The following is a 907,793-nucleotide window of genomic DNA, read 5'->3' as shown; positions in this document are numbered from 1 at the left end:
CAGCTCCTCGACCAGCCGTTCGTCGCTGACCCCCGCCCGGCCGTGCAGGGCGAGCACGGCGAGCAGCGTGTGGGCGCGGTCGCCGGACACGCGGGCGCCGTGCCAGCGCACGCCGTCGAGGAGGACCAGTGCGGGGGACATACCGACAGCTTAGGGCGACGGGCGCGGTGAGGCTGATCATCGCGCGGCGCCCCCGCGGCGGGTCACCAGGTGCTGCTCTCCACGGTGACGGCGGGGACCAGGTCGTCGCGCAGCGCTTCCAGGAACGCGACGATCTCCGCGGCGACCGAGCGGTGCTGCAGGTCGTTGAGCACGTCGTGGTGGGCGCCGCGTACGCTGACCAGCCGCGCCCTCGGCAGCGCCTTGGCCGCCCGGGCGAGCGCGTCGTGGTCGGCGAGCGGGTCGGCCTGCCCGGCGAGCAGCAGGTGGGGGATGCCGGTGGCGTCGGCGTAGGCGGCGTCCAGCAGGTCCTGCGGCAGGGCGTCGGCCAGCGCGCCGCGCCGTACGGACGCGTCGCCGGTCAGCACGCCGCGGTGGGTGGGACAGTGCGTACGGACGTCCAATTCGTCCTCCCAGCCGCCGCCGGCCCGGGACCCGGCGCCGGGCAGGCCCGCGAGCACGACCGCGTCCGGCCACCATGCCGAGGTCCCGGAAGCGGTGGCGAGGAGGGCGGACAGGGCGGCGGCGCCCAGGTCGGATCCGGCCAGCACCAGCGGGCGCGGCAGCCCTTCCGGCCGCTCGGCGGCGACGCCCTCGACGGCCCCGGTCAGCCGGGCGGCCAGATCGTCCAGGACGGTCGCCGCGGTGGGACCGGCGGCGGGCGGGCCGATGACCCGCACCCGGTAGGCGTCGTAGGCGAGCCGCGCGCCGAGGCGGGCGTAGGTGGCGCGGGTCTCGCCACGGCCGGGCACGACGATGACCGTGCCCCTGGTACGCAGCCCTTCGGGGGCGTGGTGGTCGCCACTGTGCGTCATGCTCATGCTCCAGACGTTCGAGGGAGGTCGGCGAGGGCGCGTACCTGCTCGCGCAGCGCGCGGCGGGCGGCGGGGTCGGGCGGCTGATCGTCGGTGATCGACGGCACGGACGTCACCAGCAGCCGCGTGTAGGGGTGGCGCGGGGCGAGGAGGATCTCCTCGGTGGTGCCGGTCTCCACCACCTGCCCGTGGTAGAGCACGACGACGCGGTCCGCGACGCCGCCCAGCGAGCCGAGGTCGTGGGTGATCAGCAGCACGCCGAGGCCGCGCGTCTCGCGCAGCCGCAGCAGCAGCTCCAGGATGGTGATGCGGGTCGAGGCGTCGAGTGCGCTGACCGGCTCGTCGCAGATCAGCAGCCGGGGATCGACCGCGATGGCGCGCCCGATCGCGACCCGCTGCCGCTGGCCGCCCGACAGCTCGCCCGGGTACCTGGGCAGCAGGTCGGGCGGGAGTGAGACGTGCCGCGCCGCCTCCTCGGCGGCCGCGCGGAGCTCGGCGCGGCCGCGCCCGCCGCGTACGGCGAGGCCCTCGACCAGGGTGTCGGCCACGGTGCGGTCGGGGTCGAGGCTGCGCAGCGGGTCCTGGAAGACGTACTGGACGGCGCCGCCGCGGCGGAAGGCGCGCAGCTCGCGGCCGCGCAGCCCGCTCACCTCGCGCCCGTCGATCGCGACGGTGCCGGCGCTCGGCGGCACCAGGCCGAGCACGGCCCTGGCGAGCGTGGTCTTGCCGGAGCCGGTCTCGCCGATCAGCCCGACGATCTCGCCGGGCGCCACGGTGAGATCGGCGCCGTGCAGGATCTCGGTGCGCGCGCGGCCGCGGCCGAGCGAGACGCGCAGGCCGCGTACGTCGAGCAGCGCGGTCATCGGGGGCTCCTTCGCTGTTCGCGCACCCGGTCGATGCCGAAGCGCTCGTGGGCGTCGATGAGCTGCCGCGTGTACGGGTGGCGCGGCGCGCGCAGCACCCGCCGGGTCGGGCCCGACTCGACCACGGCGCCGTCGCGGAACACGTGGACCGTGTCGCAGGTCTGCGCGACGACGGCGAGGTCGTGGGAGACGACGATGAGCGTGAGCCCGCGGTCGCGGCGCAGCTCCGACAGCAGCTCCAGCACCTCGGCCTGCACGGTCACGTCGAGCGCGGTGGTGGCCTCGTCGGCGATGAGCAGCTCGGGGTCGGCGCTGATCGCCATGGCGAGCAGGACGCGCTGCAGCATGCCACCGGACAGCTCGAAGGGGTACTGCGTGTAGACGTGCTCGGGGCGGCGCAGCCCCATGGCGTGCAGCAGCTCGACGGCGCGTTCGCGGGCGGCGCGGCGGCCGAGCCCGACCTTGACGCGCAGCACCTCGGCGAGCTGCTCGCCGACGGTGATCGAGGGGTTGAGGTAGGAGGCGGGGTCCTGGAAGACGGCGGCGATTCCGGTGCCGCGCAGCCGCGCTCGCTCGGCGTCGGGCAGCGCGGTCAGCTCGGCGCCGTCGAAGGCGATCTGCCCGCCGGTGACCTGGACGCCGGCGGGCAGCAGGCCGAGCACGGCGCGGCAGGTCAGGGTCTTGCCGCTGCCGGACTCGCCGACCAGCCCGGCGGCCGAGCCGCGCGGCACGCCGAGGTCCACGCCGTGCACGACCTCGGTGCCGTCGGCGACGCTGACGCGCAGGCCGCGTACCGACAGCAGCGGCTCGCGGCCCGCCCCATCGCCGGCGGATGGGCGGACGGCGGTCGCGAAGTCAGGTGAGGCGGACACGGCGGGCTCCTCTCATGAGTGTCCTGGCCCGGCCCCGGTCGCCGCCGGCGTCCCTGATGGCGTCGGCGAGCAGGTTGAGCGCGCCGACGGTCGCCATGATGAACAGCGAGGGGAACACCGGCCCGTACGGCCGCTGCGCCAGGTAGCCGAGGTCGCCGGCGACGATGCCGCCCCAGGTGGGCTCGGGCGGCACGACGCCGATGCCGAGGAAGGTCAGCGACGAGACGATGAGCAGTGCGGAGGCGGTGGCGTTCGCGGTGGTCACGACGAGCGTCGGCACGATCTTCGGCCACACGTGGGTGCGCAGCACCCGCCAGGTGGAGGCGCCGAAGAGCTGCGCGGCGGTGACGTACTGGGCGCCCGCGTGGCTGAGCGCGGCGGCTCTGGTGATGCGGTAGAACGACGGCGCGAGGAGGATGCCGACGGCGACCATCGCCTGGTGGACGGCGTTGCCGAGCAGCGCGGCGACCGCGATCGCGAAGATCAGGAAGGGCAGCGCGATGAGCCCGTCCATGATGCGCAGCGTGATCCACTCGTAGGCGCGGCCGAGGTAGACCGAGGTGATGCCGGGCACGACGCCGATGACGAGCCCGATGGCGACGGCCTCGAAGGCGGTGAACACCGAGGCGGGCGCGCCGGCCAGCACCCGGCTGAGCACGTCGCGGCCGAGGTAGTCGGTGCCGAACCAGTGCTGGGCGCTGGGCGGCTGGAGGATGTCGGCGCTGTTCTTCAGCGCGTCGTACGGCGCGAGGAACGGCCCGGTCACGGCGAGGACGAGCACGGCCGCGAGCACAATCGCCGCGACGGCGCCCGCGCGGGTGCGCAGGGCGTCGGTGATGGCCTTCATAGCTCCCTCCTGGCGGCCGGCCGGAGCTTGACCAGCAGGACGTTGACGATCGCGGAGGAGACCAGCACGACCGCGATCGTGACGAGCAGCGCCCCTTGGACGACGGGCACGTCACCGCTCAGCGCGGCGGACTTGGTCAGCTCGCCGATGCCGGGCAGCGCGAACACGGTCTCGGTGATGACGGCCCCGCCGATGAGCCGGGGCACGTGCATGCCGAGCACGGCGACCGCGGGTCCGGCGCCGTTGCGCAGCGCGTGGACGAGCACGACCCGGCGGCCGGGCAGTCCGCGCATGCGGGCGCCGACGATGTAGTTCTCGTGCAGGGTGCCGGCCAGGCCGGTGCGCAGCTGGCGGGCGACGTCGGCGGCGGCGTCGAGGCTGAGCGCCAGGCTGGGCAGCAGCAGGAAGCTCGCCCAGGTGCCGAGGCCGGCGGACGGAGGTGCCCAGCCGCCCGCCGGCAGCACCGGCACGATCAGCGCGAACACCGTGATGAGCGCGACCGCGGCGACGAAGCCGGGGACGGTCGCCAGCACGGAGGTGACGACGGTGACCGTGCGGTCCAGCAGGCCGCCCTGGCGTACGGCGGCGAGCGTGCCGAAGACGCCGCCGAGCACGACGGCGATGAGCAGCGCCCCGGCGGCCACCGACAGGCTGACGGGCAGCCGCTCGGCGATGCTCTGCGCCACCGGGATCTTGGTGAACCAGGAGGCGCCGAGGTCGCCGTGCAGGGCGTTCCACAGCCACGTCACGTAGCGCAGCAGCAGCGGCCGGTCGAGCCCGAACGCCTCGCGCATGCGCTGCACGTCGGCGGGGGTGGCGGAGTCGCCGAGCACGACCGAGGCGGGATCCTGCTCGGTGAGCCCGCCCAGCATGAACGTGATGAAGGTGGAGACGAGCATGACGGGCACCGCGATGAACAGCCCCCTGCTCAGGGCGGCGGCCGCCCTGAGCAGCAGCGCGGCCGGCCCCGGCCGGGAGGACGCCGGGGCCGCGCTCGGAGGGGCCGCGCGATCGCGCAGGTCGAGAGCGGTCACGTGGTCACCCGGACGCCCTCGAACCGCTGGATGTCCACCCAGTTGCGCAGGCCCTGCACCTTGGGGCTGTGCGCGGTGAAGCGGGTCACCGTGAACAGGAAGACGTTGGGCATGTTCGTCACCGCGATCTTGGTGGCCTTCTGGATGGCGGCCGGGTAGGCGGGGTCGTCGAGGGCGTACCCGCCGGCCTTGGCGACGGCGGCGGGCAGCTCCTTGGGTGTGGTCTTACCGAGGTTCATCAGGCCCTCGGGGCCGAACAGCACCTGCAGCGCCTGCACCGGCGACTGGCGGGCGTTGAACTGGTCGAGCACGAACGGGTGCCTGCGGGTGATGTAGTTGTTGACGCCCGGCGTCATGACGGTGAGCTTCGTGCGGATGCCGGCGGCGTTGAGCTGCTGCTGGATCAGCTCGCCCACGGGGTCGTCGGCCCTGTTGAGCGCGAGCTGGACGTCCACGCCGTCGGGGTAGCCGGCCTCGGCCAGCAGCCGTCTGGCCTTGGCCACGTCGTGCGGGTAGAGGTTCTCCAGCTCGGGGTTGTAGGCGACGTAGCCCTTGGGGAACGGCTGCCAGGCGGGCTCGCCGTAGCCGAAGTTGGCGGTCTCGACGAGTGCCCGCCGGTCGATCGCGGTGCTGATGGCCTCGACGACCTTGGGGTTGTCGAACGGCTTGACCGTGTTGTTCACGTCGAGGACGCGGACCGGCAGCACGTCGGTGGTCAGCACGGGGAAGCCCGCGGCCTTGACGCCGGCGACCTGGGCGGCGGTGAGGTCGGCGACGTCGTACTGCCCCGATTGCAGGCCGGCGACCGCGACCGACGGGTCGGGGGCCGGTTTGAGCACGAAGTTGGCGATGTGGATCTGGTCGGCGTTCCAGAAGTCCGGGTTCTTCACCAGCGTGGCCTGCGAGCCGGGCACGTAGCCGGTGAGGATGAACGGTCCCGCGCCGACCGGCCGGGTGGCCAGCCTGGCCGGGTCCTTCGCCGCCGCGGGGCTGACGACCTGCCCGGTCTTGCCCGCCAGCAGCAGCGGGATCTGGTAGTCCACCTGGTTGAGGTGGAGGGTCACGTCGGTCTCGCTGTCGGCGGTGATGCGCTCGATGGTGGCGAGCTGCGGGGCGATCGTGGAGTCCTTGGCGGTCTTGCCGCGCTCCAGGCTGGCCTTGACGGCGGCGGCGTCGAGATTGGTGCCGTCGGAGAAGGTCAGGCCGGGGCGCAGGTGGAAGGTGACCGAGCGGCCGTCGCCCGCGTACGTCCACGACTCGGCGAGTCCCGGTCTGGCCTCGCCGTTCTCGTCCACCTCGGTGATCCCCTCGTAGACGAGGGTGAGGGCGTGGACGTCGTTGCCGACGGCGGAGGTGACCGGGTCCCAGGTGGACGGCAGCGACCAGCCCCAGGTGAGGGTGTCGCCGGACTGCCCGCCGGCGTCCTGGCGTATCGACGCCTGGGAGACGCAGCCGGTGAGCAGGAGCGTCACCGCGGCGGCGATGCCGGCGACCTTGAGTGCGGGGTTGCGCACGGAGCTCACCCTCGCCCCGCGGGAGCGAGCCGCCGCTCGCGGGCGGCGGCCCCGGCGCGCAGCAGCGGCACCAGCTCCTCGCCCCAGTCGCGCACGTCCTGCAGCGGGTCGAAGCCGCGGATGAGGAACGTGCGGATGCCGAGGTCGTAGTACTTCAGCAGCGCGTCGGCGACCTGCTGCGGGGTGCCGACCAGGGCGGTGGAGTTGCCGCCGCCGTCGGTGAGCTGGGTGACGCCGAACCAGAGCCGCTCGTCGTGGATCAGCTTCTCGTCGGCCTCGTCCTTGAGCCGCTTGGCGCCGACGGCGGTGTTCTCACCGCGGCCGATGCGCCAGCCCGCGGCGCCGCCGTTGCCACCGGCGAGGTTCTCTTCGAACGCGCGGCGGATGGCGGCGGCCTTGTCCCAGGCGGCCTCCTCGGTGTCGGCGACGATCGGGCGTACGGACAGGGAGAAGGCGATGTCGCGGCCGTGCCGGGCGGCTTCGGCGCGGATGAGCTCGATGCGCTCGCGGGTCTGGGCCAGGGGCTCGCCCCACAGGGCGTAGACGTCGGCCCAGCGCCCGCCGACGCGGATGGCGTCGTCGGACTGGCCGCCGAAGAAGATCGGCACCTCGCCGTGCGGTTTGACGGAGCTGAACGCGCCCTCGAAGCGGTAGAACTCGCCCTCGTAGTCGAACGGCTCGCCGGAGGTGAGCGTGCGCCGCAGCACCTCGATGAATTCGGCGGTGCGGCGGTAGCGGGCCTCCTTGCCGTGGAAGTCGCCGTCGCGCCGCTGGTCGGTGTCGCTGCCGCCGGTGATGTGGTGGATCGCGCCGGCCCGCGCCGGTGAGGTTGTCGAGGGTGGCGAGCTTGCGCGCGGTCAGCGTGGGCTGGATGAACCCGGGCCGCTGGGCGATGAGCACGCCGAGGCGTTCGGTGTTGTAGAGCACGTGGGCGGCGGCGGCGAAGCCCTCGGGCGAGCTGGCGCTGTGGGCGATGAGCACGCGGTCGAAGCCGGACTGCTCGTGGGCTCGGGCGAAGTCGGTGAGGTAGCCGGGATCGACGACCGGACCCCGCCATCCGGCGCTTTCCGAGCCGTAGGTGGTCGAGACCATCCCCAAGATCTGGATCGACAAGTGTCTGCCTTTCGACGTTTCGGTGCCGCCGCGCCCTGCGGGCGCGCGAGGGCACGCCGGAGCCGGCGCGTGAGCGGCATGGAGGTGCGGCGCGACGGTGCGGCCGAGGGTGTGGGGCGCCGTCGTCGGCGCCGCCGGGCGACGTCTGGTCCCAGCCTGCGGTGTCGCACGCCCGGCTGTCCAACGACGGTTTCTAATCGCGGTTCATCACGTCACGTGATAATTACCCTTACATCAGGTAGGAATAATGGGTATGCTGGCGTTCATGAACCGTACGCTGGACATCGCTCCGTTGCGCAGCTTCGTCGCCGTCGCCGACGCCGGCGGCTTCCAGCGCGCCGCCGACGCCCTCCACCTGAGCCAGGGGGCGGTGAGCCAGCACGTCCGCCGGCTGGAGTCGGCGATCGGGCGGCCGTTGGTGGAGCGGCGCGGGCGTGGCTCCCGGTTCACCGCCGACGGCGAGAAGCTGCTCAATCTGGCGCGCGGCATCCTCGCGCTGCACGACGAGGGGCTGCGCAGCTTCGGCGAGGAGCCGCGCGGCACGATCGTCATCGGCTCGACCGAGCACGCCGCCGCCCAGCTCCTGCCGCACCTGGCCACCGCGCTCGACGGGGCCGCGCCCCGCTACGGCGTGAAGTTCCGCATCGACCGCGGCACCAAGCTGCGCGAGAGCTTCGCCGCAGGCCGCATCGACCTGGCCCTGCTCATCGGCCCCGCCGACGACCCGCACGCCACCCCGGTCGGCGACCTGGCCTTGACCTGGTACTCCGCGCCCGGCTGGACGCCGCCCCGCCACGGCGAGCCGCTGCCGGTCGTCGCGTTCGACCATCCCTGCGCGCTGCGCGACCGCGCGCTGACCACGCTGGCGCACCACGCGGTGCCCGTCGCGATCGCCGCCGAGGCCAACCAGCTCGCCGGGGTGCAGGCCGCCGTGAGCGCGGGCGCGGGCGTGGCGCTGCTGGCGACGCTCGGGCAGACCCCCGACGGCCTGGTGCCCCGCGACGACCTCCCCCGGCCCAAGCCGCTGCCGCTGGCGCTCTGGACGCGCAGAGGCGTCAAGCCCGCCGTGTCCGAACGCGTCGCGCAGACGCTGCGCCGCCTGCTGACGACCCCGGTCCTGACCGAGGTGCCCCCGCACGACCTCGTCCTCGCCAAAGGAGCCTGATGCCCGACCGTGACCTCGTCCGTACGCCCAGCGGTGTGCTCGTGCCCGCCGGGATCGACCCGTTCCACCGCACCCTGCACCACGTGGCCCCGAGCGGGCTGCTCGGCCAGACCACGCAGACCTCTGGCATGACCCGCCTGGAGGCGATCAGCGGCAAGACGGTCGGCTCGGCCAACCTGTGGATGGGGCAGACGCACGTCGCCGCGTCCACGGCGTCGGGCAACCACCACCACGGGGCCTCCGAGACCGCCATCTACGTCGTCTCCGGCCATCCCGTCTTCGTCTTCCTCGACGTGGAGGGCGACCAGCCGGTGGAGCGCCGCGTCGAGACCGATCCGGGCGACTACATCTTCGTGCCGCCGTACGTGCCGCACCGGGAGGAGAACCCCGACCCGGAGACCGAGGCCGTCGTGGTCATCGCGCGTACGACGCAGGAGGCGATCGTGGTGAACCTCGACGGGCTCGACTGGTCCGAAGTCGAGATCCGCTAGAGCCGCTCCGATGCACGCCGAGCAGGTGCGGGCGCTGCTGCTGCGCCGCAGCGAAGTCGTCATCGCCGACGTACGCGAGGAGGCCGTCCACGCGCGGGGCCACCCGCTGTGGGCGGCCAGCTTCCCGCTCTCCCGCTTAGAGCTGGACGCCTGGCGGCGCATCCCCCGCTGCGACACCCCGATCGTCGTCTACGGCGACGCGGACTCCCCCGCCTCCCGGGCGATCGGCGTGCTGCGGCGGCTCGGCTACACCCGCGTGCACGAGCTGGAGGGCGGGCTCGACGGCTGGATCGCCTCGGGCGGTGAGATCTTCCAGGACGTGAACGTGCCGAGCAAGGCGTTCGGCGAGCTGGTCGAGTCGGTCGCCGGCACTCCATCGCTGCCGCCGCAGCGGGTGCGGGAGCTGATCGACGCGGGCACGCCGCCGGTCATCGTGGACGCGCGCACGTTCGACGAGTACGCCACCACGAGCATCCCGACCGCCACCAGCGTGCCCGGCGCGGAGCTGGTGCTGCGCGTCCGCGAGCTGGCGCCCGACCCCGCCACCCCCATCGTGGTGAACTGCGCGGGCCGCACCCGCAGCATCATCGGCGCGCAGTCCCTCATCAACGCCGGCCTGCCCAACCCGGTCGCGGCGCTGCGCGACGGCACCATCGGCTGGACGCTCGCCGGGCAGCGCCTCGACCACGGCGCCACCAGGACGGCACCGCCCGCCGTGACGCCGGAGCACCACGCCCGAGCCGTGGCGGGGGCCCGCGCCGTCGCCGAGCGGGCCGGGGTCGCCTTCATCGGCGCTCGAGACCTGCCCGGCCTGCGCGAGCCCGGGCGCACCACGTACGTCTTCGACGTCCGCTCCGCCGCCGAGTACGCCTCCGGGCACCTCGACGGGGCCCGCCACGCGCCCGGCGGGCAGCTCGTGCAGGAGACCGACCACTACGCGCCGGTGCGCGGCGCGCGCATCGTGGTCGTGGACGACGACGGGGTCCGCGCCGCGATGACCGGGTCGTGGCTGGCCCAGATGGGCTGGGAGACGTACGCGATCAGCCCGGCCGCGCCCGATGACCTGGTCTGGAAGGGCGAGGAGCCGCCCCTCCATCCCGAGCCGCCCCGGATGGACACCGTGGACGCGGCGACCCTGCGCACCTGGCTGGACAGCCGCTCGGCGGTGGTCATCGACGTCGGGCCCAGCCGTGCGTACGCCGCCGGGCACGTCCCCGGCGCCTGGTACGCCGCCAGGGCGCTGCTGCCCGCCGCGCTCGGCGCGATCGGGGACGCCGAGCGGTACGTGGTCACCTCGCCGACCGGCGTGCTGGCCCGCTTCGCCGCGGCCGACCTGCGCCGCCTCACCTCCGTCCCGGTGTTCGCGCTGGACGGCGGCACCGGGGCGTGGGAGGGCTTGGAGACGGATTCCGTGCGATACGCGGTCGCCCCGAACGACCGGTACCGGCGGCCGTACGAGGGCACGGACAATCCCCGGGAGGCCATGGAGGCGTACCTGGAGTGGGAGTACGGCCTGGTGAAGCAGCTCGAACGCGACGCAACCCACAATTTCCGGGTGTTGCGCGCCATCCCCTGACAAGTTCCTCCTTGTCCCGATATAACCTACCTTTTGGATAGGCAATATCGCGGGAGAGAGGAAGCCGCCGTGCCGCTGCCCACGCGCCCCCTGCGCAAGCTGGGTTTCCTGACCATCGGGCTGTTCGACGGGAACGACCCGCGCCCCGGACACGAGTCGACCCTGCGCATCATCGAGCTGGGCGAGCAGCTCGGCTTCGACAGCGCCTGGGTGCGCCACCGCCACCTGCAGTACGGCATCTCCTCCCCCGTCGCCGTCCTGGCCGCCGCGACCCAGCGCACCACCCGCATCGAACTCGGCACCGCCGTCATCCCCCTCGGCTGGGAGAACCCGCTGCGCCTGGCCGAAGACCTCGCCACCGTGGACATCCTGTCCGGCGGCCGGCTCAACCCCGGCGTCAGCGTCGGCCCGCCCATGCACTACGACCAGATCAAGGACGCCCTCTACCCGGACACCGCCGACGCGGAGGACTTCAGCTACGAGCGGGTGCGCCTGCTGCTGAGCTTCGTACGCGGCGAACCGGCCACCTCCTTCAGCGGCACCGAGGGCTTCGAGGTCTTCTCCGACCGGGTACAGCCCCACTCGCCCGGTCTCGCCTCCCGCATGTGGTACGGCGGCGCCAGCCTGCGCTCGGCCCGCTGGGCCGGCGAGCAGGGCATCAACTTCCTCACCAGCAGCGTCGTCAAGGCCGAGGAGTCGGAGGACTTCGCCCAGATCCAGCTCTCCCACATCCGGGAGTTCCGCGCCCGCCACCCGCACGGTGACAAGGCCCGCGTCTCCCAGGGCCTCGTCGTCATCCCCACCGACTCGGCCACCCAGGAGCAGAAGGCCAAGTACGCCGAGTACGCGGCCAAGCGCCTGCCCCGCACCGCCGCACCGCAGGGTCCCGCCCGCATGCTGTTCTCTCCGGACTTCGTCGGCGAATCCGCCGAGATCGCCGAGCGGCTGTACGCGCACGCGGCGTTCCAGGAGATCGACGAGGTGGCCTTCGCGCTGCCGTTCACCTTCGAGCACGAGGACTACGTACAGATCCTCACCGACATCGCCACGAAACTGGGCCCCGCCCTCGGCTGGCATCCCGCCTGACCCGCCCGTCCTGCTCTCAGCCCGCGCTCGTCTCCCGGGGTTCGGTGTAGACGAGGAGGTAGCGCCAGAAGAGGAGGCGGCGGATCGTGGCGCCGGGAAGGAGGTCCGCGGCGGCGGCCCTGATCTCCGGCAGCGTCATGACGGGGTCGGTCGTCGGCATCACGGCCCGGCCGGTTCGCGGTCTTCCGGCCGTCACCAGGCGGGCCACCGCGTTCGCGGGCACCGCCGCCATGCTGACCAGGAAGTCCGTCAGCGTGCTCTCGCGGTACAGCCCCAGGATCACGAGCCGCCCGCCCGGGGCGAGCGCGCGGCGTAAGCGGGTCACCGTGGCGAACGGCACGTGGTGGATGCTCGCCAGACAGGAGATGAAGTCGTAGTGCCGCTCGGGGAGGTCGGCCGAGGTGATGTCGAGCTGCCGGAAACGCACCGATTCCGGCATGTTCCTCGCCGCATCGAGCATGGGGACCGTGTCGATCGCGTCGACCTCCAGGCCGAGCCCGGCCAGCCGGCGGGCGAACGCGCCGGCGCCGCACCCCACGTCGAGGGCTCTGCTCGCGCCCTCGGGGACTTCCCTGACGAGCAGGTCGTGGTAATGCTCGTTGTGGTCGAAGGCCATGGCCCGGGACATTACCGCCTTCCCGGCCGGACGACTCACCGCCGGAGATCCACGTCCGCGCCCTGTCCGGGCGCAGGCTGAGGTCATGCACGAACGCAGACGCGCGCGCTTCGCCCGAGACCGAGGTCCTGGCGCCGCCACCGGCCGGCGCCGGTTTCACCGGGGGTGGCGGATGGTCGCGGCGCTGGCCGTCACGCAGACCATCGGCTACGGGGTGCTCTATTACGCCTTCTCCGTCTTCCTCGCCCCCATGGCCCGGGACCTGCGCGCGAGCGGTACGCAGGTCGCGGGTGCGCTCACGCTCGCCGTGCTGACCACCGCCCTGTGCGCCCCGGCCGCGGGGAGGTGGCTGGACGCGCGGGGCGGGCGGGGGTTGATGACGGCCGGTTCTGTGCTGGGCACGCTGGCCGTTCTGGGGTGGTCGCAGGCGCACGACCTGCTCCAGCTCTACGCCGCGTTCCTGGGTATCGGCGTGGCCTCGGCCATGGTGCTGTACGAGCCGGCGTTCGCCGTCATCGTCGCCTGGTTCGACGGTCCTGCGCACGGGCGCGGGCGGGCGAACGCGCTGCTCGCGGTGACCATCGTGGCCGGGTTCGCATCGGCGGTGTTCCTGCCGCTGTCGGGTCTGCTCGTCGAGCGCTACGGCTGGCGTCAGGCGCTGGTCGTCCTCGGCATCGGGTACGGCGTGGCCGCGATCCCGCTGCACGCCCTCGTCCTGCGCAGGCCGGCGCACCATGCCGCGAGGGCCGCCGCCAAGGCCCGGGACGATCTGGTGCGGGAGGCCGTGCGGGCGCGGCCGTTCTGGCTGCTGGCGACGGCCTTCACCGCGCACAGCGGTGCGGTGGCCACGATCGCGGTGCTGCTGGTCACCTACCTGGTCCACGTCGGGCATTCCCCCGTTTTCGCCTCCACCGTGGCCGGGCTGCTCGGCGTGCTGTCGGTCACCGGCCGCGTGGTCACCACCGGCCTGCGCCGCCGCTGGCACGCCGCCCCGGTCGCCGCGGGCGTCTTCGCCGTGCAGGGCGCCGGGGCGCTGCTGCTGCCCGTGGTGGCGGCGCACGCGGCGGGGGCGGTCGCGTGCGTGCTGCTGTTCGGGATCGGGTTCGGGGTCGGCACGATCACGCTGCCGCACCTGCTCGCCGAGCGGTACGGCACCGCCGCCTACGCCGGCCTGTCCGGCCGGATCGCGCTGTTCGCGGTCGCCGACAAGGCGCTCGCGCCGCTCGCCGCCGTCGCTCTGGCCCAGGCGGCCGGCTACGGATGGGTCATGGGCGCGGTGGCCGCCGCCTGCGGGATCGCGGCCCTCGCCCTCCTCGCCTACCACCGCCACCGGCTTCCCTGACGCCTGCTCGCCTGCCCCGGCTTCCCTGGCTCCGTCGCCATCGCCTCAGCGCTCCCGTCTCTGGCGGTCCCTCTCATGGTCTCCGTCCCCCCTGATCGCCGTCCCACCTCCGCTGCGTCATGGCGGCTGCGCGACCCCCCGATTTCCCACTCAATACGATAATCATTATCATTCTCGACCATGTCGGACTTTGCATGTGGTGCCGCATGATCGAACCCACCCCCGAAGAACCCCTCCCCAGACCGCGCCCCAGGACCGCCGTCACCCTCGCCGGGCTGGCCGTGCTGCTCGTCGCGGCGGGCATGGCGGCCGTCTCGCTCGGCCCCGTCCCGGTCGCGCCCGGCGACGTCGCCACGATCCTGGCCGCCCACCTCGGGCTGCCGGGCGACGGGGTGACGGCACAGGACGTCCTCGTGGTCGAGCAGCTCCGGCTGCCGAGAGTCCTGGTGGCGGCGCTGGCCGGCGCGGCGCTGGGCGTGGCGGGCGCGGTGATGCAGGCGTTGTTCGGCAACCCGCTGGCCGAGCCGGGCGTGACCGGCGTGTCGTCGGGCGCGGCCGTGGGGGCGGTGCTGGCGATCACCTCGGGCGCGGCTGGCGGCCTCGTGCTCCCGGCCGCCGCGTTCGCCGGGGCGCTGGTCACGGTGGCCGTGGTCTACGCGATCGGGGCGTTCGGCCGGGAGCGGGGCATGGCCACCGTGCTGCTGGCGGGGGTCGCGCTCAATGCGCTGCTCGGCGCGGTCGTGTCCGTTCTGGTGGCCAACGCGCCGGACGAGGAGTCGCTGCGCGGCGTCGTCTTCTGGTTGCAGGGCGATCTGGACGCCCGTACGTGGGAGCACGTCCGGCTCATCGCCGGCCCGGTGCTCGCCGGTGTGGCAGTGACGCCGGCGTTCGCCCGCGACCTCAACGTGATGCTGCTCGGCGACGACGCGGCGCGCACCGGCGGCGTGGACGTGACCCGCACCCGGCACCTCCTGCTGATTCTGGCGTCCCTGCTGGCCGGGGCGGCGGTGTCGGTCAGCGGGGTGATCGGCTTCGTCGGCCTGGTGGCGCCGCACATCGTCAGGCTGGTCGCGGGGCCCGACCACCGGCTGCTGCTCCCGGCGAGCGCGCTGCTGGGGGCGGCGTTCCTGGTGCTGGCGGACACGGCGGCGCGGATGTCGCCGGTGCCGGTGGCGCTGCAGACCGGCGTGGTCACCGCGTTCGCCGGCGCGCCGGTGTTCCTGCTGCTGGTGCTCTGGTCCGCAAGGAGCGCCCGATGATCGCCGTCGACGGCCTGCACGTGGACCTGGACGGGAACGCGGTGCTCCACGATGTCGAGCTGGCCGTGCCGCCGGGGCGGATCGTGGGTCTGGTCGGCCCCAACGGCGCGGGCAAGTCCACGCTGCTGCGGACGATCGCCGGGCTGCACCGCCCCAGCCGAGGACGCGTGCTGCTCGCGGGCCGCCCGGTGCACGCCAGGAAACCCCAAGAGCTGGCCCGCGACGTGGCCTACCTGCCCCAGGACATCGCGCTGCCGTTCCCGTTCACCGCCTACCAGGTGACGCTCATGGGACGGCACCCGCACCTCGGCCGCTTCGCCCGCGAAAGCGCCGCCGACCACCGGACCGCACAGCGCGCCATGGCCGCCACCGGCACCGCGCACCTGGCCGGGCGGAGCGTGGCCACGCTCTCGGGCGGCGAGCGCCAGCTCGTGCTCCTGGCCAAGGCGCTCGCCCAGGACGCCCCCGTGCTGCTGGCCGACGAGCCGGTCTCCGCCCTCGACCTGCGCCACCAGCTCGACGTCCTGCGGCTGCTGCGCGGCTGCGCCGGCGCCGGGCGCACGGTGCTGGTCGTGCTGCACGACCTCAACCTCGCCGCCCGCTACTGCACCGAGCTGGCCCTGCTGTCCGGCGGCCGGGTGATCGCCTGCGGCCCGCCCGCGACCGTGCTCACCCCCGATCACCTGGCCACCGCGTACGGCGTCGGCGCCGTGGTCCGCCCCGACGACGTCACCGGCTCACTCACCGTCACCGCCTTGGAGAACCCGTGAACCCCACCCTGATCCGCCTCGCCGCCGCCGTGCTCGGCCTCGGCCTGCTCACCGCGTGCGCCCCGGCGCCCGCCGCACCCGCGAACCACCCCTCGGACGCCGCCTTCCCGCGCACCGTCCAGGTGCCCGGCGACCCCGTACGGCAGATCACGATCCCCGCCCGGCCGCAGCGCATCGCCGCACTCTCTCCGGACACCGCCGAAGCCGCCATGGAGCTGGCCGGCCCCGACCGGCTCATCGCCGTCCCCGCGTCCAGCGCCGGCGCGTCGCTGTCCAGCCACGCCGAGCAGATGGCGAAGGTCCCCACCAAGCTGCCGCCGGGCAACGATCCCGACCCCGAACAGATCATCTCTCTCGCCCCCGACCTCATCCTCGTCACCACCAGGCACGGCGGCGAGCGTGACGCCCGGGCCGCGCTCGCCAAGGCCGGCATCCCGATGATCGCCATCGGCAACGGCTGGAGCACCCTGGAGGAGGTCAAGCAGAACCTGACGCTGCTCGGCACCGCGCTCGGCGCCGAGTCCACGGCCGCCGAGCTGAACGCCGAGCTCGACCGGCGCGCCCGCGACGTGGCCGCGCGGCTCGGTGAGCCCGCGCGGCGGCCCGGCGTGGCGATCCTGTCCAACCAGGCGGGCAGGCCGTTCATCAACGCCGCCGATGTGCTCGCCTCCGATCTCGTGAAGCGCGCCGGAGGGGACCTGGTGGCCGATAAGATCGGTTTGCGCGCCACCGCGCCGGTCACCGCCGAGCAGCTCATCGCCGCCGCCCCCGACGCCATCCTGCTGATCGACGTCACCGGCAAGGGCCGGGAGTCGTTCGCCGGCGTCCTGGACAACCCGGCCGTGGCGGAGCTGCCCGCCGTGCGCGACGGCCGCGTCAAGCTCCTGCCGGCGCGGATCTCGTACGGCACGGGCGGCGTGCGCGTCGCCGACGGGCTGGAGGAGATCGCCCGCTGGCTGCACCCCGAGGAGATGCGATGAGCCCCGCCAGCCCCGACCTGTCACCATCCCGGCTCGATCTGCCGGTACGACCCCACGTCCTGGCGACCCTTGCCTGCGGCTGGCTGGTCGCGGTCGGCCTGTGCACGTGCTACCTGGGCATCGGCCGGCTCATCGACGACGTCATGGCCGGCGGCGACCGGCTGTGGGCTGCGCTCGCGACGATGGCGGGCGGCATCGTGCTCGCCGCCGCCGGTGCCGTCGGCCAGGGCGTCGCGCGCGGCCGTGGCGAAGGTGTGGCGGAGGTCAGCGTACGGGCGAGGATCCACCGGTTCGTCCTGTCCGGCGGGACGCGGCGGGAGGCCCGCGCGGGCGGCGGCCCGGTGACGGGCTCGCTCGCCTCGCTGGCCACCGAGAGCGCCGCCAAGCTCGCCGCCTGGCGCGGCGGCTTCCTCGGCCCGCTGGTCGCGTCGGTCACCACTCCCCTGGTCGTCGTGGTGGTCGTCGCGCTCGTCATCGACGTGACCTCGGCGCTGGTGCTGCTGGCGGTCGTGGTGGCGGTGCCGCCGGTGGTCGGCGGGTTCCAGCGGTTGTTCCGCGCGTCCTCCGCCGCGTACCAGACGCAGTCGAGGCGCCTCGCCGCGCAGTTCCTGGAGTCCATTCAGGGGCTGCGGCTGCTCACCCTGCTGGGCGCGGCGCAGCGCCGATCCGAACTGCTGGCCGAGGAGAGCGAGCGGCAGCGCCGCGCCACCATGCGGCTGCTGGCGGGCAACCAGCTCGTGCTGCTCATCACGGACGTGGTGTTCTACGGCGGGCTGATCGGCACCGGCACCGCGCTCGCCTTGTCGCGGTACGCGTCGGGCGCGATCTCCGCGGGCACGGCCGTGGCGCTGGTGCTGATCTCGTTGCTGCTGACCGAGCCGATCAGCGTCGTCGGCCAGTTCTTCTACATCGCCATGACGGGCCGGGCCGCGGGACGTCAGATCCTCGCCGCCCTGGCCGGTGAACGCCCTGCGGCCCCGGACCACGGTGACACGGCCGCGCCCGCAGCCCATCCCGATGACGGTGACGAACGGGATGCGGTAGAGCTGGTCGCGGTCACCGCGGGCCACGGCGACGGGCCGGACGTCGTGACGGACGTGACGTTCAGCGTGCGCCGGGGCGAGATGGTGGCGCTCGTGGGCCCGTCGGGCGCGGGCAAGTCCACGCTGCTGTCGGTGATCGCCGGAGAGCTGGCGCCGCGCAGCGGCACCGTACGCCTCCCCGCGGCCGGGGGCGGCGCGCCGGGCCTGGCGCTGGTTCCCCAGCACAGCTGGTTGTTCAGCGGCACCATCGCGAGCAACCTGCGGCTCGCCGACCCCACCGCGAGCGAGGAACGCATGTGGCAGGCCCTGCGGGATGCGCGGCTGGCCGCCGAGGTGGAGGCGATGCCGGGCGGCCTGGAGGCGCGCGTCGGCGAGGAGGGCCTCACGCTGTCGGGCGGGCAGGCGCAGCGGCTGGCGCTGGCCCGCGCGCTGCTCATCGACGCCGCCGTGCTGCTGCTCGACGAGCCGACGAGCCACGTGGACGCGCGTTCCGAGCAGCTCATCATCGACTCGCTGCGCCGCCTGCGCGGCACCCGTACGATCATCGTCGCCACCCACTCACCCGCGCTCAGCGGAGTCGCCGACCGGGTCATCGAGGTCCAGGCCGAGAAGGCGGTGGCACGATGATCGCCCGGCTGGCCGCGTTCGCCCGGCCGTTCGCGATCCCGCTGGCGCTCTCCACGGCGCTGCGCGTGGTGCAACTGGCCTGCGGCATCGCGATCCTCGCGGTCGCCGTGGGCGCGGTCGTCAGGATCGACGAGATCAGCATCGCGGGGACGGCCGTGCTGATCGCGGTGCTCGCCCTCGCCAAGGGCGCCGCGCACTACGGCGAGCAGTACCTCGGGCACTGGGTGGCGTTCACCGTGCTGGCCAGGCTGCGCGTCACGTTCTTCGACGCGCTGACCCGGCTGTCGCGCGGCGTGCTGCACCAGCACCGCTCCGGCGACCTCACCGCGCGCGCCACCGCCGACGTCAACAGCGTCGAGGTCTTCTACGCCCACACGATCGCGCCCGCGATCGCCGCCGCCGTCGTCTCCATCGGCTCGGCCGCCTGCCTGGCCGTGGCCGCCGACCCGGCGCTCGGGGTGATCCTGCTGGCCGGTGCGGCGGTCTCCGGCCTGGTGGTGCCGCTGCTCGGCCGTCGCGCGTCCGAACGTGCGGCCCGGCGGCGGCAGCACACCCGGGGGCAGATCGCCGCGCACGTCACCGACAGCATCGGCGGGTTGCGCGAGCTGACGCTGCTGCGGGCGCTCGGCCAGTGGCAGGACCGGCTCGACGCGCTCGACGCCCGCGCCACCGCCGGCACCCGGACGCTGGCCGTCCGCACCGCCTCACGGAGCGCCGCGAACACCGCCGTGCTGGCGGCGACCGTGTGCGCGATCGCGCTGGCCGGCGCGTACCTGTGGCAGGACGGCAGGATCACCATGCTCGCGTGGTGGGTGTCGGTCGCCGTGGCCCTCGCGCTGGGGCCCGCGCTGACGGCGGTCGAGGCGTTCGCCTCGGAGTTCGGCACCACGCTGGCCGCCGCCAGGAGGCTGTTCGCCATCATCGACGCGCCCGCCGGGTCCGGCCAGGACGAGTCCGCGCCGGGTGCGGGAGCGGGCGCCGGTGCCGCGGCCGTTCCCGGTGCCAGGCCGGGCGGAGCAGAGGCGGCGGCCGGGCTCAATGCGGTGCCCGGCGCGAGGCCGGCCGCCGGGCCGGGCGCCGGGCCGGGCGCGGTCCCGGGTGCGAGGCCGGCCGCCGGAACGAGTACGCGGCCCCGTACGGGCGTCGCCGTGTCCATGCGCGGCGTCCGCTTCGCCTACCCCGGCGCGCCCGCTGGCGTGCCGCCGGTGCTGGACGGCATCGACCTCGACCTGCCGCCAGGGTCGGCCACGGCCGTGCTCGGTCCGACCGGCAGCGGCAAGTCGTCGCTCGGCTACCTGCTGGCCGCCGCGCTCACGCCCACGGAGGGCACGATCACGCTCGACGGCACCGACCTGCGCGACATCCCCGACGACGAGCTGCGCCGCCGGGTGGCGCTGGCCGACCAGCGGCCGTTCGTCTTCTCCGGCACCGTGGCCGACAACCTCCGCCTCGCCCGTCCGGACGCGAGCGAGGCGGACCTGTGGCACGCGCTGGAGGTCGTGGCGTTGGCCGACACCGTACGCGGCCTGCCCGAGCAGCTCGGCACGCCGCTCAGCGAGCGCGGCCGGAACCTGTCGGGCGGGGAGCTGCAGCGCCTGTCCCTCGCTCAGGCGCTGCTGCGCCGCCCCGCCCTGCTGATCTGCGACGAGGTCACCAGCCAGCTCGACGCCGGCACCGAGGCCCGGCTGCTCCGGCGGCTGCGCAGCGAGCTGGCCGGCTGCACCACCGTGTGGATCACGCACCGGCGGGCGACGCTGGACCTCGTGGACCGGGTCGTCGTGCTCGACGGGGGCCGGGTCCGTACGGAGGACCTGCCTGAGTGAGGCTCAGAGATACGCGATGAATTTCAGCCGCGCGGGCCGCCCGCCCTCCTGATGAACGGGATCAGCGCGCCCGTGACGGCCCGGTAGTCCGCGTACTCGGGGAGCCGCCGCTCCAGCATCCGCTCCTCGGCGGCGATACGCCGCCCGTACGTCCAGCCCAGAAGGGCGGCCACGGCCACGAGAGCGACGGCGCTGCCCGAGGTGAGCGCGAACCCCGCCCAGATGAGCAGCGAGCCCGCGTAGCCGGGATGCCGCACCAGCCGGTACGGCCCCGTCCGCACGAGCCGGTGCCCGTCGCCCTCGATGCGGAGGGTTCGGGAGTAGAAGCGGCCCAGCGTCCGCATCGACCATCCGCGCAGCGCCAGACCCGCCCCTTCGATCACCAGGCCGGCGGGGGCCACGGCCAGGGGCAGCGATCCGGCCGGCAGGAGGCGGAGCAGCGGCGGCAGGCAAGCGGCGACGGCGAAGGCCAGGCCGATCATGAGGGAGGTGCCGCGGTCGTCGGGCGAGGCGTCCATGCTCACGGCAGGCCCGTCGTGGCGGGCCAGCGCCTCCAGCAGGAAGAGCCCGGCAAGGCCCGCGTACCCGGCCAGGAACCACCACGTCCCCGTGCTCATGCGCCCTCCCCGGCTCGCGCGCGCAGCTCGCGCAGCCACCCCCGTTCCGACTCACCGCGGCGGATCATCTCGCGGGTGACCAGCGACCCCCACCGGTCGTCGCGCGCCCCCTCGTCCAGGGAGCGCAGGTGCGCCATCCTGGCCTCGACGGCCTTCTCCCTGGCGTCGAGCACGGCCAGCCGCTCCCCAGGCGCCAGCAGGTCGAAGTGGGCTACGCGACACAGGAACTCCGCCTCGTCCCCTGCGCTCTCGGGCGGCAGCTCGGCCAGCAGGTCGTGCAGCAGCTCGCGTCCTGCCTCGGTGATCTCGTACACGTGGCGCGGCGGGCGCTTCTCCTGGGCCTGCGCGGTCTTGACCACCACGCCGGCCTCCTCCATGCGGCGCAGCGCCGGATACAGGGAGTTGTTGTGCAGCACGTAACCGGTGCCGGCCTCCACCTGCTTGCGCAGCTCGTAGCCGTGGGCCGGTCCTTGGGCGAGCTGCCGCAGGATCAACACGTCGATGTACGACACTCGTCCAGTGTGACATAGGTAAAGCTGGACGAACAGGTCAAGGGCCGGTCAGCCCCTCGCGGAAGGCGATGGCGGTCGCCTCCGTACGCGTCGCCGCGCCGAGCTTCGTCAGGATGTGGGAGACGTGCACGCCCGCCGTGCTCGGCGAGATGTGCAGGCGGGCGGCGATCTGCCGGTTGGACAGGCCCTCGGCGATCAGCCTGAGCACGTCGCGCTCGCGCTCGGTCAGCCCCTCCTGCGCCGGCCGGGGCCGCCCGAGCAGGGCGATCTCCCTGGCCAGCGGCGCCGCGCCCAGGTCGTCGGCCAGCCGCGCCGCCTCCCGCAGCCGGGCCGTCGCGCCCTCGCGGTCGCCCGCCGCCAGCGCGACGCGGGCGCCGTGGTACAGGCACAGCGCCAGCTCGTACGGCTGGCGCAGCTCCCGCCATGCCTCGGCCGCCCGGTCATAGCCGTCGTCATCAAGCAGCGCGTGGAGCGTGACCTGCCAGGCCCGGTCGAGCCGCCCGTCCACGCCGAGCCGGGCGTCGGCGGCGGCGAGCTCGGCCTGGCGTTCGGCGACCCGCCGCCGCAGCGCCTCCCCCGTGCCGTGAGCGAGCCTGGCCCGCTGCACCAGCGCCCCCGCCACCAGCACCGGGCGGGCGTCGCTGCTGTAGACGCGGGTGAGGTCGGGGTCGGCGAGGGCCCGTTCCAGCAGCAGGTCGGCGCGCTCGAACGCGCCCTGGGCGGCGGCGAGCAGGCAGAGGAGCTGATGGCGGCCGTACGGGCTGCCGGGGCCCGCGTGCTCGACGGCGGACGCGGCTTCGGCCGCCGCGGCGAGGTCGCCGCGCAGCAGCGCCAGCCGTCCGGAGAGGATGAGCAGGGCCTGCCGCGACAGCGGCGGCGGATCCTCCTGGAGGCCGTCGCGCAGCAGCTCGGCCGCCTCATCCCACTGTCCCGCCAGGATCAGGCCGCGCCCTGCGTAGCGGGCGAGCTCCGCGCCCCGGCTGCGGCCGAGGCCGTAGCGGCGGGCGTGGCGCATGCCCTCGCGGGCGGCGGCGATGGCGCGCCGGTGGTCGCCGGCCCTGGTGTGCAGCAGCGCCTCGTACATCGGGACCGTCATGAGCAGGTCGTGGCCGTCGAGCCGGGCGGCCAGCGTACGCGCCTCCTCCAGCATGCCGAGGTCGCGCCGCATCAGGCCCACGCCGAGCAGGCCCCGCACCGTGACCAAGGGGTCGCCGGTGAGGCGGCCGATCCGCAGCGCCTCCTCGAACGGCTCGCGCGCCCTGTCCACCTCCGGCAGCAGCCCCATGGCCAGCACGCCGAGCAGCCGGCCCCGCTGCAGGCCGTCTCCGGCGGGCAGCAGCTCCAGGGCGTGCTCCCAGTCGGTGACGCCGGTCATGCTCAGCCGGTGCCGTAGCCTGCCCCGGTGCTCCAGCAGCAGGGCGGCGCGCTCCGGCTCGCGCCGCTCGTCCACCTCGGCCAGCCCCTCGGCGGCGAGGTCCACGCCCCGTGCGTAGTCGCCGCTGAGCATGCACGCCTCGGCGGCCTCGGTCAGCACGCCGATCCTGTCCACGCCGAGGTCCACGTCCGGGTCCCACAAGTCGAGCACCTGGCCGAGGAGGCGGGCCTGCTCCTCGTACGCGTACGTGCGGCGCGCCTGCCCCGCCGCCCGGTACGCCGCGGTCAGCGCCAGCCTGCGGTCCCCGGCGGCACTGGCGTGGGCGGCCAGCTCGGCATAGGCGCCGGAGCCGCGCAGGGCCTCGGCGTAGCGGGCGTGCAGGCGGGCCCGCTCGCCCGGCAGCAGGTCCTCGTACACCACGTGCCGGATCAGCGCGTGGCGGAAGTCGTAGCCGTCGCCCGATGTGACGAGCAGGCTGGCGTCGATCAGCTCGCGCAGCAGCGCGTCCAGCTCGGCGCCGTCCTGCCCGGCCACCTGCGCGAGCAGCCGGTGCCCGACCCTGCCGCCCGCCACGGAGGCGATGCGCAGCAGCTCGCGAGCCGGTCCCGGCAGCGCGCGCGGGCCGGACAGCAGCAGGCTGCGCAGGCTGTCGGGGGTGCGTTCGCCGGCGCGGGCCAGGGCCTCGACGAACAGCGGGTTGCCGTCGCTGCGCTCGTGGACCCGGCGTACGGCGGCGGCGTCCGGCTCGGTGCCGAGGATCGCGGCGAGCTGGCGGGCCACGCCCTGCCGGTCGAGGCGGTGCAGGCGGAGCAGGGTGGTGCGCGGGCGGCGGGACAGCTCCGACAGCAGCGGCCCGAGCCGCCCGTCGCCGATCTCGGGGGGCCGGTAGGTGATCGTGAGCAGCACGCCGGGCTGGGCGAGGTTCCTGGCGAGGAAGCCGAGGAGTTCGCGGGTGGCGGCATCCGCCCAGTGCAGGTCCTCGACGGCGATGACCAGCGGGCGGTGCGCGGCGACCCGTTCGATCAGCGTCAGCGCCTCCTCGAAGAGCCGGTGCTTGCCACCCTCGGCGTCGCCCGCGTCGCCCAGCTCGGGGAACCAGCGGGCGAGCTGGCGGTAGGGGCCGGGCAGCGCGCCCTCGACGCGGATCAGCCTGCGCAGCACGGTGACGAACGGCGCGTACGGCAGGCTGTCGCTGCCCAGCTCCGTGCACGCGCCCTCGACCACCATCGCCCGATCGCCCAGGGATCCGGCGAACTCGGCGAGCAGCCGCGACTTGCCGATGCCGGCCTCGCCGGCCACCAGCGCCACCGCCGGCCCCTGCTCGATGGCCGTGCCGAGGGCCGCGGCCAGCTCGGACAGCTCTTCCGTCCGGCCGACGAACACCGGACTGACCACGCGCTCCGCCATCATCGCGCCAGCATATAAATACCGAAAAAACCTGATGCGCTATGGATCTTTATCCGGCCACGCTCGAAGCATGACAACCACCTATCCGCTGCGCACCATCGGAGCGGACGAGATCGACGCCTGGGCGCGCATGGTCACCACCACCTACGGCCAGGACTGGCGGCGCGAGGGCGGGCTGCGCAACGCCGCCCGCTCCCTCGACCCGGCACGCACGCTGGCCGCCTGCGACGGCCCCGACATCGTCGGCGGGGCGTCCATCTACGGCCGCGTGATGACGGTGCCCGGCTGGACGGCGCCGGTGTCCGTGCCGGTAGCGGGCATCACGCTCGTCGCGGTCCTGCCCACCCACCGCCGGCGCGGGATCCTCACCGCGATGATGCGCAGGCAGCTCACCGACCTGTACGAGTCGGGCGGCGAGCCGTTCGCCGCGCTCAACGCCGCCCAGGCCACGATCTACGGCCGCTTCGGCTACGGCCTGGCCAGCCAGGTGGCCCTGATCAGGGGCGACAAGAGGTTCATGGGCCTGCGGCCCGGCACCGACGTCGGCGACGGCACGATCCGCCTGCTCGGCCGCCACGAGGCCAGGCCGCTGCTGGAGAAGGTCTACGACACCGCGCGCAGGAGCGGGGTCGGGTGGGTGGACCGCACCGACCGGTTCTGGGAGGCGCGCCTGGCCGAGGACGAGCGGGCCCGCGACGGCGGCACGGCGCTGCGCTTCGCCGTGCACACCGAGCGGGGCGGCGAGGTCACCGGCTACGCCCTCTACCGCTCCAAGCCGCCTCTTGTGCGGGTGATCGAGGTCGCGGCCACCACCAGGCAGGCGTACGCCGCCTTGTGGCGCTTCCTCATCGACCTCGACGCGCACAGCGAGCTGGCCTACGACGGGGCCGTGGACGAGCCGCTGATCCACCTGATGTCCGATCCGCGCGCGGCGCACGCCACCGTGATGGACAACCTGTGGGTGCGGCTCGCGGACGTGCCGCGGGCGCTGGCGGCACGCGGGTACGCGGCGCCGCTGGACGTGGTGCTGGAGGTGCAGGACGCCTTCTGCCCGTGGAACGCGGGCCGCTACCGCCTGACGGCCGGCGGCGAGTCGGTGTCCTGCGAGCGTACGCGGGCCCATCCCGACCTGCGGCTGACCGCCGCCGAGCTGGGCGCGGCCTACCTGGGCGGCACCACCTTGTCGTCGCTGGCAGCGGCGGGCCGCGTGGAGGAGCTGCGTCCCGGCGCGCTCGCCGCCGCCTCGCTCGCCTTCCGCGGCGAGCGCGCCCCCTTCCACCCCTCCGGCTGGGCGTTCCCGGCCTTCTGACCTGCGCTGATAAAAACGGAGTTTCATGCAGAACGCATCCGCCGTCTCCGCGCCTCGAGACGGGCGCGCGGGCATCACCGCCGACCTGGTAGGCCGGCTGATCGCCGCCCAGTTCCCTCAGTGGGCGGGCCTGCCGGTCGTCCCGGTGCCCGTGGACGGCCATGACAACCGTACGTACCGGCTGGGCGAGGACATGACGGTACGCCTGCCGACCGCCGCCGGTTACGCGCCCGCCGTGCGGAAGGAGAGCGTCTGGCTGCCGCGCCTGGCGCCGCACCTGCCGGTGGCCGTGCCGCCGATCCTGGCCACCGGCGAGCCCGGCGAGGGCTACGCGCATCCGTGGTCGGTGCGCGGCTGGCTGGAGGGCGAGACCGCGCACCCGTCGCGCATCGGCGACATGTCGGCGTTCGCCGTGCAGCTGGCCGAGTTCCTGCTGGCGCTGCAGCGCTGCGACTCCACGGGCGGTCCTGCGGCGGGCGAGCACAGCTTCTACCGGGGCGCCTCGCTGCGCCACTACGACGAGGAGACCCGCCGCTGCCTGGCCGCGCTGGAGGGCCGCGTCGATACGGATCTGGCCGCCGAGGTGTGGCGGGCGGCGCTGGCGGCGACCTGGACCGGGCGGCCCGTGTGGTTCCACGGCGACGTCGCCGCCGGGAACCTGCTGGTCGCCGGCGGCAGGCTGACGGCCGTGATCGACTTCGGCACCTCCGGGGTCGGCGACCCGGCCTGCGACCTGGTGATCGCCTGGACGATGTTCGAGGGCGCGTCCAGGGAGGCCTTCCGGGCGGCCGTGGGCGGCGACCCCGGCATGTGGGCGCGGGCGCGCGGGTGGGCGCTGTGGAAGGCCCTGCTGCTGCTGGCCTCGGCCATCGACTCCGACACTGACTCCGACCGGGTCAAGGCCGCCGAGCAGCGCCGCGTCATCACGCACGTCCTGTCCGACCATCTCGCGACCGCATGACGAGGGAGACACAGCCTATGCGCATGAATCGGCTCGGCCGCAGTATGGTCGGCGTCACCGAGCTGGGCTTCGGCGGCGGCCCGCTGGGCGGCCTGTTCGAACCGCTGGACGACGCCACCGCCGCCGGGGCGCTGCAAGCGGCCTGGGAGGCGGGCATCCGCTACTACGACACCTCACCCCACTACGGCATCGGGCACTCCGAGCGCCGCATCGGCGAGCTGCTGCGAGACAAGCCGCGGGCGGAGTTCACGCTCTCGACGAAGGTCGGGCGGCTGCTGGTGCCGCAGGATCCGCAAGGCCGGATGGACGAGGAGTTCGCCGTGCCGGCCACGCACCGGCGCGTCTGGGACTTCTCCCGCGACGGCGTCCTGCGCAGCGTCGAGGACTCGCTGGCCCGCATGGGCGTCGACCGGATCGACGTGCTGTTCCTCCACGACGCCGAGCAGCACTTCGAGGCCGCGCTGCGCGACGCCTACCCGGCGCTGGCCGAGCTGCGCGCGCAGGGCGTCGTCGGCGCGATCGGCGCGGGCATGTACGACTCCGCCAAGCTCACCCGCCTGGTCCGCGAGACCGACGCCGACGTGGTCATGCTGTCCGGCCGCTACACGCTGCTCAACCACAGCGCGCTCGACGACCTCATGCCCGCCTGCGCCGAGCGCGGCGTGTCGGTGCTGGCCGCGTCCGTCTTCAACTCCGGCCTGCTGGCCACGGAACGGCCCCGGGAAGGAGCCCGCTACGACTACGCGCCCGCCACCCCGTACGTGCTGGAGCGGGTGCACCACATCGCGGACGTCTGCGCGGCCCACGGTGTGACGCTCCCCCAGGCGGCGATGGCCTTCCCGCTGCTGCACCCGGCCGTCGCGGGGGTCGTGGCCGGCATGCGCTCGGCCGAGGAGGTGCGGCGCAACGTCGCCGCGTTCTCGGCCCCCGTACCCGCGGCTTTGTGGTCCGATCTGCGCGAGGCGGGCCTGCTGGACGAACGCGCCCCTACCGGGCAGGCAGGATGAGGTATCTTCTCCCGGTCCCGCCCCGACCCGGCCGGCGCCCGTCCCGGCCAGGCCGCCCCCCGCCCGCGAGGAAGCCGCCCCATGACCGCCATCGTCCCGCTGCGCAAGAACGTCCGCTTCCAGCTGCTGTGGGCCGGCAGCGCGGTCTCCGAGCTGGGCTCGGAGCTCACCAGGCTCGCGACGCCGCTGCTGGTGCCGGCGCTCACCGGCTCGCCGGGGCTGGCGGGCGTCGTCGCGGGGCCCGCACCGCCGCCAACCTCGCGCTGCAGATCCCGGCCGGGGTCTGGGTCGATCGGTGGGATCGCCGCCGTACGCTCATCACCGCCCAGGGCCTGCAGGCCGTGGTCTCCGCGGTGCTGGCGGCGCTGGTGGTCACCGGCCAGGTGCGGGTCTGGCAGTTCATCGTGCTGGCGGTGCTGGACGGGTTGTGCGTGGCGTTCATCTCGCCCCTCACGACCACGGCGATCCGCGGCATCGTCCCGCCCGGGCAGCTGCACAGCGCGTACGCGCAGGAGGAGTCCCGCACCCACGCGGCCGGGCTCGTCGGGCCGCCGCCCGGCGGGCTGCTGTACGGCCTGGGGCGGGCGGTGCCGTTCGTGGTGGACGCGATCACGTACGTGGCCGCCACGCTCTTCTACGCCCTGGCGAAGGTGCCGCGCCGCCCCGCCGCTGAAGGCGCATCGGACGACAGCCGCGCGGAAGGAGACGGTGCGGCGCGCCGCTGTCGGGGCGCATCGGCAGGCTGCCGCCGCCCGGCAAGATCACGCTGGCCGTGGTGACGGTCTTCGGCACCGCGCTGGCGGCCACGGCGCTGCCCTTCGGGATGTGGTGGCCGATGCCGCCGCTGGTGTTCATCACGCTCTCCACGCCCTCGCTGAACGTGGTGGTGAGCGTGGTGATCGCCCGCATGGTGCCGGAGGCGACGCTCGGCCGGGTGGGCGCGGTGCTGAGCGTGAGCGGGTTCGCGCTCAAGCCGCTCGGGCCCGTGCTCGGCGGTGCGCTCGCCGCGGCGCTGGGCGGCGCGGCGACGCTCGTCGCGCTCGGCGGGCTGCTCCTGGTGACGCCGCCGTCGCCGCGCTCAGCCCGGAGCTGCGCCGCTTCACCGGCGACCCCTCCCCCACCTCGCCTGAGCTGCTGGAGAGTCAGGGCTCAGACGGCGGGCCTGGCCGGGGGACGCTGTCCGAGCCACTGCTCGGCGCCCCAGGCGTGGAACCGTTCCACCTCGGCGAACCCGAGCCTGGCCGCGAGGCGCATGGACGCGGCGTTGGCGGTCTGGGTGGTGAGCACCACCGGCTCGCTGGGCAGGACGCGGCCGAGCCAGCCGAGCGCCGCCGCGCACGCCTCGGTGGCGTACCCGTGGCCCCAGGCCCGGGGCAGGAACAGGTAGCCGAGCTCGGCCTTGCCGACGGCGGCCGGGCGGCCGTGCTCGCCGGCGCGTTTGAACTCCACCAGCCCGATCATCTGCCCGCCGAGATCGACGGCGAAGGTGCCCGGCCGCCCCGGCACCTCCGGCAGCTCGCGTTCGAGCCGATCGCGGTCGCCGGGGCCGCCCAGGTAGGCGTGCACCTCCGGCGAGGACAGCAGCTCGACGAACGCCGCGCGATCGCGGGCCTCCGGTGCCCTGAGCAGGAGGCGCTCGGTCCTGACGGGATCGGGCGGCCAGGCGACGGAGTCGATCTCAACCATGGCGGGCAACCTACCGCACGCTCAGGTGGGGCCGATCTCGTCGGCGAGCCGGTTGTTGTGCTCGATCTGCGCCATGTGGGTCTCGGCCCACTGGCGGAGCGCGGCGAGCGGGCCTTCGAGCGACAGGCCGAGATCGGTGAGCCGGTAGTGGACGGCGGGCGGCACGGTCGGCTCGACGCGGCGCTCGGCCAGCCCGTCGCGCACCAGGCTCTGCAGGGTGACCGAGAGCATCTTCTGCGAGATGCCGGGAATGCGGCGCCGCAGCTCCGCGAACCGCAGCTCGTCCGGCGCCGCCTCGGCCAGCACTTTGACCGCCATCGAGGTCCACTTGGCGCCGACGCGGTCGAGCAGCTGCCGGGTCGGGCAGAGCGGGTCGAACAGGTCTCCCCGCCGGCCGCCCGCGCTCTCGGACCTGGTCACCTGGAGCTCACCACCTGAGAGAGAAGTGCCGTCTTGGGGAAACCAGCCTAGTTCCCTACTGTGACCTGGTCACCCTTTCTCACCACGCCTGGAGTGCTCCCATGCCCGAGCTGCGCCGCGTCCGCGTCAACGGCGTCGAGCTGAACGTCGCCATCGCCGGCTCCGGCCCCGCCGTCCTGCTGCTGCACGGCTTCCCGCACACGTGGCAGGTGTGGACGGACGTCATGGCCGACCTGTCGGCCCGCCACCAGGTGATCGCGCCGGACCTGCGCGGGTTCGGCGCGAGCAGCAGGCCCGCCACCGGGTACGATGCCGCCACCCTGGCCGATGACGCCGCCGCGCTGCTCACCGCGCTCGGCGTGTCCTCGGCCGCGGTGGCCGGCATCGACGCGGGCACCCCGCCCGCCTTCCTGCTCGCCGCCCGCCGTCCCGACCTCGTGCGGCGCCTGGTCGTCATGGAGTCGCTGCTCGGCCGGCTGCCCGGCGCCGAGGACTTCCTGGCCGGCGGGCCGCCGTGGTGGTTCGGCTTCCACACGGTGCCCGGCCTGGCCGAGACCGTGCTGGAGGGCAACGAGGCCGCGTACGTCGACTGGTTCCTGGACGCCGGCACCCTCGGCGACGGGGTCACGCCCGCCATCAGGGACGCCTTCGTCCGCGCGTACACCGGTCGCGAGGCCCTGGCCTGCACCTTCTCCTACTACCGGGCGCTGCCGCAGAGCGCGGCGCAGATCGAGCAGGCGGTGACCGCCCGGCTGACGGTGCCGACGCTGGCGATCGGCGCCAAACCCGTCGGCGCCGCCCTGGAGCGGCAGCTGCGCCCGTACGCCGGCGACCTGACCGGGCACGTCATCGAGGACTGCGGCCACATCATCCCGCTGCACAGGCCGCGCGCCCTGCTCGCGCTGCTGCGCCCGTTCATCGCGGAGTGACCACGCGCTCCTTGGCCACGAGCTCGCGTACGGCGGGCGCCGTCTCCTCCCCGAACCGCCTGATCCGCGCCGGATCCATGGTGAGGAGCGTGAAGACGCTGGTGCCGTAGGTCAGCGCCAGCTCGGCCAGCTGCTCGGCGGGCGGTTCTTCGGCCAGGTTGAGCAGCCGCCTGATGCCGGCGGCTGGCGACCGGCGCGTTCTGCGGCCTCGTCGATGACGGCGTTGCCGCGTTCCAGGGCCTCGAGCTCCTCCAGGCGGGGCAGCGAGGGCAGCCAGCCGTCGGCGGCGCGGCCGATGAGCTCCAGCATGCGCGGCCGGTAGCCGCCCACCCAGATGGCGACGTCGTGGGCGGGACGCGGCCCGCGCGCCATGCCGTCGATCGAGTGATGCTCACCGTGGAAGATCACCTCGCCGGGCGGGTCCCACGCGGCCCGGGTGATCGCGATGGCCTCCTCCAGGGCGGCGACCGCCTGGCCGGGGGTGCGGCGCGGCCCGCCCATGCTCGCGATCGCGTCCCAGAACCCGCCCGCGCCGAGCGCCAGCTCGAAGCGCCCGCCGCTGAGCAGGTCGAGGCTGGCCGCGCTCTGCGCGAGCATGGCGGGCGCCACCACGGTGTCCGGGTGCTCGCTCGACGGGATGAGGTTGGCGCCGAACAGCAGCTCGTGCCCGTAGTCAGTCATGGGGTTGGAGAGATGCAGCATGACGGGGCTGGTCGACCGGGCCGAAAAGCGCGGCATGGTGGCCAGGGTGCGCGACCAGCGCGACCGCCGCGCGGCCCGCATCGAGCTGACCGAGCAGGGCAGAGAGATCGCGTACGCGGCCCACCGCAAGGTCACCGAGCACGTCGAGCGGCTCATCGGCGACATCGACCCCGGCGACCGTGAGCGCCTGGAGCGCCTGGTGACGGGCATCATCACCGCCCCTCGCCCCGTCCCTGCCGCCCGCGCATGACCCCGGCCGTCACGGACGGCGGCGCGGGCGACCTGATCGCGGCGGCCGGCCAGGAGACCCACACGGCCCTGCTGGACCTCGCCGGGATGAGGTCAGGTCAGCGGTAGCCGCTGCGGGCAGCGCCGCCCGCAGCGGCCCCGGCGATCAAGCGCAGGCCGGCAACGTCTGCGGCATCCGCATCAGCTGAGCGGGACGTCGAGGCGCTGGCGGGTGGGCTCGGGGGCCTCCTTGCGCTCACCGAGGAGCGTCATGAGCTGATCCATGGCGACCTGCCCCAGTTTCTCGCCGTCCACGTCGATCGAGGGCACGTCGTGCAGGCCGAGGCTGTCGACGACCATGCGCTCGGAGCTGACCACGACGTCGTCGACGCCGCGCCGCATGAGGGCGAACATCAGGCCGAGCCCGATGGAGGTGGCGTAGGGGACGACGGCGGTGGCGCGGGCGGCCACCACGTCGTCGGCCGCCGCCACCCCCGAGGCGAACGTCGAGGGGTAGGGACCGAGCATGGTCAGCGTCACCCCGCCCTCCTCGGCGGCGGCGCGGATGGCGGCCTGACGCTGGCGGTCCTGCCAGGATCCCGCGGGTCCGCCGACGTAGACGATGCGCTCGTGCCCCTTGTCGGCGAACCAGCCGACGAGCGCGCCGAACGCGGTGGCGGTGTCGGCGACCGTCGAGGGCATGCCGTCGATCTCGCGGTCGATGAGCACGGTGGGCTTGTACGCCGCCGCCGCGCGGATGATCTCGTCGGACCCCCGTGGCGCGGTGAGCAGGAAGCCGTCCACCTGGTGGGCGAGCTGCTCGACGGCGGCGAGCTGGGAGGTGTGCTCCAGCGAGTGCACCGCGACGGTGAGCTGCATGCCCGACTCCGCGGCGCGCGCCTGGGCGCCGCCGATGATCGGGGTGAAGAAGGTGTTGTCGAGCGTGGGCACCACGATGGCGACCACGCCGGTCCTGCCTCGCGCGAGCTGGGTGGCCGCCCGGTTGGGCACGAATCCCAGCTGTTCGGCCGCCGCGCGCACGCGGGCGACGGTCTCCGGGGCGGCCAGGTCGGGCCGGCCCAGAGCGCGGGAGGCCGTCGCCTTCGATACCCCCGCCAGTACGGCGACGTCCGCCAGTGTCGGCAATGATCCTCCTTGACCAGTTAACACGGATTTAACGCAGTGGTTTGTGCGCGAGGCGGCTCGTCCTCTATGGTCAGGCTCATGCAACCGGTTCCGTAACCGGTTCCAGTGACAGCGTACGCCACCGAGAAAGGACGCCGACATCTCTCGCACATCGGCCCTTCTACTGGTGCCAGGGCTCGTCCTTCTCCTCGCGGGTTTCCTCGTCCCCTCGGTCGCGATGCTCTTCGCGCCGCCGGACGTCTCGACCAGTGAGATCTTCGCGCGCCTGGGCGAGATGCTCAAGGACCCCTACGACCTCGAGGTCATCGGGCGCACGGTAGGGCTGGCCCTGGTGGTCACGGTCATCTGCGTCTTCCTCGGGTTCCCCATCGCGTACTGGCTGGCGCGCTCGCGCTCCCGCTGGAGCGGCGTGCTGCTGGCGGTGGCGATCTTCCCGCTGATGCTGAGCAACGTGGTGCGGACGTTCGGCTGGCTGGTGATCCTCGGCTCCAAGGGCGCGCTCGGGCAGCTCCTCGTCTCGCTGGGCCTGGTGGAGACGGCGCCGCAGCTGCTCTACACCAAGGTGGCGATCGTCCTCGGGCTCACCCAGCTGTTCCTGCCGCTGGCGATCATCTCGTGCTACTCGGCCGTCGCCCAGGTCGATCCCGGTCTCGACGACGCCTCGCGCGGGCTGGGCGCGGGCCGCATCCGCACGCTGTGGAACATCGTCATCCCGCTGACCATGCCGGGCATCGTGGTGGCCGCCACGCTGGTCTTCGCCGGGTCCGTCACCGCCTACACCACGCCGTACCTGCTCGGCGGGTCCAGCCAGCGGATGCTGTCCACGCAGCTGTTCACGTACGCGAGCACCACCGTCGACTGGGCGTCGGCCTCGGCGACGGCGCTCATCATGACGGTGCTGGTCTTCCTGGTCTCGGGGCTGTCGTCGCTGATGGGACGCAAGGGGGCCACCTCGTGAAGCGGCCCATCACGGCGGCGCTGGCGGTCGTCGGCTACGTCATCATGATCGTGCCGATCATCTTCGTGGTGTCCACCGCGTTCACCTCGGGCAGCGTGCTGCGCTTCCCGCCGGACGGGTTCTCGCTGCGCTGGTTCGGCGCGGCGCTGGGCTACGAGCCGTTCATGGAGGCCGCGCTGTCCAGCCTCCAGCTCGCCGTGCTCGCCACGCTGCTCGCGCTGCTGGTCGGCGTGCCCGTCACGCTCGCCATCCACCGGGGCAGGCTGCCCGGCAAGGGGCTCGTCGAGGGGTTGTTCCTGTCGCCGCTCATCGTGCCCGAGCTGGTCGTCGGGCTCGCGCTCTACCAGCAGCTCATGGTCGGGCTGGGCCTGGACAACTTCAGCACCCTGCTCGCCGGGCACACCGCGCTGATGCTGCCGTACGCGGTGCGCGTCACCGGCGCGTCGCTGGCGCTGGCCGACCCCGCGCTGGAGGAGGCCGCCCGAGGGCTCGGGGCCTCGCCGCTGCGCGCGTTCTTCGGCGTCACGCTGCCCATGCTGCGCCCGGGGATCTTCTCGGCCGGGCTGCTCAGCCTGGTCACGTCCTTCAACAACGTGCCGCTGTCGCTGCTGCTGCAGGGGCGCGACTTCCGCACGCTGCCGGTGACGATGCTCGACTACGTCCAGCAGTCCTACGACCCGATGGTGGCCGCCGCCTCCACCCTCATCCTGGCCGCCACCGTCGTCATCGCGATGGTCGCCGAGCGCACCGTCGGGTTCGCCAAGATCTTCGGAGGGATCGACCCATGACCGCCGCCGCCGAGCTGATCGCCGTCACCAAGACGTTCGGCGCCTTCACCGCCGTGGACGCGATCGACCTGGCCGTGCCGGCCGGGAGGCTCACGACGCTGCTCGGCCCCAGCGGCTGCGGCAAGACCACCACCCTGCGGATGATCGCCGGCTACGCCGAGCCGACCTCCGGGACGATCCGCATCGGCGGCGTGGACAGCACCCGCACCCCGCCGGAGAAGCGGAACCTCGGCATGGTCTTCCAGTCGTACGCGCTGTTCCCGCACATGACGGTGGCCGACAACGTCGGGTACGGGCTCAAGCTGCGCAAGGTGCCGGCCGCCGAGCGGCGGGCCCGCGTCATGGAGGTCCTGGAGCTGGTCGGGCTGGCGCACCTGGCGGACCGCAAGCCGAAGAAGCTCTCCGGCGGCCAGCAGCAGCGGGTGGCCCTCGCCCGCGCGATCGCGATCAGGCCGAAGCTGCTGCTGCTCGACGAGCCGCTGTCGAACCTCGACGCCCGCCTGCGGGTGCAGATGCGGGCCGAGATCAGGCGCATCCAGGCCGAGACCGGGCTGACCGTCATCCTCGTCACCCACGACCAGGACGAGGCGCTGGAGATGTCCGACCACATGGTCATCATGAACGAGGGCAGAATCGTCCAGCAGGGCTCGCCCCAGGAGATCTTCCCCCGGCCCGCCGACCGCTTCGTCGCCGAGTTCCTCGGCTACGAGAACTTCCTCACCGCCGCCGACGGCACCCTGATGACCATCAGGCCCGAGCACCTGCGCATCGCCGAGAAGGGCCAGGGCCTGGACGCCACGGTGGCCGACGTCGCCTTCCGCGGCGTCGATCTGCTGGTCTCGCTCGACGTGGTGGACCCGTCGGGCGCGACCGTCAGGCTGCTCGCCGACGTACGCGGCGGCGACGCCCCGGCTCCCGGATCGAGCGTCTCGGTGATCACGCCGGACGACCGGCTGGTCCCACTTCCCCGCTGAAAGAAGGAACACCCATGCCCACGCGCCGTGCCGTACTGGCCGTTGCCCTGTCGCTGCTCGCCGCGGCCGGATGCTCAGGATCGAGCTCCGGCGGCGAGCAGGCCGAGCAGAACACCATCGTGGTCAGCACCTTCCCCTTCGGGGTGAAGGAGTTCGAGCAGGCGGTCGTCGACCCGTTCACGAAGAAGACCGGGATCAAGGTGGAGCTGGACACCGGCTCCAACGCCGACCGGCTGTCGAAGCTCAAGCTCACCAAGGGCAGGCCGGAGGCGGACGTGGTGCTGATCTCCGACTACTTCGCCGCGCTCGGGCAGAAGGACGGCCTGTTCGAGAAGGTGGACGTGCCCGCCATGAAGGAGCTGGCACCGTTCGCGACCGAGGGCGCCTACGAGGGGCCCGCCTACACCCACCAGCTCAACGGGATCATCTACAACACCGAGAAGCTGTCGAAGGATCAGGCGGCCGACTGGAAGCTGTTCGGCGACGCGGCGTACGCCAAGAAGGTGGCGCTGCCCGACATCTCGGTGACCGCGGGGCAGCTCATGATCTCCGGGGTGGGCGAGGCGTACGGCAAGGGCCCGTACGACATCGACACCTCGCTGCGCACGCTGTCCGGCTGGGCGCCGAACGTGCTGCAGTTCTACAGCTCCACCACCGAGGTCACCAACCTGCTGTCACAGGGCGAGATCGTCGCCGCCGACGCGCTCAGCGGGTTCGCCACCCAGCTCGTCACCTCGGGCGAGCCGATCGCCTGGACCGCCCCCGCCAAGGGCCGCTACATGGCCACCAACCGGGCCATGATCCCCAAGGGCGCGCGCAACCAGGAGGGCGCGAAGAAGTTCATCGACTACCTGCTGTCGGCGGAGGCGCAGAGCGCCACAGCGAAGATCGTCGGTGACCTGCCGGTGAACCCGAAGGCCGACATCCCGCCCGAGATCGCCAAGGTGACCGGCGAGGCGGCCAAGGACCCGGTCGCCGCCGGCTACAAGACGCTCGATCCGGCCCAGCTCGTGGACACCCGCGACGAGTGGGTCAAGCGCTTCACCCGCGAGGTGGCCGGCAAGTGAACCTCGCAGCGCTGCCCAAGGTCGATCTGCACTGCCACCTGATCGGCACCGTGCGCGCCTCCACCTTCGCCGAGCTGGCGCGCAGGGAGAAGCTCGATCTGCCGGACCCGCCGGAGCGCATCTACGCCCAGGTCAACTCGCTGCCGCCGGACCCGAAGCTCTACCTGGACACCCGCATCCCGGTGCCGCAGGGCAGGAGCGCCGACGAGCCCGAGGTGTCGTACTCGCTGTTTCAGGTGTCGTCGTGGGTGCTGCAGACGCTGCGCGACGCCGACGATCTCACCAGGATCACCTACGAGGCGTTCGAAGCCGCCCACCGCACCAGCAACACCCTGCACCTGGAGCTGTCGTTCGACGCGCTCACCGAGCACCAGCGCAAGCTCGGCTACGCGACCGTCGTCGAGGCGTACGCCGAGGGCATCAGGATGGCCGAGCGCGACTTCGGCATGACCGGCCGGCTGATCGCGGCGGTGGACCGGAGCAGGAGCGGCGAGGAGGCGCTGGAGTGGGTGCGCACGGTGGTGGAGCACCCGCACGAGTACGTCGCCGGGATCGGCCTGGACAACCTGGAGACGGCGGGGCCGCCCGAGCGGTTCGCGGCGGCGTTCCGGCTGGCCGGCGAGGCGGGGCTGCGCCGTACCGCGCACTCCTCCGAGCACGCGCCCGTCGCCGTCAACACGGTCACCTGCCTGGACGTGCTCGGCTGCGACCGGATCGACCACGGCTACTTCGTCCTGGAGGACGACGAGGTGGTGGCCAGGGTCAGGGACGAGCAGGTGCCGTTCACGGTCATCTCGACCACGTCGCGGCGGTCGTGGCGGCCGTGGCGGCGGGCCTCGATCGCGGCGATGATCGAGGCCGGGCTGAACGTCATCCCCGCATCCGACGACCCGGGCATGTTCCCGACGTCGCTGGCCGAGGAGTACCGCATCCTGTCCGAAGACCTCGGCGTGCCGGACGAGCGGCTGCGGGCGATGGCGCTGGCCGGGGTGGAGGCCTGCTGGCTGCCCGAGCCCGAGAAGGCCGCGCTGCGCCGCCGCTTCGAAGCCGAGCTCGCCGCCGCCGGGTAAGGCCCCGGACGCGCCGCCCGCCCGGGCGGAACCCGGGCGGGCGGCGCGGCTCACGCACCGGAACCGCCCGCATCTGGCCCCGCGCCGATCGGTGAACCGGCCGGCACGGCCGCTGCGTACCTCGTCGTGATGACCGAGGAGGCGCGGACGTGAAGGTACGGGCGGCGATGGTGTCGGCGGCGCTGTGCGCGGGAGCCCTGGCGTCACCCGCACCCGCCATGGCCGACCCGTCGCCGGCCCAGGTCAGGGCGCGGCTGGTCAAGCTCAACGAGAAGGCGGACCAGCTCGTCGAGCGCTACAACCGGGCGACCGAGGCCTACCGGAAGGCCCGCGAGCGCTACCGGGCGCTCGACGCCGAGGCGGCGCGGGACGACGCGCGGGCCGAGGAGCTGCGCGCACAGCTCGCCGAGCTGGCCGCGCGCGACTACCGGCTCGGCTCGCCGCTCGGCTGGCAGCGCTTCGTCGGCAGGGGCGATCCCGAGTCCGTGCTCGGCGGCATGGCCGCTCTGGAGGCGCTCGCCCGCGACCGCGCCGCCCGGCTGCGGGCGTTCGAGGCGGCCACCGCGCGGCTGCGGGACAAGCGCGACCGGGCCAAGGACGTGCTGGCCGAGGCCGAGAAGGCGCGCGAGGCGGTACGCCGCGAGCAGGCCGAGGTGGACAAGCTCGTCGACCAGCAGACCGCGCTGCTGCGGCGGCTCGGGGCGTTCAAGACGGGCGATCCCCGCAGCACGGGCCGCCCGTACACCGGTCCCGCGTCGGGCAACGCGCGGCGGGCGCTGGAGTTCGCGTTCGCGCAGATCGGCAAGCCCTACCGGTACGGCGGCACCGGGCTGGGCTCGTGGGACTGCTCGGGTCTGGTGCAGGCGGCCTGGCGGGCGGCGGGGGTGAAGCTGCCGCGCACCACGTACACGCAGTGGGCCTGGGGCGCCGCCCGGCGCGTCCCGCTGTCGGCGGCGCAGCCCGGCGACCTGCTGTTCAGCAGAGGGCTCGGGCACATGGGCATGTACGTCGGCGACGGGAAGATGATCCACGCCCCGCAGACCGGCGACGTCGTCAAGGTCGTCACGCTCGACGCGTACTGGCGTAGCCGCCTCGTCGGCGCCGTACGCCCCTGACCTCGCTCGCTGTGATTTCCGCGAATCTTCCGGTCGCGCTCGGGTACGGCATGCTAATGATCTGTAGGCGCCCGCCACGACGGCGAGGCCCGCGGACGCCCGTCCCCCGCGGCGTCCGCGCACCGCGATGACGCGGTCTTCTCCCCCATCCACCGAAGGGTGTGAGCATCATCGAGACGCACGACGGAGGTCCTCGATGCCTTTCCTGACCCGGCTCGCCGACGTCGCCCGGCGCACCGGCTACCCGGTGACCGAGGTGTCCGGATGGCGTGAGCGCGGTCACGGCCCGCAGCCGGAGGTGCAAGGCATCGTCTGCCACCACACCGCGGGGCCCGCAGGCGGCGGCGACTATCCCTCGCTCGCCGTCGTACGCGACGGCCGTCCCGGGCTCGACGGGCCGCTGTCGCACTTCGGGCTCGGCCGCTCCGGTCACATCTACGTGATCGCGGCCGGCCGGTGCTGGCACAACGCGCCGTCCACGTCGGACTTCCACACCAACTCCCGCTCGCTGGGCATCGAGGCCGAGAACGACGGCTCGCAGCCGTGGCCGGCCGAGCAGCTGGACGCGTACCGGAAGCTGTGCGCGGAGCTGTGCCGCGAGTTCGGGCTGCCCGCCTCGCGCGTCAAGGCGCACCGTGAGGTCAACACCTCCAAGCCCGATCCTCATTCGATCGACATGGACGACTTCAGGGCGGCCGTCGCCGCCCTCGTCGACGGTCAGCCCGCCCCGGGAGGCGGCGGGGCGGGGCCGTCCTGGACGGAGGACATCGTGAAGCAACTGCCGCTGATCCGGCGCGGCGACGACAACTTCGACGTCAAGACCGTCAGGGGGTGCCTGTTCGCGCGCGGGCGCGTCCCCCGGGCCGCGTACGCCGAGGTCGCCGACGGGCTGGAGGGCTGGCTGAACTCCACCGTCTATGACGATCAGCTCGTGGAGCTCGTCCGCGAGTTCCAGCGGTCCGAGGGCCTCGACGCCGACGGTGAGGTGGGGCCGCAGACCTGGCCGCCGCTGCTGCGTCTCTGACCGGCACCGTCTCGCCCGCGCCGTCCCGCGGCCGGTGCTCAGCGGCCGAGCAGGGTCGCCACCATGACGCGGCTGCCCTCGCGGCCCTGGTGGGCCTGCCAGGCGAGCACCGGCCGTCCCTCGCCGTCCAGCGTCATCGCCACGTGGCCGCCCGTGCCCGTCAGCCTGGTCACGGCGACCGTGGCGCAGCGCACGCCGGCGCATGAGGCCAGCGCGAGCCGGTCGCGCTCCACGTCCCGGTAGGCGAGCAGGGCCCGGCCCGCCTGGTCCAGCACCAGCACGGGCGGGCCGCTGGTGGCCTCGGCCAGCCGCACGGTGCCGCCGTCCGCGCAGTCGGGCGTGCGGCAGTCGAGCAGCGTGAGCGCGCCGTCCCCGCCCGCCTGGTACGCGATCACCGGCCGCCCGTCCTCGCGCATCGCCAGCGTGAGAGCGGACCCGGCCAGGCTCCGGAGGACGTCCCGTTCCATGGCCGCCGAGCCGGGCACGGGCGTGCGCACCGTGGCCCGCGCGCAGGCCGCGTCCTGGCAGGAGACGACGTGCACCGCGCCCGTCGTGGCGTCGAGCTGGGCGGCGACCGGCCGGCCGTCGGGAGCGACGCCGAGCGCGAACCCCTCCTCCTTGTGCAGGTACGACGGCAGCTTCAGCACCGCCGCCTGCCGGGTGACCGGCGTGGTGCAGGCCGGGTCGGCGCAGAAGCTGAACGCCACCGTCTGCTCCCCCGGCCGGGCCGCGTCCGGCTCGCCGGCGTGCGCCAGCACCAGCCCGCCGCCGGGACGGGCGGCCGCCGCGAGCGCGAGCTCGTGCGGCACCGACGGCAACCGCCCGGTGCTGCGTTCCGGCGCGGTGCAGCTCCTCGCGTCGCACAGCAGCACCTCGACCTGGGTGGGACCGCCGATGCCGCTGCCGGCCCAGGCCGCCACGAGCAGCCGGCCGTCGGGCATGGGGGCCGTGGTCAGGCTTCCCCAGCGGTCGGAGCCTTCGGGGCCGGCGTACACCGTGACGGTGTCGGTGCAGGCGGTGTCCGTGCAGGCCACCAGCGCCGGCGGGGTGGCCGCCTTGTCCAGGAGCAGCAGCAGGCGGCCGTCGCCGGTCAGGTGCGCCACGAGCGGTTCTGCGCCGCTGTCGGTCAGGGCGGTGACGGGCCGCTGGTGGAGCCGGGGCCGGTCGAGCAGGTTGGCGGTCGCGGTCATCGTGTACAGGACGGCCGGCAGCAGGACGGCCGCGAGCAGCCTGTACGGCCACGACCCCGCGCGCGGCGCGACGTCCGCACGGAAGGAGATCTCCTGGAGGACGGCGGTCTCCGGGAAGACGGCGGAGTCCTGCGGCCCGGCGTGCCGCCGGGCCAGGCGTTGCAGGTAGGCGCGGGTCACGACGCTCGCCTGGAACGGCACCACGGTCGCGGCGAGCGCGGCGGCCAGCGTGATCGCCAGCGGAGCGGGGACGGCTCCCAGGGCCCATATCGCGCCCCAGACGGCCAGGCCCGGCACGAGCACCGCCCCGGTCAGCAGCGCGATCAAATCCGGCCAGGTGCCCTCGACGGCCAGCGCGTACGCCCGGCCGATCGCTTGGAACGGCTTGTGCCGTTCCAGGATCAGCACCGGCACGGCCAGCACGACCGGCGTGACGGCCGGCGCGAGCCCGGCCACCGTGAGCCAGGTGAGCAGGCTCCAGCCGGCGGCCGCCTGCACGCCTGCCCCGGCCCCTGCCACCGCCGCCGCGCCGAGCAGCGCGATCACGGTGACCGCGAGCAGCCCGCGCCGGCGGCGCACCGCCATCCCGAGCGCCGCCGCCGGCTCGGCGTGCCGTCCCGTCTGGCGGGCGGCGGCCAGGAGCGTCGTGGCGCCCGACACCACCGCGTACGCCGCCACCGCCGCAACCCCGACGACCGCCGTCCAGCCGGTCTGCCACGGCCCGGGATCCTCGGCGAACACCAGCTCACCGTTGACCAGCGCCAGCGACCCCACCATGGGCAGGGCGGCCAGCGCGGCGAACCACGCCAGCGGCGCGAACACCACCAGGCTGGGCAGCGCCAGCCGCCCCACATCGACCCCTGCCGCCCGGGAAGCGGGCCACAACACCCCGCCCCGCCGCAACCGCGCCACACGTCGCACACTTTCCACGCCGCGACTGTCCCAGGCGATTCCGCCCGTGTCGGGCAAGTCGCCGTAATCGGTCTAGCCGGGACGGAGAAGGCGCGAACGGCGGCAGGCCGCCGTGGGGAGGGGTCCTAGAAAGGAGCCGCGCAGGCCGCGGGCCGCACGCCGGGCGCGTCAGGACCAGGCGACCGGGAGCGAGTGCACGCTGAAGATCAGCATCTCGTTGCGGAGCGGCACCTTCTCGGCGGGCACCGCGAGCCGCAGGCCGGGCAGGCCGGTGATCAGCTCGCGCAGCCCGATCCGCATCTCGACGCGGGCGAGCTGCTGGCCGAGGCACTGGTGGACGCCGTGCCCGAAGGCCAGATGGGAGGTGCGCGGGCGGCGTACGTCGAGGCGGTCGGGGTCGGGCCAGTGCTGCGGGTCGCGGTTGACCTCGGGCGTGGCGACGACGACGGTGGCGCCGGCGGGGATGTCCACGCCGCCCAGGGTCACCGGCTCGGTGGTGACGCGGCTGACGCCGAGCTGGATGATGCTCAGGTAGCGCAGCAGCGTGGCGCTGGGAAAACCGCTGGCCTGCCGCCGTCACGGCCTGCCATGATCACAGGCTTGTGAACCTGGATGCCGAGGTCCCGCCGTGATCGCCGAGCTGGCCGGGGACGACGCCGTGCCGCCGGTGCTCGACCGCGGCGCGAACGCCGATGAGCAGCGGCTGGTGACGTCCGCCGTGCCCGGCACCTCGGCCATCGCCGAGCGGTGGCGGGCCGAGCCCCGCGGTGGCGGCGTGGAGCATGGACCTCGGCTTCGGGCCCGGCCACGACGGCGGCCTGTACGAGGGGTACGGGATCGAGCCCGACCCCGTACGCCTCGCCTATTACCGCCTGCTGTGGGACCTCGCGTGAGCCCGCGTCAGACCGTGACGGACTCGGCCGCCTCGGCGGGCTCGGCGGGCTCGATCGGGAAGTTGTCGCGGAAGACGTTCTCCGGGTCGTAGCGCCGCTTGAGCTCCCGCAGCCGCCGCAGGTGAGCCTCGGGGTAGGCCTCGTGCAGGCGTTCCGGGCGCTGGTCGGTCTCGAAGTTGATGTACAGGCCGGAGAAGTGGTCGATCATGGGGTCCCACTGCTCGTCCAGACCGCGCTTGCTCTGGCCGAACGCGACCAGCTGGAAGTTGGCCGAGCGGCCCGCGTACGCCGTGGCGTCCGGCGGCACGTCGCTCGAAGCGCCGCCCATGCCCCTGATCTGGAAGAAGTAGGTCTGCCCGCTGCGCACCAGCTTCTCGGCCGCCGCCGCCAGCTCGGGCGTCAGGTGGTCGGCCAGCCCCGACCTGGCCACCGGCTCGCCCTGCCCCATCTGGGGGCCGTGCGGGCCCGCCATGATCGCGTAGTACGGCATCACCTGGATGCTGTAGTCCAGCAGCGGCGCCACGCCCGCGATGGGCTGCAGCCTGGAGACGATCGTGTCGGAGTCGGACGAGTCCACGACGGCCGAGATCTGCCCGATGACCGGCTGTCCGGGCTGGGGCCGTCCGATGAGCAGGGTGCTGGTGACGTCGCGCGGCGCGGCCTCCACGGCGGCGCCCCAGCGTTCCAGCAGGCCCGCGGTGTCGGTGGCGTCCACGATGAACTGGGCGAACCCGACGTCGCCCACCTCGTCCACCTCGAACTCGAACGACGTCACGATGCCGAAGTTGGCGCCCGCGCCGCGCACCGCCCAGAACAGGTCGGCGTTCTCGTTCTCGTCGGCCCGCACCCGCGTGCCGTCGGCCAGCACCATCTCCACCGCCCGCAGGTGGTCGATGGTCAGGCCGTGCTCGCGGACGAACCAGCCGATGCCGCCGGCCGTCGCCAGCCCGCCCACACCGACGCTGCCGTAGTCGCCGGAGCTGAGCGCCCAGCCGTGCGGGGCGAGCGCGGCGGCCACGTCGCCCCAGCGTGCGCCGGGCTCGATGCGGACGCGGCGGGTCTCCTTGTCGAGCACCTCGATGGCGTTCATGCGGGAGACGTCGATGACGATGCCGCCGCGGTTGGTCGAGCGGCCGCTGATGCCGTGACCGCCGCTGCGGATCGACAGCTTCACCGGCTGCGTGCGGGCGTACCGCACCGCCTCGCTCACCTCCTCCGGCGTGCCGGGCCGCAGGACCAGGCCGGGGGCTCCGCCGCGCATGTACGTCGAGCGCACGCGGGCGTAGCCGGGGTCGCCGGGCTCGACGGCGTCGGCGGCCAGGGAGGCGGGGATGGCGTCGTAGTCGATGTCGGGGTGGCGCTTGCTGCGGACGAACACGCTCTTGACCTGGGCCTCCCTGTTCTGCTGGGCCGCCGCGCGCAGGGCCGGGGCGGTGTCGCGCGCGAAGCGCCTGACCTCCTCCGGGTCGTCGGTGGCCAGCAGGATCGTGCCGACGCCTGCCTCCTCGATGAGCGGCAGGAGGTCGGACGCCTGGGGCGCGCCGGTGACGTGGACCATGCGGCGGATCTCGCGCGGGTCGCGTCCCGCCTCCTTGGCGGCCTCGTCGATGACGGCGTTCGCCTCTTTCAGCGTGGCCGGCAGATCGCCACGTTCCCCGTCCGGGCTGGAGGTGAGGAGCCAGGCGTCGGCCTTGCGGGCGGCCAGGCGCAGCGCCTCGGGGTCGGCGCCCCCGGCGATCCAGAGCGGGATGTCGTGCGCGGGAGCGGGGCCGCGTTCCATGCCAGGCACCCGGTAGTGCTCCCCGTCGTGGCTCAGCGGCGAGCGGTCGGAGGCCGACCAGATGCCGCGGATGATCTCGGCGGCCTCGTCGGCGCCCGGGCCCGCCGCCAGGGCCAGCTCGACGCGTCCGCCGGTGAGCAGGTCGAGGCTGGCGGCGGCGCGCCCGGTCACCGTGGGGACGGTGCCGTACGCGGCGGCGGGCAGGACGGGGCCAGAGGCGGCCGTGGCGGCGGGCTGCGCAGGCGCGACGGCGGGCCGTGTGAGGGCGGCCAGCGTGATGCGGCCGGTGCGCCCCGCCACCCAGCTCAGCAACGTCCACGGGTCCAGGCCGGACGGCCGATCGTGGTCGTCAGGAGTCGCCGGGCGGTCGTGGACGGCGATCAGGTCGTACCCCAGCTCCTCACCGAGCCGGGCGAGTTCGGCGGCGCTGTCCCGGTCGGTGCCGGTGAGCAGCAGGCCGAGGCGGAGGGAGTGGCCGTACCGAGTGCTCACTTGGCACGCTCCTTCGACACGAGCTCGCGAACGGCGGGCGCGACCTCTTCGCCGAACGTCCTGATGGTGGCGGGGTCGTCGTTGGCCATCAGGATGTAGCTGGAGAAGCCGAACTGAAGGGTGAGGGTGGCCAGCTGCTCGGCCCACTGCTCGGGCGGGCCGGACAGGAGCCGGTCACTGGGGGTGGCGCTGAAGCGGCCGCCGATGTTGAGCAGCCGCCGGATGTCCGTGGGCTTGCGCCCGGCCGCGGCGGCGGCCTCGTCGATGATGGCGTTGGACTCCTTGATCTGCTCCAGGCTCTCAATGTACGGCAGGGAGGGGAGCCATCCGTCGGCCTTGGCACCGACGAGCTTGAGCATCTTCGGCTTGTACGCCCCCAGCCAGATGCCGATGTCGTGCGCCGGGGCGGGCCCGCGCTTGACCCCGTCGACCTTGTAGTAGGTGCCGTCCACGCGGAACCGGGTCCGGTTGTCCGCGTCCCAGATGCCGCGGATGATGTCGATGGCCTCGCTCAGCGCGTCCACGGCCTTGCCGGGGCTGAGCCGGCGGCCGCCCATGGCCTCGATCGCGTCCCAGAACCCGCCGGCGCCCAGCCCGAGCTCGAACCGGCCACCGCTGAGCAGGTCAAGGCTGGCCGCGGCCTTGCCGAGCACGGCGGGCGGGCGCAGCGGCAGGTTGACGACGTTGCCCGACAGGTGGACGCGTTCGGTCACGGCGGCGACGTACGACAGCAGCGTCCACGTGTCGAGGAAAGCCGATTGGTAGGGGTGGTCCTGGAATGTGACCAGGTCGAGCCCGGCGGCCTCAGTCTCCTGCGCGAGGGCGACGACCTCCTTCGGTGAGGCGTTCAGGGGAGTGATGAAGGTGCCGAACTTGAGGTCGTGGCCGTAGTCAGCCATGGTGCCCTCCTCCAAATATGTTGTCAGTTAGACGATCTCAGCGCCAGACGAGTGGCACAACCACCGTTTGCGCGAGGACATTCCCCGCATCCGGCACTAATTTGGGGAGGGCACGAAACGCCTGGTCAGCCGCCGTCCGACAGCATCTCTTCGGCCACCTGGCACGGGTCCTTGGCCGGTTCGATGTCGCTCACGGCGCAGGCCGTCCGCTGCAACATGTCCTTGAACGCGGTGCGCTCGTCCGGCGACAGCGCGCCGAGCAGGTGGTCCTCGGCCTCGCTCACCCGGCGTTCGAGTTCCTTGTAGACGCGCTCGCCCTTGTCGGTGGCCACGATGCGGCGCTGCCGCCGGTCGTTCGGGTTGAGCCTGCGTTCCACCAGCCCTGCCTCGACCAGGTCGTCCACGAGGTAGGTCAGCACGGTGCGGTCGATGCCGAGGTAAGAGGCCAGGGCGAGCTGAGTCGGATGCCGGCCGCTCACGACGGCGGCGAGCGTCTGATAGCCACGCTGGCCATGGGGCAGGTCGCCGATCACCGTGACGACCGTGCTCTGGTAAGCGCGCAGCAGGACGCCGAGCGTCCAGCCGAAGGTGTGGTTCGCCACGGGTTCGTCACTCATACCCAGATACTACCGATCGCCGACTTTCGGCGGCGTAGATGTTCTGCCAAGCAACACGTTGCCGGTGGGGAGTGTCCGCGCCGCGAGCGGAACGACGAGCCCCGAACGGGAGGAGCGGCCCACGAACGGAAGGAACGCGCCGCGAACGGGAGGAGCGAGCGCCACAACCCGCACGCCCGTACTTTGCACGACCCCCACGCCCGCGCTTCGCACAACCGCAACGCCTTCGCTTCGCAAAACCCTGAAGCGTGACATCTCCGCTGTTCACCCCCGTTAACGTGACATCCCATGACATACGGCCCCCTCCAGCAGCAGCCCTACCCGCCCCGGCCGCCCTATCCCCCGCCAGGCTCTGCCATGCCGCCGGGCCACGCCGCACCGCCAGGCGCCACCGCACCGTGGGGCCCTGCCGCGCCACCGGGGACAGCCACACCGCCGAGCCCCGCGGCACCGCCGGGCCACGCCGCGCCACCGAGAACCGCCACACCACCGGGTCCCGCAGCGCCAGGGGGTCCTGCGGCACCGCCGGTCCCGGCCGCGGCACCGGCTCCCGTGGTCATCGACGTGGGCGGCGACGCCAAGGTCAAGTCGGTGATCGGCGGCTCGGTCGCGGGCGCGATCGGGCTCCTCGCCGTCTTCTCGGCGCTGACGGGGCAGACCACGGGCGGCTCGGGTACGGCGGTCGCCGTCGGGATCGTGGGGGCGATCTTCCTGCTCATCGGCCTGCTGCCGGTCTTCACCTGGAAGAAGCTCGCCCGGCCGCGCCGGCTCGTCTTCGACGCGGCCGGTGTGCGCTGGGACGATCCGCAGGGGCGGCCGTGGGCGGCGGCGTGGCAGGAGCTGGCGGGCGTCGGCATCTCCCGTACGCAGCAGCGCCGCGTCAAACTGGCCGATTACCTGTTCCGCAAGACGATGGTCCGGCTCGACCTGTTCCCGGCCGACCCCGGCTTCCGGCAGCGGCATCCGGAGATGGAGCACCTGTGGGAGTTCCACACCGTCAAGAACGGCTACCGGCTGCCGCTCGGCTCGAACCCCAAGTACATCCCGATCATCGAGCAGGCGATGCGCCAGTACCGGCCGGCCGCGTACTGGGGCATCAAGGACGAGGGCTTCATGGTCGGCCTGGTCTGAGCGTGCTGTAATGGCATTGTGCATCTGAACCCTTACGGCGAGGACGCTGTGAAGCTGGCCGCGTCCCTCGCCAACCAGCGGCCCTCGACCCCCGCCGAGCTCGCTGACCGCTGCCGTGCGTTCGGGCTCGCGCTGGAGTCGCCGGTCACGGCGCAGGACGTAGAGCGGGTGCACGCCGTACTCGACGCATGGGAGCAGGTTGTGGACGCCCCCGACGAGCAGCGGAGAGCCGAGCTGGTCAACCGCATGCTGGCCGCATCCGCCGCCCACCCGCGCCTGACCGACCACGCGGGCAGCGGCTGGCACCTGCACTACCGCGACGACGACCAACCGCCCGGCGCCGTACTGGCCGCTCTGATCTCTGTCGGCACGGCGCTGCACCTGGTGGGGCGGGGCATGCACCGGCTCAGGCGCTGCGCCGTCATCGAGTGCGCCACGATCTTCGCCGACACCTCGCGTACCGGACGACAGCGCTACTGCTCACAGCGCTGCGCCAACCGCGACGCAGTCCGCCGCCACCGCGCGGCCCGCGCGGCAAGCTGACCCTCATCACACGTCGAGGATGATCCTTCAGCCTGGGCGCTACACACTGACGCAAGTGGGACACCGCCACCGCGCGCCCCGCGCGGCAGGGCATCCGAAGCCGAGAACAACCCCGGAACCTGCGCACTCACGCCGGCGCAAACCACGAGGCCGACCGCCCAGGCCAGTCGTCAGCCGCATAGCGTCACACGCTCCCAAGGCCACCGAGGCTCGCTGCCGTGCCCCCGCGAACAGCGCTGCCGTGCCTCCCAGCGCTGCCGTGCCTCCCGGCGCTGTCGCGCCTCCCGCCAACAGCGCTGCCGTGCCTCCCGCGCGAACAGCAAGGGGACAGCCTCGGGTACTCGCGCCGGCGCAGGCGAGGCCCCGGCACCGCACGGCCCGCGCGGCGGGCTGTTCCTCATCAGACGTTAAGGATGGTCTTCTAGCCTGAGCGCTCGTGCTGATGCAGGAGGACGTGGAGGCGGCGGTGCCCAAGGCGCGGCCCCGGCGGGTGTGGCGCAGGCGGCTGACGGTCGGCCTGGCGGTGCTGTTCGCGGCCGGTACGGCGGTGCGGCTCGGCGGGCTGGAGACCGGCGTCTTCCTGGTGCCGATGGCCGCGTTCACGCCGTACTTCGCGGTGATGGCGCTGGTCGTGCTGGGCGTCGCGGTCGTGCTCAGGAGCCGGGCCGCAACGGCGATCATGGTGGTGGTCTGCGCCTGCCTCGCCTGGTGCGTGGTGCCGCGCGCGTTCGGCGACGGCGCCGCCCCGGCGGGCGGGCGCGCGTTGCGGGTGCTGACCGCCAACCTCAACGGCGGGCGGGGCGACGCGGCCGTCCTCGTGGATCTCGTACGCCGACTTCAGGTGGACGTCCTCAGCATCCAGGAGCTCACCTGGTCGGCCATGGTCCGGCTCAACGCGGTCGGCCTCAATCACCTGCTGCCGTACCACATCAGCGTGCCCGACGTACGCGGTCCCGAGGGCAGCGGCATCTACTCCCGCCACCCGCTGCGCGAACGCAAGGGGCTGTTCCAGCCGGTGGGGCACCACATGCCGGTCGCTGAGGTCTCGCTCCCCGGCGGCTCGCCTGTCGAAGTGGTCGTGGTGCACCCGGTGGCGCCCGTACCACGTACGGTCCCCGAATGGCACGCCGGGGTGGCCTCCCTGCCGCCCGCCCCCACGTCCGGACCTCCCCGGATCCTGGCAGGCGACTTCAACGCGACCCTCGACCACGCCGTCTTCCGCGACCTCCTCGCCACCGGCTACACCGACGCCGCCGACTCCACCGGCAACGGCCTCATCCCGACCTGGCCACACGGCCGATCGCTGCCGCCGCTGGTCGCCATCGACCACGTACTGACCGACTCGCGCGCCGGAGCGGTGGCCACGCAGATCTTCGACATCCCCGGCTCCGACCACCGCGCCCTCTTCGCCGACCTCCGCGTACGCGCCTGACCCCGCACCCGACCACACCGCCACCCGGCACCGCTCCATGTCCGCGTCCCGGCCCTCACCCGTGGCCTTGCCCACGCCCGCGTCCATAGCCGGGCGCGTACCCGTGCACCCCCACTCCCCCGCACGCACCCGACACCCCGCACCTGCGTCCGTGGGCGTTCGCGGAGAGGCGAAATCAGCACGCCCTCACATAGGGCAAAAGCCGCACATTCCCTTCCTTCACCACAAATTCCTTCGCCCTACTAATAGTGCAATGTCGGCTTTTATTGCCGCCTGACGTAAATAAAAGACCGCCTCGTCAATTTGTTTGAGCAGGATCGGGAATCTAGGGTCTACGTGTCGGCCGGCGCCTTTGTACCAAGCCGGGGGTGGGCGGGAATTGCCGGTTCTTTTTCGCAGAATGCGCGCGCGGGCGATTGCCGCCTGCGTGGTGCTCGGGTGGGTCGTCCTCACGCTGGCGGCCGTTCTCACGAGCGGCCCGCTGGAGGACGTCCGCGTCACCAGCGGCACGTCCATGCTCGCCAGGGGCGTCGAGTCGGCGCGCGTGCTCGACCTGGTGGCCGAGCAGTCCGGGCGTACGGTGCCCACGCTGGTCGTCTACGAGCGCCCGGGCCCGCTGCGGCCCGACGATCTCGTTGCCGTGCGGCGCGACCTACGAGAGTTCGCCCGCGTGCCCAACGTGGTGGGCACCTCGGCGGCGCCGCTGCCCAGCGTCGACAGGCGTGCGCTGCAGGTGACGGTGCTGCTGTCGGGCAAGCCAGGCGTGATGATCTCCCCGCTGGTCGAGGAGGTGCGCCGCATCGCGGCCGAGGCCAACCCGCCGGGGCTGGTCAGCCATGTCGCGGGCGCGGCCGGGGTTGCGGCCGACTACTCCGACGCGTTCCTGCAAGTGGACGGCACGCTGCTGGCGCTGAGCGTGACCGTGGTGCTGCTGGTCCTGCTGGCCGTCTATCGCAGTCCGGTGCTGTGGCTGATCCCCATGCTGTCCGTGCTGGTCGCCTATCTGTGCTCGGCGGCGGCGATCTACGCGCTGGGCCGGTCGGGGCTGATCACTCTGCGGGCGGCCACGCCTGAGGTGTTCACGGTGCTGGTGTTCGGGGTGGCCACTGACTACGCGCTGCTGCTGGTCGCCCGCTTCCGCGAGCGGCTGCGCGTCACGGTCGGCGAGACGGCGGCGCTGAAGGAGGCGATGGCGAGCGGCGTCCGTACGGTCGTCGCCTCGGCGCTGACGGTGGCGGGCGGTATCGGCTGCTTGGTGGCGGCCGACACCAACGCCCTGCGCTCGATCGGCGCGGCCGCCGCCATCGGGGTGCTCATCACGATGGCGGTGATGGTCACTCTGCTGCCCGCCCTCATGCTGCTCGGCGGCCGTCGCGCCTTCTGGCCGTCCACTCCCCGCCCAGGCTTCGACTCGTCAGACGTAGCCGATATCGGCGCGCCGGTAGGTATCGCGCGAGGTTTCGGGCTCACGCGTTTCCGCAGGCAGGGCGCGGACGTGGATCCTTACCGGGCTTGGCCGGGCACAGGCATGGAAGCTGACCAGGCCCGGCCGGGCGCAGGCACCGAGCCCGACCAGGGGCGGCCTGGTGCAGGTGCGGGGCCTGGGCGGATCTGGGCGCGGGTGGCGGAGTTCGTGGGGCGGCGGGCTCCTGTGGTGTGGGTGGGATCGCTGGTCCTGCTTGCGGTGATGTGTCTGGGGTTGACCACGCTGGACGCCTCCGGCATCCCACCGTCGGCGATGTTCACCACCCGTACGGGCTCGGTGGATGGCTACGAGGCGCTGCGGCGGCACTATCCGGCCAGCGCGCCCGTCGTGGTGCTGGCCAAGCAAGGTTCGACCGCCGCCGTGGCGCGGGCCGTACGCGGGGCCGAGGGAGTGGTGTCCGTACGCAGGGGGCCCGCCGCGCCCTGGCGGGTCTACGACGTGGTGCTGGCCGCCGAGCCGAACACGCCGCACGCCGAGCGTCTGGTGGAGGACCTGCGGGCGGCCGTACGCCTGGCGGCCGGCGACGCGGCGCTGGTCGGCGGGGTCACCGGCGAGCTGCTCGACGCCAAGAACGCCGCGCTCTCCGACGCCCGCCTCGTCGTGCCGCTGATCCTGCTGGTCGTCGGATTGATCCTGGTCGTCCTGCTGCGCTCGCTGGTGGCGCCGCTGCTGCTGATGGGCACGGTGGTGCTGTCGTTCGCGGCCACGCTGGGGGTGTGCTCGGCACTGTTCACGCAGGTGCTGGACTATCCCGTGATGGACGTGTCATTCGCCCTGTACGCGTTCGTGTTCCTGGTCGCGTTCGGCGTCGACTACAACATCTTCCTGATGGCCCGGGTGCGGGAGGAGACCGTGCGCCTCGGCACCCGCCAGGCGACCCTGCACGCGCTGCGCGCGACCGGCGGGGTGATCACGGCGGCCGGGGTGGTGCTGGCGGCGGCCTTCTCCGTGCTGACCGTGCTGCCGCTGGTGCCGGTGGTCCAGCTCGGGCTGCTGGTGGCGGTCGGGGTCGTGATCGACACCGTGATCGTCCGCTCGTTCCTGGTGCCGGCGCTGACCTGTCACCTGGGCCCGCGCATCTGGTGGCCGGCCCGCGAACGCCACCGCCCGGCTGCGCCCCGCCCGGCCCGTGAGCCCGCTTACGCCGTCTCCGCGAGGTGATCCAGCCTGGTCTACTCTCGTTCTCACCTGCGCCTTCAGCTGCGGCCGCCCGGTGGCCCGCTGGGTTCACGCGCTGTCTCATAAGCCCCTCATACGGGCATGCCCGCCTAATGACGCGTCAGCGTCTCGCGGGCATACCCGACCGTTGACCCGCCGGCGTCTCACGGGCGCATTTGTCCGGTGACCCGCCATGCGCTGTCTACTGAGTCCCTCACGGGCGGGCGCACCTGCCCGGTGACCCGTCAGTGACCCCGTGCCTTCTCATGAGTCCCTCGCGGGCATGCCTGCCTGGTGATCTGCCACGGGTTCACACCTGCCCCCGCGGCAAAGGTCCTCCCGCCCGGTGCCTGCCACTACCGTCTGCGCCCGGCGGCGCCACGATCCCCTCGGCTCGTCTTCGCGGGGTGACCCTCGCGGGCTCTCTACGGGCCAGGGAGCCGACCTGAGCGCGCGTGGACGGTGTTCCGGGGAGCGACGCGCGGGGCGCGGCCGATGTGCGCAAGGACATCCCTTCGCTCCATCGCCGGGCACTGGTCCCATGCCGCGCGCTGTCGTTCCGGCGCCGGGCACTCCTCCAATGCAGCGCGCTGTCGTTCCGGCGCCGCGCACTGTTCCAATGCAGCGCATTCTCGTTCCAGCGCCGTGAACGCCGCTGCCCTCGACACCGCGCCTGGCACCGGCACGTGCGGCCGGACCCGACATGGCGGTCATTGAGGCGTTCCCGATCAGCCGCGGCCGGAGCGGGTGCGATGGGCGTCGGAACAGGTGCGATGGGCGTCGGAGCGGGTGCGATGGGCGCGGACTCGGCGCGGCGGCGGGTTACCCCAAGACGGCTGGTCTTTTCAGGCGCTCTCGCGGGATCCCGCGTTTGTCTGACTACTGCAGAGCATCGAAGCCGGGCGCCTTTACATTGTAGATTTCTCGGCGGGAACGCCTGACGAACAGCCTGCTTGCGCCCTGGGCTCCCACCCACGAGCAGCCGAGACTGCGCTCGACAGTTCGCGGATCGCCCTGGTCGCGGACCGGTGCCGAGCGATTCGGCTCGACGCCACCGAGGAGGTGGCGCGCTAGCGGCGGCCGTACTTCTTATGCACCGCCTGCTTGCTCACCCCGATCGCGTCGGCGATCTGCGACCAGGCCAGCCCCGCCACCCTGGCGCGCCGCACCTGGACCGCCTCCAGCCGCTCGATCTCGCGCCGCAGCGCGCTCGTGGCGTGCAGCGCCAGCAGCGGATCGTCGTCCTGTGCCTGCCTCATGAGGTCCGCCAGGTCGTTCGTCATGCACTAAAGGTAATCCAGCAGCAGTGCGTTGATCTCATCGGGACGTTCGAGCGCCGGCAGGTGCCCGGCCCACTCCAGCTCAAGCAGCCGCGCCTGGGGAAGCTCGGCGGCGAGATGGCGGGCGCTCTCGCGGAAGTACGGCAGATCGTGCCCGCCCGACACCACCAGCGCGGGCACGTCGATCTCGGCCGGGGTGATCTCGTTCTCGACCTGCTCGGGCTCGGGGTCGGCGGCGAGCTGCACCTCGAACGCGTGCCGCTGCATCGCCACCAGCCTGTCCCGCGCCGCCTGGCCCGCGTCGGGACCGAGGAGCGTGCGGGCGTTCAGCTCGGCCGCGCCCTGCACGTCACGCTGCTTCAGCAGGCGTCCTTCCTCGTCCCAGTACGCCCGCAGGTCGGGTGTCGGCTCCAGCGTGCCCAGCGGGTTGAGCAGGACCAGCCGCCCCGCCAGCCCGGCGGCCGCCAGTTCCAGGGCGACCCGGCCGCCGCCCGACGACCCGACCAGCGCCGCCCTGCTGACGCCGAGCGCGGCCAGCACCTTGGCGACGTCGCCCGCGTCGCTGTACGGCTCCCCGGCCTCGTACGGGCTGCGGCCGTAGCCGCGGAAGTCCACTTTGATCACCCGGAAGCGGTCCGCCAGCGCCTCCCACTGGGCGTCCCACATGCCGGAGTCGGCCGCGGTCGCGTGCAGCAGCACCACCGGCTCGCCCGCGCCGCGCTCGTCGTGCCAGATCGTCATCGTGACTCCACCGCCATCCGCACGCCGAGGCCGATCAGCACCACGCCGGAGATCTGTTCGAGCCGCCGCTTGACGGCCGGGCGGCCCAGCCAGTCCTTCGCCAGGGCGACGGCCCAGATGAGCAGCGCGTACCAGAGCACGTCCACCAGCACCCACACGACGGCCAGCGTGGCGAGGGTGAGCGGCACGTCCTGCCCGGCCGGGACGAACTGCGGCAGGAACGACATCGCGAACACGGCCGCCTTCGGGTTCGCCAGGCACGTGCCGAGGCCCGCCAGGTAGGCCCCGCGATGGCTCGTCACCGCCTCCCCTTCGGCGGCGGTGACGGGGGCCGGCTTCCTCGCCTGCCACAGCGCCTGCGCGCCCATGACCACCAGCACGACCGCGCCCGTCACGCGCATCACGTCGTAGGCCAGCTGCGAGGCCACGACCAGGGCGGACAGCCCGAACGCCGCCGCCAGGCCCCACAGCAGGATCCCGGTCTCGTTGCCCAGCGTGGCGGCCAGGCCGGAGCCGCGGCCGGCGCGCAGGGTCTGGCGCATGATGATGGCCGTGCTCACCCCAGGCGCCATGGCCACCAGGACGCACGCGCCCACGAAAGCGAGAAGGTACATGCCGGGGATGCTGGCAGATGGCGGGCGCGGGTGTCGCCTGATTTTCCGCCCGGCCCGGCGGCCACGCCGCGCAGGCGGCGGTCAGCAGTACAGCTTGGCCAGGCCGGCGGCCGCCTCGGCCATCATCGCGCGCAGCTCCGGCGGCTCGAGAACCTCGACGTCGGTGCCCATGCGCAGCAGCAGCCAGCGGGCGTGCGTGAGCGACTCGATGGGCAGGGTGAGCGTGACCCAGCCTTCGGGGTCGGGCTCGCCGGCGGCGGCCAGCGCGGCGGCGACCACGTCCGCGCCCATCGTGTACGCCAGCAGGTCGCCCCGCCCGGGAGCGAGCCTGATGACCGCTTCGGCGGTGTACATCCGCTCGCGGAACTCCTTGGCGTACTTGGCCCAGAACGTCGCCAGCTCGAAGTCCTCCGGCCGGGTGAAGCGTCCGGGCAGCGTCTCCAGGGTGAGGATGCGCGCGACCCGGTAGGTACGCGGCGAGCCGCCGGGAGGCGCGGCCACGAGGTACCAGGAGCCGCCCTTGAGCACCAGCCCGTACGGGTGGATCACCCGGTCGACCACCTCCCGGCCCCACCGCCGGTAGGTCATGTGCAGCGGCCGCTGGTCCCACACGGCCTCGGCCACCTCGGTCAGGTGCGGCACGTCGTCGGCGGAGCGGTACCAGCTGGGCACGTCCAGCAGGAACCGCTCCCGCATGCGGGCGGCCTGGGAGCGCGGCTCGGGCGGCAGCGCGGCCAGGAGCTTCAGCTCGGCGTTGGCGGCGACCTCGGCCAGGCCCAGCTCGGCGGCGGGTCCCGGCAGTCCGGCCAAAAAGAGTGAGGACGCCTCCTCGGCGGTCAGGCCGTTCAGCCTGGTGCGGTAGCCGTCGAGCAGCCGGTAGCCGCCGGCGGGTCCGCGGTCGGCGTAGACCGGCACGCCGGCCGCCGACAGGGCCTCGATGTCGCGGTAGACGGTGCGTACGGACACCTCCAGCTCGGCCGCGATCTCGGGCGCGGTCATACGGCCCCGCGTCTGCAGGAGCAGAAGCAGAGAAAGGAGGCGGCTGGCGCGCATGCCGGCCATTCTATTTCCGGCAGGTCACGCCCGATCTGGGCAAAGCGGCGCGCCTCCCGGGGCGTCCGGGGCAAGCCGCGACCAGCCGGAACGCAAGCGCCGCACGGCAGGGCGCTCAGCCGGGGCGCGTCGGCCTGGCGGTGGACCCGGCGTCGTCCTGCAGCCGGGCGCTGACACGCGACGGGACCGGCCAGGCCGGACGGACCGGGGTCAGGCGAACTGCTGCCACCCGAGCCTGATCACCATCGCCACGACCACGCACAACAGCACGATCCGTACGAACGCCGCCCCCCGCTTGAGCGCCATCCGCGCCCCGACCTGCGCCCCCGCGATGTTGCAGACCGCCATCAGGAGGCCGAGCAGCCACTGCACGTGCCCCTCCACCGCGAACACGGCCAGCGCGCCGACGTTCGTGCCGATGTTGATGATCTTCGCGGAGGCGGACGCGGAGACGAAGTCGAGCCCGAGGATCGTGGTGAAGGCGATGATGAGGAACGTTCCGGTGCCGGGCCCCATGATCCCGTCGTAGAAGGCGATGCCGATCCCGGCAGTGGCCACCGCCGCCACCACCCGGGCCCTGGTGCGCAGCCGCGGCTCGGGCAGCGCCCCCATGCTCGGCCGCAGCGTCACGAACGCGGCCACCGCGAGCAGCACCACCATGACGGCGGGCCGCAGCACGTCGGCGGAGATGGACGCGGCCGCCCACGCGCCGAGTCCGGCGCTCACCACGGCCATGGCCGCGCCCGGGATCGCGACCTCGCGGTCGAGCTTGCTGGAGCGCGCGTACGCGACGGCGGCGGAGGTGGTGCCGAAGACCGACGACAGCTTGTTGGTGGCCATCGCCTCGACCGTCGGCATGCCGGTCATCAGGATGGCGGGGAGCTGCAGCAGCCCGCCGCCTCCCACGACGGCGTCGACCCATCCGGCTGCGGCCGCCGCGGTCAGCAACACCAGGACCTGCTCCAGCGGCACGCGCGATTCCCCCGATTCCCCCAAGAAACGCCAAGAGTGTACAAGCCAGGCTTGAGGCGCTTCGCCACCGCCTCCCCCGGCACTCCTGACGGCCCCCGTCGTGAGGGAGAACGCGGAGCGGGACCCGCGAATGGGTCCCGCTCCGGCGCGTTCAGAGGGTGAGGCAGCCGACGAGCGGCACTTCCGGCGGTATGACGACGGCCCCCACGGGGTCGGCCACGGTGCCGGTGGCGCAGTTGGCCATCACGATCGGGTCGGCCTTCTGCAGGGACTCCAGAACGTTGATCTTGGCGGGGTCGACCACGGCGTGCGCGGCGGGCGCCGCCAGCACGAGGCCGCCCGCTAGCGCGGCGGCCGCGGCGACGGCGACGCTACGGGGGGATGGACGCATGGATACCTCCACGGTGTAGCGGATCACGGAGCGCGATGCCGGGTGCGACGCGGGTTACTGCTGTGACGCCGCGGGCGGCACGCACCTGCTGTGATAACCCACCGCGATGTCACTCACCGTAACTTTCCGTTACTCTCAGCTAACCTTCCGTCCCTTCGGCCAGGATCAGTGACCGGCTCGCGCGGTGACGCGTACGCCGGTCGCGACGACGGCCAGGCAGATCAGCGCCGCGCAGGCCACCGCCGCCAGCATCACCGGGTACGACAGCCACGCCGACAATCCGGCCAGCAGGGCAGGAAGCAGAAATCCCGCATACGCGAGCATGTAGTAGATCCCCGTGAGGCCGGCCAGGTCGTCCGCGCCCGCCATGCGCTGGATTTCCAGCAGCCCGGACACGACCGCGATCCCGTACCCGGCGCCGAGCACGGCGGCGGCAGCGGCGGCCAGCCACGGCGACAGCACCACCGCGCCCGCCGCGCACAGCACCGCCCCCGCGAGCATCACGCCCATGGCCGCCACCGGCGCCCGCCCGCCGCGCAGCCTCTTGGCCACCGGCTGGACGGCCACCCCCATGCCGAGCATCAGCACGGTCAGGCCGGTGGCGTACACCAGGCCCCACTCCCCCACGCGGGTGTCCACGAGCTGCGGCATGACCGCGTACGCGAGCCCGGCCGCCCCGAACACCCACGGCGCCATCGGCAGGACCACCAGCCGGAACCGCCGCCGCGCCGGTGCGGGTATGCGCAGGTCGTCGAGCAGCGAGGCCAGCACTCCCCGCCCCTCCGGGTGAGGGCCGGGCGCGCGGGTCTCGGGCACGCGCAGCAGCGGCACGGGGACGGCCGCGGTGAGCAGCAGGTGCACGACGTACGGGCTGACCATGGGCCACGGACCCCACTGGGCGAGCGCGCCCGCCACTGCGGCACCCAGCGCGAACCCCGCCGTCTGGCAGAGCGAGGCGCGCCGGGCGGGCAGCGCGCCGTCCTCGCCGGACGACAGCTCCTTCACCCAGCTGCTGCCCACCGCCATCGCGATGCCGACCGCGACGCCGGTGACCAGACGGCCCGCGTAGATCGCCCAGGGGCTCTGGCCGCCGAAGCACAGCACGAGGCTCGCCAGCGCGGACGCGACGGTGCCCGCCACGAGGACGGGACGCCGGCCGCGCCGGTCGGAGACGGGGCCGGCCAGGAGCAGGCCGGGGACGAGGCCGACGACGTACGCGCCGAGGAAGGCGTCCACGTCGAGCATCGAGTAGCCGCCGAGGCGGCGGTACATGAGCAGCAGCGGCGTGAACTGGTTGCCGCCCCACCCGCAGAGGAACATCGCCACCGCGACGACCCTCCAGGACGACCTGCGGGGTGCGGGCGGTTTCACCGCGGTGGCCTGCCGTGTTTCGAGCATGACGATAGGGACTTTCAGCGTCGGTCGTGTACGAACGGGAGCGTTGCGGACGTGCCTGCCGGGGCGGGGCCCGGGACCTGCCGAGGAACCCCCATGCGGCCTGGAGGTCAAGGGGCAGGCCGGGGTCAGTGCAGGTTGCCGTGGGTGGCCGTCAGATGGGCGTGGAGCGCTTCTCCGAAGGCCGTGGTCTCGCCGGCCCGCAGGTGATCGAGGAGCGTCTCGTGCTCACCCGTGAGCAGTGGCAGTCGTTCGGGACGCAGCCGCAGCGCCGAGATGCTCATGCGGCGCTGGCGGTCGCCGAGGGTGGCGTAGAAGCGGGCGGCCAGGCGGTTGCCCGACGCCTCGACGATGGACCGGTGGAACGCCTCGTCCGCCTCCGCGTACTTTCCGACGTCACCCGCCGCCGCCAGCTCCCGCTGCCGGGCCAGCAGGTCGCGCATCCGCTGGTCGTGCTCATCGGGCAGGCCGGTGCGCGCGATGCGCTCGGCCGCGGAACGCTCCAGCGCGAGCCGCAGCTCCAGCACGTCGGCCGCCTCTCCCGGCGGCACCGGCACGACGACCGCGCCGCGCTTGGGGTGCAGCGCCAGCAGCTCCTCCGACTCAAGGCGCAGGAACGCCTCGCGCACGGGGGTCCTGCTGACCTGTACGCGCTCGGCGATCTCGCCCTCGCTGATGAGGGTGCCGCCGGGCAGCTCGCCGGAGAGGATGAGCTCCTTTGTGACGGCGTACGCGGTCTGAGCAGCGGACGGACGCTTGGCGGTCTCGGACATGCCTTCAGGATACCAGGCATGAATACATGCTTGTATCTATGCTGTGTCCGCGGAGTTACATGCGGCGGGGTACCCGAAGGCGCGGGGGTTGCCATTGCGGCCATGACCTGGCCGCAATCCCTGCGAGAGTGTGTCCGTAGCGCCACCCGTCCCACCCCTCGAAGGATGCTCATGGTCGTTCTCAGCACGCGGGCGCTCAACCGCGCCACGCTGGCCCGGCAGTCGCTGCTCGAACGGGCCGCCGTCCCCGCACTGGACGCGGTCGCGCACCTGTGCGGGTTGCAGGCGCAGGAGCCGCAGGAGCCGTTCGTGGGGTTGTGGTCGCGGTTGTCGGCGTTCGACCCCGCGGAGCTGTCGGGGCTGCTCACCGGGCGGCAGGTCGTACGGATGCCTCTCATGCGCAGGACCGTGCACCTCGTGACCGCCGACGACGCGCTCGCCTGGCGGGCCCGCCATGACGCGATGCTGCGGCAGAAGGTGCTCGCCGTGTACCGGCGGGAGCTGGACGGCATCGACCTGGAGGAGCTGCGGGCGGCGACCGTGGCGATCATGGCGGACGGCGTACCCCGGTCGATGGGCGAGATGGGCAGGACGCTGGCGGAGCACCGGCCGGAGGCGGACGCCCGGGCGTTAGGCGAGCTGGCCATGGCCGCGCTCGTCCCGGCGGTGCAGCTGCCGCCGCGCGGTGTGTGGCGGACGAAGGCGGGGGTGCGCTACGCCACGCTGGAGTCCTGGCTCGGCCGCAAGATCGAACCGCTGCCCGCCGACGGCTCCGACCCCGCGGGCCGGGAGCTCGTACGCCGCTATCTCGCCGCCTACGGCCCCGCCGCCACCGCGGACCTGCGGGCCTGGGCCGGTCTGGCGGGGTTGCCCGCAGCCGTGGCGGCCGTACGGGACGAGCTGGTCACGTTCAAGGACGAGCGCGGCCGGGTGCTGCTCGACCTGCCGGACGCGCCGCGCCCCGACCCTGACACGCCCGCCCCCGTACGTTTCCTGCCGGCCTTCGACAACGCGATCCTCGGCTACCACGACCGCACCCGCATCATCGACGACGAGCACCGGAACCTGTCGGTGGCGGGGGCCCGCGTCGTCCTGGTGGACGGCCGGGTGTCGGCCACCTGGACCGTCGAACGCGGTCCTTCCGGCGCGGTCGTCATCGCCCCGCTGCGCGATCTCACGCGTGCCGAGCGGGCCGAGCTGGCCGAGGAGGGGCAGGCGCTGGCGGCGTTCCTGTCGGACGGCGAGACCGACGAGGCGCGCATCGCGTGAGCACGTCATCTGTCGCGTCCGGCACCCGGCATCCGTCCGTGTTCACACGGACGGCCTGAGGGTCATCGCCACCACGCGCTGAACGCCCGGTTCTCCCGTTTCGCCCCACCCCGCTACGATCTCGGATGGACATGAGAGGACCGGGGCGGAAGGCGCGGGTGATGGGATGACGTCCCTGCACGTCTTCGACATGGACGGCACGCTGCTCACCGGCTCCTCGGCCAGCCTGCAGATCGCCCGGCGGCTCGGCACGTACGACGAACTCGTGGAGCTGGAGGCCAGGTTCGCGGCCGGCGAGATCGACACGCGGGGCTTCGCCGCCGCCATCCACGAGCTGTGGCGCGAGCTGACGGAGGCGGCCGTGGCGGAGGCGTTCGCGGCCAGCCCGTGGCTGAACGGCATCGAGCAGGTCTGCCGCGACATCCGCGAGCGCGGCGAGCACTCCGCGGTCATCACCATGTCGCCGGACTTCTTCGCCCGGCACCTGCTCGACCTGGGCTTCGACGAGGTGGTGGCGTCGCGGTTCCCGGCGCCGCCGTTCGCCGAGCCGCTCGATCCCGCCAACATCCTCACCCCGTCCGACAAGGTCGGGATCGCCGAGCGGCTGCGGCGGCGGTACGGGCTGACGTACGAGCGGTGCGTCGCGTACGGGGACTCGATGTCGGACGCGCCGCTGTTCCGGCGGCTGACCAACACGGTCGCCGTCAACGCCGACCACCACCTCGCCGATCTGGCCGCCCTCAGCTATCGGGGCGGCGACCTGACGGAGGCGTACGCGCTGGGCCGATCCCTGCTCGACTGACCCCTTGACCGGCCGCGCCAGGGTCCCCGTTGGACTGAGCCCTTGACCGACCGCACTGGGCGCGGCCCCCTGCCCGCCTGAGCCCTTGACAGCCTGCGCCGCCCGGACAGAAGCTCATTTCAGAACATAGTTCTAGAATGAGGGAGTGGCCATGGGCGAGCTGGACGGACGGGTCGCGATCGTGACCGGAGCCAGCAGGGGCATCGGCGCCGCGATCGCCGAGGCGTTCGGCGCGGCGGGCGCGCGGATCGCGGCCACCGCCAGGACGCTGGAGGAGGGCACCAACCGGCTGCCGGGCACGCTGCGCGACACCGTCGGCCGCATCCGCGACGCGGGCGGCACGGCGGAGGCGTTCGCCGCCGACCTGTCGGTCCCCGACGACAGGGCCCGCCTGGTGTCGCAGGTCCTCGACCGCTTCGGCCGGGTGGACATCCTGGTCAACAACGCCGCCGTCACCTACTTCACACCGGTCGCGGACTTCAGCCCGCGCCGCATGGCCCTCATGTTCGACGTCCAGGTGAACGCGCCGACGCACCTCGCCCAGCTCGTCATCCCCGGCATGCGGGAACGCGGCCAGGGCTGGATACTCAACATCTCATCGGTGGCCGCCCGGCACCCGTCCATCCCACCGGACCGGCTCGCCGGCCTGGGCGCCACCGTGTACGGCATGTGCAAGGCTGCGCTGGAACGCCTCACCACGGGCCTCGCCGCCGAGCTGTACGCCGACAACATCGCCGTCAACTCCCTCGCCCCCACCCAGGTCGTCCCCACCCCCGGCACCCTCTTCCACGGCCTGACCACCGAGAACGACCCGAACGCCGAACCCCCGGAGGTGATGGCCGCCGCCGCACTCGCGCTCTGCCGGGAACCGGCCAGCAAGGTGACCGGCCTGATCGCGTACTCGCAGGACCCGCTGCCCTGAGGTGGACGCTGCGGAGGATGCACCTGATCACGCCGTAGGCATGTGACGGATGGCGGAAGAACCGGCACCATTGCCACGGCTACGCTCCGCCGGCGTCCGCCTTCGGCCGGCCGCTTTTCGCTTGACGATCGAGCGCATGCAGCGGATCCTCTGCTAGCTGCTTGAACGTATTCAACACGCCAGGCTTCAGCGGCTTGTCCCGGCTTGCGCTAAGAACCTCGTCGGCGGCCAGACTCGCCCCTCGCGCGGTCTCCTCCGTGACGAACTCAGCGAGCTTCTTATGCAGATGAATCTGGGTATGACCATCCTTGATGATCTCCAAAAGGAGATGCCCCAGCTCCTCTTCCACACTCCATGCCTGCTTCGGCTCAGGCCGGCTGAGCCGAGCGACGTCCACCGACAGCCGGTCGAGCCTCTGCTCCACCGCGGCTCTCATCGTGTCCATCCGCTCAGCGATTTCATCCGAGATGCGCTGAGTCCCCTTGAGCGCTTCCTCGGCCATCCGTACGGCTTCCTCGGCTCGCCTTCTTCCCCCGAACAGCCTGCATGTCCACTTCTGGGGTTCGTCTGAACTTCCTGCGTACGCGCTCATGCATCCCTCGCCCGGATGTATGCATGGTCCGACACCAGGAAGGTATGTATCGGGAGATCCATCGACCAGGCACACTTCAGTGACGGTAAGGGATCTTCCACTGACTTCCCGGTGAAATTTCCGCAGCTCACCGCGTACGGCGAGACAACGCATCCCGGCGCCCTTGCGGATCGGCGCCGATCATGCACACCGCTTCCGCACACACCGCCGCAGACGAGGTGGACACGGCTGGAGCACTATGCCGGGCGTACGAAGTGGACCCGTTCCAGATGCGGGTCGTAGCCGGCCACGTTGGCGGTGAGCTTCTCCCTGATCAGGTCGACACCGCCTCGGCCCGCAAGATCGACGCGCTGGAACAGGTGGGTTCGGCCGCGTTCCCGCTGCACGATGATGTGCTCGTCGTCGTACCAGTCGATGAATGCGCGAAGGCCCTTGCCGCCGATCCGGCGCACGATCTTGCCCGTCGACGTCTCGACGATCCAGATCGCGCACCTGAGGTCGTCGTCACAGACCATGGTGGCGAACAGCCGCCCGGACGGCGAGAACACGTGCGACGCCGACGTCTCGTCCGGCACGCCGACTCCGGTGTAGTACCTGCGCGGTTTTCCCCGCAGGTCGTAGACGGCGAGGCGGCTCTTGGGCGAGGAGGCGTCCGCGTCGTCGTGCCGGGCGAGCACCCGGTCGGATCCTCCGGCGAAGAAGAACCGGTAGTTACGCCCGGCCTCCCAGCCGCCGGAGACTATGTGGCGGGGCCCTGCCTTGACCAGGCGGGGAACGCGATCGGCCACGTTCAGGGTGATGAAGCCGATGACGGTCAGGCTGCCGCCACCGATGTTCCTGTACGCGGTCAGCAGGAGCGTACGGCCATCCGGCGACCACTCGGGCGACGTCGCCGGCGCGGGCAGGGAAATGGTGTGCTTCCTGCCGCTGTGCCGATCGATCAGGTCGATCTTTTTCTTCGCCTTCCACAACTCGTAGCCCGGGATCCCGGCCACCCACCGCCGCCCGGGCGCCACCACCGCCTCGCGGTACGGCGTCTTGACGAACTTCTTCCCTTCGCGCAGGTAACCGTAGAGCCCTTGGCCGGCGTCGAAGACCAGCGAGTACGAGGCCAGGCGCAACGGGCCCCTGTCGTTGACCTTGCCTGACGTACCGGCCGGCTTGACCCACGGCTCCGACTCCGTGGCCGGCGCGCTCAGGGTGGGCGTGCCCGGCTCCTTCGCATTCACCGGCTGAATGCCGGCCGTGATCAGCGCCACACCCACGAACGCGGCGACGAGCACTCGGACGGACATGAAGGCCCTCCCTCGCTATGCCCTATGTGACCGACATTCGCGGGGTTTGGTTCGCACCACGAAAACGTGACCATGTCGTCTCGCGAGACGATCACCTAACGCCGAGCGAAAAGAGCACCCAACGGACCGGAACCGGAAGGCGGGCCCGGCGCAGGATCGGTGTCGTTCTGGATGCCGGGGTGCTGGTAATCCGCGCTGGTCACCGGGGTGGGTGTGTTCTGCGATGCCTGTCAGGTGCACGCGTGCCGGCCGGTTCCGTGACTCGGCGTCCCGTTGTGAGGACCACGATGCCACCTGCGACGGCCAGGGTGATCAGAGCGATCCCGAAAGCGGTCGTGCCGCTCGCCAGGCCGATGGCGTCGCTGAGGTAGCCGGTGGCGACGGGGAGAGTGCCGGCCGGAAGGTAGCCGCCGACGTTGAACGCCGCGTTGGCCTCGGCCAGCCGGTCGGGCGGGACGCTGGCGTTCAGCAGGGACAGTCCGCCGAGCTGGCCCAGGCCCTGGCCGGCTCCGGCCAGCAACGCGGCGGCGAGCAGCGCCGGGACGTTCGAGGTGTGCACGGCGGCGATCAGGGCGGCCATGCTCGCGGCGATGGCGGCGGCTCCCGCTACGAGCATGGCGCGGCGGCCGAGACGCTGCACGAGGAACTGGACCCCGGTCGCGGCGAGGAACATCGCGCAGGCTATGGCTCCGGCAACGACGCGGCTGGTGGTGTCCAGCAGGCCGGACAGCAGCGAGGGGCCGAGCGACAGAACGAACGAGGTGGCGGTGATGCCAGGGGCGAACACGGCGAGGCCGAGGGCCAGCCGCAGGCCGTTGCCTTGAGGCACGCGCGGCAGGCGCACCCAGGAGCCCCGTGCGGGTTCGGCCCGCCGCTCCTCCGGCCTACCGGCCTCGGCGGACTCCGAGACCTCCCCCGCCGTCTGACGAACCGCGGCGGGGCGGTGCAGGGGCATGCGGGCGACGGCGAGGACGGCGGTCGCCAGCAGGGCCGCCTCGACGGCGAAGACGGTGACGGTCGGTGCGGGCAGCGTCTCCGACAGGACGCCGGCGAGCAGCGGGCCGAGGCCTGCGCCGAAGACCATGGCGCAGGAGGCGAGCAGCGCGCCGAGCCGCGCGCGGGCCGTCCCTGCGACGTCGCTGACCGCCGCCATGCCGGCCGAGACCACGGCGCCGACGGCGATGCCGGTGAACAGCCGGGCCGCGAACAGCGCGGCCACGCTCTGCGCCGTCGCGAAGATCGCGCAGGCGGCGAGCGCGAGGCCGAGCGCGGGCAGCAGTACGCGCTTGCGGCCCAGCCGGTCGGCGGCCACACCGGAGACGAGCAGCGAGCCGAGCAGGCCGACGATGTAGAACGCGAAGACCACGGTGAGCGTGCCCTTGGAGAAGCCGATGTCCCGCTGCCATAGCGCGTAGAGCGGTGTCGCGACGTTCGACAGCACGAAGACGGCCGTGACCGGCCAGGCGGCCAGCCATACCCACCAGGTGGGAGCGGGTCTCGGGCCGGTGCCGGTTCGGCGGCGCGCGGGATCGGTCTGGGTTTCGGACACGACTCTCTCCTGTACGAGTTTTGTCGAACTTGTACGAATGAAGTCGAACAATAGCATGCAGTACGATTCGAGTCGTACTGAGGAACTCGTGGGAGGAGCCGACCCTGGCCGCCATCGTGAAGCTGCCGGAACCTGCCGGTCTGCCCGAGCCGCTGCCCGAGCCCGCAGTCGACGACCTGCGCCTTGAGACGGTGCTGAGCGCGCTGAGCGATCCGCTGCGGCTGCGCATCGTGAACAAGCTCTTGCTGGAGCGGGAGAGCTTCGACCACACGTGCGGCTGGTTCGGCATCGACCGGCCGAAGTCCTCGCTCACCCATCACTTCAAGGCCCTGCGCGAGGCCGGCATCATCAGGCAGCGTCAGTACGGCCTTGAGCGCCGCAGCCACGTCCGTGTGGACGATTTGAACGCGCGCTTCCCCGGCCTGCTCGACCTCGTCGCGTCCTGGACCGAGCCCGAGCCCGCCCCCAAGCCACGTCAGACGTCCTGATCCGCCCAGGTGCGATTTCGGCGCAACTCAGTTCGACGGTGATCCGGCTTCGGGCGGAGTGGCGATGCCGGCGCGGTCCCTCTTTGACGCAGGTGTGGCGCGGTGGCGCCGCTCCCCTGTCCGCGCGGCGGCGGGCGTCCGCACGGCCGTGATCATCTCTCGAGGCCTGGGAACGCGCCCGTCACCTGCAGTACCGTAACGTGCGGCCGGTTTGCGCCGCGGGGCTCGATCGCCTTCGCTGCGCAGCCTCTCCGGCCTCCGAGCCGGCGGCGCCCACCCGGCCTGAGCTTGGTCCGCGGGGCCAGGCGGGCGCCGCCCTTCCGGGGCCGGCCGCCGGTCCACCTGAATGCCCCGGACAGGACGGCTCAAGCGCGGGCATCCCCCGGTGCGAGCCCGACGCCGGCCAGCACGGAGGCGACCACGTCGGCCACCGGCCGGCCGTCGGTGCCGATCCGCAGGTCCCCCGCATCGGCCCGATCGAGAGCGTCCGCCTCCGTCGCCGCGCGGGCAGCGGCTTCGCGCAGGGCGGGCTCGTCCAGCCCTTTCAGCTCGTCGCCGGGGATCGTCGGTCCCTCGCCCCGGCCGCGGGCCGTGACGCGTTCGAGCAGCGTGGCCGGGCAGGCGTGCAGCCGGCACACGGTGGGGGTCACGTCGGAGAGCCGGCGGGTGTAGTCGCGGACGGTCTCGTCGGTGTCCGCCTCGCCGCAGACGATCAGGTACGTGGCTCCGGCCGCGCGGTAGCCCGCCCACAGCGCCGCGAGGTTGCGTGCCTTGAGGTCCCGCAGGTCGCCGGAGGCGGGTCGCAGCGTGGCGATCTGCTTCAGGTCGACGTACGCCGCCCGCGCGCCGGTCTCCACGATGTGCCGGAACACCTCGTACGCGACCGTGGACTTGCCCACCGCCGTCGCTCCCGTGAACCAGAGCAGCGGCACCGGCTCGCCGTCCGCCATCGGGCCTGGCTCAGAACGTCCCGGCCGCACAACAGGGGCGACCCGTCGCGGCCGGCCCGCGCGTTCCATGATCAGGCGGGCCGTCTCCCGCACCGTCAGCCCGCCCGTGTCCACGGACAGGTCCGCGTACGCCGAACGCTCCTGGGCCTCGGCCTCGGCGACCGCCTGCTCCACCAGGCCCGGCATCCAGCCCCGCCCGAGGAAGCGCCGCCGCAGCTCCTCCCCCGAGACCCGCAACCTGCACACGGTGAAGTCGGCGTCGGGCAGCCGTGAGGTGTACTCCCGCACCTCCTCCGGGGTGTCCACGAAGCCGGCGAGCACCAGGCACTCCACGCCTTCCTCCCGGAACCCCTCCCACAGGGCGGCCAGGTTGCGGGCGCGGAGCCGGTGGGTGTTCTCCTCCGGCGCGGGGTAGATGAGGCCGATCTGGTCGGCGTCCACGAACGCCGCCTTGACGCCCTCCCGGCCGAGCCGCGCGCAGATCTCGAACGCGGCCGACGACTTCCCGACGCCCGACGGGCCCGACAACCACAGCAACGGCAGACGATCAGTGTTCATCCGCGCGATGCTAACCGGCGGTCCATGACGGGCACGAACCCTTTTCCACGAGCGTGAACCGCGTGCGGACGGGCGCGCGTACCTCCGATCGGAGCCGCCTGAACGGAGGAACACCACCATGACGCTCACACCGCAACCGCCACCACTCGCCCGTGCACGCATGCGGGTCACGGGCCTGCTGGCCGTCTCGGCGGGTGCGATCGTGCTGGGCGCGTGCCTGGCGTCCTGTGGGAACCCGCAGCCCCAAGCGGCCGGCGCAGCGGCAGCCCGACCGCAGCCGCAGCACCAGATGCAGCATCAGGGGCACGCATCCATGACAGGCGGCGGCACGCAGCCACAGCCCTCCCCCGCCGCCGAGCTGCCCAGGGTGAGCATGAAGAAGCTCAAGGCCACCGCCGGCTGCCCGAAGGCGCGCCTGCAGATCGACGCCGACGAGCTCAAGCAGGCGGCCTGCCAGACCGAGCGCGGCCGGTACACGATCGTCACGTTCACCACCGACGAGGGCAAGCGCGCCTGGCTCGATCACGCCCAGCCGTACGGCGGGACGTACCTGGTCGGCGACCGGTGGACGGTCGTGTCCACGCCCGAGCTGCTCGAAGGGCTGCGCGAGCAGGTCGGCGGCCGGATCGAGACCGGGTCCCAGCACCACTGAGGTGTCTCAGCGAAGGTGCTCGACGACGCCGGCGGCACCGCGGTCTCAACGGAGTCCCCGTAGGGATCGAACCGGCGTGAACGTCCGCCGTTCAGCGCCGGACGCGAGCAGCACCAGCAGGGCGGCGCCGAGCAGCCACAGCTCCCCGAGCTCCCACCCGGCCAAGACCGTCTCGAACCAGTCGGCGGTGAACAGCGGGAGCGAGCCGGAGCAGACGTCCTCACCCCGGTAGTCGGCCGAGAGCGGCCGGATGACGGCGAGCAGCGTCAGCGCCCATGCGGCGCGCGGTGCAGCCGTCGGCGAGCGCCTGCGTACGAGGGCGAACAGCACGATGAGCACGGGAACGGCCCACGTCGTCGCGACCTCGGCGAGCGTGGCGAGGTCGTCGCGCACCAGCAGGAACGGCGAGCGGTCGATCGCGCCAGGGTCGCAGCGCACCGAGCCCTCGGCGAAGCCGCCCGCGTCCCCCGCGTAGTACTCCTCGTATATGCGTTCCGGCGCCGCGGGCCACTCGAACCTGGTCCTCCAGGCGTCCCACGTGGGGTAGGCAGCGGCGGCCGGCGCCGCCGCCCAGGCTAACGGGGCAGAGGATGACATGTCGGGAACTCCTTCGCTTCCGGCGCACCCTACAGGTGATCTCGGGCTGGTACGCGGCCGTGTGTAACGCTCAGCCAACAACCGCGCATCGCCCAGTGGACGTCGCCGGTAACGGCGCGGTTCGATGGGGATCATGATGCGCACAAGGTCGTCCATGGCCGTCGCCATAGCCGTCATGTTCGCCGCCCTCACCGCGTGTTCCTCGGGTTCTTCCCCCGCCCCCGCCGCCCCCATCGGAGGCCAGGCGGCCGGCGGCTCCGGCTCGGCGGCGTCGCCCCCCACGGACACGGCGGCTTCCACGGACACGGCGGCTTCCACGGACACGGCGGCGCCCGCGCCTTCGCTGACCGGACCGTGCGCTGACGGAACGTGCGAGATCAAGGTCACCGCAGGGGACGCCGTCGTCGTGCCGGAACGCTACGGCCTCGGGCCGATCGAGGTGAAGGCGATCCGCCGCGACTCGGTCGAGATGGTCGCGCCGGTGACGGGGATGGGTTTCAGCATCTCGAACTGTGACGGCGGCGGCACCGTGGTCTCGGGGGAGGCGGCGGCGTCCGCATGGACTGCGCCAAGGGCATCACCGCGACCATCAACGACGCCATGAGCCTCCAGGTCCTCAGGATCACCGGCGACACGGCCATCATCCGCATCGAACCCACCGGAGACGCGAAGAGCGGGTGAACGTCAGGGGCGCTCGGCCTCCTGGCGGCGTACGCCGGGGTGACGACGGTCGCGGCGAGCACCGCAGCGGCGGCCACCTGAAGCTCGCGACGTGTATCTGACGTTTCCAGCCCAGGTCGGGTCAGGGTCGCCGCCATCGCGTTGCGAATGCGCGGGCGGGATTCTCGGTGAAGATGGCGGATGCGAGGCCGGATCCCAGCTCCCGTCCGATGCGCGGGCGCAGGCCGCTGAGCAGGAACGGCATGCCCGGACCGTCGGCGCTCGACCGGGCGGCCGGGGTGACCGTGTCGGCGCCGAGCAGGAGCTGGTGGGCGTGGCCGGCGTCGGCGAGGGCCGCGAGGCGGTCCAGCAGGCGCCAGTCGGTGCCGTGGTGTGCGCGGGACGGACCGTCGAACGCCAGGAAGGCTCCGGCCGCCGCGGCCTGCCGGTGGATCCCGGCGTCCGGGAAGCGGTTGCCCGCCGCAGCGCCTCCAACGCGAACACGACCGCGAACGAGGATCAGCCGCCGGCCCCGTGACGGCGGCGTCAGTGGCCGGGCAGGCGGCACACCGAGTGGGTCGCCGTCTTGAGTGCTCGGCGGTGCAGGGCGTACCGAGGCCGTCGAGCCGGGACAGCGCCCGCTCCCCCGCCGCCGCGTCGTCGCCGCTCCAGGTCGGCGCGAGGACCATCAGGGGCTTGCCGTCCGGTCCCGCCAAGACGCCAGATTGCACGGTCAGCTCGTCCGGGCGCGCGGCCAGGACGTCGTCCAGCCCGGCCGGCACGCTCCCGGCCTGTTCCCACGGGAACAGCACCATGCCGGACAGCAGCACCGGCACGGCGTGCGGCCGGACGCGCATCGAGGTCACAACACCGAAGTTCCCGCCACCGCCGCGCAAAGCCCACAGCGGGTCCGGTTCGTGTTCGGCGTCGGCGGTGAGGGAGCCGCAGGCGAGCACCATGCCGGCGGAGAGCAGGTTGTCCAGGGCGAGCCCGAACCGGCCGCTGAGCGAACGTCCGGCCCAGTCGTGGCCGCCGCCGCGCACCGGCAGCGGCACGCCCGCCTCCCGCGCGGCCCGTACGGCCGCCTGGGCATTGGCCGGATCGGCGCGGCGGACGATCACTGCGGGGCGGGCTTGCGCGGCGCCGTTCCCGATGTGGCGGGCGGCCTCGTAGTCCGGGCCTGTGGTGGTCACGCGGCCCGCGCCGATGGTGCGCCGCAGGGTGCCGGTCAGCCGGTCGAGTGGTTCGTGTGCGGTCATGGGGCCTTCGTCGCGGGATGGAGTTCACCGTCCGCTGAGAGCATGGCGATCAACGGGTGGCGCGGGCGGCGTCCTCGATCACGCGCGTGACCGCGTCGGGACGGCTGACCATCACGGCGTGGGAGGCGTTGACCTCCTCGATGTGCGCGCCTGCCCGCTTGGACATGAAACGCTGCAGGTCGGGGGCGATCGCCTTGTCCCGGCGGGTGATCAGGTCCAGGAGGGGATGGTGCGGTACGCCTCCCGCACGCTCGCGTCGGTGACCGCCTTGGTGCCGGCGGGCCGCTGAACCGCGGCGAGGTCGGCCGCGGTGGTCCTGTCGACGTCTCCGGCGAACGACTCACGGAAGTGCGCCGGGTCGATGGAGACCTCCGCACCGCCGGGGACCTCGGTGGTGACCAGCGGGATGGGCGGCGACGACTTGGCCGCCAGGTCCCCCACCGTCTCGCCCGTGGCGGGGATGAAGCCGGCGACGTACACGAGGGCCTTGACGTCGGGGTCGGAGACGGCGGAGTTGGTGATCACGGCGCCGCCGTACGAGTGGCCGACCAGGACCATCGGGCCGTCGATCGTGGCCAGGCAGCTGGAGACGTACGCGGTGTCGCTGGTGAGGCCGCGCAGCGGGTTGGCGATGGCGCGTACCGGATAACCGTCTTTGCGCAGGCGCTCCATCACCGCCGACCAGCTCGACGACTCCGCCCACGCCCCGTGCACGAGGACCACGGTCGGCTTCGCGTTCTCAGCCATCGCCGCGCCGGGCGTGGTGGCGCCGAGCAGGGCGGCCGTGCCGATGGCGAGCGCGGCGCGGCGCGGCGAAGGACATGGGTTCGCATGATGCGGCCTTTCGGGTCTTGTGCGCTTCGGGGTGAAGCGGCTGTGACGTCTCCACGCGGCAGGACGTCACCATTAAGAGGTAGAACGTTCGGTCTCATCCTGTCGGTATCCGCCCACTTCGTCAAGACCGAACGTTCTACCTCATGAGCAATTCGCGCAGTGGCGGGACGCGGCTCCCGGGTTTACGGCACCATGGGCCGATGGATCTCATGCGGGATGGCGACCTGCGGCAGATCGGGCCGTACCGGCTGATCAGGGAACTGGGCAGCGGCGGGATGGGCCACGTCTATCTGGGCAGATCGCGGGGAGGTCGCGCGGTCGCGGTCAAGGTGGTGCACCGCGAACTCGCCGGGGATTCGGAGTTCCGGCGCCGTTTCGCGGCCGAGGTCGCCGCCGCCAGGCAGGTCGGCGGCTTCTACACCGCCCAGGTGGTCGACGCCGACACGAGCGCCGACCCGCCATGGCTGGCCACCGCCTACATCCCGGGCCCCTCCCTGGCCGAAGCCGTCGGAACGCACGGACCCCTGCCGCCGCCCGCCGTCCGCTTGCTGGGTGCCGGCCTGGCCGAAGGGCTGTCCGCGATCCACGCCTACGGACTGGTGCATCGGGACCTCACCCACCGCAACGTGATCCTCGCCGATGACGGGCCCCGCGTCATCGACTTCGGCATCGCCAAGGCGCTCGACACCGTCCACCTGTCCACGTCCGTCATCGGCACTCCCGGGTTCATGTCCCCGGAGCAGGCCACGGGCGGCAGGGCCGGTCCCGAGAGTGACGTCTTCTCGCTCGGCTGCGTCCTCGCGTACGCCGCCAGGGGCACCGGGCCGTTCGGTGGCGGGCGTCCCGACCTCGTGGTCTACCGGGTCGTGCACCAGGAGCCGGACCTCGCCGGAGTGCCCGACGACCTCGTGCCCCTGCTCCGCTCCTGCCTGGCCAAGAACCCGGCCGAGCGGCCGGCCCTGGACGACGTCCTCGATCATCTCGCGCCGCACGTGGACGGCTTCACCACCGCCGCCTGGCTGCCGCCGGACGTGACCGCGATGATCGCCGAACGCGGCGCCATGATGCGCGAGGCGATCCGCTCGGACCCCCAGCCGCCCGGGCGCACCCGTGTCGAACCCGGCGGCGCTGTTGCGGGCGGCGTCACGGCCGATCGGCCGTATGCCGGGGCTGGCGCCTTCCGACCGCAGCGCGCCGCACCAGCACCTGACCCGGGTCATCGCCGTCGCCAGACCGCCGATCGCACCGAGCCCGTACGAGAGCCGTCCGCTGCCGGCGGTACCCATCCGGCACCCGACCATCGCGCGGCCGGCATCGCACGGGCCGCGACGGCCCTGGCGCTCCTCTGCCTGCCTGGCCTGCTGGCCATGAGCCTCGAACTGGCCAAACGCCTCGAGCACACCACCCCGTGGTTCGGATTGCTCATGGGCGACCTGATCCTGACCGTTGTGGAGGCCGTCATGCTGGCCACAGGTGCGCTTCTTCTCACCCGGCGAAACAACGCCGGCCGCTGGATGATCTTCGCGGCCGGCGGCACGACGGCGCTGCACGGCCTGAGCGCCATCGGGCAATACCTGGCGATGGGCGGGGTGCCGACCCTCGAAGGGACCATGCCCAAGCTCGTCTTCATCGCCTCCCCGCTGACAGCCGTGGCGGCCGCCACGGCTGCCGTTCTGGCCGTGCTCCCGTCGGCGGGACGCTGGTGCCATCGCTCCGGCTGATCAGCCGCCGGGCGGCGGGTGAGCGGCGCGCGCACCGCCGTTGCGGCTCCAGAGCCGCCGGTGACGAGAGCGGCGATGGTCAGGAGACCAGCTTGGCCACCACCCTGACCAGGGTCTCGCGGGCGTTCTCGACGTCATCGCCCATGATCATCTGGGCGAGCGGCGGGGTGGCGTACCACCATCCGGCCAGCGCGATCACCGCGTAGAGCAGCTCGCCCGGCGCGAACTCCGACGGGACCGCGCCCTTCTTCTGCGCGGCGGCCAGCGCGGCGAGCTTGTCGGCGTAGCGCTTGGCCCGCTCCTCCCTGGCGGCGATGGGGTCGCCGCCGCGATGCAGGCCCTCCCAGTACAGCAGCCTGATGAACTGCGGGTGCTCGCGGTGGTAGTCGAAGACGCGGCCCGCGTACTCCGGCAGGTTCGCGGCGAGCGGCCCTTCCAGCGGCACGGCTTCGGCCAGCCGCTCCAGGCTCCAGCTCAGCACGGCGCCGAAGAGCTGCTCCTTGTTGCCGAAGTACTGGTAGATGCGCTCCTTGTTGACGCCGGCGGTGGCGGCGATGCGGTCGAGCCTGGCGGCCTCGGGGCCGTACTCGGCGAACTCGTCGATCGCCGCGTCCAGCAGCAACTGCCGCGTACGGGCCGTGTTCCATGCCATGTCAGCCAGCATAGCCAAAAATCCAACTCGACAGTTGGAGATTGCCGTGCCTAAACTCCAACTGACAAGTTGGATTTGAGTCGTCGAAGGGATGAACCATGCCTGCCGCTCCGTCCGTGCACCGTCGCGCGCTGATCACCTGGTTCGCGGTCTACGCGATGCTCATGCTGGTGCAGCTGCTGCTCGGGCCGGTGATCTCGCCGCTGCCGATGGCGCTGCGCACGCTGGTGGTGACCGCGATCGTGGTGCCCGCGGTGGTGTATCTGCTGGTGCCCGGCCTGTTGCGCGTCAACGCCCGCCTGCACCGGCGCGACGGCAAGGGGCGGCGGTGAGGACGCCGCGCGCGTCCTCACCGCCGTCCTGGCCAGCGCCGCACGCGTCCTCACCGCCGCCCCGGCCGGCGCCGCACGGGCCCTCACCGCCGTACAGGCCCTCATCGCCGGCCTGGTCGGCGCCGCGTGCGCCGGCCCGTCTCAGCCGTCAGCCCACGGCGTACGCGCGGATGACCGTCTGGGTAACGCCGTTGCCGTCGGCGTCGGTGACCGTCGCGCGAAGGGAGACGAACCCGGCTTCGGCGGGGTTCGCCAGCGAGGCGGCCCAGCCGGAGTCCGTCCGGGTGACGGGCACAACGCTCCAGGTGGCGCCGTCGTCGGCGGACATCTCCAGCCGGATCTCCCTCACCTCCGCCTCCGCCGCGCCGGGGTTGCGCTCGACCCACACGGGCAGCCGGGTGGTGGCGCCCGGCTCGGCGCGGTTGAAGTCGTCCAGGCCCTCGGGGCTGTAGCGGACGGCCATCAGCGGCAGCGCCCGCCGCTCGGTGGTGGTCGCGGAGGAGAACGTCCAGGCCGACGTCACCTCCGTGGAGAGCGGAGCCTCCCGGCGCAGCGACGCGGTCAGCGTGTAGTCGCCGGATCCTGCGGGCAGGTCGGCGCGCAGCTCGCAGCGCTCCGGCCGGGGCACGTGGCACGCCGCGAGGTCGGCGGTGGCCAGCGTCTCGCCGTCCCTGGTGAGGGTGGCGGTGCCGGTGGCGGCGGAGTCGGTGCCGGTGCTGCCGGGCCGCCCGTCGGCGAACATCCCGGTCGCGGGAAAGCTCAGCTCGTCGCCGGTGCGCTCGCCGGCCGTCGTGCGGAACGACGGGCCGGTGACGGCGGCGTTCCAGACCTCCGTCGTGTGGCTTCCCGGCTCCGCGGTCCCGCTGTCGGCGGAGATCAGCCCCGTGCCGGTCCCGAAGGTGCCGGCGTAGGGCAGGCCGGGGGTCCGGTAGTGGACGAGCCTACCCGGCAGCTCGATGCCGCGGACCAACGAGACCACCATGGCTCCCAGCGGCCCCGACCCGGTCAGCTGGACCGAGGCGATACCGGTGCCGGGCGTTCCCGAGGCCCGGTAGGTCGCGGTGACCTTGGCCAGGTCCTCTCGCTCGGCGTGATAGGTGGGATCGTCGGGGATGCCGCCGGTGCGCCGGTCGACGAGGGTGTAGACGTACGGGCTGGGTGAGACGTCCTTGCTCAGCCATGTGGTCCCCAGCGTGTAGGTCAGCCCCGGGGACGCGGCGGGTACGACGAACGTCTCGGAGTTGGCATCGAGGTTGCTCGACGACCAATTGCCCCAGGCGCCGTGCTCCAGCCCGAGGTTGGTTTCCCTGGTGAGCTGGGCGCCCGGGTCGTCCACGGTGACCTGCGTCGGCTTGCTCTTGCGGTGGTCCACGGTGATCCGCTGATCCCCGCCGTCGACCTTCAGCGGGCGATCGGCGAACGTCTCGGTCACTGTCCCGTCCACCTTCTCGAAGGTGGCGGTGTACAGGTTCCAGTCGCCCTCGGGCAGGCGCACCGTGGCCGTCCCGTTCCTGAAGGCCAGCACATGGACGGCCCCCGTCTCGGCGTCGTAGACCTCGGCATCGGCGGGGTCGATCGGCTCGCCCTGCCTGCTCACGACGTTGACGGTGACGTCGTACGACTCCGGCTCCACGTACGCGCCGGCCAGCGTGCGGACCACCGTCTCGCCCGACCTGGCGGTGACCGTGCCCGGGTAGTCGCCCGGAGCCTTGCCGCGCGCGTCGATGGTGAGCGTCACCGACGCCTCGCCACCGGCGGGGACCGTGACCTGCTCGGACGACAGCTTCAGGACCTCACCGTCGGCCGACAGCTCGAGGGTGACCGGCGTGTCGCCCGAGTTGGCGTAGGTGATGGTCTTGGCCGCCGTACGGTCGCCGCTCTCGTTCCACGGGAAGGCAGCCCACACGTTGGGCTGCTCGGCCACGACCTGCTGGCGCAGCGCGCGCACCAGGTCGATCGTTCCCGTGCCCTGATCGTACGGGGTCGCGTCCTCAACGGGGGCGGCGCTGCCGATGAGCGCGGCCTTGAGCTGGGCGCCGGTCCAGTCCGGGTGGCGCTGGGCGAGGATGGCCGCCGCTCCCGTCACGTGCGGGGCGGCCATCGAGGTGCCGCCCATCACTTCGTGATCGCCTCCGGGGACGGCGGCTGTGATCTCCTCTCCCGGCGCGGTCACGTCGGGTTTGATCGCGTGGTCGCCCGTGCGCGGCCCCCGGCTGGAGTACCCGGTCATCCGGCCCTGCTTGTCCACCGCTCCCACGGCGAGCGCCGCATCGGTGCTGCTGGGACTGCCCACGCTGGTCTGCACGCTGTTCCCCGTCGCCGCGACGAACAGCGTGCCGGTCCGTTCCGAGAGCGTGGTGACCGCCTGCTCCACCGGATCCTGCTCAGGACCGTCCGGGCCGCCCCAGCTCAGGTTGACGACCCTGGCCTTGACCTCGATGGCGGCCCACTCCAGGCCGGCGAGCGCGGCGGATTCGGTGATGCCCGCGATCGTGCCCACCTTGCCGATGGCCAGGCTCGCCTCGGGGGCCACGCCGCGGTACTTCTCACCCCTGCCCGCCACGATCGACGCGACGTGCGTGCCGTGGCCGCTGGTGTCGCGGATGTCCGGATCGTTGGTGAAGTTGCGCTCCGCTACGACCGCGTCCTTCAGGTCCGGGTGGTCGGGGTCGTATCCGGTGTCGAGCACCGCGACCTTGACGCCCTTGCCCGCGAAGCCCTGCTGCCACGCCTGCGGCGCGCCGACCTGCTTGACGCTCTCGTTCAGGTAAGGGCTTCTGCGGCCGTCCAGCCACAGCTTGGTGCGGCCCGCCACCAGCGTGCGGGAGCCGGTGAGGGTCCGCCAGGTCTGCGTGGCGCTCTTCTTGGGTACGCGGGCCGCGTTCATGCCCAGCGCGGACAGCCGCCGCACCTGCGGGGAGCCGGTGCTGACGCCCTGCTCGATGACGGGGATGTCGGGGGTGTCGGCGTCACCGTAGCCCCAGGCCAGGAGCTGGGTGACGTCGAACAGCCGCCGGTCGAGCACGCCCTGCGCGAGCAGCGGCGCGGCGTCGGACGGGATCACGTGCAGGTGCCCGTCGCGCACCTTCGTGAAGAAGGCGGCCTGCCTGCCGGGCCCGGGCTCCACGCGATGCCCCCGCCCGGTGAGCACGACGCGGTCACCGGTGATCAGCGTCACCGCCTCCGGCTGCGCGCCCGGCGCGGCCTGGGCGTGCGCCGGTGCGGGTGTGGCGCCGATCGTCCCCGCCAGCACAACGGCGAGTATCGACTTGCCTAACGTCATGGTTCTCCTCATATCGATCGTGCGGCCGATGCGCGGGGCCGCGTCTCACCGCGGACCTTCGTCCGTCCACTCCGCGGTCAGCTTGATGAACCCGTCGCCCGAGGTCGTGATGCCTCCTGTGGCCGCCGGAAGCAGGTCGGTGCGGACCACCCGGGAGGTGTCCGGATCGATGACCACCTTGCGGTCACTCAGGCCGTTCCGGAACTGCAGCTCTTCGCCGTCCTCGACCGTGCGGAGCCGCCGTACGCCCGGCAGCTCGGCGAGGGCGCGGAACGCCGCCGCCCGCACCTCGGCCGGCGCGGGGAGCTCCGCGACCAGCGACAGCAGCGGGATCAGCGCGGGATCGCCCCCGTCTTCCGCGTCGCCCTTCCGCATCTCGACGACCTTCCGCCGCAGCGCCTCGGGCTCGGCCGGCAGCGTTTCGAGATCTTCCATGGTGAGCCGGGGGCCGTCGTCGCCCGCGGTCCCGAGCAGGAACGTGCCGGAGTCCAGCTTGATCAGGTCTCTTCCGTTGCCGGGCTCTCCCCGGCTCCACCGCTGTCCGTCGCGCGTGGTCCAGGTCTCGCCGATGACCGCGCCGTCCTCGTTCTCCCGCTTGATGTGCCAGTAGGTCGCGGGATCCTGCGGTGCGCGCCGCGCGCTGTCCGCGGCGACGAGCAGGACGTCCTTGGCGGAGGTGAGGTGCCGGGGCTCTGCGACGGGCGCGACGGCCTGGTTCGTCACGATTATGACGGCGGCGGCCACCGCGAGCCCGGCGGCGGCGATGCCGGCGAGGCGCACGGTCCACGGCCGAGGGGCGCGCCGGGGAGCCGTCCCCCGGGCCGTCGCGGCCAGCAGCCGCCCCCGCGCGCCGGACAGGGCGTCCGGGCCGGCCTCCGTCACCTCCGAGCGCAGTTCCTTGATCAGGCGCAGGTCATCCATGGTCTTCTTCTCTCGTCTCGGCGGGGTTGGCGCCGCCCAGGGCGGCTGTGACCTTGCGGCGGGCGCGCGACAGGCGCGAGCGGACGGTGCCGACGGGCACGCCCAGCGCCCTGGCCGTCTCCTCGTACGTCAGGTCGCCCCAGGCGATCAGCAGCAGCACGTCTCGCTCGCCGCGCCCGAGCCTGGCCAGCGCGGCGGCCAGCCTGCGGCGGGTCGCCGAGGCGGAGACCTTGGCGGCCACCCGGTCGTCGAACGCCGCCGTCACGGGGTCCTCGCCCGTTCTGGCCAGGGCCCGCAGTCCGCGCACCTCGGCGCGGCGGTGCACGCCGATGATGTTGGTGGTGATGCCGTACAGCCAGGGCAGCGCCTCGGCGCGGCCGAACTCGTAGCGGTGGCGCGTCTCGAACGCCCTGGTGAACGCCTCGGCCACCACGTCCTCGGCGTGCTCGGGGCCGAGCCGCCGCACGACGTAGCGGTGCAGGGTGGCGGCGTGCCGGTCGAACAGCTCCGCGAAGCACTCGGGCGTGCGCAGCGAGGCTCGGATGATCGAGGAGTCGTCGCGGGCCTCCATCGTTCCCGCTCGTCCGGCCGCCGGCGGCGGATGGGCGCTCAGGGACGGTCCGTCACGACGGGCTCCCGTTCTGCGATGGTGCTCACGATCGTCTTTATCCGCAGGGCGTTCGAGAGTTCCCCGGACTTTCCGTGAGGCGGGCCGTACAAAACGTACGGATAGCGCATCGCAGTCTCAAATATCCTATATATCCTACAGCTATAGTGGGTTTATGGTCCTACCTTCGGTCGCCATCGTCGGGGGCGGCGCGAGCGGCGCCCTGACCGCGATCCACCTGCTGCGACTCGCCCGCGCCACCGCCACGCCGCTGGCGGTCACCCTGATCGACCAGGGCGGCCTGGCACGCGCTCGGCCAGGCCTACTCGACCACCGATCCGCACCACCTGCTCAACACCCGGGTCGAGCGCATGAGCGCCTTCGACGACGATCCTGATCACCTGCGCGACTGGGCGCGTTCGGCGGGGGTGCACGCCTACGACTACCTGCCGCGCGCCCTCTACGGCCGCTACCTGCGCGAGGTGCTGGCCGATGCGGAGGACCCGCCCGAGCGCCCGCTGCACCGCGTCACCGCGACCGCCGCCTCGCTCGACGCCGACCACGCGGTACGCCTCGCCGACGGCGGGCGGGTCGAGGCCGGCGCGGTCGTCCTCGCGCTGGGCAACCGCCGCCCCGCCCCGCTGCCCGGCGTGGCCGCGCATCCCCGCCACATCGCCGACCCGTGGGCGCCGGGCGCGCTTGCCGCGATCGACGACGGCGCGCCCGTGCTGGTGCTCGGCACCGGCCTGACGATGGTGGACGTCGCGCTCACCGTGACCAGGGCGCACCCCGGCACCGTCGTGTACGCGCTGTCCCGGCACGCTCTGCTCCCCCGCGCGCACCCGATCCGCCCGGCCCTGCCGATCCCCGTCGCCGTCCCCGGCGGCCCGCTGCGGGTGGCGGAGCTGCTCGCCGTCGTCCGCCGGGCCATCCGGGCGAACGGCGGCGACTGGCAGGGCGTGATGGAGGGGCTGCGGCCGCACGTACAGGATCTGTGGCGGCGGCTCGCCCCGGATGAGCGGCGGCTGTTCCTGCGGCGGGTGGCCCGCTACTGGGAGGTCCACCGGCACCGCATCCCGCCCGCGTCCGCCGCCGCCCTCGACGAGCTGCGCGCGAGCGGGCGGTTGCGGCTGCTGCGCGGCACCCTGATCGGCGCCGAGCCCGCCGCGGGCCCGACCACGGCCGGGCCCGCCGTGAGCGGGCTGCGCGTCCACGCCGACCTGGACGGCGCCATCACCGGCTTGGACGTCGGCTGGCTGGTCAACGCCACCGGGCCGTCGCCCGACGTCACCTCCGACCCGTTCATCGCGAGCCTCATCAACGCCGGTCAGGCCCGCCCCGACCCGCTCATGCTCGGCCTGGACGCCGCTGCTGACGGCGCGGTGCTGGACGCGTCCGGGCGGCCGAGCGATCGCCTGTTCGCGCTGGGCCCGCTGCTGCGCGGCACCCTGTACGAGACGACCGCCGTCCCCGAGATCCGCGCCCAGGCCGCCGCCCTCGCTCCACGGCTCCTCGAAGCCGCCGCCTCCCGGGTCACGCCCCCGCGCGCGTGCGTGATCTCGTAGATACCAAGCCGAAGTGAGGGTTCCCACCGCTTCTGCGGGGAAAGGAGAGTGGTCAGGCTTGCAGATGCGGACATAGAGTGGGGCTTGTGACGACGTTTCGGATCAGCGAGGCGGCGGCGCTGCTCGGGGTAAGCGCCGACACCGTCCGCCGCTGGGTGGACGCGGGCCGGCTGCGGGCCGAGCGCGACGAGCACGGTCATCGGCGGGTCGGCGGCGCCGATCTGGCGGCCTTCGCGCGCTCCCAGGTCGGGGAGAGCGAGGGCGGCGGCCGTTCGTCGGCGCGCAACCGCTTCCGGGGGATCGTGACCGACGTGGTGCGCGACGCGGTGATGGCGCAGGTGGAGATCGCCGCCGGGCCGTTCAGGGTGGTGTCGCTGATGAGCCGTCAGGCCGCCGACGAGCTGGGGCTGGAGCCGGGTGTGGTGGCCGACGCGGTGATCAAGTCCACCAACGTCGTCGTGGAGATCCCGGGTCACGAGCGCGTGGCCGGCAACGTGTGAGGAGGCCCCGTGGTGTTCAGGCGTGTGTCCCGATGGGCGGCCGTGCTACCCGTCGCGCTGGCGCTCGCGGGCCTGTCCGGCTGCGGCTCCGGCGAGCCCGCCGCGTCCACGGGCTCGGGGGCCGGAGCGGCCACGGAGCTGACGGTGTTCGCGGCGGCGTCGCTGACCGAGACGTTCACCGAGCTCGGCAGGATATACGAGGCCGCGCATCCGGGCACGACGGTGACGTTCAACTTCGGCTCCAGCGCCACCCTGGCCCAGCAGATCGTCCAGGGCGCCCCTGCCGACGTGTTCGCCGCCGCCAGCCCGGCCACCATGAAGACCGTCACGGACGCGTCCCTGGCGGGCTCGCCGACGACGTTCGCGCGGAACACGCTGCAGATCGCCGTACCCGCCGGCAATCCGGCCAAGGTCGACGAGCTGAAGGACCTCACCGACCCGAATGTGAAGGTGGCGCTCTGCGCCGAGCAGGTGCCGTGCGGCGCGGCGGCCGTCAAGGCCCTGCAAGCGGCCGGCCTGCAGGTCACGCCCGTCACCCTGGAGCAGGACGTCAAGGCCACGCTGACCAAGGTCGAGCTGGGCGAGGTGGACGCGGCGCTGGTCTACAAGACCGACGTCATCGCCTCCGGCGGCACGGTGAAGGGCATCGCGTTCCCCGAGGCGGACCGGGCGGTCAACGACTATCCGATCGCCGTGCTCGATCAGGCTCCGGCCGGTGCGGCGGCCCGGCGGTTCGTCGACCTGGTGCTGTCGCAGCAGGGCAAGGACGTGCTGGTCAAGGCCGGGTTCGACGCCCCCTGATGAGCGCGCCCGTTCAGGAACAGCGCAGCCGCGAGGTGGCCGGGCGGCTGCCGTGGATGCTGGTCGTGCCCGCGCTGGCCGGGCTGGCGTTCCTGGTGCTGCCGCTCGCCGGGCTGCTCATCCGCGCCCCGTGGGGTACGCTGCCCGCGCGGCTGGCCGAGCCGCAGGTGCTGGAGGCGCTGCGGCTGTCGCTGGTGAGCGCCACCGTCGCCACCGCCGTGTGCCTGCTGCTCGGCGTGCCGCTGGCCTGGCTGCTGGCCAGGGTCGAGTTCCCCGGGCGGCGGGTGGTGCGGGCGCTGGTCACGGTGCCGCTGGTGCTGCCGCCCGTGGTCGGCGGCGTGGCGCTGCTGCTCGTGCTCGGGCGGCGCGGCATCGCCGGGCAGTGGCTGGAGGCGTCGTTCGGCGTGACGCTGCCGTTCACCACGGCCGGGGTGATCGTGGCCGAGGCGTTCGTGGCCATGCCGTTCCTGGTGATCAGCGTGGAGGGGGCGCTGCGCGGGGCCGACCGGCGCTTCGAGGAGGCCGCCGCCACGCTCGGGGCCTCGCGGTGGACGGTGTTCCGGCGGGTCACGCTGCCGATGGTGATGCCGGGCGTGGTGGCGGGGGCGGTGCTGTGCTGGGCGCGGGCGCTCGGCGAGTTCGGGGCGACGATCACGTTCGCCGGGAACTTCCCCGGCACCACCCGCACCATGCCGCTGGCCGTCTACCTGGCACTGGAGACCGAACCCGAGGCGGCCATCGTGCTCAGCCTGGTGCTGCTGGCCGTCTCGGTGATCATCCTGGCGAGCCTGCGCGACCGGTGGGTGAGCGCGCCATGACGCTGGACGCCCACCTGGTCGTCACCAGGCCCGCCTTCACCCTCGACATCGCCATCAGCGTCCGGGCGGGCGAGGTGGTGGCGCTGCTCGGCCCCAACGGCGCGGGCAAGACCACCGCTTTGCGGGCCCTGGCCGGGCTCACCCGGCTGTCCGGTGGCCACATCACGCTGCGCGGCCGGCCGCTGCACACACTGCCCGCCGAGAGCCGCCCGATCGGCATGGTGTTCCAGGACTACCTGCTCTTCCCCCACCTGTCCGCGCTGGACAACGTCGCCTTCGGGCCGCGCTGCCAGGGCGTGCCCAAGGCCGAGGCACGTCGTGTCGCGGCCGAGCTGCTGGAGCGGGTCGGGCTGGCCGATCGCGCCGCCGCCAGGCCCCGGCAACTGTCCGGCGGGCAGGCGCAGCGGGTGGCGCTGGCCCGCGCGCTCGCCGTACGTCCCGAACTGCTGCTGCTCGACGAGCCGCTGGCCGCGCTCGACGCCCACACCCGCTTGGAGATCCGCTCAGGGTTGCGCCGCCACCTCGCCGATTTCGACGGCGCGACCGTGCTGGTCACGCACGACCCGCTGGACGCCATGGTGCTGGCCGACCGGCTGATCGTCATCGAGAACGGCGCCGTCGTCCAGCAGGGCGCCCCCGCCGAGGTGGCGCGCCGCCCGCGTACCGACTACGTCGCCCGCCTCGTCGGGCTCAACCTCTACCGGGGCACGGCGGACGGGCACCAGGTCAAGGTCGGCGAGGTGCCGCTGCATGCTTCCGAGCAGCTGACGGGGCCGGTGTTCGTGGCGTTCCCGCCCGGTGCCGTCGCGCTCTACCGTTCCCGTCCCGACGGCAGCCCGCGCAACCTCTGGCAGGCCCGCATCGACGGGATCGAACGGCACGGCGACAACGTCCGCGTCCACCTCGACGGCCCGATCGCGGTGTTCGCCGACATCACGCCCGCCGCCGTGGCCGACCTCGACCTGAGCCCGGGTCAGCGGATCTGGGCGTCGGTCAAGGCCACCGAGACCCACGCGTACCCGGCATGAGCGCCTGGCGAGGCCCGCGCCGCTTCCCGTCTGAGCAGGCGGTACGTCGCCCTGCACGCCGCCTCCCGCCTGCTCCTGTGACGGTCGCAGACAGTAAGGGTTGAGGCGTATAAGGCCCTTACGCAAGCCTGTACGCCATGGCGCCATCCGATCACGACATTTCAGGAATCGTCCCGACTTGCCCGTCATGTCGGATCCCGTGAGGGCGGCGGGCCGGTACCGCTGGGTCGTCCTGGGGGTCGCGACGTTCACCCAGGCCGCGGCGGCGTTCTTCGTGCACGGCATCGGCGCGATGAGCGTCCACCTGCAGCGGGACCTCGACCTGAACACCACCCGCCTGGGCCTGCTGCTGTCGGCGGCTCAGCTCCTGCCGCTGGCCGGGCTGCTGGTGGCGGGACGGCTGCTGGACCGGCACGACGAACGCTGGGTGGTCGGCACCGGCGCTCTCGTCGTCGCCGTGGCGCTGGCCGCCGGCAGCCTGGCCCCCGGATACGTCTCGCTGCTCGCCGCACTGCTGATCGTCGGCGCCGGATACAGCACGATCCAGCCGGGCGGCAGCAAGTCGGTGGCGTCCTGGTTCGACACCTCGCAGCGCGGCCTGGCCATGGGGATCCGGCAGGCGGGGCTGCCGCTCGGCGGGGTGCTCTCCGCCTCCGCGCTGCCCGCGCTGGCCACGGCCTTCGGCTGGCGCTCGACGCTGGTGGCCGGGGCGCTCGTCGCGCTGGCGGGGGCGGTCGCGTTCATGGCCTTCTACCGCCGCCCGCCGCACCGGCCTCCCGCGCGGACGGCGTCCCCCATGCGGCTGGACCTGCTGCGCGAGCCGTACATGAAGAAGGTCATCCTGTCCGGTACGTGCCTGGTGTCGGTGCACAGCGGGCTTGGCGTGCTCACCGTGCTCTACCTGCACGAGGTGGCGTCCATGGAGGCCGCCCCGGCCGCGCTGGTCTATGTGGCGGTCCAGTGCGCCGGTGCGCTGGGCCGGGTCTGCCTGGCGGCCTGGAGCGATCGCCACAAGTCCGGCCGGTACGCCTGCGTGCTGGCCTGCCTGGCCGCGGTGATCGCCGGGATGGCGCTGCTCGCCACCCCCGCCGGCCGCTCCCCTGCCGTCGCCTGCCTGCTCTTCGTCTGGCTCGGCTTCTTCGGCATCGGCTGGTACGGCCCGTGGGTCGCATATGCGGCCGAGGCGGCGCCGCCCGACCGCACCGGCTTCGCGCTGGGGCTGGCCATGGCGGTCAACCAGGTGGCGATCATCCTCGCGCCGCCCGCGCTCGGGCTCCTCACGGACGTGACCGGGGGTTTCGCCGCCGCCTGGGTCCTGCTCGCCGTGCTGACCGGGCTCACGCTGGCTGCGACGGCCCGGCGTCCCACGGTAGGCGGTGGCCGGCCAGGGCGGATCGCGTGACGGGTCTGCCATGGCCGCCCTTCCCGTCCGCCGTTCCCCGCTCCTCGGCTGCGCCTTCCGGGCAGCGCAACGATGATGCCACGGTGTTCCCCGCAGGGTGGGGCGCCGAGGGTGTTATCGGTCGATCCCGCGGCCGTCGAGGAGGTGAGCGGCATCGGCACGGTGGTCGCCCGCACCGAGGACGACCCCATGTACGAGAACACGATCCTGGTGTTGGAGAACATGCTCATCGACGTCGGCGCATCGGGCGGCGACGAGGCGCTGGAGATAGCACGTGGCAGGCTGGAGCAGCGCGGCTGGTAGGTCGTGGGCTCCAGCTACAAAGTGCTCTTCCTGGAATCCGCCAGGTGGGAGGGGACGTCTGTGAACGTCACCAGCGTCGAGCAGGTGCGGCAGGTCGGGCCCGAGCCGGAGGGGGAGATCCTTCAGGTGATGCGGTCCGATCCCGAGAAGGCGGATGAATACCTGCTGGGGACCATGTCGTCCGAGGGGTGACGGGGTGGGATCGGGAAAGAGGTAGCCGATCCCACCCCGGGTGGTCACGCGTCGGCGATCACGATGTCGTCGAGGTGGAGGACCTCGCCGGCGTCGCCGTCACCCGTCAGCTCCAGGGCGACGGTGGCGGTGCCCGCCGGGGCGGTGAGCTCGGCGGTGAACTCCTTCCAGCTCGTGCTCAGCCCGTCCAGCGTGATCTCGTCGCTGCGCAGCAGCTCCTCGCTCGAGTCGCGCCACAGCACGCTCAGGGTCGCGGCGGAGACGCCGGGGCTGCCCTGCCTGGCCCAGAAGCCGATCTGCTTGCCGCCCTGCCTGGCGGTGAAGCCGGGCCAGTTGTCCGTGGTGACGCCCCAGCCGTGGGCCTCGGTCACCTCGACGCGCAGGCCGTAGCCGCCCTCGTGGGCGGCCTCGGCCGACCGCTCGGCGGAGGCGCTGTACCAGGCGGCCCAGGTGCCGATCGAGCCTTCGAGGGTCGAGGTGTCGGTGTCGAGGGCGTTGGGCGTCGGCGGTTCCTCCGAGGAGCCGTTCAGCGTGCTACCGGCGTCCTGGTTGTACGGGGCGGCGCGCCACACGTCCCAGGTGACCGTCTCGCCCCAGCCCTTGGCGAACTTCCAGTCACCGATGTAGGTGTTGTCCGCGAAGCTGTTGCCGGCGCTGAACATGACGTTCTGCTGGATCTCCGTCACCGTGTACGGCGCCCACGACATGTTGTCGGCGCCCTGGGCGTACAGGGCCTGAACCCCGCAGTAGGTGCCGGCGCAGGGCACGTTCGAACGCTCGAAGCGGAACTCGTTCCCGGTCACCTTCACGTTGCGCGAGTGCCAGCGGCAGTCGGTGCGCAGCGGCTCGTTCGCGATGCCGGTGTAGCAGGGGTGGGTGTCGTTGATGGGGTTCGGGTAGTCGGTGTTGTGCGGTTCCGGGATCACCGTCGGGGAGACGAACGGCGTGCAGTAGCTCTTGCTGGTGTTGCCGTTGCTGTTGCAGAAGCGGTTGGCGTTCTCGAAGATCGAGACGCCGGAGAAGTTGTCCTCGAAGTAGTTGTCGGCGATGTTGAGATCGGTGCTGCCGCTCACCTCGCTCGGGAGCCTCGCGTCACCGCCCGACTCGGAGATGTAGATGGCGGGCGACGGGGAGCCCTGGTTGTCGTTGCCGCCGACCCAGCCGTTCTTCTTGAAGACGTTGCGGGTGATGGTGGCGTTGTAGCTGATCTCGTACCAGATGCCTTCGCTCTCGTTGTGCTCGATCCAGTTGCGGTCGAACAGGAAGTCGACGTTGTTGGTGTCGGCCCAGAGGCCGACGCCCAGGTTGTCGTGCACGTAGTTCTGGGTGACGGTGGCGCCTTCGACGTCCCAGAACTTGACGCCGCCGCTGCAGCCGCAGCCCTGCTCCCTGGTCTCCCAGTCGTCCTGGTTGTTGCCGGCGATCTCGTTGTTGTGGACGACGAGGTCCTTGACCGCCCGCTCGCCCTCGATCTCTTCCCGGTACGCGCTGGCGCCGTACTGGCCGTTGTCCTTCAGGCAGCTGAAGCGGACGGTGTTGGCGTTGCCGAGGAACACGGCGGCGCCGTCGTTGTGGTGGGCGTAGAGGTGCTCCATGACCCAGCCGGAGGCCGCGTCGTGGTTGATGACGCCCTCGTTCTTGTTGTCCGCGCCCCTGCCGAAGTTGCGGATCTCGAGGTAGGCGATGCGCACGTTCGAGGCGTGGCCGGTGAAGGCGTAGACGTTCTTGTTCATGCCGTCGAGGACGGCGCCCGGAGCGCCCAGGAAGGTGCTGCCGTCTCCGGGGGTGATCTGGCTGTACTGGCCGTCGCCCAGAGTGTGGACGCCCGGGGCGAACCAGTACGTCTTGCCGCTCTGGCCGAAGTCGAAGCCCGCGTTGTCGCCGGCCGGGACCACGATGGCCCCCTCCGGCGCGCTCTCCGGGCCGTCCTGCCACGTGGCGTTGTCGCAGACCCGTATGGCGTCCGGTAACTCGGTGTACCAGCCGCCGGACGCGCTCTCCGCCGAGGCGGCGGCGCCGGTGGTCTGCCCGGCCAGGAGGCCGGCGGTCGCGACCACGGCGAGTAACGCGCCCACGACAACAGGGTGTCGCATGAATGCTCCCGTTCTGAGGGTGATGTTCGGTGATCACGCAGGCTAGCGGCGAAGATCACCTTCAGTCAGCCGATTGGCACCTTTCTGCACCCTCTGTCCACTTCGGTCCATCCACCCCCCGCCGCTAACTGATATGAAACTCATATAATATGAGTTTCATATCAGAAGGGACATGTCATGATCCTTGTCACCGGTGCCACCGGCACCATCGGGCGTCCTCTCCTCTCCTTCCTCGCCGCCGAAGGCGTGCAGGTACGCGCCGTCACCCGCGATCCGCAGGCGAGCGGTCTGCGGGCGACGTCGTACGCGGCCCGTACGCCTCCTTCGCCGAGCCGCTGATCCACGAAGGGGACCTGGCGGAGGTCGCCGTGCGGGCGCTCCTCGGCGACGAGCTCACCTTCATGAAGGTGCCGCTCACCGGCCCGGAGCCGATCTCCCACGAGGAGCTGGTGGTCACGATCGGCGAGGCGATCGGCAGGCCGCTGCACTATCAGGAGATCCCGCCGGACGCGTACGGGCAGAGCATGATCCGGCGCGGCTTCCCCGAGCCGTTCGTGCAGGCATTGCTGGCCAGGTACGCCAGAGGCATGGGCCCCGCCGAGGCCGTCACCGGCGAGGTCGAGAGGATCCTCGGCCGACCGGCGCGTACGTATGCCGCCTGGGTGGCCGACCACGCCGACGCCTTCCGCGCCTTGCGCGAGGGCTGACGCCTCAGCGAGGCGTCCCGAGACGCCCTCAGTCTGGCTCGCCGAACGCGATCGGCCCGAGGTCGGCGGCGGTCTGGGCCAGCGCGCGCACGTGCGGGCCGTCGGCGGCCGTCGCCCAGACCAGGGCGAAGTGAAGGGCGGGGGCGTCGCGAAGCGGCACGAAGACGACGCCGGGCGGGCTGTTGTACCGGGCCGCGATCTCGCCGAGCGGGTGGACGCAGCGACCGGCGGCGACCAGGGTGAGGATCTCGTGGAACGTCCGCGCGACCGGCCCGCGAGGGACCCGCCGCCCGGACGGCGTACGGACGGGGACCATGGACGCCACCCAGTACTCGGGCGCGCTTGGCCCGAGGTCCACCACGTGCTCGTCGGCCAGATCCTCCAGGGACGCGCTGCCGCGTTCGGCGAGCGGATGACCGGCCGCGACCGCCAGCACCCGCCCGCTGGTGAGCACGGTCGGGCCGACGGTGAGATCGGGCTCGGCCACCGGTAGCCACAGCACGTGCGCGTCGGCCTCTCCGGCGCGCAGCGCGCCGAACGGGTCGCCGCCGGTGACCTCGCAGAACTGCACGTCGCCGCCGGGGTGGCGGCTGCGGAAGGCGTCGACGAGCGGGCGCAGCACGTACCCGGCATGGCCGAACACGCCCACCCGCAGGGTCCGCGCCGCACCGGCCGCCCTCGCCCGGGCGAGCCCTTCCTGGATCAGCTCGTACGCCTGCGCCAGGTCCTCGCGCAGCCGCCGCCCGACGGGGGTGAGGGTGACGCGGCGGCTGGTGCGGTCGAACAGCGCGACGCCGAGCCGCCGTTCCTGCCTGCCGATGGCCTGGCTGACGCGCGCCTGCGAGACGCGCAGGCGTTCAGCGGTGCGGCCGAAGTGCAGTTCCTCGGCGAGCGTCAGGAAGATCTCGATGTCCCTCAGCTCCACGAATAACCCCCATGTTATGGATCGCCGCTCGAACCTTACGTTGTTCCGCCGCCCCCTCGTTCCGATGCTGGAACCCCAGCATCGGAACGAGGGGGAACCCATGAGCGACATGCGAGCCATCGCCGACCGCGTCGAGATCGAGGCGCTGCGCGGCGAGCTGACCGACGCGGTGCTGACCCGGGACTACGACCGCGTCGAATCCCTGTTCACGCCCGACGCCGCCATGCGGTGGCCGCACATCGGCAGGGAGTTCGTGGGCAGCAAGGAGATCCGCGCCGGGATCGAGTGGGGGCAGGGATTGTGGGAGTTCTTCGTACAGAACGTCCACCCCGGCGTCATCAGGATCGACGGCGACACCGCGACCGGACGCGCCTACATCCACGAGTTCGGGCGCATGCGCGACGGCGCCTCCCACGCGAACTACGCCGTCTACCACGACCGCTACCGGCGCACGCCCGACGGCTGGAAGTTCGCCGAGCGCGTCTACGAGGTCAGGTACGCCGACGACAGCCCGCTCCCGGGCTCGGCACCCACCAGGTGAACCGGACCGGACGGGTCGGCGGAGCGCCGGCCCGTCCGGTCCCGCCGCGCGCGGCTCAGTTCGACAGGGCGGCGAACGCGCCCGGCTGGTACGAGCCGCCCGGGTTGTGCACGATGACGTTCATCCGGGTGGCCGCGTTGATCAGGGAGACCAGGCAGACCAGCGCACCGACCTGGTCGTCGTCGTAGTGCTCGCGCACCGCCGCCCAGGTCTCGTCGGACACGCCGCCGTCACCGAGCCGGGTGCCCTCCTCGGCGAGCGCCAGCGCCGCCCGCTCGGCCTCGGTGAAGACCGTGCTGTGCCGCCAGGCGGCGACCAGGTTGATCCGCAGCGCGCTCTCCCCCGCGGCCGCGGCCTCCTTGGTGTGCACGTCGACGCAGTATGCGCAGCCGTTGAGCTGGGCGACGCGCAGCTCGACCAGCTCGCGCAGGGTCTTCGGCAGCGTGGACTGGTCGAGGATCGCCGAGACGCCGAAGAACCGCTTGGCCACCTTCGCCGCCGTGGGGCTGTCGAACAGGTTGAAACGAGGCTCCATGATTGTCCGTCCTCACTAGGTTTGTCGCGTACTGGACGACCACGAGATGCCGGCGCCCCGCCCCGTGTGACGGCGCGGCGATGTGACATACGCCACCAGCCCCGGATGTCACAGAACGGCGGTGACGGGCATCTCGTGTGCGACCCGGCAGTCAGCGAAACAGGCAGGAGCCGACCCGATGAACGACCCGGCAGGTGTGGACGTGGTGACCGAGGCGTTCGTCACGCATCGGAACCTGCTGTTCACCGTGGCCTACGAGCTGCTCGGCTCCGCCACCGACGCCGAGGACGTGCTGCAGGAGACCTGGCTCCGGTGGGCGGGCGTGGACGTCGAGGCCGTACGGGACCATCGTGCGTACCTGGTACGCATCGTCACCAGCCAGGCGCTCGGCCATCTGCGCAGGCTCGGCAGGCGCAAGGAGTCCTATGTCGGCCCCTGGCTGCCCGAGCCGCTGCTGACCTCGCCCGACGTGGCCGACGACGTCGAGCTCGATCTGCGGCGCCTGCTCGGCATCCTCGCGCCGGACGTCGTCCTGCTCACCGACGGCGGCGGGGTCGTACGCGCGGCGCTCGCGCCGATCGTGGGGGCGGACGAGGTGGCCCGCGTGCTCTGCCGGCTCCACTCCACGGTCTCCCTGGAGCCCGCGCAGGTGAACGGCCACCCGGCGCTGATCGCCCGGCAGGGCGGCGAGCTCGACTCCGTCCTGGCGCTGCGCGTCGACGGCTCCCTCATCACCGGCCTGTACGCCGTCCGCAACCCCGAGAAGCTGTCCCGCATGGACCGGGTGACCGCCCTGCGCCGCTGAACGCGCACAAGCCATCACCCTGCGATTACGCCGCCGTGGACGTCGCCGGCCTGGCACGATCACCTCGCGGCCGCCGCGCACACGTCCAGGGCGTCGCGGGGTCGCGCGGAGCTTCTCGCGTGACCGCCGAAGTGTTTCGAGCCGCATAAAATACGCAGGTCGTACTCGCCCGCGGAAGGCCCATCGCATGACGTCCTCGACCTCCGGAGAAGCCGAGCCCGCGCGGCGGCGGCGCCGGGTGACGAGCGAGATCAAGGAGTCGCTGCGCGCGCTGAGCATCCAGCTCTCGCTGCTCAACCATCAGGTCGGTGCGCACGCGGGTCTCAAGGACGTCGATCTGTCGTGCCTGGACATCATCAACCGGTACGGTCCGATCAGCCCCACCGCCTTGGCCCGCCGCGCGGGCCTGCACCCGGCCACCATCACCGGCATCCTCGACCGGCTGCAGCGCGGCGGCTGGGTGACCCGGGAGCGCGACCCGGAGGCGTCCGACCGGCGCGCCGTCATGGTGCGGGCGCTCAAGGAGCGCAACGCGGAGCTGTTCGAGCTGTACGGCGGCATGAGCTCGAAGATGGACGACATCTGCGACCGGTACACCGATGCCGAGCTCGACCTGCTCGCCGACTTCCTCCGCCGCACCACCGACGCCGGGCAGGACGCCACCGGCGACATCGCCCGCCGCTGAGTTCCACGGCCACCGTCGCCCGCACGCGGCTGAGGCCCGCGGCCGGACGCCGGCACGCCCGGCCTGTCAGTGGGCCGCGCGCGGTCGAGGCCCGAAGCCCACGGCGCGCTTGAGGTACTTCCAGGCCGCCGTGGTGAACCCCCTTCGCCGGAGTCTCCGCGCCCTGCCGGTCGATCTTGGCGTAGAGGGCTGAGCGCAGGCTCCTGTCGTCTCCGGTCATACCTGACGTCGCGTCACCCGCGCCTCAGGATGCGAAGACTTAGCGTATGGTGTACGGTACTTCGTACGACAACGACATGAGGAGGGGCGGCGTGTACCGACCGAGCGCTGACGAGCTGAAGAGCATCGACGACTGGTTCGCCACCTACGACGCGCTGGCCGAGCAGGGCGCGATCGAGGAGCTGGCCGATCTGGCGGTGTTCCCCATGAACGTGGTCACCGACGTGCCTGACGGTTACGCGAGCGTCAAGCAGTGGACGCGGGCCGAGTACATCGAGGCGATGAAGGAGTCGATGGGCGGCGGCACCGCGGGGCTCGATCTGCGCTCGACCCGCACCCCGCGCTTCCTCAGCCCGAACCTGGTGATCGTCGAGACCGAGGCCACGATGACGATCGACGGGCAGGAGCAGCGGATGCACTACGCCGACCTGCTCGTGCGCACCGAGGACGGGTGGGCGTTCCAGACCATGGTGCAGGGCGGCTGGGGGTACGGCTGGCCGCCGGCCAGGCGCGGCTGACCGCTCCCTGACTGCGTGCACGGCCGGCCTCCCGCCGCGCGCGACCGGGCACCTCAGGACGCCGCCCCGCCGCCGTGACGCGACGGCGGCGGGGCCGGGCGTGTACCGGGCGGGACGGCTCGACGCGGCGGCAGCCGTCCGCCGGACACGGTCGTGTGGGGCTCAGACGTCCCAGCGCTGGTTGGCGCCGCCCCAGCAGTCGTACTGCTGGATGCGGGCGCTGTTCGCCGTGGACTGGCCGGACACGTCGAGGCACTTGCCCGAGTGGCGGGCGACGATCTCCACGTAGCCGGTGCCGGACACGGGGCGGAGCTGCCACTGCTGGTTGGTGCCGGTGCCGCAGGTGTACTGGATGACGGGCGCGTTGTTCGCGGTGGAGGCGTTGTTGACGTCGAGGCACTTGCCGGAGTGCTGGGCCACGATGTTGTAGTAGCCGTTGCCGAGATCGCGCAGCTGCCACTGCTGGTTGGCGGCGCCGGTGCAGGTGTACTGGATGATCTCGGCGGCGTTCGCGGTCGACGCCTCCAGCACGTCGGCGCACTTGCCGGAGTTCTGGTTGACGATCTGAGTGGTCGGTGTGCTGCCGCCGTCGTCGACGTCGTCGCCCCAGCCGTAGCGCAGCCGGTCGGCGCCGGACTGGTTGCGGATCGTGAGGTCGAGGTTGGTGCCGCTGCCGCTCTTGGCGTACATCGAGTACCAGTCGTAGCCGATGTCGCCGGGCTTGCCGCCGAGCGCCGGCCAGTACGTGCCGCCCATGGCGTTGTCGCGCATCACCTGGGTGACGGCGCGGATGTGGCGGACGAAGTTGTCCGGGCTGTTGGGGTCGAGGTAGTTGAGCCCGTTGTTCATCGGCGCGCCGAACTCGGTGACGATCGCCCGCGAGGCGCAGCTCCCGAGCCGGGTCTGTACGTGGGAGCGCCAGCCGTCGTAGGTGTTCTCCGGATAGAAGAACGCATAGTGGTGGAACGAGAACAGCGTGCCGGCGAAGCGCGAGTCGCCGCACAGATCGCGCAGGTCCTGGCTGTAGCCGGTGCCGCCGATGAGCACCCGGCCGTGCGGGGCCGCGGAGTGCCGGCTCAGCCAGTCGGCGGCGAGGTTGCGCCACTCGGTGGAGCTGTAGCCGTGGGGCTCGTTCATCGGCTCGAAGTAGACGAGGTTGTTGGAGGCGTACTGGGAGGTGACGGTGGACCACATCGAGTGCCACGCCGTCAGGTTGGTGATGCGGCCGCCCGATGCCGCGCCGTCCTCCCAGTACGGGAGGATGACCTTCCACCCGCGCGCCGTGGCGGCGTCGATGGCGCCGCGGTAGGCGTTCCACCAGGCGGTGCCGACGGTGTGGGTGTTGATCGGCAGCCGGACCGTGTTGACGCCGAGCGTGGCCTGCATGTCGTCGTAGACCGCGTTGGCCTTGGCCTGCACGGTGGCGTAGCTGTCGGAGCTGCTGAGACCGTCGATGACGAGCGGGCCGGTGCTGAAGTTGTCGCCGAGCACCGCCCAGTTGACACCGCGGAACTGGGCGGTGGCGGCCACGGCGGGCGTCGCCCCTAAGCTCACCGTGATGATCGGCAGGAGGACCAGCGCCGCCAGCCCGGCGAGCAGCTTCCTGGCTCGGGATGTGTCCATGAGCGAACCCTTCTCGTACGCCGTCGCCCCACGGAGATCACTTCGCCTTACAGCGCCAAGTTAGCGCTAACACGGCGGCGGGAAAAGGCTCGTGAGAACCGGCACCGGCGACCCGCCGCCCCGGCCTTCCGACACGCCCCGCTCGACGTGCGGCTTCGACCCAATGGGCCCCTCCGATGCCGATGAAATTTTCACCTTGCCGAAAGTTTTAGCGGCGCGCCGTTGAACCAAGTCAAAGCCGCTTTCTCACGCCTTCGGCCGTTCTTTCCTGACCACCCCGAGTTGACATGACACAGCCCGAGAGTTGACCTTTTTGGGAGCGCTCCCACGACTTTTCATCCGGCTTGTGGAGATGACACAAGGCGGCACGGTGAGAGCCCTGCCGAGAAAGGACGCCCGCCATGGAAACACTGGTCAAAGAGCGGCAGGATCTCTTCCTGGCCCTCTACAGAATGGTGCTCGGTCTGCTGTTCGCCTGCCACGGCGCCGCCACTCTCTTCGGCGTTCCCGGCGGGCCGCAGGGCGGCGCGCCACCGGCGTTCGCGGAATGGCCGGGCTGGTACGCCGCCGTCATCGAGCTCGTCGCCGGCGGACTGGTGCTTCTCGGCGTGGCCACCCGCGTCGCCGCGGTGATCTGCTCGGGCACCATGGCCTACGCCTACTTCGTCGTCCACCAGCCGCAGGCGTTGTTCCCCATCGAGAACGGCGGCGAGAAGGCCGCCCTGTTCTGCTGGGGTTTCCTGCTGATCGCCGTACTCGGCCCGGGCCGCTGGGCGCTGTCCACCCTGCGTACTCGCCAGGAGGAGTCGCTCGCCCGCTGACGCCGCCTCACGCTGGACCCACGCCCCGTGCGATACACGGGGCGTGCGGGCGTCACCTGCCGGTGGTGCGCGCGGCCAGTTGCTTGGCGACGTCCTTGACCGGGTTCAGCACCCGCTCCTGGCTGAGGGCCGTAGTGCCGGAGTCCGGGCCGGCGGTCGTGGCCACGGTCGACAGACCGCCGAACGTCACCTGGACGACCTGACCGCCCACCCGGTAGACGAGGACCGCCTCGCGCCGGTTGACGATCTGCGTACTCGTCTTGATCTGGACGAACGCCTCCTCGCCGATGCCCGCCACCGCCACCGGCCCGCTGTCCTTCGTCAGCCGCTCGGACACCCCGGCGGGCGTGGCCGCGGCGGCCTTCTTCTTCTCCCGGAACTCGACACGGGCCGCGGCGGCTCCCTTCTTCATGGTCGTGACCTGGACCCGCAGGTCCACCATGTCGTACGCGGTCTCGCCGCTGCCGTCGGGCTCGAAGGTGCTGCTCCAGCTGCACACCGCCCAGCGCTCGTCGGAGTACTCGTTGTTGCGGGCGCTCGTCCTGGCCTTACCGACGTACTTGCGCACGGTCTCCGCCGGGAGCGCCTTGCACACGTCCTGCCCCCTGGAAGCGGCGGTGATCCGGCCGGCCTCGCCGCTGTCGTCGTCCCTCCGGGTGCCGCCCTTCAGCAGCGCGGCGGCGAACGCCTTCGCCGCCTGCTGCGCGGAGCTCATCACCTGCGACTCGGGAAGCCGCCGGTAGCCGCCGTTCAGGCCGGGCAGGCTGTCGTACCCGCTGTAGCGGAGGATCACCAGAGCGCCGGAGAGCTCGAAGGTCACCTCGGCGTCCACGCTCTTCGTGGGCGTGCCGGTGTCCACGGTCGTGAACGCGTACGACGACTCACCCAGGCCGGGAACGCTGGTCAGCCTGCCGAACCTGGTCCCCGGAGGCGGGTCCGCCAGCATCTCCTGGGTGTCCTGCTTCTTGATGCCGAAGTGCCGCTGCGCGTTGAAACCGCCCTGGGCCTTGTCGTAGGTGAGCAGGCTCACCTCGAGGTGGCGCTTGTGATCGATCCTGCCGCTCGGCTGCTCGCCCGAGTTCCACTCGCAGGTGCTCTCGGCGGACGACAGCGTGGAGGTGTCGTCGGCGGGGTTCTCCTCCGCGTTCGGCACCAGCTTCTTCAGCAGAGCGGCGGGGAAGATCGAGCAGAGGTCCTCGCCTTTGTAGGAGGCCAGCCGGACGGCCGCTCGCTCCTTCTCCGGCTCGTTCTCCTCCGGCGCCGTCGCCCCCGTACGCGCGCCGTCGTCGCCGCCGCGCCCCGGCTGGGGCGGCAACGCGCAGGCGGTGGCGCCACCGCCACCGGCCAGGACGAGAGCGAGGATCGACGCGAGCAACGGTTTGTGGGGCGAATACGACATGGCCGCCGATCGTACGAACCCACGTTGGTGCGAAGTTGGTGCGCTTCCGCCTGGACGGCTACTGCGGCGGGTAGCCGGCGGCGCGGAACAGGCGGTCGCGGGATGCCGCCGCCTGCTCGAACACCGTCTCACCACCCTTCAGCACACCGCCCTCCTTCAGGACCCGGCCGCCGACGAGCACGGTGTCCACATTGCCCGCGTGACCGCCCGCGACGATCGCGGCCGCGACGTCGGTGGCGGGCAGCAGGTTCGCGTGGTCGAGCCTGATCATGATCAGGTCGGCCTGTTTGCCGGGCGTCAGGCTCCCCGTACGGTGGTCGATCCCGCAGGCCCGCGCGCCCTCGATGGTGGCGAACGAGATCAGGTCCGCGGAGCCGAAGGTGGGCAGGCCGGGGGCGCGGTCCATCGGGCCGGCCGCCCCGGCGATGACGAGCTGCTGGTAGGCGAGCGCCGCCCGCATGACGCCGAACATGTCGCCACTGACGATGGTCTCGGTGTCGACGCTCAGGCTCGGGCGTACGCCCGCGGCGAGCAGCCGGTTGGTCGCCGGCTGGCCGAGCCCCGGCATGAAGACCTCCAGCGCGGAGGCCACGGACGCGGTGGCGCCGTGATCGGCGAGCATCCGCAGCTCCTCGTCGGTCGAGGTGCAGCAGTGGATGAACGTCATGTCGGAGCCGAGCAGCCCCGCCTCGGCCAGCTTGCGGATGGCCTGCTGCTTGGCGCCCCATTCGCCGAGACCCACGTGCATGCTGATGCGGAGCCCGAGCTCCCTGGCGAGCCGGATGTCGTGCTCGGCCACCTCGAACGTGGACAGTTCGGGGCCGCGGAGCATCGCGTTGAGCGTGACGCGGGCGGTGTCGTCGGCGAGCACCTCGGCGCGTACGCGCCTGATGTCCTCAGGGTGCGTCCTCGCGCTGCCGAACTGCCACTCCTCGGCCTCCGTTGACGGCCAGCCGTGGTCGAAGACGGCGCGGATGCCCGAGTCCCAGTGCGCGTTGATGGCGGCGTCGGTGTGCTCGGAGCTGTTGCTGATGTGCGACTCGTCGCGCACCGTGGTGACGCCGGCGTCGATGGAGAGCAGGTCGGCGGCGAGGTTGCCGATGTAGACGTCCTCGGGCTCGAAGTACTGGCCGAGGCCGATCTGGATGGCGTTGCGGTACTCCTGGTAGGTCCAGGACGGGCCCAGGCTGCGCAGCGCTCCCTGCCAGTTGTGGCGGTGGGTGTCGATGAAGCCGGGGAGCACGGCGCTGCCGGAGCCGTCGATCACGCGGGCGCGGTCGTCCTGGAGGTCGCGGCCGATCGCCTGGATCGTTCCATCGGCGATGAGGACGTCCCCGACGAGGTCGCCGAGCTTTTCGTCCTGCGTCATCAGGTACGCGCCCTTGATCAGGATGCGTTCGTACGACATGGTTCTTCCTTCTCGTGGTTCAGGAGGTCTTGGCGGCCGGCGTGCGGCGGGCGGCGATCGAGACGGCCGCGAAGGTGAGGAGCGCGCCGGCGACGGTGAACGCGCCCGGCGCGTGATCACCGGACGGCAGCACGGCGTCCAGGACGATCGAGCCCGCGAGCTGCCCGGCGATCGATGCCATACCCAGCAGGAGCACGCCGATTCTGCGGACGAGCACGGCGGCGGTGCCGATGAACACCACCCCGCACAGGCCGCCGAGATACATCCACCACGCGGTGGGCTGCGCGGGGCCGGATGGTCCGCCGGCCAGGGTCTTGGCGGTCAGGGCGAGGCCGAGGAAGATCGACCCGACGGCGAAGTTCACCCAGGTGGCGGCGAGCGGCGAGGCGACCGCCGCCCCGGTGGCGCCGTTCATGGCCTGCTGCAACCCCAGCAGGAGACCGCCGAACACGGCGAGCAGCGCGGGGAACAGCACCGTGGCCGCCGACGGCACGCCGGAGAGCCCCGGCAGGGCGGAGACCACCGCGGCCACCAGCGTGAGGAGCGCGCCCGCCAGGCGATGGACGCTGGGCCGCTGCTTGACGCCGCCGCCGACGCCCCGGCGCGTCGACGATCAGCCCGCCGATGGTCTGTCCCGCGATGGCCGACACGGTGAACACCGCGATCCCCGTGACGAGCGCCACCGTGGACTGCGCCAGCGCGAACGTCCCGCCCAGCACGCCCGCCAGCAGGTAGCGGCGGGGCAGGCCGCGCTCGCGCGTGGCGGCGGGCACGTCCTTGAGCGCCCGGCGCAGCCCCGGCAGGAAGAGTGCGAGCACGCTCATGATGATCAGGCCGCCGGTGAAGCTGATGGCCGCGGCGGCGATCCCGTCGCCGAGCCGGTGGCTCAGCTCGGCGTTCAGGCGGGACTGCACCGGTACGACGGTGCCCGCCGCGACGGCCGCGACCACGGCCAGGACGCGCGAGCGGGACGGTGACCGGGCGGGCGCCCGGCGAGACATGGTGGTCGAGGTCATGGAGCCTCCCCTGGGTCGGTGTGCGTCAGGAGGCGGCGGCGAGCGCGCCCGCGGCGATGTCGTCGAGGATCGACGGACGCTCCGGGGCCCAGCCGAGGATCCGCCGCGCGGCCTCCCCGCCGGCCTGCTGGTCGAGCAGCAGGGCCTCGCCGAGCAGCCCGAGGCGTTCCAGCGTCTGGACCACCGTCTCAGGGGCGACCCGGCCGTCCAGGCCGATCGTCCGGCTCACGGCCTCGGTGATCTCGCGGACGGTGGGGTTCACGCCGCTCGCGCCGATGAAGTACGAGCCCGCGGGTGCGCCTTCCAGCGCCCGTACGTAGAGGTCGGCGAGGTCGTCGACGTGCACCGTGGCCCAGTGCTGGTCGCCGTGGCCGATCATGGTGAGGGCCGGTGCGTCCCCCTCGGTGCGCGGCCCGGCGGCGACCAGGTTCACCAGCCCGCCGCCGTGGCCGTAGACCAGGGCGGGGGCGATCACGACGCCGCGCACGCCCGGCGCGGCGAGCACGCGTTCCCCGATCGGCACCCGCCAGGCGGTCAGGCGCGGCGGGTTCATCGGGCTCGACTCGGTGATCGCGGCGCCGCTGCCGTGCACCCACGCCCCCGTGGTGTGGACGTACGGCCGGTCGCTGCCCTCGAGCGCGGCGAGGATGCTCGTCGCCGCCGAGTCGTCGATCCGCGCGCTGGATCCGTCGGCGGGGAGCGCCGTGTGGATGACGCCGTCGGCGGCGTCGGCGAACCGTCGCACGGAGGGGCCGTCGGCCAGGTCGCCGATGACGGGCTCCGCTCCCCTGTCTCTTACGATCTCCGCCTTGTCCGGGTCGCGGACCAGTGCGGTGACCTGGTGCCCCGCAGTTACCAGCCTGTGGAGGACCGCCGCGCCGACGTAGCCGGTGCCGCCGGTGAGAAATACGCGCATGAGTCGTCCTTCGTCGCGATGTCGTGGATGGCGGCCTGCATGTCGAGAGCCGCATGCCCACTCTCACCGACGCTGACCTATCGCGTCCAACGAAGAGTTCCGATGCCGTTATCGTGTGCTTCGATAGATGAGGGAGGGCGGCATGGACGAGCGCAGGCTGGAGTACTTCATCGCGGTGGCCGAGGAGATGAACTTCACCCGCGCCGCCCAGCGCCTCCAGGTCACGCAGTCGACGCTGTCGGCGGGCATCAAGGCACTGGAGAGCGAGCTGCGCGTCGAGCTGGTGTCGCGTTCGACCCGATCGGTGCATCTCACCGAGGCGGGGTCGGCGTTCCTGCCCGAGGCCAGGGCCGCGCTGGAGGCCCTCGACCGGGCGCGCGCCGCCGTCGAGCCGGTCTCGTCCGGCCTGCGCGGCAGCCTCACCGTCGGCATGCTGACCAGCATGACCATCGTGGACGTGCCCGCGCTGGCCGGCGACTTCCACCGCAGGCACCCGGGCGTGCTGCTGCGCATCTCCATGTCGCAGCGCGGAACGGCGGGGCTGGCCGAGCACATCAAGGAGGGCCGCATGGACGTGGCCTTCGTCGGCACGCACCTGCGCGACGAGCACCTGCACGTCGTACCGATCAAGAGGTACGACCTGCGGCTCCTCGTCCCCGAGGACCACCCGCTGGCGCGGCGCGAGGCGGTGAGCCTGGCCGACGTCGCGGGCGAGCCGTTCATCGACATGCCGCTGGGGTTCGGCCAGCGGCACCGGGTGGACGAGGCGTTCGCCCGCTCGGCGCTCACCCGGCAGGTGCGGGTCGAGGTCTCCGACATCACCACGATCCCCCAGTACGTCGCCCACGGCCTCGGCGTGGCGCTCCTGCCCGAGGCGCTCGGCGTACCGCCGGGCGTGCGGGCGCTGCGCCTGGACGGGAAGCGGCTGTCCTGGACGCTCTGTGCGATCCGCTCGGCCCGGCACAAGCCGACGCGGGCGCTGCACGCGTTCCTCGACCTGCTCCCCCAGCACATCCACCACGAGCGCGCCTTCTGAACGCCGGCAGGCCCCAGCGGCGGTGCGAGGTCAGCCCGCGGGTGCTTCGATGATGACCGTGTGGCTGGCCTCCGCCGGTCCCGTGCGCGAGTCGCCGGGCCATCGCAGCGTGTAGGTGTACTCGCCGGGCTCCGGGCTGTCTCTGAAGGTGAACGTGCCGATGCCGCCCTGGTAGATGTTGCCGGTGACGGTCTGGCCGTCGCTCTTGCGGGTGCGTTCCATCGATATCCAGACGTTCTCCGGCCGGTCGGTGCCCACGGCTTCCAGCGATCCCCAGAGCAGCAGCGTTGTGCCGGCGACCGCGGTGGCCGGTCCGTTCAGCGTGAGCACGGCCTGGTATCTGACCATCATGGTGACCGACGCCTTGCTCCACCGGCGCTTGCCGTCTCCGTCCCACAGCACGGTGTAGGTGGTCTGACCGCCGGCCGGGGGTGTGTCGGTGATCGTGTAGGTGCCGTCCTCGGCGGTGGTCACGCCGGGCAGGGTCTCGGTGGTGCCGTCGCCGGCCGTGCGGGTCACGATGAGGGGCTGCGCGCCCGGGGCCGTGCCGTCGGGGAAGGTCAGCCGTCCTGTCATGGTGAACGGGACGTGCACCGTCGCGCCGGGCTCCGCCGTCAGCGTCAGGGAACTCTCCGGCAGGGTCACGTCGTGCAGCCGCCACAGGTAGATGCGCTCGTCCGCCTGCACCAGGCTGTAGATGTCACGGCCGGCGTAGGCGCTGCTTCCGCGTGCCACTTCGCCCTTGGGAGGGTTCGCGGTGAAGAGTTCGGCGCCCGACGCCCTGTCGTACACCGTCATCCCGAAGCCCAGTGTGCGCCCGCCCGCGATGTAGGCGCCGTCCGGGCTGATCGCGACGGACCGGGGGTAGCCCTCGGCCTCGGGTCCCTTCTGGTAGTCGCGCACCTTGGTCAAGGTGACGGCGTCCCACATGCTGAAGGCATCAGGAAGCGTGAACGCCGAGATGATGTACGAGCCGTCCGGAGTGACCGCGACGTCATCCAAGCCGTGATGATCGTGGGCGTGTCCGTCGATCTCGCCGCGCAGGACGGGAGCGGCGCCGCTCACGTCGTAGACGAACAAGTCGGCAGGGCTCAGCGTTTCGCCCAGGACCAGCGTGTCGCCGGCCGCCGCGATGAGCGGACCCGCCTTCAGCAGCGAGGTGTCGACGTTCACCGGCTCGGACTCCGGTGTGGAGAGGTCGAGGCCCAGCACGCCCCTCTCGCCGCAGGAATAGGCGACCCACAGGCGGTCGCCGGTGAGCGCCAGATCGTAAGGGCAGCCGTAGTCGCTGAGGTTGATGCGCCGCGCGATCTCCCGCGTGGCGATGTCGATCTCGGCCACCTCTCCGGAGCCGGACAGCGCCGCGTACACGCGGGTGCCGTCAGCTGTCGCGATCAGTCCGTGGGCGCCGGAAACATCGGTGATCGTTTCCTCGACCTCGCCCTTCCTGTCGGTGAAGACGATGCGATCGTCGAGGGACACGACGACCTTGTCACCCGCGACGACGATGTCGTTGCGGTTCGAGGGGACGGGCCCGAGGTCGGTCAAGGTATCGTCGGCCGCGGCCGTGGGCGCCACGGCGACGACCAGGCCGGCGGCCAGAGCCAGAACTCCACCGATCACGGACGATCGTGACGCGATGGACCTGCGCCGGACAGAGGATAAGAAGCGCACGCACACCTCCGCTTCTCGTGAAGACGAAACCCCACGATCAAGCCAGACGGAGATATGCGCGTCAAGATCGACATCAGTGAAGCCGGTCCTACGTCTGGTGACAGTGCCGCCATCACAACAGGTCAGCATGTGCGCGATCACCGAAAGAGCAACGGCGCGGAAAGCGCGACCACGCGAAATGATCCGCCGTCATTAGGATCGAAGTGATGATCTCCGTTAAGCCACCAGAGAGGCGGCGAACACCTCCGGCGCGGCAAAGGACCATCTCAGGCGAGGACGGGAAACCCATGGACGTCACGGTCATCGCGGAAGGCTCCGATCGAGGAGATTTACTCCGTTCCCTGCGAGACTGGCTGAGCGATGCTCCCGAGTTACGCGGGCGGATCGACGGCGTGGAACGGCCGCCGGAGCCCGGCACCCTGGGTCCGCTGCTGGAGGCGCTGTCGGTGGCGCTCGGGCCGGCCGGGGCGGTGACCGCGTTCGTGACCGGGCTCGTCGCCTGGCTGCGCACCCGCCGTGGTGAGGTGAGCATCAAGGTGACGCTCCCCGACGGCACCTCGCTGGAGCTGACCGCGAAACGCGTCGCCGGTCTCGACAGCACCGCGCTGCAGCAGCAGGTGACCGACGTCGCCGCCCTGCTCAAGCAGCATCAGCGGAACGCCGACGAGCCCGAGCCACGCGCGCTGCCGTGACCGACCTGTCGGGCCCCGGCGTACGGGTGCTGCTGATCGCCACGGCGCATCACGAGAACCCGGGGCTGCCGTCGGTGAAGGCGGTCGCCACCTCCTCCGAGGACCTCGGCAAGGTCCTGACGGAGCGCTGCGGCGTACGGCCCGACCGCCTGCGCACGCTGCTCGATCCGCCCGACGCGCGGACCATGGCACGGGCCGTCGCCGAGGAGGCGCAGCGCGCGGAAACGGTGCTGCTCGTCTACTTCATCGGGCACGGCCTCATCGGCCCGGACGGAGAGCTGTACCTGGCGGCGTCCAGCACCGACCGGCTGACTCCCGGGATGGCCGAGCACCAGGCTCTGTCGTTCTCCTCGCTGCGGCAGGCCCTGGAGGCGAGCCGGGCGTCGTCCGTCGTCGTCGTCCTCGACTGCTGTTTCTCCGGGCGAGCGTCCTTGGGAGGGGGCGCGGCCCTTCCCATGACGCCCGCGCACGGCATGTACCTCATGAGCTCGGCCGAGCAGCTCGCCCTCGCTCCCCCGGATGCGAAGCACACCGCGTTCACCGGCGCGCTCATCGACCTGCTGACGAACGGCGACCCGCGCGGGGTCCAGCCGCTGACCCTGGACGCCGTGTTCGACGGAGTGTTCCGTGCCATGAGCGAGCGGCAGGGGCCGCTGCCACGGCGTCAGGCCGGGGACCGCTCGGGGCACCTCGTCATCGCGCCGAACCCGGCGGTGCCCGCGAGGCCGGAGGTCCAGGAGGAGCCGGAGCCCGCGCCGGGCCGCTGCCCGTACCTCGGTCTCGACGCGTACGGTGTGGACGACGCCGGCGTGTTCTTCGGGCGCGACCGCATGACGGAGCGGTTGTTCGCCGCGCTCGCGGAGGCGGCCGAGCCGGGTCCGCTGATCTTGGTGGGCCCGTCGGGTTCGGGGAAGACGTCACTCCTCGATGCCGGTCTCACGGCGAGTCTGCGCGAACGGGGCTTATCGGGCACCACCTCTTGGCTTCCGCTGCGCCTCACTCCCGGCGGTGACCCGCTGCGGCGGCTGGCGGCCGCGTTCGGGACCGGCCCTGAGGACGCCGACGCTCTGCGCGACAGCCCCGATCACGCCGTCGAGCTGGCGGAACGGCTGCTGGCGGGGCGGCCCGAGCAGCGGCTGATCGTGCTGGTCGACCAGTTGGAAGAGCTGTTCACCCTCTGCCGGGTGCCGTCGGAGCGGGCCGCGTTCCTGCGGGCGGTCACCGCCCTGGCGTCGAGGGCGCCGGTGGTGCTCGCGCTCCGGGCCGACTTCTACGGCCGGGCCGCCGCCCATCCCGAACTGCTCACCGCCCTGCGCGACAGGCAGGTGCTGATCGAGCCGATGACCCCGGACGAGCTCCGTTCCGCCATCGAAGGGCCCGCGGCGGCCGCGGGGCTGATCCTCGACGACGGTCTCGCCGACATCATCCTGCACGAGTTCGGAGCGACCGCCGACCGGCAGCCGACCGCAGGGGCGCTGCCCCTGCTGTCCCACGTGCTGTGGGCGACCTGGCTGCGCCGGGTCGGATCGCGGCTCACCGTCGCCCAGTACCGCGCCACCGGCGGCATCGCGGAGGCGATCAAGACCACGGCCGAGAAGGCGTACGAGGAGCTCGACCAGCAGGCGAAGGAGGCCGCGCGGCTCATGCTGCCCCGGCTGGTGCGCGTCGGCGAGGACTCCGCCGACACCGCCCAGCCCGTCGACCGCTCCACGCTGCTGCAGGGCCTGCCCGACCGCGCGGCCGGGCAGCGGGCGCTGGAGGCGTTCATCGAGGCTCGCCTGCTGACGCTCGACCACGACTCCGCCCGCATCAGCCATGAGGCGCTGCTGCGCGCCTGGCCACGGCTGGCGGAGTGGGTGGACGCCGACCGAGAGTGGCTGCGTGCCCGGCAGCAGCTCGCCGCCGACGCGCGGGCATGGGAGCAGGCCGGGCGGGAGCCGTCGCTGCTGTATCGGGGCAGCAGGCTGGCCGCCGTCCGGGCGCGTGCCGAGTCCTCGTCGGCGAGCGCGCTCGAACCCGATCCCGTGATCGCCGAGTTCGTCGCGGCGTCCTGGCGGCAGGAGCGGCGGAGCGTGCGGCGGGCCCGGATCGTGATGGCGTCCCTGCTGGTCCTGGTCGTGCTCGCGGCGTCCGGCGGGGTCGGCTCCTTCGTCTTCCAGCGGCGGGCGGAGCAGGCGTCAGAACGCGACCTCGCCAGGTACCTCGCGGCCGAGGCCGAGAGCCTGCGCGAGGAACAACCCGGCCTGGCGAAGCAGCTCAGCCTGATGGCGTACCGGATGAACAAGGAGGCGGGGCGCGGCGCGCTGCTCAACAGCAGGCGCACACCCGGTGTGATCAACGAGGACGAGCCGGCCTACGACCTCGCCTTCAGCGGCGACGGGCGCGTCCTCGCCATCTCGGCCGGCAGGGCCGTCGAGCTGCGGTTCGAAGGTGGTTCCGGCCGGGTCGAGCCGCAGGACGTCGACCTGATCGGCCCCGTCGTGCTCAGCCGGGACGGCCGGACGCTCGCCATGGTCACGTACGGGCCGCAGACGAGGATCCGGCTGTGGGACGTCGCCGATCCCCGCCGTCCCCGGCAGGTCTCCGCATCCGACCTGGACCAGGCCGCCTACTCGCTCGCGCTCACCCCGGACGGCGGGATCCTTTACGCCGGTACGCAGGCGGGCGAGATCCGGGTCTGGGACGTCGCCGACCGCGCCAGGCCCCAACCGTTGCCGCCGCTCAAGGCGCATTCCTCGCGGGTGGACTCCCTGGCCGCGTCCACCGAACGCGACCTGCTCGCCAGCATGAGCGTGGACGGCCGCATCCAGATCTGGACGGCGGCAGGCTCCGGACGGCCCGACCGGGTCGCGGTGCTCGAAGGCGCGAAGTACCGCCACGACACCAGGACGAACCCTCAGCCACTGCACCGGGTGGCCTTCGATCCCCATGGGCGGCTGCTCGCGGCAGCGGTGGCGGGGAGCACCTACGACAAGCTCCGGCTATGGCGGCTGGACGAGCCGGGCCGCCCCAGGCGCGTGGGCCCGGAAGAGAAAGGGCCGGCAGGCGACCGGCCGTTGCCCGGCTGTCACGACAGCGTGGATTCCGTGGCGTTCAACCCGGCGCACCAGTATTTCGTCGGGACCTGCGGCCGCTCCTGGCACGTCCAGTTCTACACGAGGACCGATGAACCCGCATCGATCAAGACCGGTGCCTCGGGAGAGGGCGCCGCGGCAACGGAACGCGAGGCGGGCATGGTCCTGTTCGACCCCGCTCATCCTCGCAGAATGTTGCAGGCCACGAACCGTGGGGTTCGCGTCTGGGACATCGACAACTACGGCCAGCTCGGCGCCGAATCGGTCATCCCGATAGAGCCCGGAGGCGGAGCTCACTTCGATCACCGCCGGGCGGGGGACAAGGAGCTGCTCGCCCTTGAAGGGAGTACGGGGAATTTCCTCATCGACGTGACGTCCACGCGAGAGAGCGAGGTCCTGGCCGCGACCCGCTCCCCCGGCCTGCTCTACGGCGCCGGCATCGCCCTCAGCCCCGACGGACGTCTGCTCGCCGACGTGGAGATGTTCGAGAAGGTGAACAAGAAAGGCGAGAAAGCAGATTACGTGGGTCTGCGGCTGCGCACGGCCGCCAAAGACGCGCCTTTGCTGGCCACCATCGAAGAGCTGGACAACGGTGTGCAGGGGATCGCCTTCAGCCCCACCCGGCCCATCCTTGCGCTCTCCGATCTCAGCGGCTTCGTCAAGGGGAACCGCAAACCGCCGGTCGTACGGATCTACGACATCGCCGACCCCAGGCATCCGCGGGAGATCAGCCAGATCAAGGCGATCACCAGTCAGTTCGCCTTCTCGCCGGACGGTGAAACCCTCGTCCTCGTCGACGCACCCCGCACGGATCCCGCTCAGCCACAGGCCAACGACAGCGATCTGTTGCAGGGGTGGGATGTCACGGACCCAGCGCGGCCCGAGAAGGTGTGGGAACGGAACGTTCAGGGCGGGATAGGTTCTGCGCGGATCGCGTTCCGGCCGGATGGCAGGCTCCTCGCCGTCTACGACCCCGCCGGGACACTGACCCTGTGGCGTATCGCGAACCCCCGGTCCCCCGAAGCGGTGACCCGCCTCACGCTGGGCAACGACGGCGGTCCCCTCGGCTTCAGCCCCGACGGGACCCTTCTCGCCCTGGTCGCGGACCACGGCGGAACCGGCAAGGAGCGCATCGAGATCTGGGAGGTGAGCGACACGGGCTCTCCCAAGCTGCAGTCTTACCTGCCCAGCGAGTCGTCGAAATCGATCTCGGCACTCGCCTTCAGCCCGGATGGGCGCTTCCTCAACACCGTGCGAAGCGGTGCGGGTGTCGACACCTGGGACATGAGGCCGGAGAGCGTGCTCAGAGACATCTGCGCGGCGGTCGGCGACCCCATCACCCCCGAGCAGTGGCGGCGATACCTCCCTGACCGGCCGTATGAGCCTCCGTGCGGCCAGAAGGTCACCGTTCGATGAAGTGAACGATATGTTCAGCCGCAGCCTGTGGTTCGTTATAGTGAACGTATGATTCACCCAATAGGGACGGACACCGAACAGGTCAGCGTCTACCTCGACGACACCTACCTGGCAGAGATCGACACGCGGGTGATCGCGACCGGCAAGCGGGACGGCACGTCGTGGGCGGCCGTCGAGCAGTGCCCGTTCCACCCGCAGGGCGGCGGGCAGCCCGCCGATCGGGGCTGGCTGGACGACGAGGAGATCGTCCCGGTACGTGACCACGAGTCGGGCCTGGTGGTGGCGATGGCGCCGGAGGGCGGCAGCCTGCCGCCGTTCACCGAGGGGCAGCCCGTACGGGCGCGGATCGACCTGCGGACCCGGATGCTGCATGCCGCGCTGCACACGGCGGGACACCTGGTCGAGGCGATGGGCCAGCGGCAGGGATGGGAGAAGGTGGGCAACAACCACTTCCCCGGTCAGGCGCGGATCGAGTTCCTGATGCCGGAGGCGGAGACGCGGCTGGCCGATCCGCAGGGCCGGGAGGAGGTGACCGCCACCCTGCAGGCCGCGGTGGTGGAGGCGATCAAGGATGATCTGCCAGTTTTCGCGCGGAACGACGGCGAGCGGCGGCGCATGGTGCACATCGACGACCTGCACGCGGTGCCGTGCGGCGGCACCCACGTGCGCAGCCTCGCCGACCTGGCCGAGGTGACCGTGACGGGGCTGAAGGTCAAGAAGGGCCGCATCCGCGTCTCCTACACCGCCGCCCACAGGAGCGCCTGATGACCGCCACCGGCCGGCAGCCGGTCAGCAGCACCGCGGCCGCGATCGGCGCGAAGATCCGCCTGCGCCGCCAGCAGCGCGGCATGAGCGCGGCGGAGACGGCGCGGCGCGCCGGGCTGAGCAAGGCCACCTTGTCGCAGCTGGAGGCGGGCAAGGGCAACCCGACCATCGACACCCTGGACGCGATCGCCATCGCGCTGGGCATCCCGCTCGCCGACCTGCTGGCCCGCGAGGCCGACACCGGCCCGGTCTACCGGCCGGGCACGCCCGCCGCGCCGGGTGAGGTCTCACGCGAGCTGCTGCGCCGCATCAGCAGCGGCAACAGCCTGGAGATCTGGCGTCTGCGGGTGCCGCCCGAGACGGAGCTGGCCGGGGTGCCGCATGCGACCGGCACGATCGAGCACCTGCTGGTCTCCTCCGGGCGGGTGACGGCCGGACCCGTCGATGCCCCGCAGGAATTGAACCCCGGCGATATGCTCGCCTTCGCCGGCGACGCCCCGCATTTCTACCGCACCGACACCGAACCCGTGGACATCACCGTCGTCCTGGCCTCTCCTATCAACCCTTGAAAACCACCGATATAAGGAAAGGCGCATTCCGCGCACGGTCGAACACGCAAGTCGAGGCCGCCGAGGGTGGAGCGCGTTCAGGCGAGGGTCTCGGCGTCGAGGCGGCCCTCGCCGCGGCCGGGGATGGTGGCGTCGCACATGAGGATGGCGGCGCCGCCGATGTGGTGCGCCTCGTTGATGGGCCGGTCCCTGGCGGCCGTGGAAGCGCTGGCCGGCTCTGGAACTGGCGAGCACGATCCGCCATGACGGCAACGGCGGCGTCCGGCCTGGACGCGGCGTCGCAGGTGCCGTCCATCGTCCAGTCGGGCGCGGGCCCGCAGGCGAACATCGGCACGTGAGCCGCGCGGCGGCAGGGTGACGATGTCCGCAGCCATCACCCGGCCCGCTGCCGAGGACGGCCGGGTGATGGCGCGCTGGACCCCCACCACCCGGCCTGGTGTCCCGGGTGCTGGACCACCACCCCCGGTCTGCTGTCCGGGGCGCTGGACCGCCACCCCCGGTCTGCTGTCCGGGGCGCTGGACCGCCACCCCCGGCCGCCCGCATGGGGACAACAGACTCAATGCGGCATGGGCCCGAGATCGATGCGATGGACCTGCGCCGCCGACTCGATCACCAGTGCCCGCTCCTCCTGCCGCCAGGTCACGGGCCGCCCGTCGCCGAGCGCGCGCACCCCGGTGATCTCCCGGTCGAGCAGCCCGGACGCCCGCCCGAGCCGCCGCAGCACCACCGGTCCCCGAACCGGCTCGGCGAGCGCGATGGCGTAGAGGGACGTGCCGGTGGCGGTGTAACGGATGTCCTCGGCGGTCATCGCGCCGCCCTCGTTGAAGCCCTGGGCCCTGAGCGCGGGCGGGTCGTCCGCCGACGGTCCCTCGCCGAACACCTTCCAGGGGACGGTGTCGAAGATCGCTTCACCGTTGACCGCGAGCCAGTCGCCGATGCCGGCCAGGATCGCCCGCTCGTCGTCGTCGATCTCGCCATCGCCGGTGATCGGGACGCTGAGCAGGAGGTTGCCGTTCTTGCTGACCACGTCGGCGAGCATGCCGATCACCTGCGCCGCGCTCTTGTAGCCGTGCTCGGCGAGCCTGCGCTCGTCGTAGTGCCACGAGCCCAGGCAGGTGCAGGTCTGCCAGGGCTCCGGTTCGATGCGGTCGCTCGCGCCGCGCTCGACGTCCCAGGTGAGGGCGCGCCGCTGCCGCTCGTCGAGGATCTTGCCGCAGACGACCATGTCCTCGCTGAGGTTGTACAGCTCGGCCGCGATCTCCAGCCCGACCGGGCCGCACTGGTGCAGCGGCAGCACGGTGTCGTCGAAGTACACCAGATCCGGCCGGTACTTTCCGGCCAGCTGCAGGGTCCTGGCCTTGAAGTTCGCCTGGTAGGCGGCGTCCGGCCAGTGCTCGGGGTCGGGCCAGTCCCAGGTGCGGTTGACCGTCTCCGGCTGGTCGAAGCCGGGGACCGGCCGGTGGTTCTGGGCGTACAGCTCCTGCGGGTCGAGCCCTTCCCACCAGGTGCCCGCGCCGTCCGCCTTGGTCAGCCGCCCGTCGTACGGCACGCCCGCCAGCGGCCCGTCGGGATCGGCGCCCTGGCTCGGCTCGTACCACGACCAGGCGTGCGCCGCGTGCACGCTCACCCCGAACCGCAGCCCCTGCCCGCGCGCAGCGGCGGCCCACTCCCCCACGATGTCGCGGCGCGGGCCCACCCGCACCGAGTTCCACGCGTGGTGCGGGCTGTCCCATAGGTCGAGGTTGTCGTGGTGGTTGGCCATGGCCACGAAGTAGCGGGCACCCGTACGCGCGTACAGGCCGAGCAGTTCCTCAGGATCCCAGCGAGCCGCCTTCCACTCGTTAATGACGTCTTTGAACCCGAACTGCGACGGATGCCCGTACCGCTCCAGGTGGAACCGGTAGGCGTCGGTGCCCGGGAGGTACATGTTCCGGGCGTACCAATCCCCGAACCCCGGCTGACACTGCGGCCCCCAATGTCCCCAGAGCCCGAACTTGGCCTTCGGGAACCACTCCGGCGTCTCCCGCTCCTCCAACGACTCCCACGACGGTGTGAACTGCACGACTCTCCTCACTCTTCGCCGGCTGTCACAAGGATGGTGCACGAACCCGGAACGCCACCGCCCAGGCCCGCCTGCGTCGCACATCGCACAGGCGTTCCGCGCGGCCGAGGCCGGCTGGAATTCCTATCGGGACGGGTCCCGGCCGGCGCGTGGATACTGACCTCATGTGGTGGCGACGTCGCAAACGGTCCCCGTACGAGCCCGGCGTCCGCGCGTACGGCGCGTGGCGCGTCTACGCCGACTCCGTCGAGGGCAGCGACCACATCGTGGACAGGAAGGACAACGGTCACGTCTACGAGGTGTCCTGGGTCAAGACGGAGGCCATCGCACTGGAGTACCTGCGCCGCCGGGACGTCCGCCGAGAGGGCCACTACGTGATCGTGGAGACGCCGCACCGCGACCTCGGCCGCGACATGATCATGATTTTCGACGAGGCCGACGGCTCCTTGATCGAGATACCCGAGCGCACGCCGCTTCCGCAGCCGACGCCGTCGCCGACCCACTGCGCCCGCTGCGGCTACCCGGTCCTGCCCGTCACCGATGTGACGCCCTCCTCCTGCGGCGACCCGGACTGCGGCCACCCCTGGCACACGGCGGACTTCGCGTGGAGTGCCGACCGGGTGATCCTTGCCGGAGCGGGGTACCGGTGCACGCAGTGCCGGAGCGCCGCTTGCCGGGCCTGCTACGAGGCCACGGGCAGCGAACAGACGACGATCACGCACGGCTTTCTGTGGGATCCGGACGACGAGCAGCCACATCCGTCAGACGAGATCCTGATGCGCCTGTGCTGGATCTGCGGGAGTCCCGTCACGATTCTCGACGAGTGATCGGCCTCGCCGCTCACCGGCGGCCACCGGGCGGCTCGCAGCGGACGGAGGGCGTGGCCGCCGCCGTCACACCGTCGGTCGCGCTTCAGGCTCCTGCGCGCCGCTACCAGGTTGCGGGCGCAGGCCGTCCATCATGACCGTGACGAAGCCGGCGGCGAGCTCCGGGGAGCTCTCGCTGGAGCGGGCGATGGCGTAGGTCGCCTCGCCCAGCAGCACGGTGGTGACGGCGGGGTGGATGTCGGTCCTGATCGCGCCGGCGTCGCGCGCCCGCGCGAGCATGGCGTGCAGGGCGTCGCGGAGCTCGGTGCGCAGCGTGGCGGTCAAGGGGAGCTGCAGGCCCTCGAGCTGCCCGCTCATGACCCGGTGGGCGGCCTGGAAGTCGATCAGTTCGAGCAGGAACGCGCGCAGCGCCGCGCCCGGGTCGTCCTCGGTCAGTGCCTCGCGGGCGCGCTGGACGAGCGGTTCGAGCAGGTCGGCGGTGGCCGCGTCGATGAGCGCGTCCTTGGTGCCGAAGGCCCGTACGACCGTCGCGGCCCCCAGCCCGGCCTGGCGGGCGATGGTCTCCACGGTGAGCGTCGCGCCGGGCCGGACGAGCAGTGTCTTGGCCGCTTCCAAGGCGAGGTTCCGGTTGCGTATCGCATCCGCCCGGCGCGGCTGCTGCTGGGCCGCCTTGGGGGTCGACATCTGGAACGCCCTCCCACGTCAACGAACTGGAACGCTTATTCCGGTTGGACGCTATCCATCTGGGGTGGGCACATGCAAGCTTCACCGCTCACGCACGGTCGAGGACGCGGCGCAGGGCGGTGGTGGCGGCGGCGAACTCGGCGTCGCCGAGGAGCGTCGAGCCCCATTCGAGCAGCGGCCGCCGCGCCTGCTGGATGCGGGCGGCGGCGAGCCGGGCGACCTGCTCGATGGTGTCGCGCTGCACGTCGATGACCGCATCGACCAGGCCCTCCAGGGAGGGCAGGCCGTAGGCGGCGGCGAAGAGCTCTCCGGCGGCGCCGGTCGGGAGGTTCGGGGCAGCGCAGCCGGCGCAGGCATTCGGCGTCGTCGCGGAAGGGGGCGACGGGGGCTTCTGCGGCTCTCCCGGCGCGATCGGGATCGTCTCCAACGGGCGCACCTACACCTGCCGTGGCGGGCACTGGCGACGCTGCCCCGGCCGGTCACGCGTACGCGCGGCAGTGCGCGGTCATGGGGTGCCGGCGTGGGAGCGCTTCTCCTCGTCGGCGAAGCGTTCCCAGGCCGACTGGCGGGTGATGCCGAGCGCCGCGCCGATCCTGGCCCAGCTCACGCCCCGGGCGCGCAGGTCGGCGACCCTGCGGCGCAGGCCGAGCTCGACCTGGGTGCCGACGGCGTCGATCCTGGGCAGGGCGCGCAGGATCTCCTCGTCGGACATGCTCCCCCATTCGGGGATCTCCGGCTGGGACGGCCCGGCGCCGGCGGCCAGGATGTCGTTGCAGGCCGCGACGCATTGGTCGCAGATGTAGATGCCGGGCCCGGCGATGATCTTGCCGACTTCGGCGGCCGCCTTCCCGCAGAACGAGCAGTGGGGCGGAGGAGTGGAGCTCATGCGCGTGCGCCCTTCCGGCGGAGACGTTTGTCAGGTTAGCCCTGACACCTGTACGCGAGAGCATACGGCGTCAGGGCAGCCCTGACAACACGGTCAGCCGGTCACGGTGATGCGGTAGGTGCGGCCCGCGCGGCCTGACACGGTGATGACGTCCGGCTCGGGGCGCTCGACCTTCACGGCGTCGCCGGTCCCGGTGTCGGTCACCTTGACTTCGCCCGTGAACGCGCGGCTGCGGACGTTCACCGTCGCCGTGCGGTCGAAGGCGATGCGGACCTCCGTGGCCGCGCCGGACCTCCAGGTGGCGTCCACCGTGTGACCGCCGCGCCCGCGCAGGCCGCGCACCTCGCCGTTCGGCCAGGCGGGCGGCAGAGCGGGCAGCACGTGCAGCTCGCCGGCGTGGCTGTGCAGCAGCATCTCGGCGATGCCGGACGTGGCGCCGAAGTTGCCGTCGATCTGGAACGGGGGATGCAGGTCGAACATGTTGGGCGCGAGCCGGTCCGTACGGACGAGGAGGCGGAGCAGCTCGTGCGCCCGGTCGCCCTCCTCCAGGCGCGCCCAGTAGTTGATCTTCCAGGCGAGCGACCAGCCGGTGCCGTCGTCGCCGCGCAGTTCGAGGGTGCGCCGGGCGGCGTCGTGCAGCTCGGGCGTGCCGCGCTTGGTGATCTGGTTGCTGGGGTGCAGGCCGTAGAGGTGGGAGACGTGCCGGTGGTTGGTCTCGGGCTCGATCCAGTCGTACAGCCACTCCTGGATGTTGCCGCGCGAGCCGATCTTCATGGGGGCGAGCCGGTCGCGGGCGGCGAGGACCTGCTCGCGGAAGTCCGCGTCGACGCCGAGCGCGTCGGCGGCCTTGGCGCAGCCGTCGAACAGGTCGCGCAGGATCTGGTTGTCCATCGTGGGCCCCGCGCAGACGCTGGCGTCGGGGTGGTGGGCCAGCTCCGGCGAGTTGGACGGATTGGTGACCAGGTAGCCGAGGTTCGGCTCCTCGACGAGCGTGTCGAGGAAGAACTGCGCGGCGCCCTTCATGGCCGGGTAGTGCTCGCGGAGGAAGCCGAGGTCGCCGGTGAAGGCGTAGTGGTCCCAGATGAGGGTGGCCAGCCAGGCGCCGCCGGTCTGCCACATGCCCCAGAACGCGCCGTCCACGACGGACGTGCCCCGCCAGGCGTCGGTGTTGTGGTGGGTCACCCAACCGCCGGCGTCGTACTGCGCCTTGGCCGTGCGTGCGCCGCTGACCGCCAGCTCGTCGATCATCTTGAAGACCGGCTCGAAGCACTCCGGCAGGTTCGTGGTGTCGGCCGGCCAGTAGTTCATCGGCAGGTTGGCGTTGATCGTGTATTTGGAGTCCCACGCCGGGCTCAGCGAGTCGTTCCAGATGCCCTGCAGGTTGGCCGGTTGGGTGCCGGGCCTGGAGGAGGAGATCAGCAGGTAGCGGCCGAACTGGAACAGCAGCACGGAGAACTGCGGGTCGTCGGTGCTCGCGTGCTGCGCGATCCGCACGTCGGTGGGCTGGTCGGCGGCCGCGGTGCGGCCGAGGTCGAGGGTGGTGCGCCCGAACAGCCGCCGGTAGTCGGCGACGTGCCGCCCTCTGAGGTCGTCGTACGCTCTGCCCGCGGCGGCGTCGAGGTGGCGGCGGGCGATGCCCTCGTGGTCGCCGCTGACGTCGCGCCAGTCGCGGTAGCTGGAGCCGATGGAGATCAGCAGCGTCACGCTGTCGGCGTCGCGCACCTGGAGGGTGCCGTTCGAGCTGCTGACGGTGCCGCCCTCGGCGACGGCGCGGGCCAGGGCGAGGAACTTGACGGAGCCCTTCAGCCCTTCCATGTCGCCGGAGACGCCGTCGAGGCCCACGGTGGTCGCGTCGGGGCTGGTCAGCGTCGTCCGCTGGGGGCTTGCGAACGTCGCGGAGAACGTGATCGAGCCGGGTGTGTCGGCGGTCAGGCGGACGGCGATCACCTGGTCGGGGGCGCTGGCGAACACCTCGCGCCGGTAGCGCACGCCGTTCCGCCGGTAGGACACGCCCGTGATCGCGGTGGTGAGGTCGAGGTAGCGGTGGTACTCCGCGACGGCGGCGCCGCCGGGGAAGGTGAGCCGCAGGTCGCCGACCGTCTGGTAGGCGAGCTGCCCGGCGGGGGCGCCGAGCATGGCCTGGTCGATGAGGGCCTGGGCCTCGCTCCACTTGTCCTGGAAGACGAGCTGCCGGATCCGGTCCAGCTCCTGCGCGCCCCTGGGGTTGCTCTGGTCGTACGGGCCGCCCGCCCAGACGGTGTCCTCGTTGAGCTGCAGCCGCTCGGTGTCGGTGTTGCCGAACACCATGGCGCCGAGGCGGCCGTTGCCGATCGGCAGGGCGCGCAGCCAGTCGGTGCCGGCGCTCTCGTCGTACCAGAGGGCGAGGTCGTGGGCGGCGCGCACCTCGGGAGGCGGCGCGACGGCGGCCCTCGCGGTGGCCGTCCAGGACAGCGGGAACATCGCGGCACCGGCACCGACAGCGCCGAACTTCAGAACTTGCCTTCGCGATACATCGGACATCTCTGTGATCGTCCCCTTGGGGGTCGCGGGCTTACGGGGGCGCGCTGACTTCCTGGAGGAAGGTAAAGCGGCATGACGGTGCCCGTCAACCGGCCGATCACGCATCGGACAGGAAAATCGGCGCCCGAAACACCCGGCGAAGGAACGACAACTAACATCGGATCTCTATCGTCAACGCCGCGCCGCCCTGAAAGTTTCAAGCCCGCCGGCGCCGCATCGTGATCTCCCCGGGCGCGAAACGCCAGGCGAGAAGGTGTGCCCGCCGCGACGCCCCCACCGGCGGGCGGATCCCGTCATTGACTCCGCCCAGGCCCTCGGCTGTACTCCGCGACAGGAGCTTCACGTACCCGCTTGATGTTAGCGCTAACAGCACCTGCCACAAGGGAGACCATCGGTGAAATCCGTCCTGCGCACGGTCCTGTGCACCATGGGCCTGCTGCTTCCCAGCGTGCTGTTCCCGTCCGCGGCCGCCGCCGACAACCCGATCGTGCAGACCATCTACACGGCCGACCCCGCGCCCCTCGTCCACGACGGCCGCCTCTACGTCTACACCGGCCACGACGAGGACGGCTCCACGTGGTTCACGATGCGCGAATGGCGCGTCTACTCCACCACGGACATGGCCAACTGGACCGATCACGGCTCGCCCATGAGCCTGGAGACGTTCGCCTGGGCCGACGACAACGCCTGGGCGGGCCACGTCGTCCACCGCAACGGCCGCTTCTACTGGTATGTGCCGGTACGCCACCGCGCCACCGGCTCGATGGCCATCGGTGTCGGGGTTTCCGACAGCCCCACAGGGCCGTTCCATGACGCCCTCGGGCGCCCGCTCGTCAACAACAACGAGATCGACCCGAACGTCTTCATCGACGACGACGGCCAGGCCTACCTGTACTGGGGCAACCCCAACCTCTGGTACGTCCGGCTTAATCCCGACATGATCTCCTACTCCGGCGCCCCGACGCAGATCCCGCTCACCACCGCCGGGTTCGGCACGCGTACCGGCAACCCCGACCGCCCGACCCTGTACGAGGAGGGCCCCTGGGTCTACAAGCGCAACGGCCTGTACTACATCGTCTTCGCCGCCGAGTGCTGCTCGGAGTTCATCGGCTATTCGACCGCGCCCACCCCGACCGGCCCGTGGACGTACCGCGGCACGATCATGCCCACCCAGGGCAGCAGCTTCACCAACCATCCGGGCGTCATCGATTACCGGGGCGGCTCGTACTTCTTCTACCACAACGGCGCGCTCCCGGGCGGAGGTGGTTTCACCAGGTCAGTGGCCGTCGAGAAGTTCAGCTACAACGCGGACGGCACGTTCCCCACGATCACCATGACCACCGCGGGGCCGCCGCAGATCGGCACGCTCGACCCGTACGTCCGCCAGGAGGCCGAGACGACCGCGTGGGCCCAGGGCGTCGAGACGGAGCCGTCCAGCGAGGGCGGCATGAACGTCGGCTATATCGAGAACGGCGACTACCTCAAGGTCAAGGGCGTCGCGTTCGGCGGCGGCGCGTCCTCCTTCACCGCCCGCGTGGCCTCGGCCACCGACGGCGGCCGGATCGAGCTGCGGCTCGACGGCCCCACGGGCACCCTCGTGGGCACCTGCACCGTCACCGGCACCGGCGGCTGGCAGAGCTGGACCTCGGTCAGCTGCCCGGTGTCCGGCGCGACCGGCACGCACGACCTCTACCTCCGCTTCACCGGCGGCAGCGGCTACCTGCTGAACGTCGACTGGTGGCGTTTCACGTCCCAGTGAACCGCCGGACGAGCCCCCGTACCCCCCGTTGAGGAGAGACTTCGATGACCAGGAAACGAACGCGCATCTCTCTCGCCCTGACCATGCTGCTCACCATGACGGCGGGCGCCATCGTGACCGGCCCGCCCGCGCAGGCGCTGGAGAACGGCGTGGGCCGCACCCCGCCGATGGGCTGGAACACCTGGAACACCTTCGGCTGCAACATCAACGAGACGCTGATCAAGCAGACGGCCGACGCGCTCGTCAGCTCCGGCATGCGCGACCTGGGCTACGAGTACGTGGTGGTCGACGACTGCTGGTTCGCGCCCGAGCGCGACTCGGCGGGCAACCTGCAGGCCAACCCGTCCAGGTTCCCCAGCGGCATGAAGGCGCTCGGCGACTACCTGCACGCCAGGGGCCTGAAGTTCGGCCTGTACCAGGCGCCGCTCGACCGGACCTGCGCACAGTACTTCGGCAGCTATCCGGGCGCGACCGGCAGCCTCGGCCACGAGGAGCAGGACGCCCGGCAGTTCGCCGCCTGGGGCGTCGACTACCTCAAGTACGACTGGTGCTCCCCCACCGGCACCATCGACGACCAGGTGCGCACGTTCGCGAAGATGCGCGACGCGCTGGCCGCGACCGGCCGGCCGATCCTCTACAGCATCAACCCCAACAGCATCCACGAGAAGACCGGGCCGCAGCGTGACTGGGGCGACGTCGCCAACATCTGGCGCACGACCGAGGACATCACGAACGCCTGGGACACGGGGCAGACCAACGGCTACCCGATGGGCATCAAGAACATCGTGGACGTGAACGTGCCGCTCGCGGGTAACGCCCGGCCGGGACAGTTCAACGACCCGGACATGATGGTCGTCGGCCGCGGCGGCATGAACGACACCGAGATGCGCAGCCACTTCGCGCTGTGGGCGATCATGGCCGCCCCGCTGATCGCCGGGAACGACATCCGCAACATGGACTCCGCCACCTCGACGATCCTGAAGAACGCGAACCTGATCGCGATCAACCAGGACCCGCTCGGCCTGCAGGCCGTTCAGGTCGGCTTCGACGGAACGCGCCGCGTGCTGGCCAAGCGGCTGAGCAACGGCGACGTCGCGGTCGCGCTGTTCAACCAGGGCGGCAGCACCACCACGATCAGCACCACGGCCGCCGCCATCGGCCTCACCGGCGGCCCGTTCACGCTGCGCGACGCCTGGACGAACGCCGTCACCACGACGACCGGCACCATTTCGGCGACGGTGCCGGCGCACGGCACCGCCGTGTTCCGCGTCAGCGGCGGCACCCCGGCCCCGCCGCCCGTCCGCATTCAAGGGGCGGGCTCGGGCCGCTGCCTCGACGTGACCGAAGCCTCCCAGGCCAACGGCACCCCCGTGATCATCTGGGACTGCCACCAGCAGGCCAACCAGCAGTGGACCGTGACCGCCGACGGCGAGCTGCGCGTCTACGGCGGCAAGTGCCTGGACGTCGAGCAGGCCGGCACCGCCGATGGCACCGCGGTCATCATCTGGGACTGCAACGGCCAGGACAACCAGAAGTGGCGCTTCAACGACGACGGCACCATCACGGCGGTGGGCGCGGGCAAATGCCTGGACGTGGCGGGCAACGCCACCGCGAACGGCAGCCGGCTGCAGATCTGGACGTGCACGGGTGCGGCCAACCAGCGCTGGTCCCGCATCTCATGACGCGTTCCCGTCAGAGAACCAGAGCGGAAGCCACCGCCTCACCTGGAGGACGGCCGACGGTGTCGATCGCATCGGAGCACCAGGCCGAGGTCTGCCCTTTCCGGCGCAGGCGGACTACGCTCAACCGAAGGGAGAGCAAGGAGTGAGCCATGGCACGTGTGCTTGTTCTGGCCGGTGATGCGGCGGAAGAGCTCGACACCATGTACCCCGTCTTCCGGCTCCGCGAGGGAGGACACGAGGCGGTCGTGGCCGCCCCCACCACCCGCGCGCTGAAGCTGGTCGTGCACGACTTCGAACCCGGGTGGGACGCCTACACCGAAAAGCCCGGCCACCAGCTGCAGGTGGATCTCGCGTTCGGCGACGTGCGTCCGGAGGAGTTCCAGGCGCTGGTGATCCCGGGTGGGCGTGCGCCGGAGTACATCCGCACCGATCCCCACGTCGGACCGATCGTGCGCCACTTCTTCGAGCGCGGCCTGCCGGTGGGCACGATCTGCCACGGCCCGCAGGTGCCGGCGGCGTTCGGGCTGCTGCGCGGGCGCAGGACGGCGGCGTTCCCGCCGCTGAAGACGGACATGGAGCTGGCGGGCGCGACGTTCGTCGACGCGCCCGACGTGGTGGACGGCTCCATGGTGTCCTGCCGCGGCTGGCCTGACCTGCCGGAATGGTCGCGGGCCTTCATGCGGGTGCTCGAGGGCGCGGCTGTGACGGTCTAGGCGGGTGTCCCAGGGTCACGGCCCCGGCGTCAAGGGGCCGTGACCCTGGGCGGTCATGCGCAGGTGTAGCCGGACGGCAGGGCGCTGTCGCCGTTCGGCCTGCTGACCTGGAAGCCGACGCTGGTCGTCGCGGCTCCCGGCGCGAGCGTGCCGTTGTGGCCGACGTTCCTGACCGTGACGGTCTGGCCGCTGGTGGTGACGTCGGCGTTCCATGAACCGGTCAGGGTGTGCCCGGCGGGCAGGGTGAAGGTGACGGTCCAGCCGGTGATCGTCGAGGTGCCGGTGTTGGTGACGGTGAGCGGCTGGATGACGTAGCCGTTCCCCCACTCGGACTGCACGGTCGGGACGGCCGAGCAGGTGCCGTCGCTCGGACCCCCTTCCTGGGTGGTGATCTGGACGGTGTCGGAGACCGGCGAGACGTTGCCGGCGGCGTCGCGCGCCCGGACCTGGTAGCGGTAGGTCGTGTTCGGGGTCAGGCCCGTGTCGGCGTACGAGGTCGTGGCCGAGGTGCCGACCTGGGCGAAGGTCCCGCCCGACGCGCCCGGTGCGCGCAGGATGTCGTAGCCGGTCACGCCGGTGTCGTCCGTGGCGGCGGTCCACGTCAAGGTGGTGCCGGTCGCGGTGGTGCCCGAGGCGGTGAGCCCGGATGGGGCCGTGGGCGGCGTGGTGTCGTTCGATTGGGTGGTCAGGCCGAAGAACTCGACGGCGTAGCGGGCCATGCCCGACTGCGGGAGCGCGTGGCCCGCGCCCTGGATGCTGTACGCCTCCACCAGCACGGTGCCGGACGCATCGGCGTAGCGGCTGCGGTTCCAGCCGGCCTGCGGGCTGTCGGTGGAGGTCGGCGTCTGGCTCAGCCCGAACACGTCGGTCCACTGCTCGATCGACTCGCGCAGCAGCGAGTACGGCACCAGGGTGTCGGCGGTGCCGTGCCAGAGCTGCACGCGCGGGCGGGCGCCGGAATAGCCGGGGTACGCCTGGCGTACCGCGTCGCCCCACTGCTGGGGTGTGCGGTCCATGCTGCCGCCGGTGCACCTGCTGCTGCCCGGCGGGTAGTCGGAGGCGCCGGCGAAGCAGTCGAACGGCACGCCCATGAAGGACGCGCCCGCCTTGAACACGTCCGGGTAGACGGCGAGCATGTGCTGGGTCATCATGCCGCCGGACGAGCTGCCGGTCGCGTAGACCCGGTCAGGGTCGCCCCCGTAGGTCCGCTCGACGTAGTCGATCATGGACAGGAGCGAGACGGGATCGCTGCCGCCACCGCGCCGTTTGGCCGCGTCCGACCAGGTGTCGAAGCAGTTGCCGAACCCGGCCGACTGGGTGGCGGTCGGGTAGATGACGATGAAGCCGTACCGGTCGGCCAGGGACGCGAACTCGCTGCTCTGGTGGAAGCCGGGGCCGGAGCCGCCGCAGCCGTGCATGGCGACCACGATCGCGGGCGAGGCGGGGCGCGAGTCCGGTACGTAGACGTGCATCCGCATGTTGCCCGGGTTGCTGCCGAAGTTCGTCACCTCGACCAGGGTCGCGGCGGCGGCCGGTGAGCCGGCCACCACGGTCATGACGGCGAAGAGCGCCGCGGCGCAGGCGTGGGCCAGCACTGTGGTTAATCGTGTCATTTCGCGATCCCTTTCTCCGTCTCAGCGTGTGGATCCGGGTTGCTGGAAAATAAAAGCGCCGCGGCACGTCGTCAATGGACGCCCGGCAGGCGCGTTCACGCGATCATTCGGAGAAAGGCCGTTTCCGCTGGTTATCAAGTACCTTGACATCAAGGTCCTTGATACATGTTCAGGAAACTTACATCGGCGCCCGGGCACGATATGGTCGGCTGGTGACCGATCCGGCTGTCCCCGCGGCCGCCGCGCCGCACGCACCGCCGCCCCACGTGAGCTATCTGGTGTTCCGGCTGGAACGCCGCATCCGCGCCTGCCTCGACGAAGCGCTCGCCCGGCACGGCATCACGACCACCGAGTACATGGCGCTCAGCGAGTTACGCCTGCGCGACGCGCCCTCGTCGGCCGACCTCGCCCGCATCGCCTTCGTCACCCCGCAGGCGATGAACCTCGTCATCCGCGATCTCGAAAAGCGCGGCCTGATCGCCCGCGAACCTCATCCCGACGGCGGGCGCGCCCTGCGTACCCGTCTCACTGCTGAAGGGCTGCGGAAGCTGCAGCGCTGCGACCGCTCGCTCGACGGCATCGAGGCCGTCATGCTCGCCGACGTCGACGCCGCGGACCGCAGGAGGCTCGCCGAGACGCTCACGCTGTGCGCCCGAGCCCTGCACCCCGAAGCCCACCCCCTCCCTCCGGACCTCCACAGCGCGGAGAACCCGCCTCCGACCAGGCCGTAGCCCTCGCCCGCGGGCCGCGCCTCACCGGCGCAGGCCCGCATGTCACCGCCGCCTGCGGCGCTCCACCCCTAGGTGCATCACGCCGCCTGTGCCGAGGGCGCCAACGACACGTTGGAGCGGCCGGCGGAGGCTCGTGAGAAGGCGAGTTCGGCGGGCTGGTCGGGCTGGAGAAGACCGTGCAGGGCTCGGGCTGGGGCGTGCCAGGCCTGGGAGCCGGTCGGCCGTCGTCTGGTGGTCGAGCAGGTCTACGACCACCACGGCAACGTCGGCATGAACACCACCCCGCCGCTCGTCTTCGACGCCCGGGAGCACGCCTGCCACCTGCAGTACCGCAACGTCCGCCCGGACGACGTCGAGAAGCTGTGGGACCTCATCGACTGGAACGACGTATCGCCCGCTACGACGCCGCCCGCGGCGCCTGACGCATCCCCCATGCCGGCGACGTCCGCCCGGCCCGAGCTCGGTCCGTGGGGCCGGGCGGACGCCGCACCTCACGCGCGGAGCGGGATGGGGGTGGGTGCGGGGGCCGCACCGGCGGAGTCCCGCGCCGGATGAGCGCGGTCTCGGATATCTCGGTCTCGGCACTCACGCCGAGGGGCTTGCTCTGGTCGTCGATCGCCGGGCATCGCTCACTGCGCCGCGACGGCTCCCGGCGGGTCGTCGCAGGGGACGGGGCCTGGGGCCGAGCGGCCCCGGCCACCCTCCTGACGGTTCGGTCACGTGCGTGCCTGACTGCCGTTCTGGCCTTCGCCGATGATCGCCTCGTGGGCGTGCTCGGCGAACTCCGCCGGGCTCGCCCGTAGCAACGAGTTGATCAGACGGAGATTGACGGGCCGGCTCTCCTCGAGGTCGGGGCCGGTGATGCTGGCCGTCTGAGGGGCCTTCCCGGTGAAGGTGACCCTCATGCGCCAATGGTGGCGCTCAACGGCGATCACTGGACCCTCGGCGGACGCCACCTTCCATCCGTGGCGGCGCGCGCGTTGGGTTAACGCCTCAGGATGCATGTGATTTGTCTTCCTCGTCGTCGTGGTGGACGCGGCGGCGGAACGGGTCGCGCTCCCCCGGCCGCGCGCGGTCAGAGGTCCGGGTCGAACGCGGAACCTCCGTCGTCGGAGGGTGCACCGGGCACGTTCACGGTGTGCTCGGACTCGGGACGCTCGGAAAATGCCGGACGACCGTACGCCTGCGCGGGCGACGGCGCCGGGGGGTGGCCACTCCCCCGGCCGTGGAAGGGATCGATCGGGCGCGCCGCGCCGCCGGCGGTCGTGCCGCCGTGGTGGGCGTGGTCGCGGCCCGTTGCTTTCACCTCGTCTCGGTGACCTCCCCTGCGCTGTCGATGCTACGCGCGGGAACCGGGTGGCCGGTTCCTCGCTCCTTCCGTAGATGTGATGGGAGGAGCAGGGGCGATGGTTCCCATCGGATCAATCTTGTCCCTGAGCTCGTGAGTTGCGGCGTCCGTACAACGACTTCAGGTCGAGCCGTTTCCTCGAAGAACCGGGGTACACCACGACCAGGTGCTCCTCTTCTCCCCCGCGCGTCACCCGGACGTACACGCGGAGCCGGTAGCGGCCCTTGCCGTTGATCGCGAGGTTCGGCATCGGCGCGCCCGCGCCCACCTCTCCCCCGTCCATCTCCGGGACGGTGAGCCGCCCGCCGCGGGTCGTGATCGGCACCTCGTGCACGGTGTCCCACCCGCCCGTACGGGGCGGCGGCGCCTTGCGGAAGGCTTTGACCGTGAGGCAGAGGCCGGTGACGTCGGCGACGTGCCCGACGAGGACCGCGGTGGGGGTCACCCCGAGCCCCGTCTTGTTGCCCTTCTGGTAAAGCTCGTCCATCGTCCGGTCCTCCCCCTCCCCTTGCTCATCTGCGGGGTCGTAGACGAGGTAGCCGGGGTCGCCGTCGACGAACAGGAAGTAGTAGGCGGTGGCCTGGACGACGCCCTTCGTCCTGGGCCACGGGTCGCGGCACGTCGCGTTGTGCTCGGCGACGTAGTCGATCTCCGCCTGCTTCCGCTCCTCGCTCGACCTCAGCAGATCGGGGTGGGTCTTGCCGACGATCTCCGGGCAGACGTAGACGAGGTCCCACGGATCGGCGCCCCACTCCGCCCGCGGGCTTCCCGCCTCCCTCAGCAGCGCCTGCTGCTTCGCGGGGTCCTGCGTACGGCACAGCGCCCGCCCGTACGCGAGGATCGCCTGGTCCGGCATGCTGTCCGGGAACATGGGCGGCGTCCCCTGGCTGCCCTCGCGCGCCAGGCACAGGAACACGGCCTCGCGCCGCGCCGGGTCCAGGTCGCCGGACTCCGGCCGGTCGTAGCAGTCCTCCGCCGCGCCGGTGAAGGTGCGGCGCGCGTGCTCCTCCGGCTGGACCAGCACGGCGATCGGCAGGAGGGCCAGGGCTGCCACGGCGGCCCGGTACGCCCGCCCGCGCGACCGGCGCCCGGACGCCGACGGGACGGGCGCGACGGGCATCTCCCTGGCGGTCGCCGCGAGATAGAGCGCGCCGGTGAGCCGTATGACGTCGGTGACCACGATCCACACCAGCGGGCCCTCGAAGTCCGAGCCGCCCACGAAGAAGACCGGGTACGCCGACGCGACGGAGACCGTCGACAGCCAGCCCGCGCCCAACGTGCCGCGGCTCCACCGGCCGTCGCGCCACTGCCCGGCGACGGTGAGGGCGGTCGTCGCCAGGGCGGCCACGATGGAGCCCACCGTGTAGACGGTGCCGTATCCGGCATCCGTGAGGCCGAGCGAGCCGAGCAGGTCCACCACCGCCAAGGCCAGCTCGCACGCGAACATCACCCCCGCCACGGCCCGCAGCACCCGGGACCGCCAGCGGATGACGAGCAGCAGCAGCGTGTCGATCGCGGCCCATAGCGCGAGCTGGAAGGCCGCGCCTGCCGCGTCGGAGATCCACGAGATCGGCGCCCACAGCACGAGACCGTCCGCCACCGCCAGATAGAGCAGCAGGCGCAGCGCCCGTTCCCGCCCGCTGAGCGGCCCCGGCTCCGGGGGACGCAGGATGATCCACAGGGCGGCGGCCTTCACCGGAGCGGCGGCGAGCAGCGCCGTGACGACGGCGAGGCCGTAAGGGCTGCGGTGGAAGAACCCGATGTACGGCGGTGGCGACCATTCGACGGCCACCCAGAGCACGTCGTCGCCGAGTATGAGGCCCGCGATCGCGCCCAGCAGGACCAGACTTACCAATCCGATCCTGATATAGCGCCATAAATCAGCTGATAACACGGGAGCGGAGCTTATCGGGCGCCACTCTCAAAAAAGCGGCGCCAGGAAGCGGAAGCCCTTCCCCGCCCGCCGTTCGATATGCGATCGAGACCTGCTCAGACCCGGTACCACGAAAACTCCCCAAAAGCCGCCAAAGAGGCACGGACCGCCGGAGAAAAACGCGAAGGGCGAATACGTCGTGGCACCACGGACATCACATATGATCGCCACCGGCACAGGCCGCACCCGCGCGTTCTCCTTCGGCGGATCGCCGATCGTGCGGCCGTTGGTTCGTGCCAATATGGGGGCGATGCTGGAGTGGGCGAGGGCCTGACACCGAGGGAGCATTGATGCCGGCTGCCGACATGAGCGACCTGAGCGACGTCACTGACGGCACCGGGCTCTGGTCCGCGCCCACGACGCTGCGCGCCCTCGTCGGGGCCCAGTTGCGGCGGCTGCGGGAGGCGCGCGGGGTCAGCCGTGAGGAGGCCGCGTTCCTCCTCCGAGGCTCGACCTCGAAGATCAGCCGGATGGAGGCCGGCCGCACGAGTTTCAAGGTGCGCGACGTCGCCGACCTGCTCACCCTGTACGGCGTCACCGACGAGGGCGCGCGGGCCAGCCTGCTCGCCTTGGTGGAGCAGGCCAACGCGCCGAGCTGGTGGCAGGAGTACCGCGAGGCGATCCCCGACTGGTTCGAGCCCTATCTCGGCCTCGAGCAGGACGCCTACCTCATCCGCGCCTTCGAGGTGCAGCTCGTGCCTGGCCTGCTGCAGACCGAGGCGTACGCGCGGGCGGTCATCGCCCAAGGCGCCACGGGCAGCGTGCTGGAGCAGCGGGTGGCCGTGCGGATGCGCCGCCAGAGCGTGCTCACCGGGGACGATCCGGCGAAGCTGTGGGTGGTGCTGGACGAGGCCGCGCTGCACCGCCGCGTCGCCGACGAGGCCACCATGCGCGCCCAGTGGGAGCACCTGGCGCGCATGAGCGAGCTGCCCCACGTCACCATCCAGGTGCTGCCGTTCACCTCCAGCGAGATCGCCGGCGGCATCGGCCCGGTGACGATCCTGCGCTTCCCGCAGCAGCAGCTGCCCGACGTCGTCTACATCGAGCAGCTCACCACCGCACAGTACGTCACCAAGAGCGCCGATGTGCTGCCGCACCACGCCCTGATGGACGAGCTGGGGCTGGCCGCGCTGCCGCCGGACGAGACCGCCGGCCTGCTGCGCGACCTGGCGGCCACACCGTCAAGCTGAGCAGCGCTCAGGGTTTGCGGGCGACGCCGCAGTACGCGTCCACCGGGTCGGGCGATCCGGTGACCGCCTCCGCCTCGGAACGCCACTGCGAGACCGACACGACACCCGGCTCGATCAGCTCCAGGCCGTCGAAGAACCGCTCGATCCTGGCGGGGGTGCGCAGCTCGTAGCTGTAGACGTGGCCCTCGTCGCGAAGCTGCTCGGCTTCGGCCGCCGCCTCCGGCTTGACCGTCTTGGTGCCGTCCTCGATCATCAGGTAGCTGCCGGACGGCAGCGCGTCCATGTAGCGCCGGATCAGCGCGTAGGCCTCGTCGTCGTCGCGTACGGTGCCGAGGACGCCCAGCATCATCACCGCGGCCAGGCTGAAGTCGAGGGTGCGGGCCGCGCGGGTGAGGATGTCGTCGGGGTCGCGCACGTCGGCGTCCAGGTAGTCACAGCTCCCATCGGGGTGGCTGGTCAGCAGGGCGCGGGCGTGCAGCAGCACCACCGGGTCGTTGTCGACGTAGACGATGCGGCTGGACGGGTCGACGCGCTGGGCCACCTCGTGGGTGTTGTCCTCGGTGGGCAGGCCGGTGCCGATGTCGAGGAACTGGCGGATACCCTCGTTCTCGGCGAGGTGGCGGACCGCCCGGCGCAGAAAGGCCCGGGTGTGCAGCGCGATCTCCTGCATGCCGGGGTAGTGCTTTTCGAGCATGTCCGCGAACTCTTTGTCCACGGGGTAGTAGTGCTTGCCTCCTAACCAGTAGTTCCACGCTCTCGCCTGGCTGGGCCGGCTGGTGTCGATCCGGCTGAGCGGGGAGTCGTCGGCCACGGGCTGCTCCTTGTCGGGGTGAGGGGTGCCGCCTTTTCGGCATTTGCCTGTTCTACCAAGCACCGGCCCCTGTGTCAGGGGAGCCCGCCGGCCGGCACGACTCAGCGGGTGACGGCCGCCTCCGCCTGCCAGCAGTGCGTCCAGTGCCCGTCCCCCAGCTCCGTGCGCCCCGGCACCTCGGCCGAGCACACCGGCAGCGCCACCGGGCAGCGCGGGTGGAACCGGCAGCCGCTCGGCGGTGCGATGAGGCTGGGCGGCTCGCCGTGCCGCTCGCCCGCAGGCGGCGCCACCCGGTCGGGGTCCGGCGCCGACTCCAGCAGCAGCTGCGTGTACGGGTGGCGCGGCGACTGCGTGAGCTCCTCGCTGGGCCCGCTCTCGATCAGCCGGCCCGCGTACATGACCGTGATGTCCTCGGCGAAGTAGCGGGCGCTGGCGATGTCGTGCGTGATGTAGAGCAGCGCCAGCCCGTTGTCCCTGGCCAGCCCCTCCAGCAGGCGCAGCACGCCGAGCCTGATGGACACGTCCAGCATGGACACCGGCTCGTCGGCGATCAGCGCGACGGGCCGGACGGCGAGCGCCCTCGCGATCGCCACCCGCTGCCGCTGGCCGCCGGACAGCTCGTGCGGCATCTTGTCCATGAACTGCTCGACCGGGGTGAGGCTGACGCGTTCGAGCAGCTCGGCGACCTGCTCGCGCTCCTCGGCGTCGGTGCGGGCGTGGCCGTGCAGCCGCAGCGGCCTGGCCAGGTGGTAGCGGACCCGGTGGAAGGGGTTCAGCGACGCGAACGGGTCCTGGAAGATGAGCTGGACCTGCCGCCGGTACTCCTTGAACGCGGGGCCGCGGTGCGCGCGTACCGGCTCGCCGTTGAGCAGCACCTCGCCGGAGGTGGCCGGATAGACCTGGGCGAGCAGCCGGGCGACCGTGCTCTTGCCGCAGCCGCTCTCGCCGACCAGCGCCGTCACCGTGCCGGCGCGCAGCGCGATCGAGACGTCCTCGACCGCCCGCACCGGCGGGCGCTTGCCGAAGCGGCCGCGCGGGCCGCGGGCGGCGGTGAAGTGCTTGGTCAGGTTGCGTCCCTCGAGGACGACGTCGTTCATGGCGGTGTTCATGACAGCCCCCTCCCGTCGTTGAGCAGGCACGCGACCTCGCCGTCCGCCTCGGACCGCAGCACCGGGAGGGTCTGCGAGCACTCCTCCATCGCCTTGGCGCATCTGGGGTGGAAGGCGCAGCCGGGCGGCAGGGTGCGCAGGTCGGGCGGGGTGCCGGGGATGCCGAGCAGCTCCTCGCGCGGGCCGCGCAGACGGGGGAAGGAGCGCAGCAGGCCCAGCGTGTACGGGTGGCGCGGCGCCCGGTGCAGCGCCTTGGCCGTCCCGGTCTCCACGACCCGGCCCGCGTACATGATGGCGATCCTGTCGGAGATCTCCATGAGCAGCGACAGGTCGTGGGTGATGAAGACGACCGCGAAGCCGTACTCCTCGCGCAGCGCCCTGATCTCGGCGAGGATGTCGCGCTGCACCACCACGTCGAGCGCGGTCGTCGGCTCGTCCATGATGATGATCTCGGGGTTGAGCGCCAGCGCGATGGCGATGGCGGCGCGCTGGCGCATGCCGCCGGACAGCTCGTGCGGGTAGGAGCGGCGGCGGTCGGCGCTGATGCCGACGCGCTGCAGCAGCTCCACCGCCCGCTCGGTGCGCTCGGCGCGGGACATGCCCGGCGCGTGGATGCGCAGCACGTCGTCGATCTGGGCGCCCACGGTGCTGACCGGGTTGAGGGAGTTCATGGCGCTCTGGAAGACGACGGCCAGCTCCTTCCAGCGGAAGGCGCGCAGCTCGTTCTTGCCGAGCGAGAGCACGTCCACGGCGGTGCCGTCCTGGCGGCGGTAGGTGACCGTGCCGGAGGTGACGGTGGCGGGCGGGCGCAGCAGCCTGGCCACCGCGTTGGCCATGGTGGACTTGCCGCTGCCGCTCTCGCCGGCCAGGCCGAGGATCTCGCCGCGGCGCAGGTCGAGCGAGACGCCGGAGACCGCGTGCACGGCTCCGGAGCCGGACAGGTAGTCCACGCTGAGGTCGCGGACTTCCAGGACGTTCATGATGCGCGTGCCTTCCTGGGGACCTTGATCGTGCGCAGCCGCGGGTTGGCGATCTCGTCGATGCCGAAGTTCACCAGGGCCAGGCCGGTGCCGATGAGCGCGATGCACAGGCCGGGCGGGATGAACCACCACCAGGCGCCGATGAGCAGCGCCTGCCCGTTCTGCGCGAAGTACAGCATGCTGCCCCAGCTCACCGTGGACAGGTCGGCCAGGCCCAGGAACGACAGCCCGGCCTCGGCCAGGATCGCCGAGACGACGGTGGCCAGGAAGCTGGTGGCGATGACGGGCAGCAGGACCGGCAGGATCTCGAAGAAGACGATCCGCAGCGGCCCCTCGCCGCTCGCCCTGGCGGCCTGGACGAAGTCGCGGCGGCGTACCGACAGGGTCTGGGCGCGCAGCACGCGCGCGCCCCACGCCCAGCCGGTCACCGCGATCACCACGGCGACCGAGGTGACGCCGCGCTGCGGCAGGTAGCCGGCCAGCACGATGATGAGCGGCAGCGCGGGCAGCACGAGGAAGATGTTGGTGAGCACCGACAGCACCTCGTCCACGGCGCCGCCGATGTATCCGCCGACCAGGCCGACCGCGACCGCGAGCACGGTCGCGATGACCGCCGACAGCACGCCGACGCCGAGCGAGACGCGGGCGCCGTAGACGAGCTGGACGAGCACGTCCTGACCGGTCTGGGTGGTGCCGAGCCAGTGCTCGGCCGACGGGGGCTGCAGCCCGGCGTCGCTGGTGGCGGCGGGATCGGCGCCGATGAACAGCGGGCCGAAGATCGCCACCAGCGCGAAGAAGGCGAGGATCCCGGCCCCGATCTTGATCTTCATTCCGACTCCTGCCTGGTCCGGGGGTCGAGCACCACGTACGCCAGGTCGGCCAGGAAGTTCGCGACGAGCACCGCGAGCGAGATGACGAGGAAGATGCCCTGCATGAGCGGGAAGTCCTCGTTCTCCACGCCCTTGAGCAGCATCGAGCCGATGCCCGGGTAGGAGAAGACGATCTCGGTGAGCACCGAGCCGCCCACCACGAAACCGAGCGACAGCGCGAAGCTGGTGATGTTGGGCAGGATGGCGTTGCGGGCGGCGTAGGCCCACATGACCCGGCGCGAGGTCAGGCCCTTGGCCTCGGCCATCACCACGTAGTCCTCGCCGAGCGTGGTCACCATGACGTTGCGCATGCCGAGGATGCGGTCGGCCATGGAGGCGACGACGATGGTGATCGCCGGGAGGGCGGCGTGGTAGAGCACGCTCTGCACGAACTCGGCGTTGAAGCCGGGCGTCACGTCCAGCCCGTACGCGCGGCTGACCGGGAACCACTGCAGGGTCACGCCGAAGACGAAGACCAGCGCGAGCGCCACCCAGAAGTAGGGCACCGCGTGCATGAACGTGGCGGCCGGCAGCACGCCGTCCAGCCAGGTGCCGCGCTTCCACGCCATGATGACGCCGAGCGCGGTGCCGATGAGGTAGCTGATCAGCGTGGCGACGCCGACGAGCCCGATCGTCCACGGCAGGCTGTCGGCGATCACCGTGGAGACCTCGGTCGGGTAGAAGGTGATCGACCGGCCCAGCTCTCCGTGGGAGAGGTTGACCAGGTAGTCCACGTACTGCTGCCACAGGCTCGCGTCGCTGATGCCGAACGCCTTGCGCATCGCGTCGATGGCGGCCGGCTCGACGTTGCCCTTCATGCGGGCGACCAGCAGCTCGACCGGATCCCCCGGCATGAGCCGGGGGATCAGGAAGTTCAGCGTGATGGCGGCCCAGGCCGTCAGGAGGTAGAAGCCGAGCCGCCTGGCCAGGAACCTCACGTGCCCGCCGGCTTCAGTCGCAGCAGCACCATCGCCGCGTCAGGCGAGGTGTAGGGGGACGGCATGGCGTACGGGTCCTGCTCGGAGGGCCAGCCGACGTACTTGTTGGTGCGGAACTGCGCCCAGGACGGGCTGTAGAACAGCGGCAGCGCGGGCAGCTTCTCGATCATGATCTTGGCCAGGCCCTGGGTGGCCTTCTGCTGCTCGGCCAGGTCCTCGGTGGCGGCGTACTCGGCGATCAGCTTGTCGGTCTCCTCGTCCTTCCACCGCTCGTAGTTGCCGGTGGAGGACTCGCCGACGGGCTTGGCGAGCTTGCCGTAGAGCAGGCTGCGGAGCTGGAAGTACGGCGTCGGGCCGGCCGGGGTGCCCCTGATCGACAGGTCGTAGTCGCCCTTGCCGACCTTGGAGACCCAGTCCTGGAAGGCCACTCCCCTGGTCTCGACGGTGATGCCGACCTTGGCGAGGTCCTCGCGGATGAGCTGCGCGGCGTTCACCCAGTCGGTGTACGGCGACGGCACCAGCAGCTCGAACGTGAGCTGCGCCGGGTCGATGCCCTTGAGCAGCTCCTTGGCCTTCTCGATGTCCACCTTGTAGGCGGCGTCGCGGTACTCCTCCGGCACGTACGCCTCGCCGCCCGGCATCGTCACGCCGCTCGGGTGGGCGACCTTGGTGTAGTCGCGCTCGGCGATCCGGACAATCTTCTCCCGGTCGATGGCGAGGCTGATGGCCTGGCGCACCTCGGGCTTGCCCAGCACCGGGTGGGTCAGGTTCGGCAGCAGCGTCACCAGGCCCTCGGGCGGGAAGAAGTACTTGTTCTGCTCCGGCTTGCCCTGCACGTAGATCTTGTCGATGTCGGGCACGAACGCGCCCGCCCAGTCAACCTCGCCCTGCTGCAGCGCCGTCTGCAGCGCGTTGGCCGTGTACGCGGGGAAGCGCACGACCGGCACCTCGGGCTTGCCGGGCTGCCAGTAGGACGGGTTCTTGACCAGCTCGTAGAGCTGGGCGGAGAACTTCGACAGCGTGTACGGCCCCGTGCCGACCGGCTTGGGGTTGGTGAAGGTCGCCGGGTCCTTCTCCTTCTCCCAGATGTGCTTGGGCACGATGGGCGAGTTGCCGGCGATGTCGTACAGCTTGGCGTAGGAGGTGGCGGCGAAGTCGATGCGCACCTTGTCGGGCGCGAGCACCTCGGTCCCCTCGATCTCCAGCGCGCTCTTGTTGAGCTGCGGGTGCTTCTTCAGCATGTCGAAGGTGAAGGCGACGTCGTCGGCGGTGAACGGCTTGCCGTCGGACCACTTGACGTTCTGCCGTAGCGTGAACGTCACCGACTTGCCCTTGTCGGACCACTTGTGCTCCAGCGCGAGCCAGGGCGTGATCTCGCCCGGCTTGAGCTTGTTGAAGAACATGAGGGTCTCGTGGATCATCCCGCTGGTGCCGAAGTTCACGCCTTCGAGGTGGTACGGGTTGAAGTCCTCCTGGAAGGTGCCCGCGTCCACGGCGTGCACCACCAGCGGCGGCGCGTCCCCGCTCTTGGCGGCGCCACCGCCGCCCCCGCCGCCGGAGCAGCCCGCCAGTGCCAGTGCCAGCGTGGCCGCCATCGCCGCGATCCGGCTCACCGGTCGTCTCATGCGGAGGCTCCCTTCCCGAAGTACTTGGTGCGCAGCTGCCGCGAGCCCTTGGGGGCGGCGAACGCCTGGGCCCGCTTGAACCCGGCGGGGGCGCCGCGCACGATCGTCAGCGCGCGGTAGTAGTCGACGTAGGGGAAGCCGTAGGTCTCGCCCCTGGCGTAGGCGTAGCCGGTGATGGCCTGCGACCAGATCTCGTACGCCTCCTCCTCGATCTCGACGAACGTGTCGGGCGCGAAGCCTTCGGCGTCCTCCCAGTTGTCGGCGTAGTAGAGCTCGCTCGCCCAGTAGGCCGGGTGCTCGCGCTCCAGGGTCTTCAGCCCGCCGTAGAAGCGGGCGTCCTCGACGATGCGGTGGGTGCGGGCGTGGTCCTTGTGGATCGAGGCGCTCCAGTGCGTGATGATCACGTCGGGGCGCAGCTCCCTGATCATGTCGCCGACGCGCATCTTGGTCTCGTCGTCCTCGGGCAGCAGGCCGTCCTCGTAGTCGAGGAAGCGCACGCCCGCGCCGATCCGCTCGGCGAACGTCTCAGCCTCCTCGCGCTTCTGCTTGGCGTAGTCGGAGACCGGCATGCGGGGGTGGCCGCGCTCGCCGAGCGTCAGGTGCAGCAGCGTCGCGCGGTCGCCGCGCAGCACGTGCTGGGCGAGCACCGCGCCCGCGGTCAGGTCCATGTCGCCCGCGTGGGCCCCGATGGCGAGAACGTGTGTCATGCGGATCGCCTCATCACGTGGAACTTTCTGGTGATCTCGTAGCCGGCCTTGGTGTAGAGGTGGCCGGCGGGGCTGGTGGCGCCGGTCCAGAGGAACCAGGAGGAGTGGAGTCCCTCCGCGCGCATCCTGGTCATGGTGAGGTGGAGGAGGATCTTGCCGAGGCCGGTGCCGCGCAGCTCGGGGTCGACGCCGAACGGGCCGAAGCGCTCGGGGATGCCGCGGTAGGCGGCGTACAGGGCGAAGCCGGCGATGCGGCCGTCCTTCTTGGCGATCACGATGCGCTCGGGGTTCCGGTGCCCGCGGATGGCCTCGCCCCAGTCGGGGTTGAAGGCGCCGGCGGCGAACCTGATCAGCTCGGGCAGCTCGCCCACGGTGGGGCTGCGGAAGTCGTACCCCTCGCGCTCACGCTGCTCGCGCAGCTCGCGTACCTCGGGCGGCGCCTGGTAGCCGACGAGCGTGCGGTCCATGGCGACCGGCGAGTAGAGGGTTGTGAAGCCGAGCTGTCCGAGGAGCCGGTATCCGGCGGGGTAGAGCTCGGCGTCCGCGCCCGGCAGCACGTAGAAGGGGGTGTAGGAGGAGAATTCGATCTTCGTGCGGCCGAGGCCCTCCAGGAACGCGACCGCCTCCTGCAGCAGCCGCCGGCCCAGGCCGCCGCCCCGGTGCTCGGGGACGACGAAGAAGAACGGGATCCAGCCGACGTCCGGCTCCAGGTCGGTGCCCGGCGCTAATGGGATCAGGCGGCGGACGGCGTACGCACAGCCCACCACCTCGTCATCCTCCACGGCCACACGCAGGCCCTCGGGGTCGAAGTTGGGGTCGAGCAGCACGCAGTCCTTGAACCAGCCGGCCGTCGTCGGGTCGGCGGGCATGCTGCGGTTCCAGGCGTCGACCAGCGCGGTCTCATCACCGGGCTGGAACGGGCGGACGGTGGCCATGGGGGGAGCGGTCCTTTCACCTTTGCACTCCCGCCACAGCTTTCCCAGTGTCAACGGGCCAGGTCAAGCGGATTTCGGAAGAAATTTTCTAACAAGTCAGTCATGTGGAAAATTGTTTTCGTATGCGGTATGTATGGATAGTTCACCCTGTTTGAGGTGTATCGCGGGCGCTGATCCCGCGCTGCCTGGATGCCGGCGACCGGGCGCGGGCACGCCGGAAGCCGGGCCCGGCGGCGCCGGACCCGGTCCTGGTGGTGCCGCGTTCAGTCCTTGTCGTGGGCGAGCGGGCCGGACAGCGTACGCGCCAGCAGGCCGAGCAGCGCGTCAGCGGCCTTGCCCAGCAGGGCGAGCAGCAGGATCGACAGCAGCAGGATGTCCGTCCTGCCGGTGTTCTGGCTGTCGATGAGCAGGAAGCCGAGCCCCATCGAGGAGGCGATCAGCTCGGCGGCGACGAGGAACAGCCAGCCCTGGGCGAGGCCGAGCCGCAGCCCGGCGAGCACGGACGGCGCCGCGTACGGAAGCTGGATGCGGGTCAGCAGGCCCACGCCGCGCAGCCCGTACGCGCGACCGGCCTCGACGAGGTGCGGATCCACGTGGGACAGCGCCGAGGCGACGGTGGTGTAGACGGGGAAGAACGCGCCGATCGCCACCAGCACGATCTTGGGGGCCTCGGCGATGCCCAGCCAGAGCACCAGCAGCGGCACCCAGGCCAGCGACGGCACCGCGCGCAGGGCGGCGACGCTGGGCGCGAGCAGCGCCCTGACCGGGGCGTACAGGCCGACCGCCGCGCCCAGCAGCAGCCCGGCGACCGCGCCCGCGGCGAAGCCGAGCAGCACCCGCTGACCGCTGATCGCGATGTGCTGCCACAGCTCGCCGCGCTGGATCAGCTCGCCGACCGCCGCCAGCACGGCCGACGGCGCGGGGAGCTGCGCCGGGGTGAACACGCCCGCCGCCGCGGCGGCCTGCCAGGCGGCCAGCGCGATCAGCGGCACCACCAGCCCGGCGGCGACCCGCCCCACCTGCGCGAACCGCCGCCCTCCCGCCCGTGCGCTCCCCCGGTCCGGCGGCGGAGTCGCGGGGCGTTCCTGCGTGCGGTCCAGGCTCGGCGTTCCGGTGGGGCGGGTGGTCACGACGCCGCCTTCGCCTTCGCGGCGAAGCCCGGCTCGAACAGCGAGTCGAGCGCCTTGCGCGCCTCGTCCTCGGAGCGGACCTGGCTCTCGCGTACGAGGGTCGGCAGGATGCGTTCGAGCACCGTACGCTGCTCGGCGCCCGGCACCGGGCTGATGTCGGTCTTCGTCCGCTCCTTCAGCACCACCGAGGCGACCTCGGGCGTGAGCTTGGCCTCCTGCGCCAGCAGCTTGACGGCCTCGTCGGGGTGCTCGGCGACCCACGCGCGCGCCCGCTCGTAGGCGTCGACCACCTTCTGCGCGAGGTCGGGGTGGTCCTTGATGAAGCCCTCGCGGGCGTTGAGGAAGCCGTAGGTGTTGAAGCCGGGGTTGCGGTAGACGAGCTTCGAGCCGGCCTTCAGCTCGCTCTGCGCCATCATCGGGTCGAGGCCGGCCCAGGCGTCCACGTCGCCGCGTTCCAGCGCCGTCCTGCCGTCGGCGTGCTGCAGGTTGACGACCTCGACGTCCGAACCGCCGAGCCCGGCCTCCTCCAGCGTCTGGAGCAGGAAGAAGTACGGGTCGGTGCCCTTGGTCGCGGCGACCTTCTTGCCCTTGAGCTCCTTGACGTCCTTGATCGGCGAGCCCTTGGGCACGACGAGCGCCGTCCACTCGGGCTGGGTGTAGATGCCGATGGTCTTGATGGGCGTGCCGTTGGCGCGGGCCTGCAGCGCGGCGGCGCCCGCGGTGGAGCCGACGTCGATGGTCTCGGCGCGCAGGTTCTCGTTGGCCTTGTTGCTGCCGGCCGACAGGACCCAGGTGACGGTGGTGCCCTTCAGCTCGTTCTCCAGCCAGCGCTGCCGGCGGATGACCAGGCTGAGCGGGTTGTAGTAGGCGTAGTCGAGCCGGAGCTGCCCCTGCGCGGGCGCCGCGGTGTCGCTCTCGCCCTGCACGCAGCCGGTGGCCAGGGTCGCGAGCAGCGCGGTGGTGAGCAGGAGGCGACGGTGGATCATGGTGTTTCCTTCAGGGGCTTCATGACGGCGCCGCCTCTTCGGCGGGGACGGGCCTGGGCACGCCGAGCCGTTCCAGCAGGTCGGCGCGGAGCTCGGCGAGCTCGGGGTGTGCGCGGTCGCGCGGCCGCGGGTGCTTGACGTCGAGCGTGGTCACCACGGTCGCGCCGGGCTCCGGCGGGACGCTGCCGAGCATGACCACCCGGTCGGCCAAGTGCAGCGCCTCGTCCACGTCGTGGGTGACGAGCAGCACCGTCGTCCCGGCGCCGCGCTGCACGTCGGCCAGCAGGTCCTGCATGCGCAGCCGGGTCAGCGCGTCCAGGGCGGCGAACGGCTCGTCGAGCAGCAGCACACCGGGTTCCCTGGCGAGCGCTCTCGCGAGGGCGGTGCGCTGCGCCATGCCGCCGGAGACCTGGCGGGGACGGTGCCCGTGGAAACCGGCCAGGCCGACGACGTCGAGCCAGTGCCGGACGATGCGGTCGCCCTCCGCCTTGCGGGTGCCCTTGGGCAGGCCGAGCCGTACGTTCCCGGCGAGGTCGCGCCAGGGCAGCAGGCGCGGCTCCTGGAAGACGACGGCGCAGCGCTCGTCGATGCCCGTGACGGCGCGCCCGTCCACCAGCACCTCGCCCGCCGATGGCGTGTCGAGCCCGGCCACCAGCCGCAGCAGCGTCGACTTGCCGCAGCCGCTCGGGCCCAGGATGGCGACGATCTCTCCGGGCGGGAGGTCGAGGTCGATGTCCCGCAGCACGGCGTGACCGTTGCCGAAGGTGTGGCCGAGGCCGCGCAACCGCACCCCTGCGGCACGTGCCGCCATGCCCCTCCCTTTCCGAAAATTCTCATTACCTACAGGTTGTGCATGATTCTGGCACGCGTGACCACTCCTTGGGAAGCCCGTCTCACCTTGTGAACAGTCCGCGTTCGCGGGGGTGGCCGGTTCACCCTCGGTACGGGCGACCGGTGGCCTTGCGGACGGCCTGATCCAGACCGGCATCGACGCCTCCTGAGAGGACGTCGTCGAGGCGAGCGTGACCGCGACCTGCACGATCCCGGTGTCAATGCCGGTGTAGACGAGTACGCCCGTGGACATCACGACGATCAGCCCGTTGGAGTGGTCGGCCCTCTCGATCGGCGGCTCGCCGCCGTCCGGCAACGCCGAAAGCGTGGTCGGCCACGCCTACGTCCGCTTAAGCCTCCGTCCCACGCGTGCTCTCAGCGAGCGGCCGGTTTCACCAGGCCGGCGTCGTAGGACAGCGCCACCACCTGGGCGCGGCTGCGCAGGTCGAGCTTGGCCATGATCCGGTTGATGTGCGTCTTGACGGTGCCTTCGCCGACAGACAGCCGTTCGGAGATCTCCTTGTTGGACAGGGCCCGCCCGACCAGGCTCAGCACCTCGAGTTCGCGAGCGGTGAGCCGGTCGAGCCCGGGTGGCGGCGAGCTGCTCGGCGGGCCGGTGAACGCCTCCATCAGCCGTTTGGTGGCCGACCGTCGAACAGGGCGTGGCCGGCCCGTTGAGCGCCGGTGGGGGTGAGGGTCTCAGTGGTGACGGCAGAGATGTTTCCGTCAGCGACCTGGTAGGAGTGCTCGGTGTCAGGGGTGGCCGTGGTGGGGCGGCCGGGCAGCCATACTTTGGTCAGGCGGCCCAGCCCGTCGTAGGCGAGATGGGTGGTGCGACCTGCCGCGTCGGTCTGCGCGGTCGGACGGCCGTGCGCGGGGTCGAGGGTCTCGGTCGTCACGTGCGCACTGGCCGGGTCGTCGGGGTCGACGGGCGGGCCGGTGGTGGTGACTTTGGTCGTCAGCCCGGCCGTCTCCGTGTACGTGGTCGTCGTCGTGTGACCGAGAGCGTCCGTGACCGCCGTGACCCGGCCGTGATCGTCGTAGGTGGTGCGGGCGGTGGGCACATACCTGGCGGTCGTGCCGTCATGGTCTGCGATCTTCTCCACGCGGGTGACGTCGCCCCTCGTAGGGGTGGTACCGCCGTCGTAGAAGGTGCGCACGTCGGAGACGATGTCCTTCGGCCTCTCAGGTGTTGCGGAGCAGCGGACGGCGACCGTCTCGACGCGTGAGGGCAGCACGCGGATCCACGCGTCGGCGTTGACCGCGTACGTGGTGCGGGTGCACAGGTCGTCGTCATCGCGTGCGATGTCGCCCTGATCGTCTTCCTGGACGGGCAGACCCGTCACGGTGTCGTACTCGGTGTCGGTGTGGGTCTCCCGCCACGTGCCGCCGTCCATGGCGGTCCAGGTATGCCTCGCGGCGACGCCGGTGAGCACCGCGTCTGACGTGCCCCAGGAGCGGGTACGCGAGGCGGTCTTATGCCGCCCTGGCGTGTTGACGGTCTTGCTGTGCACGCTGCCGCCCGGCTTGGTGTAGACGATGTGCTTGAGCTCGAAGCCGGCCAGGTCGTTGTGGTCGGGGTGGGTTCCGCCCTCGCCGTCGGCGACGCTGACGCTTTTGGTACCGCCCGAGGCGTTGAGCCGGTCGCCGTGCATGCCTCGCAGGTACAGGCGTTCCTCCAGGGTGAGCGGCTCACCGTCGCCGCCGGTCAGAACCTGGACATGGCCGTAGCCGCGCCACTGTGACCAGGTCTTCTCCTTCGTCTTGGTCAGGCCGTCGTCGTCGTCGAAGTGCCAGGCCGCGCCGCCGAGGTAGCGGTACTCCGTGACCATGTCGGGCCCGCGGGCGGTGCGGTCGGACTCGATGATGGTTGAAGGTGACCTCGGGAAGCGTCACTGCGGTGCCGGACGCCTTGCCCGTGTGCGTGATTCCCTTCAGGAGGAGCGCCCGATCGACGTCGGCGTCGCCCCAGGCGTGCCGCAGGGTCCAGGTGTCCACATCGCGGTAGGTGCCGTCGTCCTGCCTGACCTTGGTGGTGACGCCCGTGAGCCGGTGACGGGACCAGAAGGTGGGGGCGATGAGCCCGGCCTTGGTGCATTGCGACGTGCAGTTCTGGTCCCACGGCACATCCGGCCAATGATCAGGATTGCTGCCGATCTTCGAGGAGGCGCAGTCGAACGCGTCAGTGGGGATGCACCGCTCAGAGGTCTCGAACACCACCTTGGCCGGCGGCGGGGCGAACGGGTCGTCGGAGCGCAGCCCGTACTCGATGTGGGTCAGCCGGCCGCCACGGTCGTACTCGGCGTCGTCGGTGAGCGAGACGTTGCGACCGTAGCTGTTGCGTTCCTTGTCGTAGTAGTACGCGATGGCGTTGCCCTGGGTGTCCACGACGTAGTCGAGGTTCCACCGCCACGCCTGGCGGCAGGACGACCGCGCGAACCCGGCCGTGTCATGGCAGGGCTCGCCGGCGTCGTTACCGAAGACCGGCATCGTCCACGCGGAGGAGGTCTCGCCGCGGTCGGAGGTCCAGCCGGGCAACCGGTTCAGGCCGAAGAAGTACTGGGTGCCATCGGTGGCGGTCGCCTTCCAGTACTCCCCGTCCTTATCTCCGTTCGTGCCGCCGGTCATCTTCTCGAAGCGGGTGCCGTCGTCGCCGCGCATGCGCCACGTGCCGTCCGCAGCCTTTATCAGCTCTCCGCCCCTGCCGTTCCAGATGACGGTGGCGTTGTCGTAGGCCCAGCACTGGTCGCCGGGGTCCACGCCGTTGCTCTTGGGGGCGCCATCGTCGGCGCAAGGCTTGTAGCTGCGTTCGATGAAGCCCGGCCACAGGTCGAAGCCCTCGCCGACCCAGGACGGCTGGTTGTTGGTCGCGGAGGTCCTGCCGTCCACGGAGGCGGCGGAGTAGCCGATCGCGAGCTGCGGGGTAAGGCCGCCCGGCACCGGCGGTACCCGCAGCGGGTACGACCACGTGAAGTCGCCGGAGTTGCCGCTGCTGTTCCAGGTCGCGGCCGGAGCCAGCGGGGTGGCCCGATAGTCGCCGGCGGCACTCGCGGGTGCGGCGACGGCGGCGAGCACGGCGGTGCCTGCGGGGAGGCCGGCGGTGAGGGTGCGGGACTCGGCGTCGTTGCGGCCGGCCACCGGTGTGGCGGTGCGGCATGCGGGCAGGTCGGGGGTGGTCAGCGCGCACTGTGGCAGCTTGACGAGACGTAATCGGGAGCCGTACGAGCCGCCGTGGGCGGTGGCGAAGGGGGCGTAGTCCACGGTTACGGCGGCGGGGCCGGAGCTGTCGACCCTCACTGACAAATCGGCACCCGCTTTCGCGGCCGTGCTCCGGTCGAGGAGGCGAACCCGGGCGGCGCCCGTCGCTCGCACCGCGGACGTGTCTCCCGCGGCCGGCCAGCGGGGTCGCGGCGCGTCCCGGCCTGCCGCGGGGTCCGGGACGCGGGCAGGAACCGGCACCTTCTTGCCTCGCACCGCCCACCGATCGTCGCTGACCTCGGGCGGGCCCATGACGGCGGGTTCCTGTTGGGGCGGGACGTGCAGCGGGCTCATCATCACGACGGCCACCGTCACCGCGGCCAACGACGCCTTACCTGTCCGCACAAGACCTCCTCTGACGACCAGCGAAGGAGCATCAGTGACCGGGCCCGGCCGGCTTGGACAGAACGTTAAGGAAGGCGAGGTGGTCGATCATCAATCCGGGACTGGGTCTCTGCCTCCACCGGAGCGTGTACCTCAGGGCGGCCTCTCCACCCTGAGGCGGACGCGACGTACCCCCAGAGGTGGACCCGGATGGTTGACAGCCGTGCGGGCCGTCTAGGGGCGCCGTACGCGGTAGCGGTGGACGGCGGCCTTCGAGATCGTGCGCGTCTCGACCAGGTCGAGGTCCACCTGCCGCTTGCCCTGCGGAAAGAACGGCACCCCGCCGCCCACCAGCACCGGATAGACGACGGCCCGGTACTCGTCGATCAGGTCCAGGGCGGCCGCCTCGGCGGCCAGGCTCGCGCCGCCGATCGCGATCTCCCCCTCCCCCGGCTCGGCGCGCAGCCGCGCGATCTCCTCGGCCAGGCCGCCGGTGGCCAGGCGGGCGTTGCCCTTCACCTCGGTCAGCGTGGTGGAGAAGACGACCTTCGGAAGCGGGTTCCACAGCGCGATCCATTCGCGCGTGTCGTCGTCGAGCGACGGCTCCTGGTCGGCGGTCTCCCAGAAGAGCATCGTCTCGTACAGCCGCCGCCCCATCAGGTGGACGCCGACCTGCCGCAGCTCGTCGATGTGGTAGCGGAAGATCTCAGCGTCGGGCTCGGCCCAGGCGAAGCCGCCGTCGGGGCCGGCGATGTAGCCGTCGAGCGAGACGCCCATGGAGTAGGTGACGCTGCGCATCGGGGTTCCTCCTCGGCACTTCGGGTTCCGAGGTATGACCGCCGGCCGCAGCGGAACTCATCGTTCGCGCACGAACCTCGTACGCACGCCCCTGAACTCGAAGTCGTAGACCGTGTGGTTGACCTGGAGTCCGTCCACGGCGCCGATGAACGGGTTGTCGCGGCCCTTGGAGATGCCGAGGCTGAGGCTGATCACCGCGTCCGGCATCTTGGCCTTGAGTTCGGTGAACGAGCACGGCGACGCCTGGGTGCAGGTGATGGCTCCGCCCGTGGCGCCGGTCGCGTACCACCTGCTGCCGTCGGCGGAGGCGTCGTACTGCTGCCACTGGTTGACCTCGCGGGTCGCGGGTGCGGACGGGCTGGTGGAGGTGTCGGGCAGGTAGACGAGGCTGGTGTAGTCGGCCGGGCCGACGTTGGGGTCGGCCTCGATGGTGATGTTCGGCAGGCTGACGCCGGTGAGGCTGTCCATGCCGGCGAACACCCAGTACTTGAGCGTCTTGATGGACGACAGCCGCGTGCCCGCGAAGATCTTCTCATTGCCCCACGCGATCTTTTCGGCGCCGCTGCCGACGATGATGCCGAGGCTGCCGTGCCCGTACGGGGGCGGCTGGGTGGCGGCGAAGGTGGAGCCGGTGCGCCCGTAGGGGCCCTCGCGCAGGACCGCGTTCGGCCCGCCGATGGTGTTGCGCCCGATGATGCCCCAGTGGCTGGCGGTGACGATGCCGGGCAGGACGGCCGCACTCGCCGGAGGACCGGCGTCGGCCTGCTGCGGTTGCGTGTCGCCGTACGCGGCCATGGGTGCGGACATCAGAAGAGCCGCCGCCGTGATGATGAGGCCGGAACACCGGCCATGAAATGCATCCATGAATCCCCCAGAAAACGAATTTCCTTTGAATGTCGCGCATATCGGACATGTCGTCGTGCTAGCCCGACGGCGAGCGCGGATCATGTCTTTTCCTGGGGAAACGCGGGCTAAGCGCGGCCGTCGCCGAATTTGGGGAAATGCTTGATCAGGTACGCGGTGACGTGGTTCCGGTTTTTCGTCCGGAACCCCGCCTCAAGTCGTCGTCAGCGGGAAAAGGCGGGCAGGTTCCCGGAGATCCGCCAGGTACGGCCGCCGGCAGGTCACAGCAGTATGTCCGGGGTGATCGGCAGGAGCCTCAGAGGCCGGCGTTGGAGGTGCGCGCGTCGCGGCGGTCCGCCTCGGTGGCCTCGGCCAGCGCCTGGCCGAGGCCCATCGCGACGCCGCCGATGCCCCGGGAGCGCGCGGTGCGGGGGTTGAGGATGCGGCCGGCCTCGATCACCTTGACGTGCCTGGTCACGCGGACCGTCCCGAGCTCCGGGTCCACCTTCACCTCAGCGAAGTCGGCGCCGAAGGCGCGGCTCGCGATCGTCGCCTCGTGGGGCGGTGGCGGGTTGTGGCCGCCGGTGGCGTCCACGGGCTGGAGCCGGTCGCGGCACAGGATGCTCGCGTACCGCTCGCCCCTGGAGCGGCCGCCGCGGACGTACAGGTAGCCGTCGTCCACCAGGACGTCGTCCGGCGGCGCGCCCCCGCCGGATCCGCTGCAGCGAGTGCGGCCGCTCCTCGTCGTGGACGCCTCGCTCATGCCGCCCGGCGAGCGTGCCGACCGGCCCCGGTTCCGCGAGCCGCGCTACCGCGACCGCGACCTGTTCGACGGCGTCGCGGCGCTGCACGGTCTCCCGGCCGAGGGCGACGACGCGCTGACCCGGCGGTCGCCGCTGACCGGCAGGCTCGACCGCCTGGTCACCCGGCACGCCACCGCCCCGGACGCGGCGAGCCCCGCACTGCGCCACCGTGCTCTGCCCGAAGTGCGCGAGCTCCTGCACGAACGGCTCGACGAGCCGGCGGCGGGCAGGAGCGTCGCGGAGGTGGCCGGCGAGCTGGGCTTCTTCCACCAGAGCCACCTCGACAGGCACTTTCGGCAGTCGTTCGGGATGAGCGCGGGCGCCTTGGCCAAGACCGTACGGTAGCGCGCTCGGCCCCTGCGGCCTGCTCGCCCCGGTAGCGCGCCCGGGGTGCGCCCGGGGGACGTTCGGCCTGGCGGCCCGCAAGAACGCGCCCTCATGCGGCTCAGGCTCTCGCTCTCGCGGGCCGTCCAGGTCAGACTCCGGCCGTCACGTTGACGCCCGAGCCGACCGAGCGCTGGGTGGTCACCTCGGTGACGAGGTTGCCCGTCGAGGTGACGGTGAGCTGGTTGCCGCCCCGCTGGTACGACAGGCCGGTGCCGGAGCCGTTGCCGCGGATGACGTTGCCGGTGACGGCGACGTTCCCGGTGCCGTAGTTGACCCTCGTGATGGCCACGTACGTGGTCCCCGTGCCGCTGAACTGGAAGACGCGGTTGCCCGTGATGGTGCTCGCGGCGTCACCCTGGACGGCGGCCTCGATGCCGTAGGTGGCGAAGTCCTCGATGTAGTTGTCGCTGAGGCTGGTCGCGTAGAGGCGGTCCGCGTTGATGCCGGCACCGCCGACGTTGTAGACGTGGTTGCGCTCGATCACCCAGCCGGCGCTGTTCTCCAGCTTGATCGCGTCGCCCCCGGTCTCATCGATCCAGGTCTCGGTGAGGTTCCAGTCGGTCACCGCATTGTCGCCCTCCTCGACGTAGATGCCGTTCTGCCCGGACTGGTCGATGAAGAGGCCGTGAATGCGGCCGTTGACCATGCCGCCCGTGGGCGCCACTGTCGTCCCATCGCGCGCGATGCTGGTGATGTGGAGTCCGTTGGCCTTGGCGTTCTGGATGTGCAGGTTCTCGATGACGCAGCCCCAGGCGCGGATCAGCACTCCGTCTCCGCCCGAGGCGTTCCCGGCGGCGTTGGCGTCGATGGTGAGATCGCGTAACACGACGCGCCCGTCGGCGGTGGCGTCGTTGTCGGCCCACGACTTGGAGGCAAGCACGGCAGGAAGGTTGCGGTTGTCGGCCTGCTTGAGGAGCGTCGTGGGGCTCTCTCCCCGGTAGGTACGGTCACCGGCCAGCAGGACGGTGCTGGTGATCAAGCAGGGACCGTCGATGATGATCTCGTCGCCCTCGTCGGAGCCGTCGATCACCGACTGGATCCTGGCGGCATCGCCGTCGTTGTTCGCGCAGGTCGCGGTGATCCGCGCCGCCTCCGCCGGATCCGCGTCACCGAGTATCGCGACGCCGGCGGCGGCCACGACGGCGGTCAGGGAAGCGACCGTCAGTACCCGGCGTACGGCGGGCCTCAGATGTGCCATGAAGTCTCCTGTCATCTGCTGCGGAACGCCATGATGATCATGGCGCGCCTTTAGTGAACAATGAGACGAGGCACAACGAAAGTGGTGATTTTTCCGTTACGGGACGAGCGCCGCGACGACGGCCGGAGCGAGGCGGGAACCCGCCTCGGGCGTCAGGTGATCGGCTGCCGGGTGAGGCCCAGATCGGCGCCCTTCGGCTCCTTCACGGCGGTGACGGCGGCCAGCGAGATCACGCAGAGCACCATGATGTAGCCGCCCACCGACAGCGCCGATCCCGTGCTCTGCACCAGGGCCTCCGCGATCGTGGGGGCGAACGCGCCGCCGAGGATCGCGCCGAGCGCGTACCCGATCGCCGCCCCCGAGTAGCGCACCGATGCGGGGAACATCTCGGCGTACATGGCCGACATCGGGCCGTACGACAGGCCGAGACCGACGGCCAGGACGAGGACCGCCGCGGCGAAGAGCCAGATCTGGCGGGTCTCCATCAGCAGGAACAGCGGGATCATCCAGACGAACACCAGCGCGTAGCCGATCTGGAACGTGCGGACGCGGCCGATGCGGTCGGACAGCGCGCCGCCGTACAGGGTGAAGATCAGCCACGCGACCGAGCCGGCGACGGTGGCGAGCAGCACGGACGGACGGGGCAGGCCGAGCGCGGTGGTGCCGTAGCTGATGAAGTAGGCGATGAGCAGGTAGCCCGCCGCGTTGTTGGCGACGAAGATGAGCGCGGTCAGCAGGACGTTCTTGCTGTGGCCGCGGAACAGGTCACGCAGCGGCGCCGACGAGGTCTTGGTGCGCTGCTGCAGCTCCTTGAAGACCGGGCTCTCCTCCACGGCGCGGCGCACGAGGTAGCCGATGATGATCAGGGTCAGCGAGAGCAGGAACGGCACCCGCCAGCCCCACGCCTGGAACTGCTCGGGAGTGGTCACCGTACTCATGATCCACAGGACGCCGGTCGCCAGGATGAGCCCGATCGGCACGCCGATCTGGGGGAACGTGCCCCACCAGCCGCGGCGCTCGCGCGGCGCGTGCTCCACCGCCAGCAGGGCCGCGCCGCCCCACTCGCCGCCCGCGGAGAAGCCCTGCACGATGCGCAGCAGGATGAGGGCGATCGGCGCCGCCACCCCGATCGACCCGTACGTGGGCAGCAGGCCGATGAGCGTGGTGGCCCCGCCCATGAGCAGGAGCGTCATGACCAGCATGCGCTTGCGGCCGAGCCGGTCGCCGTAGCGGCCCGCGACGATCGCGCCGAGCGGCCGGAACAGGAAGCTGATGCCGATCGTGGCCAGTGAGATGATCGTGGCCAGGCCGGGGGCCTGCTCGTTGACCGGAGCCAGGAACAGCGGCCCGAACACCAGGCCGGCGGCCTGGGCGTAGATGAAGAAGTCGTACCACTCGATGGTGGTGCCGGCCAGGGTGCTGGCGAGGACCTTGCGGTCGTCGCCGGTCATGGAGCGGGGTTCACTCGTCACGTCGGCTCCGTTCGTGCTGGTGGGGGGTTCCGGACAAGGGCCGCTGACGATCACCTCGCCGGGGATGGTGCCTCACCATTCAAACGCGCGCGATGTGAATTTGTCAGCGTCGCAATTCGATAACGGGCGTGCCGGAACCCTGGTGCGGGTGCGTCAGGGGCGTAAGTCGCGGGAGGGGCGGATGAGGCCGGTCTCGTACGCGAGGATCACCGCGTGCACCCGGTCGCGCAGCAGCAGTTTGCTCAGCACGTTGCTCACGTGGGTCTTCACCGTCTGCTCCCCGATCGTCAGGTCGGCCGCTATCTCGGCGTTCGATCGGCCACGGGCGATCAGCTCCAGTACCTCCCGTTCCCTGGCGGTGAGCGTGCTGATCTCGGGCGGCGCGGGCCGGGCGGTACGGGCGGGCGGCCGGGCGCGGACGAACTCGCCGATGAGCCGCCGAGTGACCGACGGTGCCAGCAGCGCCTCCCCGGCGGCGACCACGCGTACGGCCTCGACCAGGCCGGACCGGCGCACGTCCTTGAGCAGGAAGCCGCTGGCGCCCGCGCGCAGCGCCTCGAAGACGTACTCATCCAGGTCGAACGTGGTCACCATGAGCACCTTGACCGGGTCGGCCACGCCGTGGCCGGCCAGGCGGCGAGTGGCCTCCAGGCCGTCCATGCGGGGCATGCGTACGTCCATGAGCACGACGTCGGGCCGCCACCGGCGAGCCGCCTCGACGGCCTGCACCCCGTCGGCGGCCTCGGCGACCACCTCCATGCCGGGCTGGGCGTCCAGGATCGCGCGGAAGCCGGCACGTACCAGCTCCTGGTCGTCGGCCACGACGATCCTGATCGTCATCGCGCCCGGCTCCCGATCGCCCTGATCGTCATCGTCCGCCGCCGATCGGGAGCCGGGCCACCACGGCGAAGCCGCCCTCGGGCCGGGCTCCGGCGGTCAGCTCGCCGCCGAAGAGCTGGACGCGCTCCCGCATCCCGACCAGCCCGTGCCCGCTCGAACCGTTACCGTCCGCACTCCGCTCGCTGAGACCGTGCCGGTCCGCACCCTGCCCGCTCGGATCGGAGCCGTCGCAATCGTGCCGGTCCAGGCCGTCGCCCCCTCCGCTCCCAGGACCGTCATCGCAGACCTCGATACGAAGGTCGCGTTCACCGTGCCGCACCCGTACGCGCACCCGCGCCCCGCCCGCGTGCTTGACCACGTTCGTCAGCGCCTCCTGCACGATCCGGTACGCCGACAGCTCCACCCCGGGGGGCAACCGCCCGGCGGGCCCGTCCATCTCCAGCGAGGCCGGCACTCCGGACCGGCGCGCCTGTTCGACCAGTTCGGGCACCTGCGCCAGCCCGGGTTGCGGAGCGAGCGCGCCCTCCCCCTGCGGGCTCTCCTCGCGCAGCACGCCCAACAGGCGGCGCATCTCGGTCATGGCCTGCCGCCCGGTCTCGGCGATGGTGTCGAACGTCCGCTCGGCGGCCTGCGGGTCGCGTTCGGCCAGCACCGGCCCGGCCTCGGCCTGCACCACCATCATGCCGACGTGGTGGGTGACGACGTCGTGCAGTTCGCGGGCGATGCGGGCGCGTTCGGCGGCGACCGCGCGGCGGGCTTCGAAGTCGCGTTCGCGGGCCAGCAGCTCGGCGCGCGCCTCCAGTTCGGCCGTGTACGCCCGCCTGATCCGCGCGCTGTCCCCCAGCACCCAGGCTCCGGCCAGCAGCAGCATGGCGAAGGCGACGTCCAGCAGGTCGCTGTCGGTGGCGGGCACCAGCGCGACCACCGCCACGCCGACCCCCGCGAGCACGCCCACGACGGCGGAGACGGTCCTGCCGCACCAGGCGACCATGGTGTAGAGGGCGACGACGCCGCCCGGCGCCACGGGCGTGACCAGGTCTGGGAAGGGCGCGGCGCCGTAAACGGCGGCCACCGCGCCGGCCCCGAGGTTGATCCACAGCGGGTGGCGGCGCCGCCAGGCCAGCGGCAGCGTGCCGAGCAGGACCAGGATCACGGCGAGCGGCCCCGGGCGCGGCATGTGCTCGGCGGCGGCGCGGACGAAGAGCGCGATCAGGGAGATCGCCGCGAGGAGCACGGCGAGCGCCCCGTCGGCGGCCACCGGGTGCTCCCGGATCCAGGCCGCCACGCGTTTCGTCGGCATACGCCCAAGTATGAGGCGCTGCGGCGCGCTTGACCTCCCTCTCAGGAGGGAGCCTCCCCAGGCCGGGTGAGCCGGAGGTTCGGTGCGGCGGGGGATCCGGTACGGCGGCCCGCCGCCTACCGTCAGAGGTCAGAGGGATCCCGCTGGAACACCGGTTCACCGTTCTCCGACCGCTGCCACCAGGAGGTCCCCCATGTCCGAGATGCCGCTCCCCCGCGCCATGGGTGCGTCGCTGCGCGCCACGTTCTGGGATGAGGCGCGCGGCTACCAGCGGCTGGCGTACGTCGTCGGCGCCGCCCTCGTCCTCACTGGCCTCGCGCACGGCGCGATCTGGGCGGTCGTCGGCGGCCCGATCGAGGGGCCGCTGTCGTGGCGCAAGCCGGCCACGTTCGGCCTCTCGTTCGGCCTGACCACGCTCACGCTCGGCTGGATCGGCGGCCACCTGCGGGTGCCGGCGTGGTCGGGGTGGCTGGTGTCGGTGCTGCTGTGCGTCTCGACCGCGCTGGAGGTGGTGTGGGTGAGCGTGCAGCGCGCGCGTGGCGTACCGTCGCACTTCAACGACATGACGGCGCTGGACGGGGCGCTGTTCACGGCGGGCGGCGTCACGATCGCGGTCACCGACATCGCGCTGCTGCTGATCACCGTGGCGGCCTTCACCGCGTGCACCGCGCCCGCGCCGATGGCGTGGGCGATCCGCGGCGGCATGCTGGCGCTGCTGGCCGCGCAGGTGGTCGGGATGTGGATGATCGTGCACGGGATCGGCCTGCTCGACGCCGGCGCCTCGCCGCTGACGCACTCGATGAGCACGTACGGGCGGGCGGGCGCGATGAAGTACGCCCACGCGGTGCCGATGCACGCGATCCAGGTGCTGCCGGGGCTGGCCTGGCTGATGGGCTTCAGCCGGCTGTCCGAGCGGGCGCGGCTGGTGGCGATGAGCGCGGCCATCGCCGGGTACGCGAGCCTGTTCGCGGTCGCGCTTGGCCGTACGGCGCTGGGGCTGGAGCCGTTCGACCTGCTCAGCCTCTCGACGCTGCTGTACCTCGTGCCGGCGCTGCTGCTCGGCGCGGCCTCGGTGGCGACGGCGGCCGGGCTGCGCCGCCGGTCAGGGCTCGGCTGACAGCCGCCTGCGCACGTCGGCGGTCAGCTTGTCCAGCAGCTGGACGAGGGTGGCGCGCTCCTCCGGGGTCAGCCCGGCGACCAGGGACGCCTCGCGGCCGAGCACCGAGTCCACCGAACGTTCGATGAGCGCGTGCCCCTCCTCCGTCAGCGTGACGACGACGCTCTTGCGCCCGGTGCCGCCGGGCGCGCGGTGGATGAGGCCCTCCCGCTCGGCCCTGGCCACCCGCTGGGAGATCGCTCCTGCCGTGACGAGCGTGCGGCGGGCCAGCTCGCGGGTGGTCAGCCGGTACGGCGGCCCGGACCGGCGCAGCACGGACAGCAGATCGAGCGTGGCCGCGTCGATCCCGGCGGCGCGCAGCACGCGGGCGCGGTCGTCGGCGAACAGCTTCGCCAGCCGCCAGATGGGCGTGACGATCTCGATGGACGAGGTCGGCGTGCCGGGGCGCTCGCGCTGCCAGGCGGCGGCGATCTCCGCGGGACTGGTGGGGGCGTCGGCCATCTCGGAACCCTTCGCTATATTTAGCCCTAAACATACCTGCCGTCAGGAGGGACTCATGGGCAGGACCGTACTGGTCACCGGAGGAACCAGCGGCATCGGCCGGGCCATCGCCGCCCGTTTCGCCGCCGACGGCGCGGACGTCGTCATCACCGGCCGCCGCGCCGCCACCGTCGAACCCGCCGCCAAGGAGCTCGGCGTGCGCGGGGCCGCCTGCGACGCCACCCGTCCCGATCAGGTCGCCGCGCTGGCCGCCGAGCTGAGCGGACCGCTCGACGTGCTGGTGAACGCGGCCGGCGGGCTGCCCGCCACCCCACCCGAGGGCACGCCGCCGCTTGAGGCGCTCGCCCTGCAGTGGCAGTCGAGCCTGTCGCTCAACGTGGTCAGCGCCGCGCTCACCACGGCCGCCGTACAGGATCGGCTGGCGCCCGGCGGCACGGTGGTCAGCATCGGCTCGATCGGGGCTGAACGGCGCGGCGGCTCGTACGGCGCCGCGAAGGCCGCGCTCGCCGCCTGGAACGTCTCGCTCGCCGCCGAGCTGGGCCCACGCGACGTCACCTGCAACGTCATCTCGTCCGGTTACGTCGCCGGCACCAACTTCTTCGGCGACGGCATGACCGAGGAGCGCCACCGCGCGCTGGTGGAGGAGACGCTGCTGAAGCGGCCCGGCACGCCCGATGACATCGCGCAGACCGTCTTCTTCCTCGCCTCGCCCGGCGCCCGCCACATCACCGGCCAGACCATCCACGTGAACGGCGGCGCGTTCACCACCCGCTGACCTCACCCGGCAAGGCCCCGCACCGGCACGGAAAACATGACAGGCGTTGTCGGCTTTTCTCGTTACGTTCGCCGCATGAGCAATCATCCGAACCTGCGAGGCAAGGTCTGCCTCGTCGCCGGCGCGACGCGGGCGCCGGCCGGGGCATCGCCGTCGAGCTGGGCGCGGCCGGCGCCACCGTCTACGTGACCGGCCGCACCACCCGGCGGTCGCGATCCGAGTACGACCGCCCCGAGACCATCGAGGAGACCGCCGAGCTGGTGAACGCGGCCGGCGGCCACGGCATCGCCGTACCGGCCGACCACCTCGACCGCGACCAGGTCAGGTCGCTCGCCGAGCGCATCGGCCGCGACCACGGCCGCCTCGACGTGCTCGTCAACGACATCTGGGGCGGCGAGCACCTCGCCCAGTGGGACACCCCGCTGTGGGAGCACGACCTGGACGCCGGCCTGCGCCTGCTCCGGCTCGCCGTCGACACCCACGTCATCACCAGCCACTTCATGCTGCCCCTGCTGATCAAGCGGCCCGGCGGGCTGGTGGTGGAGATGACCGACGGCACCAAGGAGTACAACGACCGCAATTACCGCGTCTCGTTCTTCTACGACCAGGCCAAGAGCGCGGTCATCCGGCTCGGTTACGCGCAGGCGCACGAGCTGCGCCCGTACGGGTGCGCGGCGGTGTCGCTGACCCCCGGCTGGCTGCGGTCGGAGATGATGCTCGACCACTACGGGGTGAAGGAGGAGAACTGGCGCGACGCGACCGCGCGCGAGCCGCACTTCGCCATCTCGGAGTCGCCCCGGTACGTCGGCCGCGCCGTCGCCGCCCTGGCCGCCGACCCTGACGTGATGCGGTGGACCGGCCGGTCGCTGTCGAGCGGGCAGCTCGCGCAGGAGTACGGCTTCACGGACGTGGACGGCTCCCAGCCGGACTGCTGGCGCTACCTGGTGGAGGTCCAGGACCCCGGCAGACCCGCCGACGTCACCGGCTACCGCTGACCTCCGCCGGCGACGGCGGTACTAGACCACGTCGAACTCGTTGCCCTCGGGGTCGAGCATCGCCACCGCGTAGTGGTCGGCCCCGGGCTGCGAGTGCACCCGTACGACGGACGCCCCTGCCTTGACCAGCCGCTCCACCTCGGCATCCACTCGCGCTCGCCTGGTCTCCAGGGGCGTTTCGTCGCGCTTGCCGCCGACCAGCACGTCCAAATGGAACCGGTTCTTCACGACCTTGCCCTCGGGCACCTGCTGGAACCAGATCCTCGGCCCGCGCCCTTCCGGATCGACGATGCTGTCGTTGCCGTCGCCCTCGCCCAGCTCGTCCTCCGGCACGCCGATGCTGCGCCAGTACGCCCGCCACGTATCGAAGCCATCCGGCGGCGGCTCCAGCTTGTAGCGCAATGCGTCCGCCCAGAATCGGGCCATCCGCTCAGGATTCGCACAATCGATCACCAGTTGATACGAGACCATGCCCGCCATCCTGCCCGAGGCCCGGCGATTCGGGGTGCTCGTCAGGCCGAATATCGAGGCCGCTGATCAAGCTCCGGTGACCGGCACGCGAGGAGGCACCGCATGAGCACGATCGCGCCCCGGGCGGGCGACGCGCTCCCGCGTGATCGCTCACGTGTCGAGAGACAGGAGCGGAAGGCTGCGCCCGGAGATGGAGCCGGACGGGGCCAGACCGATCCGGGCGGCGCCCATCGCCAGGTAGAACGGCTCGGCGTGCGGGTCCGCCTCGATCAGCAACCGCACGAAGCCGAGCCTCCGCGCGGCGGTCACCGCGTGCTCGAGCAGCAGGCGGCCGATGCCGTGCCCGATGGCGTCCGGTTCGACGAAGAGCATGCCCAGCTCCCCCTCCGGCGGATCGCCCTCGACGGTGACGAACCCCAGCACGCGGCCGTCCCGTTCGGCCACCGTCGTCCGCCGGGCCTCCACCTGCGATGCCGGGACGGTGAGCTCGTCCCGGCAGGCCGCCATGAACGTCTCGTCGTAGCCCCAGTAGGCCTTCGAGCGCAACGCCAGCTCGCTCAGCGGCTCCGCCTCGTCCGGCCGTGCGGCCCTGACCAGCACGTCCGTTCTCCTGCTCATGCTCTCCTGCCTGGTCACAGGCCCACCGCACCGTCGATGCCCTGACGCAGGAGGTCGGCGTGGCCGTTGTGCCGCCCGTACTCCTCGATCATGTGGAGGAGCACCCAGCGCAGCGTGATCGTACCGCGCCAGGGGTCCGTGCCGGTGATCTCCAGGTTCGCCGCCCCGGCCACGAACCGGTCGGCGAAGTCCACCTCGTCGTGCCAGAGCCGCCACGCCTCGGCGACGATCTCCGCGTCAGGCACGGCGTCGTCGAAGGCCGCGTCGGGACGCTCCTCGGTCTGAAAGTACGGGCCGGCCGGTTGCCCGGCCATGTCCCGGCGGAACCAGCGCCGTTCGACGTCGGCGAGGTGCCGTACGAGCCCCAGCAGCGACAGGTTCGCGAAGGGCACCGACCGGCGGGCGAGCGCTCCCGGGTCGAGGTCCTTGCACTTCAGCTTCAGCGTCTCGCGATGCCAGCGGAGGCAGGCGGCGAGCATCGCCTTCTCGTCCCCGGGCAGGCACGGCGGGCCTGGGGTCGCTGTCCTCGGGCACGAACAGCTCGGCGAACATCCGCATGTGGATCTCACCTCGCTCGCGCGGACTCGGCCGGCGCGGCGGCGAGGCGCTCGCGCAGCGCCGCTTTGACGGCGGGCCATTCCGGGGCGATCACCGAGAACATGGCCGAGTCGCGCAGCAGGCCCTCCTCACCCGGCGCCCAGGAGGGTGACCAGCTTCGCAGGACGCCCTCGAAGTGCGCGCCGAGCCGCTCGATCGCCCGGCGTGAGCGGTGGTTGCGGGCGTCGGTCTTGAGATCGACGCGGGTCACGTTCAGCGTTTCGAACGCGTGGGTGAGCAGGAGCAGCTTGGCCTCGGCGTTGATCATGGTGCCCTGGGCCGAGGCGGACAGCCAGGTCCAGCCGATCTCCACCGCGCGCAGCTCGTCCCGGCCCGGCCACGTACGGGGATCCCAGAGCCCGGTGCATCCCACCGCCTTCCCGTCGCTCAGCCGAATCTGGGCGAAAGGGGTCAGCCCCTCGCGGGAGAGCTGGGCGCGCAGGTAGGCCGGGACCTCATCGGCGCGGGGCACGAGGGTGAAGGCGTAGGAGGAGCGGTCCTCCTCGGCGGCCTCCGCCAGATCCGCCGCGTGGCTCATCGCCAGCGGCTCCAGGCGTACGCGAGATCCGGTCAGCACGGGAACGTCGAGCCGGCGGTGCATGCGGTCTGCCACCTTTCTGCCGAGCGGGGTGCGGGGAGCACGGCGTGAGCGTCATCGGCGAGCCTCGGCCGGATTTGTATGGTACACCCTACAAATTAACGGTTGTGGGGGAGCTGCACCGGCATCTGGGGAGGTTCGCCGTGGCCGGGCACGATGCTCCGGCTCACCGCCCTGCCGGACGCCTCCTATGCTGGCAGCACGATCTAGACCCGCATCCGCGAGCAGCTGAAAGGCCATCAAGCAGTGGTACGCCCGCCGGGACCGGACCGGCCGCTCTACATCCGCATCGCCATGTCGCTCAAGGCGCGGATCCTCGCCGGAACCTACCCGCCTGGTAGCCGGCTGCCGCCCGAAGAGGAGCTCGCGACCGACTTCGGCGCCAGCCGCAGCACCATCCGCCAGGCCATCGCCGACCTCCGCGGCAAGGGATATCTCACCAGCCGGCGCGGCTCGGGCACCTACGTGAACACCGAACCGCCGATCGAGCCGCTGTCACCTCGTTCGGGGCCGGTCTACACCGGTTTCCTCGACGACCTCGACGATGAGGCCCACCACGTCCACGAGCTGCACCGATCCCGGCGGACCATCATCGCCGACGAGGCGCTCGCCGCTCGGCTGCACATCCCTGCCGGCAGCCCGGCCGTCCGCTTCCGTGGCACCCGGGTGCGCGATGGCAAGGTCTACGGTGTCGCCACCGACATCCTTCCCGCGGACGTCGGTGACCGGATCGACGCCCAGGTGCTCCAGCGCTGTGCGACCGTCGTCGACGCGCTGGCGGCCGTGGGCCATCGCGTCCAGGAAAGCCTCCAGCGCGTCGAACCGACCTCGCTGGACCCCGCCACCGCCCGGCTGTGCGGCGCTTCCCCCGGCGAGCCCGCCCTCTCCATCACCGGCGTCGCCTACCGTAAGGACGGGACGCCGATCGACGCCTACACGCTCGTCGTCATCAGCGGGTACGGCATCGGTCTGCACCTCGTACGCGCCAGTGACCAGGTCACAGACGCCGAGCACTCCCGAGCCGTCGGCCTTCACCTCCAGCCCTGACATGCAGAGCCCGACCCGCACGTGGCGAGCGCGGGTCGCGCGCGGCTTGCGGGGTCTTCACCACCGATACGTGGGCGAAGCCGTCAGCGAACGGCTCGGTTCCACCGCCCGACGGGCGCAGGTTCACGGTCGCGGCGGCCGGTTCCAGCGCGCGGTTCGCCGTTCTGACGTCGGATCGACGTCCACGCACGCGCCGCCCCGCCGCGTGCGGACGGCGCTCGGGTGCTGCACGAAGCCGAACCCGCCGGGGGAAGAGCGCGCACCTCGCGGTTCTCCCCCGCACGGGGACAGCGCTTCCGCCGGCTTGCCCGGACCGGCGAGCGGCGGCGGAGGTATCGGCCTCCGTCGCATGGCCCTCGGAAGGCGGCGTGCCTGGACGGGTTCCCGCCCTTCCCTTCTCGGACGACTTTTCCGCGGCTCGCTCCCGGGCTGCCGCGCTTCGTCTCAGCGACATTCAGGAAACCGTGATCGTGTTGGCGCCGGGTGGTATGGCTGTTTGATCGTCTTCATCTGCGGTGCCGTAGTCGCCGACGAACGCGCCTACATTTTTTCGTTCCCGGCGACCCGGCCGTGCCGGTCGTCCGGTCCGGACCCGGTGCGCGAAACTCACCGCAGCCGGTGAGCAACAGTCGACTTCCCACCTCTTCGTACTTGCTTTCTGAAAGCTTCTTGTACGACTTGCACCGTTCATACCAGAAGTCATACGGATCACCGGCAACTCACGGCACAAAAATCTCGATGAACGGTACAGCGGGCGGCGACGTTGACTGGGACACCCGACGAAGGCCGACACGGGAGTCAACGACACGCACCCGAGAAGGAAACGGCGGCCCACCCTCTGCCGTATACATTTCGGCCGCACCGATTGATCAGATAACGGCTCTTCGAATGCACCCGGACGCCCCAGGTCTATGCACCACTGCTCAACCTGAGTATGATTCGGGCATACGGTCGTTCAATAGGGTCGGAGGGTGCCTATGGACCCAGCCTATGATCACGATCCGTTCTTTGAACCGGTGATCGCCGACCGGTTCGAGCGCCGATTGATTGCCGATCTCGCGGCGGGTCGATGCGCAGCCATTCGAGTGCCGGGCTTTTTCTCGCCAGACGAGTGTGCGCTCGTCTTGGACGCGCTCCTCAAGGTGGAGTTCGCCACGTACGGCCGGCAACGAGTGCGGCCCGAAGTGATGCGCTTCGGCGTAGGCGTCAGCGACTACCGCAAGAACGGAACCATTTCCGACGACTATTGGACCGCGGTCGACGAGAGCAGGCGCGCTTGGGATGACCTGAAGCTTCCGTTCGACCCGTTCGAACTATGCCGGAGCCGATTGGGCGCCGAACTGCCACAGCCAGTGGAAGTCGCCCGGCATGGCGGCCGACCCATGGGCGCCGGAGTCGCCCGCGAGCCCAACCAAGGGTTTCTCGTGCACTTCGACGACGCGCAGCGTGAGTTCTCCGGCCCTTTCCTCGACGCCGACATCATCTGCCAATTCGCCTTCAACCTGTATCTCAGCGTACCGGACGAAGGAGGCGAAACGGTTGTCTGGCGACACCGTTGGCATCCTGCCGACGACAAGCACAAACCCGCTGGATCCTACGGTTTCGAAGAGTCCGTCGTCGGCGATGCCGAATCCTTCCACATGCGGCCACGAACCGGCGAAGCCGTGCTACTCGATCCGAGAAACTTTCATGCGGTACGACCGAGCAACGGCGGCCGCAGAATAGCCCTCGGCTTTTCCGTCTCCATGACGGATACCGGACAATTACTGACTTGGGGTTGACCACCGCGCCTGCACAACTTCAGCAAAGCGGTTGTCGGCCACTTATCGAAGAGTTTAGCGTGCCCTCATGGAGATTCTGCGGTACACGGCCTTCAGCGAAAGTACCGACGGCGGTAATCCCGCGGGGGTCGTATTCGACGCCGCGGGCCTCGACCCGAAGCAGATGCTCGAGATCGCCGCCGAAGTCGGCTATTCGGAGACCGCCTTCGTCACCGGGAGAGCCGACCGGCACCTAGCCGTCCGTTACTTCAGCCCGATGGTGGAAGTTCCTTTTTGCGGTCATGCCACCATCGCGACGGCCGTGGCCTTCGCCGACCGGCATGGCCCCGGAGAACTGCTGCTGGACACGCAGGCCGGTCCGATCGAAGTGTCGACTTCGGTCACGCACACCGGGCTCACGGTCGCGACCCTCGTCAGCGTGCCACCGCACGTCGATGATCTGGACACGACACTCCTCGACGAGCTTCTTGCAGCCCTGCGCTGGTCGCGAACCGACCTCGATGCCGGCCTCCCGCCGAAAGTCGCTCACGCAGGCGCTTCTCATCCGATCATCGCCGCCCGGACCCGTGAACGCCTTGCGCATCTGTCTTACGACTTCTCCCTGCTCGCCATGCTGATGGAACGTACCGGATGGACGACCATCGACCTCGTCTGGCGGGAGAGCGACGACATCTTCCATGCCAGGAATCCCTTCCCACCCGGGGGCGTCGTGGAAGATCCCGCTACTGGCGCGGCGGCTGCGGCGCTCGGCGGTTACCTGCGCGCGTTGAAGCTCGTCGCGCTCCCGGCGACGGTAACCGTTCTGCAGGGCGAGGACATGGGTCGCCCCAGTACCATCACCGTGTCCATCCCACAGGATCCCGCTAGCGGTATCGCCGTCACAGGATCAGCGCTCAGGCTGTGATCTGAAGGCCCACCTCGCTTCGGCACCGCATCCCGGGTACCGCGTGGCTGGGATCAGCATCACGCAGTGGACGTGGCGTGTCATCATGGTCACCGCCACGATTGGCCGTCGGTCGTTGTCCCTCGAGTGCCGGCACGGACGGGCCAGGGCGGTGATCAGAGCGTTCGCGCCCCTTGGGCCGGATCAGGTCAGCGTCGGTGGCGGGGATGAGCGATGCGGGACCTACGTATCGATGTGCAGCGTCAGCTCAATTTCGACGGGAGCATTCAGGGGTAGCACCGCGACCCCGATCGAAGTGCGCGCGTGCCGTCCCGCTGCTCCGAAAACCTCGCACAGCAGATCACTGGCGCCGTTGACAACGTCGGCTTGTGAGGTGAAGCCAGGCGCCGACGATACATAGCCGACCACCTTCACCACGCGCAGTATCCGGTCGAGCCCCACAGCGGCATCCGCCGCCGCCAGTGCGGCAAGCGCGCACTGCCGCGACAGACCGGCTGCGACCTCCACCGATACTTGATCGCCGACCCTCCCGGTGACGACCACTTCCCCACCGGTCATCGGGATCTGGCCGGATACGAACAAGAAGTCCCCTGCGGCAACAGCCGGGACATAGGAGCCTTTCGCCGGGCTGACGGGCGGCAGCTTCAAGCCGAGTTCTGAGAGCCTCGCAGAAGGAGTTCCCCTTCTCATAGGTACAAGGTACGCGACCGCATGGTCAGCGCACAGCATTTTGCCGGATGTCCGAATTATGCATGATTCGCCGAACTTGACCACTGCGCATCAGCCGCTGCAATCATATCCAATCTTGACATCTTCCTCTTGGGCTACACAAAAGTCCGACTATGGGGACTATCGTGATGAACACCGACCACTAACGGACGATGATGAGACGGAGGGGTAGCGTGGGGAAAGATCGCATCTACGTGGTTTTTATCCATGGCCTCTTCTCAAGCCCCAAGACCTGGAAGCACTTCGAGTGGACAATCCGCACGGATCCTGACCTATCAGACAAAACCACCTTGCTTCACTTCGGCTACTCCTCTCCATTCTTCATCACAAGATTCTCGAGAAAAATACCGACATTCAACGACATTGCCGACAATTTAGGATCGTTCCTTCGAAGCAATGTCGCAGACGGACACAAGGTGTTCCTGGTGACGCACAGCCAGGGAGGCATCGTCGCACAGATCTTCCTGTCAAAGGCCCTGCGGAACGGTGCCTCATACGATCTTTCCCGGATCAGCCACCTGCTCATGTACGCCTGTCCTAACGCGGGCTCAAAGATCGCACTCGGGCTGAGAAGGCTGCTGCTCATCCGGCACCCGCAGGAGTGGCTGCACCGCCGCATGCAAGCGGACGTTCCGGCAATCGAGACCCTTGAGGAGCGTTGCCCCTTCCCCATAACGGCATGCGGCGGTGCCACCGATGGCGTGGCGCCCAACGTCGACGCCACCTATCCCTTCCGCAACAGGGAGACGGTCCCCGGCGACCACAAGTCGATCATTCGGCCGCGCGGCCCGAGCGACGAGTCCTACCAGCTCTTCAAACGTCTTATCCGCCAATATCTGGCATCAGACGGCGGACGTAGCGCTCCACTGGGGGCACCGGCCCCGCCGGCCCCATCCCCTCCCTCGACGGTATCGCTCAGGTGTCGATCGAACCGCCGTGGTCGCAGCGGGAGGTGAGCGATCTACAGGGTCGCGCCGAGGATGTCGAAGCCATACTGGCCAGCAACGCGAAAGTCCTCGTGCTCGCCGGACTGGGCGGTGTGGGGAAGAGCCGCGTGGCTCTTGAAGCGGCTCACCGGATGCGTCCTCAGCGCGACGTCTGGTGGATCAACGTCACCGAACTTCATACCGCAATGCAGCAACTGGGACTTCGCCTCGGCATTCCGAAGAGCACCCTCGTCGAAGCGACGAGCGCGCGGAACGTTCCGGACGTGATCTGGAACGCACTCGAGAACCATGGACGCCCCTGGCTCATCGTTTTCGACAACGCCGACAACGCCGACTCCCTCGCAGCAGGCATCGGACGAGTCGCCGACGGCAGAGGCTGGCTGCGCACACCCGCTACCGAACACGGCCGGGTCATCGTGACCAGCCATGACCGCAACGAGACCACGTGGGGACCCTGGTGCCAGATCAGGACCATCAATCCCCTGGCAGAAGATGACGGCATAGCGATACTGACCAAGACGGTCGGACAGCCATCAGCCGGGACACGAGAAGACGCGCGACTGCTCTCCAGGACGTTGGGCGGCCTCCCGCTCGCGCTCTGGTGCGCGGCGAGGCACATCAAGAACAGCTTCGAACAGTCCGGGGAGACCGGACACACGTTCACCGCCTATCGGCGTGACCTGGAATCCCGCCTGACAGCGGTCCCCGGATGCGGTCCTTTGGATCAAGAGCTGGGACTGGAGCTGGTGTACGAGGTCTTCAAGATCTCACTCGACGCACTGGCGAAGAGCGGGATGCCTCAAGCGGCACCACTGCTGAAAGTGCTGGCCTGCATGAATCCCAGTGCCATCCCCTATCCGGTGCACACAGCGGAGAAGCTGGCTCACGCCGACTTGTTCGACGGTCACCCCACTCCGGACATCGACAGGATCCTGCAACGACTGAACGATGTCGGCCTCGTCACTTTGCAGCCGGTCCGTGGACAAGGGAACCGGCTGGGTGAATACCTGGCCCAGACCGTCTCCATGCACCCGGCCGTACACCTGGTCCTGCGCACTGACCGCGACGTGATGAGCCGGCCACGTGCCTACTACGGCTTCGCGCTACGACTGCTGGAAGACGCTCTCGGCAAGTCGGATCCCGATCAGATACGGCAGCCGTAGATTGTTGTGATCATGGTGTTGTCTCGGCGTAGGTATGCCATCGCTGGTGGCAGAGGCGCGCTCGATATTGGTGCCGTCGCCGCCAGATGGACCAGGTCAGACGGTGCTCGGGGTCCCGTCGTGGGTCGGGGATGACGACGCCGCGCAGTTGGCGGAGCAGTTCGGGGATGGCGATGGCGACCAGGCCGAGATGCTCGGCGAGGGGACCGTCAAGTTGACGCTGGTAGGCGGTGGCCACGGCGATGAAGGCGTAGGCGAGCAAGGCCATGGTGCTCCAGCGGTGCCAAGAGCGCCAGCGGATGACCTGTCCGGCGTCCAGGCCGCAGGTCTGCTTGGCAAGTTGATGATCTTCTTCGATGCGCCATCTGGACGTGGCGACGTGAATCAGGCGGGCCAGCGGCACCGGGTGCGGGCTCCAGCAGCGGTAGAACGACATCTGGCCGGTGTAGCGGTGGCGGCGGATCAGCAGGGCGGCGTGTCCGGGGTCGTGCTCGTCGGGGGTGTCGTCGGGTCGGATGGCCAGCATCGCCCAGTCGTAGTGGCGGGTGCCTTTGGTGCCGCTGCCGGTGCGCAGCCACATCCATGCGCCGGCGGGGATGAGCGTGGCGGCGTCTTTGGCGGCGAGGGTGCGTCCAGCGTGGGTGATGATCGTGGTGCTGGAGCGGACCGCCAGCACGTAGCCCAGGAGCAGGGTGCGGATCAGGGTGCGTAGCTCACGGCCGCCGTATACCTCGTCCCCGGTGACGAAGGCGGCGCGTATGCCGGTCGCGTGCGCGCGTTGGAGCAGGTCGCCGGCGAGCTGGGGTTTGGTGGCGAACATGGTCTGTTCGGGGATGTGGGCCAGCTCGCGGTGTTCGTCGTCGGCTGCGCGGCTTGCGGGCAGGTAGAGGGCGCGGTCGAGGATGGTGTGCCCGCGTGGGGTGGCGTACGCCAGGTGGACTGCGACCTGGCATAACGCGACACCGCCGAGGGTGCCGCTGTATTGGCGGGCGGCTGCGGCGGCGTCGGTGGAGGACTTGGCGTCGGCGGTCTCGTCGATGATCAGTACGGCGTGGTCGGGGTCGCCGTCGTCCAGGTGCTCGATCGCCCATCGGGCGGCTTGGGCGGTGACCTGCTGCTCGTCCCAGGAGGCGCGGGCCAGGAAGTGCTGGAGTCGGTCTGGGGTGGGGTGTCCGGCCGCCTCGGCCAGGGTCCAGCAGTTCTTGTCCTCCAGTTCCATCAGCAGCCCCGCCAGCATCTGTGCGCAGGTGGCGCGGCTTTCACGGCGGGGGAAGCAGGGCGCTATCCGGGCCATGAGTTCCTGGTGTAGAGCGGCGTGCTCGGTATGCGCTACGGTGACGGCACGAGCCGCCGCGGCCTGGTCTTGTGTCACAACTCGACATGATCGCGGCGGCTCTTCGCGTCACGCCACACGACCAGCGGCAACACCGTGAAGATCACGATCTACGGCTGCCGTATCAGAGCGAAGACCGTGCGCTGTGGCAGTTGGTTGCGCCGCATGTCGTGCAAATCACCGACACCGTCGTCGCCACCCTTCCGCACGAGCAGGACCTCATTCGCAAGGCCCTTGGCCTGGCCCGTTCCACGAGCCGCTACTTCATCGCGGCCGGCCTCCTGTCACCGGCCAACGACTTTCTTCCCCGGTTGATCGATCGTTGCGGCTCGTACGGCTTCTCCTCGGATGACAGGGAGATCATGGCACTGCGTCATGAGCACGGACGCATGCTGATCGAGATCGGAGAGGCCGAACTCGCCGAGACACGCCTGCGCGAGCTGATCGCGGATCGCGCGCGCGTACTCGGCGAGAACGACCGCGATACGTGGGCAAGCCGGCACAAGCTCGCCAAAGCGATCCTGGTCCAGGAGGGCCGCTGGCAGGAGGCAGAGCAACTCCTCTGGGGGATTCTCGAAGCCGAGGACGCGCTCGACCCGAACCATACGGACAGCATGGTCGTCAAGCACAGCCTCGCCCGCGCCATCCTCGCGCAAGAAGAAAGACGGGCTCCGCTGGCCGAACGGATGTGCCGGGAAATCCTGAGTCAGTGGGATCCAAGCGGGACTTCACCTCTTAACGAGGTCCTTTTCGTGCGAGGCACGCTGGTCCGCGCATTGCATGTCCAGCGACGTATCGACGAAGCAAGGCAGGAGGCGGAGGCTACGCTCGCGCGCAACCAGGAACGCCTGGATGAGGTCCACGCCATGGCGCTGACCTTCTCCTACATCGCCATCCTGCTGGAGTTGAACGAGCTGAGCAAGGCATACGAGCAGGCCAACGCGCTGCTTGCGCGCCGCGCCCGCGTACTGGGAGATCGTCATCCGGACACCGCACGGACGCGCAAACTCCGTGACGACATCCGGAAACTTCTTCATGGTCCGGAATGAGCGCCCGCCTGCAGGGAAGTCGGCTAATCGTCAACTCCACCAGGCTGACACCGGAGGCGGTTGCAGGCTATTTTGAATGAGCCACGTACACAGATCACCATGTCGAAGGGGACACATATGTCGAAACCAGAGCATGTGCCACAAAGCCCTGCAAGCGACGAAGACCTGACACGCGACGATCTCGCCTTGGTGGAGATTGCCCAGCGACTCGCACGCCAAGCCCTAGAGTCGGAGTACCAAGCCGCCGAATTGAGAGTAAAGGCGGCCGAAATAATCTGAATTCGGCCAGCATGAAACGACAACTCGCCGTGAGCGCACACATGTCGCGCAAGCGGACTGGGCTGGCAACACACCGACCCAGGACGACGCTCACGTCAGGCGACAGGTGAACGATGGCATGCACAGGAGCACGGCAAACGGCGGGCCCGCGTAGCCGACGTCCCAGCAAAGGGGCCCGCCGGACTCTTCGTGCGCTGTCGGGCGACTGCCAGCCGTGAAGTCGAACGGAACACCTACCGCCGGTCACGAACTGCGACGTCGAACGACGTTCTGGAGACACTGAGCGCGCGGCACGAGGTCAGCGTATGGCGACTCGGCGATGTGAACCTCCTTATGTGTCGCACACAATTCCATAAGGCAGCCCGTCGGATCGTCGCATCGAATTCGACGATTCACCGCGCGAAAAATTCGCCCCACTTTCAGAAATGGCTGTGCGACGCGATCGGCAAGCACCGTTCATTATCCATTGGTACGCTCGCTCAACCGCGCCCCTGACGGGCGGATGACGATGAGGACGGTCATGTCGCCCGGCCGGCACCCGATCGGTGGCCATGGCTGAGCATCACGGCGAAATCCACGGTGTTCGTGGCCCCGCGGAGTTCGCGCGTTTCCGGGAATGGCTGGGCGGCGCGGTCGAAAACGATCGTCGATCGAACGGTCAGGTGACGGTGAGGACGAGTTTGCCGCGGGTGCGGCCTTGTTCGCCCTGGCGGTGGGCTTCGGCGGCCTCGGCGAGCGGGTACGTCTGCTCCACCTCGACGGTCAGGTCGCCCTCGTCGATGAGGTCGGCGATGCGGGTGAGGGCGGCGCCGTCGGGCTCCACCAGGATGCCGGTGGCTCGTACGCCCTGCTCGCGGGCGCGGTCGAGCAGTTCGGCGGCCACGCCGGACGGGACGGCGATGAGCAGGCCGCCGGGGCGCAGGACTCCCAGCGAGCGGGTGCTGGTCTGGTCGTGGACGTCGCCGATCAGGTCTATGACCACGTCCACGTCGCGTACGGCCTCCTCGAAGCGCGTGGTGGTGTAGTCGATGAGCTCGTCGGCGCCGAGCGAGCGCAGCCAGTCGTGCTTGGCGGACCGGGCGGTGCCGATCACGTGCGCACCCGCGTTCTTGGCGATCTGCACCGCCAGGTGGCCGACGCCGCCGGCCGCCGCGTGGATGAGCACGCGTTGCCCGCTGCCGATGTGCGCGGTGTCGATGAGGGCCTGCCAGGCGGTGAGGGCGGCCAGGGGCGTACCGGCGGCGGCCACGTGGCCGATCGAGCGGGGCTTGCGGGCGAACTGGCGGGACGGCGCGGTGACGTACTCGGCGTACGCGCCCGCCTGGCGCGGGAACCACGGCATGCCGAACACCTCGTCGCCCGGCTGGACGATGGTCACGCCGAAGCCGACCTCCTCCACCACGCCGGAGACGTCCCAGCCCAGCACGAACGGCGGGTCGCCGAGCACCCCCGCCATGCCGGAGCCCTGGCGGGTCTTCCAGTCGACGGGGTTCACGCCGGCGGCGTGCACGCGTACCAGGATCTCCGTGGGCAGCGGCGCGAGGCGCGGCACCTCGGCCAGGTGCAGCACCTCGGGGCCGCCGAAGGTGTCCTGGGTGATCGCGCGCATGGTGGGTGGCATGGGCTTGGGTCCTCGCTCGGCTCGTACGCCGGACGCCGATCGCCCGGCCGCGACCGGAAGTACCCGGAGCCTGGTAGTGGCTAGCAGAAGGCATTTCTAGCTTTCGGCAAGCAGCGTCCGGTTCTCCTGGTTTCGCGTCCACCCGACTGCTCGACGTCGCCCACGCCGCCCGGCCCGGCCCTCCGCGGCGACCGGCCACACGGCCCGCACCGCTCACAGCCCTCCGCCCCGACCGGTCACACGGCCGCGCGGCCGGACAGCCGCGCGGCCGCATCCCAGCGCTACGGGCGCGTGGTTCCCGCCGGGTACGGGCGGTTGAAGCGGGGTGGGGTGAACGGGATGTACCGGGGAGCGGGGTCGGCTCCCAGGCGCGCCGCGCGGGCGTTCATCGCCGGAGCGGACGTCGCCGGCCAGCGGCCCGTGCGCAGCCGGTCGAACATGACGGCCAGCGCGGCGTGCTGCTCCGCCGGTGAGAAGTCGCAGTGGCCGGCGCTCTCGGTGTACGTCTGGCGGAGCAAAGAGCCCGCTCCCGCCCGGCGCACGTTCTCCTCGTACGCCTGCTGCTGGGCCACGGTGGAGATCTGGTCGCCGATGTTCGACAGGGTCAGGACGGGGATGCGCAGCCTGCCGTCCAGCACGAGACCTCGGGCGAACCGCTCGACGGCGTCCGGGTCGGCCGCGATGCGAGGCGCCGCGGCCAGCGTCTTCAGGTCGTCGGCGAGCTTCAGCCCCGCGGCCGTGTAGAGCTCGTCCACGGCGCGCCGCAGCGCGGGCTCGGCCCGGCGGAGTTGCGCGGCGTAGTCGACGCCGGTGTTCCACGACGGGTTTCCGCCCACCACCTGCATGAGCTGGCGGCGGCTGCTCATGGCCTGCCCGACGTACGGCAGGGGGCCTCCGGCGAGCGCGAGGTAGGCGCCCTCTTCGAGAGCGGCGGCGTCGCCGGGTGCGGGCGGCGGTGGCGTGCTGCCGTCGGGGTTCCTGCCCCAGGCGGGAAGCTGGCCGATCGCGGCGGCCAGCGCGATCCTGGCCCGGCCCTCAGGGGTGCGCTGGGCGGCGGCGAGGGCGTCGAACCACGCCTGGCGGGCCGACTCGACGTCCTCCGGGATGTCGATCACCGGGAGTCCCGGGGCGACCAGGCGTTCCAGCACGAACATCGTGTCGAGCTTCTGGTTCCACTGGGCGACGGATCCGCTGAGCCCGCCGCACATGGGGACGGCGGCGTGGAAGGCGCCGGGGTGGAGCTGTGCGGCACCGGCGGAGACGAAGCCGCCCATGGACGCCCCTGAGGCGACGGCGTAGCGGGCCCTGCCGTACGCCTGCTCGAAGCGGGCCAGCGCTTCGGCCTGGTTGTCGATGGCGGCGCGGAGGTTCCAGCCGGTGATCTCCCGGCTGGTCCCGCCTCGGGCGACACCGTCGGCGAGCAGCCGGGCGGTCAGCTCCTCGTTACGGCCGGTGCCGGCGAAGTCGAGGGCGACGACCACGGTGCCGTTCCAGCGGGCCGGGACGACGAACTCGTAAGGCGTGCCGTCGCTGAGCGTGCCGCTGATGCAGGTGGGACGGGCGGGCGAGCCGGGCAGGCACGGCGTCCCGCCCCGCCGTACGTGTGAAGCGGCTGCGGGGGTTGCGGTGGCCTTCCCGGCGGCGGCGCCGGGGACGGAACCGGCGCCGCCACGCGAGACGGCGGCGGCCGGAACGGCCGTGATGGTGGCGGCCGAGACGGCGGTCGTGACCGCGACGGCCAGGCTCAGCATCGCGGATGCGCGGCGGCTCACAGCGACAGCCCCTTCGACTCGACCGTCCAGCCGTCCTCCCCGCACAGCCCGCAGTCCGGGCCGACGAAGCGCGCCCCGGCCTTCCGGTCGCCGCGCAGGGTGTAGTCGAACCAGTCCGCGGCCACCTGCCAGCCCGTCGTCGCCTGGAGCCCGGCGATGAAGCCGACGTGCCCGGCGCTCGCGTTCGAGGCCAGCACGGCGGGGACGTCGAGCAGGGCGTAGTTGTCGATGCTGTTCTGGTACGCGACGTCGTCAGGGCCGCCGTTGACCAGGAGCGTCGGCGTGTGCAGATCGGCGAGGCGGTCGCGTCCGTATCCGCCGAACGCCGGCTCGGGCAGGTACCCGGTGTTGAACCCGGCGACCGCGTCCACGATCGGGTCGGTGCCGGCGGCGAGCGCTTCGACGCCGCCGCAGCTGTGGCCGAGCACGCCGACGCGCGTGGTGTCGGCGCGGCCTTCGAACTGCTTGCGCGCCTGCTTCGATTCGGTGGCCCAGCGGGCGGCGGCGAGCAGCGCCTCGGGGTGCGCGATGGTCTCCTCGGGCGTGCTCGGTACGGGGAAGTCGGACACACCGCCGTTGGCGATCACGATGTACCCCTGGGAGGCAAGGCCGGTGAGGAACGCGATGCCTTCGAGGTTGCTCTTCGCGCAGGCGCCGTTGCCGTGGACGATCACGGGCAGGCTGCCCTTGCGCAGCTTCTTCAGGTCGGCGGGGCGGTAGACGGTGTGGCCGGGGAGCCCGTCGGCGGCCTCTCTGACGGTGGGCAGGACGGTGCGGGCCGCCGCGGGAGCCGGCGGTAAGGGGTTGCGGGCGGGCGAGGCCGTCGCGGCGGGGACGGAGCCGGCGAGGACGACCGCTCCCACGGTCGCCGCCAGCAGCATCCGGGCGGTCTTGAAGCGGGCCGACATCGGTGTGTGCCTCCACATCGGATGGGTGAGGCCGGCAAGAGGGTCGTGCCGGGAAGGGTTGGACGCGGACGAACCCGGCTGGGCCGGGAAGCGGGGTCAGGTGCGGGGGACGAAGCGCAGCGGGGCGGACTTGGGGCCGAATTCGAGCCAGTTGAACATCTCCACCTCGCCGTCCGCCGCGACGAGTGAGGTGCAGGAGAGCAGCTCGCCGAGGGCGGCGGCCAGCTCAAGGCGGGCCATCGCGGCGCCGGGACAGCGGTGCGGGCCGCGGCCGAACGCGAGGTGCCGGTTGGGCCGCCGTTCCAGGTCGAGCCGGTCGGCGTCGTCGAACACCGCCTCGTCCCTGTTCGCCGAGGGGAAGATCATCGCGATCGGCTCACCGGCGCGGATCGTGCGGCCGCCCAGTTCGACGTCCCGGGTGGCGGTGCGGGCGAACACCCGGTAGGGGGCGTACAGCCGCAGCAGCTCCTCGATGGCGGCGGGCAGCAGGCCGGGGTCGGCGCGCAGCCGGTCCTGGAGCGCGGGGTCGCGGGACAGGTGGACGGCGGCGCTGCCGAGCACGGCGTGCGGCGCGCCGATGCCGGCCACGACGGTCTGCCGTACGGTGGCCACGACCATGTCGTGCGGGATCGGCCGCTCAGGGTCGCGGGACGCCTCCAGCAGGCTGGACACCAGGTCCTCGTCCGGGTCTCGTGGGTCGGCGGCGCGTTCGGCGACGATGGTGCGGGCGATGGCGTACAGCTCTTCGCTGGCCGCGGCGACCCTCGCCCGGTCCATCTCCTGGATGGCGAAGCTGTACTCGACGCCGATGCGGCGGATCTCCAGCACCTGCTCGACCGGCAGCCCGAGGAAGATCGCGAAGCACTGCGCCGCGTACGGGAGCGCGAACTCCTGGGAGTAGTCGCCGCGGCCGCGCGCCAGCAGCGGCTCCAGCAGCTCGCGCGCGGCCCGCGCGAAGGCCGGTTCGAGCCGGCGTACGACGGCGCGGCGCAGCACCCGGTCCATGGGGGCGCGGTAGACGCCGTGCTCGGGCGGGTCGAAGTGCAGCGGCGGGCGGCGCTGGGTGCGCGGCACGTGCGGGACGACGTTCTGGGTGGCGGTGCTGAACGTCAGGCTGTCGCGGGCCACCCGCAGCACGTCCTCGTAGCGGGTGGCGGCCCAGAAGCCGCCGAAGGCGTCGCTCCACGGCACCGGGCAGCGCCGCCGCAGGCCGGCGTAGACGGCGTGGGAGCTGTCGAACGTCTCGGGCGCGGTGGGATCCCAGTCGGAGGCGCGGCCGGGGTCCGCGGTGGTGGTCATGGCAGAGTCCCTTCGTCGCGGGCTCGTCCGGTCACGGTCACAGCAGGTGGCGGCGGGCGGTGCGGGCGAGCGTCTCGATGGCGTACACGACGACGGCGATCGCGATGACGATCGCGGCGGTGGTGTCGTAGCGCAGTGTGGCGATCGACTCCTGCATGAGGTAGCCGACGCCGCCCGCGCCCGCGATGCCGAGCACGACCGACTCGCGCAGCGCGAGGTCGGCGACGAACAGGCCGTTCCCGGTGAACGCGGGCACGAACTGCGGCCAGGTCCCGGCGGTGAACGCCTGCCAGCGGCTCGCGCCGACCGAGGTCAGCGCTTCGCGGGGCAGCGGGTCGAGCTGTTCGAGCGAGTCGGTGAAGAACTTGGCGGCCAGCGCCGTGGAGGAGATCCACAGGGCGAGGAAGCCCGCGAACGGCCCGAGCCCGAGCGCGGCGACGAACAGCAGCGCGTACACCAGGTCGGGGACGCCTCTGACCACCACGAGCAGCACCCGCAGCGCCGCGCCGAGTGCGGGCCATGGGGTGGTGTTCGCGGCGGTGAGCAGGGCGGCGACCAGCCCGCACGCGGCGCCCGCGGCCGCCGCGCCGAGCGCCATGAGCAGGCTCTCCAGCACCGCCATGAGCAGGTCGAGGGTGAACGCGGGCGGCCACATGCCGGTGAGCAGCGCGCTCAGGTTGGGCCATGCGGACGACAGCCGGCCGGGATCGGGGCGCACCGACCACAGCGCGACCAGGAAGATCACGAGGGCGGCGGTCGCGCCGAGCACGCGCAGCACCCGGCCGCGGTCCCAGCCGACGTCGTACGGTGCCCGCCCGGCGGGCAGCGCGGCGGCGCCCGGCGTCCGCCCGGTCGATCGGCGGCGCAGCGCCACCGACAGCAGTTCGAGCAGCAGGACGAGGGCGACGATCACGCAGATGATGCCGGCGGCGCGGTGGTAGTTGAGGCTGCCGAGCGCGGTCTGCAGCGCCACGCCGATGCCGCCGGCTCCGACGATGCCGAGCACGGCGGAGGCCCTGATGTTGATGTCGAGCCGGTACAGCACGATGGCGGTCAGCGCGGGCAGGACACGGGGCAGGACGGTGGCGGCGGCCACCTGCGTCTCGCGGGCGCCGCACGCGCGCGCCGCCTCGGCGGGGGCGGGGTCGGTCTCCTCGATGGCGTCGGCGAGCAGTTTCGCGATCATGCCGACCGAGTGGACGGCGACGGCGAGCGCGCCGGCCGCCGGGCCGAGCCCGAAGATCCTGACGAACAGGATCGCGAAGGCCAGCGTGGGCACGGCTCTGGTGAGCACGATAATCGCGCGGGCGGCCTGCCGCGTCCACGCGCTTCCGCGGTGGGTGCGCGCGGCGGTGAAGGCCAGCGGTACGGAGGCCACGGTGGCCAGGCCGGTGCCCGCGACGGCGATGAGCAGCGTCTCGGCGATCATGGACGCGACGTCGCCGGCGGCGGGGAAGGTGGGCGGCCACATCCGGGCGAGCAGCCGGGCGGTGTCGTCGAGCCCGGCGGCGAGCGTGGCCGGGGACAGGCCGATCCACCAGAACGCCAGCCAGGTGACGGCCACGGCCGCGCCGAGCAGCCCGGCCGCGACGAGCGCGCGGCCGCTCACCGGCGGCCGGAGGGGGCCGGGGTCCTGCGCGGCGGTGGCGGAAGGGGCAGGGGCGGTGTCAACCATCGCGGGCCCCCGCGAGGTCGTAGATCGTCCGGAGCCGGGCGGCGGTGAGGTCGCGGGCGGGCTCGTCCAGCACCAGGCGGCCGCCGCGCAGCGCCACCACCCGGTCGGCGGTGGACAGCGCCAGCTCGACCTGGTGCAGGCTGCACAGGACGGAGATGCCGTCCTCGGCGCTGATGCGCTTGAGCGTGTCGAGCACGAGCACGCTCGCCGCCGGGTCGAGCGAGGCGACCGGCTCGTCGGCGAGGATCAGCTCGGGGCCCTGCAGCAGCGTGCGGGCCACCGCGACGCGTTGCTGCTGGCCGCCGGAGAGCGTGTCGCAGCGCTGGAAGCGCTGGTCGGCCAGGCCGACCCGGTCGAGCTGCTCGACGGCGCGGGCGCGCAGCGCGCGCGGGTAGCTCATCACCCCGTAGCGGGGCAGGCGCAGCGTGGCGAGGGCTCCCATGAGCACGTTCTCCATCGCCGACAGCCGCCCGACGAGGCCGAACTGCTGGAAGACGAAGCCGACCCTGGCCCGCAGGGCGCGCAGCCGGGCGCGGGAGCAGGCGGCCGGGTTCTCCCCCAGCGTGCTGACGGTGCCGCGGTCCGGCAGGTGCATGCCGTTGACCAGCCGCAGCAGCGTGGACTTGCCGGCGCCCGACGGTCCCGTCAGGGCGACGAAGCTCCCGCGCGGCACCTCCAGGGAGACGCCGTCGAGCACGGTGACGCCGTCGAAGCTCTTGCCGATGTCCGACAGGCGCAGGACCGGGTCGCCGTTCGTGATCTCAGCCACCGGACGTGCACACCTCCGCCTTGGTGACCTCGCAGATGCGGGTGATCGGCTGGTAGGTGGCGTCGGTGGCCTTGACGAACGTCCAGGCGGTGGAGGTGCCGAGCGTGCAGGCGGGGGCGCCGGCGTGCTCGCCCCAGGTCTTCGGCCCCTTGATCTCGCTGCCCTTGCACAGCCCGGCGGAGGCGGCGCCGGTGGCGGTCAGGCCGGTCACGGCTTTGGCGATCTTGTCGCGTACGTCCTGCGGCAGCCAGGTGCCCACCACGATCGGCGGTCCGGGGATGAGCGGCGAGGTCCACACCTTGGTGACCTGTCCGGGCTTGAGCTGGCCGCGGGCGGGCAAGAGCTGGTCGATGAAGACGTCGCCGACGAAGGCGATGTCGCAGTCGCCGGCCAGCAGCGAGGCGACGGCGGTGTCGTGCCCGTGGGTGAACACGGTCTTGACGTCCTTGTCCACGTCGACGCCGGCCTCGCGCAGGGAGGCGAGCGGCTGGAGGTAGCCGGTGGTCGAGCCGGGGTCGGTGAAGCAGACGTCCTTGCCCGCGACGTCCTTGAGCGAGGAGATGCCGCTGTCGCCGCCGCGGGTCACGCCGTAGGCGTACGCGCCGGGCTCGCCGCCGGGTTCGGCGACCGGCACGGCGACGGGCTCGACGTCGGCGCGGGTGCGGGCGAGGTAGTAGCTGAACGCGCCGTAGACGGCGACGTCCACCCGCTTGGCGACCTGCGCCTCGACGACGGCCGCGTTGCTGGTGACGGCCTGGAAGCGGACGGGGATGCCGAGCTCTTTGCCGAGGGCGGTGACGATCGGGGCGAACGACGCCTCGAGGTCGTCGCTCTGCTCTGACGGGATGGCGGCGAAGACCAGCTCGGCGGGCCGGCCTTCGTCGGCGGACGCGCTGCGGGTGGTGCTTCCGGGGCCGGCGCCGCAGGCGGGCAGGAGTGCGATCGCGGCAGCCGCCGCGATGGCGCCCAGAGCTGACTTGCGGAACATCGAGGCTCCTCACATGCAGGTGGTCGGGCCAAAGTAAGCAGCCCTCACACCATTGTCAACACTTATGTGACGACCGTAGGATTTGTGTCGAATAACATCGGCGACTCGATCCGGACGAGCGTCCCTCGATGTGTTGCCTTTCTTTGCGTTGCAGCTTCCCACCCCTGGAGGCGGACATCAATCCCCTTATCGTGATCAAACGGGCATCCTGCGCCGCGACGGTGCTCGCGGCGCTCGCCCTCGCACCACCGGCAACCGCCCAGGCCGCAGGGAACGGCCCGCTCAGTCTCGCGGGCGTGCACCCGAGCGGCGCCACGTACGCGATCGAGGTCCCGCGCGACTGGAACGGCACCGTGCTCTCCTTCACCCCCGGCTACGGCCAGGGCGCCGGTCCCGAGCACCGGCCGGCCGAGCTCGGCGGCGACGCGGCCTCGCGCGCCTGGTTGCTGGCCCACGGCTACGCGCTGGCCGGGACCCGCCCGTACGGCGACGGCTGGGCGGTCGAGGAGAGCCTGCGCGCCTCGGCCGAGACGCTGGCGACGTTCGCGAAGGCCGCCGGCGAGCCGGAGATGACGCTGGCGTGGGGCGCGTCGATGGGCGGCGCCATCGCGGCGGGCCTGGCGGAGCTGCGGCCTGATCTGATCGACGGCGCGCTGCCGTACTGCGCCTCGGTCGCCGGGCCGGTGGCGATGCTCAACCAGTCGCTGGACGCGGCGTTCGCGTTCAAGACCCTGCTCGCACCCGGCGAGGACGCGATCAAGCTGGTCCGCCTGGCCTCGGCGGAAGAGGAGGCCCGCAGCACGGCGGCCGCCCGCGAGGTGCTGGAGGCCGCGCAGCAGACGGCGCAGGGCCGGGCGCGCATCGCGCTTGCGGCCGCCTTCGCACAGGTCTCGACCTGGTCGGTGCCGGATACGCCGGAGCCCGCGCCGCACGACTGGGAGGGGCAGCAGGCCCAGGAGTACGCCGCGTTCATGGCGACCGTCTTCTCCCCGCGCCATCCGCTGGAGCAGCGGGCGGGCGGGAACTTCTCCTGGAACACCGGGGTGGACTACCGCAAGCAGCTGCGCGAGTCGGGGCGCGAGCGGCAGGTGCGCGCGCTCTACGAGCGGGCGGGGCTGGACCTCGACGCCGACCTCGCGGCCCTGGCCAAGGCGCCCAGGGTGGCCGCCGACCCGGAGGCGGTGGCGTACATGGAGGACTACTTCACCCCGCGCGGCCGGCTGGGCGTGCCGGTGCTGACGCTGCACGAGCGCGGCGACAACTACCCCACCGTCACCCAGGCCCGCGCGTACGCCGACGCGGTCAAGCGAGCCGGGAAGGGCCCGCTGCTGCGGCAGGCGTACGTGGACAGGCCCGGTCACTGCCGCTACACCGGTGCGGAGTTCGCCGCCGCGGTCGAGACGTTGCGCGACCGGGTCGCCACCGGCCACTGGAAGGACACCCATGCTCACGGGCTCGGCCGGCTGGCCGCGCGCCTGGCCGACGCCGACCCCGGCCTGGGAAGCGCGCAGTTCACCGATCACCGTCCCGGCCGGTTCCTGCGCCCGCACGTGCCGCGATGAGAGGAGATCGAGATCGGTGAGGACGTAGGATTCAGCCGGCCGCAGCCGACAGGACTTCAGATGATGGGGGGCGCCAGGTGACCGCGTCGCCGGAGCCCGGCGCCCTGCCCAGAGCGCGGCAGGGGGCCGAACCTCAGCGCCTGCTGACCACGCTGCTGGGCGACTACTGGTTCTGGCGGCAGGAGCACATCCCGTCGGCGGCGCTGGTCCGCCTGCTGGAGGAGTTCGGCATCACACCGGCCGGGGCCCGCGCCGCGCTGCGCCGGGTCACCTCGCGCGGGCTGCTGACCAGCTCGCGCAACGGCCGCACGACCGCGTACGGGCTGCCGCCGAGGGCCCATGACGTGATCGTGGCGCACATGCGCAGGCTGCTGACGTTCGGCGCGGTCACGCCGCGCTGGGACGGGCAGTGGACGGTGGTCGCGTTCTCGGTGCCCGAGGAGCAGCGCGACGTGCGCCGCGCGCTGCGCGACGGGCTGCGCCTGCTGCACTTCGGCATGATCTTCGACGCGGTCTGGGTGTCGCCGCACGACCGGGCGGACGACGCTCTCGCGCTGCTGAGCAGGCTGGGCGTGCGCGGCGCCGCGGTGTTCCGCGCCCGCGAGATCGCCGGCGGCGACCTGGAGCCGGTGCTGGAGCGGGCGTTCGACGTGAACGCGCTGCGCGAGCGCTACGCCCGCTTCATCGAGACCCACCGGCCGATCGCCGAGCGGATCGCGGCCTCCAGCCCGCCGCCCGCGGAGGCGCTGCGGCTGCGTACCGCGATCATGACGGACTGGCGGACGTTCCCCGCGCTCGACCCCGACCTGCCGGCCGAGCTGCTGCCGGACGGATGGCCGCGTGCTGAGGCCAGGCGGCTCTGCGTGGAGATCTACGACTCGCTCGGCAAGCCGGCCGAGGAGCGCTTCCGCGAGATCCTCGCCGGGTTCGACCCCGAGCTGGCCGGGCTGGCGGCGCATCACACCTTCGCGCAGGCGGCCACGCTGGAGTCGCCGGTGATCCGCCGCCGTACGAGCTTCGACGAGGACACCGACCGGGCCCGCCTGGACCTGCTCGACGAGAACGGCCGGTCCCGCCAGAAAGCATGACATCTCGATAACGACCGCACTTGCAAACGTTGTCAATATACTCGGGATGTGAATGATCGGAAGCTGTCTGAGGCAAGAGACATCGACTTTCCGCGCTTCCAGGTGGGCACGCCCCCGCAGCACCTGATCACGACGCTGCTCGGGGACTATTGGATCAGCCGGCCGGAGCAGCTGCCGTCGGCGGCCCTGGTGCGGCTGACCGAGGAGTTCGGCGTGTCCGCCGTGGCCGCCAGGGCCGCGCTGAGCCGCCTGACCAAGCGCGATCTGCTGGTGTCGTCCAAGTCGGGGCGGCGCACCTATTACCGGCTGACCGACCAGGCCGCCGCGGTGCTGCAGGAGGGCCGCCGGCGGATCATGTCCTTCGGCCTTGAGCAGGGCCCTTGGGACGGCCGGTGGGTGATGGCCGCGTTCTCCATCTCCGAGGAGCAGCGCGACCTGCGGCACACGCTGCGCGCGCGGCTGCGCTGGCTCGGCTTCGCCCCGCTCTATGACGGGCTGTGGGTCTCGCCCAGGGCGGACGCCGACGGCGCGGCGGCGGTGCTGGCCGAGCTGGAGATCCCCATGGCGACGGTGTTCCGCGCCGAGGCGCTCGGCCTGCCCGGCATGCGCGCCCCGCAGCAGGCGTGGGACTTCGACGCGCTGCGGCGCGCGTACGACGACTTCATCGCCCGGTACGAGCCGCTGCTCGACCGCGTGCGCCGGGGCACGGTCGGCGCGTCGGAGGCGCTGGTCGCGCGCACGGGGCTCATGGACACCTGGCGGACCTTTCCCAGCCACGACCCCGACCTGCCCGCCGAACTGCTGCCCGCCGACTGGCCGCGCGCCGCCGCCCGCGACCTGTTCGTGGAAATATACGACACCCTCGGGCCGCTCGCCGAGTTCCGCGTCCGGCAGATCGTCGCCGGGTTCGACCCCGCGCTGGCCGAGCTGGTCTCCCACCACCGGACGGGCTCCATCCTCACCCCCACCTGATCGCCCCTCCTGATCGCGCTTCCCCGCTCTCCGCCGCACAACGGGCCCTTGACAGCTGTGCACCTCAACGTGTGACACTTGCCCCAACGACCGCACATCCAAGTGCATCATTAGCTGGTCGCGGAAGGACCCCCCATGAGACTGTCCAGGACCATGCTCGCGGGAGCGGCGGCGGTGGCTCTCGCCTCCGTCGCGGCGTGCGGCGGAGGCGACGGTGAGGCGCAGCGGCCGGCCGGCGCGACGGCTCTGTACGACGCTCTACCCGATGCCATCAAGGAAGCGGGCGTCATCCGATTTGCCGGTGATTCGCATCCGCCGTACCGGATCGTCGCCGACGACGGCAAGACCGTCACCGGCATCGACAAGGAGCTGCAGGACGCCCTCGGCAAGGCGCTGGGCGTGCGCACCGAGATCTCGATCGTGAGCGGCCTGCCCGCGGCGCTGTCCGGCATGCTCGCCTCCCGGTACGACGCCTTCAACGGCCCGGTCAAGGACACCGCCGAGCGCGAGAAGCAGTTCGACGCGATCGTCTGGATGGTCACCAGGACCTCCTACCTGATCCCCAAGTCCGGCTCCGCGGCCATCAAGAGCTCGGGTGACCTGTGCGGCAAGCGCGTCGCGGGCACGGCGGGCAGCATCGTGGAGGACCAGGTCAAGCGCCTGACCGACTGGTGCGCCAAGCAGGGCAAGCCGAAGATCGACTTCATCGGCTTCGCCGACACCAACGGCACCATCCTCGCCGCCAAGTCCGGCCGCGCCGACGCGGCGGGCATGACCGAGAGCGCCGCGCTCGACGTGCTGAACAAGGAGAAGGACGCCTTCACCTACGTCACCCAGACCGACGAGCAGGGCGCCGGCGTCGATCAGCTCGCGATGCTCGTGCCCAAGTCCAGCGGTCTCGGGCCGGTCATGCTCGACGCGTTCAAGGAGATCTTCAAGAACGGCGAGTACAAGCGGATCATGGACAAGTACGGGCTCCAGAACGTCGCGGTCGAGGAGCCCGCGATGAACACGGCGGCCGGGCGATGAGCGTCGCCCCGCAGGCCGCCGCCCGGCCCGTGGACGTCGCCACGGCCCGGCCGCGCATCCGTCCCCTGCGCTGGGTGGCCGGGGCCGTGCTGCTCGTCCTGGCCGCGCAGTTCGCCTGGTTCCTCGTCACCAACCCGCGCTTCGAGTGGCCGGTGGCCGCCCGCTACCTGTTCGACCCGAACATCCTGCGCGGCCTCGGCATGTCGCTGCTGCTCACCGTCATCGGCATGGTGCTGGGCAGCCTGCTCGGCGTGCTGCTCGCGGCCGGCAGGCTGAGCGGCTTCAAGCCGGTGTCGTGGGCGTGCGCGATCTACGTGGCGGTCTTCCGCGGCATCCCGCCGCTGGTGCAGCTGATCTTCTGGTTCAACCTCGGCTACCTGCTGCCGCGCATCTCGCTGGGCGTGCCGTTCGGCCCGACCTTCGTCTCGTGGCCGACCAACTCGGTGATCAGCTCGCTGACCGCCGCCATCATCGGGCTCACCCTGCACGAGGCGGCGTACATGGCCGAGATCGTCAGGGCGGGGATCCTGGCGGTGGACTCAGGGCAGCGCGACGCGGCCCGCGCGATGGGCTTCACCGCCGCGCAGGGCTTCGTCAAGGTGGTGCTCCCGCAGGCGATGCGGGTGATCGTGCCGCCGACGGGCAGCCAGTTCATCAGCCTGCTCAAGGGCACCTCGCTGGTCAGCGTGATCGCGATGGCCGACCTGCTGTACTCGGTGCAGGTGATCTACAACAGGACGTACGAGATCGTCCCGCTGCTGATCGTCGCCTGCGCCTGGTATCTGGCGGTGGTCACCGTGCTCTCGCTCGGCCAGCGCCGCCTGGAGCGGCACTTCGGGAAGGGGCAGCGGTGAGGGAGACGCCGGTGCTGCGCGTCTGCGACGTGCGCAAGCGGTTCGGCGGCCACGCGGCGCTCGACGGGGTGAGCCTCGACGTGCACGAGGGCGAGGTCGTCACCGTCATCGGCCCGTCCGGGTCGGGCAAGTCCACGCTGGTGCGCTGCGTCCACCAGCTGGAGAGCATCGACGGCGGCGCGATGTACCTCGACGGTGAGCTGCTCGGCTACGAGATGCACCGGGGCCACCTGCGCCCGCTGCCGGACCGCCGGGTGGCCGCCCAGCGCAGCCGCATGGGCATGGTCTTCCAGCAGTTCAATCTGTTCCCGCACTGGAGCGTGCTGCGCAACGTCGTCGAGGCGCAGGTGGCGGTGCACGGCCGCGATCCGGAGCGGGCGCGCGCCGAGGCGCTGCGGCTGCTCGACCGGGTGGGCCTGGCGGACAAGGCGGACGCCCATCCCCGGATGCTCTCCGGCGGCCAGCAGCAGCGGGTCGCCATCGCCAGGGCCCTGGCCACCGACCCGCGGATCATGCTGTTCGACGAGCCCACCAGCGCCCTGGACCCCGAGCTGGTCGACGAGGTGCTGAGCGTGGTGCGCGACCTGGCGCGCGGCGGCATGACCATGATCATCGTCACGCACGAGATGAGCTTCGCCCGCGAGGTGGCCGACCGCTGCGTCTTCATGGAGCAGGGCCGCGTGGCCGCGACCGGCACGCCCGAGGAGATCTTCGACTCCCCCGCCTCGCCCCGCCTGCGGGCCTTCCTGTCGCGCTTCACCGGGCGCGCGGAGGAGGCCCCTTCGGACCACGTGCTTGAGGAGGAGAGCACTTCGTGAGCCTCACGGTGATGGCCGTCGGCGACCTGGTCGTCGACGAGCCCGATCCCGCGTCCTTCTTCGACCCCGCCCGCGAGACGCTGGGCCATGGCGACGTGGTGATCGGCCACGTCGAGGTGCCGCACAGCACCTCCACCGCCCAGGTCAGCACCGACGTGCCCGCACCGCCCGCCGACCCCGCCGCGCTGCGCGCCGTCGCCGAGGCCGGCTTCCACGTGGTGACGCTCGCCGGCAACCACGTCTACGACGCCGGCGACCAGGGCGTGGCCGACACCATCGCGTACGCGGCCGAGGCCGGGATGGTCACGACAGGAGCCGGCATGACGCTCGCCGAGGCCCGCCGCCCCGCCGTGGTGACCCGCGACGGGCTGCGCGTCGGCGTGCTGAGCTACAACTGCGTCGGTCCCCGCGAGTCGTGGGCGACCAGCCGCAAGCCGGGCTGCGCGTACGTCAAGGTGCTCACCCACTACGAGCTCGACCACGCGAGCCCCGGCGGCCCGCCGACCGTCTACACCTTCGCCGCCCCCGAGTCCCTGGAGCAGATGGCGGCCGATGTCAAGGCGCTGGCCGCCGAGGCGGACGTGGTGCTGGTGTCGCTGCACAAGGGCGTCGGGCACACGCCGGCCGTGCTGGCGATGTACGAGCGGCCCGTCGCGCACGCCGCGATCGACGCCGGCGCGCACGCGGTGTTCGCCCATCACGCCCACATCATGCGCGGCGTGGAGATCTACCGCGACCGGCCGATCTATCACGGGCTGGGCAACTTCGTCACGGTCACCCGGGCGCTGACGCCCGCGCCGGGCGACGAGGGCGAGCGGGCCGCGTGGGCGCGCCGCAGGGTCGAGCTGTACGGCTTCGCCCCCGACCCGGACATGCCGTACTACCCGTTCCATCCGGAGAGCCGCAACACCGCGATCGCGCTGTGCCGTTTCGACCGGAACGGCCTCGTCTCGGCGGGTCTGCTGCCCTGCTGGATCGACGGCGCGGGACGCCCGGTGCCGCTCGGCGACGGCGAGCAGGGCCGCGAGGTGGCGGCCTACATCGAGCGCATCACGCGGCAGGCGGGCCTGGAGACGGAGTTCCGCTGGGAGGGTGATGAGGTGGTGCTGCGTGGCTGAGCGCCCGCTGGCCGGCCGTACGGTGATCGACCTGACCACCGCGCTGTCGGGACCGTACGCGACCCTGCTGCTCGCCGGGCTCGGCGCCCGCGTGATCAAGGTGGAGAACCCGCTGACCGGCGGCGACAGCTCCCGCAACAACGCCCCCTACCTCGGCGCGGACGGCCTGTCGCTGGCCCGCCGCGGCGAGGACGACATGTCGGTGTCGATGCTGCTGCGCGGCCGCAACAAGCAGAGCGTCACGCTCAACCTCAAGCACCCCAAGGCCCGCGACGTGCTGGCCGGCCTGGTCAGGGTCGCCGACATCATGATCGACAACTACAGTGCGGGCGTGACGGCGCGGCTCGGCATCGGCCACGACTGGGCGAGCGCGATCAACCCGCGCATCGTGTGCACGTCGATCAGCGGCTTCGGCGGCCAGGGCGGTCCCGGCTCCGGCAAGGCGATGGACACCATCATCCAGGCGCTGAGCGGCGTGATGATGACCGCGGGCGCGCCGGGCGAGCCGCCGGTCCGCTTCGGGCTGCCGGTGGGCGACCTGGTCGCCCCGCTGTACGCGGTGATCGGCACCCTCGCTGCGGTGCTGCAGGCCGACGCGACCGGCAGGGGCCAGCACGTGGACGTGTCCATGCTGGGCGCGCTCACCTCGCTGGTGGCGTGCGAGCCGTTCGACGCCTACGAGAAGCTGGGCCTGCCCATGCGCACGGGGGCGACCGTGCCCAGGCTGGCCCCGTTCGGAACGTTCCCGGCCGCGGACGGCTGGTTCGCACTGTGCGGACCCACCGACGCGTTCGCGCGCGGCCTGTTCACCGCGATGGGCCGCGACGACCTGGCCGCCGACCCGCGCTTCGCCTCTCGTGACGCGCGCGTGGCCCACGCCGGCGAGCTGCACGAGCTGGTGGGCGCGTGGGCGGCGCAGCGCCCGCTCGCCGAGGTGCTGGACCTGCTGGCGCGGCACGGCGTGCCCGCCGCCGAGGTGCGCGAGCCCGGCGACGCCGTACGCGACCCGCTCGTGCTGGAGCGCGAGGAGGTCGTGCCGCTCGCGCACCCGCGCCACGGCGACCCGGGCGACCTGTACGGCACCGGCGTGCCGATCCGCTTCTCCGGCGCGGAGGCGGCGCTCGACCGGCCGGCGCCGGCGCTCGGCGAGCACAACGACGAGATCTACGGCGGGCTGCTCGGCTATTCCCCCGAGGAGCTGAAGGCGCTGGCCGAGGAAGGGGTGATCTGACGTGGTCACCGCACTGGCCGCCTTGGAGGAGGCCTACGCGCGGCGCGGCGCCCCGCCGCCCGGAAGAGACGGCCCGCCCGCACAGAACGGCTCGATCGCACAGAACGGCGCGGCCGCGCAGAACGACTCGGCCGCGGACAACGACTTGGCCGCGCAGAACGACTCGGTCGTACAGGACGGCCCGGTGGTCGGATACGTCGGCGCGGACGTGCCGGTCGAGCTGCTGACCGCCGCCGGGATGCGCGCGGTGCGCCTGACGGGCGACCCGGAGTCCGGCTCCGCGCTCGGCGACCGCTACCTGGGACGCGGGGTGGACCCGGCGGCCCGCTCGGTACTCACCCGGCTGCTCGAAGGGGCGTTCGGCGACCTGGACAAGGTGGTGGTCTCGCACGACTGCGAGGCGTCGCTGCGGCTGTTCTACGCGCTGCGCGAGCTTCGCCGCGTCGAGCCGGAACGGGGGCTGCCCGAGGCGTACCTGGTGGACCTGCTCCACCTGCCGCACCGCACGACCGCCCGCTACAACCGGCGCAGGATCGGCGAGTTCGCCGCCCGGCTCGAGGCGTGGAGCGGCCGGCCGCTCGATCTCGCGGCAGCGGTGGCGGCGCACGACGAGCGGCGCCGGCTGCTGGCCACCGTCGCCGAGCTGCGCAGGGCCGTGCCGGCCCGGCTCACCGGGCGGCAGTTCCTCGCGGCGGCGAACGCGGCCCTGCCGGTGCACGAGCACGTCGCGCTGCTGCGCCGGCTGCTGGACGAGGCCGACCGGCTCGGCGAGCATCGCGGGCGGCGGGTCTTCCTCAGCGGCAGCGACCACGACACCCCGCACGTGTACGAGGCCATCGAGGCCGAGGGCGACGTCATCGTGGGCGAGGACCACTCGTTCGGCGACCTCGCCGTGACCGGTCCCGTCGGCACGGCGAGCCTCGACGCGCTGGCCGAGCACTATCACCGCCATGGCCTGACCGCGCACCGGGCCACGCCTGGGGCGCGGGCCGCGTACGCGGCGGTGGCCGTGCGCCGCTGCCGTGCCGAGCTGTTCGTCGCCTACTGCCGCGAGTCGGACGAGGCCCCCGCCTGGGACTTCCCCGCCCAGCGCGCCGCCATGAGCATCCCCGCCGTGCTGCTCGAACGCCAGGAGTACGGGCGCGCCGACCTGACCGCCCTGCGGAAGGAGCATCCATGCCCCCAGTGAGCTCGCGCAGCGTGAAGTCGCTCGCCACGGCGGCGGAGGCGGGCAGGCACCAGCGCGAATGGTTCGCCGAGCTGCGCCGCAGGGTCGCGGCGGGCGAGCCGTTCGCCCTGCTCAACGCGGACGTCCCGCACGAGATCTTCCGCACGATGGACATCCCGTACGTGGTGGGCCAGTGGTGGGCGTCCCTGGTGACCGCCAAGCAGCGCTCAGGGCACTACCTCGACCTGGTGCGGCGGCGCGGCTACCCCGACTACTCCGAGCAGTACAACGCGGTCACGCTCGGCTCCGCGTTCGACCCCGAGCCGGATGAGGGCCCGTGGGGGGGCCTGCCGAAGCCGGACATCATCGTCGGCGAGGCCACCGGCGACGTCACCCGCAAGATCTTCGACATCTGGGGGCACGAGCCCGGGGTGACGTTCTTCCCCTTGGAGAGCGCGGCGGAGAACGAGGTCCCGGTCAACTGGTGGGAGCTGATGCCGCACCGATGGGAGGAGGCGGTCGGCACGGCCCGGCTCGACCTGCTCACCGCCGAGCTGGAGAACCTCGTCAGGTTCCTGGAGACCACCACCGGCAGGCGGTTCGAGGAGTCCCGCTTCCGCGAGGTGATGGCCCTGGTCAACGAGCAGGAGGAGTGGAACAGGAAGGCCCGCGACCTCATCGCCCGCGCCCGTCCCGCGCCGTTGAGCGTGGTGGACAGCATCCCCAGCGTCATGCTGCCGCAGTGGCATCGCGGCACCACGTGGGCCCGCGACCTCGCGCGGAGCTTCTACGAGGAGGTGCGCGAGCGGGTGGAGGCCGGCGTGGGCGTCTGCCGCGAGGAGCGGGCCCGGCTGATGTGGATCGGCCGGGGACTCTGGTACGACATGGGCTTCTACCAGCGCTTCCAGGAGGAGTACGGCGCGGTCTTCGTCTGGTCGATGTACCTCGCGATCGCCGCCGACGGCTACATCCGCTACGGCGACGACCCGATGCGGGCGCTGGCGGCGCGCTTCGCCGCCTTCGGCGACCAGCTCTACACGCCGCCGTGGTCGAGCGAGTGGTACGTCAAGGAGGCCCGCCTGCACGGCATCGACGGCGTGGTGCACCTGGTCTCCGACGACCCGCGCGGCAGCTACTTCACGGCGAGGGCGCTGGAGTCGGCCGGGTTCCCGGTGCTCGAGGTGCACGCCGACAACGTCGACACCCGCACGTTCGGCGGCGACGTGGCCGATCGCGTCGCTCAGTGGCTGGAGACCGTGGTGCTGCCGCGGGCGGGCTCGTCACGGACCTCGGCCGTCTCGACGATCTCCGACGCCAGCTTCGCCGCCGGCGGCTCGTAGAGGCGGGCGAGGCGGTGGAAGACCTGCTCGGCGCGGATCGCCGGCCAGTCGGGCGGCAGGTGCTCGGCGGGCAGGTGCGGGTCCTGCCGGATGAGCTGCAGCCAGTCGGTGTGCAGCAGGAGCTGGCGGGCGAGGTCGTCGGCGGCCTCCGGCAAGGGCCGCTCGGTGTCCCAGCGCTCCAGGAAGGCGCGGTAGCGGGCGGCGATCTCCTCGATGCCGAACGCCTTGCGGACGATGTCGGCCGACTCGGTGGGCCCGAGCGCCCTGGCCTGCAGCACGGTGACGTGGTCGGTCACCCGCAGGCCGCTCCCCGCGAGGGAGGCTTCGAGCGATGTGAGGATGCCGCCGACGTCCTTGGTGCCGGGTGCGGCCCACAGGCCGCTCTGCAGCAGCCCGAAGCCGGCCCAGATGAGCTGGGAGCGCAGGTCGTGGCGGGTGGGGCGGAGGCTGTCGGGCAGGGAGAAGCCGACGAGCGTCCAGGTGCCGTCCCACTCGCGGTTGACCGCGCCGGTCTCCCAGACGCGGCGGCGGCCGTCCTCCAGCACCTGCTCCGCGCGTTCCGTCAGCCCGAAGTACGTCTTGCGCCCGCGCCGGTGGCGCTCCAGCAGGTTGCGCTTGGCCATCCGGGCGAGCGTGGACCTGACGGCCTCCTCGGAGACGCCGAGGCGGGCGAACACCTCGATGAAGCTCCCGGAGTACACGGCCGTGCCACGGCCCAGGACGTAGATCCCCAGGAAGCTGAGCAGCAGGGACTGCGGCCGCGCGGCCGAGGCCGCCTGCCGGCTGTCGTTGGCCGTGGTGCTCGCCGTGTCGTTCACGGTGTCGTTCGCCGTGCCGTTCCCGGTGTTGTTCGCCTGCGTACGCGTCACAGCACGAGCGTAGGCAGACCCCTAACGTTGGGCAAATCTTTGACGCCCGTCAGAACAGTGACATATATTCGCTCTCGTCCGCCTTACCACCTCAGGGGGAATCCCATGGATCTTTCCGGCAAGGTCGCCGTTGTCACAGGTGCGGGCCGCGGGCTCGGCCGCGCGTACGCCGAGGCGCTCGCCGCGGCCGGAGCGGCGGTGATCGTCAACGACGTGGACGCGGAGGCGGCGGCCAAGGTCGCCGCGGGCATCACGGATCGGGGCGGCAGGGCGCGCGACGTCGCCGCCCCCGTGGGGTCGTCCGAGGCGGCCGAGCGCCTGGTCGAGGCCGCGACCAGCGAGTTCGGGCGGCTGGATGTGATGGTGACCAACGCCGGCATCCTGCGCGACAGGGTGCTGTGGAAGATGTCGGACGACGACTTCGACGCGGTGATCGACGTGCACCTGCGCGGCACGTTCACCTGCGCGCGGGCCGCCGCGGTCAAGATGCGGGAGCAGGGCGACAGCGGCCGGCTGATCCTCATCTCCTCCCCGCCGGCCAGCGCGGCAACTTCGGCCAGACCAACTACGCCGCCGCCAAGGCCGGCATCGTCGCCATGGCCAGGACCTGGGCGATGGAGCTGGCCAGGGCGAACATCACGGTCAACGCGGTCGTGCCGGTCGCGGCCACCGAGATGACCAAGACGATTCCGGCGTTCGCGCCCGTCATCGAGGAGGCCGAGCGGACCGGCAAGCCGTTCCCCGACTGGCTGCGCAAGGACGAGGGCATGGGCACCGTCGAGGACGTGGCCGGGCTGATCGTGTTCCTCGCCTCCGACGCCTCCGCCGGGATCACCGGCCAGGCGATCGGCATCGGCGGCGACCGCCTCGCGCTCTGGTCGCACCCCGCCGAGAAGGCCGTCGCCTTCCGTGACGGCGGCTGGACGGCCGACGCCATCGCCGAGTCCTGGCGGTCGGGGGTCGGGGCCGAGCCGGAGACGTACGGCATCCCCGCGCCCAAGGCGCCCGCCGAGACCGGCCAGGGGGCCTGAGATGGCGGGCATCGACGTCGGGAACCTCGTCGCGATCGACGTGCACACCCACGCCGAGATCTCCAAGGACGGCCACCGCTCGCTGAGCCCCGAGCTGTTCGGCGCCTCTGAGGAGTACTTCAAGGCCCACGGCCACCGGCAGCCCACCATCGCGGAGACCGCCGCGTACTACCGCGAGCGCAAGATGGCCGCCGTGGTGTTCACCGTGGACGCCGAGCACGCCACCGGGCACCCGCGCATCTCCAACGAGGAGGTCGCCGAGAGCTGCGCCGAGCACGCCGACGTGCTGATCCCGTTCGCCAGCGTGGACCCGTGGAAGGGCAAGGCCGGGGTGCGCGAGGCGCGGCGGCTGGTCGAGGAGCACGGCGTGCGCGGCTTCAAGTTCCACCCCAGCATCCAGGGCTTCGCGCCCAACGACCCCATGGCGTACCCGCTGTACGAGGCCATCGAGGAGCTGGGCGTGCCCGCCGTGTTCCACACCGGGCAGACCGGCATCGGCGCGGGCGTCCCCGGCGGTGGCGGCATCAGGCTCAAGTACGGCGACCCGATGCTGGTGGACGACGTCGCCGTGGACTTCCCCGAGCTGCGCATCATCCTCGCCCACCCGTCCTTCCCCTGGCAGGACGAGGCGCTGGCGGTGGCCGTGCACAAGCCGTACGTCTACATCGACCTGTCCGGCTGGTCGCCGAAGTACTTCCCGCCGCAGCTCGTCAGATACGCCAACTCGCTGCTGAAGGACAAGGTGCTCTTCGGCTCCGACTACCCCGTGATCACCCCGGACCGCTGGCTCAGCGACTTCGACAAGCTCGAGATCAAGCCAGAGGTCCGCCCCAAGATCCTCAAAGACAACGCCGCCCGCCTGCTCGGCCTGAAGGAGAACGCCTGATGACCATCACCGCGCACGGACTGTCGGAGATCAAGGCCCTGGCCGGCAAGGACCTCGGCCACACCGGCTGGCTGGAGATCACCCAGGACCGCGTCAACACCTTCGCCGACGCCACGAACGACCACCAGTGGATCCACGTCGATCCCGTCAGGGCCGCCGAGGGGCCGTTCGGCGGCACGATCGCGCACGGCTATCTGACGCTGGCGCTGCTCATCCCCCTCTTCGGGGAGCTGCTGGAGATCCAGGGCGTCAAGATGAGCATCAACTACGGCCTGGACAGGGTCCGCTTCCCAGCCCCGGTGAAGGTGGGCGCGCGGGTACGGCTCGGCGGGGTCGTCGCCTCCGTCGAGGACGTCCCCGGCGACGGCGTGCAGATGCACCTCGACTTCACCGTGGAGATCGAGGGGTCGGACCGGCCGGCCTGCGTCGCCCGCGCCATCTACCGCCACTACGCCTGAGCCGCGCCCGATCCTGGCCGATCCCCACGGATCACCGCCGCCCGCCCCTGGCCGATCCCTGCCCGAACCTGCCGATCACCGCCGTCCCCGACCCCTGACCGATCCCTGCCCGAATTTGCCGATCACCGCCGTCCCATACCCCCTGACCGATTTCTGGCCTGTTCCACCTGATCCTGGCCGATCCCCCCGCCGACAGGAGGCCGAACACCGATGCGCAACGCCGGACTGGGATGCTGGCCCGCCCGCAGGGCCAGGATGACGCCGGAGCGGACCGCGTTCATCTTCGCCGACCGGCCCGTCACCTACGCCGAGGTCCACGACCGGACCACGCGGCTGGCCGCGCAGCTGCGCGCGTCAGGGGTGCGGGCCGGCGACCGGGTCGCCTACCTCGGCCGCAACCACCTCGCGTTCGTCGAGACGATGTTCGCCGCCCACGTGCTGGGCGCGATCTTCGTACCGCTGAACTTCCGGCTGGCGGCGCCCGAGGTCGCGTACATGCTCGGCCATTCCGGCGCCGACGTGCTGGTCTACGCGCCCGAGTGCGCCGAGGTCGTGCGCGCGCTGCCCGGCGACGCGGCACGCCCGCGCGAGATCGTCGCGCTCGCCGACCCCGCGCCCGGCGAGCGGCACTACGACAGCTGGCTCGCGCAGGGCGACCCCACCCCGATCGACACGCCCGTACGCCTCGAGGACCCGGCGCTCATCCTCTACACCTCCGGCACGACCGGACGGCCCAAGGGCGCCACGCTCACCCACGGCAACCTGGTGTGGAACTGCTTCAACCTGCTGCTCGGCGTCGACGTCACCAGCGACGAGATGACGCTGATCAGCGCGCCGCTGTTCCACGTCGCCGCGCTGAACCAGACCCTGCTGCCGACGTTCCTCAAGGGCGGCTGCTCGGTGGTCATGCCGTCGTGGGAGGTGGACGCCTGCTACGACCTCATCGAAAAGCACGGCATCACCTGGATGTTCGGGGTCACCACGATGTTCGCCGCGTTCGCCCGCTCGCCGAGGTGGGCCGGGGCGGACCTGTCGTCGCTGCGCCACCTCATGGCCGGGGGCGCGGCGGTACCGGCCGCTTTGATCCGCACGTACCAGGAGCGCGGCCTGGTCTTCTGCCAGGGGTACGGGCTCACCGAGACCGCTCCCGGCGCCACCTTCCTGGAGGCCAGCCAGAGCACGCGCAAGGTGGGCTCGGCGGGGGTGCCGGTGTTCTTCGCCGACGTACGGGTGGTGCGCGCCGACGGCACCGACGCCCCGCCGGGCGAGCCGGGTGAAGTGCTCATCCAGGGCCCGAACGTGACGCCCGGCTACTGGCGCGACCCCGAGGCGACGGCCGCCGCGTTCACCGGCGACGGCTGGTTCCACTCCGGCGACGTCGCGGTCCTGGACGAGGACGGTCACCTGTACGTCGTGGACCGGGTCAAGGACATGTTCATCTCGGGCGGGGAGAACGTCTACCCGGCCGAGGTCGAGGCGGCGATCTTCGAGCATCCCGCCGTCGCCGAGGTGGCCGTGCTCGGCGTGCCGGACGCCAAGTGGGGCGAGGTGGGCCGGGCGTTCCTGGTCCTGCGTCCCGGCGCTCGGGTCACGGCCGAGGAGCTGCGGGACTTCCTCCGGCCGCGGCTGGCGGCGTACAAGATCCCGGTGTACGTCGATGTCGTGGACGAGCTGCCGAAGACGGGCTCCGGAAAGATCCACAAGCCCCGGCTGCGCGATCTCCCGCTCCCGGTCTCCCGGTGAGGACGCCTCGCGAGGTCAGCGCCGCCCCTGCCGGCCTCCCGGTGAGACGCTTCACGAGATCAGCCCGAACCCCTTGATCGCGCGTGCGAAGTGCCCGCTCAGCTCGGCGTCGATGCGCTCGGACGCGCCGGCGGTGAGCAGCCCGTCCTCGGGTTCGGGGGTGTCCGCACGATCCCCGGCGTCCGCACGATCCCCGGCGTCCGTACGGTCGCGGGCGGCCGCCCGGATCTCGGCCGCGCTCTGCCCGCGTAGCGCGGCGGCCTGCACCGGAGCGAGGAAGCGGCCGTCGCGCAGCAGCCCGTCGAGTTCGGCCAGCTCGGCGTCCGTGGCGACGCGGCGTACCCGCTGAAGCTCCTCGGCCGCCGCGTCCCCGCGCGCCGCCTGGACGAGCCGGGTCAGCGCCCACTCCAGGGCGAGGACCGGCAGGCCGAGCACCGCGCCCAGCCCGCGGCCCATCGTGCCCATGCCGGCGTAGGCGCCGGACGGAGTGCCCGCCGAGCCGAGCGTGGCGCCGATCCGCGTGTGGACGTCGGAGCGTCCCGGCGCCTCCTTGCCGCGCAGCAGCGACTCGCGCCAGACGGCGAGACCGGCGAGCGCGCCGCCGACGATCCGCCCGTCGTCGGGCTCCGCCGCGTACGCCCTGGCGAGCAGCACCACCCGCTGCCGCGGCGACAGCACGAGCCACGGCGGCAGCCCGATCAGCAGCACGCGACGGCGTCCCGCCCGCAGCACCTCGGTGGCCACGGCGAGATCGCACACGGCCAGCGTCTCGGGCGGCTCGACCCCCATCGCGCGGGCCACCCGCTCGGCGGCGGCGTACAGCTCGGGCGCGGCGGAGCGGCCGAGCACCTCGGCGTCGGCGGGCAACCGGCGCGCCCTGGGCAGCAGCAGCACGCCGATCCCGATGAGCAGCAGCCCGATCAGCCAGAAGACAGCGAGGCGGGCGTTCGCCCAGATGATCCAGCACCCCACGGCCATGAACGCCAGGGTGAGCGCGTGGACGAAGAGCGATAACAGCAGGGCCGCCGCCCTGGACACGCTGCGCATGATCCCACCTTCCGGCCGACGCCCCTGCGGCGATTGAATCAAGCGGCGATCAGGCGCGCCACCGGCGCGTACCCGCACAGAGCATCCGATAGGTTCGTCCCGATTTGTCGCTGATTTCGGGTTGGGGATTGGATGTCGGTACGCCGGACGGTGCTGGGCCCGGCTCTCGTCACGGGCCTCGCGGGTTGCGGAACGCTGCCGCCGCTCATCCCCGGGCCGGCCCAACCGACCCCCACGACGCCGGCCACGACGCGGGCCATGACGCCGGCCACGACGCGGGCCATCGGGTCCCCATCCGCCTCCCCCTCGCCGACGCCCCCGGCCACCCCCGCTCCCTCCCCCACCGGGCGGCCCTTCACCGCCGCCCAGGCCGAGCAGGCATTCCGGCAGTGGGTGGCCGCGTACAACAAGGCGCTCAAGAAGCCGAAGTGGTGGCGGAAGAACGACACGCTCGACGCGCTGTTCACCGAAGGGCCCTGCACGAAGGCGTGCTCGAACGTACCCGCGAGGCGATGGGCACGTCGCCGGGGCACCGGCCGATCGCCATCCAAGGCACTCCGGTCATCTACGTGGTGCGGCCGGAGAACCAGCCGGGTTTCACGGACTGGTTCATGGCGCAGGCGACGTACCAGGACACCAAGGGCCAGGTGCGCCCGCACCTGCTGAGCTTCCTGCGCCGGAGGGACGAGTCGTCGTTCAAGCTCGCCGTCGCGACGCCGGTGCACTGGGGCCGGCGGGTGCCGAAGGCGGAGCTGGACGCCGACGGCTACATCAGCATGCCCAGCGACGCGATCGCCCTCGCGGTGACGGCGGAATACCAGAACTTCTGGAACCACGGGAAGAAGGAGGGCGAGTCCGGCTATGGCGAAGAACAGCTTCGGCCGCAAGGCGTTCCCCGAGGTCTCCCAGGGCGCGTACGTGGCCTTCCGTGGCCGCAGCTCGATCTACGGCTTCACGACGGCGGACGGCGGCTCGTTCTTCCTGTTCGCCATGCTGAACGACAAAAAGCACGTCAACCAGGTGCTGAACGAGGCGGTACTGGTCCCCAAGGGCAGCAAGACGATCCAGGAGATCGGCGCGAACTGGTTCTCCTGACCCCGCGCCTAGCTCCACCAGCCGGGGACGACCTCGACGTCCTCGCGTTCCAGCGCCGCGTGCCAGACGGGGTCGCGCAGCAGCCGTGCCTCCCACGTGCGCACGATGCCGTCGGGTCCGGTGACGGCGTCCTCGCGCGAGGGGTGCAGGAACAGCTCGCTGGTGCCTTCCGGCAGGTCGGCGAGCCGGCGCAGGTAGTCGTCGCGGAGCCGTTCGTAGGTGCCGAGGTCGGCGGCCGTACGGCGGTTGGTGGCGATCGTCTGCGGCAGGGCGACGCCGAGCGAGTCGGCGAGCGCGACGGCGCCCTCGTGGGCCGCGGCGAGCGGCGGCGGCAGCGGCCCGCCCATGTACGGCTCGGGGTCGCGGGGCAACCGGAACGCCAGGCCGTGGCGGGCGCACCACTGGAGCGTCTCGGCGAGGAACGACCTGCCGTGCAGGCCGTACACGGTGCCGGCGTGGGAATCGGCGGCGACGGGCGCGAGGTCGTGCTCGCGCATCCAGGCGAGCTGGGCGTCGGCCTCGCCGATGACGTCGCCCGCCTTGCCGCGCGCGGCGAAGGCGAAGGGGTCGTCGGTGAGCGTGCCGTCGGGGCCGGCGATGCTCGCCGCGCCGTTGAGCGGCCGCCAGCGCGGCACCCCGCGCTCGCTGGTGAGCGTGATGTGCAGGCGCGGCAGCACGCCCAGCTCCCGCACCCGCCGGGCGGCGCGTTCCGCCTCGGGCGAGACGCAGATGAGCGTGGTGGCGCTGACGTGGCCCTCGGCGAGCAGGGAGGCGATGACCTCGGTCGTGCCGGGCTCGCGCCCGAGGTCGTCGGCGGTGATGACGACGCGGCGGCTCATTTCGGCTGCTCCACGGCGGACTGCTGTTCTGCGGACTGCTGTTCTGCGGGCGTCTCGATCGGGACGGAGATGAAGCGGGCGGCGACCGCGCCGATCGCGGTCAGCACGAACGGATAGACGCACAGGTAGACGCGGAACGCCAGCCCGGGATCGCCGCCGGGGTCGTCGCCCGAGTTGTAGCCGAAGAACACGCCCAGCGAGGTGAGCGCGAGCCCGGTCACCACGCCATTGAGCCGGCCGAAGAAGCCGAACGCCGACAGGAACAGTCCCTCGCGGTGCTCGCCGTTGCGTGCCGCGTCGGCGTCGAGGACGCGGGCGACGATGAGGTCGTTCGTGGCGAGCATGCCCGACCAGCCGGCGCCGACCAGCACGCCCGCGGCGATCGCGGTGACGAGGCCGGTGGCGAAGAACAGGGCGGCGAAGCTGACCGCGAGCACCGCGAACGCCAGCCGCCATGTCCACAGCGCGCCACGGCGGGCGACGACCCGCGTCCAGGCGACCAGGCCGCCGGCCGAGACCAGGATGACGATGCCCTGGAGGTAGAGGGCGTGGCCGACGGGGAGGCCGAGCGAGTAGCGCACGTACAGCTGGATGCCGGAGAGCACGAGCGCCATGGCGACGCCGTAGCAGGCGCCGGTGAGGCCGACCGTCCAGAACAGCCGGTTGCGCAGGATCGACCAGATGCTGCGCAGCAGCAGCGGGCGCTCGCGGGTGGCGTAGCGGGGGTTCTCGCGGGCGCTCAGCGCCATGAACACGATCACGGCGGCCGCGATGACGCCGTAGATGATCGCGGTCGTCCGGAAGCCCTGGGTGGAGGTCTCGGTGCCGAACACCTGCGTGGTGAGCACCGGGGTGACCGCGAGCGAGATCACCAGCGCCACGAGCTGGAAGCCCTGGCGCAGGCTGTTGGCGACGGCGCGATCGCGCTCGCGCGGGTAGAGCTCGGGCAGCAGCGCGCCGTAGTTCGCGTTCAGCATCGAGTCGAAAGCCTCGCACAGGATGGCGAACACCGCGAACCACAGCAGCAGGCCCATGCCCTCCAGTGACTCCGGCGCGGAGAAGAACGCGATCATGCAGGCGGCCAGCATGGGCGCGCCGACCAGCAGCCACGGTCGGCGGCGGCCGAAACGGGTGCGGGTGCGGTCGGACAGGTGGCCGAGCACCGGGTTGTCGATGGCGTCGATGACCGCGTAGATCACCATGACCACGCCGTAGGCGCGTACGTCGAGCCCGAGGATGTCGACGTAGAAGAGGATCATCGACCCCTTGATCATGTTGATCGGGATGGAGGTGCCGAACATTCCGACGGCGTAGCGCCAGGCGGGAGTCCGTCCCGGGGAGGGGGCCGGGCCGGGGAGTGACACGCGATCACCTTCCTTGCCGTTCGCGACTGCCGCGCCGTTGCGCTGCACGACGACACGTTCGCAGGCCGAGGCGAACGGCGGGTGATGCGCGGGCGGGCCGGACGTCGACAGACAGTGTCGCGCTCGGGGGTCGCGAGCGGGTCACGGCTTTCGGGCGCGCGCGGCTCGGATGCGGGGGCGAAACAGCGAGCGCCGCCGTGCGCTCCCTGCGGAGCTCATCGGCGGCGCGGCGCTTGCAGGGCCGGAACGTCAGATCGCCAGCAGGTCGAAACCGCCGTCGGCGAGCCGGCCGGTGTTGGTGTCGTAGACGTTGACGGTGATGGTGTTGTGCTGCCAGCACGTCGCGGACGGGTTACGGTAGGCGATGTTCGGCAGCCTCCGCGGTTCGCGCGGGGTGAGCTGGATGAGCGTGTGGGGCGCGGACACCTTGTGGCTCAGCTGGATGCAGTACTTGCCAGTGCCTGCCCGCCACGACCGCAAGACGTTCGTCCCGTTGTTCAGGGTGCCGTCGGAGTTGATGATGGCCGCGGCCGTGTCGTAGAAGTCGGCCGGGCTCGTGGACTCGGCGTGCGCGGGAGAAGCCGCAGCCGCGATGAGACCGGCGACCGTCAGAGCGAAAGCGCCTGACACAGTACGACGGAGCATGTGTTTTCCTTTCGTTCGCGTCCCGATAGGAAGCAAGAAAGAAAGTAAGACCGCGTCTGCCGCGATGCCGCGCGCCACCCCGACAAAGATGATCAAGAAACCTTGGTCGTTCTCAAGAGAACCCATGACCATCCCGCCAGGGACATCGGTTCCCCACGGCCTGGACAGGGGATTCCATGAGGAATCCCGGCGCAGGTAAAACGAACGTTTCCGGGCCCTCCCTTTTTGTACCTCCGGACCATTCGTGCGCCCCTTCCGCGGCCATTCCGGCCGTCCCTCGAATTTCGTCTCGGGTGCGCCTTCGCATACCTCTGTACGGCCGTCCTCCGCGCCGTTACCGTAGGGCTGCGAACTTCTCGTGGTGGGGGGAGGTGCCCGTGCCGGACCTGACGTTCGCCACGCAGCGGCTACCCGGGGTGAGCGTGATCTCCGTGGCGGGCGAGATCGACGCCGTCACGGCCGTACTGCTCGACCGGCAACTGCGCGCGACCCGCCGCGCGCCCCATGAGCACCTGGTGATCGACCTCAGCGACGCCCACTTCCTGGGCAGCGCCGGGCTGCGGGTGCTGCTCAACACGCACGCCTTCGCCCGTCAGCACGGCGGCACCCTGCGTCTGGCCGCGCCGCATCCCCGGCTCGCGGCCATGATGCGCTTCACCCGCGCCCATACCGTGCTGCACGTGCACGACACCGTGGAGGAGGCGGTCTTGGCGGCCCTGCGGCTGCCCGCACCGGCGGCCGCGCAACCGGCCATCGAGGCGGCGCCGTCGTAGCGCGTCGCCCGCGGAAGCCCATCAGTTGAAGCCCGGCCAGCGCCTGAAGCCCGGCCAGCGCCTGAAGCCCGGCCAGCGCCGCCCGGCCTGGCTCATTCGTCGGCCTTCGTCTCCTCCTTGACCGGGGCGGTCTCCTCCGGGTCCGGCATGTCGTGCTGGGTGAACATGTCGATGAGGAGGCGGACGGGCAGGTCGGCCTCCGTCGGGTACCGGAACCGGGCGTCGGGGTTGAGGCTGTACTCGTTGCGCCGGCCGACGCGGTCGATGGTGACGTAACCGGCTTGCTGCAGGTCGGAGACGATGCCCTGGACGGCACGCTCGGTGATGCCGATGCCGGCGGCGATGTCACGGACGCGCGCCCGCGGGTTGCGGGCGATCTCCACCAACACGCGGGCGTGGTTGGTCAGGAAGGTCCAGGAGCTGGATCGGTTCACGGACGTGCTCACGAAATCTCTAGTTGTACCAGATCAGGCGGTTCGCGGCGCGCTTCCTCTCCGACGGGCCGCTCACTCGGCCCTCGAACGCAGGACCGCTCGTACGGACGCGTAGACGCTCGGAGATTCGGACGAGGGCCCCAGGACGAAGATCACACGAAGAGCATTTCCGGTATTGCAATTCGGGCATTAGGCTGCAGAGCCTGAGACGAACGTCGGACCGACCTCGCCCGGGAGGACGCCATGCACGTTCACATCGCATACCGGCCCAGCGGCAGCCTGGCGCGCGCCGCATCGCCCCTCACCCTCGAACACCGCCGGCACGCCGCGGGCCTGGTGATCACGGTGCTGGGCGAGGTGGACATGACCAATGCCGCCGTACTTGAGCAATACGTCCGCGAGCACGCGTCGCCCGGGGAGCGGGTGGTGCTCGACATGACCATGCTGACGTTCATCGACAGCAGCGGCCTGCGGGTCCTGGAGAACCTGCACGTCGCCCTGCGGCACGCGGGCGGCTCGCTGCACCTGAAGGGCGTCCACGGCGTACTGGCCCGGCTGATGGAGATCACCGGCCTGCTGCCGATACTGAACATGGAGAGCTTCACTGGCTCACCGCCGCCGGGCCCCACACGGCCATGACGGCCGCGTCCACGTCACCGTGAACGCGCAGCGGCACGTACAGGCCGGTGCTGTCCATGAACCTCAGCCCCATGAACCTCAGCCCGCCGAGGTCGAGGATCAGCGGGCGGAGCCAGAGGCGGTCCCGCTCACCTGCGTGTCCGAGGGGGTCCAGGCCCGACGGCAGGCACGGAAGCCGGTCGCGCTCGATGGCGGATTGCGGCCGGTCGGCGTTGGCGGCGTCCAGCCCACCGGCCACGGTGAGCCGGACGCCGCCCCGCAGCGGGGGCTTCCGAGCCTCAGCCGGCCGACACCGAGAAACTCCTGGTGTGGAAGTCCAGACCGCCACTGGACGAGGTGATCTCGTATCCGAACTGCACGTCGCCCAGCGTCACGTCGCCGAACCAGTTCCTGTCGCGCAGCCAGGTCAGCACGGCCTTGATGTCCACGGTTCCCGCGTAGGCGTTGCCCTGGCGGACGAAGGAGAACACCTGGTTGGACCCGTTGGAGCCGCGGTAGACGTCCCAGGAGTGGCCGCCGACCGAGGTGCTGGTCTGGTACGACCCGAGCGGCCCGACCGGGCCGTACTTGTTCATCCAGAGCATGATCTCGTAAGTGTGGCCGTCGCACCAGATGTCGTACGCGGTCGCGTACGCCCCGGCGTTCGGCACCGACACGTCGAACCGGCTGGTCACGCTGCCGAGGGAGCTGATGCGGCGGTTCACGTTCCTGGTGGCGTTGGGGTAGGACTTGACGCCGCCGGTGTTGGGATGGTTCGCCCAGACGCCCCAGTCGCTGTACGAGTTCGCCCAGATGGTCTGCGGGCCCGCGCCGCTGCCCCAGATGTTGTTGTAGAGCGTGTAGCCGCCGTTGGTCCAGGTGCCCCACTGGTCGGACGACGACCAGACGGCGGCCTGGGCCGGCTGGGCGAGCACGGTGACGAGCGCGACGATCACGGAGACGGGGATGAGGAGGCGGAGCTTGCTGAACATGTTCTCCCTTTCCGCTGGGGTCCACCCGCCGGCACCTGTCTAAAGGTGTTGTCGAACGCTTGTCGAAGCGCTTCGACAATCGTTCGACGAACAGCAGCTGGGTTCCGGCGGGGAGGTGGAGCCACCGTAGATCCGCGTACGCGAGATGGAAACTGCGACGAGCAAGCCCTCCTAACAGCCGCAGGTCAAGCCCGACCGCCCATGAAACTTTCACACGTTGTGAGGTCTTCGCCCCTCGGAGGCGGTACGCGACCGAACGACTGCCGCCGCTGCTCGATCAACCGACGTGACACATCGTGTAGAGCCCCGCCATGTCCGTATTGATATCCGCGATCACCTGATTGGGGTCGCCACCGGTCATGCCGGTCAGGCGGAAGTTGAGTTCCTGGAACTCAGCGGCCAGCCGCCTGATCTTCGCCGCCACAGGTTCCTCCGCACGGAGACCCGCCCCCATCAGTTCCTGGTACGCCTGCTGAGCCGCGGCCGCCTGACCGCTGCGGCCGGTCCCGGCGTTCCTGCGATATCCGGCCAAGGCCGCCTCCGCCTGGTCGCAGCCGTCGGGCCGGACAGATGCCGGCGTCGGCTCGGCACTTCGCACCTCGTGCGAACGAGGTGACGGCGTAGGTGCAGCAGGCTCGGGCGTCGGGTCATCAGTCGGTGGACCCTCCTGTGTTGGAGGAGATTGAGGGACTTCTTCCGAAGGAGATGGAGTCGGGGTCGGACTCTCGATCACGGTGACGCCCGGGATCGGAGTCGGGGCGGAGGTCCCAGATGTCACCGACGGCCTCAGGTAGGCGACGAGCGCGACCAGAGCCGCAAGCGAACCCGCGATCGCACTCACCGCCGTCCAATTGAAACGCGACCCCACTCCCCCACCACCCGTCCCCGCCGTCCCGCTGTCAGCCATGCGCTCATCGTGGCCGACGCACCGAACCCGGTCCAGGACGTCACCCACAGCCGTTCTTGATCTACCGGAGATGCCGGCCCAGCGGCGACATTCGAATGCCTCAAATCTCGCGGAGGATGACAAATCAACCCGCGCCCTAGCGACCATATCTACAGCCAGCAAAAAGGAGCGACGCACGATGAACCGCGATGCGCCGCCGGGCGCCCATGTCCGGATATATACGGATTTACAAGCGGCGAGGTCATGGCGGGAGTTTGGGCGCTGCGTGCGGGCCTGCTAAGGTCCGAAACTGCATCACGGGTGCTGCTCATAACAAGTACGCATGCCATGCGGACGAATGTTGTCGAAGCGTGACATCTTAGGATTTTGTGGCGGGCGAGACGACCGGTCTGGAAGAGGCCCTCAGTCGCGTGGTGCGGCTGGCGGGCGATCATATCGGCGCGCTCGACTCCACGTTGCGCCACATGGCGGCCCACGCCTGGGTCGGCGGCGGCGCGGCCCCTTTCACCCAAGCCACCCAGGACCAGCGCACCCGGCTTCAGCGGGCCTTCGAAACCGCGGCAGCGCAGATCGTCGAGCGCATCCGGGCCCAGGGCGGAAACGCCACCGCTCCATCACTGGCGACCGCGCTTCCGGTCAGCACGTCGACGCGCGGCGGCTTCTCGGGGATGGACGTGGGAGTGATGACCCGCATGGTGGCCGACCTGGAGCGCGCCGGACACGACCTGCCCGCCGCAGGAAGCCGGCTCTCCGCAGCGTTGGGCTCGGTTTGCGTCAGCCCCGTACCCGCCCAACAAGTCGCGGCTGTGGGCACCTGGGCAACAGGGCAGGCCGCCGACCTGCGCAGGCGGCTGACCGTGCTCCAGCAGCGCCCCGACGGTGCCTTGGCGAACGCGGCCCTGCTCGGCTTCGGGCTGTTCGGCGGGTTCGCACCCGATCCGGACGGCGTCGGCGGCCTCCTCGCCGCCGCCGCGAACGGCGACACCGCGGCGCTGAAAAAGGTGGTGGAGGCACAGAACACCGGCAAGGACCCCACCCTCGCCGCCCGCGTCCACGCCTGGTGGCAGATGCTCGACCCGGCCGCTCGCCAACGCCTCATCGACGCCGAGCCCCGGCTGGTCGGCTCACTCAACGGCGTACCCGCCGCCACCCGCGACAGCGCGAACCGCGCCTATCTCGGCATGCGTAAGAGCGTGATCAACAAGCAGTTAGCGGAACTGCGCGAGATGGCAGAAAACATGAAGGGAGGGGCACGGCAGACTCAGCTACTCTTCGAAATAGATGCGCTGGAGGAGGAACTCCGCAAGATCGCGGCCGTCGAAAGGAGCCTGGCGATGGGCGGAATCGAGGGTCGCCCGCCGGCCCTTCTGCTCCAGGTCGATTTGGCCGGGCTCGGTAAGGCGGCCATTTCGTTCGGCGACCCCGACAAGGCGGACTCAGTGGTCACCTCCGTACCGGGCACGGGCAGCACATTGGAGGGGATCGGCGGTGACGCAAATCGCGCCGCAATGCTGTGGGACCAGTCCAACAGCTCCTCTCCTGACACAAAAGTCGCTTCGATCATTTGGCTTGGCTATAAGGCACCGCAACTCGACGCCAGCGTTCTCTGGGCCGACTCGTCAGTGGCATCGCCCAAGCTCGCCGAAGACGGAGCGGGTCCACTGGCAGGTTTCCTCGACGGTTTGCACGCAACACACCAGCCGACCGGAACGCCTCGCTTCACCGTTCTGGGCCACAGCTATGGCAGCGTGGTGACCGGTATAGCCGCCCAGTCGAGGAAAGGAAGATTCGCCGACCAACTCATTCTGCTGGGAAGCCCTGGCACTATGGCGGCAAAGGCCAGCGATCTCGGGGTGAAGCATGTGTGGGTAGGCGAGTCGCCGCAAGACCCTATCGCCGATCTTGGCCATCTTGGAATGAGCGGCGGACGGCACCCGATCTCGGGCATCCTGCATCCCTGGCTTCCGAACGGCGAAGGCCCTTTCGGGACCGACCCCAGCAACATCGCCTTCGGCGCGAACCGCTTTGTCGTCGACCCTACGCCTGCCGGGTGGACCGGCTACAGCCTTGACGCTCACTCCGGCTACTGGGCTCGGGGTTCATCCTCTTTACTGAACATGGGGCACATTATCACCGGCAGGTACCAGGACGTGGATAAACTGCCGACACCGCGCTCACGCTCTGCTCAGGATCCGGTGCCCCGGTCATCACCCACTTCGCAGTCCTCATCCACATCGCCGGGAGACTGAATGTTCCGCACCGTCCGGTTGATTCTGGTTATCGCGGCAGTGATTAGCATCGCCGGATGCGAACCCGGCGGAACTCTTGGAGGACGCATGAACTCGTCGGCCGACGAGCCAACGATCACCAAGTCGCAGGCGCTCACTCGCATCGAGCAATTGATCAACGGAACCGTCGGAGTGATTCGTCCTAAGCCTCGACTGGAGCTTTATAGGCCCAGCCTCATTGACGGTGTTTGCGACAATCCATTGGGCCCCGGCTTTGAGGACCCGATAGAAGTCAGCCGCGAGTACCACCTGGAAGGACTACCCAAAGACGAGAACGCCCTTAGAAGAGTGGTCGCCGACGTCAAGGCGTACTGGCAAAAAGAGGGGCACAATATCACGGCTGAGCACGAAAACGGACTACAACTGTTCGGGCACTCCCGCCCCGACGACTTCCTCATCACCATCGGTCGAGTAGCCGACAACGTGCTCACCCTCACCGCCACCTCGACCTGCCTCTGGCCCAACGGCACCCCCGAGCCATCCCCTACAACCACACCCTGACGCATCCGCTCGATGGCTCCATCGAAGCTGAGCCCGTTCGTCAGGCAGTGCGATGAATTAGCCGCCTCGCCGCGTATCCGCAGCGCAGCGGGCCCGCCCGCCAGTCCTCATTCGCCTCGGCGACGCTTCTCCAGCGCAGCGCGAGTTCCGCGGGTTCCTCGTCGCCGTCCTCTTCCTCCGGGTCGCATGGGTCTATGACGGTGACGAGCCGGCCGTACTCGGTGTGGACGATCTGTGCATCGGTCCCTGGGCCCCAGCTTTCCCGCGTAAGCGGCCCCGTGGTTTCAGGGCGCGCGGCGTAGGCCGCCGTGACCGTCTCGAAGATGGTGCGGTGAGCGATCGTGTCAGGCAGTCCGCCGATCCGGAGCAGCGCATCCTCGGCTTCCGGGCCGTCGCACCACGTCAGGTATGAGAGGTGGGGCATAACTGCCGGTCATCAGAGATCTCGGCCACTCCGCATCTTGGGATCGGCAAGTGTGCGAACCCGGCATGGAGTGTTGCGTCAACAGCCCGCTGAACAGGTGCCCCGATGCCGGGCTTTGGTCGGGCTGACATACTGGCGGGCGTGTTCGATCGGGGTGTGATGCGGGTGGTGGCGGCGGCCGTCGTTGATCAGGGGCGGCTGCTCGTCGTCAGCAAGAAGGCCGCGCCGGGGACGTTCTACCTGCCCGGCGGGAAGCCGGAGGCCGGGGAGAGTCCGGAGGAGACCCTGGTGCGGGAGCTGAAGGAGGAGCTCGGCGTCGCGCCGCGCGATCCGGAGCTGTTCTGCGAGGTCGAGGACGTGGCCGCGCTCGAGGGTGTGCCGATGCGCATGACAGTGTTCACGGCCGCGCTCGCCGGACGCCCTGAGCCTGCCGCCGAGCTCGCCGCGCTGGGATGGACCGATGGGCGTGACGGCTATGAGGCTCGGCTGGCTCCGGCGGTTCGCCATCACGTGGTTCCGCGGCTGATCGAAGCCGGAGCCCTTCGCCCCGCCCCATGAGACCCCACTCCGGGCAGGCGGCCTCTCAGCCAGCCGGTGAGGTGAGGAGTTCGCGGGCCAAGGTTTCGGCCCACCATTGTTCGACGCGGTCCGGGAACCAGCCGCGCTCCACGGTGAGCGTGGTGTAGACGTCGATGTTGCACAGGGCCGCGTAGATGTCGGTGGCGGTGCGGACGTCCAGGCCCGGGCGGAGGGTGCCGTCCGGCCAGGAGGAGAAGACCGTCAGGCGGGTCTCGTCGGCGCGGGCACGGCTGTCGCGGTAGAGAGCGGCGAGCTCGGGCTCGGTGCGGGCGGCTTCGCGCAGCGGCACGATGACGTCTCCGGCCTGCTCGAACAGCCGCCGGTCGAAGGCCGCCATCGCGGCGAGCTGGCGTCCGGGGGTCGCCTCCGGTGCCTCCAGCTCGGCGAGCTGGCGCGAGAGGTCGGCGGACAGGCCGGCGGCGTCCGCCAGCGCCCGGGTCAGCCCCGTCTTGTTGCCGTACACCGAATAGACCGTCGGCACCGAGACCCCGGCCTCGCGTGCGACGTCGCGTACGGTCGACGCACCCCAGCCGCGCGCGACGAAGAGGCGGCGCGCGGCGCGGGCTATCTCGGCGCGGGTCTCCATCGCCTGCGCCGTGCGGCGCAGCGAATCGTAGCGGCGGCGCGCCGGAGGCAGGGAGCGCCCGGCGAAAGCGCAGCAGAGGCGGGGAGCGCTGTGCGAACGCGCGGCGACGGGTGGAACCGTCGGCGATGGGACGGGCCGGCGGGGCGACCCGTCCCATCGACCAGGCACGGACGATCGGCGCGACGGGCGGTCAGACCAGGGAGCGGACCGAGCCGGGAGCGCAGGAGGAAGAGGAGGTGGCGTGGAGGCGGTCGGCGAGGGAGTCGGCGATCTCGCCCACGCGTACAGCGGTGTTGGAGAGCAGGGTCGAGGTCAGGCCGTGGGTGTGCTCGCTGGCCCCCTGGACGTAGATGCCGCAGCGCAGCTCGGGTGAGGTGGCGATGCGGTAGTCGCGGCCGAGGCGCACACCGCCACCCGGGAGGCGCTCGCACAGGCGGCCGGTCTCGCCGAGGAGGGTGAGCGGGTCGGTGGGGCGGTAGCCGGTGGCGTAGACGAGGACGTCGGCGTCCAGCAGGGTGCGCTCGCCGGTGGGCAGGAACTGGACGGCGACGCGCAGGCCGTCGTCGTCGCGCGAGACGTCGGTGAGGCGGGAGGCGTTGAAGATGCGCAGGCGTTCCTTGCCCTGCACCTTCTCCTGGTAGTGGCGGCGGTAGAGCTCGTCGATCAGCTCCAGGTCCACGACGGAGTAGTTGGTGGAGGCGTGGTACGCCCGCAGGCGCTCCTTCACGTCGTCGGGGGCGGCGTAGAAGTGGTCGACGGCGGCGGTGTCGAAGATGCGGTTGGCGAAGGAGCTGTCGTCGGCGGGGGTGTAGCCGTACTTGGCGAAGACGGCGCAGACCTCGGCGGCGGGGAACGCCGCGTGCAGGTGGCCGGCCACCTCGGCGGCGCTCTGCCCGGCCCCGACGACCACGAACCTGCGGGGGTCGCGCAGCGCGGGCAGCTTGTCGAGGAGCTCTTCGCTGTGCCAGACGCGCTCGTCGCTCACCACGCCGTCGGGCAGGACGGGTTCGAGTCCGGCGGCGAGCACGAGGTTGCGGGCGCGGCGGGTGACGAGGGTGCCGTCGCCCTGGCGGGCCACCACGTCGAGGAACTCGATGGCGCCGTCCACATGCACCGGGGTGACGCCGACGACTTCGGAGGAGTATTCCACCTGGCCGGTGAAGCGCGCGGCGGCCCATTCGAGGTAGTCGTGGAACTCCAGCCGGGACGGGAACATCGTCTTGTGGTTGATGAAGTCGAGCAACCGCCCCTTTTCCCGCAGGTAGCACAGGAAGCTGAACTCGCTGGCCGGGTTCCGCATCGTGACCAGGTCCTTCAGGAACGACACCTGCATCGTGGCGCCTTCGAGGAGCATGCCGCGATGCCAGCCGAAGGCGGGCTGTTTCTCCAGGAACACCGCGTCGGCTCCGTCACCGTGACGCTCTTTCAGCGCGATGGCCAGGGCCAGATTGGAGGGCCCGAAGCCGATGCCGATGAGGTCATGGACGTGCTGCTCCGAGGAGGACATGGAGGCCTTTCTGACGACCGGACCGGGGATGGAGACGAGGCCCAAATTAGGTTAGCCTTGCCTAATTAAGGTCACCCTAACCGAAGCGGTTCCTCTCGACAAGGAGACACCATGCGGGTCGTGATGTTCGGCTACCAGACCTGGGGGCATCGCACGCTCCAGGCGCTTCTGGACTCCGAGCACGAGGTCGTGCTCGTGGTCACACACCCCAGGAGCGAGCACGCGTACGAGAGGATCTGGAACGACTCGGTGGCCGAGCTGGCCGAGGCCCACGGTGTGCCGGTGCTGCTGCGCAACCGGCCGGACGACGAGGAATTGATGTCCCGGCTCAAGGAGGCCGACCCCGACCTCATCGTCGCCAACAACTGGCGCACCTGGATCCCGCCGGAGATCTTCAACCTGCCCCGTCACGGCACGCTCAACGTGCACGACTCGCTGCTGCCGAAATACGCCGGCTTCTCCCCGCTGATCTGGGCGCTGATCAACGGCGAGAAGGAGGTGGGGGTGACCGCCCACATGATGAACGAGGAGCTGGACGCCGGTGACATCGTGGTGCAGCGCGCGGTGCCGGTGGGCCCGAAGGACACGGCCACGGACCTGTTCCACCGCACCGTGGACCTGATCGGCCCGATCGTCACCGAGGCGCTCGACCTCATCGGCTCCGGAACGGCCGTCTTCACCCCGCAGGACCGCTCGCAGGCGAGTTTCTTCCACAAGCGTTCGATCGAGGACGGCAACATCGACTGGACCTGGCCCGCCGAGGACATCGAGCGGCTGGTCCGCGCCCAGTCCGACCCGTATCCCAACGCCTTCACCTACTACAAGGGCGAGCGGATCAGGGTGACCAAGGCGTCGGTGTCGCGCGGCTTCTACGGCGGCACGCCGGGGCGGATCTTCATCCGTGAGGGTGACGGCGTGGTCATCGTGGCGGGCGCGGAAGCGCGCAAGGGGCGCTCTCACGGTCTGGTGATCGAGCAGGTACGTACGGAGGACGGCGCCGAGCTGCCCGCCACCGAGCTGTTCCGCAGCATGGGCGGTTACCTCACCCGCCGGCCCTAGACCCGGCGGCCCGGAACCCGGCACCCCAGGCCCCGGCAGTCCTGGCCCTGAAGCCCTCGACGCGGCCAACGATCACCCGAGCGTCCAGGCGACGTCCCGCAGCAGGGCGCCCCGCCAGCCCGCCCGGTCGTGGCCCGAGGGCGAACGCGACACCCGCACGGCGGCTCCGGCCTGCTCGGTGAGGCGTTCGACGCGTTCGCAGTGCGGGAGCATGCGGCGCTCGTGCTCCCCCACGTCGAAGGCGACGCGCAGGCCGGACAGGTCGGGGCGGTCCCGCTCCAGGCGGGCGGCGATGGCGCCGCCTGGCAGGCCGTCGAGCGGGTCGGTGCGGTCTTCCGCCCCGGGCGCCCACCAGAAGGAGCCCGACTGGCAGGCGACCCCGGCCAGCAGGCCGGGGAACTCCAGCGCCGCGTACAGGGCGCTGAGCCCGCCGAGGCTCTGCCCGGCGGCCACGAGCCGGCCGGGGTCGGCGGGCACGCCGCCGCCGGCGATCAGCGGCAGCAGTTCGTCGCGGACGGCCCGCCACAGCTCGGGGCGGCAGGCGTACTCGTGCTCCCGGTCGCGCGCGGGCAGGAAGACGAGCGTGACGGGCGGCACCGCGCCATCGGCCACGGCCGCGTCGAAGGCGGTCATGGCCGGGTGCAGATACAGCCAGTCGTCGCCGTCGAGCAGCAGCACGAGGGGCCCGCCACCGCCCGCCGGATGCACGCGCACGGTGCGCCGCCCGCCGAGCAGCGCGCTGGTCCAGCGCAGGCGGATTTCGGGGAGCGGCAGCACGTCGTCGGGGCCGATGGCGGGCCAGTACGGCTGCCCGGGCACGTCGGGGGTGGCCGCGATGGACCGTTCGCCGCCCGCGCCGACGGGGTTGAGCGGGTCGGCGTGCGCGCCGTCGCCGGTGAGGATCCGGTACGTCACCCGCAGCCGCGCGGGCATGGCGACCTCGGCGTACCAGCAGTCGGTCTCGCCCCAGCGGGCCAGCGGCACCGGCTCCGGCAGGCTCTCGAAGGAGAGGGTGGCCGGGCCGCCGCGCCACAGGAAGAGCGTCATCCAGCCGCCGCCGTCCGGCGCGCTGACGGGCGAGCGCGCCGCCTGCCAGAACTGCTCGGTGCCGGGTTCGCCGGTGAGCCCGTACCGGGCGAAGGTCTCTCCCATGCGCGCGTCCCTTCCCATCGACCGCGAACTAAGGATAGCTTTACCTAAGTCCGATCTTCCCAGCACGAAGGAACTGCCGACGTCGCCATGAGCACGACTGCGATGAAACGTGCCCGCCGGCGGCGGGTTCTCGGCGCGGGCGGGCTCGCGCTGGTCCTGGTGGTCGCGGCGGGCGCGTCGCTGGCCGTCGGGGCCCGCGCGCTCAGCCTCGGCGAGGTCTGGCAGGGCCTGTTCGGAGCGGCGGGCGGCGATCAGCGGCTCACCGAGATCGCGCTCATCGTGCAGACCGTACGGGTGCCGAGGACCGTGCTCGCGATCGCGGCCGGCATCGCGCTGGGCGTGGGCGGGGCGCTGATCCAGGGCTACACCCGCAACCCGATCGCCGACACGGGCCTGCTCGGGGTGAACGCGGGCGCCTCGTTCGCGGTGGTCACCGTGATCATCCTGTTCGGGCTGGCGAACCCGTACCAGTACGTGTGGTTCGCGTTCCTGGGCGCGGCGGCGGCCGGGACGGTGGTGTTCGGGCTGGCCAGCCTCGGCCAGGGCGCGGGCAGCCCGCTGACGCTGGCGCTGGCCGGGCAGGGCATCGCGGTGTTCCTGGCCGCGATGACGACGGCGATCGCGCTGACCGACCAGACCTCGCTGAACGCCCTGCGGTTCTGGAACGCGGGCGGCGTGGCCGGTGTGGGCTTCGACGTGATCTGGCCGGTCGTCGCGTTCATCGGGGCGGGGCTGGTGCTGGCGGCGACCACGCTGCCCGCCATCAACCTGCTCAACCTGGGCGACGACGTGGCCCGTGCGATGGGCGTGAACATCGCGCGGAACAGGACGGTGGGCGTCGTCGCCATCACCGTGCTGGCGGGGGCGGCGACGGCGGCCTGCGGGCCGATCGCGTTCCTGGGGCTCATGGTGGCTCACATCGCCCGGTACGTGACCGGGCCCGACTATCGCTGGCTGGTACCGTTCGCCGGGCTGCTCGGCGCCGTCGTCCTGCTGGCCTGCGACATCCTGGGGCGCGTGGTGACGCGGCCCGGCGAGTCGCCGGCGGGCGTCGTCGTCGCCCTGGCCGGCGCCCCGTTCTTCGCGGCGCTCGTGTGGCGCGGAAGGTTCAGGAAAACGTGATCGGGACCCTGGTTCGAGGCGTGCGGGGCGTCCGGGTCGGCCGCGCGTCGTTCGTGTGGCGGCCGTGGATGGTGTGCGCGACCCTGCTGCTCGCGGCGGCGGCGTTCCTGGTGTTCTGCCTGTCGATCGCGCTCGGCGACTTCCCCATCGCGCTGCCGCAGGTGGTGGCGACGCTGTTCGGGCAGGGCGAGCGGGTGGACGAGTTCGTGGTCTTGGAGCTGCGGATGCCGCGCGCGCTGGCCGGGCTGGTGGTCGGGGTGGTGCTGGGCGTGTCGGGGGCGATCACGCAGTCCATCGCGCGCAACCCGCTGGCCAGTCCCGACGTGCTGGGCATCACCGGCGGCGCGAGCATGGTCGCGGTGTTCCTGGTGACGGTGACGGGCGGGGCCGCGTCGGCGATCGCCGGCACGGTCGGCCTGCCCGCGGCGGCGCTGACCGGCGGCCTGGGCACCGGCCTGCTGGTGTATCTGCTGGCCTGGCGGCGCGGCATCGACGGCTTGCGGCTGATCCTCATCGGCATCTCGGTGAGCGCCGTGGCGGAGGCGATCACGGTGTGGCTGCTCGCCACGGCCGACATCCGCGACGTGGCCAGGGCCCAGGCGTGGCTGGTCGGGTCGCTGGACTCGCGCACCTGGGAGGAGGTGTGGCCGGCGCTGTGGTGCGGGCTGGCGCTGCTCGCCGTGGTGGCGTACGTGGCCTTCCACCTCAAACCGCTGCATTTCGGCGACGAGGTGGCGACCGGGCTGGGCGTGCGGTTCTCGATGGTGCGCGGCGTGCTGCTGCTGTGCGCGGTGCTGCTCGCCGGGGTGGCGGTGAGCGCGGCGGGGCCGGTGCCGTTCGTGGCGCTGGTGGCGCCGCAGGTGGCGATGCGGCTCACCCGGTACGCGACGCCGCCGCTGGTGGCCTCGGGTCTGACGGGCGCGCTGCTGCTGATCGGCGCCGACCTGGTGGCGCGCACGGCGCTGCCGGTGGCGCTGCCCGTCGGCGTGGTGACGGCGGCGATCGGCGGCCCGTTCCTGGTGTACGTCCTGGTGCGGGCCAACCTCAGGAGAACCAGAGGTCGCTAGAAAGTTAGGTTAGCCTTGCCTAACTAGTTCGTGTTACGGTTTGCCTGCCCCACGTCGGTGGTGCAGCCACAGCACGACAGCAAAGGGACTTGCGGATGCTCTCCCCTCGATCCACAGTTGCGAAGACCCTGCGGCGGTTGACGGTGGTGTTGTCCGCCGCGGCCCTGCTCGCGGGGTGCGGGTCCGGAGCCGCGGAGCAGCCGGACGCGACCACCGGCGCGAGCGCCGCCGCCGGCTCGGGCGGCGCGTTCCCCGTCACGGTGGAGCACGCCTTCGGCACCACGGAGATCACCAAGGCCCCCGAGCGGGTCGTCTCCGTGGGTTACACCGACGACCAGGCCGTCCTGGCGTTCGGCATCAAGCCGGTCGGCATGGTGGACCAGTACCCGAACCCGCCGGGCACGACGCCCGACATCAACACCCAGTGGCCCTGGGTGAAGGACAAGTGGGGCGACACCCGGCCCGAGGTCGTCATGACCAACGGCGACTCGGGCCCCAACTACGAGAAGATCGCCGCGCTGCGGCCGGATCTGATCGTCGCGGTCTACTCGGAGATCGACCAGGCGGCCTACGACCGGCTGTCCAAGATCGCGCCGGTGGTCGCCCGTACCAAGGCCGAGAAGGAGCCGTTCAGCGCTCCCTGGCAGGACAACGCGCTGCACATCGCCAAGGCGCTCGGCAAGGCCGAGGAGGGCGCGAAGATGGTCGCGGAGATCGACGCCAAGCTCAAGGCGGCGCGCGACGCGCACCCCGAGTGGGCCGGGAAGACCGCGGTGGCGCTGTCCTGGTACAAGAACTCGGTCGCGCCCTTCACCACCACCGACGTGCGCGGCCGGCTGGTGACGGGCATCGGCTTCAAGGGCCGGCCGGAGATCGACGAGATCGCGGGCGGCAGCTTCTACACGGTGCTGTCCCCCGAGCGCATCGACCTGGTGGACGTCGATCACATCTTCGTCATCGCCGACCAGGCCGACCAGGACGCGCTGAAGAAGTTCAAGCTGTTCGCCAACCTGCCCGCGGTCAAGAACGGCAACGTCTCGTACCTGCTCGACAGCGAGGGCCCGGCGATCGGCGCGGCCATGTCGCAGAGCACGCTGCTGTCGCTGCCGTACGCGATCGACGAGCTCGTCAAGTCGGTGGAGTCGTGACAAGGACGCATTCCCGCGAAGCTTCGGCGGTCCTGGTGTGAGCACCGGGACCGAGACCGCCCTCGCCATCCTGCGCACGGCGAGCGCGCGCGAGGCGGCCAGGTGGGTCGTGGCGCACTGCCGCGACACGCCGTGGCTGACCGCCGCGACCGCCGTGACCACGGTGGCGGGGGCGGCGCTGCAGGTGCTGCCGGTGTTCCTGCTCGGCCAGGTGGTGGACGGCGTGATCGCCGGGAAGCCGCACGACCTGCTGGTCACGATCGGGGTGCTGCTGGCGCTCGCCCTGCTGCTCGGCACGGTGGCCGCCGCTGCGTCGTCGTACCTGATCGGGCGGCTCGGCGCGGACCTGCTCGCCCGGCTGCGCGAGGGCGCGGTGCGGGCGGTGCTGGGCCTGCCGAGCGCCAGGATCGAGCAGGTCGGGCACGGTGACGTGCTGTCGCGGGTGGGTGACGACGTGGCCGTGGTGTCCAAGGGCATCCGCACGGCGATCCCCACCCTGTTCTCTGCGGCGGTGCTGGTCGTCATCGCCACGGCCGGCATGTTCGGCCTGGACTGGCGGCTGGGGCTGGCCGGCGCGGGGGCGCTGCCCGCGTACGCGCTGGCGCTGCGCTGGTACCTGCCCCGCTCCGCGCCGCTCTACCGCCGGCAGCGCGAGGCGCAGGCCGACCGGGCGCAGGCGCTCATCAGCGGGCTGAACGGCATCGGCACCGTGCGGGCCTACCGCCTCGAACCGCTGTTCCGCGAGCGGGTGGCCCGCGAGTCGTGGCGGGTGCGGAACCTCGGCATCCAGGTGTTCCGGCTCTTCGGCCGGTTCGTCGGCCGGGAGAACCGCGCCGAGTTCATCGGGCTCACCCTGATCATCGTCGCCGGGTACGTGCTGCTGGAGACCGGCCAGATCACGCTGGGCGAGGCGTCGGTCGCGCCGCTGCTGTTCCACCGGCTGTTCAACCCGCTCGGCTCGATCATGTTCACCTTCGACGAGGCGCAGAAGTCGGGCGCGAGCCTGGCCCGGCTGGTCGGGGTGCTGAGCGAGGCCACCCAGGAACGCCTGGCGGGCGCCCCTGACATCGCCCCTGCGGGCCCCGGCCCGCAGGCGGTGACGGTGGAGGGGCTGACGTTCGGCTATCCCGGCTCCGACCGGCCGGTGCTGCGCGATGTGAACCTGACGATCCCGGCCGGGCGCTCGCTCGCGCTGGTCGGGGCCACGGGCGCGGGCAAGACGACGCTGGCGGCGCTCATCGCCGGCATCGGCACCCCGCAGGCCGGCTCGGTGCGCATCGGCTCGACCTCGATCTCCGACCTGGACGAGGCGGACGCGCGGGCACTGGTGAGCATCCTCACACAGGAGACGCACGTGTTCTCCGGCACGCTCGCCGACGACCTGCGGCTGGCCGCGCCGGAGGCGAGCGACGCCGAGCTGATGGACGCGCTGCGCACGGTGGGCGCGGAGCCGTGGGTGTCGGCGCTGCCCGACGGCCTGGACACGCTGGTCGGCGAGGGCGGCGAGCGGCTCGACGGCACCAAGGCGGCGCAGCTCGCGCTGGCCCGGCTGGTGCTGGGGCGGGCGCCGGTGGTGGTGCTGGACGAGTCGACCGCGGAGGCGGGCAGCCAGGGAGCCGCCGAGCTGGAGCGCGCGGTGCTGGCCGCGTGCCGGGGGCGTACGGCGCTGTTCGTGGCGCACCGGCTGACGCAGGCGATGACCGCCGACCGCATCGCGGTGCTGGAGGCGGGGCGGGTGGTCGAGGAGGGCACCCACGAGGAGCTGGTGGCCGCGGACGGCCGGTACGCGCGGCTCTGGCGGGCCTGGCGCGAGTCTGGTTAGCCGATCATTGTTAGGTTAGGCTTACCTTACTTACGAACGTCTGAAGGGGCGGCTGAGGTCTTCATGCTTCGACCAAGCACTCGTGTGGTCTCCCTCTCTCCCGAACGGCTGGCCGGCCTGCGCCGCCGGGCCGGCGACCATCCCGACGGGGTTCTGCTGGAGGCCTGTGCGATCGGGCTGGCGTACTGGGCGGACGGGCCGGACGGCATCGACGGGCTCGCGCTCACGCCCGGCACGCCGTTCGCCGACGTGCTGGCCTGGGCGGCGGGCGGCGGCCGCGCACCGGAGCGCTGGCGGGCAGACGGCCTCGGCATCGCCGTCCCGGAGGGCGTCGATCTCGCCGACGCCCAGCTCGCGCTGGACGACCTGGCCGACTTCCCCGACCGGCCCATCGGCACCATCGCCCCGTCGAGCATCGAGATCCGGCTCGCCCAGCTCGCCCGATGGAACGACACCCGCGCCGACCGGGTCAGGCCGACCATCGTGGAGCTCTTCCACGAACAGGTACGCACCCGTCCCGACGCCGTCGCCATCGTGGACGAGCGCCGCACGCTCACCTACCGCGAGACCGCCGAGCTGGCCCACCAGCTCGCCCACCACCTCATCGAGCGCGGGCTGGCCGCCGAGCAGACCGTCGGCATCTCGCTGGAACGCTCGGCCGAGATGGTGATCGGGCTGCTGGCGGTGCTCATGGCGGGCGGCGCGTTCGTGCCGCTCGACCCGCACTGGCCGGCCGAGCGCCGCGCCCAGGTCATCGCCGACGCCGGGCTCGTCGCGCAGCTCGACCGCACCGGCGAGCACGACCCCGCAGAGCCGGACGCGGTGGCCGTGGACCTCGACGCCTGGGGCTACGGCTGCTACCCGGCCACCGAGACCGGGGTGACCGTGCCGGGGCCCGCGCTGGCGTACGTGATCTTCACCTCCGGCTCCACCGGGCGGCCCAAGGGCGCGATGATCCGGCATGAGGCGATCAGCGAGCGGCTGCTGTGGCAGTCGCAGGAGATCCTCGGCTTCGGGCCCGACGACGCCTCGCTGTTCAAGGCGCCGCTGTCGTTCGACATCTCGATCAACGAGATCTTCCTGCCGCTGGTCTGCGGCGGCAGGCTGGTGGTGCTGCGGCCCGGCGGCGAGCGCGACCCCCACCACCTGCTCAGCGTGATCGCCGAGCAGCGGGTGACGTTCACGTACCTGGTGTCGTCGATGCTGGACGTGCTGCTGGAGATGGCCGGCGACTCGGGTCGCCTGGACAGCCTGCGGCACGTGTGGTGCGGCGGCGAGGTGCTCACCCCCGAGCTGTACGAGCGGTTCCGCACCCGTCTCGGCATCCCCCTCTACCACGGTTACGGCCCGGCGGAGGCGACGATCGGCGTCTCGCACGTCATCTACCGGGGCGAAGCCGAGCGCCTGTCCACCTCGATCGGCAAGGCCAACCCCAACACCTGCCTGTACGTGCTGGACGACGAGCTGCGCCCGGTGCCCGTCGGGGTGGGCGGCGAGCTGTACGCCGGCGGTTTCCTGCTGGGCCGCGGCTACGTCAACGCGCCCGGCCTGACCGCCTCCCGGTTCGTGGCCAACCCGTTCGCCTCCGACGGCTCCCGCCTGTACCGGACCGGCGACCTCGCCAGGTTCGCCCCCGACGGGTCGCTGGACTTCCTCGGCCGCGCCGACAACCAGGTGAAGATCCGCGGCATGCGGCTGGAGCTGGAGGACGTCGAGGTCGCACTCGCCGAGCACCCGGGCGTGCGGCACACGTGCGTGGCCGCCAAGAAGCACGCATCGGGCGGCACCTACCTGGTGGGGTACGTGATCCCGGCGGCCGGCCACGAGGACCTGCGGCCTGAGGACGTCCTGGAGTGGGCCGCCGGGCACATGGTCGAGTACATGGTGCCCGCTCACGTCGTCGTCATGGACGCGTTCCCGCTCACCCCCAACGGCAAGCTGGACCGGCGCGCGCTGCCCGACCCCGAGCCGCGGGCCGAGCGGGTCGTCGCGCCCGCCACCGAGGAGGAGCGCGCGGTGTGCGCGGCCGTCGCGTCCGTGCTCGGCCTGGACGAGACCGGCGCGGCCGGCGCGGTCGGCGTGGACCGCAACTTCTTCCGGCTCGGCGGCGACAGCATCCTCGCGATCTCGCTGATCAGCGCGCTGCGCGAGCGGGGCCTGCACATCACGGCGGCGCAGGTCTTCGCCTCCCCCACGCTGGGCGCGCTCGCGGCGGTGGCCCAGCGGGAGGACGCCGCCGCCGACCCCTCCGACGTCGCCACCGGGCCGATCACCGGGTCGCCGATCCTGCGGTGGCTCGGCGAGACGACGGACGCGATCGGCGGGTTCGCGCAGTCGGTGGTGCTCAACACGCCGGACGGGCTGACCGGCGAGGCGCTCGATGCGATGCTCGCCGCCCTGCTCGACCGGCACCCCATGCTGCGGGCGCGGCTGGTGCGCGGCGAGCGCTGGGGCTTCGACGTCCCCGCCGCCGCTGCTCACCAAGGCGGCGCGCTCTGGGAGGAGAGCGACCGGAGCCTTGATGAGTGCGTGGACCGGGCCGTGTCGGCGCTGGACCCGGATGGGGGCGTGATGCTGCGCGCCGTGTGGCGGCGGGCGGAGCGGCAGCTCGTGCTGGCCGCGCACCACGTGGTGATCGACGGCGTCTCGTGGCGCATCCTCATGGACGACCTGGCCACCGCCTGGCGGCGGCTCTCCTGCGGGGAGCCGATCGCGCTGCCGCCCGCGGGCACGTCGTTCCGGCGCTGGACGCAGGTGCTGGAGTCGGCGGACTTCGCGGCCGGCCGCGCGTACTTCGCCCGCCCGCTTCCCGGCGCGGACCTGCCGCTGGGCAGGCGGCCGCTGGAGGCGTCGGACACCGTGGCCCGCGAGCGCACGCACGTCGTCACCGTCGGCCCTGAGGTGACCGCCGCGCTGCTGGGCGACCTGCCCGCGAGGTTCCACGCGAAGGTCAACGACGTGCTGCTGACCGCGCTGGCCGTCGCGCTCGCCCGCCGCCGCCGCGACCTGGGGCAGGAGCAGACGTTCGCGCACGTCGAGCTGGAGGGGCACGGCCGCGAGGGACGGTTCGTCGCCGCGTCGGCCGGGTTCGAGCCCGAGCTGTCGCGGACCGTGGGCTGGTTCACCACGTTGTTCCCGGTGACCGTGGACCCGGGCGCGGCGGACGACTTCACCGACCCCGCATACCTGGCGGCGGCGCTGAAGCGGGTCAAGGAGGACCTGGCCGGGGTGCCGGGCAACGGCCTCGCCTACGGCGTGCTGCGCCACCTGCGCGGCGTCGCGTTCGACGCGCCCGCGCCGCAGGTGCTGTTCAACTATCTCGGCAGGTACGAGGCGGGCACGCGGGCGGACTGGCGGCTCGCGGTCGCGACGGGGCAGCTCGGCGAGCGGCGCGACCCGGGGATGCGGCTGCCGCGCCCCCTGGAGTTCAACGCCATCGCCGAGCCGGGGCCGACGGGCGCGTACGAGCTGGTCACCACGATCTCCTGGCCCGAAGGAGTCTTCACCGGCGCCGACATCGAGGCGCTGGCCGGCTACTACCGGCAGGCGCTCGAGTCGCTGGCCGCGCTCCAAGACGGCGGCCACTCCCCCAGCGACTTCCTGCCGCTCGTCCTCACCCAGGCCGACGTGGACGCCCTCGACGGCCCCGCGCTGCGCGACATCCTCCCGCTGACCCCGCTGCAGGAGGGCCTGTACTTCCACTCGGTCTTCGACGGCGAATCGGCGGGCGGCTACGTCGAGCAGCAGATCATCACCCTGGACGGCCCGGTGGACGCCGACCGGCTCGCCGCGGCGGCCACGAGGCTGCTCGCGCTCTATCCGAACCTGGCGGCGCGGTTCGTGGCGCTCGCCGACGGCCGCGTCGTCTCGGTGCTGGAGGACGGCGTGCGCGCGCCGTTCTCCACGCTGGACCGGCCCGGCATCACCGACGAGGAGCTGCGTGACCTCGCCGAGCGGGACCGGCGCGCCGGGTTCGACCTCGCGACGGGGCCGCTCATGCGGTACACGCTCATCCGCCGGAGCCCCGGCCGGCACGTCCTGGTGCAGACCGTGCACCACATCGTCGCCGACGGCTGGTCGGTGCCGGTGATGCTGCGGGCGCTGCTGGACGAATACCACCGGCCGGGCAGCGGGTACGCGGACGACGGCTTCGCCGCGTACGTACGGGAGCTGGCCGGGCGGGACGACGCCGGGAGCGAGCGGGTCTGGCGCGAGCAGCTCGACGGGCTGGCGGGCCCCTCGCTGGTGGCCGAGGGTCACACCCCGTCGGACCGGTACGCCGACGTCACCGAGATCCCGGACGCCGACATCGACGAGGCCGCTCGGGCGGCGGGGGTGCCGCTGAGCGTGGCCGTGCACAGCGCGTGGGCCGCCACGCTGGGCGGCATCCTGCAGCGCACGGACGTGGTGTTCGGCTCCACGGTGTCCGGGCGGGAGGTGGACGTCCCCGGCGTCCAGGACATGGTGGGGTTGCTGATCAACACGATCCCCGTGCGCGCGCGGTGGGACGCCGCTACCACGGCGGGCGAGCTGCTGGAGTCCGTGCGCGCGCACCAGAGCGCGGTGCGCGGCCACCAGCACGTCTCGCTCACCGCGATCGGGCGGGCGGCGGGCGGCGGGCCGCTGTTCGACACGCTCGTGGTGTTCGACGTCGCCACCGACGTGGCGAGCCTGCGCAGGCCCGGCGACGATCTGATCATCACCGAGGTCGTGAACGAGGGCGCGCCGCACTATCCGCTGACCCTGGTCGTGGCGCGGGAGCCCGGCGGCGGGCCGCGCTTCACCCTCATCTACGACGGCGCGCTGCTGCGGGAGCGGGGCGCGCGGCACATCCTGGGCACGTTCACCCGCACGCTCGTCCGGTTGCTCACCCGGCCGGACGGCCCCGTCAGCGAGCCCGCACCGGCCCTGCCCGCACATGGCGGTGAGCACATCACGCTCGGCGGGCTGTTCGACGCCGCCGCCGCGCGGCACCCCGATACCGTGGCCGTCACCCAGTGCGCGCTGGACGGCGGCACCCGGTCGATGACGTACCGGGAGGTGCGGGAGGCCAAGGAGCGGCTGGCCTCGGCGCTGCGCGCGGCCGGGGTGGGGCCCGGCGACCGGGTGGCGGTCGCGATGCCGCGCTCGCTCGAACAGGTCGTCGCGATCATCGCGGCCGTCACGGCGGGCGGCGCGTACGTGCCGCTCGACCCGGCGTACCCGGACGAGCGGCTGGCGTACCTGCTGGCCGACTCCGCGCCCAAGGTGGTGCTCGCGGACCGGGAGCGGCGCGACCGCATGGCGCGGCTGGCCGGCGGGCGGGTGCCCGTGCTCGTCCAGGACGACGACCTGCCGCTCGACCCCTCCAGGCCGCGTGTCGCCGCGCACGACCCCGCGTACGTGATCTACACCTCCGGCTCGACCGGCCGGCCCAAGGGCGTGGTGGTGCCGCACTCCGCCGTTCTGTCGCTGCTCGCCGGCACATGGCCGGACATGCGGTTCGGACCGGATGACGTGTGGGTGCAGTTCCACTCGGCGTCGTTCGACTTCGCGGTGTGGGAGCTGTGGGGCGCGCTGGCGCACGGCGGTGAGCTGCTGGTGCCGGAGTACGCGCTCACCCGCTCCCCCACCGACTTCCACCGCCTGGTGCGCGAGCGCGGGGTGACCGTGCTGAACCAGACACCCTCCGCGTTCTACCAGCTCGCCGAGGCCGACCGGCACGCCGATCAGCGCATGGAGTCGCTGCGGCTGGTGATCTTCGGCGGCGAGGCGCTGGACCTCGGACGGCTGCGCGGCTGGGTCGGGCGGTACGGCACGCGCGCGCCCGAACTGGTCAACATGTACGGCATCACCGAGACCACCGTGCATGTCACCCACCGGGTGCTGACCGACGAGGACTTCGCGGGCTCCGCCGTGTCGCCGATCGGGCGGGCGATCCCCGGCCTGGTCACGTACCTGCTGGATGAGCTGCTGCGGCCGGTGCCGCCCGGCCGGGCAGGCGCCGTTTACGTGGCGGGTGCGCAGCTCGCGCTCGGCTACCTGGGGCGGCGCGGGCTGACCGCGTCGCGGTTCGTGGCGGATCCCTTTGCCGGTGACGGGTCCAGGATGTACCACACGGGCGACCTGGCGCGGCGGACGCTGGACGGGGAGCTGGAGTTCGTCGGGCGGGCCGACGACCAGGTGCAGCTCAAGGGGTTCAGGATCGAGCTCGGCGAGGTCGAGTCGGCCATCCGGGACCTGGACGGGGTCGTGGACGTGGCCGTCACCGTCGCTCCGTCCGGTGACCATCTCGTGGCGCACGTGGCCGGCCGGGTGCCGGACGACTGGGCCGGCCTGCTGGGGGCGCGGCTGCCCGCGTACATGGTGCCGGGGCTGATGCTGCCGATCGACGCGCTGCCGCTGACCGTCAACGGCAAGCTGGACCGCGCCGCCCTGGCCGCCCGCACCGCCGGACAAGCGGACGCCGCCTCCTCTCACCCCTCACCCGCGCCGGGCGTCGAAGCCGTCGTGAGTGCGCTGGTCGGGGTGTTCGCCGAGACGCTGCCGGGTGTCGAGGTGGACGCCGACACCGATTTCTTCCGCGCCGGGGGCGACAGCATCGTGGCCATAGCCCTGGTCAACCGGGCGAGGGCGCTCGGGCTGCCGGTCACACCGCGCGAGGTGTTCCTGTTCAAGACGCCGCGCGCGCTCGCCGAGCACCTGGACGTGCCCGCCGAACCGGCGCCCCAGCCCGTCGCGCCCGCCATGCCCGCCGCCCGTGCGGACGGGCCGTTCGCGCCGACCCCGATCATGCTGCGGCAGCGCGAGCTGGGCGGCTCGCCGGCCAGGTTCGCGCAGGCCAGAACGCTGGCAGTACCGGACGAGGCGGGCTTGGCGGACGTCGAGCGGGCCGCGAACGCGGTCGTCGCCGCCCACCCGGCGCTGCGGCTGCGGCTGCGGATCGAGCACGGCGTGTGGACGCCGTGCACCGAGCCGCCGAGGCCCGTCGCCGTCGTCCGGGCGGCCGGGACCGACGCGAAGGCGGCGGCGGACGAGGCGGCCGGGCGGCTGGATCCCGAGTCCGGAAAGATGGTCGCGTTCACCTGGCTGGAGGCGTGCCGGACACTCGTCGTCACCGCGCACCACCTCGCCGTGGACGCGGTCTCCTGGCTGGTGCTGCTCGACGACCTGGCCGCCGCGCTGAGGGGCGCCGGCCTGCCGCCGGAGACGACGCCGTACGCGGACTACGCCGACGCCCTGGCCGCCACCGCCGCCCACGGCACCGGTTCTCTCGGCCGCTGGCTCACCACCCTGGACGCGCCCCCGCTGCTGCCCGGCACGCCCGGGGGGCGGCGGACGGTGACGGTGGAGGTCGCGCCGGAGGTCAGCGCGGCCGTCACGCGGGACGCGCCCGCCGCGCTCGGCGTCGGCGTGACCGAGCTGCTGTGCGGGGCGCTGCGGGCCGCGCTGACCCGCGTCCAGGACGTACCGGATGATCTGGCGATCGACCTGGAACGGCACGGCCGGGTCCCGGTGCTGCCGCACCACGACTACACGCGCACGGTCGGCTGGTTCACCTCGATCGCGCCCGTCCGGCTGGCCCCGCACACCGACCCGGTGGCGGCGGCGCGCGAGCTGGCCGAGCGGCAGCCGGACGAGCACGCGCACCTCGCCTACGGGCGGCTCCGCTACCTCAACCCGCAGACGGCCCCGCTGCTGACCGGGCGGCCGCAGGTGCTCTTCAACTACCTCGGCCAGGGCAGCGAGTCCCAGGCGGTGGAGGTCACGGGGGACGCGCCTTGCCATTACGCGGTCGAGGCGGACGCCTGGCTGGAGGCGGGCACCGGGGCGCTGCGTGCCACGTTCGCGCTGGCCGAGGGCGTACCGGACGAGCTGGCCGAGCACTGGCGGGACGCGGTCGGCGAGGTCGCGCGGGCCGCGGCGGCGGCCGAGCGGACCGCGCCGGTGACCCCGCTGCAGCAGGGCCTGTTCTACCAGGCGCAGCTCTCCGGCCCCTCCGGGCACTACGTGGCGCAGAGCTGCTTCACCTTCGACCGCCGCCTGGACCCCGAGGCGCTGGCCGACGCGATGGCGTACGTGATCGCCCGGCATCCCGGCGTCGGGGCCGGGTTCACCACCGGCGCGGACGGCGTGCCCGTCCAGGTGCTGGCGGCGGGCCGCCGGGTGGAGGTGCGGACCGTGGAGGTGGCGTCGGACGCCGAGGCCGAGGAGTTGCGCACCCGCGACCGGGCCACCGGCTTCGACCTTGAAGATCCGCCGCTGATCAGGATGACCGTGCTGCGCCGCCCGGGCGGCGGGGACGTGCTGCTGCTCAGCTACCACCTGCTGCTGTGGGACGGCTGGTCGCGCGAGATCGTGCTGCGCGACCTGTTCGCCGCCTACGAGGCGGTGCTCGCCGGCCTGCTGCTCGACCCGGCTCCCGCGACGCCGGGCTTCGAGGAGTACGCCCGCGCGCTCGCCGCCCGCGACCCCGCGCCGGCCAGGCGGTTCTGGGCCGAGCAGCTCGCCGGCCTGCCCGGGCCGACGCTGCTCGCGGGTCCCGCGCCGAAGCTGCGCGACGGGCTGCCGCAGGCGCTCGTACGGACGCTGTCCGCCGAGCGGTCGGAGCGGCTGCGCGCGGCGGCGCGGACGCACGGCGTCACCCTCAACACGGTGCTGACCGGCGCGTTCGGCCTGCTGCTCGGCGCGCACACCGGCCGCTCGGACGCGGTCTTCGGCGTCACCGTCTCCGGCCGCGACGGGCAGCAGTTCCCGGGCCTGGACGGCATGGTGGGCGTGCTGCTCAACACCGTCCCGATGTGGACGCGGCCCCGCCCGGCCGGCACCGTAGGCGACTATCTGGCGGAGGTGCAGGCGGCCAGGGCCGCCGCGATGGAGCACGAGCACCTGGGGCTGGGCGACATCCAGCGCGACACCGGCCACGACACGCTGTTCGACAACCTCTTCGTGCTGCAGAACTTCCTCGACCTGGACGCGCTGGAGGAGATCAACGCCCGGCACGGCATCGTCGAGGTGCGCGCCGACGACTCCACGCACTACCCGTTCACCTGGGTGGTCACGCCGGGCGAGCGGCTGACGGTGAAGCTGGAGTACCGCGACGGCGACACCGCGCGCGCCGAGCGGCTCCTGGACGACTACCTGCTCCTGCTCGACGAGCTGGCCCGCGCCGGCGGCCCGGTCGCGGCCCTGCCCGGCCTGGGCCCGACGCCGGTGCCGGGCCCGCGTACGGACGTCGGCACCGAGACCGTGGTGGACCTGTTCGACCGGGCGGCCGAGCGTTCCCCGCACCGGACGGCGCTCGTCGCGGGCGGCGCGTCGATGACGTTCGAGCAGCTCAAGGAGCGCAGCAGGGCGGTGGCCGGGGTGCTCGCCCGGCGCGGCATCGGCCCCGAGCGGACCGTCGCGCTGGCCGTCCCGCGCTCGCTCGACTCGATCGTGGCGCTGTTCGCCGTGCTGCGGACGGGGGCCGCGTACGTGCCGCTGGAGCTGGACCACCCGGACGAGCGGATCGCCGCGATCGTCGCCGACGCCCGCCCCGACGTCGTCCTCACGGTGAGCGCGGTCGCGTCCCGCCTGCGCGGCACCGCCGCGGAGCTGATCGAGCTGGACCGGCCGCTGCCGGAGGCGGAGCCGTACGTGACGTTCGCGCCCGGCGACCCCGACCGGCTGCGGCACCCCGCGTACGTCATCTACACCTCCGGCTCGACCGGGCGGCCGAAGGGCGTGGTGACGGAGTACGCCGGGCTGACGAACATGCTGCTCAACCACCAGCGCCGCATCTTCGAGCCGGTGCTGGCCGAGCACGGGCACCGGGTGTTCAGAATCGCGCACACGGTGTCGTTCGCGTTCGACATGTCGTGGGAGGAGCTGCTGTGGCTCGCCGACGGCCACGAGGTGCACATCTGCGACGAGGAGCTGCGCAGGGACGCGCCCCGGCTGGTCGCGTACTGCCTGGAGCACGGCATCGACGTCATCAACGTCACCCCCACCTACGCCCAGCAGCTGCTGGCCGAGGGGCTGCTCGACGACCCGGCGCGGCGGCCCGCGCTGGTGCTGCTCGGCGGCGAGGCGGTGACGCCCGGCCTGTGGTCGCGGCTCGCCGAGACCGAGGGCACGTGCGGCTACAACCTGTACGGGCCCACCGAGTACACGATCAACACGCTCGGCGTGGGCACGTTCGAATGCGCCGACCCGGTGGTGGGCGTGCCGATCGACAACACCGACGTGTACGTGCTGGACCCGTGGCTGCGCCCGGTGCCCGACGGGGTGCCCGGCGAGCTGTACGTCTCGGGCATCGGCATCGCGCGCGGCTACCTCGGGCAGAGCGGGCAGACCGCGCACCGGTTCGTGGCCTGCCCGTTCGGCGAGCCGGGCGAGCGGATGTACCGCACCGGCGACCTCGTGCTGCGGCGGCCCGACGGCAACCTCGCCTACCTGGGCCGCACCGACCAGCAGGTCAAGATCCGGGGACACCGGGTGGAGCCGGGCGAGGTGGAGGCGGCGTTCGCGGCGCATCCGGCGGTGCGGTTCGCCGCGGCGGTGGCGCAGCCCGACCCGGGGGTTGACGGGGCGTACCGGCTGGCCGCCTACCTCGTGCTGGACGGCGCGGACCTCACCTCGGTCGCCGCCGAGGTGTGCGCCGCGCTGCCCGACTACCTGCGGCCCACCCACTACGCGCAGGTCCCCGCGATCCCGCTGACCGTGAACGGCAAGGCCGACACCAGGGCGCTGCCCGAGGCCAAGCCGCTCGGCGCGCTGACCTCCGCGGGCGAGCGGGGGCCCGCGACCGAGACCGAGGCGGTGGTGTGCGCGCTGTTCGCCGAGACGCTCGACCTGGACGACGACGAGGTGAGCGCGGTGAGCGACTTCCTGGCCATGGGCGGGCACTCCATGCTCGCGCTGCGGCTGGCAGGTCTGCTGCGCCGCGAGTTCGGCCCGGTCGTCACCGTACGCGACCTGTTCACCCTGAGAACCCCGCAAGCGCTGGCCCGCCACATCGATGAGCACTCCTGACATGACCGAAGAGACTCCTGTGCGCACGGGCTCCGACGTGCTGCGCGCCGCGCTGCGCCGCAACGCGCGCGCGATGACGGCGGGCACCCTGCTCATGGGGATGTACCAGGCGGCCGAGACCGCCTTCCCCATCGCGCTCGGCCTCATCGTCGAGCACACGCTGCAGGAGCGCAGCCTGGGCTCGCTGGCCCTGTCGATCGCGGCGCTCGCCGTGATCGTCACGACGGTGTCGCTGTCGTGGCGGTTCGGGATGCGCATCCTGCAGAAGGCCAACACGACCGAGGCGCACCGCTGGCGGGTCAGGATCGCCTCCTGCGCGCTGCAGCCGGTCGCCAGGGACACCGGGCTCAAGTCCGGCGAGGTGCTGACCATCGCCACCGAGGACGCCGACCAGACCGCCGACATCATCGAGGTGGTGCCGCTGCTGATCAGCTCGCTGGTCGCGGTCGTGGTGGCGGCGGTGGCGCTGGGCATGGCCAGCATGCCGCTCGGCCTGCTGGTGATCGCCGGCACGGCGGCCATCCTGTCGGCGCTCAGCGTGCTGTCGCGGCGCATCGGCGCCGGCACCCGCGAGCAGCAGGCCAGGGTGGCGCGGGCGGGCGCGAAGGTCGCCGACCTGATCAGCGGCCTGCGCCCGCTGCACGGCTTCGGCGGCGGGCACGCGGCGTTCCTGTCGTACCGGAAGGTCAGCGCGCACGCCCGCGACCAGGCGGTCACCGTCGCCAAGGCCGCAGGCGCGTACGCCGGGACCGCGCTCGCGCTCAACACCCTGCTCGCCGCCGCCGTGACGCTGACGGCGGGCTGGCTGGCGCTGTCCGGGGAGATCTCCATCGGGGAGCTGGTCATGGCGGTGGGGCTCGCGCAGTTCATCATGGAGCCGCTCAAGCTGTTCTCCGAGATGCCCAAGTACGTGACGGTCGCGCGGGCGTCGGCCGACCGGATGGCGCTGGTGCTGGCCGCGCCGCCGGTGGCGGCGCCCGGCTCCGGGCATCCGCCTCCGGACGGCGACCTGGAGGTGGACGGCCTGCGCTTTGGGGCGCTCGACGGGCTGAAGTTCCACGTGCCCGCCGGTTCCTTCGTGGCGATCGCCGCCTACGACCAGCGCGCGGCGGCCGACCTCGTCGCCGTCTTGGGGGCGCGGGTGCCGCCCGGCGCATACGAGGGCGTGGTGCGGATCGGCGGCCGGGACATCCGGGAGCTGTCGGTCACCGGGGTGCGCGAGCATCTGCTGGTGAACCCGTACGACGCGGAGATCTTCGCCGGCACGCTGCGCAGCAACATCGACCCGTCGGGCACCGGCCGCGACGTCGCGGCGGCGGTGGAGGCGTCCATGCTGACCGACGTCGTGGCCCTGCACCCGGAGGGGCTCGACCATCCCGTACGCGACCGCGGCGCGAACCTGTCCGGCGGGCAGCGGCAGCGCCTGTCGCTGGCCCGCGCGCTCGCCGCCGACCCCGCCATCCTCGTGCTGCACGACCCGACCACGGCCGTGGACGCGGTCACCGAGCAGCTCATCGCCCGCAACCTGGCCGCGCTGCGCCGTGGCCGCACCACGGTGGTGATCACCGGCAGCCCGGCGCTGCTGGACGCGGCGGACCGCGTCCTCGTCCTGGACGGCGGCGTGATCGCCGCCGAGGGCGCCCACCGTGACCTGCTGTCCCGCGACGACACCTACCGCCTGGCCGTCGCCAGGTGAAACACCTAGAGAGGAACGAGCATGACCAACCCCTTCGACGACGCGGACGGCCGCTTCCTGGTGCTGGTCAACCCGGAGAACCAGCACTCGCTGTGGCCGTCGTTCGCGCCGGTGCCCGCCGGGTGGACCGTCGTGCTGCCCGAGACCACCCGCGCCGCCTGCCTGGAGTACATCGAGACGCACTGGACGGACCTGCGGCCCCGATCGCTGGCCGAGAGGGCCGGGAGCGCCGGGAGCGCCGGGAGCGCCGGAAACGTGGACACGTGACCTGACCTGATCTCCCGACTGTTTACGAGCCGCCGGTCGGGGCAGACGCGCCGCATGCCTGTTGTGGACCAGACGCTGATGTTGTTGCTCAAGGGATACGCCTGGCTCCCCGACCTGCGCAGGCGGGCGGCGGGCGACGTGGTGCGCACGCGCGTGCTCGGGCGGCGGGCGACCGGCCTGTGCGGTCCCGACGCCGCGCGTTTCTTCTACGACGAGGAGAACGTGGAGCGGCGGGCGGCGCTGCCCGGCCCGGTCAGGAGCACGCTGTTCGGCCACGGTTCGGTGCACGGCCTGGACGGCGCCGCACACCGGGTGCGCAAGGCGATGTTCACCTCGCTGTTCAGCGGGCCCGCCGTGGCCGCGCTCGTCGCGCACGTCACCACCGAGTGGGATCTCGCGGTGGCGTCCTGGGAGGGGCGGCCGGTGGTGCTGTTCGACGAGAGCGCCCTGATGCTGACCAGGGCGGTGTGCGAGTGGACCGGGCTGGCCGTGGACGAGGAGGACCTGCCGGAGCTGGCCGCCGACCTGGTCGCGATGGTGGACGGGCTGGGCACCGCCGGGCCCCGGCACTGGCGGGCCAGGCAGGCGCGGCGGCGGCGCGAAGCCTGGCTGGACCGGCTGGTCCGCGACCTGCGCAACGGCTGCGAGGAGGCGCCGCCCGACTCCGCCGCCGAGGTGGTGGCCGTGCACCGCGACGCCAGCAGCAGGCCGCTGCCCCCGCGCGTGGCGGCCGTGGAGCTGCTCAACGTGCTGCGGCCGACCGTGGCGGTCTCCTGGCTCATCACGTACGCGGCGCACGCCCTGCATCGCCGGCCCGAGCATCGTGCCCGGCTGGCCGGCGGCGACCCGGAGTTCGCCGAGGCGTTCGCGCACGAGCTGCGGCGCTTCTACCCGTTCGCGCCGCTGCTCGGCGGCCGGGCCGCGCGCGAGCTCGACTGGCGCGGCACGCACATCCCCCGCGGGTCGCTGATCCTGCTGGACGTGTACGGCCAGCACCACGACCCGAGGTACTGGCGTGACCCGTACACGTTCGACCCCCGCCGCTTTCTCGGCGCCGCGCCGGGCCCGTACGACCTGATCCCTCAGGGCGGCGGCGACGCGCACAGCGGCCACCGCTGTCCCGGCGAAGCGCTCACCATGGCACTGCTGCGCGCTGTCGCGCCCCGCCTGGCCAGGCTCGACTATGAGGTGCCGCGCCAGGACCTGACCATCTCCCTGCGCCGGATGCCCGCCCGCCCGGCCAGCGGCTTCATCCTCGTCCCCGCCCGCCCCGCACCCCTGGCGTCCCCGGCCTCTCCCTTCCCGCACGCCGGGCGCCGCGCCCCCGCCTGACCCTTCGCCTTGCGCTGCCTTGCCTGGCTCGCCGCGCGAGCGGAGCATGGGTGCCCATGATCAGAGAACCGCAGATCCTCGTCTGCTCCGGCGTGCTGTACCCGCCCGCGGACTACCGCCACCCCGGCGCCCAGATCTGGCAGGCCATGCGGCTGGCGGACGTCCGCAGGCCGCGCGTGTGCCTCATCGCCACGGCCACCGGCGACTCGCGCGAGCACATCACGGGCTGGTACGAGCGGGCCGGCTCGTTCGGGGACGCGGAGCTGTCCCACCTCACGCTGTTCACCCAGCCGAACGTGCCCGACGTGCGGGCGCACCTGCGCGCCCAGGACGTGATCTTCGTCTCCGGCGGCAGCGTGGTCAACCTGCTCGCCGTCTGGCGCGCCCACCGGCTGGAGGAGATCCTGCGCGAGTGCTGGGAGTCGGGGGTGGTGCTGGCCGGGCAGAGCGCGGGCAGCCTGTGCTGGCACCTCGGCGGGGTGACCGACTCCTTCGGCGACCGGCTGGATGTGGTCGCCGACGGCCTGGCGTTCCTGCCGTTCTCCAACGGGGTGCACGACGACCTCGGCGATCAGCCCAGACGTACGAGCTTCCGCCGGGCCGTGGGCGCGGGCGAGCTGCCCGCCGGATACGCCACCGAGGACGGCGTGGCCCTGCACTATGTGGGGACCCGCTTGCATGAGGCGGTGGCCGTGCTGCCGGAGCGGCATGCCTGCTTCATCGAGCCGGGGCCGGGCGGAAGCCATCGGGAGACGGCGATACCTGCTCGGCTCTGGATGCCCTGAGAGTTTCGTCTCGGACGCTTCCGTGGCGGCGCATCCATATTTTATGCTTTTCCTACTCGAACACTGGGTTATTGTCGCCGACCGGAACAGGAAGACGCACCGATGAGCTCCGAGTTCCTCTGGTACATCCCGAACCAGAACGACCCAGGCCACCGCGGCGACGACGTCGTGGAGGGCCACAACAGCCTGGAGACCCTCACCAGTCATGCCCTGGCGCTGGAGAAGCACGGCTGGGAGGGGGCGCTCATCGGCACCGGCTGGGGGCGTCCCGACACCTTCACCGTCGCCACGGCGCTGGCCGCGCGCACGACGACGTTCCGGCCGCTGATCGCCGTGCGGCCCGGCTACTGGCATCCCGCCAAGTTCGCCTCCGCCGCCGCCACCCTCGACCACCTGACCGGCGGGCGGGTGCTCGTCAACATCGTCTCCGGCAAGGACAACCTCGCCGCGTACGGCGACAGCGAGGGCGACCAGGCCCAGCGCTACGCCCGCACCAGGGAGTTCCTGCAGATCGTGCGGCGGCTGTGGACCGAGGAGGACGTCACCTTCCACGGCGAGCACTTCCAGGTCACCGGCTCCACCGTGCGGCCGCGCCCGGTCGTCAGGGGCGAGCGCCGCCATCCGAGGCTCTACTTCGGCGGCGCGTCCGAGGCGGCCGAGCGGGTGGCCGCGACGGACGCCGACGTGCAGCTCTTCTGGGGCGAGCCGCTCGACGGGATCGCCGAGCGCATCGACCGCCTCAAGACGCTCAGCGAACGGCTCGGCAGGGAACTGCCGCCGCTGGAGTTCGGGCTGCGGGTGACCACGTTCGTCCGCGACACCACCGAGCAGGCGTGGGCCGACGCCGAGGCCAAGGTCGCCAAGATGTCGCAGGACGGCACCTTCCGCGACCCCAACCGGCACACCGCCGTCGGCCAGCAGCGCCTGCTCGACCTGGCCGCCCGTGGCGAGGTGCTCGACGACAACCTCTACACCGCGCCCGGCAAGTACGGCGGCGGCGAAGCCGGCACCACGTGGCTGGTGGGCTCGCCTGAGGACGTCGCCAAGTCGCTGCGCCGCTACCAGGCGCTCGGCATCACGCACTTCATCCTGTCCGACACGCCGTACCTGCCGGAGATCAAGCGCCAGGGCGAACAGCTCCTGCCCCTGCTCCGCGCCTGACCCCGCCCCCTTCTGTGCTTTCACGTGCCCGGCGGGCTTCTCCTTGGTCCGCCGGGCTCTTTCTCCGCCGGCCGGCACCTTGTTTCTTCGCCAGCCTGCACCTTGTGGTTGCACCGCCCCCGACTTCCCAGCCCGCGACCGCGAGGCGGTGTCCGGCTCATGAGGAGGCTGCTCGTCCTGGTGGCGGCGCTGGCGCTGACCGCCTGCGGGCAGGCGCCTGCCGGCCCCGAGCCTCGGGAGCGGGGTTTCTCGTCACGGTGGAGAACTGCGGCCGTACGCTCACCTTCGGCCGCCCGCCGTCCAAGGCGGTGACCGGCTACCACCCGCCGCTGGAGACGCTGCTCGCGCTCGGGCTGGGTGACCGGGCGCACGTACGTCGGGGAGAGCGCGTTCCTGCCGGGCCAGAAGGAGCAGTACGACAAGATCCCGCAGATCTCCGGCACGACCATGCTGCCGCAGAGGGAGGTCATGCTCACCCAGGGCGCGGACTTCGTCCTGGACAACAGCATGGCGGAGCTTCGACGCCGCCGGCGGCTACGCGACCGTGGAGGAGCTGGACGCGGCCGGCAGCCCCGTCTACATCCTGGGCGGCCGGTGCGGCCCCGAGGAGGTGCCGCAGTTCAGCATCGACGACACGCTCACCGGCCTGCGCGGCGAGGTGCTCACCGCCGAGCCGATCGCGCAGGTGTACGGAGTTCGCGCGAGGCGCCGCACCCAGCTCGTCGTCGACCGCCTCGAGGACGACTGAGACCCCTGCCGGTCATCACAAACGGATGAGGTCGGCGACCTCCTCGGACAGGCCCGGCGAGGTCATGACATGGCCCATCCCGGGCACGACGTGCAGGACCGCGCCGGGAATCGCGGCCGCCAGCGCCTCACCGTGGGCCAGGGGATAGAGCGGATCCCGGTCGCCGTGCACGATCGAAGTCGGCGCGCTGATCGACGACAGCGGGGCGTCCAGGGAGGGATCGTCCAGCCACACGGCCCGGTGATGGCTGGCCGCCGCGCCCGGATCGACGGCCCGCGACAGGGCCAGCTCCAGCATCGCCCGGGCGGCCGGCTCACCCGCCAGTGCCCGCTTCATCGCCGGCCTCGGATCGTGCCCCATCGGCGAGCTGGACATGATGGTCAACGACCGCACCCGGTCCGGCGCGTGCACCCCGAGCCACTGGGCGATCATGCCGCCCAGCGAGGTGCCCGCCACGTGCGCGGCGCCGACCCCATCACCATCAGCACGGCGGGATCATCGGGATCTCCGGTCCGTTCGGTCCATGACCGCACCGGCCCGGAGTCCATGAACCGCTCCTGCGCGTTCAGCATGGAGGCACGCTAGCGGCCGCCTGCCGCCGGGCTCCAACCCTTATCGGGATTCGAGGTGCGAGCGCCGGCCTCGGCGATCCGCCGGGCCGGCACGTGGCCCTGCAGGCCGGCAGGACCACGCGGCCGAGCTGGGCGCCATCCCCGCGAACCCCGCGAAAGTCGAGGTGCATCCGCGGGTGCCGCAACAGCCCCGACCCGACACCGAGGCGGTCACAGCCGACGCGCTGATCGACCTCGTCGCCGGCGGGGCGGTGGCCCGCCGCCTGCGCCGGCTTCAGGCCGAGGCTCCGCCGGAAGGAGGCTCCCGGCGGAGCGCCGACCGCGGCGAAGAGCCGCCGAACCGCGGTGGGTCAGTCGGTGGGTTCGGCGTCAGGGCGGATCTCTTCGTCGTCGGTCGCCGCCTCGCGCCGTTCGTCTTCGACCTTCTGCTCGAGGTCGGGCGGTGGATCGATGGGCTCGGCCGGGATGGGGCGGCGGCTGGCTCTCAGCTCTACGCCGGCCCGCTTGGCGATCGTGTCGCTCTCCCCGTTCACCTTGCCGACGGCCGGGGGCAAGGAGGTGCCTTCGTCCTGTTGTGTCATGCCCGGGCCCCTGCCCGGGAACGGGGTCGCCACTCCACACAGCGATCGCACAAAACGGACATATGCATAGATTTGGGGCGATGTGGGTAGGTTGCGAGCAGGGATCGATTGCCCACCCCGCAAGGAGTGCTCCGGCTGTGGGGAAGCAGCCGGAGCACTCCTTGCCTCGGCTCACCAGGCCCCCGGCGAACGTCCCTCCGCCTACGAGCCGGCCGGTCTCATGCGGGAGTGCGTCGCCAGGATCGGTTGGCGGCGATGTCGGTGCCGGTGGAAGCGGCCGATGAGGGTGAGGGGCGGAGCCGACGCTCTCCGGGTCCTCCACGCGTTCGTCACCGTGCGTGTCATCGTCGCTGATCGTGAAGCGCAGCCCCGTCCATCAGGTGATCCAAAGCGTGCGGTTCGTCCCCGCGCCGCCCGCCGGTTGCCGGGCGAGAGCGGGTCGAAGGAGACGATCACGCGCCCGTCGCGGGCGTCGTCGCTCCTGCGTGGGCGGCTGGACGACGTGGACGCCGGCCGCGCTCAATCGCTCGTACTCGGCTTCGATGTCATCGGCCTCGAACAGCACGTAGCCGGGCACGCCGGAGGGCGTCTCGGGCCATTGCGGATCGGCCTTCATCAGCACCGGGCGGGTGCCGCCGCCGGGAGGCGCGACCTCCAGCCATCGGTTCTCGCCGTAGGGCATGTCCCCAGCGTCGCACGGCACTACGACGACGACGGAACAAATTCGTCCGAAGATCCTACGATTCTATTGTCGGTGCCGGGTGATATGCCGGAGGATGTCAGTGCTTGAAGGAGGCATCGATGGCTGAGTCCCGTACCGCGATTCTCGACGGCTTGCGCATGCACTACCTCATCGAGGGCGACGGCCCGCTGCTGGTGCTGCTGCACGGATGGCCGCAGACCAGCCACTGCTGGCATCGGATCATGCCGGAGCTGGCGAAGCGGTTCACCGTCGTCGCGCCCGACCTGCGCGGCTACGGCCTGACCGACAAGCCCACCAGCGGCTACGACAAGCGCACGATGGCCGCCGACGTCCGCGCGCTCGTACGTTCGCTCGGCCACACGAGGGTGACCCTGGTGGGCCACGACCGCGGCGCGCGGGTCGCGCACCGCTACGCGCTCGACCACCCCGACGAGGTGGAGCGCCTGGTGGTCATGGACATCGTGCCCACCAGGGAGATGTGGGCCCGTTTCGACATGAAGACCGGCGTGGCGCGCGGCACCTGGCACTGGACGTTCCATCTGCAGCCCGACCTGCCGGAGCGGCTGGCGGGTCACGACGTGCGCGGCTACCTGGACTACTTCTTCGACAAGTGGACGGTGCACCGGGCCGGGCTCGACGTCGAGGAGTACGTCAGGGCGTTCGAGCGGCCGGGCGCGCTGCGGGCGGGCTTCGACGACTACCGCGCCTCGTTCCCCGACGACGCCGAGCACGACGAGGCCGACTGGCGGGCGGGCCGGCGGCTGGAGATGCCGGTGCTGGCGCTGTGGGGTTCGGCGGGCCTGCTGAGCACGCTGCCGGTGCTCGACATCTGGCGGATGTACGCGCGTGACGTGCGCGGCACGGTGATCCCCGAGTGCGGGCACTTCCTGGCCGAGGAGCGTCCCGATGTGGTGCTCGCGCACCTGCGCGACTTCTTCGACGGCGCGGCGGAGCCGCCGCGGCCCGAGGAGCGGCCGGTCCGCGCGGACGTGACGCTCGGCGAGATTCAGATCCGCGACCCGTTCCTGCTCAGCGTGGGCTCCACCTACTGGCTGTACGGCAGCACGGACCCCGACATCTGGTCGGGCCCCGGCGTGGGCTTCGACACCTACCGCAGCGAGGACCTGCGCACCTGGGAGGGGCCGTTCCCGGCGTTCCGTCCGCCCGCGAAGTTCTGGAGCAAGGGCCAGTTCTGGGCGCCGGAGGTCCACCCGTACGGCGGCCGCTACTACATGTTCGCCACGTTCACCGCGCCCGACGGCTACCGGGGCACGCAGGTGCTGGTGGCCGACACGCCGGAGGGGCCGTTCCAGCCGTGGAGCGACGGCGCGGTGACCCCGCGCAAGTGGCAGTGCCTCGACGGCACGCTGTTCGTGGACGAGGCGGGCGATCCCTGGATCGTCTACTGCCAGGAGTGGCAGCAGGTGCACGACGGCGCGATGTGGGCGCAGCGGCTCAGCGCCGACCTGCGCGAGACGGCCGGCACGCCGGTGTTCCTGTTCAACGCCTCCGACGCGCCCTGGGTCAGGCCGCTCGACCGTCCGTCCACGCGTGATGCGAAGCTGCCGTCGTACGTCACGGACGGCCCGTTCCTGTTCCGGCTGTCCAGCGGCCACCTGCTCATGCTGTGGTCCAGCTACGGCGATAAGGGTTATGCGATAGGCATCGCCCACTCCGAGAGCGGCCTGGTGACCGGGCCGTGGACGCAGGAGGAGCGGCCGCTGTGGGCGGAGGACGGCGGCCACGGCATGATCGTGCGGCTGCGTGACGGCTCGCTCGCCCTCACCCTGCACCAGCCGAACGATTCACCGAACGAGCGGGCGGTCATCCGTCCGCTGGTCGAGCACGAGTCGACGGTCACGCTGGCCGAGCCGTCCGGCGCCTGAGTCACACCGCGCCGCGCGACGGCTGAGTCACACCGCCCGGCCCGGCACGGCCTCGAGCAGCGCGCGCAGCAGCTCGCGCGCCGCCGGGGCCGAGCCGGTGCGGGGTGTTCACGAGCTGCGCGGCCAGCCCGTCCACGAACGTGTGCAGCACGCCCGCCCACAGCTCGACCTGCGGGTGGGGGTGCGGGCGGAGCGCCGCGTCGGGGTCGCGTACCGGCTCCTGGCCGCGCAGCACGGCGACGCACTGGCGGCACAGCGCCCGCTGGTCGTTCCAGACCGGGGAGCCGTCCTGCGAGGGGCGACGGCGCTCCCAGGCGACGACGGCCGACCACAGCGCGTACTCCTCTCGCCGGTCGTCGTCCAGCGGCAGCAGCTCCTCCAGCAGCGAGACAGTTACCTCATCCCCCGGCGGGACGGGCAGCGCGCCGCTGAGGCCAGGTCCTTCACCGCGGGCACGATGCTGCTGCTGGGCTCGGGACGTGGCTGTTCGAGTTCGCCACGGCGGTGCCGTACTTCGCCGCGATCGGCCTCATGACCTCGGCGGGGCTGGCCGCGGCGGAATGGCTGCCGCTGCTCGGGGCGTACGTGGTGATCATGGTGCTGCCCGGCATCCTGCCCTAAGCCGCCTGGACCGCGCTGGGCGAGCGGACGCGCGGGCGGTTGGAGCGGTGGCGGGCCAGGCTGTCGTCCGGCTCGCGCACCACGATCAGTTGGATGGTCTGGATCGCCGGCATCTTCCTCGTCGTGGACGCCGCGAGCGTGCTGTTCCCCGAGACGGTCGGCGTTCCGTGGCGCTGACGGGCACCCGTACGGCCGAGACGTCCGGCTCCGCCCTCACCGTCGCGCCGGGCTCAGCGCGGCGCTCTGACGGAGGTGGCGATGCTCCACGGGTCGTTCCTCGCGACCTTCACCTGGGCGGTCGTGCCGTTGACCGCTTGACGCCTACCTTCCGGCACGTTGCCCGAACGGATCGTCACCTTCCCGATGGGGCGGGCGCGGCGTGCCGATGCGACCCGCCGTGCGCAGCCGGCGCGGCGGCCCCGGTACGGCGCGGCAGGAAGAACGCGATCAGGAACGCCAGCAGCGCCGCGCCGCCGCCGATCGCCAGCACCACGCGGAACCCGTCGTCCGACGGCAGCTCGGCGGGCCCGAACCTGATCGTCATCCCGGCCAGGACGGCTCCGGCCACGGCGCTGGAGACCGAGGTGCCGATGGCGCGCATGAGCGTGTTGAGGCTGTTGGCCGCGGCCGTCTCGGTGACCGGCACGGCGGCCATCACCAGGGCGGGCATGGACGCGTACGAGAAGCCGATGCCGGCGCCGATGACGACGGAGACCAGCACGAGGTGCCACACCTCGGACATGAGCACGATGTCGAGCCCGTAGCCGCCGGCCACGATGAGCGCGCCGATCATCAGCGTCAGCTTGGGGCCGCGCGCGGCCGTCACGCGGGCCGCGATGGGCGAGAGCAGCAGCATGACCAGGCCAGACGGCGCCATCACCAGGCCGGCCACCAGCATCGACCGGCCGAGCCCGTAGCCGGTGGCCTCGGGCAGCTGCAGGATCTGCGGCAGCACCAGCGACATCGCGAACATCGAGAAGCCGAGCATGATGGAGGCGAGGTTCGTCAGCAGCACCTGGCGGCGCGCGGTGGTGCGCAGGTCCACCATCGGCTCGCGGGTGCGCAGCTCCCACCACCCCCACAGCAGCAGCACCACGACCGCCCCGGCGAACAGGCCGATCGTCAGCGCGTCCGTCCACCCCCAGTCGGCCCCCTTGGAGATGGCCAGCAGCAGGGCCACCAGGGCGGCCGACAGCCCGATGGCGCCGACCAGGTCGAAGCGGCCGCCGCTGCGGACCGCCGATTCCGGCACGAGCGCCACCACCAGCACGAACGCGACGGTGCCCAGCCCTGCGGCGGTCCAGAACAGCACGTGCCAGTCGAAATTCTCAGCGAGCAGCGCGGCGGCGGGCAGGCCGAGCGCGCCACCCACGCCGAGCGAGGAGCTCATGGACGCGATCGCCGAGCCGAGCCGCTCGGGCGGCAGCTCGTCGCGCATGATGCTGATGCCGAGCGGGATGACGCCCGAGGCGAGGCCCTGCAGCGCGCGTCCGGCGATCATGGGGGTCAGCGCGTCGCTCAGCCCGCAGATGACCGAGCCCGCGACCAGCATGAAGAGGCTCACCAGCAGCATGCGGCGCTTGCCGTACATGTCGCCGAGCCGTCCCATCACCGGCGTGGCCGCGGCGCTGGCCAGCAGCGTCGCGGTGACCGCCCAGGCGGCGTCGGCCGCGGAGGCGCCGAGCAGCGTGGGCAGCTCGGGCACCAGCGGGATCACCAGGGTCTGCATCAGCGACACCGCGATCCCGCTGAAGGCGAGCACCACGACGAACGTGGACGCCCGCGGCGGACCGGCCGCGTGGGCGGCGCGGGGGGACGGGTTGGTCATGCGGAGGCCTCCGGTTGTGGGAGTGGGACGGCAGCGCGGAGCAACGAGTTAAATCAAGCGCTTGAGTTAAAATTAGCAGGATCGATGTTTCCGGCTCGTTGCGACTCTGGTAACCGGAGCCGAATTTGGCGAAGCCGCCTGCGGCTGCAATCATGGCGCCGGACGTCGGGCGCAGGGCAGGCGAGCAGTTCCGGTGCGGTGATGATGATGAGCAGGACCATCCGGGCCGAGCGCGTCGGCGTGACCCGCGAGCAGATCCTCACGGCGGCCGAGCGGCTGTTCGCCGAGTACGGCGTGTGCGCCGCGTCCAACCGGCGCATCAGCGAGGCCGCAGGGCAGGGTAACACCGCGGCCGTCGGCTACCACTTCGGCGGTAAGGCCGACCTCGTCAGGGCGATCGTGCGCCGGCACGCCGTGCCCATCGAGGAGCTGCGCGCCCGCATGGTGGCCGCCGCCGAGGGGTCGGACGACGTACGCGACTGGGTCTCGTGCATGGTGCGGCCCGTCACCGAGCACCTCGCCGCGCTCGGCTCCCCCACCTGGTACGCGCGCTTCCTCGCCCAGGTGGGCACCGACCCGGCGCTGTGCGAGATCCTCGACGAGGAGAATCGCACGTCGCCGTCTCTGCGCCGGGCCGTCGACGGGTTCACCCACTGCCTGCCCGAGCTGCCCGCCGCCGTCCAGGCCGAGCGGGGCACGATGATGCGCCAGCTCATCCTGCACACCTGCGCGGAGCGCGAACGCGCCCTGGCGCGGGGCGCGGCCACGCCACGGGCGAGCTGGCACGACGCCGCGACCGGCCTCATCGACGCCCTAGTGGGCCTCTGGCTGGCACCGGTCACCCACCCCTCCTGACCTCGCTCCGGTCACCCACCCCTCCTGACCTCGCGCCGATCATCCACCCCTGTGACCTCGTGGCCGAGAAGGCACGCACCACGGCCACATCCTGCACGCGGTCCGCACTCAGGCCCGTCCCGGCCAACGCGCCCACCAAACCGGAGGAGCAGAGCGCGCAGCCCAGGCCCCGGCCCGCCCGACCACCCCCAGCCGTTCCGACCGGCGGAACGCGCCATCACCCGCGCCACCACCGCGCTCAGGCCGCACCCACTCACCGCGCCTCCGGCCGGCGGCGGCGGGTGCGCAGTGCCGACGCGACGCGCGCGGGTTGCGGACCCTCATCCTGGAGGTCTAATATCCAGATTCATGAGGATGAGCGAAGGCGTGGAGTGGGCGATGCACAGTTGCCTGAACCTCGCCTGGCTCGACTCCGACGAGGCGATGACCGCGGCGCGGCTGGCGGCGTTCTACGACCTGCCGCCGGCGTACCTGAACAAGCAGCTTCAGGCGCTGGCACGGGCCGGCATCCTCACCTCGACGCCGGGACCGCGCGGCGGGTTCCGGCTGGCCCGGCCGCTCGAGCAGATCACCCTGCTCGACGTGGTCACGGCGATCGAGGGTCCGGGGGATGCGTTCCGTTGCGAGCAGGTGCTGCGCAAGGGCCCCGAGGGGCGGGACGACGTCGACTACCGCAAGTCGTGCTTCATCTCGCAGGCGATGCGGCAGGCCGAGCTGGCCTGGCGCAAGGAGCTGGCGGGCCAAACCTTGGCCGACATCAAGGCGAAGGTGGAGCGCGCCTCCCCCGGCACGCCCAGGGCCACGCGCGAGTGGTTCGCCCGCCGCAGGTCCTGACGGTGAGCGGCCCCGCCGAGCCCTTTCGCTTCGCCAAATTCTGGATATCAAATACCCAAATTATCGACAAAGGAGTGACGACATCATGCGCATGGACGTCAAGCGCCCCGCCGCCGAAGGGCTGAAGGGCATGTACGCGGTGGAGGCGTACCTCAACGCGGGCCCGGTGCCCCGCACCACGCTCGACCTGCTGCGACTGCGGGTCAGCCAGATCAACGGCTGCGCCTTCTGCGTGGACATGCACTCCAAGGAGGCCAAGGAGGCGGGCGTGCCCGAGCGGAAGCTGCACGCGCTGGCCGCGTGGCGGGACGCGCCGTTCTTCTCCGAAGAGGAGCGGGCCGCGCTGGCGCTCGCCGAGGCGGCGACCCGGCTGGCCGACAACCCGGAGGGCGTGCCGGACGACGTGTGGGACGCCGCGGCCGACGTGTACGACGAGGAGCAGCTGGCCGTGCTGGTGATGGCGACCGCCCAGATCAACGCGTGGAACCGGCTGAACGTCACCGTCCGCAACGCCCCCGCGGCCTGATGACCGGGCGGCGCCCCTGGGGACCGCTTCGCCCCCGGGCGCGCCGCCCCCGACCCCGGCGTGCCCGCGCAGGTGATACCGGCGAGCCCTGGTCTGCGCAGAGCCTGGCCTTCGAGGCCATGCCGCGCGCCGAGCGCAACATGATCTGCCGGGGTGATCCTCGGCCCCATCCGCGAGGGGTGTTCCCCGAACGGGAGGCGATCTTGCGTTCCTCGTGGTCTACCCGCCGCCGACCGGCTCTCCGTCGGCGGAGCGGCCGGCGACGCCGGCGGCCCTGCGGTAGTCGCGCGGGGCGAGGCCCGTCACGCGTTTGAAGGCGTTGCTGAGCGCGCTGACCGAGGCGTAACCGACCTCGCGGGCGATGGACTCCATCGTGGCCCCGCCGTGGCGCAGCCGTCCGGCGGCCAGCTCGATGCGCCATCCGGTGAGGTACTCCAGCGGTCCTCGCCCGACGACCCGCTTGAACCGGGCGGCGAGCGTCGAGCGGGACACCGCGCTGACGCCGGCCAGCTCCGACACCGTCCAGGCGTGGGCGGGGCGCGCGTGCATGGCGCGCAGGGCCGGTGCCACGACGGGGTCGGCGAGACCGGCCAGCCAGCCGGAGGTCCCGCCCGGCGTGGCGGCGAGGTGCAGGCGCAGCAGGTGGATGAGCATGACGAGCGCGAGGTGCTCGGTGACCAGGGCGGTGGCGGGCTGCGGGTCGCGCAGCTCGGCGGCGATGAGCTCGAGCGCCCAGCGTACGGTGGTGGCCTGCGCCGTACGCCCGGGCACGTGGATCACCGGCGGCAGCACGTCGAACAGCAGCTCCCTGGCCCGCTCGCCGAAGTCGAACCGGCCGCCCATCAGCTCCACGTCGTCGCCGTCGCCCGCGCGCGCCAGATCGCTCCCCGCCGCTTTGAAGACCGGCGCCGCCGGTACAGGCGCCACATCAGGCCCGCCGGCCAGTGTGAAGGCGCGCGGCTGGACGAGCAGGAAGCAGTCGCCCTCGCGCAGCTCGATCGGCCCGGGCACGCCGTCCACGGTGAGCAGGCAGTGGCCGCGCCGTACGGCGTTGAACTTGACCCCCTGTGGAGGGTCGAACGCGAGCGCCCACCGGCCGCCGGCCACCAGCCCGGTGGACAGGCGGCTGGTGGTGCCGACGAGCGTCAGCACGTCTTCGAGCGGGTCGGCCGGTCGGACTGTCACGCAACAATCCTGGACGTTTGAGGCTTCTGCGTCCAATCGGAGCTTCCTAGGGTTGCTCGCATGACACGTATCAGCACCCCTTTCACCGCCAGGAGCACCGCCGCCGAAGTACTCGAAGGCGTCGATCTGACCGGCCGGCGGATGATCGTGACCGGCGGGGCGTCCGGGATCGGGCTGGAGACCGTACGCGCTCTGCGGGGTGCCGGGGCGGACGTCACGGTCGCCACCCGCAACCCGGCCGCCGGCGAGCGGCGGCTCGATCTGAGCGATCTCGGCTCCGTACGCGCGTTCGCCGCCTCCTGGAGCGGCCCGCTGCACGTGATCGTCGCGAACGCCGGTGTCATGGCGCTGCCCACCCGCCAGGTCGCGGCGAACGGCTGGGAGCTGCAGCTCGCCACGAACTTCCTCGGCCACTTCGCGCTGGTCACGGCCCTGCACGAGAATCTGCGGCAGGCCGGAGACGCGCGGGTGGTCGTGGTCGGCTCAGGCGCGCAGCTGCGGGAGCCGTTCGACTTCGGCGATCCGCATTTCGAGCGGCGCCCGTACGACCCGTGGGCGGCGTACGCGCAGTCGAAGACGGCCGGGGTGCTGCTCGCGGTCGGCGCGGCGCGGCGCTGGGCGGGTGACGGCATCACCGCCAACGCCCTCGAACCCGGCTACATCCACACGAACCTGCAGCGGCACGTGGACGCGGCGACGATGCGGGCGATGGGCGCGATGGACGAGCAGGGCCGCCTGTTGACCCCCGCCTGCTTCAAGACGCCGGAGCAGGGGGCCGCCACCTCGGTGCTGCTCGCCGGGTCTCCGCTGGTGAAGGGCCTGACCGGCCGGTACTTCTCCGGCAACCAGGAGGCCGCGGTGGTCCGGGGCGGGCCCGAGGTGATGACGGGCGTGGCGTCGTGGTCGGTGGACCCGGACGCGGCGGACCGGCTCTGGGCGTACGCGCACGAGGCGATCACCGCATGAAGGTCTCAACAGATGGTTCAACGATACCGTCGAAGGTATGGAGAATCCCGCGCACGGCGTCGATGCCGCCGCCCTCATGAGCCTGCTGCCGTCCCGGCCGCGCCTGCTCGCCGTGGGCGAGCCCACCCACGGCGACGAGACCCTGCTCGCGCTCCGCAACGAGCTGTTCGTGCGGCTCGTCGAGCAGCAGGGGTACCGGTGCGTCGCGATCGAGAGCGACTGTTTGAAGGGTCTGGTGGTGGACGACCACGTCACCACGGGCGCGGGCGACCTGGACGAGGTCATGGAGGGCGGCTTCAGCCACGGGGCGGGGGCGTGGCGGGGCAACCGGGAGCTGGTGCGGTGGCTGCGGGCGTACAACGCGGGGCGGCCTGCCGCCGAGCGGGTGCGCTTCGCGGGCTTCGACGCGCCGCTGGAGATGACCGGCGCGGGGAGCCCCCGGCAGGCGCTCACCGCCCTTCACGCGTACCTGGCCGCGCACATGGACACCGGCGTGCGCGCGGACGTCCTCGATCGGCTGCTGGGGCCCGACGAGCGGTGGGCGGACGGCGGCGCGATGCTGGACCCCTCGCGGTCGATCGGCCGCTCGGACGCGGCGGGGCGGCTGCGGCTGCTGGCCGACGACCTGGCCGCGCTGCTCGGCGCGCACGCGCCGGAGCTGGTCGCGGCGACCTCGCGGGAGGCGTGGGAGCGGGCCTGCCTGTACGCCCGTACCGCCATCGGCCTGCTGCGCTACCACGCCCGCATGGCCGACACCGCACCCGGCCGGGCCGACGCGATGATGGGCCTGCGTGACGCGATGATGGCCGCCAACCTGCTCGCCCTCGCAGAACGCGGCCCGACGCTCGTCCACGCCCACAACCGGCACCTGCAGCGGCACCGCAGCACGGTGCTGCTGGGCGGGCTGCGGGTGGACTGGTGGAGCGCGGGCGCGCAGCTCACCGCCCGGCTCGGCGGCGCGTACGCCTTCGTCGCCACCGCGGTCGGCACGATCCGCCACCACGGCGTCGGCGATCCTCCCCCGAACACCGTCGAGGGACTGCTGCACGCGTTGCCCGGCGATCGCTTCCTGGTCGCCGGCCGGGAGCTGGACGGCGCCGGTCTCGTTCCCCGCGACTCCCCCTGGTACGGCTACCTCCCGCTCGGCCCCGCCGACCTGACCGGCAGCGACGCCCTCTGCTACGTCAGGGACCTGCCACCGGGCTGAGCGCGGATCGCGGCCGGGCGTCCGGTCCGACAGAATGCCGTGGTGATTCCTACACGTTTACGCGCTCTGTCCCTCGCGCTGCTCCTTCTGCCGGTCTCCGGCTGCGGGCTCGTCGAGGTGGCTCGCGGCGGTTTCACCGTCAGCATCTCGAGCGAGTCCATGGAGCCGACGCTCAAGAAGGGCGCGCACCTGTCCGTCCGTCCGATCGGCGACCGTGTTCCCCGTACCGGGGACATCGTGGTCTTCCGCACGCCCGAAGGCTGGACGGGCACCACCGCGGGCGCGGAGCGCGTCGGGCGGGTCATCGGCATCCCGGAGAGCACGGTGACATGCTGCGACGCCGATGGCCGGCTGGAGCTGAACGGCCAGCCGCTGGATGAGCCCTACATCGCACGGCCGCCCGCCTCCGACGTGACGTTCGACGTCCGGGTGCCGCCCGGCCGGCTCTGGATCATGAACGACAACCGCCACGTCGCCCTGGACTCCCGCGCCCACCAGGGCGCCCCCGGCAACGGGACCATCGAGGTCACCGACGTCGTCGGGGTGATCGATACATCCCGCCGGTAGCGAGGGGGTCAGGGGCGGGCTGCGCGGCTGACCATCACGTCGATGATGTCGTCGGCGCCGATCCCCTTGTGCGCGAAGTCACCCACGGTGACCAGCTCGGCCACGCCGTGCGCGCTGGCCAGCAGGGCCGCGAGCGCGGCCTTGTCGCGACGGCCTCCGCCGGCGATGTCGACGCTCAGCGCGGACATGATCTCGTCGATGGCCTGCTCCACTTCGGGATGCCGCCCGGCGACGAACATCGAGGAGAACACCAGCCGGTATTCCTCGGGGTGCTCCACGGCGTACTCGACGTAGCTGCGGTAGAAGGCACGCAGCCGCTCCTCCTGGCCGCTCTGCGGGAGCACGGCGGCGGCGATGTGGGCGGCGATGTCGGTCATGACGCGGGCGGCGACCGCCGCGAGCAGCGCCTTCTTGTCGGCGAAGTGACGGTAGGGGGCCATGCGCGACAACCCGGCCAGCTCGCCGACCGCGCGCAACGTCACGCCTTCGAGCCCCTGCTCGCGCAGCAACGTCAGCGCGCTCTCTATCAGCCGGGACCTGGTGCCGTCGATCATGGCATCACTCTCTCACGACCTTCTGTGTTGACAATGTCAGCATAGTTGTTGACACTGTCCACATATCCCGATGTTGACAGCGTCAGCAGGAGAGCTATGAAGATCACGGTGAACGGCGAGCCGCACGAGGTGGCCGCCGGACGCGACGACCCCGTGGTGGACGTCCTGCGCGACGGCCTGGGCCTGACCGGGACCAAGGCGGTCTGCCGTACGGGCGTGTGCGGAGCGTGCACGATCGCGGTCGACGGCACCCCGCAGGCCGCCTGCCTGCTGCCGGCCGCGGCGGTGGAGGGACGCGCCCTGACCACCGCGGAAGGGCTCGACCATCCGGTCCAGCGGGCCTTCGCCGCCCACGACGGCCTGCAGTGCGGATACTGCACGCCCGGCTTCGTGGTGGAGGCCGCAGCTTTCGTGGACGCCTGGCGGGCCGGGCACGGCGACGTCGAGCCGCCCAGAGAGGAGATCGCCGCCGCCCTGGCCGGTCACCTGTGCCGTTGCGGCGCGTACGGACGTATCTACGAGGCGGTCGCGGCCGCCTGCCGGGGCGAGCACGACGACGGCGAGGTCACGCCCGCCAGGGTCGAGGCCATGGAGAAGATCACCGGACGCGCCCGCTACACGACGGACGTCCGGCTGGACGGCATGCTCGAAGGGGTGATCATCCGTTCGGCGCGGGCGCACGCGCGGGTCACCTCGGTGGAGGTGGACGGCTCCCCCGTGGTGGATCTGCTGCCGGAGGACCGGATCGTCCGTTACGCCGGGCAGCCGATCGCCGCCGTCGCCGCCGCGACCCGCGGGGAGGCCGAGGCGATCGCCGCGAGCGCGCGGATCGGGTACGAGCCGTTCCCCGCCGCGTTCGGCGACGGCCCGGACGCCCCGCCCGTTTACGACGAGCGGAGCAGGAAGAACGCCCCCAGCTCCAGCGAGGGCATGACGCTGCCCGCCTCCTGGGACGGCAACGTGCGCGGGCCGTTCAGCGGGGCGAGCAAGCGAGGCCGCAAGGCGGCCGAGCTGATCGACGCGGCCCGGAGGCGCGGCGATCCGCTGCTGGTGACGGGCACGTTCAGCACCGCCGTGCAGGTGCACACGCCGCTGGAGCCGCACGCCTGCCTGGCCAGGTGGGACGAGCGCGGCGACCTTCACCTGCACCTGTCCACCCAGACGGTGGCCATCGCCGCCGAGCAGGCCGCCAGGCGCTGGAAGCTCGACCCGGGCCGGGTGCACGTCGTCGCCGAGCACGTGGGCGGCGGTTTCGGCGCCAAGTCCGGGATCACCGTGGAGGCGGTCGCGGCGGTCGAGCTTGCGCGGGCCTGCGGCGCGCCCGTACGCGTCGTGTTCAGCCGCGCGGAAGAGCTGACCGACGCCGGCAGCCGGCCGGGCAGCACCACGAACATCGCGCTGCTGGCCGGCCGGGACGGGGAGCTCGCCGCGCTCGCGATGGACGTGCGCAGCCGGGGCGGCGTCGCCGTCGGAGGGATGTCGGCGGCGCTGGCCCGCTTCGTGTACGGCACCGCGCCCCGGCGGCTGCGCGACTACGACGTGGTCACCAACGAGCCGCCCGGCACGCCGTTCAGGGGGCCCGGTGCCCCGCCGATGCTGTGGGCGCTGGAGCAGGCCGTGGACGAGATGGCGCACCGCCTCGACGTCGACCCGATCGTGCTGCGCCGCCGCTGGGACGGCAACCCCAAGCGGCACGCGCTCTACGAGCGGGCTCTGGCGCTGCCCGTCTGGCGCGACCGGCCGCGCGGCGGGTCGCAGACGGGACGGTTCCGGCGCGGCGTCGGCGTGGCCATGGCCAGCTGGATCTACGCGATCACCCCGGCGACCCAGGTCGAGCTGGAGGTCGTGGGCGATGTGGTCGTGGCCCGCACCGCCACCCAGGACATCGGTACGGGCGTGCGCAGCGTCATCGCCGGCGTCCTGCAGGAGGAGCTGGGGCTGCCCGCCGAGCGGATCCAGGTCGAGATCGGCCGCTCCTCCGCACCTCCCGGCCCGCCCGCGCTGGGCAGCCGCAGCACCACCTCGGTGGCCCCGGCCGCCCGCGACGCCGCCCGCCGCCTGCTCGCGCAGGGTCTCAAGCCCGGCACCGAGGTCGTCGGCAAGCGGCGGCGCGACCGCGGCGGCTACGTGACGCCGTTCCCGATGAACGGCATGGCGCTCGGCCGCGGGTTCAGCGGCGCGGTGCACGTCACCGAGGTCGAGGTGGACACCAGGTTCGGCACGATCAGGCCGCTCAGCGTCTGGGGCGGCATCACCGCAGGGCGCATCTACGCCGAGAAGCCGGCGCGCAACCAGTGCGAGGGCGGCATCATCCAGGGCATCGGGTACGCCCTGTACGAAGAACGCCTCATCGACCCCGTCACCGGCACCGTCCTCACCTCGAATCTGGAGGACTACCGCATCCCCGGCATCGGCGACGTACCGGAGATCACCTTGCACTTCCATCAGGAGGGGTGGGACCACGTCAACGGCGGCGGCGTGGGGCTCGGCGAGGTCTCCACGGTCGGGGTGGCCGCCTCGGTGGCCAACGCCGTGTACAACGCGACGGGCTGGCGGCCCCGCGACCTTCCGATCCGCCCCGACCGCGTCCTCGAGGGCCTCTCCCCGTGACCACTTCGGCCACTCCTCGAAAAACTCCCGGGCGACCGCCGCCTCGAAGAACTCCTCCGCTCCGCCTCTCGAAGGGAACAGACGTTGACCGTCTCCACCGATCTTCTCCAGGCCGCCCGGCACGGCGTGCCGCGCGCGGGCGGCACCGACCTGATGAGCCGGCGCGTGGCCGGTCCGTACGTGGACCTGGCCGGGCTGCGCGACGCACCCGAAATATCGGGCATCACCTGGCAGCCGGACGGCTCCGCCCGCATCGGCGCCCTCACCACCGTCGCCGAGGTGGCCCGCGACGAACGGCTGCGTGCGGCGTACCCGGCGCTGGCGCTGACCGCGCGCGGGCTGGCCACCCCGCAGATCCGAGCGATGGCCACCGTCGGCGGCAACCTGCTCCAGCGCAACCGCTGCTCGTACTACCGCAACCCCGCCTTCACCTGCCACCAGGACGGCGGCGACTCCTGCCCGGCCCGTGCGGGCCAGAGCATGTACACCGCCGTCATCGACACCGGCCCCTGCCTGGCACCCCATCCGTCGTCCCTGGCCATGGCGCTGCTGGCGTACGACGCGGTCGTGGAGGTGCACGGCAGGGACCCGTTCCCGATCGCCGAGCTGTACGGCGACGGGTCCGACCCGACCCGCGACCACCTCCTCGGCCCCGGCGAGCTGCTCACCTCCGTGCATCTGCCGCCGCCGGTGGCCGGGGAGCGCGCCGCGTACCGTCGCGCCATCGCACGGTCTGAGGCCGAGTGGCCGCTGGCGGAGGCGACCGCCCGCCTGGTCACGGAGGGGTCGAGGATCACTGCCGCCGCCGTTGCCGTCGGCGGCGTCGCGCGGGTGCCGCTGCGGCTCGGCGAGGTCGAGGACGCGGTGCTGGCCGGGCAGTCCTTCGAGACCGCCGCCGGGCTCGCCGCCGCCCGCTGCACCACCGCCGCCCGCAACGGCTACAAGGTCACCCTGCTCACCGCGACCGTCCTGGAGGTCCTCGAACGCGCCGCGACCCCCAGCTGATCCCCGCCCCCGCCTCGCTGCCTTCACGGCACGGGTGGTCCGGAGGCGCACCGGTGGTCGGCGGCGGGATCTCCGAGCGCACGCACGCGCTGCCGGGCCGGAGCACCCGTAACACAGGCGGGGCGCCCGTGGCGCCGGAGACCGCAGTCGGCGACGGGGTCTCCGGCGCTACGGGCGCGCGGCCGTGTCGCTAAGCGCCGCGTCGTTGAACGGCGTGTCGCTGAACGCCGTGTCGCTGGGCGGCGCGTCGTTGAGCGACGTGTCGCTGGGCGGCGCGTCGTTGAGCGACGTGTCGTTGAGCACTGGTCAGGTGCACTTGCCCTGGAGCCAGGCGCGGTACTCCTTCGTGTAGTTCGTCATCACGCTCTTCGGCGCCTGGGCCAGCACCTCCGTCCAGCGGGCGGTGTTGCCGGTCCAGGACGGCGGCGGTTCCTCCCAGCCGACGCTGTCGGTCCAGCGGGCCTGGGAGCCCTTGAGCAGGCCGGGGTGGCGCTTGGCGAGCTCGGACTGGATCCAGGAGTCGTTCGAGTAGACGAGGATGCGCATCGACGCCTGGCGCTCCTTGATCGGGTCGGAGACCTCCTTCCACGCCTGCGCCCCGTACGTCGGGTCGGACAGCACGGGCCGGGCCTCGGGCTTGATCTCCAGCAGCGCGATCATGCCCCGCGACTTCACATGGTCCAGCCACTGCCGCAGCGTGTGCACCTTCTGTCCCTTGTAGGGCCCGCGCGAGATGCTGCGGTCGCGCAGGTTGTCGCTGCCGGCCGCCCACCACAGGTCGGTGATGTTCTTCCTCGTGCCGGTCAGGCCGTTGGTCGTGGTGTTGTGCCACATGACGGCCTTGGTGCCCTGCCTGGTGACTTGGACGTCCCCCTCCACCCCGTCGGCGCCCCACGCCTTCTGGTCGTCGATGCCGCGGGCGTGGTTGGGCTGGCGGATCTGGTCACGGTCCCATGGGTTCGGCCCGGTGGGGTAGCCGCCGTGGCCGAAGACCTCGGGACAGGCGACGGCGGCCGGCCGGGCGTGCGCCGCAGGTGCTGCGAGCGTCGTGCCGAGCGCGGCCAGCGTGGTCAGTAACGCCGCCTTCTTCATGATCGTCATGCGTGCTGACTCCCTAGCGTCGGGGATGATCGGCACGGGCAGGCTAAGCATCGAACCGCTAAATGATCAAGCATTGGCGGCGACCAGGCCGAAGCAGGCGTGCCGCGCCGCCACGCTCCTCGTCCGGACCCTTGAAGGGTGGGCGGCTCGGGCTCGCCGGTTTGGTGATGACCGGTTCGAAGGGGGCGGGCGGAGCGCCGCCCGGCCTCACCCAGAACCCCGAGCCGAAGCGCTGCCGTCGCCCGCAGGCCCTTCCACGGTGCCGCCGCCGATCAGGACGCCGTTCAGCAGGGCGTTCAGGTAGCGGGAAGCGACGCCCGGATCGCCGGGGTGCGGGGTGTGGTTGACCGCGTACGCGATCCCGCAGATCAGCACGAGCAGGTCGAGCGCGTCGATGCCGGGCCGCATGACGCCATCGGAGACGGCGCGGGCCAGCAGGTCGCGAAGCAGCCCGGCCAGCTCGTCCCGCAGCTCGCGAGTGCGCTCGGTGGTGGGCGCCGGGCCGAGCGCCTCGGCGGCGAACGCCTTGTCCTCGAGGTACGCGGTGAGCCCGTGCTCCAGGATCTCCCGCAGGGCGGCGCGGACGTCGGGCGCGGCGGTGGCCTGCCTGACCTCCTCGATCAGCTCCTCGAACCGCTGCTCGGCGAGCGCGGCGAGCAGCGCCTCGGGGGTCGGGAAGTGCCGGTAGACGGTGCCCACGCCGACGTCGGCCTCCCGGGCGACGGCGTTGAGCTGCAGGGTGGCGCCCGCGTCGAGCATGGCCCTGGCCGTCTGCAGGATCTGCCGGCGGTTGCGTGCGGCGTCTTTCCTCAGCGGTGCGGCGGGCATGTGCCCCACCCTACAACCGGATATGTCATCCGCGACCTCAAGAGGACGTGGCCCGCAGGGCGCGCAGCAGCGTGTCGGTGAGGTCGTCGAGGTAGGTGGGGCCCGCCTCGGCGGCGCGTACCACGAACCGCCAGTAGACCGGGGCGGCGATCAGGTCGAGCGCGAGCTCGATGTCGGTGTCCTGCGGCAGCTCGCCGCGCGCGATCGCGCGCCGGAAGATCTCGGCCGTACGCTCCCGCTTCGGCTCCCCCACCAGCAGCCCCACGACCTCGCCCAGCTCGGGGTTGCAGACCATCTCGGCCACGAGGTCGGGCAGGACGCGCGCGAAGCGCGGGTGGGTGAGCCACCCGGTCACGGACTCCAGGGAGGCGCGCAGGTCGCCGCGGAGCGTGCCGGTGTCGGGCACGTCGAGCGTGGCGATGAAGTGGTCGCAGATCACCGCCATGGCCATCTCCTGCTTGGACTTCCAGCGGCGATACAGCGCGCTCTTGCCCACGCCGGCCCGTTTGGCGACCCCCTCCATCGAGAGCCTGGCGTAGCCGTGCTCGGCCAGCTCGTCCAGCACGGCCTCGGTGATGGCCTCGGTGACCTGGGGCTGCAGCACGGCTGCGCCGGTGGGAGTGCGGCGGCTCATGGCACGCAGTCTAGCGATTGGACGATACGGGACCGTTCCGTCTATGGTGGACGTCGGGACGGTACCGTACCGTCGCGACGTAGAGAGGATTGCCATGGAAGCCACTGAGCTGGTCGAGCGCGGCATCGCCCTGCTGCTCGCCAAGGACATGTCGGGCTTCGCGGGCCTGTGGGCCGAGGACGGCGTGATCGAGTTCCCGTTCGCACCTCCCGGGTACCCGCGCAAAGTGGAGGGACGCGAGGCGATCAGGGAGTACCTGCGCGACTATCCCGAGAAGTACGACGTGCGGGAGGTCGTCCGTAAGGTGATCCACCGGACCGAGAACCCCGAGGTGGTGGTCGTGGAGCTGGAGGTGGCCGGAATCGTGCCGCGCAGCGGGGAGCCGTACCGGATGGAGTACGTCGCGATCATCACCGTGCGGGACGGCGAGATCCGCCACTACCGCGACTACTGGAACCCGCTGCAGGCCGCCCGGGCGATGGGCGGGCTCGAGGCGCTGACGAAGGCGTTCGCCGGAGGTGCGGCATGAGCGAGGTGCTGGTGATCGGGGCGACCGGCACGACCGGTTCGCGGGTGACGGCCTTCCTGCGCGAACGCGGCGTGCCGGCGCGGCCCGCAAGCCGCAAGGCCGACCGGCCGGGCTTCGTGCGCTTCGACTGGACGGAGCCGGAGACTTACGCGCCCGCGCTGTCCGGCGCGCGCGCCGTCTACGTCCTGCCGCCCATCGGGGTGACCGAGCCGGCCCCGCTGGTGGAGCCGTTCCTGCATGAGGCGGTACGCCAGGGCGTGCGGCGCGCGGTGCTGCTCGGCACGTCGGCGCGCCCCGAGCGCACGCCGGGGGCCGTGGCGCTGTACGAGCTGGTCCGTACGGTGATGCCGGAGTGGGCCGTGCTGCGGCCCTCGTGGTTCATGCAGAACTTCACCGGCCAGGCGCTCGCGCTGCGCCTCCGCGACGGCGAGCTGATCTCCGCGACCGGCGCGGGCCGGGTGGCGTTCGTGGACGCGGGCGACATCGCGGCCGTGGCCGGGCACGCGCTGACCGACCCGGAGCCGCACAACACCGAGCACGTGATCACCGGCCCGGAGGCGCTCGGCTACGACGACGTGGCCGCGCTGCTCACCGAGCTGGGCGCGGGCCCGCTGCGGCACCGCCCGGTCACCGAGGACGAGCTCGCCGCGCACTTCGCCGCCCACGGCATGCCGCGGGACTTCGCGGCCATGCTGGCCGCGCTGGACACCGACATCAGCCTCGGCACCGAGGACCGCGTCACCGACACGGTGCAGCGCGTCACCGGCCGCCCGCCGCGCAGCTTCCGCGCCTTCGCCGCCGCCGAGCTGCGCTGATCACGGGGGTCAAAGCCGCACCGAACCGGGCAAGGAGGTATATTCCGCTAAACCTACTAATTTGGTAAGCAATGGTGGAGTTTACGTTGAACAGGAAGTTCGCCGGCGTCGCGGTCGCACTGGCCCTCGCACTCGCCGCGTGCGGCTCCGGCCCGGAGGACGCGTCGCCCAGCGGCGCCCCGGCCGCGCCGGCCACGATCGAGATCGGTTCCCTCTATGAGCCGCAGAACCTCGACAATACCGCCGGCGGCGGCCAGGGGATCACCGAGGCGTTCAACGGCAACGTCTACGAGGGCCTGTTCCGGCTGACCGACGAGGGCAAGGTGGAGCCGCTGCTGGCCGAGAGCCACACGGTCTCCGACGACGGCCTGACCTACACGTTCACGCTGCGCAAGGGCGTGACGTTCCACTCGGGCAAGGCGCTGACCGCGGACGACGTCAAGCGCAGCATCGAGCGGGTGACGGCCGAGGACTCCCAGTCGGCCCGCAAGAGCAACCTCGAGGTCATCAAGTCGGTCGAGGCGCCCGACGAGAGCACGGTCGTGGTGAAGCTGAAGCACCGCTCGATCTCGCTGATCTACAACCTGAGCTACGTGTGGGTGGTCAACGCCGACGCCAAGGACCTGGCGACGAGCGCGGACGGCACGGGGCCGTACAAGCTGGGGTCGTGGAAGCGCGGCTCGACGCTCAGCCTCGAGCCGTTCCCCGGCTACTGGGGCCCAAGCCGGCCAACGGCGGCGTGGTGTTCCACTACTTCACCGACGCATCGGCGCTCAACAACGCGCTGCTGACCGGCGCCGTGGACGTGGTGACCAGCCAGCAGAGCCCCGACGCGCTCTCGCAGTTCGACAACAACCCCGACTACAAGGTCAGCGAGGGCAAGTCGACGACGAAGCTGCTGCTCGCGTTCAACGACCGCAAGGCGCCGTTCGACAAGCCGCAGGTGCGCAAGGCGGTCGCTGCGGCCATCGACGACGCCAAGCTGCTGGAGTCGGTGTGGGCCGGGCACGGCACGCTGATCGGCTCGATGGTGCCGCCGACCGACCCCTGGTACGAGGACCTCACCTCGCTCGACACCTACGACGTCGAGGCGGCCAGGCGCGAGCTGGCCGCCGCCGGGTACGCCAAGGGCTTCCGCTTCACGCTGGACACGCCCAACTACGACCCCCACCCGACGGCCGCCACGTTCATCAAGAGCGAGCTGGCCAAGGTCGGCATCACCGTGGACATCAACGTGATCACCGCCGACGAGTGGTACACGAAGGTGTACAAGAACCACGACTTCGCCGCCACCCTGCAGGAGCACGTCAACGACCGTGACGTGGTCTGGTACGGCAACCCCGACTTCTACTGGGGTTACGACAACCCGCAGGTCTCCACGTGGATCGAGGAGGCCGAGCGGGCGCGTACCGAGGCCGAGCAGACCGAGCTGCTGAAGAAGGCCAACAGGAAGATCGCCGAGGACGCCGCGAGCGAATGGCTCTACCTGTACCCGCAGATCGTGGTGGCCTCGTCCGACCTGTCGGGCTACCCGGTCAACGGCCTGAACTCGCAGTTCTACGCCTACGGGATCAAGAAGGGCTGATGGGGCGCTACCTGCTGCGCCGTACCGCGTTCCTGCTGGCCTCCTTGCTGCTCGCCGCGTCGCTGCTGTTCGTGCTGCTGCGGTTGCTCCCGGGCGATCCGGCCAACGCGCTGCTGCCGATGGGCGCGACGCCCGAGCAGATCGCGGCGGCCCGCCACGAGGTCGGCTCGGACCTGCCGCTGCCGCAGCAGTACGCGGCCTGGCTCGGCGATCTGGCCCGGCTCGACCTCGGCACCTCCTACATCAGCAAGCTGCCGGTCGGCGAGGAGATCGCCGCGGGCTGGCCGTCACGGTGCCGCTGACGCTGCTGTCGTTCGCGCTTGCGGTGCTGGTGGCGCTGCCGGTCGGGTTCCTGGCCGCGTACCGGGCGCACCGCTGGTACGGCGCGCTGCTCAGCGGCCTGTCCCAGCTCGGCATCGCGGTGCCGGTGTTCTGGATCGGGATGCTGCTGGTGACGGTGTTCGCACTGAAGCTGCGGCTGCTGCCCGCGGGCGGCTTCCCCGGCAGGACTGGGCCGAGCCGGGCCGCGCGCTGACCTCGCTGACGCTGCCGGTCGTGACGATCGCGCTGGTGATGTCGGCCTCGTTGATCCGGTACGTACGTTCGGCCACGCTCGACGTGCTGACCGCCGACTACCTGCGCACGGCGCGGGCCATGGGCGAGTCGTTCGCCGGCGCCATGTGGCGGCACGGCCTGCGCAACGCCTCGGTGCCGGTCATCTCGATCCTCGGCATCGAGCTTGCGACCACGTTCCTCGGCGCGGTGGTGGTGGAGAGCGTGTTCGCGCTGCCCGGGCTCGGCACCATGCTGGTCAAGGGCATCGCCGAGCACGACTATCCGGTGATCCAGGGCGTGCTGGCGGTCAGCACGCTCGCGGTGCTGGTGATCGGGTTCGCCGCCGACGTGGTGCAGCGGCTGGTGGACCCGCGGCTGCGGACCAGGCTGGGGCGCTCATGAAGTCTTTCGTGACGGGCTGCGTGCTGGTCGGTTTCGTGGTGCTCGTGGCGGCGGTGTCGCTGGTGTGGCTGCCGTACGATCCGGCCGACACCTCGGGCGGGCGGCTGGCGCCGCCGGGCGGCGAGCACCTGCTGGGCACCGACAAGCTGGGCCGCGACCTGCTCACCCAGCTCATGATCGGCGCGCGCATCGCGCTCGCGGCCGGCGCCGGATCGGTGCTGCTCGGCGGGCTGCTCGGGGTGGCGGCGGGCCTCGCGGCCGGGTTCGCCACCCGCTGGCTCGACGACGCGCTCGCCGCCGTGCTGGACGCGCTCATCGCGTTCCCGACGCTGCTGCTGGCCATGCTGGTGGTGGCGGTACGCGAGGCGTCGCTGGGCTCGGCGATCCTGGCCATCGGGCTGGCCATGTCGGCGGTGGTGGCCAGGCTGACCCGGGTGCTGGTCAAGCGGGTGCTGGCGCAGGACTACATCACCGCGGCCCGCACCTCGGGCAGCTCGTGGCCGCGGATCATCGCCGAGCACGTGCTGCCGAACATCTGGCCGACGCTCATGGTCAACCTGGCGCTGCAGCTCGGCCTCGCGGTGCTGGCCGAGGCGTCGCTGTCGTACCTGGGGCTCGGCCCGCCGCCGCCGAACGCCTCGTGGGGCCGGCTGCTGCAGGAGGCGCAGGCGACGGTGCTGACCGCGCCGGTCGGTGCCGTCGCGCCGGGCGTGCTGCTCGTCGTGCTGGTCATCGGGACGAACCTGGTCGCCGACGGGCTGCGCGACCTCAGCGGAGGGAGGTCACGGTGAGCGAGCTGCTGTCGGTGGAGAATCTGTCGGTACGCCGCTCCGACGGCCACGAGCTGATCCACGGCCTGTCGTTCGGCCTCGCCCCCGGCGAGCGGCTCGGCCTGATCGGCGAGTCCGGCTCCGGCAAGTCGCTGACCGCCCTCGCCGTACTCGGCCTGCTGCCGCCCGGCCTGACCGCGCACGGCAGCGTGCTGCTGTCGGGCACGCAGGTCGTCGGCGCGCCCGGCAGGCGGCTCGACCGGCTGCGCGGCCGGGCCGCCTCGGTCGTCTTCCAGGAGCCGCTGACCGCGCTCGACCCGCTCATGCGCATCGGCAGGCAGGTCGCCGGGCCGATCCGGCGGCGGCGCGGGCTGCGCGGCGCGGCGCTGCGCTCGGCGGTCCTGGCCGCACTGGAGGAGGTGGCGCTGCCGGAACGCGTCGCGCGGGCGTACCCGCACGAGATCTCCGGCGGGCAGCGGCAGCGGGCGGCGATCGCGATGGCGCTGGCCTGCGAGCCCGCGCTGCTGATCGCCGACGAGCCGACCACGGCGCTGGACGTCACCGTGCAGGCCGAGGTGCTGGCGCTGCTGGACCGGCTGATCGCGGCCAGGGACATGGCGCTGCTGTTCATCGGGCACGACCTGGCGGTGGTCGCGGGCGTGGCGGACCGGCTGATCGTGCTGAAGGAGGGCTCCGCGGTGGAGTCGGGAAGGACGCGGGACATCGTGCGCGAGCCACGCCACCCCTACACGCGGTCCCTGGTGGACAGCGCCAGGGAGCTGGAGGCCGAGCTGGATCGGATGGCGCCGTGACGATCATGGAGGCGCGGGAGGTCGGCTTCGCCTACCGGGGCGGGGCCGAGGTGCTGTCCGGCGTGTCAGTCGAGGTGACGCGCGGGCGCAACCTGGCGATCGTCGGCGAGTCCGGCGCGGGCAAGACGACGCTGCTGCGGCTGCTGCTCGGGCTGGCCAGGCCGACGTCGGGGCAGGTGCTGTTCGACGGCAGGCCGGTGACGTCCGCGCGGGACCGGAAGTTCCGGCGGGCGGTCCAGCCGGTGTTCCAGGACCCGTACTCGTCGCTCGACCCGCGCCAGCGGGTCCGCAGGATCGTCTCCGAGCCGCTGCGGGCGCTGCGCGCCTGCCCGCGCGACGAGATCGGTGACCGGGTGGCCGAGGCGCTGCGCTCGGTGGGCCTGCCGGCCGACGCGGCCGAGCGCTATCCGCACGAGTTCTCCGGCGGGCAGCGGCAGCGCATCGCGATCGCCAGGGCCATCGTGTGCGAGCCGCGGGTGCTGCTGGCCGACGAGCCGGTCAGCGCGCTGGACGTATCGACCCGGGTGCGGGTGGTCGAGCTGCTGAAGGAGCTCAGCGCCTCCCGTGACCTGACCGTCGTGATGGTCTCGCACGACCTGGCGGTGGTGGCCGCGCTGTGCCAGGAGATCGCGGTCATCGAGCGAGGCAGGATCGCCGAACGCGGCGCCGCCGCCGACGTGCTGGGCTCGTCGTCGCACCCGTACACGCGGCGGCTGGTCGAGAGCGTGCCCAGGCTCAGCCGGTACTGACGCCGGCCTCAGCCGCCGGCGTCGTCCGGCGCGGGCGGCAGGCGGAGCGCGATGACCGCGATGTCGTCGAGCCCGGTCGTCGGCAGGCTGCTGAGCACCTGGTCGCAGAAGCGGTCCAGGGGGCAGCGGGCGAGCGCGCCGGCCAGGTGGCGCAGCCGTTCGAGGCCGTCGTCGATGTTCTCCCCGGGCCGCTCGATGAGGCCGTCGGTGTAGAACAGCACCGTGGAGCCGGGCGGCAGCGGCTCGATGCTGGAGCGGCAGCCGTCCTCGTTCGGGAAGCCGAGCAGCGGGTTGACGCAGCTCTCCAGGAAGCGGCCCGCGCCGTCCTCGGTGACCAGCAGCGGCGGCGGGTGGCCGGCGACCGCGTAGTTGAGCCGGTACCGGCCGCCGTACTCCTCGATCCTGGCCAGCACGCACGTCGCGGTGACGTCCGACGACAGCGAGCTCATGGCGATGTTGAGCCTGGTGAGTATCTCCCCCGGCGGCTCGCACCGGTCCATGGCAAGAGCCCGCAGCATGTTGCGGATCTGGCTCATGGCGACGGCCGCGCCGAGGTCGTGACCCGCGACGTCGCCGATGGCCATGACGGGGACGCCGTCGGGCAGGACGAACGAGTCATACCAGTCGCCGCCCACCTCGGCCGCCGACGGGCTGGCCCGGTAGCGGGCCTCGATGCGCAGGCCGGCCAGCTTGGGCGGCTCCACGAGCAGGCTGTGCTGCAGGGCCAGCGCGATCTGCTGCGTGCGCTGGAACCGTATGGCGCTGCTCAGCGCGTCGTGCGCGTGTTCGAACATGCGGCTCAGCAGCGCGATGTCGGCCCGGCTGATCGGCGGGCGGTCGCCGCAGGTCATCAGCGTCACGACGGCGGGCACCGCGCCGTCCACCACGACGGGCAGCACGACGATGCTGTTGGCCTTGTTCGCCACCATCCACTGCTGCGACCAGGACGGTGCCACGCCGGGCGGCGGGCAGCCGGGCGGGAACCGATTCGACAGCGGGCGGCGCCGCCGCGCGGCCTGCACGACCGCGTTGTCGGGCGGCAGCCGCTCCTCGCCGTACGGCGGAAGGCGGGGCAGGCCGGGCCGCGCGGCCGTGGCGACCCGCTCGACCACGAACGGCGCCCCGCTGCGCTGTTCGCCGGTGAGGTCGGTGACGAGGTGGACGCCGCAGCCGTCGGCCAGCTCCGGCACGATGACGTTGGCGACCGCGCCGAGCATCTCCTCCAGGTTGGTCCGCTCGGCCGTGGCGGCGGCGGCGCGGTCGAGCAGCTGCTGGCAGCGCTGTTCCTGCCACTGCTGCTCGATGTCGGTGCAGGTGCCCACCCACTCCACCAGCTCGCCGTGCTCCCTGATCGGCACGGCCGTGACCGCGTAGTGGCGGTAGGAGCCGTCGACGGTGCGCAGCCGGTAGGCGTACTCCCAGACCTCCATCCTGCCGAGGGCCTCAGCCCACGAGGCCATCGCCGCCTCCCGATCGTCGGGGTGCACCATCTTCAGCCAGCCCTGCCCCTGGTACTCCTCCCACGGCTGGCCGGTCACCCGCTCCCAGCTCGCGCTGTGCTCGATCACCTCGCCCGTGGGCCCGGCCACCCAGAAGATCTGCGCGCTGACCTGCATGATGCTCTGGTAGCGGCGCAGGATGTGGCTGCGCTCGTTGGCGAGGGCCTCCACCTGCCGGGCGGCCGTGATCTGGTCGGTGACCTCCACCGCGACCACCAGCACGCCGTACTCGCCGCCCCCGAACGACACCCGTGACAGGCTCGAGGTGAAGTACCGGTCGGGCTCGTCGGTGCTGGCCGGGGCGGCGGTGAGCACGACCGGCTCGCCGGTGGCGTACACCCGGTCGAGCAGCTCCCGGTAGTGCTGCCGGCGGCCGTCGGCGAACGACCTGGGCAGCGGCGACCCGATCGGGCGGTCGCCGAGTTCCGCGCGGTAGGCGTCGTTGGTGTAGACGAGCCGGTGATCGGCCCCGCGCGTCACCGCCACACTGACCGGTGCCGGATCCAGCACCTCGAACGGCAGCCCGCTGATAGCGCGATCACACTCATCCCCCATCGTGACCTCCCCCGATGGCCACATCTCCCCTCATGCCTACCCCTGTCCGGCCCGAGCGGAACGCCGGGTTCCGCCCGGGCTTGCCGGATACGTCACAGGGCGCTGAACGTCTCCTCCGCGCGGTCGCGCTTGGTGAACATGTCCCAGGCGGTGTCGGCGATGGCGTCGGGATCGAGCGTCTTTCCGCCCAGCTCGGCGAGGCGGGCCGGGTCGGCGGCGATGTACCGGTGGATGTCGCCGCGCTCGACCAGCCCGCCGATCGTCAGGCTGCCGGCGTAGACGCCCTGTCCGGCCAGGGCGGCGTTGAGGGTCAGCGCGTACGTGCGCAGCGCCGCCGCGGCCGGTGCGAGCGCGCCGAGCGGCGGCATCGGCAGGACCGCGCTGAGTCCGCCCGCGAACAGCAGCCCGCCCTCGCCCCTGCCGACCATGCCGGGCAGGACGTGGCCTGCGACGTCGACGGCCGCGTACACCACGCTCATCGCCTTCCTGACGTCGTCGGAGGTGGTCTCGGTGATCGGCTCGGGCATCGCGGTCACGTCGGCGGCGCCCGGGCCGTAGTAGAGCAGGCCGATCGGGCCGAAGCGGGCGGTGATCTCGTCGAGGGTTTCGAGCACGCGGTCGCGGTCGTGGACGTCGGCGACGAACCCGGCGGCCTCGACGCCCGACTCGGCGAGCTCGGCGACGTAGCCGGGGTGGCGGTCGGGTGAGCGGGAGATGAGGGCGACGGCGTAGCCCTCGCGGCCGAAGCGGCGGGCCATGGACATGCCGAGTCCCGGACCGGCTCCGGCGATGACGGCGGTCTTACGTGCGGGCATGGCGGGTCCTCCCGAGATAAGTTGAGGGATGCCTCAAGTTCTTGCTCGCGACCGTACCACGAGCGCCCGGGCAAGAACGAGACGATGGGCGGGGCCGCGACGGACGGGCGGCGACGGCGTCATGAAGGCCGGCTCGCCTTCGTAGGATGTCTGCCATGGCAGCCGCACCCAAGCCGCTGCGGTCGGATGCCGCGCGCAACCGCGACAAGCTCCTGGTCGCGGCCACCGAGATCTTCGCCGACCGCGGCCTCGACGCCCCCCTCGAACACATCGCCCGCCGCGCCGGCGTCAGCATCGGCACCCTCTACAACCACTTCCCCACCCGCGAGGCGCTGCTCGCGGCGGTCCTGCCCGACCAGCTGGCCGCGCTCGAGCGGGTCACCGAGGCGGCGCTGGCCGACCCCGACCCGTGGGACGGGTTCGTGACCTTCCTTGAAGGGCTGTTCGCGCTGCAGTCGCGGGATCACGGGCTCAACGACGCCCTGACCCGGGGGTTCACGCTCGCCACCGACGTACTCGAAGTCTGCAAGCAGGGCTTCCTCGACGCGGAGCGGATCGTCGTCCGGGCCAAGGAGGCCGGCCGGTTGCGCGCCGACTTCGGCATGCCCGACCTGGTCACCCTGATCTGGGCGATGTCGCGGGTCATCCGCGAGTCGATGGACACCGCGCCGGACACCTGGCGGCGCTGCCTGTCGTTCTTCCTCGACGGCCTGCGGGCCGAGGCCGCCCATCCCCTGCTGCCCGGCGCGCCCACCCTGACGGACAACCGTCCGTAGAACGATCGCTTGGCAACGTGTACGCCACTTCACCCGTACCCTTGACTCTATAAGCGCGGCTGAGGCGGGCACCGCTATGCTCTCCCCGGCCGCCGCTGTGCGGACATCCGGCCGCGAGGGTCTAGAGTCGGGTCCCGCGGGACCCCGACGCAGGGAGGCGTATTCATGGCACGTGCTGACACCGGCCCCGACTTCATCGAGGCGCTCGCACGCGGCCTCGACGTCATCAAGGTCTTCCAGCCGGGCCGGCCGGTCATGTCGCTGACCGAGGTGGCCACCGCCGCCGGGCTCGCCCGGCCCACCGCCCGCCGCATCCTGCTCACCCTCCAGGAGCTGGGGTACGCCCGCAGCGAGCCGCGCGGCTACGCGCTGACGCCGCGCGTGCTGGAGCTCGGCGTGTCGTACGTGCGGTCGATGGGGCTGTGGGAGGTTGCACGGCCGCACATGGAGCGGCTGGTGGAGCAGACGCACGAGTCGTCGTCCATCGCCCAGCTCGACGGCTCCGACATCGTGTACGTCGCCCGCGTCTCCGTCCCCAAGATCGTCACCCTGTCGGCGCAGATCGGCACCCGGTTCCCCGCGCTGCAGACGTCTTTGGGCAAGGTGCTGCTCGCCGCGCTGCCGCCCGAGGAGGTCGACCGGGTGCTGGCCGAGCCCAGCCGCTCCGGCATCGAGCCGCGCTGGCGTCCCGGCGCGGCCGAGCGCGAGGCGGCGCTGCGCGAGGTCAGGGCCAAGGGGTGGGCGCTGACGGACGAGGAGCTGGCGCTCGGCATCCGCAGCGTGGCCGCGCCGCTGCGCGACGGGCTCGGCAACGTCATCGCCGCCATCAACGTCAACGTCAACGCGGCCGAGACCTCGGTCGAGCGGCTGACCGAGGAGTATCTGCCGCTGCTGCTCAAGACGGCCGGCGCGATCAGCGCCGACTGGGCCGCCTACGACACCGTCCCCCACGCCACCCTCGCCCCCTGACCACCCCACCTGGCGACGGGAACGGCGAGCGGCGCAGCAGCGGACCCGGCAGCGGCGCGAAGGCCATGCTGCCGGGTGACGCGAGCGACCGGTCAGGGCGGGGTGAGGACGAGGCGGCCGGCGGCGGTGCCGGTGCTCTGGCGGTGCCAGGCGGAGGCGACGTCCTCCAGAGGCACCGCCTCGTGGTCCACGTGCAGCCGGCCCGAGACCGCGAGCTCGGCCACCTTCGCCATGACCTCGGCCCGCTGCGTGCGGCTCAGCTCGGTGTTGGTGTAGCCGAGCAGGCGCAGGGAGCGGCTGCGCAGGGTGGAGGAGTCGAACGGCGAGGTCTCGCCGGCGGAGGCACCCAGGTTGACGAGCCGGCCATGGGGCCGCAGGACGCGGGCCGCCGCGGCGGCGGGAGCGCCGAAGAGCGGGTCGAGCACCAGGTCGAGCGGGCCGTCACAGGCGTCGGCCAGGCGCTCGGCCAGCTCGGCCACGTCCTCGGTGTCGAGCGCGACGACGGCGTCCGCGCCGGCCCGCGCGGCGCGTTCGCACCCGGCGGCCGAGCGGGTGGCGGCGACGACCCGGCGCGCCCCGGCGACGCGGGCGAGCTGCACGGCCGCCTGCCCGACGACGCCGCCCGCGCCCAGCACCAGCACCTGCTCGCCGGGGGCCAGCTCGCCGCGCCAGGTGAGCGCCTGGTACGCGGCCACCGCCGACAGCCCGAGCGCGGCGACGGCGACGGGGTCGGCGCCGTCGGGCAGCTCGACGAGGTCGCCGGCGGGCACGCACGCCAGCTCCGCCATGCTGCCGTCGCCCGGCGCCATGCCGGCCGAGGTGGGGAACCACACCAGCCGCCCGTCCACCGTCCCGACGCCTTGCACGCCCGGCACGTACGGCGTGGCGGGCGCCCCGAAGTAGGAGGCGCCGCCGGCGCACAGCAGGTCGAGCGGCGTGATCGGGGCGGCGAGCACGCGCACCAGCCGCTCGGACTCCCCCGGCTCGGGCGCGGGCCGGTCGGCCGGGCGCGGCGGCCGGCCGCACGTGTCGATCTGCGCGGCCCTCATCACGTGGCGATGTCCGGGTACGGCAGCTTGTGGTGCGACAGCCGGCGGGCGTACTCGTGCTGGAAGCCCAGCGGCTCGGGGTAGTCGCGCTCGAACATCGCGATGAACAGCGTCAGCGTGAGGAACGGATGGGCGCCCAGCTCGAACAGCTTGCCGTAGTCGTGGGTGGCCAGCGCCTCACGTTCGACGTCGTCGAAGCGCAGCCAGGTGGACGCCTCGCCGGCGTGGCAGTTGAGCAGGCGGTTGGCGTACTCGGCCTCCCACCACTCGACGGTCGCGCGCGGCTCTTCGCGGTAGCGCTCGACCAGCTCGGGGTCGCGATCGACGGTGAAGAGGAACTTGTCCAGCAGGTACTTGCTCATGCGCGCCCGCCTCCCTTGGGATACCAGGTGAAGTACGCCTCCATGGTGTGGAACAGGTCGTAGGTGTCCACGTAGTCGGCCTTGGCGCCCTCGCCGGCGACACCCATCATCAGCATGAAGTCCATGAAGCCGTGGGTGGCGTTGCCGGGGTTCCACAGGCTGTCGAGGGTGACCTCCGACAGGCAGCCCTCGATGTCGCCGGTGGAGATCCACTCGACGGCCTTGCGGTCGAACTCGGGGTCGGGGCCGTGCGGCCCGAACTGGCGGGGGCCGCCCAGCTCGAGCGACAGGTGCCCAGTGCCGATGACCGCCACCCGCTGGTCACCCGGCCACGACTCGACCAGCTCGCGGATGGCCTGGCCGAGCTGGATGAAGCGTTTCGGCTGCGGCAGCGGCGGGGCGAAGATGTTGGTGTAGACGGGCACGATCGGCAGGTCGTTCTGCGGGCGCAGGGTGATGATCGGGCACGTGATGGAGTGGTCGATCCGCAGCTCGTTGGAGAAGGCGAGGTCGAAGCCCATGTCGATGCCGCCGCGCAGGATGTGCGCCGACAGCTCCTCCTGGCCGGTGAAGAACATCCGGGGCAGGCCGAACTCGCGTTCCTCGTTGTACCAGTTGGCGTCGTAGAAGGGCGCCTTGCCGACGAGGAACTGCGGCATGTTGTCCAGCCAGAACTGGTGGAAGTGGTCGGAGCCGACCATGACGAGGACGTCGGGGTTCGCCCTGGTCAGGGTCTCGCGGAAGGCTTCGACCTTGCGTACCCACTCGTCGGCGAACGGCGGCCGGTCCTCCCCCGTGGCGGTGGAGGCGCGGTAATAGAACGGGTGATGCGTGGATGCGATGACCGCGACGAGTTCAGCCATGCAAACCTCCGTAGGGCTCGGGATCGATCGGCCGGTTGTTGAGGTCCACCGACAGGAAGATGTCGTTGGCGACGGGGTTGCGCAGCTCCTCCGCGAGCTGCCCGATGAGCCCCGCGGTCCTGGCCAGCAGGGCGAACGCGCGCAGCAGCTCCAGCGGCAGTCCGAGGTCGGCGAGCGCGGCGCCGCACACGCCGGCGCCGTTGAGCGGCAAGGTACGGCCGAGCACCTGGGGGTGCACGCGGCCGATCGCGGCGAACAGCGACAGGTGGGGGCCGTAGAGCCCTTCCTCGGCGGCGATCTCGAACAGCCGGGGCGTGCGCGGGTCGCCTTCCTTGTGCACGTGGTGGCCGAGCCCGGGGATGAGCTTGCGCTGCTCGCGGCGCTCCCGCACGGTGCGCAGGGCCAGTTCGTCCCAGTGGGCGTCGTCGGCGGGCAGCGGGTCGCCGTGCTCGCGCAGCACGTCGTCGAGGAAGCGCCCGCAGTCCTCGGTGACGCCGAGGAAGCGCGAGCCACCGCCGAGCAGGCCCGCCGCCAGCGCCCCCTGCACGGAGTCGGGCGCCGACAGGTACGTCAGCCGCGTCACGATCGCGGTCGGCGTGAACCCGTGGTCGGCCAGCGCGGCCAGCACGGCCTCGAAGACGCGTACCTCGCCGGGTGACGGGCGGCGCTGGGTGGCCAGCCAGAACGCCAGCTCGCCGAAGCCCACCTCGCCCATGACGTCGCCGGCGAGGTCCTGCCCGAGCAGCGTGATCTTCTTCAGGGACGACGCTCCGAGCGCCGTGGGATATTCGCGCTCGCTCATGCCCGCTCCCCTTGCCCGCCGGTCGTGGCCAGCCACTTGCGCAGCTCCGCGCCGTGCTCGTCCAGCTCCGGCGGCGGCAGCGTATAGCTGACGGGCGTCTCCGAGAACCGGATGGGATGCCGGGTGGTCGGCACGGCGCGCTCGCCCTCGCCGACCTCCACGATCGGGTCGAGGCCGAACCGCTCGGCCATCGCGAAGCCGCCGTCGATGGTCTGGATCGGCCCGCTCGGCACGCCGGCCTCGACCAGCAGCTCGAACCACTCGACGGCGCCGCGGGTGCGCAGCCGCTCGACGAGGATCGGGCGCAGCACGTCGCGGTTGGCGGTGCGGTCGGCGTTGCGGGCGAAGCGCGGGTCGTCGGCGACCTCGGGGATGCCGAGCACCTCGCACAGCTTGCGGAACTGGCCGTCGTTGGCGGCGGTGACGATGAGGTCGTTGTCGGCGGTGGGCAGCGGCTCGTACGGGAACACGCTGGGGTGCGCGTTGCCCATCCGGTACGGGATCACCCCGCCGGCCACGTACGCGGAGCTGTGGTTGACCAGCCCGGTCAGCGCCGACGACAGCAGGTTGATCTCGACGTGCTGCCCCCGGCCCGTGGCGTCGCGGTGCCGCAGCGCGGCCAGGATGCCGATGACGGCGTGGTTGCCGGCCATCACGTCGAAGACGGAGATGCCGGCCCGGTACGGCGGCCCGTCGGGGTCGCCGGTGAGGCTCATCAGCCCGGAGATGGCCTGCACCATGAGGTCGTAGCCGGGCACGCGGGCGCCTTTGCCGGAGCCGAACCCGCTGATGGAGGCGTAGACGATGCCGGGGTTGGCGGCCTTGACGGCGTCGTAGTCGAGTCCGTACTTGGCCAGGCCGCCGGGGCGGAAGTTCTCGATGAGCACGTCGGCGCGCCTGGCCAGCTCCCTGGCCGCGGCCGCGTCCTCCTCGTCGCGCAGGTCGAGCGCGATCGAGCGCTTGCCGCGGTTGACGCCGAGGTAGTAGGTGGACACCTCGCCGCGCGTGGGGGGCATCCAGCCGCGGGTGTCGTCGCCGTTCGGGCTCTCGACCTTGATGACGTCGGCGCCCAGGTCGGCCAGGAGCATCGTGGCGTACGGACCCGCCAAAATCCGGGAGAAGTCGGCCACCAGCACGCCGGACAGCGGCCCGCCCCCCGCCGGTCCGTTCGTTGCGGCGTCTCGTGTCATCCTGTCTCCCCTTCGATTCACACCGTTCGTTCAGCGGACATATGTCCGCCATCGGGATTCTGGCACACTGCCCTGCGCTCAGGCCATAGCGCGGAGCGACCTTGACAGCGTGCGGTGCGCTCGTAGAGTTACCGGCAGAATGACCGTTGTACGGACAGATGTTCGCGCTTTTTGCTTTCCTTGAGGAGTTATGACGATGACCGAGTTCGAGGCCGGGCGGCCGCTGGTGCTGCGCAACGGCACCGTGCTGCCGATGGACGGCAGGCGGGTGCTGACAGAGACGGACGTGCTGGTCACCGGTGACAAGATCGCCGCCATCGGTCCCCGGCTTGAGGTGCCTGAGGGCACGGCCGAGATCGACGCCTCCGGCGGCATCGTCATGCCCGGCATGATCGACACCCACCGGCACATGTGGCAGACCGCGATGCGCGGCTACGGCGCCGACTGGACGCTCACCCAGTACTTCGTCTGGTACTACCTGGAGTACGGCAAGCTGTTCCGCCCTGAGGACGTGCACGCGGGCAACACCCTGGCCGCCATCGAGGCCCTGGACGCCGGCGTCACCACCGTCGTCGACTGGTCGCACGGCCTGCGCACGCCCGACCACGCCGACGCCGCCGTGGACGCGCTGCAGGCGGTGCCCGGCCGGTACGTGCTCGCCTACGGCAACATCCAGGCGCCGCCCGCCGAGTGGACCACCGCGCCCGAGTTCCGCGACTTCGTGCGCCGCCGCATCTCCGGCGACGACATGCTCGGCTTCCAGATCGCCTTCGATGTGACGGGCGACCCGTCGTTCCCCGAGAAACCCGCCTTCGAGGTGGCCCGCGACCTCGGCGTGAACGTCACCACGCACGCCGGCGTGTGGGGCGCCACCAGCGACGAGGGCATCCGGCTCATGTACGAGCACGGCTTCATGACGCCCGGCACGGTCTACGTGCACGCCGCCTCGCTGTCGGCCGACTCCTACAACCGCATCGCGGCCACCGGCGGCTCCATCTCGGTCTCCACCGAGAGCGAGCAGAGCGCCGGCCAGGGCTACCCGCCCACCTGGGCCATCCGCCTGCACGGCATCCCGGTCTCGCTGTCGATGGACACCAGCGTGTGGTGGAGCGGCGACCTGTTCTCGGCCATGCGCACCACGCTCGGCGCCGACCGCGCACGCGAGCACCTGGAGGCGCAGGCCAAGGGCGAGACCGTCACGCACGCCGCGCTCCGCGCCGACCAGGTGGTGCACTGGGCCACCCGGGGCGGCGCCGACGCCATCGGCCGCGGCGACCTCGGCGTCATCGAGCCGGGCAAGAAGGCCGACATCGTGCTCATCAAGAACGATCACTCGCCGGTGTCGTTCCCGCTGCTCAACCCGTTCGGGCACGTGGTGTTCCAGGCGCAGCGCGGCGACGTGCACACGGTGCTGGTCAACGGGCGGGTGGTCAAGCACGAGCACCGGCTGGTCGGCATCGACCTCGCCGCCGCCCGTGCCCAGGTGGACAGGACCGTCGAGTACCTGCGCGGCGAGCTGGGCGAGGAGGCCTGGGAGAAGGGCATGAACCCGGACATCCCCACGACGAAGGTGCTCGACAACCCGTACACGTACACCGACTACCGCAGCGACGCCACCCACCGCAGGTAGCCGTCGCTCGCTTGCGTCCTTCCGCGCCGGTGCGCGGGCTCGGGATACCGGCGCGAGAGTCCCGCGTGCCGGCGCGGAAGGAGCGGACATCGGTCATCCCCCTTGCCCGCCCGCTGTCAGCGGGCGGGCAGCACCCCGACGCCGGCCAGCGCCTCCAGCGATCGCTCCGGGTAGGGGTCGTCCTTGCGCGGCCGCCACTCGCTCAACGGCACCAGGCCCGGATCGATCAGCTCGAACCCTTCGAACAGGCCGGCGATCTCCTCGCGGGTGCGCGCCCGCATCGGGTTCGTGGTCTGCCGGTACACGGCCTGCCCGCCCTCCACCTCCTCCTGCGACACGTGGTCCACGCAGGCGTGGGATAACGCCAGGCAGGAGCCGGGGGCGAGCGCTTGCCGGATCTGCGCCTGGTACTGGTAGACCTCGTCTTCGGGCAGGAAGTGCCACACCGCGATCGTCAGCACCCCGACCGGCTGATCGAGGTCGAGCAGCCCGGACACCTCGGGGCCGGCGAAGATCTCGGCCGGCTTGCGCAGGTCGCCCTCCACGGTCACCACGCCCTGCTCGTCCCGCAGCGCGCGGCCCTTCGCCAGCACGATCGGGTCGTTGTCCACGTACGCGACCCGGGCGTCCGGCACCACCTTGCGCGCGATGTCGTGCACGTTCGGGTAGATCGGGATGCCGCAGCCGATGTCGATGAACTGGCGGATGCCCAGCTCGGCCATCGCCCGGGTGGCACGCAGCACGAACCCGCGCGTCGCGCGGGCCGAGTTGCGCGCGTTCGGCACGGCCAGCATGAACGTCTTGGCCGCCTCCCGGTCGACCGCGAAGTGGTCACAGCCGCCCAGAAGGTAGTCATAGATGCGCGCCGACGACGGCTTGGAGGCGTCGAGCTCGGTGGGGGAACTCACCATCATGTCCCTTCTCGGAGTTGATCGCGGATGGCAGCGAGCATCAGCGCGGACTCGGCCGGGGTGCGCGCGACGCCGGCGAGCTGGTCGAGCAGCAACCCGTACCGCTCGTGCTCGCGCAGGTCGCCGAGCTCCTCGCCGCCGAAGCGGTGGAACACGATGACCTGCTGATCCGGCAGTCGCAGCACCGTGAACGGCTCCGGCGGCAGGAACGCGGAGTCCGCGGGAAGTATCTGGAGGGTGATGTCCGGCTCGCGGGACGCCTTGAGCAGCTCGTCGAGCTGCCGGACGTGCGCGGCCACGTCGCCGCCGAGCGGGCGCCGCAGCACCGTCTCCTCGATGACGGCCCACAGGCGGGCCCGCCGGCTCTCCTGGCGGCGGCGCAGGTTCTCGGCCTTCGCCAGCGTCACCTCGCCGGGCGGCGTCGGGAACTGCACGGCACGCTGCACGGCCTGCTCGTACTCCGGCGTGCGCAGCAGGTCCGGCACGAAGTGCGTCGCGTACGTGCGGATGAGCGTCGCGGCCTGCTCGTGATGCCACAGCACGGTCTCTTCCAGCGGGACCGTCTGGTCCCACCAGCCCGGTTCCCGCCGCCCCACGGCCACGGAGATCAGCGCCTCCTGCTGGTAGGGGTCGGTGATCCCGTACAGCGTCAGCAGCCGGGACAGGAAGGCGCGGTCGAACGGGGCCTGGCCGCGCTCCATGCGGGAGAGCGTCGGCGCCGAGCTGCCCGTCTCCGCGGCCACGGCTTCCAGGGTGAGTCCACGGTCGAGCCGCAGATGGCGCAGCCGAGCGCCCACCGTCTGTCTGGCGGCCGCCGTGCTCGCGCCGTTCACGTGCCCCCTTCACGCGGGCCCGGCACGCCACCGGACCGCCCGACCGGATTTTCAGTGATCGCCAGACTCTATGTAGACATATCGCATTAGTCCATGTAAAGGGGGCACTGCCCTTCGCTTGGAAGATCACAGATTTTTCAGCGAGGGAATCACCGAGCGGGCGGCGCGTCAGGGCACGTAGTGGGCGACCCCGTCGCCGAAGGACCAGTCGATCGGCCCGTTCTCGGTCACCGAGATGAAGACGTCGCGCGGCTCGGTGCCCGCGTACTCGCGGGCACGCTCGGCGATCCGCCGGTACATGGCCTTCTTCTGCTCGGGCGTACGGCCCGCCCGGAAGGTGATCGCGATGAAGACGACGTCGTCGGTACGGCGCAGGCCGGGGAACGTGCCGTACCGCATCACGCTGCGGGCGCCGTCGTGCGAGGTCAGCACCTGGAACAGGTCGTCGGACGGGATGCCGATGGTCTCGACCATGGCGTCGTGGACGGCACGGCCGAGCGCGTCGAGCCGCTCGGGGGCGGCTCGCATCGCGTCGATGCGGACGAACGGCATGGTCGTCTCCCTTTCGGATGCGGGGCTATCGGGTGAGCATGCTGAGCGCGCCTTCGACGGCCGTGGCGAACACCTGGGCGTCGCCGGCGGCGCGGGCCAGCACATACCCGCCCTGAAGCGTGGCGACGAGCGCCGTGGCCGTGACCCTGGGGTCGAGCGCGGGGTCCAGCTCCCCTGCGGCGCGGCCCTCTTCGAGCAGCTCGGCGATGCGTCCGGTGAGCCAGGTGAACGTCTCCTCGACCGGCCGCCGCAGCCCGGGGTCGGCCATCACGTCGGGGTCCTGGGTGAGGCGGCCGACGGGACAGCCCTTGAGCGCGTCGCGCTCGCGGCGCAGGTAGGCGGCGACGCGTTCGACGGCGCTGCCCGGCCCGGTGAACGCGGCCTCGGCCCGCTGCCTCAGCTCCGCGGCGCTGCGGTCGATGGCGGCCAGGGCGAGGTCCGGCTTGCCGCTGAAGTGGTGGTACATGCTGCCTTGCCCGGCCCCCGACCGCTGCTGGATCGCCTTGGGGCTGGTGCCGACATAGCCGCGCTCCCACAGCAGCTCGCGGGTGCTCTCGATGAGCCGTTCCCTGGTGTCCATGCTGGACATACTAGTAGGTACAGGACGTGCTGCGCTGGGTGCGTACGACACCGTGAAGCTCCTGCGCCCCCGGGATTGTCGGTGCGGCAGGCCATACTGCGCCGAGCCGGCATGATCACGAAGGAAGGGTGTGGCACATGGCGCAACTGCTGCGAAGGCTCGATGACGAGGTGCACATCGAGTACAACACGTTCGGTCTGGACGGCACCGATCTTCTGTGGAGCTCACCCACCGAGGAGATCCACCACTTCACCGCCGCCGTACGGCTCGAGTCGTGGGACGCCGAGCCGGAGCCCGCGGACGCTTCATGGACGCCGGTCAGCACGCAGACGTTCGTCGCGGAGCGCGGCGTGGTCGCGATCACCTCGATGATGGAGTACAGGGGACACGACTTCCTGATCGGGCCGCCGCACTTCGAGTACGGCGTGCAGATGTACTTACGCGAGCCCCGGCCCGGCGACGGACACGGCACGGGCAAGAGCGACGAGACGTGGATGCTGAGGTTCTGGCCGATCCGGGACGTCTTCGACCCCATCGAGCACGCGGCGCCGGAGCACTATTTCGTGCCCGGAGTCGGGTACCACTCGATCGACATCGAGCCCGAGCGGCTCGTGCCGCCTCCGGCGCGGCGGAAGGTGCCGGTGCCGGTCTCGGCGGTGTCCGACTGGGTGTCGCTGTGCCCGGACCCCGACCTCGACACCTTCGACGGCTGGCTGCGCCGGGAACGCCGCACGGCCGAAGCCGACGGCGTCACCATCTACCAGCGGCTGCGCGCGCACGGGATCGACATCGAGGACGGCGCGGACCTCACGCTGGCCGCGTGCGCCCCGCCGTACTGGCGCGCCGGCCGGTACGAGGATCCGGTGATCGACTGCTACTACGCCGAGCAGGCGAGGCGGGACTCGTTTGCGAACCTGGCCGAGTACGGGCTGCGCGAGCGCGCCGACGCCGATCGCATCGCCAAGGAGTTGTGCCGCCGCGGCACGCCCACGTTCTCGGTGCCCGTCGAACGCCGCAGTGTCGCACCCGGCGACAGCCTCCGTGTGTGGCGGTGGGAGACCGACTACCTCGGCGGCGCGCTGCGGGGCGGCGGGCTGACGGTGGATCGGCAGGTGGTGGCCGAGAATCCGTGGACCAGGCAGATTCTCGTCTCCGGCATCGTGACGATTTTGCGCAGCGACGAAACAAGGCACTGCGGCGGCGGCCCCGACTGGTACGCGGCGCGCAACGCAGAACCGCACGAGGCGGCCAGGGTGCTGTGCGCGGAGGCCACCTGGGAGGAGGACCCCGAGCAGCGCCGGGCCCTGGACGAGCTGGTCAAGGAGAAGCTCGCCGAGCTGCGAGCCGCCCATGGGAGCGGGAAGTGATGATCTGCTCGGCCTCACCCCTCGTGCGGCCTCGCAGCAGGCACGGGCTTTGCCCGCTTGTACCGGCCTCCGCCGCTCGTACGCGTCTTTGTCGCACGTCGGAGGCGGCGATTCGGGGGGTGCGGCCCGCCGTGGAGGGACGGCGGGCTTGGGCACGGTCGCGCCCGGCGGTCACGACGGCCGCCGGGGCGGGTCAGCGGGGGGCGTGGGTGCGGAGCAGGTCGGAGACCGTCGGCGCCTGCATCATGTGGGGGTCGAGCGCCTCGGCGCGGCGGCGGGGGATGCCGCCGGCCAGGGCGGCCTCGGTGAGCGCCTCCTTGACCCACCGGACGTCCACGGGGTGCCCGTCCTCCTGCTTGATGAGCGGCTCTCCAGGGGTCCTGGACGACGACAGCGTACGCAGCAGGGGCCTGGCCACCGGCGGGACCGGGAAGGCCACGAGGTCGCCGCGGCCGTCGGCGACGGTGACGATGGCGGGTTCGCCGGCGGTCACCGCCCGCAGGTCCTGCAGGGTGATCCCGGCCAGCGAGGAGACCGGCGCGCCGGTGGCGTCGAGCAGCGCGACCGCGACGGCCTCGGCGGGCTTGCCTTCGGCGGCCAGCCGGGCGACGCCCTTGCGCAGCAGCCGCCGGTCGCCGGGGGTCAGCGCGGGGATGGGGCCGGGCCGTACGGCGCCCCGCTGCCAGGCGAACGTGTAGAACGCCGACAGCATCGCCCGCTTCCTGGACACGGTGGTCGGCGACAGCGGCCTGCCCGGGGTGCGCACGCCGACGGTCAGCGTGCCGCTGAGCGCGCCGTTGCAGTAGGCGTCGAGGTGGGCGCCGGTGGCCGCGAGCGGGTCGAGGGCGGGCTCGGCGTCCTGGAGCCAGCGCAGGAACGCGGCCAGCACCTGCAGCCTGGCCTGCCGGGTCGCCTTGGAGGGCTTCTCGGTCAGCCAGGCCACGACCGTACGGCGGGTCGGCGCCGCCAGCCCGTCCACGAAGTCGACGTCGGCACCGGCCACCTCACCCCCGTCACCGGGCCTGCGGCGCGGCCGGAGCCCTGGAATCCGGCCGACGCTCCCGGCCCGCGGCTCCGCCGTCCCGGCATCAAGGTCACCTTGTCCGCTCGCCTGCGGCTCGGACGTACGAGGGTCACCGTCTTCCGGCCCGCCTGTCATTCCCGGGTTCCGATCGTCCGGCCCGCCTGCCGCGCGAAGGGCATGGCCCTCCGGCTCACCTGCCGTGCCAGGACTCGCCCCGGCAGGGCCGGAGCGGGGACCGCTCGCCCTGGCGGCCAGGCGGCTGGGGAGCCGGGAAGGGCCGGGCAGCGGGTCCGGCGGGTGCGCGGCGCGTTCGTCGCCCGGCAACGAACCCGGCAGGTGCGGCGCGGCAAGCTCACCGGGCAAGGAGCCGGACCGGTGTGGCGCGGCGAGGTCGCCGGTCAGCGGGTCAGGCCCGTGCAGGGAATGGTCATCGCCGGACGTTAAGGACTGCGCGCCTCCGGAGACGGCGGGGACGGCGGCGTCGTCGTGGGCTTTCGGCATGCTCAGCACTCGACCGCACCCGTCCTCTCCACGACAGCGGCATGGCCGAGCAGCCCCGGCCGCGCGAAGGACGTCACGGAGGAGTCGGTGGCCGTCGCGCGGGCATCGTGAGCGCCCGGGCGGCCTGAGCCAGGCAGTCCAATCATGATCTCGATCTTCTCACGGAGCGGCCCCATCTCCTCCGCGTTCCGCCCCGTTCGTCACCCGGCATGTCCGGCTTCCAGGCGACCGACCCTCCTGAGCCGAAATACATCGACCCTGTCGGTGCTCCACACCCTGTCGCGCAAGGGCCCGATGCGGCTCACCGACCTGACGGCGACCGAGCAGCTCAAGCAGCCCGCGCTGACCAGCCTCGTGGCGAAGCTGGAACGCGAGGGGCTGGTGTCACGCCGTCCCGACCCCCGCGACGGGCGGGCCGTCCTGCTGTCGCTCACGCCCGAGGGCCGGCGGATCGTCGACTCCCGGCGCGCCGACCGCGTCGCGCGGCTGCGCCGCCTGGTGGACCACCTGGACGGCGACGACCGGGCCGCGCTCGCCGACGTGATGCGGGTACTCGGCCGGCTGACCGAGATCGCCGAACGACTGGAGGATCGACCATGAACAGGCCGCCGGAGCCGGTGCCGCTGCACGTGCACTTCATGCGCCGCCCCGGGGCTGGGCCGGATCCGGTGCCGCTGATCTTGAGCCACGGCTGGCCATGGACGTTCTGGCACTGGTCGAAGGTCGTCGACGCGCTGGCGGATCCGGCCGCGTACGGGGGCGACCCGGCGGAGTCGTTCGACGTGATCGTGCCGTCGCTGCCCGGGTTCGGCTTCTCCACGCCGCTCACCGCCCGTCCCGACATGATTTCTGGAAGATCGCCGACGTCTGGCACGAGCTGATGACTGGCGTGCTCGGGCACGAGCGGTATGCGGCGGCGGGCTGCGACGTGGAGCGGGTGTTCAGCAAGGACGACCTGCTCACGCACGCGACCATCTACTGGGCGGGCGAGTCGATCGCCTCGTCTATCCGCACGTACGCCAACAACAACCGCTACCCGTGGACGCCGTCGCACGGCCGATGGCCGGTGGTGGAGGCACCGACGGGCATCACGTTCGTCGGCTACGAGAACCCGCCGGGCGTGACGACCGGCGAGCAGCGCATCCGGCAGTTCCTGGAGAGCGACCGGGCGGCCTGGTACAACCACGCCGGCGTCACCTGCCACGATCGCGGCGGGCACTTCATCCCGTGGGAGATCCCGCAGGAGTGGGTGTCCGACCTGCGCCGCACGTTCCGCGGCCGCCGCTGACACCCCGGCACACGCTCAGACGCCGAGCCGTACCGAGCGGCGCGTGCGTGAGCCCATAACCGGCCGGCCTAGGGCCTCCCGCAGCGTCAGCAGGACAGGACGAAGAGGGTCACCAGGGCGGAGATGAGCAGCACCATGCCCAGCACGGCGGCCACCTCCCAGTTGCCGACCTGCGAGGCGAAGCGCTGCGGGTTGTCCTCGCCGACTCTGGCGTTGAAGGCGCTCAGCCTGCTGGCCAGGCGCGCTTCGGTGTGGCGCAGCTCCAGCTCGATCTCCGCCAGGATGAGCTGCTCGTGGGGCGACAGGCCGTCCACGATGCTCACTCCTTCTCCGCGGCGGCTTCGACGGCGGGAGGAGCCGAGTGGGGGTAGTGCAGGTCGAAGGCGGGCCGCTCCGAGCGGATGCGCGGCAGGCTGGTGAAGTTGTGGCGCGGCGGCGGGCAGCTCGTCGCCCATTCCAGGGAGTTGCCGAAGCCCCACGGGTCGTCCACGGTGACGCGGGGCGCGTGACGGGCGCTCCACCAGACGTTGTAGAGGAACGGCAGCGTGGACAGTCCCAGGATCAGCGCGCCGATGGACGAGATGAGGTGCAGGTCGGTGAAGTGGTCGATGGCGCTGTAGTCGGCGTACCGGCGCGGCATGCCGGCCACGCCCAGCCAGTGCTGCACCAGGAACGTGGTGTGGAAGCCGATGAACAGCATCCAGAAGTGCACCTTGCCGAGCCGTTCGTTCAGCATCTTTCCCGTCATCTTGGGCCACCAGAAGTAGAAGCCCGAGAACATCGCGAACACCACCGTGCCGAAGACCACGTAGTGGAAGTGGGCGACGACGAAGTACGTGTCGGTGATGTGGAAGTCGAGCGGCGGCGAGGCCAGGATCATCCCGGTCAGCCCGCCCAGCAGGAAGGTGACGAGGAAGCCGACCGCGAACAGCATGGGCGTCTGGAAGCTGATGTGGCCGCGCCACATGGTGCCGGTCCAGTTGAAGAACTTCACGCCCGTGGGGATGGCGATGAGGAACGTGGTGAAGGCGAAGAACGGCAGCAGCACCTGGCCGGTGCCGAACATGTGGTGCGCCCACACCGTCATCGACAGTCCCGAGATGGCGATGGTCGCGCCGACCAGGCCGATGTAGCCGAAGACGGGCTTGCGGCTGAAGACCGGGATGACCTCGGTGATGATGCCGAAGAACGGCAGCGCGATGATGTAGACCTCGGGATGCCCGAAGAACCAGAACAGGTGCTGCCAGAGCATGGCCCCGGCGTTGGTGGGGTCGTAGACGTGGGTGCCGAGCTTGCGGTCGGCCTCCAGCGCGAGCAGCGCGGCGGCCAGCACCGGGAACGCCATCAGCACGAGCATGCTGGTGAGCAGCGTATTCCAGGTGAAGATCGGCATCCGGAACATCGTCATGCCGGGGGCGCGCATGGTGATGATCGTGGTGATGAAGTTGACCGAGCCGAGGATGGTGCCGAGTCCTGACAGCGCCAGGCCCATGATCCACAGATCGCCGCCTATGGTGGGGCTGAACGTGGAGTGCGAGAGCGGGGTGTAGGCGAACCACCCGAAGTCGGCGGCGCCGCCGGCGCTGAAGAACCCGCTGACGGCGATGAGGCCGCCGAACAGGAAGAGCCAGAAGCTGACCGCGTTGAGCCGGGGAAGGCCACGTCGGGGGCGCCGATCTGGAGCGGCATGATCACGTTCGCGAACCCGGCGAACAGCGGGGTCGCGAAGAACAGCATCATGATCGTGCCGTGCATGGTGAACAGCTGGTTGTACGCCTCGGGGCTGACCAGGTCCAGGCCGGGCTGTGCCAGCTCGCCCCGGATGACCAGGGCCATGATCCCGGCCAGCAGGAAGAACAGGAACGAGGCGATCAGGTACATGTAGCCGATGATCTTGTGGTCCGTGCTCGAGAGCCAGGCCACGATGAGCCGCCCCTTGCCTTTGGCCTCGACCGGCGACAGGGCGGACGTCAACGGTTCGTCAGTACGCGGTTCCTCAATGGTCACCGAAGCCCCCCATTTTGCCCCCACATGCCTGCGCTGCCCTGTTTTCGCAGGTCAGCGCCGTACGACGGGCTTACCCTCTCCGTCCGGACCTATGCTCAGCGCACCCCGCGGCGCCCGTGACCCACCTGTGTCCACCGAGCACCACCAGGCAACAGCCGCACAGCCGACCTCCGACAGCCTCCCTGAGTCGAACACCGCCCACACCACCTCACACACACCACCAGCTCACAGCCGAGAAATCGACCTCCGATAGCCTCCTGAATCGACCACTTGGGGAGGTATTGGGTGTCGGGGGTTGTCGCGGCGTTCGCCGCTCTGGTGTCGGTCGCCGTACTCGGCTACGTCATCGGGGCCACCGGACTGCTCCGGGCGAGCGACGAGCTGACGCTGTCGCGGCTGGCGTTCTTCGTGGCGACCCCGGCGCTGATGTTCGCCACCGTCTCCAAGGCCGATCTGGCGGCGCTGCTGTCGCCGGTGCTGCTCACCGAGGTCATCGCGGTGGCGTTCACGCAGCTGGTCTTCGTGCTGGTGGCCAGGCTGGTGTTCCGTCGCGACACCCGGCAGGCCACGATCGGCGCCCTGGCCTCCTCGTACGTCAACGCCGGAAACCTGGGCGTGCCGATCTCCCTGTACGTGCTGGGCGACGCCGCCCTGATCGCCCCCATCCTGCTCTTCCAGCTTCTGGTGCTGACCCCGGTGTCGTTCCTGATCCTGGACAAGGGCGCCCGCTCCCCGCGCGCCGCCCTGCTGCTGCCGTTCAGGAACCCGCTCACGGTCGCCTCGCTGCTCGGCCTGGCGCTCGCGGTGAGCGGCGTCTCGCTGCCGGTCGCGGTCATGCGCCCGATCGACCTGCTGGGCGGCGCGGCCGTGCCGGTGGCGCTGCTGGCGTACGGCCTCAGCCTGTACGGCTCCCGCCGCCAGGCGCCCGCCCCCGAGGAGGACGGCGTGGGCAAGGACATCGCGCTGGCCGTGGCGCTCAAGGCCGTCGCCCAGCCGACGGTGGCGTACCTGACCGCGCGTTTCGCCCTCCACCTCGACGGCCTGCACCTGCTCGCGGCCACCCTCTTCGCCGCGCTGCCCACGGCCCAGAACATCTACGTGTACGCCGTCACGTACGACACCGCCCGGCGGCTGGCGCGCGGCACCATCTTGGTGACGACCGGCCTGTCCATCCCGATCATGACCGCCATCGGCGCCGTACTGGGTTGACCGCCACCGCGCCTGTACGAGTTGTGCAGAGCCGGTCGCACCGCGTACGGACTTCCGGCGGCGCTTCGCCGACGAGGTGGCCGCCGCCCGCAAGGTCAGCGGCGCCTTCACCGCCCCGCTCATCGACGCCGACACCGACGCCGACCTGCCGTGGCTGGCCACCCGCCTACGTACCGGCCCCTCCCTGCACCAGGCCATCGCCGGCCGAGGCCCGCTCCCCCTGGAGTCCGTGGCCGTACTCGGGGCCGCTCTGGCCGAGGGGCCGGCCGCCGTGCACATGAGCGGGATCGTGCACCGCGACCTCAAACCCGCCAACGTACTCTTGGCCGAGGACGGGCCCCGGCTGATCGGCTTCGGCATCGCCCGAGCCCTCGACGGCACCTCCACCACCCACACCTCCACCGTCCTCAGCACGGCGGCGTTCATGTCCCCGGAACAGGCCCGCGCGCAGAAGGCCGGTCCGGCGGCGGACGTGTTCTCGCTCGGCTGCGTGCTGGGCTTGCCACTCTCCCACTGCTCACCTCAACCGGCGCCGGTCACCGGGGCGGAGGCGACGGATCGTATGGCGTCCCCCGAGTGGTCCCGCCGCATGACGGAGCGACGGGAGTTCGGCACGCAGTACCGCCGCCTGGTGCGGGGCCGTGCGGCCCCTCGGGCCTGCCAGCGGCGTCAAGCGGGCCGCTAGGCGGGCTGCGCGTTCCCGCAGGGCGGGCGTGTCCTGAGTGAGGATCGGAGCCAGCGCTTCCCGCACGACGCCGGCGCGGGTCGCGTCGCGCAGCACCGCCTCGCCCGCCCACTCCAGCGCCGCACGCAGCAGCCTCTTCTCCGGCCGGGACGTCAGCGCCGTCAATGCCTGACCGAACAGCCTCTCGTCCAGCCGCCCCGCCTCCTCAAGACGCCAAAGCTGCGACACTGCCATGTCCGCGACCGCGACCGGGCCGGTGGGCAGCAGGCGTACGTAGTCGGCGGCGTGCGCGGCCGACTCATCGATGGTGAGGTTGAGGCGATCATGCAGGCCCACGAGCTGGGCCGGTGTCAGGCACCCGGCGCGTGGGGCGGCGCCCTCGTCCCGTATGGGCCGCTGCTCGAACTGGCCCGGGTGATGGGCGGAGCGGGTCAGGCGGCCGAGGAGGGCCTCGATGACGTTCGCCCGGTCGAGCAGCCCGTCTTCGACGAGCCGTACCACCGTACCGACCAGTGGCCACAGTTCGGCGTGCGGAAGGCCGTCGATGTCGAGCAGGCGCGGCGCGTACGCGGCGAGCAGCGGATCGTCCACCGGCGTGCCGGACCACGCTGATCGCCGTGCTCGCAGTGACCGCAGCCAGCCCACGACGAACGCTCTGTCCTCGGGTGGTGCGATGCCCGTCTCGCGCACCAGCGCGGCTGCCACGTCCCAGTGCCGCAGTTCCGGCAACCTCAGCCGGGACGCGATGTGGCGTGCCGCCTCGGCCCGCCACTCCAGCGGCCTGCTCCGCAACAGCCGAAGGAGACGCCGACTCTCCACGCCCTCGCTCCCCGAGCTACCGCCCTCCGCGCGCCCTCTTTCCGCGCTGCCGCCCTTCGCACGCTCGCCCTCCGCGCTCCCGCGATGCGAGCCGCAGCCCTCCGCGCGTCTACTTCCCACGCTGCTTTCCGTGGGCCCGCTTCCCCCGCTGCCGCCCTCCTTGCACTCGGCCTCCGCGTGCTCGGCCTTCCCGCGGCGTCCTGCGCTTTCGCTCTCCGCTCCCCTGCCCTCGCGTCGCGCCGCGTTCCCTCCTCCGATGCCGTGCTGCTCGCGCGTCCCACCTCCTCCTCTCGCGCTTTCGCCAGGGGCGCTGTGTTCCCGGAGCTCTGGGCGGAAGAGCCAGGCCGCGACCTGCGACGGGTCGCTCAGGCAGCCCACCCCGGCCAGCAGCAACGGCCCAGCCTGCCGTCCCAGGCCGGGCGTGCGGGCGACGTAGCCGGGCAGTTCGGCCGCGATCGCGGCGCGTGCGGCCGGGTCCAGCGTGCTGACGTATCGCTCGGTGCCGGGCACGTCACCCGCTCGGGCGAGCGTGAGCAGCTTCGCCCACGCTTCCGCGACCCCCGGCCGCCGTGCCGGCATCACCGCATCCACCATGGCCAGGACCATAGCGAGCGCCCACGACAATTCCAGATCTCGAACGTGATCACGAAAACGTGATATGATCATTTTGTCATGAAGACTCATGACAACTCCGGCCCTGCCGATGCCGCCGCCCGCTTCGTCGAGGCCATGAATTCCGGCGGCTCCCTCGATCACGTTTACGAAGACGGCGCCGTACTCATCCCGGTGCCCGGCCACCCCGTCACCGGTCCCGCCCTCGCCGCCGCCAACCGCCACTTGCAGAGCTTCGGGGTGCCGATGGAGGCGGTCCCGCGTCAGGTGTACGTCGCCGGGGACATCGCCCTGCTCATCGTCGACTGGTCGATGCGCGGCACCGCCCGCGACGGCACCAAGATCGATATGAGCGGCACCGCGACCGACGTCCTCAGGCGCGGCGCGGACGGGCAGTGGCGGTACGTCATCGACAACCCGCACGGCACCGCCACGTTCCCGAGCTGACGACCACTGCTGCCGAGACAGCCGGCGCCGCCCGGACCCCGCGCCGGCCACGCCCTGCACCGCCAGCTCAACCGCCGCCGCCAATTCAACCAGGTGCGAGTCTGTGGGGGCGAGGTCCACGATGCTCGTTCCGCCTCGGGTGCCGAGAAGGGGATGCGGGCCAAGCCAGCGCGGGGCAGGCCGGCGCAGAGCCGGCGCGTGCCGTTCCGCGAGGGCGAGGGCGAGGGCGGCGCGGCTGGGGCGGCGCATGGCCCACAGCGTGGCCGCGCAGGCGACCGAGGAGGGGCGCGGGGCTGGGAGCAGTGCGGAGTCCAGACCGGCGCGGCTGCGCATGCGGCCGTGCGGCGACCGCACGGGCGGACCGACGGCGACCGCGCACGACGTTGAGAGGTGACCGCGCAGGACGTCAGAAAGTGATCGCACCGGCAGGCTGAAGAGCGGTCCGAGGAGGCCGCAGGGCGGTCAGGGGGTTGCGGGGGTTACGTCTAGGACGGCTTTGCCGGCGACTCGGCGCTCCAGCAGGTCACGGGCGGCGGTCGCCACGTCCTCCCAAGGGCCGCGGCGGCTCACCTCCGCCTTCAACCGTCCGGTCGCGAGAAACCGGAGCAGCGTGGCCAGGTCAGGGCCGACCTTGTGGACGTCGCCGAACGTGCTCATCGTCTTCGCAGGCCCGATCGAGAACAGCGAGTACGGCTTGAAAACGGCGGGTTCGTCCGATGCCCAGCCGATGTTCTGGACGTTCCCACCGGGCGCGAGAAGTTCCCAGGCGGCGGCGAGCTGGGGGCCGCCGACGGTGTCGAGGATGAGGTCCACCGGCTGGTCGATCCCCTCCAGCCCGATCACGACCTCGTCGGCGCCCAGCTCGGCCAGGCCCTCGGCGCGGGCGGGTGAGCCGACCGAGGCGATGACGTGGGCGCCGCCCAGGGCGGCGAGCTGGACCGCGTACCGGCCTACTCCTCCGGCCGCGCCGGTGATCAGTACGCGGTGGCCGAGTATCGGGCGGGCGCGGAGGGTGCGCAGCGCGGTGACGCCGGCGATCGGCAGGGCGGCGGCGTCGGCCGGATCGACGCCGTCGGGGATTTCGGCGACCGCCGTGGTGTCCACGGCCATCCGCTCGGCCCACGCGCCTTCCCCGAAGGCCACGACGGGGGCGCCGACGGCGGGTCCCGTCCCGTCGGCGGCGGCTCGTACGACAACGCCGGCGGCGTCGTGGCCGTGCACGGTCCCGGGCGGACGGCGGGCGGCGAACGCGACCTCGCCGCGGTTCAGCGAGATGTGCCGGACGTCGAGCAGGAGCTGGTTGGGGGCGGGTTCGGGTTCGGGGGCGGTGCCGAGGCGGATGGCGGATGGGACGTCGGGGTCGATGAGGAGTGCGCGCACGGGTCGAGGCTCCTATGGGTGTCGGGGGTGATGCGAAACGTTCGCATCGCTCATTCGGACCGCTGGTCCGGTTTTCCCGAACGGTAGCATATGCGGACCGGCAGTCCGTATCGTGTGAACCCGGTGCCCGGCCCGGCCGGCAGACGAGAGCGCGACGCCATGCGCAGAGGGGAACCCCATGACCCGTACAGAACGTGCCGACGCCGCTCGTAACCGCCGCGCGGTGCTCGACGCCACCGAACGGCTGCTCGCCGAAGGCGGCGGCGACCACGTGTCGCTCGATCGGGTCGCGGCGCTGGCCGGGGTGGGCAAGGGCACGGTGTTCCGGCGGTTCGGCAGCCGCGCGGGATTGCTGCAGGCGCTGCTGGAGGAGCGTTCACGTGAGCTGAAAGAGGCCATCATGACCGGGCCGCCGCCGCTCGGCCCGGGGGTGCCGGCCAGGGAACGGCTGACGGCGTTCCTCGATGCGCTGGGCGCGATCGCCGAGGGCAACGCCGTGCTGCTGTCGGCGCACGAGCAGGCGTGCGCCGAGGACAAGTACGCCGACCCGAGCTACCGCTTCTGGCACCGGCACCTCAGCGAGCTGCTGGCCGAGGCACGCCCGGGGCTGGACACCGAGTTCGCGGCCCACGCGGTGCTCGCGGTCTTCGACGGCGACCTGATCCGCCACGTGACGCCGCCGGGCGATCCGCGCTACTTCACGCGTTCCGTCCAGCGAATGGTGGCCGTGCTCCTCGGCGACCAGGAGGACGTCAGGACGTGATGAGCGTCAGCCCCAGGGCGGACAGCGCCTCGGCGACCGGCTGGAAGAACGTGGTGCCGCCGGACGCGCAGTTGCCCGAGCCGCCCACGGTGATGCCCTGGGCCTGGTCGCCCGAGACGAACGGCGCTCCCGACATGCCGGGCTCGGAGCAGACGTTCGTGCGCACCAGGCCGGTGATCACGCCTTCGGGGAAGTTCACGGTGACGTTGCGCTGCTGAATGATGCCGCAGTGCCAGCCGGCGCCGGGAGCGGCCCGGCAGACGGACGCGCCGACGGGCGCGGGGGTGGCGCCGCGGATGAGCTGCTCGGTGCCGCCGGCGGCGACCGCGCCGCGCGCGGTCCAGCCGGGGTAGAGGGTGACCCAGGCGTAGTCGTAGCCGGAGCCGGAGGAGTAGGCGAAGACGCCGATCGGGGTGCCGTCGGTGGTCGTGGCGATGTCGCCGGGCTGGCCGCAGTGGCCGGCGGCGAGGAAGCCGTCGGTGGTGCCCTGCCGTGCGGTGAAGCCGACGATGCAGCGTCCCTTGCCCTCGACCATGAAGCCGTCGCCGCCGCGGATGCCGGCGTAGGGGACGGGCCTGGCGGCCGACGGCTTGACGCGTACGGCGGAGGCGTCCACTCCTGCGGCCTCGACGAAGGCGGCCGCCTCGGCCGGGTCGGCGGCCAGGATCACGACGTCGTTGGCGGCCACGTCCACGTACCAGGCGTGCACGTCGGGACCGGCCGCGCGGGCGGCGGCGTCCAGGCGGGCCTTGGCGGCGTCGAGCGCGGCCAGCGGGCGGGTGACGACGTCGGCGCGGGCGCCGGCCTTCGCGATGGCCGGAACGCGGGCGGCGTCCGTGGTGGCGGCGACGAGCGTCCCGTCATCGGCCAGCCAGGTGCCCGCGAAGGCGTCTCCTAGCTCTCGCCGTAACTCCGTCTCCGCAGCACTGGCGCGCTCCTCGGCGGCGAGCCGGGCGGCGGCCTGTCCGGAGGCGAGCCCGAGGTCCCGCTCCATCGCCGCCGCCACATCGGCGTCGGGGCCGGGTGCGAAGGCCGACACCGAAGGGCCGGTGATGAGGGCGAGTCCGAGGGTGAGCGCCGTGGCGGCAAGGCGGTACGCGTTCATGCGGGTTGGGCCTCCTGGCAGCAACCGTAGATCGTGAAGCCCGCCGCCCGCCTCATATCACTTTGCACCTATCACGGCGTTATGGCCGACCCGCCGACGATGCCGCGCAGGACCAGGTCGATTCCGCTCAGGAACCGCTCGCGGTCGTCGTGCGCGCGCACCTGGCCGGCGATGGCCTTCATGAACGGGTACTCGCCGGGGTCGAGGTCACGGTGAACCGGTCGCGGGCCGGCACGCCCAGCGCCTGGGCGGCCGAAGCTCTCGAAGACCCGCGGCGTCACCGGCCCCCAGGGCTTGCGGGTGATCCGCACGGCGAGCTGGGCGGCGAGCCAGGGACGCCGGCGACCGCTCCTTCCACCAGGACACCGCGCTCCGTCGGGACATCGCACTCGAACGCGAAGCCGCACCCTCCTAAACGGGACAACTCTCCCGTTAGCGTGCTACAGTGCTTAACGGTAAATCCGTTCCGTTTAGGAGGGCATTGTGGAATACAGGCGGCTTGGCGGGCTCGACGTGCCCGTGCTGAGCTTCGGCGCCGGCACGTTCGGCGGCAGGGGCGAGCTGTTCGGCGCTTGGGGCAACACCGATGTGGCCGAGGCCAGGCGGCTGGTGGACGTGGCGCTGGACGCGGGGATGACCATGTTCGACACGGCGGACGTCTACTCCGACGGCGCCTCGGAAGAGGTGCTCGGCCAGGCCGTCAAGGGGCGGCGCGACAAGGTGCTCATCTCCACCAAGGCCGGCCTGCCCATGCACGACGGGCCGAACGGCGCGGGCACCTCGCGCTCCCGGCTGATCAAGGCCGTGGACGACGCGCTGCGCCGCCTCGGCACCGACTACATCGACCTGTTCCAGCTCCACGCCTTCGACGCGGCCACCCCGGTCGAGGAGGTGCTGCACACGCTCGGCGACCTGGTCACGGCGGGCAAGCTCCGGTACGTCGGCGCGTCCAACTTCTCCGGCTGGCAGCTCATGAAGTCGCTGGCGCACGCCGACCGGCACGGCCGCCCCCGGTACGTGGCCCACCAGGTCTACTACTCGCTGGTCGGCCGCGACTACGAGTGGGAGCTGATGCCGCTCGCCCTCGACCAGGGCGTCGGCGCACTGGTGTGGAGTCCGCTCGGCTGGGGACGGCTGACCGGCAAGATCAGGCGGGGCAGCCCGATCCCGGAGGGCAGCAGGCTGCACAAGACCGCCGTGTACGGCCCCGCCGTGGACGACGAGCTGCTCTACCGGGTCGTGGACGTGCTGGACGAGCTCGCCGCCGAGACCGGCAGGAGCGTGCCGCAGATCGCGCTCAACTGGCTGCTGACCCGGCCCACCGTGTCCTCGGTGATCGTGGGCGCGCGCAATGAGGAGCAGTTGCGCGAGAACCTCGGGGCCGTCGGCTGGCGGCTGACCCCCGAGCAGGTCAGCAGGCTGGACAAGGCGAGCGAGGTCACCGCGCCTTACCCGTACCACCCGTATCGGAACCAGGAGGGGTTCGCGCGGGTGAACCCGCCGATCGAGCGGCTCATCGCGGCCGGGCTCGCGGGGTGAGGCTCACTCCCATACGAGCCGCGCCCGATCGACCTTGCCCGTCTGGTTGCGCGGCACCTCCCGTACGAACACCACGTCGCGGGGCACCTTGAACCCGGCCAGCTCCTCCTTGACGGCCTGGCGCAGCTCGTCGGCCGACAGCTCGACACCGTCCTCGGGGACGACGTACGCGGCGAGCCGCTGCCCGAACTCCTCGTCGGGCACGCCCAGCACGGTGACGTCGGCCACGCCCGGCCTGGCCGCGAGGAAGTCCTCGACCTCCTGCGGGAACACGTTCTCGCCGCCGGAGACGATCATGTCGTCGTCGCGGCCGTCGATGAACAGCCGCCCGTGCTCGTCGCGGTGGCCGAGGTCGCCGGTGGGCAGCGGCCCGCCGGGGCCGAACGTCAGCCCGCCCGCCACGACCACCCGGCCCACCTCCCCGGGCGGCAGCTCCTCGCCCGAGGCGTCCTCGATGCGGACGGTGGCGCCGCGCGGCGGGCGGCCGACGGTGCCGGGGGCGTCGCGCAGGTCGGCGGGGGTGGCCAGGGCGGCCCAGCCGGCCTCGGTGGAGCCGTACAGGTCGTGGAGCACGTTCCCGTACGTGTCCATGAAGCGGGTGGCGAGGTCGGCGGGCAGCGCGGAGCCGCCGGAGACGACGACGCGCAGGCGGGGCAGCGGCCTGGGCGGCAGCTCCAGCAGCCGCCGCAGCATGACCGGCACCGCGATCAGCGCGCCCGCCCCGGTGCGGTCGAGATCGTCGAGCACGGCGGCGGCGTCGAAGCGGCGGCGCAGCACGACGGGGCAGCCGAGGACGAGCGCGGCGGCGTACCAGAGCAGGCCGAGCCCGTGGAACAGCGGCGGCGCGATCAGCATCGGCTCGCCACTGCGCAGTGGCACGGTGGCCAGCATCGACACGAACGGCTCGGCCAGCGCCGCCATCGACAGCCGGCGCGGTGCCCCCTTGGGGGTGCCGGTCGTGCCGGAGGTGAGCAGCACCAGCCGCCCCGGCCGCTTCGGGTACGGCGGCTCATCCCCCGGCGCGGAGCCGGCGAGGTCGTCGAGGTCGCTCACGCGCGGCCCGTCGAACTCGACCTCCCACAGGCCGGGCGCGGCGACGAGCAGGTGCACGCCCTCGCGCCGCAGCACCTCGCGCAGGCGCGGCCCGGCCAGGCCGGTGTTGAGCAGCAGCAGGTCGGCGCCGAGCCGCGACACCGCGCCCGCGGCGGCGGGAAATCCCCGGTCGTTCGGCCACATGACGGCGACCGTCGTGCCGGGCCCGACGCCGAAGCGCCGGTGCAGCCCGGCCGCCAGCGCGGCGGCGCGCGCGTCCAGCTCGGCGAAGGTGACCTCGCCTTCCTCGTCGATGACGGCCGGGCGGTCCGGCCAGCGCGCCGCGGCGACGGCCAGGCCGGTCGCGGGGGTGAGGTGGAAGTGCCGGTACGCCTCCACGACGCGGGCGAGCGCGGCCGGATGGACCGGGCCGAGCAGCCCGTTGCGGGTGAGCGTGGCGACGGCCTCCACTCCGAAGCCGCCCAGGTCGATCAGCCGTCCGAGCACCGGCGCCCCCTCACCTTTCCGGTACGAGCCAGGAGGAGGTACGCGTACCCGCTGAAGCCCGGACGCAACCTCCGGTCAGCCGGACGCGCCACCAGTCGCGGAACATCCACGCGTCGAACTCCGTGATCTGCGACGCGCTGCTGGCCTTCATGAGGAAGCAGCAGACGCCGCTCGGCGTCCAGTCGTAGAAGTCGTCCAGGCCGAACGAGTGGCCGATCTCGTGCAGCAGGATGTGCATGTTGTCGGCGTCGAGGTTCGACATGTAGTACTCGCTGCCGACGCGCTGCCCCCAGTCGCCGCCGGCGCCGCCGCCACCGGCCAGGTGGTCGGCGGCGGCCAGCTCGGCGGCCCGCGTCTCGGGACGGCCGAGGTCGCGAGCGTCTACACCCGCATCGGCTACCGCACGGCGGGCGAGATGCCGCACATCTCGCTGCGCTGACCGGCTTCAGGCGCTCGTGACGTAGCGCTGGATCACCGGTCCGATGTCGCGTACGAGGTCGTCCACCTCGGCCTCCACCATCGGCGGCAGGCGCAGGATGTAGCGGGTCAGTGCCAGGCCGAGCATCTGGGTGCTGACCAGCCCGGCCCGGTACGCCGCGTCGTCCGCCCCCGTCACCCGGCCGATGAAGGCGGCGATCTGCGTCTCGAAGACCTCGCGCATGCGCTCGGCGGCCATGGGGTTGGTGCTGGCCGAGCGCAGCAGCAGGATCAGCACGTCGTCGGAGAGGTCGCCCTCCCAGCGGGCCAGGAAGTGGCGTACGAGCAGCTCGCCGAGCCGTTCGACGGGCGGATCGTCGACGGCGGCGAGCTTGAGGTCGACGTCCACGGCCGCGCTGAACAGCCCGGCCTTGCTGCCGTAGTAGCGCATGACCATCGAGGGGTCGACGCCGACCATCGAGGCCACCGCCCGGATCGTCATCGCCTCGTAGCCACGCTCGATGAGCAGCTTCCTGGCGGCGGCGAGTATCGAACTCCTGGTCGCCGCCGATCTCTCCGTGAACGCCATGACAACAAGTGTAGGCCAACGCTTGTATGACATGTCCCGGAGGCCGGGGGCCGGTCCCGAGAGCGAACCGTACAGCGGAGATCGACGCGGAGGGAACGCATGGGCAGAAGGACGCGCGCAGGATTGATCGTCGTGACGCTCGCCGCCCTGGTCACGGTGCCGGCACTCCTGCTGACCGGCCCTTCCGGCCAGGGCAGGCGGCAGGAGACGCCACAGGCGGGCACCGCTCCTCCCACCGCCGCCACCCCTCCCAGCACTCCTGCTGCTCCCGGGACGACGACGACCGCGTCATCTGAGACCGACCCCACACTCGATCCCTGTTACATGCTGAGCCTGTCGGTGTCCGGCCGGATTTTCGCCGAGGTGAAGGCCGTCAGCGGCAAGAAGAAGGACTCCGCGTTACGGGCCGAGGCCGCCAGGACCTACCGGAGGTTCGCCGATCAGCTCCTCCTTGACGCGGCCCAGGCCCCCGGGCGACTACAGCCGACATTGATCAAGTGCGCCTCCGCCAGCACCGCGGTCGCGCGATACGTCACCGAGCACAAGCCCCGGCCCGGCATCGTCATCGACTACGGACCCGCCCGCAAACGCTGGCTTGCGGCGCAGAAGACGGCCGAGAAGTTCTGCGGGCATGAGCTTCCCGGCGGCCCGGACGCCAAGTGACGCCCATCAGGGGCGGAAGGCGGCGGCGTGGCGGGCGGCCCAGCCGGCGAAGGTGCGCGCCGGGCGGCCCAGGACCACGGCCACGTCGGGGCTGACCTGCTGCTCGGCCGCCGTCGGCGCGCCGAGGACGTCCAGCGTGGCCTCGACGACCTCGGCCGGCATGAACCTGGACATCTCCGTACGGGCCTCCTCCCGGCTCTGCTCGGTGAAGCGCACCTCGGCGCCGAGCGCCCGCCCGATGGCCGCGGCCCGCTGGCGTGGGGTGATCGGCTCGGGCCCGGTGAGCACGTACGTGCGGCCCGCGTGCCCGTCCTGCCGCAGCACCGTGGCCGCGACCTCGGCGATGTCGGCCGGGTCGATGAACGGCAGCGCGACGTCGGCGAACGGCGCGGCGGCGGCCTGCCGGGCGCGCACGGATCCGGCCCAGGCCAGCGTGTTGGTGTAGAAGCCGCTGGGACGCAGGATCGTCCACTCCAGCCCTGAGGCGCGGACGGCGTCCTCGAAGGCGGCCGGGTGCGCGTACTGGCCGGGCCTGGTGCCCGCGCCCTGCGAGGAGAGCAGGACGACGCGCCGGATCCCCGCCTCCTTTGCCGTCTTCATGACGGCCTCCGGCTCCTGCCCGGCGACCAGCAGCAACAGCGCGCTCGCTCCGGCGAAGGCGGCCTCGAGGCTCGCCGGGTCACCCAGGTCGGCCGCGACGTGACGGACGCCCGCCGGCTGCGGTGCGGGGTTGCGCGAGACGGCCGTGACCTGCTCTCCTGCGGCGGCGAGCAGGCGGACGACCTCTGCGCCGACGTTCCCCGTGGCTCCCGTGATGACGAACATGGACGTGCTCCTCAGTTCTTAGTTAGTTGACTGACTTAGAGCTGCGACCATAGCGGGCCCGAGGCGCGGTTGTCTATAGTTAGTCAGGTGACTGACTCAAAGCGGCCGGGAAAGCGGGAGCGGCTGGCGAGCGCCGCCGCCCAGGTGCTGCACGAGCGAGGGGTCGAGAAGACGACTCTGGCGGACATCGCGCGCGCCGCCGACGTGCCCGTGGGCAACGTCTACTACTACTTCAAGACGAAGGACCAGCTCATCCAGGCCGCGATCGACGAGCACGACCGCGAGCTCGACACCGTCATCGCCGAACTCGACCGGCTCGGCACCCCGCAGGAGCGGCTCAAGGGGCTGGTACGCGGCTGGATGAGCCGGCCGAGGTCACCGCCCGCTACGGCTGCCCCACCGGCACCCTCGCATCCGAGCTGGACAAGCGCGACGACGGGCTGGACAAGGCGATCGCCGGGGTGATGCGGCGGGTGCTCGACTGGGTGGAGGCGCAGTTCGCCGCCATGGGGCGGGGGACGCGCGGGAGCTGGCCGTCGGGCTGTTCGCCTCGTACCAGGGCGTCTCGCTGCTCACCAACACCTTCCGGGAGCCCGAGCTGATGACCGTGGAAGGCCGCCGCTTGGAGCGCTGGATCGACTCCCTGACCTGACCTGGGTCGGAAGCGCCGTTGGCGGCCTCCCCTGACCTGCCCCGGCTCGGGCAGACCCCTGCACGGCGACGAGGGCCTGCCCAGGAGCCGGGTCAGGCGAGGCCCGGGTGGCGGGTCACACGGGGCCCGGGTAGGCGGGGGTCAGGCGAGGACCGGGTAGTTGGCGCGCAGCACGCCGTGCGGGTCCCTGGCGCGCTTGATCGCGCGCAGCCGCTCCAGCACGGGCGCGGGGAAGGCGGCCGAGGCGCGCTCCCCGTACCCGAGCAGCGTGTACGGCTTGCGCCCGCTCGCCCGCTCCCCCAGCTGACCGGCGAACCACCGCAGCCGCTCCCCCGCCGCCTCGGCCAGCTCGGGTGTGAAGGCGGGCCCGAGCAGGTACAGCAGGTACGGCTCCGCCACCGGGCCGCTCGGCCCGGCGTTCGGCCAGGAGGCGGCCAGCGCGCCGCCGAGGTGCCGCACCTGCGCGACGGCCAGCGGCGCGAGCGGCGCGTCCAGCACCAGATCGGCGACCTCGTCGTCCAGCCCGGTCAGCAGCTCCGAACGGGACCTGCCGGGGGTGGGATCGACGGGCTCGGCGGTGATCGAGCCGAGGTCGGCCACCGCGAGCGGCCCACGGGTGTCGCGGAGCACGTCATCGATCTTGCCGAGCCGGTCGAGCAGCGCGCGCCCCTTCTGCTCCTCGCCGAGGAACGCGGCGTCGATCGTCACCATGGGCGGCAGGTTGGGCAGGTTCACCCGGCCGAACCACAGCGCCAGCTCGTCCGGCGCCTCCGCGGTGAGCTCGCGGTAGGCGTCGAACACCTCGCGCGCCCGGTGCGCCGGCCACGCCACCCGGCCTCCGTACAGGGCCGGGGCGGGGAACAGCTCGAACTCGACGGCCGTGACCACCGCGAAGTCGCCACCGCCGCCGCGCAGCGCCCAGAACAGCTCCGGGTCCGACTCGGCCGTCACCGTGGCGGGCTCACCGTCGGCGCGTACGACGTCAAAGGCCCGTACGGCGTCGGCCGCGAACCCGTACCGCCGCCCGAACCAGCTCAGCCCGCCGCCCAGCGTGTACCCCGCCACGCTCACGACCGGGCTGCTGCCCGCGAGGCCCGTCAGCCCGTGCCAGGCCCGCCTCGGCCAGCACCTCGCCCCACTTCACGCCCGCGCCCACCCGGGCGACCCGCTCATCGGGGCGCACCTCGACGCCGCCCAGGCGGGTCGTGCGCAGCAGGATCACCCCCTCGGTGTCGCCCGTCGCGCCGTGCCCGCCCGCCTGGGCGGCGACCGCGATCCCCGACTCGGCGGCGTACCTGACCACCGCCGCCACCTCTTGCGCGTCGCCGGGCTCGACGACGGCGGCGACGGGCTGGCGGACCGACGCGTTCCACGGCCTGGCCGCCTCCTCGAACCCGACGTCGCCCGGCAGCAGCACCCTGCCGCCCGGCACGGCCGCGCGCAGCTTCGCGTTCGTCATATGTCCTCTGCTCCTTTGGATCGTTCCGACGGCCCCGGAGAATCGATTCGGGGTCACCGGCTATGACGAAATCGGCGGGGAGAGTGTGACCCGCGGCTTCGTCACCCTGCCGCTCCAGCGCACATCCTGTGCGGTTCCTCCCCGAGTCCCGCACGCACGCACCTTCACCTCACTCCCCAGGGCCGTGCGTCAGGGGGTGGCGCGCAACCAGGCGGCGTGCGGGCCTTGGGCTCCGGCGGCGAGCCAGGCGGCTGCGGCTGCGGTGTCGCCGGCGATCGTGACCGGGGTGGTCCATCGCTTCTCGCACAGCCGCCGGACGTGCTCGCGTACCGGGCCTTCGGCGGTCAGGACGCCGCCGGCCAGCACGATCGGCGACGTCTCCCCGGGCGCGCGCACCTGAGCCAGCGTGGCGAGCAGCCGTTCGGCGGCGGACTCGACGATCGCGACGGCGGCCGGATCGCCCGCCTGGGCGGCCTTGCCGACCAGCGGCGCCAGCGGGGCGAGCGTCGCCACGGGCGCGGCCTGCGCCCGGATGATGAGGAGATCGGCGATGCGCGCCGTCGGCTCCGCCCCGGGCCCGGCCACCGCCTCGGCCACCAGCCGCACCAGCTCACCCGCGTGACCGGCATCGGCAGGACGGTCCGAGCGGCCATCCACCGTCCGCTCGCCGGTCGCGTTTCCGGCGGCCGAACCACGCGAGCGGCCGTCCACCGTGTGCTCGCCGGTCGGATCCGCGGCGGCGGAAGCGGGCGAGCGGCCGGTTTCCGTGCGCTGCTCGCCCGCCGTGCCGGTGGTGGGCGGATGAGTCGAGCTGCCGCCTGAGATGCCGGGCTCAGGCCGGACTGCCGGAGTGGCGGTGAGGTGGCGGATGGTGTGGCGGGCGGCGGCGCGGCCGAGCCAGAAGCCCGAGCCCTCGTCGCCCAGCAGCCAGCCGTGACCGTCGGCGACGTGGGTGACGCGCCTGTCTTCGACGCGCAGGGCGACCGCGCCCGTCCCCGACAGCAGTACGTGCCCGGACGGCTGCGGGGTGCCCGCGACGAAGGCGAGCAAAGGGTCTTCGAGGCCGCGTACCGGGAAGCGCAGCCCGCAGCCGGCCCAGGCGCGGGTGAAGGCGGCGTGCACGGCGGAGTCCTGGAGGGCTCCGAGGCCGGCGAGCCCGATGACGCCGTTCGCCACCCGGCCGGGGTCGATCTCGCCGAGCGCCTGCTTGACGGCGGCGGTGATCTGAGCGAGCGCGGCATCGACGCCGTGCGCGACGGGGTTCCCGCCTCCGGCCAGGCCGTAGCCGACGCGTTCGCCGGTGGAGGTGGTGAGCAGGGCACGCGTGGAGGTGCCGCCGGCGTCGATGCCGAGGTACAGGTCCATGGTCGCTCTCTCGTCGTGCTGGGGGATCGGCGCGCACTGTACTCGTCATGCCCGCCGAGCGCCGCCCCACCGGCCCGCCCGGCGGACAGGGCCGGATCACAGGGGCGGGGCACCCGGGTGGGCGTGGGATACTGCGGAAATGGCGCGGATCGTCTTCATCGGGGTCGGTGACGTGGAGCTGACGCGCCGCGTGGTCTCCGCGCTGGTGCTGGGTCCCGGCCTGCGCGGCGAACTCGAGATCATTCTGCACGACGACGACCCGGGCAAGCTCGTCACGACCGAGCGGCTGGTACGCGCGATCGACGCCGAGGCGGGCGCGGAGGCGAAGATCCGCAGCGTCTTCGACCGGCGGCAGGCGCTCAAGGGCGCCGACTTCGTGGTGAGCCATCTCGACGTGGGCGGGTTCGACGCGACGTTGCGCGACTTCGAGATCCCCCACCGTTACGGCCTGCGCCAGACCATCGGCGACACGATCGGCATCGGCGGCGTCTTCCGCGGCCTGCGCACGATCCCGGTGCTGGTGGAGCTGGCCGGGCAGATGGCCGAGGAGTGCCCGGACGCGTGGCTGCTGAGCTGCAGCGACCCGATGGCGATGACCGGGTGGGCGGTGCACGAGGCGACCGGGTTCGAACGGTTCGCCGGGCTGTGCCACGCGGTGTGCGACACGCACGCGTACCTGGCCGATCTCGTGGGACGCGACGAGGACGAGGTGACGTTCCTCAGCGCCGGGCTCAACCACCAGTCGTTCGTGCTGCGCTTCGAGGCGGACGGGCGCTCGCTCTATCCGGAGCTCGACGCGGTGCTGGAAGCCGACCCGCAGCTCCGGCGGCACGTACGCGTCGAGCTCTACCGCACGTTCGGCTACTTCCCGACGCAGTCGAGCGAGCACGCCGCCGAGTACGTGCCGTGGATCATGCGCCACCCCGACGAGACGGCGCGGCTGGGCGTGCCGGTCGAGGAGTACCTGCGGCGCGTCGGCAAGAGCCTGCACCTGTACGAGGAGACGCGGCGCGCCCTGTCGGCGGGCCACCCGCTGCTGATCCGGTGGCAGCATCAGGAGCCGGCGGCTGCGATGATCCTGGCGATGCTGACCGGTGAGGAGAAGGAGATCTACGTCAACGTGGCCAACCGGGGCCTGATCGGCAACCTGCCGGAGGGGTGCTGCGTGGAGGTGCCGGCCGTGGTCGGCGCGGCGGGGGTGCGGCCCCGGCCCGTCGGCGACCTGCCGGTGCAGCTCGCCGCGCTCAACCGGACGTTCCTGAACGTCGTGGAGCTGACCGTGCGGGCGGCGCTCGACGGAGACCGTTCGCACGTCTACCACGCGGCGATGCTCGACCCGAACACGGGCGCGACGCTGCCGCTGCCCAAGATCAAGGAGCTGTGCGACGAGCTGATCGAGGCGCACGGCGACCTGCTGCCCGCGGCGGTCCGTGCGTGATGGAGCAGATGCCGACGGAGGTGCGGCGCGAGCGCATGCTGGCGATGCTCGCCGAGCAGGAGTTCGCGCGGGTGGCGGAGCTCGCCGAGGCGTTCGGGGTGTCGAGCGTGACCGTGCGCGCCGACCTCGACGCGCTGGAGGAGCAGGGCAAGGTACGCCGGGTGCGCGGCGGCGCGATGATCGCCGGGCCCGCGCCGCACGTGGAGCCGTCGTTCGAGCTGTCGCTGGGCACGGCGGCGGTGGAGAAGTCGCTGATCGCGAAGGTGGCGGCGCGGCTGGTGACGTCCGGCGAGTCCGTGCTGATGGGGGCGGGCACGACCACCTCGTACGTGGCCCGCGAGCTGGTGGCGCGCACCGATCTGACCGAGGTGACGGTGTTCACCAACGGGCTGCGCACCGCGCTGGAGCTGGAGCCCGCGCTGCCCCGGATCTCGGTGGTGGTGACCGGCGGGACCCTGCGCCGCCAGCAGCATTCGCTGGTCGATCCGCTGGGCGGCAAGCTGCTCGAGGGCATCAGGGCGCACACGGTGATCATGGGCTGCGGCGGCATCGACCCGGTCGCCGGGGTGACGAACGTGAGCCTGCCCGACGCCGAGATGAAGCAGCGCATGCTGCGGGCGGCGGCCAGGAAGATCCTGGTGGCCGACGCGTCGAAGCTGGGCGTGGTGGAGATGGCGCCGATCTGCGCGATCGGGGAGATCGATCTGCTGATCACCGGGGAGTCGGCCGATCCCGAGTGCGTGGCGGCGCTGCGGGACAAGGGGCTTGAGGTCGAGATCGCCCGCTGAGCCCGGTCCGGCCCCTGGGCCGTCGCTCCCCGTCCCGCCGGCCGCCGCCGCGCGCCCGACCCCCGCGGCGGGCCCGGGCGCGGATGGGGTAGCCGGCCCGGACGCAGGTGGGGCGACGGGCCCGAACGCGGGTGCGGGCGACGGGCCCGAACGCGGGTGCGGGTGCCGGGCCCGGACACGGGTTCGGGTGGCGGGCCTGGGCGCGAGTGCGGGTGGCGGGCGCGGGTGAGGCGGCGGTGGTCAGGCGCGCAGCGCCTCCGGGAGCAGGTCGCCGTGTGCCCGGGTCAGGTCGTCGGCCATGGCCCAGATCTGGTCGAGCGTCAGTGACGCGGCCGTGTTCGGATCGACCATCAGGGCGTGCCTGACCAGGCGGGGGTCGCCTTCCAGCGCGGCGCGCACGGTCAGCTCGTTGACGCTCACGTACGCCCGGTTCAGCGCCGCGCACTGCGGCGGCAGCGCGCCGACGGCGGTGGGCCGGACGCCGGTGGCGTCCACCGCGCACGGTACTTCGACGACGCAGCCTTGCGGCAGGTTCGAGATGAGGCCGTCGTTGACGACGTTGCCGTAGACGACGCGCGGCGTGCCGGTGACGATGCTGTGGATGATCTGCGGCGCGTACTCGTCGGTTCCTGCGATGTCCAGCTCGCCGCCGCTCCGCACGAGATCGCGGGTGCGCTTGTACTCGGCCAGATTCTCCTCGCTGACCCGCAGGTATTCGCCGACGGGGATGCGCAGCCGGTCGATCTCGCCGTCGTGGTGCATCAGCCACGGCACGTACTCGGCGGAGTGCTCGCTGGTCTCGGTCGGGTAGTAGCCGAGCCGCCGGTACATGTCGATTCTGACCCGCCTGCGCAGTTCGGGGTCGTCCACGTCGAGCCGCGGGTAGAGGTCCTCGCCGTCGCGTTCGAAGCGCAGCACCCACGCCTGGTGGTTGACGCCGGCCGCGACGTACGACACCTCCTCGTACGGCACCGACACGAGATCGGCCAGTCCCCGCATGGTCCAGTAGACGGAGTGGCACAGGCCGACGACGTTCTTGACCTTGCCCGACAGGTACCACACGTTCATCGCCATCGGATTGGTGTAGTTGAGCAGCAGCGCGTCGGGGCAGACCGCGCCGATGTCGGCGGCGAGGGCGTCGAGCAGGGGGAACGTGCGCAGCGCGCGGAACACGCCGCCGGCGCCGATGGTGTCGGCGATGGTCTGGCGCAGCCCGTACCCGGCGGGGATCTCGAAGTCGGTCACGGTGGCGTCGTAGCCGCCGACCTGCACCATGTTGATGACGAAGTCGGCGCCGTCGAGCGCCTCGCGGCGGTCGAGGTGGGCGGTGACGGTGGCGGCGCCGGCGGTGATGCGGCGGGCGACGGCCTCGGCGACCTCCAGGCGCTCGGCGTCGATGTCGTGCAGCGCGATGCGCATGCCGCGCAGCTCGGGGAAGGCGACCAGGTCGGCGAGCAGTCCCTGGGTGAAGACGACGCTTCCCGCCCCGACGAACACGATCTTCTTCATGACGTTGCTTCCTCCCAGGTGGGCTGCGCCGCGGTGCCGCCTGCGGCGCGGGTGGAAAGGGTGCCGCAGGTCACGGCCACGGTCATGGCCTGCTTGAGCGGCTGGCCGCGCAGCAGCGCGGCGAGCAGGCCGGCGTTGAAGCTGTCGCCCGCGCCGACGGCGTCGACCACGGTGGCGGGCGTGGCGGGCACCTCGGCGGGCTCTCCGTCGGCGAAGGCGAGCGCGCCGAGCGCGCCGCGCTTGACGACGGGCAGCGTGCCGCGGGCGGCCAGCTCGCGTACGGCCCACTCCACACCGGTGCCGCCGGGCGGCGGGCCCGCGACGGCGGCGGCGATGGCGAGGGCTTCGGCCTCGTTGGGCAGCAGGACGTCGGTGACGGGCAGGACCTCCGCCAGTCCCGCCCACCGGCCGGCGGGGTCGTCGTTGGTGTCGAGCGAGGTGGACGCGCCGGCCGCTCTGGCCAGGGCGAACAGCCCGGGGAGCCCGGCGGCGAGCCGCGGCTGGAGGAAGTACGACGAGACGTGGACGTGCGCGGCCCGCTCGACGAGCCCGCGCGGCACGTCGTCGGCGGCGAGCCGGTCGAGGCAGCCGGAGGCGGTGAGTATGGCCCGGTCGTCGCCGTCCACGAGCACCACGGTCATGGCGGTGGGCACGTCGGGGTCGACGACACAGGCGGAGACGTCGACGCCGCCGCCGCGCAGGGCGTCCAGGACGAAGGCCCCGGCGGGGTCGTCCCCCACCCGGCCGACGAACGCGGTGCGCAGGCCGAGCCGGGCGGCGCCGTACGCGGTGATCGCTCCGGAGCCGCCGAGCACCAGGCCGGCGGCGGGGACGAGCTGTTCGCGCTGGCCGAACTCGGGATGGCGAGGCGCGCCGGAGACGATCACGTCCGGGTTGGCGTCGCCGACGACAAGCAGGTCGAAGGTCGTTCTGGACACCACGGCACCGTTTCAGGTGTTGTGAAAGCTTGTCAAGTCTTGCGATTTTTCGAAGGTATTGACAAGACTTCGAAAGTCACCATGATTGGCTCCAATCATTCCGGGAGGAGCATCCACAGTGCGAAGAAGAACCGCGGCGGCCCTGGTCGCGGCGATCGTCCTGGCGGCCGCGGGCTGCGGAGGGTCGGCGCAGGAGGGCGCGAAGACGGTGGACCCGCAGGCGAAGGTGAAGCTCACCTGGTGGACGGGCCAGACGGCGGACGCGCAGAAAGTCCTCGAAGGGCTGGCCGCAAAGTTCACCCAGCAGCACCCCAACGTCACGATCGAGGTCTCCTCCGGCGCCTCGACCACCGACGACCTGCTGCAGAAGCTCTCCGCCGGCTTCGCGAGCGGCGTCTACCCCGACATCTCCTACGCTTTCGGAAGCTGGGCCTCGCAGCTCCAGGAGTCCGGCAAGACCCTCGACCTGACCGAGAAGGTGAAGGACCCGTCGGTCGGGTGGGAGGAGTTCCCCGAGGCGGCCCGCTCGACCGCGACGCCGAACGGGCAGGTCATCGGCTTCCCCGCGATCGTGGACAACCTCTCGCTGCTCTACAACAAGAAGCTCTTCGACGCCAAGGGCGTGCCGTACCCGACCGATGACTGGACCTGGGACGACTTCCGCGAGGCGGCGAGGAAGCTCACCGACCCGGCGGAGAAGATCTACGGGACCGCGTACTCGGTGAGCGCGTCGGAGGACACGACCTGGCACTTCTGGCCGCTGCTGTGGCAGCGCGGCGGCAGCATCCTGACGCCGGATCACAAGAAGCCCGCGTTCAACTCGCAGGCCGGGGTGGACGCGCTGGAGTTCCTGCGGGCGATGGCGGTGGACGACAAGAGCGTCTACCTCGACCAGACCGACGAGCGGTACGCGCCGCTGTTCGCCGACGGCCGCATCGCCATGATCATCAACGGGCCGTGGTCGCTGTACGACCTCAAGCGGAAGAAGACCGACTACGGCGTGGCCTTCCTGCCCGGCACCAACGGCGACCACCAGACCGTCTCGGGGCCCGACCTGTGGACGCTGTTCGACAACGGCGACGCCAACCGGGCCTACTGGTCGTTCGAGCTGATCAAGTGGCTCACCTCGGCGGAGGGCGACGCCCAGTGGAACCTCACGCAGGGCAACCTGCCGCTGCGCACCTCCGAGACGGAGCTGCCCGAGTACGAGACGTACATCAAGGAGTACCCGGGCGCGGAGAAGATGGTCGCCAACCTGGCCAACGCCAAGCAGGCCAGGCCCACGGTCAGCGGCTACGTGGAGATGTCGCGGCACGTCGGCGAGGCCATCGCCAAGGCCATGCAGGGCGCGGCGACGCCCAAGCAGGCCCTTGACGAGGCGGCGCAGAAGTCGGCCCTGGCGCTGGCCGGGGGCTGACGATGTCGGTGCTGTTCGCCGGGCGCCGTCCGGCCGCACACGCGGCGACGCTCCCATCCGGCCGGGTGCGGTGGCTGCATCGCACGCTGACCGGATGGGGCTTCGCCGGCCCCGCCACCCTGCTCGTGGTCGGCCTGTCGATCTTCCCGGCGGTGTGGGCGTTCCTCATCTCCCGGCAGAAGTGGAACGGCATCTCCCCCGCCAAGCCGATCGGCTGGCTCAACTACGAGCTCATGGTCCAAGACCCCGATCTGCTCGCGGCCGTGCGGCACACGCTGGTGTTCACGGTGCTGTTCGTCCCGTCGTCGATCTTCCTCGGGATGCTCGTCGCGGTCGCGCTCAACCGGCCGATCAAGCTGGTCGGCTTCTACCGTACGTGCATCTTCATCCCGTTCGTCGCCTCGGCCGCGGCCACCGGCATCCTCGCGAACTTCGTCTTCAACCCGCAGTACGGCGCCGCCAACAGCGTCCTGCGCGTGCTCGGCCTGCCGCAGCAGCAGTTCCTGGAGAGCCAGTCGCAGGCGCTCGCGGTGATCTGCCTGATCGCGCTGTGGGGGCAGGTCGGCTTCACCGTGGTGGTCTACCTGGCCGCGCTGCAGGACATCCCGAAGGACGTGGTGGAGGCGGCCCGCATGGACGGCGCCGGCCGCTGGCAGGTCTTCCGGCACGTCACCATGCCGCAGCTCGGCCCGGTGACCGTCTTCACCTCCATCTGGCAGACGATCACCGCGCTGCAGCTGTTCGACCTGGTCTTCACCACCACCAGGGGCGGGCCGCTCGGGGCGACGCAGACGATCGTCTACTACGTCTACGTCCAGGCGTTCAAGCTCACCAAGTTCGGCTACGGCTCGGCCGTCGCGTACGGGCTGTTCGCCGCCACCATGCTCATCACCGTCGGGATGATCCTCTACTCCCGGCGCAGCAAGATCGAGGCCTTCTGATGCGACGCCTGCCGTTCAGCCCGTGGCACCTGCTGCTCATGCCGCTGGCGCTGCTGTTCGCGCTGCCGCTGGTGCAGATGGTGCTGACCGCGTTCATGCCGGACAGCGACATCAACCGCTTCCCGCCGCGCTTCATCCCAGCTGGCTCACCCTCGACGGGTTCGCGGGCCTGTTCAGCCAGTCGCAGGCGCTGCTGTGGCTGCTGAACACGGTGATCGTGGCCGCCGTCTCCGTCGTGTCGCACCTCGTCCTGTGCTCCATGGCCGGGTACGGCTTCGCGCGGCTGAAGTTCTTCGGCAAGCAGGCCGGGTTCCTGATGATCCTCGCGACCATCATGATCCCGACCCAGCTGCTGATGATCCCGACGTACGTGATGTTCAGCCGGCTCGGCCTGATCGACACGCTGGCGGCGGCGTTCGTGCCGTGGCTGGCGTCGGCGTTCGGGATCTTCCTGATGCGGCAGTTCTTCCTGTCGCTGCCCGCCGAGCTGGAGGACGCCGCCCGCATCGACGGGTGCACGACGTTCGGCGTGTTCTGGCGGGTGGTGCTGCCGCTGGCCAGGCCCGCGCTGGCCACGCTGACGGTGTTCACGCTGCTCGGCTCGTGGAACGACCTCATCTGGCCGCTCATCGCCATCAGCGACGAGAACATCTACACGATCCAGCTCGGCCTGGCCAACTTCCAGGGCACCCGGCACACCCAGTGGTCGCTGCTCATGGCCGGGAACGTGGTGGCGACGCTGCCGCTCATCGTCGGGTTCGTCGCGGCGCAGCGGCAGTTCGTCGCCACCATGACGTTCACCGGGCTCAAGGGCTGAGCCTTCTACCAGGGGCGCCTACCAGGCGACGGGCAGGGAGGTGAGGCCGTACACGACGTTGAACGAGCGGAACTCGGCGGGCGGTCCCTCCTCGCGCAGCCCGGGGAAGCGCTCGAACAGCGCGGGGAACGCGATGGTCATCTCCATCCTGGCCAGCGGCGCGCCGAGGCAGTGGTGCACGCCGTGGCCGAAGGCGACGTGGCCCATCTCGCCGCGCGAGATGTCCAGCCGTTCGGGGTCGGGCACGAACGCCGGATCCCGGTTGGCGGCCGGCAGCGCGCACACCACCAGCTCGCCCTCCGGGATCCGCACACCTGACACCTCCACCTCGGTGGTGGTCACCTTGATCGTGCCCGAGTGCACGATGCTGAGCCAGCGCAGCAGCTCCTCGACCGCCGCGCCCCACCGCTCGGGCTCCTTGCGCAGCAGGCCGAGCTGGTCGGGGTGGCGCAGCAGCGCCAGCGTGCCGAGGCCGAGCATGTTGGACGTGGTCTCGTGGCCGGCCAGCAACAGCAGGCTGCCGATGCCGACCAGCTCATCGGCGGACAGGTCGTCGCCGTGCTCGCGGACGAGCATGCCGAGCAGGTCGTCGCCGGGGTCTTTGAGCGCGCGGCCGACCAGCTCGCTCATGTAGGCGCGCGATTCGAGCTGCGCGGCGGCCCGCCGCTCCACCGGCTGCGACAGGTCGAGCATGGTGCCGCTGCGGCGCTGGAAGTCGGCGCGGTCCTCGTACGGGACGCCGAGCAGCTCGCAGATCACCAGCGACGGGATCGGCAGCGCGAACGACGTCACCAGGTCGGCGGGCGGACCCGCCGCCTCCATGGCGTCGAGGTGGGCGGTGACGATGTCCCTGACGCGCGGCTCCAGGCGGCGCATGCGGCGCATCGTGAACTCGGGGGTGAGCATGCGGCGCAGCCGGGTGTGCTCGGGCGGGTCGAACATCAGCAGGTTGCCCGCCCGTATGCGCCGCAGCTCGTCGTCGGTGAGCCGCGGCGCGCCCGGCGGCCGGTGACCTGCCGAGCGGGCGTTGCTGAACCGGGGGGATCGCCCAGCACCTCTCGGACGTCGGCGAACCTCGTCACCATCCAGACATCGAGTCCGAACGAGGTGCTGACCTTGCGCACGCCCTCCTCCTCGCGGATCCTCGCCAGCTCGGGATCCGGGGTGAAGGTCGAGCGCCGCATGTAGACGGGCATCTCGGGCGCCGTCGTGGAATCAGTCATCAAGTCGCTCCCCCCTTGGCCTCCATTAAACGCCTGGGGAAGAGCCGGTGCGCGGAAGCGGGTCCCGGCCGCGCGCCTCTCGGCGTCTGTGGCCGTGCGCTTTCGGCGTCCGTGGCGGTGCGCTTTCGGCGTCTGCGGCCGTGCGCGGCCGGGACCGTTCCGAAGACCGTCAGCCGAGTGCGGCCGGGTCGCCGAGCGCCACCGCCGCAGGGCGCTCGCACGTGCTCTCGACGTCCACCGACCTGCCGGAGCGGGCGGAGGCGAGCAGCGACTCCATGACGTCCAGGACGTGGAACGCCAGCGTCCCGCCCGCCCTGGGCTCCCGATCGGACAGGAAGTCGATGAGGCCGACGCCGCGTCCCGCCTCGGCGTACCCGGCCGAGACGGGCAGCTCCCGCGCCTCCCCGTCGCCGAGCTTCGTCAGCAGCACCTGCCCGTCGAAGCGGTTGGGGTCGGGGACGACGAGCGAGCCCCGCTCACCGTGCACCTCGATGTTGGGCGCGCGGGTGGCCACCGCGTCGAAGCTCATCACCAGCGTGGACAGCACGCCCGACTCGTGCACGAGCACGCCGGTGACGTGCGTGTCCACGGTGACCGGGATCTCCTCGCCCTGACGCGGGCCCGAGCCGATCGTGCGCTTGGAGCGGGTCCTGCTGGCCGCGCCGATGACCGAGCGCACCGGCCCGAGCATGGTGATCAGGCTGCTGATGTAGTACGGGCCCATGTCCAGGAGCGGGCCGCCGCCCGGCACGTAGTAGAAGTCCGGGTTGGGGTGCCAGCGCTCGTGGCCGGGCGTCATCATGGTCGCCGTCGCCGCGATGGGGCGGCCGATGAGACCGTCGTCGATGGCGGCGCGGGCCGTCTGCGTGCCGGTGCCGAGCACGGTGTCGGGCGCGCAGCCCACCCGTACCCCGGCCTCGCGGGCGGCGTCCAGCACGCGCCGGGCGTCCTCGCCGGTCGCGGCCAGCGGCTTCTCGCAGTAGACGTCCTTGCCCGCCGCGATGGCCTGCAGCGCGATGTCCGCGTGCGCGGCCGGGATGGTGAGGTTGAGCACCACCTGGATGCGCGGGTCCGCGATCAGCTCGGCCACGCCCAGCGCCTCGACGCCCGCGTACTGCTCGGCCGCCGCGCGCGCCCGCTCGGGGTCGAGGTCGGCCACGGCGACGAGCTTCACCTGGGGCAGGCGGTCGATGGTCTTGAGGTATTGGGCGGAGATGGCTCCGCAGCCCACGATCCCGACGGTCAGCGGCTGGCCCACAGCATGCCCCTCTCGATGATCGTACGTACGCTGTCGTGCTGCAGAACGTCCAGGCTGTGCCCCGGGGTCGTGACGAAGATCCGCCCCTTGCCCCAGCGTCGGGTCCAGATGGCCGGCGAGGTCACCTCGCGGTGCCAAGGGTCCCACGGGCGCACCTTCTGCGTCGTGGTGGCCAGCACGTCGATGTAGTCGTCGGTCAGCACCCAGTACTGCTCGGTCACCAGGTCGAAGTCCTCGATGCCCTCCGTGATCGGGTGCGCGGCCGCCTCCGGGAGCATGTTCACCGTGTACGGGACGAAGTTGTGCCGCTCGGTGCCCGCGTCCGGGTCGTCGGGATGCTTGCCCGGGTGACAGGCGAACTGCCCGCCGATGAGGTGCAGGTAGTCGGAGGAGTTGCGGAACGAGTCGGCGATGCCGCCGTGCCAGCCCGCCATCCCCGTGCCCGCCTCGATCGCCGCCCGCAGGCCCTTGAGCTGATCGGGCTCGATCGTGCCCATCGTGTAGCACTGCACGATGAGGTCGATCTCGGCCATGAACGCGGGGTCGGCGTACGGGGCCGGGCTGTCGGACAGCCGCACCTCGAAGCCGTTCTTCTCCAGGAAGGGCACGAAGAGGTCGGTGGCCGCCACCGGGGCGTGCCCCTCCCATCCCCCTCGCACCACGAGAACCTTGCGCGTGTGCTCGCCCGCCATGCAATCGCCAATCACTCGTTGAACGATAAACCGTTGTGTACCGCCCATTCCACGAATAGCGGCACACTTCGCCAATTCTGTCTGACTTCCCCCGAAACCCCCACCCCCTTTCTCCTACCGGCAACGAGAAGTTCGCCTCACCTCGAAGAAACCTGGACCCCTCTCCGGCGAAAGGCCGCAGCCACCACTCTCCCCAGGGGGGCGGTGGAGGACGGGGCGCCCCGGCCCCGGCGTGATGGCACAACGGGCGGCCCCTCCGGGGGCGACCTGGCGGGCGGTCGCCCCCGGAGGGGGTGAAATGTCGCGGGCGGCCGCCCCCGGAGCGGGTCAAACGTGGCGAGCGGCCACCCCCGAAGGGAGTGCAACGCGGCGAGCGGCCATCCCCGAAGCGGGTCAAACGTGGCGAGCGGCCACCCCCGAGAGAGTGCAACGCGGCGAGCGGCCGCCCCTCCCGAGGGGACACGTGATGGGTGACCCTTCAGGGGGTGAGGGCGTGGCGGGCGTAGGCGCGGACGTCGGCGTCGGGGTCGGTCAGGGCTCCTTCCAGGGCGGCCGAGACGGTGGCGTCGGCGGCCCACGGGGTCAGGGCCAGGACGGCGGCCTTGCGGACGTCCAGGTTGCCGTCCGAGAGGGCGCCCACCAGGGGTTTCGTGGCGGTGTCCGGGTCGGCGGCGGCGAGGCAGCGGGCCGCGCCGACGCGGACCTGCCAGGCCGGGTCGGACAGCGCGGGCAGGGCCTGGGCGACCAGGGGCGCGCCGGTGGCGGCCGACGCCTCCAGGGCGGCCGCCCTGACGAGGGGGTCGGCGTCCCGTGCCAGATCGGCGAGGACGGGCGTGGGGCGGCCGATGAGGCCGAGGCCCTTGGCGGCCCAGACGCGTACCTCGCGGGACGGGTCGGACGCGGCGGCGGCCAGTTCGTCCGGCGCGTCGAGCGAGACGAGCCCGCGGATGGCGGCGATGCGCACCCGGTGGTCGCCGTCGCCGATCGCGGCGCGGAAGATCTCGACGCTGCCGAGCCGCAGCGCCCGCAGCACGTCGAGGACGGCGGCGCGGACGAAGGCGTCGCCGCCGGCGAGCCGCGCGGTCAGGGCGGCGCCCAGGCCGGCGGAGGCGGGCAGCACCTCGACGAGCTCGGTGAGCCCGGTGGCGGCGGCCCTGCGTACGGTGCCGTGCGGGTCGGCGAGCGCCTCGGCCAGCGCGGTCCCGGTGCCCTCGGGGACGGTCTCGGTGAGGGTGGCGATGGCGGCCCTGCGCACCTTGGGGTCGGCATCGGCGAGGTAGGGAGCGAGGTCGGTCAGGGTCGGCTGCTCCTCGGCGAGCCGGTGCAGCTCCAGGATGCGCGGCGAGCGGCCGACCGCGGCCTCCTGGCGGCGCTCGCGGGTGCCGCGGCGCGCGACGACGGCCGTGCCGACGGTGCCGAGCACGACGGGCTCGGCCTGGACGGGCGTGAACTCCTCGACCGGCACGAGGTACGGCTCCACGGGCCGCTTGACGAACTCCATGGCCCCGTCGTCCCGCTTGCGCAGGTTGAGGTGGAACAGCCATTCGGCGTCGTCGCGTTGCGGCAGGTCGGCCCGCTCGTGGTAGAGCCCCCACCGGCTCTCGGTGCGCGCCAGCGAGGCTCGCGCCGCCATCTCGGCGCAGTCACGGATGAAGTCGACCTCGGCGCAGCGCATCAGCTCGTGCGGCGTGCGCGCCCCCATGGCGGCGATCTCGTGGCGCATCCGCTCGAACGACTCCAGCCCGATCTCCAGCTTGGCCGCCGTCTTGGGCGGCGCGACGTAGTCGTTGACGAAGCGGCGCAGCTTGTACTCGACCTGCCGCTGCGGCGTACCGTCGGGGTTGCGCAGCGGCCGGTAGACGAGCTCGTGTGCGGCGGCGACCTGGTCGGCGGGCGGTTCGGCGAGCGGGGCGTGGTGCGCAGCGGCGTGCGCGCCGGCGAGGTCGCCGAAGACGAACGCGCCGATCATGTAGTTGTGCGGCACGCAGGCCAGGTCGCCGGCCGCGTACAGGCCGGGGACGGTGGTGGCGCCGTTCTCGTCCACCCAGACGCCGGATGCGGAGTGGCCGCCGCACAGCCCGATCTCGGAGATGTGCATCTCGACGTCGTGGGTGCGGTAGTCGTGGCCGCGCCCGGCGTGGAACGTGCCACGGGTGGGCCGCTCGGTGGTGTGCAGGATGTTCTCGATGGCGGTGATGGTCTCGTCGGGCAGGTGGGTGAGCTTGAGGTAGATGGGCCCGCGGGCGGAGGCGATCTCGGCGGAGACCTCGGCCATCATCTGCCCCGACCAGTAGTCGGAGTCGACGAACCGCTCCCCCTTGTTGTTGACCTGGTAGCCGCCGAACGGGTTGGCGACGTACGCGCAGGCGGGCCCGTTGTAGTCCTTGATGAGCGGGTTGATCTGGAAGCACTCGATGCCGCTCAGCTCGGCCCCCGCGTGGTAGGCCATGGCGTAGCCGTCGCCGGCGTTGGTGGGGTTCTCGTACGTTCCGTAGAGGTAGCCGGAGGCGGGCAGCCCGAGCCGCCCGCAGGCGCCGGTGGCCAGGATGACGGCGCCGGCCGAGACGGTGACGAACCGCCCGCTGCGGGTGTCGAACCCGGCCGCGCCGACGGCCCGCCCGCCGGAGGTGAGCACCCTGACCGGCATGAACCGGTTCTCGATGCGCACCTTCTCCCGGATGTGGCGCTGCCGCAGCACCCGGTAGAGCACCTTCTTGACGTCCTTGCCCTCGGGCATGGGCAGCACGTAGCTGCCCGAGCGGTGCACGCGGCGCACCGCGTAGTCGCCGTGCTCGTCCTTTTCGAACTTCACGCCGTACCGCTCCAGGCGGCGGACCATGTCGTAGCCCCTGGTGGCGGTCTGGTTGATGGTCTTCTGGTTGACGATGCCGTCGTTGGCGCGGGTGATCTCGGCGACGTAGTCCTCAGGGGTGGCCTTGCCGGGGATGACGGCGTTGTTGACGCCGTCCATGCCCATGGCGAGCGCGCCGCTGTGGCGGACGTGGGCCTTCTCCAGGAGCAGCACCTGCGCGCCGTGCTCGGCGGCGGTGATGGCGGCCATGGTGCCGGCGGTGCCGCCGCCGATGACGAGCACCTCGCACTCCAGGTGCAGGCGGTCTTCGATCGCGGGGATCTCCATCGTTCACAACTCCTTGAGGATCTGAGCGCGCAGCCCGGCACGATCGGCGGCTCCGGTTGCGGGGGCACGAGGGCAGGGGACGTCGATGACGGAGCGCACGGCGCCGTGGCCGAGCACCACGACCCGGTCGGCGAGCAGCAGCGCCTCGTCCACGTCGTGGGTGACGAACACGACGGTCGCCTGGGTGTCGCGCAGCACGTCGAGCAGCAGGGCCTGCATGCCGGCACGGGTCTGGGCGTCGAGCGCGCCGAACGGCTCGTCCATGAGCACGGCCCTGGGCGCCCCGGCGAGTGCGCGGGCGAGCTGGACGCGCTGGCGCATACCGCCGGACAGCTCGCGGGGCAGCCGGTCCTCGTGCCCGGCCAGGCCGACGCGGGCGATCCACTCCTCGGCGACGGCCCGCCGCCGCGCCTTGGACCAGCCGCGGATGCGCAGGGGCAGCTCGACGTTGCCGCGTACGGTGCGCCAGGGCAGCAGCGCGTCGTCCTGGAAGACCATGGCGCGCTCGCCGGAGGTGGCGGTGATCTCCGCGCCGTCGGCGACCACGCGGCCGTCGCGCGGGCGCAGCAGCCCGGCGATGGCGCGCAGCAGCGTGGACTTGCCCGACCCGGACGCGCCGACGATCACCAGCACCTCGCCGGGCCGGACGGCCAGGTCGACGTCGCGCAGCACGGGCCCGCGCCCGTAGCCGAGGGTCAGGGACTCCATGGTGATGCCGAGCGTCATGACGCGGCCTCCTCCGCGCGTGGCAGCCACCGCGTCAGGCGCCTGGCGAGTTCGACGGCGGCCGAGGTGAGCCAGCCGAGCAGGCCGATGGTGATCATGCCGACGATGACGGAGGGGTAGTCCACGATCGTGTACGACATCCAGGTGCGGTAGCCGACCCCGAACTCGCCGGAGATCATCTCGGCCGAGATGACGCAGATCCACGACACGCCCATGCCGACCGACAGCCCGCCGAAGACCCCGGGCAGGATGCCGGGCAGTACGACGTTCAGCAGCACGTGGCGGCGCCCGCCGCCGAGCGTCCTGACGGCGTCCTCCCACAGCGTGGGCAGGGCTCGTACGGCGTGCCGGGTGCTCACCATGATCGGGAAGAACGCGGCGGCGAACGTGATGAACACGATGCCCTGCTCGTCGGTGGGGAACAGCAGGATGGCGACCGGCACCAGCGCGATCGCCGGGATCGGCCGCACCGCCTCCAGCAGCGGCAGCAGCACGTCACCGGCCTTGGCGGACCTGGCGACCAGGATGCCCGCCGCCACGCCCGCCACGGCGGCGAGCCCGAAGCCCGTGCAGATCCTGATGAGGCTCTGCAGCAGGTCCAGCCAGTAGAGCCGGGTGGCGAGCAGGCTCGCGGCCCGCTCGGCGACCTCGACGAGGGTGGGCAGCCGGTCGAACCTGAGCCACAGCCGGGCGTCGGTGACCGTCAGCAGCTGCCACAGCCCGGCCGCGGCGAGCAGCGAGGCGAGGCGGACGAGCCGCCTGCGCGCCCTGCCCGCCCTGCCCGCTCGGCCGCCGCCGCGCATGCGCGGCCTGCCGCCGGAGGCGGGCAGCGCGGGTGCGCGTACCTCGGTGCCGGCGGTCATCGGTCGTCACCTCCTGCGGCCTTGAGCGCGTCGGCGTAGCTGACGGGCCTGGTGTCCGGGTGCTTGGCGCGGTAGGCGTCGGCGCCCTCCTGCGTGGTGAACGGCAGGAACCGGTGATCGGGGTCGGCATCGGGGTCGCGCAGCCAGACCGAGCGGTCGGCGAACCAGCGGGTGCCGGTCGTGGTGTCGGGCACGTACGCGGCCCGCACCTGCGCGTTCGCGGCGGCCACCTGACGCAGCAGGCAGGTGGGCGTGGCGGCGGGCCTGGTGTCCTTCTCCCCGGTCAGCCACAGCTCGGAGGCGGTCCCAGGGGCGTTGACGGGCGTGCCGCAGGCGCTGTCGGTGCCGGTGACGGCGGCGGGGTTCGCGGTCGAGGCCCGGTCGGCGTCGTAGTTCGCCCCGTACGCCTTGCGCAGGTAGGAGTCGTTGACGAACGCGGCCACGTCCACGCCGGAGAAGTCGGGGCTGATCCGCTTGAGGTAGGCCACGTCCCGCTGATGGGCGGCCTGCAGCGGCTCCTTGAGCGTGACGTCGAAGGTGGCGATGCCGCCGCGCCCGTTGTAGAGGTAGACGACCTCGGGCGGCAGCCCGGTCGCCTCGGCCACCGACTCGGCCGCCTCCACCGGGTGCTCGTGCAGGTAGCGGGTGGCGTCGATCTGCGCCTTGAGGAAGGCGTCCACGACCTCGGGGTGCTCTTCCGCGTACGCCTTGCGGGCGACGACGCCGTGGAAGGTCGGCACGTCCAGCGCGGAGCCGTCGTAGATCAGCCGGCCCTTGTCCTGGAAGGCGAGCAGGCCGGGCCAGGCCACGAACTGGGCATAGCCCTGCACGCCGCCCGACTCGAGCTGGGCCGCGCCGACGGCGGGCTGGTGGTTGACCACGTCGGCGCTGATGCCCGACCGCTCCATGGCCTGCACGAGCGTGCCGTGCCCGGCCGAGCCGACGCTGGCGGAGATCTTGGTGCCGGCCAGGTCGGCGAGCGTGCGCGCGGACGACGCGGGCGAGACGAGCACCATGTTGAGCCCGCCGCGCAGGTTGTAGCCGGTGATGGAGATCATCTCGGTCTTGGCCGAGGGCACGTTCTGGGTGCGGGCGGCGTTGATGAGCAGCGGGTAGTCGCCCATCGAACCGATGTCGATCTTCCCGGCGACCATCTTGGCGGTGATGGGGGCGCCGGTGTCGTAGTCCTGCCACTCGACGGTGTAGCGGGGGCCGAGCCGCTTCTCCAGGTAGCCGAGCGAGCGGAGCAGGGTCCCTGCGGTGACGGTGTTGATGGTCTTGGACTGGTAGCCGACGACCACCTTGGTCGTGCCGCCGCCATGGGAGGCGCCGGAGTCACCGGAGCCGCCGCCGGCCGCGCCGGCCACCGAGCAGCCGGTCGCCGCGAGCAGCAGGGCGGTGGCGGCGGCCATGAGTGCTGTGCGCATCGGGCGTTCCTTCATCGCAGCAGGTAGGGGATGTTGATGGTGACCGCGTCCACGGGGCAGCGGGCCGCGCAGGGCCCGCAGTACCAGCACTCGTCCACGTGCATGTACGCCTTTCCGGTCTCGTCGCTGATGGCCAGCGAGTCGAGCGGGCACGCCTCCACGCAGAGCGTGCAGCCGTCGATGCACAGGGACTCGTCGATCGTGACCGGGACCTCGACGCGCTGGTCGATCAGGGCCATGCGTGCTCCTCTTTCTCGCTACGCCGCAGGTGACCGCGCATCGTCAGGCGGTCGCCGCGGAAACGGATGAACTCCAGGTCCACGGGCCTGCCGTCGGCCAGGTGGGTGAGCCGCTCGACCATGAGCAGCGCGGCCCCGCGCGGCGCGCCGAGCACGGCGGCGGTGTGCGGGTCGGCGTTGACCGCCTCCAGGGTCAGCTCGGCGGTGCCGAGCGGCTGGCCGGCGATGTGTTCGAGCAGGACGAAGATGTCGTTGCCGGTGAGGTCGGCGTCGAACAGCGGCTCGCCCACGTCGCGCACCAGGTAGGTGAGGTCGAGGGAGAGCGGCAGGCCGTTGAGGCTGCGCAGGCGTTCGAGGTAGACGACCTGCTCGCCGGGCGCCAGCCCGAGCCGGTGGCTGACCGGGGCGGGCGGCTCGATGAGCGTCATCGTGCGCACCTGGTTGACCACCTGGCCGTGCTCGTGCAGCGTCTCGGCCAGGCCGAGCAGGCGGTGCAGGCCGTGCGGGTACTTCTCGGCGGCGACCGTGGTGCCGACGCCGGGACACCGTTCGACCAGTCCTTCCTCGCGCAGCAGGTCCAGCGCCTGGCGCACGGTGTTGCGCGAGGTGTCGAACTCGCGGGCGAGCGCGGACTCCAGCGGGAGCTGCCCGCCGGGGTATCCGCCGTGGATGATCTGTCTTCTCAGCAGGTCGGCGACCTGCCGGGCGCGGTCCGCCCGGCGCCGCCGATCGTCGAGGGCCACCCGTTCCATGACTCTTCAACCTACTCAATCGGTAGGAAAAATGGGATAACGGGTGGATTGCGCCACCAGGCGGAGCCTATGTACCCGCGCTGACCTGCGGTTCCGTGCTGGATCCTGGAAGATCTGCCACCCTTTCCGCGGGCAATCGGGGCACGGCGGCGACCAGTTCGTGCGTGTACGGGTGGCGCGGCCGCAGGAACACCTCGGCCACCTCGCCCTCCTCCACGACCTGGCCGTCCTTCATGACCAGCACCCGGTCGGCGACGTGCTGGACGACGCCGAGATCGTGGGAGATGAACACCATGGCGGTGCCGTACTCGGCCTGCAGCTCGGCCAGCAGGTCGAGCACCTGGGCCTGGATCGAGACGTCCAGCGCGGAGACGGGCTCGTCGCAGAGCAGCACGTCGGGGCGGGTGCCGAGGGCGCGGGCGATGGCGACGCGCTGGCGCTGGCCGCCCGACAGCTCGCGGGGGTGCCGGTCGGCCACGTCCTGCGGCAGGCCCACGCGGGCCAGCAGGTCCAGCACGCGGGCCCGCCGTTCGGCCTTGGGCAGCCGCAGAGGCTCGGCCACCAGGCGGCCGACCTTGTGGCGAGGGTCGAAGGAGTCCAGCGGGTTCTGCGTGATCACCTGGATGCGGGGGCGCAGCGGCCTGCGCTCGCGCTCGCGCAGCTCGCTCCACGGCCGCCCGAGCAGGGTCACGCCGCCCTCGTCCGGCTCCAGCAGGGCCATGCACAGGCGGGCGAGCGTGGTCTTGCCCGAGCCGGACTCGCCGACGATGCCCAGCGTCTCGCCCTTGCGCAGGGTGAAGGAGACGTCGTCCACGGCGCGGCGGGCGCCGTACGTGCGCGTCAGCCCGGTGGCCGCCAGCACCGGCCCGCCCTCCGCGGTTGGAGCAGGGCGGGCCAGCGGGCGGCCGTCGGTGAGCCGGGTGCCGCGCGAGGCGGCCGACGGTACGGCGGCCAGCAGCGCATGGGTGTAGTCGTGCCGTGGCCGGGTCAGCACGTCGCGCGCCGGGCCCTCCTCCACCACCCGGCCGTCGTGCATGACGAGGATGCGGTCGGCGATCGACCCGACCACGGCCAGGTCGTGGCTGATGAGCAGCAGCGCCGTGCCTGCCGCCTTCTGCCCGGCGAGCAGCCGCAGGATCTGGGCCTGCACGGTCACGTCCAGCGCCGTCGTGGGCTCGTCGGCGATGATCAGCGCCGGGTCGGCGGCGATGGCGGAGGCGATGAGCACCCGCTGGCGCAGCCCGCCCGACAGCTCGTGCGGGCGCTGCTCCGCCCGCAGCTCCGGCTCCGGCACCCCGGCCGCCTCCAGCAGCTCCAGCACTCTTTCCGCCCGGCGGGCGCGCGGCACCACGTCGTGCACGGCCAGCACCTCGGCGATCTCGGAGCCCACGGTGCGCAGCGGGTCGAGCGAGACCAGCGCGTCCTGCAGCACGAGCCCGGCGAAGCGGCCGCGCAGCCGCCGCCAGTCGTGCGGGCCGAAGCGCAGCGCGTCCCGCCCGGCGACGGTGAACGCCGCCGCCTCCACCGTCGAGCCGGGGCCGGTCAGCCCGAGCAGGGTCCGCGCCGTCACGCTCTTGCCCGACCCCGACTCCCCCACCACGGCGACGCACTCGCCCGGCGCGATCGCCAGCGACAGGCCGCGCACCACCTCGTGCTCCCCGAAGCTCACCCGCAGGTCCCGCACGTCGATCAGCGGCCCGGCGGAGCCGGACGGCGCGGCCGCGGCGGAGACGGCGTCGTGGGTGGTGGTCATGACGTCCTTCCTTCGAAGCGTTGCTGGAGCCGGCGGCCGACGACGGTCAGGCACACGACGGTCAGCGTGATCGCCAGGCCGGGGAAGAGCGCCTCCCACCAGGCCACCCGCAGGTAGTTGCGGGCCTCGGAGAGCATGGCGCCCCATTCTGCGGCCGGGGGCTGCGGTCCCATGCCGAGGAAGCTGAGCCCGGATCCGGCGATGACGGCCTGGCCGAGCCCGATCGTGGCCAGCACGGGGATCGGGCCGAGCACGTTCGGCAGCACGTGCCCCACGGTGATGGCGAGCCGGGAGCGGCCGAACGTGACGGCCTGCTCGACGTAGCCGGAGCGGCGCACCACGAACGTCTGGGCGCGGATCACGCGGGCGTAGTTGGGTACCTGGGCGACGGCGATCGCGAAGATCACGTTTCCGGTGCCGGGGCCGGTGATCGCCACGATGAGCAGCGCGAGCAGCAGCTCGGGCAGCGTGGACAGCACGTCGAACGAGCGGGCCAGCGCCTCGTCGAGCCATTTCGGCGACAGCCCGGCGGCCAGGCCGAGCAGCACGCCCGAGGTGACGGCGAAGACGGTCGCGGCGACGCCGATGCTGATGGAGTGGCGGGCGCCGTAGACGACCCTGGCCAGCACGTCGCGGCCGAGGTGGTCGCTGCCGAACCAGTGCTCGCCGCCGGGCGGGGCGAGCGCGGCGAGCGGGTCGGCGGCCAGCGGGTCGGCACCGGTGACCAGCCCCGGCACGGCTACGGCGAGTGCGAGCACGGCGAGAAAGACGATGGGGAGGATCAGGCGGCGCACGGTCAGCCTCTGATTCGCGGGTCGATGGCGCGGTAGGCCAGGTCGAGCAGGGTGCTGATGGTGACGTACACGAGGGCCGACAGCAGCACGACCGCCATCACCACCGGCATGTCGCGGCCCTGTACGGCGTCCATGGCGACGCGGCCGAGCCCCGGCCTGCCGAACAGCACCTCGGTGATGACGGTGCCGCCGAGCAGCGCGCCGGTGAACCAGCCGGCCAGCGTGACGGCGGGGATGAGGGCGTGCCTGAGCGCGTGCCTGGCGACCAGCGCCCGCTCGGTGAGCCCGCGCGCCCGCGCGGTGACCGCGAACGGCTGCTCGAGTGCCCGTTCGAGACCGCCGCGCAGCACCTGCCCGAGCACGCCCGCGATGGGCAGCGCGAGCGCGAGCGCGGGCAGCACGAGCGCGCGCGGCCCCTGCGCCCCGGAGACGGGGAACCAGCCCAGCGTGAACGAGAACAGCGACAGCAGCAGGATCCCGATGAGGAACGGCGGCACCGACACCGCCACCAGCTCCGCCAGCGAGGCCGCGCCGCGCGCGAGCCGCCCCGGCCGGCGGTGACGAGCGCGATCACCCCGGCCAGCGCGATCCCGATGCCGGCCGCGGCGGCGGTGAGCTGCAGGGTGGGCCCGACCTGCGTGGCCAGCACCTCGCCGACGTCCTGCTGCAGCCGGTACGAACGCCCGAGGTCGCCGTGCAGCAGCCGCCACAGGTAGGACAGGTACTGGACGATCTCGGGCCGGTCGAGCCCCCACTCGGCGATGATCTTGGCCCGGATCTCGGGGGTGTCGGGCCCGTCGCCGACCAGGATGTCCACGGTGTCGCCTGGGGCGAGGAGCAGCGCCAGGTAAGCGGCGGTGGCCGCGGCCCACAGCACGGCCAGCCCGCTGCCGAGCCTTCTGATCATGTGCCGATCCGCACGTTGTAGGCGCTCGCGGGGGTGCCCGACGCGGGCTCGAAGCCGAGACCCTGCACGCTCTTGCGCGCGGCGATCTGGTCGGCGGGCACGTAGAGCGGGAACACGATGGCCTTGTCGAGCACCGCGGTCTGCTGGACCTTGTGGTAGAGCTCCTTGCGCCGCTCCTGGTCGGAGATGGCGCCGGCCTCGGCGAGCCAGGAGTCCAGCCGCTTGTCGGCGTAGTGCGTCCTGTTGAGCGAGCCCTCGGCGGGCAGGATGAGGTTGAGCGCGGCGCCGGAGTCGGAGTCGCCGCGGGAGTTCTCGAACACCTCGTAGTCGTTGTCCTGCAGCGCCTGCTGCGCCGCGCCCTGATCGACGATCTTGACTTGGTAGTCGATGCCGGCGTTCTGCTTGACCTGGGCCTGGATGGCCTGGGCGAGGACGTCGCGTCGGTCGCGCTGGAACGCCGCGGAGGCGAAAACGCGCACGGTCAGCCGCTTGCCGTCCTTGACGCGGTAGCCCTCGGCGTCGCGCTCCTTCCATCCGGCGGCGTCGAGCAGCGCGTTGGCCTTGGCCGCGTCGCCGCCGTAGCGGCCCTCCAGGCTCGCGTCGTAGAACGGGCTCGACTTGGCGACGAGGCTCCACGCCCTGGTCGCGGTGCCCTGGTAGACCGACCGCAGCACGGCGTCGAGGTCCACGGCCTCGCGGAACGCCTCGCGTACGCGCTGGTCGTCGAAGGGGGTGCGGGAGGTGTTGAAGTAGTAGCTGAAGGAGGTGCCGGAGTTGAGCGCGGTGCTCAGCGTGAGGTCGGGGTCGCGCTCGATCATCGCGGCCTCGGTGGCCGGCACGCCCTCGATGACCTGCACCTGGCCGGAGGTGAGCGCGCCGACGCGGACGGCGGCCTCGGGCAGGAACCGGTAGGTGATCTCGGCCAGGTGGGCGGGGCCCTGGTGCGCGGCCCCGGCGGGCGGCCACTTGTAGTCGGGGTTGCGGCGGTAGTGGATCTCCTGGCCCGGGACGTACCTGTCGAGGATGAACGGCCCGGTGCCGACCAGGTCGGGCCCGCCGAACTTGAGGTCCTTGGCGTTCTTGAGCGAGCGCGGCGAGACCTGCCCCGCGTAGGGGGAGGCGAGGAAGTCGAGGAAGAGCGCGTCGGGCTCCTTGAGGGTGATCTTGATCGTGGTCGGCGAGACGACCTCGGACTTCTCGTACGCCTTGAGCTGGATGGCCGCGACGGCCGGGTTGTAGCCGGGCACCATGAACTGGTCGAGGTTGGCCTTGACGGCGGCGGCGTCGAACGTGGTGCCGTCGTGGAAGGTGACGTCGTCGCGGAGCCGGAGGGTGTAGACGCGGCCGTCGTCCGACACCTTCCACGACGTGGCCAGCCAGGGGTGGAACTCGCCTTGCTCGTCCCGCGACAGCAGGGCGTCGAACTGGTTGAACACCAGCAGCCTGGCCTTGTTCTGCACCCACTGCTGGGGGTTGAGCGTGATCGGCTCCGTCTCGATGGCCCAGGTCAGGCTGGCGGGCGCGGCCCCCTCCTGCGCGGGCTCGGCGCCGCAGGCGGCCAGGGTGAGTGCGAGCAGTAAGGCCGGCGCGAGGCGTTTCATCGGCGTCATGGGCGTCACTGGTGGTTCCATGCTTCGGCGAGCAGCTCGTACGAGCGCACGCGGTCTTCGTGGTCGTGGGTGATGGTGGTGACGAGCAGTTCGTCGGCCCCGGTCACCCGGCGCAGGGTGCGCAGCCGTTCGGCGACCTGGCCGGGGGTGCCGACGAACTGGGTGTCGACGCGGTCCTTGACCAGGGCGCGGTCCTCGTCGGTCCAGACGTGGGCGGCGGCCTCGGCGGGCGTGGCGAAGCGCATGGCGCCCGCGCCGGTCCTGATGCTGCGCACCCACAGCGCGTAGGGGGAGGCGAGCTCGCGGGCGGCGGCCTCGGTGGGGGCGACGACGGCGTCGGCGGAGACCATGACGTACGGCTCGGACAGCTCGTCCGACGGCTTGAACGCCTCCCGGTAGGCCTCCACCGCCTCCAGCACATTGGAGGGGCTGACGTGGTAGTTGGCGGCGAACGGCAGCCCGCGCTCCCCCGCCACCCTGGCGCTCTGGCCGCCGCTGCTGCCGAGGATCCACACCTCCAGGTCCGCGCCCTCGCCCGGGACGGCGTGCACCTCGTGGGTGCCGTTGATGAAGGCGAGCACGTCGTCGATCTGCTCGGCGAAGTCGGGCGTCTGAGCGCCGGGCTGCTGGAGGAAGGTGGCGTAGTGGACGAGCTGCGGGTGGATGGCGAGCGTGGACAGGTCGAGCGGCGCCGGGATGAGCAGCCCGTCCACCACCTTGTCCTCGCGGTCCTCGCGCGGCCGCGGCGGAGGACCCTTGGGGGCGGCGGCGAGCTCGGCGCGGCGCTGACCCGAGCGGCCGATGCCGAGGTCGATGCGTCCTGGATGCAGGGCGTCGATGATGCCGAACTGCTCGACGACCGACAACGGGGTCTGGTGTCCGAGCTGCACCGCGCCGGAGCCGACCCTGATGCGCGAGGTCGCCGCGGCGACCAGGGCGATCAGCACGGCGGGCGCGGAGCTGGCCACGCCGGGCGCGAAGTGGTGCTCGGCCAGCCAGTAGCGGCGGTAGCCGAACTCCTCGGCCCTGCGGGCCAGGTCGATCGTGTTGTTCAGGGCGTCGGAGGCCGTGCCGCCCGAGGGGATGGGGGCGAGGTCGAGGATGGACAGCGTCATGACGTGCCTCCTGCGACGGCGGGCACCCGGTCGTCGGACGCGGCGGGAGAGGAAGGCGGTGAGGGGAACGGCCGGCTCGGGACCTCGGCCCGCAGCACCGGCGCGATCTCCGACTGGAACAGCTCAAGCGTGGCCCGGTGCCGCGCGGGCGTGAGCCCTTCTGCGTCGGCGGGGATGTGCATGACCTCGTGCCCGAACCGCCGGTGGTAGCGCAGCACCTTGTCGATGATCTGCTGCGGGCTGCCCACCAGCACCGAGCTGCGCTCGATGGCGTCCTCCAGCGTGGGGAAGACGATCGGGATGCCGGCCTTGCGCTGATAGTCCAGCCGCGCCTGGAAGACCGGCCGGTAGGCGGCGATGGCCTCCTGCGAGGTACGGGCCGCGTACAGTCCGGCGAACCCGGCCCCGACCAGCGCGTCCGCCGGGTCGTGCCCGTAGTGCGCCCACCGCTCGCGGTAGTGGTCGATCAGCTCGGCGTACGGCTCGATGGGGTTGGAGACGTTGGCGGAGAACAGCGGGTCGCCGTGGCGGGCGGCCAGCTCGACCGACTCCTTGCTGGTGGCGCTGCCGTGCCAGACCCTGATCGGCCGCTGCAGGGGACGCGGCCAGGTCTGGGCGTCCTCAAGGGCGGGGCGGAACCGGCCGCTCCAGGTCACCTTCTCCTCCCGCCACAGACGTCGGAACAGCTCGTACGACTCCCGGTTGCGCTCCCACTGGTCCTCGGTGGTGACGTGGAACAGCTTGGCCTGGGCCGCGCCGTTGCCCTTGCCGATGATCAGTTCCAGCCGCCCGCCGGACAGGTGGTCGAGCGTGGCGTAGTCCTCGTAGGCGCGTACGGGGTCGAGCAGGCTCAGCGTGGTGACGGCGGTGAACAGCCGGATGCGGGAGGTCTTGGCGGCGATGTGGCTGAGCACGACGGGCGGTGATGAGGACAGGAACGGCCACTCGTGCCGCTCCCCCACCCCGAACCCGTCGAAGCCCAGTTCCTCGGCCAGTTGCGCGGTCGCGACGACCTCGCCGAAGCGCTCGGTCGGCGAGGTGGCGGCGTGGTGCGAGATGAGGGTGATGGCCAGGAACTTCATCGTGCCTCCGCGTACCGGTTCGCCGGCCGGGGCAGGCCGAGCAGCCCGCGCAGTGTCCCGGCCTCGTAGGTGCTTCTGAAGGCCGAGCGCGCCCGCAGCTCGGCGGTCAGCCCCGAGGTGATCTGTGACAGGTCGTACGGCAGCGCCCCCGGCCGCAGCCGGAACCCCTGGATGCCGGCCCGCCGCCACTGCAGCAGCAGGTCCGCGAGCTCCCGCACGTGGCCGGTGAAGATCGCCGCGTCGGAGGTCAGCTCGGCGCCGTCCTGCTCGTCGAGCCGTGCCTTGCGCCGCGCGGCGTCGTCGCCGAGGAACACCAGCAGGTCGGCGAAGATCTTGATGTCCGGCGACAGCTCCCTGATCTCGGCGACGATGTCTCGGGCGTGCCCGGCCGAGTGCGGTGTGACGAACACGACGTCGGCGTTCGCGGCGGCGAACTCGTACGGCAGCCGCTGGTGGGCGAGCGCGGCCACGACCGGCTGTCCTTGCGGCGAGCGCGGCGTGATGGACGGCCCTTTGACGGAGAAGAACCTCCCGGAGAAGTCGACGTAGTGGAGCTTGTCGCGGTCGATGAAGCGGCCGGTGGCGACGTCCCTGATCTCGGCGTCGTCCTCCCAGCTGTCCCAGAGCCGCCTGGCCACCTCGACCGCGTCGGCGGCCTCCTCGAACAGGTCCTGTACGTGCGGGTGCGCGCTGACCGACCCGGCGGCGGGGTCGAGCGGCGGGATGGTCCTGCGGCCGAAGTGGCGGGCCTCGGCCGAGCGTACGGAGATCTGCGGCCGCCAGCCGGCCCGGCCGCCGCTGACGTGGTCGAGCGTGGCGATGCCGATGGCGACGTGGAACGGCTCAGTGTGGGTGGTGGTGGCGGTCGGCACCAGGCCGATCCGGTGGGTGAGCGGGGCCACCCGGGCGGCGAGCAGCACGGCGTCGAACCGGCCGCGCACCTGGTCGGTGCGGTCGTCGAAGCCGTCGGGCAGCGAGGACTGCGGGCCGAACGCGTCCTCGATGGTGACGAAGTCGAGCAGGCCGCGCTCGGCCTCGGTGACGAGCCCGGCCCAGTAGCGGGCGGTGAACAGGGCGCGGGCGGCCCCGGGCGCCTCCCGCCAGGCGGCCGGGTGCCAGCCCGCGCCGTCCAGGGCGACGGCCAGGTGGAGGGGTGCGGGTGGGGTCATGCCAGCTCCAGGTGCTCGCGCAGGGTGGCGCCGGTGTAGTCGGTACGGAAGACGCCGCGCTCCTGCAGCAGCGGCACCACCTTGTCGACGAAGTCGTCCAGGCCGCCGGGCGTCAGGTGCGGCACGAGGATGAAGCCGTCGGCGGCGCCGGCCTGCACGTGCTCGTCGATCTTGCGGGCGACGGTCTCGGGGGTGCCGATGAACGTCTGCCGCCCGGTCACCTCGATGACCAGCTCGCGGATGGTGAGCTTCTTCTCCGCGGCCAGCGCCCGCCACTTGGCGGCCACGGCGGCCCTGTCCTTGATCGGCACCCGGCCGCGCGAGACGCCCTCGCTGAGGTCGGGCTCGACGTCGGGCAGCGGGCCTTCGGGGTCGCAGGCGGACATGTCGCGTCCCCACACCTGCTCCAGGAAGGCGATGGCGGTCTGCGGGCTCACCTGCTGCCTGCGGATGGCGGCGGCGTTCTCGGCGGCCTCCTCCTCGGTGTCGCCGAGCGCGTACGTGACGCCCGGCATGATCTTGAGCTGGTGGGGTTCGCGGCCGTACTTGGCCATGCGGCCTTTGACGTCGGCGGAGAACCGCTTGCCGTCCTCCAGCGTGCCGTGCCCGGTGAAGACGACGTCGGCGGTGGCGGCGGCGAACTCCCTGCCGTCGGACGAATCCCCGGCCTGGATGATCACGGGGTGCCCCTGGGGGCTGCGCGGCAGCGTGAAGCGGCCTTCGACGTCGAAGTGCTTGCCGTGGTGCACGACGTCGCCGATGGCTCCCTCCCGCAGGAAGCCGCCGCTGTCCGCGTCGGCGAGCACGGCGTCCGGGGCCCAGGAGTCCCACAGCTCGCGGGCCAGGCGGACGAACTCGGCGGCCCGCTCGTAGCGGTCGTTGTAGTCGAGGAAGCCGCCGCGGCGGAAGTTCTCGCCGGTGAAGGCGTCGGAGGTGGTGACGACGTTCCATGCCGCCCTGCCCTCGCTGAGGTGGTCGAGCGTGGCCAGGCGGCGGGCCAGCTCGTACGGCTCGTTGAAGGTGGCGCTGACGGTCCCGGCCAGCCCGAGCCGGTCGGTGACGGCCGCCAGCGCGCTCAGCACGGTCAGCGACTCCGGCCTGCCGACCACGTCGAGGTCGTGGATACGGCCTTTCAGCTCGCGCAGCCGCAGGCCCTCGGCCAGGAAGAAGAAGTCGAACTTGCCGCGCTCGGCGGTCTTGGCCAGGTGGACGAACGAGGAGAAGTCGATCTGGCTGCCGGAGCGGGGGTCGCTCCAGACGGTGGTGTTGTTGACGCCGGGGAAGTGCGCGGCGAGATGTACCCGCTTGCGTGCTGTCATCGGTCCCGCCCGTGGGGAGTGCGCCAGGTGTCCGGCAGGCCCTCGGTGGTCTCGGCGAACGCGGGCAGCGTGTAGAGGTCGCGGGCGTAGCCCCACAGGTTCGGGAAGCCGGACAGGTCGTGCTCGGTGATGAGGTGGTGGCGGTTGTACTCGGTGTCGTACCTGGCCAGCGTGACCCACAGGCGCACGTCGGCCTCGGTGACCGTGTCGCCGAGCAGGTAGCGCCGTTCCTCCAGCCTGCGGTCGAGCGAGCGCAGCATGCCGGCGACCCGCTGGCGCTCGTTGTCGCGTTCCCGCTCGCTCGCGGCGCGGGCGACGCGCGAGACGCCGGTGTTGACGTCGTGGTAGATCCAGGCGTTCAGCTTGTTGATCTCGGGGCGCAGCGCCCGCGGATAGAGGTCCACGCTGCGGTCGGCCCACTCCTCGAACTGGGTGGCCAGGTCGATCGTGATGTCGGGGAAGTTGTTGCTGACGATCCTGCCGCGCCGCCGGTCCCACAGCACGGGCACCGAGATGTGGCCGGGGTAGCCCTTCTCGGTGGCGTCGTACGCCTGCTCAAGGAGCGTGAACCCGTTGACCGGGTCGGGGCCCCTGCGCTCCCTGAAGGCCCAGCCGCGCCCGTCGCGCTCGTCGTCCACGTAGGACAGCGACACCACCTCCTCCAGCCCCTTGAGCTTGCGGACGATCGCCGCGCGGTGGGCGTACGGGCAGACCCAGGCGACGTAGAGGTGGTAGCGGCCGGGCTCGGCGCGGTAGCCGCTGGACCCGTCGGCGGTGATCCGGCCCTGGAAGGGGTAGATGGGGCGGTTCCAGCCGGGCGACAGGTGCAGACGGCCTGGGCCGTACGAGCCGTAGGCGTCGTAGTCGACGGGACTGGCGTAGGCGGGGGCCGCCGTCCCGGTGTCGGTCCGGGGGTTGATCCCGGTGTGCACGGTCACACTCAGCTCCAGACGCGGGTCGCTCAGTCTTCGTTGTGCGGGCGGAAGCGGCCGAATCGGCCCTTGTGGTAGAGGAGCGGCCGGCCCTCGCCGTGCGTGCGCACGTCGGCGACCAGGCCGACGACGAGCACGTGGTCGCCGACGTCGGCGGTCTCGTACGGCAGGCACACCAGGTGCGCGCACACGTCCTGCAGCAGCGGCGCGCCGAGCGGGCCCGGCCGCCACCTGGTGGGCGGGGCGAAGCGGTCGATGCCCTTGCGGGCGAACCTCGCGGCCAGGTCGGCCTGGTCGGCGGAGAGGATGTTGACGGCGAAGTGGTCGGCGGAGCGCAGCCAGGGCCAGGTGGTCGAGGACTGGTCGACGTAGAAGGAGACGAGCGGCGGTTCGAGGCTGACCGAGGAGAACGAGGTGGCGGTCATGCCGACCGGGACGCCCTCGTTCTGCGCGGTGATCACCACGACGCCGCTGGCGTGGACGGCGAGCGCGCGGCGGAACGACTCGGCGCCGACGGCGCGGCCGGGCAGCGTGTCGGTCATGCCCGGGCACTCCCCTCGCGGTCGGTGCCGGCCGGTGCTGGGCTGGTGGGGGTGGTGGGACGTGATGGGATCACGGGATCGTTCCTCACGGGGAAGGCGCGCTCGCGCGGCGCGCTGGCGGTGGTGCGCGAACGCGGGTGTACGGGGTCGTCAGCGGGTGCGTGGACGGCGTCGGCCACGCCCGAGCTCAAGGGGTGATGGCGGCGTGCGGCGGAAGGCCGCGGGCGGTGGTCCGTGATCAGCGACACTGCGCGCTGGCGACGTGGCAGAAGTCCACGTGCGGGCGCGCGGTCAGGAGGAAGCCCTGGCTCATGTCTTCGACGCTAAGCCGGACTCTCGGATAAGTCAATATTTCCTACTTGTTATACGGGAAATTGGACGGCGCCTGCCCGGACATGGCGACGCCCCGCCACCGGCCGGCGGCGGTGGAACCGTCCATCGTCACCGCCTCGCTCCCCCAGGCCGCCGCCGGCACCGCCTACCGGCACGAGCTGCGGGCCAAGGGCGGCGTGCCGTTCTACGACTGGCAGATCACCAGCGGGTCGCTGCCCGCCGGGCTCACCCTCGACCGGTTCACCGGCACCATCACCCCGACCGCCGCGGGCAGCCACACCTTCACCGTCCGGCTGCGCGACTACGACCGGCTCAGCAGCTCCGTCACCAAGACGTTCACGCTGAACGTCGGCAGCGGCGGCGCAGGCCCCGCGACCGACCTGGCCGCGGACGCCGCCCCCTCGGCCTCCTATACCGCGCCCTGGGAGAGCGTGGCCGCGATCAACGACGGCATCGACCCGCCGTCATCCAACGACACCGCCAACCCCCGCTGGGGCGCCTGGCCGCAGACCGGCACCCAGTGGGCCGAGCTGACCTGGCCGTCGGCCCGCACGATCGGCTCGGCCGAGGTGTACGTCTTCGACGACGGCGGCGGCGTGCGGCTGCGGCGAGCTGGAAACTGCAGTACTGAGCGGCGTTGGTCGGGCTTCTCGAGGTCAAGGCATACGCCTGACCGGCCGTGCGGATACCCACTTTTTTGTGGGTACTTGCCGCCCCGGCACTCCACGGACGAAGCTGAGGACACGGCGGCCGGAGGGCCGCCGGGGACCAGCAGGACGTACGAGAGGAGGCCGGGGCGGTGCGCGTCACGAGACCTGCCGGGCCGCGGCCAGCCTCTCCAGGCGGCGGTGACCCCAGCCGGCGAGGGGCTCCAGCGCCTCGGCCAGGTCGCGGCCGAACGGGGTCAGCGAGTATTCGGTCCGCAGCGGCCGCTCGTCGTACACCTGCCGGTGGACCAACCCGTCGCCCTCCATCTCGCGCAGCGTCTGAGTCAGCACCTTCTCGCTGAGCCCGGGCAGCCGGCGCAGCAGCTCGCCGGGACGCCACGGGCCTGACTCCAGCAGCCAGAGCAGCGTCGTCTTCCACTTGCCGTCGATCACGGCGATCGCGGCGGTCACCCCGCAGACGTTGGGGTCCTGTGCTCTGCTGCGCGTCATCGCCGTTTCACCCTTCACAAGCCATGTCGTCGAGGAGTCTTCACGGATGTCCGTATCCACCCCACAGTCTGCCGTCACCGTGCTCGGCCTGGGTCCGATGGGCCGGGCGCTGGCCGGCGCGTTCCTGGACGCGGGCCTGGCCGTCACGGTCTGGAACCGTACGCGGGGCCGGGACCGCGAGCTGGTGGCCCGCGGCGCGTCGGGCGCGCCGTCACCCGAGGCCGCGGTCGCCGCGAGCCCGCTCACCGTGCTCTGCGTGGTGGATTACGACGCCGCCCACGCGATCGTGCGCAGGGACGCGGTGGCCGCCGCACTCAAGGGCCGCACGCTGGTCAACCTGACCGCCGACACGCCGGCGCGCGCCCGCGACATGGGCGCGTGGGCCTCCGCGCACGGCATCGGCTACCTGGACGGCGCCATCATGACGCCGTCCACCACCATCGGCACGCCGAACGCGGTGTTCCTGCACAGCGGCCCCGAGGAGCTCTACCGCGAGCACCGGGCGGTGCTGGAGACGCTCGGCGGCACCCACACCCACCTGGGGGCCGATGTCGGCCGGGCGGCCTCGTACGACCTCGCGCTGCTCGACATCTTCTGGACCGCGATGGCCGGGTACGCCCACGCGCTGGCGCTGGCCAAGGCGGAGGGCGTCACGGCCCAGGAGCTGGCGCCGTTCGCGAAGGGCATCTCCGCGATCCTGCCGCCGCTCTTCGAGCAGGGCGCGCGGGAGGCCGACGCGGGCGTCTTCTCCGGCGACATCAACCCGATCACCTCGGCGGCGTCGTCCATGCGGCACATCGTGCAGGCGTCCGAGGAGCGCGGCATCGACGCGAGCGTGATGCGCGCCGCCGAAGGGCTGGCCCGCCGCGTCATCGGGCTCGGACACGGCGGGGACGGCTTCCTGCGCGTCACCGACCTGCTCAACCCCCGCTGACGGTCCCCCGGTACGGCGGGTCAGCGGCCGCCGGCCGCCGAGGCGGGCAGCGGGATGGCCGGGAAGGGGTTGTCGGGCAGCAGCACCACGCGGCGCGGCCGGTCGGGCGTGCTGGCGGCGTCGAGGTGGAGCAGCGCCGCGCCGATGCCCGCCGCACCGACCATGTAGCCGGTGTCGGCGGTGACCTCGCCCGGCCGCAGCCTCCGGTACGCCTGGTACCAGCGGTAGCCCCGGCCGTTGTGGTCGGTGGCGCGGGCGATCAGGTCGGCGGCGAGCGTGTGGGCGTACTCCAGGTGGGCCCGGTCGCCGGTGACCGCCCACAGGCCGACGAACAGCTCGATCACCCCGGCCGTGCCGCAGCACTGGCAGGCCACGTTCCAGTAGCCCTCGGTGCGGCGGCGCGGCGCCCCGCTGCTGACGATGCCGCGCGCCAGCCGCTCGGCCCACTCCAGGTCGGCGGGGTCGCCGCCCACCCGGTACAGCTCGTAGAACATCCTGGCCACGCCGGCCGAGCCGGAGCAGAAGCCGAGGTAGTGCAGGCCGCGCGCCTGCGGCACGTGGTGCGGCACGACCGCGCAGCGCCCGCTGACGACGCTGACCTCGCGGACGAAGGCGGCGCCGCTGCGCGCGGCGTCGAGGAAGCGCCGGTCGCCGGTGACGCCGTACAGGCGGGCCAGCAGGTACGCCGTGCCGGACGTACCGGCGAGAAAGCCGGGGGTGACGGCGTCCACCGGCAGGTCGGCGCACTCGCCGAACCAGTGGCCCGGCACCGGCACGCGGGCGACGCGCAGGCCCGCCTCCACGGCGGCTTCCTCGTACGCCGGCACGCCGAGGTGCGTGGCCGCCCGCAGCAGCCCGAGGATGATGCCGCCCTCGCCACGCTGCGCGGGGTCGCGCGACCACTGGACCCCGTCGCCTCGCTCGGTGCCCTTGCGCACGATGTGGTCGGCGATGGCGGCGGCCTCGGCCTCGAACCGCGCATCGCCGAGCGTCCATCCGGCCTCCATGAGGGCGATCATGATGCCGGTGAGCCCGTGGTAGAGGGTGAGGTCCTCCTGCTCGCGCCAGGTCGCGGCGAGCCGCCTGGCCCCGGCCCTGGCGTCCTCCAGGTACGCCTCGTGCCCAGTGGCGGCGGCCAGCTCGAGGAAGAACAGCACCACGCCGGCGGCCCCCGAGTACAGGGACCAGGGCTCGGCGGTGACGGCGGACGCGCCGCGCGTGTCGGGGTTGGCCTGCCACCAGCGGCCGTGCTCGTCGTCGACGGCGGCCGAGCGGACCCACCGCCCGGCCAGGATGGCGGCGGTCAGCGGCGTGTCGGCGCGGGCGCTCGACGCGCGCATCTCGTCCAGGCTCATGGAATCATTTTCCCATAGACTTAGTAGGAAGACTCGGAAAGCGGGCGAAGCAGATGTGGACACGATGCTCCACCCGTCCGGGCCGCGGCACAAATAGCCGCGCGGGAGCGACAGCACTTGCGGTTCCGGCGGCGCCGCCGGCTCTGACGGCGAGCAAGGCCCCGCTGCTGGGGACGGCCCCGCTACCGGGGACGGTTCTGATGCCGGGTACGGCTCTGCCGAGAACGGCTCTCGAAGCGCAGGCCGCTCGCGTCGCGTCGGCGTGCATCACTCGTCCCCGGTGACGCCGAGCGCCCGCAGCAGCTCGGCGCGGACCTCGGCGGCGTCCATCGTGGCGTCGAGCCGCTTCTCGACGGCGATCCGGCCGCCGTCCAGCACCAGCACGCGGTCGGCCAGCGCGATGGCCTCGTCCACGTCGTGGGTGACCAGCAGCACGGCCGGGCGGTGCTGCTCGAACAGGCGGCGCAGCAGCCGGTGCATCTTCAGCCTGGTCAGGGCGTCGAGGGCGCCGAACGGCTCGTCGGCCAGGAGCAGGCGGGGCTCGCGTACCAGGGATCTGGCCAGCGCCACCCGCTGCTGCTCGCCACCCGACAGCTCGTTCGGCCAGGCCCGCTCGCGCCCGGCGAGGCCGACCTCGGCCAGGCTCTGCCTGCCGCGCTCCTCGGCTCCGGTCAGGCCGAGCACGACGTTCGGCAGCACCCGCTGCCACGGCAGCAGCCGGGCGTCCTGGAACACCACGGACACCTCGTCAGGCACCTGCACCGTGCCGCCGCCGGCCACGTCGGCGTCCAGCCCGGCCAGGGCCTTCAGCAGCGTGCTCTTGCCCGAGCCGCTGCGGCCGAGCAGCGCCGTGAACTCGCCGGGCGCCAGCTCCAGGTCCAGGCCGTCCAGCACCCGGCGGGAGCCGTAGACGCGGGTCAGCCCTTCGACGCGGATCAGCTCGCCAACGTCCGTCGCCACGACAGCGCCCTCCTTTCCACGAGGCGGACCGCGGCGTCGGAGAACAGGCCGAGCAGGCCGTACAGGACGATGCCGACGAGGATCACGTCCGTCTGCCCGTACGTGCGGGCCAGGTCCATCATGTAGCCGATGCCGCTGGTCGAGTTGATCAGCTCGGCCACCACCAGGAACAACCAGGCCGTGGTGACCGCGAAGCGCAGCCCCAGCAGGAAGCCGGGCAGCGCTCCCGGCAGCACCACCTTCCTGATGAACGCGCCGCGCGTCAGATCGACGGTCTCGGCCAGCTCGACGTAGCGGCTGTCGATGCCGCGCAGGCCGTTGTGCGTGTGGATGTAGATGGGCACGAGCACGCCGACGGCGATGACGGTGACCTTCATGGTCTCGCCGATGCCCAGCCACAGGATCAGCAGCGGCATCAGCGCCAGCGACGGAATGGCGCGCTTGATCTGCACCGGGCCGTCGATGATCGCCTCGCCCCAGCGGCTGAGGCCGGACACCAGCGCGAGCACCGTCCCCAGCGGCACGCCGATGGCCAGGCCGGAGGCCACCCGGCCGAGCGAGGTCAGCAGGTTGTCCTGGAGGCGGCCGTTCTCGATCAGTTCGCCCGCGGTGGCGACCACGGTCCACGGCGCGGACAGGAAGCGGGGGTCGAGCCGGCCCGTCGCCGATGCCACCGCCCAGAGGGCGAGCAGCAGCAGCGGGCCCACCAGGAAGCCCAGCTTGATCGGGCGGCCCGGCCTCAGCCGGCGGCGGGCCCGTACGCGGGCGGGCGCGACGGGACGTGAGGCGAGCAGAGTCATGTCACGCACCCTCCTTGAGCGCGGTTCTCGGGGATCCGGCGGCCTGCGCGGTTTCGCGTGCGTCCGGTCGCGCCGCCTGGCCACGGCCTGCGCGGACGCCGGGCTGCGCCATCACGCGCCCTCCTTGAGCGCGTCGGCGGCGATGTGCTCGAAGCGGCGGTCGTACAGGTCCTCGGCCTTCAGCGGCGGGTTGCCCGTCTCGGCGGCCAGGATGTCGATGGTCTCCTGGTGCCGGGCGATGACCTCCGTCCAGTCGGCCGGGATGTCGGGCTCGCCCGCCTGTTCGACCAGGTACTGGCCGTCGGCGGTGTTGAGGCCCTGGTCCTTGACGTAGTAGCCCTCGATCCACTCCTTGGGGTGCTCGTAGGCCCAGCGGGAGGCGCGCGCCCACGCGGCGACGTACTCGCGGATGGCGGCCGCCTTGGCCGGGTCCTTCAGCGTCTCGGTGCGGACGTAGAGGTGTGCGGGGTCGTCGCGCAGGCCGTGCTGGACGGTGGTGGCGCCGTCCCTGCCGAACTTGCCGGTGTAGCGCTTGATGTTGACGCCGCCGATCGGCGCGACGTCCACCTGGCGCGATGCCAGCGCGTTGGGGTAGACGTCGCCGGTGCTCGGCAGCTCTACCAGCTCGACGTCGTCCTTGGTGAGCCCGGCCTTCTTCAGCACCCTGAGCACCAGCGCGCCCTGCGCCTGGCCGGGGCTGTAGGCGATCTTCTTGCCGCGCAGATCGGCCAGGCTCTTGACCTGGACGCCTGGCGCGATGCCGAGCTCGTAGGTGGGGTGGTCGATCGGGTCCTTGCGGAACTTGGCCGCCACGATCTTCACCGGCAGGCCGGTCCAGGTGGCGTGGATGGGCGGGATGTCGGCCACCGCTCCGACGTCGAGCGCGTTCGCCCTGAAGGCCTCGGTCGTCTGCGGGCCGCCGCTGATGTTGGCCCACTCGATGTCGAACGAGAACTTGTCGATCTCGCCGGACAGCTCCAGCGCCACCCGGGTCGCCGGGTCTCCGACGATCAGCCGGGTGCCTTCCGGGACCGCGGTCGGCAGCGGCGCCTGCGCGGACAGCTCGGGTCCTGAGGACTCCTGGGCGGCGCCCGGCGTACAGGCGGTCATGACCAGCATGAGAAGCGCGGCGAGCACGGGTCGTAACGAGGACGTGTGGTAGGGGCCCTGGCTCATGACCACGAAGGTACGAGCGCCAGGGCCATAAGTCAACATTTCCTACCAGGTTTACATGATTTTCTGTCGATGGCGGTCCATGGCCTGCTGAAGGGGCGGTCAGGCACGCCTCGCCAGGGCCCTTTTCGGGCGGGTCATTCGTACTCGCCGAAGCCTTCTCCAGGGCGGTCACCGGTGCCCCCGGCAGAACCGCCGTCAGCGGCGCTCGCGGGAGCCTCGCCGCGCCGGTCAGCGGTCGCCGGCGGCGGGGCCGGCGATGCGGCGGAAGTCGCCGAGGCTCTGGCGGAAGAACGCGTGGTCGCTCTCCAGCTTGGCCCTGGTGAAGCGGCCCGGGTCGGCCTCGCGCGCGGACCTGCCCATCTCGGTCCAGAACGCCTCGGGCGGCAGCTCGGCGGCGCCCTCAGGCAGGAACTTCAACGCCTCGGCCACCGCATCGGCCGCGTAGATCCAGTCGGTCTCCACGGCGCGGAACCGCTCGGCGTCGGGCGCGCCCGCCACGTAGTCGAGCTGGCCCTCCAGGGCCCGGCTCGCGTACGTGGCGCCGATCAGCACCCACTGGCCGGCGTCCAGCAGCTCGGATGCGCCGGTGCCGAACGTGGCGCCCGACCGTCTGGCCGCGTGCTCGCCCTCGTACGAGACCGGCACCTCCACGCCGCCCGCCCGCACCAGCCACCCGTCGGGCACCTCGATCACCGACGCCTCCGCCGACCCGCCGGAGACCGTCAGATCGAGGTAGATGTGCGCCTCGACCAGCGAGCGCGCCGTGGCGCCGTCAAGCATGCCTGGCCGCCAGATCGCGGTAGGAGTCGCGGACGATCAGCAGCCGGTCGAGCTGGAACCTGCCGGGTTCGGCCGCCCGCATCTCGCGTCCCCGCTGCGACCAGAACGCGTCATCGGGCACCTCGTCGGCGCCCGGCGGGATGAACTTCACGACCTCCTCGACGGCGGCCGTGGCGATCGACAGCGTACGGTGGGCCTCGGCCGCGTCGTCCGCCGGCACATTGCCCGCCGACAGGTCCGCCACCCACAGCCACTCCCCCGCGTCGAGCAGCTGCGACGGCTCCTCGCCCCCGAACGTCGGGTAGCCCGACGGCATCACCGGCCGCTCCGGCAGGCCGAACAGGTATTCGCGCTGCCTGCCGCAGTCGTCGCAGGTGCCCCAGTAGCGGTTGGCGAGCCCCTCGTCGACGGCGACCAGGCCGTTCTCCCAGGTCGTCTCGACCGAGCCGCACTCGCACGGGTGCAGGTCGAGGTAGAGATGCGCCTCATCCCTTGTCCGCGCCACCGCGAAGGCCATAACCGTCCTCTCCTCGCCGTTCTCCTATCATGCCCGCCCAACGAGACGACCGGCTCGTGCCCACGCCACGAGACGGCCCGCCCACGCGCGCGTCGCACGACGGCCGGGTCACCCCCGCGCCACCAGACGACCCGCCCGCGCACGCGCCACGAGACGGCCCGCTCATACCCGCATCACGTGGCGGTCGGTGTCGCGCTGCTTGCGGCGGCCGCAGTGGCACGGACCGGCTTTCGGGCAGTGGCACTCCTCGTCCGGCAGCCTGCCGACGCCGGCGGAGAGCTTGCGCCCGCGCTCCAGGTACGTGCGCGCCCGCTCCAAGCGGTCGTCGCGGCCGCCGGGCCGTGGACCGTCGAGCAGCTTGGTCAGCTCGGCGGCTACCGGAGCGGGCACCAGGTGCATCGGGGCGGTGGCGGCCAGGTCGTACAGCACGCCGAGCCGGGCCCGTCGCTGCGGCACCGTCGCGGCCCGCACCTGGCGGGCGGCCTCGACCAGCGCCGCGACGTGCCGGTACGGTGCGGCAGGCAGGCCCATCGCCGCCGCGATGGCTCCGGCGGTGACGGCCGCGGCGGCCCGCTCGTTCGCGCCGACCGGCTGCAGCCCGTCCACCTGGTACGTCACCACACCACCGCCCGTCGGTTCCACGGCCCCGCCCGCGCTCGCCGAGCCGGACGAGCCCGCCACACCGGCCGCCCCCATGCCGATGTCCTGTCCGACACCGGTGTCCTGGGCCTTGCCAAGGGTTCGGGCCATGCCAGTCCCATGGGCAGTGCCGTTCGCCTGCCCCACGCCGTTCGGCGAAGCCTCGCCGTTGTGGTGGGCGGCGCCGTTCGCGGCGGCTGTCGGCTGGGCGGGGATGGCCGGGGCGGGCGGGCGGATCTCGACGGCCAGGGGCGGCCGGCCGGGGAGCTGGACGTCGATCAAGCCGGGCCCCAGCACGCGGGCCTTCGCGCCCATGAGCGCGGCGGCCCTGCTGACCGCGTTGGCCGCGGCCAGCTCCGGCAGCTCAGGCGCGCCGCGCAGCGCCGCCACGTGCTCGGGGGCCAGCTCGCCCGCCCTGGCCAGGGCCACGAGCTTAGCGGTCGCACCCGGCTGCCCCGGTGCCAGGCCCGCTCTCTCGGCTTCGGCACGGATCGCGGCTGCCGCCTCGGCGGCACCGGACCGCCCGCCACCGAACACCGCGCCGAGCGACCGGCGCGCGGCGGGCCGCCCACTGAGCGCATCGGCCAGGGATCCGGTGGCAGGGGCAGTGCCGTTCGAGGCGCCGGCGAGCGAGCCCGGAGCTGACGCGCCACCGTTCACGACGTCGGCCAAGGAGTGCGGAGCAGCGGGACGGCCGTGCAAAGCGTCGGCGAGTGACGGCCCCGACGCCGTGGCGCTGCCGTGCAAGGCGTCGGCGAGTGACGGCCCCGATGCCGTGGCGCTGCCGGTCAGGGCGGCGGCCAGGGAGGGCTCGGCCGGCTGCGCGTTGTGGAGCGCGTCGATGAGGGCGCGTAGGCGGGCGGCGGCCGCCGCGTCCTCGTCGCTGACCCGCACGCCGGGCACACCCTCCGCAGCCGGAGGGCCGGACGGCGGGTGGGTGGGCCAGGGCGGGGGCGGCGGGGTGTGGCCGCGTTTGCGGATGTCCGTGGCGACGGCGTTGATGGCGGCCGCGAGCGTCTCCCTGAGCTGCGGGTCGGCGGTCGCGCTCCACCTGCGCGACAGCTGGGCGTGCTCGTTGAGCCGGGGCACCAGGCAGTGGTCCGTGCCTTCCTTCCGGGGCGACAGCGACTCCCTGATCGTCCCCTGGGGCGCCCCGGCCGCCTGCGCGGCGCGTTCCTGGGCGATGTGCGAGATCTCGTGGACCAGCACCGTGGACACCATGTCCGGGTGCACCCGTGGAGCGACGAAAGTGATGTGCGGGTCCTCCGCGGTGCCGGCGCGGAAGTCGGTGCGCCCGATGAATCCGTCGCCGGGGTTCGCGGCCACCACGCGGACGTGCTGGTCGGCGGCCCCGGGCAGCCGGACGACGAGGCGGTCCTCACCGGTCCAGCGCACGTCGGCGACGGCCCCGCCGAAGTCGGTGGCGGCCACGTGCCGGCTGCGGATCTCGGCGACGGTGAGGTCCGGTTCGCCTTCGGGACGCGCCGAGGCGCCCAGCGGGCTGTCAGGCAGCGCCTCCTCGTGCGCGCTGGACGGGAGCGTGCCCTGGAAGGTGCTGGCGCCGGGCGGCGGCTCCGACTCCTCGACCTGGACGATCTTCCAGACCGGTTCCGGCGGCCTGGGCAGGGCGCCGCGCTCGGCCAGCGCGGCCGAGACCTGGTCGGTGAACGTGCCGGACACCGGCGAGTTCAGGAACACCTCGCGCAGGTCCAGGTTCTGCTGGTCGGCCGCGTCCAGAATGTGGGGCGGCAGCGTGGAGAACGCCTCGGCGAACCCGGCGTCGCGGTGGCTGTTCCGCCCGGAGTCGTCGCTGCGCACGGTGCCGTCGGGAGCGGCCAGGTAGTGGTGGAGGCCGTCGGGCTCCTGCACGCGGACGCGGGCCACCGCGCCGCGGTCGCGGGCGGCCACGCGGGCGTCCTGAAGGACCTGGATGAGCCCTTCGCGGCCGGGCTCCGGCGTGAACCTGAACGTCGGCAGCCCGTCGAGCGGCGCCGCGATGCGGATGCCCGCCTGCATCCTGGCGTGCAGCTCGTTCAGCTCCTCGCCGGACATCGTGACCATGGCGGTGCCGCCGCTCGCGCCGGGCAGATGGACGGCCTCGCGCGCGGACCGGACGTCGCCATCGCGCCGCAGCTTGACCCGCTCGAACGTCAGGTCGTAGTCCACCCGCACCTGGACGGTGTAGAGCTTGCCGCTTTCGAACATGCTGCGCTCGCTGCGCGCGCCCTGGTGGACGTTGACGCTCTGCGACGCCTGGGCGCCCGCGCTGGTGCCGACGCTCACGCCGAGGGCGCCGATGCTCTGGCCGCCGTTCACGCCCACGGGCGTGACCTGGCTGCGGCCGACGGAGACGTTCTGCGCCTCGGCCCGCCTGTCCACCTCGCCCTTCTCGCCGTCGAACGGCCCGGCCACCACCGTGAGGTCCGACATGCGGGTCTTGATCGAGACGTCCACGCCCTGGTTGCGGAGCTTGGCCTCGGCGACGTGCGGCACCACGGCGCCGTCGCGTCCCGAGATCTGTTCCAGGCCGGTGATCAGGCCGGAGTGCGACAGCCAGGCCGACAGCGCTCCCAAGCGCTCTCTGACCGCGGCGTCGCCGACCATCTTCGTGAGCTGGCGGATGACGGCGTCGTAGAGCGTGGGCCTGTCCGGGTCCTCGGTCAGGGTGTCGGGGAAGAAGCCCGGCTCCAGCTCGACCGAGCGCGGGTCGGTCACGGCGCGGACCGGACCCGGGTCCTCGGCGACGGGGCGCACCATGTCGCTGGGCACGTCGCGTTCGAGCACCACGTCGTACGTGCGCTGCGGCGGCTCGCCCTTGCGCCCCACCGCGTGCACGGTCTTGCGGATCCTGGCGGCGGTGCCCGGCATGCGCCGCTCGAACGGGATGCGCCGCACGCGGGCGGGGCGGGTCTCGACCTCGAGGACGAGCTCCATGTCCTGGGCGACCGTGGTCACGCCGACGAACCTCGCGATCCGCAGCAGCCGCATGACGTTGTTGATCTTGGTGTTGGAGAAGGAGCGGCTGCGCTTGGTGGACGCGCCGGCCTTGCTTTCGCCGCCCTCCTCGGCTGCGTTGTAGTCGACGCCGGCGGACAGCGCGACGGAGTGCGACTCCGTGTGCGCGAGCTCACCTCCGCGGTAGCGCTGGATGATGTTGCCCTTCTCAGCGGTCTGGCTCACCATCCGGGCCCGGCTCGGGTCGCCCTTGGGCCTGAGCTTGGCGCGGACGGTGACGACCTGCGGGGCCGCGTTGGGGGTGCTCGACTGCACCTCGTACTCGCGCTCGAACCCGCGCCGCGACATCATCTCGTCGAGGTGGATCTCGGAGCGGGTGTCGTTGAGGTCCACCCTGACCTGCCTGGCCAGGTTCGGGGTGGCGGCGTTGGCGCCCGGCACGGCCTCCTCGATGAGGCTGAGCGCCTCGTCCATGAGGTTGACCTCGTCGCCCTGCCTGTTCGTCACGGTGAACGACGTCGGCACGCTGGAGCTCATGCCGGCGGCGTACTGGGGCGCGAGGACGACCTCCTTGAGCCGGTCGTTGACCTCCTGGGCCTTGCTCAGCGCGTCCGCGAGGTGGATGAAGCCCTTGCCGGGGTCGTGACGGGTGGCCTCGGCCGCCGGGGCGACGGCGGGCTCGAGGTCGGCGACCTTCTTGAGCGCTTGGAGCAGGTCGGACGGATAGTGCCGCTTACCGAGCCCGATGTCCTCGCCCCGCTCGACCGCCTCCCTCCTGGCCTGGATGTAGCGGGTGATCAGCGGTACGGCGACCGTGCGGTGCAGGTCCATGTGGCCGTTGATGAAGCGGTCGACCGCGTCGGCCACGACGGCCACCGGCAGCTTCAGCTCTCCCTCGGCGAACATCCGCAGCGCGTCGTGCTCGGGGACGACGAACACCCCGTTGCCGTGGCTGCGCAGCGTGTCGCCCCGCTGGGTGCGGGATTCGTCTCCGACCAGGCCGACCTTGCTGGTGCTGACGGTCGTGACGACGTCGACCGGGACCTTGAAGCGGTACTTCCGGCCGGTCGCGATGCCGAGGAACTCGGTGCCGAAGATGGCGACGAGCGCGGTCAGCAGCATCCTGGTGCGGTTGCGCGAGGGCAGCGAGGCGCTGCCGGTGTCGCTGCTGGCACCGTTGTCGTCCGAGTCGCCGACGCTGTTCACCAGGCTGAGCAGGAAGTTCTTGGCCCCGTTCCAGGAGATGCCGACGCTGCGCAGGGCGAGCATGATGCGGCCGGACACCGGGTCGGCGATGTCGACGAACTCCGCCTCGCCGAGCTCCGCGCGCACGTCCACCTTGGCCCGCGTGGGCTTCGGCCCCTGCGGATCGAGCACGAGATCGTTGGAGATCGGGCCCTCGAAGATGTGGCCGGCGAGATGGTGGCGGCTCAGCATCGGCCAGAGCTGGATCAGCGGCGCGACCCGCTTTCTCAGCGCCTTCGGCAGCAGGCGGCGGACCTGGTCGATGTCGCTCAGTTCTGGGCCGACGTCGAAGTGCTCCAGCGTGGAGAGCCGCATGAGCCGCTTGCTCGGCTTGCCCATCGAGCCGGAGAAGCGCGGCCCGCCCTCGCGGGGCAGCATGTCGCCGGGCACCATCAGGACGGCCGTGATGGGGCGCGGCTCGATCAGGGGCGCCATCGTGGCCCCGTGGATCTGGTGGACCTCGATCGTCGCCCTGGTCTCGACGACGGCGGTCGGCTTGTTCTTGCCGTCCTCGGTCATGCCGACCTTGTTGACCATGCTGGTCACGTTGGTCGCGGCCGAGTACGAGCGGTCGCCGCCGACGTTCGGTCCCGCCTTGTGCGAGATCCCGTCCTGCCCCTCCTCCGGGCCGTCGGTCTTGGACGCCGAGCCGCCGAGCGTCCCCGCCACCGACCGGCTCACGCCCCGCCCGGCGGTGTCGCTGGCGATGTCGAGGTGGGTGCGCACCTTGGTGACCTGGCCGGTGCCGGTGCCGGTGTCGTCCGGGTCCTGCCGGACGACGATGTACAGCGCGTCCAGGCCGAGAGCCCGGTTGAAGCCGTGCTTCTGCAGCGGGACCATGACGCCGCCCTGGGCGAGCTGGTCGAACGCGCTGCGGACCGGGCTCTCCTCCAGGTGAAGCTTGATGTCGCTCTCGTTCATCCGCTGGGCGGCGCGGACGAGCGGGTTCTTGCTGTAGACGCGCTTGCCGTCCACCTCCTCGCCCACCAGCCCGGTGCCGGACAGCTCGGCGAGTACCTCGTCCACGAGCCCGTCGAGCCCGTGGACCTCGCGCACGTCGGTGGGGCCTGCGCCGCGCAGCCGTCCATCCCCGGCGCCGAGCCATTCCGGCAGCCGCATCTCGCGGCCCGGGATGGGCTCGGCTCCCTTGGAGTCCTTGAGCACGGCGAGCCCGTCGTCGCCGATCTTGATGCGGCCGTTCTCCGTGACGAACAGCTCGACCGGCACGGGGTCGCCGGCGTGGAAGGCGTCGAGCACCTGCTGGCGCACCAGCAGCTCCGTCTGGAACGGCTCCAGCGTCCGCGGCGGCTTGTTCTTCCGTTCGATGGTGAACGTCACCTTGGCCACCTTGCGGTAGGCCTGCGAGGGGCCGCTGCGCTTGTCCACCTGCGGATGGACGGCGACCTCGTTCGCCGTGGACGACGACGACTGCGACACCGGCCTGCTGGTGTTGGCGCTGGGCCCGATGGAGTCGGGCCGGTAGTCGCTCAGCGGCCCGGTGACGTCGAGATCCTCGATCTCCGCCTTGGGGAATCCCGCGGATACCTTGCCCTCGAACGAGTCGCCGGTCTCGGCCTTGGTGGTGGAGGTGGCGGTCTCGGTGAGCACCTCCTCCTCGAGCGCGTCGCGCGTCCACCCACCGACCATGCGGGTCTCTTCTTCGACGATCTCGCTGTGGGCGGTGATCTTGAAGTCGGTGTCGCCCGGCACCACCAGATCGACCGACAGGCCGGAGTCCAGGGTCTGGCGGAAGCGCGTCTGCAGCTCGCGGACGACGAACTTGCGCAGGTTCTGGCGGGCGGGGGTGCCGACCTGGGCGAACTCGCCGCCGAGCTGCTCGGCGAGCGCGTCGAACGCCTCCTCCAGGCCGGTCATGCTGATGACCTCCTGGTTCGGCGGCTTCGGGTTGCGCAGCTGCGGGTCGATGGTCTGCTGGGAGGCCGTGCCGGCGTCGGCGTACGAGTGCCACACCCAGAAGCGCTGGGTGCGGGAGTCGCCGCGGCTGCCCTCGCTGACCCGGATGGGCGCGCTCCACGTAGCGTTCTTGCCGGAGCGCTCCTCGATCGTCCACTCGGCGACGGCGTCGTACAGCAGCGACTCGGTGCGGTTGTCCGCGACCGAACCGCCCTGCTCGAACATGCTGCCCCCGCCGGAGGCCGACCAGTTGCGACCGAAGCGGCCGCCGACGGAGATGCCCGCCACCTCCAAGAGGGCGGCGCCCCAGCTGCCCGGAATCAGGTACTCCGCCGCCTTCGCCGTGTTGAAGTCCACGTTGACGCCGAAGCTGCCCGCCTCGGTGGCGGTGTAGGACTGTCCCGTCTGGTAGAACAGGCCGACCGTCACCTGGGACGCCCGCATGGCGGGGCTGTCCACCTCCACGAGGTCCGACAGCCTGAGCTTGATCCGCAGCTCGATCGCCCTGCCGCTGAAGTTGATCGGCAGCACCAGGCCGTCGCCCGCCACCGCCTTGTGCCAGTCGGCGCGGATGAGCCCTTCCAGCTCGTTCGGCGTGAACCGCTTGGCGACCTTCTTCCGCTCCAGCAGCGCGTTGACCTGGTCGGTGAGCTCGTCGAGGTGCGCGAGCCGGCCGGTGGGCATCGCCTCGGGCAGCGACAGCGGGTCCGGCCTGCTCCGCCCCAGCACCTGCTCGTACCGCGCGTACGCCTTCTCCGCCTCCCGACGGGCCTGCCTGATGAGGTCGGCCATGGTGGGCTGGCCCGGATGCAGCGAAGGCCCGAGGCTGCCGGGCGGCGCGGCGAGCAGCCGCGCGTACCGCTCGTACGCCACCCTCGCCGCGATCGACGCGTTCACCGCGTTCGCGTACACGGCGGCGATCCGCTCGTTCCGCGCCTGCTTGTCCCGCCCCGCGCGGGCGTCCTCGGCGGCCGTCGTGGCGCGGATGTCGGCACCGCTGTCCTTGTCCCGGCCGGCGGTCTCGGCCTTCTTCTCGGCCTCCTCGGCGTCTTTCGCGGCCTCCTGCGCGATCGCCACGTGGGCCTTCAGCAGGTGGCGCAGGGCCTTCTCGACCGTCGAGAGCTGCTCGGCCGCCCGGCGCAGCTCATCGACGTCCTCGGACGGTCTGGGGATGTCGAAGCCGGTACGCACGTCGTCCGGCCCCACCGCCCACGGCGGCGGCGGCACCTCCGCGCCCCGGGCGCGCAGCTCGGCGTCCAGGCCGTCGATGTCGATCGCCTTCTGCCGCTTCTCCGGCATCGTGGGGGCGTTCTCCCACTGCTCGATCAGCAGCACCCGCTCGTTCCGGCGGGCGGTCACGCACTCGTCCCTGACCTCCCGCGCCGGGCGGCCCGGCAGCATGCGGCGCAGGATGCCCCTGCGTCCCTGGCCGGCCGCCTGCCGCTGGAACGTGTCGGTGATCTCGTGCAGCCACACCCTGGTGAGCTGGTCGGTGGCGACGCGCGGGGCGAACGTCACCACGTGCGGGTCCTCGGCGGTGCCCGCGCGCACCCTGGTCCGCGCCATCTCGCGCTGGCCGGGCTCGCCGACGGTGAACGTGAAGTGCTGGACGCCGCTCCCCGTGGTCACCGTCAGGGCGTCGCCGTCCCAGGACAGGCCCCGCACCTCCTGGGCGCCGTGCACGAAGTGCCTGGGGTCGAGGGCCTGGGCCGCCTGCTTGATCTCGTCAAGGGTGACGTCGGTGTCGCGGCCGCTGTCCGTGACGTACGCGGTGCCGGCGATCGGTTGCGAGGTGACCGTTCCCGGGATGCTGGTGTGCGTCTCCGGCGGGGTGACGCGGGTGACGTCCGAGGACAGCGAGTCGCTGGACGCGGCGAGCACCAGCAGCGCGGACGCCTCCACCACCAGCTCCGGGTGGCTGTCCACGTTGCCCGCGACGTCGTCGAGCGTGCGGCGCAGGCGCTTCATCGTGTCGTTCGGCAGGACGCGGAATCCGCCGTCCGGCTTCGGGACGATCACCTCGCCGTCTGGGCCGATCACGGCGCCGGGGAACGTGGTCTCGAGCGCTTCCACCAGCGCCGCCCGCGCCCTCGTCGGCGCCCCGGCCTTGGACGCCGCCTTCGTCCGGCCGCCCTGGTCGGCGGCCGTCCTGTCGGCCTCGTGGTCCGCGTCCGCTGCCTGGTTGCTCGCCTGATCGGCCGCCTGGGCGGCCGCTGCCCGGCCGCCCGTGTCGGGCTGACCGGACGTACCAGGCCGGCCCGTTACGACGGGCTGGGCGGTTGTGCCGGGCTGCTGGGTCGCGTCGCTGCGGTCGGCAGGCGGCGTGGCCGGCTGAGCCGCGTCGCTGCCCGTCCGGCCGGTGGACGGGCCGGTCGGCGCGCCGGCCGCCACCACAGGCTGGGCCGCGCCCTCGTTCGCCGGGCTCTGCGCGGTGGTCTGCTGCTGCCCAGCGGCCGGCTGCGGCCGGCCATCGGCGCGTGCGGCGGACGGCTCGCTCGTCGTCACCGCCGTGTTCGCGCTGGTCGTGTCCCCTGCCGTGATGCCCGCCGTGATGCCCGCCGTGGTGCCCGCCGGGGTGCCGGTCGGGCTGCTGACGGTGGCCGGGTCGCCGAGCGTGGCGGCGGCAGGCGCGCCCGGCGCCTGCCCGGCGGCCGGCTGCTGCGCGGAAGCCGAGCCGGACTGCGGCGACGAGGCCGTGCGCGGCTCCGGTGCGGTGGCCGGCTCCGACTCCGGCGTCGCGTTCGTGTGCGGCGTGCGGGCGTCAGGACGCGTGTCGGAGGTGACGCTCGCGGAAGGCTGGGCGTCCGCGGCGAGCCGGGGTGCGGTGTCCGGGGTGGTGCGTGCGGGCTGCCGCTCCGGGGCCGCCTCGGGGGCGTCGTCCTGGTTCGGCTCCTGATTCCGGTCGGGGGCCGGGGTGACCTGCTGTTCCGGGGTGCGGCGACGCTGCGAAGCGTCGGCGTCGGGGACGCCGACGCTCGGGCGGGACGCCGAGCCGGACGACGAACCGGCCGACGACATCGTGCCGGCCGTGCTCGCCGTACGCTGCGCGGGGATGGTGACCGGCTCGGACGTACGCATGCCGCCGGCCGTGGCGGGCTGGTTGCCGCCGGGGCCGGTCGGCGCGACAGCGGTCCCGGAGGGGTCAGCGGACGGGCTGCCTCCGCCCGCCCAGGCGGCGGCGCGGGCGGCGTCGGTCCGTGCGGCGGCGTCGTAGGCGGAGGCCAGCGTGGTCGTCGGATGCGCCAGCGCCAGGGCCACGTCCGGGTTGAACGGGCTGATCGTCCCGGTACGCCCCACGCCACCCATGAACGCGCCCACCATGGACTCGGCGGTGAACGGATTCTGTAGCTCCCCGTACACCAGCGCGTTGCCCATGAAACTGCCGACCGGTGAGGCGATCACATTGGTCGCACCCGTCGTCAGCGCCCGCCCGGCGAACCCCGGCACCACCTGGGTGACCCGCGAGATCGGCCCTCCGACCACCGTCCCGGTGATTCCGCCGCCACCGCCGCTCGCCGTGACCATGGCGATCTCCCGCCAGTCGAAGTCCTCCCGGGTGCCCTTCAGCCTCTGAAGGTATTGGGCGACGAACTCGATGAAGAACTCCTCGCCCATCTCTTCGACGAGCTCCCTGCCGATCGGCGAGGCCAGCACCCGCAGCAGCAACGCCCGCCCGGTGGGGCCGCTCAACGCCGCCACCTGCGCCAGGCGGGCCGCACCGACCTTCTGCCCGGCGGCGCCCACCAGCTTGACCAGGATCCGGCTGATGGCCGCGCGTGCACCAGCCGCGTACGGACCGATCAACGGCGTTGAGACGCCCGCGGTGAAGAACGCCACCAGCAGCGTGATCGCGATGGCGATCACCGTCACCCAGAAGGCCACGTTGATCGTCAGCTTCGAGTACTGCGTCTGCACCGCGAAGTTGCTGGCCTGCACCGCGTACGCGTGCGCGTTGTGGCTGACGCCGGTGATGCCGCTCTCTTTGCTGTACAGCTCACGCGCCCGGCCCACGAACTTCGCGGTCGCGGGCGCCGCCCATCCCGTGACGATCGTCCGCACCGCCGAACCAGCGGGCTCGGCGGAGGAGATCGCGCCGTCCGACAGCGCCGCGTACCGGCGTGCGAGCTCCGACAGCCCGGCCTCGCTGGCCTCCGGCCACTTCTGACCGGCCGACAACATCGGAATCAGCCAGTAGTTCACCCAGTCCGGCAGCGCTTCGGTCTCCCAGACGGGCCGGACGTCGCTGTCGATCTGGACGATCTGCTTCTGGACGGACTGTCCGCCGGGGGTCTGGATGTTGGAGTTGTGGTCGCCCGAGTACGCCATGAACCCCGTCTCAGACTTCCCGCGCCATGCGGGTGAGGTCGTGCCGGATGTCGGCGTCCGTCTGCAACGTGTTGTCGATCGCGGCGCGCAGCCGGTCGCCGGCGTCCACGATCTGCTCGGCCAGCCGCTTGGCCTGGCGGACCATCTCGATGGGCCCGCCGTCGCCGCAGTGGGCCTTGTAGAACGCCTGGCCCTCGGCTCCGCCGCCCCACGGCGCGGTGCTCAGGTACGACTCCACGTCGTCGGCGAGCTTGGGCAGGGTCCTGCCGACCTCTTCGGCGGTCGTGGACCAGGCCGACATGCCGCGGTTCACGACGGTCTTGGAGACGTACGCGCCCGACCAGTCCTCGATCACCGGTCACCTCCGATGCCGTCGACGAGCTGGGCCATCGCGGCCTCCACGTCGCCCTCGAGGTGCGCCTTGAACTGCTCGGCCGGGATCACCGGCTCGAAGATCTCCATGACCCGCTGCTGGGCGGCCTCGGCGGCCTTGCGCGCGGTCGCGGCGATCGTGTCGGCGAGCGCCCTGGCGTCGGGGCGGCGGTAGATGCGGGGGTCGAGGTCGAGGCGGATCAGGTCGCCGCGCGGGCCGACGGTGACGGAGACCAGGCCGTCGCTGGAGGTCTCGGTGACCTGCACGGCCTTGGCCTTGGCGTGCAGCTCCAGCCCTTGCTCCTGCAGGCGCGTGAACGTCTCACGCAGCTCGTCGGCGTATGCCCGCATCGCGGCCACATCCGGCTGTTCGGAAGCCCCCATAACCCCCTCGCTACGTTTGCACCATGTGACGCCACATGTGCCTGAGAGGTCAGTTTCCGTCACATTAACACCAGGAAACAAGGGCTTAACCTAAACGTTCAGAAACCTCGAAGTGAGGGGCACCGCCTCCTCCCGCATGTCCGTCACCTCCGCGCGCGGCACCCAGGCCCGCCACACGCCGCGTTCCACCCGATCGAGTCCCAGGTCACGGGCCTTGAGCGCGGACCCGCCGAGGTATTCGAGCAACAGCCGCCCGTCCCGCTCGTCGTGCACCTGGAAGGGCTCGTCGCGCCACCGGCACACGACGGTCACGAAGTGCAGCGACTCGCACTCCTGCACCGGGACCGTGCGGACGTGGCAGTCCGGCTCGACCTCCTCGAAGCCGTCGCGCGGCGTCTCGCTGCGCAGCCGTACCCAGAGCTCCAGCGCGTGCGGCTCGGGGCTGACCGGATATTCTTCGCCGTTCCAGCGCGCACGGTAGCCGTGCCACGACGTCATGATCGCCTCCCCACCAGGAGCCAGCGGCGCAGGTCGCCGTGGTAGAAGGCGCGGCGGTACTCGGTGCCGGCCTGGGTGAGCTCCCAGATCTCCGCGCCGTGCGGCAGGCCCACGCCGTACACCTTGTACTCGCGGATGACGTTGTCGACGCTGGGGACCAGGCCCATGCCGAAGAACGGCGGCTCCTCCACGACCCAGCCCGCCACGGCCTGCCGCCCCTCCTCGTCGGTGCCTCCGTACGGCGTGCGGTAGAGGTCGAGGCCGACGGGACGCCAGCGCAGCATGTTCAGCGAACCCGTCTCGGTGAGCATGTCGGTCTGGTTCAGCGCGGCGGCCAGCACGGCGGGGGTGGCGATGTGCGAGACGTCGAGCGCGTGGTGGCAGTAGCCCGACACGCGCGGCTCGGACGTGGCGAGCAGGTCGGGGATGTCGGCGGCCGCGATGAGCTTCTGCACCACCGGCACGCCCGAGCCGGGGGCGATCTGCAGGTCCTGCTCCAGGGTGGGCACGGCGAGGCGGGCCACCGTACCGGATTCGAGCAGGAAGGACACCGGCAGCCCCGGGTTGATCGCCAGCCCCCAGCGCAGGTCGGGCCAGCCGGCGGCCAGCTCGGTCATCGACGCGACCCGGCAGTGCGTGGCGGCGCCGCCGGTGGCCAGCGTCATCGCCTCGACCGAGGTGAAGGCCATCACCCAGGTCCGCTCGCCGTCGGCGGCGGTCGCCCAGGCGGGACGCTCGGCGCCGGCGGCCGCGGCGGCGGTGATCGGCAACGCCAGGTCGGCCTCGCGCAGCAGGCTCAGGCACGCCGCCTGCTGCCCGTCCTGATAGGCCGCCAGCAACTGCTCCTCGAAGGGGCTGGCCGGAAAGTGATCATCGACGGTCACCCGACAATTCTGTCCCGTTCTCAACCCTTGTGGTTCCTGTTCGCCCGCCGCTCCCTTCCCGGCCGCGTCACTGCGCGCCCCGGCGGAGCGCATGGTGGGTCCGCGCGGAAGCGGCCGGCCCACGCCCCCACCGCGCGCCCTCGGCCGAGCGCACGACGAGGCCGCATGGAAGCAGCCGGCCCTACGCCTCACCGCGCGCCCCGGCGAAGCGCATGACGAGGCCGCACGGCACCGGCCGGCCCCGCCCCCACCGCGCATCCCAGCGGGTGAGGAGCGACGTGGCACAGAACCGGCGCCGTTTCCTCCCCTTCGCCCGACCCGTCAGCGGGTGGGGACCGAGGTGCGGGGAGAGGTGGGGCGGGTCTGGCGGGCGGCGGCGCGCAGGGCGCGGTAGAGGAGGCGGGCGTCGCCGAGGCGGTGGCGCAGCAGCTTTTCGAGCCCGCCGATGGGCACGAGGTTCTGCGGGGCGCGCGGGTCCTTGTAGTCGACGCCCGCGAGCGGCGGCAGGGCGCGGGTGAGCGAGTCGGCCAGCCGTACGAGGTCGTCGAGCGGCAGGTCGGCGCTCGCCTCGCAGCGTACGATCCCCGCCCACGGCATGTCGGAGGTCGTGGGCAGGCGAAGGTACCAGGTGTGGCGGCGCCAGCTCGTGCCCATGAGGAAGACCGGGGTGCGCTGGCCGGGCAGCAGCGCCGGCACGGTGGCGGCCTGCGGGGCGGGCAGGTAGGCGGTGTGGTGGGTCTTGACGTAGCCGACCGTGCGCGGCAGGTGCGTACGCCCCCGCAGCGGCCCGTCCACCAGCAGCAGGTCCTCCTCCCCCGCCTCGGCCCGGTAGCGGACGGCCAGGCCGACCTCCAGCTCGGTGAGGTGGCGCTGCAGGGCCAGGGTCAGCTCGTCGGGGCCGGAGCCGGGGGCCCTGCGTGCGCGGTAGGCGGCGGAGGAGGTGACGACGTCGGCCGCGTGCGGCGAGGCGCTGAACAGCGACCGGCTCACCTCGACGGCGACCGGCGCGGCCCCCGTTCCCGGGGCGCAGCGGACGATCCCGGCCGCGCACGAGGCCGCGATGCCGGGCAGCACGTCGGGCTCGCCGTCGGCGTACGTCCACAGCCGGGCGTCGATGCGGCGCACCCCGTCGGCGATCAGCAGCACGCCGGGCGGCGCGGTGGCGGGGTCGGGGGTGACCGGCCGCCACCGGGCGGCGGGCAGCTCGACGTCGAGGTCCAGCTCGGCGCTGGTGGCGTCGAGCTCGGCGAGCGCCTCGGCGTCGAGCGCCGCCGAGTAGGCGGGGTCCCACGCGTCGACGGTGAACCCGGCCGTCATGCGGTCGTCCTGCACAGGTGTGACCCCCTGGCGTCGCGGCTGACCTCGAAGCGTACCGGGATGCGGTCGGCCAGCGCGGGCACGTGCGTGACGACGCCGACCATGCGGTCGCGGCCGGCGGCCAGGCGTTCGAGCGTGGTGGCGACCGTGTCGAGTGTGGCCGGGTCGAGGGTGCCGAAGCCCTCGTCGAGGAAGAGCGAGTCGAGGCTGCGCGCGGCGGTCGCCGACAGCCCGGCGACCTGGTCGGACAGGGCGAGTGCCAGCGCGAGCGCGGCCTGGAACGTCTCGCCGCCCGACAGGGTGCGCGCGTTGCGCCGCATCCCCGCCTCGGCGTGGTCGATGACCTCGATCTCGTTCCGCGCGCCGAGCGCCAGCTCGTACTGGCCGTCGGACAGCTCGCGCAGGGTCTCGGAGGCGGCGGTGACGAGCAGGTCGAGCGCCTCGGTGCACAGCCAGCGTTCGAAGGCGTCGGCGCGCAGGCACTGGGCCAGCTCCTTGGCGACCTGGGCGCGCTCCTCCTCGGCTCTGACGCGCTCTTCCAGCTCGCGGGCGGTGGCGCGGTTCTCCTTGACCTGGGCGAGCCTGGCCTCGGCCTGGGCGATCGCGGCGCTGACGGCCTCGCCGAGGCGCGCGGCGGGCCCCGCCCGTCCGGCCCGCTCCCCGGTGCCTTCCGGCGGGGTCACGTCGTGCTCGGCGAGGCGGGCGACCAGCGACGTCCACAGGGCGCGGGCCTGCCGGTCGGTCCCGGCCATGCGGGCCTCCTGCTCCTCCAGGGCGGCGCGCTCGCGTACGGCCGCCTCGTCGCGCCAGGCGAGCAGGGCCGTCCAGGCGTGGTGGAGGTCGGCGCGGTCGAGCGGCGGCGCGCCGAGCGGGACCACGGTGTCGCGGGCGGCGTCCAGGTCGCGCCAGAGCCGCTCGGTCCTCCGTGCCAGCTCGTCGGCGCGGCTTCTGGCCCGGTTCAGTGCGGTGCGGGCCTCGCGCGCGGCCCGCCGCAGCTCGGCCGCCCGCTGCCGCGCGGCCCGCCCCGCCGCCAGCCGTTCCTCCAGCCCGGCCCGCCACTTGGCGATCCGCTCGGCTTCGAGCCCCCCGTCGATGGCCTCCGCCCCGGAAGGCGGCACCGGGGACGCGGCCCGCTCGCAGGGCTGCGGGTCGGCCCCCTCCGCGGCGGCGGCCGCCGCCCGCGCTCCGGCATCGGTGCGCGGCCTCCCATCCCGGCCGATCGTGGCGGCGTCGCCGACATCATCCGCACCGCTCGTGGTGGCGGCGTCGCCGAGAACCGCCGCCAGCTTCCCGCGCAGCTCGGCGGCGCGGGCGGCGAGTTCGCGTACGGTGCGGTCGAGGTGGCGCAGCTCGGTGCCGGTTTCGGTGTGGCGGCGGCGGGCCTGCTCGGCCTCCTTTCGCGTGGTCTTGACCCGCTGCTCGGCGGCCCGCAGATCATCCGTGGCCGGGTGGTGCGGCAGGGCGGTGACGGTCTGCAGGCAAGTGGGGCACGGTTCGCCGACGACGAGGCGGCGGGCCAGGTCGGCCCCGGCGTGGGCGTCGCGCAGCCGGTCGCGGGCCTGCTCGGCCTCGGCCAGTGCGGCCTCCAGGTCGCGGGCGCGGGCGGCGAGGGGTTCGAGCGCGGCGCGGGTCTCGGCGGCCTGGGACTCGGCGGTGCCGAGGTCGGCGAGCAGCCGCTCGTACGTGTCGAGCGCCTGGAGGCGTTCCAGCAGCACGGCCGGGTCGTCGCAGGCGGCGGCCGCGTCCTCGGCGCGCTGCTCGGCGGCCTCGGCGGCGGCCACGGCCTCGGTGAGCGCGGCCACCTCGTCGGTGGCGGCGCGGGCGCTCCCGGCGAGCGTGGGCACGTCGGCGGGCAGGGCGAGCGCGGTCAGCGCGGCCAGCCGGTCGCGCAGCGCGTCGCGCTCATCGGCGAGGCGGCGCAGCTCCTCGTCGTGGCCGCGCAGCGCGTCGAGGTCGGCCCTGATGCTCCCGTCGAGGTCGCGCAGCGCGGCGAGCCGGTCGGACGCGGCGCGCTCGGCCTGCTCGTCGGCGTCGGTGAGCTTGGCCAGGCGCTCCCTGGCGAAGCCGGCGGCCTGCGCGGCGGCGGCCTCCTCCTGGACGGCGCGCTGCCGGATGCGTTCGTAGACGTCGGCGTCGAGAAGCTGCACCAGCAGGTCCTGGCGCTCGCGCGGCTGGGCGTGCAGGAACTCGGCGAACCTGCCCTGCGGCAGTACCACGCACTGGGTGAAGAACCGGTATTCGAGGCCGGTGATGCGCTGCACCTCGGCGGTGACGGCGGCGCCCTCGGCGACGGGCCGGACGACGGCGGCCAGCAGCTCCTCCAGCTCGGCCGAGCCGGGCACGGCGGGGTCCAGCTCGTCGAGGCGGGCCTCGGCGGTGTGCACCTTGCCCTTGGCGTCGCGCTTGAGCGCCCGTACGACGGCGTAGCGACGGCCCGCGCTCTCGAAGACGAGCGCGACCTTGGCCGCGACGGCGGACGGCGCCAGAGCATGGGCGATGACGTTCTCCTTGCCCCAGCGCGGGACGGTGCCGTAGAGGGCGAAGCAGATGGCGTCGATGAGCGTGCTCTTGCCGGCGCCCGTGGGGCCGACCAGGACGAAGTACTCGACGCCGGAGAAGTCGGCGGTGGCGGGCTCGCGGAAGCTGCCGAAGTTGTCGAGGTGCAGCCGCAGCGGGCGCATCAGCCGGTCACCTCCTCGTGGAGGCGGTCGAACAGGGCGGCGACGCGGTCGTCGTGGCGGCCGGAGGCGGCGAGGTAGTCGCGGAAGAGGTCACGGGGGCTGCGGGCGGGTCCTGTCGCCGGGGCGCGGCCGGGGTCGCGTACGGGGCGGAACCGCTCGTGGACGGTGACCTCCAGGGCGGTGGGCAGGATCTCGCGTACGGCCTCGGCCAGGCCCGGCCTGGGCGGCTCGGTGACGACGACCCGCAGCCACGTCTCGGCCAGGCCGGGCGCCATGGCCTCCAGCTCCTCCAGCGTGCCCGTCCTGGTCGCGAGGGCGCGGGCCGAGGTGATGGGCACCTCGCGGACCTGGGCGGGACGGCCCGGCTCGACGGTGACGAGCAGCGCGCCGGGAGTGTTGTCCTCCTCGCCGAAGTCGACGGCGATGGGGGAGCCGCTGTACCAGATGGGACAGGGACCGGCGATCTGCTGGCGGCGGTGCAGGTGGCCGAGCGCGGCGTACTGGGTGGCGGGCGGGAACGCGGTGGGCTCGAAGTAGTAGGAGAAGATCGACTGAGCCCGCCGCTCGCCGCCGCCGAACCGGCCGCTGAGCAGCGTGCCGTGGGTGGTGACGAGGTTGACGGTGTCGGCGGAGAATCCCGCGGTGAGCGCGGCGACCAGCTCGGCGATGCGGGCGGCGTAGTCGCGGTTGTGCTCGGCCTGGGTGCCGGCCAGCACCTCCGCGGCGCGTACGACGTACCGATGCGACAGGAACGGCAGCACGGCGAGGCGCACGGGCTCGCCGGAACGTGCGGTGAAGGCGAGCGTGCCGCCCTGGTCGGGCCGCCGGAACGCGCCGACGACGTGCACGCCGATCTTGCCGAGCACCGGCCGGTAGACCTCCAGCAGGTGCGGGTTGTCGTGGTTGCCGGCCAGCACCACCACCTGGCGCCCGCCCTCGTGCAGCGCCATGAGGGCGTTGAGCACCAGCGCCTGCGCCTCGGGCGTGGGGGCGCTGGTGTCGAAGAGGTCCCCGGCCACGAGGACCGCGTCGACGTCCTCCGTACGGGCGATGGTCACCAGGTCGCGCAGCACGGCGCGGTGCTCGTCGATGCGGTGGCGGCCCTTGAGTACCTTGCCGACGTGCCAGTCGGCGGTGTGCAGGATCTTCATGCGCGCTTTCCCTGACCTAGAAGGGCGGGATGTCGTCGTCGGCGCCCGGCAGCCCGGCGAACGGATCGGCGGCGGCCTTCGGGCTCGAAGCGGGCCGCGCCGCGGCTTCGGCGGGACGGGTGGCCCAGGCCGGGAAGGGGAACGTGACGGCGAGCGGCACGGGGATCTCGGGCTGGGTGACGAACATCGTGCCGGGGCGGGCGATCGTGGCGCGGTCTCTGCCGGTGGCGGGCAGCCAGCCGTACTCGGGGCGGGTGGCCTCGGCCGGGTCGAGTCGGCCCGCGATGCGTACCGAGCAGTTGGCCACGATGCGCCGCTCCACCTCGGACGCGGTCTGCTGGGCGCCGATGAGGATCACGCCCAGGGAGCGGCCGCGCTCGGCCACATCCAGCAGGATCTCCTTGATGGGCGACTCGCCTTCGCGCGGCGCGTACTTGTTGAGCTCGTCCAGCACCACGAACAGCAGCGGGCGTGCGGTGCCCGCGCTCTCCTTGCGGGCGAACTCGCCGCGCAGCGTCACGCCGACCACGAACCGCTGCGCCCGATCCGGCAGGTTGTGCAGGTCCACGATGGAGACCTGGGCGCCGGACGTGCCGATGCCGTGCGGCCGGCCGCCGGGCAGATCACCGCGCACGATGGGCGACAGCGCCCTGACCGCGCCGCGCAGCCGGCGCAGGAACGCGTTGACGGTGCCCAGCGGGGTGGGCGCGCCGGTCCAGACGGCGCGGGTGCCCTCGTCGGCGAGCTGGGCGCCGATCACGTCCACCAGGTCGCCGAACGTGCGGCAGACGGGGCCGCCCTCCTCGCCGGGGCGGCGGATGCGTACGGCGCCGCTGTCCCCCACGGGCTCGGCCCACGCCTGCAGCCGCGCCGCGACCTGGCCGACGAGCAGCGAGTACTGGGCACGCTCGTCGTCGGCGTCGGTGAACACGAACCGCAGCAGCTCCTCGGCGCAGAACTCGGCCAGCGTCCAGTAGTAGGCGCTGACGTCGCGGGTCCTGGCCGAGACGTCGGGCACGCCGTTGGGGTCGCGGGGGCGCGGCGGCGCGAACACGTGGACGCTGCCGAACGGCCCGGCGGGCAGGCCGAGCCGGGCGTACTGGGCGGTCGCGGCGGCGTCGAGGCGGGTATTCGCGTGGTCGAGGAAGAGCAGGTCCTCGCCTTTCACGGAGAAGATCAGGGCTTTGGTGTTGGCGGCCTCCGCGCCCAGCACGCCGGAATTGAATATCGAATAGAGGAGAAATGTGGCGAATGACGTCTTTGTCGCCACGCCGGAAACGCCGGAGATCGACACGTGCGCGCCGCGAGTGCCGTCGAGAAAATCGAAATTGACGTACATCGGCCGGCCGTCGCGGCCGAGGCCCATGGGGACGCGCCGGTCCATGACGTCGAAGTAGAGCGCCTGGTCGCGGTCGCCGCTCGCGGCGCGGTAGACGGGGGCGCCGGGCAGCGGCGGCACGAAGACCTCCGGCTCGACCCGGGTGACGCGCACCTCCGCGCGCTCGACCACGGCGGCGGGCAGCGCGCCGTCGGCGATGAGGAAGACGTCGGAGTCGAACCCGGCGCCCTCGTGGCGCGCCTCGACGGCCGACACCACGCCCGCGACCAGCACCGGACCGTAGTCGGGCGTGTCGCGCCTGGTCACCACCACGTCGTCGAGCTGGACGACGCGGCCCGGCTCCAGCCCCACCCAGAACGACAGCGGGGAGGCGGCGTGGGTGCCGAGGACCCGGCCGACCGCATCCGCCGAGGCGGCCCTCCCGCCGGCGGCCGTCCCGCTGCCGGAGGCCGTCGCGCCGGCGGCGGTCCCATTCCCACCGGAGGCCGTCGCGCGCCCTGAGGTGTGGCCGGTGGACCCGTTGGCGGCCGCCGCCTCCGTCTGCTCGCTCACCGATCTCCCCCGCCCCGGACGTTCACGTACTTCCCGCAGAATCCTAACGACCGCAATGCCGCCTTTTGCCACTGTTGTGACATTGCCGACAGGGAGGCGTGGTGGCCGGACCGATTTGGTCAAAAGCAGGTAAAGAATCACCGGTAACGGGGCGCGTGCGCGCGGTACTCGCCGTAGCGGCGGGCCCGGTGCAGCGCCTCCAGGAACGCCCGAGGGCCGTCGAAGTCGGGCATCTCCATGTACGCGGCGCCGATCCCGTCCGGGTCGTGGGCGTCGGAGCCGGCGGTGCCGGGCAGCCGGTACGCCCGTGCCGCCCGTAGCGCGGCCCTGTTGTGCTCCTGGTCCTCGATCTTGGCGTTGAACACCTCGACGGCGTCGATCAGCCCGTCGCGGCACAGCTCTTCCAGGCGGTCGCCGAGGCCGGAGCGCTCCGGATCGTACGGGTGCGGCGCGCACACCAGCCCGCCTTGGGCGCGGATGCGCCGGATCGCCTCGCGGGCGGGCAGCACGTACGGCACCCGCTCGGTCAGGAACAGCCCGAGCAGCTCGCCCCACCCCGTACGGATCTCCTCGCCCGGCACGACCCGGCACCCGACGGCCCGCGACAGCTCCTCGGCCGTGCCCGCCAGGTGGTTGTGGTCGGTCAGGCACACGACGTCGATGCGGTGCGCGGCCACCCGTTCGGCGAGCAGGTCGAGCGTGGTGACCGCGTCGCCGGAGGCCACGGTGTGCACGTGGCAGTCCACCCGCACCCATCCGGCGGGCACGGGCCGCTGGGTGTCGGGCGGTGACGCCGGCTCGATCGCGGGCGGCACGTGCGTCACGATCTCCGCTCCCCTGGCGATGCCGGCGCACCCCCGGGTGCGGCGGGCGCGGGCTCTTCCCCCGCGGGTACGGCGGCCTGGCGGGCGCGGCGGCGCAGCCCGCCGAGCGAGGCCAGCACCGCCAGCACGGACACGGTGGCGAGCACCCCGAACGTGATCCGATACCCGGTGATCAGCGCCCCGATCCCCTCGGGGGCCACCCGCGACAGCGTCCCGGCGAAGACGGCGGGCCGCAGCGCGGCCGGCAGCGGCCCGGTGACCAGGGAGAGGGCGAGCGCGGTGCTCACCACGACGCCGGTGTTCTGCACCATGAGCCGCATGGCGTTGACGATGCCGATCCGGTGGGAGGGAAGCTGGTCGAGTATCGCGGTGGCGGTGGCCGGCAGGAACATCCCGGCGCCGGCTCCGACCAGCACCGTGCCGGCGCAGACGGGCGCGTACCCGACGTCCGGCGACAGGCACGCGAGCAGCACCACCAGCCCCGCGGTGCCGACGACGTTGCCGAGCAGCCCCACGACCCGGGCGCCGAGCCAGGCGTGCAGCGGGCCGGCGCTCATCGACGCGATCATCATGGCGACCGACAGCGGCAGCACCTTCAGCCCTGCCGCGACCGGGTTCTCGCCGTGCACGGCCTGGTAGAACAGCGCGACGAGCAGCACCACCGCCATCCGCCCGACCGTGCTGAGCAACGTGGCCAGCAGGTCGAGCGCGAACACCCGGTCGGCGAAGAGCCGTACGTCCACCACCGGGTGCGCGCTGCGCCGCTCGACCACCACGAACACCGGCATGAGCAGGACGAACAGCACCACCCCGCCCACCACGACCGGGTCCGTCCAGCCGAAGTCCGCGGCCTGCGACAGCCCGAACAGCAGCCCGCCGAGCGAGACCAGCACCAGCAGGTTGCCCGGCACGTCGGTGCCGCGCTCCCCCGTCCGGGACGCGGTGCGGCGCAGCGTGATCGCCCCCCAGACGAGGCAGAGCACGCCGAGCGGCACGTTGTACCAGAACACCCACTGCCAGCCGAACCGGTGCGTCAGGAAGCCGCCGAGCGTGGGACCGACGAGCTGGGCGACGGAGAAGGAGGCGATGTAGATGCCCATGCCGCGGCCGAGGTGGCGGCGCGGGAAGGCGTCGGTGAGCAGGGCGGCGCTGTTGGTCAGCAGCATCGCGCCGCCCGCGGCCTGCAAGACGCGCAGCGCGACGACGTACCACTCGCCAGGGGCGAAGCCGAGCAGGAGGCTCGCGCCGGTGTAGGTGGCCAGGCCCCACAGGTACATCGCGCGGCGGCCGAACATGTCGGCAAGCCGCCCGAACACCACCATGAGCACGGTGTTGGCCAGCATGAACGACAGCAGCATCCAGCTCGCCGCGGCGGCGCCCGCGTCGAAGTGGCGGACGACCTCGGGCAGCGCGACGTTCAGCGAGCTGCTGCCGAGCGCGATGAGGATGCTGGCCAGGCCGACGACGGACAGCACGCGCCAGGCGTAGCGGAGCCGCGCGCGCTCACCGGTGTCGTCCGGTACCCCTGGATCGTCCCGGGCCGGTTCTCCCGGCCGGGTCATGGGAACGTGACCAGCGAGCGGATCACGTCCCCTGAACCCATGGCCTCGAACGCCTCGCCCACCCCGTCGAGCGTGATGCGCCTGCTGATCAGTCCCTCCAGGTCGAGCCGTCCGGCCCGCCACAGCCGCAGCAGGCGGGCGAAGTCGGTGCGCACGTCGCCGGAGCCGTACAGACAGCCGAGCAGGCGGCGTTCGGTGGCGAACAGCTCGGCGGCGCTGAACGTGACCGGGTCGTCGGCGCTGCCCGCTCCGACGACGACGGTGGTGCCGCCGCGCCTGGTGGACTTGTACGCCTGCCTGATCGTCTCGGAGCGGCCCACGACCTCGAAGGCGTAGTCGAAGCCGAGCCCGCCGGTCAGCTCCTTGGCGGCCTCCCGCAGCTCGTCGGGGGTGAGGGTGTGGGTGGCGCCGAAGGCGCGGGCGGCGGCCAGCTTCTCCGGTACGCGGTCCACCGCCACGACGGGCGCGGCGGCGGCCAGCGCGGCGCCCTGGATGACGTTGACGCCGACGCCACCGCAGCCGATCACCAGCACCGACGAGCCGGGCCGCACGCGGGCGGTGTTGATCACCGCGCCGACGCCGGTGAGCACCGCGCAGCCGACCACGGCGGCCACCTCGAACGGCACGTCGTCGGGGATGGGGATGGCGGCGCGGGCGTCCACGACCGTCTCCTCGGCGAAGCAGCCGACGCCCAGCCCCGCGTACGCGGGCTCGCCGCCGACGGTCAGCGTGGGCTCGGCGGGCGGGCTGACGGAGGTGCACAGGTTGGGCTGCCCGCCCAGGCAGTACGCGCAGCCGCCGCAGGGCGGGATCCACGACAGGATGACGTGGCTGCCGACGGGCGGCCCCGTCACGCCGGGACCGAGCTCGACCACCTCGCCCGCGCCCTCGTGGCCGGGCACGAGCGGCAGCCGGGCGGGCAGCCGGCCCTCGCACATCGACAGGTCGGAGTGGCAGACGCCGGCGGCCCGCAGCCGTACGCGCACCTCGCCAGGGCCTGGCGGCCGGATGGCCAGCCCGTCGCTGACCTCGACCGGCTTGCCCGTCTCGCGCAGGATGACGCCTCGCATCGATCTTTCTCCCCCGGTGCTTCAGAGCTGGATGGACGTGGTGGTGAGGAACTCCTCCAGCCCGAAGCGGCCGTACTCGCGGCCGTACCCGGACTGCTTGTAGCCGCCGAAGGGGGCCAGGCCGTTGTGCGCGCCGTCGTTGACGCTGATCTGCCCGGCGCGCAGCCGCCGGGCGACGCGGTAGGCGCGCTCGGGGTCGGCGCCGCGGACTCCGGCGGCCAGCCCGTACGCGGTGCCGTTGGCGATCCTGACCGCCTGGTCCTCGCCGTCGTAGGGCAGGATGACCAGGACCGGCCCGAAGATCTCCTCCTGGGCGACGCGCGCCTCGGGGGTCACGCCGGTGAGCACGGTCGGCCGCACGTAGAAGCCGCGTTCCAGGCCGTCGGGCGCGTCGGGGCCGCCGGTGAGCACGGTCGCGCCGTCCTCGGCCGCCGAGCGCAGGTGGTCGCGTACGCGCTCGCGCTGCACGTCCGACACCAGCGGGCCGAGCCTGGTGGCGGGGTCGCGCGGGTCGCCCACCGTGTACGTGCTCGCCTCGTCGGCGGCGACGCGCTCGGCCTGCTCCAGCCGCTCGCGCGGGACGAGCAGCCGGGTCAGCGCCGAGCAGGTCTGGCCCGAGTTGAGGTAGCAGGCGGCGACGCCTTTGCGTACGGCGTCCTCGAAGGCGGCGTCGTCGAGATCGTCGAGCAGCACGTTCGCGGACTTGCCGCCGAGCTCCAGCGCGGTGCGCTTGACCCCGGCGGCGGCCAGCTCGGCGACCCGCCGCCCGGCCCTGGTGGAGCCGGTGAAGGAGACCATGTCCACCTGCGGGTGGCCGGCCAGCGCCTCCCCGGCCTCGGGCCCGGTGCCGGAGACCAGGTTGAACACGCCCGCGGGCACGCCGGCCTCGTGCATGACATCGGCCAGCACGAACGCGTTCAGCGGCGTGACCTCGCTGGGCTTGAGCACCACCGTGCAGCCGGCGGTCAGCGCGGGGGCGACCTTGGCGGCGATCTGGTGCAGCGGGTAGTTCCACGGGGTGATGGCGCCGACGACGCCGATGGGGTCGCGGTGCACGACCGAGTTGCCGAGCCGTTCCTCGAACGCGATCTCGGCGGCGACCTGCGGCATCGAGGCGAACGTCCGGATGGGCGCGCCCACCTGGATGGCCTTGGTGAGCTTCAGCGGCATGCCCAGCTCGTCCACGATCATGTCGGCCAGCTCGTCGGCGCGTTCCCGCAGGGCCTCGGCCACCTTCGCGCAGAGGGCGGCCCGCTCGGCGACCGGCCGGGCCGACCAGCCGGGCAGGGCGGCGGCAGCGGCCTCGACCGCGCGGGCCACGTCCTTGACGCCGCCGCGCGGCACCTCGTCGAAGACCTCCTCGGTGGCGGGGTTCACCACCGGTATCGGCGTGCCGCCGCTCGCCTGTACCCACTCACCGTCGACATAGATCCGATGCGGCATGACCCCACCTCAAGGAACGGACGCAAATTCTAGATTCGGATTCTAGATTCGCCATACGTTCCCGTCCAGGGCGGCGGTGTGGAGCCTGGGAGGCCGACAGCCGGTGGGGGCCGTCAGCCGATACGGACGGGGAGGGTCCTGGGCCCGCGTACCTGGCTGGCCGCCCAGGTCACCGCCGCCGGGTCGGCCAGCTCGAACACGGGGATGCGTTCCAGCCAGACCTCCAGCGCGACCCGCAGTTCCATGCGCGCGAGATGCGAGCCGACGCACCGGTGGATGCCCAGCCCGAACGCGACGTGCCGGTTCACCTCGCGGTCGATCACCACCTCACCGGCCCGCTCGAACTGCCGCGGATCCCGGTTGGCGGCGGGGAACGACAGCAGCACCCAGTCGTCGGCCTTCATCTCCACGCCGCGCCAGGTCATGTCCTCCTTGACCAGGCGGGCCATGGTGACCGGCGCGTACGCCCGCAGGAACTCCTCCATCGCCGTCGGCAGCAGCTCCGGCTCGGCCACCAGCCGCTCCCGGTCGGCCGGCGTCTTAGCCAGATGCCACAGCGAGGCCCCGATCGCGCTCCACGTCGTGTCGATCCCCGCGATGAGCAGCAGCGTCATCATGCCCACCACGTGGATCGGGTCGAGCTTGCGGCCGTGCAGCTCGGCGTTCATCAGGTACGTGGTGAGGTCGTCGCGCGGGTGCTCGATGTGGTCGTGGATCTGCGCCACCAGGTAGTCCGTCAGCCTCTCGAAGCCCTCCACGCGCTCTTCCTGCGGCCGGTTGATGCTCTCCAGCGCGGCTTCGACGAACTTGGCGAACTTCGGCCCGTCCTCGGGCGGAAAGCCCAGCATGTCGGCGATCACCCGCATCGGGATGTGCTGGGCGTAGTCGGCGGCCGCGTCCACGACCTCCTTGCCGCGCATCTCGTCTATCAGCTCGTGGCAGTACGCCCTGGTCGCCGCCTCCCGCTTGGCCACCGCCGACCTGGTGAACGCGGGCAGCAGCAGCTTGCGGGCATCGTGGTGGAACGGCGGATCGGAGGAGATCGGCGGCACCGCCCCCACCGGGGCCAGCTCCTTGGGCGGGCGGACGTTGCTCACGATGATCGCCCGGGAGGAGAACCGGTCGGTGTCGTAGGCGATCGACGCGATGTCCTCGTACCGGGTCGGCAGCCACACCCCGCCGAACCGCTCGGTGTGCGCGATGGGGCAGCGCTCGCGAAGATCATCCTGGATGGGATAGGGATCGGCGGCCCACTGGGGATCGACGTGGGAGAAGTCGGTCGCCCAATCCGTGACCGGGTCGGTGACCGGGGCGGTGGCCGTGCCGATGGGGCGGTTCTTGCGCGCCTGCGCGAGCTCTTCGCCGAAGCGGTCGGTGGCGGTCATCGTACGGCTCCGCTCGGGGACCCGGGGTCGATCTGTACCTTCATGCCCTCGTTCCCGTCTGTGCTGGGTCTCGGTTCCGGGACGTCCTTGAGCGAATTAAAAAATCGTTCATTTGCCCCGTCAAGAGCCCCACGGCGGGTGCGGGCCTCGGCCGGCGCCCGGGGGACAGGTCCGCCTGCGCGCCTGCCGGCTCCTTCGTCCGCTCGGCCGCGTGAAGGCGCCACGTTACGCCGATGTCACCTCGGTGAGCGCGATGGTGCAGGCGTATTGCCGGTGTGTCACGGCGATGGAACGGCCCGGCGTGACCCTCCTGGTATCCGCACCGGAGGGAAGGTCACCAATGGCGTCCATCTTTGACCAGATCGGCGGCACCGACATGGGCAAGCTCAAGGCGCACCAGCGCAGCTTCGTCGCGGCGGCGCTGGGCGGGCCGCAGGAGTACCGGGGCAAGACGATGGACCAGGCGCACGCCGGCCTGGGCATCACCGGCAGCGACTTCGACGCGGTGGTCGGGCATCTGGCGGGGGCCCTGACGCACTGCGGGGTGCCGCAGGAGACCATCGCGACGATCGCGGGCGCGCTCGCCCCGCTGCGCGACCAGATCGTGGCCGGCGAGGTGTCCACGGTCTGAGCCGTGTCTGGGAGCGGCGGGCCGGGCTTGTCGCGGTCAGGGGCTGTGGCCCGTCCCACCGCTCCCAGCGCGGTCGCCCCCGCTACCGCCGCGCTCCGTGCGTCCCTCCCGTGATCGCCCGCACCCTCCCCACGAGCCCTCACGCCCTCCCCACGAGCGCCCGCGCCTCCAGCGCGAGCCCTCGCACCCTCCCCACGAGCGCCCGCGCCATCCCCAGAGCCCTCGCACCCTCCCCGCGAGCATCCGCGCCATCCCCGCGGCCCCTCACACTCTCCCTCGAACACCCGCGCCATCCCCACGAGCGCCCGCGCGGGCTCCAGGGGCGCCGGACAGCAGGGTTTCGGCGACGGCCGTGCGGGCGTAGAGGACGTAGCGGCCCGTACGATGCGCGCCGGCCAGGCCGCAGGCCGGGTACGTGGAGCTGCCGCTGCTCGCGGTGACCGCTCTCGGCGCGCCCGCCCCGGCGAAGTGGGCCTGCTCAGCTCCCCGACCACGATCACGGTACTCGTACTCGGCCTGCCCACCGGCTCCTGGGTGACCGGGTCAGGCGCCGCCCGATGTTGATCGCGACGGACCCTGCTGCGCGCCGCGCTGCCGCTGTCTATCCCGCTCGCGTGGCGGCTGGACGCGCTCACCATGGGCAGGCTCGACGGGATCGCCGTGCTGACGGGCGCGGCCACGCCGGCGTCTCCGGGCTGGGGCATCCCGCCTGGGTGCTCGGGGCGTACCTCGCCGCAGGAGGGGCGGGTGTGCCGGTGGGGTCGTCGGCGGCCCATCTGGTGGGACGCGGGCTGGGGCGCGGGTGTGCGGTGCGGGCGGGCCGGCCTGGTCACCGCGCCTTCGCACTGATAGTGCCGTTCACGGGCTGGAGCGTGTGCCGTCTCGATCCGGACTCGGTCTTCACCCCTCCTCCAAAGTGCTATAGATATAGATAAATGGAGGAAGTCACGTGATCGAGTTCTATCTGGACGGCCGTTCCGGCCTGTCGCCGTACCTGCAACTCGTCCAGCAGGTACGGCACGCGCTACGCCTTGGCATGCTGCGCGAAGGAGACCGGCTGCCCACCGTCAAAGACCTGGTGTCCCGGCTGGCGATCAACCCCAACACCGTGCTCAAGGCCTACCGGGAGCTCGAACACGAAGGGCTGGTCGCCGCCCGTCCCGGTGTCGGCACGTTCGTGACCAGGACGCTGGCCGACACCACCTTGGCCGCGCACGGCCCGCTGCGGCAGCGGTTGCAGCGCTGGCTGGCCGACGCCCGCAGGGCCGGGCTGGACGACGAGAGCATCGAGGCCCTGTTCATGACCACCTTTCGCGGCGTCGCTCAAGAGAACATAGCGTGACCGTGCCAGGCAAAGGCAGCCCAGCGGCGGAACGGCCGGCACGACCACCGACCAGGCTCCGAGCATCCGGGCTCGGGCGCTGACCAAGCGGTTCGGACGGCGTACCGCGCTGGACGGCTGCACGTTCGACATCCCGGCCGGGCACGTGACCGGCCTCGTCGGCCCCAACGGCGCGGGCAAATCGACGCTGCTCAATCTGGCCGCCGGGATGCTCACCCCCACCTCGGGCACGATCGAGGTGTGCGGCGGCCGCCCCGGCAGCGGTGCCGGCCAGCTCGCCAAGGTCGGTTACGTCGCCCAGGACGCCCCCGTCTACGCCGCGCTGACCGTCGCCGACCACCTCCGCCTCGGCGCCCGGCTCAACACCGGCTGGGACGACGCCCTGGCCCGCGACAGGATCGCCCGCCTCGGCCTGGACCCCGGGCAGCGGGCCGGCAAGCTGTCGGGCGGCCAGCGCGCCCAGCTCGCCCTCACGCTGGGCCTGGCCAAGCGGCCTGAGCTGCTGCTCCTCGACGAGCCCGTCGCCACGCTCGACCCGCTCGCCCGCCGCGAGTTCCTGCAGGATCTCATGGAGGCGGTCGCGGAGCACGGACTCAGCGTCGTGCTCTCCTCCCATCTGATCACCGATCTTGAACGCGTCTGCGATCGCGTTGTGGTGCTGGCCGGCGGCCGGATCAGGGTCGAAGGGGAGGTCGAGGAGCTGCTGGCGGTGCACCACCGGCTCAGCGGTCCCCGCCGCTACCCCGCCAGGCTGCCCGCCGACCAGCACGTGGTCACCGCCGCGCACACCGAGCGGCAGACGACGCTGGTCGTCCGTACGCGTCACCCGTACCCGCTGGCTGGTCACCAAGCTGGCGGTCGTCGGCCTGGCGGCCGTGGCCGCATCAGAGTTGCTCAGCCTGGCGGTCACCTGGTGGGCCGGTCCTCTCGACACGATCGCGGACACGGCGGAGACGACGTGGTGGCCCGACGTCACCGCCCTGCCCGTCGGCGCGGGAAGCGTCGAGCTCCTCACGCGTGTCGATCCGCGGCTCTTCGGCGCGCGCGGCGTGGCGCCCATGGCTTACGCCGCTTTCGCGTTCGTGCCCGGCATCGCCGCCGGTGCCGTCGTCCGCCGCACCGTGCCGGCGATGGCGGTCACCGTCGCGGTCTTCGCGCTGGTGCGGGTCGCGGTGCCCGTGGCGGGACCGCCGGGAGCCTGGGTCGTCGTCAACGAGACCGTGGACGCGTCCGGCCGCACGGTCGCCGCCCTGCCCGACTGGGTGCGTCGCTGCGCGCCGCCGCCACCTGGGTCGGATCGACCGGTACGGACGGGACTCGACGTACCGGCCATCGAGGCGTGCTTCGACGAGCTCGCCGACCACGGCTACCAGCAGCGGATCACGTACTACCCCGCCGGCCGCTTCTGGCCGCTCCAATGGGCGGAGACCGCGCTCTTCCTGACCGCCACCGCCCTGCTCACCGGCTTCTGCCTCTGGTGGACCCGCCACCGCCTGCCCTGACCCCTCCCCTGTGACGCACCCCCGGGTCACGGGGGCGCTCACCCCTGCCATGAAACGCCCCGAAGAAGTACCCCATGAGAAAGGACACCGTCATGAGTCATGCCCGCACCCGGTTCCAGCGCGGCGCGGCCGTCGTCGCGGGGCTGCTCGCCCTGATGACCCCGGCCGTGAACACGACCCCCGCCCAGGCCACGGCCGCCGCCCCGGCCCTGCCCGCGCCGACCGGCTCCAGCCCGGTGGGCTTCACGGCCCTGCACCTGAAGGACACCTCATGTCCTGACCCGTGGCTGCCGAGCGTGAAGTACCGCGAGCTCATGGTGTCGGTCTGGTACCCGGCGAAGTCGCCGGGCCGCCACCGCGCGCAGTACATGACGCCCAAGGAGTCCGACCTGCTGCTGAAGGACGGGAAATCACCAGCGTTCCTCCCGGCATCCTCAGCACGACCAGGACTCACGCCTACACCGACGCCCGCCCGGCCGGGTGCGAGCGCGGGCTGCCGCTGGTCGTGCTCTCCCCCGGCCACGGCAAGCCGCGCTCGGAGCTGACCGGGCTCGCCGAGGAGCTGGCGAGCAGAGGGTACGTGGTGGCCGCGATCGATCACACCTACGAGAGCATCGCGATGACCTTCCCCGACGGGCGCGTCACCACGTGCGTCACCTGCGAGATCGAGAAGACCCCCGAGTGGTGGGTGGGCCTTGTGAAGAGCCGGGCGCGCGACGTGTCGTTCGTGCTCGACCGGCTCACCGGGCCGCGGGCGGCGTGGAAGGGCGCCCGCCTGATCGACCCGTCCAGGATCGCGATGGCCGGTCACTCGGTCGGCGGGGCCGGTACGATCCCGGCCTTGCTGAGCGACTCCCGCGTACGGGCCGGCATCGACATCGACGGCACCACGGACATGGCGATCCCGGAGGGCGGGCTGTCGCGGCCGTTCGTGTTCCTCGGCAAGCCGTCCACCTACACACCCGGGCAGGGCGAGGCCGCCGCCGCCACGTGGGAGCGGGACTGGGAGCGGCTCACCGGGTGGAAGCGCCGGCTCCTGCTGACCGGGGCGGAGCACCTGTCGTTCACGGACCTCGGCGTGCTGGTCGATCAGCTCGGTCTCGACGCCAGCGCCGGCATCTCCGGCGCCCGCGCCATGGCGGTCACCCGCGCCTACGTGACGGCCTTCCTTGACCGGCACCTGCGCAGGGGGCACCGGCCGCTGCTCGACAGGCCGTCGCCCGGCTACCCCGAGATCAAGCACTGCGCGCCGGAGAGCAGAACCTGCCGGTAGCGTCCAAGGCCGTCGACCATCCCCCACCTGGGACGAATCTTTAGTTACGCGAATATAATCGTTGTGTGCCTATAACTGATCGGTCCTCCCCCACGGCCGTGACCCCCGTGCTCAGCCCCCGGCGGCGGATGCTCGTCCTGGCCATCTGCTGCATGAGCCTGTTCATCGTCGGCCTGGACGTCACGATCGTGAACATCGCGCTGCCCTCCATCCGGCGCGATCTCAACGCCTCCGTCTCCGGCCTGCAGTGGATCATCGACGCCTACACGGTGGTGCTGGCCGGCCTGCTCATGCTGTCCGGCTCCACCGCCGACAGGATCGGGCGGCGCCGGACGTTCCAGACCGGGCTGACGCTGTTCACGCTGGGCTCGCTGCTGTGCTCGCTCGCGCCCGGCCTGGGCTGGCTGATCGCGGCGCGGGCCGTGCAGGCCGTAGGCGGGTCGATGCTGAACCCGGTCGCCATGTCGATCATCACGAACACGTTCACCGAGCCGCGCGAGCGGGCGCGGGCCATCGGCGTGTGGGGTGGCGTGAGCGGCGTCAGCATGGCGCTGGGGCCGCTCGTGGGCGGCTCGCTGGTGGGCGCGGTCGGCTGGCAGTCGATCTTCTGGATCAACATCCCGGTGGGGGTGGCCGCGTTCGTGCTGTGCGCGCTGTTCGTGCCCGAGTCGCGCGCGCCGCGCCCGCGCCGGGTGGACCCGGTGGGTCAGGTGCTGGTCATCGTGATGCTGGTGACGCTGACGTACGGGCTGATCGAGGCGCCGGCCGCCGGCTGGGGATCGCCGCGCACGCTGGGCTGCTTCGCGGTGGCGGCGCTGGCGCTGGCCGGCCTGATCGGCTACGAGCTGCGCACCGAGGAGCCGCTGATCGAGCTGCGGTTCTTCCGCAGCGTGCCGTTCGCGGGCGCCACCGTGACCGCCGTGTGCGGGTTCGCCGCCTTCGGCGGCTTCCTCTTCGTCAACACCCTCTACCTGCAGAACGTGCTGGGCCTGTCCGCCCTGCACGCCGGCCTCTACACGCTGCCCATGGCCGGCCTGACCGTGATCTGCTCGCCGCTCTCGGGCCGGATCGTGGCCGCGTCCGGCACCCGCATCCCGCTGCTGCTCGCCGGGATCACCATCGGGGCCAGCGGCCTGATCATGACGGGGCTGGCGGCCGGCACCCCGCTCTGGCGGCTCATGGCCGCGTACGTGCTGTTCGGGCTGGGCTTCGGCATGCTGAACGCGCCGATCACCAACACCGCCGTCTCCGGCATGCCGCGCGCCCAGGCCGGAGTGGCGGCGGCGGTGACCTCGACCAGCCGGCAGATCGGGCAGACGCTCGGCGTCGCGGTCATCGGCTCGCTGGTCACCTCGGCGGTGGCGGGACCGTTCGCCACCCACTTCCCTGAGGCCAGCCGCATCGGCTGGTGGATCGTCACCGGGTGCGGCTCGGCGATCGTGCTGCTCGCTATCCTGACCACGACCGGCTGGGCCCGCCGCAGCGCCACGCGCACCGCCGAACGGCTCGCCCACTCCCCCGACAGAACGGCGACCACGTCATGACCGACACCCCGGACCGCGAGCCCTCCGACGAGCGGCAGGGTCACGAGCACGGCCAGGAGGCGGTGAGCCGGGTCTGGGCCGCCATGCAGGACCTCGTGCTGCGGCAGGAGAACCGCCGCAAGGAGGTGGCCGACGCCCTCGGCATGAGCTTCTACCGGGTCAAGGCGCTGCGCCACCTGCTGTCGTCCGGGCCGATGACCATGCGGGAGCTGACCGCCGACCTCGCCACCGACAAGCCGTACACGAGCCTGATGGTGGACGACCTGGAGCGGCGCGGCTACGTGACCCGCAGCGTCTCCCCCGAGGACCGGCGCAGCAAGATCGTCACACTCACCCCGGCGGGGACGGCGGCCGCCGAGGAGGCCGAGCGGATCATGGCCCGGCCGCCGCGCTCCCTGCTGGCTCTCGGTCCCGACGACCTGGCCGAGCTCGACCGCATCATGGCCAAGCTCCGCGCTCCCGCCGATCAGCGGTGAGCGCTACAGCGTGAGCGTCGCGTCCGCGTCGAGCGGGAAGATGGGACGGTTGAGCCTGCGGTACGGCAGCCGGTGCAGGTCCTGGTCCACGCCCCCAGGCGTGAGCGCCAGCATCCAGCCGGCGGCGGCCTCGTACAGCTCGGGCTCCAGGTAGCCGATCTTCACGGTGACGACGTCCACATCGGCGACGTCCACGCCCAGCCGCCGGTACGACTCCAGCAGCCGGTACTGCATGCGCCGCGAGGTGAGGAAGACGCTGAGCCCGCCGACCCGCACGCTCACCACCCGGCCGCCGTCGGGGTCGTCGGCCACGGCCTCCAGCGTGCCCTCCAGCTCGATCGGGCCCGGCGGGCGCGTGTCCACCCGGCCGCCGGCGCGCACCCTGACCGAAGAGCCCACCGGCAGGTGGCCGATGAGCGCCACCGCCTCGGGGTCGAAGAGCGAGGCGTAGACGGCACGGACGGAACCGTCGCGGATCTCGGGCCTGGCCAGCAGGCGCGACAGGGCGTAGGTGACGTCGTCGGCGCCGCCCGCGCCGGGGTTGTCGCCGGAGTCGCTGATGAAGTACGGCCGGGCCGCGCCCTCCTTCAGCGCCGCGTCGAGGCATTCGTCCATGGTGCCGGTGGGCGCGACGAAAGCGAAGTCGTCGCGGGCGTCCCAGAACGCCTGGGCCAGCTCGCGGGCGGCCTGCTCGGTGGCGGCGGCGTCGGTGCCGGTGGCCACGACGGCGCCGGTGCAGCGCGGCTCGTCGGCCCAGGCGAAGCCGATCCAGATGGCCGCGTCGATCACGCCGGGCCTGGACTCGACCTCGGGAATGCGGGCGTACAGGCCGCGGGCGGGCTCGACGCGGGTGCTGGTCATCTCGCCGGGCAGCAGGATCGGCACGTGCACGAGCGACTTGTGCGGCCGTCCTTCGCCGGCGCGCAGGCGGTGCAGCGCCTCGACGAGGTTGCGGGCGGCGCGCTCGCGGGTCTCCCAGACGTCCACGTGGGGCGCGGTGCGGTAGCAGGTGAGCAGGTCGCAGCCGCCGAACAGGACGTGGGAGACGTTGCCGTGCAGGTCCATCGCGGCCGACACCAGCGGCTCGGGGCCGATGACGGAGCGGATGGCGGTGATGAGGTCGCCTTCTGCGTCCTCGCGGCCGACGACGCTCATCGCGCCGTGGATGTCCAGCAGCACGCCGTCGAACGTGCCCTGGCCGAGGCCCTGGACGATCTCCTCGCGCCAGGCGTCGTACGCGGCGGGCTCGACGGCGCCGCCGGGCAAGGCGCGGGCATGCACGAGCGGCACCCACTCCACTTCGGCGGCCCACGGCTGCTCCAGCCAGTCGTAGCGGCCCAGCAGGGCCTGCCCTCGGGTGACGTCGAAGTCGGCGGTGCCGCTCAGGTGCGGCGAGAACGTGCTGGACTCGATGTGGATGCCGCAGATGGCGATGCGCAGGGACACGGTGCTGCTTTCCAGAAGATTCGGGGCTAGGAGGTGGTGGTGGCGTCGGCGGCGGGCCGCTGCTCGGGTGAGAGGTTCACGCCGGCCGTCTCGCGCAGGAGGCGGCCGAGCCCGATGAGGGCGGCGTCGGGGCCGGCGGCGCTCGGCTCGATGGTCAGCGACTGGGTCAGGGGCGGCAGGCAGCGCTCGTACAGCATGCCTTTGACGGCCGCGACGTAGACGTCGAGGCTGGACAGCGCGCCGCCGATGACGACGCTGTCGGGGTTGAGGAAGTTGACCAGGCCCGACAGGGCGACGCCGAGCAGCCTCCCGGCCTGGCGGACGAGCGTGACCACGGCGGGGTCGGCGTCCACGGTGGCGGCCACGACGTCGCGCAGGTTGGTGACGGGCCGGCCGCGCCCGGCCAGCTCGCGGGCGAGCGCGGCGCCGCTCGCGACGGTCTCCAGGCAGCCGCGGCTGCCGCAGGAGCACTCGCGCTCGCCGCTGTCGGCCACCCGCACGTGGGTGAGGTCGCCGGACAGGCCGCGCCCGCCGCGGTAGATGCGGCCGTCGGTGACCAGGCAGCCGCCGATGCCGCTGCCGGCCTTGACGTAGATCATGTCGCCGGTGGCGCGGCGGGTGACGTACTCGCCGATGGCGGCGGCCTTGGCGTCGTTGTCGACGACGGCGCTCACCTGGAACCGCTCGCGCAGGTCGCTCTGCACGTCGTAGCCGCTCCAGCCGGGCATGCGGGCCGGGCCGACGAGGCGGCCGTGCGGGAAGTCCACCGGGCCGGGCAGGGCCATGCCGACGGCGAGCAGCCGGCGGCCTGGCGCGTGCGCGGCCCTGATGCGGTCGAAGGCCTCGGTGATCTCGTCGAAGATCGCCTGCGGGCCTGCGCTTATATCGCAGGCGAACTCCTCGGCCACCTGGAGCTCTCCCGAGGGCGCGCACAGGCCGACGCGGGCGTGCCGGCCGCCGAGCTCGGCCACGGCGTACACGCCGCCGTCCTCGCGCAGCCGCAGGATCTTGGGGCGGCGCCCACCGGTGGAGGCGCCCACGCCCTCCTCCAGGATCGCGCCCTCCTCGAGCAGGCGGCGTACGACGCTGGAAACCGTCGAGGGAGCCACCTCCAGCAGCTCCACCAGGTCCGCCCGGGAGGCGGCCTTGCCACTGGCCAGCAGGCTGAGCGCCTGCTCGCGCAGATTGGCGGGCGGCTCCGGCATCTCTCTCCTCCCCCTGGCAGTGTGCAGGGCGAGCACGGGGGCCCGCGAGCGGGCCCGACCCCTGGGCCCGGCGGCGGGCCATCACAGCAGACGCCCATCATCGGGCACGGAGACGATCACCGAAAGATGTCGCGCGGATGTCGCGGACGTTCCGCACGGATCTCATCGGCGGATAGCTCCGCCGCGGACTCTATCCCGAAATAAGTGTCCCGAACAAAGTGGATTTTTCACATTGACTTACTACTTGCACCTCTATACATTCTCCGGACTGAAGGCCCCCAGAAGGGCCCGCGCACGTCTCGACGAGGAGAAACATGGGGACGAGAACCCGCATCGTGAGCGGCGTGATGGCCATCGGCCTCGGTTTGACCGCCTGCAGCGCGGGCGCCGGCGGCGCTTCGCCGCAGGGCGGAGCGGCGCAGGCCAAGGACACCGTGACCGTCGCCCTGCGCACGCCGAACTGGATCCTGCCGATCTCGGCCCCCGGATTCACCCAGGGCGAGAACGACATCTTCTCCACCGCCCTGTACCGCAAGCTCTACAGCTTCCAGCTCGACGGCAGCTCCGAGGACAACATCAACACCACGCGGTCGCTGGCCGAGCCGCCCGTGGTCAGCAACAAGGGCAAGACGCTGACCATCACGCTCAAGGACGACACCTGGTCCGACGGCAAGCCGATCACCACCAAGGACGTGCGGTTCTGGTGGGACCTCGTCACCGCCAACAAGGACAAGTGGGCCTCCTACCGGCCCGGCGGCTTCCCCGACAACGTCGCCGAGTTCAAGGTCAAGGACGACAAGACCTTCTCCATCACCACCAAGAAGGCCTACAACGCCGCCTGGTTCGTCGGCAACCAGCTCAACCGCATCGTCCCCCTCCCCCAGCACGCCTGGGACAAGGGCGACCCCAAGAAGACGTTCGACGAGCTGACCGCCGCCTCCAAGGACCCCAAGTCCTACGCCACCAACCCGCTGTGGAAGACCACCAGCGGCCCCTTCAAGCTGGAGAGCTACGTGCCCAGCGGCGAGGTGGTGCTGGCCAAGCAGGACGCCTACTCCGGACCCGACAAGCCGAAGATCAACAAGATCGTGCTGCGCCCGTTCACCGGCGACGACGCCGAGTTCAACGTGCTGCGCGCCGGCGACATCGACTACGGCTACATCCCGCCGGCCAACCTGTCGCAGAAGTCGTACCTGGAGTCCAAGGGGTACAAGGTCGCCCCCTGGTACGGGTGGTCGATCACGTACCTGCAGCTGAACTTCAACAACCCCAAGACGGGCCCGCTGTTCAAGCAGCTCTACCTGCGCCAGGCGCTGCAGATGCTCATCGACCAGCCGACGATCAGCAAGGTCATCTGGGCCGGCATGGCGCAGCCGACCTGCGGCCCGGTCCCGGCCAAGCAGGGCACGCCGCCCGGCCAGGGCTGCGTCTACCCGTTCGACCCGGCCAAGGCCAAGCAGCTGCTGGAGAGCCACGGCTGGAAGGTCGTCCCCGACGGGCAGACCACCTGCGCCGACCCGTCGCTGTGCGGTGAGGGCATCGCCAAGGACACCCCGCTGAGCTTCACCGTCACCAGCCAGTCCGGCTTCTCCGCGACCACCAAGATGTTCGCCGAGATCAAGTCGCAGATGGCCAAGGTCGGCGTGCAGCTGACGATCAAGGAGGTGCCCGACTCCGTCGCGGTCACCCCCGCCTGCAAGCCGGAGGAGTCCAAGTGCGACTGGGACATGTCGTTCTTCGGCTCCCAGGGCAGCTGGTACTACCCGGCCTTCGCCTCCGGCGAGCGGCTCTTCCAGACCGACGCCCCCGTCAACCTCGGCAGCTACAGCAACCCCGAAGCCGACGAGCTCATCGAGAAGGCGCAGTTCTCCGCCGACGCCGGCGCCCTCCAGGAGTACAACGACTTCCTGGCCAAGGACCTGCCGGTGCTGTGGATGCCCAACCCCGTCTACCAGATCTCGGCGTACAAGTCGGAGCTGCAGGGCGTCGAGCCGCAGGACCCGATGAACCTCATGTACTTCCAAGACTGGTCCTGGAAGAGCTGACCCTTGGCCCGGTACCTCCTCACCCGCCTGGGCCAGGCCCTGGTCATCGTGATCCTGGTGACGCTGATCACGTTCGTGATCCTGCACCTGCTCCCGGGAGGCGCGGCCAGGGCCATCCTGGGCAAGGAAGCGACGCTCGAGCAGATCGCGGCCTTCAACCACGAGATGGGGTACGACCGGCCGCTGTGGCAGCAGTACGCGATGTACCTGCAGCGGCTGGTCACCGGCGACCTCGGCTACTCCTTCCAGCTCAACCAGTCGGTGGCCGAGGCCATCGGGCAGCGGCTGCCCAAGACCATGCTGCTGTCGCTGGCCTCGACCCTGCTGGCGGTCGTGGTGGCCATTCCGCTCGGCGTGGTGCAGGCCGTGCGGCGCAACCGCTGGCCCGACTACACCATCAACGGGCTGTCGCTGCTGGCCTACGCCACCCCGATCTTCTTCATGGGCCTCATGATGATCATCCTGTTCTCCCAGGTGTGGCCGCTGCTGCCGCCTGAGGCGCCGCAGGGCTTCACGCTGGCGGAGATGCTGGCCGAGCCCGAGGGGCTGGTGCTGCCGACGGTCACGCTGGCGATCCTCACCGTCGCGGTCTACTCCCGCTACGTGCGCTCGTCCATGGTCGACAACCTGAACGAGAACTACGTACGCACGGCCCGCAGCAAGGGCCTTTCGGAAACCCGCGTGATCGTCGGCCACACCCTGCGCAACGGCCTGTTCCCCGTCATCACACTGCTCGGCATGTACCTGCCGGCGCTGTTCAGCGGCGCCCTGGTCGTCGAGCGGCTGTTCAACTACCCCGGCATGGGGCTGCTGTTCTGGCAGGCGGCGCTCAAGCGGGACTACCCGATCCTGCTCGGCGTCACGCTGCTGATCTCGGTGGCCACCGTGGTGGGCGCGCTGATCGCCGACGTGCTCTACGCTGCGGTCGACCCGCGCGTCCGGCTCAAGGCAGGCCGCTCATGACCGCGATCCCCCACGAGGACGAGGCACCCGTCCGCGGCATGTGGCGCCAGGGCCTGGAGGTCTTCTGCGAGAACCGGCTGGCCCTGGTGGGCGTGGGCCTGTTCGTGGTGCTGGCCGCCTTCAGCTTCCTCGGGCCGCTGTTCTACCAGACCGACCAGGTGCACACCGACCTGACCAAGGTGTTCCTCACCCCGGGCACCGACGGGCATCCGCTCGGCACCGACGGCGTCGGCTACGACCAGCTCGGCCGGCTCATGCTGGGCGGGCAGACGTCCATCGTGGTCGGCCTGGCGGCGGGCCTGCTGGCCACGGTCGTCGGCACCGTCTGGGGCGCGGTCGCCGGTTTCGCCGGCGGCTGGGTGGACGCGGTCATGATGCGCGTGGTCGACGCGTTCATGTCGATCCCGGCGCTGTTCCTGTTCATGCTCATGGCCTCGATCGTCACGCCGACCGTGCCGATGCTCATCGTCATCATCGGCGCCTTCGCCTGGCTCGGCCCCGCCCGGCTGGTGCGCGGCGAGGCGCTGACGCTGCGCACCCGCGAGTACGTCATGGCGATGCGCGGCATGGGCGGCACCGGCGGGCGCGCGGTGCGCCGGCACATCATCCCCAACGCCATCGGCACCGTGATCGTCAACGCCACCTTCCAGGTGGCCGACGCCATCCTGTACGTGGCCTACCTGTCCTTCCTCGGCCTGGGCGTGCCGCCACCCGCGGCGAACTGGGGCGGCATGCTGTCGGACGGACTGTCGGACACCTTCAGCGGCCACTGGTGGCTGCTGTACCCGCCGGGCATCGCCATCATCCTCATCGTCCTCGCCTTCAACTTCATCGGCGACGGCCTGAGGGACGTCTTCGAGGTCCGCCTCCGGCGGCGTTGACAGGAGTTTTCCGTACCATGGGGCACCCCACCAGCGGGCCGCTGCTGCGGCTGCGCGACCTCAGCACCGACATCGCGCTGCGGCGCGGCACCGTGCACGCGCTCGATCGCGTCAACCTCGAGGTCGGCCAGGGCGAGACGCTCGGCATCGTGGGCGAGTCGGGCAGCGGCAAGACCATGACCGTGCTGTCGATCATGGGGCTGCTGCCCACCGGCGGCTCGGTCGTCGGCGGCGAGATCCTCTTCGACGGCCGCGACCTGCGCACGATGCAGCCGGCCGAGCTGCGCCGGGTGCGCGGCGTGGAGATGGGCATGGTCTTCCAGGACCCGCTCACCTCGCTCAACCCCACCATGCGCATCGGCGCGCAGGTGGCCGAGCCGCTGCGCGTGCACCAGAAGGTCGGCAAGGCCGAGGCGCGCGAGCGGGCGATCGAGATCCTGCGCCGGGTCGGCATGCCGCGCCCTGACAAGATCGTCGATGACTATCCGCACCAGCTCTCCGGCGGCATGCGCCAGCGCGTGGTCATCGCCATGGCGCTCATCCGCTCCCCGCGCCTGCTCATCGCCGACGAGCCCACCACGGCCCTGGACGTCACCACCCAGCGCCAGATCCTCGAGCTCATCGACGACCTGCGCGAGGAGTTCAAGATGGCGGTCATCCTGGTCACCCACGACCTCGGGGTGATCGCCGGCCGCGCCGACCGGGTCGCCGTCATGTACGCGGGCCGCGTCGTGGAGACCGCCACCACCGCCGAGCTGTTCCGCGCGCCCAAGCACCGCTACACCGAGGCGCTCATGCGGGCACTGCCGGAGTCTGCCGCCGACGGCGGCGGCCGCCTCTACAGCATCCCCGGCCTGCCGCCCGACCTGTCACGCCCGCTGACCGGCTGCCGGTTCGCGCCGCGCTGCCGCTTCGCCACCGACGAGTGCCGCACCGGCGACATCGAGCTGGTCCCGGCCGGCGACGGGCACGCCTTCGCCTGCCTGCATCCGGTCACCGAGCCGGTCGTGCTCGCCCCGCCCACCGGGCGCGAACAGTCCGCCGCCTCCGCCGCCGAGCCGATCCTCAGCGTGCGCGACCTGGTCAAGGAGTACGAGGCGGGCGGCGCGGGGCTGCGCAGGGCCAAGGGCAGGGTCAGCGCCGTGGCCGGGGTGTCGTTCGACGTCGTGCCCGGCGAGACGCTCGGCATCGTGGGCGAGTCCGGCTGCGGCAAGTCCACCGTCGGCCGCCTCGTCGCCGGGCTCGAACCGGCCACCAGCGGCAGGATCGTGGTGGACGGCACCGACATCGCCACCCTCGACCGGCGCGCCCGCCACCGCATGCACCGCCAGGTGCAGCTGATGTTCCAGGACAGCTACGCGGCGATGAACCCGCGCATGCGCATCGACGCGATACTCACCGAGCCGCTGGAGATTCAGGGGGTGGGCGACGCCGCCTCGCGGCGGGCCCGGGTGAGCGAGCTGCTCGACCAGGTCGGGCTGCCGCGGCGGGCGCTGGAGCGCTACCCGCACGAGTTCTCCGGCGGCCAGCTCCAGCGCATCGGGCTGGCCAGGTCGCTGGCGCTCAACCCGCGGCTCATCGTGGCCGACGAGCCGGTCAGCGCGCTGGATGTGTCGGTGCAGGCGCAGGTGCTCAACCTCATGCGGGACCTGCAGGGCGAGCTGGGCCTGTCGTACGTGTTCATCAGCCACGACCTGTCGGTCGTCGACTACATGGCCGACAGGATCGGCGTGATGTACCTCGGCAAGATGGTGGAGATCGGCCCCGCGCACCAGGTCGTGCGCGCGCCGCGCCACCCGTACACGCAGGCGCTGCTCGACGCCGTGCCGTCGCCGGACCCCGATCACGTGCCGAGCCCCGACACCACCATCAAGGGCGAGCTGCCGAGCGCGCTCAACCCGCCGACCGGCTGCCGCTTCCGCACCCGCTGCCCGCTGGCGCAGGACATCTGCGCGACCGAGCCGCCGCTGCAAGGCGGGAAGCACCAGGTCGCCTGCCACTTCCCGCTGCGCGGGGAACCGGGCCAGGCCGAAGCGGCCGCTCCCCTGCGGGTGTAACGGGAGCAACCGGCTCAAAGCCGCGCTGTAGCGGATGTGACGGGAGCAACCGGTTCAAGCGCCGCGCTGTAGCGAGTGTGACGGGAGCGACCGTTTCAGGCAGCTCTTCAGCGGGTGTGACGGGAGCAACCGGCTCAGGCAGCTCTTCAGCGGGCTCAATACGAGTAACCGGTTCAGGCCGCGCTTTTGCCGGCGTAGCCGGATCAGGCGGAGCCGCCCCGGTTCCCCGCGGAGCCGGGGCGCGCTTCCGCGGGCCTAACCGCCCGAGGGGCCGGCCACGCCCTTGCGGGCGTGGTGGGGCCAGGGCCGGGAGGCGGAGCGCTCGACGTCGCCGTTGAAGCGCCGCAGATAGGCGGCGAAGGCGGCGACGTCGTCGTCCGGCCAGCCGGCCAGCACCTCGCGCAGCCCGTCGAGGTTCCTGGCCTGCTCGCCGTCCAGGAATCGCTCGCCCGCGGGGGTGAGGCGGAACTTGCGGGCGATGCCGCCGTCGGGGTCGGCGATGCGCTCCGCGAGCCCTTCGCGCAGCAGGGCCGCGGTGTGCCGGTTGAGCGTGGAGACGTCGAGGCCGAGCGCCGTGCTGAGCTGCCCGATGGACATCGGGCCTTCCCTCCGGATCCGGCTGAGCAGGACGTACGCGCTGCGGTCGAGGTGGCGGTGCCGGCCGAGCCGCATGGTCTCGTACTCGACGGCGGCCAGGGAGTCCGTGGGCTCGTCCATGCCAGTCCTTCTCCCAACCATGGGTGCGGGTCAGCATATCTTCCACAGAAATGTGCAGCACCCACAATGTGTGCATTTAACACGTTATGTGTATGGTGCACATCGCTTTCAAGATCGACGTGACGTGAACACCATCGGGGGGAACCGCGTGGAAGAAGAGCCCAGCCAACCCGCCGCCCGCGACGGCCGCCACGGCATCGTCACCGTGATGGCCGTCGCCGGCATCGTCGCCTCACTCACCCAGACCCTCGTCGTCCCGCTCATCGGCCGCCTGCCGGAGATGCTGAACGCGAGCGCGTCCGACACCTCCTGGGTGATCACCGTGACCCTGCTGGCCGGCGCCGTCACCACCCCGGTCATGGGACGGCTCGGCGACCTGTACGGCAAGCGCCGCATGATGCTCGTCTGCGCCGTGCCGCTGGTCCTCGGCTGTGTCACCTGCGCGCTGGCCGGCTCGCTCGCCCCCATGATCGCCGGACGCGGCCTGCAGGGCATGGGCATGGGCCTGATCCCGCTCGGCATCAGCGCCCTGCGCGAGGTCCTGCCGCCCGACCGGCTCGGCTCGGCCATCGCGCTCATGAGCTCCTCCCTGGGCATCGGCGGCGCGCTCGGCCTGCCGCTCGCCGCCGCCGTCGCCGAGTACGCGAGCTGGCGCGTGCTCTTCTGGGCCACGGCCGCGCTCGGGCTGCTGGTGGCCGCGCTCATCCGGCTGCTGGTGCCGTACACACCGGCCTCGGCGCACGGCCGCGTGGACGTCGCCGGCGCGCTCGGCCTCGGCGCCGGGCTGATCTGCCTGCTCCTCGGCATCTCCAAGGGCGCCGACTGGGGCTTCGGCAGCGCGCCCACACTCGGGCTGCTGGCCGCCGCCGCGCTGCTGCTGCCGCTGTGGGGCTGGTGGGAGCTGCGCACCCGCGACCCGCTGGTGGACCTGCGCGTCACCGCCCGCCCGCAGGTGCTGGTGACGAACGTCGCCTCGATCGTGGTCGGCTTCGCCATGTACGCCCAGTCGCTGATCGTCATCCAGATCCTGCAGCTTCCCGCCGCCACCGGCTACGGCCTGGGCCAGTCGATGCTGGCCGCCGGTCTGTGGATGGCGCCCTCCGGCCTCATGATGATGATCGTCTCGCCGGTCGGCGCCCGCCTGTCGGCCGCGCGCGGCCCCAAGGTCACGCTCATCACCGGCAGCCTCGTCATGGCGCTCGGCTACGGCCTGTCGGTGGTCCTGCTCGGCTCCACCTGGGGGCTGCTCGTCATCAGCTGCGTGTGCAGCATCGGCGTCGGCTTCGCGTACGGCTCGATGCCCGCACTCATCATGGGCGCGGTGCCGCGCTCCGAGACCGGCGCGGCCAACAGCTTCAACACGCTGATGCGCTCCATCGGCACCACCGTCTCGGCCGCCGTGGTCGGGGTCGTGCTCTCGCACCTCACCATCGACTTCGGCGGGCATCCGCTGCCGTCGCAGGACGGCTTCCACACCGGCATGCTCATCGGCTGCGGCGCGGCCCTCGCCGCCGCGCTCATCACGATGGCGCTGCCGGGGCGCGGCGGCCCGCCCCGCCGCGTGATCGTCGCCACCGACCCCGCGCCCGCCACCGAGTCCTGACACCGGGCCGGGCGCGCCCCGGTCCCGCGCCACTCGGCCCGGCACGGCTCACTCCGGCCCGGCCGACTTCGGCCCGGCTCACTCGGGCAGCGTGAAGACGAAGCGGTGCTCGCCGGTCGCCACCCTGGCCGACAGCCGCACCCGGTGCACGGTCTCCGGCTCGCCGTCGTGACCGCGCACCTCCAGCTCGTCGGCCTCCGCCCGCCACCCGTCCGGCACCTGGAGCGTGACCGGGCCCCACGCGACGCTGCCCTCGCCGAGCACCGGACGGCGGCGCGAGACGAACAGCTCGGCCACCAGCGCGTCCGGCGTGGTGAAGCCGAAGGCGTCGGTCAGCTCCAGCCCGCCGGGCCGCCACCGGAACGTGCGGGTCAGCCGCTCCAGGCAGGGCACCTCGTACGCGGCGGTGAGGTCCAGCGCGAACGTCACCGCGTCACCGGAGGCGGCGTGCTCGATCACCTCGGCGCGCCGCTCCCGCCCCGGCACCTGTCCCTGCCCCTCGACCAGCGGCACCGAGTGCCACTCCGCCGACGCCTGCGGCACCAGGTAGCGGCCCTCGCGGAAGTAGTCGCGGGTGTACTCGGGCGCGCCCAGGTCGTCCAGCAGCGTCTCGCCGCGCACGTGCAGCACGAACGTGCCGACGTCGAGGTGGTTGTGCGGCTCGTCGTTGTGCCCGCCTTTGGCCGCGAACGCCGACCGGCCCGCCCTGGCCACCACGATCCCCGCGTCCGGCAGGTACGAGTGCGGCTCCGGCTCGGCGGGCGGCTCCTCCCGGGTCCACCACAACGTGCGCGACAGGTGCGCCCACCGGTAGCAGGCGTCGTCGTGGAACGACGGCTCGCCCCGCCGCACCGGCAGCGGCACGCCGAGCCGCTCCGACAGCCGCGACAGCAGCCCCGCCGGGTACGCGCCGCGCGCCTGCGCGTCGGCGAACGCCGGCCTGGTGCCGTCGCCGAGGTCCACCCGGGCCGGGTAGGCGGCCATCTCCCGTACGTGCGGATCGTCGAGCAGGTCCTCGCCGGTGTGCTCGCGCAGCGCTTCGGCGAAGTAGACGAAGTACCCGAAGCCGTACGCCCAGTAGTCCGGGCCCTCCAGGCAGGCGCCGTCGGCCCCCGTACCGGACAAGAACGCCTTCATCGCGCCCTTCAGCCGCGTCACCACGTGACCGGCGTCCAGCGCGAGCGCCGCCGCGCCCGCCGCGCCCGCGCACACCGCCGACCAGTTGTGCCGGGCCGACTCCCACCACATCGTCCGCTCGGCGAGCGGCGCGAAGACCCGCCGCTCCACCTCCTCGCGCACCCGGTCGCGCACCCGCGCGTCCACGTGCCCGCCCAGCAGGCACACGCCCTCCGCCAGCGTCTGCGCCGTCTCGGCGGCGAACAGGTCCACGAACGCGTTGGGGTCGCCGCCCTCCGGCTCGTGCGCGGGCAGCACCCACGAGCGCTCGTCGCACACCGACCACAGCAGGTCGTCCAGCGCCGGGTCGGGACGATCGTCCAGGTGGGCGGCCAGCAGCAGCGCGGCGAGCCGGCGGCGCCGCTCGAAGTAGGCGCCCTCGTACGCCAGCCGGTCGCCGGTGTCGGCGAAGCGGCGCCACAGCGAGAAGGTCAGCTCGGGAGCCGGGGTCGCGCGCGCCCGTTCGGCCTCCTCGTGAATCTCGCGGACCAGACGGGTCAACGTGTCGGCAGGCATGCGGTCGATGCGCTCCTTCCAGCAGGGCGTCCCGCGATTCTCCCAGAACCCCGCACACCGCTCATCGCCGGGCACCCCGCCCGACCGGCGGAAAATCTCCTCGCGGCGGGCCCACCGCCCCGGCTAGATTCAGCAACGTGTCGCAACCCCTCGAGGTCGCGTGCGACGAGTCCGGCGCGGAGGGCGAGAAACTCGTCGGCGGCAACAGCAGCGTCTTCGCGCACGCCAGCGTGCTCATGGACCGCGACACGGCCGCCGCCTGCGTCGCCGAGCTGCGCGAACGGGCGCCCACCCCCGCCACCGAATACCGCGCCGGCCACGTCCTGCGTGACAAGCACCGCGCCGCCCTGCTCTGGCTGCTCGGCCCCGGCGGCCCGGTGCTCGGCCACGTGCGCGTCTTCCTCACCGACAAGACCTTCTACATCGTCGGCAAGGTCGCCGGCCTGCTGCAGGACGACCACACCCCGCGCATCGGCCTCGACCCGCGCGCCAGAGCCGCCGCCGTCACCCTCTACCGCGAGGGCCCCCGCGCCTTCGGCCCCGGCCTGTGGGCCGCCTTCCTCGACTCCTTCAACTATCTGCTGCGCGCCAAGAACGGCCACGGCATCACCATCTCGGTCGCCGACGCGTACCTGCTGGTCCAGGAGATGCGCGCGGCCGGCGGCCCCGCGGGCGAGGTCATGCGCGCGCTGTGGCGGGCCCGCGACCGGGTCGAGGAGTTCAGGGAACGCCTGCTCGCCGACCCCTACGTCTTCCCCGCGCTCGACCCGCTCATCCCCGCCATCGCCGCGGCCGTCACCTCCTGGGGCGATGGCCGCGGCCCCGTCGTCGTCGTGCACGACCGCCAGACCACGCTGACCGACGAGCGGATCGATCAGATGCGGCGGATCCTCGGCGGCCGCATGGCCGGGCTGCGCCTCATCAACTCCGAGCTGGACGAGCGCCTGCAGGTCGCCGACGTGCTGGCGGGCGTCGCCCGCAGGGCCGCGGCCCACGAGCTCGACGGCCGCCCCGACCGCGAGCTGACCGAGCTGCTGCGCCCCTACGTCGACCCCGCCTCCATCTGGGCCGGCGAGCACGGCCCGTTCGCCTGACCCGCGCGAACGCCCAGGTCAAAGGGCGGTCAACACTCCCACCCCCACACGATCGCCACCAAACGTGACGTTAGAGTGACGTAGTGTGAACGAGACTAAGCATGTGGAAATATCGTGGCCCAGCCTCGGCATCACCGTGGCCGCCGAACTCGACCAGCGCAACCCCTCGCTCGCCCAGGCCCTGTGGGACGCGCTGCCCTACCGCAGCCTCCAAGGACACGCCCTGGTCGCCGGGTACCACCTGTACCACGTCGCCCCGGTCCACGCCCTGCTGCACACCGCCGCCGAGTACAAGGTGGACCGCCGTACGGTGCCCGACGGCACCCTGTTCTGCTCGCGCCTGCAGCACCTCGGCATCAAGTACGGCGAGCTCACCGAGCCCATGACCGCCACCCCGATCGGCCAGGTCGTCGAAGAGGACCTCGACGCCCTCGTCCACGCCGGCCGCGAGGTGTGGAGGTCCGTCTACACCACCAAGGAACCCGTCATCGCCGAAGTCCGCCGCGCCGGCGAGAGCGGCGGCCACGTCCTGCCCCGCCTGCCCGTCGGCGACCCCGAGCTCAACCAGCTCGCCAAGGAAGTGCACGCCGAGACCGAACGCATCTGGCTCGACCCGCCCAGAGAGCTGCTCGACCTGCACGAAGGCCGCATCCCGTCCGGCGCGGGCAGCTACGAGACCGTCCTGACGACGCTGCTGTTCGTCAACGGCGAGACCCGCCCGCTCGGCTACAGCTGCTACGGCGGCCTCGTCCGCGCCGCGCTCGACGGCATGCCCATGCCGTGGCTGCGCCAGATGACCCGCCAGCTCGCCCACACGCCCGCCGAGTTCCTCGGCTACTGCGGCCTCGACCGCCTGTGGGACTTCACCCAGCGCCTGCTGGACGGCCTCGAACGCCTCGACAGCCACGAGGACTACATCGCGATCATGGCCCACATGGCCCTGTACTGCAACTGCCTCGGCGGCTGGAACCTGCACCTGTTCCCGTGGGAGGCCGGCGACCACCTGCGCAGACTGCAGGTGCCGGCATGAGCGCCGGATCGCGGGCGGTGGTGATCGGCGGCGGCGTCATCGGCCTGTCGGCCGCCTACCACCTCGCCGAGGCCGGCGTCGAGGTCACCCTGCTGGAGCGCGGCGCGCTCGGCTCCGGCGCCTCCCGCGCCACCGCCGACGTCGTACGCTCCTACTTCGCCGGCAACCCGGTCAGCTCCGCGCTCGCCGTCCGCAGCCTCGCCGCCTACCACGCCTTCCCGGAACGGCCCGGCATCGAGCTGCCGCTGCGCCAGGTCGGCTACCTGGTGCTGTTCACCCAGCCCGAGCAGGTCGCCGCCTTCGAAGCCGACCTGCCCGCCCAGCAGGCCGCCGGCGTGAACGTCGGCCTCATCAGCGCCGACGAGGCACGGCAGCGCAACCCGCTCATCGGGGACCTGCCGCTGCAGGCCGCCGCCTACTCGCCCGACGCCTTCATCTCCGACACCACGGCCATCGTCAACGCCTACGCCGTGGCCGCGGAGAAGGCGGGCGCCACGCTGCGCACCGGCTGCCCGGTCACCGCCATCGACATCGAGGCGGGCCGCGTCCAGACCGCAGAAGGCGAGATCTCCGCCGACGCCGTCGTCTGCGCCGCGGGCGCCTGGTCGGCCGCGCTCGTCCGCTGCGCCGGCGTGGACCTGCCGCTCACCGAGCCCATCGAGCAGGAGCTGCTCACCACCGACCCGCTCCCGCCCGGCACGCCCGACATCCCGGTCACCCTGCACGCCGCCAGCGGCCTGCTCGTCCGCGTGCGCGAGGGCCGGCTGCTCATCGGCATGGGCTATCCGGGATCCGACCGCGAGTCCTGGCGCCGCGACGTCGCCGCCCGGCTCGCCGAGACGTACCCGAGCCTGGCCGGGCTGGCCCTGCACACCGCCGTCACCGGGCTGCGCGACGCCAGCCCCGACAAGACCGCCTTCATCGGCCACCAGCCGGGCCCCGCCGGCCTTCCTGTACGCCACCGGCTTCTCCGGCCACGGCCTGTGCAACGCGCCCGCCGCCGGAGAGCTGGTCCGCGACCTCTACCTCGGCCGAGACCCCGGTATGGACGTCACCGCGCTCGCGGTGAGCCCACGACGAACGGGATGACCATGACCGACGACCGTTTCATCCTCGACCCGGCCACCCGCGACATCCACGGCGACAACGAGCGCCTGCGCGCCGCGGGACCGCTCGTGCCCGTCACCGCCGAAGGCGTGCCGGTCTGGGCCGCCACCCGGTACGCCACCGTCATGACCGTCCTCACGCACCCGGACATGTCGCGCGAGCTGCGCCACTGGTCCGGCCGCGACGCGCTGAAGCCCGGCACCGCCATCGACCGCATCGTCACCGACACCTCGATGCTCAACGCCGAAGGCGAGCGCCACCGCCGGCTGCGCATGCCGCTCACCGCCGCGTTCTCGCAGCGCCGGCTGAACGCCCTGCGCCCGCGCATCGAGGAGCTCACCGGCCGGCTCATCGACCACCTCGCCGAGCAGCCACCCGACGAGCCGGTCGACCTGCGGGCCGAGTTCGCCTACCCGCTGCCGCGCGAGGTCATCTCCGAGCTGATCGGCATCCCGCCCGAGCACCAGGACGAGCTGCACCGGCTCACCGACGCCGTCGCCCAGGTCGGCGACCTGGAAGACTCGCCCGGCCTGCGCAAGGAGCTGCGCGAACTGCTCGACCAGATCATCGACGAGCGCCGCGGCACACCGGGAGAGGACCTCATCACCGACCTGTTCCGGCTGCACGAGAAGGACGGCGGGCGGCTGTCGGAGGACGAGCTGTTCGCCACCATCGAGCTGCTGTTCATCGCCGGGCACGTCACCACCGTCAACCTCATCACCAACGCCATCGGCGCCCTGCTCACCCGGCCCGGCCAGCTCGATCTGCTGCGGTCGGGGCAGTGCCCGTACAGCGCCGCCGTCGAGGAGACGCTGCGCTGGGACTCGCCCATCGCGTACTTCCCGATGCGCTACGCCGTCCAAGACGTCGAGATCGACGGCGTACGGCTGCGCGCGGGGGAGCCCGTACTGGCCTGCTTCGCCTCCACCGGACGCGACCCCGACCAGTTCGGACCCGACGCCGGCACCTTCGACATCACCCGGCCGCCGGCCCAGCACCTCGCCTTCGGGCACGGGCCGCACTTCTGCCTCGGCGCGCCGCTGGCCAGGCTCGAAGGCGAGATCGCGCTGCGCGCGCTGTTCTCCGCCTTCCCCGGCATGCGGCTCGCCAGGCCCGTCGAGGAGCTGCCGCCGCTGGACACGCTGCTCGGCAACAGCACCCGCGCCATGCCGGTCCTGCTCGGCCCGCGCGCGACCTGACCCGGCACCACCCGGCACCATCCATCAAGGGCCGCCTCGCGCGGCCCGCCCCCGGGTACGCACGCCGCCCCCGCGCGTTCTACGCTCCATGAACGATGATTGGAGCCAACGCCGTGCCACGACCCGACCTGCCACCGGCCACCGCACCCATGCGCCTGGCCACCACCGTCCGCCCCTACGACTGGGGCTCGGTCACCGCCCTGCCGCGCCTGTTCGGCACGGAGCCGACCGGCGAACCGCAGGCCGAACTCTGGATGGGCGCGCACCCCGGCGCCCCCTCGACCGTCGGCGACGTCCCGCTGGGCGAGCTGATCGCCCATGATCCCGCCGCCACGCTCGGCGACCCGGTCGCCGCCCGCTTCGGCGGCGAGCTGCCCTACCTGCTCAAGGTCCTGGCCATCGAGCGCCCGCTCTCCCTCCAGGTCCACCCCACCACCGAGCAGGCGCAGGCCGGCTTCGCCGCCGAGAACGCGCGCGGGATCCCGCTCGACGACCGCACCCGCACGTACAAGGACGCCTCGCACAAGCCCGAGATGGTGTGCGCGCTCACCCCCTTCCACGGCCTGTGCGGCTTCCGCGACCCCGCCGCGACGGCCGCCCTGCTCGACCGGCTCGGTGTGGCCGGGCTGCGTCCCTGGATCGACGCGCTCACCGGCGGCGAGCCCGGCCAGGCGCTGCGCGAGGTGTTCGCGGCCATGCTGGACGATGCCGCCGGCCCGCTGCGCGCCGAGGTCGAGCGCGCCCTGCTGAAGGTCTCCCCCGACGCCGAAGACGAGCTGGCCCCCTACGCCGGCATCGCCAGGGACTACCCCGGCGACCCGGGCATCGCGGCCGCGCTCCTGCTCAACCACGTCGACCTCGCCCCCGGCCAGGCCCTCTACCTCGGCGCCGGCGTCCCCCACGCCTACCTCGGCGGCATCGGCGTGGAGATCATGGCCAACTCCGACAACGTGCTGCGCTGCGGCCTGACCTCCAAGCACGTGGACGTGCCCGAGCTGATGCGCGTCGTGGACTTCGCGCCGACGGCCCCGCACCTGGTCGAGCCGGCGCAGGACGCGCCCGGCGCGTACGCCTACCGGCCGCCGGCCCCGAGTTCGCGCTCACCCGCCACGAGCTGACCGGCGAGTCCGGCCATGAGCTGCCCGGCGGGGTGCCGCAGATCGTGCTGTGCGTGGAGGGCGAGGCGCGGCTCGGCGACGAGCTGGTGCTGCGGCCGGGTGAGTCGGCGTTCGTGCCGGCCGCCGTCCCCTCGGTGACGCTGTCGGGCAAGGGGACGGCGTACCGCGCCGAGCCCGGCGCCTTTACAAAGTAGATCGCAAGCGGCGGAGCTTCAGCACGTTGTCCCTGCGGGTGCCCTGCTCACCGCCGTGGCCGGTGTGAGGGCGGTCGAACTCCTCCTCGGTGAGGATCTCCCACTCGCCCTCGGCCGGCTCCAGCGACTCGTACACCTCGCGTGTGGTCGGGAAGTGCACGTCAGGCAGCGGGTTCTCCGCGCAGCTCGGCCAGCCGGCGTGCCCGGCCACCAGCAGCACCCCGCCGGGGGCGACGGCCGCGGCGGCGGCGCGCAGGATCTTCTCGCGCGGCAGGTCCTGCGGCGAGTGCAGGTAGCAGGCGGTGACCAGGTCGTACGTCCCTTCGGGGAACGACTGGCCGAGGTCGTGCTGCTGCCAGTCGATCCTGCCCGCCACCCCGGCGCGTTCGGCGAGCTCGGCCGCCCGGCGCAGCGCGACCCCCGACACGTCGGCCGCGGTGACCCGCCAGCCGCGCCCGGCCAGCCACACCGCGTCGCCGCCCTCGCCGCTGCCCAGGTCGAGCGCCCGTCCGGGCGGCAGGTCGCGCACCTCGCGGACGAGCACCGCGTTCGGCTCGCCGCTCCAGAGGCGCTCCTTCTCCGAGTAGCGGGCGTCCCACAGCTCCTCGGGGGTGAGCGCCGCCTCCGCGACGCCCGGGGCGGCCCTGCGGGCGGCGACGAGGGCGCGGGTCTCCTCCTCGATGAGGTCGGCGTTGATCGCGGCCCCGGCCTTCACGCCCGCCGCCGCCGACCCGATGACCTGCTCGGTGGGGCTGGTGATGTTCCCCGCCGCCCACACGCCCGGCACCGAGGTCTTCCCCGTCGGATCGACCGGCACGTACGTGCCGACCACGTGGCCGCCCATCTCCATCTCGGCCGTCTCCAGCCCGAGCCGGGCGAGAGCCCCGACGTTCGCGGTCACCCTGGTGGCCACGGTGAGCGCCTGGCGACGGTATTCGCGGCCGCCGGCCATCCTGACGCCGCCGAGCCGCCCGTCCTCGATCATCAGCTCGGCCACCTCACCCTCGACCACGGTGACACCGCGCGCGTCGAGCCGCTCGCGCTGCTCGCCGGTCGGCTCGGGCATGGTGTGCGTGAAGAGCATCACGTCGGCGCTCCACTGCCGCCACAGCAGCGCCTGGTGCACGGCGAGCGGGCTCGTGCCGAGCACGCCGATGGCCTGGTCGCGCACCTCCCAGCCGTGGCAGTACGGGCAGTGCAGCACGTCCTTGCCCCACCGCTCGGCCAGGCCGGGCAGCGGCGGCAGCTCGTCGGTCGATCCGGTGGCGACCAGCAGCCTGGCCGCCTCCACGGCACCGCCGTCGTCCAGCGTGAGGCGGAAACGCCCGTCCGCGAGCCGCTCGGCGGCCGTGACGGTGCCGGTCGCGAACCGCCCGCCGTATCCGGCCACCTCCTCGCGACCGGCCGCCACCAGGTCGCGCGGCGGCGTGCCCTCGCGCCCGAGGTAGACGTGCACGCCCTCGGCGGGGGCGTTGCGCGGCCGCCCCGCATCGATCACCAGCACGCTGCGGCGGGCCCGGCTCAGCGCCAGCGCCCCGCTCAGTCCCGCGGCCCCGCCGCCGATCACCACCACGTCGTATGTCGTCGCGTTCATGTCGCGCCTTTCTTTTGTCCCGATGCGCGCAACTGTGCGGCCCCCACAGGCGAGTTGGCAAAATTCTTTGCCGAAATGGCAAGCTGGGTGCATGGAACTCGACGAGGTGCTCCAGTCAGTAGGCCCCCGGCTGAGGGCGCTGCGCCAGGAACGCGGCTTCACCCTGGCCCAGCTCGGCAAGAGCACCGGCATCTCGGTCAGCACGCTGTCGCGGCTGGAGTCCGGCGGCCGCAAGCCCACGCTCGAGCTGCTGCTGCTCCTCGCCAGGGCCTACCAGGTGCAGCTCGACGAGCTCATCGACGCGCCCGTGACCGGCGATCCGCGCGTCCACATGCGGCCGATCAAGCGCCACGGCATGACGTACATCCCGCTCAGCCGCCGCGCGGGCGGGCTGCAGGCGTACAAGCAGATCATCCCGCCCCGCTACCCGGGCTATGAGCCCGAGCAGCAGGTGCACGAGGGCTATGAATGGCTGTACGTGCTGTCGGGGCGGCTGCGGCTGCTGCTCGGGCGGCACGACACGACGCTGCTGCCCGGGGAGGCGGCCGAGTTCGACACGCGGACGCCGCACGCGTTCACCAACCCCGGCGACGAGCCGTCCGAGGTGCTGGCGCTGTTCGGGCCGCAGGGCGAGCGCATGCACGTACGGGCGCGTCCCGCCCGCCGCCAGGACTGACCGCCCGGCTCATCCCCTTCTCTCCCCCTTCAGCCTGCGCAGCAGGGGCGATGTCCACGCGGAGTCCCGGCGGCGGGGCGGGGAAGGATTTAAAGTCCGTGCAGGGGGTGCTCGATGAGGCTGGTGATCGACGGGGTGACGCGACTCGTACGGCGCTACCGGCTGGACGGCAACCCGCTGCGCCGGCGTACCGACCGGTGGGAGAGCGCGGGACTGGCGGTGGCGATGCTGCTGATCCTGCTCGCCCTGTGGCCGGCGACGGCGGCGGCCCGTCAGGCGTACGAGGGCGCGCAGGCCGCGGGCGCCGACCGCCGGCAGGTGCGGGCGACGCTGCTGGCCGACACGCCGGTGACCGCGCTGTCGTTCGGCGAGGTGGGCGGCGGCGGGATGGTGGCCGCCGGCTGGACCGCGCCGTCCGGCCGCCGCCACACCGGCAAGGTGTCCGTGCTCTCCCCTGCCAAGGCCGGCTCGCAGCTCACGATCTGGATCGACGGCGCCGGCCGACCGGCCCCGCCGCCGCCCAGCGAGGCCGAGCTGCGCATCACGGCGGCGGCGACGGCCCTGATGATCCTCGGCGTGGCCGCCTGCCTCGTGCTGTGCACGTTCGCGATCTTCCGCCACGCCCTCGACCGCGTACGGCTGCGCGAGTGGGCGGTCGCCTGGTCGCTGGCCGACGATCACTGGCGCCACCGCCCCTCCTGACCGTTATGATCACCGTTTCATGAGCGCACCGCCCACGCTGTCCACCACGCTGATCCCCGCCGCCCGGGTGCTGCTGCGCCCGGCGCGGGAGGCCGACCGGGCGGGCATCGTCGAGATCATGACCGATCCGGAGGTCCGCACCTACCTCGGCGGCCCCCGTCCCCGCGCGAAGGTGGAGTCGTTCCTCGACGCCCACGGCGTGGCCGCCGCCACCGGGCCGGGGAGCTACGTCGTCGCCGACCCGGAGACCGACCGCTTCCTCGGCACCCTCACCCTCGACCGCCGCGACCCGGAGCGCCCGGGACACGTGACCGAGGCGGGGTGGGAGCTGGAGCTGAGCTACGTGCTGCGCCGCTTCGTCTGGGGCGCCGGGCCGGCCTGCGAGGCTGCGACGGCGGCGCTGCGCGCCGCGGCGGCCGAGCTGCCGGACCGGCCGGTGCTGGTGGTGACGCAGACGGCGAACGAGCGGTCGCTGCGGCTGGCGTCCCGGCTCGGGTTCGAAACGGCCGGGACGTTCGAGGAGTTCGGCGCCCAGCAGACGCTCGCCGTCGCGGCGCTGGGCGAGTGGGCCTGAGTCAGTTCAGCGCCGAGTGCCGGCGGCTGTAGGTGAAGTAGATGATCAGGCCGATGACGAACCAGACGGCGAAGCGGAGCCAGGTGAGCGGGTCCAGGAACGTGATCAGCCAGATCGAGAAGAGCACCCCGATGGCCGGCACGACGGGCATGCCGGGCATGTGGAAGGTGCGCGGCAGATCGGGCTGCCGGTAGCGCAGCACGATCACCGCCGCGCACACCACCACGAACGCCAGCAGGATCCCGATGTTGGTCAGCTCGGCCGCCTCCCTGATGGGCAGGAACCCGGCGATCACCGCCGAGGCGGCGCCGACGATCCAGGTGACGCGGGTGGGCACCCGCCGCACCGGGTGCAGCTTGGCGAACCAGGCGGGCAGCAGCCCGTCGCGGCTCATCGCGAACCAGACGCGGGTGACGCCGAGCATGAACGTGAACATGACGGTGAGGATGCCGACGATCGCGCCGGCCGCGATGAGCGAGGCGAGCCCGGACAGCCCGACCGAGGCGAACGCCGAGGAGAAGCCGCTCTCCGGGTCGATCTCCCGGTAGTTCTGCATGCCGGTGAGCACCAGGGTGGCCAGCACGTACAGCACCATCGCGATGATCAGCGAGTAGATGATCGCCTTGGGCATGTGGCGCTGGGCGTCGCGCGACTCCTCGGCGGCGGTGCTCATGGCGTCGTAGCCGAAGACCGCGAAGAACACCGTGGCCGCGCCGGTGATGGCGCCGCTGATGCCGAACGGGAAGAACGGCGTGTAGTTAGCGGTGTTGATGTGGAAGAACCCGACGACGATGACGAGCAGCACGACCGCGACCTTGACCCCCACCACGAACGTCTCGAACCTGGCGGCGGCGCGGATGCCGAGGTTCAGCAGGAACGCGATGAGCAGGCACAGCAGTGCCGCGAACAGGTCGACGACGTGCCCCTCGCCTGTGCCCGGCGCGCCGAGCATCCAGGGCGGCAGGGTCATGCCGAGGTTCTGCACGAGGAAGCCGAAGTAGCCGGAGATGCCGATGCCGACGACCGCGACGATGGCGGTGTACTCCAGCAGCAGGTCCCACCCGATGAACCACCCGACGATCTCGCCGAGCACCGCGTAACCGTAGGTGTAGGCGGAGCCGGCCTTCGGGATGAGGCCGGCGAACTCGGCGTACGAGAGCGCGGCGGCGGCGCTGGCCACGCCCGCGATGAGGAACGACACCAGCACGGCGGGCCCGGCCGTCTCGTGGGCGACGGCCCCGGCCAGGGCGAAGATGCCGGCCCCGATGATGCCGCCGACGCCGATGGCGGTGAGCTGCCACAGGCCGAGCGTCCTGGCCAGCTCCCCCTCGTGCTCGGTGGCGATCTGCTCAACCGGCTTGCGCCGGAACACGCTAGCGGAATCGACCATGACACCCCCCAAGGCCGTCGTCGGCTCCGTGGAGGCGACCTTCCCTTCTGGCGGCTCCCTAACCTGCGGCGCGCCGCCTGAGCACGTTCTTCTGGATCTTTCCTGTCGAGGTCTTGGGCAGATCGCCGAAGTAGACGGCCTTCGGCGCCTTGTAGTGGGCGAGGCGGGCGCGTACGTACGCGATCAGCTCGGCCTCGATCAGCTCGGCCTCGATCAGCTCGGCCTCGCCGGCGCTCGCTCCCGGCGCGAGCGTGACGTAGGCCACGGGCACCTCGCCCCAGTGGTCGTCGGGGCGGGCGACGACGGCGGCCTCCTGCACGGCGGGGTGCGCGGTCAGGACGTTCTCCACCTCGACGGAGGCGATGTTCTCGCCGCCGGAGATGATGACGTCCTTGGCGCGGTCGACGAGCCGCACGTAGCCGTCGGGGTGCACCACGCCCAGGTCCCCGGTACGGAACCAGCCGTCGGGCGCGGCCTTCTCCGTGGCGGCGGGGTCGCGGTGGTAGCCGAGCATGACGTCGTTGCCGCGTACCGCGATCTCGCCCACCGTGGCGCCGTCGGCGGGCACGTCGCCGCCGTCCTCGGCCACGACGCGCAGGGGCTGGGCGATGACGTTGCCGACGCCCTGGCGGGCGGCGAGCGCGGCGTACTCGTCGGCGTCCAGGCCCTTCCACTCGGGCTGCGGCTGGCAGATCACGGCGGGCCCGTACGTCTCGGTGAGCCCGTACAGGTGGATGACGTCGATCCCGGCCCTGAGCGCGCGGCGCAGCAGAGCGGGGCTCGGCGGCGCGCCGCCCACGCAGGCCAGCGGGCGCGGGTCGAGCTCCTCGTCGGGTGCGTCGGGATGGGCGAGCAGCGAGGTGAGCACGGTCGGCGCACCGCACAGATGGGTGACGCGGTGGGCGCGCACCAGCCGCCACGCCTCGCCCGGATCGACCTTGGGCAGGCACACGTGCCGGGCCCCGGCCAGCGTGACCGCCCAGGGGAAGCACCAGCCGTGGCAGTGGAACATCGGCAGCGTCCACAGGTAGCTGCTCGCCGCCTCCAGCCTGGTGTGCAGGGCCATGGCGAGGGCCTGGAGGTAGGCGCCGCGGTGGTGGTAGACGACGCCTTTGGGGCGTCCCGTGGTGCCGCTGGTGTAGTTGATCGACAGCGGGGACCGCTCGTCGGCGACGGGCACGTGGAGCGGCTGTGAGCCCGCGACCAGGCTCTCGTACGCGGTGCCCGAGACCAGGCGGGGCGCCGCCGTGCTCTGCCCGGCGGCCGCCTTGGCCAGGCCGGCCAGCTCGTCGTCGTGCAGCAGCAGCGACACTTCGGCGTGGTCGAGGATGTAGGCGAGCTCGCCGGCGGACAGGCGGATGTTCAGCGGCACCATGACGGCGCCCGCGGCGGGGACGCCGAACGTGGACTCCAGCAGCAGGTGGCCGTTGAGCGCCAGCACGCGACCCGGTCGCCCGGGCCGATGCCGGACTCGGCCAGCCCGCCGGCCAGCCGCTGCACGCGCTGCCACAGTTCGGCGTAGGTCAGCTCCAGGTCGCCGTCCACGACGGCCAGGCGGTGGCCGAAGACGGCGGCGGAGCGCTGGAGGAAGCTCGTGGGGGTCAGGGGCTCGTACGACAGAACGGACATCCGGCCCTCCTGCGCCGTGGTTTCGGGACGCACGATGATCGTCGCACGGTCTTCGCCGCGAGAGTAGGCCGGGGCAGGTGCGCCCGCGCCGGGTCGCTAACATCCGTGCCCGGACGACGACGATGAAAGGCGCACACGTGAGCGAGCACCCCCTGTGGCCGGCGGGCGGCGAGGCCACCATCACCGCGTTCCCCGTACGCGCGCGGCGGCCGGCGCCGGCCGTCGTGGTGTTCCCCGGCGGCGGCTACCACCACCTGGCCGACCATGAGGGCGCCCCGGTGGCCCGGTGGCTGAACGGGCTCGGCGTGGCCGCGTACGTGCTGCGCTACCGCCTCGCCCCGCACCGCCATCCGCTGCCGCTGCTCGACGCCGCCAGGGCGGTGCGGTGGGTGCGTCACCACGCGGGCGCGCACGGCGTGGACCCGGCGCGGGTGGGGGTGCTCGGCTTCTCGGCGGGCGGCCATCTGGCGGGGCTGCTGGCCACCGAACCGGGCCCGGCGCTGCCGGAGGGCCCGCGTGACGAGATCGACCGGGCCGACCCGCGGCCGGGCCTGGCCGTGCTCTGCTATCCGGTGGCGGAGCTGGACGGCCACCGCGGCTCGGCCGAGAACCTGCTCGGCCCCGGCGCGCCCGCGTCGCTGCGCGCCGAGCTGTCGCTGACCTCCCGGGTGTCGGCCGATACGCCGCCCATGTTCCTGTGGCACACGGCCGACGACGAGTCCGTGCCGGTGCCGGGCACGTACGCCCTGGCCGCCGAGCTGGCCCGTCACGGGGTCGCCCACGAGGTGCACGTCTATCCGAGCGGCAAGCACGGCATCGGCCTGGCCGAGGAGAACCCGGTGGCGGCCGACTGGACCGCCCGCTGCGCCGCGTTCCTGCGCGGCCAGGGGTGGTAGAACCGTCCCCGGGCTTCCCGTGAACGGGCTCGTCCAAGGGTGGCGAGCCCGTGACATCGATCTTCCCCGGTCGCCAGCATTCCTGTCTGCCCAGAGACTCCTACGCTGCGTATCAATATCACTACTTTGGGTGGCGTCCGCCCCTGCCGACCAGCCCGGAGGAAAGATGCCATCGGAGCCGACGGAGACTCGGCTGAGCCTCGACACGAGGGCCGCCCGAACCCTGGCCACCACCACCAAGACCGTCCCGCAGATGCAGGCCATCAGCTCGCGCTGGCTGCTGCGCATGCTGCCCTGGGTGGACGTGCGCGGCGGTACGTACCGGGTGAACCGCCGGCTGTCGCATCGCATCGGGCGCGGCCGGGTGGCCGTGGCCCATGACGGGGCCGACGACGTGCGGATCGTGCCGGAGACGCTGACGGAGATCCCGGCACTGCGCGGCTTCGGCGACGCGGGCGTGCTGGCGGAGATCGCCTCGGCGTTCACCGTCCGCGAGGTGCAGCCGGGTGAGATCGTCGCCGAGGCGGGCCGCCCGGTGACGCAGACCTGCGTGATCGCCCACGGCCGGCTGGAACGCCTGGGCACCGGCCCGTACGGCGCCCGCCAGTTCCTCGGCATCATCGCCGGCGGCGACCAGTTCGGCGACGAGGCGCTGACCGAGGACGAGCCGCGCTGGCCGTGCACCTACCGCGCGGCGACGGCCTGCACGGTGCTGGTCGCCCCTCGCTGGGAGCTGCGCCGCATCGCCGACCGCTCCCCCGCGCTGCGCGACCACCTGGCCCGCTACCTGGAGATCCTGCGCAGGCCCGCCAACCGCAGGGGTGAGGCGGCGGTGGAGATCGCGGCCGGCCACAGCGGCGAGCCTGCCATCTCGGGCACGTTCGTCGACTACGACCTGCACCCGCGCGAGTACGAGCTGAGCGTCGCCCAGACCATCCTGCGCGTGCACACCCGGGTGGCCGACCTGTACAACCATCCGATGAACCAGCTTGAGCAGCAGCTCCGCCTGACCATCCACGAGCTGCGCGAGCGCGAGGAGTGGGAGCTGCTCAACAACCGCGAGTTCGGGCTGCTCCACAACACCGACTACGACCAGCGCATCTACACCTGGTCGGGCCCGCCGACGCCGGACGACCTCGACGAGCTGATCAGCATGCGCCGCAAGACCAAGCTGCTGCTCGCCCATCCGAAGGCGATCGCGGCGTTCTTCCGCGAGTGCAACAAGCGGGGGCTGGTGGTGGGCAGCACCGACGTCAACGGTCACGAGGTGCCGGCCTGGCGGGGCATCCCCATCTTCCCCTGCGGCAAGATCCCCATCTCGAAGTCGCGTACGACGTCGATCCTGGCCCTGCGGACCGGCGAGGAGGACCAGGGCGTGGTGGGCCTCTACCAGACGGGCATCCCCGAGGAGTACGAGCCGGGGCTGAACGTGCGGTTCATGGGGATCGACGAGCGGGCCATCATCTCGTACCTGGTCAGCGCGTACTTCTCGGTGGCGATCCTGGTGCCGGACGCGGTCGGGATCTTGGAGGACGTCGACATCGCCGCGCCCCGCTCGTGACCCGCTGGGCCCCAAGAGATCCCCTGACCGGCCGAACCCAGCCCGAGGAAGAGGCGTGACATGCCGGAAATATCTCCCCACGACGCTGCGGTGGCGCGGCTGCTGGCCGGACCTGCCGGGCTGGGCGCGTCCTCGTCGAGCCCGCGGGCCGCGCTGCTGCCGCACCGGCGCGCGTACGAGGAGGGGGACGGTCACGAGCCCGCCGCTCCGCCGATCTCCGGCCCGCGCGGGTACGACCTGACGCCGCTGCCCTACCAGGAGCGCGAGTGGGGCACCGGGACGTACCCGCCACTGTACTGCCCCGAGACCGTGCGCGTGGACGACGCGCTCGGCGCGGAGGTGGACCGGCGGCTGGTGGCGTGGGCCGGGCGCATCGGCCTGCACGAGGGGAGGATGGAGGAGTTCGCGGCCACCGGGTTCGGCCGGCTGGCCATGCTCGCGCACCCCGACACCGACGATCCCGACCGCCTGCTGGTCGCCGCCCAGATGAACGCCGCCTGGTGGGCCGCCGACGACTACTACGCCGACGAGACCGACCTCGGCGCCACCCCGACCGAGCTGCCGCCCCGGCTGGCGCTGGTGACGTCCGCGATGGACCCGCCGCCCGACGCGGGCCGCTACACCGAGCAGCTCGAGGCGGCGATCGCCGCCGATCCGGTGCTGGTGGCGCTGCGCTCGGCGCTCAGCCACGTCGCCCGCCACGCCACCGACTCCCAGATCATGCGGGTGCGCAACATCACGAGCCAGATGTACGTGAGCTGGGCCGCGTACGCCGCCTGGCGCTACCTGGAGGCTCCGCCGCCCGTCTGGCGCTACCTCGCCGCCCGCCAGCACGACAGCTTCTACACCTCGATGACCCTCATCGACCTGGTCGGCGGCTACCGGCTGCCCGCCGAGCTGTTCGGCGAGCCGCGCTTCCACACCGCGCTCATGCAGGCGGGCACCGCGAGCGTGCTCGTCAACGACCTGCACTCGGCGGCCAAGGAGGCGGCCGACGAGCTGCCCGACTCCAACGTCATCCTGCTCATGGCCGCCGAGGACGGCTGCTCGGCCCGCGAGGCCACCGAGCGTGCCGTTCACCTGCACAACCACTTCGTCCGCGGGTTCGAGCAGAGCCGGCAGGCGTTGTCCGCGATCCCCTCCCCCGAGCTCAAGCGGTTCCTGCGGGGCGCGCAGGCGTGGATGGCCGGGTGCCTCGAATGGCACGGCAGCTCCAGCCGCTACCAGTCCTGACCGCCCGTTCATGACCGGCTTGCCAGAGCCGCCGTGTCCCGTCCTTGTCCGCGCCGCCGTCCCGATCTCCACACCGAGAAGGAGCCCGCTGATGACCATGACGCCGCCCGCCGCCCCCGTACTGACCAGCCGCTACCAGCAGTCGGTCGCCGACTATTGGAACACCGAGGAGAACCCGGTCAACCTGCGCCTCGGCGAGGTGGACGGCCTCTACCACCATCACTACGGGATCGGTGAGGTGGACTGGTCGGTGCTGGAGGGCCCGGCCGCGACCCGGGAGAGCCGGGTGGTCAAGGAGCTGCACCGGCTGGAGACCGCCCAGGCCGAGACGCTGATGGCGCACCTCGGGCCACCGCGCCCCGAGTATCGCGTGCTCGACGCCGGGTGCGGCAGGGGCGGCTCCAGCCTCCTCGCCCACCTGCGGTTCGGCTGCGAGGTGGACGGCGTATCGATCTCCGAATCGCAGGTGGCCTTCGCCAACCGGCAGGCCGAGGAGCGCGGCGTCGCCGACAAGGTGCGCTTCCACTTCCGCAACATGCTCGACACGGGCTTCCCGACCGGCGCCTTCCACGCCGCCTGGAACAACGAGAGCACCATGTACGTCGAACTGTCGCTGCTGTTCGCCGAGCACGCCAGGCTGCTGGCGCGCGGCGGCCGGTACGTCTGCATCACCGGCTGCTACAACGACGCCTACGGTCTGCCCTCCCGGGCCATCAGCCAGATCAACGCCCACTACATCTGCGACATCCATCCTCGCAGCACGTACTTCAAGGAGATGGCGGCCAACCGGCTCGTCCCGGTCAGCGTCATCGACCTCACCGCGGCCACCATCCCCTACTGGGAGCTGCGGGCCAGGACGCACCTGGCCACGGGGATCGAGAACGCGTTCCTGGAGGCGTACAAGAGCGGCAGCTTCCAGTACCTGCTGATCGCCGCGGACCGCGTGTGATCACTGCGGCTGATCACGACGGCCGGTCACGGCGACTGATCACGGTATCTGCTCTCGGGGCTGATCACGGTATCTGATCTCGGGGCCGATCACGGGGGCGTCGCACGTGCTGCGCGCCGCGCGCCACCGGCGCGCAGCACGTGCGTCCAGCACAGCAGCAGCGCCGCCACCACGCAGACGGCGGTGAACGACAGCGGCGACACGGGGCGTCCGCCGCCTCCAACCTCCTGAACCGGAACCGGGCCGACAAGCCGTCCCGAACGGCGAGCATCGCCACCACGGCCACGCCCACCAGCCCGGTGGCGGCGAGTACGGCCGGCGCTGCTTGCAGCACATGCTTGCGGCCTGCCACAGGGCCGCCGCCAGCACCACGACGGCCAGTCCCCCGAGCCCGATGGCGGCCTCGTACGCCTGCCACAGCAGCGCCAGCGGCTCACCTCCCACCGGACGCGACCTCGCCCCGGACCCGGCCTTACCGCCATCAGGCGCGGCCTCCCCGTCAGGCGCGGTCTTCCCTTCGGGCGCGCGGCCCCACCGCCGTACTCGGCCTCACCGCTGAGTGCGGCCTTGTCGCCGGGTGTGGCTCCACGCCGGGACGGCTTCACCTCCAAGTGCGGCCTGGCCACCGCTACAGAGCGGTCTTGAGGAACGTTTCGATCGTCTCGGCGAAGCGGGACGGATCGTCGCGCCAGGGGAAGTGCCCGGCAGCGGGCAGGACGGCCTGCTCGGCGCCCGGAAGCAGCGCGGCGAGCCGGGAGGCGGCAACAGGCGGCGTGTTGACGTCGACCTCGCCTGCCAGGACGAGCACGGGCATGCGCAGCGCAGCCATCGCCTTCCTGGTGGCGGGAGGGTCGTACGCGGAACTGAAAACGGCGGCGGCCTCGTCGTTGCGTGCGGCGGCCTGGGACGCCTGGTAGCGCCGGGTCTCGTGGTCCCAGCGGCCGTGGAAGAAGGGGTCGATGACGTCCCAGTCGGTGCCGGTGCCGGCGACGATGGCTTCGAACGCCGCGTACGCCTGCGGAAACCACGGCTCGGCGGCGCGCAGGCGGGCGACCTCGAGGCGTTCCTGGCCGGTGACCTCGATGCCGGCGACCAGAGGGCTGGGGGTGACGAGGACGAGGGCGGCGACGCGGGCGGGGTGGCGGGTGGCGTACATGAGGGCGAGGTTGGTGCCCGCCGAGTGGCCGAGCAGGGTCAGGCGGTCGAGCCCGAGGTGGGCGCGCAGGGCTTCGACGTCGTCCACGAGCCGGTCGCACCGGTACGTCTCGGGGTCGTCGGGCGTGGCCGAATCACCCGTGCCGCGCGGGTCGAGCTTGACGAGCCTCCGGTGCGCGGACAGGCCGCCGAGGTCTTCGAGGTAGCCGGAGTGCTGCATCGGCCCGCCCGGCAGGCAGATGAGCGGGCTGCCTGAGCCGGACTCGTGGTAGGCGAGGGTGGTGCCGTCGAAGGCGGAGAAAGCGGGCATGGCGGAGAGCCTGACAGCGCCACACCACCCAAGGCAATCCGATATCGCCCCTCCACGAGGCATCCGACTCCGCCTCGGCCAAGGCATGGACTCGTCCCCCGCTTCCCGCCCGCCGACCTCGGCTTCGGCCGGCTGGGATTGGAGGAGCGGCTGCCATTGCGTGCTGGACGAGCGCCGGGACGCAGCGCTGCCGGCGTTCGGTGCCGGCTTGGGTCCACGTCTGGAGGCCGCTCGACGCGCTGCTGGACGGTGAAAGGCCGCGCTACGTGCTGCGCCGCGACGGCTTGTCCGTACGGACGCGGCACGGTCTGGCTCCCCCGCCGCCCGATCATGAGCTGATCCGGGCGTGAACAAGCTTTTGCCGTGCGCTGGCACAGGCTAGGGCTCTATCGGCGGACGTACGGGAAGGTTCGAGGTCGGACCGGCTCAAAACCACCGCACCGGGAGATGATCGTGCCACCCAAAGGCAGTAAAGCGTCCAAGAAAGCGAGCAGCCAGCCGTGGCTGCACGTGGACGGCACCGAGATCCAGGAATTCGGCACAGTGCGGATGTGGCCGCTGGCCCTGTCCGAGGAGGCCCGCCACTACTCCTGCGGGCGGCTGAACCAGATCCTGGCCGACACGCAGATCCTGTACGCCCTGTACAAGAAGCATCACTGGCTGATGCGCGGCCCCACCTTCTACCAGCTGCACCTGCTGCTCGACAAGCACGCCAAGGAGCAGCTGGAGCTGATCGACGAGATCGCGGAGCGGGTGCAGACGCTGGGCGGCATCGCGGTCGGCGACCCGCGGCACGTCGCCGAGATCACCGTGGTCCCGCGTCCGCCGAACGGCGCCGAGGAGGTGCCGGCGATGCTCTCGCGCCTGGTCGAGGCGCACGAGACCATCCTGCTCGCGGCGCGGGACGCGGCTTCGCGCGCCGCCGAGCTGGGTGACGACGGCACCAACGACCTGCTGGTCTCCGAGGTGATCAGGACCGGCGAGATGCAGGTCTGGTTCCTGGTCGAGCACCTCGTGGACACGCCGCTGGTCGAGACGCCGAGCGAGGGGGAGACCCGGGTTCCGCGCAAGACGACGAGCCGTACGGGCAAGTGAGGCGGGCCCGGCTCATCGCGGTGAGCCGGGCAGGCTTCATCTGCGGAAGCGGCTCCTAGCCGCGGCCGTAGCGGTCCTCGGCGCGCCAGAAGTACCAGGAGCCGATGACGAGCGCGAGGACCGCCCAGGCCAGGCACGCCGCCCACACCATCGGCGGCGGCGTGTGGCTGCCGATGAGGATGTCGCGCATCCACTCGATGTACGAGGCCGCCGGGTTGAGGTACATCACGGTCGCCACCCATTCGGGCAGCCCGGCGCTGTTGACCACCTTGTCGTGGATGGCGAAGAACACGCCTGAGGCGTACAACCAGGTGCGCATGATGAACGGCAGGAGCTGGTTGAGGTCGCGCACCTGGGAGCCGAGCCGGGCGAGGACGAGTCCGGCCCCGATGTTGAACAGCGTCTGCAGCACCAGCACGACGGGGATCATCAGCCAGAACCAGGTGGACGGCTCACCGGTGATCACCACGATGACCAGCAGCACGCTCATGGAGACGGCGAGCTGCTGCAGCTCCTGGATCGTGTACGCGAGGGGCAGCGAGGCGCGCGGGAAGTGCAGGGCGCGGATGAGCGACAGGTTCCCGGAGATCGACTTGGCGCCCGCGGTGGCCGTGCGCTGCGTGTAGGTGAAGACGAACATCCCGGTGAGCAGGAACGCCGGATAGTTCTCCACCCCGGCTCTGCCGCCCAGGATGAGACCGAACATCACGTAGTAGATGGCGGCGTTCAGCAGCGGGGTGATGACCTGCCAGAGCTGGCCGAGCGCTGAGCCCGAGTACTTCGAGACGTTACGTGATATGGCGTAGGTGAGGATGAAGTGCCGCCGCTGCCAGAGCTGGCGCAGGTAGACGGGGAACGGCGGCCGCGCGATGGCGGGGCGCAGGCCGTAGCGGCGGGCCAGCTCGGCCAGCGAGCCCGGCGCGGATTCTGCCGTCTCTTCCACGTGACTCATGAACACCTCGAAGCGTCGCGCTGGTCGTTCGCCTGTCGATCATCTCTCGCGTCGGGGCCGCCGGTCCCGTCTGAGTCCGGTGCGTCGCGGATTCGAGTGATTTCGACCGCCAGGTTAGACGTGACCGGCGGTCGGCTGTCTTCCCGGCCTCAGCCGCCCTGAGCTCAGGCGTCCAGCGCTCAGGGTGCCAGGGGTCAGGCGGTCAGGGATCAGGCAACCAAGGCTCAGGCGGCCAGAGCTCAGGCGGTCAGATAGGGGCGGAGTGCCTGGTCGATGGCCTCGGCCATCGCGGCGGGCAGCGGCCCGTCTCCGGTGAGCCCCCACAGGATGAGCGCGCCGTTGTAGGCCACGTGGACGGCCTTGGCGAGCGCGGCGGCGTCGGTGCCCGTGGCCAGCTCGCCGCCGGTGACGGCGGCGTCGAGCAGGGCGGCGATCTCGTCGCGTACGCGGCGGGCGTGCTCGGCGGCGTGTGCGCGGAACTCGGGGTCGGTGAGGTCGAGCTGCAAGAAGCCGAGGCTGCCCGCGAGGTCCTCCGGCGTGGCCACGCCTTCCGACAGGTGGATCAGCGCGGCGCGGAGCGCTTCCAGCGGCGAGCCGTGCTCCTGCCTGGCCTGTTCGAACGGACGCCCGGCCGTGTCGGCGGCGTGCGCGGCGAGCGCGAGCAGCAGTCCCCGCTTGGAGCCGAACCGCTGGACGAGCGTGGCGGGGGCGAGCCCGGCCTCGCTCGCGGCGGCGGCGAGCGTGAGGCCCTGGGGGCCGTGCCTGCCGAGCGCGCGGGCGGTGGCCTGGAGGATCGCCTCGTCGCTGGTCGTGCGGGGCCTGCCCATGGTGGTGCCTCCGGGGAAAACGCGTTACCGAATGTGCGTTCACTTACTATCGCACGTCCGGTACGGCCGGGTGCCGGGCCACCGCGTCAGGCCGATTCCCGGTCACCGCACCAGGCCGGCCCGGTCACCGCGGCAGGGTCACCCGGTCACTCCGGCAGGGTCACCCCGGTCACCGCGAACCGTTCGACCTCGGCGACGTGGCCGCCGGTCGAGGCGACGACGGTCAGCGTACGTCCGTGATCCGGCTTGAAGGACAGCGTGGCCGACCAGGGCGCCTTCTCGCCGCCCGCGGCCACGCAGCAGCGCTCGCCGAGCGGAGCGTCGGCGCCGGGGCGCAGGACGCGCAGCCTGATGCTCTCGTCCACGCCGGTGATGCGGCCGCCGACGGTCAGCGGCGACGTGACGGAGGCCCCGTACGCGGGCGTGGTGAGCGAGAGCGTGGTGTCGTCGGTGCCGACCACCTCCCAGGGTGCCTGGTCGCCGGAGCCGTACCGCATGAGGTGGACCACGGCCGCCACCATCGGCTCGGACCCCTCCCCCTTCAGCCCGACGTGGACGCGGGCGTGCTCGCCGTCCACGACCGTCTTGACGACCTGGTCGATCTCGGTGAAGCCGAGGAAGTCGCGGGAGAAGGCGATGGCGGTCTCGGCGGGGTCGAGGTGCCACGGCTGGTGCCCGTCCGCCTGGTAGGCGCGCTGCCAGGCGGCGACCTCGTCGGGGCCGGAGAACGGCCACAGCGGCTGGTAGCGGCCGGCGATGAGCAGGCGGGTGGAGGCCGAGGCGCCGGACTTCTGCGGGGCCGGCGAGGGCTTGCCCGAGGTGGGCACGGGAACGGTGGCCGACGGCGCGGGTGTGCCCGAGGCGGGCACCGGCGCGGTGGCGGACGGCGTGGGCTCGCCGCCCGGGCCGACCCTGGCGGTGGCCTGCCCGCCGGAGGCGCCTGCGCAGCCCGCCGCGCCGAGGGTGATCGCGGCCAGCAGGGGCAGCACGCGCCGGGTGATCGCTTCCATGCGGTACCTCCTGCTCAAGGGCCGTCTGATGAGGTAGACGTACCCGGGGCGGTGGTGGTTCGCGTCCGCGGCCTGCGAAGGTCCCGCCAGGTGAGGTCCAAGGTCCATGGCTGAGGCGGGCCTGCGCGGGTAGCGTCCCGGCATGACCACCTTCGACCTGACCGGCCTGCGGGCCGTCGTCTTCGACACCGACGGCGTGGTCACCGACACCGCCCGGGTGCACGCGGCGGCGTGGAAGCACGTGTTCGACGGCTTCCTGCGCGGCCGCTCCGCGCCGTTCGACGTGCCCGGCGACTACCTGGCTTACGTGGACGGGCGGCCGCGGCTCGACGGCGTGCGCACGTTCCTGGCCTCGCGCGGCATCTCGCTGCCCGAGGGCGGGCCGGACGACGAGCCGGGCGCGCCGACCGTGCACGGGCTCGGCCGGGCCAAGGACGAGCTGTTCGTCAGCGAGATCGAACAGCATGGCGTGGCCGCGTTCCCCTCGACGGTCGAGCTGCTGCACGACCTGCGGCGGCGCGGCTGCCGCACCGCGGTGGTGTCGGCGAGCAGGCACTGCCGGGCGATGGTGGCGTCCGCGGGCGTGCTGCACCTGTTCGACGTGCTGGTGGACGGCACGGACGCGGCCAGGCTCGGCGCGCCGGGCAAGCCGGATCCGGCGCTGTTCCTGGAGGCCGCGCGGCGGCTCGGCCTGCCGCCCCTGGCGGTGGGCGTGGTCGAGGACGCGGTGCCGGGCGTCGATGCGGCCCGCAGGGGCGGGTTCGGGCGGATCGTCGCGGTGGACAGGACGGGTACGCGGGCCGCCGCGCTGCTCGCCGCCGGGGCCGACGCGGTGGTGTCCGACCTGGCGGAGGCCGACGTCGCGGGGCGGGTGCCGGTGGGCCGGCGATGAGCGCCTGGACGCTGACGTACGAGGGGTTCGACCCCGAGAGCGAGGGGCTGCGCGAGGCGCTGTGCACGCTGGGCAACGGCCGCTTCGCCACGCGCGGCGCGACGCCCGACGGCGAGCCGCGCACGCCGGGCACGTATCTGGCGGGGTGTTACGACAGGATCGACTCGCTCGTGGCCGGGCACAGCGTCACCAACGAGGACATGGTCAACCTGCCCGACTGGCTGCCGCTGTGGTTCGCCACGCCCGGCGGCGACTGGTTCCGGCCGCAGACGGCCGATCTCCTGCTCTACCGGCACGAGCTGGACATGCGGCGCGGCGTGCTGCTGCGGGAGCTGCGCTGGCGCGACGATGACGGCCGCGTCACCCTCGTACGCCAGCGCCGCCTGGTGTCGATGGACGACCCGTACCTCGCGGCGCAGGAGAACACGTTCACCGCCGAGAACTGGTCGGGACCGCTGCGGGTGCGGGCCGCCCTGGAGGGACGGGTCGCCAACGAGGGCGTGGCCCGCTACCGCGACCTGCGCGGCGACCACCTGACCTGCCACGAGACCGGCTCTGAGGACCACCTCGCCTGGCTGACGGCCGTCACCCGCTCGTCGCGGATCACCGTGGCGCTGGCCGCCAGGATCGACGCCGAGACGGGCCCGCCGGCGCGGCCGGTGCTCGCGCGCGACCACATCGGCTCCGACCACGTCCTGGATCTGCCGGAGGGGCGGCCGGTCCGGCTGGTCAAGACCGTGGCGCTGACGTCGTCGCGCGACCACGCCTGCCACGACCCCCGCTCGTCGGCGCTGCGGCACGTGCGCAGGGCGCCGTTCTTCCCCGAGCTGCTGGCCCGCCACATGGCCGCGTGGCGGCGGCTGTGGAGCCGGGCCAAGGTCGACGTGGACGGCCCCGAACTGTCGCGGCTCGTCCACGTGAACATCTTCCACCTGCTGCAGACGCTCTCCCCGCACACCGCCGACCTCGACGCCGGGGTGCCCGCGCGCGGGCTGCACGGGGAGGCGTACCGGGGGCACGTGTTCTGGGACGAGCTGTTCGTGCAGCCCTGGCTCGGCCTGCGCCTCCCCGAGGTGTCCGAAGGGCTGCTGCGCTACCGGTGGCGGCGGCTGCCCGAGGCCAGGGACGCCGCCCGGCAGTCCGGGCTCGACGGCGCCATGTTCCCCTGGCAGAGCGGCAGCGACGGCCGCGAGGAGACCCAGACCCTGCACCTCAACCCCAGCTCGGGCCGCTGGCTGCCCGACCACTCGCGATTGCAGCGGCACGTCGGCCTGGCCGTCGCCTACAACGTGTGGCAGCACTACCTGGCCACCGGCTCGATGCCGCCCTGGTGCGCCGAGCTGCTGCTGGAGATCACCAGGTTCTTCGCCTCGCTCGCCACCGAGGTGGACGGCCGCTACGAGATCCGCGGCGTCATGGGGCCCGACGAGTACCACGAGTTCTGCCCGGGCGCCAAGCGGCCGGGACTGGACAACAACGCCTACACCAACGTGATGACCGCCTGGCTGATGCACCGCGCCCAGGAGACCACCGTCATCTGCCCCGACATCGTGCTGCGCCCCGGGGAGCTCGCCCGCTGGGAGGACGTCGGCGGCCGGCTGCGGGTCGACTTCCACGACGGCGTCATCAGCCAGTTCACCGGCTACGCCGGCCTCGACGAGCTGGACTGGAGCCGCTACCGGGGCGTGCGCCGGCTGGACCGGGCGCTGGAGGCCGAAGGCGACGACGTCAACCGCTACAAGGCGTCCAAACAGGCCGACACGCTGATGCTCTGCTACCTGCTGACCGCCGACGAGCTGACCGGGCTGCTCCAGCACCTCGGCTACCAGGTGGACGACGGCCTCATCCCCCGCACGATCGCGTACTACCTGAGGCGCACCAGCCACGGCTCCACGCTCAGCGCCGTCGTGCACGCCTGGGCGCTGGCCCGTCTCGACAGGGAACGGTCGTGGGAGTTCTTCATCGAGGCGCTGCAGAGCGACCTCAATGACGTCCAGGGCGGCACCACCGCGGAAGGCATCCACCTGGGCGCCATGGGCGGCACCCTCGACCTGCTGCAACGTTGCTACCTCGGGCTGGAGCCGCACCGCGACGGGCTGTACCTCGACCCGCTGCTGCCCGGCCGGCTCGGCCAGGTGTCCATGCCCGTCTGCTACCGGGGCCGGCGGCTGTTCATCGACGCCGACCACCACGAGGCACGCGTGAACGGGACCGCGTGCCGCACCTTCACGCTAGGAGACGCCATCATGTCCGGCACCGGCGACCTCGGACGACGCATCATCCACCACCGCGAACGCCTCGGCCTGACCCGCGAGCAGGTCGCCGAGCGCGCCGGCATGTCGCCGGGGTATCTCGAATACCTCGAAGAGCACGCCGACACGCCCGACGGCGGCGTGCTCTACCGGCTCGCCGACGCGCTGCAGACCACGGTGGACGAGCTGCTCGGCGGCGGGCAGGACCGGCCGCCCGGGCGCGGCCCCGCCACCGCGCACCCGACCCTGGAGACGCTGGACGAGGCCGAGTCGCTGCGGCTCATCGCGCCCGGCGGCATCGGGCGGGTCGCGTTCAACGGCTCGCACGGGCCGACCGTGCTGCCCGTCAACTACAAGCTGCACGACGGGGCCATCGTCTTCCGCACCGCCACGGGCGGGCCCATGGACCAGGACCTGCGTACGGGGCTCGAAGGCGTGGACATCGTCATCGCGTTCCAGATCGACCACATCGACGAGGCCGCCAGGGAGGGGTGGAGCGTGCTGATCCAGGGGCCGGCGCACCACATGCCGCCTGAGGACACGCCCGAGCTGGCCCGTACGGGCGTCACGCCGTGGGCGGGCGGCGACCGGCCGCTCTACATCCGCATCACGCCCCAGCACGTCACCGGCCGCCGCATCCACGGCATCTGACGCCGCGTCCCGCTCCCGAGGAAGATCAGGAGGTGGGGCGGCGGAGGGTGCCGATGACGGCGGTGGCGTCGAACTCTTCCGACGTGGCGACCCTGGCGAGCAGGCCCGCCGCCGACACCGCCGCGGCCGTGGCCGCCGCCTGGTCGCGGCTCGTCTCCACGAGCAGGCGCCCGCCGGGGGCCAGCCAGGAGGGGGCGCCGTCGATCACCCGGCGTACGACGTCCAGCCCGTCCGCGCCGCCGTCCAGGGCGGAGCGGGGCTCGTGCAGCCGGGCCTCAGGGGGCAGGAGGGCGAAGGATTCCGAGGGGACGTACGGCGGGCTGGCGATGAGGATGTCCACCCGGCCGCGCAGTGACGGGGGCAGGGGGTCGTACAGGTCGCCCTGGTAGACACACGCGCCGGGCAGGTTGCGGCGGGCGCAGCGCACGGCGGCGGGGTCGAGATCGGCCGCGTGCAGCTCCACCCGCCCGGCCGGCCCCTCCACCGTGCCCGCGAGGGCGGCGGTGATGGCGGCGCCCATCGCGCCGGTGCCGCAGCACATGTCGAGGATCACCGGCCTGCCCGGCACCTCGCGGGCCAGGGCGACGGCGCGTCCGATGAGGAACTCGGTACGGGGACGGGGGACGAACACGCCCGGCTCGACGTGGATGCGCAGCCCGCAGAACGACGCCCACCCGAGGACGTGTTCCAGGGGCTCGCCCGCGACCCGGCGTTCGAGCATGGCGGCGAGTGCCGCGCCGGTGGCGGCGGTGGAGACGAGCAGCGCGGCTTCGTCCTCGGCGAAGACGCATCCCGCGGCACGCAGCCTGGCGACGATGCGTTCGTTCGGGAGGGACGAGGAGGAGACTGGCATGGGAGCCTTTCGGGATGCCGTCGGGCGCTCCCGCGGTCACCTAGTCCCGGTGGGCCGCACGGTCGCTGGAAGGGAGCACCCGGCCTGACACGGCGGTGATGGGTCTCACCTCCCCGGGACGAACCCGGAGATCTAACGATCACGTCTGCGGACGTCACAGTACCAGAGCGCTTCTGGCCGCCCCGCGACCGGGCGCGGGGCGGCGAATCCGGGCCGGAGCAGAGCGCGGGACCGGGCAGGCGGTCAAGTCCGGGAGCGGGCAGGCGGTCAGGTCCGGGACCGGACAGGCGGTCAGGTGCGGCGGGCGAGGACGAGGTCGGTGGTGAAGGTCATGTCGAGGCCGTCGCCCACCAGCGCACCCATCTCCCCCAGTACCCGCTCCCGCACGTCCGGCGCGAGGATGCGGTACGCGGACAGGGTGCCGGCCAAGGTGACGAAGCGGGCGGTGTCGTAGCGCTCGGTCCAGGTGTAGCGGCGCCGGTCGAGGCCGGTGAAGCGGGGATCGGCGGCCAGCAGCCGATGGGCCTCCGCGGCGCGGTCGCCCTCGTCCTGGTGGAGGCTCTGGCTGGTGACGCCGTAGCGGTGGGCGAGCCGGACGAGGGCGGCGTGCAGCTCGGGGTCGGCGGGCACGTAGTGGCTCCAGAACAGCGCGAGCGCCCCGGAGGGGGCGAGCGCCGCGCAGGCGAGGTCCCAGCGCAGGTCGTGGTCCACCCAGTGCCAGGCCTGCGCGGAGTAGAGCAGGGCGAAGGGCCGATCCGGTACGTACTCCTCGAAGGTCCCGCTCACCACCCGCACGCCGGGGCACTTGGCGGTGAGCGCCGCCGCCATCCTCGGGTCGGGTTCGACGCAGGTCAGGTCGCTCACGCGGGCGGCGAAGCCGGCGGTGGCCTTGCCCGTCCCCGCGCCGACCTCCAGCACGGGTCCTGAGGGGGCGTAGTCCAGGACGTCGGTGACGAGCCGCTCGGGGTAGCCGGGCCTGGCGGCCTCGTACTGCTCGACGGCCTCGCCGAAGATCACGCTTCGCTTCCTGTCCACCGCCATGCGCTCCCCTTTCGTGGCCGGGCGATCGCCGATTCAATCACGCACGTACGAGACGATCATGACGGGGGCGCGGGAAAGGGATAAGGTCCGGTGACTGTGAGGAGTGAGCGCGACGAGCCGGTCGAGTACCGGCAACACCGGTTCCGTACGCCGCCGGGCGCGACCGAGGTGCTGCTGGTGCGGCACGGCGAGTCGGAGCCGGCCCGCCCCGACCGGCCGTTCCCCCTGGTCGACGGGCAGGGCGATCCCGCTCTGGCGCCGGAGGGCCGCGAGCAGGCCGAGCGGGTGGCGCTGCGGCTGGCCGCCGAGCCGATCGACGCGATCTACGTGAGCACGCTGCGCCGCACCTCCGAGACGGCCGCGCCGCTGGCCGCCCGCCTGGGCCTGACGCCGGTGGTGGAGCCGGAGCTGCGCGAGGTGCATCTGGGCGAGTGGGAGGGCGGGCTGCTGCGCCGCATGGTGGCCGAGGGCCATCCGCTGGCCCGCAGGATGTCGGCGGAGGAGCGCTGGGACGTGATCCCGGGCGCGGAGCCCGCGGCGGCCTTCTCGGCCCGGGTGCGTAAGGCGCTGGAGAAGCTGGCCGGCGCCCACCCCGACCAGCGCATCGTGGTGGTGACCCACGGCGGCGTGATCGCGGAGGCGCTGGCGGCGGCGAGCGGGTCGCGGCCGTTCGCGTTCCTGGGGGTGGACAACGCCTCGGTGTCGCACCTGGTGCTGACCGAGAAGCGGTGGATCCTGCGCAGGTTCAACGACACCGCGCACCTCGCCCCCACCTTCACCACCACCGCATCGCTGCCCACCTGAGAGGACCCGGGTGAAGAGACTGATCGCGCGGCTGTGGCGGAGCCTGCGCGGGTCGGTGCAGTGGCGGCTGCTCTACCTGACGCAGGACAAGTTCATGGTCGGGGTGACCGGGGTGGTGCGCGACCGCGAGGGCAGGGTGCTGCTGCTGCGGCACCGGTTCTGGGGGAGAATCGCCCGTGGGGACTGCCCACGGGCGGCGCGAAGCGCGGGGAGACGTTCGAGGAGACGGTCGCGCGCGAGGTGCGCGAGGAGACCGGGCTCGAGGTGCGGGTGGGCGAGCTGGTGCAGCTCAGGAGCGGGTTCCGGCTCAGGATGGAGGTCGCGTACGCGGCCGTGTACGAAGGCGGCGGCACCCTGCGGCTGAATTCGATGGAGATCCTCGAGGCCCGCTGGTGCGACCCCGGCGACCTGCCGGAAGGACTGATCCCGTCGCACCGCGCCCTCATCGAGGCGACCCGCTGAGGTCAGCGATCGACGGCGTGGCCGAGCGACCAGTCGGCCCCGAAGGAGCCCTCGAGGCGGTGCCGCGAGCCGGGGTGGAGCAGCCGGGCCACGCTCACCAGCACATCGCCTGACCAGGTGCGGCGGCGTACGAGCAGGCACGGCTCGTAGCGGCCGATGCGCAGCAGCCGGCGTTCGGCGGCGTCGGCGAGCACGGCCTCGACGATGTGCTCGCCCCTGGTGAGCGGGGCGACCTCGTTGAGGTAGGCGTGGGGGGTCTGCCGGGTGAAGTCGCGCTCCAGGTAGCCTGGCACGGCGGCCGGGTTGACCAGGCGGTCTTCGAGCTGGATCGGGGTGTCCTCCTCGAAGTGCACGATGAGCGAGCGGTAGAGGACCGGCCCGGCGGCGTCGCGCAGCTCGGGGTCGGCGCCCTCCGACGACTCCTCGCGCACGAAGACCACCTCGGTGCGGTGGCGGTGGCCGTGGCGGCGGATGTCGTCGGCGATGTTCCTGACCTGGAGCAGTGCGGAGGCGGCCTTGGGCACGGCGACGAACGTGCCGACGCCCGCCCTGCGCTCGATGAGCCCTTCGTGCATGAGCTCGCGCAGGGCGCGGTTGATGGTCATGCGGGACAGGCCGAGCGCGCTGACGAGCTGGTGCTCGGAGGGAAGCTGCTGGCCGTGGGCCCAGCGGCCGGAGCGCACGCCGGCCGCGATGACCTTCTTGACCCGCTCGTACGCGGGCGCCGACGCGGGTCCGAGCTGCTGGAACTGGGCGGCGAGCTCGGACTCGACCACCGAGATGGGCACCATGTCGCGGCGGATCCTCGGGTCGGGGGACAGCGGGCGGAGAGATCTCCGTGACCGATGACCGAAGTTTATCTTCCCTCCCAGGGTAGCGATCTGTATATACAGGACTGTACATTTCCCCTCGAACCCCCGTATCCCCCAGGGTGCGTGACGCGCGAGAGGCGGACCGCCATGAAAGACCACCAAACCCTGGGCGCGGCTCCAGCCGTGGAGCGCCGGACGATCGACGTGATCCCGGACGCCGAGCGGCACGGCACGCCGCGCAGCCAATTCACTCTCTGGTTCGGCGCGAACATGCAGATCACGGCGATCGTGGACGGCGCGCTCGCCGTCGTGTTCGGCGCCGACGCCCTCTGGGCGATCATCGCCCTGCTGATCGGCAACGTGCTCGGCGGCGCGGTGATGGCGCTGCACTCCGCGCAGGGGCCGCGGCTCGGCCTGCCCCAGATGATCTCCAGCAGGGCGCAGTTCGGCGTGCTCGGCGCGGTCCTGCCGCTCGTCCTCGTCGTGCTGATGTACCTGGGCTTCGCCGCCACCGGCAGCGTGCTGGCCGGGCAGGCGCTCGCCCGGGTCCTGCACCTGCCGACGACCGCGGGCATCCTGCTGTTCGGCGTGCTGACGGCGATCGTCGCGGTGACCGGCTACCGGCTCATCCACAGCGTCGGCAGGATCGCGACCGTGGTCGGCATCGCCGGCCTCGGCTACCTGCTGGTCAAGGTGTTCACCACGTACGACGTGGGCGCCGTCATCGGCGCCAAGCCGTTCGAGGTACCGACGTTCCTGCTGGCCGTGGGGCTGGGCGCGGCCTGGCAGCTGACGTTCGGCCCGTACGTCGCCGACTACTCGCGCTACCTGCCGCGCAGCACCAGCGAGCGGGCCACGTTCTGGGGCACGTTCCTCGGCAGCGTGATCGGCTCGCAGTGGGCGATGTCGCTGGGCGCGCTGATCGCGGCCGTCTCGGGCGCGGTGTTCGTCGGCGACCAGGTCGGGTTCGTCGGCGAGCTGGCCGGGCCCGCCGCCATCGCGCTGCTCATCTACTTGGTGATCGTGGTGGGCAAGCTGACCGTCAACACGCTCAACGCCTACGGCGGCTTCATGTGCCTGCTGACGACGGTGACCGCGTTCAACGGCCGCTCGCGCGTCTCCCCCGTGGTCCGCGCCCTGTACATCGTGGGCTTCACCGCGGTCTCGATCGCGGTGGCGCTGCTGGCCAGCGCGGACTTCCTGGACAACTTCAAGAACTTCGTGCTCGCGCTGCTGATGGTGTTCACGCCGTGGAGCGCGATCAACCTCACCGACTACTACCTGATCTCCAAGGAGCGGGTGGACATCCCCGCCCTGTACGACCCGGCGGGACGCTACGGCCGCTGGAACATGACCGCGCTGGTCAGCTACGCCTTCGGCGTGGTGATCCAGATCCCGTTCCTCGCGCAGAAGCTGTACACGGGCCCGATCACCGAGCTGCTCGGCGGCGCCGACATCTCGTGGATCGTCGGCCTGGTGGCCACCGCCGCGCTGTACTACCCGTGGGCCAGGCGTACCTCGAAGCCGCCCGTGGAAATGATCTATCCGTCCTCCGAGCCCGTACAGGCTCGCTGACACAGCCGACAGACAGAGAGGAAGCATCATGGAAGGCGCACGCCCGGTCAGGGCCGCCCGCGGCACCGAGCTGACGGCCCTGGGCTGGCAGCAGGAGGCCGCGCTGCGGATGCTGCAGAACAACCTCGACCCCGAGGTGGCCGAGCACCCCGACGACCTGGTCGTGTACGGCGGGACCGGCCGCGCCGCCCGTGACTGGCGTTCCTTCGACGCGATCGTGCGGACGCTGCGCACGCTGAAGTCCGACGAGACGATGCTGGTGCAGTCGGGCCGCCCGGTCGGCGTGATGACGACGCACGAGTGGGCGCCGCGCGTGCTGATCGCGAACTCGAACCTGGTCGGTGACTGGGCGACGTGGGAGGAGTTCCGCCGTCTCGAGGCGGCGGGCCTGACCATGTACGGCCAGATGACCGCGGGTTCGTGGATCTACATCGGCACGCAGGGCATCCTGCAGGGCACCTACGAGACGTTCGCCGCGGTGGCGGCCAAGCGGTTCGGCGGGTCGCTCGCCGGCACGATCACGCTGACCGCCGGGCTCGGCGGCATGGGCGGCGCGCAGCCGCTGGCCGTCACCATGAACGGCGGCGTCGCGATCTGCGTGGAGTGCGACCCGTCGCGCATCCAGCGCCGCCTCGACCACGGCTACCTGGACGTCCAGGCCGACGACCTGGCGCACGCGCTGCGCCTGGCGACCGAGGCCAGGGACGCGCGCAGGCCGCTGTCGATCGGGCTGCTCGGCAACGCCGCCGACGTGGTGCCGCGCATGCTGGCCGAGGGCGCGCCGATCGACGTGGTGACCGACCAGACGAGCGCGCACGACCCGCTGGCGTACCTGCCGCTCGGGGTGGCGTTCGAGGACATGGCGGCCGAGCGGGACAAGGACCCGGCCGGCTTCACCGAGCGGGCGCGCGCGTCGATGGCGCGGCACGTCGAGGCGATGGTCGGCTTCCAGGACGCCGGCGCCGAGGTGTTCGACTACGGCAACTCGATCAGGGGCGAGGCGAAGCTGGCCGGTTACGACCGGGCCTTCGACTTCCCCGGGTTCGTGCCCGCCTACATCAGGCCGCTGTTCTGCGAGGGCAAGGGCCCGTTCCGGTGGGCGGCGCTGTCGGGCGACCCGGCCGACATCGCGGCGACCGACCGGGCGATCCTGGAGCTGTTCCCGGAGAACGAGCCGCTGGCCCGCTGGATCCGCATGGCCGGTGAGAAGGTGCACTTCCAGGGCCTGCCGGCGCGGATCTGCTGGCTCGGCTACGGCGAGCGGGACCGGGCGGGCGAGCGCTTCAACGACATGGTGGCCTCGGGCGAGCTGCGCGCGCCGATCGTGATCGGCCGCGACCACCTCGACTGCGGGTCGGTGGCCTCGCCGTACCGGGAGACCGAGGGCATGCGCGACGGGTCCGACGCGATCGCGGACTGGCCGCTGCTCAACGCCATGGTGAACGTGGCCTCCGGCGCGTCGTGGGTGTCGATCCACCACGGCGGCGGCGTCGGCATCGGCCGGTCCATCCACGCCGGGCAGGTGACGGTGGCCGACGGCACCGCGCTGGCCGGGGAGAAGATCCGGCGGGTGCTCACCAATGACCCGGGGATGGGCGTGATCCGGCACGTGGACGCCGGGTACGAGGAGGCCGAGGAGGTCGCCCGCCGCACCGGCGTGCGGGTGCCGATGAAGGAGTCCTGATGCCGTCGTCGTTCCAGGAGATGTGGGCGGAGCTGCTGCCGGTGGGCCGGCACGCCGGCTCCGGCGGCTACCGGCGCTTCGCCTGGACCGGCGCGGACGCCGAGTGCCGCGCCTGGTTCCGCGAGCAGGCGCAGGCGCGCGGCCTCGCGGTCGAGACCGACCGCAACGGCAACCAGTGGGCCTGGCTGGGCGATCCGGCGGCGGGCGACGCCGTGGTGACCGGGTCGCATCTGGACTCGGTGCCGGACGGCGGCGCGTTCGACGGGCCGCTCGGCGTGGTGTCGGCGTTCGCCGCGCTGGACGAGCTGGCGGCGCGCGGCGCCCGCCCGTCGCGTCCTGTCGCGGTGGTGAACTTCGGCGACGAGGAGGGCGCCCGGTTCGGGGTGGCCTGTGCGGGTTCGCGGCTGACGGCCGGTCAGCTCACGCCGGAGCGGGCGGCCGCGCTGCGCGACGCCGACGGGGTGACGCTGGCGCAGGCGATGGAGCGTGCCGGCGACGACCCGGAGGCGATCGGCCCCGACGACGAGCGGCTGGCCCGCGTCGGCGTGTTCGTGGAGCTGCACGTCGAGCAGGGCCGCTACCTCGCCGATACCGGCTCGCCGGTGGGCGTGGCGTCGGCGATCTGGCCGCACGGGCGGTGGCGCTTCGACTTCCGCGGCGAGGCCAACCACGCGGGCACCACCCGCATGCAGGACCGTCGCGACCCGATGCTCGCCTACGCCGCGACCGCGCTGGCCGCCCGCGAGCGGGCCGCGGCGGCGGGCGCGCGGGCCACGTTCGGCAAGCTGCTGGTCGAGCCGAACGGCGTGAACGCGGTGCCGAGCCTGGTGCGGGCCTGGCTGGACGCGCGGGCCGCCGACGAGGACGCGCTCGCCGGGCTGCTCTCCGGCATCGAGGAGGCGGCGCGCGAGCACGCCGCCCGCGAGGGTGTGGAGGTCGGGCTGGAGCGCGAGTCGTTCACGCCGGTCGTGGACTTCGCGCCCGCGCTCCGTGACGAACTGGTGCGGCTGCTGGCCGCGCGCCGCGCGTACGAGGTGCCGGTGCTGCCCACGGGCGCCGGGCACGACGCGGGCATCCTGGCGGCGAAGGTGCCGACGGCGATGCTGTTCGTCCGCAACCCGACCGGGGTGTCCCACTCCCCCGCCGAGCACGCTCGCGAGGACGACTGCGTGGCCGGGGTGGAGGCGCTGGCCGACGTGCTGGAGGGGCTGGCATGCCGGTGACGTTCTTCGCCGAGCACGCCTGGGTCGGGGGCGCGGTCGCCTCAGGGGTGGTGATCGAAGTGTCCGGCGGGCGCGTCTGCGGCGTCCGTACGGGCCTCGCCGCTCCCCCGCCCGGGGCCGAGGTGCTGCGCGGGCTGACGCTGCCCGGCCTGGCGAACGCGCACTCGCACGCCTTCCACCGCGCGCTGCGCGGCATCGCGCAGCGCGGCTCCGGCACGTTCTGGACCTGGCGGGAGACCATGTACGAGGTCGCCGGGCGGCTCGACCCCGACGCGTACCTGGAGCTGGCCAGGGCCGTCTACGCGGAGATGGCGCTGGCCGGGATCACCTGCGTCGGCGAGTTCCACTACCTGCACCACGCCCCCGGCGGCACGCCGTACGGCGACCCCAACGCCATGGGCGAGGCGCTGATCGAGGCGGCGGCGCAGGCCGGGATCAGGATCACGCTGCTGGACACCTGCTACCTGTCGTCGGGGTTCGGCGCGCCGCCCGAGCGGCACCAGCTCCGCTTCAGCGACGGCGACGCGGACGCGTGGGCGGCCCGCGCGAGCGAGCTGAAGGAGCGGGCGCACGCCCGCATCGGCGCGGCGGTCCACTCGGTACGCGCGGTGCCCGCCGAGCAGATCGCGACCGTGGCGCGGTGGGCGGCCGAGCGCGACGCGCCGCTGCACGTGCACCTGTCGGAGCAGCCCGCCGAGAACGAGGCGTGCCTGGCCGCGCACGGCCGCACCCCGGCAGGGCTGCTGGCCGACAGTGGCGCGCTCGGCCCGCGTACCTCCGCCGTGCACGCCACCCACCTGACCGGCGGCGACATCGCCACGCTGGGCGGCTCGGGCACCACGGTCTGCATGTGCCCCACCACCGAGCGGGATCTGGCCGACGGCATCGGCCCGGCCGCCGACCTGGCCGCCGCCGGGTCGCCGATCAGCCTGGGCAGCGACAGCCACGCCGTGATCGACCTGTTCGAGGAGGCGCGGGCGGTGGAGCTGGACGAGCGGCTGCGCACGCTGCGCCGCGGCACGTGGAGCGCCGCCGCGCTGCTGCGCGCCGCCACCCTCGACGGGCACGCGAGCCTGGGCTGGCCGGAGGCGGGCCGGATCGAGGCGGGCGCGCCCGCCGACTTCGTCACGGTCGCGCTCGACTCCGTCCGCACGGCGGGGCCGCCGCCGGAGCTGGGCGCCGAGACGGCGGTGTTCGCCGCGTCCGCCGCCGACGTCCGGAACGTCGTGGTCGGCGGCCGTCCCGTCGTCCGCGACGGTGCGCACCTGCTGGTGCCGGACGTGCCCGGCGCGCTGTCCCGTGCGATCGCCCGCGTCACCCGCCCTTAGCATCCCGCGACATCCCCAACGAAAGGAGCCGTGCAGTGTCCGTCGCGTCCGTCGCCATCACCGGGATCGGCAGCCTGCTCACCAACGATCCCGAGCTGGGCACGATCACCGGCGCCGCCGTCGTCTTCGACGAGGGCCGCGTCGTCTGGGCGGGGCCTGAGTCCCGCGTGCCCGACGCTGACGAGCGGGTGGACGCGGGCGGGCGGGCCGCGATCCCCGGGTTCGTGGACTCGCACGCGCACCTGGTGTTCGCCGGTGACCGCACCGCCGAGTTCGACGCGCGCATGTCGGGGCAGCCGTACTCGGCGGGCGGCATCCGTACGACGGTGGCGGCGACCCGCGCGGCGAGCGACGCCGAGCTGGACGCGAACGTCGCCAGGTACGTCGCCGAGGCGCTGCGCCAGGGCACCACGACGATCGAGGTCAAGTCGGGTTACGGGCTCACGGTGGAGGACGAGGCCCGCTCGCTGCGGATCGCGGCCGGTCACACCGATGAGGTGACGTACCTGGGCGCCCACGTGGTGCCGGCCGAGTACGCCGGCGACCCCGACGCGTACGTGGAGCTGGTCGCCGGGCCGATGCTGAAGGCGTGCGCCCCGCACGCGCGCTGGGTGGACGTGTTCTGCGAGCGGGGCGCGTTCGACGGCGACCAGTCGCGCGCGGTGCTGGAGGCGGGGCTGCGGGCCGGTCTGACGCCGCGCGTGCACGCCAACCAGCTCGGTCCCGGACCCGGCGTACGGCTGGCGGTCGAGCTGGGGGCGGCGTCGGCCGACCACTGCACGCATCTCGACGACGCCGACGTGGACGCGCTGGCGAGCGGCTCGACGGTGGCGACGCTGCTGCCGGGCGCGGAGTTCTCCACCCGCTCGCCGTACCCGGACGCGCGCCGCCTGCTCGACGCCGGTGTCACGGTGGCGCTGTCGACCGACTGCAACCCGGGGTCGAGCTTCACCAGCTCGATGCCGTTCTGCGTGGCGCTGGCCGTGCGCGAGATGCGCATGACGCCGGACGAGGCGGTGGTCGCGGCGACGCTGGGCGGCGCCAGGGCGCTGCGCCGCGACGACATCGGGCGGCTGTCGCCCGGCGCCCGCGCCGACCTGGTGCTGCTGGACGCGCCGAGCCACGTCCACCTGGCCTACCGGCCGGGCGTGCCGCTCGTCTGGGCGGTCTGGCGCGACGGCGTCCGCCAGGTTTGACGCGCCAGGTGCGCGGCGGGCGAGCCGTGATCCGGCCGGGCCGGCAGTAGTGTCGCCGCCGAGCCCGACGTCGATCTGGGCGATGAGGTCGTCCGCGCCGGTCCTCAGCGCCGCGCCGCCCCCAGCGTCACCGGCAGCGCCGCGAGCCGCTGCGTCCCCGGATCCGGCAGGTACGCCGCCTCGCCCGCGAGTTCCATGCCGGGGAAGCGCCGCAGCAGCGCGCCGAGCGCGACCGCGACCTCCACGCGGGCCAGCCCGGCGCCCACGCAGAAGTGCGGCCCGTGGCCGAAGCCGAGGTGCGGCACCGGCTCCCTGGTGATGTCGAAGCTGTCCGGGTCGTCGAACGCGCGCGGGTCCCGGTTGGCCGCCACGACCGAGACGGTCACCGGCTCGCCCTTGGGGATGCGCACGCCGCCGATCTCGACGTCCTCCGCCGCGAACCTGGGCACGGTCATGATCTGCGGGGTGCACCAGCGGGCCAGTTCCTCCACCGCGCGCGGCATCAGCGCGGGGTCGGCGCGCAGCGCGGCGAGCTGATCGGGGTGCTGGAACAGCGTGACCAGGGCGTTGGCGATGAGGTTCGCGGGGGTCTGGCCCGCGAGGACCAGCAGCCACACCATCGTCACCAGCTCGTCGTCCGAGAGGCGGTCGCCGTCCTCGCCGGCGATGCGGGCCAGGTCGGAGACCACGTTCGCGGACGGCGCCCTGCGGGCCTCGGCGATCGCGGCCTTCGCGCCCTCGATGATCGCCGGGATGGCCTTCGCGAACGCCTCACCGTGACCGGTCGCGACGGCGGCGCCGTACTCGCGCCAGGCGGGGCGGTCGGCGGCGGGGATGCCGACCAGCTCGCAGATCACCTCCATGGGCAGCGGCCTGGCGAAGCCGGCGAGCAGGTCGGCCTTGCCTTCCTGGAGCTCGCCGAGCAGGCGTCCGACGATGGCCTCGACGCGCGGCGCGAACTCCAGGGCCCGACGCGGCGTGAACGCGGGCGCGACCAGCCGCCGCAGCCGCGTGTGCTCGGGACCGTTCATCTCGGACATCGTGCGCATATAGCGGGCGCAGTGCTCGGGCACGCCGGGACGCAGGAAGCTGCCCGAGTTGATCTCCAGGCGCGGATCGGCCAGCGCCGCCCTCGCCTCCTCGTAACGGGTGACGGCCCATAGGTGGCCGAGCCCCGGTGCCAGCAGCCGCGCCACGGGGGACTTCTCCCTGGCCGGGGCGTACGCGGCGGCCAGGTCGCGCAGCACGGCCACATCGGACAGGTCGATCTCCGGCACGTCGGTCATCCGTCGCCTCCATTTCGGATGATGTCATCATCTGGATGGTGACGGTATCTTGGCTTGAGACCTCCGGCAACTCGCTTGCAGCGCCCGGTAACGTGCTTGGGCGCATGACACCGTCTTCGAGCCCACGGCTTGAAGGCACGGACGACGCCTGCTGAGAAGGCACGAAACGGAGGAGGGCGGTTGGTCCGGCTCACCAGGGCGCAGGCGCAGGAGCGCAACCGGGCGAAGGTGCTGGCGGCGGCCAAGGAGGAGTTCGCCGAACGCGGCTACCGCGACGCCAAGATCGACGCCATCGCCGACCGGGCCGAGCTGACCCGGGGCGCGGTCTACTCCAACTTCCCCGGCAAGCGGGCCCTCTACTTCGCGGTGCTCGCCGACCTGGCCGAGCGCGCACCCGTACGGCCGCCGGAAGAACCCGCGCTGACCGTGCGCGAGGCGCTCGGGGAGGTGGCGCGGGCATGGGTGACCCGGCTGCCGCTGGTCAGCGACGGCGAACGCGAGCCGAGCCGCCTCGGCATGCACCTGATCCCGGAGATCCTCGCCGACGAGGCCACGCGCAAGCCGTACGCGCAGCTCATGCGGCTCAACGCGATCCTGCTCGGGCTGGCCATGGAGCGGCTGCGGCCGCCCCGCGAACCTGACGGGCGGCTGGTCCGGCTCGCCGAGGCCGCGCTCACCGTCCTGCAGGGGTCCTCGCAGCTCTCGGCCGCCGCGCCCGGGTTCGTCGAGCCGTTCAACGTGATCCGCGTGTGCGAGCAGCTCGCCGACCTCGACCTGGGCGACCGCTGGTTCGTGGCGCCCATGGTGCCGGAGGTACGGTCGCCGGGCACGCCGTGGTCGCCGCCGGCAGGGACGCTCGACGCGGTCACCGGGGAGCCCGCCCATCCCGAGCGCGACGGCGTGGTGGCGGTGCTCGGGCTGCACCGGCTGTCGGCCGCCGAGGAGGCCGTACGCGCCGCGCCGCCCGACGCCGAGGTGACCGCCGTCATCGTCACCGGCACGCCCCAGGAGCTGATGCCCCTGGCGCGGCTGGTCGTCGCCGAGGTGAGCACGTGCCTGCGGCAGGCGTTCCCCCGCGCCGCCTGGCCCCGGCTCCGCGTGGTCCACGACGACACGGGCGCGCTGGCGGCCGCGGCGGGGGTGGCATCGCCCGGCGACCGTACCGAGGTGGCGCTGCGGGTGCGGGCGGGCCGCGTGGAGCTCCGCGCCGAAGGCTTCGGCGCCTGCCACACCGCCGCCACCCACCCCCTCACCTGACCCCGCACCGGCGTCCTGCCGGCCGAGCCGCGCTGCGACCGTTCGTACCAGGCGGAGGGGGCCGAGCGCGGTGTCCTGTCCGCCAGGTGGTGTTGCGCGGCGGTGAGCGTCCGGCGGCGGGTGCGGTCGTCGGGCGGCGCGAGCGCAAGAAGCAGGCCACCCGGGCGGCGCTCAGCGAGGCCGCGCTCCGCCTCTCCCTGCGCCACGGCGTCGAGAACGTCACCGTCGAGCAGATCGCCGGCGCGGCCGACATCGCGCTGCGCACCTTCTTCAACTACTTCTCCAGCAAGGAGGAGGCGGTGGTGGCGACCCTGTCGGCCGCCGCCGAGCAGCTCATCGCCCGGTTCCGTGCCCGCCCGCCGGAGGAGCCGGTGCTGACGGCCTTCCGCGAGGCGGTGCTCGCGGTCATGAACGACAGCGACGCCGCCGGCCGGGACCACATCCGCGCGCTCCGGCTGGTCAGGAGCACACCGTCGCTGGTGCCGTACGAGCTGGCCGTCCTCGCCGCCCAGGAGCAGGTGCTGGCCGAAGCCATCGCCGAACGCATCACCCCCACGCAGGCGGCCTCCGCCCGCACCGAGGCGATCACCCCACGCGCCCAGGCCGAGGCGGCGCCTGCCCGCACCGTCCCGCGCGAGGTGACCGCCCAGGACGGCGGGAGGTTCGATGAGGCGGGTGTTTATCCGATCGTGTGCGCGGGGGCCGTGCTGAGCGCGCTGCGGGTCGTGATCGACCGCTGGTCGCGCTGGGCCGACGAGCCGGGCAGGGTGCCCGACATCGCGGTGCTGCGCCGCCAGTTCGACGCCGCCATCGCCGAGCTGGCCGCCGGACTGGATCGCCCCGGCCGTACGCCCCACTGAACCTCGGCCACCCGACCGGGCTCCCCGACCGAGCCTCAACACCCCAGCGGGTCGCTGCGCGAGGCGACGGGGTGCCCCCTCGCGTCAAGCGCCCGCGCTGGGTGCGCCCCGCGGGCTCTTCGTACGAGCGGAAATCGCGTTGCGGGCCTCAGCGGCGTACTGACATGATCAAAGATCCTTTACGGTCATGACAGCGCAGGTGGTGACGGCATGCGGTGGGCGGGCCCGGCGCTCGCGATCGGGTCGGCGTGCGGGTTCGCGTTCTCAGGTCCGATGGCGAAGTACCTCGTCGCGGCCGGGATGACGCCGATCGAGGAGGTGTGGACCCGGCTGCCGGTCGGGATCGCGCTGCTGCTGGTGTCGCTGTCGCCGGTGCTCGTGGTGGCCTGGGTCCGGCTGGTACGCCGCCGGCGGCTGCCCCGGTCCGCGTACGCGGGCACGATCGTCGCGATCGCCGGCCTGGCGATCGTCGTGGAGGCATGGCAGGAGATCCGCCTGGACGGGCTGGGCCTGGCGACGGGACTGCTGGCGGCGGCCTGCTCGGCCGGATACTTCCTGATGAACGAGAGCTTCGGCGACGAGGTGAACCCGCTCGCGCTCATCGCCTGGGGCCTGGCGGGAGCGAGCGTGCTGATGATTCCGGCGGCGTCGCCGTGGGCGCTGCCGTGGGAGGCGTGGTGTCGTGAGCCTCGGGCCGGGTCGCGGCCTCACTCGGGGGCTCGGGGTGGCAGAGCGGCTGACAGAAGCCAGCCGCCGTCGCCGTCCGGGCCGGCGTCCAGGGTGCCGCCCAGGGCGCGGACGCGCTTGCGCATGCCGGCCAGGCCGTGTCCGGAGGAGGGCAGGCGTTCCGGGGCGGCGGGTGGAGGGCCGTTGTGCAGCCGTACCGACGCTCCGCCGCCCGAGGCGGTGACCGTGACCGCTACGCGGGTGCCGGGGCCGGCGTGTTTGAGCACGTTCGTCAGCCCCTCCTGGACGACGCCCGCGGCGCACGCGCGCAGCACCGGCGAGACCGTCGCCATGCCGGGGTCGAGGTCGAGGTCCACCACGAGGCCGGCGGCGGACATGCGGCCGGCCGCCGCGCGTATCAGGTCGGGCGCCTCGAGGTGCGGGTCGCCGCCGTGCAGCAGGTTGCTCAGGTCGCGCAGCACCTGGTCGCCGGTCTCGCGGATGTCGGCGAGCGCGTGGCCGAGCGGCCCGTCGGGTACGGCGGCCCGGGCATCACCGGCCCGCAGCACCATCGCGCCGACGTGCCCCGCGACCAGCGTCTGCACGTCCCGGGCGATGTGCTCGCGCTCGGCCAGCAGGTCCGCGCGGGCGCGCGCGAGCGTCAGGCGTACGGCCTCCTCGGCCCGCAGCCGCTCGGCGGCGGTGACGGCGCGGCGCATGCCGAGATAGCGGCCTGCGACGACCGGCATCGCCACCAGCGTCACCAGCACGATCACGCGCAGCGTGGTGATCCGGCTGAAGGACTCGAACACGGCCACCGCGACGCACGCACAGCCCGCCGCGTACACCAGCGCCGTCCACGCCCACGACGACACCCGCTTGGCGAACACGCCGATCGCCACCAGCAGGAGCAGCATGCCGGTGTCGGTGGCCCCGTGCAGGTGGGCGTCCGCGGCGAGCAGCAGCGCCGCTTCGACGGCCACCACCAGGCCGGGCAGCCTCCTGGCGAGGCCGAGCGCCAGCCCGGCGACGACCGTGGCCACCTGGACGATCGCGAGGGGCTGGCCGCCGGTGTGCCAGATGTCCCACGTGCTCAGCACCGCCAGCAGCGCGCCTGCGCCGGCCAGGAGCACGTCGATCGTGCCGTCGTCGTCAGCATGGCGCGGATGAGCGCCGATGGCGGCGTCCCCGGCACTACGCAGGTCGTCGCCGATGTCAGCGTGCGCGGCGCGGCGCAACCCAGCGCCGATGGCGGCGGGCACCGCAGGCAGGAGGAGCGCGAGCGCCATCGTGCCCGGGGTGACGCCGGGGCCGGCCACGTTCAGGGCGGTCGCCAGTACGGCGGCGAGCATCGGGCCGCGCGCCTCCCTCAAGCCGTGCCGATAGCCGGTGACGCAGAGGGCCACGCACATCAGGACCTGCGCGCTGTCGGCGCCCGGCGCTAACCGGCCGGCGATCACCAGGAGCGCGGCGAGGTGAACGGTGACCGGGCCGGGACGCCGGCGTACGACGCCCATGGGCAGACCGGCCAGCAGCGCCACGGCGAACTCGGACGGCGTCGGCATGCCCTCGCCGGCATGACCGTTGATGAGCAGTTCCAGGGCGACGGCCGAAGCGGCGAACAGCCCATCCAACGACGCACCGCGCGAACGCATGCGCTCACGTTACCGATTGATCACCACGTGCGTGGCCCGCCTGCGACGGCCCAGGTCACCCCGCCGACGCCGCCCGGCCCGCCTCCGGCGAGCCGGCTTCAGAGCGTGGTGGGGAGTACCGGGAGGCCGCGTACGCCGGGGTCGGCGGCGAAGAGGGCGCCCGCCTCGGGCTGTTCGGCCCGGTCGATGTCGAGGGCCGAGGTCGTGATGTAGAGCCGGTCGAGCCGCTCGCCGCCGAACGCGACGGCCGTGACCTTGGGTACGGGGAGGGTGATGACGGCGTCGAGCCGCCCGCCGGGGGTGTAGCGGTGGACGGCCCCGCCTCCCCACAGCGCCACCCAGACGCCGCCCTCGGCGTCCACGGTGAGCCCGTCGGGCGCCCCCTGTCCGGGGTCGATGACGGCGAACGGCCGCCGCCCGCTCAGCCCGCCGGCCGGGTCGTAGTCGAGGACGTCCACGCGGCCGGTGGTGGTGTCGGCGTAGTAGGCGAGCCGGCCGTCGGGGCTGAAGCCGAACCCGTTGGAGATCGTCACCTCGGGCAGCACCACGCGCAGCCGCCCGTCGGGCTCGGCCACGTAGAAGGAGCCGCCTCCTGGGGTCTCGTCGTAGGCCATGCTGCCGATGTAGAACCGGCCGTCGGGGTCGCAGCCGCCTTCGTTCATGCGGACGCCGGGGTCGGTCCACGCCTCGCCGAGCGAGCGCAGCGGCGCGTCGAGGTCGTCGGAGTCGGCCAGCAGCAGCTCGCGCTCGGCCGCGACGACGTAGCCGCCGGAGACGCGGGGGCGGACGACGGCGGCCACCTTGCCGACGTGGCGGCGGCGCACCTCGCCGGCCTCGGTGAGCGCGAGCACGTCGCCCTTCAGCATGTCCACCCAGCGCAGCCCGCCCCACCGGGCGGACCACACGGGCCCCTCGCCGTGCTGGGCGACGGGGTCGGTGACGGTGTACGCGGTGATGCCCATGCCGCTCTCCTCCATGATCGCTGCGATAGGCCAGCCTAGTGGTCAGATGCGCCGGGTGGCCACGATCAGCAGCAGGGCGAGCACCGCCAGCACCGCGCCCGCCGCGTACGTCACCGCCACCCCTTGCGCCAGGGTCAGGCCGCCGATGAGCGTGCCCGCGCCGATGCCGACGTAGATGGCCGACGCGTTGAGCGAGACGACCAGCGACGCCTCCTGAGGTGCGACGCCGATGAGCCGGTGCTGCTGGGGCGGGGTCTGGCACCAGGTGCCCGCGCCCCATCCGACGGCCAGCAGCCCGACCAGGGCGACCGGCACGTCCTGCCCACCGGCCAGCCATCCCAGCCCGGCGAGGCTGGCCGCCATCACGACATATCCCCCCATGAGCACGCGGCTCGCTCCCCACCGGTCGATGGTGTACCCGGCGGCCATGTTGCCGAAGATGGCGCCCACCCCGTACAGGAACAGCATCGACGCGGTGGACTCCACGCCGACGGCGCGCATCGCCGGGGCGCTGTAGGCGTAGACGGTGTAGGTGGCGGCCATGCCGAGCACGGTCAGCGCCAGCACGGCGGGGACGGCGGGACGCCGCAGCACGCTGAGCCGTTCGCGCAGCGGCACCGGCGGCTGGCCGGGCAGCGCGGGCAGGATCGCGAAGACCGCGACCGCCACCGCCGCGCACGCCCCGGCCACCAGGCCGAGCGCGGCCCGCCAGCCGAGCACCTGACCGGCCAGCCCGCCGAGCGGCACGCCCGCGGCCGTCGCCACGGTCAGCCCGCCGATGACGGTGGCGAGCGCCCGTCCTCGCACCTCAGGCCGCGACAGCGCCGCCGCCACGGCTCCGGCGTTCGGGGTGAACGCCGCCGCGCCCGCCGCCGCCAGCACGCGCGTCACCAGCAGCACCGCGAAGGTCGGCGCGAGCGCCGAGCCCAGGTTCGCGAGCGCGAGCACGAGCAGCGCGCCGACCAGCAGCGCCCGCCGCGACAGGCGGGCGGTCACGGTGGCGAGGATCGGCGAGAGCATCGCGTACGCCACCGCGAACGCGGTGACCGACTGCCCCGCCGCCGTCTCGCTCACCTCCAGCGACGCGGCGAGCTGCGGCAGGAATCCGGCCACGACGAACGCGTCCGTCCCCACGGCGAACGTGCCGACGGCCAGCACGGCCACGGGCACGAACGCCCGCCGCCGTTGAACCGGGACATCCAACATCCCCTTTTTCCTCCCGAGAAAGCGACACCTGGATCGTGGTCGTGGAAAGCGCGCCTCAGCCCTCACGTGGCCTCGGCTCCGGTCTCAGCCGGTGAGACGGGCGTAGTGGCGGCGGGTGCGCCCCGGCGCGGACGGCGCGGCCTCGCGCATGAGGTCGGCGAGGGTCTGCGCGGCCAGCTCCCTGCGCCAGGCCAGTTCGGCGCGGCGCATCGCGATCACCACGCCGCAGGGCTTGGCGAACGTGCCGGCGGGCTCCTCGGCGCCCGCTCCGCGCCGGCGGATCTCGTTGCACCTGAACGCCTCGTCGCGGCCCTCGATCGCGGCCACGACGTCGAGGAGCGTGATGCGCTCCGGCGCTCTGGCCAGCCGGAAGCCGCCCTTCACTCCGGGCACGGAGGCGAGGATGCCGGCGCGTACGAGGTCCTGCAGCCGCTTCTTCAGGTAGACGGGCGGCAGCTCGAACAGCTCGGCCAGCTTCCCGGTCGGGATCGGCGCCTCATCCTCCAGCCAGGCCAGCGCCAGGCAGCAGTGCAGACCCCACTCGACCCCTTCTCCCATCCGCATGAAAGGGGATGTTACACGTCCCGGTTTTGCTGTGGGTGTCGGAGGCTCCCCGCCGTACGGGGCTCAGCGGCCTCGTCTGAGGCGGCGGGTCTTGGGGCGGGGGCGCGCCGATCGCGAAGCGCCTGCCGCCCAGCCGCCGGTCTCTCGGCCGCCGGCCGCCGGAGCGCCCGCCGCCGTGCCGCCCGTCCAGTGGGCCGGGCGGGTGAGGGCGGCGGGCAGGCGCGTGGCGGGGCCGCCCATGGCGGCGTTCACCTGGGCCTGGGTGAGGAAGACGGCACCGGTGAGGTCGGCGCCGGTCAGGTTCGCGCCGCGCAGGTCGGCCCCGATGAGGTCGGCCTGCCGCAGGTCGGCGCCGCGCAGGTCGGCGCCGATCAGGTACGCCCCGCGCAGGTCGGCCCCTCGCAGCCGGGCGCCGCGCAGCCGGGCCCCGATGAGGTCGGCGCCGCGGTGCCGCTTGCCGCCGAGCCCGTGACGCACCAGCTCGCTCGCCCGCAGCAGCACCTCGTTGACCCGCGCGCGGTGGGCGCCGACGTCGAGGTGTTCGAGCACGACGGCGCTCTCGCGGGTGAGGCGTTCCGTCTCCTCCAGCAGGGCGCGGGCGTCGGGGTGCACGGGCGCGGCGGCGGGCAGGGTGAGGATCTCCGCGAGATACCACAGCAGCTCGTGCAGCCCGCGCATCACCGGGAACACGGCGTACATCTGCCGGGCCGTCTCCGGGGCCTCGCGCCAGCTCCGCCCCTCGTACGTGACCTGCGAGACCTTCTGCCCGGCCCCGAAGCACTCGAACACCGTGCACCCGTTGAACCCGCTCTCGCGCAGCCGCGAGTGGATCGAGCAGCGGAAGTCGTCGCGCAGGTTGGCGCAGGGCCGGCGGCGTCCTTGTCGACGGCGAAGTCCGCCGACGCCGAGAACGGCAGCGCCACGCAGCACAGCCCGAAGCAGCTCGCACAGTCGGACAGCAGGCCGAGCTCGCGCGGGTGGGTTCCTGGCACCGGGCGGTTCTCCTCTTCACGTACGGGGCGGCAGGCCAAGGGTACTCGCGTACGGGGGTGCGGCCTTCCGGCTCAGCCGCCGTAACGCCGCTGCCTGGCGGCGAAGCTGCGCAGCGCGCGCAGGAAGTCGATCTCGCGGAAGGCCGGCCAGTAGGCCTCGCAGAAGTACAGCTCGGAGTAGGCCGACTGCCACAGCAGGAAGTTCGACATGCGCTGCTCGCCGCTGGTGCGGATCACCAGGTCGGGGTCGGGCTGCCCGGCCGTGTAGAGGTGCGGGGCGATGTCGTCCACGGTCAGCGTCGAGGCCAGCTCGACCATCGACTGGCCGGCCTCGGCCCGCTCGTACAGCAGCTCGCGCAGGGCCTCGATGACCTCCTGGCGGCCGCCGTAGCCGATGGCGAGCGTGAGGTGGAAGCCGGTCTGGCAGGTGCGGGTGTTCTCGACCGCGTCTTTGAGCACCCGGGCGGTGGTGTCGGGCAGCATGTCGAGCAAGCCCGCGACGTGCACCTGCCAGCGCGAGTCGGCGACGTTGAAGCGGTCTTCGACCATCTGCTCGATCACCTTCAGCAGGAAGGCGACCTCCTCATCGCCGCGCCGCTGCAGGTTCTCGGTGGAGCAGAGGAAGATCGTCAGATGCTTGATGCCGATCGTCTCGCACCAGGAGAGCACGTCCTGGATGTGATCGGCGCCGTATTTATGACCCATGCTCGGGTTGGCCATGCCCTTCTGCCTGGCCCATCGCCGGTTGCCGTCGATGATCAGGCCGACGTGGCGGGGCAGGGGGCCGGACATCACCTGGCGGCGCAGCCGCCGGGCGTAGAGGGAGTGAAGGAGGTCAGTCGTGTGCACCCTCCAAGAATGGCGCGGGTGAGGGGCCGGAATCTGATCTTTCCTGATATCCACCTCCGGCAGGCGCCGAAAGGGACGCTTCCGTGACGTTCAGGCATCCGCCCGGCAGCCCGTACGGAACAACTTCCAGAACGCCAGCGCCGCCTCCTCCGCGCCGCCGGGGCAGCCGCCCGCGACCCAGTGGGCGATGACGCCGGCCAGCGCGCCTGCCAGGTAGGCGGCGTGCACGTCGGCCTGGCACGTCATCCCACCCAGGGGGGCGGTGCCCGCCGGCGAACCGGCCCGCCAGCTCGGCGGTGAGGCGCTCGCGCATGCGGGCCGAGAAGCGGGCGCTGCCCTGGGGGCCGAGCATGCGGGCGTAGAGGGTGGCGTTGGCGGCGACGTACGCGAACAGCTCGGCCAGCGGCTCTGGGGCGCGGTCGCGGGGCGCGTCGAGCGGGCACAGCGCGGCGGCCCTGGCGACGGCGGCGACGGTGTCCTCCATGGCGTCGGTGACGAGCGCGTCGAGGTCGGGATAGTGCAGGTAGATCGTGGCGCGGTTCACCTCGGCGCGCTTGGCCAGCGCCGACATGGTGATGGTGGCGGGCTCCTGCTGGGCGGCCAGGTGGCGTACGGCCTCTTTGAGCCTGGCCCGGGTGCGCCGGGCTCTCGGATCGTCCGGGTTCACGCACCTCACTATACGACAGGCATCGCTTAAGCGACATGTGTTGACTAATCAACATTTGTCGCATAGCTTGCTGGTATGCGTATCGAGATCTGGGCAGACGTGGTCTGCGGGTGGGCCCACATCGGCAAGCGACGGCTGGAGAAGGCGCTCGCGTCCTGGGACGGCGAGCCGGTCGAGGTGATGTGGCGGCCGTTCCAGATCGATCCGTCCGCGCCCGCCCGCGCGGTGCCGATGGAGCAGGTGCTGCGCGACCCCGTCGCCGACGAGGCGCTGCGGGCCTGCGCGCCCGGCCTCTCCCCCGCCGAGAACCGCGCCCGGGTCGCCGAGATCGCCGCGTCAGAAGGGCTGGGCGCGCAGTGGGGCTCCGGTTACCGGGTCGCCACGCTGGAGGCGCACCGGCTGATCGCGCTGGCGTACGAGAAGGGCGGGGCCGCGCTGCAGGACCGCGTGGCCGAGCGGCTGCTGCGCGCCCATTTCGTCGAGGTACGCGACATCAGCGACGTCGCCGTGCTGACCGAGATCGCCGCGGACGCGGGCCTGGCCGACGAGGCCGGCTACACCGGCACCGCCGCCCTTTCCGCGCTGTCCGGCGACTCCGCCCGCCCGCAGGCACCGGCCGGTGATCCCGCCGGCCGCCGGGCACCGTCCGAAGGCGGCGCCGGCCCGCAGGCGCTGCTCCCCGGCACCGCCGCCTGGCGGGCGCTGCCTGGGGCCGAGCTGACCCGGGAGCTGCTGCTCATCGGCAAGGCGAAGGGCGTGCGGACGTCGCCGACCATCGTCGCGAACGGGCTGGCGCTGGAGGGCGCGCAGTCGCCGGAGACGATCGCCGCGTTCCTCCGGGACGCCGCCGGGCACACCCCGCGCCGCCTGCCCGCCGAGGTCGAGCGGCTGCGGCACGTCGAGTCGCTGCTCGACCAGCGCGACCCGCTCGGGGCGCTGACGCTGCTGCGTCCCCTCATGGACGAGCATGGCGGTGACCGGGGCGTCCGGATGCTGGCGGCGCGGGCGTACTTCGCGTCGGCGCAGCTCAACCGGGCGCGCACGACACTGGAGTCGCTGGTCGAGGAGTCGCCCGACGACTCCTACGCCCGCCACCTCCTGGGCCGCACCCTGCAGCGCCAGGGCAGGCACGAGGAGGCCGCCTCCCACCTCACCCTGGCCGCCGCCATGACCCCGGACTACGCGGCCTGACCGCGGCCGCCATCTCTCATCCGGGTGCCGCGCCGTCGCCATGGGCGTACCGGGCCGCGCGGTCCGTCGTGCCTGCGGCTCCCGCTGAGGCCATGGCCGCGCTGAGCCGGTGCCCGCCTGCGGCCCGCTAGGGCGCAGGCGGCCTTCGAGGCGACGTGCAGGCCGGTCCAGGCGATTCCGGCGTCAGCGGCTCATGCGCCTCACCTTGCCGACCGGCCCGCACCCTGTGGCTCCCCCCGCGCGGGGATCCCGCTCCCCCGCCGGGTGGTCAGGGCTCCGGTGACAGCAGGACCTCGGCGCCGACGGGCGCGTACCCGGCGGCGATGAAGGCACGGACGCTCGCCGCGTTGCCCGGCGCGACCTGCGCCCACACCGGGGCGGGCGCCAGGTGCCTTGCGGCAGCGGCGAGCAGGCGGCCCAGCCCGCGGCCCCGATGAGCGGGCTCGACCTCGATCGCGACCTCCCACCGTCCGCCCACGCCCCGCCCGACCGTCAGCAGACCGGCCACGCCGCCTCCTGGCCCGTCGTCCTGGGCGGGTGCGACCCAAACGCGGACGTCGTCGCGGTAGCGGCGGGCCCGTGCCACCCTCGGGTGGCCGCTGTCGCGCAGCTCCTCCAGGGCGAGCGGCGCGGACCCGGGCAGCGGGCAGGCCACGGCGAGCAGGTCGAGGTTGCCGGCGGCCCGGCCGGTCAGCGCCGCCAGCTCCTGCAGGAACGGCGGCCCGAGCGGGGCGTCCAGGTCGCCGGGAGGCAGGCGTTCCCTGATCCAGGCGGGGTCGACGTCGGCGAAGACCACGGCGTGCGCGGTGAAGGAGAGCACGCCGAGGTCGCGCGGCGACGGCTGGGGCACGAGGGTGACGCCGCCGTCCGCAGGGGGAAAGCGGCCGTCCTGGGCATCGCGGAGCACCTCCGCCAAGTTGGTCATGAGCCGCCATGATGGCACGCCCCGCGCATTGCAGAGGCGGGTGGATGCTTTGCCGGGCGGCGGCCTCCTGTTAATCGAATAGCGGGGCGTGGCGAGCACCCCGCCACAAGATCGCTACGTATAGTGATGGCCGATGTCACTTCGTGATTACAGGGGGAGATCATGAGAAGTAGCCTCGTTGCCGCCGGCGGCGCGCTGCTCATCACGGCAGCCGTGTTCGGAACGGCCGGCACTGCGGCCGCCGACATCTGGTCCGACCACAAGTGGAACAAGCACCCGAGGGCGTGCGGGCTCGCTCTCAACGACGACAGCACCTACCACTGGATCACCAAGCACGGCGTCTTCGCCGGCACGCGCCACGCCAACGCCTGCAAGCAGCACGTGCACCACTTCGGCTGGGACGCGGACGACGACTCGCCGGCCTCCGGCCGCCGCGGCCCGGGGCCTCCCCGGGCCGCGGCGGCCGTTCCCACTCCCTCGGCCGTTCGCACTCCCCCGAGACGATCACCGGTAGCCTGCGATCATGCGACTTGGTGTGAACGTCCCCAACTTCGGCCCCGGCACCGACCCCGAGACGCTGCGGCGGTGGGCGCTCACCGTCGAGGGGCTCGGCTACGACCTGCTCATGGTCTCCGACCACGTGGTGATCACGCCTGACGTCGCCGAACAGTACCCGGCCCCCTTCTACGACCCGTTCACCACCCTGGCCTGGCTGGCGGGCACCACGACCCGCCTCACGCTCGGCACCACCGTGCTGATCGTCCCCTACCGCCACCCGCTGCTGACCGCCCGCATGGCGGCCAACCTCAACGACCTCAGCGGCGGCCGGTTCGTGCTGGGCGTGGGCGCCGGTTGGGCGCGGCAGGAGTTCGAGGCCCTCGGGGTGGCGCACGAGCGGCGCGGCCGGCTGACCGACGAGCACCTGGCGACGATCAAGGCCGCCTGGGCGAACGAGAGCGACTACCGTTCCGGCGGGGTGCCGATCTGGGTGGGCGGCGGCAGCGACGCGGCCCTGCGCCGTACGCTGCGCTTCGGCCAGGCGTGGCATCCGCTGAGGATGACGCTGCCGTGGCTGCGCGAGACGTGGGCGAAGCTGCGGGACATGGCCGCCGGGCAGGAGCGTCCCGCGCCCGCGCTGGCCCCGCGCATCCTGCTGCGCGTGACGGACCGGCCGGTGACGGGCGCCGAGCGGCGCCTGGGCGAAGGCACGATCGAGCAGGTCATGGACGACCTGGAGCGGCTGCGGGAGATGGGCGCGGAGACGGTGGTGTTCGACCCGTTCCATGAGGATCCGGCCGAGACCCTGCACCCCGAGGCCGCCTGGGAGATGCTGGCCGCCGTCGCCGCCGGGACGCGGAAGTAGGCACCGGTCGGCGGCGGGCGAGCGCCTGGGTGCGGCAGAAGCCGGGCGTGGTCGCGGGCGCCGTCCGGCGTCACTTGCCGCCGCTCCGCGCGGTCTCGGCCAGGGCCGTGAGCGCGGCGGTCAGGTGCGGGTCGGCCTTTCCCGCCTCCGCGAGCGCCGCCTGCAGGGCCTCCTCGTACGTACGGCGCGCCTCGGCGTAACGGGCACGGCCGGCGTCGGTGATGACGGCGTAGACGCCGCGCTTGTCGTCAGGGCACAGGTCGCGGTAGGCGAAGTCGGCCGCGTTCAGCCGGGCGACCAGGCGGGTCACCGAGCTCTGGTTGAGCCCGAGCTTGTCGGCGAGCTCCTGCATGCGCAGCTCGCTGGCGGGAGAGGCGGCGAGGTGGCCGAGCGCGCGGTACTCGGACAGGCCGACGCCGTGCTTGCGCTGGAGCGCGGCGGCGAGCCTGCTCTCGACTTGGGAGTGCAGCAGCAGGACGCGCTGCCAGGTGGCGGTGATGTCACCTGGAGCGTCAGTGGCGGGCGAGCCGGAAACCGGCCCGGGAACCGGCTCGGAAGCCGGCTCTGGATCGGGGGCGGCGGGTGCCGTACGGGTCATCGCTGAGCCTCTCTTCGTCCTGGAGATCGGCTTGACAGGAGGATACATGTACATACAACATAGCTCGTACTTATTTGCACGTACATACATATAGGAGGCACTAGTGGCGTGGATCTATCTGCTCATCGCGTCCGTCTTCGAGGTCGTCTTCGCGCTGGCCACCAACGCCACCGAGGGCTTCACGCGGCTGTGGCCGTCCGTGCTCACGGCCGTCGCCGCGGCCGGCGGCATCTTCTTCCTGAGCCTGGCGCTGAAGACCCTTGACGTCGGCGTCGGCTACACCGTCTGGACCGGCATCGGCTCGGTCGGCACCGTCGTCCTCGGCACCCTGATCTTCGGTGAGGAGATGAACGCCTGGAAGGCCCTCGCCTTCGTCCTGATCATCGGCGGCGTGCTCGGGCTCAAGATGGCCGACCGCCTGACGGGCGCCAAGCGGCAGCCCACGGAGCCGACCGCCGCCTGACACCCCTCGCAACCCAAGGAGCTTGATCATGGCCTGGATCTACCTGTCCATCGCGATCGTCTTCGAGATCGCCTTCGCCCTCGGCACCAACGCCACCAAGGGCTTCACCCGGCTCTGGCCGTCGGTCTTCACGCTGCTGGCCGCCGCCGGCGGCATCTTCACGCTCAGCCTGGCGCTCAAGACGCTGGACGTCGGCGTCGGCTACACCGTCTGGACCGGTATCGGTTCCATCGGCACGGTCGTGCTCGGCGCGCTCATCTACAAGGAGAAGATCACCCCGGTCAAGCTCGGCTCGTTCGTCGCCATCATCGGCGGCGTCGCCCTCCTCAAGATCACCTCTGGCGTCTGAGCGTGACGGCCGGTGACCGGGCCGCTGATATCTTATGCCGTAAGGAGTTGTCGGTTCCGGGGAGTTCGGCTTGGTCGTCTACGCCGGTCAGGGTGACGCGCGACGGTCGATGGCGCTGCTGTGGCGCAGCGGCGAGCCGAATGAGGCGCGGCCTGGGCCCAAACCGGGGCTGAGCGTCGACGCGATCGTGGACGCCGCGATCGAGGTGGCCGACTCCGAGGGCATGGCGGCGCTGTCCATGCGCAGGGTGGGCGAGCGGCTGGGCCGCACCGGCATGGCGCTCTACACGTACGTGCCGGGCAAGGGCGAGCTGATCGACCTCATGTACGACCGCGCCCTGGCCGAGCTGCCCGCCGAGTACGACCTGAGCGGCGGCTGGCGGTCGGCGCTGACGGCGTGGGCCGAGCAGACGCTCGCCTTCTACCTGCGCCACCCCTGGACGTTGCAGGTGTCGCAGGCGCGTCCCGTGCTGGGGCCCAACGAGTTCGCGATGCTGGAGAGCCTGGTCGCGATCCTGCGCGGCACCGGGCTCGGCCCGCGCCGGGTGCGCGGGATGGTGGCGCTGCTGTTCGACTTCGTCAGGGGCGCCGCCACGACGGTCGCCGAGTCGCGCCAGGCCCCTTCGGCGACCGGGGTGTCCGATGAGGAGTGGTGGCAGGCGCGCGCGTCGCTGCTCGACGAGGTCGCGCCGGGCTTCGCCGACCGGTTCCCGCTGGTCCGGTGGGTGGAGTCGGACGACTCCGAGCCCGGCGGCGACGAGCCGTACCTGGAGCATCGGGTGAGCGAGACGTTCTCGGTCGGGCTTGCCGTGCTGCTCGACGGCATCGAGGCGGCGGCCGCCCGAGCCGCCCAGAACGGGAACGGCGGCCAGGCCGCGCCACCTTCCACGTGACGCCTCCGGGGTTCAGGTGGACGCGCCCGCCAGGCGGGCGGTCAGCTCATCACCGTCGCGGACGAACCAGATGTGGCGGCCCCTGTTGCACTCCAGCACCCAGGCGCGCAGCGCCGAGCTCGCCGCCATGTGGCCGGAGACGTCGCCGACGATCGACAGGCCGACGCCGTAGTTGACGAACTTCTGCGCGATCTCGCCGGCCACGCCGGTGCTGAGCGTGAAGAAGCCGCCGGGCAGCCGGTCGGCGGGTACGGCCACCCACGCGGCGCCGCTCGACCACGCCTCGCCGATGAGGTCGATCACGTCGCGAGCCTCGTTCAACGGCGCGGCTTGGGGGTCGTACCAGTGGACGCCGGGCATCGGGTTCCCTCCTGGGGTGCTCATGGCCGTACGAGAGCGTCGACGATCCGCAGGACCTGGGCGGTCTCCTCCAGCCCGCCGAGCACGATGATCTTGAGCTGCGCGCGCTCCTCGTCGTAGGCGAACTCGACGCGCAGCCCGCTCCGCTCGGCCGACAGCGCGCCGAGGACCATCGTGCCGATCCGGTCCATGCCGGCCCGGTCGATGCCGTCCACCTGGACGACGCTGGTCGCCTCGGCGCGGCGCGGGCTCAGCGGCCGTTCGGCGGGCAGCCCGGCGAAGGCGGCCAGGTCGTCCTCGGCGATGCGGTACTGCTTGCCGACCCGCACGGCGGGCAGGCGGCACGCGCGTTCGACTATCCGCCACTCTCCGGTTGTCGCGGCCGGCCTGGGCGGCGAGCCGGTTCCGGCCGGCCTTGGAGACGAGGCGGACAGGTATGTTCCGCCATCCGCCGAAAGCGTCAGGCGGCGGGGACGGGCTCGCCGGGCACGGTGACCGGGACGCGGGCGGCGCGGGCGGCCCAGCGGCCGTCGTCGCCGCGCACGAGGCGTACCGGGTGGTCGAAGCAGGCGCTCACCAGCTCGCTGGTGAGGACGTCGCCGACCGGGCCGCTCGCCAGGCAGCGGCCGTCACGCAGCAGCATGGCGTGCGTGGTGGTGGCGGGCAGCTCCTCCAGGTGGTGGGTCACGAGGACGGTGGCCAGCGAGGGGTGCCGGGCGCGCAAGGCGTCGATGCCGGCCAGGAGCTGCTCGCGGGCGGCCAGGTCGAGCCCGGTGGCGGGCTCGTCGAGGAGCAGCAGGCGGGGCTGCGGCATGAGGGCGCGGGCGATCAGCGTACGGCCGCGCTCGCCCTGCGACAGGGTGGGCCACCGGTCGCCGGCCTTGGCGCTCATGCCGAGCATGGCGAGGAGCCGGTCGGCGCGTTCCGCCTCCTGCTCGGTTGGCTGCCAGCGGGGCACGAGCGCGGCGGTGTTGGTCAGCCCGGTCAGCACGACCTCGCGCACCCGCATGGGCCCGTCGGGGGTGTGGCGAGGGTTGACGTGACCGAGGTAGGAGCGCAGCTCACGGACGTCCACCCGGCCCAGCCTGCGGCCGAGCACCTCGACCACGCCCCGGCTCGGATGGTTGACCGCGCCCAGCAGGGCGAGGAGCGTGCTCTTGCCCGCGCCGTTCGCGCCGAGCAGCGCCCAGTGCTCGCCGGGGTGCACGGTGAGCGAGATGTCGCTCAGCAGGTGACGGCCGTCACGGATGAACGCGACCTCTCCGGCCCGCAGCACGGGCCCGCTGTCGGCGGGGCGGGAGACGACCGTCATCGTGCCACCTCACCGTCCGTGACCGCTTTCGCGCCGTCCGTCGTGGACGCTTGCGTCACCACGTCTCTCCCTTCATCGCTTCACATCCGGAGCCCAAGTTATCAGCGTGTCAGACATCTGATGTTTAGCCGGTGGCTCCGCAGGCGGCGCGTACGTCGGCGATGAGGGCGTTGGCGTCTTCGAGGGTGCGGCCGATCTCCTCGGGAGTGCCGCCCACGTTGGCCAGGAGCGCCTGGGCGCGCTCGGCGAAGCGTTCGGGAGCCGACGGCAGCCGGGCGGCGGAGGCGATCATGCCCTTCTCGTTGATCAGCCAGACGCCTTCGGCCGCGTGCAGCGCCTGGCAGGCCACGCCGATGGCGCGGAACAGGGTGGCCGCCGCGTACGAGGGGTCGTTGCCCAGCATGCCGTACGTGGCGATCGTCAGGGCGAAGTCGCACTCCCACAGTCCCTGGATGAGCGCGTCGCGCAGGGCGGGCGGGTAGTGGACGGCCTCGGCGCGCAGCGCGGTCAGCTCTCCCCCGGGATCGGCGAGCACCCGGCACAGGGCCACCTCACCCGCGTACGCGTGCGAGTAGAAGCCGAGCGGATGACCCACCTGGAAGCCGACCTCGTAGCGGCCGGCCCGGCAGTCGCGCCAGATCCGCTGTACCCGGTCGAGGTCGCGGTAGATCCAGTCCACGTGCCAGCCGTCCACGACGAGCCAGCCGCCGCCGTTCACCCACGGCCCCCAGCCGCCCGGCTCGGTCACGTCGGTGTCGGCGCCGGTGATCTCGCGTGCGAGCGCGCGCAGCTCGTCGACGGCGAGCCGGCCCCGGTAGTAGAGGCCGAGGTCGATGTCGGAGTCGGGGCGGTGGGTGCCGCGGGCGCGGCTGCCGCCCAGCGCCACCGCCACCACTCCGGGCACCTCCAGCAGCCGCCGCGCGATCCCGTCCAGGTCGGGGCCGTCCAGGTCGGGGCCGTCCAGGTCACGGCCGTTCAGGTCGGGCCTGTCATGGTCTGTGTGCTGCATTCCGCCGAGCATAGTCAGCACGTCAGGACATCTCCCGGCGGTCATGCGCGCGCCACCGGAAATCGGCGCGGGACGCCGTACCGCCCCTACGATGGCCAGGTGGAAGGCGGGACGTGCGAGGTGAGGGCGTGAGCGAGGTCGAGGCGCTGCTGCGCGAGCTGGCCCCGCAGGTCCTGGGCACGCTCGTGCGCCGCTACGAGCAGTTCGACACCTGCGAGGACGCGGTGCAGGAGGCCCTGCTCGACGCCTCCGTGCAGTGGCCGGAGCAGGGGGTGCCGGACAACCCGCGGGCCTGGCTGACGACCGTGGCATCGAGGCGGGTCATCGACCACATCCGCAGCGAGAACGCGCGCCGCCGCAGGGAGGAGAGCGTGGCGGTCGGCGTCCCCGCCGATGCCCACGTGGCCGCGCCGCCGGGCGAGGAGCGGCCGGGCGACTCCGACGACACGCTGACCCTGCTGTTCCTGTGCTGCCATCCGTCGCTGTCGGCGCCGTCGCAGCTCGCGCTGACGTTGCGGGCGGTGGGCGGCCTGACGACGGCGCAGATCGCAAGCGCGTTCCTGGTGCCGGAGGCGACGATGGCGCAGCGCATCAGCCGGGCCAAGCAGCGCATCAAGGCGAGCGGCCTGGAGTTCGCGATGCCGCCGGAGAGCGAGCGGGCCGAGCGGCTGCGGGTCGTGCTCCACGTCCTCTACCTGATCTTCAACGAGGGCTACACCGCGACCTCGGGCCCCGAGCTGCTCAGGACCGATCTGACGGCCGAGGCGATCCGGCTGGCCAGGGCGGTGCACCGGCTGCTGCCCGGCGACGGCGAGGTGGCCGGGCTGCTTGCGCTGATGCTGCTCACCGAGGCCCGCAGGCCGGCCCGCACCGACGGTGACGGGCGGCTGATCCCGCTGGCCGAGCAGGACCGCGGCCTGTGGGATCGCGCGCTCATCCAGGAGGGCGTGGAGCTGGTGAGCAAGGCGCTGGCGACGTCGCCGGTGGGGCCGTACCAGTTGCAGGCGGCCATCGCGGCGGTGCACGACGAGGCGGCGACGGCGGATGAGACCGACTGGCCGCAGATCCTGGCCCTGTACGAGATGCTGCTCGGCATCGAGGACAACCCGGTGGTCCGGCTCAACCACGCGGTGGCCGTGGCCATGGTGCGCGGGCCGCGCGCCGGGCTCGCGCTGCTCGACGAGCTGGCCGCCGACGGGCGCATGGCGCGGCACCACCGGCGGGTGGCCGTCCGGGCGCACCTGCTGGAGCTGGCGGGCGACACGGCGGAGGCGGTGGCGGCGTACCGCGAGGCGGCGCGGCTGACCACGAGCCTGCCCGAGCAGCGTTACCTGGAGGAACGGGCGGCGGCGCTGGAGTGAGGCGTGCGGTGCGGCGGGCAGGGGTGACGGCGTGAAGGTGGTCGCGCTGTCCGACACGCATGCGCCCAGGCGCTGGCGCTCGTGCCCGCCGCGCGTGGCCGAGCACCTGCGCGGCGCGGACGTCATCCTGCACGCGGGCGACGTGTGCGTGCCGTCGGTGCTGGAGGAGCTGGCGGCGTACGCGCCGGTGCACGTCGTCAAGGGCAACAACGACGGCCCCGACGTGGACGCGCCCGAGACGCTGGAGCTGACGCTGGACGGGCTGCGGGTCGGCATGATCCACGACAGCGGCCCGGCCAAGGGCAGGACGGCGAGGATGCGGCGCCGCTTCCCGGACGCCGGCCTGGTCGTCTTCGGTCACTCGCACATCCCGCTGGACGAGTCGGGCGACGGCCTGCGGATCTTCAATCCCGGCTCCCCCACCGACCGCCGCCGCCAGCCGCACGGCACGCTGGGGCTGCTCACGATCGAGGACGGCGCGCTGGTGCGCGCGGAGATCGTCCCGGTGACCTGAGAACGGCGGTCATCGTCCCGGTGACGTGAGAACCGCGGTCAGGAGACGACGTCGTCGCGGGCCTTGTCCAGCTCGGCCACCAGCTCTTCCATCACCTTGGCGTAGCCGAGGTGGCTGTAGCGCTCGGCCGCGTGCCACGGGTAGACCTGGCCGGCCTTGACGGCGGGCAGGTCGGCCCAGGTCGGCTTCTTGGCCATCTCCTCGGCCTTCATCGACTGGGCGCGGGCGTCGACGAGGATCACGTCGGCTTTGTACTTGTCGGCGTTCTCCCAGCTCAGCACCTCCCAGAAGCCGCCTTCGCTCTCGGTCGGCCGCTCGGGGGAGACGATGTTCAGGCCGAGCTCGCTCCAGTAGGCGATGTCGGGGTGGTCCGGCTTGTACGCGACGTACAGCGCGTCCGGGGTCGCGGTGACCACCATCACCGTGAGGCCGGGCCGCTTGGCCGCGAGCTCCTTCAGCGCGGCGCTCGCCGCGTCGAACCGCTTCCTGGCCTCGGCCACGGCGGGGGCGTCAGGGTCCGCGCCGAGCGCGGCGGCGAGCTCGCCGTACCGCTCGATGATGCCGGGCAGCGGCTTGCCGCTGAGCTGCACGCCGACCGTGGGCGCGATCTGGTCGATGGCGTCGAGTGACTCCTCGGGCACGTACCAGAGGGTGTTCTTCTGGTACATCCCGGCCACCAGGAGGTCGGGCTGGAGCGAGGCGTACTTCTCGACGTTGAACTCGCCCCACACGTTGCCGATCGACTCGACGGTGTCGATGTCGACCTCGCCCACCTCGGGGTCGCGGCCGCCGTTCTTCAGCTTGTGCGGGCCGAAGACGCCGACCGGCCGCACGCCGAAGTCCCACAGCGCCGCCGCGGCGCCCGACTGGGCCACGATGCGCTCGGGCCGCTCAGGCAGGGTGATGGTCTTGCCGCGGTCGTCGGTCCAGGTCCATTCGCCCTGCGTCCGGCCGCCGGACGCGGAGGGGGTGGCCGGGGACCCGGTGGAGGGCCCGGCGGAGGATACGGCGGAGGTCCCCGCGCAGGCGCTGGCGCCGAGGAGTGCGGCTATGCCGAGGGCGGCGAGGGTGCGGCGCGGGGCAGCGGACATGGATGCTCCTCATTGCGCGGGCTTTGCCCTGAAGGACTGGATATTAGCTTAGCCTTACCTAACCATATGATCCTCATGGCGTACGCCCCAGCCCCGCGTTTACGCCCGCCGGCGTAGCCGGGGCGGCGACGGGCGACCGATTCGCGGGCGGCCGAAACGGCGGATTCTGAAGCTCACAAGGGACCCGAAAGGCGCGGTCCCGGGAGCGCGAGCCGAGAAGGGGCCGACAGATGAGCCAGCCGCACCGCATTCAGGACATCCGGGACGACATCAGCATTCCGGGCTTCACCGGCCCCGTGCACCGGCCGGGCGAGCCGGGCTACGACGAGCAGCGCCGCGCGGTGAACCCGGCGCTCGACGCCCGCCCGGCCGTGGTGGCCGAGGCGTACGGGGCCGGCGACCTGCGGGCGGCGCTGCTGGCGGCGCGGGCCCACGGCCTGCTGTTCGCGGTGCAGGCGACCGGTCACGGCACGCACGTCGCCTGCGACGGCGGCGTGCTGGTCAAGACCGCGCCCATGGCGTCGGTACTGGTGGACCCGGTGCGCGAGGTCGCGCGGGTGGGGCCTGGGGCGCGGTGGGGCGAGGTGCTGGCGGCGGCCGCGCCGTTCGGGCTGGCGCCGCTGTCGGGCTCCGCGCCGTCGGTCGGGGTCACCGGCTACACGCTGGGCGGCGGGCTCGGCTGGCTGGGCCGCGCGTACGGGTTCGCTGCCGACAGCGTGCTGCGGGCCGAGGTGCTGCTGGCCGACGGGCGGCACGTGACGGCGAGCGCGGACGGCCACCCTGAGCTGTTCTGGGCGCTGCGGGGCGGCGGTGGCGGGTTCGGCGTGGTGACCGCGCTGGAGTTCCGGCTGTATCCGGTGGCGGAGGTGTGCTCGGGGTTCGCGTACTTCCCGATCGAGGCGGCGGCGGACACGCTGGCGGCCTACCGGCGCTGGATCGAGGACGCGCCCGACGAGATCAGCACGGCGGTGGTGCTGCGGCGCATGCCGGACGACGACGGCACGCCCGCGGCGGTGCGCGGGCGGCACGTGGTGATGATCAAGGTGCTGTACGCGGGCCCGTCCGCCGAGGCCCGGCGCCTGCTCGCGCCGCTGTGGCGGGCCGCGGGCGAGCCGCTGCTCGACGAGATCCGCCCGACCACGTTCGCCAAGAGCTCGATGGGCGGGACGCCGGTGCGGCATCTCGACCTGTTCGACGCCGTCGGCGACGAGGTGATCGGCGTACTGCTGCGGACGTCGGAGCAGGCGGGAACGGTGGAGGTGCGCCATTGGGGCGGCGCGCTGGGCAGGACGGGTCCGGACACCGGGCCGGTCGGGCGGCGCTCGACGCGGCTGTCGGTGATCGTCGACACGGTGGTGCCGGGACTGGCCGATGAGCTGCGGCCGCACGCCAGCGGCGGCGGATTCCTGAACTTCATGGCCGACCCGTCGCGGACGGCGGCCGCGTACGAGAAGGACGATTACGCGCGGCTGCGCGAGATCAAGCGGGCCTACGACCCTGACGGCGTCTTCCACGTCGGGCACGTGACCCTGTGAAGAATGTGAACAGCCCTGAAGACGCTCCGGTGTGACACGGCCGACCTGCTACGGCAGCCGTGTCACGTCGGGACGTCACCCCGGCAGGGCGGCCGGGGATCGGCCTGGTTACGGCCTGTTGCCGCGGTGCGTGATGTGCTCCGCGCTGCCGACGTGATTGCGCTGCTTGCGCATGCCGGCGAGGCCGATCAGACCCAGGAGGCCCAGCAGGCCCCACAGGCCGGCGTTGCCGCCTCCTTCGTCCCTGTTCTCCTGCGGTGCCGGTGTCACCTGGCTCTGCGCGACCGGCCCGGCCGGTACCTCGGCCAGTGCTGCGGATGCCGGTGCCAGCGTGAGAAAGAACGCCAGGCCCAGCCCAGTGAGGGTCTTGCGCATTGGGTTCCCCCGATCCGGCGGTCTCGCGACCGCGGAGACCGCCTATCACGCCTTCACGATGAAGGCTTCCGATAGCGGGGCGATCTCCTCATCCCCTGCTACCTACGCCCCTACCATCGACGCCGCGGCATCAAACGCCTTCTCATCGGGCCGGAAGGGCGCTGACGTGCGCGGATTCCCCGCCGTACGCGAGGTTTCCGCATTCTCGGCGCACGCCCAAATGACCCTCACGAGCCATCAATTATCACTATCCGCATATTTCAGATAAGCCGAAAGTAGCCGGAAAAACTGGTTGCCGGACGTTCCTAGATCAGTACACTCTTCCACCGGCATCATCACGCGACGAGAGAAGGGAGACCGGCCATGCGCCACCGCATCGCCGTCGTCATCCCCTCGTCGCGTCATGAGGTGATCCAGGTGTCTTCGTCGCCCCGGCGCCCGCTGCGCGGCCGGCGCCGGCTGCTGCCCTGACGAAGACCCCCTTCGCGGGGCCCAATCGCGCAGTCCTGTTCGGAAACGTCACCGAAAGGCTATGGGACCTTGCGTGCTCACCTTTCCTCCGCTCTTGCCACCGTCCGCAACCTCGGCATCCTCGCGCACGTCGACGCCGGTAAGACCACCGTCACCGAGCGCATGCTGTACATCACCGGCGCCACGTACAAGCGCGGTGAGGTGCACGACGGCACCACCGTCACCGACTTCGACCCGCAGGAGCGCGACCGCGGCATCACGATCTTCGCGGCGGCGGTGAGCTGCACCTGGGACGGCCACCGGATCAACCTCATCGACACGCCCGGCCACGTCGACTTCTCCGACGAGGTGGAACGTTCCCTGCGGGTGCTCGACGGCGCGATCGCCGTTTTCGACGGCGTGGCCGGGGTCGAGCCGCAGAGCGAGTCGGTGTGGCGGCGGGCCGATCGGTACGGCGTGCCGCGCATCGCGTTCATCAACAAGCTGGACCGGCCGGGCGCCGACCTGGACGCCGCCGTGGAGTCCATCCGCGAGCGGCTGCACCCGGCGCCGCTGGTCGTGCAGCTCCCGATCGGCCGTGAGGACGGCTTCACCGGCGTGGTGGATCTCATCGCCATGCGAGCGCTGGTGTGGTCGGGTGACGCCTACGAGACCGGGCCGGTGCCCGGCGACCTGGTGGAGGAGGCGACGCGGCGGCGCCGGCTGCTGGAGGAGGCGGTGGCCGAGCTGCATGCGGGCGCGCTGGAGGAGTTCTGCGCCCAGCCGTCCCTGTCCCAGGAGACGCTGACGGCCGCGCTGCGCGACCTGACCCGTACGGGCGCGGGCGTGGTGGTGCTGTGCGGCTCGGCGTACCGGAACCGGGGCATCGAGCCGCTGCTCGACGCGGTGGTCCGCTACCTGCCGTCGCCGCTGGACGTGCCCGCCGTGCGCGGCCAGGAGGGCGAGGAGCGGCCGGCCGACCCGGAGGCGCCGCTGGCGGCGCTGGTGTTCAAGGTGACCTCGGCGGCGTCGGGGCGGCTGACGTACCTGCGCGTCTACTCGGGCACGCTGCGCAAGGGCGACACGGTGCTGGACGCCGGGACCGGCAAGACCGAGCGCGTCGGCCGGATCCTGCGCGTGCAGGCCGACCGGCACGCCGACACGGACGTGGCGGTGGCCGGCGACATCGTCGCGGTCGTCGGGCCGAAGGCGGCCCGCGCCGGTACGACGCTGTGCGCGCAGGACGCCCCGCTGCTGCTGGAGCCGCCGGCCGCGACCGAGCCGGTGGTGTCGGTGGCGGTCGAGCCGCGCAAGAGCGTCGACAGCGACCGGCTGGCGGCGGCGCTGGCCAGGCTCGCCGAGGAGGACCCGTCGCTGTCGGTACGCACCGACCCCGAGACCGGCCAGACCGTGCTGTCCGGGATGGGCGAGCTGCACCTGGAGGTGGCGGCCGAGAAGCTGCGCCGCGACCACCGGCTGGAGGTCGCGGTCGGCCGGCCGAAGGTCGCCTACCGCGAGGCCGTCGTGCGCGGCGTGTCGGGGGTGCTCTACCGGCACGTCAAGCAGGACGGCGGCGCCGGGCAGTTCGCCCACGTCGTGCTGGACGTGGAGCCGCTGGATGAGGGCTTCGCGTTCGCGTCGACCGTGACCGGCGGGCGGGTGCCGCGCGAGTACGTGCGCGCGGTCGAGCTCGGCTGCCGGGACGCGCTGGAAAGCGGCCCGCTCGGCGGGCATCCGGTGACCGGGCTGCGGGTGACGCTGACCGACGGCGCCACGCACGTGAAGGACTCATCGGAGATGGCCTTCCGCGCGGCGGGCCGGCTCGGTCTGCGCGAGGCGCTGCGGGCCTGCGAGATGGTGCTGCTCGAGCCGGTGGTGGAGGTGACGGTGACGGTGCCCGACGCGATGGCGGGCGCGGTGCTCGGCGACCTCGCCGCCCGGCGCGGGCGCGTGTCCGGCTCGCAGGCGCGGGCCGGCAGTGTGGTGATCACGGCGGTGGTGCCGCTGGCCGAGGTGTTCGGGTACGCGTCCCGGCTGCGCAGCCGTACGCAGGGGCGGGGCACGTTCACCACCCGGCCCGCCGGTTACGCCCCGGCCGGCTGACCGCTCCCCCGCCCCCGGGCTTTCCGCTGCCGGGGGCGGGGATCCGCTCATGCGGTCGCGAACGAGATCCACGTGTCCGGCGGGACATCGGGCTTGCCGGGCACGGGGCGGTGCTCCTCGGTCCAGGCGTCGCCCGCCAGCTCGGTGGCGACGCGCCGCCAGAACGCGACCGCGCCGGCGTTGGCGTCCTGGAAGGCGATCTCCCACCGGCCCGGGTGCCGGGCGATGACCTCCTTGACGGCCCGCAGGCCGAGGCCGGAGCGGCGGGCGCCGCGCACCACGAAGAAGCTGTTGAGCACGCGGACCGGCCCGTCGAGGCCGCGCACGAACGCGAACCCGGCGGGCCGGTCGCCGCTGCTCAGCAGGTACGCCGCCCAGCCGGGGCCGGTGAAGGCGGATTCGAGCCGCTCGCTGCGGAAGGTGGCGTCGGGAAGGGGCAGCCCGCCCTGGAACTCGGACATGTCGTGGCGGAACATCAGCCACAGGCGTTCCACGACCGCCCGGTCGGAGGGAATGACGGGACGTACGGTGAAAAGGGTCATGAACGCAGTTTCCGGCCGGAACCTAAGGTGATTTCCGGCCGGAAGGGATGGAGTACCGGAATACTAGCAGATCATGGACTTGTGACCGCTGCGGAGTGGATCGATGACGCCCAGTACCGGGCCCGCGCCACCTGCGGGAACAGGCCCTTGGGGGGTTGCGGAACATCGGCTCGGTGCCGAACATGACGACCGCCGCGCCGCCCTCGTCCCTGCCGCTGATCACCGCCGCCTGACCCCTGGCCTGCTCGGGGAGGCCGGCCGCGATCTCGTTGCGCTCGAGGCCGTTGCCGGAGTCGCGGACGGCGGGCTGCGCGGGCTCGGCGGGTGAGACCTGCTGGGGTGCGGTGAACAGGGGGTCGCGACCGCGGTGCCGAGCAGGGCGGCCGGTGAGCGCACGGAGAACCTCCGGGGTTCCGGCTCGACGGTGTTGCGGGGGGCGGAGGGGTGCTGGCAAGGGTTGTCGCGGATGTCGATACGGCCGGGCGGCCGGGTGCGAGGTCCCGGCCGCCCGGTGGTCATTCCCGGTGTTACGGCTCGCGGTAGTCGGCGGCGATGCCGATGAGCGAGATCAGACCGGCGGCGAACTCCATCGCCTCGGCGTGGCCCTCCTCGAACGGCGGCTGGAAGCCCACGCCCTGCCAGCTGCGCGTCTCGGCGTTCCACAGGTCGGCGCCGACCTCGAAGTCCCAGCCGTAGATGCCGTGGTCGTACCAGAGCTCATCGGCCGAGTTGCCGGCCGCCGAGTACAGCACGTCCGTCACCGGCCCGGTCTGCTGCGGCCAGATCACGGTGCCGCGCTCGGCGGCGATGGCCTTGAGTATCGTCTCGGACGAGCGTTCGAAGAACTTCTCCTCCTTCGGCGTCGGCCTGGGCAGGGTGAGGCGGCCGTCCGCCTTGTACGCGCCGGGCGGCCACATGAAGTAGCCGCCGTAGCTGTGCACGTTCATGGCGAACTTGATGTTGCGGAACCGCTCGGCCAGCCAGATGACGTTGCGGCTCTCCGGCTCGGAGTGCTCGGCCGGGCCCGCGTACGTGCCGCTCTGGCAGTTGCCCGAGGCCCCGAAGTAGCCGTCGTGATGGGAGCCGACGGCGTAGTTGCGGTTGACGTCCACGCCCCACTGGTTGCGCAGCGCCGGATCGGACTGCTCGGGCGGGCAGTGGTTCGTCATGTTCTTCCGCTGGGAGTTGAAGTCGTAGAAGCTGTAGTTCGCGCCGTCGGGGTTGACGGTCGGCACGATGAAGATGTCCGTACGCTCCAGCAGCCGCCGGGTCGCCTTGTCCCCGGCGTAGTTGCGCAGCAGCCGCTCCGCCGCCTCGATCGTGACCAGCGGCGTCACCCACTCGCGCGCGTGCTCCTGCGCGTAGGCGAGCACGCCGGTGCGCGAGCCGTCGCGGCGGGTGCCGATGCGCAGCGCCAGCACCTCGGCGGGCTTCCTGGAGACGTCGGCGGGGGCGCTGAGGAAGTCGTCGAGCTGGACGGGCGGCGTGGGCGCCATGACGCCGGCCCCCGGGTCCGTACGGTAGCGCGACGCCTTCAGCGGCAGGCCCGGCGTCGCGTTGATCGCGGCGACCACCTCGGCCGCCGTGCTGACCGGCTCGCCCGCGTCGTTCGTGGCCAGGCTGACCGTGACGAGCTTGCCGTCGAGCGACACCCGCAGCGGGCTGCCCGGCGTGCCCGGGGCGACCAGCTCGACGGACAGGTCGTTGCCGCCCTCGGAGCCGTAGGCGTTCGAGGTGATCACGATGGCCTTGTCCGGGACGGTGCCGATGAGCGCCTGGGCGTGGCGGCGGTAGCCGTTCGTCCGGTACGGCAGCGTGATGATGTCGGTGAGCTCGGGGAACTGCCGGTGCAGCGTCTTGATGCGCTCGTTGAGCTGGGCCGGCGGCATGTACTGGGTGATGAAGTCCTTCTGGTAGCCGCGGCCGTGCTTGCCGGGCCGCTCGCCGTCCGGCCACTCGCGCACGCGCGCGTCGGCCCTGCCGCCGCCGGTCGAGGTGACGGTGATCTTCTGCGGCTGCTGGTCGGCCGGGACCGGGGTGCTGAACTGGTGGCCCAGGTACGCGCCCGCGTCCACGTACGCGACCATCTCGGCCCTGCCCGCCGTGCCGCGCTTGCCCCGCCACTCGACGGTGAGCGTGGCGGCCTGTGCGGCGCTGCTCGACGCCTCCACGGAGAGGAAGTAGCCGTCGCGCGACTTGTACCAGACCGCCCGCTCGATCACGACCTGGTCGCGGCCTGGCGCCGGCCGGGAGTCCTTGTGCGTCCTGGCCGGGCTCGCCTCGCCGGCGGGGGCCGCGCCGAGCGTGCGGAACTCGGCAAGCTGGGTCGGGGTGACGACGGCGTCCACCTGGACGCTGCCGTCGGGTTGGGGACGTACGCGTTCGGTGAGGTCGGCGCCGGACGCCACCAGCCGCTCCATGACCGCCCGGTCCGGCACGGACAGCGTGACCAGCGAGACCGCCTCGGGATCTGCCAGGCCCGGCGACCGCGGGAACGGACGGCGCCGCCCCGGATAACGCCGTGGCGGCGATCAACAGGGCGACTGCGGACGCCCGTAAACCACGCATCTGGACCCTCCTGGATCTTGCCGTATGGGGCTCATTGAAAGCTGACAAATCACAACAAGCAAGACCCAGGAGGGCGCGGAAGCCGATCACTCCTGCCGATGACGCAGGTGAGCGGCACGGCGGCTCACCTGCGTGAGGGCCTCAGGGCGGTGGCTCGGGCCCGCGTCCGCCCTGCCGGACACGCGGCCACCCGAACCGTCCGGAGCGGTGGTCAGCCGTTCTGGCGGGCGAGCTGGGCCACGCCGGAGCGCGGCGACGACAGCACCGGCACGCCGGCGTCACCCGCCTGCTCCACGATGCGGGCCATCGACGCCTGCGCCAGCACCACCACGTCCACCTGCCCGGCGAGCTTCGCGAAGCCCTCGAGGACCAGCGCGTCATGACGGGCCGCGTCGCCGCCGCGCAGCGCCTCGAACGCGCCCTCGCACAGGTGCGGCACCACCTCGCGCGCAACCTCGCGGCGGGCCGCCGCCCGCTCGACCGCCCGCGTGGTGGGGCCGAGCGTGGAGGCCAGCGTGGCCAGCACGCCGATCCTGGCGCCCGCCCGTACCGCCTCGTCCGCCATCGGCTCGTCGATGCGCAGCACGGGCAGCTCCGCGTACGGGCGGGCCCGCTCGGCCGCCTCCCCGATCGACGAGCACGTCACCAGCAGCACGCCCGCGCCCGACTCCTTGGCGTAGGTGGCGTAGGCGATGAGGCGGCGCAGCACGTGGGGCGGCGGGTCGCCGGCGGCGATGGTGTCCTGGAGCAGGCTCTCGTCCACGAAGTTCAGCACCCGGGCACCGGGACGTACCTCCTTGGCCAGGGTGGTGAGCGAGGTGGCGAGCGCGGGCACGGTGTGCAGCATCGCGACGGTGTCCTGAGCGCCTGCCCGGCGAGACGTCCCGGTCGCGGCGTTCTGACCGCAACCCCTGTCCAGCGTCCCGGTGTCGTGCGCGCCTTCCCGGCGCGGCGTGCCGGTCATCGGGCGGTCCAGGGGCGGGCGTGCTCGTCCACGATCGCGGCCAGCCGCTGCAGCCTCGGCACCGACGTGGTGCGCAGGTCGGCGGCGAGGTCCGCCGAGCCGACCAGGTCGCTCCAGACGGCCCGCCCGGCGAGCATGCCGGACGCGCCCGCGCGGCACGCGGCGCGGACCGCCGCCGGGAAGTCGTCCCGCTCCACGCCCTGCGACAGCACCACCCAGGGCACGGGGATCACCGCGTCCAGCGCGGCGCACTCCTCGACCAGCCGTTCCTCGGGCGCGGCGCCGCCGAGCGGAACCTGCGCCTTGTACAGGTCGGGACGGAGCCCGGCCAGCTCCCGGGCCGCCTCCCTGATCGCGGCCGGCCCGTCGAACTCCGCCTCCTTGCCGCGGGCGGGCTTGGCCACCCCTTCCAGCACCGACAGCAGCCCGGCCGCGGCGCACCGCCGGACGAACTCGGCCGCCGTCTCCAGCCGCCGCTCCCGTTCGTCGTCGTCCCGCCAGATGAGCAGCAGTTTGGCCGCCACCGCCCCCAGCTTGCGCGCCGCCTCCATGTCCACGCGGTCGTCGATGCCGGTGTCCTCGACGGGCCCGTCGGGGTCCTGCTGAAGGCTGTCCACGGCCACGATCAGCCCGCCGGACACCGTGCCGGCTTCGGCCACCTGCTCGAACCCATAGTCCTGGTCGATGAGGAAGCCCGAGGCGTACGGGCCGAGCTCGCGCGCCACCGTCAGCTTGAACTCCCGCAGCTCGTCGTCACCGGCGCGCCGCCCCGTCGCGGCGGTGAACATCTGCCTGAGGCTCTCGCGCTGGTCCATGGCGACCATGGCGAACCCGCCCGATGGGCGGGCGAGCAGGTCGAGGGTGGGCTGGTCGGCGGTGGTCATGCGTGCTCCCGTTCGGGTGATGGGTAGGTCTTCCGGCTGGTACGGGCGGTTCGCGCCGCGGGCTCGGCCGGGCAGGTCGCGTCCTGGGCTCTGGCCATGAAGGTCATGTCGCGGCCTCGGGCAGGAAGGTCTGAGTCCTGGGTCATGGCGCGGCCCTGGACAGGAAGGTCTCGTACTGCGGGCGGTAGGCGGCGCGCAGGCCGGGCTCGTCGGGGTGGCGTTCGCGGGGCAGGACCGGTACGTCGGCGAGCGAGCCGCCCGCCCGGCCCGCGATGAGGGCGGCGCCCGCGCAGACCGCGTCGCGGCAGCGGACGATCTCGACCGGCACCGGCGAGACCGCGGCCTTCACCCGCATCCACGCCGGGATCCTGACCTGCCCGCCGAAGACGGCCAGCCGTTCGGGGACGGCTCCCGCCACGGCGGCCAGCTCGTCGAGCATCCAGCGCGCGTGCAGGCAGGTGCCCTCGACGGCGGCGGCCAGCAGCTCGCCCGGCCCGTGCGCGGCATCGAGCCCCGCCAGCACCGCCCGCCGACCCCGGTCGGGCGCCGGCGCCACTCTCCCCCTCAGGTACGGCTCCACGACGATGCCGGTCGGCAGCCGCACGCCGTCGAGCAGGACGGGCAGGTCGTCATACCCCTTGCCGCCGAGCAGGCGCAGCGCCCAGTCGAGCATGGCCCCGCTGGTCGGCAGGCCGCCGACGAGCACCGTACGCTCGCCGTCCAGCGCCGGGTCCGCCGTGACGCCCAGCGCGATCCCGGTACGCGGGTCGGGTGCGCGTTCCGCCGGCACCATGAGTGCTTCGGCGGTGCCGAGCGAGTCGGCCACGTCGCCCGGCCGCCGTACCCCGGCGGCCCACGCCCCCACCGCGTGGTCGTGGCCGGCGATCACCACCGGCGCTCCGCGCCGTACGCCGGGCACGTCCACGACCAGCCCGCCGACGGGCTCGGCCGCGCCGATCACCGGCGGCAGCCGGTCGCCGTCCAGCCCTGCCTCGGCGATCAGGTCCGCGTCGTAGCGGCCGGTCCGTACGTCGTAGGCGAGGGTGCGCGCGGCCAGCGTCGCGTTCGTGCGCAGCACTCCGGTCAGCGCGTACGCCACCGCCTCCGGCGCGCCCGCCCACCAGCGCATCGCCTTCAGCACCCCGGGCTCGTGGCGGCGCAGCCACAGCCACTTCGCCAGCGGTGCCTTGGCATCCGCCCAGCGGCCGGCGGCGGCGTAGAGCGTGGCGTCGTCCAGGCCCAGCTCGGCGATCTCCGCCGCGCCGCGCGGGTCGTTCCACCAGATCAGCGGGGTGAGCGGCCGTCCCTCCGCGTCGAGCGGTACGCCGGTCTCGGCCATGCCGGCGATCCCGATCGCCTCCGGCCCGCGTCCCGCCCGCTCCGCGCACTCCCCGAGCGCGTCCGTCACGACCTTGACGAGGGCGGGAAGGTCGGACGGCGTCTTCCGCCGGACGCAGGCCACCTCGCCGCCCCGGCCGTCGAAGAAGCCCACCTTGACGTGGGTGGTGCCCACATCGATCCCGGCCAGCAGCCCGTTCGGCGTCATGTTGTCACTATAAATCCATAAGTTGGCGGAAAAGTGCCAACTTATGGTGCATCATGGCCACATGCCCGCCACCCGCCCCGGCGACCAGAATGCCCCCGACACCGCATCCGCCCCCCAGGTCGTCCCCACCACCGCATCCGCCCCCCAGGGCGTCCCGACCTCCGTTTCCGGCATGCCCGCGGACCGGCAGCCCGACCCTGGCCTGCGTTACGGGTCCGCGCCCGGGAGACGGGCCGCGATCCTGCGCCGCGTCTCGCGCGACGGCTACGTCTCGGCCGCCGACCTGGTGGACGAGCTGGGCGTCTCCCCCAACACCATCCGCCGCGACCTGCAACGCCTCGCGAGCGACGGCCTGATCAGAGCCGTGCGCGGCGGCGCCACTCCGGCGGACGCCACGGCTCTGCCGTTCTCCGACCGCTCGATCCAGGCCGCCGACGCCAAGCGCGCGATCGCCGCCGCAGCCGTACGCCACATCGAGCCCGGCACGACGGTGGCGCTCGACTCGGGCACGACCACGCTGGAGATCGCCAAACTGCTCCCCGCCGACGCCGACCTCACCGTCGTCACCCACTCGCTGCCGGCCATCGCCGCCCTCGCACCCCGGCCGGACATCACCCTGATCGGCATCGGCGGCCAGTACAGCCGCGACACCCGCTCCTTCGGCGGCCCGGAGACCCTCGCGGCGCTGGAACACCTGGGCGTCCGCACGCTGTTCCTGGCCGCCACCGCCCTCGACGAGGCCGGCGTGTACGGCGCCACCCCTTACGAGGCCGAGACCAAACGCCGCCTGATCTCCATCGCCCGCGACACCATCGTGGTGAGCGACGCCCGCAAGTTCGAGCTGAGCGCCCCGATCAGGGTCTGCACCTGGTCCGCCGTCACGCGCCTCATCACCGACGCCCTCCCCGAAGGCTTCACCCTCCCCGTTCGCACGACCCTCGCCCCCTGACCCGCTTCCACCTGCCGCTCCCTGACCCGCTTCCACCTGCGCGGGGCGACGGGCGACCGGCCACGCCCGGACCAGGTGGCCGGCTTCCCGCTTCCTCCTGCACGGGGGCCGATGACCGTAGCGGCGCACGCGTGGGTGTGGAGCGGCCGGAGGCGCGGCGGCCCCGCCGACCAAGCGGCGACCGCCCGGGGCGAAGAGTCCCGGGGCCACCTGCGGAAGTAACAACCCTACGACGGCGCGGGGAGAGCAGCAGTGACCCCAGGCGCAGCCACCGAGCACCCCCGCCAAGCACTGCGACCACGCGGGGCACCTCCCCTGTGCAGCGCCCCAACACCGCCCGACCTGCGCAACCACCGAGCCCGCCCCGCCAAACACTGCAACCACGCAGGGCACCTCCCCTGTGCAGCGCCCCAACACCGCCCGATCTGCACAGCCACGAGCACCGCCCCGCCTGCGCAGCGTCCGCGCGGCGCAGCCGGGGGCAGACGGGTGCCTCACCGAGCCGAACGTAGCCCAGGGACGCGCCCAGGCGCTGATCCGGGTCGGCCATCGCCTCGAAGTTCTGGGCGCACCACGTGATGACCTCAAGGTAGCGACCGGCGGCCCGATGCAGCGCGCCGGTGACGGCGGCCAGCGCCGTCACGCTGCCGTAGAGCTACCGCAACGCCCCTGCGCTTGACGGCGGCCTGGCCGCTCCACGGGCAGACCATGCCGGTCCTGCGCCCGCAGCCGCAGCGTGTAGGCCAAGACGTCGGGCCAGGCTTTCGCATCGTGCTCCGATCAACCGGGGTTGCCAGCCCCTCCGAAGATCGTCCGCACACTCGCAACCTGCGACTGTCAGCGGGATCGCCGCAGCCGGTCGAGGCCGCATGCTGCGGCTGAGCAGGCCGTGGCGACGATCGCCGCGATCGCAAACGGACGGCGGCCAGAGGGCACGGCGACCGTCGCAGTACGAGGCGGGCGGCGGTGACGCCCCCGATCTCAAGCGATGGCGCAGGCGCCCTGATCTCAAGCGACGGTGCTGGCACCCCCCGATCGCGCGTACATCACAGCGCCGCACAGCGGTCCTCCCCACCCTCCCACTGAACGCTTTCAAGGTGGTTCACGACCTCGGCCGCCCCCGCCACCCCCTATATCACCTGGCGAAACATGCCCTTGACAAACCTCACAGTCCCCAATAATCTCCAGCCAAATTTAATCGATTCAATGAGCGGAGCTCGTCACGATGAGACCCCCCAGCAGCATCCGCCGCGCCATGGCCGTGGGCTTAGCCGCACTCATGTGCCTGCCCATGACCCCCTCCCCCGCCACCGCCGCCTCCGCACCACAGGGCGAACACCGCCCGGGCCCGCGCCTTGAGCATCTCGATCGGGGCCTGGTGGCGGCCTCCACCAGCGAGGGCGTGTTCCTGAGCTGGCGACTGCTCGGCGACGAGGTCACCGGGCACGGCCCGGACGGCATGACGGGCACCGACTTCCGCGTCTACCGCGACGGCCGTCCGATCGCCACGGTGACCGACAGCACCAACTACCGCGACCCTACGGGCACGTCCCGCTCCGAGTACCGGGTGGCGCCGATCGCGAGGGGCCGCGAGGGCCGGAAGAGCCCTGCTGTCAGGCCTTGGCTTAAAACGTTTTACAATCTCAAGCTGCGCAAGCCCGCCGACGGCGTGACCCCGGCGGGCGAGGCGTACACGTACGCGGCCAACGACCTGAGCGTGGGCGACGTGGACGGCGACGGCCAGTACGAGTACGTGGTCAAGTGGGAGCCGTCGAACTCCAAGGACGTCTCGCAGCGCGGCTACACCGGCAACACGTACCTCGACACCTACGAGCTGGACGGCACCCTGCGCTGGCGGCTCGACCTGGGCGTGAACATCCGCTCGGGCGCCCACTACACGCAGTTCCTGGTCTACGACTTCGACGGCGACGGCCGTTCGGAGATGATGCTGAAGACCGCCCCGGGCACAAAGATCATCCGGTACGGCGCCAAGGGCCAGGTCGTCTCCGAGCGCTACATCACGATGCCGCGCGAGGACCGCAAGGCCGGGTACGCCCACACCGACGACTACCGGATGAGCGCCGCCGACTACTTCGACCACCTGGCGGCGATGTTCACGAAGTGGCATGAGCATCCGGAGGTCGTCGCCGGGCGCTGGCCGAAGACCATCGAAGAGGCGCTCGGCATCGAGCCGAAGTACCGGTACCCGCTCTCCAAGGCCGACGCGGAGGAGCTGGCGACGTACTTCATCGACGTCTACGCGCCCTCCCGCAGCGGCAACAACCGGCTGCGCGAGTTCGCCGGCTTCGTCCTCACCGGCCCCGAGTACCTGTCGGTGTTCGACGGCGCGACGGGCCGCGAGCTGCAGACCGTCCACTACAAGCCGGGACGCGGCGACGACGGCCTGCTCTGGGGCGACTACGCGATGGCCAGGATCGAGCCGGGCAACCGGGTGGACCGCTTCCTGTCGTCGGTCGCCTACCTCGACGGCCGGCGCCCGTCGGCGATCTTCGCGCGCGGCTACTACACCCGCACCACGCTGGTCGCCTACGACTGGGACGGCAGGCGGCTCAAGGAGCGCTGGTACGTCGACAGCGGCCACGCCCCAATGACGAACCCGTTCAACGCCTCGCCGCACGGCGTCCCCGGCAGCAACCCGAAGTACGCCGACCTGACCACGCAGGGCTTCCACTCGATGGGCGTGGCCGACGTGGACGGCGACGGCAGGCAGGAGATCGTGTACGGCTCCGCCACCATCGACGACGACGGCGACCTGCTGTACTCCTCCTTCGACGTAGCGCCGCCGCAGAGCAACGTGCCGGGCCAGAACGTACGGCTCGGGCACGGCGACGCCATGCACGTGGGCGACTTCGACCCCGATCATCCCGGTTTGGAGATCTGGACCGTGCACGAGGGCGGCTCGTGGGCCCCGTACGGCTGGGCGCTGCGCGACGCCGCCACCGGCGAGGTGATCCACGGCGGCTACAGCGGCGTGGACACCGGCCGCGGCATGGTCGGCGACATCGACCCGGGCATCCGCGGCCTGGAGATGTGGTCCTCGATGCCGCCGGACCAGGCGGTGCAGGCCGGTCTGTGGTCGGCGCGCGGCGAGTACCTGGGCAGGAACACCCCCGGCACCAACATGAGCATCCGCTGGGCCGCCGACATGACCACGCAGCTCGTCAACGGCACCGCCACCGACGTCCTGCAGACGCCCACCATCGACGACCACCGCAGGGGAACGCTGCTGACGGCCGAGGGCACGCTGACGAACAACTGGACGAAGGGCAACCCTGGCCTGGTGGCCGACGTCTTCGGCGACTGGCGCGAGGAGCTGCTGGTCCGTACGGCCGACAGCAGCGCGATCCGCATCTACCTCAGCACCGAGGTGACCGACAGGAAGCTGTACACGCTCATGCACGACCCGCAGTACCGGGTCGACGTGGCCAGGCAGCAGACGGGCTACAACCAGCCGGCGTACCCGAGCTTCTACTTCGGCTCGGACATCGACTGGTCGAAGGTGCCCGTACCGAACCTGCGCTGACACCCGCATGAAACACCAGCGCTGACGCTCACATGAGACGCCGACGCCGACACCCGCATGACACGCCGACGCCCACGCCCGCATGACACGCCGGCACCGGCCTCCCGCATGACACGCCGGCACCGGCCTCCCGCATGAAGCGGCGATGCCGACGCCCGCGTATCACGGCGACGCTGACGTCCGCGGGAAACGCCGAAGAGGGCGCTCCGCCCGATGGGAGCGCCCTCTTCGATGACGTCTGATGGCCGGCCTTACCGGGTGGCAGGAACCTTGACGGACACCTGCTGGATGACCGGGTTGTCGTCCTTCTCGGCCCAGGCGCCGGTGGAGAAGGCCACGGGGTAGCTCTTCTTGCCGACCCCGTCACCCCACTTGGTGATGATGTAGTCGACCTTGATGTGGCCCTCGCCGTTGACGCCGTCGACGCCCAGCGTGCGCGGGTTGAACGTGCCGCCGGTCAGCTCGGCGAAGGTCTTGGCGTCCAGGTCGAGCATCACGCCGCGGTTGGACGGGGCGCCGGGGCCGCGGTCACCCACGAAGAAGGGCAGCTTCTTGCCCTTGTAGATGACGTAACCCTCGGTCATGAGGGGCCAGCTCGGGCTGGCGGCCAGGCCCTTCTGCATGGGCTTGCCCGCCGCGGGCAGCCCGGTGTCGCCGGCTCGGCCGGAGGCGTCGTCCCAGAAGTAGGACGCAGTCGTCGAGCCCTTCAGCACCCCGCGCTGCTCGACGCCGGTCCCGGCGTGAGCGGTGGACGCGCCGACGGTCATGGCCGCGGCGGCGGAGGCGGCGAGCAGGGCGACAGAACGCAGGCGAGCAGACATAGGAAAATTCAGGTCCTTTGTTAGGGGACGGGAACTTTGCGCTCGTCGGGACGTACGTAGCCGGGCAGCACGCCGTACAGACGCTACGTGGAGCGCAGCGGGAATCCGCGTGGATCGTGGGATCCGAAGAACCGAGGCAGGCCCCGCCTCTCTTGGTCAGGCGCGGGTCACTGCTCGGTGACGTCCACGACGCTACCCCCTAAAACCGGACATTGGCAAACATATCGCCACGAAACCGGCATAGATCTACCTTGTGGGTAAAGCATCAGGTTACGTCGCTGCGGAGCACTCGCAGGGTCCCCACCACGGCAGGGACGACGATCCAGACTGTCACAGACGCCGCCAGGCGCGCCAAATCGCCGCCTGTCACGTCGCCGCTCATCAGAACGTCGCTGGTGGAGTTGAGGTCCAGCCACTGTGCCATGGCTTTACCTCCCTTGCCAAGTTGACCGACGAAGCTCCACACCATGGGGCTGACCAGGTAGATCACGATCGCGGCCGGGGCGTTCAGCACCAGCAGCCCCAACGCCAGGCCCTGGGCGGTCACCAGCACCATCGTCGCGATCCAGCCCAGCAGCTCGTACGGCTCGAGCCGCCACGACGCCTCCACGCCCGCCACGGACGCCGCCACCGCCGTCACCGGCAGCGCGACCAGCACCGCGAGGACGCACGCCAGCGCGGCCGCCACCAGTACCGGCACGCACTTCGCCACCAGCACCCGCGCCCGTCTCGGCTCCAGGGTGAACGTGGTCAGCGCCGTTCGGTGATGCCACTCGCCGGTGATCGACAGAATGCCGAGCACGGGCAGCAGAATCCCGAACGCCGCCCCCGCCGTCCCGGCCAACGTGAACAGGTCGGCTGTCCCCGTCACGACGCCCCGGCCGGCGACGAGCGCGACCGCGACGACGACCAGGACGGCGGTCATGATCCGGCTGGTCCGGGTATCGAGCAGCTTCCGCGTCTCAACTCGCAGCAGGGTGCCGAACGTGCTGCGCTGCCAGGTTCGTGGGGCGATGTGGGTGGTCATGAGCAGCTCCAATCGCTATGGGTGCAAGGGGTGGTTCTGTCGGTGGTGGGGGTGAAGAAGTAGGGGGAAGAAGGGGCGAGCCACGCTCAGCCGTCTGGCCAAGCACCCGCCAGCCGTCTGGCCAGACAACCGCCGGCCGTCTGGCCAAGCACCCGCCAGCCGTCTGGCCAGGCACCCGCCGATCGTCTGGCCAGGCAACCGCCAGCCCCTCCGGCCTAGAAGCCGCCGAGTGGAAGCCGTCGCCAACGCTTCACGAGTGCCGCCTAAGTGCAGCCGCGTCACACACGCGTTGCGTCCGATGGCCAAGTGGCAGGGCCACGGCCGAGCGCGGCCCTTCGCGAGCGACCGCTGAGCGTGCGGGTGCTGTGTCACGTGGGGTCGTCCGGCCAGGCCAGGCGCTGCCCGAGCGCATCCTTCGATGGCCACTTCGCGGGCGACTACCAATTGCGGCCGCCCCGCAAGCGCTGCACGGGCGACAGCACAGCGTCTGACCGACGACAGTCGAGGGTCGCGTGGGGACGCTTCGCGGGCGACACCAAGTTGGCGAGCGACGACGACCAACTACGGCCGCCTCACAAGCGCCTCACGGACGGCTATCGAGCGCACCCTGCGTAAGGACGCTTCGCGGACGACGCCGAATGGCAGGGAAACCCCCAACGTGGCCGTGTCTCGATGACCAGATGCAGCGCCTCCCGAACACGACCGCGTGTGCCGCCTCCCGAACACGACCGCATGGGCCGCCTCCCGAACACGACCGCGTGTGCCGCCTTGCGGGCGACGACCGGCGGAGGGTCCTTGAACGCCAGCCCGGTGGAGCCGCCGACGCTCGCCCGCCCGGCCCGCGCATGCAGACCCGCTTGACGACGCAGGCCCTTGCCGGACCGGCATCCGGAACGTAACCGGAAGCCAGGTGACGCACGGTCGCCGGATCGGGTAACGGCAGTAGACGGGGCCAGGTCGGGCCAGCCGGCGACGGCGGGCGAAGACGCCCGATCCGCTCGCAACGGCGGGACCGCATCGCCGGATCGGGCCGCCACAGCAAGCCACAACGCCAGGACAGGCCGCGACAACACGCGAAAACGCCGAGCCGAATCTCGACGGTAGGTAAGGGCCGGATCGGGTTGCGATGGCACGCCATAGCACCGGGCCGCCCCGCCACGGCGGGCGACGACACCGGCCCAGATCGCGACTGCAGACGACGGCGCCGGCCAAGGTCGCGACTGCGGACGATGGCACCTGTCCAGGTCGCGACTGCAGGCGACGATGCCTGGTCGCATTGCTACGGCGGACGAGGTCATCGGGACTGAGAGAGATCATCGGGTTCCAAGACGGGGTCGTGGGGGCTGGGAGACCAGGCCGAAGCCAGCGTCAGGCGGGGGTGCGGGATGCGCGGGAGGTGAGGTCGAGGAAGGTCTGTTCGAGGCTGCGGCCCTGGCTGAGCTCGGCGAGTGTGCCCTGGGCCAGGACGCGCCCGGCGCCGATCATCACGATGCGGTCGGCGACCTGCTCCACTTCGTACAGCAGGTGTGAGCTGAGCAGAACGGCGCAGCCGGAGGCGGCCAGGTCCCGCAGGAGCTCGCGCATCCACTGGATGCCCTGGGGGTCGAGGCCGTTGGCGGGCTCGTCCAGAATGAGCGCCTTGGGGCGGCCGAGGAGCGCGTGGCCGATGCCGAGCCGCTGTCGCATGCCGAGTGAGTAGCCGCGCACCGGCCGTCCGGCCTCCTTGGCGGTCAGGCCCACCATGCCGAGTACTTCGTCGACGCGCGTTTTCGGCAGGCCGAGCATGAGCGCGCCCAGGGTGAGCACCTCGCGCCCGGTGCGGCCGGGGTGCTGGGCGCCGGCGTCGAGCAGGGTGCCCACGTCGTAGCCGGGACGCGCCAGCTCGGCATAAGGCTTGCCCAGCACGGTGGCGCGGCCTGATGTGGGCTTGATGAGGCCGGTCAGGATGCGCATGGCCGTCGACTTGCCCGCGCCGTTGGGGCCGAGGAAGCCTGTGACGGAGCCGGGGTGGACGGTGAAGGACACGTCGTCGAGCGCCTTCACGCCCTTGTAGGTCTTGGTGACGCGGTGGAGTTCGATCACGATCAGAAGTTCATCGGAAACGCCACCGGATCACATCGGACCAGGGTCGAAAGTCGCCGTCGCCAGGGCTACACCTGCGCGGCGAGTTGTAGCCGAGGGTCTATAGCGGAGTCGACCCAGGGTGCTAACGCGCAGGCCAGGCCATGTTTAGGCTGATGGCCGTGCACGACCACCACGCTGTCCCTCCGCGCCAGATGGCACGTGACGACCCCGGCACGCCGCACCAGGCATCAGGCCACGACCCCTCCCTGCTCGACCGGGCATCAGGCCACGACCCCAGCCCGGTGCACGAGACACCAGGCGATGACCCTGGCACGCCGCGCTCGAGTGACGTCGCCGAACGCTTGGGTCCGCCGCGCTCGAGCCACACCGCCGAGCCCTCGGATCCGCCGCACCCGAGCCACACCGCCGAGCCCTCGGATCCGCCGCGGCAGAGTGTTGCCGAGTACCCAGACCCGGCCGAGCGTCTAGACCAGGCCGAGCGTCCGGACCTGTCGCGCCCGAGCTCGGCCGAACGCCTAGGTCCGGACGGGCGGCTCGGCATGCCTGAGGCCGTCACTACCGGCCGGTCAACCACCGGGCGGTCAGCCACCCGGCGATCAGCCAGCGGGCGGTCAGCCGCAGGGCGGTCACACATCGGGCGGTCCACCGACAAGCTGGGGGCCGTGCTGCTCTACTTGTTCGCCGCGCTGCCCCTGCTGCTCTCCGCGGTGATACTGATCAGCAGCGGCACCTACGGACCTCAGGTGAACGTGGGCATGCTGCTCGCCGACATGGCCACGGGCGCGGCGGGCATGGCGCTGCTGCCGTTGCGGCGCAGGTGGCAGTGGCAGATCGCGGCCGTGCTGGCGGTGCCGACGGCCTTCTCGATGACGATGGGCGGGCCGGCGATCGTCGCGTTCGCCTCGCTGGCCACGCATCGCCGGTGGCGGCAGGTGGTGCCGGTCGCGGTGCTGTTCTGGGCGTGCGAGGTGTTCTACAGCCGGTGGAAGGACGACATCCAGCTGACCGTGTTCTACGCGATCGTCTCGGCCGCCGTCCTGGCCGCGGTGACCGCGTTCGGGCTCTACCTGAGGGGTCGGCGCGAGCTTGAGGCGGAGCGGCTGGAGGCGGAGCGGCGCGGGCAGGCGCAGCGGGTGGAGCAGGCCAAGCTGGCCGAACGCCTGAAGATCGCGCAGGAGATGCACGACGTCCTGGCGCACCGCCTCTCCCTGCTGGCGATGCTGGCGGGCGGGCTGGCGTACCGGAAGGACCTGACGCCCGAGCAGACGCGGGAGGCGGCGCTGGCGATCCAGGAGAACGCGCACCAGTCGCTGAACGAGCTGCGCGCCGTGCTGGGCACCCTGCGGCGGGGCGGGCACGACGACCAGGCCGAGCACGACGGTGCGGCCGAGACCGAGCCCGCCGCGCCGCAGCCGACGCTGGCCCACCTCGACGCGCTCTTCGCCGAGGTACGCGCCGCCGGGCAGCAGGTCGAGGTGCACGACACCGTCACAGAGAGGGATCGGCTGCCGACGCAGACGGGGCGGCACGCGTACCGGATCGTGCAGGAGGCGCTGACGAACGCGCGCAAGCACGCGCCGGGGAGCGTGGTGCGGGCCGAGATCGGCGGGCGGCCGGGCGACGGGCTGCGGATCCGGGTGAGCAACGCGACCATGCCGGGCAGGCCGGGGCCGGGTGGGCGGCTGGGCCTGATCGGGCTGGCCGAGCGGACGCGGATGGCCGGTGGGAAGATCACTCATGACGTACGCGACGGGCGTTTCGTCCTCGACGCGCTGCTGCCGTGGGAGGCTTGACGCGTGGTGAGAGTCGTGATCGTGGATGACGATCCCATGGTGCGTACGGGGCTGCGGCTCATCCTGGGCGGCGAGTCCGACATCGACCTCGTGGGCGAGGCGGGCGACGGCAAGCAGGCGATGACGGTGATCCGCGACCTGCGGCCCGACGTCGTGCTGATGGACATCCGCATGCCGGAGCAGGACGGTCTGACCACCACCGAGCTGCTGCTTCGGCAGCCGTCGCCGCCCCGGATCCTGGTGCTGACCACGTTCGACGCCGACGACATGGTGCTGCGGGCGCTGCAGATCGGCGCGAACGGGTTCCTGCTGAAGGACACGCCGCCGCCGAAGATGATCGAGGCGGTGCGGGCGGTGGCCAAGGGCGAGCCGGTGCTGTCGCCGAGCGTCACCCAGCAGGTGATCGCCGCCGCCACCGGACGCTACGAGCCGCGCCGGCCCGACGCCGCACGCGAGCTGGCCGAGCTGACCGAACGCGAGCGGGAGGTGGCCATCGAGGTCGCCAAGGGCAGCTCCAACGCGGAGATCGCCAGGGATCTGTCGGTGAGCGTGGCCACCGTCAAGGCCAACATCACCCGCATCTTCGCCAAGCTCGGCACGGACAATCGCGTGCACGTGGCGATGAAGGTCCGCGACGCCGGTCTCCTCTGACCGTTCCCTCGGTATGCCTGCTCGCCGGCTCCGCTCCGAGGCTCCTAGGCTCCGCTCCTCGTGGGTGCGCCCTTCAGGTCCAATCCGGCTTGATCTGTTCCGGGCGCAGCCTGCTCTGGCTTGACCGTCGCAGGCGAGGCGCGAGGTGCTCGCGGGCCGGGCTCGGGCGGGGGCGCTCGCCGACCGGGGCTCGGGCGGCGATGCTTGCAAGCCAGGTCAGGCGGGGCGCTCGCAGGCCGAACGTGGGCGAGGCGCTCGCAAACCAGGCTCAGGCGAGGCGCTCGCAAACCAGGCTCAGGCGGGGGCGCTCACAAGCCAGGCTCAGGCGGGGGCGCTCACAAGCCAGGCTCAGGCGAGGCGCTCGCAGGCCAGGCTCGGGCGGCGGCGCTCGCAGGCCGAACGTGGGCGAGACGCTCGCAAACCAGGCTCAGGCGAGGCGCTCACAAGCCAGGCTCAGGCTGCGGCGCTCGCGGGCCGAACGTGGGCGAGGCGCTCGCAAACCAGGCTCGGGTCGGGGCGCTCACAAGCCGGACGGGTTGAGGTGCTAGTAGGCCGGGCGCTGGCCGAGATGCTCGCAGGCCACTCCGGTCAGACGCTGGCGGGCTCCGGTCAGGCCCCTCGCGGGCTTTCGGGCGAGACGCCGCTTTCTCCCGGCCCCCTCCGCCTCCGACCGAGAGGTGCCGCGGCGGACGCGCTGGCAGCCGGCACTCCGGCCGACCCGTGCTGAGCCTGGCCCGGTCGCGAGTGGTCGATCGGGGGAGGGCGGTGCTGCGGCGTGCGCGCGGCCGGACCCCCGCCGCGACGCCGATCAGCCGAACCAAGGCTCAGGATCGGGCGGTCAAGTCAGGATCGGGCGGTCAAGAAGGCGGTGCTGTGGCGTGCGCACACCTGACACCGCCACACCACCCCCGCCAACTCACTGAGGCTCAGGGCCGGGCCTTCAGTGGCGCGGTGCTGCGGCGGATGATCAGGTTCGTGGCCAGCTCGATCCGGGTGCCGGACGGCCCGCGCGGGTGGGTGAGCTCCTCGTGGACGAGGCGGACGGCTTCGTTCGCCATGTCGTCGAGCGGCTGCCGTACGGTCGTGAGCGGCGGCGAGAGCATCTCGCACAGCGTCGAGTCGTCGAACCCCACGACGGAGAGATCGTCGGGGACGCGGAGGCCGCGTTCGGTGGCGGCCTGGTAGACGCCGGCGGCCTGGAGGTCGTTGCCGGCGAAGACGGCGGTGGGCGGGTCGTCGCGGTCGAGGAGTTCGCCGCCGAGCGTCTTGCCGCCGCCGACCATGAAGTTGCCGTAGCGGGTGAGCGCGGGGTCGGGTTCGATGCCGAACGTGCGGTGAGCCGCCAGGTAGCCCTCGTACCGGTCGAGCGTGCACTGGGTGTCGAGCGGCCCGCCGATGAAGCCGATCCTGGTGTGTCCGAGCTCCAGCAGGTGGGTGGTGGCCATGACGCCGCCGAGCCAGTTGGTGGCGCCGACGGTGGACAGGCGGGGGTCGCGCTGGCCGACGGGGTCGAGCAGCACGAGCGGCACGTGCAGCAGCTCCTCGAGGGCCTCGATCTCACGCTGGTCGGCCCTGGACAGCACGAGCACGATGCCGTCGGTGTTGCGCTTGCGCACCATGCCGATCCAGCGTCGCAGGTCGAAGTCGGGCCGGTAGGAGGAGGTGACGACCAGGGAGAAGCCCCAGCGGGCGGCGGCCTTCTCGGCGCCGCTGATCAGCACCTGCGCCCACGGCGAGCCGAGGCCGTCGATGAGCAGGTCGATGATGCCGGCGCGGGGTTTGCTGGGCGGGCGCGGAGCCTCGTAGCCGGAGGCTCGTACGGCTTCGAGCACCTTGTCGCGGGTGGCGGCCGAGACGTGTTTCTTGCCGCTGAGCACCTTGGAGACCGTCGGTACGGACACTCCTGCGGCCGCGGCGACGTCGGCCAGCGTGGCTCGACGCACAGGACCTCCCGTTGGCCGTGGCGCCGCCTTCCGGCGGCACCGGTGAAGTTGCGACTTTCGGAAAACCCGCCCGAACGATGGCGGCCCGCTGAACAGGCGGTATTCCGCCATATGAGCGGGTTATTGACAGGGATACGACCCGGACCTTAGCGTAACAGCTCGGCAAAGTCACGATGATTTATCGGAAAGTTAACCAGAAACTTTCCGGTACCAGGAAAGTCGCGAGGGGTCATGCCAGCACTTGAAGATCCGCCGGAGCCGGAGATCGCGCAGCAGCGGGCGCGGCGGGTCGAGGAACTACTCGCCGGCATGTCACTGCAGGAGAAGCTCGCCCAGCTCGTCGGCGTGTGGCTGAACGTCAACAGGAAGAAGGGCGTGGTCGCCCCGCTGCAGGACTCGATGCAGAGCGAGGACCTCGGGTTCGAGGAGTTCGCCCGCAACGGCGTCGGCCACATCACCCGTCACTTCGGCACGACCCCGGTCGAGCCGGAGGCCGCGCGCAAGACGCTGGCCGAGCGGCAGCGGTGGCTGCGTGAGAACACCAGACTCGGCATCCCGGCCATCGCGCACGAGGAGTGCCTGACGGGATTGGCGGCCTGGCGGGCCACGACGTACCCGGCCCCGCCCGCGTGGGGCGCCACCTTCCACCCGGAGCTGGTGGAGGAGATGGGCAAGGCGATCGGTGCGAGCATGCGGTCGCTCGGTGTGCACCAGGGGCTGGCCCCTGTTCTGGACGTGATCCGCGACCAGCGCTGGGGACGGGTCGAGGAGTGCATCTCGGAGGACCCGTACGAGGTGGCGACCGTGGGCTCGGCCTACGTGCGCGGCCTGCAGTCCGCCGGTGTGATCGCCACGCTCAAGCACTTCGTCGGCTACTCCAACTCCCGCGCGGGCCGCAACCTCGCGCCCGTGCACGCGGGCGCCCGCGAGGTGGCCGACACGCTGCTGTTCCCGTTCGAGGTCGCGGTGCGCGACGCAGGAGCGGGTTCGGTGATGAACTCCTACGCCGAGATCGACGGCATCCCGATCGCCGCCGACCCCCGCTACCTGACCGGCGTGCTGCGCGACACGTGGGGCTTCGACGGCACGGTCGTGGCCGACTATTTCGCGGTCGCGTTCCTGCACACCCTGCACGCCGTGGCGGCCGACGCCGGTGACGCGGCCGTGCAGGCGCTCAGCGCGGGCATCGACATCGAGCTGCCGACCGGGGTGACGTACCTGGACCCGCTGCGCGCGGCGGTGGAGTCGGGCCGGATCGACGAGGCGCTGATCGACCGGGCGCTGCTGCGGGTGCTGCGGCAGAAGGCAGAGCTGGGCCTGCTGGACGACGACTACGACCCCGAGCCGCAGGGCGAGGTGGACCTCGACGACCCCGCCTCCCGCGACATCGCCCGCCGCCTCGCCGAGGAGTCGGTGGTGCTGCTCACCAACGACGGCGTGCTGCCGCTCGGCGACACGGCGGGCCGCAAGATCGCGGTCGTCGGGCCGAACGCCGACCAGGTGGCGGCGCTGTTCGGCTGCTACTCGTTCGTCAACCATGTGCTGCCGCACTTCCCCGACGTGGAGACCGGCATCGCCGCGCCGACCCTGCTGGAGGCGCTGCGCGAGGAGCTGCCGCAGGCGCGCATCGAGACCGCGCGCGGCACGGGGGTGGACGACGGCGATCGCTCGGGGATCGCCGACGCCGCCCGCCTGGCCGCCGAGTCGGACGTCGCGATCGTCGTGCTGGGCGACCGTTCCGGGCTGTTCGGGCGGGGCACCTCGGGCGAGGGCTGTGACGTGGAGTCGCTCGCCCTGCCGGGTGCGCAGCAGGAGCTGGCCGACGCGGTGCTCGCCACCGGCACGCCGACCGTGGTGGTGCTGATGACCGGCCGCTCGTACGCGGTGCCGGGCATCATCGAGCGCGCCGCCGCCGTCGTGCAGGCGTACTTCCCCGGCCAGGAGGGCGCGGGCGCGATCGCGCGGGTGCTGAGCGGCGCGGTCAACCCGTCGGGCCGGCTGCCGATGAGCATGCCGCGCGGCATCGCCGGCCAGCCGTACAGCTATCTCCACCCCAAGCTGGGCGGCGCGGGGTCGGTCACCAACCTCGACCCGGCGCCGGTGCTGGCGTTCGGCCACGGGCTGAGCTACACGAGCTTCGGCTACTCCGGCTTCACCGCCGATGAGGAGGTCGTGGCGGGCGAGCCGATCCGCTGCTCGGTGACGGTGCGCAACACCGGCGACCGGGCCGGCGCGGAGGTGGTGCAGCTGTACGCCTCCGACCGGATCGCCTCGGTCACCCGGCCGCTCGCCCAGCTCGTCGGGTACGCCAGGGTCGAGCTGGAGCCCGGGCGGTCGGCTCGGGTCGAGTTCGAGGTGCCGGCCAGGCTGCTGTCGTTCACCGGCCGTGACGGGCGGCGCGTGGTCGAGCCGGGCGAGGTCGGGCTGTCCATCCGCCGCTCGGTCGCCGACGTGGTCGAGGAGCGTACGGTGCTGCTGACCGGTTCGGTGTACGCGTTCGGCGGCGACGAGCCACGGCTCACCACCGTCGTGGTGACGGCCGACGCCCCCCAGGACCGATGAGCATGGACCGCATGGAAGCCTTCAGGCGACGTGTCGGCGGTTTCGCCTACGGCGGCGACTACAACCCCGAGCAGTGGGACCGGGAGGTGTGGAAAGAGGACGTCCGGCTCATGCGGCAGGCGGGCGTCAACATCGTCAGCCTGGGCGTCTTCGCGTGGGCGTCGCTTGAGCCGGAGCCGGGCACGTACGAGTTCGGCTGGCTCGACGAGGTCATGGACCTGCTGCACGAGAACGGCATCAGCGTCAACCTGGCCACGCCCACGGCCGCGCCGCCCGTCTGGCTGACCCACCTGCACCCCGAGGTGTTCCCGATCAGGGAGGACGGCCAGCCGTTCGGGTTCGGCAACCGGCTGCACTACGACCCGTCGTCGCCGATCTACCGCGAGTACGCCGCGCGCATCACGACCAAGCTGGCCGAACGCTACTCGTTCCACCCGGCGCTGGCGATGTGGCACATCAGCAACGAGTACGGGCCCACGTCGTACGGCCCGGCCGCCTCGGTGGCCTTCCGCGAGTGGCTCAAGCGCAAGTACGGCACGCTGGACGCGCTCAACGAGGCGTGGACCACCCGCTTCTGGGGTCAGGTCTACACCGACTGGGAGCAGGTGGACGTACCGCACATCCCGCGTACGTGGATGAACCCCACCCGTCGCCTCGACTTCAAGCGCTTCACCTCCGACGCGCTGCTGGAGTGCTTCAAGGCCGAGCGGGACATCGTGCGCTCGTTCCGCGACGACATCCCGGTCATGACCAACTTCATGCGCTTCTTCCGCCACGCCGACTACTGGAAGTGGGCGCAGGAGGAGGACGCGGCCGCGCTCGACATCTACCCCGATCCGGCCGACGCCGGCTCGCACGTGTCGGCGGCCTTCAACTACGACCTGTTCCGCTCGCTCAAGGGCGGTCAGCCGTGGATGCTGATGGAGCAGGCGGCCAGCGCGGTCAGCCAGTGGAAGCTCAACGTCGTCAAGGAGCCGGGGCGGATGCGGCTCGGCTCGCTGCAGGCGGTCTCGCGGGCCGCCGACTCGGTGATGTTCTTCCAGTGGCGGGCCAGCAGGGGCGGGCAGGAGCGCTTCCACTCGGCGATGCTGCCCCACTCCGGGCCGGAGTCGCGGACGTTCAGGGAGGTCACCGACCTCGGGCGGGAGATGAAGCTGCTCGCGCCGGTCGCCGGCACCCGCTCGTCGGCCGACATCGCGATCCTGTTCGACTGGGACGGCTGGTGGGGCCTTGAGGAGGTCTTCGGCCTGCCGCGCAACGACTGGAGCTACACCGACACGGTGATGCGGCACTACACGCCGTTGTGGGAGCGGCATCACGCCGTGGACGTGGTGTCGGCCGCCTCCTCACTCGACGGGTACAAGGTGCTGGTGGTGCCGAACGCGTACCTGATCGACGACGCGGGCGTGGCCCGGATCGAGAAGTTCGCGCAGGACGGCGGCACCGTCATCATGTCGTTCTTCTCCGGCGTCGTGGACGCGAACAACCGGGTCAGGCCGGACGGCTACCCCGGTGCGTTCCGGCGGCTCATCGGCGCGAAGATCGACGAGTACTGGCCGGCGCGGCCGCACGAGTCGTTCACCGTGGAGTTCGCCGACGGGCGGCGCGCCGCCTCCACCTGGTGGCGCGAGGACCTGCACCTGGAGACGGGCACGGCCCTCGCCACGTACGCCGACGGGCTGCTGGCCGGGCGCGCGGCCGTGGTCGAGAACCGGTTCGGCGCCGGGCGGGTGGTGTACTTCGCGACGCTGCTGGAGCAGGAGGCGTTCGACGAGACGGTGGCGCGGGTCGTCGCCGAGTCGGGGGTGCGCTCCCGCTTCGAGGGCGTGCCTGCGCACGTGGAGTGCTCGGTGCGGGGCGATGACGCGTACGAGTACGTGTTCCTGCTCAACCACAGCGCCGAGTCGGGGGCGTCGGTGGCCGTGGACGTGAGCGGTACGGACCTGCTCACCGGGCGTCAGGTGTCCGGCGAGGTGGCGCTGGATCCGCTGGGCGCGGCGGTCGTTCAGGTCGCGCGCGGCTGACCAGGCGCTTCTGGTGCTTCCGGCCCCGGGGGGCTTCCCGCCTCCCGGGGCTTTCGCTTTCCGAGGTTGTCCGGATGGCTGGGGCCGGTGCGGGGCCGAGGCCGAGCGCCGGTGCCGGCGCTCAGCCGGGGTGTTGTGCGTACGTGACGGCGAGGTCCGCGACCGGGCGGTAGGCGGCCACCCGGTCGCGGGTCCAGCCGTCCCCGCCGAGGAGGGCTTGGTCGGTGACGATGCGGTAGATCAGCGCCCTGATCAGGAGCTGCCCCCACTCGGGCAGGTGCGCCCAGCGGGCGGCCAGGGCGGGGGCGGCGCCGTACCAGCACAGGGCATCGACGACCGTGATCGCCGACGCCCACGCGGCGGGCCGCCAGTAGACCGGCCAGTCGATGATCGCCGGGTGCAGGCCGGGGGCGAACAGCACGTTGCCCGCCAGGTCGCCGTGCACCGCCTGGGACGGCAGATCGATCGGGCGGCGAGCCCGTACGAGCGGCTCCAGCAGGCCCGCCGCGTCCAGCGTCACGGGCCGCTCCGCCCAGGCCACCCGATCCCCATGTGTCCAGGGATCGTCGCGGTCATCGAGGAAGGCGGGCCTCGGCAGGTGCGCGACGGCCGCGTGAAAGGCCGCGCCGGCGCGTAGTGCGTCGTCCGGCCTGCGTACATCCGGCTCCCCCGCCACCAGCCGGGACGCCTCCCAGCCCCGCACCACCCAACCGCCGCCGCTCGCTTGGATCGGCCGGGCGAGCCGGAACCGCGGCGATTCGGGCAGGGACGCCAGCACCTCGGCCCGCCAGAGCGTCTCCGGCAGGAAGGTGACCGGCTTGAGCACGACCGGCCCCGCCCGCCACGCCCCGCCCAGCCACACGGGCTCCCCCGCTCCCCCGAACGCGGTGACGATCTCAGCGGCCGGCGCGCCGTCAGGGACGGGAGTCACGCGACCACCGCCTCAACGGATGGCGCGGCCCCGGACACGCGAGGCGCACGGCCACGGGACGGCGCAACGTCGGCGGCGGGGGTCATGCGTCCGCCTTCAGCCAAGCATCCACGCCGGCCCGCATTTCGGCCTTGAGCGCCTCCGGGGCGAAGGAGGCGTCGATGCCGGCCCTGGCGAAGTCGGCCAGGTCGTGGTCGGTGTAGCCCAAGACGTCGCGGAGCCGGGCGTACTCGCCGGCCAGCGCGGTCTCCCCGTCCGTGTTGATCGTGACGGCGAGCCCGGCGGCGCGCAGCCGGGGCAGCGGGTGCTCGGCGAGCGACGGCACGAGCCCGAGCAGCACGTTGGAGGTGGGGCAGACCTCCAGCGGGATCCCGCGCTCGCGGACCTCGGCCACGAGACGGTCGTCGTCGAGGACCCTGATGCCGTGGCCGAGGCGCTCGGCGTGCCCGATGTCGAGCGCCTCGCGGATGCTGGCCGCCCCCGCCGCCTCCCCCGCGTGGTGCACGAGGTGCAGCCCGGTGTCCTTGGCCGCGTCGAGCACGGCGGCGAACGGCGCGAGCGGGTGGCTCTCGTCGCCGGCCAGCCCGATGCCGATCACCTCGTCGTGCCGGGTGGCCAGCTCGTACGTCCGCCACAGCCGCTCGATCGGCCGCCGCCTGGAGTGGTCGAGCAGCACCCGGCACTCGATGCCGTACCGCTCCCGCCCTTCGGCGAGCCCGTCGAGGACGGCCGCCAGCGGCATGTCCGGCTGCCCGACCCGCTCGCCGTGGGAGGCGGCGGTGAACGTCACTTCGGCGTACCTGGTGCCCTGGGCGGCCTCGTCGGCGCAGAACTCCAGCGCGACGCGGCGGAAGTGCTCGGCGGTGCGGAGCAGCGCGCGGATCTGGGCGCGGCGGTCGGCGAACTCCCTGAAGCTCCGGAACACCCCCTCGGGCAGGGGCTCGCCGCCCAGCTCGCGGACGGTCTCGGGACGGACGGTGCTCTCCAGGTGCACGTGCAGGTGGGCTTTGGGCAACGCGCGTACGTCTCTCACGTGCCACCACCCTAGGCAGCCGCCCGGCACGGGCGCACCGCATTATCTCCCCGAGAGGCCGGGTTCCGTCAGGGCCAGGTGCTGGCCTCGGCTTCGAAGACCGCGGGGTCGCTGTGCACGGGCAGCACGCACATGAGGTGGCCGCCAGGGACGCGTAGAGTACGGCACTCCCGCCAGCGTGACACCTCCTCCGCGCCCAGGCCGAGCAGGCGCCGGGTCTCCGCCTCGACGTCGTCGGTCTCGATGTCCACATGGAAGCGAGGGGCGTCGTCCACCGACTGGACAGCGACGATGAGGCCGGGCATGGCTCCGTGGAGGCTGATGAACTGCTCTTCACCAGGGAGCGGCCGGGCCGTGGCTCCGAGAGCCGCGGCCCAGAAGGCGGCGGCCGCCTCGGCCTCCGGGGTGGGGGTGTCGATGAGGAGGGCGTAGACGCGGCTGCGGTGCATGGTGATCACCCTAACGCCCGTCCGCCGGCTGGAACCTGCCCCGGCGCAGGGCCCGGGGCGCCGCAGAGCCCTGCACATGGCTGCTCCCGGCCTGCCCCGGTCGAGCGCCGCACCCATGACCTCTCGCGCCGCAACGGCGCGAGCCATCGCCCGCAACGGGCTCCACTCTCACCCGCGACGGACAGGCCAGGTCAGAGGGTGGTGCGCTTGGTCAGGCGCATCTTCGACTGCTTGTGCGGCCCGCGCTCCCAGTCCTCCATGAACGTGGCGTTGAACCCGTACGAGGTGGCCAGGCCGGCCAGCGTCTCGGTGCGGTAGTAGAAGTCCTCGCGCAATACGTGGTGTTCCTTGCCCTCGGTGCGGTCGAAGGTGAAGTCGAACCAGCCGCCCGGCTTCATCACCCGTCCCACGTGGGCGAAGCACTCCTCGATGACGTGCAGCGGCGAGTGCGAGAACACGCTGTGGGCGTGCACGACGTCGAAGTGCGCATCGGGCAGGAAGGCGAAGCGCAGGTCGCGTACGGGGGTCAGGTGGGGCAGCTTGTCGGCCAGCTTGTGCCGGACGATGGTGTCCTGGGCGGCGATGAGGATGTCGGGCGAGATGTCGATGCCGTAGTAGTTGCCGGTGTGCAGGTAGTCGATGAACAGGTGCCCGGCCCGCAGGTTGCCGCAGCCGATCTCCAGCAGGCGGCACTCGGGCTTGAGCCCGTGTTCGACGAGGTAGTCGAACTGCATGCGGCCCACCTCCAGCCAGCGCTTGTGGCTGTGCGAGCCGACCGCCCCTTCGGGGTCGCGGGCGGTGTCGGAGCGCATGACGGCTCGGTAGTAGGAGACGTGGTCCCGCGTGCGCAGCCTGAACCACGTGTCGCGGGCCAGCCGCCGCAGGTGAGGGACGATCTTTTCCGGATGCTTGATTGCGTACGTCGCTTGGTGGGCGAGGCTCGAACGGGCGCGTTTCACGCCACGGAATCTAGGCCGACGGCCCGGCCCTGAGAGCGCTGTGGCGTCACTCTTGATGACCCGTTTGCGCAGCCTTTCACACCGGAGGCGGCGGCGCTCAGCTCAGGTAGTCGCGCAGCGCCAGTGAGCGCGACGGGTGGCGGAGCTTGGACATGGTCTTGGCCTCGATCTGGCGGATGCGCTCGCGGGTGACGCCGTAGACGCGGCCGATCTCGTCGAGCGTCATCGGCTTGCCGTCGTTGAGGCCGTACCGCATGCTGATCACCCCCGCCTCCCGCTCGGTGAGCTGGTCGAGCAGCGCCCGGAGCTGCTGCTGGAGCAGCGTGAACGAGACCGCGTCGGCCGGGGAGACGGCCTCGGTGTCCTCGATCAGGTCGCCGAACTCGCTGTCGCCCTCGTCGCCGAGCGGCGTGTGCAGGGAGATCGGCTCGCGGCCGTACCCCTGGACCTCGATGACGCGATCGACGTCGAGCTCGCACTCCTTGGCGATCTCCTCGGGCGTGGGCTCGCGGCCGAGGTCGCTCGCCAGGCGGCGCTGCACCCGCGCGACCTTGTTGATCAGCTCCACCATGTGGACGGGGATGCGGATCGTGCGGGCCTGGTCGGCCATCGCCCTGGTGATCGCCTGCTTGATCCACCACGTGGCGTACGTGGAGAACTTGAAGCCGAGCCGGTAGTCGAACTTCTCGATCGTCCTGATCAGACCCAGGTTGCCCTCCTGGATGAGGTCGAGGAAGAGCATGCCGCGCCCGGTGTAGCGCTTGGCGATGGAGACCACCAGCCGCAGGTTGGCCTCCAGCATGCGCTGCTTGGCGCGTACGCCGTCCTCCGCGATCCATTCCAGGTCGGCCCGCAGGTCGTCGGGCAGGTCCGGCTCGGTGTCGAGCCGCTCCCTGGCGAACAGCCCGGCCTCGATCCGCTTGGCCAGGTCGATCTCCTGCTCTGCGGTGAGCAGCGGCACGCGGCCGATCTCCTTGAGATACGCCTTGACCGAGTCGGCCCCGACGGTCGTGACACCGTCGGCGGTGTTGTCGTCCAGTTCGAGAACCTCTGCTGCTTGGGACAAAACCCTCTCCTCGCTTGCGTGCACGGACGGCGTCCTAAACTTAGGTCGCACCTAACTGTAGGTTCTCTTGATCGAAGAGTCAACCTAAAATAAGGTCGAACCTAAGTTTTTATGTAAGACTGGAGCCATGAGCACCGACACCTTGGGTTTGAGAGAACAGAAGAAGCGTGAGACCAGGCAGGCCATCTCTGACCACGCTACCCAACTGTTCCTGGAACGTGGCTTCGACCGCACGACGATCGCCGACATCGCCGCGGCGGCGCGGGTCGCCAAGATGACCGTGACCAACTACTTCCCCCGTAAAGAGGACTTGGCGCTCGACCACCACGAGGAGTTCGTGGCCGGGCCCGCCTCGACGCTCGCCCGCCGCCCGGCCGGGGAGTCGGCGCTGGCCGCGATGCGGCGGGAGTATCTGGCCGCGATCGAACGCCACGACGCGATCATCGGCTTCACCGGGCCCGCCTTCGCCCGCATGATCGCCGAGAGCCCCACCCTGGTGGCGCGCCTGCGCGAGCTGCATGATCTGCGCGAGGAGGCGCTCGCCGAGCAGCTCGCCGCCGAGATGCCCGGCGACCCCGTCGGGGCGCGGGCGGTGGCGGCACAGCTCGCGGCGGCCGACCGGCTGATCTTCCGCGAGCTGCAGGCCCGCATGCTGACCGCCGAGGACGGCGACGACGCGGCGATCGACCGCATGGCCGCCGAGGTCACGGAGATCGCCCGCCGCGTCTTCGACCTCCTGGAGCCCTCACTCGGCACCCTGGCCATCCGCTGACCACCCCCTTCACCGGGCTGCGTTCGCCCGGCCCCGTTCGCCCGGCCCCGTTCGCCCGGCCGCGTTCCGCCGCCGGTCGCGTTCGCCCGGTCGCTTCGCCCGGCCTTTGGCCTGACCGCTTCGTCGGGCACGGCGGCCATCCGCCGACCGACCCTTGCTCGAACCCCCTACCCACGAGCACGCCGATACCCAGCGTGTCACCCGCCACCGACAATTCCGCGCGGGCCCAGGGGCGCTAGCGAGGCAAGCCGGGCGCCGCTGGCGGTGCACGCTGAAACGGCACAGGAGGAACGAGCCGGACAGCGCCGGGCAGGGTGGGGTGCGAGCGGCTCACGCCGAGCGACGCCGTCCGGGCGCGCCCAGAACGGCGCAGTGGAGCCGGCCGGGCGGCGCTAATGCGGCCGGCCGGGTTCTGCCTCGCGTAGCTCCTGGAGGGCCGCGCGTAGGTCGTCGGTCAGTTCCCAGGCGTCCGGCACCATGTCCCGATCGGTGACCACGCCGACGTCGAGCCATCCGTCGTAGGAGAAGGCGGTGATGTTGATGCCGCCGCTGACGTCGGTGATCACCGAGACGGGGTAGTTGCCGAGCAGCCGGACGCCGCACACGTACAGCGGGAACTGGGGTCCCGGCACGTTGGAGACGATCAGGTTGATGGGCGGCGCGGCCTGGCCGACCAGGCCGAACGCCGAACGCGCGGCGAGTCCCATGAGCGCGGCCGGCATCGACTCGCTGAACTCGCGCAGCCAGCGCGCGGGCGCGAGCGAGAAGCGGTCCTTGATGCGGTGCATGGACTGCCGTACGTGGTGCAGCCGCTCCACCGGGTCGGCGAGGTGCACGGCGAGCGGCGCCGTCATGATGGCCACCTGGTTGCCCGGCCCCGAGCCCTCGCCGGACCGCCCAGCGCCCTCCCCCGAGCGCTCCGAGCCCTCCCCCGACCGGCCCGTGCCCTCGCCCGGCCGCACCGAGAACGGCACTCCGGCCACCAGCGGCCGGGCCTGGCACGCCGCCGTGCGCGGCCAGCCACCGGCGCAGCGCGCCCGCGCACACCGCCATCACGACGTCGTTGACCGTGACCCCGAACGCCTTGCGCACCTGCTTGATCTCCTCCAAGGGCAGCGAGACGAAGGCGTAGCGCCGGTGCGCGGAGACGGGCCCGCTGAACGGCGTCCTGGGCGCGGGCAGCACCGGCAGGTCGGGGGCGTGGCCCTCACCGGCGAGGCGGCGGGCGATCCCGGAGACGAGGGCGGCCCCGGGCAGCCGGGACACGACGGGGATCTCGTCGAGGTGAGGGACGGCGTCGGCGGCGAACCGCACGGCGTGGGCCGGGTTGGTGGCCAGCCGGGCCAGGCCGCGCGCCACCATCTCGGCGAGGCCGGGCGGCGGCTGGTCGTGCTCGGGTTCGACGGGTGGCGGGGGCGCGGGTTCGGGGGTGACGTCGAGCAGGGCGGCCAGTACGTCGGCGCCGCCGATCCCGTCCACGGCGGCGTGGTGGATCTTGGTGTAGAGGGCCGTGCGGTCGCCGGGCAGGCCGTGGATCAGGTAGATCTCCCACAGCGGGCGGCCGCGGTCGAGGCGGCGGGAGTGCAGGCGGGCGACCTGCTCGGCGAGCTGCCGGTCGTCGCCGGGCGGGGGCAGGCCGATCTCGCGTACGTGGTAGTCGAGGTCGAGATCGTCCTCCTCCTGCCAGTACGGGTGGTCGAGCCCGAGGGGCACGGGGGCGAGCTTGCGCCGCAGCGCGGGCACGTACGGCAGCCGCCGCTGCAGCAGGTCCTGCAGGTCGGCGCGGAGCAGGTGGCCGTCGAGCACGGCCAGGCCGGCGATGTTGGCGACGTTGGTGACGGTCTCGAAGTGCAGGAACTGCGCGTCGAGTGCGGAAAGCTGCGGCATCGTCCCACCTCCGCCCCGAACGCAATCAGAGCACACCGGTCACTTCAAGAGCGGCCGGAACCCCTTCGACTCACAGCTGCCCGCGTACGGGCCGGGCACGCCACCCCGTCTCCTGAAGGGACGAAAGATACTGGCGAGTCAAGATCGCACGATTGAGGTCGCGCCAGGTGAGCATCTAGATATCATGCCTTTCCCCATCAAAGAGGTACGCGCCGCGTACCCCGCGCTCTCCGACGGCCACGCCTATCTCGACGGCGCCGCCGGCACCCAGGTCCCTCAGTCCGTGATCGACGCCATCGCCACCGCCTACCGGACGGGGATCGGCAACGTGGGCGGCGCCTTCCCGGCCAGCCACCGCTCCGACGCGATCGTGGCCGCCTGCCGCGCCGCCGTCGCCGACCTGGTGGGCGGCCGTCCCGAAGGCGTCATCCTCGGGCCCAACATGACGACGCTCACGTACCGGCTGTCGAAGGCCATCGCCGGTCCCGGCGACGAGGTGGTGGTCTCGCGGCTCGACCACGACGCGAACGTGCGGCCGTGGACGCAGACCGGCGCCACGGTGCGGTGGGCCGAGGTCGACCCGGTCACCGGCGAGCTGCCGGTCGAGCAGTACGCCGACCTGATCAACGAGCGGACACGGGTGGTCGCGGTCACGGCGGCGAGCAACATCCTCGGCACCCGCCCCGACGTGCCCGCCATCGCCGAGCTGGCGCACCGGGCCGGGGCGCTGGTGTACGTGGACGGCGTGCACGCCACCCCGCACGGCCCGGTGGACATGCGGGCGCTGGGCGCCGACTTCTACGCCACGAGCGCGTACAAGTGGGCGGGGCCCCACATCGGCGCGGTCGTCGCGGATCCCGAGCTGCTGGAGACGCTGAGGCCGGACAAGCTCGCGTCGTCGCCGGACACGGTGCCGGAGCGGTTCGAGACCGGCACGGCGGCCTTCGCCGACCTGGACGGCGTGACGGCCGCCGTGGACCACCTGGCCGCCATGGTGCCCGGCACCGGCACCCGCCGCGAGCGCCTGCTGGCCTCGATGGCCGCCGCGGAGGAGCACGAGCTGGAGCTGTTCGCCGAGATGCTGGCGGGCCTGGAGTCCATGCCGCACGTCACGCTGTACGGCAAGCCCGCGCGGCGGACGGCGACGGCCTACTTCAACGTGGCCGGGCACACCCCGCGCCAGGTGGCCGAGCACCTGGCCAAGCTGGGGGTGAACGTCTGGAACGGCCACAACTACGCCTGGGAGCTGACCGGCGCGCTCGGCATCCGCGACTCGGGCGGCGCGGTGCGGGCGGGCCTGGTGCACTACAACGACGCATCGGACGTGGAGCGCCTGCTGGACGGCGTGGCCAAGCTGCGCTGAAAGGCGGTGCCGAAGCGGCGGCTCGGCCATCCAGGAAGGGGCGGCTCAGGCGGCGTCGGCGGCCGAGGGCTGCTCGTACACCGGCAGGCGGATCACGAACCGCGCGCCTGACGGGCAGTCCTCGACCGTCAGCGAGCCGCCGTGCGCCACGCACGTCTCGCGGCTGACGGCCAGCCCGAGCCCGCTGCCGCCGGGATCGAGGCGCAGCCCCTCCTCCAGGCGGACGAACGGCTCGAAGATCCGCTCGCGGTCCTCGGGCGGGATGCCCTCGCCGTCGTCCTGCACGACCAGGACGGCCTGCCGGTCCGAGCGCGCGACGGAGACGTCGATGCAGGTGCGGGCGTGCCGGCGCGCGTTGGCCAGGAGGTTGTCGAGCACGCGCAGGAGCTGCACCCGCGAGCCCATCACGGTGGGGCGGCCTGATCGGTGCAGCCGGATGTCGATGCCGGAGCGGGGCAGCGCCGCGAGCTCCTCCTCCACCAGCTCGACCAGGTCGAGCTGCTGGTGGGCCGCCATGCCCGAGTTCTTGACCCGGGTGTAGGCGAGCAGGTCGTCGATGATGGCCTGGAGGCGTTCGGTGGTGCGCAGCGTCAGCCGCAGGGCCGAGCGCGGCTCCACCTCGTCGGGGTACATAAGCGCCTCCTCCAGCTGCACGTGCAGGGCGGAGACGGGGGCGCGCAGCTCGTGGGAGACGAGAGAGGCGAAGCGGCGCTGCGCGGACACCGCCTTCTCCAGCCGGTCGAGGTAGAGGTTGGAGGTGCGGGCGAACTCGGCGATCTCGTCGTCGCCCGGGGCCGCGGGGACCCGGAGGCTGAGGTCGCTCGCGGTGGCCTCGCGCATGGTGGCGCTGATCTCCTGCACCGGGCGGAGCGTGCGGCCGACCACCATCCACGTGGCCCAGGCCGCCACAGCGGAGGCGATCAGCACCGCGGTGCCGAAGCCGATCTCCAGGTAGGGCGTGGCAAGTGCGGGCGGCATCAGCCTGCCGCCGAGGACGAAGTGCTCCTCGCCGCCGAACAGCGTCTGTGCGACCCTGCCGTCGAGCCGCAGCACCGCCACCATGAGGCACGGCCCCTCCCCGGGGCAGGCCACGGCGTCCTTGAGACGCGCATCGGGCGGCGGGCGGACGGTGGTCAGCGGCGGGATGCGCAACCCGGAGCCGTTGCCCGCCACCAGCTCGCCCCGCGCGTTGATGAGCTGCAAATAGTCGCTGCGCACGCTCGGCGTGGGCCGCGGTATCTGGCCGGGCACCATCTGGTTCGCCCAGCCCACGACGTCCCTGCCGCAGGTCCTCGTAGACGTCCTTGGAGATGCTGTTGCGGATGCCGAGCACGGCGAGGGCGGCGACCACCGAGAGGATCACCAGGAACAGCACCCCGACCCAGCACGTGTAGCGCGCGCGGATCGACCGGGGGTACGGCCATCGCCATCCCGTCCCGCTCAGCCTCATGCGACCTCCTCTGCCCGCCCCCAGCCGGAGCAGGCTTCGGTGGAACGGTCGGTAGGCTCCTTCCGTCATGGTCCCGTCATGGTCGTGGCAGGTGTTCGAGCAGGAGCAGCGCGATGTCGTCGCCGCGCTGCTCGGCGGCGGGCGCCTGGTCGAGCAGGGTCTCTCCGAGCAGGTGCAGGGGCTGCTGCCCCGCCTTGGTCAGGTAAGCGGCCAGGCGGGCGATGGCGTCGTCCAGGTGCACGCCCGGTGCCTCGATGAGGCCGTCGGTGTACAGCGCGAGGATCGCGCCGGGCGAGAACGGCACCTGCAAGGTGGGATACTCCGCGTCCGGGTCGATGCCGAGCAGCGGGCCCGGCGGTACCTCCACGGGTTCCGCGGCGCCGCCGGGAGCCCGCAGCAGGGGCGGCGGATGGCCGGCGTTGGCGATGGAGAACGCGCGCAGCCGCAGGTCCAGGTGGAGCAGCACGCAGCTGGTGAACAGGTCGGTGTCCAGGTAGAGCAGCAGCCGGTTGGCGTTGCGCAGCACCGTGCCCGGATCGGCCTCGGGGTCGGTGGCGGAGGCGTGGATGGCGGTGCGCACCTGCCCCATGAGCGCGGCGGCCGACAGGTTGTGTCCCTGCACGTCGCCGATGACCGCCACGGCGGCGTGGTCGTGCAGGCGGATGAGGTCGTAGAAGTCGCCGCCGACGCCGACGCCCCGCGTGGCGGGCACGTAGCGGGCGGCCGCCTCCAGGTCCTCGATGTCGGGCAGGCGGCGCGGCAGCAGGCTCGTCTGCAGGCAGTGGGCGGCCTGGTCCTTGGCCTCGTACAGCAGGGCGCGGTCGAGCGCCTGGGCCATCAGCCCGGCCAGGGAGGTGAGCGTGGTGCGCTCGGCCCCGCTGAACGGGTGGGGCTGCTCGAAGGCCACCACGCAGGTGCCGGCCAGCCGGTCGGGCAGCGACAGCGGCAGGAACGCCCACGCCTCCATGTCGTCGGCGTCCAGCGCGGGCTTGTAGACCTCGCCCATCTCCTCGCGGTCGCCGTAGAACCTGGCCTCGCCGGTCCGCATGACCCGGCCGGTCATGGTGAGGCAGTCCACCGGCATCCCGTTCAGCCGCTCGACGAACGTACGGCTGAACCCGTGCGAGCCGAGCACCCGCAGCCTGCCGCCCTCGGCGATGAAGACCGCCATGGAGTGCACGCCGCACACCGCCATCATGTGGTCGGTGACCACCTCGATGACCTGCCGCACGGTGAGCGCCCTGGTCAGGGTGGCGGCCAGGTGCAGCAGCTCGTGCAGGTGGTGCGGCTGCGGATGCGCCGAGCTGTCGGCCAGCGGCAGCTTGCCGGTGGACACGAGGTGCAGGCTGACGCCCGTCGGGTCGGGGTGCAGGCGGGCCTCGACCGTGACGCCGCCCGGCGTGCCGAGCAGGCAGGTGGTGGGCTGCTGGCTGACCACGGCGTGCCGGAAGCGCTCTTTGAAGACGGGGCCGCGCAGCCAGTCCACCGCGTCCCACAGCACGCGGCCGAGCAGCGTGCCGTGGGAGGCGCCGCCGAGCATCTCGGCGGCCGGGTCGTTGAGGTAGGTGATGTGGCCGTACAGGTCGAGCGAGACGCAGCCGTCGCGCAGCCGGTCGGCGAAGCCGAAGGCGGCGGGTGTGCGCGCCCCCTCAGAGGGCCGCGACGGCAGCGGGGTCAGCGTGCGCGGCTGCGGGGTGACCGGGGGCCGCTGGTCGTCCCCCGCCGACTCCTTCAGCACCTCTTCCATACGGCGGGTGGCCTCGTCGATGACCTCCAGCTCGTACGAGCCGAGCCGCGGCTGCCGCGACGACGACCACATGAGCACCCAGGAGCCGACCACCCGGTCGTCGATCCTGAGCGGCGTGGCCAGCACGGAGAAGTGATACGGCACGAGGAAGGCCATGGCCGGGAAGCGGCGGGCCAGCTCCTCCAGGTCGGGCACCCACACCCGTTCCCTGCGCCGCACGGCGACGGTGGCGGGGACGCCGGCCTCGGCGCGCAGCCTGCTCCACTGGCCGACCATCGGGCCCGGCAGTCCCATCTGGGACTGCATGAGCAGCACCTCGCCGGCCGCGTCGAGCAGATAGAGCATGGCGATGTGGGCCCCGGTCTCCCGTGCGGCGCGCACGAGCGTCTCGTCCATTTCCGAGGTGGCCGGGGGCCCGGCCGGCCGGAGCCGGTGAGACGCGGTGAGCCACTCGGTCCCGCGCGACAGCATCGGCTCCTCACGCCTCCCTACGCGAGCCATACGGTCACGGTATCTACCGCTTTAGCCCGATAGGTGATTACTTGTCGTAATCTGACCGGTTACCGAGACGTGGATGGCGGTTGTCAGACCTTTCCATGACGATGCCCGCCGGCCGGTCCGGCGGGCGGGCGTCGAAGCCCTGGCCGCGGGCTATTCCGCGAGGCTGCCGCAGGTAAAGCCCTTCTCCCTGTCGGGCGGAAACATCTGCACCTCGGTCAGGATCGTGCTCTCGGAGAACTTGCGGAAGGTCAGCGCCCTGTCGCAGTCGTAGATGGCGTAGCCGCCCTCGTGCTCGCCGAGCACCATCATCCAGCGGCTGTCGTACAGGGGCTTGCCGCTGCTGTCCTGGAGCTTGGCCCATTGCGTCTGGAAGCCGACGGCGTCGAGCAGGGCGGTGGACTCGCCCTTCTCCAGCACGTTGATCGCGCCGTAGATCATCTGGATCATGAGGACGTAGCCGAGTCCGATCCCGGTGAGCGCGCCGACCAGCACCTTCAGGCCCGCCCTGCCCACAGGCCTGCGGCGCAGCAGCCGGAACGGCACCACGTACGCCACCACGCCGAGACCGGCCGCGAGCAGCACGTCGCCCGCCTCGACACTGATCTTGGCGGTGGGGTCGTCGCCCGACAGCGCTGTCATGAAGTACATGAAGCCCAGGTACGAGGCGCCGGCCCAGGCGGCGGCGATCACCGCGACGATCCACGGCTGCCGGCGCACCTTCTGCACGATCCGGCCGGCCCAGCCGCGGGTGATCACGTTGAGCAGCCAGCCCAGGCTGACGGCGAGGCCGAGGGCGATCGCGCCCAGGATCAGCAGCGGCAGGATCGTGCCCAGCAACCGGCCGAGCAGCACGGCCTGGTCGATGCCGGCCTGCTCGGGCGTGATGCCGAAGATCGCGTACATGGCCTGGTAGCCCATGTAGAGCAGCGCGTACAGGGTCACGCCGAGCGGGACGAGGACGGAGCCGGCCTTTTCCAGCAGGTCGATGACGCCGACCTTCTCCTCGGCCTCCGGCTCAGGGGCTTCGGATGCTAAGTCCGAAATATGAGTATCCGCAGGGTGAGCGGCATAGGACGGAGAAGTCATGGCCGGAGCATAGAGGATGGACTCTCCGCACAACGCCGTTTTCACGCTGTGAGGGACAAGTCCGTCATAGTAGTGATCACAGCTTCGCGCCCTCGCAGCGCTGTCTCGCTCACGCCGGCCCGTGCGCCGCCCGCTCCTTCGCCGAGGCGGGCCCTTGACCGCGTAGCCGTTTGGCTGGACGCTCGAAGGCACCCGGCTTGATCGACGGATCTTCCCCGGCTGGCCGCGCGACCACGTCCGAGGTGGATCACGCCGTGAGCACCATGCCGCGCGAAGAGGGTGAAGGTCGCATGACCATCGCGGAAGAGCTGCTCCTGCTCGCCTACGACAAGGAAGGCCGGCCGGACGTCACCATGACCTGGCTGGATCCCGCGATCGCCGCCGCCGTCCTGGCCGAGCTGGTCGTGCACGGCCGGGTGGAGATGTCGGGCAGGAGGCTGCGCGTTCGCGACCAGAGCCGGCTCGGCGAGGACGAGCTGGACGCCGCGCTGACCCTCATGGGCGCCAAGAGCAGGCGGCCCGTGTCGTGCGTCCAGCTCCTGGAACGGCACGGCCTACGGCGGCGGCTGCTGACCCGGCTGGTGACGGGCGGGGTGCTGGCCGAGACGCGCGGCAAGGCGCTCGGCTTCTTCCCCGTCAAGCGGTGGCCGGAGGCGCGTCCTGGCGGGCGGGCCGAGATCAGGGCGCGGGTGGCGGCGGTGCTGGGCGGCGCGGAGCCCGACCCCCGTACGGGGACGCTCATCGCGATCCTGCACGCCGACCGGTACACCCGCACGTTCTTCCCCGGCTACGACGACCGGCGCTACAAGGAGGTCGCCGAGGGCGGCTGGGCGGCCGAGCCGGTGATCCGCACGGTGGGCGTCATCGCCGACGCCGCACTGTACGCCATGGCCGGCGAGTGACCGCTGCTCCCAACCGGCTTCTCCCCTGACGGCCGCACTCCACCGGCTTCTCCCCTTACGGCGCACCGGTCAGTAGCTGGGCGGGGTCGCCGCGACGAGGAAGTCGGCGGGCTCGTCGCCCGGGTTGATGTAGCGGTGCGGGAGCGTGGAGTCGAAGTAGCAGCTGTCCCCCTCCTCCAGCAGGTGCTCGGTCCCCGCCACCTCGACCACGAGCCGCCCGCGCAGCACGAGCACGCACTCCTCCGACGGGTGCGTCCACGGCTCGGCGGCCGACGCGCCGCCGGGCAGCAGGTGGCCTTCGAGCACCTCCAGGCGGCCATGGCCGGGCGAGACGCGCGTGTAGGAGATCCCGCAGGCCGGCGACTTGACCAGCATCCGCCCGCCGCGCCGCACCACGGCCACGGCCTCGGCGTCGGGCTCCTTGAACAGGTCGAACAGTGGCAGGTCCAGCACCTTGGCGATCTTCCGCAGCGTCTCCAGGCTGGGGTCGGCGAGGTCGCGCTCGACCTGGCTGATGAGCCCGCTGGACACGCCGGTGGCGGCGGCGAGCTGGGCGAGGGTCAGCCCGCGTTCCGTGCGGAGCTGCCGGATCCTGGCACCGATCACCCGGCGATCCTACCGTCGTTCAACCACATTGAACGGCTATTGACCTGGTTGAAATCTCCTGGATAAGGTGCCCGAAATGTCGTACATGTTGAACGCCTCCCAGTTCCGGGCCGAGTTCCCCTCTCTGGCCGACTGCGTGCACCTCGCGAGCTGCAGCCAGGGCGCGCTGTCGTCGCGGCTGGCGTACGCGCTGCAGGAGATCGGCCACTCGCTGCGTGTGGAGGGCGCCCCGTGGGGGACGTGGATGGCGCAGGTCGAGCGGGCCAGGGAGCGTTTCGCCCGGTTGATCGGCGCCGAGCCCGGCGAGGTGGCCGTGCTGTCGTGCGCCTCGGAGGCCGCATACCAGGCCGCCTCCTCGCTCGACTGGTCGCGGCGGCCCGGCATCGTCACCACCGACCTGGAGTTCCCATCCATCGCGCACGTCTGGCTGGCGCAGGGTCAGCGCGGCGCGCGGGTGCGGGTGGTGGCCGACAGCGGCGAACACGTGGCGGCGGAGGCGTACGAGGAGCTGATCGACGAGAGCGTCGGCCTGGTGTCGGTGCCGCTGCACACCTACCGCAACGGCGCCCGCCTGCCGGTCGAGGACGTCGTGCGGCTGGCGCACGAGCAGGGCTCGCGGGTCTTCGTGGACGCCTACCAGGCCGCCGGGGTGACCCCGATCGACGTGCGCGAGCTGGGCTGCGACTACCTCGCGTCGGGCTCGCTCAAGTACCTGCTGGGCCTGCCCGGCATCGCCTTCCTGTACGTGCGCGGCGGGCTCGAGCAGCAGCGCGAGCCGGAGCTGACCGGGTGGTTCGGCCGCAGGCAGCCGTTCGCGTTCGACCCCCGGCTGCTCGACTTCCCCGCCGACGCCCGCCGTTTCGAGACCGGCACGCCGCCCATCCCGTCGGCGTACGCCGCCAACGCCGGCCTCGACCTGATCGAGCGCATCGACCTGCACGACGTGCGGCGGCACGTGTCCGGGCTGGTGGAGGAGCTGGCCGAGCGGCTGACCGCGGAGGGCGTGCGGGTGGCGAGCCCGGCGGGCGCGCGCGGCCCGCAGGTGGCCATCGCCGACCAGGCCCCCGACCGGCTGGCCGCCGCGCTCGCCGAGCGCCGCATCTGGACGGCGCCGCGCGGCGACCTGCTGCGGCTGTCGTTCCACTACTACAACGACCGCTCCGATGTGGACGCGGCCGTCGAAGCCATCAGCTCCTATCGGAGGAGCTGACCACCCCCCTACCGAGAGGCACCCGCCGTGGACGACCCCGCGACCCCCAACGCACCCGGCCTGCAGCGCCGGCTGACCGGCCGTCAGCTCACGATGATCGGGCTCGGCGGCGCCATCGGCACCGGGCTCTTCCTCGGCTCCAGCCTGGCGATCTCGCAGGCGGGCCCGGCGACGATCGTGGCGTACGTCATCTGCGCCGCGGTCGCCATGGTGATCGGCTGGTCGCTGGCCGAGATGGTGGTGGTACACCCCGAGGCGGGCGCGTTCGGGGTCATCGCCCACCGCTATCTGGGGCCGTGGGCCGGGTTCGTGGTGCGGTGGACGTACTGGACGATCCAGGTCATCGCGATCGGCGGCGAGGTGATCGCGGCCGGGATCTACGTGCAGTTCTGGTGGCCGTCGCTGCCGCTGTGGCTGCCGGTCGCGGTCTTCTCGCTCGTCGTGCTGGCGGTGAACGCGGCCGCGGTGCGGCTGTTCGGCGAGATCGAGTACTGGTTCGCGATGATCAAAGTGGTGGCGATCATCGTGTTCGTCCTGCTCGGCCTGGTGCTGGTGACGGTCGGCCTGCCCAGCGCGGACGCCACGGGCCTCGCCAACCTGACCGCGCACGGCGGCTTCCTGCCGAACGGGATGAGCGGGCTGTTCCTCGCCATGGTGTTCGTGCTGTTCAGCTACATCGGCACCGAGGTCGTGTCGGTCACCGCCGCCGAGTCGGAGGACCCCGTACGCGACATCCCGCGCGCCGCCCGCCGCATGATCACCCGGCTCGCGCTCTTCTACGTGGTGGCCATCGCGATCGTGCTCACCGTGGTGCCGTGGCCGGTGACGGCGCAGGGCGGCTCGGTCACCGAGAGCCCGTTCGTCACCGTGTTCTCGGCCGCCGGAGTCCCCGCCGCGGCGACCATCATGAACTTCGTGGTGCTCACCGCCGCGCTGTCCAGCGCCAACACCAACCTCTACCTGACCACCCGGATGATGCACTCCCTGGCCGCCAACGGCTACGCCCCTCGCTGGACGGGACGGCTGAGCCGGGCGGGTGTGCCGCGCAACGCGCTCGCGCTGTCGGCGCTCGGCCTGGCGCTCGCGGCCGGGGTGTCGGCGGCCAGCGAGAGCGGCGCGTACCTGGCGCTGTTCGGCGTGTCGGTGTTCGGCGCGCTGGTGGTGTGGCTGCTCATCCTGGCCACCCACCAGGCGTTCCGCCGCAAGCGCGCCGCCCAGGGGCTGCCGCCGTCGCCGGTGCGGCTCTGGGGCGCGCCCGTGACGTCGGGCGTGGTGATGGTGTTCCTTGCCGCGGTGATCGTCTCGACGCTGTTCATCGAGCCGCTGCGGCCTGCCTGGTGGGCGGGCGTCCCGTTCTTCGTGATCGTCAGCGCGGCGTACGTGATCGCCTCCCGCCGGGCCCGAACGGGTGTGCGCGGCATCGGGTGAAGTGCCCGGCATGCATGTGTACTTCCTCTGAGGACGACGCGGCCCGCCCCGCCCTGCCACGGGCGCGGCTGAGCGCATCCGCGTCAGCTCTGACCTTTCCTCGCTCGTGGTGGCCGCCCTGCGCGTGACCGGCGTGGACGTGACCGTCTCGGCCGGCGACCGGCTGGGCGTGGCCGGCGAGAACGGCCGTGGCAGTTCACTCTGCTGCAGGTGCTCGCAAGCAGGCTCGCACCGGACGCGGGCATCGTGCACCGCGCGGGCACCATCGGGGTCGCCGACGGCCGCCTGCCTGCTCGGCGCCGGGCACGACCTGCTGCTGCTCGACGAGCCGACCAACCATCTCGACGCCGCCGGGCTCGGCCCCGCGGCCGGCAGGCGCCGCGCGGGGCCGCCCCCGCTCCTCACCCCGGCCCACCCGTGCTCGCCGTCACGACGCGTGCCGACCCACCCGAAAGGATTGCGTGACGCTGCTCCCCGAGTGACCCGCGGCGGGCCGTTCAGGCACCGGCACGGAGGCCCGCCGATGCCACGCGGCGGGCCGTTCGGGCACCGGCACGGAGACCGGCCGATGCCGAGTTTTGCTGAAGTTTCGCCTGATTTCAGGTTCTTTGCCCCCTTTGAGGGCAGGCGGGCGGCGATGGGTCGGCCTTCACAGACGCGGCCTCGGGGAAGGAAAACTCGATCATGGCGAACAAGATGGGAATCGCCTGCGCCTTGCTGGCCGGGTACTACCTCGGGCGGCGACGGAAGCTGCGCACGGCGGCGTTCCTGGCGGCGGCCGGGCTTGCGGGAAAGGCCTCAGGGAACGGCGGGCTGCTGTCGCTGGGGCTGAAGGCGCTGGGCTCATCGGCCGATATCGGCAAGCTCACCGAGCAGGTCAAGGGCGGCCTGCTGGAGGCCGGTAAGGCCGCGGCGAGCAGACAGGTCGACTCCCTGAGCGACAAGCTCCATGAACGTGCCGAGCAGCTCAAGACACCGGCCACCGCCGAGGGCGGGGACGAGCCCACCGAGGGCGCGGACCAGCCCGCCGAGGGCGCGGACGGCACCGGCCCCACCGACGAGTCCTCCTCGGACGGCGAGCCCGAGAGCGATACCGGCGACGAGGCCGGGGATCAGGACGAGACCGAGCGAGAGCCTGCTGGGCAGGAACGGGCGCGACGGCAGCCGCGTACCATCCGGCGGACCTCCGTGCGGAGGTGAGCACAGGTGGCTGAGGAACGAGCGGGAGCGGGCCGCCCCACAGTACGGCGGTTGACGCGTACGGCAGGTAAGGCCGCGGGCGCGGGCAAGCGTGCGGTCAGCGGGCTCGGCAAGGCCGCCGGTGCGGCGAAGCAAGGCACGACGGGCAAGGCCGCGAGCGCCGCCAAGGAAGGCACGGAGAAGACGTCGGCCGCAGGCAAGGTCACGCGGACGGCGACCGGCACGGCCACTCGGGCCGCCGGTACGGCGAAGGGCGCCACGAAGGGCCCGGTGAAGGGCGCCGCAGATGCGGCCAAGCAGGCGACGGGCGCCGCCGCCGGCGCCGCCGAGCAGGCCACCGACACCGCCAAGGGCGCCACCGGCGCGGCCGAAGGCGCGACGGACACCGCCAAAGGCGCGACCGAAGGCGTCACCGACACCGCCAAAGGTGCGGCTGAAGGCGTCACGGACACCGCCAAGGGCGCTACCGGCGCGGCCGGAAAGGTCGCGGGAGCCGCCAAGGGCGTGACGGGCGCCGCCAAGGGTGTCACCGGCGCCGCCAAGGGAGCCGCGGGCACGGCGGCGGGAGCGGTCAAGGGCGTCGGCAAGGACTTCCTCGCCGCGCTGCCGACCGAGCGGCTCGCCGACGAGGCGAAGAACCTCATGCACGCCGCGCTGAACCGCGCGGTATCCAAGGCGGGCGACAAGCTCGAGGGCCTCACCGGCCGCCTCACCGACTACGCCGAGCACGGCGGCAAGGGCCTGCTGAGCGCGGTGACCGGCAAGGGCGGCTCGGGTTCAGACGACGGAGGCGGCTCGGGCAGCGTCCTGGGCGGAGTGCTGAAGGGCGGTGTCAAGGGCGGGCTGCAGAGCATCATGCAGAAGATCACCGGAGGCGGCAAAGGCGGTAAGGGCGGCTTCGAGAAGGTCACCAACATCGTCGAGACGATCGACATCGGTGCGCCCCGCCGCCTGGTGTACGACCAGTGGACGCAGTTCCAGGACTTCCCGTCGTTCATGAAGAAAGTGGAGAACGTCAAGCAGGAGTCCGACGAGAAGCTCACCTGGAAGGCGCAGGTCTTCTGGTCGCACCGGAGCTGGACGGCGAGCATCGTCGAGCAGATCCCCGACCAGCGGATCATCTGGCGGTCCGAGGGGCCGAAGGGTCATGTGGACGGCGCGGTGACGTTCCACGAGCTGAGCGACGACCTGACGCGGGTACTGGTGGTGCTGGAGTACCACCCGCAGGGGCTGTTCGAACGGACCGGCAATCTGTGGCGGGCGCAGGGCCGCCGCGTACGGCTCGAGCTCAAGCACTTCCGCCGCCACGTCAATGCGCACCTGCTGCTGCACCCGGAGGACGTCGGCGAGGGCTGGCGCGGCGAGATCCGCGACGGCGAGGTGGTCAAGGACCACGAGACGGCGATGGAAGAGGAACGCGCGGCTCAGGCCGAGGAAGAGGAAGAAGAGCCAGAAGAGTACGAGGAGGAAGAGGGCGAAGAGCCGGAGGAGGGCGAGGAGCCCGCCGAGCAGGAGCCCGGGGAGGAGGCAGAACTGGAAGAGGAGGAAGCGGAAGAGGCCGAAGAGGAGCCGGAAGGAGGCGAATACGAGGAGGAAGAAGGCGAAGGCGAGGAGCGAAGCCGCTGAAAGGCGGCCGGACCGATCGGCCCATGACGGGCCCGCGCCTCGCCGCCACACGTGCCCGCCTCCGGCTCAGCGGCCCGGAGGCGGGCACTCCCCTGTTCCGGCACACCTGGCACGTTGAACGCACGCACGCTCGGCGGCACCGGCCGGCGCGGGCAGCACCTCGCCCGGCGGCGGGCTGACCCGTCACTTGAGGACTCAGCCGAGCCGGTCGCGCAGCCACTTCGGGTCGGGGTTGACGTGCGGCTCGCCCGCCAGCACCACGGTCGGGACGGTCTCGTCGCCGCCGGTGATCCCCCGCACCGCCGCCGCGCCCTTCGGGTCGCGCCAGATGTCCACCCAGTACGCCCGCCGGGCGGCGCGGCCGAACCGGAACCTGAGGCGCATGCAGTACCGGCAGCCCGGACGCCAGTAGACGATCGCCCGCCCGTCGGCCGCGCTGCGCCGCCGCGCCTCCTCAGCGCCGACCGGCCTGGGGAACGCCAGCGGCGAGATCACGAAGCCGAGCGCGGCGTACACCACCAGCACCGCGGCCGCCGCCACGAGACCGCCCCTCGCGGCCGTCCACGCCGCGAGCACCACCCCGATCGCCGCCAGCAGGCCCGGTGCCATCCATCTGCGCCTCACGATCAGGCAAGCTATCGGAACGCCTCTCGCACCTGCGCTCCGGGGCCGTGTCAGCCGATCCTCCGCCGCTTCCAACGGCGTCAGCCGGTCCCCGGCGCCGGCCGATCGCGTCAGCCGCTCCCCGGCGCAGGCCGGCCGCGTCGACCGCTCCCCGGCGTCTTCGGCCGCGTCAGCCGGAAGACCGGCGCGGGATGCAGGCGAGTTCGGCGAGCGCGTCGTCCACCGACTCCGCCACCTCGATCCCGGCCCGCTCACCGGCGTGCCCATGGCCGGCGATGCCGTCCCCTGGGATCACGATCAGCCGTCCATCGGACACCCTGGCGTGCCGCGCCGCCGACCGCAGGACGTCGCGCCCGTGCTCGTCCACCGCCGCCAGCTCGCGCAGATCGACCACGATCAGCGGCGGGATCCGCGCCACCAGCGCATTGACCAGGTACTGCTGCAGGATCAGGCACGCCACCCCCTCAAGCCGCCCGGTCAGGGACAGCAGGACGACCTCCTCCTGCCTGTCGAGCCGGATGTCGAAGTCCGGAGCGCTCTCGTGGATGCCAGGTTCTGAGGGGTGCATGACAAGGGTCCCAGCGTGGACGTACGAGGAAGATCTGCGCCGACCAGATCACCTATCGCGACCATAACAGTCCATTGCGTAACGCAACGATCGGACGGCACGGAAAGTGACCGAAAAGCAGCAGAAGCGTAAGCCCGTCCGCCATCGCACTAGTCTGGCTCCAGAGCCGCCGGACTGACAGAGGTGCGCCGCCGATGCGCGAGATCGACCCGCACATCCACGTCGAGCAGAAGGTGCTGCAATCCGGTGCCGCCTTCCGCAACGTGATCGCCTCGACGCTGGGCCGCGTCCCCGACGCGCCGTCCGTGGTGACCTCCGGCTGCGGGCTTCAGGTGCCGTACGCGATGACCTCGCCCCACCCCGAGCGCGTCACCTGCCTGCCGTGCAGGGAGCACGCCCACCGCGAGCACCTCCGCCTCGCCGAGCAGGTCGAACGGCTGAGCGGCATGCCCGGCTCGCCGATCCCGGACGAGCAGACCGCGCAGATGGTGCAGTGGGCCCGCGACCGCGCTCAGCGATTCGCCTCCGGCTAGCGCCCCTCCCATCGAGGCGGCGGTTCGGGTTGCGCTGGGAGTGAAGCGGGCCGGTTCCGCCTGCCTCGATGGGCCAGGATGAGGGCATGCGGACACTTGTTCTGGGTGGCACGAGGTTTCTGTCGAGGGAGATCGCGCGGCAGGCACGCGATCGCGGGCACGAGGTGGTGTGCGCGGCGCGCGGCCAGGCGGGCGACCCGCCGCAGGGGGTGGAGTTCGTCCGCGTCGATCGCGCGCAGGACGGCGGCCTGTCGCCCTTGGACGGCTCGTTCGACCTGGTGATCGACGTCGCCAGGCAGCCGAGCATGGTCCGCAGGGCGGTCGCCGAGCTGGCGGGGCGCGCCGGGCACTGGACGCTGATCTCCTCGTGCAGCGTCTACGCCGAGACCCACGAGGCCAACCAGGTGCTGCACGAGCCGCTCGCGCCGGGCGCCGACGAGAGCGCCCCGGAGAACTACGGGCCGGCGAAGGTGACGTGCGAGCAGATCGCCGGTGACGCGGCGCTGATCGTCCGCGCCGGGCTGATCGTGGGCCCGGAGGACGGGTCCGACCGGTTCACCTATTGGGTGGATCGGCTGGCGCGCGGCGGGCCCGTGCTGGCTCCCGGCTCCCCTGACGACCTGGTGCAGCTCATCGACGTACGCGACGTGGCCGCCTGGACGCTCGACGCCGCCGAGAAGGGGCTCGCCGGGCCGTACGACGTGATGTCCAGCCCGTTCACCAGGGGCGAGATGCTGGCCGGCATCGCCGAGGGGTTGTCGGTGCGGCCCGAGCTGGTCTGGGCCGACCAGGCGTTCCTCACCGAGCACAAGGTGGCGCCGTGGATGGGTCCGCGGTCGCTGCCGCTGTGGCTGCCGCTGCCGGAATACGCCGGTTTCATGGCCCGCGACGTCTCGGCCACGCTGGACGCCGGGCTGCGCATCCGCCCGGTCGCCGACACCGCGCGCGACACGCTCGCCTGGCTGCGCGACTCCGGTCACCAGGTCACCAAATCCGGCCTCACCGCCGAGGAGGAGGCCGAGCTGCTCCGCCTCCTCACCTGATCCCCGGGCGCGCGCCGATCGGTGCGTCATGCCCGGGACATCCCCGACGCTTGGCGGGCGATCTCGGTGCCGGGAATCGTCAGGATGGCGGGCATGAACGGAGAACTGGAGGCGCTCGTCCCGCTGATCCCCCGACATGACGTGAGCGGCTCGAGGCCGATCGACCTCCTCGCGTCCGAGATCCACCTGGGCCGGGACGGCGAGATCCGCGCGGGCAGGAGAGGCGCGGGCGGCGACCGGGACGGCTGGCGGCTGACGGCCTTCCACGCCAAGACCGCCGACGACGTGCACGCCGACCACTGGGAGATGCACCCGGAGGCCGACGAGATCGTCTCCTGCGTGGTCGGCAAGATCCGCCTCTTCCTGCGTCCGGACGGGCGCGGGGAGGAGGTGGTCAGGCTGGGGGCGGGCACCGCCGCCATCGTGCCGCGTGGCCGCTGGCACCGTATCGAGCTGGACATCCCGAGCACGATCCTGGCCGTCACCCTGCCGCACGGCACCCGCCTGGAGCGGCGGACCGGCGCGGAGCGGCCGGACCTGGCGAGGCCGGAGCCGCCCGGCGGGGCGCGTTGCCGCCGCCCGGCATGACCTCCCAGGTAATCGACGGCTTCCGGCCTGAGGTGGAAGCATCGCCGTCATGAGTGAACGCACCCGTGACGTCGTGACCCAGCTGCTGACCAGGATCGCCGAGGGAGACCACGACCGTACGGCGGAACTTTTCGCCGAACCGGTGGACTGGCGGCTCTCCTGGCCTTCCGAGGGGCATCCCGCCGTGCCGTGGATCCGTCCCCGGTCCAGCCGGGCCGAGGTGGCCGAGCATTTCCGGTCGCTGGCCGAGCACCACGTGCCCGAGCTGAACGGCACCTCGATCGAGCGCATCCTGGTGGACGGGCCGCATGCCGTGGTGCTCGGGGTGATCAAGCAGACCGTACGGGGCGGCGGAGTGGCGTACACGTCGCCGTTCGCGCTGCATCTGACGGTCGAGGACGGTCTGATCACCCGCTACCACATCTACGAGGACAGCCTGACCGTCACCCGGGCGCTCACCGCCTCCTGAGCACCGCCGTCATGAGCCGGTGCCTGAGCACCGCCGTCATGAGCCGGCGCCTGAGCACCGCCGTCATGAGCCGACGCGCAACCGCTCCGCCGCCCGCTCGTAGGCGCGCGCGGCCCTGCGGAAGTAGTCGTAGGGCACGTCGAGCTGGTCGTCGGTGCAGCCGGCCAGGATCTCGCCCACCTCGCGCCTGACCGGCGTCATGACCTCGTCGAGCTCGGCGGGCTTGCCGACGGGCTCGACGATGACCTTGCTGCGGTCGTCGGTGGCGGGGCTGCGGCGGACGTATCCGGCCTGCTCCAGCCGGTCGATGAGCCGGGTGGTCGGGCCGGTGGTCAGCCCGGCGCGGGCGCCCGGCTCCCCCGGTCGTTCAGGTTCCAGCCGGCCACCCGGCCCGCCGCCCAGGCGCGGTGAGGCCATCGCGTCCGGTCAGGCCGCCGTCAGGCCGAACGCCTCCACCAGCTCCTCCGTGGTGCGGATGGCGTGGGCGAATGTGGGGCCGTTCAGCTCGTGGGCGGCGTACATCATCTCCGGGCTGAACGCCGCCGTGGCGTCGCGCACCAGCGTGACGTGGTAGCCCAGCTCCATCGCGAACCTGCCGGTCGACTCCAGGCAGGTGTTGGCGAGCACGCCGATCAGCACCACGTGCGTGATGCCGTGCTGCTTGAGCTGGAAGTCCAGGTCGGTGTTGGCGAAGCCGCTCTGCGCCCAGTGCTCGTGGACGACGATGTCGCCGGGCTGCGGCGCGAGGTCAGGGTGGAACTCCCCGCCCCACGTCCCGCGCGCGAACGAGTGCCGCTCCATGATGCCGCGCTGGGTGGGGTTCGGGTGCCGCCAGCTCTCGTAGTCGCCCGGCTCCCAGCGGCGGTGCGGCACGATCAGCAGCCGGGCGCCGATCCCGCGCGCGGCGGCGGTCACCGTACGCAGGTTGTCCACCAGCCCGACCTCGGTGGCGACGGGGGCGAGCCTGGGCCAGAGCTTGCCGCCCTCGGAGATGAAGTCGTTGTACGGGTCGATCAGCAGGACCGCCGTGTGACGGGGATCGTAGAGCCGGGTCACAAGTGTTCCTCCGCCTTCGCGTACAAGGGGGCGGCGCCCGTTCCGCGCCTCCCGTCACGGCTCTACCCCGCAGGCCGGCACGTGCGCGTCCCGCGCGGGTCAGCGCGGCGCCAAACCCCCTTGACCGGAAGCGAAGGCGATCAGCCGAGCAGGATGTTCGTGGACTGCGACGGTACGGCGTCCAGCGCGGCGAGGGTCTCGTCGTCGAACGCGATCTCGCCCGCGGCGACGTTCTCCTCCAGGTGGGCGGCCGACGCGGTGCCGGGGATGAGCAGCACGTTGGGCGCGTGCCGCAGCAGCCAGGCCAGACCGATCTGGGACGGCGTGCGGCCGAGCTTGGCGGCGGCCTCGGTCACCGCCGGCTGCTCCACCACCCTGGGCATGCCGGGGAACGCGCCGCCCAGCGGGAAGTACGGCACCCAGGCGATCCCCTCGGCGGCGCACAGCGCCAGCATCTCCTCGTGGTCGCGCCCGACGAGGCTGTAGGCGTTCTGAACGCAGACGATGCCGGCGGGCAGGGCACGGCGCAGCACGTCGAGCGAGACGGCGCTGAGCCCGATCCCACCGATCTTGCCCTCGTCGCGCAGCGCCGTCATCACCTCGAGCTGGTCGTCCACGTCCACCACCTGGGGGCCGGTGGCGCGGATGCCGGGGCCGACGTCGAGCCTGCGGAGGTTCACGACCGGGATGCGCTCGACGCCGAGGCTCTTGAGGTTGGCCTCGACGCTCGCCCGCAGCTCCCCGGGACGCTGGGCGGGGCGGAGCGGGAACGGGCCGTCCGGGTCGACGACCGCGCCCACCTTGCTGACGACGACCACGCCGTCCTCGGGGCGCAGCGCCTCGCGGATCACGTCGTTGACGAAGCCGTCGCCGTAGAAGTCGGCCGTGTCGACGTGATCGACGCCCAGCTCGACGGCGCGGCGCAGCAGCCGTACGGCGGCGGCGCGGTCGTCGTGCAGCCGCTCGAGCTGCATGGCGCCGTAGCCGACGCGGGAGACGGTAAGGTCGCCGAGCAGGCCGGAGCCGCCGGGACGCGGTGCTCCGGTGGCCGTGACGTCGGAGGAAGAGGTGCCGGAGGACATCAGGAAACACCGTCCTTGAGACAATGACGAGAGAAAGCGGAGGACCCTCCGCCAAGACCGACCCTAGCACTATCGGAGGTGCCTCCGCTTTGGTTGCCCCGGAATCTTCCGAATCTCCGGCCCCCGGGCGGCCCGTTCGCGCGCACGCGCGCCGCAACCGCGAGAACCTGCTCGCCGTCGCCCGCGCGGCCTTCGCCACCGCCGACGGGCCCGTCTCGCTCGAAGGCATCGCCAAGCAGGCCGGCGTCGGCATCGGCACGCTCTACCGCCACTTCCCCACCCGGGAGGCGCTCGTCGAGGCCGTGTACGCCGCCGAGCTCGACGAGGTGACCGGATGCGTACCCGCCCTCCTTGCCGAGCACCCGCCCGAGGTCGCGCTGCGGGCGTGGATGAAGCGTTACGGGGCGTTCGTCTCGACCAAGCGCGCCATGCTCGACACCCTGCGCGCCGGCTGGGCCTCAGGACGGCTCGCCACGCCCACGACCAGGGAACGCATCACCGCCGCCATCGGCACGATCCTGGAGCGCGGTGCCCGCGCGGGCACCCTGCGCGGCGACATCGACCCCGACGACGTCACCGCGATGATCCTGGGCGTCTTCCTGTCCACGGCGGCCGGCGACACCTGGGACCGCATGGACCGCCTCTTCGACCTCCTCATGGACGCCCTCCGGCCCTAGCCGTCCGGGCGGGCATCGCTGCGGGGCGGGGTGGCGGATCGTGCCGCCCAGAGCGAGCGGCGGCCTGGCGCAGGTCGCGCTCCGCGGCGGCGGCCTGGCCGGGCACGCGCATCGCCCAGGCGGCAGGCGCGACGGGGCGGGCGGCCGGGCGGCGGGTCACTCCGTCACGAGGGTGATGCCCTCGGGCAGGCCGGTGACGTGGGCGGTGCCGGACGCGTCCACCGTGACGTCCACCGAGGAGCCCGCCACCCGCAGGCCGCGGACCGACAGGGCACCGAGCGGGGCGGAGGGCAGTGGACGGAGGACCGCCTTGCCTTCCGGGACGTCGGGGTAGAGGCCGGTGGCGGCGTGCAGGATCGCGACGGCGGCCGCGGCCGACCACGCCTGCGGGCGGCAGGCCGCCGGGTACGGCACCGGCCGGCCCAACAGCTCCCGCGAGTCGCCCGCGTGCAGTTCCGGCAGGCGGTAGTCGAACGCCTCGGCGGCGGCGAGCAGCCCCCGGGCGAGGCCGGCGGCCAGATCGGCCGGGCCGGACGGCGCGCCGGCCGCATCCGTCTCGCGGGACGGCGCGCCGGCCACATCAGGCTCGCCGGGCAACGTCCCGACCGCACCAGGCGCGCCGGCCACGTCAGCCCGCCCGGACGGGGCGGCGGTCAGCGCGGTCTCCCTGGACAGGGCGGCGCGGGCGAGGCCGGTGATGACGATCGCCGTGTCGTGGGTCCAGACGGAGCCGCAGTGGTACGACAGCGGGCTGAACCCCGCATCGCCGCTCGACATCGTGCGCAGCCCGAAGCCGCCCGACATGGCCGGGTCGCTCAGCAGGCCGGCGATGCGCAGCTCCTCGTCGGGCGTCAGGATGCCGGTGCCGAGCAGGTGCCCGATGTTGCTGGTGAGCGCGTCGACCGGGCGCTTGTCGCGGTCGAGGGCGAGCGCGGGGCGCCCGCGGTCCGTCCAGAACTTCGCGCGGAACCGTTCGGCCAGCCGGCCAGGCGTAGTCGCGCCACCGCTCGGCGCCGGGCCGGCCGAAGGCGTCGAGCAGCGCCGCCCCGGCGGTGGCCGCCTCGTACGCGTACCCCTGGACCTCGACGAGCGCGATGGGCGGCTCGGCGTGCGAGCCGTCGTGGAAGCGGACGGCGTCGCCCGAGTCCTTCCAGCCCTGGTTGGCCAGGCCGCGCCCGCTGGTGTCGATGTACTCGAGGAAGCCGTCGCCGTCGGCGTCGCCGTGGTCGGCGAGCCAGCCGAGCGCCGCCTCCATGGCGGGCAGCAGCGCGGCGACCTCGGATTCGGGCATGCCCCAGCGCCAGGCGTCGTGCAGCAGCGTGATCCAGAGCGGGGTGGCGTCGATGGTGCCGTAGTAGGCGGCGGGCAGGCGGAGCTGGTTCGCTTCGAGCTTGAACTCGTGGCGGCGCAGCTCGTGCATGATCTTGCCGGGCGCCTCGCCCGAGGTGGGGTCGATCTTCGTGCCCTGGCGCCGGGCCAGGACGCGCAGGGTGCCGGCGGCCAGCTCGGTGCCGAGCGGGAGCAGCATGCGGGCGGCCCAGATGCTGTCGCGGCCGAAGAGGGTCAGAAACCAGGGCACTCCGGCGCCCAGGAACGTGTCATCGGGCGCGCCGGTCTCGGTGAGCCGCAGCGACTCGAGGTCGTCGAGCGACTGGCGGGCCAGGCGTACCAGGCGGGCGTCGTCGGCCTCCACCTGCGGCCTGCTCCATTCGAGCGCCTTGGCAGGCGCGGCGACGACCGCCTCGGGGTCCTGGACGGTCACGCCCCACCGTACGGTCACCCGCTCCCCCGGCGGGACGGTGACACGCCACCGCAGCGTCTGCCCGCTGATCTCGGCGTCGGCCCGCACGCTGACCCGGACGTCACCGGACTCCCAGACCAGCCCGCCGGCATCGGACACGGGGGCGAGAGGCGCCGTGTCCCCGCCGGACTTCACCACTTCGATGGGCGCGAGGTCGCAGCCGAGCTCCACCGTGATGGTGCAGGTGACGGGGGCCGAGGCGGTGGAGGCGAGGGTGATCTCCTCGTCCATGCCGCCGGGCGTGACCCGGCGCAGGCGGTCCACTCTGACGGTCGGGTCTGGGACGGGGTCGCCGAGCCAGCGGGCCAGCGCGACGAAGCGCGAGAGCCCCGGCCCCGGCACAGCGTGCGCGACGGCCTCCGGCTCGCGGCCGTCGATCAGCAGCCCGGCCTGGGAGAGCACCCGTGCGTCGGCGTGGAAGAGCCCCTGCACCCCTGCGGGCCTGATCTGGCCGTCCGCACTGCTGAGCGCGGTCGTCGGCGCCATCACGGTGCTGACGAGATCGTGCAACAGCGGTTGCAGCCGGTGGTCGGTCACGTGAGGCCCCCTTGACACTCCGTTAACTTGAACGATCTAATCCTGGCATACATCATTTTGATCGTTCAAACTCACGGAAAGGCGATATATGGCGGCGAAGGTCACGATCGCCGATGTGGCGCGGCTCGCCGGTGTGTCCCGCCAGACGGTGTCGAACGTCCTGAACTCCCCGGAGGTCGTCAAGGAGGAGACCCGGCAGCGCGTGCTCGCCGCGGTGGAGACCCTCGGCTACCGGGTGAGCGCCGCCGCCAGGCAGATGCGGACCGGCCGGTCGCGGCTCCTTGCCGTGCGGATCGAGACGACCGAGGACGGCATGAACGTCTTCGACCGCTGGCTGCACGGCCTCACCGAAGCGGCGGAGAGGTCCGGCTACCGGGTACTGCTCTACACCGCCACCGACGACGAGAACGAGATCGACACCATCGACCGGCTCCGCGGCGAGTTCGAGCCCGACGGTTACGTGCTGACCAGCACCCACCACGACGACCCGCGCACCGCCTGGCTGGCCGAGCGTGACCTGCCGTTCGTCACCTTCGGCCGGCCGTGGGGCGCCACGGACGTCGGCCACCCTTGGGTGGACGTGGACGGCGCGGCCGGCACCGAGGCCGCCACCCGCCACTTCCTCGCCACCGGGCACCGGCGGATCGGCTTCATCGGCTGGGAACCGGGCTCCGGTGTGGGCGACGACCGCCGCGCCGGCTGGTCGAGGGCGCTGTCGGCCGAAGGGCTCGACACCGACCTCGACCTCGCGACGGACGGCACGCTGACCCAGGGCAGGGCGGCCGCGCTCGAGCTGACCGGGCGCGGGGCCACCGCCCTGGTGTGCGTCAGCGACGCCGTGGCGCTCGGCGCCCTGCAGGTCACGCGCGACGTCGTCGGGTTCGACGACACGCCGGTGGCCGCCGCCGTCGGTCTCAGCAGCCTCGGCCAGCCGCTCGCCGAGGTCGCCGCCCGTTGCGTGGAGATGCTGACCGGCCGCCTGTCGGGCCGGCCGACCGAGTCCCACGCGCTGCTCAGTCCCACCTTGGTCATCCGGAAGGACCCTCGATCATGAAGAGATTCGCGATCCCCGCCGCGGCCGCCGTGCTCCTGACCGCCACCGCCTGCGGCAGCGGCTTCGACGACCGGCAGGCCGCGCCGCAGCAGCAGACCAGCGGCCCGGCGGAGCTACAGGTCCTGATGGCCTCGTCCGGCGACGCCGAGACGAACGCGGTCAAGGAGGCGGCCGACGCGTGGGCCAAGGCCACCGGCAACAAGGCCGTGGTCACCCCGGCCCAGGACATCCACCAGCAGCTCGGCCAGGCGCTGGCGGGCAGCAACCCGCCCGACGTGTTCTACGTGGACGCCTCGCGCTTCGCCGACTACGCGAGCGTCGGCGCGCTGGAGCCGTACGCCGACAAGATCTCCGACGTCCAGGACTTCTATCCGAAGCTGCGCGAGACCTACACCTACGACGGCCGCTTCTACTGCGTGCCGAAGGACTTCTCCACGCTCGCCCTGATCGTCAACGACGACCTGTGGAAGAAGAACGGCCTCACCGAGGACGACATCCCCACCACGTGGGAGGAGCTGACCGCCGTCACCAAGAAGATCAAGGACGTGACGCCGCTGACGTTCAGCGACACGCGCGACCGGGTCGGCGCGTTCATGGTGCAGGCGGGCGGCTGGATCACCAGCGCCGACGGCAAGCAGGCCACCGGTGACAGCCCCGAGAACCTTCAGGCGCTGCAGTACGTCAAGGACCTGCTCACCGGCAAGCAGGCCCAGTACGCCAAGGCGCTCGACGCCGAGTGGGGCGGCGAGGCGTTCGGCAAGGGCAAGGCCGCCATGACGATCGAGGGCAACTGGATCAAGGGCGCGATGAAGGCCGACTATCCGGACGTGAAGTTCTCGGTGCACGAGCTGCCCGCCGGGCCGAAGGGCAAGGGCACGCTGTCGTTCAGCAACTGCTGGGGCATCGCCGCCAAGTCCAAGCAGAAGGCCGCGGCCATCAGCTTCGTCGAGGCGATGACGAAGAAGGAGCAGCAGCTCGCCTTCGCCAGGGCGTTCGGCGTGATGCCGTCCAGGGCCTCGGCCAAGGAGGACTACCTCAAGGAGTTCCCGGGCGACGCCGCCTTCGTGGGCGGCGCCGACTACGCCCAGGGCCCGGTGAACGCCCCGAAGATGGACAGCGTCCTGTCCGACTTCGACGCGGGCCTGCAGCAGCTGGCCTCCAAGGACCCGAAGGAGATCCTGGCCAGGCTGCAGAAGAACACCGAAAGCACGCTGGGCTGACGTGATGCGCAGCCGTACCAGGGAGAACCTCGCGGGGTGGCTCTTCGTCGCGCCGGTCGTGGTGATCCTCGGGCTGTTCCTGCTCCTGCCCATCCTGATGGCGCTCTGGGTGAGCCTCACGGGATGGAACGGGCAGGGCAGCCCGTTCCGGGCCGAGGTGCCGTTCGTCGGCGTCGACAACTACGCCCGGCTGTTCACCGAGGACGGGCTGGCCCGCGAAGACTTCATGACGAGCATCCGCAACAACATCTACTACGTCGCCGCGGTCGTGCCGCTGCAGACGGCGCTCGCGCTCTTCCTCGCACTCGTGGTGAACAAGCGCAAGGGGTTCTTCCGCACCGCCTTCTACTTCCCGTCGGTGACCAGCTCCGTCGCGATCAGCGTGGTGTTCCTGTTCATCTTCAGCAACTCCGGAGCGGTCAACCAGGTGCTCGGCTTCCTCGGCGTGCAGGGGCCGCAGTGGTTCTCCGACCCGCGCGGCGTGATCCAGCTCCTGATCGGCGATCCGCCCGCGGTGCTCACCGAGCACGGCATGCTCGGCCTGAGCTGGTGGGACTGGCTGTCGGGGCCGAGCGTGGCGATGTGCGCGATCATCATGCTGGTGGTGTGGACGACGTCGGGGACGTTCATGCTGATGTTCCTCGCGGCGCTGCAGAACATCCCGAAGACGCTCGACGAGGCCGCCATGATCGATGGCGCCACCCGGTGGCAGCGGTTCTGGCGGGTGACGCTGCCGATGCTCAAGCCGACCATGTTCCTGGTGCTGACGCTGGGGCTGATCGGCACGTGGCAGGTGTTCGACCAGATCTACGTGATGAGCCAGGGCGATCCGGCCAAGACCACGCTGACGCCGGCGTTCCTGTCGTACCGGACGGCCTTCCGTGACTTCGACTACGGCGTGGGCACGGCGATCTCGTTCGTGCTCTTCTCGATCATCGTGCTGCTGACGCTGTTCCAGCGGTGGGTCATGAGGGAGCGCAAGGCATGAGACGCCTCGTCCTGATCGTCTTCTCGGTCGTCTTCATCTACCCGTTCGTCATCCAGATCGCGAACTCCTTCAAGACCGACCCCGACGCCGCCGCCAACCCGCTGTCGCCCATCCCCCACCCGGCCACGCTGGCGGCGTTCGAGCGGGTGTTCGGCGGCACCGACATGCCGATCTGGCTGGGCAACTCGCTGCTGGTGACCATCGTGGTGACGCTGGGGCGGGTGCTGCTGGACTCGATGGCGGGCTACGCGCTGGCCCGGCTGCGCTTCCGCGGCCGGGCGGGGCTGTTCGCGGCGGTGATCGCGGTGATGGCGGTGCCGGGCGTGGTGCTGTTCATCCCGAAGTTCCTGGTGCTGAACCAGCTCGGCATGTACGACTCGTACCTCGCGCTGATCCTGCCCCTCGTGGCGGACGCGACCGGGGTCTTCATCATGAAGCAGTTCTTCGAGTCGGTGCCGCGCGGCGTCGAGGAGGCGGCCAGGATCGACGGGGCGGGCACGTTCCGGGTCTTCTGGTCGGTGGTGCTGCCGATGTCCCGGCCCGCGCTGATCACCTTGACGATCCTGTCGTTCCAGGGTTCGTGGAACGAGTTCCCGCACACGCTGGTGGCGGTGCAGAACCCGGAGCTGTTCACCCTGCCGCGCGGCCTCGCCGAACTGGTCAGCGGCTCGCTCGGCGGCGGCACCCAGTTCCCGCTCAAGCTGGGCGCCGCGCTCCTGGCCACCGTCCCGGTCGCGGTGATCTTCCTCATCTTCCAGCGCTACTTCGTCCGCGACGCCAACGAGGGCGCGGAGAAGGGCTGACGCCGCGTCGGGCTCGGGTCGCGTCCTCGGCTTCGAACGGCTCCGCCGCGGTCGCGGGTCCGGTGATGACCGCCGGTCTTCGCCGGAGCCCGCGGCCGGACGGAGCCGTCCTGTTGGGATGAGTGCCTCTCTTCCGCACCTCAGCGGGTGCGCCACCCATGCTCCCGGTTCCGGCCGCCGCTCCCTAGGGCCGAAAGTCCCTTGATCGCGAGGACCCTTGGCCTCGCTCAGCCGGGCTCGTGCTCGCCCGCCAGCGGCAGCCGCAGCACGAAGCAGGTGCCGCGCGGGGTCTCCTCGATGGCCAGGTTGCCCTGGTGTGCCTGGGCGATGGCGCGGGAGATGGCCAGGCCGAGCCCGCTGCCCCCGGGGTCGCGTTCGCGCCCCGCGGCCAGCCGGATGAAGGGCTGGAAGACCTGCTCGCGCTGGTCGGGCGCGATGCCGTCGCCGTCGTCCCAGACGGTCAGCACGGCCTCGCCGTCGGCGCGCTCGACGCTCACCTCGATCGCGCTTCGGGCGTGCCGCTCGGCGTTGACCAGCAGGTTCGTCAGCACCTCTCCGAGCTGGACGCGGTTGCCCCACACGCGGGGAGCGTCGTCGACGGACACGCGCGGCCGGTAGGCGGGCGACAGGCGCTCGACCTCGTCCCGTACGAGAGCGCCCAGATCGACCCGCTCGGCCTGCTGCGGTGACGACGTGCGCACCCGGGTGAGCAGCAGCATCTCATCGATGATCACCTGGAGACGGTCCACGCTGCCGAGCGCGTCGCTGATCGTCTGGCCTCGGTCCACGCCCGGATAGATCAGCGCCTCCTCCAGCCGGGTACGCAGGCCGGTCAGCGGCGTACGCAGCTCGTGGGAGACCATCGAGGAGTAGTAGCCCTGCTGCCGGACGGCCTCCTCGAGCCTGGCCAGGGTCCGGTTCACGGTACGGGCGAGCGTGGCGATCGCGTCACGGCCGCGTGGCACGGGCACCCGCAGGCCGAGGTCGGTGACGGTGATCTCGGCGATCAGGTCCCGCATCACCTCGACCGGGCGCAGGGTACGGCGGATGAGCAGCGCCGCCAGGCCGGTCACCAGCGCGCTGGCGACCAGGACGGCGCCGGCCAGGCCAAGCTCGAGGTTCCAGCCGGCCAGGACGGGAGGCTCCACGCGGCCGGCGTACACGACGTGGGAGGCGCCGCCCCACAGCCCTTCCTCCTCCTGCGGGGACGGCCGGAAGGCGGTGAACATCACGCATTCGCCGTTCGCGCACTCCCTGCCGTGCTTGATGCGGTCGTCGGAGCCCGGCCACAGCGTGCTGATCGGCGGGCGCCCTGCCGCGTCGCGGCTGGCCGCCACGACGCGGCCGGTGGCGTCCACGAGCTGGAGCAGGTTGACCTCCGCCGTGGTCACGGGCTGCGGGGTCGAGGTGTCCATGGCCGCGATCCAGTCCGAGGCCGCGCGCTGGGTGCTCTGGTAGACCTCGCTCTCGACCTTCTCGCGCACGATCAGGTCCGCGGCGACCGCGACCCCGGTGAGGCTCGCCAGCGACAGCAGCGCGGTCATCAGGATGAGGCGGGCCTGCACGGAGAGGCGGCCGGGACGCAGGGGCATAGGCAACCTCCCCGCTCGCCTCGCTCCTCAGGGCCATGCTTGCAACTGCCGGTTCATGGGGAGCCAATGCCGCCGCAACGTGCGGGTCATAGGTGGAGAAACCGGGTCAACGCCCGTCGTGGACCAGCCGCCCGCCCACGGCGGTGGCGATCACGGTGACGTCCTTGATCGCGGCGGGATCGACGGCGAACAGGTCGTCGGAGAGCACCGCGAAGTCGGCCAGCTTGCCCCGGCTCAGCGTGCCCTTGAGGTGCTCCTCGTGCACCGCGTACGCCGAGCCCTCGGTGTAGGCGCGCAGCGCCTGCTCGACGGTGAGCGCCTCCTGCGGGTTGAACGGCCGCCCGCTCGCCGTGCGCTGGTTGACCAGGTCGTGGATGCCGAGCAGCGGCGCGCCCGCCACCACGGGGCAGTCGGAGCTGCCCGGCAGCACGATGCCGGCCTCAAGGAACGAGCGCTGCCGGTAGCAGCCGCGCGACCGCTCGGGCCCGAGCGCCTCCAGCATGCCGTCGCCGATCTCGGAGATGAACCGGCCCTGCGGCACGGGGATGACGCCCAGCTCGGCGACCCTGGCGACCTGGGCGTCGCTGGTGACCGCGCAGTGCTCGATGCGGTGGCGGGCGTCCGGGCGCGGAGTGCGGGCCTGCGCCTCGGCGTAGGCGTCGAGTACGACGTCCACGGCGGCGTCGCCGATGGCGTGGGTGGCGATCTGCCAGCCGGAGCCGTGGGCGCGCAGGATGAAGCCGCGCAGCGCCTCCGCCTCCTCCTGGAGGAAGCCCCGGTTGCCGGGCTCGCCCGCGTAGTCGCAGCACATGGCGGCGGTGCGGCCGATGAGCGAGCCGTCGGAGAACAGCTTGACCGGCCCGATCCGCAGCCACTCGTCGCCCAGCCCGGAGCGTACGCCGAGGTCGAGCCCGAACTCGGCGTCCACGTCGTGCAAATTGGGCGAGCCCGGCATGAGCGTGGCCCGCTGCGGCAGCAGGCCCCGCCTGATCGCGTCCTGGAAGGCGGCGACGTCCCAGCGGCCGTTGCCGGCCAGGCCGGCGCCGACGCCCGGCTCGGTGAAGCTGGTCAGCCCCTCGGCGGCGGCGGCCCGCCCGGCCAGCGCGATGCCCTCGATGAACTCCTCGTGCGCGAGCGGCCGCAGCACCCGCAGCGCGAGGTCCTGTGCCTGCTCGGCGAGCAGGCCGTCGGGCAGCCCGCGCTCGTCGCGACCGACGGAGCCGCCCGGCACGTCGGGCACGTCCTCAAGCGACGGGAAGCCCATGAGCGCGAACGCCGCCGTGCTGGCCACGCCCATGTGGCCGGAGGTGTGCTGGAGCCAGACCGGGCGGCCGCCGGAGGCCCGGTCGAGGGCCTCGCGGGTGGGGTGGACGCCGCCCAGCTTGTTCTGGTCGTAGCCGCCGCCGCGGATCCAGGCCCCTTCCGGCAGGGTCGCGGCGCGCTCGGCGACCCGCGCGTACAGCTCGTCGAGGCTGCGCACGCGCACGTCCAGCTCGCGCAGCCGCTGGCCGCGCATGCTCAGGTGGTGGTGGGCGTCGTTGAAGCCGGGCACGACGGGCGCACCGCCGAGATCCACGACCGTCTCGGCGCTCACCCCGTCGAGCTCCTCGTCCAGCCCGGCGATCCGGCCGTGCAGCACGCCCAGGCGGGTGGCCTGCGGCCGGTCGCGGTCGAGGGTGGTGAAGCGGCCGTTGACGAACAGCGCGTCGAGACGCATCAGACCTCCAGCGGTTCCCGCGCCGCCACGCTCCTGCGCCGCAGGGCGGCCACGCAGGCCATGGTGAGCAGAATGATGACCAGGTACTGGGCGACGACCGCCCAGATGGTGCCGGTCGAGGTGAGCAGCGCCTGGGCGATCATCGGGGCGGTGCCGCCGATGAGGGCGCCGCAGAGCTGGTACGACAGCGAGATGCCGGTGTAGCGGACCCGGGCGGGGAACGCCTCGGCCAGGAAGCCGGCCAGGGCCGCGTACGACATGCCGCCGAAGACGATGCTGAGCGCCAGCCCCAGCGTGGCCAGGACGGGCGAGCCGGTGCCGACCATGGCGAAGGTGATCGGCGTGCACACGATGAGCGCGGTGAACGCGATCAGCATGAAGCGGGCGGCGCCGTAGCGCTGGCCGAGCACCGCGCCGATCGGCTGGGTGACGAACTGGGTGATGGCCACGATGAGCAGCACGTCGAGCATCGTGCTCCGGCTGATGCCGAGGTCGGTGGTGGCCCACGACAGGATGAAGGTGTTGGTGAAGTACGCCGAGGCGATGCCGACGCCGCTCGCGCCGATGCCCAGCAGCACCAGCGGCCAGGAGCTGCGGAAGACCTCGGCGACGGGCAGCTTGGCCACCTCGCGCCGCTCCTGCATGCGGGTGAACTCCGGCGACTCCTCCACCCGCATCCTGATGACCAGGCCGACCACGAGCAGCACGGCCGAGCACAGGAACGGGATCCGCCAGCCGTAGGACAGGAAGGCGTCCTCGGGGAGCATGCTGACCAGCGCGAACGCGGCGGTGGCGAGGATCGACCCGGCGGGCGAGCCCTGCTGGGCGAAGGCGGCGTAGAAGATGCGCTTGGGGCCCGCGTGCTCGGCGGCGATCAGCACCGCGCCGCCCCACTCGCCGCCGACGGCGATGCCCTGCACCAGCCGCAGCGTGGCGAGCAGCACCGGCGCGAGCACCCCGATCTGCGCGAACGTGGGCAGCACGCCGACGAGCGTGGTGGCCCCGCCCATGAGCAGCAGGGTGACGACGAGCGTGCGCTTGCGGCCGATGCGGTCGCCGAGGTGGCCGAAGACGACGCCGCCGAGCGGCCTGGCCAGGAACCCGACCCAGAAGGTGGCGAAGGAGGCCATCACGCCGGCGGCGGGGCTGACCTCGGGGAAGAACAGCTTGCTGAAGACGAGGGCGGACGCGGTGCCGTAGATGTAGAAGTCGTACCACTCGATGGAGGTGCCGACGAAGGACGCGATGCCCGCGCCGCGGGCGGTGGTGGAGCTCATACGGGGGGATTCCTAGGCGAAGTGGTGGAGTCGAGCCAGCGGCACCTCGGTGGCGGGGGCCATGCTCGCCGCGGCGCCGTCCACGAGGACGGGTCCGGGTTCGCGCGGCACCTCGACGCGAGGAGTCGCCATATTTCGGCACATGTCGGATCGGGTGAGGCCGCGGGAGTGCCGGATCGCCGCGTACCGCAGGCCGCGTGGCAGGGCGTCCCTGCTGTCGGCGGAGTCGAGCGCGTCGTGCGCGACGAAGATCCGCGACAGCCGGGCGGGCGCGTCGCCGAGTCCGCCGAAGTACGGCCGGTAGACGCGCGGCTGGGTGAGCCGGGTGGAGCCGGAGCCGCTGCCGGAGACGCCGTGGGCGACGAAACCGGCTTTGATCACCAGCTCGGGCTTGGTGCCGAACCAGGCCGGCTGCCAGAGCACGATGTCGGCCAGGCGGCCGGGCTGCAGCGTGCCGACCTCGTGGGCCAGGCCGTGCGCGACGGCCGGGTTGACGGTGAGCTTGGCGAGGTAGCGCAGGATGCGCGCGTTATCTCCCGCGGGGTCTCCCGCGCCGGCCGCCAGGGCGTTGAGATGCGCCACCTGCCACGTGCGCCGCACGGTCTCGGCCACCCGGCCCATGCCCATCGAGTCGGAGTTGACGATGCTGATCGCGCCCAGGTCGTGCAGGACGTTCTCGGCCGCGATGCCGTGCTCCCTGACCCGGCTGCGGGTCACCGCCACGTCGCTGTCGATGTGGTGGTTCTGCCGGTGCACGGTCATCGTCATCGGGAACAGCTCGCCGGCGGTGTTCGTGGTGTAGGGCAGCGTGGGGGTGGTGGACGAGGGCAGCACGTGCGGCTCGGAGAGGATCTCCAGCAGGTCGGGATGCCCGCCGCCGCCTTCGACGTGGTAGGCGTGCACGGTGCGCCCGCGCGTCGCGGCGATCGTGTCGGCCAGGTAACCGGACTCGTTCATCGAGTCGGAGTGCAGCGCCACCGGCAGGTCGGCCTGCTCGGCGACGCCGAGGCAGGTGTCGATGACGCGCGGCGTCGCGCCGAAGTCCTCGTGGATCTTGAAGCCGCCCGCGCCCGCCAGCACCGCCTCCTCCAGCAGCCGCTGCGAGCTGGAGGAGCCGCGGGCCAGGAACGCCACGTTCAGCGGGGTGCCGCGCCAGGCGGCCATCAGCGTGTGCAGGTTGTGCGCCGGGTTGACGCCGACGTCCCACACGCCCCCGAGGCCCATGCCGACCACGGTCGTCACGCCGGAGGCCAGCGCGGCGGGCGCGATCTCCGGCGACGACAGGTGCACGTGCGAGTCCACGACGCCGGGCGTGGCGATCAGGCCCTCGCCGGGCACGATCGCCGTGTGCGAGTCGATGATCGCGCCTTCGAACGGGACGATCCTGCCGTCCTTGACGCCGATGTGCGTCTTGCGCACGCCGAGCACCGGGTCCATGAGCACGACCCCGGCCACGACCAGGTCGAGCGCGGACTCCCTGTCGCCGCGCGGGCTGGCCAGCAGCCCGTCGCGCAGCGTCTTGCCGCAGCCGCCGAGCAGTTCGTCGCCGTGCGGCACGTCGTCGGCCTCCACCTCGGCCCACAGGCAGGTGTCGCCGAGCCTGATGAGGTCCCCGGTGGTGGGGCCGTAGATCGCGTTGTACGTCTCGCGTCTCATGACGTGATGACCTCCACCTCGACGGTCTCGCCCGGCGGGAAGGCGGTCGCCGTGCCGGCGGGGATGGCGAGCCTGAGCCCCTCCGGCGACCTGTCGAACGACAGCGCCGCGTTGACCTCTCCCAGCGGGAAGTGCGAGGAGACGTAGACCGTGCGCTCGCCCCGGTTGGTGATGCGCAGGGTGGTGCGCTCGCGGCCGGGGTTCAGCTCGACCTCGCGCGGCAGCGGCCGGACCGCGCCGGGGCCGCCGGGCTCCGGCGGGCCGATGGGGGCGTCCACGGCGACGAGCGCGGTGCCGTTCGGGAACAGCGCCTCGACCTGGACGTGGGGCACGAGCGCGCAGACGCCCTCCATCACGTCGCCGGGGCCGAGCACGGCCTTGGCGCCCTCGATGACCTCGGGCAGCGTGGCGCCGTCCCAGGCGAGTTCGAGGATCTCGTCGCAGATCAGGGCGATGGCCTCGGGGGCGTTCAATCTGCGCCCACGGGCGCGGCGGCGGCGGGCGAGCTCGGCGAGCGTGAAGATGGTGAGCCGCTCCTGCTCGCGAGGTGTCAGATGCAACGTCGAACCTCCCGTTTCGCTCACGGTATGGCGAGGTCAGGGGGCCGACCAACGGTGAGACGGTGCGTAAATGCGCGGCTAGATTGTGCACATGACCAACGACGTGCTGGTCCGTCTCGCCCGGCGATGTCTGGAGAGTTACGAAGACCTCATCGACGACTGGGCCGAGCAAGTGATGGCGATGGAGCCGTACGCGCGGGGCCTGGTCAGCCGCGAGGAGGTGCTGGAGGGCGCCAGGGTCGGGTTCGAGCTGATCCTGCGCCACCTCGCCGAGGGCCGGGTGCCGCCCGAGCTGCGGCCGCACTCCGAGCGGCTGGGCGAGCGGCGGGCCGGGCAGGGCGTGCCGCTGGAGTCGCTGCTCGCGGCGGCCCGGCTGGACGCCCGCGCGCTCTGGCTGGGCCTGGTCCGGCTGGCCGCGCCGGAGGACCTGCCGCCGCTGCTCGAAGGGGCCATCCTGGTGTGGGAGGCGGTCGAGCAGCACAACACCGGCCTGATGACCGGCTATCAGCGGGCCGTGCTGGAGATGGGCAGGCAGCGCGAGGACGAGCGGCGCACGTGGTTCGCGCGGCTGCTGGACAACGACGGCCGCAACCCCGACGTGGTGCGCGACGCTGGGCGGGTGCTCGGCTTCGACGTGACGGCCTCGTTCGTCGCGGTGGTGGCGTCCCCGGCGGCGGGGGCGGCGCTGCGGGTGGCGGCGAGCGGGATGAGCGGGCTCGGGCTGCGTACGCACCGTCACGAGTCGCCGTCGGGCGACATGCTCGTGGTGCAACTGCCCCATCGGCCGCCCGATCCGGAACGGCTGGTGCTGGAGGCGCTGGCGCGCGTGGCGTGCGGCGTGTCCCCGCGGGTGGCGGGTCTGGCCAGGGTGCCGCACGCGGTGCGTCTGGCCGCGGCCGCGATCCGGGCCGGCGGCGCGGCGCCTGCGGGGCCGATGCGGCTGGAGGACCGGTGGCTCGAGGTGTTCGTCGCGCACAGCCCCGAGCTGGCGGCGGAGCTGGCGGAGCGGGTGCTGGGGCCGTTGGAGTCGATCGGCGCGGTGGAGCGGGAGCGGCTGCTGGAGACCGTACGCGTGCATCTCGCGGGCAACGGCTCGATCGCCGACACGGCAGCGGCGCTCTACTGCCATCGCAACACCGTTCAGCACCGCTTCGCCAGGTTCAGGGAGCTGACCGGGCGCGACGTGCGGGTGCCGGGTGACGCCGCCGTGGTGGCGCTGGCGCTGCGCGTCCGGCCCGCGAGTGAGGGTGGGTGAGCGCGTGAGAGGGGCGGATGGCGCGAGACGGAGCAGGCGCGGGAGGCGGGTGAAGGCGTGAGAAGGGCCGGTCTCGAGGGCCGGCCCTGGTCTCATCGCCTCCTCGTCATGCTCATGCCGAGCGCCACCAGGCCGAGGATGAGAATGATCGCGCCGACGATCACGTTGGTGGTGATCGTGGCCGGCGTGTCCGCATCCCCCCTGATCAGCCAGGGCGCGAGGATGGTCCACACACCGATGACGGGCACGATCCACGCGATTCCGTGCGTCCGCCCGTACGCGGAGCTGAACCCCGCCGCCAGCAGCGTCACAGCGAGCCCCGTCACCAGATTGTTGACGGTCAGCGACGTGATGCCGGAGAAGCCGACGATCCATGGAGACAGGGCCAGGAACAGCCCGGCCAGCATGGTCAGCCCGTCCGCCACCTGAAAGGCCGGTTTGGCCGCGGCCACGTCGTACTTCTCACGCATGCCGATGATGTCGGGATGCCGCTCCATTTCGCGGGTCATCAGGGACATCACCTCCCCCGTACGACCGGCGAGGACCTTTCCCGCCGTGCCCCCACTACCCCGCCAGGGGTGAGTCATACCGGCGGTTTGCCTGGTCAGCGCGGGGGAAACGACTTGGAGCCGGTAAGAGGGGGTGCTTCGTGACAGCGGTCGACGCCATCGGTGGACACGGCAGGACCGTCCAGGACACGCCGGGCGGGCTCTCGCCGGGGCTGCCCGCGCCGCGCGGACCCGTCACCGCGCTGCTGTTCCGCCGCCTGGCCGCGCCCCCTGACGGGCGGGCGCTGCACCTCGACGTGACCGGCGCGGACCTGGGCGACGGCGACTTCCAGCTCGCCCTGTTCACCTGCTACGAGCTGCACTACCGGGGTTTCTCCGGCGTCGACGAGCGCTGGGAGTGGGAGCCGTCGCTGCTGGCCGCCAGGGCGGTGCTGGAGCGGCACTTCGAGAAGCTCCTCGCGCGCGCCGTGCCCCGGCCGCGCGTGAACGGGCCGGGCGACGTGCGGCGCACACTGGTCGCCCTCACGGCCGACGACAGCGGGCCGTCGGTCTCGCGGTTCCTGGCGCAGCGGGCCGGCCGAGAGCACTTCCGCGAGTTCGTCGTCCACCGCTCGATCTACCACCTCAAGGAGGCCGACCCGCACACGTGGGCGATCCCCCGCCTGGCGGGCGGGCCGAAGGCGGCGCTGGTGGAGATCCAGGCCGACGAGTACGGCGGCGGCCGCGCCGAGCGCATGCACTCCGAGCTGTTCCGCGCCACCATGCGCGGCCTCGGCCTCGACGACTCCTACGGCGCCTACCTCGACCACGTCCCCGGCGTCACGCTGGCCATCTCCAACGCCATGTCGCTGTTCGGCCTGCACCGGCGGCTGCGCGGCGCGCTGGCCGGGCACCTGGCCGCCTTGGAGATGACCTCGTCGCTGCCCAACCGCCGCTACGCGCGGGGGCTGCGCCGGCTCGGCGGCGACGCCGTGAGCACGCGCTTCTACGACGAGCACGTGCAGGCCGACGCCGTGCACGAGCAGGTCGCGGCGCACGACCTGTGCGCGGTGCTGGCCGCCGACGAGCCGCACCTGGCGGGCGACATCGTGTTCGGCGCGGCGTGCGCGGTGGAGCTGGAGCGGTTGTGGGCGGCGTACGTGATGGCGCGGTGGGAACGCGGCGACTCGTCGCTGTCCCGGCCCTCCTGAGCCTCAGCCGGGCAGGCGGTAGACCGACACGTGCTCGGTGCTGGTGTCGGTGAACGGCGTCCTGTTCCAGTCGGCCCAGCGGTACTCGCGCTCCATGCCGGCCAGCCGCGCCATCAGGTCGAGCTCGCAGGGCCAGGCGTAGCGGTGGTTGGCGGGCAGCAGGCGTACGCCGCCGTTGGTCAGCCGTACCTTGGTGGTGGCCATGAGCTGCTCGGCGGGCGAGATGCGGGCCGCCTCGGCGAGCACGACGTCCTCGTTCAGCGCGAGCAGCCGCAGCGCGCCGCCCCTGCGGAAGGCCGCGAGGTCGGGCACCCACGCCTCCACCACGAACCTGCCGCCGGGCCGCAGGTGCGCGGCCGCGTTGCGGAAACAGGCGACCTGCGCGTCCTGCGAGGGCAGCGCGTAGATGGTGTTGGTGGTCAGCGCCACCAGCGAGAACGAGCCCTCGACCCGGGTGGTGGAGAAGTCGCCCACCGCCACCGGGATGCGCTCGCCGCCCGGCTTGGCGCGCAGGAGCTCCACCATCTCGGGCGAGCCGTCGATGCCGGCCACCTCGTGCCCGCGTGCGGCGATCGGCACGGCCAGCCGGCCCGTCCCGATGCCGAACTCCAGGATCGGCCCGCCCTCGGCGAGCAGGCACAGCTGCTCGACGGTGGCCTCGGTGGGCAGGTTCGCCACCGTGAGGTCGTAGATGTCGGCGATGCCGCGCCCATAGGCGGCCGGGTCGAAGCCGGTCGTCATCGCCGCTCCCCCACTCTGGTCACGCGCTGCTCACGTGTGGTCACACGGCAGTGCTACCCCACAGGTCACGGATCATTCCGGCATACCGCCCCGCCTCTCGGGCACTGAAGTGGGATGTCGCAACACCGGGAAGACGGGGACGGCATGGACGATGTGGTGACCGTGACGCCGTGCGAGGACGGGCCGCTGCTGGTCAGAGGGCCGTTCCGGCTGGTCACTCAGGACGGCGTGCCGATCCCCGCCGGACGCTCGACGGTGGCGCTGTGCCGGTGCGGGCGCTCGGCGGTCAAGCCGTTCTGCGACGGCTCGCACAAGGTGGCCGGCTTCCGCGCGCCGAGCGAGCCGGACCCGCCGGACTGATGTCGCTCCGCAGAGGTACGTTCCGCCTGCGAGCGCGCCGCCCGCCGCAGCCACCGCAGGGAGTGGGCGGCCCGCCGCAGCCTGCGCCCCGCGTACGGAACGCCGCCCCGCAGCGCGGCACCGGCGGCGAGCCAGCAGCAGGTGGCCCGCTCCAGCACCCACACGGGCGCGAACAGCGCCGACGTGGCGGGAAAGACACGCCTGCCGCCCGCCCGCCGCCGCCCCGCCTCGGCCAGCGCGACCGCCAGCGCGGCTCCGGCCAGCGGCGGTACGTACCGGCGCCGCCACAGGCACCAGGCCAGCGCGGGCAGCACCGGCAGGAACAGCGCCAGCCGGGCCGGTTGCGCCAGGTCGTCGTAGGCCTGGCGGACCCGCTGGTTCCAGAAGCGGGCCGCGTCGGGCGGCAGGCGCGGCACGTACAGGTCGAGCGGGCGCAGCTCCCTGCCGCCGTGGGCGCGCACCGTGCGGATGAGCTCCAGGTTCTCGAACAGCACGTCGCCGTCGTAGCCGCCCATGCGCTCGAAGAAGGCGCGGCGCACGCCGAACGTGCCGGGGTAATCGGCGCCGGCGCTGCGGTTCAGCAGGGTGCGGGCGGTGTCCCAGCGGGCGTGCCAGGGCAGCTCGGTGAAGTGGTTCTGCGGGCGTACCAGCTCGGCGGTCTCCAGCAGCGCGTCGATCCTGGCGAGCGTGTCCCCGTCGTGGCGTACGTCGTCGTCAGCGATGACCACGTGCCGGGCGCGGGCCAGCCGCATGCCGGTGAGCACGCCGGCCACCTTGCCGTTGGCGCAGCGCAGGCCGGGGTCCGGGCGGGCGTGCGTGACCAGGCCGCGCCAGGCGGCGGCGTGCCGCTCGTACAGCGGGGGCGGCGAGCCGTCCACGACGATGATCTCCCGTACGTGGCGGGCCAGCGCCCGCAGGTAGGCGGTGAGCTCGCCGAGGCCGCGGTCGTCCTCCCAGCGCAGCGGGAGCACGTAGTCCATCATGGGCGGCGGCTTCCCGGGGAAGATCGGGTTAAACGAGCTGCGACCTGCTGCAACGGACCGGCTCTAACGGGCCAGGCGGCCGAGCAGCGCGGCCGCGGCCGTGATCCCCGCCGCGGCGGCCACCGCGAGCACCGCGAAGTCCAGCGGCAGGTGCGCCGGTACGCCGAGCAGCAGCCCGCGCAGCGCGTCCACCTCGTAGCTGAGCGGGTTGACCGCACTGACCACCTGCAGCCAGTCCGGCATCGTGGTCGTCGGGTAGAGCGCGTTGGAGGCGAAGAACAACGGCATCGTGATGGCCTGCCCGAAGCCCATCAACCGGTCCCGGGTGCGGACGATCCCGGCGATCGTCACCGACAGGCAGGCGAAGAACGCCGACCCGAGCAGCACCGTCACCACCACCCCGAGCAGGCGCAGCGGATGCCAGCCCAGGTGCACGCCCAGCAGCGCGGCGATGACCACCACCACGGCGGCCTGCACGATGGCCTTCACCCCGGCCGCGAACGCCTTGCCCGCCACCAGCGCCGCCCGCGGCGTCGGCGTGACCAGCAGCTTGGTCAGCACGCCCGAGTCGCGCTCCCAGATGATGTGGATGCCGTAGAAGATGGCGATGAACATCGTGGACTGCGCGATGATCCCCGGCGCGAGGTAGTCGCGGTAGGGGATGCCGCCGGTCGGGATCACGTTGATGCGGGTGAACGTCTCGCCGAAGACCAGCAGCCACAGCGCGGGCTGGACGGCGCGGGTGTAGAGCTCCGTACGGTCGTGGCGCAGCTTCTGCAGCTCGACCACGCACATCGCGGCCAGCCTGGCCGGGACCACCCGCCAGGCGGGCCGGTCCTGCGGCGGGGTGGCTAGCGGCGCGGCGAGCGAGCCGTCAGCCGACGCGGGAGGCGGTGGTGCGGGTACGGCGGACATCGCGGAACTCCCCTCCCTCCTCGTTGAGACCGCTGCCGGCGACGTCGCGGAAGACGTCCTCCAGGGTCGGCGCCGGGCCGCCGCCGCGCCGGGCGCGCAGGTCGTCGGTCAGCTCGCGCGGCGTCCCGGACGCGCGTACCCGGCCCTTGTGCATGAGCGCCACCCGGTCGCAGTACTGGTCGGCCTCGTCCATGTAGTGGGTGGTGACCAGGACGGTCATCCCGGTCGCGGCGCGCACGGCCATGATGTGCTCCCACACCACCGTGCGCGCGATGGGGTCGAGCCCGATCGTGGGCTCGTCGAGTATGAGCAGGCGCGGCGCGCTGACCAGCGCCTGGGCCAGCTCCAGGCGGCGCACCATGCCGCCCGAGTACGTCTTCGCCAGCCGGTCGGCGGCGTCGGCGAGCCCGACCGCCTCGAGCGCCTGGTCGACGCGGGCGCGCCGCTCGCGCCTCGGCACGTCGAAGACGCGGGCGAAGAGCGAGACGTTCTCCCTGCCGGTCAGCCCCGAGTCGGCAGAGAGCTGCTGGGGGACGTAGCCGAGCAGGCGGCGCACCCGCATCCTGTCGGCGGCCACGTCGAGGCCGAACACCCGCGCCATGCCCTTGGGCACGGGAAGCAGCGTCGTGATGCACCTGATGGCGGTGGTCTTGCCCGCGCCGTTGGGGCCGAGCAGGCCGAACACCTCGCCGGAGCGTACGGTCAGGTCGAGGCCGTCCACGGCGGTGGACTCGCCGAAGGAGTAGCGCAGCCCCGTACACGAGACCGCCGCCGCCTCCGCATCGGCCCCGCTCTCCGGCGCGCCGCCGTGCCCCGCTCCGCCGTCCCGCCCGCCGTAGCGGCTCACCTCGCCGTCCAGCCCGCCACTGTGTCTGCCACAGTGCCCGCCACTGTGTCTGCCACTGTGTCTGCCACAGTGCCCGCCGCCGTGGGCGGGGCCGTCGTGGGCGGGGCCGTCGTGGGCGGTCCCCGTGGCATGGTCTCGTACGCCGTCGGCGTCCGTCATCACGCCGTCACCTCCTCCTGCAGGCTCTCGGCCAGGCGGCGCATGGCCGGGAGTGCGGCCTCCAGTGCGGCCAGGTCCTCTTCGCCGAGCCGTGCCAGGTGCTCGCGTACGAGCGCGGTGCGGCGTTCCTGCCAGGCCCGCAGCCGCGCCTCGCCCTCCGGCGTGGGCAGCAGCCTGGCGGATCTGCGGTCGTCCCTGCGCACCTCGCGACCGATCAGCCCGGCCCCGCTGAGCTGGTTGACCAGCGTGGAGACCGAGTTGCCCGCCAGGTAGAGCTCCCTGGCCGCGGCCGAGACGCTGATGCCGGGGTTGTCGGCGACCAGGCGCAGCAGCTCGACCTGGGCGCCGCGCAGCCGCGGCCCGGTCAGGCCCTGTCGCAGGCGGCGCCGGATCAGCCGGTTGAGGCCGAGCAGCACGCCGGCGAACGCACCGGGCAGATCCTCGTCCGTACTCATGCCCGAAATATTAGCTCTGCTTACGATGTATCGTGAAATATGCAGGTCAAGGGACGTTTGCCAGTCGGTTGCGGTGATTTCCAGCCGAGGAGGCCGGTCGGCGCGACGCTCGCGGCAGAGCGCCACACCGGCGAGAGCCGCTGTGACGGCGGTCGCGGGCATAGCCTTGGCTCATGGTGCGCTTCGCTGTCGGACTGCCGAACGTCGGCGAGTTCGGAGACCCCACGCTGCTGACCGAGCTCGGCGTCGCCGCCGAGGAACACGGCTGGGACGCGGTCTATCTCTGGGACCATCTGCTCTACCACGACCCGAGCTGGCCGGTCGCGAACCCGGTGGTGACGCTGTCGGCGATCGCCGCGCGTACGAGCCGGGTCCGGCTCGGCATCCTGATGACCGCGCTCCCCCGGCGGCGGGTGCAGACGGTGGCCAAGGAGACCGCCTCGCTCGACCGGCTGTCCGGCGGCAGGCTGGTGTTCGGCGCGGGGCTGGGGTCGCTGGACTCCGAGTACGCCGACTTCGGCGAGGACCCCGATCTGAAGGTCCGCGCGGCCAAGCTCGACCAGGGCCTCGACGAGCTGACCCGGCTGTGGGAGCGGCTGCCGCCGACGCCCGTGCAGCGGCCGCGCATCCCGATCTGGTGTCCAGGGCGCTGGCCCACCAAGGCCGGTTTCCGCCGCGCGGCCCGCTGGGACGGCGCGATGCCGACGTTCCGCGACTACGGCCACGATCTTCCGCCGGTGCCGGTGGACGAGTTCGCGCGGGTGGTCGACTTCCTGGGTGAGGAGCGGGGGTCGCTGGACGGGTTCGACATCGCGCTGGAGGGCCGGGCGGCGGACGGGCTCGTCGAGGGGTACGCGGCGGCCGGGATGACCTGGTGGGTGGAGGCGATGGGCTGGTGGCGCGGCGGCGTCGCCGACGCCCGCCGCACGATCGCAGCCGGCCCGCCCCGCTGACCCCGCACCACCATCGCGGCCGCCTCGCCACGCCGGTCCCGCGCCCCCATCGTGGCCGCCCGCCGCGTCGGCCCCGCGTCCTGACGGGGCGGGCAGCACCGTGGCGTGCCAGCCCTGGCCAACCCTGGCCAGCCCTGGCGAGCGTGGCGAGGAGGGCAATGCGGCAAGGCGAGCGGCGCCGTGGCGGAACGGGCAGGCGACGCTGCGACGAGCGAGCGTCATGGCGTAGCAAGCGGCACCCCAGCAGGGCACCGTGGCAGGTCCGAGCAGCGCGGCGCAGAGCGAGCAGCACAGAGGCGGGCGGGCGCCATGGCGTAGCGGGCGGTGCCGCGGCGAGCGCGGCGAGAAGGGCAACGCGGAGGCGGGCAGGCAGCGCTGCGGCGAGCGGGCGCCATGGCGTGGCGAGCGGCGCCGTAGCAGGGCGGGGCCCGGCAGGCGCCGTGGCAGAGCGCCATAGCAGAGCGCCGTGATAGGGCGGGGGCGCTGTAGCGGAGCGCCGTGGCGGGGCGGGCAGCGCTGTGGCGCGGCGGTGTTTCGCGACCGCCGCGCCACAGGGTTCTCAGGAGGGGGAGAAGGCTAGCCCGCGCTGCAGGAGACGGTGGGCCAGGTCCAGTTGCCGTTGTGCTGGATCGTCACCCCCCAGTTGTTGCCGTTGCCGTTGGGTCTCGCTTGCAACACCTGGGAGCTCGGGTAGGTGGCGCTGATGTTCCAGGTGGCGATGATCCGCGCCGGGGACGGCACGTTCATCGTGACGGTCCAGTTGTTGGAGCCGCTGACCGAGACGTTCAGGTTGTAGCGGTCGCTCCACTGCTGGCCGGCGGAGAGGGTCGCGGTGCAGCCGCCACCGCCGTTGTCACCGCCGCCGTCGTCGCCACCGCCGTTGTCACCGCCGCCGGTGCCGATGGTGATGTTGGAGCTGCCGCTGCTCTGGTAGCCCTCGGTGGCGAGGATCTGGTAGTCGTGGCTGCCCAGATGCATGCCGGCGCGGGCCCAGGCGTCGAAGTGGTTGCCGGCGGTGATGGTGCCGCCCGTGCGCCGCTGCTGCCTGACGCTCCAGAACTGGTCGAAGGTGCGGGTGCCCTCGATGGACGGGGCGTTGTAGCGGGTGGTCTGGTAGATGTCGTACGTCCCGCCGTCCGTGGTCACGGTGCCCTTGTACGTCCCGGTGGGCCGGTAGGTGCCCCAGTTGTCGACGATGTAGTACTCGATGAGCGGGTTCCTGGTCCAGCCGTACAGCGTCAGGTAGGCGTTGCCCGACGGGTTGAAGCTGCCGGAGTACGTCACGGTCCTGCGCCCGCCGGTGGCCCAGCCCTTCCCGGCGACGAAGTTGCCGGTGTTGCGCCAGGAGGTGCTGTAGTTACCGCCCGAGCCGAGCTCCATGGAGACCGTGCCCTGAGCGTCGGTCCAGAAGGAGTAGAAGTAGCCGCCGTGGTTGCCGGTCTGGTTGGTGGTGACGGCGGCGTGGGCGACGCTGGGGAGCATCGCGACGCCCAGGGCCGCGATGACGGCTAACGCGCGGGCGGCGAATCGCCACCGGCGCCTGCGGCCCGGTGGATAGGGGGGTGCGCCGTTCATGGGGTGCTTCCTCCTCGCGTGATGGCGGCGGGAATGCGGGCGCGCGGGTACGCGCCCCATGGCCTCAAGGGCCCCGGATCGACGATGGGTGAGAGCGAGTCGCTTTCCGAAAATATCGGGAAGCTGGCGAAAGTATCGGACTCGCTTCCGGTGTCTGTCAACGGCCTCTTGCTCGTTGTGAAGCCCACTTGACCACAGACCCGCAGCAAGCTGCGGAATCGTCCCCCACGAAGGCCGTGAAACTTTCGTGGCTACCCCGAAAATTGACGATCACACTGCCGTCACGGCGTCGGCCGCAGCCCTGATGATGTCGAGTGCGCGCTCGACGTGGCGGGCGTGCGTACGGAAGCTGAGCACGCACAGCCGCAGGTAGAGCCGCCCCTGAACGTTCGTGCTGCTCAGGTAGATCTGCCGGGTGTCGTTGATCTCCTTGAGCAGGCGGCGGTTGCGCTCGTCGTCGCCCTCGCGCAGCCGGAACACCACCACGGTCAGATCCGGCCGCCACGGCACCGCGAAGCGGGGATCGGCGGCCAGCTCCCGGTGCACCACGGCGGCCAGGTCGAGCTTCTCCTCCAGCTCGCGGGCGAAGGCGTCCACGCCGTGCAGGTGCAGCGGCAGCCACAGCCGCAGCCCCCCGGAACTCCCTGGTCAGCTCGACGCCGAGGTTCGCGAAGTCGGGCAGGCCGTCCATCGCGGCGAGGTCCTGGAGGTAGTCGCCGCCGTCGGCGTGCGCGGCGTGCAGCGCGGCCGGGTCGCGGACGAGCAGCACGCCGGTGCCGTACGGCAGGAACATGCTCTTGTGCGGGTCGATGGCGATGGAGTCGGCGCGTTCGATGCCGGCGAGCAGCGGCCGGCCGCGCTCGGTGAGCTGGAAGCCGCCGCCGTAGGCCGCGTCCACGTGGAACCACAGCCCCTCACGGGCGGCGAGCCCGGCCAGCTCGGGCAGGGGGTCGATGGTGCCGGTGCCGGTGGTGCCCGCGGTCCCGGCCAGCAGGAACGGCCGCAGCCCCGCGGCCCGGTCGGCGGCGATCAGCTCGGCGGCGGCGCGCACGTCCATGCGCAGGTCGCCGGTCATCGGCACCTGGCGCACGGCGCCGGCGGGCAGGCCGCAGATGCGGGCGGCCTTGGCCACGCAGTGGTGGGTGTGCGCGGTGACGTACAGGGTGCCGCCGGTCAGGTCGTCGCCGAGGCGGCTCTGGCGGGCGGCGAGCACCGCCGACAGGGTGGCCGTCGATCCGCCGCTGGTGGTGATGCCGCCCGCGCCCGGCGGCAGCCCGAAGCGCTCGCACAGCCAGGTGAGCACGCCGTGCTCCATCGCGACCAGCGCGGGCGCCATCTGCGCCAGGCCCGTGTACCGGTTGACGGCGTTGGCCAGCAGCTCGGCGAGCGCGGCCGAGTACAGCCCGCCCGCGGGGAAGTAGGCGAGGTAGCCGGGACCCGCCGTGTTGACGCCCTGCCCGGCGGCGCGCAGGAACGTCTCCACCAGCTCGCCGAAGTCGCCCGGCCCGGCGGCCGGCGGGCGGCGCAGGCGTTCCGCCAGGTACTCCGCCGGCGTGTAGTCGCTGGCGGGCGACTTCTCCAGCGCATCGAGCCAGTCGGCCAGCGCGTCCACGGCCTGCCGGCCGAGTCCGGCCATCTCGGGCCGGTTCACATCGAGTTCCGTCATGCCCGGCACCTTAGGAGGAAACGAGCTCGTCGGGCTTGGACGCCGGTGCACCCGGGGACCACGAGCTCCCATACGACTTCGCACAGTGCCATGAACGGCCCCGCCTCCGGCGGCGTACCTCACCATGACGGCCGTCTCAGGCCGGGGAAGGGGACGATGATCATGGGACCCCGACGCGTACTCATCGTCTGCGGCATCGCCGCGCTCTGGCCGCTGACGGCGTGCGCCGGCTACACGCCGACGCCCACCGCCGACACGGCCGCACTCGCCGAACTGGCGAGCGAAACACCGTTTCCCGCAGCGGAGCCCTCCGAATCCGCGCCGCCCGCGGAGGAGGAAGAGGACACCGGGACCTGGCAGACGAAGTGGGGGCCGCTGTCGGAGCTCGACCGGGACCTCATCCGCAAGGTGCGCCTCGCCGGCCTGTGGGAGATGCCGATGGCCCAGGACGCCGCGCAGCGCGCCACATCGGCCAAGGTCAGGCAGGTCAGCGAGACCATCGCGAGCCAGCACCACACGCTGGACGAGCAGGTCCGCGAGGTGGCATCGAAGCTGGAGGTCAGGTTGCCGGTGAAGCCCACCGAGCAGCAGCAGCGCTGGATGAGCGACATCTCCGGCAGCACCGGCTCCTCGTACGACGCCACGTACGTCAAATGGCTGCGCCTGGCGCACGGCCAGGTCTTCGGCCTGATCGGCAAGGTGCGCGGCAGCACCCAGAACACGCTGGTCCGCCGCTTCGCCGAGCAGTGCAACGAGGCGGTGCTGAACCACCAGCGCCTGCTGGAGAGCACGGGCCTGACGACCCCGGAGAGCTTCCCCGACCCGACGGCCTGACGCCAACCACCCCGCCGCACGAACCGCCTCCGCGCACCCGTCCGGCCGCCTGAACCCGCTTGCCGGTGGGGCTGACGGCCTGCCGCGAGGGCGGGCACAGGGGCGGCCGGGTGACGGCTGGACGCTGAAGCGGCTTCCCACCTGACCACCCCACCGGTCCGGCGGCGAGACGGCGGGCGACGGCGGAGAGCCCCGCAGGTCAGACGTCTTGCAGGCCGAGCGGGCGGGGCGCGGCGTCCGGTGACTCGCCGCCCGCCGCGTTGAAGGCGTTCATGGCGGAGACGAGCGCGCGGCGCTGCTCGGCCGGCATGCGGGCGACGATGGCGCCGATGTCGGCGCGGCGGCGCTCCATCACCTGGTCGACGATGCGCCGGCCCTCGCCGGTGAGCCGCATTAGGCTCTCGCGCCGGTTCTGCGGGTTGACCTCGCGGACGACCAGCCCGGCGGCCGCCAGGCGGTCGGCCATGCGCATGGCGGTGGAGGAGTTGACGCCGAGCAGCTCGGCCATGGTGACGAGCTTGGTCTCGCCGTGCCCGGCCAGCAGCACCATCATCCGGAACTGCGGCAGCGTGATGCGGTCCTCGACCGCGCCGAGCGACCTCGCGGCGACGGCGACGAGCAGCCGGGACCCGCTCAGCACGGCCGTGACGACGGCCGACAGGTCGTCATCCTGGCCGGCGACGTGTGTCCCCACGTTTGAGGACATGTCACCCATGTCCACAGTTGTACCGCCGCTACCCCTCCTGCCGCGCGGGCGCCCTCTCACAGGAGCTGAACGGCACCCCCGGACACTCCCGCTCCCCCGTCGTGATCAGCAGCACGATCCCCATCATGACGATCGCGCAGGTGAGCAGCATCAGCATGAGCCAGACATGCATGGCCGACCCGCGCCGCCGGTGGTGACCGGCCTTCCCGGAGAGCAGCGCGTCCAGCTCGGGCTCATCGAGCGCTAACCGTTTCTCCAGTTCCTCCAGTGCCCGACGCTCTTCCCGGGATAGACCCATGCCTCATCTCCTCGGCGGCCCAAGAGCGGCACCCAGGACACGCCCCCGTGTACTCCCCGCTTCGCGCCATGCTCGACATCCTGACGACGACTGACATTCCAGCCGGACTGATCAAGGAGACCAAGAGAACCTTGCATACTGCAATGAACCTGTGATGTGGGGCGTTCCGCCGCCGGCGTCCGCGAGCGGCCGGGTCAGGAGGATGCGAGGGGCCGTGAGGGTGCGCAAGCGTCATCGGGAGCGGTGACGCGGCGGCGGGGGCGCCAGGCGCTCGCCAGGGCCAGGGCGAGAAGGAGCTCGGCCAGGTCCCCGCCGTAGTACATGATCTCGGCCGCGCCGCGCCGCTCCTCGGCGGGTACGGGCAGGTCCACGCCGACGCCGGCGTACATGAGCTGGGACAGCCCGGCGTGTACGGCGATCGCCACGCCCAGCACGACCAGCCGGGCAGGCACGGACGGCCGCCGGGGAGCCGGGTCGGGCCCGGCGATCACCCAGGCGAACAGGCACCCGGCCAGCAGGAAGTGCACGTGGACGGCCCCGTGCAGCACGGGGTCGGCGGTGCTGTGCCGGTAGAGCGGGGTGCTGTACAAGATCACCATCCCGCCGACGCTGAGCAGCAGCGCGACGACGGGGTTCGCGACCGCGTGGACGGCGCGCGAGCGCAGCAGCGCGGCCAGGCGGCGGGCGCGGGCGGCCGGCAGCGTGCGCAGCAGCAGCGTCATCGGCGCGCCCAGCACCAGGCCGAGCGGCGCCAGCATGCCGATGAGCAGGTGCTGCAGCATGTGGCCGCGGAAGTCGGTCGCGGCCAGCGCGGCGACGGGCCCGGTCAGACCGGCGGCGAGCAGCGCCAGTCCGGATAGGAACGCAGCGGAGCGCCACCGGCTCCACCTCCTGGGGCCGGGCCGGGCCGCCGTGATCAGGTACGCGGCGGCCACGAGCAGCACGGCGACGACCGGCAGCGCCGTGACGTGGTCGTGGTGCCCGTGGCTCATCGCGGTGCGGGCTCGGCGTCGCGGCACAGGTCGAGCGCGTCGCCGCCGCGGCGCAGCCCCCACCCGGCGGCCAGCAGCACGACTCCGAGCACCAGGAACCCGAGGTCCCACCAGAGCTGTCCCGGCCCCGTACGGACGTGGTGCACGCCGAGCAGGTGGTGGTCGATGACGCCCTCGACCAGGTTGAACAGCCCCCAGCCGGACAGGATCCAGCCCCACAGCGTCCGCGAGCGCCACACCCGGCCGCGCGAGGCGGTCACCCGGGAGTAGAGCAGGCCGAGCCCGATGAGCACGGCCAGCCAGGTCACGGTGTGGAACAACCCGTCCCACACCGTGTTCATCCGCAGCCCGGGCACGGTGTCGACCGGGTAGCGGCTGCTGAGCATGTGGTGCCACTGCAGCAGCTGGTGCAGCAGGATGCCGTCGACGAAGCCGCCCAGCCCGATCCCGAGGATCGTGCCGGGCAGCCCGATTCCCTTGGGGGCCGTCATGGTCAGGGGTTCTTGCCCATGGTCCTGCGGATGACGTCGCGGACGCGGTCCATCATCGCCATCGGCGTGCCCATCAGCACGTTCTTGGTGGCCGACTCGGTGCCGGGGTGCGGGTGGGTGGGCGCCATGGCCTCGGCCGCCTTGACGCCTGCGGCCATGCTGCGCCGCTCGGCCTCGGTGGTCTGGGCGATGAGCTTGTTGAACTCGTAGCGTTCCTCGGCGCGGGCGTGCGCCTCGACGGCGCCGCGCAGCATCAGCAGGTTCTCCATGAAGTCGGGCGCGTCGGGTCCGGCCTCGTCCATGAGCGAGAGGAGCTGCTTGGCCTGGTTCTCCTCGGCCAGCCGATCCTCGACGACGCCGTCACCGCCGTCGATCTTGCCCCGGGCGTAGGGGTGGACGATCTCCTCTTCGGCGGTCTCGTGCACGGCGAGCATGCGCACCAGGCGGGTGAACGCCTCGCCCCGCTGCCCGGCGGGGGCCTGCTCGACCTCGTCGAACAGGTCCCTGATCACGCCGTGCTGGGCCACCAGCAGGTCGATGACGTCCGTCTCGGCCATCTTCTCCGGAGCCGTCTTCGTCATGTCTGTCCTCCTTCGAGTACGGGGCCGCCTACCCCGGCCGAAGGCGGACACGCCCGCCCGGCGAACCGATTACCGAACGCGGAGCCTCGGCAGACGACGTCCTTGGATGAGCGGCTCCGGGTGGTCTTGGCGCCCAGCGCAGCGAGGCGATCAGCCGGTCCGCGCGGGGGGCTCGACCGGCCGTCCAGCACGCCGATGACGAACGCGCCGCCTCGGATCGTCGGCCATCGATGCAAATCGGCGACCGGCGGAGAATTCGCCGACCGAGCACGGCGACGCACCCTTGATCAGGTCCCGATAAAGCGGATCAAGCCAGGTCAGGCCGCCTTTCCACGCGAGCGAAACCGCCTGGAGCGCCACGCCACCGGAAAAGGGGAAATACGTCACCGGCCGCGCATTCATCGGCATAAACGCGGTGAATTCGACGGCATACAATCCCATAGGTGATACGGAACCTGGCCCGCCGGTGGTCGTGCCTGATCCTGGGCGGAGCGCTGCTGATGCCGTACATGATGGTCGGCAGCCTGATCGCGGGCCTGGGGAGCGGCAGGACGGCCAACCTGCTGCTGCTGCCCGCGCAGGTCGGCGTGTTCTTCGCGATGCTGCCCGTCGTGGCGGTGACCGGGCTGTTCCTGCCGATACGCGGGCTTGAGGTGAGCGCGGCGCAGGGCCTGCTCGGAGCCCGCGTGCTCACCCCGCCCCGGCAGCCGGGCCGGTCCTGGCAGGAGCGGCGGCGCACCGCCGCCTGGTTCACGCTCCACCTGGGCGTCGGCGGCGTGGTCAGCGGCTGCACGCTGGCGATCGTGCCGTTCACGATCTTCACGGTCGTGGTGTTCTTCACCGGCCCGCCCACGCAGACGATGGGGCTGGAGATCGCGCCGGGCTGGAACGCGTTCCTGTGGGCGCTGGCCGGAGTGGCGTTGCTGGCCGGGCTGGTCGCGCTGGCGGCCGGAGCCGGTGCGCTGCTGGCCAGGCTCGCGCCCGTCCTGCTCGGCCCCACGCCGGCCGAACGGCTGGCCGCCGCCGAGGAGCACGCCCGCGCGCTGGCCGAGCGCAACCGCCTGGCCCGTGAGCTGCACGACTCCGTCGGCCACGCGCTCAGCGTCGTCACCCTGCAGGCCGCGGCGGCGGGGCGGGTCCTCGACCGCGGCTCCGACGGCGCGCCCCAGACGGCGCGCAGCGCGCTGGCCGCCATCGAGCAGTCGGCCCGCGCCGCCCTCGCCGATCTCGACCACGTCCTCGGCCTGCTCAGAGACGACGACGCCGCGCCGCGAACGGCCGGGGACCCGAGCGACGGGCGCCCTACGGCCGGGGACCCGAGCGACAGCCCCCGTACGGCCGGGGACCCGAGCGGCGGCACCCGTACGGATGGGGACACCAGCGACAGCCCCCGTACGGCCGGGAACGCGAGCGACGGCCCGGCCGGGCGCCCTGACGACCGGCGCGGCAGAGCGCCGCAGGCGACTCTGGACGACCTCGGCGACCTCATCACCACCTCGGGCGCTTCCGTGGACCAGCAGGTGGGCGACCTGTCGGAGGTGCCGGCCGTGGTGTCCCGCGAGGCGTACCGGATCGTTCAGGAGGCCCTCACCAACGCCATCAAGCACGGCGCCCACGGCCCCATCCGCCTGACCGCCGCCGTGCACGGCGGCGACCTGCGCGTGGAGGTCGTCAACCCGTGCGACGGGCGGCGCGGCGACGGCATCCAGAGCGGCAAGCTGAGCGGCGTCCAGAGCGGCATCCAGAGCGGCGTCCAGAGCGGCGGGCTGAGCGGCGGACGGGGCCTGGCGGGGATGCGGGAGCGGGTCAGGCTGCTGCGCGGCGACCTGGAGGCCGGTCCCACGGAAACCGGCTGGCGCGTGGCCGCCCGCCTGCCGCTACGGTCGAGTCCATGACACTGCGTGTCGTGATCGCCGACGACGAGGACCTCATCCGCGCCGGCCTGCGCATCATCATCGACTCCGAGCCCGACCTGACCGTGGTGGGCGAGGCCGCCGACGGCGCGGAGGCGCTGACCGTGGTCCGCCGCGAGCGGCCCGACGTCGTGCTGATGGACGTCCGCATGCCCGCCGTGGACGGCATCCGAGCCACGGAGCGGCTGCTGGCCCTGGACCAGCCGCCCAAGGTGCTGGTGGTGACGACGTTCGAGAACGACGACTACGTCTACGACGCGCTGCGCGCGGGCGCCAGCGGCTTCCTGCTCAAGCGCACGAAGCCGGACGATCTCGTCCAGGCGGTGCGCCTGGTGGCGGCGGGCGACTCGCTGCTGTTCCCCGCCGCGATCCGCGCCCTGGCCGGCCGCCGGTCACGGGCGGGCTCGCCGGAGCGGGTGCCGGGCATCGACCGGCTGACCGAGCGTGAGGGCGACGTGCTGCGGCTGATGACCAAGGGCCTGTCCAACCAGGAGATCGCCGCCGCACTGGTGGTCAGCCAGGAGACCGTCAAGACGCACGTGGGCAACGTGCTGACCAAGCTGGGTGCGCGCGACCGCACCCAGGCCGTGATCGCCGCGTACGAGTCGGGCTTCGTCTCCCCCGGCTGACGTCTCCCGCCTGACAGCTCCCCCGGCTGGCGTCTCCCCCGGCTGGCGTCTCCCCCGGCTGATCGGGCGCCGCGCCGGAAGCGTGCGGCGCGGCGCCCGGATCACTTGCGTACGCCGCCGCGCCGCAGCAGCTCGGCGGCCGGTACGACGGTCGCCTCCGCGGCGCTCATCCCCGTGGCGGCCAGGGCCTGGTCGACGAGGTGGAGGCCCACCGCGTACCCGGCCATGTCGGGGATGCCGCGCGGCTCGCCGCCGAAGCGGCGCGCGATGGTGTCGCCCAGCACGTACGCGGGCGTGTTCTGCATCCCCTGCAGGTCGAAGTCGGCCATGATCTTCGCGAAGGCGCCCTCGAACGCCTCCCCGGTCACCATGGACGACCACGGACCCATGGCCTCGGGCCCCGACTGCTCGCGGACGAACGCCTCGGCCAGCCCTTCGGCGACCACGTGCTCGCCCACGGTCACGGCGACCGGGTTCCACTCCACGTTGGAGAAGCGCACGTGGTGGTGGAACTCGTGCACCGCGAGGTGCGAGATCCGCCCGATGACCTCGTCGGACGGCCAGGCCAGCAGGTAGATGTAGCCGGTGCCGGCGCCCATGCCGTAGTAGCCGCCGGACGTCTTCATCAGGTGCTCGTTGCCGGGGTCGCCCATGATGAGGTAGACGTCCAGCTTGCCGGGCTGCTTGGCGTCGCCGAGCGCCTGCGAGGCGCGTTCCAGCTCGTGCTTCACCTGGCCGAGCACGTCCTGCTCGATCATGCGGCGCACGGCGGGCAGGTAGCGCGGGTCGTCGGCGTCGACGCGGAAGCCGCCGCCCTGGTGGTGGATGTCGACGATGTCGCCCGGCATCGGGATCTGCGCGCGCATCGGCTCCAGGATCTCCCGCAGCGCGTCCGGCCTGCGCTCCAGCGGCTGCTCCAGCAGGGACGCGATGGGCGTGAGGGTGTCGTGAACGATGAACTCCATGGCCCCGGACGCTAAACCCTCACGTTACGTGAGGCTCAAACGGTTTTCCGCCGCCCGGTCACAGCGGGGCCTCGTCACCCGGGTCCTCGCCGGGTGAGCGGCCCGGTGTGCGCTGCCCGCTCTCCGACGGCGACGGCGACTCGGACGGCGAGGGCTGCGGGTTGGGCGTCTCGGGCGTCGGCGGCGGCGTGGGCACGAACACCGTCGGCGGGAGCTGGCGCGGCTGCGGCTGGCTGTCCTGCCGCCCGAACACCAGCATGAGCAGGATCGCCACCACGAGCAGCAGAAGGATGATCACGGCGAGCGCGGCGAGCAGCACGCGCTTGCGGGTCTCGGTCAGCGGCCGCCGGGGGCGCGGCGGGCCGGGCAGCGCGGGGGCGCGGTCGGTCAGCCAGTACGGCACGAAGTCCGGCCCGTGCGCCTGCCCGATGAGCGTCCCGCCCACCATGACCGGCTCCAGGAACCGTTCGGCGCCCGGCCGCCCCGGCTGGTACGGCACCGCCACCCACGGCGCCCGCCCGCCGTCGTACATGAGCACCTCGGGCATGCCCTCGAGCACGGCGCCGCCGGTACGCGGCCTGGCGGGACGGGTGAGCCAGCCGCGCACGCCCGACCGCTCCCGGCCGCCCGCCTCCTTGATGGCGGTGACGAACCGGTCGCGGGCCGCGGCGTCGTAGGCGGCGCCCCGGGTGAGCACCGCCAGCGACACGGCGCGCCCGTCGGGGCCCTGGCCGAGGTACACGAAGCCGGCGGGCGCGCTGTGCAGGCGCGCCTGCACCACGTAGGGCCCCAGCCGGGGTGGGTCGCCGTACTGCAGGGGACTTGCCACGTTTGCCATGTAAGCACAGACGTGGCGTCGTGCGAGTTTGCGGCGCGTTTGGTGGAATGGGCGTCATGAGCGTCGCCGAAGAGTTGCCAGGCGGAAACGACGCGGCATTGCTGCGTCAGAGTCTCGACGAGGTCCGGCGTGTCATCGTCGGCCAGGACCACATGGTCGAACGCCTCGTCGTGGCGCTGCTGGCGCGCGGGCACTGCCTGCTCGAAGGGGTGCCGGGGGTCGCCAAGACCCTCGCCGCCTCCACCCTGGCCACCGTCGTGGGCGGCACGTTCGCCCGGATCCAGTTCACTCCCGACCTCGTGCCGAGCGACATCGTCGGCACCCGCGTCTACCACCCTTCCAACGAGAAGTTCGATATCGAGCTCGGCCCGGTCTTCGTGAACTTCCTGCTGGCCGACGAGATCAACCGCGCCCCCGCCAAGGTGCAGTCGGCGCTGCTGGAGGTGATGGCCGAGCGCCAGGTCACGCTCGCGGGCGTCACCCATCCGCTGCCCAAGCCGTTCATCGTGCTGGCCACACAGAACCCGATCGAGTCCGAGGGCGTCTACCCGCTGCCCGAGGTGCAGCGCGACCGGTTCCTCTTCCGGGTGCGCGTCCCCCATCCCAGCGCCCACGAGGAGCTGGAGATCCTGCACCGCATGAGCGTCACACCGCCCGTGCCCGAGCGCGTGCTCGACCCGCCCAAGCTGCTGGAGCTGCAGAAGGCGGCCGAGCAGGTCTCGGTGCACCAGCTCGTCGCCGACTACGTCGTGCGGCTGGTGATGTCCACTCGCAGCCCGGCCGAGTACGGCCTGCCCGACCTCAGCGACACGATCGAGGTCGGGGTCAGCCCGCGCGCGACGCTCGGGCTGGTGTCGGCGGGGCGGGCGCTCGCGCTGCTGCGCGGGCGCGACTACCTGCTGCCCGACGACGTACGCGACGTCGCCGTGGACGTGATGGCACACCGGCTGATGCTCACCTTCGACGCCCTGGCCGACGGGGTCGATCCCGAGGACGTCGTCAAGCAGATCCTGCACGCCGTGCCCCCTCCCCTCGTCGTCTGGAACCAGAACCGTTGAGCACCACTGCCGAACAGGCGCTGCGGCGGCTCGAGCTGACGGTCACCCGCCGGCTCGACGGCCTGCTGCACGGCGCGCACCAGGGCCTGCTGCCGGGCACCGGCAGCGAGTCCGGCGACAGCCGGGTCTACGTGCCGGGCGAGGACGACGTGCGCCGCATGGACTGGGCGGTGACCGCCCGCACGACCATCCCCCACGTACGCGACCTGATCGCGGACCGCGAGCTGGAGACCTGGGCACTGGCCGACCTGTCGCCCAGCATGGACTTCGGCACCGCCGACACCGACAAGCGCGACCTGGTGGTCGCGGCGGTCGGCGCGATCGGGTTCCTGTCCAGCCGCATGGGCGACCGCTTCGGCGCGCTCGTCATCCACGACGAGTACGTCCACCGCATGCCCGCCCGCACCGGCCGCCCCGCGCTCTACGGCCTGCTGCACTCCCTCATGGACGCGCCGCGCGGCCGCGTGGTGCCCGACCCGCCGGACCTCGCCGAGGGCATCGACATCCTGAACGCCACGCGCCGCCGCCGCGGCATGCGGCTGATCGTCTCCGACTTCCTCGACGCGAGGCCCGACCTCGACCCCGACGCCGAGCGGCCGTGGGAGCGCCCGATCCGGCGGCTGGCGGCCCGCCATCAGGTGCTGGCCGTCGAGGTCATCGACCCGCGCGAGCTGGAGCTGCCGGACGTGGGCCGGGTCGCGTTCGCCGACCCCGAGACCGGGAACGTACGCGAAGTGCACCTTTCGCCGAAAATCCGGCAGGCGTACGCGGAGGCGGCGGCCCTGCAGCGCGAGGGCACCCGCCTGGCCCTGCGCCGCGCCGGCGTCGCCCACCTGGTGCTGCGCACCGACCGCGACTGGGTGTTCGACGTCGCGCAGTTCGTGTTGCGCCAGCGCCGCATGAGCCACCTCGCCCACAGGAGACCGACCGCATGACGTTTCTCGCCCCCGGCTGGCTGTGGTTGTTCGTGCTGGTGCTGCTGCTCGTGGCGGGCTACGTGGCGGCCATGTTCGCGCGCCGCCGCTACACGGTCCGCTTCACCAATCTGGCCCTGCTCGACCTCGTCGCCCCCGCAGGGCCCGGCTGGCGCCGCCACGTGGCGCCCGCGCTGTTCCTCGTCATGATGTCGCTGCTGGTGATCGGCGCCGCCAAGCCCGCCGACCAGGTACGCGTCCCCCGCGACCGCGCCACCATCATCATCGCCCTGGACATCTCGCTGTCCATGGACGCCGACGACGTGCAGCCCGACCGCATCAGCGCCGCCAAGGCCGCCGCGCAGGCGTTCGCGCAGGAGCTGCCCGACCGCTTCAACGTGGGCGTGGTCTCCTTCGCCCGCTCGGCCAACGTGATCGTCTCCCCCACCACCGACCACCAGGCCGTGATCACCGCGCTCGGCAACCTCACCACGCGGCCCGGCACCGCCATCGGCGAGGCCGTGTTCAACTCGCTGGAGTCGGTGCGCTCGTTCGACCAGCAGGCCGCGACCGACCCGCCGCCGGCCGCGATCGTGCTGCTGTCCGACGGCGACAACACCTCGGGCCGCTCGGTCAGCGAGGCCATCGAGGCGGCCGCGCAGGCCGGCGTGCCGGTCTCCACGATCGCGTACGGCACCCAGGAGGGCACGGTCAACATCGACGGCCGCCCGGTCAACGTGCCGGTCAACAAGCAGACGCTGCAGGCGCTCGCCGACGGCACCAGCGGACGGGCGTACACCGCCGAGTCCGGTAGCGAGCTGCGCGAGGTCTACGAGCAGATCGGCACCTCGCTCGGCTACAAACTGGTCAACCAGGAGATCACGCAGTGGTTCATCGTGGCCGCGCTCGTGGCCGGGCTGCTGGTGGCGGGCGCCGCGGTCTTGTTCGGTACGCGGATCCCGTAACGTTTGGCGACGTGGCCCATTACTTCTCCGAGCAGCCCGAGACCGCGAGCAGGCCGGCGTCGGTCGATCTCGTCCTGCCCGACCTGCATCTGCGGCTGGAGACCGACCGCGGCGTGTTCTCGCCCGAGCGGATCGACGTCGGCACGCGCGTGCTGCTGGAGAGCGTCCCTCCGCCGCCTCAGGAGGGCGACCTGCTCGACCTGGGCTGCGGCTACGGGCCCATCGCGCTGACCATGGCCAAGCGGGCGCCCGGCGCCACGGTGTGGGCGATCGACGTCAACCGGCGCGGCCTGGAGCTGACCGAGCGCAACGCGAGCAAGGCGGGCCTCGGCAACGTGCGAGCCGTGCACATCGACGAGGTGCCGGACGGCGTGACGTTCCGCGCCATCTGGTCCAACCCCGCGATCCGCATCGGCAAGCAGGCGCTGCACGAGATGCTCACCAGGTGGCTGACCCGGCTGACGCCCGACGGCGTGGCCCACCTGGTCGTCCAGAAACACCTCGGCTCGGACTCCCTGCAGCGCTGGCTCGGCGAGCAGGGCTGGCAGGCCTCACGCGAGGCCAGCCGGGCCGCCTACCGCATCCTGAAGGTGACCCGTTGAGAAAACAGCTGCGCCCCACCGACGTCAAGCGGCTCAACCGCACCTGGCGCAGGAACACCGGCAACCGGCTCGCGCTCATCGTCGAGTCGGTCACCGGGCCGTTCAACATCGGCTCGATCTTCCGCAGCGCCGCCGCGTTCGGCGTGGACGAGATCTGGCTGGCCGGCAACGCCACCCCGCCCACCAACCCCAAGGCGGGCAAGACCGCGCTCGGCACAGAACGCCTGGTCACCTGGCACGACCCGGTCCCGGCCACCGAGGCGGTCAAGGCGGCGCGCGAGGAGGGCTACGCGGTGCTGGCCATCGAGCTGACCGCCGAGTCGGTGCCGCTGCACCGCGCCGACCTCGACCGCGACGTGTGCCTGGTGGTCGGCAGCGAGGACCACGGCTGCTCCCCGGCCCTGCTGGAGGCCGTCGACGGCGCCTGCTACATCCCGCAGGTCGGGCGGGTCGGCTCGTTCAACGTGGCGGTCGCGGCGGCCATCGCGCTCGCCGAGGCGCGGCGGCAGGAGTGGCAGAATCTCCCCGATTCGTAACCGCACCGTTCATCACGAAGGGGCATACTTCTCCACGTGCTGAGCCGTCGATTCGCCTTCCTCGACCATCCGGGCCCGCTGGCCTTCGCCCACCGCGGTGGTGCGGCCGAGGGCGCTGAGAACACCGTCGCCGCCTTCGAGCGCGCGATCGGGCTCGGCTACACGTACCTGGAGACCGACGCGCACGCCACCTCCGACGGGGTGCTGATCGCCTTCCACGACCACACCCTCGACCGGGTGACCGACCGGCGCGGCCGCATCTCCGAGCTGCCCTACCGGACGGTCAAGCAGGCGCGCATCAACGGCGTGCACGAGATCCCGCTGATGGAGGACCTGCTCGGCACGTGGCCGGAGATCCGTTTCAACATCGACGTCAAGGAGTGGGCGGCCATCGGCCCGCTGGCCGAGGCGATCAGGCGTACCAACTCCTATGACCGGATCTGCCTGACCTCGTTCAACGACGAGCGCCTGGAGGCGGCCAGGCGGGCGCTGGGCAGGGAGGTGTGCTCCTCGCTCGGCCCGCGCGGCGTGGCCGCGCTGCGCGCCGCCGCCACCACCTCCGGCTACGGCCGCACGCTGGCGCGCCTGTCGCGCTCCGGGATCCCCTGCGCGCAGGTGCCGGTCGGCTTCCGCGGGCTGCGGGTCACCACGCGCGCCCTGGTCCGTACGGCGCACGCCATCGGCATGCAGGTGCACGTGTGGACGATCAACGACACCGCCCGCATGGAGCAGCTGCTGGATCTCGGCGTCGACGGCATCATGACCGACAACGTCACCGGCCTGCGCAACGTGCTCGACCGCCGCGGGCTCTGGCATTCCGGCCTGGCGGCCTGAGATCGTAGCGGCACCGTCCCGACACGCCCGGCCCCCGCGCAGAGGGCCCCAGAGGAGCGACACGACACCATGCCCGCATCCGCACCCCCCGCGGCCCTCGACGACTCCCCCGCAGCGCGCCGCCGCGAGCAACGCGGCTGGTACTTCTACGACTGGGCCAACTCCGCCTTCTACACCGCGGTCATCTCGGTCTTCCTCGGCCCCTACCTGATCCCGGTCGCCAAGACCGCGGCCTGTGCCAAGGACTTCCCGGACGTGGCCTCCGACACGTGCGTGTCGGCCTTCGACGAGCTGGCCGCCGCCAACCCCGGCCTCGGCTACGTGGACGTGCTCGGCGCCGACATCCGGCCGGCCGCGTTCTTCGGCCTGATCACCACGGTCGCGGTGCTGCTGCAGATCGTGTTCCTGCCGATCGTGGGTGCGCTGGCCGACCACACCGGGCGCAAGCGCGAGATGCTCGGCGTGTTCGCCTACATCGGCGCGCTGGCCGCGATGGGCCTGTTCTTCGTCGAGGGCGACCGCTACATGCTCGGCGGCGTGCTGTTCGTCATCGCGAACCTGGCCTACGGCTCCTCGGTCGTGGTGTACGACTCGTTCCTGCCGCAGATCTCCACCGCCGAGGAACGCGACGCGGTCTCCTCGCGCGGCTGGGCGATCGGCTACCTCGGCGGCGGCCTGCTGCTCGCGCTCAACCTGGTCCTCTACCTCCAGCACGAGAACCTCGGGCTGACCGAGGGCATGGCGGTGCGGATCTGCATGATGTCGGCGGGCCTGTGGTGGGCGACGTTCACGATCATCCCGTTGCTGCGGCTGCGCAACCGTCCCGTGCCCGCCCACGAGACGACGGCGCTGGCCTCGGTCGGCGGCAGCCTCCGGCAGCTCGGCCGCACCATCGCCGGGCTGCGCAAGTATCCGCTGACGCTGCTGTTCCTGGTGGCGTACCTGGTCTACAACGACGGCGTGCAGACGGTGATCGCCAACAGCGCGGCGTTCGCGTCGGAGGCGCTGAAGCTGCCGCAGACCGTGCAGATCACCGCGATCCTCATGGTGCAGTTCGTGGCGTTCTTCGGCGCGCTGCTGCTGGGCCGGCTGGCGCGCGGCTTCGGCACCAAGCGCACGGTGCTGGCGAGCCTCGTGCTGTGGACGGCGATCGTGGCGATGGCCATGTTCGTGGCCGAGGGGCAGGCGGTGCAGTTCTACCTCATGGCGTTCGCGATCGCGATCGTGCTGGGCGGCACGCAGGCGCTGTCGCGCTCGCTGTTCTCGCTGGTCATCCCGAAGGGACGGGAGGCCGAGTACTTCAGCCTGCTGCAGATCAGCGACAAGGGCTCGGCGTTCATCGGCGCGCTGACGGTGACGATCGCGCTGCAGCTCACCAACAGCTACCGGATCGCGATCATGTCGATGATCGTGTTCTTCGTGATCGGCTTCGTGCTGCTGGCGCTGACGAACCTGCCCAAGGCCATCCGCGCGGCCGGCAACGAGGTCCCCGAGCGCATCTGACGCCCACGGACGGCTAGGACGTGAGCACGACCCCGCCGACGCCGCTGCGCCCGGCGGGCATGCCCACCAGGTCGACACTCACCCTGGGGCGGACGCGTTCGCCGACGACGGCGGCGATCACGTCCGTCACGCCGGAGATCAGGCGGGCCACGATGTCGTCGGCGTCCGGCCGGCCGAAGGCGGCCTCCTTGATGGCGAACGTCACGCTCGGCGCGGGATCCGCGGCGGGCTTGCCGCCGATGCCCCAGCGGCCCGCCGGGACGCCGACGAGCCGGACCTCGGCGATCTCGCGCGCCCACTCACCGTAGACGGCGACGACGGCGTCGGTCAGCGCCTCGATCCGCCGCCCGAGGAGCTGCGCTCGCTCGACCTCGCGCCGCGGCATCTGTCGCTGCTGTCGATGCTCCTGCTCGACGGCCCGCTGAGCGTCTCCCAGCTCGCCGACCGGCTGAGCGTCGCGCCGACCACCGTGAGCCTCCTGGTCGGCGAGCTGAGCCGCAAAGGCGTGCTGGAGCGGCGGGAGGACGACGCCGACCGGCGCCGCCGCATCGTCGACATCAGCCCGGCGAGCCGCGGCCATCTCACGGTGGCTGTCCCCGGGGGCGCGGGCCTGGCAGCGCGCGCTGGCGCCGCTGACGGCCGAGCAGCGGCGGCTGGTCGTCGACACGCTGCTCGCGTACGAGTCCGCCGTCGCCGAGGCCCAGGAGGACGCCTAGCCGCGCCTGACGCCCCTCCGCAGAGGGACGGCCGCCGTCACGCTCGCTCGCTTCTGGGGCGGAAGCGGCCGGCCAGGGATCGGGCGAGCAGGACGGTCATCACTCCGGCGAACACGACCGACAGCAGGCCCATCCGCAGCCCGGCCAGGTCGGCCACGGCCCCCACGATGAGCGGCGAGATGAGGAAACCACCGCGCAGCAGCCAGCTCACGACGGTCAGCCCGGCGCCAGGAGGCAGCCCCGGCAGCTCGTCGGCGGCGTGCATGGCGGCCGGTACGACGGTGGCGACGCCCAGCCCGGCCAGCGCGAACCCGGCCAGTGCCGTCGCCACGGAGGGCACCGCCAGCGCGCCGCCCATCCCCGCGGCGGCCAGCAGGCCCCCGGCCCGCGCGACCGTCCGGTTGCCGAAGCGGTCCACGACGCGGTCGCCGGTGAGCCGCCCGACGGTCATGGCGGCCTGGAAGACGACGACGGCGAGCCCGGCGGTGGCGGCACCGGCGCCCAGGTCGCCGCTGAGGAACAGCGCACCCCACGACTCCCCCGCGTCCTCGACGAGCGCGCCGCAGGCGGCCAGCACGCCGAGCGCGATCAGCGCCCGCACGGCCGGCCGCCACCGCCTGCCGGCACGCCCCGGCGCGTCACCGGACGCCTCGGAGAGCACGCCCGGCCGCTCAGGAGCCGGCGTCGCCACGACCGCCCGTTCGGCATCGTCGGAGCCGGGGAGCAGGAAACGGTAGGCGACCAGGGCGACGGCGCTGATCAGCACGGCGGAGATCGTGAGGTGCACGGAGAGCGGCAGGTGCAGCCCGGCGGCGGCCGAGCCCATCAGCCCGCCCAGGACCGCGCCGATGCTCCACACGCCGTGGAACGAGTTCACGATGGAACGCCGGTAAAGGCGCTGCACACGAAGGCCGTGGGCGTTCTGGGCGACGTCCATGACCGCGTCGAGGGCGCCCAGGACGAACAGCACGCCCCAGAAGGCCGTCCAGTGCGACACGAACGGGATCGCCGGCGTCACGACCGCCATGGCCACGACCCCGAACGCCGCGACCCGCGCCGAGCTGAAGCGGCGCACGGCCGCACCCGCGAACAGCCCGGCCAGCAGCGCCCCGATCGGCATGCCCGCCACCGCGCCGCCGAAGACCGCGTTGCCGACGTCGAGCCCCGCCTTGCTCTCCGGGTAGCGCGGGACGACGTTGAAGAACACGGCGCCGTTCGTGAGGAACAGCGCCGCGACGGCGGCACGGGCCCGCCGGGCTTGCTGATCGGGCGCGGGCATCGACCTTCCGTTCAGGGCCATGCGGTCTGCTCAGGTGGACGGCGAGGCGCGGCGCGGCGGCCGACGGGCGACCGGGCGGGGACGCTCTCCGCGCCTGGCGCCCCCGCCCGGAGTTCAACCGATCCGCCCGTACGACGTCAACTCGCGACGCGAGATGGTCCGCCGTACGGGCCGTCGCGCCGGATGCGGCGTTCCGGCACTTTCACAGAACCGATCAACACCCTGTCAGATCCGACGCAAGAATTGCCCATCGAGTTGAGTGAAACACATCACTCTTCCGAAAAACCGCCCCCAGACTCCCCATGAGGACGCTAACCACTCAGGAGTCTATGTGCGTCAGCGAGTGACGATGATCACGCAGCGCACTTCCGGGAGTGCGGGGGCGGGGTGACGGCGACGGGGCAGCGCACTTCGGCGAGCGCGGCCTGGAGGACCGGCCCGATGAGCGCGCCCGCCCGCCTGCCGCTGCGCCCCAGCACGAGCAGCGTCGCCCCGCTCGCGCGCTCCACGATCGCCCTGGGCGGCCGCTCGGTCACGAAGTCGGCCGTCACGGGCACGCCAGGCCCTCCGGAGGCCAGGCGGCGCACCGCCTCTTCGAAGCTCCTCTCGGCCCCGGCCCGGATGGACCTGGCGTCCACGAACGGTTGCTCGTCCTCCCCCGGACGGTCGCAGGGATCCCACCAGCCGCAGACCGCCTCGAGGGAGCCGCCGCGAAGCGCCGCCTCCCGCAACGCGAACCGGAAGGCCGCCTGACTGGCCGGCGACCCGTCCAGCCCCACCACGATCCGCACCCCACCGGCGTCCTCGTCGGCCACGCCGCTGGGGTACGCCACGTCCCACTCCTCGCCACCCTGCCTCTCCGACGGCCCGCCAGGGCGCTCCAGACCGCCGGCCCGCTCCCCGGACAGGTCGCCCGGGTACGCCACGGCCTGCTCGCCACCGGCCGGCTCCTCGGACGAGCCGTCGGGGCGTACCACGATGACCGGGGCGGGGCTGTGCGCGGGCACCTGGACGGCCGCCGACCCCACCCGCAGGTCCTCGAACCCTCCGACCCCGCGCGAGCCCAGCACCACCAGCTCCGCCTCGTGAGCGGCCTCCAGCAGCACCGCGGCGGCCGGCCGCTTGACCAGCAGCGGACGCACGTCCAGCGGACCGCCCAGTGCACGCGCCCGCCGCACGCCTTCTTCCACGACCCCGGCGGCGACCTGCTCGACCTCCGCCAGCAGCGTCCGGCTCACGGGGCGCAGCGCGTACGGCCAGTGCCAGGCGTGGCAGACGACCACGGGGCGCCCGCGCAGCCGCGCCTCCTGCACCGCCCACCGCAGCGCCTGCTCGCTCCCCGGCGACTCGTCGTAGCCCACCAGGACGCACCCCACGCCAGGCTCCCGCACCACGGCCCTCCCCACGAGGTGTCCGGCCCTCATGGGTGCGCTGCCCTGGCGACCGGCCCCGACTCTCCGGCCATGAGACTTTGACCTGCCCTTGGGCCACCGGCCTGACGTCCCCGCAGCCCGAACCTCCGCAGCGCGCACCACCCGGGCCTGCGCTCCGGAGCAGATGCGAGCCCGGACACGGCGAGCCGGCCCGCGCCTGAAGACCGCCGGCACCGGCCGGAGAGAAGGCCCCGCACGCGAGAAGGCCGGGCCCGCACCCCCGAAGGGATGCGGGCCCGGCCCGTTACATGCTCGCCTGGTCAGGCGGCCACGATGTTCTCCGCCTGCGGGCCCTTCTGGCCCTGCACGACGTCGAAGGACACCTTCTGCCCCTCGAACAGCTCGCGGTAGCCACCGTCGGAGACGATGTTGGAGTAGTGGGCGAAGACGTCGGACCCGCCGCCGTCCTGCGCGATGAAGCCGAAGCCCTTTTCAGAGTTGAACCACTTGACGGTTCCGGTAGCCATGTCGATCTCCTTCAGAGATGGGTGCGATCCGCACCGTGCGGACCGCGGTGTCGCCGCGTGAAAGCCCATCCGGAGATGACCGGGAGAAAACAAAAAACGCGTCCAGCCGCACTCTGCCAGACGCGCACAAAGTCTTATGGGTACAACAACTGCAACTCGTTCACGCTATCACGCATCCCCCCGGCCGCCAAACCCGGCCACCGGAGCGAGCGCTTCGCCCCTCATGGCACGCGGCGGGACGGCAGGCGGGGCGGCTCACACGCCGGACGGCGGGCTACGTGCGGGCAAAAAAATCCGGATATATGCCCCCCGTGCCGCGCGAGCACCGGCATCACCGCAGGTTACGGCCCTGATCGGCGATCACCTGAAGAACCATGGCCCCAAGCGCGATTGGATCACCTCACAGGTGGGAATCCCATCACGGTACCAAGCGTTAGACACCGTGGGAGACAGACCCCCCACGCAAGGGGGCCCTGTAGGAGGCATTTAAACATGGGCGAGCGCGCGCTTCGTGGCACCCGGCTCGGGGCAACCAGCTACGAGAACGACCGTAACACGGACCTGGCTCCGCGCCAGGAGGTGTCCTACACCTGTCCGAAGGGCCATCGCTTCGAGGTTCCGCTTGCCGCCGAGGCCGAGATTCCCGCCAGCTGGGAGTGCCGGATGTGCGGCGCCACCGCGGTGCGGGTGGACGGCGAGCAGCCGGAATCCAAGAAGACCAAGCCCCCGCGGACGCACTGGGACATGCTCTTGGAGCGGCGGTCCATCGAAGATCTTGAGGAGGTGCTCAACGAGCGGCTCGCGGTCCTCCGGGCCCAGCGTCGCAAGAGCGCCTGACCTCCTCTCACGGTGAACCCCCGGGCTTCAGGCCCGGGGGTTTCTCTGTGCCTTCGGCCGGCCGCACTTGTGCCCTCGGCCGGCCGCTGTGTCCTCGGCCGACCGCACTGTTGTGTCCTCTGTCGGCCGCACGTGTGGTGTCCTCGGCCAATCGAACGCCCCTGCAACCCGTCGAGCATTCCTCGGGCCGGATGCGGTTGAGAGCCGGATGCGCTTCAGGACTCGTTGTCGTCGCGGATGACCTCGCCGTGCACCACGCGGGTGCCGCGAGGCGCGCCTGAGGCGGGGCCGGGGTCGTCGCCGGGGAAGCCGGACGTGGGCGGGAAGAGGTTCGCGTAGGGGGACGACTGCGCCAGCCGCTTGATCCGCCGTTCGAAGAACCACGAGCCCAGCCGGCGCATCATCGGCCGCGTGGCCGGGATCAGGCACAGCAGGCCGAACACGTCGAGGAAGAAGCCGGGCGCGAGCAGCAGCGTGCCGCCCACCAGGATGATGCCGCCGTCGGCCAGCTCCCGATCGGGCATCCGGCCGCTCTGCAGGGCCTCCTGCAGCGCCCGCCACGCCCTCCTGCCCTCGCGCCGCACCAGCCACGCGCCCAGCAGGCTGTCGGCGATGAGCAGGGCGATCGTGGCCGGTCCGCCGATCACCTGGCCGACCTGGATGAGCAGCCAGATCTCCAGGATGGGGATGACCAGAAAGGCCAGGAAGAGCAGCAGCCGCATCGTTCAAATCCTCGTTTCCGCACACGCGTCACTGCACTGGACAACGCCCGGCGCCTGCTGAGCGTTCCGCCGGATGCCGCGGGCCGCGCGATCCTCCGCCTGCATCGGGATGAAGCGCTCGGGCACGCCGTTACGGGTTCCGCCGGATGCCGCGGGCCGCGCGATCCTCCGCCCCTGCGGCAAGCCGCAGGAGCCGCCCGCCCTCTGGCGCTAGCCGCGCGGCCCGTCCCCCTTGAGGCGCTTGGGCAACCCGGTGACGCCCCACATGCCGATCCGCCACAGCGCCTCGGACATGATCTTGCCGCTCATCTTGCTCTTGCCGACCGTCCGCTCCACGAACGTGATCGGCACCTCCACCACCCGCAGCCCGTTACGCGCGGTGCGCAGCGTCAGGTCAACCTGGAAGCAGTAGCCCTGCGACTCGACGCCGGCCAGGCCCACCTTCTCCAGCGTGGCCGCGCGGTAGGCGCGAAAGCCCGCGGTCGCGTCACGGACCGGCAGGCCGAGCATCACCCGCGTGTAGAGGTTGGCGCCCTTGGACAGCAGCTCGCGGCGCTGCGGCCAGTTGACGACCTTGCCGCCCGGCACGTACCGGGAGCCGATGGCCAAGTCGGCGCCGTCGGCCAGCGCCTGCAGCAGCTTCGGCAGCTCCTCGGGCTGGTGCGAGCCGTCGGCGTCCATCTCGACCAGTACGTCGAAGCCCTCGTCGAGCCCCCAGCGGAACCCGGCGATATAGGCCGCGCCGAGTCCTTGCTTGCCCGGCCGGTGCAGGACGTGCACCTGCTCGTCGTCGGCGGCGAGGGCGTCGGCCACCTCGCCCGTGCCGTCGGGGCTGTTGTCGTCGGCCACCAGCACATGGGCCTCCGGCACGGCCGCGCGTACGCGCTGGACGATCGCCGGCAGGTTGTCGCGCTCGTTGTATGTCGGCACGACGACGAGCACCCGGCCGAGACTCTCCATCATCCGTCGTTCCTCATTTGATCGGCTCGCCGCCTGCCACGCCACGCGGCGAACCCGGCAGCCGCCGCTCCCATTACCATCAATGCCCATTCAGGAAGTGCGCCCACCTTTGTGGCGATTGTTTCCTGCGTACGTACGGGCACCTTGACCACGTTCATGTCAGCGACAAGCTCACGGGTCTGCCAGGAGACCTTACCGTCAGGCGTGACATAAGCGGATATACCGGTCGTGGCGGCGGTGACCACGGCCCTGTTGTGCTCGACCGCACGCAGCTTGGACATCGCGAGCTGCTGCGGCGGCAGGTTGGACAGGGCGTAGCTGGCGTTGTTGGTCTGCACGACGAGCGGGGTGCCGCCGGCCCGCACGGTGCCGCGTACGGTGTCGTCGTAGGCCACCTCGTAGCAGTTGACGGCGCCGATCGTGACCGGCCCCATCTTCAGATCGCCCGGCTTGTCACCGGGCACCGACTGCCTGCCGACGAGGTTCGCCCGCTCCCACAGCGCCAGCACGATCTCCTTGAACGGGGTGTACTCCCCGAACGGCACCAGATGCTGCTTGTCGTAGTAGGCGCCAGGCCCCGTCACCGGGTCCCAGACGAGGCTGCGGGTGGCGCGGTTCTCCTCGCCGATGGCCACGACCGCCCCGACCAGCGTGGGCACGCCGACGTCGCGCACGGAGTCGTGGATGACCTGGCGGGCGTACTCGTCGCGGTAGGGGTCGATGTCGGTGGAGTTCTCCGGAAGGACCACGATGTCGGGCTTGGGCAGCTTGCCGTCGCGTACGGCCTGGGCCAGGCGCTTGGTCTCGTTGGCGTGGTTGCGCAGCACCACGGCGGGCTCGTCGCCGAGCGCGTACATGCCGCGGCCCGGCACGTTGCCCTGCACGATGCCGATGTTGACGGTACGGCCCTCGTCGCCGTACCTCGGCACCGCGAGCCCCAGCACGGGCACGGCCACCGCCAGCGCGACCGGCACCAGCCTGCCCGCGCCCCCGATCGGGCCCTTGACCGCGAACTGCCGCCGGTCCACCACCGCGTACGCGAGCAGCGCACCGCACAGCGCGACCGCGAACGACACCAGCGGCGCGCCGCCGAGCGCGGCGTACGGGGTGAACATCGACTCGCCCTGGCTGAAGGCCGCGCGCGCCCACGGGAAGCCGCCGATCGGCACCAGGCCGCGCGCCCACTCCATCAGCACCCACAGGCCGCCGAACCACAGCGGCCAGGCCCGCAGCCGGAACACCGGCGCCGCGAGCGCGGCCATGGCGGCGTAGAAGACGCTCTCGGTGGCCACCAGCATGAGCCACACGTCGTCGCCGATCGTGCGCACCCAGGCGACGCCGGGCAGCAGGAACGCCGCCGCCCCCAGGTAGCCGAGCCAGGCGGCGCGGCGGGGGCGAGCGCCGTAGAGGGAGGCGGCGATCAGGCCGATGCCGAGCGGCGCGCACAGCCACCAGTCGAGCGGCGGGAACGCCAGGAACAGCGTCACGCCACCGGCGACGGCGGCGAGCATCCGCGCGAGCAGCACCTGCCACCTCTCCCCCGGCACCGCACGCCCCTCCCCCGAGCGCCCGGCATCGCCCTCGGATGCCCCCTGAGCCTCGGACCGCGCCTCGGCTCCAGCGGCATGGACATCGGGCGGCGCCTGAGCAGCGCCGGCCGTGGCGGCCGGCTGCGCCTCACCGGCGGCGGCCAGGGCGTCAAGCTCCGGCTTCGCGGCGGCAACCGGGGCGTCGGCGGTCGTGCCGACAGCGGCCCGCCCGGACACGGGCGTGGGATTCGTACGGTCCTGCACCACTCCGGGCTCTCCTCGCCACCTCGCAAACGCCTGCTTGCGAAAACGCTACCGCTCCCGGGCCGCACTCAGACCGGCACACCCCGCAGAAGATCGGAGAAGGGGAAAGACGGCAGGGCGGTCCCGCAGCGATCTGGGCGGGACCACCCGGCGCGTCGGCGGTCCTGGAACACGGGAACGGGAAGAGGGCCCGGAAACCCTTCGGACCGGACCCGTCTCGTCGGCGGCGAGCGCGGAATTCCGTTGTCTACTGGGCTCCCGGACCCGTCCCGGGTCCAACCCCCCGCCCGGTTGGGGTGCCCCGACTCGACGGACCGACGGCCCTGCACCTGGCTGTGTGGACGGAGTCGCGCTCCGTCACGGACGCAGGATCCGGCGATGTCAGAGACGGCCAACCGGCCAAGTCCCGTGCTGGACTGCGCAGCAAACTACCGACTCCACCTCAGATGTCAACCGTGTCCCGATCAGCAGAAACATCAAGTTTCAGCAGCTAGGACATGTTTGACTGGCGGCTTCAAAGCCGGTCAAACCCCATTCGCGGGCTCCGGTGAGCGGCTTGGCAAGTCCCGCAGCGCGGGCGACAGCGGGCGCTCGTGGACGACCCCGAGCCGCTGCGTCGCACGCGTGAGAGCAACATACAGGTCGCTGGGCCCTCGTGGCGACTGGGCGGCGATGAGATCGGGTTCTGCGACGATGACGGAGTCGAATTCGAGCCCCTTGGCGTCCGCGACGCCCATGACGGCGACGGGTGCGTCGAGGGCCTCGGTTCCCCTGCCGCGGCCCGCGCCGGGCGTGACGGCGACCGTGCCGGGCACGGCGGCCGCGAGCCGGGCGCCGAGGTCGGCCACCATGTCGTCGGGGGCGACCACGGCCACCTTGCCGCCATCGGCCGCCTCGGCGGCGACCAGGTCCGGCAGCGCCGCGAGCGGCGCCGACCAGGGCCGGGTGCCCGCCTCGCGCACGGACATGGGCGCCCGCAGCCCGGGGTCGATGGTGGCGAGCACGCGGGCGGCGACGTCCATCAGCTCGACCGGGGTGCGGTAGTTGACGGTCAGCTCCTGCTGGCGCCAGCGCCCGGCCACGTACGGGTCGAGCACCTCCGCCCAGGAACGCGCCCCGGCGGCCGAGCCGGTCTGGGCGATGTCGCCGACGATGGTCATCGACCGGGTCGGGCAGCGGCGCATGACGGCCCGCCAGGCCATCGGCGACAGCTCCTGCGCCTCGTCCACGATGACGTGCCCGTAGGCCCAGGTGCGGTCGGCGGCGGCGCGCTCGGCGGTGGTGAGCTGGGGGCCGTCGGCGCGCTGGCGCTCGGCGAGGCGTTCGGCCTCCATCACGTCGGACAGGCCCGTGAGCTCCAGCACCTCGCGGGCGTAGGCCAGCTCGGCCTCGCGCTCGTTCTCCGCCGCCTGCCTGGCGGCGGCCAGCTCCTCCTCGGCCTGCATCGCGGTGGCGCGCAGCACCTGCTCGTCGATGTCGCCGAGGAGCTCGGCGGCCTCGTCGAGCAGCGGGACGTCGGACTCGGTCCACTCGCCGCCGTCACGGCGCAGCAGCAGGCGTTCCTCGGGGGTGAGCGAGGAGGCGGCGTAGTCGAGGCGCTCGGCGGAGCCGTACAGGCCGAGCAGGAGTCCCTGCGGCGTGAGGTAGGGCCACAGCCGGTTGAGCGCGGCCTTGACGACCGGCTCGGTGCGCAGGTCCTCACGCAGGTCGGCCAGCTCCTCGTCGTCGATGAGCCCCTTGCCGATCTTGCGGGCCTGCTGCCTGGCCAGCGCGTTGAGCAGGGTGCGCACGAACACGGTGCGGGCCTGGTTGTGGGGGCGGCGCGAGCGCTGGGCCTTGTTCCTGGCGGTCTCCATCATCTGCCGGTCGATGGTGAGCGTGATGCGGCCGAGCGGCAGCTCGATCGCCTTGCGCGGGACGCGCTGCCGGTCGCGTACGGCCTTGGCGATCACGTCGGCCATCCGGATGTCGCCCTTGAGCGCGGCCACCTCGGGACGCTCGCGCGCGGTGGCGGTGAGGCCGGGGTAGAGCTCGCCGATCGTGGACAGCAGCACGTCGGTCTCGCCGAGCGAGGGCAGCACCTGCTCGATGTAGCGCAGGAAGGTGAGGTTGGGCCCGATGATGAGCACGCCGCGGCGTTCGAGGCGCTCGCGGTGGGTGTAGAGCAGGTACGCGGCGCGGTGCAGGGCCACGACGGTCTTGCCGGTGCCGGGCCCGCCCTGCACCACCAGCACGCCGTTGAGGTCGCTGCGGATGACGCGGTCCTGCTCGGCCTGGATGGTGGCGACGATGTCGCGCATGCGGCCGGTGCGCCGCTCGTCGAGCGCGGCGAGCAGCGCGGCCTCGCCGTTGAGCGTGGCGCGGTCGTCGTCGGTGAGCGCGTCGATGTCGAGCAGGTCGTCATCGACGCCGACCACCTGGCGCCCCCTGGTCTGCAGGTGGCGGCGGCGGGTGACGCCCATGGGGGCGGCGGGGGTGGCGCGGTAGAAGGGCTGCGCGACGGGCGCCCGCCAGTCGATGAGCAGGCGGCGCTGCTCGTCGTCGGTCATGCCGATCTTGCCGATGTAGAGCCGCCCTTCCTCGACGTGGTCGAGCCGGCCGAAGGCGAGGCCGCGTTCGACCGCCCAGAGCCGGGCGAGGCGCGAGGCGTACATGCCGGCGAACGTGTCGCGCTCGGACCTGTTCTGCATCGTGCCGACGGCGCCCGCGGCGAGCACCTCCTTGAGCTGCCGCTGGGTACGCTCGCGCAGGGTGTCGAGGCGGTCGTAGAGGCGGGTGACGTACGCCTGCTCTTTTGCCAGTTCGGTTTGACGCGTTGCCGCCTGACCGTTAATGTGGTTAATGGGACACTCCGGGCCATTCTGCTTGTTGTTGCGACAAACGCCGACATTAGCACGCCTGCTTCACTGGTCTCAGCACTTTCCCCCTTTCCCGATCACGTCTTGGTCTCACTTCTTGACCGTCTCGCCTGCGGCTTCTTAGGGTCATCGTCAGTTAGGAAAGTTTCCTAACCTAGCGAAGGAGACGCTGTGAGCGGCCCGGTGCCCGGAACCCCCAGTCTGCTACGTGCCATCAATGATCGCGCGGCCCTGCAGGCGCTCCTGGAGCGGGGGCCGCTGACCCGTCCCGAGATCGGCGCGATCACCGGCCTGTCCAAGCCGACGGCCTCCCAGCTCCTGCTCCGGCTCCAGCAGGCGGGGCTGGTCGTGCAGGACGGCGTCAGGGAGGGCCTGCCGGGCCGTACGGCCGAGGTCTACCGGATCAACCCGGCCGCCGCGTACGTGGCCGCGCTCGACGTCACCCCCGACCGCATCGAGGCCAAGGTGGCCGACATCACCGGCACGGTCGCCGGCGAGTACGTGCTGCCGACTCCGCGCCGCCCGCACGGCGAGCTGGTGGACCGGCTGAACGCGGCGCTGCGCGGCGCGAACCCGCCGGACAAGCTGCGCCGGGTGGTGATCGGCGTGCAGGCCGCGATCGACCCGACCACCGGCAGGCTCGGCTACGCCGCCGCCGAGGACGTGCCGGGCTGGCAGATCCCCGACCTGGTGCCCACGCTCAGCGCCGGGCTGGGCGTGCCGGTGGACGTGGAGAACAACGTCAACCTGGTGGCGGTGGCCGAGCAGGCGCACGGCGCGGCGCGCGGGCAGCAGGACTTCGTGCTGCTGTGGGCCGACGAGGGCATCGGCTCGGCCATCGTGCTGGGCGGCCGCATGCACCGGGGCGCGACCGGCGGCGCGGGCGAGGTGGGCTACATGCCGATCCCGGGCGCGCCGACGGCCCGCGAGGCCGGGCGCTACGCGAGCCACGGCTACCAGGCGCTGACCGGCGGGCCCGCGGTGCTGGAGCTGCTGCGCTCGTACGGCGTGCGCGGCTCCGACTTCCGCCAGGCCGTCGCGAACGCCGTACGTGCGGCGGCCGGCACCGGGAAGGAGGCCGACGACGCCAGGGCCGGGCTGCGCGACGTGGCCGCCCGCCTGGCGGTGGGCCTGGCGGCCATCACCTCGGTCGTCGATCCCGCCCTGATCGTGCTGACCGGCGGCGTCGTGCTGCCGGGCGGCGAGACCCTGCGCGAGCTGGTCGAGCACGAGCTGCACGCGCTGACCATTCCCCAGCCGCCCGTCCGCCTGTCGAGCGTCGAGGGCAACCCCGTCCTCGCCGGTGCGCTCGACCTCGCCCTCGCCGCCGTACGCGACGAGGTGTTCAGCTCGACCGTCCCGTCATGATGGACGGCAGGAGGCACCCCCCTGCGCTTCGTCCCTCTGGCGGTCGCCGCCGCGCCGGCGCGTACGGCCTCTGCTGGGCGCTCACACAGGCGGGCGTCACATCGACGGCCGTTGACGGCGATGCGGTGGCCAGGAAGCCGGTCGAGCGGCAGGCCGAGGAGGTGGCGGCGCCGGCGGAGGTGCGCCTGCGCCGGCACGGCCTGCTGGAGACGCCGGTGGAGGTGGTGCTCGGCGGCGGCCTGCTGACCGCGCGACCCGCTGATGACCACGCTGCCGGAGTCGGGGTTCGCGCTGCGGGTGCCGCACGCCGAGCCGGTGGTGGCCGACCGGCCACCGGTCATGGGGGCCGCGCCGCTCGGCCTGGAACGGCTGGGCGCCGCCGGAAGCGCTCTGGCGGCGCTGCGTGCCGCGTACGGGCCCCGCTGAGGCCGCTCAGGCGCCTTCGGCGGCCACGGGCGGCTCGCCGGCGACGTCGGGGGCGCGGTGCTCGTAAGGGGTGCTGAGCACGACCGTGGTGCGGGTCGAGACGTTGGCCGATGCGCGGATCTGCTGCAGCAGGTCCTCCAGCGCGACCGGCGAGGCCACCCGGACCTTGAGTATGTAGCTCTCGTCGCCCGCCACGCTGTGGCAGGCCTCGATGGCGGTCAGGTGGGCCAGCCGCTCGGGGGCGTCGTCGGGCGCGGCCGGATCGATCGGCTTGATGGACACGAACGCGGTCAGCGGCAGCCCCACCGCGTCGTGGTCGATGATCGCGGCGTATCCGCGGATGACGCCGCGCTTTTCCAGGCGGCGTACGCGCTGGTGCACCGCCGAGACCGACAACCCGGTCTCCCTGGCCAGGTCGGTGAAGCTCATGCGGCCGTCACGGGCCAGCAACGTGACGATGCGGCGGTCGATCTCCTCCATCGGTCAAAGGTAGCCCGTCATGGTCACGACATGGTCCCGACAGGAGAGGCTCCCCTGCGCATCGCATGCTCGACGAGCGTGATGAGCACCTCCTTGCCGGAGTCGCGGCGGCGGGCGTCGCAGCGCACGATCGGGATGTCCGGCTCCAGGCCGATGGCCGAGCGCACCTCGCCGATCGTGAACGGGGTGGTGCCCTCGAAGTGGTTGAGCGCCACGATGAACGGCTGGTCGCGCTTTTCGAAGTAATCGACGGCCGGGAAGCAGTCGTCGAGGCGGCGGGTGTCGGCCAGCACCACCGCGCCGAGCGCGCCCATGGCCAGCTCGTCCCAGACGAACCAGAAACGCTCCTGACCCGGGGTGCCGAACAGGTAGAGCATGTAGTCGTCGCGGATCGTGATGCGGCCGAAGTCCATCGCCACGGTGGTGGCGAGCTTGCGCTCCACGCCCGACAGGTCGTCGATGTGGGTGCCCGCCTGCGTGAGCGCCTCTTCCGTGCGCAGCGGCCTGGTCTCCGAGACGGCCCCTACCATCGTGGTCTTGCCGGCGCCGAAACCTCCGGCGATCAAGATCTTGATCGCGGTCGGCAGCCGCCAACGGTCTGAGCGACCGAATTCCATCCAGCACCGCCCGTACAAATTTCGCGCATGCGCGACCCCGCCCCAGGTGCCGTGGTCAGTGGTACCTGTCAAGGAAGCTTGTGAAGGTCGGCCCACATGCCTGGCATCGAGACACCCTAGCAACGCCACATTTTCCACTCAAGCCGCAATCTTTTACAAGAATGAAAATGTCACGGTTTGTGGCGAGTCGCACGCTTATTCGGTGATCTAACAGGCAAAGAGTCAAGTTTGTCTGTCATGTATTCAGACGAGCACTTTACCGTGGCGAGTGAAAGTCCGAAACGCCGGTGAACCCGGTGTGAAAGCCGAGCTGTCTGCGCAGGTAGAAGGCCGTGCGCGGGCTGTGAACGGCGACCGGCTCGATCAGCTCCTCCGCCCGGCGGGCCAGATCCGCCATCGCCAGCGTCACCTCCGAGCGCTCCACTCCCAGCGCAAGCACGTTCAGCCCGCCCCAGCTCAGGTCCCGCCGGTAGCTCACGACGTCGCCGAGCAGATGCAGGTAGCGCTGCACCTGACGGCTGACCGCGCGCAACTCCTCCAAGTGGGCTTTCGCCCATTCGTCGGCCGCGTAGATCCAGTGACACAGGTCCACGAAGCAGGAGCCCCTGCTGTCGGCGTTGTCGACGTAGCGGGCCAGCGAGGGCCGGTCGCGCCTGTCGCGCCACGTCCAGGCCCGCGCCATGCCCTCAAGCATGCACCCGAGCTGGTCCGCCCAGACGTCCTGCAGGCCGCCGAACTCCTTGACCGTGCCGAGCTCGTCGCGCAGATCGGCGAGAAAGCGGGAGGCCGCCGAGCGCGGTGCCGCGCCCTCGGCGACGTCCAGGCAGTCCTTCGCCAGGCGGTCGACGTGGGAACGGGTGAGCGCGCGGTGATCGATGAGCCTGTCCACCGCGAGGACCCACAGGGCGGCCCGGTTGACGACCTTCAGCCGGTGAGCGCTCGCCCACGGCGCGCTGAAGGCGGTGGACAGCGTCAGGGCGGTGAAGAGCTCGGAGCTGAAGGCGGCAGCCGGGAACAACCCACCGTACATTTCGGCACATCGCCGCAAATCTCGGCCGCATTCGGCGGCCAGGGCGCACGTCTCGCCGAGCTCGAACGCCTCGTCCAGCTCGTCGCCCGGCATCCTAGGGCCGCTCGACCGGCTCGCGGATCATGCCCGACGACCCCCATTTCCCCTGGATATACACCTGTCAGGGGAATTCTTTCATGATCACGTACTATCGATCAAGGTATCAGTAGCCTGGCCGCACCGTCCCCTCCGGCTCTCCCCCGCGCCATCCCTCACGCGCCTCAGCGGCCTGCGAGACGGCCGGACCTGTGAGACTGCCGGAAGCGCGCGGGGACGGCGCTCAGGCGGGGCCGTGCAGCAGTCCCCAGGCGGCGGTGGCGTCGTCGTGGCGCTTGCCCCACACCGGCCCGCGCTCGCTCTCCAGCTCCCGCACCGCCGCGATGACGGCCTGCGGCCCTTGCCCGGCGAGCAGGTCGAGGACGTCCTCCCACCGCCGGCCGTACCAGTCGACGAGCCGCGCCACCCCGTCGGTGAAGACCCCGGCCCCGCGCACGTCACCGAGAGCGATCTCGCCGGTGACGCTCTCGCGGGCGGCCTCGGGACGGGCGGCGGCCACCCAGAACCCGCCGGGCGCGTTGCGCAGGCGGCGCACCAGCTCCAGCGAGTACGGCCGCCCGCCGGGCAGCCGGTCGAGCCGGTCGTCGTACACCACCCGCACCCCTCCCCCGGCCAGCCGGAGCACCACGGGCGAGTCGCCCAGCACGAGGTACTCCAGCCGCTCACGCACCCGCACCATGGCCACCGTGGCGGACGGCGAGTCGGGGTTGGCGAGGTCACAGGTGGCGGCGTGGGACGCCGCCGTGGCCTCGATGGCGCGCTCCAGGATCGCGGCGAGCGAGCCGGGGGCGTCGCCGGCCAGCTCGGCGGCCAGCGCGCCGCCGAGCCGCCCCACCAGCCAGGCCACGTCGTGCACGCAGCCGCTGTCGACGCCGGACGGGGCCGTGGCGCCGTCGAGCACGGCGATCCAGGACGGCCCGGCGATCACGAGGTCCTCGTTGGGCCGCGCGGAGCCGGGCCTGGTGGCGCATACGACCTCGCGGAACACGCCCGTCAGACGACGACCAGCTCGCGCGGCGTGTTGTTGAGCCGCTCGAAGCCGTCGTCGGTGCAGACCACGATGTCCTCGATCCGCGCGCCGTGGCGGCCGGGCAGGTAGATGCCGGGCTCGACGGAGAACGCGAACCCGGGCTCCATCGGCTCGCCGTTCCCGGAGACGATGTACGGCTCCTCGTGCGTCTCGATGCCGATGCCGTGGCCGGTGCGGTGGACGAAGTACTCGCCGTATCCGGCGGCGGCGATGACGTCGCGGGCCGCGGCGTCGATCGACTCGCACGACACGCCCGGACGCACCGCCTGGCAGGCGGCCTCCTGGGCCTGGCGCAGCACCTCGTAGTAGGCGGCGAACCCGGCCGGCGGCTCGCCCACGCTGTAGGTGCGGGTGGAGTCGGAGCAGTAGCCGTTGTGCAGCTGGCCGCCGATGTCCACCACGACCGGCTCGCCCGCCTGGATGACCCGGTCGGACACGTCGTGGTGCGGGCTCGCACCGTTGGGCCCGGAGGCGACGATGACGAAGTCGACGGTGGCGTGCCCCGAGGCGAGGATCGCCTCGGCGATGTCCCTGGCCACCTCGCGCTCGGTGCGCCCGGCCCGCAGCAGCTCGGGCACCTGGCGGTGCACGCCGTCGATGGCCTCGCCTGCCTCGCGCAGCGCCGCCACCTCGGCGGGCGACTTGCGCATCCGCAGCTCCCGCAGCACGCTGCCGGCCAGCACCTGCTCGGTGCCGGGCAGCACCTCGCGGAAACGCAACGTGGACATGGCCCACATGCGGTCGGCCAGCCCCACCTTGGCCGGCCTGCCGAGCCGGGCGGCGGCGATCGCGTACGGGTCGTCGGTCTCGTCCCACGCCACGAACTCGAGCCCCAGCCGGGACGCCGGCGACGCCTCGGCGGCGGGCAGCTCCAGGCGGGGCACCATCATGTACGCCTCACCCGAGGCCGGCACCACCAGGCAGGTCAGCCGCTCCAAGGGCTTGGCGTCGTAGCCGCTGACGTAGCGCAGGTCGGGCCCCGGCGTGAGCAGCAGGGCGTCGAGACCGGCTTTGGCGGTGGCCTCCTGGACGGCGGCCAGACGGGACACGGGATACAGATCTGAGGACGTCACAGGCCCAATCTACTCTTGCGGCACCGCCTAAAAACCGGGAAAAGGTCTCACCACGCACCAACTCAGAACTACACCACGTTAGCGGTCGATCACGTAGTGTGGGGCCAATTGTCCAGTTCCACTGCGTTCGAGAGTGAGAACGATGGTCGACGTCATAGGCGCGGCCGAGCTGCTCGGGCACGAGAGCGAGGCCGAGATGCTCGCCGTACGGCTGGCGCACGCCCAGCGGCTGGGCAACATGGGCTGGGCGGAGTGGCACCTGCACACGGGCGAGACCATCTGGTCCGAGCAGGTCTACGTGATCTTCGGCAGGGACCCGGAGGAAGGTCCCATCCCGCTGCCCGACCTGGCCGAGCACGTCGATCCCGCCGACGTGGCCACGCTCGACCGGCTGCTGTGGTCGGTGGTGCAGGGGGTCGAGCCGGTGCAGGCCGAGTTCCGCATCCGCCGCGGCGCCGGCGACGTACGCGACCTGCGGGTCGTGCTCGAACCCCTGCCGGGCCCCGGCGGCACGATCGGCATGCACGGCGTCATCCAGGACATCACCGGCCGCCGCCGCGCCGAGCGCATGGTCTCGGAGTCGCGCCGCCAGCTCCTGGAGGCGCGCGAGCAGGCGGCCGAGGAGCGCCACGTGATGCTGGCGCTGCGCGAGGCGATCCTGCCCGAGCCGGTCGGCTGTCTCGATCTGCCGCACACCAGGGTCGCGGTGCGGTACGTGCCCGCGGAGAAGACCGCGAACCTGGGCGGCGACTGGTTCGAGACCGCGCCCGCCCCCGACGGCCTGCTGCTGCTGACCATCGGCGACGTCTCGGGCCACGGCCTGCCGGCGATCTCCCGGATGGCCCAGCTCCGCCACGCCCTGGTCGGCCTGGCGATGACCGGCCAGGCCGCCAACCGGCTGCTCGACTGGCTGAACGAGCTGGTCATGCACCAGCTCAAGGACACCACCGCCACCGCGATCGTGGGCCACCTGGACCCGGCGACGCGGGTGTTCGCCTGGGGTCAGGCGGGCAACCTCGCACCGATCCTGGTGCGCGACGGGGTGGCCAGCCATCTCCCCAAGCCCAGGGGCGTGCTGCTGGGCGCGGCCTCCGGCAGCCCGTACGAGCTGGCCACCACCCGGCTGCTGCCCGGCGACCTGCTGCTGATGTTCACCGACGGGCTGGTGGAGCGGCGCACCCGCGACATCGACGAGGGCCTGGACCAGGTGCTGGCCGCCGCCCGCCGCCTGTCGGGCCGCGACCTGGACGACGGGCTGGACGCGCTGCTCGCCGAGATCGGCGGCCCGAACCCGGAGGACGACGCGTGCCTGCTGGCGGTCGGCATCCTCGACCAGTGAGCGGTGCGGGCGGGTTGTCGGTGGAGGATGGCAGCATGGGTCCGTGCTGATGCTTCTGGACACCCCGTCCCTCTACTTCCGCGCCTTCCACGGCGTGCCCGAGTCGATCAAGGCTCCCGACGGGTCGCCGGTCAACGCGGTGCGCGGGCTGATCGACATGATCGCCACGCTCGTCCGCCAGTACGCGCCCGATCAGCTCGCGGCGACGATGGACGCGGACTGGCGGCCGGCCTTTCCGGGTGGCGGCGATCCCCACGTACAAGGCGCACCGGGTCGCGCACGGCGACACCGAGGAGGTGCCCGAGGCGCTGGTGCCGCAGATCGCGGTCATCCAGGAGGTGCTCGACGCGCTCGGCATCGCCCGCCTGGAGTCGCCCGGCTACGAGGCCGACGACGTCATCGGCACCCTGGCGCATCAGGCGAGCGGCGCGGTCGACATCGTCACCGGCGACCGCGACCTGTTCCAGCTCGTCGACGACTCCCGCCCGGTGCGCGTGCTCTACACCGCGCGCGGCATCCGCAACCTGCAGATCGTCGACGAGGCGTTCGTCACCGCCAAGTACGGCATCCCCGGCCGCGCCTACGCCGACTTCGCCACCCTGCGCGGCGACCCCAGCGACGGCCTGCCCGGCGTGTCCGGGGTGGGCGAGAAGACGGCGGCCGCGCTCATCACCCGTTTCGGCTCGCTCGGCGGGCTGCTCGACGCGCTCGACGCGGGCGAGACCGACGGCTTCCCGGCCGGCAGCCGTACGAAGCTGGCCGCCGCCCGCGACTACCTGCGCGTCGCCCCCACCGTGGTGGAGGTGGCCAAGGACGCGCCGCTGCCGGACGCCGACCTGACGCTGCCGAGCAAGCCGCGCGACGCCGAGGCGCTGGTCGCGCTGGCCGACCGCTACGGCATCGACGGCCCGCTCAACCGCCTGCTCGACGCGCTCGCCCGCTGACGCCCCCGCACGGTCCGGCGGGGAAACCCAGGACGCGGTCCAGCGGGCACGCCCAGGACGCGGTCCGGCGAGAGCGCCCAAGAGGCGGTCCGGCGGGGACGCCGACGAGGCGGTCCGGTGAGGGCGCTCAGGAGGCGCTGAGGAAGGCGCGCACGGCGTCCTGTGCCGCCTCGCGCAGGCGGGCGTGCACGAGCGCGTTCTCCTCGCGGTCGGTGCGCACCTCCACCACGCGCGGCCCCTGGCCGCGCAGCGCCTTGGGCAGGTCGCCGATGTCCGACACCAGCGTGTACGGCGTGCCGGTCGCCGCCGCCACGTACCCGAGGTCCACGCCGTGCGGCGTGCCGAACACCCGCTCGAACGGGTCGCGGATGGCCGCCTGGGGCAGCAGCGAGAAGATGCCGCCGCCGTCGTTGTTGACGACGACCAGGCACAGGTCGGGCCGGGGCTCGCGGGGGCCGAGGATGAGGCCGTTCTGGTCGTGCAGGAACGACAGGTCGCCGATGAGCGCGTACGAGGGGCCGTTGTGCGCCAGCGCGGCGCCCATGGCGGTGGAGACGAGCCCGTCGATGCCGGAGGCGCCCCTGTTGGCCATGAACCTGATGCCCCGCCGGGGCCGCATCGCCTGGTCGAGGTCGCGGATCGGCATCGAGGAGCCGCAGAACAGCAGCGAGCCGTTCGGCAGCGCGTCGACGAGGTCCCTGGCCAGGCGCGGCTCGCTGGTGCCGGTGAGGTCGAGCACCTCGTCCATGACGGCCCTGACCGCCCGGTCGGCGCGCCGCCAGGCGTGCAGCCAGCTGTCGTCGCCGGAGGCGACCGGGATCTCCACGGCCTGCGCGACCTGGGTGGCCGAGCGGGTCGGGTCGGGCCAGCGGTCGAGGTCGGGCGCGACCACGATGTGCTCCTCCGCCCGCTGCAGCCACGACAGCAGCGGGCGCGACAGCCCCGGCCTGCCCAGCGTGACCACCACGTCGGGCCGGTGGGCGTCGGCGAACTCGGGCGTGCTCAGCAGGTAGTGGTAGGTGGAGATGGCGTTGTCGCCGTAACGGCCGCCGCCGCTGGGCTCCGACAGCACCGGCCAGCCCGCCATGCCGGCCGCGGCCACGTAGCGGCGCACGTTCGCCGCGCCGTCGCCGACCACGAGCACGCCGCGCCTGGTGGGCGGCAGGTGCAGGGCGACAGGCGGCGGCGCGACCCTGGCCCGCACCCACGGGCCGTTCGCGGCGCCGTCGAGCGGCTCGCACCAGCTCGTGTCGCCGTCGGGGATCAGCGGCTCCCTGAAGGCCACGTTGAGGTGGACGGGGCCGGGGTTGCCCGCGCCGGCGGCGTGCTGGTAGGCGCGGCAGGCCAGCGACCGCCAGTAGGCGACCTGGCCGGGACGCTCCTCGGGCACGCCGACCTCGGCGAACCAGCGGGTCGCGGTGCCGTACAGCTTGAGCTGGTCGATCGTCTGGTTGGCGCCGGTGCCGCGCAGCTCGGGCGGGCGGTCGGCGGTCAGCACCAGCAGCGGCACCCCCGACTCCGACGCCTCGACGACCGCCGGGTGGAAGTTCACGGCCGCGGTGCCGGATGAGCAGATGAGCGCGACCGGCCGCTCGGAGCGCTTGGCCAGGCCCAGCGCCAGGTACGACGCCGAGCGCTCGTCGATGCGCACGTGCAGGCGCACCCGCGACTCGGCGTGCAGCGCCATGGCCAGCGGTGCGGAACGCGAGCCTGGCGCCAGCACCACGTCGGTCAGGCCGCAGCGCACCAGCTCGTCGACCAGCACCGTGGCCAGCGCGGTAGCGGGGTTCAACGGGACGCCTCCTGCTTCCGGCCAAGCCAGTGGATCTCAAATGCCGACAAATGCTGAAAATTCCCCATAAGGCGGAGCGGGGGCACCGGAGGCGCCGCCTCCATCCGCCGCACGCCGGCGGACGGCCGCGCCGCCCGCTCCCCCGGCGGGTCGCACGGGGACACGCCAGGCGGACCGGGGCGCTCAGACCGCCGCGCGCAAGCCCGCGGGGGCGGCCCCGCTGTGGCGGTCTGCCCGCGAAGCCGTGTACGCATCGGGATCCGGAAGACCACGGGGGAACGCGTCACGACCCTCCCTGAACCCGCTGTCCGACCTGTCGCCATTAACCTTACGAGCATGTGGAGGAACCCGTCGCATCCGGACCGGCCACTGCATGCCATCGTGCAGCCTCCGGGACCTGCCCTGTTCGCGGCGATCCGCGACGCGCTGGCGGGTGAGGGGCCCGCGATCCTCCCGCTCACCCCCGGCCAGGAGGGTCCCGCCATCGAGGCGCTGCGGCCCACCCATGTCGGCGGCTCACCCCGCGACGACGGCGCCGGCGTCCCCGGCGACGTGGCGGTCGTGATCTCCACCAGCGGCAGCACCGGCCCGCCCAAGGGCGTCATGCTCTCGGCCGCCGCGCTGCGCGCCTCCGCCACCGCCTCGCTGCGCCGCGTCGGTGCGGCCAAGGGCGAGCGCTGGCTGTGCTGCCTGCCCGTCTCCCACGTCTCCGGCCTGCAGGTCCTGATACGCGCGCTGCTCTCGGACAGCGAGCCGGTGATCCACCCGGCCTTCGACCCCCGGGCGGTGCTCGAATCCGGCGCCGACCACGTCTCGCTGGTGCCCACCCAGCTCCACCGGCTGGTCGAGATGGGCGCGGACCTGTCGGTGTTCAAGACGATCCTGCTCGGCGGCGCCGCGGCCCGTCCCGGCCTGCTGGAGCGCGCCCGCGAGCTGGGCGCGCGGGTGGTGACGACGTACGGGAGCAGTGAGACCTCGGGCGGCTGCGTCTACGACGGCCGTCCGCTCGACGGCGTCGACGTCAAGATCGGCGATGACGGCCTGATCAGGATCGCCGGGCCGGTGCTGTTCTCCGGTTACCGCTTCGACCGGCCGCCCGCCCCGCTCGACGGCGGCTGGTTCGTCACCTCCGACCTCGGCGACCTCGACGGCGGGCGGCTGCGCGTGCTCGGCCGGGCCGACGACGTCATCAACACCGGCGGCGAGAAGGTGGTGGCGGGCGTGGTGACCGCCGTGCTCGCCACGCACCCCGAGGTCGCCGACGTGGCCGTGATCGGCGTACCGGATCCGGAGTGGGGTGAGCTGGTCACCGCCGTCGTGGTCCCCGCCGACCCCGACGCACCACCAACACTTTCACAATTGCGGGCATACTGCCGCGACAGGCTTCCTCCCCACGCCGCCCCGCGCGACCTGCGGCTGATGTCCCGGCTGCCACTGCTGCCGAACGGAAAGACCGATCTAGTACGGCTGAGGGCAGGAACCTGACGAGTTGCGGCTGCGTCATAGTGGGGAGAAGGAGGGAGCCTTCATGGACCAGACCCGCAAGATGTGGGCATCCGCGGCCGTCGTCGGCGTCATCATCGTCGGGGGCGCCTCAGTCGCGGCGGCCGCCTCGGCGGGCAAGCTCGACCAGGTCGCCAGGGAGACCAGAGCCGAAATGGAGAAGGCGTCACCGTCCGGCGAGCAGCCCAGCCCCGAGAGCAGCGAGCCCGCCGTGGTCTCCACGGAGGTCAACCCCGACCCCCAGACGGTGCTCCGCTACTGGAGCGACCAGCGGATGGAGGACGCCCAGCCGATGCCGATGCCCGAGGTGGGCAAGCTGGAGATCGGCGACGCCGAGCCGGGCGGGCAGCAGCCGAGCGAGGGCGAATCCGGAGAGATCGCCGGGCAGCCGGAATAAGAACCGGGACGGGGCGGTTGAGTATTCGGGCCATCGGCCCCTTCTCATCCCCCGCATCGGGCGCACGGGAACAAATGACGGCGATTGGCGTTATTGATACTGGTGCGCCGTGCGGACGTCGACCGCCCCACCACAACCTGCCTGATCGCTTCCACTCCGTACGGAGGAGGTGTCCTCATGCCCAGAACCGCCGTGGCGACCCCGCCCGTATCTCTCGACCAGCTCATTGAACGAGGGCGAGCGCAGGGTCACCTCTCTCTGGCGGAGCTGCGTGACGCTTTCGCGAAGGCCGGTATCAGCCCCTCTGAAGGCCGCACGATCCTGCGTGAACTCTCAGAGGCCGGCGTGAGCCTGGCCGCCGAGAACGAGCCGTCTCTCAGCACCACGACCCCCACCAAGAAGGCCACCGCCAAGAAGACCACCTCGCGGGCAAAGAATACCGGCCGCAAGGCGAGCGAGGCAAAAACCGACGCGAAGGCGCCGGCGAAGCCCAACGGCAAGAAGTCCCGCAAGACCGACGGCGCCGAGCCCGAGCCCACGCCGGAGCCGGTCGAGGATCCGGTGAAGGACGTCGCCGAGGACCTCGCCATCGACGGCGAGGACGCCGACCTCGACAACGAGCCGCTCGACCTCGACGACACCGCGTCCGTCATGGGCGACTCCGTGCACACCTACCTCAAGTCCATCGGCCGCCGCACCCTGCTCACCGCCGCGCAGGAGGTCGAGCTGGCCAGGCGCATCGAGGCGGGCCTGTACGCGGAGTACAAGCTGGAGACCCAGCCCGACCTGCCCGAGGACCTGCGCGAAGACCTCAAGATGGTCGTCGAGGACGGCAAGCAGGCCAAGGACCACATGCTGGAGGCCAACCTGCGCCTCGTGGTGTCGGTGGCCAAGAAGTACACCGACCGCGGCATGTCCCTGCTGGACGTCGTCCAGGAGGGCAACCTCGGCCTGATCAGGGCCGTGGAGAAGTTCGACTACACCAAGGGCTTCAAGTTCTCCACCTACGCCATGTGGTGGATCAGGCAGGCCATCCAGCGCGGCTTCGCCGACTCCGCGCGGACCATCCGGCTGCCCGTGCACGTGCTGGAGATGCTCTCCAAGCTGTCGCGGGTCGAGCGTGACATGCACCAGCGGCTGGGCCGCGAGCCCACCCCCGAGGAGCTGGCCGTCGAGCTGGACAAGACGCCCGATCAGATCGAGGAACTGCTGCGCACCAGCCGGCAGCCCATCTCGCTCAACGCGACGATCGGCGAGGACGGCGAGACCACGATCGGCGACCTCATCGAGGACGTCGACTCCCCCGAGGCGTCGGAGATCGTCGACCGCCAGCTGCTGGGCGACCAGCTGCGCGGCGTGCTCGACAACCTCTCGCCGCGCGAGTCGAAGATCATGGCGCTGCGCTTCGGCCTCGTGGACGGCAAGCCGCACACCCTGGACGAGATCGGCAAGCACCTGGGCCTGACCCGGGAGCGGATCCGCCAGCTGGAGAAGGAGTCGCTGTCGAAGCTCCGCCACCCCAGCAACACGCGTCCGCTGCTGGACTGGGCGAGCTGACGCCGCCCGGCTGGGCGTGCCGGCACCGAGAGCCCCGGTGATCCACCGGGGCTCTCGTCATGCCCACCGGGGCTCTCGTCATGCACGGGCCCGACCGGCCCGCCGGGCGATCACGAGCCACTTAGACCGCTGAAACCACGAAAAGCCGCCCACCGCGAAGAGACCGCCGAAGGCGGCGGCGAGCGCGGGGGTCGCCTGCGTCCGGCGGACGCCGAGCCGGGCGGCCGCGACCGTTCACCAGGCGCACGGCGTCAGCGAGCGGCGCGGCCGGCAGCGGAAAACGGTGCCGTTCAACGGGCGGCGCGGCCGTCAGCGCAAGACGATGCTGGTCAGCGAGCGGCGCGGCCGTCAGCGGAAAACGGTGGTGTTCAGCGGGCGGCGGGGACGCGCTGCGGGACGCGCGGGATGCCCCACAGGCGGTTCTCCTCGCGCAGCGTGCGCAGGCGGTTGACCTCGGCGGTCCACATGGCGCCCTTGGGGGTCGCCTTGGCCTTGCGGCGCGCGATCCGGTCGTCGTAGGCCTTCACTCCGAACGTGGCCCGCTGCCCCGCCTCGGCGGCCCGCAGCGCCTCGGTCAGCGCGCGGTCGAACGCCAGCCCGGCCTCGCGCAGCTCGAACTCGTCGGCGTCGGCGGCACGCAGCTCCTGCAGCGTGCGCTCGGCCTGCCTGGCCTTGTCGAGCAACTCGGGGAAGCTCTTGGCTATCTCCTGGTCCGCGTGGTAGCGAACCTCTGCCTCCCGGCTCACCCGCGGACGGAAAAACGCCATTCGACCCGGCCCTTTCACGCTGTCGTTACTCGTTCAACCGCCAAGCGTACGCCGTCCGGCGACACGGACGGAAATCGCCCCGGCGCGAGCGCCTTTACATAGTAAGATCACCGGCATGCCTGCCAAGAGACCGCCAGTCCCCCTCTCGCGCGAGCGGATCATCGAGGCCGCGCTGCACATCGCCGACAGCCAGGGCCTGCGCCGGCTCACGATGCGCCGCCTGGGCGACGCGCTGCAGGTCGAGGCCATGGCCATCTACCACCACCTGCCCCGCGGCAAAGAGGCGCTGATGGACGCCCTGGCGGAGCACGTCACGTCCGTGCACGTCGAGCCGCGATCGACCTGGCAGGAGACGGCCAAGGCGTGGTGCCGGGCGAGCAGGGAGCTGCTGCGCGAGCACCCGGGCGTACTGGCGCTGGCGCTGACCAAGCCGCCCAAGGGCGCCACGGCGATCGCGATCAGGGAGCAGACCGAGCAGCTCGCCGAGGCTGGCCTGGAGAACGCCGCCGAGGCCGTACGCGCGCTGCGGGCCTTCGTGTTCGGCAGCGTGGCGGTCGAGGTGCAGCAGTCCGGCTGGGCCGACCCCGAGGTCGATGAATGGGTCAGGCGGGACGAAAGAGCGGATGAGGACTTCGAGCGCGGACTCGACGCTCTTCTCAAGGGATTGCAAACGTGATGCGCGTGGTGCGCTCGGCCCGTTATCCTGCAAGAGGCACGTTGTGTCGAAGGTCACACGGTTCGGGGACCCTCCTGTAACAGTCCCTGCGGGCCATGCCGAAACGTGTGACTCGCCACACGGGCCAGCACAACTACCCGAGCCGGCTCCCGCCCCTCCACCACGGGAGCATCCCACGAGATATCGGAGGCACGCCGATGTGCCCGCATGAACCGGCCTGTCCGGATGCAGAGGCGCCGGACCGCGAAGCGGCCCGCACACTCGCCAGTCACCCCGAACAGGGGTGGAGCCTGCTTTGCAACGGTGTCGTCCTGTTCGAGGACACCGGAGAGCTTCTGCCCAGCGGCGCGGCCATCGCGCCGCACCGGCCCGTGGTCGGCGCGGCCTGACCCGCCACCGGGCGGCCGGTGCGCGGCTCCGCGCCAGGCCGCCCATCTTCGCCGGCCCGCGCCAGCGGCACATGAACGCCGCGCGCGGGCCCATACGAAGGCCCGTGAAGGGCCGCCCAGAGGTTTCGCGCGAAGACCCTTCTAGACCCGTACAAAGCCGGCCCAGAAGCCGGCATCCCGCCCGTGCGGCCTGATGCGACGGCCCGCACAGCGCGCGTGAACCTGCAACCGAACGACGTGCGCAAGAAGCGCACGCGATGCCGCGCACAGGCCGAGCAAGGCGCCTGAGCAAGCCACACGACGCGCATGAAGATCGCGCAGCGCCCGTGCAGGCCCGCCCGGTCCGGCCGGGCAGGCGGCGCGGGTAAGGAGCGTACGACGCGCGCAGGCCCGCGCGGTGCGGGCGAACCACACCCACGCAGGCACAAGCGCTCAGGCCCGGACAGTGCGGGCTAGGCGTACCGGGTGAGCCACTCCGCGACGATCTCGCCCACCCGGGCGGGGTTCTTGTTGAGGTCGTGGTTCTCCCCCGGCAGCACCACCAGCCGGGCCGCGTCCTCCGCATCGGGTATGCCGAACGGGTCGCGATCGCCGTTCACCACCAGCACATCGACCCCGGCCTCGCGCAGCTCGTCGGCCCGTGAACGTTCCGGCTTGCCCGGCGGGTGCACCGGGTAGGCCAGCGCCACCACGGTGACGGCGCCGACGGCCTTGGCCGTACGGCAGGCCAGCCGCGCGCCGTTGCTCCGCCCGCCCTGCACCAGCGGCAGCCCGGGAAAGCGCTCGCGCAGCGCGTTCACCACGCTCTCCCACGCCTCGTCCTGCGCAGCCGCGGAGCCGGGCGCCCGCGCCCCCGCCACCCGGAACGCCTGCGTCACCCGCGCCACCGTGGCCCCCACCGCCAGGGCCGCATCGCGCACGGCCAGCAGATCGGGCGAGTCCACGCCGCCGCCGGCGCCGTGGGTCATCACCAGCAACAGCCTGGGGTCCTCGGCCTCGTCGATCTCGGCCATCGCCGGGCCTCTCGGGGTCATCACCTGCATGGCAGCACCGTACCTCCGGAGGATCACGCCCTACCTCTCAGGTGGGATGACGGCGTGCCACGGCCCGTGGATGATAGATCGCATGTCAGACAAACGCCTCAGGGACGACCTGCAGGCCACGTTGGACGCCCGGCGCGACCTGGGCCCGGAGTACGAGGCCGCCCTCATCGACTCGTTCATGGAGCGTCTCGACGCCACGATCGCGCACCGCGTACGCGCCGAGCTCGACCGCCACGAGCCCGCGCCGCAGGGCAAGCGGCAGAGCCCGGCCGGGCCGATGGTCGCGATCGTGATCGGCTCGCTGGCCCTCAGCATCCCGCTGACCGGCATCGCGGTCGCGAGCGCGGGCGCGGGCGGCCTGCTGATCACCTGGATGGCGATCGTCGCGATCAACGTGGCGGCCGCCGCCGTGATCATGCGGCGCCGCTGACCGGCGCGGCGCCCAGGCGACGCGATCCGCCAGCGCGTCAGGTGTCGCGGTGGTAGCGCAGGCGTACCTCGGCGGCGAGCGTCTCGTCCTCGTGCTCCAGCCCGTACGTCCACACCCGCTCGGCGTCCTCATTGCGCCCGCGCAGCGGCAGCGTGCGGGCCAGCAGCTCGATGGCCAGGGCGCTGGTCTGCGGGTCGGCGCCGCCTTCGACGCTCTCGGCGAACTCGGCGCAGGCGAGCTCCAGATGCGCGATGCCGAGCTGCACCCGCAGCCCGGGGATCTCGTCTTCCGGGGCGAACTCCAGAGCGTCGAGCAGCACCTCGGCCGCCGCGCCCGGCTCGCCGTGCTCGACCATCAGATCGGCCAGGCGCTGGGCGGCGTGCGCGCCGATCCGCGCGTCTCCGGCCTCGACGCCGGCCTGCATGGCCTCGCGCAGCTCCTTCTCGGCCTCGGCCAGGTTGCCCTCGCGGACGGCGAGCCTGGCCAGCCCGAGGCGCGCGAGCGGCACGTACGCGGGCGTCCCGACCCCCAGCACCGCCTGCCAGGCGCCCCTGGCCTGCTCGTCGCGCCCCTCGCGCTCGAACCCCTGGGCGAGGTGGCAGGCGGCCTGGGCGGCGTATTCGGGGTGTCCTGTGGCCAGGGCGGTCCTGGCGGCCCGCCGTGCGGCCTCGACGTCGCCGCGCTGCTCCAGGACCACGGCGAGGCCCACGGCGGCCTGGGCGCGGTCGGGCTCGTCGGGATCGTCGGCCAGCTCGCCGAGTATCGCCGCCGCCGCGTCGAGTTCGCCGCGTTCGGCCAGGCGGCGGGCGGTGTCGAGGGGCGAGGTCTCCAGTTCTGAGGACGTCAACGGAGCTCCTTGTGGGGACGGTCGGCCCCGAGCCTAACGACTTCCGTCGATCATGTCTGCTCACTTGACGCCGAAGGACTGGCGGGCTCGCCGGCGGGGCGCGGGAGCGGCCGCGCATGCCGGAGGGCGGGCTCGTGCGGCCCGCCCTCCGGTCTCCGCTCAGTCCTCGTACGCCTCCAGCGGCGGGCAGGAGCACACCAGGTTGCGGTCACCGTACGCCTGGTCGATGCGGCGCACCGGCGACCAGTACTTGTTCTCGCGCAGGGACGCCACCGGGTAGGCGGCCTCGCTGCGGCTGTAGGGGTGCGTCCACTCGTCGGCGGTGACCGACTCGGCGGTGTGCGGGGCGTTGCGCAGCGGGTTGTCGGTCTTGTCGTACTCGCCGGAGGCGACCTTCGCGATCTCGCCGCGGATGGCGATCATCGCGTCGACGAACCGGTCGAGCTCGGCGAGGTCCTCGCTCTCGGTGGGCTCGATCATCAGCGTGCCGGCCACCGGGAACGACATGGTCGGCGCGTGGAAGCCGTAGTCGATGAGGCGCTTGGCCACGTCGTCCACGGTGACGCCGGTCTCCTTGGTGATCTGCCGCAGGTCGATGATGCACTCGTGCGCGACCAGGCCGCCGCGGCCGGTGTAGAGCACCGGGTAGTGCGGGGCCAGCCGGCGGGCGAGGTAGTTGGCCGACAGGATGGCCTGCTGGGTGGCGGCGGTGAGGCCGTCGGCGCCCATCATCCTGACGTAGGCGTACGAGATGGGCAGGATGCCCGCCGACCCGTACGGCGCCGCCGAGACCGGCCCGACCGGGGTGCCGCCGCGCAGCGGGTGGCCGGGCAGGTAGGGGGCGAGGTGGGCGCGGACGGCCACCGGCCCGACGCCGGGCCCGCCGCCGCCGTGCGGGATGCAGAAGGTCTTGTGCAGGTTGAGGTGGGACACGTCGGCCCCGAACTCGCCCGGCTTGGCCAGGCCGACGAGCGCGTTGAGGTTGGCGCCGTCGACGTAGACCTGGCCGCCGGCCTCGTGCACCTTGGCGCAGATCTCGGTGATGGCCTCCTCGTACACGCCGTGCGTGGACGGGTACGTCACCATGATCGCGGCGAGCGCGTCGCGGTGCTTTTCGATCTTGGCGTCGAGGTCGGCGAGGTCGACGTTGCCGTCCTTGTCGCAGGCCACGACGACGACGCGCATGCCGGCCATGACGGCGCTGGCGGCGTTGGTGCCGTGAGCGGACGACGGGATGAGGCAGACGTCGCGCCGGTCCTCGCCGTTGGCGCGATGGTAGGCGCGGATGGCCAGCAGGCCCGCGAACTCGCCCTGGGAGCCGGCGTTCGGCTGGATGGAGACGGCGTCGTAGCCGGTCACCTCGGCGAGCCAGCTCTCCAGCGTGCCGATCAGCTCGCGGTAGCCCTCGGCCTGCGACTCGGGCGCGAACGGGTGGATGGCGGCGAACTCCGGCCAGGTGATCGGCTCCATCTCGGTGGTCGCGTTCAGCTTCATCGTGCAGGAGCCGAGCGGGATCATCGAGCGGTCGAGCGCGATGTCCTTGTCCTGGAGCTTGCGCAGGTAGCGCAGCATCGCGGTCTCGGAGCGGTGCTGGTGGAAGACCGGGTGGGTCAGGTAGTCGCTCTCGCGCAGCAGCGAGGCGGGCAGCGCGTCGGGGGCCTGCTCGGGCTCGATCGCGTCGCCGGTGACGCCGAACGCGGCGCGTACGGCGGCCAGCTCGGCGGCGCCGGTCTTCTCGTCGCAGGCGACGGAGACGTGGTCGGCGTCCACCTGCCAGAGGTTGATGCCCCGCTCGGCGGCGGCGGCCACGACCTCGGCGGCCCTGCCGGGCACGCGGGCGAGCACGGTGTCGAAGAACTCGCCGTGCACGACCTCGATGCCGGCGCCCTTCAGGCTCTCGGCCAGGGCGCTGGCCTGGCGGTGCACGCGGCGGGCGATGCGGCGCAGGCCCTCGGGGCCGTGGTAGACGGCGTACATGCTCGCGATGACGGCCAGCAGCACCTGGGCGGTGCAGATGTTGCTGGTGGCCTTCTCGCGGCGGATGTGCTGCTCGCGGGTCTGCAGGGCCAGCCGGTAGGCGGGGTCGCCGTCGGCGTCCACGGACACGCCGACCAGGCGGCCGGGGAGCTGGCGCTGCAGCCCGTCGCGTACGGACATGTAGGCCGCGTGCGGACCGCCGAAGCCGAACGGCACGCCGAAGCGCTGGGAGGAGCCGACGGCGATGTCGGCGCCCAGCTCGCCGGGGGCGGCGATCAGCGTGAGCGCCAGCAGGTCGGCGGCGGCCACGACGAGCGCGCCCTTGTCGTGCGCGGCGGCGGCGACGTCGCGGAAGTCGCGCAGCCGGCCGGAGGCGCCCGGGTACTGCACGAGCACGCCGAAGCACTCGGGCAGCTCACCGTCGAGCGAGTGCTCGACGAGCGTGATGCCGAGCGGCTCGGCCCTGGTGGCGAGCACGGCCTTGGTCTGCGGCAGCGCGTCGGCGTCCACCACGAACACGTTGCTCTTGGACTTGCCCGCCCGGCGGGCCAGCGTCATGGCCTCGGCGGCGGCGGTGCCCTCGTCGAGCAGGGACGCGCCGGCGACGGGCAGGCCGGTGAGGTCGGAGACGACCGTCTGGAAGTTCAGCAGCGCCTCAAGGCGGCCCTGCGAGATCTCCGGCTGGTACGGCGTGTAGGCGGTGTACCAGCCCGGGTTCTCCAGCAGGTTGCGGCGGATGACGGCGGGCGTGACGGTGTCGTAGTAGCCCAGGCCGATCATGGAGGTGAGGACCTTGTTGCGGCCGGCCAGAGCGCGCAGCTCGGCGATGGCCTCGGCCTCGCCGATCGCGGCGGGCAGCCGGAGCCGGTCCTTGGCCCTGATCGACTCCGGGACGGCCACGGCCACGAGGTCGGCGACGGACTCGAAGCCCACGGCCTCGAGCATGCGCTGCTGCTCGGACTCGGAGGGGCCGATATGCCTGGACGAGAACGGCGGAGCTGACAGATCGGTCATGGTGTGCCTCCCGAGGCTTTCGGAGACCGGCGCCGGGGCGCGGGCGAGTGCCGGATCTCCCCCTCTGTCAGCGCGGGCCACGCGTTGCGCGGCGCCACGACCTGAGAGCTTCACCCTGACGCAGGGCTTGCACCGTCGGTGAGACACGCCTGGCGGGCGCGCCTGCTTTCCAGAGTCGCCTCGCCCGAGCGGTACCGGTTGCCTGAGAGATTCCGGGGAGGGTTGCTCCTTCGGCGCCCTGGGCACGGTGCCCGGGGACTCTCCCGCACGGGGTCGTCAGCTTTGCTGTCCTAGATTACTACGTTAGGCCGGGATTGCCGTGCACCGCACCACGCGTGAAGGGCGCACTTCACCGCAGGTCCGGCGGTGAGGGCCTGATGGCGTGGTGACGCTGTGCCGCCTCTCCGCTCCCCTGCGTGCCCCGCCCCGGGCGGCGTTCCCCCGGGTGCGAGCGGTACGGAAGTGATCAGGTCAGCCGATGCGGCGGGCGCGCCGCCTGCGGGCCAGTTCGTCAGCGGGGTGGTCGGCCGGGACGGTGTCCTCGACCGCCGCTCGTTCCCCCGGCAGCTCCGCGAGGGATCCCTCGACCTCGCGCCAGACCCGGCCGAGCGCGATGCCGAACACGCCCTGCCCGCCCTGGAGGAGGTCTATCACCTCGTCGGCCGAGGTGCACTCGTAGACGCTGACGCCGTCGCTCATGAGCGTGATCTGGGCGAGGTCGGCGACCCCGCGGTCACGCAGGTGCTGGACGGCCGTACGGATCTGTTGCAGCGACACCCCGGTGTCGAGGAGCCGTTTGACGACCTTGAGCACCAGGATGTCGCGGAAGCTGTAGAGCCGCTGTGAGCCCGAACCGTGCGCGGCCCTGATCGTGGGCTCTACCAGGCCCGTGCGCGCCCAGTAGTCGAGCTGCCTGTAGGTGATGCCGGCGGCGGCGCAGGCCGTGGGCCCGCGGTATCCGATGTCACCCGGCAGCGCCGTCGGCTGCTCGTCGAAGAGCAGTCCCTGCTCTCCGGCACGCTGCCGCGCGCTCTCGCGCCGCACCGGATCTTCCTGGCCGGCCGTCTTTCCCTCGCCGCTGCTGACCGCCACGCGGACCTCCGGCTTTCTCTCATCCCGTGGCCTGATCTGGGGGTTCGTAAAGGGCGGCCACGGGTTTCACTTGCACCGTAGGACCGTGACCATGCTCAGTCAACGATCCGGCTCGGCGCGTCGTGAAGCGTAAATGCACTGAAATACCTACCCCGCCCTGCCGAAGTCTTCAGGAGTGATCGTGTCAAGGAACTCCCTGAACTTCTCCACTTCGTCCTCCTGGTCGTCCGGAATGATCACCCCGGCCTCCTGGACGACCTCTTCGCTGGCGAAGATCCGCGCCCCCGTACGCAGGGCGAGCGCGATCGAGTCGGACGGCCGCGCGCTCACCTCCACGCCGTTGGAGAACACCAGGTCGGCGAAGAAGATGCCGTCGCGCAGGGCGACGATGTTGACCGCTCGCAGGCCCACACCCAGGGCGCTCAGCACGTCTCGGAAGAGATCGTGGGTGAGCGGCCGCGGCGGCGGCTCCTCAGCCTGGGCCAGTGCGATGGCCGTGGCTTCGGTCATGCCGATCCATATAGGAAGGAACCGCTCCCCGTGTGCCTCCTTGAGCAAGACGATCGGCTGATTTGTGGGCATTTCAACTCGAACGCCCACGACCTCCATCTGCAACACGGGCTGCTCCGTATTCCTGACCGGTCACCCGGCACAGCTTGTGAACATCGCTTCTGCTGACTGGTTCCTGCAATTCAACGTAACACCCGGTGGGCCCGGAATGTGCCCTCGCCTCCCAGCTCGCTTCGTCGTCAACGACCCAGGACCGACCGCACCTCCGTGCGCACAAGGGATGCGTGCAGGTCGAGCAGAAGATTCGACAGCTCGCGGGCGACCTCGTCGGCCTCTCCGATGGCTCCAGGGCGGCGCCGCTTGAGTATCGGGGCGACCGTCTGCTCGACCAGCCCGGCCTCGCGCTCGGCCGCCGCCTTGACCGCCCGCAGATGCCGGGCGTGCAGGCCGAAACGGGCCAGGGCGCCGACGGTGCGGGCGATCTTGAGCGCCTCCTCGTCGTAGCGCCTGGCCACCGGGGCCAGCAGGCCGTAGTCCTCCAGCTCGGTGAGCGTCTCGTCGTCGATGCCCGCCCTCTCGAGCAGCTCGGCCCGGCTGAGCTTGACCTCCTGCGCCTGCTGCACCGCGCGCGGCCGGCCGAAGCTCTCGGCCATCTTGTCCTTGATCACGCGCAGCGGCAGGTAGTGGTCGCGCTGCTCGGTCAGGATGAAGCGCAGTTGCTCGACGTGCAGGTGGGTGAACTTGCGGAAGCCGGAGGGGCTGCGCTCGGGCTCGATCAGCCCTTCGCCCTCCAAGAACCTGATCTTGGAGATCGTCACATCGGGGAACTCGCTCCGCAGGAGCGCGAGCACCTCCCCGATGCTCATGTGCGAGCGTGCCGCCTGTGAAGTCATACGCCGGAGCTGCCCCGCATCAGGAAGAGAAGGCGAAACTTGCCGATCTGCACCTCGTCGCCCGAGTGCAAGGGTACCTCCTCGATACGCTCGCGGTTGACGTACGTGCCGTTGAGGCTGCCCACGTCGCGCACGGAGAACTGACCGCCCGGGTGGCGGTAGAACTCGACGTGGCGGCGGGAGACCGTGATGTCGTCGAGGAAGATGTCGCTCTCGGGGTGGCGCCCCGTCGTCGTCAGGTCTTTGTCGAGCCGGAAACGGCTCCCCTGGTTGGGGCCCCTGGTCACGGTGAGCAACGCCGTGCCGGGCGGAAGCTGCTCGACGAGCGCCCGCTCGGCCTGGAGCATGTCGCCTGTCTCAGCCTCGTACGCCTCGATTCCCGCTATGGAGATCGTCGAGGTGGTGTCCCCGGAGACCTCGTGTCTGGTCAGCGGCGACCCACAACGGGAACAGAAACGGGCATCCTCGGGGTTGGCGTGCCCGCACTGCGTGCAGTAGACGCTCGGCATCGATCGGCTCGGCCTCCTACCGCGAAGACGCGGCGACGGTGCTCTGGGCGCGCCTCGCTTCGCTATTTTCACGTTTGCGAATGCCGCAACTTACGCTGATCAGCGGCAAAGGTCAAGGCGGGGCGCTGCACTGTGGTTCGGACGCAGATAAAGTTACCGCCGCCCCCGCCCCGTGGTCCATGCCGCCGCGCGTTTCTACATTACGATCTTGCGGCACTCTCTGGGCACGTCATCGGCAAACCCTTTCCGTTGACTCTGCGTGACGGGCTCAGCCCGCCGCCCGCTCCACGACCCGCGCCCAGCGTTCGAGCAGGGCCTGGGCGCCGTCCAGATCCGCCGCCTCCGCCCACAGGTCGGTGACCGGCTCCGTGGCGGCCGGCAGCACCAGCACCCAGCTGCCGTCGTCGCGGGCCACGCGCACACCGTCGGTGGTGTCGACGCGGTGCCCGTCGGGCTCGGCCTCGGCCGCCTCGATGACCGAGCGCATGACCGCTCCCTTGGCCGCCCACGGCGTGGGCACCGACCGCCTGAGCAGCCTTGCCTCGGGGATCCTCGCGTCGATCTGGCTGAGCGACAGCCGGGTGCGCGCCACCAGCCCGAGCAGCCGCATGAACGCGGCAAGCCCGTCGATGGCCGGGCTGAACTCGGGCACCACGAACCCGCCGCGCCCGTCGGCGGCGAAGATCATGTCGGGTCCCGCGGCGGCCGAGGTGAGCGCGTCGAGCGCGGTGGGCGTCCACTGCACCTGCACGCCGTGGAAGCGGCAGACCTGCTCGGCGACCCTGGTCGTGGTGACCGGCAACGCCACCTGGCCGCCCCGCCGTTCGGCGGCCACCAGGTCGAGCACGACGAGCAGGGCGCGTTCCTCACTGATGAGCTGGCCCTTCTCGTCCACCAGGGCGATGCGCTCCCCCACCGGGTCGAACCGCACCCCGAACGCCGCCCTCGACGAGCTGACCAGCTCCGACAGGCGCTGCAGGTCACGACGGCGCTCGGCCAGCGTCTCGGTGGGCGAGACGTCGTCGAGCCTGGCGTTGACCGTGAGCACCTCGACGCCGACCCTGGCCAGCAGCGTGGGCAGCACCAGCGACGAGGTGCCGCCCGCGCAGTCGACGACGACCTTCATGTCCCGCACGCCGCTCACGCCCACATGGCGCAGCAGCTCGTGGGTGTAGTCCTCGACCGCGCGCGACGGGTAGGTCAGCTCGGCGATCTCGCCGGGGAAGGCGCGGCGGAACTCCTGGCGGGAGAAGACCCGCTCCAGCTTGCGCTGCGCGGCGGGCGGCAGGTCGGCGCCCCGGTCGTCCATGATGACGATGTCGACGCTCTGCGGGTCGCCCGGAGTGGTGCGCAGCGCGATGCCGCCGGCCGCGGACACCCTGGCCGTGTGGAAACGGGTGACCGGCAGCGGGGCGGCCTCCAGGTCGAGGACGTTGATGGCGCCCGCGGTCAGCGCGCCGATGACGGCCCGCTTGAGCGCCCTGGCGGCCAGCGAGCAGTCGCGGGAGGTGACGACGTGCTCGCCCTTCTTCAGCGTGGTGGCGTACGCGCTGGCCAGGCGCACGCACAGCTCGGCGGTGATCTCCACGTTGACCAGGCCGCTGACGCCGCGCGGGCCGAACAGGTTGCGCTGGCCGCGCGACTCCCAGATGACGCTGGTGTTGACCACCGCGCCGGCCTCGATGGTCTTGAACGGATAGACCTTGACGCCGCTGGAGACGTACGCCTCGGCCTCGATGACGCATTCGTCGCCGATGACGGCGTTCTCCTCGATGCGGGCGCCCGCCATCACGTCGGTGCTCTTGCCGATGACGCAGCCGCGCAGGTGGGTGCCGGGGCCGAGGTAGACGTTGTCGTGGACGACCGCGCGGTGCAGGAACGCGCCCTCGCGGACGACCGCGTTGTTGCCCAGCACGGTGTACTCGCGCAGCTCGGCCCCCGCCTCGACCTTGGCGTAGTCGCCGATGAGCAGCGGGCCCTTGAGCACGGCGTCGGGATCGACGGAGGCCGAGTCGGCGACCCACACGCCGGGCGAGACCTCGAAGCCGCCGATGTCGAGCGCGACCCGGCCCGACAGGGCGTCGGCCTGGGCCTTGAGATAGCTGTCGTGGGTGCCGACGTCCTCCCAGTAGCCGTCGGCGACGTAGCCGTAGATGGCGGCGCCGCGGGCGAGGAGGGCGGGGAAGACGTCCGAGGACCAGTCGACGGGGCGGCCGGTGGCGACGGCGTCGAGGACCTCGGGTTCCATGACGTAGATGCCGGTGTTGACGGTGTCGGAGAAGACCTGGCCCCAGGTGGGCTTCTCCAGGAAGCGCTGGACCCGGCCCTCCTCGTCCACGATGATGATCCCGAATTCGAGCGGGTTGGGGACGCGTTTCAGGCCGATCGTGACTAAAGCGCCTTTTTCGCGATGAAAGCGGATCATCGCTGATAAGTCGATGTCCGTCAGGGCATCTCCGGAGATGACCAGGAAACGGTCGTCGCGCAGGCGGTCGGCGGCGTTCTTGACGCTGCCCGCGGTGCCGAGCGGCACGTCCTCGGTGGCGTATTGGAGGCTCATGCCCAGCTCGCCGCCGTCGCCGAAGTAGTTGCGCACGAGGGCCGCGAGGAACTGCAGCGTCACCACGGTCTCGGTGACGCCGTGCCGCCTGAGCAGGCGCAGCACGTGCTCCATGATCGGGCGGTTGGCCACGGGAAGCAGAGGTTTGGGCTGGTTGGCGGTCATCGGACGCAGCCGAGTGCCCTCCCCGCCCGCCATGACGACCGCCTTCACCCGATCATCCCCTTCTGGCCTCCGCCACGAGCTGGCGCACCTGGACGACATACAAGACGCCCGCCCACCAGTAGAGGCCGGTTCCCCAGAGCGCGAACGCCCACCCGACAATTCGTGCTATTTCGGCATACCACCCGGAGTGCGAGGCAAGGAAGAGGAGCGGGAAGGCGTACATGAGATTGAACATGGCCGCCTTGCCCAGGAAATGCACCTGAAGTGCCCTGTAGCCGTGTTTGCGAAGAACAGGGCCGAAACAGCCGACGAAGAGATCACGACCGAGCACGACCACGACCAGCCACCACGGGATCACGTCGCGCAGCAGGAGGGCGATGACGGTGGCGAACACGTACAGCTTGTCCGCGGCCGGGTCGATGAGCCGGCCGAGCCTGCTCGTCTGATTGAACGCGCGGGCGATCTTTCCGTCGAGCCAGTCCGTGAAACCGGCCACCGCGAGGATCCCGATGGCCCACCCGTCGGCCTTGGGCCCGAGCACCAGCCAGAAGAACACGGGCACGCCCAGGAGGCGCAGGAAGCTCAGCAGGTTAGGAACCGTCCAGATCCGGTCCTCGGCGGAAGTTTCACTCACGCAGGAGACCCTACTGCCTGGAACTCCGCCGCAGCGGTCCCCATCCGCCCGCCCTCCGGCCGCCTGTGAAGCTCCCTCCGGGCTTTGGAACGCGCCATCCGAGCAACGACACCGACCCGCCGGCCCGACGTGCCAGAGCGCCCCAGGAGCCCGCTGGACGGCGACGGGCTCGGACTCTGCCAGGACGAAGCTCCCCCTTGCCAGGCGCACGCCGACAACCGCCCTGTGTGCCTGGCTCGCGACCGCGGCCACGTCCCGACGGCCGGACCGCAAGGCAGGAACGGCATGCAGAGCCCACACAACGGGACTACGGAACACGGGGGCTGACGGGATTGCGCGACACGGAGGTCGGGTCGCCGCGCATGGCCGCCCTGAAGCCGGGCCGCGCCGCGCCGGGGGCGGCCGGGAAGCGAGACGCGTCGCGGCGGGCGCCCCGGAAGCGGGCTCCCGCTCGGCCGCGCGCAAGCCACCCTGGCGGGGTAACGGCCGCAGCCCCGGTGGACGGGCTACGGCCGGGGCGGGCCGCATGGTGCCGAGGGCGGCTCACGGCGAACCGCGTCGTGCCGGGAGCGTCAGGGGCGCTCCGAGCCGGGCGGGTCAGGTGTGGAGGAAGGCGTGGGTGCGGGCGACCGGGGTGAAGCCGAGGCGGCGGTAGAACTGGTGGGGCCAGTCGTCGGCGTCTGCCAGGAGGAAGATCAGGCCGCCCGTGCCGCTGCCGGTCTTCACCTCGGTGTTCTCGCCGGGCTCGCCCGCCCCGGCGGCGGAGTACCCGACGGGCTCGCCTGCACCGGCGGCGGAGTTCTCGACAGGCTGGCCCGCCCCAGCGGTAGGGCTCCCGACAGGCTCGCCCGTGCCGGCGATGGGGATCCCCTCGGTCGCACCATGCCGCGCGTTCGGGGTGTCCGCGGGTGAGGTGCCGGATAGGAGGGTGGCGGCCTCTGCCAGCAAGGCGGTCATCAAGGTTCTGGCGTGGCCGGAGCCGCGGTGGGCAGGGCTGGTGAAGACGTTCTCGATCTGGGCGACGCCTCCATGAACGTACAGGTCGGCGCGAGCGGCCACCTCGCCGTCCGGCGCGCGCACCCCATAGAAGCGGACAACGTCGGCCCCGTCCAGGCGGGTTTCGACGCGGCGGGCGAGGCCCTCGATCACGTCGTCCGGTGCCTGCGGGAGCGTCTGGCGCCAGTCGCGGCGCAGCACGGGGATGAGCTCGGACAGCTCCAGCCGCTCGACCGGGGGCGGCGACTCGGGCAGCTCGCCGTGGTAGGTCATCACGAACGTCGTCTCGCGCTCGTAGCCGGCGTCCTCGAACGCGGGCGCGCAGGCGGTGCCGAGCCGGTCGTCGTCGACGCATATCAGGCGGTAGGCCCGCGTGGCCAAAAGCTCGTCGGCCGCCTTCAGCAGGAGCTCGGTGGCCCGGCCGGGGTCCGGGTCGGGGGCGGTCGTGACGATCAGCTTGTTGTCGTCGTACGAGCCGGGGTAGCGATCGTCGAGCACCGCGAAACCGCCCGGCGCGGGCAGCACGCGGGACGCCCGGCGGCGGGCGAAGCCGTGCAGGAAGCCGAGCACCCGTGCCAGGTCATCGGCCTCGTGCGGGGCCGGCGAAGCGACGGCGATTTGCGGGCCACGAGAGAGGGGGGTGTCAGGCATCGAGATCCCGTACTGCCTTGAGGAACGCTCTGATCAGGTCGGAGTCCTTCTTGCCCGGCGCGGTCTCGACGCCGCTGGAGACGTCGACGCCCCAGGGCTCGGCGGCGGCGACCGCCTCGGCGACGTTGCCGGGCGCGAGGCCGCCGGCCAGCATCCACTGGCCGGAGGGGCGCCCGCGCACGGCCGCCCAGTCCCACGGCTGACCGGAGCCTGCGTGGGGCGCATCGACGATGAGCAGGTCTTCGTCGTACGCCCCGCAGCGCAGGTCGGCCTGGGCGTCGACGGCCCTGATCAGGCGGACCCCGAGGTCTTTGAGTGCGGTGAAGTCGCCGTGCGGGTGCTTGCCGTGGAGCTGGACGGCGCGTACGCCGGAGGCCAGCGCCGCCTCGCGCACGGTCTGCGGGTCCTCGCCGCGGAAGACGCCGACGGTGAGGACGTGCGGCGGGACGAGCGCGGCCAGCTCGGCCGCCCGCTCGGGCGTGATGCGGCGTGGGCTCTTGGTCATGACGAATCCGATGGCGTCCGCGCCGGCCTCGACGGCGGTCGCGACGTGTTCGGGCTCGCTCAGCCCGCAGATCTTCACGTACACGCCTTCGACCTTAGCGGCGCCAGGTGGCTGACGGTGACAACCAGACCCAGAACAGCAGCGCCAGGATGAGGACGAGGAGGATCACGCCGCTGGGCGGGTGCGCGACCGGCAGGGTGACGTGCTGGGCGAGACCGACGGCGAACAGCGCGATGCTGCCCAGCGCGGGCCCGCCCGCCCCGCCACCGGGCCGCCAGAACAGCACCGCGAGCACGATCTGCACGAACGCCACGACGTGCACGACCATCCCGGCCATGATGTGGGCCTCGGCCATCGCCGCGTTCCCCGCGGCCTGCCCGGCGAACGCGGCGGCCACGAGGAGCGCCGCGGCCTGCGCGGTGACGGCCAGGCGCAGGCCGTACAGCAGGCCGGCGGAGATCCTGCCCGCCGCGCCGTCCGGCCGGGCCCGGGCACCGAGGGTCTTCTGCATGGCGGGTCCTTCCGCTGCCGCGATCGATGTGCGTTCACATGATCGCGTAGCGGGGGCGTCCCGTCGTCCATCCGCCGGATGAGACGCCGGTACGCCCCGGGGTGAACCCGCCGTCCCTGCCGTACGCCGCCGGAAGGCCCGCCGCGCCCGCCAGGTCAGCTCCGGGGGTGGCGTACGGGGCGGAAGGAGGCGTCGACCAGCCCCGTACGGTGGGCGACCACGGCCGCCTGGATCCGGTTGCGCAGCCCCAGCTTCTCCATGGCGGCGGCGATGTGGGTCTTGACCGTGGTGACGCCGACGTGCAGCTCCTCGGCGATCTCGGCGTTGGACAGGCCGGTGCCGACCAGGGCGAGGACCTCCAGCTCGCGCTCGGTCAGGCCGGGCGGCACGACGGGCGCGGCCTGCTCCTCGGCGGCGAGGAAGCGTTCGACGACGCGGCGCAGCACCGAGGGCGCGAGGAGCTGCTCGCCGGCGGCGGCCCGGCGGACGGCGTCGACCATGCGTTCGGGGTCGTCGTCCTTGACGAGGAAGCCGACGGCGCCGGCGCGCAGGGCGGCGTAGACGTTGCCGTCCTCGGCGAACGTGGTCAGCACCACGATCCTGGTCGAGGGCCGGGCGGCGAGCACCCGCTTGATCGCCTCCAGGCCGTCGACCCTGGGCATGCGCAGGTCCATGAGGATGACGTCGGGCAGGTGGCGCTCGGCCAGGCGGACGGCCTCGGCGCCGTCCTCGGCCTCGGCGACCACCTCCATGTCGCCCGTGGCCTGCAGCAGCATGCGCACGCCCGCGCGTACGAGCGCCTGGTCGTCGGCCACCAGTACGCGGATCACGCGACGCTCCCCGAGGACAGGCGGGCGGGCAGCTGGACGGCGAGCACCCAGCCGCCGTCGCCGTCGGGACCCGCGCTGAGCGTGCCGCCGAGCGTGCGGACCCGCTCGCGCATGCCGGCGAGGCCGCGTCCGGAGGAGGGCAGGCGTTCGATGGCGGTCGGGGGGCGGCCGTTGCGGACCTCGACGGCGAGTCCTTCGTCTGAGGAGGTCACGGATACGCGGACCCGGGTGCCTGGGCCGGCGTGTTTGAGCACGTTGGTGAGTCCTTCCTGGACGATCCTGGCCGCGGATGCGCGGGCGATGAGCGGGGTCTGGTCGATGGCCGGGTCGAGGTCGAGGTCCACGACGAGGCCGGCGGCGGCCATGCGCTCGGCGGACTCGCGTACGACGTCGGCCGGGTTGGCGAGCAGGTCGGGCTGGCGTTCGGGGTCGCGCAGCAGGTCGAGCAGGTCGCGCAGGTCCTGCAGCACCTGGTGTCCTGTCTCGCGGATGTCGTCGAGCGCGTCGGCGACGGGGCCGTCGGGCGCGGTGTAGCGGGCGGCGCTGGCCCGCAGCACCATGGCGCCGACGTGGTGGGCGACGATGTCGTGCACGTCGCGGGCGATGCGCTCGCGCTCGGCGAGCTGGTCGGCGCGGACCTGGGCGACGGCGGCGCGCGCGGCCTCCTCGGCGCGCAGCCGCTCGGCGGCGGCGGCGGCGCGGCGCATGCCGAGGTAGCGGCCGATGGCGATGGGCGTGGCGACGAGCGTCATGAGCACGCCGACGCGGAAGGGGGTGATCTCGGTGGCGGGGCCGACGACGGCGATGGCGGTGAGCAGGCAGCCGGTCAGATACGCGGCCAGCGTCCACGCCCACGACACCACCCGCATGGCGAACACGCCGATCGCGATCAGAGTGAGGATCACGCAGGTGTTGACGGCCTGGTTGAGGTAGGCGTCGGCGGAGACGAGCAGCACGCCCTGGAGCAGGAAGACCAGTCCGGGCAGCCGCCTGGCGACGCCGAGCGACAGGCCGCCGACGACGGCGAGCAGCCCGATGACCCAGACGGGCTGGTTGCCGGAGTGCCAGGACGTCCAGGTGCTGAGCACGGTGATCGCCACGCCGCCGGCGGCGAGCAGCGCGTCGGGGGTGACGTCGCGTTCGTTGAGGCGTTCCGCCGAGCCGCGCAGGTAGCCGCCGAGCACGGCGGGGAAGACGGGCAGCAGCATGGCGTACATCCACGTGTTGCCGGTGAGTGCGATGCCGGGGTCTGCGATGTTGATCGCGGTCGCGCCGATGGCGGCGACGACCGCGAGTGCGGTGGCGCGCACGCTGGCGCGGTATCCGGCCACGCCGAGCGCGACGCAGAGGAGGATCTGCGCGGTGTTGGAGGTGAACGAGCCGAGCTGGTCGGTGACGGCGAGCACGGCCGCGAGGTAGAGCGTGACGGCGATGGGCCGGTGGCGGACGAGCCCCATGGGCAGGCCGACGAGCAGCGCCATGGGGATGGCCGCCTCGGCGGGGAGGTACTCGGTGTCGCCCGCGTGCGCCGTGGTGAGCAGGTCGAGGCCCACCCCCGAGGCCGCAAGGAGGACATCGAGCGGCACGCCACGCCAACGCATGAACCACACGGTAGCCGCCTCGTCCGGCCTGCTGATCCTCCGAGTGGAGGAGCCCGCCTCCTCCAAGTGGCCGCAGGTCCGCCCGGGAGGGGGAGCGATCACCGGCGCCGATCGGTCTACGTTCATGGCATGCCCAACGACACCGCACTTTTCCTCGGTCAGTTCCTGCGCTCCCCGGGCACGATCGGCGCGGTCGCGCCCAGTTCACGGCGGCTGGCGGCGGCCGTCTGCGCGCCGATCCCCGAGCGGGGCGAGCCGATCGTGGTCGAGCTGGGGCCCGGTACGGGCGCGTTCACGGCGGAGATCCAGCAGCGGCTCGGTGGGCGCGGGCATCATCTGGCCGTTGAGGTGAACGAGCAGCTGGCGCGGCTGCTGGCCGGGCGCTATCCGGCCGTTGACGTGGCGCACGCCGACGCGATGCGGCTGGGCGAGCTGCTCGCCGAGCGAGGGCTGCGCTCCGCCGACGTGGTGATCAGCGGCCTGCCGTGGGCGGCGTTCCCCGACGTGATGCAGCGCGAGCTGCTCGGCGCGGTCACGGAGGCGATGAGCCCGGGCGCGGCGTTCACCACGTTCTCCTACATCCACGCGATTCCGCTCAGCTCGGCGCGGCGGTTCCGCGCGCTGCTGGCCGAGCGGTTCGAGGAGGTCGTGCCGGGACGTACGGTGTGGCGCAACACGCCTCCCGCGTTCGTCTTCCACGCCCGCCGGCCGCGCTGACACACCTGCGGCCGGCCGGGCGTAGGAGGAGGAGCGCGGGGTGTCCGGCCGCCCGATCGGCGCCGGGATCGGACGGGTTGCGCCTGCGGCCGGGAGCTGCCTGCTCAACTTCCCGGCGGCGCGAGTGTCCGGACCGCCCCCGCGGTTCCCGCCGGCCTGCGGACCGGCGTGCCCATCGCCGTAGCGATCACGTCCCTGGTCCCGCCATGATGGCGAAGGGTGGACCGGCCGGTGGGCTGGTCGCCGCAGCCGTGGCCACGGCGGCTGGTTGACCTCCTCCCCCTGCGCGTGGACGCCCGACGGTCACGCGGGCCGCCAAAGGATCTCGGCGCTGCGTGCCGGGGCGGCGTTCTCGACCTCGACGGACAGATGCCCGGCCGCGCCGTCGTCGCCCACGCGCCCCGACTACCCGATGGTTGGCGAAGCACACCCCACCAGGGTCGATGAGCTCAGCCGAACGAGGGCGGCCGCTTCTCGCGCAGCGCGCGCACGCCCTCGGCGGCGTCGGCGCCGGTGAAGCCGAGGAACTCCATGGCGAGCGAGGCGTCGAAGGACGGCCCCGCAAGGCGCAGCCAGTTGTTGAGCGCGTATTTCGTCAGCCTGATCGCGTCTTGGGCGCCGGAGGCGAGCCTGACCGCGATCTCCATCGCCCGCTCGTGCACCTGGTCGTCGTCGACGCACAGGCTGACCAGGCCCATCCGCTCGGCCTGCTCGCCGGTGACCGGCTCGCACAGCAGCAGGTGGTATTTCGCCTTGGCCATGCCGCACAGCAGCGGCCAGATGATGGCGGCGTGGTCGCCGGCCGCGACGCCGAGCCGGGTGTGGCCGTCGATGATGCGGGCCGTACGGCCGGCCACGGAGATGTCGGCGAGCAGCGCGACCGCGAGTCCCGCGCCGACGGCGGGGCCCTGGATGGCGGAGACGATGGGCTTGGAGCAGTTGAGGACGTTGTAGACGATGTCGCGGGCCTCGGCGAACACCCGCATGCGGGTGTCGTGGTCGCGCATCATGTCCTCGATCATGGACAGGTCGCCGCCCGCGGAGAACGCGGTGCCCTCTCCCCTGACCACGATCGCGCGTACGGACGCGTCGCGGTCGGCGTCGCGCCAGATCTCGCCCAGCTCGCGGTGGGCGGTGGCGTCGACGGCGTTGAGCCTGGCGGGCTCGCTGATCGTGACGCGCAGCACGCCGTCTGCCGGGGTGTCCAGCCGCAGCTTGGTGTAGGTGTCTTTCACAGGTGCTCCCGCAGCCGCTGTGCCACGTAGTCGCGCGCCTCGACGGCCTGGTCGAACAGGCCGGGCAGGACGAAGAAGCCGTGGACGGCGCCGTCGTACCTGCGCAGCTCGGTGGGCACGCCGGCCTCGGTGAGGCGGGCGGCGTAGCGCTCGCCCTCGTCTCTGAGCACGTCGTACTCGGCGGTGATGACGGTGGCGGGGGCCAGGCCGGAGACGTCGGGCAGGCGCAGCGGCGACAGGCGCGGGTCGGCGGGGTCGACGCCGTCGGCGTACTGGCGGTAGAACCAGGCCATGTCGGCGGCGTCGAGGCCGTAGCCGGTGGCGTTCTCGGTGTAGCTGGGGGTGTCCATGGCGGCGTCGAGCACCGGGTAGACGAGCACCTGGTGCGACAGGGTGAGGCCGGCGTCGCGGGCCTGCCAGGCGGCCACGGCGGCGAGGTTGGCTCCGGCGCTGTCGCCGAGCACGGCGACGCTGCCGTTGCTCTGGTAGAAGGCCGGTCGGGCGAACAGGTCGCGAACGACCGTCCACGCGTCGTCGACGGCGGCGGGGAACGGGTTCTCCGGCGCCAGGCGGTAGTCGACGGAGACCACCACGGCGCCGGTGCGGATGGCGAGGTCGCGGGCGGTCGCGTCGTTGCGCTTGACACTGCCGAAGACCCAGCCTCCGCCGTGGAAGTAGACCAGGACCGGCAGGGGTCCGTCGCCGGGGTCGGCGCGGTAGATGCGGATGGGCACGCCCTCGGCCACCTCGTCGCGGACGAACGGCAGCTTGGTCAGCGGCCCCCGATAGACGGCCATGGGGTCGGTCGCGCGCATCTCCTGGATGGCGGCCAGGTCGAGGCTTGCCAGCCCTTCGTCGGAGCCGGCCTGGATCTGGGCGACGTAATCCCGCGCCTGGGGGTGCAGCGGCATGATCCGCAGCCTATCGGGCCGCCTCGATGAACGCATCGAAGAGCCGGTTGTCCGTGCCGCGTTCGGGGTGCCACTGGACGCCGACGCCGAAGCGGTGCCCCTGGAGCTCGATGCCCTCGACGATCTGGTCCTCGGCCCAGGCGACGGCGAGCAGGCCGGTGCCGAGCCTGCGTACGGACTGGCGGTGCGGCGCGCTGACCTCGACGCGGTCGCCGACGGCCTTGCCGAGTTTGCTGGTGACGCTGACCTGGATGACGTGGGGCCCGTCGGGCTCGGAGTGGCGGTCGCTGTCGAGCACGTCGGGCAGCCACGGGATGAGCGTGCCGCCCTGGGCGACGTTGAGCACGTGCATGCCGCGGCCGATGGCGAGGACGGGCAGGTCGGCCCGGATGGCGGCCTTGGCCAGCGCCAGCTCGAAGCGGTCGCGGTGCGGCTGGGGCTCGTCGGCCCTGGCGTCCTGCTCGCCGTTGTAGGTGTCGGCGCCCAGCTCCGCGCCGCCGGCCAGGACGACGCCGCGCAGGCCGCTCACGTAGTCGCCGGCCGAGCTCGGGGCGATGGGCGGCAGCACGACGGGCGCGCCGCCGGCCCGGCCGACCGCCTTGGCGTAGGAGGGGGAGACAGCACGGCCTCGCGTACCCAGTCGCCCCAGCGGGCGGCCTCCCAGTAGGCGGTGATGCCGATCAGCGGTCGGGACATGCGATCTCCAGGGGCATGGTGGAGTTCGTACGGCCGCCATCCGCCGAGGTGCGGCGGCGGCCCCATGCATTCCCCATCATGGCGCACAGTCTTTCCGATATGTCACCCCTCCTGAAGATCCCCTCCCCCGGCCTGCCCGCCGCGTGAGGGGCCCTCCCCGGCCGGCCGGGGTGCCGGTGCTCCGTCGATGCACGCGGAAATCGCCGCGCCGCGCGCCCTCCCCTGATCGACGGGAACGGCACATCTCCGGCGACGCACGGGAAAATCGCCACTCAATATGAAAATTACTTCTTTTCGTATTTCACGACCGCAATTCACAGGCCGCCGAACGCGGAGAATCACGGATCCATTACTGATAGTTCTGCTTAGCACCGTATTGGGCGAAACGGTTGTGGGGGGTCATCGCCGGTGTAACACTCGATTTCGAGCGTACGGACATGCCGGGGAGGGGTCCCGCGCTCATCACCCGGAACGTCAGGGAGGTGAACGGCGAGGGCCGGAATGCGATTCCGGTCAAGGGGTGGGGTTGTTTTCATGTCGTTGAATCCGCGCCTGGTGAAGGAGAGTTTTTCTCTCGTCGAACCCGTGGCCGACAAGGCCACGGCCTACTTCTACGGCCGCTTGTTCGCCGAGAACCCGCACTTGCGGAGCATGTTCCCGCCTGCCATGAACGTGCAGCGGGACCGGCTGTTCAGCGCGCTGACCAGGATCGTGTGGAGCCTGGACAGCCCGGAGGGCATGGCCGCCTATCTCGGGCAGCTCGGCCGTGACCATCGCAAGTACGGCGTCGTCGCCGAGCACTACACGGCCGTGGGCAACGCCCTGCTGGCCACGATCCGCCGCTTCGCGGCCGAGGTCTGGAACGACGAGATCGAGGCGGCCTGGTCCGCGGCGTTCTCCGAAGCCTCCAAGATCATGATCGAGGCGGCCGAGTCGGACGCGGGCACCTCGCCCGCGTGGTGGCTGGCCGAGGTCGTGGACCACGAGCTGCGCCACCGCGACATCGCGGTCATCACGTTGCGCCCGGCGCAGCCGCTGCCGTACACGCCGGGGCAGTACGTCACCGTGCAGACCGCGCGCTGGCCGCGCGTCTGGCGGACGTTCTCGATCGCCAACGCGCCGCGCGAGGACAACATGATCAAGCTGCACGTACGGTCGGTGCCCGGCGGCTGGGTCTCGACCGCGCTGATCCGGCACACCCGCATCGGCGACACGCTCATGCTGGGCCCGGCCATGGGCACGATGACGCCGTGCGAGCACAGCGAGCGCGACGTGCTGTGCGTGGCGGGCGGCACCGGGCTGGCGCCGCTGAAGGCGATCGTGGAGCACATCATCGCCTCCGGCCGCCGTCCCAACATCCATCTGCTGTTCGGCGCGCGCACCGCCGCCGAGCTGTACGACCTGCCGGACCTGATCAGGATGCAGTCGTCGTTCCCCTGGCTGCGGGTGCTGCCCGTGGTGTCGGACGAGCCCGGCTACGAGGGCATGCGGGGCCGTCTGCCCGAGGTGAGCCAGCGCTTCCACTCCTGGTCGGAGCATGACGTGTACGTGTGCGGCCCCTCCGGCATGGTCAACGAGACCGTGCGCCGCCTCCAGGGCGACGGCGTCCCGCCCGCCCGCATTCACCGGGACGTGGTGCACGGCGAACGCTGACAACTCACTCGAACGGTTGACAATCGGGCGGGGAAGAGGCCATCTGGAGATGATCCCCTTCGTGGAGGTGGAGCGTGCCTCTTCCCGCCCGGCGCCGCGTGATCGGCGGGCTCGTGGCCGTCCTCGCGGCGGCGTCGCTGGTCACGTCCGTCCCCGCCACGGCCGCCGGAGCGGCGTCTGAGGCGGTCCCGCTCACCGAGATCGGCGTCTCCGAGGGGCGTCCCGGCCCGCAGGGCGGAGCCGACACCTACGAGTGGGACGGCGTGATCGTGGCGGCGCACCAGATCGGGCGCTCATCCGACGGAGGGGCGGCCGGCATCGCGTTCGCGACCTCCGGTGACGGCGGCGCCACCTGGACGCGGGGCGTGTTACCCGGGCTGACCACGGCGGCGGGCGGCGTGCACGCCCGCACCGCCGACCCGTCGGTGGCCTACGACGCCGGGCACGGCGTGTGGCTGATCACCTCGCTGGGGCTCTCCGACAGCGGCGGGGTGTCCGGGGCGGCGGTGCTGACCAGCCGCTCCACCGACGGGGTGGCGTGGTCGCCGCCCGTCGTCACCGCCGTGGGCGGCGACCTGGACAAGAGCTGGGTGGTCTGCGACAACGGAGAGCGCAGCCCGTACCGGGGGCAGTGCTACGCCGTCTTCGACGACCACGCGGCGGGAAACGCGATCAGGGTGGCGCGCTCGGCCGACGGCGGCCTGTCCTGGTCGGTCGCCGCCACCGAGGCCACGGGGCTCGGCGGGCAGCCGGTGGTGCGGCCCAACGGGACGGTGGTGGTGCCGTACCTGAGCAACGACGGCGAGATCCGCGCCTTCCGCTCCCGCGACGGCGGGACCGCCTGGAGCGAGAGCGTGCTGGTCTCGCGGGTGCAGCGGCACACGCCGGCGGGCGGGTTACGGGCCCTGCCGCTGCCGTCGGCCGAGACCGACGCCGCCGGCACGGTCTACGTCGCCTGGCACGACTGCCGCTTCCAGCACGGCTGCGCCGGCAACGACATCGTGCTCAGCACGTCAGAAAGCGGCGAGAAGTGGGGCGACGTGCTGCGGGTCACCGCCGACGGCGGCGACCACGTCATCCCCGGGCTCGGCGTGGACCGCACGAGCGACGGCGGGCACGCGCGGCTCGCGGTGACCTACTACCGCTACGCCGACGCCGCCTGCGTGCCCGCCACCTGCCGCCTCACCGTCGGCCACACCTCGTCGGCCAACGGCGGCGCGAGCTGGTCGTCGCCGCTGGAGCTGCACGGCCCGATGGCGGTCGGCTGGCTGGCGCTCACCGACCAGGGCAGGAGCGTGGGCGACTACATCTCCACCTCGGTCGTGCCCGGCGGCAACGCCTTCCCCGCCTTCGCCGTCGCCGGGCCGCCCGCGAACGGGACGCCCGACGTGCGCACGCACACCGTCACCGGCGGCCTGCCGATCGTGCCCGGCCCGCAGCCGCTGGTCTCGATCGAGGCCGCGGTCGCCACCGGCGAGCCGCCGCCCGCGCTGCCGCTCACCGCTCGCTGATCCGCGCCCGCAGCGCGGCGGCCGTCTCCTCGTCGGCGGGCCAGAACGTCTCGATGGCCAGCTCGGACACCGTGACGTCCAGCGGTGTGCCGAACGTCGCGATGGTGGTGAACAGCGACAGCACCCGGTCTCCCGCCGTGACGCGCATCGGCACCAGGATGTCGGACGGGCCCGGCAGGTGCGCCACGCTCGCGTCGCCGGCGGCGTCCGGATAGGTGTACGCGGCCAGCTCGTCGTGCAGCTCGGCCAGCCGCCCGTCGCCCGACGACTCGGCCTGGCGGCGGAGCTGGCGCAGCAGGTGGGCGCGTACCTCGGCGAGGTTGAGCAGCCGCCCGCCCAGGGCGTCGGGGTGCAGCGACAGCCGCAGCACGTTGACCGGCTCCTTCAGCAGCTCCTCCGGCACGCCCTCCAGGAACAGGCCGGCCGCCGCGTTGGCCGCCACCAGGTTCCACGCCGCGTCCACCACGACCGCCGGGTACGGCTCGTGCCCCGCGAGTATCGTGTCCAGCGCCTGCCTGACGGCCTCCAGCTCGGGCGCGTGCACCTCGCGTTCCGGATAGATCGGGGCGAACCCCGCGGCCACCAGCAGCCGGTTGCGGTGCCGCAGCGGCACGTCCAGCTCCTCCGCCAGCCGCATCACCATCTCCCGGCTCGGCCGGGCACGCCCGGTCTCGAGAAAGCTGACGTGGCGGGCCGACACCCCCGCCTCGATGGCCAGGTCGAGCTGGCTCACCCGGCGCCGCTGCCGCCACGAGCGCAGCAGCGGGCCGAAAGACTCCTCATGTACGGCGACCGCTTCCATGCCGCCCACGTTAGGCGATCACAGGGAAGCGCCTCGATTACCCCCGGGTAAGCGGCGGCCCGCGCACCGAATCTCCCGATCCTCGGTAACTGTCGGTGGCGCGTGTCACGATGGCCGGCAAGCGAACATGGGAGCGAAGTCATGAGTGACGCACTGCTCGCGGTCGGCACCCGCAAGGGCCTGTTCCTGGCCCTGTCGAAGGGCGGCGGCCCATTCGAGGTCCAGCCGATCCAGTTCTCCTCGATCGCCGTCCACTCGGTGGCGATCGACACCGGCGGCGCCGCGCCCCGGCTGCTGGCGGGCATCGAGTACGGCCACTTCGGCCCGTCGGTGATGTACTCCGACGACCTCGGCGCCACCTGGCACGAGGCCGACCGGCCCCCCGTCGCCTTCCCCGGCGAGACCGGCGCGACGCTCGCCAAGGTCTGGCAGCTCGCGCCGTCACCGTCCGAGCCCGGCGTGGTGTGGGCGGGGGCCGAGCCCGCGGCGCTGTTCCGCTCCGAAGACCGCGGCGTCACCTACCGGCTGGTCGAGGGCCTGTGGGAGCACCCGCACCGCGAGCGGTGGGAGCCGGGCGGCGGCGGGCTGTGCCTGCACACGATCGTCACCCACCCCACCGACCCCAAGGTCATGGCGGTGGCCGTCTCGGCGGCCGGCTTCTACCGCACCGCCGACGGCGGGCTGTCGTGGGAGGCGGCCAACAAGAACATCCGGGCCCCGTTCATGCCGGAGGGGCAGCAATATCCGGAGTTCGGGCAGTGCGTCCACAAGGTGGCGATGCACCCCTCACATCCCGAGCGGCTCTACCTCCAGCACCACTTCGGCGTCTACCGCAGCGACGACTTCGGCGGCACCTGGCGCGACATCGGCTCGTCGCTGCCGTCCGACTTCGGCTTCCCCATCGCGGTCCACCCGTCGCGGCCCGACACGGTCTACGTACTGCCGCTCCACGCCGACATGGACCGCACGCCGGTCGGCCACCGCTACCGCGTCCACCGCACCGACGACGGCGGCGCCACCTGGCAGGCGTTCTCCGATGGCCTGCCCGGCGAGCCCGTCTACTCCACCGTGCTGCGCGACGCGATGACCGCCTCGCCTGCCGGGGTGTTCTTCGGCACCCGATCGGGCGAGGTCTACGCCTCGCGCGACGACGGCGAGACCTGGTCCACGGTCGCCCGCTACCTGCCCGACGTGCTCACCGTGCGCGCCGCGGTGCTCTAGGCCATGGCCAGACCGGTGACCATGGTCGTCTTCGTGCTGCCCGCCTCGCTGCGGCGGTGGGTGAGCGGGCGCGGCGAGGTGGCGGTCTTCGCGGTGGGCGACGACCGCGACTCGCCGCCCACCCTGCGCTCGGCCCTGGAGGCGCTGCGGCGCAGCCACCCCCTGCTGGAGGAGCGGCTGCGCGACGAGTGCGGCCGCATCCGCCGTCACATCAGCATGTTCGTGTGCGGTACTCACTCCCGGGGGCTGGGCGGGCTCGACTGCGCCATGCCTCCGGGGGCCGAGGTCTACGTGCTGCCGGCCCTCGCCTGACCCTCGCCTCCTGGCCGTCGCCCGTGCGCGCGGGCCGCCCCGCACAGTGGCCCGCGCCCGCTCGGGCGGGCCGCCCGCACTGTGGCCCGCGCCTGTTCCGGGCGGGTGGTCAGACCTTGCGCCAGCCGGGGATCCAGGCGCCGTCCTCGACGACGTAGTCGCCGAAGAGCGCGGGCGCCTCCTTGCGCATCAGCTCGCCGATGCGCTGGAACAGCAGGCGGATCTCCTCTTCCGCGCCGGCCGCGGTGCGGGCCTCGATGGTGTGCCGCAGCGTGCGCACGTTCGCGGTCCACACCAGGCCGGTCGCCACGCCCTCGGGGGCGAAGCGGCGCATGAACGACGTGCGGTGCTTCTTCTCCGAGAACGGCACGCCCTCCTCGTCGAGCCCGAAGTGCTGGGCCATCCAGAGCTGGAACTGCTCGAGCTGCTCCAGCACGGCCGTGGCCCGCTTCATCAGCTCCTCGTCCTCGCGCGCCCACTCGGGGAACCAGAACGGCAGCTCGTCGAGGCGGACGAAGCGCAGCGACTCCTGCGAGATGGCCACGCCCGGCCGGTGGCGCACCAGCTCGTGGGTCAGCACCCGGCTCACGTTGTGCAGCACGAAGCTGAAGCTCACGTGCTCGAGCACCGAGCCGTGCGCGCTGGCCAGGATGTTGCGCAGGTAGTCGTCCTGGTTCTCCCTGATCCGCACCACGTTGGGGTTGAGGCCCGGCTCGAACGAGCGGTAGCAGAGCCGGCCGGCGAACTCGGCGAGGTTCTGCGCGTCGAGGTCGCCGCGGTCGAGACGCTCAAGCCAGCTCTCCCCGCCGACCTCCCTGAGGTAGCGGGCGAGCTCGTCGTAGTCGAGCGCCGGCCTGGCGACGATGAAGACCTCTGGTTCGACAGTGCGCATGGATAGCCCCCCGCTCGGTTTCGGCAGTGTGACGGCCCTTAAGCAAACCAGGTCGGGCGAGCGTACGCGACTCGGCGCCCGCCGCCCCCCTCACTGTGGTGCGGCGGGCGCCTGTCCAGGTCAGCCCGCGTGCGCGGGCCGACGCCTGCCGGTCGCCTGACCGGGCGTCACGCGCCGCCGCGGCAGCGCCCCGCCGGCCGGTCGCGGGTGACCAGGTCGGTGTTGCCGTCGGTGCCGTCCAGCCAGACCACGGTCCTGCCGTCGCCGGAGGCGAAGGCCTCCTGCAAGCCCCGGTTGCACGAGAACCGCTGCAGGGTTCCGCCGCTGAGCGGCACCTGGTGGATCTTCAGCAGGATGTCGTTCGACAGCTCGGTGCCGTCGGGCCACACGCCGATGGTGGCGAAGGCGTCGTTGGCGTCGAACCAGTACGCCGTGGGCGCCTGCGGGCCGTCCGGCACGACCACGGCCGTGCGGGTGCCGTCGATGGCGGCCCGCATGATGCCGGCGCGGCCGTCGCCGTTCTCGTCGTAGATCCAGACGAGGTGCCGTCCCGTCAGGGTCGGCTCGGCGCTGACCGAGCCCTGCGGCATCGGCACGACGGTCTCCGCGCCGCTCTCGAGGTCGAGGACGGCGGGCGCGTTGTGGGCCGCGTCGCCCTCCGTCCAGACCTTGTGGTACGCGAGCCTGCCGCCCTTGAGCGACGGCGCGTAACCGCGCACCCCGGCCGCGGCGGTGACATCGACGGGCGGCGCGTCGCCGCGCTTGACCCAGACCGAGTGCTCGCCGTCGGGGCCGACGCCGTCCCAGGCGATCGTGTCGCCGTCGATGGCCACCGACTCGATGACGACGGTGCCGTCGTGGACGAGCTTCTCCGGCGACGAGCGGTCGAGCGGACGCGTGTGGATCCGGTAGCTCTGCCGCGTGGCGTCGAACGAGATCCACGCGGCGCGCTTGCCGTCGGTGGCCGGCATGAAGTTCCACCGGTCGTTCTCCGACAGGCGCACCGGCTTGCCGCCGCCGACCCGGCCGGTGAGGATGTGGGAGGGCTCCACGACGTCGGGCGAGGAGTTCGACACCACGTACCGGCCGCCGGCCACGTCGGGCCGCGCGTACGGATCGGTGATGCCGTCGATCAGCACGCGCGTGTCGGTGCGCAGGGCGCGCTCCCAGCCGGGCTTGATGCCGTGCCGGTCGAACGCGCGGCTCACGGTCAGCCGGTCGCGGGCGGACATGCCGAGCGCGCGGGCCGCCAACTCGACCGCGCGGCGGCCGTCCACGAAGTCGTCCAGCGGCGTCATGTACTCGGTGAGCGCCTTGTAGACGAGCCGGTCGGCGGACGCGCCGCCGAGAGCCTCCCTGACGTCCCACAGGGCGCCGGAGAAGATCGTGGAGTTGTAGTGCACGCCGCCGTAGTCGAGGGCGACCGTCATCCCGAGGTAGTCCTCGCCCGCCACGCGGCCGTCGTCGAGGTCGCGGGCGGCGCACTGCTCCGGCGGGAGCGTCGTGCACAGCGTCTCGCCGAGCAGGCTCGCGTTCGGGTCGCTCATCGGGATGCCGAAGCTGTCCACCTGGATGGCGTTGCCGAAGTAGTCGGCCAGGCCCTCGTTCATCGCGCCCGACTGGCCGATGTAGACCAGTCCGGCGCTGTGCTCGATGACGCCGTGGGTCATCTCGTGGCCGACGACGTCGAGCCCGGAGGCGAACGAGCGGTAGTCGCCGACGCCTCCGCCGTAGATCATCTTGGTGCCGTCCCAGAAGGCGTTGGCGAACGGCTCGCCCTCCATCGTGACGTTGACCACCGAATGCATGGTGCCGCCCTGGCCGTCGAGCCCGTCGCGGCCGAGCCTGCGGTAGAACTCGTAGACCTGCCCCGCGCCCCAGTGGGCGTCCACGGCGCCGCTCGCGGTGTGCTCGGGGCCGAAGGCGAGGGTGCCGGAGCGGGCGGGCTCGGCGTCCGCCGGGACGCCGGCGCCGAGCCAGGCGGTGATGTCGCCGCCCGCTGCGTCGTAGGTGAGGATCTCACCGTCGGAGCCGTCCCACATGGGGCGGGCGCGGTCGCGCAGCTCGTAGGCGCCGTCGGCGCGCTGGTAGGCGTTCAGCTCGACGGTACGGCCGTGCGCGGTCTCGCCGGTGCCCGTCACCGGGCCCTCCATGCGCAGGCGGTCCACGGCGAACAGGGGCCGGCCGGAGTGGGCGTCCACGTAGGCGTCGAGCAGCAGCGGCCGCCCGGCGACCGGGTCGCGCCCGGTGAGCACCACGTGCCAGGCGAGCTGTCCGGCGCCGTGCGGTATCACGACGAGCCCGGCGGTCTCGGCCTTGGCGCTCTCCTTCGCCCGGCGGTCGCGGATCAAGGCGATGCGGGCGATCGCGGCGGCGGACTCCCGTGTGACGGCGGGAGTGGTGTCGACGGTCAGCTCGGTGAGGAAGCGGCCGCCCGCGCCGACGACCTCGCGCCGGTCGCCGTCCTTGCGGAAGTGCACGAGGTAGTGGGCGCCGAAGACGGGCACGCCCCGGTGGCGCTGGGCGAACCTGACCGTCTCGTCCCTGCCGTCCACGACGGTCCTGAGCGGGACGAGGTCGGCGGGGTCGATGTGGTAGCGGGGATCGGCCAGGTGCGCCTTGGCCGCCGCCACCGGGTCGCCCGCCTGCGCGGGCTCGGACAGGCCGTAGACCTCGGCGGGGGCGCGGGTGCCCGCGCGCTGCTCCACCTCGGGCGGCGGATCATCGGCTGCGGCGGTGCCGGGCACCGCCAGTGCCAGGCATAACGCGGCCATGAGGGTGATGGGACGCCAGGACACGACACCTCCAAGGGCTAGGTTGTCTGGCGTTCCCGATCATGACAGCGCTTTTTACACATCGACAAGAGCCATTAGATGGAGCGTAATCAGGAAATTTGGATTTTTATTTTGACATTTCCTGTTGTGCGGGCCCGGCGCCGCACGTCGAAAGCGCCTTTCGGAGGGTTTACGGCAACACGTCGGTGAACGCCGGCGCGAAAGGCCACACGACCGTTGGCGCGAGGGCCACACGACCGCTGGAGCGGGTAGCGTTCACGCCCTGCGGTCCGCAAGCGACGCGAGGAGCCACCGCACCCAGGCCCACGACGCGACGTCGGCCCGACGCAGCCACGAGACGATCTGTGAGACGGGCCTGGGGCGCCGCGCCTGAGGCCGCACGCCACAGAGGCAGGAAGCGCCCATCGGGCCTGCGCGTCGGCGGCGATCAGACCGGGCGCGCACGATCGCAAGCGGCCGCCATCCGGATCGCAGCGAAAGGCCGGTGAGGCTGCTGACACACCCGCGCCGCACAAACCGGCGCTCGCCCGGACGTGGCACAGGCGCGAGCCCGCCTGCGCCGCACCGACCAGCGCTCGCCCATCCACCCGGACGTAGCGCGGGCGCAGCCATGGCCCGACGTTGCACCGACCTGCGGTCCCTCAACCCGCAGAGGCGGTCAGGGTGCGGGCGCCTCGGGTGCCGGATCGGGGCGGCGCTCTGCCCCCGCCCCACGCGATGGTCAGGCTCGTCCACACGCGCCGGTTCGCTCGGCGCTCATCCTCACCGCCGGTCACCGGGGTGGGCAGAGCGGGGCTGCCGGTGTGTTCGCCGAGGTGAAGGAGCGGCCCCGCGTGGCATCGGGCGGGCGGGGCGGCGCTGTCGTTCCGGGGCGGTCAGAGGCGGTAGATGCGGCGGGCGTTGGCGGAGCCGATCATGTGGGCGACGCGGGCGGCGTCGGCGGCGCTCCACTCCCCCGTGCCGATTCTGGCCGCCAGGGCCACGGCCAAGGCGCGGCGGTGGGCGAGGGCGGCCAGGTAGGCGGTCTCGGCGAGGCCGCACGCGCCGGAGCCGTACAGGAGCTTGTGGAAGGGGGCCAGTTCCAGCAGCTCGTCGATGACGCGGGTCGCGGCGGCGGTGTGCTGCGGGGCGAAGCCGACATCCACGTACACGTGCGGGAAGGTCGCCGCCAGGTGGGCGGCCTGGCGGTGGAACGGGTAGCAGTGGAGCAGGATCATCGGCACGCCGAGCGGCTGGAGCGCGGCGGCGAAGGCGCTCAGCCTGGCCGGGTCCGCGCGGTGCGGCTCCCCCAGCGGGCCGCCCGGGCCACCGGCCGCACTCGACGCGCCCGGCCCGCCGAAGACGCCCGGCCCGGCGAGCCCGGCGAAGCCGCCGTGGAACTGCACCGGCAGGTTGCGCTCCTTGGCCACGTCGACGGCGCTCCAGACCAGGTAGTGCAGCAGGACGGGGTCGGTCAGCGGCGCCTTGGGGTCGGCGAGGCGACGGTTGGCCGCCGCGATCACCGCGCCCCTGGCGGGCCTGCCGGCCTCCAGGTCGAGCCCGCACAGCGCGCCGGCGACGGTCTTGAGCGCGACCGCCCGCGCCGCCCTGGCGGTCAGCTCCTCGCCGAGGTCGTCGAGGTAGTCGACGGCGAGCTGCGCGGAGGCGGCGACGTCGCGCTCGATGTGCTCGACGCGGACCAGCTCGTCGGCGGCGGCCCCGCCGAGGCGGCCCATCTCGGCGGCGCCGAGCAGCTCGCCGTCCTGCGCCGCAGAATCGACGAGGAACGCCACCACCCCGGCCCCGGCCAGCATCCGCCGGTTGACCTCGGCGGCCCCCAGCTCGGTCCTGCGGGCGAGGTAGACGGCGGGCGGCGCGTGCGGCTCCAGGTCGAGCAGCGGCCCGCACCAGCGGCGTACGGCCACGCCGAGCGGCGTGTCGAAGTGGGTGGTGCCGGGCGGCGCGGGGCTGCCGGAGCCGCTGATGAGCAGTTCGAAGCCGGCTCGGCCGAGGTCGTCGCGCCGCACCCCGTTGCAGTGGTGGTCGACGAGCGGGGCGAGCAGCGCGTCACGCACCGTGCCGGGCAGGTCTACGGGGAGCATGCGGAGACTCTAGGGGAGCCCCGCATGCCCCCGCCCGGGTTTTACTCATCTGCGGGCGAGCCGGAGCACGTTCGCGATGATCTTCGCGCCCGCGTTGCCCTCCTGGGTGAGGATCGACTCGGGGTGGAACTGCACGGCGAAGCGCCGCCGCTCGGTGTCCTCGATGGCCATGACGTTGCCGTCGGGCGTGAGCGCGGTCGGGGTGAAGCCGACCACGCCGGGCCGCTTGGCGTGCAGCGAGTGGTAGCGGGCCGCGGTGAACTCGTCGGGCAGGCCGTCGAGCAGCACGCTCTCGGCGATCTTGGAGACCCGGCCGCGCTTGCCGTGCTCGGGATAGTCGAGCAGCTCGAGCGTGCCGCCGGCGTGTTCGACCATGGCCTGCAGGCCGAGGCAGACGCCGAAGACGGGCAGGTCGCGGGCGTAGACCTCGTCGAGCAGCGCCGACATGCCGAAGTCGGTGGGCCAGCCGGGGCCGGGCGAGAGCACGACCAGGTCGGGCGCGATCTCGTCGATCATGTGGGTCGGGAAGCCGTGGCGCAGCGTGACGACGTCGGCGCCCTCCTGGCGGAAGTAGTCGGCCAGGGTGTTGACGAAGGAGTCCTCGTGATCGACGAGCAGCACCTTCATGCCGAGGCCCGCCTGCTGCCTGGGCTCGGCGGCCTTGACGGTGCCGGGCTGGTTGACGGCGGCGAGCGCGCCGAGCAGGGCGCTGGCCTTCAGCTCGGTCTCGCGCTCCTCGGCCTCGGGGTCGGAGTCGAACAGCAGGGTCGCGCCGGCCCTGACGGCGGCGATGCCGTCCTTGATCTGCGCGGTACGCAGGGTGAGCCCGGTGTTCATGGACCCGTCGAAGCCGATGAAGCCGATGGCGCCGCCGTACCAGCGGCGGGTGGTGGCCTCGTGGTCCTCGATGAACTGCATGGCCCACGTCTTGGGCGCGCCGGTGACGGTGACGGCCCACATGTGGGTGAGGAACGCGTCGAGCGCGTCGAACTCGGGGCGCAGCCGGCCCTCGATGTGGTCGACGGTGTGGATGAGCCGGGAGTAGAGCTCGATCTGGCGGCGGCCGATGACCTTGACCGTGCCGGGGACGCAGATGCGCGACTTGTCGTTGCGGTCGACATCGGTGCACATGGTCAGCTCCGACTCCTCCTTCACGCTGGACAGGAGGGTGCGGATGGCCTCGGCGTCCTCGACCGGGTTGCGGCCGCGGGCGATGGTGCCGGAGATGGGGCAGGTCTCGACGCGGTCGCCGTTGACCCGGACGTACATCTCGGGTGAGGCGCCGACCAGGTGCTCGCCCTCGCCGAGGCTGATGATGAACTCGTACGGGGCGGGGTTGCTGGTGCGCAGGCTGCGGTAGAAGGCCGACGGGTCGGTGCAGACGGCGTGGAAGACCTGGCCGGGCACGACCTCGAACAGGTCGCCGCGCTTGAACTTCTCCTTGGCGGCGGCCACGACCTTGGCGTACTCGCCCTTGGGCGGGTTGGGCGGCACCTCGCCGGGCGCGGCGGGCGTGACGATCTCGCCGGTGCGTTCGAGGCCGCGGGTGGTGGCGCCGTCGACGGTGAACTCGTAGCGGTGCTCGACGCAGGTCTCGCGCTGGCGGTCGATGACGACGAGCCGGTCGGGCAGGTGCAGCACGAGGTCGCGCTGGTCGTCGGGGCGGACGAGCTCCTGCCTGATGGGCTCGAACTGGAAGGCGAGGTCGTAGCCGAACGCGCCGTACAGGCCGAGGTGCGGATCGTCGCCCTTGAAGGCGGCGATGACCTCGCGGATGGCGGTGAACACGGTGGGCCTGCGGCTGCGCTGCTCCTCGGGCAGCAGGTCCTCGGACTCCGGTACGTACACCGAGACCCGGTCGGCGGTGGGGTCGGTGACGGGCTTGCCCGCGCTCAGCAGGCACGTGGCGATCGCGGGCAGCACGACCCGGCCGCGTTCGTTGAGCGCGGTCGCCGAGATCGTACGGCCCTTGGCGACGAGCTCGAGGCATGGATTCACGTAGCCGAACGCCCATCGGCTGTAGCGGCCCGGGTAGTCCATGCCGGAGGAGAAGGCGCCACCGCGCCGCTCCGACAGGGCTGTGACGATCTCTTCGAGGGCGGCCTCGTCCACCTCGCGTGTCTCGCGCTCGACACCGATGCCCCCGGCGGTGGTATATCCGCTCTTCTCCACTTCCTGCCCCTTCAAATGATCGAGCCCCGGGGGCGGACACGAGAAAGGCCGCCATCCGGGGCGGCCGTCCGTTGTGGAATGCGAAACACGCGCCGCCTAGGAGCGGCGCCACCACTGGAGCTGAGCGTGATTTCGCATGCCGTCAAGGTTAACCCCCCGACCATGATCGCGCAACGAGCCCGCTGGTGTGGCGCGTCTTCGCACAGTACCGCTCCCCGGCCACCCCTATTTGAATACAGAGCTGTCCTGTATTGTTTTCCTCCGAAGGGGGTGGCTGGTCACCGGCCACGCGTTCGCCCGCGAGGTGCCGGCCGATCCGCGCTTCACCGCCCGCTCGGAGCCGCGCCGCCTGCCCACACCGTCGGACGCGCCGCAGGGCGGCCTGCACCGCCGGGGCTGTTCGTCGCCATGGCCCCGCCCCGGCACACCCGCTACCGCCGCCTGCTGACCGGCGAGTTCACCGTGCGCAGGATGCGGCGGCTGACCGAGCGGATCGAGGAGGTCACGCGGGCCCGCCTGGACGCGATGGAGCGGCACGGGCCGCCGATCGACGTGGTGGAGGCGTGCACCGCGCCGATACCCGCCGCGGTCATCTGCGCGCCGCTCGGCGTGCCCGAGCAGGACCGGGCGGGCTTCGTCGCCGAGATGGCCCGGCCGATCGGCCCCGAGCTGGGCGCGTCGGGTTCATGCCGCTCGGCGCGGCGGGCGTGGACCAACAGCCCGTCACCTGGGGATCACTAGACTCGCGCGGGACGCGACGACGGACGGCTACCGGAGAGGCATGAGCGACGATCAGCGGCCGCGGGCGCGGACGGCGGGCCGGCCGCGCAGCCAGGAGGCCGACCTGGCCATCCTGTCGGCCGCGCTCGACCTGCTGATCGAGCAGGGCGCCCAGCAGACCAGCATCGAGCAGGTGGCGCGGCGGGCCGGGGTGACCAGGGCGACCGTCTACCGCAGGTTCGCCGACAAGACGGCGCTGCTGGTGCGCACACTGGAGTGGGCCGACCACGACCACGACCCGGCGCTGACGGGCTGGCGCGACCTCGAGCACCTGTTCGCCGACTGGGGCCGCTATCTCGCGGTGCCCCGCAACCGGCGGCTGCTGCGCCGCCTGTACGGCAGCCGCGACGACCACCCGGAGCTGTTGGAGACGTGGCGCAAGGTCAACGGCGGGCGGCGCGCGGCGGCGGTGCGCGACGTGCTGGTGCGCGCCCGCGAGTCCGGCCGGCTGCCGGCGGCGCTGGACGTGGACGTCGTGCAGGAGGTGCTCACCGCGGCGGTCATGCTGCACGTGGGCACGCACCCCGACGACGAGGAGCCGAAACGCATCGCCGCCTATTTCATGGCGATCATTGACCAATTCGGTCACCGCGCTCACTGACCGTACCGGCAGGCGACCTGACCAGATTACATTTATGATCGCAAAGTAACTTTTTCTGACAACTATTGCTTTCTTCACTTGATCACTTCACTCTTCTCGACAGAGGCGTGAAGATCACCTCTTCACCCGTCGAGAAGGAGAGCACGTGCCCCACATCTCCCGCTGGCGAGCGATCCTCGCGGGGATCGTCGTGGCCGCCACCGGTCTGCTGGTCCCGCAGACCGCGGCTCAGGCGGCGCCGGAATCCGACAAGATCGACGCCGCCGTGCAGGCGCGGCTGGAACAGGACGGCAAGGCCACTTTCTGGGTCAGGATGAAGGGCTCCGCCGATCTCAGCGGCGCCCGCCGTGCCGTGACCAAGGAGGCGAAGGTCGAGGCCGTCTACAAAGCCAAGAGCGAGCGGGCGAAGTCCTCCCAGGAGGGCTTACGCAAATTACTCGACGCCCGAAAGGCCGACTACACCCCGTACTGGATCGTCAACGCGGTCAAGGTGACCGCCGGCGAGAAGCTCGCCTCCGAGATCGCCGAGCTGCCCGAGGTCCGAAGCATCGAGCCGATCCGCACCGTCTCCGTGCCCAAGCCGGACCAGGGGCAGGCACAGGCCAGGGTGAACGCGGTCGAGTGGAACATCGACCGGATCAACGCCCCGCGCGTCTGGGAGGAGCTGGGCGACCGCGGTGAGGGCATCGTGGTCGCGAACATCGACACCGGCGTGCAGTTCGACCACCCCGACCTGGCCGCCGCCTACCGGGGCAGGAACCCCGACGGCACCTACACCCACGACTACAACTGGTTCGACCCGGCCCGCGTCTGCCCGTCGTCCGCGCCGTGCGACAACAACGGCCACGGCACCCACGTGATGGGCACGATGGTCGGCGCGAACGGCATCGGCGTGGCCCCGGGCGCGAAGTGGATCGCGGCCAAGGGCTGCGAGTACAACACCTGCACCGACGCCTCGCTGCTCGCGGCCGGCCAGTGGATCGCCCGGCCCACCGACCTGAACGGTGAGAACCCGCGCCCCGACCTCGCGCCGGACATCGTCAACAACTCCTGGGGCGGCGACGGCTTCGACCCCTGGTACAAGGAGGTCGTCGACACCTGGCTCGCCGCCGGGATCTTCCCCGCCTTCGCCAACGGCAACGAGGGCCCGGCCTGCCGCACCAGCGGCTCCCCCGGCCAGTACATCACCGCCTACAGCGCCGGCGCCTTCGACGTGAACAACGACCTCTACGCCCGCTCCAGCAAGGGCGAGGGCGAGAACGGCGAGATCAAGCCGAACATCGCCGCCCCGGGCGTGAACGTGCGCTCCTCGGTGCCCGGGAACGGCTACGACTCCTACACCGGCACCTCGATGGCCTCACCGCACGTGGCCGCCACGGTGGCGCTGATCTGGTCGGCCGCGCCGGGCCTGACCGGCGCCATCGACTCCACCAGGGCACTTCTCGACGGCACCGCCATCGACGTCGACGACACCAGCTGCGGCGGCACCGCGGCCGACAACAACGTGTGGGGCGAGGGCAGGCTGGACGCCTACGCCGCCGTGCAGGCCGCGCCCAAGGAGGGCCTCGGCGACCTGTCCGGCACGGTCACCTCCGGCGGCGAGCCGGTGCCCGGCGCCACGATCACCGTCACCGGCCCGCTGACCCGCTCGGTCACGACGGGCGAGGACGGCACGTACGCGCTGCCGCGCCTGCTGCCCGGCGACTACGAGGTGACCGCGGCCAAGTTCGGCTACGCCGAGGCCACCACCGAGGTGACGATCACCGCCGAGCAGGCGAGCACCGCAGACCTGACGCTGGAGGCCCAGCCGGCCGCCGTCGTGTCGGGCACCGTCAGCACGGCCGGCACGCCCGAGCCGGGCGCGACCGTCGCCGCCACGGGCACGCCGGTGAGCGCGGTGACCGACGAGGCGGGCCGCTACAGCCTGACGCTGCCGCACGGCACGTACGAGCTGACCGTCACCCCGGCCTCGCGCTGCTCCAGCTCCACGACCGAGTCGATCACCCTGGAGGGCGACCTGGTCAAGGACATCGAGCTGCCGCTGCGCGGCGACAACTTCGGCTACACCTGCGCCTCCGGCGCCCAGCCGTACGTGGCGGGCACCGAGAAGCTCGCGCTGACGGGCGACGACGAGGCGGTGCAGGTCACGCTGCCGTTCCCGGTGCCGTTCTACGGCACGGGCCAGAGCCGGGCGTGGATCGCCACCAACGGCTTCCTCACCTTCGGCGACTCCCGCGTCACCACCGCGGGCAACGTCCGGATCCCGTCGTCGGCCACGCCGAACAACGCGATCTACCCGTACTGGGACGATTTCATCGTGGACGACCAGGCCGGCGTCTACACGGCGGTGACGGGCACCGCGCCGAACCGGGTGTTCGTGGTCGAGTGGCGCAACGTCACCTTCTACAACGAGCCCTCGCAGCGGATCTCGTTCTCGGCGCTGCTCGGTGAGGACGGCTCGATCGGGTTCCGGTACAAGGACATCGAGAGCGAGCGCGAGCAGGGCTCCAGCGCCACCGTGGGCGTCGAGAACGCGGCGGGCGACGACGCGCTGCTCTACTCCTACAACGAGCCGGTGCTCGCGACCGGCCAGAGCCTGGCGTTCACCGCGAGCAGGCACGGCCTGGTGGTCGGCACGGTGACCGACGCCAACGACGGCGAGCCCATCGCCGGGGCGACGGTCACGGTGGGCGACGTGGCGACGTTCACCACCGGCGACGACGGCGCCTTCTACGGCCAGGTGCTGGCCGGCGACTACGACGTCGAGGTGACCAAGGAGCACTACGGCTCGTTCACCCAGCAGGTCACGGTGGCCCCGGCAGCGGTGACGCGGGTGGACACGGAGCTGGTCACCGGCCGGGTGAGCGCGTCGGCGGCGGAGCTGACCGTGGTGCAGCCCGCGGACTCCACCCGCAAGCGCACGCTCGAACTGACCAACCTCGGGACGGCGACGCCGTACACGGTGACCGGCGACTCCTGGCTCACGGTGACCCCGGCCTCCGGGGAGCTCGCCAAGGGACAGAAGGCCACGCTGACCGTGGAGGTGTCCAGCGCCGGGGTGGCGGCGGGCACGTTCCGCACGGGCACGCTGCTGGTGAAGTCGGCCAGCGGGCGGCAGCCGACCATCGAGGTCAAGGTGACCGTCGTGGTGCCCAAGCTCCAGGTCGCCGTGGACGTCGGCGCGACCAAGAAGGCCGTGGACTCCGCCGGCGACGCCTGGACGCCCGACCGCAAGTACACCCAGGGCGGCCACGGCTACGTGGCCACCAAGAGCAAGACGGTGAAGACGTCGAAGAGCGTCTCCGGCACCGCCGACCAGACGCTGTTCCAGACGGCCAGGGAGGGCATGCTGGAGTACCGCTTCGACAACGTGCCGAACGGGACGTACACCGTCGAGCTGGACTTCGCCGACCTGTCGCGCACCCAGATGGGCAAGCGGGTCTTCGACGTGCTGGTCGAGGGCGAGCTCGCGATCCCGGCGCTGGACCTCGCGCTGGAGGCGGGCACGTACACGGCGGTGAGCAGGCAGTACACGGTGAAGGTGACCGACGGTCAGCTCAACGTGCGGTTCGCGACGCGGCAGGGCTCGCCGATCGTCAACGCGCTGCGCATCTCGGAGCGTCCTGACCGGGCGACGCCCTAACGGCACCCCGGCGGCTCCGCCCCGCCCCGCCCCGCCGCGCGCGGCGGGGCGGGGCGGCCGCGACCCGATGCTCCTGGTGACGCCGGTTGACCGGCCGCCGTCCGGCGCTCCTGATGACGCCGGGCGCCGGCCGCCGTCCGGCGCTTTCGTTGACGCCGCCCCGGGCTACCCGCCCGGGGCGGCGTATGTTACTGCTTGGTACATGAGACGCGTGCGGATCCGGCGCGACCTTCACGTGCCGATGCCCGACGGCGTGACGCTGCTCGCCGACCACTACGCCCCTCCGCACGGACGGCCGGGCCCCGTGGTGCTCATGCGCTCGCCGTACGGGCGGCGCGGCCTGCTCGGCTGGTACTTCGGGCGCGGCTTCGCCCGGCAGGGCCTGCACGTCGTCATCCAGAGCTGCCGCGGCGGCTTCGGCTCGGGCGGCCTGCTCGACCCGCTCGGCGACGAGCACGAGGACGGCCTGGCCACCGTCGCCTGGCTACGCGAGCAGCCGTTCTACGGCGGCTCGTTCGCCATGTTCGGCCCCTCCTACCTCGGCTACGCGCAGTGGGCCGTCGCGCCCTTCGCCGGGCCCGAGCTGAAGGCGATGGCCACCCAGATCACCGCCTCCCAGTTCAGGGACGCCGCGTACGTCGGCGGCGCGTTCGCTCTGGAGTCGGCGCTGAGCTGGACCACGCTCACCGACGGCATGTCGCGCAGGTTCGGCGGCGCGTCGATACTGACCGCGCCCCGCCTGACCCGCAGGGCGGTGCTGTCGGGGCGGCCGGTGGCGGAGCTCGACCTGGTCTCGGCGGGCCGTCCGCTGCGCTTCTACCGGGACCTGCTCGCCCACCACGAGAACCCCGCGGTCCCGTACTGGCACAAGCGGGACTTCTCCGCCAAGGTGGGCGAGGTGGACGCGGCGGTGACGATGCTCGGCGGCTGGTACGACGTGTTCCTGCCGTGGCAGCTTAAGGATTACGCGGCGCTGCGGGCGGCGGGGCGGCGGCCGTACCTGACGATCGGGCCCTGGTACCACATCGACGCCCGGCACGGCCGCGCCACCATGGAGGAGGCGTCGGCCTGGTTCCGCGCCCACCTGCTCGGCGACTCCTCGCTGCTGCGGCCCGACCCGGTGCGCATCCACGTGACGGGGGCGGGCGAGTGGCGCGACTACCCCGGCTGGCCGGTGCCCGGCATGCGGGAGGCGCGCTGGCATCTCCAGCACGGCTTCGGCCTCGGGCCCGACGGGCCGCTGGAGGGCGGGCCCGACCGCTTCCGCTACCACCCGGCGTACCCGACGCCGCGCATCGGCGGTCCCGTGCTGCTCGGCGACTCCAGGCCGCGCGACCAGCGGCGGCTGGAGCAGCGGCGCGACGTGCTGGTCTACAGCTCCCCCGCGCTCGACCGGCCGCTGGAGGCGATCGGGCCGGTGCGCGCCGAGCTTTACGTGCGCTCCAGCACGCCGCACGTGGACGTGGTGGTGCGGGTGTGCGACGTGCATCCCGACGGGCGCTCGTACAACGTGTGCGAGGGCGTCAGGCGGCTCGGGCCCCGAGACGGGGACTTCGACGGGGACTTCGACGGCGACGGCGTACGGCGGGTCGAGGTGGAGCTGTGGCCGATCGGGCACCGGTTCCGGCGCGAGCACCGGATCAGGGTGCACGTGGCGGCCGGGGCGTACCCGACGATCGCCCGCAACCCGGGCACCGGCGAACCGCTCGGTTCCCCCGGCGGAGACGGCAGGATGGTGCCCGTGGACGTCGAAGTGTTCCATTCGCCCGAGCGGCCCTCGGCCGTGGTGCTGCCGCTGTGCGCGCCTCGCGGTTGATGTCGCTGGTCCTGCTGCTGCAGGCCAGGGGCGGGATGACGGCGGCCGAGCTGGCCGACGAGCTGGAGGTCTCCGAGCGTACGGTGCACCGCGACATGCTGGCGCTGTCGGAGGCGGGCGTGCCCGTCTACGCCGACCGGGGCCGCGGCGGCGGCTACCGGCTGCTCGACGGGTACCGCACCCGGCTGACCGGGCTGGACAGGGCCGAGGCCGAGGCGCTGTTCCTGTCGGGCGTGCCGGCCGCGCTGCGCGAGATGGGCCTGCAGGACGTGGCGGCGGCGGCCCGGCTGAAGGCCGCCGCCGCCCTCGCCCCCGCGCTGCGCGACGCGCCTGCGACCGCCGCCCAGCGCTTCCACCTGGACGCACCCGGCTGGTTCGCGGGCGACGACCCGCCGCCCGCCGCGCTGGCGCCGCTGGCCAGGGCGGTGTGGCGGGACCGGCGGGTCTCGGCGGTCTACAAGGACGTGCTGCGGGTGCTGGAGCCGTACGGGCTGGTGCTCAAGGCGGGGGTCTGGTACCTCGCGGCGCGGCACCGGGGCAGGTTCCTGATCTTCCGGGTGCACCGGTTCGGCGAGATCTCGGTGCTGGAGGAGACGTTCGACCGGGACCAGGACTTCGACCTGGCGGCCTTCTGGGCGGAGCAGGCGGCGGCGTTCGCCAGGTCGCTGCTGCGGGAGGAGATCACGCTGCGGCTGACCGAGCGGGGGGTGCGCATGCTGCGGCACGTGGCCGACCCGGCGGCGGTGCCGGACGCGATGGCCTCGCTGCAGGAGGACGGGACGGTGCGGCTGGCGGTGGAGTCGCTGCCGGTGGCCTTCTCGCAGGTGCTGCGGTTCGGGCCGGAGGCAGAGGTGCTCGCCCCGCCGCGGCTGCGGGCGATGGTGGCCGACGCCGCCGCCCGGATGACCCGCCTCTACGACGGCCCTGACTCTTCACCCTGACCTGACCGCACTTCCTGGGTTAATGGGATGACCGTTCGTCGCGGCCAACCGACCGCTCGGCGACAATGTGCGGCGCTCTCCGCCTCGCCAGAGTTAGGGTTCTGAGCGGCCTGACCGAATGTCCGTCTCAGATATCGAGATATCAACTCGGCATTTAGGCCAAACCGTAACATAGCGTTCATTGGGTTTAATCCCCTCGAAAAGCTAACCTCCCTCCGTTGACTTCATGTCACGAGCCTGGTCACCGCCAGCGCGCTTGATCAACTCATCGGAGGGCCAGATGACTACCGGGGAACCCGGGCAGCCACGTAGCGATCGCAGTCCATGGAACTGGCTGCTGATCGTGCCCATCGTGCTGCCGTTGCTGACATTCCTGTACAACTACGACGAGCCGCGGCTGTTCGGCTTTCCGTTGTTCTACTGGCTGCAGCTCGCCTTCATCATCGTCGGCGTGGCCACCACCACTCTCGTTTACAGGATGACCAAGTGAGCGCTCACACGACCGAGCTGGTCATCTTCGTTCTGCTGTTCCTCATCGTCAGCGGCATGGGCTTCGTGGCCGCCCGCTGGCGCCGCCCGAACGACCTCGCCAGCCTCAACGAGTGGGGCCTCGGCGGGCGCAGCTTCGGCTCCTGGATCACCTGGTTCCTCGTCGGTGGCGACCTCTACACCGCCTACACCTTCGTCGCGGTGCCCGCGCTGGTCTTCAGCTCCGGCGCGCTCGGCTTCTACGCGCTGCCGTACACGGTGGTCGTCTACCCGCTGGTGTTCCTGGTGCTGGCCCGCATGTGGTCGGTCTCGCACGTGCACGGGTTCGTCACCCCTGCCGACTTCGTGCGCGCCCGCTTCGGCTCGCCCACGCTCGCGCTGGCCGTCGCCATCACCGGCCTGATCGCCACGATGCCGTACATCGCGCTGCAGCTCGTCGGCATCGAGGCCGTGCTGAAGACGATGGGCATCACCGGGCACCTGCCGATCATCATCGCCTTCGCCATCCTGGCCGCCTACACCTACCAGTCCGGCCTGCGGGCGCCCGCGCTGATCGCGTTCGTCAAGGACTCGCTCATCTACATCGTGATCCTGGCCGCGGTCATCTACATCCCCGCGAAGCTCGGCGGCTGGGACTCGATCTTCGACGCGGCCAAGGCCAAGTTCGACGCCACCCCGGCTCCTGGCGACGGCTTCGTCCTGAACGCCAACAACCAGCTCCAGTACGTGACGCTGGCCTTCGGCTCGGCGCTGGCGCTGTTCCTCTACCCGCACAGCCTCACCGGCGTGCTCGCCTCCAAGAACCGCAACGTCATCAAGCGGAACATGTCGGCGCTGCCCGCCTACAGCTTCGTGCTGGGCCTGATCGCGCTGCTCGGCTTCATGGCCATCGCGGCCGGCACCAAGCCGGTCACCACCGACGGCAAGGCCGACGCCAACACGATCGTGCCGCAGCTGTTCGACCAGATGTTCCCCGACTGGTTCGCGGGCGTCGCCTACGCCGCCGTCGGCATCGGCGCGCTCGTGCCGGCCGCCATCATGTCGATCGCGGCGGCGAACCTGTTCACCCGCAACATCTACCGCGAGTACATCAACAAGAACGCCACCGACGCGCAGGAGGCGAACGTCTCCAAGATCGTCTCGCTGCTGGTCAAGATCGGCGCGGTGCTGTGCATCCTGCTGCTCGACCCGCAGTTCTCGATCGACCTGCAGCTCATCGGCGGCGTCATCATCCTGCAGACGCTGCCGTCGGTGGCGCTCGGCCTCTACACCCGCTGGTTCCACAAGGGCGGGCTCATCGCGGGCTGGGCGGCCGGCCTGGCCGCGGGCATGTGGATGCTGTACCTCATCCCCAACCCCGCCAACGGCAAGGCGCACTTCGGCGGCTCGGCGTTCCCGCTGTCGAACTTCGGCTTCGACACCTCGATGACGATCTACGCCGGGTTCCTGGCGCTGATCGTCAACCTGGTGGTGGCGGTGGTGGCCACGGCGATCCTGAAGGCCGCCAAGGTCGCCGACGGCGACGACGCCACCAAGCAGGACGACTACTTCGCCGACGAGGGCGACCCCAAGGTCAAGGACCTCGACCTGACCGGGTCTCACTGACCTCGGCGGACGACCCGTCCGGCGTCTCTTCGCGGCCCGCTCCCCGACCTGGGAGCGGGCCGCTCGCCGTTCTCGGCGCACCCTTGGCCCGCTTCCCGATCTGAGGGAGGCGGGCCGCTCGCCGTTCTCCCCGCCTGGCCGGCGGGTGGGCGATCCGCTCGTCTCCGGTCAGTCCGCCGTGAGGTAGGCGGGATCGGTGACCTCCAGCTTGGCGCGTACGGCGGCCTCCAGGGCGGTGAGCAGGCGCTCGTCGTCCGGCAGGCGGCCCGCGCGGATGGCGGCGGCCAGCTCGGCCTCGTCCGCGACGCCCAGGCCGGCCAGCCTGGCCGCGTGCTCACGGGCCTGGGCAGGACCCAGCTCGACCTCCCGCTCGACCATGGCCAGCACGTTCACGGCCACCCGCGTGTGGAAACGGACCGGGCCCTCGACGGCCGGGAGCACGTCGCTCTGAAGGAGTTCGCGGACGGCGGCCACGAGCTGCGCCGCGCTGGGAACGTCGTGCGGTTCGGTGCCTGTCACACCGTCCTGCCTGACACGCCCACGCCCCGATCCCAACATCCCGCCGCAGCCCGCCCCTTCCCGGCTCGGACGGACGCAAGCTCCGCCGCAGGGCAGTGGACGCTCACCCAGGTGCCGCTGAAAGAGGCCGGACACCGGCCACGCAGCGGTCTTGAGAGCGGGACCGCTGGTGGGACCGCGCGGAGAGCCCAGCGCCGGTCTGGGAGGTGGGGGCGCCGTCCGAAGAGTTCAGGTGGCGGCCGGCGAGGGGGCCGTGCCGGGTTGGGCGAGGGCGGCGCCGCAGGCACGCGGGAGGGGCGGCGCCGCAGCGCACGGGGTCGGCGATGGGCCGCGACGCAAGCGCGCGGGGGCGGGGTGAGCAGCGACGCAAGCGCGCAGGCTCGGCGCTGGATGGCTGGAGGCGTGCGGAATCGGCGGCGGGCGGCGCTGCAGGCGTGCGCGGAGGGTGGGCGGGGTCGGTGGTCGTGGGGCGCATCGGGAATGTGGGCTTTATCGGGATCCGATCATGTCGGGGTTAGTCTGCGGCCATGCAGACACAGTCCCCCCTCGCCCCGCCCCACCTGCTCACTCCCCGGCTGATCCGGGCCGAGGTCTTCGTCGTGCTGTCGGTGTCGCTCGGGGCCAGCGCGCTGGTGGCGTTCGTACGGCTGATCGGGGCGCTCACCGCGCCGCGCGAGCTGAAGGGGCAGCAGGCCGTGCTCGTCGGGTCGATGGCCCCCGGGCGACCGTGGCTGGACCTGACGTTGCAGCTGGTGCAGATCGCCGTGGCGGTGGCGCCGGTGGGACTGGTGGCATACCTGATGGTGCGCTCGGGCGAGTCGCTGCGCACGATCGGCGCGGACTTCCGCAGGCCGGGCGGCGACCTGCTGCGCGGCGCGGCGCTCGCGGCCGCGATCGGCGGTTCGGGCCTGGCGTTCTACCTCGCGGTGTGGGCGGCAGGGGTGAACCTGACCGTGGTGCCGGGCGCGCTGCCCGAGGTGTGGTGGCAGGTGCCGGTGCTGCTGCTGGCGGCGGCGCAGAACGGGGTGCTCGAGGAGGTCATCGTCGCCGGCTACCTGCTGCACCGGCTGGGCCAGGCCGGGTGGGGGCCATGGAAGGCGGTCGTGGTGTCGTCGCTGCTGCGCGGGTCGTACCACCTGTATCAGGGGTTCGGAGGGTTCGTCGGGAACGTGGTGATGGGACTGGTGTTCGGGCGGCTCTACCAGCGGTGGGGCCGCTCGATGCCGCTGATCGTCGCGCACACGCTGATCGACGCCGTCGCCTTCGTCGGGTACGCCTTCCTGCACGGCAAGGTGAGCTGGCTGCCCTGAGACCGCTGACCAGAATGACGTTCTGTTGTCGGGTCGGTTCATGACCACCTGGTGCCGACGGACACCCCCGGCTACACGATCGTGCGCGAGACGCCCGTGCTGGGGCTCGGCGGGTCGCATTGCGAGGTGCGCTACGAGAACGTCCGCCTGCCCGCTCAGAACCTGCTCGGGCCGCGCGGGCAGGGCTTCGTCATCGCGCAGAAGCGGCTCGGCCCGGGGCGGATCTTCCACTGCATGCGCTGGCTCGGGCAGGCGCAGCGGGCCTTCGACCTGATGTGCCGCAGGCTGCACGAGCGCCGCGCGTTCGGCGAGCCGCCGGCGGCCGAACAGCTCATGCGGCAGCACGTGTTCGGCTCCTACGCCGAGATCCAGTCGGCGCGGCTGCTCACGCCGCACGCCGCCGAGGCGATCGACGCGGGCTCGCAGGCACGGGTGGAGATCGGCACGATCAAGGTGGTGGGCGCGCGGATGCTGCACAACGTCATCGACCGGGCCATCCAGGTGTACGGCGCGGCGGGGCTCACTCCGGACACGCCGCTGGAGCGGATGTACCGGCACGCGCGGGCCGGTCGCATCTACGACGGTCCCGACGAGGTGCACATCGACTCGGTGGGGCGGCGCATTCCGGGCGTGTACGCGGCTGGCGGCACCTGGGGCTGACGCGGGTGATGCGGGTGTGGGGCCGGGGCTTGAGGTGGAGGCTGGGTTGATCCGCGCCTGCGAGGAGGCGGGCGGGCAGCCGGTGGACCGGGAGCCGCTGCGCTGGTGGGAGACCTTCGGGGTGCTGAAGTGGGGCGTCATCTGCGTCATGCGGACGATGCGGCACCTGCGGGGCGGCGCGCGCTCGGTGGAGCCGGCGGCGATCGGGCGGCGGTTCTGCGAGACCGAGTGGAACCTGCTGCGGCTGCTCCGCGACCGGTGACCAGGTCGTGTACGCGCTCATCCGCCGAGCAGGGGTCTCCTGCGGGCCGGGAGCAGGGCGGAGAGCACGAGGAAGGCGCCGGTGAGCGCGTACAGGCCGGTCATCCCGGCGAGGGTGCCCGGCGGCTCGCCCGGCTCGGCCCACGGGACCGGACCGGACGTCCACGGCAGGCCGCCCGCCCGCGCCCACGGCAGCGTGGCCGCCAGATCGACGGCGGAGCCGAGGTCGAGCGCGAACAGCACACCGGCCGCCGTCAGCGGCACGCCGCAGGCCAGGGCGGCGACCGGCCACACCGTCAGGAGCCTGACCAGGACGGCGACGCCCGCCACGTACGCCAGCGCGGACGGAGCGGGGGCGAAGGCCACGGTGCCGCCGCGCAGCGCCCTCGCGGCGGCGTCGGTGAGGTAGTAGACGGGGATCGCGGCGACCAGGCCCGCGACGGCCGCCAGGAGCTGCCCGCCTCGCTTCACCTGCCACCCCTCCTCGTCCGGTCGTGGAAACCTTAGCCGCCGCAGGGCCTTTCGCGCTGCCTGCCTGCGAAAACAGCCGGCTTCTCATCAACGGCCCGCCCGTCGCGCCCGGCCTCGGCGGGGGTCGTGCGGGGTCGCGGCTCTCCGGCGGCGGATGCGGGGGCGGTGCGCCAGGTGCCCCGCGTGCGCGCACAGGCGCCGGGAGGGGTCCCGGGCCGTGTGCCGCACAATGGGGCTCTCCACGGCTCCGGCCGTCCCGTCCGACCGCCGTTCGCGTGGCCAGAGGAATGTGGCCAGAGGAAAGATCCCCCGATGAACTTGCCGGTGCTGGCCGACTGGCTGACCTTGATCTTCGCGCCGATCGTCATCGTCTGCGCCTTCCTCATCTGGCGGGCGCAGCGGTCCGTCCGGGGCGTCGAGGGCGCGGTTTCCGCTCTGGGCCGGCTGGCTCAGGTCGCCATGGTGGTCTGCGTCGCGCTTTTGGCGATCGTCAGGATCGCATGGGGTTCCTGAGCGGAGTCCCGGCCGGCTCCCAGGGCGGTGACCCGCTCACCGGGCGAGGCGGAGCAGCAGGTCCTTGACCTCGGTGGCCGCGTACCGCTCCCGGGCCTGCGCGGGGTCGGAGCAGAGCAGGACGGGCGCGTCGGCGGGATCGGCCGGCAGCAGCCCGTGCGAGCCGCGTACGGCGCGCGCGCCCGCGTCCAGCCCGACCACGCTCATGAGGTAGCGCAGCCCCAGCTTCTTGCGCAGCAGCGCGAGACCGGCGCGCCGCTTGGCGGCTCCCGGCGCGGCGGGGTCGAAGAACAGCTCGGCCGGGTCGTAGCCGGGCTTGCGGTGGATCTCGACCAGGCGGGCGAAGTCGGGGGCGCGGGCGTCGTCCAGCCAGTAGTAGTACGTGAACCAGGCGTCCGGCTCGGCGAGCAGCACCAGTTCGCCGGAGCGGGGGTGGGCGAGGTCGTGGGCGGCCTTGCCGTCCTCGTCGAGCACGGTGCCGACGCCGGGCAGGGCGGCGCAGAGCTTGGCCACGGCGGGCACGTCGGCGGGGTCGCGGACGTAGACGTGCGCGATCTGGTGGTCGGCGACGGCGAACGCCCTGGACGTCCACGGGTCGAGGTACTCCATGCCGTCCTGGGTGTGGACGCGCAGCAGCCCTTCGGAGCGCAGCATGCGGTTGACGTGCACGGGGCGGCCGACGCCGGTGATGCCGTACTCCGACAGCGCCACCACGGTCCGGTCGCCTGCGACGTCCAGCAGCGGCGCGAGCTCGGCGTCCAGCTCGGCGGCGGCAGCGGCGGCGCGCGGGTCATCGGGGCCGTAGCGCTGCAGGTCGTAGTCGAGGTGCGGCAGGTAGGCGAGGGTGAGGTCCGGGTCGTACGCGGTCATGATGTGCCGGGTGGCGCGGGCGATCCAGCGGGAGGAGGCGATGCCGGCGCCCGGCCCCCAGTAGCTGAACAGCGGGAACGTGCCCAGCCGGGCGGTCAGCTCGTCGTGCAGTTCCGGCGGGTCGGTGTAGCAGTCGGGTTCCTTGCGGCCGTCGGCGTAGTAGATGGGCCTGGGCGTGACGGTCCAGTCGACGTCGGCGCCCATGGCGTACCACCAGCAGACGTTGGCCACCGTGTAGCCGGGGCGTTCGCGCCGCGCGGCCTGCCACAGCTTCTCCCCTTCGACCAGGGCGTTGTGCTGCCGCCAGAGGAACACCTCGCCGAGGTCGCGGAAGTACCAGCCGTTGCCGACGATGCCGTGTCCCGACGGAGGCAGGCCGGTGAGGAACGTGGACTGCACGCTGCACGTGACGGCGGGCAGCACGGTGCCGAGCCCCGCCTGGAAGCCGCGCTCGCCGATCGCGCGCAGCCGGGGCATGTGGGCGAGCAGCCGCGGGGTCAGCCCCACCACGTCGAGGACCAGCAGCTTGGTCATGCCGTCACTCCCGCCTTCCGCAGCTCGGTACGTGCGAACTCCAGCTCGGCCGCGATGCCCGCGGCCAGCTCCGCGGGGGTGCGCGGGCGCAGCGCGGCGGGCAGCACGCTCCAGGTGTAGGTCTCGACGTCGTAGTGGTCGCACAGCGGCTCGGGCCCGCCGGCCAGCTCGGCGACCGCGTCGCGCAGCACGGGGGCGGTGGTGGCCAGCGGCGCGGCGGGGGCGGCGTGCAGCGGCACGTGGTAGTGGACCCGCCAGGTGCCGGGCAGGCGGCGGTCGAGCGCCTCGTCCAGGTCGTCGGCGCGCTCACCGGTCCTCGTACGCGTCTGGTGGAGGAAGCGCGGCTCGGCGTACTCGCGCAGCGCCTCGGGCTCGGCGGTCTCCAGGGCGGCGGAGAGCTGCACCTTCACGATGGGCAGCCCGGCGGCGGCCAGCGCCTTGAGCGCGGCGGCGGGCTGCTCCCAGGCGCAGGCGAGGTGGGCGAGGTCGAGGCAGACGCCGAGCCGTTCGGTGTCGGCGTGCGCCAGGTGGGCGACGGCCTGCTCGGTGGTCTCCACGACGCAGCCGGGCTCCGGCTCGAACGCGACCCTGATCGTCCGCCCGGTCGCCGCCTCGACCTCCGCCAGCCCGGCGGCCAGCTCGTCCAGATGGCGGGCGGCGGCATCGGCCATGGCGGCGTCCCAGGGCTCGCGCCAGCCGAGCGGCAGCGTGGAGATCGAGCCGCGCGCGGCGTCGTCCGGCAGCAGCCCCGCCAGGACGCGGGCGAGATCCAGCGTGTACGTCAGCCGCTCCCGCTCGGTCCAGTCCGGCCGGTAGACGGCGTGCTTGACGACCGGGTCGTGGAAGGCCGCGTACGGGAAGCCGTTGAGCGTCACCACCTCCAGGCCGCGCGCGTCCAGCTCCCTGCGCAGCCGCCCGAGCGCGGACGGGTCGGCGGCCAGCGTCCCGGCGACGGGAGCGGCCAGCCACAGGCCGAGGCCGAGCACGTCGGTGCCGAGGCGGTCGCGGACGGGGGCGGCGTACGCGTCGAGCTGGGCCACGATGCCGTCGAGGTCCTCGGCGGGGTGCACGTTGGTGCAGTAGCCAAGGTGCAGCGGCGTGCCCGACGGATGCAGGAGCCGCATCACTCGCCGCCGCGCTTGATCGAGCTGCCCGCGAACGTCGGCTCGTCCGCGCCGGCGACCGCCGACAGGTCGAGCCGCCCCGACTGGCCGTAGAACTCGACGGGGTTGCGCCAGAACACCTTGTCCACGTCGTCCTCGTCGAACCCGGCCTTCAGCATCGCCTCGGCCGTCTCCAGCGTCAGCAGCGGGTCGGAGACGCCCCAGTCGGCGGCCGAGTTGACCAGCATGCGCTCCAGGCCGTACCGGCGCAGGATCTCCACCATGCGCGGCGGTGACATCTTCGTCTCCGGATAGATCGAGAACGCCGCCCAGCAGCCCGAGCCGTGCACCAGCTCGATCGTCACCTCGTTGAGGTGGTCGATCACGACCCGCTCGGGCGCGATGCCGGATGCCGCGACCACCTCCAGCGTGCGCCTGGTGCCGCGGGCCTTGTCGCGGTGCGGGGTGTGGACGAGCGCGGGCAGCGCGTGCTCGACGGCCAGGGCGAGCTGGCGTTCGAACGCGTCGTCCTCCTCCGGCGTCATCGAGTCGTAGCCGATCTCGCCGACCGCGACCACCCGGTCCTTGTCGAGGTAGCGGGGCAGCAGGTCCAGGACGGGACGGCAGCGCGGGTCGTTGGCCTCCTTGGGGTTGAGCGCGATCGTGGCGTGGTGCACGACACCGAACTGCGCCGCCCGGTACGGCTCCCAGCCCAGCAGCGAGTCGAAGTAGTCGGTGAACGAGCCGGGGTTGGTGCGCGGCTGGCCGAGCCAGAACGCCGGCTCGACCACGGCGCGCACGCCCGCGGCGGACATCCTGGCGTAGTCGTCGGTGGTGCGCGAGGTCATGTGGATGTGGGGGTCGAAGATGCGCATCAGGTCTCCTCGCTGGTGAGGCGGCTCAGGAGGGCGGCGGCGTCGGCGGGCATGGGACGTCCGGCCGCGGCGCGCTCCTCGGCGAACGCGGCCAGCATCTCCGCCAGCTCGGCGTCCGCCCGTTCGCCGAGGCCGTGCACCGCGTCCAGCGGCACGCCCATGAACACGCACTTCAGCACCGCCTGCCGCCAGGCCGGCGGGTCCAGGTGGCGGGCGTAGGGGCCGAGCGCGGCGGCCAGCAGGCGGGCGTCGTTCGTCCGGATGGCGTCGAGCAGCAGCGGCACCGCCTGCGCGCCTATGGGCAGCAGCGGCAGCGCCTTCAGCACGGCGCGCTTCTCGTCGGCGTCGCCGTACTGGTAGAAGGCCGTGACGTCCCCGGCCACCCGGTCGGGCGGCAGCGCGGCCAGCAGCAGCGCCCTGGCCGCCTCGTCGGCCGTCCAGCCGGGGGCGTCGGGCAGCTCCGCCCGCCCGGCCTTGCGTCCCGCCGACGAGAACGGCCGCACGGCCGACTCCGGGCGTTCCGCGGCCTTCGCCAGCGCCTCCTCCAGCCAGGGCCATCCGGGGGTGCCGGTCAGCGCCTTGCGCAGTGCGTCGATGGTGGTCACGCGCCGCCTCCCTCCGTCGTGGGCACGCGCCCCTCGCCTGCTCCGGTACGTACGAGGCGGCGCGATGCTTCCTCGGCGCGGCGCAGGAAGGCGAGTGAGCGGGCCGCCACGTCCGGGGCGGCGTGCGAGTGCCTGGGCAGCTCGACGGCGACCAGGCCCCGGTAGCCGGAGTCGGACAGCGCCCGCAGCACCGGCGGGAAGTCGATCTCGCCCTCCCCGAACTCCAGGTGCTCGTGCGTCCCGCGCCGCATGTCGTCGATCTGGACGTTCACCACGTGCCCCGCCACGGCCGTCACGCAGTCGGGCACCGGGTCGGGCTCGTTGCAGCGGCAGTGCCCGATGTCGAGCGTCAGGCCGAACCCCTCCGGCTCGCCCAGGGCCTTCCGCAGCCTGCGCCAGCCCGCGATCGTGTCGACCAGCATGCCGGGCTCGGGCTCGAACCCCAGCGGCATCCCGCCGGCGTGCTCCAGCACCTGCGCGCATCCGGCCACCAGCCGTTCCCAGGCCGCTGCGGGCGGTACGCGGGCCGGGCGCACCCCCGACCAGAACGACACCGCCTCCGCCCCCAGGTCGGCTCCCACGGCGACGGCGCGGCGCAGGAAGCCGACCCGCTCGGCGCGGTCGTCGTCGAGCAGGGTGGGCGCGTGCTTGCGGCGCGGGTCGAGCAGGTAGCGGGCGCCGGTCTCGATCACCACGGCCAGGCCCAGCGTGCGGAGCCGGTCGGCGACCTCGGCCACCCTGCGGGCGAGGCCGGGGGCGAACGGGTCGAGGTGGTGGTGGTCGAGGGTGAGCGCGACGCCGCTGTAGCCGAGGCCGGCGATGATGTCCAGCGCGTCGGTCAGGCGGTGATTGGCGAAGCCGTTGGTGCCGTAACCGAACCTGATCATGTGGGCGACACCTTCCTGGCCAGGCGGCGGGCGAGCGGCACCGCCGCGGCGAGCGTGACTCCGGCGAGCGGCCTGCCCGCCCTGGCGGCCAGCGCGCCCTGGAGCGCGGGCAGGCTGACGATCCCGGCCGTCACGGCGTCCCTGACCCTGCTCGCGGAGGGGTCCGAGACGGCTCGCGCTTGGGGGCGGCCGAACTGCGCGGCGTACCAGAGCGCCAGCGCCCCCTGCGCGGGCGCCGCCGGTCCGCCGGCCGTTCGGACCTGTCCGGAGGGAACGGCGGCGGTCGTGGCCAGCGCCAGGGTGGCGGCCAGCGTGGCGGCGGGGCGGGCCGAGGTGGTCCCGGCCGTCTCGCCCCGCGACAGATCGGTCAGCAGGTACGTGTGCGCCGCCACGGTCAGCGCCGCGGGAACCGCCGCACCCGACGAACGGCCCGGTCCGGCTGGTGCGGGGCGCGGGGCGGCGGGCGAGGGTGCCGACGTGGTGCCCAGCAGCACGTTCAGGCCGCGGCAGAGCGCCATCACCAGCGGTCCGGCCCGGGTGTTCTTGGCCACCAGATCGTACGCCCACACCGCCCCCGCCAGCGGCGCGGCGACCGCGAGTGCGCGCCGCCCGCCGGTGAGCCCCGCGACGGCGAGGCCCGCGGCCGTGAGCCCGGCCGCCACCGCCAGCGCCTCCCCCGGCCGCACCCGCCCGGACGGGATCGGCCGCTCCGGCCGCTCGGCCGCATCGAGGTGCCGGTCGGCCCAGTCGTTGGCCGCCATCCCCGCCCAGTACAGGCAGACCGACGAGCAGACCAGCCCGGCCGTCCCGGGCCCCAGCGCCTTCCCCGCAGCGGCTCCGGCGATCACGTCGCCGGGCACCGACAGCGCGGCCGGGGCCCGCACGAGGTCGATCAGGTCCCGAAGTCTCACATCCGCGCTCCTTTCGCCGGCGACCCTGCGCTCGACCGGCTCACCCGCCGAGGTCCCCATGCGGGGTGGAGGTGCCCCGGGCCGCCGCGCACGAGCCGCGGGCGGGTGACCGCGCCCCGATGCGTGGGCGGGACGGACGGCGCGTGGGCGGGCAGGAGGACGGGTTTCGAGAGGACGGACGGACAGGAGGTCACCGAGCGGGCTCCAGGGTGTCGATGAAGGCGCACAGGGCCTGCCACTGCTCGGCGAGCCCGTGCGGGACCTCTCCCAGGGGGTCTTTGAAGAAGAAGGCCAGCTCGGGCAGCGGCCCCACGCGGCCGAGCCGGTGCGCGGCGGCGGTGAGGCGGGCCAGGTCGAGGATGAGCGGCGCGGCGAGCGCGGAGTCGCAGCCGTGCCAGGTGAACTCCATCCGCATCGCGGTCCCGAGGAAGCCTTCGAACGTGACGAGGTCCCACGCGGTCTTGAAGTCGCCCAGGTCCTCCAGGTAGTCGATGCGGGTCTCCCCCTGGGGCGCGTAGCCGAGGGTCTCGGCGAGGACGCGCTGCTTGCTCGCGGCCTTGGCGGCGTTGGCGCCGGGGCGGGCGAGGTTGGCGCCGTCGCCGCCGCCGAGCAGGTTGACGCCCGACCAGGTGCGGACCTTCAGGTTGCGCTGGGCGAACATCGGGGCCAGCACGGACTTCACCAGCGTCTCGCCGGTCTTGCCGTCGTGCCCGCCGTAGGGCAGGGAACGCTCGCGGGCGAGCGCGTCGAGCGCGGGCAGGCGGGCGCCGGTGGAGGGGGTGAAGTCGACGTACGGGCAGCCGGCGTGGAAGGCGGCGTAGGCGGCGAGCGCGCTGGGCGGCAGGACGTTGCCGGGACGGTCGAGCGTGGCGCGCAGCGCGGGCAGCTCGGCGTGGGCGGGATGCGGCGGCGGGGCGGGCTCGGTGGTGGAGACGTTGATGACGACGACGCGTTCGAGGTCGTGGCGGCGGCGGAAGGCGTCGAGGTCGGCGCTGATGGCGGCGGCGGTCTCGGCCTGGCGGGCGGCGGAAGGTAACGGGCGTAAGCGCTGGTCGATGGCCGTCAGCTCCGCCTGCACGGCCGACGCGACGGCCGCCGGCACGACCCCGGCCGCGGCCAGCTCGGCGGCTTTCTTGTCGAGCGGCACCGAGGTGACGTCGTGTCCGCCGAACACCAGGTCGCCGATCCCCGGCCGGACGCGGTCGCGCAGCGCGGGCGACTCGAGGACGCATCCGGTGGGGCCGGTCAGGCCCGACCTGACGGCCAGGGCACCGATCATGCTGGTGACGGCGACCGAACCACGGGCTCCGATCAGCCATGCTCCCGTTCTCATGCGCTCTCCTCCGGCGGGCGGTCGGCTGGGCGTGGAGATGATCGGGCTTTCGTGTTGAGAATGCGCTCGAATGCGCCGTCGATCAAGCAGGAACCGACGCCTGTTCACATTCACCCGCCGATACTCTCCCTAATATGGCGAGTTGCACTATGAGGGGTCGGCTGGGTTAAAGTGCGAAGCGCACGAGAAGCGGAGGGGAACGATGGCGCGACGTCCCGACCTGGTCGGCCTGACCGTGCTCGCCATGCTGTCGGTACGCCCGGCCCACCCCTACGAGCTGCACCGCTTCATCGTCGACACGCACAAGGACTACGTGACCGGCCTGCCCAGAAGTCTCTACCACGCGGTCGAGAAGCTGGCCGGCCAGGAGCTGATCGTCCCCGTCGAGACGAGCAGGCAGGGCCGCCGTCCCGAACGCACCATCTACGAGATCACCGACGAGGGCCGCCGCGAGCTGGCCACCCGGCTGCGCGCCCTCCTGGAGAGCCCGCAGGGCGAGCGCCGCACGTTCACCGCCGCCGTCTCCCTCATGGGGGTGCTGCCGGTGCCCGACGCGCTGCAGTCGCTGCGCACCAGGGCGGCCTCCCTGGAGGGCGAGCTGGCCGGGCTCAACGCCCACCTCGAGGCGCTGCGCACCTCCGGGCTGCCGGAGGTGCTGACGGTGGAGCTCGACTACGAGCGCACGCTCAGCGAGGCCGAGCTCGGCTGGATCAGGGGGCTCATCGCCCGCCTGGAGTCGGGCGAGCTCACCTGGTCGGGCACCGTCAACCAGGGCCTGCTCGCCGAGGTGCTCGACGAGCAGGAGAGCGAGTCATGAAACGCGGCCACCGGGGCGCGCCGGCGCTCGCCGAGGCGGCCGCGATCCTGGAGGCGCCGGTCGCCGCGGTCTGGGACGCGCTGGCCGGCGAGCTGCTGCCCGACGGGCGGCGCTCCGGCCGGTTCACCGTCGAGGACGCCCCAGGACACACCTCCACCGTCGAGATCTCCGGGCGCACGATCGCGTTCCAGGGCGGCTGGTGGTACCGGGGCGAGTGGAGCGTCGAGCCGCACCCGCAGGGCGCGCTGCTCGTCCACCGCGTCTTCAACGTGGCGCGGACGGCGCGCTGGGCGGTGCCGCTGGCCAACCGCATGTTCGTCGGGTTCGCGGCGGAGACGCGCCGGGCGTTCGAGGCCAGGCTGGCGGCCGTCGCCGGAAGGCTGGGGTGTGCCACCCGGCCGGTCGAGGCCGCCCCCTAGCCGAGCGCGTGGTCGAGGTTGAAGGCCGCGCTGATGAGCGCGAGATGCGTGATGGCCTGCGGGAAGTTGCCGAGCTGCTCGCCGTTGTGCCCGATCTCCTCGGCGAAGAGCCCGAGGTGGTTGGCGTAGGTGAGCATCTTCTCGAACGCCAGCCTCGCCTCGTCCAGGCGGCCCGCACGGGCCAGCGCCTCGACGTACCAGAAGGAGCAGATCGAGAAGGTGCCCTCGGGCCCCTCCAGCCCGTCCGGGCTGACCTCGGGGTCGTAGCGGTAGACCAGCGAGTCGGAGACCAGCCCCGCGCCGAGCGCGTCGAGCGTGGACAGCCACTTGGGATCGGTCGGCGAGACGAACTTGGCCAGCGGCATCATCAGGATCGAGGCGTCCAGCACGTCCTCGTCGAAGTGCTGCACGAACGCGCCGAGATCAGGCCGCCAGCCGTGCCGCATGATGTCGCGGTAGATGTTGTCGCGGGCGTGCCGCCAGCGGGGCATGTCGGCGGGCAGGCCGCGCTGGGTGGCCATGCGCATCGCGCGCTCGATCGCCACCCAGCACATCAGCCGCGAGTAGACGAAGTTCTTGCGCCCGCCGCGGGTCTCCCAGATGCCCTCGTCCGGCTGGTTCCAGTTGTCGCAGACCCAGTCGACCAGCGTGCACACCTCCTCCCAGCGGTCGCTGGAGATCGGCGCGCCCCACTTGTTGTAGAGGTAGACGGAGTCGATGAGCGCCCCGTAGATGTCGAGCTGGAGCTGGTCGGCGGCGGCGTTGCCGATGCGCACGGGGGCCGAGCCGCGGTGGCCCTCCAGGTGGTGCAGCTCCTGCTCGGGCAGGTCGCAGCGGCCGTCGATGCCGTACATGATCTGCAAGGGGCCGTCGCGGCCGCCGCGGCCGAGCGAGACGTGGTCGGACAGGAAGCTCATGAACGCGTCGGCCTCCTCGGTGAAGCCGAGCCTGAGCAGCGCGTAGACGCAGAACGCGGCGTCGCGGATCCAGACGTAGCGGTAGTCCCAGTTGCGGCCGCCGCCGATGCGCTCCGGCAGGCTGGTGGTGGGCGCGGCGACGATGCCGCCGGTCGGCGCGTACGTGAGCAGCTTGAGCGTCAGCGCCGAGCGGTGCACGACCTCGCGCCAGCGGCCCCGGTAGCGGGAGGCCGACAGCCAGCGCCGCCAGAAGCGCACGGTGGCGGTGAACTCCGCCTCCGCCTCCTCGGTCGGGCAGCCGCGCGGCGCGATGCCGGGCGCCATGTTGTCGAGGGCGAATACGGCGTGCTCGCCCTCGTTCAGCTCGAAGGTCGTCCAGGCGTCGCGCTCGTCGGTCTGCAGCGGCACGCTGGAGGTCAGCGCGAGCGCCAGCGCCGGCGAGGCGAAGGTGACGGTGCCCGCCTCGCGGGTGACGACGTGGGGCTGCCTGGCGTAGTCGAAGCGGGGCGCCACGCGGGCGTGGAACGGGATGCGGCCGCGTACGCAGGAGACACGGCGGATCAGCCGGTGCCGGTCGGCCTCGCTGGGGTCGGTGGCGATGGGCATGAAGTCCTGGATCTCGCCCACCCCGTCGTCGGCGAAGAACCGGGTGATCAGCACGTTGGTGTCGGGGAAGTAGAACTGCTTGGTCGTCGCGGGCACGTCGGCGTGCAGCTCGAAGGAGCCGCCCTTGCCGGCGTCGAGCAGGGCGGCGAAGACGCTGGGGGCGTCGAATCGCGGGCAGCAGTACCAGTCGATCGTGCCGTCGGTGCCGACGAGCGCGACCGTGCACAGGTCGCCGATCAGCCCGTGCTCGCCGATCGGCAGGTATCGGGAGTCACCACCGGGTGCCTGCATGTCACCAACGTACGCCGACGCCCGTTTTGTCGGGTTCTGTGCCGTGTCAGAGCCGCGTCAAAGGCCCCGAGATCTTCGTCAGCGCGCCGGCGGGGTTTGGCGATCTTCTGCTCGGTCAGGTGCCGGACGCCCGCCGATCCTCCCGGCCCTCGGCGGGCACGAAGGACGATGGCATCCGAGTTCGAACTGCGCTGTCCCATCACGGCCGACCTCGGCCTGATCAGGGACCTGGTCCGCCTGCACGGCCGCTGCTGCGGCCTTCCCGAGCGGCGCCTTGACGACCTCGTGCTGGCGACCAATGAGGCCGTCACCAACGTGCTCGACCACGGCGGCGCCTCCGGCGTGCTGACCGCGCGCGGCCTCGCCGACGGGGTCATGGTGCAGGTGCTGGACGTCGCCGGGCTGCTCACCGGCGGCCACCTCGCCGCCGCCGCGCTCGACCGGACCGCCTCGCACGGCTACGGACTGTGGGTGATCCGGCATCTGTGCGACGCGGTGACGGTGGAGCAGACCGGCGCGGGCTCACTGCTCAGCATGTGGGTCTGCCACGCCCCGGAGCGTCCGGCCGGCGACGGCTCCCGGCGGCAGCGCATAGGGGGCTGATCTTCGCGGGGTCCCGGGTTACGTTCGGAGCATGCGTCAAACAGGCACGGGCCCCGGCCCCATCACCCCTGACGGATCCCCTGTCGAGTTCTACACCCTCGTCGGCGCCGGCTCGGAACCCGACCATGTCGCCGAGGTGACCCCGCACGGCGGCACGGTCCTGGAGCTGGGCTGCGGCGTCGGGCGGGTGACACATCCGCTCATCGAGCGCGGCTTCACGGTGGTCGCCGTGGACGAGTCGCCGGACATGCTGGCGTACGTGCGGGGCGCGCGTACCGTCCTGTCCCGCATCCAGGACCTGCACCTGGACGAGCGCTTCGACACCGTCATGTTGGCCTCGCAGCTCGTCAACACCCCCGACGACGCCGAGCGGCGCGAGCTGCTCGACGCCTGCGTCCGGCACGTCAAGCCGGGCGGGTCGGTGCTCATCCAATGGATGCCGGCCACGTCGCAGGACCGCTGGCAGGTGGGCAGGAGCCGCTCGGAGGGCGACATCACGATCAAGATGGCGTCGTACGAGCCGGTCCGGCCCGGCGTGGCGGCGGTGACGATGGAGTACGGCTACGTCAAGGACGGCACCAGGAAGGTCTGGACGCAGTCCTTCGAGTCGCTGCGGCTGACCGACGACGAGCTCGCCGCGCAGCTCGCGGCGGCCGGGCTGCGCCTGGACCGGTTCCTCACCGAGGACCACACGTGGGCGGTCGCCAGGCCGGCCTGACCCGGGCGGGCGCCTTTACAGTGTAGATCTCAGCATGGCGCCGATCTTCCCCGATTTACTGGAAAATGCTGGGACTGTTGGTAAAGTCGCGCCATGAGTGACCGGCTGGACGATCTCGAACGGCGGATCGACGAGCTGCGTGCGGCCGTGCGCAAGGCGATGCGCGCCAGGGACGGCGCCACCGCGCGCGTGCTGCGGGCCGAGCTGCGCAGCGCCGAGCGCGCCTGGGACGCCCTGGTGTGCGGCACCGAGCCGGTCAAGGAGGAGCCGCCGCGCCTGGTCACCGTGCGCGAGCAGGTGCACCAGGGGCTGCGGCTGCTCGGCGCGCCCGCCCAGCCCCGGCTGATCGTGGCCGTCAGCGACGCGTTCTTCGGCGGCACCATCCGCAGCGGCCAGCTCACCAGCCTGCGCAGGGACGAGGAGCGCTCGTTCCGGTCCTCGCCGTACGGCCGGCCGTACTACCTGTGCGCGGCGCTCACCGACCGCCTCTCCCCCGCCCGCGGCCTGCTCACGCTGAGCACCTGGCCGCTGGAGCGGCGCGTGGTCGGCCCGCTCAGCCCCCGCGTCGACTTCCTGACCTGCGCCATCGCGGTGGCCCGCGAGCACGCGGCGCGGGAGCGGGAGGGGCGTGAGCCGCTGGATGAGCGGGCGAGCCGCTTATTGCTGCGCATGGCCAGGAACATCCCCGGCGCCACGGACGGCACGCTGGGCCCGCCCGACCCCGAGCGGGTGACCCGCGCGGCCCAGGCCGAGCTGCGCGTCCACGTCGATCGCGACACGCGGGACCGCGCTGAGCTGGCCGAACGCGCCGCCGCGCAGCTCGGTGACGCCGCCCGGCTGTTCGGCGCCGCTACGCTGAGCACGATCAAGAAGGAGAACGCCAAGTGAGCGGCTTGAAGCGCGAGGGCGACCACGTGCACCGCCTGGAGGCGCTGCGGGGCACCACGCCGCCGCGGCCGCACGACGCCCGCGCCATCGCGGCCCTGGCCGCCAACCCCGGCTGTGCCCGCCGGGCCCTGCTCGACGGCGCCGGCATCGACAAGGACGCCGCCGCCCGCCACCTCGGCTTCCCCGCCCCGTTCGGGCAGTCGCCGTTCGCGATCACGCGCGGCAACATGTTCGAGGCGCAGGTGAAGGCCGACGGGTGCGCGGAGCTGCTGCGGATGCTGCGCGAGCTGCTCGGGCTGCCCATCGCGGAGGTCGCCTACCACGACGTGGAGAACGTCGGCGCCCACCTGCGCCACGCCCACACCAGGGCGCTGATCGACCGGGCGGCCCGCGACGAGCACGACGCGGGCACGCTGTACGACCATCCGCTGCTCACGCTGGAGATCGCCGGGCACACCGCCTACCTGGAGCCCGACGTGGTGGCCTTCCAGCTCGGCGGGCGCTTCCACATCGTGGAGATCAAGTCGTTCGCGGTGATCGACGGTCAGGCCGACCCGTCGGCGGTCGCGGCGGCCGCCCGGCAGGCCGCGGTCTACGTGCTGGCGCTGCGCACGCTGCTGGAGGAGCTGGGCCACGACCCGCTCAAGGTCTCCCACGACGTGGTGCTGGTCTGCCCGGAGAACTTCGCCAACCGTCCGGTCGCGTCGCTGGTCGACGTACGCAAGCAGCTCGCGGTGCTGCGCCGCCAGCTCACCAGGATGACCACGCTCGACCGGCTGCTCGCCGACCTGCCCGACGACCTCAGCTTCGACCTGCGTCCCGACGAGGACGGCCGGCCCACCAGGCCGGTGGCCGAGCTGGCCGACGCGCTGCGCAGGACGACCGCCCGCTACGCGCCCGACTGCCTGTCCACCTGCGACCTGTGCTTCTTCTGCCGCGACGAGGCCCGCCAGGAGGGCGCGTCCGACCTGCTCGGCCGCCAGGTGCGCGACGAGCTGGGCGGGGTCGCCTCGGTCTCCGAGGCGCTCGGCCTGGCCGACGGCACGCTCGACCCGGCCGAGGGGCAGGAGGAGATCGCCCGCCTGCTCCGCAACGCCGAACGCCTGCGAAGAGAGTGCCTCGCATGAACCCGCGACCGATCCCGCCGCCGGCCCCGCCGCTGCGCCCGGCGCCCCAGGGGGAGGGCCAGGCATGAGCCTGCTGACCTCGCTCGCCCGGCTGCGCGCCCTCGACGAGGGCATCGCCCAGCCCGTCGCGACCGTCAGGCACTGCCACCTGTCCGAGCGGCCCATGGTGTTCATCCCGCTGAAGCTGTCGGGCGAGGCCGCCGCGCCGCTTGCCGCGATGCTCGGCACCGACCGCGACCGGCCGCACCTGCTCGTGGTGACCCAGCCGCGCAACCGCGACCTGCGCTTCGCGTGGGCGGCGCAGGTGGCCGACGTGCTGCTGCCGTACATCGAAGGCTTCCTGCACGACACCGAGACGGTCGAGCGCAGGAACGCCGACCCCTACGAGCGTGCGCTGGACGCCCCGCAGCTCATCGTGCCGAATCTGGGCGGCGTGGCGTTCACCCGGCTGCTCGGCCGCTCGACCCGGTTCCGCCGCCCCGACGGGCCCTACCCGGTGCCGGAGTCGGTGCCGCTGCTCGGGCGGTGGCTGACCTATCTCGGGGAGCGGGCCGCGTACCCGGGGTCGTCGCTGATGCTGGCCGCGACGCAGGAGCTGGGCCGCCACTGGGCCAGCGGGCAGAGCGCGCTGGAGGACGCCAACCTGGCCTCGCTCATCGGCTGGATCACCACCGGGCCCAGCGACGAGGCCGAGGACCCGCTGATCTGGCCGCCCGCGGGGCCCGCCACCGATCCGGGGTTCGACGCCGAGGTGCTCGCCCCGGCGATGGAGAGCGGGTCGCCCGAGCGCATCACCGAGGCGCTGCGCACCCAGCTCGAACCCACCTGGCGGCTGATGTGGCAGGCGATCGACCTGCTGGCCGGGCTGCCCGAGGGCGCGAGCGTGGCACAGCGGTGGGAGCAGGACCGCGGCTCGTTCAGCGGCATGGCGGAGAGCATCGCCGAGGGCGCGCCGCCGCAGCCCCGCCGCGACGGCGCGGTGGCCGCCGCGGCCCGGCTGGCCCGCATGGAGCGCGCGCAGGCCGCCTACGAGGTGCAGCGCGCCTACGACGACCCGCTGGTCATGGCCGAGTACCGCCTGACCGGTGAGGCGTTCGCCGGCGAGGTCGTCGAGACGGTGCCGGACAACACCGAGGGCGAGGGCCGTTCGCGCAAGCTCCGGCCGCTCGTGGTGATCAAGACGGACGATCCGGTCCGCCTGGCGCCCGGCACCTCGCTCGGCACCCCGCAGCGCCGCGGCCAGGGCGCCGAGCTGGTGGAGGCGGCCGAGGGCCTGGTCACCCTGAAGATCACCAAGGGCATGGGCCGGGGCAAGACGCCCGCGCCCGGAGCGGTGCCCGAGGTCGGCGAGCGGGTCTGCTACACCTCGCTCACCGACGACTTCCAGGGCTCGCCCGCCCTGCCCGAGGCCGAGGCCACGCCGTGGACGCACGGCGGCCCGCCGCAGGAGTACGTGCCCGACGACGAGGACGCTCTGGAGGACTGGTCGTGACCGACAGCCCCGAGCAGGTCATCAGGAACGTCCTGGCCGACCTGCCCAGGCACCGCGGCGTGGTGGTCGACTCGCCGCCCGGCGCGGGCAAGTCGACCCTCGTCGTACGCGCCGCCGCGCACATCGCCGCGACCGGCGAGCCACTGATGATCGTCGCCCAGACCAACGAGCAGGTCGACGACCTGGTGGCCAGGATCTGCGACAAGCATCCGCACCTGACCGTGGGGCGGCTGTCGGCGAGCGGGTACGTGCCGCCGCTGCGCATGCTGGAGCTGCCCGGCGTCCGCGTCGGCACCCGCATCCAGGACCTCGGCGACCCCGACATCGTCATCGCCACCGCCGACAAGTGGGCGTGGATCGGCGACCGGGTGTGGCCGTGGGCGATCGTGGACGAGGCGTACCAGATGCGCTCGGACAAGCTGCTGCGCATCGCGGGGCTGTTCGAGCGGGCGCTGTTCGTGGGCGATCCCGGGCAGCTCGACCCGTTCTCGATCGTGGACGGCGACCGCTGGTCCGGCCTGTCGTGGGACCCGCTGCAGAGCGCGGTCGCGGTGCTGCTGCGGCACAATCCCGACCTGCCCGTGCACCGGCTGCCGGTGTCGTGGCGGCTGCCCGCGTCGGCGGCGCCGGTGGTGTCGCAGGCGTTCTATCCGTTCACCGGGTTCCGCTCGGGCACCTCGGAGGGCGAGCGGTGGCTCGAGCTGTCCACCGGCGGCATGGGCACCGTGCACGACCGGGCGCTCGAGGAGGCCGCCAGGTCCGGGTGGGCGCTGCTGGAGCTGCCCAACCGCCACACCGTGCGCACCGACGGCGAGGCCGTGCAGGCGGTGGCGATGCTGGCCGAGCGGCTGCTGCAGCGCGGCGCGGTGGCGGGCTCGGAGCAGGGCGAACGGCCCGTGACGGCCGACAGGATCGCGGTCGGCGCGGCGCACCGGGACCAGGTGGCCGCCATCCGCGCCGCGGGCCTGCCGCCCGAGATCACCGTCGACACCGCCAACCGGCTACAGGGCCGCGAGTACGACGTCACGATCGTGCTGCACCCGCTGTCGGGCCGCCGCGACGCCACGGCGTTCCACCTGGAGTCGGGGCGGCTGTGCGTGCTGACGTCCCGGCACCGGCACGCCTGCGTGGTGGTCGCCAGGGCGGGCATCGCCGAGCTGCTGGACGCGCACCCGTCGGCCGAGCCGGTGCAGCTCGGGGTGCCGGTGAAGTTCCCCGACGGCTGGGAGGCCAACCAGGCGGTGCTCGAGCACCTGGCCGAGCACCGCGTGTGAGGCCGGGACGTCCATCGCAGGCGGCATGGTGGCGGCGCCGGGTCGGAGAGGCCGGTCATAGGCGGCGGCGCCAGACGTCGACGATGAGGACCGGGCGCATGCCCGCCGACTCGTACAGGTCCAGGGCCGGCGTGGTGTTGTTGGAGTCGACGTGCAGGAGCGTCCCCTTGCGCCCGCGGGCGGCGTCGGCGGCGAACGCGTGCCGCAGCAGGAACCGGCCGAGCCCCCGGCCCCGGTATTCGGGCAGCACGGCCAGCGTGGCGACGTAGCCGCACTGCTCGTCGGCCACGAACTGGTCGTTGCCGACGACCACCGCCGCCGGGTCGCCGTTCACCCTGGCCAGCGTCAGCTGCGCCCAGTCGGTCGCGGACATGGCCTGGCGGCGCTGGTACCACTCCTCGTACGGGACCGCGACGAAGCCGAAGTGCTCCGCGAACGCCACCTGGTGCACCTGGTGGGCCTGGCGCCGCACCTCCTCGCTCTCCCCCGTGTGCAGGGTGACGCCGCCGGGCACCTCCGGGGCCTCGACCGGGCCGTCGTGGTCGATGCGCATGCGGTGGAAGCAGGTGCCGGGCTCGAAGCCGAACCTGCCGAGCGTCTCCTGCTTCTCGCGGTCGGCGCGGTAGACGCCGGAGTGCAGGGTGACGCTCTCGTGCCCGCACGCGGCCCCGAGCTCGGCGGCGCGGTCGAGCACCAGCCGCCACAGCTCGTCCGCCAGGTCCTGGACGCCGGGGCGGACGATGACGTCCACGTCCACCAGGTCGCTGTCGCCGTTGCGGTAGACCCAGGCGTGCCCGTCGAGCCGTCCGTCGGGGGCGTAGGCGTTCCAGCCGTCCCTGGCGGGGTGGAAGCCGGGCTCGTTCAGGTCGTCCACGATGTCGGCGAGCGTGGTGTCCGGCTCGCCGATGACCTCTGTGTTGCGCGCCGAGACAAGCTCGAAGATGGCGGGGGCGTCGTCCGCCGTGGGCCGCCTGATGGTGTACATGCTCCGGATTGTCCCCAAACCCCGGCGAAACCGCCTCTCCTTTTCCGTACCGGCGGCGGGGGCGGGGGGCATGCGCCGTAGAATGAAGGCGCATACTTACCGGCCGACAAGTCGAAAAGGTGTGAAGTGCGCGAAGACACCCGAACCCGCATCCAGGAAGTCGCCCTCCGGCGCTTCACGGAGCAGGGATACGAAGCGACCTCGCTGCGGGAGATCGCCGAGGAGCTCGGGGTGACGAAGGCCGCACTTTACTACCATTTCAAGACCAAGGACGACATCGTGGCCAGCTTGGTCGAGAAGCGGCTGATCGAGCTGGAGAAACTGCTGGAGTGGGTGCGCAGCCGGCCGAAGACGCCGGAGACGCGCCGCGAGCTCGTCGAACGTTACGCCGCCGACCTCCGCGACTCCCGCCACCACGGCATCGCCCGGTTCCTGGAGCGCAACCAGACCGCGCTGCGCGACCACCCCACGCTCATCAAGATCCGCGAACGGATGATGGAGCTGATCTCCGAGCTCAGCGAGTCCGGCGCCACGCCCACCGAGCGCGTCAGCTATTCGCTGGCGCTCTTCGCCCTGCACGCGGGCAAGTGGCTGCTGAAAGAGGACGAGCTGCCGGAGGAGGAGATCCAGAAGGCGACGGTCGAGGTGGCGCTCCGGCTCCTGGACGCCTGACCGCGATTTCCGGCGCGATGCCCCCTATACGGACGAATGGGGCGGCATTTTCGGGGCAGTGACCCGTCACGCATCCAAAGGGGAGGAGACGTGGTGGAGGCTACGATAGCGCTCCGACTGCCCAGGGATGCGGCTAGCGTGCCGCTGATCAGGCAGCTGCTCGACGGCACGCTGCGGTCGCTCGGCGTCGAGCCGCAGGTGCGCGACGACATCGAGCTCATGCTCACCGAGGCGTGCTCCAACGTCATCAAGCACGCGGGGCCCAGCGACGATTACACGGTCAGCGCGTCCGTCCACGACCACCTGTGCGTCATCAAGGTCATCGACACCGGCGGCGGCTTCGACCCGCGCAGCCTGCTCGAACCCGAGCCGGGCGCCGAGCAGGGGCGCGGGATGCAGATCATGCGCGCGCTCGCCGACGACGTCCGCTTCACCAACCGCCGCGAGCACGGCGCGGTCGTCTGCCTGGAAAAGCGCCTGCGCTACGCCCCCGGCGCCGCCGGCCGCCACCTCATGGCCACCTGACCCCTCCCCCTGGCGGCCCCCTCCCCCTGGCCGACCGCTCACCGCCCTTGGGGTATCCGCTCCCCCACGCTGCTGCTCTCGGGACGCCCGCTCACTGCGCTCTCCGGTGCTTGCTCGCCCGCCGGACGGTCGTCACGACGGTCCTGCGCGCCCGGTTCTTGATCGTCGGCGTGGCGTCCGGCACGTTCCAGCCGGTCGTCGCTCCGGCCCGCCACGCGGTGCGCGTGGTCACCGGCCCGGCTGTTCGCGCGGCCCAGGCTGTCGCCGGCCCGGCCGTTCGCCTGCTTCAGCTCCAGCCCGCCCGTCTCCCCGCTGCGGGGCTCCGGTCTCACGCCTGGGCCTGCTCGCCCGACGTGCGGCTCCCGTCCCACGCCCGAGCCCGCCTGCCCGGCACGAGACTCCCGTCCCATGTCCGAACCCGCCTGCCCGGCGCGAGACTCCCGTCCCACGCCCGAGCCCGCCTGCCCGGCGCGAGACTCCCGTCCGACGCCCGCTTGCCCCGCGGCGGGCCGCGCGTGCGGTTTCCGCTCCGCGAGGTCCGGGCTCGCGGCCGGGCGGGACGCCGGGCCGGCTTCCGCCGCCGAGCCGGCCCTGGCCGCTGCCGGGCGGGGTGATGTCGTGCGGGGGTTCTGGGTGGAGCGCTGGCCGGTGGGGAGGCGGAGGAGCCGGAGGAGGCGGGTCATGGCTTTTCGCCAGCGGATCATCGTGGCGGCCAGGCCGAGGAAGGTGAGCATCGAGGCCACCGCGATGAGCAGTACCGCCGAGACGATGAGGACCAGGACGACCATCAGGGTCCCGATCAAGCCGAGCACGGTCATCATTCGCCGGACAATGCCCGCCCACCAGCGGTTTATTCCAGGGATTTGGGATAGATCAAGGTTACTTCGCCCCGGCGTCGAGCTGGTCGAGCCGTCCGGGCATGAGGTCGAGCCGCCGCAGGATGACGCCTTCGCGCAGCGCCCACGGGCACACGTCGAGCCGTTCCACCTCGAAAATGTCCATCGCCGCGTCCGCCACCAGCGCCCCGGCGGCGAGCTGCGCGGCCCTCCCCGGCGACACCCCCGGCAGCCGGGCGCGCGCGGCCGACTCCATGGTGGTGAGCTTGGCCGCCCAGTCGGCCATGTCCTGGCGGGACAGGGAGCGGGCGGCGTACGGGCCCTCGCTGGAGGGCGCCGCGCCGGCGATCCTGGCGAGCTGCTTGAAGGTCTTGGAGGTGGCGACCGCGCGGTCGGGACGGCCGTACCGCATGACGTCGCCGACCGTGCGGGCGATCTCGGCGCGTACGTGCTTGCGCAGGCCGCGCACCTCCTCGGGGCCGGCGGGTCGGCGGTGAACCAGTCGCGGGTCAGCCGTCCGGCCCCGAGCGGCAGCGACACGGCGACGTCGGGCTCCTCGTCCACGCCCGCGGCGATCTCCAGCGAGCCGCCCCCGATGTCGAAGGCCAGCAGCCGCCCCGACGACCAGCCGAACCACCGCCGCACGGCGAGGAACGTCAGCCGCGCCTCGTCACGCCCGGACAGCACCGCGATGTGCACGCCGCAGCGCCGGTCGATCCGCGCGAGCACCTCCTCGCCGTTGGCGGCCTCGCGTACGGCGGAGGTGGCGAAGGCGAGCAGGTGCTCTACGCCCTTGTCCTCGGCGATGCGGACGGCCTCCTCGACGAAGTCGCCGAGCCGCTCGACGCCCTCCTTGCCGAGGTTCTGGTCCTGGTCGAGGTATTCGGTCAGGCGCAGCTCGGCCTTGTGGGAGAAGGCAGGCATGGGGCGCGCGCCGCGGTGGGCGTCGACGACCAGTAAATGGACGGTGTTCGAGCCGATGTCCAGCACGCCGAGTCGCATGGGAGAACACGCTACCGTTCTGCGGCTTTCGCAAGGTGATCGGGCTGAGCCTCCCGAAACGCCACCTTCGCGATGCGACCGGGTGCGGAGCTTCCCGGAACGTTGCTCTCGCGATGTGACCGGGTGCGGAGCCTCCCGGAACGTTGCTCTCGCGATGCGACCGGCTGGAGCCCCCGCTGCACCCTGGGGGCACACTCCCGGGGCGGGGATCTCCCGGACCGACCGCGGCGCCCACCGCCGTCTCGCCCCGCCGCGTGATCGTGGGCACGCTCCAGGCACTACCCTTCCTTGGTGGCATGACACGTTTGGGGGACCTTTGACCGCTTGTTGTGGCCCGAGCAGGGAGAGCGCCGCCGGGCCGTCTCAGGAGGCCGCCGGGCCGTCTCAGGAGGCCGCCGGGCCGTCACACGAGGCCGTCCGGCTCGCCGCGCCCACGCCGGCGCGTAAGCGCAAGGCGACGACGCGCGGGATGGTGCGCATCCCCGGCGGGACGTTCCTCATGGGCGGCGACGACCCGGACGGCAGGCCGGAGGACGGCGAGGGGCCGGTGCGCGAGGTGCGCCTGGACCCGTTCCTCATCGACGCGGCATGCGTGACGAACGCGCAGTTCGCCACGTTCGTCAAGGAGACCGGTTACGTGACGGAGGCCGAGCGCATCGGCTGGTCGTTCGTGTTCTACCAGTTCGCCAGGGCCGGGGTGATGGACGCGACCGTGCCGGGCGCGCCCTGGTGGGTCGGCGTCGAGGGCGCCACGTGGCGCTCGCCCGAGGGGCCCGGCTCGTCGATCGGCGACCGGCAGAATCACCCGGTCGTGCACGTGTCGTGGAACGACGCCGCCGCGTACGCCGAATGGGCGGGCAAGCGGCTGCCCACCGAGGCCGAGTGGGAGATGGCGGCCAGGGGCGGCCTGGAGCGCAAGCGCTACCCGTGGGGCGACGAGCTGGCGCCGAACGGCCGGCAGCGCTGCAACATCTGGCAGGGCCCCTTCCCCACCGCGCCGAGCAAGGGGACGATGCCGGTCAAGTCGTTCCAGCCGAACGGCTACGGCCTCTACAACGTCGCCGGCAACGTGTGGGAGTGGACGGCCGACTGGTGGGGCACCGAGTGGGAGCCGTACGCGGAGAACCCGCTCGGCCCGGCGGACGGCACGGCGAAGGTGATCAGGGGCGGCTCGTACATGTGTCACGATTCCTACTGCAACCGTTACCGCGTGGCGGCGCGCACGTCGAACACGCCCGACTCGTCGACCGGGCACACCGGCTTCCGCTGCGCGGCCATAGTCTGAGCGTCATGTCACGAACCCTGCGACTGCTGATCACCGGCGGCGGCACCGGTGGTCACACCTACCCGGCCCTGACGACCCTGTCGGCCGTCCAGCGACGTCAGGTGCCGCACGACGTGCTCTGGGTGGGCACCGCCAACGGCCTGGAGGCCCGCATCACGGCCGAGCACGGCATCCCGTTCAAGGCGATCACCACGGGCAAGCTGCGCCGCCGGCCCAACCTCAAGGAGCTGGGCACCAACATCGCCGACATGTTCCGCATCCCGATCGGGGTGCTGCAGGCGGTGGGGCACGCCGCCCGGTACCTCCCCGACGTGGTGCTGTCGACGGGGGGTTACGTGGCGGTGCCGATCGGCGTGGCGGCCAAGCTGATCCGCAGGCCGCTGGTGATGCACGAGCAGACGACCGTGGTGGGGCTGGCCAACCGCATCCTGGCCAGGCTGGCGACGCGGATCGCGCTGTCGCACGAGTCGTCGCTCGACTACCTGCCCGCCAAGGCCCGCAAGAAGGCCGTGGTGACCGGCAACCCGATCAGGCCGGAGCTGCTGCAGGGCAACCGGGCGGCGGCGTACGACCTGTTCGGGCTGACGTTCGAGGTGCCGCTGATCTACGTGACGGGCGGCGCCCAGGGCAGCAAGCAGATCAACACGCTGATCATGGAGATCCTGCCGCGGCTGCTGCCGCACGCGCAGATCGTGCATCAGTGCGGCCCGGCGTGGATCGACCAGATGCGGGCCGTGGAGCTGCCGCCCGACCTGACCGAGCGCTACCACCCGGTCCCGTACGTCGGCAGCGAGCTGGCCGACCTGTTCGCCGCCGCCGACGTGGTGATCTCGCGCAGCGGCGCGGGCACGGTGTCGGAGCTGACCGCCATCGGCAAGCCGTCGGTGCTGATCCCGCTCATCCCGACCGGCGGCGACGAGCAGCGCAAGAACGCCTCCTACCTGGCCTCGGCGGGGGCGGCGCGGGCGCTGCTGGAGCCGCATCCCACGGGCGAGATGCTGCTGGCCGAGCTGATGCCGCTGCTCGCCGATCCTGAGCTGCGGCACACGATGGGGCAGGCGGCGGCCAAGCTGGGCCGGCTCGACGCGGCCGAGGCGCTGTGCGACCTGCTGCTGGAGACCGCGAGCTACGGCATGCCGCAGGTCTACACCGGCGGCCGGTAGGTCCCGCTCTCCTGGCGGACGGTCGGGGCATCTCCGGCCCGCCGCCGTCAGGGCGCCTTGGAGGATCCAGGGTCCGACTCACGAGATCCAGGGTCCGACCCACGAGATCCAGGGTCCGACCCACGAGATCCGGGGCCGGCTAGGGGATCCGGGGTCCGGCTCGGCGGTTCCCGGGTCCAGGGAGCGGAACGCCTCGCGGGCGGAGCTGATGCTCCGCCTGAGCGCCTGTTCCAGCCGGTCCGCGTCCTGGGCCAGGCGCTCGATCTCCGGTACGGCGAGCCCGCCGGCGCCGTCTCGGCGACCAGCTCCTCGTACTGGTGCATCCGCCCGCGCAGCTCCTCGATCTGCTGGTGCGCCAGGTACGCGCGCTCGGCCTCGCCGACGTTGGCGGCGTAGCGCTCCAGCGCCTCGACCCTGGCCAGCACCGCCGCCTCGCTGTCGTCGAGCGCGCGGGCCAGCGGCTCGGCCACGGCCTCCACCTCGGGGGTGAGCCCCTTGGACACGGTCTCCCTGTGCTTGGTGCGCAGCGCGGACAGCTTGGCGAGCAGCCGGGCGATCTCCCACTCCTGGGCGGGCAGCATCACGCCGTTGCGCACGTCGTCGAGCAGGCCCTCGGCGTTGACGCGGGAGCCGGTCACGGAGGCGATGGCGCGCTGGGCGCGTTCCAGCAGGCGGGCGGCCGACTCGTCGAGGTCGTCGGGGAGCACGTAGCGGCCCTCGTACCAGCGCAGCCGCTCGTAGAGCCCGCGCTCGTACTCGGTCACCTCGTCCTCGAACAGGTCGTCGCGGGTGAACACCACCATCAGCAAGGGAAGGCCGAGCACGAGGAGCAGCAGGAGGCTGACGCCGATGCGCAGCGCGCCGAAGCCGAGCAGCACGCACAGGAAGACAGCGGCACTGGCGGCCACTGCCCTGCGCACGCGCCTGCCGGAGCTGCTCGCCCTGGGCCGGGGCACCCAGCCGGCGCGCATCTTCAGCAGGACACGGCGGCCGTCGCTGAGCAGCCGGGCGTCGTCGGGCGGTATTTCCGGATCGATCACCATGTCCGCCACAGCCCGGATCCTAAGCGAAGTCAGTCGCCGAGGTGGCGGAAAGCCTCGTGCGCGGAGCTGACGCTGTCGCGCAGCGCCTGCTCCAGGCGGTCGGCGTCGTCGGAGAGCCGCTTCAGTTCGGGGATCTCGGCGCCGTCCGCGCCGGTCTCGGCCAGCAGCTCCTCGTAGCGGTGCAGCCTGGCCCCGAGCCGCTCGATCTGGCTGCGGGCGCGGTAGGCGCGTTCGGCGTCGGCGACGTGACCGGCGTAGCGTTCCAGCGCCTCCACGCGGGCGAGCACCGCCTTCTCGCTGCTGTCGAGCGCGCGGGCCAGCGGCTCGGCCACCGCCTCGACCTCGGGGGTGACGCCCTCGGCGATGATCGCCTGGTGCTCGGCGCGCAGCTCCGACAGCTTGGCCACCAGCCGGGCGATCTCCCACTCCTGGGCGGGCAGCATCACGCCGTTGCGCGCGCCGTCCAGCAGCCCTTCGGCGTGCACGCTGGACGACATGACCTGGTCGATGGCCGTCTGGGCGCGGGTGAGCAGCGCCCTGGCCTGCTCGTCGAGGCGGTCGCGCAGCACGTAGCGGCCCTCGTGGGCGCGGGCGATCTCGTAGACCTCGCGTTCCAGGGCCATGCGCCGCCGCGTCTGGGCGTCGGGCCGCGGCTTGAGCAGGACGGCGACCATGAGCAGCGCCGACGCCGTCATGATCACCACGAACGGGGTGTAGCGCTCGGCGTTGAACAGCACGAGCCCGTAGACGGCCGCCATCAGCGCGGTCACCGCTGCGGCGGCCCGTGCGGCGCCCGCCAGCGGCAGGCGGCCCATGGAGGGCGGCACCCACCCGGCCCGCATCCTGAGCAGGAGCTTGCGGTTGTCGCGGAGCACCGCGGCGACCTCGTCCGGCACGGACGGATCGACGATGACCTTCGCGTATCGTCCGGGCACGTCCTCGATCCTCCGCGCGTGTTCCTGTCCGGTCGTCAGCTCTCCAGGTGGCGGAACGCCTCGTGGGCGGACTTCACACTGCGGCGTAAGGTGCGTTCCAGCGCGTCGGCGTCCTGCGCCAGCCGGTCGATCTCGGGTACGGACAGCTTGTCGGCGCCCGACTCGGCGAGCAGCTCCTCGTAGCGCGGCAGCCGGGCGCGCAGCTCCTCGATCTGGCTGCGGGCGTGGTACGCGCGTTCGGCCTCGGCGACGTGGCCGGCGTAACGTTCCAGCGCCTCAACACGGGCCACCACGGCTGCCTCGCTGCCGGCCAGGGCGCGTTCGAGCGGCTCGATGACCTGCGCGACCTCGGGGGCGATGCCCCTGGCCAGCAGCTCGCGGTGCTCCATCCGCAGCGCCGACAGCTTGGCGAGCAGCCGGGCGATCTCCCACTCTTGGGCGGGCAGCATCACGCCGTTGCGCGCGCCGTCCAGCAGGCCCTCGGCGTTGACGTGGGAGCGCAGCACGGTGCCGATCGCGCGCTGCGCCCTGGCCAGGACGGCCGCGGCCTCCTCGTCGAAGTCCTCGGGGAGCAGGTAGCGGCCCTCGTACAGGCGGGCCTTCTCGTAGACGGCGCGCTCGTGCGGGCGGTCGTCCTCGGGGACCTCGCTCATGGAGGCGATCTTGATGAGGACGATGAAGACGTACGTGCCGAGCAGCACGAAGCCGGCGGCGGCGTACCGGGAGGCCAGCAGCACCGCCATGAGCGCGATGACCACCGGCGTGGCGGCCAGGAGCAGCGCGCTCGACGGGCTGCGGCGGCGGGCCGGGACCACCTCGGCGGGCGGCACCCATCCGGCTTTGATCCTGGACAGCAGCGGGGCGTTGGCGCGCAACGTCGTCGCGTCCTCCAGCCGGACGGCCGGATCCACTACCACACCCACGTTCTGCCCTGGCACCCTGGCGCCCCCAACGCTCGTGATATTGGGATATTACGTAGATTTCTGCCCAGGTGTCAGCCTCCGAAAGGTCAGTCCGGGGAACCACCAGTTGCGGTCACCGAGCACCTCCATCGCAGCGGGCACGAGCACCAGCCGCACCACTGTGGCGTCCACCAGCACCGCGACGGCCAGTCCCACGCCCATGATGCGCAGCGCGCGATCGTCGAACGCGCCGAACGCGGCGAACACGCAGATCATGATCGTGGCCACGGAGGTGATGACCCCGGCGGTCCTGGCGAGCCCGTCCGCGACCGCGCGGGTGTTGTCGCGGTCCTTCAGGTACTCCTCCCTGATCCTCGACAGCAAGAACACCTCGTAGTCCATGGACAGCCCGAACATGATCGTGAACAGCATCATCGGCACCCACGCGTCGATGGGTCCCGCGGTGCCCTGGCCGAGCACGTCCAGCTGGAACACCGCCACCACCACCCCGTAGGCGGCGCCGATGGACAGCAGGTTGACCACGATGGCCTTCAGCGGCAGGACCACGCTCCTGAACACGGGCACGAGCAGCGCGAAGGCGGCGAGCAGCACGGCGCACACCACCCAGGGCAGCCGGTCGGCGGTGTGGCGGGCGTAGTCGGCGGCGGCCGCGGTCGAGCCCGTCACCAGCACCTGCTCGGGCAGCTCGGCGCGGAGCCGGTGGATGAGGTCCTCGGTGCGCTCGTCCTGGGGGCCGGTCTCGGGGATCACGAGCGCGGCGCTCTCCCCCGCCGGGAGGGTGCGGGCGACGCCGGGTGTGCCGGCCGCCTGCCGGACGGCCGTGCGCAGCTCGGCCCCGCCTTCTGGTGTGGCGGGCGCGGCCAGGATGAGCGGCCCCGCCGTGCCGGGGCCGAAGCCCTTGGCGAGCAGGTCGTGCGCCCGGCGCGTGGTGTCGGTGACCGGCCGGTTCTGCGCGTCGGACCAGCCGACGCGCAGGTGCGTGGCGGGCAGGGCCAGCGTGGTGAGCGCGACCAGCGCCACGGCTCCCGCCGTCCAGGGGCGGCGCTGCACGACCTTGCTCCACCGGTACGACAGCGGCACTCCCCCGCTCCTGCGAGGCAGCGAGAACCTGTCGATGCCGGTGCCGATCAGCGCCAGCAGGGCGGGCAGCAGGGTGAGCGAGGCGAGCAGCACCATGAGCACGCCGCCCCCGCCCACCCGGCGGTTCTGCGCCCGGCGGCGATGGTGGCGAACAGCGCGATGAGCGCGGGCACCGGCCACAGGGCGATCGCGTAGCCGCGGGCGAAGATCACCGCCGCCGCTCCCGCGCACACGGCCAGCGCCAGGTCAGGACGCCTGGGCAGCGGCGCCAGGCCGAGCGCGGAGGCGGCGAGCAGGACGTGGCCGAGCAGGTCGAGCGGCCGGGCGTGCGGCTGGTTGGCGTACGCCATGACGGTGGAGGCGTGCACGCTCACCGCCATGACGAGCACGAGAGCGGTCGTCCGCATACCCGCACCGTAGTGCGGCGTCTCCGCCCCGCGCGATACCGCCGTGGCGGTACTCGCGCTACCGCGCAAGGGGTACGGTCACTCGCCCTGCAGGAGGGCGGCCTGCTGGATCTCCCACAGGGCGCTCTCCGGGATGCCGGCCTTGACCAGTTGCTCCCAGGTCGCCATCCGGTCGGCGGGGTCGTCGAGCAGGGTGCGCAGCAGGGGCCGCAGGACGGTGCGGTCGGCGCCCTCCTCGTACCACAGCGCGCCCAGGGCGCGGTAGAGCGCGGGCGAGCGGACGCCGGCGGTGCGCAGCAGCTCCTCGATGAGCGCCACCCGCTGGCCGAACGGCAGCGCCTCCCCCGCGCCCAGCGCGCGCAGCAGCAGGTCGAGCAGGCGCCGGTGCCGGGAGTCGTGGCCGGTGGCGATCGCGGTGACGACGTCGCCCATGCCGGCGGAGTCGGCGCCGCCTCCGAGCATGACGTCCTCGCGGCCATCCACGACGACGCGGCGGGCGGCCAGAGTGGTGACGAGGCCAGTCCAGCCCTCCTGGCCGAGCTCCCCCTTCCACAGGTGGGTGAGCGTGGACCAGCGTTCGAGGTGGTCGGGGCCGCCCAGCAGGGCCGAGACCGCGACGGGCTGCTCGGATGCGCAGACGATGAGCAGGGCGAGGTTCGCCGAGTACGCGGCCAGGCGGCGGGTCATCGTGAGCCGGACCGGACGGAACTTGGTGAAGTGGCGGCGGGTCCGCTCGTGCAGGGCGCGGCGCAGCAGCCCGGTGAGCAGATCCACACAGCGGGCGCGGACCGCGGACGGCACCTCGGCCAGCAGCTCCAGGATGAAGCCGATGGTGGGGGTGCGCTCGGCCAGGCAGGAGTGCGAGGTGACGGCGTACAGCAGGTCGTCGTCCACGGCCTGCACGAGGGCGAGCGGCTCGTCGCCGGCCAGGCGGCGGCGCCGGTCGAGGTCGCGCAGCGCGTACATGGTGATCCAGGCGACGAGGAACTCGCCGAAGGTGGCGTGCAGGAACGCGTGGCCGCGGCGGCGGACGAAGAAGAACCGCTCGGTGGCCTTGCGGGCCCAGCCGCCCGGCTCGACGTCGTCGTCCGGCTCGTCCTCGCCGCCGCGGCACAGGGCGGGCACGTCGCGTTCGAGCTGCTCGTCGGTGATGACCTGGCTGCCGCGCGCCAGCATGGACAGCGCGACCGCGCCGAGCAGCACCAGCTCCTGGTCGATGAGGACGCGGTGCGCGCCTCCTGTCTCGCGCTCGGTGTAGTCGCGCAGCAGCACCTCGTACAGGCGGGCGCGGCCGAGCGGCCCGTGGTCGCGCTGGAGCGCGTTGCCGCCGGCGTCGTAGAGCGCGAGCAGCAGCAGGAGCAGCGGCTGCCTGGCCATCTCGCCGTGGGCGAGCGCCGCCTCGGGCGGCAGCGGGGTGAGGTCGCGCCTGGCCAGCAGGGCGCGGTTGGCCTGGTCCCAGACGTCGAGCCACTGGCGTACCTGGTCGTCGTCGAACGGCCGCAGCTCCAGCGCGATCAGCCCGTCGGGGAAGCGGACGCGGTCGGCCACCACCGTCCTGCTGGTCACGATGACCGCGACCGGCCGCCCGGCCTCGGCCTCCCTGACCTGGAACTCGCGTACCCGCTCCAGGTAGTCGTAGCGGGCGGCGGCGCCCGCGACCAGTTCGTCCATGCCGTCGAGCAGGATGACCGGCATGGCGCCGTCGGCGGCGGCGACGAGGTCGGCGTAGGCCACCTCCTCCCCCAGCGCCTCGGCCACGGCCTGCTCGATCTGCTCGGTGACGCTCGCCCGCGCCCGCACGCTGCCCAGTTCCACCCGGATCGGCAGGAACTCCGAGCGGGCCAGCCGGGCGGCCAGCACCTCGGTGAGCTTGGTCTTGCCTGAGCCGGGCTCGCCGAGCACGAGCAGCGGCACCTGGGTGGCGCGCAGCGAGGTGAGGTGGCCGACGAGGAACGCCTCGGTGTCGGCCAGCATCCGCTGGCCCTCCCACCAGCCGCGCAGCGCGGGCGTGGACTCCTGGGTCAGCTCGGCGACCCGGCAGCGGGGGCTCAGGTAGCCCTCGCCGAGCAGCGGCAGGTAGACGTCCTCCGGCAGCTTGCCGACTACGAGCAGCGGCTGGTCGAGCGCGTTGGCGGCCATCCTGACGCGGTGGATCATGGGGCGGTCGCCGGCGCGGGGCGGTGCCAGCTCGGCGAGCAGCCAGGCCACCCGCGACAGGGCGGTGGCGGGCGGCGGCGGTTCGGTGACGAGGCTGCGCACCCCGAACTCGTGGCTGTCGAGCGCCAGCGACCGGTAGTCCTCGTCGTAGATGCGCAGCGCGTGCGCGGGCGGCCCGTCGGCGAGCAGGCGCGGGAGCTGGAGCTGGTCGTCCACGGGCAGCTCGTCCCATAAGGACAGGCCGCTCACGTACGCGGCCAGGCACTCCGACATGCGCAGGTAGGCACGTTCCACGGCGGCGCGGGTGTCGGCGTACGGCACGTGCGGCTCGGGCGTGGGCAGGCGTTCCAGCAGCAGCTCGGCGACCAGCCGGGTGAAGCGCTCCGCCGCCGGCACCACCCGGGAGATCTGCTCGCCCCGGTCGAGCCGGTCGAGCGTGAACGGCAGCTTGGCCTCGCCGAGCGCCTCGAAGTAGGCGGACACGACGACGGCGGCGTGCGCGGCGGCCAGGCGGCGGGTGCGGGTGTGCCGGTCCACCCCGGCCCGCAGCTCGGGCAGGCGGCGTACGACGTCCTCGCCGTAGGCGACGATCGCATCGCGCAGGTCGCGCAGGCCGCCGGAGAGCTGCGGCCCGCCGGACAGCGCCCAGCCGGTGCGCTCGGCCGCCGAGGCCAGCCCGATGACCTTGACGAGCCTGGTGTCCTTGCATCCGAGGATCCTCAGGGCGTCGGCGTAGCTCGGGGTTTCGATCATGGCCTTCTCCCGGGGGACTGGGGATGTCCCATCATGCGTCGTCGGTCCCGAGCGCCGCAGGCGGTTCGCCAGGACGGTCGGGGTTCGCCCTGATCGTCACGTACCCTTCAGCGCGGTCTCGATCTCCGGCAGCGCCGCGGGATCCTCGATGGTGGACGGGGTGGTGTACGGGCGGCCGTCGGCGATGTCACGCATCGTGGCGCGCAGGATCTTGCCCGACCGGGTCTTCGGCAGCCGGGACACCACGACGGCGCGGCGGAAGGCGGCGACCGGGCCGATGCGCTCGCGTACGAGGGCGGTCAGCTCGCGCTCCACCTCCTGCGGGTCGCGGGACGTGCCCGCCTTGAGCACCACGAACCCCACGGGGAGCTGGCCCTTCAGCTCGTCGGCGACGCCGATCACGGCGCACTCGGCGACGTCGGGGTGCGCGGCGATGACCTCCTCCATCGCGCCGGTGGACAGGCGGTGCCCGGCGACGTTGATCACGTCGTCGATGCGGCCCATGACGTAGAGGTAGCCGTCGGCGTCGAAGTGGCCGCCGTCGCCGGTCAGGTAGTGGCCGGGATAGCGGTCGAGGTAGGAGCGGGTGAAGCGCTCGGGGTCGCGGTAGAGGGTGGGCAGCGCGCCGGGCGGGAGCGGCAGCTTGACGGTGACCGCGCCCTCGGCGCCGGGCGCGCAGTCGCGGCCCTCGCCGTCGAGGATGTGGACGTCCCAGCCGGGCACGGGCTTGGTCGGCGAGCCGGGTTTGACGGGCAGCCGCTCGATGCCGACGCAGTTCGCGGCGATGGGCCAGCCGGTCTCAGTCTGCCACCAGTGGTCGATGACGGGGATGCCGAGCAGGCCGGAAGCCCAGTGGTAGGTGTCGGGGTCGAGGCGCTCGCCGGCGAGGAAGAGGTACCGCAGCCCCGACAGATCATGCTTTTTCGCGTATTCGCCGGAAGGGTCCTCCTTCTTGATGGCGCGGATCGCGGTCGGCGCGGTGAACAGCGTGCGCACGCCGTGCGTGGCCACCACCCGCCAGAACGCGCCGGGGTCGGGGGTGCCGACGGGCTTGCCCTCGTACAGCACGGTGGTGCAGCCCGCCAGCAGCGGCCCGTAGACGATGTAGGAGTGGCCGACCACCCAGCCCACGTCGGAGGCGGCCCAGAAGACCTCGCCCGGCGCGGCGCCGTACACGTTCGACATGCTCCAGTGCAGCGCGACCGCGTGGCCGCCGTTGTCGCGCACGACGCCCTTGGGCGCGCCCGTGGTGCCGGAGGTGTAGAGGATGTAGAGCGGGTCGGTCGCGGCCACGCTCACGCACCCGGCGGGCTCGGCCGCCGCGACGGCCTGCGCCCAGTCGAGGTCGCGGCCCTCGGTGAGCTCGGCGCGGCACTGCGGCCGCTGCAGGATCACGCAGCGGTCAGGCCGGTGGCTCGCCTGCGCGAGCGCGTCGTCGAGCAGCGGCTTGTACGCCACCACCCGGCTCGGCTCGATCCCGCACGACGCCGACAGCACGACCTTGGGCCGCGCGTGGTCGATGCGCACCGCCAGCTCCCCGGCCGCGAACCCGCCGAACACCACCGAGTGCACCGCCCCGAGCCTGGCGCAGGCCAGCATCGCCACCACCGCCTCGGGCACCATGGGCATGTAGATGACCACGGTGTCGCCGGCGGTGACGCCGAGCCCGCGCAGCATGCCCGCGGTCCTCGCCGTCTCCTCCAGCAGTTCGGCGTAGGTGTAGGTGCGGGTGACGCCGGTGACCGGGCTGTCGTGGATCAGCGCCGCCTGCTCGCCCCGGCCGGCCGCGACGTGCCGGTCGAGCGCGTTGTGACAGGTGTTCAGCCGCCCGTCGGGGAACCAGCGTCCGCCGGCGTACACGGTGCTCGCCGCCGTGTCCCACTCGATGCCGCGGGCCGCCTCGCCCCAGAACGCCTCGGGCTCCTCGATGCTGCGCCGGTAGACCGCCTCGTAAGCACTCACTTGTCGATCAGAACAAGCGTGCGCCGATGGCGCAAGACGTGACGCGCGGGAGTTCGGGCGGCGATCGCCGTACGGTCGATGAGCGTCGCCGTACGGTCGGCCGGCGTCGCCGAGCGGCCGTACGGCGATCGCTCAGCGTGTCAGACGGAACGTCCCGTGGCGGCCGACAGGACCAGCCGGACGGCGAAGACGCGGTAGCCGGCCCGCTCGAACGCCCGCGCCATGGGCACGTTGCCCACGTCGGTGTCGGCCGCGATGCGCCGCACCCCGCGTCCGGCGTGGAAGCGGGTGATCTCGCCGAGCAGGTCGTCGACGTACCCCTGGCCGCGCCGTTCCGGCACGACCCCGAGGTAGCCGACCACGGGACCGGCGTCGTTGGCCGACGGCAGCGCGACCCCGACGAGGTCGCCGCCGTGGTCGTAGGCCAGCCGCCACCATGACCGGTCGCCGCGCATGGACGTGTAGTCGCGCACGTCCGCGCGCGCCTGCTCCTCCGGGTCCATGACGGCCAGCGCCTGGCGGGTGTGGAAGTCGAGCGTGCCCTCCGCCACCCGGCGGAACGCCGCCACGAACGCCTCGTCGTCGTCATCGGCGCGGAACACCAGCCGCCGTGACGGCTCCGGCACCGGGGCCTCGCCGTCGGTCCAGGCGTAGCGCAGGCGCTCCAGCTCCTCCGTCAGCCCGGCCTTGCCGGCCGCCTCCCATCGCCAGCCGACGGCGGCGCGCGTGCCCGGGTCGTCGCGCCAGCCCGGGGTGACGAACACGTGGTACTCGGGCACGGTCCCGTAGGCGTCGTGGGCGCGGCGCAGCAGCTCGGCGGCCAGGGCGCGGCGATCGGTGACGGACGGGTGGACGTACAGGCAGTCGAGCGCGAGCGGGCGGTCGCCGTCGGGGAAGCTCCACCAGACGGCGCGGGCCATGATCTCGCCGGTCTGCTCGTCCTCGGCGAGCCAGATGCGGTCGTAGCGGTAGCTGCCGGTGCCGAGGAACGTCAGCAGCCGATCCGGGTGGGCCCAGCTGATCGGCTCGTCGACGACGCAGCCGAGCAGGCGGTCTAGATCGTCTCGCCGGGCGGGACGGAAACGCATGCATCCTCCGAGAAGCAGAAGCGGGCGCGGAGCGCGCCCATGGACGTGCGGAACATCTCAGCGCCTCCTTTCTTCCGGCTTTTCGGTGTCAGAGGGCACTTTAGCCCAGATCTCGCGCCAGGATGGGCGGGTGAGCTCCTACGACGACGACACACTGCCCCTGCAGCCTCCGATCCGGTTGCCCGCCGCGGCCACGCTCGCCTCCGCCGTACGCTCGGCGCCTTCGTTCGAGGAGGTGAGCGAGCAGGCCGGGGAGCTGAAGCCGGACGCCGAGGACTCGGACGTGCTCGGCTTCTGGGCCGCGCACTGCCGCGAACGGCTGGCCGGCGACGAGGGCCTGCTGCTGGAGCTGATCAGGTTGTTCCTGTCCAGGGAGCCGGCCGCGAGCGCGCCTTCCGCCACGCTGACCGGGCTGGGCCTGGTGCGGCAGGAGGAGCCGTACACGCTGAGCTGGCTCGGCCTGTGGGTGGCGCGGCAGATCATCGCCGAGACCACCGGGCAGGAGATCCCCGTCATGGGCTCGCTGGCCGAGGCGGACGCGGCGGCGCTGCTGCACGGGCTGCGCTCGTACCCGGAGGCCGAGCGCACCGAGGAGCTGGCCGGCTGGCTCAAGGGCCGCGGACAGGCGGACGCGGCCGCCGAGATCGCCTCCGCGCTCGGCACGGTGAGCCCGCTGGCCCGCGCGGTCGGCGTGGAGGTGCTGTCCACGGCGCTCGGCGACGAGGGGCGGCTGGCGCTGACCCGGCTGCTCGACCAGCCGAAGCTCGGCGCGGTGATCGCGGCGAGGACCGGCCGCGACAACCGGCGTCCCGCGCCCGAGGAGATGTCCTGGGTGCTGGTGGACATGGCGGCGGCGCTGCTGGAGTTCGGCGGCGAGATCCGCGAGGTCATCGAGTCGATCTCGATGGGGATGGACGCCGACGAGCAGGCCGGCACGATCGCGATCCTCGCCTTCTGCGACCATCCGTGGACGGGACGGGTGCTACAGGTGCTGATCGACCACCATCCGGACGAGAAGGTCGTGTCGGCTGCCCGCAAGGCGCTGCGCCGCCTGCGCGGCCTCGCCGACGTCCGGCTCTGACCGCCGCTTCGCCATGTGGCCCGTTCTCCGCCGTGTGACCGGAGTGACATGCGGGACACGTGGGACGGCGCACGCGGCGATCACCGGTAGAGTCGGCTCGGTGACCAAGCATGCGATCTCCCCACAGACCGGCATCCTGGGTGACACGTTCGCCTGCGTGTGCGGCGCGCTGATGGCCGGCCGGATGACGGCCGAGGTGCACGCCGCCGAGAGCGGGCTGTGCTCGGCCTGCCTGGGCACGGCGGAGGAGGAGGTGGCGCCGGACCTGGTGCGCCCGTGCACCTCCTGCGCCGGCACCGGCCGTCGCAAGGAGCAGGTGACCTGGCAGCTCGCGCACGCCGAGGCCGAGCACCTGATCACGATGACCATCGTGCGCGGCGTCGTCGCGGGGTTCGACGGCCCGTTCCACCTGTCCGAGGTGGCCGACACGGTCAGGAACGGCCTCGGCCTGCCCGCGGGCCGGCTGCCGGTCGGCCCGCGCGTCCGCGACCTGCTGCTGCAGCTGCAGGCGGCGGGCGAGATCGCGATGGTGTCGGCGCCCGACGAGATGATCGGCACCGACATGGTCCTCTACCGCGACCCGCAGTGGCAGCGGGTCCGCACCGTCGGCCGCTAGACGTCCGGATTGCGGCCCCGGGCGGCTCGCCCGGGGCCGGATCATGTCAGCCGGTCAGACGACGCACGTGCTGCTGGAGAGCACGTCGATGCCGAGGATCTTGCGGGGCTGGGAGTAGGTGACCGAAGCGCCGGGAGCGAGGCAGGCGACGCTGATCCCCTCGGCGGGGCGCAGCCGTACGGCGTTGAAACTGAGGTTCTGCGCTCGCGTGACGGACGCTTGGAGCGGGTGGAAGCCCGGATCGGCGGAGACGCAGACGGCGCGGTCGGGTTCGACCGCGGTCACGCACACCGTACCGGCGCTCGCTGCCGATCCCGCGGCCTGCGCGGGCCCGGCTGACAGGGCGGTCAGCGCCAGCGCGGCGGCGATCGCGGCGGCACCTCTGGCGAATGCGGACATCCTTTTCCCTTTCCCTGGACTGACTGGACCTTCTGCGGCGCTCCCCGCCGCACCCGCCAGGCGGCGGGCGGCCGAAGGGCGGGGAGAGGGAGGTCTCCCCGCCCGCTCAAATCTCCATCGGGAACGGTCTCTCGGCCAGGGTTGCGGCCGGGCATTGTGCGGTCATTACCCGGCGCATGCCGCCTCTTCGGCTCGCGCGATCAAGGCCGTGGCATCGTGACCGGGTGCCCGCCGCGCCACCCTTCCTGCGCGTCAGGCTCCCGCGGCGCGCGTACGGCGGGTCAGGCGGGGACGCGGCAGATGATCTCGCCGTGCAGGACGGAGAACCAGCCGTCCTCGGCCGCCGCCCACTCGCGCCAGCCCGCCGAGATGCGCCTCAGGTCGGCCTCGGTCGCGGCGCCGGTGGCCAGGGCCTGCTGGGCCATCGCGGAGGCGAGGATGCGGTCGGCCCACATGCCGCCCCACCACTCCCGGTCGCCCGGGGTGGCGAAGCACCAGGTGGACGAGGTGGCGGTGACGTCGCCGAAGCCGGCGGCGCGGGCCCACGACAGCATCCGCCGCCCGGCGTCCGGCTCGCCGCCGTTGCCGCGGGCGACCTTCTCGTACAGGGCCAGCCATTCGTCCAGCGCGGGCACCCGCGGCCACCAGGCGAAGGCGGCGTAGTCGCTGTCGCGGGCGGCGACGATGCCGCCGGGCTTGGTGACCCTGCCCATCTCGCGCAGCGCGCGTACGGGGTCGCCCACGTGCTGGAGCACCTGGTGGGCGTGCACGACGCAGAAGGAGCCGTCGGGGAACGGCAGGTCGTGCACGTCGGCCACGGCGAAGTCGACGTTCGTCAGCCCCCTGGCGGCGATCTCGGCCCTGGCCAGGGCCAGGGCGTCGTCGTTCACCTCCGAGGCCGTCACGTGCCCCACGCGGCCCGCCAGGTCGGCGGTGATGGTGCCGGGTCCGCTGCCCACGTCGAGCAGCCTCATGTGCGGTCGCAGGTGAGGCAGCAGGTAGGCGGCGGAGTTCTCGGCGGTGCGCCAGCGGTGCGAGCGCAGCACGGACTCGTGGTGGCCGTGGGTGTAGACGGCGTTCATCGGTGAACTCCTTCCAATCGCGGACTCCACCACCCTAGCCGCTGTCTCATCATTCAAGAGATATTGTCTCACATGACAAGACATCGATCAGCGTACGTAGACTTTTCCCGACGACGTACGAGAACTGCATGAAAGGCGGAGTCCGTGGCAGAGGTCCGGCCGATCACCCTCGTGGGCGACCCCGTCCTGCACAATCCCTGCGAGCCGGTCACCCGCTTCGACGACGAGCTGGCGGCGCTGGTGGAGGACATGTTCGCCAGCATGTACGCGGCCGAGGGCGTCGGCCTCGCCGCCAATCAGATCGGCGTGTCGCTGCGCGTCTTCGTCTACGACTGCCCCGACGCCGAGGGCAAGCAGCACAAGGGCGTGGTCGTCAACCCCGAACTCGAGCTGCCGAGCCTCGGCGAGCGGCACCTCGACGCGGGCGACGAGGGCTGCCTGTCGGTGCCCGGCCAGTACGCACCGCTCCCCCGCCCCGACCATGCCATCGTGCGCGGCTTCGACGTGACCGGCGCGCCCGTCACCGTCGAGGGCACCGGCCTGCTGGCGCGCTGCCTGCAGCACGAGACCGACCACCTCGACGGCCACCTCTACATCGACCGCCTGCCGGCCAAGCGGCGCAAGCAGGTGCTGAAGGCGTACCAGGAATCCATTAAAGCGGACAAAGCATCGCTATAGTGGAGGAATGACTGGCGAAGGGGTGCTGTCCAGCGGCCTGTCCATGGCCGAGCTGGGCAGGCGCATCCGCGACGAGCGGCGGGCGCGCGGGCTGTCCATCGAGCGGCTCGCCGAGCTGAGCGGCATCAGCAGGAGCATGGTCTCCGACGTCGAACGGGGCGCGAAGACTCCGACCGTGCTGGTGCTCGACCGGCTGGCCACGGCGCTGGGCACGTCCATCTCGCGGCTGCTCGACGAGCCCGCGCACGGCGGCGTGCGGGTGCTGCGGCACGCCGAGCAGCGGGTGCTGCGCGACCCGTCGGGCTGGGAGCGGCGGGTGCTGTCGCCGGTGCTCGGCGACGTGGAGTTCGAGTTCATGCGCACGACCATCGGGCCCGGCGTGGACGCGGGCGAGTTCGCGCCGCACGCGCCGGGGTCGCGCGAGTACCTCGCCGTCGAGCGCGGCGGGCTGCTGCTGACGATCGACGGGCGGCCGTACGAGCTGGGCGCGGGCGACTCCGCCTACTACCCGGGCGACTGCCGCCACGCCTTCGCCGGCGATCCCGGCAGCGGCTGCGTCTTCTACCTCGCCATGGAGCTGACGCCTGGTCTCTCGGGCGCGGCGGGACACCACGGAGCCGGGCGGCACGAGACGGGGAGGGAGCCGCGCGATGGATGAGCCGCGTACATCCGGTGTCCGGGCCGATGAGCCGGGGACGGCCGGTGTCCGGGCCGATGAGCCGCCGACGTCCGGCATGCGGGCCGAGGTGCTGCGTACGGCCGGGATGCGGGCCGCCGGGCTGGTGGCGGGCCACCTGGACGGCCTCGCCTCGCGCCCGGTGTGGCGGCCGGTGCCCGATGACGAGCTGGCCTGGATCGCCGGGCAGGAGCTGCCGGAGACCGGCAGGCCGCTGGGCGCGCTGCTGGAGGACGCGCGCGAGCACATCCTGCCGTACCCGATGGGCAACGGCCACCCGCGCTTCTTCGGCTGGGTGAACTCGCCGCCGAACCCCGCCGGCGTGCTGGTCGAGCCGCTGGCCGCGGCGCTCAACCCGAGCTGCGCGGGCGGCGACCACGCGGGCCCGCACCTGGAGCGCACGGTCGTGCGCTGGCTCGCCGAGCTGGTCGGATTCCCGCACCCGCCCGGCGGCGGGCTGCTGACCAGCGGCGCGTCCATGGCGACGGTGATCTGCCTGTCGGCGGCCCGGCAGCGGGCGGCGCTGGCCGACGGCTGGGACGTCCGCCGCGACGGCCTGTCCGGGCGGGCGCCGATGGTCCTGTACGTCACCGAGGAGGGGCACAGCTGCCTGCGCAAGGCGGCCGAGCTGCTCGGCCTGGGCGCGCGCAACGTGCGCAAGGTGCCGGTGGACGGCGCGTACCGGATGGACCCGGCCGCGCTGCGGCGCATGATCGCCGAGGACCTCGACGCCGGGCTGCGGCCGTTCTGCGTGGCGGCCAGCGCGGGCACCGTGAACTCCGGCGCGGTGGACCCGCTCGGCGAGATCGCCGACGTGGCCGCCGCGTACGGAATCTGGTTCCACGTGGACGGGGCCTACGGGGCGCTCGGCGTGCTGGCCGACGACGCCGCACCGCACTACCGGGGGCTCGACCGGGCCGACTCGCTGGCGCTCGACCCGCACAAGTGGCTGGGCGTGCCGGTGGGCTGCGGGTGCGCGCTGCTGCGCGATCCCGGGGCGGCGCGGGCGGCGTTCAGCCTGGTGCCGTCGTACCTGGTGGACGAGAACGCGGGCGAGCTGGGCTGGTTCGCCGAGTACGGACCGGAGCAGACCCGCCCGTTCCGCGCGCTGAAGACCTGGGCGACCATGTCGCACCTGGGCCGGGCCGGCATCAAGCGGCTCGTGGAGCACACCTCCGGGCTGGCGCGCACGCTCGCCGCGATGGTCGAGCAGGCGCCCGACTTCGAGCTGCTCGCCCCCGTGACCACCTCGATCGCGGCCTTCCGTCACACGCCGCGCGATCGCGATCTCGACGCGCTCAACCGGGCGCTGCCGTACGCGGTGCAGGTGCGCGGCAACGCGTTCATCACCGGCACCCGGCTGGGCGGGCGGGACGCGCTGCGCGCCTGCTTCCTGCACCCGGACACCACGGAGGCGGACCTCGAAGTGCTGCTCGAGGAGATCAGGCTGGCCGCCAAGGTCCTGTAGACGAGCTGCGGGAGCTCTAGCGATCGCTCTTGGAGGCGCTGCGGGCGCGGGCTCTGGGCGGAGTAGCCTGGCGGCGTGGTCACCGTCGAGGACGTCCGCCGGTTCGCGCTCACGCTGCCGCGCACGAGCGAACATCTCATCCGCGACCGGATCAAGTTCCGGGTGGGCAGGATCGTTTACGTGGCGTTCTCGCGCGACGAGACGATCATGGGCTTCGGCTTTCCGAAGGAGGAGCGCGCGGCGCTGGTGGCCGCCGAGCCCGACAAGTTCCTCCTGCCCCGGGAGCCGGACATGCGCTTCAACTGGGTGGAGGCGCGCGTGGCCGCGCTCGATCCCGACGAGATGCGCGAGCTGGTGCTGGAGGCGTGGCGGATGTGCGTACCGAAGAAGGTCCGCCTCGAACAGGAACGCGCCGCCGCCCTCTCCGGCGGAACGAAGCCCTGACGGGGGCGGCGAGGCGGCGGTGCCAGCGCGTGAGCGAGACCCTGGCGACCGGCCACCCACCCGCCCCATAGGACAGGACGCCCGGCGGCGGGATCAGCGGGTGATCGAGCGGTAGAGGTCGCGGGTCAGCGTGGTGATGCGCTTGACCGAGGCGTTCCACGTGCCGCCGACCGGGTGGGCGGTGAGCACCGCCATCACGTACCGCTCGCCAGGGCCCACCAGCCCGGTCGTGTGCAGCACCGGCCGCCCGTAGTCGGGCACGCCCGAGCCCGTGGCCCGCTGCGCGACCCACGAGATGGACGCCCCCACGGCCCCGCCCGCGGCGGCGGTACCGGCGGCGTGGTTGGCGTTGCCCGTGCACGGCGCGGGCGGTCTGGTGCCGAAGCCCGACCAGCCCTGCTTGACGGCGTGCGGCTTGGGCACGCCGTCGGGGATGCCGAAGGTCTGGTCGAAGCCGTCGGTGCCGCACGGCGTGGCCTTGCGCAGGTGACCGAGGATGGTGTCCCTGACCCGGGGCTCGGCCTTGTCGAGCAGGTAGCGGTACGTGCGCACGATGTCGTACGCGCTGAGCGAGGTGTAGCCCCAGAACCCGGGCTTGGACGCGGGCGGCGGGGTGGTGTCGGCCAGGCCGAGCCTGCGGGCCTGCCGCACGATGATCTGCCCCTTGCCGAGCCGGTCCCAGAGCGCGGAGGCGGCGTCGTCGTCGCTGGACCGCAGCATGATCTTGAGCAGCTTGGCGTCGGCGGGGGGCACGGTCCTGCGCCCCTCCAGGTAGTCGATCGCGATGAGGATCTTGACGACGGAGGCGGAGCGGTACTTGCGGTGCGCGTTGCGCAGCGCGACGAACTTCCCTGCCTGACGGTCGAACACCACCCACGCCGCGGTGGTGCCCGCGGGGACTCGGGGCGCGGCGGCGGCCTTCGCGGGTGTCGCGATCGCGGCGGTGAGGGTGCCGGCGAGGAGCAGGGATCCCAGGACCTTGGTTCGCATCCGCCTATAACTACCAGATCTCCCCAGTACACCCTTGACCTGCCCAACTAAGCGGGTATAAACACAGATGAAACCAACACGAAACGGCGGTGAATCAACATCATGTACGCCGAGGAGCGGCAGCAGGAGATCCTGCGACGTGCGCGTGCCGCGGGCCGCGTCGACGTGGTGACGCTGGCCGCCGAGCTCGACGTGACCACAGAGACGATCCGCCGCGACCTGACGGCGCTGGAGCGTGCGGGCGTGCTGCGCCGCGTGCACGGGGGCGCGATCCCCGTCGAGCGGCTGGGGTTCGAGCCCGCGCTGGCCACCCGCGACGAGGTCATGACGGCCGAGAAGGAACGCATCGCCAAGGCCGCGCTGGCCGAGCTGCCCGAGGACGGATCGATCATCATCGACGCCGGCACCACCACGGGCCGCCTGGTGAAGGTGCTGCCGGCCGACCGGGAGCTGACGGTCGTGGTGAACTCGCCGCCGCTGGCCACCGCCCTGGCCGCGCGCGCCAACCTGCACGTGATCATGCTGGGCGGCCGGCTGCGCGGCAAGACGCTGGCCACCGTGGACGACTGGGCGCTGCGCCCGCTGGCCCACCTCAACGTCGACGTCGCGTTCATGGCGACCAACGGCTGCTCGCTGACCCGCGGCCTGACCACGCCCGACCCGGCCGAGGCGGCGATCAAGCGGGCCATGGTCAAGGCCGCGCAGCGCAGCGTGCTGCTGGCCGACCACACGAAGTTCGGCAACACCTACCTGGCGACGTTCGCCGAGCTGAGCGAGATCGACGTGGTGATCACCGACACCGGCCTCGACGTGGCCCAGGCCGCCGACGTGGCCGCCGCAGGACCGGAGGTGATCAGGGCGTGATCGTCACCCTGACGCTCAATCCCAGCCTCGACCGCACGATCGAGATCTCCTCGCTCGACCGGGGCACGGTCATCCGCGCCGCCACCGCCCACCTCGACCCCGGCGGCAAGGGGGTCAACGTCTCGCGCGCGCTGCTCGCCAACGCGGTGGCGAGCCGGGCGGTGGTGCCGTACGGCGGCGACGAGGGCAGGCAGCTCGTCCGCCTGCTGGCCGCCGAGGGGCTGGACATGGTGACCGTGCCGGTGTCCGGCGCGACCAGGTCGAACGTCACGCTGGCCGAGCCTGACGGCACCGTCACCAAGATCAACGAGCCCGGCACGGCGCTGTCGCCCGCCGAGCTCGACACGATCGCCGAGGCCGTGCTGGACGCGGCGCACTCCGGCGGCCAGGGCGCCGACTGGGTGGTCGCCTCCGGCAGCCTGCCGCCCGAGGTGCCGGCCGACGTCTACGCCACGCTGTGCCGCCGTTTCGCCGGGGCCGGCATCCACGTCGCGATCGACACCAGCGGGCCCGCGCTGTCGTACGCGCTCGATGCCGCTCCCGACCTGGTCAAGCCCAACCTGGAGGAGCTGTCGGCGGCCACCGGCATGCCGATCGGGAGCCTGGGCGACGTGGTCGCGGCGGCGGGCGAGCTGCGCGCGGCGGGAGCGCGTACAGTGCTTGCCAGCCTGGGCGCCGACGGCGCCGTCCTGGTCGAGGAGGCCGGCACCTGGTACGGCGAGGCCCCCGCCGCCGTGCCGCGCAGCTCGGTCGGCGCGGGCGACGCCATGCTCGCCGGTTTCCTCGCCGCGGGCGGCAGCGGCCCCGGCGCGCTCGCGCAGGCGCTCGCCTGGGGCGCCGCCGCCGTCCAGCAGCCCGGCAGCCGCATGCCGGGCCCCGCCCACATCGACATCGACGCCGTCACCGTGTGCCGGCCCGACCCCGAACGTCCGCTCTCCACCGCCGTACCCGCGGCACTCCCGCAACCCGGCTGATCTCCTGCTCATCCTCCAAAGGAGCACCTCCCATGGCCGACACCTACACACCCCCGGTCACCGGAACCGGGGTCAAGGCCACCATCCAGCGCATCGGCGGCCATCTGGCCGGCATGATCATGCCGAACATCGGCGCGTTCATCGCCTGGGGTCTCATCACCGCGCTGTTCATCCCGACCGGCTGGCTGCCGAACGAGTCGCTCGCCCAGATGGTCGACCCGATCATCCGCATCCTGCTTCCGGTCCTCATCGCCTATACCGGCGGGCGGATGGTGCACGATCAGCGCGGAGCCGTCGTGGGCGCGGTCGCGGTGATGGGCGTCGTGGTGGGCACGGACAAGCCGATGTTCCTCGGCGCCATGATCATCGGCCCGCTGGCCGCGCTGGTCCTGAAATATGTGGACAAGTTCACGGAGCAGCGGACCAAGGCCGGCTTCGAGATGCTGGTCGACAACTTCTCGGCAGGCATCGTCGGCGGCGCGATGGCCATCGTCGGCTACTACGCCATCGGCCCGGTCATGCAGACCGTCACCAGCGCGGCGGGCGACGCCGTCGAATGGCTGATCACCAACAACCTGCTGCCGATCGCGTCCGTGCTCATCGAGCCGGCCAAGGTGCTGTTCCTCAACAACGCCATCAACCACGGCGTGCTCAGCCCGCTCGGCGTCGCCGAGGCGGCGGAGAGCGGCAAGTCGATCCTGTTCATGCTGGAGTCGAACCCCGGACCCGGCCTCGGCCTGCTGCTGGCGTTCCTGCTCTTCGGCCCGCGCGCCATGCGGCCCACCACCCCCGCCGCGATGATCATCCACTTCTTCGGCGGCATCCACGAGATCTACTTCCCGTACGTGCTCATGAAGCCCCGCCTGATCCTGGCCGTCATCGCGGGCGGCGCGGCCGGCGTCTTCACCTTCATGATCACCGGCGCCGGGCTGGTCGCCACCCCGTCGCCCGGCAGCATCTTCGCCTACATCGCGGTCACTCCCAAGGGCGGCTGGCTCGGCTCCAGCCTGGGGATCCTCGTGGCGACCGGCGTCTCGTTCGTCATCGCCGCACTCCTGCTCGGCTTCGGCAGGGGCGAGAAGGCCCAGCCCGGCGCGGCGCAAGAGGCCGAAACCGTAGAAACCACTCAGAAGGAGAGCTGAGCCATGGCCGGCATCGACAGCAAGGACATCCGCAAGGTCATCGTGGCCTGCGACGCGGGCATGGGCAGCAGCGTGATGCTCGCCTCCCAGCTCAAGAAGCAGCTCAAGGACACGGGCGTGACCGTGGAGCACACCCCGGTCAACAACATCCCCGAGGACGCCGACGTGATCGTCTGCCACTCCGGCCTGGCGGCCCGTGCCAGGGCGGCCGCCCCGGGTAAGGTCCTCATCCCGTTCCAGATCTTCCTCGGCGACCCGGCGGTGACCAAGCTCGTGAACACCATCAAGAACGGCGGCACGGTCGATGCGTGACGGCCTGCTCGACCCGCGGGCCGTGCTGCTGCACGAGAGCGCCCCCGACCGCACCGCGGCCATCCGCCGGTGCGGGCGGGCGCTGGTCGAGGTGGGAGCGGTCGCCGAGTCGTACGTGGAGGCGATGCTCGAACGCGAGCGCTCGATCTCCACCTACGTCGGCGAGGGCGTCGCCATCCCCCACGGCACCAACGCCTCCAAGGAGGCCGTGAAGCGCGACGCGATCTGCGTGGTGCGCTTCCCCGACGGCGTCGACTGGGACGGCGAGCAGGTGACACTCTGCGTCGGCATCGCGGCCAAGGACGACGGGCACGTGCCGCTGCTGGCGGCGCTCGCCGAGATCCTGCTCGACCCCGGCAGGGCGCGGACATTGCGGGAGGCCACCGAGGTCTCCCAGGTGATGAAGGAGCTGACATGAAGGTCGCGCGTTTCCACGCGCCAGGCGACATCCGGATCGAAGAGGCGCCCGAGCCGGTCGCCGGTCCGGGCGAACTGAAGATCCGGGTACGCAACTGCTCGACGTGCGGCACCGACGCCAAGATCTTCAAGTTCGGCCACCACCACATCGTGCCGCCGCGCGTGATGGGCCACGAGATCGCCGGCGAGGTCGTCGACACCGGCGCGCGCGTGCAGGTGATCGCCGCCATCCCGTGCGGTACCTGCGGCGAGTGCCGGCGCGGGCGGCTCACCGTCTGCCCGAACCAGGAGTCGATGGGCTACCACTACGACGGCGGCTTCGCCGAGTACATGATCGTCCCGGCCAAGGTGCTCGCCGTCGACGGCGTCAACGCCATCCCCGACGGGGTGGGCTTCGCCGAGGCGTCGGTCGCCGAGCCGCTGGCGTGCGTGATCAACGGCCAGACGCTGGCCCGCGTGGGGCCCGGCGACGACGTCGTGGTCATGGGCGCGGGGCCCATCGGCTGCCTGCACGTCCGCCTGGCGCGGGCGCGCGGCGCCAACCGGGTGTTCCTGGTGGACGTCAACGCCGAGCGCCTGGCCATGGCCGCCGAGCTCGTACGCCCCGACGCCGCCATCGACAGCGACCCCGTCGAGCAGGTGCTGAAGCTGACCGGCGGGCGCGGCGCGGACGTCGTCATCACCGCGGCCGCCTCGGGGGCCGCCCAGGAGCAAGCGGTGCGGATGGCGGCCAGGCAGGGCCGCATCAGCTTCTTCGGCGGGCTGCCCAAGGACAACCCGATCATCTCGCTCGACTCCAACCTCGTTCACTACCGCGAGCTGACCATCGTCGGCGCGAACGGCTCCAGCCCCGCCAACAACGCCCAGGCGTTGAAGCTGGTCGCCGAAGGGTCGGTGGTGGTGTCCGACCTGATCACCCACCGGCTGCCGCTGCCGCGGGTGCTGGACGGCATCGACCTGGTCAGCCGGGGCGAGGCCATCAAGGTCACCATCGAGCCCTAGGAGGTCCTGCCATGGCACAACGTACGGTGGTCGTCGCCTCGGCCAGCGGCCTGCACGCCCGCCCCGCCAAGCTGTTCGTGCAGGCGGCGGCCAAGGCGGGCGTGCCGGTGACGATCCGCGCCGGTGACAAGGCAGTACCGGCCAAGAGCATGCTGGGCGTGCTGTCGCTGGGGGCCGTGAAGGGCACGGAGGTCACGCTGGAGGCCGACGGGCCGGGCGCCGAGGAGGCGCTGGACGCGCTGGCGGCGCTGCTGGCGCGCGACCTCGACGCGGAAGAGGCCCCCGATGCGTGACGACACCGCCCCGCCCGTCCCCGCGTCACCGTCCCCCGATGCCGGGGAGGGGGAGTGGAAAGGGAGCGCGGGGCGGCTGGCCGGGCTCGGTGTGAGCCAGGGACGGGCGGCCGGGCCGGTGCTGCGGATGGCCGGCCCGCCCGCGCTGCCCGCGCCGCGCGCCGTCGGCGACCCCTCGGCGGAGGTGGCCGCGGTCGGCAAGGCGCTGGAGGCGGTGGCCCAGGACCTGAACAGGCGGGCGGCGGAGGCCGGCGGCGAGGCGTCCGAGATCCTCGAAGCGCTCGCCATGATCTGCGAGGACCCGATGCTGCGCGAGGACGCCGAGTCCAGGGCCGCCTCGGGCGTGGACGCCGCCCACGCGCTCGACGCCGCGTTCGCCCAGCACCGCGAGGCGCTGGCCGCGCTCGGCGGCTACCTGGCAGAACGCGCCGCCGACCTCGACGACCTCAAGCACCGCGCCGTCGCGTCGGTGCTCGGTCTGCCCATGCCGGGCCTGCCCGACCCCGGCCACCCGTACGTGCTGGCCGCCGACGACCTCTCCCCCGCCGACACGGCGGGGCTGGGCGACGACGTGCTGGCGCTGGTCACCGAGCGCGGCGGGCCCACCAGCCACACCGCGATCCTGGCCCGCGCCCGGGGTCTGCCCGCCGTGGTGGCCTGCAAGGGCGTCATGGACCTTCAGGACGGCACCGTCGTCGGCGTGGACGGCACCACCGGCGAGATCGCCGTCGGCCTCACCGAGGCGGAGGCGGCCGCGGTCACCGAGGCCGAACAGGCACGCAGGGCCAGGCTCGCCGCCGGTTCAGGGCCGGGCAAGACCGCCGACGGTCACCCGGTCAGGCTGCTGCTCAACATCGGCTCGGCCGCCGACCTGCGGCCGGACGCCGAGGGTGTCGGACTGTTCAGGACGGAGTTCCTGTTCCTCGACCGTAAGCAGGCGCCGTCGCATGAGGAGCAGGTGAGCGCGTACGCCGAGGTGTTCGCGGGGAGCGGCAGCGTCATCGTGCGCACGCTCGACGCGGGCACCGACAAGCCGCTGCCCTTCCTCGGCCTGCCGCGCGAGGAGAACCCGGCGCTCGGCGTACGCGGCCTGCGCGTGGACCGGCTGCTGCCCGACGTACTCGACACCCAGCTCGACGCCATCGCCGAGGCCGCCCGCCGCACCGGCACCGAACCCTGGGTGATGGCGCCCATGGTCACCACGGTCGCGGAGGCCGGCGCGTTCGCCCGCCGCGCCAGGGCCAAGGGCATCGCCAAGGTGGGCGTCATGATCGAGGTCCCGGCGGCGGCGCTGCGCGCACACCGCCTGCTGCAGGAGGTCGACTTCCTCAGCATCGGCACCAACGACCTCGCCCAGTACACCTTCGCCGCCGACCGCCAGCACTCCGCCCTCGCCGACATCCTCGACCCGCGCCAGCCCGCGCTGCTGGAGCTGATCGCGATGTGCGCGCGGGCCGGGCAGGAGGCGGGCAAGCCGGTGGGGGTGTGCGGGGAGGCCGCGGGCGACCCGCTCCTCGCGCCGCTGCTGGTGGGGCTGGGGGTGACCAGCCTGTCCATGGCGCCGGTGTGCGTCCCCGCCGTACGGGAGGCCCTGGCCGGCCTGACGCTCGCCGAATGCCGCGAACGCGCGCGAGCCGCCCTGGAATGACCTGACCGTCCCGCCCGGTCGGCTCAAACCTGGGAGCAGGGCGGTCCGGGCGGGACGGCTCACCGTGTGAGGCGCGGCGGTCGTGGACGTCGTGGGGGGCACGGCCACCGAAGACCGGTCAATCGGCGGACCGCTCCTTGTGATTCATGTGCGTGAGGCGTTCGGTGGCGGCCATCCAGGCCGCGAACGCCACGCACCCGCCCTCGAACGCGACCAGCCGCCCGTCCCAGGCATCGCCCGGACGCCCGGTCTTGGCCGCCGAGCGCAGCAGCGCGAGCCCGCCGACCAGGTTGGCCAGCCCCCACACCAGGTTCACGCCCGGCCCGGAGCGCCGGCCGGCGAGCGGGGTGAGGTGGCGGCGTCCCGTGGCGGCCGTGGCCAGGTGGGGTGCGCTGTTGCTCACCAGCAGCCCCGCCACGAACGACCGGGCCGCAGGCGAGAACCTCACCTGCCCACCTTCCAGCCGTGCAGCTTCATCAGCCGGGCCGCCACCCTGGCGAACCGCTCACCGTCCAGCACCGCGCCCTCGCGCCTGATGTCGTCCTCGTCGAGCTCGAAGACCCGGTCGAGGCGGACGTAGGAGACGCGGTCGTCGTTCCCCCACCGTCCCAGCTCCAGCCACTCGGGGCCGTCGTCGCCCTTGCTGGACAGCATCATGCCGAGCAACCGCCGCCCGGCACGTCCCACGACCAGCAGCGGCCGGTCCTTGCCCCGGGACGGGTCCTCCTCGTACGGCACCCACGCCCACACGATCTCCCCCGGGTCGGCCAGGCCGTCGAGGTCGGGAGAGTACGCCAGAGTGGCGGCGCCGCGCACGTCGTAGACCTCACGTACGGCGCCCCGGGCGGGGCGGGGGTCCTCACCTAGATCACGCATTGGGGGAGCTTACGGCGCGCACCCTCCGAAAATCCACCCCGCCCGCCGCACGACCACGGCATCGCCCCGGAAGCTCGCGCCCTCTGCTCGCCTGCCCGCAGGAGACGCCACGCACCGGCCCGATGACGACACCTCCGAATGGACAGGGCCTCCTGCAAGAGCCGAACCGCAACAGGCGCCGGCACGTGGCTCCCGCGCGGACAGCAGCCGACACAGTCGCAGACGTGCGGCCGACCGCCGCCACGGAACGCAGCTGCGCCGAAGGCGACCACCGATGATGCTCGCGAGCCGGGACCGTCACGGTAGCCGGGCACCGAGCAGGCGGCGCACCGCCGTCGGTGTGTGGCCGACGTGGCGGCGGATGGTCCTGGTGAGGTGGGCCTGATCGGCGAAGCCCAGGTCGGCGGCCAGCTCGGCCAGGCTCGGCGCGCCGTCTTCGAGCCGGTCGAGCGCCCTTCCGACGCGCACTCGGTTGCGGTAGTGGGTGAGGGAGACGCCCAGCTCGCGGGTGAAGGCGCGGCTGAGCGTGTAGGGGGACACGCCGAGGTAGGCCGCCAGCGACGTGAGCGTGGCGGTCTCCGGGACGTCGGCGGCGAACGCCTCACGGGCGGCCCCAACGATGCCGACCGCGTCCATCCGCCCCGCAGCCCGGGACAAAGTCACCCCCGCGTCCATCCGCCCCGCAGCCCGGGACAAAGTCACCCCCGCGTCCATCCGTCCAGCGACCCGAGACGCGGTCACCGCGTCCTCCCTCCTTGGCGCCTGCGACGGGGTCAGTGCTGCGTGCGTCCGCCCCGCCACCTGTGCAGAGATCATCGCCGGGGCTTCGCCGCGCGGACCGGCCTGCGCGCCCGGCCCTGCGGCGGTGCGCCGGGTAGGCGCCGCTGTGACGTGGGACGGAGCGCCATCACCAGCGGACGTGGCCGGGGCGAGGGCGGCGCGGAGGAGGAGCATCAGGGTCTCGGGCAGCTCGTACGCGATGTCGCCGTCGCGGGCCGCCCTGAGGACGCGGCGGTGGGCGAGGTCGAGGCGGGCGTCCACGTAGAACGCCGGCGCCGCGAAGGCTGGGCCGGAGTCGCCGGACGTACGGGCGCCGTCGTGGAGCGGCATCGCGCTGGTGAGCGTACGCCACAAACCGGGCGACAGGGACAGGGAGGTGCAGACGTCGCCGCCCGCCGGGTGGGCGAAGCGTTCCTCTTCGCCGGGCAGCCCGATGTAGGCCATCGTCGGGTCGCTGACGACGGCCCGCCCGCGCGTCATCCGCCGGAACACGCCCCGCCGCACCAGCACCACCCGATAGCGGTCGCTCACCTCGGGAGCCGACCACCGGCGGTGATCGTCGACGCAGGTCACGACGTCGAGCCGGAACCCGGGACCGGAGGCCAGAGACACTGACGAACGCACGCCGGAAACGTTAGCCACCGCCTCCGACAATTCCGCCCCGTCGCAGCCTCGGCGGCCGTGGACGTGATCGCCGGGCTCGTGCCAAACTGGGCGGCGACACATCGACAACAGCTTGTCAGCGCCTGGTCGGTCGGTGGAGTGCGCTGGCCTGCTCGCTCGGTCGCGAGCACGGCCGGTCGTGCCTCCAGGCGGGATCGCGGTCGTGTACGCGCCGAGCCGTACACGAAAGGAACCGCATGTCCACCGACCCGTTCGGACTCACCGGCGCCGACCACTACGTCCCCGATCCGGAGCGCGACACGGCGCTGCTGCTGGACGCCTTCTACCAGCACCTCGCCACTGCACTGCCCGAGTACGCGCCTCTCACCGCCGCCATGCGGGCGCGTCAGGACGAGCTCGAAGCGGCGAACGCGCATCTGATCGTCGATGAGCCTGCCCGCCACAACCTGCGCATGACCCTGGCTCTGGTCGCCGCGTACGAGGTCCTCTCGCCCAGGCTGGGCAGGGAAGAGGCGATCGCCGCCGTACGCGCGGCCTTCATCGCACCGCTCGGCGACTCCCTCAAGGAGGGCACCCGGGCGATGCTGGACGGCGCGCAGGACGCGTTCCAGGCCATGGTGGAGCTGAGCAAGTCGCGTGAGGAGCACGCGTTCGGCAAGGGGTTCGTCTTCGCCCGGCCGGTCGACGACGGCGAGCGCTACCACGTCGAGGTGCGCCGGTGCTTCTACCACGATGTCCTGCTCGCCAACGGGGCGCCGGAGCTGACTCCGGTCATGTGCGCGTTCGACGCGAACTGGATCGAGGCCATCGCGCCCGACCGGCACGGCTTCCGATTCGAGCGCCGCACCACCATCGGGACGGGCGGTACGCACTGCCCGTTCCACTTCGTCCGCACCCGCTGAGGCCACTGTCCGAGGGCCGCAAGGATGTTCAAGACCGGGCCGCCGCTCCCCCGGCACGCTGGGCTCCATGACAGCGAACATTTCGTCCATCGTGTTCGATTGCGCCGACCCGGTCGCCCTCGCCGGCTTCTACGCCAAGGCGACCGGCTGGAAGCAGACGGGCGACGCCGATTTCGCGTCGCTCGAGGGCGGCCCGGTCTCGGTGTCGTTCCAGCGGATCGACGGCTATCAAGGGCCGGGGTGGCCGGGTGGCGGCAAGCACGCGCACCTCGACCTCACCGTGCCCGATGTCGAGGCGGCCAAGAAGGAGCTGGTCGCGCTGGGTGCGACGGTGCCGGAGTTCCAGCCTGGCGGTGACGGCTGGACGGTGCTCGTCGATCCCGAGGGGCATCCGTTCTGCATCATGGCCGCCGGTTAGACGGCACGGCCGGGCCGCTGGGGGCGGTCCCTACCCGAGCCCAGCGGCCCGGCCACCGCGCGGGCGTTCGCCCCTGTCCCAGCCGCTCGGTCGCGCGGGTGCTCGCGTCGCCGGTCAACGGCCCCGCCGCGTGCGGGCATTCGCGTTCGCCGGACGGCCGGGCAGCCGCAGCGGCCGGCCCGGCCCGTCAGGTCAGCTTCGCGAAGAACGTCCTGATGTCGTCGGCGAGCAGGTCGGGAGCCTGGACGGCGGCGTAGTGGCCGCCGCGCTCGAACTCCGACCAGTGCACGACGTTGTGCACGCGCTCGGCGTACCGCCGCACGGTCGTGTCGCCGGGGAAGACCGCGATGCCGGTCGGCGTGGGATCGGGGGCGGCGGGCGGGGCCCAGTCGGGCAGGCTCTCTTTGTACAGGCGGCCTGCCGAGCCCGCCGTGCCGGTGAACCAGTAGAGGGCGACGTTGGTGAGGATGTCGCCCGGGTCGAGCCCGCCGACGTCCCGGCCCCGGGAGGCGAACGCGTCCAGGTTCCAGGCGAGCAGCCCGGCCGGTGAGTCGGTGAGCGCGTAGGAGAGGGTCTGCGGCCTGGTGCCCTGGATGGCGGCGCGTCGAGCGCGTCCGGCCAGCGGGTGCCGGCGAGGCGCTCGCGCAGGTCGTCGAGCTCGTCCTGGGCGATGTCGATGACGTGGTCGTCGATGAGCGATGGCATGCGCGGCAGGCTAGGAGCCCTACAGCCCACATTCCGGCCGCAATGCCACGCTCGTTCGCCGGCTGCGCCGCCGGTAGCCGGTAGCCGCTCATCCGGCGGCGAGCGATCTCACGCGCGCACCTTGCTCTAGAATTTCGTTCTGTGTCGTCAGAGTCAGCGTTCTTCACGCTCAAGCGGGACGAGTACGTCCCCGCGCCGCACGCCCGTGGTCCCTGGTCCCCCGGCATGCTGCACGGCCGGTTGCTCGGCGGTCTGGCCGCACGCGCGATCGAGCAGCGGCACGCCCGGCCTGGCCTGCGCTTCGCCCGGCTGACCGTCGATCTGTTCCGCAACAGCCCGATGCTGCCGGTCACCGTCGAGACCTCCCTGGTCAGAGACGGCCGCAGGATCCGCGTGGCGGACGCGACGATCTCCACCGCCCAGGGTGTCATCGCGCGGGCGAGTGCGGTGCTGCTGCGGGAGGGCGAGCAGCCCGGCGGTGAGCGGTCGCTGGTCACGCCCGCCTGGGACGTGCCGCCGCCCGAAGGACCGCCGGTTGAGGCGAACGGGCCGTGGACGCCGCCGTTCGACCTGTGGCGGGTGACGCCGTGGGGCGCTCCGGGGCCGGGCCGGGTGTGGATGCGCGAGCGGTTCGCGCTGGTGGACGACGAACCGCTGACCCCGATCGTACGGGCCGCGCTGGCCGCCGACTTCGCCAGCCCGCTCAGCAACTCCCAGGCCGACGGCCTGCGGTTCATCAACGCCGACTACACGCTGACCCTGGCCAGGCCGCCCGAGGGCGACCTCATCGGTATGGAGAGCACCGGCCACGTCAGCGACGGCGGCGTCGCGACCGGTCAGGTGACCGTGCACGACGCCGCCGGGCCGTTCGGCTTCTGCGTGGTGACGGCCCTCGCCAACGGCTCCGCCATGACGAAGCCGCCCAGCGCCGGGTAGCGGGCTACGCCGGACGTTCCGTGCGGTCGCCGGACCAGTCGGTGTGGAAGGTGCCCTCCTTGTCCACCCGCCGGTAGGTGTGCGCGCCGAAGTAGTCGCGCAGTCCCTGCACCAGCGCCGCCGGGAGGCGGTCGCGGCGCAGCCCGTCGTAGTAGGCCAGGGCCGAGGAGAAGCCGGGCGTCGGCACGCCGATCTGCACCGCCGTGGTGATCACGCGCCGCCACGACTCCTGGGCCGCCTCGAGCGCCCCGGCGAAGCTCGGGTCGGCGAGCAGCGTCGGCACGTTCGGGTTCGCGTCGTACGCCGCCCTGATCCGGTCGAGGAACTTGGCCCTGATGATGCAGCCGCCACGCCAGATGGTGGCCATGGCGCCGAGGTCGAGGTCCCAGCCGTACTCCTTGGAGGCGGCGGCCATCTGGTCGAAGCCCTGGGCGTACGCGACGATCTTGGAGGCGTACAGCGCCTGGCGGACGTCCTCGATCAGCTCGCGCCCGCCGACGCCGGACAGGTTCGGACCGCGCAGGGAGCGGGCGGCGGCGCGCTGCTCGGGGTGGCCGGACAGGGCGCGGGCGAACGTGGCCTCCGCGATGCCGGTCACGGGCACGCCCAGGTCGAGCGCGCTCTGCACGGTCCAGCGGCCGGTGCCCTTCTGCTCGGCCTGGTCGACCACGATGTCCACGAACGACTTGCCGGTCTCGGCGTCGACCTGGTCGAGCACCTCGGCGGTGATCTCGATCAGGTACGAGTCGAGGTCGCCCCTGTTCCACTCCCTGAAGACCTCGGCGAGCTCGGCCGGGGTGGCGCCCAGGGCCTGGCGCAGCAGGTCGTAGGACTCGGCGATGAGCTGCATGTCGGAGTATTCGATGCCGTTGTGCACCATCTTCACGAAGTGCCCGGCGCCGTCGGGACCGACGTGCACGGCACACGGCACGCCGTCGACCTTGGCCGCGATGTCCTGCAGGATCGGGCCGAGCGCCTCCCAGGACTCCTTCGACCCGCCGGGCATGATGCTCGGGCCGTTCAGCGCGCCCTCCTCGCCGCCGGAGATGCCGGTGCCGACGAAGTGCAGGCCGCGCTCGCGCAGCGCGGCCTCGCGGCGGCGGGTGTCCTCGTAATGCGCGTTGCCGCCGTCGACGATCATGTCGCCCGGCTCCATCAGCTCGGCGAGCTGCTCGATCACCGCGTCGGTGCCGGCGCCGGCCTTCACCATGATGATCGCCCGGCGTGGCCGCTTCAGCGAGGCAACGAAGTCGGCCATCTCCTTCGCGGGCACGAACGCGCCCTCGTCACCGAACTCCTTCACGAGTTGCTCGGTGCGGCCGTAGGAACGGTTGTGCACGGCGACGGTGTAGCCGTGCCTCGCCAGGTTCCTGGCCAGGTTACGCCCCATGGTCGCCAGGCCGGTGACGCCGATGTCTGCCAAGTCCATTAGTCAGCTCCTCTGTGGGGAATACGCAACATCAAGCCCGGCGGTTCGCGGGGATATTCCCGTCAGTCGCTCTGGCGCACACCGAGCTCGTCGAGCCGGTCCAGCATGTCCGCCGGGTCGGCGTACACCCGGAAGGCCCCCGCACGCTCCAGCTCGTCCCTGCCATACCCGCCGGACAGCACCCCGATGCCGAGCGCCCCCGCCCGGCGGGCGGCGAGCAGGTCCCAGACGCTGTCGCCCACCACCATGGCGTGCGTGGGATCGACGCCGGCGAAGGCCGCGCCCGCGAGGAACAGGTCGGGGTCGGGCTTGGCCCTGCGCACCATGTCGCGGGTGACCATCGGCGTGTCATCAGGGAGCCCGAGCAGGCCCAGCGCGAGCCGGGCGGTGCGGGCGTAGCCGCTGGTGCAGATGGCCCACGGCACGCCCCGCTCGGTCAGCTCGCCCAGCAGCTCGACCGCGCCGGGCAGCGGCCTGACGGAGTGTGCCTGCTGCTCGTACGCCTCGGCGTGGTGGGTCTGCAGCTCGTCGATCTGCTCTCTGGACAGCTTGAGCCCGGTCTCGCGCAGCAGCGCGCTGACGAACAATCCGCCGCTCATGCCGATGCGCCGGTGGATCCGCCATACGGACAGGTCGATGCCCATCCCGGACAGCGCCTGCCGCCAGGCCACCACGTGCTGGTAGACGCTGTCGATCAGGGTGCCGTCGAGGTCGAACAGAAACGCCGCGGTGGGAGCCTGCGGGAAGTCACGCATGCGTCCATGACACCATGGCCGACATGCGGATCATCATCGCGGGTGGACACGGGAAGATCGCGCTGCGGCTGGCGGCCCGGCTCGCGCCGGAGTCTCAGGCGGTCGGCCTGGTACGCAACCCGGCGCACGTCGCCGACGTCGAGGCCGCCGGGGGCCAGGGCGTGGTGTGCGACCTGGAGCGCGCGGGCGTCGATGAGGTCATCGGGATCGTCGAGGGGGCCGACGCCGTGGTGTTCGCGGCCGGGGCCGGTCCGGGCAGCGGGGCGGCGCGCAAGGACACCGTCGATCGGGCCGCCTCCGTGCTGATGGCCGACGCCGCGGAACGGGCCGGGGTACGGCGCTTCGTCCAGATCTCGGCCATGGGTACGGGCAAGCCGCCCGCGCCGGGCAGCGACGAGGTGTGGGCCGCCTACATCAAGGCCAAGACCGAGGCCGAGGAGGACCTGCGCCGCCGCGACCTCGACTGGACGATCCTGCGGCCCGGCCGCCTCACCGACGAGCCGGGCACGGGCCGGGTGCTGCTGGCCCCCGAGGTGCCGCGGGGCGCGGTGCCGCGCGACGACGTGGCGGCCGTCATCGTCGCCCTGCTGGCGAGTCCGGGAACGGCCGGTCGCACGCTCGAACTCGTCTCCGGCGACACCCCCATCGGGGAGGCCGTCGCAGCCCTGTAAGCCGTCCGGCACGCCCCGGCTGGGGCGGCCGATGAACCGGGAGTCCCCCGGCGGTTGCGTGCTCAGCCGGGGAAGACGGCGGCCAGCTCGGGGATGCGGGCGCGGTAGCCGTCGAGCAGCTTGTGCGCCGTCGGCACCGAGTCGACCAGCGGGTGCAGCGCGAACGCGGCGACCGCGAGTCGCGACGACCCGGTGAGCGCGGCCTGGATGGCGGTCTGCTCCACCTCCTTGACCTGCTGCATGAGCCCGAGGAAGCGGCCGGGCAGCGGCCTGGTGGCCAGGGGACGGACGCCGGAGCCGTCCACCGCGCAGGGGATCTCGACGACGGCGTCGTCGGGCAGGCCCGGCACGGCCGAGCCGTTGCGCACGTTGAGGATCATCGTCGAGGGCTCTCCTCTGGAGATGGCGGCCATGAGGGCGAGCGCGATGCCCTCGTACCCGCCGGCCTCCAGGTCCTCGGCCGAGCGCTCGCCGGCGTCGGCGGCCTCGCGCGCCTCCGCCATGTACGACTCGTCGCGCTCCTTGCGGGCCAGCCGCCAGGCGTTCAGCGCGTCCTCCGGCCGTTCGCGCACGGCGGCGTAGAAGCGTTCCTGCTGCTCCAGCAGCGCCTCGCCACGGGTGCGCCCGGCGCCGGCGGCCACCGCCTGCCGGGAGAAGTAGTAGTAGTACAGGTACTCGTTGGGCAGCGCGCCGAGCACCCGCACCCAGTCGGGGCCGAGCAGCCTGGCCTCCTCCACCCGGTGCAGCGCGGCGTCGTCGGCGAGCAGGTCGGGCAGCACGTCCCGGCCGTCGTGCTGGAGCCCGCGCAGCCAGCCGAGGTGGTTGAGGCCGACGTAGTCGGGCGAGACGCGGGCGGGGTCGAGCCCGAGCGCGCCGGTCGCCCGCCTGATGAGCCCGATGGGCGAGTCGCAGATGCCGATGACGCGGTCGCCGAGCACGCCGCGCATGGCCTCGGTGATCATGCCGGCCGGGTTGGTGAAGTTGATGACCCACGCCTTGGGCGCGCGGGCGGCGACGCGTTCGGCCACCCGTACGGCGACGGGCACGGTGCGCAGCCCGTACGCGATGCCGCCTGGGCCGGTGGTCTCCTGGCCGACCAGGCCGAGTTCGAGCGCCACCCGCTCGTCGGCGGTGCGCCCGGCCAGGCCGCCCACGCGGATGGCGGAGAAGACGAAGTCGGCTCCGGTGAGCGCCTCGTCGAGGTCGGTGGTGACGCGCACGCGAGGCGGGTCGTCGTGCCCCGCGGCCTGGCCGCGCAGCACGTGGGAGATCGCCTCAAGCCGTTCGGGCGAGACGTCGTAGAGCACCACCTCCTCCACCCGGGGCTTGGCGGTGTCGCGCAGCAGCGCGCCGTAGACGAGCGGGACGCGAAAGCCCCCGCCGCCGAGTACGGCCAGTCTCATCCTCAGCCTTTCACGTGAGCAGCACTTCGACGCCGGCGGCGGCGCAGGCGCGCAGCGTCGCCTCGTCGGCGCCTTCGTTCGTGACCAGCACATCGACGTCCTCAGGACCGCACACGCGCAGCGCGCCGGTGCCGGGGAACTTGTGCCGGTCCGCAAGCAGCACCACCTGCCCGGCGGCGGCGATCATGGCCCGTTTGAGCGGCACCTCGGCGAGCGTGGTGTCCACGAGCTGCCCGTCCGGACGTACGCCGCTCGCCCCGAGGAACACCCGGTCGGCGACGACCTGGGCGAGCGCCGCCTCGGTCAGCACGCCGACGAGCGAGTGGTAGGGCCGGCGCACCATGCCGCCGAGGAGCAGCAGCTCGACGGCGGGGTCGGAGCGCAGCACGTCGAGCACGGCCAGGCTGGAGGTGACCACGGTGACGCGGCGGCCGCGCAGCTTGCGCGCCAGCCGCATGGTGGTCGTGCCGATGTCGAGCAGGACGACGTCGCCGTCGCCGACCAGCTCGGCCGCGCGGGCGGCCACGGCCTCCTTGTCCTGCTCGTCGGTGGCCGCGACCTCGGAGAACGGCCGGTCGGCGTCGGCGTCGACGGTGGCCAGGGCGCCGCCCCTGACGCGCCGCAGGGTGCCGTCGCGGTCGAGCACCTCGAGGTCCCTGCGGATGGTGGACGGGCTCACGCCGAGCTGACTGGCGAGATCGCGCACGCTCGTGGCGCCCGAGTCGCGGACGCGGCGCATGATCTCGGCATGCCGGAGGCGCTGGAGCACGCCGGGAGTCTAACATTCAAAAACGCGCAGAAGTAAGCAACTTGCGCCAAACGAGTGCGCGAGCACTTGCAGAGTGCGAGCAAACGTGCAAGATTGCGCAGAACCTGGTGTGTCGAGGAGGACTTATTCCCGTGTCTGTCCAGGCGTACGACCCTCTTGCCGGTGAGCGCAGCCCCGATGCCCCGCAGTTCGATGTCTTCCTGGCGGGCACCGTCTTTCTCGACATCATCTTCACCGGCCTGCCCGCCATGCCCGCGGCGGGCACCGAGATCTGGGCCGAGGGCATGGGTTCGTGCCCCGGCGGCATCGCCAACCTGGCCATCGCGACGAGCCGGCTCGGGCTGCGCACGTCGCTGGCGGCCGCGTTCGGCGATGACGACTACGGCGACTTCTGCTGGCGCACCCTCGAGGAGCAGGAGTCGGTGGACCTGTCGCGCTCGCGCCGCTTCGAGCACTGGCACTCGCCGGTGACGGTGTCGATGGCCGTGCACCGCGACCGCAGCATGGTGACCCACGGGCATCCCGCGCCGATGCCGGCCAACGAGATGATCGGCAAGCCGCCGCGTTCGCGCGCGGTGATCGCGACGCTGTCGCCCGACGAGCCGCTCGGCTCGCCCGACGCGCCGTGCTCGTGGGCGGAGCTGGCCTCCCGCGACGGCGCGCTGATCTTCGCCGACGTGGGCTGGGACCCGTCGGGCGCCTGGTCGCGCTCGGTGCTCGACCAGCTCGAGTACTGCCACGCGTTCATGCCGAACGCGACCGAGGCGATGGCCTACACCGGTACGGAGACGCCGCGCGACGCGCTGTACGCGATCGCCGACAAGGTGCCCCTGGCCGTGGTGACCGACGGCGCCAACGGGGCGATGGCGATCGACTCCACGACGGGCGAGGAGGCGTTCGTGCCGGCGCCCCGGGTGACGGCGCTCGACCCGACCGGCGCGGGGGACGTGTTCGGCGCCGGACTCGTGCTCGGTACGCTGTGTCGCTGGCCGCTCGACGACCGGCTGGCGTTCGCCGAGCTGTGCGCCGGGCTCGCGGTGCAGCAGTTCGGCGGCTCGCTGGCCGCGCCGGGCTGGGGCGACATCGCCGACTGGTGGCACGAGGTGCGCGAGGCCGCCCCGCACGGCGGCGCGTACGGCAGCTCGCTGGCCCGCCGCTACGCCTTCCTCGACCGGCTGGTGCCCACCGACCCGGTGGGAGCGGTGCGCCGGGCCGCCGCCACCATCGCCCGGTACGCCGACGTGGGCATGGCACCCCCCGCTTCCGGGCAGCGGCCGGAAGCGCCGCGACCCTCGCCCGAGGGTGACGAACCGGACACGCCTCGCGCCCCTGTCCAGAAGGAGTAACGCATGACCGCCCCGACGCGACGACCGCGCGGTTCGAGAGCCTTCGCCCTGCTCGCCGCCGGCGCTCTGACCCTCACCGGGGTTCTGGCCGGGTGCGCGCCCGGCTCCTCCGCCCCTCCCGCCTCGTCGCCGCCGCAGCCGTCGGCCTCGGCGGTGCGCACCGACCCCGCCCAGCTGGGCCAGGTCACGCTGACCGTGTGGGACCAGGAGGTGCGCGGCGGCCAGGCGGCGCAGATGGAGCGGCTCAACAAGGCGTTCCAGGAGAAGTACCCCAACATCAAGCTCAACCGGGTCTCCCGCTCGTTCGACGACCTCAACACCACGCTGCGCCTGGCGCTGAGCGGCAACGAGCCGCCCGACGTGGTGGAGGCCAACAACGGCCGCTCGTCGATGGGCGCGTTCGTCAAGGCGGGGCAGCTGCTGCCGCTGGACGCCTACGCCGACGCCTACGGGTGGAAGCAGCGCTACCCTGAGTCGGTGCTGCGCTACTCGCGCTACACCGCCGACGGCAAGGTGTTCGGCGAGGGCAACCTGTACGGTCTGCCGCAGGTCGGCGAGGTCGTCGGCATCTTCTACAACAAGGCCAAGCTCGGCAAGCTGGGCCTGAAGCCGCCGGCGACGTGGGCCGAGTTCGAGTCGGCGCTGGAGACGGCGAAGGCGAAGGGCGAGGTGCCGCTGCAGTTCGGCAACCTCGACAAGTGGCCGGCGGTGCACGTGTTCGGCACCGTGCAGGGCCGCGAGGTGCCGAAGGAGCAGATCAGCACGCTGGCCTTCGGCAAGAAGGGCGCGTCCTGGACCTCGCCGGAGAACCTCAAGGCCGCCGAGCAGCTGGTGAGCTGGGTGGACAAGGGCTACTTCGCCAAGGGCTTCAACGGGCAGGGCTACGACGCCTCCTGGCAGGCGTTCGGCAAGGGCGAGGGCGTGTTCCTCATCGCCGGCACGTGGCTGCTCGCCGACCTGGACAAGGCGCTCGGCTCCGACCTGGGCTTCATGCTGCCGCCGGGCGCGACGGCCGACGCCCCGCCGGTGGCGACGGGCGGCACGGGGCTGCCGTTCGCGGTGACGTCCAAGAGCAGGAACCCGGACGCGGCGGCGGCGTACATCGACTTCATCACCAGCGCCGACGCCATGAAGGTGCTGACCGAGACCGGTAACCTGCCGGTCGCCGACACCTCCGCGCAGAGCGTGAAGGAGGGTCCGCAGCAGGACGTGTTCACCGCGTTCGGCACGGCCACCGAGAAGGACGGGCTGGTGCCCTACCTCGACTACGCCACCCCGACGTTCGCCGACACGCTGGGCGCGGCGCTGCAGGACCTCCTCGCCAAGAAGGCCACGCCGCAGGAGTTCCTGGAGAAGCTGGAGAAGGACTACACCTCGTTCGTCGAGAGCAACGGAGGATGACCCGACCGCCCGGGGAACCCCGCCGCGTCGCCTACCTCTACCTGCTGCCCGCCTTCGTGATCTATGCGGCGTTCCTGCTGTTCCCGATCGGGCGGGCCGTGCAGTTCTCCCTGTACGACTGGGACGGGCTGTCGGTCGGCACCTGGGCGGGGCTGGACAACTACCTCGCGATCGTGACCGACGAGGGGCTGCGCGCGGCGTTCGCGCACGCGCTGGTGCTCGTCGTCTTCTACGCGGTGTTCCCGCTGGTCATCGGTCTCGCGCTGGCCGCGATCCTGAACCACGCCAAGGTGCGCGGCCTCGGCTTCTTCCGCACGGTGGTGTTCCTTCCGCAGGTCATCGCGATGGTCGTGGTGGCGGTGGCCTGGCGGCGCGTGTACGCCCCCGACGGCTCGCTCAACTCCCTGCTCAGCGCGCTCGGGCTGGACTCGCTGACCCGCGGCTGGCTGGGCGACTACACGTTCGCGCTGCCCGCCGTGGGCGTGGTGGGCACCTGGTTCGAGACGGGCCTGGTGACGGTGCTGCTGCTGGCCGGGATGAGCCGGGTGCCGTCGGAGCTGTACGAGGCGGCCCGCCTCGACGGCGCGGGCGCGGTGCGCGAGTTCTTCGCGGTCACGCTGCCGTCGGTGCGCGCGGAGATCGCGGTGGCGCTGACGCTGACGGTGATCGCCGCGCTGCGCACCTTCGACCTGGTGTACGTCACCACCCGCGGCGGGCCCGGCGACTCCACCTCGGTGCCGTCGTACGAGGTCTACCACCGGGCCTTCGGCCTGGGGCAGGTCGGCTCGGCGGCGGCCATCGGGGTCACGCTGACCGTGCTGATCTTCATCGTGTCGTTCGGGGTCAACCGCTTCGCGGACAGGAGGCTGTCGTGATCTCGCGCGGTGAGCGGGTGGCGAACTACGTCATCCTGACGGTGTTCGCCGCGTTCGCGCTCTACCCGATCGTGGTGATCCTGTCGGCGGCGCTCGGCCCGGCCGACAGCGGCGGCACGTCCGGCCTGGGGAACTTCGCGGCGGCGTGGGAGATCGGCCGGTTCGACTCCTATCTGCGCACCAGCCTCGCGGTGTCGGCGTTCGTGGTGGTCGTCAGCGTGATTTTGTCGATCATGAGCGGGTACGCCTTCGGCACCATGCGTTTTCGCGGCCGTACGGTGCTGTTCTACCTGTTCATGCTGGGCATCATGATGCCGAGCGAGGCGGTGGCGGTGCCGCTCTACTTCGATCTGCGCTCGCTGGGGCTCATCGACACGTTCTGGTCGATCACGCTGCCGCAGGTCGCGCTGTCGGTGGCGTTCGGGACGTTCTGGATGCGCGCCTACTTCCTGACCTCCAGCCGGGCGATCGTGGAGGCGGCCCGCATCGACGGCGCGTCGAGCTGGCGCATCCTGTGGCAGGTGCTGCTGCCGCCCGCCAGGCCCGCGGTGGTCACGCTGACGCTGCTGGTGTTCATGTGGACGTGGAACGAGTTCCTCATCCCGCTGATCATGGTGACCAGCGAGTCGCTGCGCACCGCGCCGCTCGGCCTGGCGTTCTTCCAGGGGCAGTACACCTCCGGCTTCACGCTGCTCGCGGCCGGATCGGTCATCGTCGCCACGCCCGTCGTCGTCTTCTACCTGTTCCTCCAGCGCCACTTCGTCCGCGGACTGCTCCAGGGGGCGGTCCGCGAGTAACCCCCCGGAGGTTCGATGCCCATCACAAGATCCGTAGCGCGGCGGCGGACCGCGGTGACCGCGCCGCTGGCCGCGGCCGCGCTCGTCCTCGGCGTCACGCCCGCACTCCCGGCGTCGGCGGCCGCTCCCCCATCGGCTGTTCACGAGCGTCCAGGCAAGACGCCCGTCGATCTGGACGCGTTGTTCGTCGGCGCGCACCCCGACGACGAGTCGGGCACGCTGTCCACACTCGGCCAGTGGAACGAGGATCACGGCGTGCGCGCCGGCGTGGTGACCGTCACCAGGGGCGAGGGCGGCGGCAACGCGGTCGGGCCCGAGGAGGGCCCGGCGCTCGGCCTGCTGCGCGAGGCCGAGGAGCGCTCCGCCGTCGGCAAGGCGGGCGTGCGCGAGGTGTTCAACCTCGACGACGTCGACTTCTACTACACGGTGAGCGCGCCGCTGACCGACCAGGTGTGGGGCGGCGACACGCTGGAGAAGGTGGTCAGGGTCGTCCGCCAGACCCGGCCCGAGATCATCCTCACCATGGACCCGGCGCCGACGCCGGGCAACCACGGCAACCACCAGGAGGCGGCCAGGCTGGCGATCGCCGCCTTCTACGCGGCCGCCGACCCGAAGAGGTTCCCCGAGCAGATCACCAAGGAAGGGCTGAAGCCGTTCGCGCCCGCCCGGCTGCTCACCAGCGGGGCGCGCGGCACCGGCCAGCCCGGGGAGGCGTGCTCGTCGACGTACAAGCCGGCGAACCCGGCGCAGAACGTCTTCGGCGTCTGGAGCGGCCGCACCTCGGCGCGCCAGGGCAAGACGTGGGCGGCGATCGAGCGTGAGGCGCAGCGCCAGTACGCCTCGCAGGGCTGGGCCGGCTTCCCCGACGTGCCGTCCGACCCGCAGCAGCTCGGCTGCGACTTCTTCACCCAGGTGGACGCGCGGGTGCCGTTCCCCGAGCCGGGCAGCGCGGCCGCCGCGGCGCCTGCGAACATCCTGGACGGCGCGCTGACCAGGCCCAAGGGCGGCGTGCCGCTCGGCACGCGGTTCTTCCTGCGCACGAGCGACTTCGACGTGCGGCCGGGCGCCGCGTTCACGGTCGAGGCCGAGGTGAGCGCGCCGCAGCGGGACCGGCTCGGCCGCTCCACGGTGGCGCTGCGGGTGCCGGAGGGCTGGCAGGTCACCGGCTCGGGCGACCTCGGACGGGTGCGGGCCGGGCAGACGGCGAAGGCCACGTTCACGGTCACGCCGCCCGCGCAGGCCGAGCCGGGCCGGGTGCGCGTCGCGGCCACCCTCACCACCGAGAACGGCGGCGGCTACACCGACCGGCAGGTCGAGGTGAGCCCGCCCGTACGCGCCGCGCAGCAGCCGCTCCCCCAGGTCGCCCAGTACGAGGAGTGGACGGCCGAGGTCGGCGTGCCGCAGCTCGGCGGCATCGTCCAGCCGGTGCTCACGCTGCCGTCGGGCGGCAGCCGCGAGGTCGGCGTGGTCGTCACCAACGTCGGCTCCGAGACCCGCTCCGGCACCGTGCGCATCGACCTGCCCGGCGGATTCACCGCCGAGCGCACCGAGGCGCCGTTCGAGGACCTGGCGGCGGGCGAGTCGGTGACGGTGCCGTTCAAGGTGACCAACTCCGACCCGTCGCTGAAGACCTCCAACGAGGGCGGTGACTACGCGTACACGATCACCACGACGATCGACGGCGGCGGCTCGGCCGTCACCAGGCCCGCGCTCGAACTGGTCCCGGCCACCACGGTGCCGCAGGCCGAGACCGCGCCGGCCGTGGACGGCGCGGAGGGCGACGGCGAGTACACCGGTGACACGCTCGACATCTCCCGCCGGTGGGAGGGCAGCGAGTGCGCGTCGGCGGCCGACTGCTCGGGCACGGCCAAGCTCGCCTGGCACGACGACACGCTGTACGTGCTGGTGCACGTGAAGGACGACGTGCTCGGCACCGCGCTGGAGTCCTCCGACTGCAAGCGGCACTGGCGTACCGACGCGGTGGAGGTCACGCTCGACCCGCGCGGCGCGTCCGAGAACACCTCCACCACGTTCAAGACCGCGGTCCTGCCGGTCACCGCCGAGGGGCCGCCGTGCTTCCTGCGGGACGCCGACAACCGCCAGGGCCCCGGCGAGGAGACCGCGCCCGGCATGAAGGTGGCGTCCACGACCGGTGACGGCGAGTACACGGTGGAGATGTCGATCCCGATGGAGGTGCTGCCCGGCGCGGTCGATCCGGAGCACCTGGGGCTGAACATCCTCGTGTACGACTCCGACACCCAGGACAAGACCGGCCAGACCCGTATCGGCTGGTCGACGTGGGGCGGGGTGCAGGGCGACCCGTACCGGTGGGGCGTGGCCAGGCTGCCCGGCTACCAGCCGCCCGCCGACCGGCCTGTCACGCCGCCCGAGCCGGTGATCCCCGACACGGCGCTGTCCAGCCTGGACTCGCCGCAGACGCTGGAGCAGTCGGTGCGGGTGAACGTGCCGCCCGCGGGCGCGCCGGCCGCCGACCCTGCTGCGCGTGTGGTGTCCGCGTCGAGTGGGCGTGATTCCGTACGGGTGCGGCTGCAGGCCGGGGAGCCCGGCGAGGCGCACCTGTTCGTCCGCGACGCCGAGGGCACGGCCGGGAGCGAGGTCGTGAAGATCTCCCGCAAGGGGGTCACCACCGTCACCGTGCCGGTGACCCGCATCCCGGGCGAGGGCGCGACCGTGCTGGCGGGCTGGGCGGCCCGCGACGGCGGCACGGCGGCGGCATCGGCCCCGCTGCGCTGAGCCCTGCTCAGGGGGACGCCGGCTCCTGTCGTCACTTTCTGTGATTGTCCGACTACAATCCGGGTAGATGTGCAGGAGCCAACGTCCCCCCCGTGCGGCGTTCCCCTCTCCGCCGCGCGCGCACGAAAGGGAGCCCCCATGCCCGGACTCGACCGGTGCGCGACCATGCCCGTCCATCGCCGCCTGCTCGCCTCATCGCCTCGCTACGCGCTCGCCCTCGCCGCCATCGAGAACGAGACGTTCGCCAGGAGGACCGCCAGGGCGCCCGGCAGGGAGGAGGTCGTCACCATCCCCGTGGTGGTGCACGTCGTCCACCACAGCCCTGAGCAGGACATCGGGCAGGAGCAGATCGACAGCCAGCTCGAGGTGCTCAACGCCGACTTCCGGCGGGCCAACCCCGACGTGAGCAAGGTGCCGCAGGTGTGGCGGGACCTCGTGGCCGACGCCCGGCTGGAGTTCCGCCTGGCCGAGACCGCCCCTGACGGCTCGCCCGCCACCGGCGTCGTGCGCGTCTCGACGGACGTCACCGGCTTCTCCACCGATGACCGGGTCAAGTTCACCGCCCGGGGCGGCTCCGACGCCTGGCCCGCCGACCGCTACCTCAACATCTGGGTGTGCGAGCTGGACGACGCGCTCGGCTACGCCGCCTTCCCCGGCGGGCCGCCCGAGCTCGACGGGATCGTCATCCGGCACTCCGCGTTCGGCACCACCGGCACGGCGGCGGCCCCGTACGACGGGGGCAGGACCGCCACCCACGAGGTCGGCCACTGGCTCAACCTGCGCCACATCTGGGGCGACGACGGCGACGGCTGCTCGGGCAGCGACTTCGTCGACGACACCCCCAACCAGGCCGGCCCCAACCACGGCGCGCCGTCCTTCCCCCAGGTGAGCTGCGGCAACGCGCCCCACGGGGACATGTTCATGAACTACATGGACTACGTCGAGGACGCGGCCATGTTCATGTTCACCAAGGGCCAGGCGGAGCGGATGGACTCGGCGCTGGCCGGGCCGCGTTCGTCCTTCCTGACGCCGCGGCTGCGGGAAAGCATGCGCGCCGCCGCCCCCAGCTGACGCAGGTGGCCGGCCCGCGTAGGTCATCCGCATGGCAAGTCGCCGGGCCCGGTCGTCAGTGCTGCTCACCCCGGCTGCGAACATGGGGAGCATGCGTGTTGTGGTGATCGGAAGCGGCATCGTGGGCGCCGGCGCGGCCTACCACCTGAGCCGCAGGGGCGCGGCGGTGACCGTCGTGGACGGCGGCTTCCCCGGTGAGGCGACGCAGGCGGGCGCCGGCATCGTCTGCCCGTGGGTCGACCACCCCGAGGACGACGACTGGTACCGCCTGACCCGCGAGGGCGCGCGCCACTACCCCGGCCTGGTCGAGGAGCTGGGCGAGGACATCGGTTACGCCAAGGTGGGCGCGCTGCTGGTGGCCGAGGACCCGGTCGATCTGGAGCCGGTGCGGGCGCTGCTGCGCCGCCGCCACGCGGGCGCGCCCGAGATGGGCGAGGTCGTGGACGTCCCGACCCCCGTCGAGCTGTTCCCGCCGCTGTCCGACACGCTGAGCGCGCTGCTGGTACCGGGCGCGGCCAGGGTGGACGGCCGCTCGGTACGCGACGCGCTGCTCGCGGCGGCCGTGGCCAGAGGCGCCGAGGTCCGTACGGGCACCGCCACCCTGACCCCCGGCGGTCAGGTCCTGCTGCACCCCACCGAGGATCAGCCCGGCGGGCCTCTCGCTTCTCCAGCCTCTTCCCGGGCCGTTTCTCCCGGGGACACGGCTGCTGTCTCCGGGGCCGCCGGTTCCGCTGCTGCCGGGACGGGCGCATCCGAGACGGCGGCGCAGAAGGCGGCTCGCCCGGGGACGGAGGGCGCGGAAACGGACCGGCGGGGAGCCGCCCGGCCGGAGGCTGAGAGGCCGGCGGCAGGTGGGCGGGAAGCGGCCGAAGCCGCCGGCGGCGGTGACTCGTGGCGGCAGTCGGCGCCGGTCGCCTCCGCGCCTTCGATGCCCGGCGTCTGCAAGACACCGACGGGCGAGGGCGTGCCGATCGAGGCGGACAGGGTGATCGTGGCGGCCGGGGCGTGGACCGGTGAGGTGTGCCGGCCGCTGGGCGTCGAGCTGCCGGTCTTCCCGCGGCGCGGCCAGATCCTGCACGCCACGCTGGAGGGTGTGGACACCGCGTGGTGGCCGATCATCCTGCCCCGGCAGGGGCCGTACCTGCTGGGCTTCCCCGACTCGCGGGTGGTGATCGGCGCGACGGTGGAGGACGTCGGGTTCGCGCCGCGCGTCACGGTCGGCGGGCTCGACGAGGTGATCGAGGCGGGGCTCAGGGTGGCTCCGGGGCTGGCCGGTGCGACGGTGTCGGAGACCCGGGTCGGCCTGCGCCCGGTCTACGCTCCCGGTCCGGCGCTGATCGGGCCGGTGACCGATCGGGTGGTGGTGGCGACGGGGCTGAGCGCGTACGGGCTGACGGCCGGCCCGTTCGCCGGCGAGATCGCCGCCGCGCTGGTGCTCGGTGAGCGGCCGCCGATCGACATCACGCCGTACCTGCCACCGAGAAGCCCCTGACATCGGGCCCCAAAATCGGTCACTGAGCGCGATAAGCCACCCTGCCCGTCAAGTACGACAAGCAGCAACGTAAGATCGGATACCTCCCCACCGGTGACGTCGTGGGGAGGCCGCCTTGCCGCTGCTCGCACTGCTCCTGCTGCTGCTCGTGGTGCTCGCCGGCTGTGCGGACCCGAAGGCGGTCGCGCCCCCGTCTCCGTCCGCCAGTCCCCCGCCGTCCTCCGCGGCTCCCGCACCCAAGCCGCTGGCGCCCCGCCATCGCGGACGCGCGCCCGAGCAGGAGGTCCGGGTGCCGCACTCCGCCTCGGGCCGGTACGCCGTCGTCCCCGGGTCCGACCGGGCCAGGCGTGGACGGGGCGCGCTCGTGCGCTACCTGGTGGAGGTGGAGCGGGGGCTGCCGTTCGATCCCTTCGCGTTCGCCGCCGAGGTGCACCGCACGCTCAACGACGTCCGCGGCTGGGCCCGTTTCCAGCGCGTGGACCACGGCCCGGTACGGGTGCGCGTCGCGCTGTCCAGCCCGCGCATGACCATCCGCCAGTGCCTGCCGCTGCGCACCGGCGGCGAGCTGTCCTGCTGGAACGGCCGCCGCTCGGTCATCAACGCGCTGCGGTGGGCGAAGGGCGTCCCGCAGTACGGCGGCGACCTGGCCGCGTACCGGCGCTACCTGATCAACCACGAGGTCGGCCACGCGCTTGGCCACGGTCACCGGCGCTGTCCCGGCCCCGGCAGGCTCGCGCCGGTGATGGTCCAGCAGTCGAAGTCGCTCGGCCGCTGCCGCCCCAACCCCTGGCCGTACCCGCACGGCGACCACGACAAGCGCCGCTAGCTCCGCACCGGGGCCGGTGGCGCATGCCGGCGGGGCTGCCGAAGCCGCGTAGCGGGCCGGGCGATGGCGAGGGCAGCGCCCCGGAGGCCGCGCGGCGAGCGGGGCCTGGCGGGGGCGGTGAGCAGGCAACGCCGCGTGGCGGGCGGGGGCGGCGTTCCCTGGCGCCGAAGCTACCGATAGGTTTCCATCAACCGGACGAGTCGCCGCTTCGGTGACGGGGCCCGGCAACGCCGTACGCCGCCAGGAAGCGCGGGGGGCGCCGGCGGCGGCCGGTTCCCGGTCATCGCCGGTTGAGCGATCACGACCGTCTGACCTATCGCGATATATCGTAGAAGCGGAAACATCGGGGAGTCCCGCCGATCGGGACGCGAGAACTTTCCAGGGGAGTGTGAGCGATGGCAGGGATGCGGACGGCACGGCGGATCCTCGCGGGCGGCGCGGTCCTGGCCGCGGCCGGCTGGGCGCTGCGCGAGGTTCCCGCCGAGCTGGGCATGCGGCCGCTGGCGTCGGGGCCGGACCGGGCGGCGCGGATCCGGCGCTCGCCGCAGTTCAGGGACGGCGCGTTCGTCAACACGATGTCCGAGCCGGCGACCGTGCCGTCAGGGCCGCCCGTGAGCATGCTCGGCGAGCTCGCCACCGACCGCTCCCAGCGGCGCCCCGCAGGTCCCGTTCCGCTGCGCATCCCGCCGTCCGACGCGCCGCCCGCCGACGGCGTGCGCGCGATCTGGTACGGCCACGCCTCCACGCTGGTGGAGATCGAGGGCCGCCGGGTGCTGTTCGACCCGGTGTGGAGCCGCCGGGTCTCCCCCTCGCAGCTCGTCGGCCCGAAGCGGCACCACCCGGTGCCGGTGGAGCTGCACGAGCTGCCCGAGGTGGACGCGATCGCGATCTCCCACGACCACTACGACCACCTCGACATGGCGACCGTGCAGACGCTCAACCGCACGCAGAAGGCGCCGTTCATCGTGCCGCTCGGCATCGGGGCGCACCTGGAGCGGTGGGGTGTGGCGGCGTACCGGATCATCGAGCTGGACTGGGACGAGGAGACCGAGGTACGCGGGCTGCGCTTCGTCGCGACGGCGGCCCGCCACTTCTCCGGCCGGACCCTGACCCGCAACGACACGCTATGGGGCTCCTGGGTGGTGGCCGGTCCGACCAAACGGGTGTTCTACGCGGGCGACTCGGGCTACTTCGACGGCTACAAGGGCATCGGGAGCAAGCACGGCCCGTTCGACCTGACGCTGATGCCGATCGGCGCCTACAGCCCGGCCTGGCCGGACATCCACATGAACCCGGAGGAGGCCGTCAACGCCCACCTCGACCTGGGCGGCAAGCTGCTGCTGCCGGTGCACTGGGCGACGTTCACGCTCGCCCTGCACCCGTGGGCGGAGCCCGTCGACCGGCTGTGGCGCGAGGCCAAGGCGCGCGACGTGCGCATCGCGGTGCCGCGGCCGGGCGAGGCCGTGGACGTCTCGGCCGCGCCCACGGTCGAGGGCTGGTGGGAGATGCTCACCTGAGCACCCCGGCATAGGGTTCGGATGTGAGCAATCTGGAACGCGAGCCGCGCGAGATCCGCTGCGGCGCCGGTGCGGCCGATGAGCGCGAGGTGCTGACCGGGCGCGAGGTGCCGCTCGGCGGTCCCCGCGCGATGCTGGTCAGCAGGACCCTCCCCCACAAGCACCGCCGCATGATCGGCGCGTGGTGCTTCGTCGACGCCTACGGGCCGCAGGTCGCCACCATGCGGGTGCCGCCGCATCCGCACACCGGCCTGCAGACCGTGAGCTGGCTGGTCGAGGGCGAGGTGCTGCACCGCGACAGCATCGGCTCGCTGCAGGAGATCCGTCCCGGGCAGCTCAACCTCATGACGGCGGGGCGCGGCATCTCGCACTCCGAGGAGTCGCCGCAGACGACGCTGCACGGCGTGCAGCTGTGGGTGGCGCTGCCCGATGCGCACCGGCAGGTCGCGCCCGGCTTCGAGCACCACCCCGAGCTGCCCGGGCTGGCCGGGCCCGGCTTCCGCGCCCGCGTCATCATGGGCACGCTCGGCGGGGTGACCTCGCCCGCCACCGCCTACTCCCCGCTCGTCGGCGCCGAACTGGACGTCGAGGGGGAGGCCGAGGTGCCGGTCGAGCCGGGGTTCGAGCACGGGCTGCTGCTGTTCGACGGTGAGGTGGCCGGGGCCGAGCGCGGCGCGCTGGTGTACCTGCCGCCGGGCCGGACCTCCATCCGGCTCGCGGGGCGCGGGCGGGTGCTGCTCATCGGCGGCGAGCCGTTCGGCGAGGAGATCGTCATGTGGTGGAACTTCGTCGGCCGCTCCCACGAGGAGGTGGCCGCGTACCGGAAGGAGTGGATGGAGGGCGAGGGGTTCGGCGTCGTCGAAGGCTTCGACGGGGAGCCGCTGCCCGCGCCCGTCCTGCCCGGCACGCGGCTCAAGCCGCGCGGCCGCGTCCGCTGAGGACCCACCGCCGGGGTGCCCTGGGCGGACAGGTCCAGCGGGCCGTCCCCACCATCTCGGGCTGCGGGCCGCGCGGCCCCGCAGCCGTCAGGTGAGGCGTTGTGCCTTGCTGAGCAGGCGCTGCGCCACCACCACGAGTGCCAGGAACGCGCCGCTGACCACCTGCTGGAACGCCGACGTCAGGTTCCCCACCTGGTTGATGAGGCTCTGGATGACGCCGAGCAGCAGCACCCCGGCCACCGACCCGGTGATGCCGCCGGCGCCGCCGGTCAGCAGCGTGCCGCCGATCACCACGGCGGCGATGGCGTCGAGTTCGAGGCCGATGCCGAGGATGGTGACGCCGGAGGAGAGCCGGGCGGCGTTGAGCGCGCCGGCCAGCCCGGCCAGCAGGCCCGACATGACGTACACGTACACCTTGGTACGGGCGACGGGCACGCCCATCAGGGCCGCCGCCTGCTCGTTGCCGCCGATGGCGTAGACGTTCTGGCCGAATCCGGTGCGCTGCAGCAGCACCATGGCGAGCAGCGCGAGCAGGGCGGTGATGTAGACGGGCCAGGTCAGGCCGAGGATCCCGCCCTGGCCGAGCGCGGCGAACGCGGGGTCCTCGACGAGGTAGGTGGTGGCGCCCTCGTCGGAGATGGCCAGCATGAGCCCGCGCACGCCGAGCAGCCCGGCCAGGGTGACGATGAACGGCGCCATCCCCGTACGTGCGATGACCAGCCCTTGCAGCAGCCCGACGACCCCGCAGACGGCGAGCGGCAGCAGCAGCGCCACGAGCAGGCCGTACTGGGAGCCGTAGGCGGCGAGCACGCCGCCCAGGACGAACAGCGACCCGACGGACAGGTCGATGCCGCCGCTGATGATCACGAACGTCATCCCGATGGCGATGATCGCCAGGAACGACGAGGAGACGACGACGCTGGCGGCGTTGCCCGCCGTGGCGAAGGAGTCGAAGGCCAGGCTGCCCACGACGACCAGCAGGGCCAGCACCATGACGGCGCCGTGCTGCTGGATGAGCCGGCTCACCTGTTCGCGGTTCATCGGGTCCCCCGCTTCCTGGTGGCGTAGACGGCGGCCAGGATGATGACCGCCTGGACCATCTGGGTCCATGACTGCGGGAGGTTGTGCTTGATCAGCGTGGCCGACAGCAGCTGCATGAGCAGCGCGCCCATGACCGTGCTGAGCACCCTGATCCGCCCGCCGGTCAGCGGCGTGCCGCCCACGACGACGGCGGTGATCGCCGACAGCTCGATGAACAGGCCGAGCGAGGTGGGGTCGCTCGCCTGCAACCGGGCCGTGGCCAGCACGCCGGCCAGGGCGGCGAGCAGCCCGGAGATCACGTAGACGGTCAGCAGCACCCGCTTGACGGGCAGGCCGGACAGCTCGCTGGCCGAGCGGTTGCCGCCGATGGCGACGACCTGCCGGCCGAACGTCGTACGCCGCACCACGAACAGCACGATCACGGTGAGCGCCGCCGCGATGATCACGATCACCGGGATGCCGGCGACGGAGCTGCTGCCGAGCGCGATGAGACCGGGGTTGCGGAACTCGACGAGCTGCGGCACCAGCACGTTGGCCAGGCCGCGGATGCCGACCAGCAGCGCCAGCGTGGCCACGATGGGTTGCACGCCGACGTAGGCGACCAGCGCGCCGCCCGCCGCCCCCACGACGGCGCCGCCGATCACCGCCACGAGGACGGCGGGCAGCCAACCGTAGCCGAGGTAGAGCACGGTCAGCGCGGCGGCGAGCGCCATCACCGAGCCGACCGACAGGTCGATGCCCTGGGTGCCGATGACCAGCGCCATGCCCAGCGAGACGATCACGACGGGGGTGACCTGGACGAGCTGGGTGCGGAAGTTGGACGCGTCGAGGAAGTGCGGGGTGAACAGCACGTTGAACAGCAGCAGCACGAGGACGGCCGCGTACACGCCGTAGTCCTGCACCCACGCGTACACCTGGGGTTTGAGCACGGCGACCCGGGCGCTCCCCCTGGAGGTCAGCTCAGCCATCGCTCTGCTCCGCGATCGTCGCCATGATCTTCTCCTCGGTCACCTCGTCGCCGGACAGCTCGCCCACGACCGCGCCCTCGCGCAGCACGAGGATCCTGTCGGCGCCCTCGACCAGTTCCTCCAGGTCGGAGGAGATGAGCAGCACGCCCAGCCCTTCCTGGGCCAGCTCGTCGATCAGCGCCTGCACCTCGGCCTTGGCGCCGACGTCGATGCCGCGGGTCGGCTCGTCGAGCAGCAGCGCCTTGGGCCGGACGGCCAGCCAGCGGGCCAGCAGCACCTTCTGCTGGTTGCCGCCGGACAGCTCGGAGACGAGCTGGTGCGGTGATGCGGCCTTGATCCTCAGCCTCCGCATGAAGATCTCGACCACCCGGTCGATCTTCGCCTCCGACACCACCCCTGCCCTGCCGAGCGAGGGCAGGGCGGCGAGCGCGATGTTCTCGCGTACGGACAGCGTCGGGATGATGCCCTCGGCCTTGCGGTCCTCGGGCAGCAGGCTGACGCCGGCCTTGATGGCGGCGGCGGTGGAGCCGCCGCGCAGCGGCATCCCGGCCACCAGGACCTGCCCGCCGTCGAGCGGGAGCGCGCCGACGATGGCCTTGGCGGTCTCGGTACGGCCCGCGCCGAGCAGGCCGCCGAGCCCCACGACCTCGCCGGGCTCGACGCTGACGTTCACCCCGTCGAGGACGTGCTTGCGGGTGAGCCCGCGGGCCTCGACCACGGGCGTGCGCGTGCCGTCACCCTGCCGGTTCTCGCTGGAGCGGTCGCGGGAGAAGCGGGTCATGCCCCCGGAGCGGACCTCGTCGAGGTCGCGGCCCAGCATGAGGGAGATCAGCTTCAGCCGGTCGAGCTCGGCGAGCGGCCCGGTGTGCGCGAGGCGGCCGTCGCGCAGCACCGTGACCTGGTCGCACACGGCGTACAGCTCGTCGAGGCGGTGGCTGACGTACATGACGGCGATGCCGCTGTCGCGCAGCCGCCTGATGACGCCGAACAACGTCTCGACCTCGCGCGGCTCCAGCGATGACGTGGGCTCGTCCATGATGACGACGCGGGCGTCCACCGAGACGGCGCGGGCCAGCGCCACCATCTGCTGGGCGCCGACGCCGAGCGTGCGCAGCGGGCGGCGCACGTCGGTCTCGACGCCGTAGCCGGCCAGCACCCGCTCGGCCTCCTCGTACATGGCGGCCGTGTCGATGACGCCGAACCTGCCGCGCGGCTCGCGGCCGAGCAGCAGGTTGCGGGCCACCGACATCATGGGGACGAGGTTGACCTCCTGGTAGATGGTGGAGATGCCGGCCCGCTGCGCCTCCATGGGGGTGCCGAAGGAGGCGGGCTCGCCCTTGTAGAGCAGCCGGCCCTCGTCGGGGCGGTAGACGCCGGTGAAGACCTTGATCAGGGTGGATTTGCCGGCTCCGTTCTCGCCGACGAGGGCGTGCACCTCGCCCGGCCGCAGGGCGAGGGACACGCCGTCGAGCGCGAGGACGCCGGGGAAGCGTTTGCTGATCCCGCGCGCCTCGAGTACCGGTTCGTCGGTCTGCTCGGCCAAGTCAGTACGCCTCACCGAGGGAGTCCTTGGCGTTGGTGGTGTCGTAGTCGCGGTCGGAGATGATCACCTTGTCGGGGATCGGCTCGCCGTCGAGGAACTTCTGCGCGGTCTCGAAGGCGAGCGGCCCGAAGCGCGGGTTGGACTCGATGACGGCGTGCAGCCAGCCGTCGGCGATGGCCTGCACGGCGCTGCGGGTGCCGTCCACCGAGACGATCTTGATGTCGCCCGGTTCCTTGCCCGCGCCCTTGAGCGCCGTCACCGCGCCGAGCGCCATCTCGTCGTTCTCGGCGTAGATGCCGTTGATGTCGGGGTTGGACTGGATGAGCTGCTCGGTGACCTGCTGGCCCTTCTCACGGGCGAACTCGCCCGTCTGCTCGAACGCGATCGTGATGTCCGGCGCCTTCTCCTTGACGCGGTCCTTGAAGCCGTTGGTGCGCTCGGTGGTGACGTTGTTGCCGGGGGCGCCGAGCAGGATGGCCACCTTGCCCTTGCCGCCGAGCGCCTCGATCATCCGGTCGGCGGCGCGCTTGCCCTGCTCGTAGAAGTCGGAGCCGATGAACGTCAGGTAGTCGCTGCACGGCTTGGCGTTGATCTTGCGGTCGACCGTGATGATGGGGATCTTCTTGGCCGCCGCCTGCTGGAGCACCGGCTCCCAGCCGTCGGAGTTGAGCGGCGCGATGACGAGCAGCTGCACGCCCTGCGCGATGAGCTGCTGCACGTCGGTGATCTGCTTGGAGAACTGCGACTGGGCGTTGGTCACCTTGAGGTGGGTGATGCCGAGTTTGGCCGCCTCGTCCTTGATCGACTTGGTCTCCGCGATGCGGAACGGGTTGGCCTCCTTCTCCGACTGGGAGAAGCCCACCGTCGCCGTCTTGAGGTCGAACGTGGTGCCGCCGAACTGCTCCAGCGTGCAGGTGGGGCCGGCCGTGCCCGTGGGCGACTGGACGACCTGCCGGCCCGCCGTGCCGGTGGGGGCGGGTGCGCTCTGCGGCTCCTCCGCTTTCGCGCAGGCCGTCGCGGTGAGGAGGACGGCCAGAGCCAGCGCGGCCGTCCGGAGATGGGGGGTCATCGCGGTTCCCTTCTTATCAGGTCCTGCCGGTGCGCGCCCGGGCCCGTGCGACGGTGCCCGTCCGACGGTGCCCGTGCGACGGTGCCCGTCCGACGGGGTCCGGGCGCGCGGGGGGTTCAGCTGCAGGGCGGGTTGATCGCGCTCGTGAGCCGCTTGTGGGCGTCGTGGAGGCGCTTGACGTCGGGCTTGGTGACGGCCCGGTCGTACGTCATGAGGCCGTTGATCTCGGTCTCGACGTCCGTCGTCTGGGTGTAGATCGCGGCGCTGAGCTGCTCACAGGCGTGCAGCCGCTCCAGCTCCTCGATCATGCCCACGTACCGGTCGGTGAGGGCCTGCGGGTTCGGCTCGACCGCGTAGCCCCAGCCGCCGCCGGACCAGGTGTGGCCGACGACCGGCAGGCCCAGGCCGCCGTACTCGCCGAGCACGGTCGCGCGGGTGCCCTCCGGCTTTCCGGGGTTCCCGGGGCCCGGGTAGATGTGGAAGTCCTTGACGTCGCCGTTGCCGCCGTCCACGGCGCCGCAGCAGTTGACGCCGCTCATGTTGTTCACCAGGCGGGTTGGGTCCCAGCTCTTGACCAGGTCGGCGATGCGGGCCTGGTCGTACTGGCCCCAGCCCTCGTTGAACGGCACCCACATGATGATCGACGGGACGCTCCTGTGCTGGTCGATCATCCTGCGCAGCTCGGTCTCGAACTGCTGCCTGTCGTCGGTCTTGAAGGCCGACGGCATGTCCTGCCAGACCAGCAGGCCGAGCTTGTCGGCGTGGTAGTACCAGCGGTCGGGCTCGACCTTGACGTGCTTGCGGACGGCGTTGTAGCCGAGGGCCTTGGTCTGCTCCAGGTCGTAGCGCAGCGCCTGGTCGGTCGGCGCGGTGTAGATGCCGTCCGGCCAGAAGCCCTGGTCGAGCGGGCCGATCTGGAAGACCGGCTTGCCGTTGAGCAGCATGCGGTTGCCGGACAGGCTGATCTCGCGCATGCCGAAGTAGGACGTCACCTTGTCGTCCTTGAGGCGGACCTCCAGGTCGTACAGGTGCGGGTTCTCGGGCGACCACAGCTTGGGGTCGCGTACGGGGATGCGCAGCTTCTCGCCGACCTTGCCCCGTACGGTGCCGACGACACGGCGGCCGTCCTTGGCGATCACGGTGGCGGTGCCGGGGGTGCCGTGCACGGTGACGTACACGGCCTGGCCGGGCACGTCGGGGACGGTGTCCACGCGGTCGACGCGGGCCTTGCCGACCGGCTCGATCCAGACGGTCTGCCAGATGCCGGAGACCGGGGTGTACCAGATGTTGCCGGCTTCGAGCCGCTGCTTGCCGACGGGCTGCGAGCCCCGGTCGGTCGGGTCGTACACGCCGACGACCAGCTCCTGCTTGCCGGTGCGCTTGAGAGCGTCGGTGACGTCCACGCTGATGCGGTCGTAGCCGCCCTTGTGGGTGGCGACGCGCTTGCCGTTGACGTAGACGGTGGCGTCCCAGTCGACGGCGTCGAGGTGCAGCAGCAGCCGCTCGCCGCTCCAGGAGCGCGGCACCTCGAACGTGCGGCGGTACCACATGCGCTCCTCGTGCCGGCCGATGCCGGACAGCTGCGACTCGACGGGGAACGGCACGGTGATCCGCTCGGGCAGGGTGCGGCCGATCGGCGCGGCCTCGCCCTCCTTCGCCGGGGCGAACTGCCAGACGCCGTTGAGGCTGCGCCAGCGGTCGCGGGCGAGCTGCGGCCTGGGGTACTCGGGCAGCGGGTTGTTCTTGTCGACCTTGTCGGTCCAGCGGGTCTTGAGCACGTACGTGGAGAGGTTGACCACGCCGGCGTGGGCGTAGGCGGGCAGCGGGGTGCCGTCGGCGTAGGTGATGCCGCCTTCGCCGTCGTACGAGGTGCGCACGGTGGTGCCGGCCTTGGCCGGGATCGGGTACTCGAGCGCCAGCTCCACGGTCTCCGGGCTCTTCTGGACGGCCGAGGTGACCGGCCAGGCGGCGTTGCCGACGGTCAGCTTGAGCTTGCCGGCCGCGTCGGCGGGCAGCGGGGCCAGGGGCTCCGAGTAGGTGAGCGTCACCGCGTCGCCGGCGGTGTTCACGCGGGCGTCGTACGGTCCGGCGGGCTGGAAGTCGGCCGGCACGGTGAACGCCTCGGTGGGCACGATCTGCTTCGGCTGGCTGGGGCTCTGCCAGCGCAGGCGCAGGTGGGCGCCGCCGTAGTGCTCGAAGTACTCGACCTTGATGTCGTACTTGCGGCCCGCTTCCAGGGCGATCGGGGTGCCGACCTGCTCGATGTCCCAGTCGTCCACCCAGTGGTCGATGATCAGCTGGTCGTCCACCCAGAGGCGGAACCCGTTGTCACCGATGATGGAGAACGTGTAGGTCTCGGAGTATTTCGGGGTGATCTGGCCGGTCCATCGGACGGTGACGTCGTCCTCTCTGCCGGTCAGGAGCTGGAACGTGGGGTTGAGGTCGGGAAGTTCCAGATTCGGGTCGATGATGCTCGCTTTGAGCTCGGCGAAGTCGAACTGCCCCGGCCCCGAGGCCAGGTAGTAGTCGCCGCGCAGCCCGTTCCGCTCGGGGAGGGCCGCCGTTCCTGCGGAGGCGGTTGCCGGTAGCTGCCATAACACGGCCGTCAGCACGGCCAGCAGCAACGCGAGGCGCTTGCGCACGGGGAGTGTCCTTTCGGAAGGCGCCGATCAGGTTCGGACAGCTTTTGACCCTGACAGGCACCAAAGTAAGCACCGATGGACCAAGCCGGTCAAGATTTCCGATCAGATTCGTTCGCGTTCGGTCAGAGGTGAACTGATGTTGGCGGGTCGACTATGATCGGCTCGTGAGCGACACGCAGAGTGACGGACGCAGGCCCGTGTTCGCCGCCGAGCGCCGCCAGCGCATCCTCGAGCTGGTGCGCGCCAACGGCGCCGTGTCGCTGCGCGAGCTGGCCCAGGCGGTCCGCTCGTCCGAGGTCACCGTCCGCCGCGACCTGCGCGCCCTGGAGTCCGAGGGCCTGCTCAACCGCCACCACGGCGGAGCCACCCTGCCGGGCGAGCTGTCCCGCGAGACCGGCTACGCGCACAAGGTCTCGCTGGAGTCGGCGGAGAAGGCCGCGATCGCCGATCTCGCCGCCGCGCTGGTCGAGGACGGCGACGCCATCGTGATCGGGCCGGGCACCACCACGCAGGAGTTCGCCCGCCGCCTGACCAGGCACTCCGAGCTGGCCGTGGTGACAAACTCGCTGCTGGTCGCGCAGGTGCTGGCCGGCTCGCCGCGCATCGAGGTCATGATGACCGGCGGCACGCTGCGCGGCTCCATCCTCGCCCTGGTCGGCAGCGCGGCCGAGCACTCACTGGCCGGGCTGCGGGTCCGGCGGGCGTTCATCTCCGGCAACGGGCTCACCGCCGAGCGCGGGCTGTCCACGCCCAACATGCAGGTCGCGGGCGTCGACCGGGCGCTCGCCGCGGCCGCGGAAGAGGTCGTGGTGCTGGCCGATCACACCAAGATCGGTGTCGACACCATGGTCCAGACCGTCGCGCCCGACCGCATCGACCACCTGGTGACCGACGACGCCGCGCCCCGCGAGGTCCTCGACGACCTCAGCGCGCGCGGCGTGCGGCTGCACGTCGCCCAGTTCTGATCAGCCGGTTGTACGTCGCCCGGCCCTGATCAGCCGGTTGCACGTCGCCCGGCTCTGATCGGCCCGCGCCCGCACGCGGCCCGATTGTGAGCGGCGCGCCCCCGCCCCGCACGCGGCCCGATCCTGCGCGGCACACCCCCGCCCCGCACGCGGCCCAATTCTGCGCGGCCTACCCGCGCACGTCGCCCGAGTCCGATCGGTGCGGTTTCTGATCGCCACACTGATCGAATGTGACAAGGCCGTTACTGTAATGTTTCCTTCCTCGATCACCATCGAGGCGGAGGCAACCGTGCTGCAGGTGGCTGGCGTTCTCAAGGCGTTCCAGGGTGTCACCGCCCTCGATCACGTCTCCCTGTCCGTACGCGCCGGCGAGGTGCACGCCCTCATCGGCGGCAACGGCGCGGGCAAGTCCACCCTGGTGAAGGTGCTCTCGGGCGTCTACCCGCCCGACGCCGGCGAGCTGCGCTTACTCGGCGAGCAGGTCCGCTTCGCCGGGACCGCCGACGCCAAGCGAGCCGGCATCGCCACCATCCACCAGGAGACCAACCTCGTCCCGACCATGAGCGTGGCCCGCAACCTGCTGCTCGGCCGTGAGCCGCGCGGGCGGCTCGGGCTGATCGACTCCGCGGCCGTGCACGCCAGAGCCGAGGAGCTGCTGGCCGCGTACGGGCTGGAGGTGGATGTACGCCGCCCGCTCGGCTCGCTCGGCGAGGGCGCGCGGCAGATCGTCGCGCTCGCGCGGGCCGCGTCCGCCGACGCCCGCCTGGTCATCATGGACGAGCCCACGACCGCGCTCGACCACGGCGAGCTGGAGGTGCTGTTCGGCGCGGTGACCCGGCTGCGCGAGCAGGGCCGTTCGGTCATCTACGTCACCCACCGGCTCGAGGAGCTGTACGGCATCTGCGACCGGGTCACGGTGCTGCGCGACGGCCGGGTCGTGCACACCGGGCCGCTGGCCGGGCTCGACCGGCTGCGGCTCGTCTCGCTCATGCTCGGCCGCCCCTTCCACCCCGCCGCGCCGTCCCTGCCCGCGGGCGAGCCCGACGTGCCCGCCGACGAACCCGTCCTGGAGGCCAAGGGCCTCACCCGGCACCACATGCTGGACGGTGTCTCGCTCGCCATGCGGGCTGGGGAGGTCGTCGGGCTCGGCGGTCTGCTCGGCGCCGGGCGCAGCGAGACGGCCCGCGCCATCGCCGGCGTGCTGCCGGTGGACGCCGGTCAGGTCACCGTCGCCGGTGCTCCCGTGCGCAAGTGGTCGATCAGGAGCGCCGTACGCGCCGGGATCGGGCTGGTGCCGGAGAACCGCAAGACCGAGGGCATCGTGCCCACCCTGTCCGTACGCGACAACATCGCCCTGGCCGCGCTCCCCCGCCTGTCGCGGGCCGGCATCGTATCCGACGCGCAGATCGACAACATCGTCGCCACCTTCATGCGGCGGCTCGGCATCAAGGCCGTCTCCCCCGCCAGCCCGCCGGCGAGCTGTCGGGCGGTAACCAGCAGAAGGTGCTGCTCGCCCGCTGGCTCGCCATGCACCCGAAGGTGCTGCTGCTCGATGAGCCGACCCGGGGGGTGGACGTCGCCACGAAAACGGAGATGCAGGCGCTGCTCGACGAGCTGGCCGTGGACGGGCTCGCGATCCTGCTCATCTCGTCCGATGTGAGCGAGCTGGTGGAGAATTGCGACAGCGTGGTGGTGCTGCGTGACGGCGCGATCACCGAACAGCTCACCGGCCCCGAGGTCACCGAAGACCGCCTGTTGGCCGCCCTCGCTAAGGACTGACCACCCCGGCCGCCAGGCGTCCCGCCCCCGGCACGGCACGTTCGCGGGCACACACAGGCTCGCCGCGCCAGGTGTCCGCCGGCCGCGGGGTCCGGCGCAGAGGCGTGCTCACGTTGTTGCGCGGCCCGGCGCAGCGGCGCGCTCCCGGTGTCGCGCCCCAGCACGACGATGACGGCAACAGACGCCGCCCAGCGCGACGGCACACCACCGCGAACCCGGCCCCGCGCAACGGTCCACGCAGCCACCCATGACCCGCCTCCACGGCGCACCACCGCAGACCGGCACCGCGCAACGGCCCTCTCCCACCCCACGCGGCTCAGCGCGACGGCGCACTCTCGTCCGGCATAACCCGGCACGACGGCGCGTTCCACGGACGCGACTCGGGGGGCGGCGCACTCTCCCCTTTGCGTCTCAGCACGACGCGAAGGTGTTCCGACGCAGCCCCGACCGGGTTGCGCGCGCCCGAAGGCGCGAGGCTGCGCGAAGCCGCGCGTTTCTGCGGGCCCGGGCGCGCCCGGCACTGCGGACGCGCCCGGCGCTGTGGACGCGCTCGGCACTGCGGACGCGCTCGGTGCGGTGGCGGGACGGCCGAAGCGGTCCGCGCCACGCGATCACGGACCTGCTCGCCACAGGACCACGTGGTCACCGGCCCTTTCGCGGCCGGACCACGCGGTCACAGAACGTCTCGCCGCCGCGTCACTGCTGGTCGCGGTCGCGGCCCTTGCGGACTCTCCGGACGACGAGGTGGCGGCCCAGCAGCACGGAGCCGGGGACGACCGCGAAGCCGAGGAGGCTGGTGCCGAGGCCGAGGCCGATGTCGGCGTCCAGGAGTCCCCTCTCGCCCCTGAGTACGGGCACGCCGAGCGACACGCTCACCGACACCGACAGGAGCGGACCCCGGCCGGCGGGCTGCTCCGGCTCGTTGGTCACGGGCGGTGGCGGCTCTTGGGTGTCAGGCGGGTTGGGTGCGGGCGGGTCGTCGTCGCGAGGCGGCGTCGGCCGGATGGTGGTCGGGTCCGCGGTGGGCTGACGGGTGGGCCGGCTCGTCCTGGTCGGCCTTCGGGTCGGCTCGCGGGTGGGCCGGCTCGTGGTGGGCCGCTGGCTCGGCCGGGTCGTCGGCCGGGTCGTCGGCTGGGTGGTGGGCCTGGTGGTGGGCGGGGTCGTGGGCCTGCTCACCACGGGCGGCCTGGTCACCGGGCGGACGGGGGACGTGACCGCCGGTGTCAGCGCGGTCGGCTCGCTCGCCGTGGGCGACGCCTCGGTGCGCGTCGGCTCGGGCGTGGGCGTCTCCCGGGTCGGCGACGGTGACGGCGAGGACGGGGCGGGCGTCGTCGGCGGGGGCAGCGCCACGGTGGCGGGCGGCGGTTCGGTCACGCTGCGCGGGTCGGGCGCGTCGCCCAGGATCGCGAACGTCGACACGACGGCCACGGCCGTCGCCACCACCAGGCCGCCGGTCATGGCGAGCTTCCCGGCCGGCGAGAGCGCGCTGTGGAAAAGGCTCGTCCCCGTGCCGGGCTCCGGGACGGCGGGCGGCTTCGGCAGCAGCCCGGCCAGCGGCACGACGAGCGCCGCCATCCTGGCACGGCCGCGCTCCTCCCACTCACTCCCGTACGCCGTCCGCGCCGTGTCCTCCAGCTCCTCCAGGAACGCCAGCGCCGACTCGGGACGCTGCGCCGGGTCCTTGGCCAGGCCGTGCTCGATCAGGGGGCGCAGCGGCGCCTCGATGTCGTCGATCGGCGGCGGCAGGTGCTGGTGCTGGTAGGCGAGGGCGGCGATGTTCTCGCCGTGGAAGGCGCGGTGGCCGGTCAGGCACTCGTAGAAGACGAGGGTGGCGGCGTAGACGTCGGTCGCGGGCCCGGCCGGCGCCTCGTCCCATTGCTCTGGGGCCATGTACGAGGGCGTGCCCGCCAGCACACCCGTCTCCCCGACCCGGGCGGCCACGCCGAAGTCGACGAGCTTGCTCTCACCCTCCTGGGTGATCATCACGTTCTCGGGCTTGAAGTCGCGGTGCACCACGCCGTGCCGGTGCGCCTCCGCCAGGCCGAGCAGCGAGCCCTTCAGCACCGACAGCGCCGCCTGCGGGCCTGTCGCACCCTCGTTGCTCAGCAGCCGCCGCAGGGTGACGCCGTCGACCAGCTCCATCACGATGACCGCGTCGTCGTCGCCCTCGACGTAGTCGAGCACGCGGGCCGTGTGCGGGCTGTCGATCTCCTGGATGAGCCGCGCCTCTTCCCTGAACCGCGCGACGAACGCCTCGTCCTCGCGCAGCTCACCGGAGAGATGCTTGATCGCCACGTGTAAGCCGTCGGAGTCGCGGACGGCGAGCATCACCCGGCCGGTTCCGCCGTGCCCGAGTTCCCGGATCTCTGTGTAGCCGGGAACCTCCATGGAGACCTCCTGACCGGATAAAGATCCTTATATCAGGACGCTAACCCGATGTCACCACACGTGTCGACCCCCTCCACCGGAAGTGACGGCGACAGTGATCGGATCGGTATGGCCGCTAGGCGTGGGCCCTTCTGCGGCTCAGGAAGCGGATCGCCACGGTGATCGTCCAGGCGGCGGCGACGCCCAGCAGCAGGAGCAGGACGAAGACCAGCGTCGGGAGCCAGGGCCATCCCGGTCCGGTCAGCTTGACGTCGACCACCGGGTACTCCAGCGTCTTGGCGGCGAACCTCGCCGTCGCCACGTCGTACGTACGGGCGATGTCGCGCAGCACCGCGTCGAAGGCGAACTCCCCGGTCGTGTGGAGGTACTCCGGACGGAGATCGCCGACGCCCGGCACCTGGCGGCGCGCGGCGTCCAGGCCGGGCACGAGGAGCCGGTCGAGCCCGGTGGCCGCGGCGGCGAGGGTGGCGCGGGGGACGAACGTCAGGCCGTGCTCGGAGCGGACGGGGCCGTCGGCGACGGCGATGGTCCGCCCGACCACGGACTGCTCGGTGTAGGAGTTGAACACCGAGGCGAGCTCCAGCTCCCCGACGCCGTCGGTGAGCAGCACGCCGATGTCCGACGGGCCGGTCTGGTAGGAGGAGTTGAGCGGGGCGACGAGGTCGGCGAGTTCGAGGCTGCGTACGGGGATGCTCGCGGGCGCGCCGGGCGAGTAGTGCCGCCAGTGCACGGCGTCGGCCGCCTGGCGGGCCGCGGGAGCGTCGGCCAGGCGCTCGACGATGCGCAGGGCGGCGTCGATGCCGGACAGCACGCCCGCCGCGGTGATCACGTCGCCGTCGTCGACGTACCGCATGCCGCTTCGCCACTTCACGGCGGGGAAGTCGGCGCGCAGGCCGCGCATGCGCAGCCAGTGCGAGGTGGCGGGACGGCCGTCGAGCAGCCCGGTGCGGGCCAGCGCGCGGGCGCCGTTGCAGACGCTGACGGTCAGCGCGCCGGCGGCCGACTGCCGCCGCGCCCAGGCGTTGATGGAGGCCAGCTCGGCGGGCTCAGGCGTCTGCATCGCGGGGAAGATCACGGCGTCGAGGGTGTCGCCCTGGCCGGACATGAGCCGGTCGAGCTCGTCGAACGTCATGTCGGGGACGAGGTCCAGCCCGCCGGTCATGTGGATCAGCCGGGGGCCGGCGGAGACGACGTAGAGATTGAACCGGCCGGTGCGGGCCAGCACCTCGTACGGGCCGAGCAGGTCGGCGGCGTTGGTGCCGTTGCCGCCGGTGAGGAAGGCCACGGTGGGCTTGGCCGGGTCGTGGCTCTTGGCCGCGGGCGCGACCGAGACGGCGTCGGCGCGCGCCTCGTAGATGTCGCCGAACCTGCCGATCGTGCTGGCCGCCGAGACCGCGCCCGGGATGAGCAGCACGATCAGCACGGAAGCCGCGCCCTTGAACCACTTCCCCCGGACGGTGAAGCGGGGCAGGGCGGCGTACTCGTCGCGGCGCCTGAACACGGCGGCCGCCATGAGGATGTACATCGCCCAGTGGCCGATCATCGAGACCTGGGCGACGCCGAGCAGGCCCAACCAGAACAGGACTAACAGGACGAGGAAGGGCGCGAAAATGATCGCCACCATCTCGCCGATGGCCTGCTTGCGGTGGCGGCGGACGGCCATCCAGAGCGCCGGGACGACGGCCATCTCGGCGACCATGATGAGCAGCCGGACGTCGGCACGGGTGCTCGCGGGCAGCAGCGCGTTGCCCGCCATGCCGAGCAGCAGCATGCCGAGGTTGACCGCGATGACCAGCTCGGCGTAGTGCCAGAGGAGGCGGCCCGCCGTACGGAGCGCTCCCGTGCACGTCTCCTTCTCCGTCATCGCCCGGCCTCCGATGGCCCAGCCGCGCTCAGCCGCTGGTCGATGCCTGGATGGCGGGTTCTGCCCGCTGACGTTCCGCCCCGCATGATCGCCCCTTCCCACCGCGCATATGAGTCACCTCCGGATGGTGTTCGACCTGCGCTTCCAGGACAAGGACATAGACCGGACATCCACCGGACATTTCCCGATAGCGGTGGCGTGGGGCATCGGGCGCGGTTCCGGCGTTCTCGGTGGGGACGCGGGTGGGACGTCAGTGGAGCGACGGCGAGACTCAGACGGGCGCTGGTCGGCCTGGCGGCTGGTCGGCCGGAGGCTGGTCGGCCGGAGGCTGGTCGGCCGGAGGCTGGTCGGCCGGAGGCTGGTCGGCCGGAGGCTGGTCGGCCGGAGGCTGGTCGGCCGGAGGCTGGTCGGCCGGAGGCTGGTCGGCCGGGGGCTGGTCGGCCGGGGGCTGGTCGGCCGGGAGCGGCGGCCACAAGCGCGCTCGGACGGCGAGGCGCGTGGAATCAGCGGTCCCAAGGCCGCGATGTGGCGAGCGTGCTCAGGCGGCCGGGCGGGCGGAGGCGGCGGTCAGGAGGCGGCGGACGTTGCGGGCGGCGACGCGTCCGGCGCGGTTGGCGCCGATCGTGCTGGCCGAGGGGCCGTAGCCGACGAGCTGGATCCTGGGGTCGCGGACGACCTGGGTGCCGTCCACGCGGACGCCGCCGCCCGGCTCGCGCAGGTGCAGGGGGGCGAGGTGGTCGAGCGCCGCCCGGAATCCGGTGGCCCAGATGATGGTGTCGCAGGCCAGGAACGTGCCGTCGTCCCACTCCACGCCGCTCTCGGTGATGCGGCGGAACATCGGGCGCCGGTGCAGCGCCCCCTTGGCCAGCGCCTCACGTACGACGGCGCTGTAGGTCAGGCCCGTCACGGCGACGACGCTCTGCGGCGGCAGCCCGGCGCGTACGCGCTCCTCCACCATGGCGACGGCCTCCCGCCTGGCGTCCTCGCCGAAGTCGTCGTCCCGGAACTCGGGTGGCCGCCGCGTGACCCACGCGGTCGCGGCGGCCACCCCCGCGATCTCCGACAGCACGTGCACCGCCGACGCGCCGCCGCCCACGACGACCACCCGCCGCCCCGCGAACTCCGCCGGCCCCCGATAGTCGGCGTAGTGCAGCTGGCGGCCGGCGAAGGTGGCGGCGCCCGGGTAGTACGGCCAGTAGGGGCGGGTCCAGGTGCCGGTCGCGTTGACGAGGGCGGCGGCGGACCACTCCCCCGCGTCCGTCTCGATCAGCAACCGTCCCGCTTCGCCCTCGCGTACGGACGTGACCCGTACCGGACGTACGACGTGGAGCCCGGCGGCGCGCTCGTACGCGCCGTAGTACGCGGGAACGACCTCGGCCGCCTGCCGCGACCCGTCACCGCCGGGCGGCTTGGGGAAGCCCGGCAGGTCGAAGACCCCGTGCACCTTGTCCATCGTCAGCGAGGGCGAACGGTGCCGCCACGCCCCGCCCGGGCCCGCGCCCGCGTCCAGCACCACGGGCTCGAACCCGAACCGGCGCAGGAAGTAGGCGCTGGACAGGCCGGCCTGCCCGGCCCCGATGACGACGACCTCGGTCTCCTCCACGCTCACCCTCAACCACCAGGGCCCCGCCCCTCTTCCCACCCGCTCCTTTTGCCGTCGCGTCCATGGCCGTCAGGGCGTCCATCCCCTCTCCACGGCGGGGACGCGCCTGGGGGTGCCGTGGCCTGCGGCGGGGAGGACTCCTGTTCCCGTCCGGCCCCGCCAGGACGGAGGTGCAGCGAAGGACGGCCGCTGAGCCGCCTCCCCCTCCCCCGCCGGAAAGCGCCGACGGGAGAAAGGGCGGCCCGTGGCCGGGAGCGCCCGGTCCGGGCCGGGAACCGGCAGGAGCCCGGACGGCAGGCGGCCAGGACGAAGGGCTGGGCGGCCGGGTGCGGACGGGGACGAGAGGTCGGGGGGTGAGTAGTGGACGGCAACGAAGAGCGTGCGTGACAGACTCCGGGCCGGTACGAGGGGCGGACCCGGGGTGAGCGGTCACACCTCAGGGCTTGCGGACCGGGGCCGTGGAGCCGCGGACGACCAGCTCGGTCGCGAGCTCCACATGATGCGAGTCCACCCGCTCACCTTCCGCCAGCCGCAGCGCGGTCCGCAGCGCGGCCTGCCCCATTTCGCGCAGCGGTTGCCGGACGGTGGTGAGCGGCGGCGAGGTGACCTTGGCGATCTGGGTGTCGTCGAACCCGACGATGCTCAGATCCTCGGGGATGCGCAGCCCGCGCGCCCGCGCCGCCTCCATGATGCCGACGGCCATCTCGTCGCTGCCGGCGAAGATGGCGGTCGGGGCGTGCGGCAGGTCGAGCACGGCGGCTCCGCCTTCGACGCCGTCCTGGTAGTGGAAGTGGCTGGAGCGCACGTAGCCGGGCAGCACGGGCGCCCCTTCGGCCTCCATGGCCGCCCGGTAGCCGTGCAGCCGCGCCTGGTTGCACGCGGCGGTGGCGGGGCCGCCGATGTAGGCGATGCGCCGGTGGCCGAGGGAGAGCAGGTGCTGGGTGGCGGCCAGCCCGCCGGCGAAGTTGGTCGAGCCGATGCTGGTCACGCGGGTGCGCGGCAGGTTGAGCGGGTCGATGAGGACGAGCGGCAGCCGTGCCCTGCTGAGCGCGGCGGGCTGTCCTGCGGTCAGTTCGCTGGTGACGGCGATGAGCGCGCGCCGTCCCGCGGCGACCAGGCTGCGCGCCCAGGCGGTGGTGCGGGCCTCGCCTCTCCTGATGCTGACGACGACGCCGACGCCGGCCTCGGCCCCCGCCTCGATCACGCCTTGGATGATCTCGGTGGAGTAGGCGTTGAGGTCGGTGTCGAACTGCACCTCGACGGTGCCGAGCCCGGCCTGCTCGCGGCGCGGTGCGGGGGCGACGTAGTCGTGCTGCTGGAGCAGCTCCTGCACCAGGGAGCGAGTGGCCGGGGAGACGTCGCTGCGGCCGTTGAGCACTTTGGAGACGGTCGCGACGGACACTCCTGCGGAGGCCGCGACCGTGGCGAGTGTGGCCCGTCTAGAGCTGGGCGGCATCTGCACCCCCTTGCCGAGACTGCCCCGCGGCCGTGCCGGCGCTCACCTCGACGGGTGTGACGAGGCGCCGGTCGTGGCCGACGTGGCGGGCCTGGCCGGTCAATCGTACGACGGCGCGGCACGGCAGGTCGGCGGCCGAGGTGCCGACGAGCACCTCGATGTCGCCGGGTTCGACGACGCGGCGCAGGTCGCGCCCGGTGAAGGAGGTGCGGTCCGCGTGTATCCGGAAGGTGACCTCGGCGTCGGCGCCTGGTTCGAGCGGGACGCGGGCGTATCCGATGAGTTGTTTGACGGGTCTGGTGACCTGGGCGACGAGGTCGTTGATGTAGAGCTGGACGACCTCCGCGCCGGCCCGCGCTCCGGTGTTGCGCACGGTGACGGTGGCGGTGAACTCGCCGTCGGTGGGCACCTCGGCGGAGCTGAGCCGCAGGTCCGACACCTCGAAGGTGGTGTAGGAGGCGCCGTAACCGAAGGGGAACAGCGGGGTCGGGTCGAGGTTGCTGATGCCGTGGCTGTCGGTGCCGAGCGGCGGCTGCAGGTAGGTGGCGGGCTGGCCGCCGGGCGTGCGCGGGATCTGCACGGGCAGCTTGCCGGTGGGCTGGACGCGGCCGGTCAGCACGCCGGCGATGGCGGCGCCGCCCTCCTCGCCGGGCATGAACGCCTGGACGAGCCCGGCGGCGCGGTCGCGGACCTCGCCCAGCGCGTACGGGCGCCCGGAGACCACGACGACGACCACGGGCGTGCCCGTGCCGGCCAGTTCGGCGAGCAGGTCGGCCTGGACCCCGGGCAGCCGCAGGTCCTCGGCGTCGCAGCCCTCGCCGGACGTGCCCTGCCCGAACAGCCCGGCCAGGTCGCCGACGACGGCCACGCACACGTCCGCCTCGCGGGCGGCCGCCACGGCGGCGGCGAAGCCGGAGCGGTCGTCGCCGCGCACCTCGCAGCCCTTCTCGTAGCGCACCTCGGCGTCGGGCAGCTCGGCGGTGAGCGCGTCGAGCACGCTGGGCGCCTCGATGCCGAGGCCGAGGCCGGGGTGGCGGGGCAGCACGTGGTTGGGGAAGGCGTAGCAGCCCATGAACGTGCGCGGGTCGTGCGCGGCGGGCCCGACGACGGCGACGCGGCGGGGCGCGGTGCGGCCCTCGCCGAGCAGCGGCAGCGCGGTGCCGGCGTCGAGCAGGATGATCGAGCGTTCGGCCAGCTCTCTGGCGAGGGCGCGGTTGGCGGGCGAGTCGAGGTCGACGTCGGCGGCGCCGGCGACGGACTTCTCGGGCGTCCAGTCGTGGTCGAGCAGGCCGAGCTCGACCTTCTGGGTGAGCAGGCGGCGCACGGCCCTGTCGATGATCTCCTCGGGCACTTCGCCGCTGCGCACGCGCTCGGCGAGGTGCGCGCCGAAGCCGAGCGTGTCGGGCAGCTCGACGTCGACGCCGGCGGTGAGCGCGTGGACGCCCGCCTCCTCGGTGCCGGCGGCGATGCGGTGCATGGTGGCGAGGAACGGAACGGCCCAGTAGTCGGAGACGACGGTGCCGGTGAAGCCCCACTCATCGCGCAGCACCTCGGTCAGCAGCCACGGGTCGGCGCCCGCGGGGACGCCGTCGACCTCGGAGTAGGAGTGCATGACCGAGCGGGCGCCGCCGAGCGCGATCGCGGTCTCGAAGGGCGGCAGGATCATGTCGAGCAGCTCGCGGCGGCCCATCGGCACGGGGCCGTGGTTGCGGGCGGCGCGGGAGGCGGAGTAGCCGGCGAAGTGCTTGAGCGTGGCGATGACGCCGGCGTTCTCCAGGCCGCGGACGTAGGCGGCGCCGAGCGTCGCCACCAGGTACGGGTCTTCGCCCATGGTCTCCTCGACCCGTCCCCACCGGTAGTCGCGGACAACGTCGAGCACCGGCGACAGGCCCTGGTGCGCGCCGACGGCCCGCATGTCGCGGCCGATGGCGGCGGCCATGCGCTCGACCAGGTCGGGGTCGAACGTGGCGGCCCAGGCGATGGCGGCGGGGTAGACGGTGGCGCCGAAGGCGGTGAAGCCGGTCAGGCACTCCTCGTGCACGATGGCGGGGATGCCGAGCCTGGAGCCTTCCATCACGATCCGCTGCTGGCGGACGACCTCGGCCGCGCCCTCCTCCGGGGTGACGGGTGCGCTGCCGTGGACGCGGGTCAGGTGGCCGAGGCCGTGCCGGGCCGCCTCCTCCAGCGGGATGGTGCCGGAGGCGGCGAAGACGTCTTGCATGGGTGCCACGTTCAGCGGCTCGGCGCCCGGTTCCGGTTCCTCGGCCTGACTCATGTCGTTGCCGACCCACCGGCTGCCGAGCTGGCCGATCTTCTCCTCCAGGGTCATCTCGGCAAGGAGGGCTTCGACTCGGTCGGCCACGGCGAGCGCCGGGTCCTGCCACGGGCGCAGTGCCCGATCCGCCGTCGGGGTCCGATCTAGAGCCGTCATGTACTGCGCTCCTTAAGAAGGTGCGGTCTTCACGTAACTTTTCGAAAATGTTTCGACAGCGGTGCCGATCTCCGCGCGCGGCCTTCGCCGTCCCAGACCTCCAGCTAAGAGCACGCGCGCTGCTACCTTACACGCGCCACATCAGATAGCCAGATGTTTCCCTGATCGACAAGGTCTTGACACCACTATTTTCGAAACCTAGATTGGCGACCCCCGCGGTCATGTCGAAAATGTTTCGATGAGCTGACACTAGGAGGAGTGGAAGAGTGGCACTAGGGTGCCAATCCACGACCGCCGGTCATCGCATCCATTGATCAACGAGCCGCGACCCCCAGCCCGCGGCACTCAAGTACGGAGATCAGCGTGGAGTCCAGGACAACCACCTCTCGCCGCAACTTTCTCAGCCTCGTCTCCATGGGTGTCCCCCTAGGAGCAGCACTCGCCGCCTGCGGCGGCACAGGACCCACCCAGACCGGCGCCGGTGGCGGCACGGGCAACGCGACCACCGGTGGTGGCGGTGCCAACAGCGCCACGTACTGGTACCTGTCGACGCAGCCACAGGAGGGTGTGCGCACCCGGACGATCGAGCGCCACAACAAGGCCAACCCCAACGGGACGATCGTCGGCACGACCTTCCAGAACGACGCCTACAAGACCAAGATCAAGACGGCCATCGGCGCCGGCCAGGCCCCCACCCTCATCTGGGGCTGGGGCGGCGGCACCCTGCGCAGCTACGTGCAGGCCGGCCAGGTCGACGACCTGACCGAGTGGTTCGACCAGAACCCGGCCGTCAAGGACAAGCTGTTCCCCTCGTCCTTCGGCGCGGCGACGATCGACGGCAAGATCTACGCGATGCCGTGCGAGACCCTGCAGCCGATCGTGCTCTACTACGACAAGCGGGCCTTCGACAAGATCGGCGCCCAGCCGCCGCAGACGTGGGGCGACATCCTCGACCTGGTGCCGAAGTTCAACGCCAAGGGCATCGCGCCGTTCTCGCTGGGCGGCCAGTCGCGCTGGACGAACATGATGTGGCTGGAGTTCCTCTTCGACCGCATGGGCGGTCCGGAGATCTTCCAGGCCGTGTTCGACGGTGAGAAGGACGCCTGGTCCAACCCGACCGCGATCAAGGCGCTGGAAGAGATCCAGAAGCTGGTCAAGATGAACGGCTTCGTCAAGGGCTTCTCCTCCATCACCGCCGACTCCAACGCCGACCAGGCGCTGCTCTACACCGGCAAGGCCGCGATGATGCTGCACGGCGGCTGGACGTACGGCAGCATGAAGGCCGACGGCGGCGACTTCGTCTCCGGCGGCAACCTCGGCTACATGAACTTCCCGCCGATCGACGGCGGCAAGGGCGACCCCGGCAACACCGTGGGCAACCCCGGCCAGTACATCTCGATCTCCTCCAAGGCGACGCCCGAGCAGAAGGAGATCGCCAAGAAGTTCTTCGCCGGCGCGCTCATCGACGACACGGCCGTCAAGGAGTGGGTGGGCACCGGCGCCGTGCCGATCATCAAGGGCGCGGACAAGGAGTTCGCCAACTCCGAGGACAAGGACTTCCTGACCTTCGTCTACAACATCGCCGTCAACGCCAAGTCCTTCGCCCAGTCGTGGGACCAGGCGCTCAGCCCGACGGCCGCCGAGGTGCTGCTGGACAACATCGCCAAGCTGTTCCAGCTGAGCATCTCGCCGCAGCAGTTCGCCACCAACATGAATGCGGTCATCGGCAAGTGAGCGCTGTGATGACGACCGCCCGGCCCGCCTCCAGGGCGGGCCGGCGCGGCTCCCTCGGGTGGATGACCATCCCGGCCTTGGTGTTCTTCGTCGGTTTCGCTCTCATTCCGCTGGTGGGGGTGCTCGCCCTCAGCTTCGCGCAGTGGGACGGGCTCGGGGAGATCGGTGTCGCCGGGTTCAGCAACTGGACCGCGATCCTCTCGGATCCCGGCCTGCCGCACGCGCTGTGGATCACCTTCCTCGTCATGGCGATCTCGTGGGCGGTGCAGACGCCCGCGAGCATCCTGATGGGCACCTTCCTGGCCGGTCACCAGCGGTACCGGGCGGTGCTGTCGGTGATCTTCTTCATTCCGCTGCTGCTCAGCTCGGCGGCGCTGGCCATCACGTACAAGGCGCTGCTCGACCCGAACTTCGGTCTCAGCGCCGGCCTGGGGATCCCCTTCCTCGTGCAGGACTGGCTCGGTGAGCCGGTGCTCGCCTTCGGCGTGGTGATCTTCGTGGTGTCCTGGCAGTACATCCCGTTCCACGCGCTGATCTACCAGGGCGGCGTGCGCCAGATCCCGCGTTCGATGTACGAGGCCGCGGAGCTCGACGGCGCCGGCCGGGTGCGCAGGTTCTTCAGCATCACGCTGCCGCAGCTCAAGTACACGATCATCACGTCGTCGACGCTGATGGTGGTCGGTTCGCTGACCCTGTTCGACCTGATCTTCGTGCTGACCGCCGGCGGTCCCGGCGACGCCACCAGGGTGCTCGCGCTCGACATGTACAAGCGCGGTTTCCAGGCCAACCTCATGGGACCGGCCAGCGTGATCGCGGTCATCCTCGTCCTCGTCGGCCTCGCCCTGTCGCTGTTCCTGCGCCGGCTCGGCGGCCGAGACCAAAGCCACAGCCAGCTTGAAGGGGCCTGACGCATGACCACCGCCCCCACCAGGGCTCAAAGGCGCGAGACGCTCGCGGCGGGACCGGCTCACCGCCGCCGGGTCTCGCGCAGCCAGGAACGACCCAACTGGATCGCCAGCCTGACCAGCATCCTGTGGCTGGTGATCGTCGTCGTGCCGATCTACTGGATCGTCATCACCAGCTTCAAGTCGCAGTCGAACTACTACCAGGAGAACCCGTTCGCCCCGCCGGCCGAGCCGACGCTGGCGAACTACCGCCTGGTCATCGAGGCCGACTTCATCCAGTACTTCATCAACAGCGTCATCGCGACCGTCGGCGCCGTGGTGCCGGCCGTGCTGGTCAGCTTCATGGCGGCGTACGCGATCGTCCGCGGCGGCAGGAGCCGCCTGCTGCGCTGGACGAACTCGATGTTCCTCATGGGCCTTGCGATCCCGCTGCAGGCCGTGGTGATCCCGATCTACCTGATCATCATCCAGCTCGGCCTGTACGACTCGCTGATGGCGCTGATCCTGCCGTCGATCGCGTTCGCGATCCCGCTGTCGGTGCTCGTCCTGTCGAACTTCATCAGGGACGTGCCCAAGGAGCTGTTCGACTCCATGCGGATCGACGGCGCCACCGAGAGCGAGATGCTCTGGAAGCTCGCGTTCCCGCTCACCCGCCCCGCCGTGGTGACGGTGACGATCTACAACGCGCTGCAGATCTGGAACGGCTTCCTGCTGCCGCTCGTGCTCACCCAGAGCCCCGACAAGCGCACGCTGCCGCTGGCGCTCTGGTCGTTCCAGGGCCAGTACAGCATCAACGTGCCCGCGGTGCTCGCCTCGGTCGTGCTCACCACCCTGCCCATCCTGGTGCTGTACGTGGTGGGCCGCCGCCAGCTCCTCGCCGGCCTCACCGCCGGGTTCGGCAAGTGAGCTCGCCGGCGTGCCTGGCCAGGTGCGCCATGTCCCTCTCATAGAGACGGTCGTCCCCGCGGGCGACGTGGCCGGCGAAGGCCGCGTCGCCCGCGGCGGCGCGTTCGCGCATGAAGGCGACCAGGCGCTCCAGCCTGGTCACCGCCATATCGGGCAGCGCCTTCAGCGCGTCGTCGCCGAGCCCGTACGCGCCGGCGAACAGCCCCAGCCTGCGCGCCTGTTCCGCCACCGGCGCCCCGCCCGCGTGACCGGGATCGGTGAGCGGCACGAACCGGTAGGCGGCGTAGGCCACGTCCCACAGCCGGGGTCCCGGGTGCGCGGTGTCGAAGTCGATGAACGCGACCGGCTCGCCGTCCCTGAACACGGTGTTGTACGTCGCCACGTCGCCGTGGCAGATCACCTCGGCCGGCTCGACCGGCGGAAGGTACCAGACGGCGCCGGGCGGCGGCGTGAAACCGGCGGTGGCGTCGTGGTAGCGGCGCAGCAGCCGGGCCGCGCCGGTCAGCGCCTCGTCCGTACGCGCCCACGCCGGCAGCGGGTGGTCGGCGGTCTCCCCCGCCACGAAGCCGAGCACCTCGCGCCCCTGCTCGTCCACGCCGTGGACCCGGGGAGCGCCGGTGAAGCCGCGTCCGGCCAGGTGGCGCAGCAGCGCGTGCACGGCGGGCGTCCACGGGCCGGTGGGCCGGCGTACGGTGCCCGCGACGCGGACCACGTGGTTGACGCCGCCGCCCGTCAGGATCTCCTCGCCGTCCTCGCTTCTCCGCACGCCCTCCCTTCTACCGTCCGGCGAGTCCGCGATACCAGCGGTTTTATCCCGGTCTTCCCGGGCGCGCGGTAGAACAGGCGGCATGAACCCAGCACCGGTGGTGCTCGTCGTGGACGACGAGCCCAACATCCGCGAGCTGCTGCTCGACGCCCTGGAGGTCAACGGGTTCCGCGTCCGCACGGCCGCGTCGGGCACGCAGGCGCTCAGGAGCGTCGGCAGGCAGCGGCCCGACCTGGTCCTGCTCGACGTGATGCTGCCCGACCTCGACGGCTTCGCGGTGGCGCAGCGGCTGCGCCCGGACGGCGGCGGTCCCCCGGTGCTGTTCCTGACCGCCCGCGACACGGTCGAGGACCGCATCGCGGGGCTGACGGCGGGCGGCGACGACTATGTGGCCAAGCCGTTCAGCCTGGAGGAGGTGGTGCTGCGCATCCGCGCCATCCTGCGCCGTACGGGGTCGCGCGAGGAGTCCTTCGACGACGGCCTGCTGCGCTACGCCGACCTGGAGCTGGACGAGGAGACCCACGCCGTGCGCCGCTCGGGACGGCACATCCACCTGTCGCCGACGGAGTTCGCGCTGCTGCGCTACCTGATGATCAACGCCGAGCGGGTGGTGAGCAAGTCCCAGATCCTCGACCGCGTCTGGGACCACGGCTTCGGCGCCGACAGCCGCATCGTGGAGTCGTACATCAGCTATCTGCGCCGCAAGATCGACGCCGCGGGAACGCCGCTGATCCACACGCTGCGCGGAGTCGGCTACTCGCTGCGCGACCAGGCGCTGATGGACCGGAAACGCTGATGGAAGCCTCTCACGGCGACGCTCCGCGCCGGCGCGGCCGGGCATGGCCACTGCGGCACCGGCTGCTCGCCGCGCTGCTCGGGCTGTCGGCGGCGGCGCTGGCGGTGTTCGCGGCGGCGGGGGTGCTGCTGCTCGACCGCTCGCTGCTCGCCCGCGTGGACGCCCAGCTCACCGCGTTCGCCACCTCGTTCGGCAACGGCCCGCCGCCCGGCGCTCCGCCGCCGCCCCCGCGCCGCGGCGGCGAGGTGGAGCTGCCCACCCAGTTCCGGGTCACGGTGTTCGCCGGGTCGGGCGTGGTCGTGCGGCGGCTGCCCGGCACGGGCGACGGCCCCGACGTGCCGCCCGAGCTGCTCGAACACCCGCCCGCCGCCCCGTTCACCGTGCCCGACAGGTCGGGTGACGGCGAGTGGCGCACGATGATCGTCCGCATGCACGACGGGAACCGGGCCGCCGTCTCGCTCTCGCTCGAGTCCCACCGGAGCACCGTGCGCCAGCTCCTGCTCATCGAGGCGGCGGCGGGCGTCCTGGTGCTGGTCCTGCTGGGCGCGGTGGCGCTGGTCGTGGTACGCATCGGGCTGCGCCCGCTCACCCGGATGGAGCGCACGGCCGCCGCCATCGCGGCCGGCGAGCTGGACCGGCGGGTCTCCGACAGCGACCCGCGCACCGAGACGGGCCGGCTCGGCCACGCGCTCAACGTCATGCTCGGCCGCCTCAGCGAGGCCCTGCGCCAGCGCGAGCGCTCCGAGCAGCGGCTGCGCCGCTTCCTCGCCGACGCCTCCCACGAGCTGCGCACGCCGCTCACCTCCATTCGCGGCTTCGCCGAGCTGTACCGGCACGGCAGGCCGGACCCCGACCCCGCCGTGGCCCGCATCCTGAGCCGCATCGAGGGTGAGGCCGAGCGGATGGGCGTGCTGGTGGAGGACCTGCTGCTGCTCGCCCGCCTCGACGAGGAGCGCGCGCTCGACATGACCGAAGTGGATCTGCCCGTCATCGCGGGCGACGTGGTGCACGGGGCGCGGGCGCGCGACCCCGGGCGCGAGGTGGAGCTGGTGCTGGGCGACGGTCCGGTACGCGTGCTCGGCGACGAGCACCGGCTGCACCGCGTCCTCGCCAACCTGGTGGGCAACGCCATCACCCACACGCCGCCGGGCACGCCCGTCCACGTGGTGCTCGGTCAGGCCGGAGCATGTGATGATGCGGCGGCCGTGGTGCACGCCGGGGCCGATCACGTGCGGGAGCCGGTCGCCGTGATCGAGGTGCGCGACGAGGGGCCGGGGATCGACCCCGAGCATCTGCCGCGCATCTTCGACCGCTTCTATCGCGCCGGCCCGTCGCGCAAGCGTCGCGGCGGCGGCACCGGGCTGGGGCTCGCGATCGCGGCCGCCCTGGTGGGGGCGCACGGCGGCCGCATCGAGGCGCGCAGCCGCCCCGGCCGTGGCACGGCCTTCCGCGTGCTGCTCCCGGCCGTCCCGCAGCGGTAAGGCGGCGTTCACACATTATTCCCAGCTTGTTGCGGTCCCATATGGGCTGACACGGAAGGAGAGACATGCTGGGAAGATTCCGCAGACCTACCGTCTCCGCAGGTCAGCCCGCCAGTCCCGGCCCTCCCCACGACGAGGCGGGACACGCGCTGCGCGCCCCCAGCAAGCTGCACGCGTTCAACCGATACGAGATCAAGTACCTCGTGGACGCCGCCACGGCCGGCGAACTGCGGGCCGAGATCGAGAAGCTGCTCGACCGCGACCGGCACAGCGGTGACAACGGGTACGGCATCTGGAGCGTCTACTACGACACCCGGCATCTGCGCTTCTACTGGGAGAAGATCGAGGGCCTCAAGTTCCGCAGGAAGCTGCGCATCCGCCACTACGGCGACCGGTTCCAGGTCACCGGCGGCACCCCGGTCTTCGTGGAGATCAAGCAGCGGGTCAACCGGGTCACCCAGAAGCGCCGGGTGCGGCTGCCGTACCGTGACGCGATCGCGCTGTGCGACGGGCGCGCGATGGTCGCGCACGAGCCGTCCGAGCGGGCCTTCCTCGAAGAGGTGCTCGACCTGGTCTGCCGTCTCGACCTGCGGGCCACCGCGATGACCGGCTACCAGCGGCACGCGTACGTGGGCCGCGGCGCCGACGTGGGCCTGCGGGTGACGTTCGACCACCGGGTGCGCGGGCGCGACCGGGACTTCCACCTGGGCGCCGACGCGGAGAACCGGTTCATCATCCCGCCCGGCAAAGTGATCATGGAGGTCAAGGCCAACGAGCGGGTGCCGTACTGGCTCACCGACCTGACGGCCAAGCGGAACCTCCAGGTGGTCCGGGTCTCCAAGTACTGCCAGAGCGTGGAGGCGTATGGGCTGGCGCCCCGTTCGCTCTTCCACATCCCCGGCCACGACCTCGACCTCGACTGCCCCGCCCCCGGCCGCGCTCCGGCCATGACCATCGCCAAGGAGGCGTGACTCCCATGGACTTCTCTTTCCAGGACCTGTCGGGCACGTTCAGCGTCGCCGACATCGCGCTCGCGATGGCCCTGTCGTTCGTGCTCAGCGCCATGATCGGCTGGGTGTACCGGGCGACGCACCGCAACGTCTCCTACAGCCAGTCGTACGTGCAGACGCTCGTCATCCTCGGCATGCTGATCTCGCTCATCATGCTGGTCGTCGGCTCCAACATCGCCCGCGCGTTCGCCCTGGTCGGCGCGCTGTCGGTGGTGCGGTTCCGCAACGCGATCAAGGAGACGCGGGACGTCGGCTTCATCTTCCTGGTGATGGGCGTCGGCATGGCCGTCGGCACCCGGTTCTACCTGCTGGCCGTGGTCGCCGCCGTGGCGATCTCGCTGATCATCATGATCATGCACCGGTTCAACTGGTTCCAGCTCAACGTGCGCCGGCAGGTCGTCAAGGTGCAGGTGCCGTCCGACGACGACTACACGCACGTCATCCAGGACGTGCTCATCCGCCACACCGACGAGTTCGAGCTGGTCAGCATGGAGTCGATCCGGGGCGGCGCGCTGCTCGAGCTCATGTACACGGTCAAGATCAAGAAGGGCAGCGAGCCCGCGGACGTCATCGCCGCGCTGCGCGAGCGCAACCACGGCCAGAACGTCACCGTCCTGACCGGGTACGACCAGACCGACCTGTGAGGGCCCCGTCATGGCACAGCCGCATCGGCTCAAGCACCGCATCCCCGTCAAGCTCCGGCACAACTGGAAGCTCGTCGCGCTGTGCACGGCGTTCCTGGCGGCGTGCTGGGGGGTGTTCGGCAGCGGGACCATCCGGCCGTACGTCACCACCTCCGGCACCGTACGGACCGGCGACGTCGTCCAGGACCTCACCGGCACCCGCGAGCTGTTCGACACCTCCGTGCCGCACGAGGTGACGCTCACCTTCCGCGACGAGGGCTACCAGGACATGCTGACCGAGTACTTCAAGGACGGCGAGAAGAAGTACGTCGAGGCGGACCTGACCATCGACGGCACCAGGATCCCGAGCGTGGGGATCCGGCTCAAGGGCAACTCGACGCTGCAGGGGCTGACCTGGAAGGGGCGGACCCGCCCGCGCACCGGGCCCGGCGGCCGGCAACAGCGGAACGGCCGGCCCCCGGCCGATGGGCAGCCCCCGGCCAACGGGCAGCCCCCGGCCGATGGGCAGCCGCCCGCCGACGGACAGCCCCCGGCCAACGGCCAGCCACCCGCCGACGGACAGCCGCCCGCCGATGAGCAGCCACCGGCCGATGGGCAGACGCAGCAGAACGGCCAGGAGCAGCAGAACGCGCAACCCCCGGCGAACGGGGAGGCACAGGAGAACGGGCGGGGCCGCCGCAACGACGCGCCTCCCGGCAACGGGCGGCCCCCTGAGCTGAAGGCCGAGGAGCCGGAGAACCTGCCGTGGCTGATCAGCTTCGACGAGTTCGTGGCGGGCCGCCGCTACCAGGGCCACAGCCAGATCGCCGTACGCCCGGCCATGCAGCAGTCGTCGGCCCTGCTCAACGAGGCGCTGGCCATCGCCATGGTGGGGGCGGCGGGCGAGCCCACCCAGCGCTCGGCGTACGCCTCGTTCTCCGTCAACGGCCGCGCATCGAAGCCGCGCCTGCTGGTCGAGTACCTGGACGAGGGGTACGCCGAGCGCCTCGGCGAGGGCGTCCTGTACAAGTCGCTGGCCTCCAGCCAGTTCACCTACCAGGGCGAGGACCAGACCGCGTACGTCGACGACTTCAAGCAGATCAACCTCAAGGGCCAGCGCGACCTCCAGCCGGTCATCGACTTCATCAAGTGGGTGGACGAGGCCTCGGACGAGGAGTTCTCCAAGGGATTGGCCGAGCGGATGGACGTGGAGTCGTTCGCCCGTTACGCCGCTCTGCAGAACCTGATGCTGAACTTCGACGACATGGCGGGGCCTGGGCGCAACTACTACCTCTGGTACGACCTGCGCACCTCCAAGTTCCAGGTGATCAGCTGGGACCTCAACTTCGCGTTCAGCGGCGACGCCACGGCCGGGCCGAACGACACGGTCGGCATGCGGTTCGGCGGCCGTCGCGCCCGCGCCGGCGCGCCCGACCAGCAGGAGCAGCAGGGCCGGGAGGCTCAGGTGCCCCCTGAGCGCCGAGGCGTCGGTATGCGTCCCGGGCACACGTTGAAGGACCGCTTCCTCAAGGACGCCGGTTTCCAGCGGCTCTACCTGCGCGAGTACGCCGCTCTGTACCGCGAGCTGCTGGCGGGCGGCACCGCCACGAAGCTCCTCGACGAGGCGCTGGCGGCCTACAACCGCAACGCCGGGGCCGACACCGCGAAGGCGGCCCAGGAGGCGACCGCCCTCCGCAAGACCCTCACCACCCGCACGGAGGCCCTGAAGTCGCAGATCTCCTGACCCGGTGTGTGACGTGCGGCGGGCACTCCCGCCCTGCGTGCCCACCGCACGAGCTGCGACTGCCCGGTGCGATCACCGCTCGGCTCTTCGATGCCCGCACCCGCCGACGGGCGCGTCGAGTGAGCAGGCTCAGCGGGCTCTGAAGGCGACGGCGGTGGTCGAGGTGATCGCGGTCACCAGGGCGACCGTGAGCAGCACGGTGCCCAGCGGGTTGGGGCGCCGCTCCGCAGGCTTGATCTGCAGGGCGTGCGACCGGGCCGACGGGGTCGGGGACGGAGTGGGAGTGGGCGTTCGGGTCGGGGCGGGCGCAGGCACCCGGACCGGTGCAGGAGGAGCCGGCACGGCCCTCGGCACCGGCCCCGGCCTGCCGCGCGGGCACTCCCCGAGGTGGACGTCGCCCGCGCACAGCCCGTCCGGATAGACCGTCACCTGAGGCACCGTGACCTGCGGGGCGGCGTTCCGCTTCGCGCGCGGCATCGAGATCGACACCCTGGGACGGGGCGAGCTCTGCACCCACACGCGGGGCACCCGGACCTTCGGCCCGACGGTGACCCGCTTGGGCGGCGCCGGTGGGCGTACGGACGTCTTCGGCACCGGACGGGGCTTCATCACCGGCTGGGTGGAGGTGGGACGGGGCAGCCGCACCCGTCCAGGATCCGGAACGGGACGCGACACCCGCACAGGCTGTGCCGCCCCCGCTCGCAGCGGCACCTGCACCGCTGCGGCCGCTCTCCCCCGCACCGGCACCTGCGCGACCCCGGCTGCCCGCACCCGCGCCGCGTCGTCCGCGCCCCGCGCCGTGCCATCCGCCGCCCGCGCCGCACCTTCTACCGCTCGCACCGCGTCATCCGCGTCCCGCGCACGCCGCGAACCGCGTTCCCACGACGCCCCGCTGCCGGCTGCGACCGAGCCCTTCGCCCGAGGAACCGCGCGGGGGCCTTGTGCCTGAGGCAGCGTCCCCGCGCCTTGCGGCTGCGCAGCCGGCCGCGCACCCTGGGTGTCGGCAACCGTCCCTGCGCCCTGCACCTGGGAGACCGCCCACCCGCCCCGCGATCGAGGGGCTACCCCGGCAGCCTGCGACCCGCGACCCACCACGCCCCCCTGCGACCCGCGAGCCGCCGCCCCTGAGGCGCGAGCCGCCACAGCCTCCTGCGAGGCGTGAGCCACCGCGGCACCTTGCGGGGCGTGAGCCGCCACGGCACCTTGCGGGGCGTGAGCCGCCGCAGCGCCCTGTGAGGCGCGAGATGCCGCAACGGCATCCTGCGTCCGAGAAGTGGTGGCGGCATTCTGCGTCCGAGAGGTGTGGAGTCCGGCGGTGGCCGGGCCGGTCACGGTGGCGGTGATCAGGGCAGTGGCCAGCAGGAGCGGCGCGCGCCTGGCTCCCACGGTCACATACCTCCGGCGATCCGGGCGAACTCATCGAGCGCGCTCCTGAACGCATCAGGCCCGACCGCCAAAGGCCCGTCGAAGGCACGGGAGATGTCCCACGTCAAGTAGGTGCCGAAGCCGATCAGCGCGGCGGTCGCCACCAGGGGCAGGATCGCGAGCCCCCGCGGCCTGGCCCCGGCGAGGAACGGGAAGATGATCACCAGGACACCGGTGAGGATCGTGAGGAAGAGCAGGCCGTCCGGCGGCCGGGCGGCGGCGTCGGCGGTGCGCTGGGCGCGGGCGGTGGAGAGTGCGCTGAGGTGTTCGAGCACGTTGGCCTTGGCGTCGGTCTCTTCGTCGTCGCGGGTTTCGAGTGCGGTGACCCGGGCGCGCAGGTTGTCCAAGCGCTCGCCGCCGACCGGATGCATCCTGCCTTCCGCCATGAGCGGCCACTCGTCCCTGACCACGAAGGCGACGTACTCCCGCAGCGACCGGCGCACCTCCTCCGACGCGCTGCCGGGCAGCTCGGCGGCGGCCCAGTAGGCGTCGACGGCGGCCTGGCTCTCGGCGTGGGTGTTGAGCCTGGCGGCGTCGGCGGTCGTCCAGGGCACGATGATCGCGATGGCGAACACGAGCAGGAACATCGCCGACAGCATCGCCCCGGCGTGCGAGGCCGAAGGGCCGCCGGGATCGCGGTCCTCGCCGGCTCTCTTGACCCGCCTGAACACCAGCGCCGTGAGCGCCACAGCGCCCACTGCCGCCAAGATCGATAGCGTGTACGCCACCATGAAGATCTCCCGCACCTCTTTCGGATACGCAGTGTCACATTACTATCACACAGTGCAATGATGGCGTCAGGCGCGCAAAGGTAAAGTCCAGGGCAAGCCCATACCCCCGGCGAGCCGCCAGGAAGGGCCCACAGTAAAGGCCCCGGGGACGTGCCCCGGGGTGATCCCTGGGCCAGACCCTGAGCCGCAATCGTACGGAAAATCCGGCTAAGTGATCATCTCGGGGGTGGGGTGGAGGTGGGAGCGTCCGGGCCGTTCGCGGAGCGAGAGCGAAGTGGCCTGCGAAGGGGACACAAGGGGCGTGCGGTCGGCCGAGGTGGCGCGCGGCCGGCACCGGCCTCAGCGGAGGTACGGAGCCCGTGGGAGAGATGACGACGGAGAGCGCAGTGGAGTGGTGGACAGGAGTGCGCGGCGAAGCGGCGGACGGAAGGTGCCGTGGATGGGCGGGCTCGAAAAGCGCCATGGAAGGGCGCGCTGGAGGGTGTGGCGGAGCGGCGGGCTTGAAGGTGCCGTGGGGTGGCGGGTTCGAAGATGCGGCGGGTGGTGGACTGGGAGTGTGGCGGGGTGGAGGTTGGTCGGGGGCGGGCTGGACGGATTGTTCGGGTGGTGACTGGATCGCTCACTAGATGTCCAGCCGGATGATGAAATTTCGGAAATCTCGGGACCATGGACCGTGTGAAGCTCAACGGTCGTAAATTCGTCATGGTCAGCTCGACGGCCAGCAAGGTCAACCCCGATGGTCCCACGCGGTTCGAGTACTGGGAGGACGACGGGCTGGTGTGGGGCAGCTACACCGGCGACACCGTGACCCAGGGCCGCTTCGTCGGGACGCGCGACGGCGACCAGGTGACGATCTCCTACGTGCACGCCCTGGTGGCCGGGGGCAAGGCGGCGGGAAAGAGCACCAGCCGCATCGAGACCGGCGATGACGGGCGGCTGCGGCTGGTGGAGGAGTTCAGCTTCGAGGGCGACGACACGCCCCATGTCAGCGTGTGCGTCGAGGTGCCCTGACGCCCTGGCTTCAGGCCATGTGATGTTTCTGGCCTACCGGAACCTGATCCGGGAGGCTCAGGCACTCACCCCGGCGGTACTTGGGTTTGTGGCGGCATCGTCGGAGCCGAGGTGGCCGGCCCGGCCCTGAAGAGGCCGGTGGACACTTCAGCGGTGCCGGCAACGGTCCCGAAGAGGCCGGTGGCCACCTCGGCAGGGCCGGCAGCGGTCCGCTCCGTGACGCGGCAGGACCGCGTAAGGAGGTGCGAGCCGGATCGAGCGGGCCGGAGCGAGCGGGCAGGTTCGACGTGGGGCGGCCGGCGTGGGGCCGCCCCAGGCGTCCATGCGAGGGTCAGGTGTCCTTGCGGAGGGCGGCGCGGCCTTCGGCGGCGCCGACGAAGCGCATCTTGCCCAGCGGCACGTCCCCTTGCGCCTCCGGAGCGGGCCGCCGCTGGGCGCGGGCGGCGTGGTCGCGGTCGCTGGGCAGCACGTACGGCCGCTTGAGCACCTCGTCCAGGATGAACACCGTCTCGGTGGCCTTGACGGCGGGGATGTTGGCGAGCCGGTCGGTCACCATGGAGTGCACGGCGGCCACGTCGCCGACGCGCACCTGGATCATGGCGTCGTGCTGGCCGGTGGTGATCGCGCAGTACTCGACCTCGGGCATCCGTGCCAGCTCGGCCCTGAACTGCTTCCACATCTGCTGGCGTACGGTGACGAAGATCAGCGCGGTGATGCCGAGCCCGGCTCTGACGTGGTCGATCTCGGCGGTGAAGCGCTTGATGGCGCCGTCGGCGCGCAGCGCCTCGAAGCGCGTGTAGGCGTTGGCGCGGGAGATGCCGACGCGTTCGGCGAGGGCGGAGACGGAGATGCGGCCGTTCTCGCGGAGCACTTCGAGGATCTTCATGTGGATCTCGTCCAGTTCGAGACCGATTCCGATCCGTCCAGGCTGACCGCCACCGGCGACCCCATTTCTGGAAATTTCACTCATTAGTACCTCACCGCTGTTCATAGACGTCTCGCCGACCGCACAGAGCCTGGACGTTCTGCCGCACAATCCTCGACATCCTTCTGCCGAACGTCCAATCTTGGAGGACTTACATGGCGACCCGCTCGCAGACGGCGGCTGTGCTGCTCGCCGGTGCACTCGCCCTGGCCGCCTGCGGAAGCGGCGGCACCACTCCCACCTCCGGGGCCTCGGGGGCCGCCGGGGGCAAGACCCTCGTCATCGACACCTCCTTCGACCTGAAGACCGCGGACCCCGGCCGCACGTACGAGCCGACGGGGCTCATCGTGGGCAAGGCGGTCTACGAGACGCTGCTGACGTTCGACGGTGCCGATGTGACCAAGCCGGTGCCGGCGCTGGCCGAGTCGTACGAGCTGTCGAAAGACGGCAAGACGCTGACGCTCAAGCTGAAGCAGGGCGCCACGTTCGCCGACGGGTCTGCGGTGACCGCCGACGACGTGGTGTTCTCGCTCACGCGGGTGCGTGACATGAAGGGTACGCCGTCGTTCCTGCTGGACGGTGTCGAGGTGGCCAAGGAGGACGACTCGACGATCACGCTGACGTCGAAGTCGCCGAACCCGGCGCTGCCGTACATCCTGCCGAACCCGGCGCTCGGCATCATCAACAGCAAGGTCGCCAAGGAGCACGGCGCGACCACGGACCCGCAGGACAAGGCCGAGCAGTACCTGAACAACTCCTCGGCCAGCTCGGCCCGTACCAGATCGAGTCCTTCAACGTCAGCAGCCAGGTGACGCTGAAGGCGAACCCCAAGTACTACGGCGCCAAGCCCGCCTACGACCGGGTGGTCATCCGCAACGTCGAGGCCGCCACGCAGAAGCTGAACGTGCAGCGCGGCGACAGCCAGATCGCGCTCAACCTGTCGGGCGACCAGGTCACCGGCATGCCGCCGACGCTGCAGGTGAAGAAGACGCCGTCGGCGAACGTGCTGTTCCTGCTCGCCAACCAGGACCCGGCGATCAGCAAGACCACCACGAACCCGAAGTTCGTCGAGGCCGTGCGCAAGGGCGTGGACTACGCGGGCCTGCTGGAGCTGGCCGGTGAGGGCTCGGCGCAGGCGCCGGGCGTCATCCCGTCGCAGCTCCTGGGCGCGCTGCCGGCCGGCCAGGCCGCGAAGCGGGACGTCGAGGGCGCCAAGGCGGCGCTGGCCGAGAGCGGCCTGTCGAACCCGGCCGTGAAGCTGGAGTACCCGAGCGAGCTGACCGTGAACGGCCTGTCGTTCCAGCCGCTTGCCGAGCGCATCCAGGCCAACCTCAAGGAGGTCGGCATCACGGTGGACCTGCAGCCGGCCCCGGTGACGACGGCGCTGGACAACTACCGCAACGGCAAGGAGGAGATGGGGCTGTGGTACTGGGGCCCCGACTACCCCGACCCGAGCGACTACCTGGCGTTCCTGCCCGGCAAGACCGTGGGGCTGCGGGCCGGCTGGAAGGAGGGCGCGGCCAAGGAGCTGGAGTCCCTCGGTGAGAAGGCCGCCGCGGCGATCGGTGACGACGCCCGCAAGGCCGCGTACGTGGACGTGCAGACGAAGCTGAACGAGGCCGGCCCGTTCGTCCCGCTGATCCAGCCGAGCCAGAACATCGTGGCCGCCGCGTCGGTGACCGGCATCGAGTACCACCCGGTGTGGACGGTGGACATCGCCGACCTCGGCGTGAAGTAGGGGACGTCGCAGGTGTCGGAGACCCCGGAGCCGGCGGCGGGCCGAAGCGCCGCCGGCTCCAAGGAGAAAGGGCGCGTGCGGCATCCGCTGGCGCGGTTCCTCGTGCGGCGCGTGCTGCTCGCCGTGCTCATGGCGTGGGGCATCACGCTGGTGACGTTCGTGCTGACGAACCTCGTGCCGGGCGACCCCGTGGCGGCGAACCTCGGCCAGCGGGCGCTCGGCGACCCCGCCATCGTGGCGCAGTGGCGGGCCGATCACGGCCTGGACAAGCCGCTGTGGCAGCAGTACCTGCTCCACCTGCAGGGCCTGGTGCAGGGCGACCTGGGCACCAGCCAGCAGAGCCACCGCCCGGTCAGCCAGGACCTCGCCGAGTACGTCCCGGCGACGCTCGAGCTGGCGGGCGCGGCGATCCTGGTCTCGCTGGTGCTGGGCGTGGCGTTCGGGGTGATCGCGGCGCTGCGCAGGGACCGGCTGCCGGACCACACGCTGCGGGTGCTGAGCCTGATCGGCATCTCGGTGCCGACGTTCTGGCTGGCGCTGGTGGCGTTCTACGTCTTCTTCTACCGGCTGCAGCTCACCCCGGGCAGCGGCCGGGTGGACGCGGCGCTCGGCGCGGCCCCGCCGGTGACCGGCCTTGCGACCGTGGACGCGCTGCTGGCCGGACGCTGGGACATCTTCACCTCCGCCGTCGGCCACCTGATCACGCCGGCGCTGGTGCTCGCGCTCTACACGATCGGCCTGCTGACCCGCTTCACCCGCTCGGCGGTGCTGGAGGTGCTGGGCCAGGACTACGTGCGCGCGGCCAGGGCGAAGGGCCTGCCGGGGCGGACGATCCTGTTCCGTTACGTGCTGCGCTCGGCGCTCGTGCCCGTGATCACGGTGGCGGGCCTGGCGTTCGGCAGCCTGCTGTCCGGCACGGTGCTGGTGGAGGCCATCTTCGCCTGGCCCGGCATCGGCCAGTACGCGTACAAGAGCGCCACCACCCTCGACCTGCCCGCCGTGATGGGCGTCGGCCTGGTCGTGGGCGTGGTCTACCTGGTGATCAACCTGATCGTGGACGTCCTGTACGGCGTCATCGATCCCCGAGTGAGGCTGCAATGAGACGCCGTGACCCCCTGGCCCGAGGGGGACTGCTGCGGCGGCTGCCCCAGGCGTGGCGGCAGCCGCTGGCCGTGACCGGCGCCGTGCTGGCGGTGGCCTGGCTGGTGATCGCGCTCGTGGCGCCGGTGCTGGCGCCGCACGATCCGCTGGCGCAGGACCTGCCGCGGCTGGCCGCGCCCGGGCCCGGCCACTGGTTCGGCACCGACCAGCTCGGCCGCGACATCCTCAGCCGCGTCATGTACGGCGCGCGCGTGTCGATCCCGCTGACGCTGCTGCTGGTGGCGCTGTCGGTGCTGATCGGCGGGCTGCTGGGCGCGTGCGCTGGCTACTTCGGCCGCTGGGTGGACGAGACGATCATGCGGGTGGCGGACCTGGTGTTCGCGTTCCCCACGGTGATCCTGGCCATGGTGGTGGCGGCGGCGCTGGGCGCGAGCCTGACGAACGCGGTGCTGGCCGTGCTGGTCGTGGCCTGGCCGGCGTACGCGCGGGTGACGCGCGGCCTGGTGCTGGGCGTGCGGGAGCGGGAGTTCGTGCTGAGCGGGCGGCTGCTGGGCTTTTCGGTGTGGCGGTCGCTGCGCGTGGACGTGCTGCCGAACGTGACCGGCCCCGTGCTGGTGCTCGCCACCCTCGACATCGGCACGGCGTTGCTGCTGCTGTCGGGCCTGTCGTTCCTCGGCCTGGGCGCCAAGCCGCCGTCGCCGGAGTGGGGCGCGATGGTGGCGTCGGGCGTGGAGGTGTTCGACAGCTGGTGGGTGGCGACGTTCCCGGGTCTTGCGATCCTGACCGTGGTGCTGGCGTTCAACTTCCTCGGCGACACGCTGCGCGACGCGCTCGACCCCCGTACGGCCCGCGCGATCAAGGAGCGTGCCCTGTGACGCTGGACATCGCCGGCCTGAAGGTGACGATCGGCGGCAAGGACATCCTGCGCGGCGTGGACCTGCGGCTGGAGGCCGGCAAGGTGCACGGGCTGGCCGGGGAGAGCGGCTCGGGCAAGACGATGACCGGGCTGGCCGTGCTCGGCCTGCTGCCGCACGGCGCGAAGGCGTCGGGCTCCATCACGCTCGGCGAGCGCGACCTGCTGCGGCTGCCGCCCAAGGAGCTGAACCGGGTGCGCGGCGGCGAGGTCGCCATGGTGTTCCAGGACCCGGCGACCAGCCTGCACCCGATGCTGACCATCGGCACCCAGCTCACCGAGCACATGCGCCACCACCTGCGGCTGGGCAAGGCGGAGGCGCGGGAGCGGGCGATCGAGCTGCTCGGCAAGGTCCGCATCCCCGGGCCCGCCGAGGCGTACGGGCGCTTTCCGCACCAGTTCTCCGGCGGGATGCGGCAGCGCATCGCGATCGCCATCGCGCTGGCCTGCTCCCCCAAGGTGCTGATCGCGGACGAGCCGACCACGGCGCTGGACGTGACCGTGCAGGCGGGCGTGCTGCGGCTGCTGCGCGGTCTGTGCGACGAGCTGGGGCTGGCCGTGCTGCTGGTGACGCACGACCTGGGCGTCATGTCGGCGGTGGCCGACGAGGTGAGCGTGATGAAGGACGGCCTGGTGGTGGAGTCGGGCCCGCGCGGGCGGGTGCTGCGCGAGCCCGAGCACGCCTACACGCGCGCGCTGCTGGACTCGCTGCCCGACACGGAGGTGCGCTGAGCATGCTGACCATCGACGACGTGGTGGTGGAGCACCGCTCGCCCGGACGTGCCGTGGTGCGGGCCGTGGCGGGGGCCAGCCTGCAGGTGCGGCCGGGCGAGGTGGTCGGGCTCGTCGGCGAGTCCGGCTGTGGCAAGTCGACGCTGGCCCGCGCGGTCTGCGGGCTGAACCCGATCACGTCGGGCTCGGTCTCCTTCGAGGGGCAGCCGGTGACGCCGCTCGGGCTGCGCCGCAGGAGGCTGACCGGCATCCAGATGGTGTTCCAGGATCCGTACGCGTCGCTGAACCCCCGGCGGCGGGTGGGCGACCAGATCGCCGACGGGCTGCGCACCTCGGGCGACACCTCGACCACGCCCGCCGACCTGCTCGAACGCGTCGGCCTGCCGCGCGACTTCGCCGGGCGGCACCCGCACGAGTTCTCCGGCGGGCAGCGGCAGCGCATCGCGATCGCCAGGGCGCTGGCCGCGCGGCCCCGGCTGCTCATCGGCGACGAGCCGATCTCCGCGCTGGACGCCTCCGCGCAGTCGCAGGTGGCCAGGCTCATGCGGGATCTCGCCGTGGAGTCGGGCGCTGGGCTGCTGTTCATCAGCCACGACCTGTCGGTGGTGCGGCTGATCGCGGATCGGATCGCGGTCATGTACCTCGGCAAGATCGTCGAGGTGGGCGGCACGGCCGAGGTGTGGGCGCGGCCGCGGCATCCGTACACGGAGGCGCTGCTCGCGGCCGTTCCGAAGCCGGACGGGCGCGGCGTGCTGCCCGCCGAGCTGCCCGGCGACGTGCCCGATCCGGCGTCACCGCCGTCCGGGTGCCGGTTCCACCCGAGGTGTCCGAAGGTGATGGACGTGTGCAGGGAGAAGTCGCCGGACTTCGGGCCGGTCGCCTGCTGGCTGCACGAGCCGAAGTGACCCCGGCACCGTACGAGGGGCCGCCTCCCGGCGGCCGGGCGGCTTCCGGCGGGGAGCCCGCGCCCGGCGACCCGCCCGCCCTCAACTGGGAGCCCGCGCCCGGCGACCTGCCCGCTCTCGATCGGAAGCCCGCGCCCGGCCTGGGTGCTGGGCCGGTGGGCGAGTCCGGGGCCGGGGCGGCGGGCGCGCCTGCCGGCGAGGACGCGGCGCGGCTGGTGGCCGGGCGGGTGGCGGCGGTGCGGGAGCGGATGGCGGCGGCCGGGATGGACGCGCTGGTGCTGCGGCCCTCGCCCGACTACCGGTTCCTGGGCGGCGGCGAGGGGGCGTTCCTCGTGGTGACGGCCGACGTGGCGGCCGAGACCCGCGACCCGGCCCTGCTGGTGCCGCCGGACGCGCGGCGGGTCGGGGTGGACGCCGAGATGCGGGTGCGGGAGCTGTTCGGGCTGGCGATCGAGGCGGAGTTCGTACCGGCGTCGCCGGTGCTCGCACCGCTGCGGCTGCGCAAGGAGCCCGGCGAGGTGGCCGCCATCGGGCGCGCGGTGGCCGCCGCGGAGGGCGTGCTCGCGCGGGTCAAGGAGCTGTCGTGGTTCGGGGCGACCGAGCGGGAGATGGCGCGCCGGCTGCGGCTGCTGCTGGCCGAGTCGGGGTGCGAGGAGGTGGTGGCGCTGCGGGTGGCGGCGGGCGAGCACACGGCCAGGCCCTGCCACGTGCCCGGCGGGCGGATCATCAACCCCGGGGACGCGGTGACCGTGTCGGTGTGCGGGCGGTGGGGCGGCTACTGCGCGGAGGCGGCCCGGGTCTTCGTGGTGGCCGAGCCGCCCGAGGACTTCGAGGCGATGTACTCGGTGGTGCGGGAGGCGCACCGGGCGGGGCTGGCGGCCGTACGGCCCGGCGTGCCCGTGTCGGAGGTGGCGGCGGCGGTCGGCGAGGTGATCGACGGCAGCGGGTACGGCCGCTTCGCCTCCCCGCACGTCGGCCGGGGCGTCGGGCTGGGTCCCGACGAGGGGCCGCGGCCCGGCGAGGACACCGTGCTGTCGGACGGGATGACCTTCTGTTTGGAGCCGGCCATCTACGTGCCGGATCTCTTCGGGGCCCGGGTGGCCGACGTGGTCGCCTGCACCGCCTCCGGGCCCCTGCCTCTGGGGGTTCTCCCCCACACCCTCGAAACCCTCGGCCACTGACCTCCGGGGGACGGGTCGAGGTCCTTCGGGGGTGAGAGGGGTTTCGGGCCGGAGGTCCGTCGTGGGCCGAGGTGGGCGAGCGCCCTCCCTGCCGCACCGGCTGGGGTCCTTTCGGAGAGTGGGGGTTACGGGCTGAGGTCCCTCCGGAGAGCGAAGAGCGTAACAAGCCGAGGTCCCTTCGGAGTGCGAAGAGGGTAACGGACCGAGGTCCACTCGGAGAGCGGGCCGAGGTCCTCTTCGGAGTGAGGGGTCGCGTGCTGAGGCCCTCCCAGGGTGAGGGGGTGCGAGGGCGGAAGGGGGTGCGGAGTGGGCGGAAGGGGCTGGATTAGGCTGGGGCGGGCGATCATTTGGGGGCGTTCGTGGACCAGTTGGTGCTGCTCATGCTGGTGCTCCTGGGGGCGCTGCTCATGGTGCCGCTCGGCGACCGCCTGGGGCTGCCGCCGCCGGTGCTGATGACGTTGCTGGGCATCCTGATGGCCGTCCTGCCGTTCGTGCCGAACGTGGACGTGCCGCCCGGCATCGTGCTGCCCCTCCTGCTGCCGCCGCTGCTCTACGCGGCCGTGCAGCGCACATCGTGGCGGCAGTTCGCGGCCAACTGGCAGCCGATCTTCCTGCTCGCGGTGGCGCTGGTGTTCGTGACGACGGCGGCAGTGGCGGCGGTGGCGCACGCGCTGGTGCCCGGGCTGCCGCTGGCGGCTGCGGTGGCGCTAGGCGCGCTGGTGGCGCCGCCCGACCCGGTGGCGGCGACGGCGGTCGCGGGCCGGCTGGGGCTGCCCCGGCGCATGGTGTCGCTGCTGGAGGGCGAGGGCCTGTTCAACGACGTGACGGCGATCGTGCTGTACCACGTGGCGATCGCGGCGGCGGTGACGGGCACGTTCTCATGGCCGGGCGCGCTGACGGAGCTCGTGCTGTCGGCCGTGGTGGCCGTGGTCGTGGGCCTGGCGCTGGGCTGGGTCGGCGGGCGGCTGATGGAGTGGCTCGGCGACGCCACGCTGCGGGTGGGGGTCTCGCTGCTGGTGCCGTTCGTGTCGTACGCGCTGGCGGACGAGCTGCACGGCTCGGGCGTGCTGGCGGTGCTGACGACGTCGTTCTACCTGAGCGAGCGGATGGCCGACGCCGACGACGTGCTGGGCAGGTTCGCATCGACGACGTTCTGGCAGGTCGTGGACACGCTGGTGGTCGGGGTGGCGTTCGGGCTGATCGGCCTGGAGCTGCACGCGGTGTTCGGCACCGTGCACGGCCAGGTGGGCGAGGTGCTGTGGTGGAGCGCCGCCGTGGTGGGCGTCGTGGTCCTCGTACGTCTGGTGTGGCTGCTGCCCGCGGCCTGGCTGGCGAAGAAGACGCGCGGGCCCGGCCACGAGGACACCGAGATCCCGCTGAGCTGGCGGGAGACGGTGGTGATGTGGTGGTCAGGCATGCGCGGGGTGGCGTCGGTGGCGCTGGCGCTGGCCATCCCGCTTCAGACGGAGAGCGGTCAGGCGTTCCCGCAGCGGCCGATCATCGTGTTCATCGCGTTCGCGGTCATCCTGACGACGCTGATCGTGCAGGGCATGTCGCTGCCGTGGCTGGTGAACAGGCTCGGGGTGAAGGCGGACACGGCGGCCGAGCGGGCGCTGGAGAGGCGGCTGGCGACGGAGGCGGCGAAGGCGGCCAAGCGGCGGCTGCGGGAGATCAACGAGGCCGAGGAGCTGCCGGAGGAGGTGCTGGAGGCGCTGAAGCGGCGGCTGATGGACATGAACGTGCGGCTCAGCCCCGAGGCCGCCGACGAGGAGCGGCGTGAGGCGTACGAGCAGCGGGTGCGGCGGCTGAAGCTGCTGCGGCGGGTGCAGGGCGAGATGATGTCGGCGGCCCGCCAGGCGGTGCTGGAGGCGCGGCGCGACCCGAACACCGACCCGGCGATCATCTCGCGCATCCTGCGCCAGCTCGACGCCCGCAGCCTGCGCTGAACCCGGCGAGATCGCGGGCCGGCGCGGGCCGCCGGGCCTCCTCTGCCGGGCGGCGCCGGCCCGCTGAGCTTCCGCTACGAAAGACCGCTCCCCTCTTGGTGGTCCCGGACGAATCCCGGGCGGCCCCGCATGGCATAACGTCGCCATGGAACCTCAGTGAGGGGAAAGGTGAGACGTTGATCGAGGTCAGGGAGCTCCACGAGATGCCGGAGTTGGAGCGCGTCTACGCGCTGTTCGACGACATCTGGCATTTCGGCTCCGGAGACCCGCCCATCACGATGGAGCTGATGCGGGCGCTGTCGCACGCGGGCGGCTATGTCGCCGGCGCGTTCGACGGCGGGCGCATGGTCGGCGCCTCCGTGGGGTTCCTGGCGGCCGGTGGCGCCCTGCACTCCCACGTCACCGGCTCGATCGCGGGGCGGGGCATCGGGTTCGAGCTGAAGCAGCACCAGCGCCGCTGGGCGCTGGAGCGCGGCCTGACCCGCATCACCTGGACCTACGATCCGCTGGTCCGCCGCAACGCCCACTTCAACCTCGCCAAGCTGGGCGCGCGGCCGGTGGAGTACCTGCCGTGCTTCTACGGCGTCATGGAGGACGCGATCAACCAGGGCGACGAGTCGGACCGGCTGCTGGCCTCGTGGCCGCTGACCGCGCCGCACGTCGAGGCGCTGGCCAGGCGGGAGCCGGGCGAGAGGCCGTTGCCGGACGGCGCGGTGGTGGCGCTGGCCGACGAGGGCGGGCGGCCGGTGCCGGGCCCGGTGGACGCGCCGGTGGTGCTGGTCGCGGTGCCGCCCGACATCGAGGGGCTGCGCCGGGCCGATCGCGGTGCGGGCAAGGCGTGGCGGCACGCCGTCCGTGATGTGCTGGGAGGGCTGATGGCGGAGGGCCGCGAGGTGACGGGGTTCGCCGCGAAGTCGTACTACGTAGTGGAGAGACTGTGAAGATCACCGGAGTGGAGCTGCGCAGGATCGCGATGCCGCTGGTGTCGCCGTTCCGCACCTCGTTCGGCACCGAGACGGCGCGTGACGTGCTGCTGGTCAGGGTGGTGACGCCGGAGGCCGAGGGCTGGGGCGAGTGCGTGGCGATGAGCGAGCCGCTCTACTCCTCCGAGTACGTCGACGGCGCCGCCGAGGTGATCCGCCGCTTCCTGCTGCCCGCGCTGCCGCAGAATGCCGACGCCAACCAGGTGGCGCGCGTCCTGGAGCCGATCAAGGGTCACCGGATGGCCAAGGCGGCGGTGGAGACGGCGATCCTGGACGCGCAGCTGCGGGCGGCGGGCGAGTCGTTCGGCCGGTTCCTGGGAGCGTCGAAGCCGCGGGTGCCGTGCGGGGTGTCGGTCGGCATCATGGACTCGATCCCGCAGCTTCTCGACGCCGTGGCGGGCTACATCGACGAGGGGTACGTCCGGGTCAAGCTGAAGATCCAGCCCGGCTGGGACGTCGAGCCGGTGCGCGCGGTGCGCGAGCGGTTCGGCGACGACCTGCTGCTGCAGGTGGACGCGAACGCCGCGTACGCGCTGTCGGACGCGCCCCGCCTGGCCCGGCTCGACGCGTTCGACCTGCTGCTGATCGAGCAGCCGCTGGCCAACGACGACCTGGTGCAGCACGCGAAGCTGGCGCAGCGGCTGCGCACGCCGATCTGCCTGGACGAGTCGATCGAGTCGGCCGAGCACGCCGCTGCGGCGATCGCGCTCGGCTCGTGCTCGATCGTCAACATCAAGCCCGGCCGGGTCGGCGGCTACCTGGAGGCGCGGCGCATCCACGACCTGTGCCGGGCCAACGGCGTGGCGGTGTGGTGCGGCGGCATGCTGGAGACGGGCCTCGGCCGGGCGGCGAACGTGGCGCTGGCGGCGCTGCCCGGCTTCACGCTGCCCGGCGACACCTCCGGCTCGCGCCGCTACTTCGCCACCGACATCACCGAGCCGTTCGAGCTGGTGGACGGGCATCTGGAGGTGCCGACGGGGCCGGGTCTCGGGGTCGAGCCGATCGCGGACGTGCTGGACGAGGTCACCACCGCCACGGAGTGGATCACTCTCTGAGCCGCGGCACCGCGGCCAGCAGGGCGCGGGTGTAGTCGTGCGCGGGCTCGCCGACGACCTGCTCGGTGGGCCCGACCTCGACCAGCCTGCCTCGGTGCATGACGGCGACCACGTCGGCGACGTAGCGCACAACGGCCAGGTTGTGCGAGATGAACAGCATCGACAGGCCGAGCTCGTCGCGCAGCCCGCGCACGAGGTTGAGCACCGCGCCCTGCACCGACACGTCGAGCGCGCTGGTGATCTCGTCGGCCACCAGCAGCTCGGGGTCGCCGCCGAGCGCGCGGGCGATGGCGACGCGCTGCCGCTGCCCGCCGGACAGCTCGCGCGGGTAGCGGCCGGCCAGCTCGGCGGGCAGCCTGACGAGGCCGAGCAGCCGCTCCACCGCGCCGGGGCCGCAGCCCTCTGCGATGGTGCGGCCGACGGTCATGCGCGGGTTCAGGGACGCGTACGGGTCCTGGAAGACCATCTGCACCCGCCGCGCCCCCTCGATCGTCCCGGTGTGGGGGACGAGCCCGCACACGGCCCTGGCGAGCGTGGACTTGCCCGAGCCCGACTCGCCGACGAGGCCGACCACCCGGCCGTCGGGGATCTCCAGCGTGACGTCGTCCACGGCGGTGAAGGAGCCGTAGCGCACGCTCAGGTTCCTGATGATCACTTGACCTCCCAGCAGGCGGCCCTGCGGCCGGGGCCGAGGTCGGCGAGTTCGGGGCGCTCGCTTGCGCAGCGGGCGGTGGCCAGCTCGCAGCGCGGGGCGAACGCGCAGCCGGGCCCGACGTCGGCGGGGGCGGGCTGGGTGCCGGGGATGCCGGCCAGCGGCGTGTCGCGGTCGGTGTCCAGGTCCGGCAGTGACGCGATGAGCGCCTTGGTGTACGGGTGCGCGGCCCCGTCCGCGAGCCGGTCGGCGGGCAGCTCCTCGACGACGCGGCCGGCGTACATGACGACGACCCGGTCGCACAGCTCGCCCACGACCGCGATGTCGTGCGAGATGAACAGCGTGGCCGCGCCGGTCTCCTCGACGACCTCGCGCAGCAGCTTGAGTATCTGCTGCTGCACGGTGACGTCGAGCGCCGTGGTGGGCTCGTCGGCGACGATCAGGCGGGGCGTGCCCATGAGGCCCATGGCGATGACGGCGCGCTGCCGCATGCCGCCCGACAGCTCGTGCGGGTGCTGCGCGGCGCGCTTCTCCGGGCCGGGCAGGTGCACCTGGGCGAGCCGGTCCACGGCGCGGCGGCGGGCCTGCTCGCGGGTGGCGCCCTCGTGCACGATGGCCACCTCGGCGAGCTGGCCGCCGATCTTGAGCGCGGGGTTGAGCGCGGCCAGCGGGTCCTGGAACACCATCGCCAGCGTGGTGCCGAGCTCCTTGTCCGACAGGGCGGCGACGTCCTTGCCGCCGAGCCGCAGCGCCGCGTACGTGACGACGCCCGGGTAGGGCACGAGGCCGCCGATCGCGGCGGCGGTCATGCTCTTGCCGCTGCCGGACTCCCCCACCAGGCCGACGATCTCGCCGGGCGCGACGGTGAGCGACAGGTTCCGTACGGGGGACGCCCCGCCGGGGAAGGTCACGGTCAGGTCGCGCACCTCCAGCACCGCCTCGGGGTCGGGCTCGGGCGGCGGCCCGGACGGCGCGGGGGCCACGGCGCGCCCGCGCGGCACGGCGGTGCGGGCCGCGGCCTTGGCCAGGGCGTCGCCGAGCAGGTTGAAGCCGATGCCGGCCAGCGCGATGGCGGCGGCGGGCCCGAGCGCCACCTCGGGGGTGACGTAGATGCGCGGGAACCCGTCGAACAGCAGCCGTCCCCAGTCGAAGTCCGGCGGCTGCACGCCGAGCCCGAGGAACGACAGCCCGGCCAGGCCCAGCAGGGCGCTGCCGAGCGCCTGGGTGAGGTGCAGGATGAGCGGTTCTGCGATGTTGGGCAGCACGTGCCGGGTGAGGATGCGGCTGCGGGGCACGCCCAGCATGCGGGCGGCGGAGACGTAGTCGGAGCCGGCGACGGTGGCGGCGAGGTTCTGGGTGAGCCGGGCGAAGCCGGGGGCGATGGCCGCGCCGATGCCGAGCACCGCGCCGCGCGCGCCGAGCCCGGTGACGACGGCGGTGAACATGGCGAGCAGCAGCCCGGGGAAGGCGACGAGCGCGTTGACGGTGCCGGCGACCAGGCGGGCGGCGCGCCTGGGCAGCACCGAGGGCAGCGTGCCGAGCACGAGCCCGGCCAGCGCGCCGATCAGCGTGGCGGCCAGCGCAAGCAGCAGCGAGTAGCGTCCCGCGACCAGGACGCGGGCCAGCAGGTCGCGGCCGAGGTTGTCGGTGCCCAGCGGGTGGCCCGGCGAGGCGCCCTGGAGGATGGCGGCGGCGTCGATGCGCTCGGCCTCCGCGCCCCACATGATCGGCCCGATCACGGCCAGCACGGCCATGGCGGCGACGATGACGGCGCCCGCCGCGCCGGGCACGTTGCGCCGCAGCCGCCCCATCAGCGAGGTCATCAGGTCTCCTTGATCGCGGACGTCGGGTCGAGCATGCCGAGCAGCAGGTCGACGGCCAGGTTCACGACGAGCACGATCGCCCCGTAGACGAGGACCACGCCCTGCGCCACCGGGTAGTCCTTCTGCGTGACCGACTCGACGATCTTCAGGCCGAGCCCCGGCCAGGCGAAGACGTACTCGACCAGCACGCCGCCCGCGATGAGCGAGGTCAGCAGCAGGCCGCCGACGGTGAGGGTGGCCGTGAGCGTGTTGGGCAGCACGTGCCGCAGGTGCAGCCGGGCGGCGGGCAGCCGTTTGGCGCGGGCCAGCCGCACGTAGTCCTTGCCCAGCTCGCGCAGGGTCTCGACGCGGGAGATGCGGGCGATCATGGCGGCGGGCCCGATCGCGAGCGCGGCGACCGGCAGCACGTACGTGATCGCGCCCGCCTTGCCCGCGGGCGGGAACCAGCCGAGCCCGATGGCGAACACGGCCACCAGACCGATCGAGTACAGGAACTCCGGCACCGCCACCGCCGCCCCTGTGGTGGCGCTGAAGGTGAGCTCGGTGCCCCGGTTGCGGCCGTTCTCGGTGCGGATGGCGGTCCGCATGCCGAGCGGCACCGCGACCAGCATGGCGACGAGGACGGCGAGCAGGGCCAGGCTGAGCGTGTTGGGCAGGCGGGCCATGATGACCTCGCCGACCGGCTCGCCGGTGACGAACGAGGTGCCGAAGTCGCCGGAGAAGACGTTCGCGACGTAGGTGAGGAGCTGTTCTGGCAGCGGCCGGTCCAGGCCGAGCGCCGCCCGCCGCGCCTCCACCAGCTCCACCGGCGCGGCGGGGCCGAGCGCGGAGCGCACGGGGTCGCCGGGGATGAGGTGGATCATCGCGAACGTCGCCACCACGAGCACGGCCAGCGAGACCAGGAAGCGGACCAGCCGCCGCAGGCCGGTGCGACGGCTCATTCAGCCCCCTGGGTGAGGCGGATGGAGGTGGTCACGAACATCCCGGCGACCATCTCGTACGTGGCGCCCTTGGCGGCCTCCAGCACGGTCGTCTCGACCACCGGCACCATGTCGGCGGCCTCGAACAGCGCCGACTCGGCCTGCAGCCACTTGTCGCAGCCCTCGGCGGCGGGCACCTGCGAGGCCTCGTCGACGAGCGACTGGTACTGCTTGTTCGACAGGTGCGCGAAGTTGGCGCCCTTGGGCGCGGCGGGGCCGGACAGGAAGCCGACGAGCTGGCTGGGCAGGGTGACGCCGATGGGCAGCCAGACGACGTCCCAGTCCTGGGTGGTGTTGAGCGACTCCGACAGCTTGGTGTCGATGGCGCCGTTCAGCTTCACCTCGGCGCCGATCGCGCCCCAGGCGGTGGCCAGGTATTCGGCGGCGGCCTGGACGCCGGCGCCGCGCGTGGTGGCGTACAGGTAGCGCAGGGTGAGCCGCTTGCCGTCCTTGACGCGCACCCCGTCGGGGCCCGGCTTCCACCCGGCCGCGTCCAGCGCGGCTGCGGCGGCCGCCGGGTCGTGGGCGGGCACGTGGCCGGTGACGGTGTCGCCCTGGCAGGGGCGCGGGTGCAGGACGAGGCCGGTGGGCGGCTTGCCGGTGCCGCTGGAGGCGATGCCGGCCAGCTCCTTGAGATCGACGGCCTGGGTGAGCGCCTTGCGGACGGCGGGGTCGTGGGTGGGCCGGTCCTCGCCCTGGTGGTAGAAGAACTGGCCGTTGGCGACCGGCGTGATCGTCTTGGTGACGCCGGGCGCGGCCTCGACGCGGGTGCGGTCGGGGCCGTAGAGGGTGATGCCGTTGAGCGCGCCGGAGACGAGCAGGTTGGCGGCGGTCTGCTCGTTCGGCACGATCTTCAGTACGACGGTCTCGGGCGCGTCCTTGATGGAGGTGCCGGGCGCGCCCCAGGCGTACTCCCTGCGCACCTTGAACGTGTAGTGGTCGCCGGGCACCGCCTCGGTGAGCCGGTACGCGCCGCTGCCGGAGGTGGAGCGGGCGAGGATCGAGCGGTCCTCGACGCCCTTGCCGCAGACGACGAAGATCGCCCGGCCGGTCTCCAGGATGAAGCTGAACGGCTTCGGCATCGACAGCGTGACGGTGCCCGCCGCGTCGTCGGCCTCGGCCTTCATGCCGGTGGGGATGAGCACGCCGTAGATGGGCGACTTGGTGTCCGGGTCGGTGATGTGGTTGACGCTGGCGGCCACGTCGGAGGGGGTGACGGGGGCTCCGTCGGAGCAGGTGGCGTCCTTGCGCAGGGTGAAGGTGACCTTGTCGGGCTCGACCGTCCAGCGCTCGGCGAGGGCGGGGACGATCTTGCCTTGCGCGTCGATGCCGACGAGCGTGTCGTAGGCGAGCGAGAGCGTGGTGTTGGTGACGTTGAGTACGCCCATGGCGGGGTCGAGCACGCCCGGGTCGGCGGGGAGCGCGTAGGTGAACGTGCCGCCCCCGGCCGTCCCGCCCTCCGCCCCCGTCCCTCCGCAGCCGGCCGCGAGCAGGGCGAGCGCGGCGAGGCCCGCCGCTAATGGTGTTCTCATGGGTACTCCAGACGAGCGTGGGGGTGAGCTCCACCTTCGCGGCTCGCCGGTGCCCGTTCTTCGGTGCCGGGCACGAAAAAGCGCGGCCGTCTAGTGCCGTCGTCCGAAGATGCGCATCTGGAGTTGGACGGTGAGCCGGGCGTCGGGGTCGCTCAGGTCGAGGCCGCCGATCTCGGTCAGCCGCTTGAGCCGGTAGCGGAAGGTGTTGGGGTGCACGTGGACGCGGGCGGCGGCCAGGTTGACGTCGCCGAACGCGTCGAGGTACGCGCCCAGCGTGGCGGCCAGCTCGGTGCCGTGTTCGGCGTCGTGCTCGAGCAGCCGCTGGTAGGGGCCGGTGGGCGCCTGCTCCTCGGCGGCGGCCACGTCGGCGACCTGGAGCAGCAGCGACTCGAAGTGCACGGCGGTGTAGCCGGCGGCCTGCCCGGTGACGCCCCGGTGGCGCAGCACGCGCAGGGCGCGGTCGGCGTCGGCGCGGGAGCGGGCGACCTGGGCGAGGTTGTGCGCGAGGCGGCCGACGCCGACGTTGGCGGCGTGGCGGGGCCCGACCCTGGCGAGGAAGCTCTCGGCGACGCGGACGGCGCGCTCCTCCTCACCGCCTCCGGGGGTGAGGGGCAGCACGGCGTAGGCGACGGAGCCGGCGAGCGCGGCGGCGGCCTTGGGGTGGATGGCGGCGACGTGCAGGGCGAGCGCGTCGCAGAAGCGCTGCCGCTCGCTCTCGCTGCGCACGTGGTCGGCCGCGTGATCCGTGGCGGCGTTTGCTGCGCGGCCGCCGGGATCGGCTGCCGGGCCGGTCAGCTCGGCGGCGAGCACGCACAGCCTGCCGGTCGCGATGCCCAGCCGGCCCGCGGCCTCGGCGGCGTCGGCGCCGCCGGCGAGGACGGTGGACAGCAGGTCGGCGCGCAGCCGCCGCTGGGTGTCGGCGCCGGCCCGCTCGTGCAGCAGCCGCAGCGCGACGACCTTGGCGGCGTCGGCGAGCGCGCGCTGCCGCTGCGGGGTGAGCGGCTCGCGCACGGCGACCCAGATGGAGCCGAGGATATCGTCGCCCGCGCGGACCGCCACGGCGACCCTGTTGATCACGCTGTCGTCGGGGAGCTCGATGTAGACGGGCTCGCGGCTCTGGTAGAGCCGTTTGAACGCGCCCTGCTCGTCGAGCAGGCGCAGGTAGCGCTCGGGCACCTGGCGGCCGAGCACGGTCTCGACGCGGCCCTGGTCGGCCTCCTCCTGCCGGCCGGAGAACGCGAGCACCCGCGAGGACCTGTCCTCGATGGTGACGGGCGCGTCGAGCAGCGCGCACACGGCGTTGGCCAGGGCGAACAGGTCGCCGTGCCCCCCTTCCCCGGGTTCGGCCAGGTCGCCTTCCGCCAGCAGCGAGCGCAGCAGCGCCGCCACCTGCGCCCAGGAGGCGGCCCTGGTCAGGCCGAGCACGGCCACGCCGGTCTCCAGCACGGCGGCGCGTACCCGCTCGTCCACGTCGACGGGCAGCTTGACCACGACGCCCGCCGCGTGGGGGACGCGGGCGAGCAGCGCGCGGATCTCGGCCGCGCCCTGCACCCCGACCGCGAGCACCATCGCGCCCTCGGCCACGATCAGCTCGTCGAGGGGGTCGTAGATGTGCACGCCCGTGACCTCGGCGTCGAGATGCCCTGGCGAGGCGGCGACGTCGAGCACGGTGGTGCCGAGGTCGTCGAGGATCCGCCCGAGGCTGGCGCGCGGGCGGATTCTCATGGGGTCACGATAGTTCACTCCGTCTTGGGGGTGGCGCGGGCGCCCACGTGGACGTACGGGGAGCCGTCGGCCAGCGTGTAGAAGACGACCGTGACCCAGTCGGGGGCGTCGGGCGCCTTGCAGACGAACAACGGCCGGTCGCCGCCGTGCACGGCGATGAGGCGGTGCTCCTCCGCCTCCGGCTGGAGGGCGGCGAGCGCGCCGGTGGCCTCCATCCTGATCCACGGCCCGTCGTCCTTGGCCGTGACCGTGATGCGGGCGCCGGCCCGCTCGTAGACGCCGGCGTACGGGGTGGCGTCCACCTCGACCGGGGTCTCCGGCGGCGTGGGCATCTGCGGCACGGCCAGGCCGTCGAGCTCGGCGAACAGCTCGGTGGCCACGGCGCGGGTGAAGGCGCCGGAGTGGCCGCCGTTGGCGGTGACGCAGACGACGGTGCCGGTGCCGGGCACGGCCCAGAGCATGGCGTGCTGGCCGATGGTGTTGCCGCCGTGCGAGAGCACGCGTTGCCCGCTCCACTCGTCGAGGATCCAGCCGATTCCCCACTGGCGGCCGAGTCCGTGCGGGTTGGGCACGTCCACCTGCGGCTCCCACATGGCCTGCGGGTCGTCGAGCAGGCCGCCCTCCAGGTGGGCCCGCGCGAACGCGACCACGTCGGCGGGGCGGGCGCAGATGAGCCCGGCGGGGCCCATGCCGCGCATCAGCCCCCACACCGGGGCCGGCGCGCCGCCCTCCACGTGGCCCATCGCGGCGCGGAAGCGCAACACGTCCTCGGGCAGCGTCCAGGTGTGGGTGAGGCCGAGCGGTTCGGCGATCTCCTCGCGCAGCAGGTCGTCCCAGCGCTTGCCGCCCAGCCGTTCGGCGACGCGGCCGGCGATGACGAAGCCGGAGTTGCAGTAGGACTGGGTGACGCCGATGGGGTGGTTCTGCGCCAGGTCGGCGCAGGCCTCGACGTACTTGGCCACGCAGTCGTCGCCACGGCCGGTGTCGAGGAACAGGTCGCCGTCGATGCCGCTGGTGTGGGAGAGCAGGTGGCGGATCGTGACGGCCTTGGTGACCTCGGGGTCGGCCACCTTGAACTCCGGCAGCACCTCGGACACCGGGGTGTCCAGCGTCAGCCTGCCCCGCTCGACCTGCAGCATGAGCAGGGTGGCCGTCCAGACCTTGGTGACCGAGCCGATCTGGAAGAGCGAGTCGGGGGTGGCCTCGACGCCGGTGGCGGTGTTGAGCGTGCCCGCGGCGGCCTCGTGCAGCTCTCCGTCGTGCAGGTACGCCAGCGCCGCGCCGGGCACCTCGTACCGGGCGATCAGCTCGGCGAGCCGCCGCTGATCCATTGCTCCAGCCACGCGATGATCCTTTCGTTGTAGTCGTACCGGTGTGAGGGCCGGCCGTTCAGGATGAACAGGTGGGAGGCCCCCGGGTAGCGCACGAGCCGGACCGGCACGCGGCGCTCGCGCAGCGCGGCGAACCACTGCTCGGCCTGCCCGACGGGGCAGCGGTCGTCGTCCTCGCCGTGCAGCAGGAGTGTGGGGGCGGTGACCTCGCCGGCGCGGGTGATCGGCGACTGGGCGGCGAGGTCGCCCGCGCACTCGTACGTCTTGATCAGCATCCCCAGGTCGGAGGTGCCCGACAGGCTGGTCAGGTCGGTGACCGCGCCGCCGGCGATCGCCGCCTTGAACCTTCCTGTCGCCCCGGTCAGCCAGCACGTCATGTAGCCGCCGTAGCTGTAGCCGGTGACGGCGAGCCGTTCGCGGTCGGCGAGGCCCGCCGCGACCAGGTCGTCCACGGCGGCCAGGAAGTCCTGGGCGTCGGACAGGCCCCACGCGCCGGCCGTCGCCGTGTAGAACGCCTCCCCGTAGCCGTCGCTGGCGCGCGGGTTGAGCGTGAGCACCGTCCAGCCGCGCGCGGCCAGCACCTGGTGGTAGAGGTGGAAGCCGTCGAGCACGGGCGCCCAGGCGTTGTGCGGGCCGCCGTGCACGTCGAGCAGCAGCGGGCCCGGCTCCGTGACGCTCTCGTCGCGCAGCACGAAGCCCTCGACCTCGGTGCCGTCGGGGGCGGTGAAGGTGCGGCTGACCGGCACGTACGGGTCGATGTCCGCCGGCGTGTGCCGGGTCAGCCGCTCGGGGGCGGATCCGGCGAGGTCCAGGAGGAAGACCTCGCCGGGGCTGCGGGGCGTGGCGGCGACGTACGCCACCTTGCCCGCCGCGACGCTCGCGCCCGCCACGCTGACGTCGTCCGGCACGAGCTTGTGCGCGGGGGCGCGGTAGAGGCGGGTCAGGCCGCGGTCGCGGGCGCAGAACAGCAGGTCGCCGCCGTGCACGGCGGGGTTCGCCCCGGGGTAGCCGGGGTGGCCGAGCATGACGTTGCGGTCGAGCCCGGTCTCCACCTCGGCGGCGCCGCCGGAGCCGAGCGTGAACAGCCGGACGTGCCCGACCGGCTCGCCCTTCTGCGCGGCCACCACCAGCCGGTCGCCGAGCCACCAGGCTCCGGCGCAGAGCAGCTCGGGGTCGGTCAGCCGCTCCGGGGTGCCGCCGGCGGCGGGCACCTCGTACACTCCGGCGTCCGGCCGCAGGTCGCGCTCGGGGTCCGTGGACGCGACGAACGCCAGGCGGGTGCCGTCGGGCCGCCATGACGGCTCGCCCGCGTGGAAGTCGCCTTCGGTGAGCCGCGTCGCCTCCCCCGATGCGACGTCCACGACGAACACGTGCGCGGTGACCCCGCGCAGCAGCCCCGCGCCGTCTGCCTTGTAGTCGAGCCGCTCGGCCACCACGGGCGCGTGCGGGTCGGGCGGCCCGCCGTCGCCGGGCCCGACCGGCCCCGCGTACGCGATCGTGGTGCCGTCGGGAGACCAGACGGCCGGGCCCGCGCCGAGCGGCGCGGAGGTGAGCTTCACCGGCTCGCCGCCGTCCATGGGCAGCAGGTGGAGCTGCGGCACACCGTCCACCGGGCGCAGGAACGCCAGCGTGCGCCCGTCGGGCGACCAGCGCGGCGCGCTCCCCTCGGCCAGGCGGCGCGGCTCCGCCCCCGGCGCGGCCAGCCACACCTCGGAGCGGTTCGCGTCGGACTCGCGGTCGGCGGTGGTCAGCGTGTACGCCACCGCGCCGCCGTCGGGGCGCAGGGCCGGGCCGGAGGGGACGGCGAAGCCGTACAGATCGTCCAGGGTGAGACGTCGCATATGCGAACCGTAGGGCACCGGCATCGGCCCTGCTTCGGCCGCCTGGACGAACGCCGGGCCCGCCGTTGTGCCCCGACACAACTGCGCCTGACATAGCCGCGCCTGACATGACTGGGCCCGACAGGACTGGGCCCGACATGACCGCGCCTGACTTGACCGGGCCCGACATGACCGGGCCCGACATGACCGCGCCTGACTTGACCGGCCCGGCACGACTGCGCCCGGCAATAGTGGGCCTGACACGACCGGGCCGGGCTCCAGGCCGCCTCGCCCGTCCGGGAGAATGACCCGCGGACGTTAAGGTGAAGGTCCCCCCGCCGGTCCCCGGCATGTCATCTCCCCCGAGAAATGGATGGTCAAGCATGGTACGCACGCCGGAACGGCAGGTGGCCGTGTTCGGTGCCGGATACATCGGTCTGGTGACCGGTGCCTGTCTCGCGGAGCTCGGTCATCGGGTCGTGGTCCGCGACATCGACCCCGACAAGGTCGCCCTGCTGCGCTCCGGAGACGTGCCGATCTACGAGCCCGACCTGGGCGACATGATCGCCAGGAACAAGGAGCGCCTCTCCTTCACCACCGACCTCGCCGAGACGCTCGACGGCGCCGAGATCGTGTACGTGTGCGTCGACACCCCGCCGTCCGCCTCCGGCGACGCCGACCTGTCGCGCGTGTGGTCGGTCGTGCGCTCCCTTGAGGGCGCCACCCACCTGCGGGCGGTCGTCATGAAGTCCACCGTGCCCGTCGGCACCGGCAGCCGCGTGCGCGCCGCGCTCGACGAGGCGGGCCTGTCCCATGTCGGGTACGCCGCCAACCCCGAGTTCACCGCCGAGGGCACCGCGGTGCGCGACTTCATGCACCCCGACCGCATCGTCATCGGCGCCGAGGACGACGCCACCGCCAACCTGGTCGCCGAGCTGCACCACGGCATCGAGGGCCCGGTCGTCGTCATGGACGTGCGCTCGGCCGAGATGGTCAAGCTGGCGTCCAACGCGCTGCTCGCCACGAAGATCAGCTTCATCAACGAGATCGCCACGCTGTGCGAGAAGACCGGCGCCGACGTCGAAGAGGTCGCCCGCGCCGTCGGCCTCGACCACCGGCTCGGCCCCCACTTCCTGCGGCCCGGCATCGGCTGGGGCGGCTCCTGCTTCCCGAAGGACTCCGAGGCACTGCGCCAGCTCGCCAGCAACACCGGCTACCACCTGCAGCTGCTGTCGGCCGTCATCGAGGTCAACAACCTGCAGAAGCGCCGCGCGATCCAGAAGCTGAAGGACGAGCTGGGCACGCTCACCGGCATGCGGGTGGCGCTGCTCGGGCTGACGTTCAAGCCCGGCACCGACGACATGCGCGAGGCCACCAGCACCGTGCTGGCCGGGCGGCTGCTCGCCGAGGGCGCCGAGGTGCGCTGCTGGGACCCGATGGCCAGGCCCGCCGAGGCCGAGCCGTGGATCTCCACCACCCGCCACGCCACTCCCGAGGAGGCCGTCGAGGGCGCCGACGCGGCCATCGTGGTCACCGAGTGGCCGCAGCTCAAGGAGGCCGACTGGGCGGGCATGGCCGCCTCCATGCGGCGGCCGGTGCTGTTCGACGGGCGCAACCTGCTCGACCCGAAGGAGATGCGCCGGCTCGGCTACACGTACATGGGGGTCGGGCGCCCCTGACCTGAGGGCCGGCCGCCCCCATGTCAGGGGCGGCCTCTGCCCTGGCCCCTGGGGAATAATCCGTTGCGGCGCGGTGCTGATCACCGCATTATGGTCGTCATGTTCCCGCTCGCCCACCTCGCGACGCCCGCACTGCCGGGCGCGTTCGGGCGTGCCTGCGACGGCCTGGAGCGCTGACCTCTTCCCGTTAGTTCCTGAAGTGACCCGGCGGGGGGAGGTCGAACCGGCCCTGACGGGTCACTGAGTCTCCAGGTTCTAGGGAAGGGAACCATGGCCAAGCAGGCCTACGTACGCAACAAGCCGCATCTCAACATCGGCACGATGGGCCACGTCGACCACGGCAAGACGACGCTGACCGCCGCGATCACGAAGGTGCTGGCGCAGCGCGGGCAGGCGACGTACACGCCGTTCGAGCGGATCGACCGCACCCCGGAGGAGGCCGCCAGGGGCATCACGATCGACATTTCGCACGTCGAGTACGAGACCGGCACCCGGCACTACGCCCACGTCGACATGCCGGGCCACGCCGACTACGTGAAGAACATGATCACGGGGGCGGCGCAGCTCGACGGCGCGATCCTGGTCGTGTCCGCGCACGACGGCATCATGCCGCAGACCAGGGAGCACGTGCTGCTGGCCAAGCGGGTCGGCGTCGAGCACCTGGTCGTCGCGGTCAACAAGGCCGACGGCGCCGACCCGGAGCTGATCGACCTGATCGAGCTGGAGCTGCAGGAGCTGCTCGCCGAGCACGGCTACCGCGACGTGCCGATGGTGCGGGTGTCCGGGCTGCGCGCCCTGGAGGGCGACCCGGCCTGGACGGCCTCCATCGACGAGCTGCTGCGGGCGGTGGACGAGCACATCCCCGTGCCCATCAGGTACGTGGACGCGCCGTTCCTCATGCCGGTCGAGAACGTGCTCACGGTCACCGGCCGGGGCACGGTCGTCACCGGCGCCATCGAGCGCGGCACCGTCCGGGTCGGCGACACCGTCGAGGTGGTCGGGTTCGGCGACGGGTTCACCACCGTCGTCACCGGCGTCGAGACGTTCGGCAAGACGATGGAGCGGGGCGAGGCCGGCGACAACGCCGCCGTGCTGCTGCGCGGGGTCCGCCGCGAGCAGGTGCGGCGCGGGATGGTGCTGGCCGCGCCGGGCAGCCAGCGGGCGCTCGGTGCGTTCACCGCCCGGGTCTACCTGCTGACCCCGGAGGAGGGCGGCCGGCGCAAGCCGATCTCCTCCGGCTACCGGCCGCAGTTCTACCTGCGCACGACGGACGTGCCGGGCGAGCTGGTCCTGCCGGACGGCGTCGAGAGCGCCGCGCCCGGCGAGACGGTGGAGGTGTCGGTGAGGCTGGGCAAGGCGGTCGCGCTGGAGGAGGGGCTCGGCTTCGCCATCCGCGAGGGCGGCCTCACGGTCGGCGCCGGCACCGTACTCGCGGCCTGACCACCGCCGATCCGTGGGGGCCTCCCCCACGGATCGGCACCGGCGCCGCACTCGCCCTCCGGCCGTCCCGATCCGTCGGGGCGGCCTCGCGCAGCGGCCCGCCTCGATCGACGGCCGTCCCGGTCCGGCCGGGGCGGCCGTCGAGGTGTCCGCTGCGGGGCGGTCCCCCACCTGAGAGGTGTAGGGACCGTGCCCGTCACGACGCCCGCGACCGGGGCTCACCCGGCGGCGCTCACCCGGCGCGCGAGGCCGGGCTCCTCACGCCGGAGTGAAGCGGAGGCGGAGGGTGGCCGGGCGGGCGAGGAGGTGGTAGGCGGGCAGCGGGCCTGGGCCGCAGGTGGCGGTGCCGATGCCCTGGTGTGCGAGGTCGAGGTGGAGGTGGAGCCGGTCGCCCGGCACCAGGTCGGGGCGGTGCCTGGCGGCGGTCAGCTCGGCGGTGCTCCAGCGACGGGCGGTCAGCCCGAACGCCGGCTCGCCCGACACTCTGATCCCGCCCCGCGCGCCGGTGAGCGTGGCCCATCGGACGTTCGCGCGGTGGCCGTTCTCCTGCGGGTAGACGTACGGCGTCTGAAGCTCCTCCACCGTGGCCGACCAGCGGCCGATGCGGGCGGCCATCCCGGTATCCGGGTACGACTCCCCCGGGCCCGGGCCGAACCAGGTCACCCGGTCCACGGCTTCTCCAGGCAGCGTCATGTCCACCCCGAGCCTCGGGATGGGGTCGGGCCACTCGCCCTCCGGTTCGATGTCCAGCTCCAGGCGCAGCCCGCCGTCGTACGTCCACCGGTACGTCGCCCGCATCCCGAGGTCGGTCGCGGCCGGCGCGACCCGGGTCCGCACGACCAGCTCGTCACCCACGCTGACCTCGTCCACCCGGTGGGTGAGCCGGTACAGGCCGAGCGCGCGCCAGCGGCCTTCGAGCCCGCCGTACCGGTCGTTGTCGGTGGGCGCCCGCCACAGGTCGAGCCTGGGCCCCTCCACCTCCAGCCCGAACAGCCGCACCAGCCGCCCGGAGGCGTCGAACGCGCACTCGCCGGCGATGATCAGCCCGTCCTCGCCGCGGGTGAACGCCTGCGGTCCGCCCGCGACGCCGGGCGCTGGGTCCTGCGGGGCAGCGGTCGTTGCGGCGGTCGCGAGGCCCTGAGCGACAGCGGTCGTTGCGGCGGTCGCCGGATCCTGAGGGACAGCGGTCCCAGGGGCGGGGGCGAGTTGCGTCTGGCCCCAGGCGACCTCGTGCCCGGCCGGAGCCCACGGCTGGTCCTCGGCCAGCTCGGCCCGTACGGTGAGCCACCGCTCGCCCTCGGGCCCACCGTCCGTGACGGGCAGCGCGACCTCGCCGCCGCCCGGCGGCACGTCGAGGACGTGCTCGGTCACCGTCTCGCCCGCCACCTGCACGGTCGCCACGAACCGCAGGTGGGACAGGTCGCGGAAGCCGTAACCGTTCACGATCCGGACGGAGCCGCCGTCGAAGTCGAAGCGGACCGGCTCGAACACCTTCTTCAGGTCGATCAGGCCGGGCGACGGCGTCCTGTCGGGGAAGACCAGCCCGTCGATGACGAAGTTCGAGTCGTGCACGGGCTCGCCGAAGTCGCCGCCGTAGGCGTACTCGAACTCCGGGTGGGCGATGCCGTGGTCGATCCACTCCCAGACGAACCCGCCGGCCAGCCGGGGGTAGCGCTCGAACAGCTCCTGGTACTCGGCCAGCCCGCCGGGCCCGTTGCCCATGGCGTGGGCGTACTCGCACTGCAGGAACGGCATGCCGCGCCGCCGCGCGTCCAGCTCGGGGTCGTCGAGCGGGTCCTCCTCGCGCTTGCCGATGGCCTCGACCTCGGCGTGGGATGCGTACATGCGCGAGTAGACGTCGGTGTGGGCGCAGGAGCGGTCGCCCTCGTAGTGCAGCGGCCTGGACGGGTCGCGCTCGCGCGTCCAGCCGGCCATGACGGCCAGGTTACGGCCGACGCCGGCCTCGTTGCCGAGCGACCACATGATGACGCTGGGGTGGTTCTTGTCGCGTTCGACCATGCGGCGCATACGGTCGAGCAGCGCGTCGGCGTAGCGGGGGTCGTCGGTGGGGTTGCCGCGCCAGCCGACCTCGCCGAAGCCGTGCGTCTCCAGGTCGCACTCGTCGATGACCCACAGGCCCAGTTCGTCGCACAGGTCGAGGAAGCGCGGGTGCGGCGGATAGTGGCTGGTCCTGACCGCGTTGACGTTGTGCCGCTTCATCAGCAGCACGTCCTCGCGCATGGTCTCGTACGGCACCGCCCGGCCGTGCTCCGGGTGGAACTCGTGCCTGTTGACGCCCTTGAGCAGCAGCGGCCTGCCGTTGGCCAGCAGCACGCCGTCCTCGATGGAGATGGTCCTGAACCCGATCCGCAGCCGCACGGTCTCGCCGTCACCGGTTATGACGGCCTGGTACAGGCGGGGCGTCTCGGCCGTCCACGGCTCCACCTCGGCCGTGATCTCGGAGCCCGGCTCCAGGCCGGTCACGCCCAGCTCGGGGACGCTCAGCGGGCCGGGGCCTTCGAGGTAGGCGAGGGTGCCGCGGCCGTCCCGGTAGTCCGCGCGGACGTACACGTCGGCGGTGGATCGGGTGAGCGTGACGTCGCGGAAGATGCCGGGCAGCCACCACATGTCCTGGTCCTCCAGGTACGTGGCGGCCGACCACTGGTGCACCCGCACGGCCAGCACGTTGCGTCCCGGCCGCAGGTAGGGAGCGGCGTCGTACTCGACCGGCAGCCGGCTGCCGGTGGAGAAGCCCAGCTCGTGGCCGTTGAGCCAGACGCGGGCGAACGACTCGGCGCCCTCGAACCGCAGCCGCCCGCCCTGCCAGCCCTCGGGCAGGTCGAAGACGCGGCGGTAGTCGCCGGTCGGGTTCTCGTCCGGCACGTGGGGCGGGTCGATCGGGATGGGGAAGGCCACGTTGGTGTAGGCGGGGGCGCCGTGGCCGTGCAGGTTCCAGTGGGACGGGACGGGCAGCTCGTCCCAGCCGGAGTCGTCGTAGCCGGGGTCGGCGAAGTCCTCTGGGATACCGGCGGTGGGTGACAGGCGGAAGCGCCACGTGCCGTTGAGGCTGAGCGCGGGGGCGTCGGACTGGAGGGCCGCGCGCGGGGCGAGCCGGCCCGAGCCGGGGGTGAATGTTTCGAGATCCATCGCCGCTGAGCCTAGAGGTTCGCGCCTGTTTCGTCAGCGATGCGTCCATTGTCCGGACTGTACGCTGACGCGCCGTCTTCCTGACCTGACCGACACCCGTCCGCCCAGCCGTCCAGCGCCGCTTCCCGGTCCTGGAGCGCGGCCCTTCAGAGCATCGTTCGCGGCCGCTCAGGGGTGCGAGGCGGCCAGGTAGCCCGCCAGCAGCGCCTCCGCGACCGCCGCCACCGCCTCGTCGTCCGGCAGGAAGCGAGGGCTGTGCAGCCCGGCCTCGGTGTCCACGCCCACGAACATCATCAGCGACGCCGCCACGCTGCCGTACCTGGCGAAGTCGTCGGCCCCGCAGGAGCGCAGCTCGTCCGACACCGTCCAGCCCTGCTCGCGCAGCCGCTCCCCCGCCCGCAGCGCCAGGTCGTGGTCGTTGATGAGGATCGGCTCGCCGGGCAGGATCTCGACGTCGGCCGTGCAGCCGTACGCGCGGGCGGTGTCCCTGACCACCTGCCTGAACCGGCCGTGCAGCTCCTCGCGCCAGCGCTGCGACATCGTCCGCAGCGTGCCGGTGGCCACCGCCTCGCCGGGGACCGCGTTGGGGGTGGTGCCCGCCGCGACCGTGCCGAACGTGACCACGGTCGGCACCATCGGGTCTGCGGCGCGGCTGACGAGCTGCTGCGCCGCCACGATCACCTGCGCCATCGCCAGGACGGGGTCGCGGGTGAGATGCGGGTACGCCGCGTGCCCCTCGGCCCCGGTGACGACCACCCGGAACTCGTCGGAGGACGCGTTGACCGGCCCCGGCGTGCAGGCGATCGTGCCCTCAGCCAGCACCGGCTGCACGTGCGCGCCGACCATCGCCCGCAGGCCGTGCCGGGTCAGCACGCCCGACCGTACGACGTCCTGCGCCCCGGACGGGAACGTCTCCTCGCGCGGCTGCAGCACCACGAGCAGCGGCGCCGGCGATGGCGGCCCGCCCGCCACCTCCGCCACCGCCTCAGTGACGGTCCCAGCGGCGGCCCCAGCGGCGGCTTCAGCGGCGGCCCCAGCGGCGGCTTCAGTGGCGGCTTCAGTGGCGGCGGCCGCGGCGCCTTGGGCGGCGGCTTCGGCCACGACCTCTCCCGCCGTCTCGTCCGCGCCGCCCGAGGCGACGGCGGTGACGGCGGCGACCGCGCGGGCCAGCGCGACCACCGCCGCCAGGTGCACGTCGTGGCCGCAGGCGTGCATGGCGCCGTTCGTGGCGGCCCACGGCACGCCGGTGCGCTCGACGATCGGCAGTGCGTCCAGCTCACCCCGTACGCCTATGGCGGCTCCTGGACCGCCGACGCGAAGCACGGCCCCGGTGCCGGCCACGTACTCGACGTGCCCGGCGGGCAGCGCGTCGAGCATCCGTTTGAGCGTCGGCTCCTCATGCCCGGATACGCGGGGCATCGCGTGCAGCTCGCGGCGCAGCACGACGGCGGAGGGCAGCTCTTTCCGCAGGGCGGCGCGCAGCGCGGCCTCCATCCCGGCCGTTCGATGCCCGTCTCCGCCCGCTCGTACTGCCCCCGTCACCGTCTCTCCTCACCTGCGACTCACCTGCGACACACCTGCGACACTGACGACCCTTGCCTGCGGCGTTCCCTCGGAGGCCCGTCCCGGGGCAACGTCCGCATGCGTCCCTTACGGACGTCCCATACCCGTCCACGCGGAGATCCCGGCGATCATCCGCCGAGTCCGTAGACGCGGCGCGCGTTCTCCGCGCCGATCATGGTGGCGACGCGTACCGCCTGCGGCACCGACCACTCCTCCTCGGCCACGAACTCGCCGAGCACCCGCGCCATCCCCCGCCGCCACAGCAGCGCGCCGAGGTAGTGCAGCTCGGCCGGTCCCCACGCGTCGGACGAGTAGAGGATCTTGGCGAACGGCGCCACCTCCAGGCTCTCGGCCAGCAGCGCCGCGGCGCGCGCCCCTGCGTGGTTGACCGCCAGCCCCACGTCGAAGAAGACGGTCGGGTACGCCTGCGCCAGGTACCCCGCGTTCCGGTGGAACGGGTAGCAGTGCAGCAGCAGCAACGGCACCCCGGTCGGTTCGGCCAGCTCGATGAGGCCGCGCAGCAGCAGCGGGTCGGAGCGCCTGAGATCGACGTCGGGGTCGCCGTAGCCGATGTGGAACTGCAGCGGCAGCCCCCGGTCGATCCCGGTCCAGATGAGGTGCCTGACGAGCACGGGGTCGCGCAGCCGCCCGCCCTCCTCGAACCACCGCCCGGCCGCCTCTGCCACCTCGGTGGCTGTCGGCCGCGCCGGGTCGAAGTCGAGCCCGCACCGGTAGGCGGCGACGGTCTTGAGCCCGCGAGCCGAGCGCGTACGCTCCCACAGGGCCTCGGCGAACCGCTCAGCGAAGTCGGCCGCCGCGCACCCCGACCCGGCGAGCTGCTCGGCCACCATCTCCAGCCGCACGATCTCGTCGGCGGGTGCCCCGCTCGCCTGCGCCATCCCGGACGGCCCCAGCAGCTCCTCGGCGCGGTAGCCGGTCTCCACCAGGAAGTGGCCGACGCCGCAGGCGCCGAGCAGCAGCCTGTTGACCTCCTTCGCGCCGATCCTGGCCCGCCTGGCGAGGTACTCCTCCGGCGGGCAGAACGGTTCGAGGCCGAGCACCGGCGCGCAGTGACGCAGCACGGCGAACCCGAGCTGGGAGTCGAAGCGGGTCATCCAGTCGGGCACCGGCCGGTCGGACTCGCCGAGCAGGTCCTCGAACGCGGTGCGCGACAGGTCGTGCGAGGTGGCCCCGTGCACGTGGTGATCGACCAGCAGCAGGTCCTCAAGGGCATGGGCCAGCCCGGCGGGCACGAGTTCGAGCTCCATCGACATCGGCGGTCCTCTCGATCAGACGGCGCCAAAACGATCTCGTACCCGCTCTGCGCAGGCGGACACGCGGACACGCACGACCGCGAGCCGGGCGCGGGACGGACGGGTGGGCGGACCCCGAGGTCCGGCACAGCCCCGCCGCCGGACGCGGGCAGGCCCTGCCCGGTGTGCAGAACTCGTCGCCACCCCGCTCCCGGACGCGGGGCAGGCCCCCGGGAGCGGGTTCCCAGGGGCCTGCGGAGCGGGAAAAGGGTCAGGCGGCGGCCCTGGCGGTCAGCGCCACCTCGGCCTTCTTGGTGACGCCGTTGACGGTGACGGCGACCGTCACCTTGCCCGGCCGCAGCGCGGTGAGCGTTCCGGTGTCCGGGTCGAGGACGGCGACGTGCCGGGGCTTGGCCGACGTACGGTCGCCGATGTGCAGGTTGGGCGAGCCCGACCAGGCGACCGAGACCGGGTAGGCGGCGGGGACGGTCCGCCCCGCCTGGACGACGGACGCGCTGACGGTGGCCGGCCTGCCGACCGCGACGCTCGCCGGGGCGGTGAGCGTCAGCTCGTCCACGTGCGGGCGCACCTGCGTGCCGATCCAGGTGGGCGCGTCGGTGAACCAGTTCCGCTTGACCTGCTCGGCCTCGGCCTTGCTGACCGGGTCGACGCCCCACAGCGACCAGCCGGAGAAGCCGCCGTCGCCGGGCGCGGTGGCGGGGTTCTTGCCGGAGTTGCCGTTGATGAAGTACGGCACCGCGTCCACGTGCTCGGCGTGGAACGTCCCGACGTGCCCGCCGATGAACGCGGCCCCCTTGCCGGTCTCCCGCTGGAAGGCGGCCAGCCAGTCCTCGACGAGCGCGGCCTCCTTGCGGTCGCCGAGCTGGCTGCCCTTGCCCGGGGTGGGGTCGCGGGGCGGCACGTGGAACACCACGGCGACGGACCCGATGGAGGGGTCCTTGGCGGCCTTGTCGAGCTGGTCGCGCAGCATCGCCACCTGGTCGAAGCCGCCGCCCCTGAGCGTCAGGCGCGAGGTGTCCAGGGTGATGAAGCGGGTGCCCTTGTGGTCGAAGGTGCGGTACGTGTCGCCGAAGACGGCCTTGAAGTTGTCGATCTGGCCGCCCATCACCTCGTGGTTGCCGGGGATGTAGTGGTACGTCAGCTTCCCTTCCAGCTCCTCGTCGAGGATCTTCTTCGCCAGCGCGAAGTCCTCAGGCGACGCCTCGTCCACGAGGTCGCCGTTGATGAGCAGGAAGTCCGGCTTGGCGGCCTTGATCTCGCGGAGCGTGCGGCGCGCGTTCTTCACCAGGTCGCTGTCCGGGTCCCTGGCGACGAACTGCGCGTCCGACATGACCGCGAACCGCCACGGCATGTCCGCCACGTCCGCCTTGACCACGGGGTCGGTGATCTTGGGTGCGGGCGGCGTCTCCACCGCGGGCGGCACCTTGGCCACCAGGCCGTCGATCGTGATCTCGTTGGTGTACTGCGCGTCGGCCTTGGTCTCGGCCACGTAGAAGCGGCGCAGCTTGAGCGGGTAGTTGACGCCGGGCGGCACGGTGAACTCGACGTAGCGCCAGCCGGTCCACGTCATGTACGGCCCGCGCAGGATCTGCGACTGGCCGAGCGCGTCGTAGAACTCCAGGCTGGGCCACTCGCCCTTGCCGGTGGAGTTGATCCACAGCCCGAACGCCTGCGGCTGCCCCTCGATCACCAGGTCGCCCGGAGGGCTGGCGTAGGCGGCCCTGGTGGCGGTGGAGGTGGTGAAGTCGTACGACAGCTTCAGCCCGCCGCCGTCGTGGCCGGGCCCGGCCGACAGCGAGCCGGTGGCGCGGGCGGCGGAGAACGTCCAGCTCGCCGCGTCCTCGAAGTCGGCGACCTGCTTGTCCTCCATCCCGACGGTCACCGGCACGGCGGTGGTGAGCTTGCCGACCTTGGCGGTGATCAGCCCGGAGCCGCCGGCCTGCCGCGCCTTGACGGTGAAGTAGCCGTGCTCGGCGGCGGTGACCTCGAAGAGGTTCTTGTCGTAGCTGAGGGTGAGGTCGGCGGGCTCGATGGGCGCCGAGTTGCCGTTGCGGTCGTAGCCGACGACGCCGAACGCGGCGGTGCCGTCCTGGCCGGCGATGCCGAGGCGGTCGGCGGTGGCGCCGAGCCGCTCCAGCGGCTGGAGCACGGTCAGCTCGATGCTGCCCTGGGCCTTGCCCCGGGAGGCGGTGACCGTGGTCTGGCCGGGCACCAGGGCGTGGAACCTGCCGTCGCGTACGACGCCGTGCACGGCGGGCTTGGCGCGCCAGGACGGGGTGCCGGCGGCGGGTCCGTACGTCTCGTCGTAACCGGCGGCGGTCAGCCGCCTGGTGAGGCCGGGGAAGACGCGGTCGGGACGGCCGCCGGCGACCGGTCCGACGCCGGGCGCCTTGGCCGGGTCGGAGGCGGTCTCCACCCGGAAGCCCTTGAGCTTGCCGCTGCCCTCGGGCGCGTAGAGCGCGAGCCCGTTGGGCACGTGGCGCTCGCCGCCGTCGGACGGGCTGTTCTCGACCTGTACCTCGGCGGAGCCGGGCTCGCGGGCCAGCATCGTGGACGAGCCGCCGCCGTCGAGGTTGAGCGCGTTGGCCGCGCCCAGCTCCTTCATCATGGCGGCCAGCTCGTTCAGCGTCACGCCGCGGCTGTCGGCCTGGCGGCCGTCCACGGTGAGCAGGTACATCTTCCTGCCGTCGGCGGAGAAGCCGACCGCGGTGCGCGGGTGGGCGGCGGGGTCGCTGGAGTTCTGCACGACGCCGTCCTTGACCAGCACCCAGTTGCCGCCGACGGCCGCCTTGACCGGGCCGCCGTCGGAGGGCCTGGGCCGGTAGGTCACGTCCACCGTGTCGCCCGGCTTGAGCGCGGCCACGGCGGCGGCGCCCTTGTCGCGGCCCAGCAGGATCGTGCTGCCCGCGGGGATGGGGCCGCTGCCGGCGGCGTCGCGTACCTCGGAGACGACGCCGTTCACCAGCACGGCCTCGGCGACGGCGGTGGCGCCCTCGACGGCGCGGGCCCGCGTGTACGAGCCCCACAGCGGGGTGAACAGCCCGACGCCGTCCTTCTGGATGATCTGGTTGAACTGGGTCAGCGTGATCGGCTCGCCGCCGGATGGGGTGGCGGTGCCTTCGAAGTACATTTCGATGACCCGGCCCACGCCGTCGGCCGAGATCGCGACGGCCTTCTCGTGGCCGGCGATCGGCGACTGGATGAGCGTGCCGTTCTGCACGCCGATGCCCTGGGCCGCGCCGGAGTTGTTGATGTCGAAGAAGTCGCCGTTGACGGCGGCGACCGCGCGGCTGCGCTTGGCCGGGCCGGACAGCGGCTCGGTCTTCGACACCTCGCCGGAGAACACGTAGTCGGCCTTGGCGCTGCCGAGGTCGGCGGTGAGGGCGTCGGCGCGTAGCCAGCCGAGCTCGTCGAAGGTGTCGAACGAGGTCAGCGAGATGCCGGGCGCGACCGGCCGGGTGGTCTTAGCGGTCTCCAGCCGCCGGTTCCCGGTGGCCTTGGCGAGCAGTGTGGAGGAAGCGGGGTAGGACGACGCCTGGAGCGCGTCCTCTGCGGGAGAGACGGGATCGGCCTGCGCGGGCGTGCCGATGGCCACGGGGCCTAACACGAGCGCGGCGGCGGCCAGCAATCGGAGGGTCTGCACGACCCGAATGCAATCGCTCGTGGTTATAAGTTTCAAGACTTTGGCATGAACTAAAAGAAAATTTCAGATCTTGAGGCCGACCCGCTCCCCCACCGCGTCTTCAGGAGGCTCCTCCTGTCCGGCCACCTCCGGCAGCCGGACGCCGACGTGCAGCACGAGCGGCACCGCCAGCGCCACCACCATCGACAGCACCGCCGTGCCGGAGTCGTTGACCAGCATGCCGATGACGCCGCTGGCCAGTGCCCCGAGCAGCCCGGCCCGCAGCATCGGCGCCCACGCGAACGCCGCGGGCACCACGCCCGCGCTCACCTTGCCCGGCCGCAGCACGGCGAAGACCAGGAAGATCAGCCCGGCCAGCACGATCGGCATGAGGTTGGGCGAGAGCAGGGTGTTGAGCATCGCGCCCAGCTTGCGCCCGATCACCGGCAGGAACGTGCCGTCGAGCACCTGACCCACGAACTTGCCGAGGTGCGTCTGCGCCTCCTGCGGGCGCAGGTGGTCGAGCACGGCGATGACCGTCACCGCCACACCGCCGAGCACGCAGAACCCGGCCAGCTTCAGCAGCGACACCCTGCGTCCCGCGACCAGCAGCGCGGTCACCGCGATGCCCGGCACGAACGCGATCACGCCGCCGAAGTCGCTGCCCACGCCAGGCCAGCCGGCCAGCAGCATCGCCACCACGCCGAGCACGACCACCCCGGCCACGGCGGCGCGCCGCCGCCCGGCCCGTGCGAGGTGCTCGGCCGCCACCGCCGAGCCCATGAGCACGGAGGTGACGAGCAGCGCGAACGGGATGTTCGCCAGCCCGTAGTAGCGGCCGCCGACCACGGCGGTGTAGCCCATGAGGCTGTTGAACTGCAGCGTCGTGCCGGTCAGCAGGTCGGCGACGAGCACCCCCGCGGTGATCGCGGTGACCGCGGCGGGCGGGCCGAGCGGGTCGCGCCGCCACGGGCCGAGCAGCGCCACGGCGGCGATGACCGCCGTCACGGCCAGTACCGCGCCGATCAGCGTCGCCACCGGGTAGGGGCTGCGGTCCCATGGCAGCACGTTCACCGCGTACGTGGCGACGGGCACGCAGGCCGGGACCACCGCGGCCGTCCCGATCAGGCGCAGGTGCCGCCGCCGCGACAGCAGCAGGTACGCCGCGACGTAGAAGGCCACCTGGACCACCGCGAAGGCGGTGAAGAACCAGCCGGTCATGCCGCGCACGCTGGTGCCCGCCACGTCGGCCCTGACCAGGTCGGCGGGCGTGACAGGCTCGCCGAGCCGCCATGACACCCCGACGACGCCGGGCGGCGGCGCGATGCCGGCCGCGTTCAGGATCGTGGGCGTGATGTCGGGCAGCACCACGAGGTCGTCGCGCATGGTGGAGCCCGCCCCGATCGACGGCCCCGCCTCGCCGGCGACGGCCTCGGTGCCCGGCCGTTGCCACATCGCCACGCGCAGGTGCGGCACCGAGCCGTGGTCGCCGATGCCGGCCAGCACGATCTCGGTGTCCGGGGGCAGCCGGTCGAGCACCGCGCCCACCTCGGTGTCGGCCTGCCTGGCCAGCTCGCGGCGCTGCTCGGGCGAGATCACCTCGGGTTCGCGGGGCAGCCTGCCGTCCACCAGGTACGGCTGCACGAGCGCGGCCACGTCCGCGGCCAGCACCCGGCAGCGCGACCAGTCGGGCAGCCTGGCGGGCTCCGATGCGTACAGATCGACCCGGCCCTCCCGGTCGGCGAGCGCCACCGCCGCGCCCCTGCCGATCGCCGCCGTGCAGCCGCCCGCGGCGTGCACGGCGCTGCCCAGCGTGCCGGCGAACGCGCCGTTGGTGGTGCCGATCAGCTCGGGCAGCTCGGGCACGATCGCGCCCGGACCCGTGGAGATCGGCTCCGGCGGCAGCCCGCAGTGGCGGCCGACGGCCGAGCGCACGCCCGCCGACACGCTCAGCCAGCCGTCGTACGGGCAGGTGACGGTGCCGACGGCCTTGACCGAGAGCGAGCCGAGCGCGCTCTGCCCGGCCAGCTCCCACAGGCGCGGGGTGTCGCGCGGGTCGAGGTCGTCCCACATGAGGCCGGGCACGCCGATGAAGGCCACCCGGCCGCCCGGCGCGACCCCTCCGGTGGGCGCCGCTGCGGCCCCGGTGGGCGCGACCGCTCCGGTGGGCGCAGCCGCTCCGATGGGCGCCTCCCGCTCGTAACGCCGGGCCTGCTCACCGGACTCCACGGCGGGACCAGCCACGGTCTGCGCCGCCGCCTCCCCCGCCGGAGGCACCACCCACGACCCCGCGACCAGCACGAGTAACAGGACCCACCGCACCGTCAGCCCCCATGGCTCACCGACTCGGACCGCGGGCCACCCTACAGCGCGGGACGCTCAGACGGCGGGAGTGACGGTGATCAAGCTGTCCAGGGCCTCGTCGTACAGCGGATCCAGCCAGTACGCGGTGTGCCAGCGCGTCTCCGGCAGCGGCTCGCCGGGGCCTGGACGGCGCGGGTCCCAGCAGAACCGGTCGACGCCGTCCGGCCGCCCGCCCGCCAGGGGATCGACGCGGCGGAACGCCGGGCCGCCGATCGGGTCGCTGAGCCGGTAGAGGTTGCACCACGTCACCGCCTCGCGTACCGCCGCAAGACCCGCAGGACCGAAGTAGGCGGGGAAGTACGCGGCGTAGAGCCGGCGCAGCGGCGAGCCGTGCGTGAGCAGCCGCACGCGCGCCCGGGTCGCCGGGTCGAGCTGCAGCACCACGGCGGCGGCGATGACGCTGCCCTGGCTGTGCCCGGACAGCACGACCTGGTCGCGGTCGGTCGCGGCCAGCCTGCGCACCCTGGAGACCAGCTCGGGGACCACCCGCTCGGTGTAGCAGGGCGGCGCGAGCGGGTGGATGGCGCGCGGCCAGAACGTGCAGATGTCCCACAGCACGCCGATCGCCCTGCGCAGCCGCGAGTCGCGGTACGTACGCCGCGCCACCAGCACCAGCGCCGCCACGGCCGCCACCATGGTCCAGCTGCCCGCCGACGCGAGCATTCCGGCCACCCCGCCGCCCGGCGTGAACGGCCCGAGCCAGTGCAGCACGGCCACCACCGCGGAGCCCGCCGCGCCGACGGCGGTGAGCACGCCGAGCACCAGCCCGGCCCGGTCGGTGAGCGCGGCGAGCGCCCACGCGGCGGCGACCCGCTCGGCGTCGTCGCGCTGGTCGTAGTACGCCTTCAGCTCGGGTGCCAGCCGGGCCGCCGCCGCCTTTCGCATCAGCCACAGCACGCCCGTGAGCGCGAGAAGGCCGAACGCGAGCAGCGGCACCAGCGCGGCCGTCCACCAGGCCGAGTCGTCGATGAGCAGCGCCCGCTCCAGCGGGCCGGGCTCGGCGGCGGTGCCGGGGACGCCGAAGAACGCGGCGGTCCAGAACAGCAGGCCGAGCGCCAGCACGTTCGCACTGCCCACGGCCACCATGAGCACGAACCAGGCGGCCATGCCCATCATCGCCCGCGGCTCCCCGTCGCTCGGAGACCCCGGCTCGGAGGGGGATCGGCGGTCGGCGCGGACCAGGACGAACGTGGTGATCAGGAGGAAGGTGCCGAGTCCGACGGTGAGCGCGTACTGGAAGGCTCCGATGCCGACGCCGGGAAGCTGCCAGGCGAGCGTGCCGCCGTCGCCCGGCGGCAGGCCCGCGAGCGCGGCCCCGGCCGTGGCGAGGAACACCACCGGCGCCGCCACCCGCAGCGCCCGGCAGGCGACGTCGAGCAGGACGGGCGTACGGCGTCCCGAGTGCGGATCGACCCGGCGCGCGATGCACGGCAGCGTGACCAGCACCGCGGCGACCACCAGGACCGCCGCGTTGGCGACGGTGAGCACGAGCCCGACCGCCGTCCCGGCGAACGGCGCGGCCACCGCGACCCCGATCGAGGCCACGGCGAACGCCACGTGCACCACCCGCAGCCGCCACACCGGCGCCCCGCCGTGCCACAGCCGCGGCCGTCCCAGCAGCAGCCCGCCACCCGCCCGCTCCCCCGCGCCCGCCGCGACCCCGCCCGCCCGCGCGCCCACTCCGGCCGCGGCACTCGCCCGCCCCGCGGAAACGCCCGGACCCGACGCGACCCCACTCCCCCGCACACCCGTTCCCGCCGCGCCGCTCCCCGGTCCGGTGGAGACGCCCGTGCCTGGAGCGCCCTTCACGCGTGCGCTCGTGGCCGCGGCGCTCGTCGTGCGTGCGGCCGGGACCGCGGCCCCGCCCCCGCCCGGTGCGGCGGATGGGGGCGGGGCGTCGTCCGCCTGGGCGCGCGGGGCCGGGACGCCACCCGCAGGGGTGACGCCCGCCGCGGGCCCACCGGCCGGTACGGGCGTCGCGGGCCCGCCAGGCGGGAACGTGTTCTCGTCGCGCCGCCAGGTGCGCCGGGCGAGCCACCACAGCAGCACCACGACCAGCAGCGGCACCAGCGACGTGACCGCCAGCCGCCTGGACGGCTCGTCACCCCACATGACCGCGAGCCACCGCACCCAGGAGGGCGCGGTCTCGGCGGCGCAGGCGCGACCGGCGGCGGTGCACTGCCAGCCGATGACGTCGACGGCGGTCCTGGTGACCGCGCCGATCAGGGTGCCGGTGAGCAGCAGGGCGAACAGCCGCTGCCCCGCCTCGGTCACGTGGCGCAGCCGGCGGGCGCGGGCGGGCCTGGGCAGCATGAAGTACGCGAGGTTGGCGAGCGAGAACGGCAGCAGGAGCAGCCACAGCGCGATGGCCCGCCCGCCTGAGGTGAGGTTGCCCCAGGCGTAGGCCTCGCGGTGGCGTACGCCCGGCACGTCGGCGTGGTCTCCCGAGGGCGGACCGCCCTCCCACCAGCGGCGGTAGAAACCGGTGGTGCCGTCGCCCGCGACGAGCCTGGGGTGGGGGTGGGCGAGGATGCCGGACGGCGGCGTGCCCGAGACGCCGTGCACGCGCAGCTCGGTCACACCCTCGCAGGTCTCGTCGATGAATCCGTCCATCAACCCAGCATCTAATCACTTTAGGTAATCGGTCAAATACACAAAGTGATCGATCTGGCGCGATCGCGCGCGCTCATCCCGCGTGCCACCGGGCTTGGCGGACCTTGCAGGCATGAAGAGCGCGGAGTGCGAAAGACCAGGTCAACGTTACTTTTTTCGAAACTTCCGGCAAGCGGCCCTAAGGAGAGGTTTTCCGGACGCTTCGCTTCGCTTTCACTCAGGTGGGAACGACGACCCGCAGAGGCGTCCACACGCGAGGGGGACGTGGAGAAGCGCGGGATGCCTGTTCACCGAGGGGGCGGGGAGCCTGAGGAACATCATTCGCAGACGTGACGACGCGGAGGCGCCGCAGGAGCGGCCGGCCGGCAGGGACGGCGAGTGCCTGCGTGAGGCCCGGGCGCACTGGATCGACCGTGACACGGTGGTGTGGCCGGGCGACCCGAACTCGCAGGAGGGCGCGTTCCTGGTCTTCCACCCCGGCGACGTGCCGCTGCGGCACGGCGAGCAGGAATGCGGGTCCGGCCTGATCCGGCTGCTGCCCTGCAGGCTCACCGCGCAGCAGCGCGTACGGTGGCCGCACCTGGCCGGCCATCCCGCGTTCCAGGTGGACCCCGCGGACATCGACCTCGTCCACGAGGCGCTGCGCGGCCAGGTCGTGGCCGTGCGGCGGGACGCCGAGGGCGGGGTCGCGGCCGTGACCGGGGTGCAGATCGCGGGCGTGCTCGACGACCTGTACGCGGGCGCCGCCGACGCCGTGCTCGGCCCGTCGGGGCGGATGTTCCCGAAGCTCTCGGTGTGGGCGCCCACCGCGCGGAAGGTCGAGCTGGCCCTGTACGGCCCGGGCGGGCGCCGGGTGCACCGCATGAAGCGCGACGACGAGACCGGCGTGTGGTCGGTGCACGGGCCGCCCGCGTGGTGGGGGCTGGAGTACACGTACCTGGTGACCGTCTACTCGCCCGAGGCCGGGGCGGTGGTCACGAACGAGGTCACCGACCCCTACAGCGTGGACGTCACCGCCGACGGCCGCCGCAGCAGGCTCGTCCACCTGTCCAGGGCGGCGCTCAAGCCGCCCGGCTGGGACCGGCACGCCGCGCCGCCGCCCGTGCCGCAGCACCAGGCCGTGGTCTACGAGCTGCACGTCCGCGACTTCTCCGCCTCCGACCCGACCGTGCCGGAGGAGCTGCGCGGCACGTACGCGGCCTTCACCCTCGACTCGGCCGGGATGCGCGAGCTGCGCAGGCTGGCCGCCGACGGGGTCACGCACGTGCACCTGCTGCCCGTGTTCGACTTCGCCACCGTCCCCGAGCGCCGCGCCGACCGCACCGAGCCGCCCGCGGGCGAGCTGGCCGCGCTGCCGCCCGACTCCGAGCGGCAGCAGGAGATCATCGCCCGCACCGCCGCCGTCGACTCCTACAACTGGGGGTACGACCCGCTGCACTACACGGCGCCGGAGGGCTCGTACGCGACCGATCCGGACAACCGCGTACGGGAGTTCCGCGCGATGGTGGCCGCGCTGCACAAGGCGGGGCTGCGCGTCGTCATGGACGTCGTCTACAACCACACCTACTCGACCGCCGTGCTCGACCCCGTGGTGCCCGGCTACTACCACCGGCGCCTCGACGACGGCTCGCTCGCCACCTCCACCTGCTGCGCCAACACCGCACCCGAGCACATGATGATGGGCAAGCTCATCGTCGACTCGGTGGTCACCTGGGCCAGGCAGTACCGCGTCGACGGCTTCCGCTTCGACCTCATGGGCCACCACCCGCTGTCCAACATGCTCGCCGTACGCCGCGCCCTCGACGCGCTCACGCCCGAGACCGACGGGGTGGACGGCCGGTCGATCATCCTGTACGGCGAGGGCTGGAGCTTCGGCGAGGTGGCCGGCGACGCCCGTTTCCTGCAGGCCAGCCAGGCCCACATGGCGGGCACCGGCATCGCGACGTTCAACGACCGGCTGCGGGACGCGGTGCGCGGCGGCGCGCCCTTCGACGCCGACCCGCGCGTGCAGGGCTACGGCTCCGGCCTGGCCGGCGCGCCCAACGGCGCCCCCGTCAACGGCGGCCCCGAGCAGCAGCGGGAGCGGCTGGCCGCCTACGCCGACCTCATCAGGATCGGGCTCACCGGCGGCCTGGCCGACTACGTGCTGCCGTCCGGCCGGGCGGCCCGCGACATCTGGTACAACGGCATGCCCGCCGGGTACGCCGCCGAGCCGGGCGAGGCGGTCGCGTACGTGGACGCGCACGACAACGAGACGCTCTACGACGCGCTTGCGTACAAGCTGCCGCAGCAGACGCCGATGGCCGACCGGGTGCGCATGCAGGTGCTGGCGCTGGCCATGGCGGTGCTGGCGCAGGGCATGGTGTTCGTGCACGCGGGCAGCGAGCGGCTGCGCTCGAAGTCGCTCGACCGCAACTCCTACGACTCCGGCGACTGGTTCAACCGGCTGCTGTGGGACTGCGCGCAGGGCAACAACTTCGGCGTGGGCCTGCCTCCCCGGCGCGACAACGAGGCCCGCTGGCCGTACGCGCGGCCGCTGCTCGCCGATCCGGCGCTGCGGCCCGGCTGCGCGGAGATCCGCGCGGCCCGCGCCGGGTTCGGCGAGCTGCTGCGCATCCGGTGGTCGACGCCGGCCTTCTCGCTCGGGTCGGCGGAGGAGGTGCGGCGGCGGCTCACGTTCCCCGCCTCAGCCGACGGGGTGATCGCCATGCACGTGGACACCTCGGGCCTGGACGAGCGGTGGCGGTCGGTCACGGTGGTGTTCAACGCCACGCCGTGGACGCAGACCCAGGCCATGCCGCCGTCCGCGGGGCAGGCGAGGCCTGGTGTGCGGCTCCACCCGGTGCAGGCGAACTCGGCCGATCCCGTCGTGCGGCAGTCCTCGTACGACCCGGCCACCGGCACGCTGACGGTCCCGGCCCGCACGGTCGCCGTTTTCGTCGAGCCGGCATGAAATGCCGGTCAGTGCGGGTTGGAGTGTGACCTCACGGGGTAGAGGGAACGTTCATCGCATCACTGGCAATGAGCCGCACGACGGCGCAGACTGGATAGACGGCGATCGCGTGGAGCAGTGGAGCACCCGTGAACAATCACTTTGATCACCTCCCGGTCCTTTCCCGTGGCAGGCATCGCAACCCCAAGCGCGGCGCCTGCTTCATGGAACTCGCCTCCTACCTGGCCGGCGAGCGCTGGAGCGACCACCCGGCCTGCACGCACCCGCTGCTGGCCGCGCTCGCCCGGCTCGTCAACGACAACACCGACGACGAGAACCGCGCCAAGCTCGTCCCGCTCGTGCCGTCCATCATCGGCCTGGTCAGCGACGACCTGCGCGTGGACGCCCACATCGCGCTGCGCTGCGCCACTACTGCGCTGCCCGTGGCCGCCGCCGAACGCCAGCTCGCGCTGGCCGTGTCGGTGCTCGCGGCCGAGGAGATGCTGGCCAGGCTCGACGGCGCGCCGTCCGGGCGCATGAGCGAGCGCAGCCGGCAGGCCATGGCGGAGGTCCCGCACGCCGCCCAGCAGGCCCGCCGCTTCAGCCGCGCCGCCCGCATCACCGAGAAGGGCTTCCGCCGGTACGCCGCCCCGAACGCCGTACAGCTGGCCGTGGTCGGCATCGTGCAGGCGTGCATCCCCGACCCCGACGGGCTGCTGCGGAAGCTGCTGGAGGAGACGATCGAGGAGTGCACCGCCCTCATCCGTCCCTCCCGGCCCCAGCCCACCACCCTGATCGACCTCCCGGCCCGAACCCCGGCCCACGCCTGACCTTTCCGGGGTCGCCCGGGGCCCGGGGTCCATGCCCGCCGCCGTCATGCTCGCTGCCATCAGCCGGCCCGCAAGCACCGCAAGCCGGCCCCGGACCACGGCCGACCATTCAGCCGCAGCCTGGCCACCCCCGTCCGCACCGCGCCACTCCCGGGCTGAACCCGCGCGCTCGGCCGCCCCAGGGCGCGGCCGGCGGGGTGACATTGGTCGCACCCGCCACTTCACCCGGCCAGGCGCACCGCCTGGGAGCGCCTGCTTCTCTCCACCCCCGTCCGGCCAGGCGCGCCATGCCCGCGTGCGCAAAACCGCCGTTCAGCGGCCCCTAGGCCCCCGCTCGCCGCTGCCCGCTCACGTTCAGCCGCGCACTCCGACCCCGATCACCTTGAGAGACTTTGCGAGCGCGTAGAGCGACAATCAGCCCTAATGCCGCAGGTCAGGCAAGCCTCTCCTTCGTTGCGGATCTTGCGCCGCCTATGTCACATTCAAGGCGAGAGATCCAAAAGGGGAGGAAAAGGTATGACCATCGAGCTCGCTCGTCCCCACTCCCCCGAGGCGCACCACAGCCACCGGGACGTGACCGGTGGGTGGCTGCGGCCGGCGGTGTTCGGGGCGATGGATGGGCTCGTGTCCAACTTCGCGCTGATCGCCGGAGTGGTCGGCGCGGCGGGGGCCGGGCAGGGGGCGGTGCTCGCCGGTTTCGCGGGGCTGATCGCCGGGGCGTGCTCCATGGCGGCGGGCGAGTACACGTCCGTGAAGTCCCAGACCGAGCTGATGCGGGCGGAGATCGCGGTCGAGCGCCGCGAGCTGGCCCGCAACCCGGACGGAGAGCGGGCCGAGCTGGCGGCGCTGTACCGGTCGCGCGGGCTCGACGCCGAGCTGGCCGAACGGGTGGCCGACGGGCTGTCCGCGGACCCCGAGCAGGCGCTGCGGGTGCACGTCCGCGAAGAGCTCGGGGTGGACGTCGACGACCTGCCGTCCCCGTACGTGGCCGCCGGATCGTCGTTCTGCGCCTTCGCCACCGGAGCGCTGGTGCCGCTGGTGCCGTTCCTGTTCGGGGCGTCCGGGCTGATGGTGGCGCTGGTGGTGAGCGTGCTGGCGCTGTTCGGGTTCGGGGCCGTCGTGGCGGTGATGACGGCACGTCCGTGGTGGCTGGGCGGCCTGCGGCAGCTCGCCCTGGGCGTCGGCGCCGCCTCCGTGACCTTCGGCCTGGGCCACCTCCTAGGCGTCACCATCGCCTGACCCCGCTCTACATCAGCCGAGCCTCCTCTAGGGCAAGCGCCGGAAGGCGGCGCGGAGACGGCGGGGCAGAGATGGAGGGGCGGCGCCATAGCGGCTCAAGAGGCGAGGCGTCACGCCCGGTACAGAGGGTGAGGCGTCACCGCGGTTCAGGGGGGCGAGGCGTTAGGGCGGTTCAGGGGCGAGTGGTGGTGGCCAGCTTGAGCCCCAGGGCGACGAGCGCGATGCCGGTCAACCCGTCGATCGCGCGCCGCACGTTCGGCCGGGCGAACAACTTGCGCAGCGCTCCCACGACGTTCGCCACCACCAGGAACCACGCCACGGTCCCCACCAGCGCCACCGCCGAGAGCGCCGCCACCGGCACCCCGGCCCCGAGGAACTGCGGCACCAGCGCCACGAAGAACAGCGCGGCCTTCGGGTTGAGCACGTTCGTGAGAAAACCTTCCATGAACGCGGCCCCCGGCCCTCGCCCGCCCGCGTCCGCCACGTCCAGCTGAAGGGTGCCGCCACCGCGCCAGGCCGCGCGCAGCGACCGGATGCCGAGGTAGAGCAGGTAGGCAGCGCCGACCACCTTGACAACGGTGAACGCGGCTGCGGACGCCGCGAGCAGCGCGGCGACACCCGTGGCGGCGGCGACCACCCAGGCGAAGACGCCCAGGGCGATCCCGGCAGCGGCCGCCATGCCGTGCACGCGCCCCGAGACGGCCGAACGCCGCACGACCACGGCAAAGTCAGGGCCGGGCGACATCGCCCCGAGCATCACCACGCCGCCAAACGCCACAATCTCCGCTACCGCCGACATACCACTCACCCTACGACCCTCGCCCCGGCACCGCCCCTCGTCTCCGCACCGGCTCTCGTCTCCGCACCGGCTCTCGTCTCCGCACCGGCTCTCGTCTCTGCACCGGCCCTTATCTCCGCGCCGAACCCCGCAACACCCGCGCCGGGAAGCATCGACATCCCCCTCTGCACCCCTCAGCGTGCTCGTGGCATGGTGACGACCGCCCAAGCACCCGCCCTGGGGCTCAGGTGAAGGAGGAGCAGACGCCCCACTGCCCCACTGCATCCCACTCCGCCCCAGACGAGGGCGGAACGAGGGAGGGGAGGAAACAGCGCCTATCGCGTCGAAGCCGCCATCGAGCAGGGCGATAGGGATTGAAGTCGTGGCCAACCGCCCCGAAGGCGCGTGGGGTGGCGGACGTTGAGGCCCTGGCCGCCGTAATCGTGCGCGCTTTGGCCGTGGGCGCCGTGGCCCTGACCGCCTTGGCCGCAGGCGCCGCGACCCATGCGCGCCGCGACCGTGGGCGCCACGAGCGTGGGCAGCGTGACCGTGGGCGCCACGAGCGTGGGCAGCGTGACCGTGGGCGCCACGAGCGTGGGCGGCGTGACCGTGCGCGCCGCCGCCGTGGGCGGAATCGCCGTGGCCCAGGCGGCGTGACCGCAGGCGGCGTGACCGCAGGCGGCGTGACCGCAGGCGGCGTGACCGCAGGCGGCGTGACCGCAGGCGGCGTGACCGCAGGCGGCGTGACCGCAGGCGGCTGCGCGTTCGCGCGCCGCCGGCGCGGGGTGGGCGGCGGCGAAGTAGGCGTCTGCCGCCACTTCGGCGACGGCGCCCGATGGCTCGATCCGCCTGGCATGCGGTGTTCGACGCGCGGCGTCCCAGGTTCGACGGGGTGGCGTCCTGGGGAGACGATGGAGGGATGGACATCATGGAACTGGTCGAGAAGTCGAAAGACACCGCGACGGTGAGCCGGGTCTTCGGCGAACCGGTCCGGCACGGCGACATCGTCGTCATCCCGGTCGCCAGGGTCGCTCAGGGCGGCGGCGGGGGCCAGGGCGCAGGCAAGGGCGAGAAGGGCGAGGTCGGCGGTGGTGGCGGCGGGGGCTTCGGCTTCGGCGCCAGTCCTGCAGGCGTCTTCGTCCTGAAGGACGGTGAGGTCTCCTGGCGCCCTGCGGTCGACGTCAACCGCATCGTCATCGGCGGCCAGTTCGTCGCGGTCGTTCTGCTGCTGACCCTGCGCTCGATCCTGAAGAGGCGCCGCCGCAAGCACTGACACCCTGGCGCGTTGGCAGGGCGGCGTCTCTTCGGGCGCCGTGCTCCACTCTGGGCGCCGCGCTCCACTCCGGGCGCCGCGCTCCACTCCGGGCGCCGTGCTCTGAACGACTCCGCCGGCGCACGCACCGCCCCGCCGATGGCGCTCTACCGACGCTGTCGGCGGGCTCGGCGGCCGCCCACCGATCATGCCATGTCGACGATTCCGCACCCCGTTGCGCGACCGACCGCCAGCCCTCATGCACGGCACATCAGGGAGGGGCCCATGCACGACGGACCAGTCGGCGGCCCATCCGCGACGCGTGCGGTAGATCCTCGCCCAGCGGTTCGATCAGCCCGCGCACCGGACCCGGCGGCCCCGTGCCCGGTGCGGGGCGGGTGATCGGTCGTCAGTCGAAGCTGTTGGAGATTTCGTGCCAGCCGCCCGGGGCGATCTTCGCGGCGGCGGCCGGGCCCCAGGTGCCCGGTTCGTACGGCAGCGGCGGCTCCGTCATGTCGAGGACCGGCGCGACGATCCGCCACGCCTCCTCCACCAGGTCGAATCTGAGGAACCTGCGCGGATCGCCGCTCACCGCGTCGGCGAGGATGCGTTCGTAGGCGGCGTCCATCGGCCCGAACTCCTTGGTGAAGTCGACACTGACCGGGACCGGCCGGGTGCGCTGCTTGCCTGGCTCCTTGGCCAGCAGGTCGAAGGTCACCCCGGCGTCGGGTTGCAGCCGGAACCGGATGAGGTTGGGGCTGGCGGGCGCATGGGCGTCGTCGAACATGGTGACCGGCGGCCGGCGCAGCTCGGCGACGACCTCCAGGTCGGTCATGGGCATGGCCTTGCCGGAGCGGATGCACCAGGGCACGCCGGCCCAGCGCCAGTTGTCGATGTAGGCGCGCAGGGCGACGAAGGTCTCGGTGGTGGAGCCGGGCCGCACGCCCTCGGTGCCGAGGTAGCCGGTGTACTGGCCGCGTACGACGTCGGCCGGGTCGATGGTCTTGACCGCCCGCAGCACCCGCCACTTCTCGTCGAGCGTGGCCCGGGCGTCGGTGGACGGCGGCGGGTCCATGGCGAGCAGGGCGAGCAGCTGCAGCAGGTGGTTCTGCACGACGTCGCGTACGGTGCCGTTGGCGTCGTAGAAGGCCCCTCGGTCGCGTACGTCGAAGTCCTCGGCCATGGTGATCTGCACGCTGCGGATGTACGAGCGGTTCCAGATGGGCTCGAGCAGCATGTTGGCGAACCTGAAGACCATGAGGTCTTCGACCGGCTCCTTGCCGAGGAAGTGGTCGACCCGGCGCAGGTGGTCTTCGTCGAAGTGCCTGAGCAGCTGGTCGTTGAGCTCGCGCGCCGACTGGAGGTCGTGGCCGAACGGCTTCTCCACGACCAGCCGGGCGTCGCGGTTGAGCCCCACCCCGGCCAGCCCCTCGGCGACGGGGGCGAACAGGGCGGGCGGCACGGCGAGGTAGTGGACGAGGAAGCCCATGCCCGCCACCTCGTCGCGCAGCCGCGTGAAGGTGGCGGGGTCGCCGTAGTCGCCGGCGACGAGCCGCAGGTTGCCGGCCAGCCGGTCGAACGCCGCGTCGCGCACCCCGCCGCATGTCTCGCGGGCGCGCTCGCGCAGCCCGTCGAGGTCGAGGTCGGTCTTGGCGACGCCGACGATCGGCAGGTCGAGCCGACCGGCGGCGGTCAGCCGGTAGAGGGCCGGCAGCAGCATCTTGTGCGCGAGGTCGCCGGTGATGCCGAACAGCACCAGCGCCCCCGCACGACCAGATCCGGCCGAGGTCACCCGCGCCTGCCCGGCCTCCCCCGAGGCCGGGCCCGCCTGGCCGGTCGCCCCCGAGCCGGGGGCCGCCTGACCGGTTCCCATGTCAGACGCGCCTTCCGCGCAGCGCCCGGTAGCGGCGGATGAGCTGCTCGGTGGAGGTGTCGGGGAAGGAGGTGGGCGGCTCGTCGGAGACCAGCGCGGGCGCCAGGTCGAGCGCCATCTTCTTGCCCAGCTCGACGCCCCACTGGTCGAAGGAGTCGATGCCCCAGATGGTGCCCTCGACGAACACGATGTGCTCGTAGAGCGCGACGAGCTGGCCCAGCGTGGACGGGGTGAGCTTGGGCGCGAGGATCGTGGAGGTGGGCCGGTTACCCGGCATCACCTTGTGGGGCACGATCTCGGGCGCGGTGCCCTCGGCGGCGATCTCCTCGGCGGTCTTGCCGAACGCCAGGGCGGAGGTCTGGGCCAGCAGATTGGCGGTGAGCTGGTCGTGCATGCCCTCGCGGTCCTCATAGGGCTCGGCGAAGCCGATGAAGTCGGCGGGCACGAGCCGGGTGCCCTGGTGGAGGAGCTGGTAGAAGGCGTGCTGGCCGTTGGTGCCCGGCTCGCCCCAGAAGATCTCGCCGGTGGTGGCGGTGACGGGGGTGCCGTCGGCGCGTACGGACTTGCCGTTGGACTCCATCGTGAGCTGCTGCAGGTAGGCCGGGAAGCGGTGGAGCCGCTGGCTGTAGGGCAGCACGGCGCGGGTCTCGGCGCCGAAGAAGTCGGTGTACCAGATGCCGAGCAGGCCCATCAGCACCGGCATGTTCTCCTTGAACGGCGCGGTGCGGAAGTGCTCGTCGATGGTGTGGAAGCCGTCGAGCATCTCGCGGAAGCGCTCGGGGCCGATGGCGATCATCAGGGACAGGCCGATGGCGCCGTCGTAGGAGTAGCGGCCGCCCACCCAGTCCCAGAAGCCGAACATGTTGGCGGTGTCGATGCCGAACTCCTGCACCTTGGCGGCGTTGGTGGAGACGGCGACGAAGTGCTTGGCGACGGCGTCCTCGCCGAGCGCGTCGACCAGCCAGCGGCGCGCGACCCTGGCGTTGGTGAGGGTCTCGAGCGTGGTGAAGGTCTTGGAGCTGACCACGAAGAGCGTGGTGGCCGGGTCGAGGCCGGCGAGGTTGCCGGTGATGTCGGCGGGGTCGATGTTGGAGACGAACCTGGCGGTGATGCCGGCGTCGGCGTAGTCGCGCAGCGCCTCGTACGCCATCGCGGGGCCGAGGTCGGAGCCGCCGATGCCGATGTTGACGACGGTCTCGATGGGCTTGCCCGTGGCGCCCTTCCACTCCTTCGACCTGACCCGGTTCGCGAAGTCGCTCATCTTGTCGAGCACGGCGTGCACGTCGGCCACGACGTCCTGCCCGTCGACGACCAGCTCGGCGGTGCGCGGCAGGCGCAGCGCGACGTGGAGGACCGCGCGGTCCTCGCTGACGTTGATGTGGTCGCCGCGGAACATGGCGTCGATGCGCTCGCGCAACCCGGCACGCTCGGCCAGCGCCACCAGCAGGTCGATGGTCTCCTGCGTGGCACGGTGCTTGGCGTAGTCGAGATAGAGGTCGCCGGCGGCCACCGTCATCCGCCCGGCCCGGCCCGGGTCGTCCGCGAACAGCTCGCGCAGGTGCTTGCCCGCAAGCTCTTCGTGGTGCTTGCCCAGTGCCGCCCACTCCTGGCTCTGGGTGATGTCGCCGTTCACAATGCCTCCTCATGTCGCCAAAAGACGTGGCGCCAAGCCGATCTTGCCTGGTCCCATCGTCCCGTAACCGTGTACCCCGCGCGGTTGATTCCGCGCATGGCGGAGCGGAGTCTTTAGGCGCTCAGTGAAAGGTCCGTGAAATTCGCGTGCCGGGCGGCATATCGGGCCGTGGGGGGATTGCACCCCTTCTGTGGAGGAAGCAGCAGGGGATGGAGCACATAGACGCGTACTGGCGGGCGGCCAACTACCTGTCCGTCGGGCAGATCTACCTGCTGGACAATCCGCTGCTCACCGAGCCGCTGCGGCCCGAGCACATCAAGCCGCGGCTGCTCGGCCACTGGGGGACGACGCCCGGCCTGAACTTCTGCTTCGCCCACCTCAACCGGGTGATCCGCGAGCGGGACCAGGACATGATCTACATCGCGGGACCCGGCCACGGCGGTCCCGCCGCGGTGGCGCACGCGTGGCTGGAGGGCACGTACTCCGAGCGCTATCCGGACGTGTCGCAGGACGCGGCGGGCATGCGCCGGCTGTTCCGGCAGTTCTCCTTCCCCGGCGGCGTGCCGAGCCACGTCGCGCCTGAGACGCCCGGTTCGATCCACGAGGGCGGTGAGCTGGGGTACGCGCTGGCGCACGCGTACGGCGCCGCCTTCGACAACCCCGATCTGGTGGTGGCCTGCATCATCGGCGACGGCGAGGCCGAGACGGGCCCGCTGGCCGCGAGCTGGCACTCCGACAAGTTCCTGGACCGCCGCCGTGACGGGACGGTACTGCCCATCCTGCACCTGAACGGCTACAAGATCGCCAACCCCACGGTCCTGGCCCGGATCCCGATCGGCGACCTGGTCAAGCTGATGGAGGGGTACGGCTACCGCCCCCATCTGGTGGGCCCCGACCACGAGGAGATGGCGGGCACGCTGGACACCGCGTTCGACGAGCTGGCCGCGTACAAGGCGGGCGACGCCGACCGGCTGCCGATGATCATCCTGCGTACGCCGAAGGGCTGGACGGGGCCGCGGGAGGTGGACGGCCTGCCGGTGGAGGGCACGTGGCGCGCGCACCAGGTGCCGCTGGCCAAGGTACGCGAGAACGCCACGCATCTGGCCCTGCTGGAGGAGTGGATGCGGTCGTACCGGCCGGAGGAGCTGTTCGGCCCGGACGGGCGGCCGGTCGAGGCGATCCTGGAGACGGTGCCGCGCGGCGAGCGCAGGATGAGCGCCAACCCGCACACCAACGGCGGTGAGCTGCTCGAGCCGCTGCGGCTGCCGGACTTCCGGCGGCTCGCGGTGGAGGTCAAGTCGCCGGCCACGCAGATGAGCGAGCCGACGCGGGTGCTCGGCGGGCTGCTGCGCGACGTGATCGCCGCGAACCCGCGCACGTTCCGGCTGATGGGGCCGGACGAGACGGCCTCGAACCGGCTGTCGTCGGTGTTCGAGGTGACCGACCGGGCGTGGAACGCCGAGACGCTGCCCACGGACGAGAACCTCGCCCCCGGCGGCCGGGTCATGGAGGTGCTGAGCGAGCACCTGTGCCAGGGCTGGCTGGAGGGCTACCTGCTGACCGGCAGGCACGGGCTGTTCAACTGCTATGAGGCGTTCATCCACATCGTGGACGCCATGTTCAACCAGCACGCCAAGTGGCTGGAGTCGTCGCAGAAGATCCCGTGGCGGCGGCCGGTGGCGTCGCTGACGTACCTGCTGTCGTCGCACGTGTGGCGGCAGGACCACAACGGCTTCAGCCACCAGGACCCGGGCTTCCTCGACGTGGTGGTGAACAAGAAGGCGTCGGTGGTGCGGGTCTATCTGCCGCCGGACGCCAACACGCTGCTGTCGGTGACCGACCACTGCCTGCGCTCGCGCGACTACGTCAACGTGATCGTGGCGGGCAAGCAGCCGGTGCTGGACCTGTTCACGATGGACGAGGCCATCGCGCACAACACGCGCGGCCTCGGCATCCTGCCGTGGGCCTCCAGCGACGAGGGCGGCGAGCCGGACGTCGTGCTGGCCTGCGCGGGCGACGTGCCGACGCTGGAGACGCTGGCCGCCACCGCGCTGCTGCGCGAGCACCTGCCGGAGCTGAAGGTGCGCGTCGTCAACGTGGTCGATCTGATGCGGCTGCAGCCGGAGTCGGAGCATCCGCACGGCATGCCGGACGCCGCGTTCGACACGCTGTTCACCGTGGACCGGCCGGTGATCTTCAACTTCCACGGCTACCCGTCGCTGATCCACCAGCTCACCTACCGCCGCCACGGGCACGACAACATCCACGTGCGCGGCTACAAGGAGGAGGGCACGACGACGACGCCGTTCGACATGTGCATGCTCAACGACATCGACCGTTTCCACCTCGTCATGGACGTGATCGACCGCGTGCCCGGCCTCGGCAGCAGGGCGGCGCACCTGCGGCAGCGGATGAGCGACGAGCGGCTGCGGGCCAGGGCGTACACGCGCGAGCACGGCGAGGATCCGCCGGACATCAGGTCGTGGACATGGCCGGACACATCCTCGTCCTGAACACCGGCTCGTCGTCCATCAAGTACGAGCTGGTGGACGTGGCCGGCCGGGACCGCCCGGCCAGGGGCCTGGTGGAGCGCATCGGCGAGGAGCGCGGGCGGCTCGTCCACCATCACGGCGACGCTCCCCCGTACGTGGCGGAGCGGCCCTTTCCCGATCACGGGGAGGGGCTGGCGGCGATGCTGGCGGCCTTCGCCGAGGCAGGGCCCGCGCTGGATCCGGTCGCGGTCGCTCACCGGGTGGTGCACGGCGGTGCCAGGTTCGGCCGGGCGGTGCTGGTGGACGATGGGGTGATCGCGGCGATCGAGGAGCTGGCCCCGCTCGCGCCGCTGCACAATCCGATCAATCTCGCCGGGATCAGGGTGGCGCGGGCGGCGTTCCCTTCGGTGCCGCAGGTGGCGGTGTTCGACACGGCGTTCCAGCTGTCGCTGCCGCCGGAGGCGTACACGTACGCGGTGCCGCGCGACTGGAGGGAGCGGCTCGGCGTGCGGCGGTTCGGTTTTCACGGGACGTCGTGCGCGTACGTCTCCCGCCGCGCCGCCGCCCTCCTGGGCCGCGACCTGGCCGAGCTGAACCTGATCGTGCTCCACCTCGGCAACGGCGCGAGCGCCACCGCCATCGCAGGCGGCCGCAGCATCGACACCTCCATGGGCCTCACCCCGCTGGAGGGCCTGGTCATGGGAACCCGATCAGGCGACGTGGATCCCGCGCTGCCCGGCTATCTGGCCAGAGTGGACGGGCTGGACGCCGAGAGCGCGGAGGACGCGCTGGGCCACGCGGGCGGCCTGCTCGCCCTGGCGGGGTCAGGCGACATGCGTGAGGTCCGCGCCCGCGCTGCGAACGGCGACGAGGACGCCCGCCTCGCCCTGGCCGTCTACACCCGCCGCATCCGCAAATACGTCGGCGCCTATTACGCACTCCTCGGCCGCCTCGACGCGATCATCTTCACCGGCGGTGTCGGCGAGAACGACCCCCAAACCCGCACAGAGGCATTGAACAATCTCGGCCGCCTCGGCATCACTCTCGACCCCGCCCGCAACGACGCGACCTCACAGGACGAACGCGCCGTCTCACCCGACGGATCCGAGGTCGCCGTCCTCGTCATCCCCACCGACGAGGAATGGGAGATCGCCCGCCAGGCCCACGCCCTCATCAACGGCGAGCAGCCGTAATCCAAGCCCACTTCACGCACAGGGCCCTTCCAGTCAAGCGCATCTCAACCCATGGGCAACGCAGAGTCACACCATTGGTAGGGTTATCCAGAAATGCGCAGATCTATACGGGTGGGACAGGTGGAGGTAGAACAAACAGCACTGCCGGGCATTGGACTGCGGCACGATTTCACCACTCGCAAGGGACAGCGGGTCGGTGTCGTGTCTCATCGCACCGGCCGCCGGGATCTCGTCATCTACGACGCCAACGACCCCGACGCCGTCTGCCACACGGTGAAGCTGAATGACGAAGAGGCCGACGCTCTGGCCGAGCTCCTCGGCGCGCCTCGCATCGTGCAGCGGCTCAACCAGCTGCACCAGCAGGTCGAGGGTCTGGTGAGCGTGCAGCTGCCCATCCCGGCCGGTTCCCCTTACGCGGGCCGTCCGATGGGGGACGCTCGCGTGCGCACCCGTACCAGCGCGTCCATCGTCGCGGTCGTCCGGAGCGGACAGGTGTTCGCCAGCCCCGGGCCCGACTTCGTCTTCGCCGTGGGTGACGTCGTGGTGGTCGTGGGCAGCGAGGACAGCACGTCCGAAGTCGCCGGCATTCTGGTGAACGGGTAGGGCTGCGGGTGCACGAAACCGCGGTCATCTTCCTGGAGTTCGGCGCCGTCCTTCTCGGCTTGGGGATCCTCGGCGCGCTCGCACTTCGCGGCGGCATTTCTCCCATCCCTCTGTATCTGATCGCCGGTCTGGCGTTCGGTACCGGCGGGGTGCTGCCGCTCGCCACGAGCCAGTCGTTCATCTCCACCGGTGCCGAAATCGGCGTGGTCCTGCTGCTCCTCACGCTCGGTCTCGAATACAACGCGGACGAGCTGGTCACCAGCATGACCAGCAACTTCCGCGCGGGCCTGGTCGACCTGGTGCTCAACGCGGCCCCGGGCGCCATCATCGCCCTGCTGCTCGGCTGGGGCCCGGTCGCGGCCGTCGCCATGGCGGGCGTCACGTACGCCACCTCCTCGGGCATCACCGCCAAGGTGCTGTCCGACCTGGGGTGGATCGGTAACCGCGAAACGCCCACGGTGCTGTCGCTGCTGGTCTTCGAAGACCTGACGATGGCGATCTACCTGCCGGTCCTCACGACCATGCTGGCCGGGCTGAGCCTGCTCAAGGGGGCGATCTCGGTCGGCATCGCGCTGCTCACCGTGAGCGTCGTCCTCGTCGTGGCGCTGAAGTTCGGGCGCTACATCGAGGCGTTCGTGCGCAGCCCCAACAACGAGGTGATGCTGCTCAAGGTCGTCGGCCTGGCGGTGCTGGTGGCCGGTCTCGCCCAGAATCTTCAGGTGTCGGCCGCGGTCGGCGCGTTCCTGGTCGGCATCGCGCTGTCCGGGCAGCTCGCCGAGGACGCGCACGCGCTGCTCGCGCCGTTGCGCGACCTGTTCGCGGCGGTGTTCTTCGTCTTCTTCGGTTTCCAGACCGACCCGTCGAAGATCCTGCCGGTGGCCGGTCTCGCGGCGCTGCTCGCCCTGGTCAGCATGATCACCAAGCTGCTGACCGGTATGTACGCGGCCAGGCGCGCGGGCATCGCCAAGGCCGGCCAGGCACGTGCCGGTATCGCGCTCATCCCGCGCGGTGAGTTCAACATCGTCATCGCCGGTCTGGCGGTCGGCGCGGGCGTGCACCCCGACCTGGGCGCCCTGGCCGCCGCGTACGTGCTCATCCTGGCGGCGTTCGGCCCGCTGGCGGCCAAGCTGGTCCAGCCGCTGATCACCGCCATCACCGAACGCACCGCCTGACACCGGCCGCATCCGATACCGTGTTCGGATGACGGAAGGACCAGGCAGAGCGTCCGCGGGCGCCATGGAGCGTACGGTCATGTCCGCCGACTGGAACGGCCGGGAGATCTCCGGCGAGCACCATCACAGGGTGCTGTTCCAGGAGGTGGACATGACCGAGCTGACCGACCACGGCTCGGTGTTCGAGGAGTGCAGGTTCGAGGGCGTGCGCTTCAACGTCTCGGCGCACGAGGACGCGAGCTTCGCCGGCTGCGTCTTCTCGCACTGCTCGTTCTTCGACGCCACGTTCACCGGCTGCAAGCTGACCGGCGCCACGTTCGTCAACTGCACGTTCGGGCTGCTCAAGGCGACGGGCGGCGACTGGTCCTACACCTCGCTGGCCCGCGCCGACCTGCGCGGCAGCACCTTCCACGGCGTGCGCATGCGCGAGGCCGACCTGTCAGGGGCCCGGCTGGAGAAGTCGGCCCTGCGCTCGTGCGACCTGTCGGGCGCGCTGCTGCGCGAGGCCGACCTCACCAAGTGCGACCTGCGCGGCAGCGATCTCGGCACCCTCCACCCGGCCGAGGTCACGCTGAAGGACACGCGTATCGACCCGGCCCAGGCGGTGGCGGTGGCCGCCGCTCTGGGTTTCGACGTACGCAAATGAACGCCAGGATGTCCTCGTGCGCGACAAGGAGCTGACCCCCGCCGAGCAGGCCATCGCCGAGGCCATCCCGCACGGCACGAAAGTGGACGCCGGCCCGCTCGGGCGGGTGCGCGCCGGCGTGCTGACCGAGCTGCTGCTCGCCGACCGCACCGAGCCGGGGGCGAAACCGGCGCTGCGGGTGACGGGGGCCCGCATCGAGGGGCGGCTGCACCTGGCGTTCGCGGAGCTCGACCTGCCGATCCTGCTGCACGACTGCGTCTTCGACGAGGTCCCCGACATCTACCAGGCCCGCACCAGGTTCCTCAGCCTGGCCGGCTCCAGGCTGCCCGGCCTGATCGCCTCCAACGCCCAGGTCGAAGGCAACATGCGGCTCAACGACTGCCACGTCACCGGCGAGCTGCGCATGCACGGCGCGAGGATCAACGGCACGCTCACGCTCAGCGGCGCCCGGCTCGAACACCCCGGCGGTGCCGCGTTCAACGCCGAGCACCTCGACGTCGGCGCCAGCCTGCGCGCCCAGGACGGCTTCACCTGCGACGGTGAGATCGTGCTGACCGCCGCCAGGGTCGGCGCGGCGGTGAACTTCGACGGCGCCCGGTTACGCGCGCCGGGCGGGCTGGCCTTCGGCGGCTCCAACCTCGACGTCCAGGTGGGGCTGTTCGCCCGGAACATGGAGGTCGATGGCGAGGTCAGCCTGCGCTCCGCGCGCGTCGGCGGCCCGCTCACGCTGCGCGGTTCCCGGCTGCGCAACCCCGGCGGGCTCGCCGTGCACGGCGGCGGGCTCAACGCCGAGGGCGGCCTGTTCCTGTCGCACGCCCAGACCGAGGGCACGGTGTGGCTGAAGTCCGCCGCCGTCGGCCGCACGCTCAGCCTCGACGGCGCGCGCCTGGCCGATCCGGGCGGGCTCGCGCTGGCCGGCGACGGCCTGTCCGTGAACGGCTCGCTGGCGGCCCGGCATGGCCTGGTCGCGGAGGGCGAGATCAGCCTGCTCGACGCCTCCGTCAGCGGCCCCGCGCACTTCGACGGGGCGCGGCTGGTCAATCCCGGCGGCGCGGCGCTGTCGGCCAACGGCATCACCGTCGGCAAGGTGCTCAACCTGTGTTACGGCTTCTCCGCCGAGGGCCGCATACGCCTGACGAACGCGCAGATCGGCAGCCGCCTGTGCCTCGACGACGCCGTGCTGTCCGCGCCCGGCGACGTGGCGCTCAAGTGCTGGCGGCTGGAGACGCGCGAGCTGGCCATGCGCACCGCCGAGCCGATCCGCGGCCGGGTGGAGCTGGGCCACGCCCGCATCGGCGTCCTGCGCGACGACCCCGCGGTCTGGCCCGGCGAGCTGCGCATGGACGGCGCGTCGTACGAGGTGCTCGAACCCATGCTGCCGGCCGCCGAGCGCATCGCCTGGCTGCGCCGCGACCCCGACGGCTACCGGCCCAACGCCTACGAGCAGCTCGCCGCGATGTACCGGCGGCTGGGCGGCGACGCCGACGCCCGCGCGACCATGCTGGCCGGGCAGCAGCATCGCCGCACCACGCTCCCCTGGTACGCGCGCGCCTGGGGCCACCTCCAGGACGTCACCGTCGGTTACGGCTTCCGCCCGCTGCGCGCGGCGGCCTGGCTGCTCGCGCTGCTCGCCGTCGGCACGGTGGTGTTCGGGCTGAACCGGCCGCCGCCGCTCAAGCGCGGCGAGTCGCCCGAGTTCAACCCGCTGGTGTACACGCTGGACCTGCTGCTGCCGATCATCGACTTCGGTCAGGAGAAGGCGTTCAACCCGGCGGGCGGGGCGCAGTGGCTGGCGTACGGGCTGATCGCCGCCGGGTGGGTGCTGGCGACGACGATCGCGACCGGTCTCACCCGCACGCTGCGCAGAGCCTGACCCCGGCTCAGGGCGGCATGAGCGCGGTGGCGGTGTGCCACAGCTCCGGCAGCGCGGCCAGCACCCGGTCGGCGCGCCTGCGGCGGTCGGCGCGCGTGGCCGCGCCCAGGTCGGCGAGCAGCTCGCGGAAGCCGTCCTCGTAGCCCCGCTCCCCCGCCAGCGCCCGCTTGTCCAGGCAGCGCGCGTACGTCGCCACCAGCCAGAACACCGCCTCCCTGTGCCGGCCCGAGTCGATCAGTTCGCGGGTGCCGTCGATGGCGGACGGGCGGGCGGCGGGGCTGATGTCGGTGTCGAACCGGTAGCCGGGCACCCGCAGCGGGGCGGTGGCGTCGAACACCTTCTCCAGCATCGCCAGGTGCCCCTCGACCTGGGCGCGGCCGAGGTGGGCGCAGCCGAGCAGGTCGAGCAGGCTCTCGTGCTGGTCGAGCCGCCCGTGCTCGCCGAGCAGGTCGCGGACGGCGGCGTAGCGGCGTCGTACGGTCGGGTTGCGCAGCCCGGCCACCAGCAGCACATGGGTGGTCACGCCGGTGCCGAACAACCACGAGGTGACCTGGGCGGGCAGCGGCGCGGACTCGTCGATGCCGTTGAGCCAGGCCCGCACCCGGTCCATGGCGGCCGTGCAGCGGGCCAGCACCCAGGGGCGTTCCGCGAAGTCGCGGGCCACCCCGCGCTGGATCTCGGCCAGCCGCCCCGTGGGGTCGGCCAGCAGCCCCGGGAGGTGGAGGCTGCCGGCCAGGTGGTAGTCGCTGAGCACGTCGTGGACGGAGCGGGGCGCCGCCATGGTGGAGACCTCGAGCAGCACCCCCTCGTAACGGAACTTGCCGAGGTGCCCGGCGCCGGCCTCGGGGTCGGCGACGACCATGACGTCCACGTCGGAGTGCGGGGCCAGCTCGTCGTCCGGCTCGGCCCACAGGACCGACCCGGTCAGGAACGCCCCGCCGAACCCCGGCAGCCCCGTCCCCTCGTCGAGGACCCACTGCCGGGCGATCTCCCGTGCCCGCTCAATCCGCATCCACTTCCTCCGGTTTGGGCGCCTCCTCCGGTGCGCGGCGCGCGGTCCGCAGCCAGACGAGCACGCCGAGCACGACCAGCACCGCGAACACGATCCAGATCCAGGCGGGGACGCCGGTCTGCGCCGCGGACTCGGCGGCGGCGTCGCCCTGCCGCCCGGCCGGGGCGGCGGTGGACGGCGCCGCGGCCGCCTCACCGGTGGCCGGCGGCGACGCGGGAGCGTCCGACGGCGATCCCTTCACGCTGAAGGGGATCTCGCCCTCGATGGGGTGCCCGTCGGAGGAGACGACGCGCCAGGCGATCGTGTACGAGCCGGGCGCGAGCGGCTGCGTCACCCCCGCGGTGACGACCGGCCCGTTCAGCTCGGGCTCGCCCAGCGGGAGCTGCTCGCCGCCCGCGTCGTGCAGCACCACGAACGGGAACTTGACGCTCGCGGTGAACTCCAGCTCGATCTCGTCGAGCGCGGCGACCTCGGCGTCCTTGGCGGGCGAGCTGCGCTTGAGCGAGTCGTGCGCGAGCGCGGGCGAGGCGGTGAAGGCCAGCACGAGGCAGGCGCTCAACAGCGCGGCGAGCACGGCGGCGACCGCGCGGAGCCGCGCGACAGGCGCGGGGGTGCCTCCGGCGGTGGGCGCCGGGGCGGCCGTGCGGGTGGTCGCTCGGTGGATGTGGCGTGGCGGGAATGCCATGATGGGTCTCCAGAATGATCTTCCGGACGACCGCGCCCGTGGCGCCGGACGTCCGGACACAGGCCAGGGGTGAAGAGGAACCGTGGCGGGCGTCAGTGACGCCGGAGCACGGGCGGCCCTCGCCTGCTGATCGCGCGGGAGATGAGGCGGCCCCTGCGCGGGGCGGCCTCGGGGGTGGCCGGTCGCCAAGCGGGCGTCCAGGGCTCTGCCACGGCCGGTGCGGTGACGAGCAGCCTGGTGGCCGGGAGCGGGATGCCGTACAGGCGGATGATCAGCCACAGCGCGCGCTCGCCGCGGTGCAGCCACCACGCGGTCAGCGCCGCGACCGTCAGGTGGACCAGCATCATGCCCGTGGCCGCGTGGCCGTGGACGTGGCCGGTCAGCTCGCCGGGTGCGAGCCGTTCGAAGATCTGGTGGAGCAGCGTCTGGGTGCCGGCGGTGGCCGCGAGCACGGCGCCGAGCCCGCGCTCCCGCCCGTCGGCGAGGTACGCCATCGTGAGCGTCGCCAGCACCGCGGCCAGGTAGACCGGGAGCGGCACCGGGCCTCCCCCGGCCAGCACGTGCCCGCCCGCCGACACCGCGCCGCAGACCGTGGCGAACACCACGGCCCGCGCCAGCCGCAGAACTGCGGCGGCCGAGGGCGCGCCAGCCGCCCGCGCAGCGGCGGGCGCGCAGGGCAGTGGGGCCGGGGATGTCGCGGAGGACACAACCGCCATCCTTCCACACGCCACCCGCGCCCCCGGGATCCGTGACGCGCGCGTCGGATGACGGCACCCCGGCCATCAGGTCCGCGTCGGGGCGGCGGCACCCGGTCATCAAGAGCCCGGCCATCAAGAGCCCGGCCATCAAGAGCCCGGCCATCAAGAGCCCGGCCATCAGGAGCCCGGCCGTCGAGGGGACGCGGTCGTCACGCCCTGGCCGCGCGCAGCGGGCGGCCGACGTCGTGGAGGTGGCGCAGCGCCTGCCCCCACGACTCCAGCAGCCCGCATTCGACGTAGTCGATGCCGAGCGAGGCGCAGTAGTCGCGCACGATGGGCCGCGCCTTGTGCAGGTTCGCGGTGGGCATGCTGGGGAACAGGTGGTGCTCGATCTGGTAGTTCAGGCCGCCGAGCGCGATGGTGACCAGGTGCCCGCCGCGCACGTTGCGCGAGGTCAGCACCTGCCTGCGGAGGAAGTCCAGCTCGTCCTCCGCGGTGAGCACCGGCATGCCCTTGTGGTTGGGCGCGAAGGTGCAGCCGAGGTAGATGCCGTAGCAGGCCTGGTGCACGGCGAGGAAGAGCAGCGCCTTGGGCAGCGGCAGCACCAGGAGCAGCGCCCCCAGGTACGCCAGCGTGTGCCCGCCGAGCAGCGCTCCTTCGAGCCCCCGGTTCTTGAGCGTGGGCCTGCGCAGCGCGCGGAAGCTCGACACCTTGAGGTTGACGCCTTCGAGGGTGAGCAGCGGGAAGAACAGCCACGCCTGGTAACGCCCGATGAAGCGGGGCAGCCCCCGGCTGGCCTCGGCCTGCCGCCGCGACCACACCAGGATGTCGGGGCTGACATCGGGGTCGTGGTCCTCGTGGTTGGGGTTGGCGTGGTGGCGGGTGTGCTTGTCCATCCACCAGCCGTAGCTGAGCCCGACGGCGAGGTTGCCGACGAGCAGCCCGGCGATCCTGCTGGTGCGCCGGGAGCGGGAGATCTGTCCGTGCGCCAGGTCGTGGGCGAGCAGCGTGACCTGACCGAAGGCCACCGCGAGCAGCACGGCGACGGGGATCTGCCACCACGAGTCCCCGACCGCGGCGAACAGCGCCCACGTGCCGGCGAACAGGGCGGCGACCAGTCCGATCCTGACCGCGTAGTAGCCGGGCCGCCGGTCGAGCAGCCCCGCCTGGGCGATGAGCCGCGACAATCTCGCGTAGTCGCTTCCCCGCCGCCCCGAGGGGGCGCGGGAGGTCTCCGTCACAGTCACATGCGTCTCCGGATGCCGAGGGGATTGTGTGATCGCTCCTCAGCATCGCGGCGCGAGGGGTGCCGGCGGACCCCCGCTGCCACCCGATTCGGGGGTAGGGCCAGCACTACCCGTGATCGCCCGCCGGAGCGCCCCCGCCGCCTGGGTATCGGGCTGCCACCGCACTCAGCGCGGCACTGAACGACCTCACCAGGTGGGGAACGGCGGGCGGCGGGGGCGCGGCTCAGACGAGTTGCGGCACATTCGGCACGGCACCCGCCTCACCGAAGATGTGCAGGTCCGGGCGGAAGGCCGCGAGGTAGGCCTCCCGGTCGGGGAAGGTCGCGGCCAGCGCGTCGCCGTAGTCGATGAGCTGGCGGTGGGCGTGCCTGCGCGGCTCGTAGCGGGCGTACAGCAGCCGGTCGAGCTCCTCGGGGTCGCCGCCGGCGGCGCAGATGACGTCGGCGAGGATCTCGGCGTCGCGGACCGTGTAGCTCATGCCCATGCCGGTCATCGGGTGGCAGGCGAACGCGGCCGAGCCGAGCAGCGCGGCGTTGCCCCGGTGGTAGGACTCGACCCGCAGCGACGACACCTTGATGCGCTGCCAGGTCGCCGCCTGCAGGTGGTTGAAGGCGTCGGAGCTGTCGGTGACGAACTTCTTCAGCTCGTCGAGCAGCGACGGGATGCCGTCCTCGAAGATCTCCTGGTCGTCCTCCGGCGGCAGGCCGACGAACACGCGGGCCTCGTCCCTGCCGACCGGGTAGAGGTAGGTGAACCAGCCCTCGGAGGAGAAGTACAGCCGGTTGAGCTGGGCGACGCTGGCGCTGAGCGGCACGGTCGCCACCCGCATGATCAGCCGCTCGTACGGCGATACGCGCTGCTCGATCCCGAGCGAGCGCCGGACGACGGACTTGGTGCCGTCGGCGCCGATGACGACGCCGGCTCGTAGGGTGCGCCCGTCCTTGAGCGTCAGCTCGGCGGGGCGGCCCTCGCCGAGGTCGAGGTCGTCGATGCCGGCGTCGAACCAGAACTCGACGCCCGCCATCGTGCACGAGGTGTAGATGAGCTCGACCAGCTCGCGGTACGGGCGGATCAGGAAGCCGCCTTCGGGGAAGCGGATCTCCTGGATGGGGTCGCCATCGTGGTAGTAGCGGATGGTGTCGCGCCGCAGGCCCTGGCGGCCGACGAGGTCCGCCAGCCCGTGCCTGGCCAGCACGCGCAGCCCCGGGGGCTTGAGGAAGTCGGCGCCCGCGCTCGGGACCGATGGTCCCTGCTCGATGACGGCGACGCGCTGCCCGCGGCGGCCCAGCAGCAAGGCCAGGAAGCAGCCGCCGAGCCCGGCGCCGACGATCGCTACGTCGCACGATGTGGTAGCCATGACGAGAGCCCTTCTGAATCGTTGATCTAGTTCGTGTGCCCGCGGGTCCCGGCGAGCGGCCCCGGCTCGGCCGTACGCGGCCGCGGGACCCGGTCGTTGTGCGGGTCGGTGTGCGGGCCGGTGTGCGGGGCGGTGTGCGGATCTGCGGAGGGAGCGCGGGTCTCGACCGGCAGCAGCGCGTCGGCCTCGGCCGCCACGGTGGCGAGGGTCATGCGCAGTTCGAGCAGCATCCGGCGGGGCACCTTGATCATCACGTCACCCGGGTCCGGCCTGAGCCGGGTGATCTTGGTGAGTGCCAGCGCGCCGATCAGCACCGAGATGGCCACGCACATGGCGAGCGCGCCGGCCAGGCCCGCGAAGGGGCCGGTCATGAACGGGTGGTCGATCACGACCGACACGACGGCGACGCCGACCGCTCCGCCGACCATGCGGGCCATGGTGGCCGCGCCGACGGCGGAGGCGTACTGGTGGGGGCGGGCGGCCAGGGTGGTGGCGACGGAGGTGCCGGGCGCGAGCGCGCCGACGCCCATGCCGACCACGACGCTGGCGATCAGTCCCCAGATGGTGGGTCCTGCCTGCGTCAGCACGATCACGCAGGCGCCGCCGCACAGCAGCGAGCCGGCGTAGATGAGCCCGTACGCACCGACCCGCTTGACCAGCTTCCCGGCCAGGAAGCTCGTCACGACGACGGCCACCGAGGTCGGGGTGAGCCACATGGCCACCTCCAGCATCGGGTAGCCGAGGTGCAGCAGGTAGAGGGGCTGCACGGTGAGCAGCCCGTACGACAGCGCGCCGAATCCCCAGGTGGCCAGCCAGCCCCAGACGAACTTGGGCCGCCGCCACAGGGCCAGGTCGATGGCAGGCAGGTGGTGGTGCCGCGCCTGGGCGAGCGCGCCGCCGATCAGCGCCAGGGCGGCCAGCCCCAGCCACAGCACGTCCGTCCCCCACTCCATGGCCTTGGAGATGGCGAGCACGATCACCGCGATGCCGGCGGCCAGCAGCCACGCGCCGAGGACGTCCGGCACGCCCTTGGCGTTGCCGCGCTTGCCCGAGGGCACTCCGAGGCAGGCGATCAGCAGGAGCACGCCGATCACCACGTTGGGGACGAACAGCGCCCGCCAGCCGATGGCCGCGGCGAGCCAGCCGCCGCCGGCCTGCATGAGCAGGCAGCCGAGCCCGGAGGCGGAGCTCCACAGCGCGATCGCGCCGCGCCGCTGCGACTCGGGCAGCTCGCCGAGCAGCAGCCCGAGGCTGGCCGGGATCATCGCCGCGGCACCCGCGCCCTGGACGGCCCGTGCGGCCAGCACGGCGGACCAGGACTCCACGGTGACGGTGGCGATGCCGCCCAGCACGAACACCACGAGCCCGACCGCGAGCACCCGCCGCCGGCCGAACAGGTCGGCCCAGCGGCCCGCGGTGGCCAGCAGCGCGGCGATCGGGATGAACGCCGCGCTGGTCAGCCAGACCAGGTCACCGAGCGGCATGCCGGCGCCGGCGGGCGTGTACTTGAGCACTCCCACCGCCAGAGTGGTGGCCGTGGTGTCGGCCATCACCGCCAACATGACGCCCGCGCCGACCAGGCGCAGCATCACGCCGTGACGCCTGCTGGTCGTGGTGGGCCTGACGGCCGCTGGTGACGAACGCACGTGGATCCTCCTTGGGATGCGTCGAGCCGTTCTCCCCGCCCCGGGCGCTCCGGCCGCGCGCCGGGGCGGCGCGTTGTCTGTGTCTGGCTCCTGGGTCAGGCGCCGTACCGGCCGGGCGAGAGCAGGCCGTCCGGGTCGAGCGCCGTCTTGAGGCGGTGCAGCATGCCGAGGCCGGCGGTGCTGGTCTCGGACCAGACGTCGGCGGCGGCGTGGTCGATGTCGGAGCGGTAGATGGCGCAGCCGTTGGCGCGCAGCACGCAGTTGCCGTCGTTGCGGAGCTGGTGCGCCCGGTGCGCCGCGCCGGGGGCGCCGCGGTCGAAGAAGATCTGCATGACGCCGTTGGCCCGGTGCGGGCTGACCATGTTCCACTCGATCATCATCGCGGTGCTGTGCGCGTCCACCGCGGCCTGCAGACCGGCCACGATGTGCTCGGTCTTGCGGGCCTGCTGCGGCATGAGCGGAAGCAGCGCGAGGAAGCCCATCGGGCCGTCGTCGATCTGGTCGCAGGAGGTCACGTTCAGCGCGTGGTGCACGCCGAGGCAGGTGGGGATGCCCCGCGACATGAGCGCCCTGGGGTACAGGGGGTCGCCGGGGTCGACCGTGGCGGTGTCGACGACGCGCAGCGCCTCGGCGCCCTCGACCTCGATGAGCGACTTGCGCAGCAGCTCCTCGGCCAGCTCCACGGTGGCGTCGCTGCCCATGAGCGGCCCGAGCACGGTGAACAGGCTCGGGTCGACGCCGGCGGGCAGCGTCCAGTCGCCGTAGGCGGGGACGAGGGACAGCTCGCGTACGCGCATCAGCCCGTCGGCCGGGTTGCCGCGGCGCAGGAAGCCGGAGACCGCCTCCACCGCCAGGCCCGCCTGGTGGGCCGGCAGGCGGCCGTGCACGAGCGCGATGGTCTGCGGGCGCGGCACCAGCGAGACCGCCATCGCGGTGACGATGCCGAGGTTGTGCTGGACGAACGCCTGCGTCAGGTCGGGTCCGGCGACCCGGCCGTGGTAGTGGCCGGCGGGGTCGAGGCCGCCGGTGGTGACCACGCTGCCGTCGGCGAGCACGGCCTCCAGCCCGGCCACGTCGTGGACGCGGGAGCGGATGGAGCCGTCGCCGCGGTCGAGCGCGTTGCCGATCACCGACGTGTCGGCGCACGAGGCGGTGACGTTCAGCATCCACGGGGTGCCCTCCAGCACCTCGGCGAGCTGCCGCTGGGTGACGCCCGGCTCGACGATCGCGTAGCCGTTGTCGAGGTCGAGGCCGCGGATGCGGTTCATGCCGCCGAGGTCGACGACGAGGTTGTCGTCGGTGACGGGCATGGCCGAGCCCATGCCCCAGTTCCTGCCCGTGCTGATCGGGTACAGGCGGAGCTTGTCCACCATGGCCTGCCGGACGAGGGTGCGTACCTCGTCGAGGGTGCGCGGCGTCTCGATGCCCGCCACGGTGCGCGGCTGGTGGCCCCCGACGTCACGCGACCGCAGTTCGGGGCGCGAAAGGTCCTGCATGACTCTCTCCAAAGTGGTGCGGTTGACGCTCTTCCGGCCTCCGCCGTCGGGGGCCGCTGGTGACGACTTCAGACGGTGTGCTGGAGCAGGTCGTCGATGGAGCCGATGGCCTGGTTGGACATCTCCCTGATGCCGAGCAGCCGCTGCTCGACGAACGCGTCCGCCTCGGGGGGCGGTGCCGCCTCGAACGGGGTGCCGAAGCGGCCACGGAACGGATCGCCCTGCACGTGGTCGTTCTGGACCGTGTACGTGGTGTGCGGAGCGGCCTGGGCGGGCAGGTCCCGCCCGTACGGGTGACGCCTGGGCTGCTCGGCGCGGGCCCGGTCGGTACGGTCATGCCTGGGTCGGGCGGGAAGGTGCGGGGGGGTTCGCATGACGGGACTCTCCTACCGGATCAATCTGGGGTTTTCCGGGCGACCGCTCGCCGTTGAGCGGTTCGAGGTCAGCGCGCGCCCTCTCCGAGATCGACAGGTGCGACCCGGGGAGTGACGGCCACGGGGGTCGCCCGCGGCACGCCGTGGTTGATGACGCTCGCGGCGATGCGGCGCTCGGCCAGGCTCATGTGCGGCCGGCCCGCGCCTGTGGTGATCGGCCGTGCGGTGGCCGTCACGCGGATCATGGAACTGGCGTGCACCCATCGGCGCGACTCCGCCAGTACGTCGCGCCGCGCGCGGGCCGGATCCCCGTGCCGCGCGTGGTGCTCGATGACGGCCCGCGCCAGCACCCGCGCCATGACGAGGTGCTCTTCGCAGGCCGCTGCCACCTTCGCCTCCAGGCCGGCGACCTGGGCGAGGAGCAGTTGCAGGTGCGGCAGGCCCGAGCTGCGCTCGAACCCGTCGAGCTCCGCCAGCCGCTCCGGCCAGCGCAGCCGCCGCTTGATGGCGGCGCACACCTCGTCCACCAGCCGCGTCGCCGGCGCGTCGCCGGGGTCGCGGCCGTCGAGCTGCACGGCCCGCTGGGCGGTGGGCTCGAAGTCGGCGAGCCTGCGCAGCCCGCTCTGCAGCAGGCGTACCCGGTTGTGCAGGCACGCGGCGCTCCAGCCCAGGACCAGCAGGCGGTCGGCGTCGGCCTCGCAGTGCCAGCCGACCAGCGCCACTTCGCGGGCCATGCGGTGGTACAGCACCCACGACTCCTGCTCGGCGATCGGCACCGGGGTGTCGATCCACACCTGCAGTCCGCCGGGGGGTAGTTCTGCTACGCCGACGTCCACGCCGGCCGGCGCGACCCTGGCGCAGATCCGTTCGACGACCCGCTGTTGCGCGGCCGTCTCCGGCGCCATCGGCGCCGGGGTGGGCAGCACGCGCTCGGGGGCTACGCTCGCCCTCGGCTCGATGCTCATTGAGGGCCACCTCCTGACCCGACATACGTAAATTGACACTTAATAGTGCCGTCCCGATAGTCGTCAGGAGCCGGTTCTCTGTCAACTGCCACTTTACGCAACCGGCATGCATACACCCGGCCGAACCTGGGTAGCGCCGTGAACCGCCGACTTCCCGCAGGTGAATGCGGTGTTACGCGCTGTCGATGATCTAAAGTGCGCTCAGATGCCGGCGGTCGGCAGGGGGAGCCGAGGAGCGAGCGCGTGCGGGTGCCAAGATCCATGGTCGCAGGCCTGTCGCTGGCCATGTCGGCGGTCCTCGCGCCGCCCGCGGCGCCCGGTCGCGCGCAGGCCGAGCCCGGTTACTGCGTGCTACCGGAGCACTCCCTCCAGTCCGGGGCTTACCTCATCGCCACTGCTTCCTCACTGGGCTGGATTCACCCGTATCCCCCGCCACTCGCGCCCGAGCCGACCAACACCGAGCGGCTCGACTTCGCCGGGTTCCCCAACGTGTCGGCACTTGACGTGATCGGGCCGGACGGGCGGCCCGCGCGCAAGGTCATCACCACGTTCACCACGAACGTGGACCGCGTGGTCGTCCTCACCAGCGCGGCGGCCGTCTCCGATGACGACGGGCGCACGTTCGGCCCCGCCGGGCCCACGCCGCTGCGCGAGTCGCCGATCGAGCTGCTGGACGGCCGCTTCTTCGCCACCGAGTACTATCCGGCCCGCACCGGGCCGCACACCGCGCGGCTCGGCGTGCTCACCTCGTCCGCGCTGTCCGACGGCGAGAGCTGGGTGCGCTCCGAGGCCACGCTGGTCACGCCCGGCGAGCTGCTACCCGGCGGCGCCGCGCACGGCGCGCCGGTCCAGCTCGCCGACGGCACGATCCTCATCACCGTGTACGCCCGTTACGCCGGCACGGACGCCTACCAGGCCGAGGTGTACGCCAGCGGCGACGGCGGCCGCACCTTCGTCAGGCGCGGGGTCATCGCCGAGCCCGCCGGCGGCTTCGCCTTCACCGAGGCCGCGATCGCGCAGGCCGCGGACGGGAGCCTGGTGGCGGTGCTGCGGCGCGACGGCGGGCCGTACGCGACGCTGTGGCAGAGCCGCTCCGCCGACGGCGGCCACACCTGGGCACCGGCCCGCGAGCTGCGCTTCTCCGGGCTCGACTGCGTGGTGCGCGGCGTCGCCCCGCGGCTGCTGCTCATGCCCGGCGGCGCGCTCGTGCTCAGCGCGGGACGCCCGGACAACTGGCTCGCGATCTCCCCCGACGGCATCGGCGAGCAGTGGCTCGAGCCGCGCGTCACGTACCACAACCGGGACGGCATCTGGGACGCGCACGGCTCGTCCGGCTACACCGGCATCGCCGCCGTCGGGCCGCACCGGCTCATCCAGGTCTTCGACAACTGCAAGCTGCCGGGCGTACGGCCGGACGGGCTGCTCGACGAGACCGCCTGCCCCGCGCACGGGCGGTTCGAGCACGGCGGCTGGTACGCGATCAAGCGGCTGCTCTTCGACGTCGCCGTTCCCGGCACCCGCCTCGACCTGGCCGACCTGCGTCGCCGTGGCGAGCTGCGGATCTCCACGACGATGCGCTGGTCCAGCCCGCACCGCCCGCGCACGCGTCCCGCCGGGGCCTTCGACGGCAGCACCGGCTACTGGTCGAGCGCCGTCGCCGCCGGGCGCGGCCGTTACGTGCTCCGCTTCGACCGGCCCCGACCGATCAGCCGCATCGGGCTCAGCCTGCGGCCCGGACATCCGGCGTCGGCGCGCGTGTACGTGTCGGAGGACGGGCGATCATGGGGTCCGCCGGTGCTCACGGTCGAGGACCGGATCGATTACGCGCTGCGGTACGCGACGATCGGACGGACCGCCCGGTACGTCAAGATCGTGCTGCCTGCCGTCCGGTCCGGTTGTGAACCGGAGATCGGGGCATCGTGCAGCATGCTGAACGAGCTGGAACTGTATTCCTGAGCTATTTCCTGAAAAGCCGCCGAGAGGTGGTCGGGTGGTCCGTGGTTTCGCCTTCAACGGCTATCGGGAAACGTCACTGTGTGGTGCTGCGAGACGTCGGCCGGCGCGCTTTCGGAATCACCGTTCTGGTGCGACGTAGCGGCCCTCGGATTTGTCCGCGACGGCTAGGATCTGCACCTGCGCGCCCGCCCGGCACCCGGCACCCGACCACCCACCGGCGTAGCCGCCCGGCGCCCGGCGCCCGACCAGCCACCGGCGTGGCCGCCTGGCATGTGGCCGCCTGCGCCCCGGCCGTCCGGCGCGCGACCGTCCGGGGCGCGCGTTCGCCTACCGGCTCGGTGGGGACCCGTCGCCTCGGCCGAATCCTCTGTCGTCCCTGTTCGTGCCTTCCTCGTCGATCTCCAGGCGCTCCTTGCGGATCTGCCCTTCGACGACCTCCTCGCTCTGGACGTCCCTCTTGTGCACGTGAATGCGCTCGACGGGAACGGTCTCCTTGCCGATCACCGGACGCTCCTCGTGCAGGATCATCTCCCTGTCCTCCGCGCCGATCTCGTACGGCCCGGACAATCCGGCGTCGCGAATGTCCTCGCGCTCTATGACGATTTCCTCGTGCGAAAGCGGGACCGTTTCCTGGACGTTCTCCGTTTCCACGTACTTGTGCAGCCGGACGCGTCCGCTTTCCCGGCTTTCCTTGCCGATGTGCAGCTGTTCCTCCGACCGCGTCATGTCGATGTCGCGGTCCTCGGCGAAGCCGCCGCCGGTCTCGCCCGCGAAGCTCCGCGCCCGTTCGCCGGACATGTCGTCTCTCATGCCGCCGGCCTCGCCGGGCATGTCGGCACGCCTGCCGGTGGCCGGGCCGCCGGGCATGAAGCCGGGCTCGTCGGTCCTGTCGGACATGAACCCGGGCTTGTCGGTCCTGTCTGGCGTGTCCCCGATGAGGCGATCGGACTCCTCCAGCCCGCCCGGCCGGTCCGTCTCCATCGCGGCCGGTCTGCCCAGCAGGCCCTGGCCGCCGCCGGCCGTCGTCTCGCCGGTGCGCTGGCGTGGGACGTCCGCCGGCTGCATGCCGTAGTAGCGGTAGAGGTCGGCCTCCTCGTCGAGCGAGAGTCTGCCGTCCACGTCGATGTTGGGCGCCCCCTTGATCATCTCTTTGTCGAAGGGGACTCTGAGCTCCTCACCCGAGCGGCGAGCGTCCTGCAGCGGCACGAAGGTCTGCTTCATGCCGAAGAACCCCGTACGTACGGTCACCCACTCGGGCTCGCCCGAGCGGTCGTTGAGGTAGACCTGGCCCACCTTCCCGATCGGCTGCCCGTCGGATCCCACGACATGGCAGTCGAGCAGGTTACGGATCTCTGTGTTCATAGCCACGACGATCCCCCTGGTGTGTTGTCCTGGTTCCAAAAAGGACAAATACCCCATATCGTGACTTTTCCGTATATGTTCTGGGCACGTTTCGCCCTATTTCGCGGAACGACTCTCGCGCCAATCCCCGCCGCGTCCCAGCTTCGCCCGCCTGCCCTGCCGCGACCCCTCGTACGCGGCACGGCGCAGCACCTGCAGGCGGCTCGCCGGGCACAGGTGGGGGACGCTGTTGACGAGCGGATCGAACGTCAGATCCTGCCCGGTGAGCGCCGTGTGCACCCGCAGCCGCCCCAGGTACCGCATCCCCGCCCACAGGTGGAACACCAGGTCCCGGTGTTCCAGCACTCCTGGCAGCCCCGCCGGATCGACCGGCACCCGCCCGCCGGCCTCCGGCCTGGCCACGATCCTGCAGCGCCGCGACCCGCAGCGGTAGGAGGCGAGCGTCGAGTACGGGCCCGAGGTGAAGCCCCGCCTGGGCACCGGCAGGAAGCCGTACCCGGTGGACAGCAGCAGATCGACGCCGTTGGGCAGGCGTACGGCCAGGCCCAGCACGTCGGGCAGGCGGCCGGGCAGCGACACGCCCTTGGACAGCCGTACCGGAACCTCGTGCTCGCCGTGCTCCCCCAGCAGCTCCGACCCCACCGTGAGCGTCCCCTGCAATAGCTGACCGCGCGGGTGCAGGGCGCGCCCGCGCCGCAGCACCGCGACCAGCCGCGCCACCGCCCGCGCCACCTTCCCGGCCGTGCTCCCGAGCCTGCGCGCGACTTGACCCGCCACACCCTCACGCCCGCGCACGACCTCGCCCGCCGCACCCTCACGCCCGCGCGCAGCTTCGCCCGCCGCACCCTTGAGCTTGCGCGCGGCTTCGTCCGTCCCGCTCACCGTCCATCGCCTCCTGCGCGATCCGTGTCGTGCCGGTCAGCCGCCGCCCTGAGCCTTGCGCAGGTCGGCGAGATGCTTCTCCAGGGACGACGCCGCCTCCTTGGCCAGCGACACCACCGGCTGCGCGGAGCCCTTGGAGATCTCGGTCTTCGTGGCGTTCAGCGCCTGCCGGTGCGCCTTGATCATCCCTGACAGGAAGTCCTGGTCGAAGTCCTGCCCGCTGACGCTCTGGATACGGTCGAGCATCTCGTACTGCTCCGGCGACGGCGAGGTGGGCAGGTCGATGCCGAGCTGCTCGGCCGTCTTGGTGACCTTGATGTCGAGCTGGGTGTGATCTTTTACGAGCGTCTCGCCGACCTTCTTGATCTGCTTCGTGGTGGCCTTGCCCTGAGCCAGCCGCCCCGCCTGGACCTCGGCCAGGTTCGCCTGGTGGATGAGCCGCATCCACTCGCGGTCCTGCTCAGAGACCTCGGCTCCGGCATCGGTCGGCGATGCGGGCACCGCCGCGGTGTGCGGCGGCTGCTGCCCGGCACAGCCGGGCAGAACGGCCAGGGTGATGACGGCCAGCGACAGGGTCAGACGTGCGCGCATGAAGGCTTCCTATGACGGAGTGGTACATCTCACACACAGAGCGTAATCGTCACCCTTGCCCCAGCCCGGCATCCGCCTTCGACGGGCGCGTCCACCCGCGTCCACCCATCCGACGCCGCCTCGTCCACCAGCCGACGCTCACTCGCCCACCCAGGCGCCCTCCCGATGCCGGCCGGATCGCGTCGGTGCCCGCTCCTTCCGATCACGCTTGCGTGCCGCGCGTCCGTCCCTTCCGATCGTGTCCACGCCGCAGGCGCATCCGCGCTTCCGATCACCGGGTCCCGCCTGCCCGGCCGAACCGCCGGAAACCCGCACCTGCCCGGCTCCCTCGCCCGAACCCGCCGCGGCCTTCACCGCCTCGTAGCCGCTTCCGGAACCCGGGGGTGAGGACGCCGCGCCCGTCCGGGCTCGCGGGTGGACGTCGCGGGCCAGGCGCACTGTGCGGCTGGTTTGCGGGTCGCGGCGGGGTGGATTGCACTACCGTCCCTTTTGTGGCTTTGGTCGCCAAGATCACCGGGCGGGTGGTGGCGGGTGCCGGGGTGCTGGCGCTCTCGCCGGTGCTGGGGCTGGCCGCGCTGGCCGGGACCGCGATGGTGGGGGCGCGGCCGGTGGTGTTCGCGGTGACGGGGCTGGCGGTGTTCGCGTCGGTGTTCTTCCTGGGGCTGCTGCTGTGCGTGCCCCGGCCGCGGGCGGTGTGGGGGCGTTGGGTGCGGGCGGTGGCGCTGCTCGCCGTCGAGGCGTTGGTGGTGTGGCAGGTCGGTGCCGCTACGCTCGGGCCGCCTCCGCCGGCCGAGCCGGTCGCCAAGGTGCCGGGGCAGCGGGAGTGGCGGTTGCCGACGGGGTCTCGGCTTGCGTACGTACGTACCGCTCCGAAGAGGGTCACCCGGCCGGAGCCGGTGGTGTTCCTGCACGGCGGGCCCGGGATCGGTGACCTGGCCGGCGACGCTGCGTTCTACGGGCGGCTGGCGTCCGAGGGTTTCGAGGTGTACGTCTACGACCAGGTCGGCGCGGGACGGTCCGCCCGGCTCGCCGACCCGCGCGACTACGGCCTCGACCGGGACGTGGCCGACCTGGAGGCGATCCGCCGCCTTCTCCGTGCCGAGCGGCTGAACCTCGTCGCCCGCGACCACGGTGCCCAGCTCGCCGCCGCCTACCTCGTACGCCATCCCGGGCGGGTCGCCAGAGCGGCCCTGTACTCCCCTGACGGGCTCACCCCGTCCCGTCCCGCCGCCCCAGCCCTCCCGAACCCCGCTAACCTGGCCTCCGATCTGCCGGATCCTCGTACGCTCGCCATCGCGACTCTGCTCCGGGTGGATCCGCCTGCCGCGCACGCCTACGCCGGTGAGGCCGGTCTGGCGGCGTACCTTGCCCGTCTGCGCCGGACCGTCGAGCCCCCGTGCCCATCGCCGCCCGGGACGACCTCCGACCGCGGTGAGGGCGCCGGAGGACCTGCGGGGACTCGCGCACCCGAGAAGAAGCGCACGGACAAGGAACCTCGGACGCCTGCGGAGACTCGGGTGTCCGGAGCGATGTCCACCGCATCCGAAGGGAACTCCAGCGCCCCTGCTGGGAAGCCCGCCGCACGCGGAGGGGAACCCGCCGCACGCGAAGGAGAGACCGCCGCACGCGGCGGAGAGACCGCCCCGCGTGGAGAGGAGACCGCCCCTCGCGGAGGAGCGGCCGTCACGCGCGGAAGGTCTGGCACGCCCCCGGAGGAGACCGGCGCGTCCCGAGAGAAGTCCGCCCTGGCCGGGGACCCTCCCGGGGGTACCGGGGACCCTCCTGGGGGTTACGTCGCGGTGACCGGGCGGCCGGGGCCCGCGTCTCTGCGCGCGGACCTGGCCGAGGTGGAGGTTCCTGTGCTGATCGTCAAGAGCGCCTGTGACGCCGAGAGCTGGTCGGCCGCCGCCGCGTACCAGAAGACGCTGCCCGACGCCCGCCTCGCCTACCTTGGCGACGTCGCCGAGGGCGACCGCAGCACGGCCCATCTGCGACTGCTCCGGGCGTTCCTGACCGGCCGCCCCGTTCCCGCTTACGAGGGCGACACCCCTCCCCCGGGCTACCGCGGCCCCGTCTGACCGCCGCGAGCGGTGCCGCGGTCAGGCCCGGCCGGCCGGCCTGCCTCCGGCTCCGACCGGCCCGCTTCTCGTCCGCCCAGGCCGGGTTCCGTCTTCAGGCCCGGTCAGGGGGTCTTCAGGCCCGGTCAGGGGATGGAGGGGCCGAGGTGGAGGTGGAGGCGGTTGCCGTGGCGGACGGATTCGCGGACGGTCCACACGCGTTCGTCGATCACCGCCCCGTCGGCCGTCATGTAGCCGCCCACCCTGAGCAGCGGCAGGCCCGTCTCGTCGTTGAGGAGCTGCGCGCGGGAGTCCGTGTCGCCGATGAGGACGAGGAAGTCGCGGGTGCCGGCGGGCACATCGAGCACCAAACCGGGGCGGAGGTGCGAAGAGGGGACCTCGATAACATGTTCGCTCACGGCCCAGCGCCTACCCATATTTCGCACTTTGAGCGGATGAAGCAGGCGGGATAGCGCTTTCCGTCGGTTTGGGATGAAATAGCAGGAACCTCTCTACACAGCTGGAGTAACCACAGTGCCACTGTTCGACCTGCCCCTGGAGCAGCTCCGTACCTACCTCCCCGACCGCGACGAGCCCGCCGACTTCGACGCGTTCTGGACGGCGACCCTCTCCGAGGCCAGGGAGCACGACCTGGCCGCCGAGTACGTCCCGTACGACCTGCCCTTCAAGACCGTGGACGTGTTCGACGTGTCGTTCGCCGGGTGGGGCGGGCACCGCATCAACGGCTGGTTCCTGCTGCCGCACGGCACGGAGGGCCAGATCCCGTGCGTGGTGCACTACATCGGCTACAGCGGTGGCCGCGGTTTCCCGAAGGATCACCTGCTGTGGCCGGCCGCCGGGTACGCGGTGTTCGTGATGGAGACGCGCGGCCACGGTGGCGCGAACGTCAACAGCCCCGGCGTCACCGGCGACCCGCACGGCAGCTCGAACTCGCAGGCGCCCGGCATGATGACGCGCGGCATCCTCGACCCCGCCGAGTACTACTACCGCCGGGTGTTCACCGACGCGGTGCGGGCGGTGGACGCGGCGGCGCAGCATCCCTCGGTGGACGCGAGCCGGATCGTGGTGGCGGGCGGCAGCCAGGGCGGCGCGATCGCGCAGGCCACGGCCGCGCTGCACCAGGGCGTGAAGGCGGCGCTGATCGACGTGCCGTTCCTGTCGCACTTCCGGCGGGCGGTGGAGATCACGCCGCGCGACCCGTACCAGGAGCTGGTGCGCTTCCTGGCGACCCGGCGTGACACTGCCGACCAGGTGTTCCGCACGCTGTCGTACTTCGACGGAATGAACTTCGCGGCCCGCGGCACGGTGCCGGCGCTGTACTCGGTGGCGCTGATGGACGACATCTGCCCGCCGTCCACGGTGTTCGCCGCCTACAACCACTGGCAGGGCCCGAAGGAGATCACGGTCTGGCCGTGGAACAACCACGAGGGCGGCGGCGGCTACCAGTCGGAGGAGCAGGTGCGCTACCTGCACAAGCTCTTCTCCGACGGCTGACGGTGCCGGGGACCTCGCCGCGCCGGTGTCGCCCCGGCGCGGCGAGGCCGCCTCAGGCGGGCTTGTCGGTGACCAGGAACGACACGCTGCCCTGGTCGTCGGATCCGGCGTCCAGGGACTTGTCTTCGAGCACGGTCGCGGCCACGGGGTCGAGGTAGACGCGTGCCCCTTCGGACTCGACCACCGCGTCCGCCGGTTCGGGGGCGGTGGCCAGGGTCAGGGTGAGCGAGCCGGCGCCCTCTCCCTGGGCCGAGATGCGGATCCCGCTCTGGGAGGGTTCGGGCGCCGCCGCTGTGAGATCGCGGATGGCCTGGGCTGCGTTGGCTGTCAGGGTGAGCACTACGGCTCCTCCTCACGTTCGACGTACATGAATTGGCTGCCCTTCCCTCTGGATCGCCGCTCAACCCTCTCCGACGGTTTTCTTTACGCGCCCTTCCGGTCGCGGTGGACAATGACCGCATGGATCTGACCGGCTTGCGGGAATCCATGGTGGCGAAGCTCACAGAGCAGCAGGAGGTGGGCGAGCGGGTCGCGGCGGCCATGCGCGCGGTGCCGCGCCACCTCTTCGTGCCGCACGTCCCGCCGGAGGAGGCCTACCGCGACGAGCCGATCGTCACCCGGCGCGACGACGCGGGCCGGCCGACCAGCTCCTCGTCGCAGCCCACGATCATGGCCGCCATGCTCGACCAGCTCGACGTGCGGCCGGGGCACCGGGTGCTGGAGATCGGGGCGGGCACCGGCTACAACGCGGCGCTGCTGGCCCGGCTGGCGGAGCCCGGCGGCCTGGTGGTCTGTCTCGACATCGACGCCGATATCACGGCCGAGGCGCGCGCCCATCTGGACGAGGCCGGGCTGCCGCAGGTCGAGGTGGTGTGCGGGGACGGCGCCGAAGGCCACCCCGAGCGGGCCCCGTACGACCGGCTGATCGCCACCGTGGGCGTCTGGGACCTCGCGCCCGCCTGGACGGAGCAGCTCGCGCCCGGCGGGCGGCTGGTGGTGCCGCTCGACGTCAACGGCCTGCAGCTGTCGGTGGCTCTGGAGCGCGACGGCGGCCGCTGGACGAGCCGGTCGGTGCTGCCGTGCGGTTTCATGCGGATGCGCGGGCCGCTCTCGGGCACCGAGGTGACCGAGGTCGTGAGCCGGGATCCGTACGTGGTGATGTCGCTGCCGGAGCCGCGCGAGCTCGGCGATGTGGCGGCGGCGCTCGGCGACACCGCTGCCGAGCTCTCCCTGGACGGCCTCCTGAGCGATCCCGATACGCCGCAGGACGGCGGCCCGTGGGATGCGGGGCACCGTACGGGCGTGCCGATGTGGCTTGCGCTGCACGAGCCGCGCTGGTGCACGGTCATGGGCGCCGGCCACGGTTTCAGCGCCGGGATCGCAGAGCCCGGCGGCCTCGCGCTCCTCCCCCTGCACGGCGATCCCGTCGTGCGCGGCCACGGGCCGGACGGTGAGCGGCTCGCCCGCGAGCTGGCCGCCCATGTGCGGGCCTGGACGGGCGCAGGACGCCCGCAGCCGGCCGGTCTGCGCATCGACGCCTATCCGGCCGGTACGGACGTCTCAGGGCCGCTCGTCCTCCGCAAGCGCCATACGGCGCTGGCCGTCACCCTCCCGTCCTGACCTCCGGCAAGGCAGCGGAAGGTCAGTCGACGGTCCAGCGGCCGTCGCGCATCAGCGTGCGGCCCGCCAGCTCGTTCGCCTCACGCCACGCCTGGATGCGGAGCGGCGTGATGTGGAAGTAGTAGTACGACTCGGGCTCCTTGCGCGGGTCGAACCCGGCCTTGGCCGCGAACGCGTCGCCGGCCTCGGCGGGCAGCTCACCGGCCGGCGTGGCGCGTGCGGTGCCCTCGACGAGCACCACGTCGCGCACCAGCCCGATGCCGACCCGGACCTTGCCGTTGGCCAGCAGATTGCGCCCCGTGGGGCTGGCGGCGGTGGTGGCGACGATCAGCGACTCGCCGTCCCAGAGGAATGACAGCGGCACCATGTACGGCGTCCCGTCGGCGCTCGCGGTGGCCACCCAGGCGTCCACGTCGTGTTCGAGCCGGTGCAGGGTGTCCTGCTTGCGCTGGTGCGGGCTGCGCGGGGCGGGGGCGGTCATGCGTTCCTCTCCTGTCGGGCGGTCGTCACGGCCGCGGGCGGCGGGCGTGACTTGATCCGACATTATGGACGAGAACTCAGCGGTCGTCGCCGCGCCCGGCGGGCTTGCCGTTCTTGCCGGGCCCGCAGGACCCGGCGTCCAGCCCGGCCACCTTCCACTCCGCGCCCGGGAACGGGCTCATGAAGTGCGTGAGCAGGTCCACCGCGTAGTCGGGCACCTGACCGCCCGGGTCGAGCAGCGACACCATCTGGGGCCCGTCCGCGCCGCGCAGCGTGATCCTGTTGGCGGCGCCGCCGCCGGCCGCGAAGCCCGGCTTGGCGTCCACGGTCACGCAGGCGAGGCTGATGCCGGCGGCCTTGATCTGCTGCTTGGCCCCGATGCGCCGCATGCGCTGGTCGTAGCGGCGCAGGGCGAGCGAGGTGGTGCGGCCGATGCGGACCGACTGGCGGAAGACGTCGGCGCCGATCTCGCGGCTCAGTTTGATGTCCAGCTTGACGTCCGGCCGCAGGTCCACGCCCTTGGCGGCGATCTTGACGGTGCCGTACGACCCTTCGAAGCCGGGTGCGACGTACCCGATCGCGGCGGGCGCCTTGAGCCCGAACGGGATCTTGCCGGGCCGCAGCCGCAGCCACGACATGCGGGAGATGGTGAACGTGACCTGCTCGACCGAGCTCTTGCGCAGCCCGAAGCTGCCGCCGACGTGATAGGTGAGGAAGCCGCCGGTGTGGGGGACCTCCTTGTCCACGGCGAGCTTCTGCGCGGGCATGCCGTCGATGCGCAGCCCGCCGCGTACGGTGATGCGTCCTGTGGGCACCGGCTTGGAGACCAGGTCGAGCGACTGGTCGGGGTTGAGCCTGATGGTCGTGTCGGCGGCCAGGTCGCGCACGGAGAACGCGACGTCGCCGAGCCGCCCCGACGGGTCCACCAGGCCGCCCTCGACGCTGAGCCGCCCGTCGAGCGTGTTGACGCCCCCGACCGCCTTGTACGTGACGGCGGGCACGCTCAGCCCGGCCGCCGAGGCGTCGGCGTCCACGCCGAAGACCGCGGGCACGTCGGAGAAGCGCAGCTCGCCGGTGCCCTTGCCGGGCAGCGTGACCTTGGCGCTGAGGTGCTTGACGGGCGCGGAGTTGGTGACCCTGATGCGGGTCTTGGCCCCGTACGTGCCCTGGAAGGCCATGGAGGCGGGCACCGGGTCGATGGCGAGCCGGCCGCGCAGCCCTGCGGCCTCGGCCCGCACCGACAGCGCGCCGAGCGTGGCGGCGGGCTCGATCTTGTACGCGGCCTGCACCGCGTTGCCCTGCGACACCGAGATCGGCCCGAGCGACATGCCGGTGATCTTCTCGGGCAGCCCGGCCAGCTTGGCCCTGGCCTTGACGGGCACCGGCGACAGCACGCTGCTGGCGAGGTAGACGTCGAGGGAGCGGTTCTTGGGACGGAAGCCGGAGAAGGCGAACGTCTTGCCGCCGAGGTCCACCGTCACCTGCTCGGGCAGGCCGCTGACGTCGAGGTAGCCCTGCAGGCCGAAGCAGCCGCGCTGGGCCACGCAGAAGGCCCCCTGCGCGCAGCCCGGGCGTCCGGGCGTGCAGGCGCCGTCCACCAGCGACACGCCGCCGGACACGGCGGGCGCGGCGCGCATGCGGCTGAGCGCGGCGGCCTTGCCGAGCCAGGCGCGGGCCTGCACATCGAGCGGGGAGCCGGTGTAGGTGAGCTTGCCTCCCTCGGAGGCGACCGAGAAGCGGCCGGGCACGGGACCGACGGTGCCGGCGAGGCCGAAGCGGTCGTCGCCCTGCCGGATGTCGGCGTCCACGGTGATGCGGCGTCCTGCGGCGTCCAGGCCGGCGGTGAGGCCCTGCGGGGACGGGGTGAGCTCGACCTGCTTCAGCTTCTCGACCCGTACGCTGGCGTCGAGGTCGCCGCTGGCCCGGTCGTAGTGCGCGGCGAGGTGCGGGCCCGCGGGCGAGGTGGCGCGGTCGTGGTTGGTGAAGGCGAGCTCCGCCGACCCTACCGGGCCGGACAGCCCGCGGAAGCGGTACGACCCGGCCGCCCACGAGGCGTCGAACTTGGCGGGCACGCCGGTGACCTGGGCCGCGGCCCTGGCGTACCGGTCGCCCAGCTTCACCCTGGCCAGCGCGGTCACCTTCGACACCGGTCCGTCGGAGTCCCAGGTGAGGGTCTGGGCCTTGGTGTCGGCGACGAGTTCCGCGCGCTTGCGCACGCCTTCGACGACGGCGCGGACGTCCTCGCCGGACGGCGTCGTCACGTGCGCTTTATTGGCATAAATCCGCACCGACCGCACCTTGCCCGACGACTCGACCTTGACCGTGGAGCGTTCGCCGAGCGCCCATGACGCCTCCACGTTGTCGCGTACGCCGAGCACGGTGCCGTCCACGGTGGGGCCGGACTTGACGTTCGCGTACGCGGCCCGCATCGTGCCGATCACGCCGCCGGCCCGGTAGACGGCCTTGCGCGCGGCGGGGTCGAGGGTGACGTCCACGGTGGCGGGCGTGTTGGACAGCTCCAGGCGAGCGAGATGGGTGCGGTCGATGCTCGCCGCGCCCAGGAACGCCCCGCCGCCCGCCGCGGCGTCGAGGTGGGCGTGCGGCGTGGCCCCGTAGGTGACGTCGAAGCCGCGCAGCCCCGACAGCCTGCCGGACACCCCGATCGCGGCGCCGTCCTTGATCATGGTGACGTGGTCGCCGCGCGGGGTGGAGATCGCGCCGCCGCCGCGCTGCAGCACCACGGCGAAGTCCTTGATGGGCGCGCTGGAGCTGTGCGTGACGCGGTGCGCGGCCATGTCGTTGACCACGTTGACCCGGGCGGGCACGGCGCTGAGCCGCGCCTTGATCACGGTCTGCCCGGCGGCGCGGTCGTAGAAGACGATGTCGGAGCGGCCGGCGCCGCCCTTGGCGGTGGCGGCCGAGAGCGTCTGCTTCTTGTTCGCCGAGCGGTAGCGGGCGGTGAAGGAGGGCGGCACCCGGTCCATGTCGACGCGGATGACGCGCGACAGGCGGCCGTCGCGGTAGGAGAGGTCGTCCAGCTCGGCCCGGCCCACGGAGGTGGGGCTGGTGAAGGTGATCTTGCCGCCGGAGACGCGGACCTGGGCGCGGGGGCCCATGCGGTCGAGCACGGCGTGGGTGAAGCGGCGGCCGGTCACGGCGAGCGCTTCCAGCCGGGCGGGAGCGGAGGCGGCGACGTCGAGCGAGGGCTCGCCGAGCGCGGCGTTCACGGTCAGCTGCGAGGTGGCCGGGGTCTGGCGGAGGCTGACGGAGTTGCGGCCCTTCAGCCCGGCGACCAGGGCGGCGGACGCTCCGGGCTCCTTGCGCTGGACGACGGCCTTGACCCGCTTGCCCGCCAGATCCACGGTGAACGTGCCCTTGTCGGAGGCCGACAGCGAGGAGCCGCGGCGCAGGCCGTCGAAGCCGACCGAGACCTTGCCGTCGTACTCGGCCCAGACCTGCGCCTTGAGGTTCCGCTTGCCCAGCCGCTTGACGGTGAACGTCACGCCGGCCACGCCCTTGCCCGGCTCGGTGGCGGGCACCAGGTTGGCGACCAGGTCGGGCTTGTCGTCGCCGGTGACGTCGGCGTACATCGGCACGGCGACGGGCCGGCGGGCCGAGCAGGACACCGGCACGTCGGCGCTCTCCACGCACAGCCGGTACGTCACCCCAGAGACCGTCTTGGCCGCCGAGTCCGACAGCGACGTGGTGGTCTTCGGCAGCACCTTGGAGGTGACCTTGCCCAGCGTCTTGCCGAGGTCGTCGACCGCCTTGCCGGCCCGCTCGGTCGCCTTGGCCAGCCCGAGCGGGCGGGCCCGCGAGGTGTCGGGCAGCACGTTCCCCGCGTCGGGCACTCCCCTGCCGTACCCCTGCTGCTCCTGCACGGCGGCGGCGCCCGAAGTGATCTGGCCGGCCAGGCCGGGGCCCGCGGGCGTGGTCACCTCCGGCGCGCCCGGCCCCACCCGCTGGTCTCCGACCGGCCGCAGGGCGAGCGAGGGCCGGCGCGCGACGGTGACGACGGCGGGAGGCGGCTCCTCCATGGCCGGTACGGGCGTGGCGCGCACCGCCGTGGGCCTGGCCCGCACCTGCGCCGGGGTCTGCGGTCCGGCCTGGGCCGGTGTCGTCCCGGGTCCGGCCTGGGCCGGCGTCGGCACGGTTCCGGCCTGGGCCGGCGTCGGCACGGTTCCGGCCTGGGCCGGCGTCGGCACGGTTCCCGCCTGGGCCGCAGGTGGCACGGCCGTCAGGGCCGTGCCCGCGATCGTCGTCGAAACGAGCACGCGCAGGAGGGCGTGCGGCATTGAGCGTTTCCCCCGACCTAGTCTCGGTTCATCCCTTCAGAAACATTGGTCACGAGATGACCACATTTCCTCACAGGGCGTCAAACTCCTCCGGACATGGGACTCCAATTTTTCCGTGCTGTCGGGTTTCGCCGCAGGTCAGGGGATACGGGCGAGTTCAGGCCACTCTTATGACAATCTTGCCGCGTACGCCGCCCGCCTCCAGCGCCCGGTGCGCGGCGGCCGCCTCGTCGAGCGGGAACACCCGGTCCACGGCCGGCCGCAGCTCGCCCTTCTCGACGTGGCGGGCCAGGTCGGTGAGCAGCCGGTGTGAGGGCTTCCCGCTGAAGAAGCGCACGCGGGAGCGTCCGTGGCGGGCCGACGCGGCGATGAAGGCCAGCGAGGAGACGGGGCGGCGCAGGTCGAACGCGATCGCCACCATGCGCCCGCCCGGCGCGAGCAGGCGGTGGTAGGCCGGCTGATCGGCGCCGACGGTGTCGAGGATCACGTCGAAGCGGCCCAGCTCGGATGGGTCCGTGGTCGCGTAGTCGTACGCCTCGTGCGCGCCGAGGTCGCGGACGAAGTCCAGCGTGCGGGCCCCGGCGAGCGCGGTGACGTGTGCCCCGTACGCCCTGCCGAGCTGTACGGCGAGGTGCCCGACGCCGCCGCTGCCGCCGCGGACGAGCAGCCGCTCGCCGGGGCGCAGCCGGGCCTTGTCGCGCAGCGCGGTGATCGCCACCGCCCCCACGGGCAGGGCCGCCGCCTGCACATGATCCAGCCCGGACGGCATCAGGGCGATGACGCCGGGGCGCACGGCGATGTACTCGGCGAGGCTGCCGAACGTCCTGCCGAGCACGCCCCACACCCGGTCGCCCTCCTTCGGGCCGGTGACACCGGGACCCAGCCCGGCGACCTCGCCGGCGAAGTCCAGCCCGAGCGGCTTCGGCCAGCCGCGCGGCTTCACGTCCGTCACCAGGCGCACCTCGCCCGCCCTGCCGTGCAGGTCGCCGCCGTTGACGCTGCCCGCGTGCACGCGCACCAGCACCTCGCCGGGGCCGGGGACCGGCTTCGGGAGCGTGCCGACGTACAGCACGTCGGGCGGGCCGTACCGGTCGAACAGGACCGCGCGCATCTCGTTCACTGTGCTCATTCCCTTTCGCTTCGGGTGTCTCTGACAGCTAAACGGATGACGCCATCCACTTACGCTAATGTGAGAAACATGCCTGGTCATCGCTCTCACATCGCCGATCGCCGGGAGCTGCGGGCGGACGCCCGGCACAATCGGGATCGGATACTCGACGCGGCCAGGGAGGCGTTCGCGACGCGCGGTCTCGACGTGCCGATGGCGGCCATCGCGCGGCGGGCCGGGGTGGGCGTCGCCACGCTTTACCGGCGCTTCCCCTCGCGCGAGTCGCTGGTGACGGAGGTGTTCTCCGACCAGGTCGCCGAGTGCGCGGGAGCGGTGGACGAGGCGCTGGCCGACCCCGACCCGTGGCACGCGTTCCAGACGCTGGTGGAGAAGGTGTGCGCGATGCAGGTGGCCGACAAGGGGTTCACCGCCGCGTTCATGACGGCCTTCCCCGAGGCGATCGACTTCGAGCGCATGCGGCGGCGGGCCGAGCAGGGCCTGGCCGAGGTCGTGCGCAGGGCCAAGGCCGCCGGGCGGCTGCGCGCCGACTTCGCCATCGCCGACCTGGTCGTACTCCTGCAGGCCAACTGCGGGGTCGCCGCGATGGCGGGCGAGCCGGCGGCGGTCGCGTCGCGGCGGCTGGTGGCGTACATGCTGCAGGCGTTCCGCGCCGGGAACGCCGCACCGCTGCCGCCGCCCGCGCCGCTGCGGCTCACGCACGCTCTCGTCACACGGTCCTGACGTCCGTGTCACCGGGCCGCCGCTTTGCGGGACGGACGGCATGTTGCAAGGTGGAAGTAGGTGGAAGTAGCGCACCTCAACGTTGACGAAATGTCCGGCTGAGAGGAGCCCGCCATGCATGCGAAGACCGGTGACAAGCTGGTCATCCACGGCAATGTCGTCGGCCAGGGCGACAGGGAGGGCGAGATCATCGAGGTCCGGGGGCCGGAGGGCGCGCCGCCCTACGTCGTGCGCTTCCCCGACGGCCACGAGCAGTTCGTCTTCCCCGGGCCCGACGCCGTCATCGTCCCGGCCGAGAGGCAGGACTGACCGGGGGCCCAGGAGGCCGCCAGAAGGCTCCTGAGGAGCTTCTGAGGAGGTCTGAAGGAGGTCGCGCGGCCCGCCGCCCTCTGACGGCGAGGTCGCGCGGGCCCTTGATGAGGGGAGAGCCACACGAGCCCGTAGGGGCGCGTCGCGTGAGCCCGGTGAGGGCGCGTCGCACGGCGCTCTTGAGGGCGCGGCGTCCGTACGCGGCACGGCGCGATAGCGTCGGAACCGCACGGACGATCAGGAGGCAGCCATGCGCCCCATGGAGCAGCGCACGATCCTCGTCACGGGCGCGACCGACGGGCTCGGCCGCGCGCTGGCCGCCGACCTGGCGGAGCGCGGCGCTACCGTCCTGCTGCACGGCCGCGACGACGAGCGCGGGCGGGCCACGATGGCGGAGATCCGCGCCCGCGTGCCCGAAGCCCGGCTGCACTGGTACCGCGCCGACCTGGCCTCGCTCGCCGAGGTACGCGAGCTGGCCGCCGCGGTCGCCGCCGCGCACGGAGGGCTCGACACGCTGGTCAACAACGCCGGCATCGGCGCCACGGTGCCCGGCGGCCCGGCGCGGCAGGAGAGCGCCGACGGCCACGAGCTGCGGTTCGCGGTCAACTACCTGTCCGGATATCTGCTGACCCGGCTGCTGCTGCCGGTGCTGAAGGCGGCGGCGCCCGCGATGATCGTCAACGTCAGCAGCCTCGGGCAGTCGCCCATCGACTTCGACGACGTGATGCTGCTCAAGGGCTACAGCGGTGGCCGGGCCTACACGCAGAGCAAGCTGGCCCAGATCATGTTCACCGTCGATCTGGCCGAGGAGCTGGCGGGCACCGGGGTGACGGCCAACGCGCTGCACCCGGCGACGTACATGCCGACCAAGATGGTGACGGCGGCGCCGCTGAGCGAGCTGCGCGAGGGCGTGGAGGCCACCTCGCGGCTCGTCACGGACCCGGAGCTGGACGAGGTGTCCGGGCGCTTCTACGACGGGCTGCGGCCCGCTCGGGCGCTGGAGCAGGCGTACGATCCGGAGGCGCGGGCCCGGCTGCGCGCCCTGTCGCGGGAGCTGACCGGATGCTGAACCGTCGCGGGAGCTGACCGGATGCCGAGCGTCGCCCGCCTCACCTGCCCCTTTGATCACATCGGCATGCGGCTAAGGTGCGTCGTATGAAATATGACACGTTGTTCCGCCTGGACGGGCGGCGGGCCGTGGTGATCGGCGCCGGAAGCGGCATCGGCAGGGAGGCGGCGCTGGCGCTGTCCGCCCACGGCGCTCACGTGATCTGCGCCGACCGCGACCTCGCCACCGCCACCGAGACCGCCGAAGGGTGCGGCGGCAGCGCCCGGCTGCTCGACGTGCTCGACGGCGATGCGGTGCGGGCGCTCGCCGCCGAGGAGCCGGCGGACGTGCTGGTGTTCACCGCGGCCACGAACGTGCGCAAGCGGCTGCTCGACTACTCCGGCGAGGAGTTCGACCGCGTGGTGAACCTCAACCTGCGGGCCTCCTTCGACGTCGTACGCGCCTTCGGAGCCGGCATGGTCGAGCGGGGACGCGGATCGATCATCGGCTTCGCCTCCATCCGCGCCTCCGTCACCGAGCCGGGCCAGGGCGTCTACTCGGCGACCAAGGCCGGCCTGGTGCAGCTGCTGCGGACGGCGGCGGCCGAGTTCGGGCCGAGCGGCGTGCGGGTCAACGCCATCGCGCCCGGCGTCGTGGAGACCCCGCTGACCCGGCAGATCAAGGACAACCCCGCCTGGTACGACGCCTACGCCGCCAAGAGCGCGCTCGGCCGGTGGGCCGCGCCCGAGGAGATGGCGGGCGCGGTGGTGTACCTCGCGAGCGACGCGGCCAGCTTCGTGACGGGCTCCGTCCTGTACGTGGACGGCGGCTGGACCGCCGTGGACGGCCGCTTCGACCCGCCCAACTGACCGCTCCCCCGGCCTCCCCGCCGTCGGCCGCGCGGGAGGCCGGGTGCTCGCTGCTACGGCCGGATGATGGCCATGCGGGTGACGGTCAGCTCCTCGATGGCGAACCTGGGCCCCTCGCGCCCCGCACCGGAGTCCTTGACGCCCCCGTACGGCATGTTGTCCGCACGGAACCCCGGCACCTCGTTGACCACCACTCCCCCGGCCTCGATGCGGTCGATGGCGGCGAACGCCGTGGCCAGCGAGCGGGTGAAGACGGCGGCGTGCAGGCCGTACCGTGAGGCGTTGACGGCGTCGAACGCGGCGTCCAGCGAGGGCACGGGGCGCACGCACACGACGGGCCCGAAGATCTCCTCCTCCCAGGCGGCGGCGCCGTCCGGCACTCCGGACAGCACGGTTGGCGCGATGGCCCGCCCCTCGCGGTGCCCGCCGGTGACCACCTCGGCCCCGGAGGCGGCGATCCAGTCGAGGACGCGGTCGGTGGCGGCGGGGTCGATGAGCGGCGCGACGCGGGTCCCGGGCAGGCGCGGGTCGCCGACGGTGACGCCCTTGACCTTCGCGGCGAGCAGCGCCGTGAACGGCTCCGCCACGCTCTCCTCGACCAGCACCCGCTGCACGGAGATGCACGCCTGGCCGGAGGCGTAGTAGCCGCCTCTGACGACCGCGTCGGCCGCGGCCTCGATGTCGGCGTCGGCGGCCACGACGAGCGCCGCGTTCGAGCCGAGTTCGAGCAGCACCTTGGTGGGGGCGGCCGAGCGGGCGATGGCGTGGCCGGCGGCGGCCGAGCCGGTGAAGGAGACCGCGCCGATCCGCCGGTCCTCCACCAGCCGCCGGCCCACCTCCACGTCGCCGGTGACGAGCTGCACGCCGGCCGGGGCAGGCCCGCCTCCCTGAGCAGGTGCACCAGCCAGAGCGTGGCGAGCGGGGTGGCGGGGCCGGCTTGACGATCACGGGGCAGCCCGCCGCGACCGCCGGGGCGATCTTGTGGGCGGCAAGAAGCAGCGGATAGTTGAAGCCGGTGATGCCGACGACGACGCCGATGGGGCGGCGCGTCCAGAACCCGACCAGGCCCTCGCCGGACGGCAGCAGGTCGAGCGGCACGGTCTCGCCGTGCAGCCGGGCGACCTCCTCGGCGGCGGTCTCCAGCGTCACGAGCGTCCTGTCCACCTCCACCCGGCAGTCCACCAGCGGCTTGCCGGTCTCCAGCACCAGCAGCCGCTCGACGTCATCGCGCCGCTCGCGCAGGGCGTCGCGGGCGCCGGTCAGCGCGGCGCGGCGGGCGTGCGAGGGCAGCGCCGCCATCTCCGGGGCGACGTCCAGCGCGGCGTTCAGGGCGCGCGCCGCCAGCTCGGGCGTGCCGAGCGGCGCGGCCGCCACCGTGGAGCCGTCGTAGGGGAAGATGACGCCGGTGGTGTCCGCGGTCTCCACCCAGCCGCCGCCGATGGGCAGCCCGCCGGGCCACTCCTGCTTCATGACCGCCTCCTCAGGGTTGGAACAACGTTGAGACTCGGACGGCGGCCCCGCGAGCGCATGGGGGCGCTCAGGGGCGCGCCGGGCGCGGGCGCACGCGCGGCGGCGCTCGGGAACGTGCCGAGCGCGGATGCACGCGCCGCACCGCTGGGAGACGCTTCGAGCGGGGGGCGCGCACCGCTCACGACGGCCTCCTGGCGCTCGGGAACACGTCGAGGTACGCGGGCGCTCCGTCGCGGCCGGTGGCGGCCAGGACGGCGTGCGCGACGGCGCGGCTGAACGCGTCGGCCGCCGCCGCGAGCATGTCCTGGAAGGCGTCGTGGTCGGGGGCGGGGGCCGCGCAGGTGGCCAGGCCGAAGACGGTGTCGCCGTCGGTCATGGTGTGGGCGGGCCTGATCGCCCTGGCCAGGCCGTCGTGGGCGACCGCGGCCAGCTTGCCGCACTGGGCCTTGGTGAGCGTGCGGTCGGTGGCGACGACGCCGATCGTCGTGTTGAACGACGGCGCCCGCACGGGCGACCAGGCGGCCACCTCGGCGGGGTCGGGGACCTGGAGGTGGCCGAACTCGCCGGGCAGGCCGTAGCGGACCCCCGCGAGCGTGCCGTCGAGAGGGTCGAGTACGGAGCCCGCCGCGTTGACCACGCTCAGCGCGGCCACGGTCGTGCCGTCGTCGAGCACGGCGCTCGCCGTCCCGGCTCCGCCGGCCAGCCCGCCCGCCACGGCCCCGGTGCCCGCGCCCACGCTGCCCTGGCCCGGGACGCCCCCGGCCAGGGCCGCGTCGTAGGCGGCGGCGCCGAAGGAGGGATCGGGGGTGGCGCGGAAGTCGCCGCCGCGGCCGAGGTCGAAGATGACGGCGGCGGGCACGATCGGCACCACGCCGCCCGCCACCGGATAGCCGATGCCGGCGTCGGCCAGCCGGTCCACCACGCCGCACGCGGCCGCGAGCCCGTACGCGCTGCCGCCGGTCAGCACCACGGCGTGCACCCGCTCGACCAGGTTGCGCGGGTCGAGCAGCTCGGTCTCCCTGGTGCCCGGCGCGGCACCGCGCACGTCCACCCCGGCCACCGCCCCGTCCCCCGAGCAGAGCACGACGGTGGTGCCGGTGCGGTGGCCGCCGTCGGTGCGCTGGTGGTGTCCGACGCTCAGCCCGGCCACGTCGGACAGGCAGTTGGCCGGTCCCGGCCGCATCAGTGGTCCCCGGTGAGGAAGCGCCTGGCGGCCTCGGCGAAGACGCGGGTGCAGCGCACGATGTCGTCGATCTCGACGTACTCGTCGGCCTGGTGGGCGATCCACTTGCCGCCGGGGCCGTACACGACGGACGGGATGCCGCCCCAGTGGGTCAGCACGGTGCCGTCGGTGCTGCCCGGCACGCCGCCGTAGACGGGCTCCTCGCCGGTCACCGTACGGTGGGCGGCGGCGAGCGCGGCGACCACGGGATCGGTCACGGGCACGTCCACCGGCGGCCGGTCCACCAGCACGCTCACCTCGGCGGTGATCCCGTCGCAGGCGGCCAGCGCGGCGACCCGGTCGGCGATGTCCTTGTGCTCGACGCCGGGGATGGTGCGCACGTCCACGAAGACCGAGGCGACGGCGGGGATGACGTTGACCTGCTCCTGCGAGCCCGCCTGAAGCACGGTCGGGGTGACGTACACCTCGCCGAGGTGCTCGTGGGCGGGGTGGCGGGCCTGCAGCTCGTCCTGCAGCGCGCGCAGCCCGACGAGCAGCGGCCCCGCGGCCTGGATGGGGTTGCGGCCGTGCTGCGGCATCGCGCCGTGCGCCATCTTGCCGGTGAGGTCCACGCGCAGCCGCAGCGCGCCCTTGGCGACGGCGCAGATCTCGCCCGCCTCCGGCTCGGCGACGATGGCGCCGTCCACGTCGGCGGCCAGGCCCTCGGAGACGAAGTGGTGCGCGCCGATCATCAGGCCCTCTTCGTCGGCCAGGGCGCACACCTTGATCCGGCCGGGGAACGGTCCAGCGAGCTGCAGCGCGCGGGTGGCGTAGAGGGTGGCGGCCAGGCCGGACTTCATGTCGGCGCTGCCCCTGCCCCACAGCTTCCCGTCGCGGATCTCGCCGCCGAACGGGTCGACGGTCCAGGAGGACAGGTCGCCTTCGGTGACGACGTCGGTGTGCCCCTCGAACATCAGCGTCGGGCCCGGCCCTCCGCCGCCCTCGACCACGGCGACCACGTTGGGGCGGCCGGGCGCGGCCTCGTACACGACGGGGTCCCAGCCCCACTCGCGCATCTTGGCCGCGACCAGGTCGGCGGCGGGCTGCTCCGAGCGGCCCTTCGCCGGGTCGTTGGTGCTGGGGATGCGTACCAGCGCCTGCGTGAACTCCACCACTCCGTCGGCGTCGACCTCGATCATGTCCATCCCTCCAGCGTCGGTACGGCCTCCAGCAGCGCCCGCGTGTACGGGTGGGCGGGCGCGGCCCAGACGTCGTCCACGGGCCCGGTCTCGACGATCTCTCCCTGCCGCATGACCGCCACGGTCTCGCACACGTGCCGCACCACCGACAGGTCGTGCGAGACGAACACGAGCGTGAGCCCCAGCTCGTCGGCGAGGTCGGTGAGCAGGTTGAGTATCTGCCCGCGCACGGAGACGTCCAGCGCGCTGACCGGCTCGTCGGCGACCAGCACCGCGGGCCTGGGCGCGAGCGCGCGGGCGATGGCGATGCGCTGGCGCTGCCCGCCGGAGAACTGGTGCGGGTAGCGCTCGGCCGCGTCGGCGGGCAGCCCGACGGCCTCCAGCAGCTCGGTGACCCGGTCGTCCACGGGCAGGCCGAGCGCGACGAGCGGCTCGGCGATGAGGTCGCGGACGCGCATGCGCGGGTCGAGCGAGCTGAGCGGGTCCTGGAAGACGATCTGGAGGTTCTCGCGCAGGAAGCGCAGCCTGCGCTCGGGCAGTCCGGTGATCTCCCGCCCGTCGAAGCGGATGCTGCCCGAGGTGGGCCGGTCGAGGCCGCACAGCAGGCGCAGCAGGGTGGACTTGCCGGAGCCGGACTCGCCGACGATGCCGAAGCGCTCGCCGCGGTGCACGGTCAGGGAGACGTCGCGCAGCGCGCGCACTTCCGCGCCGGGCCTGGTCAGCGAGGTGCGGGGGCGGCGGTAGACGCGGGTGAGGCCGGTGACCTCGATCAGCGGGGTGCCTGGCATGTCGCTCTCCCGTCAGTGGTCCGCGCGGTCTTGTGCGGGGTCTGCCGCGGGGTCGTCCGCGTGCTCTTCTGCGGGGTGCCAGCACGCGTACGCGTGGCCGTCGCCCGTGAGGTCCGGCGCCGTCTCGCACTGGGGGGTGGCGTGCGGGCAGCGGTTTCTGAACACGCAGCCGGCGGGGAAGCGCCCGGCTGGCGGCACGCTGCCCGCGATGGTGGGCAGGCGGGTGCCGCGCGGGGTGAGCTTGGAGGCGGCCAGCAGGCCCTGCGTGTAGCGGTGGCGGGGCCGGGCGAAGACCTCGCGCAGCGGGCCCGACTCGACGACGCGGCCGCCGTACATGACGATGACGCGCTCGCAGACGGAGGCGACGACGGCGAGGTCGTGGGTGATGAACAGCAGGGCGGGCGCGACCTCGGCGATCAGCTCCAGCATTTGCTTCTGCACGGTGACGTCGAGCGCGGTGGTGGGCTCGTCGCAGATGAGCAGCGAGGGGTCGTTGGCCAGGGCGATGGCGAGCATGACGCGCTGGCGCTGGCCGCCGGAGAGCTGGTGCGGGTACGAGCGGGCGATCTGGGCGGGCTCGGGCAGGCGCACCTTGTCCAGCAGCTCGACCGCCCGCGCGCGGGCCTCGTCGCGCGGCCTGCCGTGCAGCGTCATGACCTCGGCGACCTGGGCGCCGATCCGCATGAGCGGGTTGAGCGCGGTCATGGGCTCCTGGAAGACCATGGACAGCTCGCGCCCGCGCAGCCGCTTGAGCCGGCTCTCGGGCACGCCCACCAGGTCGTGCTCGCCGAGCCTCGCCCTGCCCGAGGCGGTGACGCCCTCGGGCAGCAGGCCCATGAGCGACAGCGCGGTCAGCGACTTGCCGGACCCGGACTCGCCGATCAGCCCGACCCGTTCGCCGGGCGCGATGCCGAACGACACGTCGTGGACGAGCTCGACGTCGCCGGTGCGGACGGTGAGCCCATCAACGCTCAGCACGGATCCTCCTGAGCTTGGGGTCGAGGAAGTCGCGCAGGCCGTCGCCGAGCAGGTTGAAGCCGAGCACGGCGAGTGCGATGGCGAGGCCGGGCCACAGGGCCAGGCGCGGGGTGGAGAACAGCAGCTCCTGCGACTCCTGCAGCATGCGCCCCCACGACGGGGTGGGCGGCCGGGTGCCGAAGCCGAGGAACGACAGCGCCGCCTCGGCGAGGATCGCGATGGCGAACGACACCGACGCCTGCACGATGAGCACGGAGCCGATGTTGGGCAGCACGTGGCGCAGCGCGATGGCGGGCCTGCGGCGGCCCGCCGCCCTGGCGGCCAGCACGTAGTCGGTCACCATGACCTGGAGCGTGGCGGCGCGGGCCACCCGGGCGAACGCCGGGACCGTGGCCACGCCGATCGCGATCATCGCGGTGAGCGTGCCGGGGCCGTAGACGGCGCCCAGCATGACGGCGAGCAGCAGCGCGGGGAAGGCGAAGACGAGGTCGTTGACCCGCATGATGAGCTCCGACAGCCAGCCGCGGGGCGTCATCCCGGCGATCATGCCGAGCGGGATGCCGAGCGCGGCGGCGATGCCGACCGCGACGATGCCGACGTACAGGGTGGTGCGGGCGCCCACCATGAGCTGGCTGAAGGTGTCGCGGCCGAACTTGTCGGCGCCCAGCAGGTAGCCGCCGCCGGGCTCGCGCAGCTTCTGCGCGGCGTCGACGAGGGTCGGGTCGTGCGGGGTCCAGAAGAACGACACGAGCGCGGCGAGCGTGACGAGCCCGACGAGCGTGCCGCCGACCAGGAGCCCGGCGTTCAGCCTGCCTCTCATCGCAGCCTCGGATCGAGCAGGTGGTAGGCGACGTCCACCACGAAGTTGATCAGCAGGACGGCGGCCACCAGCACCATCACCACGCCTTGGACGAGCAGCAGGTCGCGCCCGGCGACCCCGTTGAGCAGCAGGTCGCCGAGCCCGGGGATGACGAAGACGCGTTCGACGACGACCGCGCCGATGAGCAGCGTGGCGAGCTGCAGGCCGAGCACGGTGACGACGGGGATGGAGGCGTTGCGCAGGCCGTGCCGCCACAGCGCTCCGGTGGCGCCGCGGCCCTTGGCCCTGGCGGTGCGCAGGTAGTCCTCGCGCATGACGTCGAGCACGGCGCTGCGCACGTACCGGGTGAGCACGGCACCCTGGACGAGGCCGAGCGACAGCCACGGCAGCAGCAGGCTCCGCAGCCACTCTCCCGGGCTCTCCGAGATCGGCACGTAGCCGCCGGACGGCAGCGCCTGCGCCTGCACCGCGAAGACGAACACCAGCAGGATGCCGGCGAGGAACGCGGGGACGGCGATGCCGACCTGGCTGAACGCGCTGATGGCGGCGCCGAGCGGGTTGCGGTGGTGCACGGCGGCGAACGTGCCGGCGGGCACCGCCAGCACCAGCGCCACGACCATGCCGCCGAGCACGAGCACGGCGGTGACGCCGAGCCGGTCGGAGATCTGCGGGCCGATGGGCGAGCTGGTCACGTACGAGATGCCGAAGTCCCCTTGGAGCAGGCCGCCCGCCCAGTCGAGGAACTGGGTGAGCGGCGGCCGGTCGGTGCCGAACTGGCGGCGCAGCTCGGCGACCGCCTCGGGGGTGGCGTTGACACCGAGCGCGATCTCGGCGGGGTCGCCGGGCAGCAGCGCCATGAACGCGAAGACCACCACGGCGGCCGCGGCGGTGCTCGCGATGAGCACCGCCAGGCGTTTGAGCAGGTAGAGCGTCACTGTTGCCGGGAGAGTGCGGTGAAGTCGAAGGACTCGGAGATGGCGTTCTTCGGCAGCCCGGTGACGCCCTTCTTCGCCACGATCAGGTTGGGGAAGAGGAAGAGGAAGTCCGCGGCGGCGTCGTCGGACAGCAGCTTGGCGGCCTTCTTGAGGTCGTCGATCTGCTGCTGCTCGGTGCCCTCGTCGGCGGAGGCGAGCAGCTTGCCGAACTCCGGATTGTCGTACCGGAAGTAGTACGACTTGTCGGCAAATATGCCCATGTCGCGGGGTTCGACGTGGTTGATGATCGACAGGTCGTAGTCGCCCTTGGTGAACACCTGGTCGAGCCAGCGCGCGGGGAACTCCAGCGGCTCGATCTCGGCGTTGATGCCGACCTGGGCGAGCTGCGACTTGACGACCTGCGCGCTGCTGACCGCGTACGGCAGGTTGGGGATGCGCATCTTGACGTTGTACGTCTTGCCGCCCAGGAGCTGCTTGGCCTTGGCCGGGTCGTACGGGTAGTCGCCGGTGCGGTCCTCGTACCAGGGGTCGGTGGGCGGCACCATCGAGCCGATGAGCTGGCCGCGCCCGGCCCAGGCGGTGTCGAGCAGCGCCTTGTGGTCGATGGCGTGCCGGACGGCCTGCCTGACCTTCTTGTCGTCGAACGGCGGCCGGCCGTTGTTCATCGACAGCACGACCTCGCCGTTGGTGGTGCCCTCGACGGTCTCGAACCGGTTGGGGTCGGCGAACTGCTGCAGCGACTCGGGCGCCTGCACGCTGGAGATGACGTCGATGCCGCCGGTCAGCAGCGCGTTGTTCATCGCCGTGGCGTCCTTGAAGTACTTCAAGGTGATGGACGACAGGGCCGGCTTGGTGCCCCAGTAGGAGGGGTTGGCGTCGAGCCTGATGGAGTCGCCGCGCCGCCAGGCGCCCAGCACGTACGGGCCGGTGCCGACGGGCTTGTTGGCCAGGTCGTCCACGCCGGTGCGGCTGAACATCGCGCCGAGCCTGGTGGCCATGGCGTAGAGGAAGCCGTTGCTCGGCCGCTTGAGCGTGACGACGGCGGTGCTGTCGTCCTTCTTCTCCACGTCGTCGATCACGTCGAGCTGCGACTTGATCTTGAGTTTCCAGTCGGTCTTGACGCGGTCGAGCGAGAAGACGACGTCGTCGGCGGTGAACGGCGCGCCGCTGGAGAACTTCACGCCCTTGCGGAGGGTGAAGGTGTAAGTCTTGCGGTCGTCGGAGACGTCCCACTTCTCGGCGAGCAGCGGCACGATCTTGCCGTCCTGGTCGAGCTTGACCAGTCCCTCGTAGACGTTGACGAGCAGCGCCTGCGGGATGGCGGCGCCCTCGGTGGAGGTGAAGTCGAGGTTGGCCGGCTCGGCCACGAACCCGACCGACAGCGACTGGGCCGCAGAGCCCCCTGTGTCACCGCCGCCGCCACCGCCACCGCCTCCGCCACACGCGGCGGTGGCCAGCAGGAGGCCGCCCGCGGCGAGCCAGATCCCGATTCGCCTCATGTCTTACAGCCTCCTGGCTAGTGCACTGGTCTGACCAGTAGGCTACGCACATTGCCAGTTCAAGACGGCTCGGGTCAAGGGGGCTTACATTGGGTGGTCCGCGCTTTGAGCCCGTACGCGCGGTGCGCGCCTACGAGCGGGTCGTCGAGCAGATCGAAGAGGCGATCGAGAGCGGCGCCCTGTCCCCGGGCGAGCGGCTGCCCAGCGAGCGCGAGCTGATGGTGCAGCTCGCGGTCGGCCGCTCCACCGTACGCGAGGCGCTGCGCGTGCTGCAGGCCCGCGGGCTGGTGCGTTCGCGGCCCGGCGACCCCCATGGCGCGGAGGTGCTGCCGTTCTCACCCGCCGCGCTGCACAAGTCGATGACCACGCTGGCCCGCGTGGAGCAACTGTCGCTGGGCGAGCTGGTGCAGTTCAGGATGGTGCTCGACTCCGCGGCGATCCTGCTGGCGGCGCGGCTGCGCACCGAGGAGCAGCTCGCCGAGATGAACAAGGCGGTGGAGGCGATGCGCGCGGCGGCGGGCACGGAGCCGGGCGCGGCCGACACCGAGGCGTTCGGCCGGGCCGATGTGGCCTTCCACGACGCGGTGGTCGCCGCGAGCGGCAACAAGCTCATTCAGATCTGCACCGACGTGGTACGCCAGATCGTGCTGCGGCAGATCTCCGCCCGCATCGACGCCGCCGACGACCGGCAGGCGCTGATGCGGCGCAGCATCCAGCACCATGAGGAGGTCATCGAGGCCATCAGGGCGGGCGACGGCCCGCTGGCGGCCCGCCTGTCACGCAGGGCGATGTACGACTACTACGCACCTTATGTAAAGGAAAGCGAGACAAGCGCCCTGCGAGCACTCCTGGAGTGATCTGGCCCACAAGGGTGTTATCTTGCCCAGGTGGCGCGCGTGGACCGGGACCGGCTGACTGAGGCTTTTCTGCGCGAGCCGCGCCGATACACCAGTCACCAGGTCGCCGAGATGGCGGGCGTGCCGGTCTATCGCGCGCGGCGCTTTTGGCGTGCCCTCGGGTTCCCCAACGTGCCCGACGACGCGATCGAGTTCACCGATTCCGACGTCGAGGCGCTCAAGACGCTGCTGGGCATGGTCACCTCCGGCGTCTACGACGAGGAGCATGTGCTGCTGACGGCCCGCGCGCTCGGCCAGGCCACGGCTCGGCTCGCCGAGTCCCAGGCCGAGCTGGGCGCGGAGGCGCTGGACCGGGCGGGCGTGCCGCTGGCCGAGCGGCCCAGGGCGTGGCGGCGGCGGGCCGAGCGGGTGGTGCCCGACCTCGCGCGCCTGCTCGTCTACGCCTGGCAGCGCCAGCTCGCCGCCGCCGCGGGGCGCATCGCCGAGCAGGACATGAGCGCCGTACGCCTGTCGGTCGGCTTCGCCGACCTGGTGGCCTTCACCCGGCTGAGCCGGCAGATCACCGCCGCCGAGCTGGCGAAACTCATCGACAGGTTCGAGGGGCGCTCGGCCGACATCGTGACCTCCACCGGCGGCCGGGTGGTCAAGACGCTGGGCGACTCGGTGCTGTTCGTCTCCGAGAAGGCGCACGTCGCGGCCGAGATCGCGCTGAAGCTGGTGGAGACGCACGCGCGCGGCCGCGACATGCCCGAGCTGCGGGTGGGCCTGGCGTCGGGGCCGGTCATCTGGCGCATGGGCGACGTGTTCGGCACCACCGTCAACCTCGCCAGCAGGCTGACCGCGCTGGCGCTGCCCGGCAGCATCCTCGCCGACCCGCAGCTCGCCGAGGAGCTGGAGGGCGATCGCGCGTTCCGGCTGCGCGAGGTGAACCGGCTGTCGGTGCGCGGGCTCGGCGAGCTGGCCCCGTACACCGTGCTGCGCGCCGAATCCACCTGAGCCGTCCGCGCCTCAGGCCGCGCCGACTCCACGTGAGCCCTCCACGCCTCCGGGCGGCCCGCGCAGAACTCACCTGAGCCGTCCGCGTTTCCCGGGCAACCCGGGTCGGCGGACGATGCGTCTGTACCGGCGACCGGCAAGGGCGGCGGAAGGCATATCAAGGTGGCAGACAGGGCGATATTCGATGATTTCGTGGCATCGCGCACGGATCGGCTGTTACGTACCGCGTACCTGCTGACCCGGGACTGGGGCGTCGCCGAGGACCTGCTGCAGGAGTCGCTGGCCAAGGCGTGGTTCGCCTGGCCGGGCATCGATGAGCCCGAGGCGTACGTGCGCAAGGTGCTGGTGACCACGTACACCTCCTGGTGGCGGCGGCGCTGGCGCAGGGAGCTGCCCAGCGACGCCCTGCCCGAACAGCCCGTCGAGGATCGAGGCGACTCAGGGCGCGAGGAGGTGTGGCGGGCGGTGGGCCGCCTGCCCGCCAGGCAGCGCGCGGTGATCGTGCTGCGCTTCTACGAGGACCTGCCGGTGAGCGAGGTGGCCAGGCTGCTGGGCTGCGGTGAGGGCACGGTCAAGAGCCAGACCGCCAAGGCCCTGGCCAAGCTGCGCGTGGACGAGTCGATCATGAAGGAGTCATACCGATGAGCGTGGAGGATCTCCGTGACGTCCTGCGCGAGCGGGCGGAGGGTCCGGCGCCGGCGAACCCGTACCGGTCCGAGCAGGTCCGCGAGCGGGTGCGGCGGGTCAGGCGGCGGCGCACGGTCGCCACGGTGACGTTGGCGGGGGCCGCGACCGCGGTGACCGTGCTCGCCTCGGTGGCGGTCACGGGCGCGCTCCAGCCGGGCGGGCGGGACGCGGCGTCCGTGCCGCGGGTCGACGACGGCGGGGCTGAGCTGCCCGCGTACTACGTCTCGCCCGACGGCACGGCGTACCGGCGGCTGGAGGAGGCCACGGTGGACGCCCGGGGCGAGAAGACGACGATCACGGTCACGAGCACCGGGCGTCCTTTGGAGGCGGCCGTCATGTGCGGCAGGGATCCGTTCGCGATCGCCCCTGAGGTGCTCGTGAACGGGCGGCCGGTGGAGTCGCCCGGAATCGCCTGCGCGGGCCCCGGCATGCAGCTGCGCCCCCTGGAGGTGCCCGCGGGCGCCGGAGAGGTGACGGTCACCTTCGACACGACCGGTCCCGCCTGCGTGCGCAGGACGGAGCACGGGCCGTGCACGCCCGAGCGGCCGCGCGGGGGCCGCTGGAAGGTGGCGGTCTACGACTGGACGCCGCCGGAGCGCCCCGTCAAGCCGCGCCCCGTCACGCTGCCCGACCGCCTCGACGGCGCGAAGCGGATCAAGGGGTTCACCGGCACGTGGCCGGGCGACGGGTCCTACGAGACCACGGTCACCGCTCCCGGCCGCTACACCATCGAGCGGGACTGCTCGGGCGACCTGGGCGATCGGCTGTGGTTCAAGTACTGGATCGACGGCGTCGAGTCGCGCTCCCTCACCGGGTGCGGTGCGCGCTCGCTGGGCGCGGACGCGTTCACCGTGCGCAAGGGGCAGAAGGTGAAGGTCCGGGTGCGGGTGGGGCTGTGGGGAGCCGCCACCAACCGGCCGGTGGCATGGGCGGTCGCGCTCTACCGGAAGTGAGGCCGTACGGTGGTGCACCGTACGGTGATCGCGAAACGGAAAGGGGGCGGCCGATGGTCCGGCGCGCCGCGATGGAGGGCGAGCCGCTCGGCGACGAGGCGCTGCTCGGCCTGGAGGCCCGCTACGGCCACTTCACCGCCATGCAGGTCGCCGGCCGCCGGGTGCGCGGCCTGGAGCTGCACTTCGACCGTCTCGAGCAGGCCGGGAAGGAGCTGTTCGGCGCCGGTCCCGGCCGCGAGGTGGTGCTGGCCACGATCCGGGCGGCGCTGGGCGACGCGCAGGACGCGAGCGTACGGGTCTACGAGGTCGAGGTGGCGGGCAGGCCGCGGGTCATCGCCACGACGGCCCCGCCGCATCCGCCGCTGCCCGGCCCGCTGCGCGTCACCCCGGTCGTCTACCAGCGCTACCTGGCGCACATCAAGCAGGCGTCGGGCTTCCAGCAGCCGCACATCCTGCGTACGGTGAACCGTGCCGGCTTCGACGAGGCGCTGCTGACCACCGAGGACGGCCTGATCAGCGAGGGCGCGATCACGAACCTGGGCGGCTTCGCCAGCAGCAGGCTGATCTGGCCGGACGCGCCGAAGCTGCACGGCATCACCATGCGGCTGCTTGAGCGGATGGAGGTGCCGCAGGAGCGCCGCCCGCTGCGGGTGCCCGACCTGGCGGACTTCGACCTGGTGTTCCTGTGCAACTCGTGGGGCGTGATGCCGGTCGGCGAGGTGGACGGCACGAAGCTGCGCCTGGACGCCGGGCTCGCCGAGCGGGTGCTGGCCTACTACGAGGGCGTCCCGGGCGACCCGGTGGATTGATCCGGGAGCCGGGGGCGTTGCACTGGGACGTGACCGGCTCGTTGTACTCGATCCTTGACCGCTCGCTCGTCCGCCGGGGCTCCACGCCCGCCGAGGCGCTGCGCGAGACCGTGCGCTTCGCCCGGCAGGCCGAGGACCTGGGCTATCACCGGTTCTGGGTGTCGGAGCACCACAGCGTGCCCGGCGTGGCGGGCTCGGCGCCGACCGTACTGGCGGCGGCCGTGGCCGCGGCGACCTCCCGCATCCGGGTGGGCACCGGCGGCGTGATGCTGCCCAACCACCGGCCGCTGGTGGTGGCCGAGCAGTTCGGCGTGCTGGAGTCGCTGTATCCCGGCCGGGTGGACATGGGGCTGGGGCGCTCCGTGGGGTTCACCGGCGGCATCCGCAGGGCGCTCGGGCATGGCAAGGACGACGCCGACCGCTTCGGCGAGCAGCTCGACGAACTGCTCGGCTTCTTCACCGGCGGCCAGACCGCCTATCCCGGCGTGCACGCGCTGCCCGCCGAGGGGCTGCGGCCGCAGGTGTTCGTGCTGGCCATGGGGGCGGGCGCGGAGATCGCGGCCGCGCACGGGCTGCCCATGGTGATCGGGGCGGGCTCGCGGATGCTGGACGCGGTGGCCCGCTACCGTGCCGGGTTCCGGCCGTCGGCGTGGGCGGCGCGGCCGTACGTGATGATCGCGGTGAACGTGGCGGTCGGCGCGACCACGGAGGAGGCGGCGCTGCTGCAGCTCCCCGAGGCGTGGGCGACCGCGCGATCGCGCACCAGCGGCTCGTTCCCGCCGCTCATCCCGGCCGAGGAGATCGCCGCGATGGAGATGACCGAGCGGGAGCGCTCCTACCTGGAGCAGTCGCTGAAGGGGCAGATCCACGGCACCGAGCGTGAGGTCGCGGTCGCGCTGGGCTCACTGGTGCAGGCGAGCGGCGCGGACGAGGTGCTGATCACCATGAACACCTACGATCTGGACCGGAGACTCGACTCCTACCGGCGGCTCGCGGCGCTGTTCACGGGTTAGGATCGCCCGAACATCGCTCTGCGACTGAAGGGTGCCCCCCATATGACCCGTCAGCACACCATCGGTGACCTCCTGCGGCGCTCGGCCGCCCGCCATCCCGCCAAGACCGCGATCGTCTTCGGCGATCTGCGCCAGAGTTACGCCGACCTGGACCTCATGGTGAACAGGACGGCCAACGCGCTGGCCGCGCGCGGGGTGCGCAAGGGCGACAGGTTCGCCGTCTTCAGCCACAACAACCACGCCTTCGTCGTCGCCTACTTCGCCCTGGCGCGGCTGGGCGCGATCTCCGTGCCGGTCAACTTCATGCTGGGGGCCGAGGAGGTGGCGTACATCCTCGAACACTCCGGCGCGACCGGGATCCTGGCCGAGGAGGCGCTGCTGCCGGTCGCGCGGGAGGCCGTGAACGAGCGGGTGACCGTACGCGGGGTCATCGGGGCCGAGCAGGACGGGTGGGAACCGTTCAGCGCCTGGTCGTCCCACGACGACGACTCCGAGCCCGCCGTGGAGATCGCCGACGACGACCCGATCCAGATCATGTACACCAGCGGCACCGAGTCCCGCCCCAAGGGCGCCGTGCTGTCCAGCAGGAGCCTCATCTCCCAGTACGTCACCTGCATGGTGGACGGCGAGATGAGCCACGACGACGTCGAGGTGCACGCCCTGCCCCTCTACCACTGCGCGCAGCTCCACTGCTTCCTGACGCCCGGCATCTACCTGGGCGCCACCAACATCGTGCTGCCCGGCGCGAGCCCCGCGGTCATCCTGGCCACGATCGAGGGCGAGCGCGCGACCAAGCTGTTCTGCCCGCCCACGGTGTGGATCTCGCTGCTGCGCCACCCCGACTTCGACCGCCGCGACCTGTCCTCGCTGCGCAAGGGCTACTACGGCGCCTCGATCATGCCGGTCGAGGTGCTGAAGGAGATCGCCGCGCGGCTGCCGGACGTGCGGCTGTTCAACTTCTACGGGCAGACGGAGATGGCTCCGGTGGCGACCATCCTGCGCCCCGAGAAGCAGCTGACCCGCCTCGGCTCGGCCGGGCGGCCGGCGCTGAACGTCGAGACCAGGATCGTCGACGACGCCGACCGGCCGGTGCCGCCCGGCACGGTGGGCGAGATCGTGCACCGCAGCCCGCACGCCATGCTCGGCTACTGGAACGACCCGGACAAGACCGCCGAGGCGTTCCGCGGCGGCTGGTTCCACAGCGGCGACCTCGGGGTCATGGACGCCGACGGCTACCTGTCGGTGGTCGACAGGAAGAAGGACATGATCAAGACGGGCGGCGAGAACGTCGCCAGCCGCGAGGTCGAGGAGGCCATCTACCAGCATCCGGCGGTGGCCGAGGCGGCCGTGTTCGGGGTGCCCGACGAGAAGTGGATCGAGGCGGTGACGGCCGCGGTGGTGCTGCGGCAGGGCTCTGAGCTGACCGCCGGCGAGCTGATCGGGTTCCTGCGGGGGCGGCTCGCGCCGTTCAAGACGCCCAAGCGGGTGGTGTTCGTGGACGCGCTGCCGAAGAACGCCTCCGGCAAGGTGCTCAAGCGGGAGCTGCGCGACGCCATGGCATAGACGCCCGCGATTGCGGAAATATCGCGACCCATGTGGCTTTGACCAGGCGTTGCCCGCTCGGTTCCCGGGAATCTCCATCCGGCGACGACTTCACCTCAAGTCCCGGACCGACCGGCCGTGGAGGTCCCGACCGAGAGAGGCCGCATGCCGAGTCTGCCTGACCGCCTGCACCGCACGTTCTTCCGCGCCCTGTCCCTGCTCTCCCCCAAGGGACAGGGCCTCGTCCTGCGCGGCTACTTCGAGTGGCGGCACCGGACGCCCGACCCGTGGAGGCTGGCGACCGACGGCTACGAGCAGCAGAAGTACCGGGTGACGCTCACGCACCTGCCGCCCAGGCCGTACCGGCGCATCATCGAGGTGGGCTGCGCCGAGGGCGTGTTCACCGGGACGCTCGCCGCAGCGTACCCCGACGCGGAGATCACCGGGGTGGACGTCTCCGAACGGGCGCTGGCCCGCGCCCGGGCGCGCGTGCCGGAGGGCGGGCGGGTCCGCTTCATCCAGGCCGACATCCTCACCCACCGCCCCGAGCCCCGCTACGACCTGGTGTTCTGCTCCGAGACCCTGTACTACCTGGGCCGCCACGAACGGCTGCGCCGCGCGTCCGAGCAGCTCAGCGCGCTGCTCGCGCCGGACGGGGTGCTGGTGGCGGTGCATCCGTGGCCGGAGGCGAACCGGCTGCACGGGTATCTGGACGTCTGCGGCACGCTGACCCGGCTCAGCGAGGAGGTCTACGCGGCACCGCCCCGGCCGTTCGCCGTCACCGTCTGGTCGCGCGGACCCGGCTGATCGTCTCCGGGGAGCCGCTCCACCTCCTGATCGCCCGGACCCGGCTGATCGCCTTCAGGCCGCCTGACGGCTGTCCGGTCACGCGCGCCTGGCCGATCCCCCGCAGGCCGCCTGTCGAGCGCCTGCACCCACTTCACCGCGACCGCCGCGACCTGGATCAGCTCCCTGCGCAGCCGCTGCGGATCCTCCTCGGCGAACGCCTCCATCACCTCCTCGGCCAGGATGTGCCGCCACGTCAGCCCGCCGGCCCGCGCCGCCGTCTCCGTCTCATCGCGTGCCGCATCGGCCGCCGCCACCGTGCCATGACCGCCGGTCCCGTCGGGCAGCACCTGCATGCCCCACCGCTCGTCCTGCGCCACTCGCTCGTCCCGCACCTCCGCGAGCACCCGCGCCAGCGACCCCGGCACTCCCGCGTCCCCGTCCTGCTGTCCCATGCGCCCCAGTCTCCCGCAGCTCTGCCCCACACACGCGCGGCCTCCGGCCGTCCTCAGCCGCACAGGCCCCGCCTCCCCCAGCACTCACTCACCCGCACCCGGTGTGGGCGTCCTGGGCGGGCGGAAGCCAGGGGTATGCAGCGGAAGGGCGGACAGGGCGTGGTCGCGGAAGGCGCGGGCGGCCGGGGTGAGGCCGTCGCCGGCGCGCCAGCTCATGCCGATGGTCCGGAACAGCGGCGGCGACAGGGGGATCTCGATGACGCCCCCGGCGGGCGGCTGGTCGGCGTGCGGCAGTACGGCGACGCCGAGCCCGGCGGCCACCAGCCCGCGTACGGTCTCCGACTCCTGCCCCTCGAACGCGATGCGCGGCTCGAACCCGGCCGCGGCGCACAGGTCGTCGGTGATCTGCCGCAGCCCGTATCCGGGTTCGAGCGTCACCAGCTCCTCCCCCGCCAGCTCGGCCGCCCGCACCCGCTTCCTGGCGGCCAGGCGGTGCGTGGGCGGCACCGACAGCACCAGCTCCTGGTCGGCGATCGGATGGCTGACGAGGTCGGGGTCGTCGAGCGGCATGGGGGCGACGAACACCAGGTCGATCTCGCCGTCGCGGAGCGCCCGCAGCATGTCCTGGCGCGAGCCCTGCGCCAGGCTGAAGCGTACGCCGGGGTTGCGCTCGCGGAACGCGCCGATGAGCGAGGGCACCAGCGTACGGCCGAGCAGGTGCAGGAACCCGAGGACGATACGGCCGGTGGCGGGGTCGATTTCCTCGCGGACCTCACGGACGGCGGCGGTCACGGCGGTCAGGGCGCGGCTTGATGCGGCGGCCAGCGTACGCCCCGCCCGGGTGAGGCGGATGCCACGGCCCGACGGGAGCGTGAGCGGGGCGCCGACCAGTTCGCCGAGCACGGCCAGGCGGCGGCTCGCGGTGGGCTGGGGGATGCCGAGGAGCTCGGCGGCGCGGGTCACGTGGCCGGTCTCGCCGACGGCGGCCAGCAGGGCGAGCGACGGGGCGAGCCGGGCGGCCAACCTGTCGTCGGATTCATACGTCACAGCATGAATTATCAGCTATCTCCGTATTGGACGTATTGTTCCCGCCGACCTAGCGTGCTGAGCGTGGCGGTTTTGCGTGGTTCCTCCCCTGATGACACCCGGCGGGTCAGCGCGGCCGTCGCCGCGGCGGGCCTGTCGTCCTTCGCCCTGCTGTACTCGCCGCAACCGGTGCTGCCCCAGCTTGCGGCCGCGTACGGGCTGGATCCCGGCAGCGCGTCCCTCGCGGTCGGCGTGGCCACCGGGTCGCTCGCCGTCGCGGTGCTGCCGCTGGCCTGGCTGGCAGGCCGCGTGGGGCGGCGGCGGGTCATCCTGTGGGCGGTGCTGGTGCCGGCGCTGCTCGGGCTGCTGCTGCCGCTCGCGCCGTCGTTCCCTGTGCTGCTGGTGCTGCGGGCGGCGCAGGGGGTGGCGATCGCTGGGTTCGCCGGAGTGGCGGCGGCCTACCTGGCCGACCAGCTCGGCACGAGCCGGCTGGCGGGCGCGGTCGGCGCGATGATCGCGGGCAACTCCGTGGGCGGCATGCTGGGACGGCTGGGCGCGGGCTTCGCCGCCGGACCGCTGGGCTGGCAGGGTTCGCAGTTCGCCGTCGCAGCAGTGGCTCTGATTTGCGCGGGGTTCGCCGCCGCCACCCTGCCCGATGGAAGCGCGACCGAGACGACCAAGACCGGGAACGGGGCGAGAGCCAGGGCCGGCACCGAGGCCGAAGCCGGAACCGCGGCTGGGCCTGAGGCTGCGGGGCGCACGTGGGCGGTGCTGGGGGTGCCCGTCGCGGTCGGAGGGCTGGCCATGGGGGCGTTCGTGGCCGTCTACAACGCGGCCGGGTTCCGGCTGGCCGCGCCGCCCATCTCGCTCAGCCCGGCCGCCGCATCGCTGGTGTTCTTGTCGTACGCGATGGGCACGATGTCCTCGGCCGCCGCCGGACGGCTGACGGCCTGCCTGGGCAGGACGGCCGCGCTGGTGGCCGCCCTGGGCGTGACGGCGGCGGGCTCGGTGCTGACCGCCCACTCCTCACTAGCCGTCATCGTCACCGGTTTCGCGGTCCTGACGGCCGGGTTCTTCGCGGCGCACGCCATCGCCAACGCCTGGGTCACCGCCGACGCTCCCCCGCGCGCCCGTGGCCGCGCCGCCGGCATCTACACCCTCTGCTACTACCTGGGCAGCGGCGCGGGCGGCACTGCGGGCGCCATCGTGTACGGGCACGCGGGCTGGCCTTGGCTGATCGCCATGACGTGCGGCTGGCTCCTGCTCGCCGCCCTCCTCGTACTCACCGCCCGCCGCGCAAGCCCGCCCCGCAGGGTCGTCGAAAAGGCCGCCCCAGCCGTCAAAACCGGCCAGGACGCCTGAGACGCGCTTGCGGCCCGCACCGCCCGAGACCAGGCCCGCTCCCCAGGAGTGCCGCGACACCTGAGAGCGGGGCCGTCAGGACCGGCACCGGCCTTTAGGCGCGGCCTTCCCGTGTCCTGCGCCCGGCGCGGCGAGCGAGTGCGCCAGCGCGTCGCTGAGCCAGGTGATCGTGTGGCCGACCGTCACGGACGTGCCGCTGACCTCGCCCACCAGCCGCCAGTAGCGGCGCACGCGGGGGTCGTGGTCGGCCGCGAGGACGCCGAGCAGTTCGCGCCGGAACTCCGGGGTGTCGGCGCGGCGGCGTACACCGGCGTGGGCGGCCACGAACCGGTCGAGCTCCGGCCCCGCCCCGGGTGGCTCGCCCGCCGCGACCAGCGGCTGTGCCAGGGCGACGGCCTCGGCGACGCCGTGCATCAGCTCGTTCTCGTCGGTGATGGCGCGGGCGTTCTCCCGTGCCCTCGCGCGCAGGACGCGCGTCAGCGAGCAATCGCCGACGAGGGCGACGAGTTCGGCGTACGCGACGACCTGTGCAGGAGCCGGATCGGCCGGAGGCGGCGGGGCGGCCATGGCGGCGAACGAGCGGAACAGCTCGTCGGAGACCGGCAGGACCATTTGCAGCCGCCAGAAAGCGACCAGCCGCTCGCGCGCGGCCTCGGCGTCCTCGACGGCGGCCAGCAGGGCGAGCCTGGCCGCCTGCTCGGCGGCGGGCCCGGCCTCCTCGATGGCCCGCAGCCGGGCGCGTCGCCAGGCCAGCTCGCGCAGCCGTACGTCGAGGGCGGCGCGCTCGTCCGCCACCGCCCGCGCCAGCGTGGTCTCGCCCTCCAGTACCGCGCCGATCGCGCTCAGCCCGAGCCCGAGCCCGCGCAGCCGCCTGACCAGGGTGAGCCGCTCGACGGCCGCCCGGTCGAACCTGCGGTGGCCGCCCGCGCTGCGCACGGACGCGATCACGCCCTCGTCGCAGTAGAAGCGGATGGTCCGCACGGGCACGCCGGTGAGCCTGGCCAGGTCGCCGATGGCGAGCGTCTCGTCGCGAAACGGCACTTGAACCTCCACCCGGGTGGAGTTCCTACGCTACCGGCGATCTCGGCCAACGAAGCGAGGAGTGGGTGGAGACCATGACGACCCTGGAGCCGGACCGGCTGGTGGAAGGGCTGCGGGAGCAGACGGCGGCGTTCGGCCGCGCCGTCGCGGGCGGCGACCCGGAGGCGAAGGTGCCGGCCTGCCCGCAGTGGCGGCTGCGCGACCTGGTCGGACACGTGGGACAGGCCACCCGCTGGGCGGCCGGCCTGATCCGCGCGGCGAGCACACCGCCGCCCCTCTCCCACCCTGCAGACTGTCTGCCGGACAGTGGGCAGGCCCGCGCGGCCAGCGCATCGCCGCCTCTCCCCGACCCACTCGATGACCCACCGAGCAACGGGCAGGCCCGGGCGACGCGTGCGCCGCTGCCCGTCCCCGATCCGCATGACGGCCTGCCGGGCTCGCCCGCCGCGTGGGGTGCGTGGCTGCGGGACGGGGCAGAGGAGCTGATCGCGGCCGTACGGTCGGCGGCGCCGGACGCGCCCGTCTGGTCGTTCACGGGTGCGGTGCCGCCTGCCTTCTGGCTGCGCCGGATGTTCTGCGAGACCGCCGTACATCATCACGACGCGGCGACCACCACGGGCGTGGCCTACGCGATCGCCGACGACCTGGCCGCCGACGTGATCACCGAGGCCCTGGAGCTCGTGACGGCGCCGGGGGTGGAGGCGTTCAAGCCGGAGCTGGCCGCGCTGCGCGGCCGGGGCGAGCGGCTGGCGGTGCGGGCGGACGGCATGCCCGGCTGGCTGATCACCAGGACGCCCGGCGGGCCCCGGTGGGAGCGGTCCGATACGGAGGCCGACGTGGTGGTGTCGGGTCCGGTGGCCGAGTGCATGCTGGTGCTCGCGCGGCGGGTGCCGCCTCGCCGGGTGGGCGGTGACCTGGCGCTGCTGCGGCACTGGCTCGGCCACACCGCGTTCTGAGCGCTGTTGCGGGCAGCCCTCTGAGCCCGATGGTCAGGCCGATGAGATGCCCCGTCGCCGCCACGCCGGTCCGGGCGCTGGATCGAGGTCAGGCGTCGAGGTAGCGCAGGATCGCCAGCACGCGGCGGCTGTAGCCGGGGTCGCGGGGCAGGTCGAGCTTCTCCATGATGGCGTTGACGTGCTTCTCCACGGTGCTGAGCGAGACGTGCAGGCGTTCGGCGATGGCGGCGTTGACGAAGCCCTCGGCGAGCAGGCGCAGCACCTCGCTCTCGCGGGGGCTGAGCGTGCTCAGCGGGTCCGTACGGGCGGCGCGGGCCATCAGCCGGCGCACCACCTCGGGGTCGAGTACGGTGCCGCCGGCGCGGACGCGTTCGAGCGAGTCGAGGAACTCGGCCACCTCCGAGACCCGGTCCTTCAGCAGGTAGCCGAGCCCTTCCGCGGGACCGGCCAGGAGGCGGGCGGCGTAGTGCTGCTCGACGTACTGGGACAGGACGAGCGCCCCGACCTCCGGCAGCCGCTCGCGGATCTCCAGGGCCGCCCGCAGGCCGTCGTCCTTGTGCCCCGGCGGCATGCGCACGTCGATGACCGCCACCTCGGGCCGGTGACGCTCGACGGCGTCGAGCAGCGCGGGCGCGTCGCCGACGGCGGCCACCACCTCGTGGCCCGCGTCGTCGAGCAGCCGGGTCAGGCCCTCGCGCAGCAGCACGGAGTCGTCGGCGAGTATCACGCGCACGGCGGCGCCTTCGGCAGCGTGGCGCGCAGGCCCAGCTCGTCGAGCGCGGTCGGGTAGACGCGCCAGGCGACGCTGCGCAGCTCGTCGAGGAGGCGACGCGACTCGGTGTACGCCTGGGCGACCAGCTCGGCCATGCGGTCGTGGTCGCGGGCGTGCCGGGCGCGGCCGAGCAGCATGGCCAGGGCGACGCCGCGCTGCTGCACGCCGTCGTGCAGGTCCCGCTCGATCCGGCGGCGCTCATCGTCCACTGCCTCGACGATGCCGGAACGGGTGGCGGTCAGCTCGGCGATGCGGGCCCGCATCAGCTCCTGGGGTCCTGGGCCCAGGAAGTACGTGGCCAGGCGGCGTTCGAGCGCGGCCATGGCCAGGAGCAGCAGGATGGACACCGCGAGCAGCACCGCGCCGCCGCCTGCGACCGGACCAGACGCCCCAGCACCGGACACGGCTCCCGTCTCGGCTCCGGGCGCGGGTTCCCTCCCGGAGCCGGCACCGGGCGCAGGTTCCCTCCCACAGCCGGCGCCGGACGCGGGAGGGGTCACGCGTCGCGCCGGTGCAGGACGGTCAGGCCCGCCGCCATGGCCGCCGCCGTCCAGGCGAGCAGCCAGGCCAGCCCTTCCCCCGCCGAGTACGGGATCGGCCCTCCGGTCAGGTCGTCGGCGCTGTCCATGAACGCCAGCTCGGCGAACATCGGCATGCGCAGGGACGCCTCGACCGCGAGCCCGGTGCCGGTCATGCTGAGCAGCAGCGGCAGCCCCATGAGCAGCATGAACACCACGGAGAGCGTGCCCGCCGCGCTGCGCATCGCGACCCCGGCGCCCACGGTCATGACGCCGACGAGCGCGAAGTAGACGCCCGTGCGGAGCAGGTCGAGCGCGACCTCGCCGGGCGGCAGCACGACGAGGTGCCCGAACGCGTCGAGCGACAGCAACGAGGTGGCCGACACCACGGCCTCGCTGGCCGGGATGCGCACTGCGCCGCCCTCGCGTACGGCGTCGGTGGCGTTCGCGCCGGCCAGCGTGGCGGCGGCGAGGACGCCGAGCACGACCGCGCAGGCCAGGCACCACCAGGTGGACCTGACCGACCACGCCTTCACCCATTCCGCGGCGACGGCCTGCGGCAGGGCCCGCGTCACGACGCGCGCCGGCGTCGAAGGTGCGATCCGGCTCATACGCCCGCTCCGTACTCGACGCTGCCGGAGGTCAGCTCCTGGTAGACCTGCTCGAGTGAGGCATGCCTGGTACGCAGCTCGTGCAGGCGGACACCGGCCTCGTACGCGAGGTCGCCGACGCGTTCGACGGTGGCGCCGGTGACCTCCAGCTCGTTCTCCCCGAGGCGCTCGACGGCGAGCCCGGCCGCGCGCAGCCGGTCGGCGAGGTCCCCGGCGTTCCCACCCGCCGCACCGGGATGCCGTTGCTGCGGGCCAGCGCCGTCAGGTGGGCGTGCCCGCTGCGGCCCGGGTGCACGGCGCGCGCGTCGAGCAGCGCCCCGACCGTGCGCAGCGGGTTTTCCATGCGGTGATACGGCAGGCCGCAGACGAGCGCGGTGCCCGCGGTGGGCCGGTCGAGGCCGAGCACCAGGCGCATGGTGGTGGATTTGCCCGCGCCGTTCGGGCCGAGGAAGCCCGTCACCTTGCCCGGCCGCAGCTCCAGCGTCAGATCGTCCACGGCGAGGCGGTCGCCGTAGCGTTTGGTCAAGCCCTGCAAACTGATCACGGCGCTCACGCTAGGAGTGGAGGACGGCGCGGACCATGGGGGCGATCCGCCGACCTCGATGGCGGAAAACCGTAAACGGCGGCGGACCCGGCCTTTCCAAGCGGTGCCGAGCCCGGCCCTCCGGTCTTCCCGAGCGGAGACGGGTCAGGGTGAGCGGACCGCGCCCATCCAGTCCGGGACCTCGTTCAGCAGCGCCTCCAGCTCCTCTAACAGCGCCTCCCCGACCACGCCGCCGGCCCTGGAGATCTCCTCGGCGCGCCGGCACAGCTCGGCCTCCCTGGTGGCGCCGACCGTGGCGCAGGCGCCCTTGAGGCGGTGCGCGAGCGCCGCCGCCTGCGGCCGGTCACCGTCGCGTACGGCCTGGCGCAGCTCCTCGAACGTGCGCGGCGCGGTCGCCAGGTAGGCCCGTGCCACGTCGGCGAGCGCCTCGGCGGAGAGCCCGGCCAGCTCGGGCGGCAGCCCGGCGGAGGCGGTCCACTCGGGGATCCTGGCCAGCACGCGCGCCCAGTCGACGGGCTTGGCGAGGTGGTCGTCCATGCCGGCCTCCAGGCAGCGGATGCGGTCGTCCGGCATGGCGGCGGCGGTCATGGCGATGATCGGGGTGTGGGACTCCTCGCGGCTCCTGATCTCCTCGGTGGCGGCGAGCCCGTCGAGCACGGGCAGCTGGCAGTCCATGAAGACCAGGTCGTAGTCGCCGGCGAGCACGGCGCGCACCGCCTGCTCGCCGTCGTCCACGGTCTCGACCTCGTGCCCGGCCTGGCTGAGGACGAGCATGGCGACCTGGCGGCTGACCTCGTCGTCCTCGGCGACGAGGATGCGCGCGCCGCCGGTCGGCCCGCCGCCGGAAGCGCCGGACCCGCCGGAGGCGCCGCCGGGGTTCTCGGCGGTGCCGAGGGCGTTCTCCACGGCGGCGAGCAGGCGGCGGCGGCTGAGCGGCCGGGTGATCGACTGGACGGCCCGCTCGCCCGCGGGCGCCGGCCAGGCGACGCCCGAGCGGCCGGGGGTGACGACCACGATGACGCTGGTGGCCTGGAGCAGCGGATCGACGAGGATGGCGTGGGCCAGCGAGCGCGGCACGTCGGAGGACTCGCCGTTGTACGGTCCGGCGCTGAGGTCGAGTGCGACGACGGCCAGCTCGTACGGCTCCCCGCTGCCCGCGGCGGCCCGCAGCATGCGCAGGGCGGACTCGACGTCCCTGGTCTCCTCCACGTCGGCGCCCGCCTGGGCGAGGAAGCGGGCGGCCAGCGCGCGGTCCTCGGGCCGCTGGTCGGCGACGAGGGCGCGCCGTCCCTCCAGGGCGGCGGCGCCGGGCTCCGACCAGTCGAGCACGTCCATCGGCAGCGTCGCCCAGAACCGGCTGCCGACGCCCTCCACGCTGTCCAGCCCGATGCGCCCGCCCATCAGCTCGACGAGCTGCCGGCTGATGGCCAGGCCGAGGCCGCTGCCGCCGGTCCTGCGGGTGATCGGGGTGTCCACCTGGCGGAAGACGCCGAACACCTTCTCGCGGTCCTGCGGGCCGACGCCGATGCCGGTGTCGGCCACGGCGAACCTGAGCACCACGCGGTCCTGTCCAGGCTCGCCTTCGTCGAGCGTGACGTGCAGGTCGACGCCGCCTTGGACGGTGAACTTGAGGGCGTTGCCGACGAGGTTCGTCAGCACCTGGCGCAGCCGGGCGGGGTCGCCCACGACCTGTCTGGGGACGTTCTCGTCGAGCCGGAGCGTGAGCCACAGGCCCTGCTCGTAGGCGTGCGGCGCGAACGGCGCCACGACCTCGTCGCACAGGCGCGGCAGGTCGAACGGCACGGCCTCCACCTGGAGGTGGCCCGCCTCGATGCGCGACAGGTCGAGGAAGTCGTCGAGCAGGCGCAGCACGTTCTGTGCGGCCTCCTGGGCGGTGGTGGCGTAGTAGCGCTGCTCGTCGTCCAGGCGGGTGTTCATGAGCAGCGAGTTCATGCCGAGCACGCCGTTGATGGGGGTGCGGATCTCGTGGCTGATCTTGGCGACGAACTCGGACTTCGCGTTGGACGCGTCGAGCGCCTCGTCGCGGGCGGCGGCCAGCTCGGCGGCGTACCTGGCGAGCGTGGCCTGGGCGCGGCGGCGGCCGCGGGTGCTGTGGATCTGCAGGCCGAGGCCGATGAGGATGAGCAGGGCGAGCAGGGCGGCGACGGTGAGCACGTTCGTGCGCACCCGTTCGGCGGAGGCCAGCGCCTCGGCGGCGAGCACCTCGGCGGTGACCGTCCAGCCGATGCTCGGGATGGGCTCGGACGCCGACAGCACGACGCCGTCGATGCCCTTGTACTCGCCGCTCCACGCCTGCCCGTTGAGCGCGTTGTCCACGCGCGGGTCCTCGCGCAGGGAGGTCAGGGCGTTGATCTTCTTGCTGGGGTCGTCGGCGACGAGCACGCCGGCCTTGTCGGTGATGAGCAGCCGGATGTCCTGCGCGTCGGCGGCCTTCTCGGCGAACTGCTGGATCGCGTCGAGGCTGTAGACGACGGCGAGCATGCCGACCATGCCCACGCCGTCGGCGGAGGGGATGGGCGCGGCCACGGCGACGGCTCTGGAGACGTCGCGCATGGTCGGCGTGTACGCCTGCGAGACGTAGGCGGCCCGCTGGTCGCGCACGGCGCGGTACCAGTCGGTGCTGGCGGTGTCCTGGGGCAGCACGACGGGCGGCTCGACGCCGATCGTCTGCCCCTCCGGCGAGATCATGACGACGCCGCTGACGCCGTCGCGCATGCGCTTCAGCTCGGCCAGCCAGCCGGCCAATGTGCCGGGCTCGGTCCTCTTGACGGCCTGGCGTACCTCGGGCCGCTGGGCGAAGGCGGTGACGAGCTGCTTGAGCGAGTCCATCTGCTGTTCGACCACGACCCGGCTGACCGAGGCCGTGGTCTTGACGCGGTCGCTCACCTCGTCTCTGACCGCGCCCTCCGACAGCGAGATGCTGGACGAAGTGAGCAGCGCCAGCGGCAGCAGGCCGAGCAACGTCCACAGGGCCGTCACCGCGAGCAACCATCGCACGGGCGTCCGTCCCTCCCCCCTCTCGTTGGGGTACAGAGTAGGAGGGTTCCGGCGTTCGCGCCGGTTCCCGATGAACAGAACGAGCAAAAGTCGATCTTTTTCGGCAAAACCCGCCTAAGCTGCATTGATCGACCAGTTAGACGAGGAGCGTGGCGATGCCTGAGCTCAGGGACATCACCGTACTCATCGTGGACGACGACCCCGTGGTGACCGCCGCACTGCACGCCCAGGTCAACCGGGTACTGGGGTTCAGGGTCGTGGGGATCGCCCATACAGGTCACGCCGCTCTGGCCGCCGCCGCCCGCTTCGCGCCGCGTCTCGTCCTGCTCGATCTTCACCTTCCGGATATGCCCGGCTTAGAGGTGGCTCATCGCCTGCGCAGGCCCGAGCAGCCCCCTGCCGACGTGATCGTCATCTCCGGCCGCAAGGAGTCGGCCACCGTGCGCGCCGCGATCCAGCGCGGCGCGCTCTACTACCTGGTCAAACCCACGCGGGCGGGCACCTTGGAGCAGACCCTGCTGCGGTACGCCGCCACCCTGGAGCAGCTCGAGTCCGGCGACAGCTTCGCCGAGCAGCAGGAGATCGACCGGATCTTCCGCTCGATGCACCTCGACTCCGCCTCCCGGCCCAAGAGCATCTCCCCCGCCACCGAGCAGGCCGTGCTCGACGCCCTGGCGGAGGTCGAGGAGGACGCCTCGGCGCACGAGCTGGCCGGCATGATCGGGGTCAGCCGCGCCACCGCCCGCCGCTACCTGGAGCACCTGGCCGATCGCGGGCTGGTCGAGGGCCGCCCGAGGTACGGACCGACAGGGCGGCCGCAGCACCGGTACCGCGTCCGATGAGGGAGGACCGGTGAAAGGGTTGCGGGCCTTACTCGCGGCGGTGCTCATCTGCCTGGCGCCGGCGGGCTGCGGCGAGCCGGACCCCTTCCCCGAGGACTCGACGATGGCGCGCATCAGGGAGCGCGGCGTGCTCACCGTCGGCATCAAGTTCGACCAGCCGATGTTCGGCTACAAGGACCCGGTGAGCGGGCGCATCACCGGCTTCGACGCGGAGATCGCCAGGCTCATCGCCAAGGACCTGACGGGCAGCGAGCGCAACATCCGCTTCGTGGAGACGGTCTCGCGCGAACGGGAGAACTTCATCACCCAGGGGCTGGTGGACCTGGTGGTGGCGACGTACTCGATCACGCCGGAGCGGGCCAAGGTGGTGTCGTTCACCGACCCGTACTACTACGCCGGGCAGGACCTGCTGGTCAGGGTGGGCGACACGACGATCAACGGCGTCGAGGACCTGAAGGGCAAGACCGTCTGCACGGCCAAGGGCTCCACGTCGGTCGATCGGCTGCGCTCGACCGTGCCCACGGCGCACCTGGAGATCGTGGACGCCTACAGCATCTGCGTGCCCGCGCTGATCTCGGGGCGGGTGGACGTGGTGAGCACCGACGACACGATCCTGCTCGGTCTGCTGGCCCAGCATCCCGACACGCTGCGGCTGGTCGGCAAGCCGTTCGGGCGCGAGCCGTACGGGATCGGCATCCGCAAGGGGGACGCGGTGTTCCGCGACTACCTCAACGGGCTGATCGCGCGCTGGTTGCGCGACGGGCAGTGGGACCGCGCGTTCGTCGCCACGATCGGGGTCACCGGCACCACGTCCGCCTCGTCGCGACCGGCCAACCCCTGAATTAAACGATCAGAAGGATCTAAACGATCATAAGTCGCTTCGCGGCGGGTCCCGCTTCTTACGGTTACGCCAACGCCGACCGAGACAAGGAGCGTGACGCATGAGCCACGCGGACCTGATCGTGCTGGACCGGGTGAACAAGCGCTTCGGTGACCATCACGTGCTCAGGGACGTCAGCCTGACCGTGCGGCAGGGCGAGGTCGTGGTGATCATCGGGCCGTCCGGGGCGGGCAAGTCCACCCTGTGCCGGGCGATCAACCGGCTGGAGACCATCGACTCCGGCACGATCACCCTGGACGGCGTGCCGCTGCCGGCCGAGGGCAAGGCGCTGGCCCGGCTGCGGGCCGAGGTCGGCATGGTGTTCCAGTCGTTCAACCTCTTCGCGCACAAGACCGTCCTGGAGAACGTCGTCCTCGGGCAGGTGCACGTGCTGAAGCGGCCGAAGGACGAGGCCGTGCGCAGGGCCCGCGAACTGCTCGACCGGGTCGGCATCGGCGGCCAGGCGGACAAGTACCCGGCGCAGCTGTCCGGCGGGCAGCAGCAGCGGGTCGCCATCGCCAGGGCGCTGGCCATGGACCCGAAGGCGATCCTGTTCGACGAGCCCACCTCGGCCCTCGACCCGGAGATGGTCAACGAGGTGCTGGAGGTCATGACGGCGCTGGCCCGCGAGGGCATGACCATGGTCGTCGTCACCCACGAGATGGGCTTCGCCCGCCGCGCCGCCGACCGGGTCGTGTTCATGGCGGACGGCCAGATCGTCGAGCAGGACACCCCCGCCGCCTTCTTCGGCGCGCCGAGCAGCGACCGCGCCCAGAACTTCCTCGCCAAGATCCTCACCCACTGACCGACCGCAGAGACCTCCTGAGGAGTCGTCATGTCCCGCATATCGCTACTCGCCGTGATCGCCTCGACGCTGACCGTGGCAGCCGCCGCGTCCGGGTGCGGCGCCGACAGCCACGCCTCCACCGCGTCCATCGTGGACAAGGCCAAGAACGACAAGAAGCTGGTCATCGGCGTGAAGGCCGACCAGCCGGGGCTCGGGCTGCGCACCCCCGACGGGAAGTTCACCGGCTTCGACATCGAGGTCGCCAAGTATGTGGCCAAGCAGCTCGGCGTCGAGGAGAAGGACATCACGTTCAAGGAGACCGTGTCGGCCAACCGGGAGGCGTTCATCGAGCAGGGCCAGGTGGACATGGTGGTGGCCACGTACTCCATCACCGACGCGCGCAAGCAGAAGGTCTCCTTCGCCGGGCCGTACTTCGTGGCCGGGCAGGACCTGCTGGTCAGGGCCGACGACACCGAGCTGACCGGGCCCGAGGCGCTCAACGGCAAGAAGCTCTGCTCGGTCGCCGGCTCGACCCCGGCGCAGAAGGTCAAGGCGGAGTACGCCAAGGAGGTGCAGCTGCAGGAGGAGCGCACGTACTCGGCGTGCGTGGACCGGGTGCTCGGCGGCCAGCTCGACGCGATCACCACCGACAACGTCATCCTGGCCGGCTACGCCGCACAGCACGCCGGCAAGCTCAAGGTCGTCGGCAAGCCGTTCAGCACCGAGAAGTACGGCATCGGGCTGAAGAAGGACGACGCCGCCGGGCGCAAGGCGATCAACGACGCGCTGGAGAAGATGTTCTCCGACGGGAGCTGGACCAAGGCGCTGCAGGACAGCGTGGGCGCCTCCGGCTTCGCGCTGCCCCAGGCCCCGCAGCTCGAGCGGTACTGAGGCGCCATGGAAGCGCTGCTGACCGAGGGCGGCACGATCATCGCCGCCTTCTGGATGACGGTGCGGCTGACGGCGGTCAGCGCGCTCGGCTCGCTGGTGCTGGGCACGCTGCTGACCGCCATGCGGGTGGCGCCGCTGGGCGCGCTGCGCGCCACCGCCACCGCGTACGTGACCGTGGCCCGCAACACCCCGCTCACGCTCGTGCTGCTCTTCACCGGCCTCGGGGTGGGCGCGAACCTGGGCCTTGAGCTGTCCGACGACATCGCCACCAACAACTTCTGGCTCGCCGTCATCGGGCTGACCGCCTACACCTCGGCGTTCGTGTGCGAGGCGCTGCGCTCGGGGCTCAACACGGTGCCGGTGGGGCAGGCGGAGGCGGCCCGCGCGCTGGGCCTGGGCTTCGCCAGGACGCTGGCACTGATCACGCTGCCGCAGGCGTTCCGCGCGGTGGTGGCACCGCTCGGCAGCATCCTCATCGCGCTCACCAAGAACACCACGATCGCGCTGGTGGTGGGCGTGGCCGAGGCGTCGGTGCGGATGCGCGAGATGATCGAGACGTACGGAGACCAGGTGATCGAGATCTTCCTCGGCTTCGCGGCCGGGTTCGTGCTGCTCTGCCTGCCGATGGGGCTCGCGTTCGGCTGGCTGTCGCGGCGGCTGGCGGTGGCCCGATGAGCGTCTGCACCACCCTGTACGAGCCTCCGGGCCCGCGCGGCGTGCGCCGCAACCGGGTGCTGACCGTGCTCGTCGTGCTGGCGCTGCTCGCCGTGGCCGCCTTCGTGTACGCCCGCTTCGACGCCAAGGGCCAGTGGGCCGCCGAGAAGTGGACACCGCTGCTGCGCGCCGACGTCTGGGCCACGTTCATCCTGCCCGGCCTGGCGGGGACGCTCGCGGCGGCCGTGGCGGGCGTGGTGCTGGCCGGGCTGTTCGGGCTGGTCTTCGCCACCGCGCGGCTGTCGGACCACCGGTGGGTGCGGATCCCGGCGGCGGTGGTGGTGGAGTTCTTCAGGTCCGTGCCGCTGCTGCTGCTGATCTTCTTCGCGTTCTTCGGCTCGTACGTGCTCATCGGCGTGAACATCTCGGCCTTCGCCGCCGTGCTGTTCGGCCTCACCCTCTACAACGGCTCGGTGATCGCCGAGATCATCCGCGCCGGGGTGCTGAGCCTGCCGAAGGGGCAGCGGGAGGCGGCGTACGCGGTGGGCATGCGCAAGGGGCAGGTGATGCGGCTCGTGCTGCTGCCCCAGGCGGTCAAGGCCATGCTGCCCGCGTTGATCAGCCAGTTCGTGGTGCTGCTGAAGGACTCGGCGCTGGGACTGATCGTCGGCTACGACGAGCTGGTGGACCGGGGGCTGAACGGCATCGCGGCGAACTTCTCGAACGTGATCCAGGCGGCCGTGCTCATCGCGGCCATCTTCATCGCGATCAACATGGCGCTGGACCGGCTGGCCGCCCGGCTGGGCGCGAGCGCCCGCGCACGGCCCGCGTGATCGCGGGCAGCCAGGGCGCGAGACCGATCAGCGCGAGCAGCGCGAGCAGCGGCAGCCGCCACCACCAGCCGACCGTCGCGGGTGGGGTGGCGGGCGGTGGCGAGACCCAGGGGCGGGCGGTCTTGGACCAGGCGAGGAAGGCGTCGCCGATGGGGAGCAGGCCGAAGGCGTACCGCTTGGTCCAGGGCGTGCCGATCGGCAGCCCGGCCAGCTCCCCGTAGTTGGCCAGCGCCCCGGCGAGCGCGGCGTCGCCCTGGGCCTGTGCCGCACCGAGGGCGACCGCGGTGGCCGACAGGCTCACGCCCAGCGGGAGCGGCCCGGAGTCCACGTCGGCGGGGCCGTCCATGCCGTGCGGGTACTCGCGGACGGCCGGTCCGAGGCCCAGCGGGGCGGCGACGTACAGCTCGCGGAAGCGGGCGTACTGGGCGGCGGCGAAGGCCGGGTCGATGTCCACGAGGAAGCGCAGGATGAGGCTCTGCGAGCTGCCGCGCGCCACTCCTTCTGGCTCGCCGGTGTCCGCCGCGACGACGTGCGGGATCAGGCCGGTACGCGGGTCGAGCCGCTCGCGTACCCGCTCCAGCCAGCGGGCGACGGTGCCCGCGTGGCGCGGCTCGCCGGTCAGCGCGTCGTGCAGCCGCAGCGAGGCGACCGCGACCGTCGAGTCCACCGGCCACGCCTGCCCGGGGTACGCCTCCAGGAACGGCGAGCGCGCCGCGTCGAACGCGCGCGCCAGGGCGGCCGAGTCCTCGGTGAAGCGGCGCAGCTCGGCCGGGTCGCGCCGCCCGTCCTGTTGCAGGCTCAGCACGCCGCCGAGCAGCCAGTTGCCCCAGCCCCGGTAGAAGACGCCGAACGGCGGATCGAGCGACCGGTCGAACGGGGCCCTGCCGCCTGGGCCGTCCAGCCGGGCCAGCGCCCACCTCGCCTCGCGCAGCGCCGCCGCCCGCTCGTCCGGCCGGCGGTGGCCGAGCTCGACCCAGGCCAGGCCGTACAGGACGTGCAGGAAGAAGTAGCCTTCGGGGAAGAGCGCCTGCGCCTCGTCTCCGGCGCCCGCGTCCAGCTCGGCGCGCAGGAACGTGAGCTGCCGCCGCACCCCCGGCGGCTCGCCGTCGGCGGCGGTGGCGGGCGCGATCAGGCGTACGGCTCCGAGCAGCGCGCACAGGCCGGCCACGACGGCGGCCGCCCGCCGCGCTGCGCGCCTGACGGACCGGAGGGACAGGGCTGCGGGCATCGGGCCGATCGTAGTGGCGGGGGTCGATCTGGATGGCAGGAAATGTGTAGAAAGATGCCATGCCCATTCCCCCCGGCCCCTTCATAGGCCGCACTCTCGCCCGGCTCGCCCAGGACCTCCGCGACGGCCGTACCACCTCGACCGACCTGACCGAGCAGGCGCTCGGCGCCGCCGCCGCGCTCGACCCTGCGCTGAACGCGTTCGTCACCGTGGACGGCACCGGCGCGCTGGAGGCGGCCAAGGCGGCCGACGACGAGCTGGCCGCGGGCCGGGACCGGGGGCCGCTGCACGGGATCCCGGTCGCGGTCAAAGACCTGATCGAGGTGGCCGGACTGCCCGCCACCATGGGCTCCCGGCACTTCACCGGCTACGTCCCCGGCCGCGACGCCGCCTGCGTGGCCCGGCTGCGGGAGGCCGGGGCGGTGATCGTGGGCAAGACGACCACCCACGAGTTCGCCTACGGCCCCACCGGCGACCGCTCGGCGAACGGCGCCTCGCGCAACCCGCACGACACCGGCCGCATGTCGGGCGGCTCCAGCGGGGGCAGCGGCGCCGCCGTAGCGGCGGGCATCGTGCCACTGGCGCTCGGCACCGACACGGGCGGGTCCGTCCGCATCCCGTCCGCTCTGTGCGGGGTCGCCGGGTTCAAGCCCGCGTACGACGCCATCTCCGCCGACGGCGTGTTCCCGCTGTCGCGCTCGCTCGACCACGTCGGCGTGCTGGCGGGCGACGCGGACAGCTGCCTGACCGCCTACCGCTGCCTGACCGGGGACGAGGTGCCCGAGCGGGCGGAGGACGCCCGGGTGGCGTGGCTGGACGCGAGCGACCTGTTCGCGGGCGACCCCGAGGTGGTCGCGGTCGCCCGCGCGGCGGCCGGCTCGGCGGGTGAGCCGCCCGAGATACGGCTGCCCGAGGGGTTCGCCGAGGAGGTGCTGCGCACGTACCGGACGATCCAGTCGTGCGAGGCGGTCGCCGTGCACGCCGAGCGGATGGAGCGGGCGCCCGAGCTGTTCGGCGAGGAGGTCCTGGAACGGCTGCGCGGCGCGGCGCAGGTGCCCGGATGGCGCTACGTGCGCGCCGTGCAGGACCGCGAGCGGCTGATCGCCGCCGCGGGCGCGCTGTTCGAGCACCACGACGTGCTCGCCCTGCCGACGGCGGCGATCACCGCCCCGCCGATCGACCGGCGTGAGGTGGCTCTCGGAAGCGAGACCGTGCCCGTAGGGGTCGCGCTGCTCTCGCTGACCTGCCCCTGGAACGTGCTGCGCTTCCCCGCGCTGACCGTCCCCGCGGGCACGGTCGCCGGACTGCCGGTCGGCCTGCAGCTCGTCTCCCGGCCCGGCGACGAGGCCCTCCTCTTCTCGGCCGCCCGCCGTCTCACCGCCTGAGGTCCGGGGAACCGGCGGCCTTCGAGGACGCCGGCGTCGAGGCCCGTGTCGCTGAAGGCCGTCGCGGAGGGCGGCGGGTCGTTCTTCGCCTCCGGCGTGGACCCGGGCTGGGCCAACGACGTGCTGGAGGCCGCCGACGAGGGCGGCAAGCCATCGGCCTTTCAGCGGCCTGGCCGGTCTCCGCGCCGCCGGGCGCGGAGACCGAACAAGCCGACCGGCCCGTCATGCGCGCGCCGGCGCGGCGCTCACCTCGGGTGGGCGCCGCCGTCCACGCTGAGCACCTGGTTCGTCAGGTAGCCGTTGCGCAGGACGGCCATGCACAGGTCGGCCACCTCCTCGGGCCGCCCGAACCGCCCCACCGGCAGCGCACCGGGCCTCGCACCCGGCGGGAGCATGGCGGTGTCCTCGATGAGCGCGGGCGCCACCGCGTTCACCGTCACCCCATCCGCCGCCACGCGCGGCGCCAGGAAGTGCACCAGGCCGTGCAGCCCCGCCTTGGACGCCGCGTAGTGCGGCCCCACGATCCCGCCCGTGAACCCGGCCACCGACGACATGAACAGCACCCGCCCGAACCCGCGCTCCACCATCCCCGGCAGCGCCGCCTGGGCGAGCAGGAACGGCGCGCGCAGGTTCACCGCCATCGTGCGCTCCCACGTCTCCAGGCCGACCTCGGCGTAGCCGAGCGGCTCGGCGTATCCGGCGTTGGCGATGAGCAGGTCCACCGGGCCCAGCTCACCGGCGGCGGTGTCGAGCAGGGCGCGGGGCGCGTCGGGGTCGGCCATGTCACCGGGCAGCGCCAGCGCGGGCACCCCGGCGGCCACCGACTCCGCGACGAGCTGCCCGGCCTCTGCGGCGCGGCCGCCGTACGCGAAGACCGTGCGCACCCCGGCGGCGATGAGGCGGCGTCCGATCGCCTGCCCGATGCCGCCGGACGCCCCGGTGAGCAGCGCCACCCGCCCGTCAAGATCCTCCATGTCCCCTCCAGCCCCGTGATCACCGTTATCCCTCACTTCGTGCCCACCCGCCGTACGCGGCACGCGGCACGACCAAGCGAGCCGTGCCCGCGGCGGATCCGCTGGTTACAGTGAGGCCGTGAGCCACGATCGGCACGGCCTGGCCATGACGGGCGCAAGCACGGCGGCGGTACGCCACTACGACCAGGCGATCGACGAGCTGCTGCACTTCAGGGCCGAAGTGGACGCCGAGGCGAACGCCGCCGTCGCCGAGTCGCCCGGCTTCCCGATGGGCAACGTCCTGGTGGCCTATCTCGGGCTGCTGACCACCGAGGTGGAGGACGCGCGGACGGCGCGGGCCAGGTTCGCGGCGTTCCAGCGCAGGACGGAGGGCGCCGAGTTGCTGCCCCGCGAGCGGGCGCACGTCGCGGCGGTGCGGGCGCTGCTCGACGGCGACTTCCTCACCTGCGGGTCGCTGCTCGCCGAGCTGACCGCCGCGTACCCGCGCGACGCGCTGGCGCTCGCGGTCGGACACCAGATCGACTTCTTCACCGGCGACGCGCGCATGCTGCGCGACCGCGTCGGCGGCGCGCTCACCGCCTGGCCGGAGGACGACCCGCACTTCGGTCACCTGCTCGGCATGTACGCGTTCGGGCTGGAGGAGACCGGGCACCACGACCGGTCGGAGGAGGCCGGGCTGCGGGCGGTCGAGCTGAACCCGCGCGACGTGTGGGCGATCCACGCGGTGGTGCACACGTACGAGGAGCAGGGCCGCTTCGGCAAGGGCCTGCGCTACCTCGACGCCCGGCTGCCCGACTGGTCCGCCGGGACGTTCTTCAACGTGCACACCTGGTGGCATTACTGCCTGTACGCGCTGGAGAGCGGCGACCTGGCGCGGGTGCTGGCGATCTACGACTCGGTGCTCGCCGACGGGCAGTCGTGCCTGGAGCTGCTGGACGCCGCCGCGCTGCTGTGGCGGCTGCACTTGGAGGGCTCCGACCAGCACGAGCGGTGGCGGGCGCTGGCCGACCGGTGGCCGGCGCGGGTGGCCGAGCCGTTCTACTCGTTCAACGACATGCACGCGGTGATGTCGTACGTGGGCGCCGGGCGGATCGGCGAGGCGGAGAAGCTGGTCGCCGAGCGGGAGGCGTACGTGGCGCGGCCCCTGCCCGGAGTCACCAACCACGGCATGACACTGCGGGTGGGCCTGCCGGTGTGCAAGGCGATCGTGGCGTTCGGGCGGGGCGACTACGACGCGGTGGTGGACCTGCTCTATCCGATCAGGCACCGGATCGCCGAGTTCGGCGGCAGCCACGCGCAGCGCGACGCCGTGCAGCGCACGCTGCTGGAGGCCGCCCTGCGGGCCGGGCGGCACCACCTGGCCAGGGTGCTGGTGAGCGAGCGGATCAGCCTGCGGCCGTGCAGCCCGTACAACTGGCTCAAACAGGCGGCGCTGGCCGACGCGCTCGGCGACGGCGCGGCGGCGGCCGTGGCCCGGGTCCGCGCCGATGACCTCGCGCGCGGCGGCGGGGCCGGCGAGAATGTCGGTGCCGTCGAGTAGCTTGCAGGGCATGGAACGGCAACTCACCCTCATGGTCGTGCACGCCCACCCCGACGACGAGTGCCTCAGCACCGGCGGCGTCCTCGCCCGCTATTCCGACGAGGGCATCCGCACGGTCCTGGTCACCTGCACCAACGGCGAGCAGGGCGACGGCGAGGGCGGCGTCAAGCCCGGCGACCCCGGCCACGACGACGCCGCGGTGGCCAGACAGCGGCTCGGCGAGCTGCGCGAGTCGGTCGCCCACCTCGGCGTCGAGCACCTCGAGCTGCTGGGCTACCGCGACTCCGGCATGCAGGGCTGGGCGGCCAATTCTCATCCCGAGGCGTTCGCCAACGTGCCGCTGGAGGCGTCGGCCGGGCGGCTCGCCGAGCTGATGGAGCGCTACCGGCCACAGGTCGTGGTGACGTACGACGAGACGGGCGGCGGCGGTTACGGCCACCCCGACCACGTGCGCGCCCACCAGATCACGATGGCCGCCGCCGAGCACACCGGCATTCCCGACAAGCTCTATCACACCGCCATCCCCCGGGCCGCGATCAAGCGCATGTTCGAGCTGATGCGCGCGCACGGCATCGACCTCGGCGGCGAAGTCCCCTCCGACGACTTCGGCACCCCTGACGAGAAGGTCACCACCATCGTCGACGTCTCCGCCTACACCGAGCGCAAGCTCAAGGCGCTGCAGGCGCACGAGAGCCAGGGGGAGAACATCTTCTTCCTGCGCATGCCGGAGGAGGCGCAGCAGCAGGCGTTCTCGCACGAGGCGTTCGAGCGCGTGCTGTGCAAGGTCGACGCGCCCGCCCGCGAGGACGACCTGTTCGCCGGCCTGCGCTCGTAGGCGTGCGGGGCGGCACCGGAGATCGCAGGTGTGCGGGCGGCACCCGAAACCTGAGGGTGGTGGGCGTCGGCGCCAAGTTCGCACGACTGCGGCCGAGGCCGCAGGTGCGGGTGCGGGTGCCGGCGTTGAGTGTGCGCGGCCAGGGCCGAAACCGAAGGTGTGCGGGCGACGCCCGTAACGCGGCGCGGCGCTCGGCACAAGCCGCCGCTGACACCCGCTGCCCCTCACACGGCGACGGCCCCTCCCCCGCGCCCTCCGACTCCTTCACGACCACCACCGGTGCCGGGGTGCCGGGTGAGGCAGCCGGGCCACCGGGCGAGGCGCCCGGTCCGCTCGGTGGGGCGTCCGAAGCGGCTGGCGAGGCGGTGGGGCTGCGGGGATGGGGCCGCTGGGTGAGGCACCAGGCGAGGCGGCCGGAGCGCTGCGCTAGGCCGCCCGATGCGGGGAAGACAGCCGGGGCACTACGCGCGACGGCCCAGGGGCACTGGGCGAAACAGCCGGAGCGCTACGTGAAACGTCTGGGGCGCTGCGCGAGGCCGCCGGACGCGGAGGGAGCCGAGCGCGGAGGGAGACAGCTAGGGCACTACGCGAGACCGGCCAAGGGCGTCGGGCGAAACAGCCGGAGCGTTGCGTGAAACGGCCGGGGTGAAAGTTTCATCGGCGAACGGCTGTCTTTGCAGCTTGTGCGGAGCCCTGAAGTCGCGGTGATGGTGATCGGCCACACCGCCGCCTACAGTGCTGACAAACGCACCCGGAGATCTGGTCAAGGAGCCTGTCATGCGCGCCCGCCTCATCCCGGTCCTCGCCCTCGCCCTCCTGACCCTCGGCCTCGGCGCGCCACCGGCCGGCGCACAGACTGCTGAGCCGGAGGCGGCGCAGGGCACCGCGCTGGGGGTCGCGAAGAGGGCCGAACGGGACACGGCGCGCGAGGCCGAGCCGGGGGCCGCTCAGAACGGGTTCGACTTCTCGCGGGCGGAGGTGTCGGTCACCGGGCTGCAGGTGCCGTGGGGGCTGGCGTTCCTGCCCGACGGCAGCGCGCTGGTGTCCGAGCGCAGCACCGGCCGCATCATGCAGGTACGCCCGGGGCAGACGCCGACGCCGGTGGCGACGATCAGCGGGGTGCGGGCCTCTGGCGAGAGCGGCCTGCTGGGCATCGCGGTCTCGCCGGCGTACGCGCAGGACGGCTGGGTGTACGCGTACTTCACCAGCACCGCCGGCGACAACCGCCTGGTCAGGCTGAAGCTTTCTGCCCCGCAGACGCAAGAGGTGCTTTTCTCCGGGGTGCCGAGCGGGACGATCCACGACGGCGGCCGCATCGCGTTCGGCCCGGACGGCATGCTGTACATCGCCACCGGCGACGCCGGCAACACCTCCAACGCGCAGAACCTGAACAGCCCGGCCGGCAAGATCCTGCGCATGACGCCCGAGGGCGGTGTCCCCGACGGCAACCCGTTCCCCGGTTCGCGGGTGTGGAGCTACGGCCACCGCAACGTCCAGGGCCTGGCGTGGGACGACGAAGGCCGGATGTACGCGAGCGAGTTCGGCCAGAACACGTGGGACGAGGTCAACCAGATCGTCGCGGGCGGCAACTACGGCTGGCCGGTGTGCGAGGGCAGGTGCGGCAACTCCTCCTACCGCGACCCGATCGTCACATGGTCCACCGCCGAGGCGTCGCCCAGCGGCCTGACCTACGCCGACGGCGCCCTCTACGTGGCGGCGCTGCGCGGGCAGCGGCTCTGGACGATCCCGCTGAACGCCGGCACGCCGGGCACGCCGGTGGCGGAGCTGCGCTCGTCGTACGGCCGGTTGCGCGCGGTCGCGGCGGGCCCGGACGGCCACCTCTGGGTGGCGACCAGCAACCGCGACGGTCGCGGCGCCCCGGTGGCGCAGGACGATCGCATCATCCGCATCCCGCCCGCGACGGACGGTGGCGGCGAGCCGTCCGGCACCTGCACGGCGACGGCCACCACGCAGACGCAGTGGAGCACCGGCTACGTGATTCAGCCGGTGACCGTCGCCAACACCGGCACCGCGCCGCAGAACGGCTGGACGGTGACGTTCACGCTGCCCGACGGCCACGCGGTGACGGGCTCGTGGAACGCGACCCTGACCGTCTCCGGCCAGACGGTCACGGCCAGGAACACCGCGCACAACGGCACGCTCGCGGCCGGCCAGAGCACCACGTTCGGCTTCCAAGCCACCCGCCCCTCCGGCGACACCAGCGTCCCCTCTGGCTACCAGTGCTCCTGAGCTGAGCCGCAGAGGGTAAGCCCGGCCAAGCGGACCCTGGCAACCGGCTCCTTCGAGCTGACCGCGCAGGCCGTCATCGTCGCGAGCGGCGGCATCGGCGGCGACCTCGACCTCGTCCGGCGGTCCTGGCCGCAGCGGCAACGAACGCCCCGGCACCGAAAGGGGGAACGAGGTGGGACCCGTCGGACGGCCAGGCGGCCAGGCGGGCAAGCGGCCAAGCAGGCAAGCGGCCAAGCGGCCAGGCAGGCGGCAAGCGGGCAAGCGGCCAGGCAGGCAAGGGGCAAGCGGGTCGCCCGAGGGGCCGAGACCGAGCTGCGCCTGCAGGGGAGGCCGGCCCTGAACACACGCGGCGGGCGGCCCTGACCAGCCGGCGGGGCTGGGCAGGCGAACAGAACCAGGCTCGCGCGACGAACCAGACCAGGCCCGCACGGCGAACCAGACCAGGCCCGCACGGTGAACGAGACCGGGCTCGCGGGCGACGCAGGCCGACGAGCCTTCTCGTCCCGGGAGGCCAAGAGCCGGGATGGGACATTCCGGGCTGGGGGTCGGCGCTGGTCAGAGCCTCCCTGACCAGTGGGGCGGGGCGGCGGCGTGGGGTCAGATCCAGCCGCGTCTGGTGGCTTCCATGGCGATCTGGAAGCGCGTGCGGACCCCTAACCGGTGCATCAGCTTGGTGATGTGCCGCTGCACCGTGCGCTCGCTCCACCCCAGGGCGCGTGCCGCTGAGCGGTCCGTTGCGCCGGCGGCGAGCAGAGTCAGCAGGCGTTCCTCGTCGGGTGGCAGGTCCCGATCGGGTGCGGGCTCGCCGCCCCCGAGCTCGCCACCCCCGAGCCCGCCGCCCCCGAGCCCGCCTGCCCCGCCCGATCCCGCGGCTCCCGTGAGCCCGTCCGGCCCGCCCTGCCCGCCCGGCCCGCCGGCTCCGGGGAGGCGGACCGGGACGCTGCGGTCCCACAGCGCCTCGAAGAGGGCGATCAGCGCGTCGAGCAGCGGCGACGGGTGGATCAGGTACGACGCGGTGAGCACGTCGTCCCCGGCGCGCATCAGCGGGATGATGGCGAGCCGGTCGTCGGAGATGCCGAGCTTCATGGGCAGCCCGGCGTGGATTCGCGCCTGCTCGCCGTGCTGCATCCCGATCGTGACGTCCTCCAGCCAGCCGGACATCTCCAGCACGCTGGTGTCGTAGATGACCCGGTAGCGCACGCCCCGCCGCAGCAGGTCGAGCTCGACGGAGTTGGGTTCGCGGTGCTGGGCCGGGGCGGCGTACGGCGGGCAGTCGAAGCCGCGCATCTGCGCCCGCGTGTCCCGCTGCATCTGCACCCACCGCTGGTTGACCTCGTCACGCCCGGAGACGACCTCGACCAGCTCGCCGGGGTGGGCGAAGCGGGTGTTGGCGCGGTAGACGTCCATGAGGGCGCGGATGTGGGCGCGTACGCCGTCCAGCTCGCGTTCCCGTTCGCGCAGCAGCGCCTCCAGGCTGCTGTCGGGTGAGACGGCGACGTAGCGGGTGGGCCGGCCGGTGGAGCGGGTGGCCAGGCCGAGGTCGAGCAGCGTCTGCAGAATGCGGCGGGCGGCGGTGGCCGGCAGGTGGCAGTCGGCGACGATCTCGGCGACGGTGGCCTGGGTTCGGCGGACGAGCGCGTGGTAGACCTCCTCGTCCTGAGGGCTGAGCCCGATCGCCTCCAGCACGCGATCCTCCTGTCCGGATAACGACACATGGCGGAAACTCGCCACTAACAGATCTTGTCAGTAATTGGCGGAAGATGTCAGCGTTCTTGAGCACCATCGGCCCCAGTGGCCACAGGAATGAAGGAGCATCATGCCGTTGTCCCCTCGTCGCTCGCCTGGTCGCCGACTGCTGGCAGCCGTCTTACCTGCAGTTCTGCTGACGACCGCGACGTTCGGGACGCTCGTCCCGGCGACCGCGAGCCCGGCCGCGGCGCAGACGGCCCCCGCCCCCGACCGGGGCGGCAAGATCGACGCCAAGCTTGCCGAGCAGATGAAGAGCGCGCGCGGTCGCATCGAGGCGCTCGTCGTATTGCGTACGCTGAAGGAGCCGCCCCCGGCCGACACCCCCGTGCAGGCGCGCGCCGCGCTCAAGGAGAGCGCGGAGCCGGTGCAGGACCCGGTGGCCGAGTTCGTGCGCTCGCGCGGCGACCAGGTGGTCAACACGTTCTGGCTGAAGAACATGATCCTGGTACGTGCCACGCCCGCCACGCTGGCCGCGCTTGCCGAGCTCGAGCTGGTCGATCGGATCATCCCGAACTTCACCCTCACCGCGCCCGAGCCGGAGCGCGCGCCGCAGCCCAGGACCATGGCGGCCGAGGAGACCACCTGGGGCATCGCCAAGATCGGCGCGGACCGCGTGCAGAAGGAGCGCGGCCTGACCGGCAAGGGCGTCCGGGTGGCCGTGCTCGACACCGGCATCGACATCACCCACCCCGACCTGCAGGGCAAGCTGGTGGGCTCGGGCCCGGAGCACGCGGGCGGCTGGATCGAGTTCGACCCTGACGGCAAGCCCGTGGCCAGCGAGCCGCACGACAGCGCCTTCCACGGCACCCACGTGGCGGGCACGATCGCGGGCGGCGACACCTCCGGCACGCAGATCGGCGTCGCGCCCGGCGCCGAGCTGATGGCCGCGCTGACCATCCCGGGCGGCAACGGCACGTTCGCGCAGGTGATCGCGGGCATGCAGTGGGCGATCGCGCCGTACGCCGCCGACGGCACCCCGGCAGGCGAGCCCGCCGACGTGGTCAGCATGTCGCTCGGCGCCGAGGGCTACTTCGACGAGATGGTCGAGCCCGCGAGGAACATCTACCGGGCGGGCGCGTTCCCCGCCTTCGCCGTCGGCAACAACTGCGCGGAGGGCGCGTCCTCCAGCCCCGCCAACGTGTACGAGGCGATCTCCGTGGGCGCGACCGACGCCGACGACAACGTGGGCGACTTCTCCTGCGGCGGCGTGGTCAAGTCGACCGACTGGTTCGACGCGCCGCCGGAGTGGCCGGACTCGTACGTGGTGCCCGACGTCTCCGCGCCCGGCGTGGACGTGGTGTCGACGATGCCCGGCGGCGGGTACGCGGCGCTGAACGGCACCTCGATGGCCACCCCGCACGTGTCGGGCACGGTCGCCCTCATGCTGGAGGCCCGCCCCGACCTGACCGTGGACGCGGCCGAGGAGATCCTGGCCGGCACGGCGGTCGCCGACGACCGCTACGGCCCGCTGCCGAACTCCCGCTACGGCCGTGGCCGCATCGACGCGTACGCGGCGGTCGCCGAGGCGACGCTGACCAGCGGCGTGCGCGGCACCGTCGTCGACAAGCGCGGCCGCAAGCCGCTGGCCGGCGTGCGGGTGACCAGGCCCGACGGGCGCAGCACGGAGACGGACGAGAACGGCCGCTTCGAGCTGCGGATGCCCCCGGGCAAGCACGAGCTGACGCTGTCCAGGTTCGGCTACGAGGACGTGAAGAAGACCGTCACGGTGCGCGAGAACCGGCTCTCCGACACGCGGTTCGAGCTGGAGCGGACCAGGTGGAGCACGATCTCGGGGCGGGTGACGTACGGGCCGACCGGCACGGCCGTGCCCGGCGCCACGGTCAGCGTGCTGGGCGTGCCCGACGAGCTGGCCGCCACCACCGACGCCAAGGGCCACTACACGATCAAGGACGTGCCGGTCGGTGCGTACAAGATCGCCGCACAGGCCACCGGTGTCTCCAGGTCGCCTGAGATCGAGGTGACGGTGGACAAGCACAAGGCGTCGGCGGACTTCACGCTGCCCCGCCGCTCCCCCACCGAGCGGGTCTCGCTCGGCACGGACGGCCGGCAGGCCAACCACGACTCCTGGTGGGCCGAGCTGAGCGGCGACGGCGGCACGGTGGTGTACGCGAGCTTCGCCTCCAACCTCACCGACGAGCGCGACACCAACGGCGAGCTGGACATCTTCGCCACCGACCTGCGCACCCGTGTGACCGAGCGGATCTCGGTGGCGGCCGACGGCGGGATCGGCGACTCGTTCTCGCTGACGCCGACGGTCAGCCGCGACGGCCGGTACGTCGGGTTCAGCAGCGGCGCGACCAACCTCGTCGAGGGCGATGACAACGGCCGGACGGACTCCTTTGTCCGCGACCGGCAGACCGGGACGACCGAGATGGTCTCGGTGTCGTCCAGCGGTGAGCCCGGCGACGACAACTCGGGCTCGCCGAAGCTCAGCGCGGACGGCCGGTACGCCGTCTTCGACAGCATGGCGACCAACCTCGTGCCCGGCGACACCAACGGCCGCAACGACGTGTTCCTGCACGACCGGCAGACCGGCACCACCGAGCGGATCTCGGTGACGCAGGACGGCGAGCAGTCGGAGGGCAACGCCCGCGAGGCCACGATCAGCGCCGACGGCCGGTACATCGCATTCCAGAGCGACGCATCCGACCTGGTGCCAGGGGACGACAACGGGGAGATCGACACCTTCCTGCTGGACCGGCGGACGGGCACGCTCACCCGCATCACCGGCCCCGACCCGGCCACCTCCACCGACGGCCCGGTGATCAGCGCGGACGGCACCAAGATCGCGTACTCGAACGGCTTCGGGCTCGGCGAGATCTACGTGCAGGACCTGGCCACCGGCAAGGCCGACATGGTGTCGGTGACGCTGGACGGGACCGGCGCGAACGCCCTGACCTTCGCCCCCTCGCTCTCCGCCGACGGAAGCAAGGTCGCCTTTTACAGCAGCGCCGACACCCTCGTCGAGGGCGACACCAACAACCTCAACGACATCTTCGTCCGGGACGTCGCGGCCGGCACCACCTCCCGGGTGTCCGCCGTGCCCGGGGGCGGTGAGGGCGACGGGCGCTCGTACCTGCCGTCGATCAGCGCAGACGGCCGGTACGTGACGTTCGAGAGCACCTCGACCAACCTGGTCGACGGCGACACCAACAAGCGCTCGGACATCTTCGTGCACGACCTGGTGAACGGGCCCGAGGCGCTGTTCGTGGTGAGCGACCTGAAGGTGACGCCGGAGTCGTCGCCCTCGGGGCACGTGCGGGTGAGCGCGCAGGTGCGCAACATCGGCGAGCGCGAGGGGACGTACGACGCCGTGGTCCGCGTGAACGGCGCCGAGGAGCAGCGGCGCGCGGTGACGCTGAAGCCCGGCAAGGACGCGAAGGTCTCGTTCGAGCTGCGGCGCACCCAGGCGGGCACGTACACCGTCACGCTCGGCCCGCTGACCGGCCACTTCACGGTCAAGCGGTGAAGCGTCCAACGCCGCTGCCCGGCCGCTCCACGGCCGGACGATGATCACGTGACGAGGGGGCCGTCCCGGAAGGGGCGGCCCCCTCTGCGTGTGCGGGCTCAGGGGTGGGGACCCCGCGCGGGCTCGGCCGGGCGGGGCTCTTCTCCACGCGTGCGGGCTCAGCCGGGCGGCGGCAGCTCGCCCGAACCTCGGGCGATCAGGCGGGTCGGTACGACCGTGCGGCGGGCCCGTGAGCGGTCACCGTCCAGCCGGGCCAGCGCCAGCTCGGCCGCCGCTCCCCCGATGCCCGCCGGGTCCTGGGCGACCACGGTCAGCGGCGGGTCGAGCGCCTCGGCGAGCGGCGGGTCGTCGAACCCGACCAGCGCCACGTCCTTGCGCCCGGCCCTGGCCAGCGCCACCACCGCGCCCAGGGCGGCGAGGTCGTTGCCGGCGAACAGCGCGGTAGGCGGCTCGCGCAGGCCGAGTAATCGCAGGGTGGCGCGGGCGGCGGCCTCCGGGCCGTGCCCGGTCGTGACGAGCGTGCGCTCGAACGGCAGGCCGGCGGCGGCGAGCGCGTCCCGGTAGCCGCGCAGCCGCTCGCGCCGCGTGTAGAGCGCGGGCAGGTCGCCGACGAAGCCGATCCTGCGGTGGCCCCGGGCGATCAGGTGGGCGACGCCGGCTCGCGAGCCCTCCCGGTTGGCGCTGACCACGCAGTCGGCGGTGAGCCGCGCGGGCGGCCGGTCGAGGAAGACGACGGGCAGCCCGGCGGCGCGCTCAGCGCGCAGGTGCCGGTGGTCGCCGCCGGCCGCGGGCACGATCAGCAGGGCGCTGACCCGGCGGTTCAGGAACGTCGCGATCAGCGCCTCCTCACGTGCCGCCGTCTCCTCGGACGAGCCGACGATGAGCGTGAGCCCGCGCGCCCGTACGGCGTGCTCGACGCCGCCCGCGACCGCGCCGAAGAACGGGTCGCCCAGCTCGGGGATGACCAGCCCGACCGTGGCGTCCCGCGCGCCGATCCTGATGTTGCGCGCCATGAGGTTGGGCCGGTAGCCGAGCCGCCTGACCGCCGCGAGCACCCGTTCCCGGGTCCGCCCGGCGACCGGGCCGTCGCCGTTGAGCACGCGGGAGACGGTCTTGGCGGTCACCCCGGCCTCGCGGCCGACGTCCGCCAGCGTGGGCATCGTGCTCGCCGCGGGCCGCCGCGCGCGCCGCATGACCGGAGCCCGGCCGGTCAGGACAGGCCGATCGCCCGCGCCGCGTCCTCGTCGGCGACGACGGACGTGCCGTCCGACACCCGCACGGCCCCGGTCATGATGGCGACCACCTCAGCCATGCCGTGCTCGCGCGGGTTCAGCACGGCGGCCCGGCGGCCGAGCCGCTGGACGTGGATGCGGTCGGCGATCTCGTACACGTGCGGCATGTTGTGGCTGATCAGCACGACGGGGGTGCCGCGGTCGCGTACCTGCCTGATGAGGTCGAGCACCTGCCCGGACTCCTTGACGCCGAGCGCGGCGGTGGGCTCGTCCATGACGACGACGCGGGTCGCCCACGCCACCGCCCTGGCCACGGCCACGCCCTGGCGCTGCCCGCCGGACAGCGTCTCGACCGGCTGGGTGAGCGAGCCGAGCCCGATCTTCAGCTCCGCCATGTGCCTGGCCGACTCCTCCCGCATGCGCTTCTTGTCCAGCATGCGGAAGACCGTGCCGAGCAGGCCGGGCTTGCGCAGCTCGCGGCCGAGGAACATGTTGGTGGCGATGTCGAGCGAGGCGGCCACGGCGAGGTCCTGGTAGACCGTCTCGATGCCGTGCCTGCGGGCGTCGAGCGGGTCGCGCAGCCGTACGGGCTCGCCGTCGATCTTGATCTCGCCGGCGTCCGGCTGCAGCGCGCCGGTCAGCGCCTTGATCAGGCTGGTCTTGCCGGCGCCGTTGTCGCCGACGACCGCGAGCACCTCGCCCGGCATCAGGTCGAAGTCGGCGCCGTCCAGCGCCGTCACGTGGCCGTACCGCTTGACCAGGCCGCGGGCCTGCAGCACCGGTGTGGTCATCGCGTCCTCCTGCGGGAGAGCTGGTCGACGGCGACCGCCAGAATGACCAGGACGCCGGTGATGAGCGTCTGGTAGATCGACGGCACGCCCATGAGCTGCAGGCCGTTGCGGAACACCCCGACGATCAGCGCGCCGATGAGCGTGCCGATGACCAGGCCGCGCCCGCCGAACAGGCTGGTGCCGCCGAGCACGACCGCGGTGATGCTGTCGAGGTTGTCGGTCTGCCCCGCCTGCGGGTCGCCGACGCCGGTGCGGGAGACCAGCAGCAGGGCGGCGACGCCGTACACGAGGCCGGCCAGTGTGTAGACGCCGACCAGCAGGGGGCGGGTCCTGATGCCGGTCAGGCGGGCCACCTCGGGGTTGTTGCCGAGCGCGTAGACGTGGCGGCCCCAGGCGGTCGAGCCCAGCAGGTACGCGAACAGCAGGAACAGCAGGATCGTCAGCAGCGAACCGTAGGTGACGTTCGTCTGCCCGATGCGGAACGTCTGCCCGAGGAAGGTCAGCGGCGCCGGCAGGTTCGTCACCGTCTGCTCGGCCGAGTAGATGTGGGTCAGCGCGAAGACGACGTTCAGCATGCCGAGCGTCACGATGAACGGCGGCAGCGCGATCCGCGTCACCAGCAGCCCGTTCACCAGCCCGAACCCGGCGCACACCGCGAGCCCTGCGGCGACGGCGAGCAGCGGCGGCCAGCCGGAGTCCACGGCCAGCTTGGTCATGACGATCCCGCCGAACGCCATGATCGCGCCGCAGGCCAGGTCGATGCCCGCGGTCAGGATGATCAGCGTCTGCCCGATGGCCAGCGTGCCGACCACCATCACCTGCTGAATGATCAGCGAGAAGTTGGGCCCGGTGAAGAACTGGGCGCTGTTGAGCCCGAAGAACAGGCAGGCCAGCACCAGCGCCGCGAGGGGCCCGGCGACGGGGGTGGCGATCAGGCGGCCCATCAGGCGGCGCCGCAGCGGCGGCGCTTCCAGCACGGCCATCGTCAGCCCCAGCAGTTGGCCAGGCCGTAGGCGGTGTCCTCGGCCTCGACGCCGGGGACGGCCTTGTCGGTGATGAGCGTGACGCCGGTGTCGGTGTAGCCGGTGGCCTTCTGCCCGGTCTTCGCGAACGCGGCCACCGCCTTGACGCCCAGCTCGGCCATCTTGAGCGGGTACTGCTGGCTGGTGGCGGCGATCTGGCCGGACTGCACGGCCTTGGTGCCGGTGCAGCCGCCGTCCACGGACACGATCAGCACGTCCTTCTCCCTGCCCTTGGCCTTCAGCGCCGTGTAGGCGCCCAGCGCGGCGGGCTCGTTGATGGTGTAGACGACGTTGATGTCGGGAGCCTTCTGCAGGCAGTTCTCCATCGCGGTCTGGCCCTTGGCCTGGTCGCCGCGGGTGTCCTGGGAGCAGACGATCGACGGGTCGCCCTCCTGGACGCCGAACCCCTTGAGGAAGCCGTCGTGCCTGAGCTGCCCGACCGTGATGCCGGGCGCCAGGTCGAGGGTGGCGATCTTGGCGGGTGTGCCGGCCATGGCGGCCTTGGCGTACCGGCCGATCAGCTCACCGGCCTTGAAGTTGTCGGTGGCGAACAGCGCGTCGGTGGCGTCCTGCGGCTCGGTCGGCGTGTCGAGCGCGATGACCAGGACGCCCGCGTCCCGCGCCTTCTTGATGGCGGGCACGATGGCCTTGGTGTCGCTCGGGGTGATGAGGATGCCTTTGACGCCGGCGGCGACCATGTTCTCGATGGCCGTGATCTGGGCGGCGTTGTCGCCGTCGAACTTGCCTGCGGCGCTCATCAGTTCCAGGCCCTCGGCCTGGGCCGCCTTCTGGGCGCCTTCCTTCATCTTGACGAAGAACGGGTTCGTCTCCGTCTTGCTGATGAGGCCGACCTTGGGAGTGGCGGTGGCGGCCTGGTCGGCGCCGCCGCAGCCGGCGATGAGGAGAGCGGTGACGAGGAGTCCGGCCGGAATTCTGACGTTCATGGCGGTTCCCATCGCGGTGCTGGCGATGTCATCGATGTCAGGTGTCATCGATGACATCCGGGCCGTGCTGCGATGATGAACTCCGTCCAGGAGGGCGTCAATGCACATGACCGCGCTCCTGACTGTGCGGACACGGCAGCGTACCCGGGAAGAGAGGCTGGTCCGATGATCGCTGTGCTCGGCGAGTGCGTCGCCGACGGCTTCACCGAGTCCCCACCGGCGGGCGACGCGAGCGTGCCGGGCGGTCCGAGCAGCGCGCGCGGACCCGGCGGCGCGAACGGGCCCAGCGGCGCGAACGGTGAGGGCGGCGCGGGGGCGGGGCTGGGGTTGCGGGTGCTGCCCGGCGGCGGGCCGGCGAACACGGCGGTGGCGCTCGCCCGGCTCGGCACGCGGGCCCGTTTCCTGGGGCGGCTGTCGGGTGACGTCTTCGGCGAGATGTTCCGCGCCCGGCTGGCCGCGTCGGGCGTGGACCTGTCGGCGGCGGTCGCGGCCGCAGAGCCGAGCACGCTGGCGGTGGCCGCGCTGGACGAGAGCGGGCGGGCCGCGTACACCTTCTACGCCCAGGGCACCGCCGACTGGCAGTGGACGCGCGACGAGCTGGACCTTGCGCGGCTCGGCACCGCCTCGTGCCTGCACACCGGCTCGCTCGCGCTGGTCAAGCAGCCGGGCGCGGCGGCCGTCGAGGAGTTCGCGGCGGCCGCCGCCGAGCGGGTCACGGTCTCGATCGACCCCAACGTGCGGCCCAGCCTCGCCGCGCGGGACGACTATCAGGTGGAACGATGGTGCGCGTACGCCGACGTGCTGCGGCTGAGCGACGACGACCTCGCGTTCCTGCTGCCGGGCACCACGGCGGAGGCCGCCTGCGACCGCTGGCACGCGGCCGGGGCCCGGCTGATCGTGGTCACGCTCGGCGAGAAGGGGGCGCTGGTGTCGCTGGACGGCGAGCGCGCCACCGTGCCCGCCGTTCCCGTGGAGGTGGCCGACACGATCGGGGCGGGCGATGCGTTCACCGCCGGGCTGCTGCACCACCTGGAGGGCAAGGGGCTGCTCGGCGGGCGGCTGGACGGGCTCGACCTGGACACCGCCGTGGCGGCGGCCACGTTCGCGGCCCGCGTGGCGGCGCTGACGTGCACGGTCCCCGGCGCCGACCCACCCTGGTCGCACCAGCTCTGAGCCGGGAAAGCGCGGGGGCCGAACCGTGGCGCGGGTGCGGAGCCCGCTGGGAACGCGGAGGCCGGCCCGGGCGCAGGCACGGAGCCCGATGGAGAACGCGGAGGCCGGGGCCGCGCGCCTCAGGTGCGGTCCCGGCCGTTCCGTGCGTCAGAAGTCGAAGTCGTCGATGTTGTCCTTGGTGAAGACGAACGGGTCGCCCAGCAGGACCGTGCCGTCCTTGCCGACCGTGTAGTCGCCGAGCTTGCCGGCCTTGAACGTCTCGCCCTCCTTGCCGGTGATCAGCCCGGAGGCCAGCGCGCCGCCGGCGTAGGCGGCCAGGTAGCCGAGGTCGGACGGGTTCCACAGGGCGAACGCCTTGACCGTGCCGTCCTTGACGTACGCGCGCATCTGGTTGGGCGTGCCGAGCCCGGTGAGCTGCACCTTGCCCTTGTACTCGGAGGCGGACAGGTAGCGGGCGGCAGCCGCGACGCCGACCGTGGTGGGCGAGATGATGCCCTTGAGGTCGGGGTGCTTGGCCAGCAGGCCCTGCGTCTCCTGGAACGACTTCTGGTCGTCGTCGTCGCCGTAGACGGTGTCGACCAGCTTGAGCTTGGCGTACTCGGGCTTGGCCAGCTCGGTCTTCATCATCTCGATCCAGGTGTTCTGGTTGGTGGCGTTCGCGGTCGCCGACAGGATCGCGATCTCACCGCCCTCCTCGCCGATCGCCTCGCTGATGAGCTTGATCTGCGAGGCGGCGATGCCCTCCGCGCTGGCCTGGTTGATGAACAGGTCCCGGCAGGACGGGTTGGTGTCGGAGTCGTACGTGACCACCTTGGCGCCGGCGGTGCGGGCCTCCTGGAGGGCGCCGCAGATCGCGTCCTTGTCGTTGGCGGAGACCACGATCACGTCGGTGCCCTGCTGCGACAGCGTGTTGATGTAGCTGACCTGCGCCGACGGGCTGGCCTCCGAGGGACCCGTCTGACTGTAGACGCCCTTGAACTCCTCGACCGCGATCTTGCCGCCCTTGTTGTCGGAGGCGTCGAAGTACGGGTTGTTCACCTGCTTGGGCAGGAAGGCGATCTTCAGCCCCTCCTTGATCGTCCCCGTGCCTGCGGAGGCGCCGGAGGTGGGCTGGGCTACCTCTTCCTGGCTCGCACAGCCGGAGACGGCGAGGCTGAACGCGGTGAGCACCGCCAGGGCGACGGCCCTGCCTCCTCGAGTTATCGCTGCCATGATGGGGTTCCTTTCGCGGCCCGCGATCGCGGTCAGGGGGTGACGGATCGCCGGCGGCGCAACCGCTCGCGCACCATGCCGGCGACGTTGGGTCCCACTACGGAGACGATGAGCAGGGATCCGGTGATGATGGTCAGGGTGTTGGCCGGCACGTACGCGAGCTGCAGCGCGTTGCGCAGCGTGCCGAGCAGGATGACGGCGGCGATGACGCCGAGCAGCCCGCCGCGCCCGCCGAAGATGGACACGCCGCCGAGCAGCACCGCGGCCACCACGGCCAGCTCCAGGCCCATGCCGTTGTCGGCGCGGGCGCTGGCGAAGCGCAGCGTCCAGAAGACGCCGGCCAGCGACGACATGGCGCCGGTCGCGACGAAGAGCCAGAACTTCGTGCGGGCCACGCCGATGCCGGTGAAGCGGGCGGCCTCGGCGTTGTTGCCGATGGCGTACAGGCCACGGCCGATCGGGGTGGCGTGCAGCACGAGCGCGAAGACGATCGCCAGGGCGGCGACCACGAGGATCATCCACGGGATGGTCAGCCCGGGGATGGGGGCGATCGCGCCCATGGTCCACTCGGGCGGGTAGTCGGCCACCGCCTTGTCGCCGAGCACCACGTACGCGAGCCCTCGGTAGAGCGCCAGCGTGCCGATCGTCACCGCGAGCGACGGCAGCCCGAAGCCGGTCACGAAGAGGCCGTTGACCGCGCCGAGCAGCGCGCCCAGCAGCAGGCACAGCACGATCACCACGGGCAGCGAGGTGACGCCCCACAGCCAGAGCTGGCCCATGACGGTGCAGGTCAGACCCAGGATGCTGGCCACCGACAGGTCGATCTCGCCGGTGATGATCACCAGGGTCATGGGCAGCGCGATGAGCGCGATCGGGATGACCTCCAGCGTCACGAACCGCCAGAAGCGCGGGCTCGCCACGCCCTCGATCGTGAGCGCGCCGGCCGCGACGACCAGGATCAGCGCCACGACCAGGGCGGCGTCCCAGGAGCCGACGACCGGCCGCACCCGCCGCAGCAGGCCGCCGCCCGCATCCGCTGCCGCCCCGCTTCCGCTACCGGTCCTGGTGCCGGTCCGGATGCCGCGCGCCGTGCTCTCGTTCACGCCGTCCCCCGCGCTTTTCGCCGCGTCCCCCGCACTTTTCGCCGCTTCGTCACGCACCCGGTCAGCCACGGCCGCTCCTTCCTCGCAGGGACCTCGCCATGCGGACGGCCAGCGCCCGGTCCAGGCCGATCGCGGCCAGGATGAGCGCACCCACGGCGGCCCGCTGCCAGAACGGGCTCACGCCGAGCACCGGCAGCGCGCTGCTGATCGTGGTGAGCAGCACCGCGCCGAGCGCGGCGCCGTAGACCGAGCCGCTGCCGCCGAAGATGGCCACGCCGCCGACCACCACGGCGGCCACGACGTTCAGCTCGAAGCCGTTGCCGGCGTTGGCGTCGAGGGTGCCGAAGCGGGCCGCGTACAGGACGCCGGCCAGGCCCGCCAGCGCGCCCGAGACGACGAACGCGGCGAAGACCCGCTTGCCGACCGGGATCCCGGCCAGGCGGGCGGCGGGCGGGCTGGAGCCGATGGCGTACAGCTCCCTGCCGCTGCGGTACGTCCGCAGGTAGTAGCCGGCGGCCACCAGCACCATCACCGCGAACAGCGCCAGCACCGGCACGCCCAGCAGGGTCGCGCTGCCCATCCGCAGGAAGCCGGGCGGCATGTCGGCGGCGTTGATCTGCCGTCCTGTGGCCCAGGTGTAGTCGACGCCGCGGAAGACGTACAGGGTGCCGAGCGTCACCACCAGGGCGGGGACGCGGGCGGCGGCGATGAGCGCGCCGTTGACGACCCCGCAGGCCGCGCCGAGCAGCACGCCGGCGATCAGCGCCACCGGGATGGGCAGACCGGGGTTCGCCAGGAAGAGGCTGCCGGTCGCGAACGCCGACAGTCCCAGCACCGAACCGACCGACAGGTCCACGTTGCGGGTGATGACGACGATGCTCTGCCCGACGGCGAGCACCGCGAGGATGGTGGAGCCGAGCAGCAGGTCCTTGATGCCCTGCGCGGTGAGGAAGCGCGGGTTGACCAGCGTGGTCACGGCCACGAGCAGCACCAGCGCGGCGGCGATGCCCAGCTCTCTGATCACGAACACCCGGTGCACGAGCCGGGTGCCCTCGCGCGCTCCCGTGGGGGCCTGCGTCACCGCCGTCATGCGCCACCGTCCTGTCCCGTGGCCGTTTCGGTCATCGCCGTCATGCGCCACCGCCCTGTCCGGTCGCGGCCAGCATCACCGACTCCTCATCCGCCTGCGTTCGCGGGATGTCGGCCACCAGCCGGCCTTCGTGCATGACGAGCACGCGGTCGGCCATGCCGAGCACCTCGGGCAGCTCGCTGGAGATCATCAGCACCGCGACGCCCTGCCCGGCCAGCTCCGACAGCAGCCGGTGCACCTCGGCCTTGGTGCCCACGTCGATGCCGCGGGTGGGCTCGTCCACGATGAGCACGCCGGGCTCGGTGGACAGCCACTTGGCCAGCACCACCTTCTGCTGGTTGCCGCCCGACAGCGTGGAGACGGGGTCGGTGAGGCGGGCGGTCTTGACCTGGAGGCGTTCGCTCCACATGCGGGCCGCCGCCCGCTCGGCGCCGCCGAACAGCAGCCCGAGCCGGCTCAGCGACCAGCGCCTGGTGAGGGTGGCGTTGCGCTCGACCGACAGCTCCATGACCAGGCCCTGCTGGCGGCGGTCCTCGGGGACGAGGGCCAGTCCCGCGGCGATGGCGGCGGCGGTGTCGCCGGGCGGCAGCGTGCTGCCGTCCACGATCACCTCGCCGGCGTCGGGCCGGTCAACGCCGAACACGGCCCGCGCCACCTCGCTGCGCCCGGCCCCGACGAGCCCGGCGAGCGCCACGATCTCGCCGCCGCGCACGGCGAAGGAGACGTCCTCGAAGACGCCGTGCCTGGTCAGGCCGCGCACCTCCAGGCGGGACTCGCCGACGGCGGCCGCCGTCTTGGGGTACAGCGAGGACACCTCGCGGCCGACCATTCTGCGGACCAGCTCCTCGACGGTGAGCTCGGCGGCCGGGTCGGTGGAGACCCAGCGGCCGTCGCGCATCACCGTGATCCGCGAGCAGAGCGTGAAGATCTCGTCGAAGCGGTGGGAGATGAACAGCACGGCCGCGCCCGACTCGCGCAGCGACCCGACGACCGAGAACAGCCGCTCGACCTCCACGCCGGACAGCGCGGCCGTGGGCTCGTCCATGATGAGGACGCGGGCGTCGAACGCGAGCGCCTTGGCGATCTCCACGAGCTGCTGGTCGGCGATGGACAGGCCGCGGGCGGGCCGGTCGGGGTCGAGCCCGACGCCGAGCCTGGCGAACAGCTCGGACGTGGCCGCGCGCATGGCGTTGGCGTCGATGCGCCGCATGCTGCGCAGCGGCTGGTGGCTCATGAAGATGTTCTCGGCGACCGACAAATCCGGAAATAGTGTTGGCTCTTGATAAATCACCGCAATTCCGGCGGCCTGGGCGTCGGCGGGGCCGGAGAACGCCAGCTCCTTCCCGTCCACGGTCAGCGTGCCCGTGTCGGCGGGATGGGCGCCGGCGAGGATCTTCACCAGCGTCGACTTGCCGGCCCCGTTCTCTCCCACCAGGCCGTGCGCCTCTCCGGCGTACAGGTCGAGCCGCACGCCCGACAGGGCCTGGACCGCACCGAAGGACTTGCTGACATCGCGTAGCGACATGATGGGAGGAGATTCGCTCATACGCCCTCCGGCGCCGTTGTCGGCAAAACGTTTTAATGTGTCCAGAACGTAAAACGGCGGGGAGTTACGTGTCAATACTGCTCGTACGCGACTTGCGCCTGGCCATAAATTTTCTAAAACGATTTAGACACTAGTCGGTCGCACAGGAACGGATCCCCCGGCGCGGGCATGGGCGCCACCACCGGTCGCACGGGAGCGGGCCCCGGCGCGGCGGCCGCAGGTGTGTGCGCCACCACCGGCTCGTGGCGAGGCCCGGGTCACTCGGCCGGCACCGTGCGGTAGCCGTTCCACACGAACCTGGCCGTCGTCACCGCGTCGTCGCCGTCGCCCGTGATGAGCTGGTGGATGGCGATGCCGTCCAGCTCGCGGTACTCGCACCACTCGTGGTCGGACGTCAGCACCAGGTCCAGCCCCAGGTTCACCAGCAGGTCGAACACCTGGCCCCGGTTGGCCCTGTCCACGCCCACGAACACCTCGTCGAGCAGGATGAAGCGCGGGCAGCCCGGGTCGGTCAGGTAGTGCGCGGCCACGGCGGCGAACAGCGGCAGGTGCAGCGCGATCGCCTTCTCCCCGCCCGACAGCGCCCCGTGCAGCTTCCGCGTCAGCTCCTGCCAGCCCTGGCCGTCGCCCCGGTCCAGCTTGACCACGAACCGGTGCCAGGCGGTGTAGTCGAGGACCTTCATGAGCTGGTCCTCCCAGCTCGCCGACGAGTCGTCGGCCCGCGCCTCCTCGATGCGTTCCCTGAAGAAGACGTACAGGGCCTCCTTGTCGGCCTCGCTGAGCCCGGCCGGGTCGCGCAGCAGCAGGTCGCGGGCGGCGCGGGTGCCGGGCGACTGCGTGGGATCGACCTGCCAGACCAGCCGCACCGCGACCTTGGAGGCGGTGCGGACCCGTTCCAGGCGCTGGTTCATGGCCTCGACCAGCGCCGTCGCCTGCCTGATGCGGTCGGCGAGATGCCGCCGCGTGTCCCCGGCCAGCGTGCGGTCGAACAGGTCGCGCTCGGCCTCGGTGATGTCGCGGCGGCGGGCGTCCCGCTCCTTGTGCAGGGCCCTGCACAGCGCCGCCGCGCCGGCGCGCACGCCGCCCACGGTGGCGGTGAGCACCTGGACGTCCTCGTCGGGGGTCAGCTGCAGGTCCGCCCGCCCGGCCAGCGCCTCCCTGGCGTGGTGGAAGGCGTCACGCAGCCGCGCCTCGGCCTCCCTGACGTGCTTGTGCTCGTACGGGACCCCGTCCAGCCCTGCGTCCAACTCTGCGGCCACCGCCTCAGCAGCCTCAAGCACCGCCCGCCCGCCGGCCTCGGGGGCGGGCGCGACCGTCACCCGCGCGTCGGCCGGCAGGTGCCCGGCCACCAGCCGGCGGAAGCGCCCGGAGACCTCGTCGCGGGCCCGCGCCGCCTCGGCGTGCCGCTCCTCGGCCGCGCCCAGCTCGCCCCTGAGCCGGCCGAGGCGGGCGTTGAGCCTGGCCAGCCCCTCGTTGACCTGTTTGATGGCGTGGCGGCACTCCTGGTAGGCGGCCTGGGCCTCCTGGAGCCGGGCGAGCGCCTCGTGCTGCTCGGCGCCGACCACGGCCTCGATCGCGGCCAGCCGCTCGGCCAGCACGACGGCGGCGGACGCGGCGCGCTCCGCGCGTTCGACGGCGTCGAGGGCGAGCCGTTCGTACTGGGCGGCGGTCTCGGCCGCCAGCCTGGCGTGCTCGGCGGCGGCGCGGGCGTCGGCGCGGCGGTCGTGCCAGACGGCGCCGGTGGTCTCGGCGGTGCGCAGCGCCTGCTCCAGGTTGTCCAGCGCGGACGGCGCCGCGGGCAGCGCGTGCCGGTCGGCCAGCTCGGTCAGGCGGCGCAGCGACCTGGCCACATCCTGCTCGCGCTCGTGCAGCCGCTCCTCGTACGCGCGCAGCCGGTCCTCCAGCAGCGCCACCTTGCGCTCGGCGCCGTCGAGCGCCTGCAGGGCCTGCGCGTACGGCCTCCTGTCGGGCCTGCGGCGCAGCTCGGCGGCCAGCGTCTCGCGCTCGGCGTCCACCACGGCGAGCAGGTGGTCGCACTCGGCGATGCGTCCGGCCAGCTCGCCCAGCCGGTCGTCAAGCTCGGCGACGCGGCGCCGCCTGGCGCGTTCCCTGGCGGTCGCGCCGATGTAGGCGGGCTCGGGCTTGACCCAGCGGCCCGCCGCAGGGCCGAGCCGCCAGGTGCCGTCCGCGCCGATGACGGCCGGGTGGTCGACGCCGATCGCGGTGGGCGCGAACGCGATGCCGCCCAGCACGGCGTCCGCGGAGACCGGCGAGTCCGGCTCGGTGAGCAGCACGTGGGCCAGGCTGTAGCCGGGTGCGGGGCGGGCCAGCGCGGCGACCGCGAACGCGTCGTGCTCGCCGGGGTCGAACCCGCCGTCCGGCCGCAGCCACAGGTTGAGCAGCCCGGACGCCTCCAGCGCCGCCTCCACGCCCGCCTGCGCCACCGGGTCGAGTCCCGACCGGAACGCGACCGCCCGCCACAGCGGTATGCCGGGGCGGGCCAGCCGCCCGGCGGCGGTGCGGGTGGGCGGGGCGGGCGGTTCGAGCGCGGTCTGGTCGCTGAGGCGTTCGCGTTCCTCGGCGAGCCCGGCCCGTTCGGCGGCCAGCCGGTCGCGCAGCCCGGTGAGCTGCTGCTCGCGGGCCGCCAGCTCGACGGCGGCCATCGTACGTGCGGTGCTCACCAGGTCGTCGGCCCGCTCGAAGTCCTCGGCGAGCCCGGCCAGCGTGGCGGGGTCGAGCTGGAGCTGCGTGCAGCCGCCCGCCCAGTCGGCCAGCGCGGCGGCGAGGTCGCGGGCCCGCTCGTCGCGCAGGCGTTCGGCCCGCTCGCGCTCCTCGTGCGCGGCGGCCAGGTCGTCGCGGGCCTCGTCGCGGTCGCGCTCGGCGGCGGTGCGGCGGCCGACGGCCTCCTCGTGGGCCAGCACCCCGGCCCTGACCTCGCGGATCTGCGCGGTCCTGCTGGTCACGGCGGCCCGCGACAGCTCGCGCGCCCGCCGTACGGCGGCCTCGGCGTCGCCCGCGCCGGCCTTCATGTCCCCGCCGGACCCTCCGGGGTGCTCGGCCTCCTCATGGACGGAGAGCAGCCCGGCGCGGGCGGCCGCCTGCCGGGCCTCGGCGCGGGCGCGGTCGGCCAGGGCGGCGGCCGTGCGGGCGGCGGCCGCGGCGCGCTCGGCACGTTCCTGCCGGGCCGAGACCTCCCTGGCCGCCTGGCCGGCCTGGTCGCGCAGCCGGGCCGCCGTCTCGTGGGCCGCCTGCGCCTCGCTGCGCAGCCGGTGCAGGTCGCCGCCCTCGCGGTAGGCCGCGCTCTCCTTCAGCCCGTCGATCCGCGCGGCCAGGGCCAGCTCCCGCGCCTCCTCCTCGCCCAGCCGCACGGTCGTGGCCGCGAGCTCGCGCTCGGCCTCCTTGAGCGCCTCGCGCCGCTCCTTGACCTCGGCGGCCAGCGACTCCACCCGCTCCCAGGCGGACGTCACCGCCGCGGCGGCGGCCCGCAGCACGCGCTGGGCGTAGCCGCGCTGCCGCTCGGCCAGCCGGTCGGCCTCCTCCACGTCGCGGTCGAGCCGCCGCAGCTCCTCGCGCTGCCGGTCGAGCCGCTCGAACCCCTCGGCGATCTCGTGGATCTCGCCTTCGCCGAGCGGCGGCAGGGCGCTGGAGAGCAGGTCGGACAGCAGCCCGGGGTCGAGGCGTTCGGACAGCTTGGGGGTGCGGAGCTGGCGCAGCGCGGTCAGCAGGGAGTCGTAGCGCTGCTCGTTCAGCTCGCGGTAGAGGGTCCTGCGCACGACGTCGCGGTAGGACTCGGCGGTCTCGTGGACCGTGCCGGACGGGCCCAGCTCGTCGATGAGCTGGGCCTTGGTCAGCGGCTGGCCGCCCTCGCCGGTGAGCCTGATGCCGTCGGGGGCGTCAACGCGGGCGTCGGTGGTGAAGTAGGTGGCGGTGACGTTCTTGGTGTGCACGGTGGCCTGCAGCCGCGCACCGCAGGTGAACCAGCGGCCGTCGGCGTGGCGGAACTCCAGCCACACGTAGCCGACGCGGGTGGTGCCGCCGCCCGCGCCGTCGCCCATGAGATTCCAGTGCATGGTCCGCTCGCCGCCGCCGAACGTGGACAGCCTGCTCGGCTTGAGGCTGGCGTCCAGCAGGTACGGCAGCAGCAGCTCCAGCACCTTCGACTTGCCGCTGCCGTTGGGCCCGCGCAGCAGCAGCCGCCCCCGGTGGAACTCGAACACCTCGTCGTAGTAGCGCCAGACGTTGAGTATCCCGGCGCGCACCGGGACCCAGCGGGCGTCCATCCCCTGCGCGGCGCGCTGCGGGGCGAGCTCGGTAACGGTCATCAATCCTCCTGTACGGCCGCGCGATCGACCCGGTAGCGGGCCGCGGCGGGCAGGGCCGCGACCCGGTCACCCGTACGGCGGGCGAGCCCGAACCGTACGAGCACCTCAAGCGCGTCGGCGGCCAGCCGCGGCCCGCCGCCGTCCGACTGGTACGCCTTGGCCCACTGCGGGAAGCGGCGCAGCAGCTCGGCGGCCTCCTCGTCGAGCCGGGCGGCGCTGACGGGGCCCGAGGTGACGAGCAGGTCGAGCATGAGCAGGGCGGCCACCTTGGCGTGGTTGCCGTCGTCGGGGAACCTGCTGTCGGTGGCGATGCCGTCGGGGTCCACCAGCAGGAACCCCTCGGCCCGCTCCTCCAGCACGAACCCGGCCTCCTCCGCGGCGCGGCGCAGGATCCTGCGGCCGGTCAGGGAGGCGGCGTAGGCCGCCTGTGCGGGGGTCAGCTCGTCGCGGTAGACGACGGGCTCGTCCAGCAGGCGGCGGATGAGCGTGTGGCGGGCGTGCAGGGCGCGCTGGGTCTCGCTGGGCTCGCCCGCGCCGTAGCGCGCCTCGGCGGTCAGCGCGACCGGCGGTCCGCCGCCCTCCCACACGCTCTCGACCGGCTCTGCGGCCGCCGCCTCCGACGGCGGCACCGGCGCGGCCAGCAGGCGGATGATCCGCATGGTGTCCACCCGGTAGAGCACCTTGGCCTCCTCGTCGTCGAGGTAGGCGTCGGTGGCGCCGTCCATCGCGGTGAGCGCGCCGTAGTGCTCGAGCAGCTTGACCGCGTCCACGAACGCGGCGCGCTCCTCCACCCGCACCGGCTCGAACGCGGGCACGCCCGGCTCCACGGCGGCGGCCTGCGCCACCCGGCCCGCCAGCATCCCGATCGTGGTGACGGGCGAGGTGAGCAGCTCGGCCGCGCACAGGCACAGCAGCGTGTAGCGGCGGCGGTCGAACGGCGCCCTGGTGGTGCGGCGGCGCCGGGCCGGGCGGGTGGATCCGGGCTCGGACCTGACCTTGACCAGGCGGGCGTAGCCCTGGCGCGGCTCCACGATCAGCCGCCAGCCGCAGAAGTAGTCGAACCACTGGATCAGCGGCCCGCGCCGCTTCCTGACCAGGTCGAAGGCGGCCGGGTCGTCGTGCGCGGAGACGAGGGGGCGGCCGAGCAGGGTCCTGATGGCGCGGGCCAGCTCTTCCTTCTCGGCGCGTACGAGCTGGTTGGCGAGGGTGCTCACGCGCCCACCACCCGCTCGCGCAGCGTTCCGGGCGCGCGCACGTCGATGAGGTAGTCGGGGGTGCGGAACCAGCCCTCGGACGTACGCAGCACCGCCACCGCACGGCCGGTGGGCGTGTCGTCGGGGGCGCGCAGCACGATCTCCACCCGGCCGTCGGAGGTGACCGCCCGCCGGAACCCGGTCGGGTCGGGCCGCTCGGCCAGCGCCCTGCCGATCAGGTCGAGCAGCCGGCCGAAGGCGTCGTGGTCGAGCTCGCCGAGCTGCGACAGCCTGATCGGGCCCGTCGTGGCCAGCGCCGCCCATGCGGCCTCCAGCTCGGCGCGCTCGCGCTCGGCCTGGGCCCCGCCGGCGTGCCCGCAGCTCGGCCACGTCGCGCACCCTGCCCGTGCGGCCCATCCGCTCGGTACGTCCCCGCGCGCGCAGCAGCGCCGACACCTCGACGGGCTCGGCCTCCGCCCACGGCACCCCCGGCGGGATCAGCTCGGCGTCGGCGTGGCCGAGGTGGGCGTGCCTGGCCGAGCCGAGCCCGAACGCCGCATCCCACAGCCGGTGCGCGTCGTCCTCCGCGGGCGCGGTGGCGAACCAGCGGGCCAGCGTACGGAAGTCGGCGGCGGCACTGGAGGAGCGGCGGCGGGAATCGGTGATGCGGTCGAGCACCTGCAGCAGCGCCACGATGGCCCGCCTGGCCACGTCGTGCAGCCTGCGCACCCTCGGCACGCTGCCGTCCACGGGCGCGAACCAGGCCAGCAGCCGCTCCCACTGCTCCGCCCGCGCCGCCAGCCACGGCGTGGCGTGGTCGGCCCCCGGCACCTTCGGCAGGTCCGCCCCGTCGAGCGCGCGGGCGTGCAGCGTTTCGACCCCCTGCTCGGCGATGGCGCGCACGGCGGCGGCGATGGTGTCGCCGCGCTGCTCCAGGTCTGTCACGAAGTCCTGCAGGTAGGCCACGGTGGCGGTCTTGACCTCGTGGAACGTGGCGAGGTTCGTGCCCTCGGCGCGCAGCAGCCGCTGCAGCTCGGCGTTGAAGCGGCGGGTGTCGGCGCGCAGCGCGTCGAGATGGCCCTCCAGCTCCAGCAGGCAGGCGAAGATACGCCGGTTGCGCCCGGGTCCGGGGTCGCGCAGCAGCTCGTCCAGCTCGCCGAGGCGGTCGGCGATCGCGTCCAGCACCGCCGTCTGCAGCGCTCCTCCCGTCTCCAGCACGGACGTCGCGTGCTGGAGCCCGGCGATGGCCGCCGCGCCGCGCCTGGTGAGCGCGTACTGCAGGTTCCTGCGCTCGTACTCCTCGGCGGTGGCGAAGCCGCCCGAGTGGTCGAAGACCACGTCGAGCAGCCCCCACCCGGCCAGCTGCCGCAGCGTGCCCGCCAGGTCCTGCTCGCCCACCGGGGCGTAGCAGCCGGTGGCGCGCAGCCGCTCGCGCACCTCGTCGGCGGTCAGCGCCGTCTCCAGGCGCTCGTCGGCCTCGCCGAAGGCGAAGAGCACCGCCGTGTGCAGGTCGGCCCGCTCCGTCGTGGTGAACCGGAACATCTCCGGCGGCACCTGTGGCGCGCTCGCCATCACCCGCTCCCCTCGCCGCTCGATTACCCCACGCAACCGTAGCGGGACGCACCGTCGCGGGTGCCGCTGTTTGCCCGCACATCACGGGGGTACGGCGCTGGCATTGGAACCCAGGGGTTCGGGGGGACGGTATGGCCGAGTTCGAGGCGACTCGCGGGATGCCGGCGGAGAGCATGGTGGTGTTCGGGGTGGCATCCGATGTGGAACTCATGGATCGGTGGCTGCCGCAGGGCCTGTCGGTCCACGACGCGGGGCCCGGCACCGTGGAGGCCGACGGCTCACTGGTGCCCGGCGCAGGCCGGCACGAAGGGCTCTTCCGCACCTCGGAGGAGCAGCTCAGGGTGGAGTGGGGCGGGCGCGACCACCCCGACTACTCGGGCTGGCTCCAGGTGTCCGACGCGGCCGCCGGCACCAGCGAGGTGACCGTGCACATCAGCCTCCTGGACGAGCCGGACACGGGGACCCGCGCCGACGAGGTCCGCGGCCTGCTGGACCGCTCCCTCGACAGCCTCGCCGACGAGGTCCAGCGCCGCGTCTCCGACGCCGACTGACCGGCTCAACGCCCCTCCCCCGCCGCCCGCGAGCCCGCCCGTGCGGCCCGCTCCGCCATCGGGAAACCGCCCGTTCGGCCCACCCCGCCGGCCGCCGGACGACCCGTCCGAAGCGCGATGAAGACCGAGGGTCGGCGGGCGACTGGCTGCGGGGCGGTGATCGCCGAGAGCGGTGACCGCCATTTGCGGTGACCGCCATCGGCGGCGAACATCGCGGGCGCCGCCCCGCGCACGGCGCCGGGTCGAGGCGAGGCCGGGCGGTGGCCGAACATCGAGCCCTTTCATCACCCGGAAAGCCCCGCGGCGGCGGGATTTCCGTCCCGGGACACGCCGGAAAGTCCAATGCCCCTCAGTAGATCTTTTCCCGTATGGGAATTCAGGTGTTTTGCAGACTTGCCCTCGATGTGGAGCAACGTCTATAAAGAACGGCGAAACCGTTGCCTACCTCCCCTGAGACATGCGACAACTATTCCGTTTCCTTACGCCTGCTCTGGCGGGCCTGCTGACCCTCACCGGAGTCACCGGTCCCGCCCGGGCCGCCGCGCCGGAACGGCTTGGCGATTTCTACGGACAGCGCCTGGCCTGGTCCCGCTGCGGCGACGGCTACGAGTGCGGGAAATTGTCGGTCCCGTTGGACTACGCGCACCCTGAGGGAGAACGCATCGGGCTCAGCATGGCGCGTCTGCCTGCGACGGGGCGCAAGATCGGCTCACTCGTGCTCAACTTCGGCGGCCCCGGAGCGTCCGGCGTGGACACGCTGATGCAGAGCAAGGACGTCGTTTCTCCGGCGATCCGCGAGCATTTCGACGTGGTCAGCTTCGACCCCCGCGGCGTCGGCGGGTCGTCGCCCATCCATTGCATGAAGCCGCTCGATCTGGATTCGTACTTCACCCTCGATCCGACGCCCGACACCGAGGAAGAAGTAAAGCGTCAGGAAAAGTGGGACAAAGCCTTCGCAAATTCGTGTGCGAAGCGTTCCGGTAAAAAGCTGCTGGCGCACGTCGGCACGGTCGACGCCGCGCGCGACATGGACGTGATACGCGCCGCGCTGGGCGATGAGAAGCTGACGTATCTCGGTTTCTCGTACGGCACCTACCTCGGCTCGCTGTACGCCGACATGTACCCCGACAAGGTGCGGGCGATGGTGCTGGACGGCGCCGAGGACCCGTCGCAGGACACCGACGACTTCGTCCGCGACCAGGACCGCGGTTTCGAGCTGGCGACGGAGTCGTTCCTGCGCGACTGCTTCAAGGCCAAGGACTGCCCGTTCAAGAAGCGCTCGGTGAAGGCGGCGGTCAAGAAGCTCGACCGGCTCTACGACCGCGCCGACCGGGCTCCGCTGCGCAACGAGTACGACGCCCGCCAGGTCACCGAGGCCGTGGTCCGCAGCGCGGTCGAGTACTCGCTGTACCAGACGGCGACCTGGCCGCGGCTGCGTCAGGCGCTGGCGCAGGCGTACAAGGGCGACGGCACGAAGCTGCTGCTGCTGGCCGACGAGAGCAACGGGCGGCGGCCCAACGGTCGCTACGACAACAGCTTCGAGGCCCTCATGGCCATCAACTGCGTCGACCACCCGGAGAGCCCGTGCCCGTTCTGGCCGGTCAAGGGCAACCGCCTGCCGAAGAAGGTGCAGGCCAAGGGCGCGCCGCCGATCGTGGTGGTGGGCACGACGCGTGACCCGGCGACGCCGTACAAGGAGGCTCAGGCGCTCGCGCGGCAGCTGGAGCACGGCGTGCTGCTGACCAACGACGCCGACGGCCACACCGGCTACCGCAGGGGCTCGTCCTGCCTGGACAGCAAGATCGACGCCTACCTGCTGACGGCGAAGGCGCCCCGGCCGGCCACGTGCAAGCCGGACAGCAAGACCGACGCCGACGCCACCGCGAAGGCGGGGGCGAAGGTCAGCGCCTGAGACGGGCGCAGAGCCACCCGCAGGACCCATTGCTGAGGCCCCCTGGCACATCCGACGCCAGGGGGCCTCAGCCATGCCCGAGGGCCGCGCAGAGGGCATCAGGCGGTCGCTCCAGCCGGTCGCTCCCACCTTCGTCCCGGCCGGTCGTTCCAGGCGGCGTCTGAGGTGACACCACACCTCGGTGTGGGAGTGGTGACGTTCGGGTCAACCCTGGCCGCGCCTGCGCGATGGCGCCGCCGCCGTGGGAGAGATTGGGCGGACGTAGCCGGAAATTCCCTCCCGAGGAGCCCATGGAGTCGCTGCTGATCCTGCATGCGGTGGCGGCCGTCTGCGCTCCCTGGCTGGTGGCCCGCCTGGGACGGGCCTCGTTCGCCGTGCTGGCCGTGCCTCCGGCGGCCGGGCTGGTGTACACGGGGTGGCTGGCGCTGCGCGGCCTGCCGGTGCGGGAGAGCAGGTCGTGGGTGCCGGTGCTGGGCCTGGAGCTGTCGTTCCGCGCCGACCCGCTGACGGTGCTGATGATGGCGCTGGTCACCGGGGTCGGCGTGCTCGTGCTGTGCTACAGCGCCCGCTACTTCGCGGCGGGCGAGGAGGGGCTGGGCCGCTACGGCGGGGTGATGGTGGCCTTCGCCGGTTCGATGCTGGGCCTGGTCGCGACCGACGACCTGCTCCTGCTGTACGTGTTCTGGGAGCTGACGACGGTCTTCTCCTACCTGCTCATCGGCCACGACCCGGCCAGCCGGACGAGCAGGCAGGCGGCGATGAAGGCGCTGGCGGTGACGACATTCGGCGGCCTGTCGATGCTGGCCGGGTTCGTGCTGCTGGGGCAGGCGGCGGGCACGTACCAGATCTCGCAGATCGTCGCGCGCCCGCCCGACATGGCGCCGGTCGCGCTGGTGCTGGTGCTGGCAGGGGCGCTGTCGAAGTCGGCGATCTTCCCGTTCAGCACGTGGCTGCCGGCCGCGATGGCCGCGCCGACCCCGGTCTCGGCCTACCTGCACGCGGCGGCGATGGTGAAGGCCGGGGTGTACCTGCTGGCCAGGCTGGGCCCGGCGTTCGGCGAGCTGGCGCTGTGGCGGTCGGTGACGGTGCCGCTCGGCGTGGTGACGATGCTGCTGGGCGGCTGGCGGGCGCTGCGGGAGACGGATCTGAAGCGGCTGCTCGCGTACGGGACGGTCAGCCAGCTCGGCCTGCTCGCGCTGCTGTTCGGGGCGGGCACCGAGGGGACGGCGGTGGCGGGCGCCGGGATGCTGCTGGCGCACGCGCTGTTCAAAGCGGCCCTGTTCCTGGTGGTGGGCATCGTCGATCGGGTGACGGGTTCGCGGGATCTGCGCCGGCTGAGCGGGCTCGCCGGGACGATGCCGTGGACGTGCGGGTCGGCGGTGCTCGCGGGGGCGTCGATGGCGGGGCTGCCGCCGCTGGTGGGTTTCGCGGGCAAGGAGGCGGCGCTGGAGTCGCTGCTGGACACGCCGCCCGTGCTGGCGGGGGTGGTGGCGGGCTCGGCGCTGACGGCGGCGTACACGCTGCGGTTCCTGTGGGGTGCGTTCGCCGCCAAGCCGGGGCTGGACCCGACTCCGGCGCATCCGACGCCGCCGGTGATGGCCGTGCCCGTGGTGCTGCTGGCCGCCCTGGGGCTGGCGATGGGGCCGCTGGCCCCCTGGTATGAGGGCGCGATGTCCGGCTACACCGGCACGTACGCCGACCCGGGACACGACGCGCACCTGGCGCCGTGGAGCGGCGTCTCGACGCCGCTGCTGCTGTCGGCGACGGCGCTGGCGGCCGGATTCGTGCTGTTCCTGGCGCGCCGCCCCATGGCCAGGGCGGGCGCGGCGCTGCACGTGGTGGACTCGGGGCAGGTCTTCTGGACGGCGATCCGCCGCCTCGACCGGTTCGCGATCCAGCTCACCGGCCTCATCCAGCGCGGCTCGGTGCCCGACTACCTGCTGCTGACGCTGCTCGCGACGGTCGGCGTGGGCCTGTTCTCCTTCGCGTACGGTGGCCCGCCGCACCTGGATGTGCCGGTCGTCCCCTGGCAGCGGCCCGAGCAGCCGGTGATCGCGGTACTGCTCGCGGCGGCGGCCGCGCTGGCGATGTTCGCCCGCGCCTACATCCTGGTCGCCGTCGTCATCGGCCTGACCGGGTACGGCACGGCCCTGCTGTTCCTCGTGCACGGCTCCCCCGACCTGGCGCTGACCCAGTTCCTCGCCGAGACGCTGAGCCTGGTGATCTTCGCGCTGGTGCTGCGGCGGCTGCCGGTGGAGCCGGCGGGCGGGCGGCTGCCGATGCCGTTCCGGCTGGCGGTGGGCCTGGCGGTGGGGGTGGTGGCGACGGGCGCGGGCATGCTGGCGATGGCGGCGCGCGGCACCGAGCCGGTGGGCGCGTCGATGCCCGAGGCCGCCGAGGAGGCGGGGGCGGGCAACGTGGTCAGCGCCATCATCCTCGACGTGCGCGCCTGGGACACGCTGGGCGAGAGCGCGGTGCTCATCGTGCTGACGCTGGGCGTGACCAGCCTGGTGTTCCTGCGGCGCAGGTCGTACGCCATCGAGCGGGCCACGACCGAGCACCGCCCGACGGAGGGGACGCACTGGCTGGCCTCGACGCTGCCGCGCAGCCAGCGGGCGCTGGCGTTCGAGGTGGCGGCCAGGCTGACGTTCCACACGGTGCTGGTGCTCTCGGTGTACCTGCTGTTCGTCGGGCACAGCGGGGTCGGCGGCGGGTTCGCCGGCGGCATCGTGGCCGGGCTGGCGATCACGGTGCGCTATCTGGCGGGCGGCAGGAACGAGCTGGCCGCCGCCGTGCCGGTGCACGCGGGCGTGCTGATGGGCGTGGGGCTGACGCTGTCGGCGGGCACGGCGCTGATCGGGCTGCTGTTCGGCGAGGCGGCGTTGGCCATGCTGGCCACGGACGTGAGCGTGCCGCTGGTGGGTCACCTGCACCTGTCGACGGGCCTGCTGTTCGACCTCGGGGTGTACCTCTCGGTCATCGGCATGGTGCAGGACCTGCTGCGCGCGCTGGGCGCGGAGCTGGACCGGCAGATCGACGCCGGGGAGACCCCGTGAACAGCGTCTCCCTGGTGCCGTTCGCCGCGTGCTGCGTGCTCATCACGACGGGCGTGACGCTGCTGCTCGAACGGAGCCTGGTACGGGTGATGGCCGGCGTCATCGTGCTGGGCAACGGCGTCAACCTGCTCATCGTCACCTCGGGCGGGGACGCGGGAGGCCCGCCGTTCACCGGCACGACCGGGATGGCCGATCCGCTGCCGCAGGCCATGGTGCTCACCGCGATCGTCATCACGCTGGGCGTGACCGGGTTCCTGCTGGCGATGGTGCACCGTTCCTGGCAGCTCACCGGCAGCGATGAGGTGCAGGACGACACCGAGGACCGGCGGGTGCGGCTGCGCGCGCGGCGCGGCGAGCTGGGCGACGCCGTACGCGCCAAGCGGGACGCGTACCGGCGGCTGATCGTCGAGCAGCGGGCGGAGCTTGCGAACCTGGAGGCGGAGCGGGCCGAGCGGGAGCGGCTTGAGGAGGCCGACCTGGAGCGGCGCATCGCCCGCGTGCACACCGAGCTGGAGCAGTGGATGCGGATGCTGCGCGCGCAGGGCCTGTCGGAGGAGGAGCTGCAGCGCCGCTTCGAGGACGTGGGGCTGCGCGCGGACACCGGCGGGATCAGCAACGCCGAGCGCATCGAGCAGCTGCGCGAGGAGTTCGAGCGCAGAAGGCTCAAGCAGGAGGCGAGGGAGCGCGAGCTGCGCAAGCAGCTCAAGGCCCGCCAGCGGGAGGCGCGCAAGCAGATGCGCGCGGCCATCAGGAGGGAACGCGCCAGGCAGGCCCTGGCGGAGGACCCCGAGCTGGAGGGCGACGACTGAGCCATGGGCGGTGAGCGGTGATCGGCGGGCTGGACGGTCTCGTCTGCGTGCCCGTGCTGCTGCCGCTGCTGGCCGCCGGGGTGAAGCTGGCGATCGGCGGGCGGCTGCGCCGGCTGCAGTCGCTGATCAGCGTGATCACTTTGGGCGTGTCGCTGTGCGTGTCGGTGGTGCTGATGGTCGCGGCCGACACGCACGGCCCGCTGGTGACGGAGCTGGGCGGCTGGCCGGCGCCGATCGGCATCACGCTGGTCGCCGACCGCCTGTCCACGCTGGTGCTGGTGGTGTCGTCGGCGGTGACGCTCTGCGTGATGGTGTACTCGGTCGCCAACGCCTACGACGACCAGGAGCACGACGCGCCGATGGCGATCTTCCATCCGGCGTTCCTGGTGATGGTGGCGGGGGTGGCCGACGCGTTTCTCAGCGGCGACCTGTTCAACCTGTTCGTGGCCTTCGAGCTGCTGCTGAGCGGCTCGTACGTGCTGCTGACCTTCGGCGGCACCGAGTTCAGGATCAGGGCGGGCGCGACGTACACGCTGATGGCGCTGGCCTCGTCGATGCTGTTCCTGATCGCGCTGGCCGTCACCTACGGCGCCACGGGCACGCTGTCGCTCGCGCAGCTCGCCGAGCGCTTCGCCGCGCTGCCCGAGCAGGTGCAGCTGCTGGTGGAGCTGACGCTGCTGCTGGCCTTCGCGATCAAGGCGGCGATCTTCCCGATGTCGGCGTGGCTGCCCGACTCCTACCCGACCGCGCCCGCCCCCGCCACGGCCGTGTTCGCGGGGCTGCTGACGAAGGTCGGCGTGTACTCGATCATCCGGCTGGAGGCGCTGCTGTTCCCGGTGGGGCCGGTCTCGACGCTGCTGATGTGGGTGGCGCTGGCGACGATGGTGGCCGGGGTGCTGGGCGCTGTGGCGCAGACCGACATGAAGCGGATGCTCTCCTTCACGCTGGTGAGCCACATCGGCTACATGGTGTTCGGGGTGGCGCTGTCGACGGTGGCGGGCCTGGCGGGCGCGGTGTTCTACGTGGTGCACCACATCACCGTGCAGACGAGCCTGTTCCTGGTGGCGGGCCTGGTGGAGCGGCGCACCGGCACGACGTCGGTGACCAGGCTCGGCGGGCTCATGCGGGCGACGCCGCTGATCGCGGTGCTGTTCTTCGTGCCGGCCATGAACCTGTCGGGCATCCCGCCGCTGTCGGGGTTCCTGGGCAAGCTGATGCTGGTGCAGGCCGGACTGGCAGCGGGCGGCTGGCTGCCGGTGACGTTCGTGGCGGCCGGTCTTGCGACGAGCCTGCTCACCCTGTACGCGGTGGCGAAGACCTGGGGCAAGGCGTTCTGGCGTACGCCGCGCGCCGAGGCGGTGGGCCGGGTGCTGGAGAGCGAGGAGCAGACCGGCGAGGACCCGACCGTGACCACGACCTCGCTGCCTGCGGCGCTGCCGCTGTCGGTGGCCGCGCTGGTCGTGCTGGGGCTGTCGTTCACGGTGCTGGCGGGGCCGCTGACGTCGCTGGCCGAGCGGGCGGCGGACGAGCTGCTGGCGCGGGAGCCGTACGTGTCGGCGGTGCTGGAGCGTCCCCGATGAGAGGCGTCCAGGGGAGGTGGCGATGAGACGGGAGGCGCTGCGGCCGCGGCTGCTCGGCCGGCGGGTGCCGCTGCCGCTGGCGGCCTGGCTGACGCTGGTGTGGACGGCGCTGTGGGGCGAGGTGAGCGTGGGCACCGTGCTGGGCGGGCTGGTGACCGGGCTGGTGGTGACGTGGCTGCTGCCCATGCCGCCCATCGACCGGGGCATCCGGCTGCACCCGCTCCCGCTGGTGCGGTTCCTCGCGTACTTCGCGTTCGACCTGGTGATCTCGACGGGGCGGGTGGTGTTCTACGTGCTGCGTCCCGGGGATCCGCCGGCCCAGTTCGTCCGGGTGCCGCTGCGCACGACGTCCGAGCCGATCACGGTGCTGGTCATGGTGGCGATCTCGACGGTGCCGGGCAGCCTGGTCGTGGAGCGCTATCCCGGCGAGCTGCTGCTGCACGTGCTGGGCCGCCCGGGAGACGTCGCCGAGCCCGTACGCCGGGACGTAGCCGGTCTGGAGGAGCGCATCGTCACCGCCTTCGGCACTTCGAGGGACAAGGAGGAGCTGGTGTGAACACGGTGTACCTGGTGACACTGGCCCTGCTCGGCTGCGGCGCGGCCGCGGCGCTGTACCGGGTGGGGCGCGGGCCGTCGATGCTGGACCGGGCGATGGCCCTGGACGTGTTCACGTCGCTGTCGATGTGCGGGGCCGGTGCGTACGCGGTGGCCAGGGACGACTACTCGGACCTGCCGATCCTGATGGTGCTGTCGCTGCTGGGGTTCGTCGGGTCGGTGTCGCTGGCCCGCTTCTTCTCCGGCAAGGAGGAGCGGAGGGGCGATGAGCGTTCTTGACACGATCGCGGCCGGCTGCCTGCTGCTGGGCGCGCTGCTCGCGCTGTCGGCCGGCATCGGGCTGGTGCGTTTCCGCACCACGCTGGATCGCATGCACGCCGGCACGAAACCGCAGGTGCTCGGCGTGCTGCTGGTGCTGCTGGCGCTGTGGCTGCACCGGCCGTCCCTGGCGTACGTGGGGCCGCTGCTGCTCGTGGCGCTCTCCCAGGTGATCACCGTGTCGGTCGCGGCGTACGTGGTGGCGCGGGCGGCGAACGCCCGTCAGTCCTCCCGCGACGACACCGGGCTGCCGTCGGAGGACTGAGCGTGCGGCGAGCCGCCCTCCCGCCGCTCCTCTCCGGCGCCGCCGTGCTCCAGCGCGCCGGAGCGGTCCAGCGCGGGCTGCCCGAACCAGGTCCACAGCGCGAGCAGCGCGAGCAGGCCCGCGGTGAGCCACGCCACCGTCGCGTCGAACAGGTAGTCGATGACGAACATGGTGGCCGTGGTCATCGACACCGCCAGCGCGAGCGCGCCGAGGATGCCGTACAGGTCGGAGCGGCGTACCAGCGTCTCCTTGCGGCCCTGACGGAACAGCACGCGGTGCTGCGCGGGCGGCGCGATGGACCAAGAGCCGTTAAAGCGTGTTCCGCAGCACCTTCGCGGGCGTGATCGGCAGGTCGCGCACGCGGTGGCCGGTGGCGTGGAAGACGGCGTTGCCGATGGCGGCCGCGGTGCCGACGATGCCGATCTCGCCGATGCCCTTGCTGCCCATCGGGTTGAGCGCGTCGTCCTGCTCGTCCAGCCAGTACGCCTCCACGTCGCGGACGTCGGCGCAGACCGGGATGTGGTACTGCGCGAGGTCGCGGTTCAGGAACCCGCCGAACTCCTCGTCGGTCAGCGTCTCCTCCATCAGCGCCATGCCGAGCCCCATCGTCATGCCGCCGATGAACTGCGACCTGGCCAGCTTGGCGTCCACGATGTGCCCGCAGGCGAAGACGCCGAGCAGCCGCGAGACCCGTACCTCGCCGGTCACGGCGCTCACCCGCACCTCGGCGAACTGAGCGCCGAAGGCGTGCCTGGCCAGCTCGGCCTCCTTCTTCACCTCGTCGGTGGTGTCGGCGCGGCCCTCCTTGCCGTCCTTGACCAGTTCCTCGCAGGCGCGTACGACGGCCGAGCCCCACGAGGCGGTGCCCATGGAGCCGCCCGCGACCGGGCCGTCCGGCAGGTCGCTGTCGCCCAGCTCGACGTGCACCCGTTCGGGGGCGACGTTCAGCGCGGTGGCGGCGATCCTGGTCAGCGCGGTACGCGCGCCGGTGCCGATGTCGGCGGCGCCCACCTGGACGAGGATGTCGCCGTCGTCGAGCACCTTGGCCAGCGCCTTCGACGGCGACCGCCGCGCCGGGTAGGTGGAGGCGGCCACGCCGGTGCCGATCAGCCACTCCCCTTCGCGCCTGATGCCGGGCGCCGGATCGCGGTGCTCCCAGCCGAAGCGGCGGGCGCCCTCGCGCAGGCAGCCCACGAGGTGCCGGGAGCTGAACGGCAGCCCGCTGTCCGGCTCGGTCTCCGGCTCGTTGCGGATGCGCAGCTCGACGGGGTCCAGGCCGGCGGCGTAGGCAAGCTCGTCCATGGCGGACTCCAGCGCGTACATGCCGGGGCACTCGCCGGGCGCGCGCATCCACGAGGGGGTGGCGACGTCCAGCCTGACCACCCGGTGTGCGGTGCGCAGCGCGGGCGCGGCGTACATGACCCTGGCGGGCACGGCGGTCTGCTCGGCGAACTCGACCAGCGTCGATGTCTGCACGTACGCCACGTGCTCCATGGCCGTGAGCCTGCCGCCGGCGTCCGCGCCGAGCCGCAGCCGCTGGATGGTGGGCGTGCGGTAGCCGGTGACGTCGAACATCTGCTGCCGGGTCAGCGCGATCTTCACCGGGCGGCCCACCGCCCTGGCGGCCAGTGCGGCCAGGATCGCCTGCGGCCTGGTGGTGCCCTTCGAGCCGAACCCGCCGCCGACGTGCCTGGACACCACCCTGACCTGCTCGCGCGGCAGGCCCAGGGTGCGGGCGATCATGTTCCGGCTGGTGGAGATGCCCTGCGCGGTGTCGTACACCATGAGGCGGCCATCGGCGTCCCAATAGGCCAGCGCCGCGTGCGGCTCCATCGGGTTGTTGTGCAGGACGGGCGTCTCGTAGACGACGTCCACGGTGGTCGCGGCGGCGGCCAGCCCGGCTTCGACGTCGCCCTTCTCGGTGTCGGTCGGGTAGCCGGGGTTGACCACCCCGGGCCGGTACAGGCCGGGATGGTCCATGCGCAGGGTGACGTCGTGGTCGCCGGGGTCGTAGTCCACGCGGACGGCGCCGGCGGCGGCGCGAGCGCGCTCGTAGGTGTCGGCGACGACGGCGGCGACGATCTGGCCGCGGTAGGCGACCTCGCGGCTCTGGAACAGGGCGAGCTCGGGGTCGGCGTCCTCGGGCAACGGCGGCGGGTCCTCGCACGACAGCACGGCGAGCACGCCGGGCAGCTCCAGGGCGGGCCCGGCGTCCACCCGCTTGACGCGGCCCCTGGCGATGCGTGACTGCACGGGGTAGGCGTAGGTGACGCCCTCGACCGGGTACTCCGCCGCGTACGTGGCCAGTCCCGTGACCTTGACGCGGCCCTCGATGCGGTTCACGGCGCGAGCTCCTCCAGTGTGGCGACGATGAGGTTGCGGGCCAGCGGCACCTTGTACGCGTTGCGCGGCAGCGGCCTTGCCTGCTCCAGCTCGGCCTCGGCGGCCTGGAGGAACGCCTCCCCCGTCGCCGGGCCGCCGGTCAGCGCCTGCTCGGCCCGTCCGGCCCGCCAGGGCACGTGGGCCACGCCGCCGAGCGCGATGCGGCAGCCGGCCACCCGGCCGTCGCGCACGTCGAGCGCGGCGGCGATGGACACCAGCGCGAACGCGAACGACGACCGCTCGCGCACCTTGCGGTACATCTGGGCCCCCGGGGGCGGCGGGGGCAGCTCGACGGCGGTGATGAGGTCGCCGGGCTCCAGCACGGTGTCCCGCTCGGGCCGGTCGCCGGGCAGCCGGTGCAGCCCGGGAATGGGCACGATGCGGTCGCCCGCGGGCCCGGTGACGTGCACCTCGGCCTCCAGCGCGGCCAGCGCGACCGCCATGTCGGAGGGGTGGGTGGCCACGCACGCATCCGACGCGCCGAGCACGGCCAGGCCGGAGTGGTCGCCGGCGATGGCCGGGCAGCCGGAGCCCGGCCTGCGCTTGTTGCAGGGCCTGGAGACGTCCTGGAAGTACGGGCAGCGGGTGCGCTGCAGCAGGTTGCCCGCCACGGTGGCGATGTTGCGCACCTGCCCGGACGCGCCCGACAGCAGCGCCCTGGCCAGCATGGGGTAGCGGGTGCGGATCAGCGGGTGCACGGCCAGGTCGGTGTTGCGCACGGTGGCGCCGACGCGGACGCGGTCGCCCGCCTGCTCGATCTCGTCCAGCGGCAGCCGGCTGACGTCCACCAGGCGCTCGGGCTCGGCCACGCCCAGCCGCATGAGGTCGACCAGGTTCGTGCCGCCGCCCAGGTACATGGTGCCGGGGGTGAAGTCGCGCACGGCCTCCGCCGGGGTGGCGGCGCGGGCGTACTCGAAGGGCTTCACGACGTCACCTCGCGGATGGCGCTGACGATGTTGACGTACGCGCCGCACCGGCACAGGTTGCCGCTCATCCGCTCCCTGATCTCCTCGGGCGTCAGCGCGGGGTCGGTGGCGAGGTCAGCGGTGACGGCGCTCGGGCCAGGCTCGCCCAGCATCCCTGCCGCCGAGCAGAGCTGCCCCGGGGTGCAGTAGCCGCACTGGAACGCGTCGTGCTCGATGAACGCCGCCTGCAGCGGGTGCAGCTCGCCGCCGCTCGCCAGGCCCTCGACGGTGGTGATCTCCCTGCCGTCCACCGCCACCGCGAGCGCCAGGCAGGCGTTGGCCCGCCGCCCGTCGATCAGCACCGTGCAGGCGCCGCACTGGCCGTGGTCGCAGCCCTTCTTCGCGCCGATGAGACCGAGGCGTTCGCGGAGCAGGTCGAGCAGCGACGTTCGCGGGTCTGCGTCCACCGTGCGCGGTACGCCGTTGACCTGCAGGGTGATGTTCATTTCGCACGACTACCCGAGCGCCGTGAGCGACAACCCCTGAGAGCGGTAAAGGCGGTCGTCTTACATCCCTGTACGTCCGGTTTTGCCGGGGTGGTGGCGGGTAGCCGGGCGGGCATGGGGCTGGCCTTGGACGAGCAGGCGGACCGGCAGGCGGCGATACTCACCGTGAACGCGGGCTCGTCGAGCCTGCGGCTCGACCTCGTCCAGGGCGGCTGCGTGATCGACAGCGCCCACGCCGACCTCGCCGCACCCTCGGGCGGGCCGGGCGGGCAGGACGGGTCAGGCGGGCCGGGCAGGCAAGGCGGGCCGGGCGGGCCGGGCGGCGGCGCGGACGGAGCGGCGGGGGCCGCGTCCGCGTGGGAGGCCCTGTCGGAGTTCCTGGGCGGGCACTTCGACCGCGACATCAGGGCCGTGGCGCACCGGCTGGTGCACGGCGGCGACGTGCTGCGCGCACCCGCCGTCGCCGACGACGAGACCGTGGCCGCGCTGCGCGCCCTGACCGGCCTCGCCCCGCTGCACCTGCCGCCCGCGCTGGACCTGCTGGACGCCGCCCGCGAGCAGCTTCCCGCCGTGCCGCACGTGCTCTGCCCCGACACCGCCTTCCACGCCGGCCTGCCCGACGAGGCCGCCGTGTACGCGCTGCCGCCCGAGTGGCGCGAGCGCCACGGCCTGCGCCGCTACGGCTTCCACGGCCTGTCCTACGCCTGGGCCGCCGACCGGGTGGCCGAGCTGCTCGGACGGCCGGTGGCCGAGCTTGAGCTGGTGCTCGCGCACCTGGGCGGCGGCGCGTCGGTGTGCGCGCTGTCCGGCGGGCGCAGCGTGTTCACCTCGATGGGGTTCACACCGCTCGACGGCCTGCCGATGAGCAGGCGGTCCGGCAGCGTGGACCCCGGCATGCTGGTGTGGCTGCTGGAGCAGGGCCACCTGTCGATCGCCGAGCTGCGCGAGGGCCTGCAGCGCCGCTCGGGGCTGCTCGGCCTGTCGGGCGGCCGGTCCGGCGACACGCGCGCGCTGGTGGCGGCCGAGCGGGACGGCGACGCGGCGGCCGGGCTGGCGCTGCGGGTGTTCGCCCGCCGGGTGGCCGAGGAGGTCGCCGCCGCGGCGACCTCGCTGCCGCGCATCGACGCGCTCGTCTTCACCGGGGAGATCGGCTGGGACCAGCCGGAGGTGCGCGAGGCGGTCTGCCGCCGGCTCGGGCCGCTCGGCATCGAGGCGCCTGAGCTGCGGGAGCGGTCCGAGGACGGGCCGGTCAGCGCGTACGCGGCGGCGATCCCCGTCCTGGTCGTACAGGTGCGCGAGGAGCTGCAGCTCGCCCGCGAGTGCCTGCTGCTGCTCGACGGCCCCGAGGCGGACCCCGCCCTGTGAAGCGCCCGGCGCGGTCCGCCGTCCCGTGCGATGCCCCGCCTCCGCTTCCCCTGCCCATCCGGCCGTGCGGGCCATGCCGCGCGATGCCCCGCCTCCCCCTCCCATGCCCCGGCCGTGCGGTCCGCCGTCCCGTGCGATGCCCCATCTCCCCTCCCCTGTCCCGGCCGCGGGCCGTGCCGCGCGGTTGTCGGTGACGTTTGGTTGGATCTGCTGTGTGGAAGCCTCCGTCGAGCAGCTCGTCTACGTCCGCGATGACGAGTACACCGTCGCGCGCATGAGCGCCGACGGCGAGCCCGACTTCATCGCCACCGGCCGGGCGCTCGCCGGGGTGCAGCCGGGCGAGACGCTGCGGCTGTTCGGCGAGTGGGGCAGGCACGCCCGTTACGGGCGGCGCTTCGCGGTCAGCGGGTGCGAGCGGGTGACGCCGTCGTCGGTCCGCGCCATCCGCGCCTACCTGGGGTCGGGGCTGATCAGGGGCATCGGGCCGAAGCTCGCGTACGCGATCGTCGACCACTTCGGCGAGGCCACGCTCAAGGTCATCGACGGCGAGCCCGAGCGGCTCACCGAGGTCGTCAACATCGGGCCGCAGCGGCAGGGGCAGATCGTCCAGGCGTGGCAGGAGCAGAAGGCCATCGCCGCGCTCATGGTCACCCTGCAGGGGCTCGGGGTGAGCCCGCTGCTCGCCTCCAAGATCCACCAGGCGTTCGGCAAAGACGCAGAAGAGGTCCTGACCACCGACCCCTACCAGCTCATCGGCCGGGTCAGGGGCATCGCGTTCCGCATCGCCGACCGCATCGCGCTGCGCTCAGGGGTGCCCGAGCGCAGCCCGCAGCGGATCAAGGCGGCGCTGCTCGACCGGCTGGAGGCGGCGGGCAACCGCGACGGCCACTGCTTCGTGCCGGTGGCGGCCCTGGTCAGGGAGACGGCCCAGCTCATCGAGCAGGATCAGGAGCTCGTACGCCCGATGGTCGACGCGCTGGCGGCCGAGCGGCGGCTGGTGGTCGAGACGCATCCGCACCAGCCCGACCGGCCCGACGTCCACGTCGCCTATCTCAAACACGTCCACAGCCGCGAGGTGGCGCTGGCCGCGCGGCTCGCCGCGCTCATGCGGGCCCGCTCCACGCTGCCGCTGCGCTCGTTCCGCGAGGACCCGACGCTCCACGACGACCAGCGCGCGGCCGTCACCATGGCGCTGACCAGCACGGTCTCGATCATCACCGGCGGCCCGGGATGCGGCAAGAGCCACACGGTCAAGGCCATCGCCGCCATCGTGCGGGCATCGGGCGGCACGGTCACGCTCACCGCGCCCACCGGCAAGGCCGCCAAGCGGCTGTCGGAGCTGACCGGCATGCCCGCGATGACCGTCCACCGCATGCTCGCCCAGCAGCCCGACCCCGATCCCGAGACGCTGTTCGACGAGCGGCCGTCGCAGGCCGATCTGATCGTGGTCGACGAGGCGTCCATGCTCGACCTCCACCTCGCCACCCGGCTCACCGCCGCGGTGCGGCCCGGCAGCCACCTGCTCTTCGTCGGCGACGCCGGCCAACTGCCCAGCATCGGCGCCGGCGACGTCCTGGCCGACCTGCTGCGGGTCGAGGCGATCCCCCGCGTCGAGCTGACCCACGTCTTCCGCCAGGCCGGCGGCAGCGGCATCATCGAGGCCGCCCACCGCATCCGCGCGGGGCGGCTGCCCGCGACGCCGGGCGGCGGCGGGTTCTGGTTCGAAGAGCTCGACGATCCCGCGCAGGTGGCGCAGCGGGTGGCGCATCTCGCGATGGTGGCGATCCCCCGCAAGCAGGGCGTCGATCCCGGCCAGGTGCAGGTGCTGTGCCCGATGCGCAAGGGCGAGACGGGCGCCACCGCGCTCGGCCGGCTCATCCAGGACCGCCTCAATCCCGCCGCCGACGACAAGCCCGAGCACTGGTCGGGCTCCACGGTGTTCCGGGTGGGCGACCGGGTCATGCCGATCCGCAACAACTACGACAAGGGCGTCTTCAACGGCGAGACCGGCACGGTGACGGCCGTGGTGCGGGAGGAGCGCGCGGTCGAGATCCGCACCGACGACGGGGAGCGGGTGACGTACGGGTTCGACGAGCTCGACGACCTCACCCACGCCTACGCCATCAGCGTGCACCGGTCGCAGGGCAGCGAATACCCGTTCGTGGTCGCGCCGATCGTGGCCGAGTCCGGCGGCATCATGCTGCGCCGCAAGCTGCTCTACACGCTGGTCACCCGGGCCAGGGCGTGGGTGGTGCTGGTGGGGCAGCGCGAGGCGCTGGAGCTGGCCGTCCACCGCGTCGGGCGGCGCCGCGACACGGGCCTGGCCAGGCGTCTCGCGCTCGCGCTCGGCGGCTGAACGGCCACCCGGGCCAAGGCGCTCGGCGGGCCTGTTACGGTAGTGCGCGGTACGCCGGAAAGTCTGGTTCGGCATGGACTGCCGGCCGGACGGTCGGGGGAGGCGTTCACGAATGCGTGATCGTAGCCGTGCTCGTCGCATCGGGGCGCGTGCATGAATCGCCTGCTCGCCTGGCTGACGTCCCGCTTCGAGCAGCCGGCCCAGGTCGTGGTCTTCGGGTTCGGCCTCGCCATCGCGATCGGCGCGGCGCTGCTGTCGCTGCCCGCCGCCACCGCGTCCGGCGAGCCCGCCGGGCTGGTCGAGGCGCTGTTCACGGCCACCTCCGCGGTCTGCGTGACGGGGCTCACGGTGGTCGACACCGCCTCCCACTGGTCGGTGTTCGGCGAACTGGTGATCGCGGGGCTGTTCCAGGTGGGCGGGCTCGGCATCATGACGATCGCCACGGTGTTCACGCTGCTTGTCTCGGGGCGGTTAGGCCTGCGGGCCAAGATCGTGGCGCAGGCCGAGAGCAAGGCGCTCAGCGCCAGCGACATCCGCCGGGTGGTCCGCAAGGTGGTGCTGTTCACGCTGCTGTGCGAGACCGTCGCCGCCGCCGTCCTGACCGGCCGTTTTCTCATCGCGTACGGCGAGCCGTTCGGCCGGGCGCTCTACCTGGGCGGCTTCCACGCGGTGTCGGCGTTCAACAACGCCGGGTTCGTTCTGTGGCCCGACAACCTCATGCGGTTCGTGACCGACCCGTGGATCTGCCTGACCATCGCCATCGCCTGCATCGTCGGCGGGCTCGGCTTCCCGGTGGTGTTCGAGCTGGCCCGCACCTGGCGCCACCCGCACCGGTGGAGCGTGCTGACCAGGATCACGCTCGGCGTCACCGTCACCCTGCTGGTGCTCGGCACCCTCGTCTTCCTCATGACCGAGTGGCGCAACCCGCGCACACTCGGCGCGCTCGACGAGCCCGACAAGCTGCTGGCCGCGTTCTTCACCGCCGTCATGCCGCGCTCGGCCGGATTCAACACCCTCGACGTCTCGGCCATGTACCCGTCGAGCTGGCTGCTGACCGACCTGCTCATGTTCATCGGCGGCGGCAGCAGCGGCACCGCGGGCGGGATCAAGGTGACCACGGTCGGCCTGCTCGCCTTCGTCGTCTGGGCGGAGCTGCGCGGCGAGAGCCGGGTGAACGTCGGCCACCGCCGTCTGCCCGACACCACCCAGCGGCAGGCCGTCACCGTCACGGCGCTGGGGGTGGCGCTGGTGGGCGCGGCCACGTACGTGCTGCTCGCCCTTTCCCCGTACAGCCTCGACCAGGTCATGCTGGAGGTGGTGTCGGCGTTCAGCACGGCCGGGCTGTCCACCGGCATCACGGCTGATGTCGGCACGGCCGGGCAGGTGTTGCTCGTCATGCTCATGTTCGTGGGCCGCATCGGCCCGCTCACACTGGGCTCCGCGCTGGCCCTCAACAAGCGCGCCCGGCATTACGAACTACCCGAGGAGCGAGTGATCGTTGGCTGAGTACAGAGGCGACCCGGTCGTCGTCATCGGCCTGGGCAGGTTCGGCACGTCGCTGGCGCTGGAGCTCACCCGGCGCGGCACCGAGGTCCTGGCCATCGACAACCGTCCCAAGATCACCCAGAGCCTGGCCGGTCGCATCACCCAGATCGCGACCGCCGACGCCACCGACATGGAGGCGCTGCGCCAGCTCGGCGTGCCCGACTTCTACCAGGCCGTGGTGGCGGTCGGCAGCGACATCGAGGCCAGCATCCTCACCACGTCGCTCCTGGTCGAGCTGGAGATCAACGACATCTGGGCCAAGGCCATCAGCACCCAGCACGGCCGTATCCTGAGCCGCATCGGCGCCCACCACGTCGTCTTCCCCGAGCACGACATGGGCGAGCGCGTCGCGCACCTGGTGAGCGGCCGCATGCTCGACTACATGCAGGTCGACGAGAACTTCGCGCTGGCCAAGACCAGCCCGCCCAAGGAGTACGTCGGCATCCCGCTCGGCCAGTCCAACCTGCGCCGCAAATACGGCGTGACGATCGTGGCGGTCAAGCCGCCGGGCGAGGAGTTCACGTACGCGACGGCCGATACGGAGCTGTCGTACGGCGACATCGTGCTCGTCTCGGGGCGGACGGAACAGGTGGAGCGCTTCGCCGAACTGCCCTGACTCCGGAGCCTGCCTGACACCGGGCCGCCCCCTGGTCTTGAGCGGCCCTGACCGCGAGCCGCCCCGGCACCGGGCCGCCTGCGGCCCGGGCGGAGGCGCGGCCTACCCTGGCAGAGGAGGTCATCGCATGCGCGCACAGGATCTCGCCGCCGAGTTCCCGACGGTCACCCTCGACACTCCGGCGCTGGAGGCGGCCAGGCTCCTCGCCGACCGCGACCTGCCGGGGCTCATCGTCGTCGGCCCGGACGGCCTGCCCTGCAGCATCCTGCCCGGCACGCAGGTGCTGCGGCTCGCGGTGCCCGCCTACTGCCAGGACGACCCGGCGCTGGCCAGGGTGGTGGACGAGGCGCACGCCGACCGGTTCCTGCGCCGGCTCGACGACAGGACCGTACGCCAGTGCCTGCCGGAGGAGCCGCGCGAGCTGCCGGTGGCCGAGCCGAAGGCGACCATGCTGGAGCTCGCGGCGCTGATGGCGCGCATGCACAGCCCGCTGGTCGCGGTGGTGGACGACGGGCGGCTGATCGGCGCGGTCACCCTGCAGTCCCTGCTCGAACACGCCCTCCGGCCCTGAGGCCGCCGCCCCTGGCCGCGGGCGCGAAACCGGCTTACCAGGGAAAACGGACGGAGGCGCGTAGGCTGGGGGCATGGTGAAGGCCGTGGCCAGAGAGCCCGTACCCGCCCGGCGCGCGGACGCCGAGCGCGACATCGCCGCGATCCTGGAGGCCGGGACGCGGTTGCTCAGCGCCGATCCCGCCGCCGGCGTGGCCGAGATCGCCCGGGAGGCGGGGGTGGGCAGCGTGACCCTGTACGCCCACTTCCCCACCCGCGAGTCGCTGGTGGACGCGGTGCTCGACCACACGGTGGGCCTCGCGGACGCCGTGATCGAGGACGACAGCATCGACAGCGACCCTCCGTCCGAGGCCATGGAGGGTTTGCTGCGCTCGTCGTGGGAGGTGCTCGACCGGCATCGCCGCATCTTCCTCGCCGCCGACCGCACGCTGCCCACCGAGCGCATCAGGGAGCATCACGAGCGCCCGCTGCGCCGGGTGGAGCGGCTGATCGCGCGGGGCCGGCGGGCGGGCGACTTCCGTACGGACCTGCCGTTGCAGTGGCTGGTGACGGCGTTCTTCGCGATCGTGCACAGCGCGGCTCAGGAGCGGGAGGCGGGCCGGCTGTCTCCTGGCGAGGTGGAGAAGGTGCTGGTGACCACCATGCTGTCACTGCTGCGCCCGCCCCCGCAGAAACGCGGCTGAAAGCCTCCTGAGCCCGCTTCCAGCGAACCCGGGCCGAGAGCCTGCCGCGTCCGCTTCGGGCGAAACCTGGGCTGGGAGCCGCTGTCTCCCTTTGCCGAGTGGGCGAATGCCCACCTACTGTGGGCGCATGCCCACAACTTCCCCTGCGCCCGGGCTGCCGCCCGGGCAGGAGACCCATCAGCTCCGCCAGGTCGCCGAGTCCTTCGGCACCGAGGCCGACCGCTACGACCGGGCGCGTCCCAGCTACCCGGATTCCCTGATCGCCCGCATCGCCGCCGCCTCTCCCGGCCCCGACGTCCTCGATGTCGGCTGCGGCACCGGCATCGCCACCCGGCAGTTCCAGACGGCCGGCTGCCGGGTGCTCGGCGTGGACGTGGACGAGCGCATGGCCGCACTCGCGCGGGAACGCGGCCTCGAGGTCGAGGTGTCCTCGTTCGAGACGTGGGACGCCCGCGGGCGCCGTTTCGACGCGGTGGTCTCCGCGCAGACCTGGCACTGGATCGACCCGGTCGCGGGCGCCGCCAAGGCGGCCGAGGTGCTGCGGCCCGGCGGCCGGCTGGCGCTGCTCTGGAACGTCATGCAGCCCTCTCCCCCGGTGGCCGACGCCTTCGCCGAGGTCTACCGGCGGGTGCTGCCGCAGATGCCGGCCGTGGGCGCGGCGGGGCCCGCCATGCAGGCGTACGACGCCATGGCGGGCAAGGCGCGCGAGGGGATCGAAGCGTGCGGCGCGTTCGACGAGCCCGAGCGGTGGCAGGCCGACTGGGAACGCACGTACACGCGGGACGAGTGGCTGGACGCCGTGCCCACCTTCGGCGGCCAGAGCCTGCTGCCCGCCGAGCAGCGCGAGGAGCTGCTGCGGCAGATGGGCGCGGCGGTGGACGCTCTGGGCGGGGAGTTCGTGATGCCGTACGCGACGGTCGTGCTCACCGCCACCCTGCGCGCCGCCTGACGCGCGCACCCCAGGTCACGCTTCCTGGGGACCGTCTCGCAGGCCGAGCGGATATCGGCGCGGGGTGGCCGCACGCCACCGGCCACTGCCCGGTGGCAGGCGGTCATGACGCTCGCCGCCACCTGGTCGGGTACGCGGGTGAGGCTGAAGATGACGGTGGAGGTGCCGAGGTAGAGCACGATCCATCGCGCGGGGGAGGGCGGTCGGCAGTGCGGGCGGAAGTGCTTAACTTGGACCCGTAAAAACGTTTCACCCCCTGTATCGCGGAAGGTCACCCTTGGACTACGAACGCCAGCCGTACAGAAGGTGCGGCCGCAGCGGCCTGCTCCTCCCCGCCGTGTCGCTGGGCCTGTGGCACAACTTCGGCGAGGGCAAGCCGATCGAGACCCAGCGCGCGATCCTGCACAAGGCGCTCGACCTCGGCATCACCCACTTCGACATCGCCGACCGCTACGGCCCGCCCATCGGCGCCGCCGAGTCCGTGTTCGGCCGGATCTTCCCCCGGTCGCTGCGCGACGAGGTCGTGGTCACCACCAAGGGCAGCAACCCCATGTGGGACGGCCCGTACGGGAAGGGCAACTCCCGCAAGCACCTGCTGGCCACGCTCGACCGCTCGCTCGCCCGGCTCGGCCTCGACTACGTGGACATCTTCTACTTGCACCGCGACGACGAGGAGACGCCGCTGGAGGAGCAGGTGGCCACGCTGGACCACATGGTCCGCACCGGCCGCACGCTCTACGTCGGCGTGTCCAACTTCTCCCCCGAGCGCACCGCGCAGGCCGCCAGGCTGCTGCGCGAGCTCGGCACCCCGCTGCTGGTGCACCAGCCGCCGTACTCGCTGCTCAACCGCGGCATCGAGGACGCGCTGCTCGGCGTGCTGGAGGAGGAGGGCGTGGGCTGCGTGGTGTACTCGCCGCTGGCCCAGGGTCTGCTCACCGACCGCTACCTGAACGGCATTCCGGCCGACTCGCGGGCGGCCGAGGGCCGCTTCCTGACCGCCGACCGGGTGACGCCTGAGGTGCTGGCGTTCGTCCGCTCGCTGTCCAAGCTGGCCGAGTCGCGCGGTCAGACGGTGGCGCAGCTCTCGCTGGCCTGGGCGCTGCGCGACCCGCGCATCACGTCGGTGCTGGTCGGCGCGTCCAGCCCCGAGCAGCTCGAGGCGAACGTGGCGGCGGTGGACCGGCTCGGCTTCACCGAGGAGGAGCTGGCGGCCATCGACCAGGCCGCCAAGGAGGCCGGCGTCTCCTCCTGACGCGCGATCTCAGGGCCCGGGCCGGGTCGCCCGCGGCGGCTCGGACCCGGGCCCCTGAGCGACGAAAGACGGAGGCCGGTACATCGATCGATGTACCGGCGTTTTCGCTCCTCGGGACGAGGGCGGGGTCCCGCGCGGCCAGCACAGTGGAGACTGTGACGCGACGCATCGACGCACTCGACGTGCTGCGCGGGGTGGCCATCCTGGGCACGCTCGGCACCAACATCTGGCTCTTCACCTCGCCGGCGGGGCCGCTGGAGGCTTTGAGCCCTTCGGGCGGCGCGGTGGAGACGTTCCTGCGGTTCCTGTCGAACGGCAAGTTCCTCGGCCTGCTCACGCTGCTGTTCGGGGTGGGGCTGGAGCTGCAGTATCGCAGCGCCGTACGCAAGGGGCTGCGCTGGCCGGGCCGGTATCTGTGGCGGGCGGCGCTGCTGTTCTGCGAGGGCGTGCTGCACTACGTGCTGGTCTTCGAGTTCGACGTGCTCATGGGGTACGCGCTGACCTCGATCGTGGTGGCGTACCTGGTGGGGCGGAGCGAGCGGGCCGTGACGGCGTGGATGATCGCGGCGGGCACCGTGCACCTGGCCATCGTCGCCCTGGTCACCGCCGCGCTGCTCGCCGGGCCCGCGCCGTCGCCGAGCGGGATGCCGCCGCGGGACTGGCTCGGCCAGGTGCGGATGCGGCTGGACAACGTCGTGGTCTTCCGCGCCGAGCTGGTCGTCATCCTGCCGCTGGGGACGGTGCTGTTCCTGCTCGGGGCGCGGCTGATGCGGGCGGGTGTCTTCGAGGAGCGCGGGGCGGCGCTGCGGGCGCGGCTCGCGGCGGTGGGGCTCGGCATCGGCGTGCCGCTGAACCTGGCCACCTCTTTCGCGGGACCGTCCTGGGCCATCGTGGACAGGTACGTGGCCGCGCCGCTGGTCTCCGTGGGCCTGCTGGCGCTGGTCACCTCCATCGTGCAGGGCATGCGCGGCGCGCCGGGCCCGATGCGGCGCAGCCTCACCGGCGTGGGGCGCACCGCGCTGTCCTGTTACGTGTTCCAGAACCTCGCCGCGAGCGTGCTCTGCTACGGCTGGGGACTGGGGCTGGCCGAGCGCTTCGCCGGCCTGCGGCCCTGGTGGGTGCCGGTGGCCTGGGCGGTGGTCTGCCTGGGCTTCATGGCGGGGACGTCGCTGTGGCTGCGCCGCTTCGACCGCGGGCCGCTGGAGCTGGTCTGGCAGTGGGCGTACCAGGCCCCATGGCGGACACGTGGCGAGCATGCGGCGGGCGCGGGCCAAGGCCGGGGTGTGAGTGGTTGACGGGGCCTTCGTGAACGCTTACCGTTCCGGCAGTCGGTGAAATTATCGACATCCTTCCGAAACTTTCGGAAACGTCCCTGGCATCCCCTGCTCCGGTATCGGAGGTCCGTACGGTGAAGCCCTTGATCCTCGCACTGGCGCTCGTGCTCGCCGCACCCGCGCCTCCTGCGCACCCCCACCCCCACCCCCACCCGGCGAAGGACCTGCGCCAGCTCGCCCAGCAGCACGGCATCAAGATCGGCACCGCGGTCGACATCGCCGCCCTGCGCGACGAGCCCGACTACCGCCAACGGCTCAACCGCGAGTTCACCCACGTCACCGCCGAGAACGCGATGAAGTGGGAGTCCGTCGAACCGGAGCGGGGCGTCTACACCTGGGACGACGCCGACGCCCTCGTCGAGAACGCCCGCCGCAACCACCAGCAGATCCGCGGCCACACCCTGCTCTGGCACAACCAGCTCCCCGCCTGGCTGACCAGCGGCGTCGAGGACGGCACGATCGACGCCACCGAGCTGCGCGAGATCCTGCGCGAGCACATCACCACCCAGGTGCGCCGCTACAAGGGCAAGATCCGCGCCTGGGACGTGGTGAACGAGGTCGTGGAGGAGGACGGCTCGCTGCGGCAGAGCATCTGGCTCCAGCACCTCGGCCCCGGCTACATCGCCGACGCCTTCCGCTGGGCCCACCGCGCCGACCCGCACGCCAGGCTGTTCATCAACGACTACAACCTCGAGTGGAACGCCCCCAAGATCGAGACCACCCTGTCCATCGTCAAGGACCTGAAGGCGCAGGGCGTCCCCATCCACGGCATCGGCTTCCAGGGCCACCTCGGCATCCAGTACGACTACCCCGCCGACTGGGCCAACGTCATGCGGCGCTTCGCCGACCTCGGTCTCGAGGTCGCCATCACCGAGCTGGACGTCCGCATGGTGCTGCCGGTCACCCCGGAGAAGCTCGCCACCCAGGCCGAGTACTACCGGCGCGCGCTCACCGACTGCCTGAGCGTCCGCGCCTGCCGCGAAATGACCGTCTGGGGCTTCACCGACCGGCACTCGTGGGTGCCCGGCTGGTTCGAGGGTGAGGGGGCGGCGACGCTGCTCGACGAGAACCTCGCCCCGAAGCCCGCGTACAAGGCGCTGCTGGCGGTGAGAGGCCGCAAGTAGCCCGGCCCGCCGGCGCCTTTCCCGGCATGGGGAGGCCGCGCGGAGATGCTCCGCGGGGCGTTCCCCTCATCCGGTCGCCGGGGCGGGGTCGAGGCGCTGGAGGAGGCCGTACACGAAACTGGCCCGGTAGGTCCGCCCGCCGGACGGGACGTCGACCGTCCAGTGGTGCGGCGCCGGGCCCTCCATCTGCACGGCGCCGGGAAAGCTCGCGCCGATGTCGGCCACCACGCACGTCCAGGGCGCCAGATCGGCCAGGGTGAGTGATGCGGCGGGGCCGGACGGGCGTACGAACCACTGGTTCCACAGCTCGTCACCGGGCCCGAGCAGCGCCTCGTAGGCGAGGCCCGGCCATGACGGGAGCGTCCAGCGCAGGACGGTGCAGGTGAGGCTGCCCGCCGGTCTCCTCCCCCGGTACGGCGCGGGCCCGAGCGCCATCCGCAGCGCCGCCGCCCCCTTGGGAGCCCTGGGCGCGTGGGCCAGCCGCGTCCAGTGCGCGTGCGCCGCGCGTACCTCGGCTCTCGACGCGCCCATCTCGCGCAGCGCCTCCTCGACCCGTTCGGGGTTGAGGTCGCGCATGCGATGCATCAGGGCGAGCTCGAACTCGCGTACACCGAACGTCACTCCCCCACCCTGCCAGCCCCGGCTCCGTCGCAGGAACTCGCACGGAGAGGCTGGGCCCGGCGCGGGGAGCCCGCCGTGGCCACCGCGCCGCCGCGGGACCCGGACCCTGGCCCGAGGCCCCCGACCGAGACCAGAGGGAAGGCGGAGACAGGGAGTCAGGGGGCAGGGCGTCCCAGGGTGTCCGGAGGACTCGACGGGCCTGACGGCCTCAGCGGCCTCGGCGGCTCAGCGGCTCGGCAGCTCAGCGGCCTCAGCGGCTCGGCGGCTCAGCGGCTCGGCGGCTCTGCGGCCTCGGCGGCTCTGCGGCTCGGCGGGTCTGACCGAACCGGCGAGCGCGGCCGAACCAGCAGGTCTGACCATCTCTGCGGGTCAGGCCGAACCGGCGCGGCCGACTCGACGAACCCGGCCTACTCAGCCGGCTCGGTCGGCTTGCCGGATCCGGCCGGAGGGCGCGCGTCGACCGCATCGGCTGTGGAGGCGGCCGGGGAACCGGCTGTGGAGGCGGCCGGAGAACCGGCCGTGAAGCTGGCCACGGATGCGGCCGTAAAGGAAGTGCCGTCCCGGGCAGCCCCGTCGCCGGCAGCCCCGTCGCCGGAAGTGCCGTCGCCGGAGATGCCGTCGCCGACGTGGTCTGCTCCCGATGCGACCACGTCGGCCAGGGTGATCTCGCTGAGCAGCGCGTTCTCGTGGCTGCGCAGCCGCTCCCAGATGGCGGCGAGCGGCGCGGCCGCGCGGGGGAACGGCCGGGTGGCCTGTTCCGCACCCTCGGTGACGCGGATGACGTCGGCGAGGGCGATCTCCCCCGGCGGCCGGGCCAGCCAGTAGCCCCCGTCCGGGCCGCGTTGGCTACGGAGCAGCCCGGCCCGGCGGAGCTGGAGCAGGATGTTGTCACAGAACCGGCGCGGGATCTCCTGGCTGGCGGCGATGCGTTCGGCGTGGACCGGACGGTCGGCCGTGGCCAGGGCGAGCATGGCGCCGAGTGCGTACTGCGTGCGGGCGGAGATTCTCATACGAGGTCTGGGGCCGCCTCAGGCGGACGCCGTCGTCTCCTCCTCCTCGGCGCCGCGCTTCTGCAGCTCGCTCTCCACCGCCTCGACGGACTCGTTGGCCTTGTCGCGGCGGTATTCACGCACCGAGTACGCGATGGCGCCCGCCCAGATGATGGCGATGGCGATGTAGGCGACGGTCTGGACGTTGCCGGGGGCGTCGATCCAGTCGCTGCGCAGCAGCGTGCGGACGTTCGTGAGGATGATGATGCCGCCGACGGCGGAGCCGAGGATGCGCGGCGGGATGTGGCGGACCAGCCAGGCCGCGATCGGCGCGGCGATCACGCCGCCGAGCAGCAGCACGGCCACCCAGGCGAAGTCGATCCGCTCGGAGCCGATGCCGACGAAGAAGCCGACGCTGGCGGCAATGGCGACGATGAACTCGCTCGTGTCGATGGAGCCGATGACCTTGCGCGGGGCCAGGCGGCCGCTGGCGAGGATGGCGGGCGTGCCCACGGGGCCCCATCCGCCGCCGCCGGTGGCGTCGACGAAGCCGGCGACGAGGCCGAGCGGGGCCAGGAAGCGCCTGCGCAGCGGCTTGCCCAGGTTGCCGCGCGGGAGGCCGAACGCGGTGAAGCGGATGAGGATGTAGACGCCGAGCGCCAGCAGGATGAGCGACATCACCGGAGCCGCGACCTCGGTGGAGAGGCTGGACAGGAACGTCGCGCCGGCGAACGCGCCGATGGCGCCGGGGATGCCGATCTTGCCGACGACCTTCCAGTCGACGTTGCCGAAACGCCAGTGGGAGACGCCCGAGGCCAGCGTGGTGCCGATTTCGGCGAGGTGGACGGTGGCGGACGCGGCCGCCGGGTTGGTGCCGATGGCCAGCAGCAGCGTCGTCGACGTGACGCCGTACGCCATGCCGAGGCTGCCATCGACGAGCTGGGCCGCGAAACCGACCAGCCCGAGCAGGATGAGCGCTCGCACGATCTCCCTCTCCCTACCATTCCTACTATAGAAGTAGGAATAATACTTTAAGCCGCGCATCGTCCTGTCAAGTCACGTCCAGGTAAAGCCCATCCGGTTGCGAGCGGCTCCCCTCGTATCGGCAGGGTCCGAGAGGCGGTCGTCTTCCGTGGGTCCGGCGGCGGCACCTGTGCGGGTGGCGCACGACCGGTGCCGCCGCGCGACCGAGAGCACGGCGGGGGAACGCACGACCGATCGTCCCGGCTCAGGGCGCGGGGCCGGGGTTCAGCGCCGTGGTGTCACTCTTCTGTGATCAGGGCCTTGACCGTGAGGTCTTCCGGGCCGGAGGGGCCGTCGAGGTGGACGGTCACCTCCCAGACTCCGGCCATCGAGAACAGCTCGCCCTCGGCGGCGAAGCGGCCGGGCTCCCGTTCGGTGGCCGTCAGCTCCGGCATGGCGTGTCCCATGTCGGCCATCACCGCCGACACGTTCACCGTGTCGGCGTCGCCCCGGTCCACCACGACCTCCACCGTGCCGGGCCCCGGGGTGGGGTCGCCGATGAGCACCGTGGCGGCATAGCGGGCGCCGTTGCTGGTCACGCGGACCGGCTCGGCCGACGCGCTCCTGCCCACCACGAAGAACGTCACCGCCACGGCCACCAGCCCGGCGGCGATCAGCACACGTCTCATCGGCCGCTCCCCGTCATGTCACCCATCGCTTCCCCCGTCTCGCCGCGTGCCGCCTCCCTCGCGGCAGTCCACGCGGCCGTACCTGCCTCATTCCGCGCCGTGTCCCCCGCCTCGGCGCCCGCCGCGCTCTCCCCAGTGTCCTGGCCGGTGGCCTCACCCGTCGGTTCCGCCGCGGTCCCGGGCGCGTCGCCTGTCACGTTCACCGTGAACGGGGCCGTGACGATGCGGTCGCGGGTGGCGTACTGGGCCCAGGCGAGGTAGCGGCCGGGCTCGGGGAAGCTGAACGTGAAGCGCAGGCGGGAGCCGGGCGTGCCCATCTCGTGGACGTGGCCGAGGAAGGAGCCGTCCTCGTTGCGCACCAGGAGGTGGCCGGTCATGCCGAGCCAGGGCCGTACGCCGGCGGGCGCGGCCAGCTCGATCGTCACCGGGCGTCCCGCCACGGGGACGGCGGGCCGCAGGACCGGTGCCGCATCGCCGGTCTCCGGTCGTTCCTCCTCGCTGTCGTCAGCGCTCCCCTTGCCGACCTGGAAGGAGGACGAGACGAGCTGGCCGCCCGAGTCCTCGCGTTCCAGCTCGGCGTAGGCCAGGTAGCGCCCCGAGCGGTCGGCGCGCATGCGCACCTCGAGGCGGCCCGGGGCGGTGCGGAGCGGGTGTACGTGGCGGAAGTACCGTCCGTCCTCGGAGGTGACGACCACGTGAGCGAGCGCCTCGTGGTGCACGACGAGGTCGTCAACGGGCCGCCCGGTCGAGCCGTCCAGGAGGTCGATGCGCAGCGTGTACTCCTCCCCCGCGCCGGGCCGCTCCGGCACGGTGGAGACCCGGGCCTGCGCGTACGGCCGCCCGGCGGCGTTCGTGGCGGTCGGCGCGGCGCCGTCCGGCGGGGCGGGCGGGAGCTGCGGCTCGAACATGACCACCATGGCCGCCACGGTCACCCCGGCGGCGGCGACGGCGGCCAGCCCCATCGCCGGCCCGGCCGGCTCAGCGCCCCGGTGAGCAGACCGCCCACCAGCAGCAGCCCGGCCACGAACAGGCCGCCGTAGATGAGGAAGTCGCCAGGGGATCCACGATCGACGAGCACCCGGAACGGCACCACGGCGACCTCACCCCCGGCGCTCAGCTTGAGCTCGTGCGGCCCGGTGCGCTCGACCCGCAGCTCGGTGTACGCGGGGTCGGCGGCGGCGCGGGCGGTGCCGGTGACCGTACGGCCGTCCTCGACCGACCGGACCTCGAGGTCGAAGACAGGCCCGGCGACCGGCTCGTACGCGATCACCCCGATCCGCAGCGGCCCCGGCACCCGGGAGGTTCCTTTGATCACCACCGTGACCTCGGCGCCGGCGATGGTCTGCGCGAAGCGCAGGTCCGCGCCCGCCGTGACGTTGTGCGCCGCGGCGGGTACGGCCATCGCCAGCACCAGGACGGCGGCCAGCCACAGGGCTCGGATCATGCCCGCTCGGGGCGGGCGTCGGGCAGGAACAGCGCTCCGAGCGTCAGCCCGACGAGGCCGGCGACGACGGGCGCGCCGGTCCACAGCTCGGGCACGGCCGGCAGGCCGCCACCGGTCACCGAGGCGACCGCGATGTAGAGCGACCATGTGGCGAGCGCCGACAGCCCGGCGAAGGCCCAGTAGGCGCCGCGCCGCGTGGCCGACGGGCGCAGCCAGGCGATCAGCAGGTCGCTGACCAGGCCGCCCGCCACGATGGACAGCAGGACGGGCAGGTTCTCGAACTCGGTCTGCGCACCGGGCATGAGAACCGCGAAGGCGTACATGATCGTGACCGACCCGAAGGGCAGCTGCCAGCGACGGGCGAGCAGCAGCACCGGGGCGAGCAGGATGACGTTGCTCACGACCATGGCGGCGGCCAGGTCGCCCGCGCCGGAGTCACGGACGGCGGAGAACGCCTCCACGATCGTCTCGGGACGGTACTGCATCGCGTCGGCGTAGGACAGGAACAGCGACACCAGCGTGGTGGCGAACGCCAGCCCGATGATGGCGGGCAGCAGCCGCCCGAGCGTCGGGCTCTCGCCGATGTCGGGGGCGTTCCAGATGGAACGCACTGGAGTGGTGATGATGAGGAGCATCGTCGAGACCAGCCCGAGATGTGATGGGCTGAACAGAATGTCAATGTTCGTCTCGATGCCCAGAATCGTGTGCCACATCATGTCGGCGAATCCGAACGCCGCGAACGCGGGTATGGCGATCAGCCCGGCGAGATATCCCGCCGGCACCGCGGCGAGCCCTTGCCGCCCCGCGCGTACGTTGCGCCAGACCTGCCAGATGATCCAGCCGGCCACGACCGCGAACCCCGAGTAGAACACGGCGTGCCACGGCGTGAAGAAGGTCTCCAGCTCGGAGAGGTTGGTGTGCGCCCAAGCGTCGATCATCAATCCGACACCGAACCAGATGCCGAGCAGGGCCGTGACCAGGTCTGTCCTCGGGGTCACCCAGGTGCGAGGCTCCCCGGAATCCACCAGTAATCGCCGAATGCCGGCGTCGGCCATCGCCACTTCCTGACTCCTTTCCATCAGTGGAGAATCTAGCTCCCTTTCGTGAATTGGCGCGCGGCCGATGTTTTCAGCTGTGTTATTGACGCTGGGTACTGTGATGAACACGTAACGGACAGAAATTACCGTGATAAATGCCCATCTGTCGTGGTTCTCACCGGAGCGTTGGCTTGAGAACCGCCCTCGGCCTGCGCGATGCTGGTACGTCAGCAGCGATCGGTGGTCGATTCGGGGGTGGGATGAGCTCTTTGCGGGTCCTGCGCTGGCTGCCCTTCGTCGTGATGGCGGGTGTCGCGCTGCTGGACGTCCTGGCCGGCCGTTCCCTCGTCTTCCTTCCGCTGCTCACGCTCGGCCCGGCTTTCGCGTCGGTGTCGGGCGGCGTGCGCCGCACCGCCTTCGTCGGCGCGGTGGCGCTGGGCATCTGCGTGCCCATGGCGCTCTACAACGAGATGCTGCTCACCTGGGAGAACTGCCTCACCGTCGTCGGCATCGCCGGCGTGACGGGCGCGAGCATGCTCGCCGCCAGGCTGCGGCTGCAGCGCGAGCGCGAGCTGGCCAGCGTCCGGCAGGTGGCGGAGGCGGCGCAGCGGGTGCTGCTGCGGCCGGTGCCGCGGCGGGCGGGCGATCTGCGGGTGGGACTGTCCTATACGTCGGCGGCGGCCGAGGCCCGCATCGGCGGCGACCTGTACGAAGTCGTCACCACCCCGCAGGGCGTACGCCTGCTGATCGGCGACGTGCAGGGCAAGGGCCTCGCGGCGGTCGAGACGGCGGCCTGGGTCCTCGGCGCGTTCCGCGAGGCGGCCTACGACGAGGCCGACCTGGTGGACATCGGCGAGCGCCTGGAGGCGAGCCTGACCCGCCATCTGACCAGCGAGCAGTTCGTCACGGCGATCATCGCGGAGATCCACGACACGGAGGTGTCGCTGGTGAGCTTCGGCCACCCGCCGCCGCTGCTGCTCCGCTCCGACGGCGGCGTGCAGGTCGCCGAGCCACCGGATCAGGGGCTGCCGCTGGGGCTCGGCGTGTTCGACGCCGCGCGGGCCAAGCCGTACCGGGTGCCGTTCCACCGGGGCGACCGCATCCTGTTCTTCACCGACGGCGTGATCGAGGCGAGGAACGCCGAGGGCGAGTTCTACCCACTGGAGGAGCGGACGACGCTGCTGCGCCGCGAGGACCCGCAGGTGGCGCTGGACGCGCTGCGGGCCGACCTGGTCGAGCACGTGGGCGGCCCGCTGCTGGACGACGCGGCCATGCTCCTGATCCATCGCCCAGGGCACTGATCCGCCGCCGGGTGGCGGTCAGGCGCCGCCGGGCACCAGCGGGACCGTGGTGGACTCCCGCACCACCAGATGGCAGGGACGGGGGTGGCGACCGGGCGACGGCTTGCCGTTGATGGCGGCGAGCAGCATCTCCGCGGCGGTGCGGCCGAGCCCGTCGAGGTTCATGTCGACGCTGGTCAGCGGCGGCTGGCTGGCCTCGGCCATGACCTCCCAGTTGTCGAACCCGACGAGCGCCACGTCCTCCGGCACCCGCCGCCCGACGGCTCGCAGCGCATCGGCGACGCCCCGGGCGATCTGGTCGCTGCCGCAGAACACCGCGTCGAACTCGGTGCCGGAGGCAAGCAGCATCCCGACCGCCTGACGCCCCCACATCTCGCTCCAGGCGCCGTAGAGCGGCGCACCGGCGAGCGCGAGCCCCGCCTCGGCCAGCCGCTCCTCGGCGGCGGCCGCGCGGACACGGGCGGAGTGGTGGTGCTCGGGCCCGGTGATGTGGGCGATGCGGGTGCGGCCGATCGCCATCAGGTGCTCGACCGCCTTGCGCGCCCCGCCTTCCTCATCCGGTACGACCGAGCAGTCGGCCGGGTCGGTGGAGCTGATGAACGCGTAGACCACGGGCACCGGCAGGTCACGCCCGATGGGCGCGCGGGCCTCGGTGCGGCGGCCGGTGACGATGATGCCGTCGACGCGGCGGCTGAGCAGGGTCTTGACGTGGTACTGCTCGCGGATCGGGTCGCCGCGCCCGTCGCACAGGAACACCGACATCTGCCCGGCCCCCAGCGCGTCCTCCGCGCCCATGAGGACGGGGATGCTGAACCGCCCGATGGTGTCGGTGGTGATCATGCCGACGGTGTACGTACGTCCGGAGTGCAGGCTGCGGGCCCCCGCGTTGACCTCGAAGTTGAGCTGCCTGGCCGCGTCCCTGACCCGCGCGCGGGTCTCCTCGCGCAGCGAGCCCCGGCCGTTGAGGGCCTTGGAGGCCGTGCCCACCGACACCCCGGCCAGCGCCGCGACGTCGGAGATCGTGGGGTGACGCTCCAATTTCCCCATCGCTTTCCCCCTGCTTTCCCGAAACCTCGCTCCCGCCATCCTACTGGCGGTGAGATCGGGCCGGTCGGGCGAGGCAATCGATTGCTAGGACTTTCCTCACATGCACGCGGTCCCCGAGCATACGGCGCGGTGACGTGACCTCGTCCCGGCGGGTAAAGGGACTTTGGTCCCTACCTGTACGGCCGGTGCGCCGGGCACGCTGGCCAGGTGACGTACCAGGAAGACGGGCTGAACGGCGCCCGGGATCTGCGCGAGCTGCCCGCTGTGGAGGCGATGCGGCTGCTGGCGAGGGCGCCGCTCGGCCGCATCGTCTTCACCCGGCACGCCCTGCCGGCGGTCAGGCCGGTGAACCACGCGGTGGTGGACGGCGCGATCGTGATCAGGACCACTCCCGGCATGATCATCGGCGGGCACATGGAGCAGGCGGTGGTGGCGTACGAGGCCGACGAGCTGGACGGGCAGGAGCGGCTCGGCTGGAGCGTCATCGTGACCGGGGTGGCCGCGCCGGTGACCGACCCCGAGGAGGCGGCCCGGCTGAGGGGCCTGGTGCGCCCGTGGGTGACGGGCGAGATGGACCAGGTGATCCGCATCCGGCCGGAGATCGTCACGGGGTTCGTGCTGGTGCCCGCGCAGGTGGCGTACGAACCGTCCTGATCGGCGGGGGGCGCGTCACGGCCCCTTCCCGCATCGACCCGGCCGCTCGATGGAGCCGCCGTCATGGCCTCTTCCCGCATCATCCGGGCTGCTCGATGGGGACGCGCCATATCAGCCGGGTGCCGCCCTCGCCGGGCGTCTCCAGCTCGGCCGTCCCGCCCAGGCATGCGGCGCGCTCCTCGATGTTGCGCAGGCCGCTGCGGCGTCCGCCGCCGCCCACGCCGACCCCGTCGTCGGTGACCGTCAGCGTGAGCACGCCGCCCCCGACCTCGACGGACACCTCGGCGCGCGTGGCGCGTGAGTGGCGTACGACGTTGGACAGAGACTCGCGCAGCACGGCGAGCAGGTGCTCGGCGACCGGCTCCGGCACCAGCGTGTCGAGCTGCCCCTCCATGCGCAGACCGGGCATGAACCCCAGGTGCGCTCCCGCGCCCTCCACCAGGCCGACGATCTGCGAGCGCAGTCCGGGCACGGCCTCCTCGTGCGGCCCCTGGAGGGCGAAGATGGACGAGCGGATCTGCCGGATCGTCTCGTCCAGCTCGTCGATGGCGTGCTGGAGCCGCTTCGACGCCTCGGGATGGTCCACCAGCCGCGCGGTGCTCATCAGCGTCATCGCGGTCGCGAACAACCGCTGGATGACCACGTCGTGCAGGTCCCTGGCGATGCGGTCGCGGTCCTCCAGCAGGCTCAGCCGTTCGGCGTCGCGCCGGACCTCGGCCAGCTCCAGCGCGATCGCGGCCTGGCCCGCGTACGACTCCAGCATGCGCCGGTCGGCGTCGCTGAACGGCAGCCTGCCGCTGCGCTTGGCCAGCGCGAGCACGCCGCGCACGCTCGGGGCGGCGCCGAGGGGGATCATCAGCCCGGGTCCGTGGCCGAGCTTGCGGGCCGCGGCGGACGTGTCGGGCGCGTCCCGCAGGTCGCGTTCGGCTCGCGGCTCGCCGCGCGTGAACACCTCGCCGAGCGCCGTGCCGGACATCCCGTACGTGGTGCCGAGCAGCTCTTCCGCCCGCTCGCCCTCGGCCACCTCCACCGTCAGCGTCCGGCCCTCCGGGTCGGGCAGCAGCACCACGACGACGTCGGCGTCGCACATGTCGCGGGCGCGGGCGGCCATGGTGCTCAGCACCAGCCGGGTGTCGGCGCCGGACAGCAGGCTGGTGGTCACCTCCGCGGACGCCTGCAGCCAGGTCTCGCGGCGGCGCGACTCCTCGTACAGGCGGGCGTTCTCGATGGCGACGCCGGCGGCGCTGGCCAGCGCGACCACCACGGCCTCGTCGTCCTCGTCGAACTCGCCGCCGCCGCGCTTCTCGGTGAGGTAGAGGTTGCCGAACACCTCGTCGCGTACGCGGAGCGGCACGCCGAGGAAGCTGCCCATGGGCGGGTGGCCGGGCGGGAAGCCGTACGACTCGGGATGGTCGGAGATGCGGGCCAGCCGCAGCGGCCTGGCGTCCTTGATGAGCAGGCCGAGGATGCCGAGGCCGTGCGGCCAGTGCTCGATGCGGGCGATCTCCTCCTCGGTCAGCCCGACCGGGATGAACTGGACGAGCGTCTGATCTTCCCCCAGCACGCCCAGAGCGCCGTAGCCGGCGTCGACCAGCTTCGTGGCGGTCTCCACAATGCGGCGCAGCACGGTCTCGAGGTCGAGGTCGCTGCCCACGGACACGACGGCCTCGAGCAGCGCGTGCACCCTGTCGCGGGTGGCCAGCACCGCGTTGAGCCTGGTCTGCAGCTCCGCCAGCAGCTCGTCGAGGCGCATCTGGGGGAGCAGCGGGCGATGCTCGCTCTCCGACATACGGCCAGTGTCGCACCGGGGGTCGCCGGGGTCGAAACCTGCCCGCGCTCATCGCAGGGCCGCTGTAGAGTGATCACACGACTACGCAAAGTGACGAAGGGGTGGCCCATGCTCGATCAAGCCATCGCCGGTGCGGCGCAGCACGGGGCGGACGCCCTCGACCCGCTCGGCGTCGCCGGGATCACGATCGTGTGGGCCGACAACAACGGCATCCCCCGTTCCCGTACGGTGCCGGCCGCCGCGTTCGACGCCGTGGCCGAGCGCGGGGTCGGGATCACGCCGCTGTTCGCGGTGTTCGACTCCCACGACACCATCTGCTTCGGCCACGCCCCCTTGGGCGGGCCTTCTGGCGACATCCGGCTGGTGCCGGTCGTCGATCGGATGGTCCGGCTGGCCGGGCAGCCGGGGTTCGCCTGGGTGCCGGGCCGCCAGGTGGCGGCCGACGGGTCGCCGTGGCCGTACTGCCCGCGCGGGGTGCTGGAGCGTCAAGTCGAACGGGCGGCGGCGCTGGGGCTGGAGTTCCGGGCCGGCGATGAGATGGAGTTCCACCTGAGCCGGGCCGGCGACGATGACGGCGACGGCGAGGTCCGCCCCATCTACGACGGTCCCTCCTACGGTCCGGCCAAGATGCTGTCCGTCGACGGCTTCGCCGAGCAGCTGCTGCGCGACCTGCACCACAACGGCGTGCCCGTGGTCCAGTTCCACGGCGAGTACGGCCCCGGGCAGTTCGAGTTCTCGCTCGCCCCCGCCGACCCGGTCACGGCGGCCGACCGGCAGCTGCTGGCCCGCCAGACCGTGCACGCGGCGGCCAGGGCGCACGGGCTGCGGGCGAGCTTCGCTCCCCTGGTCACGCTCGGCCAGGTGGGCAACGGCTGGCACCTGCACACCTCGGTGTCGCGGGCCGGACGCAACCTGCTGTCGGGCGGCGACGGGCCCGCGGGGATGACCGCCGAGGGGGCGGCGTACCTCGCGGGGCTGCTGCGCGATCTGCCCGCCGTGGTGGCGGTGACCGCGCCCAGCCTGTCGTCGCTGCAGCGGCTGCGGCCCGGCTACTGGTGCGGCGCGTACGCGTGCTGGGGCGTCGAGAACCGCGAGGCGGCCCTGCGTCTGGTCCCCGCCACGCCGCTGCTCGGCCCCGGCCACGCCAACGTCGAGCTGAAGCCGTCCGACGCGGCCGCCAACCCCTACCTGGCGCTGGCCGTGGTGATCGCCGCCGGGCTCGGCGGCATCGAAGAGGGTCTCGTGCCGCCCGCCCCCGTACAGGACAACCCCGGCGACTGGAGCGAGGCGCGGCGCGCCGAGCACGGCGTGCACCGCCTGCCCTCGACGGTGGAGCAGCAGCTCGGGGCGCTGCTGGGCAACGCCCGCATCCGCGGGGCGCTGGGCGAGGACCTGACCGACGCGTTCCGCGTGGTACGCCAGTCGGACGCGGCCAGAGCGGAGGGCCAGGACGCCGCCGAGATCGTCCGCTCGTACCGCTGGCTCTACTGACCCTGCACGCTGGGTGGATCCTCTACGACAGGGCGGCGACGAGCCGCCGGCGGCCTGGCCGGCGGGCTTGGGCCGTCCTGTGCCGGCGGAGCCGTGGCGTGGCCGATGCAGAGAGCATGCCGTGACGCTGTGGTGACGCTGTCAAAGAGACGGTCACGGGCGGGTGAGGGTAGCGGCTCGCGGTGCGGAGCGGGCGCACCGGCGGGAACGTCTGGGTGCATGGCAGATCTTCCCGTTGACGACCGGGCGGACTTCGAGGCCGCTGACCGCGGATTCGTGGCGGCGCTGGACCCGGCGACCGTGACGGCCGACGGGCGCGCGGTGTGGGACACCGAGTCCTACTCCTTCCTGCAGCAGGAGTGCCCGGACACGGCGCATCCCAGCCTGTGGCGGCAGGGGCAGCTGTGCGTCAAGCAGGGCCTGTACGCGGTGACCGACGGCATCTACCAGATCCGCGGCCTGGACCTGTCGAACATGACCCTGATCGAGGGCGAGCGCGGCGTCATCGTGGTCGACCCGCTGCTGTCCGTCGAGTGCGCCGCGGCCGGGCTGAAGCTCTATCGCGACCACCGGGGCGACCGCCCGGTCACCGCGGTGATCTACACACACTCCCATGCCGACCACTTCGGCGGGGTACGCGGCGTCACCGGCGGCGGTGTGCCGATCCTGGCGCCGGCCGGGTTCATGCACCACGCGGTGTCGGAGAACGTCTACGCCGGCACCGCGATGAACCGGCGCGCCACCTACATGTACGGCCCTGCTCTGCCCCGCTCGCCGGAGGGCCAGATCGGCTGCGGGCTCGGCATGACCACGTCGACCGGCACCATCTCCCTCATCCCGCCGACCAAGGACATCACCCGTACCGGCCAGGAGGAGACGCTCGACGGCGTGCGGATCGTCTTCCAGATCACCCCGGGCACCGAGGCCCCGGCGGAGATGAACTTCATCATCCCCGACCGCCGGGCGCTGTGCATGGCCGAGAACGCCACGCACACGCAGCACAACATCCTCACGCTGCGCGGCGCTCAGGTCCGCGACGCCCGTGTCTGGGCGCGCTATCTCACCGAGGCGATCGCCCTGTTCGCCGACCACGCCGACGTCGTCTTCGCCTCCCACCACTGGCCCACCTGGGGCCGGGAGAACATCGTGCGGTTCGTCAGCCGGCAGCGTGACATGTACGCGTACCTGCACGATCAGACGCTGCGCATGCTGAACAAGGGCATGACGGGCGTCGAGATCGCCGAGGCGATGCGGCTGCCTCCGGCCCTGGAACAGGCGTGGCACACGCACGGCTACTACGGCTCGGTCAGCCACAACGTCAAGGCCATCTACCAGCGCTATCTGGGCTGGTTCGACGGCAACCCGGCCCATCTGTGGGAGCATCCCCCGGTCGAGCAGGCACGCCGGTACGTCGAGTGCATGGGCGGGCGCGAGGGCGTCCTCGCCTTCGCCCGCCGCTACCTCGACGACGGCGACCTGCGTTTCGCCGCCGCGCTGCTCAACCACGCGGTCTTCGCCGACGAGCACGACGACCAGGCGCGATCGATGCTCGCCGAGGTCTACACCCGGCTCGGCCACGGCTCCGAGAACGGCACCTGGCGCAACTTCTACCTGGTCGGCGCGCTGGAGCTGACCGGCGGCGTCGTCCCCGCCGATATCGACACCTCCTCGCCGGAGCTGATGGCGGCTCTGACGGTCGAGCAGATCTTCGAGTCCCTGGCCATCCGCGTCGACGGCCCCCGAGCGTGGGAGGAGAGCCTGGCCATCGACTGGCACCTGACGGATCTGAACCAGTACCACCGCACCACGCTGTCCAACGGCGCGCTCATCCACCAGGCCGATCCGCCGCCACGGCAGCCGGCGGACCTGACGCTCACGCTCACCAAGCAGCAGCTTCTCGGCCTGCTCACCGGCCGGCCCGCCGACGGCATCGAGCACGAGGGCGACATGAACGTCCTGGCCCGCCTGATCGCCGTCCTGGAAGATCCCGATCCCGCGTTCGCGATCGTGACGCCGTGACCTCTCAGGCGAACGGGCCGGCCATGCCCTTGGCGAGGAACGGCAGGCCGGACGCCAGGATCATAGGAGGGTGCACCCACCTGGCCGGCGTGGATCGTGCTGCCTTGCGCGGGCGGCGTTGCGCCGCGGACTGGACGCGCTCCCGCAGCCGGCTGCGCACGCCGTCACCGGCCCTTTCGGCTCCTGCTGCCTGCCAGCGCGCCGATCAGGATCCCGACGACGGTGCATGCCACCAGCGCGACCCACAGCGGGGCGGTCACCGCGATCGTGAACAGGCGGATCACCGCGTCCTGCCGGTTCTGCAGGATGAACGCGACCGCCAGCACCAGCAGCACGAGCGCCAGCCACACGCGCGGCGGCACCGCCCCGAGACGGCCTCCCGGACCCTGCTCTGCCACGAAACCCTCCAGATGTTGTGAGCGCCGATGTTTCGATCAGGCCGTCCCCAGCGCGACCGGAAGGGCGGCTCGGCCCGCCTTCCCCGCCGTCTGGGCTGTCGCCTCAGGAACCGCCGTGCCGGCCGGGACGCTCCCATCGCTGACGGCGTCGAAGCGGCCGGCGGCTGGCGGACCGGGGTCCACCGAGCATGCGCGACGTCCACGGCATTCGTCGCCGTACACGCCGAACACTGCGCCGCATATGGCGTGCGGCTGGGCAATCTTGCCGAAAACCAGAACGGCGACCCTGGGCGACGGGCGCGTTCTCGAACGACTTCCGGCGCGCCCTCGCTCTTCGCCGGGCGGTTGCCGGTCGCTTCGCCTGAGTTACCGGCCTGCCGGCGCCCAGGGCGGAGGACGGTGATCGGCGAACGCACGAGGCCGTAGTGAGCCTGTCGGTGAGCGCGAGGGATGGCGGGTTGCGGACAAGACCTCCCCGAAGTGCAGTGGTCTCATCGGATGGGGAGGCCGGTGACCGCGCGGCCGATGATCAGGCGCTGGATCTCCGAGGTGCCTTCGAAGATGGTGTAGATCTTGGCGTCGCGGTGGAAGCGTTCCACCGGGTGGTCCCTGGTGTAGCCGGCGCCGCCGAGGATCTGGATGGCCTGTTCGGTGACCCACACGGCGGTCTCGCCCGCCACCAGCTTCGACATCGAGCCTTCCGCCTGTTCGAAGCGGCGGCCGTTGCGGGCCATCCAGGCGGCGCGCCAGGTGAGCAGGCGGGCCATGTCGACGCGGGTGGCCATCTCGGCGAGGAGGAAGGCGATCGCCTGGTTCTCACCGATCTTGCGGCCGAACTGGGTGCGTTCGCGGGCGTAGTCCCTGGCGTACTCGAAGGCGGCGCGGGCGATGCCGACCGCCATGGCGGCGACCGAGGGGCGGGTGGTCTCGAAGGTGCGCATCGCGGCCTGCTCGCCTGCGCGCTCGCCGTTGCGTACGCGGGCCAGCCGCGCCTTCAGCTTCTCCTCGCCGCCGAGCAGGCACGAGGCGGGCACCCGGACGTCCTCCAGGACGACCTCGGCGGTGTGGGAGGCGCGGATGCCGTGCTTGCGGAACTTCTGCCCCATGGACAGCCCCGGCGTGCCGGGCGGGATGATGAACGACGCCTGGCCTCGGGTGCCGAGCGAGGGATCGACGGAGGCGACGACGATGTGAACGTTCGCGATGCCGCCGTTGGTGGCCCAGGTCTTGACGCCGTTGAGCACCCAGTCGCCGCCGTCGCGGACGGCGCGGGTGCGGATGGCGCCGACGTCGGAGCCGGCGTCGGGCTCGGAGGCGCAGAAGGCGCCGAGTTTGACGTCGTTCTCGGTGCCGAACATCTGTGGCAGCCACTCCCCCATCTGTTCGGGGGTGCCGTTGGCGGCGAGTGCGGCGGCGGCCAGGCCGGTGCCGGTGATCGACAGGCCGATGCCGGCGTCGCCCCAGAAGATCTCCTCGAACGCCACGGGCAGCGCCAGCCCGCTCTCCTCGAACCACTGGGTGGCGAAGAAGTCGAGGGAGTACAGGCCGATCTTGGCGGCCTCCTGGATGACCGGCCATGGGGTTTCTTCGCGCTCGTCCCATTCGGCGCCGGCGGGGCGGATCACGTCGCGGGCGAAGGCGTGGACCCAGTCGCGCACCTCTTTGACGTCGTCGCTGAGCTCCGGGCAGAAACCCGTCATGTCGCCGCACCCCTCGGACCGCGTCGCCGTTTCACGGTGGCAACACCTTACCGGCGAGTAGGCCCTGCGGTCCCGCGAGTGCGGTTCAGGGGTTGACGGTGATCATCGGTGGACGTTCGCCGATGCCGATGTCGCGGATGAGCACTTCGTGCCCCTCCAGCCCCCTCCTGAACTGGCAGAGCCGCGTCGCCGGCGGGGCGACCGAGCTGATGCGGCCCTGGCGTTCCAGGCGGGACCAGGCGGCGAGCATGATCTGGGCGGACATCATGCCCAGCGCCTCGGTGCACTGCGGCGCGTGCTCGCGCGAGCCCAGGTCCACCTGTGCGAGCCCGTCGAGCCCGCCCAGCTCCAGCAGGTCGATGAGCAGGCCGAGCTCCACGGCGTACCCGGTGAGGAACGGGATGCGTTCGAGCGCGGAGCGGCGGCCGGCGTACTCGCCGGCGAGCGGCTGGATGAACCCGGCCAGCTCGGGCCAGTACAGGTTGATGAGCGGGCGTGCGACGAGCTCGGTGACGCGCCCGCCGCCGTTGGGGGTGCCGTGGAGCGGGCGGTCGTAGCATCCCTTGGCGTACATGACGGTCGGGTCGGAGAGCAGCGGCCCGAGGACGCCGAGTATCAGCGAGGCGCGGAAGTTGCGGATGTCGGCGTCGGCGAAGACGAGCACGTCACCCGACGTGACGGCCAGCGACTTCCACAGCGCCTCTCCCTTGCCGTCCATGGGCTTGAGTCCCGGAAGGATCTCATCCTGAGCGTGCACCCTCGCTCCTGCCCGGGCGGCCACCCGGGCGGTGTCGTCGGTCGAACGCGAGTCGATGACCACGAGCTCGTCCACGAGCGGAGCCAGCTCCCGCCGGATCACGCCGACGATCTCTCCCACGGTCTCGCGCTCGTCGCGGGCCGGGAGCACCACGCTGACGGTGGTATCACCCTTGGCGGCCACCAGGTCCTGAACCGGCCAGTCCCCGGCGGACGAAGTGCGGCGTCGCAACCATCCGTGCACTTCAGGAAGCATGCGACCCCTCCCTCCGTATCCCGATATGTCAGCGTATGTGAGATGCCCATTAAGCCCGAGAAGCGATCGTCTTCGCGGGTCAAGGGGCTTTGAGAAAGTTCGGGCGGCAAGTAACGCCGTCGCAAAGGCGCAACCGGAGCGCGGGCAAGGTTCGCGCGCTCAAGGAATAAGCGCTTCGTGGTGAGGTGGCCGGTTCCTGTGTACAGGCGGGGTGCGGTTCCGGTTTTCAAGCGGGTGACTCGGGGCCGTCCCCCGCCCGGACGGCCCGGCGCGGCGGGCGCGTCATCGGCCCGGTCTCGTCCGTCCCCCGCCTGGACGGCCCGGCGGCCCCTGGGGCGCGTCATCGGCCCGGCCCTCGTCCGTTCCGCGCCCGGACGGCCCGCCGGTGCCGGCTGATCCGTCCGGGTTCGGCAATGAGACGGCCAGGAAAGGCCCTATGAGGCCGCCGGGCGGCGCAGCACGCGCACCTGGCCGGGCTTGAGCGCGGCGTCGGGCGCCAGCGACGGCCCGGTCAGCGGCTCCCCGTCGAGCGCCGACACGTCCACCTGCCGGTCCCCGCGGTTGACGAGGAACCAGTAGTCGTACCTCCCGTCGGTGCGTACGGCCAGCTCGACCTGCCCGCGCAGCTCGTCGGGCAGCTCGGAGCCGACGCCCGCCGGCTCCAGCAGCAGCGGCAGCAGCACGGCCAGCCCGTCGGGGCCGAGGCGGGTGGAGACGTACGAGGCCGTCCCCGCACCCGAGCGGCGGCGGGTGATCGCCGGACGCCCGGCCTGCTCGCCCGTCTTGTACGCCGCAAGCACCTCGGTCTCCGGCCCGGCGAGGTCGATGCGGTCGGTCCACAGGGTACCGGTGACGCCGAGGTCGAGATCGACGCCGTCGCCGTCGAGGAGCGGCCCGAACTCCTGGATGCGGATGCCGAGCAGGTCGCGCAGCGCGCCCGGATAGCCGCCGAGCCAGACGCGGTCGTCCTGGTCCACGATGCCGGAGAAGTAGGTGGCGACGAGGTGGCCGCCGCCCGCCACGTACGCCTCCAGGCGGCGGGCCAGCGCGGCGGGCACGACGTGCAGGATGGGCGCGACCACCAGGTCGTAGCCGGACAGCTCGGCGGCCACCGGCACCACGTCGGCGCGCACGCCCGCCGCGAGGAACGCCGAGTACCAGTCGAGCGCCTCCTGCCGGTAGCGCAGCAGGGAGGTGGGGTGGGAGTCCAGCTCGGCGGCCCACCACGACTCCCAGTCGAACAGGATCGCGGCGCGCGCGGGCCGCCGCCTGCTGCCCGCGACGGGCGCGAGCGCGGCCAGCGTGGCGCCGAGGTCGGTCACGGCCCTGAACACGTCGCTGTCCTCGCCCGCGTGCGGCACCATCGCCGAGTGGTACTTCTCGGCGCCGCCCGCCGACTGCCGCCACTGGAAGAAGCAGACGGCGTCGGCGCCGTAGCCGACGTGGGTGAGCGAGTCGCGGGCCATGCCGCCGGGCCGCTTGGCGAGGTTGACCGGCTGCCAGTTGACGGCGCTGGTGGAGTGCTCCATGAGGAACCAGGGCTCGCCGCCGGCCAGCATGCCGGTGAGGTTGGCCGAGAACGACAGCTCGTCCTGGGCCTGCGGGCCGGTCAGCACGTAGTGGTCGTTGGCCACGAAGTCGACCTCGGAAGCCCAGTCGGCGTAGTTCATCCCCTTGGTCTCGCCCATCACCATGAAGTTGGTGGTGACCGGGACGTCCGGGGTGATCCGGCGCAGCACCTCGCGCTCGGCGCGCAGGTGTTCCTTGAGCGCGTCGGAGGAGAAGCGCTTGAAGTCGAGCTGCTGCGTCGGGTTGGGGAAGGACGCGGCCAGGCGCGGCGGCAGGATCTCCGCCCAGTCGCCGTAACGCTGGGACCAGAACGCGGTGGCCCAGGCCCGGTTCAGCTCGTCGAGTGTGCCGTAGCGGGCGCGCAGCCAGTCGCGGAAGGCGGTGGCGGCGTCGTCGGAGTAGTCGTAGACGTTGTGGCAGCCCAGCTCGTTCGACACGTGCCAGGCGGCCAGCGCCGGGTGGCCGGCGTACCGGGTGGCGAGGGCCTCGACCAGGCGCAGCGCGTACCGGCGGAAGACCGGAGAGGTGGGGCGCCAATGCTGGCGCGCGCCCGGCCAGAGCGTGCGGCCCTGCTGGTCCACCGGCAGGATCTCCGGATGCTTGGCCGTCAGCCACGGCGGCGGCGAGGCCGTCGCCGTGGCGAGGTCGGCGGCGATGCCGTTGGCGTGCAACAGGTCCATCACCTCGTCGAGCCAGGCGAAGTCCCACCTGTCCTCGGCGGGCTGGAGATGCGCCCACGAGAAGATGGCCAGAGACACGATGTTGACCCCGGCCGCCCGCATCGCGCGCATGTCGGCGTCCCACACCTCCCGGGGCCACTGCTCCGGGTTGTAGTCCGCGCCGAACGCCAGCCTGGCCCGTTCCGGCTCTGACGGCCAGCGCACCCACCGGCGGCCGTGATCGACCTGCAACGTCTGCTCCTGTCTCGTGCTGTTCCTGGCGGAGAATGTCGATCGGTTACTGGACGGTGAAGCCCTGCTCCTGGCCGTACTTGATGGAGGCGTCCTGCCACGCCTTCAGGCCGTCCTGGAGCGTGGTGCCGGAGGTGTACGCCTTGCCGACGGTGTCGTTGAAGATGCTGTTGGCGTACACCTGGAACGGCAGGTACGACCAGCCGGGCGCGACCTGCTCGGCCGACTCGGCGAGCACCTGGTTGACCTTCTGGCCGCCGAAGTAGGGGAACTCCTTGTCCCTGAACTTCGGGTCCTGCAGGTGCGCGGTGGTGGCGGGGAAGGCGCCGCCGTCGATCCTGGTCTGCACGCCTTCGTCCACGGTGGCGTACTTGATGAAGGCGTAGGCGAGGGTCTTGTTCGCGGACGCCTCGGGCACCGCCAGAGAGCTGCCGCCGTTCTCGGCGGTGACCTTGCCGCCGGCCTCCCACTGCGGCATGGGCGCGACCCGCCACTTGCCGGAGGCGGCCTTGACGCCCGACTCGAAGTTGGCCGGCATCCAGGCGCCGGTCACCAGCGTGGCGATGGTGCCGTCGGCCAGGCCCTTGTACCACTCGTCCGTCCAGCCGACGACGGGCGAGAGCAGCTTGCCGTCGATGAGCTTCTGCCAGGTCGCGGTGAACTTCTGGGTGCCGGCGTCGGAGAAGTCGATGCCGACGCTGGTGCCGTCCACCTTGTACGGCCTGCCGCCCGCCTGCCAGATCATGCTGGTGGTGAAGCCCGCGTCGCCGCTGTCGCTGCCGATGTACGCCTTGGGGTCGGCCTTGTGCAGCTTCTCGGCGGCGGCCACGTACTCGTCCCAGGTCTTCGGCACCTCGATGTCGTGCTTGTCGAAGACCTCCTTGTTGTAGAACATCGCCATCGGGCCGGAGTCCATGGGCAGCCCGTAGACGGCGGGGCCGCCGGCGTGCACGGAGTTCCACGGGCCCGGGGTGAAGGTGCCTTCGAGTGAGCCGGCGCCGTACGCGCTGAGGTCGGTCACCGACTTCGACAGCGCGAACTGCGGCAGCGCGTAGTACTCGATCTGTGCCACGTCGGGCACGCCGGATCCGGCCTTGATCGCGTTCTGCAGCGCGGTGTACTGGTCGTTGCCGGTGCCGGCGTTGACCAGGTTGACCTTGACCTTGGGGTACTTCTCCTGGAAGTCGGCGACGACCTGCTTGAGCGTCGGCTCCCACGCCCAGACGGTGAGGTCGCCGCCCGCGTTCAGCGCGTTCTGCAGGTCGGCGTCGGAGACGCTCTGGGAGGCGGCGGCCGTGGCGGTCGCGCCTGAGCCGTCGCCGCCGCCGGATGAGCCGCAGGCGGTGGCGGCGAGTGACACGGTCAGTGCCGCGCCCAGCAGGAGGGCGTGACGACGGTTGATCGTCATGGGCGTTGCCTTTCTGAAATGTCTGCTCTGGTGTACGCGTTCGTGTCGCCGGCGCTCCGGCGGCGCCGGGTCAGCCCTTGACGCTCCCCGTGGCGAGGCCCGACTGCCAGTACCGCTGCAGCAGCAGGAACGCCGCGATCAGCGGGACGATGGTGAGCAGTGATCCGGTGATCACCAGGTTGAAGACGGCCTCGCCGCCCGCCGTGCCCGCCTGCTGGTTCCAGGCGTGCAGGCCAAGGGTGAGCGGGTACCAGTCGGGGTCCTTGAGCATGATCAGCGGCAGGAAGAAGTTGTTCCAGGTCGCGACCACGTTGAAGAGCAGGACCGTGACGATGCCGGGGCCGAGCAGCGGCAGGCTGATCCGGAAGAACGTGCGGAACTCGCCCGCGCCGTCCACCCGCGCGGACTCCAGGATCTCCTTCGGCACCGCGTCGGCGGCGTACGTCCAGATGAGGTAGAGGCCGAACGGCGAGATCAGCGACGGGATGATGATCGCCAACGGGGTGTTGGTGAGCCCCATGTCGGAGAAGAGCAGGAAGGTCGGTACGGCCAGCGCCGTGCCGGGCACCGCCACCGCGCCGATCACCACCGCGAAGACGGCCTTCTTGCCGGGGAAGTCGAACTTGGCCAGGCCGTAGCCGGCCAGTGTCGCGAGCAGGGTCGCGCCGCCCGCGCCGGCGACCACGTACAGGAGCGTGTTGAGCAGCCAGCGCGTGTAGACGCCGCCGTTGTAGCTGAAGGTCTGGGCGATGTTGTCGAACAGCGCGAAGTCGCCGGAGAACCACAGGCCGAACGACGACAGCAGGCTCTCCTGCGTCTTGGTGGCGTTGATCAGCAGCCAGGCCAGCGGGAGCAGCGTGTAGACCAGCATGAGCGTGGTCAGCGCGGTGAGCGTGCGGCTGCGGTGGCGCGGGCGCTGGTGGCGGATCACCAGCGGGCCGCGTCCTGCGCGGGCTCCGGGATGTGCGGTTGCGGCCATGGCTCAGACCGCCTTTCGCATGCCGCGGAGCTGGACGATGTACGCGATGATCATCGTGATGACGCCCATGATGATGGCGACGGCGGCGGAGTAGTCGAACTGCTGGCCGGCGAAGGACAGCGAGTAGGCGTACAGGTTGGGCGTGAAATAGGTGGTGATCGAGTTCGGCGCCAGCGTCTTGAGGATGCTGGGCTCGTTGAAGAGCTGGAAGCTGCCGATGATCGAGAAGATCGTGGCGATCACCAGGGCGCCGCGCAGGGCGGGCAGCTTGATCGACCAGATGATGCGGAACTGGCCGGCGCCGTCGATCTCGGCGGCCTCGTACAGCGAGGGGCTCACCACGCGCAGCGCCGAGTACAGGATCAGCATGTTGTAGCCGACGAACTCCCAGGTCACGATGTTGCCGATGGAGGCGAGGATGAGGTCGGGCGAGAGCGGGTCGGGCAGCGACCAGCCGAGCGCCTCGTTGAGGTTGCCGATGAGGCCGAACCTGGTGCCGTACATGAAGCCCCACATCAGCGTCGCCACGACGGCGGGCACCGCGTACGGCAGGAACACCGAGATGCGGAAGAACGCCGCGCCGTAGAGCCGGCCGCTGTCGATCGCGAGGGCCACCAGCAGCGCGAGGAACAGCATGATCGGCACCTGCACGACCAGGAACAGCGCCACCCTGCCGAACCCCGACCAGAACTGCGGGTCCTGCAGCGCCTTGATGTAGTTGTCCAGGCCGACGAACGCGGTACCGCCGACGAGCTGGGTGCGGTAGAGGCTGAGGTAGATCGAATAGCCGATCGGCGCCAGGAAGACGAGCGCGAACACCGCCATGAACGGCGCCACGAACCGCCAGCCGGTCCAGGACCGCCCGCCGGTCCCGCGCCTTCTGGTGCCCCGGCCGCGCTGGGCCGCCGCGGGCGGGCGCCCTCGCGCCTGCCTGCCGGGCGCGTAGCCTTCCGTGACCACCGGTCACTCCTCTCGCTGCCATGTTCACGTAAACATCGACCGCGGACGCATGTCACGCAGAGCGATGGTGGGGGATGCCGCAGTGATGTTTACGTTAACGTCTGCTGCGGTATGGTGGCACCCGCCTGACCTGGGGTCAAGGGGCGCCCCCTCATTGACAGCGGCCGGGACCTCCGCAAAGGATTTCCTGGCTGAACGGCTCGGACGCCGGCCGGGGCGGGCGCGTACCGGACGGACACGAGCAGAGAGTCAGCGACCTAGACCGGCAGGCAGGAGCGGCACGGGCATGGATCTGGACGACCCCGAACGGCAGGCGCCGACCGGCGGCGCGCGGCCGGGCGGGGGTGCGCAATCAGAGGGGGACGCGCACCCGGCTGAGAAGGCGCGCCCCGCGGAGGGCGCACGCCCGGCTGATCACGCACGGCAGGCCGGTGGCGAGCGGCCCGCCGGCGGCGCGCGACGCGGATCGGGGGTTCCCGGCGGGCGGCGCAGGCAGCGCGTGTCGATGGCCGACGTGGCCAGGCTGGCCGGCGTGTCGTCACAGACCGTCTCGCGGGTCGCCAACGGCCATCCCGGCGTCATCGGCTCCACCCGCGAGCAGGTGCTGGCCGCGATGCGCGAGCTGGGCTACCGGCCCAACAGCGCCGCCCGCGCCCTGCGGTACGGGCAGTTCAACACGATCGGCGTGATCCTGTTCAACCTGTCCACGATCGGCAACAGCCGCACCGTCGAGGCCATCGCCACCCACGCCGCCGCCGAGGGCTACGCGATCACGCTCATCCCCATCGACGTGCCGACCCAGGACAACGTGCTGGGCGCGTTCACCAGGATGGGCGAGCTGGCCGTGGACGCGGTCATCGTGATCCTGGAGGTGCACCTGCTCGACGCCGGCACGGTGACGCTGCCGCCCGGGGTGCACGCGGTGGTCGTCGACTCCGACGCGGGCGATCGCTACAGCGTGGTGGACACCGACCAGGCCGAGGGCGCCCGGTCGGCCGTACGCCACCTGCTCGGCCTCGGACACCGTACGGTCTGGCACGTCACCGGGCCGGAGTCGTCCTTCGCCGCGCAGCGCCGCGCCCAGGCGTGGCGGCTCGCGCTGGAGGAGGCGGGCCGGCCGGTGCCGCCGCCGCTGCACGGCGACTGGTCGGCGGGGTCCGGGTACACCGCCGGTCTCCGGCTGGCGGAGGAGCCCGGCTGCACGGCGGTGTTCGTCGCCAACGACCAGATGGCGCTGGGCGTGCTGCGGGCGCTTCACGAGCGGGGACGCTCGGTGCCCGGCGAGGTCAGCGTGGTCGGGTTCGACGACATCCCCGACTCGGCCTGCTTCGTGCCGCCGCTGACGACCGTGCACCAGGACTTCGCCGAGGTCGGGCGGCGGTGCGTGCAGCTCGTGCTGCGGCAGATCCGCGAGGGGGGCACCGCGCCGTCGGGCACGGACCTCGTGCCGACGCGGCTGGTCGTCCGCGCCAGCACGGCCCCGCCGCCCGCCTGACCGCTACACTCCGATGCGATCGCATCGATCAGGGGGTGAGCGTACGTGGCGGAGCGGCGTACCAGGGGACCGGGGGCACACCACGAGGAGCGGCGCGCCGAGATCGCCGACGCCGTGCTCGCCATCGTCGCCGAGCGGGGCCTCGGGGCCGTCTCGCTGACCGAGGTGGCCGCGCAGGCGGGCATCTCCCCCGGCCGGGTGCAGCACTACTTCCCCGCCAAGCGGCAGCTGCTTGAGGCGGCGTTCGAGCGGGGCAACGCGCTGTCGGCCGCCCGCATCAGGGAGAAGGCCGGATCCGATCTGGAGGCCGCCGATCCGCGCCTGGTGCTCACGACCGTGCTGACCGAGCTGGTGCCGTACGACGCGGTCACCGAGGCGCACATGCGGGTGCGGCAGTCGTTTCACGCCTTCGCCTTCGCCGAGGAGTCCATCGCCGCGCGGATGCGGGTGCTGTACGCCGGCTTCCACCGCCAGATGGCCGACCTGATCCGCAGGGACCAGCAGGCCGGCCGTATCGACCCCGGGCTCGACCCGCACGGGACGGCGCTCTCCCTGGTGGCGCTGGCCGAGGGGCTGGCCGCGTACGTGCTGACCGGCGTCACCCCGGGCCCGGTCGCCCGCGACCGCGTCCTCGCCGCCATCGCCGAGCTGTATTCGCCGGAGCGCGGCGGGGCCGGGTGAGGGGGATCCCCGGCCGCCGGCCGCGCCAGCCGGTGGATCAGCAGTAGCGTGCGGGCGCGATGCGGTCCATCACGCCGCCGAACCTGCCCTTGTAGTTGGAGCTGTAGTCGCCCCGCGAGGCCAGGCGCTTGGCGCGCCAGTTCCACTCGGAGTCGGCCGTGTCGACGAAGCACGCGCCGCTCGTGGCGACGAACGAGCCGACGTTGTCGGCGTGCGTGCTGCCGATGAACCTGTTGCCGTTCGCCTCCCACCAGGTGTAGACGGCGCCGGTGTAGTTGGCGCCGGTCCACAGGCACACGTGGGCGTGGCAGGCCGGCACGGCCGCCTGGGCCGTCGCGGCGGGCACCGCCAGGAGAGCGGCGGCGAGGGCGGGCGCGGCGATCACGCTGAGGATCTTCATGATGCTCCTTCCGTGTCTGCTGGAACACCACGGGACGTTATACGCGACGTCATCGAATGAACACGATGAGTAAGGTGGATCTCACTGCCCGGCCCCTATTTCGGAAGGACCATCACTCCTCTGACCTCGTGGGGCGAGCTGACGCCCGCGACGGAAAGGGAGAACATGCAGGTCAACGGGGTTCGAGCGAGACGGCGTGATGACGGGTCAGCCCACCTGGACGGAGAGGCGGTTGCTGAAGCGGGCCGGCATCGTCGTCTGCGCCGTTTCCGGGACCAGCCGGGCGAGGATCGGCGGTGTGCGCCAGTTCGCCGGGTTGCGCCTGGCGAGCCGGGAGACCAGGGAGATGTGCGGGTAGCGGGCCCGCTCGTTCGCGCGCAGCCGCGCCGCCGGGTCGCCCGCGCCGGCCAAGGCCCGCCCGAGCGCCCAGGCGCCCTCCAGGGTCTGGTTGGCGCCCTGGCCGAGGGTGGGCGGCATGGTGTGCGCGGCGTCGCCGGCCAGCGTCACCCGCCCCGCGCCCCACACCTCGGGCACCTTGTTCCAGTGGTGGCCGAAGAACTCCAGCTCCTCCTCGCGGGCGGCGGCGAGCACGTCGGAGACCGGCGAGCGCCAGCGCCCGAACCTGCGCCGCAGCTCGGCCGGCGGCGCGGCGGGCCGGGGATCGCGGGGTGACCAGCGGACGTCGAACCACCACTGCAGCAGCCCGCCGCCCGCGGGCATGAGGCCGCAGGCGCCCTCCCGCCCGCTGATCATGAGGTGCCTGGTGGTACCGGTGATCTCGATGTCGATGCGGCTCATGCCCTGCCAGGTGCCGAACGTGGCGGGCCGTACGGTGCCCTCGCCCCACAGCTTCCGGCGTACGACGGAGTGGTGCCCGTCCTCGCCCACGAGCACGTCGCCGGTGGCCGTGGAGCCGTCGGCGAAGACGGCGGTGACACCGTCATCGTTGTGGCGTACGTCGCGGCAGGCCATGCCGTAGCGGACGACGTCGCAGGGCAGCCCGGCGGCCAGCCGGTCGAGCAGGTGGCGGCGCGGGACGGCCCTGGTCGGGAAGCCGTAGCGGGCGGCGGCGTGCGTGAGGTCCATGGTGGTGCGCAGCCTGCCGCGCGGGGTCAGTGCCGTCGATCCTGTCGATGCGGGCGCCGACGCCGGCGAGCGAGACGCCGAGGTCGTCGAGTATCGCGTTGCCGTTGCTCCAGGCCAGCAGCGCCTTGCCGCCGGTGCGGCGCTCGGGCGCCTGCTCGTACACGCGGACGCGGTGACCCGCGGCCAGTAACACGCGGGCGATGGCCAGCCCGCCGATCCCCGCGCCGATGACGATGACATCCATCCGATTTTCTCCGCTTCGATGTATCTTCGCTTCGAAGTTACATTGGCGGCAAGTAGGGTGGCCCGGTGGGTTCCGCGCAACCAGAAGCCGTCTTCCGCGAATTCGTGATCGCGATCCTGGTGCACAACGACGCGCTCGCCGACCGTCTCGGCCTGCAACCCGCCGACGTGGCCGCCCTCATGCTGCTCGAGACGCGCGGCCCGCTCGCCGTGGGCACGATCGCCGAGGAGCTGGGGCTGCCGTCCGCCTCGACCACCCGCCTGATCGACCGTCTGGAGAAGGGCGGGTACGCCCGGCGCGTCCGCGGCGAGCGCGACCGCCGCATGGTGACCGTGGAGCTCGTGCCCGAGGGCCTGGCGGTGTACGAGGCCGCCTGCGAATCCACCAGGAAACACCTCGAAGCGCTCGCACAGCAGCACGGGATCGAGCGGATGCCGATGATGCTGGAGGTCTTCGCCATGGTCGGCTCCGCCTACCGGACCGCGCTCCGCGACCTGCGCGCCGAGGCGGGCTGACCTTCCGCCGAACCGCCGAGTGGCCCGACATTTCCGTCATGGGGTGCGGAGTTAAAGTTGCCCTCCGGGAGGCGCTCCCGGACCTCCCCCGCCAGGCAGCAGCGCGCACCACAGGGAGGACATGACGAACGCGCCTCGGGAACGGCCTTCATCCCGCTGGGCGGCTGGCTGTCGGACCGGTACGGGGCCAAGCGGGTGTTCGCGACCGCCATCGTGGTGTTCGGCCTGGCCTCGGTCGCCTGCGCGGCCTGCACCTCCTTATGGCAGTTCGTCGTGGCCCGCGTCGTCCAGGGCGCGGGCGGCGCGCTGATGATGCCGGTCGGGCGCATCATCGTGCTGAAGAACGCCGGCAAGCGGGACCTCATGCGCGCGACCGCGCTGATCACTTGGCCGGGGCTGGTCGCGCCGGTCATCGCCCCGGTGCTCGGCGGCGCGCTCACCACCTGGTACGGCTGGCAGTGGATCTTCCTGCTGAACGCGCCGCTCGCCCTCGCCGGGACCGCCCTCGTCCTGGCGTTCGTGCCGAGCGTGCGCGACAGCGAGCCCAAGCCGCTCGATCGCGCCGGCACCGTCCTCATCGTCACGTCGCTCAGCTTGACCATCTACGGACTGTCCGAGCTGGCGCACCCGTCCGCGGTGGGTCTCGACCTCGCCCTGCTGGCGGTCGGGCTGCCGGCAGGCGCGGCCGCCGTGTGGTGGTTCCTGCGGGCCGAGCATCCGCTGGTCGGTCTCGGGCCACTGCGGGTGCCCACGTTCGCGGCGGCCAGCCTGCACGCGGGCAACCTCATCCGCCTGGCGATCAGCGGGACGCCGTTCCTGCTGCCGCTCATGCTGCAGGAGGCGTGGGGGCAGACGCCGCTGGAGGCGGGGCAGCTCGTGCTGGTGTACTTCCTCGGCAACCTCGTCGTGAAGGTGATCACGACGCCGCTGATGCGGTGGCTCGGCTTCCGCACGGTGCTGGTGGGCAACGGGATCGCGGTGGCGCTGTCGATCGCGGCGTTCGGGCTGCTGGACGCGCGTACCGCCTTCGCCGTGGCGGCCGTGGTGGCGTTCGTGGCCGGGGCCACCCGGTCGATCGAGTTCACCGGCACCAACACGCTGTCGTTCGCCGACGTCGGCTCCGCCGATCGCGCCTCGGCCTCGACGCTGTTCAGCATGATGCAGCAGCTCTCCGTGGCGCTGGGAGTGGCGGTGGCGGCGATCGCGCTGCAGTTCGCGCACGGCGGGTCCGGTACGCCGCTCACGCAGGGCGACTTCACAGCCGCCTTCTGGGTGACCGGCGCGATCGCGCTGACGGGCGCGCTGCTGATGCTGCGCCTGCACCCCGACGCCGGCAACGAGGTCACCGGCCACCGCCCGCGCCGGCGCCGCAGAGCCCCCGCCGACGCCTGACCTCGATCCGCCGAGCCTCCGGCGCCGTCCGCCGCCGCCGCGAGATCGTCCGGACGCGCCACCCGAGCGAGCGCCCGGTCCCGTCGCCCTCTTCTCCCTCCCTGAAGGGACCTCGGCTCGCGAGATCGTCAAGTGAGCGCGGCCGACGCCTGATGGCGACGCTCCTGCGCCGGCCACCTCGGAGCGGACGCATGATGGCGATCGACGGCCGCGCGGGGCCACCGGAGTCTCGGGAATCACGCTGCGCGTATGTCATATGACGGTAAGTTACTCTCTCGTGACGGTCTGCCGCAGTACCCCCCGACCCTGGGAAACCCTGGTGGGCAGCGGCGCGCTGCCTGCCGCGCTGCTGGCCGGCGACGGCGTCGTGGAGAGCATGCTCCGCCGTACGGGAGGCATGTTCGGCCTGTGGGCCCCCGGCCTGGGCAGGGCCGTGGTGGTGTCCGATCCCGCGCTGGTCAGAGCGGTCATGCGGGCGCCCGACGGCGTGATGGCGGCGAGCCCGGCCGGCCGGATGCGCGAGCCGGTGATAGGGCCGCGCGGGCTGGCGCGGCTGGAGGGCGACGAGCATCGCGAGATCCGCTCGATCATGGTGCCGGTGGTCCGCGACCGGGTGCACGAGCGGCTGCGCGCGGCCACGGAGCGGCTGGCGCTGCGGGCCGCCGCCAAGTGCCCGCGCGGCAGGCCGTTCCCGCTGCGCCCGCTGCTGCACAGGGCGCTGCTCGAGGCCGTGCTGGAGCTGATCGTGGGCCTCTCCCCCGAGCGGCAGCGGGCCTGGCGGGTGCCGCTGCGCGAGCTGCTGCGCCGGGCCGACTCGTACGAGGTCACGGTGCGCTACGCGCTGCGGCACGCGGGCGCGCTGGACTGGTGGCCCGGCTACCACCGGGCGAAGGAGGCGTGCGACCGGCTGATCCACGCCGAGATCGAGCGGCGGCGCAAGACCGGCGGCGAGGGCGGCGATCTGCTCGGCGCGCTGCTGCGGGCCCGCGACGACGACGATGCGCCGCTGCCCGACGCGGTGGTGCGCGACCAGGTGATGAGCATGATCGCGGGGGCGCGTACGACCACGGCGAACGGTCTTGCCTGGGTGTTCGAGCGGGTGGTGCGCCACCCCGAGGTGCTGCGCCGGGTGACCGGCGAGAGCGAGCGGGGCGAGGGCGACGCGTACGCGAGCGCGGTGACGTACGAGGCGCTGCGGGTGCGCCCGCCGGTCACGTTCTTCGGCCGTACGGTCAGACGGCCGTTCGAGCTGGGCGGCAGGGTGCTGGTCCCGGGCACCACGGTCATCGTGCACCTGCGGACGCTGCACCACGACCCCGCGCTCTATCCCGACCCGGCCGCGTTCCGCCCCGAGCGCTGGCTCGACGGCAGGCCGCCGGCTACGGGTGGATGCCGTTCGGCGGCGGCGCGCACACCTGCCTGGGCGACCGCCTCGCGATGGTGCAGATGCGGACGTTCCTGCAGGTCTTCACCCGCGAGCTGGCGCTGTCGCCGGCCTGGCCGGGTGACGAGCGGGTCAGGTGGAAGGCGTTCTGCAACGTGCAGGCGGCGGGCTGCCGCGTGATCGCCCGCCCGCGATGACCACCTTTGCCGCGCCTTTTCCCAACGGTCTACCCGTTACCGGGCACGATTCCGAGCCTGGGGTGAGACGGGGGACCGAACATGTGTGGCATCGCCGGCTGGGTGGACTTCGAGCGCGACCTGCGGCGGGAGCGGCAGACCGCGCAGGAGATGACCGGCACCATGGCCTGCCGGGGGCCCGACGACGAGGGGCTGTGGCTGGCCCCGCACGCCGCGATCGGGCACCGCAGGCTGGCCATCATCGACCTGGCGGGCGGGCGGCAGCCGATGGTGGCCGAGGAGGAGGGCCGCGAGCTCGCCGTGCTGACCTACAGCGGCGAGATCTACAACTTCGAGGAGCTGCGCGCCGAGCTGTCGAGCCGCGGCCACGTCTTCCGCACCCGCAGCGACACCGAGGTCCTGCTGCGCTCCTACCTCGAATGGGGCGAGGACCTGGCCGAGCACCTCAACGGCATGTACGCGTTCGCGATCTGGGACCCCCGCGCCGAGCGGCTGCTGCTGGTGCGCGACCGCATGGGCATCAAGCCGCTCTACTACTACCCCACCGAGCACGGGGTGCTGTTCGGCTCCGAGCCCAAGGCCGTGCTGGCCAACCCGCTGGCGAGCCGCGTGCTGGATCTGGAGGGGCTGCGCGAGCTGCTGGCGTTCGTCAAGACGCCGGAGCACGGCGTGCTGTCCGGCCTGTACGAGGTCCGCCCCGGTCAGATCGTCCTGGTGGACAGGGACGGCCTGGTCAAGCG

The 907,793-nt window shown here is 72.4% G+C and carries 798 protein-coding genes, 29 pseudogenes and 1 riboswitch (2 of these 828 only partly in view); of the genes and pseudogenes, 393 read left to right on the top strand and 434 right to left on the bottom strand.

Going from position 1 to position 907,793, the window contains the following annotated elements; genetic code table 11:
* The 9 genes and pseudogenes from ACFMQL_RS33865 to ACFMQL_RS33825 all read right to left on the bottom strand — a co-directional run.
* Positions 1-141, bottom strand: a pseudogene (locus tag ACFMQL_RS33865) (BTAD domain-containing putative transcriptional regulator); its annotated part reaches 1,329 nt to the left of the window's first position; the annotation flags it as partial.
* Positions 142-203: 62 nt separating this feature from the next.
* Complete coding sequence (locus tag ACFMQL_RS33860; RefSeq protein ID WP_364051509.1) at positions 204-980, bottom strand: alpha/beta hydrolase; 777 nt, start codon at positions 978-980, stop codon at positions 204-206.
* Positions 977-1,837 (bottom strand): ABC transporter ATP-binding protein, encoded by an 861-nt coding sequence (locus tag ACFMQL_RS33855; RefSeq protein ID WP_364051512.1) that lies wholly within the window; start codon positions 1,835-1,837, stop codon positions 977-979. Before ACFMQL_RS33855 ends, ACFMQL_RS33860 begins: the two co-directional genes overlap by 4 nt.
* Positions 1,834-2,709 (bottom strand): ABC transporter ATP-binding protein, encoded by an 876-nt coding sequence (locus tag ACFMQL_RS33850; protein ID WP_364051515.1) that lies wholly within the window; start codon positions 2,707-2,709, stop codon positions 1,834-1,836. Before ACFMQL_RS33850 ends, ACFMQL_RS33855 begins: the two co-directional genes overlap by 4 nt.
* Positions 2,693-3,556: an ABC transporter permease gene (locus ACFMQL_RS33845; protein WP_364051518.1), complete on the bottom strand. Its 864-nt coding sequence runs from the start codon at positions 3,554-3,556 to the stop codon at positions 2,693-2,695. The genes ACFMQL_RS33850 and ACFMQL_RS33845 overlap by 17 nt, the downstream gene beginning before the upstream one ends.
* Positions 3,553-4,590, bottom strand: coding sequence for an ABC transporter permease (locus ACFMQL_RS33840; RefSeq protein ID WP_364051521.1), 1,038 nt, complete (start codon positions 4,588-4,590; stop codon positions 3,553-3,555). Before ACFMQL_RS33840 ends, ACFMQL_RS33845 begins: the two co-directional genes overlap by 4 nt.
* Positions 4,587-6,104 (bottom strand): ABC transporter substrate-binding protein, encoded by a 1,518-nt coding sequence (locus ACFMQL_RS33835; protein WP_364051524.1) that lies wholly within the window; start codon positions 6,102-6,104, stop codon positions 4,587-4,589. The genes ACFMQL_RS33840 and ACFMQL_RS33835 overlap by 4 nt, the downstream gene beginning before the upstream one ends.
* 5 nt (positions 6,105-6,109) lie before the next feature.
* Positions 6,110-6,901, bottom strand: coding sequence for an LLM class flavin-dependent oxidoreductase (locus ACFMQL_RS33830; RefSeq protein ID WP_378790235.1), 792 nt, complete (start codon positions 6,899-6,901; stop codon positions 6,110-6,112).
* 82 nt (positions 6,902-6,983) lie between these two features.
* Positions 6,984-7,196, bottom strand: a pseudogene (locus ACFMQL_RS33825) (LLM class flavin-dependent oxidoreductase); the annotation flags it as partial.
* Between the two features lie 286 nt (positions 7,197-7,482).
* On the opposite strand from ACFMQL_RS33825, the gene ACFMQL_RS33820 reads away from it, so the two are divergent.
* The 4 genes from ACFMQL_RS33820 to ACFMQL_RS33805 all read left to right on the top strand — a co-directional run bounded on the left by ACFMQL_RS33820 (position 7,483) and on the right by ACFMQL_RS33805 (position 11,535).
* Positions 7,483-8,382, top strand: a complete 900-nt coding sequence (locus ACFMQL_RS33820; protein ID WP_364051530.1) for a LysR family transcriptional regulator — start codon at positions 7,483-7,485, stop codon at positions 8,380-8,382.
* Complete coding sequence (locus tag ACFMQL_RS33815) at positions 8,382-8,873, top strand: cupin domain-containing protein (protein WP_364051533.1); 492 nt, start codon at positions 8,382-8,384, stop codon at positions 8,871-8,873. The genes ACFMQL_RS33820 and ACFMQL_RS33815 overlap by 1 nt, the downstream gene beginning before the upstream one ends.
* 10 nt (positions 8,874-8,883) lie before the next feature.
* Complete coding sequence (locus tag ACFMQL_RS33810; protein ID WP_364051536.1) at positions 8,884-10,449, top strand: rhodanese-like domain-containing protein; 1,566 nt, start codon at positions 8,884-8,886, stop codon at positions 10,447-10,449.
* 69 nt (positions 10,450-10,518) lie between these two features.
* Positions 10,519-11,535: an LLM class flavin-dependent oxidoreductase gene (locus ACFMQL_RS33805; RefSeq protein WP_378788832.1), complete on the top strand. Its 1,017-nt coding sequence runs from the start codon at positions 10,519-10,521 to the stop codon at positions 11,533-11,535.
* A gap of 16 nt (positions 11,536-11,551) precedes the next feature.
* Here the strand turns inward: ACFMQL_RS33805 and ACFMQL_RS33800 are convergent, their stop codons facing one another.
* Positions 11,552-12,151 (bottom strand): class I SAM-dependent methyltransferase, encoded by a 600-nt coding sequence (locus tag ACFMQL_RS33800; protein ID WP_364051542.1) that lies wholly within the window; start codon positions 12,149-12,151, stop codon positions 11,552-11,554.
* A gap of 172 nt (positions 12,152-12,323) precedes the next feature.
* Between ACFMQL_RS33800 and ACFMQL_RS33795 the strand changes: the two genes are divergently transcribed.
* The 6 genes from ACFMQL_RS33795 (at position 12,324) to ACFMQL_RS33770 (ending at position 19,995) form a co-directional block, all read left to right on the top strand.
* On the top strand, positions 12,324-13,493 hold the full coding sequence (locus ACFMQL_RS33795) for an MFS transporter (RefSeq protein ID WP_364051545.1): 1,170 nt from the start codon (positions 12,324-12,326) through the stop codon (positions 13,491-13,493).
* Positions 13,494-13,699: 206 nt separating this feature from the next.
* A complete protein-coding gene (locus ACFMQL_RS33790; RefSeq protein ID WP_364051548.1) occupies positions 13,700-14,752 on the top strand; it encodes an iron ABC transporter permease in 1,053 nt (350 codons plus the stop codon).
* Positions 14,749-15,522 (top strand): ABC transporter ATP-binding protein, encoded by a 774-nt coding sequence (locus ACFMQL_RS33785; protein ID WP_378788829.1) that lies wholly within the window; start codon positions 14,749-14,751, stop codon positions 15,520-15,522. The genes ACFMQL_RS33790 and ACFMQL_RS33785 overlap by 4 nt, the downstream gene beginning before the upstream one ends.
* Complete coding sequence (locus tag ACFMQL_RS33780) at positions 15,519-16,502, top strand: ABC transporter substrate-binding protein (RefSeq protein ID WP_364051554.1); 984 nt, start codon at positions 15,519-15,521, stop codon at positions 16,500-16,502. The genes ACFMQL_RS33785 and ACFMQL_RS33780 overlap by 4 nt, the downstream gene beginning before the upstream one ends.
* The gene (locus tag ACFMQL_RS33775; RefSeq protein WP_378788827.1) at positions 16,499-18,172 is read left to right on the top strand and encodes an ATP-binding cassette domain-containing protein; all 1,674 of its coding nucleotides are present in this window, start codon (positions 16,499-16,501) and stop codon (positions 18,170-18,172) included. Before ACFMQL_RS33780 ends, ACFMQL_RS33775 begins: the two co-directional genes overlap by 4 nt.
* Positions 18,169-19,995, top strand: coding sequence for an ABC transporter ATP-binding protein (locus ACFMQL_RS33770; protein WP_364051560.1), 1,827 nt, complete (start codon positions 18,169-18,171; stop codon positions 19,993-19,995). Before ACFMQL_RS33775 ends, ACFMQL_RS33770 begins: the two co-directional genes overlap by 4 nt.
* Before the next feature lie 23 nt (positions 19,996-20,018).
* Here the strand turns inward: ACFMQL_RS33770 and ACFMQL_RS33765 are convergent, their stop codons facing one another.
* Genes ACFMQL_RS33765 through ACFMQL_RS33755 form a run of 3 tightly spaced genes read right to left on the bottom strand, consistent with a single transcriptional unit; the run spans position 20,019 to position 23,909 of the window.
* The gene (locus ACFMQL_RS33765; protein WP_364051563.1) at positions 20,019-20,612 is read right to left on the bottom strand and encodes an isoprenylcysteine carboxylmethyltransferase family protein; all 594 of its coding nucleotides are present in this window, start codon (positions 20,610-20,612) and stop codon (positions 20,019-20,021) included.
* The gene (locus ACFMQL_RS33760; RefSeq protein WP_378788825.1) at positions 20,609-21,124 is read right to left on the bottom strand and encodes a PadR family transcriptional regulator; all 516 of its coding nucleotides are present in this window, start codon (positions 21,122-21,124) and stop codon (positions 20,609-20,611) included. The genes ACFMQL_RS33765 and ACFMQL_RS33760 overlap by 4 nt, the downstream gene beginning before the upstream one ends.
* A gap of 37 nt (positions 21,125-21,161) precedes the next feature.
* Complete coding sequence (locus ACFMQL_RS33755) at positions 21,162-23,909, bottom strand: ATP-binding protein (protein ID WP_378788823.1); 2,748 nt, start codon at positions 23,907-23,909, stop codon at positions 21,162-21,164.
* Positions 23,910-23,976: 67 nt separating this feature from the next.
* Between ACFMQL_RS33755 and ACFMQL_RS33750 the strand changes: the two genes are divergently transcribed.
* From ACFMQL_RS33750 to ACFMQL_RS33735, 4 genes are all read left to right on the top strand, one after another.
* Complete coding sequence (locus ACFMQL_RS33750; protein WP_364051572.1) at positions 23,977-25,215, top strand: GNAT family N-acetyltransferase; 1,239 nt, start codon at positions 23,977-23,979, stop codon at positions 25,213-25,215.
* A 25-nt stretch (positions 25,216-25,240) separates the two neighbouring features.
* Positions 25,241-26,176 carry an aminoglycoside phosphotransferase family protein gene (locus ACFMQL_RS33745; RefSeq protein ID WP_364051575.1) on the top strand — a complete coding sequence of 312 codons (936 nt, stop codon included), beginning with the start codon at positions 25,241-25,243 and terminating at the stop codon, positions 26,174-26,176.
* A 23-nt stretch (positions 26,177-26,199) separates the two neighbouring features.
* Positions 26,200-27,183 carry an aldo/keto reductase gene (locus ACFMQL_RS33740; RefSeq protein ID WP_378788821.1) on the top strand — a complete coding sequence of 328 codons (984 nt, stop codon included), beginning with the start codon at positions 26,200-26,202 and terminating at the stop codon, positions 27,181-27,183.
* Positions 27,184-27,311: 128 nt separating this feature from the next.
* Positions 27,312-27,962 (top strand): MFS transporter, encoded by a 651-nt coding sequence (locus tag ACFMQL_RS33735; protein ID WP_378788819.1) that lies wholly within the window; start codon positions 27,312-27,314, stop codon positions 27,960-27,962.
* A gap of 370 nt (positions 27,963-28,332) precedes the next feature.
* Here ACFMQL_RS33735 and ACFMQL_RS33730 read toward each other — a convergent pair whose 3' ends face one another.
* Together ACFMQL_RS33730 and ACFMQL_RS33725 are read right to left on the bottom strand one after the other, a co-directional pair.
* Positions 28,333-28,869 carry a GNAT family N-acetyltransferase gene (locus ACFMQL_RS33730; protein ID WP_378788817.1) on the bottom strand — a complete coding sequence of 179 codons (537 nt, stop codon included), beginning with the start codon at positions 28,867-28,869 and terminating at the stop codon, positions 28,333-28,335.
* Between the two features lie 21 nt (positions 28,870-28,890).
* Positions 28,891-29,289, bottom strand: coding sequence for a helix-turn-helix domain-containing protein (locus tag ACFMQL_RS33725; RefSeq protein WP_364051584.1), 399 nt, complete (start codon positions 29,287-29,289; stop codon positions 28,891-28,893).
* 101 nt (positions 29,290-29,390) lie between these two features.
* Between ACFMQL_RS33725 and ACFMQL_RS33720 the strand changes: the two genes are divergently transcribed.
* A complete protein-coding gene (locus tag ACFMQL_RS33720) occupies positions 29,391-30,218 on the top strand; it encodes an alpha/beta fold hydrolase (protein ID WP_378788815.1) in 828 nt (275 codons plus the stop codon).
* 111 nt (positions 30,219-30,329) lie between these two features.
* On the opposite strand, the gene ACFMQL_RS33715 is transcribed toward ACFMQL_RS33720, so the two are convergent.
* On the bottom strand, positions 30,330-30,920 hold the full coding sequence (locus ACFMQL_RS33715) for an LLM class flavin-dependent oxidoreductase (RefSeq protein WP_378788813.1): 591 nt from the start codon (positions 30,918-30,920) through the stop codon (positions 30,330-30,332).
* Between ACFMQL_RS33715 and ACFMQL_RS33710 the strand changes: the two genes are divergently transcribed.
* The gene (locus ACFMQL_RS33710) at positions 30,919-31,170 is read left to right on the top strand and encodes a hypothetical protein (protein ID WP_378788811.1); all 252 of its coding nucleotides are present in this window, start codon (positions 30,919-30,921) and stop codon (positions 31,168-31,170) included. The genes ACFMQL_RS33715 and ACFMQL_RS33710 overlap by 2 nt on opposite strands.
* Positions 31,171-31,349: 179 nt before the next feature.
* On the opposite strand, the gene ACFMQL_RS33705 is transcribed toward ACFMQL_RS33710, so the two are convergent.
* A complete protein-coding gene (locus tag ACFMQL_RS33705; protein WP_364051596.1) occupies positions 31,350-32,294 on the bottom strand; it encodes a LacI family DNA-binding transcriptional regulator in 945 nt (314 codons plus the stop codon).
* Positions 32,295-32,460: 166 nt separating this feature from the next.
* Here ACFMQL_RS33705 and ACFMQL_RS33700 point away from each other — a divergent pair, with 166 nt between their 5' ends.
* From ACFMQL_RS33700 to ACFMQL_RS33670, 7 genes are all read left to right on the top strand, one after another.
* Positions 32,461-33,252 (top strand): ABC transporter permease, encoded by a 792-nt coding sequence (locus tag ACFMQL_RS33700; RefSeq protein WP_364051599.1) that lies wholly within the window; start codon positions 32,461-32,463, stop codon positions 33,250-33,252.
* The gene (locus ACFMQL_RS33695; protein ID WP_378788809.1) at positions 33,249-34,040 is read left to right on the top strand and encodes an ABC transporter permease; all 792 of its coding nucleotides are present in this window, start codon (positions 33,249-33,251) and stop codon (positions 34,038-34,040) included. Before ACFMQL_RS33700 ends, ACFMQL_RS33695 begins: the two co-directional genes overlap by 4 nt.
* Positions 34,037-35,014 (top strand): ABC transporter ATP-binding protein, encoded by a 978-nt coding sequence (locus ACFMQL_RS33690; RefSeq protein WP_364051605.1) that lies wholly within the window; start codon positions 34,037-34,039, stop codon positions 35,012-35,014. The genes ACFMQL_RS33695 and ACFMQL_RS33690 overlap by 4 nt, the downstream gene beginning before the upstream one ends.
* A gap of 14 nt (positions 35,015-35,028) precedes the next feature.
* Positions 35,029-36,081 carry an ABC transporter substrate-binding protein gene (locus tag ACFMQL_RS33685; protein ID WP_364051608.1) on the top strand — a complete coding sequence of 351 codons (1,053 nt, stop codon included), beginning with the start codon at positions 35,029-35,031 and terminating at the stop codon, positions 36,079-36,081.
* Complete coding sequence (locus ACFMQL_RS33680; protein WP_378788806.1) at positions 36,078-37,151, top strand: adenosine deaminase; 1,074 nt, start codon at positions 36,078-36,080, stop codon at positions 37,149-37,151. The genes ACFMQL_RS33685 and ACFMQL_RS33680 overlap by 4 nt, the downstream gene beginning before the upstream one ends.
* 149 nt (positions 37,152-37,300) lie before the next feature.
* Positions 37,301-38,266, top strand: a complete 966-nt coding sequence (locus ACFMQL_RS33675) for an NlpC/P60 family protein (protein ID WP_378788804.1) — start codon at positions 37,301-37,303, stop codon at positions 38,264-38,266.
* Positions 38,267-38,462: 196 nt separating this feature from the next.
* The gene (locus tag ACFMQL_RS33670) at positions 38,463-39,290 is read left to right on the top strand and encodes an N-acetylmuramoyl-L-alanine amidase (protein WP_364051617.1); all 828 of its coding nucleotides are present in this window, start codon (positions 38,463-38,465) and stop codon (positions 39,288-39,290) included.
* Between the two features lie 38 nt (positions 39,291-39,328).
* On the opposite strand, the gene ACFMQL_RS33665 is transcribed toward ACFMQL_RS33670, so the two are convergent.
* The 5 genes and pseudogenes from ACFMQL_RS33665 to ACFMQL_RS33645 all read right to left on the bottom strand — a co-directional run bounded on the left by ACFMQL_RS33665 (position 39,329) and on the right by ACFMQL_RS33645 (position 46,073).
* Entirely contained in the window at positions 39,329-41,410 is a 2,082-nt protein-coding gene (locus ACFMQL_RS33665; protein WP_378788802.1) for a hypothetical protein, read from the bottom strand.
* Positions 41,411-41,560: 150 nt separating this feature from the next.
* A complete protein-coding gene (locus ACFMQL_RS33660) occupies positions 41,561-41,923 on the bottom strand; it encodes a cytochrome P450 (RefSeq protein WP_378790234.1) in 363 nt (120 codons plus the stop codon).
* A 369-nt stretch (positions 41,924-42,292) separates the two neighbouring features.
* The gene (locus ACFMQL_RS33655) at positions 42,293-44,557 is read right to left on the bottom strand and encodes an LLM class flavin-dependent oxidoreductase (RefSeq protein ID WP_364051626.1); all 2,265 of its coding nucleotides are present in this window, start codon (positions 44,555-44,557) and stop codon (positions 42,293-42,295) included.
* 2 nt (positions 44,558-44,559) lie between these two features.
* A pseudogene (locus ACFMQL_RS33650) lies at positions 44,560-45,456 on the bottom strand (LLM class flavin-dependent oxidoreductase); the annotation flags it as partial.
* A 125-nt stretch (positions 45,457-45,581) separates the two neighbouring features.
* Complete coding sequence (locus ACFMQL_RS33645) at positions 45,582-46,073, bottom strand: MarR family transcriptional regulator (RefSeq protein WP_364051632.1); 492 nt, start codon at positions 46,071-46,073, stop codon at positions 45,582-45,584.
* 552 nt (positions 46,074-46,625) lie between these two features.
* Between ACFMQL_RS33645 and ACFMQL_RS33640 the strand changes: the two genes are divergently transcribed.
* The 4 genes from ACFMQL_RS33640 to ACFMQL_RS33625 all read left to right on the top strand — a co-directional run bounded on the left by ACFMQL_RS33640 (position 46,626) and on the right by ACFMQL_RS33625 (position 51,826).
* Entirely contained in the window at positions 46,626-47,204 is a 579-nt protein-coding gene (locus ACFMQL_RS33640) for a hypothetical protein (protein WP_378788799.1), read from the top strand.
* 18 nt (positions 47,205-47,222) lie between these two features.
* The gene (locus ACFMQL_RS33635) at positions 47,223-47,747 is read left to right on the top strand and encodes a CGNR zinc finger domain-containing protein (protein WP_364051638.1); all 525 of its coding nucleotides are present in this window, start codon (positions 47,223-47,225) and stop codon (positions 47,745-47,747) included.
* Between the two features lie 442 nt (positions 47,748-48,189).
* On the top strand, positions 48,190-49,179 hold the full coding sequence (locus ACFMQL_RS33630; RefSeq protein WP_378790233.1) for an endonuclease/exonuclease/phosphatase family protein: 990 nt from the start codon (positions 48,190-48,192) through the stop codon (positions 49,177-49,179).
* A 427-nt stretch (positions 49,180-49,606) separates the two neighbouring features.
* On the top strand, positions 49,607-51,826 hold the full coding sequence (locus tag ACFMQL_RS33625; protein ID WP_378788797.1) for an MMPL family transporter: 2,220 nt from the start codon (positions 49,607-49,609) through the stop codon (positions 51,824-51,826).
* A gap of 1,067 nt (positions 51,827-52,893) precedes the next feature.
* Here the strand turns inward: ACFMQL_RS33625 and ACFMQL_RS33620 are convergent.
* From ACFMQL_RS33620 to ACFMQL_RS33585, 8 genes are all read right to left on the bottom strand, one after another.
* Positions 52,894-53,106: a hypothetical protein gene (locus ACFMQL_RS33620; protein WP_364051644.1), complete on the bottom strand. Its 213-nt coding sequence runs from the start codon at positions 53,104-53,106 to the stop codon at positions 52,894-52,896.
* 3 nt (positions 53,107-53,109) lie between these two features.
* Positions 53,110-53,844 carry an alpha/beta fold hydrolase gene (locus tag ACFMQL_RS33615; protein ID WP_378788795.1) on the bottom strand — a complete coding sequence of 245 codons (735 nt, stop codon included), beginning with the start codon at positions 53,842-53,844 and terminating at the stop codon, positions 53,110-53,112.
* Positions 53,841-54,458 (bottom strand): LysE family translocator, encoded by a 618-nt coding sequence (locus ACFMQL_RS33610; protein WP_364051650.1) that lies wholly within the window; start codon positions 54,456-54,458, stop codon positions 53,841-53,843. Before ACFMQL_RS33610 ends, ACFMQL_RS33615 begins: the two co-directional genes overlap by 4 nt.
* Positions 54,459-54,539: 81 nt before the next feature.
* The gene (locus ACFMQL_RS33605) at positions 54,540-55,511 is read right to left on the bottom strand and encodes a YafY family protein (RefSeq protein ID WP_364051653.1); all 972 of its coding nucleotides are present in this window, start codon (positions 55,509-55,511) and stop codon (positions 54,540-54,542) included.
* Positions 55,512-55,721: 210 nt separating this feature from the next.
* Positions 55,722-56,483 (bottom strand): TSUP family transporter, encoded by a 762-nt coding sequence (locus tag ACFMQL_RS33600; protein WP_364051656.1) that lies wholly within the window; start codon positions 56,481-56,483, stop codon positions 55,722-55,724.
* Positions 56,484-56,634: 151 nt separating this feature from the next.
* The gene (locus tag ACFMQL_RS33595; protein WP_364051659.1) at positions 56,635-56,874 is read right to left on the bottom strand and encodes a hypothetical protein; all 240 of its coding nucleotides are present in this window, start codon (positions 56,872-56,874) and stop codon (positions 56,635-56,637) included.
* A 165-nt stretch (positions 56,875-57,039) separates the two neighbouring features.
* A complete protein-coding gene (locus ACFMQL_RS33590) occupies positions 57,040-58,272 on the bottom strand; it encodes an MFS transporter (RefSeq protein WP_364051662.1) in 1,233 nt (410 codons plus the stop codon).
* Positions 58,273-58,397: 125 nt separating this feature from the next.
* A complete protein-coding gene (locus ACFMQL_RS33585; RefSeq protein WP_378788792.1) occupies positions 58,398-59,042 on the bottom strand; it encodes a GntR family transcriptional regulator in 645 nt (214 codons plus the stop codon).
* A gap of 171 nt (positions 59,043-59,213) precedes the next feature.
* Between ACFMQL_RS33585 and ACFMQL_RS33580 the strand changes: the two genes are divergently transcribed.
* The 3 genes from ACFMQL_RS33580 (at position 59,214) to ACFMQL_RS33570 (ending at position 62,035) form a co-directional block, all read left to right on the top strand.
* A complete protein-coding gene (locus tag ACFMQL_RS33580) occupies positions 59,214-60,311 on the top strand; it encodes a winged helix DNA-binding domain-containing protein (protein ID WP_378788790.1) in 1,098 nt (365 codons plus the stop codon).
* Positions 60,312-60,477: 166 nt separating this feature from the next.
* The gene (locus ACFMQL_RS33575; RefSeq protein ID WP_364051671.1) at positions 60,478-61,113 is read left to right on the top strand and encodes an HAD-IB family phosphatase; all 636 of its coding nucleotides are present in this window, start codon (positions 60,478-60,480) and stop codon (positions 61,111-61,113) included.
* Positions 61,114-61,264: 151 nt separating this feature from the next.
* Positions 61,265-62,035, top strand: coding sequence for an SDR family NAD(P)-dependent oxidoreductase (locus ACFMQL_RS33570; RefSeq protein ID WP_378788788.1), 771 nt, complete (start codon positions 61,265-61,267; stop codon positions 62,033-62,035).
* A gap of 79 nt (positions 62,036-62,114) precedes the next feature.
* On the opposite strand, the gene ACFMQL_RS33565 is transcribed toward ACFMQL_RS33570, so the two are convergent.
* The 3 genes from ACFMQL_RS33565 to ACFMQL_RS33555 all read right to left on the bottom strand — a co-directional run bounded on the left by ACFMQL_RS33565 (position 62,115) and on the right by ACFMQL_RS33555 (position 65,471).
* A complete protein-coding gene (locus ACFMQL_RS33565) occupies positions 62,115-62,537 on the bottom strand; it encodes a hypothetical protein (protein ID WP_378788786.1) in 423 nt (140 codons plus the stop codon).
* Positions 62,538-62,863: 326 nt separating this feature from the next.
* Positions 62,864-63,922 carry a hypothetical protein gene (locus ACFMQL_RS33560; RefSeq protein ID WP_364051680.1) on the bottom strand — a complete coding sequence of 353 codons (1,059 nt, stop codon included), beginning with the start codon at positions 63,920-63,922 and terminating at the stop codon, positions 62,864-62,866.
* Between the two features lie 199 nt (positions 63,923-64,121).
* On the bottom strand, positions 64,122-65,471 hold the full coding sequence (locus tag ACFMQL_RS33555) for an MFS transporter (protein WP_364051683.1): 1,350 nt from the start codon (positions 65,469-65,471) through the stop codon (positions 64,122-64,124).
* Between the two features lie 116 nt (positions 65,472-65,587).
* On the opposite strand from ACFMQL_RS33555, the gene ACFMQL_RS33550 reads away from it, so the two are divergent.
* Positions 65,588-65,959: an ArsR family transcriptional regulator gene (locus tag ACFMQL_RS33550; protein ID WP_364051686.1), complete on the top strand. Its 372-nt coding sequence runs from the start codon at positions 65,588-65,590 to the stop codon at positions 65,957-65,959.
* A 365-nt stretch (positions 65,960-66,324) separates the two neighbouring features.
* On the opposite strand, the gene ACFMQL_RS33545 is transcribed toward ACFMQL_RS33550, so the two are convergent.
* Positions 66,325-67,467 carry an AAA family ATPase gene (locus ACFMQL_RS33545; RefSeq protein WP_378788784.1) on the bottom strand — a complete coding sequence of 381 codons (1,143 nt, stop codon included), beginning with the start codon at positions 67,465-67,467 and terminating at the stop codon, positions 66,325-66,327.
* A gap of 313 nt (positions 67,468-67,780) precedes the next feature.
* Here ACFMQL_RS33545 and ACFMQL_RS33540 point away from each other — a divergent pair, with 313 nt between their 5' ends.
* Positions 67,781-68,119 (top strand): hypothetical protein, encoded by a 339-nt coding sequence (locus ACFMQL_RS33540; protein ID WP_378788783.1) that lies wholly within the window; start codon positions 67,781-67,783, stop codon positions 68,117-68,119.
* Between the two features lie 45 nt (positions 68,120-68,164).
* Here the strand turns inward: ACFMQL_RS33540 and ACFMQL_RS33535 are convergent, their stop codons facing one another.
* Positions 68,165-68,716, bottom strand: a complete 552-nt coding sequence (locus tag ACFMQL_RS33535) for a hypothetical protein (RefSeq protein WP_378788780.1) — start codon at positions 68,714-68,716, stop codon at positions 68,165-68,167.
* Positions 68,717-68,870: 154 nt separating this feature from the next.
* Between ACFMQL_RS33535 and ACFMQL_RS33530 the strand changes: the two genes are divergently transcribed.
* Complete coding sequence (locus ACFMQL_RS33530; RefSeq protein ID WP_378788778.1) at positions 68,871-69,320, top strand: hypothetical protein; 450 nt, start codon at positions 68,871-68,873, stop codon at positions 69,318-69,320.
* Positions 69,321-69,488: 168 nt separating this feature from the next.
* Complete coding sequence (locus ACFMQL_RS33525; protein WP_378788776.1) at positions 69,489-69,914, top strand: hypothetical protein; 426 nt, start codon at positions 69,489-69,491, stop codon at positions 69,912-69,914.
* Between the two features lie 931 nt (positions 69,915-70,845).
* Here the strand turns inward: ACFMQL_RS33525 and ACFMQL_RS33520 are convergent.
* On the bottom strand, positions 70,846-71,382 hold the full coding sequence (locus tag ACFMQL_RS33520) for an alpha/beta fold hydrolase (RefSeq protein ID WP_378788774.1): 537 nt from the start codon (positions 71,380-71,382) through the stop codon (positions 70,846-70,848).
* 287 nt (positions 71,383-71,669) lie between these two features.
* Here ACFMQL_RS33520 and ACFMQL_RS33515 point away from each other — a divergent pair, with 287 nt between their 5' ends.
* The gene (locus ACFMQL_RS33515; protein ID WP_378788773.1) at positions 71,670-73,190 is read left to right on the top strand and encodes a serine/threonine-protein kinase; all 1,521 of its coding nucleotides are present in this window, start codon (positions 71,670-71,672) and stop codon (positions 73,188-73,190) included.
* Positions 73,191-73,269: 79 nt separating this feature from the next.
* Here the strand turns inward: ACFMQL_RS33515 and ACFMQL_RS33510 are convergent, their stop codons facing one another.
* A complete protein-coding gene (locus ACFMQL_RS33510; protein WP_378788771.1) occupies positions 73,270-73,842 on the bottom strand; it encodes a TetR family transcriptional regulator in 573 nt (190 codons plus the stop codon).
* Between the two features lie 98 nt (positions 73,843-73,940).
* Between ACFMQL_RS33510 and ACFMQL_RS33505 the strand changes: the two genes are divergently transcribed.
* Positions 73,941-74,174, top strand: a complete 234-nt coding sequence (locus tag ACFMQL_RS33505) for a hypothetical protein (protein WP_378788769.1) — start codon at positions 73,941-73,943, stop codon at positions 74,172-74,174.
* 148 nt (positions 74,175-74,322) lie between these two features.
* Here the strand turns inward: ACFMQL_RS33505 and ACFMQL_RS33500 are convergent, their stop codons facing one another.
* From ACFMQL_RS33500 to ACFMQL_RS33490, 3 genes are read right to left on the bottom strand one after another with little or no spacing between them, the layout of a single operon-like run.
* On the bottom strand, positions 74,323-77,457 hold the full coding sequence (locus ACFMQL_RS33500; RefSeq protein ID WP_378788767.1) for a S8 family serine peptidase: 3,135 nt from the start codon (positions 77,455-77,457) through the stop codon (positions 74,323-74,325).
* Between the two features lie 45 nt (positions 77,458-77,502).
* Positions 77,503-78,378, bottom strand: coding sequence for a CU044_5270 family protein (locus tag ACFMQL_RS33495; protein ID WP_364051722.1), 876 nt, complete (start codon positions 78,376-78,378; stop codon positions 77,503-77,505).
* Positions 78,371-78,949 (bottom strand): RNA polymerase sigma factor, encoded by a 579-nt coding sequence (locus ACFMQL_RS33490; RefSeq protein WP_378788765.1) that lies wholly within the window; start codon positions 78,947-78,949, stop codon positions 78,371-78,373. Before ACFMQL_RS33490 ends, ACFMQL_RS33495 begins: the two co-directional genes overlap by 8 nt.
* Between ACFMQL_RS33490 and ACFMQL_RS33485 the strand changes: the two genes are divergently transcribed.
* The 9 genes and pseudogenes from ACFMQL_RS33485 (at position 78,921) to ACFMQL_RS33445 (ending at position 85,594) form a co-directional block, all read left to right on the top strand.
* Positions 78,921-79,382, top strand: a complete 462-nt coding sequence (locus ACFMQL_RS33485; protein ID WP_378788763.1) for an FAD/NAD(P)-binding protein — start codon at positions 78,921-78,923, stop codon at positions 79,380-79,382. The two genes, ACFMQL_RS33490 and ACFMQL_RS33485, sit on opposite strands and share 29 nt — an antisense overlap.
* Positions 79,312-80,550, top strand: a pseudogene (locus ACFMQL_RS33480) (FAD/NAD(P)-binding protein); the annotation flags it as partial. The gene ACFMQL_RS33485 and the pseudogene ACFMQL_RS33480, both read left to right, overlap by 71 nt.
* A gap of 86 nt (positions 80,551-80,636) precedes the next feature.
* Positions 80,637-81,050: a molybdopterin-binding protein gene (locus ACFMQL_RS33475; RefSeq protein WP_378788762.1), complete on the top strand. Its 414-nt coding sequence runs from the start codon at positions 80,637-80,639 to the stop codon at positions 81,048-81,050.
* A gap of 12 nt (positions 81,051-81,062) precedes the next feature.
* On the top strand, positions 81,063-81,851 hold the full coding sequence (modA, locus tag ACFMQL_RS33470) for a molybdate ABC transporter substrate-binding protein (protein WP_378790232.1): 789 nt from the start codon (positions 81,063-81,065) through the stop codon (positions 81,849-81,851).
* Positions 81,851-82,669, top strand: coding sequence for an ABC transporter permease (locus tag ACFMQL_RS33465; protein ID WP_378788761.1), 819 nt, complete (start codon positions 81,851-81,853; stop codon positions 82,667-82,669). The genes modA and ACFMQL_RS33465 overlap by 1 nt, the downstream gene beginning before the upstream one ends.
* Positions 82,666-83,697, top strand: a complete 1,032-nt coding sequence (locus ACFMQL_RS33460) for an ABC transporter ATP-binding protein (protein WP_364051740.1) — start codon at positions 82,666-82,668, stop codon at positions 83,695-83,697. Before ACFMQL_RS33465 ends, ACFMQL_RS33460 begins: the two co-directional genes overlap by 4 nt.
* Positions 83,698-83,884: 187 nt before the next feature.
* Positions 83,885-85,099: an MFS transporter gene (locus ACFMQL_RS33455; protein WP_378788759.1), complete on the top strand. Its 1,215-nt coding sequence runs from the start codon at positions 83,885-83,887 to the stop codon at positions 85,097-85,099.
* A gap of 111 nt (positions 85,100-85,210) precedes the next feature.
* Complete coding sequence (locus ACFMQL_RS33450) at positions 85,211-85,402, top strand: hypothetical protein (RefSeq protein ID WP_378788757.1); 192 nt, start codon at positions 85,211-85,213, stop codon at positions 85,400-85,402.
* A 60-nt stretch (positions 85,403-85,462) separates the two neighbouring features.
* On the top strand, positions 85,463-85,594 hold the full coding sequence (locus ACFMQL_RS33445; RefSeq protein WP_378788755.1) for a hypothetical protein: 132 nt from the start codon (positions 85,463-85,465) through the stop codon (positions 85,592-85,594).
* Between the two features lie 44 nt (positions 85,595-85,638).
* Here ACFMQL_RS33445 and ACFMQL_RS33440 read toward each other — a convergent pair whose 3' ends face one another.
* On the bottom strand, positions 85,639-87,687 hold the full coding sequence (locus ACFMQL_RS33440) for a right-handed parallel beta-helix repeat-containing protein (protein WP_378788753.1): 2,049 nt from the start codon (positions 87,685-87,687) through the stop codon (positions 85,639-85,641).
* Positions 87,688-87,864: 177 nt separating this feature from the next.
* On the opposite strand from ACFMQL_RS33440, the gene ACFMQL_RS33435 reads away from it, so the two are divergent.
* Together ACFMQL_RS33435 and ACFMQL_RS33430 are read left to right on the top strand one after the other, a co-directional pair.
* A complete protein-coding gene (locus tag ACFMQL_RS33435; RefSeq protein WP_364051751.1) occupies positions 87,865-88,026 on the top strand; it encodes an NmrA family NAD(P)-binding protein in 162 nt (53 codons plus the stop codon).
* Between the two features lie 29 nt (positions 88,027-88,055).
* Positions 88,056-88,394 carry a hypothetical protein gene (locus tag ACFMQL_RS33430; protein ID WP_378788751.1) on the top strand — a complete coding sequence of 113 codons (339 nt, stop codon included), beginning with the start codon at positions 88,056-88,058 and terminating at the stop codon, positions 88,392-88,394.
* Positions 88,395-88,422: 28 nt separating this feature from the next.
* Here ACFMQL_RS33430 and ACFMQL_RS33425 read toward each other — a convergent pair whose 3' ends face one another.
* On the bottom strand, positions 88,423-89,319 hold the full coding sequence (locus ACFMQL_RS33425; protein WP_378788749.1) for a LysR family transcriptional regulator: 897 nt from the start codon (positions 89,317-89,319) through the stop codon (positions 88,423-88,425).
* Between the two features lie 100 nt (positions 89,320-89,419).
* Between ACFMQL_RS33425 and ACFMQL_RS33420 the strand changes: the two genes are divergently transcribed.
* Positions 89,420-89,860, top strand: coding sequence for a nuclear transport factor 2 family protein (locus ACFMQL_RS33420; protein ID WP_364051760.1), 441 nt, complete (start codon positions 89,420-89,422; stop codon positions 89,858-89,860).
* A gap of 55 nt (positions 89,861-89,915) precedes the next feature.
* On the opposite strand, the gene ACFMQL_RS33415 is transcribed toward ACFMQL_RS33420, so the two are convergent.
* Positions 89,916-90,395: a carboxymuconolactone decarboxylase family protein gene (locus ACFMQL_RS33415; RefSeq protein WP_364051763.1), complete on the bottom strand. Its 480-nt coding sequence runs from the start codon at positions 90,393-90,395 to the stop codon at positions 89,916-89,918.
* Positions 90,396-90,573: 178 nt separating this feature from the next.
* Between ACFMQL_RS33415 and ACFMQL_RS33410 the strand changes: the two genes are divergently transcribed.
* The 3 genes from ACFMQL_RS33410 (at position 90,574) to ACFMQL_RS33400 (ending at position 92,622) form a co-directional block, all read left to right on the top strand.
* Positions 90,574-91,200: a sigma factor gene (locus ACFMQL_RS33410; RefSeq protein ID WP_378788746.1), complete on the top strand. Its 627-nt coding sequence runs from the start codon at positions 90,574-90,576 to the stop codon at positions 91,198-91,200.
* Positions 91,201-91,387: 187 nt separating this feature from the next.
* Positions 91,388-91,885: a MarR family transcriptional regulator gene (locus ACFMQL_RS33405; RefSeq protein WP_378788744.1), complete on the top strand. Its 498-nt coding sequence runs from the start codon at positions 91,388-91,390 to the stop codon at positions 91,883-91,885.
* Positions 91,886-92,196: 311 nt separating this feature from the next.
* Positions 92,197-92,622 (top strand): nuclear transport factor 2 family protein, encoded by a 426-nt coding sequence (locus ACFMQL_RS33400; RefSeq protein WP_364051772.1) that lies wholly within the window; start codon positions 92,197-92,199, stop codon positions 92,620-92,622.
* Between the two features lie 162 nt (positions 92,623-92,784).
* On the opposite strand, the gene ACFMQL_RS33395 is transcribed toward ACFMQL_RS33400, so the two are convergent.
* Positions 92,785-94,245, bottom strand: a complete 1,461-nt coding sequence (locus ACFMQL_RS33395; RefSeq protein ID WP_378788742.1) for an RICIN domain-containing protein — start codon at positions 94,243-94,245, stop codon at positions 92,785-92,787.
* 401 nt (positions 94,246-94,646) lie between these two features.
* Here ACFMQL_RS33395 and ACFMQL_RS33390 point away from each other — a divergent pair, with 401 nt between their 5' ends.
* Positions 94,647-95,066, top strand: a complete 420-nt coding sequence (locus tag ACFMQL_RS33390; RefSeq protein WP_364051778.1) for a DoxX family protein — start codon at positions 94,647-94,649, stop codon at positions 95,064-95,066.
* A gap of 52 nt (positions 95,067-95,118) precedes the next feature.
* Here ACFMQL_RS33390 and ACFMQL_RS33385 read toward each other — a convergent pair whose 3' ends face one another.
* The 5 genes and pseudogenes from ACFMQL_RS33385 to ACFMQL_RS33365 form a co-directional block, all read right to left on the bottom strand.
* The gene (locus tag ACFMQL_RS33385) at positions 95,119-96,465 is read right to left on the bottom strand and encodes a hypothetical protein (RefSeq protein ID WP_364051781.1); all 1,347 of its coding nucleotides are present in this window, start codon (positions 96,463-96,465) and stop codon (positions 95,119-95,121) included.
* Between the two features lie 58 nt (positions 96,466-96,523).
* Positions 96,524-97,873: an amidohydrolase family protein gene (locus ACFMQL_RS33380; protein ID WP_364051784.1), complete on the bottom strand. Its 1,350-nt coding sequence runs from the start codon at positions 97,871-97,873 to the stop codon at positions 96,524-96,526.
* 19 nt (positions 97,874-97,892) lie between these two features.
* Positions 97,893-98,405 (bottom strand): DMT family transporter, encoded by a 513-nt coding sequence (locus tag ACFMQL_RS33375; protein ID WP_378788739.1) that lies wholly within the window; start codon positions 98,403-98,405, stop codon positions 97,893-97,895.
* Between the two features lie 124 nt (positions 98,406-98,529).
* Positions 98,530-98,874, bottom strand: a pseudogene (locus ACFMQL_RS33370) (DMT family transporter); the annotation flags it as partial.
* Positions 98,875-98,914: 40 nt separating this feature from the next.
* Entirely contained in the window at positions 98,915-99,805 is an 891-nt protein-coding gene (locus tag ACFMQL_RS33365) for an NAD-dependent epimerase/dehydratase family protein (RefSeq protein WP_378788737.1), read from the bottom strand.
* 142 nt (positions 99,806-99,947) lie between these two features.
* Here ACFMQL_RS33365 and ACFMQL_RS33360 point away from each other — a divergent pair, with 142 nt between their 5' ends.
* Entirely contained in the window at positions 99,948-100,841 is an 894-nt protein-coding gene (locus ACFMQL_RS33360; protein ID WP_364051793.1) for a LysR substrate-binding domain-containing protein, read from the top strand.
* A gap of 30 nt (positions 100,842-100,871) precedes the next feature.
* Here the strand turns inward: ACFMQL_RS33360 and ACFMQL_RS33355 are convergent, their stop codons facing one another.
* Positions 100,872-102,464 carry a hypothetical protein gene (locus ACFMQL_RS33355; protein WP_378788735.1) on the bottom strand — a complete coding sequence of 531 codons (1,593 nt, stop codon included), beginning with the start codon at positions 102,462-102,464 and terminating at the stop codon, positions 100,872-100,874.
* A 338-nt stretch (positions 102,465-102,802) separates the two neighbouring features.
* On the opposite strand from ACFMQL_RS33355, the gene ACFMQL_RS33350 reads away from it, so the two are divergent.
* The 4 genes from ACFMQL_RS33350 to ACFMQL_RS33335 are packed head-to-tail and all read left to right on the top strand — an operon-like array spanning position 102,803 to position 109,031.
* Positions 102,803-103,207 carry a hypothetical protein gene (locus tag ACFMQL_RS33350; protein WP_364051799.1) on the top strand — a complete coding sequence of 135 codons (405 nt, stop codon included), beginning with the start codon at positions 102,803-102,805 and terminating at the stop codon, positions 103,205-103,207.
* A complete protein-coding gene (locus ACFMQL_RS33345; protein WP_378788733.1) occupies positions 103,204-107,697 on the top strand; it encodes an AAA family ATPase in 4,494 nt (1,497 codons plus the stop codon). The genes ACFMQL_RS33350 and ACFMQL_RS33345 overlap by 4 nt, the downstream gene beginning before the upstream one ends.
* Positions 107,698-107,745: 48 nt before the next feature.
* On the top strand, positions 107,746-108,462 hold the full coding sequence (locus tag ACFMQL_RS33340) for a hypothetical protein (protein WP_364051805.1): 717 nt from the start codon (positions 107,746-107,748) through the stop codon (positions 108,460-108,462).
* The gene (locus ACFMQL_RS33335) at positions 108,462-109,031 is read left to right on the top strand and encodes a helix-turn-helix domain-containing protein (protein WP_378788730.1); all 570 of its coding nucleotides are present in this window, start codon (positions 108,462-108,464) and stop codon (positions 109,029-109,031) included. Before ACFMQL_RS33340 ends, ACFMQL_RS33335 begins: the two co-directional genes overlap by 1 nt.
* 557 nt (positions 109,032-109,588) lie before the next feature.
* Here the strand turns inward: ACFMQL_RS33335 and ACFMQL_RS33330 are convergent.
* The gene (locus ACFMQL_RS33330; RefSeq protein ID WP_378788728.1) at positions 109,589-111,094 is read right to left on the bottom strand and encodes an alpha-L-fucosidase; all 1,506 of its coding nucleotides are present in this window, start codon (positions 111,092-111,094) and stop codon (positions 109,589-109,591) included.
* 164 nt (positions 111,095-111,258) lie between these two features.
* Here ACFMQL_RS33330 and ACFMQL_RS33325 point away from each other — a divergent pair, with 164 nt between their 5' ends.
* Positions 111,259-111,921 carry a hypothetical protein gene (locus ACFMQL_RS33325; protein WP_364051814.1) on the top strand — a complete coding sequence of 221 codons (663 nt, stop codon included), beginning with the start codon at positions 111,259-111,261 and terminating at the stop codon, positions 111,919-111,921.
* A gap of 66 nt (positions 111,922-111,987) precedes the next feature.
* Here ACFMQL_RS33325 and ACFMQL_RS33320 read toward each other — a convergent pair whose 3' ends face one another.
* From ACFMQL_RS33320 to ACFMQL_RS33305, 4 genes and pseudogenes are all read right to left on the bottom strand, one after another.
* On the bottom strand, positions 111,988-112,605 hold the full coding sequence (locus ACFMQL_RS33320) for a TetR/AcrR family transcriptional regulator (protein ID WP_364051817.1): 618 nt from the start codon (positions 112,603-112,605) through the stop codon (positions 111,988-111,990).
* 88 nt (positions 112,606-112,693) lie between these two features.
* Positions 112,694-113,032, bottom strand: coding sequence for a hypothetical protein (locus tag ACFMQL_RS33315; RefSeq protein ID WP_364051820.1), 339 nt, complete (start codon positions 113,030-113,032; stop codon positions 112,694-112,696).
* A gap of 333 nt (positions 113,033-113,365) precedes the next feature.
* Positions 113,366-113,491, bottom strand: a pseudogene (locus tag ACFMQL_RS33310) (ClpX C4-type zinc finger protein); the annotation flags it as partial.
* Positions 113,492-113,584: 93 nt separating this feature from the next.
* Positions 113,585-116,011 carry a glycoside hydrolase family 95 protein gene (locus ACFMQL_RS33305; RefSeq protein ID WP_364051823.1) on the bottom strand — a complete coding sequence of 809 codons (2,427 nt, stop codon included), beginning with the start codon at positions 116,009-116,011 and terminating at the stop codon, positions 113,585-113,587.
* A 394-nt stretch (positions 116,012-116,405) separates the two neighbouring features.
* Here ACFMQL_RS33305 and ACFMQL_RS33300 point away from each other — a divergent pair, with 394 nt between their 5' ends.
* From ACFMQL_RS33300 to ACFMQL_RS33290, 3 genes are all read left to right on the top strand, one after another.
* Positions 116,406-117,770, top strand: a complete 1,365-nt coding sequence (locus ACFMQL_RS33300; protein WP_364051826.1) for a glycoside hydrolase family 43 protein — start codon at positions 116,406-116,408, stop codon at positions 117,768-117,770.
* A gap of 44 nt (positions 117,771-117,814) precedes the next feature.
* Positions 117,815-119,452: a lectin gene (locus ACFMQL_RS33295; protein ID WP_364051829.1), complete on the top strand. Its 1,638-nt coding sequence runs from the start codon at positions 117,815-117,817 to the stop codon at positions 119,450-119,452.
* Between the two features lie 149 nt (positions 119,453-119,601).
* Positions 119,602-120,165: a DJ-1/PfpI family protein gene (locus tag ACFMQL_RS33290; RefSeq protein ID WP_364051832.1), complete on the top strand. Its 564-nt coding sequence runs from the start codon at positions 119,602-119,604 to the stop codon at positions 120,163-120,165.
* Between the two features lie 53 nt (positions 120,166-120,218).
* Here ACFMQL_RS33290 and ACFMQL_RS33285 read toward each other — a convergent pair whose 3' ends face one another.
* Complete coding sequence (locus ACFMQL_RS33285) at positions 120,219-121,778, bottom strand: PHB depolymerase family esterase (protein WP_378788724.1); 1,560 nt, start codon at positions 121,776-121,778, stop codon at positions 120,219-120,221.
* Between the two features lie 212 nt (positions 121,779-121,990).
* On the opposite strand from ACFMQL_RS33285, the gene ACFMQL_RS33280 reads away from it, so the two are divergent.
* On the top strand, positions 121,991-122,509 hold the full coding sequence (locus ACFMQL_RS33280) for a MarR family transcriptional regulator (protein WP_364051838.1): 519 nt from the start codon (positions 121,991-121,993) through the stop codon (positions 122,507-122,509).
* A gap of 231 nt (positions 122,510-122,740) precedes the next feature.
* Positions 122,741-123,064 carry a Fe-Mn family superoxide dismutase gene (locus ACFMQL_RS33275; RefSeq protein WP_378788722.1) on the top strand — a complete coding sequence of 108 codons (324 nt, stop codon included), beginning with the start codon at positions 122,741-122,743 and terminating at the stop codon, positions 123,062-123,064.
* 161 nt (positions 123,065-123,225) lie between these two features.
* Here the strand turns inward: ACFMQL_RS33275 and ACFMQL_RS33270 are convergent, their stop codons facing one another.
* Both ACFMQL_RS33270 and ACFMQL_RS33265 read right to left on the bottom strand, forming a co-directional pair.
* On the bottom strand, positions 123,226-123,414 hold the full coding sequence (locus ACFMQL_RS33270; RefSeq protein WP_364057579.1) for a hypothetical protein: 189 nt from the start codon (positions 123,412-123,414) through the stop codon (positions 123,226-123,228).
* Between the two features lie 516 nt (positions 123,415-123,930).
* Positions 123,931-125,712: a hypothetical protein gene (locus tag ACFMQL_RS33265; protein WP_364051841.1), complete on the bottom strand. Its 1,782-nt coding sequence runs from the start codon at positions 125,710-125,712 to the stop codon at positions 123,931-123,933.
* A gap of 368 nt (positions 125,713-126,080) precedes the next feature.
* Between ACFMQL_RS33265 and ACFMQL_RS33260 the strand changes: the two genes are divergently transcribed.
* Positions 126,081-126,980: a helix-turn-helix transcriptional regulator gene (locus tag ACFMQL_RS33260; RefSeq protein ID WP_364051844.1), complete on the top strand. Its 900-nt coding sequence runs from the start codon at positions 126,081-126,083 to the stop codon at positions 126,978-126,980.
* A gap of 7 nt (positions 126,981-126,987) precedes the next feature.
* On the opposite strand, the gene ACFMQL_RS33255 is transcribed toward ACFMQL_RS33260, so the two are convergent.
* The 17 genes from ACFMQL_RS33255 to ACFMQL_RS33175 form a co-directional block, all read right to left on the bottom strand.
* Positions 126,988-127,791: an SAM-dependent methyltransferase gene (locus ACFMQL_RS33255; RefSeq protein ID WP_378788720.1), complete on the bottom strand. Its 804-nt coding sequence runs from the start codon at positions 127,789-127,791 to the stop codon at positions 126,988-126,990.
* A gap of 101 nt (positions 127,792-127,892) precedes the next feature.
* Complete coding sequence (locus ACFMQL_RS33250) at positions 127,893-128,900, bottom strand: ABC transporter ATP-binding protein (RefSeq protein ID WP_364051850.1); 1,008 nt, start codon at positions 128,898-128,900, stop codon at positions 127,893-127,895.
* Entirely contained in the window at positions 128,897-129,880 is a 984-nt protein-coding gene (locus ACFMQL_RS33245; protein ID WP_364051853.1) for an ABC transporter ATP-binding protein, read from the bottom strand. The genes ACFMQL_RS33250 and ACFMQL_RS33245 overlap by 4 nt, the downstream gene beginning before the upstream one ends.
* Positions 129,877-130,710: an ABC transporter permease gene (locus ACFMQL_RS33240; RefSeq protein ID WP_364051856.1), complete on the bottom strand. Its 834-nt coding sequence runs from the start codon at positions 130,708-130,710 to the stop codon at positions 129,877-129,879. Before ACFMQL_RS33240 ends, ACFMQL_RS33245 begins: the two co-directional genes overlap by 4 nt.
* Positions 130,707-131,687, bottom strand: a complete 981-nt coding sequence (locus ACFMQL_RS33235) for an ABC transporter permease (protein WP_364051859.1) — start codon at positions 131,685-131,687, stop codon at positions 130,707-130,709. The genes ACFMQL_RS33240 and ACFMQL_RS33235 overlap by 4 nt, the downstream gene beginning before the upstream one ends.
* On the bottom strand, positions 131,684-133,312 hold the full coding sequence (locus ACFMQL_RS33230; protein ID WP_378788719.1) for an ABC transporter substrate-binding protein: 1,629 nt from the start codon (positions 133,310-133,312) through the stop codon (positions 131,684-131,686). The genes ACFMQL_RS33235 and ACFMQL_RS33230 overlap by 4 nt, the downstream gene beginning before the upstream one ends.
* Positions 133,309-134,019, bottom strand: a complete 711-nt coding sequence (locus tag ACFMQL_RS33225) for a PIG-L family deacetylase (protein WP_364051865.1) — start codon at positions 134,017-134,019, stop codon at positions 133,309-133,311. Before ACFMQL_RS33225 ends, ACFMQL_RS33230 begins: the two co-directional genes overlap by 4 nt.
* On the bottom strand, positions 134,016-134,954 hold the full coding sequence (locus ACFMQL_RS33220) for a GNAT family N-acetyltransferase (protein WP_378788717.1): 939 nt from the start codon (positions 134,952-134,954) through the stop codon (positions 134,016-134,018). The genes ACFMQL_RS33225 and ACFMQL_RS33220 overlap by 4 nt, the downstream gene beginning before the upstream one ends.
* A gap of 263 nt (positions 134,955-135,217) precedes the next feature.
* A complete protein-coding gene (locus ACFMQL_RS33215) occupies positions 135,218-136,084 on the bottom strand; it encodes an ABC transporter permease (protein WP_364051871.1) in 867 nt (288 codons plus the stop codon).
* Complete coding sequence (locus tag ACFMQL_RS33210) at positions 136,081-137,070, bottom strand: aliphatic sulfonate ABC transporter substrate-binding protein (RefSeq protein ID WP_378788715.1); 990 nt, start codon at positions 137,068-137,070, stop codon at positions 136,081-136,083. The genes ACFMQL_RS33215 and ACFMQL_RS33210 overlap by 4 nt, the downstream gene beginning before the upstream one ends.
* Before the next feature lie 19 nt (positions 137,071-137,089).
* Entirely contained in the window at positions 137,090-137,881 is a 792-nt protein-coding gene (locus ACFMQL_RS33205; protein WP_378788713.1) for an ABC transporter ATP-binding protein, read from the bottom strand.
* Between the two features lie 395 nt (positions 137,882-138,276).
* Positions 138,277-138,531, bottom strand: a complete 255-nt coding sequence (locus ACFMQL_RS33200; RefSeq protein ID WP_364051880.1) for a helix-turn-helix transcriptional regulator — start codon at positions 138,529-138,531, stop codon at positions 138,277-138,279.
* On the bottom strand, positions 138,531-139,298 hold the full coding sequence (locus tag ACFMQL_RS33195; RefSeq protein WP_378790231.1) for an RHS repeat domain-containing protein: 768 nt from the start codon (positions 139,296-139,298) through the stop codon (positions 138,531-138,533). Before ACFMQL_RS33195 ends, ACFMQL_RS33200 begins: the two co-directional genes overlap by 1 nt.
* A gap of 295 nt (positions 139,299-139,593) precedes the next feature.
* Positions 139,594-141,198, bottom strand: coding sequence for a hypothetical protein (locus ACFMQL_RS33190; protein WP_378788711.1), 1,605 nt, complete (start codon positions 141,196-141,198; stop codon positions 139,594-139,596).
* A 519-nt stretch (positions 141,199-141,717) separates the two neighbouring features.
* Positions 141,718-142,281: a dihydrofolate reductase family protein gene (locus tag ACFMQL_RS33185; RefSeq protein WP_378788709.1), complete on the bottom strand. Its 564-nt coding sequence runs from the start codon at positions 142,279-142,281 to the stop codon at positions 141,718-141,720.
* A 57-nt stretch (positions 142,282-142,338) separates the two neighbouring features.
* Positions 142,339-143,088, bottom strand: a complete 750-nt coding sequence (locus ACFMQL_RS33180; RefSeq protein ID WP_364051889.1) for a hypothetical protein — start codon at positions 143,086-143,088, stop codon at positions 142,339-142,341.
* A 352-nt stretch (positions 143,089-143,440) separates the two neighbouring features.
* Positions 143,441-143,887: a molybdopterin cofactor-binding domain-containing protein gene (locus tag ACFMQL_RS33175; protein WP_378788707.1), complete on the bottom strand. Its 447-nt coding sequence runs from the start codon at positions 143,885-143,887 to the stop codon at positions 143,441-143,443.
* Between ACFMQL_RS33175 and ACFMQL_RS33170 the strand changes: the two genes are divergently transcribed.
* Complete coding sequence (locus ACFMQL_RS33170; protein WP_378788706.1) at positions 143,853-144,272, top strand: AraC family transcriptional regulator; 420 nt, start codon at positions 143,853-143,855, stop codon at positions 144,270-144,272. The two genes, ACFMQL_RS33175 and ACFMQL_RS33170, sit on opposite strands and share 35 nt — an antisense overlap.
* Before the next feature lie 130 nt (positions 144,273-144,402).
* On the opposite strand, the gene ACFMQL_RS33165 is transcribed toward ACFMQL_RS33170, so the two are convergent.
* The 4 genes from ACFMQL_RS33165 to ACFMQL_RS33150 all read right to left on the bottom strand — a co-directional run bounded on the left by ACFMQL_RS33165 (position 144,403) and on the right by ACFMQL_RS33150 (position 149,124).
* Positions 144,403-145,512 (bottom strand): right-handed parallel beta-helix repeat-containing protein, encoded by a 1,110-nt coding sequence (locus ACFMQL_RS33165; RefSeq protein WP_364051895.1) that lies wholly within the window; start codon positions 145,510-145,512, stop codon positions 144,403-144,405.
* A gap of 152 nt (positions 145,513-145,664) precedes the next feature.
* Complete coding sequence (locus ACFMQL_RS33160) at positions 145,665-146,963, bottom strand: MFS transporter (RefSeq protein ID WP_378790230.1); 1,299 nt, start codon at positions 146,961-146,963, stop codon at positions 145,665-145,667.
* A 174-nt stretch (positions 146,964-147,137) separates the two neighbouring features.
* The gene (locus ACFMQL_RS33155; protein WP_364051898.1) at positions 147,138-147,824 is read right to left on the bottom strand and encodes a response regulator transcription factor; all 687 of its coding nucleotides are present in this window, start codon (positions 147,822-147,824) and stop codon (positions 147,138-147,140) included.
* 28 nt (positions 147,825-147,852) lie between these two features.
* The gene (locus tag ACFMQL_RS33150) at positions 147,853-149,124 is read right to left on the bottom strand and encodes a sensor histidine kinase (RefSeq protein WP_378788704.1); all 1,272 of its coding nucleotides are present in this window, start codon (positions 149,122-149,124) and stop codon (positions 147,853-147,855) included.
* A 193-nt stretch (positions 149,125-149,317) separates the two neighbouring features.
* Between ACFMQL_RS33150 and ACFMQL_RS33145 the strand changes: the two genes are divergently transcribed.
* Positions 149,318-150,241 (top strand): hypothetical protein, encoded by a 924-nt coding sequence (locus ACFMQL_RS33145; protein ID WP_364051904.1) that lies wholly within the window; start codon positions 149,318-149,320, stop codon positions 150,239-150,241.
* Here ACFMQL_RS33145 and ACFMQL_RS33140 read toward each other — a convergent pair.
* Positions 150,227-150,742 (bottom strand): MarR family transcriptional regulator, encoded by a 516-nt coding sequence (locus ACFMQL_RS33140; protein WP_364051907.1) that lies wholly within the window; start codon positions 150,740-150,742, stop codon positions 150,227-150,229. The two genes, ACFMQL_RS33145 and ACFMQL_RS33140, sit on opposite strands and share 15 nt — an antisense overlap.
* A 55-nt stretch (positions 150,743-150,797) precedes the next feature.
* Here ACFMQL_RS33140 and ACFMQL_RS33135 point away from each other — a divergent pair, with 55 nt between their 5' ends.
* Positions 150,798-151,517, top strand: a complete 720-nt coding sequence (locus tag ACFMQL_RS33135) for an SDR family oxidoreductase (RefSeq protein ID WP_364051910.1) — start codon at positions 150,798-150,800, stop codon at positions 151,515-151,517.
* 75 nt (positions 151,518-151,592) lie between these two features.
* Positions 151,593-152,512, top strand: a pseudogene (locus ACFMQL_RS33130) (SDR family oxidoreductase).
* 21 nt (positions 152,513-152,533) lie between these two features.
* Here the strand turns inward: ACFMQL_RS33130 and ACFMQL_RS33125 are convergent.
* The 4 genes from ACFMQL_RS33125 to ACFMQL_RS33110 all read right to left on the bottom strand — a co-directional run bounded on the left by ACFMQL_RS33125 (position 152,534) and on the right by ACFMQL_RS33110 (position 154,799).
* On the bottom strand, positions 152,534-152,983 hold the full coding sequence (locus ACFMQL_RS33125) for a VOC family protein (protein ID WP_378788702.1): 450 nt from the start codon (positions 152,981-152,983) through the stop codon (positions 152,534-152,536).
* 150 nt (positions 152,984-153,133) lie between these two features.
* The gene (locus tag ACFMQL_RS33120; protein ID WP_364051919.1) at positions 153,134-153,601 is read right to left on the bottom strand and encodes a GNAT family N-acetyltransferase; all 468 of its coding nucleotides are present in this window, start codon (positions 153,599-153,601) and stop codon (positions 153,134-153,136) included.
* Between the two features lie 14 nt (positions 153,602-153,615).
* Positions 153,616-154,080 (bottom strand): DinB family protein, encoded by a 465-nt coding sequence (locus ACFMQL_RS33115; RefSeq protein ID WP_378788700.1) that lies wholly within the window; start codon positions 154,078-154,080, stop codon positions 153,616-153,618.
* A gap of 86 nt (positions 154,081-154,166) precedes the next feature.
* A complete protein-coding gene (locus ACFMQL_RS33110; protein ID WP_364051925.1) occupies positions 154,167-154,799 on the bottom strand; it encodes a GNAT family protein in 633 nt (210 codons plus the stop codon).
* Between the two features lie 243 nt (positions 154,800-155,042).
* Here ACFMQL_RS33110 and ACFMQL_RS33105 point away from each other — a divergent pair, with 243 nt between their 5' ends.
* The 3 genes from ACFMQL_RS33105 to ACFMQL_RS33095 all read left to right on the top strand — a co-directional run bounded on the left by ACFMQL_RS33105 (position 155,043) and on the right by ACFMQL_RS33095 (position 158,528).
* Positions 155,043-155,843 carry a GntR family transcriptional regulator gene (locus ACFMQL_RS33105; RefSeq protein WP_378788698.1) on the top strand — a complete coding sequence of 267 codons (801 nt, stop codon included), beginning with the start codon at positions 155,043-155,045 and terminating at the stop codon, positions 155,841-155,843.
* 977 nt (positions 155,844-156,820) lie between these two features.
* Positions 156,821-157,624, top strand: coding sequence for a hypothetical protein (locus ACFMQL_RS33100; protein WP_378788696.1), 804 nt, complete (start codon positions 156,821-156,823; stop codon positions 157,622-157,624).
* 67 nt (positions 157,625-157,691) lie between these two features.
* Positions 157,692-158,528: a PhzF family phenazine biosynthesis isomerase gene (locus ACFMQL_RS33095; RefSeq protein ID WP_364051933.1), complete on the top strand. Its 837-nt coding sequence runs from the start codon at positions 157,692-157,694 to the stop codon at positions 158,526-158,528.
* Positions 158,529-158,750: 222 nt separating this feature from the next.
* On the opposite strand, the gene ACFMQL_RS33090 is transcribed toward ACFMQL_RS33095, so the two are convergent.
* The gene (locus tag ACFMQL_RS33090) at positions 158,751-159,218 is read right to left on the bottom strand and encodes a RidA family protein (RefSeq protein ID WP_364051936.1); all 468 of its coding nucleotides are present in this window, start codon (positions 159,216-159,218) and stop codon (positions 158,751-158,753) included.
* Between the two features lie 212 nt (positions 159,219-159,430).
* Between ACFMQL_RS33090 and ACFMQL_RS33085 the strand changes: the two genes are divergently transcribed.
* Positions 159,431-160,213, top strand: coding sequence for an esterase/lipase family protein (locus ACFMQL_RS33085; protein ID WP_378788694.1), 783 nt, complete (start codon positions 159,431-159,433; stop codon positions 160,211-160,213).
* On the top strand, positions 160,177-161,367 hold the full coding sequence (locus ACFMQL_RS33080) for a hypothetical protein (RefSeq protein ID WP_378788692.1): 1,191 nt from the start codon (positions 160,177-160,179) through the stop codon (positions 161,365-161,367). Before ACFMQL_RS33085 ends, ACFMQL_RS33080 begins: the two co-directional genes overlap by 37 nt.
* Before the next feature lie 10 nt (positions 161,368-161,377).
* Here ACFMQL_RS33080 and ACFMQL_RS33075 read toward each other — a convergent pair whose 3' ends face one another.
* Entirely contained in the window at positions 161,378-162,661 is a 1,284-nt protein-coding gene (locus ACFMQL_RS33075; RefSeq protein ID WP_378788690.1) for an IS701 family transposase, read from the bottom strand.
* Between the two features lie 71 nt (positions 162,662-162,732).
* On the opposite strand from ACFMQL_RS33075, the gene ACFMQL_RS33070 reads away from it, so the two are divergent.
* A complete protein-coding gene (locus tag ACFMQL_RS33070) occupies positions 162,733-163,749 on the top strand; it encodes a hypothetical protein (RefSeq protein WP_378788688.1) in 1,017 nt (338 codons plus the stop codon).
* A 937-nt stretch (positions 163,750-164,686) separates the two neighbouring features.
* On the opposite strand, the gene ACFMQL_RS33065 is transcribed toward ACFMQL_RS33070, so the two are convergent.
* The 7 genes from ACFMQL_RS33065 to ACFMQL_RS33035 form a co-directional block, all read right to left on the bottom strand.
* Complete coding sequence (locus tag ACFMQL_RS33065) at positions 164,687-165,649, bottom strand: NADP-dependent oxidoreductase (protein WP_364051942.1); 963 nt, start codon at positions 165,647-165,649, stop codon at positions 164,687-164,689.
* Positions 165,650-165,930: 281 nt separating this feature from the next.
* Complete coding sequence (locus ACFMQL_RS33060) at positions 165,931-167,421, bottom strand: alpha/beta hydrolase family protein (RefSeq protein ID WP_378788687.1); 1,491 nt, start codon at positions 167,419-167,421, stop codon at positions 165,931-165,933.
* Complete coding sequence (locus ACFMQL_RS33055; protein ID WP_364051948.1) at positions 167,418-168,329, bottom strand: hypothetical protein; 912 nt, start codon at positions 168,327-168,329, stop codon at positions 167,418-167,420. The genes ACFMQL_RS33060 and ACFMQL_RS33055 overlap by 4 nt, the downstream gene beginning before the upstream one ends.
* A 96-nt stretch (positions 168,330-168,425) precedes the next feature.
* Positions 168,426-169,628 carry a cytochrome P450 gene (locus ACFMQL_RS33050; protein WP_364051951.1) on the bottom strand — a complete coding sequence of 401 codons (1,203 nt, stop codon included), beginning with the start codon at positions 169,626-169,628 and terminating at the stop codon, positions 168,426-168,428.
* A 37-nt stretch (positions 169,629-169,665) separates the two neighbouring features.
* Positions 169,666-171,303 (bottom strand): phosphonate ABC transporter, permease protein PhnE, encoded by a 1,638-nt coding sequence (phnE, locus tag ACFMQL_RS33045; RefSeq protein WP_378788685.1) that lies wholly within the window; start codon positions 171,301-171,303, stop codon positions 169,666-169,668.
* A complete protein-coding gene (locus ACFMQL_RS33040) occupies positions 171,296-172,072 on the bottom strand; it encodes a phosphonate ABC transporter ATP-binding protein (RefSeq protein WP_378788684.1) in 777 nt (258 codons plus the stop codon). Before ACFMQL_RS33040 ends, phnE begins: the two co-directional genes overlap by 8 nt.
* Entirely contained in the window at positions 172,065-173,060 is a 996-nt protein-coding gene (locus tag ACFMQL_RS33035) for a phosphate/phosphite/phosphonate ABC transporter substrate-binding protein (RefSeq protein ID WP_378788682.1), read from the bottom strand. Before ACFMQL_RS33035 ends, ACFMQL_RS33040 begins: the two co-directional genes overlap by 8 nt.
* A gap of 191 nt (positions 173,061-173,251) precedes the next feature.
* Between ACFMQL_RS33035 and ACFMQL_RS33030 the strand changes: the two genes are divergently transcribed.
* From ACFMQL_RS33030 to ACFMQL_RS32985, 10 genes are all read left to right on the top strand, one after another.
* Positions 173,252-174,622, top strand: a complete 1,371-nt coding sequence (locus ACFMQL_RS33030; RefSeq protein ID WP_378788680.1) for a hypothetical protein — start codon at positions 173,252-173,254, stop codon at positions 174,620-174,622.
* Positions 174,623-174,699: 77 nt separating this feature from the next.
* Complete coding sequence (locus tag ACFMQL_RS33025; RefSeq protein ID WP_378788679.1) at positions 174,700-175,710, top strand: PaaX family transcriptional regulator C-terminal domain-containing protein; 1,011 nt, start codon at positions 174,700-174,702, stop codon at positions 175,708-175,710.
* 48 nt (positions 175,711-175,758) lie between these two features.
* Positions 175,759-176,682: a PaaX family transcriptional regulator C-terminal domain-containing protein gene (locus ACFMQL_RS33020; RefSeq protein ID WP_378788677.1), complete on the top strand. Its 924-nt coding sequence runs from the start codon at positions 175,759-175,761 to the stop codon at positions 176,680-176,682.
* Positions 176,683-176,817: 135 nt separating this feature from the next.
* A complete protein-coding gene (locus ACFMQL_RS33015; protein ID WP_364051972.1) occupies positions 176,818-177,711 on the top strand; it encodes a transporter substrate-binding domain-containing protein in 894 nt (297 codons plus the stop codon).
* Positions 177,708-178,565 carry an amino acid ABC transporter permease gene (locus tag ACFMQL_RS33010; RefSeq protein WP_364051975.1) on the top strand — a complete coding sequence of 286 codons (858 nt, stop codon included), beginning with the start codon at positions 177,708-177,710 and terminating at the stop codon, positions 178,563-178,565. The genes ACFMQL_RS33015 and ACFMQL_RS33010 overlap by 4 nt, the downstream gene beginning before the upstream one ends.
* Entirely contained in the window at positions 178,562-179,383 is an 822-nt protein-coding gene (locus tag ACFMQL_RS33005) for an amino acid ABC transporter ATP-binding protein (protein WP_378788674.1), read from the top strand. The genes ACFMQL_RS33010 and ACFMQL_RS33005 overlap by 4 nt, the downstream gene beginning before the upstream one ends.
* Positions 179,380-180,501: a CapA family protein gene (locus ACFMQL_RS33000; protein ID WP_378788672.1), complete on the top strand. Its 1,122-nt coding sequence runs from the start codon at positions 179,380-179,382 to the stop codon at positions 180,499-180,501. The genes ACFMQL_RS33005 and ACFMQL_RS33000 overlap by 4 nt, the downstream gene beginning before the upstream one ends.
* On the top strand, positions 180,494-181,732 hold the full coding sequence (locus ACFMQL_RS32995; protein ID WP_364051984.1) for a CoA transferase: 1,239 nt from the start codon (positions 180,494-180,496) through the stop codon (positions 181,730-181,732). The genes ACFMQL_RS33000 and ACFMQL_RS32995 overlap by 8 nt, the downstream gene beginning before the upstream one ends.
* Before the next feature lies 1 nt (position 181,733).
* A complete protein-coding gene (locus tag ACFMQL_RS32990) occupies positions 181,734-182,921 on the top strand; it encodes a 2-hydroxyacyl-CoA dehydratase family protein (protein ID WP_364051987.1) in 1,188 nt (395 codons plus the stop codon).
* Positions 182,909-184,240, top strand: a complete 1,332-nt coding sequence (locus tag ACFMQL_RS32985) for a 2-hydroxyacyl-CoA dehydratase family protein (protein WP_364051989.1) — start codon at positions 182,909-182,911, stop codon at positions 184,238-184,240. Before ACFMQL_RS32990 ends, ACFMQL_RS32985 begins: the two co-directional genes overlap by 13 nt.
* Here the strand turns inward: ACFMQL_RS32985 and ACFMQL_RS32980 are convergent.
* Complete coding sequence (locus ACFMQL_RS32980; RefSeq protein ID WP_364051992.1) at positions 184,141-185,109, bottom strand: PaaX family transcriptional regulator C-terminal domain-containing protein; 969 nt, start codon at positions 185,107-185,109, stop codon at positions 184,141-184,143. The genes ACFMQL_RS32985 and ACFMQL_RS32980 overlap by 100 nt on opposite strands.
* A 105-nt stretch (positions 185,110-185,214) precedes the next feature.
* Between ACFMQL_RS32980 and ACFMQL_RS32975 the strand changes: the two are divergent.
* The 4 genes and pseudogenes from ACFMQL_RS32975 to ACFMQL_RS32960 all read left to right on the top strand — a co-directional run bounded on the left by ACFMQL_RS32975 (position 185,215) and on the right by ACFMQL_RS32960 (position 189,227).
* Positions 185,215-186,140 (top strand): annotated as a pseudogene (locus tag ACFMQL_RS32975) (SDR family oxidoreductase).
* A gap of 1 nt (position 186,141) precedes the next feature.
* Positions 186,142-187,026 carry an amidohydrolase family protein gene (locus ACFMQL_RS32970; protein ID WP_378788669.1) on the top strand — a complete coding sequence of 295 codons (885 nt, stop codon included), beginning with the start codon at positions 186,142-186,144 and terminating at the stop codon, positions 187,024-187,026.
* On the top strand, positions 187,026-187,484 hold the full coding sequence (locus tag ACFMQL_RS32965) for a MaoC family dehydratase (protein ID WP_364051998.1): 459 nt from the start codon (positions 187,026-187,028) through the stop codon (positions 187,482-187,484). The genes ACFMQL_RS32970 and ACFMQL_RS32965 overlap by 1 nt, the downstream gene beginning before the upstream one ends.
* A gap of 210 nt (positions 187,485-187,694) precedes the next feature.
* Positions 187,695-189,227 carry a long-chain fatty acid--CoA ligase gene (locus tag ACFMQL_RS32960; protein ID WP_378788667.1) on the top strand — a complete coding sequence of 511 codons (1,533 nt, stop codon included), beginning with the start codon at positions 187,695-187,697 and terminating at the stop codon, positions 189,225-189,227.
* Positions 189,228-189,278: 51 nt separating this feature from the next.
* Here the strand turns inward: ACFMQL_RS32960 and ACFMQL_RS32955 are convergent, their stop codons facing one another.
* On the bottom strand, positions 189,279-190,274 hold the full coding sequence (locus ACFMQL_RS32955; RefSeq protein ID WP_378788665.1) for a hypothetical protein: 996 nt from the start codon (positions 190,272-190,274) through the stop codon (positions 189,279-189,281).
* Positions 190,275-191,135: 861 nt separating this feature from the next.
* Here ACFMQL_RS32955 and ACFMQL_RS32950 point away from each other — a divergent pair.
* Entirely contained in the window at positions 191,136-191,369 is a 234-nt protein-coding gene (locus tag ACFMQL_RS32950; RefSeq protein WP_378788663.1) for a hypothetical protein, read from the top strand.
* Between the two features lie 8 nt (positions 191,370-191,377).
* Here the strand turns inward: ACFMQL_RS32950 and ACFMQL_RS32945 are convergent, their stop codons facing one another.
* The 3 genes from ACFMQL_RS32945 to ACFMQL_RS32935 form a co-directional block, all read right to left on the bottom strand.
* On the bottom strand, positions 191,378-192,208 hold the full coding sequence (locus ACFMQL_RS32945; protein WP_364052007.1) for a ChbG/HpnK family deacetylase: 831 nt from the start codon (positions 192,206-192,208) through the stop codon (positions 191,378-191,380).
* A complete protein-coding gene (locus ACFMQL_RS32940) occupies positions 192,205-193,509 on the bottom strand; it encodes an MFS transporter (RefSeq protein ID WP_378788661.1) in 1,305 nt (434 codons plus the stop codon). The genes ACFMQL_RS32945 and ACFMQL_RS32940 overlap by 4 nt, the downstream gene beginning before the upstream one ends.
* 312 nt (positions 193,510-193,821) lie before the next feature.
* Complete coding sequence (locus ACFMQL_RS32935) at positions 193,822-194,217, bottom strand: hypothetical protein (RefSeq protein ID WP_364052013.1); 396 nt, start codon at positions 194,215-194,217, stop codon at positions 193,822-193,824.
* A 377-nt stretch (positions 194,218-194,594) separates the two neighbouring features.
* Here ACFMQL_RS32935 and ACFMQL_RS32930 point away from each other — a divergent pair, with 377 nt between their 5' ends.
* On the top strand, positions 194,595-194,990 hold the full coding sequence (locus ACFMQL_RS32930; RefSeq protein WP_364052016.1) for an STAS domain-containing protein: 396 nt from the start codon (positions 194,595-194,597) through the stop codon (positions 194,988-194,990).
* Between the two features lie 92 nt (positions 194,991-195,082).
* On the opposite strand, the gene ACFMQL_RS32925 is transcribed toward ACFMQL_RS32930, so the two are convergent.
* A complete protein-coding gene (locus tag ACFMQL_RS32925) occupies positions 195,083-195,436 on the bottom strand; it encodes a helix-turn-helix domain-containing protein (protein WP_364052019.1) in 354 nt (117 codons plus the stop codon).
* Positions 195,437-195,667: 231 nt separating this feature from the next.
* Between ACFMQL_RS32925 and ACFMQL_RS32920 the strand changes: the two genes are divergently transcribed.
* Entirely contained in the window at positions 195,668-196,063 is a 396-nt protein-coding gene (locus ACFMQL_RS32920) for an STAS domain-containing protein (RefSeq protein WP_378788658.1), read from the top strand.
* Here ACFMQL_RS32920 and ACFMQL_RS32915 read toward each other — a convergent pair.
* From ACFMQL_RS32915 to ACFMQL_RS32905, 3 genes are all read right to left on the bottom strand, one after another.
* Positions 196,026-196,301 carry a hypothetical protein gene (locus ACFMQL_RS32915; RefSeq protein WP_364052025.1) on the bottom strand — a complete coding sequence of 92 codons (276 nt, stop codon included), beginning with the start codon at positions 196,299-196,301 and terminating at the stop codon, positions 196,026-196,028. The two genes, ACFMQL_RS32920 and ACFMQL_RS32915, sit on opposite strands and share 38 nt — an antisense overlap.
* A 40-nt stretch (positions 196,302-196,341) precedes the next feature.
* A complete protein-coding gene (locus ACFMQL_RS32910; protein ID WP_378788656.1) occupies positions 196,342-197,034 on the bottom strand; it encodes a hypothetical protein in 693 nt (230 codons plus the stop codon).
* Positions 197,035-197,311: 277 nt separating this feature from the next.
* Positions 197,312-197,566 carry a hypothetical protein gene (locus tag ACFMQL_RS32905; RefSeq protein WP_378788654.1) on the bottom strand — a complete coding sequence of 85 codons (255 nt, stop codon included), beginning with the start codon at positions 197,564-197,566 and terminating at the stop codon, positions 197,312-197,314.
* Positions 197,567-198,309: 743 nt separating this feature from the next.
* Between ACFMQL_RS32905 and ACFMQL_RS32900 the strand changes: the two genes are divergently transcribed.
* Together ACFMQL_RS32900 and ACFMQL_RS32895 are read left to right on the top strand one after the other, a co-directional pair.
* Positions 198,310-200,190: an alpha/beta hydrolase gene (locus ACFMQL_RS32900; RefSeq protein WP_364052034.1), complete on the top strand. Its 1,881-nt coding sequence runs from the start codon at positions 198,310-198,312 to the stop codon at positions 200,188-200,190.
* Positions 200,191-200,730: a hypothetical protein gene (locus ACFMQL_RS32895; protein WP_364052037.1), complete on the top strand. Its 540-nt coding sequence runs from the start codon at positions 200,191-200,193 to the stop codon at positions 200,728-200,730.
* A gap of 40 nt (positions 200,731-200,770) precedes the next feature.
* Here the strand turns inward: ACFMQL_RS32895 and ACFMQL_RS32890 are convergent, their stop codons facing one another.
* Positions 200,771-201,154 carry a hypothetical protein gene (locus ACFMQL_RS32890; protein ID WP_378788652.1) on the bottom strand — a complete coding sequence of 128 codons (384 nt, stop codon included), beginning with the start codon at positions 201,152-201,154 and terminating at the stop codon, positions 200,771-200,773.
* A gap of 105 nt (positions 201,155-201,259) precedes the next feature.
* Between ACFMQL_RS32890 and ACFMQL_RS32885 the strand changes: the two genes are divergently transcribed.
* On the top strand, positions 201,260-201,712 hold the full coding sequence (locus tag ACFMQL_RS32885; RefSeq protein ID WP_378788650.1) for an NUDIX domain-containing protein: 453 nt from the start codon (positions 201,260-201,262) through the stop codon (positions 201,710-201,712).
* 25 nt (positions 201,713-201,737) lie between these two features.
* Here the strand turns inward: ACFMQL_RS32885 and ACFMQL_RS32880 are convergent, their stop codons facing one another.
* On the bottom strand, positions 201,738-202,319 hold the full coding sequence (locus ACFMQL_RS32880) for a TetR/AcrR family transcriptional regulator (RefSeq protein WP_378788648.1): 582 nt from the start codon (positions 202,317-202,319) through the stop codon (positions 201,738-201,740).
* A gap of 190 nt (positions 202,320-202,509) precedes the next feature.
* The gene (locus tag ACFMQL_RS32875; RefSeq protein WP_364052046.1) at positions 202,510-203,826 is read right to left on the bottom strand and encodes a lysine N(6)-hydroxylase/L-ornithine N(5)-oxygenase family protein; all 1,317 of its coding nucleotides are present in this window, start codon (positions 203,824-203,826) and stop codon (positions 202,510-202,512) included.
* Between the two features lie 111 nt (positions 203,827-203,937).
* Between ACFMQL_RS32875 and ACFMQL_RS32870 the strand changes: the two genes are divergently transcribed.
* A complete protein-coding gene (locus tag ACFMQL_RS32870; RefSeq protein WP_364052049.1) occupies positions 203,938-204,885 on the top strand; it encodes a methionyl-tRNA formyltransferase in 948 nt (315 codons plus the stop codon).
* Positions 204,886-204,957: 72 nt separating this feature from the next.
* Here the strand turns inward: ACFMQL_RS32870 and ACFMQL_RS32865 are convergent, their stop codons facing one another.
* Positions 204,958-206,037 (bottom strand): alpha/beta hydrolase-fold protein, encoded by a 1,080-nt coding sequence (locus ACFMQL_RS32865; protein WP_378788645.1) that lies wholly within the window; start codon positions 206,035-206,037, stop codon positions 204,958-204,960.
* Positions 206,038-206,124: 87 nt separating this feature from the next.
* On the opposite strand from ACFMQL_RS32865, the gene ACFMQL_RS32860 reads away from it, so the two are divergent.
* From ACFMQL_RS32860 to ACFMQL_RS32810, 11 genes are all read left to right on the top strand, one after another.
* Complete coding sequence (locus ACFMQL_RS32860; RefSeq protein ID WP_378788643.1) at positions 206,125-207,159, top strand: FecCD family ABC transporter permease; 1,035 nt, start codon at positions 206,125-206,127, stop codon at positions 207,157-207,159.
* On the top strand, positions 207,156-208,226 hold the full coding sequence (locus tag ACFMQL_RS32855) for a FecCD family ABC transporter permease (protein WP_378788641.1): 1,071 nt from the start codon (positions 207,156-207,158) through the stop codon (positions 208,224-208,226). Before ACFMQL_RS32860 ends, ACFMQL_RS32855 begins: the two co-directional genes overlap by 4 nt.
* Before the next feature lie 143 nt (positions 208,227-208,369).
* Entirely contained in the window at positions 208,370-209,374 is a 1,005-nt protein-coding gene (locus tag ACFMQL_RS32850) for an iron-siderophore ABC transporter substrate-binding protein (RefSeq protein ID WP_364057417.1), read from the top strand.
* 37 nt (positions 209,375-209,411) lie between these two features.
* On the top strand, positions 209,412-211,196 hold the full coding sequence (locus tag ACFMQL_RS32845; protein ID WP_364052061.1) for an ABC transporter ATP-binding protein: 1,785 nt from the start codon (positions 209,412-209,414) through the stop codon (positions 211,194-211,196).
* A gap of 84 nt (positions 211,197-211,280) precedes the next feature.
* Positions 211,281-222,191: an amino acid adenylation domain-containing protein gene (locus ACFMQL_RS32840; RefSeq protein ID WP_378788639.1), complete on the top strand. Its 10,911-nt coding sequence runs from the start codon at positions 211,281-211,283 to the stop codon at positions 222,189-222,191.
* A 1-nt stretch (position 222,192) separates the two neighbouring features.
* Positions 222,193-223,887: an ABC transporter ATP-binding protein gene (locus tag ACFMQL_RS32835; RefSeq protein ID WP_364052067.1), complete on the top strand. Its 1,695-nt coding sequence runs from the start codon at positions 222,193-222,195 to the stop codon at positions 223,885-223,887.
* A gap of 21 nt (positions 223,888-223,908) precedes the next feature.
* Positions 223,909-224,154 (top strand): MbtH family protein, encoded by a 246-nt coding sequence (locus ACFMQL_RS32830; RefSeq protein WP_378788637.1) that lies wholly within the window; start codon positions 223,909-223,911, stop codon positions 224,152-224,154.
* A gap of 54 nt (positions 224,155-224,208) precedes the next feature.
* Entirely contained in the window at positions 224,209-225,486 is a 1,278-nt protein-coding gene (locus ACFMQL_RS32825) for a cytochrome P450 (RefSeq protein ID WP_378788635.1), read from the top strand.
* A gap of 56 nt (positions 225,487-225,542) precedes the next feature.
* Entirely contained in the window at positions 225,543-226,271 is a 729-nt protein-coding gene (locus ACFMQL_RS32820; RefSeq protein ID WP_378788633.1) for a Type 1 glutamine amidotransferase-like domain-containing protein, read from the top strand.
* 102 nt (positions 226,272-226,373) lie between these two features.
* Positions 226,374-227,432, top strand: coding sequence for an LLM class flavin-dependent oxidoreductase (locus tag ACFMQL_RS32815; protein WP_378788630.1), 1,059 nt, complete (start codon positions 226,374-226,376; stop codon positions 227,430-227,432).
* Between the two features lie 544 nt (positions 227,433-227,976).
* Complete coding sequence (locus ACFMQL_RS32810) at positions 227,977-228,180, top strand: hypothetical protein (protein WP_378788629.1); 204 nt, start codon at positions 227,977-227,979, stop codon at positions 228,178-228,180.
* A 15-nt stretch (positions 228,181-228,195) separates the two neighbouring features.
* Here the strand turns inward: ACFMQL_RS32810 and ACFMQL_RS32805 are convergent.
* The 3 genes and pseudogenes from ACFMQL_RS32805 to ACFMQL_RS32795 all read right to left on the bottom strand — a co-directional run.
* A pseudogene (locus ACFMQL_RS32805) lies at positions 228,196-228,642 on the bottom strand (alpha/beta fold hydrolase); the annotation flags it as partial.
* Between the two features lie 460 nt (positions 228,643-229,102).
* Entirely contained in the window at positions 229,103-229,333 is a 231-nt protein-coding gene (locus ACFMQL_RS32800) for a hypothetical protein (RefSeq protein WP_364052091.1), read from the bottom strand.
* Between the two features lie 376 nt (positions 229,334-229,709).
* The gene (locus ACFMQL_RS32795; protein ID WP_378788627.1) at positions 229,710-230,015 is read right to left on the bottom strand and encodes a VOC family protein; all 306 of its coding nucleotides are present in this window, start codon (positions 230,013-230,015) and stop codon (positions 229,710-229,712) included.
* 119 nt (positions 230,016-230,134) lie between these two features.
* On the opposite strand from ACFMQL_RS32795, the gene ACFMQL_RS32790 reads away from it, so the two are divergent.
* Complete coding sequence (locus ACFMQL_RS32790) at positions 230,135-231,922, top strand: alpha/beta fold hydrolase (protein ID WP_378788625.1); 1,788 nt, start codon at positions 230,135-230,137, stop codon at positions 231,920-231,922.
* Position 231,923: 1 nt separating this feature from the next.
* On the opposite strand, the gene ACFMQL_RS32785 is transcribed toward ACFMQL_RS32790, so the two are convergent.
* Positions 231,924-232,304, bottom strand: coding sequence for a hypothetical protein (locus ACFMQL_RS32785; RefSeq protein WP_378790229.1), 381 nt, complete (start codon positions 232,302-232,304; stop codon positions 231,924-231,926).
* A 278-nt stretch (positions 232,305-232,582) separates the two neighbouring features.
* Between ACFMQL_RS32785 and ACFMQL_RS32780 the strand changes: the two genes are divergently transcribed.
* The gene (locus tag ACFMQL_RS32780) at positions 232,583-232,720 is read left to right on the top strand and encodes a hypothetical protein (protein WP_378788623.1); all 138 of its coding nucleotides are present in this window, start codon (positions 232,583-232,585) and stop codon (positions 232,718-232,720) included.
* Positions 232,721-232,895: 175 nt separating this feature from the next.
* Here the strand turns inward: ACFMQL_RS32780 and ACFMQL_RS32775 are convergent, their stop codons facing one another.
* Positions 232,896-234,371 (bottom strand): MFS transporter, encoded by a 1,476-nt coding sequence (locus tag ACFMQL_RS32775; protein ID WP_364052103.1) that lies wholly within the window; start codon positions 234,369-234,371, stop codon positions 232,896-232,898.
* 204 nt (positions 234,372-234,575) lie between these two features.
* Here ACFMQL_RS32775 and ACFMQL_RS32770 point away from each other — a divergent pair, with 204 nt between their 5' ends.
* The 3 genes from ACFMQL_RS32770 to ACFMQL_RS32760 all read left to right on the top strand — a co-directional run bounded on the left by ACFMQL_RS32770 (position 234,576) and on the right by ACFMQL_RS32760 (position 236,586).
* Positions 234,576-235,226 carry a TetR family transcriptional regulator gene (locus ACFMQL_RS32770; RefSeq protein ID WP_364057422.1) on the top strand — a complete coding sequence of 217 codons (651 nt, stop codon included), beginning with the start codon at positions 234,576-234,578 and terminating at the stop codon, positions 235,224-235,226.
* A 354-nt stretch (positions 235,227-235,580) separates the two neighbouring features.
* Positions 235,581-236,060 (top strand): RrF2 family transcriptional regulator, encoded by a 480-nt coding sequence (locus tag ACFMQL_RS32765; protein WP_378788621.1) that lies wholly within the window; start codon positions 235,581-235,583, stop codon positions 236,058-236,060.
* Positions 236,061-236,145: 85 nt separating this feature from the next.
* A complete protein-coding gene (locus ACFMQL_RS32760; RefSeq protein WP_364052109.1) occupies positions 236,146-236,586 on the top strand; it encodes a carboxymuconolactone decarboxylase family protein in 441 nt (146 codons plus the stop codon).
* A 219-nt stretch (positions 236,587-236,805) separates the two neighbouring features.
* Here the strand turns inward: ACFMQL_RS32760 and ACFMQL_RS32755 are convergent, their stop codons facing one another.
* Positions 236,806-237,771, bottom strand: a complete 966-nt coding sequence (locus tag ACFMQL_RS32755; RefSeq protein ID WP_364052112.1) for an AraC family transcriptional regulator — start codon at positions 237,769-237,771, stop codon at positions 236,806-236,808.
* A 60-nt stretch (positions 237,772-237,831) separates the two neighbouring features.
* Between ACFMQL_RS32755 and ACFMQL_RS32750 the strand changes: the two genes are divergently transcribed.
* The 3 genes from ACFMQL_RS32750 to lepB are packed head-to-tail and all read left to right on the top strand — an operon-like array spanning position 237,832 to position 240,511.
* A complete protein-coding gene (locus ACFMQL_RS32750) occupies positions 237,832-238,737 on the top strand; it encodes an SDR family NAD(P)-dependent oxidoreductase (RefSeq protein WP_378788618.1) in 906 nt (301 codons plus the stop codon).
* 37 nt (positions 238,738-238,774) lie between these two features.
* Positions 238,775-239,944 carry an erythromycin esterase family protein gene (locus ACFMQL_RS32745; RefSeq protein ID WP_378788617.1) on the top strand — a complete coding sequence of 390 codons (1,170 nt, stop codon included), beginning with the start codon at positions 238,775-238,777 and terminating at the stop codon, positions 239,942-239,944.
* A gap of 42 nt (positions 239,945-239,986) precedes the next feature.
* Entirely contained in the window at positions 239,987-240,511 is a 525-nt protein-coding gene (lepB, locus tag ACFMQL_RS32740; protein WP_364052119.1) for a signal peptidase I, read from the top strand.
* Positions 240,512-240,519: 8 nt separating this feature from the next.
* Here lepB and ACFMQL_RS32735 read toward each other — a convergent pair whose 3' ends face one another.
* A complete protein-coding gene (locus ACFMQL_RS32735; RefSeq protein ID WP_364052121.1) occupies positions 240,520-241,065 on the bottom strand; it encodes a TetR/AcrR family transcriptional regulator in 546 nt (181 codons plus the stop codon).
* A gap of 96 nt (positions 241,066-241,161) precedes the next feature.
* Between ACFMQL_RS32735 and ACFMQL_RS32730 the strand changes: the two genes are divergently transcribed.
* The 3 genes from ACFMQL_RS32730 (at position 241,162) to ACFMQL_RS32720 (ending at position 245,032) form a co-directional block, all read left to right on the top strand.
* A complete protein-coding gene (locus ACFMQL_RS32730) occupies positions 241,162-243,675 on the top strand; it encodes a molybdopterin-dependent oxidoreductase (RefSeq protein ID WP_378788615.1) in 2,514 nt (837 codons plus the stop codon).
* A gap of 84 nt (positions 243,676-243,759) precedes the next feature.
* Positions 243,760-244,680, top strand: coding sequence for an FAD binding domain-containing protein (locus ACFMQL_RS32725; RefSeq protein ID WP_378788614.1), 921 nt, complete (start codon positions 243,760-243,762; stop codon positions 244,678-244,680).
* Between the two features lie 184 nt (positions 244,681-244,864).
* Complete coding sequence (locus ACFMQL_RS32720; RefSeq protein ID WP_378788612.1) at positions 244,865-245,032, top strand: pentapeptide repeat-containing protein; 168 nt, start codon at positions 244,865-244,867, stop codon at positions 245,030-245,032.
* On the opposite strand, the gene ACFMQL_RS32715 is transcribed toward ACFMQL_RS32720, so the two are convergent.
* The 3 genes from ACFMQL_RS32715 to ACFMQL_RS32705 form a co-directional block, all read right to left on the bottom strand.
* Positions 244,987-245,781 (bottom strand): glycerophosphodiester phosphodiesterase family protein, encoded by a 795-nt coding sequence (locus ACFMQL_RS32715; protein WP_364052129.1) that lies wholly within the window; start codon positions 245,779-245,781, stop codon positions 244,987-244,989. The genes ACFMQL_RS32720 and ACFMQL_RS32715 overlap by 46 nt on opposite strands.
* Before the next feature lie 207 nt (positions 245,782-245,988).
* A complete protein-coding gene (locus ACFMQL_RS32710; protein ID WP_364052132.1) occupies positions 245,989-246,609 on the bottom strand; it encodes a TetR/AcrR family transcriptional regulator in 621 nt (206 codons plus the stop codon).
* Between the two features lie 37 nt (positions 246,610-246,646).
* Positions 246,647-247,243 carry a TetR/AcrR family transcriptional regulator gene (locus tag ACFMQL_RS32705; protein WP_364052135.1) on the bottom strand — a complete coding sequence of 199 codons (597 nt, stop codon included), beginning with the start codon at positions 247,241-247,243 and terminating at the stop codon, positions 246,647-246,649.
* Positions 247,244-247,337: 94 nt separating this feature from the next.
* Between ACFMQL_RS32705 and ACFMQL_RS32700 the strand changes: the two genes are divergently transcribed.
* The 9 genes and pseudogenes from ACFMQL_RS32700 to ACFMQL_RS32660 all read left to right on the top strand — a co-directional run bounded on the left by ACFMQL_RS32700 (position 247,338) and on the right by ACFMQL_RS32660 (position 253,460).
* Positions 247,338-247,772, top strand: coding sequence for a nuclear transport factor 2 family protein (locus ACFMQL_RS32700; protein WP_364052138.1), 435 nt, complete (start codon positions 247,338-247,340; stop codon positions 247,770-247,772).
* Entirely contained in the window at positions 247,769-248,587 is an 819-nt protein-coding gene (locus ACFMQL_RS32695) for an ergot alkaloid biosynthesis protein (RefSeq protein ID WP_364052141.1), read from the top strand. The genes ACFMQL_RS32700 and ACFMQL_RS32695 overlap by 4 nt, the downstream gene beginning before the upstream one ends.
* 71 nt (positions 248,588-248,658) lie before the next feature.
* Positions 248,659-250,172 (top strand): annotated as a pseudogene (locus ACFMQL_RS32690) (ABC transporter substrate-binding protein).
* Positions 250,172-250,474 (top strand): hypothetical protein, encoded by a 303-nt coding sequence (locus tag ACFMQL_RS32685; RefSeq protein ID WP_378788609.1) that lies wholly within the window; start codon positions 250,172-250,174, stop codon positions 250,472-250,474. The pseudogene ACFMQL_RS32690 and the gene ACFMQL_RS32685 overlap by 1 nt, the downstream one beginning before the upstream one ends.
* Complete coding sequence (locus ACFMQL_RS32680; RefSeq protein ID WP_378788608.1) at positions 250,465-250,707, top strand: ABC transporter permease subunit; 243 nt, start codon at positions 250,465-250,467, stop codon at positions 250,705-250,707. Before ACFMQL_RS32685 ends, ACFMQL_RS32680 begins: the two co-directional genes overlap by 10 nt.
* 20 nt (positions 250,708-250,727) lie before the next feature.
* Entirely contained in the window at positions 250,728-251,129 is a 402-nt protein-coding gene (locus tag ACFMQL_RS32675) for an ABC transporter permease (protein ID WP_378788606.1), read from the top strand.
* Positions 251,126-251,920 (top strand): ABC transporter permease, encoded by a 795-nt coding sequence (locus ACFMQL_RS32670; RefSeq protein WP_364052150.1) that lies wholly within the window; start codon positions 251,126-251,128, stop codon positions 251,918-251,920. The genes ACFMQL_RS32675 and ACFMQL_RS32670 overlap by 4 nt, the downstream gene beginning before the upstream one ends.
* Positions 251,917-252,711: an ABC transporter ATP-binding protein gene (locus ACFMQL_RS32665; RefSeq protein WP_364052153.1), complete on the top strand. Its 795-nt coding sequence runs from the start codon at positions 251,917-251,919 to the stop codon at positions 252,709-252,711. Before ACFMQL_RS32670 ends, ACFMQL_RS32665 begins: the two co-directional genes overlap by 4 nt.
* 5 nt (positions 252,712-252,716) lie before the next feature.
* Positions 252,717-253,460 (top strand): ABC transporter ATP-binding protein, encoded by a 744-nt coding sequence (locus ACFMQL_RS32660; RefSeq protein ID WP_378790228.1) that lies wholly within the window; start codon positions 252,717-252,719, stop codon positions 253,458-253,460.
* Between the two features lie 8 nt (positions 253,461-253,468).
* Here the strand turns inward: ACFMQL_RS32660 and ACFMQL_RS32655 are convergent, their stop codons facing one another.
* A complete protein-coding gene (locus tag ACFMQL_RS32655) occupies positions 253,469-255,514 on the bottom strand; it encodes a SpoIIE family protein phosphatase (RefSeq protein ID WP_378788604.1) in 2,046 nt (681 codons plus the stop codon).
* Positions 255,515-255,606: 92 nt separating this feature from the next.
* Positions 255,607-256,329 (bottom strand): SDR family NAD(P)-dependent oxidoreductase, encoded by a 723-nt coding sequence (locus ACFMQL_RS32650; protein ID WP_364052158.1) that lies wholly within the window; start codon positions 256,327-256,329, stop codon positions 255,607-255,609.
* A 155-nt stretch (positions 256,330-256,484) separates the two neighbouring features.
* On the opposite strand from ACFMQL_RS32650, the gene ACFMQL_RS32645 reads away from it, so the two are divergent.
* A complete protein-coding gene (locus ACFMQL_RS32645) occupies positions 256,485-257,105 on the top strand; it encodes a TetR/AcrR family transcriptional regulator (RefSeq protein WP_378788602.1) in 621 nt (206 codons plus the stop codon).
* Between the two features lie 165 nt (positions 257,106-257,270).
* Complete coding sequence (locus ACFMQL_RS32640; RefSeq protein WP_364052164.1) at positions 257,271-258,074, top strand: IclR family transcriptional regulator C-terminal domain-containing protein; 804 nt, start codon at positions 257,271-257,273, stop codon at positions 258,072-258,074.
* 92 nt (positions 258,075-258,166) lie between these two features.
* On the opposite strand, the gene ACFMQL_RS32635 is transcribed toward ACFMQL_RS32640, so the two are convergent.
* From ACFMQL_RS32635 to ACFMQL_RS32615, 5 genes are read right to left on the bottom strand one after another with little or no spacing between them, the layout of a single operon-like run.
* Positions 258,167-259,123, bottom strand: coding sequence for a zinc-binding alcohol dehydrogenase family protein (locus tag ACFMQL_RS32635; RefSeq protein WP_364052167.1), 957 nt, complete (start codon positions 259,121-259,123; stop codon positions 258,167-258,169).
* Complete coding sequence (locus ACFMQL_RS32630) at positions 259,123-259,485, bottom strand: hypothetical protein (protein WP_364052170.1); 363 nt, start codon at positions 259,483-259,485, stop codon at positions 259,123-259,125. The genes ACFMQL_RS32635 and ACFMQL_RS32630 overlap by 1 nt, the downstream gene beginning before the upstream one ends.
* On the bottom strand, positions 259,482-260,348 hold the full coding sequence (locus ACFMQL_RS32625) for an extradiol ring-cleavage dioxygenase (protein WP_364052173.1): 867 nt from the start codon (positions 260,346-260,348) through the stop codon (positions 259,482-259,484). Before ACFMQL_RS32625 ends, ACFMQL_RS32630 begins: the two co-directional genes overlap by 4 nt.
* Complete coding sequence (locus ACFMQL_RS32620; protein WP_364052176.1) at positions 260,341-261,150, bottom strand: citryl-CoA lyase; 810 nt, start codon at positions 261,148-261,150, stop codon at positions 260,341-260,343. Before ACFMQL_RS32620 ends, ACFMQL_RS32625 begins: the two co-directional genes overlap by 8 nt.
* Positions 261,147-262,340, bottom strand: coding sequence for a CaiB/BaiF CoA transferase family protein (locus ACFMQL_RS32615; RefSeq protein ID WP_378788598.1), 1,194 nt, complete (start codon positions 262,338-262,340; stop codon positions 261,147-261,149). The genes ACFMQL_RS32620 and ACFMQL_RS32615 overlap by 4 nt, the downstream gene beginning before the upstream one ends.
* A 196-nt stretch (positions 262,341-262,536) precedes the next feature.
* On the opposite strand from ACFMQL_RS32615, the gene ACFMQL_RS32610 reads away from it, so the two are divergent.
* Positions 262,537-263,970: an amidohydrolase family protein gene (locus ACFMQL_RS32610; RefSeq protein WP_378788596.1), complete on the top strand. Its 1,434-nt coding sequence runs from the start codon at positions 262,537-262,539 to the stop codon at positions 263,968-263,970.
* A gap of 116 nt (positions 263,971-264,086) precedes the next feature.
* On the opposite strand, the gene ACFMQL_RS32605 is transcribed toward ACFMQL_RS32610, so the two are convergent.
* From ACFMQL_RS32605 to ACFMQL_RS32590, 4 genes are all read right to left on the bottom strand, one after another.
* On the bottom strand, positions 264,087-264,884 hold the full coding sequence (locus ACFMQL_RS32605; protein WP_364052185.1) for an SAM-dependent methyltransferase: 798 nt from the start codon (positions 264,882-264,884) through the stop codon (positions 264,087-264,089).
* Positions 264,881-265,714: a helix-turn-helix transcriptional regulator gene (locus ACFMQL_RS32600; RefSeq protein WP_364052188.1), complete on the bottom strand. Its 834-nt coding sequence runs from the start codon at positions 265,712-265,714 to the stop codon at positions 264,881-264,883. Before ACFMQL_RS32600 ends, ACFMQL_RS32605 begins: the two co-directional genes overlap by 4 nt.
* Positions 265,715-265,882: 168 nt before the next feature.
* On the bottom strand, positions 265,883-266,266 hold the full coding sequence (locus ACFMQL_RS32595; RefSeq protein ID WP_364052191.1) for a tautomerase family protein: 384 nt from the start codon (positions 266,264-266,266) through the stop codon (positions 265,883-265,885).
* A 25-nt stretch (positions 266,267-266,291) separates the two neighbouring features.
* Positions 266,292-266,846, bottom strand: a complete 555-nt coding sequence (locus tag ACFMQL_RS32590; RefSeq protein ID WP_378788594.1) for a TetR/AcrR family transcriptional regulator — start codon at positions 266,844-266,846, stop codon at positions 266,292-266,294.
* A 137-nt stretch (positions 266,847-266,983) separates the two neighbouring features.
* Here ACFMQL_RS32590 and ACFMQL_RS32585 point away from each other — a divergent pair, with 137 nt between their 5' ends.
* On the top strand, positions 266,984-268,213 hold the full coding sequence (locus ACFMQL_RS32585) for a hypothetical protein (protein WP_364052197.1): 1,230 nt from the start codon (positions 266,984-266,986) through the stop codon (positions 268,211-268,213).
* Between the two features lie 193 nt (positions 268,214-268,406).
* Here ACFMQL_RS32585 and ACFMQL_RS32580 read toward each other — a convergent pair whose 3' ends face one another.
* Positions 268,407-269,216, bottom strand: a complete 810-nt coding sequence (locus tag ACFMQL_RS32580) for a hypothetical protein (protein ID WP_364052200.1) — start codon at positions 269,214-269,216, stop codon at positions 268,407-268,409.
* Between the two features lie 666 nt (positions 269,217-269,882).
* Here ACFMQL_RS32580 and ACFMQL_RS32575 point away from each other — a divergent pair.
* From ACFMQL_RS32575 to ACFMQL_RS32565, 3 genes are read left to right on the top strand one after another with little or no spacing between them, the layout of a single operon-like run.
* Complete coding sequence (locus tag ACFMQL_RS32575) at positions 269,883-270,338, top strand: MarR family transcriptional regulator (protein WP_364052203.1); 456 nt, start codon at positions 269,883-269,885, stop codon at positions 270,336-270,338.
* A complete protein-coding gene (locus ACFMQL_RS32570) occupies positions 270,335-270,619 on the top strand; it encodes an alpha/beta fold hydrolase (protein ID WP_378788591.1) in 285 nt (94 codons plus the stop codon). The genes ACFMQL_RS32575 and ACFMQL_RS32570 overlap by 4 nt, the downstream gene beginning before the upstream one ends.
* Positions 270,619-271,026 (top strand): hypothetical protein, encoded by a 408-nt coding sequence (locus ACFMQL_RS32565; protein WP_364052209.1) that lies wholly within the window; start codon positions 270,619-270,621, stop codon positions 271,024-271,026. Before ACFMQL_RS32570 ends, ACFMQL_RS32565 begins: the two co-directional genes overlap by 1 nt.
* Positions 271,027-271,112: 86 nt before the next feature.
* Here ACFMQL_RS32565 and ACFMQL_RS32560 read toward each other — a convergent pair whose 3' ends face one another.
* Together ACFMQL_RS32560 and ctaD are read right to left on the bottom strand one after the other, a co-directional pair.
* Positions 271,113-271,349 carry a DUF3040 domain-containing protein gene (locus ACFMQL_RS32560; protein ID WP_364052212.1) on the bottom strand — a complete coding sequence of 79 codons (237 nt, stop codon included), beginning with the start codon at positions 271,347-271,349 and terminating at the stop codon, positions 271,113-271,115.
* A pseudogene (ctaD, locus tag ACFMQL_RS32555) lies at positions 271,346-272,907 on the bottom strand (cytochrome c oxidase subunit I). The gene ACFMQL_RS32560 and the pseudogene ctaD overlap by 4 nt, the downstream one beginning before the upstream one ends.
* Positions 272,908-273,318: 411 nt before the next feature.
* Here ctaD and ACFMQL_RS32550 point away from each other — a divergent pair.
* Together ACFMQL_RS32550 and ACFMQL_RS32545 are read left to right on the top strand one after the other, a co-directional pair.
* The gene (locus ACFMQL_RS32550; RefSeq protein ID WP_364052218.1) at positions 273,319-274,242 is read left to right on the top strand and encodes an AEC family transporter; all 924 of its coding nucleotides are present in this window, start codon (positions 273,319-273,321) and stop codon (positions 274,240-274,242) included.
* 70 nt (positions 274,243-274,312) lie between these two features.
* Positions 274,313-274,744, top strand: a pseudogene (locus ACFMQL_RS32545) (serine/threonine-protein kinase); the annotation flags it as partial.
* 15 nt (positions 274,745-274,759) lie between these two features.
* Here ACFMQL_RS32545 and ACFMQL_RS32540 read toward each other — a convergent pair.
* Positions 274,760-276,430, bottom strand: coding sequence for a hypothetical protein (locus ACFMQL_RS32540; RefSeq protein WP_378788588.1), 1,671 nt, complete (start codon positions 276,428-276,430; stop codon positions 274,760-274,762).
* On the opposite strand from ACFMQL_RS32540, the gene ACFMQL_RS32535 reads away from it, so the two are divergent.
* Positions 276,419-276,805 (top strand): YybH family protein, encoded by a 387-nt coding sequence (locus ACFMQL_RS32535; protein ID WP_378788586.1) that lies wholly within the window; start codon positions 276,419-276,421, stop codon positions 276,803-276,805. The genes ACFMQL_RS32540 and ACFMQL_RS32535 overlap by 12 nt on opposite strands.
* Before the next feature lie 462 nt (positions 276,806-277,267).
* On the opposite strand, the gene ACFMQL_RS32530 is transcribed toward ACFMQL_RS32535, so the two are convergent.
* On the bottom strand, positions 277,268-278,185 hold the full coding sequence (locus tag ACFMQL_RS32530) for a zinc-binding dehydrogenase (protein ID WP_378788585.1): 918 nt from the start codon (positions 278,183-278,185) through the stop codon (positions 277,268-277,270).
* Between the two features lie 178 nt (positions 278,186-278,363).
* Between ACFMQL_RS32530 and ACFMQL_RS32525 the strand changes: the two genes are divergently transcribed.
* Positions 278,364-278,948, top strand: a complete 585-nt coding sequence (locus ACFMQL_RS32525) for a TetR/AcrR family transcriptional regulator (RefSeq protein WP_364052230.1) — start codon at positions 278,364-278,366, stop codon at positions 278,946-278,948.
* Here ACFMQL_RS32525 and ACFMQL_RS32520 read toward each other — a convergent pair.
* Positions 278,938-280,053, bottom strand: a complete 1,116-nt coding sequence (locus ACFMQL_RS32520) for a S1 family peptidase (protein WP_378788583.1) — start codon at positions 280,051-280,053, stop codon at positions 278,938-278,940. The genes ACFMQL_RS32525 and ACFMQL_RS32520 overlap by 11 nt on opposite strands.
* A 71-nt stretch (positions 280,054-280,124) precedes the next feature.
* Positions 280,125-280,364 (bottom strand): hypothetical protein, encoded by a 240-nt coding sequence (locus ACFMQL_RS32515; protein ID WP_378788581.1) that lies wholly within the window; start codon positions 280,362-280,364, stop codon positions 280,125-280,127.
* 172 nt (positions 280,365-280,536) lie between these two features.
* Here ACFMQL_RS32515 and ACFMQL_RS32510 point away from each other — a divergent pair, with 172 nt between their 5' ends.
* Entirely contained in the window at positions 280,537-281,592 is a 1,056-nt protein-coding gene (locus tag ACFMQL_RS32510) for an aldo/keto reductase (protein WP_378788579.1), read from the top strand.
* A 3-nt stretch (positions 281,593-281,595) separates the two neighbouring features.
* On the opposite strand, the gene ACFMQL_RS32505 is transcribed toward ACFMQL_RS32510, so the two are convergent.
* The 3 genes from ACFMQL_RS32505 to ACFMQL_RS32495 are packed head-to-tail and all read right to left on the bottom strand — an operon-like array spanning position 281,596 to position 284,137.
* Positions 281,596-283,131, bottom strand: a complete 1,536-nt coding sequence (locus ACFMQL_RS32505) for an AMP-binding protein (RefSeq protein WP_378788577.1) — start codon at positions 283,129-283,131, stop codon at positions 281,596-281,598.
* Positions 283,132-283,141: 10 nt separating this feature from the next.
* Complete coding sequence (locus ACFMQL_RS32500) at positions 283,142-283,555, bottom strand: hypothetical protein (protein WP_378788575.1); 414 nt, start codon at positions 283,553-283,555, stop codon at positions 283,142-283,144.
* A 21-nt stretch (positions 283,556-283,576) separates the two neighbouring features.
* Entirely contained in the window at positions 283,577-284,137 is a 561-nt protein-coding gene (locus tag ACFMQL_RS32495) for a TetR family transcriptional regulator (protein ID WP_364052245.1), read from the bottom strand.
* Positions 284,138-284,236: 99 nt separating this feature from the next.
* Between ACFMQL_RS32495 and ACFMQL_RS32490 the strand changes: the two genes are divergently transcribed.
* A complete protein-coding gene (locus ACFMQL_RS32490; RefSeq protein WP_364052248.1) occupies positions 284,237-284,800 on the top strand; it encodes a hypothetical protein in 564 nt (187 codons plus the stop codon).
* Between the two features lie 6 nt (positions 284,801-284,806).
* On the opposite strand, the gene ACFMQL_RS32485 is transcribed toward ACFMQL_RS32490, so the two are convergent.
* Complete coding sequence (locus ACFMQL_RS32485; protein ID WP_364052250.1) at positions 284,807-285,625, bottom strand: NAD(P)H-binding protein; 819 nt, start codon at positions 285,623-285,625, stop codon at positions 284,807-284,809.
* A gap of 87 nt (positions 285,626-285,712) precedes the next feature.
* On the opposite strand from ACFMQL_RS32485, the gene ACFMQL_RS32480 reads away from it, so the two are divergent.
* Positions 285,713-286,090 carry a TetR/AcrR family transcriptional regulator gene (locus ACFMQL_RS32480; RefSeq protein ID WP_378788572.1) on the top strand — a complete coding sequence of 126 codons (378 nt, stop codon included), beginning with the start codon at positions 285,713-285,715 and terminating at the stop codon, positions 286,088-286,090.
* A 328-nt stretch (positions 286,091-286,418) separates the two neighbouring features.
* Here ACFMQL_RS32480 and ACFMQL_RS32475 read toward each other — a convergent pair whose 3' ends face one another.
* The 3 genes from ACFMQL_RS32475 to ACFMQL_RS32465 all read right to left on the bottom strand — a co-directional run bounded on the left by ACFMQL_RS32475 (position 286,419) and on the right by ACFMQL_RS32465 (position 289,101).
* On the bottom strand, positions 286,419-287,348 hold the full coding sequence (locus ACFMQL_RS32475; protein ID WP_378788570.1) for an FAD-binding oxidoreductase: 930 nt from the start codon (positions 287,346-287,348) through the stop codon (positions 286,419-286,421).
* A complete protein-coding gene (locus ACFMQL_RS32470) occupies positions 287,260-287,736 on the bottom strand; it encodes an FAD-binding oxidoreductase (protein WP_378788568.1) in 477 nt (158 codons plus the stop codon). The genes ACFMQL_RS32475 and ACFMQL_RS32470 overlap by 89 nt, the downstream gene beginning before the upstream one ends.
* Before the next feature lie 189 nt (positions 287,737-287,925).
* The gene (locus ACFMQL_RS32465) at positions 287,926-289,101 is read right to left on the bottom strand and encodes an N-acetylglucosamine kinase (RefSeq protein ID WP_378788566.1); all 1,176 of its coding nucleotides are present in this window, start codon (positions 289,099-289,101) and stop codon (positions 287,926-287,928) included.
* A gap of 139 nt (positions 289,102-289,240) precedes the next feature.
* Between ACFMQL_RS32465 and ACFMQL_RS32460 the strand changes: the two genes are divergently transcribed.
* Positions 289,241-290,539, top strand: coding sequence for an alpha-glucosidase/alpha-galactosidase (locus ACFMQL_RS32460; protein WP_364052262.1), 1,299 nt, complete (start codon positions 289,241-289,243; stop codon positions 290,537-290,539).
* An 8-nt stretch (positions 290,540-290,547) separates the two neighbouring features.
* Positions 290,548-291,327: a DeoR/GlpR family DNA-binding transcription regulator gene (locus tag ACFMQL_RS32455; protein WP_364052265.1), complete on the top strand. Its 780-nt coding sequence runs from the start codon at positions 290,548-290,550 to the stop codon at positions 291,325-291,327.
* A 240-nt stretch (positions 291,328-291,567) separates the two neighbouring features.
* On the opposite strand, the gene ACFMQL_RS32450 is transcribed toward ACFMQL_RS32455, so the two are convergent.
* A complete protein-coding gene (locus tag ACFMQL_RS32450; protein ID WP_364052268.1) occupies positions 291,568-292,836 on the bottom strand; it encodes an alpha-glucosidase/alpha-galactosidase in 1,269 nt (422 codons plus the stop codon).
* Positions 292,833-293,774, bottom strand: a complete 942-nt coding sequence (locus ACFMQL_RS32445; RefSeq protein WP_378788563.1) for a carbohydrate kinase family protein — start codon at positions 293,772-293,774, stop codon at positions 292,833-292,835. Before ACFMQL_RS32445 ends, ACFMQL_RS32450 begins: the two co-directional genes overlap by 4 nt.
* Before the next feature lie 118 nt (positions 293,775-293,892).
* Here ACFMQL_RS32445 and ACFMQL_RS32440 point away from each other — a divergent pair, with 118 nt between their 5' ends.
* The 4 genes from ACFMQL_RS32440 to ACFMQL_RS32425 are packed head-to-tail and all read left to right on the top strand — an operon-like array spanning position 293,893 to position 296,949.
* Entirely contained in the window at positions 293,893-295,191 is a 1,299-nt protein-coding gene (locus ACFMQL_RS32440; RefSeq protein ID WP_364052274.1) for an ABC transporter substrate-binding protein, read from the top strand.
* 2 nt (positions 295,192-295,193) lie between these two features.
* Complete coding sequence (locus tag ACFMQL_RS32435; protein WP_378788561.1) at positions 295,194-296,132, top strand: carbohydrate ABC transporter permease; 939 nt, start codon at positions 295,194-295,196, stop codon at positions 296,130-296,132.
* A complete protein-coding gene (locus ACFMQL_RS32430; protein ID WP_378788559.1) occupies positions 296,132-296,338 on the top strand; it encodes a hypothetical protein in 207 nt (68 codons plus the stop codon). The genes ACFMQL_RS32435 and ACFMQL_RS32430 overlap by 1 nt, the downstream gene beginning before the upstream one ends.
* A gap of 11 nt (positions 296,339-296,349) precedes the next feature.
* A complete protein-coding gene (locus ACFMQL_RS32425; protein WP_378788557.1) occupies positions 296,350-296,949 on the top strand; it encodes a carbohydrate ABC transporter permease in 600 nt (199 codons plus the stop codon).
* 18 nt (positions 296,950-296,967) lie between these two features.
* On the opposite strand, the gene ACFMQL_RS32420 is transcribed toward ACFMQL_RS32425, so the two are convergent.
* From ACFMQL_RS32420 to ACFMQL_RS32325, 20 genes are all read right to left on the bottom strand, one after another.
* Positions 296,968-297,891: a cytochrome P450 gene (locus tag ACFMQL_RS32420; RefSeq protein ID WP_378788556.1), complete on the bottom strand. Its 924-nt coding sequence runs from the start codon at positions 297,889-297,891 to the stop codon at positions 296,968-296,970.
* Entirely contained in the window at positions 297,891-298,172 is a 282-nt protein-coding gene (locus tag ACFMQL_RS32415) for a hypothetical protein (protein ID WP_378788554.1), read from the bottom strand. Before ACFMQL_RS32415 ends, ACFMQL_RS32420 begins: the two co-directional genes overlap by 1 nt.
* A 169-nt stretch (positions 298,173-298,341) precedes the next feature.
* Complete coding sequence (locus ACFMQL_RS32410) at positions 298,342-299,430, bottom strand: Gfo/Idh/MocA family oxidoreductase (RefSeq protein ID WP_364052286.1); 1,089 nt, start codon at positions 299,428-299,430, stop codon at positions 298,342-298,344.
* Positions 299,415-300,089 carry a ThuA domain-containing protein gene (locus ACFMQL_RS32405; RefSeq protein WP_364052289.1) on the bottom strand — a complete coding sequence of 225 codons (675 nt, stop codon included), beginning with the start codon at positions 300,087-300,089 and terminating at the stop codon, positions 299,415-299,417. Before ACFMQL_RS32405 ends, ACFMQL_RS32410 begins: the two co-directional genes overlap by 16 nt.
* Before the next feature lie 511 nt (positions 300,090-300,600).
* The gene (locus ACFMQL_RS32400; RefSeq protein WP_364052292.1) at positions 300,601-303,261 is read right to left on the bottom strand and encodes a fumarate reductase/succinate dehydrogenase flavoprotein subunit; all 2,661 of its coding nucleotides are present in this window, start codon (positions 303,259-303,261) and stop codon (positions 300,601-300,603) included.
* Positions 303,262-303,264: 3 nt separating this feature from the next.
* Entirely contained in the window at positions 303,265-303,987 is a 723-nt protein-coding gene (locus tag ACFMQL_RS32395; protein WP_364052295.1) for an ABC transporter ATP-binding protein, read from the bottom strand.
* Positions 303,984-304,850 carry an ABC transporter permease gene (locus ACFMQL_RS32390; RefSeq protein ID WP_378788552.1) on the bottom strand — a complete coding sequence of 289 codons (867 nt, stop codon included), beginning with the start codon at positions 304,848-304,850 and terminating at the stop codon, positions 303,984-303,986. The genes ACFMQL_RS32395 and ACFMQL_RS32390 overlap by 4 nt, the downstream gene beginning before the upstream one ends.
* On the bottom strand, positions 304,847-306,277 hold the full coding sequence (locus tag ACFMQL_RS32385; RefSeq protein WP_364052301.1) for an ABC transporter substrate-binding protein: 1,431 nt from the start codon (positions 306,275-306,277) through the stop codon (positions 304,847-304,849). Before ACFMQL_RS32385 ends, ACFMQL_RS32390 begins: the two co-directional genes overlap by 4 nt.
* A gap of 11 nt (positions 306,278-306,288) precedes the next feature.
* Positions 306,289-306,516, bottom strand: coding sequence for a 4Fe-4S dicluster domain-containing protein (locus ACFMQL_RS32380; RefSeq protein WP_364052304.1), 228 nt, complete (start codon positions 306,514-306,516; stop codon positions 306,289-306,291).
* Positions 306,507-307,268 carry a GntR family transcriptional regulator gene (locus ACFMQL_RS32375; RefSeq protein WP_364052307.1) on the bottom strand — a complete coding sequence of 254 codons (762 nt, stop codon included), beginning with the start codon at positions 307,266-307,268 and terminating at the stop codon, positions 306,507-306,509. The genes ACFMQL_RS32380 and ACFMQL_RS32375 overlap by 10 nt, the downstream gene beginning before the upstream one ends.
* 67 nt (positions 307,269-307,335) lie before the next feature.
* Positions 307,336-309,021, bottom strand: a complete 1,686-nt coding sequence (locus tag ACFMQL_RS32370; protein WP_364052310.1) for an ABC transporter ATP-binding protein — start codon at positions 309,019-309,021, stop codon at positions 307,336-307,338.
* Positions 309,018-309,815: an ABC transporter permease gene (locus ACFMQL_RS32365; RefSeq protein ID WP_378788549.1), complete on the bottom strand. Its 798-nt coding sequence runs from the start codon at positions 309,813-309,815 to the stop codon at positions 309,018-309,020. The genes ACFMQL_RS32370 and ACFMQL_RS32365 overlap by 4 nt, the downstream gene beginning before the upstream one ends.
* A gap of 2 nt (positions 309,816-309,817) precedes the next feature.
* The gene (locus ACFMQL_RS32360; RefSeq protein WP_378788547.1) at positions 309,818-310,324 is read right to left on the bottom strand and encodes an ABC transporter permease; all 507 of its coding nucleotides are present in this window, start codon (positions 310,322-310,324) and stop codon (positions 309,818-309,820) included.
* 394 nt (positions 310,325-310,718) lie between these two features.
* Positions 310,719-312,323, bottom strand: a complete 1,605-nt coding sequence (locus tag ACFMQL_RS32355) for an ABC transporter substrate-binding protein (protein ID WP_378788546.1) — start codon at positions 312,321-312,323, stop codon at positions 310,719-310,721.
* A gap of 14 nt (positions 312,324-312,337) precedes the next feature.
* Positions 312,338-313,447 (bottom strand): LLM class flavin-dependent oxidoreductase, encoded by a 1,110-nt coding sequence (locus tag ACFMQL_RS32350; RefSeq protein WP_378788544.1) that lies wholly within the window; start codon positions 313,445-313,447, stop codon positions 312,338-312,340.
* Positions 313,444-314,529 (bottom strand): LLM class flavin-dependent oxidoreductase, encoded by a 1,086-nt coding sequence (locus ACFMQL_RS32345; RefSeq protein ID WP_378788542.1) that lies wholly within the window; start codon positions 314,527-314,529, stop codon positions 313,444-313,446. Before ACFMQL_RS32345 ends, ACFMQL_RS32350 begins: the two co-directional genes overlap by 4 nt.
* Entirely contained in the window at positions 314,526-315,698 is a 1,173-nt protein-coding gene (locus tag ACFMQL_RS32340) for an LLM class flavin-dependent oxidoreductase (RefSeq protein ID WP_378788540.1), read from the bottom strand. Before ACFMQL_RS32340 ends, ACFMQL_RS32345 begins: the two co-directional genes overlap by 4 nt.
* The gene (locus ACFMQL_RS32335; RefSeq protein WP_364052331.1) at positions 315,695-317,017 is read right to left on the bottom strand and encodes an NtaA/DmoA family FMN-dependent monooxygenase; all 1,323 of its coding nucleotides are present in this window, start codon (positions 317,015-317,017) and stop codon (positions 315,695-315,697) included. The genes ACFMQL_RS32340 and ACFMQL_RS32335 overlap by 4 nt, the downstream gene beginning before the upstream one ends.
* Positions 317,014-317,955, bottom strand: a complete 942-nt coding sequence (locus ACFMQL_RS32330) for a glutathione S-transferase C-terminal domain-containing protein (RefSeq protein ID WP_378788538.1) — start codon at positions 317,953-317,955, stop codon at positions 317,014-317,016. The genes ACFMQL_RS32335 and ACFMQL_RS32330 overlap by 4 nt, the downstream gene beginning before the upstream one ends.
* 23 nt (positions 317,956-317,978) lie before the next feature.
* On the bottom strand, positions 317,979-318,491 hold the full coding sequence (locus ACFMQL_RS32325) for a flavin reductase family protein (RefSeq protein WP_364052337.1): 513 nt from the start codon (positions 318,489-318,491) through the stop codon (positions 317,979-317,981).
* Between the two features lie 395 nt (positions 318,492-318,886).
* On the opposite strand from ACFMQL_RS32325, the pseudogene ACFMQL_RS32320 reads away from it, so the two are divergent.
* Positions 318,887-319,162: pseudogene (locus tag ACFMQL_RS32320) on the top strand (Ig domain-containing protein); the annotation flags it as partial.
* Between the two features lie 468 nt (positions 319,163-319,630).
* Here the strand turns inward: ACFMQL_RS32320 and ACFMQL_RS32315 are convergent.
* Positions 319,631-319,981 carry a helix-turn-helix domain-containing protein gene (locus ACFMQL_RS32315; RefSeq protein ID WP_364052340.1) on the bottom strand — a complete coding sequence of 117 codons (351 nt, stop codon included), beginning with the start codon at positions 319,979-319,981 and terminating at the stop codon, positions 319,631-319,633.
* Between the two features lie 46 nt (positions 319,982-320,027).
* Between ACFMQL_RS32315 and ACFMQL_RS32310 the strand changes: the two genes are divergently transcribed.
* Positions 320,028-320,915, top strand: coding sequence for an NAD(P)-binding domain-containing protein (locus ACFMQL_RS32310; protein ID WP_364052343.1), 888 nt, complete (start codon positions 320,028-320,030; stop codon positions 320,913-320,915).
* 20 nt (positions 320,916-320,935) lie between these two features.
* On the opposite strand, the gene ACFMQL_RS32305 is transcribed toward ACFMQL_RS32310, so the two are convergent.
* From ACFMQL_RS32305 to ACFMQL_RS32210, 20 genes are all read right to left on the bottom strand, one after another.
* Entirely contained in the window at positions 320,936-322,270 is a 1,335-nt protein-coding gene (locus ACFMQL_RS32305; protein ID WP_364052346.1) for a lanthionine synthetase LanC family protein, read from the bottom strand.
* A gap of 267 nt (positions 322,271-322,537) precedes the next feature.
* Complete coding sequence (locus tag ACFMQL_RS32300) at positions 322,538-323,230, bottom strand: ABC transporter ATP-binding protein (RefSeq protein WP_378788535.1); 693 nt, start codon at positions 323,228-323,230, stop codon at positions 322,538-322,540.
* A complete protein-coding gene (locus tag ACFMQL_RS32295) occupies positions 323,206-324,030 on the bottom strand; it encodes an ABC transporter permease (RefSeq protein WP_364052352.1) in 825 nt (274 codons plus the stop codon). Before ACFMQL_RS32295 ends, ACFMQL_RS32300 begins: the two co-directional genes overlap by 25 nt.
* A 111-nt stretch (positions 324,031-324,141) precedes the next feature.
* Complete coding sequence (locus ACFMQL_RS32290; protein WP_364052355.1) at positions 324,142-325,206, bottom strand: ABC transporter substrate-binding protein; 1,065 nt, start codon at positions 325,204-325,206, stop codon at positions 324,142-324,144.
* A 228-nt stretch (positions 325,207-325,434) separates the two neighbouring features.
* Positions 325,435-325,986, bottom strand: a complete 552-nt coding sequence (locus ACFMQL_RS32285; RefSeq protein WP_364052358.1) for a hypothetical protein — start codon at positions 325,984-325,986, stop codon at positions 325,435-325,437.
* On the bottom strand, positions 325,979-326,503 hold the full coding sequence (locus tag ACFMQL_RS32280; RefSeq protein ID WP_364052361.1) for a hypothetical protein: 525 nt from the start codon (positions 326,501-326,503) through the stop codon (positions 325,979-325,981). The genes ACFMQL_RS32285 and ACFMQL_RS32280 overlap by 8 nt, the downstream gene beginning before the upstream one ends.
* 162 nt (positions 326,504-326,665) lie before the next feature.
* Positions 326,666-337,582, bottom strand: a complete 10,917-nt coding sequence (locus ACFMQL_RS32275) for a hypothetical protein (RefSeq protein WP_378788532.1) — start codon at positions 337,580-337,582, stop codon at positions 326,666-326,668.
* A 10-nt stretch (positions 337,583-337,592) separates the two neighbouring features.
* Positions 337,593-337,937, bottom strand: coding sequence for a hypothetical protein (locus tag ACFMQL_RS32270; RefSeq protein ID WP_364052367.1), 345 nt, complete (start codon positions 337,935-337,937; stop codon positions 337,593-337,595).
* Positions 337,934-338,338, bottom strand: coding sequence for a YbaB/EbfC family nucleoid-associated protein (locus tag ACFMQL_RS32265; RefSeq protein WP_378788530.1), 405 nt, complete (start codon positions 338,336-338,338; stop codon positions 337,934-337,936). Before ACFMQL_RS32265 ends, ACFMQL_RS32270 begins: the two co-directional genes overlap by 4 nt.
* 90 nt (positions 338,339-338,428) lie before the next feature.
* Positions 338,429-338,836 carry a hypothetical protein gene (locus tag ACFMQL_RS32260; protein WP_364052373.1) on the bottom strand — a complete coding sequence of 136 codons (408 nt, stop codon included), beginning with the start codon at positions 338,834-338,836 and terminating at the stop codon, positions 338,429-338,431.
* Positions 338,833-339,720: an SseB family protein gene (locus ACFMQL_RS32255; RefSeq protein WP_364052376.1), complete on the bottom strand. Its 888-nt coding sequence runs from the start codon at positions 339,718-339,720 to the stop codon at positions 338,833-338,835. The genes ACFMQL_RS32260 and ACFMQL_RS32255 overlap by 4 nt, the downstream gene beginning before the upstream one ends.
* Before the next feature lie 321 nt (positions 339,721-340,041).
* On the bottom strand, positions 340,042-341,037 hold the full coding sequence (locus tag ACFMQL_RS32250) for a hypothetical protein (protein WP_378788528.1): 996 nt from the start codon (positions 341,035-341,037) through the stop codon (positions 340,042-340,044).
* Positions 341,034-343,718, bottom strand: coding sequence for an SMC family ATPase (locus ACFMQL_RS32245; protein WP_364052382.1), 2,685 nt, complete (start codon positions 343,716-343,718; stop codon positions 341,034-341,036). Before ACFMQL_RS32245 ends, ACFMQL_RS32250 begins: the two co-directional genes overlap by 4 nt.
* Entirely contained in the window at positions 343,718-344,869 is a 1,152-nt protein-coding gene (locus tag ACFMQL_RS32240) for an exonuclease SbcCD subunit D (protein WP_378788525.1), read from the bottom strand. The genes ACFMQL_RS32245 and ACFMQL_RS32240 overlap by 1 nt, the downstream gene beginning before the upstream one ends.
* Before the next feature lie 16 nt (positions 344,870-344,885).
* Positions 344,886-346,760 carry an ATP-binding protein gene (locus ACFMQL_RS32235; protein WP_378788524.1) on the bottom strand — a complete coding sequence of 625 codons (1,875 nt, stop codon included), beginning with the start codon at positions 346,758-346,760 and terminating at the stop codon, positions 344,886-344,888.
* Between the two features lie 137 nt (positions 346,761-346,897).
* Positions 346,898-347,584, bottom strand: a complete 687-nt coding sequence (locus ACFMQL_RS32230) for a CehA/McbA family metallohydrolase (RefSeq protein ID WP_378788522.1) — start codon at positions 347,582-347,584, stop codon at positions 346,898-346,900.
* Positions 347,581-349,059 (bottom strand): MFS transporter, encoded by a 1,479-nt coding sequence (locus ACFMQL_RS32225; protein ID WP_378788520.1) that lies wholly within the window; start codon positions 349,057-349,059, stop codon positions 347,581-347,583. Before ACFMQL_RS32225 ends, ACFMQL_RS32230 begins: the two co-directional genes overlap by 4 nt.
* An 83-nt stretch (positions 349,060-349,142) precedes the next feature.
* Positions 349,143-350,216 carry a Zn-dependent alcohol dehydrogenase gene (locus ACFMQL_RS32220; RefSeq protein ID WP_364052397.1) on the bottom strand — a complete coding sequence of 358 codons (1,074 nt, stop codon included), beginning with the start codon at positions 350,214-350,216 and terminating at the stop codon, positions 349,143-349,145.
* Between the two features lie 21 nt (positions 350,217-350,237).
* Positions 350,238-351,659: an aldehyde dehydrogenase family protein gene (locus tag ACFMQL_RS32215; RefSeq protein WP_364052400.1), complete on the bottom strand. Its 1,422-nt coding sequence runs from the start codon at positions 351,657-351,659 to the stop codon at positions 350,238-350,240.
* A 113-nt stretch (positions 351,660-351,772) separates the two neighbouring features.
* On the bottom strand, positions 351,773-353,044 hold the full coding sequence (locus ACFMQL_RS32210) for a cytochrome P450 (protein WP_378788518.1): 1,272 nt from the start codon (positions 353,042-353,044) through the stop codon (positions 351,773-351,775).
* Positions 353,045-353,384: 340 nt separating this feature from the next.
* Between ACFMQL_RS32210 and ACFMQL_RS32205 the strand changes: the two genes are divergently transcribed.
* From ACFMQL_RS32205 to ACFMQL_RS32170, 8 genes and pseudogenes are all read left to right on the top strand, one after another.
* Positions 353,385-353,675: a group 1 truncated hemoglobin gene (locus ACFMQL_RS32205; protein ID WP_364052406.1), complete on the top strand. Its 291-nt coding sequence runs from the start codon at positions 353,385-353,387 to the stop codon at positions 353,673-353,675.
* Positions 353,676-354,624: 949 nt separating this feature from the next.
* On the top strand, positions 354,625-355,017 hold the full coding sequence (locus ACFMQL_RS32200) for a GntR family transcriptional regulator (protein WP_378788515.1): 393 nt from the start codon (positions 354,625-354,627) through the stop codon (positions 355,015-355,017).
* A gap of 145 nt (positions 355,018-355,162) precedes the next feature.
* A pseudogene (locus tag ACFMQL_RS32195) lies at positions 355,163-355,483 on the top strand (ATP-binding cassette domain-containing protein); the annotation flags it as partial.
* Positions 355,484-355,892: 409 nt separating this feature from the next.
* A complete protein-coding gene (locus ACFMQL_RS32190; protein WP_364057587.1) occupies positions 355,893-356,519 on the top strand; it encodes a hypothetical protein in 627 nt (208 codons plus the stop codon).
* Positions 356,520-356,593: 74 nt separating this feature from the next.
* Complete coding sequence (locus ACFMQL_RS32185) at positions 356,594-357,064, top strand: hypothetical protein (RefSeq protein WP_378788514.1); 471 nt, start codon at positions 356,594-356,596, stop codon at positions 357,062-357,064.
* Positions 357,025-357,792, top strand: a complete 768-nt coding sequence (locus tag ACFMQL_RS32180) for an alpha/beta hydrolase family protein (RefSeq protein WP_378788512.1) — start codon at positions 357,025-357,027, stop codon at positions 357,790-357,792. The genes ACFMQL_RS32185 and ACFMQL_RS32180 overlap by 40 nt, the downstream gene beginning before the upstream one ends.
* A gap of 65 nt (positions 357,793-357,857) precedes the next feature.
* Complete coding sequence (locus ACFMQL_RS32175) at positions 357,858-359,336, top strand: MFS transporter (protein ID WP_364052418.1); 1,479 nt, start codon at positions 357,858-357,860, stop codon at positions 359,334-359,336.
* Entirely contained in the window at positions 359,333-359,812 is a 480-nt protein-coding gene (locus tag ACFMQL_RS32170; protein ID WP_364052421.1) for a MarR family transcriptional regulator, read from the top strand. The genes ACFMQL_RS32175 and ACFMQL_RS32170 overlap by 4 nt, the downstream gene beginning before the upstream one ends.
* A gap of 3 nt (positions 359,813-359,815) precedes the next feature.
* Here ACFMQL_RS32170 and ACFMQL_RS32165 read toward each other — a convergent pair whose 3' ends face one another.
* Positions 359,816-361,258, bottom strand: a complete 1,443-nt coding sequence (locus ACFMQL_RS32165; RefSeq protein ID WP_364052424.1) for a M81 family metallopeptidase — start codon at positions 361,256-361,258, stop codon at positions 359,816-359,818.
* Positions 361,259-361,284: 26 nt separating this feature from the next.
* The gene (locus ACFMQL_RS32160) at positions 361,285-362,463 is read right to left on the bottom strand and encodes an ROK family transcriptional regulator (protein ID WP_364052427.1); all 1,179 of its coding nucleotides are present in this window, start codon (positions 362,461-362,463) and stop codon (positions 361,285-361,287) included.
* 314 nt (positions 362,464-362,777) lie between these two features.
* Between ACFMQL_RS32160 and ACFMQL_RS32155 the strand changes: the two genes are divergently transcribed.
* Genes ACFMQL_RS32155 through ACFMQL_RS32140 form a run of 4 tightly spaced genes read left to right on the top strand, consistent with a single transcriptional unit; the run spans position 362,778 to position 368,409 of the window.
* Entirely contained in the window at positions 362,778-364,508 is a 1,731-nt protein-coding gene (locus ACFMQL_RS32155; RefSeq protein ID WP_378788509.1) for a peptide ABC transporter substrate-binding protein, read from the top strand.
* A 3-nt stretch (positions 364,509-364,511) separates the two neighbouring features.
* On the top strand, positions 364,512-365,471 hold the full coding sequence (locus ACFMQL_RS32150; protein ID WP_364052433.1) for an ABC transporter permease: 960 nt from the start codon (positions 364,512-364,514) through the stop codon (positions 365,469-365,471).
* Positions 365,468-366,352 carry an ABC transporter permease gene (locus ACFMQL_RS32145; RefSeq protein WP_364052436.1) on the top strand — a complete coding sequence of 295 codons (885 nt, stop codon included), beginning with the start codon at positions 365,468-365,470 and terminating at the stop codon, positions 366,350-366,352. The genes ACFMQL_RS32150 and ACFMQL_RS32145 overlap by 4 nt, the downstream gene beginning before the upstream one ends.
* A gap of 17 nt (positions 366,353-366,369) precedes the next feature.
* On the top strand, positions 366,370-368,409 hold the full coding sequence (locus tag ACFMQL_RS32140; protein WP_378788508.1) for a dipeptide ABC transporter ATP-binding protein: 2,040 nt from the start codon (positions 366,370-366,372) through the stop codon (positions 368,407-368,409).
* 255 nt (positions 368,410-368,664) lie between these two features.
* On the opposite strand, the gene ACFMQL_RS32135 is transcribed toward ACFMQL_RS32140, so the two are convergent.
* Positions 368,665-369,126: a MarR family transcriptional regulator gene (locus ACFMQL_RS32135; protein ID WP_364052442.1), complete on the bottom strand. Its 462-nt coding sequence runs from the start codon at positions 369,124-369,126 to the stop codon at positions 368,665-368,667.
* A gap of 124 nt (positions 369,127-369,250) precedes the next feature.
* On the opposite strand from ACFMQL_RS32135, the gene ACFMQL_RS32130 reads away from it, so the two are divergent.
* On the top strand, positions 369,251-370,729 hold the full coding sequence (locus ACFMQL_RS32130) for an MFS transporter (protein WP_378788506.1): 1,479 nt from the start codon (positions 369,251-369,253) through the stop codon (positions 370,727-370,729).
* 78 nt (positions 370,730-370,807) lie between these two features.
* On the opposite strand, the gene ACFMQL_RS32125 is transcribed toward ACFMQL_RS32130, so the two are convergent.
* Positions 370,808-372,421, bottom strand: a complete 1,614-nt coding sequence (locus ACFMQL_RS32125; RefSeq protein ID WP_378788504.1) for a hypothetical protein — start codon at positions 372,419-372,421, stop codon at positions 370,808-370,810.
* 137 nt (positions 372,422-372,558) lie between these two features.
* On the opposite strand from ACFMQL_RS32125, the gene ACFMQL_RS32120 reads away from it, so the two are divergent.
* The 5 genes from ACFMQL_RS32120 to ACFMQL_RS32100 all read left to right on the top strand — a co-directional run bounded on the left by ACFMQL_RS32120 (position 372,559) and on the right by ACFMQL_RS32100 (position 378,163).
* Positions 372,559-373,515: a hypothetical protein gene (locus tag ACFMQL_RS32120; RefSeq protein ID WP_378788503.1), complete on the top strand. Its 957-nt coding sequence runs from the start codon at positions 372,559-372,561 to the stop codon at positions 373,513-373,515.
* Between the two features lie 103 nt (positions 373,516-373,618).
* Positions 373,619-374,545 carry a hypothetical protein gene (locus ACFMQL_RS32115; protein ID WP_378788501.1) on the top strand — a complete coding sequence of 309 codons (927 nt, stop codon included), beginning with the start codon at positions 373,619-373,621 and terminating at the stop codon, positions 374,543-374,545.
* Positions 374,542-376,851 carry an FAD-dependent oxidoreductase gene (locus tag ACFMQL_RS32110; RefSeq protein WP_378788499.1) on the top strand — a complete coding sequence of 770 codons (2,310 nt, stop codon included), beginning with the start codon at positions 374,542-374,544 and terminating at the stop codon, positions 376,849-376,851. Before ACFMQL_RS32115 ends, ACFMQL_RS32110 begins: the two co-directional genes overlap by 4 nt.
* A 113-nt stretch (positions 376,852-376,964) precedes the next feature.
* Positions 376,965-377,969, top strand: a complete 1,005-nt coding sequence (gene manA, locus ACFMQL_RS32105; RefSeq protein ID WP_378788497.1) for a mannose-6-phosphate isomerase, class I — start codon at positions 376,965-376,967, stop codon at positions 377,967-377,969.
* Positions 377,970-378,001: 32 nt separating this feature from the next.
* Positions 378,002-378,163 carry a hypothetical protein gene (locus ACFMQL_RS32100; RefSeq protein ID WP_378788495.1) on the top strand — a complete coding sequence of 54 codons (162 nt, stop codon included), beginning with the start codon at positions 378,002-378,004 and terminating at the stop codon, positions 378,161-378,163.
* On the opposite strand, the gene ACFMQL_RS32095 is transcribed toward ACFMQL_RS32100, so the two are convergent.
* Entirely contained in the window at positions 378,153-379,757 is a 1,605-nt protein-coding gene (locus ACFMQL_RS32095; RefSeq protein WP_364052465.1) for an FAD-dependent oxidoreductase, read from the bottom strand. The two genes, ACFMQL_RS32100 and ACFMQL_RS32095, sit on opposite strands and share 11 nt — an antisense overlap.
* Positions 379,758-379,848: 91 nt before the next feature.
* Between ACFMQL_RS32095 and ACFMQL_RS32090 the strand changes: the two genes are divergently transcribed.
* The 3 genes from ACFMQL_RS32090 (at position 379,849) to ACFMQL_RS32080 (ending at position 381,709) form a co-directional block, all read left to right on the top strand.
* Positions 379,849-380,433, top strand: coding sequence for an XRE family transcriptional regulator (locus tag ACFMQL_RS32090; protein ID WP_364052468.1), 585 nt, complete (start codon positions 379,849-379,851; stop codon positions 380,431-380,433).
* Positions 380,434-380,547: 114 nt separating this feature from the next.
* Positions 380,548-381,135: a hypothetical protein gene (locus tag ACFMQL_RS32085; protein ID WP_364052471.1), complete on the top strand. Its 588-nt coding sequence runs from the start codon at positions 380,548-380,550 to the stop codon at positions 381,133-381,135.
* A gap of 19 nt (positions 381,136-381,154) precedes the next feature.
* Positions 381,155-381,709, top strand: coding sequence for a GNAT family N-acetyltransferase (locus ACFMQL_RS32080; protein WP_364052474.1), 555 nt, complete (start codon positions 381,155-381,157; stop codon positions 381,707-381,709).
* Between the two features lies 1 nt (position 381,710).
* Here ACFMQL_RS32080 and ACFMQL_RS32075 read toward each other — a convergent pair whose 3' ends face one another.
* The 3 genes and pseudogenes from ACFMQL_RS32075 to ACFMQL_RS32065 form a co-directional block, all read right to left on the bottom strand.
* Entirely contained in the window at positions 381,711-383,099 is a 1,389-nt protein-coding gene (locus tag ACFMQL_RS32075) for an amino acid permease (protein WP_378788492.1), read from the bottom strand.
* A gap of 58 nt (positions 383,100-383,157) precedes the next feature.
* Entirely contained in the window at positions 383,158-383,613 is a 456-nt protein-coding gene (locus tag ACFMQL_RS32070) for a hypothetical protein (RefSeq protein ID WP_378790227.1), read from the bottom strand.
* A gap of 45 nt (positions 383,614-383,658) precedes the next feature.
* Positions 383,659-384,728 (bottom strand): annotated as a pseudogene (locus ACFMQL_RS32065) (AMP-binding protein); the annotation flags it as partial.
* Positions 384,729-384,865: 137 nt separating this feature from the next.
* On the opposite strand from ACFMQL_RS32065, the gene ACFMQL_RS32060 reads away from it, so the two are divergent.
* From ACFMQL_RS32060 to ACFMQL_RS32045, 4 genes are all read left to right on the top strand, one after another.
* Positions 384,866-385,624 carry an alpha/beta hydrolase gene (locus ACFMQL_RS32060; RefSeq protein ID WP_364052483.1) on the top strand — a complete coding sequence of 253 codons (759 nt, stop codon included), beginning with the start codon at positions 384,866-384,868 and terminating at the stop codon, positions 385,622-385,624.
* Positions 385,625-385,790: 166 nt separating this feature from the next.
* Entirely contained in the window at positions 385,791-387,185 is a 1,395-nt protein-coding gene (locus ACFMQL_RS32055; RefSeq protein ID WP_378788490.1) for a family 2B encapsulin nanocompartment shell protein, read from the top strand.
* Between the two features lie 60 nt (positions 387,186-387,245).
* The gene (locus ACFMQL_RS32050) at positions 387,246-388,418 is read left to right on the top strand and encodes a family 2 encapsulin nanocompartment cargo protein terpene cyclase (RefSeq protein WP_364052489.1); all 1,173 of its coding nucleotides are present in this window, start codon (positions 387,246-387,248) and stop codon (positions 388,416-388,418) included.
* Between the two features lie 91 nt (positions 388,419-388,509).
* Positions 388,510-389,367: a geranyl diphosphate 2-C-methyltransferase gene (locus tag ACFMQL_RS32045; RefSeq protein ID WP_378788487.1), complete on the top strand. Its 858-nt coding sequence runs from the start codon at positions 388,510-388,512 to the stop codon at positions 389,365-389,367.
* Between the two features lie 628 nt (positions 389,368-389,995).
* Here the strand turns inward: ACFMQL_RS32045 and ACFMQL_RS32040 are convergent.
* Positions 389,996-390,832: an alpha/beta hydrolase gene (locus ACFMQL_RS32040; RefSeq protein WP_364052495.1), complete on the bottom strand. Its 837-nt coding sequence runs from the start codon at positions 390,830-390,832 to the stop codon at positions 389,996-389,998.
* A 453-nt stretch (positions 390,833-391,285) separates the two neighbouring features.
* Between ACFMQL_RS32040 and ACFMQL_RS32035 the strand changes: the two genes are divergently transcribed.
* The gene (locus tag ACFMQL_RS32035; protein WP_378788485.1) at positions 391,286-391,927 is read left to right on the top strand and encodes a Dps family protein; all 642 of its coding nucleotides are present in this window, start codon (positions 391,286-391,288) and stop codon (positions 391,925-391,927) included.
* A gap of 55 nt (positions 391,928-391,982) precedes the next feature.
* Here ACFMQL_RS32035 and ACFMQL_RS32030 read toward each other — a convergent pair whose 3' ends face one another.
* From ACFMQL_RS32030 to ACFMQL_RS32020, 3 genes are all read right to left on the bottom strand, one after another.
* Complete coding sequence (locus ACFMQL_RS32030) at positions 391,983-392,879, bottom strand: ABC transporter permease (RefSeq protein ID WP_378788483.1); 897 nt, start codon at positions 392,877-392,879, stop codon at positions 391,983-391,985.
* 239 nt (positions 392,880-393,118) lie between these two features.
* Positions 393,119-393,706, bottom strand: a complete 588-nt coding sequence (locus ACFMQL_RS32025; RefSeq protein WP_364052504.1) for a TetR family transcriptional regulator — start codon at positions 393,704-393,706, stop codon at positions 393,119-393,121.
* 146 nt (positions 393,707-393,852) lie between these two features.
* Entirely contained in the window at positions 393,853-394,716 is an 864-nt protein-coding gene (locus tag ACFMQL_RS32020; RefSeq protein ID WP_378788481.1) for a hypothetical protein, read from the bottom strand.
* Positions 394,717-394,858: 142 nt separating this feature from the next.
* Here ACFMQL_RS32020 and ACFMQL_RS32015 point away from each other — a divergent pair, with 142 nt between their 5' ends.
* Both ACFMQL_RS32015 and ACFMQL_RS32010 read left to right on the top strand, forming a co-directional pair.
* Positions 394,859-395,608: an HAD family hydrolase gene (locus tag ACFMQL_RS32015; protein ID WP_378788479.1), complete on the top strand. Its 750-nt coding sequence runs from the start codon at positions 394,859-394,861 to the stop codon at positions 395,606-395,608.
* On the top strand, positions 395,605-398,511 hold the full coding sequence (locus tag ACFMQL_RS32010) for a pyridoxamine 5'-phosphate oxidase family protein (protein WP_364052513.1): 2,907 nt from the start codon (positions 395,605-395,607) through the stop codon (positions 398,509-398,511). Before ACFMQL_RS32015 ends, ACFMQL_RS32010 begins: the two co-directional genes overlap by 4 nt.
* Before the next feature lie 25 nt (positions 398,512-398,536).
* Here the strand turns inward: ACFMQL_RS32010 and ACFMQL_RS32005 are convergent, their stop codons facing one another.
* A complete protein-coding gene (locus tag ACFMQL_RS32005; RefSeq protein ID WP_378788477.1) occupies positions 398,537-399,364 on the bottom strand; it encodes a putative protein N(5)-glutamine methyltransferase in 828 nt (275 codons plus the stop codon).
* Positions 399,365-399,655: 291 nt separating this feature from the next.
* Positions 399,656-400,405 (bottom strand): class I SAM-dependent methyltransferase, encoded by a 750-nt coding sequence (locus ACFMQL_RS32000; protein ID WP_364052519.1) that lies wholly within the window; start codon positions 400,403-400,405, stop codon positions 399,656-399,658.
* A gap of 90 nt (positions 400,406-400,495) precedes the next feature.
* Here ACFMQL_RS32000 and ACFMQL_RS31995 point away from each other — a divergent pair, with 90 nt between their 5' ends.
* A complete protein-coding gene (locus ACFMQL_RS31995; RefSeq protein WP_364052522.1) occupies positions 400,496-401,209 on the top strand; it encodes a histidine phosphatase family protein in 714 nt (237 codons plus the stop codon).
* Positions 401,210-401,242: 33 nt separating this feature from the next.
* Positions 401,243-401,671, top strand: coding sequence for an NUDIX domain-containing protein (locus ACFMQL_RS31990; RefSeq protein WP_378788475.1), 429 nt, complete (start codon positions 401,243-401,245; stop codon positions 401,669-401,671).
* 2 nt (positions 401,672-401,673) lie between these two features.
* Here the strand turns inward: ACFMQL_RS31990 and hutC are convergent, their stop codons facing one another.
* Entirely contained in the window at positions 401,674-402,462 is a 789-nt protein-coding gene (gene hutC, locus ACFMQL_RS31985; protein ID WP_378788473.1) for a histidine utilization repressor, read from the bottom strand.
* Positions 402,463-402,630: 168 nt separating this feature from the next.
* Here hutC and ACFMQL_RS31980 point away from each other — a divergent pair, with 168 nt between their 5' ends.
* Genes ACFMQL_RS31980 through hutI form a run of 5 tightly spaced genes read left to right on the top strand, consistent with a single transcriptional unit; the run spans position 402,631 to position 409,489 of the window.
* Positions 402,631-404,058 carry a purine-cytosine permease family protein gene (locus ACFMQL_RS31980; protein ID WP_378788471.1) on the top strand — a complete coding sequence of 476 codons (1,428 nt, stop codon included), beginning with the start codon at positions 402,631-402,633 and terminating at the stop codon, positions 404,056-404,058.
* A gap of 28 nt (positions 404,059-404,086) precedes the next feature.
* Positions 404,087-405,742 (top strand): urocanate hydratase, encoded by a 1,656-nt coding sequence (hutU, locus tag ACFMQL_RS31975; protein ID WP_364052534.1) that lies wholly within the window; start codon positions 404,087-404,089, stop codon positions 405,740-405,742.
* Positions 405,742-406,965 (top strand): allantoate amidohydrolase, encoded by a 1,224-nt coding sequence (locus tag ACFMQL_RS31970; protein WP_378788469.1) that lies wholly within the window; start codon positions 405,742-405,744, stop codon positions 406,963-406,965. Before hutU ends, ACFMQL_RS31970 begins: the two co-directional genes overlap by 1 nt.
* Positions 406,956-408,293: a formimidoylglutamate deiminase gene (locus ACFMQL_RS31965; protein WP_378788468.1), complete on the top strand. Its 1,338-nt coding sequence runs from the start codon at positions 406,956-406,958 to the stop codon at positions 408,291-408,293. The genes ACFMQL_RS31970 and ACFMQL_RS31965 overlap by 10 nt, the downstream gene beginning before the upstream one ends.
* 35 nt (positions 408,294-408,328) lie before the next feature.
* A complete protein-coding gene (gene hutI / locus ACFMQL_RS31960; protein ID WP_378788466.1) occupies positions 408,329-409,489 on the top strand; it encodes an imidazolonepropionase in 1,161 nt (386 codons plus the stop codon).
* Between the two features lie 104 nt (positions 409,490-409,593).
* Here hutI and ACFMQL_RS31955 read toward each other — a convergent pair whose 3' ends face one another.
* The gene (locus ACFMQL_RS31955) at positions 409,594-410,775 is read right to left on the bottom strand and encodes a cytochrome P450 (protein ID WP_364052546.1); all 1,182 of its coding nucleotides are present in this window, start codon (positions 410,773-410,775) and stop codon (positions 409,594-409,596) included.
* 180 nt (positions 410,776-410,955) lie between these two features.
* Here ACFMQL_RS31955 and ACFMQL_RS31950 point away from each other — a divergent pair, with 180 nt between their 5' ends.
* Both ACFMQL_RS31950 and ACFMQL_RS31945 read left to right on the top strand, forming a co-directional pair.
* The gene (locus ACFMQL_RS31950; RefSeq protein WP_364052549.1) at positions 410,956-412,032 is read left to right on the top strand and encodes a TetR/AcrR family transcriptional regulator; all 1,077 of its coding nucleotides are present in this window, start codon (positions 410,956-410,958) and stop codon (positions 412,030-412,032) included.
* Positions 412,033-412,118: 86 nt separating this feature from the next.
* Positions 412,119-412,892 carry a TetR/AcrR family transcriptional regulator gene (locus ACFMQL_RS31945; protein ID WP_378788463.1) on the top strand — a complete coding sequence of 258 codons (774 nt, stop codon included), beginning with the start codon at positions 412,119-412,121 and terminating at the stop codon, positions 412,890-412,892.
* A gap of 185 nt (positions 412,893-413,077) precedes the next feature.
* On the opposite strand, the gene ACFMQL_RS31940 is transcribed toward ACFMQL_RS31945, so the two are convergent.
* The 8 genes and pseudogenes from ACFMQL_RS31940 to ACFMQL_RS31905 form a co-directional block, all read right to left on the bottom strand.
* Positions 413,078-413,494, bottom strand: coding sequence for a hypothetical protein (locus tag ACFMQL_RS31940; RefSeq protein WP_378788461.1), 417 nt, complete (start codon positions 413,492-413,494; stop codon positions 413,078-413,080).
* Positions 413,495-413,599: 105 nt separating this feature from the next.
* Entirely contained in the window at positions 413,600-415,213 is a 1,614-nt protein-coding gene (locus tag ACFMQL_RS31935) for a two-component sensor histidine kinase (RefSeq protein ID WP_364052558.1), read from the bottom strand.
* A gap of 98 nt (positions 415,214-415,311) precedes the next feature.
* On the bottom strand, positions 415,312-416,175 hold the full coding sequence (locus ACFMQL_RS31930; protein ID WP_378788459.1) for an SMP-30/gluconolactonase/LRE family protein: 864 nt from the start codon (positions 416,173-416,175) through the stop codon (positions 415,312-415,314).
* 42 nt (positions 416,176-416,217) lie between these two features.
* The gene (locus ACFMQL_RS31925) at positions 416,218-417,381 is read right to left on the bottom strand and encodes an MFS transporter (RefSeq protein ID WP_364052564.1); all 1,164 of its coding nucleotides are present in this window, start codon (positions 417,379-417,381) and stop codon (positions 416,218-416,220) included.
* An 84-nt stretch (positions 417,382-417,465) separates the two neighbouring features.
* Positions 417,466-417,945 carry an Rrf2 family transcriptional regulator gene (locus ACFMQL_RS31920; RefSeq protein WP_364052567.1) on the bottom strand — a complete coding sequence of 160 codons (480 nt, stop codon included), beginning with the start codon at positions 417,943-417,945 and terminating at the stop codon, positions 417,466-417,468.
* Between the two features lie 186 nt (positions 417,946-418,131).
* Positions 418,132-418,868, bottom strand: a pseudogene (locus tag ACFMQL_RS31915) (pentapeptide repeat-containing protein); the annotation flags it as partial.
* Positions 418,869-419,009: 141 nt separating this feature from the next.
* The gene (gene uppS / locus ACFMQL_RS31910) at positions 419,010-419,729 is read right to left on the bottom strand and encodes a polyprenyl diphosphate synthase (protein ID WP_364057431.1); all 720 of its coding nucleotides are present in this window, start codon (positions 419,727-419,729) and stop codon (positions 419,010-419,012) included.
* Positions 419,730-419,772: 43 nt separating this feature from the next.
* The gene (locus tag ACFMQL_RS31905; protein ID WP_378788457.1) at positions 419,773-420,453 is read right to left on the bottom strand and encodes a TetR/AcrR family transcriptional regulator; all 681 of its coding nucleotides are present in this window, start codon (positions 420,451-420,453) and stop codon (positions 419,773-419,775) included.
* A gap of 75 nt (positions 420,454-420,528) precedes the next feature.
* Between ACFMQL_RS31905 and ACFMQL_RS31900 the strand changes: the two genes are divergently transcribed.
* Entirely contained in the window at positions 420,529-421,644 is a 1,116-nt protein-coding gene (locus ACFMQL_RS31900) for a DsbA family protein (RefSeq protein ID WP_364052576.1), read from the top strand.
* A gap of 268 nt (positions 421,645-421,912) precedes the next feature.
* On the opposite strand, the gene ACFMQL_RS31895 is transcribed toward ACFMQL_RS31900, so the two are convergent.
* Complete coding sequence (locus tag ACFMQL_RS31895; protein ID WP_364052579.1) at positions 421,913-422,569, bottom strand: GNAT family N-acetyltransferase; 657 nt, start codon at positions 422,567-422,569, stop codon at positions 421,913-421,915.
* A gap of 523 nt (positions 422,570-423,092) precedes the next feature.
* On the opposite strand from ACFMQL_RS31895, the gene ACFMQL_RS31890 reads away from it, so the two are divergent.
* Complete coding sequence (locus tag ACFMQL_RS31890) at positions 423,093-423,932, top strand: LLM class flavin-dependent oxidoreductase (RefSeq protein WP_378788454.1); 840 nt, start codon at positions 423,093-423,095, stop codon at positions 423,930-423,932.
* 70 nt (positions 423,933-424,002) lie between these two features.
* On the opposite strand, the gene ACFMQL_RS31885 is transcribed toward ACFMQL_RS31890, so the two are convergent.
* Positions 424,003-424,530: a MarR family transcriptional regulator gene (locus ACFMQL_RS31885; RefSeq protein WP_364052588.1), complete on the bottom strand. Its 528-nt coding sequence runs from the start codon at positions 424,528-424,530 to the stop codon at positions 424,003-424,005.
* Between the two features lie 103 nt (positions 424,531-424,633).
* On the opposite strand from ACFMQL_RS31885, the gene ACFMQL_RS31880 reads away from it, so the two are divergent.
* The 3 genes from ACFMQL_RS31880 to ACFMQL_RS31870 all read left to right on the top strand — a co-directional run bounded on the left by ACFMQL_RS31880 (position 424,634) and on the right by ACFMQL_RS31870 (position 426,234).
* Complete coding sequence (locus tag ACFMQL_RS31880; RefSeq protein ID WP_364052591.1) at positions 424,634-424,993, top strand: multidrug efflux SMR transporter; 360 nt, start codon at positions 424,634-424,636, stop codon at positions 424,991-424,993.
* Between the two features lie 28 nt (positions 424,994-425,021).
* Entirely contained in the window at positions 425,022-425,342 is a 321-nt protein-coding gene (locus ACFMQL_RS31875) for a multidrug efflux SMR transporter (protein ID WP_364052594.1), read from the top strand.
* 70 nt (positions 425,343-425,412) lie between these two features.
* Positions 425,413-426,234 carry a TetR/AcrR family transcriptional regulator gene (locus ACFMQL_RS31870; protein WP_378788451.1) on the top strand — a complete coding sequence of 274 codons (822 nt, stop codon included), beginning with the start codon at positions 425,413-425,415 and terminating at the stop codon, positions 426,232-426,234.
* 12 nt (positions 426,235-426,246) lie between these two features.
* Here ACFMQL_RS31870 and ACFMQL_RS31865 read toward each other — a convergent pair whose 3' ends face one another.
* The 4 genes from ACFMQL_RS31865 to ACFMQL_RS31850 all read right to left on the bottom strand — a co-directional run bounded on the left by ACFMQL_RS31865 (position 426,247) and on the right by ACFMQL_RS31850 (position 428,915).
* Positions 426,247-426,618 (bottom strand): DUF4180 domain-containing protein, encoded by a 372-nt coding sequence (locus tag ACFMQL_RS31865; RefSeq protein WP_378788449.1) that lies wholly within the window; start codon positions 426,616-426,618, stop codon positions 426,247-426,249.
* Positions 426,615-426,923: a DNA-binding protein gene (locus tag ACFMQL_RS31860; protein ID WP_378788447.1), complete on the bottom strand. Its 309-nt coding sequence runs from the start codon at positions 426,921-426,923 to the stop codon at positions 426,615-426,617. The genes ACFMQL_RS31865 and ACFMQL_RS31860 overlap by 4 nt, the downstream gene beginning before the upstream one ends.
* 131 nt (positions 426,924-427,054) lie before the next feature.
* Positions 427,055-427,906, bottom strand: coding sequence for an ATP-binding cassette domain-containing protein (locus ACFMQL_RS31855; RefSeq protein WP_364052606.1), 852 nt, complete (start codon positions 427,904-427,906; stop codon positions 427,055-427,057).
* A gap of 124 nt (positions 427,907-428,030) precedes the next feature.
* A complete protein-coding gene (locus ACFMQL_RS31850) occupies positions 428,031-428,915 on the bottom strand; it encodes a nucleotidyltransferase domain-containing protein (protein WP_364052609.1) in 885 nt (294 codons plus the stop codon).
* A gap of 128 nt (positions 428,916-429,043) precedes the next feature.
* Here ACFMQL_RS31850 and ACFMQL_RS31845 point away from each other — a divergent pair, with 128 nt between their 5' ends.
* A complete protein-coding gene (locus ACFMQL_RS31845) occupies positions 429,044-430,276 on the top strand; it encodes an RNA polymerase sigma factor (protein ID WP_378788445.1) in 1,233 nt (410 codons plus the stop codon).
* A gap of 31 nt (positions 430,277-430,307) precedes the next feature.
* A complete protein-coding gene (locus tag ACFMQL_RS31840) occupies positions 430,308-430,790 on the top strand; it encodes a metallophosphoesterase family protein (RefSeq protein WP_364052615.1) in 483 nt (160 codons plus the stop codon).
* A gap of 38 nt (positions 430,791-430,828) precedes the next feature.
* Here the strand turns inward: ACFMQL_RS31840 and ACFMQL_RS31835 are convergent, their stop codons facing one another.
* Complete coding sequence (locus tag ACFMQL_RS31835) at positions 430,829-431,881, bottom strand: ABC transporter substrate-binding protein (RefSeq protein WP_364052618.1); 1,053 nt, start codon at positions 431,879-431,881, stop codon at positions 430,829-430,831.
* 230 nt (positions 431,882-432,111) lie between these two features.
* On the opposite strand from ACFMQL_RS31835, the gene ACFMQL_RS31830 reads away from it, so the two are divergent.
* On the top strand, positions 432,112-433,416 hold the full coding sequence (locus tag ACFMQL_RS31830; RefSeq protein WP_364052621.1) for an FAD-binding protein: 1,305 nt from the start codon (positions 432,112-432,114) through the stop codon (positions 433,414-433,416).
* A 108-nt stretch (positions 433,417-433,524) separates the two neighbouring features.
* On the opposite strand, the gene ACFMQL_RS31825 is transcribed toward ACFMQL_RS31830, so the two are convergent.
* Positions 433,525-433,791, bottom strand: a complete 267-nt coding sequence (locus ACFMQL_RS31825) for a WGxxGxxG family protein (protein WP_364052624.1) — start codon at positions 433,789-433,791, stop codon at positions 433,525-433,527.
* Between the two features lie 540 nt (positions 433,792-434,331).
* Here ACFMQL_RS31825 and fusA point away from each other — a divergent pair.
* The gene (gene fusA / locus ACFMQL_RS31820) at positions 434,332-436,344 is read left to right on the top strand and encodes an elongation factor G (protein WP_364052627.1); all 2,013 of its coding nucleotides are present in this window, start codon (positions 434,332-434,334) and stop codon (positions 436,342-436,344) included.
* A gap of 47 nt (positions 436,345-436,391) precedes the next feature.
* Here the strand turns inward: fusA and ACFMQL_RS31815 are convergent, their stop codons facing one another.
* The 5 genes from ACFMQL_RS31815 to ACFMQL_RS31795 all read right to left on the bottom strand — a co-directional run bounded on the left by ACFMQL_RS31815 (position 436,392) and on the right by ACFMQL_RS31795 (position 442,848).
* Entirely contained in the window at positions 436,392-436,886 is a 495-nt protein-coding gene (locus tag ACFMQL_RS31815) for a GNAT family N-acetyltransferase (RefSeq protein WP_364052630.1), read from the bottom strand.
* Positions 436,887-437,413: 527 nt separating this feature from the next.
* On the bottom strand, positions 437,414-439,324 hold the full coding sequence (locus ACFMQL_RS31810) for a M14 family zinc carboxypeptidase (protein ID WP_378788442.1): 1,911 nt from the start codon (positions 439,322-439,324) through the stop codon (positions 437,414-437,416).
* A 341-nt stretch (positions 439,325-439,665) separates the two neighbouring features.
* Positions 439,666-440,418, bottom strand: coding sequence for an aspartate/glutamate racemase family protein (locus ACFMQL_RS31805; RefSeq protein ID WP_378788440.1), 753 nt, complete (start codon positions 440,416-440,418; stop codon positions 439,666-439,668).
* Positions 440,415-441,302 carry a hypothetical protein gene (locus ACFMQL_RS31800; RefSeq protein WP_364052639.1) on the bottom strand — a complete coding sequence of 296 codons (888 nt, stop codon included), beginning with the start codon at positions 441,300-441,302 and terminating at the stop codon, positions 440,415-440,417. The genes ACFMQL_RS31805 and ACFMQL_RS31800 overlap by 4 nt, the downstream gene beginning before the upstream one ends.
* 142 nt (positions 441,303-441,444) lie before the next feature.
* A complete protein-coding gene (locus tag ACFMQL_RS31795) occupies positions 441,445-442,848 on the bottom strand; it encodes an L-fuculokinase (protein WP_378788438.1) in 1,404 nt (467 codons plus the stop codon).
* Positions 442,849-442,909: 61 nt separating this feature from the next.
* On the opposite strand from ACFMQL_RS31795, the gene ACFMQL_RS31790 reads away from it, so the two are divergent.
* Entirely contained in the window at positions 442,910-443,797 is an 888-nt protein-coding gene (locus ACFMQL_RS31790; protein WP_364052645.1) for a DeoR/GlpR family DNA-binding transcription regulator, read from the top strand.
* Between the two features lie 1,291 nt (positions 443,798-445,088).
* Positions 445,089-447,341: a rhamnogalacturonan lyase gene (locus tag ACFMQL_RS31785; RefSeq protein ID WP_378790226.1), complete on the top strand. Its 2,253-nt coding sequence runs from the start codon at positions 445,089-445,091 to the stop codon at positions 447,339-447,341.
* A gap of 251 nt (positions 447,342-447,592) precedes the next feature.
* Here the strand turns inward: ACFMQL_RS31785 and ACFMQL_RS31780 are convergent, their stop codons facing one another.
* The 3 genes from ACFMQL_RS31780 to ACFMQL_RS31770 all read right to left on the bottom strand — a co-directional run bounded on the left by ACFMQL_RS31780 (position 447,593) and on the right by ACFMQL_RS31770 (position 451,271).
* Positions 447,593-448,162, bottom strand: a complete 570-nt coding sequence (locus ACFMQL_RS31780) for a hypothetical protein (protein ID WP_364052648.1) — start codon at positions 448,160-448,162, stop codon at positions 447,593-447,595.
* Positions 448,163-448,427: 265 nt separating this feature from the next.
* Complete coding sequence (locus tag ACFMQL_RS31775) at positions 448,428-449,189, bottom strand: ABC transporter permease (protein WP_378788436.1); 762 nt, start codon at positions 449,187-449,189, stop codon at positions 448,428-448,430.
* A 1,368-nt stretch (positions 449,190-450,557) separates the two neighbouring features.
* The gene (locus ACFMQL_RS31770) at positions 450,558-451,271 is read right to left on the bottom strand and encodes an ABC transporter ATP-binding protein (RefSeq protein ID WP_364052654.1); all 714 of its coding nucleotides are present in this window, start codon (positions 451,269-451,271) and stop codon (positions 450,558-450,560) included.
* 665 nt (positions 451,272-451,936) lie between these two features.
* Between ACFMQL_RS31770 and ACFMQL_RS31765 the strand changes: the two genes are divergently transcribed.
* Positions 451,937-453,067 (top strand): sensor histidine kinase, encoded by a 1,131-nt coding sequence (locus tag ACFMQL_RS31765; protein WP_378788434.1) that lies wholly within the window; start codon positions 451,937-451,939, stop codon positions 453,065-453,067.
* A gap of 21 nt (positions 453,068-453,088) precedes the next feature.
* On the top strand, positions 453,089-453,718 hold the full coding sequence (locus tag ACFMQL_RS31760; RefSeq protein WP_378788433.1) for a response regulator: 630 nt from the start codon (positions 453,089-453,091) through the stop codon (positions 453,716-453,718).
* A 926-nt stretch (positions 453,719-454,644) separates the two neighbouring features.
* Here ACFMQL_RS31760 and ACFMQL_RS31755 read toward each other — a convergent pair.
* Entirely contained in the window at positions 454,645-455,661 is a 1,017-nt protein-coding gene (locus tag ACFMQL_RS31755; protein WP_364052663.1) for a LacI family DNA-binding transcriptional regulator, read from the bottom strand.
* A gap of 231 nt (positions 455,662-455,892) precedes the next feature.
* On the opposite strand from ACFMQL_RS31755, the gene ACFMQL_RS31750 reads away from it, so the two are divergent.
* Positions 455,893-458,223 (top strand): glycoside hydrolase family 3 N-terminal domain-containing protein, encoded by a 2,331-nt coding sequence (locus tag ACFMQL_RS31750; protein WP_364052666.1) that lies wholly within the window; start codon positions 455,893-455,895, stop codon positions 458,221-458,223.
* A gap of 11 nt (positions 458,224-458,234) precedes the next feature.
* Positions 458,235-460,247 (top strand): beta-galactosidase, encoded by a 2,013-nt coding sequence (locus ACFMQL_RS31745; protein WP_364052669.1) that lies wholly within the window; start codon positions 458,235-458,237, stop codon positions 460,245-460,247.
* A gap of 121 nt (positions 460,248-460,368) precedes the next feature.
* On the opposite strand, the gene ACFMQL_RS31740 is transcribed toward ACFMQL_RS31745, so the two are convergent.
* From ACFMQL_RS31740 to ACFMQL_RS31720, 5 genes and pseudogenes are all read right to left on the bottom strand, one after another.
* Positions 460,369-461,178 (bottom strand): TIGR02569 family protein, encoded by an 810-nt coding sequence (locus tag ACFMQL_RS31740; RefSeq protein WP_378788430.1) that lies wholly within the window; start codon positions 461,176-461,178, stop codon positions 460,369-460,371.
* 82 nt (positions 461,179-461,260) lie between these two features.
* Positions 461,261-462,211: an adenosine deaminase gene (add, locus tag ACFMQL_RS31735; RefSeq protein WP_364052675.1), complete on the bottom strand. Its 951-nt coding sequence runs from the start codon at positions 462,209-462,211 to the stop codon at positions 461,261-461,263.
* A gap of 68 nt (positions 462,212-462,279) precedes the next feature.
* On the bottom strand, positions 462,280-462,660 hold the full coding sequence (locus ACFMQL_RS31730; RefSeq protein WP_378788428.1) for a VOC family protein: 381 nt from the start codon (positions 462,658-462,660) through the stop codon (positions 462,280-462,282).
* A gap of 191 nt (positions 462,661-462,851) precedes the next feature.
* The gene (locus ACFMQL_RS31725; protein ID WP_364052681.1) at positions 462,852-463,619 is read right to left on the bottom strand and encodes a class I SAM-dependent methyltransferase; all 768 of its coding nucleotides are present in this window, start codon (positions 463,617-463,619) and stop codon (positions 462,852-462,854) included.
* A 97-nt stretch (positions 463,620-463,716) separates the two neighbouring features.
* Positions 463,717-464,655, bottom strand: a pseudogene (locus tag ACFMQL_RS31720) (RNA polymerase sigma factor); the annotation flags it as partial.
* A 157-nt stretch (positions 464,656-464,812) separates the two neighbouring features.
* Between ACFMQL_RS31720 and ACFMQL_RS31715 the strand changes: the two are divergent.
* Positions 464,813-465,457, top strand: coding sequence for a TetR family transcriptional regulator (locus ACFMQL_RS31715; protein ID WP_364052687.1), 645 nt, complete (start codon positions 464,813-464,815; stop codon positions 465,455-465,457).
* A 392-nt stretch (positions 465,458-465,849) separates the two neighbouring features.
* Here the strand turns inward: ACFMQL_RS31715 and ACFMQL_RS31710 are convergent, their stop codons facing one another.
* The gene (locus ACFMQL_RS31710) at positions 465,850-466,431 is read right to left on the bottom strand and encodes a WSD1 family O-acyltransferase (protein ID WP_378788426.1); all 582 of its coding nucleotides are present in this window, start codon (positions 466,429-466,431) and stop codon (positions 465,850-465,852) included.
* Between the two features lie 139 nt (positions 466,432-466,570).
* A pseudogene (locus ACFMQL_RS31705) lies at positions 466,571-467,344 on the bottom strand (wax ester/triacylglycerol synthase domain-containing protein); the annotation flags it as partial.
* Positions 467,345-467,528: 184 nt separating this feature from the next.
* Between ACFMQL_RS31705 and ACFMQL_RS31700 the strand changes: the two are divergent.
* Positions 467,529-468,707, top strand: coding sequence for a cysteine desulfurase-like protein (locus ACFMQL_RS31700; RefSeq protein WP_364052693.1), 1,179 nt, complete (start codon positions 467,529-467,531; stop codon positions 468,705-468,707).
* A 45-nt stretch (positions 468,708-468,752) separates the two neighbouring features.
* Here the strand turns inward: ACFMQL_RS31700 and ACFMQL_RS31695 are convergent, their stop codons facing one another.
* The 3 genes from ACFMQL_RS31695 to ACFMQL_RS31685 form a co-directional block, all read right to left on the bottom strand.
* Positions 468,753-469,925, bottom strand: coding sequence for a sensor histidine kinase (locus ACFMQL_RS31695; RefSeq protein ID WP_378788424.1), 1,173 nt, complete (start codon positions 469,923-469,925; stop codon positions 468,753-468,755).
* A 308-nt stretch (positions 469,926-470,233) separates the two neighbouring features.
* The gene (locus ACFMQL_RS31690) at positions 470,234-472,405 is read right to left on the bottom strand and encodes a SpoIIE family protein phosphatase (protein WP_378788422.1); all 2,172 of its coding nucleotides are present in this window, start codon (positions 472,403-472,405) and stop codon (positions 470,234-470,236) included.
* A gap of 150 nt (positions 472,406-472,555) precedes the next feature.
* A complete protein-coding gene (locus ACFMQL_RS31685; protein WP_364052702.1) occupies positions 472,556-473,491 on the bottom strand; it encodes a hypothetical protein in 936 nt (311 codons plus the stop codon).
* Positions 473,492-473,781: 290 nt separating this feature from the next.
* Between ACFMQL_RS31685 and ACFMQL_RS31680 the strand changes: the two genes are divergently transcribed.
* Entirely contained in the window at positions 473,782-474,393 is a 612-nt protein-coding gene (locus ACFMQL_RS31680; protein ID WP_378788420.1) for a GPP34 family phosphoprotein, read from the top strand.
* A 69-nt stretch (positions 474,394-474,462) separates the two neighbouring features.
* Here the strand turns inward: ACFMQL_RS31680 and ACFMQL_RS31675 are convergent, their stop codons facing one another.
* The gene (locus ACFMQL_RS31675; protein WP_378788418.1) at positions 474,463-474,999 is read right to left on the bottom strand and encodes a helix-turn-helix domain-containing protein; all 537 of its coding nucleotides are present in this window, start codon (positions 474,997-474,999) and stop codon (positions 474,463-474,465) included.
* 76 nt (positions 475,000-475,075) lie between these two features.
* Here ACFMQL_RS31675 and ACFMQL_RS31670 point away from each other — a divergent pair, with 76 nt between their 5' ends.
* From ACFMQL_RS31670 to ACFMQL_RS31655, 4 genes are all read left to right on the top strand, one after another.
* Positions 475,076-476,209, top strand: a complete 1,134-nt coding sequence (locus tag ACFMQL_RS31670; RefSeq protein ID WP_378788416.1) for an aminotransferase class V-fold PLP-dependent enzyme — start codon at positions 475,076-475,078, stop codon at positions 476,207-476,209.
* Positions 476,210-476,236: 27 nt separating this feature from the next.
* Positions 476,237-477,637: an amino acid permease gene (locus ACFMQL_RS31665; protein ID WP_364052714.1), complete on the top strand. Its 1,401-nt coding sequence runs from the start codon at positions 476,237-476,239 to the stop codon at positions 477,635-477,637.
* A gap of 684 nt (positions 477,638-478,321) precedes the next feature.
* A complete protein-coding gene (locus ACFMQL_RS31660; RefSeq protein ID WP_378788414.1) occupies positions 478,322-478,837 on the top strand; it encodes a hypothetical protein in 516 nt (171 codons plus the stop codon).
* A 51-nt stretch (positions 478,838-478,888) separates the two neighbouring features.
* Positions 478,889-480,463: an SRPBCC family protein gene (locus ACFMQL_RS31655; RefSeq protein ID WP_364052717.1), complete on the top strand. Its 1,575-nt coding sequence runs from the start codon at positions 478,889-478,891 to the stop codon at positions 480,461-480,463.
* Positions 480,464-480,658: 195 nt separating this feature from the next.
* Here ACFMQL_RS31655 and ACFMQL_RS31650 read toward each other — a convergent pair whose 3' ends face one another.
* Positions 480,659-481,072, bottom strand: a complete 414-nt coding sequence (locus ACFMQL_RS31650) for a glutaredoxin domain-containing protein (protein ID WP_378788412.1) — start codon at positions 481,070-481,072, stop codon at positions 480,659-480,661.
* Between the two features lie 184 nt (positions 481,073-481,256).
* Positions 481,257-481,655, bottom strand: a complete 399-nt coding sequence (locus ACFMQL_RS31645; protein WP_378788411.1) for an STAS domain-containing protein — start codon at positions 481,653-481,655, stop codon at positions 481,257-481,259.
* A 194-nt stretch (positions 481,656-481,849) separates the two neighbouring features.
* On the opposite strand from ACFMQL_RS31645, the gene ACFMQL_RS31640 reads away from it, so the two are divergent.
* The 4 genes from ACFMQL_RS31640 to ACFMQL_RS31625 all read left to right on the top strand — a co-directional run bounded on the left by ACFMQL_RS31640 (position 481,850) and on the right by ACFMQL_RS31625 (position 484,288).
* Entirely contained in the window at positions 481,850-482,188 is a 339-nt protein-coding gene (locus ACFMQL_RS31640; protein WP_364052726.1) for a hypothetical protein, read from the top strand.
* An 86-nt stretch (positions 482,189-482,274) separates the two neighbouring features.
* Positions 482,275-483,231 carry an NAD-dependent epimerase/dehydratase family protein gene (locus tag ACFMQL_RS31635; RefSeq protein ID WP_364052729.1) on the top strand — a complete coding sequence of 319 codons (957 nt, stop codon included), beginning with the start codon at positions 482,275-482,277 and terminating at the stop codon, positions 483,229-483,231.
* A gap of 93 nt (positions 483,232-483,324) precedes the next feature.
* Positions 483,325-483,819, top strand: coding sequence for a cupin (locus ACFMQL_RS31630; RefSeq protein WP_364052732.1), 495 nt, complete (start codon positions 483,325-483,327; stop codon positions 483,817-483,819).
* A 49-nt stretch (positions 483,820-483,868) separates the two neighbouring features.
* Positions 483,869-484,288 carry a nuclear transport factor 2 family protein gene (locus ACFMQL_RS31625; RefSeq protein WP_364052735.1) on the top strand — a complete coding sequence of 140 codons (420 nt, stop codon included), beginning with the start codon at positions 483,869-483,871 and terminating at the stop codon, positions 484,286-484,288.
* 63 nt (positions 484,289-484,351) lie between these two features.
* Here the strand turns inward: ACFMQL_RS31625 and ACFMQL_RS31620 are convergent, their stop codons facing one another.
* The 3 genes from ACFMQL_RS31620 to ACFMQL_RS31610 all read right to left on the bottom strand — a co-directional run bounded on the left by ACFMQL_RS31620 (position 484,352) and on the right by ACFMQL_RS31610 (position 486,426).
* On the bottom strand, positions 484,352-484,705 hold the full coding sequence (locus ACFMQL_RS31620) for a MarR family transcriptional regulator (protein WP_364052738.1): 354 nt from the start codon (positions 484,703-484,705) through the stop codon (positions 484,352-484,354).
* Between the two features lie 9 nt (positions 484,706-484,714).
* Complete coding sequence (locus tag ACFMQL_RS31615) at positions 484,715-485,344, bottom strand: isochorismatase family cysteine hydrolase (RefSeq protein ID WP_364052741.1); 630 nt, start codon at positions 485,342-485,344, stop codon at positions 484,715-484,717.
* Between the two features lie 140 nt (positions 485,345-485,484).
* Entirely contained in the window at positions 485,485-486,426 is a 942-nt protein-coding gene (locus tag ACFMQL_RS31610; protein WP_364052744.1) for an aldo/keto reductase, read from the bottom strand.
* Between the two features lie 89 nt (positions 486,427-486,515).
* Between ACFMQL_RS31610 and ACFMQL_RS31605 the strand changes: the two genes are divergently transcribed.
* Positions 486,516-487,103 (top strand): TetR/AcrR family transcriptional regulator, encoded by a 588-nt coding sequence (locus tag ACFMQL_RS31605; protein ID WP_364052747.1) that lies wholly within the window; start codon positions 486,516-486,518, stop codon positions 487,101-487,103.
* 156 nt (positions 487,104-487,259) lie between these two features.
* On the opposite strand, the gene ACFMQL_RS31600 is transcribed toward ACFMQL_RS31605, so the two are convergent.
* Together ACFMQL_RS31600 and ACFMQL_RS31595 are read right to left on the bottom strand one after the other, a co-directional pair.
* A complete protein-coding gene (locus ACFMQL_RS31600) occupies positions 487,260-487,700 on the bottom strand; it encodes a hypothetical protein (RefSeq protein ID WP_378788407.1) in 441 nt (146 codons plus the stop codon).
* Between the two features lie 31 nt (positions 487,701-487,731).
* On the bottom strand, positions 487,732-489,441 hold the full coding sequence (locus ACFMQL_RS31595) for a glycogen debranching N-terminal domain-containing protein (protein ID WP_378788405.1): 1,710 nt from the start codon (positions 489,439-489,441) through the stop codon (positions 487,732-487,734).
* Between the two features lie 88 nt (positions 489,442-489,529).
* On the opposite strand from ACFMQL_RS31595, the gene ACFMQL_RS31590 reads away from it, so the two are divergent.
* Genes ACFMQL_RS31590 through ACFMQL_RS31575 form a run of 4 tightly spaced genes read left to right on the top strand, consistent with a single transcriptional unit; the run spans position 489,530 to position 493,506 of the window.
* A complete protein-coding gene (locus ACFMQL_RS31590; RefSeq protein ID WP_364052753.1) occupies positions 489,530-490,495 on the top strand; it encodes a LacI family DNA-binding transcriptional regulator in 966 nt (321 codons plus the stop codon).
* The gene (locus ACFMQL_RS31585; RefSeq protein WP_364052756.1) at positions 490,492-491,715 is read left to right on the top strand and encodes an extracellular solute-binding protein; all 1,224 of its coding nucleotides are present in this window, start codon (positions 490,492-490,494) and stop codon (positions 491,713-491,715) included. Before ACFMQL_RS31590 ends, ACFMQL_RS31585 begins: the two co-directional genes overlap by 4 nt.
* 4 nt (positions 491,716-491,719) lie before the next feature.
* A complete protein-coding gene (locus ACFMQL_RS31580; RefSeq protein ID WP_364052759.1) occupies positions 491,720-492,703 on the top strand; it encodes a sugar ABC transporter permease in 984 nt (327 codons plus the stop codon).
* Positions 492,700-493,506 (top strand): carbohydrate ABC transporter permease, encoded by an 807-nt coding sequence (locus ACFMQL_RS31575; RefSeq protein WP_364052762.1) that lies wholly within the window; start codon positions 492,700-492,702, stop codon positions 493,504-493,506. The genes ACFMQL_RS31580 and ACFMQL_RS31575 overlap by 4 nt, the downstream gene beginning before the upstream one ends.
* 227 nt (positions 493,507-493,733) lie before the next feature.
* Here the strand turns inward: ACFMQL_RS31575 and ACFMQL_RS31570 are convergent, their stop codons facing one another.
* The 5 genes from ACFMQL_RS31570 to ureA form a co-directional block, all read right to left on the bottom strand.
* Positions 493,734-495,098, bottom strand: a complete 1,365-nt coding sequence (locus tag ACFMQL_RS31570; RefSeq protein ID WP_378788402.1) for a sensor histidine kinase — start codon at positions 495,096-495,098, stop codon at positions 493,734-493,736.
* Positions 495,099-495,204: 106 nt separating this feature from the next.
* A complete protein-coding gene (locus ACFMQL_RS31565; protein WP_378788400.1) occupies positions 495,205-496,815 on the bottom strand; it encodes an amidohydrolase in 1,611 nt (536 codons plus the stop codon).
* Positions 496,815-498,092 carry an MFS transporter gene (locus tag ACFMQL_RS31560; protein ID WP_364052771.1) on the bottom strand — a complete coding sequence of 426 codons (1,278 nt, stop codon included), beginning with the start codon at positions 498,090-498,092 and terminating at the stop codon, positions 496,815-496,817. The genes ACFMQL_RS31565 and ACFMQL_RS31560 overlap by 1 nt, the downstream gene beginning before the upstream one ends.
* Positions 498,093-498,104: 12 nt before the next feature.
* Positions 498,105-499,748 (bottom strand): urease subunit alpha, encoded by a 1,644-nt coding sequence (locus ACFMQL_RS31555; protein ID WP_364052774.1) that lies wholly within the window; start codon positions 499,746-499,748, stop codon positions 498,105-498,107.
* Positions 499,745-500,308 (bottom strand): urease subunit gamma, encoded by a 564-nt coding sequence (gene ureA, locus ACFMQL_RS31550; RefSeq protein WP_364052777.1) that lies wholly within the window; start codon positions 500,306-500,308, stop codon positions 499,745-499,747. Before ureA ends, ACFMQL_RS31555 begins: the two co-directional genes overlap by 4 nt.
* Before the next feature lie 91 nt (positions 500,309-500,399).
* Here ureA and ACFMQL_RS31545 point away from each other — a divergent pair, with 91 nt between their 5' ends.
* On the top strand, positions 500,400-501,563 hold the full coding sequence (locus ACFMQL_RS31545; protein ID WP_378788398.1) for a PucR family transcriptional regulator: 1,164 nt from the start codon (positions 500,400-500,402) through the stop codon (positions 501,561-501,563).
* Positions 501,564-501,655: 92 nt separating this feature from the next.
* Here the strand turns inward: ACFMQL_RS31545 and ACFMQL_RS31540 are convergent, their stop codons facing one another.
* Positions 501,656-502,072 (bottom strand): SPW repeat protein, encoded by a 417-nt coding sequence (locus ACFMQL_RS31540; RefSeq protein WP_378788396.1) that lies wholly within the window; start codon positions 502,070-502,072, stop codon positions 501,656-501,658.
* A gap of 140 nt (positions 502,073-502,212) precedes the next feature.
* On the opposite strand from ACFMQL_RS31540, the gene ACFMQL_RS31535 reads away from it, so the two are divergent.
* Positions 502,213-503,262: an iron-containing redox enzyme family protein gene (locus ACFMQL_RS31535; protein ID WP_378788394.1), complete on the top strand. Its 1,050-nt coding sequence runs from the start codon at positions 502,213-502,215 to the stop codon at positions 503,260-503,262.
* A 3-nt stretch (positions 503,263-503,265) separates the two neighbouring features.
* On the opposite strand, the gene ACFMQL_RS31530 is transcribed toward ACFMQL_RS31535, so the two are convergent.
* Positions 503,266-504,003, bottom strand: a complete 738-nt coding sequence (locus ACFMQL_RS31530; protein WP_364052789.1) for a class I SAM-dependent methyltransferase — start codon at positions 504,001-504,003, stop codon at positions 503,266-503,268.
* 114 nt (positions 504,004-504,117) lie between these two features.
* Here ACFMQL_RS31530 and ACFMQL_RS31525 point away from each other — a divergent pair.
* A pseudogene (locus ACFMQL_RS31525) lies at positions 504,118-504,258 on the top strand (hypothetical protein); the annotation flags it as partial.
* Here the strand turns inward: ACFMQL_RS31525 and ACFMQL_RS31520 are convergent.
* The 4 genes from ACFMQL_RS31520 to ACFMQL_RS31505 all read right to left on the bottom strand — a co-directional run bounded on the left by ACFMQL_RS31520 (position 504,222) and on the right by ACFMQL_RS31505 (position 507,722).
* Entirely contained in the window at positions 504,222-505,346 is a 1,125-nt protein-coding gene (locus ACFMQL_RS31520; RefSeq protein ID WP_378788392.1) for a glycosyltransferase, read from the bottom strand. The pseudogene ACFMQL_RS31525 and the gene ACFMQL_RS31520 overlap by 37 nt on opposite strands.
* Before the next feature lie 63 nt (positions 505,347-505,409).
* Complete coding sequence (locus ACFMQL_RS31515) at positions 505,410-506,261, bottom strand: ABC transporter permease (RefSeq protein WP_378788390.1); 852 nt, start codon at positions 506,259-506,261, stop codon at positions 505,410-505,412.
* A complete protein-coding gene (locus ACFMQL_RS31510) occupies positions 506,221-507,108 on the bottom strand; it encodes an ATP-binding cassette domain-containing protein (protein ID WP_364052798.1) in 888 nt (295 codons plus the stop codon). The genes ACFMQL_RS31515 and ACFMQL_RS31510 overlap by 41 nt, the downstream gene beginning before the upstream one ends.
* Before the next feature lie 158 nt (positions 507,109-507,266).
* On the bottom strand, positions 507,267-507,722 hold the full coding sequence (locus ACFMQL_RS31505; RefSeq protein WP_378788387.1) for a MarR family winged helix-turn-helix transcriptional regulator: 456 nt from the start codon (positions 507,720-507,722) through the stop codon (positions 507,267-507,269).
* 173 nt (positions 507,723-507,895) lie between these two features.
* Between ACFMQL_RS31505 and ACFMQL_RS31500 the strand changes: the two genes are divergently transcribed.
* Positions 507,896-508,675, top strand: a complete 780-nt coding sequence (locus ACFMQL_RS31500) for an LLM class flavin-dependent oxidoreductase (RefSeq protein ID WP_364052804.1) — start codon at positions 507,896-507,898, stop codon at positions 508,673-508,675.
* A gap of 576 nt (positions 508,676-509,251) precedes the next feature.
* Here the strand turns inward: ACFMQL_RS31500 and ACFMQL_RS31495 are convergent.
* Together ACFMQL_RS31495 and ACFMQL_RS31490 are read right to left on the bottom strand one after the other, a co-directional pair.
* Complete coding sequence (locus ACFMQL_RS31495; protein WP_364052807.1) at positions 509,252-510,250, bottom strand: glycoside hydrolase family 11 protein; 999 nt, start codon at positions 510,248-510,250, stop codon at positions 509,252-509,254.
* Positions 510,251-510,407: 157 nt separating this feature from the next.
* Positions 510,408-511,916 (bottom strand): pyridoxal phosphate-dependent decarboxylase family protein, encoded by a 1,509-nt coding sequence (locus ACFMQL_RS31490; protein WP_378788385.1) that lies wholly within the window; start codon positions 511,914-511,916, stop codon positions 510,408-510,410.
* A 162-nt stretch (positions 511,917-512,078) separates the two neighbouring features.
* Here ACFMQL_RS31490 and ACFMQL_RS31485 point away from each other — a divergent pair, with 162 nt between their 5' ends.
* Positions 512,079-512,750 carry a DUF4142 domain-containing protein gene (locus ACFMQL_RS31485; RefSeq protein WP_378788383.1) on the top strand — a complete coding sequence of 224 codons (672 nt, stop codon included), beginning with the start codon at positions 512,079-512,081 and terminating at the stop codon, positions 512,748-512,750.
* A 199-nt stretch (positions 512,751-512,949) separates the two neighbouring features.
* On the opposite strand, the gene ACFMQL_RS31480 is transcribed toward ACFMQL_RS31485, so the two are convergent.
* From ACFMQL_RS31480 to ACFMQL_RS31455, 6 genes are all read right to left on the bottom strand, one after another.
* Positions 512,950-513,444, bottom strand: a complete 495-nt coding sequence (locus tag ACFMQL_RS31480) for a MarR family transcriptional regulator (protein ID WP_364052816.1) — start codon at positions 513,442-513,444, stop codon at positions 512,950-512,952.
* 40 nt (positions 513,445-513,484) lie between these two features.
* On the bottom strand, positions 513,485-513,754 hold the full coding sequence (locus ACFMQL_RS31475; RefSeq protein WP_364052819.1) for a DUF3040 domain-containing protein: 270 nt from the start codon (positions 513,752-513,754) through the stop codon (positions 513,485-513,487).
* Positions 513,755-513,948: 194 nt separating this feature from the next.
* On the bottom strand, positions 513,949-514,746 hold the full coding sequence (locus ACFMQL_RS31470; RefSeq protein ID WP_378788381.1) for a cytochrome c oxidase assembly protein: 798 nt from the start codon (positions 514,744-514,746) through the stop codon (positions 513,949-513,951).
* Positions 514,743-515,237 (bottom strand): DUF2243 domain-containing protein, encoded by a 495-nt coding sequence (locus ACFMQL_RS31465; RefSeq protein WP_378788380.1) that lies wholly within the window; start codon positions 515,235-515,237, stop codon positions 514,743-514,745. Before ACFMQL_RS31465 ends, ACFMQL_RS31470 begins: the two co-directional genes overlap by 4 nt.
* Before the next feature lie 2 nt (positions 515,238-515,239).
* The gene (locus ACFMQL_RS31460) at positions 515,240-515,818 is read right to left on the bottom strand and encodes a hemerythrin domain-containing protein (protein WP_378788379.1); all 579 of its coding nucleotides are present in this window, start codon (positions 515,816-515,818) and stop codon (positions 515,240-515,242) included.
* A 150-nt stretch (positions 515,819-515,968) separates the two neighbouring features.
* The gene (locus ACFMQL_RS31455; protein WP_364052831.1) at positions 515,969-516,259 is read right to left on the bottom strand and encodes a hypothetical protein; all 291 of its coding nucleotides are present in this window, start codon (positions 516,257-516,259) and stop codon (positions 515,969-515,971) included.
* Between the two features lie 2 nt (positions 516,260-516,261).
* Between ACFMQL_RS31455 and ACFMQL_RS31450 the strand changes: the two genes are divergently transcribed.
* Both ACFMQL_RS31450 and ACFMQL_RS31445 read left to right on the top strand, forming a co-directional pair.
* The gene (locus tag ACFMQL_RS31450; protein WP_378788377.1) at positions 516,262-517,713 is read left to right on the top strand and encodes a histidine kinase; all 1,452 of its coding nucleotides are present in this window, start codon (positions 516,262-516,264) and stop codon (positions 517,711-517,713) included.
* Positions 517,710-518,360: a response regulator transcription factor gene (locus ACFMQL_RS31445; RefSeq protein WP_364052837.1), complete on the top strand. Its 651-nt coding sequence runs from the start codon at positions 517,710-517,712 to the stop codon at positions 518,358-518,360. The genes ACFMQL_RS31450 and ACFMQL_RS31445 overlap by 4 nt, the downstream gene beginning before the upstream one ends.
* Before the next feature lie 101 nt (positions 518,361-518,461).
* Here ACFMQL_RS31445 and ACFMQL_RS31440 read toward each other — a convergent pair whose 3' ends face one another.
* Together ACFMQL_RS31440 and ACFMQL_RS31435 are read right to left on the bottom strand one after the other, a co-directional pair.
* Positions 518,462-519,325: a DUF2268 domain-containing protein gene (locus tag ACFMQL_RS31440; RefSeq protein WP_378788375.1), complete on the bottom strand. Its 864-nt coding sequence runs from the start codon at positions 519,323-519,325 to the stop codon at positions 518,462-518,464.
* A gap of 58 nt (positions 519,326-519,383) precedes the next feature.
* Positions 519,384-520,163: a hypothetical protein gene (locus ACFMQL_RS31435; RefSeq protein WP_364052843.1), complete on the bottom strand. Its 780-nt coding sequence runs from the start codon at positions 520,161-520,163 to the stop codon at positions 519,384-519,386.
* Positions 520,164-520,219: 56 nt separating this feature from the next.
* On the opposite strand from ACFMQL_RS31435, the gene ACFMQL_RS31430 reads away from it, so the two are divergent.
* The 8 genes and pseudogenes from ACFMQL_RS31430 to ACFMQL_RS31395 all read left to right on the top strand — a co-directional run.
* The gene (locus ACFMQL_RS31430) at positions 520,220-521,221 is read left to right on the top strand and encodes an AAA family ATPase (RefSeq protein ID WP_378788374.1); all 1,002 of its coding nucleotides are present in this window, start codon (positions 520,220-520,222) and stop codon (positions 521,219-521,221) included.
* A complete protein-coding gene (locus tag ACFMQL_RS31425) occupies positions 521,218-522,156 on the top strand; it encodes a DUF58 domain-containing protein (protein WP_378788372.1) in 939 nt (312 codons plus the stop codon). Before ACFMQL_RS31430 ends, ACFMQL_RS31425 begins: the two co-directional genes overlap by 4 nt.
* The gene (locus ACFMQL_RS31420) at positions 522,153-523,100 is read left to right on the top strand and encodes a VWA domain-containing protein (protein ID WP_364052852.1); all 948 of its coding nucleotides are present in this window, start codon (positions 522,153-522,155) and stop codon (positions 523,098-523,100) included. Before ACFMQL_RS31425 ends, ACFMQL_RS31420 begins: the two co-directional genes overlap by 4 nt.
* Before the next feature lie 11 nt (positions 523,101-523,111).
* Positions 523,112-523,702, top strand: coding sequence for a methyltransferase (locus ACFMQL_RS31415; protein WP_364052855.1), 591 nt, complete (start codon positions 523,112-523,114; stop codon positions 523,700-523,702).
* Positions 523,699-524,238: a TrmH family RNA methyltransferase gene (locus tag ACFMQL_RS31410; protein WP_364052858.1), complete on the top strand. Its 540-nt coding sequence runs from the start codon at positions 523,699-523,701 to the stop codon at positions 524,236-524,238. Before ACFMQL_RS31415 ends, ACFMQL_RS31410 begins: the two co-directional genes overlap by 4 nt.
* 39 nt (positions 524,239-524,277) lie before the next feature.
* Positions 524,278-525,072, top strand: coding sequence for a glycerophosphodiester phosphodiesterase (locus ACFMQL_RS31405; RefSeq protein WP_378790225.1), 795 nt, complete (start codon positions 524,278-524,280; stop codon positions 525,070-525,072).
* Positions 525,073-525,141: 69 nt separating this feature from the next.
* Entirely contained in the window at positions 525,142-526,575 is a 1,434-nt protein-coding gene (locus ACFMQL_RS31400) for an MFS transporter (protein ID WP_364052861.1), read from the top strand.
* 400 nt (positions 526,576-526,975) lie between these two features.
* A pseudogene (locus ACFMQL_RS31395) lies at positions 526,976-527,080 on the top strand (ArsR family transcriptional regulator); the annotation flags it as partial.
* Positions 527,081-527,328: 248 nt separating this feature from the next.
* Here the strand turns inward: ACFMQL_RS31395 and ACFMQL_RS31390 are convergent.
* From ACFMQL_RS31390 to ACFMQL_RS31380, 3 genes are all read right to left on the bottom strand, one after another.
* Positions 527,329-528,591: an MFS transporter gene (locus ACFMQL_RS31390; RefSeq protein WP_378788369.1), complete on the bottom strand. Its 1,263-nt coding sequence runs from the start codon at positions 528,589-528,591 to the stop codon at positions 527,329-527,331.
* 332 nt (positions 528,592-528,923) lie between these two features.
* Positions 528,924-529,961: a universal stress protein gene (locus ACFMQL_RS31385; RefSeq protein WP_378788367.1), complete on the bottom strand. Its 1,038-nt coding sequence runs from the start codon at positions 529,959-529,961 to the stop codon at positions 528,924-528,926.
* Between the two features lie 302 nt (positions 529,962-530,263).
* Positions 530,264-530,470 carry a cold-shock protein gene (locus ACFMQL_RS31380; RefSeq protein WP_364052873.1) on the bottom strand — a complete coding sequence of 69 codons (207 nt, stop codon included), beginning with the start codon at positions 530,468-530,470 and terminating at the stop codon, positions 530,264-530,266.
* Between the two features lie 492 nt (positions 530,471-530,962).
* On the opposite strand from ACFMQL_RS31380, the gene ACFMQL_RS31375 reads away from it, so the two are divergent.
* Positions 530,963-531,307 carry an RNA polymerase-binding protein RbpA gene (locus tag ACFMQL_RS31375; protein WP_364052876.1) on the top strand — a complete coding sequence of 115 codons (345 nt, stop codon included), beginning with the start codon at positions 530,963-530,965 and terminating at the stop codon, positions 531,305-531,307.
* A 215-nt stretch (positions 531,308-531,522) separates the two neighbouring features.
* On the opposite strand, the gene ACFMQL_RS31370 is transcribed toward ACFMQL_RS31375, so the two are convergent.
* From ACFMQL_RS31370 to ACFMQL_RS31355, 4 genes are all read right to left on the bottom strand, one after another.
* Entirely contained in the window at positions 531,523-532,029 is a 507-nt protein-coding gene (locus tag ACFMQL_RS31370) for an FxsA family protein (RefSeq protein WP_364052879.1), read from the bottom strand.
* Positions 532,030-532,239: 210 nt separating this feature from the next.
* Positions 532,240-532,992, bottom strand: a complete 753-nt coding sequence (locus ACFMQL_RS31365) for a polyprenol monophosphomannose synthase (RefSeq protein WP_364052882.1) — start codon at positions 532,990-532,992, stop codon at positions 532,240-532,242.
* Positions 532,989-534,536: an apolipoprotein N-acyltransferase gene (gene lnt, locus ACFMQL_RS31360; protein WP_378788364.1), complete on the bottom strand. Its 1,548-nt coding sequence runs from the start codon at positions 534,534-534,536 to the stop codon at positions 532,989-532,991. The genes ACFMQL_RS31365 and lnt overlap by 4 nt, the downstream gene beginning before the upstream one ends.
* 770 nt (positions 534,537-535,306) lie before the next feature.
* Positions 535,307-537,499 carry a HelD family protein gene (locus tag ACFMQL_RS31355; RefSeq protein WP_378788362.1) on the bottom strand — a complete coding sequence of 731 codons (2,193 nt, stop codon included), beginning with the start codon at positions 537,497-537,499 and terminating at the stop codon, positions 535,307-535,309.
* A 312-nt stretch (positions 537,500-537,811) separates the two neighbouring features.
* On the opposite strand from ACFMQL_RS31355, the gene ACFMQL_RS31350 reads away from it, so the two are divergent.
* Positions 537,812-539,008 (top strand): ROK family transcriptional regulator, encoded by a 1,197-nt coding sequence (locus tag ACFMQL_RS31350; RefSeq protein WP_364052891.1) that lies wholly within the window; start codon positions 537,812-537,814, stop codon positions 539,006-539,008.
* A gap of 261 nt (positions 539,009-539,269) precedes the next feature.
* Positions 539,270-539,434 carry a hypothetical protein gene (locus ACFMQL_RS31345; protein WP_364052894.1) on the top strand — a complete coding sequence of 55 codons (165 nt, stop codon included), beginning with the start codon at positions 539,270-539,272 and terminating at the stop codon, positions 539,432-539,434.
* A 6-nt stretch (positions 539,435-539,440) separates the two neighbouring features.
* On the opposite strand, the gene ACFMQL_RS31340 is transcribed toward ACFMQL_RS31345, so the two are convergent.
* The 5 genes from ACFMQL_RS31340 to ACFMQL_RS31320 form a co-directional block, all read right to left on the bottom strand.
* Positions 539,441-539,914: an Lrp/AsnC family transcriptional regulator gene (locus ACFMQL_RS31340; protein ID WP_364052897.1), complete on the bottom strand. Its 474-nt coding sequence runs from the start codon at positions 539,912-539,914 to the stop codon at positions 539,441-539,443.
* A gap of 23 nt (positions 539,915-539,937) precedes the next feature.
* Positions 539,938-540,531, bottom strand: coding sequence for an ATP/GTP-binding protein (locus tag ACFMQL_RS31335; protein WP_364052900.1), 594 nt, complete (start codon positions 540,529-540,531; stop codon positions 539,938-539,940).
* 256 nt (positions 540,532-540,787) lie between these two features.
* Positions 540,788-541,654: a hypothetical protein gene (locus tag ACFMQL_RS31330; protein WP_378788359.1), complete on the bottom strand. Its 867-nt coding sequence runs from the start codon at positions 541,652-541,654 to the stop codon at positions 540,788-540,790.
* 226 nt (positions 541,655-541,880) lie between these two features.
* Positions 541,881-542,645: a protein phosphatase 2C domain-containing protein gene (locus tag ACFMQL_RS31325; protein ID WP_364052906.1), complete on the bottom strand. Its 765-nt coding sequence runs from the start codon at positions 542,643-542,645 to the stop codon at positions 541,881-541,883.
* A 5-nt stretch (positions 542,646-542,650) separates the two neighbouring features.
* Entirely contained in the window at positions 542,651-543,760 is a 1,110-nt protein-coding gene (locus ACFMQL_RS31320; RefSeq protein ID WP_378788357.1) for a M24 family metallopeptidase, read from the bottom strand.
* 142 nt (positions 543,761-543,902) lie between these two features.
* Between ACFMQL_RS31320 and ACFMQL_RS31315 the strand changes: the two genes are divergently transcribed.
* The 3 genes and pseudogenes from ACFMQL_RS31315 to ACFMQL_RS31305 all read left to right on the top strand — a co-directional run bounded on the left by ACFMQL_RS31315 (position 543,903) and on the right by ACFMQL_RS31305 (position 546,043).
* A complete protein-coding gene (locus tag ACFMQL_RS31315; protein ID WP_378788355.1) occupies positions 543,903-545,099 on the top strand; it encodes a PP2C family protein-serine/threonine phosphatase in 1,197 nt (398 codons plus the stop codon).
* Between the two features lie 49 nt (positions 545,100-545,148).
* A pseudogene (locus ACFMQL_RS31310) lies at positions 545,149-545,256 on the top strand (flap endonuclease); the annotation flags it as partial.
* A gap of 82 nt (positions 545,257-545,338) precedes the next feature.
* The gene (locus ACFMQL_RS31305; protein ID WP_378788353.1) at positions 545,339-546,043 is read left to right on the top strand and encodes a 5'-3' exonuclease H3TH domain-containing protein; all 705 of its coding nucleotides are present in this window, start codon (positions 545,339-545,341) and stop codon (positions 546,041-546,043) included.
* 127 nt (positions 546,044-546,170) lie between these two features.
* On the opposite strand, the gene menD is transcribed toward ACFMQL_RS31305, so the two are convergent.
* Entirely contained in the window at positions 546,171-547,835 is a 1,665-nt protein-coding gene (menD, locus tag ACFMQL_RS31300) for a 2-succinyl-5-enolpyruvyl-6-hydroxy-3-cyclohexene-1-carboxylic-acid synthase (protein WP_364052915.1), read from the bottom strand.
* Positions 547,836-548,171: 336 nt separating this feature from the next.
* Here menD and ACFMQL_RS31295 point away from each other — a divergent pair, with 336 nt between their 5' ends.
* From ACFMQL_RS31295 to ACFMQL_RS31285, 3 genes are all read left to right on the top strand, one after another.
* Positions 548,172-549,320 carry an AMP-binding protein gene (locus ACFMQL_RS31295; RefSeq protein ID WP_364052918.1) on the top strand — a complete coding sequence of 383 codons (1,149 nt, stop codon included), beginning with the start codon at positions 548,172-548,174 and terminating at the stop codon, positions 549,318-549,320.
* A gap of 43 nt (positions 549,321-549,363) precedes the next feature.
* Positions 549,364-549,735, top strand: coding sequence for a hypothetical protein (locus tag ACFMQL_RS31290; RefSeq protein WP_364052921.1), 372 nt, complete (start codon positions 549,364-549,366; stop codon positions 549,733-549,735).
* Positions 549,736-549,912: 177 nt separating this feature from the next.
* On the top strand, positions 549,913-551,292 hold the full coding sequence (locus ACFMQL_RS31285; RefSeq protein ID WP_378788350.1) for an RNA polymerase sigma factor: 1,380 nt from the start codon (positions 549,913-549,915) through the stop codon (positions 551,290-551,292).
* A 368-nt stretch (positions 551,293-551,660) separates the two neighbouring features.
* Here the strand turns inward: ACFMQL_RS31285 and ACFMQL_RS31280 are convergent, their stop codons facing one another.
* Entirely contained in the window at positions 551,661-552,038 is a 378-nt protein-coding gene (locus tag ACFMQL_RS31280; protein ID WP_364052927.1) for a hypothetical protein, read from the bottom strand.
* 136 nt (positions 552,039-552,174) lie between these two features.
* On the opposite strand from ACFMQL_RS31280, the gene ACFMQL_RS31275 reads away from it, so the two are divergent.
* Positions 552,175-552,735, top strand: coding sequence for a TetR/AcrR family transcriptional regulator C-terminal domain-containing protein (locus ACFMQL_RS31275; protein WP_364052930.1), 561 nt, complete (start codon positions 552,175-552,177; stop codon positions 552,733-552,735).
* A gap of 197 nt (positions 552,736-552,932) precedes the next feature.
* A complete protein-coding gene (locus ACFMQL_RS31270) occupies positions 552,933-553,124 on the top strand; it encodes a DUF5999 family protein (RefSeq protein ID WP_364052933.1) in 192 nt (63 codons plus the stop codon).
* Between the two features lie 452 nt (positions 553,125-553,576).
* Here the strand turns inward: ACFMQL_RS31270 and ACFMQL_RS31265 are convergent, their stop codons facing one another.
* The gene (locus tag ACFMQL_RS31265) at positions 553,577-554,167 is read right to left on the bottom strand and encodes an alpha/beta family hydrolase (RefSeq protein ID WP_364052936.1); all 591 of its coding nucleotides are present in this window, start codon (positions 554,165-554,167) and stop codon (positions 553,577-553,579) included.
* A gap of 82 nt (positions 554,168-554,249) precedes the next feature.
* Here ACFMQL_RS31265 and ACFMQL_RS31260 point away from each other — a divergent pair, with 82 nt between their 5' ends.
* Positions 554,250-554,597: a hypothetical protein gene (locus ACFMQL_RS31260; protein WP_364052939.1), complete on the top strand. Its 348-nt coding sequence runs from the start codon at positions 554,250-554,252 to the stop codon at positions 554,595-554,597.
* Positions 554,598-554,634: 37 nt separating this feature from the next.
* Here the strand turns inward: ACFMQL_RS31260 and ACFMQL_RS31255 are convergent, their stop codons facing one another.
* The 13 genes from ACFMQL_RS31255 to ACFMQL_RS31195 all read right to left on the bottom strand — a co-directional run bounded on the left by ACFMQL_RS31255 (position 554,635) and on the right by ACFMQL_RS31195 (position 569,892).
* A complete protein-coding gene (locus tag ACFMQL_RS31255; RefSeq protein WP_364052942.1) occupies positions 554,635-555,444 on the bottom strand; it encodes a hypothetical protein in 810 nt (269 codons plus the stop codon).
* Between the two features lie 159 nt (positions 555,445-555,603).
* Positions 555,604-558,435 (bottom strand): aminomethyl-transferring glycine dehydrogenase, encoded by a 2,832-nt coding sequence (gene gcvP / locus ACFMQL_RS31250; RefSeq protein ID WP_364052945.1) that lies wholly within the window; start codon positions 558,433-558,435, stop codon positions 555,604-555,606.
* 179 nt (positions 558,436-558,614) lie between these two features.
* Positions 558,615-558,711, bottom strand: a riboswitch (glycine riboswitch).
* Between the two features lie 195 nt (positions 558,712-558,906).
* Positions 558,907-559,527, bottom strand: coding sequence for a MerR family transcriptional regulator (locus ACFMQL_RS31245; RefSeq protein ID WP_364052948.1), 621 nt, complete (start codon positions 559,525-559,527; stop codon positions 558,907-558,909).
* Positions 559,528-559,674: 147 nt separating this feature from the next.
* Complete coding sequence (locus ACFMQL_RS31240) at positions 559,675-560,145, bottom strand: bifunctional nuclease family protein (RefSeq protein WP_090771501.1); 471 nt, start codon at positions 560,143-560,145, stop codon at positions 559,675-559,677.
* A 131-nt stretch (positions 560,146-560,276) separates the two neighbouring features.
* Positions 560,277-560,903: a MerR family transcriptional regulator gene (locus ACFMQL_RS31235; protein ID WP_364052951.1), complete on the bottom strand. Its 627-nt coding sequence runs from the start codon at positions 560,901-560,903 to the stop codon at positions 560,277-560,279.
* 23 nt (positions 560,904-560,926) lie between these two features.
* The gene (locus ACFMQL_RS31230; RefSeq protein WP_364052953.1) at positions 560,927-561,439 is read right to left on the bottom strand and encodes an FHA domain-containing protein; all 513 of its coding nucleotides are present in this window, start codon (positions 561,437-561,439) and stop codon (positions 560,927-560,929) included.
* Positions 561,440-561,707: 268 nt separating this feature from the next.
* Positions 561,708-564,212, bottom strand: a complete 2,505-nt coding sequence (locus ACFMQL_RS31225) for a mannose-1-phosphate guanyltransferase (protein WP_364052955.1) — start codon at positions 564,210-564,212, stop codon at positions 561,708-561,710.
* A gap of 4 nt (positions 564,213-564,216) precedes the next feature.
* Positions 564,217-564,798 (bottom strand): CDP-alcohol phosphatidyltransferase family protein, encoded by a 582-nt coding sequence (locus tag ACFMQL_RS31220; protein WP_364052958.1) that lies wholly within the window; start codon positions 564,796-564,798, stop codon positions 564,217-564,219.
* Between the two features lie 597 nt (positions 564,799-565,395).
* Positions 565,396-566,445, bottom strand: a complete 1,050-nt coding sequence (locus ACFMQL_RS31215; RefSeq protein ID WP_378788346.1) for a GNAT family N-acetyltransferase — start codon at positions 566,443-566,445, stop codon at positions 565,396-565,398.
* A complete protein-coding gene (locus ACFMQL_RS31210) occupies positions 566,438-567,034 on the bottom strand; it encodes a phosphoribosylanthranilate isomerase (protein ID WP_364052964.1) in 597 nt (198 codons plus the stop codon). The genes ACFMQL_RS31215 and ACFMQL_RS31210 overlap by 8 nt, the downstream gene beginning before the upstream one ends.
* Before the next feature lie 10 nt (positions 567,035-567,044).
* Positions 567,045-567,461, bottom strand: a complete 417-nt coding sequence (locus ACFMQL_RS31205) for a hypothetical protein (protein WP_364052967.1) — start codon at positions 567,459-567,461, stop codon at positions 567,045-567,047.
* A 155-nt stretch (positions 567,462-567,616) separates the two neighbouring features.
* Complete coding sequence (locus tag ACFMQL_RS31200) at positions 567,617-568,291, bottom strand: response regulator transcription factor (RefSeq protein WP_364052970.1); 675 nt, start codon at positions 568,289-568,291, stop codon at positions 567,617-567,619.
* On the bottom strand, positions 568,288-569,892 hold the full coding sequence (locus tag ACFMQL_RS31195) for a sensor histidine kinase (protein WP_378788343.1): 1,605 nt from the start codon (positions 569,890-569,892) through the stop codon (positions 568,288-568,290). The genes ACFMQL_RS31200 and ACFMQL_RS31195 overlap by 4 nt, the downstream gene beginning before the upstream one ends.
* Positions 569,893-570,021: 129 nt before the next feature.
* Here ACFMQL_RS31195 and ACFMQL_RS31190 point away from each other — a divergent pair, with 129 nt between their 5' ends.
* Positions 570,022-570,609, top strand: a complete 588-nt coding sequence (locus ACFMQL_RS31190) for an SAM-dependent methyltransferase (protein WP_364052976.1) — start codon at positions 570,022-570,024, stop codon at positions 570,607-570,609.
* Positions 570,610-571,058: 449 nt separating this feature from the next.
* On the opposite strand, the gene ACFMQL_RS31185 is transcribed toward ACFMQL_RS31190, so the two are convergent.
* Genes ACFMQL_RS31185 through ACFMQL_RS31175 form a run of 3 tightly spaced genes read right to left on the bottom strand, consistent with a single transcriptional unit; the run spans position 571,059 to position 573,323 of the window.
* A complete protein-coding gene (locus ACFMQL_RS31185) occupies positions 571,059-571,844 on the bottom strand; it encodes an enoyl-CoA hydratase/isomerase family protein (RefSeq protein WP_364052979.1) in 786 nt (261 codons plus the stop codon).
* Entirely contained in the window at positions 571,841-572,755 is a 915-nt protein-coding gene (locus tag ACFMQL_RS31180) for an alpha/beta hydrolase (RefSeq protein WP_378788341.1), read from the bottom strand. Before ACFMQL_RS31180 ends, ACFMQL_RS31185 begins: the two co-directional genes overlap by 4 nt.
* Positions 572,756-572,765: 10 nt before the next feature.
* Complete coding sequence (locus ACFMQL_RS31175; protein WP_378788339.1) at positions 572,766-573,323, bottom strand: gamma-glutamyl-gamma-aminobutyrate hydrolase family protein; 558 nt, start codon at positions 573,321-573,323, stop codon at positions 572,766-572,768.
* A 662-nt stretch (positions 573,324-573,985) separates the two neighbouring features.
* On the opposite strand from ACFMQL_RS31175, the gene ACFMQL_RS31170 reads away from it, so the two are divergent.
* Positions 573,986-575,104 carry a globin domain-containing protein gene (locus ACFMQL_RS31170; RefSeq protein WP_378788338.1) on the top strand — a complete coding sequence of 373 codons (1,119 nt, stop codon included), beginning with the start codon at positions 573,986-573,988 and terminating at the stop codon, positions 575,102-575,104.
* 74 nt (positions 575,105-575,178) lie between these two features.
* Positions 575,179-576,615 carry a sialidase family protein gene (locus tag ACFMQL_RS31165; protein ID WP_364052990.1) on the top strand — a complete coding sequence of 479 codons (1,437 nt, stop codon included), beginning with the start codon at positions 575,179-575,181 and terminating at the stop codon, positions 576,613-576,615.
* Here the strand turns inward: ACFMQL_RS31165 and ACFMQL_RS31160 are convergent.
* The gene (locus tag ACFMQL_RS31160; RefSeq protein ID WP_364052993.1) at positions 576,602-577,417 is read right to left on the bottom strand and encodes a helix-turn-helix transcriptional regulator; all 816 of its coding nucleotides are present in this window, start codon (positions 577,415-577,417) and stop codon (positions 576,602-576,604) included. The two genes, ACFMQL_RS31165 and ACFMQL_RS31160, sit on opposite strands and share 14 nt — an antisense overlap.
* Before the next feature lie 141 nt (positions 577,418-577,558).
* Between ACFMQL_RS31160 and ACFMQL_RS31155 the strand changes: the two genes are divergently transcribed.
* Both ACFMQL_RS31155 and ACFMQL_RS31150 read left to right on the top strand, forming a co-directional pair.
* Positions 577,559-578,638 carry an exo-alpha-sialidase gene (locus tag ACFMQL_RS31155; RefSeq protein ID WP_364052996.1) on the top strand — a complete coding sequence of 360 codons (1,080 nt, stop codon included), beginning with the start codon at positions 577,559-577,561 and terminating at the stop codon, positions 578,636-578,638.
* A 3-nt stretch (positions 578,639-578,641) separates the two neighbouring features.
* Positions 578,642-578,950, top strand: coding sequence for a molybdopterin synthase sulfur carrier subunit (locus ACFMQL_RS31150; RefSeq protein ID WP_364052999.1), 309 nt, complete (start codon positions 578,642-578,644; stop codon positions 578,948-578,950).
* Positions 578,951-579,059: 109 nt separating this feature from the next.
* Here the strand turns inward: ACFMQL_RS31150 and thyX are convergent, their stop codons facing one another.
* The 4 genes from thyX to ACFMQL_RS31130 form a co-directional block, all read right to left on the bottom strand.
* Positions 579,060-579,842 carry an FAD-dependent thymidylate synthase gene (gene thyX, locus ACFMQL_RS31145; RefSeq protein ID WP_364053002.1) on the bottom strand — a complete coding sequence of 261 codons (783 nt, stop codon included), beginning with the start codon at positions 579,840-579,842 and terminating at the stop codon, positions 579,060-579,062.
* A gap of 167 nt (positions 579,843-580,009) precedes the next feature.
* Positions 580,010-582,640: a M4 family metallopeptidase gene (locus tag ACFMQL_RS31140; RefSeq protein WP_378788335.1), complete on the bottom strand. Its 2,631-nt coding sequence runs from the start codon at positions 582,638-582,640 to the stop codon at positions 580,010-580,012.
* Positions 582,641-583,512: 872 nt separating this feature from the next.
* Positions 583,513-584,718: an amidohydrolase family protein gene (locus tag ACFMQL_RS31135; protein ID WP_364053008.1), complete on the bottom strand. Its 1,206-nt coding sequence runs from the start codon at positions 584,716-584,718 to the stop codon at positions 583,513-583,515.
* 45 nt (positions 584,719-584,763) lie between these two features.
* Positions 584,764-586,890: an anthranilate synthase component I gene (locus ACFMQL_RS31130; RefSeq protein ID WP_378788333.1), complete on the bottom strand. Its 2,127-nt coding sequence runs from the start codon at positions 586,888-586,890 to the stop codon at positions 584,764-584,766.
* 408 nt (positions 586,891-587,298) lie between these two features.
* Between ACFMQL_RS31130 and ACFMQL_RS31125 the strand changes: the two genes are divergently transcribed.
* The 7 genes from ACFMQL_RS31125 to mctP all read left to right on the top strand — a co-directional run bounded on the left by ACFMQL_RS31125 (position 587,299) and on the right by mctP (position 596,765).
* Positions 587,299-587,631, top strand: a complete 333-nt coding sequence (locus tag ACFMQL_RS31125) for a hypothetical protein (RefSeq protein WP_364053013.1) — start codon at positions 587,299-587,301, stop codon at positions 587,629-587,631.
* A 40-nt stretch (positions 587,632-587,671) separates the two neighbouring features.
* Entirely contained in the window at positions 587,672-588,271 is a 600-nt protein-coding gene (locus ACFMQL_RS31120) for a TetR/AcrR family transcriptional regulator (RefSeq protein WP_364053016.1), read from the top strand.
* A gap of 145 nt (positions 588,272-588,416) precedes the next feature.
* Positions 588,417-591,914 (top strand): S8 family serine peptidase, encoded by a 3,498-nt coding sequence (locus ACFMQL_RS31115; protein ID WP_378788330.1) that lies wholly within the window; start codon positions 588,417-588,419, stop codon positions 591,912-591,914.
* A 202-nt stretch (positions 591,915-592,116) separates the two neighbouring features.
* A complete protein-coding gene (locus tag ACFMQL_RS31110; RefSeq protein WP_378788328.1) occupies positions 592,117-593,730 on the top strand; it encodes a CocE/NonD family hydrolase in 1,614 nt (537 codons plus the stop codon).
* Complete coding sequence (locus tag ACFMQL_RS31105) at positions 593,712-594,671, top strand: WYL domain-containing protein (protein ID WP_364053025.1); 960 nt, start codon at positions 593,712-593,714, stop codon at positions 594,669-594,671. The genes ACFMQL_RS31110 and ACFMQL_RS31105 overlap by 19 nt, the downstream gene beginning before the upstream one ends.
* A gap of 226 nt (positions 594,672-594,897) precedes the next feature.
* Entirely contained in the window at positions 594,898-595,161 is a 264-nt protein-coding gene (locus ACFMQL_RS31100) for a DUF3311 domain-containing protein (protein ID WP_378788326.1), read from the top strand.
* On the top strand, positions 595,158-596,765 hold the full coding sequence (mctP, locus tag ACFMQL_RS31095; protein ID WP_364053031.1) for a monocarboxylate uptake permease MctP: 1,608 nt from the start codon (positions 595,158-595,160) through the stop codon (positions 596,763-596,765). The genes ACFMQL_RS31100 and mctP overlap by 4 nt, the downstream gene beginning before the upstream one ends.
* A 168-nt stretch (positions 596,766-596,933) precedes the next feature.
* Here the strand turns inward: mctP and ACFMQL_RS31090 are convergent, their stop codons facing one another.
* Positions 596,934-597,284 carry a DUF6285 domain-containing protein gene (locus ACFMQL_RS31090; protein ID WP_378788323.1) on the bottom strand — a complete coding sequence of 117 codons (351 nt, stop codon included), beginning with the start codon at positions 597,282-597,284 and terminating at the stop codon, positions 596,934-596,936.
* A gap of 527 nt (positions 597,285-597,811) precedes the next feature.
* On the opposite strand from ACFMQL_RS31090, the gene ACFMQL_RS31085 reads away from it, so the two are divergent.
* The 3 genes from ACFMQL_RS31085 to ACFMQL_RS31075 are packed head-to-tail and all read left to right on the top strand — an operon-like array spanning position 597,812 to position 599,516.
* Entirely contained in the window at positions 597,812-598,594 is a 783-nt protein-coding gene (locus ACFMQL_RS31085; protein ID WP_364053037.1) for a CPBP family intramembrane glutamic endopeptidase, read from the top strand.
* Positions 598,595-598,645: 51 nt separating this feature from the next.
* Complete coding sequence (locus tag ACFMQL_RS31080) at positions 598,646-599,254, top strand: acyl-CoA dehydrogenase family protein (RefSeq protein ID WP_378788321.1); 609 nt, start codon at positions 598,646-598,648, stop codon at positions 599,252-599,254.
* Between the two features lie 46 nt (positions 599,255-599,300).
* Positions 599,301-599,516, top strand: coding sequence for a hypothetical protein (locus tag ACFMQL_RS31075; RefSeq protein ID WP_378788319.1), 216 nt, complete (start codon positions 599,301-599,303; stop codon positions 599,514-599,516).
* A 17-nt stretch (positions 599,517-599,533) separates the two neighbouring features.
* Here ACFMQL_RS31075 and ACFMQL_RS31070 read toward each other — a convergent pair whose 3' ends face one another.
* Positions 599,534-599,986, bottom strand: a complete 453-nt coding sequence (locus tag ACFMQL_RS31070; protein ID WP_364053046.1) for a hypothetical protein — start codon at positions 599,984-599,986, stop codon at positions 599,534-599,536.
* Positions 599,987-600,298: 312 nt separating this feature from the next.
* On the opposite strand from ACFMQL_RS31070, the gene ACFMQL_RS31065 reads away from it, so the two are divergent.
* Complete coding sequence (locus ACFMQL_RS31065; protein WP_378788317.1) at positions 600,299-600,499, top strand: hypothetical protein; 201 nt, start codon at positions 600,299-600,301, stop codon at positions 600,497-600,499.
* 36 nt (positions 600,500-600,535) lie between these two features.
* Here the strand turns inward: ACFMQL_RS31065 and ACFMQL_RS31060 are convergent, their stop codons facing one another.
* The 7 genes from ACFMQL_RS31060 to ACFMQL_RS31030 form a co-directional block, all read right to left on the bottom strand.
* Positions 600,536-601,903, bottom strand: coding sequence for an alkaline phosphatase family protein (locus tag ACFMQL_RS31060; RefSeq protein WP_378788316.1), 1,368 nt, complete (start codon positions 601,901-601,903; stop codon positions 600,536-600,538).
* On the bottom strand, positions 601,900-603,027 hold the full coding sequence (eboE, locus tag ACFMQL_RS31055) for a metabolite traffic protein EboE (protein ID WP_364053052.1): 1,128 nt from the start codon (positions 603,025-603,027) through the stop codon (positions 601,900-601,902). Before eboE ends, ACFMQL_RS31060 begins: the two co-directional genes overlap by 4 nt.
* Entirely contained in the window at positions 603,027-603,881 is an 855-nt protein-coding gene (locus tag ACFMQL_RS31050) for a TatD family hydrolase (protein ID WP_364053055.1), read from the bottom strand. Before ACFMQL_RS31050 ends, eboE begins: the two co-directional genes overlap by 1 nt.
* Positions 603,881-604,486 (bottom strand): EboA domain-containing protein, encoded by a 606-nt coding sequence (locus ACFMQL_RS31045; protein WP_364053058.1) that lies wholly within the window; start codon positions 604,484-604,486, stop codon positions 603,881-603,883. The genes ACFMQL_RS31050 and ACFMQL_RS31045 overlap by 1 nt, the downstream gene beginning before the upstream one ends.
* Positions 604,483-605,373 (bottom strand): sugar phosphate isomerase/epimerase family protein, encoded by an 891-nt coding sequence (locus ACFMQL_RS31040; RefSeq protein WP_364053061.1) that lies wholly within the window; start codon positions 605,371-605,373, stop codon positions 604,483-604,485. The genes ACFMQL_RS31045 and ACFMQL_RS31040 overlap by 4 nt, the downstream gene beginning before the upstream one ends.
* Entirely contained in the window at positions 605,370-606,284 is a 915-nt protein-coding gene (locus tag ACFMQL_RS31035; RefSeq protein WP_378788313.1) for an SCO3242 family prenyltransferase, read from the bottom strand. Before ACFMQL_RS31035 ends, ACFMQL_RS31040 begins: the two co-directional genes overlap by 4 nt.
* Before the next feature lie 190 nt (positions 606,285-606,474).
* Positions 606,475-607,617, bottom strand: a complete 1,143-nt coding sequence (locus tag ACFMQL_RS31030; protein WP_378788311.1) for an inositol-3-phosphate synthase — start codon at positions 607,615-607,617, stop codon at positions 606,475-606,477.
* Between the two features lie 202 nt (positions 607,618-607,819).
* Between ACFMQL_RS31030 and ACFMQL_RS31025 the strand changes: the two genes are divergently transcribed.
* Both ACFMQL_RS31025 and ACFMQL_RS31020 read left to right on the top strand, forming a co-directional pair.
* A complete protein-coding gene (locus tag ACFMQL_RS31025; RefSeq protein WP_364053070.1) occupies positions 607,820-608,434 on the top strand; it encodes a PadR family transcriptional regulator in 615 nt (204 codons plus the stop codon).
* Positions 608,431-608,853 carry a hypothetical protein gene (locus ACFMQL_RS31020; RefSeq protein ID WP_378788308.1) on the top strand — a complete coding sequence of 141 codons (423 nt, stop codon included), beginning with the start codon at positions 608,431-608,433 and terminating at the stop codon, positions 608,851-608,853. Before ACFMQL_RS31025 ends, ACFMQL_RS31020 begins: the two co-directional genes overlap by 4 nt.
* Here the strand turns inward: ACFMQL_RS31020 and ACFMQL_RS31015 are convergent.
* Entirely contained in the window at positions 608,850-610,667 is a 1,818-nt protein-coding gene (locus tag ACFMQL_RS31015) for a glycoside hydrolase family 15 protein (protein ID WP_364053076.1), read from the bottom strand. The genes ACFMQL_RS31020 and ACFMQL_RS31015 overlap by 4 nt on opposite strands.
* 168 nt (positions 610,668-610,835) lie before the next feature.
* Between ACFMQL_RS31015 and ACFMQL_RS31010 the strand changes: the two genes are divergently transcribed.
* The 6 genes from ACFMQL_RS31010 to ACFMQL_RS30985 all read left to right on the top strand — a co-directional run bounded on the left by ACFMQL_RS31010 (position 610,836) and on the right by ACFMQL_RS30985 (position 616,769).
* The gene (locus ACFMQL_RS31010; protein ID WP_378788306.1) at positions 610,836-611,270 is read left to right on the top strand and encodes an ATP-binding protein; all 435 of its coding nucleotides are present in this window, start codon (positions 610,836-610,838) and stop codon (positions 611,268-611,270) included.
* Positions 611,271-611,301: 31 nt separating this feature from the next.
* Positions 611,302-611,988, top strand: a complete 687-nt coding sequence (locus tag ACFMQL_RS31005) for a class I SAM-dependent methyltransferase (RefSeq protein WP_364053082.1) — start codon at positions 611,302-611,304, stop codon at positions 611,986-611,988.
* A gap of 93 nt (positions 611,989-612,081) precedes the next feature.
* Positions 612,082-612,876: a hypothetical protein gene (locus ACFMQL_RS31000; RefSeq protein WP_364053085.1), complete on the top strand. Its 795-nt coding sequence runs from the start codon at positions 612,082-612,084 to the stop codon at positions 612,874-612,876.
* Positions 612,873-614,003, top strand: coding sequence for a hypothetical protein (locus ACFMQL_RS30995; RefSeq protein WP_364053088.1), 1,131 nt, complete (start codon positions 612,873-612,875; stop codon positions 614,001-614,003). Before ACFMQL_RS31000 ends, ACFMQL_RS30995 begins: the two co-directional genes overlap by 4 nt.
* Before the next feature lie 64 nt (positions 614,004-614,067).
* Complete coding sequence (locus ACFMQL_RS30990; RefSeq protein WP_364053091.1) at positions 614,068-615,495, top strand: hypothetical protein; 1,428 nt, start codon at positions 614,068-614,070, stop codon at positions 615,493-615,495.
* Positions 615,492-616,769, top strand: coding sequence for an AAA family ATPase (locus ACFMQL_RS30985; protein ID WP_364053094.1), 1,278 nt, complete (start codon positions 615,492-615,494; stop codon positions 616,767-616,769). The genes ACFMQL_RS30990 and ACFMQL_RS30985 overlap by 4 nt, the downstream gene beginning before the upstream one ends.
* A 55-nt stretch (positions 616,770-616,824) precedes the next feature.
* Here the strand turns inward: ACFMQL_RS30985 and ACFMQL_RS30980 are convergent, their stop codons facing one another.
* Positions 616,825-617,754 (bottom strand): GNAT family N-acetyltransferase, encoded by a 930-nt coding sequence (locus tag ACFMQL_RS30980; RefSeq protein WP_364053097.1) that lies wholly within the window; start codon positions 617,752-617,754, stop codon positions 616,825-616,827.
* Between the two features lie 126 nt (positions 617,755-617,880).
* Here ACFMQL_RS30980 and ACFMQL_RS30975 point away from each other — a divergent pair, with 126 nt between their 5' ends.
* Positions 617,881-618,426: a helix-turn-helix domain-containing protein gene (locus ACFMQL_RS30975; protein ID WP_364053100.1), complete on the top strand. Its 546-nt coding sequence runs from the start codon at positions 617,881-617,883 to the stop codon at positions 618,424-618,426.
* Between the two features lie 36 nt (positions 618,427-618,462).
* A complete protein-coding gene (locus ACFMQL_RS30970) occupies positions 618,463-618,951 on the top strand; it encodes an ATP-binding protein (protein ID WP_364053103.1) in 489 nt (162 codons plus the stop codon).
* 38 nt (positions 618,952-618,989) lie between these two features.
* On the opposite strand, the gene ACFMQL_RS30965 is transcribed toward ACFMQL_RS30970, so the two are convergent.
* Positions 618,990-619,754: a hypothetical protein gene (locus ACFMQL_RS30965; protein ID WP_378788303.1), complete on the bottom strand. Its 765-nt coding sequence runs from the start codon at positions 619,752-619,754 to the stop codon at positions 618,990-618,992.
* Between the two features lie 76 nt (positions 619,755-619,830).
* Positions 619,831-620,711 (bottom strand): annotated as a pseudogene (locus tag ACFMQL_RS30960) (Ppx/GppA family phosphatase).
* 547 nt (positions 620,712-621,258) lie between these two features.
* On the opposite strand from ACFMQL_RS30960, the gene ACFMQL_RS30955 reads away from it, so the two are divergent.
* Positions 621,259-622,074 (top strand): formylglycine-generating enzyme family protein, encoded by an 816-nt coding sequence (locus tag ACFMQL_RS30955; protein ID WP_364053112.1) that lies wholly within the window; start codon positions 621,259-621,261, stop codon positions 622,072-622,074.
* 5 nt (positions 622,075-622,079) lie between these two features.
* Entirely contained in the window at positions 622,080-623,237 is a 1,158-nt protein-coding gene (locus ACFMQL_RS30950; RefSeq protein ID WP_378788301.1) for a glycosyltransferase, read from the top strand.
* Positions 623,238-623,284: 47 nt separating this feature from the next.
* Here ACFMQL_RS30950 and ACFMQL_RS30945 read toward each other — a convergent pair whose 3' ends face one another.
* From ACFMQL_RS30945 to ACFMQL_RS30910, 8 genes are all read right to left on the bottom strand, one after another.
* Positions 623,285-624,289 carry a hypothetical protein gene (locus tag ACFMQL_RS30945; RefSeq protein ID WP_378788300.1) on the bottom strand — a complete coding sequence of 335 codons (1,005 nt, stop codon included), beginning with the start codon at positions 624,287-624,289 and terminating at the stop codon, positions 623,285-623,287.
* 20 nt (positions 624,290-624,309) lie between these two features.
* Entirely contained in the window at positions 624,310-625,215 is a 906-nt protein-coding gene (locus ACFMQL_RS30940; RefSeq protein ID WP_364053118.1) for a hypothetical protein, read from the bottom strand.
* A 35-nt stretch (positions 625,216-625,250) separates the two neighbouring features.
* Positions 625,251-626,138, bottom strand: coding sequence for a hypothetical protein (locus ACFMQL_RS30935; protein ID WP_364053121.1), 888 nt, complete (start codon positions 626,136-626,138; stop codon positions 625,251-625,253).
* A 48-nt stretch (positions 626,139-626,186) separates the two neighbouring features.
* Complete coding sequence (locus tag ACFMQL_RS30930; RefSeq protein WP_378788297.1) at positions 626,187-627,335, bottom strand: MMPL family transporter; 1,149 nt, start codon at positions 627,333-627,335, stop codon at positions 626,187-626,189.
* Positions 627,266-627,625, bottom strand: coding sequence for a hypothetical protein (locus ACFMQL_RS30925; protein WP_364053127.1), 360 nt, complete (start codon positions 627,623-627,625; stop codon positions 627,266-627,268). The genes ACFMQL_RS30930 and ACFMQL_RS30925 overlap by 70 nt, the downstream gene beginning before the upstream one ends.
* A 78-nt stretch (positions 627,626-627,703) precedes the next feature.
* The gene (locus ACFMQL_RS30920) at positions 627,704-630,535 is read right to left on the bottom strand and encodes an NACHT domain-containing protein (protein WP_378788295.1); all 2,832 of its coding nucleotides are present in this window, start codon (positions 630,533-630,535) and stop codon (positions 627,704-627,706) included.
* A 96-nt stretch (positions 630,536-630,631) separates the two neighbouring features.
* Complete coding sequence (locus tag ACFMQL_RS30915; RefSeq protein WP_364053133.1) at positions 630,632-632,497, bottom strand: propionyl-CoA synthetase; 1,866 nt, start codon at positions 632,495-632,497, stop codon at positions 630,632-630,634.
* Between the two features lie 140 nt (positions 632,498-632,637).
* Positions 632,638-633,585, bottom strand: a complete 948-nt coding sequence (locus ACFMQL_RS30910) for a GNAT family N-acetyltransferase (protein WP_364053136.1) — start codon at positions 633,583-633,585, stop codon at positions 632,638-632,640.
* A 130-nt stretch (positions 633,586-633,715) separates the two neighbouring features.
* Between ACFMQL_RS30910 and ACFMQL_RS30905 the strand changes: the two genes are divergently transcribed.
* Positions 633,716-634,666 (top strand): hypothetical protein, encoded by a 951-nt coding sequence (locus tag ACFMQL_RS30905; RefSeq protein ID WP_378788293.1) that lies wholly within the window; start codon positions 633,716-633,718, stop codon positions 634,664-634,666.
* A 100-nt stretch (positions 634,667-634,766) separates the two neighbouring features.
* Entirely contained in the window at positions 634,767-635,282 is a 516-nt protein-coding gene (locus tag ACFMQL_RS30900; RefSeq protein ID WP_364053142.1) for a hypothetical protein, read from the top strand.
* A gap of 54 nt (positions 635,283-635,336) precedes the next feature.
* On the opposite strand, the gene ACFMQL_RS30895 is transcribed toward ACFMQL_RS30900, so the two are convergent.
* Together ACFMQL_RS30895 and ACFMQL_RS30890 are read right to left on the bottom strand one after the other, a co-directional pair.
* Positions 635,337-635,681, bottom strand: coding sequence for a hypothetical protein (locus ACFMQL_RS30895; protein ID WP_378788291.1), 345 nt, complete (start codon positions 635,679-635,681; stop codon positions 635,337-635,339).
* 281 nt (positions 635,682-635,962) lie between these two features.
* On the bottom strand, positions 635,963-636,847 hold the full coding sequence (locus ACFMQL_RS30890; RefSeq protein WP_364053148.1) for a class I SAM-dependent methyltransferase: 885 nt from the start codon (positions 636,845-636,847) through the stop codon (positions 635,963-635,965).
* A gap of 60 nt (positions 636,848-636,907) precedes the next feature.
* Between ACFMQL_RS30890 and def the strand changes: the two genes are divergently transcribed.
* The 4 genes from def (at position 636,908) to ACFMQL_RS30870 (ending at position 640,029) form a co-directional block, all read left to right on the top strand.
* Positions 636,908-637,441 (top strand): peptide deformylase, encoded by a 534-nt coding sequence (gene def, locus ACFMQL_RS30885; protein WP_364053151.1) that lies wholly within the window; start codon positions 636,908-636,910, stop codon positions 637,439-637,441.
* A gap of 7 nt (positions 637,442-637,448) precedes the next feature.
* On the top strand, positions 637,449-638,099 hold the full coding sequence (locus ACFMQL_RS30880) for a helix-turn-helix domain-containing protein (protein WP_378788288.1): 651 nt from the start codon (positions 637,449-637,451) through the stop codon (positions 638,097-638,099).
* Positions 638,092-639,585, top strand: coding sequence for a pyridoxal phosphate-dependent decarboxylase family protein (locus tag ACFMQL_RS30875; RefSeq protein ID WP_378788286.1), 1,494 nt, complete (start codon positions 638,092-638,094; stop codon positions 639,583-639,585). The genes ACFMQL_RS30880 and ACFMQL_RS30875 overlap by 8 nt, the downstream gene beginning before the upstream one ends.
* Before the next feature lie 75 nt (positions 639,586-639,660).
* Positions 639,661-640,029 (top strand): MmcQ/YjbR family DNA-binding protein, encoded by a 369-nt coding sequence (locus ACFMQL_RS30870; protein WP_364053160.1) that lies wholly within the window; start codon positions 639,661-639,663, stop codon positions 640,027-640,029.
* Between the two features lie 93 nt (positions 640,030-640,122).
* Here the strand turns inward: ACFMQL_RS30870 and ACFMQL_RS30865 are convergent, their stop codons facing one another.
* Entirely contained in the window at positions 640,123-641,019 is an 897-nt protein-coding gene (locus tag ACFMQL_RS30865) for a hypothetical protein (RefSeq protein ID WP_364053163.1), read from the bottom strand.
* A gap of 102 nt (positions 641,020-641,121) precedes the next feature.
* Here ACFMQL_RS30865 and ACFMQL_RS30860 point away from each other — a divergent pair, with 102 nt between their 5' ends.
* From ACFMQL_RS30860 to ptsP, 8 genes are read left to right on the top strand one after another with little or no spacing between them, the layout of a single operon-like run.
* A complete protein-coding gene (locus ACFMQL_RS30860) occupies positions 641,122-641,883 on the top strand; it encodes a DeoR/GlpR family DNA-binding transcription regulator (RefSeq protein ID WP_364053166.1) in 762 nt (253 codons plus the stop codon).
* Entirely contained in the window at positions 641,880-642,857 is a 978-nt protein-coding gene (gene pfkB, locus ACFMQL_RS30855) for a 1-phosphofructokinase (RefSeq protein ID WP_378788282.1), read from the top strand. The genes ACFMQL_RS30860 and pfkB overlap by 4 nt, the downstream gene beginning before the upstream one ends.
* 32 nt (positions 642,858-642,889) lie before the next feature.
* Entirely contained in the window at positions 642,890-643,999 is a 1,110-nt protein-coding gene (mtlA, locus tag ACFMQL_RS30850; protein ID WP_378788280.1) for a mannitol-specific PTS transporter subunit IIC, read from the top strand.
* 3 nt (positions 644,000-644,002) lie between these two features.
* Entirely contained in the window at positions 644,003-644,311 is a 309-nt protein-coding gene (locus ACFMQL_RS30845; protein ID WP_364053175.1) for a PTS lactose transporter subunit IIB, read from the top strand.
* Positions 644,304-644,729, top strand: a complete 426-nt coding sequence (locus ACFMQL_RS30840; protein WP_364053178.1) for a PTS sugar transporter subunit IIA — start codon at positions 644,304-644,306, stop codon at positions 644,727-644,729. Before ACFMQL_RS30845 ends, ACFMQL_RS30840 begins: the two co-directional genes overlap by 8 nt.
* Positions 644,726-645,730, top strand: coding sequence for a zinc-dependent dehydrogenase (locus ACFMQL_RS30835; protein WP_364053181.1), 1,005 nt, complete (start codon positions 644,726-644,728; stop codon positions 645,728-645,730). Before ACFMQL_RS30840 ends, ACFMQL_RS30835 begins: the two co-directional genes overlap by 4 nt.
* A gap of 11 nt (positions 645,731-645,741) precedes the next feature.
* Positions 645,742-646,023 (top strand): HPr family phosphocarrier protein, encoded by a 282-nt coding sequence (locus ACFMQL_RS30830; protein WP_364053184.1) that lies wholly within the window; start codon positions 645,742-645,744, stop codon positions 646,021-646,023.
* Complete coding sequence (gene ptsP, locus ACFMQL_RS30825; RefSeq protein WP_364053187.1) at positions 646,016-647,671, top strand: phosphoenolpyruvate--protein phosphotransferase; 1,656 nt, start codon at positions 646,016-646,018, stop codon at positions 647,669-647,671. The genes ACFMQL_RS30830 and ptsP overlap by 8 nt, the downstream gene beginning before the upstream one ends.
* Before the next feature lie 118 nt (positions 647,672-647,789).
* On the opposite strand, the gene ACFMQL_RS30820 is transcribed toward ptsP, so the two are convergent.
* From ACFMQL_RS30820 to ACFMQL_RS30810, 3 genes are all read right to left on the bottom strand, one after another.
* Positions 647,790-648,119: a hypothetical protein gene (locus tag ACFMQL_RS30820; protein WP_364053190.1), complete on the bottom strand. Its 330-nt coding sequence runs from the start codon at positions 648,117-648,119 to the stop codon at positions 647,790-647,792.
* Complete coding sequence (locus ACFMQL_RS30815) at positions 648,116-648,547, bottom strand: type II toxin-antitoxin system PemK/MazF family toxin (protein ID WP_364053193.1); 432 nt, start codon at positions 648,545-648,547, stop codon at positions 648,116-648,118. The genes ACFMQL_RS30820 and ACFMQL_RS30815 overlap by 4 nt, the downstream gene beginning before the upstream one ends.
* 297 nt (positions 648,548-648,844) lie before the next feature.
* Complete coding sequence (locus ACFMQL_RS30810; RefSeq protein ID WP_378788276.1) at positions 648,845-649,951, bottom strand: helix-turn-helix domain-containing protein; 1,107 nt, start codon at positions 649,949-649,951, stop codon at positions 648,845-648,847.
* Positions 649,952-650,187: 236 nt separating this feature from the next.
* Here ACFMQL_RS30810 and ACFMQL_RS30805 point away from each other — a divergent pair, with 236 nt between their 5' ends.
* The 3 genes from ACFMQL_RS30805 to ACFMQL_RS30795 all read left to right on the top strand — a co-directional run bounded on the left by ACFMQL_RS30805 (position 650,188) and on the right by ACFMQL_RS30795 (position 652,912).
* A complete protein-coding gene (locus tag ACFMQL_RS30805) occupies positions 650,188-650,853 on the top strand; it encodes an L-2-amino-thiazoline-4-carboxylic acid hydrolase (RefSeq protein WP_378788274.1) in 666 nt (221 codons plus the stop codon).
* Positions 650,854-650,920: 67 nt separating this feature from the next.
* Positions 650,921-651,271, top strand: coding sequence for a VOC family protein (locus ACFMQL_RS30800; RefSeq protein ID WP_364053202.1), 351 nt, complete (start codon positions 650,921-650,923; stop codon positions 651,269-651,271).
* Between the two features lie 846 nt (positions 651,272-652,117).
* A complete protein-coding gene (locus tag ACFMQL_RS30795) occupies positions 652,118-652,912 on the top strand; it encodes an acyl-CoA thioesterase domain-containing protein (protein ID WP_378788271.1) in 795 nt (264 codons plus the stop codon).
* Between the two features lie 4 nt (positions 652,913-652,916).
* On the opposite strand, the gene gndA is transcribed toward ACFMQL_RS30795, so the two are convergent.
* On the bottom strand, positions 652,917-654,341 hold the full coding sequence (gene gndA / locus ACFMQL_RS30790) for an NADP-dependent phosphogluconate dehydrogenase (RefSeq protein WP_364053208.1): 1,425 nt from the start codon (positions 654,339-654,341) through the stop codon (positions 652,917-652,919).
* 62 nt (positions 654,342-654,403) lie between these two features.
* Complete coding sequence (locus ACFMQL_RS30785) at positions 654,404-655,096, bottom strand: HAD family hydrolase (protein WP_378788269.1); 693 nt, start codon at positions 655,094-655,096, stop codon at positions 654,404-654,406.
* Between the two features lie 23 nt (positions 655,097-655,119).
* Here ACFMQL_RS30785 and ACFMQL_RS30780 point away from each other — a divergent pair, with 23 nt between their 5' ends.
* Positions 655,120-655,767 (top strand): SDR family oxidoreductase, encoded by a 648-nt coding sequence (locus ACFMQL_RS30780; protein WP_378788267.1) that lies wholly within the window; start codon positions 655,120-655,122, stop codon positions 655,765-655,767.
* Between the two features lie 62 nt (positions 655,768-655,829).
* On the opposite strand, the gene ACFMQL_RS30775 is transcribed toward ACFMQL_RS30780, so the two are convergent.
* Both ACFMQL_RS30775 and ACFMQL_RS30770 read right to left on the bottom strand, forming a co-directional pair.
* A complete protein-coding gene (locus ACFMQL_RS30775; RefSeq protein WP_364053216.1) occupies positions 655,830-657,170 on the bottom strand; it encodes a 6-phospho-beta-glucosidase in 1,341 nt (446 codons plus the stop codon).
* A 10-nt stretch (positions 657,171-657,180) separates the two neighbouring features.
* Positions 657,181-657,939 (bottom strand): DeoR/GlpR family DNA-binding transcription regulator, encoded by a 759-nt coding sequence (locus ACFMQL_RS30770; protein ID WP_364053218.1) that lies wholly within the window; start codon positions 657,937-657,939, stop codon positions 657,181-657,183.
* Positions 657,940-658,070: 131 nt separating this feature from the next.
* On the opposite strand from ACFMQL_RS30770, the gene ACFMQL_RS30765 reads away from it, so the two are divergent.
* From ACFMQL_RS30765 to ACFMQL_RS30720, 10 genes are all read left to right on the top strand, one after another.
* Positions 658,071-659,285 carry a PfkB family carbohydrate kinase gene (locus ACFMQL_RS30765; protein ID WP_364053221.1) on the top strand — a complete coding sequence of 405 codons (1,215 nt, stop codon included), beginning with the start codon at positions 658,071-658,073 and terminating at the stop codon, positions 659,283-659,285.
* Positions 659,286-659,288: 3 nt separating this feature from the next.
* The gene (locus ACFMQL_RS30760; RefSeq protein WP_364053225.1) at positions 659,289-660,686 is read left to right on the top strand and encodes an extracellular solute-binding protein; all 1,398 of its coding nucleotides are present in this window, start codon (positions 659,289-659,291) and stop codon (positions 660,684-660,686) included.
* On the top strand, positions 660,683-661,561 hold the full coding sequence (locus ACFMQL_RS30755) for a sugar ABC transporter permease (RefSeq protein ID WP_364053228.1): 879 nt from the start codon (positions 660,683-660,685) through the stop codon (positions 661,559-661,561). The genes ACFMQL_RS30760 and ACFMQL_RS30755 overlap by 4 nt, the downstream gene beginning before the upstream one ends.
* Positions 661,558-662,358 carry a carbohydrate ABC transporter permease gene (locus ACFMQL_RS30750; RefSeq protein ID WP_364053231.1) on the top strand — a complete coding sequence of 267 codons (801 nt, stop codon included), beginning with the start codon at positions 661,558-661,560 and terminating at the stop codon, positions 662,356-662,358. Before ACFMQL_RS30755 ends, ACFMQL_RS30750 begins: the two co-directional genes overlap by 4 nt.
* 15 nt (positions 662,359-662,373) lie before the next feature.
* Entirely contained in the window at positions 662,374-665,112 is a 2,739-nt protein-coding gene (locus ACFMQL_RS30745) for a sugar-binding protein (protein ID WP_378788264.1), read from the top strand.
* Between the two features lie 138 nt (positions 665,113-665,250).
* Positions 665,251-666,183 carry a zinc metalloprotease gene (locus ACFMQL_RS30740; RefSeq protein WP_364053237.1) on the top strand — a complete coding sequence of 311 codons (933 nt, stop codon included), beginning with the start codon at positions 665,251-665,253 and terminating at the stop codon, positions 666,181-666,183.
* 91 nt (positions 666,184-666,274) lie between these two features.
* On the top strand, positions 666,275-667,675 hold the full coding sequence (locus ACFMQL_RS30735) for an NAD(P)/FAD-dependent oxidoreductase (RefSeq protein WP_378788261.1): 1,401 nt from the start codon (positions 666,275-666,277) through the stop codon (positions 667,673-667,675).
* Between the two features lie 115 nt (positions 667,676-667,790).
* A complete protein-coding gene (locus ACFMQL_RS30730; protein ID WP_364053243.1) occupies positions 667,791-668,501 on the top strand; it encodes a DUF3152 domain-containing protein in 711 nt (236 codons plus the stop codon).
* 395 nt (positions 668,502-668,896) lie between these two features.
* Positions 668,897-670,018 (top strand): MBL fold metallo-hydrolase, encoded by a 1,122-nt coding sequence (locus tag ACFMQL_RS30725; protein ID WP_364053246.1) that lies wholly within the window; start codon positions 668,897-668,899, stop codon positions 670,016-670,018.
* A 23-nt stretch (positions 670,019-670,041) separates the two neighbouring features.
* Complete coding sequence (locus ACFMQL_RS30720; protein WP_364053249.1) at positions 670,042-670,956, top strand: pirin family protein; 915 nt, start codon at positions 670,042-670,044, stop codon at positions 670,954-670,956.
* A gap of 87 nt (positions 670,957-671,043) precedes the next feature.
* Here the strand turns inward: ACFMQL_RS30720 and ACFMQL_RS30715 are convergent, their stop codons facing one another.
* From ACFMQL_RS30715 to ACFMQL_RS30695, 5 genes are all read right to left on the bottom strand, one after another.
* Positions 671,044-671,997, bottom strand: a complete 954-nt coding sequence (locus ACFMQL_RS30715; protein ID WP_364053252.1) for an ABC transporter permease — start codon at positions 671,995-671,997, stop codon at positions 671,044-671,046.
* Entirely contained in the window at positions 671,994-672,965 is a 972-nt protein-coding gene (locus ACFMQL_RS30710) for an ABC transporter permease (RefSeq protein ID WP_364053255.1), read from the bottom strand. Before ACFMQL_RS30710 ends, ACFMQL_RS30715 begins: the two co-directional genes overlap by 4 nt.
* Positions 672,958-674,523, bottom strand: a complete 1,566-nt coding sequence (locus ACFMQL_RS30705) for a sugar ABC transporter ATP-binding protein (RefSeq protein WP_364053258.1) — start codon at positions 674,521-674,523, stop codon at positions 672,958-672,960. The genes ACFMQL_RS30710 and ACFMQL_RS30705 overlap by 8 nt, the downstream gene beginning before the upstream one ends.
* The gene (locus ACFMQL_RS30700; RefSeq protein WP_364053261.1) at positions 674,510-675,577 is read right to left on the bottom strand and encodes an ABC transporter substrate-binding protein; all 1,068 of its coding nucleotides are present in this window, start codon (positions 675,575-675,577) and stop codon (positions 674,510-674,512) included. The genes ACFMQL_RS30705 and ACFMQL_RS30700 overlap by 14 nt, the downstream gene beginning before the upstream one ends.
* A gap of 116 nt (positions 675,578-675,693) precedes the next feature.
* Positions 675,694-678,219, bottom strand: coding sequence for a PA14 domain-containing protein (locus ACFMQL_RS30695; RefSeq protein ID WP_364053264.1), 2,526 nt, complete (start codon positions 678,217-678,219; stop codon positions 675,694-675,696).
* A gap of 164 nt (positions 678,220-678,383) precedes the next feature.
* Between ACFMQL_RS30695 and ACFMQL_RS30690 the strand changes: the two genes are divergently transcribed.
* The 3 genes and pseudogenes from ACFMQL_RS30690 (at position 678,384) to ACFMQL_RS30680 (ending at position 680,963) form a co-directional block, all read left to right on the top strand.
* The gene (locus ACFMQL_RS30690; RefSeq protein WP_364053267.1) at positions 678,384-679,184 is read left to right on the top strand and encodes a DeoR/GlpR family DNA-binding transcription regulator; all 801 of its coding nucleotides are present in this window, start codon (positions 678,384-678,386) and stop codon (positions 679,182-679,184) included.
* Between the two features lie 250 nt (positions 679,185-679,434).
* Positions 679,435-680,687, top strand: a pseudogene (locus tag ACFMQL_RS30685) (sugar ABC transporter ATP-binding protein); the annotation flags it as partial.
* Positions 680,688-680,777: 90 nt separating this feature from the next.
* Positions 680,778-680,963 (top strand): hypothetical protein, encoded by a 186-nt coding sequence (locus ACFMQL_RS30680; protein WP_378790286.1) that lies wholly within the window; start codon positions 680,778-680,780, stop codon positions 680,961-680,963.
* Between the two features lie 696 nt (positions 680,964-681,659).
* Here the strand turns inward: ACFMQL_RS30680 and ACFMQL_RS30675 are convergent.
* The 5 genes from ACFMQL_RS30675 to ACFMQL_RS30655 all read right to left on the bottom strand — a co-directional run bounded on the left by ACFMQL_RS30675 (position 681,660) and on the right by ACFMQL_RS30655 (position 690,705).
* Positions 681,660-683,351: a serine/threonine-protein kinase gene (locus ACFMQL_RS30675; protein WP_364053273.1), complete on the bottom strand. Its 1,692-nt coding sequence runs from the start codon at positions 683,349-683,351 to the stop codon at positions 681,660-681,662.
* A 115-nt stretch (positions 683,352-683,466) separates the two neighbouring features.
* Entirely contained in the window at positions 683,467-685,215 is a 1,749-nt protein-coding gene (locus tag ACFMQL_RS30670) for a DJ-1/PfpI family protein (protein ID WP_364053276.1), read from the bottom strand.
* Positions 685,216-685,753: 538 nt separating this feature from the next.
* The gene (locus ACFMQL_RS30665) at positions 685,754-686,824 is read right to left on the bottom strand and encodes an NAD(P)-binding domain-containing protein (RefSeq protein ID WP_378788258.1); all 1,071 of its coding nucleotides are present in this window, start codon (positions 686,822-686,824) and stop codon (positions 685,754-685,756) included.
* A 430-nt stretch (positions 686,825-687,254) separates the two neighbouring features.
* Complete coding sequence (locus tag ACFMQL_RS30660; RefSeq protein WP_364053282.1) at positions 687,255-688,274, bottom strand: LacI family DNA-binding transcriptional regulator; 1,020 nt, start codon at positions 688,272-688,274, stop codon at positions 687,255-687,257.
* Positions 688,258-690,705, bottom strand: a complete 2,448-nt coding sequence (locus ACFMQL_RS30655; RefSeq protein ID WP_364053285.1) for a glycoside hydrolase family 3 N-terminal domain-containing protein — start codon at positions 690,703-690,705, stop codon at positions 688,258-688,260. Before ACFMQL_RS30655 ends, ACFMQL_RS30660 begins: the two co-directional genes overlap by 17 nt.
* 414 nt (positions 690,706-691,119) lie before the next feature.
* Between ACFMQL_RS30655 and ACFMQL_RS30650 the strand changes: the two genes are divergently transcribed.
* The 3 genes from ACFMQL_RS30650 to ACFMQL_RS30640 are packed head-to-tail and all read left to right on the top strand — an operon-like array spanning position 691,120 to position 694,250.
* Entirely contained in the window at positions 691,120-692,439 is a 1,320-nt protein-coding gene (locus ACFMQL_RS30650) for an extracellular solute-binding protein (RefSeq protein WP_364053288.1), read from the top strand.
* Between the two features lie 8 nt (positions 692,440-692,447).
* Positions 692,448-693,347, top strand: coding sequence for a carbohydrate ABC transporter permease (locus tag ACFMQL_RS30645; protein ID WP_378788255.1), 900 nt, complete (start codon positions 692,448-692,450; stop codon positions 693,345-693,347).
* 3 nt (positions 693,348-693,350) lie between these two features.
* On the top strand, positions 693,351-694,250 hold the full coding sequence (locus ACFMQL_RS30640) for a carbohydrate ABC transporter permease (RefSeq protein WP_378788253.1): 900 nt from the start codon (positions 693,351-693,353) through the stop codon (positions 694,248-694,250).
* Here ACFMQL_RS30640 and ACFMQL_RS30635 read toward each other — a convergent pair.
* Positions 694,228-695,016, bottom strand: coding sequence for an aminoglycoside phosphotransferase family protein (locus tag ACFMQL_RS30635; RefSeq protein WP_364053297.1), 789 nt, complete (start codon positions 695,014-695,016; stop codon positions 694,228-694,230). The genes ACFMQL_RS30640 and ACFMQL_RS30635 overlap by 23 nt on opposite strands.
* Before the next feature lie 82 nt (positions 695,017-695,098).
* On the opposite strand from ACFMQL_RS30635, the gene ACFMQL_RS30630 reads away from it, so the two are divergent.
* From ACFMQL_RS30630 to ACFMQL_RS30610, 5 genes are all read left to right on the top strand, one after another.
* Complete coding sequence (locus tag ACFMQL_RS30630; RefSeq protein ID WP_378788251.1) at positions 695,099-695,812, top strand: response regulator transcription factor; 714 nt, start codon at positions 695,099-695,101, stop codon at positions 695,810-695,812.
* Positions 695,812-697,293 carry a sensor histidine kinase gene (locus ACFMQL_RS30625; protein WP_378788249.1) on the top strand — a complete coding sequence of 494 codons (1,482 nt, stop codon included), beginning with the start codon at positions 695,812-695,814 and terminating at the stop codon, positions 697,291-697,293. The genes ACFMQL_RS30630 and ACFMQL_RS30625 overlap by 1 nt, the downstream gene beginning before the upstream one ends.
* A 65-nt stretch (positions 697,294-697,358) precedes the next feature.
* Positions 697,359-698,264, top strand: coding sequence for a polyphosphate polymerase domain-containing protein (locus ACFMQL_RS30620; protein WP_364053306.1), 906 nt, complete (start codon positions 697,359-697,361; stop codon positions 698,262-698,264).
* A gap of 5 nt (positions 698,265-698,269) precedes the next feature.
* Positions 698,270-698,947, top strand: coding sequence for a DUF4956 domain-containing protein (locus tag ACFMQL_RS30615; RefSeq protein ID WP_364053309.1), 678 nt, complete (start codon positions 698,270-698,272; stop codon positions 698,945-698,947).
* Positions 698,948-698,957: 10 nt separating this feature from the next.
* A complete protein-coding gene (locus tag ACFMQL_RS30610; RefSeq protein ID WP_378788247.1) occupies positions 698,958-700,670 on the top strand; it encodes a CotH kinase family protein in 1,713 nt (570 codons plus the stop codon).
* A 129-nt stretch (positions 700,671-700,799) separates the two neighbouring features.
* On the opposite strand, the gene ACFMQL_RS30605 is transcribed toward ACFMQL_RS30610, so the two are convergent.
* Both ACFMQL_RS30605 and ACFMQL_RS30600 read right to left on the bottom strand, forming a co-directional pair.
* Positions 700,800-701,315: a hypothetical protein gene (locus ACFMQL_RS30605; protein WP_378788245.1), complete on the bottom strand. Its 516-nt coding sequence runs from the start codon at positions 701,313-701,315 to the stop codon at positions 700,800-700,802.
* A 743-nt stretch (positions 701,316-702,058) separates the two neighbouring features.
* Positions 702,059-702,841: a hypothetical protein gene (locus tag ACFMQL_RS30600; protein WP_364053318.1), complete on the bottom strand. Its 783-nt coding sequence runs from the start codon at positions 702,839-702,841 to the stop codon at positions 702,059-702,061.
* Positions 702,842-703,501: 660 nt separating this feature from the next.
* On the opposite strand from ACFMQL_RS30600, the gene ACFMQL_RS30595 reads away from it, so the two are divergent.
* Positions 703,502-703,837, top strand: coding sequence for a hypothetical protein (locus ACFMQL_RS30595; protein ID WP_378788243.1), 336 nt, complete (start codon positions 703,502-703,504; stop codon positions 703,835-703,837).
* A gap of 331 nt (positions 703,838-704,168) precedes the next feature.
* Here the strand turns inward: ACFMQL_RS30595 and ACFMQL_RS30590 are convergent, their stop codons facing one another.
* Complete coding sequence (locus tag ACFMQL_RS30590; protein ID WP_378788241.1) at positions 704,169-704,807, bottom strand: Lrp/AsnC family transcriptional regulator; 639 nt, start codon at positions 704,805-704,807, stop codon at positions 704,169-704,171.
* Between the two features lie 110 nt (positions 704,808-704,917).
* Here ACFMQL_RS30590 and ACFMQL_RS30585 point away from each other — a divergent pair, with 110 nt between their 5' ends.
* The 10 genes from ACFMQL_RS30585 to menC all read left to right on the top strand — a co-directional run bounded on the left by ACFMQL_RS30585 (position 704,918) and on the right by menC (position 715,316).
* Positions 704,918-705,574, top strand: coding sequence for an ABC transporter substrate-binding protein (locus ACFMQL_RS30585; RefSeq protein WP_378788239.1), 657 nt, complete (start codon positions 704,918-704,920; stop codon positions 705,572-705,574).
* Positions 705,544-706,500: an ABC transporter substrate-binding protein gene (locus ACFMQL_RS30580; RefSeq protein ID WP_378790224.1), complete on the top strand. Its 957-nt coding sequence runs from the start codon at positions 705,544-705,546 to the stop codon at positions 706,498-706,500. The genes ACFMQL_RS30585 and ACFMQL_RS30580 overlap by 31 nt, the downstream gene beginning before the upstream one ends.
* A 75-nt stretch (positions 706,501-706,575) precedes the next feature.
* Positions 706,576-707,601 (top strand): ABC transporter permease, encoded by a 1,026-nt coding sequence (locus tag ACFMQL_RS30575; protein WP_364053330.1) that lies wholly within the window; start codon positions 706,576-706,578, stop codon positions 707,599-707,601.
* On the top strand, positions 707,598-708,476 hold the full coding sequence (locus ACFMQL_RS30570; protein WP_364053333.1) for an ABC transporter permease: 879 nt from the start codon (positions 707,598-707,600) through the stop codon (positions 708,474-708,476). The genes ACFMQL_RS30575 and ACFMQL_RS30570 overlap by 4 nt, the downstream gene beginning before the upstream one ends.
* Entirely contained in the window at positions 708,473-709,246 is a 774-nt protein-coding gene (locus tag ACFMQL_RS30565) for an ABC transporter ATP-binding protein (RefSeq protein WP_364053336.1), read from the top strand. Before ACFMQL_RS30570 ends, ACFMQL_RS30565 begins: the two co-directional genes overlap by 4 nt.
* Before the next feature lie 2 nt (positions 709,247-709,248).
* A complete protein-coding gene (locus tag ACFMQL_RS30560) occupies positions 709,249-710,151 on the top strand; it encodes an ABC transporter ATP-binding protein (protein ID WP_364053339.1) in 903 nt (300 codons plus the stop codon).
* Complete coding sequence (locus tag ACFMQL_RS30555) at positions 710,148-711,332, top strand: M24 family metallopeptidase (RefSeq protein WP_378788236.1); 1,185 nt, start codon at positions 710,148-710,150, stop codon at positions 711,330-711,332. The genes ACFMQL_RS30560 and ACFMQL_RS30555 overlap by 4 nt, the downstream gene beginning before the upstream one ends.
* A 359-nt stretch (positions 711,333-711,691) precedes the next feature.
* Positions 711,692-713,278, top strand: coding sequence for a Na+/H+ antiporter (locus ACFMQL_RS30550; protein WP_378788234.1), 1,587 nt, complete (start codon positions 711,692-711,694; stop codon positions 713,276-713,278).
* Between the two features lie 176 nt (positions 713,279-713,454).
* Positions 713,455-714,219, top strand: a complete 765-nt coding sequence (locus tag ACFMQL_RS30545) for a GNAT family N-acetyltransferase (protein WP_364053348.1) — start codon at positions 713,455-713,457, stop codon at positions 714,217-714,219.
* Positions 714,216-715,316, top strand: a complete 1,101-nt coding sequence (gene menC / locus ACFMQL_RS30540) for an o-succinylbenzoate synthase (protein WP_378788232.1) — start codon at positions 714,216-714,218, stop codon at positions 715,314-715,316. Before ACFMQL_RS30545 ends, menC begins: the two co-directional genes overlap by 4 nt.
* Here the strand turns inward: menC and ACFMQL_RS30535 are convergent.
* The 7 genes from ACFMQL_RS30535 to ACFMQL_RS30505 all read right to left on the bottom strand — a co-directional run bounded on the left by ACFMQL_RS30535 (position 715,306) and on the right by ACFMQL_RS30505 (position 725,200).
* Positions 715,306-715,971: an ABC transporter ATP-binding protein gene (locus ACFMQL_RS30535; protein WP_378788230.1), complete on the bottom strand. Its 666-nt coding sequence runs from the start codon at positions 715,969-715,971 to the stop codon at positions 715,306-715,308. The two genes, menC and ACFMQL_RS30535, sit on opposite strands and share 11 nt — an antisense overlap.
* On the bottom strand, positions 715,968-717,791 hold the full coding sequence (locus tag ACFMQL_RS30530; protein WP_378788228.1) for a dipeptide/oligopeptide/nickel ABC transporter permease/ATP-binding protein: 1,824 nt from the start codon (positions 717,789-717,791) through the stop codon (positions 715,968-715,970). The genes ACFMQL_RS30535 and ACFMQL_RS30530 overlap by 4 nt, the downstream gene beginning before the upstream one ends.
* Positions 717,791-718,732 (bottom strand): ABC transporter permease, encoded by a 942-nt coding sequence (locus ACFMQL_RS30525; RefSeq protein ID WP_378788226.1) that lies wholly within the window; start codon positions 718,730-718,732, stop codon positions 717,791-717,793. Before ACFMQL_RS30525 ends, ACFMQL_RS30530 begins: the two co-directional genes overlap by 1 nt.
* Entirely contained in the window at positions 718,729-720,303 is a 1,575-nt protein-coding gene (locus ACFMQL_RS30520) for an ABC transporter substrate-binding protein (protein WP_378788224.1), read from the bottom strand. Before ACFMQL_RS30520 ends, ACFMQL_RS30525 begins: the two co-directional genes overlap by 4 nt.
* Before the next feature lie 90 nt (positions 720,304-720,393).
* Positions 720,394-722,028: a helix-turn-helix domain-containing protein gene (locus ACFMQL_RS30515; protein WP_364053366.1), complete on the bottom strand. Its 1,635-nt coding sequence runs from the start codon at positions 722,026-722,028 to the stop codon at positions 720,394-720,396.
* Positions 722,029-722,042: 14 nt separating this feature from the next.
* Positions 722,043-723,371: a serine hydrolase domain-containing protein gene (locus tag ACFMQL_RS30510; protein WP_378788222.1), complete on the bottom strand. Its 1,329-nt coding sequence runs from the start codon at positions 723,369-723,371 to the stop codon at positions 722,043-722,045.
* Positions 723,332-725,200 (bottom strand): S9 family peptidase, encoded by a 1,869-nt coding sequence (locus ACFMQL_RS30505; protein WP_364053372.1) that lies wholly within the window; start codon positions 725,198-725,200, stop codon positions 723,332-723,334. The genes ACFMQL_RS30510 and ACFMQL_RS30505 overlap by 40 nt, the downstream gene beginning before the upstream one ends.
* A 362-nt stretch (positions 725,201-725,562) precedes the next feature.
* Between ACFMQL_RS30505 and ACFMQL_RS30500 the strand changes: the two genes are divergently transcribed.
* A complete protein-coding gene (locus ACFMQL_RS30500) occupies positions 725,563-726,858 on the top strand; it encodes a UDP-glucose dehydrogenase family protein (protein WP_378788220.1) in 1,296 nt (431 codons plus the stop codon).
* 270 nt (positions 726,859-727,128) lie between these two features.
* Positions 727,129-728,298, top strand: coding sequence for an elongation factor Tu (tuf, locus tag ACFMQL_RS30495; protein ID WP_378788218.1), 1,170 nt, complete (start codon positions 727,129-727,131; stop codon positions 728,296-728,298).
* 258 nt (positions 728,299-728,556) lie between these two features.
* On the opposite strand, the gene ACFMQL_RS30490 is transcribed toward tuf, so the two are convergent.
* The 6 genes from ACFMQL_RS30490 to ACFMQL_RS30465 form a co-directional block, all read right to left on the bottom strand.
* A complete protein-coding gene (locus ACFMQL_RS30490) occupies positions 728,557-731,445 on the bottom strand; it encodes a glycoside hydrolase family 2 TIM barrel-domain containing protein (protein ID WP_378788216.1) in 2,889 nt (962 codons plus the stop codon).
* Positions 731,446-731,613: 168 nt separating this feature from the next.
* Entirely contained in the window at positions 731,614-732,987 is a 1,374-nt protein-coding gene (locus ACFMQL_RS30485) for an amidohydrolase (protein ID WP_364053384.1), read from the bottom strand.
* Positions 732,988-733,136: 149 nt separating this feature from the next.
* On the bottom strand, positions 733,137-734,282 hold the full coding sequence (locus ACFMQL_RS30480) for an amidohydrolase family protein (protein ID WP_364053386.1): 1,146 nt from the start codon (positions 734,280-734,282) through the stop codon (positions 733,137-733,139).
* 250 nt (positions 734,283-734,532) lie between these two features.
* Positions 734,533-737,925, bottom strand: a complete 3,393-nt coding sequence (locus tag ACFMQL_RS30475) for a phosphodiester glycosidase family protein (protein WP_378788213.1) — start codon at positions 737,923-737,925, stop codon at positions 734,533-734,535.
* Between the two features lie 63 nt (positions 737,926-737,988).
* Positions 737,989-740,226: a hypothetical protein gene (locus tag ACFMQL_RS30470; RefSeq protein ID WP_378788210.1), complete on the bottom strand. Its 2,238-nt coding sequence runs from the start codon at positions 740,224-740,226 to the stop codon at positions 737,989-737,991.
* A 57-nt stretch (positions 740,227-740,283) separates the two neighbouring features.
* Positions 740,284-742,881: a hypothetical protein gene (locus ACFMQL_RS30465; RefSeq protein ID WP_378788208.1), complete on the bottom strand. Its 2,598-nt coding sequence runs from the start codon at positions 742,879-742,881 to the stop codon at positions 740,284-740,286.
* Between the two features lie 283 nt (positions 742,882-743,164).
* On the opposite strand from ACFMQL_RS30465, the gene pulA reads away from it, so the two are divergent.
* The 3 genes from pulA (at position 743,165) to ACFMQL_RS30450 (ending at position 747,882) form a co-directional block, all read left to right on the top strand.
* On the top strand, positions 743,165-745,834 hold the full coding sequence (gene pulA / locus ACFMQL_RS30460) for a pullulanase-type alpha-1,6-glucosidase (RefSeq protein ID WP_378790223.1): 2,670 nt from the start codon (positions 743,165-743,167) through the stop codon (positions 745,832-745,834).
* A gap of 128 nt (positions 745,835-745,962) precedes the next feature.
* A complete protein-coding gene (locus tag ACFMQL_RS30455; protein WP_364053401.1) occupies positions 745,963-746,643 on the top strand; it encodes a hypothetical protein in 681 nt (226 codons plus the stop codon).
* 516 nt (positions 746,644-747,159) lie between these two features.
* A complete protein-coding gene (locus tag ACFMQL_RS30450) occupies positions 747,160-747,882 on the top strand; it encodes a VIT1/CCC1 transporter family protein (protein ID WP_364053404.1) in 723 nt (240 codons plus the stop codon).
* 172 nt (positions 747,883-748,054) lie between these two features.
* Here ACFMQL_RS30450 and ACFMQL_RS30445 read toward each other — a convergent pair whose 3' ends face one another.
* Entirely contained in the window at positions 748,055-748,681 is a 627-nt protein-coding gene (locus ACFMQL_RS30445; protein WP_364053407.1) for a LysE family transporter, read from the bottom strand.
* A gap of 483 nt (positions 748,682-749,164) precedes the next feature.
* On the opposite strand from ACFMQL_RS30445, the gene ACFMQL_RS30440 reads away from it, so the two are divergent.
* Together ACFMQL_RS30440 and ACFMQL_RS30435 are read left to right on the top strand one after the other, a co-directional pair.
* Positions 749,165-749,317, top strand: coding sequence for a hypothetical protein (locus ACFMQL_RS30440; RefSeq protein WP_378788205.1), 153 nt, complete (start codon positions 749,165-749,167; stop codon positions 749,315-749,317).
* A gap of 271 nt (positions 749,318-749,588) precedes the next feature.
* Positions 749,589-749,933, top strand: a complete 345-nt coding sequence (locus ACFMQL_RS30435) for a spore germination protein GerW family protein (protein WP_364053413.1) — start codon at positions 749,589-749,591, stop codon at positions 749,931-749,933.
* A gap of 388 nt (positions 749,934-750,321) precedes the next feature.
* Here the strand turns inward: ACFMQL_RS30435 and zwf are convergent, their stop codons facing one another.
* On the bottom strand, positions 750,322-751,785 hold the full coding sequence (gene zwf, locus ACFMQL_RS30430; RefSeq protein WP_364053416.1) for a glucose-6-phosphate dehydrogenase: 1,464 nt from the start codon (positions 751,783-751,785) through the stop codon (positions 750,322-750,324).
* A 1-nt stretch (position 751,786) separates the two neighbouring features.
* Positions 751,787-753,418, bottom strand: coding sequence for a glucose-6-phosphate isomerase (pgi, locus tag ACFMQL_RS30425; protein ID WP_364053419.1), 1,632 nt, complete (start codon positions 753,416-753,418; stop codon positions 751,787-751,789).
* Between the two features lie 209 nt (positions 753,419-753,627).
* Here pgi and ACFMQL_RS30420 point away from each other — a divergent pair, with 209 nt between their 5' ends.
* The 6 genes from ACFMQL_RS30420 (at position 753,628) to ACFMQL_RS30395 (ending at position 761,397) form a co-directional block, all read left to right on the top strand.
* Entirely contained in the window at positions 753,628-755,931 is a 2,304-nt protein-coding gene (locus tag ACFMQL_RS30420; protein WP_378788202.1) for a phosphoketolase, read from the top strand.
* The gene (locus tag ACFMQL_RS30415; RefSeq protein WP_378788200.1) at positions 755,907-757,103 is read left to right on the top strand and encodes an acetate/propionate family kinase; all 1,197 of its coding nucleotides are present in this window, start codon (positions 755,907-755,909) and stop codon (positions 757,101-757,103) included. Before ACFMQL_RS30420 ends, ACFMQL_RS30415 begins: the two co-directional genes overlap by 25 nt.
* A 201-nt stretch (positions 757,104-757,304) precedes the next feature.
* Entirely contained in the window at positions 757,305-757,706 is a 402-nt protein-coding gene (locus tag ACFMQL_RS30410; protein WP_378788199.1) for a cation:proton antiporter regulatory subunit, read from the top strand.
* 8 nt (positions 757,707-757,714) lie between these two features.
* Positions 757,715-758,878 carry a cation:proton antiporter gene (locus ACFMQL_RS30405; protein ID WP_364053428.1) on the top strand — a complete coding sequence of 388 codons (1,164 nt, stop codon included), beginning with the start codon at positions 757,715-757,717 and terminating at the stop codon, positions 758,876-758,878.
* Positions 758,879-758,906: 28 nt separating this feature from the next.
* The gene (locus tag ACFMQL_RS30400; RefSeq protein WP_364053431.1) at positions 758,907-759,524 is read left to right on the top strand and encodes a pentapeptide repeat-containing protein; all 618 of its coding nucleotides are present in this window, start codon (positions 758,907-758,909) and stop codon (positions 759,522-759,524) included.
* A gap of 16 nt (positions 759,525-759,540) precedes the next feature.
* The gene (locus tag ACFMQL_RS30395) at positions 759,541-761,397 is read left to right on the top strand and encodes a hypothetical protein (protein WP_378788196.1); all 1,857 of its coding nucleotides are present in this window, start codon (positions 759,541-759,543) and stop codon (positions 761,395-761,397) included.
* A 7-nt stretch (positions 761,398-761,404) separates the two neighbouring features.
* Here the strand turns inward: ACFMQL_RS30395 and ACFMQL_RS30390 are convergent, their stop codons facing one another.
* From ACFMQL_RS30390 to ACFMQL_RS30350, 9 genes are all read right to left on the bottom strand, one after another.
* Positions 761,405-762,409, bottom strand: coding sequence for a hypothetical protein (locus tag ACFMQL_RS30390; protein WP_378788194.1), 1,005 nt, complete (start codon positions 762,407-762,409; stop codon positions 761,405-761,407).
* Positions 762,399-763,094 carry a copper resistance protein CopC gene (locus tag ACFMQL_RS30385; RefSeq protein WP_364053440.1) on the bottom strand — a complete coding sequence of 232 codons (696 nt, stop codon included), beginning with the start codon at positions 763,092-763,094 and terminating at the stop codon, positions 762,399-762,401. Before ACFMQL_RS30385 ends, ACFMQL_RS30390 begins: the two co-directional genes overlap by 11 nt.
* Positions 763,095-763,186: 92 nt before the next feature.
* On the bottom strand, positions 763,187-763,801 hold the full coding sequence (locus tag ACFMQL_RS30380; RefSeq protein WP_378788192.1) for a hypothetical protein: 615 nt from the start codon (positions 763,799-763,801) through the stop codon (positions 763,187-763,189).
* Positions 763,802-764,001: 200 nt separating this feature from the next.
* Positions 764,002-765,039, bottom strand: a complete 1,038-nt coding sequence (locus ACFMQL_RS30375; protein ID WP_364053446.1) for an acyl-CoA desaturase — start codon at positions 765,037-765,039, stop codon at positions 764,002-764,004.
* Positions 765,040-765,262: 223 nt separating this feature from the next.
* The gene (locus tag ACFMQL_RS30370) at positions 765,263-766,396 is read right to left on the bottom strand and encodes an FAD-dependent monooxygenase (RefSeq protein WP_378788190.1); all 1,134 of its coding nucleotides are present in this window, start codon (positions 766,394-766,396) and stop codon (positions 765,263-765,265) included.
* A gap of 26 nt (positions 766,397-766,422) precedes the next feature.
* Positions 766,423-768,042, bottom strand: coding sequence for an MFS transporter (locus ACFMQL_RS30365; protein WP_364053452.1), 1,620 nt, complete (start codon positions 768,040-768,042; stop codon positions 766,423-766,425).
* Between the two features lie 95 nt (positions 768,043-768,137).
* Positions 768,138-769,538 (bottom strand): FAD-binding oxidoreductase, encoded by a 1,401-nt coding sequence (locus ACFMQL_RS30360; protein ID WP_378788188.1) that lies wholly within the window; start codon positions 769,536-769,538, stop codon positions 768,138-768,140.
* 68 nt (positions 769,539-769,606) lie between these two features.
* Complete coding sequence (locus ACFMQL_RS30355; protein WP_364053458.1) at positions 769,607-769,912, bottom strand: hypothetical protein; 306 nt, start codon at positions 769,910-769,912, stop codon at positions 769,607-769,609.
* A gap of 68 nt (positions 769,913-769,980) precedes the next feature.
* Positions 769,981-770,877 carry a hypothetical protein gene (locus tag ACFMQL_RS30350; protein ID WP_378788186.1) on the bottom strand — a complete coding sequence of 299 codons (897 nt, stop codon included), beginning with the start codon at positions 770,875-770,877 and terminating at the stop codon, positions 769,981-769,983.
* A 243-nt stretch (positions 770,878-771,120) separates the two neighbouring features.
* Between ACFMQL_RS30350 and ACFMQL_RS30345 the strand changes: the two genes are divergently transcribed.
* Positions 771,121-772,833: an exo-alpha-sialidase gene (locus ACFMQL_RS30345; RefSeq protein WP_378788184.1), complete on the top strand. Its 1,713-nt coding sequence runs from the start codon at positions 771,121-771,123 to the stop codon at positions 772,831-772,833.
* 327 nt (positions 772,834-773,160) lie between these two features.
* Here ACFMQL_RS30345 and ACFMQL_RS30340 read toward each other — a convergent pair whose 3' ends face one another.
* The 3 genes from ACFMQL_RS30340 to ACFMQL_RS30330 all read right to left on the bottom strand — a co-directional run bounded on the left by ACFMQL_RS30340 (position 773,161) and on the right by ACFMQL_RS30330 (position 775,668).
* Positions 773,161-774,195: a PRC and DUF2382 domain-containing protein gene (locus ACFMQL_RS30340; RefSeq protein WP_364053467.1), complete on the bottom strand. Its 1,035-nt coding sequence runs from the start codon at positions 774,193-774,195 to the stop codon at positions 773,161-773,163.
* Positions 774,196-774,291: 96 nt separating this feature from the next.
* A complete protein-coding gene (locus ACFMQL_RS30335; RefSeq protein ID WP_378788182.1) occupies positions 774,292-775,077 on the bottom strand; it encodes a hypothetical protein in 786 nt (261 codons plus the stop codon).
* 36 nt (positions 775,078-775,113) lie between these two features.
* Positions 775,114-775,668, bottom strand: a complete 555-nt coding sequence (locus tag ACFMQL_RS30330; protein WP_364053473.1) for a DUF4142 domain-containing protein — start codon at positions 775,666-775,668, stop codon at positions 775,114-775,116.
* Between the two features lie 491 nt (positions 775,669-776,159).
* Between ACFMQL_RS30330 and ACFMQL_RS30325 the strand changes: the two genes are divergently transcribed.
* The gene (locus tag ACFMQL_RS30325) at positions 776,160-777,746 is read left to right on the top strand and encodes an alpha/beta fold hydrolase (RefSeq protein WP_378788180.1); all 1,587 of its coding nucleotides are present in this window, start codon (positions 776,160-776,162) and stop codon (positions 777,744-777,746) included.
* Positions 777,747-777,871: 125 nt separating this feature from the next.
* Here the strand turns inward: ACFMQL_RS30325 and ACFMQL_RS30320 are convergent, their stop codons facing one another.
* Positions 777,872-778,144, bottom strand: coding sequence for a hypothetical protein (locus ACFMQL_RS30320; RefSeq protein ID WP_378788178.1), 273 nt, complete (start codon positions 778,142-778,144; stop codon positions 777,872-777,874).
* A 115-nt stretch (positions 778,145-778,259) separates the two neighbouring features.
* Between ACFMQL_RS30320 and ACFMQL_RS30315 the strand changes: the two genes are divergently transcribed.
* Entirely contained in the window at positions 778,260-779,240 is a 981-nt protein-coding gene (locus ACFMQL_RS30315) for an acetylxylan esterase (protein WP_364053482.1), read from the top strand.
* 52 nt (positions 779,241-779,292) lie between these two features.
* On the opposite strand, the gene ACFMQL_RS30310 is transcribed toward ACFMQL_RS30315, so the two are convergent.
* Complete coding sequence (locus ACFMQL_RS30310; RefSeq protein WP_364053485.1) at positions 779,293-779,580, bottom strand: iron-sulfur cluster biosynthesis family protein; 288 nt, start codon at positions 779,578-779,580, stop codon at positions 779,293-779,295.
* A gap of 119 nt (positions 779,581-779,699) precedes the next feature.
* Between ACFMQL_RS30310 and ACFMQL_RS30305 the strand changes: the two genes are divergently transcribed.
* A complete protein-coding gene (locus ACFMQL_RS30305; RefSeq protein ID WP_378788176.1) occupies positions 779,700-780,860 on the top strand; it encodes a methyltransferase domain-containing protein in 1,161 nt (386 codons plus the stop codon).
* A 22-nt stretch (positions 780,861-780,882) separates the two neighbouring features.
* Here the strand turns inward: ACFMQL_RS30305 and ACFMQL_RS30300 are convergent, their stop codons facing one another.
* The 3 genes from ACFMQL_RS30300 to ACFMQL_RS30290 form a co-directional block, all read right to left on the bottom strand.
* A complete protein-coding gene (locus tag ACFMQL_RS30300; RefSeq protein ID WP_364053491.1) occupies positions 780,883-781,341 on the bottom strand; it encodes a pyridoxamine 5'-phosphate oxidase family protein in 459 nt (152 codons plus the stop codon).
* 76 nt (positions 781,342-781,417) lie between these two features.
* On the bottom strand, positions 781,418-785,635 hold the full coding sequence (locus ACFMQL_RS30295; protein ID WP_378788174.1) for a hypothetical protein: 4,218 nt from the start codon (positions 785,633-785,635) through the stop codon (positions 781,418-781,420).
* A 157-nt stretch (positions 785,636-785,792) separates the two neighbouring features.
* Positions 785,793-786,746, bottom strand: a complete 954-nt coding sequence (locus tag ACFMQL_RS30290) for an NAD(P)-dependent alcohol dehydrogenase (protein WP_378788172.1) — start codon at positions 786,744-786,746, stop codon at positions 785,793-785,795.
* Positions 786,747-786,833: 87 nt separating this feature from the next.
* Between ACFMQL_RS30290 and ACFMQL_RS30285 the strand changes: the two genes are divergently transcribed.
* The 4 genes from ACFMQL_RS30285 to ACFMQL_RS30270 all read left to right on the top strand — a co-directional run bounded on the left by ACFMQL_RS30285 (position 786,834) and on the right by ACFMQL_RS30270 (position 789,710).
* The gene (locus ACFMQL_RS30285) at positions 786,834-787,484 is read left to right on the top strand and encodes a TetR/AcrR family transcriptional regulator (protein WP_378788170.1); all 651 of its coding nucleotides are present in this window, start codon (positions 786,834-786,836) and stop codon (positions 787,482-787,484) included.
* A 114-nt stretch (positions 787,485-787,598) separates the two neighbouring features.
* Positions 787,599-787,793, top strand: a complete 195-nt coding sequence (locus tag ACFMQL_RS30280; protein WP_364053503.1) for a DUF1918 domain-containing protein — start codon at positions 787,599-787,601, stop codon at positions 787,791-787,793.
* A 250-nt stretch (positions 787,794-788,043) separates the two neighbouring features.
* Entirely contained in the window at positions 788,044-788,862 is an 819-nt protein-coding gene (locus ACFMQL_RS30275) for an SDR family NAD(P)-dependent oxidoreductase (protein WP_364053506.1), read from the top strand.
* Between the two features lie 86 nt (positions 788,863-788,948).
* The gene (locus ACFMQL_RS30270) at positions 788,949-789,710 is read left to right on the top strand and encodes an SDR family NAD(P)-dependent oxidoreductase (protein WP_364053508.1); all 762 of its coding nucleotides are present in this window, start codon (positions 788,949-788,951) and stop codon (positions 789,708-789,710) included.
* Between the two features lie 53 nt (positions 789,711-789,763).
* On the opposite strand, the gene ACFMQL_RS30265 is transcribed toward ACFMQL_RS30270, so the two are convergent.
* The 9 genes and pseudogenes from ACFMQL_RS30265 to ACFMQL_RS30225 all read right to left on the bottom strand — a co-directional run bounded on the left by ACFMQL_RS30265 (position 789,764) and on the right by ACFMQL_RS30225 (position 798,561).
* A complete protein-coding gene (locus tag ACFMQL_RS30265) occupies positions 789,764-790,573 on the bottom strand; it encodes an aldehyde dehydrogenase family protein (RefSeq protein ID WP_378788167.1) in 810 nt (269 codons plus the stop codon).
* A 124-nt stretch (positions 790,574-790,697) separates the two neighbouring features.
* Positions 790,698-791,180, bottom strand: a pseudogene (locus ACFMQL_RS30260) (aldehyde dehydrogenase family protein); the annotation flags it as partial.
* Between the two features lie 178 nt (positions 791,181-791,358).
* Entirely contained in the window at positions 791,359-792,363 is a 1,005-nt protein-coding gene (locus ACFMQL_RS30255; RefSeq protein ID WP_378788165.1) for a P1 family peptidase, read from the bottom strand.
* Positions 792,363-793,547 (bottom strand): M20 family metallopeptidase, encoded by a 1,185-nt coding sequence (locus ACFMQL_RS30250; RefSeq protein ID WP_378788163.1) that lies wholly within the window; start codon positions 793,545-793,547, stop codon positions 792,363-792,365. Before ACFMQL_RS30250 ends, ACFMQL_RS30255 begins: the two co-directional genes overlap by 1 nt.
* Positions 793,538-794,329, bottom strand: a complete 792-nt coding sequence (locus tag ACFMQL_RS30245; protein WP_364053517.1) for an ATP-binding cassette domain-containing protein — start codon at positions 794,327-794,329, stop codon at positions 793,538-793,540. The genes ACFMQL_RS30250 and ACFMQL_RS30245 overlap by 10 nt, the downstream gene beginning before the upstream one ends.
* A 12-nt stretch (positions 794,330-794,341) precedes the next feature.
* Complete coding sequence (locus tag ACFMQL_RS30240; protein ID WP_364053520.1) at positions 794,342-795,307, bottom strand: ABC transporter ATP-binding protein; 966 nt, start codon at positions 795,305-795,307, stop codon at positions 794,342-794,344.
* A complete protein-coding gene (locus tag ACFMQL_RS30235; protein ID WP_364053523.1) occupies positions 795,294-796,127 on the bottom strand; it encodes an ABC transporter permease in 834 nt (277 codons plus the stop codon). The genes ACFMQL_RS30240 and ACFMQL_RS30235 overlap by 14 nt, the downstream gene beginning before the upstream one ends.
* Positions 796,124-797,062, bottom strand: coding sequence for an ABC transporter permease (locus ACFMQL_RS30230; protein WP_364053526.1), 939 nt, complete (start codon positions 797,060-797,062; stop codon positions 796,124-796,126). Before ACFMQL_RS30230 ends, ACFMQL_RS30235 begins: the two co-directional genes overlap by 4 nt.
* Positions 797,059-798,561 carry an ABC transporter substrate-binding protein gene (locus tag ACFMQL_RS30225; protein ID WP_378788160.1) on the bottom strand — a complete coding sequence of 501 codons (1,503 nt, stop codon included), beginning with the start codon at positions 798,559-798,561 and terminating at the stop codon, positions 797,059-797,061. The genes ACFMQL_RS30230 and ACFMQL_RS30225 overlap by 4 nt, the downstream gene beginning before the upstream one ends.
* Positions 798,562-798,650: 89 nt before the next feature.
* On the opposite strand from ACFMQL_RS30225, the gene ACFMQL_RS30220 reads away from it, so the two are divergent.
* From ACFMQL_RS30220 to ACFMQL_RS30185, 8 genes are all read left to right on the top strand, one after another.
* Positions 798,651-799,418 carry a FadR/GntR family transcriptional regulator gene (locus ACFMQL_RS30220; RefSeq protein ID WP_364053532.1) on the top strand — a complete coding sequence of 256 codons (768 nt, stop codon included), beginning with the start codon at positions 798,651-798,653 and terminating at the stop codon, positions 799,416-799,418.
* 30 nt (positions 799,419-799,448) lie between these two features.
* Positions 799,449-800,414, top strand: a complete 966-nt coding sequence (locus tag ACFMQL_RS30215) for an adenylate/guanylate cyclase domain-containing protein (RefSeq protein ID WP_378788158.1) — start codon at positions 799,449-799,451, stop codon at positions 800,412-800,414.
* A 162-nt stretch (positions 800,415-800,576) separates the two neighbouring features.
* A complete protein-coding gene (locus tag ACFMQL_RS30210) occupies positions 800,577-801,059 on the top strand; it encodes a SigE family RNA polymerase sigma factor (protein ID WP_364053538.1) in 483 nt (160 codons plus the stop codon).
* Positions 801,056-802,054 carry a hypothetical protein gene (locus tag ACFMQL_RS30205; protein WP_378788156.1) on the top strand — a complete coding sequence of 333 codons (999 nt, stop codon included), beginning with the start codon at positions 801,056-801,058 and terminating at the stop codon, positions 802,052-802,054. The genes ACFMQL_RS30210 and ACFMQL_RS30205 overlap by 4 nt, the downstream gene beginning before the upstream one ends.
* Before the next feature lie 53 nt (positions 802,055-802,107).
* Positions 802,108-802,863 (top strand): aminotransferase class IV, encoded by a 756-nt coding sequence (locus tag ACFMQL_RS30200; protein ID WP_378788154.1) that lies wholly within the window; start codon positions 802,108-802,110, stop codon positions 802,861-802,863.
* 29 nt (positions 802,864-802,892) lie between these two features.
* On the top strand, positions 802,893-803,876 hold the full coding sequence (locus tag ACFMQL_RS30195; RefSeq protein WP_364053547.1) for an LLM class flavin-dependent oxidoreductase: 984 nt from the start codon (positions 802,893-802,895) through the stop codon (positions 803,874-803,876).
* A gap of 42 nt (positions 803,877-803,918) precedes the next feature.
* Positions 803,919-805,439: an acyl-CoA synthetase gene (locus ACFMQL_RS30190; protein WP_378788152.1), complete on the top strand. Its 1,521-nt coding sequence runs from the start codon at positions 803,919-803,921 to the stop codon at positions 805,437-805,439.
* Positions 805,440-805,583: 144 nt separating this feature from the next.
* Positions 805,584-806,225, top strand: coding sequence for an SAM-dependent methyltransferase (locus ACFMQL_RS30185; RefSeq protein WP_364053553.1), 642 nt, complete (start codon positions 805,584-805,586; stop codon positions 806,223-806,225).
* Here ACFMQL_RS30185 and ACFMQL_RS30180 read toward each other — a convergent pair.
* Together ACFMQL_RS30180 and ACFMQL_RS30175 are read right to left on the bottom strand one after the other, a co-directional pair.
* Positions 806,168-806,659, bottom strand: coding sequence for a hypothetical protein (locus ACFMQL_RS30180; RefSeq protein WP_364053556.1), 492 nt, complete (start codon positions 806,657-806,659; stop codon positions 806,168-806,170). The genes ACFMQL_RS30185 and ACFMQL_RS30180 overlap by 58 nt on opposite strands.
* An 84-nt stretch (positions 806,660-806,743) precedes the next feature.
* On the bottom strand, positions 806,744-807,706 hold the full coding sequence (locus tag ACFMQL_RS30175) for a LysR substrate-binding domain-containing protein (RefSeq protein WP_378788150.1): 963 nt from the start codon (positions 807,704-807,706) through the stop codon (positions 806,744-806,746).
* 63 nt (positions 807,707-807,769) lie between these two features.
* Here ACFMQL_RS30175 and ACFMQL_RS30170 point away from each other — a divergent pair, with 63 nt between their 5' ends.
* Positions 807,770-809,047, top strand: a complete 1,278-nt coding sequence (locus ACFMQL_RS30170; protein ID WP_378788148.1) for an MFS transporter — start codon at positions 807,770-807,772, stop codon at positions 809,045-809,047.
* 75 nt (positions 809,048-809,122) lie between these two features.
* Here the strand turns inward: ACFMQL_RS30170 and ACFMQL_RS30165 are convergent, their stop codons facing one another.
* Complete coding sequence (locus ACFMQL_RS30165; protein WP_378788147.1) at positions 809,123-810,088, bottom strand: MerR family transcriptional regulator; 966 nt, start codon at positions 810,086-810,088, stop codon at positions 809,123-809,125.
* A 74-nt stretch (positions 810,089-810,162) separates the two neighbouring features.
* On the opposite strand from ACFMQL_RS30165, the gene ACFMQL_RS30160 reads away from it, so the two are divergent.
* The gene (locus tag ACFMQL_RS30160) at positions 810,163-811,044 is read left to right on the top strand and encodes a maleylpyruvate isomerase family mycothiol-dependent enzyme (protein ID WP_378788145.1); all 882 of its coding nucleotides are present in this window, start codon (positions 810,163-810,165) and stop codon (positions 811,042-811,044) included.
* A gap of 88 nt (positions 811,045-811,132) precedes the next feature.
* Here ACFMQL_RS30160 and ACFMQL_RS30155 read toward each other — a convergent pair whose 3' ends face one another.
* From ACFMQL_RS30155 to ACFMQL_RS30135, 5 genes and pseudogenes are all read right to left on the bottom strand, one after another.
* Positions 811,133-811,777, bottom strand: coding sequence for a LuxR C-terminal-related transcriptional regulator (locus tag ACFMQL_RS30155; RefSeq protein WP_378788144.1), 645 nt, complete (start codon positions 811,775-811,777; stop codon positions 811,133-811,135).
* Entirely contained in the window at positions 811,768-812,220 is a 453-nt protein-coding gene (locus tag ACFMQL_RS30150) for a histidine kinase (RefSeq protein ID WP_364053574.1), read from the bottom strand. The genes ACFMQL_RS30155 and ACFMQL_RS30150 overlap by 10 nt, the downstream gene beginning before the upstream one ends.
* A 92-nt stretch (positions 812,221-812,312) precedes the next feature.
* On the bottom strand, positions 812,313-812,945 hold the full coding sequence (locus tag ACFMQL_RS30145) for a hypothetical protein (protein ID WP_378788142.1): 633 nt from the start codon (positions 812,943-812,945) through the stop codon (positions 812,313-812,315).
* Positions 812,942-813,489 (bottom strand): annotated as a pseudogene (locus ACFMQL_RS30140) (ATP-binding cassette domain-containing protein). The gene ACFMQL_RS30145 and the pseudogene ACFMQL_RS30140 overlap by 4 nt, the downstream one beginning before the upstream one ends.
* 144 nt (positions 813,490-813,633) lie before the next feature.
* Complete coding sequence (locus ACFMQL_RS30135; protein WP_364053580.1) at positions 813,634-816,507, bottom strand: response regulator; 2,874 nt, start codon at positions 816,505-816,507, stop codon at positions 813,634-813,636.
* 155 nt (positions 816,508-816,662) lie between these two features.
* Between ACFMQL_RS30135 and ACFMQL_RS30130 the strand changes: the two genes are divergently transcribed.
* The 6 genes from ACFMQL_RS30130 (at position 816,663) to ACFMQL_RS30105 (ending at position 821,394) form a co-directional block, all read left to right on the top strand.
* Complete coding sequence (locus tag ACFMQL_RS30130) at positions 816,663-817,349, top strand: response regulator (RefSeq protein WP_364053583.1); 687 nt, start codon at positions 816,663-816,665, stop codon at positions 817,347-817,349.
* A 10-nt stretch (positions 817,350-817,359) separates the two neighbouring features.
* The gene (locus ACFMQL_RS30125) at positions 817,360-818,190 is read left to right on the top strand and encodes a glutamate ABC transporter substrate-binding protein (protein WP_364053586.1); all 831 of its coding nucleotides are present in this window, start codon (positions 817,360-817,362) and stop codon (positions 818,188-818,190) included.
* A 100-nt stretch (positions 818,191-818,290) separates the two neighbouring features.
* Positions 818,291-819,034, top strand: a complete 744-nt coding sequence (locus tag ACFMQL_RS30120) for an amino acid ABC transporter ATP-binding protein (protein WP_364053589.1) — start codon at positions 818,291-818,293, stop codon at positions 819,032-819,034.
* Positions 819,035-819,064: 30 nt separating this feature from the next.
* Positions 819,065-819,907, top strand: coding sequence for a glutamate ABC transporter substrate-binding protein (locus tag ACFMQL_RS30115; protein WP_378788141.1), 843 nt, complete (start codon positions 819,065-819,067; stop codon positions 819,905-819,907).
* 6 nt (positions 819,908-819,913) lie between these two features.
* Positions 819,914-820,582: an amino acid ABC transporter permease gene (locus ACFMQL_RS30110; RefSeq protein ID WP_364053595.1), complete on the top strand. Its 669-nt coding sequence runs from the start codon at positions 819,914-819,916 to the stop codon at positions 820,580-820,582.
* Positions 820,579-821,394, top strand: a complete 816-nt coding sequence (locus tag ACFMQL_RS30105) for an amino acid ABC transporter permease (protein WP_364053598.1) — start codon at positions 820,579-820,581, stop codon at positions 821,392-821,394. Before ACFMQL_RS30110 ends, ACFMQL_RS30105 begins: the two co-directional genes overlap by 4 nt.
* Here ACFMQL_RS30105 and ACFMQL_RS30100 read toward each other — a convergent pair.
* A complete protein-coding gene (locus ACFMQL_RS30100; protein WP_378788138.1) occupies positions 821,330-822,622 on the bottom strand; it encodes a hypothetical protein in 1,293 nt (430 codons plus the stop codon). The two genes, ACFMQL_RS30105 and ACFMQL_RS30100, sit on opposite strands and share 65 nt — an antisense overlap.
* 59 nt (positions 822,623-822,681) lie before the next feature.
* Between ACFMQL_RS30100 and ACFMQL_RS30095 the strand changes: the two genes are divergently transcribed.
* Positions 822,682-824,007 (top strand): amidase, encoded by a 1,326-nt coding sequence (locus tag ACFMQL_RS30095; RefSeq protein ID WP_378788137.1) that lies wholly within the window; start codon positions 822,682-822,684, stop codon positions 824,005-824,007.
* A gap of 245 nt (positions 824,008-824,252) precedes the next feature.
* On the opposite strand, the gene ACFMQL_RS30090 is transcribed toward ACFMQL_RS30095, so the two are convergent.
* Positions 824,253-824,981 carry an SDR family NAD(P)-dependent oxidoreductase gene (locus ACFMQL_RS30090; protein ID WP_378788135.1) on the bottom strand — a complete coding sequence of 243 codons (729 nt, stop codon included), beginning with the start codon at positions 824,979-824,981 and terminating at the stop codon, positions 824,253-824,255.
* Between the two features lie 118 nt (positions 824,982-825,099).
* Here ACFMQL_RS30090 and ACFMQL_RS30085 point away from each other — a divergent pair, with 118 nt between their 5' ends.
* From ACFMQL_RS30085 to ACFMQL_RS30075, 3 genes are all read left to right on the top strand, one after another.
* Positions 825,100-826,521, top strand: a complete 1,422-nt coding sequence (locus ACFMQL_RS30085) for a tetratricopeptide repeat protein (protein WP_364053610.1) — start codon at positions 825,100-825,102, stop codon at positions 826,519-826,521.
* Between the two features lie 10 nt (positions 826,522-826,531).
* On the top strand, positions 826,532-827,356 hold the full coding sequence (locus ACFMQL_RS30080) for a PIG-L family deacetylase (RefSeq protein WP_364053614.1): 825 nt from the start codon (positions 826,532-826,534) through the stop codon (positions 827,354-827,356).
* A 777-nt stretch (positions 827,357-828,133) separates the two neighbouring features.
* Positions 828,134-829,606, top strand: a complete 1,473-nt coding sequence (locus ACFMQL_RS30075) for a PQQ-dependent sugar dehydrogenase (protein WP_378788133.1) — start codon at positions 828,134-828,136, stop codon at positions 829,604-829,606.
* 597 nt (positions 829,607-830,203) lie between these two features.
* Here ACFMQL_RS30075 and ACFMQL_RS30070 read toward each other — a convergent pair.
* Positions 830,204-831,292 carry a helix-turn-helix domain-containing protein gene (locus ACFMQL_RS30070; RefSeq protein WP_378788132.1) on the bottom strand — a complete coding sequence of 363 codons (1,089 nt, stop codon included), beginning with the start codon at positions 831,290-831,292 and terminating at the stop codon, positions 830,204-830,206.
* Between the two features lie 130 nt (positions 831,293-831,422).
* On the opposite strand from ACFMQL_RS30070, the gene ACFMQL_RS30065 reads away from it, so the two are divergent.
* The gene (locus ACFMQL_RS30065) at positions 831,423-834,845 is read left to right on the top strand and encodes a S8 family serine peptidase (RefSeq protein ID WP_378788130.1); all 3,423 of its coding nucleotides are present in this window, start codon (positions 831,423-831,425) and stop codon (positions 834,843-834,845) included.
* A gap of 158 nt (positions 834,846-835,003) precedes the next feature.
* On the opposite strand, the gene ACFMQL_RS30060 is transcribed toward ACFMQL_RS30065, so the two are convergent.
* Genes ACFMQL_RS30060 through ACFMQL_RS30045 form a run of 4 tightly spaced genes read right to left on the bottom strand, consistent with a single transcriptional unit; the run spans position 835,004 to position 838,882 of the window.
* Positions 835,004-836,038 (bottom strand): LacI family DNA-binding transcriptional regulator, encoded by a 1,035-nt coding sequence (locus ACFMQL_RS30060; protein ID WP_364053625.1) that lies wholly within the window; start codon positions 836,036-836,038, stop codon positions 835,004-835,006.
* A 17-nt stretch (positions 836,039-836,055) separates the two neighbouring features.
* The gene (locus ACFMQL_RS30055; RefSeq protein WP_364053628.1) at positions 836,056-836,868 is read right to left on the bottom strand and encodes an ATP-binding cassette domain-containing protein; all 813 of its coding nucleotides are present in this window, start codon (positions 836,866-836,868) and stop codon (positions 836,056-836,058) included.
* Positions 836,865-837,851 carry an ABC transporter permease gene (locus ACFMQL_RS30050; RefSeq protein WP_378788127.1) on the bottom strand — a complete coding sequence of 329 codons (987 nt, stop codon included), beginning with the start codon at positions 837,849-837,851 and terminating at the stop codon, positions 836,865-836,867. The genes ACFMQL_RS30055 and ACFMQL_RS30050 overlap by 4 nt, the downstream gene beginning before the upstream one ends.
* Positions 837,852-837,853: 2 nt before the next feature.
* Positions 837,854-838,882 (bottom strand): sugar ABC transporter substrate-binding protein, encoded by a 1,029-nt coding sequence (locus ACFMQL_RS30045; protein ID WP_378788125.1) that lies wholly within the window; start codon positions 838,880-838,882, stop codon positions 837,854-837,856.
* Positions 838,883-838,999: 117 nt separating this feature from the next.
* Between ACFMQL_RS30045 and ACFMQL_RS30040 the strand changes: the two genes are divergently transcribed.
* Positions 839,000-840,007: a carbohydrate kinase gene (locus ACFMQL_RS30040; protein ID WP_378788123.1), complete on the top strand. Its 1,008-nt coding sequence runs from the start codon at positions 839,000-839,002 to the stop codon at positions 840,005-840,007.
* A gap of 147 nt (positions 840,008-840,154) precedes the next feature.
* On the opposite strand, the gene rhaS is transcribed toward ACFMQL_RS30040, so the two are convergent.
* The 8 genes and pseudogenes from rhaS to ACFMQL_RS30000 all read right to left on the bottom strand — a co-directional run.
* Positions 840,155-841,219, bottom strand: coding sequence for a rhamnose ABC transporter substrate-binding protein (gene rhaS, locus ACFMQL_RS30035; RefSeq protein WP_364053640.1), 1,065 nt, complete (start codon positions 841,217-841,219; stop codon positions 840,155-840,157).
* 32 nt (positions 841,220-841,251) lie between these two features.
* Positions 841,252-842,322 carry an ABC transporter permease gene (locus ACFMQL_RS30030; RefSeq protein ID WP_364053643.1) on the bottom strand — a complete coding sequence of 357 codons (1,071 nt, stop codon included), beginning with the start codon at positions 842,320-842,322 and terminating at the stop codon, positions 841,252-841,254.
* A gap of 61 nt (positions 842,323-842,383) precedes the next feature.
* On the bottom strand, positions 842,384-843,412 hold the full coding sequence (locus tag ACFMQL_RS30025) for an ABC transporter permease (RefSeq protein ID WP_378788121.1): 1,029 nt from the start codon (positions 843,410-843,412) through the stop codon (positions 842,384-842,386).
* Between the two features lie 40 nt (positions 843,413-843,452).
* The gene (locus tag ACFMQL_RS30020; RefSeq protein WP_378788119.1) at positions 843,453-844,958 is read right to left on the bottom strand and encodes a sugar ABC transporter ATP-binding protein; all 1,506 of its coding nucleotides are present in this window, start codon (positions 844,956-844,958) and stop codon (positions 843,453-843,455) included.
* Positions 844,959-845,215: 257 nt separating this feature from the next.
* Positions 845,216-849,280 (bottom strand): TIGR02680 family protein, encoded by a 4,065-nt coding sequence (locus ACFMQL_RS30015; protein ID WP_364053652.1) that lies wholly within the window; start codon positions 849,278-849,280, stop codon positions 845,216-845,218.
* Positions 849,280-850,428, bottom strand: a pseudogene (locus tag ACFMQL_RS30010) (TIGR02678 family protein); the annotation flags it as partial. The pseudogene ACFMQL_RS30010 and the gene ACFMQL_RS30015, both read right to left, overlap by 1 nt.
* A gap of 62 nt (positions 850,429-850,490) precedes the next feature.
* On the bottom strand, positions 850,491-850,787 hold the full coding sequence (locus ACFMQL_RS30005; protein ID WP_378790222.1) for a DUF2397 family protein: 297 nt from the start codon (positions 850,785-850,787) through the stop codon (positions 850,491-850,493).
* A gap of 103 nt (positions 850,788-850,890) precedes the next feature.
* Positions 850,891-852,015: pseudogene (locus tag ACFMQL_RS30000) on the bottom strand (TIGR02677 family protein); the annotation flags it as partial.
* A 161-nt stretch (positions 852,016-852,176) separates the two neighbouring features.
* On the opposite strand from ACFMQL_RS30000, the gene ACFMQL_RS29995 reads away from it, so the two are divergent.
* The 8 genes from ACFMQL_RS29995 to ACFMQL_RS29960 all read left to right on the top strand — a co-directional run bounded on the left by ACFMQL_RS29995 (position 852,177) and on the right by ACFMQL_RS29960 (position 861,091).
* Positions 852,177-852,596 (top strand): SRPBCC family protein, encoded by a 420-nt coding sequence (locus tag ACFMQL_RS29995; RefSeq protein WP_378788117.1) that lies wholly within the window; start codon positions 852,177-852,179, stop codon positions 852,594-852,596.
* Between the two features lie 673 nt (positions 852,597-853,269).
* Positions 853,270-854,508: an alpha/beta hydrolase gene (locus tag ACFMQL_RS29990; protein WP_364053664.1), complete on the top strand. Its 1,239-nt coding sequence runs from the start codon at positions 853,270-853,272 to the stop codon at positions 854,506-854,508.
* Positions 854,509-854,798: 290 nt separating this feature from the next.
* Positions 854,799-857,564, top strand: coding sequence for a Na+/H+ antiporter subunit A (locus ACFMQL_RS29985; protein ID WP_378788115.1), 2,766 nt, complete (start codon positions 854,799-854,801; stop codon positions 857,562-857,564).
* Entirely contained in the window at positions 857,561-858,373 is an 813-nt protein-coding gene (locus tag ACFMQL_RS29980) for a Na(+)/H(+) antiporter subunit C (RefSeq protein ID WP_364053671.1), read from the top strand. Before ACFMQL_RS29985 ends, ACFMQL_RS29980 begins: the two co-directional genes overlap by 4 nt.
* Before the next feature lie 17 nt (positions 858,374-858,390).
* On the top strand, positions 858,391-859,953 hold the full coding sequence (locus ACFMQL_RS29975) for a Na+/H+ antiporter subunit D (RefSeq protein WP_364053674.1): 1,563 nt from the start codon (positions 858,391-858,393) through the stop codon (positions 859,951-859,953).
* A gap of 22 nt (positions 859,954-859,975) precedes the next feature.
* Complete coding sequence (locus ACFMQL_RS29970; RefSeq protein WP_364053677.1) at positions 859,976-860,509, top strand: Na+/H+ antiporter subunit E; 534 nt, start codon at positions 859,976-859,978, stop codon at positions 860,507-860,509.
* Entirely contained in the window at positions 860,506-860,787 is a 282-nt protein-coding gene (locus ACFMQL_RS29965; protein WP_364053680.1) for a monovalent cation/H+ antiporter complex subunit F, read from the top strand. Before ACFMQL_RS29970 ends, ACFMQL_RS29965 begins: the two co-directional genes overlap by 4 nt.
* Positions 860,774-861,091: a monovalent cation/H(+) antiporter subunit G gene (locus tag ACFMQL_RS29960; RefSeq protein ID WP_364053683.1), complete on the top strand. Its 318-nt coding sequence runs from the start codon at positions 860,774-860,776 to the stop codon at positions 861,089-861,091. Before ACFMQL_RS29965 ends, ACFMQL_RS29960 begins: the two co-directional genes overlap by 14 nt.
* On the opposite strand, the gene ACFMQL_RS29955 is transcribed toward ACFMQL_RS29960, so the two are convergent.
* Genes ACFMQL_RS29955 through ACFMQL_RS29940 form a run of 4 tightly spaced genes read right to left on the bottom strand, consistent with a single transcriptional unit; the run spans position 861,049 to position 864,884 of the window.
* Positions 861,049-861,387 (bottom strand): DUF6328 family protein, encoded by a 339-nt coding sequence (locus tag ACFMQL_RS29955; RefSeq protein ID WP_364057449.1) that lies wholly within the window; start codon positions 861,385-861,387, stop codon positions 861,049-861,051. The two genes, ACFMQL_RS29960 and ACFMQL_RS29955, sit on opposite strands and share 43 nt — an antisense overlap.
* A 13-nt stretch (positions 861,388-861,400) precedes the next feature.
* The gene (locus tag ACFMQL_RS29950) at positions 861,401-863,434 is read right to left on the bottom strand and encodes a xanthine dehydrogenase family protein molybdopterin-binding subunit (protein WP_364053686.1); all 2,034 of its coding nucleotides are present in this window, start codon (positions 863,432-863,434) and stop codon (positions 861,401-861,403) included.
* A complete protein-coding gene (locus ACFMQL_RS29945) occupies positions 863,431-864,399 on the bottom strand; it encodes a xanthine dehydrogenase family protein subunit M (protein ID WP_364053689.1) in 969 nt (322 codons plus the stop codon). The genes ACFMQL_RS29950 and ACFMQL_RS29945 overlap by 4 nt, the downstream gene beginning before the upstream one ends.
* Positions 864,396-864,884: a 2Fe-2S iron-sulfur cluster-binding protein gene (locus tag ACFMQL_RS29940; protein ID WP_364053692.1), complete on the bottom strand. Its 489-nt coding sequence runs from the start codon at positions 864,882-864,884 to the stop codon at positions 864,396-864,398. The genes ACFMQL_RS29945 and ACFMQL_RS29940 overlap by 4 nt, the downstream gene beginning before the upstream one ends.
* Positions 864,885-864,998: 114 nt before the next feature.
* Between ACFMQL_RS29940 and ACFMQL_RS29935 the strand changes: the two genes are divergently transcribed.
* The 10 genes from ACFMQL_RS29935 (at position 864,999) to ACFMQL_RS29890 (ending at position 876,678) form a co-directional block, all read left to right on the top strand.
* Positions 864,999-866,249 (top strand): acetate/propionate family kinase, encoded by a 1,251-nt coding sequence (locus ACFMQL_RS29935; protein WP_378788111.1) that lies wholly within the window; start codon positions 864,999-865,001, stop codon positions 866,247-866,249.
* A 214-nt stretch (positions 866,250-866,463) separates the two neighbouring features.
* Complete coding sequence (locus tag ACFMQL_RS29930; RefSeq protein WP_364053698.1) at positions 866,464-868,605, top strand: ATP-dependent RecD-like DNA helicase; 2,142 nt, start codon at positions 866,464-866,466, stop codon at positions 868,603-868,605.
* A gap of 153 nt (positions 868,606-868,758) precedes the next feature.
* Positions 868,759-870,111 carry a TrkH family potassium uptake protein gene (locus tag ACFMQL_RS29925; protein ID WP_378788109.1) on the top strand — a complete coding sequence of 451 codons (1,353 nt, stop codon included), beginning with the start codon at positions 868,759-868,761 and terminating at the stop codon, positions 870,109-870,111.
* A complete protein-coding gene (locus tag ACFMQL_RS29920) occupies positions 870,104-870,766 on the top strand; it encodes a TrkA family potassium uptake protein (RefSeq protein ID WP_364053704.1) in 663 nt (220 codons plus the stop codon). Before ACFMQL_RS29925 ends, ACFMQL_RS29920 begins: the two co-directional genes overlap by 8 nt.
* A 127-nt stretch (positions 870,767-870,893) precedes the next feature.
* The gene (locus ACFMQL_RS29915; RefSeq protein WP_378788107.1) at positions 870,894-871,337 is read left to right on the top strand and encodes a CBS domain-containing protein; all 444 of its coding nucleotides are present in this window, start codon (positions 870,894-870,896) and stop codon (positions 871,335-871,337) included.
* A 73-nt stretch (positions 871,338-871,410) separates the two neighbouring features.
* The gene (locus ACFMQL_RS29910) at positions 871,411-872,019 is read left to right on the top strand and encodes a TetR/AcrR family transcriptional regulator (RefSeq protein WP_364053710.1); all 609 of its coding nucleotides are present in this window, start codon (positions 871,411-871,413) and stop codon (positions 872,017-872,019) included.
* A 127-nt stretch (positions 872,020-872,146) separates the two neighbouring features.
* Positions 872,147-872,968, top strand: a complete 822-nt coding sequence (locus ACFMQL_RS29905) for a class I SAM-dependent methyltransferase (protein ID WP_364053713.1) — start codon at positions 872,147-872,149, stop codon at positions 872,966-872,968.
* Positions 872,969-873,245: 277 nt separating this feature from the next.
* Positions 873,246-874,220 carry an aldo/keto reductase gene (locus tag ACFMQL_RS29900; protein WP_364053716.1) on the top strand — a complete coding sequence of 325 codons (975 nt, stop codon included), beginning with the start codon at positions 873,246-873,248 and terminating at the stop codon, positions 874,218-874,220.
* 155 nt (positions 874,221-874,375) lie between these two features.
* The gene (locus ACFMQL_RS29895; RefSeq protein WP_364053719.1) at positions 874,376-875,515 is read left to right on the top strand and encodes a DUF418 domain-containing protein; all 1,140 of its coding nucleotides are present in this window, start codon (positions 874,376-874,378) and stop codon (positions 875,513-875,515) included.
* A 122-nt stretch (positions 875,516-875,637) separates the two neighbouring features.
* Complete coding sequence (locus ACFMQL_RS29890; RefSeq protein WP_378788105.1) at positions 875,638-876,678, top strand: endo-1,4-beta-xylanase; 1,041 nt, start codon at positions 875,638-875,640, stop codon at positions 876,676-876,678.
* Positions 876,679-876,744: 66 nt separating this feature from the next.
* Here the strand turns inward: ACFMQL_RS29890 and ACFMQL_RS29885 are convergent, their stop codons facing one another.
* The 7 genes from ACFMQL_RS29885 to ACFMQL_RS29855 all read right to left on the bottom strand — a co-directional run bounded on the left by ACFMQL_RS29885 (position 876,745) and on the right by ACFMQL_RS29855 (position 882,382).
* Entirely contained in the window at positions 876,745-877,299 is a 555-nt protein-coding gene (locus ACFMQL_RS29885; RefSeq protein ID WP_364053725.1) for a hypothetical protein, read from the bottom strand.
* A gap of 407 nt (positions 877,300-877,706) precedes the next feature.
* A complete protein-coding gene (locus ACFMQL_RS29880; RefSeq protein WP_378788103.1) occupies positions 877,707-878,309 on the bottom strand; it encodes an RrF2 family transcriptional regulator in 603 nt (200 codons plus the stop codon).
* Positions 878,310-878,327: 18 nt separating this feature from the next.
* The gene (locus ACFMQL_RS29875; protein ID WP_364053731.1) at positions 878,328-879,272 is read right to left on the bottom strand and encodes a sulfite exporter TauE/SafE family protein; all 945 of its coding nucleotides are present in this window, start codon (positions 879,270-879,272) and stop codon (positions 878,328-878,330) included.
* Between the two features lie 278 nt (positions 879,273-879,550).
* Positions 879,551-879,940, bottom strand: a complete 390-nt coding sequence (locus ACFMQL_RS29870; RefSeq protein WP_364053734.1) for a FixH family protein — start codon at positions 879,938-879,940, stop codon at positions 879,551-879,553.
* Entirely contained in the window at positions 879,937-880,902 is a 966-nt protein-coding gene (locus ACFMQL_RS29865) for a hypothetical protein (protein ID WP_378788101.1), read from the bottom strand. Before ACFMQL_RS29865 ends, ACFMQL_RS29870 begins: the two co-directional genes overlap by 4 nt.
* Positions 880,869-881,384: a hypothetical protein gene (locus tag ACFMQL_RS29860; protein WP_378788099.1), complete on the bottom strand. Its 516-nt coding sequence runs from the start codon at positions 881,382-881,384 to the stop codon at positions 880,869-880,871. The genes ACFMQL_RS29865 and ACFMQL_RS29860 overlap by 34 nt, the downstream gene beginning before the upstream one ends.
* Complete coding sequence (locus ACFMQL_RS29855) at positions 881,381-882,382, bottom strand: hypothetical protein (protein ID WP_378788097.1); 1,002 nt, start codon at positions 882,380-882,382, stop codon at positions 881,381-881,383. The genes ACFMQL_RS29860 and ACFMQL_RS29855 overlap by 4 nt, the downstream gene beginning before the upstream one ends.
* 299 nt (positions 882,383-882,681) lie before the next feature.
* Between ACFMQL_RS29855 and ACFMQL_RS29850 the strand changes: the two genes are divergently transcribed.
* Positions 882,682-883,722, top strand: a complete 1,041-nt coding sequence (locus tag ACFMQL_RS29850; protein WP_378788095.1) for a PP2C family protein-serine/threonine phosphatase — start codon at positions 882,682-882,684, stop codon at positions 883,720-883,722.
* Positions 883,723-883,740: 18 nt separating this feature from the next.
* Here the strand turns inward: ACFMQL_RS29850 and ACFMQL_RS29845 are convergent, their stop codons facing one another.
* Positions 883,741-884,769 carry a LacI family DNA-binding transcriptional regulator gene (locus ACFMQL_RS29845; RefSeq protein ID WP_364053746.1) on the bottom strand — a complete coding sequence of 343 codons (1,029 nt, stop codon included), beginning with the start codon at positions 884,767-884,769 and terminating at the stop codon, positions 883,741-883,743.
* A gap of 207 nt (positions 884,770-884,976) precedes the next feature.
* Between ACFMQL_RS29845 and ACFMQL_RS29840 the strand changes: the two genes are divergently transcribed.
* Entirely contained in the window at positions 884,977-885,423 is a 447-nt protein-coding gene (locus tag ACFMQL_RS29840) for a pyridoxamine 5'-phosphate oxidase family protein (RefSeq protein ID WP_364053749.1), read from the top strand.
* Positions 885,424-885,502: 79 nt separating this feature from the next.
* Here ACFMQL_RS29840 and ACFMQL_RS29835 read toward each other — a convergent pair whose 3' ends face one another.
* On the bottom strand, positions 885,503-887,212 hold the full coding sequence (locus ACFMQL_RS29835; RefSeq protein WP_364053752.1) for a GAF domain-containing protein: 1,710 nt from the start codon (positions 887,210-887,212) through the stop codon (positions 885,503-885,505).
* A 108-nt stretch (positions 887,213-887,320) separates the two neighbouring features.
* Between ACFMQL_RS29835 and ACFMQL_RS29830 the strand changes: the two genes are divergently transcribed.
* Positions 887,321-888,703 (top strand): glutamine synthetase family protein, encoded by a 1,383-nt coding sequence (locus ACFMQL_RS29830; protein WP_378788092.1) that lies wholly within the window; start codon positions 887,321-887,323, stop codon positions 888,701-888,703.
* A 219-nt stretch (positions 888,704-888,922) separates the two neighbouring features.
* Positions 888,923-890,722 (top strand): alkyl/aryl-sulfatase, encoded by a 1,800-nt coding sequence (locus ACFMQL_RS29825; protein ID WP_378788090.1) that lies wholly within the window; start codon positions 888,923-888,925, stop codon positions 890,720-890,722.
* A 4-nt stretch (positions 890,723-890,726) separates the two neighbouring features.
* On the opposite strand, the gene ACFMQL_RS29820 is transcribed toward ACFMQL_RS29825, so the two are convergent.
* The 8 genes from ACFMQL_RS29820 to ACFMQL_RS29785 form a co-directional block, all read right to left on the bottom strand.
* The gene (locus ACFMQL_RS29820; RefSeq protein WP_378788088.1) at positions 890,727-890,882 is read right to left on the bottom strand and encodes a hypothetical protein; all 156 of its coding nucleotides are present in this window, start codon (positions 890,880-890,882) and stop codon (positions 890,727-890,729) included.
* 4 nt (positions 890,883-890,886) lie between these two features.
* Entirely contained in the window at positions 890,887-891,120 is a 234-nt protein-coding gene (locus ACFMQL_RS29815; protein WP_364053761.1) for a LapA family protein, read from the bottom strand.
* A 491-nt stretch (positions 891,121-891,611) separates the two neighbouring features.
* Complete coding sequence (locus tag ACFMQL_RS29810) at positions 891,612-892,820, bottom strand: acyl-CoA dehydrogenase family protein (protein ID WP_364053764.1); 1,209 nt, start codon at positions 892,818-892,820, stop codon at positions 891,612-891,614.
* An 85-nt stretch (positions 892,821-892,905) separates the two neighbouring features.
* A complete protein-coding gene (locus ACFMQL_RS29805; protein WP_364053767.1) occupies positions 892,906-893,832 on the bottom strand; it encodes a glucosyl-3-phosphoglycerate synthase in 927 nt (308 codons plus the stop codon).
* Between the two features lie 434 nt (positions 893,833-894,266).
* Complete coding sequence (locus tag ACFMQL_RS29800; RefSeq protein WP_364053770.1) at positions 894,267-896,312, bottom strand: beta-galactosidase; 2,046 nt, start codon at positions 896,310-896,312, stop codon at positions 894,267-894,269.
* Positions 896,313-896,358: 46 nt separating this feature from the next.
* The gene (locus ACFMQL_RS29795) at positions 896,359-897,720 is read right to left on the bottom strand and encodes a sugar ABC transporter substrate-binding protein (RefSeq protein WP_364053773.1); all 1,362 of its coding nucleotides are present in this window, start codon (positions 897,718-897,720) and stop codon (positions 896,359-896,361) included.
* A gap of 70 nt (positions 897,721-897,790) precedes the next feature.
* Positions 897,791-898,699: a carbohydrate ABC transporter permease gene (locus ACFMQL_RS29790; RefSeq protein WP_378788084.1), complete on the bottom strand. Its 909-nt coding sequence runs from the start codon at positions 898,697-898,699 to the stop codon at positions 897,791-897,793.
* Between the two features lie 3 nt (positions 898,700-898,702).
* Positions 898,703-899,659: a carbohydrate ABC transporter permease gene (locus tag ACFMQL_RS29785; protein WP_378788082.1), complete on the bottom strand. Its 957-nt coding sequence runs from the start codon at positions 899,657-899,659 to the stop codon at positions 898,703-898,705.
* 505 nt (positions 899,660-900,164) lie between these two features.
* Between ACFMQL_RS29785 and ACFMQL_RS29780 the strand changes: the two genes are divergently transcribed.
* Positions 900,165-901,154 carry a LacI family DNA-binding transcriptional regulator gene (locus ACFMQL_RS29780; protein ID WP_364057452.1) on the top strand — a complete coding sequence of 330 codons (990 nt, stop codon included), beginning with the start codon at positions 900,165-900,167 and terminating at the stop codon, positions 901,152-901,154.
* 45 nt (positions 901,155-901,199) lie between these two features.
* Complete coding sequence (locus ACFMQL_RS29775) at positions 901,200-901,835, top strand: TetR/AcrR family transcriptional regulator (protein WP_378788080.1); 636 nt, start codon at positions 901,200-901,202, stop codon at positions 901,833-901,835.
* Positions 901,836-901,872: 37 nt separating this feature from the next.
* Here ACFMQL_RS29775 and ACFMQL_RS29770 read toward each other — a convergent pair whose 3' ends face one another.
* The 3 genes and pseudogenes from ACFMQL_RS29770 to ACFMQL_RS29760 form a co-directional block, all read right to left on the bottom strand.
* Entirely contained in the window at positions 901,873-902,235 is a 363-nt protein-coding gene (locus tag ACFMQL_RS29770) for a peptidase inhibitor family I36 protein (RefSeq protein ID WP_364053784.1), read from the bottom strand.
* 207 nt (positions 902,236-902,442) lie between these two features.
* Positions 902,443-903,321 carry an FAD-dependent oxidoreductase gene (locus tag ACFMQL_RS29765; protein WP_378788078.1) on the bottom strand — a complete coding sequence of 293 codons (879 nt, stop codon included), beginning with the start codon at positions 903,319-903,321 and terminating at the stop codon, positions 902,443-902,445.
* Positions 903,322-903,451: 130 nt separating this feature from the next.
* Positions 903,452-903,565: pseudogene (locus tag ACFMQL_RS29760) on the bottom strand (FAD-dependent oxidoreductase); the annotation flags it as partial.
* Between the two features lie 65 nt (positions 903,566-903,630).
* Here ACFMQL_RS29760 and ACFMQL_RS29755 point away from each other — a divergent pair.
* From ACFMQL_RS29755 to asnB, 5 genes and pseudogenes are all read left to right on the top strand, one after another.
* Complete coding sequence (locus ACFMQL_RS29755) at positions 903,631-904,080, top strand: MarR family transcriptional regulator (protein ID WP_364053787.1); 450 nt, start codon at positions 903,631-903,633, stop codon at positions 904,078-904,080.
* A 57-nt stretch (positions 904,081-904,137) separates the two neighbouring features.
* Positions 904,138-905,472 carry an MFS transporter gene (locus ACFMQL_RS29750; RefSeq protein ID WP_378788076.1) on the top strand — a complete coding sequence of 445 codons (1,335 nt, stop codon included), beginning with the start codon at positions 904,138-904,140 and terminating at the stop codon, positions 905,470-905,472.
* Positions 905,473-905,728: 256 nt separating this feature from the next.
* Positions 905,729-906,829: pseudogene (locus ACFMQL_RS29745) on the top strand (cytochrome P450); the annotation flags it as partial.
* 32 nt (positions 906,830-906,861) lie between these two features.
* Positions 906,862-907,053 (top strand): cytochrome P450, encoded by a 192-nt coding sequence (locus ACFMQL_RS29740; protein WP_378788074.1) that lies wholly within the window; start codon positions 906,862-906,864, stop codon positions 907,051-907,053.
* An 81-nt stretch (positions 907,054-907,134) separates the two neighbouring features.
* Positions 907,135-907,793: the 5' portion of an asparagine synthase (glutamine-hydrolyzing) gene (asnB, locus tag ACFMQL_RS29735; RefSeq protein ID WP_378788072.1), read on the top strand. The gene runs 1,180 nt beyond the window's last position; only the first 659 of its 1,839 coding nucleotides appear in the window; the start codon lies at positions 907,135-907,137; its stop codon lies beyond the right edge, outside the window.

Source organism: Nonomuraea fastidiosa, assembly GCF_042751225.1.
GTDB lineage: Bacteria > Actinomycetota > Actinomycetes > Streptosporangiales > Streptosporangiaceae > Nonomuraea > Nonomuraea fastidiosa.
The sequence above is the reverse complement of the archived record's forward strand: the minus strand, read 5'-3'. Positions and strand labels throughout refer to the sequence as shown.

Excerpts from the sequence above, each read along its gene's own strand:
- ACFMQL_RS32385 (WP_364052301.1), bottom strand. The coding sequence starts at position 306,277 with ATGCGCACAGCACTCATGGCCGCCGCCACCGCCCTGCTGCTCGCGGCG.
- ACFMQL_RS30980 (WP_364053097.1), bottom strand. The coding sequence starts at position 617,754 with ATGTACACCATCAGGCGGCCCACGGCGGACGACGCCCCCGCCATCTTC.
- ACFMQL_RS30090 (WP_378788135.1), bottom strand. The coding sequence starts at position 824,981 with ATGGAGGATCTTGACGGGCGGGTGGCGCTGCTCACCGGGGCGTCCGGC.
- ACFMQL_RS33090 (WP_364051936.1), bottom strand. The coding sequence starts at position 159,218 with ATGAGAAGGGGAACTCCTTCTGCGAGGCTCTCAGAACTCGGCTTGAAG.
- ACFMQL_RS31445 (WP_364052837.1), top strand. The coding sequence starts at position 517,710 with ATGACACTGCGTGTCGTGATCGCCGACGACGAGGACCTCATCCGCGCC.
- ACFMQL_RS32620 (WP_364052176.1), bottom strand. The coding sequence starts at position 261,150 with ATGAGCGAGCGCGAATATCCCACGGCGCTCGGAGCGTCGTCCCTGAAG.
- ACFMQL_RS33845 (WP_364051518.1), bottom strand. The coding sequence starts at position 3,556 with ATGAAGGCCATCACCGACGCCCTGCGCACCCGCGCGGGCGCCGTCGCG.
- ACFMQL_RS31135 (WP_364053008.1), bottom strand. The coding sequence starts at position 584,718 with ATGCTCCCCGTAGACCTGCCCGGCACGGTGCGTGACGCGCTGCTCGCC.
- ACFMQL_RS30525 (WP_378788226.1), bottom strand. The coding sequence starts at position 718,732 with ATGAGCCGTCGCACCGGCCTGCGGCGGCTGGTCCGCTTCCTGGTCTCG.
- ACFMQL_RS30835 (WP_364053181.1), top strand. The coding sequence starts at position 644,726 with ATGAAGGTCGCGCGTTTCCACGCGCCAGGCGACATCCGGATCGAAGAG.
- ACFMQL_RS30340 (WP_364053467.1), bottom strand. The coding sequence starts at position 774,195 with ATGAACACAGAGATCCGTAACCTGCTCGACTGCCATGTCGTGGGATCC.
- ACFMQL_RS32960 (WP_378788667.1), top strand. The coding sequence starts at position 187,695 with ATGCGCAACGCCGGACTGGGATGCTGGCCCGCCCGCAGGGCCAGGATG.
- ACFMQL_RS33035 (WP_378788682.1), bottom strand. The coding sequence starts at position 173,060 with ATGTTCCGCAAGTCAGCTCTGGGCGCCATCGCGGCGGCTGCCGCGATC.
- ACFMQL_RS33145 (WP_364051904.1), top strand. The coding sequence starts at position 149,318 with ATGTCCGAGATGCCGCTCCCCCGCGCCATGGGTGCGTCGCTGCGCGCC.
- ACFMQL_RS31645 (WP_378788411.1), bottom strand. The coding sequence starts at position 481,655 with ATGCACCCCTCAGAACCTGGCATCCACGAGAGCGCTCCGGACTTCGAC.
- ACFMQL_RS32420 (WP_378788556.1), bottom strand. The coding sequence starts at position 297,891 with ATGTTCGACCCGCCCGAGCACACCCGGCTGCGCCGCATGCTCACCCCC.
- ACFMQL_RS31585 (WP_364052756.1), top strand. The coding sequence starts at position 490,492 with ATGAAGAGATTCGCGATCCCCGCCGCGGCCGCCGTGCTCCTGACCGCC.
- ACFMQL_RS33410 (WP_378788746.1), top strand. The coding sequence starts at position 90,574 with ATGAACGACCCGGCAGGTGTGGACGTGGTGACCGAGGCGTTCGTCACG.
- ACFMQL_RS33535 (WP_378788780.1), bottom strand. The coding sequence starts at position 68,716 with ATGTCATCCTCTGCCCCGTTAGCCTGGGCGGCGGCGCCGGCCGCCGCT.
- ACFMQL_RS31690 (WP_378788422.1), bottom strand. The coding sequence starts at position 472,405 with ATGGCTCGCGTAGGGAGGCGTGAGGAGCCGATGCTGTCGCGCGGGACC.
- ACFMQL_RS33785 (WP_378788829.1), top strand. The coding sequence starts at position 14,749 with ATGATCGCCGTCGACGGCCTGCACGTGGACCTGGACGGGAACGCGGTG.
- ACFMQL_RS32290 (WP_364052355.1), bottom strand. The coding sequence starts at position 325,206 with ATGAGCCAGGGCCCCTACCACACGTCCTCGTTACGACCCGTGCTCGCC.
- ACFMQL_RS33155 (WP_364051898.1), bottom strand. The coding sequence starts at position 147,824 with ATGACGATCAGGATCGTCGTGGCCGACGACCAGGAGCTGGTACGTGCC.
- ACFMQL_RS31370 (WP_364052879.1), bottom strand. The coding sequence starts at position 532,029 with ATGCGGCTGCTGCTCTTCCTGGCCTTTCTGGTCATCCCCATCCTGGAG.
- ACFMQL_RS33195 (WP_378790231.1), bottom strand. The coding sequence starts at position 139,298 with ATGGACGGCGGCACGTGGCGGGAGACCCACACCGACACCGAGTACGAC.
- ACFMQL_RS33495 (WP_364051722.1), bottom strand. The coding sequence starts at position 78,378 with ATGGATGACCTGCGCCTGATCAAGGAACTGCGCTCGGAGGTGACGGAG.
- ACFMQL_RS32660 (WP_378790228.1), top strand. The coding sequence starts at position 252,717 with ATGGAGGCGCGGGAGGTCGGCTTCGCCTACCGGGGCGGGGCCGAGGTG.
- ACFMQL_RS33755 (WP_378788823.1), bottom strand. The coding sequence starts at position 23,909 with ATGATGGCGGAGCGCGTGGTCAGTCCGGTGTTCGTCGGCCGGACGGAA.
- ACFMQL_RS32350 (WP_378788544.1), bottom strand. The coding sequence starts at position 313,447 with ATGACGCTGTCCATCCTCGACCTCGCCCCCATCCCCTCGGGCGGCACG.
- ACFMQL_RS33415 (WP_364051763.1), bottom strand. The coding sequence starts at position 90,395 with ATGGAGCCTCGTTTCAACCTGTTCGACAGCCCCACGGCGGCGAAGGTG.
- ACFMQL_RS31935 (WP_364052558.1), bottom strand. The coding sequence starts at position 415,213 with ATGCGTTCGCGCGGTGCGTCGTTGGATGGGCTGTTCGCCGCTTCGGCC.
- ACFMQL_RS30190 (WP_378788152.1), top strand. The coding sequence starts at position 803,919 with ATGACCCGTCAGCACACCATCGGTGACCTCCTGCGGCGCTCGGCCGCC.
- ACFMQL_RS32325 (WP_364052337.1), bottom strand. The coding sequence starts at position 318,491 with ATGACCGACACGCTGCCCGGCCGCGCCGTCGGCGCCGAGTCGTTCCGC.
- ACFMQL_RS31155 (WP_364052996.1), top strand. The coding sequence starts at position 577,559 with ATGAGTGACGCACTGCTCGCGGTCGGCACCCGCAAGGGCCTGTTCCTG.
- ACFMQL_RS30650 (WP_364053288.1), top strand. The coding sequence starts at position 691,120 with ATGGGTGTCCCCCTAGGAGCAGCACTCGCCGCCTGCGGCGGCACAGGA.
- ACFMQL_RS33545 (WP_378788784.1), bottom strand. The coding sequence starts at position 67,467 with ATGAACACTGATCGTCTGCCGTTGCTGTGGTTGTCGGGCCCGTCGGGC.
- ACFMQL_RS33500 (WP_378788767.1), bottom strand. The coding sequence starts at position 77,457 with ATGACGTTAGGCAAGTCGATACTCGCCGTTGTGCTGGCGGGGACGATC.
- ACFMQL_RS33510 (WP_378788771.1), bottom strand. The coding sequence starts at position 73,842 with ATGGCATGGAACACGGCCCGTACGCGGCAGTTGCTGCTGGACGCGGCG.
- ACFMQL_RS31875 (WP_364052594.1), top strand. The coding sequence starts at position 425,022 with ATGGCCTGGATCTACCTGTCCATCGCGATCGTCTTCGAGATCGCCTTC.
- ACFMQL_RS33325 (WP_364051814.1), top strand. The coding sequence starts at position 111,259 with ATGTGGTGGCGACGTCGCAAACGGTCCCCGTACGAGCCCGGCGTCCGC.
- ACFMQL_RS32910 (WP_378788656.1), bottom strand. The coding sequence starts at position 197,034 with ATGTTCAGCAAGCTCCGCCTCCTCATCCCCGTCTCCGTGATCGTCGCG.
- ACFMQL_RS33380 (WP_364051784.1), bottom strand. The coding sequence starts at position 97,873 with ATGTCGTACGAACGCATCCTGATCAAGGGCGCGTACCTGATGACGCAG.
- ACFMQL_RS30895 (WP_378788291.1), bottom strand. The coding sequence starts at position 635,681 with ATGTCCGCATTCGCCAGAGGTGCCGCCGCGATCGCCGCCGCGCTGGCG.
- ACFMQL_RS32005 (WP_378788477.1), bottom strand. The coding sequence starts at position 399,364 with ATGCCAGTCTCCTCCTCGTCCCTCCCGAACGAACGCATCGTCGCCAGG.
- ACFMQL_RS31540 (WP_378788396.1), bottom strand. The coding sequence starts at position 502,072 with ATGACCCGCGAAATGGAGCGGCATCCCGACATCATCGGCATGCGTGAG.
- ACFMQL_RS33455 (WP_378788759.1), top strand. The coding sequence starts at position 83,885 with ATGTCGGATCCCGTGAGGGCGGCGGGCCGGTACCGCTGGGTCGTCCTG.
- ACFMQL_RS31635 (WP_364052729.1), top strand. The coding sequence starts at position 482,275 with ATGCGGACACTTGTTCTGGGTGGCACGAGGTTTCTGTCGAGGGAGATC.
- ACFMQL_RS31570 (WP_378788402.1), bottom strand. The coding sequence starts at position 495,098 with ATGCCCCTGCGTCCCGGCCGCCTCTCCGTGCAGGCCCGCCTCATCCTG.
- ACFMQL_RS31855 (WP_364052606.1), bottom strand. The coding sequence starts at position 427,906 with ATGACGGTCGTCTCCCGCCCCGCCGACAGCGGGCCCGTGCTGCGGGCC.
- ACFMQL_RS31490 (WP_378788385.1), bottom strand. The coding sequence starts at position 511,916 with ATGACGGAACTCGATGTGAACCGGCCCGAGATGGCCGGACTCGGCCGG.
- ACFMQL_RS32000 (WP_364052519.1), bottom strand. The coding sequence starts at position 400,405 with ATGGCGGTGGACAGGAAGCGAAGCGTGATCTTCGGCGAGGCCGTCGAG.
- ACFMQL_RS33185 (WP_378788709.1), bottom strand. The coding sequence starts at position 142,281 with ATGCGCAGCGTCACCTACTCCATGGGCGTCTCGCTCGACGGCTACATC.
- ACFMQL_RS31460 (WP_378788379.1), bottom strand. The coding sequence starts at position 515,818 with ATGACGAAGACGGCTCCGGAGAAGATGGCCGAGACGGACGTCATCGAC.
- ACFMQL_RS31680 (WP_378788420.1), top strand. The coding sequence starts at position 473,782 with ATGACCATCGCGGAAGAGCTGCTCCTGCTCGCCTACGACAAGGAAGGC.
- ACFMQL_RS30505 (WP_364053372.1), bottom strand. The coding sequence starts at position 725,200 with ATGCGACGTCTCACCCTGGACGATCTGTACGGCTTCGCCGTCCCCTCC.
- ACFMQL_RS29830 (WP_378788092.1), top strand. The coding sequence starts at position 887,321 with ATGCTCGATCAAGCCATCGCCGGTGCGGCGCAGCACGGGGCGGACGCC.
- ACFMQL_RS33125 (WP_378788702.1), bottom strand. The coding sequence starts at position 152,983 with ATGGTCTCGTATCAACTGGTGATCGATTGTGCGAATCCTGAGCGGATG.
- ACFMQL_RS32080 (WP_364052474.1), top strand. The coding sequence starts at position 381,155 with ATGAGCGCACCGCCCACGCTGTCCACCACGCTGATCCCCGCCGCCCGG.
- ACFMQL_RS32050 (WP_364052489.1), top strand. The coding sequence starts at position 387,246 with ATGCCGGAAATATCTCCCCACGACGCTGCGGTGGCGCGGCTGCTGGCC.
- ACFMQL_RS32575 (WP_364052203.1), top strand. The coding sequence starts at position 269,883 with ATGATCTCGATCTTCTCACGGAGCGGCCCCATCTCCTCCGCGTTCCGC.
- ACFMQL_RS30065 (WP_378788130.1), top strand. The coding sequence starts at position 831,423 with ATGCCGTTGTCCCCTCGTCGCTCGCCTGGTCGCCGACTGCTGGCAGCC.
- ACFMQL_RS30330 (WP_364053473.1), bottom strand. The coding sequence starts at position 775,668 with ATGCGCGCACGTCTGACCCTGTCGCTGGCCGTCATCACCCTGGCCGTT.
- ACFMQL_RS32610 (WP_378788596.1), top strand. The coding sequence starts at position 262,537 with ATGACCGAGTTCGAGGCCGGGCGGCCGCTGGTGCTGCGCAACGGCACC.
- ACFMQL_RS31580 (WP_364052759.1), top strand. The coding sequence starts at position 491,720 with ATGCGCAGCCGTACCAGGGAGAACCTCGCGGGGTGGCTCTTCGTCGCG.
- ACFMQL_RS32920 (WP_378788658.1), top strand. The coding sequence starts at position 195,668 with ATGCACGTTCACATCGCATACCGGCCCAGCGGCAGCCTGGCGCGCGCC.
- ACFMQL_RS33685 (WP_364051608.1), top strand. The coding sequence starts at position 35,029 with ATGCCCACGCGCCGTGCCGTACTGGCCGTTGCCCTGTCGCTGCTCGCC.
- ACFMQL_RS32685 (WP_378788609.1), top strand. The coding sequence starts at position 250,172 with ATGGGGCGCTACCTGCTGCGCCGTACCGCGTTCCTGCTGGCCTCCTTG.
- ACFMQL_RS32655 (WP_378788604.1), bottom strand. The coding sequence starts at position 255,514 with ATGGGGGATGAGTGTGATCGCGCTATCAGCGGGCTGCCGTTCGAGGTG.
- ACFMQL_RS33745 (WP_364051575.1), top strand. The coding sequence starts at position 25,241 with ATGCAGAACGCATCCGCCGTCTCCGCGCCTCGAGACGGGCGCGCGGGC.
- ACFMQL_RS32825 (WP_378788635.1), top strand. The coding sequence starts at position 224,209 with ATGCCTGTTGTGGACCAGACGCTGATGTTGTTGCTCAAGGGATACGCC.
- ACFMQL_RS33765 (WP_364051563.1), bottom strand. The coding sequence starts at position 20,612 with ATGAGCACGGGGACGTGGTGGTTCCTGGCCGGGTACGCGGGCCTTGCC.
- ACFMQL_RS32380 (WP_364052304.1), bottom strand. The coding sequence starts at position 306,516 with ATGGCCCTGATCGACCAGCGCGTCGAGGTCCCGGTCACGATCGACGAG.
- ACFMQL_RS31015 (WP_364053076.1), bottom strand. The coding sequence starts at position 610,667 with ATGCAGGCACCCGGTGGTGACTCCCGATACCTGCCGATCGGCGAGCAC.
- ACFMQL_RS31970 (WP_378788469.1), top strand. The coding sequence starts at position 405,742 with ATGCCGTCGTCGTTCCAGGAGATGTGGGCGGAGCTGCTGCCGGTGGGC.
- ACFMQL_RS31625 (WP_364052735.1), top strand. The coding sequence starts at position 483,869 with ATGAGTGAACGCACCCGTGACGTCGTGACCCAGCTGCTGACCAGGATC.
- ACFMQL_RS33770 (WP_364051560.1), top strand. The coding sequence starts at position 18,169 with ATGATCGCCCGGCTGGCCGCGTTCGCCCGGCCGTTCGCGATCCCGCTG.
- ACFMQL_RS30780 (WP_378788267.1), top strand. The coding sequence starts at position 655,120 with ATGCGGATCATCATCGCGGGTGGACACGGGAAGATCGCGCTGCGGCTG.
- ACFMQL_RS33795 (WP_364051545.1), top strand. The coding sequence starts at position 12,324 with ATGGTCGCGGCGCTGGCCGTCACGCAGACCATCGGCTACGGGGTGCTC.
- ACFMQL_RS33750 (WP_364051572.1), top strand. The coding sequence starts at position 23,977 with ATGACAACCACCTATCCGCTGCGCACCATCGGAGCGGACGAGATCGAC.
- ACFMQL_RS29865 (WP_378788101.1), bottom strand. The coding sequence starts at position 880,902 with ATGGGGCTGGCCGCCGTCGCCGCCGCCGGGGTGACCGTGGCGGCCATG.
- ACFMQL_RS29740 (WP_378788074.1), top strand. The coding sequence starts at position 906,862 with ATGCCGTTCGGCGGCGGCGCGCACACCTGCCTGGGCGACCGCCTCGCG.
- ACFMQL_RS31790 (WP_364052645.1), top strand. The coding sequence starts at position 442,910 with ATGCCCGCCACCCGCCCCGGCGACCAGAATGCCCCCGACACCGCATCC.
- ACFMQL_RS33365 (WP_378788737.1), bottom strand. The coding sequence starts at position 99,805 with ATGCGCGTATTTCTCACCGGCGGCACCGGCTACGTCGGCGCGGCGGTC.
- ACFMQL_RS30130 (WP_364053583.1), top strand. The coding sequence starts at position 816,663 with ATGCCTGAGCTCAGGGACATCACCGTACTCATCGTGGACGACGACCCC.
- ACFMQL_RS32865 (WP_378788645.1), bottom strand. The coding sequence starts at position 206,037 with ATGGGAGAGACCTTCGCCCGGTACGGGCTCACCGGCGAACCCGGCACC.
- ACFMQL_RS32280 (WP_364052361.1), bottom strand. The coding sequence starts at position 326,503 with ATGGCCTTCGCGGTGGCGCGGACAAGGGATGAGGCGCATCTCTACCTC.
- ACFMQL_RS32485 (WP_364052250.1), bottom strand. The coding sequence starts at position 285,625 with ATGTTCGTCATCACGGGAGCCACGGGGAACGTCGGCGCAGAGGTCGTC.
- ACFMQL_RS33405 (WP_378788744.1), top strand. The coding sequence starts at position 91,388 with ATGACGTCCTCGACCTCCGGAGAAGCCGAGCCCGCGCGGCGGCGGCGC.
- eboE (WP_364053052.1), bottom strand. The coding sequence starts at position 603,027 with ATGCGGCTCCTGCATCCGTCGGGCACGCCGCTGCACCTTGGCTACTGC.
- ACFMQL_RS33240 (WP_364051856.1), bottom strand. The coding sequence starts at position 130,710 with ATGAAGATCAAGATCGGGGCCGGGATCCTCGCCTTCTTCGCGCTGGTG.
- ACFMQL_RS31980 (WP_378788471.1), top strand. The coding sequence starts at position 402,631 with ATGAAAGACCACCAAACCCTGGGCGCGGCTCCAGCCGTGGAGCGCCGG.
- ACFMQL_RS33435 (WP_364051751.1), top strand. The coding sequence starts at position 87,865 with ATGATCCTTGTCACCGGTGCCACCGGCACCATCGGGCGTCCTCTCCTC.
- ACFMQL_RS33055 (WP_364051948.1), bottom strand. The coding sequence starts at position 168,329 with ATGTCGGCCCGCTTCAAGACCGCCCGGATGCTGCTGGCGGCGACCGTG.
- ACFMQL_RS32585 (WP_364052197.1), top strand. The coding sequence starts at position 266,984 with ATGGCGCAACTGCTGCGAAGGCTCGATGACGAGGTGCACATCGAGTAC.
- ACFMQL_RS31785 (WP_378790226.1), top strand. The coding sequence starts at position 445,089 with ATGACCCCCTCCCCCGCCACCGCCGCCTCCGCACCACAGGGCGAACAC.
- ACFMQL_RS32495 (WP_364052245.1), bottom strand. The coding sequence starts at position 284,137 with ATGGCGTTCACGGAGAGATCGGCGGCGACCAGGAGTTCGATACTCGCC.
- ACFMQL_RS31040 (WP_364053061.1), bottom strand. The coding sequence starts at position 605,373 with ATGATCAGGTTCGGTTACGGCACCAACGGCTTCGCCAATCACCGCCTG.
- ACFMQL_RS33160 (WP_378790230.1), bottom strand. The coding sequence starts at position 146,963 with ATGACCGGCGACGACCGCAAGGTCCTCGCCAGCACCCTGGCCGGCACC.
- ACFMQL_RS31455 (WP_364052831.1), bottom strand. The coding sequence starts at position 516,259 with ATGGGATTGTATGCCGTCGAATTCACCGCGTTTATGCCGATGAATGCG.
- ACFMQL_RS31955 (WP_364052546.1), bottom strand. The coding sequence starts at position 410,775 with ATGACCGACGTGCCGGAGATCGACCTGTCCGATGTGGCCGTGCTGCGC.
- ACFMQL_RS32415 (WP_378788554.1), bottom strand. The coding sequence starts at position 298,172 with ATGACTGATTCCACGACGGCGCCCGAGATGCCCGTCTACATGCGGCGC.
- ACFMQL_RS31850 (WP_364052609.1), bottom strand. The coding sequence starts at position 428,915 with ATGCAGCACACAGACCATGACAGGCCCGACCTGAACGGCCGTGACCTG.
- ACFMQL_RS30350 (WP_378788186.1), bottom strand. The coding sequence starts at position 770,877 with ATGAGCATCGAGCCGAGGGCGAGCGTAGCCCCCGAGCGCGTGCTGCCC.
- ACFMQL_RS30715 (WP_364053252.1), bottom strand. The coding sequence starts at position 671,997 with ATGAACCGCGAACAGGTGAGCCGGCTCATCCAGCAGCACGGCGCCGTC.
- ACFMQL_RS31925 (WP_364052564.1), bottom strand. The coding sequence starts at position 417,381 with ATGTTGGATGTCCCGGTTCAACGGCGGCGGGCGTTCGTGCCCGTGGCC.
- ACFMQL_RS30860 (WP_364053166.1), top strand. The coding sequence starts at position 641,122 with ATGTACGCCGAGGAGCGGCAGCAGGAGATCCTGCGACGTGCGCGTGCC.
- ACFMQL_RS30920 (WP_378788295.1), bottom strand. The coding sequence starts at position 630,535 with ATGATCGAAACCCCGAGCTACGCCGACGCCCTGAGGATCCTCGGATGC.
- ACFMQL_RS32390 (WP_378788552.1), bottom strand. The coding sequence starts at position 304,850 with ATGACCGCCGGCACCGAGGTACGCGCACCCGCGCTGCCCGCCTCCGGC.
- ACFMQL_RS29935 (WP_378788111.1), top strand. The coding sequence starts at position 864,999 with ATGGGGCTGGCCTTGGACGAGCAGGCGGACCGGCAGGCGGCGATACTC.
- ACFMQL_RS32520 (WP_378788583.1), bottom strand. The coding sequence starts at position 280,053 with ATGAACGCGTACCGCCTTGCCGCCACGGCGCTCACCCTCGGACTCGCC.
- ACFMQL_RS33860 (WP_364051509.1), bottom strand. The coding sequence starts at position 980 with ATGAGCATGACGCACAGTGGCGACCACCACGCCCCCGAAGGGCTGCGT.
- ACFMQL_RS29970 (WP_364053677.1), top strand. The coding sequence starts at position 859,976 with ATGAGACGGGAGGCGCTGCGGCCGCGGCTGCTCGGCCGGCGGGTGCCG.
- ACFMQL_RS31900 (WP_364052576.1), top strand. The coding sequence starts at position 420,529 with ATGCGTATCGAGATCTGGGCAGACGTGGTCTGCGGGTGGGCCCACATC.
- ACFMQL_RS31530 (WP_364052789.1), bottom strand. The coding sequence starts at position 504,003 with ATGACGACCGGCTTCGACCCGGCCGCCTATGGGCGCGGCATCGCCGAC.
- ACFMQL_RS31125 (WP_364053013.1), top strand. The coding sequence starts at position 587,299 with ATGGCCCCGCCCCGGCACACCCGCTACCGCCGCCTGCTGACCGGCGAG.
- ACFMQL_RS33605 (WP_364051653.1), bottom strand. The coding sequence starts at position 55,511 with ATGCGCGCCAGCCGCCTCCTTTCTCTGCTTCTGCTCCTGCAGACGCGG.
- ACFMQL_RS30200 (WP_378788154.1), top strand. The coding sequence starts at position 802,108 with ATGGTCCGGCGCGCCGCGATGGAGGGCGAGCCGCTCGGCGACGAGGCG.
- ACFMQL_RS30875 (WP_378788286.1), top strand. The coding sequence starts at position 638,092 with ATGGATGAGCCGCGTACATCCGGTGTCCGGGCCGATGAGCCGGGGACG.
- ACFMQL_RS32090 (WP_364052468.1), top strand. The coding sequence starts at position 379,849 with ATGGAACTCGACGAGGTGCTCCAGTCAGTAGGCCCCCGGCTGAGGGCG.
- ACFMQL_RS32800 (WP_364052091.1), bottom strand. The coding sequence starts at position 229,333 with ATGACACAACAGGACGAAGGCACCTCCTTGCCCCCGGCCGTCGGCAAG.
- ACFMQL_RS33075 (WP_378788690.1), bottom strand. The coding sequence starts at position 162,661 with ATGGCCCGGATAGCGCCCTGCTTCCCCCGCCGTGAAAGCCGCGCCACC.
- ACFMQL_RS29850 (WP_378788095.1), top strand. The coding sequence starts at position 882,682 with ATGAGCTCTTTGCGGGTCCTGCGCTGGCTGCCCTTCGTCGTGATGGCG.
- ACFMQL_RS30055 (WP_364053628.1), bottom strand. The coding sequence starts at position 836,868 with ATGACCACACCGGTGCTGCAGGCCCGCGGCCTGGTCAAGCGGTACGGC.
- ACFMQL_RS29770 (WP_364053784.1), bottom strand. The coding sequence starts at position 902,235 with ATGAAGATCCTCAGCGTGATCGCCGCGCCCGCCCTCGCCGCCGCTCTC.
- ACFMQL_RS30225 (WP_378788160.1), bottom strand. The coding sequence starts at position 798,561 with ATGAGGCGAATCGGGATCTGGCTCGCCGCGGGCGGCCTCCTGCTGGCC.
- ACFMQL_RS31505 (WP_378788387.1), bottom strand. The coding sequence starts at position 507,722 with ATGAGTACGGACGAGGATCTGCCCGGTGCGTTCGCCGGCGTGCTGCTC.
- tuf (WP_378788218.1), top strand. The coding sequence starts at position 727,129 with ATGGCCAAGCAGGCCTACGTACGCAACAAGCCGCATCTCAACATCGGC.
- ACFMQL_RS33065 (WP_364051942.1), bottom strand. The coding sequence starts at position 165,649 with ATGCCACCCACCATGCGCGCGATCACCCAGGACACCTTCGGCGGCCCC.
- ACFMQL_RS32945 (WP_364052007.1), bottom strand. The coding sequence starts at position 192,208 with ATGAGCCGCCGCGTCGTCATCACCGCCGACGACCTCGGGCGCGAGCCC.
- ACFMQL_RS32565 (WP_364052209.1), top strand. The coding sequence starts at position 270,619 with ATGACTGGCGTGCTCGGGCACGAGCGGTATGCGGCGGCGGGCTGCGAC.
- ACFMQL_RS31235 (WP_364052951.1), bottom strand. The coding sequence starts at position 560,903 with ATGAGCATCGGGGAGGTGCTCGCGCTCCTGCGGAGCGAGTTCCCCGAT.
- ACFMQL_RS31390 (WP_378788369.1), bottom strand. The coding sequence starts at position 528,591 with ATGGCCCTGAACGGAAGGTCGATGCCCGCGCCCGATCAGCAAGCCCGG.
- ACFMQL_RS32860 (WP_378788643.1), top strand. The coding sequence starts at position 206,125 with ATGAGCACGACTGCGATGAAACGTGCCCGCCGGCGGCGGGTTCTCGGC.
- ACFMQL_RS31420 (WP_364052852.1), top strand. The coding sequence starts at position 522,153 with ATGACGTTTCTCGCCCCCGGCTGGCTGTGGTTGTTCGTGCTGGTGCTG.
- ACFMQL_RS30830 (WP_364053184.1), top strand. The coding sequence starts at position 645,742 with ATGGCACAACGTACGGTGGTCGTCGCCTCGGCCAGCGGCCTGCACGCC.
- zwf (WP_364053416.1), bottom strand. The coding sequence starts at position 751,785 with ATGGGAACCGGTCAGGCGGCCCCCGGCTCGGGGGCGACCGGCCAGGCG.
- ACFMQL_RS31160 (WP_364052993.1), bottom strand. The coding sequence starts at position 577,417 with ATGGAAGCGGTCGCCGTACATGAGGAGTCTTTCGGCCCGCTGCTGCGC.
- ACFMQL_RS32025 (WP_364052504.1), bottom strand. The coding sequence starts at position 393,706 with ATGGGCAGGCCCCGCACGACCAGCGACGAGGCGATCCTCCAGGCCACC.
- ACFMQL_RS33710 (WP_378788811.1), top strand. The coding sequence starts at position 30,919 with ATGACGGGGCTGGTCGACCGGGCCGAAAAGCGCGGCATGGTGGCCAGG.
- ACFMQL_RS31340 (WP_364052897.1), bottom strand. The coding sequence starts at position 539,914 with ATGGAGGAGATCGACCGCCGCATCGTCACGTTGCTGGCCCGTGACGGC.
- ACFMQL_RS30205 (WP_378788156.1), top strand. The coding sequence starts at position 801,056 with ATGAGCGTGGAGGATCTCCGTGACGTCCTGCGCGAGCGGGCGGAGGGT.
- ACFMQL_RS32095 (WP_364052465.1), bottom strand. The coding sequence starts at position 379,757 with ATGAACGCGACGACATACGACGTGGTGGTGATCGGCGGCGGGGCCGCG.
- ACFMQL_RS32210 (WP_378788518.1), bottom strand. The coding sequence starts at position 353,044 with ATGACCGCCACCGACCGCTTCGGCGAAGAGCTCGCGCAGGCGCGCAAG.
- ACFMQL_RS31285 (WP_378788350.1), top strand. The coding sequence starts at position 549,913 with ATGCCCAGAACCGCCGTGGCGACCCCGCCCGTATCTCTCGACCAGCTC.
- ACFMQL_RS31660 (WP_378788414.1), top strand. The coding sequence starts at position 478,322 with ATGGCGAACAAGATGGGAATCGCCTGCGCCTTGCTGGCCGGGTACTAC.
- ACFMQL_RS30300 (WP_364053491.1), bottom strand. The coding sequence starts at position 781,341 with ATGACCGCCCCCGCCCCGCGCAGCCCGCACCAGCGCAAGCAGGACACC.
- ACFMQL_RS30250 (WP_378788163.1), bottom strand. The coding sequence starts at position 793,547 with ATGGACATGATCGAGGTCGACGCCGACGGAGTGGTGGAGTTCACGCAG.
- ACFMQL_RS29810 (WP_364053764.1), bottom strand. The coding sequence starts at position 892,820 with ATGACGGGTTTCTGCCCGGAGCTCAGCGACGACGTCAAAGAGGTGCGC.
- ACFMQL_RS30910 (WP_364053136.1), bottom strand. The coding sequence starts at position 633,585 with ATGCGTTTCCGTCCCGCCCGGCGAGACGATCTAGACCGCCTGCTCGGC.
- ACFMQL_RS33295 (WP_364051829.1), top strand. The coding sequence starts at position 117,815 with ATGACCAGGAAACGAACGCGCATCTCTCTCGCCCTGACCATGCTGCTC.
- ACFMQL_RS31335 (WP_364052900.1), bottom strand. The coding sequence starts at position 540,531 with ATGGAATTCGGTCGCTCAGACCGTTGGCGGCTGCCGACCGCGATCAAG.
- ACFMQL_RS31780 (WP_364052648.1), bottom strand. The coding sequence starts at position 448,162 with ATGTCTGCTCGCCTGCGTTCTGTCGCCCTGCTCGCCGCCTCCGCCGCC.
- ACFMQL_RS33340 (WP_364051805.1), top strand. The coding sequence starts at position 107,746 with ATGATTCACCCAATAGGGACGGACACCGAACAGGTCAGCGTCTACCTC.
- ACFMQL_RS32075 (WP_378788492.1), bottom strand. The coding sequence starts at position 383,099 with ATGGTCGATTCCGCTAGCGTGTTCCGGCGCAAGCCGGTTGAGCAGATC.
- ACFMQL_RS32215 (WP_364052400.1), bottom strand. The coding sequence starts at position 351,659 with ATGCCGCATCGGATCTATGTCGACGGTGAGTGGGTACAGGCGAGCGGC.
- ACFMQL_RS33150 (WP_378788704.1), bottom strand. The coding sequence starts at position 149,124 with ATGCCGACGAAACGCGTGGCGGCCTGGATCCGGGAGCACCCGGTGGCC.
- ACFMQL_RS31885 (WP_364052588.1), bottom strand. The coding sequence starts at position 424,530 with ATGACCCGTACGGCACCCGCCGCCCCCGATCCAGAGCCGGCTTCCGAG.
- ACFMQL_RS30760 (WP_364053225.1), top strand. The coding sequence starts at position 659,289 with ATGACCGCCCCGACGCGACGACCGCGCGGTTCGAGAGCCTTCGCCCTG.
- mtlA (WP_378788280.1), top strand. The coding sequence starts at position 642,890 with ATGGCCGACACCTACACACCCCCGGTCACCGGAACCGGGGTCAAGGCC.
- ACFMQL_RS31215 (WP_378788346.1), bottom strand. The coding sequence starts at position 566,445 with ATGCCTGACACCCCCCTCTCTCGTGGCCCGCAAATCGCCGTCGCTTCG.
- ACFMQL_RS31750 (WP_364052666.1), top strand. The coding sequence starts at position 455,893 with ATGCCAGCACTTGAAGATCCGCCGGAGCCGGAGATCGCGCAGCAGCGG.
- ACFMQL_RS33205 (WP_378788713.1), bottom strand. The coding sequence starts at position 137,881 with ATGGCGGCACGTGCCGCAGGGGTGCGGTTGCGCGGCCTCGGCCACACC.
- ACFMQL_RS30275 (WP_364053506.1), top strand. The coding sequence starts at position 788,044 with ATGCGCCCCATGGAGCAGCGCACGATCCTCGTCACGGGCGCGACCGAC.
- ACFMQL_RS31650 (WP_378788412.1), bottom strand. The coding sequence starts at position 481,072 with ATGGCACCGGGCCTGCTGGCGGCGATCGGGGTGGTGCTCGCGGCGTGG.
- ACFMQL_RS31620 (WP_364052738.1), bottom strand. The coding sequence starts at position 484,705 with ATGGCCTCACCGCGCCTGGGCGGCGGGCCGGGTGGCCGGCTGGAACCT.
- ACFMQL_RS31260 (WP_364052939.1), top strand. The coding sequence starts at position 554,250 with ATGTCAGACAAACGCCTCAGGGACGACCTGCAGGCCACGTTGGACGCC.
- ACFMQL_RS33350 (WP_364051799.1), top strand. The coding sequence starts at position 102,803 with ATGGACGTCACGGTCATCGCGGAAGGCTCCGATCGAGGAGATTTACTC.
- ACFMQL_RS32710 (WP_364052132.1), bottom strand. The coding sequence starts at position 246,609 with ATGCCCGCCGCACCGCTGAGGAAAGACGCCGCACGCAACCGCCGGCAG.
- ACFMQL_RS30950 (WP_378788301.1), top strand. The coding sequence starts at position 622,080 with ATGTCACGAACCCTGCGACTGCTGATCACCGGCGGCGGCACCGGTGGT.
- ACFMQL_RS32340 (WP_378788540.1), bottom strand. The coding sequence starts at position 315,698 with ATGACCCCACCCGCACCCCTCCACCTGGCCGTCGCCCTGGACGGCGCG.
- gcvP (WP_364052945.1), bottom strand. The coding sequence starts at position 558,435 with ATGACCGATCTGTCAGCTCCGCCGTTCTCGTCCAGGCATATCGGCCCC.
- ACFMQL_RS32250 (WP_378788528.1), bottom strand. The coding sequence starts at position 341,037 with ATGACGGCCGGGTTCACCGTCGACGCGTGGGACCCCGCCTACTCGGCG.
- ACFMQL_RS33730 (WP_378788817.1), bottom strand. The coding sequence starts at position 28,869 with ATGGTTGAGATCGACTCCGTCGCCTGGCCGCCCGATCCCGTCAGGACC.
- ACFMQL_RS32315 (WP_364052340.1), bottom strand. The coding sequence starts at position 319,981 with ATGACGCGCAGCAGAGCACAGGACCCCAACGTCTGCGGGGTGACCGCC.
- ACFMQL_RS30700 (WP_364053261.1), bottom strand. The coding sequence starts at position 675,577 with ATGACCCCCCATCTCCGGACGGCCGCGCTGGCTCTGGCCGTCCTCCTC.
- ACFMQL_RS33225 (WP_364051865.1), bottom strand. The coding sequence starts at position 134,019 with ATGACACACGTTCTCGCCATCGGGGCCCACGCGGGCGACATGGACCTG.
- ACFMQL_RS32305 (WP_364052346.1), bottom strand. The coding sequence starts at position 322,270 with ATGAGCCTGGACGAGATGCGCGCGTCGAGCGCCCGCGCCGACACGCCG.
- hutU (WP_364052534.1), top strand. The coding sequence starts at position 404,087 with ATGGAAGGCGCACGCCCGGTCAGGGCCGCCCGCGGCACCGAGCTGACG.
- ACFMQL_RS31670 (WP_378788416.1), top strand. The coding sequence starts at position 475,076 with ATGTCGTACATGTTGAACGCCTCCCAGTTCCGGGCCGAGTTCCCCTCT.
- ACFMQL_RS32020 (WP_378788481.1), bottom strand. The coding sequence starts at position 394,716 with ATGGAAGCGATCACCCGGCGCGTGCTGCCCCTGCTGGCCGCGATCACC.
- ACFMQL_RS33050 (WP_364051951.1), bottom strand. The coding sequence starts at position 169,628 with ATGACCACCACCGCGGACCCCGGCCGCGCCTCCGACTGGGATCCCACC.
- ACFMQL_RS31805 (WP_378788440.1), bottom strand. The coding sequence starts at position 440,418 with ATGACCGGCACGCCGCGCCGGGAAGGCGCGCACGACACCGGGACGCTG.
- ACFMQL_RS31895 (WP_364052579.1), bottom strand. The coding sequence starts at position 422,569 with ATGACCAACTTGGCGGAGGTGCTCCGCGATGCCCAGGACGGCCGCTTT.
- ACFMQL_RS30610 (WP_378788247.1), top strand. The coding sequence starts at position 698,958 with ATGGCACAGCCGCATCGGCTCAAGCACCGCATCCCCGTCAAGCTCCGG.
- ACFMQL_RS31700 (WP_364052693.1), top strand. The coding sequence starts at position 467,529 with ATGCCTTTCCCCATCAAAGAGGTACGCGCCGCGTACCCCGCGCTCTCC.
- ACFMQL_RS31465 (WP_378788380.1), bottom strand. The coding sequence starts at position 515,237 with ATGACGGCCCCCAAGGGAATCGGGCTGCCCGGCACGATCCTCGGGATC.
- ACFMQL_RS33740 (WP_378788821.1), top strand. The coding sequence starts at position 26,200 with ATGAATCGGCTCGGCCGCAGTATGGTCGGCGTCACCGAGCTGGGCTTC.
- ACFMQL_RS30020 (WP_378788119.1), bottom strand. The coding sequence starts at position 844,958 with ATGAGCGAATCTCCTCCCATCATGTCGCTACGCGATGTCAGCAAGTCC.
- ACFMQL_RS33810 (WP_364051536.1), top strand. The coding sequence starts at position 8,884 with ATGCACGCCGAGCAGGTGCGGGCGCTGCTGCTGCGCCGCAGCGAAGTC.
- ACFMQL_RS32630 (WP_364052170.1), bottom strand. The coding sequence starts at position 259,485 with ATGAGCAAGTACCTGCTGGACAAGTTCCTCTTCACCGTCGATCGCGAC.
- ACFMQL_RS32395 (WP_364052295.1), bottom strand. The coding sequence starts at position 303,987 with ATGACGCTCGGCATCACCATGGAGTCCCTGACCCTCGGCTACGGGCGC.
- ACFMQL_RS31640 (WP_364052726.1), top strand. The coding sequence starts at position 481,850 with ATGCGCGAGATCGACCCGCACATCCACGTCGAGCAGAAGGTGCTGCAA.
- ACFMQL_RS33010 (WP_364051975.1), top strand. The coding sequence starts at position 177,708 with ATGAGCGTCGCCCCGCAGGCCGCCGCCCGGCCCGTGGACGTCGCCACG.
- ACFMQL_RS31890 (WP_378788454.1), top strand. The coding sequence starts at position 423,093 with ATGCGACTTGGTGTGAACGTCCCCAACTTCGGCCCCGGCACCGACCCC.
- phnE (WP_378788685.1), bottom strand. The coding sequence starts at position 171,303 with ATGGTTGACACCGCCCCTGCCCCTTCCGCCACCGCCGCGCAGGACCCC.
- ACFMQL_RS31010 (WP_378788306.1), top strand. The coding sequence starts at position 610,836 with ATGGCATCCGAGTTCGAACTGCGCTGTCCCATCACGGCCGACCTCGGC.
- ACFMQL_RS29985 (WP_378788115.1), top strand. The coding sequence starts at position 854,799 with ATGGAGTCGCTGCTGATCCTGCATGCGGTGGCGGCCGTCTGCGCTCCC.
- ACFMQL_RS32345 (WP_378788542.1), bottom strand. The coding sequence starts at position 314,529 with ATGAAGTTCCTGGCCATCACCCTCATCTCGCACCACGCCGCCACCTCG.
- ACFMQL_RS32970 (WP_378788669.1), top strand. The coding sequence starts at position 186,142 with ATGGCGGGCATCGACGTCGGGAACCTCGTCGCGATCGACGTGCACACC.
- ACFMQL_RS32310 (WP_364052343.1), top strand. The coding sequence starts at position 320,028 with ATGTCCGTATCCACCCCACAGTCTGCCGTCACCGTGCTCGGCCTGGGT.
- ACFMQL_RS30245 (WP_364053517.1), bottom strand. The coding sequence starts at position 794,329 with ATGCCAGGCACCCCGCTGATCGAGGTCACCGGCCTCACCCGCGTCTAC.
- ACFMQL_RS31295 (WP_364052918.1), top strand. The coding sequence starts at position 548,172 with ATGTGGAGGAACCCGTCGCATCCGGACCGGCCACTGCATGCCATCGTG.
- ACFMQL_RS33135 (WP_364051910.1), top strand. The coding sequence starts at position 150,798 with ATGGGCAGGACCGTACTGGTCACCGGAGGAACCAGCGGCATCGGCCGG.
- ACFMQL_RS32110 (WP_378788499.1), top strand. The coding sequence starts at position 374,542 with ATGAGCGCCGGATCGCGGGCGGTGGTGATCGGCGGCGGCGTCATCGGC.
- ACFMQL_RS31865 (WP_378788449.1), bottom strand. The coding sequence starts at position 426,618 with ATGAGCACCCCAGGAGGGAACCCGATGCCCGGCGTCCACTGGTACGAC.
- ACFMQL_RS31520 (WP_378788392.1), bottom strand. The coding sequence starts at position 505,346 with ATGATGGACTACGTGCTCCCGCTGCGCTGGGAGGACGACCGCGGCCTC.
- ACFMQL_RS33305 (WP_364051823.1), bottom strand. The coding sequence starts at position 116,011 with ATGTCCGATGTATCGCGAAGGCAAGTTCTGAAGTTCGGCGCTGTCGGT.
- ACFMQL_RS31830 (WP_364052621.1), top strand. The coding sequence starts at position 432,112 with ATGAGCCAGCCGCACCGCATTCAGGACATCCGGGACGACATCAGCATT.
- ACFMQL_RS32470 (WP_378788568.1), bottom strand. The coding sequence starts at position 287,736 with ATGACGAACGCGAAGCTGCGCGCGGCCGTGCCGGGCGGCAGGGTGCTG.
- ACFMQL_RS31000 (WP_364053085.1), top strand. The coding sequence starts at position 612,082 with ATGAGTGACCGGCTGGACGATCTCGAACGGCGGATCGACGAGCTGCGT.
- ACFMQL_RS31940 (WP_378788461.1), bottom strand. The coding sequence starts at position 413,494 with ATGAGCGCGAGCGGGTTCACCTCGTCGCCGAAGCTCTCGTTCATCAGG.
- ACFMQL_RS32355 (WP_378788546.1), bottom strand. The coding sequence starts at position 312,323 with ATGAAACGCCTCGCGCCGGCCTTACTGCTCGCACTCACCCTGGCCGCC.
- ACFMQL_RS31730 (WP_378788428.1), bottom strand. The coding sequence starts at position 462,660 with ATGCACCGCAGCCGCGTCTACGCCCTCCTCATCGACACCCCCACCCCG.
- ACFMQL_RS31330 (WP_378788359.1), bottom strand. The coding sequence starts at position 541,654 with ATGCCGGGCGACGAGCTGGACGAGGCGTTCGAGCTCGGCGAGACGTGC.
- ACFMQL_RS33100 (WP_378788696.1), top strand. The coding sequence starts at position 156,821 with ATGGACCCAGCCTATGATCACGATCCGTTCTTTGAACCGGTGATCGCC.
- ACFMQL_RS32450 (WP_364052268.1), bottom strand. The coding sequence starts at position 292,836 with ATGAAGAAGATCGTGTTCGTCGGGGCGGGAAGCGTCGTCTTCACCCAG.
- ACFMQL_RS33590 (WP_364051662.1), bottom strand. The coding sequence starts at position 58,272 with ATGCTCGAAACACGGCAGGCCACCGCGGTGAAACCGCCCGCACCCCGC.
- ACFMQL_RS31800 (WP_364052639.1), bottom strand. The coding sequence starts at position 441,302 with ATGACCACCGCCGACCAGCCCACCCTCGACCTGCTCGCCCGCCCATCG.
- ACFMQL_RS32645 (WP_378788602.1), top strand. The coding sequence starts at position 256,485 with ATGGCAGCCGCACCCAAGCCGCTGCGGTCGGATGCCGCGCGCAACCGC.
- ACFMQL_RS30640 (WP_378788253.1), top strand. The coding sequence starts at position 693,351 with ATGACCACCGCCCCCACCAGGGCTCAAAGGCGCGAGACGCTCGCGGCG.
- ACFMQL_RS31430 (WP_378788374.1), top strand. The coding sequence starts at position 520,220 with ATGAGCGTCGCCGAAGAGTTGCCAGGCGGAAACGACGCGGCATTGCTG.
- ACFMQL_RS30105 (WP_364053598.1), top strand. The coding sequence starts at position 820,579 with ATGAGCGTCTGCACCACCCTGTACGAGCCTCCGGGCCCGCGCGGCGTG.
- ACFMQL_RS33385 (WP_364051781.1), bottom strand. The coding sequence starts at position 96,465 with ATGTCGTATTCGCCCCACAAACCGTTGCTCGCGTCGATCCTCGCTCTC.
- ACFMQL_RS30120 (WP_364053589.1), top strand. The coding sequence starts at position 818,291 with ATGAGCCACGCGGACCTGATCGTGCTGGACCGGGTGAACAAGCGCTTC.
- ACFMQL_RS31560 (WP_364052771.1), bottom strand. The coding sequence starts at position 498,092 with ATGAGCTCCACCACCGCCCGCGGCGCGGGCATCGCGTCCTTCGTCGGC.
- ACFMQL_RS30560 (WP_364053339.1), top strand. The coding sequence starts at position 709,249 with ATGCTGACCATCGACGACGTGGTGGTGGAGCACCGCTCGCCCGGACGT.
- ACFMQL_RS30990 (WP_364053091.1), top strand. The coding sequence starts at position 614,068 with ATGAGCCTGCTGACCTCGCTCGCCCGGCTGCGCGCCCTCGACGAGGGC.
- ACFMQL_RS30500 (WP_378788220.1), top strand. The coding sequence starts at position 725,563 with ATGGTACGCACGCCGGAACGGCAGGTGGCCGTGTTCGGTGCCGGATAC.
- ACFMQL_RS31965 (WP_378788468.1), top strand. The coding sequence starts at position 406,956 with ATGCCGGTGACGTTCTTCGCCGAGCACGCCTGGGTCGGGGGCGCGGTC.
- ACFMQL_RS30465 (WP_378788208.1), bottom strand. The coding sequence starts at position 742,881 with ATGGACGGATTCATCGACGAGACCTGCGAGGGTGTGACCGAGCTGCGC.
- ACFMQL_RS29790 (WP_378788084.1), bottom strand. The coding sequence starts at position 898,699 with ATGGCCGCAACCGCACATCCCGGAGCCCGCGCAGGACGCGGCCCGCTG.
- ACFMQL_RS32765 (WP_378788621.1), top strand. The coding sequence starts at position 235,581 with ATGAGCGAAGGCGTGGAGTGGGCGATGCACAGTTGCCTGAACCTCGCC.
- ACFMQL_RS32275 (WP_378788532.1), bottom strand. The coding sequence starts at position 337,582 with ATGGCGTACTCGGGCGACCACAACTCCAACATCCAGACCCCCGGCGGA.
- ACFMQL_RS32965 (WP_364051998.1), top strand. The coding sequence starts at position 187,026 with ATGACCATCACCGCGCACGGACTGTCGGAGATCAAGGCCCTGGCCGGC.
- ACFMQL_RS33490 (WP_378788765.1), bottom strand. The coding sequence starts at position 78,949 with ATGGAGGCCCGCGACGACTCCTCGATCATCCGAGCCTCGCTGCGCACG.
- ACFMQL_RS31190 (WP_364052976.1), top strand. The coding sequence starts at position 570,022 with ATGCCCAACGACACCGCACTTTTCCTCGGTCAGTTCCTGCGCTCCCCG.
- ACFMQL_RS30590 (WP_378788241.1), bottom strand. The coding sequence starts at position 704,807 with ATGAGTGAAATTTCCAGAAATGGGGTCGCCGGTGGCGGTCAGCCTGGA.
- ACFMQL_RS30040 (WP_378788123.1), top strand. The coding sequence starts at position 839,000 with ATGATCGCTGTGCTCGGCGAGTGCGTCGCCGACGGCTTCACCGAGTCC.
- ACFMQL_RS29915 (WP_378788107.1), top strand. The coding sequence starts at position 870,894 with ATGCGCGCACAGGATCTCGCCGCCGAGTTCCCGACGGTCACCCTCGAC.
- ACFMQL_RS30385 (WP_364053440.1), bottom strand. The coding sequence starts at position 763,094 with ATGGCATTCCCGCCACGCCACATCCACCGAGCGACCACCCGCACGGCC.
- ACFMQL_RS32155 (WP_378788509.1), top strand. The coding sequence starts at position 362,778 with ATGGGGACGAGAACCCGCATCGTGAGCGGCGTGATGGCCATCGGCCTC.
- ACFMQL_RS29995 (WP_378788117.1), top strand. The coding sequence starts at position 852,177 with ATGGCCGAGTTCGAGGCGACTCGCGGGATGCCGGCGGAGAGCATGGTG.
- ACFMQL_RS33720 (WP_378788815.1), top strand. The coding sequence starts at position 29,391 with ATGCCCGAGCTGCGCCGCGTCCGCGTCAACGGCGTCGAGCTGAACGTC.
- ACFMQL_RS32640 (WP_364052164.1), top strand. The coding sequence starts at position 257,271 with ATGGCACGTGCTGACACCGGCCCCGACTTCATCGAGGCGCTCGCACGC.
- ACFMQL_RS31180 (WP_378788341.1), bottom strand. The coding sequence starts at position 572,755 with ATGCCGCTGCACCCCCAGGCGCGGGATTACGTCGCCCAGATCCAGGCC.
- ACFMQL_RS33515 (WP_378788773.1), top strand. The coding sequence starts at position 71,670 with ATGGATCTCATGCGGGATGGCGACCTGCGGCAGATCGGGCCGTACCGG.
- ACFMQL_RS32140 (WP_378788508.1), top strand. The coding sequence starts at position 366,370 with ATGGGGCACCCCACCAGCGGGCCGCTGCTGCGGCTGCGCGACCTCAGC.
- ACFMQL_RS31290 (WP_364052921.1), top strand. The coding sequence starts at position 549,364 with ATGGACCAGACCCGCAAGATGTGGGCATCCGCGGCCGTCGTCGGCGTC.
- ACFMQL_RS32125 (WP_378788504.1), bottom strand. The coding sequence starts at position 372,421 with ATGCCTGCCGACACGTTGACCCGTCTGGTCCGCGAGATTCACGAGGAG.
- ACFMQL_RS30285 (WP_378788170.1), top strand. The coding sequence starts at position 786,834 with ATGCCTGGTCATCGCTCTCACATCGCCGATCGCCGGGAGCTGCGGGCG.
- ACFMQL_RS32715 (WP_364052129.1), bottom strand. The coding sequence starts at position 245,781 with ATGACGATCATGAAGAAGGCGGCGTTACTGACCACGCTGGCCGCGCTC.
- ACFMQL_RS30670 (WP_364053276.1), bottom strand. The coding sequence starts at position 685,215 with ATGACGGAGAAGGAGACGTGCACGGGAGCGCTCCGTACGGCGGGCCGC.
- ACFMQL_RS30865 (WP_364053163.1), bottom strand. The coding sequence starts at position 641,019 with ATGCGAACCAAGGTCCTGGGATCCCTGCTCCTCGCCGGCACCCTCACC.
- ACFMQL_RS32590 (WP_378788594.1), bottom strand. The coding sequence starts at position 266,846 with ATGGACACCAGGGAACGGCTCATCGAGAGCACCCGCGAGCTGCTGTGG.
- ACFMQL_RS29880 (WP_378788103.1), bottom strand. The coding sequence starts at position 878,309 with ATGAGAATCTCCGCCCGCACGCAGTACGCACTCGGCGCCATGCTCGCC.
- ACFMQL_RS30480 (WP_364053386.1), bottom strand. The coding sequence starts at position 734,282 with ATGTCGATGGAGCTCGAACTCGTGCCCGCCGGGCTGGCCCATGCCCTT.
- ACFMQL_RS29905 (WP_364053713.1), top strand. The coding sequence starts at position 872,147 with ATGCCCACAACTTCCCCTGCGCCCGGGCTGCCGCCCGGGCAGGAGACC.
- ACFMQL_RS31835 (WP_364052618.1), bottom strand. The coding sequence starts at position 431,881 with ATGTCCGCTGCCCCGCGCCGCACCCTCGCCGCCCTCGGCATAGCCGCA.
- ACFMQL_RS30110 (WP_364053595.1), top strand. The coding sequence starts at position 819,914 with ATGGAAGCGCTGCTGACCGAGGGCGGCACGATCATCGCCGCCTTCTGG.
- ACFMQL_RS29860 (WP_378788099.1), bottom strand. The coding sequence starts at position 881,384 with ATGATCCGAGCCCTGTGGCTGGCCGCCGTCCTGGTGCTGGCGATGGCC.
- ptsP (WP_364053187.1), top strand. The coding sequence starts at position 646,016 with ATGCGTGACGACACCGCCCCGCCCGTCCCCGCGTCACCGTCCCCCGAT.
- ACFMQL_RS33260 (WP_364051844.1), top strand. The coding sequence starts at position 126,081 with ATGCCGGCTGCCGACATGAGCGACCTGAGCGACGTCACTGACGGCACC.
- ACFMQL_RS30180 (WP_364053556.1), bottom strand. The coding sequence starts at position 806,659 with ATGGGACAGCAGGACGGGGACGCGGGAGTGCCGGGGTCGCTGGCGCGG.
- ACFMQL_RS32760 (WP_364052109.1), top strand. The coding sequence starts at position 236,146 with ATGCGCATGGACGTCAAGCGCCCCGCCGCCGAAGGGCTGAAGGGCATG.
- ACFMQL_RS31020 (WP_378788308.1), top strand. The coding sequence starts at position 608,431 with ATGAAACGCGGCCACCGGGGCGCGCCGGCGCTCGCCGAGGCGGCCGCG.
- ACFMQL_RS33620 (WP_364051644.1), bottom strand. The coding sequence starts at position 53,106 with ATGACGAACGACCTGGCGGACCTCATGAGGCAGGCACAGGACGACGAT.
- ACFMQL_RS32935 (WP_364052013.1), bottom strand. The coding sequence starts at position 194,217 with ATGCTCCGTCGTACTGTGTCAGGCGCTTTCGCTCTGACGGTCGCCGGT.
- ACFMQL_RS33210 (WP_378788715.1), bottom strand. The coding sequence starts at position 137,070 with ATGATCCACCGTCGCCTCCTGCTCACCACCGCGCTGCTCGCGACCCTG.
- ACFMQL_RS31100 (WP_378788326.1), top strand. The coding sequence starts at position 594,898 with ATGTCACGAGCCTGGTCACCGCCAGCGCGCTTGATCAACTCATCGGAG.
- ACFMQL_RS31435 (WP_364052843.1), bottom strand. The coding sequence starts at position 520,163 with ATGGCAAACGTGGCAAGTCCCCTGCAGTACGGCGACCCACCCCGGCTG.
- ACFMQL_RS30400 (WP_364053431.1), top strand. The coding sequence starts at position 758,907 with ATGACGGAAGGACCAGGCAGAGCGTCCGCGGGCGCCATGGAGCGTACG.
- ACFMQL_RS32455 (WP_364052265.1), top strand. The coding sequence starts at position 290,548 with ATGCCGACGGAGGTGCGGCGCGAGCGCATGCTGGCGATGCTCGCCGAG.
- ACFMQL_RS33565 (WP_378788786.1), bottom strand. The coding sequence starts at position 62,537 with ATGGCCGAGGAAGCGCTCAAGGGGACTCAGCGCATCTCGGATGAAATC.
- ACFMQL_RS32490 (WP_364052248.1), top strand. The coding sequence starts at position 284,237 with ATGGGCAGAAGGACGCGCGCAGGATTGATCGTCGTGACGCTCGCCGCC.
- ACFMQL_RS32430 (WP_378788559.1), top strand. The coding sequence starts at position 296,132 with ATGCGACGCCTGCCGTTCAGCCCGTGGCACCTGCTGCTCATGCCGCTG.
- ACFMQL_RS30725 (WP_364053246.1), top strand. The coding sequence starts at position 668,897 with ATGGCAGGGATGCGGACGGCACGGCGGATCCTCGCGGGCGGCGCGGTC.
- ACFMQL_RS31005 (WP_364053082.1), top strand. The coding sequence starts at position 611,302 with ATGCGTCAAACAGGCACGGGCCCCGGCCCCATCACCCCTGACGGATCC.
- ACFMQL_RS33015 (WP_364051972.1), top strand. The coding sequence starts at position 176,818 with ATGAGACTGTCCAGGACCATGCTCGCGGGAGCGGCGGCGGTGGCTCTC.
- ACFMQL_RS32285 (WP_364052358.1), bottom strand. The coding sequence starts at position 325,986 with ATGCTTGACGGCGCCACGGCGCGCTCGCTGGTCGAGGCGCACATCTAC.
- ACFMQL_RS30050 (WP_378788127.1), bottom strand. The coding sequence starts at position 837,851 with ATGGCCGTGCTGGAAGCGCCGCCGCTGCGGCGCCGCCTGATGGGCCGC.
- ACFMQL_RS33245 (WP_364051853.1), bottom strand. The coding sequence starts at position 129,880 with ATGAACGTCCTGGAAGTCCGCGACCTCAGCGTGGACTACCTGTCCGGC.
- ACFMQL_RS30625 (WP_378788249.1), top strand. The coding sequence starts at position 695,812 with ATGGAAGCCTCTCACGGCGACGCTCCGCGCCGGCGCGGCCGGGCATGG.
- ACFMQL_RS32240 (WP_378788525.1), bottom strand. The coding sequence starts at position 344,869 with ATGAAGATCCTGCACACCGCCGACTGGCACGTCGGCAAGGTACTCAAG.
- ACFMQL_RS31085 (WP_364053037.1), top strand. The coding sequence starts at position 597,812 with ATGCAGACACAGTCCCCCCTCGCCCCGCCCCACCTGCTCACTCCCCGG.
- ACFMQL_RS31485 (WP_378788383.1), top strand. The coding sequence starts at position 512,079 with ATGGGACCCCGACGCGTACTCATCGTCTGCGGCATCGCCGCGCTCTGG.
- ACFMQL_RS30185 (WP_364053553.1), top strand. The coding sequence starts at position 805,584 with ATGCCGAGTCTGCCTGACCGCCTGCACCGCACGTTCTTCCGCGCCCTG.
- ACFMQL_RS30280 (WP_364053503.1), top strand. The coding sequence starts at position 787,599 with ATGCATGCGAAGACCGGTGACAAGCTGGTCATCCACGGCAATGTCGTC.
- ACFMQL_RS33645 (WP_364051632.1), bottom strand. The coding sequence starts at position 46,073 with ATGAGTGACGAACCCGTGGCGAACCACACCTTCGGCTGGACGCTCGGC.
- ACFMQL_RS33440 (WP_378788753.1), bottom strand. The coding sequence starts at position 87,687 with ATGCGACACCCTGTTGTCGTGGGCGCGTTACTCGCCGTGGTCGCGACC.
- ACFMQL_RS29780 (WP_364057452.1), top strand. The coding sequence starts at position 900,165 with ATGGCCGACGTGGCCAGGCTGGCCGGCGTGTCGTCACAGACCGTCTCG.
- ACFMQL_RS30160 (WP_378788145.1), top strand. The coding sequence starts at position 810,163 with ATGACGACCCTGGAGCCGGACCGGCTGGTGGAAGGGCTGCGGGAGCAG.
- ACFMQL_RS30530 (WP_378788228.1), bottom strand. The coding sequence starts at position 717,791 with ATGACCTCGCTGATGGGGCGGCTGCGGCGCAACGTGCCCGGCGCGGCG.
- hutC (WP_378788473.1), bottom strand. The coding sequence starts at position 402,462 with ATGGTGCCCATCTCGGTGGTCGAGTCCGAGCTCGCCGCCCAGTTCCAG.
- ACFMQL_RS31110 (WP_378788328.1), top strand. The coding sequence starts at position 592,117 with ATGAGACGCGTGCGGATCCGGCGCGACCTTCACGTGCCGATGCCCGAC.
- ACFMQL_RS32895 (WP_364052037.1), top strand. The coding sequence starts at position 200,191 with ATGTTCCGCACCGTCCGGTTGATTCTGGTTATCGCGGCAGTGATTAGC.
- ACFMQL_RS31440 (WP_378788375.1), bottom strand. The coding sequence starts at position 519,325 with ATGGAGTTCATCGTTCACGACACCCTCACGCCCATCGCGTCCCTGCTG.
- ACFMQL_RS32885 (WP_378788650.1), top strand. The coding sequence starts at position 201,260 with ATGCCGGGCTTTGGTCGGGCTGACATACTGGCGGGCGTGTTCGATCGG.
- ACFMQL_RS29795 (WP_364053773.1), bottom strand. The coding sequence starts at position 897,720 with ATGACGATCAACCGTCGTCACGCCCTCCTGCTGGGCGCGGCACTGACC.
- ACFMQL_RS31400 (WP_364052861.1), top strand. The coding sequence starts at position 525,142 with ATGCCCGCATCCGCACCCCCCGCGGCCCTCGACGACTCCCCCGCAGCG.
- ACFMQL_RS29805 (WP_364053767.1), bottom strand. The coding sequence starts at position 893,832 with ATGCTTCCTGAAGTGCACGGATGGTTGCGACGCCGCACTTCGTCCGCC.
- ACFMQL_RS32185 (WP_378788514.1), top strand. The coding sequence starts at position 356,594 with ATGAGAAAGGACACCGTCATGAGTCATGCCCGCACCCGGTTCCAGCGC.
- ACFMQL_RS31825 (WP_364052624.1), bottom strand. The coding sequence starts at position 433,791 with ATGCGCAAGACCCTCACTGGGCTGGGCCTGGCGTTCTTTCTCACGCTG.
- ACFMQL_RS32370 (WP_364052310.1), bottom strand. The coding sequence starts at position 309,021 with ATGACCACCACCCACGACGCCGTCTCCGCCGCGGCCGCGCCGTCCGGC.
- ACFMQL_RS30845 (WP_364053175.1), top strand. The coding sequence starts at position 644,003 with ATGGCCGGCATCGACAGCAAGGACATCCGCAAGGTCATCGTGGCCTGC.
- ACFMQL_RS32695 (WP_364052141.1), top strand. The coding sequence starts at position 247,769 with ATGAGCGAGGTGCTGGTGATCGGGGCGACCGGCACGACCGGTTCGCGG.
- ACFMQL_RS32205 (WP_364052406.1), top strand. The coding sequence starts at position 353,385 with ATGGCGTCCATCTTTGACCAGATCGGCGGCACCGACATGGGCAAGCTC.
- ACFMQL_RS32335 (WP_364052331.1), bottom strand. The coding sequence starts at position 317,017 with ATGACAGCACGCAAGCGGGTACATCTCGCCGCGCACTTCCCCGGCGTC.
- ACFMQL_RS32815 (WP_378788630.1), top strand. The coding sequence starts at position 226,374 with ATGAGCTCCGAGTTCCTCTGGTACATCCCGAACCAGAACGACCCAGGC.
- ACFMQL_RS33815 (WP_364051533.1), top strand. The coding sequence starts at position 8,382 with ATGCCCGACCGTGACCTCGTCCGTACGCCCAGCGGTGTGCTCGTGCCC.
- ACFMQL_RS33465 (WP_378788761.1), top strand. The coding sequence starts at position 81,851 with ATGAGCGCGCCCGTTCAGGAACAGCGCAGCCGCGAGGTGGCCGGGCGG.
- ACFMQL_RS29960 (WP_364053683.1), top strand. The coding sequence starts at position 860,774 with ATGAGCGTTCTTGACACGATCGCGGCCGGCTGCCTGCTGCTGGGCGCG.
- ACFMQL_RS32525 (WP_364052230.1), top strand. The coding sequence starts at position 278,364 with ATGACCCGTACAGAACGTGCCGACGCCGCTCGTAACCGCCGCGCGGTG.
- ACFMQL_RS32070 (WP_378790227.1), bottom strand. The coding sequence starts at position 383,613 with ATGCTCGGCTACCACCGCGACCCCGCCGCCACGGAGAAGGCCGCGCCC.
- ACFMQL_RS32615 (WP_378788598.1), bottom strand. The coding sequence starts at position 262,340 with ATGACACGAGACGCCGCAACGAACGGACCGGCGGGGGGCGGGCCGCTG.
- ACFMQL_RS30305 (WP_378788176.1), top strand. The coding sequence starts at position 779,700 with ATGGATCTGACCGGCTTGCGGGAATCCATGGTGGCGAAGCTCACAGAG.
- ACFMQL_RS32835 (WP_364052067.1), top strand. The coding sequence starts at position 222,193 with ATGACCGAAGAGACTCCTGTGCGCACGGGCTCCGACGTGCTGCGCGCC.
- ACFMQL_RS32295 (WP_364052352.1), bottom strand. The coding sequence starts at position 324,030 with ATGACTCTGCTCGCCTCACGTCCCGTCGCGCCCGCCCGCGTACGGGCC.
- ACFMQL_RS31060 (WP_378788316.1), bottom strand. The coding sequence starts at position 601,903 with ATGACCAAGCTGCTGGTCCTCGACGTGGTGGGGCTGACCCCGCGGCTG.
- ACFMQL_RS33095 (WP_364051933.1), top strand. The coding sequence starts at position 157,692 with ATGGAGATTCTGCGGTACACGGCCTTCAGCGAAAGTACCGACGGCGGT.
- ACFMQL_RS33290 (WP_364051832.1), top strand. The coding sequence starts at position 119,602 with ATGGCACGTGTGCTTGTTCTGGCCGGTGATGCGGCGGAAGAGCTCGAC.
- ACFMQL_RS30775 (WP_364053216.1), bottom strand. The coding sequence starts at position 657,170 with ATGAGACTGGCCGTACTCGGCGGCGGGGGCTTTCGCGTCCCGCTCGTC.
- ACFMQL_RS32245 (WP_364052382.1), bottom strand. The coding sequence starts at position 343,718 with ATGCGCCCGCTGCGGCTGCACCTCGACAACTTCGGCAGCTTCCGCGAG.
- ACFMQL_RS32085 (WP_364052471.1), top strand. The coding sequence starts at position 380,548 with ATGAGGCTGGTGATCGACGGGGTGACGCGACTCGTACGGCGCTACCGG.
- ACFMQL_RS31170 (WP_378788338.1), top strand. The coding sequence starts at position 573,986 with ATGTCGTTGAATCCGCGCCTGGTGAAGGAGAGTTTTTCTCTCGTCGAA.
- ACFMQL_RS33420 (WP_364051760.1), top strand. The coding sequence starts at position 89,420 with ATGAGCGACATGCGAGCCATCGCCGACCGCGTCGAGATCGAGGCGCTG.
- uppS (WP_364057431.1), bottom strand. The coding sequence starts at position 419,729 with ATGTCCGGCCCCCTGCCCCGCCACGTCGGCCTGATCATCGACGGCAAC.
- ACFMQL_RS31050 (WP_364053055.1), bottom strand. The coding sequence starts at position 603,881 with ATGCGCATCTTCGACCCCCACATCCACATGACCTCGCGCACCACCGAC.
- ACFMQL_RS33530 (WP_378788778.1), top strand. The coding sequence starts at position 68,871 with ATGGCCGTCGCCATAGCCGTCATGTTCGCCGCCCTCACCGCGTGTTCC.
- ACFMQL_RS33120 (WP_364051919.1), bottom strand. The coding sequence starts at position 153,601 with ATGAGCAGGAGAACGGACGTGCTGGTCAGGGCCGCACGGCCGGACGAG.
- ACFMQL_RS31025 (WP_364053070.1), top strand. The coding sequence starts at position 607,820 with ATGGCGCGACGTCCCGACCTGGTCGGCCTGACCGTGCTCGCCATGCTG.
- ACFMQL_RS30045 (WP_378788125.1), bottom strand. The coding sequence starts at position 838,882 with ATGACACCTGACATCGATGACATCGCCAGCACCGCGATGGGAACCGCC.
- ACFMQL_RS30435 (WP_364053413.1), top strand. The coding sequence starts at position 749,589 with ATGGAACTGGTCGAGAAGTCGAAAGACACCGCGACGGTGAGCCGGGTC.
- ACFMQL_RS30295 (WP_378788174.1), bottom strand. The coding sequence starts at position 785,635 with ATGCCGCACGCCCTCCTGCGCGTGCTCGTTTCGACGACGATCGCGGGC.
- ACFMQL_RS31495 (WP_364052807.1), bottom strand. The coding sequence starts at position 510,250 with ATGAACGGCGCACCCCCCTATCCACCGGGCCGCAGGCGCCGGTGGCGA.
- ACFMQL_RS31565 (WP_378788400.1), bottom strand. The coding sequence starts at position 496,815 with ATGCGTCTCGACGCGCTGTTCGTCAACGGCCGCTTCACCACCCTCGAC.
- ACFMQL_RS30270 (WP_364053508.1), top strand. The coding sequence starts at position 788,949 with ATGAAATATGACACGTTGTTCCGCCTGGACGGGCGGCGGGCCGTGGTG.
- ACFMQL_RS33580 (WP_378788790.1), top strand. The coding sequence starts at position 59,214 with ATGGTCGTTCTCAGCACGCGGGCGCTCAACCGCGCCACGCTGGCCCGG.
- ACFMQL_RS32265 (WP_378788530.1), bottom strand. The coding sequence starts at position 338,338 with ATGGGGGCTTCCGAACAGCCGGATGTGGCCGCGATGCGGGCATACGCC.
- ACFMQL_RS33390 (WP_364051778.1), top strand. The coding sequence starts at position 94,647 with ATGGAAACACTGGTCAAAGAGCGGCAGGATCTCTTCCTGGCCCTCTAC.
- ACFMQL_RS31270 (WP_364052933.1), top strand. The coding sequence starts at position 552,933 with ATGTGCCCGCATGAACCGGCCTGTCCGGATGCAGAGGCGCCGGACCGC.
- ACFMQL_RS33485 (WP_378788763.1), top strand. The coding sequence starts at position 78,921 with ATGATCGAGGAGTCGTCGCGGGCCTCCATCGTTCCCGCTCGTCCGGCC.
- ACFMQL_RS30060 (WP_364053625.1), bottom strand. The coding sequence starts at position 836,038 with ATGCGGCGCGCGCGGCGGCCCGCGGCGAGCACGATGCCCACGCTGGCG.
- ACFMQL_RS30420 (WP_378788202.1), top strand. The coding sequence starts at position 753,628 with ATGGAGCACATAGACGCGTACTGGCGGGCGGCCAACTACCTGTCCGTC.
- ACFMQL_RS32795 (WP_378788627.1), bottom strand. The coding sequence starts at position 230,015 with ATGCCCTACGGCGAGAACCGATGGCTGGAGGTCGCGCCTCCCGGCGGC.
- ACFMQL_RS33460 (WP_364051740.1), top strand. The coding sequence starts at position 82,666 with ATGACGCTGGACGCCCACCTGGTCGTCACCAGGCCCGCCTTCACCCTC.
- ACFMQL_RS32950 (WP_378788663.1), top strand. The coding sequence starts at position 191,136 with ATGGCGAAGAACAGCTTCGGCCGCAAGGCGTTCCCCGAGGTCTCCCAG.
- ACFMQL_RS33610 (WP_364051650.1), bottom strand. The coding sequence starts at position 54,458 with ATGTACCTTCTCGCTTTCGTGGGCGCGTGCGTCCTGGTGGCCATGGCG.
- ACFMQL_RS32375 (WP_364052307.1), bottom strand. The coding sequence starts at position 307,268 with ATGGAACGGGTGGCCCTCGACGATCGGCGGCGCCGGGCGGACCGCGCC.
- ACFMQL_RS30955 (WP_364053112.1), top strand. The coding sequence starts at position 621,259 with ATGGTGCGCATCCCCGGCGGGACGTTCCTCATGGGCGGCGACGACCCG.
- ACFMQL_RS32260 (WP_364052373.1), bottom strand. The coding sequence starts at position 338,836 with ATGACGTCGTGGCACGGCTACCGTGCGCGCTGGAACGGCGAAGAATAT.
- ACFMQL_RS33615 (WP_378788795.1), bottom strand. The coding sequence starts at position 53,844 with ATGACGATCTGGCACGACGAGCGCGGCGCGGGCGAGCCGGTGGTGCTG.
- ACFMQL_RS30450 (WP_364053404.1), top strand. The coding sequence starts at position 747,160 with ATGACCATCGAGCTCGCTCGTCCCCACTCCCCCGAGGCGCACCACAGC.
- ACFMQL_RS32220 (WP_364052397.1), bottom strand. The coding sequence starts at position 350,216 with ATGCGAGGCGTCATCCTGCGCGAGACGGGCAAGCCGGTCGAGGTCAGC.
- ACFMQL_RS31920 (WP_364052567.1), bottom strand. The coding sequence starts at position 417,945 with ATGCGGATGGGAGAAGGGGTCGAGTGGGGTCTGCACTGCTGCCTGGCG.
- ACFMQL_RS30570 (WP_364053333.1), top strand. The coding sequence starts at position 707,598 with ATGAGACGCCGTGACCCCCTGGCCCGAGGGGGACTGCTGCGGCGGCTG.
- ACFMQL_RS30355 (WP_364053458.1), bottom strand. The coding sequence starts at position 769,912 with ATGCGAACCCCCCCGCACCTTCCCGCCCGACCCAGGCATGACCGTACC.
- ACFMQL_RS32535 (WP_378788586.1), top strand. The coding sequence starts at position 276,419 with ATGAAGACTCATGACAACTCCGGCCCTGCCGATGCCGCCGCCCGCTTC.
- ACFMQL_RS32955 (WP_378788665.1), bottom strand. The coding sequence starts at position 190,274 with ATGCGCAGCGTGTCCAGGGCGGCGGCCCTGCTGTTATCGCTCTTCGTC.
- ACFMQL_RS30630 (WP_378788251.1), top strand. The coding sequence starts at position 695,099 with ATGAACCCAGCACCGGTGGTGCTCGTCGTGGACGACGAGCCCAACATC.
- thyX (WP_364053002.1), bottom strand. The coding sequence starts at position 579,842 with ATGCGCACTGTCGAACCAGAGGTCTTCATCGTCGCCAGGCCGGCGCTC.
- ACFMQL_RS29835 (WP_364053752.1), bottom strand. The coding sequence starts at position 887,212 with ATGTCGGAGAGCGAGCATCGCCCGCTGCTCCCCCAGATGCGCCTCGAC.
- ACFMQL_RS32010 (WP_364052513.1), top strand. The coding sequence starts at position 395,605 with ATGAGCGCCTGGACGCTGACGTACGAGGGGTTCGACCCCGAGAGCGAG.
- ACFMQL_RS33335 (WP_378788730.1), top strand. The coding sequence starts at position 108,462 with ATGACCGCCACCGGCCGGCAGCCGGTCAGCAGCACCGCGGCCGCGATC.
- ACFMQL_RS29870 (WP_364053734.1), bottom strand. The coding sequence starts at position 879,940 with ATGAGACGTGTGCTGATCGCCGCCGGGCTGGTGGCCGTGGCGGTGACG.
- ACFMQL_RS32750 (WP_378788618.1), top strand. The coding sequence starts at position 237,832 with ATGACACGTATCAGCACCCCTTTCACCGCCAGGAGCACCGCCGCCGAA.
- ACFMQL_RS29940 (WP_364053692.1), bottom strand. The coding sequence starts at position 864,884 with ATGAACATCACCCTGCAGGTCAACGGCGTACCGCGCACGGTGGACGCA.
- ACFMQL_RS31205 (WP_364052967.1), bottom strand. The coding sequence starts at position 567,461 with ATGCAGAAGACCCTCGGTGCCCGGGCCCGGCCGGACGGCGCGGCGGGC.
- ACFMQL_RS31475 (WP_364052819.1), bottom strand. The coding sequence starts at position 513,754 with ATGGGTCTATCCCGGGAAGAGCGTCGGGCACTGGAGGAACTGGAGAAA.
- ACFMQL_RS32605 (WP_364052185.1), bottom strand. The coding sequence starts at position 264,884 with ATGATGGTGAGTTCCCCCACCGAGCTCGACGCCTCCAAGCCGTCGTCG.
- ACFMQL_RS30415 (WP_378788200.1), top strand. The coding sequence starts at position 755,907 with ATGGCCGGACACATCCTCGTCCTGAACACCGGCTCGTCGTCCATCAAG.
- ACFMQL_RS33520 (WP_378788774.1), bottom strand. The coding sequence starts at position 71,382 with ATGGCTGAGAACGCGAAGCCGACCGTGGTCCTCGTGCACGGGGCGTGG.
- ACFMQL_RS30115 (WP_378788141.1), top strand. The coding sequence starts at position 819,065 with ATGTCCCGCATATCGCTACTCGCCGTGATCGCCTCGACGCTGACCGTG.
- ACFMQL_RS30805 (WP_378788274.1), top strand. The coding sequence starts at position 650,188 with ATGTCCACCGACCCGTTCGGACTCACCGGCGCCGACCACTACGTCCCC.
- ACFMQL_RS30680 (WP_378790286.1), top strand. The coding sequence starts at position 680,778 with ATGCAGGCGCTGCTCGACGAGCTGGCCGTGGACGGGCTCGCGATCCTG.
- ACFMQL_RS32045 (WP_378788487.1), top strand. The coding sequence starts at position 388,510 with ATGACCATGACGCCGCCCGCCGCCCCCGTACTGACCAGCCGCTACCAG.
- ACFMQL_RS30840 (WP_364053178.1), top strand. The coding sequence starts at position 644,304 with ATGCGTGACGGCCTGCTCGACCCGCGGGCCGTGCTGCTGCACGAGAGC.
- ACFMQL_RS30290 (WP_378788172.1), bottom strand. The coding sequence starts at position 786,746 with ATGCGCGCGGTCCTGTTCGACCGGTACGGCCCGCCCGACGTGCTGTAC.
- ACFMQL_RS30445 (WP_364053407.1), bottom strand. The coding sequence starts at position 748,681 with ATGTCGGCGGTAGCGGAGATTGTGGCGTTTGGCGGCGTGGTGATGCTC.
- ACFMQL_RS33285 (WP_378788724.1), bottom strand. The coding sequence starts at position 121,778 with ATGACACGATTAACCACAGTGCTGGCCCACGCCTGCGCCGCGGCGCTC.
- ACFMQL_RS32595 (WP_364052191.1), bottom strand. The coding sequence starts at position 266,266 with ATGCCGTTCGTCCGCATCGACGCGATGCGAGCCGCCCCCGAGCGGCTC.
- ACFMQL_RS33320 (WP_364051817.1), bottom strand. The coding sequence starts at position 112,605 with ATGTCGACCCCCAAGGCGGCCCAGCAGCAGCCGCGCCGGGCGGATGCG.
- ACFMQL_RS30515 (WP_364053366.1), bottom strand. The coding sequence starts at position 722,028 with ATGAGAATCCGCCCGCGCGCCAGCCTCGGGCGGATCCTCGACGACCTC.
- ACFMQL_RS33715 (WP_378788813.1), bottom strand. The coding sequence starts at position 30,920 with ATGCTGCATCTCTCCAACCCCATGACTGACTACGGGCACGAGCTGCTG.
- ACFMQL_RS33595 (WP_364051659.1), bottom strand. The coding sequence starts at position 56,874 with ATGCGTCCATCCCCCCGTAGCGTCGCCGTCGCCGCGGCCGCCGCGCTA.
- ACFMQL_RS32030 (WP_378788483.1), bottom strand. The coding sequence starts at position 392,879 with ATGAGTCACGTGGAAGAGACGGCAGAATCCGCGCCGGGCTCGCTGGCC.
- ACFMQL_RS30490 (WP_378788216.1), bottom strand. The coding sequence starts at position 731,445 with ATGGATCTCGAAACATTCACCCCCGGCTCGGGCCGGCTCGCCCCGCGC.
- ACFMQL_RS31590 (WP_364052753.1), top strand. The coding sequence starts at position 489,530 with ATGGCGGCGAAGGTCACGATCGCCGATGTGGCGCGGCTCGCCGGTGTG.
- ACFMQL_RS32400 (WP_364052292.1), bottom strand. The coding sequence starts at position 303,261 with ATGGAGATCCCCGCGATCGAAGACCGCCTGCACCTGGAGTGCGAGGTG.
- ACFMQL_RS33570 (WP_378788788.1), top strand. The coding sequence starts at position 61,265 with ATGGGCGAGCTGGACGGACGGGTCGCGATCGTGACCGGAGCCAGCAGG.
- ACFMQL_RS33670 (WP_364051617.1), top strand. The coding sequence starts at position 38,463 with ATGCCTTTCCTGACCCGGCTCGCCGACGTCGCCCGGCGCACCGGCTAC.
- ACFMQL_RS30710 (WP_364053255.1), bottom strand. The coding sequence starts at position 672,965 with ATGGCTGAGCTGACCTCCAGGGGGAGCGCCCGGGTCGCCGTGCTCAAA.
- ACFMQL_RS32705 (WP_364052135.1), bottom strand. The coding sequence starts at position 247,243 with ATGAGCCGCCGCACTCCCACCGGCGCAGCCGTGCTGCAGCCCCAGGTC.
- ACFMQL_RS33220 (WP_378788717.1), bottom strand. The coding sequence starts at position 134,954 with ATGGCCACCGTCCGCCCGTTCCAGCCCGGTGATGAGACCGCGCTGGTC.
- ACFMQL_RS31630 (WP_364052732.1), top strand. The coding sequence starts at position 483,325 with ATGAACGGAGAACTGGAGGCGCTCGTCCCGCTGATCCCCCGACATGAC.
- ACFMQL_RS32460 (WP_364052262.1), top strand. The coding sequence starts at position 289,241 with ATGGCGCGGATCGTCTTCATCGGGGTCGGTGACGTGGAGCTGACGCGC.
- ACFMQL_RS30145 (WP_378788142.1), bottom strand. The coding sequence starts at position 812,945 with ATGAGCCGGATCGCACCTTCGACGCCGGCGCGCGTCGTGACGCGGGCC.
- ACFMQL_RS31150 (WP_364052999.1), top strand. The coding sequence starts at position 578,642 with ATGGCCAGACCGGTGACCATGGTCGTCTTCGTGCTGCCCGCCTCGCTG.
- ACFMQL_RS31795 (WP_378788438.1), bottom strand. The coding sequence starts at position 442,848 with ATGACGCCGAACGGGCTGCTGGCCGGGATCGATGTGGGCACCACCCAC.
- ACFMQL_RS33165 (WP_364051895.1), bottom strand. The coding sequence starts at position 145,512 with ATGGCACATCTGAGGCCCGCCGTACGCCGGGTACTGACGGTCGCTTCC.
- ACFMQL_RS30645 (WP_378788255.1), top strand. The coding sequence starts at position 692,448 with ATGACGACCGCCCGGCCCGCCTCCAGGGCGGGCCGGCGCGGCTCCCTC.
- ACFMQL_RS32040 (WP_364052495.1), bottom strand. The coding sequence starts at position 390,832 with ATGCCCGCTTTCTCCGCCTTCGACGGCACCACCCTCGCCTACCACGAG.
- ACFMQL_RS31315 (WP_378788355.1), top strand. The coding sequence starts at position 543,903 with ATGGTCGACGTCATAGGCGCGGCCGAGCTGCTCGGGCACGAGAGCGAG.
- ACFMQL_RS32735 (WP_364052121.1), bottom strand. The coding sequence starts at position 241,065 with ATGATCGACGGCACCAGGTCCCGGCTGATAGAGAGCGCGCTGACGTTG.
- ACFMQL_RS33820 (WP_364051530.1), top strand. The coding sequence starts at position 7,483 with ATGAACCGTACGCTGGACATCGCTCCGTTGCGCAGCTTCGTCGCCGTC.
- ACFMQL_RS31500 (WP_364052804.1), top strand. The coding sequence starts at position 507,896 with ATGGTGCGCTTCGCTGTCGGACTGCCGAACGTCGGCGAGTTCGGAGAC.
- ACFMQL_RS30370 (WP_378788190.1), bottom strand. The coding sequence starts at position 766,396 with ATGGCTACCACATCGTGCGACGTAGCGATCGTCGGCGCCGGGCTCGGC.
- ACFMQL_RS32015 (WP_378788479.1), top strand. The coding sequence starts at position 394,859 with ATGACCACCTTCGACCTGACCGGCCTGCGGGCCGTCGTCTTCGACACC.
- ACFMQL_RS33395 (WP_378788742.1), bottom strand. The coding sequence starts at position 94,245 with ATGGACACATCCCGAGCCAGGAAGCTGCTCGCCGGGCTGGCGGCGCTG.
- ACFMQL_RS33200 (WP_364051880.1), bottom strand. The coding sequence starts at position 138,531 with ATGGAGGCGTTCACCGGCCCGCCGAGCAGCTCGCCGCCACCCGGGCTC.
- ACFMQL_RS32830 (WP_378788637.1), top strand. The coding sequence starts at position 223,909 with ATGACCAACCCCTTCGACGACGCGGACGGCCGCTTCCTGGTGCTGGTC.
- ACFMQL_RS29845 (WP_364053746.1), bottom strand. The coding sequence starts at position 884,769 with ATGGGGAAATTGGAGCGTCACCCCACGATCTCCGACGTCGCGGCGCTG.
- ACFMQL_RS30520 (WP_378788224.1), bottom strand. The coding sequence starts at position 720,303 with ATGAGAACACCATTAGCGGCGGGCCTCGCCGCGCTCGCCCTGCTCGCG.
- ACFMQL_RS30620 (WP_364053306.1), top strand. The coding sequence starts at position 697,359 with ATGCTGGGAAGATTCCGCAGACCTACCGTCTCCGCAGGTCAGCCCGCC.
- ACFMQL_RS31775 (WP_378788436.1), bottom strand. The coding sequence starts at position 449,189 with ATGACCACCCACATCGCCCCACGAACCTGGCAGCGCAGCACGTTCGGC.
- ACFMQL_RS33585 (WP_378788792.1), bottom strand. The coding sequence starts at position 59,042 with ATGTCCGAGACCGCCAAGCGTCCGTCCGCTGCTCAGACCGCGTACGCC.
- ACFMQL_RS33140 (WP_364051907.1), bottom strand. The coding sequence starts at position 150,742 with ATGGCCGACGCCCCCACCAGTCCCGCGGAGATCGCCGCCGCCTGGCAG.
- ACFMQL_RS33790 (WP_364051548.1), top strand. The coding sequence starts at position 13,700 with ATGATCGAACCCACCCCCGAAGAACCCCTCCCCAGACCGCGCCCCAGG.
- ACFMQL_RS33115 (WP_378788700.1), bottom strand. The coding sequence starts at position 154,080 with ATGCTCGCCGCCTGCCTCCGCTGGCATCGCGAGACGCTGAAGCTGAAG.
- ACFMQL_RS33270 (WP_364057579.1), bottom strand. The coding sequence starts at position 123,414 with ATGAGGGTCACCTTCACCGGGAAGGCCCCTCAGACGGCCAGCATCACC.
- ACFMQL_RS32890 (WP_378788652.1), bottom strand. The coding sequence starts at position 201,154 with ATGCCCCACCTCTCATACCTGACGTGGTGCGACGGCCCGGAAGCCGAG.
- ACFMQL_RS32145 (WP_364052436.1), top strand. The coding sequence starts at position 365,468 with ATGACCGCGATCCCCCACGAGGACGAGGCACCCGTCCGCGGCATGTGG.
- ACFMQL_RS32055 (WP_378788490.1), top strand. The coding sequence starts at position 385,791 with ATGCCATCGGAGCCGACGGAGACTCGGCTGAGCCTCGACACGAGGGCC.
- ACFMQL_RS32465 (WP_378788566.1), bottom strand. The coding sequence starts at position 289,101 with ATGGACCTGTACCTCGGCATCGACGCCGGCGGCACCTCCACGCGTGCC.
- ACFMQL_RS33110 (WP_364051925.1), bottom strand. The coding sequence starts at position 154,799 with ATGCACCGCCGGCTCGACGTTCCCGTGCTGACCGGATCTCGCGTACGC.
- ACFMQL_RS31380 (WP_364052873.1), bottom strand. The coding sequence starts at position 530,470 with ATGGCTACCGGAACCGTCAAGTGGTTCAACTCTGAAAAGGGCTTCGGC.
- ACFMQL_RS32135 (WP_364052442.1), bottom strand. The coding sequence starts at position 369,126 with ATGGACGAGCCCACGGACTCCCTGGCCGCCGTCGAGTACGAGACCATG.
- ACFMQL_RS31685 (WP_364052702.1), bottom strand. The coding sequence starts at position 473,491 with ATGACTTCTCCGTCCTATGCCGCTCACCCTGCGGATACTCATATTTCG.
- ACFMQL_RS30660 (WP_364053282.1), bottom strand. The coding sequence starts at position 688,274 with ATGCCGCCCAGCTCTAGACGGGCCACACTCGCCACGGTCGCGGCCTCC.
- ACFMQL_RS30390 (WP_378788194.1), bottom strand. The coding sequence starts at position 762,409 with ATGCGGATTGAGCGGGCACGGGAGATCGCCCGGCAGTGGGTCCTCGAC.
- ACFMQL_RS32650 (WP_364052158.1), bottom strand. The coding sequence starts at position 256,329 with ATGCCCGCACGTAAGACCGCCGTCATCGCCGGAGCCGGTCCGGGACTC.
- ACFMQL_RS33855 (WP_364051512.1), bottom strand. The coding sequence starts at position 1,837 with ATGACCGCGCTGCTCGACGTACGCGGCCTGCGCGTCTCGCTCGGCCGC.
- ACFMQL_RS33800 (WP_364051542.1), bottom strand. The coding sequence starts at position 12,151 with ATGGCCTTCGACCACAACGAGCATTACCACGACCTGCTCGTCAGGGAA.
- ACFMQL_RS30075 (WP_378788133.1), top strand. The coding sequence starts at position 828,134 with ATGCGCGCCCGCCTCATCCCGGTCCTCGCCCTCGCCCTCCTGACCCTC.
- ACFMQL_RS32820 (WP_378788633.1), top strand. The coding sequence starts at position 225,543 with ATGATCAGAGAACCGCAGATCCTCGTCTGCTCCGGCGTGCTGTACCCG.
- ACFMQL_RS31265 (WP_364052936.1), bottom strand. The coding sequence starts at position 554,167 with ATGCAGGTGATGACCCCGAGAGGCCCGGCGATGGCCGAGATCGACGAG.
- ACFMQL_RS30615 (WP_364053309.1), top strand. The coding sequence starts at position 698,270 with ATGGACTTCTCTTTCCAGGACCTGTCGGGCACGTTCAGCGTCGCCGAC.
- ACFMQL_RS30015 (WP_364053652.1), bottom strand. The coding sequence starts at position 849,280 with ATGACCGTTACCGAGCTCGCCCCGCAGCGCGCCGCGCAGGGGATGGAC.
- ACFMQL_RS31365 (WP_364052882.1), bottom strand. The coding sequence starts at position 532,992 with ATGATGGAGAGTCTCGGCCGGGTGCTCGTCGTCGTGCCGACATACAAC.
- ACFMQL_RS30655 (WP_364053285.1), bottom strand. The coding sequence starts at position 690,705 with ATGACGGCTCTAGATCGGACCCCGACGGCGGATCGGGCACTGCGCCCG.
- gndA (WP_364053208.1), bottom strand. The coding sequence starts at position 654,341 with ATGGACTTGGCAGACATCGGCGTCACCGGCCTGGCGACCATGGGGCGT.
- ACFMQL_RS32875 (WP_364052046.1), bottom strand. The coding sequence starts at position 203,826 with ATGTCCTCCTCGGAGCAGCACGTCCATGACCTCATCGGCATCGGCTTC.
- ACFMQL_RS33630 (WP_378790233.1), top strand. The coding sequence starts at position 48,190 with ATGCAGGAGGACGTGGAGGCGGCGGTGCCCAAGGCGCGGCCCCGGCGG.
- ACFMQL_RS32770 (WP_364057422.1), top strand. The coding sequence starts at position 234,576 with ATGATGAGCAGGACCATCCGGGCCGAGCGCGTCGGCGTGACCCGCGAG.
- ACFMQL_RS33560 (WP_364051680.1), bottom strand. The coding sequence starts at position 63,922 with ATGTCCGTCCGAGTGCTCGTCGCCGCGTTCGTGGGTGTGGCGCTGATC.
- ACFMQL_RS30755 (WP_364053228.1), top strand. The coding sequence starts at position 660,683 with ATGACCCGACCGCCCGGGGAACCCCGCCGCGTCGCCTACCTCTACCTG.
- ACFMQL_RS30880 (WP_378788288.1), top strand. The coding sequence starts at position 637,449 with ATGACTGGCGAAGGGGTGCTGTCCAGCGGCCTGTCCATGGCCGAGCTG.
- ACFMQL_RS31545 (WP_378788398.1), top strand. The coding sequence starts at position 500,400 with ATGACCAACGACGTGCTGGTCCGTCTCGCCCGGCGATGTCTGGAGAGT.
- ACFMQL_RS32985 (WP_364051989.1), top strand. The coding sequence starts at position 182,909 with ATGCCCCCAGTGAGCTCGCGCAGCGTGAAGTCGCTCGCCACGGCGGCG.
- ACFMQL_RS33250 (WP_364051850.1), bottom strand. The coding sequence starts at position 128,900 with ATGAACACCGCCATGAACGACGTCGTCCTCGAGGGACGCAACCTGACC.
- ACFMQL_RS33690 (WP_364051605.1), top strand. The coding sequence starts at position 34,037 with ATGACCGCCGCCGCCGAGCTGATCGCCGTCACCAAGACGTTCGGCGCC.
- ACFMQL_RS30800 (WP_364053202.1), top strand. The coding sequence starts at position 650,921 with ATGACAGCGAACATTTCGTCCATCGTGTTCGATTGCGCCGACCCGGTC.
- ACFMQL_RS30970 (WP_364053103.1), top strand. The coding sequence starts at position 618,463 with ATGGGGCGGCATTTTCGGGGCAGTGACCCGTCACGCATCCAAAGGGGA.
- ACFMQL_RS33775 (WP_378788827.1), top strand. The coding sequence starts at position 16,499 with ATGAGCCCCGCCAGCCCCGACCTGTCACCATCCCGGCTCGATCTGCCG.
- ACFMQL_RS31515 (WP_378788390.1), bottom strand. The coding sequence starts at position 506,261 with ATGTCCGCCGTACCCGCACCACCGCCTCCCGCGTCGGCTGACGGCTCG.
- ACFMQL_RS30745 (WP_378788264.1), top strand. The coding sequence starts at position 662,374 with ATGCCCATCACAAGATCCGTAGCGCGGCGGCGGACCGCGGTGACCGCG.
- ACFMQL_RS30675 (WP_364053273.1), bottom strand. The coding sequence starts at position 683,351 with ATGGAGGTTCCCGGCTACACAGAGATCCGGGAACTCGGGCACGGCGGA.
- ACFMQL_RS30925 (WP_364053127.1), bottom strand. The coding sequence starts at position 627,625 with ATGCGGACGACCGCTCTCGTGCTCGTCATGGCGGTGAGCGTGCACGCC.
- ACFMQL_RS31610 (WP_364052744.1), bottom strand. The coding sequence starts at position 486,426 with ATGTCCTCCGGCACCTCTTCCTCCGACGTCACGGCCACCGGAGCACCG.
- ACFMQL_RS30080 (WP_364053614.1), top strand. The coding sequence starts at position 826,532 with ATGGAACGGCAACTCACCCTCATGGTCGTGCACGCCCACCCCGACGAC.
- ACFMQL_RS32625 (WP_364052173.1), bottom strand. The coding sequence starts at position 260,348 with ATGGCTGAACTCGTCGCGGTCATCGCATCCACGCATCACCCGTTCTAT.
- ACFMQL_RS32160 (WP_364052427.1), bottom strand. The coding sequence starts at position 362,463 with ATGCCGGAGCCGCCCGCCAATCTGCGCGAGCAGGCGCTCAGCCTGCTG.
- ACFMQL_RS32635 (WP_364052167.1), bottom strand. The coding sequence starts at position 259,123 with ATGAGGGCCGCGCAGATCGACACGTGCGGCCGGCCGCCGCGCCCGGCC.
- ACFMQL_RS32775 (WP_364052103.1), bottom strand. The coding sequence starts at position 234,371 with ATGACCAACCCGTCCCCCCGCGCCGCCCACGCGGCCGGTCCGCCGCGG.
- ACFMQL_RS32880 (WP_378788648.1), bottom strand. The coding sequence starts at position 202,319 with ATGGAGACCCGCGCCGAGATAGCCCGCGCCGCGCGCCGCCTCTTCGTC.
- ACFMQL_RS31375 (WP_364052876.1), top strand. The coding sequence starts at position 530,963 with ATGGGCGAGCGCGCGCTTCGTGGCACCCGGCTCGGGGCAACCAGCTAC.
- ACFMQL_RS31815 (WP_364052630.1), bottom strand. The coding sequence starts at position 436,886 with ATGACCCTTTTCACCGTACGTCCCGTCATTCCCTCCGACCGGGCGGTC.
- ACFMQL_RS33505 (WP_378788769.1), top strand. The coding sequence starts at position 73,941 with ATGCCTGCCGCTCCGTCCGTGCACCGTCGCGCGCTGATCACCTGGTTC.
- ACFMQL_RS32670 (WP_364052150.1), top strand. The coding sequence starts at position 251,126 with ATGAAGTCTTTCGTGACGGGCTGCGTGCTGGTCGGTTTCGTGGTGCTC.
- ACFMQL_RS30360 (WP_378788188.1), bottom strand. The coding sequence starts at position 769,538 with ATGCAGGACCTTTCGCGCCCCGAACTGCGGTCGCGTGACGTCGGGGGC.
- ACFMQL_RS29910 (WP_364053710.1), top strand. The coding sequence starts at position 871,411 with ATGGTGAAGGCCGTGGCCAGAGAGCCCGTACCCGCCCGGCGCGCGGAC.
- ACFMQL_RS32700 (WP_364052138.1), top strand. The coding sequence starts at position 247,338 with ATGGAAGCCACTGAGCTGGTCGAGCGCGGCATCGCCCTGCTGCTCGCC.
- ACFMQL_RS31470 (WP_378788381.1), bottom strand. The coding sequence starts at position 514,746 with ATGAGCCACGGGCACCACGACCACGTCACGGCGCTGCCGGTCGTCGCC.
- ACFMQL_RS29990 (WP_364053664.1), top strand. The coding sequence starts at position 853,270 with ATGGCGCGTCTGCCTGCGACGGGGCGCAAGATCGGCTCACTCGTGCTC.
- ACFMQL_RS29925 (WP_378788109.1), top strand. The coding sequence starts at position 868,759 with ATGAATCGCCTGCTCGCCTGGCTGACGTCCCGCTTCGAGCAGCCGGCC.
- ACFMQL_RS32570 (WP_378788591.1), top strand. The coding sequence starts at position 270,335 with ATGAACAGGCCGCCGGAGCCGGTGCCGCTGCACGTGCACTTCATGCGC.
- ACFMQL_RS30100 (WP_378788138.1), bottom strand. The coding sequence starts at position 822,622 with ATGCCCGCAGCCCTGTCCCTCCGGTCCGTCAGGCGCGCAGCGCGGCGG.
- ACFMQL_RS32540 (WP_378788588.1), bottom strand. The coding sequence starts at position 276,430 with ATGAGTCTTCATGACAAAATGATCATATCACGTTTTCGTGATCACGTT.
- ACFMQL_RS32435 (WP_378788561.1), top strand. The coding sequence starts at position 295,194 with ATGTCGGTGCTGTTCGCCGGGCGCCGTCCGGCCGCACACGCGGCGACG.
- ACFMQL_RS30735 (WP_378788261.1), top strand. The coding sequence starts at position 666,275 with ATGCGTGTTGTGGTGATCGGAAGCGGCATCGTGGGCGCCGGCGCGGCC.
- ACFMQL_RS29825 (WP_378788090.1), top strand. The coding sequence starts at position 888,923 with ATGGCAGATCTTCCCGTTGACGACCGGGCGGACTTCGAGGCCGCTGAC.
- ACFMQL_RS30235 (WP_364053523.1), bottom strand. The coding sequence starts at position 796,127 with ATGAGAGGCAGGCTGAACGCCGGGCTCCTGGTCGGCGGCACGCTCGTC.
- ACFMQL_RS31555 (WP_364052774.1), bottom strand. The coding sequence starts at position 499,748 with ATGAGACGCGAGACGTACAACGCGATCTACGGCCCCACCACCGGGGAC.
- ACFMQL_RS31930 (WP_378788459.1), bottom strand. The coding sequence starts at position 416,175 with ATGGGCATCACCGCGTACACCGTCACCGACCCCGTCGCCCAGCACGGC.
- ACFMQL_RS33230 (WP_378788719.1), bottom strand. The coding sequence starts at position 133,312 with ATGAGACGACCGGTGAGCCGGATCGCGGCGATGGCGGCCACGCTGGCA.
- ACFMQL_RS31230 (WP_364052953.1), bottom strand. The coding sequence starts at position 561,439 with ATGCCGAGCGTCTACTGCACGCAGTGCGGGCACGCCAACCCCGAGGAT.
- ACFMQL_RS30440 (WP_378788205.1), top strand. The coding sequence starts at position 749,165 with ATGCGCGCCGCGACCGTGGGCGCCACGAGCGTGGGCAGCGTGACCGTG.
- ACFMQL_RS31575 (WP_364052762.1), top strand. The coding sequence starts at position 492,700 with ATGAGACGCCTCGTCCTGATCGTCTTCTCGGTCGTCTTCATCTACCCG.
- ACFMQL_RS32730 (WP_378788615.1), top strand. The coding sequence starts at position 241,162 with ATGAAGATCACGGTGAACGGCGAGCCGCACGAGGTGGCCGCCGGACGC.
- ACFMQL_RS31345 (WP_364052894.1), top strand. The coding sequence starts at position 539,270 with ATGACCACGCTGCCGGAGTCGGGGTTCGCGCTGCGGGTGCCGCACGCC.
- ACFMQL_RS31275 (WP_364052930.1), top strand. The coding sequence starts at position 552,175 with ATGCCTGCCAAGAGACCGCCAGTCCCCCTCTCGCGCGAGCGGATCATC.
- ACFMQL_RS33360 (WP_364051793.1), top strand. The coding sequence starts at position 99,948 with ATGGACGAGCGCAGGCTGGAGTACTTCATCGCGGTGGCCGAGGAGATG.
- ACFMQL_RS32170 (WP_364052421.1), top strand. The coding sequence starts at position 359,333 with ATGACCGACACCCCGGACCGCGAGCCCTCCGACGAGCGGCAGGGTCAC.
- ACFMQL_RS30815 (WP_364053193.1), bottom strand. The coding sequence starts at position 648,547 with ATGCGTGATCTAGGTGAGGACCCCCGCCCCGCCCGGGGCGCCGTACGT.
- ACFMQL_RS31065 (WP_378788317.1), top strand. The coding sequence starts at position 600,299 with ATGAACTTGCCGGTGCTGGCCGACTGGCTGACCTTGATCTTCGCGCCG.
- ACFMQL_RS31745 (WP_364052669.1), top strand. The coding sequence starts at position 458,235 with ATGGAAGCCTTCAGGCGACGTGTCGGCGGTTTCGCCTACGGCGGCGAC.
- ACFMQL_RS33540 (WP_378788783.1), top strand. The coding sequence starts at position 67,781 with ATGACAGGCGGCGGCACGCAGCCACAGCCCTCCCCCGCCGCCGAGCTG.
- ACFMQL_RS29765 (WP_378788078.1), bottom strand. The coding sequence starts at position 903,321 with ATGGACCTCACGCACGCCGCCGCCCGCTACGGCTTCCCGACCAGGGCC.
- ACFMQL_RS31715 (WP_364052687.1), top strand. The coding sequence starts at position 464,813 with ATGAGCACCGACACCTTGGGTTTGAGAGAACAGAAGAAGCGTGAGACC.
- ACFMQL_RS33180 (WP_364051889.1), bottom strand. The coding sequence starts at position 143,088 with ATGTCCGCACCCATGGCCGCGTACGGCGACACGCAACCGCAGCAGGCC.
- ACFMQL_RS31195 (WP_378788343.1), bottom strand. The coding sequence starts at position 569,892 with ATGCGTTGGCGTGGCGTGCCGCTCGATGTCCTCCTTGCGGCCTCGGGG.
- ACFMQL_RS30740 (WP_364053237.1), top strand. The coding sequence starts at position 665,251 with ATGCCCGGACTCGACCGGTGCGCGACCATGCCCGTCCATCGCCGCCTG.
- ACFMQL_RS30585 (WP_378788239.1), top strand. The coding sequence starts at position 704,918 with ATGGCGACCCGCTCGCAGACGGCGGCTGTGCTGCTCGCCGGTGCACTC.
- ACFMQL_RS31030 (WP_378788311.1), bottom strand. The coding sequence starts at position 607,617 with ATGAGAACGGGAGCATGGCTGATCGGAGCCCGTGGTTCGGTCGCCGTC.
- ACFMQL_RS33575 (WP_364051671.1), top strand. The coding sequence starts at position 60,478 with ATGACGTCCCTGCACGTCTTCGACATGGACGGCACGCTGCTCACCGGC.
- ACFMQL_RS30785 (WP_378788269.1), bottom strand. The coding sequence starts at position 655,096 with ATGCGTGACTTCCCGCAGGCTCCCACCGCGGCGTTTCTGTTCGACCTC.
- ACFMQL_RS30095 (WP_378788137.1), top strand. The coding sequence starts at position 822,682 with ATGCCCATTCCCCCCGGCCCCTTCATAGGCCGCACTCTCGCCCGGCTC.
- ACFMQL_RS32745 (WP_378788617.1), top strand. The coding sequence starts at position 238,775 with ATGGAGAATCCCGCGCACGGCGTCGATGCCGCCGCCCTCATGAGCCTG.
- ACFMQL_RS30890 (WP_364053148.1), bottom strand. The coding sequence starts at position 636,847 with ATGTCTTGTCATGTGAGACAATATCTCTTGAATGATGAGACAGCGGCT.
- ACFMQL_RS31120 (WP_364053016.1), top strand. The coding sequence starts at position 587,672 with ATGAGCGACGATCAGCGGCCGCGGGCGCGGACGGCGGGCCGGCCGCGC.
- ACFMQL_RS30255 (WP_378788165.1), bottom strand. The coding sequence starts at position 792,363 with ATGCGGCCGGGACCGGCCAACTGCCTGTCCGACGTGGCCGGGCTGAGC.
- ACFMQL_RS32790 (WP_378788625.1), top strand. The coding sequence starts at position 230,135 with ATGGCTGAGTCCCGTACCGCGATTCTCGACGGCTTGCGCATGCACTAC.
- rhaS (WP_364053640.1), bottom strand. The coding sequence starts at position 841,219 with ATGGCAGCGATAACTCGAGGAGGCAGGGCCGTCGCCCTGGCGGTGCTC.
- ACFMQL_RS30025 (WP_378788121.1), bottom strand. The coding sequence starts at position 843,412 with ATGACGGCGGTGACGCAGGCCCCCACGGGAGCGCGCGAGGGCACCCGG.
- ACFMQL_RS32870 (WP_364052049.1), top strand. The coding sequence starts at position 203,938 with ATGCGGGTCGTGATGTTCGGCTACCAGACCTGGGGGCATCGCACGCTC.
- ACFMQL_RS32940 (WP_378788661.1), bottom strand. The coding sequence starts at position 193,509 with ATGTTCGGCACCTCCATCCCGATCAACATGATCAAGGGGTCGATGATC.
- ACFMQL_RS33175 (WP_378788707.1), bottom strand. The coding sequence starts at position 143,887 with ATGAGCGAGGCGTCCACGACGAGGAGCGGCCGCACTCGCTGCAGCGGA.